General features: G+C 67.1%; 835 protein-coding genes, 11 tRNA genes and 3 pseudogenes (2 of these 849 running past the window's edge). 395 read left to right on the top strand and 454 right to left on the bottom strand.

Annotation, left to right across the window (positions count from 1 at the left end; translation table 11 throughout):
• Positions 1-451 carry the beginning of a transporter substrate-binding domain-containing protein gene (locus BLQ28_RS11460; RefSeq protein WP_093239148.1) on the bottom strand. Its footprint begins 464 nt before the window's first position, so only the first 451 of its 915 coding nucleotides appear in the window; its start codon is at positions 449-451; its stop codon lies off the left edge, out of view.
• Between the two features lie 72 nt (positions 452-523).
• Positions 524-1858, bottom strand: coding sequence for an aspartate aminotransferase family protein (locus BLQ28_RS11455; protein ID WP_093239146.1), 1335 nt, complete (start codon positions 1856-1858; stop codon positions 524-526).
• A 137-nt stretch (positions 1859-1995) separates the two neighbouring features.
• Between BLQ28_RS11455 and BLQ28_RS11450 the strand changes: the two genes are divergently transcribed.
• Complete coding sequence (locus BLQ28_RS11450) at positions 1996-2862, top strand: MurR/RpiR family transcriptional regulator (RefSeq protein WP_093239145.1); 867 nt, start codon at positions 1996-1998, stop codon at positions 2860-2862.
• A gap of 27 nt (positions 2863-2889) precedes the next feature.
• On the opposite strand, the gene BLQ28_RS11445 is transcribed toward BLQ28_RS11450, so the two are convergent.
• Entirely contained in the window at positions 2890-3618 is a 729-nt protein-coding gene (locus tag BLQ28_RS11445) for a GntR family transcriptional regulator (RefSeq protein WP_093239143.1), read from the bottom strand.
• A gap of 295 nt (positions 3619-3913) precedes the next feature.
• On the opposite strand from BLQ28_RS11445, the gene BLQ28_RS11440 reads away from it, so the two are divergent.
• A complete protein-coding gene (locus BLQ28_RS11440; RefSeq protein WP_093239467.1) occupies positions 3914-4279 on the top strand; it encodes an SPW repeat protein in 366 nt (121 codons plus the stop codon).
• A gap of 91 nt (positions 4280-4370) precedes the next feature.
• On the opposite strand, the gene BLQ28_RS11435 is transcribed toward BLQ28_RS11440, so the two are convergent.
• From BLQ28_RS11435 to BLQ28_RS11420, 4 genes are all read right to left on the bottom strand, one after another.
• Positions 4371-5861: an efflux transporter outer membrane subunit gene (locus tag BLQ28_RS11435; RefSeq protein ID WP_093239142.1), complete on the bottom strand. Its 1491-nt coding sequence runs from the start codon at positions 5859-5861 to the stop codon at positions 4371-4373.
• A gap of 23 nt (positions 5862-5884) precedes the next feature.
• Positions 5885-9175 carry an efflux RND transporter permease subunit gene (locus tag BLQ28_RS11430; RefSeq protein WP_093239140.1) on the bottom strand — a complete coding sequence of 1097 codons (3291 nt, stop codon included), beginning with the start codon at positions 9173-9175 and terminating at the stop codon, positions 5885-5887.
• Between the two features lie 833 nt (positions 9176-10008).
• Positions 10009-13128, bottom strand: a complete 3120-nt coding sequence (locus BLQ28_RS11425; RefSeq protein WP_093239138.1) for an efflux RND transporter permease subunit — start codon at positions 13126-13128, stop codon at positions 10009-10011.
• Positions 13129-13189: 61 nt separating this feature from the next.
• Entirely contained in the window at positions 13190-14818 is a 1629-nt protein-coding gene (locus BLQ28_RS11420) for an efflux RND transporter periplasmic adaptor subunit (RefSeq protein WP_093239137.1), read from the bottom strand.
• 278 nt (positions 14819-15096) lie between these two features.
• Here BLQ28_RS11420 and BLQ28_RS11415 point away from each other — a divergent pair, with 278 nt between their 5' ends.
• The 6 genes from BLQ28_RS11415 to BLQ28_RS11390 all read left to right on the top strand — a co-directional run bounded on the left by BLQ28_RS11415 (position 15097) and on the right by BLQ28_RS11390 (position 19922).
• The gene (locus tag BLQ28_RS11415; protein ID WP_093239466.1) at positions 15097-15618 is read left to right on the top strand and encodes a DUF6622 family protein; all 522 of its coding nucleotides are present in this window, start codon (positions 15097-15099) and stop codon (positions 15616-15618) included.
• A gap of 34 nt (positions 15619-15652) precedes the next feature.
• Positions 15653-16609 (top strand): sterol desaturase family protein, encoded by a 957-nt coding sequence (locus BLQ28_RS11410; protein ID WP_093239135.1) that lies wholly within the window; start codon positions 15653-15655, stop codon positions 16607-16609.
• Between the two features lie 14 nt (positions 16610-16623).
• Positions 16624-17640 carry an alpha/beta hydrolase gene (locus BLQ28_RS11405; RefSeq protein ID WP_093239134.1) on the top strand — a complete coding sequence of 339 codons (1017 nt, stop codon included), beginning with the start codon at positions 16624-16626 and terminating at the stop codon, positions 17638-17640.
• 22 nt (positions 17641-17662) lie between these two features.
• Positions 17663-17977, top strand: coding sequence for a 2TM domain-containing protein (locus BLQ28_RS11400; protein WP_093239132.1), 315 nt, complete (start codon positions 17663-17665; stop codon positions 17975-17977).
• A 62-nt stretch (positions 17978-18039) separates the two neighbouring features.
• The gene (locus BLQ28_RS11395; protein ID WP_176801066.1) at positions 18040-19053 is read left to right on the top strand and encodes a sensor histidine kinase; all 1014 of its coding nucleotides are present in this window, start codon (positions 18040-18042) and stop codon (positions 19051-19053) included.
• A gap of 41 nt (positions 19054-19094) precedes the next feature.
• Entirely contained in the window at positions 19095-19922 is an 828-nt protein-coding gene (locus tag BLQ28_RS11390; RefSeq protein WP_093239464.1) for a LytR/AlgR family response regulator transcription factor, read from the top strand.
• Between the two features lie 81 nt (positions 19923-20003).
• On the opposite strand, the gene BLQ28_RS11385 is transcribed toward BLQ28_RS11390, so the two are convergent.
• The gene (locus BLQ28_RS11385) at positions 20004-20345 is read right to left on the bottom strand and encodes a hypothetical protein (RefSeq protein ID WP_093239129.1); all 342 of its coding nucleotides are present in this window, start codon (positions 20343-20345) and stop codon (positions 20004-20006) included.
• 148 nt (positions 20346-20493) lie between these two features.
• Between BLQ28_RS11385 and BLQ28_RS11380 the strand changes: the two genes are divergently transcribed.
• Positions 20494-22308 carry a glutamine--tRNA ligase/YqeY domain fusion protein gene (locus BLQ28_RS11380; RefSeq protein ID WP_093239128.1) on the top strand — a complete coding sequence of 605 codons (1815 nt, stop codon included), beginning with the start codon at positions 20494-20496 and terminating at the stop codon, positions 22306-22308.
• A gap of 68 nt (positions 22309-22376) precedes the next feature.
• On the opposite strand, the gene BLQ28_RS11375 is transcribed toward BLQ28_RS11380, so the two are convergent.
• The gene (locus tag BLQ28_RS11375) at positions 22377-22679 is read right to left on the bottom strand and encodes a hypothetical protein (protein WP_093239126.1); all 303 of its coding nucleotides are present in this window, start codon (positions 22677-22679) and stop codon (positions 22377-22379) included.
• A 150-nt stretch (positions 22680-22829) separates the two neighbouring features.
• Between BLQ28_RS11375 and BLQ28_RS11370 the strand changes: the two genes are divergently transcribed.
• Both BLQ28_RS11370 and BLQ28_RS11365 read left to right on the top strand, forming a co-directional pair.
• Positions 22830-23378 (top strand): pseudouridine synthase, encoded by a 549-nt coding sequence (locus tag BLQ28_RS11370; protein WP_093239125.1) that lies wholly within the window; start codon positions 22830-22832, stop codon positions 23376-23378.
• A gap of 68 nt (positions 23379-23446) precedes the next feature.
• On the top strand, positions 23447-24379 hold the full coding sequence (locus BLQ28_RS11365; RefSeq protein WP_093239123.1) for a M23 family metallopeptidase: 933 nt from the start codon (positions 23447-23449) through the stop codon (positions 24377-24379).
• Between the two features lie 99 nt (positions 24380-24478).
• On the opposite strand, the gene BLQ28_RS11360 is transcribed toward BLQ28_RS11365, so the two are convergent.
• The 4 genes from BLQ28_RS11360 to BLQ28_RS11345 all read right to left on the bottom strand — a co-directional run bounded on the left by BLQ28_RS11360 (position 24479) and on the right by BLQ28_RS11345 (position 28300).
• Positions 24479-24877: a DoxX family protein gene (locus BLQ28_RS11360; protein WP_093239122.1), complete on the bottom strand. Its 399-nt coding sequence runs from the start codon at positions 24875-24877 to the stop codon at positions 24479-24481.
• A gap of 13 nt (positions 24878-24890) precedes the next feature.
• The gene (locus BLQ28_RS11355; RefSeq protein WP_093239120.1) at positions 24891-25826 is read right to left on the bottom strand and encodes a M14 family metallopeptidase; all 936 of its coding nucleotides are present in this window, start codon (positions 25824-25826) and stop codon (positions 24891-24893) included.
• 130 nt (positions 25827-25956) lie between these two features.
• Positions 25957-27159: an ammonium transporter gene (locus BLQ28_RS11350; RefSeq protein WP_093239119.1), complete on the bottom strand. Its 1203-nt coding sequence runs from the start codon at positions 27157-27159 to the stop codon at positions 25957-25959.
• A 187-nt stretch (positions 27160-27346) separates the two neighbouring features.
• Entirely contained in the window at positions 27347-28300 is a 954-nt protein-coding gene (locus BLQ28_RS11345; protein ID WP_093239118.1) for a LytTR family DNA-binding domain-containing protein, read from the bottom strand.
• A gap of 156 nt (positions 28301-28456) precedes the next feature.
• Between BLQ28_RS11345 and BLQ28_RS11340 the strand changes: the two genes are divergently transcribed.
• A complete protein-coding gene (locus tag BLQ28_RS11340) occupies positions 28457-29713 on the top strand; it encodes an acyltransferase family protein (RefSeq protein ID WP_093239117.1) in 1257 nt (418 codons plus the stop codon).
• Here BLQ28_RS11340 and BLQ28_RS11335 read toward each other — a convergent pair.
• On the bottom strand, positions 29640-30077 hold the full coding sequence (locus tag BLQ28_RS11335; protein ID WP_093239116.1) for a PaaI family thioesterase: 438 nt from the start codon (positions 30075-30077) through the stop codon (positions 29640-29642). The genes BLQ28_RS11340 and BLQ28_RS11335 overlap by 74 nt on opposite strands.
• A gap of 246 nt (positions 30078-30323) precedes the next feature.
• Between BLQ28_RS11335 and BLQ28_RS11330 the strand changes: the two genes are divergently transcribed.
• Positions 30324-31961 carry a DUF4139 domain-containing protein gene (locus BLQ28_RS11330; RefSeq protein ID WP_093239114.1) on the top strand — a complete coding sequence of 546 codons (1638 nt, stop codon included), beginning with the start codon at positions 30324-30326 and terminating at the stop codon, positions 31959-31961.
• Between the two features lie 31 nt (positions 31962-31992).
• Here BLQ28_RS11330 and BLQ28_RS11325 read toward each other — a convergent pair whose 3' ends face one another.
• The 7 genes from BLQ28_RS11325 to BLQ28_RS11295 all read right to left on the bottom strand — a co-directional run bounded on the left by BLQ28_RS11325 (position 31993) and on the right by BLQ28_RS11295 (position 39868).
• Positions 31993-34176, bottom strand: a complete 2184-nt coding sequence (locus tag BLQ28_RS11325; protein WP_093239113.1) for a TonB-dependent receptor — start codon at positions 34174-34176, stop codon at positions 31993-31995.
• 42 nt (positions 34177-34218) lie between these two features.
• Positions 34219-35715 carry an ABC transporter permease subunit gene (locus BLQ28_RS11320; RefSeq protein ID WP_093239463.1) on the bottom strand — a complete coding sequence of 499 codons (1497 nt, stop codon included), beginning with the start codon at positions 35713-35715 and terminating at the stop codon, positions 34219-34221.
• 16 nt (positions 35716-35731) lie between these two features.
• Complete coding sequence (locus BLQ28_RS11315; RefSeq protein ID WP_093239111.1) at positions 35732-37132, bottom strand: ABC transporter permease subunit; 1401 nt, start codon at positions 37130-37132, stop codon at positions 35732-35734.
• Positions 37133-37134: 2 nt separating this feature from the next.
• Positions 37135-37842 (bottom strand): ABC transporter ATP-binding protein, encoded by a 708-nt coding sequence (locus BLQ28_RS11310; RefSeq protein ID WP_093239110.1) that lies wholly within the window; start codon positions 37840-37842, stop codon positions 37135-37137.
• A gap of 174 nt (positions 37843-38016) precedes the next feature.
• Positions 38017-38166 (bottom strand): type B 50S ribosomal protein L36, encoded by a 150-nt coding sequence (gene ykgO, locus BLQ28_RS11305; RefSeq protein WP_093239108.1) that lies wholly within the window; start codon positions 38164-38166, stop codon positions 38017-38019.
• 132 nt (positions 38167-38298) lie between these two features.
• The gene (locus tag BLQ28_RS11300) at positions 38299-38751 is read right to left on the bottom strand and encodes a Fur family transcriptional regulator (protein ID WP_093239106.1); all 453 of its coding nucleotides are present in this window, start codon (positions 38749-38751) and stop codon (positions 38299-38301) included.
• Positions 38752-38782: 31 nt separating this feature from the next.
• The gene (locus BLQ28_RS11295) at positions 38783-39868 is read right to left on the bottom strand and encodes a suppressor of fused domain protein (protein WP_093239105.1); all 1086 of its coding nucleotides are present in this window, start codon (positions 39866-39868) and stop codon (positions 38783-38785) included.
• Positions 39869-39977: 109 nt separating this feature from the next.
• Between BLQ28_RS11295 and BLQ28_RS11290 the strand changes: the two genes are divergently transcribed.
• Entirely contained in the window at positions 39978-40799 is an 822-nt protein-coding gene (locus BLQ28_RS11290; protein ID WP_143012471.1) for a hypothetical protein, read from the top strand.
• A 48-nt stretch (positions 40800-40847) separates the two neighbouring features.
• On the opposite strand, the gene ylqF is transcribed toward BLQ28_RS11290, so the two are convergent.
• Positions 40848-41828, bottom strand: a complete 981-nt coding sequence (ylqF, locus tag BLQ28_RS11285) for a ribosome biogenesis GTPase YlqF (protein ID WP_093239102.1) — start codon at positions 41826-41828, stop codon at positions 40848-40850.
• A 208-nt stretch (positions 41829-42036) separates the two neighbouring features.
• On the opposite strand from ylqF, the gene bamE reads away from it, so the two are divergent.
• From bamE to BLQ28_RS11270, 3 genes are all read left to right on the top strand, one after another.
• Positions 42037-42651: an outer membrane protein assembly factor BamE domain-containing protein gene (gene bamE / locus BLQ28_RS11280; RefSeq protein WP_093239100.1), complete on the top strand. Its 615-nt coding sequence runs from the start codon at positions 42037-42039 to the stop codon at positions 42649-42651.
• A 134-nt stretch (positions 42652-42785) separates the two neighbouring features.
• Positions 42786-43214 carry a CBS domain-containing protein gene (locus tag BLQ28_RS11275; protein ID WP_093239099.1) on the top strand — a complete coding sequence of 143 codons (429 nt, stop codon included), beginning with the start codon at positions 42786-42788 and terminating at the stop codon, positions 43212-43214.
• 118 nt (positions 43215-43332) lie between these two features.
• The gene (locus BLQ28_RS11270) at positions 43333-43692 is read left to right on the top strand and encodes an HPF/RaiA family ribosome-associated protein (RefSeq protein ID WP_093239097.1); all 360 of its coding nucleotides are present in this window, start codon (positions 43333-43335) and stop codon (positions 43690-43692) included.
• Here BLQ28_RS11270 and BLQ28_RS11265 read toward each other — a convergent pair.
• From BLQ28_RS11265 to BLQ28_RS11210, 12 genes are all read right to left on the bottom strand, one after another.
• A complete protein-coding gene (locus BLQ28_RS11265) occupies positions 43679-44824 on the bottom strand; it encodes an alpha/beta hydrolase (RefSeq protein WP_093239096.1) in 1146 nt (381 codons plus the stop codon). The two genes, BLQ28_RS11270 and BLQ28_RS11265, sit on opposite strands and share 14 nt — an antisense overlap.
• A complete protein-coding gene (locus tag BLQ28_RS11260) occupies positions 44821-45321 on the bottom strand; it encodes a MerR family transcriptional regulator (protein WP_093239094.1) in 501 nt (166 codons plus the stop codon). Before BLQ28_RS11260 ends, BLQ28_RS11265 begins: the two co-directional genes overlap by 4 nt.
• Positions 45308-45736: a nuclear transport factor 2 family protein gene (locus tag BLQ28_RS11255; protein ID WP_093239093.1), complete on the bottom strand. Its 429-nt coding sequence runs from the start codon at positions 45734-45736 to the stop codon at positions 45308-45310. The genes BLQ28_RS11260 and BLQ28_RS11255 overlap by 14 nt, the downstream gene beginning before the upstream one ends.
• 114 nt (positions 45737-45850) lie before the next feature.
• Positions 45851-46783, bottom strand: coding sequence for an SDR family NAD(P)-dependent oxidoreductase (locus tag BLQ28_RS11250; protein WP_093239091.1), 933 nt, complete (start codon positions 46781-46783; stop codon positions 45851-45853).
• Positions 46784-46896: 113 nt separating this feature from the next.
• Entirely contained in the window at positions 46897-47277 is a 381-nt protein-coding gene (locus tag BLQ28_RS11245) for a response regulator (protein ID WP_093239461.1), read from the bottom strand.
• A gap of 135 nt (positions 47278-47412) precedes the next feature.
• The gene (gene gshA / locus BLQ28_RS11240) at positions 47413-48969 is read right to left on the bottom strand and encodes a glutamate--cysteine ligase (protein ID WP_093239090.1); all 1557 of its coding nucleotides are present in this window, start codon (positions 48967-48969) and stop codon (positions 47413-47415) included.
• Positions 48970-49134: 165 nt separating this feature from the next.
• Positions 49135-49452 (bottom strand): putative quinol monooxygenase, encoded by a 318-nt coding sequence (locus tag BLQ28_RS11235; RefSeq protein WP_093239088.1) that lies wholly within the window; start codon positions 49450-49452, stop codon positions 49135-49137.
• A gap of 45 nt (positions 49453-49497) precedes the next feature.
• Positions 49498-50160 carry an alpha/beta hydrolase gene (locus BLQ28_RS11230; protein WP_093239087.1) on the bottom strand — a complete coding sequence of 221 codons (663 nt, stop codon included), beginning with the start codon at positions 50158-50160 and terminating at the stop codon, positions 49498-49500.
• A 155-nt stretch (positions 50161-50315) separates the two neighbouring features.
• Positions 50316-51308, bottom strand: coding sequence for a Bug family tripartite tricarboxylate transporter substrate binding protein (locus tag BLQ28_RS11225; protein ID WP_093239085.1), 993 nt, complete (start codon positions 51306-51308; stop codon positions 50316-50318).
• Positions 51309-51423: 115 nt separating this feature from the next.
• Positions 51424-52596 carry an FAD-dependent oxidoreductase gene (locus BLQ28_RS11220; RefSeq protein WP_093239084.1) on the bottom strand — a complete coding sequence of 391 codons (1173 nt, stop codon included), beginning with the start codon at positions 52594-52596 and terminating at the stop codon, positions 51424-51426.
• 11 nt (positions 52597-52607) lie between these two features.
• Positions 52608-53543, bottom strand: a complete 936-nt coding sequence (locus BLQ28_RS11215) for a tryptophan 2,3-dioxygenase (RefSeq protein ID WP_093239082.1) — start codon at positions 53541-53543, stop codon at positions 52608-52610.
• A gap of 91 nt (positions 53544-53634) precedes the next feature.
• Positions 53635-54612, bottom strand: a complete 978-nt coding sequence (locus tag BLQ28_RS11210) for an AraC family transcriptional regulator (protein ID WP_093239081.1) — start codon at positions 54610-54612, stop codon at positions 53635-53637.
• Positions 54613-54725: 113 nt separating this feature from the next.
• Between BLQ28_RS11210 and BLQ28_RS11205 the strand changes: the two genes are divergently transcribed.
• Positions 54726-55202 carry a Fur family transcriptional regulator gene (locus BLQ28_RS11205; RefSeq protein ID WP_093239460.1) on the top strand — a complete coding sequence of 159 codons (477 nt, stop codon included), beginning with the start codon at positions 54726-54728 and terminating at the stop codon, positions 55200-55202.
• A 37-nt stretch (positions 55203-55239) separates the two neighbouring features.
• Here the strand turns inward: BLQ28_RS11205 and zigA are convergent, their stop codons facing one another.
• From zigA to phnG, 13 genes are all read right to left on the bottom strand, one after another.
• Positions 55240-56433, bottom strand: a complete 1194-nt coding sequence (gene zigA / locus BLQ28_RS11200; RefSeq protein ID WP_093239458.1) for a zinc metallochaperone GTPase ZigA — start codon at positions 56431-56433, stop codon at positions 55240-55242.
• A 102-nt stretch (positions 56434-56535) separates the two neighbouring features.
• On the bottom strand, positions 56536-57102 hold the full coding sequence (locus tag BLQ28_RS11195) for a fatty acid desaturase CarF family protein (protein WP_093239079.1): 567 nt from the start codon (positions 57100-57102) through the stop codon (positions 56536-56538).
• Positions 57103-57304: 202 nt separating this feature from the next.
• A complete protein-coding gene (locus BLQ28_RS11190) occupies positions 57305-57859 on the bottom strand; it encodes an HD domain-containing protein (RefSeq protein WP_093239078.1) in 555 nt (184 codons plus the stop codon).
• Between the two features lie 9 nt (positions 57860-57868).
• Positions 57869-58672 (bottom strand): phosphonate ABC transporter, permease protein PhnE, encoded by an 804-nt coding sequence (phnE, locus tag BLQ28_RS11185; RefSeq protein ID WP_093239076.1) that lies wholly within the window; start codon positions 58670-58672, stop codon positions 57869-57871.
• Between the two features lie 34 nt (positions 58673-58706).
• Positions 58707-59651, bottom strand: coding sequence for a phosphonate ABC transporter substrate-binding protein (gene phnD / locus BLQ28_RS11180; RefSeq protein ID WP_093239075.1), 945 nt, complete (start codon positions 59649-59651; stop codon positions 58707-58709).
• 62 nt (positions 59652-59713) lie between these two features.
• On the bottom strand, positions 59714-60595 hold the full coding sequence (phnC, locus tag BLQ28_RS11175) for a phosphonate ABC transporter ATP-binding protein (RefSeq protein WP_093239073.1): 882 nt from the start codon (positions 60593-60595) through the stop codon (positions 59714-59716).
• Positions 60596-60695: 100 nt separating this feature from the next.
• Positions 60696-61850: an alpha-D-ribose 1-methylphosphonate 5-triphosphate diphosphatase gene (locus BLQ28_RS11170; RefSeq protein WP_093239072.1), complete on the bottom strand. Its 1155-nt coding sequence runs from the start codon at positions 61848-61850 to the stop codon at positions 60696-60698.
• A complete protein-coding gene (phnL, locus tag BLQ28_RS11165) occupies positions 61847-62560 on the bottom strand; it encodes a phosphonate C-P lyase system protein PhnL (protein ID WP_093239070.1) in 714 nt (237 codons plus the stop codon). Before phnL ends, BLQ28_RS11170 begins: the two co-directional genes overlap by 4 nt.
• Entirely contained in the window at positions 62557-63345 is a 789-nt protein-coding gene (gene phnK / locus BLQ28_RS11160; protein WP_093239069.1) for a phosphonate C-P lyase system protein PhnK, read from the bottom strand. Before phnK ends, phnL begins: the two co-directional genes overlap by 4 nt.
• Positions 63342-64220 (bottom strand): alpha-D-ribose 1-methylphosphonate 5-phosphate C-P-lyase PhnJ, encoded by an 879-nt coding sequence (locus BLQ28_RS11155; protein WP_093239067.1) that lies wholly within the window; start codon positions 64218-64220, stop codon positions 63342-63344. The genes phnK and BLQ28_RS11155 overlap by 4 nt, the downstream gene beginning before the upstream one ends.
• Complete coding sequence (locus tag BLQ28_RS11150) at positions 64217-65320, bottom strand: carbon-phosphorus lyase complex subunit (protein ID WP_093239066.1); 1104 nt, start codon at positions 65318-65320, stop codon at positions 64217-64219. The genes BLQ28_RS11155 and BLQ28_RS11150 overlap by 4 nt, the downstream gene beginning before the upstream one ends.
• A 1-nt stretch (position 65321) precedes the next feature.
• Positions 65322-65963, bottom strand: coding sequence for a phosphonate C-P lyase system protein PhnH (gene phnH, locus BLQ28_RS11145; protein WP_093239064.1), 642 nt, complete (start codon positions 65961-65963; stop codon positions 65322-65324).
• Entirely contained in the window at positions 65960-66463 is a 504-nt protein-coding gene (phnG, locus tag BLQ28_RS11140) for a phosphonate C-P lyase system protein PhnG (protein WP_093239063.1), read from the bottom strand. The genes phnH and phnG overlap by 4 nt, the downstream gene beginning before the upstream one ends.
• Before the next feature lie 75 nt (positions 66464-66538).
• On the opposite strand from phnG, the gene phnF reads away from it, so the two are divergent.
• Genes phnF through phnN form a run of 3 tightly spaced genes read left to right on the top strand, consistent with a single transcriptional unit; the run spans position 66539 to position 68593 of the window.
• On the top strand, positions 66539-67303 hold the full coding sequence (gene phnF, locus BLQ28_RS11135; protein ID WP_093239061.1) for a phosphonate metabolism transcriptional regulator PhnF: 765 nt from the start codon (positions 66539-66541) through the stop codon (positions 67301-67303).
• Positions 67296-68039 carry a DUF1045 domain-containing protein gene (locus BLQ28_RS11130; protein ID WP_093239060.1) on the top strand — a complete coding sequence of 248 codons (744 nt, stop codon included), beginning with the start codon at positions 67296-67298 and terminating at the stop codon, positions 68037-68039. Before phnF ends, BLQ28_RS11130 begins: the two co-directional genes overlap by 8 nt.
• Positions 68036-68593, top strand: coding sequence for a phosphonate metabolism protein/1,5-bisphosphokinase (PRPP-forming) PhnN (gene phnN / locus BLQ28_RS11125; RefSeq protein WP_093239058.1), 558 nt, complete (start codon positions 68036-68038; stop codon positions 68591-68593). Before BLQ28_RS11130 ends, phnN begins: the two co-directional genes overlap by 4 nt.
• Before the next feature lie 16 nt (positions 68594-68609).
• On the opposite strand, the gene BLQ28_RS11120 is transcribed toward phnN, so the two are convergent.
• Both BLQ28_RS11120 and BLQ28_RS11115 read right to left on the bottom strand, forming a co-directional pair.
• Positions 68610-69506 carry an SDR family oxidoreductase gene (locus tag BLQ28_RS11120; RefSeq protein ID WP_093239057.1) on the bottom strand — a complete coding sequence of 299 codons (897 nt, stop codon included), beginning with the start codon at positions 69504-69506 and terminating at the stop codon, positions 68610-68612.
• A gap of 64 nt (positions 69507-69570) precedes the next feature.
• Positions 69571-70446 (bottom strand): helix-turn-helix transcriptional regulator, encoded by an 876-nt coding sequence (locus BLQ28_RS11115; RefSeq protein ID WP_093239055.1) that lies wholly within the window; start codon positions 70444-70446, stop codon positions 69571-69573.
• 83 nt (positions 70447-70529) lie between these two features.
• On the opposite strand from BLQ28_RS11115, the gene BLQ28_RS11110 reads away from it, so the two are divergent.
• Positions 70530-71192, top strand: a complete 663-nt coding sequence (locus tag BLQ28_RS11110; RefSeq protein WP_093239054.1) for a glutathione S-transferase — start codon at positions 70530-70532, stop codon at positions 71190-71192.
• A gap of 15 nt (positions 71193-71207) precedes the next feature.
• On the opposite strand, the gene BLQ28_RS11105 is transcribed toward BLQ28_RS11110, so the two are convergent.
• Positions 71208-72125, bottom strand: coding sequence for a LysR substrate-binding domain-containing protein (locus tag BLQ28_RS11105; RefSeq protein ID WP_093239457.1), 918 nt, complete (start codon positions 72123-72125; stop codon positions 71208-71210).
• 138 nt (positions 72126-72263) lie between these two features.
• Between BLQ28_RS11105 and BLQ28_RS11100 the strand changes: the two genes are divergently transcribed.
• Both BLQ28_RS11100 and BLQ28_RS11095 read left to right on the top strand, forming a co-directional pair.
• The gene (locus BLQ28_RS11100; protein ID WP_093239052.1) at positions 72264-73580 is read left to right on the top strand and encodes an MFS transporter; all 1317 of its coding nucleotides are present in this window, start codon (positions 72264-72266) and stop codon (positions 73578-73580) included.
• Positions 73581-73623: 43 nt separating this feature from the next.
• Positions 73624-74730, top strand: coding sequence for a M14 family metallopeptidase (locus tag BLQ28_RS11095; protein ID WP_093239051.1), 1107 nt, complete (start codon positions 73624-73626; stop codon positions 74728-74730).
• A 107-nt stretch (positions 74731-74837) separates the two neighbouring features.
• On the opposite strand, the gene BLQ28_RS11090 is transcribed toward BLQ28_RS11095, so the two are convergent.
• The 4 genes from BLQ28_RS11090 to BLQ28_RS11075 form a co-directional block, all read right to left on the bottom strand.
• Entirely contained in the window at positions 74838-75635 is a 798-nt protein-coding gene (locus BLQ28_RS11090; RefSeq protein WP_093239049.1) for an enoyl-CoA hydratase/isomerase family protein, read from the bottom strand.
• 34 nt (positions 75636-75669) lie between these two features.
• Entirely contained in the window at positions 75670-76092 is a 423-nt protein-coding gene (locus tag BLQ28_RS11085; protein WP_093239048.1) for a hypothetical protein, read from the bottom strand.
• 95 nt (positions 76093-76187) lie between these two features.
• Positions 76188-76460, bottom strand: a complete 273-nt coding sequence (locus BLQ28_RS11080) for a DUF2164 domain-containing protein (RefSeq protein WP_093239047.1) — start codon at positions 76458-76460, stop codon at positions 76188-76190.
• A gap of 20 nt (positions 76461-76480) precedes the next feature.
• Complete coding sequence (locus tag BLQ28_RS11075) at positions 76481-76984, bottom strand: GNAT family N-acetyltransferase (RefSeq protein ID WP_093239045.1); 504 nt, start codon at positions 76982-76984, stop codon at positions 76481-76483.
• A 100-nt stretch (positions 76985-77084) separates the two neighbouring features.
• Here BLQ28_RS11075 and BLQ28_RS11070 point away from each other — a divergent pair, with 100 nt between their 5' ends.
• Both BLQ28_RS11070 and BLQ28_RS11065 read left to right on the top strand, forming a co-directional pair.
• Positions 77085-78272 carry a lactonase family protein gene (locus tag BLQ28_RS11070; protein ID WP_093239044.1) on the top strand — a complete coding sequence of 396 codons (1188 nt, stop codon included), beginning with the start codon at positions 77085-77087 and terminating at the stop codon, positions 78270-78272.
• A gap of 26 nt (positions 78273-78298) precedes the next feature.
• Positions 78299-78511 (top strand): hypothetical protein, encoded by a 213-nt coding sequence (locus tag BLQ28_RS11065; protein WP_093239042.1) that lies wholly within the window; start codon positions 78299-78301, stop codon positions 78509-78511.
• Between the two features lie 31 nt (positions 78512-78542).
• Here the strand turns inward: BLQ28_RS11065 and BLQ28_RS11060 are convergent, their stop codons facing one another.
• The 3 genes from BLQ28_RS11060 to BLQ28_RS11050 form a co-directional block, all read right to left on the bottom strand.
• Positions 78543-79451 (bottom strand): DUF808 domain-containing protein, encoded by a 909-nt coding sequence (locus tag BLQ28_RS11060; protein WP_093239041.1) that lies wholly within the window; start codon positions 79449-79451, stop codon positions 78543-78545.
• Positions 79452-79567: 116 nt separating this feature from the next.
• Positions 79568-80248 carry a PepSY-associated TM helix domain-containing protein gene (locus BLQ28_RS11055; RefSeq protein ID WP_093239039.1) on the bottom strand — a complete coding sequence of 227 codons (681 nt, stop codon included), beginning with the start codon at positions 80246-80248 and terminating at the stop codon, positions 79568-79570.
• The gene (locus BLQ28_RS11050) at positions 80248-80766 is read right to left on the bottom strand and encodes a GNAT family N-acetyltransferase (RefSeq protein ID WP_093239038.1); all 519 of its coding nucleotides are present in this window, start codon (positions 80764-80766) and stop codon (positions 80248-80250) included. Before BLQ28_RS11050 ends, BLQ28_RS11055 begins: the two co-directional genes overlap by 1 nt.
• An 84-nt stretch (positions 80767-80850) precedes the next feature.
• On the opposite strand from BLQ28_RS11050, the gene BLQ28_RS32950 reads away from it, so the two are divergent.
• From BLQ28_RS32950 to BLQ28_RS11040, 3 genes are read left to right on the top strand one after another with little or no spacing between them, the layout of a single operon-like run.
• Positions 80851-81000, top strand: a complete 150-nt coding sequence (locus BLQ28_RS32950) for a hypothetical protein (RefSeq protein ID WP_007833921.1) — start codon at positions 80851-80853, stop codon at positions 80998-81000.
• On the top strand, positions 80997-81281 hold the full coding sequence (locus tag BLQ28_RS11045) for a VF530 family protein (protein WP_093239036.1): 285 nt from the start codon (positions 80997-80999) through the stop codon (positions 81279-81281). Before BLQ28_RS32950 ends, BLQ28_RS11045 begins: the two co-directional genes overlap by 4 nt.
• Positions 81282-81283: 2 nt before the next feature.
• Positions 81284-81574: a 2Fe-2S iron-sulfur cluster-binding protein gene (locus tag BLQ28_RS11040; protein ID WP_093239035.1), complete on the top strand. Its 291-nt coding sequence runs from the start codon at positions 81284-81286 to the stop codon at positions 81572-81574.
• A 4-nt stretch (positions 81575-81578) separates the two neighbouring features.
• On the opposite strand, the gene BLQ28_RS11035 is transcribed toward BLQ28_RS11040, so the two are convergent.
• Positions 81579-82907 carry an MFS transporter gene (locus tag BLQ28_RS11035; protein ID WP_256327247.1) on the bottom strand — a complete coding sequence of 443 codons (1329 nt, stop codon included), beginning with the start codon at positions 82905-82907 and terminating at the stop codon, positions 81579-81581.
• A gap of 94 nt (positions 82908-83001) precedes the next feature.
• Between BLQ28_RS11035 and BLQ28_RS11030 the strand changes: the two genes are divergently transcribed.
• Positions 83002-83673 carry an RluA family pseudouridine synthase gene (locus tag BLQ28_RS11030; RefSeq protein ID WP_093239034.1) on the top strand — a complete coding sequence of 224 codons (672 nt, stop codon included), beginning with the start codon at positions 83002-83004 and terminating at the stop codon, positions 83671-83673.
• On the opposite strand, the gene BLQ28_RS11025 is transcribed toward BLQ28_RS11030, so the two are convergent.
• The 5 genes from BLQ28_RS11025 to egtB all read right to left on the bottom strand — a co-directional run bounded on the left by BLQ28_RS11025 (position 83660) and on the right by egtB (position 88515).
• Positions 83660-84100, bottom strand: coding sequence for a universal stress protein (locus BLQ28_RS11025; protein ID WP_093239033.1), 441 nt, complete (start codon positions 84098-84100; stop codon positions 83660-83662). The two genes, BLQ28_RS11030 and BLQ28_RS11025, sit on opposite strands and share 14 nt — an antisense overlap.
• 139 nt (positions 84101-84239) lie before the next feature.
• Complete coding sequence (locus BLQ28_RS11020) at positions 84240-84995, bottom strand: 2OG-Fe dioxygenase family protein (protein WP_093239032.1); 756 nt, start codon at positions 84993-84995, stop codon at positions 84240-84242.
• Positions 84992-85273 (bottom strand): DUF427 domain-containing protein, encoded by a 282-nt coding sequence (locus tag BLQ28_RS11015; RefSeq protein WP_093239030.1) that lies wholly within the window; start codon positions 85271-85273, stop codon positions 84992-84994. Before BLQ28_RS11015 ends, BLQ28_RS11020 begins: the two co-directional genes overlap by 4 nt.
• 936 nt (positions 85274-86209) lie before the next feature.
• Positions 86210-87238: an L-histidine N(alpha)-methyltransferase gene (gene egtD / locus BLQ28_RS11000; RefSeq protein ID WP_093239027.1), complete on the bottom strand. Its 1029-nt coding sequence runs from the start codon at positions 87236-87238 to the stop codon at positions 86210-86212.
• A gap of 2 nt (positions 87239-87240) precedes the next feature.
• Positions 87241-88515 (bottom strand): ergothioneine biosynthesis protein EgtB, encoded by a 1275-nt coding sequence (gene egtB, locus BLQ28_RS10995; RefSeq protein ID WP_093239026.1) that lies wholly within the window; start codon positions 88513-88515, stop codon positions 87241-87243.
• A gap of 156 nt (positions 88516-88671) precedes the next feature.
• Between egtB and BLQ28_RS10990 the strand changes: the two genes are divergently transcribed.
• Together BLQ28_RS10990 and BLQ28_RS10985 are read left to right on the top strand one after the other, a co-directional pair.
• Positions 88672-90018: an NAD(P)/FAD-dependent oxidoreductase gene (locus BLQ28_RS10990; protein ID WP_093239024.1), complete on the top strand. Its 1347-nt coding sequence runs from the start codon at positions 88672-88674 to the stop codon at positions 90016-90018.
• Positions 90019-90024: 6 nt separating this feature from the next.
• A complete protein-coding gene (locus BLQ28_RS10985) occupies positions 90025-90276 on the top strand; it encodes a hypothetical protein (protein ID WP_093239023.1) in 252 nt (83 codons plus the stop codon).
• 48 nt (positions 90277-90324) lie between these two features.
• On the opposite strand, the gene BLQ28_RS10980 is transcribed toward BLQ28_RS10985, so the two are convergent.
• Positions 90325-90849 (bottom strand): thermonuclease family protein, encoded by a 525-nt coding sequence (locus BLQ28_RS10980; protein WP_093239021.1) that lies wholly within the window; start codon positions 90847-90849, stop codon positions 90325-90327.
• Positions 90850-90971: 122 nt separating this feature from the next.
• Between BLQ28_RS10980 and BLQ28_RS10975 the strand changes: the two genes are divergently transcribed.
• A complete protein-coding gene (locus tag BLQ28_RS10975) occupies positions 90972-91469 on the top strand; it encodes a tetratricopeptide repeat protein (protein ID WP_093239020.1) in 498 nt (165 codons plus the stop codon).
• Positions 91470-91502: 33 nt separating this feature from the next.
• Here BLQ28_RS10975 and BLQ28_RS10970 read toward each other — a convergent pair whose 3' ends face one another.
• Complete coding sequence (locus BLQ28_RS10970; RefSeq protein WP_093239018.1) at positions 91503-93203, bottom strand: long-chain fatty acid--CoA ligase; 1701 nt, start codon at positions 93201-93203, stop codon at positions 91503-91505.
• A gap of 260 nt (positions 93204-93463) precedes the next feature.
• Here BLQ28_RS10970 and BLQ28_RS10965 point away from each other — a divergent pair, with 260 nt between their 5' ends.
• The 21 genes from BLQ28_RS10965 (at position 93464) to BLQ28_RS10865 (ending at position 110364) form a co-directional block, all read left to right on the top strand.
• Complete coding sequence (locus tag BLQ28_RS10965) at positions 93464-93904, top strand: OsmC family protein (RefSeq protein WP_093239017.1); 441 nt, start codon at positions 93464-93466, stop codon at positions 93902-93904.
• Positions 93905-94056: 152 nt separating this feature from the next.
• Entirely contained in the window at positions 94057-94824 is a 768-nt protein-coding gene (locus BLQ28_RS10960) for a GntR family transcriptional regulator (RefSeq protein ID WP_093239015.1), read from the top strand.
• Positions 94821-95621, top strand: a complete 801-nt coding sequence (locus tag BLQ28_RS10955) for a transporter substrate-binding domain-containing protein (protein ID WP_093239014.1) — start codon at positions 94821-94823, stop codon at positions 95619-95621. Before BLQ28_RS10960 ends, BLQ28_RS10955 begins: the two co-directional genes overlap by 4 nt.
• 15 nt (positions 95622-95636) lie before the next feature.
• A complete protein-coding gene (locus BLQ28_RS10950) occupies positions 95637-96299 on the top strand; it encodes an amino acid ABC transporter permease (RefSeq protein WP_093239012.1) in 663 nt (220 codons plus the stop codon).
• Positions 96300-96318: 19 nt separating this feature from the next.
• A complete protein-coding gene (locus tag BLQ28_RS10945; RefSeq protein ID WP_093239011.1) occupies positions 96319-96972 on the top strand; it encodes an amino acid ABC transporter permease in 654 nt (217 codons plus the stop codon).
• Complete coding sequence (locus BLQ28_RS10940; protein ID WP_093239009.1) at positions 96956-97735, top strand: amino acid ABC transporter ATP-binding protein; 780 nt, start codon at positions 96956-96958, stop codon at positions 97733-97735. Before BLQ28_RS10945 ends, BLQ28_RS10940 begins: the two co-directional genes overlap by 17 nt.
• A gap of 213 nt (positions 97736-97948) precedes the next feature.
• Entirely contained in the window at positions 97949-98410 is a 462-nt protein-coding gene (locus BLQ28_RS10935) for a P-loop nucleotide/nucleoside kinase family protein (protein ID WP_093239008.1), read from the top strand.
• A gap of 39 nt (positions 98411-98449) precedes the next feature.
• Positions 98450-98941: a GNAT family N-acetyltransferase gene (locus BLQ28_RS10930; RefSeq protein ID WP_093239006.1), complete on the top strand. Its 492-nt coding sequence runs from the start codon at positions 98450-98452 to the stop codon at positions 98939-98941.
• 20 nt (positions 98942-98961) lie between these two features.
• On the top strand, positions 98962-100665 hold the full coding sequence (locus tag BLQ28_RS10925) for a M14 family zinc carboxypeptidase (RefSeq protein ID WP_093239004.1): 1704 nt from the start codon (positions 98962-98964) through the stop codon (positions 100663-100665).
• Positions 100666-100700: 35 nt separating this feature from the next.
• Positions 100701-101594 (top strand): LysR family transcriptional regulator, encoded by an 894-nt coding sequence (locus tag BLQ28_RS10920; protein WP_093239003.1) that lies wholly within the window; start codon positions 100701-100703, stop codon positions 101592-101594.
• 113 nt (positions 101595-101707) lie between these two features.
• Complete coding sequence (locus tag BLQ28_RS10915) at positions 101708-102688, top strand: Bug family tripartite tricarboxylate transporter substrate binding protein (protein ID WP_093239001.1); 981 nt, start codon at positions 101708-101710, stop codon at positions 102686-102688.
• The gene (locus BLQ28_RS10910) at positions 102685-103659 is read left to right on the top strand and encodes a M14 family metallopeptidase (RefSeq protein WP_093239000.1); all 975 of its coding nucleotides are present in this window, start codon (positions 102685-102687) and stop codon (positions 103657-103659) included. Before BLQ28_RS10915 ends, BLQ28_RS10910 begins: the two co-directional genes overlap by 4 nt.
• Positions 103660-103715: 56 nt before the next feature.
• Positions 103716-104300 carry a YceB family lipoprotein gene (locus BLQ28_RS10905; RefSeq protein WP_093238998.1) on the top strand — a complete coding sequence of 195 codons (585 nt, stop codon included), beginning with the start codon at positions 103716-103718 and terminating at the stop codon, positions 104298-104300.
• Complete coding sequence (locus BLQ28_RS10900; protein ID WP_093238997.1) at positions 104297-105289, top strand: glycerophosphodiester phosphodiesterase; 993 nt, start codon at positions 104297-104299, stop codon at positions 105287-105289. The genes BLQ28_RS10905 and BLQ28_RS10900 overlap by 4 nt, the downstream gene beginning before the upstream one ends.
• On the top strand, positions 105286-105570 hold the full coding sequence (locus BLQ28_RS10895; protein ID WP_093238995.1) for a hypothetical protein: 285 nt from the start codon (positions 105286-105288) through the stop codon (positions 105568-105570). Before BLQ28_RS10900 ends, BLQ28_RS10895 begins: the two co-directional genes overlap by 4 nt.
• Positions 105571-105594: 24 nt before the next feature.
• Positions 105595-106023 carry a hypothetical protein gene (locus BLQ28_RS10890; RefSeq protein WP_093238994.1) on the top strand — a complete coding sequence of 143 codons (429 nt, stop codon included), beginning with the start codon at positions 105595-105597 and terminating at the stop codon, positions 106021-106023.
• A 167-nt stretch (positions 106024-106190) separates the two neighbouring features.
• Positions 106191-107618 carry a TolC family protein gene (locus tag BLQ28_RS10885; protein WP_093239454.1) on the top strand — a complete coding sequence of 476 codons (1428 nt, stop codon included), beginning with the start codon at positions 106191-106193 and terminating at the stop codon, positions 107616-107618.
• Position 107619: 1 nt separating this feature from the next.
• Positions 107620-109011, top strand: coding sequence for a multicopper oxidase family protein (locus BLQ28_RS10880; protein ID WP_093238992.1), 1392 nt, complete (start codon positions 107620-107622; stop codon positions 109009-109011).
• A gap of 24 nt (positions 109012-109035) precedes the next feature.
• Positions 109036-109554 (top strand): cupredoxin domain-containing protein, encoded by a 519-nt coding sequence (locus BLQ28_RS10875; protein WP_093238991.1) that lies wholly within the window; start codon positions 109036-109038, stop codon positions 109552-109554.
• A gap of 19 nt (positions 109555-109573) precedes the next feature.
• Positions 109574-110041, top strand: coding sequence for a DUF411 domain-containing protein (locus tag BLQ28_RS10870; protein ID WP_093238989.1), 468 nt, complete (start codon positions 109574-109576; stop codon positions 110039-110041).
• Positions 110042-110073: 32 nt separating this feature from the next.
• Positions 110074-110364 carry a copper-binding protein gene (locus tag BLQ28_RS10865; protein ID WP_093238988.1) on the top strand — a complete coding sequence of 97 codons (291 nt, stop codon included), beginning with the start codon at positions 110074-110076 and terminating at the stop codon, positions 110362-110364.
• Between the two features lie 48 nt (positions 110365-110412).
• Here the strand turns inward: BLQ28_RS10865 and BLQ28_RS10860 are convergent, their stop codons facing one another.
• Positions 110413-111714 (bottom strand): NAD(P)/FAD-dependent oxidoreductase, encoded by a 1302-nt coding sequence (locus tag BLQ28_RS10860; RefSeq protein WP_093238987.1) that lies wholly within the window; start codon positions 111712-111714, stop codon positions 110413-110415.
• Positions 111715-111753: 39 nt separating this feature from the next.
• Between BLQ28_RS10860 and BLQ28_RS10855 the strand changes: the two genes are divergently transcribed.
• The 5 genes from BLQ28_RS10855 to BLQ28_RS10835 are packed head-to-tail and all read left to right on the top strand — an operon-like array spanning position 111754 to position 116918.
• Positions 111754-112785 (top strand): P1 family peptidase, encoded by a 1032-nt coding sequence (locus BLQ28_RS10855; protein ID WP_093238985.1) that lies wholly within the window; start codon positions 111754-111756, stop codon positions 112783-112785.
• An 18-nt stretch (positions 112786-112803) separates the two neighbouring features.
• Positions 112804-114201: a TAXI family TRAP transporter solute-binding subunit gene (locus BLQ28_RS10850; RefSeq protein ID WP_256327246.1), complete on the top strand. Its 1398-nt coding sequence runs from the start codon at positions 112804-112806 to the stop codon at positions 114199-114201.
• A complete protein-coding gene (gene pabB / locus BLQ28_RS10845; RefSeq protein WP_371126612.1) occupies positions 114176-115993 on the top strand; it encodes an aminodeoxychorismate synthase component I in 1818 nt (605 codons plus the stop codon). Before BLQ28_RS10850 ends, pabB begins: the two co-directional genes overlap by 26 nt.
• A gap of 51 nt (positions 115994-116044) precedes the next feature.
• Complete coding sequence (locus BLQ28_RS10840; protein ID WP_093238983.1) at positions 116045-116536, top strand: MerR family transcriptional regulator; 492 nt, start codon at positions 116045-116047, stop codon at positions 116534-116536.
• The gene (locus BLQ28_RS10835; RefSeq protein ID WP_093238982.1) at positions 116460-116918 is read left to right on the top strand and encodes a carboxymuconolactone decarboxylase family protein; all 459 of its coding nucleotides are present in this window, start codon (positions 116460-116462) and stop codon (positions 116916-116918) included. Before BLQ28_RS10840 ends, BLQ28_RS10835 begins: the two co-directional genes overlap by 77 nt.
• A 68-nt stretch (positions 116919-116986) precedes the next feature.
• On the opposite strand, the gene ettA is transcribed toward BLQ28_RS10835, so the two are convergent.
• Entirely contained in the window at positions 116987-118648 is a 1662-nt protein-coding gene (ettA, locus tag BLQ28_RS10830) for an energy-dependent translational throttle protein EttA (protein WP_093238981.1), read from the bottom strand.
• Between the two features lie 289 nt (positions 118649-118937).
• On the opposite strand from ettA, the gene BLQ28_RS10825 reads away from it, so the two are divergent.
• The 3 genes from BLQ28_RS10825 to BLQ28_RS10815 all read left to right on the top strand — a co-directional run bounded on the left by BLQ28_RS10825 (position 118938) and on the right by BLQ28_RS10815 (position 122747).
• Entirely contained in the window at positions 118938-120731 is a 1794-nt protein-coding gene (locus tag BLQ28_RS10825) for a DEAD/DEAH box helicase (RefSeq protein ID WP_093238979.1), read from the top strand.
• A gap of 157 nt (positions 120732-120888) precedes the next feature.
• Entirely contained in the window at positions 120889-121548 is a 660-nt protein-coding gene (locus BLQ28_RS10820; RefSeq protein WP_143012469.1) for a hypothetical protein, read from the top strand.
• Positions 121549-121706: 158 nt separating this feature from the next.
• A complete protein-coding gene (locus BLQ28_RS10815) occupies positions 121707-122747 on the top strand; it encodes an endonuclease/exonuclease/phosphatase family protein (RefSeq protein ID WP_093238976.1) in 1041 nt (346 codons plus the stop codon).
• Between the two features lie 19 nt (positions 122748-122766).
• On the opposite strand, the gene BLQ28_RS10810 is transcribed toward BLQ28_RS10815, so the two are convergent.
• The 5 genes from BLQ28_RS10810 to BLQ28_RS10790 form a co-directional block, all read right to left on the bottom strand.
• Positions 122767-123837, bottom strand: coding sequence for an ABC transporter ATP-binding protein (locus BLQ28_RS10810; protein ID WP_093238975.1), 1071 nt, complete (start codon positions 123835-123837; stop codon positions 122767-122769).
• A gap of 19 nt (positions 123838-123856) precedes the next feature.
• The gene (locus BLQ28_RS10805; RefSeq protein WP_093238973.1) at positions 123857-124708 is read right to left on the bottom strand and encodes a carbohydrate ABC transporter permease; all 852 of its coding nucleotides are present in this window, start codon (positions 124706-124708) and stop codon (positions 123857-123859) included.
• On the bottom strand, positions 124705-125586 hold the full coding sequence (locus tag BLQ28_RS10800; RefSeq protein WP_093238972.1) for a carbohydrate ABC transporter permease: 882 nt from the start codon (positions 125584-125586) through the stop codon (positions 124705-124707). Before BLQ28_RS10800 ends, BLQ28_RS10805 begins: the two co-directional genes overlap by 4 nt.
• Before the next feature lie 40 nt (positions 125587-125626).
• On the bottom strand, positions 125627-127009 hold the full coding sequence (locus tag BLQ28_RS10795; protein ID WP_093238970.1) for an ABC transporter substrate-binding protein: 1383 nt from the start codon (positions 127007-127009) through the stop codon (positions 125627-125629).
• 103 nt (positions 127010-127112) lie between these two features.
• Complete coding sequence (locus BLQ28_RS10790; protein WP_093238969.1) at positions 127113-127856, bottom strand: FadR/GntR family transcriptional regulator; 744 nt, start codon at positions 127854-127856, stop codon at positions 127113-127115.
• Positions 127857-128003: 147 nt separating this feature from the next.
• Between BLQ28_RS10790 and BLQ28_RS10785 the strand changes: the two genes are divergently transcribed.
• From BLQ28_RS10785 to BLQ28_RS10765, 5 genes are all read left to right on the top strand, one after another.
• Positions 128004-129740: an IlvD/Edd family dehydratase gene (locus BLQ28_RS10785; protein ID WP_093238967.1), complete on the top strand. Its 1737-nt coding sequence runs from the start codon at positions 128004-128006 to the stop codon at positions 129738-129740.
• Positions 129741-130649: a 2-dehydro-3-deoxygalactonokinase gene (locus BLQ28_RS10780; RefSeq protein ID WP_093238966.1), complete on the top strand. Its 909-nt coding sequence runs from the start codon at positions 129741-129743 to the stop codon at positions 130647-130649.
• A complete protein-coding gene (locus BLQ28_RS10775) occupies positions 130646-131287 on the top strand; it encodes a 2-dehydro-3-deoxy-6-phosphogalactonate aldolase (protein WP_093238964.1) in 642 nt (213 codons plus the stop codon). The genes BLQ28_RS10780 and BLQ28_RS10775 overlap by 4 nt, the downstream gene beginning before the upstream one ends.
• Before the next feature lie 45 nt (positions 131288-131332).
• Positions 131333-132070 carry an aldolase gene (locus tag BLQ28_RS10770; protein ID WP_093238963.1) on the top strand — a complete coding sequence of 246 codons (738 nt, stop codon included), beginning with the start codon at positions 131333-131335 and terminating at the stop codon, positions 132068-132070.
• 219 nt (positions 132071-132289) lie between these two features.
• Positions 132290-132613 carry a hypothetical protein gene (locus tag BLQ28_RS10765; protein WP_093238961.1) on the top strand — a complete coding sequence of 108 codons (324 nt, stop codon included), beginning with the start codon at positions 132290-132292 and terminating at the stop codon, positions 132611-132613.
• 69 nt (positions 132614-132682) lie between these two features.
• Here BLQ28_RS10765 and BLQ28_RS10760 read toward each other — a convergent pair whose 3' ends face one another.
• From BLQ28_RS10760 to BLQ28_RS10745, 4 genes are all read right to left on the bottom strand, one after another.
• Complete coding sequence (locus tag BLQ28_RS10760) at positions 132683-133399, bottom strand: SDR family oxidoreductase (protein ID WP_093238960.1); 717 nt, start codon at positions 133397-133399, stop codon at positions 132683-132685.
• 26 nt (positions 133400-133425) lie between these two features.
• Positions 133426-134859 carry an MATE family efflux transporter gene (locus BLQ28_RS10755; protein WP_093238958.1) on the bottom strand — a complete coding sequence of 478 codons (1434 nt, stop codon included), beginning with the start codon at positions 134857-134859 and terminating at the stop codon, positions 133426-133428.
• Positions 134860-134889: 30 nt separating this feature from the next.
• Positions 134890-136215 (bottom strand): MFS transporter, encoded by a 1326-nt coding sequence (locus BLQ28_RS10750; protein WP_093238957.1) that lies wholly within the window; start codon positions 136213-136215, stop codon positions 134890-134892.
• A 109-nt stretch (positions 136216-136324) separates the two neighbouring features.
• On the bottom strand, positions 136325-136780 hold the full coding sequence (locus BLQ28_RS10745) for a MarR family winged helix-turn-helix transcriptional regulator (RefSeq protein WP_093238955.1): 456 nt from the start codon (positions 136778-136780) through the stop codon (positions 136325-136327).
• Between the two features lie 75 nt (positions 136781-136855).
• Between BLQ28_RS10745 and BLQ28_RS10740 the strand changes: the two genes are divergently transcribed.
• The 7 genes from BLQ28_RS10740 to BLQ28_RS10710 all read left to right on the top strand — a co-directional run bounded on the left by BLQ28_RS10740 (position 136856) and on the right by BLQ28_RS10710 (position 142872).
• A complete protein-coding gene (locus tag BLQ28_RS10740; RefSeq protein WP_093238954.1) occupies positions 136856-137407 on the top strand; it encodes a PaaI family thioesterase in 552 nt (183 codons plus the stop codon).
• A 144-nt stretch (positions 137408-137551) separates the two neighbouring features.
• Positions 137552-138619, top strand: a complete 1068-nt coding sequence (locus BLQ28_RS10735) for a Fe(3+) ABC transporter substrate-binding protein (RefSeq protein ID WP_093238952.1) — start codon at positions 137552-137554, stop codon at positions 138617-138619.
• A gap of 43 nt (positions 138620-138662) precedes the next feature.
• Entirely contained in the window at positions 138663-140348 is a 1686-nt protein-coding gene (locus BLQ28_RS10730) for an ABC transporter permease (RefSeq protein WP_093238951.1), read from the top strand.
• Positions 140345-141031: an ABC transporter ATP-binding protein gene (locus tag BLQ28_RS10725; protein WP_093238949.1), complete on the top strand. Its 687-nt coding sequence runs from the start codon at positions 140345-140347 to the stop codon at positions 141029-141031. Before BLQ28_RS10730 ends, BLQ28_RS10725 begins: the two co-directional genes overlap by 4 nt.
• Before the next feature lie 103 nt (positions 141032-141134).
• The gene (locus BLQ28_RS10720; protein ID WP_093238948.1) at positions 141135-141815 is read left to right on the top strand and encodes a glutathione S-transferase family protein; all 681 of its coding nucleotides are present in this window, start codon (positions 141135-141137) and stop codon (positions 141813-141815) included.
• A gap of 63 nt (positions 141816-141878) precedes the next feature.
• Positions 141879-142292 carry a lactoylglutathione lyase gene (gene gloA / locus BLQ28_RS10715; protein ID WP_081268016.1) on the top strand — a complete coding sequence of 138 codons (414 nt, stop codon included), beginning with the start codon at positions 141879-141881 and terminating at the stop codon, positions 142290-142292.
• Positions 142293-142314: 22 nt separating this feature from the next.
• Positions 142315-142872, top strand: coding sequence for a DUF1697 domain-containing protein (locus tag BLQ28_RS10710; protein WP_093239452.1), 558 nt, complete (start codon positions 142315-142317; stop codon positions 142870-142872).
• On the opposite strand, the gene BLQ28_RS10705 is transcribed toward BLQ28_RS10710, so the two are convergent.
• The 4 genes from BLQ28_RS10705 to BLQ28_RS10690 form a co-directional block, all read right to left on the bottom strand.
• Positions 142873-143601, bottom strand: a complete 729-nt coding sequence (locus BLQ28_RS10705; RefSeq protein WP_093238946.1) for a haloacid dehalogenase type II — start codon at positions 143599-143601, stop codon at positions 142873-142875.
• A 5-nt stretch (positions 143602-143606) separates the two neighbouring features.
• Positions 143607-144242, bottom strand: coding sequence for a bifunctional 4-hydroxy-2-oxoglutarate aldolase/2-dehydro-3-deoxy-phosphogluconate aldolase (gene eda / locus BLQ28_RS10700; protein ID WP_093238945.1), 636 nt, complete (start codon positions 144240-144242; stop codon positions 143607-143609).
• A gap of 46 nt (positions 144243-144288) precedes the next feature.
• Positions 144289-146124 carry a phosphogluconate dehydratase gene (gene edd, locus BLQ28_RS10695; protein ID WP_093238943.1) on the bottom strand — a complete coding sequence of 612 codons (1836 nt, stop codon included), beginning with the start codon at positions 146122-146124 and terminating at the stop codon, positions 144289-144291.
• Positions 146125-146313: 189 nt separating this feature from the next.
• Positions 146314-146862: an OmpA family protein gene (locus BLQ28_RS10690; protein ID WP_093238942.1), complete on the bottom strand. Its 549-nt coding sequence runs from the start codon at positions 146860-146862 to the stop codon at positions 146314-146316.
• Positions 146863-146997: 135 nt separating this feature from the next.
• On the opposite strand from BLQ28_RS10690, the gene BLQ28_RS10685 reads away from it, so the two are divergent.
• Together BLQ28_RS10685 and BLQ28_RS10680 are read left to right on the top strand one after the other, a co-directional pair.
• Positions 146998-147714, top strand: coding sequence for a gamma-glutamylcyclotransferase (locus tag BLQ28_RS10685; protein WP_093238940.1), 717 nt, complete (start codon positions 146998-147000; stop codon positions 147712-147714).
• Positions 147711-148250, top strand: coding sequence for a superoxide dismutase family protein (locus tag BLQ28_RS10680; protein WP_093238939.1), 540 nt, complete (start codon positions 147711-147713; stop codon positions 148248-148250). The genes BLQ28_RS10685 and BLQ28_RS10680 overlap by 4 nt, the downstream gene beginning before the upstream one ends.
• 7 nt (positions 148251-148257) lie before the next feature.
• Here BLQ28_RS10680 and BLQ28_RS10675 read toward each other — a convergent pair whose 3' ends face one another.
• A complete protein-coding gene (locus BLQ28_RS10675; RefSeq protein ID WP_093238937.1) occupies positions 148258-148824 on the bottom strand; it encodes a nucleotidyltransferase family protein in 567 nt (188 codons plus the stop codon).
• 30 nt (positions 148825-148854) lie between these two features.
• Here BLQ28_RS10675 and pdxH point away from each other — a divergent pair, with 30 nt between their 5' ends.
• Complete coding sequence (gene pdxH, locus BLQ28_RS10670; protein WP_093238936.1) at positions 148855-149508, top strand: pyridoxamine 5'-phosphate oxidase; 654 nt, start codon at positions 148855-148857, stop codon at positions 149506-149508.
• 102 nt (positions 149509-149610) lie between these two features.
• Here pdxH and BLQ28_RS10665 read toward each other — a convergent pair whose 3' ends face one another.
• The 8 genes from BLQ28_RS10665 to msrA all read right to left on the bottom strand — a co-directional run bounded on the left by BLQ28_RS10665 (position 149611) and on the right by msrA (position 158437).
• On the bottom strand, positions 149611-150837 hold the full coding sequence (locus BLQ28_RS10665) for an OmpA family protein (RefSeq protein WP_093239451.1): 1227 nt from the start codon (positions 150835-150837) through the stop codon (positions 149611-149613).
• A 2-nt stretch (positions 150838-150839) separates the two neighbouring features.
• Positions 150840-151211, bottom strand: coding sequence for a hypothetical protein (locus tag BLQ28_RS32945; protein ID WP_176801065.1), 372 nt, complete (start codon positions 151209-151211; stop codon positions 150840-150842).
• A 171-nt stretch (positions 151212-151382) separates the two neighbouring features.
• Positions 151383-152333: an AEC family transporter gene (locus BLQ28_RS10655; protein WP_093238933.1), complete on the bottom strand. Its 951-nt coding sequence runs from the start codon at positions 152331-152333 to the stop codon at positions 151383-151385.
• A gap of 286 nt (positions 152334-152619) precedes the next feature.
• Positions 152620-154722 carry a TonB-dependent receptor gene (locus BLQ28_RS10650; protein WP_093238931.1) on the bottom strand — a complete coding sequence of 701 codons (2103 nt, stop codon included), beginning with the start codon at positions 154720-154722 and terminating at the stop codon, positions 152620-152622.
• A gap of 79 nt (positions 154723-154801) precedes the next feature.
• Positions 154802-155182: a hypothetical protein gene (locus BLQ28_RS10645; RefSeq protein WP_256327245.1), complete on the bottom strand. Its 381-nt coding sequence runs from the start codon at positions 155180-155182 to the stop codon at positions 154802-154804.
• 14 nt (positions 155183-155196) lie between these two features.
• Positions 155197-157398, bottom strand: a complete 2202-nt coding sequence (locus BLQ28_RS10640) for a TonB-dependent receptor (RefSeq protein WP_093238928.1) — start codon at positions 157396-157398, stop codon at positions 155197-155199.
• Between the two features lie 78 nt (positions 157399-157476).
• Complete coding sequence (locus tag BLQ28_RS10635) at positions 157477-157866, bottom strand: hypothetical protein (protein WP_093238926.1); 390 nt, start codon at positions 157864-157866, stop codon at positions 157477-157479.
• Positions 157867-157885: 19 nt separating this feature from the next.
• On the bottom strand, positions 157886-158437 hold the full coding sequence (gene msrA / locus BLQ28_RS10630; RefSeq protein ID WP_093238924.1) for a peptide-methionine (S)-S-oxide reductase MsrA: 552 nt from the start codon (positions 158435-158437) through the stop codon (positions 157886-157888).
• A 102-nt stretch (positions 158438-158539) separates the two neighbouring features.
• On the opposite strand from msrA, the gene BLQ28_RS10625 reads away from it, so the two are divergent.
• The 4 genes from BLQ28_RS10625 (at position 158540) to BLQ28_RS10610 (ending at position 161906) form a co-directional block, all read left to right on the top strand.
• The gene (locus tag BLQ28_RS10625; RefSeq protein WP_093238922.1) at positions 158540-159217 is read left to right on the top strand and encodes a TetR/AcrR family transcriptional regulator; all 678 of its coding nucleotides are present in this window, start codon (positions 158540-158542) and stop codon (positions 159215-159217) included.
• Between the two features lie 89 nt (positions 159218-159306).
• The gene (locus tag BLQ28_RS10620) at positions 159307-159984 is read left to right on the top strand and encodes a protein-L-isoaspartate O-methyltransferase family protein (protein WP_093238920.1); all 678 of its coding nucleotides are present in this window, start codon (positions 159307-159309) and stop codon (positions 159982-159984) included.
• Positions 159985-160000: 16 nt separating this feature from the next.
• On the top strand, positions 160001-160339 hold the full coding sequence (locus BLQ28_RS10615; protein WP_093238919.1) for a rhodanese-like domain-containing protein: 339 nt from the start codon (positions 160001-160003) through the stop codon (positions 160337-160339).
• Between the two features lie 22 nt (positions 160340-160361).
• The gene (locus BLQ28_RS10610; protein WP_093238917.1) at positions 160362-161906 is read left to right on the top strand and encodes a TolC family outer membrane protein; all 1545 of its coding nucleotides are present in this window, start codon (positions 160362-160364) and stop codon (positions 161904-161906) included.
• 138 nt (positions 161907-162044) lie between these two features.
• Here the strand turns inward: BLQ28_RS10610 and BLQ28_RS10605 are convergent, their stop codons facing one another.
• Together BLQ28_RS10605 and BLQ28_RS10600 are read right to left on the bottom strand one after the other, a co-directional pair.
• The gene (locus tag BLQ28_RS10605) at positions 162045-163427 is read right to left on the bottom strand and encodes a 3-deoxy-D-manno-octulosonic acid transferase (RefSeq protein WP_093238915.1); all 1383 of its coding nucleotides are present in this window, start codon (positions 163425-163427) and stop codon (positions 162045-162047) included.
• Positions 163428-163595: 168 nt separating this feature from the next.
• Entirely contained in the window at positions 163596-164978 is a 1383-nt protein-coding gene (locus tag BLQ28_RS10600) for a phosphomannomutase/phosphoglucomutase (protein ID WP_093238913.1), read from the bottom strand.
• Positions 164979-165088: 110 nt separating this feature from the next.
• On the opposite strand from BLQ28_RS10600, the gene BLQ28_RS10595 reads away from it, so the two are divergent.
• Genes BLQ28_RS10595 through BLQ28_RS10585 form a run of 3 tightly spaced genes read left to right on the top strand, consistent with a single transcriptional unit; the run spans position 165089 to position 168164 of the window.
• Positions 165089-166687: a DNA-3-methyladenine glycosylase 2 family protein gene (locus BLQ28_RS10595; RefSeq protein WP_093238911.1), complete on the top strand. Its 1599-nt coding sequence runs from the start codon at positions 165089-165091 to the stop codon at positions 166685-166687.
• A gap of 6 nt (positions 166688-166693) precedes the next feature.
• On the top strand, positions 166694-167191 hold the full coding sequence (locus BLQ28_RS10590; protein WP_093238909.1) for a methylated-DNA--[protein]-cysteine S-methyltransferase: 498 nt from the start codon (positions 166694-166696) through the stop codon (positions 167189-167191).
• Between the two features lie 34 nt (positions 167192-167225).
• Positions 167226-168164, top strand: coding sequence for a DMT family transporter (locus BLQ28_RS10585; RefSeq protein ID WP_093238907.1), 939 nt, complete (start codon positions 167226-167228; stop codon positions 168162-168164).
• A gap of 29 nt (positions 168165-168193) precedes the next feature.
• Here BLQ28_RS10585 and BLQ28_RS10580 read toward each other — a convergent pair whose 3' ends face one another.
• Entirely contained in the window at positions 168194-168847 is a 654-nt protein-coding gene (locus tag BLQ28_RS10580; RefSeq protein WP_093238906.1) for a DUF1345 domain-containing protein, read from the bottom strand.
• 122 nt (positions 168848-168969) lie between these two features.
• Here BLQ28_RS10580 and BLQ28_RS10575 point away from each other — a divergent pair.
• Positions 168970-170592: pseudogene (locus tag BLQ28_RS10575) on the top strand (class I adenylate-forming enzyme family protein).
• Here the strand turns inward: BLQ28_RS10575 and BLQ28_RS10570 are convergent.
• The 3 genes from BLQ28_RS10570 to BLQ28_RS10560 form a co-directional block, all read right to left on the bottom strand.
• Positions 170577-172121 carry an acyl-CoA synthetase gene (locus BLQ28_RS10570; RefSeq protein ID WP_093238904.1) on the bottom strand — a complete coding sequence of 515 codons (1545 nt, stop codon included), beginning with the start codon at positions 172119-172121 and terminating at the stop codon, positions 170577-170579. The pseudogene BLQ28_RS10575 and the gene BLQ28_RS10570 sit on opposite strands and share 16 nt — an antisense overlap.
• Before the next feature lie 5 nt (positions 172122-172126).
• Positions 172127-173266: a DUF5938 domain-containing protein gene (locus BLQ28_RS10565; RefSeq protein ID WP_093238902.1), complete on the bottom strand. Its 1140-nt coding sequence runs from the start codon at positions 173264-173266 to the stop codon at positions 172127-172129.
• A gap of 61 nt (positions 173267-173327) precedes the next feature.
• Positions 173328-174131, bottom strand: a complete 804-nt coding sequence (locus BLQ28_RS10560; RefSeq protein ID WP_093238900.1) for an SDR family NAD(P)-dependent oxidoreductase — start codon at positions 174129-174131, stop codon at positions 173328-173330.
• A 241-nt stretch (positions 174132-174372) separates the two neighbouring features.
• Between BLQ28_RS10560 and BLQ28_RS10555 the strand changes: the two genes are divergently transcribed.
• Entirely contained in the window at positions 174373-175017 is a 645-nt protein-coding gene (locus BLQ28_RS10555) for a TetR/AcrR family transcriptional regulator (RefSeq protein ID WP_218121919.1), read from the top strand.
• A 36-nt stretch (positions 175018-175053) separates the two neighbouring features.
• On the opposite strand, the gene BLQ28_RS10550 is transcribed toward BLQ28_RS10555, so the two are convergent.
• A complete protein-coding gene (locus tag BLQ28_RS10550) occupies positions 175054-175488 on the bottom strand; it encodes a nuclear transport factor 2 family protein (protein WP_093238897.1) in 435 nt (144 codons plus the stop codon).
• Between the two features lie 151 nt (positions 175489-175639).
• On the opposite strand from BLQ28_RS10550, the gene BLQ28_RS10545 reads away from it, so the two are divergent.
• Entirely contained in the window at positions 175640-176599 is a 960-nt protein-coding gene (locus BLQ28_RS10545) for a TIGR03571 family LLM class oxidoreductase (RefSeq protein WP_093238895.1), read from the top strand.
• 51 nt (positions 176600-176650) lie between these two features.
• Positions 176651-177355, top strand: coding sequence for a glutathione S-transferase N-terminal domain-containing protein (locus BLQ28_RS10540; protein WP_093238893.1), 705 nt, complete (start codon positions 176651-176653; stop codon positions 177353-177355).
• A 73-nt stretch (positions 177356-177428) separates the two neighbouring features.
• Here BLQ28_RS10540 and BLQ28_RS10535 read toward each other — a convergent pair whose 3' ends face one another.
• From BLQ28_RS10535 to BLQ28_RS10515, 5 genes are all read right to left on the bottom strand, one after another.
• Positions 177429-178592: a glutamate carboxypeptidase gene (locus BLQ28_RS10535; protein ID WP_371126634.1), complete on the bottom strand. Its 1164-nt coding sequence runs from the start codon at positions 178590-178592 to the stop codon at positions 177429-177431.
• Between the two features lie 225 nt (positions 178593-178817).
• Positions 178818-181256 (bottom strand): penicillin acylase family protein, encoded by a 2439-nt coding sequence (locus BLQ28_RS10530; RefSeq protein WP_256327244.1) that lies wholly within the window; start codon positions 181254-181256, stop codon positions 178818-178820.
• A 91-nt stretch (positions 181257-181347) separates the two neighbouring features.
• Complete coding sequence (locus tag BLQ28_RS10525) at positions 181348-181587, bottom strand: hypothetical protein (RefSeq protein WP_093239449.1); 240 nt, start codon at positions 181585-181587, stop codon at positions 181348-181350.
• Between the two features lie 149 nt (positions 181588-181736).
• Positions 181737-183038, bottom strand: coding sequence for a lysine N(6)-hydroxylase/L-ornithine N(5)-oxygenase family protein (locus tag BLQ28_RS10520; RefSeq protein ID WP_093238887.1), 1302 nt, complete (start codon positions 183036-183038; stop codon positions 181737-181739).
• A 62-nt stretch (positions 183039-183100) separates the two neighbouring features.
• Positions 183101-184780, bottom strand: coding sequence for a cyclic peptide export ABC transporter (locus BLQ28_RS10515; protein WP_093238886.1), 1680 nt, complete (start codon positions 184778-184780; stop codon positions 183101-183103).
• Between the two features lie 261 nt (positions 184781-185041).
• On the opposite strand from BLQ28_RS10515, the gene fhuF reads away from it, so the two are divergent.
• From fhuF to BLQ28_RS10495, 4 genes are all read left to right on the top strand, one after another.
• Positions 185042-185833 carry a siderophore-iron reductase FhuF gene (fhuF, locus tag BLQ28_RS10510; RefSeq protein WP_093238884.1) on the top strand — a complete coding sequence of 264 codons (792 nt, stop codon included), beginning with the start codon at positions 185042-185044 and terminating at the stop codon, positions 185831-185833.
• Between the two features lie 115 nt (positions 185834-185948).
• Entirely contained in the window at positions 185949-186812 is an 864-nt protein-coding gene (locus tag BLQ28_RS10505) for a formyltransferase family protein (protein ID WP_093238882.1), read from the top strand.
• A complete protein-coding gene (locus BLQ28_RS10500) occupies positions 186809-187921 on the top strand; it encodes a GNAT family N-acetyltransferase (protein WP_093238880.1) in 1113 nt (370 codons plus the stop codon). The genes BLQ28_RS10505 and BLQ28_RS10500 overlap by 4 nt, the downstream gene beginning before the upstream one ends.
• A gap of 150 nt (positions 187922-188071) precedes the next feature.
• A complete protein-coding gene (locus BLQ28_RS10495; RefSeq protein WP_093238878.1) occupies positions 188072-190297 on the top strand; it encodes a TonB-dependent siderophore receptor in 2226 nt (741 codons plus the stop codon).
• 118 nt (positions 190298-190415) lie between these two features.
• Here the strand turns inward: BLQ28_RS10495 and BLQ28_RS10490 are convergent, their stop codons facing one another.
• The 10 genes from BLQ28_RS10490 to BLQ28_RS10445 form a co-directional block, all read right to left on the bottom strand.
• Positions 190416-194498 carry a non-ribosomal peptide synthetase gene (locus BLQ28_RS10490; RefSeq protein ID WP_093238876.1) on the bottom strand — a complete coding sequence of 1361 codons (4083 nt, stop codon included), beginning with the start codon at positions 194496-194498 and terminating at the stop codon, positions 190416-190418.
• 5 nt (positions 194499-194503) lie between these two features.
• Positions 194504-202432 (bottom strand): non-ribosomal peptide synthetase, encoded by a 7929-nt coding sequence (locus tag BLQ28_RS10485; RefSeq protein WP_093238874.1) that lies wholly within the window; start codon positions 202430-202432, stop codon positions 194504-194506.
• Positions 202432-205785, bottom strand: coding sequence for a non-ribosomal peptide synthetase (locus tag BLQ28_RS10480; RefSeq protein ID WP_093238872.1), 3354 nt, complete (start codon positions 205783-205785; stop codon positions 202432-202434). The genes BLQ28_RS10485 and BLQ28_RS10480 overlap by 1 nt, the downstream gene beginning before the upstream one ends.
• Before the next feature lie 79 nt (positions 205786-205864).
• Positions 205865-210442 (bottom strand): type I polyketide synthase, encoded by a 4578-nt coding sequence (locus tag BLQ28_RS10475; protein WP_093238871.1) that lies wholly within the window; start codon positions 210440-210442, stop codon positions 205865-205867.
• A gap of 2 nt (positions 210443-210444) precedes the next feature.
• Positions 210445-215745, bottom strand: a complete 5301-nt coding sequence (locus tag BLQ28_RS10470; RefSeq protein WP_093238869.1) for a non-ribosomal peptide synthetase — start codon at positions 215743-215745, stop codon at positions 210445-210447.
• Between the two features lie 22 nt (positions 215746-215767).
• Positions 215768-216760, bottom strand: a complete 993-nt coding sequence (locus BLQ28_RS10465) for a TauD/TfdA family dioxygenase (protein WP_093238868.1) — start codon at positions 216758-216760, stop codon at positions 215768-215770.
• 75 nt (positions 216761-216835) lie between these two features.
• The gene (locus BLQ28_RS10460; RefSeq protein ID WP_093238867.1) at positions 216836-217597 is read right to left on the bottom strand and encodes a thioesterase II family protein; all 762 of its coding nucleotides are present in this window, start codon (positions 217595-217597) and stop codon (positions 216836-216838) included.
• Positions 217597-217842, bottom strand: coding sequence for an MbtH family protein (locus BLQ28_RS10455; protein ID WP_093238866.1), 246 nt, complete (start codon positions 217840-217842; stop codon positions 217597-217599). Before BLQ28_RS10455 ends, BLQ28_RS10460 begins: the two co-directional genes overlap by 1 nt.
• Before the next feature lie 253 nt (positions 217843-218095).
• On the bottom strand, positions 218096-218374 hold the full coding sequence (locus BLQ28_RS10450; protein ID WP_093238865.1) for a FecR/PupR family sigma factor regulator: 279 nt from the start codon (positions 218372-218374) through the stop codon (positions 218096-218098).
• A 117-nt stretch (positions 218375-218491) separates the two neighbouring features.
• On the bottom strand, positions 218492-219025 hold the full coding sequence (locus BLQ28_RS10445) for a sigma-70 family RNA polymerase sigma factor (RefSeq protein WP_093239448.1): 534 nt from the start codon (positions 219023-219025) through the stop codon (positions 218492-218494).
• A gap of 167 nt (positions 219026-219192) precedes the next feature.
• Here BLQ28_RS10445 and BLQ28_RS10440 point away from each other — a divergent pair, with 167 nt between their 5' ends.
• Together BLQ28_RS10440 and BLQ28_RS10435 are read left to right on the top strand one after the other, a co-directional pair.
• Positions 219193-220152: a 4'-phosphopantetheinyl transferase family protein gene (locus BLQ28_RS10440; RefSeq protein ID WP_093238863.1), complete on the top strand. Its 960-nt coding sequence runs from the start codon at positions 219193-219195 to the stop codon at positions 220150-220152.
• 30 nt (positions 220153-220182) lie between these two features.
• Positions 220183-221013 carry a ParB N-terminal domain-containing protein gene (locus tag BLQ28_RS10435; RefSeq protein WP_093238862.1) on the top strand — a complete coding sequence of 277 codons (831 nt, stop codon included), beginning with the start codon at positions 220183-220185 and terminating at the stop codon, positions 221011-221013.
• Positions 221014-221051: 38 nt separating this feature from the next.
• On the opposite strand, the gene BLQ28_RS10430 is transcribed toward BLQ28_RS10435, so the two are convergent.
• On the bottom strand, positions 221052-221636 hold the full coding sequence (locus BLQ28_RS10430) for a BPSL1445 family SYLF domain-containing lipoprotein (RefSeq protein WP_093239446.1): 585 nt from the start codon (positions 221634-221636) through the stop codon (positions 221052-221054).
• 427 nt (positions 221637-222063) lie between these two features.
• Between BLQ28_RS10430 and BLQ28_RS10425 the strand changes: the two genes are divergently transcribed.
• The 6 genes from BLQ28_RS10425 (at position 222064) to BLQ28_RS10400 (ending at position 225998) form a co-directional block, all read left to right on the top strand.
• Entirely contained in the window at positions 222064-222786 is a 723-nt protein-coding gene (locus BLQ28_RS10425; protein WP_093238860.1) for a hypothetical protein, read from the top strand.
• Positions 222783-223307, top strand: a complete 525-nt coding sequence (locus BLQ28_RS10420; protein WP_176801064.1) for a GTP-binding protein — start codon at positions 222783-222785, stop codon at positions 223305-223307. The genes BLQ28_RS10425 and BLQ28_RS10420 overlap by 4 nt, the downstream gene beginning before the upstream one ends.
• A gap of 29 nt (positions 223308-223336) precedes the next feature.
• Positions 223337-223720 (top strand): roadblock/LC7 domain-containing protein, encoded by a 384-nt coding sequence (locus BLQ28_RS10415; protein WP_093238859.1) that lies wholly within the window; start codon positions 223337-223339, stop codon positions 223718-223720.
• A 102-nt stretch (positions 223721-223822) separates the two neighbouring features.
• Positions 223823-224182: a hypothetical protein gene (locus BLQ28_RS10410; protein WP_093238857.1), complete on the top strand. Its 360-nt coding sequence runs from the start codon at positions 223823-223825 to the stop codon at positions 224180-224182.
• A gap of 184 nt (positions 224183-224366) precedes the next feature.
• Complete coding sequence (locus BLQ28_RS10405; RefSeq protein ID WP_093238856.1) at positions 224367-225659, top strand: DUF418 domain-containing protein; 1293 nt, start codon at positions 224367-224369, stop codon at positions 225657-225659.
• Between the two features lie 129 nt (positions 225660-225788).
• Positions 225789-225998: a hypothetical protein gene (locus tag BLQ28_RS10400; protein WP_093238854.1), complete on the top strand. Its 210-nt coding sequence runs from the start codon at positions 225789-225791 to the stop codon at positions 225996-225998.
• An 81-nt stretch (positions 225999-226079) separates the two neighbouring features.
• Here BLQ28_RS10400 and BLQ28_RS10395 read toward each other — a convergent pair whose 3' ends face one another.
• Together BLQ28_RS10395 and gstA are read right to left on the bottom strand one after the other, a co-directional pair.
• Complete coding sequence (locus BLQ28_RS10395; RefSeq protein ID WP_093238853.1) at positions 226080-226478, bottom strand: HU family DNA-binding protein; 399 nt, start codon at positions 226476-226478, stop codon at positions 226080-226082.
• Between the two features lie 152 nt (positions 226479-226630).
• Complete coding sequence (gstA, locus tag BLQ28_RS10390) at positions 226631-227242, bottom strand: glutathione transferase GstA (protein WP_093238851.1); 612 nt, start codon at positions 227240-227242, stop codon at positions 226631-226633.
• Between the two features lie 97 nt (positions 227243-227339).
• Here gstA and BLQ28_RS10385 point away from each other — a divergent pair, with 97 nt between their 5' ends.
• Positions 227340-228308 (top strand): LysR family transcriptional regulator, encoded by a 969-nt coding sequence (locus BLQ28_RS10385; RefSeq protein WP_176801063.1) that lies wholly within the window; start codon positions 227340-227342, stop codon positions 228306-228308.
• Between the two features lie 151 nt (positions 228309-228459).
• On the opposite strand, the gene BLQ28_RS10380 is transcribed toward BLQ28_RS10385, so the two are convergent.
• On the bottom strand, positions 228460-228735 hold the full coding sequence (locus tag BLQ28_RS10380) for a hypothetical protein (protein ID WP_093238848.1): 276 nt from the start codon (positions 228733-228735) through the stop codon (positions 228460-228462).
• 231 nt (positions 228736-228966) lie between these two features.
• Here BLQ28_RS10380 and BLQ28_RS10375 point away from each other — a divergent pair, with 231 nt between their 5' ends.
• Positions 228967-229767 carry an alpha/beta hydrolase gene (locus tag BLQ28_RS10375; RefSeq protein WP_093238846.1) on the top strand — a complete coding sequence of 267 codons (801 nt, stop codon included), beginning with the start codon at positions 228967-228969 and terminating at the stop codon, positions 229765-229767.
• A gap of 85 nt (positions 229768-229852) precedes the next feature.
• Here the strand turns inward: BLQ28_RS10375 and BLQ28_RS10370 are convergent, their stop codons facing one another.
• Together BLQ28_RS10370 and BLQ28_RS10365 are read right to left on the bottom strand one after the other, a co-directional pair.
• On the bottom strand, positions 229853-231112 hold the full coding sequence (locus BLQ28_RS10370) for an MFS transporter (RefSeq protein ID WP_093238845.1): 1260 nt from the start codon (positions 231110-231112) through the stop codon (positions 229853-229855).
• Between the two features lie 162 nt (positions 231113-231274).
• The gene (locus BLQ28_RS10365) at positions 231275-232927 is read right to left on the bottom strand and encodes a tannase/feruloyl esterase family alpha/beta hydrolase (protein ID WP_093238843.1); all 1653 of its coding nucleotides are present in this window, start codon (positions 232925-232927) and stop codon (positions 231275-231277) included.
• Positions 232928-233143: 216 nt separating this feature from the next.
• On the opposite strand from BLQ28_RS10365, the gene BLQ28_RS10360 reads away from it, so the two are divergent.
• The 3 genes from BLQ28_RS10360 (at position 233144) to BLQ28_RS10350 (ending at position 236146) form a co-directional block, all read left to right on the top strand.
• Positions 233144-233767: a TetR/AcrR family transcriptional regulator gene (locus tag BLQ28_RS10360; RefSeq protein ID WP_093238842.1), complete on the top strand. Its 624-nt coding sequence runs from the start codon at positions 233144-233146 to the stop codon at positions 233765-233767.
• A 204-nt stretch (positions 233768-233971) separates the two neighbouring features.
• Entirely contained in the window at positions 233972-234943 is a 972-nt protein-coding gene (locus BLQ28_RS10355; protein ID WP_176801062.1) for a Bug family tripartite tricarboxylate transporter substrate binding protein, read from the top strand.
• Positions 234944-235123: 180 nt separating this feature from the next.
• A complete protein-coding gene (locus tag BLQ28_RS10350) occupies positions 235124-236146 on the top strand; it encodes a porin (RefSeq protein WP_093238839.1) in 1023 nt (340 codons plus the stop codon).
• Positions 236147-236212: 66 nt separating this feature from the next.
• Here the strand turns inward: BLQ28_RS10350 and BLQ28_RS10345 are convergent, their stop codons facing one another.
• From BLQ28_RS10345 to BLQ28_RS10330, 4 genes are read right to left on the bottom strand one after another with little or no spacing between them, the layout of a single operon-like run.
• The gene (locus tag BLQ28_RS10345; RefSeq protein ID WP_093238837.1) at positions 236213-237400 is read right to left on the bottom strand and encodes a DUF5624 domain-containing protein; all 1188 of its coding nucleotides are present in this window, start codon (positions 237398-237400) and stop codon (positions 236213-236215) included.
• The gene (locus BLQ28_RS10340; protein WP_218121918.1) at positions 237397-238491 is read right to left on the bottom strand and encodes a hypothetical protein; all 1095 of its coding nucleotides are present in this window, start codon (positions 238489-238491) and stop codon (positions 237397-237399) included. The genes BLQ28_RS10345 and BLQ28_RS10340 overlap by 4 nt, the downstream gene beginning before the upstream one ends.
• A 31-nt stretch (positions 238492-238522) precedes the next feature.
• Positions 238523-239419: an amidohydrolase family protein gene (locus tag BLQ28_RS10335; RefSeq protein ID WP_218121917.1), complete on the bottom strand. Its 897-nt coding sequence runs from the start codon at positions 239417-239419 to the stop codon at positions 238523-238525.
• Positions 239416-240246 carry an HpcH/HpaI aldolase family protein gene (locus BLQ28_RS10330; protein ID WP_176801061.1) on the bottom strand — a complete coding sequence of 277 codons (831 nt, stop codon included), beginning with the start codon at positions 240244-240246 and terminating at the stop codon, positions 239416-239418. The genes BLQ28_RS10335 and BLQ28_RS10330 overlap by 4 nt, the downstream gene beginning before the upstream one ends.
• Positions 240247-240355: 109 nt before the next feature.
• On the opposite strand from BLQ28_RS10330, the gene BLQ28_RS33155 reads away from it, so the two are divergent.
• Complete coding sequence (locus BLQ28_RS33155) at positions 240356-241276, top strand: LysR substrate-binding domain-containing protein (RefSeq protein ID WP_093238831.1); 921 nt, start codon at positions 240356-240358, stop codon at positions 241274-241276.
• Positions 241277-241280: 4 nt separating this feature from the next.
• Here BLQ28_RS33155 and BLQ28_RS10320 read toward each other — a convergent pair whose 3' ends face one another.
• The 11 genes and pseudogenes from BLQ28_RS10320 to folC all read right to left on the bottom strand — a co-directional run bounded on the left by BLQ28_RS10320 (position 241281) and on the right by folC (position 251730).
• Positions 241281-242516 (bottom strand): MFS transporter, encoded by a 1236-nt coding sequence (locus tag BLQ28_RS10320; protein WP_093238830.1) that lies wholly within the window; start codon positions 242514-242516, stop codon positions 241281-241283.
• A 305-nt stretch (positions 242517-242821) separates the two neighbouring features.
• A complete protein-coding gene (locus BLQ28_RS10315) occupies positions 242822-243724 on the bottom strand; it encodes an alpha/beta hydrolase (protein ID WP_371126607.1) in 903 nt (300 codons plus the stop codon).
• A gap of 728 nt (positions 243725-244452) precedes the next feature.
• Positions 244453-244529, bottom strand: a tRNA-Asp gene (locus BLQ28_RS10310).
• Positions 244530-244598: 69 nt separating this feature from the next.
• Positions 244599-244674, bottom strand: a tRNA-Glu gene (locus tag BLQ28_RS10305).
• A gap of 54 nt (positions 244675-244728) precedes the next feature.
• Positions 244729-244804: transfer RNA gene (locus BLQ28_RS10300), tRNA-Ala, on the bottom strand.
• Between the two features lie 36 nt (positions 244805-244840).
• Entirely contained in the window at positions 244841-246229 is a 1389-nt protein-coding gene (gltX, locus tag BLQ28_RS10295) for a glutamate--tRNA ligase (RefSeq protein ID WP_093238827.1), read from the bottom strand.
• Positions 246230-246239: 10 nt separating this feature from the next.
• Positions 246240-247460: an O-succinylhomoserine sulfhydrylase gene (locus BLQ28_RS10290; RefSeq protein WP_093238825.1), complete on the bottom strand. Its 1221-nt coding sequence runs from the start codon at positions 247458-247460 to the stop codon at positions 246240-246242.
• Positions 247461-247468: 8 nt separating this feature from the next.
• Positions 247469-248971: pseudogene (purF, locus tag BLQ28_RS10285) on the bottom strand (amidophosphoribosyltransferase).
• 13 nt (positions 248972-248984) lie between these two features.
• Positions 248985-249470: a CvpA family protein gene (locus tag BLQ28_RS10280; protein ID WP_093238824.1), complete on the bottom strand. Its 486-nt coding sequence runs from the start codon at positions 249468-249470 to the stop codon at positions 248985-248987.
• An 18-nt stretch (positions 249471-249488) separates the two neighbouring features.
• A complete protein-coding gene (locus tag BLQ28_RS10275; RefSeq protein WP_093238822.1) occupies positions 249489-250361 on the bottom strand; it encodes an SPOR domain-containing protein in 873 nt (290 codons plus the stop codon).
• 61 nt (positions 250362-250422) lie between these two features.
• Entirely contained in the window at positions 250423-251730 is a 1308-nt protein-coding gene (gene folC, locus BLQ28_RS10270) for a bifunctional tetrahydrofolate synthase/dihydrofolate synthase (RefSeq protein WP_093238821.1), read from the bottom strand.
• A gap of 36 nt (positions 251731-251766) precedes the next feature.
• Between folC and BLQ28_RS10265 the strand changes: the two genes are divergently transcribed.
• From BLQ28_RS10265 to argG, 4 genes are all read left to right on the top strand, one after another.
• The gene (locus BLQ28_RS10265) at positions 251767-252120 is read left to right on the top strand and encodes an ArsC family reductase (protein ID WP_093239444.1); all 354 of its coding nucleotides are present in this window, start codon (positions 251767-251769) and stop codon (positions 252118-252120) included.
• Between the two features lie 58 nt (positions 252121-252178).
• Entirely contained in the window at positions 252179-252793 is a 615-nt protein-coding gene (locus BLQ28_RS10260) for a hypothetical protein (RefSeq protein WP_093238819.1), read from the top strand.
• A gap of 114 nt (positions 252794-252907) precedes the next feature.
• On the top strand, positions 252908-253234 hold the full coding sequence (locus BLQ28_RS10255; RefSeq protein ID WP_093238818.1) for a pyrimidine/purine nucleoside phosphorylase: 327 nt from the start codon (positions 252908-252910) through the stop codon (positions 253232-253234).
• A gap of 13 nt (positions 253235-253247) precedes the next feature.
• The gene (gene argG, locus BLQ28_RS10250) at positions 253248-254588 is read left to right on the top strand and encodes an argininosuccinate synthase (protein WP_093238817.1); all 1341 of its coding nucleotides are present in this window, start codon (positions 253248-253250) and stop codon (positions 254586-254588) included.
• A gap of 118 nt (positions 254589-254706) precedes the next feature.
• Here the strand turns inward: argG and BLQ28_RS10245 are convergent, their stop codons facing one another.
• Together BLQ28_RS10245 and murB are read right to left on the bottom strand one after the other, a co-directional pair.
• Positions 254707-255564, bottom strand: coding sequence for a glycine-rich domain-containing protein (locus BLQ28_RS10245; protein WP_093238816.1), 858 nt, complete (start codon positions 255562-255564; stop codon positions 254707-254709).
• Positions 255565-255583: 19 nt separating this feature from the next.
• Positions 255584-256636 carry a UDP-N-acetylmuramate dehydrogenase gene (gene murB / locus BLQ28_RS10240; protein ID WP_093238815.1) on the bottom strand — a complete coding sequence of 351 codons (1053 nt, stop codon included), beginning with the start codon at positions 256634-256636 and terminating at the stop codon, positions 255584-255586.
• A gap of 42 nt (positions 256637-256678) precedes the next feature.
• Between murB and BLQ28_RS10235 the strand changes: the two genes are divergently transcribed.
• A complete protein-coding gene (locus tag BLQ28_RS10235) occupies positions 256679-257164 on the top strand; it encodes a YajQ family cyclic di-GMP-binding protein (RefSeq protein WP_093238814.1) in 486 nt (161 codons plus the stop codon).
• A 4-nt stretch (positions 257165-257168) separates the two neighbouring features.
• Entirely contained in the window at positions 257169-257816 is a 648-nt protein-coding gene (locus BLQ28_RS10230) for a retropepsin-like aspartic protease family protein (protein ID WP_093238813.1), read from the top strand.
• A 10-nt stretch (positions 257817-257826) separates the two neighbouring features.
• On the opposite strand, the gene BLQ28_RS10225 is transcribed toward BLQ28_RS10230, so the two are convergent.
• Genes BLQ28_RS10225 through BLQ28_RS10210 form a run of 4 tightly spaced genes read right to left on the bottom strand, consistent with a single transcriptional unit; the run spans position 257827 to position 260184 of the window.
• The gene (locus tag BLQ28_RS10225; RefSeq protein ID WP_093239442.1) at positions 257827-258180 is read right to left on the bottom strand and encodes a RidA family protein; all 354 of its coding nucleotides are present in this window, start codon (positions 258178-258180) and stop codon (positions 257827-257829) included.
• A gap of 12 nt (positions 258181-258192) precedes the next feature.
• Positions 258193-258828 (bottom strand): glycerol-3-phosphate 1-O-acyltransferase PlsY, encoded by a 636-nt coding sequence (gene plsY, locus BLQ28_RS10220; protein WP_093238812.1) that lies wholly within the window; start codon positions 258826-258828, stop codon positions 258193-258195.
• Positions 258829-258886: 58 nt separating this feature from the next.
• On the bottom strand, positions 258887-259681 hold the full coding sequence (locus BLQ28_RS10215) for a DUF6348 family protein (RefSeq protein WP_143012468.1): 795 nt from the start codon (positions 259679-259681) through the stop codon (positions 258887-258889).
• An 8-nt stretch (positions 259682-259689) separates the two neighbouring features.
• Positions 259690-260184: an aminoacyl-tRNA deacylase gene (locus BLQ28_RS10210; RefSeq protein ID WP_093238809.1), complete on the bottom strand. Its 495-nt coding sequence runs from the start codon at positions 260182-260184 to the stop codon at positions 259690-259692.
• 81 nt (positions 260185-260265) lie between these two features.
• On the opposite strand from BLQ28_RS10210, the gene BLQ28_RS10205 reads away from it, so the two are divergent.
• Genes BLQ28_RS10205 through BLQ28_RS10195 form a run of 3 tightly spaced genes read left to right on the top strand, consistent with a single transcriptional unit; the run spans position 260266 to position 261651 of the window.
• Positions 260266-260826, top strand: coding sequence for a DUF2975 domain-containing protein (locus BLQ28_RS10205; RefSeq protein ID WP_093238807.1), 561 nt, complete (start codon positions 260266-260268; stop codon positions 260824-260826).
• 7 nt (positions 260827-260833) lie between these two features.
• On the top strand, positions 260834-261058 hold the full coding sequence (locus BLQ28_RS10200; protein ID WP_093238806.1) for a helix-turn-helix domain-containing protein: 225 nt from the start codon (positions 260834-260836) through the stop codon (positions 261056-261058).
• 38 nt (positions 261059-261096) lie between these two features.
• Positions 261097-261651, top strand: a complete 555-nt coding sequence (locus tag BLQ28_RS10195) for a hypothetical protein (protein WP_143012467.1) — start codon at positions 261097-261099, stop codon at positions 261649-261651.
• 130 nt (positions 261652-261781) lie between these two features.
• On the opposite strand, the gene BLQ28_RS10190 is transcribed toward BLQ28_RS10195, so the two are convergent.
• Positions 261782-262843 carry an aldo/keto reductase gene (locus BLQ28_RS10190; protein ID WP_093239441.1) on the bottom strand — a complete coding sequence of 354 codons (1062 nt, stop codon included), beginning with the start codon at positions 262841-262843 and terminating at the stop codon, positions 261782-261784.
• Between the two features lie 118 nt (positions 262844-262961).
• Here BLQ28_RS10190 and BLQ28_RS10185 point away from each other — a divergent pair, with 118 nt between their 5' ends.
• Positions 262962-263897: an alpha/beta fold hydrolase gene (locus BLQ28_RS10185; RefSeq protein ID WP_093238803.1), complete on the top strand. Its 936-nt coding sequence runs from the start codon at positions 262962-262964 to the stop codon at positions 263895-263897.
• Here the strand turns inward: BLQ28_RS10185 and BLQ28_RS10180 are convergent.
• Positions 263894-264592, bottom strand: a complete 699-nt coding sequence (locus BLQ28_RS10180; RefSeq protein ID WP_093238801.1) for an aspartate/glutamate racemase family protein — start codon at positions 264590-264592, stop codon at positions 263894-263896. The two genes, BLQ28_RS10185 and BLQ28_RS10180, sit on opposite strands and share 4 nt — an antisense overlap.
• A 143-nt stretch (positions 264593-264735) precedes the next feature.
• On the opposite strand from BLQ28_RS10180, the gene BLQ28_RS10175 reads away from it, so the two are divergent.
• The 7 genes from BLQ28_RS10175 to BLQ28_RS10145 all read left to right on the top strand — a co-directional run bounded on the left by BLQ28_RS10175 (position 264736) and on the right by BLQ28_RS10145 (position 275242).
• Positions 264736-265500, top strand: a complete 765-nt coding sequence (locus BLQ28_RS10175) for a class I SAM-dependent methyltransferase (protein ID WP_093238800.1) — start codon at positions 264736-264738, stop codon at positions 265498-265500.
• Positions 265501-265570: 70 nt separating this feature from the next.
• Positions 265571-270325 (top strand): class I SAM-dependent methyltransferase, encoded by a 4755-nt coding sequence (locus tag BLQ28_RS10170; RefSeq protein ID WP_093238798.1) that lies wholly within the window; start codon positions 265571-265573, stop codon positions 270323-270325.
• 1 nt (position 270326) lies between these two features.
• On the top strand, positions 270327-271187 hold the full coding sequence (locus BLQ28_RS10165; RefSeq protein WP_093238797.1) for a class I SAM-dependent methyltransferase: 861 nt from the start codon (positions 270327-270329) through the stop codon (positions 271185-271187).
• A gap of 34 nt (positions 271188-271221) precedes the next feature.
• On the top strand, positions 271222-272103 hold the full coding sequence (locus BLQ28_RS10160; RefSeq protein ID WP_093238795.1) for a WcbI family polysaccharide biosynthesis putative acetyltransferase: 882 nt from the start codon (positions 271222-271224) through the stop codon (positions 272101-272103).
• A 9-nt stretch (positions 272104-272112) separates the two neighbouring features.
• Complete coding sequence (locus tag BLQ28_RS10155; protein ID WP_093238794.1) at positions 272113-272931, top strand: methyltransferase domain-containing protein; 819 nt, start codon at positions 272113-272115, stop codon at positions 272929-272931.
• A 120-nt stretch (positions 272932-273051) separates the two neighbouring features.
• Positions 273052-273885, top strand: a complete 834-nt coding sequence (locus tag BLQ28_RS10150) for a MetQ/NlpA family ABC transporter substrate-binding protein (RefSeq protein ID WP_093238792.1) — start codon at positions 273052-273054, stop codon at positions 273883-273885.
• A 4-nt stretch (positions 273886-273889) separates the two neighbouring features.
• The gene (locus BLQ28_RS10145; protein WP_093238791.1) at positions 273890-275242 is read left to right on the top strand and encodes an LLM class flavin-dependent oxidoreductase; all 1353 of its coding nucleotides are present in this window, start codon (positions 273890-273892) and stop codon (positions 275240-275242) included.
• 366 nt (positions 275243-275608) lie between these two features.
• Here BLQ28_RS10145 and BLQ28_RS10140 read toward each other — a convergent pair whose 3' ends face one another.
• The 4 genes from BLQ28_RS10140 to BLQ28_RS10125 are packed head-to-tail and all read right to left on the bottom strand — an operon-like array spanning position 275609 to position 278391.
• Positions 275609-275959 (bottom strand): hypothetical protein, encoded by a 351-nt coding sequence (locus BLQ28_RS10140; protein WP_093238790.1) that lies wholly within the window; start codon positions 275957-275959, stop codon positions 275609-275611.
• 27 nt (positions 275960-275986) lie between these two features.
• Positions 275987-276814 carry a MetQ/NlpA family ABC transporter substrate-binding protein gene (locus BLQ28_RS10135; RefSeq protein ID WP_093238789.1) on the bottom strand — a complete coding sequence of 276 codons (828 nt, stop codon included), beginning with the start codon at positions 276812-276814 and terminating at the stop codon, positions 275987-275989.
• 46 nt (positions 276815-276860) lie between these two features.
• Positions 276861-277523, bottom strand: a complete 663-nt coding sequence (locus BLQ28_RS10130) for a methionine ABC transporter permease (RefSeq protein WP_093238787.1) — start codon at positions 277521-277523, stop codon at positions 276861-276863.
• The gene (locus tag BLQ28_RS10125) at positions 277516-278391 is read right to left on the bottom strand and encodes a methionine ABC transporter ATP-binding protein (RefSeq protein ID WP_093238786.1); all 876 of its coding nucleotides are present in this window, start codon (positions 278389-278391) and stop codon (positions 277516-277518) included. Before BLQ28_RS10125 ends, BLQ28_RS10130 begins: the two co-directional genes overlap by 8 nt.
• Positions 278392-278627: 236 nt before the next feature.
• Here BLQ28_RS10125 and BLQ28_RS10120 point away from each other — a divergent pair, with 236 nt between their 5' ends.
• The 7 genes from BLQ28_RS10120 (at position 278628) to BLQ28_RS10090 (ending at position 286064) form a co-directional block, all read left to right on the top strand.
• Entirely contained in the window at positions 278628-279440 is an 813-nt protein-coding gene (locus tag BLQ28_RS10120) for a MetQ/NlpA family ABC transporter substrate-binding protein (RefSeq protein WP_093238784.1), read from the top strand.
• A 131-nt stretch (positions 279441-279571) separates the two neighbouring features.
• Positions 279572-280351, top strand: a complete 780-nt coding sequence (locus tag BLQ28_RS10115) for an SIMPL domain-containing protein (protein ID WP_093238783.1) — start codon at positions 279572-279574, stop codon at positions 280349-280351.
• A gap of 80 nt (positions 280352-280431) precedes the next feature.
• Positions 280432-281536 (top strand): peptide chain release factor 2 gene (gene prfB / locus BLQ28_RS10110; protein ID WP_143012466.1). Its coding sequence is split into 2 segments (ribosomal slippage): positions 280432-280512 and positions 280514-281536, totalling 1104 coding nucleotides; the frame shifts between segments, so codons are not numbered across the junction.
• A gap of 5 nt (positions 281537-281541) precedes the next feature.
• The gene (locus BLQ28_RS10105) at positions 281542-282228 is read left to right on the top strand and encodes an HAD family hydrolase (protein ID WP_093238781.1); all 687 of its coding nucleotides are present in this window, start codon (positions 281542-281544) and stop codon (positions 282226-282228) included.
• Positions 282215-284908: an aminopeptidase N gene (pepN, locus tag BLQ28_RS10100; RefSeq protein ID WP_093238780.1), complete on the top strand. Its 2694-nt coding sequence runs from the start codon at positions 282215-282217 to the stop codon at positions 284906-284908. The genes BLQ28_RS10105 and pepN overlap by 14 nt, the downstream gene beginning before the upstream one ends.
• 41 nt (positions 284909-284949) lie before the next feature.
• Positions 284950-285963 carry a class 1 fructose-bisphosphatase gene (locus tag BLQ28_RS10095; RefSeq protein WP_093238778.1) on the top strand — a complete coding sequence of 338 codons (1014 nt, stop codon included), beginning with the start codon at positions 284950-284952 and terminating at the stop codon, positions 285961-285963.
• 25 nt (positions 285964-285988) lie between these two features.
• Positions 285989-286064, top strand: a tRNA-Thr gene (locus BLQ28_RS10090).
• A gap of 59 nt (positions 286065-286123) precedes the next feature.
• Here BLQ28_RS10090 and BLQ28_RS10085 read toward each other — a convergent pair.
• The 3 genes from BLQ28_RS10085 to dcm are packed head-to-tail and all read right to left on the bottom strand — an operon-like array spanning position 286124 to position 289267.
• Positions 286124-287512, bottom strand: coding sequence for a type II restriction endonuclease (locus BLQ28_RS10085; protein WP_093238777.1), 1389 nt, complete (start codon positions 287510-287512; stop codon positions 286124-286126).
• The gene (locus BLQ28_RS10080) at positions 287509-288015 is read right to left on the bottom strand and encodes a very short patch repair endonuclease (protein ID WP_256327243.1); all 507 of its coding nucleotides are present in this window, start codon (positions 288013-288015) and stop codon (positions 287509-287511) included. The genes BLQ28_RS10085 and BLQ28_RS10080 overlap by 4 nt, the downstream gene beginning before the upstream one ends.
• 1 nt (position 288016) lies before the next feature.
• On the bottom strand, positions 288017-289267 hold the full coding sequence (gene dcm, locus BLQ28_RS10075) for a DNA (cytosine-5-)-methyltransferase (protein WP_093238775.1): 1251 nt from the start codon (positions 289265-289267) through the stop codon (positions 288017-288019).
• 126 nt (positions 289268-289393) lie between these two features.
• On the opposite strand from dcm, the gene BLQ28_RS10070 reads away from it, so the two are divergent.
• A complete protein-coding gene (locus BLQ28_RS10070; RefSeq protein WP_256327242.1) occupies positions 289394-289897 on the top strand; it encodes a hypothetical protein in 504 nt (167 codons plus the stop codon).
• Positions 289898-289940: 43 nt separating this feature from the next.
• On the opposite strand, the gene BLQ28_RS10065 is transcribed toward BLQ28_RS10070, so the two are convergent.
• The gene (locus tag BLQ28_RS10065; protein WP_093238772.1) at positions 289941-290207 is read right to left on the bottom strand and encodes a hypothetical protein; all 267 of its coding nucleotides are present in this window, start codon (positions 290205-290207) and stop codon (positions 289941-289943) included.
• Between the two features lie 267 nt (positions 290208-290474).
• Between BLQ28_RS10065 and BLQ28_RS10060 the strand changes: the two genes are divergently transcribed.
• The gene (locus tag BLQ28_RS10060; protein ID WP_093238771.1) at positions 290475-291032 is read left to right on the top strand and encodes a helix-turn-helix domain-containing protein; all 558 of its coding nucleotides are present in this window, start codon (positions 290475-290477) and stop codon (positions 291030-291032) included.
• A 21-nt stretch (positions 291033-291053) separates the two neighbouring features.
• On the opposite strand, the gene BLQ28_RS10055 is transcribed toward BLQ28_RS10060, so the two are convergent.
• The 4 genes from BLQ28_RS10055 to BLQ28_RS32935 all read right to left on the bottom strand — a co-directional run bounded on the left by BLQ28_RS10055 (position 291054) and on the right by BLQ28_RS32935 (position 295927).
• On the bottom strand, positions 291054-292436 hold the full coding sequence (locus BLQ28_RS10055) for a sigma-54-dependent transcriptional regulator (RefSeq protein ID WP_093238769.1): 1383 nt from the start codon (positions 292434-292436) through the stop codon (positions 291054-291056).
• Positions 292437-292443: 7 nt separating this feature from the next.
• Positions 292444-294288: a sensor histidine kinase gene (locus tag BLQ28_RS10050; protein WP_093238767.1), complete on the bottom strand. Its 1845-nt coding sequence runs from the start codon at positions 294286-294288 to the stop codon at positions 292444-292446.
• An 87-nt stretch (positions 294289-294375) separates the two neighbouring features.
• The gene (locus BLQ28_RS10045; protein ID WP_093238766.1) at positions 294376-295776 is read right to left on the bottom strand and encodes a dicarboxylate/amino acid:cation symporter; all 1401 of its coding nucleotides are present in this window, start codon (positions 295774-295776) and stop codon (positions 294376-294378) included.
• Complete coding sequence (locus BLQ28_RS32935; protein WP_176801060.1) at positions 295760-295927, bottom strand: hypothetical protein; 168 nt, start codon at positions 295925-295927, stop codon at positions 295760-295762. The genes BLQ28_RS10045 and BLQ28_RS32935 overlap by 17 nt, the downstream gene beginning before the upstream one ends.
• A gap of 311 nt (positions 295928-296238) precedes the next feature.
• Here BLQ28_RS32935 and BLQ28_RS33255 point away from each other — a divergent pair.
• Positions 296239-296796, top strand: a pseudogene (locus BLQ28_RS33255) (HD domain-containing protein); the annotation flags it as partial.
• Between the two features lie 6 nt (positions 296797-296802).
• Positions 296803-297312 (top strand): GNAT family N-acetyltransferase, encoded by a 510-nt coding sequence (locus tag BLQ28_RS10040; RefSeq protein WP_256327264.1) that lies wholly within the window; start codon positions 296803-296805, stop codon positions 297310-297312.
• A gap of 88 nt (positions 297313-297400) precedes the next feature.
• On the opposite strand, the gene BLQ28_RS32580 is transcribed toward BLQ28_RS10040, so the two are convergent.
• The 4 genes from BLQ28_RS32580 to BLQ28_RS10025 all read right to left on the bottom strand — a co-directional run bounded on the left by BLQ28_RS32580 (position 297401) and on the right by BLQ28_RS10025 (position 306030).
• A complete protein-coding gene (locus tag BLQ28_RS32580) occupies positions 297401-298219 on the bottom strand; it encodes a hypothetical protein (RefSeq protein WP_218121916.1) in 819 nt (272 codons plus the stop codon).
• Positions 298213-302919: an RHS repeat-associated core domain-containing protein gene (locus BLQ28_RS10035; RefSeq protein WP_093238762.1), complete on the bottom strand. Its 4707-nt coding sequence runs from the start codon at positions 302917-302919 to the stop codon at positions 298213-298215. Before BLQ28_RS10035 ends, BLQ28_RS32580 begins: the two co-directional genes overlap by 7 nt.
• A 57-nt stretch (positions 302920-302976) precedes the next feature.
• Positions 302977-303414 (bottom strand): DcrB-related protein, encoded by a 438-nt coding sequence (locus BLQ28_RS10030; RefSeq protein ID WP_093238761.1) that lies wholly within the window; start codon positions 303412-303414, stop codon positions 302977-302979.
• 72 nt (positions 303415-303486) lie between these two features.
• Complete coding sequence (locus tag BLQ28_RS10025; RefSeq protein ID WP_093238759.1) at positions 303487-306030, bottom strand: type VI secretion system Vgr family protein; 2544 nt, start codon at positions 306028-306030, stop codon at positions 303487-303489.
• A gap of 649 nt (positions 306031-306679) precedes the next feature.
• Between BLQ28_RS10025 and BLQ28_RS10020 the strand changes: the two genes are divergently transcribed.
• Positions 306680-308506 carry an Ig-like domain-containing protein gene (locus BLQ28_RS10020; protein WP_256327239.1) on the top strand — a complete coding sequence of 609 codons (1827 nt, stop codon included), beginning with the start codon at positions 306680-306682 and terminating at the stop codon, positions 308504-308506.
• Between the two features lie 11 nt (positions 308507-308517).
• Here BLQ28_RS10020 and BLQ28_RS10015 read toward each other — a convergent pair.
• The 8 genes from BLQ28_RS10015 to BLQ28_RS09975 form a co-directional block, all read right to left on the bottom strand.
• Positions 308518-308591, bottom strand: a tRNA-Cys gene (locus BLQ28_RS10015).
• Between the two features lie 7 nt (positions 308592-308598).
• A tRNA-Asp gene (locus BLQ28_RS10010) sits at positions 308599-308674 on the bottom strand.
• Between the two features lie 123 nt (positions 308675-308797).
• Positions 308798-308873: transfer RNA gene (locus tag BLQ28_RS10000), tRNA-Trp, on the bottom strand.
• A gap of 14 nt (positions 308874-308887) precedes the next feature.
• A tRNA-Pro gene (locus tag BLQ28_RS09995) sits at positions 308888-308965 on the bottom strand.
• A 12-nt stretch (positions 308966-308977) separates the two neighbouring features.
• A tRNA-Leu gene (locus tag BLQ28_RS09990) sits at positions 308978-309054 on the bottom strand.
• 166 nt (positions 309055-309220) lie between these two features.
• Complete coding sequence (locus BLQ28_RS09985) at positions 309221-309421, bottom strand: hypothetical protein (protein WP_093238758.1); 201 nt, start codon at positions 309419-309421, stop codon at positions 309221-309223.
• A 95-nt stretch (positions 309422-309516) separates the two neighbouring features.
• Complete coding sequence (locus BLQ28_RS09980; protein ID WP_093238756.1) at positions 309517-310923, bottom strand: sensor histidine kinase; 1407 nt, start codon at positions 310921-310923, stop codon at positions 309517-309519.
• Positions 310920-311576 (bottom strand): response regulator, encoded by a 657-nt coding sequence (locus BLQ28_RS09975; RefSeq protein WP_093238755.1) that lies wholly within the window; start codon positions 311574-311576, stop codon positions 310920-310922. The genes BLQ28_RS09980 and BLQ28_RS09975 overlap by 4 nt, the downstream gene beginning before the upstream one ends.
• 130 nt (positions 311577-311706) lie before the next feature.
• On the opposite strand from BLQ28_RS09975, the gene BLQ28_RS09970 reads away from it, so the two are divergent.
• The 3 genes from BLQ28_RS09970 (at position 311707) to BLQ28_RS09960 (ending at position 313929) form a co-directional block, all read left to right on the top strand.
• On the top strand, positions 311707-312006 hold the full coding sequence (locus BLQ28_RS09970) for a hypothetical protein (RefSeq protein ID WP_143012464.1): 300 nt from the start codon (positions 311707-311709) through the stop codon (positions 312004-312006).
• Positions 312007-312079: 73 nt separating this feature from the next.
• Positions 312080-312928 carry a hypothetical protein gene (locus BLQ28_RS09965; RefSeq protein WP_176801058.1) on the top strand — a complete coding sequence of 283 codons (849 nt, stop codon included), beginning with the start codon at positions 312080-312082 and terminating at the stop codon, positions 312926-312928.
• A 71-nt stretch (positions 312929-312999) separates the two neighbouring features.
• Complete coding sequence (locus tag BLQ28_RS09960) at positions 313000-313929, top strand: SMP-30/gluconolactonase/LRE family protein (protein ID WP_093238750.1); 930 nt, start codon at positions 313000-313002, stop codon at positions 313927-313929.
• Positions 313930-313932: 3 nt separating this feature from the next.
• On the opposite strand, the gene BLQ28_RS09955 is transcribed toward BLQ28_RS09960, so the two are convergent.
• Genes BLQ28_RS09955 through BLQ28_RS09945 form a run of 3 tightly spaced genes read right to left on the bottom strand, consistent with a single transcriptional unit; the run spans position 313933 to position 318648 of the window.
• Complete coding sequence (locus tag BLQ28_RS09955) at positions 313933-314865, bottom strand: dimethyl sulfoxide reductase anchor subunit family protein (protein ID WP_093238749.1); 933 nt, start codon at positions 314863-314865, stop codon at positions 313933-313935.
• Between the two features lie 4 nt (positions 314866-314869).
• Positions 314870-315712, bottom strand: a complete 843-nt coding sequence (locus BLQ28_RS09950; RefSeq protein ID WP_218121915.1) for a 4Fe-4S dicluster domain-containing protein — start codon at positions 315710-315712, stop codon at positions 314870-314872.
• On the bottom strand, positions 315709-318648 hold the full coding sequence (locus BLQ28_RS09945; protein ID WP_093238747.1) for a molybdopterin oxidoreductase family protein: 2940 nt from the start codon (positions 318646-318648) through the stop codon (positions 315709-315711). Before BLQ28_RS09945 ends, BLQ28_RS09950 begins: the two co-directional genes overlap by 4 nt.
• A gap of 83 nt (positions 318649-318731) precedes the next feature.
• Between BLQ28_RS09945 and BLQ28_RS09940 the strand changes: the two genes are divergently transcribed.
• On the top strand, positions 318732-319664 hold the full coding sequence (locus tag BLQ28_RS09940) for a LysR family transcriptional regulator (protein WP_093238746.1): 933 nt from the start codon (positions 318732-318734) through the stop codon (positions 319662-319664).
• 15 nt (positions 319665-319679) lie between these two features.
• Here the strand turns inward: BLQ28_RS09940 and BLQ28_RS09935 are convergent, their stop codons facing one another.
• Positions 319680-320450: a GntR family transcriptional regulator gene (locus BLQ28_RS09935; RefSeq protein ID WP_093239436.1), complete on the bottom strand. Its 771-nt coding sequence runs from the start codon at positions 320448-320450 to the stop codon at positions 319680-319682.
• 126 nt (positions 320451-320576) lie between these two features.
• Here BLQ28_RS09935 and BLQ28_RS09930 point away from each other — a divergent pair, with 126 nt between their 5' ends.
• Genes BLQ28_RS09930 through BLQ28_RS09910 form a run of 5 tightly spaced genes read left to right on the top strand, consistent with a single transcriptional unit; the run spans position 320577 to position 325072 of the window.
• Entirely contained in the window at positions 320577-320858 is a 282-nt protein-coding gene (locus BLQ28_RS09930; protein WP_093238744.1) for a UxaA family hydrolase, read from the top strand.
• A gap of 51 nt (positions 320859-320909) precedes the next feature.
• On the top strand, positions 320910-322085 hold the full coding sequence (locus tag BLQ28_RS09925; RefSeq protein WP_093238743.1) for a UxaA family hydrolase: 1176 nt from the start codon (positions 320910-320912) through the stop codon (positions 322083-322085).
• A gap of 7 nt (positions 322086-322092) precedes the next feature.
• Positions 322093-323022, top strand: coding sequence for a hydroxyacid dehydrogenase (locus BLQ28_RS09920; protein ID WP_093238741.1), 930 nt, complete (start codon positions 322093-322095; stop codon positions 323020-323022).
• Positions 323019-324020, top strand: a complete 1002-nt coding sequence (locus BLQ28_RS09915) for an Ldh family oxidoreductase (protein ID WP_093238740.1) — start codon at positions 323019-323021, stop codon at positions 324018-324020. The genes BLQ28_RS09920 and BLQ28_RS09915 overlap by 4 nt, the downstream gene beginning before the upstream one ends.
• A gap of 59 nt (positions 324021-324079) precedes the next feature.
• Positions 324080-325072, top strand: a complete 993-nt coding sequence (locus tag BLQ28_RS09910) for a Bug family tripartite tricarboxylate transporter substrate binding protein (protein ID WP_093238738.1) — start codon at positions 324080-324082, stop codon at positions 325070-325072.
• A gap of 9 nt (positions 325073-325081) precedes the next feature.
• Here BLQ28_RS09910 and BLQ28_RS09905 read toward each other — a convergent pair whose 3' ends face one another.
• A complete protein-coding gene (locus BLQ28_RS09905) occupies positions 325082-326287 on the bottom strand; it encodes an acetate/propionate family kinase (protein WP_093238737.1) in 1206 nt (401 codons plus the stop codon).
• Positions 326288-326294: 7 nt separating this feature from the next.
• Entirely contained in the window at positions 326295-328118 is a 1824-nt protein-coding gene (gene xsc / locus BLQ28_RS09900; RefSeq protein ID WP_093238735.1) for a sulfoacetaldehyde acetyltransferase, read from the bottom strand.
• Between the two features lie 172 nt (positions 328119-328290).
• On the opposite strand from xsc, the gene BLQ28_RS09895 reads away from it, so the two are divergent.
• From BLQ28_RS09895 to BLQ28_RS09860, 8 genes are all read left to right on the top strand, one after another.
• Positions 328291-329121, top strand: a complete 831-nt coding sequence (locus BLQ28_RS09895) for an IclR family transcriptional regulator (protein WP_176801057.1) — start codon at positions 328291-328293, stop codon at positions 329119-329121.
• A gap of 25 nt (positions 329122-329146) precedes the next feature.
• Positions 329147-330130 carry an AAA family ATPase gene (locus BLQ28_RS09890; protein WP_093239434.1) on the top strand — a complete coding sequence of 328 codons (984 nt, stop codon included), beginning with the start codon at positions 329147-329149 and terminating at the stop codon, positions 330128-330130.
• A complete protein-coding gene (locus BLQ28_RS09885; RefSeq protein WP_093238733.1) occupies positions 330127-331863 on the top strand; it encodes a cobaltochelatase CobT-related protein in 1737 nt (578 codons plus the stop codon). The genes BLQ28_RS09890 and BLQ28_RS09885 overlap by 4 nt, the downstream gene beginning before the upstream one ends.
• 405 nt (positions 331864-332268) lie before the next feature.
• Positions 332269-333081, top strand: a complete 813-nt coding sequence (locus BLQ28_RS09880) for an IclR family transcriptional regulator (protein ID WP_093238731.1) — start codon at positions 332269-332271, stop codon at positions 333079-333081.
• Positions 333078-334070, top strand: coding sequence for a tripartite tricarboxylate transporter substrate binding protein (locus BLQ28_RS09875; RefSeq protein ID WP_093238730.1), 993 nt, complete (start codon positions 333078-333080; stop codon positions 334068-334070). The genes BLQ28_RS09880 and BLQ28_RS09875 overlap by 4 nt, the downstream gene beginning before the upstream one ends.
• An 18-nt stretch (positions 334071-334088) precedes the next feature.
• Positions 334089-335531 carry an acylating sulfoacetaldehyde dehydrogenase gene (locus tag BLQ28_RS09870; RefSeq protein ID WP_093238728.1) on the top strand — a complete coding sequence of 481 codons (1443 nt, stop codon included), beginning with the start codon at positions 334089-334091 and terminating at the stop codon, positions 335529-335531.
• A 2-nt stretch (positions 335532-335533) separates the two neighbouring features.
• On the top strand, positions 335534-337066 hold the full coding sequence (locus BLQ28_RS09865) for an AMP-binding protein (RefSeq protein WP_093238726.1): 1533 nt from the start codon (positions 335534-335536) through the stop codon (positions 337064-337066).
• Positions 337063-337860, top strand: a complete 798-nt coding sequence (locus BLQ28_RS09860) for a sulfite exporter TauE/SafE family protein (protein WP_093238725.1) — start codon at positions 337063-337065, stop codon at positions 337858-337860. The genes BLQ28_RS09865 and BLQ28_RS09860 overlap by 4 nt, the downstream gene beginning before the upstream one ends.
• Before the next feature lie 30 nt (positions 337861-337890).
• Here BLQ28_RS09860 and BLQ28_RS09855 read toward each other — a convergent pair whose 3' ends face one another.
• Positions 337891-338475, bottom strand: coding sequence for a zinc ribbon domain-containing protein (locus tag BLQ28_RS09855; protein ID WP_093238723.1), 585 nt, complete (start codon positions 338473-338475; stop codon positions 337891-337893).
• Between the two features lie 173 nt (positions 338476-338648).
• On the bottom strand, positions 338649-339119 hold the full coding sequence (locus tag BLQ28_RS09850) for a DUF1801 domain-containing protein (RefSeq protein ID WP_176801056.1): 471 nt from the start codon (positions 339117-339119) through the stop codon (positions 338649-338651).
• 168 nt (positions 339120-339287) lie between these two features.
• Here BLQ28_RS09850 and BLQ28_RS09845 point away from each other — a divergent pair, with 168 nt between their 5' ends.
• From BLQ28_RS09845 to BLQ28_RS09835, 3 genes are all read left to right on the top strand, one after another.
• The gene (locus BLQ28_RS09845; protein WP_093238720.1) at positions 339288-341300 is read left to right on the top strand and encodes a sensor histidine kinase; all 2013 of its coding nucleotides are present in this window, start codon (positions 339288-339290) and stop codon (positions 341298-341300) included.
• A 9-nt stretch (positions 341301-341309) separates the two neighbouring features.
• Complete coding sequence (locus BLQ28_RS09840) at positions 341310-342050, top strand: response regulator transcription factor (RefSeq protein ID WP_256327238.1); 741 nt, start codon at positions 341310-341312, stop codon at positions 342048-342050.
• A 291-nt stretch (positions 342051-342341) separates the two neighbouring features.
• The gene (locus BLQ28_RS09835) at positions 342342-342656 is read left to right on the top strand and encodes a hypothetical protein (protein WP_093238718.1); all 315 of its coding nucleotides are present in this window, start codon (positions 342342-342344) and stop codon (positions 342654-342656) included.
• A 21-nt stretch (positions 342657-342677) separates the two neighbouring features.
• Here the strand turns inward: BLQ28_RS09835 and BLQ28_RS09830 are convergent, their stop codons facing one another.
• Entirely contained in the window at positions 342678-343889 is a 1212-nt protein-coding gene (locus tag BLQ28_RS09830; RefSeq protein ID WP_093238717.1) for a DUF2252 domain-containing protein, read from the bottom strand.
• Between the two features lie 146 nt (positions 343890-344035).
• Complete coding sequence (locus BLQ28_RS09825) at positions 344036-344854, bottom strand: IclR family transcriptional regulator (protein WP_093238715.1); 819 nt, start codon at positions 344852-344854, stop codon at positions 344036-344038.
• Between the two features lie 95 nt (positions 344855-344949).
• On the opposite strand from BLQ28_RS09825, the gene BLQ28_RS09820 reads away from it, so the two are divergent.
• Complete coding sequence (locus tag BLQ28_RS09820) at positions 344950-346587, top strand: GMC family oxidoreductase (RefSeq protein WP_093238714.1); 1638 nt, start codon at positions 344950-344952, stop codon at positions 346585-346587.
• Between the two features lie 63 nt (positions 346588-346650).
• Positions 346651-347964 (top strand): MFS transporter, encoded by a 1314-nt coding sequence (locus BLQ28_RS09815; protein ID WP_093238713.1) that lies wholly within the window; start codon positions 346651-346653, stop codon positions 347962-347964.
• Positions 347965-347977: 13 nt separating this feature from the next.
• On the opposite strand, the gene BLQ28_RS09810 is transcribed toward BLQ28_RS09815, so the two are convergent.
• The 3 genes from BLQ28_RS09810 to BLQ28_RS09800 all read right to left on the bottom strand — a co-directional run bounded on the left by BLQ28_RS09810 (position 347978) and on the right by BLQ28_RS09800 (position 349627).
• Entirely contained in the window at positions 347978-348490 is a 513-nt protein-coding gene (locus tag BLQ28_RS09810; protein WP_093238711.1) for a P-loop nucleotide/nucleoside kinase family protein, read from the bottom strand.
• Positions 348491-348562: 72 nt separating this feature from the next.
• Positions 348563-349078 (bottom strand): GNAT family N-acetyltransferase, encoded by a 516-nt coding sequence (locus BLQ28_RS09805; RefSeq protein ID WP_093238710.1) that lies wholly within the window; start codon positions 349076-349078, stop codon positions 348563-348565.
• A gap of 84 nt (positions 349079-349162) precedes the next feature.
• A complete protein-coding gene (locus BLQ28_RS09800; RefSeq protein WP_093239431.1) occupies positions 349163-349627 on the bottom strand; it encodes an Lrp/AsnC family transcriptional regulator in 465 nt (154 codons plus the stop codon).
• 152 nt (positions 349628-349779) lie between these two features.
• Between BLQ28_RS09800 and BLQ28_RS09795 the strand changes: the two genes are divergently transcribed.
• The 4 genes from BLQ28_RS09795 to BLQ28_RS09780 all read left to right on the top strand — a co-directional run bounded on the left by BLQ28_RS09795 (position 349780) and on the right by BLQ28_RS09780 (position 355852).
• Positions 349780-352050, top strand: a complete 2271-nt coding sequence (locus BLQ28_RS09795) for an aminotransferase class V-fold PLP-dependent enzyme (protein WP_093238709.1) — start codon at positions 349780-349782, stop codon at positions 352048-352050.
• A gap of 11 nt (positions 352051-352061) precedes the next feature.
• The gene (locus BLQ28_RS09790; protein ID WP_093239430.1) at positions 352062-352625 is read left to right on the top strand and encodes a DsbC family protein; all 564 of its coding nucleotides are present in this window, start codon (positions 352062-352064) and stop codon (positions 352623-352625) included.
• Between the two features lie 61 nt (positions 352626-352686).
• Complete coding sequence (locus BLQ28_RS09785; protein WP_093238707.1) at positions 352687-353571, top strand: MBL fold metallo-hydrolase; 885 nt, start codon at positions 352687-352689, stop codon at positions 353569-353571.
• Between the two features lie 202 nt (positions 353572-353773).
• Positions 353774-355852 carry an OPT family oligopeptide transporter gene (locus BLQ28_RS09780; RefSeq protein ID WP_093238706.1) on the top strand — a complete coding sequence of 693 codons (2079 nt, stop codon included), beginning with the start codon at positions 353774-353776 and terminating at the stop codon, positions 355850-355852.
• Positions 355853-355894: 42 nt separating this feature from the next.
• Here BLQ28_RS09780 and BLQ28_RS09775 read toward each other — a convergent pair whose 3' ends face one another.
• The 8 genes from BLQ28_RS09775 to BLQ28_RS09740 form a co-directional block, all read right to left on the bottom strand.
• Positions 355895-356692: a DUF1295 domain-containing protein gene (locus tag BLQ28_RS09775; RefSeq protein WP_093238704.1), complete on the bottom strand. Its 798-nt coding sequence runs from the start codon at positions 356690-356692 to the stop codon at positions 355895-355897.
• A complete protein-coding gene (locus BLQ28_RS09770) occupies positions 356689-357732 on the bottom strand; it encodes an SAM-dependent methyltransferase (protein WP_093238703.1) in 1044 nt (347 codons plus the stop codon). The genes BLQ28_RS09775 and BLQ28_RS09770 overlap by 4 nt, the downstream gene beginning before the upstream one ends.
• A gap of 168 nt (positions 357733-357900) precedes the next feature.
• The gene (locus BLQ28_RS09765; protein ID WP_093238701.1) at positions 357901-358386 is read right to left on the bottom strand and encodes an SgcJ/EcaC family oxidoreductase; all 486 of its coding nucleotides are present in this window, start codon (positions 358384-358386) and stop codon (positions 357901-357903) included.
• 163 nt (positions 358387-358549) lie between these two features.
• Positions 358550-359233 (bottom strand): response regulator transcription factor, encoded by a 684-nt coding sequence (locus tag BLQ28_RS09760; protein WP_093238700.1) that lies wholly within the window; start codon positions 359231-359233, stop codon positions 358550-358552.
• A 9-nt stretch (positions 359234-359242) separates the two neighbouring features.
• Entirely contained in the window at positions 359243-360865 is a 1623-nt protein-coding gene (locus BLQ28_RS09755) for a sensor histidine kinase (RefSeq protein WP_093238698.1), read from the bottom strand.
• 89 nt (positions 360866-360954) lie between these two features.
• Positions 360955-361746: a type I methionyl aminopeptidase gene (gene map / locus BLQ28_RS09750; RefSeq protein ID WP_093238697.1), complete on the bottom strand. Its 792-nt coding sequence runs from the start codon at positions 361744-361746 to the stop codon at positions 360955-360957.
• Positions 361746-362003 (bottom strand): ParD-like family protein, encoded by a 258-nt coding sequence (locus BLQ28_RS09745; RefSeq protein WP_093238695.1) that lies wholly within the window; start codon positions 362001-362003, stop codon positions 361746-361748. The genes map and BLQ28_RS09745 overlap by 1 nt, the downstream gene beginning before the upstream one ends.
• A gap of 118 nt (positions 362004-362121) precedes the next feature.
• Positions 362122-363018, bottom strand: coding sequence for a LysR family transcriptional regulator (locus tag BLQ28_RS09740; protein WP_093238694.1), 897 nt, complete (start codon positions 363016-363018; stop codon positions 362122-362124).
• 82 nt (positions 363019-363100) lie between these two features.
• Here BLQ28_RS09740 and argC point away from each other — a divergent pair, with 82 nt between their 5' ends.
• The 4 genes from argC (at position 363101) to BLQ28_RS09720 (ending at position 366637) form a co-directional block, all read left to right on the top strand.
• The gene (argC, locus tag BLQ28_RS09735; RefSeq protein WP_093238692.1) at positions 363101-364027 is read left to right on the top strand and encodes an N-acetyl-gamma-glutamyl-phosphate reductase; all 927 of its coding nucleotides are present in this window, start codon (positions 363101-363103) and stop codon (positions 364025-364027) included.
• A gap of 92 nt (positions 364028-364119) precedes the next feature.
• Positions 364120-364419, top strand: coding sequence for a DUF1330 domain-containing protein (locus BLQ28_RS09730; protein ID WP_093238691.1), 300 nt, complete (start codon positions 364120-364122; stop codon positions 364417-364419).
• A gap of 433 nt (positions 364420-364852) precedes the next feature.
• Positions 364853-366043: an MFS transporter gene (locus BLQ28_RS09725; RefSeq protein WP_256327237.1), complete on the top strand. Its 1191-nt coding sequence runs from the start codon at positions 364853-364855 to the stop codon at positions 366041-366043.
• A 129-nt stretch (positions 366044-366172) separates the two neighbouring features.
• Complete coding sequence (locus BLQ28_RS09720) at positions 366173-366637, top strand: VOC family protein (RefSeq protein WP_093239428.1); 465 nt, start codon at positions 366173-366175, stop codon at positions 366635-366637.
• Between the two features lie 66 nt (positions 366638-366703).
• On the opposite strand, the gene tuf is transcribed toward BLQ28_RS09720, so the two are convergent.
• The gene (gene tuf / locus BLQ28_RS09715; protein ID WP_093238688.1) at positions 366704-367900 is read right to left on the bottom strand and encodes an elongation factor Tu; all 1197 of its coding nucleotides are present in this window, start codon (positions 367898-367900) and stop codon (positions 366704-366706) included.
• A gap of 649 nt (positions 367901-368549) precedes the next feature.
• Positions 368550-369206, bottom strand: coding sequence for a dihydrofolate reductase family protein (locus tag BLQ28_RS09710; RefSeq protein WP_093238686.1), 657 nt, complete (start codon positions 369204-369206; stop codon positions 368550-368552).
• A 290-nt stretch (positions 369207-369496) separates the two neighbouring features.
• Between BLQ28_RS09710 and BLQ28_RS09705 the strand changes: the two genes are divergently transcribed.
• The 3 genes from BLQ28_RS09705 (at position 369497) to BLQ28_RS09695 (ending at position 371791) form a co-directional block, all read left to right on the top strand.
• Complete coding sequence (locus tag BLQ28_RS09705; protein WP_093238684.1) at positions 369497-370759, top strand: D-alanyl-D-alanine carboxypeptidase family protein; 1263 nt, start codon at positions 369497-369499, stop codon at positions 370757-370759.
• Between the two features lie 125 nt (positions 370760-370884).
• Positions 370885-371259 (top strand): Imm1 family immunity protein, encoded by a 375-nt coding sequence (locus BLQ28_RS09700; RefSeq protein WP_093238683.1) that lies wholly within the window; start codon positions 370885-370887, stop codon positions 371257-371259.
• A gap of 97 nt (positions 371260-371356) precedes the next feature.
• Positions 371357-371791, top strand: a complete 435-nt coding sequence (locus tag BLQ28_RS09695; RefSeq protein ID WP_093238681.1) for a hypothetical protein — start codon at positions 371357-371359, stop codon at positions 371789-371791.
• A gap of 68 nt (positions 371792-371859) precedes the next feature.
• Here BLQ28_RS09695 and BLQ28_RS09690 read toward each other — a convergent pair whose 3' ends face one another.
• Positions 371860-372438: a dihydrofolate reductase family protein gene (locus BLQ28_RS09690; protein WP_093239427.1), complete on the bottom strand. Its 579-nt coding sequence runs from the start codon at positions 372436-372438 to the stop codon at positions 371860-371862.
• A 206-nt stretch (positions 372439-372644) separates the two neighbouring features.
• Here BLQ28_RS09690 and BLQ28_RS09685 point away from each other — a divergent pair, with 206 nt between their 5' ends.
• Positions 372645-373667 (top strand): LysR family transcriptional regulator, encoded by a 1023-nt coding sequence (locus BLQ28_RS09685; protein ID WP_093238680.1) that lies wholly within the window; start codon positions 372645-372647, stop codon positions 373665-373667.
• On the opposite strand, the gene BLQ28_RS09680 is transcribed toward BLQ28_RS09685, so the two are convergent.
• The 4 genes from BLQ28_RS09680 to BLQ28_RS09665 form a co-directional block, all read right to left on the bottom strand.
• Positions 373585-374475, bottom strand: coding sequence for an ABC transporter permease subunit (locus tag BLQ28_RS09680; RefSeq protein WP_093238678.1), 891 nt, complete (start codon positions 374473-374475; stop codon positions 373585-373587). The genes BLQ28_RS09685 and BLQ28_RS09680 overlap by 83 nt on opposite strands.
• Positions 374468-375256, bottom strand: coding sequence for a taurine ABC transporter ATP-binding protein (locus BLQ28_RS09675; RefSeq protein ID WP_093238677.1), 789 nt, complete (start codon positions 375254-375256; stop codon positions 374468-374470). Before BLQ28_RS09675 ends, BLQ28_RS09680 begins: the two co-directional genes overlap by 8 nt.
• Positions 375257-375274: 18 nt before the next feature.
• Entirely contained in the window at positions 375275-376288 is a 1014-nt protein-coding gene (gene tauA / locus BLQ28_RS09670) for a taurine ABC transporter substrate-binding protein (RefSeq protein ID WP_093238675.1), read from the bottom strand.
• Between the two features lie 186 nt (positions 376289-376474).
• Complete coding sequence (locus BLQ28_RS09665) at positions 376475-378013, bottom strand: MocR-like pyridoxine biosynthesis transcription factor PdxR (RefSeq protein ID WP_093238674.1); 1539 nt, start codon at positions 378011-378013, stop codon at positions 376475-376477.
• A 131-nt stretch (positions 378014-378144) separates the two neighbouring features.
• Between BLQ28_RS09665 and BLQ28_RS09660 the strand changes: the two genes are divergently transcribed.
• The 12 genes from BLQ28_RS09660 (at position 378145) to BLQ28_RS09605 (ending at position 390097) form a co-directional block, all read left to right on the top strand.
• The gene (locus BLQ28_RS09660) at positions 378145-378555 is read left to right on the top strand and encodes a nuclear transport factor 2 family protein (protein WP_093238672.1); all 411 of its coding nucleotides are present in this window, start codon (positions 378145-378147) and stop codon (positions 378553-378555) included.
• Positions 378556-378670: 115 nt separating this feature from the next.
• A complete protein-coding gene (locus BLQ28_RS09655) occupies positions 378671-380083 on the top strand; it encodes an NAD(P)/FAD-dependent oxidoreductase (RefSeq protein WP_093239425.1) in 1413 nt (470 codons plus the stop codon).
• 210 nt (positions 380084-380293) lie between these two features.
• A complete protein-coding gene (locus tag BLQ28_RS09650; protein ID WP_093238671.1) occupies positions 380294-381892 on the top strand; it encodes an ABC transporter substrate-binding protein in 1599 nt (532 codons plus the stop codon).
• Between the two features lie 18 nt (positions 381893-381910).
• Positions 381911-382888, top strand: a complete 978-nt coding sequence (locus BLQ28_RS09645) for an ABC transporter permease (RefSeq protein ID WP_093238669.1) — start codon at positions 381911-381913, stop codon at positions 382886-382888.
• Between the two features lie 14 nt (positions 382889-382902).
• Positions 382903-383817, top strand: coding sequence for an ABC transporter permease (locus BLQ28_RS09640; RefSeq protein ID WP_371126632.1), 915 nt, complete (start codon positions 382903-382905; stop codon positions 383815-383817).
• A complete protein-coding gene (locus tag BLQ28_RS09635; RefSeq protein ID WP_093238666.1) occupies positions 383817-384875 on the top strand; it encodes an ABC transporter ATP-binding protein in 1059 nt (352 codons plus the stop codon). Before BLQ28_RS09640 ends, BLQ28_RS09635 begins: the two co-directional genes overlap by 1 nt.
• On the top strand, positions 384872-385909 hold the full coding sequence (locus tag BLQ28_RS09630; protein ID WP_093238665.1) for an ABC transporter ATP-binding protein: 1038 nt from the start codon (positions 384872-384874) through the stop codon (positions 385907-385909). The genes BLQ28_RS09635 and BLQ28_RS09630 overlap by 4 nt, the downstream gene beginning before the upstream one ends.
• Complete coding sequence (locus tag BLQ28_RS09625) at positions 385906-387582, top strand: amidohydrolase (protein ID WP_093238663.1); 1677 nt, start codon at positions 385906-385908, stop codon at positions 387580-387582. Before BLQ28_RS09630 ends, BLQ28_RS09625 begins: the two co-directional genes overlap by 4 nt.
• A gap of 7 nt (positions 387583-387589) precedes the next feature.
• Positions 387590-388603 carry a CobW family GTP-binding protein gene (locus BLQ28_RS09620; RefSeq protein WP_093238662.1) on the top strand — a complete coding sequence of 338 codons (1014 nt, stop codon included), beginning with the start codon at positions 387590-387592 and terminating at the stop codon, positions 388601-388603.
• Between the two features lie 52 nt (positions 388604-388655).
• Positions 388656-389117, top strand: coding sequence for a GNAT family N-acetyltransferase (locus tag BLQ28_RS09615; protein ID WP_093238660.1), 462 nt, complete (start codon positions 388656-388658; stop codon positions 389115-389117).
• Positions 389118-389141: 24 nt separating this feature from the next.
• Positions 389142-389618, top strand: coding sequence for a nickel-responsive transcriptional regulator NikR (gene nikR / locus BLQ28_RS09610; RefSeq protein ID WP_093238659.1), 477 nt, complete (start codon positions 389142-389144; stop codon positions 389616-389618).
• A 119-nt stretch (positions 389619-389737) separates the two neighbouring features.
• A complete protein-coding gene (locus BLQ28_RS09605) occupies positions 389738-390097 on the top strand; it encodes a tetratricopeptide repeat protein (protein ID WP_143012461.1) in 360 nt (119 codons plus the stop codon).
• Between the two features lie 18 nt (positions 390098-390115).
• Here BLQ28_RS09605 and BLQ28_RS09600 read toward each other — a convergent pair whose 3' ends face one another.
• A complete protein-coding gene (locus BLQ28_RS09600; protein WP_093238655.1) occupies positions 390116-392401 on the bottom strand; it encodes a sensor histidine kinase in 2286 nt (761 codons plus the stop codon).
• A complete protein-coding gene (locus tag BLQ28_RS09595; protein ID WP_093238654.1) occupies positions 392398-393225 on the bottom strand; it encodes a response regulator transcription factor in 828 nt (275 codons plus the stop codon). Before BLQ28_RS09595 ends, BLQ28_RS09600 begins: the two co-directional genes overlap by 4 nt.
• Before the next feature lie 236 nt (positions 393226-393461).
• Between BLQ28_RS09595 and BLQ28_RS09590 the strand changes: the two genes are divergently transcribed.
• Positions 393462-393833, top strand: a complete 372-nt coding sequence (locus BLQ28_RS09590) for a hypothetical protein (protein WP_143012460.1) — start codon at positions 393462-393464, stop codon at positions 393831-393833.
• A gap of 60 nt (positions 393834-393893) precedes the next feature.
• Here the strand turns inward: BLQ28_RS09590 and BLQ28_RS09585 are convergent, their stop codons facing one another.
• The 5 genes from BLQ28_RS09585 to BLQ28_RS09565 are packed head-to-tail and all read right to left on the bottom strand — an operon-like array spanning position 393894 to position 399011.
• On the bottom strand, positions 393894-394337 hold the full coding sequence (locus tag BLQ28_RS09585; protein ID WP_256327236.1) for a hypothetical protein: 444 nt from the start codon (positions 394335-394337) through the stop codon (positions 393894-393896).
• The gene (locus tag BLQ28_RS09580) at positions 394334-395692 is read right to left on the bottom strand and encodes an adenylosuccinate synthetase (RefSeq protein ID WP_093238649.1); all 1359 of its coding nucleotides are present in this window, start codon (positions 395690-395692) and stop codon (positions 394334-394336) included. The genes BLQ28_RS09585 and BLQ28_RS09580 overlap by 4 nt, the downstream gene beginning before the upstream one ends.
• Before the next feature lie 10 nt (positions 395693-395702).
• Positions 395703-396686, bottom strand: coding sequence for a hypothetical protein (locus tag BLQ28_RS09575; RefSeq protein WP_093238648.1), 984 nt, complete (start codon positions 396684-396686; stop codon positions 395703-395705).
• Between the two features lie 25 nt (positions 396687-396711).
• Entirely contained in the window at positions 396712-397689 is a 978-nt protein-coding gene (locus BLQ28_RS09570; protein ID WP_093238647.1) for a lipopolysaccharide kinase InaA family protein, read from the bottom strand.
• 8 nt (positions 397690-397697) lie between these two features.
• Positions 397698-399011 carry a hemolysin family protein gene (locus BLQ28_RS09565; protein ID WP_093238645.1) on the bottom strand — a complete coding sequence of 438 codons (1314 nt, stop codon included), beginning with the start codon at positions 399009-399011 and terminating at the stop codon, positions 397698-397700.
• Between the two features lie 23 nt (positions 399012-399034).
• On the opposite strand from BLQ28_RS09565, the gene BLQ28_RS09560 reads away from it, so the two are divergent.
• Positions 399035-399892, top strand: a complete 858-nt coding sequence (locus BLQ28_RS09560; RefSeq protein WP_093238644.1) for a symmetrical bis(5'-nucleosyl)-tetraphosphatase — start codon at positions 399035-399037, stop codon at positions 399890-399892.
• A 25-nt stretch (positions 399893-399917) separates the two neighbouring features.
• Here BLQ28_RS09560 and BLQ28_RS09555 read toward each other — a convergent pair whose 3' ends face one another.
• Positions 399918-400646, bottom strand: a complete 729-nt coding sequence (locus BLQ28_RS09555) for a GNAT family N-acetyltransferase (protein WP_093238643.1) — start codon at positions 400644-400646, stop codon at positions 399918-399920.
• Between the two features lie 135 nt (positions 400647-400781).
• Here BLQ28_RS09555 and BLQ28_RS09550 point away from each other — a divergent pair, with 135 nt between their 5' ends.
• Positions 400782-402293 (top strand): MocR-like pyridoxine biosynthesis transcription factor PdxR, encoded by a 1512-nt coding sequence (locus BLQ28_RS09550; RefSeq protein WP_093239424.1) that lies wholly within the window; start codon positions 400782-400784, stop codon positions 402291-402293.
• Between the two features lie 432 nt (positions 402294-402725).
• Positions 402726-404843 carry a phosphocholine-specific phospholipase C gene (locus BLQ28_RS09545; RefSeq protein ID WP_371126601.1) on the top strand — a complete coding sequence of 706 codons (2118 nt, stop codon included), beginning with the start codon at positions 402726-402728 and terminating at the stop codon, positions 404841-404843.
• Positions 404844-404885: 42 nt separating this feature from the next.
• Here BLQ28_RS09545 and BLQ28_RS09540 read toward each other — a convergent pair whose 3' ends face one another.
• The 8 genes from BLQ28_RS09540 to BLQ28_RS09505 form a co-directional block, all read right to left on the bottom strand.
• Positions 404886-405857 (bottom strand): ABC transporter substrate-binding protein, encoded by a 972-nt coding sequence (locus BLQ28_RS09540; protein ID WP_093238640.1) that lies wholly within the window; start codon positions 405855-405857, stop codon positions 404886-404888.
• 34 nt (positions 405858-405891) lie between these two features.
• Positions 405892-407049: a c-type cytochrome gene (locus BLQ28_RS09535; RefSeq protein ID WP_093238639.1), complete on the bottom strand. Its 1158-nt coding sequence runs from the start codon at positions 407047-407049 to the stop codon at positions 405892-405894.
• 1 nt (position 407050) lies between these two features.
• Entirely contained in the window at positions 407051-407860 is an 810-nt protein-coding gene (locus BLQ28_RS09530; protein WP_093238637.1) for an ABC transporter ATP-binding protein, read from the bottom strand.
• On the bottom strand, positions 407854-408936 hold the full coding sequence (locus BLQ28_RS09525; protein WP_093238636.1) for an ABC transporter permease: 1083 nt from the start codon (positions 408934-408936) through the stop codon (positions 407854-407856). The genes BLQ28_RS09530 and BLQ28_RS09525 overlap by 7 nt, the downstream gene beginning before the upstream one ends.
• Positions 408933-409934: an ABC transporter substrate-binding protein gene (locus BLQ28_RS09520; RefSeq protein WP_093238634.1), complete on the bottom strand. Its 1002-nt coding sequence runs from the start codon at positions 409932-409934 to the stop codon at positions 408933-408935. The genes BLQ28_RS09525 and BLQ28_RS09520 overlap by 4 nt, the downstream gene beginning before the upstream one ends.
• A gap of 29 nt (positions 409935-409963) precedes the next feature.
• Positions 409964-410788 carry a class II aldolase/adducin family protein gene (locus tag BLQ28_RS09515; RefSeq protein ID WP_093238633.1) on the bottom strand — a complete coding sequence of 275 codons (825 nt, stop codon included), beginning with the start codon at positions 410786-410788 and terminating at the stop codon, positions 409964-409966.
• A 155-nt stretch (positions 410789-410943) separates the two neighbouring features.
• Positions 410944-412053 (bottom strand): LLM class flavin-dependent oxidoreductase, encoded by a 1110-nt coding sequence (locus tag BLQ28_RS09510; RefSeq protein ID WP_093238631.1) that lies wholly within the window; start codon positions 412051-412053, stop codon positions 410944-410946.
• Positions 412054-412091: 38 nt separating this feature from the next.
• Positions 412092-413093, bottom strand: a complete 1002-nt coding sequence (locus BLQ28_RS09505) for an ABC transporter substrate-binding protein (RefSeq protein WP_093238630.1) — start codon at positions 413091-413093, stop codon at positions 412092-412094.
• Between the two features lie 143 nt (positions 413094-413236).
• Between BLQ28_RS09505 and BLQ28_RS09500 the strand changes: the two genes are divergently transcribed.
• The 5 genes from BLQ28_RS09500 to BLQ28_RS09480 all read left to right on the top strand — a co-directional run bounded on the left by BLQ28_RS09500 (position 413237) and on the right by BLQ28_RS09480 (position 418074).
• Positions 413237-414481, top strand: coding sequence for an acyl-CoA dehydrogenase family protein (locus BLQ28_RS09500; RefSeq protein ID WP_093238628.1), 1245 nt, complete (start codon positions 413237-413239; stop codon positions 414479-414481).
• Complete coding sequence (locus BLQ28_RS09495) at positions 414478-415458, top strand: ABC transporter substrate-binding protein (RefSeq protein ID WP_093238627.1); 981 nt, start codon at positions 414478-414480, stop codon at positions 415456-415458. Before BLQ28_RS09500 ends, BLQ28_RS09495 begins: the two co-directional genes overlap by 4 nt.
• Positions 415455-416084, top strand: coding sequence for a cysteine dioxygenase family protein (locus BLQ28_RS09490; protein ID WP_305367550.1), 630 nt, complete (start codon positions 415455-415457; stop codon positions 416082-416084). The genes BLQ28_RS09495 and BLQ28_RS09490 overlap by 4 nt, the downstream gene beginning before the upstream one ends.
• On the top strand, positions 416081-417703 hold the full coding sequence (locus BLQ28_RS09485; RefSeq protein ID WP_093238624.1) for a rhodanese-related sulfurtransferase: 1623 nt from the start codon (positions 416081-416083) through the stop codon (positions 417701-417703). Before BLQ28_RS09490 ends, BLQ28_RS09485 begins: the two co-directional genes overlap by 4 nt.
• Positions 417704-417852: 149 nt before the next feature.
• Entirely contained in the window at positions 417853-418074 is a 222-nt protein-coding gene (locus tag BLQ28_RS09480) for a hypothetical protein (RefSeq protein ID WP_093239422.1), read from the top strand.
• A 154-nt stretch (positions 418075-418228) separates the two neighbouring features.
• Here the strand turns inward: BLQ28_RS09480 and BLQ28_RS09475 are convergent, their stop codons facing one another.
• The 3 genes from BLQ28_RS09475 to dcd form a co-directional block, all read right to left on the bottom strand.
• Positions 418229-419704 (bottom strand): DEAD/DEAH box helicase, encoded by a 1476-nt coding sequence (locus BLQ28_RS09475; protein ID WP_093238622.1) that lies wholly within the window; start codon positions 419702-419704, stop codon positions 418229-418231.
• Positions 419705-419835: 131 nt separating this feature from the next.
• Complete coding sequence (locus tag BLQ28_RS09470) at positions 419836-420735, bottom strand: KPN_02809 family neutral zinc metallopeptidase (RefSeq protein WP_093238621.1); 900 nt, start codon at positions 420733-420735, stop codon at positions 419836-419838.
• A gap of 109 nt (positions 420736-420844) precedes the next feature.
• On the bottom strand, positions 420845-421411 hold the full coding sequence (gene dcd, locus BLQ28_RS09465) for a dCTP deaminase (protein WP_093058509.1): 567 nt from the start codon (positions 421409-421411) through the stop codon (positions 420845-420847).
• A gap of 195 nt (positions 421412-421606) precedes the next feature.
• On the opposite strand from dcd, the gene BLQ28_RS09460 reads away from it, so the two are divergent.
• Entirely contained in the window at positions 421607-422830 is a 1224-nt protein-coding gene (locus BLQ28_RS09460) for a hypothetical protein (RefSeq protein WP_143012458.1), read from the top strand.
• Between the two features lie 19 nt (positions 422831-422849).
• Here the strand turns inward: BLQ28_RS09460 and guaD are convergent, their stop codons facing one another.
• The 3 genes from guaD to BLQ28_RS09445 all read right to left on the bottom strand — a co-directional run bounded on the left by guaD (position 422850) and on the right by BLQ28_RS09445 (position 425798).
• Entirely contained in the window at positions 422850-424136 is a 1287-nt protein-coding gene (gene guaD / locus BLQ28_RS09455) for a guanine deaminase (protein ID WP_093238618.1), read from the bottom strand.
• Positions 424137-424212: 76 nt separating this feature from the next.
• Positions 424213-425196, bottom strand: coding sequence for an SMP-30/gluconolactonase/LRE family protein (locus BLQ28_RS09450; protein WP_093238616.1), 984 nt, complete (start codon positions 425194-425196; stop codon positions 424213-424215).
• Positions 425193-425798: a short chain dehydrogenase gene (locus BLQ28_RS09445; RefSeq protein WP_093238615.1), complete on the bottom strand. Its 606-nt coding sequence runs from the start codon at positions 425796-425798 to the stop codon at positions 425193-425195. Before BLQ28_RS09445 ends, BLQ28_RS09450 begins: the two co-directional genes overlap by 4 nt.
• Positions 425799-425903: 105 nt before the next feature.
• On the opposite strand from BLQ28_RS09445, the gene BLQ28_RS09440 reads away from it, so the two are divergent.
• Positions 425904-426785, top strand: a complete 882-nt coding sequence (locus BLQ28_RS09440; RefSeq protein ID WP_093238613.1) for a LysR family transcriptional regulator — start codon at positions 425904-425906, stop codon at positions 426783-426785.
• Here BLQ28_RS09440 and BLQ28_RS09435 read toward each other — a convergent pair.
• The 3 genes from BLQ28_RS09435 to BLQ28_RS09425 all read right to left on the bottom strand — a co-directional run bounded on the left by BLQ28_RS09435 (position 426782) and on the right by BLQ28_RS09425 (position 429840).
• Positions 426782-427882: a BMP family ABC transporter substrate-binding protein gene (locus tag BLQ28_RS09435; RefSeq protein WP_093238612.1), complete on the bottom strand. Its 1101-nt coding sequence runs from the start codon at positions 427880-427882 to the stop codon at positions 426782-426784. The two genes, BLQ28_RS09440 and BLQ28_RS09435, sit on opposite strands and share 4 nt — an antisense overlap.
• A 90-nt stretch (positions 427883-427972) precedes the next feature.
• Positions 427973-428800 carry an SDR family NAD(P)-dependent oxidoreductase gene (locus BLQ28_RS09430; protein ID WP_093238610.1) on the bottom strand — a complete coding sequence of 276 codons (828 nt, stop codon included), beginning with the start codon at positions 428798-428800 and terminating at the stop codon, positions 427973-427975.
• Between the two features lie 92 nt (positions 428801-428892).
• The gene (locus BLQ28_RS09425) at positions 428893-429840 is read right to left on the bottom strand and encodes a GlxA family transcriptional regulator (RefSeq protein WP_093238609.1); all 948 of its coding nucleotides are present in this window, start codon (positions 429838-429840) and stop codon (positions 428893-428895) included.
• Positions 429841-430000: 160 nt separating this feature from the next.
• Here BLQ28_RS09425 and BLQ28_RS09420 point away from each other — a divergent pair, with 160 nt between their 5' ends.
• Positions 430001-431254 (top strand): MFS transporter, encoded by a 1254-nt coding sequence (locus BLQ28_RS09420; RefSeq protein ID WP_143012457.1) that lies wholly within the window; start codon positions 430001-430003, stop codon positions 431252-431254.
• A gap of 36 nt (positions 431255-431290) precedes the next feature.
• Here BLQ28_RS09420 and BLQ28_RS09415 read toward each other — a convergent pair whose 3' ends face one another.
• The 3 genes from BLQ28_RS09415 to BLQ28_RS09405 form a co-directional block, all read right to left on the bottom strand.
• Positions 431291-433834, bottom strand: a complete 2544-nt coding sequence (locus BLQ28_RS09415) for a penicillin acylase family protein (protein ID WP_093238607.1) — start codon at positions 433832-433834, stop codon at positions 431291-431293.
• A 134-nt stretch (positions 433835-433968) separates the two neighbouring features.
• The gene (locus BLQ28_RS09410) at positions 433969-434778 is read right to left on the bottom strand and encodes a helix-turn-helix domain-containing protein (RefSeq protein WP_093238606.1); all 810 of its coding nucleotides are present in this window, start codon (positions 434776-434778) and stop codon (positions 433969-433971) included.
• A 95-nt stretch (positions 434779-434873) separates the two neighbouring features.
• Complete coding sequence (locus BLQ28_RS09405; RefSeq protein WP_093239419.1) at positions 434874-435827, bottom strand: LysR substrate-binding domain-containing protein; 954 nt, start codon at positions 435825-435827, stop codon at positions 434874-434876.
• A gap of 97 nt (positions 435828-435924) precedes the next feature.
• On the opposite strand from BLQ28_RS09405, the gene BLQ28_RS09400 reads away from it, so the two are divergent.
• Positions 435925-437241, top strand: a complete 1317-nt coding sequence (locus BLQ28_RS09400; RefSeq protein ID WP_093238604.1) for an MFS transporter — start codon at positions 435925-435927, stop codon at positions 437239-437241.
• Here BLQ28_RS09400 and BLQ28_RS09395 read toward each other — a convergent pair.
• Complete coding sequence (locus tag BLQ28_RS09395) at positions 437202-438263, bottom strand: adenosine deaminase (RefSeq protein ID WP_093238603.1); 1062 nt, start codon at positions 438261-438263, stop codon at positions 437202-437204. The two genes, BLQ28_RS09400 and BLQ28_RS09395, sit on opposite strands and share 40 nt — an antisense overlap.
• Before the next feature lie 125 nt (positions 438264-438388).
• On the opposite strand from BLQ28_RS09395, the gene BLQ28_RS09390 reads away from it, so the two are divergent.
• Positions 438389-438784 (top strand): nuclear transport factor 2 family protein, encoded by a 396-nt coding sequence (locus BLQ28_RS09390; protein ID WP_093238601.1) that lies wholly within the window; start codon positions 438389-438391, stop codon positions 438782-438784.
• Positions 438785-438827: 43 nt separating this feature from the next.
• Here the strand turns inward: BLQ28_RS09390 and BLQ28_RS09385 are convergent, their stop codons facing one another.
• Positions 438828-439391, bottom strand: coding sequence for a hypothetical protein (locus BLQ28_RS09385; RefSeq protein WP_093238600.1), 564 nt, complete (start codon positions 439389-439391; stop codon positions 438828-438830).
• Positions 439381-439674: a hypothetical protein gene (locus tag BLQ28_RS33150; protein ID WP_218121914.1), complete on the bottom strand. Its 294-nt coding sequence runs from the start codon at positions 439672-439674 to the stop codon at positions 439381-439383. The genes BLQ28_RS09385 and BLQ28_RS33150 overlap by 11 nt, the downstream gene beginning before the upstream one ends.
• Positions 439675-439758: 84 nt before the next feature.
• Here BLQ28_RS33150 and BLQ28_RS33145 point away from each other — a divergent pair, with 84 nt between their 5' ends.
• Positions 439759-439947 carry a hypothetical protein gene (locus BLQ28_RS33145; RefSeq protein WP_218121913.1) on the top strand — a complete coding sequence of 63 codons (189 nt, stop codon included), beginning with the start codon at positions 439759-439761 and terminating at the stop codon, positions 439945-439947.
• 173 nt (positions 439948-440120) lie between these two features.
• Here BLQ28_RS33145 and BLQ28_RS09375 read toward each other — a convergent pair whose 3' ends face one another.
• The 11 genes from BLQ28_RS09375 to BLQ28_RS09325 all read right to left on the bottom strand — a co-directional run bounded on the left by BLQ28_RS09375 (position 440121) and on the right by BLQ28_RS09325 (position 455685).
• A complete protein-coding gene (locus BLQ28_RS09375; RefSeq protein ID WP_093238598.1) occupies positions 440121-441296 on the bottom strand; it encodes a BMP family ABC transporter substrate-binding protein in 1176 nt (391 codons plus the stop codon).
• A gap of 49 nt (positions 441297-441345) precedes the next feature.
• Positions 441346-442266, bottom strand: coding sequence for an ABC transporter permease (locus tag BLQ28_RS09370; RefSeq protein ID WP_093238597.1), 921 nt, complete (start codon positions 442264-442266; stop codon positions 441346-441348).
• A gap of 1 nt (position 442267) precedes the next feature.
• Positions 442268-443419, bottom strand: coding sequence for an ABC transporter permease (locus BLQ28_RS09365; protein WP_093238595.1), 1152 nt, complete (start codon positions 443417-443419; stop codon positions 442268-442270).
• Positions 443412-444935, bottom strand: a complete 1524-nt coding sequence (locus tag BLQ28_RS09360) for an ABC transporter ATP-binding protein (protein WP_093238594.1) — start codon at positions 444933-444935, stop codon at positions 443412-443414. The genes BLQ28_RS09365 and BLQ28_RS09360 overlap by 8 nt, the downstream gene beginning before the upstream one ends.
• A gap of 115 nt (positions 444936-445050) precedes the next feature.
• Positions 445051-446451 carry an NCS2 family permease gene (locus BLQ28_RS09355; RefSeq protein ID WP_093238592.1) on the bottom strand — a complete coding sequence of 467 codons (1401 nt, stop codon included), beginning with the start codon at positions 446449-446451 and terminating at the stop codon, positions 445051-445053.
• Positions 446452-446527: 76 nt separating this feature from the next.
• Positions 446528-447508, bottom strand: coding sequence for a LysR family transcriptional regulator (locus BLQ28_RS09350; protein ID WP_093238591.1), 981 nt, complete (start codon positions 447506-447508; stop codon positions 446528-446530).
• A 94-nt stretch (positions 447509-447602) separates the two neighbouring features.
• The gene (gene xdhB / locus BLQ28_RS09345) at positions 447603-450071 is read right to left on the bottom strand and encodes a xanthine dehydrogenase molybdopterin binding subunit (protein ID WP_093238589.1); all 2469 of its coding nucleotides are present in this window, start codon (positions 450069-450071) and stop codon (positions 447603-447605) included.
• A 2-nt stretch (positions 450072-450073) separates the two neighbouring features.
• Positions 450074-451699 carry a xanthine dehydrogenase small subunit gene (gene xdhA, locus BLQ28_RS09340; protein ID WP_093238588.1) on the bottom strand — a complete coding sequence of 542 codons (1626 nt, stop codon included), beginning with the start codon at positions 451697-451699 and terminating at the stop codon, positions 450074-450076.
• A 176-nt stretch (positions 451700-451875) separates the two neighbouring features.
• On the bottom strand, positions 451876-453384 hold the full coding sequence (locus BLQ28_RS09335; protein WP_093238586.1) for an O-linked N-acetylglucosamine transferase, SPINDLY family protein: 1509 nt from the start codon (positions 453382-453384) through the stop codon (positions 451876-451878).
• Positions 453385-453452: 68 nt separating this feature from the next.
• Complete coding sequence (locus BLQ28_RS09330; protein ID WP_256327235.1) at positions 453453-454706, bottom strand: Nramp family divalent metal transporter; 1254 nt, start codon at positions 454704-454706, stop codon at positions 453453-453455.
• 64 nt (positions 454707-454770) lie between these two features.
• Positions 454771-455685, bottom strand: a complete 915-nt coding sequence (locus BLQ28_RS09325) for a LysR family transcriptional regulator (RefSeq protein ID WP_093238583.1) — start codon at positions 455683-455685, stop codon at positions 454771-454773.
• A gap of 77 nt (positions 455686-455762) precedes the next feature.
• Here BLQ28_RS09325 and BLQ28_RS09320 point away from each other — a divergent pair, with 77 nt between their 5' ends.
• Genes BLQ28_RS09320 through BLQ28_RS09290 form a run of 7 tightly spaced genes read left to right on the top strand, consistent with a single transcriptional unit; the run spans position 455763 to position 464228 of the window.
• On the top strand, positions 455763-457922 hold the full coding sequence (locus BLQ28_RS09320) for a thiamine pyrophosphate-dependent enzyme (protein ID WP_093238582.1): 2160 nt from the start codon (positions 455763-455765) through the stop codon (positions 457920-457922).
• Between the two features lie 12 nt (positions 457923-457934).
• Positions 457935-459551: an indolepyruvate oxidoreductase subunit beta family protein gene (locus tag BLQ28_RS09315; RefSeq protein ID WP_093238580.1), complete on the top strand. Its 1617-nt coding sequence runs from the start codon at positions 457935-457937 to the stop codon at positions 459549-459551.
• A 16-nt stretch (positions 459552-459567) separates the two neighbouring features.
• Entirely contained in the window at positions 459568-460806 is a 1239-nt protein-coding gene (locus tag BLQ28_RS09310; RefSeq protein WP_093238579.1) for an alpha-hydroxy acid oxidase, read from the top strand.
• 46 nt (positions 460807-460852) lie between these two features.
• On the top strand, positions 460853-461929 hold the full coding sequence (locus BLQ28_RS09305; protein WP_371126598.1) for a TRAP transporter substrate-binding protein: 1077 nt from the start codon (positions 460853-460855) through the stop codon (positions 461927-461929).
• A gap of 42 nt (positions 461930-461971) precedes the next feature.
• Complete coding sequence (locus tag BLQ28_RS09300; RefSeq protein WP_256327234.1) at positions 461972-462496, top strand: TRAP transporter small permease; 525 nt, start codon at positions 461972-461974, stop codon at positions 462494-462496.
• Positions 462493-463794: a TRAP transporter large permease gene (locus BLQ28_RS09295; protein WP_093238575.1), complete on the top strand. Its 1302-nt coding sequence runs from the start codon at positions 462493-462495 to the stop codon at positions 463792-463794. The genes BLQ28_RS09300 and BLQ28_RS09295 overlap by 4 nt, the downstream gene beginning before the upstream one ends.
• Positions 463794-464228, top strand: a complete 435-nt coding sequence (locus BLQ28_RS09290) for an acyl-CoA thioesterase (RefSeq protein WP_093238573.1) — start codon at positions 463794-463796, stop codon at positions 464226-464228. Before BLQ28_RS09295 ends, BLQ28_RS09290 begins: the two co-directional genes overlap by 1 nt.
• A 9-nt stretch (positions 464229-464237) precedes the next feature.
• On the opposite strand, the gene BLQ28_RS09285 is transcribed toward BLQ28_RS09290, so the two are convergent.
• Complete coding sequence (locus tag BLQ28_RS09285; RefSeq protein WP_093239418.1) at positions 464238-464708, bottom strand: low molecular weight protein-tyrosine-phosphatase; 471 nt, start codon at positions 464706-464708, stop codon at positions 464238-464240.
• 80 nt (positions 464709-464788) lie between these two features.
• On the opposite strand from BLQ28_RS09285, the gene BLQ28_RS09280 reads away from it, so the two are divergent.
• The 4 genes from BLQ28_RS09280 (at position 464789) to BLQ28_RS09265 (ending at position 469688) form a co-directional block, all read left to right on the top strand.
• Positions 464789-465352, top strand: coding sequence for a hypothetical protein (locus BLQ28_RS09280; RefSeq protein ID WP_093238572.1), 564 nt, complete (start codon positions 464789-464791; stop codon positions 465350-465352).
• Between the two features lie 364 nt (positions 465353-465716).
• Positions 465717-465911 carry a hypothetical protein gene (locus BLQ28_RS09275; protein ID WP_093238571.1) on the top strand — a complete coding sequence of 65 codons (195 nt, stop codon included), beginning with the start codon at positions 465717-465719 and terminating at the stop codon, positions 465909-465911.
• 207 nt (positions 465912-466118) lie between these two features.
• Positions 466119-468884 carry a magnesium-translocating P-type ATPase gene (mgtA, locus tag BLQ28_RS09270; RefSeq protein ID WP_093238569.1) on the top strand — a complete coding sequence of 922 codons (2766 nt, stop codon included), beginning with the start codon at positions 466119-466121 and terminating at the stop codon, positions 468882-468884.
• An 87-nt stretch (positions 468885-468971) separates the two neighbouring features.
• Positions 468972-469688 carry an MgtC/SapB family protein gene (locus BLQ28_RS09265; protein ID WP_093238568.1) on the top strand — a complete coding sequence of 239 codons (717 nt, stop codon included), beginning with the start codon at positions 468972-468974 and terminating at the stop codon, positions 469686-469688.
• Positions 469689-469700: 12 nt separating this feature from the next.
• Here the strand turns inward: BLQ28_RS09265 and BLQ28_RS09260 are convergent, their stop codons facing one another.
• The 4 genes from BLQ28_RS09260 to xdhC form a co-directional block, all read right to left on the bottom strand.
• Positions 469701-471143 (bottom strand): NAD-dependent succinate-semialdehyde dehydrogenase, encoded by a 1443-nt coding sequence (locus tag BLQ28_RS09260; protein WP_093238567.1) that lies wholly within the window; start codon positions 471141-471143, stop codon positions 469701-469703.
• Positions 471144-471315: 172 nt separating this feature from the next.
• The gene (locus BLQ28_RS09255) at positions 471316-472656 is read right to left on the bottom strand and encodes a glycerate kinase type-2 family protein (RefSeq protein ID WP_093238565.1); all 1341 of its coding nucleotides are present in this window, start codon (positions 472654-472656) and stop codon (positions 471316-471318) included.
• Between the two features lie 76 nt (positions 472657-472732).
• On the bottom strand, positions 472733-473938 hold the full coding sequence (locus tag BLQ28_RS09250) for a urate hydroxylase PuuD (RefSeq protein WP_093238564.1): 1206 nt from the start codon (positions 473936-473938) through the stop codon (positions 472733-472735).
• Positions 473939-474153: 215 nt separating this feature from the next.
• On the bottom strand, positions 474154-474963 hold the full coding sequence (gene xdhC, locus BLQ28_RS09245) for a xanthine dehydrogenase accessory protein XdhC (RefSeq protein ID WP_093238562.1): 810 nt from the start codon (positions 474961-474963) through the stop codon (positions 474154-474156).
• 53 nt (positions 474964-475016) lie between these two features.
• Between xdhC and BLQ28_RS09240 the strand changes: the two genes are divergently transcribed.
• The gene (locus tag BLQ28_RS09240) at positions 475017-475514 is read left to right on the top strand and encodes a hypothetical protein (protein ID WP_093238561.1); all 498 of its coding nucleotides are present in this window, start codon (positions 475017-475019) and stop codon (positions 475512-475514) included.
• 5 nt (positions 475515-475519) lie between these two features.
• Here the strand turns inward: BLQ28_RS09240 and uraH are convergent, their stop codons facing one another.
• A complete protein-coding gene (gene uraH, locus BLQ28_RS09235; protein WP_093238559.1) occupies positions 475520-475870 on the bottom strand; it encodes a hydroxyisourate hydrolase in 351 nt (116 codons plus the stop codon).
• Between the two features lie 92 nt (positions 475871-475962).
• Between uraH and BLQ28_RS09230 the strand changes: the two genes are divergently transcribed.
• From BLQ28_RS09230 to BLQ28_RS09215, 4 genes are read left to right on the top strand one after another with little or no spacing between them, the layout of a single operon-like run.
• Positions 475963-476637 (top strand): GntR family transcriptional regulator, encoded by a 675-nt coding sequence (locus BLQ28_RS09230; protein WP_093238558.1) that lies wholly within the window; start codon positions 475963-475965, stop codon positions 476635-476637.
• A gap of 6 nt (positions 476638-476643) precedes the next feature.
• Positions 476644-477609 (top strand): allantoinase PuuE, encoded by a 966-nt coding sequence (gene puuE, locus BLQ28_RS09225; protein WP_093238556.1) that lies wholly within the window; start codon positions 476644-476646, stop codon positions 477607-477609.
• A gap of 2 nt (positions 477610-477611) precedes the next feature.
• Positions 477612-479390, top strand: a complete 1779-nt coding sequence (gene uraD, locus BLQ28_RS09220; protein WP_093238555.1) for a 2-oxo-4-hydroxy-4-carboxy-5-ureidoimidazoline decarboxylase — start codon at positions 477612-477614, stop codon at positions 479388-479390.
• A gap of 17 nt (positions 479391-479407) precedes the next feature.
• Positions 479408-480643 carry a M20 family metallopeptidase gene (locus BLQ28_RS09215; protein ID WP_093238553.1) on the top strand — a complete coding sequence of 412 codons (1236 nt, stop codon included), beginning with the start codon at positions 479408-479410 and terminating at the stop codon, positions 480641-480643.
• 55 nt (positions 480644-480698) lie between these two features.
• On the opposite strand, the gene BLQ28_RS09210 is transcribed toward BLQ28_RS09215, so the two are convergent.
• Together BLQ28_RS09210 and BLQ28_RS09205 are read right to left on the bottom strand one after the other, a co-directional pair.
• Positions 480699-481118, bottom strand: a complete 420-nt coding sequence (locus BLQ28_RS09210) for a hypothetical protein (RefSeq protein WP_093238552.1) — start codon at positions 481116-481118, stop codon at positions 480699-480701.
• Between the two features lie 135 nt (positions 481119-481253).
• Entirely contained in the window at positions 481254-481508 is a 255-nt protein-coding gene (locus BLQ28_RS09205; protein ID WP_093238550.1) for a hypothetical protein, read from the bottom strand.
• A 213-nt stretch (positions 481509-481721) separates the two neighbouring features.
• On the opposite strand from BLQ28_RS09205, the gene BLQ28_RS09200 reads away from it, so the two are divergent.
• Positions 481722-483479 (top strand): CehA/McbA family metallohydrolase domain-containing protein, encoded by a 1758-nt coding sequence (locus BLQ28_RS09200; RefSeq protein ID WP_093238549.1) that lies wholly within the window; start codon positions 481722-481724, stop codon positions 483477-483479.
• A gap of 43 nt (positions 483480-483522) precedes the next feature.
• Here the strand turns inward: BLQ28_RS09200 and BLQ28_RS09195 are convergent, their stop codons facing one another.
• Positions 483523-484308, bottom strand: a complete 786-nt coding sequence (locus BLQ28_RS09195; protein WP_093238547.1) for an SDR family NAD(P)-dependent oxidoreductase — start codon at positions 484306-484308, stop codon at positions 483523-483525.
• A gap of 92 nt (positions 484309-484400) precedes the next feature.
• Here BLQ28_RS09195 and BLQ28_RS09190 point away from each other — a divergent pair, with 92 nt between their 5' ends.
• The 6 genes from BLQ28_RS09190 (at position 484401) to BLQ28_RS09165 (ending at position 492372) form a co-directional block, all read left to right on the top strand.
• Positions 484401-485288: a LysR family transcriptional regulator gene (locus tag BLQ28_RS09190; RefSeq protein WP_093238546.1), complete on the top strand. Its 888-nt coding sequence runs from the start codon at positions 484401-484403 to the stop codon at positions 485286-485288.
• 463 nt (positions 485289-485751) lie between these two features.
• Entirely contained in the window at positions 485752-487245 is a 1494-nt protein-coding gene (locus BLQ28_RS09185) for an NCS1 family nucleobase:cation symporter-1 (RefSeq protein WP_093238544.1), read from the top strand.
• 31 nt (positions 487246-487276) lie between these two features.
• A complete protein-coding gene (locus BLQ28_RS09180; protein ID WP_093238543.1) occupies positions 487277-488014 on the top strand; it encodes an aspartate/glutamate racemase family protein in 738 nt (245 codons plus the stop codon).
• Between the two features lie 48 nt (positions 488015-488062).
• Positions 488063-488830: a GntR family transcriptional regulator gene (locus tag BLQ28_RS09175; protein ID WP_093238541.1), complete on the top strand. Its 768-nt coding sequence runs from the start codon at positions 488063-488065 to the stop codon at positions 488828-488830.
• Between the two features lie 129 nt (positions 488831-488959).
• Positions 488960-490744 carry an EAL domain-containing protein gene (locus BLQ28_RS09170; protein WP_093238540.1) on the top strand — a complete coding sequence of 595 codons (1785 nt, stop codon included), beginning with the start codon at positions 488960-488962 and terminating at the stop codon, positions 490742-490744.
• Between the two features lie 137 nt (positions 490745-490881).
• Complete coding sequence (locus BLQ28_RS09165) at positions 490882-492372, top strand: nucleobase:cation symporter-2 family protein (RefSeq protein WP_093238538.1); 1491 nt, start codon at positions 490882-490884, stop codon at positions 492370-492372.
• Between the two features lie 37 nt (positions 492373-492409).
• Here the strand turns inward: BLQ28_RS09165 and BLQ28_RS09160 are convergent, their stop codons facing one another.
• The 5 genes from BLQ28_RS09160 to BLQ28_RS09140 are packed head-to-tail and all read right to left on the bottom strand — an operon-like array spanning position 492410 to position 496131.
• Positions 492410-492829, bottom strand: a complete 420-nt coding sequence (locus tag BLQ28_RS09160; RefSeq protein WP_093238537.1) for a DUF1801 domain-containing protein — start codon at positions 492827-492829, stop codon at positions 492410-492412.
• A gap of 10 nt (positions 492830-492839) precedes the next feature.
• The gene (locus BLQ28_RS09155; protein ID WP_093238535.1) at positions 492840-493247 is read right to left on the bottom strand and encodes a VOC family protein; all 408 of its coding nucleotides are present in this window, start codon (positions 493245-493247) and stop codon (positions 492840-492842) included.
• A complete protein-coding gene (locus BLQ28_RS09150; RefSeq protein WP_093238534.1) occupies positions 493244-493735 on the bottom strand; it encodes a helix-turn-helix transcriptional regulator in 492 nt (163 codons plus the stop codon). Before BLQ28_RS09150 ends, BLQ28_RS09155 begins: the two co-directional genes overlap by 4 nt.
• 42 nt (positions 493736-493777) lie before the next feature.
• Complete coding sequence (locus BLQ28_RS09145) at positions 493778-494635, bottom strand: aldo/keto reductase (protein WP_093238532.1); 858 nt, start codon at positions 494633-494635, stop codon at positions 493778-493780.
• A 32-nt stretch (positions 494636-494667) separates the two neighbouring features.
• Positions 494668-496131 (bottom strand): sensor histidine kinase, encoded by a 1464-nt coding sequence (locus BLQ28_RS09140; protein ID WP_256327233.1) that lies wholly within the window; start codon positions 496129-496131, stop codon positions 494668-494670.
• 360 nt (positions 496132-496491) lie between these two features.
• On the opposite strand from BLQ28_RS09140, the gene BLQ28_RS09135 reads away from it, so the two are divergent.
• The 9 genes from BLQ28_RS09135 (at position 496492) to BLQ28_RS09095 (ending at position 506940) form a co-directional block, all read left to right on the top strand.
• A complete protein-coding gene (locus BLQ28_RS09135; protein ID WP_093238531.1) occupies positions 496492-497574 on the top strand; it encodes a tartrate dehydrogenase in 1083 nt (360 codons plus the stop codon).
• Positions 497575-497934: 360 nt separating this feature from the next.
• Positions 497935-498885, top strand: coding sequence for an ABC transporter permease (locus BLQ28_RS09130; protein ID WP_093238529.1), 951 nt, complete (start codon positions 497935-497937; stop codon positions 498883-498885).
• A complete protein-coding gene (locus tag BLQ28_RS09125; protein WP_093238528.1) occupies positions 498882-499757 on the top strand; it encodes an ABC transporter permease in 876 nt (291 codons plus the stop codon). The genes BLQ28_RS09130 and BLQ28_RS09125 overlap by 4 nt, the downstream gene beginning before the upstream one ends.
• 5 nt (positions 499758-499762) lie before the next feature.
• Positions 499763-500758: an ABC transporter ATP-binding protein gene (locus BLQ28_RS09120; protein WP_093238526.1), complete on the top strand. Its 996-nt coding sequence runs from the start codon at positions 499763-499765 to the stop codon at positions 500756-500758.
• Positions 500755-501579 carry an ATP-binding cassette domain-containing protein gene (locus tag BLQ28_RS09115; RefSeq protein WP_093238525.1) on the top strand — a complete coding sequence of 275 codons (825 nt, stop codon included), beginning with the start codon at positions 500755-500757 and terminating at the stop codon, positions 501577-501579. Before BLQ28_RS09120 ends, BLQ28_RS09115 begins: the two co-directional genes overlap by 4 nt.
• 39 nt (positions 501580-501618) lie before the next feature.
• A complete protein-coding gene (locus tag BLQ28_RS09110) occupies positions 501619-503112 on the top strand; it encodes an ABC transporter substrate-binding protein (RefSeq protein WP_093238523.1) in 1494 nt (497 codons plus the stop codon).
• A gap of 4 nt (positions 503113-503116) precedes the next feature.
• Positions 503117-504520: an amidase gene (locus tag BLQ28_RS09105; protein WP_093238522.1), complete on the top strand. Its 1404-nt coding sequence runs from the start codon at positions 503117-503119 to the stop codon at positions 504518-504520.
• 53 nt (positions 504521-504573) lie between these two features.
• Positions 504574-506034 carry an aldehyde dehydrogenase family protein gene (locus BLQ28_RS09100; RefSeq protein ID WP_093238520.1) on the top strand — a complete coding sequence of 487 codons (1461 nt, stop codon included), beginning with the start codon at positions 504574-504576 and terminating at the stop codon, positions 506032-506034.
• Between the two features lie 12 nt (positions 506035-506046).
• The gene (locus BLQ28_RS09095; RefSeq protein ID WP_093238519.1) at positions 506047-506940 is read left to right on the top strand and encodes an NAD(P)-dependent oxidoreductase; all 894 of its coding nucleotides are present in this window, start codon (positions 506047-506049) and stop codon (positions 506938-506940) included.
• A gap of 442 nt (positions 506941-507382) precedes the next feature.
• Here BLQ28_RS09095 and BLQ28_RS09090 read toward each other — a convergent pair whose 3' ends face one another.
• The 5 genes from BLQ28_RS09090 to BLQ28_RS09075 form a co-directional block, all read right to left on the bottom strand.
• Positions 507383-508879 carry an ImmA/IrrE family metallo-endopeptidase gene (locus tag BLQ28_RS09090; RefSeq protein ID WP_093238517.1) on the bottom strand — a complete coding sequence of 499 codons (1497 nt, stop codon included), beginning with the start codon at positions 508877-508879 and terminating at the stop codon, positions 507383-507385.
• Entirely contained in the window at positions 508876-509289 is a 414-nt protein-coding gene (locus tag BLQ28_RS32575; protein ID WP_143012456.1) for a hypothetical protein, read from the bottom strand. Before BLQ28_RS32575 ends, BLQ28_RS09090 begins: the two co-directional genes overlap by 4 nt.
• 381 nt (positions 509290-509670) lie before the next feature.
• Entirely contained in the window at positions 509671-509940 is a 270-nt protein-coding gene (locus tag BLQ28_RS09085) for a hypothetical protein (RefSeq protein WP_093238516.1), read from the bottom strand.
• A 764-nt stretch (positions 509941-510704) separates the two neighbouring features.
• Complete coding sequence (locus BLQ28_RS09080) at positions 510705-513584, bottom strand: ExeM/NucH family extracellular endonuclease (protein WP_143012455.1); 2880 nt, start codon at positions 513582-513584, stop codon at positions 510705-510707.
• Positions 513585-513754: 170 nt separating this feature from the next.
• On the bottom strand, positions 513755-514642 hold the full coding sequence (locus BLQ28_RS09075; RefSeq protein WP_093238513.1) for a LysR family transcriptional regulator: 888 nt from the start codon (positions 514640-514642) through the stop codon (positions 513755-513757).
• A 291-nt stretch (positions 514643-514933) separates the two neighbouring features.
• Between BLQ28_RS09075 and BLQ28_RS09070 the strand changes: the two genes are divergently transcribed.
• On the top strand, positions 514934-518479 hold the full coding sequence (locus BLQ28_RS09070; protein ID WP_093238511.1) for an indolepyruvate ferredoxin oxidoreductase family protein: 3546 nt from the start codon (positions 514934-514936) through the stop codon (positions 518477-518479).
• 1 nt (position 518480) lies between these two features.
• Here the strand turns inward: BLQ28_RS09070 and BLQ28_RS09065 are convergent, their stop codons facing one another.
• Entirely contained in the window at positions 518481-519125 is a 645-nt protein-coding gene (locus BLQ28_RS09065) for an HAD family hydrolase (RefSeq protein ID WP_093238510.1), read from the bottom strand.
• 296 nt (positions 519126-519421) lie between these two features.
• On the opposite strand from BLQ28_RS09065, the gene BLQ28_RS09060 reads away from it, so the two are divergent.
• On the top strand, positions 519422-521533 hold the full coding sequence (locus tag BLQ28_RS09060) for a hypothetical protein (RefSeq protein WP_093238508.1): 2112 nt from the start codon (positions 519422-519424) through the stop codon (positions 521531-521533).
• A 798-nt stretch (positions 521534-522331) separates the two neighbouring features.
• Here BLQ28_RS09060 and BLQ28_RS09055 read toward each other — a convergent pair.
• On the bottom strand, positions 522332-523096 hold the full coding sequence (locus BLQ28_RS09055) for an SDR family oxidoreductase (RefSeq protein ID WP_093238507.1): 765 nt from the start codon (positions 523094-523096) through the stop codon (positions 522332-522334).
• 283 nt (positions 523097-523379) lie between these two features.
• Here BLQ28_RS09055 and BLQ28_RS09050 point away from each other — a divergent pair, with 283 nt between their 5' ends.
• Complete coding sequence (locus BLQ28_RS09050) at positions 523380-525545, top strand: sensor histidine kinase (RefSeq protein ID WP_093238505.1); 2166 nt, start codon at positions 523380-523382, stop codon at positions 525543-525545.
• On the top strand, positions 525542-526156 hold the full coding sequence (locus tag BLQ28_RS09045; protein WP_093238504.1) for a response regulator transcription factor: 615 nt from the start codon (positions 525542-525544) through the stop codon (positions 526154-526156). Before BLQ28_RS09050 ends, BLQ28_RS09045 begins: the two co-directional genes overlap by 4 nt.
• Before the next feature lie 25 nt (positions 526157-526181).
• Here BLQ28_RS09045 and BLQ28_RS09040 read toward each other — a convergent pair whose 3' ends face one another.
• The gene (locus BLQ28_RS09040) at positions 526182-526421 is read right to left on the bottom strand and encodes a hypothetical protein (protein WP_093238502.1); all 240 of its coding nucleotides are present in this window, start codon (positions 526419-526421) and stop codon (positions 526182-526184) included.
• Between the two features lie 258 nt (positions 526422-526679).
• Between BLQ28_RS09040 and BLQ28_RS09035 the strand changes: the two genes are divergently transcribed.
• Entirely contained in the window at positions 526680-528023 is a 1344-nt protein-coding gene (locus BLQ28_RS09035; RefSeq protein ID WP_093238501.1) for an MFS family transporter, read from the top strand.
• A gap of 69 nt (positions 528024-528092) precedes the next feature.
• Here BLQ28_RS09035 and BLQ28_RS09030 read toward each other — a convergent pair whose 3' ends face one another.
• The 3 genes from BLQ28_RS09030 to BLQ28_RS09020 all read right to left on the bottom strand — a co-directional run bounded on the left by BLQ28_RS09030 (position 528093) and on the right by BLQ28_RS09020 (position 532934).
• Complete coding sequence (locus tag BLQ28_RS09030; protein WP_093238499.1) at positions 528093-530234, bottom strand: DNA/RNA non-specific endonuclease; 2142 nt, start codon at positions 530232-530234, stop codon at positions 528093-528095.
• A gap of 88 nt (positions 530235-530322) precedes the next feature.
• Positions 530323-532170: an ATP-binding response regulator gene (locus BLQ28_RS09025; RefSeq protein WP_093238498.1), complete on the bottom strand. Its 1848-nt coding sequence runs from the start codon at positions 532168-532170 to the stop codon at positions 530323-530325.
• A 56-nt stretch (positions 532171-532226) separates the two neighbouring features.
• The gene (locus BLQ28_RS09020; RefSeq protein ID WP_093238496.1) at positions 532227-532934 is read right to left on the bottom strand and encodes a response regulator transcription factor; all 708 of its coding nucleotides are present in this window, start codon (positions 532932-532934) and stop codon (positions 532227-532229) included.
• 470 nt (positions 532935-533404) lie between these two features.
• Here BLQ28_RS09020 and BLQ28_RS09015 point away from each other — a divergent pair, with 470 nt between their 5' ends.
• The 6 genes from BLQ28_RS09015 to BLQ28_RS08990 all read left to right on the top strand — a co-directional run bounded on the left by BLQ28_RS09015 (position 533405) and on the right by BLQ28_RS08990 (position 540075).
• A complete protein-coding gene (locus BLQ28_RS09015; protein WP_093238495.1) occupies positions 533405-534238 on the top strand; it encodes a hypothetical protein in 834 nt (277 codons plus the stop codon).
• A gap of 305 nt (positions 534239-534543) precedes the next feature.
• Positions 534544-535890, top strand: coding sequence for a C4-dicarboxylate transporter DctA (locus BLQ28_RS09010; RefSeq protein ID WP_093238493.1), 1347 nt, complete (start codon positions 534544-534546; stop codon positions 535888-535890).
• A gap of 33 nt (positions 535891-535923) precedes the next feature.
• On the top strand, positions 535924-536628 hold the full coding sequence (locus tag BLQ28_RS09005; protein WP_093238492.1) for a GntR family transcriptional regulator: 705 nt from the start codon (positions 535924-535926) through the stop codon (positions 536626-536628).
• A gap of 165 nt (positions 536629-536793) precedes the next feature.
• Positions 536794-537933 carry an AI-2E family transporter gene (locus BLQ28_RS09000; protein WP_256327232.1) on the top strand — a complete coding sequence of 380 codons (1140 nt, stop codon included), beginning with the start codon at positions 536794-536796 and terminating at the stop codon, positions 537931-537933.
• Between the two features lie 179 nt (positions 537934-538112).
• Positions 538113-538550 carry a DUF2141 domain-containing protein gene (locus BLQ28_RS08995; RefSeq protein WP_093238490.1) on the top strand — a complete coding sequence of 146 codons (438 nt, stop codon included), beginning with the start codon at positions 538113-538115 and terminating at the stop codon, positions 538548-538550.
• A gap of 10 nt (positions 538551-538560) precedes the next feature.
• A complete protein-coding gene (locus BLQ28_RS08990; RefSeq protein WP_093238489.1) occupies positions 538561-540075 on the top strand; it encodes a carotenoid oxygenase family protein in 1515 nt (504 codons plus the stop codon).
• Positions 540076-540209: 134 nt separating this feature from the next.
• Here BLQ28_RS08990 and BLQ28_RS08985 read toward each other — a convergent pair whose 3' ends face one another.
• Positions 540210-541109, bottom strand: coding sequence for a DUF3108 domain-containing protein (locus BLQ28_RS08985; RefSeq protein WP_143012453.1), 900 nt, complete (start codon positions 541107-541109; stop codon positions 540210-540212).
• A gap of 253 nt (positions 541110-541362) precedes the next feature.
• Positions 541363-542265 (bottom strand): LysR family transcriptional regulator, encoded by a 903-nt coding sequence (locus BLQ28_RS08980; RefSeq protein ID WP_093238486.1) that lies wholly within the window; start codon positions 542263-542265, stop codon positions 541363-541365.
• A 110-nt stretch (positions 542266-542375) separates the two neighbouring features.
• On the opposite strand from BLQ28_RS08980, the gene gcl reads away from it, so the two are divergent.
• From gcl to BLQ28_RS08965, 3 genes are read left to right on the top strand one after another with little or no spacing between them, the layout of a single operon-like run.
• Positions 542376-544169 (top strand): glyoxylate carboligase, encoded by a 1794-nt coding sequence (gene gcl / locus BLQ28_RS08975; RefSeq protein WP_093238484.1) that lies wholly within the window; start codon positions 542376-542378, stop codon positions 544167-544169.
• Positions 544170-544204: 35 nt separating this feature from the next.
• Entirely contained in the window at positions 544205-544990 is a 786-nt protein-coding gene (hyi, locus tag BLQ28_RS08970; RefSeq protein WP_093238482.1) for a hydroxypyruvate isomerase, read from the top strand.
• 20 nt (positions 544991-545010) lie between these two features.
• The gene (locus BLQ28_RS08965) at positions 545011-545919 is read left to right on the top strand and encodes a 2-hydroxy-3-oxopropionate reductase (protein WP_093238481.1); all 909 of its coding nucleotides are present in this window, start codon (positions 545011-545013) and stop codon (positions 545917-545919) included.
• Positions 545920-546111: 192 nt separating this feature from the next.
• Here the strand turns inward: BLQ28_RS08965 and BLQ28_RS08960 are convergent, their stop codons facing one another.
• Positions 546112-547449, bottom strand: coding sequence for an NAD(P)/FAD-dependent oxidoreductase (locus tag BLQ28_RS08960; protein ID WP_093238479.1), 1338 nt, complete (start codon positions 547447-547449; stop codon positions 546112-546114).
• Between the two features lie 217 nt (positions 547450-547666).
• Between BLQ28_RS08960 and BLQ28_RS08955 the strand changes: the two genes are divergently transcribed.
• Positions 547667-549970: an NADP-dependent malic enzyme gene (locus BLQ28_RS08955; RefSeq protein ID WP_093238478.1), complete on the top strand. Its 2304-nt coding sequence runs from the start codon at positions 547667-547669 to the stop codon at positions 549968-549970.
• A 68-nt stretch (positions 549971-550038) separates the two neighbouring features.
• On the opposite strand, the gene BLQ28_RS08950 is transcribed toward BLQ28_RS08955, so the two are convergent.
• From BLQ28_RS08950 to BLQ28_RS08940, 3 genes are read right to left on the bottom strand one after another with little or no spacing between them, the layout of a single operon-like run.
• A complete protein-coding gene (locus tag BLQ28_RS08950; RefSeq protein WP_093238476.1) occupies positions 550039-550830 on the bottom strand; it encodes an aspartate/glutamate racemase family protein in 792 nt (263 codons plus the stop codon).
• Between the two features lie 31 nt (positions 550831-550861).
• A complete protein-coding gene (locus BLQ28_RS08945) occupies positions 550862-551923 on the bottom strand; it encodes an S-methyl thiohydantoin desulfurase domain-containing protein (RefSeq protein ID WP_093238475.1) in 1062 nt (353 codons plus the stop codon).
• 52 nt (positions 551924-551975) lie between these two features.
• Positions 551976-553646 carry an OPT/YSL family transporter gene (locus BLQ28_RS08940; RefSeq protein WP_093239415.1) on the bottom strand — a complete coding sequence of 557 codons (1671 nt, stop codon included), beginning with the start codon at positions 553644-553646 and terminating at the stop codon, positions 551976-551978.
• A 159-nt stretch (positions 553647-553805) separates the two neighbouring features.
• Here BLQ28_RS08940 and BLQ28_RS08935 point away from each other — a divergent pair, with 159 nt between their 5' ends.
• The 4 genes from BLQ28_RS08935 to BLQ28_RS08920 all read left to right on the top strand — a co-directional run bounded on the left by BLQ28_RS08935 (position 553806) and on the right by BLQ28_RS08920 (position 557383).
• Positions 553806-554579 (top strand): IclR family transcriptional regulator, encoded by a 774-nt coding sequence (locus BLQ28_RS08935; protein WP_093238473.1) that lies wholly within the window; start codon positions 553806-553808, stop codon positions 554577-554579.
• 128 nt (positions 554580-554707) lie between these two features.
• Positions 554708-555742: an ABC transporter substrate-binding protein gene (locus tag BLQ28_RS08930; protein ID WP_093238472.1), complete on the top strand. Its 1035-nt coding sequence runs from the start codon at positions 554708-554710 to the stop codon at positions 555740-555742.
• Positions 555742-556599 carry an ABC transporter ATP-binding protein gene (locus tag BLQ28_RS08925; RefSeq protein WP_093238470.1) on the top strand — a complete coding sequence of 286 codons (858 nt, stop codon included), beginning with the start codon at positions 555742-555744 and terminating at the stop codon, positions 556597-556599. Before BLQ28_RS08930 ends, BLQ28_RS08925 begins: the two co-directional genes overlap by 1 nt.
• Before the next feature lie 13 nt (positions 556600-556612).
• A complete protein-coding gene (locus BLQ28_RS08920) occupies positions 556613-557383 on the top strand; it encodes an ABC transporter permease (protein ID WP_093238469.1) in 771 nt (256 codons plus the stop codon).
• A gap of 74 nt (positions 557384-557457) precedes the next feature.
• On the opposite strand, the gene BLQ28_RS08915 is transcribed toward BLQ28_RS08920, so the two are convergent.
• The 4 genes from BLQ28_RS08915 to BLQ28_RS08900 all read right to left on the bottom strand — a co-directional run bounded on the left by BLQ28_RS08915 (position 557458) and on the right by BLQ28_RS08900 (position 560651).
• Positions 557458-558204, bottom strand: coding sequence for an SDR family oxidoreductase (locus BLQ28_RS08915; RefSeq protein ID WP_093238467.1), 747 nt, complete (start codon positions 558202-558204; stop codon positions 557458-557460).
• A 138-nt stretch (positions 558205-558342) separates the two neighbouring features.
• Positions 558343-559251, bottom strand: coding sequence for a helix-turn-helix domain-containing protein (locus BLQ28_RS08910; RefSeq protein WP_093238466.1), 909 nt, complete (start codon positions 559249-559251; stop codon positions 558343-558345).
• A 110-nt stretch (positions 559252-559361) separates the two neighbouring features.
• Complete coding sequence (locus BLQ28_RS08905) at positions 559362-560321, bottom strand: DUF3829 domain-containing protein (protein WP_093238465.1); 960 nt, start codon at positions 560319-560321, stop codon at positions 559362-559364.
• A 60-nt stretch (positions 560322-560381) separates the two neighbouring features.
• Entirely contained in the window at positions 560382-560651 is a 270-nt protein-coding gene (locus BLQ28_RS08900) for an oxidoreductase-like domain-containing protein (protein ID WP_093238464.1), read from the bottom strand.
• Between the two features lie 73 nt (positions 560652-560724).
• On the opposite strand from BLQ28_RS08900, the gene BLQ28_RS08895 reads away from it, so the two are divergent.
• The gene (locus BLQ28_RS08895) at positions 560725-561918 is read left to right on the top strand and encodes an acyltransferase family protein (protein WP_256327231.1); all 1194 of its coding nucleotides are present in this window, start codon (positions 560725-560727) and stop codon (positions 561916-561918) included.
• Here the strand turns inward: BLQ28_RS08895 and BLQ28_RS08890 are convergent.
• Both BLQ28_RS08890 and BLQ28_RS08885 read right to left on the bottom strand, forming a co-directional pair.
• The gene (locus BLQ28_RS08890) at positions 561902-563248 is read right to left on the bottom strand and encodes a sensor histidine kinase (protein ID WP_256327230.1); all 1347 of its coding nucleotides are present in this window, start codon (positions 563246-563248) and stop codon (positions 561902-561904) included. The two genes, BLQ28_RS08895 and BLQ28_RS08890, sit on opposite strands and share 17 nt — an antisense overlap.
• Entirely contained in the window at positions 563245-563928 is a 684-nt protein-coding gene (locus BLQ28_RS08885) for a response regulator transcription factor (RefSeq protein WP_093238462.1), read from the bottom strand. Before BLQ28_RS08885 ends, BLQ28_RS08890 begins: the two co-directional genes overlap by 4 nt.
• A 131-nt stretch (positions 563929-564059) precedes the next feature.
• Here BLQ28_RS08885 and BLQ28_RS08880 point away from each other — a divergent pair, with 131 nt between their 5' ends.
• Positions 564060-564749, top strand: a complete 690-nt coding sequence (locus BLQ28_RS08880; protein WP_256327229.1) for a phosphatase PAP2 family protein — start codon at positions 564060-564062, stop codon at positions 564747-564749.
• A 37-nt stretch (positions 564750-564786) separates the two neighbouring features.
• On the opposite strand, the gene lpxO is transcribed toward BLQ28_RS08880, so the two are convergent.
• From lpxO to BLQ28_RS08865, 3 genes are all read right to left on the bottom strand, one after another.
• Positions 564787-565683 (bottom strand): lipid A hydroxylase LpxO, encoded by an 897-nt coding sequence (gene lpxO, locus BLQ28_RS08875; RefSeq protein WP_093238461.1) that lies wholly within the window; start codon positions 565681-565683, stop codon positions 564787-564789.
• Between the two features lie 102 nt (positions 565684-565785).
• On the bottom strand, positions 565786-567213 hold the full coding sequence (locus BLQ28_RS08870) for a sensor histidine kinase (RefSeq protein WP_093238460.1): 1428 nt from the start codon (positions 567211-567213) through the stop codon (positions 565786-565788).
• The gene (locus tag BLQ28_RS08865) at positions 567210-567893 is read right to left on the bottom strand and encodes a response regulator (protein WP_093238458.1); all 684 of its coding nucleotides are present in this window, start codon (positions 567891-567893) and stop codon (positions 567210-567212) included. Before BLQ28_RS08865 ends, BLQ28_RS08870 begins: the two co-directional genes overlap by 4 nt.
• A 220-nt stretch (positions 567894-568113) precedes the next feature.
• On the opposite strand from BLQ28_RS08865, the gene BLQ28_RS08860 reads away from it, so the two are divergent.
• Positions 568114-569193, top strand: coding sequence for an alpha/beta fold hydrolase (locus tag BLQ28_RS08860; protein WP_176801055.1), 1080 nt, complete (start codon positions 568114-568116; stop codon positions 569191-569193).
• A 163-nt stretch (positions 569194-569356) separates the two neighbouring features.
• On the top strand, positions 569357-569710 hold the full coding sequence (locus BLQ28_RS08855) for a winged helix-turn-helix transcriptional regulator (RefSeq protein ID WP_093238455.1): 354 nt from the start codon (positions 569357-569359) through the stop codon (positions 569708-569710).
• Positions 569711-569752: 42 nt separating this feature from the next.
• Here the strand turns inward: BLQ28_RS08855 and BLQ28_RS08850 are convergent, their stop codons facing one another.
• Genes BLQ28_RS08850 through BLQ28_RS08840 form a run of 3 tightly spaced genes read right to left on the bottom strand, consistent with a single transcriptional unit; the run spans position 569753 to position 571165 of the window.
• Positions 569753-570154: an OsmC family protein gene (locus tag BLQ28_RS08850; protein ID WP_093238454.1), complete on the bottom strand. Its 402-nt coding sequence runs from the start codon at positions 570152-570154 to the stop codon at positions 569753-569755.
• Positions 570155-570186: 32 nt separating this feature from the next.
• On the bottom strand, positions 570187-570672 hold the full coding sequence (locus BLQ28_RS08845; RefSeq protein ID WP_093238452.1) for a GNAT family N-acetyltransferase: 486 nt from the start codon (positions 570670-570672) through the stop codon (positions 570187-570189).
• A gap of 25 nt (positions 570673-570697) precedes the next feature.
• Positions 570698-571165 (bottom strand): winged helix-turn-helix transcriptional regulator, encoded by a 468-nt coding sequence (locus BLQ28_RS08840; protein ID WP_093238451.1) that lies wholly within the window; start codon positions 571163-571165, stop codon positions 570698-570700.
• 128 nt (positions 571166-571293) lie between these two features.
• Between BLQ28_RS08840 and BLQ28_RS08835 the strand changes: the two genes are divergently transcribed.
• Positions 571294-572595 (top strand): D-amino acid dehydrogenase, encoded by a 1302-nt coding sequence (locus BLQ28_RS08835; protein WP_093238449.1) that lies wholly within the window; start codon positions 571294-571296, stop codon positions 572593-572595.
• Positions 572596-572917: 322 nt separating this feature from the next.
• Here the strand turns inward: BLQ28_RS08835 and BLQ28_RS08830 are convergent, their stop codons facing one another.
• Positions 572918-574000, bottom strand: a complete 1083-nt coding sequence (locus BLQ28_RS08830; RefSeq protein WP_093238448.1) for an aromatic ring-hydroxylating dioxygenase subunit alpha — start codon at positions 573998-574000, stop codon at positions 572918-572920.
• Positions 574001-574343: 343 nt separating this feature from the next.
• On the opposite strand from BLQ28_RS08830, the gene BLQ28_RS08825 reads away from it, so the two are divergent.
• From BLQ28_RS08825 to BLQ28_RS08815, 3 genes are read left to right on the top strand one after another with little or no spacing between them, the layout of a single operon-like run.
• On the top strand, positions 574344-575381 hold the full coding sequence (locus BLQ28_RS08825; protein ID WP_093238446.1) for an ABC transporter substrate-binding protein: 1038 nt from the start codon (positions 574344-574346) through the stop codon (positions 575379-575381).
• The gene (locus BLQ28_RS08820; protein ID WP_093238445.1) at positions 575378-575908 is read left to right on the top strand and encodes a nucleoside deaminase; all 531 of its coding nucleotides are present in this window, start codon (positions 575378-575380) and stop codon (positions 575906-575908) included. Before BLQ28_RS08825 ends, BLQ28_RS08820 begins: the two co-directional genes overlap by 4 nt.
• A 30-nt stretch (positions 575909-575938) precedes the next feature.
• On the top strand, positions 575939-576769 hold the full coding sequence (locus tag BLQ28_RS08815) for an urease accessory protein UreD (RefSeq protein ID WP_093238443.1): 831 nt from the start codon (positions 575939-575941) through the stop codon (positions 576767-576769).
• Between the two features lie 30 nt (positions 576770-576799).
• Here the strand turns inward: BLQ28_RS08815 and BLQ28_RS08810 are convergent, their stop codons facing one another.
• Entirely contained in the window at positions 576800-577672 is an 873-nt protein-coding gene (locus BLQ28_RS08810) for a LysR substrate-binding domain-containing protein (protein ID WP_093238442.1), read from the bottom strand.
• A gap of 105 nt (positions 577673-577777) precedes the next feature.
• On the opposite strand from BLQ28_RS08810, the gene BLQ28_RS08805 reads away from it, so the two are divergent.
• The 4 genes from BLQ28_RS08805 to metC all read left to right on the top strand — a co-directional run bounded on the left by BLQ28_RS08805 (position 577778) and on the right by metC (position 582443).
• Complete coding sequence (locus BLQ28_RS08805) at positions 577778-578368, top strand: cysteine dioxygenase family protein (protein ID WP_093238440.1); 591 nt, start codon at positions 577778-577780, stop codon at positions 578366-578368.
• 108 nt (positions 578369-578476) lie between these two features.
• On the top strand, positions 578477-580072 hold the full coding sequence (locus BLQ28_RS08800) for a rhodanese-like domain-containing protein (protein WP_093238439.1): 1596 nt from the start codon (positions 578477-578479) through the stop codon (positions 580070-580072).
• 96 nt (positions 580073-580168) lie between these two features.
• Positions 580169-581197: a Bug family tripartite tricarboxylate transporter substrate binding protein gene (locus tag BLQ28_RS08795; protein ID WP_093238437.1), complete on the top strand. Its 1029-nt coding sequence runs from the start codon at positions 580169-580171 to the stop codon at positions 581195-581197.
• 40 nt (positions 581198-581237) lie between these two features.
• The gene (gene metC / locus BLQ28_RS08790) at positions 581238-582443 is read left to right on the top strand and encodes a cystathionine beta-lyase (RefSeq protein WP_093238436.1); all 1206 of its coding nucleotides are present in this window, start codon (positions 581238-581240) and stop codon (positions 582441-582443) included.
• A gap of 85 nt (positions 582444-582528) precedes the next feature.
• Here metC and BLQ28_RS08785 read toward each other — a convergent pair whose 3' ends face one another.
• A complete protein-coding gene (locus BLQ28_RS08785) occupies positions 582529-583431 on the bottom strand; it encodes a LysR family transcriptional regulator (protein ID WP_093238434.1) in 903 nt (300 codons plus the stop codon).
• Between the two features lie 89 nt (positions 583432-583520).
• On the opposite strand from BLQ28_RS08785, the gene BLQ28_RS08780 reads away from it, so the two are divergent.
• Positions 583521-583733 carry a YjiS-like domain-containing protein gene (locus tag BLQ28_RS08780; protein ID WP_093238433.1) on the top strand — a complete coding sequence of 71 codons (213 nt, stop codon included), beginning with the start codon at positions 583521-583523 and terminating at the stop codon, positions 583731-583733.
• A gap of 129 nt (positions 583734-583862) precedes the next feature.
• On the opposite strand, the gene BLQ28_RS08775 is transcribed toward BLQ28_RS08780, so the two are convergent.
• The 6 genes from BLQ28_RS08775 to BLQ28_RS08750 form a co-directional block, all read right to left on the bottom strand.
• Positions 583863-584963 carry an alpha/beta hydrolase gene (locus BLQ28_RS08775; RefSeq protein WP_093238431.1) on the bottom strand — a complete coding sequence of 367 codons (1101 nt, stop codon included), beginning with the start codon at positions 584961-584963 and terminating at the stop codon, positions 583863-583865.
• Positions 584964-585089: 126 nt separating this feature from the next.
• Positions 585090-586046, bottom strand: coding sequence for an alpha/beta hydrolase (locus BLQ28_RS08770; protein WP_093238430.1), 957 nt, complete (start codon positions 586044-586046; stop codon positions 585090-585092).
• 116 nt (positions 586047-586162) lie between these two features.
• Complete coding sequence (locus BLQ28_RS08765) at positions 586163-586951, bottom strand: AraC family transcriptional regulator (RefSeq protein WP_093238428.1); 789 nt, start codon at positions 586949-586951, stop codon at positions 586163-586165.
• A 7-nt stretch (positions 586952-586958) separates the two neighbouring features.
• Positions 586959-587327 (bottom strand): hypothetical protein, encoded by a 369-nt coding sequence (locus tag BLQ28_RS08760; protein ID WP_093238427.1) that lies wholly within the window; start codon positions 587325-587327, stop codon positions 586959-586961.
• Positions 587328-587370: 43 nt separating this feature from the next.
• Positions 587371-587790, bottom strand: coding sequence for an SEL1-like repeat protein (locus BLQ28_RS08755; protein ID WP_093238425.1), 420 nt, complete (start codon positions 587788-587790; stop codon positions 587371-587373).
• 116 nt (positions 587791-587906) lie between these two features.
• Positions 587907-588959, bottom strand: coding sequence for a YeiH family protein (locus BLQ28_RS08750; RefSeq protein ID WP_093238424.1), 1053 nt, complete (start codon positions 588957-588959; stop codon positions 587907-587909).
• A 76-nt stretch (positions 588960-589035) separates the two neighbouring features.
• Between BLQ28_RS08750 and BLQ28_RS08745 the strand changes: the two genes are divergently transcribed.
• A complete protein-coding gene (locus BLQ28_RS08745; protein ID WP_093238422.1) occupies positions 589036-589944 on the top strand; it encodes a LysR substrate-binding domain-containing protein in 909 nt (302 codons plus the stop codon).
• 16 nt (positions 589945-589960) lie between these two features.
• Here BLQ28_RS08745 and BLQ28_RS08740 read toward each other — a convergent pair whose 3' ends face one another.
• The 3 genes from BLQ28_RS08740 to BLQ28_RS08730 form a co-directional block, all read right to left on the bottom strand.
• Positions 589961-592126: a TonB-dependent receptor gene (locus tag BLQ28_RS08740; RefSeq protein WP_093238421.1), complete on the bottom strand. Its 2166-nt coding sequence runs from the start codon at positions 592124-592126 to the stop codon at positions 589961-589963.
• A gap of 235 nt (positions 592127-592361) precedes the next feature.
• Entirely contained in the window at positions 592362-592568 is a 207-nt protein-coding gene (locus tag BLQ28_RS08735) for a YbdD/YjiX family protein (RefSeq protein WP_093238419.1), read from the bottom strand.
• 5 nt (positions 592569-592573) lie between these two features.
• The gene (locus tag BLQ28_RS08730) at positions 592574-594646 is read right to left on the bottom strand and encodes a carbon starvation CstA family protein (protein WP_093238418.1); all 2073 of its coding nucleotides are present in this window, start codon (positions 594644-594646) and stop codon (positions 592574-592576) included.
• 217 nt (positions 594647-594863) lie between these two features.
• On the opposite strand from BLQ28_RS08730, the gene BLQ28_RS08725 reads away from it, so the two are divergent.
• Positions 594864-596138, top strand: a complete 1275-nt coding sequence (locus BLQ28_RS08725; protein WP_093238416.1) for an FAD-dependent oxidoreductase — start codon at positions 594864-594866, stop codon at positions 596136-596138.
• Between the two features lie 222 nt (positions 596139-596360).
• Positions 596361-596690, top strand: coding sequence for a hypothetical protein (locus BLQ28_RS08720; protein WP_143012452.1), 330 nt, complete (start codon positions 596361-596363; stop codon positions 596688-596690).
• 8 nt (positions 596691-596698) lie between these two features.
• Here BLQ28_RS08720 and BLQ28_RS08715 read toward each other — a convergent pair whose 3' ends face one another.
• Genes BLQ28_RS08715 through BLQ28_RS08700 form a run of 4 tightly spaced genes read right to left on the bottom strand, consistent with a single transcriptional unit; the run spans position 596699 to position 599390 of the window.
• Positions 596699-597193, bottom strand: a complete 495-nt coding sequence (locus BLQ28_RS08715; RefSeq protein ID WP_093238413.1) for a C40 family peptidase — start codon at positions 597191-597193, stop codon at positions 596699-596701.
• A 55-nt stretch (positions 597194-597248) separates the two neighbouring features.
• Positions 597249-597635 (bottom strand): DUF4345 family protein, encoded by a 387-nt coding sequence (locus BLQ28_RS08710; protein ID WP_093238412.1) that lies wholly within the window; start codon positions 597633-597635, stop codon positions 597249-597251.
• Position 597636: 1 nt separating this feature from the next.
• Positions 597637-598482, bottom strand: a complete 846-nt coding sequence (locus BLQ28_RS08705; RefSeq protein WP_093238410.1) for an SIR2 family NAD-dependent protein deacylase — start codon at positions 598480-598482, stop codon at positions 597637-597639.
• A complete protein-coding gene (locus BLQ28_RS08700; protein WP_093238409.1) occupies positions 598479-599390 on the bottom strand; it encodes a LysR substrate-binding domain-containing protein in 912 nt (303 codons plus the stop codon). The genes BLQ28_RS08705 and BLQ28_RS08700 overlap by 4 nt, the downstream gene beginning before the upstream one ends.
• Before the next feature lie 104 nt (positions 599391-599494).
• On the opposite strand from BLQ28_RS08700, the gene BLQ28_RS08695 reads away from it, so the two are divergent.
• Complete coding sequence (locus BLQ28_RS08695; protein WP_093238407.1) at positions 599495-600922, top strand: MFS transporter; 1428 nt, start codon at positions 599495-599497, stop codon at positions 600920-600922.
• A gap of 34 nt (positions 600923-600956) precedes the next feature.
• Here the strand turns inward: BLQ28_RS08695 and BLQ28_RS08690 are convergent, their stop codons facing one another.
• Positions 600957-601235, bottom strand: a complete 279-nt coding sequence (locus BLQ28_RS08690; RefSeq protein ID WP_093238406.1) for an HU family DNA-binding protein — start codon at positions 601233-601235, stop codon at positions 600957-600959.
• Positions 601236-601446: 211 nt separating this feature from the next.
• On the opposite strand from BLQ28_RS08690, the gene BLQ28_RS08685 reads away from it, so the two are divergent.
• Both BLQ28_RS08685 and BLQ28_RS08680 read left to right on the top strand, forming a co-directional pair.
• Positions 601447-602007 (top strand): hypothetical protein, encoded by a 561-nt coding sequence (locus tag BLQ28_RS08685; protein WP_093238404.1) that lies wholly within the window; start codon positions 601447-601449, stop codon positions 602005-602007.
• A complete protein-coding gene (locus BLQ28_RS08680) occupies positions 602004-603200 on the top strand; it encodes a PrsW family intramembrane metalloprotease (protein WP_093238403.1) in 1197 nt (398 codons plus the stop codon). The genes BLQ28_RS08685 and BLQ28_RS08680 overlap by 4 nt, the downstream gene beginning before the upstream one ends.
• 36 nt (positions 603201-603236) lie before the next feature.
• Here the strand turns inward: BLQ28_RS08680 and BLQ28_RS08675 are convergent, their stop codons facing one another.
• On the bottom strand, positions 603237-603863 hold the full coding sequence (locus tag BLQ28_RS08675; protein ID WP_093238401.1) for a DUF938 domain-containing protein: 627 nt from the start codon (positions 603861-603863) through the stop codon (positions 603237-603239).
• 148 nt (positions 603864-604011) lie between these two features.
• On the opposite strand from BLQ28_RS08675, the gene BLQ28_RS08670 reads away from it, so the two are divergent.
• Complete coding sequence (locus BLQ28_RS08670; protein WP_093238400.1) at positions 604012-604368, top strand: hypothetical protein; 357 nt, start codon at positions 604012-604014, stop codon at positions 604366-604368.
• Between the two features lie 144 nt (positions 604369-604512).
• Here the strand turns inward: BLQ28_RS08670 and BLQ28_RS08665 are convergent, their stop codons facing one another.
• The 3 genes from BLQ28_RS08665 to BLQ28_RS08655 form a co-directional block, all read right to left on the bottom strand.
• On the bottom strand, positions 604513-605772 hold the full coding sequence (locus BLQ28_RS08665) for a porin (protein WP_093238398.1): 1260 nt from the start codon (positions 605770-605772) through the stop codon (positions 604513-604515).
• Between the two features lie 475 nt (positions 605773-606247).
• On the bottom strand, positions 606248-606913 hold the full coding sequence (locus BLQ28_RS08660) for a response regulator (protein WP_093238397.1): 666 nt from the start codon (positions 606911-606913) through the stop codon (positions 606248-606250).
• Positions 606910-608283 carry a cache domain-containing protein gene (locus BLQ28_RS08655; RefSeq protein WP_093238395.1) on the bottom strand — a complete coding sequence of 458 codons (1374 nt, stop codon included), beginning with the start codon at positions 608281-608283 and terminating at the stop codon, positions 606910-606912. Before BLQ28_RS08655 ends, BLQ28_RS08660 begins: the two co-directional genes overlap by 4 nt.
• A 146-nt stretch (positions 608284-608429) precedes the next feature.
• Between BLQ28_RS08655 and BLQ28_RS08650 the strand changes: the two genes are divergently transcribed.
• The gene (locus tag BLQ28_RS08650) at positions 608430-609173 is read left to right on the top strand and encodes a LysM peptidoglycan-binding domain-containing protein (RefSeq protein ID WP_093238393.1); all 744 of its coding nucleotides are present in this window, start codon (positions 608430-608432) and stop codon (positions 609171-609173) included.
• Positions 609164-609580, top strand: coding sequence for a hypothetical protein (locus BLQ28_RS08645; protein WP_093238392.1), 417 nt, complete (start codon positions 609164-609166; stop codon positions 609578-609580). Before BLQ28_RS08650 ends, BLQ28_RS08645 begins: the two co-directional genes overlap by 10 nt.
• A gap of 22 nt (positions 609581-609602) precedes the next feature.
• Here the strand turns inward: BLQ28_RS08645 and BLQ28_RS08640 are convergent, their stop codons facing one another.
• Together BLQ28_RS08640 and BLQ28_RS08635 are read right to left on the bottom strand one after the other, a co-directional pair.
• Positions 609603-610490 carry a transporter substrate-binding domain-containing protein gene (locus BLQ28_RS08640; RefSeq protein WP_093238390.1) on the bottom strand — a complete coding sequence of 296 codons (888 nt, stop codon included), beginning with the start codon at positions 610488-610490 and terminating at the stop codon, positions 609603-609605.
• Positions 610491-610495: 5 nt separating this feature from the next.
• Positions 610496-611863 carry an aspartate aminotransferase family protein gene (locus BLQ28_RS08635; protein ID WP_093238389.1) on the bottom strand — a complete coding sequence of 456 codons (1368 nt, stop codon included), beginning with the start codon at positions 611861-611863 and terminating at the stop codon, positions 610496-610498.
• Between the two features lie 171 nt (positions 611864-612034).
• Between BLQ28_RS08635 and BLQ28_RS08630 the strand changes: the two genes are divergently transcribed.
• Positions 612035-612934 (top strand): LysR family transcriptional regulator, encoded by a 900-nt coding sequence (locus BLQ28_RS08630; RefSeq protein WP_093238387.1) that lies wholly within the window; start codon positions 612035-612037, stop codon positions 612932-612934.
• A gap of 27 nt (positions 612935-612961) precedes the next feature.
• On the opposite strand, the gene BLQ28_RS08625 is transcribed toward BLQ28_RS08630, so the two are convergent.
• From BLQ28_RS08625 to BLQ28_RS08580, 10 genes are all read right to left on the bottom strand, one after another.
• Complete coding sequence (locus tag BLQ28_RS08625; protein ID WP_218121910.1) at positions 612962-613840, bottom strand: DUF4272 domain-containing protein; 879 nt, start codon at positions 613838-613840, stop codon at positions 612962-612964.
• A gap of 40 nt (positions 613841-613880) precedes the next feature.
• Positions 613881-615167 carry an MFS transporter gene (locus tag BLQ28_RS08620; RefSeq protein ID WP_256327228.1) on the bottom strand — a complete coding sequence of 429 codons (1287 nt, stop codon included), beginning with the start codon at positions 615165-615167 and terminating at the stop codon, positions 613881-613883.
• Between the two features lie 109 nt (positions 615168-615276).
• A complete protein-coding gene (locus BLQ28_RS08615) occupies positions 615277-616215 on the bottom strand; it encodes a DedA family protein/thiosulfate sulfurtransferase GlpE (protein ID WP_093238386.1) in 939 nt (312 codons plus the stop codon).
• A 208-nt stretch (positions 616216-616423) separates the two neighbouring features.
• A complete protein-coding gene (locus BLQ28_RS08610; protein WP_093238385.1) occupies positions 616424-617800 on the bottom strand; it encodes a heavy metal sensor histidine kinase in 1377 nt (458 codons plus the stop codon).
• Positions 617797-618516 carry a heavy metal response regulator transcription factor gene (locus BLQ28_RS08605; RefSeq protein WP_093238383.1) on the bottom strand — a complete coding sequence of 240 codons (720 nt, stop codon included), beginning with the start codon at positions 618514-618516 and terminating at the stop codon, positions 617797-617799. Before BLQ28_RS08605 ends, BLQ28_RS08610 begins: the two co-directional genes overlap by 4 nt.
• A 42-nt stretch (positions 618517-618558) precedes the next feature.
• On the bottom strand, positions 618559-621729 hold the full coding sequence (locus BLQ28_RS08600) for an efflux RND transporter permease subunit (protein WP_093238382.1): 3171 nt from the start codon (positions 621727-621729) through the stop codon (positions 618559-618561).
• Complete coding sequence (locus tag BLQ28_RS08595) at positions 621726-622958, bottom strand: efflux RND transporter periplasmic adaptor subunit (RefSeq protein ID WP_093238381.1); 1233 nt, start codon at positions 622956-622958, stop codon at positions 621726-621728. The genes BLQ28_RS08600 and BLQ28_RS08595 overlap by 4 nt, the downstream gene beginning before the upstream one ends.
• 4 nt (positions 622959-622962) lie before the next feature.
• Entirely contained in the window at positions 622963-624459 is a 1497-nt protein-coding gene (locus tag BLQ28_RS08590; RefSeq protein ID WP_093238380.1) for an efflux transporter outer membrane subunit, read from the bottom strand.
• A gap of 212 nt (positions 624460-624671) precedes the next feature.
• Positions 624672-625682, bottom strand: a complete 1011-nt coding sequence (locus tag BLQ28_RS08585; RefSeq protein ID WP_093238378.1) for an aldo/keto reductase — start codon at positions 625680-625682, stop codon at positions 624672-624674.
• 84 nt (positions 625683-625766) lie between these two features.
• Complete coding sequence (locus BLQ28_RS08580; protein ID WP_093239405.1) at positions 625767-627116, bottom strand: YVTN family beta-propeller repeat protein; 1350 nt, start codon at positions 627114-627116, stop codon at positions 625767-625769.
• A gap of 15 nt (positions 627117-627131) precedes the next feature.
• Between BLQ28_RS08580 and BLQ28_RS33245 the strand changes: the two genes are divergently transcribed.
• The 3 genes from BLQ28_RS33245 to BLQ28_RS08570 are packed head-to-tail and all read left to right on the top strand — an operon-like array spanning position 627132 to position 628496.
• On the top strand, positions 627132-627257 hold the full coding sequence (locus BLQ28_RS33245; RefSeq protein ID WP_256327227.1) for a hypothetical protein: 126 nt from the start codon (positions 627132-627134) through the stop codon (positions 627255-627257).
• Positions 627254-627820 (top strand): sigma-70 family RNA polymerase sigma factor, encoded by a 567-nt coding sequence (locus tag BLQ28_RS08575; RefSeq protein WP_093238377.1) that lies wholly within the window; start codon positions 627254-627256, stop codon positions 627818-627820. Before BLQ28_RS33245 ends, BLQ28_RS08575 begins: the two co-directional genes overlap by 4 nt.
• The gene (locus BLQ28_RS08570) at positions 627807-628496 is read left to right on the top strand and encodes an anti-sigma factor family protein (RefSeq protein WP_093238375.1); all 690 of its coding nucleotides are present in this window, start codon (positions 627807-627809) and stop codon (positions 628494-628496) included. The genes BLQ28_RS08575 and BLQ28_RS08570 overlap by 14 nt, the downstream gene beginning before the upstream one ends.
• 30 nt (positions 628497-628526) lie before the next feature.
• On the opposite strand, the gene BLQ28_RS08565 is transcribed toward BLQ28_RS08570, so the two are convergent.
• The 5 genes from BLQ28_RS08565 to BLQ28_RS08545 form a co-directional block, all read right to left on the bottom strand.
• Positions 628527-629768 (bottom strand): MFS transporter, encoded by a 1242-nt coding sequence (locus tag BLQ28_RS08565; protein ID WP_093238374.1) that lies wholly within the window; start codon positions 629766-629768, stop codon positions 628527-628529.
• Between the two features lie 141 nt (positions 629769-629909).
• Positions 629910-630683 (bottom strand): enoyl-CoA hydratase/isomerase family protein, encoded by a 774-nt coding sequence (locus tag BLQ28_RS08560; protein WP_093238372.1) that lies wholly within the window; start codon positions 630681-630683, stop codon positions 629910-629912.
• A complete protein-coding gene (locus BLQ28_RS08555) occupies positions 630680-631642 on the bottom strand; it encodes a Bug family tripartite tricarboxylate transporter substrate binding protein (protein WP_093238371.1) in 963 nt (320 codons plus the stop codon). Before BLQ28_RS08555 ends, BLQ28_RS08560 begins: the two co-directional genes overlap by 4 nt.
• Positions 631643-631710: 68 nt before the next feature.
• Positions 631711-632904 carry a CaiB/BaiF CoA transferase family protein gene (locus BLQ28_RS08550; protein WP_093238369.1) on the bottom strand — a complete coding sequence of 398 codons (1194 nt, stop codon included), beginning with the start codon at positions 632902-632904 and terminating at the stop codon, positions 631711-631713.
• 3 nt (positions 632905-632907) lie between these two features.
• Positions 632908-633690, bottom strand: coding sequence for an enoyl-CoA hydratase-related protein (locus BLQ28_RS08545; RefSeq protein WP_093238367.1), 783 nt, complete (start codon positions 633688-633690; stop codon positions 632908-632910).
• Between the two features lie 96 nt (positions 633691-633786).
• Here BLQ28_RS08545 and BLQ28_RS08540 point away from each other — a divergent pair, with 96 nt between their 5' ends.
• Complete coding sequence (locus BLQ28_RS08540; protein WP_093238366.1) at positions 633787-634608, top strand: IclR family transcriptional regulator; 822 nt, start codon at positions 633787-633789, stop codon at positions 634606-634608.
• A gap of 18 nt (positions 634609-634626) precedes the next feature.
• Here BLQ28_RS08540 and urtE read toward each other — a convergent pair whose 3' ends face one another.
• The 9 genes from urtE to ppk2 all read right to left on the bottom strand — a co-directional run bounded on the left by urtE (position 634627) and on the right by ppk2 (position 644566).
• Positions 634627-635319 (bottom strand): urea ABC transporter ATP-binding subunit UrtE, encoded by a 693-nt coding sequence (gene urtE / locus BLQ28_RS08535; protein ID WP_093238364.1) that lies wholly within the window; start codon positions 635317-635319, stop codon positions 634627-634629.
• Between the two features lie 12 nt (positions 635320-635331).
• Entirely contained in the window at positions 635332-636210 is an 879-nt protein-coding gene (gene urtD, locus BLQ28_RS08530; protein WP_093238362.1) for an urea ABC transporter ATP-binding protein UrtD, read from the bottom strand.
• Positions 636207-637442 carry an urea ABC transporter permease subunit UrtC gene (gene urtC, locus BLQ28_RS08525; protein ID WP_093238361.1) on the bottom strand — a complete coding sequence of 412 codons (1236 nt, stop codon included), beginning with the start codon at positions 637440-637442 and terminating at the stop codon, positions 636207-636209. Before urtC ends, urtD begins: the two co-directional genes overlap by 4 nt.
• A complete protein-coding gene (gene urtB, locus BLQ28_RS08520; RefSeq protein ID WP_093238359.1) occupies positions 637439-638986 on the bottom strand; it encodes an urea ABC transporter permease subunit UrtB in 1548 nt (515 codons plus the stop codon). The genes urtC and urtB overlap by 4 nt, the downstream gene beginning before the upstream one ends.
• 192 nt (positions 638987-639178) lie before the next feature.
• Positions 639179-640447, bottom strand: coding sequence for an urea ABC transporter substrate-binding protein (gene urtA, locus BLQ28_RS08515; RefSeq protein WP_093238358.1), 1269 nt, complete (start codon positions 640445-640447; stop codon positions 639179-639181).
• Between the two features lie 117 nt (positions 640448-640564).
• Positions 640565-640897: a nucleotide pyrophosphohydrolase gene (locus BLQ28_RS08510; RefSeq protein WP_093238356.1), complete on the bottom strand. Its 333-nt coding sequence runs from the start codon at positions 640895-640897 to the stop codon at positions 640565-640567.
• Between the two features lie 56 nt (positions 640898-640953).
• On the bottom strand, positions 640954-642429 hold the full coding sequence (locus BLQ28_RS08505) for an MFS transporter (RefSeq protein WP_093238355.1): 1476 nt from the start codon (positions 642427-642429) through the stop codon (positions 640954-640956).
• Positions 642430-642550: 121 nt separating this feature from the next.
• The gene (locus BLQ28_RS08500) at positions 642551-643594 is read right to left on the bottom strand and encodes an extracellular catalytic domain type 1 short-chain-length polyhydroxyalkanoate depolymerase (RefSeq protein WP_093238353.1); all 1044 of its coding nucleotides are present in this window, start codon (positions 643592-643594) and stop codon (positions 642551-642553) included.
• A 51-nt stretch (positions 643595-643645) separates the two neighbouring features.
• Entirely contained in the window at positions 643646-644566 is a 921-nt protein-coding gene (gene ppk2, locus BLQ28_RS08495) for a polyphosphate kinase 2 (RefSeq protein WP_176801053.1), read from the bottom strand.
• 157 nt (positions 644567-644723) lie between these two features.
• Between ppk2 and BLQ28_RS08490 the strand changes: the two genes are divergently transcribed.
• From BLQ28_RS08490 to BLQ28_RS08455, 8 genes are all read left to right on the top strand, one after another.
• A complete protein-coding gene (locus BLQ28_RS08490) occupies positions 644724-646358 on the top strand; it encodes an inorganic phosphate transporter (protein ID WP_093239402.1) in 1635 nt (544 codons plus the stop codon).
• Between the two features lie 52 nt (positions 646359-646410).
• Complete coding sequence (locus BLQ28_RS08485; protein WP_093238352.1) at positions 646411-647460, top strand: transporter; 1050 nt, start codon at positions 646411-646413, stop codon at positions 647458-647460.
• A gap of 221 nt (positions 647461-647681) precedes the next feature.
• Complete coding sequence (locus tag BLQ28_RS08480; protein WP_093238350.1) at positions 647682-648539, top strand: 3',5'-nucleoside bisphosphate phosphatase; 858 nt, start codon at positions 647682-647684, stop codon at positions 648537-648539.
• The gene (locus tag BLQ28_RS08475; protein ID WP_093238349.1) at positions 648536-649513 is read left to right on the top strand and encodes a DMT family transporter; all 978 of its coding nucleotides are present in this window, start codon (positions 648536-648538) and stop codon (positions 649511-649513) included. The genes BLQ28_RS08480 and BLQ28_RS08475 overlap by 4 nt, the downstream gene beginning before the upstream one ends.
• A 14-nt stretch (positions 649514-649527) precedes the next feature.
• Positions 649528-650163, top strand: a complete 636-nt coding sequence (locus BLQ28_RS08470; protein WP_093238347.1) for an L-threonylcarbamoyladenylate synthase — start codon at positions 649528-649530, stop codon at positions 650161-650163.
• 44 nt (positions 650164-650207) lie between these two features.
• The gene (locus BLQ28_RS08465) at positions 650208-650879 is read left to right on the top strand and encodes a site-2 protease family protein (RefSeq protein ID WP_093238346.1); all 672 of its coding nucleotides are present in this window, start codon (positions 650208-650210) and stop codon (positions 650877-650879) included.
• Positions 650880-650900: 21 nt separating this feature from the next.
• Complete coding sequence (locus BLQ28_RS08460; RefSeq protein WP_093238344.1) at positions 650901-652232, top strand: tryptophan--tRNA ligase; 1332 nt, start codon at positions 650901-650903, stop codon at positions 652230-652232.
• A gap of 76 nt (positions 652233-652308) precedes the next feature.
• Positions 652309-652908 carry a LuxR C-terminal-related transcriptional regulator gene (locus BLQ28_RS08455; RefSeq protein WP_093238343.1) on the top strand — a complete coding sequence of 200 codons (600 nt, stop codon included), beginning with the start codon at positions 652309-652311 and terminating at the stop codon, positions 652906-652908.
• 129 nt (positions 652909-653037) lie between these two features.
• Here the strand turns inward: BLQ28_RS08455 and BLQ28_RS32560 are convergent, their stop codons facing one another.
• Both BLQ28_RS32560 and BLQ28_RS08445 read right to left on the bottom strand, forming a co-directional pair.
• Complete coding sequence (locus tag BLQ28_RS32560) at positions 653038-654210, bottom strand: hypothetical protein (protein ID WP_143012451.1); 1173 nt, start codon at positions 654208-654210, stop codon at positions 653038-653040.
• A 192-nt stretch (positions 654211-654402) separates the two neighbouring features.
• Positions 654403-655827, bottom strand: a complete 1425-nt coding sequence (locus tag BLQ28_RS08445; RefSeq protein ID WP_256327226.1) for a surface-behavior sensor histidine kinase ShkS — start codon at positions 655825-655827, stop codon at positions 654403-654405.
• Positions 655828-655980: 153 nt separating this feature from the next.
• Here BLQ28_RS08445 and BLQ28_RS08440 point away from each other — a divergent pair, with 153 nt between their 5' ends.
• Both BLQ28_RS08440 and BLQ28_RS08435 read left to right on the top strand, forming a co-directional pair.
• Positions 655981-656379 (top strand): VOC family protein, encoded by a 399-nt coding sequence (locus BLQ28_RS08440; RefSeq protein ID WP_093238338.1) that lies wholly within the window; start codon positions 655981-655983, stop codon positions 656377-656379.
• Positions 656376-656777 carry a phage holin family protein gene (locus BLQ28_RS08435; RefSeq protein ID WP_093238337.1) on the top strand — a complete coding sequence of 134 codons (402 nt, stop codon included), beginning with the start codon at positions 656376-656378 and terminating at the stop codon, positions 656775-656777. Before BLQ28_RS08440 ends, BLQ28_RS08435 begins: the two co-directional genes overlap by 4 nt.
• A gap of 13 nt (positions 656778-656790) precedes the next feature.
• On the opposite strand, the gene BLQ28_RS08430 is transcribed toward BLQ28_RS08435, so the two are convergent.
• On the bottom strand, positions 656791-658107 hold the full coding sequence (locus BLQ28_RS08430) for an FAD-dependent oxidoreductase (RefSeq protein ID WP_093238335.1): 1317 nt from the start codon (positions 658105-658107) through the stop codon (positions 656791-656793).
• A gap of 1 nt (position 658108) precedes the next feature.
• Positions 658109-659146, bottom strand: coding sequence for a Bug family tripartite tricarboxylate transporter substrate binding protein (locus tag BLQ28_RS08425; protein WP_256327225.1), 1038 nt, complete (start codon positions 659144-659146; stop codon positions 658109-658111).
• A gap of 140 nt (positions 659147-659286) precedes the next feature.
• Between BLQ28_RS08425 and BLQ28_RS08420 the strand changes: the two genes are divergently transcribed.
• Both BLQ28_RS08420 and BLQ28_RS08415 read left to right on the top strand, forming a co-directional pair.
• A complete protein-coding gene (locus BLQ28_RS08420; protein ID WP_093238332.1) occupies positions 659287-660183 on the top strand; it encodes a LysR family transcriptional regulator in 897 nt (298 codons plus the stop codon).
• 107 nt (positions 660184-660290) lie between these two features.
• Positions 660291-661208, top strand: a complete 918-nt coding sequence (locus BLQ28_RS08415) for an alkaline phosphatase D family protein (RefSeq protein ID WP_093238331.1) — start codon at positions 660291-660293, stop codon at positions 661206-661208.
• A gap of 21 nt (positions 661209-661229) precedes the next feature.
• Here BLQ28_RS08415 and BLQ28_RS08410 read toward each other — a convergent pair whose 3' ends face one another.
• Complete coding sequence (locus tag BLQ28_RS08410) at positions 661230-661736, bottom strand: winged helix-turn-helix domain-containing protein (RefSeq protein ID WP_218121909.1); 507 nt, start codon at positions 661734-661736, stop codon at positions 661230-661232.
• Between the two features lie 265 nt (positions 661737-662001).
• Between BLQ28_RS08410 and BLQ28_RS08405 the strand changes: the two genes are divergently transcribed.
• Both BLQ28_RS08405 and BLQ28_RS08400 read left to right on the top strand, forming a co-directional pair.
• Positions 662002-663138, top strand: a complete 1137-nt coding sequence (locus BLQ28_RS08405) for an ABC transporter substrate-binding protein (protein ID WP_176801052.1) — start codon at positions 662002-662004, stop codon at positions 663136-663138.
• A 140-nt stretch (positions 663139-663278) separates the two neighbouring features.
• The gene (locus BLQ28_RS08400; RefSeq protein ID WP_093238328.1) at positions 663279-664289 is read left to right on the top strand and encodes a LacI family DNA-binding transcriptional regulator; all 1011 of its coding nucleotides are present in this window, start codon (positions 663279-663281) and stop codon (positions 664287-664289) included.
• 67 nt (positions 664290-664356) lie between these two features.
• Here the strand turns inward: BLQ28_RS08400 and BLQ28_RS08395 are convergent, their stop codons facing one another.
• Genes BLQ28_RS08395 through BLQ28_RS08385 form a run of 3 tightly spaced genes read right to left on the bottom strand, consistent with a single transcriptional unit; the run spans position 664357 to position 666590 of the window.
• The gene (locus tag BLQ28_RS08395) at positions 664357-665256 is read right to left on the bottom strand and encodes an alpha/beta hydrolase (RefSeq protein ID WP_093238326.1); all 900 of its coding nucleotides are present in this window, start codon (positions 665254-665256) and stop codon (positions 664357-664359) included.
• A gap of 24 nt (positions 665257-665280) precedes the next feature.
• Positions 665281-665682: a RidA family protein gene (locus BLQ28_RS08390; protein ID WP_093238325.1), complete on the bottom strand. Its 402-nt coding sequence runs from the start codon at positions 665680-665682 to the stop codon at positions 665281-665283.
• On the bottom strand, positions 665682-666590 hold the full coding sequence (locus BLQ28_RS08385; RefSeq protein WP_093238323.1) for a ferritin family protein: 909 nt from the start codon (positions 666588-666590) through the stop codon (positions 665682-665684). The genes BLQ28_RS08390 and BLQ28_RS08385 overlap by 1 nt, the downstream gene beginning before the upstream one ends.
• A 143-nt stretch (positions 666591-666733) precedes the next feature.
• Between BLQ28_RS08385 and BLQ28_RS08380 the strand changes: the two genes are divergently transcribed.
• From BLQ28_RS08380 to BLQ28_RS08365, 4 genes are all read left to right on the top strand, one after another.
• Positions 666734-667639 carry a LysR family transcriptional regulator gene (locus BLQ28_RS08380; RefSeq protein WP_093238322.1) on the top strand — a complete coding sequence of 302 codons (906 nt, stop codon included), beginning with the start codon at positions 666734-666736 and terminating at the stop codon, positions 667637-667639.
• Between the two features lie 123 nt (positions 667640-667762).
• The gene (locus BLQ28_RS08375) at positions 667763-668728 is read left to right on the top strand and encodes a tripartite tricarboxylate transporter substrate binding protein (RefSeq protein ID WP_093238320.1); all 966 of its coding nucleotides are present in this window, start codon (positions 667763-667765) and stop codon (positions 668726-668728) included.
• Between the two features lie 637 nt (positions 668729-669365).
• Entirely contained in the window at positions 669366-673637 is a 4272-nt protein-coding gene (locus tag BLQ28_RS08370; protein ID WP_093238319.1) for an ESPR-type extended signal peptide-containing protein, read from the top strand.
• Between the two features lie 32 nt (positions 673638-673669).
• Entirely contained in the window at positions 673670-674581 is a 912-nt protein-coding gene (locus BLQ28_RS08365; protein ID WP_256327224.1) for an OmpA family protein, read from the top strand.
• A gap of 53 nt (positions 674582-674634) precedes the next feature.
• Here BLQ28_RS08365 and BLQ28_RS08360 read toward each other — a convergent pair whose 3' ends face one another.
• Both BLQ28_RS08360 and BLQ28_RS08355 read right to left on the bottom strand, forming a co-directional pair.
• Positions 674635-675702, bottom strand: a complete 1068-nt coding sequence (locus BLQ28_RS08360; protein ID WP_093238316.1) for an L-idonate 5-dehydrogenase — start codon at positions 675700-675702, stop codon at positions 674635-674637.
• Between the two features lie 27 nt (positions 675703-675729).
• Positions 675730-676683 carry a 2-hydroxyacid dehydrogenase gene (locus BLQ28_RS08355; protein ID WP_093238314.1) on the bottom strand — a complete coding sequence of 318 codons (954 nt, stop codon included), beginning with the start codon at positions 676681-676683 and terminating at the stop codon, positions 675730-675732.
• 174 nt (positions 676684-676857) lie between these two features.
• Here BLQ28_RS08355 and BLQ28_RS08350 point away from each other — a divergent pair, with 174 nt between their 5' ends.
• A complete protein-coding gene (locus BLQ28_RS08350; protein ID WP_093238313.1) occupies positions 676858-677619 on the top strand; it encodes a glucose 1-dehydrogenase in 762 nt (253 codons plus the stop codon).
• A 3-nt stretch (positions 677620-677622) separates the two neighbouring features.
• On the opposite strand, the gene BLQ28_RS08345 is transcribed toward BLQ28_RS08350, so the two are convergent.
• From BLQ28_RS08345 to fliE, 24 genes are all read right to left on the bottom strand, one after another.
• Positions 677623-678357, bottom strand: coding sequence for an RNA polymerase sigma factor FliA (locus tag BLQ28_RS08345; RefSeq protein ID WP_093238311.1), 735 nt, complete (start codon positions 678355-678357; stop codon positions 677623-677625).
• A gap of 37 nt (positions 678358-678394) precedes the next feature.
• Positions 678395-679252, bottom strand: coding sequence for a P-loop NTPase family protein (locus BLQ28_RS08340; protein ID WP_176801051.1), 858 nt, complete (start codon positions 679250-679252; stop codon positions 678395-678397).
• Between the two features lie 10 nt (positions 679253-679262).
• Positions 679263-681701, bottom strand: coding sequence for a flagellar biosynthesis GTPase FlhF (gene flhF / locus BLQ28_RS08335; RefSeq protein ID WP_093238310.1), 2439 nt, complete (start codon positions 681699-681701; stop codon positions 679263-679265).
• Positions 681698-683797: a flagellar biosynthesis protein FlhA gene (gene flhA, locus BLQ28_RS08330; RefSeq protein WP_093238309.1), complete on the bottom strand. Its 2100-nt coding sequence runs from the start codon at positions 683795-683797 to the stop codon at positions 681698-681700. The genes flhF and flhA overlap by 4 nt, the downstream gene beginning before the upstream one ends.
• Before the next feature lie 61 nt (positions 683798-683858).
• On the bottom strand, positions 683859-685001 hold the full coding sequence (flhB, locus tag BLQ28_RS08325; protein WP_093238308.1) for a flagellar biosynthesis protein FlhB: 1143 nt from the start codon (positions 684999-685001) through the stop codon (positions 683859-683861).
• 133 nt (positions 685002-685134) lie between these two features.
• Entirely contained in the window at positions 685135-685776 is a 642-nt protein-coding gene (gene cheZ, locus BLQ28_RS08320; RefSeq protein ID WP_093238307.1) for a protein phosphatase CheZ, read from the bottom strand.
• Between the two features lies 1 nt (position 685777).
• The gene (cheY, locus tag BLQ28_RS08315) at positions 685778-686173 is read right to left on the bottom strand and encodes a chemotaxis response regulator CheY (RefSeq protein ID WP_176801079.1); all 396 of its coding nucleotides are present in this window, start codon (positions 686171-686173) and stop codon (positions 685778-685780) included.
• A 31-nt stretch (positions 686174-686204) separates the two neighbouring features.
• Complete coding sequence (locus BLQ28_RS08310) at positions 686205-687290, bottom strand: protein-glutamate methylesterase/protein-glutamine glutaminase (RefSeq protein ID WP_093238304.1); 1086 nt, start codon at positions 687288-687290, stop codon at positions 686205-686207.
• The gene (cheD, locus tag BLQ28_RS08305) at positions 687287-687958 is read right to left on the bottom strand and encodes a chemoreceptor glutamine deamidase CheD (RefSeq protein ID WP_256327223.1); all 672 of its coding nucleotides are present in this window, start codon (positions 687956-687958) and stop codon (positions 687287-687289) included. Before cheD ends, BLQ28_RS08310 begins: the two co-directional genes overlap by 4 nt.
• A complete protein-coding gene (locus tag BLQ28_RS08300; protein WP_093238303.1) occupies positions 687955-688821 on the bottom strand; it encodes a CheR family methyltransferase in 867 nt (288 codons plus the stop codon). The genes cheD and BLQ28_RS08300 overlap by 4 nt, the downstream gene beginning before the upstream one ends.
• Positions 688822-688902: 81 nt before the next feature.
• Complete coding sequence (locus BLQ28_RS08295; RefSeq protein WP_093238302.1) at positions 688903-690240, bottom strand: EAL and HDOD domain-containing protein; 1338 nt, start codon at positions 690238-690240, stop codon at positions 688903-688905.
• Between the two features lie 22 nt (positions 690241-690262).
• A complete protein-coding gene (gene cheA, locus BLQ28_RS08290; RefSeq protein ID WP_093238301.1) occupies positions 690263-692338 on the bottom strand; it encodes a chemotaxis protein CheA in 2076 nt (691 codons plus the stop codon).
• A 51-nt stretch (positions 692339-692389) separates the two neighbouring features.
• Positions 692390-693346, bottom strand: coding sequence for a flagellar motor protein MotB (gene motB, locus BLQ28_RS08285; RefSeq protein ID WP_093238299.1), 957 nt, complete (start codon positions 693344-693346; stop codon positions 692390-692392).
• Positions 693347-693371: 25 nt separating this feature from the next.
• Positions 693372-694232, bottom strand: coding sequence for a flagellar motor stator protein MotA (gene motA, locus BLQ28_RS08280; RefSeq protein ID WP_093238298.1), 861 nt, complete (start codon positions 694230-694232; stop codon positions 693372-693374).
• 63 nt (positions 694233-694295) lie between these two features.
• Positions 694296-694886, bottom strand: coding sequence for a flagellar transcriptional regulator FlhC (flhC, locus tag BLQ28_RS08275; RefSeq protein ID WP_093238296.1), 591 nt, complete (start codon positions 694884-694886; stop codon positions 694296-694298).
• Positions 694883-695269, bottom strand: coding sequence for a flagellar transcriptional regulator FlhD (flhD, locus tag BLQ28_RS08270; RefSeq protein WP_256327221.1), 387 nt, complete (start codon positions 695267-695269; stop codon positions 694883-694885). The genes flhC and flhD overlap by 4 nt, the downstream gene beginning before the upstream one ends.
• A 324-nt stretch (positions 695270-695593) precedes the next feature.
• Complete coding sequence (locus BLQ28_RS08265) at positions 695594-695920, bottom strand: EscU/YscU/HrcU family type III secretion system export apparatus switch protein (RefSeq protein WP_093238295.1); 327 nt, start codon at positions 695918-695920, stop codon at positions 695594-695596.
• Positions 695917-697215, bottom strand: a complete 1299-nt coding sequence (locus BLQ28_RS08260; protein ID WP_093238293.1) for a flagellar hook-length control protein FliK — start codon at positions 697213-697215, stop codon at positions 695917-695919. The genes BLQ28_RS08265 and BLQ28_RS08260 overlap by 4 nt, the downstream gene beginning before the upstream one ends.
• Positions 697216-697238: 23 nt before the next feature.
• Positions 697239-697571, bottom strand: coding sequence for a flagellar protein FliT (locus tag BLQ28_RS08255; RefSeq protein ID WP_093238292.1), 333 nt, complete (start codon positions 697569-697571; stop codon positions 697239-697241).
• A 29-nt stretch (positions 697572-697600) separates the two neighbouring features.
• A complete protein-coding gene (gene fliS / locus BLQ28_RS08250; RefSeq protein WP_093238290.1) occupies positions 697601-698020 on the bottom strand; it encodes a flagellar export chaperone FliS in 420 nt (139 codons plus the stop codon).
• A gap of 21 nt (positions 698021-698041) precedes the next feature.
• A complete protein-coding gene (fliD, locus tag BLQ28_RS08245; RefSeq protein WP_093238288.1) occupies positions 698042-699493 on the bottom strand; it encodes a flagellar filament capping protein FliD in 1452 nt (483 codons plus the stop codon).
• A 51-nt stretch (positions 699494-699544) separates the two neighbouring features.
• Complete coding sequence (locus BLQ28_RS08240) at positions 699545-699895, bottom strand: flagellar protein FlaG (RefSeq protein ID WP_176801050.1); 351 nt, start codon at positions 699893-699895, stop codon at positions 699545-699547.
• Positions 699896-700059: 164 nt separating this feature from the next.
• Positions 700060-701298, bottom strand: coding sequence for a FliC/FljB family flagellin (locus BLQ28_RS08235; RefSeq protein WP_093238286.1), 1239 nt, complete (start codon positions 701296-701298; stop codon positions 700060-700062).
• A 176-nt stretch (positions 701299-701474) separates the two neighbouring features.
• A complete protein-coding gene (gene fliE, locus BLQ28_RS08230) occupies positions 701475-701792 on the bottom strand; it encodes a flagellar hook-basal body complex protein FliE (RefSeq protein WP_093238285.1) in 318 nt (105 codons plus the stop codon).
• A 298-nt stretch (positions 701793-702090) separates the two neighbouring features.
• Between fliE and fliF the strand changes: the two genes are divergently transcribed.
• From fliF to BLQ28_RS32930, 18 genes are all read left to right on the top strand, one after another.
• Positions 702091-703824 carry a flagellar basal-body MS-ring/collar protein FliF gene (fliF, locus tag BLQ28_RS08225; RefSeq protein WP_093238283.1) on the top strand — a complete coding sequence of 578 codons (1734 nt, stop codon included), beginning with the start codon at positions 702091-702093 and terminating at the stop codon, positions 703822-703824.
• Positions 703817-704815 (top strand): flagellar motor switch protein FliG, encoded by a 999-nt coding sequence (fliG, locus tag BLQ28_RS08220; RefSeq protein WP_093238282.1) that lies wholly within the window; start codon positions 703817-703819, stop codon positions 704813-704815. Before fliF ends, fliG begins: the two co-directional genes overlap by 8 nt.
• On the top strand, positions 704802-705605 hold the full coding sequence (gene fliH / locus BLQ28_RS08215; RefSeq protein WP_093238281.1) for a flagellar assembly protein FliH: 804 nt from the start codon (positions 704802-704804) through the stop codon (positions 705603-705605). Before fliG ends, fliH begins: the two co-directional genes overlap by 14 nt.
• A 5-nt stretch (positions 705606-705610) precedes the next feature.
• Entirely contained in the window at positions 705611-707053 is a 1443-nt protein-coding gene (fliI, locus tag BLQ28_RS08210; protein WP_093238280.1) for a flagellar protein export ATPase FliI, read from the top strand.
• Entirely contained in the window at positions 707050-707505 is a 456-nt protein-coding gene (fliJ, locus tag BLQ28_RS08205) for a flagellar export protein FliJ (protein ID WP_093238278.1), read from the top strand. Before fliI ends, fliJ begins: the two co-directional genes overlap by 4 nt.
• 16 nt (positions 707506-707521) lie before the next feature.
• The gene (locus BLQ28_RS08200) at positions 707522-708934 is read left to right on the top strand and encodes a flagellar hook-length control protein FliK (RefSeq protein WP_093238277.1); all 1413 of its coding nucleotides are present in this window, start codon (positions 707522-707524) and stop codon (positions 708932-708934) included.
• A 150-nt stretch (positions 708935-709084) separates the two neighbouring features.
• Positions 709085-709603, top strand: coding sequence for a flagellar basal body-associated protein FliL (gene fliL / locus BLQ28_RS08195; protein ID WP_093238275.1), 519 nt, complete (start codon positions 709085-709087; stop codon positions 709601-709603).
• A 24-nt stretch (positions 709604-709627) separates the two neighbouring features.
• Entirely contained in the window at positions 709628-710632 is a 1005-nt protein-coding gene (gene fliM / locus BLQ28_RS08190; RefSeq protein ID WP_093238274.1) for a flagellar motor switch protein FliM, read from the top strand.
• The gene (fliN, locus tag BLQ28_RS08185; protein WP_093238272.1) at positions 710625-711071 is read left to right on the top strand and encodes a flagellar motor switch protein FliN; all 447 of its coding nucleotides are present in this window, start codon (positions 710625-710627) and stop codon (positions 711069-711071) included. The genes fliM and fliN overlap by 8 nt, the downstream gene beginning before the upstream one ends.
• Complete coding sequence (fliO, locus tag BLQ28_RS08180) at positions 711068-711571, top strand: flagellar biosynthetic protein FliO (RefSeq protein WP_093238271.1); 504 nt, start codon at positions 711068-711070, stop codon at positions 711569-711571. Before fliN ends, fliO begins: the two co-directional genes overlap by 4 nt.
• Positions 711568-712326, top strand: coding sequence for a flagellar type III secretion system pore protein FliP (gene fliP / locus BLQ28_RS08175; RefSeq protein WP_093238269.1), 759 nt, complete (start codon positions 711568-711570; stop codon positions 712324-712326). Before fliO ends, fliP begins: the two co-directional genes overlap by 4 nt.
• Before the next feature lie 10 nt (positions 712327-712336).
• The gene (gene fliQ, locus BLQ28_RS08170; protein WP_093238268.1) at positions 712337-712606 is read left to right on the top strand and encodes a flagellar biosynthesis protein FliQ; all 270 of its coding nucleotides are present in this window, start codon (positions 712337-712339) and stop codon (positions 712604-712606) included.
• 8 nt (positions 712607-712614) lie between these two features.
• Positions 712615-713400, top strand: a complete 786-nt coding sequence (gene fliR / locus BLQ28_RS08165; protein ID WP_371126631.1) for a flagellar biosynthetic protein FliR — start codon at positions 712615-712617, stop codon at positions 713398-713400.
• 192 nt (positions 713401-713592) lie between these two features.
• Complete coding sequence (locus tag BLQ28_RS08160) at positions 713593-716274, top strand: type VI secretion system Vgr family protein (protein WP_093238266.1); 2682 nt, start codon at positions 713593-713595, stop codon at positions 716272-716274.
• Positions 716275-716329: 55 nt separating this feature from the next.
• A complete protein-coding gene (locus BLQ28_RS32555) occupies positions 716330-716968 on the top strand; it encodes a T6SS immunity protein Tli3 family protein (RefSeq protein WP_143012450.1) in 639 nt (212 codons plus the stop codon).
• Positions 716965-719058 (top strand): T6SS effector phospholipase Tle3 domain-containing protein, encoded by a 2094-nt coding sequence (locus BLQ28_RS08155; RefSeq protein ID WP_143012449.1) that lies wholly within the window; start codon positions 716965-716967, stop codon positions 719056-719058. Before BLQ28_RS32555 ends, BLQ28_RS08155 begins: the two co-directional genes overlap by 4 nt.
• The gene (locus BLQ28_RS08150; RefSeq protein ID WP_143012448.1) at positions 719058-720242 is read left to right on the top strand and encodes a DUF2875 family protein; all 1185 of its coding nucleotides are present in this window, start codon (positions 719058-719060) and stop codon (positions 720240-720242) included. Before BLQ28_RS08155 ends, BLQ28_RS08150 begins: the two co-directional genes overlap by 1 nt.
• A gap of 9 nt (positions 720243-720251) precedes the next feature.
• On the top strand, positions 720252-720413 hold the full coding sequence (locus tag BLQ28_RS32930) for a hypothetical protein (RefSeq protein ID WP_176801049.1): 162 nt from the start codon (positions 720252-720254) through the stop codon (positions 720411-720413).
• Between the two features lie 57 nt (positions 720414-720470).
• Here BLQ28_RS32930 and flgL read toward each other — a convergent pair whose 3' ends face one another.
• The 22 genes from flgL to flgB form a co-directional block, all read right to left on the bottom strand.
• Positions 720471-721685, bottom strand: coding sequence for a flagellar hook-associated protein FlgL (flgL, locus tag BLQ28_RS08145; RefSeq protein WP_093238262.1), 1215 nt, complete (start codon positions 721683-721685; stop codon positions 720471-720473).
• A 31-nt stretch (positions 721686-721716) separates the two neighbouring features.
• On the bottom strand, positions 721717-723678 hold the full coding sequence (gene flgK, locus BLQ28_RS08140; RefSeq protein WP_093238260.1) for a flagellar hook-associated protein FlgK: 1962 nt from the start codon (positions 723676-723678) through the stop codon (positions 721717-721719).
• 117 nt (positions 723679-723795) lie between these two features.
• On the bottom strand, positions 723796-725550 hold the full coding sequence (locus BLQ28_RS08135; protein WP_093238259.1) for a methyl-accepting chemotaxis protein: 1755 nt from the start codon (positions 725548-725550) through the stop codon (positions 723796-723798).
• Positions 725551-725563: 13 nt separating this feature from the next.
• On the bottom strand, positions 725564-727177 hold the full coding sequence (locus BLQ28_RS08130; protein WP_093238257.1) for a methyl-accepting chemotaxis protein: 1614 nt from the start codon (positions 727175-727177) through the stop codon (positions 725564-725566).
• A gap of 98 nt (positions 727178-727275) precedes the next feature.
• Positions 727276-728997 (bottom strand): methyl-accepting chemotaxis protein, encoded by a 1722-nt coding sequence (locus tag BLQ28_RS08125; protein ID WP_093239394.1) that lies wholly within the window; start codon positions 728995-728997, stop codon positions 727276-727278.
• A 99-nt stretch (positions 728998-729096) separates the two neighbouring features.
• Positions 729097-730770, bottom strand: a complete 1674-nt coding sequence (locus BLQ28_RS08120) for a methyl-accepting chemotaxis protein (RefSeq protein WP_093238256.1) — start codon at positions 730768-730770, stop codon at positions 729097-729099.
• Between the two features lie 63 nt (positions 730771-730833).
• On the bottom strand, positions 730834-731358 hold the full coding sequence (locus tag BLQ28_RS08115; RefSeq protein ID WP_176801048.1) for a chemotaxis protein CheW: 525 nt from the start codon (positions 731356-731358) through the stop codon (positions 730834-730836).
• Positions 731359-731373: 15 nt separating this feature from the next.
• Positions 731374-732996, bottom strand: a complete 1623-nt coding sequence (locus tag BLQ28_RS08110) for a methyl-accepting chemotaxis protein (protein ID WP_093238254.1) — start codon at positions 732994-732996, stop codon at positions 731374-731376.
• A 16-nt stretch (positions 732997-733012) separates the two neighbouring features.
• Positions 733013-734581 carry a methyl-accepting chemotaxis protein gene (locus tag BLQ28_RS08105; protein ID WP_093238253.1) on the bottom strand — a complete coding sequence of 523 codons (1569 nt, stop codon included), beginning with the start codon at positions 734579-734581 and terminating at the stop codon, positions 733013-733015.
• Positions 734582-734721: 140 nt separating this feature from the next.
• On the bottom strand, positions 734722-736449 hold the full coding sequence (locus BLQ28_RS08100; RefSeq protein WP_093238251.1) for a methyl-accepting chemotaxis protein: 1728 nt from the start codon (positions 736447-736449) through the stop codon (positions 734722-734724).
• A gap of 7 nt (positions 736450-736456) precedes the next feature.
• Positions 736457-736774, bottom strand: a complete 318-nt coding sequence (locus BLQ28_RS08095) for a hypothetical protein (RefSeq protein WP_256327220.1) — start codon at positions 736772-736774, stop codon at positions 736457-736459.
• Positions 736749-738308 carry a methyl-accepting chemotaxis protein gene (locus tag BLQ28_RS08090; protein WP_093238249.1) on the bottom strand — a complete coding sequence of 520 codons (1560 nt, stop codon included), beginning with the start codon at positions 738306-738308 and terminating at the stop codon, positions 736749-736751. The genes BLQ28_RS08095 and BLQ28_RS08090 overlap by 26 nt, the downstream gene beginning before the upstream one ends.
• Before the next feature lie 49 nt (positions 738309-738357).
• Entirely contained in the window at positions 738358-738882 is a 525-nt protein-coding gene (locus tag BLQ28_RS08085) for a chemotaxis protein CheW (protein ID WP_256327219.1), read from the bottom strand.
• An 87-nt stretch (positions 738883-738969) separates the two neighbouring features.
• Complete coding sequence (gene flgJ, locus BLQ28_RS08080) at positions 738970-739971, bottom strand: flagellar assembly peptidoglycan hydrolase FlgJ (RefSeq protein ID WP_093238248.1); 1002 nt, start codon at positions 739969-739971, stop codon at positions 738970-738972.
• 10 nt (positions 739972-739981) lie between these two features.
• A complete protein-coding gene (locus BLQ28_RS08075) occupies positions 739982-741061 on the bottom strand; it encodes a flagellar basal body P-ring protein FlgI (protein WP_305367549.1) in 1080 nt (359 codons plus the stop codon).
• A 131-nt stretch (positions 741062-741192) separates the two neighbouring features.
• Positions 741193-741903, bottom strand: coding sequence for a flagellar basal body L-ring protein FlgH (locus BLQ28_RS08070; protein ID WP_371126590.1), 711 nt, complete (start codon positions 741901-741903; stop codon positions 741193-741195).
• The gene (flgG, locus tag BLQ28_RS08065; protein ID WP_093238243.1) at positions 741903-742685 is read right to left on the bottom strand and encodes a flagellar basal-body rod protein FlgG; all 783 of its coding nucleotides are present in this window, start codon (positions 742683-742685) and stop codon (positions 741903-741905) included. Before flgG ends, BLQ28_RS08070 begins: the two co-directional genes overlap by 1 nt.
• Positions 742686-742752: 67 nt before the next feature.
• The gene (locus tag BLQ28_RS08060; protein WP_093238242.1) at positions 742753-743499 is read right to left on the bottom strand and encodes a flagellar basal body rod protein FlgF; all 747 of its coding nucleotides are present in this window, start codon (positions 743497-743499) and stop codon (positions 742753-742755) included.
• Between the two features lie 46 nt (positions 743500-743545).
• Positions 743546-744763 (bottom strand): flagellar hook protein FlgE, encoded by a 1218-nt coding sequence (flgE, locus tag BLQ28_RS08055; protein ID WP_093238240.1) that lies wholly within the window; start codon positions 744761-744763, stop codon positions 743546-743548.
• 95 nt (positions 744764-744858) lie between these two features.
• Positions 744859-745545 carry a flagellar hook assembly protein FlgD gene (locus BLQ28_RS08050; RefSeq protein ID WP_093238239.1) on the bottom strand — a complete coding sequence of 229 codons (687 nt, stop codon included), beginning with the start codon at positions 745543-745545 and terminating at the stop codon, positions 744859-744861.
• Between the two features lie 29 nt (positions 745546-745574).
• A complete protein-coding gene (gene flgC / locus BLQ28_RS08045) occupies positions 745575-745970 on the bottom strand; it encodes a flagellar basal body rod protein FlgC (RefSeq protein WP_371126630.1) in 396 nt (131 codons plus the stop codon).
• Positions 745971-746028: 58 nt separating this feature from the next.
• On the bottom strand, positions 746029-746436 hold the full coding sequence (flgB, locus tag BLQ28_RS08040) for a flagellar basal body rod protein FlgB (RefSeq protein ID WP_093238236.1): 408 nt from the start codon (positions 746434-746436) through the stop codon (positions 746029-746031).
• 220 nt (positions 746437-746656) lie between these two features.
• On the opposite strand from flgB, the gene flgA reads away from it, so the two are divergent.
• The 5 genes from flgA (at position 746657) to BLQ28_RS08015 (ending at position 749835) form a co-directional block, all read left to right on the top strand.
• A complete protein-coding gene (gene flgA, locus BLQ28_RS08035) occupies positions 746657-747385 on the top strand; it encodes a flagellar basal body P-ring formation chaperone FlgA (protein WP_256327218.1) in 729 nt (242 codons plus the stop codon).
• A gap of 93 nt (positions 747386-747478) precedes the next feature.
• Positions 747479-747775 (top strand): flagellar biosynthesis anti-sigma factor FlgM, encoded by a 297-nt coding sequence (flgM, locus tag BLQ28_RS08030; RefSeq protein ID WP_093238234.1) that lies wholly within the window; start codon positions 747479-747481, stop codon positions 747773-747775.
• Between the two features lie 62 nt (positions 747776-747837).
• Positions 747838-748293, top strand: coding sequence for a flagella synthesis protein FlgN (locus BLQ28_RS08025; protein ID WP_176801047.1), 456 nt, complete (start codon positions 747838-747840; stop codon positions 748291-748293).
• A gap of 51 nt (positions 748294-748344) precedes the next feature.
• A complete protein-coding gene (locus BLQ28_RS08020) occupies positions 748345-748836 on the top strand; it encodes a YadA-like family protein (RefSeq protein WP_093238233.1) in 492 nt (163 codons plus the stop codon).
• A gap of 120 nt (positions 748837-748956) precedes the next feature.
• The gene (locus tag BLQ28_RS08015) at positions 748957-749835 is read left to right on the top strand and encodes a winged helix-turn-helix domain-containing protein (protein WP_093238231.1); all 879 of its coding nucleotides are present in this window, start codon (positions 748957-748959) and stop codon (positions 749833-749835) included.
• Positions 749836-750012: 177 nt separating this feature from the next.
• On the opposite strand, the gene BLQ28_RS08010 is transcribed toward BLQ28_RS08015, so the two are convergent.
• Positions 750013-750969: a DMT family transporter gene (locus BLQ28_RS08010; RefSeq protein WP_093238230.1), complete on the bottom strand. Its 957-nt coding sequence runs from the start codon at positions 750967-750969 to the stop codon at positions 750013-750015.
• A 94-nt stretch (positions 750970-751063) separates the two neighbouring features.
• Here BLQ28_RS08010 and BLQ28_RS08005 point away from each other — a divergent pair, with 94 nt between their 5' ends.
• Positions 751064-752557: a MocR-like pyridoxine biosynthesis transcription factor PdxR gene (locus tag BLQ28_RS08005; RefSeq protein WP_093238228.1), complete on the top strand. Its 1494-nt coding sequence runs from the start codon at positions 751064-751066 to the stop codon at positions 752555-752557.
• A 77-nt stretch (positions 752558-752634) separates the two neighbouring features.
• Here BLQ28_RS08005 and BLQ28_RS08000 read toward each other — a convergent pair.
• From BLQ28_RS08000 to BLQ28_RS07980, 5 genes are all read right to left on the bottom strand, one after another.
• Positions 752635-752724 (bottom strand) — tRNA-Ser (locus BLQ28_RS08000).
• Between the two features lie 59 nt (positions 752725-752783).
• On the bottom strand, positions 752784-754115 hold the full coding sequence (gene serS / locus BLQ28_RS07995; protein WP_093238227.1) for a serine--tRNA ligase: 1332 nt from the start codon (positions 754113-754115) through the stop codon (positions 752784-752786).
• A gap of 53 nt (positions 754116-754168) precedes the next feature.
• Entirely contained in the window at positions 754169-755134 is a 966-nt protein-coding gene (locus BLQ28_RS07990; RefSeq protein ID WP_093238225.1) for a threonine/serine dehydratase, read from the bottom strand.
• Positions 755131-756099: a 4-hydroxy-3-methylbut-2-enyl diphosphate reductase gene (ispH, locus tag BLQ28_RS07985; RefSeq protein ID WP_093238224.1), complete on the bottom strand. Its 969-nt coding sequence runs from the start codon at positions 756097-756099 to the stop codon at positions 755131-755133. Before ispH ends, BLQ28_RS07990 begins: the two co-directional genes overlap by 4 nt.
• On the bottom strand, positions 756096-756539 hold the full coding sequence (locus BLQ28_RS07980) for an FKBP-type peptidyl-prolyl cis-trans isomerase (RefSeq protein ID WP_093239384.1): 444 nt from the start codon (positions 756537-756539) through the stop codon (positions 756096-756098). The genes ispH and BLQ28_RS07980 overlap by 4 nt, the downstream gene beginning before the upstream one ends.
• A 107-nt stretch (positions 756540-756646) precedes the next feature.
• Between BLQ28_RS07980 and radC the strand changes: the two genes are divergently transcribed.
• Positions 756647-757324, top strand: a complete 678-nt coding sequence (gene radC / locus BLQ28_RS07975) for a RadC family protein (protein WP_093238222.1) — start codon at positions 756647-756649, stop codon at positions 757322-757324.
• Positions 757324-757980, top strand: a complete 657-nt coding sequence (locus tag BLQ28_RS07970; RefSeq protein WP_093238221.1) for a Smr/MutS family protein — start codon at positions 757324-757326, stop codon at positions 757978-757980. Before radC ends, BLQ28_RS07970 begins: the two co-directional genes overlap by 1 nt.
• 127 nt (positions 757981-758107) lie before the next feature.
• Here BLQ28_RS07970 and BLQ28_RS07965 read toward each other — a convergent pair whose 3' ends face one another.
• From BLQ28_RS07965 to fabV, 4 genes are all read right to left on the bottom strand, one after another.
• Complete coding sequence (locus tag BLQ28_RS07965; RefSeq protein WP_256327259.1) at positions 758108-760171, bottom strand: bifunctional 2',3'-cyclic-nucleotide 2'-phosphodiesterase/3'-nucleotidase; 2064 nt, start codon at positions 760169-760171, stop codon at positions 758108-758110.
• A gap of 129 nt (positions 760172-760300) precedes the next feature.
• Positions 760301-761524, bottom strand: a complete 1224-nt coding sequence (locus BLQ28_RS07960) for an NAD(P)/FAD-dependent oxidoreductase (protein WP_093238218.1) — start codon at positions 761522-761524, stop codon at positions 760301-760303.
• 40 nt (positions 761525-761564) lie between these two features.
• Complete coding sequence (locus BLQ28_RS07955) at positions 761565-761984, bottom strand: group II truncated hemoglobin (RefSeq protein WP_093238216.1); 420 nt, start codon at positions 761982-761984, stop codon at positions 761565-761567.
• Between the two features lie 27 nt (positions 761985-762011).
• Positions 762012-763208, bottom strand: a complete 1197-nt coding sequence (fabV, locus tag BLQ28_RS07950) for an enoyl-ACP reductase FabV (protein ID WP_093238215.1) — start codon at positions 763206-763208, stop codon at positions 762012-762014.
• 185 nt (positions 763209-763393) lie between these two features.
• Between fabV and BLQ28_RS07945 the strand changes: the two genes are divergently transcribed.
• The 5 genes from BLQ28_RS07945 to BLQ28_RS07925 all read left to right on the top strand — a co-directional run bounded on the left by BLQ28_RS07945 (position 763394) and on the right by BLQ28_RS07925 (position 767595).
• Positions 763394-764221: an ABC transporter substrate-binding protein gene (locus BLQ28_RS07945; protein ID WP_093238213.1), complete on the top strand. Its 828-nt coding sequence runs from the start codon at positions 763394-763396 to the stop codon at positions 764219-764221.
• 172 nt (positions 764222-764393) lie between these two features.
• The gene (locus BLQ28_RS07940) at positions 764394-765089 is read left to right on the top strand and encodes an amino acid ABC transporter permease (protein WP_093238212.1); all 696 of its coding nucleotides are present in this window, start codon (positions 764394-764396) and stop codon (positions 765087-765089) included.
• A 13-nt stretch (positions 765090-765102) separates the two neighbouring features.
• Entirely contained in the window at positions 765103-765819 is a 717-nt protein-coding gene (locus tag BLQ28_RS07935) for an amino acid ABC transporter permease (protein WP_093238210.1), read from the top strand.
• Complete coding sequence (locus BLQ28_RS07930) at positions 765816-766559, top strand: amino acid ABC transporter ATP-binding protein (RefSeq protein WP_093238209.1); 744 nt, start codon at positions 765816-765818, stop codon at positions 766557-766559. Before BLQ28_RS07935 ends, BLQ28_RS07930 begins: the two co-directional genes overlap by 4 nt.
• A gap of 1 nt (position 766560) precedes the next feature.
• Entirely contained in the window at positions 766561-767595 is a 1035-nt protein-coding gene (locus BLQ28_RS07925) for an isopenicillin N synthase family dioxygenase (protein WP_176801046.1), read from the top strand.
• A 10-nt stretch (positions 767596-767605) separates the two neighbouring features.
• Here the strand turns inward: BLQ28_RS07925 and BLQ28_RS07920 are convergent, their stop codons facing one another.
• On the bottom strand, positions 767606-768526 hold the full coding sequence (locus BLQ28_RS07920) for a LysR substrate-binding domain-containing protein (protein ID WP_093238207.1): 921 nt from the start codon (positions 768524-768526) through the stop codon (positions 767606-767608).
• 115 nt (positions 768527-768641) lie between these two features.
• Here BLQ28_RS07920 and BLQ28_RS07915 point away from each other — a divergent pair, with 115 nt between their 5' ends.
• The 7 genes from BLQ28_RS07915 (at position 768642) to BLQ28_RS07885 (ending at position 776200) form a co-directional block, all read left to right on the top strand.
• The gene (locus BLQ28_RS07915; protein ID WP_256327217.1) at positions 768642-769196 is read left to right on the top strand and encodes a PCC domain-containing protein; all 555 of its coding nucleotides are present in this window, start codon (positions 768642-768644) and stop codon (positions 769194-769196) included.
• Positions 769189-769587 carry a PPC domain-containing DNA-binding protein gene (locus BLQ28_RS07910; RefSeq protein ID WP_093238206.1) on the top strand — a complete coding sequence of 133 codons (399 nt, stop codon included), beginning with the start codon at positions 769189-769191 and terminating at the stop codon, positions 769585-769587. The genes BLQ28_RS07915 and BLQ28_RS07910 overlap by 8 nt, the downstream gene beginning before the upstream one ends.
• Positions 769588-769609: 22 nt before the next feature.
• Positions 769610-770416, top strand: a complete 807-nt coding sequence (locus BLQ28_RS07905) for an SDR family NAD(P)-dependent oxidoreductase (RefSeq protein ID WP_093238204.1) — start codon at positions 769610-769612, stop codon at positions 770414-770416.
• A 13-nt stretch (positions 770417-770429) separates the two neighbouring features.
• Positions 770430-771599, top strand: coding sequence for an acetyl-CoA acetyltransferase (locus BLQ28_RS07900; protein WP_093238202.1), 1170 nt, complete (start codon positions 770430-770432; stop codon positions 771597-771599).
• Positions 771596-773188 carry an acyl-CoA synthetase gene (locus BLQ28_RS07895; protein WP_093238201.1) on the top strand — a complete coding sequence of 531 codons (1593 nt, stop codon included), beginning with the start codon at positions 771596-771598 and terminating at the stop codon, positions 773186-773188. Before BLQ28_RS07900 ends, BLQ28_RS07895 begins: the two co-directional genes overlap by 4 nt.
• Positions 773189-773249: 61 nt before the next feature.
• The gene (locus BLQ28_RS07890) at positions 773250-774263 is read left to right on the top strand and encodes a TRAP transporter substrate-binding protein (RefSeq protein WP_093238199.1); all 1014 of its coding nucleotides are present in this window, start codon (positions 773250-773252) and stop codon (positions 774261-774263) included.
• Positions 774260-776200 (top strand): TRAP transporter large permease, encoded by a 1941-nt coding sequence (locus BLQ28_RS07885; RefSeq protein WP_093238198.1) that lies wholly within the window; start codon positions 774260-774262, stop codon positions 776198-776200. Before BLQ28_RS07890 ends, BLQ28_RS07885 begins: the two co-directional genes overlap by 4 nt.
• Positions 776201-776222: 22 nt before the next feature.
• Here BLQ28_RS07885 and BLQ28_RS07880 read toward each other — a convergent pair whose 3' ends face one another.
• A complete protein-coding gene (locus BLQ28_RS07880) occupies positions 776223-776909 on the bottom strand; it encodes an HAD family hydrolase (RefSeq protein ID WP_093238196.1) in 687 nt (228 codons plus the stop codon).
• 101 nt (positions 776910-777010) lie between these two features.
• Entirely contained in the window at positions 777011-778348 is a 1338-nt protein-coding gene (locus BLQ28_RS07875; RefSeq protein ID WP_093238195.1) for an MFS transporter, read from the bottom strand.
• A 177-nt stretch (positions 778349-778525) separates the two neighbouring features.
• Between BLQ28_RS07875 and cyoA the strand changes: the two genes are divergently transcribed.
• From cyoA to BLQ28_RS07835, 8 genes are all read left to right on the top strand, one after another.
• Complete coding sequence (gene cyoA, locus BLQ28_RS07870; RefSeq protein ID WP_093238193.1) at positions 778526-779551, top strand: ubiquinol oxidase subunit II; 1026 nt, start codon at positions 778526-778528, stop codon at positions 779549-779551.
• Position 779552: 1 nt separating this feature from the next.
• Positions 779553-781556 carry a cytochrome o ubiquinol oxidase subunit I gene (gene cyoB / locus BLQ28_RS07865; RefSeq protein WP_093238192.1) on the top strand — a complete coding sequence of 668 codons (2004 nt, stop codon included), beginning with the start codon at positions 779553-779555 and terminating at the stop codon, positions 781554-781556.
• Complete coding sequence (gene cyoC, locus BLQ28_RS07860; RefSeq protein ID WP_093238190.1) at positions 781549-782202, top strand: cytochrome o ubiquinol oxidase subunit III; 654 nt, start codon at positions 781549-781551, stop codon at positions 782200-782202. Before cyoB ends, cyoC begins: the two co-directional genes overlap by 8 nt.
• Positions 782199-782597 (top strand): cytochrome o ubiquinol oxidase subunit IV, encoded by a 399-nt coding sequence (cyoD, locus tag BLQ28_RS07855; RefSeq protein WP_093238189.1) that lies wholly within the window; start codon positions 782199-782201, stop codon positions 782595-782597. Before cyoC ends, cyoD begins: the two co-directional genes overlap by 4 nt.
• On the top strand, positions 782594-783484 hold the full coding sequence (locus BLQ28_RS07850) for an SURF1 family protein (RefSeq protein ID WP_371126587.1): 891 nt from the start codon (positions 782594-782596) through the stop codon (positions 783482-783484). Before cyoD ends, BLQ28_RS07850 begins: the two co-directional genes overlap by 4 nt.
• A complete protein-coding gene (locus BLQ28_RS07845; protein ID WP_093238186.1) occupies positions 783468-784880 on the top strand; it encodes an ATP-binding protein in 1413 nt (470 codons plus the stop codon). Before BLQ28_RS07850 ends, BLQ28_RS07845 begins: the two co-directional genes overlap by 17 nt.
• A complete protein-coding gene (locus tag BLQ28_RS07840) occupies positions 784861-785406 on the top strand; it encodes a response regulator transcription factor (protein WP_093238184.1) in 546 nt (181 codons plus the stop codon). The genes BLQ28_RS07845 and BLQ28_RS07840 overlap by 20 nt, the downstream gene beginning before the upstream one ends.
• A 128-nt stretch (positions 785407-785534) precedes the next feature.
• Positions 785535-786221 carry a PAQR family membrane homeostasis protein TrhA gene (locus tag BLQ28_RS07835; protein ID WP_093238183.1) on the top strand — a complete coding sequence of 229 codons (687 nt, stop codon included), beginning with the start codon at positions 785535-785537 and terminating at the stop codon, positions 786219-786221.
• 14 nt (positions 786222-786235) lie between these two features.
• On the opposite strand, the gene BLQ28_RS07830 is transcribed toward BLQ28_RS07835, so the two are convergent.
• Both BLQ28_RS07830 and BLQ28_RS07825 read right to left on the bottom strand, forming a co-directional pair.
• Entirely contained in the window at positions 786236-786460 is a 225-nt protein-coding gene (locus tag BLQ28_RS07830; protein WP_093238181.1) for a SlyX family protein, read from the bottom strand.
• A gap of 180 nt (positions 786461-786640) precedes the next feature.
• Entirely contained in the window at positions 786641-788152 is a 1512-nt protein-coding gene (locus BLQ28_RS07825) for an MFS transporter (protein ID WP_093238180.1), read from the bottom strand.
• 143 nt (positions 788153-788295) lie between these two features.
• On the opposite strand from BLQ28_RS07825, the gene BLQ28_RS07820 reads away from it, so the two are divergent.
• The 3 genes from BLQ28_RS07820 (at position 788296) to BLQ28_RS33240 (ending at position 789862) form a co-directional block, all read left to right on the top strand.
• On the top strand, positions 788296-789237 hold the full coding sequence (locus BLQ28_RS07820; protein ID WP_256327216.1) for a LysR family transcriptional regulator: 942 nt from the start codon (positions 788296-788298) through the stop codon (positions 789235-789237).
• A gap of 5 nt (positions 789238-789242) precedes the next feature.
• Complete coding sequence (locus BLQ28_RS07815; RefSeq protein ID WP_093238178.1) at positions 789243-789515, top strand: type II toxin-antitoxin system Phd/YefM family antitoxin; 273 nt, start codon at positions 789243-789245, stop codon at positions 789513-789515.
• A 119-nt stretch (positions 789516-789634) separates the two neighbouring features.
• Entirely contained in the window at positions 789635-789862 is a 228-nt protein-coding gene (locus tag BLQ28_RS33240; protein WP_256327215.1) for a hypothetical protein, read from the top strand.
• An 8-nt stretch (positions 789863-789870) separates the two neighbouring features.
• Here BLQ28_RS33240 and BLQ28_RS07805 read toward each other — a convergent pair whose 3' ends face one another.
• Positions 789871-791739: an AAA family ATPase gene (locus BLQ28_RS07805; RefSeq protein WP_305367548.1), complete on the bottom strand. Its 1869-nt coding sequence runs from the start codon at positions 791737-791739 to the stop codon at positions 789871-789873.
• 89 nt (positions 791740-791828) lie between these two features.
• Positions 791829-794345, bottom strand: coding sequence for an ABC transporter permease (locus BLQ28_RS07800; protein ID WP_093238177.1), 2517 nt, complete (start codon positions 794343-794345; stop codon positions 791829-791831).
• Between the two features lie 429 nt (positions 794346-794774).
• Here BLQ28_RS07800 and fdnG point away from each other — a divergent pair, with 429 nt between their 5' ends.
• The 7 genes from fdnG (at position 794775) to BLQ28_RS07760 (ending at position 804291) form a co-directional block, all read left to right on the top strand.
• Entirely contained in the window at positions 794775-797852 is a 3078-nt protein-coding gene (gene fdnG, locus BLQ28_RS07790; protein WP_143012446.1) for a formate dehydrogenase-N subunit alpha, read from the top strand.
• Between the two features lie 177 nt (positions 797853-798029).
• On the top strand, positions 798030-799010 hold the full coding sequence (fdxH, locus tag BLQ28_RS07785) for a formate dehydrogenase subunit beta (RefSeq protein ID WP_093238172.1): 981 nt from the start codon (positions 798030-798032) through the stop codon (positions 799008-799010).
• Between the two features lie 10 nt (positions 799011-799020).
• Positions 799021-799644 (top strand): formate dehydrogenase subunit gamma, encoded by a 624-nt coding sequence (locus BLQ28_RS07780; protein WP_093238171.1) that lies wholly within the window; start codon positions 799021-799023, stop codon positions 799642-799644.
• Positions 799645-799654: 10 nt separating this feature from the next.
• On the top strand, positions 799655-800686 hold the full coding sequence (gene fdhE, locus BLQ28_RS07775; RefSeq protein ID WP_093238170.1) for a formate dehydrogenase accessory protein FdhE: 1032 nt from the start codon (positions 799655-799657) through the stop codon (positions 800684-800686).
• Positions 800686-802134, top strand: a complete 1449-nt coding sequence (selA, locus tag BLQ28_RS07770; protein ID WP_093238169.1) for an L-seryl-tRNA(Sec) selenium transferase — start codon at positions 800686-800688, stop codon at positions 802132-802134. Before fdhE ends, selA begins: the two co-directional genes overlap by 1 nt.
• A 145-nt stretch (positions 802135-802279) precedes the next feature.
• Positions 802280-804187 carry a selenocysteine-specific translation elongation factor gene (gene selB, locus BLQ28_RS07765; protein WP_093238167.1) on the top strand — a complete coding sequence of 636 codons (1908 nt, stop codon included), beginning with the start codon at positions 802280-802282 and terminating at the stop codon, positions 804185-804187.
• Positions 804188-804198: 11 nt separating this feature from the next.
• Positions 804199-804291 (top strand) — tRNA-Sec (locus BLQ28_RS07760).
• A 150-nt stretch (positions 804292-804441) separates the two neighbouring features.
• Here BLQ28_RS07760 and selD read toward each other — a convergent pair.
• Positions 804442-805521: a selenide, water dikinase SelD gene (gene selD / locus BLQ28_RS07755; protein ID WP_093238166.1), complete on the bottom strand. Its 1080-nt coding sequence runs from the start codon at positions 805519-805521 to the stop codon at positions 804442-804444.
• Positions 805522-805627: 106 nt separating this feature from the next.
• On the opposite strand from selD, the gene BLQ28_RS07750 reads away from it, so the two are divergent.
• The 5 genes from BLQ28_RS07750 to mnmH all read left to right on the top strand — a co-directional run bounded on the left by BLQ28_RS07750 (position 805628) and on the right by mnmH (position 810205).
• Positions 805628-806485: a putative selenate ABC transporter substrate-binding protein gene (locus BLQ28_RS07750; protein WP_093238164.1), complete on the top strand. Its 858-nt coding sequence runs from the start codon at positions 805628-805630 to the stop codon at positions 806483-806485.
• 142 nt (positions 806486-806627) lie between these two features.
• The gene (locus tag BLQ28_RS07745; protein ID WP_093238163.1) at positions 806628-807446 is read left to right on the top strand and encodes a phosphonate ABC transporter ATP-binding protein; all 819 of its coding nucleotides are present in this window, start codon (positions 806628-806630) and stop codon (positions 807444-807446) included.
• Positions 807443-808300, top strand: coding sequence for a PhnE/PtxC family ABC transporter permease (locus tag BLQ28_RS07740; protein ID WP_256327214.1), 858 nt, complete (start codon positions 807443-807445; stop codon positions 808298-808300). Before BLQ28_RS07745 ends, BLQ28_RS07740 begins: the two co-directional genes overlap by 4 nt.
• Positions 808297-809097: a phosphonate ABC transporter, permease protein PhnE gene (gene phnE / locus BLQ28_RS07735; protein WP_176801045.1), complete on the top strand. Its 801-nt coding sequence runs from the start codon at positions 808297-808299 to the stop codon at positions 809095-809097. The genes BLQ28_RS07740 and phnE (BLQ28_RS07735) overlap by 4 nt, the downstream gene beginning before the upstream one ends.
• Before the next feature lie 37 nt (positions 809098-809134).
• Positions 809135-810205, top strand: coding sequence for a tRNA 2-selenouridine(34) synthase MnmH (gene mnmH, locus BLQ28_RS07730; RefSeq protein ID WP_093238160.1), 1071 nt, complete (start codon positions 809135-809137; stop codon positions 810203-810205).
• Here the strand turns inward: mnmH and fdhD are convergent.
• The 8 genes from fdhD to modB all read right to left on the bottom strand — a co-directional run bounded on the left by fdhD (position 810139) and on the right by modB (position 816703).
• Entirely contained in the window at positions 810139-811050 is a 912-nt protein-coding gene (gene fdhD / locus BLQ28_RS07725; RefSeq protein ID WP_256327213.1) for a formate dehydrogenase accessory sulfurtransferase FdhD, read from the bottom strand. The genes mnmH and fdhD overlap by 67 nt on opposite strands.
• Positions 811051-811069: 19 nt before the next feature.
• The gene (locus BLQ28_RS07720) at positions 811070-811360 is read right to left on the bottom strand and encodes a hypothetical protein (protein ID WP_093238157.1); all 291 of its coding nucleotides are present in this window, start codon (positions 811358-811360) and stop codon (positions 811070-811072) included.
• Complete coding sequence (locus BLQ28_RS07715; RefSeq protein WP_093238155.1) at positions 811357-813705, bottom strand: FdhF/YdeP family oxidoreductase; 2349 nt, start codon at positions 813703-813705, stop codon at positions 811357-811359. Before BLQ28_RS07715 ends, BLQ28_RS07720 begins: the two co-directional genes overlap by 4 nt.
• Positions 813706-813810: 105 nt before the next feature.
• Complete coding sequence (locus BLQ28_RS07710; RefSeq protein WP_093238154.1) at positions 813811-814125, bottom strand: type II toxin-antitoxin system RelE/ParE family toxin; 315 nt, start codon at positions 814123-814125, stop codon at positions 813811-813813.
• Complete coding sequence (locus BLQ28_RS07705) at positions 814122-814409, bottom strand: YlcI/YnfO family protein (protein WP_093238152.1); 288 nt, start codon at positions 814407-814409, stop codon at positions 814122-814124. The genes BLQ28_RS07710 and BLQ28_RS07705 overlap by 4 nt, the downstream gene beginning before the upstream one ends.
• A 38-nt stretch (positions 814410-814447) precedes the next feature.
• Complete coding sequence (locus BLQ28_RS07700; RefSeq protein ID WP_093238151.1) at positions 814448-815236, bottom strand: ABC transporter ATP-binding protein; 789 nt, start codon at positions 815234-815236, stop codon at positions 814448-814450.
• Positions 815233-815982, bottom strand: a complete 750-nt coding sequence (modA, locus tag BLQ28_RS07695; protein WP_093238149.1) for a molybdate ABC transporter substrate-binding protein — start codon at positions 815980-815982, stop codon at positions 815233-815235. The genes BLQ28_RS07700 and modA overlap by 4 nt, the downstream gene beginning before the upstream one ends.
• A gap of 37 nt (positions 815983-816019) precedes the next feature.
• Entirely contained in the window at positions 816020-816703 is a 684-nt protein-coding gene (modB, locus tag BLQ28_RS07690; RefSeq protein WP_093238148.1) for a molybdate ABC transporter permease subunit, read from the bottom strand.
• A gap of 103 nt (positions 816704-816806) precedes the next feature.
• On the opposite strand from modB, the gene BLQ28_RS07685 reads away from it, so the two are divergent.
• Complete coding sequence (locus BLQ28_RS07685; protein WP_093239378.1) at positions 816807-817046, top strand: hypothetical protein; 240 nt, start codon at positions 816807-816809, stop codon at positions 817044-817046.
• A gap of 17 nt (positions 817047-817063) precedes the next feature.
• Positions 817064-817723, top strand: a complete 660-nt coding sequence (locus tag BLQ28_RS07680; RefSeq protein ID WP_256327212.1) for a nitroreductase family protein — start codon at positions 817064-817066, stop codon at positions 817721-817723.
• Here the strand turns inward: BLQ28_RS07680 and tsaA are convergent.
• Both tsaA and BLQ28_RS07670 read right to left on the bottom strand, forming a co-directional pair.
• Positions 817684-818181, bottom strand: a complete 498-nt coding sequence (tsaA, locus tag BLQ28_RS07675) for a tRNA (N6-threonylcarbamoyladenosine(37)-N6)-methyltransferase TrmO (protein WP_093238145.1) — start codon at positions 818179-818181, stop codon at positions 817684-817686. The genes BLQ28_RS07680 and tsaA overlap by 40 nt on opposite strands.
• Positions 818178-818525, bottom strand: coding sequence for a winged helix-turn-helix domain-containing protein (locus BLQ28_RS07670; RefSeq protein WP_093238143.1), 348 nt, complete (start codon positions 818523-818525; stop codon positions 818178-818180). The genes tsaA and BLQ28_RS07670 overlap by 4 nt, the downstream gene beginning before the upstream one ends.
• A 112-nt stretch (positions 818526-818637) precedes the next feature.
• Between BLQ28_RS07670 and BLQ28_RS07665 the strand changes: the two genes are divergently transcribed.
• Positions 818638-819219: a molybdopterin-binding protein gene (locus tag BLQ28_RS07665; RefSeq protein ID WP_143012445.1), complete on the top strand. Its 582-nt coding sequence runs from the start codon at positions 818638-818640 to the stop codon at positions 819217-819219.
• Here BLQ28_RS07665 and BLQ28_RS07660 read toward each other — a convergent pair.
• Both BLQ28_RS07660 and apbC read right to left on the bottom strand, forming a co-directional pair.
• Positions 819216-820175, bottom strand: coding sequence for a LysR family transcriptional regulator (locus BLQ28_RS07660; RefSeq protein WP_093238140.1), 960 nt, complete (start codon positions 820173-820175; stop codon positions 819216-819218). The two genes, BLQ28_RS07665 and BLQ28_RS07660, sit on opposite strands and share 4 nt — an antisense overlap.
• A gap of 10 nt (positions 820176-820185) precedes the next feature.
• Positions 820186-821277 carry an iron-sulfur cluster carrier protein ApbC gene (gene apbC, locus BLQ28_RS07655; RefSeq protein WP_093238139.1) on the bottom strand — a complete coding sequence of 364 codons (1092 nt, stop codon included), beginning with the start codon at positions 821275-821277 and terminating at the stop codon, positions 820186-820188.
• Between the two features lie 86 nt (positions 821278-821363).
• Between apbC and BLQ28_RS07650 the strand changes: the two genes are divergently transcribed.
• Positions 821364-822557 (top strand): patatin-like phospholipase family protein, encoded by a 1194-nt coding sequence (locus BLQ28_RS07650; RefSeq protein WP_093238137.1) that lies wholly within the window; start codon positions 821364-821366, stop codon positions 822555-822557.
• An 8-nt stretch (positions 822558-822565) separates the two neighbouring features.
• On the opposite strand, the gene BLQ28_RS07645 is transcribed toward BLQ28_RS07650, so the two are convergent.
• Positions 822566-823768: a M20 aminoacylase family protein gene (locus tag BLQ28_RS07645; RefSeq protein WP_093238136.1), complete on the bottom strand. Its 1203-nt coding sequence runs from the start codon at positions 823766-823768 to the stop codon at positions 822566-822568.
• A 135-nt stretch (positions 823769-823903) separates the two neighbouring features.
• Between BLQ28_RS07645 and BLQ28_RS07640 the strand changes: the two genes are divergently transcribed.
• A complete protein-coding gene (locus BLQ28_RS07640; protein WP_176801044.1) occupies positions 823904-824494 on the top strand; it encodes a TMEM175 family protein in 591 nt (196 codons plus the stop codon).
• A gap of 13 nt (positions 824495-824507) precedes the next feature.
• On the opposite strand, the gene BLQ28_RS07635 is transcribed toward BLQ28_RS07640, so the two are convergent.
• The 7 genes from BLQ28_RS07635 to BLQ28_RS07605 all read right to left on the bottom strand — a co-directional run bounded on the left by BLQ28_RS07635 (position 824508) and on the right by BLQ28_RS07605 (position 829583).
• The gene (locus BLQ28_RS07635; RefSeq protein WP_093238134.1) at positions 824508-824993 is read right to left on the bottom strand and encodes a hypothetical protein; all 486 of its coding nucleotides are present in this window, start codon (positions 824991-824993) and stop codon (positions 824508-824510) included.
• Positions 824994-825091: 98 nt separating this feature from the next.
• Positions 825092-825886, bottom strand: coding sequence for a phytanoyl-CoA dioxygenase family protein (locus BLQ28_RS07630; RefSeq protein WP_093238133.1), 795 nt, complete (start codon positions 825884-825886; stop codon positions 825092-825094).
• 31 nt (positions 825887-825917) lie between these two features.
• The gene (locus BLQ28_RS07625; protein WP_093238131.1) at positions 825918-826613 is read right to left on the bottom strand and encodes a YceH family protein; all 696 of its coding nucleotides are present in this window, start codon (positions 826611-826613) and stop codon (positions 825918-825920) included.
• Between the two features lie 57 nt (positions 826614-826670).
• Positions 826671-827372 (bottom strand): phosphodiester glycosidase family protein, encoded by a 702-nt coding sequence (locus BLQ28_RS07620; protein WP_093238130.1) that lies wholly within the window; start codon positions 827370-827372, stop codon positions 826671-826673.
• 41 nt (positions 827373-827413) lie between these two features.
• Entirely contained in the window at positions 827414-828445 is a 1032-nt protein-coding gene (locus BLQ28_RS07615) for an isocitrate/isopropylmalate dehydrogenase family protein (protein WP_093238128.1), read from the bottom strand.
• A 113-nt stretch (positions 828446-828558) separates the two neighbouring features.
• Positions 828559-828912, bottom strand: a complete 354-nt coding sequence (locus tag BLQ28_RS07610) for a DUF4180 domain-containing protein (RefSeq protein ID WP_093238127.1) — start codon at positions 828910-828912, stop codon at positions 828559-828561.
• The gene (locus BLQ28_RS07605; RefSeq protein WP_256327211.1) at positions 828909-829583 is read right to left on the bottom strand and encodes an LbetaH domain-containing protein; all 675 of its coding nucleotides are present in this window, start codon (positions 829581-829583) and stop codon (positions 828909-828911) included. Before BLQ28_RS07605 ends, BLQ28_RS07610 begins: the two co-directional genes overlap by 4 nt.
• 92 nt (positions 829584-829675) lie before the next feature.
• Between BLQ28_RS07605 and metG the strand changes: the two genes are divergently transcribed.
• Together metG and BLQ28_RS07595 are read left to right on the top strand one after the other, a co-directional pair.
• Positions 829676-831775 (top strand): methionine--tRNA ligase, encoded by a 2100-nt coding sequence (gene metG / locus BLQ28_RS07600; protein WP_093238125.1) that lies wholly within the window; start codon positions 829676-829678, stop codon positions 831773-831775.
• 10 nt (positions 831776-831785) lie between these two features.
• The gene (locus BLQ28_RS07595) at positions 831786-831998 is read left to right on the top strand and encodes a hypothetical protein (protein WP_256327210.1); all 213 of its coding nucleotides are present in this window, start codon (positions 831786-831788) and stop codon (positions 831996-831998) included.
• 38 nt (positions 831999-832036) lie between these two features.
• Here BLQ28_RS07595 and BLQ28_RS07590 read toward each other — a convergent pair whose 3' ends face one another.
• Positions 832037-833755, bottom strand: a complete 1719-nt coding sequence (locus tag BLQ28_RS07590) for an enoyl-CoA hydratase-related protein (protein ID WP_093238124.1) — start codon at positions 833753-833755, stop codon at positions 832037-832039.
• 146 nt (positions 833756-833901) lie between these two features.
• On the opposite strand from BLQ28_RS07590, the gene BLQ28_RS07585 reads away from it, so the two are divergent.
• A complete protein-coding gene (locus tag BLQ28_RS07585; RefSeq protein ID WP_093239373.1) occupies positions 833902-835542 on the top strand; it encodes a SulP family inorganic anion transporter in 1641 nt (546 codons plus the stop codon).
• A 10-nt stretch (positions 835543-835552) separates the two neighbouring features.
• On the opposite strand, the gene BLQ28_RS07580 is transcribed toward BLQ28_RS07585, so the two are convergent.
• Entirely contained in the window at positions 835553-836311 is a 759-nt protein-coding gene (locus tag BLQ28_RS07580; RefSeq protein ID WP_176801043.1) for a helix-turn-helix transcriptional regulator, read from the bottom strand.
• Positions 836312-836451: 140 nt separating this feature from the next.
• Between BLQ28_RS07580 and BLQ28_RS07575 the strand changes: the two genes are divergently transcribed.
• On the top strand, positions 836452-837888 hold the full coding sequence (locus tag BLQ28_RS07575; RefSeq protein ID WP_093238121.1) for an amidase: 1437 nt from the start codon (positions 836452-836454) through the stop codon (positions 837886-837888).
• 9 nt (positions 837889-837897) lie between these two features.
• Here BLQ28_RS07575 and BLQ28_RS07570 read toward each other — a convergent pair whose 3' ends face one another.
• Positions 837898-838374, bottom strand: a complete 477-nt coding sequence (locus tag BLQ28_RS07570; protein ID WP_093238119.1) for an outer membrane protein assembly factor BamE — start codon at positions 838372-838374, stop codon at positions 837898-837900.
• A gap of 69 nt (positions 838375-838443) precedes the next feature.
• Here BLQ28_RS07570 and BLQ28_RS07565 point away from each other — a divergent pair, with 69 nt between their 5' ends.
• The 7 genes from BLQ28_RS07565 (at position 838444) to BLQ28_RS07535 (ending at position 844010) form a co-directional block, all read left to right on the top strand.
• Positions 838444-838650: a DUF3460 family protein gene (locus BLQ28_RS07565; RefSeq protein WP_093238117.1), complete on the top strand. Its 207-nt coding sequence runs from the start codon at positions 838444-838446 to the stop codon at positions 838648-838650.
• A 75-nt stretch (positions 838651-838725) separates the two neighbouring features.
• Positions 838726-839562 (top strand): segregation and condensation protein A, encoded by an 837-nt coding sequence (locus BLQ28_RS07560; protein WP_093238116.1) that lies wholly within the window; start codon positions 838726-838728, stop codon positions 839560-839562.
• A 26-nt stretch (positions 839563-839588) separates the two neighbouring features.
• A complete protein-coding gene (nadB, locus tag BLQ28_RS07555; RefSeq protein ID WP_093238114.1) occupies positions 839589-841160 on the top strand; it encodes an L-aspartate oxidase in 1572 nt (523 codons plus the stop codon).
• A 71-nt stretch (positions 841161-841231) separates the two neighbouring features.
• A complete protein-coding gene (gene panB, locus BLQ28_RS07550; protein ID WP_093238113.1) occupies positions 841232-842125 on the top strand; it encodes a 3-methyl-2-oxobutanoate hydroxymethyltransferase in 894 nt (297 codons plus the stop codon).
• Positions 842126-842134: 9 nt separating this feature from the next.
• A complete protein-coding gene (gene panC, locus BLQ28_RS07545; protein WP_093238111.1) occupies positions 842135-842977 on the top strand; it encodes a pantoate--beta-alanine ligase in 843 nt (280 codons plus the stop codon).
• Entirely contained in the window at positions 842974-843612 is a 639-nt protein-coding gene (gene queE / locus BLQ28_RS07540) for a 7-carboxy-7-deazaguanine synthase (protein WP_093238110.1), read from the top strand. Before panC ends, queE begins: the two co-directional genes overlap by 4 nt.
• 35 nt (positions 843613-843647) lie before the next feature.
• Positions 843648-844010 (top strand): 6-pyruvoyl trahydropterin synthase family protein, encoded by a 363-nt coding sequence (locus tag BLQ28_RS07535; RefSeq protein WP_093238108.1) that lies wholly within the window; start codon positions 843648-843650, stop codon positions 844008-844010.
• Between the two features lie 129 nt (positions 844011-844139).
• Here BLQ28_RS07535 and nadA read toward each other — a convergent pair whose 3' ends face one another.
• From nadA to BLQ28_RS07505, 6 genes are all read right to left on the bottom strand, one after another.
• Positions 844140-845261 (bottom strand): quinolinate synthase NadA, encoded by a 1122-nt coding sequence (nadA, locus tag BLQ28_RS07530; protein ID WP_093238107.1) that lies wholly within the window; start codon positions 845259-845261, stop codon positions 844140-844142.
• A gap of 7 nt (positions 845262-845268) precedes the next feature.
• Entirely contained in the window at positions 845269-846147 is an 879-nt protein-coding gene (gene nadC, locus BLQ28_RS07525) for a carboxylating nicotinate-nucleotide diphosphorylase (RefSeq protein WP_093238105.1), read from the bottom strand.
• A gap of 27 nt (positions 846148-846174) precedes the next feature.
• On the bottom strand, positions 846175-847218 hold the full coding sequence (locus tag BLQ28_RS07520) for an NAD(P)H-dependent glycerol-3-phosphate dehydrogenase (RefSeq protein ID WP_093238104.1): 1044 nt from the start codon (positions 847216-847218) through the stop codon (positions 846175-846177).
• Positions 847219-847243: 25 nt separating this feature from the next.
• Positions 847244-847708 (bottom strand): protein-export chaperone SecB, encoded by a 465-nt coding sequence (gene secB, locus BLQ28_RS07515; protein WP_093238102.1) that lies wholly within the window; start codon positions 847706-847708, stop codon positions 847244-847246.
• A gap of 127 nt (positions 847709-847835) precedes the next feature.
• Positions 847836-848096 (bottom strand): glutaredoxin 3, encoded by a 261-nt coding sequence (gene grxC, locus BLQ28_RS07510; protein ID WP_093238101.1) that lies wholly within the window; start codon positions 848094-848096, stop codon positions 847836-847838.
• A 21-nt stretch (positions 848097-848117) separates the two neighbouring features.
• Positions 848118-848501, bottom strand: coding sequence for a rhodanese-like domain-containing protein (locus tag BLQ28_RS07505; RefSeq protein ID WP_371126629.1), 384 nt, complete (start codon positions 848499-848501; stop codon positions 848118-848120).
• Between the two features lie 105 nt (positions 848502-848606).
• On the opposite strand from BLQ28_RS07505, the gene gpmA reads away from it, so the two are divergent.
• The 3 genes from gpmA to BLQ28_RS07490 all read left to right on the top strand — a co-directional run bounded on the left by gpmA (position 848607) and on the right by BLQ28_RS07490 (position 851739).
• Positions 848607-849350 (top strand): 2,3-diphosphoglycerate-dependent phosphoglycerate mutase, encoded by a 744-nt coding sequence (gpmA, locus tag BLQ28_RS07500; RefSeq protein ID WP_093238098.1) that lies wholly within the window; start codon positions 848607-848609, stop codon positions 849348-849350.
• A 103-nt stretch (positions 849351-849453) separates the two neighbouring features.
• The gene (locus BLQ28_RS07495) at positions 849454-850896 is read left to right on the top strand and encodes a S41 family peptidase (protein ID WP_093239371.1); all 1443 of its coding nucleotides are present in this window, start codon (positions 849454-849456) and stop codon (positions 850894-850896) included.
• An 81-nt stretch (positions 850897-850977) separates the two neighbouring features.
• Entirely contained in the window at positions 850978-851739 is a 762-nt protein-coding gene (locus BLQ28_RS07490) for a HesA/MoeB/ThiF family protein (RefSeq protein WP_093238096.1), read from the top strand.
• Positions 851740-851769: 30 nt separating this feature from the next.
• On the opposite strand, the gene BLQ28_RS07485 is transcribed toward BLQ28_RS07490, so the two are convergent.
• Positions 851770-853788, bottom strand: a complete 2019-nt coding sequence (locus BLQ28_RS07485) for an AsmA family protein (RefSeq protein ID WP_093239370.1) — start codon at positions 853786-853788, stop codon at positions 851770-851772.
• Between the two features lie 234 nt (positions 853789-854022).
• On the opposite strand from BLQ28_RS07485, the gene BLQ28_RS07480 reads away from it, so the two are divergent.
• Positions 854023-854427, top strand: coding sequence for a response regulator (locus BLQ28_RS07480; RefSeq protein ID WP_093238095.1), 405 nt, complete (start codon positions 854023-854025; stop codon positions 854425-854427).
• A gap of 40 nt (positions 854428-854467) precedes the next feature.
• Here BLQ28_RS07480 and BLQ28_RS07475 read toward each other — a convergent pair whose 3' ends face one another.
• Positions 854468-855100 carry a response regulator gene (locus BLQ28_RS07475; RefSeq protein ID WP_007837167.1) on the bottom strand — a complete coding sequence of 211 codons (633 nt, stop codon included), beginning with the start codon at positions 855098-855100 and terminating at the stop codon, positions 854468-854470.
• A gap of 130 nt (positions 855101-855230) precedes the next feature.
• On the opposite strand from BLQ28_RS07475, the gene BLQ28_RS07470 reads away from it, so the two are divergent.
• The 5 genes from BLQ28_RS07470 (at position 855231) to BLQ28_RS07450 (ending at position 858237) form a co-directional block, all read left to right on the top strand.
• Complete coding sequence (locus BLQ28_RS07470) at positions 855231-856553, top strand: CHASE3 domain-containing protein (protein ID WP_093238093.1); 1323 nt, start codon at positions 855231-855233, stop codon at positions 856551-856553.
• Positions 856554-856743: 190 nt separating this feature from the next.
• Complete coding sequence (locus tag BLQ28_RS07465; protein ID WP_013543146.1) at positions 856744-856908, top strand: DUF1328 domain-containing protein; 165 nt, start codon at positions 856744-856746, stop codon at positions 856906-856908.
• Between the two features lie 54 nt (positions 856909-856962).
• Entirely contained in the window at positions 856963-857337 is a 375-nt protein-coding gene (locus BLQ28_RS07460; protein WP_093238092.1) for a hypothetical protein, read from the top strand.
• Between the two features lie 35 nt (positions 857338-857372).
• Positions 857373-857756, top strand: coding sequence for a phage holin family protein (locus BLQ28_RS07455; protein ID WP_093238090.1), 384 nt, complete (start codon positions 857373-857375; stop codon positions 857754-857756).
• Complete coding sequence (locus BLQ28_RS07450) at positions 857743-858237, top strand: hypothetical protein (RefSeq protein ID WP_093238089.1); 495 nt, start codon at positions 857743-857745, stop codon at positions 858235-858237. The genes BLQ28_RS07455 and BLQ28_RS07450 overlap by 14 nt, the downstream gene beginning before the upstream one ends.
• 87 nt (positions 858238-858324) lie before the next feature.
• Here BLQ28_RS07450 and BLQ28_RS07445 read toward each other — a convergent pair whose 3' ends face one another.
• From BLQ28_RS07445 to serA, 23 genes are all read right to left on the bottom strand, one after another.
• Positions 858325-858816, bottom strand: a complete 492-nt coding sequence (locus BLQ28_RS07445; RefSeq protein ID WP_093239368.1) for a BON domain-containing protein — start codon at positions 858814-858816, stop codon at positions 858325-858327.
• A gap of 108 nt (positions 858817-858924) precedes the next feature.
• Positions 858925-859122 carry a CsbD family protein gene (locus BLQ28_RS07440; protein ID WP_093238087.1) on the bottom strand — a complete coding sequence of 66 codons (198 nt, stop codon included), beginning with the start codon at positions 859120-859122 and terminating at the stop codon, positions 858925-858927.
• A 124-nt stretch (positions 859123-859246) separates the two neighbouring features.
• Positions 859247-860080: a DUF429 domain-containing protein gene (locus BLQ28_RS07435; protein WP_093238086.1), complete on the bottom strand. Its 834-nt coding sequence runs from the start codon at positions 860078-860080 to the stop codon at positions 859247-859249.
• A gap of 4 nt (positions 860081-860084) precedes the next feature.
• The gene (locus tag BLQ28_RS07430) at positions 860085-860966 is read right to left on the bottom strand and encodes a DMT family transporter (protein ID WP_093238084.1); all 882 of its coding nucleotides are present in this window, start codon (positions 860964-860966) and stop codon (positions 860085-860087) included.
• A gap of 16 nt (positions 860967-860982) precedes the next feature.
• Positions 860983-861405: a BLUF domain-containing protein gene (locus BLQ28_RS07425; protein WP_042579580.1), complete on the bottom strand. Its 423-nt coding sequence runs from the start codon at positions 861403-861405 to the stop codon at positions 860983-860985.
• A gap of 4 nt (positions 861406-861409) precedes the next feature.
• Entirely contained in the window at positions 861410-862141 is a 732-nt protein-coding gene (folE, locus tag BLQ28_RS07420; RefSeq protein WP_093238083.1) for a GTP cyclohydrolase I, read from the bottom strand.
• Between the two features lie 137 nt (positions 862142-862278).
• On the bottom strand, positions 862279-863034 hold the full coding sequence (locus BLQ28_RS07415; protein WP_093238081.1) for an endonuclease/exonuclease/phosphatase family protein: 756 nt from the start codon (positions 863032-863034) through the stop codon (positions 862279-862281).
• Positions 863031-863504, bottom strand: a complete 474-nt coding sequence (nudB, locus tag BLQ28_RS07410; protein WP_093238080.1) for a dihydroneopterin triphosphate diphosphatase — start codon at positions 863502-863504, stop codon at positions 863031-863033. The genes BLQ28_RS07415 and nudB overlap by 4 nt, the downstream gene beginning before the upstream one ends.
• Positions 863505-863511: 7 nt before the next feature.
• A complete protein-coding gene (gene aspS, locus BLQ28_RS07405) occupies positions 863512-865320 on the bottom strand; it encodes an aspartate--tRNA ligase (protein ID WP_093238078.1) in 1809 nt (602 codons plus the stop codon).
• Between the two features lie 37 nt (positions 865321-865357).
• On the bottom strand, positions 865358-865990 hold the full coding sequence (locus BLQ28_RS07400; protein ID WP_093238077.1) for a DUF502 domain-containing protein: 633 nt from the start codon (positions 865988-865990) through the stop codon (positions 865358-865360).
• A gap of 9 nt (positions 865991-865999) precedes the next feature.
• Entirely contained in the window at positions 866000-866338 is a 339-nt protein-coding gene (locus BLQ28_RS07395; protein WP_093238075.1) for an FmdB family zinc ribbon protein, read from the bottom strand.
• A gap of 68 nt (positions 866339-866406) precedes the next feature.
• Complete coding sequence (locus BLQ28_RS07390) at positions 866407-867249, bottom strand: ABC transporter permease (RefSeq protein ID WP_093238074.1); 843 nt, start codon at positions 867247-867249, stop codon at positions 866407-866409.
• Positions 867246-868199 carry an ABC transporter permease gene (locus BLQ28_RS07385; RefSeq protein WP_093238072.1) on the bottom strand — a complete coding sequence of 318 codons (954 nt, stop codon included), beginning with the start codon at positions 868197-868199 and terminating at the stop codon, positions 867246-867248. Before BLQ28_RS07385 ends, BLQ28_RS07390 begins: the two co-directional genes overlap by 4 nt.
• A gap of 14 nt (positions 868200-868213) precedes the next feature.
• Positions 868214-869314: an ABC transporter ATP-binding protein gene (locus tag BLQ28_RS07380; RefSeq protein ID WP_093238071.1), complete on the bottom strand. Its 1101-nt coding sequence runs from the start codon at positions 869312-869314 to the stop codon at positions 868214-868216.
• Positions 869315-869333: 19 nt separating this feature from the next.
• On the bottom strand, positions 869334-870461 hold the full coding sequence (locus BLQ28_RS07375) for a polyamine ABC transporter substrate-binding protein (RefSeq protein ID WP_093238070.1): 1128 nt from the start codon (positions 870459-870461) through the stop codon (positions 869334-869336).
• A gap of 47 nt (positions 870462-870508) precedes the next feature.
• Positions 870509-872074 (bottom strand): ubiquinone biosynthesis regulatory protein kinase UbiB, encoded by a 1566-nt coding sequence (gene ubiB, locus BLQ28_RS07370; protein WP_093238069.1) that lies wholly within the window; start codon positions 872072-872074, stop codon positions 870509-870511.
• Positions 872071-872628 (bottom strand): ubiquinone biosynthesis accessory factor UbiJ, encoded by a 558-nt coding sequence (locus BLQ28_RS07365; protein WP_093239367.1) that lies wholly within the window; start codon positions 872626-872628, stop codon positions 872071-872073. The genes ubiB and BLQ28_RS07365 overlap by 4 nt, the downstream gene beginning before the upstream one ends.
• 58 nt (positions 872629-872686) lie before the next feature.
• The gene (locus BLQ28_RS07360; RefSeq protein WP_093238067.1) at positions 872687-873724 is read right to left on the bottom strand and encodes a Tim44 domain-containing protein; all 1038 of its coding nucleotides are present in this window, start codon (positions 873722-873724) and stop codon (positions 872687-872689) included.
• Positions 873725-873756: 32 nt separating this feature from the next.
• Positions 873757-874488, bottom strand: a complete 732-nt coding sequence (gene ubiE, locus BLQ28_RS07355; protein WP_093238066.1) for a bifunctional demethylmenaquinone methyltransferase/2-methoxy-6-polyprenyl-1,4-benzoquinol methylase UbiE — start codon at positions 874486-874488, stop codon at positions 873757-873759.
• A 160-nt stretch (positions 874489-874648) separates the two neighbouring features.
• On the bottom strand, positions 874649-875062 hold the full coding sequence (locus BLQ28_RS07350) for a gamma-butyrobetaine hydroxylase family protein (protein WP_093238064.1): 414 nt from the start codon (positions 875060-875062) through the stop codon (positions 874649-874651).
• The gene (locus BLQ28_RS07345) at positions 875062-875499 is read right to left on the bottom strand and encodes an HIT family protein (RefSeq protein ID WP_093238063.1); all 438 of its coding nucleotides are present in this window, start codon (positions 875497-875499) and stop codon (positions 875062-875064) included. The genes BLQ28_RS07350 and BLQ28_RS07345 overlap by 1 nt, the downstream gene beginning before the upstream one ends.
• Complete coding sequence (locus BLQ28_RS07340; RefSeq protein WP_093238061.1) at positions 875496-879374, bottom strand: DUF3683 domain-containing protein; 3879 nt, start codon at positions 879372-879374, stop codon at positions 875496-875498. Before BLQ28_RS07340 ends, BLQ28_RS07345 begins: the two co-directional genes overlap by 4 nt.
• A 246-nt stretch (positions 879375-879620) precedes the next feature.
• The gene (serA, locus tag BLQ28_RS07335; protein ID WP_093238059.1) at positions 879621-880853 is read right to left on the bottom strand and encodes a phosphoglycerate dehydrogenase; all 1233 of its coding nucleotides are present in this window, start codon (positions 880851-880853) and stop codon (positions 879621-879623) included.
• 225 nt (positions 880854-881078) lie between these two features.
• On the opposite strand from serA, the gene ugpB reads away from it, so the two are divergent.
• The 6 genes from ugpB to BLQ28_RS07305 all read left to right on the top strand — a co-directional run bounded on the left by ugpB (position 881079) and on the right by BLQ28_RS07305 (position 888565).
• The gene (gene ugpB / locus BLQ28_RS07330) at positions 881079-882392 is read left to right on the top strand and encodes a sn-glycerol-3-phosphate ABC transporter substrate-binding protein UgpB (protein WP_093238058.1); all 1314 of its coding nucleotides are present in this window, start codon (positions 881079-881081) and stop codon (positions 882390-882392) included.
• 131 nt (positions 882393-882523) lie between these two features.
• Positions 882524-883405, top strand: coding sequence for a sn-glycerol-3-phosphate ABC transporter permease UgpA (gene ugpA / locus BLQ28_RS07325; RefSeq protein ID WP_093238056.1), 882 nt, complete (start codon positions 882524-882526; stop codon positions 883403-883405).
• A 60-nt stretch (positions 883406-883465) separates the two neighbouring features.
• Positions 883466-884314, top strand: coding sequence for a sn-glycerol-3-phosphate ABC transporter permease UgpE (ugpE, locus tag BLQ28_RS07320; protein WP_093238055.1), 849 nt, complete (start codon positions 883466-883468; stop codon positions 884312-884314).
• A 15-nt stretch (positions 884315-884329) separates the two neighbouring features.
• On the top strand, positions 884330-885337 hold the full coding sequence (gene ugpC / locus BLQ28_RS07315) for a sn-glycerol-3-phosphate ABC transporter ATP-binding protein UgpC (RefSeq protein ID WP_093238053.1): 1008 nt from the start codon (positions 884330-884332) through the stop codon (positions 885335-885337).
• 3 nt (positions 885338-885340) lie between these two features.
• Positions 885341-886087 (top strand): glycerophosphodiester phosphodiesterase, encoded by a 747-nt coding sequence (ugpQ, locus tag BLQ28_RS07310; protein ID WP_093238052.1) that lies wholly within the window; start codon positions 885341-885343, stop codon positions 886085-886087.
• A 51-nt stretch (positions 886088-886138) separates the two neighbouring features.
• On the top strand, positions 886139-888565 hold the full coding sequence (locus tag BLQ28_RS07305) for a DUF3772 domain-containing protein (RefSeq protein WP_093238050.1): 2427 nt from the start codon (positions 886139-886141) through the stop codon (positions 888563-888565).
• A gap of 3 nt (positions 888566-888568) precedes the next feature.
• Here BLQ28_RS07305 and BLQ28_RS07300 read toward each other — a convergent pair whose 3' ends face one another.
• Complete coding sequence (locus tag BLQ28_RS07300; protein ID WP_176801075.1) at positions 888569-889039, bottom strand: Lrp/AsnC family transcriptional regulator; 471 nt, start codon at positions 889037-889039, stop codon at positions 888569-888571.
• A 210-nt stretch (positions 889040-889249) separates the two neighbouring features.
• Between BLQ28_RS07300 and BLQ28_RS07295 the strand changes: the two genes are divergently transcribed.
• The 4 genes from BLQ28_RS07295 (at position 889250) to BLQ28_RS07280 (ending at position 892506) form a co-directional block, all read left to right on the top strand.
• The gene (locus BLQ28_RS07295; protein WP_093238047.1) at positions 889250-890230 is read left to right on the top strand and encodes an ABC transporter substrate-binding protein; all 981 of its coding nucleotides are present in this window, start codon (positions 889250-889252) and stop codon (positions 890228-890230) included.
• A 73-nt stretch (positions 890231-890303) separates the two neighbouring features.
• Positions 890304-891200 carry an ABC transporter permease gene (locus tag BLQ28_RS07290; RefSeq protein ID WP_093238046.1) on the top strand — a complete coding sequence of 299 codons (897 nt, stop codon included), beginning with the start codon at positions 890304-890306 and terminating at the stop codon, positions 891198-891200.
• Entirely contained in the window at positions 891200-891994 is a 795-nt protein-coding gene (locus tag BLQ28_RS07285; protein ID WP_093238044.1) for an ABC transporter ATP-binding protein, read from the top strand. The genes BLQ28_RS07290 and BLQ28_RS07285 overlap by 1 nt, the downstream gene beginning before the upstream one ends.
• The gene (locus tag BLQ28_RS07280; protein ID WP_093238043.1) at positions 891994-892506 is read left to right on the top strand and encodes a GNAT family N-acetyltransferase; all 513 of its coding nucleotides are present in this window, start codon (positions 891994-891996) and stop codon (positions 892504-892506) included. The genes BLQ28_RS07285 and BLQ28_RS07280 overlap by 1 nt, the downstream gene beginning before the upstream one ends.
• Before the next feature lie 7 nt (positions 892507-892513).
• On the opposite strand, the gene BLQ28_RS07275 is transcribed toward BLQ28_RS07280, so the two are convergent.
• Positions 892514-892792 (bottom strand): hypothetical protein, encoded by a 279-nt coding sequence (locus BLQ28_RS07275; protein WP_093238041.1) that lies wholly within the window; start codon positions 892790-892792, stop codon positions 892514-892516.
• 113 nt (positions 892793-892905) lie between these two features.
• Between BLQ28_RS07275 and hemA the strand changes: the two genes are divergently transcribed.
• The 6 genes from hemA to BLQ28_RS07245 all read left to right on the top strand — a co-directional run.
• Complete coding sequence (hemA, locus tag BLQ28_RS07270; protein WP_093238040.1) at positions 892906-894177, top strand: glutamyl-tRNA reductase; 1272 nt, start codon at positions 892906-892908, stop codon at positions 894175-894177.
• 122 nt (positions 894178-894299) lie between these two features.
• The gene (gene prfA / locus BLQ28_RS07265; RefSeq protein ID WP_093238038.1) at positions 894300-895388 is read left to right on the top strand and encodes a peptide chain release factor 1; all 1089 of its coding nucleotides are present in this window, start codon (positions 894300-894302) and stop codon (positions 895386-895388) included.
• A complete protein-coding gene (gene prmC, locus BLQ28_RS07260; protein WP_093238037.1) occupies positions 895388-896236 on the top strand; it encodes a peptide chain release factor N(5)-glutamine methyltransferase in 849 nt (282 codons plus the stop codon). Before prfA ends, prmC begins: the two co-directional genes overlap by 1 nt.
• 29 nt (positions 896237-896265) lie before the next feature.
• Complete coding sequence (grxD, locus tag BLQ28_RS07255) at positions 896266-896592, top strand: Grx4 family monothiol glutaredoxin (protein ID WP_093238035.1); 327 nt, start codon at positions 896266-896268, stop codon at positions 896590-896592.
• A 16-nt stretch (positions 896593-896608) separates the two neighbouring features.
• Complete coding sequence (locus BLQ28_RS07250) at positions 896609-897118, top strand: cupin domain-containing protein (protein ID WP_093238034.1); 510 nt, start codon at positions 896609-896611, stop codon at positions 897116-897118.
• Positions 897119-897170: 52 nt separating this feature from the next.
• A protein-coding gene (locus tag BLQ28_RS07245; RefSeq protein WP_093238032.1) for a polyamine export protein PaeA crosses the window boundary here: on the top strand, positions 897171-898066 show its 5' portion. It continues 388 nt past the right edge of the window; only the first 896 of its 1284 coding nucleotides appear in the window; it begins with the start codon at positions 897171-897173; the stop codon falls past the right edge of the window.

Here is an 898066-nt window from a genome sequence, read left to right as displayed (position 1 = left end):
TGCTCTTGATGCCCGAATCGGCCTTGACCAGCATGCGCACGTTGTAGCGGAAGATGTCCGGCGAAAAGGCCACCTGCTTCTGGCGCTCGACCAGGTTGGTGGTGGAGCCGCATTCGATGTCGACCGTGCCGTTCTGCACCAGCGGGATGCGGTTGGCCGAGGTCACGGCCTGGTACTTGATCTCGATGGCGGGCATCTTCAGCTCGGCCTTGGCTGCCTCGACGATGCGCTTGCAGATCTCGATGCTGTAGCCCACGGGCTTGAGGTTGCTGTCGAGGTACGAGAAGCCGAACGACGACTCGCGGTAGCCGAAGGTGATGGCGCCGCTGGCCTTGATCTTGGCGAGCGTGTCGCTCTCCTGGGCCTGGGCCGCCATGTGCGGCAACAGGAAGGCGAAGGCGACCGCGAGAGCGGCAGCACCGACGGGAATCGGCAGACGAAGCTTGGGCATGAAAGCGCTCCTGGGAACGGCGGTTGAAGAAACGGGGACGAAAGAAGAGATGCGGCGCCGGGCGTTGAACGCTCAGCGCGCGGCGGCCCGCGTGACCGCATCGATGGAGGCCGCCAGGCGCGCGGCGATCTCCTGCAGGTCTTGCCGCGTGGCGATGAAGGGCGGCGCCAGCAGCACGTGGTCGCCCTGGCGGCCGTCGACCGTGCCGCCGAAGGGGTAGCACAGCAGGCCGCGCGACATGGCGTCTTTCTTGACCGCGGCGTGCAGCTTCAGCGCGGGATCGAAAGGCGCCTTGGTTGTGCGGTCGGCCACCAGTTCGATGCCCCAGAAGAAGCCACGGCCGCGAATGTCGCCCACGTGCGGGTGCGCACCCAGCGCCTCGGCCAGCATCGCGCCGAAGGCGATGCCGTCGTCGTGCACCTTGGCCACCAGCCCGTCGCGCCGGATCACCTGTTGCACCGCCAGCGCGGCCGCGCAGGCCATCGGATGGCCGAGGTAGGTGTGGCCATGCTGGAAGAAGCCGCTGCCCTTCGACATCGCCTCGACGACCTTGCCCTGCGCCAGCACCGCGCCGATCGGCTGGTAGCCGCCACCCAGGCCCTTGGCGATGGTGATGAGGTCGGGCACTACGCCCTCTTGTTCGCAAGCGTGCAGCGTGCCGGTGCGGCCCATGCCGCACATCACCTCGTCGAGGATCAGCAGCACGCCGTACTTGTCGCACACCGCGCGCACCGCCTTGAAGTAGCCGGGCACCGGCGTCAGCACGCCGGCGGTGGCGCCGCCGACGGTCTCGGCCACGAAGGCGATCACGCGGTCGGCGCCTTGCGCCACGATGGCGGCCTCCAGCTCGGCCGCCAGGCGCAGGCCGTATTGCTCGGCGCTTTCGTCGGCGTACTGCTCGCGGTACGGATAGCACGGCGACACATGCGTGGCCGGCACGAGGATCGGCGCGAAAGGCTCGCGCCGCCAGGCGTTGCCGCCCACCGCCAGCGCACCCAGCGTGTTGCCGTGGTAGCTCTGGCGGCGCGCGATGAAATGCGTGCGCTGCGGCTGGCCGATCTCGACGAAGTACTGGCGCGCCATCTTGAGCGCGGCCTCGACCGCCTCGGAACCGCCGCTCACCAGGTACACGTGGCTCATGCCTTCGGGCGCCGAGCCGATCAGCTCGTCGGCCAGTTGCTCCGCCACCTTGCTGGTGAAGAAGCTGGTGTGCGCGTAGGCCAGCCGGTCGAGCTGGGCGTGCATGGCGGCCAGCACCTCGGGGTGCGCGTGGCCGAGCGACGACACGGCGGCGCCGCCCGAGGCGTCGAGGTATTCGCGGCCTTCGGCGTCGCGGATGAACATGCCGTGGGAGCCGGCGGCAATGGGCGGGGTCTGGCGAAGGTGGCGGTGAAAGACGTGCGTCATGGCGGAGAAATCCTGGAACGGATCGTGGAACTAACGTTTCCATCGAATTATTTCTTGGAACATTTGTTCCGTCAACTGTTCCGTTGCAATCGCTCCGGTACATTCGTTCCAACGACAGCCAGAAAAGAGACACCGCCATGGGCGCCAGAGAACAGATCCGCCAGCGTTTCAACGAACTGAGCCCCGCGCTGCAGCAGGTGGCGCGCTACGTGCTCGACCATCCGAACGAGGTGGTCACCGGCTCGATGCGCAATGTCGGCACGCGCGCGCAGAGCACGCCCGCCACGCTGGTGCGGTTTGCGCAGCACCTGGGCTACGAAGGCTGGCCGCAGCTGAAGGAGTCTTTCGCCGCCGACATGGGCCTGGGCACCGAGACCTACGGCGGGCGCGCCAAGCAGCTCGTCGGCCGCGCGAAAGACCAGACCTTGGCCGGCGAAATGTTCGAGGTGCAGCGCCGCAACCTCGAAGCCACGCACCAGCAGAGCGAGCAGGCGCTGCAGAAGGCCTGCGCGCTGATCGAGAAGGCGCCGGCCGTGCATGCCGCGGGCTTCAGGGCCTGCTTTCCGATCGCCTTTTCATTCGTCTATGTGTATCGGCTGTTCCGCACCAGCGTGCACTTGGTCGACGGCCAGGGCGGCTCGCTCGAAATGCAGCAGCGCGCCTTTGCCAAAGGCGACGCGCTGGTGGTGGCGAGCTTTGCGCCTTACTCGCGCGAGGCGCTGCAGGTGGCGCAGGCCGCGAAGGCGGCGGGTTGCCGCATCGTGGCCATCACCGACAGCGTGACGTCGCCGCTGTCGCTGCTGGCGGACGAGACGCTGCTCTTCACCATCCACAGCCCGTCGTTCTTTCCATCGATCGCCGCCGGCGTGGCAGTGACGGAAGCGCTGGTCGAGTTGCTCGCAAGCCGCGCGGGCAAACCGGTGATCCGGCGCATCGACCAGGCCGAGGCGCAGTTGTTCGAGTCGGGCGCCTACCTGATGGCGCCGGTGGCGCGCGGTGGCTGAGCTGCTCGCGACCTGCCACGCAAGCTGTCAAACAAGCGCGCGCGTGCGGCCGGCCTTCTGGCGCAGGTTGTCCACGAGCAGGTCGCGGTTGGCCGTGATGTGCTCGCGCATGACGCTTTCGGCAACGCCCGACTCGCACCGGCCCAGCGCGTCGACGATGCGCCGGTGCTCGGCCAGCGCGTTCTGGGCCTGTTCGCGCCGGTAGAGCAGCACCGAGGCGTCGCGGTTGTGCGGCCGCAGCTTGCTGTCGAAGATGATCGGCAGCTGGCAGGAGCGGACCACCGCCTCGGTCAGCCAGCGGTTGTCGGCCAGCGCCAGCAGCTTGCGGTGAAAGTCGAGGTTCAGGTCGTGCCAGAGCATGGCGTGGGCGTCGGTCCATTCCTCGCCGTACAGCAGCGCGTGCTGCTCTTCGAGCATCTGCGCCAGTTGCTCCTGGCCACGGGCATCGAGCCCGCGCTCGCCGAGCAGGCGGCAACCCATGCCCTCCAGCGTGGCGCGCAGGCTGAAGGCGTCGAACACGTCCTTGGCGTCGAAGCGGCGCACCTGAAAACCGCGCTGCGGGTGATAGACCAGCAACCCCTCGTCGGCCAGCCGTGCCATCGCGCCGCGCACAGGGGTGCGCGACACGCCGAACTCGTTGGCCAGCGTGATCTCCATCAGGTGGGCGCCGGGCGCGATGTCGCCGTCGAAGATGCGGGCGCGCAGCATGTCGGCCACGGACAGCGCGCGTGTCCGGGAGGGATCTGGGGGGTTCATCGGAGGTCGGAAACGGGGGCGGGCCGGAATCAGGCCGCGCGGATGTTACGGCTCAAGATCGGTGCGTGATATCCCCGATTTCCGTAAAAGTGCGTTTTCGGACTTTTTCGAGGATTACGGAAAATTTCTTAACATTTGCTAACACGTGTAAGCTAAAACACTGTAGTTCGCTTACAGAAAACGCCCCAAGGCGGTGCGCGCGCTGACGCGCCGGGGCCGGCCCTTCGGAACCCCGAGGGCTCCGCAAGGGTCCAATCGGTGTCGCGGCGCCTTGTCGCGACAGGAGGTAATGACCATGAAGCAAGTGAAGCATTGGCAAGACCCCGTCAACGCCGTGGCAGGCGCCTGGCTGATCGTCTCGCCCTGGGTTCTGGGCTTCCAGGACCTGACGCCCGCGATGTGGACCATGGTGGCGACCGGCATCCTGCTCGGCGCCGTGGCCCTGGGCGCGACCTTCGTGCCGCGCCAATGGGAAGAGTGGACCGAAGTCGCTCTGGCCGCCTGGCTCGCGGTTTCGCCCTGGGTGCTTGGCTTCCGCACGGCGGAAACGGCACTGGTCAATGCGGTGCTCGTCGCCGCGGTGATCCTGGTGCTCGCGCTCTGGGTGCTGGTGACCGACAAGGACTACCTCGGTCACACCATCGACCGTCCGGCCCACTGAGCGAACGCGCGATGTTGAAGAAGGGCCCCGCGCGCAGCCGGCGGCCGGGCTCCGGGGAACGGGCGCACGCATCGTCCGTTCCCTCGATTCCTCAGGGCTTGGGCTCGGAGGCGGACGGTTGCTGCTGCGTCGTCGCTGTCGTCGCAGCCTGCGCATCGCCGCCCATCCACCCGGCCTGCCAGCCGCCGCCCAACGCTTGAATGAGCGCCACGGCGGCGGTCTGGCGATTGAGTTGCACCTGCACCAGCGTGCGCCGTGCGCTCAAGGCGGCGACCTGCGCCGTCACCACGTCGGTGTAGGCCACCTGGGCTTCGCGATAGCGGTTCAGCAGTTGCTGTTCGGTCTTGTCGGCCGCATTGGAGGCTTCACGGTACATGCCCTCCTGCTGGGCCAGCGTAGCACCTGTGGTGAGCTGGTCTTCGACACCCTGGAAGGCGGCCAGCACCGTCTGGCGGTAGTGCGCCACGCTGGCGTCGTAGCTGGCCTTGGCCGCATCGACGCTGGCACCGATGGCGCCTGCATCGAACACCACCTGTGCCGCCGTCAGGCCGAGTGACCAGAGCGTATTGGGGGCGCTGAACAGGCTGCCGACCCGGCTGGCGCTGCTGCCAATCGAGGCGCTGAGATTGAAGCTCGGGAAGTAAGCCGAACGCGCAATGCCGATCTGCGAATTGGCAGCGGCCACCGCGCGCTCGGCGGCCGCGATGTCGGGCCGGCGCTGCAGCAGCGTCGTGGGCACGCCGGTCGGAATGCCGGGCACGGTCTGCGTCCAGGGTGCAGGTGCCAGGCTGAAGTCCGCCGGTGCGGCGCCTACCAGCACTGCGATGGCGTGTTCCAGCGTGGCGCGGGTGCGCACCAGCGTCAGGCGGGTGGCGCGCGCGTTGGCCAACTGGGTCTGGGCCTGCAGCACGTCGGTCTGCGCGGCGATGGCGGCGTTGTAGCGGTTGCGCGTGATCTCGAAGGCACGCTCGTAGCCCTTGATCGTCTCGTCGAGCAGGCCGATCTCGACATCGGCCTCGCGCAGCGACAGGTAGTTGGTCGCCAGGTCGCCAATGGCCGACAGCCGTGCCGATGCGAGGTCGGCCTCGCTAGCCTGCGCATTGGCCGACGCGCTGTTCACCGATTCCCGCAGCCGCCCCCAGACATCGGGCGCCCAGGCGGCGCCCAGCGAGGCGGCGAAAGCGTTGCTCGGGGGGGTGTCGCCACCGCCCGTGCGCTTGCCGGACCCATTGAGCGTCAGCGACGGGAACAGCGCCGCGCGTTGCCCCCGCACCAGCGCCTGGGCATTGGCGTAGTTGGCGACTGCCGCGGCAATGTTCTGGTTCGACACCTGCACGCGCGAGGCCAGTTTGTCGAGCGTCGGGTCGCCGAACAGCTTCCACCATTCACCACGGTCCAGCGCATCGGCCGGCGCGGCGGGCAGCCAGCCTTCGGCGGCCTTCTGCTCCTTCCAGTAAGTAGGCGACGCGCTGGCCGGCAACTGGTAGCGCGGACCGACGGAACAACCCGCGAGCAAGGCCGCCAGGGCGAGCGCCGAGAGCGCGAAGCGGCTCGAACGATGAGGGAAAAGCGATGCGTTCATGGCGGTGTTCTCAGGCGGTCATCTCAGGCGTTCGCGGCGCGGCCCAGTTCGTTCTCATGGGCGCCGCGGCGGCGCAATTTGTCGAGCAGCAGGTAGACCACCGGCGTGGTCAGCAGGGTCAGCAACTGGCTGGCGATCAGTCCGCCGATGATGGCCACGCCCAATGGCCGGCGCAATTCGGCGCCCTCCCCGAAGCCGATGGCCAGCGGCAGCGCGCCGAGTGCGGCCGCCAGTGTGGTCATCAGGATCGGGCGGAAGCGCAGCAGGCAGGCCTCGCGCACCGCCTCCATCGGCGAAAGCCCGCGCGAGCGCTCGGCCTCCAGCGCGAAGTCGATGATGAGAATGGCGTTCTTCTTCACGATGCCGATCAGCAGGAACACGCCGATGAGCGCAATGATCGAGAACTCCATGCGGAACATCAGCAGCGCCAGCACCGCGCCCACGCCGGCCGACGGCAGCGTCGACAGCACGGTGATCGGATGCACCAGGCTTTCGTAGAGGATGCCCAGCACGATGTAGATCACGATCAGCGCGGCCAGGATCAGCATGGCCTGCTGGCTCTGCGATTGCTGCGCGCTCGCGGCCGTACCCGAGAACGAACCGCGCACGTTGGTGGGCATGGCGATATTGGCCTCGGCCTTGGCGATGGCCTCGCGCGCATCGCCCAGGTTCGCGCCCTCGACGAGGTTGAACGAGATCGTGGTTGCCAGTTCGCCGTCTTCGTGGCTCACGGACGTGGCGACCGAGTTCTCGAAGAACTTCGCCACGGCCGACAGCGGCACCAGGCTGGTGGCCGTGTTGCTCAGCACGTTGCCCGACGAGGCATTGCGCAGCGCGGGGTTCGCCGATACGGGCACCGAAGCGCTTGCACCGGTGCTCGTGCCTGCGCTTGCGGACGTCTTGCTGGCGGACGCCGCTGAATTGGCGGTCGTGGTGGGGGCCGCGATCTGGGTGGTCACGGCCTGCCCGGCCACGACCACGGTCTTGGTCGCGGGCACGTACACGTCGCTCAATGCATTGGGGCTGAGCGTGTAGCGCGGCGCCCACTCCATCACCACGTGGTACTGGTTGAGCTCGGTGTAGATGGTCGCCACCTGGCGCTGGCCGAAGGCGTTGTAGAGCGCGTTGTCGACCGCCGTCGAGGTCAGGCCGAGCCGGCGCGCGCTGTCGGGATCGACCTGCGCCATCATCTCGACGCCGTTCTCGCTCTGGTCGGTGTCGATGTCGGCCAGCACCGGCTGCAGCTTCATCTCGTCGGCCAGCTTGTTGGCCCACACGCGCAGGTCGGCCAGGCTGTCGCTCTTGAGCGTGTACTGGTAGGTGGAGTTGCTGGAGCGGCCGCCCGACCGCACGTCCTGCACCGTTCCCAGGAACACGCGCAGGCCGGCCACCTCGTTGAGCTTGGGCCGCAGACGGGCGATCACGGCCAGGCCGCTGTCCTTGCGCTGGCTGGCAGGCTTCAGGTTGACGAACATGAAGCCGCCGCCCGCGCGGCTGCCGCCGGTGAAGCCCACCACGGTATCGACCGCCTCGTCGGCGCGGATGATGTCGACCACCTCGCGCAGCTTCGCGGCCATGGCCTTCGACGAAATGCTCTGGTCGGCGCGCAGGCCGCCGTTGAGCTGGCCGCTGTCCTGCTGCGGAAAGAAGCCCTTCGGCGCGGCGCTGAACAGATACACGTTCAGCCCCACCACCGCCACCAGGACCAGCATGACCAGCCCCTTGTTGTCGAGCGCCCAGTCGAGGCTGTGCTCGTAGCGCTTGAGCACCCATTCGTAGCCACGCGCCGCGATGCGGCCGAAGCGGCCCTGCGGCTTGTCCTTGTCGTGCTCGCCGCCAGGCTTGAGCAGCCACGCGCACATCATGGGCGTGGTGGTCAGCGAGATCACGAGCGAGATCATCACCGCCGCCGACAGCGTGACCGCGAACTCGCGGAACAGCCGGCCCACCTGCCCGCCCATGAACAGCAGCGGAATGAACACCGCCACCAGCGACACGCTGATCGACAGCACGGTGAAGCCCACCTCCTTCGCGCCGAGCAGCGCCGCCTTCATGCGCGACATGCCCGACTCGATGTGGCGGCTGGTGTTTTCGAGCACCACGATGGCGTCGTCGACCACGAAGCCAGTGGCTACCGTGAGCGCCATCAGGCTCAGGTTGTTGAGGCTGAAGCCCAGCAGGTACATCACGCCGAAAGTGCCCAGAAGCGCCGCCACCGTGGCCACCGCCGGCACGATGGTCGCGCGCACGCTGCGCAGGAACAGGCTCACCACCAGCACCACCAGCAGCACCGAGATGACCAGCGTCAGCTCGACCTCGCGCAGCGAACCGCGAATGGAATTGGTGCTGTCCGACGCCACCTGCAGCGTCACGTCGGGCGGCAACTGGGCCTGCAGCTCGGGCAGCAGCGCGCGCACGCTGTCCACCGTTTCGATGATGTTGGCCGAGGGCTGCCGCGTGATCAGCACGATGATCGCGGGCTCGCCATTGAACAGGCCCAACGTGCGCGTGTCTTCCACGCCGTCGACCACCTCGGCCACGTCCTGCAGCCGCACAGCCGCGCCGTTGCGCCAGGCCACCACCATCGAGGCGTAGTCGCTGGCGCGCAGGGCCGGCGTCTGTGTGTAGATCTGCAGCTTGCGGCCCTCGCCCTGCACCATGCCCTTGGGCCGGTTGGCATTCGAGGCCTGGATTGCGGCGCGCACGTCGTCGGTGCTGATGCCGTAGCGGCTGAGCGCGAACGGCAGCAGCTCCACGCGCACGGCGGGCAGCGAGCCGCCGCCGATTTCGACGTCGCCCACGCCATCCACCTGCGACAGGCGCTGGCTCACGATGTTCGACACCGCGTCGTAGATCTGGCCGGGCGTCTTGGTCTTGGACGTGAGTGCCAGGATGATCACCGGCGAGGCCGCCGGGTTCGCCTTGCGGTAGGTCGGGTTGCTGCGCAGCGTGGCGGGCAGGTCGACCCGGCTGGCGTTGATGGCTGCCTGTACCTCGCGCGCGGCGCCGTCGATGTTGCGGCTCAGGTCGAACTGGAGCGTGACGCGCGCGGTGCCGACTGCGCTCGTCGAGGTCATTTCGTTGACGCCGGCGATGGTGCCCAGGTGGCGCTCCAGCGGAGTTGCCACGCTGGTCGCCATGGTCTCGGGGCTGGCGCCGGGGATGGCGGCGCTGACGGAGATGACGGGGTAGTCGACCTGGGGGAGCGGGGAGACAGGGAGGACGAAGAAGGCGGCTATGCCGGCCAGGGCTACGCCTATGGTCAGGAGGACTGTGCCTATGGGGCGTTTGACGAAGGGAAGCGAGAGGTTCATTGCTTTGCCTCCTGCTCAGGGCCGGGTCTTTGCGATCCTGGCGCTTCTTGCTGAAAGCAGAGGCTCCGCTCTTGCGATCGTTGCGCTCCTTGCGGAGGGCTGAGGCCGGGTCTCGCCCCGGCGGGCGACCTACTTTTCTTTGCTTCGCCAAAGAAACGTAGGCAAAAGAAAGGCGACCCTGCTGTCTGCGTCCCTGCGCTTCGCTCCGGGCAACCTGCGGTGCTCACGTTTCGCGGGGTCTCGCCCAAACTCGCTTCGCTCAAACAAGGGCGAGCCCTGATCCGCGAAACGCTCCGCTCCTCGGCGCAGCCAGAGGGGCTTGGATACCGAACGCGCCATCGCTTCGCTCGGCTTGGGGCCGGGCCTTTGCTTCGCTCGACTTGGGCTCTGGCTCTGACTCCCTCTCCCCTTGAGGAGAGGGTTGGGGTGAGGGTCGACGGCGCAGGAACACCGCCTCGCCTGGATGAAAGCCGATACCCTCCCCCCCGCCCTCTCCCCAAGGAGAGAGGGCGCAACACCCAAGGCCGAGCGAAGCGAAGGCCCGAACGAAACCAAAGGCCGAGCGTAGCGATGGCCCGAAGGCGTCCCCTCCCCTCTGGCTGCGCCGAGGAGCGCAGCGTTTCGCGGATCAGGGCCGCAGCTGTTTGAGCGAAGCGAGTTCTGCGGACCCCGCGAAACGCGAGCACCGCAGGCTGCCCCGTAGCGCAGCGAAGGGGTCGCAGACAGCGGGGTCGCCTTTTCTTTGCTTACTTTCTTTTGGCGAAGCAAAAGAAAGTGAGTCGCCCGCCGGGGCGAGACCCGGCCCCGGAACTCAAAAAGGCAGCAGGCCGGAATCAAACCGCCTCCTCCTCAACCACAGACCGCCGAGTACTCCCCCCACCCAGCCGATCAAACGCCAGATAGATCACAGGCGTAGTGAACAAAGTCAGCAATTGGCTAACGATCAACCCGCCAAAAATCGCAAGCCCCAGCGGCCGCCGCAACTCGGCCCCATCGCCAAAGCTCAACATCAGCGGAATCGCAGCGAACAACGCAGCCAACGTCGTCATCAAGATCGGCCGAAACCGCAGCAACGCCGCCTGATGGATCGCCTCGCGCGCCGACTTGCCTTCATTGCGCTCCGCATCGATCGCAAAGTCGATCATCATGATCGCGTTCTTCTTCACGATGCCGATCAGCAAGATGATGCCGATGATGCCGATCACCCCCAGGTCGTTGCCGGTAATCATCAACGCCAGCAGCGCCCCGACGCCCGCCGAAGGCAGCGTCGACAAAATCGTGAGCGGATGCACGTAGCTCTCATAGAGCACGCCCAGCACGATGTACACGCAAACAACGGCCGCCAGAATCAGCCACAACTGGTTCGACAGCGATTTCTCATAAGCCCCCGAGGCCCCGAGGAAGGTCATGGTCACGCTGCTGGGCAAGCCGATTTCCTTCGCGGCCGCGCGGATCGCATCGACCGACGTGCCAAGCGACACGCCCGGTGCCGTGTCGAAGTTCAACGTGCTCGCCGGGTACTGCGCCACGTGCGTGATCTGCAGTGGCGCCTGCTGCTCGCTGATGTCGGCAATGGCCGAGAGCGGCGTGGCCGTGCCGGAGCCCGCGATCAGGCTCAGTTGCCCCAGCGTCTGCGGCGTGTTCACCATGCCGGGCATCGCTTCAAGAATCACGCGGTACTGGTTGGTCTCGGTGAAGATGGTCGAGACGATGCGCTGGCCGAAGGCGCTGTAGAGCGCATCGTCGACCGTGCTCGCGGTGATCGACAGGCGCGCCGCGGTGTCGCGGTTCACGTTCACGAAAGCGGCCAGGCCCTGCGCGCCGGCGTCGCTGCTCACGTTGCGCACCTTGTTCGACTCCTGCAGCTTCGCCACGAGCTTCTTCATCCACGACGTGATCGCGGCGCTGTCCACGCCTTCGAGCGACATGCGGTATTCGGTCGGGCCGGTCTCGGCATCGATGGTCAGGTCTTGCGTGGGCTGCAGGTAGAGCGTGATGCCCGCCACCTCGTGCGCGCGCTCGCGCAGCCGGTCCATGATCTGTTGCTGGTTGCCATGGCCCGGCTTGAGGTTGATGAGCATGCTGCCGGTGTGCAGCATGGTGTTGTTGGCGGCGTCCACGCCGACGAAGGAGCTGAGGTTCTCGACCTCGGGGTCTTCCAGGATGGCCTTGGCCGCCTCCTGCTGCAGCTGCGACATGCGGTCGAAAGACACGTCCTGCGATGCCTGGATGCGTGCCTGCAGCTGGCCGGTGTCCTGCGTGGGGAACAGGCCCTTGGGAATCGTGAGGTACAGCACCACGGTCAGCACCATGGTGAGCAGCGCCACCAGCAAGGTGAGCGGCTGGTGCTCGATCACCCAGTGCAGCGAGCGGTCGTAGCGCACCATGACGCCGTCGAAGAAGCGCTGGGCGCGCGCGCCGAAGCCGGTGCCGCCAGGTTCCTTCTTGGGTTCGTGCTTGAGCCAGCGCGCCGACATCATCGGCACCAGCGTGAGCGACACCACCGCCGAGATCAGGATGGTGATGGCCAGCGTCACCGCGAACTCGCGGAACAGGCGGCCCACCACGTCGCCCATGAACAGCAGCGGAATCAGCACCGCGATCAGCGACACGGTGAGCGAGATGATGGTGAAGCCGATCTGCGTGGCGCCCTTGAAAGCGGCCTGCAGAGGCTTTTCGCCCTCCTCGATGTAGCGGGCGATGTTCTCGATCATCACGATCGCGTCGTCGACCACGAAGCCGGTGGCGATGGTCAGCGCCATCAGGCTCAGGTTGTTGAGGCTGTAGCCCAGCAGGTACATCAGCCCGAAGGTGCCGATGAGCGAGATGGGCACCGCGACGCTGGCGATGACGGTGGCGCGCAGGCTGCCCAGGAAGGCGAAGATCACCAGCACCACCAGCACCACGGCCAGCACCAGCTCCATCTCGACGTGCTGCACCGAAGCGCGGATGCCGGCCGTGCGGTCGCTCAGCACCTCGATCTTCAGGCCGGCCGGGAGGCCCGCCTGCAGTTCGGGCAACTGGGCCTTGATGGCGTTGACAGTGGCGATCACATTGGCGCCGGGCTGGCGCTGCACGTTCAGCACGATGGCCGGCGTGAGCTGGCCGCTGCCGCTGGCCTTGCTGCCGGACCAGGCGCTGAGCTGCGTGTTCTCGGCGCTGTTGACCACCTGCGCCACGTCGATCATGCGGATCGGCGCGCCGTTCTTGTACGAGACGATCAGGTTCTTGTAGTCGTCGACCGTGACCAGCTGGTCGTTCGAGTTGATGCTGTAGGCGCGCTTGGGGCCGTCGAAGCTGCCCTTGGCGCCGTTCGAGTTGGCCGCCGAAATGGCGGTGCGCAGCGTGTCCAGCCCGATGCCGTTGGCAGCCAGCGCCTGCGTGTTGGCCTGGATGCGAACGGCCGGACGCTGCCCGCCGCTGAGCGACACCAGCCCCACGCCCGAGACCTGGCTGATCTTCTGCGCGAGCCGCGTGTTGACGAGGTTCTGCACCTCGGTCAGCGGCAGCGTGTCCGACGTGATGGCCAGCGTGAGCACCGGCGCGTCGGCCGGGTTGACCTTGGCGTACACCGGTGGCGCCGGCAGGTCGGCCGGCAGCAGCGAGCCGCCGGCGTTGATGGCGGCCTGCACTTCCTGCTCGGCGACGTCGAGCGTCTGGCCGAGCGAGAACTGCAGCGTGATGATCGACACGCCGGCCGCGCTGGTCGAGCTCATGCGGTCGAGCCCCGACATCTGGCCGAACTGGCGCTCCAGCGGCGCGGTGACGGTGTTGCTCATGACCTCGGGGCTGCCCCCGGGGTAGAGGGTCTGCACCTGGATGGTCGGGTAGTCGACCTGCGGCAGCGCCGACAGCGGCAGGAAGCGGAACGCCACCAGGCCGGCCAGCACGATGGCGACCATCAGCAGCGAGGTCGCCACCGGCCGAAGGATGAACGGGCGTGAGGGACTCATTCGAAAGCCTCCGCGCTACGCGCTGCGGCAATCACCCGGGTGGTGGGAGCGGCCCGGCGGCTCATTGGCCTTGCCGGCCGTCACCCCGACCCTCTGACATGCGCTGCCAGCGCTCCAGCGCCGCCGGATCGCCACGGTCCAGGGCTTCGAGAAAGCGCTTGCGGCGCTCGAGCTGATCGGGTTGGTCCTTGACCGAATCGAGCATGCGCTGGCGTTGCTCGGCGGTGGGCAGCTTGGCTGGCGTCGCCGGGGCAGCCGCTGGGGCCGTGGCTTGCGGCGTGGTGCCGGCGGGTGCGACCGGTGCGTTTGCGCCGGACGTGGCAGGTGCCGAAGGCGTGGAAGCATCGCCCCTCGCGCCATTGCCGCCCTGCCGCTTGCCGCCGCGATGCGAGCCCGATGCGGCACCCGACGCCGGCACGGCCGGCCGGTCCACCGTGGTCTGCACGCGCGCGCCGTCCTTCAGCCGGTCACCGCCTTCGGTCACGACGCGCTCGCCGGACTCCAGCCCGGACATGATCGCCACGTTGTCCACGCTCGCCTCGCCGCGCTTGACGGGGCGCTGCGACACGGTGCTGTCGCTGTTGATCACATAGACATAGTCGCCGTTGGGCCCGTGCCGCAGCGCCGTGACCGGCACCACCACCGAGCTGTCGACGGTACGCAGCAGCAGCCGCAGGTTGACGAACTGGTTCGGGAACAGCGCGCCGTCGGCGTTCGAGAAACGGGCCTTGGCCTTGACGGTGCCGGTCTGCGTGTCGACCAGGTTGTCGAGCGTGGCGAACATGCCCTTGGCAAGCCGGCGCGTGCGCGTGCGGTCGAAGGCCGTGGCTTCGAGCTGCGCGCCCTGCGCCAAGCGCTCCTGCACCTCGGGCACGCGGTCTTGCGGAACGGCGAACTCGACGTCGATGGGCGCGATCTGGGTGATGGTGGCCACGCCGCCGGTGGTGCCCGTGGTGATGTAGTTGCCTGCATCCACCGGCCGCAGGCCGATGCGCCCGCTCACCGGCGCGGTGATGCGGCTCCACGTCAGGTTGAGCTTGGCCGTGCCTTCGTTCGCACGGTCGATCGCGACGGTGCCTTCAAGTTGCTTGACCAGCGCGGCCTGCGTGTCGACGTCCTGCCGCGCGATGGAGTCCTGGCCGAGCAGGGTCTGGTAGCGCTTGAGCGTGACGCGCGCCGCATCGAGCGATGCCTCGTCGCGCAGCCGCGCGCCCGTGGCCTGCGCCAGCGCATTCTGGAAAGGTTGCGGGTCGATGGTGGCCAGCACGTCGCCCTTCTTGACCATCTGCCCTTCCTGGAAGAGCACCGCCGTGAGCACGCCCGACACCTGCGGCTGCACCGTGACATTGGCCAGCGGCGTGACCGTGCCCAACGCTTCGAGCTGGACCGGGATGTCGGCCCGCGTGGCCGTGGCCACGCCGACGGTGCTCGAAGCCGGACCGCCACCACCCGCGCCGCCGCGCCCACCAGGTCCGCCCGCGCCACCCGGACGGCCGCCACCGGGGCCGCCGGGTCCACCCACGCCGGCCACCGGCGTCTTCGAGCGCTGGATCAGGTACCAGGCGCCCGCCCCAAGCGCCGCGAGCAGCAGCAAGGTCAACAGGCCTCCCACCCACCGGCGCCTGCGCACCGGAGGATGTGTGGGAGACACGGTGGCAGGCAGGGGGTCGGGACGGTGGTTGGAATCCATGGGCGGTGCGTGATGCGTGGTGCGTGCGAAGGGGGCAGAGCTGCGACCTAGAGTACAGCGCCGAATGGTAGTCGCGCTGTTGGCTGCGCCGTAAAGCGGCGGTAAAGCTCCCGGCCGTGCCGCCGATCACGCCATTCGCGCCACCCGGCTGCAACTCGCGCCGCCACAGGGCATTCCGTCGCACGCCGATGGCAGGCGCGGGTGCCGCCCGGCACAGTCCGCTCCATCGCTTCCTGATCCTTTTTCAGCTTTCCTTCATCTTCCAACGGAGTGCCACCATGCTGATGCAAGTCATCCTCCATACCCCAAAGTGGGTGTTCGCCGTGCTCGTGCTGCTGGTCTGGCTCGGCGCCAGGCAGCTGCTCGCCAACAGCGTGAGCCTGAACCGTGTCACCTTGATGCCCGTCGCCATGGGCGGCCTGTCGGTGTTCGGCGTGATCTCGGCCTTCGGCGACTCCATCGGCGCCCTGCTCGGCTGGGCCGCTGCCGCCGCCGTGATGGTGGCGCTGCTGCTGCAGCGCCCCCTGCCCGCCACCACCCGCTACGACGCGGCCGAGCGCCGCTTCCACCTGGCGGGCAGCCCGGTTCCGCTGATGCTCATGATGGGCATCTTCCTGACCAAGTACGTGGTGGGCGCGGCCATGGCCATGCACCCCGAGCTGAACCACCAGGCCACCTTCGCGGTGGTGGTGCCCACGCTCTACGGCGCCTTCACCGGTGTCTTCGCGGCCCGCGCCCTGCGCCTGTGGAAGCTGGCCATCGCGACCGACTCGATGGCGAACAGCGTCCGCGCGGCCTAAGATCGTCGCCCGGCCCCAGCTTCCAGGAACCGCCATGAACGTGCTCTTGCTGATCCTCAAGATTTCGGTCACGGTGGTGCTTGTCGCCTCGATTCTCGAAGCGCTCGTGCTCTCATGGCGCAACGGCTGGCGCAGCTACGACTGGAAGGCGTCCGGCGTTTCGGTGTTCGACTTCCTGGTGCGCGAATATCCGCTGCGCTGGCTGCTGCCCCTGGCCTTCTGGACCAGCGCCATGGACTGGTTCTACGCCCACCGGTTCTTCACGCTGCCGATGGACCACTGGAGCGGCTGGGCCGCCTGCTTCATCGGCCAGGAGTTCTGCTACTACTGGTACCACCGGGCGGCGCACCGGGTGCGCTGGTTCTGGTGCACCCACGCCATCCACCATTCGCCCAACCAGCTCAACCTGTCGGCCGCCTACCGCTTCGGCTGGACCGGCCGGCTCACCGGCACGCTGGCCTTCTTCATGCTGGCGCCGCTGCTGGGCATGCCGCCCCGGGTCGTGCTGCTGATGCTGACGCTGAACCTGCTGTATCAGTTCTGGATTCATGCCACCTGGATTCCGCGCCTCGGCCCGCTGGAATGGTTCCTGAACACGCCCTCGGCACACCGCGTGCACCACGCCTCGAACCTCGAATACCTCGACGGCAACTACGGCGGCGTGCTGACCGTGTTCGACCGCCTGTTCGGCACCTACATCCCCGAGCGCGCCGACCTGCCCTGCCGCTACGGGCTGGTGAACCCGATCACCTCGAACAACATCCTGGAGATCGAGTTCTCGCAGTGGCGCGCGCTGTTCCGCGACCTGGCTTCGGCACGCTCGGTGCGCGCCTTCGTGGGCTACCTCGTCAAGCCGCCGGGCTGGCGGCCGGACGGCCCCGGCGAAACGACTGAAGAGCTGAGGCAGCGCGCCGCATTGGCCACACCCGCGCCCCACGAGGCACCGCCGCACCTGGCCGGCGAACGCATCGCGGGCAGCCAACTATCTTGAGACGGCCCCTCGCCATGAAGCCCCGTTCCCTTGTCCTGACCGCCTCCGCCGTCGTGGCCCTGCTGCTGGCCGGCACCGCCGCGGCGCTCGCCTTCGGTGGCCCGACGACGCCCAAGCCGATGCAGAGCATCAGCGACCCGTTCAGCAACGTCGACTTTTCCGCCTTGCCGCCGCTGCAGCGCTACCCGGCGCGCGATGGCGCCCGGCTCGCCTATCGCAGCTATGCGGCAACCACACCCGCTGGGTCCGCCGGACAGAAGAGCCGCGGCAGCGTGGTGCTGGTGCACGGCTCGTCGGCCAACAGCCAGAGCCTGCATCCGCTCGCGCAGAGCCTGGCGCAGGCGGGCTTCACGGTCTATGCGCTGGACGTGCGCGGCCACGGCGAATCGGGCCCGCGCGGCGACATCGGCTACGTCGGCCAGCTCGACGACGACCTGCAGGACTTCGTGCGCGCCATCCAGCCCGCCGCGCCCCGCACGCTAGCGGGTTTCTCGGCCGGCGGCGGCTTCGCGCTGCGCGTGGCCGGCGGCGAGCGGCAGGCGCTGTTCGACAACTACCTGCTGATGTCGCCCTACACCAACCGCCGTGCTCCCACCTACCGGCCCGACGCCGGCGGCTGGGTGTCGGTCGGCATCCCGCGCGTGGTGGCGCTGTCGCTGCTGAACCGCGTCGGCATCAGCGCGTTCAACCACCTGCCGGTGATCGACTTCGCGGTCAGCAACGCGCCGCGTGCCGAGCTCACGCCTTCCTATTCGTATGCGCTGGTGACGAACTTCCAGCCGCACATGGACTACCAGGCCGACATCCAGGGCATCCGCAAGCCCACCGCCGTGCTCGTTGGCAGCAACGACGAAGTCTTCGTCGCCGACAAGTTCGCCCAGACCTTCGCCGACGCGGGCCGGCCCGACATTCCGGTCACGCTGGTGCCCGGCGCCGGCCACATCACGCTGACCCTCGATCCGGCGGCGCGCGCCGCGGCGGTGGCAGCCATCGAGCGGCTCGACGCGGGCGGGCCGGCCGACCGGCCCTGAAGCGGCCGGCCCCGATCCATTTATGCTGAGGAGCACCGCCATAAACCACACCGACACGAACTCCGCGCGCCCCGATCTGGAGCGCATCGCCCGCCGCCGCGCCGGCGCCAAGATGGGCTGGTACATCCACGCCTTCGTCTATGTGCTGGTCAACGTCGGCCTCGTCACGATCTCGGCCGCCAATGGCCACAGCTGGGCGATGTACCCGCTCATGGGCTGGGGCCTGGGGCTGCTGATCCACGGCGCGGTGATCTGGCTCCTTGCACCCGGCGGCGGCTTCTACGACCGGCTGCTCGAACGCGAGCGCCGCGCGCTGGGCGCCGGGGACCGCGGATGAGCCTGAGCCAGCCGTCGTTGTTTACCGCCCCGCCCCGGTTCCACTCCCAAAACCTTCGGGACATGCTGCGGCATGGCCTGATCACCGCCGTTTTCTGCTGCATCATCGCCGCCGCGCTGACCATCACGCAGGGTGGCAGCTGGAGCAACCACCTGGTCTATTCGCTGGCCATCGGCACCATCAGCTGGCTGTGCATCGACGGCGGCCGGCTGTTGCTCGCCGGGCGCCACGAGATCCTCTGGCCGAAAGGGCCGTGGGGCTTCGTGCTGGTCGCCATCGGCGTGACCGTCGGCTTTCTCGTCGGCAACCTCATCGGCGACGCCTGGAGCGGCGCCCCGATGCTCGACTTTCTCGATTTCGGCGGACACAAGCTGGCCACGGCGGTCGTCATCACGATCACCGCCACCATCGGCATGTGCTTCTTCTTCTACAGCCTCGGCAGGAGCAAGCACCTGCTGGGGCAGATCGAGCTGGAGCGGCGCAACGCCGCCGAGGCGCGGCTCAAGCTGCTCGAAACCCAGCTCGAGCCGCACATGCTGTTCAACACGCTGGCCAACCTGCGCGTGCTGATCACGATCGACCCGCCGCGCGCCGTGGCCATGCTCGACCGCCTCAACAGCTACCTGCGCATGACGCTCAGCGGCTCGCGCGCGCTGGCGCATCCGCTGTCGGCCGAGTTCGACCGGCTCGCCGACTACCTCGAACTGATGTCGGTGCGCATGGGCCCGCGCCTGCACTACACGCTCGACCTGCCCGAAGCCCTGCGCGACACGCCGGTGCCGCCGCTGCTGCTGCAGCCGCTGGTAGAAAACAGCATCCGCCACGGGCTCGAACCCAAGGTGGAAGGCGGCCAGATCACTGTGCGCGCGCACCGGGACGCCGACCAGCTTGTGATCGAGGTGAGCGACACCGGTGTCGGCCTCGATGCCGCGCCGCCCTCGGAAGGCAGCGGCTTCGGGCTCGGGCAGGTGCGCGAGCGGCTGGCCACGGTGTATGGCGCGCAGGGCCAGATGCGCCTTGCAGCCGCGCCGGACGGCGGCACCTGCGCCACGCTGCGTTTTCCTTTGCCCGCATGAACACCGTCGACGCCAAGAATCCCGTGAACCCCATGAACGCGATGCAACCCACCGCCCTCATCGCCGAAGACGAGCCGCTGCTCGCACAGGCACTCCAGGCCGAGCTGGCCGCCGCCTGGCCTGAATTGAAGATCGTCGCCACCGCCGGTGACGGCCGCAGCGCCGTGCGCGAGGCGCTGCGCCTGCTGCCGCAGGTGCTGTTCTTCGACATCCGCATGCCCGGCCTCGACGGCCTCGGTGCCGCCGCCGAACTGGCCGACTGCTGGCCCACCGACGAAGCGCCGATGCCTCAGCTGGTGTTCGTGACCGCCTACGACGAATACGCCACACGCGCCTTCGAAGCCCAGGCCATCGACTACGTGCTCAAGCCGGTGCAGCCGGACCGGCTGCGCAAGACCGTGGCGCGGCTGCAGCAGGCGCTGCAAGCGATGCGGCAAACCGCGCCCGGTACGCCCGCCATTGCCGACGAAGCCCTCGAAAAGACGCTGGCCCAGTGGCGCCAGGTGCTCACGGCTGCCGGCGCCGGCGCGCCCCCCGCCCCGCTGCGCATGATTGCCGCCAGCGACGCCGGCGGCGCCACCGTGCGCATGGTGCCCATCGACGAGGTGCTGTACTTCGAGGCCGCCGACAAATACCTGCGCGTGCTGACCGCCACGCACGAATACCTGATCCGCACGCCGCTCAAGCAGTTGCTGCCCCAGCTCCACCCCGACACCTTCTGGCAGGTGCACCGGGCGGTGGTGGTTCGCAGCGCGGCCATCGAGTCGGTGCACCGCGACGAGGCCGGCAAGCTGCACCTGATGCTGCGCGGCCGGGCCGAAAAGATTCCGGTGAGCCGCCTCTACGCCCACCTGTTTCGCGCCATGTGAAAAACGGGCGGCTCACGCGCCCAAGAAAAAACCGGCCCTTGCGGGGCCGGTTTTTCATTCAGTCACAAACGCCGTGGCGAATTAACGCCAGTGGCCATGGCCGCGGTAGTAGCCGCGACCGTAGTAGCGCGGGCCGTAATAGGCCGGCGGGCCGTAGTAGACCGGGGCCGGACGGTAATACACCGGCGGCGGGCTGTAGTAGACCGGGGCAGGCGGTGCGTAGTAGACGGGTGCCGGCGGCACGTAGACCGGGGCCGGGTAGTAGCCCGGGTTGCCCACGCCGACAGCCACGCCCGGAACGCCGACGCCAATCGACCAGCTCACGTCGCTGCGGGCGCTGGCCGACGTGGCGGCAAACAATGCACCGGCTGCCACGACACCTGCGGCGGCCCATTTGAAGAAAGTGGAACGTGTAAGGCTCATGATGTTGGACTCCTTGTTTCGGGGGCTGCGTTCGGGTGTGAACCGCCCATGTGTGTATTGAACGCGGCAAATGCAAAGAGGGTGCACCCAGCAATGTGAAGAACGTTGCCAAAAGTAACCCTTCAGAGGCGCCCTCTAGAATGCCTGAATGACCTCCCCGACCGACAAAAACGGCGCCAAAACGACCGCTGCACTGAGCAATTTCCTGCGCCACGTGATCGAGAACGACCTCGCACAGGGTGCCTACGCAGGCCGCAAATGGGGCGGCTCGCCCGGCGACGCCGCCCACCACGCCCAAGGCATGCCCGACCCGGCCAAGGTGCGCATGCGCTTTCCGCCCGAGCCCAACGGCTACCTGCACATCGGCCACGCCAAGAGCATATGGCTGAACTTCGAACTCGCCAAGGAATACGGCGGCGTGAGCCACCTGCGCTTCGACGACACCAACCCTGAAAAAGAAGACCAGGAATACGTCGACTCCATCCGCGACGCCGTGAAGTGGCTCGGCTACGAAACCTACCTGGCCGACCGCCCCAGCGCCCCCGGCACCCTGCAGCCGCACGAGTACTTCGCCAGCAACTACTTCGACTTCATGTACGAAGCCGCCGAGTACCTGATCGGCGCCGGCCTTGCCTATGTCGACGAGCAGACGGCGGACGAGGTGCGCGCCAACCGTGGCGACTTCAACACCCCCGGCACCAACAGCCCCTTCCGCACCCGTACGCCCGCCGAAAACCTCGAGCGCTTTCGCGCCATGCGCGACGGCCAGGTCGCCGATGGCGCCGCCATCCTGCGCGCCAAGATCGACATGGCCAGCACCAACATCAACATGCGCGACCCCGCGCTGTACCGCGTGCGCCGGGCCCACCATCACAACACGGGCGACAAGTGGTGCATCTACCCGATGTACACCTACGCGCACCCGATCGAAGACGCGCTGGAGCAGATCACCCACTCCATCTGCACGCTCGAGTTCGAAGACCAGCGCCCCTTCTACGACTGGCTGCTCGACCGCCTCGCCGAAGGCGGCCTTGTCGCCAGCCCGCATCCGCGCCAGTACGAATTCGCGCGCCTCAACGTGACCCACGTGCTCACCAGCAAGCGCAAGCTGCGCCAGTTGGTCGAAGAAAAGTACGTCGACGGCTGGGACGACCCCCGCATGCCCACCATTGCCGGCCTGCGCCGCCGCGGCTACACGCCCGAGGCGCTGCGCCTGTTCTGCGAACGCAGCGGCACCACCAAGTCGGGTGGCTGGATCGACTACGCCAGCCTCGAAGCCGCGCTGCGCGACAGCCTCGACCCCATCGCCCCGCGTGCCATGGCCGTGCTCGACCCCGTCAAGCTTGTCATTACCAATTGGGGCGAACTGATGGGCGGCGACGACGTGCTCGACGACTGCTCCGCCCCCGTGCACCCGCACCACCCCGAGATGGGCAAGCGCGATTTCAAGCTCGGCCGCGAGGTCTGGATCGAACGCACCGACTACGAAGAAGTGCAGCCCAAGGGGTTCTTTCGCTTGTTCCCCGGCAACAAGGTGCGGCTGAAGTACGGCCACGTCATCGAGTGCACCGGCGCCACCAAGGACGCCGACGGCAAGCTCGTCGAAGTGCAGGCCACGCTGGTGCCCGACACCAAGAGCGGCACGCCCGGCGCGGATGCGATCAAGGTGAAGGGCAACATCACCTGGGTGGCGGCGGCCGATGCGGTGCAGGCCGAAGTGCGGTTGTACGAGCGCCTGTTTGCCGAAGCCAACCCCGGCAGCGGCGAACTGCTGGACGAGCTGAACAAGTCGAGCCTGGAAGTGTGCTCGGCGTTCGTGGAACCGTCGCTGGCCAAGGCGCAGCCCGGCGTCGGCATCCAGTTCGAGCGGCACGGGTACTTCGTGCCCGATTCGAAGTCTGCTGCGGAAGGCAAGCCGGTCTTCAATCGCGCGGCGGGAATGCGGGACAGCTGGGGCAAGTAAGCCCACTTGTCGCCATCCGCAAAAGCCGGGGCCGCAATGGCTCCGGCTTTTTCTTTTTCGACGTGCCGTTATTCCGGCCGCTTGTAGACCACGCCCAGCACTGCGCTGTTTTCATCGGTGGTGCACACCGCCGAGCGGCCCTTGGGCCCGACCTTCAGGTTGATCGTGTAAACGCCGTCGCGTGGCGTCGAGCCGCTGTCGACGGCGATGCTGCCTGCGGGCACCCTCAGTTCGCGCGCAGCAGCGGCCACGCAGTTCTTGACGCTCGCCTCGGGCGCCCCACCGACACGAATGGAAGGGCTGTTGCACGCAGCCATCAGAAGACCCGCGCTCGCTGCGCACACGACTTGAATGAGGTTTCGCATCGTCATTTCGGGTTCCCTGTTGTGGGTCGTACAGGCCTGGATTAGCGCGCATCCGCGCACGACGCGATGCAGGACAGGTCCGCCATTTCACGTGGCCCCGCGCCCTCTTCTTTTCTGACGGCAAAGGCGTGCAGACCCGGGCTATCCTGTCGGCTCATGAATGCTTCGAGCCCTTCCCGCCTGATCCGCTTCAACAAGCCTTATGGCGTCCTCAGCCAGTTCACGCCCGAGGGCCGCTGGCGCGGCCTGAAGGACTTCATCGACATCCCCGGCGTGTACGTCGCCGGCCGACTCGATGCCGACAGCGAAGGCCTGCTGCTGCTCACCGGCGACGGCAAGCTTCAGGCGCGCATCGCCGATCCGCGCTTCAAGATGGAGAAGATCTACTGGGTGCAGGTCGAAGGCGTGCCCACCGAAGAGTCGCTCGCCGCACTGCGCGGCGGGGTCCAGCTCAACGACGGCCCCACCCGGCCGGCCAGGGCGCGGCTGCTCGAACCACCGCCCGAGGTGTGGGTGCGCGAGCCCCCCATTCGCGAACGCAAAAGCATCCCCACCGCATGGATCGAACTGGCGATCAGCGAGGGCCGCAACCGCCAGGTGCGGCGCATGACGGCCGCCGTCGGGCTGCCGACGCTGCGCCTGATCCGCGCCGCCATCGGGCCGCACACGCTCGACGGGCTGGCACCGGGAACCTGGCGGGAATGACGCGGCCACGTGCTCGCCCGCCTGCACATCAACAACCACACATCCATTTCATTCGACGTCTGTTGTCCATGACCACTTCTTCTTTTTCTCCCTTCCCCGATTCTTCTTCCGCAGCCTTGAACCGACGCGCCGCCATGCTCGGTGCGCTCGGGCTGCTGGCACTGCCCGCAACGCGCGCCGACGCAGCCGGCACTGCGAAGAAAGCGCAGCAGCCGCAACAACAACAGCAACCGCACGCCGCCGTCTGGCCCCACGCATCCCTGGTGCCTGGCGGTGTCGCGCGCCTCTCGCTCGGGCCGGCGGCTGTGCGCCCCACGGCTTTCGCGGGCGACGTGCCGTTGCTCGTGCTCGGCGACACGATCGAGTGGACCGCGCTGGTCGGCATCCCGCTTGCGGCCACGCCCGGCGACGCGAGCATCACGGTCCGCGCCGAAGGCCGCCCCGAACGGCAGATCGTCTACACGATCGCCCCGAAGCAATACCGCGAGCAGCGCCTGACCGTGGCGCCGCGCACCGTCGATCTGTCGCCCGAAGATCAATCGCGCTACGAACGCGAACGCGATCACCAGGCCACCGTGATCGCCACGCTCACCGACATGCGCCCCGACACCGCGCTGCAGATGCGCGTGCCCGTGCCGGGCCGCCGCTCCAGCTCGTTCGGCCTGCGCCGCGTGTTCAATGGGCAATCACGCAATCCGCATAGCGGCATGGACATCGCAGCGGGCACCGGCACGCCGGTGCTGGCACCGCTGCCGGGGAAGGTGATCGACACGGGCGAGTACTTCTTCAACGGCGGCACCGTGTGGGTCGACCACGGCGGCGGCCTGCTGACGATGTATTGCCATCTGAGCCGCATCGATGTGAAGGTGGGGGATGTGCTGAAGACCGGCGAACGGCTGGCTGCAGTCGGTGCGACCGGGCGGGTGACGGGGCCGCATCTGCATTGGTCTGTGATGCTGAATCGGGCGATGGTGGACCCGGCGTTGTTCATTGCGGCTTGAGTGCTTATCTAACAAGCAAGCGACGAAACCACCATCGTCGGTGAACCGCGCCACCTGCTGATCTGCAAGCGCCGGTCGTCGTCCCGCTTCAGGCCGCGATCAATCGCGGCGTGGCGCCGGCATCGTGCTCCACGCAATCAACGCCAGCAGCGCCACCTGAACCGGCAGCCGCAGCACCAACGCCCAATACGGCACGTTCGCGAACAGGTCGGCGCGCTGCAGCATGTAGACGTTCGCTGGCGTCACGGCCAACGTCAGCAGGAACAGGCCGATGCCCGCGGCCCGTCGCGTCGGCCGCCACAGCAACCCTGCCGCTCCCAACAGCTCGAACGCACCGCTCACCCACACGGTCTCGCGCGGCCAGGGAATCCAGGGCGGCAAGATGCGCATCTCGGCCTCGGTCGCCGCGAAGTGCGCGACGCCGCCGATGGCGAACCACAGGAAGACAAAGACCAGGCCCGCCACGCGCCAGCGATTGATGGCGGGCGTGGCGGTCATCTGCCGATTTGCCTCAGAGCGGCTTGGTGAGGTACACCGCCTCGCGGCCCACGATCGTACGTTGCGCGGGCATGAAGATCGTGCAGTCGTCGCACGGCGCGCGGATTTCGTCCGGACCGTTGGTGGCGATCAACTCGCCCTTGGCAAAGGTCTCGAAGCCGATGAGCGGGCGCACGAACGCGAAGTCTTCCGACTTGATGACGTGCGTCTGCAGCAGCTGAAAGCGGCGCTGCTCGCCGGGCACGGGCACGGTCGGGTCTTTGTCGATGAGGCCGAAGTGCGCCAGGAAGTCGAGCGAGATGGCGGTCGCCAGTTCCGATGCCGAGCGCAGAAAGTGCTGGCCGCATTCGGCCACCAGCGCCACGCCCTTGCCTTCGGGCAGGCCATGGCTGCCGTGCTGGATCAGCGGGGTGCCGGAGCCCAGGCCGTCGGGCATCACGAGATGCACCGAGGGGCGGCCGATGGCCAGCGCCGCTTCGGCGTTGCGCTCGAAGGCGGGGTACACCCAGAACGGAATGACCGGCTGGCTGGTGGAGTGGATGTCGAGGATGTGATCGGCCGCGCTCACCACGGGGCGCAGTTCGCGGGCGCGGCGCAGTTCGGGGCTGTCCTCGGTGCCGTCGAGCCACTCGGGCGACCAGATGCGGTTGAGGTTGTGCACCAGCTGGCGGCTGTCGAAGGGCAGCGCCTCGTTGAAGGACTCGTACGCCGCCACGTTGGCAAAGCTGACGGTGAGCGTGCCGATCTTCGGGCGCACGTTGGTGTCGAGCAGGTGGGTGGCGGCGGTCATGCCGCAGATTTCGTTGCCGTGCGTGAGCGCATTGATCAGCACGTGCGGGCCGGGCTTGCCGGACTCGAAGCGGTGCACGTAGTCGATGCCGGTGTTGCCCTTGCGATAGGCGGAGAGGTCGCGGGGCAAGACTTCGAGAGCGGGGGGAGATTGGGTCATGGGGCTGTGTGGGGGATTGAAGCGAAGCGGTCGGGCGAGTTTGCTACAGATGTCAATTTTTCGCCTCGCGCACCCGCCTCGCCTGCCTCACCCCGCGTTGCCCTGCTGACCTGCGCGCCGGGCCGTCCGCTTACCAGTTCACCTCGCGCTCCGGCGTGGCCGAGATGTGGTGGATCGACAGGTCCGCGCCGTCGTATTCCTCTTCCTGCGACAGCCGCAGGCCCATCGTCGCCTTGAGCGCGCCGTACACCGCCGCGCCCGCCAGCGCGGCCCATGCCACGCCGATGAGGGTGCCGATGAGCTGCGCCCACAGGTTCACGCCGCCGATGCCGCCCAGCATCTGCGTGCCGAAGATGCCGGCCGCGATGCCGCCCCAGGTGCCGCACAGGCCGTGCAGCGGCCACACGCCGAGCACGTCGTCGATCTTCCATTTGTTCTGCGTGAGCGTGAACATCTTGACGAAGATCGCGCCCGCCACGCCGCCCACCACCAGCGCGCCCAGCGGGTGCATCAGGTCGGAGCCGGCGCACACGGCCACGAGCCCCGCGAGCGGGCCGTTGTAGACGAAGCCCGGGTCGTTCTTGCCCATGGCCAGCGCGACCAGCGTGCCGCCGACCATCGCCATCACCGAGTTGACCGCCACGAGGCCGGAGATCTTGTCGATGCTCTGCGCGCTCATCACGTTGAAGCCGAACCAGCCCACGCACAGGACCCAGGCGCCGAGGGCAAGAAACGGAATGTTCGACGGCGGATGCGCGCTGAGCGAGCCGTCGCCCCGGTAGCGGTTGCGGCGTGCGCCCAGCAGCAGCACGGCCGGCAGCGCGAGCCAGCCGCCCACGGCGTGCACGACCACCGAACCCGCGAAGTCATGGAACTCGTGGCCCGTGAGCGATGCGATCCAGCCCTGGATGCCGAAGTGCTTGTTCCAGGCGATGCCTTCGTACAGCGGGTAGACGAAGCCGACGATCACGGCGGTGGCGATCAGCTGCGGCCAGAACTTGGCCCGCTCGGCGATGCCGCCCGAGATGATGGCCGGGATGGCGGCCGCAAAGGTCAGCAGAAAGAAGAACTTGACCAGCTCGTAGCCGCTTCTTGCCGACAGTTCGGTGGCGCTCACGAAGAAATGCGTGCCGTAGGCCACACCGTAGCCCACGAGGAAGTAGACGATGGTCGACACCGAGAAGTCGACCAGGATCTTCACCAGCGCATTGACCTGGTTCTTCTTGCGCACGGTGCCCAGTTCGAGAAAGGCAAAACCGGCATGCATGGCCAACACCATGATGGCGCCGAGAAGGATGAACAGCGCATCTGCGCCCTGTTTGAGTGCGTCCATTGGAGCTTCTTGCAGTTTTTGATTTGAATTGGTGCGTCGCACCCGAATTGCTCGGGGCGCCGGCGCAAGAAAGCAAAAATGGTGCCTGAAAGCTCTTTGATGGTGCAGAACGAACCATTAGCGGGACGATTCGCCCGCTCGCGCACCGGAACAGGCCATCGCCTGCCGTGTCGCCCGCCGCCGCGATTCAGCCGGCGCGCAGTGCGTCGCGGTAGCGCCGGCTGCAGGGCACGGTAGTGCCATCGTGCATGTGCAGTCGGGCGTCGCCGCCGTCCATCGGCTCGATCTCCTTGATGCGCCCCAGGTTCACCGCGTGGCTGCGATGCACGCGCACGAAGCGCGCGGGGTCGAGCTGGGTCAGGAAGTCGGTGAGCGTGGCGCGCAGCAGGTAGTCGTGGCCGTTGACGTGCAGGCCGACGTAGTTGCCCTCGGCCTGGAGCCAGTCGATATCGGTGGCGGCAATGAGGAATTCGCGGCGCAGCTTGCGCACCAGAAAGCGCTCGGGGCGGGCGACGGGTTGCGGTGGGGGCACGTTGGGCATCGAGGGTTCGAATCCCTCCGTTTCCGCCAAAACCGGGTTCGAGGGAGGAAGGACTGGCGATGGCTCGGCCACGCCCTCCTCCGGCGCATCGAGCACCCGTGCCTCGCCCTGCAGCCGCAGCACGAACAGCCGGTAGGCCCAGATGCCGAAGATCATCGAGGCGTAGACGCGCACGTCCTTCAGGTACTCATAACCCCACTGGCTGACCCAGCCGCCGAAGTCGTAGTGCGAACCGGCCATGGCGTAGACCAGCGCCCGCAACCCAAACATCGCCACCACATGGACCACGCTGAAAACAACGCTGGCCGCCGCGTGCCAGGCCAGGAAGCGCACCAGGTGGTTGCGCGCCAGCGGCGCCAGCCAGCGCTCGGTGGCCACCAGCGCCGGCACCAGCAGCAACAGCACGAAGTGGCTCGACACCTCCCAGGTCGCGACCTGCCATCGGGGGTGCGGCACGGCGGCGCGCGTGCTGGCGTCGACGATCGCGACGACGGTGCTGAAGGCGGCCTGCAGCGTCATCAGCACGATCCAGAAACCCACCTCCACATAGCGGCGGATCGGCTCGTAGCGTTCGTACAGGTTCTTGCGTGGTTCTCCCATGGCCGGAATTCTCGCGAAAACACCCCCCTGGGACCGGCGAATTTCGTCCCTCGGGGCCACCGCTCGTCACAAAGCGGGGGCGATCCGTCCCGCCGACACGCAGTGCAGGGCCGGCGCGGCCGAGCATCGCGGCTTCTTTGCTTCAAGGAGCCCGCCATGCGCGCCACCGCCGCCCCGCCCGACCACGCCGCCGCCTCTCATCGCCGCCACGACATCGACGCCCTGCGCGCCCTGGCCTTCCTGTTCGTGATCCTCTATCACGTGGGCATGTACTACGTGGCCGACTGGCCCTGGCACCTGAAAAGCCCGCACGCGGCCGAGTGGCTGCAATGGCCGATGCGCATCCTCAACCTCTGGCGCATGGACCTGGTGTTCCTGATCTCGGGCGTGTCGCTCGGCTTCCTGAGCCGCGGCCAGGGCACCTGGAGCCTGTTGCGCGGCCGTGGCGTTCGGCTGATGCTGCCGCTGGCCTTCGGCATGGCGTTGATCGTGCCGTACCAGGCCTATGCGCAGGGCGTGGCCAACGGGTTGGTCGCGCCGGGCTTCGGCACTTTTTTGCTGCGCTACTTGTCGATGGCCGAGCCGTGGCCGCGCAAGGCCTTCGACGGCGCGGAGTTCGGCATCACCTGGAACCATCTCTGGTACCTGCCCTACCTGTTCGCCTACACGGCCGTGATCGCGCTGACGCTGCCGCTGTGGAACTCGGCCGCCGGCCAGTGGATGCGCCGCCGCTTCAACGGGCTGCGCAGCTGGAAGCTGTTGCTGCTGCCGGTGGTGCCGCTGCTCGCCTGGACGATGCTGCTGGCCTCGCACTTTCCGCCGACCCACAACCTGGTGCGCGACTTTTACCTGCACAGCGTCTACTTCACGATGTTCCTCTACGGCTACTGGATGGGCGTGGACACCGGCGTGTGGCAAGAGCTGGAGCGGCTGCGCCGGGTGTCGCTGGCGCTGGCGGTCGCGGTGATCTCCACCCTCATCGTGCTGCGCATCGGCGCCAGCGGGCCGGCCTCGGGCCTGCTGATGGACGTGCTGCGCACGCTCTACCTGTGGCTGACGGTCGCGACCATCCTGGGCCACGGCCATCGCTACTTGAACCGCCCGTGGCCGTGGCTGCGCTGGGCCAACGAGTCGGTGTACCCGTGGTATGTGCTGCACCAGACGCTGATCATCATCGGCGTGACGCTGCTGGCACCGCTCGCGCTGGGCCCGGTGCTGGAACCGGCGCTGCTGCTGGCACTGACGCTGCTCGGCTGCTGGGCGCTGACCGACGGGCTGATCCGCCGCAGCAACTGGCTGCGCCCTCTGTTCGGCCTGAAGCTGCGGCGCCGGACCAAGCCTACGCAGCAGCCGGCTTCGTCTGAAGCTCTTCCACCGGAACCAGGATGGCGTTCCCCGTCGCCACGAGCTTGAGCGCGTCGTCGCCCTTGCCTTCGGGCTGCGCGAACAACTCGGCCCCGACGAACACCTGCTTGCGGCCGGCCTTGATGACCCGACCGCGCGCCACGAAGGCCTGGCCGATGGCGGGCGAGATGCAGTTCACCGAGAAGTGCGAGGCCAGCACGCGGCCCGCCTGCGTGGCGGCCGCGTAGCCGCTCACGGTGTCGAGCAGCGCGGCGATCATGCCGGCGTGCAGGAAGCCGGCGTACTGGCCCATGTCTTCGGCGCGCCAGTTCATGCGCAGCTCGGCCTGGCCGTCGCCGGCGTGCGTCACTTCGAAGCCGGCCCAGCGGTTGAAGGCGGCGGATTGGTTGATGGTCTTGATGGTGTCGAGCATGGAAGGTCTCCTTGGCGTGGCGACGCCGGTGGGTGGTGATGGGTGGACAGGTATGGGCCACTCTAAGAAGCGCCGGCCGCGCGCGTCGTCGCGCGGGTGACGGCCATCGCCGTTGCGGTTGCATTGGCGACAGCGCCACCAGTCACCGCACCCCGGTGAAATTTTTTTGACACCGCTTTAACCCCGTTCCGCGAGCCCGGCCGTATGAGTGGAGACAAACCCATTCATTTCCTGCGAAGGCTCCTCATGAAAGCACCGTACCCCGCCCTTCTTCTGCGTGCCACCGTCGTTGCCGCCGGCTGGCTGGTCCTGAACGCCAGCGCCCAGGTACCGCCACCCATGGCCGACAGCTCGCGCATCACCCAGGTCAAGGTCTACCCCGGCAGCGCCACGGTGGAGCGTGTGGCGCGCGTCGCGGCGGGCAGCCGCTCGGTCACCTTCGCCTGCCTGCCCGCGGGGCTGGACGTGCAAAGCCTGCAGGTGTCGGCCGACGCCTCGGTGCGCGTGGGCGAGACCTCGGTGCTCAACGAGACACGCGAGCTGTCGGCACGCTGCTCGACCAGCGCGCTCGACGGCCGCATCCGCGAGCTCGAAGACCAGAAGGCCGCGCTGCAGGCCGAGACCGACGCGCTGGGCATGGTCACCGGCTACCTCAAGGGCCTGTCGGGCGGCAGCGGCGACGGGGCCCAGGGCGCGCGCGCCCCGCTGGACGCGCGCAACCTCGCCGCGATGACCGAGGCGATGCGCCGCACCGGGCAGGAGTCGCTGCTCAAGCAACACCAGATCCAGCGCAAGCAGACCGACATCGACCGCCAGCTCAACCCGCTGCTGGCCGAGCGCACGCGCTCGCAGGGCAATGGCGGCCAGGTGGTGGCCGTCACCGTGACGCTGGCCGCCAGCGCCGATGCCGACATCAAGCTCAGCTACCAGGTCAACGGCCCCGGCTGGACGCCCACCTACCGCGCGCTGCTCGACACCAACACGCGCAAGGTGCGCATCGAGCGGCAGGCGCTGGTGGCGCAGTCCACCGGCGAAGACTGGCGCGGCGTGAAACTGGTGCTGTCCACCGGCCAGCCACGCCGCGAAACCACGGGCCGCACGCCGGGCGCGTGGCGCATCGGCATCGAGCCGCCGCCGCGCAAGCTGGCCGCGCAGGCCGACGAGGTCTACATGGCCGCCCCTGCTGCGCCGGCCATGGCGCCGATCGCCGCCAAGCAGGCCGCCGTCGACCGCCGCGAGCCGGTGTTCGACGTGAGCGTGTTCGACAACAGCTTCGCCACCGAATTCGCAGTGCCCCAAAGCATCGACGTGCCCTCCAACGGCCAGCGCGTGACGATGGCGCTGGGCCAGCACGAAGACACGGCCAAGCTGGCGGTGCGCACCAGCCCGCGCGTGGACGCCAGCGCCTTCCTGGTCGCCGAACTCCCGCAACCCACGGGCGTGTGGCCGGCCGGCCCGATGCAGCTCTACCGCGACGGCAACTTCGTGGGCAGCGGCCGCTGGAACGCGCCGAGCGACGCCAGCCTCACGCTGTCTTTCGGCCGCGACGAGCTGGTGCGCGTGCAGGCCGAACCCGAGCGCGACAACCAGGGCACCGGCGGCTTTGCCGGCTCGCGCGCCGAGCGCAAGGTGCAGCGCGCCTACGTGGTCGAGAACCGCCATCGCACGCCCATCGCGGTGCAGGTGCTCGAAGCCGCGCCGGTCTCGGTCGACGAGCAGGTGCGCGTGGCCTCGCAGTTCTCGCCGCAGCCCGCCGAGCTGGCCTGGAACAAGCAGCCCGGCCTGACGATGTGGCGCTTCGACCTCGACGCCGGCAAGACCGCCCGCGTGACGGCCGACTACACCATCGGCTACCCGAAGGACGCGCGGCTGCAGATGCGCTGAGGGCGCACCACCGGGCGCATCACCGGGCGCATCAGAAGTCGAACTTGGCCGACAGCTCGAAGGTGCGCCGTGGCGCCAGCAGCACCTGGCTGGTCGCGCGGCCGGCCCAGGTGGCGTAGAGCTTGTCGGTCAGGTTGCGCACGCGGAAGGTCAGCAGCGCCTTCTCGAGCCGGTAGCTCACCGCCGCATCCATGGTGGTGTAGCCGTTGATGCGGATCAGGTTGGCGTTGTCGGTGAACATGTGGCCAGTGCGGTTCAGCGACACGAAGTACTCGAACTTCGAGCCGTCGGGCCGGTAGGTCGCAAAGAGATTGGCCACGCGCTCGGGCACGTTCGGCGGCGTCTTGCCCACGCGCGAGACGCCACCCGCCTCGACCAGCGTGTCGAAGCGCGCATCGAGCGCCGCGAGGTTCCCCGCCAGCGTCCATTCACGCGTGGGCCGCCACACGGTCGACAGCTCGATGCCGCGCGAAGACTGGCGCCCGTTGTTTACCGTGTTGGCGACGTTGTTCGGGTCGCGCGAGAGCACGTTGCTCAGCTCGATCTTGTAGACCGCCGCCGTCCACTCCAGGTTGGCTTCGGGAATGCTCTGCTTGAAGCCCACCTCGGCCTGCTTGCCGCGCGACATCGGAAACGCCGCGTTCGACGCCGACAGCAGGAACAGCGAGTTCACCGGCAGCGTGGCGTTGGTGTACTGCGCGTAGATGCTCGACTGCGGCGTGATGTCGTACACCGCGCCGAGCCGGCCCGAGGTCGAGCGGTAGCTGGTGCCGAAGCGGTTGAGCGTGCCCAGGTTCAGGTCGAGGATGCCGCGTTCGACTTCGGTGCGGTCGTGGCGCAGGCCGCCGACCAGCGTGAGGTTGCGGATCGGCTTGAGCGCGTCTTCCATGAAGACCGAGGTGACCTTCACCTTGGCCGTGGTGTTGGTGCGGTTGCCGCCGCCCACGCTGAGGGCCGGGTCGTCGTTGAACAGGCCGACGTACGGGTTGAACACCGACACGCGCAATGCGTTCGCGGTGCTGGCGCTGCCGTTCGAAAAGCGGCGCTGGCTGCCGAAGCGCGTTTCGCTGTATTCGCCGCCGACGACGAAGCGGTTGTCCATGCCGCCGAGCGTGCCCTTGTGGGTGGCGTCGAAGCGGTTGAGCCAGAAGTCCTGGTCGTGCGAGATCATCGTCTGGTCGCGCCCGATGTTGCCCGGCTGCTCGAAGGCCGCGAACTCCGAGTTGCGGAACATGCGCTTCGCCTTGTTGGCCGAGAACTCGTTGCGCCACGACCAGCCGCCATCGAGCTGCCCCGTCAGGCGTGCGCGCAGCCAGTAGGTTTCGGACGAGTTGTCGTCGTCGAGCACGTTGTAGTTGATGCCCGTCATGCGCCGGTCGATCACTCGGCCGTCGGGCGTGCTGGCCACGCCGGTCGGCTGCGTGGCAAAGCTGCGCGGCACCAGCGGCGTGCCCCAGTAGGCCTGGTTGTTGTCCCGCAGGTAGTCGAAGGCCAGGTCGAGCTTGACCGAGCCGCCGAAGTCGACCATCAACCCGCTGGTGAAGTGGTCGATGCGCTCGCCGTTGCGCGCGATGGTGCCGACCCTGGTGTCGTTGCGGCTGTAGTCCAGCCGGTAGGCGCTGGCGTCGCCGAGCGCACCGCCGAAGCCGAAGGCCGCGCGCGTCGATCCGTAGCTGCCGTAGGACAGCAAGGCCTCCTTGTGCGGGTTGTCGCGGTCGGGCCGCTTGGTCACGAAGTTGACGACGCCGCCGATGGCGCCTTCGCCATCAAGCACCGAGGCCGGGCCCTTCAGCACTTCGATGCGGTCGTAGTTCCAGGTGTCCTGCACCCGGTTGACCACGCCCGCGCCGGAGCTGCGAACGCCGTCGTACAGATACATGATGCTCGTGAAGCCGCGCGTGGACAGCGTGGTCGGCGACGACGGCGGGCCACCGCCCGACAGGCCGGCCATGCCGCGCAACGCCTCGCTGAAAGTGCGCGCGCCGCGCTGCTGCATGGCGTCTTGCGACAGGATCTCGACCGAGGCCGGCGTCTCGCGCACCGATAGGCCAAGCCGCGACGCAGTGCCGCTCGATTCTTCGAGGTGCAGGCTGTTGGCATCGCGGCTGCCTTCGATGGTGACGGTGCCAAGCTCGGCATTGGCTTGTTGCGCGTAGGAAGGCTGGAAGACAGTGGCGGCAGCCACTGCCATGGCCGTGCGGATGAACGGGGTCATTGGATTGCTTCTGAAGACTGGAAAGAAAAACGGAACGGACGCTCAGGCGACCGAGAAGCGGCGCAACCGCCACGCGGCCACGCCGAACAGCAGCAGGCTCGGCAGCAGCAACTGCAGCACGGCGAGCGCGGCCTGGTTGCGCACGAGCGCGGCGGGCTCCTCCTGCCAGGTGAAGGCCGGAATGCGGTCGAAATCGACCGGCGAGAGCGCATCGCGCGCATCGATGCGCGGGAAGAAGAAGGCCTTCCACGCCTCGTGATAGGCGACCGTTTGCGCGTCGAAGCGCGCATGGCGCCGCGCGCCGGTGCCGGCCAGCGCGGTCATGCCTTCGTACGCCACAGCCGCCGGCGACACCGCGCCGAAGCGCCCCACCAGCACCTGCTGGCGCGCCTGCTGCGCATCGAAGCGATCGAGCTCGGGCCGGATGGCGTCATCGACCTCACGCTCGATGGCGTACATGGCCAGCGCGCGGCCGGCAATTTCGATCTTGCCGTCGCGCGGCAGGAGGATCGCACCACGGCCGACGTGCTGGTAGTCGGCACTCAGCAGATCCGCATGCCGCTTCATCGCCTCGGCGGTGACCACGCGCTGGCGCGTGGCGAGTTCGGTGCGCGAAGGCGCGGGGCTGGCCTGCGTGACGGCGAGGTTGAGCAGCACCGGCGCCACCAGCACCAGCAGCACCCAGGCAATGACCAGCACCATCGCATTCGTCGCCGACGAGGCACCGAAGGCATTGACCGCGACCACCAGCGCAAACCAGAAGAGCGCATAGGCGCCCACCAGCAAGGCCCACCAGAGCGTGGCGCTGCCGGCATCGCCCGCACTGCCCGCGGTGCCGATCCACCCGGCCTGCCGCGCGATCAACAACACCGCCACCGGCAGCAGCACTGCCGGCCCCAGCAGCACCGCGGCGCGCACCGAGAGCTTGCCCGCGAGCAGCGTGCGCAGGCGCAGCGGCTGCGACAGCAGCAGGCGCAAGGTGCCGTTCTCGCGCTCGGCCGACAGCAGGTTGTAGCTGAGCGCGAAGATCAGCAAGGGCAGCAGGTAGACGATGACGAAGGCCAGGTCGAAATGCCCGCTCATCAGGTGCCACGGGCTTTCGATGTCGCTCGGGTTCATGAACACGACACGGCTCTGGTTCGTGACCTCGTACTGGCTCGGGAACAGGTCGCTCTGCCCCAGCGCCACAGGTCCGAGCGGCGCGGTCGGCAGCAACACGTGATGGCCGCCGTAGCTGCTCGCCATGCGCGACGGGTCGGCCGGGTTCTGGAACGGCGTGGGCTGCGCGGTGCCCGCAAGGATCGCTTCGAGCTGCACGCGCTGCGCGGCGCGGGTGTCGCGGTCGGCCTTTGCGACAGCCGCCTGCGCGCGGTCGCGGTGCGCGCTTTGCAGCAGGCCGTTGCCGAGGGCGTAGGCCACCAGCAGCAGGAAGAGCGTGCCGACGATCCAGAGGCCGCGCTCGGCGAGCATCAAGCGGCATTCCTGGCGCATCACGGCCAGCAGGCGACGGCCCTGGGAGGGTTGGAGAGGTGTGTTCATGGTCATGCCCGTTCCCTCACAGCGCACGCTGGCGCACGGCGGTGAAGGCCGCGAAGGCGGCGGCCAGCAACAGCGCCACGCACAGCACCGCGAGGCTGCGCGCCTGGTGCCGCAGCGCCCACGTCGCGCCGGGTGGGTGGTAGTCGAACGGCGGCACGGTGGCCCACAGTTCGCGTGGCGCCTGGTAGGCGAAGTGACGGTCGCCCAGCGGATCGGCATGCGCCACGAGGTCCTGGCTCATCAGGTCCTGGATGTCGCGGCGATGCAGCTCGGCCTCGGTCGTGAAGCTGCGGTGGTGCGCGAAGTCGGTGCCGGCCATGCCCATCGAGAAGCTGCGGATCGCAAGGACGGGCAGCAAGAGGCCGCTCCACTCCTGCACCGTCTGCTGCTGCTCCCAGGTGTCCCAGAGGCGGCCGTAGTGGCGGTCGTAGACGGCGTACGACGACTGGTCGTCGAGCCGCAGTGCCAGACCCCACTTCGACAACGGCACGTCGCGCCCCCATCGCTCGGTGGTGCCGAAGTTCTTCTGCCAGACCGCGTCGGACACGGCCTTGCGCTCGGCGTCCAGAGCCTGGTCGAAGGCCAGCCGCGTGGGGCTGGGGAACCATGCGCGCGAAAGCTCCGACATCACGCGCGGCGCCATCACTGCCTGCCCGATCCACAGCGCCAGCAGCACGGTGATCGCCATGCGCGAGGTGGACGACGCCGCCGACACGCCCAGCACCAGGAACACGAAGATGCCGAGGTAAACGGCATAGCCGAGCGCCCATGCGGCCAGCCGCAGCAGCGCGTCGAGCCGGTCGCCCGGCCCCGCGCCGACGGCCACCGCGATGGCCGCGACGATGGCGGCCGGCACCAGCAGCACCGCCAGCGACGCCACCAGCGCCAATGCCTTGCCGCCGAGCAGGCGAAGGGGCGACACGCCGAGGCTCAGGGTCTGGCGCAGGATGCCTTGTTCGCGCTCGCCCGCGAAGGCGTTGAAGCCGAGCACGATCACCAGCAGCGGCCCGAGCACCTGCAGGATCCAGCCAACCGACAGATTGCCGAAGCGCTGCAGGCCGGTCGCATCTTGCGCGGCGTTGAACTTCACCTCGCTCTGGCGATGCGCCTGCAGCCACACGGTGCTGCCGATGTAGGGGTTGATGCCCGGGTCCATCATGGCGAGCGCGGCTTCGGGCTTGAAGGCATGCATGCCCTGGTGCGCGGCGTCGTGCGGATGGCGCCGGTCCTGCTGCAGCCAGTCGCGGTAGTCCATGGCTTGTGCGGCGTGTTGTTCGGCGCGGGCGTCGCGCTGGTGCGTCCAGCCGACCGCGAGCGCGGTGAGCAGCAGCACCAGCACCAGTCCGCCGGCCCAGTACAGGCGCCCGTCGCGCAGGCGTTCGAGAAATTCGCGTCTTGCGATCCAGGTGAGCGACATGCCTATGCCCTCATGTGCTGGAGGTAGAGCGACTGCAGGTCGGTGCGCGCGATCTGCGCGTCGCCGTCCAGGCTTTCGACGAGCAGGCCGCGCTTCATGATCCCGACGCGCGTGGCGGTCTGCTGCGCATGGAACAGGTCGTGCGTGGTGGTGAGCACGGCCACGCCGTTGTCGGCGGCGCGCCGCAGCAGGCCCGAGAACTCGCTGGCCGCCTGCGGGTCGAGCCCCGAGGTGGGTTCGTCGAGCAACAGCGCCTTGGCCTGCTTGGCCAGCGCCACTGCGATCCACACCTTCTGGCGCATGCCTTTCGAGTACGCGGACACGCGCTTGTCGGCCGCTGCATGGTCGAGCCCGACCTCGGTCATCAGCTCGAGCAGCCGGTTGCGCGGCAGCTCGCGGCCCAGCGCCAGCCCGGCGAAGAAGCGCAGGTTTTCCAGCCCCGACAAGGTGCCGTACAGCGTGACCTGCTCGGGGATGTAGGCCACGTGCTGCTTGGTGGCGACCGGATGGCGCGTGACGTCGATGCCGTTGACCTCGACCGTGCCGGCACTCGGCGCGATGAAGTTCAGGAACAGGTTGATGGTCGTCGTCTTGCCGGCCCCGTTCGCGCCGAGCAGGCAGTAGATGTCGCCGGCGCGGATGTCGAGGTCGAGACGGTCGAGCGCGGTGTGCGTTCCGTACTGTTTGGTAAGGCCGATGGCTCGGAGCATGAAGAGGTTCCGGTTTGAAAAAAGGACGCGCGCAGGCCAGCCCCGGCGGGCATGCGCCGATGCTTGTGTTCAGTGGTGGTCCTGGCGCCGGCGAAGGCCGCCAGCGCGCGAAAGAAAAAGAGGCGGAAGGGTCAGCGGTGGCGCATGGGCGCGCCGCAACCCTTCAGGTTGCGATCAACACTTGTGCTTGTTTTTCGCGCCGCCCTGCCTGGCCTTGAAGCGTGGGTTGGACTTGCAGATGACGTAGGTGCGGCCGCGCCGCGTCACCACCTGGCAATCGCGGTGGCGCTTCTTTGCTTCTTTGAGGGAGGACAGGACTTGCATAGGTAGGCCGTAAGGAGGAAGACCCGAGACTATACGTTATTGAGAATTCATTCTCAATAACATCGAGACCCTGACCGCCCCCCTCCCCCGCCATGCCGCCGGCCCCTGCAACGGCGGCCGGCCCGAAGCGGCTCAGTGCGCTTTCGGCGTGCGCGCCTTCTTGCCGCCCGTGTCCGCGCACGATGCGCACAGCCCGTGCAAGGTCACTTCGTGGCTTTGCACCTGAAAGCCCTTCGGCACAAGGTCGTCCATCGGCCCCGGACAGGCGTGCAGCAGAAAGACCTGCCCGCAGCCCGCGCAATGAAAGTAGTGATGGTGGTGATCGGCCTCTTTGCCATCATGCTGCGAATGGCGATGCGCATCGGGCTTGCACGCCACTTCGTAGCGCGCCGGCTCGCCCGGCAATTCGACCTTCGCGATCTCGCCGTCCGCCAGCAGCAGCGACACCTGGCGGTACACGGTCGACAGGCTGATTTCGGGAACGATCTCGCGCGCGCGCTCCAGGATCTGAGGGGCGGTGAGTACGCGACCGGCGTCGCTGAAGGCGGAGAAAACTGCGTTGCGCTGGCGCGTGAGACGTTGCATGTTTCGATGATAGTGGGCGGGCCCCAGCGCTTCAGCCGACGGTGCGAACGACCTTGCCGCTGGCGTCCTTGATCGTGGTCTTCTCGATCTGCCAGCGCACGCTGTCCAGGCTTTCGAGGGTGTAGGTTCCGGCGCGCGGCTGCAGTGTGCGGGCCAGTTCGCGCACCGCGTCGTCGGTCAGTTGCAGCGTCAGTTGGCCGTCGCTCTCGCTCACGCTGTTGGCGTTGCCGCGCTCGAACACCAGCGCGCCTTCTCGGCCGGCCACGCGAAAGACCCGGCCGAAGGGCAGCCGCAGCGGCAGCAGCGTGACGAGCTCATCGACCTGGCGCGCGCCCAGCTCGATCTCGGTGAGGGGCGTGCGCAGCAGGCGCTTCTTCACTTTCCAGCCCAGCACGTCGGTAAAGAGAAAACCGCTCGACGAACCATCGCGCTGCGTGCCTTCGGCCACCCGCGCACGCACCTCGGCGTTGTCGAGCAGCGAAGGCCGCGCCAGATCGGTCACCCACAGCGGCATGTCGGGCAGCAGCACGTCGAGCAGCTTGCGGGTCTGCCATTGCTTGGCGGCGCGCTCTTCGTCGACCGTGAGGCCGACCACCTGGAGGAAGTCCACGCGCCCATGCGGCGTGTCGATGGCCGGCAGTTCGGGGTCGAACACGAAACCCATCGAGCAGATCAGTGTTTCGCGCTCCAGGGCAATGGGGCCGTTGGCCGTCATCCAGTGGCCGTCGTCGAACACGTTGCCGCTGTTGAACACGTAGCGCGCCAGGTTCTGCAGAAAGTTGATGGCCCAGGCGGGCGGCTCCTCTTCGACGGGGTGGCAGGCCAGCCGAAAGGTCAGCTCGAAGCCGTAGCCGCTGGTGTCGGCGTCGTCCGATTCCTTGCGGTACAGCTCGGTCAGCCCGTAGCTCACGAAATGCCAGTGCGGCACCGGGTCCATGCGCTTCCAGGCGCTGATGCCGTCGAGCGGATCGGGCCCGCCGAGCATCCACTTGATGACCGTGCCGTAATGCTTCGGTTCCTGTCCGGGGTAGAGGCGGTCGAGCGCGCCACTGATGGCGTCCCAGCCCGGCGAGCTGTCGTCGGCCTCGTCGGCCCGGCCTTGCGTTGCATCCGTCATGTCGCTCCTCGCGATGTCGATGCGGGCAAGCCTACACCGGGGTTTCAGTCAGGGGTCAGGCCGTCGTGGCATCCTCGGGGGCCGAAACGTTTTCCCTTGGAGAAAAATCGTGAGTTGGATCCATCGACGGGGCGTGCTTGCCCTGTCGGCCGCAAGCGCCGCCTCTGCCCTGCTCGCCGCCGCCGGCTGCGGGCAGAAAGACGCGCCCGCAGCGGCCGCTCCACCGCAGACGCCTGCCCCGGGCAGCATCGCGATCACGCAGGACGACATCGACACCTTCCGCCGCAGCCATGCCGAGTGGATCGACTGCGAATCGGGCGCGCCCGCCATCGTGCCCGCCGACATGTCGCTCGAACAGTTCGGCGAGCTGCTCGACGGCGGCCAGTCGCCGGCCTTCGACCGCTTCGTGAACGTGGCGTCCGCCTTCTTTTTGCACGCGAGCTTCGCGGCCGGGCACTACGCCTTTCTGCCGCCCTTCGGCAAGCGCGCGAGCTTCGACGTCACGGACGAGCACATCCGCCTGCTGCAGCGGGCGAACTGGCAGACCTTCCTGATCGACTGCAAGCGCCCGTATGGCGACTTCACGCATTTCGAGATCGACATGGCCGACATCCTCGGCCTGCCGGTGACGAAGGACGCCAAGGGCCACGCGCAGATCGGCAAGGACGCCGAAAAGCGCATGGACGCATTGCACGCCGACATGCTCTTTGCACTGCAGGCCTACATCCGCTTTGCGCGGCTGAACCCGGGGCGCTATGTGGTGCCCGACCGGCGCTTTTCGCTGCACCTGAGCCGGCCGCTGTGCCGGCCGGTGTCGGCCACCCGCATCGCGATGTACCAGCGCGCGCTGAAGGCCGCGGGGCCCACGCCCGATTCGCACCGGCTGGCGGCGCTCAGCGAAGCGGCGGCGGGGTTGTTTGCGCTGGATTGAGCCGGGCTGCTGCAGGGCACCCCTTGCAACAGCGGAAGGCGCAAGGCGTCAGGCGTCGCCTTCCGGCGTGGCCTCGGGCGCAGGCGCACTTTCGGGCTTCTGCTTGCCCTTCTTCCCACGCGCCGCTTTCTTCGCGGCACGCTCCGCATCGATGCGCTGGCCTTCGGCCAGCCATTGCAAAAACTCTTCAGGCGTTTCGAGCGTGATGCGCCCGAGGTTGCCCGCGCGAAACTCGTGCATCACGATCTCGGCGGCCTTCTGCAGGTTGACCTTGCCCTTGCCCAGCAGCGCGCCGCGCTTGCGGCCGATGGTGTCGAGCAGTGCCTCGTCTTTCATCCCGGCCATGGTGGCGGGGTCGAGTTCCACGAGCTTGAAGCGCGCGGCCACGCCGTCGGCGTAGTTGACCTTGAGGTAGTTGAGCAACTCGAGCGCCACTTCTTCCTCGTCGAAGGCATTGCGCCCGATGGCGCCGCTGGCCGCGAGGTTGTAGCCGCTCTTGGGCACCACGATGCGCGGCCACAGCATGCCGGGCGTGTCCCACAGGTAGAAGTCGTCGGCCAGCGTGATGCGCTGCTCGAGCTTGGTGATGCCGGCCTCGTCGCCGGTCTTGGCCTTGCGCCCGCCGGTCAGGGTGTTGATGAGGGTCGACTTGCCCACGTTGGGAATGCCGCAGATCAGCACGCGCATGGGCTTGGCCATGCCGCCGCGCCGGGGCGAAAGTTCGTGGCAGGCGCGCACGATCTGCTGCGCGGGCGTGGTCTGGCTGGCATCGAGGCCGATGGCGCGCGTGTCGGGCAGCGCGTTGTAGTGCGCCAGCCAGAGCAGCGTGCGCGCCGGGTCGGCCAGGTCCTGCTTGTTGAGCACCTTGAGCGTGGGCCGCCCGGCCGTGAGCTCGGCCAGCATCGGGTTGGCGCTGGAGCCGGGCAGGCGCGCGTCGAGCAGCTCGATGACCACGTCGATGTCCTTCACCCGCTCGGTGATGGCCTTCTGGGTCGTGTACATGTGCCCGGGGAACCACTGGATCGCCATCGATGGATGCTCTTTCTTTCGCGCTGTCTGGAAGGGGTCGGCCAAGGGCCGGGGGAGGATTGTGGCCCGCGAACCTGAACAGTAGCTGGCTGCTATATCTTTGATAGCTGAAGGCCGCCATTCTGCCTTCGTTGCGGGCGAGATCGATCCTAGAATCCCCGCGCTGCGCCCGCGCAGCCATTTCAACAAAGACACCCGAGGGACATCCATGCTCAAGCGCCTTGCCGCTGCCGCCCTGCTGGCAGCCACCGCCCTGCCCGCCACCATCGTCCATGCCCAGCGGCCTTCGCCGCCGCCCGGCCCGATGCTCGACGGCTTCCTGTGCTGCAACATGCGGACCTACGGCGAGTCGATCAGCGACATCAACTACGACGAGCAGGGCACGCGCATCGTCGCGGTCGGCACGACGGCGCGCATCACGGGCTACGACTTCCGCTGGTTCAGCCTCGACCTCGGCGGCAAGCCGCAGCGCATCAAGAACGACTACAGCCGCAACATCACGCTGCCCGAATTCGCGCAGCGCTACGTGGTGACCACCGACCCGAAGCAGAAGATGGCGGCGTTTGCGCCCGCGGTCCGCGACGCGATCCTGGCCGCGAAGGTGATGCCCGGCATGACTCGCGAGCAGGTGCTGATGGCCATCGGCTATCCGGTGGCCAGCGAGAACCCCAGCCTCGATGCGCCCACGTGGCGCTACTGGCGCGACAGCTGGTCGGAGTTCCAGGTCAACTTCGACGACAAGGGCCTCGTGAAGACGGTGGTCGGCGACGCGGTGGCGCTCAGCCGCGTGCTGGCCGCATCGGCAGCACCGGCGCAGCCTTAAGTTCTCGCACGGCGCACGCGCGCAATCCCCTAGAGGGTTTTGCATCGCGAGGGGCCATCGCGCCCCTATCATTTGACCGAGTGCGGCGCACGCGCGTCGGTGTGAATCGAAACTTTATTCATGGAGTTACCGCGATGAAACCCGTCTCCGAACTGCTCAAGCGTCACGATTCCGCGGCCTGGCGCACCTCGCCCGATTCCAGCGTGTTCGACGCGCTGGCCACGCTGGCCCACTTCGAGGTGGGCGCGCTGATGGTGATGGACGGCGAAAAGCTGGTGGGCTTTCTTTCCGAGCGCGACTACACCCGCAAGGTGGCGCTGCAGGGCAAGAATTCGAAGGAGATGAAGGTCTCGGAGATCATGACGCCCGACGTGATGACCGTCACCCCGCAGACCCGCACGCGCGCCTGCATGACGCTGATGAGCCAGCGCAAGTTCCGCCACCTGCCGGTGGTGGACGGCGACAAGGTGGTGGGCATGATCTCCATCCAGGACTTGATGGACGACATCATCTCGGACCACGAGGCGACCATCGAACAGTTGACCACGTACATCCAGAGCTGATCAAGCCCGGCGAATTGCGGATCCTGCCCGGCTCGTGGGTAGGTAAAAGGCCTACGGACACCGGGGCGCTTCAGGGCGCACAGTGGGCACTCGTTCATCCATCCAGCAGGGACATTGCATGCAGATTCAGGTCAACACGAGCAACGGCATCGAGAACAAGGACACGCTGGAACGCTGGGCCGACACGGAGATCAAGCAGCATCTGAGCCGTTTCATCGAAGACGTGACGCGCGTCGAAGTGCATCTGAGCGACGAGAACCACGACAAGGCCGGCGGCGGCGACAAGCGCTGCGTGATGGAAGCCCGCCTTGCACACCACCAGCCCCTGGCCGTGACGCAGCACGCCAACACGCTCGACGAGGCCTTCCGCGGCGCGGCCGACAAGCTCAAGCGCCTGCTCGACAGCACGCTGGGCCGCCTGAACAACCACCGCGACCGCGGCTCGATCCGCAAGGACGCGGGCTTTACCGCCGAATAGCCTCTTCGCGCAGAAAGCCGAGCAGCAGGCGGCGCACCTCGCCGGGCTGCTCCTGCTGCACCCAGTGGCCCGCGCCTTCGACGAGGTGCACGCCGCGCATCCGCGTGCAGGCCGTGGCCTGCATCGCCTCGAAATCTCCGGGCTTCTGGTAGATGCCCCAGTCGCTGCGGCCCGCAATGAAGCACGAGGGCACGTCGATCGTGCGGCCCGACCAGGCCTGCATCTCGGCGGCGTAGCGGCCGCCGGTGCCGCAGCGATACCACTGCAGCCCGCCCTGGAAGCCGGTGCGCGCGTACTCGGTGGCGTAGGTGGCCAGTTCGTCGTCGGGCAGCCAGCGGCAGGCGGCGATCTGTTCGAGCGATGGCATTTCCTCGGCCACGGTCTCGGCCATGGTCCGGTCGGCGCGCATCACGTAGTAGCTCGGCAGGCGGGCCAGTTCGGCGGCGCTCATCGCGGCCAGCCTGAATGGCTGGTTGCCGGGCCAGTCGGCGCTCTTGTGGTGGTAGTAGGCACGCAGGAAGGCGTGCAGGCCTTGCGGCGGGTGCTGCATGTGGCCATTGGCCTCGCGCGTCGAGTAGTACCACTGGTAGTGCTGGCGCGGCGGCTGCAGCGCCGCGAGGCCTTCGAGCAGTTGCCGCGTGGACTCGGCGAGCCCGGCCGTTGCACCAGGCGGCGGACCGCCGAACGGCGCGCTCATCAGCACGACCGAGCGAAACACGTCGGGTCGCGTCAGCGCGCACCACGCTGCCACCGGCGAACCGAAGTCATGACCCACCACGGCGGCCACCGAGTCATGCCCCAGCGCCGCCAGCAGCCCGAGCGCATCGCGCACGAGATTCAGCAGGCGGAACTCGTCGAGCCCCGCGTCGTAGCCCTGCTGCCAGCCGGTGGTGCGGCCATAGCCACGCTGGTCGGGCGCGACCACGTGATAGCCCGCGGCTGCCAGCGGCAGCATCACCTTGCGCCAGCTGTAGGCCAGCTCCGGAAAGCCGTGCAGCAACAGCACGCAGGGCCGGCCCGGTGCTTCGAAGCCGGCTTCGAGCACGTGCATCGACAGACCGTTGCCGTTGTCGACCTGGCGCGAACGGATGCCCACGGGCAGCGGCAAGGGAGCGAGGGTGGTGTCGGTCATCGGGCTTTCCCCTTGCGTTTGTTCGGCGGCTTGAGGCTGGGCATCTCGGCGGGAATGAGCGGCGGCCGGTGGCCGCTTGCCATCCACGCGTCGTAGAAATCGATCTTGCGGTCGACCAGCGACAGCGCCCTCTTCCATTCGGCGATGGTCTCGGTCACGCGCGCGCGATGCGCCGCGAGCAGATCGCGCCGCTCGCGCAGCGTGACCTTGCCCTGCACCGCCAGCGCGGTGTATTCGCGCATCTCGGCGATCGACATGCCGGTGCGGCGCAGCCGCTCCATCAGGTCGAGCCAGCCCACGTGCAGCTCGCCATAAAGGCGCCGGCCGCCGTCGTCGCGCGCCACGCCGGGCACCAGGCCCTGCGTCTCGTACCAGCGGATGGCGTGTACCGTGCGGCCGGTGCGCGTGGCCAGTTCGCCGATGTGGAAAGGCGTGCCCTTCGCCGATGCCGGTGCCGGTGCCGCCACCGGTGCGGCAAGCGGCTCAGTGGCCGGCATGGGCAACGGCCGAAGGCGCATCGAGCGCCTCCTGCACCAGTGCGGTATCGAAGTACTCCGTCAGCTCTTTCACCTGGCCTCCTTCGAGTCGGTAGATGTAGCAGTAGCGGTTGTTGTAGCGCTTGCCGGCCTTGGTGGGCACGTCGCCGCTGAAGAGCACGACCACGCGGTCGCCTTCGGCAATGATGCGCTCGGTCTTGCTCACGTAGAGCCCTGCGAACTGCGCGAAGAGCGGCTTCAGCAGCTCTTCGCGGATCGCCTTCTTGCCCGCATAGGTGCGCGACCACGGCGTGGTGCCTTCCAGTGTCCAGCGGGCGTCGTCGGCCAGGCTGTCGACGAAGACCTGGCCGTTGCCCTTGTCCAGCTCGGCATGGATGCGCTGGACCAGGGCCTTGTTGTCGATGGTGGTGTTCATGGCGTGATTTCCTCGATGAATGATGGAACCGGGAAGCCCGGAAAATTCATTGGAAATGCTCGAGTGCACTCGAGGTCAAGCGCCACGAACGGCGCCATGAACGGCGCCGCGCGCTCAGCCCTTGCGGGCGCCCGCGCCGGCCTTCGCCTTGGCGACCTCGTTGCCGCCCTGCGCGGCACCGCTCTGCGGCACGGCTTCGCCATCGCGCGAAGTCACTTCGGCCAGCCGTTCGGCCAGCTGCTCGGGCACGTCGGGGCCGATGCCCAGCCACGCGCCCTGCGTCAGCGTGATGTGGGCGGCCTCGAACACGCCGGCACCGGCGCACAGCACGGTGCGGTTGGGCGCGTCCTGCGAAGCCAGCACCAGCATGGCGGGCACCACGGCCTCGGGCTGGAAGGCTTCGAGCATGTCCTTGGGGAACAGGTCCTCGGTCATGCGGGTGGCGGCGGTGGGCGCCAGGCAGTTCACGCGGATGTCGTTCTTGGCGCCTTCGATGCTCAGCGTCTGCATCAGGCCCACCAGCGCCAGCTTGGCGGCGCCGTAGTTGCTCTGGCCGAAGTTGCCGTACAGGCCGGTGGACGAGGTGGTCATCACGATGCGGCCGTACTTCTGCTCGTTCATGAGCGCCCAGACGGCCTTGGTGCAGTTCACGGCGCCCATCAGGTGCACGTCGACCACCAGCTGGAAGTCGGCCAGCTCCATCTTGGCGAAGCTCTTGTCGCGCAGGATGCCGGCGTTGTTCACGAGGATGTCGACGCGGCCCCAGGCATCCACCGCCTGCTTGACCATGGCCTGCACGGCCGCGAAATCGGTGACCGAGGCGCCGTTGGCAATGGCCTCGCCGCCGGCGGCCTTGATCTCGTCGACCACCGCCTGCGCGGCGCTGACCGAGCCGCCGGAGCCGTCGCGCGCGCCACCCAGATCGTTGACCACCACCTTGGCGCCGCGCGCCGCCAGGGCCAGCGCATGCTGGCGGCCCAGGCCGCCGCCCGCGCCGGTCACGATGGCCACGCGGCCCTTGAAGTCAATGCTGTTGCTGCTGCTCATGGTGTCTCTGTCGCTTTCCTTGGGAGTTGCCGGTATTCGGTTGCCGCTGTGCGGCAGCGTGGCGTTTTACCCCAGAAAGACACCCCGGCGCAGTCACCCGCGCGCGGCCCCAGTCACTCGTGCGACGAGCGGACCAGGTCGCAATAGGCCACGAGCTGGTCGAGCTCGGCCGATTTGTCGAAGAAGGCATCGGCGCCCAGCTGTTCGGAGCGCTGGCGCATGTCGGCGGTGGCGTAGTTGCTGAGCACCACCACCTTCTGGTGCGGTGCGCGGTTGCGGCACGCGTGGATCACGCCGAGCCCGTTGCCGCGCTTGAGGAACAGGTCGACGATGGTCATGTCCCAGTCGTCGCGGTGCAGGCCCAGCCAGGTGATGGCTTCGTCCTCGGTGCTGGCCGAGGCGACGACCTCCGCGTCGGCCACGTCCTCCAGAAAACCGACGAGGTTCTCGCGGATCACGGGGCTGTCCTCCACCAGGTAGGCCTTGAAAGTCATGGCGACCTCGCCGGGTCGGAGCTTGCGCAATGCATGGATGCCATCCTCGCAGCCCCGGCGGCGCGTGCGGTGGGCCATACAGGTCAAACCCTGTAGGCCATCGGCCCCCGCCGCTGTCCGCCGTTGGATGTCGAGCTAGGCAGCGACGGCCATGCGGCCGCGGGCCATGCCCAGGCGCGCGGGCGAGACGTACTGCTCGCGATAGATCTCGAAGGGCAGCGTGTCGGCGGCCTCGATGCGCTTTTGCTCCTGGATCGACTCGGCCGTCATCTGCTCGAACTCGGCCTGCTGCGCGGCCGAGAACGGCAGACCCAGCAAGGTCGCGCGGGTCTGCTCGGACTGGGCCCGCACGAAACCGACGAAGGAGTTGCCGTGCTGCTGCTCGATGGCCGCGAGCACGCGTGCCGAAGGCAGGCTGTCGGGGTTCTGCAGCGCGGCCCTGGCGGCGTGCACCGCCTCGGTGTGCTGCGTGCCGCCGTGGGCGGCATCGAGCGCGGCGGCGATGGGCAGGCATTGCTCGACCAGCTCAAGCCCCCAGTCGGCCAGCACCACTTCGCTGCCGCCACGCGCAAGGCGCAGGCCCGGCTCGCGGCCGCGCGCGGCCGTCAGGTGCTGGTTGCGGGCGAGGTCGGCGATTTCTTGCGGCGTGTCGTCGGGGCTGTCGCTCAGCAGGCAGTGCAGCAGGAACACGTCGATGAAGCGCATGGTCTGCGCGTTGATGCCGACGGTCTCGAAGGGGTCGAGGTCCATCAGCCGCACTTCGACGTATTCGACACCGCGCTCGCGCAGCGCATGCAGCGGGCGCTCGCCGGGATTGATCACGCGCTTGGGGCGGATGGTGCCGTAGAACTCGTTCTCGATCTGCAACAGGCTGGTGCCGAGCTGGTTGTAGTCGCCGCCCAGGTTGCGGATGCCGATGGCTTCGTAGGCCGGCCATGGGCGCGTGAGCGCGTCCTGCAGCGAGGCGCCGTAACCGTCGAGGCTGTTGTAGCTCACGGCCAGCGAGGCCTGCGCGTCGCTCTGGTAGCCCAGGCGGCCCATGCGCAGCGAGGTGCCGTGCGGCATGAACATGCTGCCGTCGCCCAGCGGCTGCAGCTCGTGCGGGCGGCCCGCGACAAAGCTCGAACACAGCGCCGGCGAAGCGCCGAACAGGTACAGCAAGAGGAAAGCGTGGCGGCGGAAGTTGCGGATCAACGCAAAGTACTGCTCGCTCGACACGTCGGGCAGCGACCAGTTGTAGTGAATGCCCGAGATGGTCTGCATGCGGCGGCCATAGCGGTGGCTCAGGCCCATGCGGTACACGCTCTTGGCGCGGCCCACGTTCGACGAGCCATAGCGGCCGATCGGAATGGTTTCGTCGGTCGGCAGGCCGCAGGGCATGCTCGACACCCAGAGGCGCTCGTCGCCCAACTGGTCGAGCACGCGGTAGGTGAACTGGTGCACCCGGGTCAGCTCTTCGAGCGCCGATTCGACGCCCGCGTGCACGCCCGTGATGAGTTCGAGCTGCGATTCGCTGAAGTCGGTCGTGATGTGCGGATGCGTGAGCGCGGCGCCCAGCGCCAGCGGATGCGGCGTCAGCGCGAGCTTGCCGTCCGGCAGCGCGCGCAGGCTTTCCTTCTCGATCCCTCGGCGCATGCCCTGGAGGCGTGCGGCTGAGAGTGCACCCAACCTCTCCTGCAATCTGTTGCTCATATTGTTATCACCCATCAATCTTCTGAGGGGCTGGAAGGTAGCACGGGTGCGCGGGCACTGCTCGTGCAGGGAATCCCGGGGTTGGCTACCCTGTGATGCGCTACTTTTTTAATAGCAAACAACGGCAGCGGCATGGTCGTTGACCGGTTGTTCGGCGAGCGCGATTCAGCCCTTGGCGCGGCCCGCCGACAGGTCGATCTCGTCCGACTGGTAGACGTGGATCTCCGGCGTGCCGTCGGCCATGGCCGCGAGCGCCTTGCCGAAGGCGCGCGAGGCATCGACGCGAAAGTGGGCCTGCAGCGTGGCCATGTCGCTCCAGCGCTCCACGAAGGTCAGGCGCAGCGGGTCTTGCACGTCGGTCGTGACTTCGTGCGAGATACAGCCGGGCTCGGCGCGCGAGCGCAGCACATGCTCCACGCTGATGGCCAGCATCGCCTGCAGGGTGTCGGGCTTGGCGAGGGCGTGTCCGATGACCAGGATCATGTCGTTGTCTCCTTTTCTCTCGTGGGCCTGCGCGAAGGGGCCTGTTCAGCCCAGCACGCGCAGCAGGAAGCGGTTCAGGTCGGCAATTTCTTCCATGCAGACCGAATGCGCCATCGTGTACTCGTGCCACTCGACGGTGTAACCCAATGCTGCGAGCGCATCGCGCGACTGGAGCGCCCTGGCAATGGGCACCATCGGGTCTTGCCGGCCGTGGCCGAGGAACACCGGCGTGTCGTGGTTGGCCGCATGGCGCTCGGCCGCGGTGCTGGCCGCCAGCGGCAACCAGCCCGACATGCCGACGATGCCCGCTAGGCGCTCGGTGTGGCGCAGGCCGGTCAGCAGCGCCATCGCGCAGCCCTGGGAAAAGCCTGCCACCACGATCCGGCCGGCGGCGATGCCACGGGCCTTTTCGTTGGCGATCACCGCCTCGATGGTGGCCTGGGAGCGGCGCAGGCCGGCCGCGTCTTCCTGCACGTTGAAATCGGCCGCCGCGATGTCGAACCACGCCGGCATCTGGTAGCCGCCATTCAGCGTGACGGGGATCACCGGCGCATTGGGAAACACGAAACGCACCGGGCCCACGCCCGACAGGTCGAGCTCGTTGGCGATCGGCACGAAGTCGTTGCCGTCGGCGCCAAGGCCGTGCATCACGATCACCGTGGCGGTGGGGTTGGGGGCGGTTTCGATTTCGATGGGGGGACGGGACATGGTCGGGCAAAGGTATTCAAAGACGCGAATGGCCAGACCTTAGCGCATTCGGGCCGCCCCACCCAGGAAGGCCCCGAAACCACAAGCCCGCCGCGACAGCCGTACCAAGGCCTTCGCCAGGGCACCGGCCAGGCCGGTTCGGCCGTTGCCGAAAGTTACTCGGCCTTGATGCCGACCGCCTTCACGATCTGCGCGTAGCGCGCGTACTCGGCGTTCACTTGCGTCTGGAACTGGCGCTGCGGATGGCCGGTGGCCTCGATGCCCTGCAGCGCGAGTTCGGCGCGGGCGGCCGGCGCCTGAACGATGCGCCCGGCTTCGGCCGCGATGGCATCGAGCACCGGCTGCGGCGTGCGCGCCGGCGCGAACAGGCCGAACCACGTGCCCGAGCGGTAGCCCGCGTAGCTCTCGCCCACGGTCGGCACTTCGGGCAACAGCGCGTGGCGCTTTTCGCCACTGGTGCCCAATGCCACCAGCCGGCCGCTGCGGATGTGCGGCAACGCCGGGCCCACGGCAATGAACATCACGTCGACCTGCCCCGCGATCACGTCCTGCATGCCCAGCGGCCCGCCCCGGTACGGGATGTGGGTGACGTAGATGCCCGTCTTCTGCTTGAGCAGCTCCATGCTGAGCTGCTGCGGGCTGCCGTTGCCGGCCGAGGCGTAGTTCAGGTGGCCGGGATGCGCCTTGGCCGCGCGAACGAAGTCGGCCACGGTGCGAAAGCCCGTCTTCGGGTTGGCCACCAGCACGAAGTCGATCTGCCCGAGCGACACCACCGGCACGAGATCGCGCCGCGCGTCGTAGGGCAAGCCGGCCTGGATGTTGGGAAGAATGGTGATCGGGCCGTCGGCGCCCACCAGCAGCGAGTAGCCGTCGGGCTGCGCCTTGGCCAGCCCATCGGCCGCCAGGATGCCCGCCGCCCCGGCGCGGTTGTCGACCACCACCGGCTGCTTCCACTGCTCCGACAGGCGTTGCGCAAGGTAGCGCGCCAGCACGTCGGGCGAGCTGCCGGGCGTGTTCGCGACCGTGATGTGCACGGGCTTCGAGGGGTAGCTTCCCGCCTGTTGTGGTTGCTGCGCCTGCGCCCCCATGGCCAGCAAGGCACCGGCCCACAGTGCAAGGAAGGGTTTCAGCAGGGAATGGGCACGCATGGAAGGAAGGCTCTCGGTTGCGGAAGGCAAAGCGCGCAATTCTGTCGCGCACCCGCCCCTGCGCAAACGACGTATTCGTCAGATGCTTAGCTGCATCCGGGCATATGCAGGCCCGTCAAACCGGCACCCCGCGCAGCGCATCGAGTTCGCGATAGAAGGCATCGACCTGCTGCTGGGCCGTGGCCTGCATCGCGGTGTTGCGGCGCGCGCAGCTTGCGGCGTCTTCCACCGCGCCCGCCTCGCCGACCTTGCGTGAGGCATCCTGCACGAACCTGCACATCGGGTAGCGTCGTCGACCGAAAGCCTGCAGGGTCTGCTCGCCGATGCCATCCGCCGCAAGCATCTCGGCCAGAACCACGGCATCTTCCACGGCCATGGCGCCGCCCTGCCCCATGAACGGCGTCGAGGCGTGCGCCGCGTCGCCGATCAGCAGCACGCGGCCCGCGTGCCAGGGCAAGGGCGCCTGCACTTCCTCGACCGCCGTGTAGAGCACTTCCGAATCCGCCGAGAGCCGATCGAGAAACTGCCGCGCCGGGCCACCGAATTCCGCGAACCGCTCGCGCATCAGCGCGGGCCACTGCGCCCTTGGATACCAGCGGTCGACCGGCTCGCTCACCGTGCCGAAGATGTAGAGCCTGTCGTCGCTGATCGGCATGATGCCCAGCCGCTTGCCGACGCCCATCATCATGATCTTTGCGTCGAGCGTGCGCGGTCGCTCGTGCACGCTGCGCCATACGCCGAAGCCGGTGTAGCGCGGCGCCACGGGTCCGGTCACGGCCTCGCGGACCTGCGATCGGATGCCGTCCGCGCCGATGGCCAGGTCGAAGTGCTGCGTCGATCCGTCGGACAGCGTGACTTCCGCGTGATCGCTGTCGGCGGGCGAATGGATCTTCTCCGTCGTCGTCGCCAGCCGGATCTCGACGCCGAGCGCACCGAGCCGACCCGCGAGGATGCGATGCATCTCCGCACGCTTGATACCGAGGATCGGCACCGCGCCGCCGTGCGAGCGCGGATAGAACACATCGACGATCGGCGCGCCATGGTGGTCGAGGTACACGTTGCGCCCGTCCGCGATGCCGAAACCCGCATCGAGGATCTGCGGCAGCACCCCGACGCTGCGCAACGCCTCCAGCCCGTTGCTGTAGATGAAGATGCCCGAGCTCTGGAAGCGCCACTCGGCCTGCTTCTCGATCAACGTGACGTGCATGCCCTTGTCGGCCAGCGCGATGGCCGCGGCACAACCCGCGATGCCGGCGCCGACGATCAGCACCCTGTTTGTAGTGGTCATGAACGGGCGCCTCAGAGTTGCGTGCGAACAGACCACAGCTCGGGAAAGAACCGGTGATCGACCACGCTGCGCAGCCACCCCACGCCGGCCGAGCCGCCCGTGCCCGGCTTGAAGCCGAGGATGCGCTCGACCGACACGAAGTGCCGCCAGCGGTATTGCGAGAACACATCGGCAATGTCCATCAACGCCTCGCCGAGCCGGTACAGGTCGTTCTCCGGCGTCGGGTCGCCGTACACCCACAGCCAGGCGGCCTCGACGCCCGGGTTCACCACATAGGGCGCAGACCAGTCGCGCGACAGCGCCTCGGGCGGCACCGCGATGTCGCGGCGGTGCAGCAGCGCGAGCACGTCGTCGTAGAGGCTCGGCGAGTTCAGCGCCCTTTCCATGTAGGGCCACACGTCGGGGTTGTTCGCATGCGCGCGCGCCAGCGGCACCGACTTGTTGCCCAGCACGAACTCCACATGCCGGTACATGTACGACTGCTGGCCCGAGGCAATGCCCAGCGTGTTGCGGAACTGGTTGAACTCGTGCGGCGTGATGGTCGAGAGCACGTCCCAGGTCTTGCCCAAAAACTCCAGCAGCGCACGCACCCGCGGCACCAGTTGCAGCGCACCGGCCACGTCGTCGCCGCGAACGCGCACCTGCATGTTCACCAGCTCGTAGTGCAGTGCCTTGAAGGTCAGTTCCTTGCAATGCGTGATGCACATGAAGACCATCTCGTCGTGGCCTTCGCTGCGCATGTGCTGGATGCTCAGCAGCAGGTCGTTGCGCTGGTGCTCCAGGTAAGGGTTGCTGCGGCCCTCGAACTGCAGCAGCGGCTCGCCGTCGGTGTTCTTCACCGTGGCTTCGCGCTGCTGGTTGTCGCCGGTTGCGATCGGCTTCACGAGGGAATTTTCGAGCGCCGGGTTGCGGACTTCGGGAATGACTCTTTGGCGTTGGATGGGCATGCGCCGATTGTTCGGCGCACCTGCAGGCGGCTCAACCTCCGGCACGCCGGATTTGGGCACCATTCGTCCGGCTCGACAGGCCGGGCCCGAATCAGCCGGATGCGGGCCCGCCGTGCTGGCGGGCGTAGGCGCTGGGCGTCATGCCGGTCCAGCGCTGGAAGGCGCGCGAGAACGCCTTTTCTGATGCATAGCCCACGGCCTCGGCCACCTGGTGCAGGCTCAGTTGCCGGTTCTTGAGCTTCTCGGCCGCCAGCGTCATGCGCCAGGAGCCCAGGTAATGCATGGGCGTCACGCCCACCAGCGCGCGGAAGCGTTCGCTGAAGATCGTGCGCGAAAGGTAGCTGGCCTGCGCCAGCGTCGCCACCGACCACGGATGCCCCGGCCGCTCGTGCATCAGCGACATCGCGCGGGCGATGCTCTCGTCGTCCAGCCCGCGCAGCCGGCCGGTCTGCTGCGCCTGCCGGTCCTGGGGCTGGGCATAGAGGTGCTCGCAGAGGATGTGCACCAGCAGCAGATCGGCCATGCGCGCCGCCGACAGTTGCCAGCCCGGCCGTTGCGCGATGGTCGCGTTCACCAGCGACTCCATGGTCTGCGCGAGCGATGCGGTGGTGGCAATCTGCGCCTTCCGCAGCACGATCAGCGGCGGCAGGCTAGCCATGATGGAACCCAGGCCTTCCGCCGGCATCCAGAGGTGCAGCGAGAACAGCTCGGTCGCCGGGCCACCGCCGCCATGCGAAAACACGATCGGGTGGTCGCCGTGCCGGCCGACCGAGTGGGCCGCGATCAGGTCGCGAAAGGGTTGGGCTTCGAGCCCCGGCGCGGAAGACACCGTGTGGGCGCTGCCCTGCGGCAGCATCGCGATGTCGTGCGGCGCAATGGCCACCGGCTCGGCACCGTCCACCGCGATCCAGTACGGCGCGCCGGTGCACATGCGGATCAGCGGGCCATCGACCCCGGTCGAGTGCAGCGCCCAGGGAGCGGTCAGCGAAAAGCGGGCCGTGACCGCCCGCTCGGACTTGTACGTCGCAAGCACGTGGCTGAGTACGTCGCCGCCCCCCTCTGTGTCCATGCTGTCCGTGCCGCCCGGTGATCTCGATGCGGGCGATTATCTGGCATGGCAGGCGGGCGATTTTTCGCGGATTTGCACAACAGGCCCGGGGATGCAACACAATGTCGTTTCGCATGAAGACCACGAACCCGCACCCGAAGCCCCCGCTCGCCGCCGCTGCATTCGACAGCGAATCCCTGTTGCGCGACAGCGGCCTGCGCGTGACACGCGCCGCCCAGACGGTGCTCGAACTGCTCGAACACAACTCCCAGCCCCTGACGCACGAGGAAGTGGCCGCCGCCTACACCGCCGCAGCCGGCGAGGCACCCGACCGCGTGACCATCTACCGCGTGCTCGACCGGCTGGTTGAAGCCGGCCTGTGCGACCGCCGCGTGGGCCCCGATCGGGTCAATCGCTTCTCGCGCCACGTGGAAGCCGCCTCGGGCAACACCTTCGAATGCGACCAGTGCCACAAGGTGCTGGCGCTGCCTTCGGACCCCGAACTGCCCAAGGTGATGGGCCGGCTGGGGAAGGCGCTGCGCAAGCAGGGCATCGACACGCGCCACACGGCGCTGACGCTGCACGGCACCTGCGGCGACTGCGCCCGATAGGCACTCGGCCCCTCGGGCTTCGCGCACAGGCAGCGGCCTATGCGTTCCAGGACGGGAAGGGGTCCGAAAAGTTCTGCCACCACGAAGCACCGAAGCGCATCTCGTTTTCGGTGAGCAGGCAGGCATCGAATTTCGCGCGAAGGTCGGCTTCGTCCATGCCGATGCCGATCAGCACCAGCTCCTGCCGGGCGTCGCCGGTGGCCGGGTCCCAGTTCTTGCGGATCATCTCGAGCGCCTCGGGGTCGGTCGGCCAGTGCTCGCGCGGCACCGCCGCCCACCAGAAGCCCGCCGCGCCATAACGGCAGGCGCCACCGGCCTGCGACCATGAGCCCGCCCGCGTGGCGCGGCTGGCAAGCCAGAATAAGCCCTTGTAGCGCACCACGCCCTCCCATTCGGTTTGCACCAGCTTCCAGAAGCGCATCGGGTGGAACGGCAGCCGCGAGCGGTAGACAAAGCTGCCGATGCCGTAGGTTTCGCTCTCGGGCGCGTGCTCGCCGCGCAGTTCGGCCAGCCAGCCGGGCGCCTGCTCGGCCTGCTCGAAATCGAACAGGCCGGTGTCGAGCACGCGGTCGAGCGCCACGCGGCCGAACTCCGACACCTCGATGCGGGCGCGCGGGTTCAGGCTGTGCAGGATCGCCATCAGACGCTCGCGCTCTTCGAGCGTCACCAGATCCGTCTTGTTGACCACCAGAACGTCGCAGAACTCGATCTGCTCGATCAAGAGGTCGACCACCGTGCGCGTGTCCTCGTCGCCGAGCGACTGGCCGCGCGCGCCCAGGCTGTCGGCCGAGCCGTAGTCGCGCAGAAAATTGAAGGCATCGACCACCGTCACCATGGTGTCGAGCCGGGCCACGTCGGCCAGGCTCTTGCCGTCTTCACCGGCAAAGGTGAAGGTCTCGGCCACCGGCAAGGGTTCTGAAATGCCGGTGGACTCGATCACCAACTGGTCGAAGCGCCCTTCCTTGGCGAGCCGCCCGACCTCGATCAGCAGGTCTTCGCGCAGGGTGCAGCAGATGCAGCCGTTGCTCATCTCGACCAGCTTCTCGTCGGTGCGCGACAGCTCGGCGCCACCGTCGCGCACCAGCGCGGCGTCGATGTTGACCTCGCTCATGTCGTTGACGATCACCGCCACGCGGCGCCCCTCCCGGTTGTGGAGGATGTGGTTCAGCAGCGTGGTCTTGCCGGCGCCGAGAAAACCGGACAGCACGGTAACGGGGAGACGGGCGGTCATCGTGGCGAACTCCATATATGCAACAGCATTGCATTATATGAACCATCGCAACCATGTTGCATTTCATGCTGACCAGCCGGCCCGGATCTCCCCTTTTCAGCCTCAGGCGGCCCGCGCAATCGCCTTCACGGAAATGTCGGGCTTGCGCTTGCAGCCCAGCGTCTTCTCGATCACGTACTCCACTCCCTTCCAGAAATTGATTTCTTCCAGCAACGGGTTGAGAAAGTTGGTGATCGAGCAGTAGTGCGAGTTCTTCTGCCCCGCATGGTGCTGCGCATGGTGGCGCTGCGTCTGCAGCAGCCTGAGCTTCTGCAGCATCGTGATCAACCGGCCGTTCTCGTGCGGCGCGCGGTGCGCCCACTTGTGGACCTGATTGGCATTGATGCTCACCGCCGTGAAAAGCCACACCTTCCAGGTCAGCGCCTTGAGCCACCAGGCGCCCATCAGCACCAGCGCACCGGTGAGCACCAGGTCCCACGAACTGGCCCACCAGCCGCGCAGCACGAAGGCGCGGGGCCGCACGTGGTGCTCGATGTTGGCCTCGCCGATCCATTTGCCCACCACGGGCGTTTCCTTGCGGACGTAGGCGTCTTCCGCCCAATGCACGAGACCACTGATGAAGTCGGCCAGAAGAACCACACCGACGAACTGGAACACAAGATCTCTCATACAAGCGACGCGGGAGCGTCATGGACTTTCCGGAGTTGAACACGCATGCCCTGGAGCGGGTTCGCACAAGGGCGAGGGCATTGTTTCCGGGCCGCTGGTTTTCGCGGTGTCGTGCTTGCGCAGTATCTTTCCGTGATGCCTGATGTGCCTTGCGGCGCTACTTCGGCGCGCGCGACGGCGCACTGCGGCTCATCTGCCGTGCCTACAGCGCGACCTGCGCCATCTTCTGCAGATAGTGCGCCAGCGGCGGCGTCACCCTGCCCTTCACCTTGGCCAGGTCGTCGTAGCGGCGCACGCGCAGCGACTCCTCGGCGAACGGCAGGCGCATGAAGGCCTCCGCTTCTTCCTGCGTGTGGCGGCCACCCTGCAGCTCGAGGCTGTGCTTCGAAGCCGGCGACAGCGTGGCCCAGTAGCCCGCGTCGAGCGTGCACAGGCAGCGCTTCGCATCCACATGCAGGCGGATCGGCGCCAGCACGCCGAGTGGAAACACCCCATGCAGGAAAGGCAGCGCGATGTACTGGTGCAGGTCGTCGCGCGCCCGTGGTGTCGCGGCCTCCTCCTGCGCGTTCTCGGGCGCGAGCAGATGGCCGAGGTCGTGCAGCAGCGCTGCCACCACGGTCTCGGTGCTCTCGCCTGCCTCTTCCGCCAGCGCCGCGCACTGCAACGCGTGGTCGAGCTGGCTCACGGCTTCGCGGCCGTATTGCCGCTGGCCAGGTCCGGCCAGCAGCAGTGCGATGTCATCGAGCGTCAGGGCCATGCCGCGCGCCTAGACCAACACCTTGCGGATGCGCGCCGACACCAGGTCGATGGCGCTCACGCTCACCACGATGATGATCATCACCGCGCAGGTCTCGGCGTACTGGAAGCCGCGAATGATCTCCCACAGCACCACGCCGATGCCGCCCGCGCCCACCATGCCCACCACCGACGCCGAGCGCACGTTCGACTCGAAGCGGTACAGCGCATACGAGATCCACAACGGCATTACCTGCGGCAGCACGCCGTACACGATCTCGTGCAGCGCGCTCGCGCCGGTGGAGCGGATGCCCTCGACCGGCTGCGGGTCGATCGCCTCCACCGCTTCGGCAAAGAGCTTGGCCAGCACGCCCGTCGTATGCACCCAGAGCGCCAGCACGCCGGCGAACGGCCCCAGGCCCACGGCCACCACGAACAGCATCGCGAACACCATCTCGTTGATGGCCCGGCAGCTGTCCATCAGCCGGCGCATCGGCTGGTAGACCCACCACGGCACGATGTTGGCCGAGGCCAGCAGCGCCAGCGGCACCGCCGTCAGCACCGCCAGCGCCGTGCCCCACAGCGCGATCTGCAGCGTGACCACCATCTCCTGCAGGTACATGCGCCACTGCGTGAAGTTGGGCGGAAAGAACTCGGCGGCGTAGGTCGCCATGTTGCCGCTGTCCCGGATCAGGTCGAGCGGCCGCATGTCCGCCCCCTTCCACGAGGCGAGCAGCAGCACCAGCAGCACCGCCCACGAAAGCTGCCACGCCAGGTTGCGCTTGGGAACCGCGGTGGCAAGCGGCGGGCGGGTCATGGGGATCGTCGAGGGCATGGCGTTCGGTCGGTGGTGCTGCTGCTGCGTGCGCTCAGTTCAGCGCGGCCAGCTTCTTGTCGATGTCGGCCAGGCGCGTCTTCTTGTCGGCGTCGCTCAGCACGGTGTCGGCTTCGATCTTGGTGCGCTGGCCGAACAGGTCAAGCTGGCGAATCGGCACCAGTTGCTTGTCGCTCGATTCCTTGAAGCCCGAGAGCTTGGAGATCTTCATGACGATCTCTTTCTCGCGCGCATCGGTCTTGGCGTAGTTGAAGAAGAAGTTCTTCAGCTTCGTCTTGGTGGCTTCGGGCAGGTCCTTGCGCATGACCAGCGGGTCGAGCGGGATCAGCGGCGAGGTCCAGACGATCTTGATGTCCTTGAACTTCTCCGGAAAGCGCTCCTTGACCTTCTCCAGGTTCTCGCTGTTGTTGGTCGCCACGTCGACCTGCTTGTTGGCCACCGCCAGCGCGTTGGTTTCGTGGTTGGCGCTGCGCGTGACCTTGAACGCGGTCTTGGCATCGACCTTGTTCTGCGCAAAGACGTAGAAGCCGGGCACGAGGTAGCCCGAGGTGGAGTTCGGGTCGCCGTTGCCGAAGCTCAGGCTCTTGGCGTTCTTCAGCACGTCGTCGAGCGTGTTGAGCGGGCTCTCGCGGTTGACGATCAGGTGCGAGTAGTAGCCCTGCGTGCCGTCGGCATTGACCATCTGCGCAAACACTTCGCCGCTGGCGCGGTCCACCGCTTCCATGGCCGACTTGTTGCCGAACCAGCCGAGCTGCACCTTGTTGAAGCGCATGGCTTCGATGATGCCGGCGTAGTCGGGCGCGAAGAAGGCCGTGACCTTCAGGCCGGTCTGCCGGCTCATGTCGTCGATCAGCGGCTGCCAGTCGCCCTTGAGGTTCTGCGTCGCCTCTGTCGAGATGATGCCGAAGTTGATGTCCTGCGCGAACGCGCCGACCATGCCCAGGCCGAGGGCCAGGGCTGCGCAGAGTTTCTTGATCATGGATGACTCCAAAAAGGGGAACGAAAAAAAGAGAAAGGAAACGTCGGGAAGACGCGTACGGTTCAGGCGGCCTTTGCCGGGCGCGTCGCCCAGGACACCACGGCGGGCTGCGGCAGCACGTGCACGCTCGCGCCCTCAGCTGCAACAGGCCCCGTCGGCCCCGCCGGCCGCAGAAGCTCTTCGGCCTGCACGCCGTACAGCGCATGCAGCAGCTCGGGCGTGAGCGCGGATGAAGGCCCGTCGAACACCACCTGGCCCTGGTTCAGCGCCACCACGCGCGGGCAGTACTTCATGGCGATGTCGACCTGGTGCAGCGACACGACCACGGTGCAGCCGTCTTCGCGATTGATGCGCGCCAGGATCTCCATGACCTTGCGCGACGATTCCGGGTCCAGCGACGCAATCGGCTCGTCGGCCAGCACCACCTTGGCGCCCTGCACCAGCGTGCGTGCGATGGCGGCGCGCTGCTGCTGGCCGCCCGACAGCGTGGACGCGCGCTGCGCGTGGCAGTCGGCAATGCCCACGCGCGCCAGCGCATCGAGGGCCAGTGCGCGCTCCTGCGCATTGAAGATCCGCATCCAGCTGCGCCACCACGGCATGCGGTGCAGCGAGCCGACCAGCACATTGACCAGCACCGGCAGCCGTGCCACGAGGTTGAACTGCTGGAACACGAAGCCCACCTGCGAGCGCACCTGGCGGATGTCGCGGTGGATGCGGCCGCCCTGCTGCACGCAGCGCCCGTCGATTTCCACCAGCGACTGCGTCGCGCCATCGGCCGCCACCAGCCCTGCGATGTGCCGCAGCAGCGTCGACTTGCCCGAGCCCGAGGCGCCGATCAGCGCCACCATCTCGCCGCGCGCCACGTCGAGGTTGATGTCGCGCAATGCATGCCGCCCGTTGGCGAAGTGCTTGTTGAGCTGGCGGATGTGAAGGAGAGTGTTCATGTGGCTGGGCCTCAAGTCGTCTAGACAAATGCAGTCTCGCCAACCGGTATGACGCGGCGGCGACACTTCCGCGACGCCCGCATGTCACGCGGATTTCAGATCAGATGACGCGACGCCCCTCGCGCCACACGCCGCGCACCAGCGGATGCCGCGCGCCGTCGGACAAGGTGCACATGCGCACCTGCACCAGGTCCGCGCGCAGGCCGGGCGCGAGCGCGCCACGGTCGTGCAGCCGCGCGGCATGTGCTGGCGTGCGTGTCACCATGGCCACGGCCTGCGGCAGCGTGGCGAGCCCGTCGTCCACCAGCCGCATCGCCGCACCCAGCAGGCTGCTCGGCACGTAGTCGGACGAGAGGATGTCGAGCAGCCCGTCGCGCGCCAGGTCGGCCGCCGCCACGTTGCCCGAATGCGAGCCGCCGCGCATCACGTTCGGTCCGCCCATCACATTGGCGAGGCCGTGGGCACGCGCCGCGCGCGCGGCCGCCATCGTGGTCGGAAACTCCGACATGCTCGCGCCCTCGGCGTGGGCCTGCTCCACATGCGCCACCGTGGTGTCGTCGTGGCTTGCGAGCGCAATGCCATGCGTGCGGCAGTAGTCGACGAAGTGCCGGCGATGCGGCTGCGCGTACTCGGTCTGCAGCCTGCCCGACTCGGCCACGCGCAGCTCGAACTTGCTGTCGCTCCAGCCCTTCTTGCCGGTGTAGTAGACGCGCGCCAGCTCGATGTTCTCCCACTGCCGCTGGCCCGGCGTGTGGTCCATCAGCGAGATCAGCGACACGCGTGCGTGCCCGCGAAAGGGCTCGAACAGCTCGATGGTGTTGGGCGCGGGCAGCTCGCAGCGCACGTGCAGGTGATGGTCGGCGCGCAGCACGTCCTGCGCGGCGCAGGCGTCGAGCATCGACAGCGTCGAGCCCCAGGTGCTGCCGCGCAGGCTTTCGGGGTCGGCCTCGCCCACGCCGAGCGCATCGAACACCGTGGTGATGCCGGCGGCAGCCACCTCGGCGTCGTGCGCCAGCAGCGCGGGCAGCGGGTTCCAGTGCACCTTGGGCCGTGGCATCAGGTGGCGCTCGAAGTTGTCGGTGTGAATCTCCACCAGGCCGGGCAGCAGGTAGTCGCCGTCCAGGTCGATCGTGCCTTCGGCGCTTGGGCCATCGTGAATGGCGTCGATGCGGCCACCGGCCACCGACAGCGAACCCGACACCACCTCGCTCGGCAGCACCATGCGTGCGTTCGAGAACACCATGCCCACGCTCATGACTGGCTCCTGAATTCGCCGACGTTGACGCGGCGCGTGGCCACCGCCGCGCCCACCTCGGCATCGTGAAAGATCCCGACCGTGGCGGCGCCGCGCGCCGTGGCCTCGCGGATCAGCGCGATAACCGTGTCGGTGTTGGCCGCGTCCAGCGACGCGGTGGGTTCGTCCAGCAACAGCAGCGGCTTGGGCTTGATCATGTTCCGGGCGATGTTGATGCGCTGCTGCTCGCCGCCCGAGAAGGTGGCGGGCGGCAGGTGCCACAAACGCTCGGGAATGCGCAGGCGCGTGAGCCAGCGGCGTGCGTCTTCGCGCGCGGCCTCGATGCCGGCGGGGTCATCACCCGCGTCTTCGGCCAGCGGCTCGGCCACCACGTCGAGCGCCGGCACGCGGGGAATCACGCGCAGGAACTGGCTCACGTAGCCGATGGTGTCGCGGCGCAGGCGCACCAGCTCGCGCGGCGTGACCTGCGTCACGTCGACCGGGCCGTCGCCCGACTGCACGGTGATGCGGCCTTCGCTCGCGCGGTAGTTGGCATAGATGAGCTTGAGCAGCGTGCTCTTGCCCAGGCCCGAGGCGCCGTCGAGCACCACGCATTCGCCGGCCGACACGCTCAGCTCGACCTGGTCGAACACCGACAGCTCGAGCTGGTTCTGGTGGTGCAGCGTGAAGCGCTTGGCCACGCCCTGGATGCAAAGCAAAGGGGTCGTCATGGGGTCAGTACCGAAGAAACGAGCAGTTGGGTGTAGGCGTGCTGCGGGTCGTCCAGCACCTGGTCGGTAAGACCCGACTCGACCACGCGGCCGTGCTGCATCACGACCATGCGGTGCGCGAGCAGCCGCGCCACGGCCAGGTCGTGCGTGACCACGATGGCGGCCAGCTGCATCTGCCGCGTGAGCTGGCGCAGCAGGTCGAGCAGGCGCGCCTGCACCGACACGTCGAGGCCCGAGGTCGGCTCGTCCATGAACATCAGGCGCGGCTGCGTCACGAGGTTGCGCGCGATCTGCAGGCGCTGGCGCATGCCGCCCGAGAAGGTGCGGGGCGCGTCGTCGATGCGCTGCGGATCGATCTCCACGCGCTGCAGCCATTCGGCGGCGGCGGCGCGCAGGCGGCCGTAGTGGCGCTCGCCCAGGCCCATGAGCCGTTCGCCGACGTTGGCACCGGCCGATACGTCCATGCGCAGGCCGTCGGCCGGGTTCTGGTGCACGAAGCCCCAGTCGGTGCGGGCCAACAGGCGTTGCTGGGCCTCGGTCATCGCGAAGACGTCCTGCAGCCCGCCGCCGCGCACCTGGAACTCGACGCTGCCCGCATCGGGCTTGTCGCGTGCGGCAATCGCGTTGAGCAAGGTCGACTTGCCGGAGCCCGACTCGCCGACCACCGCCAGCACTTCGCCGGGCCAGAGATCGAAAGACGCGTCGTGCAGCGCCACGCGGTCGCCGTAGCGCTTGCCGATGCCGCGCACGCGCAGCAAGGGAGGATGGGAAAGGGCTGCGTTCATGCGAGGGCCTGCTGTTCTTCGGGTGCGACCTGCCCGGCCTGCGCCTGCTGGCGCGACTGGCAGTAGTCGGAGTCCGAGCACACATGCATGCGCGAGCCCCGGTCGTCGGTGATGATTTCGTCGAGAAAGCTGTCGGTCGCGCCGCACAGCGCGCAGGGTTCGTCCCAGCGCTGCACCTCGAACGGATGGTCTTCGAAGCCCAGGCTTTCGACCGGCGTGTAGGGCGGCAGTGCGTAGATGCGCTTTTCGCGGCCGGCGCCGAAGAGCTGCAGCGCTGGGTTCATGTGCAGCTTCGGGTTGTCGAACTTCGGGATCGGCGACGGCGACATCACATAGCGGCCGTTGACCAGCACCGGGTAGTCGTAGGTGGTGGCGATGTGGCCGTAGCGCGCGATGTCCTCGTACAGCTTCACGTGCATCAGGCCGTACTCGGCCAGCGCGTGCAGCGTGCGCGTGGTGGTCTCGCGCGGCTCCAGCCGCTGCATCGGCTCGGGCACCGGCACCTGGTAGACCAGCACCTGCCCTTCGGCCAGCGGCGCTTCGGGGATGCGGTGGCGCGTCTGGATCAGCGTGGCATCGGTGGTGCGCGTGGTGGTTTCCACGCCCGTGGTGCGCTGGAAGAAGCGGCGGATGTTGACCGCGTTGACGGTGTCGTCCGAGCCCTGGTCGATGACCTTGAGCACGTCCTTCGGCCCGATCACGGCGGCCGTGACCTGGATGCCCCCGGTGCCCCAGCCATAGGGCAACGGCATCTCGCGCGAACCGAAGGGCACCTGGTAGCCGGGAATGGCCACCGCCTTCAGGATGGCGCGGCGGATCATGCGCTTGGTGCGCTCGTCGAGGTAGGCAAAGTTGTAGCTGATGGCGGTGGTCATGGCTGTTCTCCCGTGGCTTCCTCGTTCGTGCCGGCAGACGCGCGCATCTTTCGCACCAGTTCGAGTTCGGACTGGAAGTCGACGTAGTGCGGCAGCTTCAGGTGCTGCACGAAACCCGAGGCTTCGAGGCTGTCGCTGTGCGAGAGCACGAACTCCTGCATCTGCGCGGGGGCTTCGACCGGCTCGCCCAGTTCCTCCGCACGCAGCGCGCGGTCGACCAGGCTCATCGCCATGGCCTTGCGTTCGCTGTGACCGAAGGCCAGGCCGTAGCCGCGCGTGAACTGCGGCGGCTCGGTCTTGCTGCCGGCGAACTGGTTCACCATTTCGCATTCGGTGAACTCCATGTCGCCGATGGAGATGGTGAAGGGCAGCTCTTCGGGCGCCAGTTCCAGCTCGACGGTGCCCACGCGGATCTCGCCGACGAAGGGGTGGCTGTGCGAGTAGCCGCGCTGCGTCGAATAGGCCATGGCCAGCAGAAAGCCTTCGTCGCCACGCGCAAGGTTCTGCAGGCGCGTGGCGCGGTCGGCCGGAAAGCGCGGCGGCGTGCGCGTGAGGTCCACGGGTGCCGGGTCGCCGGGCGGCACCTCGTGGGTTTCGATCAGGCCTTCGTGGTTCAGCAGGTCGACCACGCGCGGTGTGACGGTGGGTGCGGCCACGCCTTCGCACGCCTCGGCCTGTGGCGACGGCTGCGCATTGGCCAGCAGCGTGAAATCGAGCAGGCGCTGCGTGTAGTCGTAGGTCGCGCCCAGCACCTGCCCGCCCGGCAGGTCCTTGAAGGTGGCGGAGATGCGGCGGTCGAGCTGCATGCGCGCGGTGTCGAGCGCAACGCTGGTGCCCAGGCGCGGCAGCGTGGCGCGGTAGGCGCGCAGCAGGAAGATGGCTTCGACCATGTCACCCGACGCCTGCTTGATGGCAAGCGCGGCCAGCTCGGGGTCGTACACCGAGCCTTCGGTCATCACGCGATCGACCGCGAGCTTGAGCTGCCCACGGATCTGCGACACCGACAGCTCGGGCGTGCCCGCATCGCCGCGGCGTTGTTCGGCCAGCAGTTCGTAGCTGCTGAGGATGGCGGCTTCACCGCCCTTGACGGCAACGTACATCTCAAGCCCCCTGTTCTTCGACGTGCGCTTCGATGCGCGTGGTGCGCGGCAGGCCGACGATCTGCTGCGGCGCGGCCAGAAACATGTCGATGCCGCGTGGGAACCCGGCGTGGTTGGCCGCCCATTGCGACGTGAAGGCAGAAGCGCCGGGATGCGGCAAGCCATCGACCTCGATCCGCGTGCTGTGCTGGATGCCGGGGCCCCGCAACGTCCAGCCGGCCGTGCCGCCTTCGGTCAACGCAGCCACGTCGAGCACGCACGTTGCCGACTGGTCCGGGTAGGCGTCGCTGCCATGGGCAAAGCTGCCGAGCGGCGGGCACGCATCGCCCTGTGCGACCCATGCGAACTGCGCGTTCTCCGGCGCGTCGACCAGCACGCAGCCGGTGTGAAAGCGCAGCCATGCGGCCGCATCGCTGCCCGCCAGCGAGGGCGAGAGCCAGAGCGTGCAATCGGGATCGAGCAGCGCCAGCAGCAGCGCAGCCGATGCGGCATGGCCACGCGACGGCGTCTGCGCGTCGTGCGGTAGCGCGATCACGCGGCCGGGATGCGACAGCGCCTGCAGCGCTGCGCGAAACACCGACTGGCTGCCCAGTGCCGCGTCGGAAAAGCCGGCGCCGAGTTTCGACAGATCGTGCGCGTTCATTCGTCGCCCTCCTCTTCGTCGGCGCCACCGGCTTCGCGTGCGACGGTGAAGAACTCGACCTTGCTGCTCTGCGCGCGGGCGTGGCGCTTGGCACGCTGCAGCGCGAGGTGGCGGCGCACTGGCACCAGCAGTTGCGTGTTCAGCGTGGCCTGCTGCGCCGGGTCTTGCAGCAGTGCATCGGCCACGGCCGCCAGTTGCGCGTGGCGGTGCGAGCGGCCCAGCACGTAGGCAACGCCGACGGCATCGCTCACATCGCCCAGACGCAATGCGCAACGCGTGACCGTGACCTCGCCCACGTTGAATCGCTCGCCCGTGCCGCCGGCGCGGCCCTGCACCATCACCAGCCCCGTTTCGGGCGGACGCAGCCAATGCGGCGCACGCTGCGCATGCGCGCCCAGCGCAGGTTCGAGCATGTCGAGCGGTGCCCGCGCCAGCGTCGCCATCCACTGCGCACGGTCGAGCGGGCGCTCTGCGGGTTCCGTGTCAAAAGCATGAAACATGAAAGTGATATTCTGAAAGTTGTATAGACAAATTGAACAACCGGCGCGAGCTTAGAGAGCGCACAAGACGACTTCATGACAAGCACAACAAGTTCTCCCGCATCGCTTCCCGCACGCTCCGAACGCCCGGCGCGCGACAGTTTCTGGACCCGCATCGCCGCCGATCTCGCCGACGCCATCGCGCGCGGCGTCTATCCGCCGGGGCAGCGCCTGCCCTCCGAACACGCGCTGGCCGAGCAGTTCGGCGTCAATCGCCATACCATCCGGCGCTCGCTGGCCGACCTCATCAGCCAGGGCCTGTTGCGCGCGACGCAAGGCAGCGGCACCTACGTCGAGGAGTTCGCGGTCGACATCGCACTGGGCAAGCGACCGCGCCACCATCAGCGGCTGGCGCAGGCGGGGTTGCGCGGTGCGCTGCATGTGGTGGCATCGAGCACCGTGCGCGCCACTGCCGCGCAGGCCCGTGCGCTGGGCGTGCCGGCGCGCAGCACACTGCTGTGCCTGAACGTGATCGGTGACGCCGAAGGCCAGCCGCTGCACTTCAGCGAACGCTTCTTTCCGCTGCCGCGCTTCGCCGGGCTGGAGGCCGTGGTGCACGAGACCGGCTCCATCACCGCCGGCTTCGCGGCCCACGGCGTGGACGACTACACGCGGCGCGAAAGCCGCATCACCGCGCAGATGCCCGAGTCGCCGGTGGCCGCGCAATTGCGCCAGCCGGTCGGCCGGCCGGTGCTCTTCGTCGAGAGCGTGAACGTGGACACGGCCGATGTGCCGATCGAATACGCGCGCACCTGGTTCGCGGGCGACCGCACCACGCTGACGGTGAAACACGATGACTGAGCGCCACGCCCACTCGCCGCAACTGCATCGCAAGGCACACCGCTACGCCGCGTACTACGCGCCCGCCATCGACAGCGCGTGGTGGAAGGCCGGCAGCGACTGGCTCGGCCGCTGCGCCGCCAGCGGCGAAGCAAGGCCGCAGCCGGTCTTCGACGGACTGCCGGTCGACCTGCAGCGCAAGGCGACGGCCGCGCCACGCCGCTACGGATGGCACGCCACGCTCACGGCGCCCTTCACGCCATGGCCGCACATCGAGGAAGCGACCTTGCGCGACGGACTGCAAACGCTCTGCCAGGCCTGGGAGCCGTTCACCATGCCCGCGCTCGAAGTCGCACTGCTAGACGACTTCCTGGCACTGGTGCCCGCGCGGCCGAGCCCCGCGCTGCAGGCGGTGGCCGGTGCTTGCGTGACGGGGCTGCATGCCTTTGCCGAACCGTTGTCGCCCAGCGAACTGCAACGCCGCCGCGCGGCCGGCCTCACGCCCGAAGAAGACGCGCTGCTGGTGCGATGGGGCTACCCCTTCGTGCTGGAGCGCTTCCGCTTTCACATGTCGCTGACGGGCTCGCTGCGCGACACCGAGCCCGCCGTGGTCGACACCCTGCGCGCGGCGGCGCGGCGGCATTTCGCGCCGCTGCTGGCGTCGCCGCCCTTGCGCTTCGAGGCCATCAGCCTCTTCGCCGAACCCACGCCGGGCGCCGACTTCATGTGCCTGGCGCAGATGGAGCTGGGCCGGTGACCGGGCGGCTCGTGTACGTCGCCGGCCCCTCGGGCGCGGGCAAGGACAGCCTGCTCGCGTGGCTGAAGGCGCAGCTGGCACCCGACGCACCGGTCGCCTTTGCACGCCGCACGATCACGCGCGCCGCCACGGCCGATGGCGAGCAGCACGACAGCGTCGACATGCGCGGCTTTCTGCACCTGCGCGAAGCCGGCGCCTTCGGGCTCGACTGGGCGGCCAATGGCCTGTGCTACGGCGTGCGCCATGCCGAGCTGCCACCGCGACGCGGCAGCGAGGTCGTGATCGTCAACGGGTCGCGCGCCTACCTGCCCGAAGCGGCGCAGCGCTATCCCGACATGACGGTGGTCCACGTCACGGCCAGTGTCCAGACCCTGCGGCAGCGCCTCATGGCCAGAGGGCGCGAGTCGGCGGAGATGGTCGAGGCGCGGGTGCAGCGGGCGCTTGATTTCCGGATGCCGCCGGGCCTGGCCGGTATCGAGATCCACAACGACCGTGCGCTGGCCGAGGCCGGCGCACAGCTCGCGCACGCGCTCCAGCTGACCGCCTTTGCATGAGGCACGGCCGCCGCGTCTACATCTCGAACGCTTCGACCTGCCGCCCATCGATGTCGGTGAAGCCGTACTCCCGTGCGAGGTCGGCCACGCGCAGCACATCGCCGCTCTTGGCCATCACCCCTGGATCGCCCGCCAGCGCGGCGATCGCACGCCCCAGGTAGCGCGGCGATTCCGTGCGCGCCAGCGGCGGGTGCTCATGCCAGTGCGCCTCGTCGGTTTTGTAGGCGGCCAGCACGAATTCGGTACGCATCCAGCCTGGCGATACGGCGATGGACGCGACGTTGTGCGGTCGCAGGTCTTGCGCCATGCCAAAGGCCAGCCGTGTCATCGAGGCCTTGGCGAGGTCATAGAAGAGGCTGCCGCGCAGGTAGTGGCCACGGTCCCAGAAGGTGGTGGTGAGCACCAGCCCCTTCTTCCGCCGCACCATCAGCGGCGCGGCGCAACGGCTGGCCACGAGGTGGTTGCGCACGCCACGGTCGAACATCGAATCCCAGTTCGACAGCGGGTGCTCCCAGAACGGCGCCTCGAACACACCGTTGAAGGTCTCGTGGCCGCCCCATGCGTTGTTGACGAGCAGGTCGAGCCGGCCCGCGTCTTTCTCCACGCGCGCGAAGAGTGCCGCCACTTCTTCTTCGCGCGTGTGGTCGCATCGCACGGCGATGCCGCGCCCGCCCATGCGGGTGACTTCGTCGGCCGTGTCGTCGATGCTGCCGGGCACGGCCTGCATGTCTGACAGGGCCAGCAGCTGCCCGTAGGTGGCCGCGGGTTGTTCGCGCGTGCTGCGCCCGGTGACGTACACGGTGGCACCGGCGGCGCCCAGTTCCTGCGCGATGCCGCGCCCGGCCCCACGGCTTGCGCCGGTCACCACGGCCACGCAGTCTTTCAATGGGCGGTTGGCGCTTTCTGTCTTCATGTCGGGTTGCTCCTTCGATCTGCTTCGATCTGCCTGCTTGAGAGCCGGCGAAGATAGTTCGCCCTCAGGCCGCCGTCTTGGAAGAACCCGAAACCGCATGCCCCATGAACTCGGTCGGTGTGACACCACAGAGCGCCCGGAATTCGTTCACCAGATGCGACTGGTCGTAGAAGCCACCATCGACCGCCACGTCCGCCCAGGCGGGCGAAGGCTGCAGGCGCAATGCGCGCAGGCAGGCATGCAGCCTTGCGAGCCGGCTCCATGCGCGCGGCGACAGGCCCACGTGCGCGTGAAAGAGCTGCTGCAGGCGCCGCTCGCCCACGCCGACAGCGGCAGCCACGTCGCGCACGGACTTGCGCCCGCCCGATGCGGTGATGAGCCGTGCCGCATGCATCGCAGTGGCAGCGGAGCCGCGCGCGACATCGCCATCGAGCAGCCGGCGTTGCAAGGCAGCGTGCAGCAACACACCGCGCGCCATGTCGTCCGACGCCTCGGCCATGCGCTCCAGCAACTCGGCGCCTTCGCCATGCCACAGCGCATCGAGGTGCACGGCCGTGCCACCGATCTCACCGGCCGGCACGCCCAGCAAGACTGCTGCGGCACCGGGGCGCAGCGTGACGGAGAGCCCTTCCACCCGCCGGCGCATGCGCACCACCACCGGTGCGGTCGATGCGCCGATAGCCTCCACCGCATGCCCCTCGCCGTCGTCCGCGGACGGTGCATCGCCGAAGTTGAAGATCAGCCGCACCGCGCCATCGGGCAGCACGCGCTCGCGCATCTCGTGGCCTTCGGCGAAGGTCTCGCGGTACAGCAGGATGTGCGAGACATGCGCCCGCAACGCGGCCCCTACCGGCAGTGCGCGCAGCGTGCCGGCGGGCACGCCCGATTCCGGCCCGTGCAATGGGTCGTCGTCGAGGCGAAGGAAGAGGCGTTCGGCCATGGCCGCCGATTGTGATGAAAACCCCGTGCCGGCGCGAGCCGCCGGCCGTCGCTGAAAATCGGAGGCTTCGCCCGCAAGTACGCATGTCCGCCACCGACCTCCCCGTTCTTTATTCGTTCCGCCGCTGCCCCTATGCGATGCGGGCCCGGCTCGCGCTGGTCGCGAGCGGCCAGCACTGCGAGCTGCGCGAGGTTGTGCTGAAGAACAAGCCTGCCGAAATGCTCGCCGCCTCGCCCAAGGGCACGGTGCCCGTGCTGGTGATGGCCGACGGCACGGTGCTCGAACAAAGCCTGGACGTGATGCGCTGGGCGCTGCAGCGCAGCGACCCGCACCATTGGCTGCAGCCCGGCGTGGGCACGCTCGACGACATGCTGGCGCTGGTGGCCGCATGCGACGACGGGTTCAAGCCCCAGCTCGATCGCTACAAGTACCCCGGCCGGTTCACTGACACGAACGTGGGCAACGCCGCCCGCGAGCAGGGTGCGCAGTTCCTTCGCGATCTCGAAGCCCGGCTCTCGGCCTCGGCCCACCTGGCAGGCGCGCACGCCACGCTGGCCGACGCCGCCGTCATGCCCTTCGTGCGCCAGTTCGCGATGGTCGAGCCGGCATGGTTCGATGCGCAGCCCTGGCCGCGCCTGCACGCGTGGTTGTCGGGCTGGACGGACTCAGCGCTGTTCGCACGCGCCATGCACAAGTACGCGCCCTGGCAAGGCGGCGAACGCGGCGTCGACTTTCCTCCAGCCTGATCCGCGCCCTTCGGCTTAGCCCGCCTTCGCGGCCATCGCAGCCGCCGACGCACGCTGCACGCATTCCACGAAGTGCTGCGCCGCCGGCGTCAGCAACTGGCCCTTGCGCTTGATGACGCACACGTTCAGCGTCGGCAGCGCCTCTTCGATCTCCACGCGGCGGATGCCGTGACGCTTGAAGGCGAGCTTGACCAGCGGCTCGACGAACAACCCGATCAGGTCCATGTGCCCGACCAGCCCCAGCGCCACCGTGACCGACTGCCCCTGGATGACGCGCGCCGGTGGCGGCAGGCCCAATGGCATGAACAGCGGCGCCACCGCATCGCCACCGCGCTGGCCGTGGTCGTCGCCCGGCAGGATCCATTCGCCTTCGTACAGGTCCATCAGCGAGCGGCTCGCGCGCAGCGGATGGCGCTCGCGCAGGCCCACCACCAGTTGCACGGGGAACAGCTCGATGGTCTCGAACTGCGGGTCGAGCCGGCCCGGCACCACGTGCGCGACCGCGAAGTCCAGGTAGCCGTCGCGCAGCCGCGCCAGCATCCACGGCAGCACCGCCTCGCTGAACTGCACGTCGACCGCGGGCAGGCGTGTGTGGAAGTCCTTGAACGCGGCGGGCAGCACGGTCAGCGCGAACGATGCGCTCACCGCCAGCGAGATGGAACCGGTGGCGCCGTTGCGGATCTGCGCGATCTCGTCGCGTGCGCGCTGCATGTCGGCCAGCAGCAGCCTCGCCCGGGGCGCGAAGGCCCTGCCGAACTCGGTGAGCCGCACGCCCTTGACGCTGCGCTCGACCAGCGGCGCCCCCACTTCGCGCTCCAGCTCGCGCACGATCTTGGTCACGGCCGGCTGCGAGATGCCCAGGACGCGCGCCGCGGCACGGATGCTCATCTGCTCGATCACCGCCACGAAGGCGTGCAGCTGGTTGGGCTTCATGAAAACCAAAAGTTATCTTTGACGCCCAATTATTGTCTTTTCATGACAGCGGCGAGTCTCTAGCATCCGGCGCGGTCGCGGTGTATGCAGATACCTTCGACCGACATCCTCGAAAAGCAAGACACACACTGGAGAGACATGAGCACCCCAAGCAAGCAGCCCTCGGCGTCCGCGCAAAGGCGCCAGACCATCGTGGCCACCACCATCGGCAACGGGCTGGAATTCTTCGACTTCACGGTCTATGGCTTCCTGGCCCTGGTGATCGGCAAGCTGTTCTTTCCGACCTTCAATTCATACGGCCAGCTGCTGCTGACGGTGGCCAGCTTCGGCGTGGGGTTCATCATGCGGCCGCTGGGCGGCATCGTCATCGGCGCGTATGCCGACCGCGCGGGCCGCAAGAAGGCCATGACGCTGACGATCTTCCTGATGGCGCTGGGCTGCGCGCTGATCGCCTTCACGCCCACCTACGCGAGCATCGGCGTCGCGGCGCCGATCATCATCGTGCTGGCGCGGCTGATCCAGGGCTTTTCGGCCGGCGGCGAAGTGGGCGCATCGACCACGCTGCTGGTCGAGCACGCCACACCGGCCAACCGCGGCTACATGGCAAGCTGGCAGTTCGCAAGCCAGGGCCTGGGCGTGCTGCTCGGCGCCGTGGTGGTGGGCGCGCTGACCGCCGCGCTGTCCACCGAAGCCATGCAGAGCTGGGGCTGGCGCGTGCCTTTCGTCCTCGGCATGCTGATCGCGCCGGTGGGCATGTACATCCGCCGCCACCTCGAAGAATCGCTCCATATCTCGCCGGCCGAAGCCGCCGCCCCGCGCGAAAGCAGCCTGAAGATCGTCTGCACGCAGCACGGCAAGACGGTGCTGGCCGCCATCCTCGCGCTGATCGGCGGCACCACGGCCGCCTACGTGGTGACCTTCTACATGCCGACCTACGCCGTGCGCGAGCTGGGCTTCACGCCATCGGTGGCGCTGATCGGCGCGGCCCTGACCGGCCTGATCTCGTTCGCGCTCGCGCCCTTCGTCGGCAAGCTGTCGGACGTGGTGGGCCGCAAGCCGCTGATCTTGTGGAGCCGCGTCGCGCTCGCGATCGTGATCTACCCGGCCTTCCTCTGGCTCAATGCCTCGCCGACGCCGACAGTGCTGTTCGTCGTGCTCGGCGCGCTGAGCGTCGGCCTCGTGGCGCAGACGGTGCCCGGCATCACGATGCTGCCCGAGATGTTCCCGAAGGCGGTGCGCGCCAGCGGCATGTCGCTGGTGTACAGCGTGGGCGTCGCGCTGTTCGGCGGCTTCGCGCCCTTCATCAGCACCTGGCTGGTGAACGCCACCGGCAGCAAGCTTGCACCGGCCTGGTACCTGGTGGGCATGACGGTGGTTTCGCTGCTGGGCCTGCTCTGGCTGCGCGACCACACCGGCCGCGACATCGATGCCGCCAACGCGTACGCGCGGACCTGACTGACCCCACATTCACCCCCACTTACCGCACAGGAACCACTCCATGCCAACCACACAACGCAGCGCCGCCACCCGCCACTTCTCGGGCACGTATGTCGAAGCCCGCGCCAAGTTCCTCGATGCCGCCGCACAGCGCGGCGCGGCCGTCGAATCCTTTGTGCTCGACGCGCACCGCGGCGCGCTCGGTGAAGAACTCGCCACCGACGTGGCGCTGATCGGCGCCATCGACGCCAAGAAGCTGCTGCTCGTGACCTCAGGCACGCACGGCCCCGAGGGCTTCTGCGGCTCGGGCGCGCAGATCGCCACGCTGAACGACGCGGACCTGCTCTCGCGACTGGCGCAGGCCGGTGTGGCGCTGCTGCTGGTGCACGCGGTCAACCCGCACGGCTTCTCGCACCTGCACCGCACGAACGAAGACAACATCGACCTGAACCGCAACCACATCGACTTCAATGCGCCGCTGCCGGTGAACGCCGGGTACGCCGAGGTCGAGCCGCTGGTGCTGCCCGCCACCTGGCCGCCGACACCCGCGGACGAAGCGGCCGTGGCCGCCTACATCGGCAAGCACGGCATGACCGCCTTCCGCGCGGCCGTCACCAAGGGCCAGTACACCTCGCCCGATGGCCTCTTCTACGGCGGCACCGCGCCGTCGTGGAGCAACAAGACCATCCGCGCGATCCTGCGCAAGTACGCGGCATCGGCCACGCACATCGGCTGGATCGACGTGCACACGGGCCTGGGGCCCTACGGCCATGGCGAGAAGATCTACCCGGGCCGCAACACGCCCGAAGACCTCGCGATGGCGCATGCATGGTGGGGCGCCGACGTGTTCGCACCCTTTGCCGGCGACTCGGCCTCGGCCGACGTGTCGGGGCCGGTCATCTCGACCGCCTACGACGAATGCCCGAACGCGCGCGTCGCGCCGATGGGCCTGGAGTTCGGCACGCTGCCCGACCTCGAAGTGCTGACCTGCCTTCGCGCCGACACCTGGCTGCGCCGCCACCCCGAGGCACCGGAAGCGCAGAAGCGCGAGATCCGCGCGCAACTGCGCGATGCCTTCTATTGCGACAACGAAGAGTGGAAGGGCATGGTGCTGGGCCAGACGCGTGTCGTGCTGCTGCAGACGCTGCAGGGCCTCAAGTCGAGCTAACCCCCAGTCTTCGCGCACTTCGTGTCGCTTCGCCAACCCCCTTGCAGGGGGCGACACCAGCGGCCCGGCAAAGCCGGTTCCGCGGTGTCCCGCGAGAAATCAGGAAATCAGCCGAAGTTCGGCGCGCGCCGTTCGCGCAGCGAGGCCACGCCTTCGCGCACGTCGGCGCCCGCGAAGCCCATGAATTCGAGCGCCAGCGAGGCGTCGAAAGTCGGCCCGGCCTGGCGCAGCCAGTTGTTGAGCGCGTACTTGGTCAGACGAATGGCGCTCTGGCTACCGGCCGCCAGCCGGTCGGCCACTTCGTAGGCACGCGGCAGCAGGTCGGCTTCGTCCACCGCGAGCGACACCAGGCCGATGCGCTCGGCCTCTTCGCCGCTCACCGGTTCGCACAGCAGCAGGTGGTACTTGGCCTTGGCCATGCCGCACAGCAGTGGCCACACGATGGCCGCGTGGTCGCCCGCCGCCACGCCCAGGCGCGTGTGGCCGTCGACGATCTTCGCGTTCTTCGCGGCGATGGAAATGTCGGACAGCAGACCGGCCACCAGCCCCGCGCCCACCGCCGGGCCGTGCATGGCGCTCACGATGGGCTTGTCGCAGTTGATGAGGTTGTAGACGAGGTCGCGCGCCTCTTTCCACACGCGCTGGCGCACCGCGTCGTCGGTGGTCATGTCCTGCACCATGCCCAGGTCACCGCCGCCCGAGAAGCCCTGCCCTTCGCCCCGCAGCACCGCGCAGCGCACCGTGTCGTCGGCCGACACGTCGCGCCAGATTTCGGCCAGCTCGCGATGCCCGTCGTGACCGGCCGTCGGCAGCTTGCCGTTGGTGGCGCGCATCTGGATGTCGAGCACCGCCCCATTGACGCCACGGCGCGTGATGGCAAGGGTCTGGTAGCGGGCGTAGTCCATGGCGGGGTGTCTCTTTCTTTCGTCTCTCTTTTGCCTATTTCCTGGCGGCCACTTCGCGGCAGCGCTGCACGTTGGCATCGAAGCGCGACGCCAGCCCGGGCTCGCATTCCTCGGAAGGCGTGAGCCTGCACATGCCGACGACCACGTAGTCCATGACCGCCGAAGTGCACATCGGGTAGGCCGCCAGGTCGGGGTTGGCCTTGACCTTGAAGCCCCAGCGCTCCGAAAACTGCACCGTTCGGGCCATCGCGCCGCTGAAGAAGCTGCGGTCTTTCGCGGCGATGGCGGCCTCCATGCGGGGCAATTCCTCGTTCAGGTAGCCGACCGAATCCAGCGGAAAGGCGGACGGGTCTTGCTGCGCGCCGGCCAGCGAGGCCGCCAACACGAGCGGCAGGACGGCAAGGGTGCGCGGCAGCGAACAGAACATGGAGCGGATGGGCGTGCGGTGGTGTTGCATGGCTTCGGATTCTGCAACGTTTGGAAGCACTTTTGAATTCGTCGCGATGCGCCGACGCGACGCTCCAGGGTCGGGGCACCGGTACGGGCCTGTGCCTAGCGCCCCTTTTTCTGCTTGTCGAACTTGCGCCAGTACTGGAATTCGTCCTCGTGCACTTCGAGATCGACCTCCGAAAGGCGGGACTGCAGCCGCTCCTGCACGTCGGTGACGGCCTTGTTGTAGACCACGGGCCCGACCTCTTCGAGAAAGAAACCGAGCAGCGCACCCGCCCCGATGTTGCCGATGGGCTCTTCCATGTTCTCGCGGAAATAGCGCTCGATGGAGGTGATGGCCTGCTGTCGCGCTTCCTTCGATATCTCGATGCTCACGGGTGTCTCCAGGGGTTCGGTCAATCGATTGTGCCGGGGGCGGGTTTGGCGACGAAGCCGCGCTCCACGTCGCCACGGAATCCGACGGACTCGTAGAGGCCGTGCGCCTCCTGGCGCGCCACGCCCGACAGCAGCAGGACTTTGCAGCAATCCTGCCGCCAGGCCAGCGCCAGTGCATGTTGAAGCACCACGCGGGCCAGCCCGCGCCTGCGGAAAGCAGCCGCCGTGATCACGTGCTCGATGACGCCGATACGGCGGCCGCCGCTGGCGAGGTTCGGAAGCGTCGCCAGCATGCAGGTGGCGCCCAGCCGGCCATCGATCTCCGCGACGACGACGCAGGCATGCGGGTCGTCGACGATGCCAGCCCACAGCCGCATCGCGTCGGCCGGCAACAGCACCAGGTCGTGCGGCCGGAGTTCGGCGTACAGCGCCTGCACCGCGGCGAGGTCGTCCATCCGGGCTTCACGCACATGGGCTCCTGCATTGGCGGAAATGGCAGGAGAGGTGTTTGTCGAGGTGTTCATGGCAGGACCGGATGGCGGCGATTTTTCGCATTCTCGCTACCATCCGCTGCCGGGCCGCGCGGCACGGACCACGACGACACAACAACACGGAGACAGCGCCATGAAGTTTCGCCCTGCCGCACTGGCGGCCCTTGCCCTCGCCGTCCTCTCGGGCTGCAGCACCCTCACACCCACCGTGCCGCAGCGCCAGCTGATGCTGGTCGCCAACGACGAGAAGCAGTCGTGGAACGATGCCGGCGCCGTGATCCTCGGGCCGATGGGGCGCGACACGGTACAGGTGCTGGACATCGGCACCGATCCGCTTGCACCAAAGATCCTCGGCACCCTGCAGCTGGACAACACCATCGCCGGCCCGCCGACCAACCTGGCGATCACGCCCGGCGAAACGCTGGCGCTGGTCGCCAATTCGCTCAACGTGGTCGAAGACAACGGCACGCGCAAGCAGGTGCCCGACAACCGCCTGTTCGTGATCGACCTGACCACCACGCCGCCCAGGCTGATCGATACGCTGCAGATCGGCAAGCAGCCCTCGGGCCTGTCGATCAACCGCGCGGGCAACCTTGCGCTGGTGGCCAACCGCGCCGACAACTCGGTGAGCGTGCTGCGCATCGCGGGCAAGAAGGTCACGCTGATCGACACCGTGGCCATGGGCGACTCGGTGGCGCACGTGCGCTTCACGCCTGACGGCAAGCGCGCGCTGGCCGCCAAGTTCCCGAGCCACAAGATCGCGCTGCTCGACGTGAACGGCGAGAAGGTCAGCTACAACAAGGTCGACCTCGCGGCGGGCCTGTGGCCCTACAACGTGGACGTGACGCCCGACGGCAAGCTCGCGCTGACGGCCGACAACGGCAACGCCGGCGCATCGGACGGCCAGATCGACACCGTGAGCGTGATCGACATGGAAGCCGCGCCGCCGCGCGTGGTCGACAAGGTGGTGGTCGGCGACGGCCCCGAAGGCCTGGCCGTGAGCCCGACCGGCAGGCACGCGGTGGCGGTGATCCTGCGCGGCAGCAATGCCGCGAAGAACGCCTACTTCTACAACCGCAACGGCTCTGTTGTGCTGCTGAAGATCGACGGCAAGAAGGTCACGCGCGCCAACGAGGTCGAGGTGCGCGGCCTGCCCGAAGGCGTGGTGTGGAGTGCCGACGGCAAGTACCTCTACGTGGGCAACTTCATCGACCAGGACATCACGATCCTGCGGCTCGATGGCGACACGCTGGTGCCGACGGGGAAGTCGTTTCCGCTGCAGGGGCATCCGGCCTCGATGCGCGGGACAATGACGCACTGACTCACTCATTTTTTGACCCAGAAGCCATGGCGCAACCCAAACGACAACTCCGCACGCTCGAACGCGGCATCCTCTGCCTCGTGATCGGCGCCGCCGTTCTGCTGGGGCCCCGTTTCCTGCAGGGCACGCGCTGGTTCGAGATGGTGGCGGGTGCCTACCTGGTCGGCTGGTTCGCGCTGGTGCTGGGGGCCGCGTTGATCGTGGTCGAGCTGGTCAAGCGCGGCAAGTCGCGCCAGTAGCAGCAGCAGTAGGAAACGCGCGGCGGCAGGCTCAGGCCTTCTTGCCGCGCAGCTTGCCGACCAGCTCCACACCCGCCAGCACGATGGCGCCGGCCACGACGCCCACGCCGGCGTTTACGCCCATCGAGCCGAGCGTGCCGAACACGCCGCCCGTGGCTTTGGCCCAGTCTTCGACCGCATGGCCAAGCGCGGGCACGCCGTGCACCAGGATGCCGCCGCCCACGAGGAACATGGCCGCCGTGCCGGCGACCGACAGGGCCTTCATGAGCCAGGGCGCGGTGGCGAGGATGCCCCGGCCCAGGGCGCGTGCGGCGGCGCTGGCGCGCTGGCTCAGGTAGAGGCCCGCGTCGTCGAGCTTCACGATGCCGGCCACCAGGCCGTAGACGCCGATGGTAATGATGAGTGCGATGCCGACCAGCACGCTGAGCTGCGTCGTGAACGGCTGGCCCTGCACGGTGCCGAGCGTGATCGCGATGATTTCGGCCGAGAGGATGAAGTCGGTGCGCACGGCGCCCTTGATCTTGTCCTTTTCCATCGCCACCACGTCGATCGCGGCATCGGCCACGGCCTTCTCATGGCGCTCGGTGTCAGCCTCGTGCGTCTTCTTGTGCAAGAACTTGTGCGCGAGCTTTTCGGTGCCTTCAAAGCAGAGGAAGGCGCCGCCCACCATGAGCAGCGGCGTCACCAGCCAGGGCAGCCAGGTGCCGATGGCCAGCGCCGCGGGCACCAGGATGGCCTTGTTGATGAACGAGCCCTTGCACACGGCCCACACCACGGGAATCTCGCGCTCGGCCCTGACGCCGGACACCTGCTGCGCATTGAGCGCCAGGTCGTCGCCCAGCACGCCGGCCGTTTTCTTGGCGGCCACTTTGGTGAGGATCGACACATCGTCAAGAACGGTCGCGATGTCGTCGAGCAGCAGGAGCAGGCTGGTGGCCATGGGCAAGGAAGGGGCTGAAAAGAAGCGGCGAGCTTATCCGCAGCCGCCAGGTACCCCGGCAATACCCGTACGCCCGAGCCCCGAACGCAGGGCTGGACGCGAAATTTGTCTGCGGACTAGAGCGCGCTGAGCGCGATCGCCAGCATGGCGGCCAGCGAGGCACCGAACAGCGCGAGCCCCACGCGGCGGCGGCGGTGCGTGAGCATCCACAGCGCCACGCCCGAGATCGACAGAAAGATCAGGCTGCCGGCCAGCGTATCGACCAGCAGGATCCACGGCAGCGACATGCCGCCGCCCTTGTGCATGTTGGTGAGCGTAGCGACAAAGCCGTTGTGCGTGGTGTTCACGCCGACCGAGCGGTTGCCCTGCCAGTACTCGGCCTGCACCATTTCGTTGGGGCCGCCGAAATTGAACACCCAGTGCGCCGGCTGCGTGAGCGCGGGGGCGCTCTTGTCGCTCTTGTCGGCCCAGGCCACCGGCTTGGCCGGCTCGATGCGGGTGGTGTTGGGCGGCCCGCTCATGCGCAGCGCGCCCTGCAGCCACTGGCTCATGGCCTCTGGCGTTTCGGGCACCGGATCGGGCAGCGCCAGCTGGGCGCGGGTGCGCTCCTGGGCCTGCGGCAGCTTCAGCACGTTGCGGTGGTTGAGCCAGATGCCGCTGAAGCCGAACAGCAATCCCAACACCGCGCCCCACAGCCCGAACCAGCCGTGGGTACGGCGAATCCATTGCACGGCAGTCGTGCGGCGCTGGTGGGCCCGCACGCGTGCTGCGTGGCCGGGAGAGCTGTCGTGCGTCATCAGGCTACGCTGCGCTTGAGGCGGATTTCTTCCACGCGCACGGTGCCCAGGGCGGTGGTCTTGGCGGTCTTCATCTCGCGCTTGAAGCCGGCGAGTTCGTGGAAGCGCATGGCGCGGTCGTTGCGGATGGGCACCCAGATGGTGACCGTGGTGCAGCCCTCTTCTTCGAGGCCTTCACGGGCCGCGTCCCAGAGGGCCACGCCCACGCCCTTGTCCCAGTGTTCGGGCTTGACGTAGATGGCCCAGATTTCGCCGGTGGTGGGCGGCGTCTTGGGGTCGCGCGAGCGGTCGAAGCCGACGAAGCCGACGATTTCGCTGCCGAGCACGGCCACGCGCACCTGCGGTTCGCTGTACTCGATGGCTTCGCGCCACTTGGCTTCGCGGGAGGCCGGGGCCAGAACGCGCAGGTCTTCTTCCGGCAGGATGCCTTCGTAGGCGGCCTTGGCGGCCAGGGCATGGACTTCGGCGACGGCCTTGGCGTCGCGCAGAGTGGCGGGGCGAACTTCGTAATCTGACATGAATGCGGGGAAATCAATGGAACCGCGTATTGTCGCCGCACCGCTAAACTGCCCGTTGCATCCGTAGCATCAACAGGAGAAATCATGGCCAAGGGTCAGCAACGCAGCACCAAGGAAGCAAAGAAACCGAAGAAGGACACCTCGCCACCCAAGCCCGTGGGCACGGGCGGCATCGAGCCGGTCCGCACGATCACCACCGCGGTGATCCCTCGCGGCAAGCTCAAGAACAAGTGACCGACGAGACGCCGGCGCCGGCCAGGCCCACCCAGCCGCGCAACCCGTTGCACGGGCTCACGCTGGAGGCCATCGTGACGGCGCTGGCCGACTACTACGGCTGGGAGCACCTGGGCGAGCTGGTGCCCATCCGCTGCTTCATGATCGACCCCAGCGTGGGCTCCAGCCTCAAGTTTTTGCGCAAGACGCCGTGGGCGCGCGAGAAGGTCGAGAGCCTCTATCTCTTCATGCTGCGCGAGCAACGCCGCGAACAGCAGCAACAGAATCCGACGTCGCCGTGACGATGAGGGTCCGCCTCGAACCGTCAGGCCTGGAATTCGAGACCGAAGCCGGCACCACGCTCCTGAAGGCGGCCGAGGCGGCCGGCATCGAGCTGCCGAGCTCGTGCCGCAACGGCACCTGCCGCACCTGCATCTGCCAGAAACTGTCTGGCGAAACGCGCCACACCATCGAATGGCCCGGCCTGAGCGTCGACGAAAAAGACGAAGGCTGGATTCTTCCCTGCGTGGCCGAGGCGCTGGGCGACCTCGTGCTCGACGCGCCGAAGGCGTTCTCGCTCTTCCCCGACGGATGAAGCGCTACATCGTTCCGGGCGAGTTGGCAGCAACAGGCACAGCGGGCCTTGCCACCGTCATCCGGTCGCGCTGCGCCAGCGACGGGAACAACCGAAACCAGGTCAACGCCACCAGCATCGTTCCCACGCCGCCCACGACCACCGAGCCGACCGGCCCGAGCAGTGCCGCCGTGGCGCCCGACTCGAACTCGCCGAGCTGGTTGCTCGCTCCGATGAAGATCGAATTGACCGCGCTCACCCGCCCGCGCATGGCGTCGGGCGTTTCGAGCTGCACCAGCGTCTGGCGGATCACCACGTTGACCATGTCGGCCCCGCCGGACACCGCCAGCGCGATCAGCGACACGATGAAGCTCTTCGACAGGCCGAACACCACCATGCACAGGCCGAAGAGCGCAATCGCCATCAACAGCGTGCGCCCGATGTGGCGCTCGACCGGCCGCCGCGTGAGCGCGATCGACATCACCAGCGCCCCCACTGCGGGCGCGCCGCGCAGCAGGCCCAGCCCCCACGGCCCGGTGTGCAGGATGTCCTTGGCGTAGATCGGCAGCAGCGCCACCGCCCCGCCCAGCAGCACCGCGAACAGGTCGAGCGAGACGGCGCCCAGCACGGGCTTGCGTTTCCAGATGAAGTCGACGCCCGCGAACACCGTGGCCAGCGTGACCGGCTCGCGCGCGGCCGGCGTGTAGGCATAGCGCAGCCGCAGCACCAGCGCGCAGGCCGTGGCGAAGAAGGCCACGCTCGCGCCATAGACCACCGCCATGCCCGCCACGAACAGCAGCCCACCGAGCGCGGGCCCGCCGATGATCGCGCCCTGCATGCCGGCCGAGCTGAAGGCCATCGCGCGCGACAGCATGGTGGGCGGCACCAACAGCGGCGTCAGCGCCTGTTGCGCGGGCATCTGGAAGGCCCGCACCGCGCCGAGCACCAGCGACAGGCCCAGCAGCAGAGCGCGCGAGTCGTGCTTTTCGAGCACTGCCAGCAGCAGCGTGAGCGCCACCAGCCCCTGCACCGCGAAACAGGCGGCCACGATGCGGCCGCGATGGTGGCGGTCGACGATGTGGCCGGCCAGCAGGGCCAGCAGCAGCGCGGGCACGAACTGGTAGAGCCCCACGAGGCCGAGGTCCCAGGCGCTGCCGGTCAGGTCGTACATGTGCCAGCCGATGGCCACCAGCAGCATCTGCGAGGCGGCGGTGCCGAAGAGCCGCGCCGTCCACATCTGCATGAACGGGCGCTCGCGCGTCAGGTCGGAAAAGCTCGGTGGAGGGGCCACGGTGCCGGGCAAGACGGCGGCAGGGTCTGGGGGAGGGTTGGAGGCAGGAGCGGGGCCGGACATTCGCTCAAGGATAGCCGAGGCTCCGTGAGCGGCGCATGAGCGGGCCGCCGCCCCGACAGGCAGGTGTCTCCCCTCTCTACACTCGACGGCATCCATGACCGCGCCGCCACCGCTTCTGCAACCGATCCACGAAGACCCGTACCTGCTGGTGCTCGACAAGCCCGCCGGCCTGCTCTGCGTGCCCGGCCGCGGCGAAGAAAAACAGGACTGCCTGAGCGCGCGCGCCATGCGCCAGTGGCCCGACGCGCTGATCGTGCATCGCCTCGACATGGGCACCAGCGGCCTCGTGGTGATGGCGCGCGGCATCGAGATGCAGCGCGCACTGAGCGCGGCCTTTGCCGAGCGCCGGGTGCACAAGCGCTATGAAGCGATCGTCGATGGCCGCATGCCGCTGCATGAAGACTGGTCGCTCATCGACACGCCGCTGATGGCCGACTGGCCGCGTCGTCCGCTGCAGAAGACCGACCCGGCCGGCAAGCCCAGCCTCACGCGCTGGCGTGCATTGGCCTTTGCCTCATCACCCGGCGAGCCCGAGGCCACCCATGTGCTGCTGGAGCCGCTGACCGGCCGCTCGCACCAGTTGCGCGTGCACCTGCTCTCGATCGGGCATCCGATCCTGGGCGATGCGCTGTATGGCAATGCGGCGGTGCAGGCACGTGCGCCGCGCCTGCTGTTGCATGCGAGCGAGCTGGGTCTGGTGCACCCGGTGACGCAGCAAGACCTTCGCTGGAAAAGTCCCTCAGGGTTTTCGCTCAGCCGGCCTTGACGACCAACACCGGCATGCGGGCGTCTTGCAGCACGCGCTGCGTCACGCTGCCGAGCAGCAGTTTCTCGATGCCGCTGCGGCCATGCGAGCCCATCACGATCAGGTCGGCCGCGATGGCGATGGCGGTGTCGACGATGCCTTCGTGCACCACATGGCCGTCGATCACGCGCTGGTCGCTGTGCAGGCCCTCGGCCGCGAGCGCCGCCACGCCGCGCGCCAGGGCCGCATTGGCACTTGCCGTGGCGGCGGCCAGGTATTCGTTCTGGCCGAGCGCGTAGTCCGCGCCCACGCCGATGAAGGGATAGTTGTCGATCACGTGAATCAACGTGATGCGGCTTCCAAAGGCCAACGCGAGGCCACTGGCCTTGCTGACCGCGAGCATGGAAGTTTCGGAGCCGTCGATGGGTACCAGGATGTGATTGAACATGGCGGACCTCGCTTTCGTTCGCAGACAGACACGGCTCGATGTCGAGCCGGGCCCCGAATTTAACCTCTGTTCCCAAGGGTGGCTGTAGGACTCCAGCCAGCGACGGCACACGGCCTGCGTGCACGCGTCGCGCAGGGCTTCAGTCCCCCTGGAAACCCTTGGCTCTGCAGGTGATCACGAGCGTGTCGCGCCATCCTTCGCCGCCCTCTTCCAGCGGCTGGATCGGCGTCGACTCGTGGATCACACGCGCATCGTCGAGCACCAGCAGGGTCCATGGCTCGGTCATCGTGAAGCGTTCGCCGCGACGGCCGTTGGCCTCGAACACGCGCGTTTCTCCGCCCTTGATGCCATGGCGTGCGACCAGCGCCACCGCCACCAGGTCGACACCGTCGCGGTGCGCGCCTTCGGGTGTCGGCCGGCCGATGCCGCCCGCGGTGTCGATGCGGAACTGGTGCGCCTCGACGTACCAGCGCTGCGGTGCGCCGCGCATGTCGCTGCTGGCCTTGCCGAGCTGCTGCAGCAGCCGCTGCCACACCGGCTGCGCCACCGTGGCGTCGAGCATCGGCGCGAACCAGCGCTGCATGCCGCCGTGCAGCGCGTTGTATTCCACCGGCTGCCAGTGCGCGCGATGCGGCACCTGCTGCAGCGTGGCGTGGTCGTCGGCCTCGACGGTGAAGCAGGCGTGGCGCCGCGTGCGATAGCGGCCGCCGTCCTTCAGGTAGTCGTCGGGCGGAAGATCGTTCCAGTCCGCGTGCAGTGCGTTGAGTTGTTCGAGCGGCACGCCGAGCCAGTCGGACACGCCTTGCGGGCTCAGCACCGCGTAGCCCTGCTCGCGCAATGCGGCGGGCAGTTCGGACGGGGCGATGAATGGTGGGGTGAATGCGGCCGTTGTCACGCGGCGACCTTCACGTCCTTCCAGAACGCGACGCGGTCGCGAATTTCCTCGGCTTCGGGCTTCGGGTCGGCGTAGTACCAGGCGGCGTCGGTGTTGAGCTCGCCATTGACCAGCAGCGAGTAGTAGTTCGCGGTGCCCTTCCAGGGGCAGGTGGTCTTGTGGTTGCTGAAGGTGACGTGATCGCGGTTGAGCGAGCTCATCGGGAAGTAGTGGTTGCCTTCGACGAGCACGGTGTCGTCGCTTTCGGCGATGGTGACGCCGTTCCAGGTTGCTTTCATGGTCTTGGTCTCCAGGGGGAGGGGTGGCGGGGGCGCTGGCCGTTGCGCTGCCGCACGGGGCTTGGGTATTGTGCCGTTGCTTGGTTTGGCTGCTGTTTTGGTGGTTTGTATGAACCTTATTGGCTTGTTTGTTTTCTCGGGGCGTTCGCTTTCGTGGGCTGGGTTTTCCTTTGGCTGAGGAATTGCTTCGGCTGAGGGTTTGCTTTTCGCTGCTTGGTTTGTTTCCCGGGGCCGGGTCTCGCCCCGGCGGGCGACCTACTTTTCTTTGCTTCGCCAAAGAAACGTAGGCAAAAGAAAGGCGACCCCACTGTGCGCGCCCCTCCGCTTCGCTGCGGGCAACCTGCGGTGCTCACGTTTCGCGGGGTCTCGCAGAACTCGCTTCGCTCAAACAGCTGCGAGCCCTGATCCGCGAAACGCTCCGCTCCTCGGCACGCCCAGAGGGGCTTCGAAACCACTCGGGCCTTTGCTTCGCTCGGCCTCCAAGGCACTGCTGGCGCTTCGCGCCTGCAGTGCCTTGGTATGGGGGTTGAAGCTTGGCGTTGATGGTGTGCTGCGCGTCAGCGCAATGCGGGGCGAATGGAATTGGTCGCGCTGCCCGTTGGTCGTTGGTCGTTGGTCGTTGGTCGTTGGTCGTTGGTCGTTGGCTGTTGGCTGTTGGCTGTTGGCTGTTGCAGGGCCGAGCGAAGCGACGGCCCGTCGGTTTCCAAGCCCTTCTGGCTGCGCCGAGGAGCGCAGCGTTTCGCGGATCAGGGCTCGCCCTTGTTTGAGCGAAGCGAGTTTGGGCGAGACCCCGCGAAACGTGAGCACCGCAGGTTGCCCGTAGCGAAGCGAAGGGACGCAGACAGCAGGGTCGCCTTTTCTTTGCTTACTTTCTTTTGGCGAAGCAAAAGAAAGTGAGTCGCCCGCCGGGGCGAGACCCGGCCCCGGGAAACAAAACTAAGCAGCCAGCCAGTGCACGCTGAAGAGCCTCTCAGGGTCCGTCCAGACAGCCCCCGGCCGAAACCCGGCCCGCACAGCCAAGGCACGCAACCCCTCAACGGTGAACTTGTGCGAGTACTCCGTATGAATCGTCTCCCCCTCCTCGAAGCCAAACCGTTCCCCATTCAAGAGAACGCTCTGAGCCCGACGACTCACAAGATGCATCTCGATCCGCTGCCGCGGCGCGTTATAGAACGCCGCATGCGCGAACCCATCCAGATCGAAGTCCGCATCCAGCTCCGCATTGGCCCGACGCAGCAGGTTGAGATTGAACTCCCCCGTCACCCCTTGCGCATCGTTGTAGGCCGCGTGCAGCCGCCCCGGGTCCTTCACCAGATCGACACCAATCAGCAGCCCGCCGCCACGCAACATCCGCGCAGCCAACTGCAAAAACGCCAACGCCTCTTCAGGCTCGAAATTGCCGATCGTCGACCCGGGAAAGAACCCCACGCGCCGCCCTGCCCCCACCATCGGCGCAGGCAGCACAAGCGGCATCGTGTAGTCCGCCGCAATGGGCTGCACCACCAGCTTCGGATAATCCGCCTTCAACCGTTCAGCAGCGGCCTCGAGGTGCTCGCCGGAAATGTCGATCGGCAGATAGCGCTTGGGCGTCTCCAGCGCATCGAGCAGCAGCCGCACCTTGGTCAGCGACCCCGCGCCGAACTCGACGATCTCGGCATTCGGCCCGATCTGCCCTGCGATCTCTCCCGCGCACTCGCCAAGAATCCGCAGTTCGGTGCGCGTGGGGTAGTACTCGGGCAATTCGCAGATGCGGTCGAACAGCTGCGACCCGGCAGCGTCGTAGAAGAACTTGGGCGAGATGCTGCGCGGCGTGCGCGCCAGGCCCGCCTGCATCTCGCGCCCGAACTCGGACAGCGGCTCGCTCGCCGATGGCGCGCGCTGCGACTGCGACGGCTTTTGCTGTTGCTGCTGCGGCTTCGCGGACACGAACGACAGCGACGAAGGCGAGGTGTTTGGATTGCGCATGATCAAAGGTCTTTCGCGAGCCGCAGCCCCGAGAACTGCCAGCGCGCCGCCGGCGGAAAGAAGTTGCGATAGCTGGGCCGCGCGTGCCCGGCCGGCGTGGCCACGCTGCCACCGCGCAGCACCAGTTGCCCCACCATGAACTTGCCGTTGTATTCGGCCGCGATGCCGGGCATCGGTCGAAAGCCGGGGTACGGGTCATAGGACGAACGCGTCCACTGCCAGACATGGCCGGTCATCTGCGAAATGCCGGGCGCATCGCATGCGGCTTCCCATTCGAACTCGGTCGGCAGGCGCGCACCGGCCCACTCGGCGTACGCGGCCGCCTCGTAGAAGCTGAGTTGCGCCACCGGTGCGTCGGCTTCCATCGGGCGCACGCCGTGCAGACCGAACACATGCCAGCCGGCCACAGCAGCCCCTTGCTGCGACGGTTGCTGCTGCAGCCCAAGGCCCAGGCGCGGATCGTCGGGCGCCAGCCAGTACGCCGGATGGCGCCACCCATGCGCCTGCACCGCAGCCCAGCCATCGGACAGCCACAGTTCGGCCCGCTGGTACCCGCCATCGGCGATGAACTGCGCGTAGTCGCCACAGTTCACGAGGCGGTCGGCGATGGCATAGGGCTGCACCAGCGCCTGGTGGCGCGGTGTTTCGTTGTCGAAAGAAAAATCGGAACCCGCATGCCCCACTTCGACCACGCCACCCGGCCGCGAGAGCCAGCGCACCGCGGGCGGCACGGCGGCCAACCGCAATGCGGGCCCGCTCGCGGGCTTGTAGGCCGGCAGCAGGGGGTTGCACGACAGCGCATGCAGGATGTCGGTGAGCAGCAGCTCCTGGTGCTGCTGCTCATGGTTGAGCCCGAGCGTGACGATGGGCTCGATCGCACTCCAGTCCAGCCCGCTCTCTTCTTCGAGCAGCGCGACCACCGCTTCATCCACATGCCGGCGGTACGCATGCACCTCGTCCACCGAAGGCCGCGTCAGCAGCCCGCGATGCGGCCGCGGATGGCGCGGCCCCAGCGCCTCGTAGTACGAGTTGAAGAGGTAATGGAATCGCGGATCGAAAGCCTGGTAACCCGCCGCATGCGGCTGCAGCAGCACGGTCTCGAAGAACCACGTGGTGTGCGCCAGGTGCCACTTGGTCGGGCTCGCGTCGGGCATCGACTGGATGCACTGGTCTTCAGCGGAGAGCGGCGCGGCAAGCGCCAGGCTCATGGCGCGCACCTCACGAAACTTGTCGCGCAGTGCGCCCGCCGCTTGTGTGATCGGCCGGGAAAGCGTCATGGGGTCTCCAGTGAGGTCAGCCGCAAGTTTTAGCCCATTCGGGTTGCGGCGGTGCGTAGGACAAAACGCCGCGGGCCCGCAGCCGCGAATTCGACGGGGCAGCCACTGTGGCACAAGATTCCGGGGCGTGCAAAACGCCTGCGTATCATCCGTCGAATGCAAACGACCAACCCTTCGGACAGGCCCCGCGTCGTCATCGTCGGCTGCGGATTCGGTGGACTCGAAGCGGCGCGCAAGCTGCAGGGCGCCGACGTCGATGTCACGGTGATCGACAAGACCAATCACCATCTGTTCCAGCCCCTGCTCTATCAGGTGGCGACCGCCGGGCTCGCCGCGCCGTCAATCGCGGCGCCGGTGCGTTCGCTGTTCCGCAAGCAGCCGCGCATCACCACGCTGTTGGGCGAAGTGAGCGCCATCGACCCGGCCGCGCGCTCGGTGCAACTGGGCAACGGCGACCAGGTGCCGTACGACCACCTCATCGTGGCCGCCGGCGCCACGCACAGCTACTTCGGGCACGACGAATGGGCGCCCGTTGCGCCCGGCCTGAAGACGCTGGCCGATGCCTTCGAGATCCGCCGCCGCGTGCTGCTGTCGTTCGAGACCGCCGAGATCACCGCCGACCTCGAACACCGCCGCGCCCTGCTCACTTTCGTGGTGATCGGCGCGGGCCCCACGGGCGTCGAGATGGCCGGCACGCTGGCCGAGATCGCCAAGCACACGCTCTCGGGCGAGTTCCGCCACATCGATCCGTCGAGCGCGCAGGTGCTGCTGATCGAAGGCGGCCCGCGCGTGCTGCAGGCCATGCCCGAATCGCTGAGCCAGAAGGCGCTGGAGCAGCTCGAGAAGCTGGGCGTCGAAGTGCGGCTGAACGCGCGCGTCACCGCCATCGATGCCACCGGGCTCGAAGTGCAGACCGGTGGCGGCGCAGACGGCACGGCCGTCACGAGCTACCGAATCGATAGCAGCTGCGTGGTCTGGGCGGCCGGCGTCGCGGCCTCGCCGCTGGGACGCATGCTCGGCAGTGCCACCGGTGTCGAATGCGACCGCGCGGGCCGCATCAAGGTCGAGCCCGACCTGAGCCTGGCGGGCCATCCCGACATCAGCGTGGTGGGCGACCTGGCCGCCGCCATGAGCCACGCGCCCGGCAAGCCGCCGAAGCCGGTGCCCGGCGTGTCACCCGGTGCCAAGCAGATGGGCCGCGCCGCGGCCGCGAACATCCTGCGCCGCATCGCGGGCCAGCCGACCGTGCCGTTCCGCTATGCGGACTACGGCAACCTTGCCACCATCGGCCGCAATTCGGCGGTGGTGGACCTGGGCACGCCCTTCGGCCCGCTGCGTTTCAGCGGCCGGCTCGCGTGGCTGTTCTGGCTGTTCGCGCACGCGTACTTCCTGATCGGCTTTCGCAACCGCATCGTCGTGATGATGGACTGGGCCGGCGCCTACTGGAGCTTCCAGCGCAATGCGCGCGTGGTGGCGGATGTTCAAGGCAAGGGCGAATCCTGACCGGCCATGTCGCTGTTCTGGTGGACCGTCTTCCACGCACTCGACGCCACGCTCTGGCTCTGGATACTGCGCTGGGGCGGCGCGGCCTGGCTTGAAGGTACCTTTCTCTCGGGCTTCATCGTCAGCACCTTCGCGCCGCGATGGAACGCCGAAGGTTTGCGCATGGCGGCGCTGATCATGCTGGTCTTCTGCGCGATCAGCTTCGCCCTGGGCCTGTTCATGCCCGAGGTGCGCTGCTGGTACTCGCGCAGTTGCTGAGGGCACCGCGCGAAGCGGTGCACGCGCGCCCTACCTCGCCAAGGTCGCTCAGAAAAAACCGCCCCAGTGCGGTTGCTGCGCCCGCTGGCGCTTTCGCCAATCCCACGGCGGGGTCGGCCTGGCGTCGGCCCACAGGCCCAGGCGCTTGGCCCGTGCGCCGTCCTGCAGCTTGAACAGACCGCCACCGCGCTTGGTGGCCAGCCGGTTGTAGTCGTAGACCCAGGCCCAGCCTTGCGACACCATGCGGCTGCCGACGTCTTCGCCGTTGCAGCTCACGTCGGCCACGGTACGGCCATAGCGGTCGGTGTCGATCTCGGTGATCAGCGCCTGCTCGCGAAAGCAGAGGTCGCTCAGCGCCTGCTTGCTGCGCTGGCCGTAGGGCTGCGCCTTCTCGGGCGCGTCGATGGCCGCGATGCGCACCCTCACGCGCTCGTAGGCGCCGATGCGGCCGCAGCGCGCGGTGAGCGTGTCGCCGTCGCTGATGCCGACGACAAGGCAGGTTCGGGGGGCCGCGTGGGTCAGGAGAGGAGAAAAGGCAAGAAGGCCGGAAAGCAGCAGCGCGCGCAGGAACATGAAGAAGAAACGGGAGGTAGGCAGAATGGCGAAACCGATCGAGGCTAAGTGATCCGTTCGCCGGAACGAATCGGTACACAGACTTTTTCTTTTGAGCAGCGCTTCGAAGGAGAGCACGCACCATGCAAGAACCCACCCAGGACGACTGGTTCCTCGCGGCGAACGACGCATGGGATGCCGGCGCGCACAAGAAGGCGCTCTCGCTGTTCCTCAAGGCCGCGGCGGCGGGCGAGATCCACGCGCTGAACAGCGTCGGCTACTTCCTCGACCACGGCATCGGCGTGAAGAAAAACGCCGCGGCCGCACGCGACTGGTACCGCAAGGCCGCCAAGGCGGGCGACGCGGCAGGGTGCGCCAACCTCGCCATCTGCTACCGCGACGAAGGCAACTTCCGCTGGGCCCGGTTCTGGTTCGAGCGCGCCTATGCGCAAGGCGACGGCGACGCGGCGCTGGAGCTGGGGCGGCTCTTTCTGTGGGAGGGAGCGAACCGGAACGACCACAAGGTCGTTCACTACCTGGGCAAGGCGGCGGCATCGCCCTCGATCACGCCGAATGGCAGGAAAGAAGCGCAGGCGCTGCTGAAGTCGCTGGGGCGCAAGCAGAGCCCCAGCGCCCGGTAGCTTCCGCAGGCAGGCTTGGCGGGCCTGCTCTGCTTACTTCTTCGCCCCGTTCTCGTCTTCCTGCAGCAGCCGCCACATCACCTTGCCGCTGCCGCTCTTGGGCAACGCATCCACAAACTGCACCTTGCGCGGGATCTTGTAGACCGCCATGTTCTCGCGGCACCAGTCGATGATCTGCTGCTCGGTGGTGTCCTTGTGCGTGGGGCGCAGCACTACCACGGCCTTGACCGATTCGCCGCGGTAGTCGTCCTTGGTCGAGATGACGCAGGCCTCCTGGATCGCGGGGTGGCGGAACATCAGCAGCTCGACCTCGGCCGGCCAGACCTTGAAGCCGCTGGCGTTGATCATCCGCTTGAGGCGGTCGGTCATGAAGAAGTAGCCGTCCTCGTCCATGCGGCCCATGTCGCCCGAACGGAAGAAGCGCTTGCCCTCGAACTCGACGAAGGCGGCGGCCGTGGCGTCGGGGCGCTTCCAGTAGCCCTGGAACACCTCGGGGCCGTGGATGATGATTTCGCCCGATTCGCCGATGGGCATTTCCTTCAGCGTGTCGGGGTCGACCACGCGCGCGTCGGTGCTCATGAACGGAATGCCCAGGCACTGCTGCTTGGGGTTGTCCGACGGATTGGTGTGCGAGGGCGCGGCGGTCTCGGTCAGGCCGTAGCCCTCCTGGTACTTCAGGCCGTACTGCTCCAGCAGGCGCTGCGCCACGGCCTGCGGCATCGCGGCGCCGCCGCCGCCGATGTAGTTCATGCTCGACAGGTCGTAGCTTGCGAAGTTCGGGCTGGCCATCAGGTCGATGACCATGGTCGGGATGTTGGTCCACGCCGTGACCTTCCAGCGCGAGATGAGCCGGCCGGCCACGTCGCGGTCCCAGCGCGGCATGATGATCAGCGTCGCCGCCGCCAGGATGGCCGTGTGCATCATGCTCACCACGCCGGTGATGTGGAACATGGGCACCACGGCCAGCACCACCGCCTCCGAGGTCGAGCCGCCCCACATCTGGCCGGCAACGGCGTTGTGCATCAGGCTCGAATGGTGATGGACGCAGCCCTTGGGCAAGCCGGTGGTGCCGCTGGTGTAGGGCAGCAGCGCCATGTCGTTGGCGCCCACCACGTGCTCGGGCGGCGGGTGGCCGGCTTCCAGCGCATCGGTCCAGGCGATGACCTTGCCGCCGTCCAGCGCGGGCAGCGGATGGCGGGTGGCGAGCCAGTCCTTCCAGGCGGGCGCCGGGGCATCGTCGCCCGAGGCGTCGGCGTCGAAGGCGTCGGTGAACTGGGTCACGATCATGTGGGCCAGCCGCTGCTCGGGCGGCAGGGCATTGCTGGCCTTGGCCAGTTCGCCGGCCAGGTCGCCCGTGATGAAGGCCACCTTGGCGTCGGGGTCGGTGATGTAGTGCTTGAGCTCTTCGGCCCGGTTCATGGGGTTGACCGGCACCACCACCGCATTGGCCCGCAGGATCGCGAAATGCGCGATCACCAGTTGCGGGCAGTTCTGCATGTCCAGGATCACGCGGTCGCCGCGCTTCACGCCCAGCGCATGCAGCGCGCCGGCCAGCCGCTCGGCCTGGGCGGCGAAATCGCGGTAGCTCACCACACGGCCGAAGAACACCAGCGCGGGCTTGTCCGGGTAGCGCGCGGCCGAGGTGGCCAGGTTGTGCCACATCGAGGTGGCGGGCACGGTGATCGAATGCGGCAGGCGTTTGGGCCAGAACTTGTAGTGCGGGCGTTGTTGCATGGTGAAAACGGCGGGGAAGGGAGAAGAAAAAAGAACGGGAGGAAGGCGAAGAAAGACGCACCAGCCTAAGCCGCCCCGGCCACGCCTCCCATCGGGGAAGCCCCCGGTGCGTCACATTGGCGACGCCCTTTCTTCTCACACTCGCCGCAGATGGCGGATGCGCCGTGCGACTACAGACACGGCCGGTTTTCCGCGCGATACCTGACGCTCTCTTTCACGACCCCATCCACCCATCCACCCAACCACCGAAGGAACCCACCATGGCAGCAGACAAGCACGCAAGCGTTCACTGGGAAGGCGCCGGCAAGACCGGCAAGGGCCAGATCAGCACCGAGACTGGCGCCTTGAAGGACTACCCCTATGGCTTCGCGAGCCGCTTCGAGGACGACAAGCGCGGCACCAACCCCGAGGAGATCGTCGGCGCGGCCCATGCGGCCTGCCTGACGATGGCCTTTGCCTTCGCGCTGGAAGCGGCGGGCCTGACCGCGACACGCATCGACACCAAGGCCGCCGTGCGGTTGGCCAAGGACGGCGCCGGTTTCAAGATCGACCGCATCCAGCTCGAACTGGACGCGGCCGTGCCCAACCTCGACGAAGCGAAGTTCCAGGAAATCGCGGCCGCCGCCAAGGCCGGCTGTCCGCTGTCGAAGGCGCTCGCGAGCGTGCCCGAGATCACGCTGAAGGCCACGCTGGCCAGTTGATCGCGCCTCCGAAGAGAAAAAAGGGCGGGCGGATGGCGCACTGACGGGGCGCATCGCGTCCCGCCCCAAGGCACGCGCCGCACGGCACCGATCCATTTCGGTGCACAGATCTTGCATACCAGTTGGCACAGAAGCTGCTGGTATGCAGGCGAATGTCTACATCCGCATCCGAAATCAGTGCGCGCATCGTCGAAGCGGTGATGGCGCAGAAGCTCGCACCGGGTTCGCGCCTGGGCGAGCAGCAACTGGCCATGCTGTTCGACTGCAGCCGCACCATCGTGCGCGAGGCCCTCACCCGGCTGGCGGCGCGCGGCATCGTCACGGTGAGCGCGCGGCGCGGCTGGTTCGTGATCGAGCCCTCGCAGGACGAGGCGCGCGAAGCCTTCGAGGCGCGCCGCGTGATCGAGCTGGGCCTCATCCGCAGCACCGGCCGCATCGACAAGGCCGCCCTGCGCCAATTGAAGGCGCACCTGCAGCGTGAAAAGGCCGCACTGAAAGAAAGCGACGTCGGCAACCGCAGCTTTCTGCTGGGCGACTTCCACGTGTGCCTGGCCGAGTGCCTGGGCAACACGCTGCTGGCCGACACGCTGCGCGACTTCACCGCGCGCACCACGCTGATCGCCATGCTTTACCAATCCACGCACGACGCGGTGCAGTCGTGCGAAGACCACGTGCAGATCGTCGCGGCGCTGGAGCGCGGCGACCACGCCGCCGCCGAGGCGCTGATGGCCGAGCACATCGGCACGGTGCAGTCGGCGCTGCGGGTGCAGGCGCCCAGCGATCCGCTCGCGCAGCTGCGCGATGCGCTGGCGCCGCTGCAGAACACGGCAACCGCAAAACCCAGGCGCCGCAACAAGGCGGCCGCGCCCTCCCCCGACGACACCCCAGATTCTTCGACTTACCTAGGAGCCCTGCTATGAACTTCTCTTCGTCCAAACGCCATCTCTCGCTCGCGCTGGTGTCCGTCGCCATGCTGGCCGCCGCCGGTGCCGCCCAGGCCCAGAACGCCCTGGACAACGTGCTCAAGGCCAAGACCATCAAGATCGCCGTGCCGACCGACTACCCGCCCTACGGCTCGGTCGACAAGAACATGAAGCCGCAGGGCCTCGACGTCGAAATGGCCGAGCTGATCGCCGCCAAGCTCGGCGTGAAGGTCGAGCTGGTGCCCGTGACCAGCGCCAACCGCATCCCGTACCTGCAGACGCGCAAGGCCGACCTCGTGATCTCCACGCTCGGCAAGAACCCCGAGCGCGAGAAGGTGATCGACTTTTCTTCGGCTTACGCGCCCTTCTTCCAGGCTGTGTACGCCGCCAAGAGCATGAAGCTCACCAACTTCTCCGAGATGGCCGGCAAGACCGTCGCCGTGACGCGCGGCGCGATGGAAGACCAGGAGCTGAACAAGGTGGCGCCGCCGAATGTCGACTACCGCCGCTTCGAGGACAACAACGCGACCATCGCGGCCTTCGTGGCCGGCCAGACGCAAACCCTTGCGACCAGCGCGGCCGTCGCCGGCGACATGCTCGCCAAGAACCCGAAGGTGAGCGCCGAGTTCAAGCTGCTGCTGAAAGACAGCCCCTGCTTCGTCGGCATCGCCAAGGGCGAAACCGCGTTGAAGACCAAGGTCAACGAGATCATCGCCGCCGCCAAGAAGGACGGCACGCTGGACGCCATGTCGAAGAAGTGGCTCGGCAAGGCCGCCGGCGACCTGCCGGTCTGATCGAAGCACGCGGCCATGAACATCGAGTTTGACTTTGGCGCGGTGCTCGCCGAATGGCCGCTGCTGCTGCGCGGCGTGGCGTGGACCATCGGCCTCACGGCCGTGGGCACGGTGCTGGGCATGGCCGTGGGCACCTTCTGCGCCTGGGCGCGCTCGGGCGGCCCGCGCTGGCTGCGGCTCATCGTGGGCACGTATGTGGAGCTGATCCGCAACACGCCCTTCATCGTGCAGCTGTTCTTCATCTTCTTCGGGCTGCCGGCCGCGGGCGTCAAGCTCTCGCCTGAAGTGGCATCGGTGATCGCGATGGTGATGAACCTGGGCGCCTACTCCACCGAGATCATCCGCGCCGGCATCGAGGCCACGCCCAAGGGGCAGATCGAGGCGGCCGTGAGCCTGGCGCTCAGCAAGGCGCAGGTGTTCCTGCGCGTGGTGCTGCCACCGGCACTGAAGAAGGTGTGGCCCGCGATGGTGAGCCAGATCGTCATCGTGATGCTGGGTTCGGCGGTGTGCGGCCAGATCTCGACCGAAGAGCTGAGCTACGCGGCCAACCTCATCCAGAGCCGCAACTTCCGCGCCTTCGAGGCTTTCATCGTCGCCACGCTGATCTACCTGGCGCTGTCGGTGGCGCTGCGGCGGCTGCTCGACTGGGCAGGGCCGAAGTTCTTCTTCGGCCGCTGAACGCGAGGAACCCGTCGTCATGACCGATTTTTCTCTCTGGGACATCCTGCGCAACCTGCTGATGGCGTTGCGCTGGACTGTCGTGCTCTCGCTGATCGCCTTCGTCGGCGGTGGCATCGTCGGGGCGCTGTTGCTGACCTTGCGCATGCGCGGCGGCAAGGTCGCGGACAAGGCCGTGGGCCTGTACGTGCAGCTCTTTCAGGGCACGCCGCTGCTGATGCAACTCTTTCTTGCCTACTTCGGCATTGCGCTGTTCGGCATCGACGTGTCGGCGTGGACGGCGGCCAGCGTCGCGCTCACGCTCTACACCAGCGCCTTTCTCACCGAGATCTGGCGCGGCTGCGTCGCCTCGATTCCGAAGGGCCAGTGGGAAGCCTCGGGCAGCCTGGCCCTGAGCTTCGGCGAGCAGATGCGCCATGTGATCCTGCCGCAGGCCGTGAAGATCGCGATCGCGCCCACGGTCGGCTTTCTGGTGCAGGTCATCAAGGGCACCGCGCTGGCTTCGGTGATCGGTTTCGTCGAACTCACCAAGGCCGGCAGCATGATTTCAAACGCCACCTTCAAGCCCTTCGTGGTGTTCAGTTGCGTGGCCCTGCTTTACTTCGTGCTGTGCTTCCCCGTGAGCCTGTACGCCAAGAACCTCGAGAGGAAGACCCATGGCCGCCGTGCTTGAAAAACAACCGGAACCCGCCACCTTCGCCGCGCCCATCGTGCGCATCACCGCGCTGCGCAAGTCCTACGGCACCAACGAAGTGCTCAAGGGCATCGACCTGGACGTGAAGCGCGGCGAGGTCATCGCCATCATCGGCAAGAGCGGCTCGGGCAAGAGCACGCTGCTGCGTTGCATCAACGGGCTGGAGGTGTTCCAGCAAGGCTCGCTCACCGTCGACGGCAAGCCGTTGCTGCACGAAAGCGCCATGGCCATGCGCGCGTTGCGCCAGCGCGTGGGCATGATCTTTCAGAGCTTCAACCTGTTCCCGCACCTCACGGTCGGCAAGAACGTGATGCTGGCGCCCACGCTGGTGAAGAAGCGCTCGTCGATGGAAGCCGCCTCGCAGGCGCGCAAGCTGCTCCAGCGCGTGGGGCTGGCGGAAAAGTTCGACGCCATGCCCGAGCAACTGTCGGGCGGCCAGCAGCAGCGCGTGGCCATTGCGCGCGCGCTGGCGATGGAGCCCGCGGTGCTGCTGTGCGACGAGATCACCTCGGCGCTCGACCCCGAGTTGGTGGGCGAAGTGCTGCGCGTGGTGGAGTCGCTGGCCGACGAAGGCATGACGCTGCTGATGGTCACGCACGAGATGAGCTTTGCGCGCAAGGTCAGCGACCGCGTGATCTTCATGCACCAGGGCCGCGTGCATGAAATGGGGCCGCCGGCAGAGCTGTTCGGCAACCCGCAGACGGCGGAGCTGAAGCAGTTTTTGTCGTCGCTGCATGACTGAAGGCTTCGGCCTCGGCTATCCTCGGCCCATGGCCTGCCTCCGGATCGCGTCGATTATTCGCACCATCGCAAAGATGGTGGGTTAGCGCGCGATCCGAAGAAGAAGTTCACGCCATACGACCCGCCCCACGAGGCGGGTTTTTTGTCTCCTGGGGTCTTGTTCCAAAGTCACAGGAGAAACGAATTGAACCCATCGACGCCCGCCACGCTTCACATGGTCTGCGGCAAGATCGGCGCCGGCAAATCGACGCTCACCCGGCGCCTTGCACTGGAGCCCGCCACGGTGCTCATCAGCGAAGACGCCTGGCTCGATGCGCTGTACCCGGGCGAGATCCGCGAGCTGCCCGACTACGTGCGTGCCTCGGGACGACTGAAGCAGGCGATGGCGAGCCATGTCTCGGCACTGCTGGCCGCCGGCGTTTCGGTGGTGCTCGACTTTCCGGCCAACACGGTGAGCAACCGGGCGTGGGCACGCGGCATCTTCGAGGCGGCTGGCGCGGCGCACCAGCTTCACTTTCTGGACGTGCCCGACGCGGTCTGCAAGCAGCGGCTGCGGGCACGCAATGCGAGCGGAGAGCACCCGTTCGAGACGAGCGATGCGCAGTTCGACCTGATCACGAGCCACTTTGCCGCGCCATCGGAAGACGAAGGGTTCCATGTGGTCCGCCACGCCTAGAGCCAACCGATGCACGGCGCATGCTTATGCTTGCGCCCCATGCAGATCGAACAAGCCCACCCCACTGAAGCAGCTACCGTTGCGGCGGTTCTGAACGAAGCCGCCCAATGGCTGGCCAACGAAGGCCGGCCGCTGTGGGCGGCTGCCGACATCAGCCTGGAACGCGTGCAGCGCGACACCGATGCCGGGCGCTACTTCATCGCCCGGGAAAACGGCGAGGTGGCGGGCGTGATGCGCTTCGACCTGGAAGACCCGCACTTCTGGCCCGAGATCGAGAGCGGCAGTTCGGCCTTCGTCCACAAGCTGGCGGTGGGCCGGCGCTGGGCGGGGCACGGCGTGTCGACGGCGCTGCTGAATTTCGCGCGTGAACGTGCCTCGAGCCTAGGCCTCAAGCATCTGCGGCTCGACTGCGTGGCGGACCGCGCGCCCCTGCGCTCGCTCTACGAGCGCTTCGGCTTCTCGCTGCACAGCGAGATCCGCAAAGGGGCCACCTCCTTTGCACGCTACGAACTTCCGCTGGAACGCCAGTAACCGAAACGGAGAACTCGTCCATGACCGCCACGCAAGACAACGCCTACCCCACGCCGTACGAAAGCGGCAACCACGACCAGACCGCCACCTGGGCCGAGTGCATCGCCTTCTACGAACGGCTGGCCGGGCACTTTCCGACGGTGCTGCGCTGGGCGCAGATCGGCGTGTCGGACAACGGCATTCCGATCCATGCCGGTGTGGTGACGGCCGACGGGGAATTCGACCGCGAGGCGCTGCAGCGCCAGCGCCGGCCCGTGTTCTTCAACAACAACGGCATCCACCCCGGCGAGCCCGAAGGGATCGACGCCTGCATGGCGCTGGTGCGCGATTTCTGCACGCAGCCAGATCGGCTGGCCGCGCTGGGCAACACGGTCTTCCTGTTCATTCCGGTCTACAACGTGGACGGCTGCCTCAATCGCCAGACGACCTCCCGCCCGAACCAGCAGGGGCCGGAGTCTTTCGGCTTTCGCGGCAACGGACGGCACCTGGACCTGAATCGCGACTTCATCAAGTGCGACAGCCTCGCCGCGCAGGTGTTCAACCGCTTCTTCACCGCGTGGGACCCGGACGTGATGGTCGACACGCACACCTCCAACGGCGCCGACTACGCCTGCACGATGACGCTGATTCCGACCCAGCCCGACAAGCTGGGCGCGGGGCTCGGCCAGTTCCTGCGCGAGCGCATGCTGCCGGCGATCTACGGCGGCATGGACCAGCGCGGATGGCCCACCAGCCCCTACGTGAACTGCGTGGCCGAAACGCCGGACGACGGCATCGCCGACTTTCTCGACCTGCCGCGCTTTTCCACCGGCTACGCGGCGCTGCACCACACCATCGGCTTCATGCCCGAGACCCACATGCTCAAACCCTACGCCGATCGCGTGGCGTCCATGCGCACGCTGGTCGAGGTGGTGCTCGATTTCACCGTGGCGCGTGCGGCGCAGATTCAAGAGTTGCGGCGCGAGGCCAAGGCCGGCGCCGCACGGCAAGTGCACTGGCCCCTGCTGTGGAAGTCGGACCTCGGCCGGCCGGCCAGCCTGCGCTTCAAGGGGTACCGGGCGGTGCGCACGCCCAGCAGCCTCGGCACCTACCAGCGCCTGTCTTATGACCGCAACCAGCCGTGGGAAAAAGACATTCCCTACTTCGACCGCTACCTCGAAGACGCCTCGGCCACGGCCCCCAAGGCCTACCTCATTCCGCAGGCCTGGCGCGAAGTGATCGAGCGCCTGCAATGGAACGGCGTGACGCTGGAGCGGCTGACGCAAGACCAGGTTTTCCATTCCGCGAGGGTCTACCGCATCCAGAGCGTGGTCTCGCGGGCGGGCCCGTATGAAGGACACATGTTCCATGACGAAGTCGTGCTCGTGACCCGAGCCGAGACCGTGCACGCCCGTGCCGGCGACGTGCGTGTGTCCCTGGACCAACCCAAGGCCCGCTATGTCGTCGAGACGCTGGAGCCCGAAGCCCACGACAGCTTCTTTCGCTGGGGTTTCTTCAACAGCGTGCTGGAGAAGAAGGCGGGCTTCTCGGATTACGTCTTCGAGGACACCGCCCACCAGATGCTGGAAGACGAGCCCCTGCTGAAGGCCGGCTTCGAGCAATGGAAGCAGGACAACCCCGACAAGCTCTCCGACCCGCAAGCGGTGCTGGGCTACATCTTTGCGCACGGCCAGCGCCACGCGGAACCCGAATGGCGGCGCTACCCGGTGGCGGGCCTGAACTAGCGCACCCACGCAACCCGCGAGCCGCGCCACACACCATGCAATTCAAGTGGATGGAAGACTTCATCGCGCTGGCGCAGACGCGCAGCTTCACGCGCGCGGCCGAGCTTCGGCACGTCACGCATCCGGCCTTCGGGCGGCGCATCCGCGCGCTCGAATCGTGGGCCGGCACGACGCTGATCGAGCGCGGTAGTTCGCCCGTCGTGCTGACGGCCGCGGGCGAGAGCTTCCTGGACAACGCCAGCCAGATGGTGCGCAGCCTCGAAGGCTCTCGCGAGGAAGTGCACAACGTGGCCGGCCGACAGGCCCGCACGGTCACGGTGGTCACGGGCCGCACGCTGGCGCGCACGGTGATGGCCGACTGGCTGGTGCGGCTGCAGCCCGTGCTGGGCCAGGGCGAGGTGCGCGTGCTGACGGGCGCGCTGGCCGAAACCGTGCGGATGCTCGAACACAACGAGGTCGACTTCTCGCTCATCTTTCACCACGCCGCGCTCACCTTCCGGCTCGACGGGCGTCAGTTCGCCCATGTGACGGTGGCCTCCGACAAGCTGGTGCCGGTGTCGCTCGCCGACGCGCAGGGCCGCGCGGTGCACAGCTTCGACGGTGCCGGCGAAGTGCCGTTCCTGTCGTACGTTCGCACGCTCGCCATGGGGCGCATGGTCGAAGACCTGCTCGCCAACAACCCGCAGGCGCCGCGCCTGAAGCGCCGCATCGAATGCGATTCGGCCGATGCGCTCTATGAATACGTGCTCAGGGGGCTGGGCGTGGCGTGGCTGCCGTGGTCGATGGTGCAAGGCGATTGCAAGTCGGGCCGGCTGGTGCAGGCCGGCGGGCGGCGGATGGAAGCGCGTTTCGAAGTCCGGCTGTACCGGCCGAAGCGCCGCCTGGGCCCGTTGGCCGAAGACGTGTGGCGGGCCATGACCCCACGCTGACCCCGCATCGACCCCCTTTCAACCCAATCGGCACGGCTTCGTGCCAGCATGGCACCGCGCAGGCAGGGCCGGCTCCGCAAAATCCCCGGGATTACTACAACTCCGAGGCAACGATGCGTCTTCCCCGCCCTTTTTCCTCCTGTCTTGCCGTCGCCCTGTGCGGCCTTGCCTGGGCAGCGTCCGGCCCGGCCGGCGCCGAGACCTACCCGAACAAGCCCATCACGCTGGTGGTGGCCTACCCGCCGGGCGGCTCGACCGACCTGACCGGCCGCGCGCTCGGCGTCGAGCTGTCGCACCGCCTGGGCGTGCCGGTGATCATCGACAACGTGGGCGGCGCCGGCGGTGCCATCGGCGCACAGAAGGTCGCCAATGCCGCACCCGACGGCTACACGCTGCTCGCCGGTGCCAGCAACGAGATCGCCATCAACAAGCTGGTCAACAGCAACGTGAAGTACGAGCCGAAGGACTTCACGCCCATCGGCCTGATCGCCTCGCAGCCGCTCGTCCTGGTGGCAGCGCCCAGCGTGGGCGTGAAGAACAGCGGCGAATTCCTCGCGCTGCTGAAGAAGAACCCCGGCAAGTACAGCTACGGCAGCTCCGGCGTCGGCACCTCGCTGCACCTGGCCGGCGAAATGCTCAAGCAGCAGGGCGGCGTCTTCATGACGCACGTGCCTTACCGCGGCGTGGCACCGCTCACCAACGACCTGCTGGGCGGCAACATCGACTTCGGCGTGTTCGTTCTTTCCAGCGCGCTGCCCTACATCCGCAGCGGCAAGATGGTGGCGCTGGGCACTACCGAGGCCAGGCGCTCGGCCATCACGCCCGATCTGCCGGCGTTGAGCGAGAACCCGAACCTCAAGGGGCTGGACATCGGCGTCTGGTTCGCGCTGATGGGGCCGGCCAAGCTGCCGGAGCCTGTGCTGGCCCGGCTGAAGACGGCCTTGAACGAAACGCTGCAGTCGCCCGACTTCCGCAAGAAGATGGAGGCCACCAGCTCGGTCGTCCCGACGTCGAACGTGGACATCGACAAGTTCCTGGTCACCGAGACCGCCAAGTACAAGACCATCGTCAAATTCGCCAACATCAAGGAATGAGCTTGTCCACGCTGTTCGAACTCCCCGCCCCCGACCTTTCCGCCTGGCGCGCCGGCAACACCGGCGTCGAAGGCGTCTGGCACTTCGAGGCCGACGCGCCCGGCCGCCACGTGATGATCAGCGCACTCGTGCACGGCAACGAGGTGTGCGGCGCCTGGGCGCTCAAGGGCCTGCTCGAAGCGGGCGTGCGTCCGCAGCGCGGCAAGCTCACGCTCGCGTTCTGCAACCTGGAGGCCTTCGACACCTTCGATGCGGCCGATCACGACGCCTCGCGCTTCGTCGACGAAGACCTCAACCGCCAGTGGCTGCCCGATCGCATCGAGGCCGGCGGCACACGGGAGCGACGCCGTGCCGCCGCGCTGCAGCCGTATGTGACGCAGGCCGACTGGCTGCTCGACCTGCACTCGATGCACGAGCCTTCGGCACCGCTGACGCTCACCGGCATCCAGCCTCGCAACCTGGTGCTGGCGCAGGCGATGCGCAGCCCGGAGCACGTGGTCATCGACGCGGGCCACAAGGACGGCGTGCGCATGCGCGACTTCGGCCGCTTCGGTGCACCCGATGCCGACGCGCAGAGCGATGCGCTGGCGTTGCTGGTCGAATGCGGCTTCCACGGCGACCCGGCCAGTCGCACCGTGGCGCAGGACCAGTGCGCGCGCTTCCTGCGCTCCGCCGGCACGCTCGGCGACGACGCCATCGCGCAGCAACTGCCCGGCTGGCTGCAACCCGACGCGCCCCGCCAATGGGCGCTGGACGTGACCGGCCCGGTCGTGGCGCGCGGCGAAGACTTCCGCTTTGCCCAGCCCTTCACCGGCCTCGAAGTGATCGAGCGCGCGGGCACCGTGATCGGCTGGAACGAGGGCGAGCCCGTCGTTACGCCTTATGACGACTGCGTGCTGGTGATGCCGTCCACGCGCCAGGCCAAGCCCGGCGTGACGGTCGTTCGCTACGCCCGTCGCCGGCCACTCTGAAACAACGCCGGGGCGGCTGGCGGGAACCTTTGCGGCTGTGGCAAGCTCGGGACGGTATGAACCTCCGCACCCCGTCCCCCACCACCTCCCGCCGTCGGTTGCTGCGTGCGCTGCTGGGCGCCGTGGCCCTGCCGGCGCCGTTCGCGGCGCTGGCCGGCTTCAACTTTTTCACCAGCGAATACACCGCGACGCGCGACGAGCTGCAGGCGCAGATCGCCAAGCGCTTTCCGGTGGCCGAGCGCTATGCCGAGATCTTCATGGTCGGGCTGCGCGATCCGCAGCTGGCCCTCGATGCGCAGGCCAACCGCGCGGCCATCACGGCCACGCTGACCATTGCGAGCCCCCTGCTGGCGGCATCGCCGGTGCAGGGGATCGTGTCGGTCAGCAGCGCGCTCAGGTACGACGCCGCCACCCGCGCGCTGCGGCTCGACCAGCCCAAGGCGGAAAAGCTCGAGCTGCAGGGCGTGGAAGGCCGCGATGCGCAGCGGCTGCAGAAGGTCGGCGGCGTGGTCGCGCAAGAGCTGCTGCAAGGCCAGGTGCTGCGCAGCTTCACGGCCGATGAACTCACGGTCGGCCGCAAGACCTACGAGATCGGCGACATCACCGTGACAGACAACGGGATCAAGGTCCAACTCAAATGAAACACGTCCTTCTTGCCGTCGCCCTGGCAGCCACCGGCTGCGCGGCCATCATGCCCACGGCCCGGCAGCACTTCGACCTGGAAGCCCACCGCGGCGGGCGCGGCCTGGCGCCCGAGAACACGCTGGCCGCGTTCTCGAACGCCATCGACATGGGCGTGACCACGCTCGAACTCGATATCGGGCTCACGGCCGACGACGTGGTGGTGATCTCGCACGACACCTCGCTCAACCCCGACCACACGCGCGACGCGGGCGGCGCCTGGCTCGCGCCGAAGAGCGGCGCGGCCATCCGCTCGCTGACGCTGGCGCAATTGCAGACCTACGACGTGGGCCGCCTCAACCCCGCGAGCGACTACGGCAAGCAGTTCGCGCTGCAGCAGCCGCGCGATGGCGAGCGCATCCCGACGCTGGCCGCGCTCTTCGCGCAGGTGCAGGCACGCGGCGCCGATGCGGCCACGGTGCGCTTCAACATCGAGACCAAGATCGACCCGAACAAGCCGGGTGAAACCGCCGCGCCGGAACCCATGGTGCGCGCGCTGCTGGCCGAGATCGACAAGGCGAAGATGGCCGACCGCGTGACCATCCAGAGCTTCGATTGGCGCACGCTGGCGCTGGTCGGCCAGCTCGCGCCGCAGTTGCCGCGCGCCTACCTCACGACGCCCCGCACGCTGAAAGACAGCCGCTGGACGGCCGGCTTCGACGCGGCCGGCTTTGCCTCGGTGCCGCAGATGGTCAGGGCCGCATCGGCCAATGCGCCGGGCCCGGTGATCTGGTCGCCGGCCTACGCCGACCTCACGCCCACTGTCATCAAGGAAGCGCAGAAGCTCGGCCTGAAGGTGCTGCCCTGGACCGTGAACCAGCGCGCCGACATGCTGCGGCTGATGGACTGGGGCGCGGACGGCCTCATCACCGACTACCCCGACGTGCTGCGCGACCTGATGCGCGAGCGCGGCCTGTCGCTGCCGCCACCCGGAAAGGCTTCTTCATGAGCGCAAATGCCAGCCAGCAGCTCGACGCCATCGCCACGCACCTGGGCGCCTTGCGCAACGGCGGCAGCGGGTCGGTCACCGCGCTGTCGAACGAGGCCCGCGCCAGCACCGAGCTGCTCGCCGCCCTGCCCCCGCGTTACGGCGAGGTGCTGCTGAACCTGCTCGACCGGCTCGAATCGAGCGCGCTCTTCAGCGAAGAGAGCTGCTCCTTCAGCCAGAAAGACCTGCTCGACAACCTGCAGGTGTGGGCCGACAAGGCCCGCGGCCAGCTGGTGTCTTAGGCCACCGGTTTATCATCGCGCCCCATGCGCACCCTGCTGCTCGCCCTGATGATCGCCCTGCTGCCCATTCGCGGCTGGCTCGGCGACGCTATGGCGTTCGAGATGGTGCGGCATTCGCTGCCAGCGGCAGCGGCGGTGTCGATGGCTTCTTCGGCCACCACGGCCAGCGAAGCGCATTGCCATGAAGGCATGGCGGCCGACAGCGGCGCCATGTCGATGGACATGAGCATGAACATGGCCGACCACACCGGCGGCCACGACAACAGCGACAACGGCGCGGGCCACCAGGGCTGCGGCACCTGCACTGCCTGCCAGGTCTGCCACACCGTCGCGCTCGGCGGCATGCCCCTCATCGACATCGTGCACAGCGCGCCCCAGGCGCCACCGGCTGCACACGCGGCCCGCTTCGCCAGCGCAGAGCCCGCCCCGGGCCTGAAGCCGCCCATTTCCTGATCTCCCTGCCCGTAGTCCGTCCGCAGTGAGCCTTTGCAGGCTCGCGGCGTCCGTCGAATTGCTCATGGAGATCGAGCGTGAACCCTTTTGTTCGCCGGCAACCCGCCGGCATTCCCGGCCATGCGGCACCACCGCCGCATGCCGATCCGCGTCCGCCCGGCGGCCGCATGGCCCCTCATTCATTCATCCGAAGCGCCATCGCGCTGGCCGGCGTATTGACGCTGGCCGGCTGCGCCAGCCTCTCGTCCGACGGCGGCACGGCCGACGTGCAGGCGCTGGTCAACGGCAACCCGCTGATGGCGGGCACCACGGCCCAGCGCGCGCCTGACGAGGCCTCGCAAAAGAGCGTCGATGCGCTGCTCGCCAAGCCGCTGGACGCCGAAGCCGCCGTGCGCATCGCGCTGGTCAACGGCCCGCGCGTGCAGGACGCCTTTGCCACCCTGCAACTGAGCGACGCCGACCGCGTGCAGGCCGCGAGCCTGCCGAACCCGGTGCTTTCGTTCAGCCGGCTGGCGCAGGGCAGCGAGCGCGAGTTCGAGCGGATGCTTCGCTTCAACGTGCTGGGCCTCGTCACGCTGCCGTGGCAGGCCCGCTGGGCCGGCCAGCGCCACGAGGCCGCCAAGCTGCAGGCCGCGCAGAGCGTGCTGATGCTGGCCGCCGACACGCGCCGCGCCTGGGTGCGTGCGGTGGCGGCGCAGCAAAGCGTGGCCTACCTGCGCGATGCGAAGGAGGCCACCGAAGCCGGCGCCGAACTCGCGCACCGCATGGCCAAGGCCGGCAACTGGAGCGCCCTGCAGCGCACGCGCGAACAGCTGCTGCTGGCCGACGCATCCGCGCAGCTCGCGCGGGCCGAACAGGCCGCGGTCGCGAGCCGCGAGCAGCTCACGCGCCTGATGGGCCTGAGCGGCACGCGCACCAGCTACACGTTGCCCGACCGCCTGCCACCGCTGCCGCAAGCCGCGCCCGAGCTGGGCGACGTGCAGGCGCTGGCCTTGCGCGACCGGCTCGACGTGCGCGCGGCACAGGCGCAGAACTCGGCCGTGGCCGGCTCGCTGGGCCTGACGCACGCGACCAGCGTCATCAACGCGATGGAGCTGGGCGTGGTGCGCAACACCACCTTCGACAACGACGCCGATCGCACGAAGAAAACCAAGCGCGGCTTCGAGCTCGACCTGCCCATTCCGATCTTCGACTGGGGCCAGTCGCGCAACGGCCGTGCCGAGGCGCAGTACCTGCAATCGGCCGCGCGCGTGCGCGACATGGGCGTGCTGGCCACGAGCGAGGCGCGCGAAGCCTGGCAAGGCTGGAACACCGCCTACGCCATCGCCCGCCGCTACCGCGACGAGGTGCTGCCGCTGCGCAAGCAGGTAAACGAAGAGATGGTGCTGCGCTACAACGGCATGCTTGCGAGCGTGTGGGAGCTGCTCGGCGAAACGCGCGCAAGCATGCTGCTGGTGAACGCCGGCATCGAGGCGCAGCGCGACTTCTGGCTGGCGGACACCGATCTGCAGCTGGTGCTCACGGGCAGCTCGCCCGGTGGAATGACGGCCCTGCAGACCGCGGCGGCCAGCGAACCCGCGGCGGGAGGCCACTGACATGAACCGTCGCAATTTCTTTGCAGGCGCAGCCACGGCCGTTGCCGCCACCACGGTCAGCCGCGTGTCGATGGCCGCGCTGCCCGAGCCGGTGACGCAGGGCTCCACGGCCACCGCGCCGCCGCTCGTGCCGCCGAACGGCCGGCCTTACAACCCGGTCGTCACCCTCAACGGCTGGACCTTGCCGTGGCGCATGAATGCCGGCGTGAAGGAGTTTCATCTGGTCGCCGAGCCCGTGGTGCGCGAGATGGCGCCCGGCTTCAAGGTCAACATGTGGGGCTACAACGGCCAGTCGCCGGGGCCGACCATCGAGGTGGTCGAGGGCGACCGCGTGCGCATCTACGTCACCAACAGGCTGCCCGAGCACACCACCGTGCACTGGCACGGCCAGCGCCTGCCCAACGGCATGGATGGCGTGGGCGGCATCACGCAGCCGCACATTCCGCCGGGCAAAACCTTCGTCTACGAGTTCACCGCACGGCGCCCCGGCACCTTCATGTACCACCCGCACGCCGACGAGATGGTGCAGATGGCGATGGGAATGATGGGCTTCTGGGTCACGCACCCGAAGGCCGAGCATCCGCTGATCGAGAAGGTCGACCGCGACTTCTGCTTTTTGCTCGGCAGCTTCGACGTGGAGCCCGGCAGCGCCACGCCCAAGGTCAACACCATGACCGACTTCAACATCTGGAGCTTCAACAGCCGCGTGTTCCCGGCCATCGACACGCTCAACGTGCGCAAGGGCGACCGCGTGCGCATCCGCGTGGGCAACCTCACGATGACCAACCACCCCATTCACATCCACGGCCACGAGTTCGAGGTGACCGGCACCGACGGCGGCCCCGTGCCGCGCACCGCGCGCTGGCCCGAGGTGTCGGTCGACGTGGCGGTGGGCCAGATGCGGCAGATGGAGTTCATCGCCGACGAGGAAGGCGACTGGTCGCTGCACTGCCACAAGGCGCACCACACGATGGGGCCGATGGGCCACGACGTGCCCACCATGATCGGCGTCGACCAGAAAGGCGTGGTCGACAAGATCCGCAAGCTCGTGCCCGACTACATGGTGATGGGCGACAAGGGCATGGCCGACATGGGCGAGATGGAAATGCCCATCCCCGACAACACCGTGCCCATGATGACCGGCACCGGCCCCTTCGGATCGGCCGAGATGGGCGGCATGTTCACGCTGCTCAAGGTGCGGCGCGACCAGAAGCCGGGCGACTACCGCGACCCGGGCTGGTTCAAGCACCCGGCCGGGACCGTCGCGCGCGAAGTGCCCGGCGCGGCCGTTCCACCGGCCACGCGCAGCGCCCCTGCCACCAAGGGCGGCGACAGCAGCAAGACCGACGCCACCGTGCGCAAGCCTTCGGGCCAGGGCGCGCACAACCACTGACTACTTTTTTCTGGAACCCATCTCATGAACAAGACACTCGCATCCATCGCCGCCTGCCTTGCCCTTGCGGGCGCCGCCACAACGACGGCACAGGCCCACGAGAACCACGGCGCCAAGCCCCACGGCACCACCACCGCCGCGCCCGAGCAGAAGCCCTGGGGCATCGCCGGACAGGCACGCGCGGTGAAACGCACGATCGACATCGCGATGGCCGACGACATGACCTTCACCCCCTCGGTGATCGAAGTGCGCGAGGGCGACACCGTCCGCCTGCGGCTGAAGAACCGCGGCAAGGAGCTGCACGAACTGGTGCTCGGCACCACGGCCGAGATCGAGGCGCACGCGGCCATGATGAAGAAGTTTCCGGACATGGAACACGACGACCCATGGATGGTTCACGTGCCTGCCGGCAAGACCGGCGACATGGTCTGGACCTTCAACCGCGCCGGCGATTTCGACTTCGCCTGCCTCGTGAAAGACCACTACGAACTCGGCATGGCCGGCCGCATCCGCGTGCTGGCCGCCGCCGCATCCAAGCCATGACGACAAGGAGAGAAAAAGCATGCAACGACGAACCCTGCTGAAGCGCGCCGCCCCGCTGCTGGCGCTGGCCTCCACCGCCACGCTGCCCCTTGCCGCACTGGCGGCGGCGCCGATGGTCGAAATCTGGAAAGACCCGAACTGCGGCTGCTGCCAGGACTGGGTCAAGCACCTCAACAAGAACGGCCTGGCCACCCGCGTGCACGACGAAGGCAACAGCGCCGCGCGCGAACGGCTGGGCGTGCCCGCCAAGCTGGGCTCGTGCCACACCGGGCGCGTCGGCGGCTACGCCATCGAAGGCCATGTGCCGGCACGCGAAGTGCATCGCCTGCTGAAGGAAAAGCCCAAGGCCATCGGCCTTGCCGTGCCCGGCATGCCGGTCGGATCGCCCGGCATGGACGGCCCGGCGTATAGCGACCAACGCGATCCGTATGACGTGCTGCTGGTGCTGGCCGATGGCAGCACGCGCGTCTACCAAAGCTATCGCTGAACCCTCTGAAAAACCTCGAAAGGAAATTCATCATGAAGAAACTAGTTACCGCCCTCTCCGCCGCCCTGCTCGCCGCAACCGCATTTGCCCAGGCCACGCTGCCGTCCGTCGAAGGTGAAGTGCGCAAGATCGACACCGACGCGAAGAAGATCACCCTCAAGCACGGCGACATCCAGAACCTCGACATGACCGGCATGACGATGGTCTTCCGCGTGAAAGACCCAGCCATGCTCACCAAGGTGAAGGCCGGCGACAAGGTACGCTTTACCGCCGACAAGGTCGATGGCGCGCTCACGGTCATGTCGATCGAAGCGGCCAACTGACGCACGGAGGCCAGCGCAAGCGGCCGCTGACCGCCGGTAGTCGAAGACTCAACCGAAGCGCTTCGGAGCGAAGGGCACCAGCGAGATTTCGGGCGCGATGCCTGCGAGCAACTGGGCCGCGAGCCGGCCTGTGCGCGCCGAACCGCACAGGCCCACGTGGCCGTGGCCAAAGGCCAGCACGATGTCGGCGCTCGCGGCCGACGGGCCGATGCAGGGCAAGCCATCGGGCATGCTGGGGCGATGGCCGAGCCAGTGCTTCACGGCGGTGGCACCGGCCGTCTCCGCCAACGCCGGAAACATCGATTGCAGATGGCGATGCAAGATCTCTGCGCGGCGCCAGTCTGGCGCGGCGTCGAGGCCGCCGATCTCGACCTGGCCCGCGGCGCGCAGGCCGCCGTCCATCCAGTGGGCGATGAGCTTGCCGTCCGCCACCATCACCGGCGTGCGCGGCCCCACCGGGGCCCCTTCGACGACGACGTGGTAGCCGCGCTCGGATTCGAGCGGCACGGCAGAGCCTGCCGCTGCCGCCAGCGCGCCGGAACGCGCACCGGCGCAGATGGCCGCCGAATCGCAAACAATCTCGCCGGCCTCGGTCAGCACCGCGCGCAAGCGACCGCCTTCGATGCGAAAACCCGTCGCGCGCGTGGCACGGCGCTCGGCACCGCCTGCCTGCGCGTGCCGCGCCAGTGCCGCCACATAGGTACCCGGATCGCGGCAATGCCCGGCTTCGGGCACGAAGATGCCGAGCGTGTAGCGCGCATCGAGGTCCGGCTCGCGGCGGTGCAGTTCGTCGGCCGACCACTCTTCCCAACGGACACCCGTACGCTGGCGCACGCGCCACGCCAGCGCATCGCCCTCGAATTCGGCACGCGAGCGATAGGCATGCAGCAGGCCGCGCTGCTCGATGAGCTGCGGCACGCCCGCCTCGGCTGCGAGCCGGGTGTGCAGTGCCGGCGCATCCGCGAGCAGGGTGCGCAGGGCGTCGGCAGTGCGCTGCACGCGCGCCTCGGTCCAGCCCGACGCCAGGTAGCGCAGCAGCCAGGGCGTGGCGCGCGGCAGGTAGCGCCAGCGCAACGCGAGCGGCCCCAGCGGGTCGGCCAGCCAGCCCGGCACCTTGCGCCAGGCGCCGGGCAGCGCGGGCGGCACCACCGAATGCGACGAAAGCCAGCCCGCGTTGCCGTAGCTCGTGGCGTGCGGACCACCGGGCTCGCCGGGCTCGACCACCGTCACGCGCAAGCCGGCACGCAGCGCCTCGATGGCGGTGGCGCTGCCCACGGCGCCCGCGCCGATCACCACCACGTGACGCCTCGTATCGCCGGCACCCGAGAAACTACTTCTTGCAACTGTCATGGCGCCTATCGTAGAGGCGCGGTCTCATAATCGGCCGCCATGTCAGCCCCCTCTTCCATCTCTTCTCGTTCCGCCGGTTCCATCACCGACGTCGCCGGCATCAAAGTCGGCCATTTCTCCGACACCCGCCGCCCCACCGGCTGCACCGTGGTCATGGCGCGCGACGGCGCGGTGGGCGGCGTGGACGTGCGCGGCGCGGCCCCCGGCACGCGCGAGACCGACCTGCTCGCACCCGGCAACCTGGTGCAGCAGGTGCATGCCGTGATGCTCGCGGGCGGCAGCGCCTGGGGCCTGGCCGCCGCCGAGGGCGCCATGCGCTGGATGGAAGAACGCGACATCGGCATGGACGTGCGCTTCGGCACCCTGCCCATCGTGCCCGCCGCCGTGCTGTTCGACCTGCCGATGGGCGATGCGCGCATCCGCCCCGATGCAGCGGCCGGCTACGCGGCCTGCGAAGCGGCCAGCACCGCCGCCCCCGCCGAAGGCAACGTGGGCGCGGGCACCGGCGCGCTGGTGGGCAAGCTCTTCGGCGTGAACCGCGCGATGAAGGGCGGCGTCGGCACTGCGTCGGTCACGGTCGGCGGCGTCACGGTGGGCGCGCTGATCGCGGTCAATTCGCTGGGCGACGTGATCGACCACAACACCGGCCAGCCCGTGGCCGGCGCGCGCACCGAAGACGGCAAGGCCCTGCTCGACACGCGCCGGGCCCTGCTGCGCGGCGATCTGCCCAAGCCGCTGCTGGCGGGCACCAACACCACCATCGGCGTGATCGCCACCGACGCCGTGCTGACCAAGGTGCAGGCCAACCGCCTCGCCAACGTGTCGCACGACGGGCTCGCGCGCGCCATCAACCCGGTGCACACCATGAGCGACGGCGACACGCTGTTCGCGCTGGCCACCGGCCGCGTGCCGCTCGAAGGCAATGCACCGGGCATGACGGTGCTGAGCACCATGGCGGCCGAGGTGGTTGCCATTGCCACACTGCGCGCGGTGCATGCGGCGCGCGCAGTGACGGTCGGCGAGCTGCACATCCCGTGCGCCGCAGACCTGGCCGCAACGCGCGGCAGCTGACATACCGAAAGGACCACCATGGCGTTCCCCAGAACCCTGAAGCTGATCCTGCTGTCGATCCGCGACCTGATCGCGTCGGCGGGGCCCATCGTGTTCCTCGTCATCGGCCTGCTGATCGCCGCCTACTGGTGGCTGCAGCCGCAGCCGCCCAAGCACGTGACGCTGGCCACCGGCCCGACCGGCAGCGCCTATGCACAGTTCGGCAAGCACTATGCCGAGGCCCTGAAGCGCAGCGGCATCGAGGTCGAGCTGAAGGCCACCTCGGGCTCGACCGAAAACCTGCAGCTGCTGCGCACCGGCGGCGCCGACGTGGGCTTCGTGCGCGGCGGCAGCGCCGACCCGGTGGCCGACGAAGAGGCGGGCCTCAGCTCGCTGGGCAGCCTGTTCTTCGAGCCGATCTGGCTGTTCTATCGCACCGACTCGGCGCAGAAGATCGACCGCAAGACCAGCACGCTGACCTCGCTCACGCAATTGCGCGGCCTGCGCGTGAACGTCGACATGCCGGGCAGCGGCCTGCCCGACATCATGGAACGGATGCTCAAGGCCAACAAGCTCGGGCCCGACGACGTGCTGCTGTCGAACCTCGAACAGGCCGCCGCGGCCGGGGCCCTGGAGGCCGGGCTGCTCGATGCCATCGTGCTGTCTTCGGCGCCGCAGTCGCCACAGGTGCAGCACCTGCTGCGCGCGGACGGCATCAAGCTGATGGACTTCGGCCAGGCCGATGCCTACTCGCGGCGCTTTCCCTTCCTGTCGGCGGTGACGCTGCCGCGCGGCGTGGTCGACCTGTCGAAAGACCTGCCGCCGCACGACGTGTCGCTGCTCGCGGCCACCACCTCGCTGTTGTCGCGCGAAGAAACCCACCCGGCCCTGCGCCAGCTGTTCGCGCAGGCGGCGCAGAGCGTGCACAGCGGCGCCGGCTGGTTCAACCGCGCGCGCGACTTCCCGAACACGCGCACCAGCGAACTGCCGGTGAGCCCCGAGGGCGACCGCGCCATCAACGGCACGCCGCCGGTCTGGCAACGCTACCTGCCCTTCTGGGCCAGCAACCTCGTCGAGCGCATGTGGCTGGTGCTGGGCGGCCTGCTGGTGCTGATGCTGCCGCTGAGCCGCGTGATTCCGCCGCTGTACCAGTTCCGCGTGCGCCGCCGCGTGTTCCGCTGGTATGCGCGGTTGCGCGACATCGAGGCGAAGGTGGACGCGCGGCGCGGCGAGCCCGACACGCTGCTCAAGGAGCTGGACGAGCTCGACCGCGTGGTCAACAAGGTGGCCGTGCCGCTGTCGTATGCCGACGAGCTCTATGCGCTGCGCAACAACATCTACGCGGTGCGCAAGCGGGTGCTGGCGGGCTCGCCATCGAAAGACGGCATGCCACCGCCGCCGGCCAGAACGGGTGAACCTGAAGCTGAAACTGCCTGACGACGCCACGCCCTTCGTGCAGACGCTGATCGATTTCGCCGAGCCGCGAAGCGACGGAAGGACGCGGCTGCGCGCGGCCTTCGGAGCGCCGTCGCGCGTGCTCGTGGCGCACACACCCGACGAAGTGCGGCCCGTGCTGGAAGCGGTCGAAGCCTTCTCCCGCGAAGGCCGCTGGTGCGTGGGCTACCTGCGCTACGAGGCGGCCACCGCCTTCGACCCCGCCTTCGCCGTGCATGCGAGCGACGGGCCGCTCGCATGGTTCGGCGTGCACGATGCCGCACTGCCCTGGCCTTCGGAAGCACTGGATACGCAGGCGCCTGCGGTCGAATGGCAATCGGCACTGTCGCGTGCGGCATTCGACAAAAACATGGCGGCCATTCATCACGCCATCCGCAACGGCGAGCTGTACCAGCTCAACTACACGGCACCGTTGCGGGCCGGGTTCCATGGCGATCCGCAGGCCTGGTTCATGGCCCTGCGGCGGGCGCAGCCGAATGGCTACGCCGCCTTCATCGACACCGGCGAAGAGCAGGTGCTGTCGGTATCGCCCGAGCTGTTCTTCGACTGGCAGGGCGAGCGCATCCTGTCCCGCCCCATGAAAGGCACCGCCCCGCGCGGCGCGACGCCCGCCGAAGACGAGGCATTGGCGCTGCAGTTGCGCACCGTGCCCAAGGAGCGGGCCGAGAACGTGATGATCGTGGACCTGATCCGCAACGACCTGTCGCGCATCGCGCAGCCTTTTTCGGTGCGCGTGCCCCGGCTCTTCCACACCGAGGCACTGCCGACCGTGTGGCAGATGACCTCCGACGTCGAGGCGACGGTGCGCGACGGCGTCTCGCTGGTGGATGTGTTCGCAGCGCTGTTCCCCTGCGGCTCGATCACCGGCGCGCCGAAGGTCAGCGCGATGCGGATGATCCGCGCGCTGGAGCCCGAGGCGCGCGGCGTGTACTGCGGTGCGGTGGGCGTGGTGCGGCCGGGTGGCCATGCGACCTTCAACGTGCCGATCCGCACCGTGACCCTGCACGGCACCGACGCGCGATGCGGCATCGGCAGTGGCATCACGGCCGATGCGCGCGCGGATGCGGAGTGGGACGAATGGCGGCACAAGCGGGCCTTTCTCGGCAAGGGCTCCGCACCTGCGCCCGCGCCAGTGGCTGCCGAACCGCCCTTCGACCTGCTCGAAACCCTGGCGCTGGTGCAAGGCGATATGCGCGATGCACACGCGCACCTGGCGCGCATGCAGAACGCGGCCGCGCACTTCGGCTTTGCGTGGAACGAAGCGGCTGTGGCGAACTGCCTGCATCGCCTGGCCGCCGCGCATCCGGTGGGCGCATGGCGTGTGCGCCTGCTGCTCGATGCGCAAGGGCAGCCGCGCGCCGAAGCCTTTGCGATGGACGCGGCCCCGGCGCGTGTTCAATTGCGGCTCGCCGCACGCGCCTTCGACGAAGCCCACAGTGCGTTCTCGCGCTTCAAGACCACGCGCCGCGCCCACTACGAGGCCTTCGCGCCCACCGAGCCGGGCGTGTTCGACACCCTGCTCTGGAACCGCCACGGCGAGATCACCGAATGCACGCGCGGCAACATCGCGCTGCAACTCGATGGCCGCTGGGTCACGCCGCCGCTGCGCTGCGGGCTGCTCGATGGCATCGGCCGCGCACGCCGCCTTCGCGAAGGGCAGCTTGCCGAAGCCGTCGTGCGGGTGGACGATCTGCCCCGGGTGCAGGCCTTTGCCTTCGTGAACAGCCTTCGCGGCTGGCTCGATGCGGACCTGCAGCTTTCTTCACACACATAGTTCGACAAAGCGCTTGACTTAGAGCGCGCTCTAATTTCGAGAATCAACGCCATGGAAACCAGCCTGACCATTGCGGAAGTCGCAGAGCGAACCGGCCTCACGGCCTACACGCTGCGCTACTACGAACGCATCGGGCTGATTGCCGCGGTGCCCCGTGCGCCCGGCGGTCAGCGGCGCTATGCGAGCGCCGACATGGACTTGCTGGATTTCCTGTTGCGCCTGCGCGAGACCGGCATGTCCATCCAGGGCATGCAGGCCTTCGTCAGGCTTCGAAGCCAGGGGGACGCCAGCGTCGGCGAACGGCGCGAGATGCTCGAGGAGCACCTTGCCGAAGTTCAGGCCAGGGTGGCGGCGCTGCAGCAATCCATGCAGGCGCTGTCGTTCAAGATCGACCACTACCGCGAGGTCGAGAAGACGAACAGGCGTCCTCCTCTGTCGGGCAAGGCCCGGGAAGGAAAGACGAGCAATGACGAACAACACACAACAGGATCTGAGCCAAAGCGACAGCCTGCGCTACGTGCGTGGCCTGGCCAAGCTTCATGAGATCGATGGCGAAGGCGGCGTCAAGGTGGTCGAGAGCCTGGCCGGCATCGCGCCGGACTTCGGCCGCCTGGTGATCGAGTTTCCGTTCGGCGACATCTACTCGCGCCCCGGCCTTGACCTGCGCGCCCGCGAGATCGCGACGGTGGCCGCGCTCACCGCCATGGGCAATGCCGCGCCGCAGCTGAAGGTGCACATCCACGCGGCGCTGAACGTCGGCGTGACGCGCGACGAAGTGGTCGAGGTCATCATGCAGATGGCGGTGTACGCGGGCTTTCCGGCGGCGCTGAACGGCCTCTTCGCGGCGCGCGAGGTGTTTGCGGCCGAGGATGAAAAAAGCGCGCGGCCCCTTGCGGAACCGCGCGCTCTTGTAGAAGCAGACTGAGCTTATTCGAAGGCCGTCGTGCCCCCACCCCGACCCTCCCCCGGAAGGGGAGGGAGAAAGACCAAGTCTTACTTGAGGGCCTTGTAGCGCATGCGCTTCGGCTTGGCGCCTTCTTCGCCGAGGCGCTTCTTCTTGTCGGCTTCGTACTCCTGGTAGTTGCCGTCGAAGAAGGTCCATTGGCTGTCGCCTTCGGCCGCGAGGATGTGCGTGGCGATACGGTCGAGGAACCAGCGGTCGTGGCTGATGACCATGACCGTGCCGGCGAATTCGAGCAGCGCGTCTTCGAGCGCACGCAGCGTTTCCACGTCGAGGTCGTTCGAGGGTTCGTCAAGCAGCAGCACGTTGCCGCCGGCGATCAGCGTCTTGGCCAGGTGCAGGCGGCCGCGTTCGCCGCCTGACAGGGTGCCGACCTTCTTCTGCTGGTCGGCGCCGTTGAAGTTGAAGCGGCCCGCATACGCGCGGCTGGCCATCTGGAACTTGCCGACGTTGATGATGTCCAGGCCGTTCGAGATGTCTTCCCACACGGTCTTCTGGTTGGCGAGTTCGTCGCGGTGCTGGTCGACGAAGGCCATCTTCACGGTCTGGCCGATGACGACCTCGCCGGTGTCAGGCTGTTCCTTGCCCGCGAACAGCTTGAAGAGCGTCGACTTGCCGGCGCCGTTCGGGCCGATGATGCCGACGATCGCGCCCGGCGGCACGGTGAAGCTCAGGTTGTCGATCAGCATGCGGTCGCCGAAGGACTTGCTCACGCCGTGGAACTCGAACACCTGCTGGCCCAGCCGCTCCGCCACAGGAATGAAGATTTCCTGCGTTTCGTTGCGCTTCTGGTATTCCATGTCGCTCAGCTCTTCGAAGCGGGCGAGACGTGACTTGCTCTTGGCCTGGCGTGCCTTCGGGTTCTGGCGCGACCACTCCAGTTCCTTCTTCAGGGCCTTGGCGTGGGCTTCTTCGCTCTTTTGCTCCTGCGCCAGGCGTTCGCCCTTCTGCTCGAGCCAGGTGCTGTAGTTGCCCTTCCAGGGAATGCCGCGACCACGGTCCATTTCCAGGATCCACTCGGCCGCGTTGTCCAGGAAGTAGCGATCGTGGGTGATGGCCACCACGGTGCCCGTGAAGCGCTGCAGGAACACTTCGAGCCACTCGACCGATTCGGCGTCCAAGTGGTTGGTCGGCTCGTCGAGCAGCAGCATGTCGGGCTTGCTCAGCAGCAGGCGGCACAGCGCCACGCGGCGCTTCTCGCCGCCCGACAGCACGCCGATCCTGGCGTCCCAGGCCGGCAGGCGCAGCGCGTCGGCGGCGATCTCGAGCTGGTGCTCGGAATCGGTGCCGGCGGTGGCGATGATGGCTTCGAGCTGGGCCTGCTCGGCCGCCAGCGCGTCGAAATCGGCGTCTTCGGCGCCGTAGGCGATGTACACCTCTTCCAGGCGCGCCTTGGCCGCGAACACCGCGCCCATGGACTCCTCGACCGATTCACGCACCGTGTGGTCGGGGTTGAGCTTGGGTTCCTGCTCCAGGTAGCCGATCGTCATCCCCGGCATGGGCAGCGCCTCGCCCTCGAACTCCTTGTCCACACCCGCCATGATCTTGAGCAGCGTGGACTTGCCCGAGCCGTTCAGGCCAAGCACCCCGATCTTGGCGCCGGGGAAGAAAGAGAGCGAAATGTCCTTCAAGAGCTGCCGCTTGGGCGGCACGGTCTTGCTGACGCGGTTCATCGAATAGACGTATTGAGCCATCTGTGGATAGTTACCTTGGGTACAAAGATCGGGGAAAAGCGCGGGCGCCGGAAAGGAGCATTCGGGCGCGGCAAACCACCGATTATCGACTCATGCGACAATAGCCACCGTTGCCGGGTCCAGTTGCCCGCAACACCGGCTCTCTGCCGGGGACGAAGAAAGCCCTTTTCACAGTGGGTTTTCAGGCTCCCACCCCTGACCTTCATCTGCCTTGACTGGCTCGGTGTCAACAAATAAGACGCCAAGCGGGCCGATGCCACTGCGCCGTGTATGGCGCTTATTGTTTCCAATGAATTTTGATGAACTGAAGCTGGCTCCCGCCATCTTGAAGGCTGTGCACGAGCACGGTTACGACTCCCCGACCCCCATTCAGGCGCAAGCCATCCCCGCCGTCCTCGAAGGCCACGACCTGCTCGGCGGCGCCCAGACCGGCACCGGCAAGACGGCCGCCTTCACGCTGCCGATGCTGCACAAGCTCAGCATGAGCCGCAGCGCCACCAACAAGTTCGGCGGCACCGGCATCCGCGCCCTCGTGCTGACCCCCACGCGCGAACTCGCGGCCCAGGTCGAAGAGTCCGTGCGCACCTACGGCAAGTACCTGCAGCTCGACTCGACCGTGATCTTCGGCGGCGTCGGCATGAACCCGCAGATCAGCAAGCTCAAGAAGGGTGTCGACATCCTCGTGGCCACCCCCGGCCGCCTGCTCGACCTGCAACAGCAAGGCATGCTCGACCTTAGCCAGGTCCAGATGCTGATCCTGGACGAAGCCGACCGCATGCTGGACATGGGCTTCATCCACGACGTGAAGAAGATCCTGGCGCTGGTGCCCAAGGAAAAGCAGAGCCTGCTGTTCTCGGCCACCTTCAGCGACGACATCCGCGACCTGGCCGCCACGCTGCTCAAGAACCCGCAGAGCATCCAGGTCACGCCGCGCAACACCACCGTGCAGCGCATCACCCAGGTGATCCACCCCGTGGGCCGCGGCAAGAAGAAGGCGCTGCTCGCGCACATCATCAACGAGAACAAGTGGAGCCAGGTGCTCGTGTTCACGCGCACCAAGTTCGGCGCCAACAGCGTGGCCGAGTTCCTGACCAAGAACGGCATCGAGGCGATGGCGCTGCACGGCAACAAGAGCCAGAGCGCCCGCACGCAGGCGCTGGCCGGCTTCAAGAGCGGCGACATCCGCGCGCTGGTGGCCACCGACATCGCGGCCCGCGGCATCGACATCGACGAGCTGCCGCACGTCGTGAACTACGAAATCCCGAACGTCAGCGAAGACTACGTTCACCGCATCGGCCGCACCGGCCGTGCCGGTTCGAGCGGCGAGGCCGTGAGCTTCGTGTGCCTGGACGAAGAAGGCTTCATGCAGGAAATCGAACGCTTCACCAAGCAGACGATTCCCGTGCAGATCGTCGAGGGCTTCGGCCCCGAAGAAGGCGAACGCGCCGAGCCGATCGCCATGGGTCGCCAGACGATCTGGGGCGGCGCCGGCCGTCCGCCGAGCCGCGACGTGATGCAGGCAGCCGCCAAGGCCGCCCGCACCGAGATGCTGCAACGCATCCGCGAGAACAAGGCCGGCCAGGGCGGTGGTGATCGCGCTGGCGGTGGCGGCAACGGCGGCGGTCAACGCCGCGGTGGCGGCCAGGGTGGTGGCCAGGGCCGCAACGCCAACGGTGGCGGCCAGGGTCAAGGCCAGGGCCCGCGCGGCCAGGGCGCACGCCCGCCGCAAGGCCGCGGCCCGCAAGGTCCTGCACGCGCGCCGCACCATGCACCACAGAACCACATGCCGCATGACGAGCGCCAACCGCGCCATCACGGCAACAGCCACAGCCCGACGCAGGCCAACCAGGTCGCGCACCTGCGCGCCGAAGCCGTCGCAGGCGGTGCCGGCCAGCCGGACCCGTTGCGCACGAGCGTCGACCACATGGGTGGCGGCCGCGGACGCGGTCGTCCGGGTGGCGGCGGCGGTGGCGGCTACGGCGGCAACCGTTCGGGCGGCGGTGGCCGTTCGGGTGGCGGCGGTGGCTATGGCGGCGGTGGTGGCCGCTCCGGTGGTGGCGGCGGTCGTTCGTTCGGACGTTGAGCACTGCGAATAGAACACCTACCTGATGGTTGAACAAGGGCACTTCGGTGCCCTTTGTTGTTGGTGCATCAACGTAACGACATCTCCTTGCTCGCTCGTTGCCCAGGATGCGCCAGAATTTCCCCACAGCCACCAAAACAGATCCAGGGAGAGCTACTTGTCGACCACCTTTGAGGTTTACCCCCAATCCCGCGGAGTTCCTTCTTTCAACGAGTTGATTGAACTTGCAACCATTCGCCTCTCCGAGCAACTTCGCCGTCGCGGCATCAATGCCGAACCAAAGCTACAGGCACTCGTTCTGCGAGCAAGCAGCAATGAGAAAGTCGCTATTGCGCTCGACGGTCCGATGACGTGGGAGGAGGACAAATACGCATGGCTCTGTGTTTCCGGCGTACCGGGCGGGACAGATGTCACCTATCAACCCGTTCGCGAGATCGACAGAAGAAATTGGCGGCATATATTCAAATCGAACACCCTGGCGAAGGCTGAAGAATCTCGCATCGAGTCCTGCTTGGACGTCGGGTACTTCTGTACTTTTCGGCGGAGTGCGGGGCAGCCCGCGATTATCAATTTCGCATATGGAATCATCGCAGCGTCGCTTGCCGAACTGACGGACGGCATCATCTACTCCGATGACTCGGCTTGGGACGACGAACGATTCCCCGCAGCAGCGGCCGGCTTCTATGAATGGTTCTTCGACCCCGAAAGCACGTCGGACAATAACCGCGCGAATTGGGCAAGAACTTGTCTGGCGATGATTGCAAATGATCCCGGCCTCCAGGAAGCTTCCGCGCCCCCTCCAGCCCGTCAAATCTGAAACCCTGGGACCGTTGCATCGCCGTCCAAACGGCAATCGCTCGCTCGGTCGTTGATATCCATGGCAGCACGCCTGCCCGAAACCTGAGCAAGGGCACTTCGGTGCCCTTTTTCTTTGCTGATGCGGCGGCGCCATACCCGGGCCACAATCGTTGCGCCATGCAATACATCCCACCCAACTACGCCACCCTCTTCGTAGCCACCTGCAACCTCCTGAACCTCGCGAACCCCAATCGCGTGTACTACGAGAACCAGGACGCCTACACCGAGCGCGAGTACGAGCGAAAGATCGACTGGACCGGCGAGCGCTTCCACGCGCTCAATGCCGATGTGCTCGCGGTGCAGGAGGTCTGGGACGAAGCGGCGCTCAAGGCCGCCATCGCGCGCAGCGGGTTGCGCTACGACTTCGTCTCGGTACCGGGCGCCGAGAACACGCCGCCGCCCGGCAGCCCCGCGGGCACGCCTGCAAGGCCGGGTGCGCAGGGCACGCCGCGCGTGGGCATCGCGACGCGGCTGCAGGTCGATCACATCGAGTCTTTCGTCGATTTCCCTCCGGGCTTCGGCGTCGAAGTGCCGGGCCTGGGCGCGCACACCCGCTTCGAGCGCCCGCCCCTCCTGGCCACGCTGCGCATGAAGCACGGCCAGCAGGTGCATGTGCTGACGGTGCACCTGAAGTCCAAGCGGCCGAAGTTCCTGCAGGACGCGCAGGGCAACCACCTCGAAGACCGCGACGACCGCAAGGTGGGCGCGATGGCCTCGTTGCGCTCGCTGCTGATGCGCGGTGCCGAAGCCGCGGCCCTGCGCTGCCTCGTCATCGACCTGCTGCAAGGCACGAACACGCCGCTGGTGGTGATGGGCGACTTCAACGACAACCCGCACAGCGTAACCACGCAACTGGTGGCGGCAACCTCCGATGTCGCGTACGACAAGTCCGCGCGCGACGTGGCGCTGTTCAACGCCTACGAGATGCAGGGCGAGTCGGCACTGAAGAAGGACGTGGCCTATTCGCACATCCACCAGGGCTTTCCGGAGGTGCTCGACCAGATCCTGGTGAGCGAGGAGTTCATCGCGAACAGCCGCCACAGCCTGGGCGACGTGCGGCGGGTCGATTACTTCAACGACCACCTGCACGAAGGGCGCGACCGCTCGCGCTCAGACCACGGGTTCGTACGCGCGCTGCTGCGGCTGCGCACGGCCTGAGCACCGCGACCGGGGCCGGTCAGCCCAGGCGCCGGCCGGTCTGCCGGTCGAACAGGTGCACGCTCTCGGCGTCGATCGCGAGCCGCACGGTCTCGTCGGGTCGGGCATCGACGCGGCCATGGACGGCCAGCACCAGCTTGGCCTCGCCGACCTGCACCAGCAGTTCGGTCTCGGCGCCGGTGGGCTCGACCACGATCACCTTCGCTTCCACGCCGTGCGAGCCGCCGCCCAGCGTGATGTCGCCGGGCCGGATGCCGTAGTGCACCGGCTGGCCATCGGGCGCCGAGGCCCCCATGGCCACGGGCCAGCGTGCGCCCTGCGCCTCGACCCAGCAATCGCCGCCTGAGCGCCGCACCGTGCCTTCGATGACGTTCATCGACGGCGAGCCGATGAACTGCGCGACGAACAGGTTGTCCGGCCGGTCGTACAGATCGAGCGGCGTACCGATCTGCTCGACGATGCCGTCGTGCATCACGACGATGCGGTCGGCCATGGTCATGGCCTCGATCTGGTCGTGCGTCACGTACACGGTGGTGGTCTTCAGGCGCTGGTGCAGCGCCTTGATCTCGGCGCGCATCGCCACGCGCAGCTTGGCGTCGAGGTTCGACAACGGCTCGTCGAACAAGAACACCTTCGGGTCGCGCACGATGGCGCGACCCATGGCCACGCGCTGGCGCTGCCCGCCCGACAGCTCGCGCGGATAGCGCCCGAGCAGCGCATCGAGGTTGAGAATTTTCGCGGCCCGCGCCACGCGCTCGTCGGTCACCGACTTCTCGGCGTTGCGCAGCCGCAGGCTGAAGCCCATGTTCTCGCCCACCGTCATGTGCGGATAAAGCGCGTAGCTCTGGAAGACCATCGCAATGTCCCGGTCCTTCGATTCGAGGTCATTGACCACACGGCCGTCGATCATGATCTCGCCGCCGCTGATGTCTTCCAGGCCGGCGAGCATGCGCAGCAATGTCGACTTGCCGCAGCCCGAGGGGCCGACCAGCACCACGAACTCGCCATCGGTGATGTCGAAGCCCAGGCCCTTGATGATCTGGACCTTGCCGAAGGATTTCTGGATATTGCGAAAGGATACGGATGCCATGTGTTGTCCCTGAAATCGTTCAGCTCTTGACGGCGCCGGCAGTCAGGCCGCCGACCATGTAGCGCTTGAATGCGTAGTAGATGGCCGCGGGCGGCAGTGCGTAGATCAGCCCGGTGGCCATCAGCAGTTCCCATGGCGAATCGTCGGCCGACAGGAAGTTGCCCAGCGCCACGGCCAGCGTCACGCTCTTGTCGTTCGACAGCAGCAGGAAGGCATAGAGGTACTCGTTCCACGCCAGCAGCAGCGAATACGTCCCCACGGCCACCAGCGACGGCACCATCAGCGGCAGGTACACGAGGCGGAACAGCTGCAACGGCGAGGCGCCGTCCATGCGCGCGGCTTCGTCCAGCTCGTAGGGCAGCTTGTCGGAGGCCTGCTTGAGCACCCAGATGCAGTACGGCGAAGCGATCGTCACCATCGCCAGGATCAGCGCCCACTGGCTGTTGAGCAGCCCGTAGTTGCCCATCGTCTTGTACATGGGCACGGCCAGGAAGGCGGCGGGAATGAAGTAGGTGAAGAGCGCCAGGTTCATCACCGTGCGGCCACCCCTCACGCGCAGCCGGCTGATCGCGAAGGCGGCCGTGGTCGCCACCAGCAGCGTGAGCGCCCCCACCGACAGCGCGATCACCAGCGAGTTCCACAGCTGCAGCCAGAAGTGGTCGAGGTAGAAGTGCTTCTGCTGGAACACGATGCGGAAGTTGTCCAGCGTCGGGTTCTTGGGCCACAGATGGCCCGAGGTCGCCGAGTCTTTCGACGAGATCGCGAACAGCACCATGTGATAGACCGGGATCAGCGTCCACAGCAGCACCGGAATGCCGATCAGCAGCAGCTTGGCCTCGGTCGCCACGGCCTTGAAGGTCCAGCGCTTCATTTCGAAAGCCTCTTCATCATGAAGTACACAAGGGGCAGCACGAGCGGCAATGCCACCACGATGGATGCCATCGACAAGTCGACCTGGTCGAGCCGCAGGTAGCGGATGCCCAGCGTGGCCAGCACGTGCGTCAGGTCGGCGGGGCCGCCACCGGTCAGCAGGTACACGCTGTTGAAATCGCCCAGCGTCCAGATCATCGAAAGAATGAGCGAGGTGATGTAGAGCGTCTTGAGCGCCGGCCAGCTCACGAAGCGGAACTTCTGCCACGACGAGGCACCGTCCACCGACGCGGCCTCGTACTGCTCCGTTGGTATGGCCAGTCGCCCCGCCACCAGGATCAGCGTCCAGAACGGCAGCGACTTCCACACGTGCACCACCATCGCGAAGGCCAGTGCCAGCGCAGGGTCGTTCAGCCAGTTGGGCCCATCGGCGCCGGTCAGGCGAAAGATGGTGCTGTTGATCACGCCCCACTCGGGGTTGAGCATGAAGCGGATCGACAGGATGGTCGGGATCGACGGCATCGCCCATGGCAGGATGAAGATCGCCGAGACGATCTTGATCCACCAGCGCGAGGTCACGAAGAAGCCCGACAGCACGAGTGCCACGAGCATCTTGAGATTGATCGCCACGACCAGGAACACGGCCGTGTTGATCACCGAGCGGAAGAAGATCGGGTCTTCGACCAGCTTCACGTAGCTTTGCGGATGGCGCGCGAGCCACAGCCCGTACCCCACCGGATAGAGCACGAACACCACGAACACCAGCAGGTAGGGCACGACCATCACCGCGCCCCAGAACTGCCAGCGCGCATGCCGTGCTCCGGGATTGACAACAGGCGCCGGGGACGGCGCGGCGGTGGCAGTGGCGGTAGAGCTCATGCGAAGAAGCCGCTGGTGTGGGTGATGCCGTGCCGTGGGCTTACTGCGCCGCCACCGTCTTGATGCGCGCGATCATCTCGTCGACCGCCTTGTCCACCGGCACCTTGTCGGTGACGATGCGGCTCATGGTCTTGGCCCACACGTTCTCGTTGTTCAGCACGGTGAACTTGTAGTTCTTGGTGAACTCGAAGGTCACGGTGCCGGCGGCGTACTGGTTGTAGACCGACAGGCGATGCGGGTCGGCCTTCCAGAAGTCGCGCTGCTGCGCGGCCTTGGTGACGGGGAACCAGCGACCCAGCGAGCCCTCGACGTACGGCGTGAGGTTTTCTTCCTGCAGCAGGAAGGCCACGAACTCCTTGGCGCGCGCCTTGTTCTTGGCGTCCTTGAACACCACGCCCGTCTTCACCGCCGTGCGGTAGACCATCTTGCTGCCATCGGGCTTGTTCGGAAAACCGGCCGTGCGGATGCGCTCGGTGTAGTTCTTGCGCGCTTCCTCGCGCTGCTCGGGCGTGAGCGAGGCGTTGGTCGAATCGTCGAGCCACTTGGCGGCGATGGAGATGGTCGCGTTGTGCGTCATCACGGTCGTCTTGTTGTGGAACGCGACGTTGTTGTCCGGGTCTTTCCAGCTCGTCGACGACGGCGGCGTGCAGCCCTTGGTGTACGGCGCGGTGTAGTCGGTCATGGCGCCGATCAGGCCGGTGCGCACCTTCGGGTCATCGACCAGCAACTTGCCGTTGTCGTCCACCAGCTTGACGTTGTAGGCGTCCATGAAGGTCAGGAACGAATAGAAGGCGTCGCTCGAATCCACGCCCATCGGCTGGCCGATGCCGAAGGTGCGCTTGCCCGTTGCCTTGCGGCTGCCGGGCTGCACCTTGTCGCACCAGAAGGACCAGTAGTCCTTCCAGTTGGTGGGCACGTCGGACTCCTTGAAGCCGGCCTCGGCGAGCATGTCGATCCAGTACTCGATATGCATCGTCTGCTGCTTGATCGGGAAGGCGTAGTAGGCCTTGGCCTTCGTCTGGTTGTTGTAGAGGTACGTGGTCTCCAGCGTGTTTGGCGCGAAGCGGTCCTTCATGGGCGTGAGCACGCTGCCGATGTCTTCGAGCTTGCCGTCGTAGGCCCACTTGCCCGTGACCTGGAAGTCGTACACGTCGGCGTATGCCACGTCGGGCGGGCTGCCGGAGTCGAGCGCGGACACGGTCTTCGGGATCATGTCCTGCACCGGGTACTGCGACAGCTCGATCTTCACGTTCTTGTTCTTCTCCTCGAACTTCTTGATGGCGGCGAACAAGGCGTCGTCTTCCGCCTTGTAGAAGCCCTTGACCCACCAGACGGTGAGCTTCTCCTGCGCCGCGGCGTTGCCCGCGGCTATCAGACCCAGCGCGACCAGCGTCGGCGCGATCAGCGACTTGACGAGTTTCATGGTTTGTCTCCTTCTTCTTGGGTGGAAATTGCTCGGGGCGCGAGCGTAGGGTGAAAGAACCGGATGCGAACTGCGGACAAACGCCTAGGCGGCGCCAGGGTGCCTAGCCGCCCTTGAGCCTGGGCGGTGGCCTGCTCAGACGCGGCAAGCGCCGGCGCGAGCCGAGCACGTCTTCGATGTCCTGGCGCGCGCCGTCGATGAGCCGGATGACCGCGCGCTCGGCCTTGGCTGGCTCGTGCGCGATCACCGCATCGAGCACCGCGCGATGCATCGGCAGCGAGAGCGCCGGCCCATCGGGCTTGGCCGTTGAGATCTCGAAGCTGGTGCGCAGCAGCGCGTTGAGCGCCTTGCTCATCTGCGCGAGCATGCGGTTGTGCGCGGCGTTCAGCAGGCCGTTGTGAAAGCGCAGGTCGAAGGTGACGTAGTCGCCACCGTTCTCTATGGCGTCTTTCATGCCCGCGTAGGCGCCTTCGATTTCCTCGATGTCTTCGGCGCGCGCGCGCTGTGCCGCAAGGCGCACCGCCGCGGGCTCCACCACGCGGCGCAAGTCCTGCAGGTCGCGCAGAAACTCGGGCGTGAGTCCGGCGCGCGCCTGCCAGGTGATGACGTCGGGGTCGAACCAGTTCCACTTGTCCTTGGGCAGCACGCGCGTGCCGACCTTCGGCCCGGTGACGATCAGGCCCTTGGCCGCGAGCGACTTGATGGCCTCGCGCACCACGGTACGGCTCACGCCGAGTTCTTCGCCCAGGATGGGCTCCGCAGGGATCGACGCACCGATCGCATAGCGCCCCGCCACCACGGCTTCACCGAGCAGCTCGAGCGTTCGACCGTGGATGTTCTTGACCATGCGATGTGAATTTCGGTATCTCGTCGTTCCAAAAAACCAAGGCTCTGGCAGGCCCTCCGCGCTTATCATATGATGATTGAAATTGCCCTCCGGCAGGACAAACCCTGAGGTTTGACGCCGCAAAATCAGCAATCGGAGACAAACCCCATGAGCACAATCCCCAAGAAAAAAACCAGCGAACTGCGCAGCCAGCAATGGTTCGGCCGCAACGACCGCGACGGCTTCATCTACCGAAGCTGGATGAAGGGCAAGGGCGTGCCGCACGACCAGTTCGACGGTCGCCCGGTCATCGGCATCTGCAACACCTTCAGCGAACTCACGCCCTGCAACTCGCACTTCCGCACGCTCGCGGAGCAAGTGAAGATCGGCGTGTACGAGGCAGGCGGCTTCCCGCTCGAGTTCCCCGTGATGTCGCTCGGCGAGACGCTGCTGCGCCCCACGGCCATGCTGTATCGCAACCTCGCGAGCATGGACGTCGAAGAGAGCATTCGCGGCAACCCACTCGATGGCGTGGTGCTTCTCATGGGCTGCGACAAGACCACGCCCGCGCTGATGATGGGCGCGGCCAGCGTCGACCTGCCGACCATCGGCGTGTCGGGCGGCCCGATGCTCTCGGGCAAATGGCGCGGCCAGGAGCTGGGCTCGGGCACCGGCGTGTGGCAGATGAGCGAGCAGGTGCGCGCCGGCACGCTCAAGCTGCAGGACTTCTTCGAGGCCGAGAGCTGCATGCACCGCAGCCACGGCCACTGCATGACGATGGGCACGGCGAGCACCATGGCCAGCATGGTCGAGGCGCTGGGCATCGGCCTGCCGGGCAACGCGGCCTACCCTGCCGTCGATGGCCGCCGCAACGTGCTGGCGCGCCAGGCGGGCCGGCGCATCGTCGGCATGGTGCATGAAGACATGAACATGTCGAAGATCCTCACGCGCCAGGCGATCGAGAACGCGATCAAGGTCAACGCGGCCATCGGCGGCTCGACCAATCTCGTGATCCACCTGCTGGCCATCGCGGGCCGCATCGGTGTCGACCTGACGCTCGACGACTTCGACCGCCTCGCTTCCGAGCTGCCCTGCCTCGTGAACCTGCAGCCCTCGGGCCAGTTCCTGATGGAAGACTTCTGCTACGCGGGCGGCCTGCCGGTGGTCATCAAGGAAATCGCGGATCACCTGCACAAGGACATCCTCACGGTCACCGGCCAGAGCGTGTGGGAGAACGTGAAGGACGCCGAGAACTACAACCCGCAGGTCATCCGCACGCAGGCCGAGCCCTTCAAGGACAAGGCCGGCATCTGCGTGCTGCGTGGCAACCTCGCGCCCAACGGCGCGATCATCAAGCCCAGCGCGGCCACGCCCGAGTTGCTGGTGCACAAGGGCCGCGCGGTGGTGTTCGAGAGCGCGGACGACCTGCACAAGCGCATCGACGACGAGAACCTCGACATCGACGAGCACTGCATCATGGTGCTCAAGAACTGCGGCCCCAAGGGCTACCCCGGCATGGCCGAAGCGGGCAACATGCCGCTGCCGCCGAAGGTGCTGCGCAAGGGCATCACCGACATGGTCCGCATCAGCGATGCGCGCATGAGCGGCACGGCCTATGGCACCGTGGTGCTGCACACGGCGCCCGAGGCGGCCGCCGGCGGCCCGCTGGCATTGGTGCAAGACGGCGACATCGTCGAGCTCGACGTGCCCAACCGCAAGCTGCACCTGCATGTGAGCGACGAAGAACTGGCGCGCCGGCGCGAGAAGTGGGTGGCGCCCAAGGCGCCGCTCGACTCGGGCTACTGGAAGCTCTACGTCGACACGGTGCTGCAAGCCGACCAGGGCGCGGACCTGAACTTCCTTCGTGGTCGCCGCGGGGCCTTCGTGCCGCGCGACAATCATTGAATGACAAGACTGGTAGCAATCGACTGGGGCACAAGTTCACTGCGCGGCGCGCTGCTCGACGCTGACGGCAAAGTGCTCGAAGAGCGCGGCGATGCGCGGGGCATCCTCACCGTGCCCGAAGGCGGGTTCCCCGCCGTTTTTCAAACGCTTTTTGGCGACTGGATGCAGGCCGAAGGCACGCGCTGCCTGATCTCCGGCATGGCCGGCAGCAAGCAGGGCTGGGTCGAGGCGCCGTATTGCGCCTGCCCCGCGGGGCGCGTCGAAGTGGGCCGCAAGATCATCGGCATCGATGCCATTCCCGGTGCGCGCATCGCGATCGTGCCGGGCCTGAGCGACGCGCATGACGGCGTGCCCGACGTGATGCGCGGCGAAGAAGTGCAGATCTTCGGCGCGATGACGCTCACCGGCCTTGCCGATGGCGTCTTCGTGCTGCCCGGCACCCACAACAAGTGGGCCACCGTCAGCAAGGGCCGCGTGACCGGCTTTCGCACCTACATGACGGGCGAGTTCTACGCGCTGCTGAGCCAGCATTCGATTCTTGCGCGCACGCTCGACGCGGCCGCGCCGCTCGACGAAGCCGCTTTTCTCGAAGGCGTGACGCGCTCCGGGAACGGCCATGGCCTGCTGCACAACGCCTTCGGCGCGCGCACGCTCGCCTTGTTCGAGCGCATGCCCAAGCAGGAGCTGTCGAGCTACCTCTCGGGCCTGCTGATCGGCGAAGAACTGCGCACGCAGTCGCTGCACGCGGCCGGCGAGGTCGTGCTGATCGGCTCATCCACCCTCACCCAGCGCTACACGCTGGCCCTGCGTGCCACCGGCGTCGCCACGCGCACGCTCGGTGCCGAGGCCCCCTGGGCCGGACTGCATGCGCTGTCCGGCTTTCTGGCCGCAGACAACATCGAACCATGACCACTCCTCTCGAAAAATTCAGCGCAGCCATGCGCGAGCTGCCACTCGTGGCCATCCTGCGCGGGCTCTCGCCCGCCGAGGCTGCCGACGTGGGCGATGCCATCGTCGAGCCCGGCTTCAGGCTGCTCGAAGTGCCGCTCAATTCACCGCAGCCCCTGGACAGCATCGCGCTGATGCGCAAGCGCTTTCCGCAGGCGCTGGTCGGCGCGGGCACCGTGCTTTCCGCGCAGCAGGTGCGCGAGGTGCATGCCGCTGGCGGCGAGCTGATCGTGTCGCCCAACTTCAACGCCGAAGTCATTGCCGAAGCCGCGCGGCTCGGCATGGTCTGCCTGCCCGGCGTGATGACGCCGACCGAGGCCTTCGGCGCGCTCGCGGCCGGTGCCACCGGGCTCAAGCTGTTCCCCGCCGAACTGGCCTCGCCCGCCGTGGTGAAGGCGCTGCTGGCCGTGTTGCCCTCCGGCACGCCGGTGATGCCCGTGGGTGGCATCACGCCCGCGAACATGGCCGTATGGCGCGCGGCGGGTGCGGCAGGCTTCGGCATCGGCTCCGCGCTCTACAAGCTCGGCAAGCAAGCCACCGCGGTGCGTGACGACGCGAAGCAGTTCGTCGCGGCCTGGACGGGCGTGGCGCACGCCTGATCCCCCAGCCCCCGACCTCAAAGAAAAATAGAAGGAGACTCCACGATGTCCGCCGATGCCACCTATGCCAGCCCCGCCGTGCGCCAGCTGCGCGAAGACCTCGCCCTTGCCTTGCGTGCCGCTGCCCATCACGGGCTGTCCGAAGGGGTCTGCAACCATTTCAGCGTGATGCTGCCAGGCACGCAAGACCGCTACCTCATCAACCCGCGCGGGCTGCACTGGAGCGAGATCGGCGCCGACGACATCGTGCTGATCGACGTGCACGGCGAGGTGCTCGCAGGCCGGCATCGCGTGGAGCCGACCGCGCTCTTCATCCACGGCGCGGTGCACCGGCTCACGGGCCACGCGGTGGTGCTGCATTGCCACATGCCCTACGCCACGGCGCTCACGCTCACGGTCGACCGCGCGCTCGACCCGACCGCGAGCCAGAACGCGATGCGCTACATGAACCGCATCGCCATCGACGCCGAGTACAACGGCCTGGCGCTCGACGATGCGGAAGGCGAACGCATCGCGCGCGCGATGTCGGGCAAAGACGTGGCCTTTCTCGCGAACCACGGCGTGATCGTGGCGGGCGCCACCATCGCGCATGCCTACGACGACCTGTACTACCTCGAGCGCGCATGCCTGCACCAGGTGATCGCGCAATCGACCGGGCGCCCGCTGGTGCCGGTGAACGCGAAGCTGGCCGCGCACGTGGCGGCACAGATCCAGGGCGAGCGCGAGCAGTCGGACCTGTTCTTCGAGGCCCTGCGCCGGATGCTGCCGCCACCGCGCCGCTGAACGACTGAACGACCGCGCTATCGATCCATCGACCTATGGCCGATGGAAGACGCCCGGTGGTGCTTTTCCGGCAGTAAAGCCCCCAGGATCGGCTGCGCAGCCCATCTGCGTCCTACGCGCATGGGCTTACAGCTCTTCATCCGATTTCGCTCCAGCCTTACAACAACTTCACAAAAGGCCGCGAGGATGAAGCTTCCAAATCAAACCACTGGGGGATCAGTGAAAAAGCTTACTTTCGCAATCGGCGCCGCGGCCCTTCTGTCGCTGGCCACGCTCAGCATTCCGGCCCAGGCCCAGACGGGCGGCCGCTTCATCCAGGCGCAGGTCTACGTGGTGCCCGCACCGCCGCCGCCGCGCCGCCACTACTACGCGCCGCCACCGCCGCGCTACTACCACGGCCCGCGCTACTACCGTGGCCATGACCGCTACTACGACCACGGCCGCCGCTGGGACGATCGCCGCCACAGCGGTCGCCGCGACAACGACCATGACGGCGTGCCCAACCGCTACGACCGCCGGCCGAACAACCCTTACCGCTACTGATCTTCCGGCCTAGGCGGATCAACGACGACCCGGGTCGCGCGCCCGGGTTCTTCTTTGTGCGGCAGCGTTCTATGCCGCAGCGCGCGCGGGCGAAGCCGCATAGGCTGGCGCTTCGCTCGACAGGCCCTGCTTCAGTTGGCGCGTGACGGTGTCGGCCAGCACCTCGGGCTTGCCGGCTTCCATGCCTTCCAGCGCCTGGCGCGCCACGTCGTCGGGCGATGCCTTGGCGCCGGGCACGTGCGCGGCCATGTCGGTGTCCATGAAGGCCACGTGCAGGCTCGTGACCTGCGTGCCCTGCCCCGCCAGTTCGTTGCGCAGGCCATTGCTCAGCGACCACGCTGCCGACTTCGTCGTGCTGTAGGTGGCCACGCTGGGAAAGGTGGTCCAGCTCAAGGCCGACAGCACGTTGACCACGGCACCGCCGCCATTGGCCGCGAGCACGGGCGCGAAGGCCTTCGTCAGCGCCCAGGGGCCGAAGAAGTTGGTCTCGAACTCGGCGCGCGCGGCATCGACAGCACCTGCGCCAAGCAGGTTCGATCCGCGCGAGATGCCGGCGTTGTTGACCAGCAGCGTGACGTCGCCACAAGCGCGCACGGCCGCTTCGATCTGCGCGGGCTGCGTCACGTCGAGCACCACCGGTGTCACGCCGGCCAGCGTGATGCGCTTCGGATCGCGCGCGGCACCGTAGACCTTGCGCGCGCCTGCCGCCAATGCGGCCTTGGCGAAAGCCAGTCCCAGCCCACGGTTCGCGCCGGTGATGAAGACAACGGAATCCTTGATTTTCATGGGAGGCCTTTCGGTGAGAAATTGATTCAGGCCTGCGCCACGCGGCGCAGCAATCCGGTGGTGCTGCGAGGCCAGCCCACGCGGCCGAACCACGCGCCGCCCGCGATGGCCGATGCGATCACGATGCCGTACACCACGAGCGCCACGCCTTGCGCCGCGAACACGCCGGTCAGGCCACCGCCCCAGCGCAACGCCAGCCACCCGCCGGTGCCCGCCACGGCCAGCCGCGCGATATTGCCGAGCACTGGCCACAACAGCCGCCCCGCGCCCTGCGACGCGAAGTACAGCACCAGCCCGACACCGAAGAAGCCGTACAGCGGCCCCACCACGCGCAGGTAGTGCGTGCCGGTCTCGAGCATCGCCGGGTCGCTGCCGAACAGCAGCAGCCAGGGGCGCGGAAAGAATGCGGCCGCGAGCCCGATGGTTTCGGTCAGCGCAAAGGCGAGCCCGGCGCCGGCCCACGTGGCACGCAGCGCGCGCTCGCGCTGCCCGGCGCCCATGCAGGTGCCGACCATCGCGACCAGTGGCGCGCCAAGGCCGAACACCAGCGGCACCAGCAGGTATTCGAGCCGCGATGCCGTGCCGTAGCCGGCCAGCGCGCCCGAACCGAAGTGCCCGGTCAGCGCGGTGGCAATGCCGATCGACAGGTTGGTCGCCACGGTCGACACCGCGCCCACCAGCCCGATGCGCAGGATGTCGCGGAACAGCGGCCAGCGCAGCTTGAGCGCGGCCATCGTGGGCCGCAGCAGGCTGCGCGGCGAACGCAGATAGGTGATGAGCGCGATCGAGCCCAACAGGTAGTACAGCAGCAGCGCCATCGCACCGCCCGCGATGCCCATGCCCGGCAGCGGCCCGACGCCGAAGATCAGCAGCGGCGATGCGGGAATGAGGAACACCACGCCCACCACCGTCACGTTGGCCGGCACCGACATGTTGCCGGTGCCGCGGATGATGGCCGAGAGCGAATTGAAGAGCCACACCAGCACCGCGCCCGCGAAGACCCAGTTGGAGTACGTGAGCGCTGCATCGAGCGCAGGGCCCGTGCCGCCCATCACGCCGTACAGCCAGCGCCCGCCGAACAGCAGCGCCAGCGTGAAGCACAGGCCGAAGCCCAGCGCGATGACGATGGCATGCCACACCAGCGCATCGGCATCGGCGCGCCGGCGCGCACCGAGCGCGCGCGCAATCGACGAAGCGATGCCGCCGCCCATCGCGCCGCTGGAGGTCATCTGCATCAGCATGACGATGGGAAACACCAGCGCCATGCCCGCGAGCGCGTCGGTGCCGAGCTTGCCGACGAAGTAGGTTTCGATGAGGCCGACGGAGGCCTGCGCCACCATCACCAGCACGTTGGGCGCGGCAAGGCGCAGCAGCGTGGGCACGATGGGCGCTTCGAGCAGGCGACGCGTGCGTGGGTCGAGGTCGGCCGACGAAGCGGCGGAAGAAGTCGCGATGGACATGGCGGGTGCGGGCGTTCGGTTGCGTGCGTATCAGGCGCGTGCCGCCGATGTCGATGCCGACGCCGAGGCCGGCGCACCGGTCTTGGCGGCGGGGCGACGGATCAGCATCACGATCAGCGCTGCCACCAGGCAGGCGGCGCCGGCCGCGTAGAGCGCGGGGGTGTAGGTCAGTAGCAGCGTGCGCGCAAAGCCGGCGCCGTAGGCGGCCGTGGCGGCGCCCAGTTGGTGCGCGGCGAAGACCCAACCGAACACGAGGCCGACCTTGGCCGGGCCGAAGGCGGCACCGGCGAGCTTGACGGTGGGCGGCACGGTGGCGATCCAGTCGAGGCCGTAGAACATCGCGAAGATGCCCAGGCCGTAGATGGTGAACTCCGAATGCGGCAACCAGAACAGCGACAGCCCGCGCAGGCCGTAGTACCAGAAGAGCAGCTTGCGGTTGTCGTAGCGGTCCGAGAGCCAGCCCGAAAGAATGGTGCCCACGAAGTCGAAGGCGCCCATCATGGCCAGCACCGAAGCGGCGGGCACGGCGCCCATGCCGTTGTCGCCGCACAGCGAGATGAAGTGCGTCTGCACCAGGCCGTTGGTGCTGAGGCCGCAGATGAAGAAGGTGCCAGCCAGAATCCAGAAGGTGCGGTTGGTCGAGACTTCCTTCAGCACGCGAAATGGCGTGGCGAAGTTCATGGGCGGCACTGCCGCGGCCGGCGCCGCGGGTTGGGTGCCGGGCACTTCACCGTAGGGCAGCAGGCCGATGTCGGACGGCCGGTTGCGCATGAGGCACAGCGCGAGCACGCCGATCAGGATGGTGCCGATCACGATCGGCACGATGGCCGAGCGCCAGCCCCAGTGTTCGATCATCCACGCCGCGAACGGCAGGAAGGCGAGTTGCCCCGTGGCCGAACTGGCCGTGAGCATGCCGATGACCAGGCCGCGGCGTGCCACGAACCAGCGGTTGGCCACCACTGCGCCGAGCACCAGCGCGGTCATGCCGGTGCCCAGCCCCAGCATCAGGCTCCACAAGAAGAAGAGCTGCCAGAGCTGCGAAGCCATGGTGACCAGCGCCATGCCCAAGCCGACGAGGGCAAGGCCGGTGCAGATCACGGCACGCAGGCCATAGCGCTCCATCAGCACCGCGGCGAACGGGCCCATGAGCCCGAACAGCGCGAAGCGCAACGCGAGCGCCGACGAGATCTGTTCGGTGCTCCAGCCGAACTCCTTGCCCAGCGGCTGCAGCATGGCGCCCGGCAGGCCCAGCGCGGCCGACATGGTCAGCATGGTCAGGAAGGTGATGGCGGCGACGATCCATCCGTAGTGGATGCCGCGGCGCTGGAGCCATGCGGAAACAGGGGTGGCGAACATGGGACCTCGGCTGTTGGAATGAGATATGGAGGAGGAAGGAGAAACGGGAAAAGCGGTGCCCGACGCGCCCATGCGCGGGGAGGGAATGGGGTGTTGCGGGGTGCCCGGTTCAGTCGCTGCTGTCGGGCGCGTCTTCGGTGCCGAGCAGTTCGAGCGACTCGTCGATCAGCAGGTGCAGCGCCAGCACGCGCTCCACGCCCAGCAGCGCGTTGAGCTTCTGCTGCGCGGTCTTCCAGTGCTGCTGCGCCTCGCGCCATTTGTCTTCGCCTTCGGGCGTGAGCGCCACCAGCCGGCTGCGCGCATCGGCGCCGGCTGTCTGCTCTACCCAGCCGGCAGCGATCAGCGGCTGCAGGTTGCGGCTCAGCGTGGAAGCGGTCATCTTGAGTTCGGCCGCGAAGTCGACCGGGCGCGTAGCGCCCAGCCGCTTGAGGTGCGACAGCAGCGAGTACTGCGTGGTCTTCAGTCCGCTTTGCGACACCTCGGCGTCGTAGTGCTGCGAGAGGCGTCGCATCAGTTGCCGCACCTTGAAACTGGTGCAGCCGCGGGGTTTGGTCTGGATGTCCATGGGGTATTATTGTATGTGCAACCATTGCATATACAACTCACCCACCACGCCAAAGCCCCCAGAAGGAACACAGGCATGACGACGAACCCCATCAACCTGCTCGACGCATGGATCGCCGAAGAGCGACAGATCACCGACCGCCTCGACGGCGGCCCGGGCCCCGGCCTGGCGCGCCCCGACCAGCTCGCGGGCAAGACCGGCCTCGAAATCATGCAGGCCATACTGAACGGCGACATCCCCTACGCCGCGATCGCCAAGACGCTGGACTTCACGATCCTCTCGGTGAGCAAGGGCGTGGCCGTGTTCCAGGGCACGCCGCTGCCGCAGCACCTGAACCCGCTGGGCACCATCCACGGCGGCTGGGTCGCCACCCTGCTCGACTCGGCCCTGGGCTGCTCGGTCCACACCATGATGCCGCCCGGCCGCGCCTACACGACGGCCGAACTCGGCGTGAACTACGTGAAAGGCCTCACGCCCAAGGTGCAGCGCGTGCGCGCCGAAGGCAAGGTGATCCACTGCGGCAAGCAGCTCGCCACGGCCGAGGCGCGCCTGTTCGGCCCCGATGGCACGCTGTACGCACACGCAACGACGACCTGCCTGGTGTTCGAGATTCCGCCGGCGCGCTGAGCCCGGTGGCCCAGTAGGCCTTCGACCCGTAAGTCCAAAGGCCGCGCACTTCTGCCTCCCAGTGATAATTATTCTCATCGGCGCCGCAGCCCGCTCTGCCGCCGATGCATTCCAGAACACGTCACTGCTCCCGGAGGATCCTTCATGACCGAACGCTCCCGCGTCCAAGGCCGCCGCGCTGCGCGCGCACTTCTCGGCGTCAGCGCCACCTGGCTGGCCATCGCGGCCCTGCCCGCACAGGCGGCAGCCGCCGACGAACTCACGCTCTACACGACGCGCGAGCCCGCACTGATCCAGCCGCTGATCTCAGCCTTCAGCGCGCAGAGCAACATCAAGGTCAACACCGTGTTCGTGAAAGACGGCCTTCTGGAGCGCGTCAAGGCCGAAGGCGCACGCTCGCCGGCCGACGTGCTGATGACGGTGGACATCGGCAATCTGATGGACCTGGTCGATGGCGGCGTGACGCAGCCGGTGAAGTCGGCCGCGCTCGAATCGGCCATTCCGGCCAACCTGCGCGGCACCGACGGCCAGTGGTTTGCGCTGTCTCTGCGCGCCCGCGTGCTGTATGCCGACAAAAGCCAGCCGCTCACCAGCTTCCGCTACGAAGACCTGGCCAGCCCGAAGTACAAGGGCAAGGTCTGCATCCGCGCCGGCCAGCACCCCTACAACACCGCACTCGTGGCCGCGCTGATCGCGCATGACGGCGAGGCCAAGGCCGAGCAGTGGCTGCGCGGCGTCAAGGCCAACCTGGCACGCAAGGCGACCGGCGGCGACCGCGACGTGGCGCGCGACATCCTCGGCGGCATCTGCGATGTCGGCCTGGCCAACTCGTACTACGTCGGCCAGATGAAGAGCGCCAAGGAAGGCACCGACGCGCGCAAGTGGGGCGATGCGATCAAGGTGGTCCGCCCGACCTTCGCCAACGCCAAGAGCGGCGGCACGCACGTCAACATCAGCGGCGCGTCGATCGCCAAGAATGCGCCGCAGCGCGCCAACGCGGTCAAGCTGCTCGAGTTCCTGGTGTCGGAGCCGGCCCAGTCGCTCTACGCGCAGGCCAACTACGAATACCCGGTGCGCAAGGGCGTGGCGCTCGACCCGATCATCGGCCAGGCCATCGGTGAGCTGAAGGTCGATCCGCTGCCGCTGACCGAGATCGCCAAGTACCGCAAGCAGGCCAGCGCGCTGGTCGACAAGGTCGGCTTCGACCAGTGACGGAGACGGCCGGGCACGCCTTGCCAGTGCCTGAAGAAAAAGAATGTCGTTGATTGCTCGGCGCCAGCCGCCGGGCCTGCAAGCCGCAGGCCCGGCCTGGCGCTGGACGTCGTTTGCGATTGCCCTCGGCGTGCTCGCGCCGGTGCTCACGCTGGCGTGGCTCGCCTTCGGGTCGGGCGTCGGGCACTGGGGGCCGCTGTTCGCGCACGTGCTGCCGCAGGCGGCGCTCAACACCGCGCTGCTGCTCGCGGGTGTCGGCACGCTGGTGCTGGTGATCGGCACCGGCTGCGCATGGCTGGTCACGGCGCATGACTTCCCGGGGCGCGGCACGCTGCACTGGGCGCTGCTGCTGCCGCTCGCGATGCCGACCTACATCGTCGCCTTCGCGTACCTCGACCTGCTGCACCCGATCGGCCCCGTGCAGGGCGCGATCCGCTGGATGCTGGGCTTCGACAGCCCGCGGCAGTTCCGCCTGCCCGACCTGCGCTCGATGCCGGGCGCGATCTTCGTGCTGGGCTTCGTGCTGTACCCCTACGTCTACATGACGGCGCGCGCGATGTTCATGACGCAGCCGGCGCACCTGATGGAAGCGGCGCGCACGCTGGGCGAAAACCGGCGGGGCGCCTTCTTTCGCGTGGCGCTGCCGCTCGCGCGGCCCGCGTTGGCCGTGGGCCTGAGCCTCGCATTGCTCGAAACGCTCAACGACATCGGCGCCTCCGAATTCCTCGGCGTGAACACGCTGACGGTGGCGGTCTACACCACCTGGATCACGCGCTCCGACCTGGCCGGCGCGGCCCAGATCGCGTGCGCGATGCTGTTCGTGGTGGTGGCCCTGGTCTGGCTCGAACGCAACGGCCGCCGGCACCAGCGCTTCGGCTCGGCGCAGCGCATGCGCGCCGTGCAGCCCAGGCGCCTGCATGGCGCGGCAGGATGGGCCGCCACGGCCGTCGCCGCGCTGCCGGTGCTAATCGGCTTCGTGGCACCCGCGCTGTATCTCGTCTGGGAAAGTGCCAAGCGGCTGCATCAGGGCGGCGGCATTTCGCGGGGGCTGGTTGCCAGCCTCGGCAACACGCTGGCGCTGGCAGCGGGCGTCACGGCGGTGGCCGTGGCTGCGGGGCTTGTGGTTGCCTGGGCCTCGCGCAGCCAGGGCACGGGCTTCAACCGCGCGCGTTGGCAGGCCCGTGTCGCCACGCTGGGTTATGCGGTGCCGGGCACGGTGCTGGCCATCGGCCTGCTCACGCCGGCGCTGGCCTTCGACGCCGCGCTGGCCACCGCACTCGGCCTGCAGGGCCTGCCGCTCATGGGGGCCGGCGTGGTGCTGGTCGTGGCCTGTGCGATCCGCTTCCTGGCAATGCCGGTCGGCGGCATCGAGGCCGGGCTCGCGCGCATTCCGCCCGCCATCGAGCAAGCCTCGCGGCTGCTCGGCGAAACCACCGGCGGCACGCTGCGCCGCGTGCACCTGCCACTGCTGCGGCCCGCGATGGCGGCCGGTGCGCTGCTGGTGTTCGTCGACGCCATGAAGGAACTGCCGGCCACGCTGCTGCTGCGGCCCGCCAATTTCGACACCCTCGCCACCTGGCTCTACGCCGAGGCCGCGCGTGGCACTTACGAAGAAGGCGCGATTGCCGCGCTGGCCATCGTGCTGGCCGGCCTGCTGCCGGTGGTGCTGCTGGCACGTAACCAGTTGGGTGCATCCACGGTGACGACCACCGATCCGGAAAAGACATGAGCTCCCCTCTTCACCTGGACGCGCTCCAACTCGCCTACGACACGCCGCGCGGCCTGCACACCGTCGTCGACGGCTTCTCGCTCTCGATGGCCGCCGGCGACATCGCCTGCCTGTTCGGCCCCTCGGGCTGCGGCAAGACGACGGTGCTGCGCGCCATTGCGGGCTTCGAGCCGGTGCGCGCCGGCACGGTCCGACTGGGCGACGTGCTGCTGTCTTCCGCGCAACAGCACCTGCCGCCCGAGCAGCGTCGCGTGGGGATGATGTTCCAGGAGTACGCGCTGTTCCCGCATCTGTCGGCCGCGAAGAACGTGGCCTTCGGCCTGCGCCGCTTGGGCCGCGCGGCGCAGCAGGCCCGCGTGGCCGAGATGCTGGCGCTGGTCGGCCTGGCCGAAGCCGGCGAGCGCTATCCGCATGAGCTGTCGGGTGGCCAGCAGCAGCGCATCGCACTGGCCCGCGCGCTGGCGCCCTCGCCCGCGCTCCTGCTGCTCGACGAGCCCTTCTCGAACCTCGACGGTGGCACCCGCGAGCGCCTGACCGCCGAGGTGCGCAACATCCTCAAGCAGGCGGGGCAGACGGCCATTCTGGTCACGCACAACGAGGCCGAAGCCCACGCCATGGCCGACCGCACCGGCGTGATGCACGGCGGCCGCATCACGCATTGGCTGAACACGGCGGCGCGCTAGCACAAGTCCGATTTTTTCAAATGAGCTTTCCGGGAAAAGGTTGTTCGAGGTCGCAAGAATCGCAGCGATCCGAAACACCCCTCCCCACCAGAACGGAAAGCCCATGCCGCAAGCCCTCACCCTCGTCAGCCACCTGCTGTGCCCCTATGTCCAGCGCGCCGCGATCGCGCTGCATGAAAAAGGCGTTCCCTTCGAGCGCATCGTGATCGATCTCGCCAACAAGCCCCAGTGGTTTCTCGACATCTCGCCACTCGGCAAGGTGCCGCTGCTGAAGGTGCGGCGCCCCGATGGCAGCGAGGCCGTGCTGTTCGAAAGCAACGTGATCTGCGAGTACCTCGAAGAGACGCAGGCGGGCGCGCGCCTGCACCCCGAAGACCCGCTCACCCGCGCCGAGCACCGTGCATGGATGGAGTTCGGCTCCGCCATCCTCGCTGACCTGTGGGGCTACGAAACCACGCAGGACGCGGCCGTGTTCGAGCAGAAGCGGCTCGCGCTCGTCGCCAAGTTCGCGCGCGTCGAAGCGGCGCTGGGCACGGGCCCCTACTTCGCGGGCGCGGGCTTCAGCCTGGTCGACGCGGTCTTTGCGCCCGTGTTCCGCTACTTCGAGGTGTTCGATGCCCTGCACGACTCGCACATCTTCGACGCCCTGCCCAAGGTGAACGCCTGGCGCCGGGCCCTGGCGAGCCGCCCGAGCGTGCGCGACGCGGTGGTGCCCGAGTACCCACAGCACCTGATGGCCTTCCTGCAACGCCACCAGGCCCACCTGCTGAAGCTGGCGGCTTGATCGCCGCGCCGGGAAGCCGACAATAGCGGCTCCCCATTCGATATCACTACACGGCACCACGAGATGCGACTTCTTCACACCATGCTGCGCGTTGGCAACCTCCAGCGCTCCATCGACTTCTACACCAAGGTGCTCGGCATGAACCTGCTGCGCACGTCCGAAAACCCCGAGTACAAGTACAGCCTGGCCTTCATCGGCTACGGCAAGGGCAACCCCGACCAGGCCGAGATCGAGCTGACCTACAACTGGGGCACCGAAAGCTACGAACTGGGCACGGCCTATGGCCACATCGCGCTCGGCGTGCCCGACGCCTACGCGGCCTGCGAGAAGATCAAGGCAGCGGGCGGCAACGTCACGCGCGAAGCCGGCCCGGTCAAGGGCGGCACCACCGTCATCGCGTTCGTGACAGACCCCGACGGCTACAAGATCGAGCTGATCCAGCGCGACGAAGGCGCCGCAGGCGGCGGTCTTCGCTGAAGCACGGCCGGGAGCAAGGTTGGTGGCGGGCTCGAAGAAACCGGCGACCACGACACGCCACGTCGCGCTGCTGCGCGGCGTGAACGTCAACGGCATCACGATCAAGAGCGCGGACCTGAAGGCGCTCTTCGTCGAGCTCGGCTTCGGCGCGGTGCGCACCGTGCTCGCCAGCGGCAACGTGCTCTTCGACACCGCCGAAAGCGATGCCGCCGCATTGCGCACGCGCATCGAACAGGCCCTGCGCAAGCGCTTCGGCTACGACGCGTGGATCGTCCTGCTCACGCAGAAGGCCGTGGCCGACATGGCCGCAGGCTACCCCTTCGAGCGCATCGACGAAGAGCGGCACCCCTATCTCGTGTTCGGCTCCGACGCCGCGATGCTCGACGAGATCATCGAGAAGGCCAGCGCGTTCGACCCGGCCACCGAACGCCTGCAACGCGGCAAGGGCGTTCTCTACTGGCAATGCCCGCGCGGCGAGAGCACCGACACGCCGGTCTCGAAGCTGCTGGCGAAGACGCGCTACAAGTCGAGCACGACCACGCGCAACCTGCGCACGGTCGAGAAGCTGATCTCGGACTGATCAGCAGCCGAGCAGGTCGGCCAGTTCGTTGATGTCGCGCGCGTGCAGGTTGTTGTCCGGCTGCGGCGACACGTCCTTCGGCTTGGCACGGCCGAACTCGTAGGGGCGCTCAATGTAGCCGGTCTTGAGGCCGCACGCGCGCGCGGCCGCCAGGTCGTCGTGGTGCGCGGCGGCCAGCATCACCTGGCCGGGCGTGGCGTCGAACACGCCCGCCACACCCAGGTAGGTGCGCGGGTCGGGCTTGTAGGCCTTGAACACCTCGGCCGACAGCACGCAGTCCCAGGGCAGCCCGGCGCGCTTCGCCATTTCGGTGAGCAGGCCGATGTTGCCGTTCGAGAGCGTGCAGATCGTGAACTTCTTCTTGAGTCGCGTGAGCCCCTCCACCGAATCGGGCCACGCGGGCAGGCGATGCCAGGCGCGACTCAGGTCGCGCCGTGCGGCGGCGTCGAGGCGATCGCTCAGGCTGAAATCGCTCAGCACCTGCTCGAGCATGCTCAGGTGCAGTTCGTCGAGCAGCGTGAAGCCACCCTCGCCTGCCGCGATGCGTTCCATCACGGCCTTCATGGCGGGCTGGTAGCCCGCGCGCCATGCCAGCGCGAAGGCGGCGCCATCGACACCGGGCAAGGCACGCTCGGCCTCCGCGGCAATGCCGCTGTGCCAGTCGACCACCGTACCGAAGACGTCGAAGGCGATGACCTTCAGGTCGCTCGCGTCGAAGTCGGTGCGCATGGCGATCAGCGCGGCAACTGGCTCGCGGCGCGCGCCAGTTGCTCGATCAGCGCCCAGTTGCCTTCGCGGATCGCATCGGCCGGCACGATCCACGAACCGCCCACGCAGGCCACGTTCGACAGCGCAAGAAACTCGGCCGCGTTGCCCGCATGGATGCCGCCGGTGGGGCAGAAGGTGACGTCGCCGAACGGGCCCTGCCATGCCTTGAGCATCGGCAGGCCGCCGGCCTGCAGCGCGGGGAAAAACTTGAGCTGGGTGTAGCCGTCTTCCTGCGCCGTCATGATCTCGCTGCCGGTGGCCACGCCGGGCAGCAGCGGCAGGCCGAGGTCGTGGCAGGCCTTGCCGACCGCGCGCGTGTAGCCCGGGCTCACGCCGAACTTTGCGCCGGCCAGTGCCGAGGCTTGCGCATCCGCAGCGCTGCGGATGGTGCCGGCGCCGGCCACGGCTTCGGGCACATCCCTGGCGATGGCTTCGATGCATTGCAGCGCCTGCGGCGTGCGCAGCGTGACTTCGAGCATGCGGATGCCACCGGCCACCAGCGCACGCGCCAGCGGAATGGCGTCTTTGACGTCGTTCAGCACGATGACCGGGATGACCGGGGCGTCGCGCATCACGTCGAGCGCAGTGAGTTTGTCTGTCATTTCATTTCTCCAATACGTTGCGCATGGCCTCGGGGGCGATGCATTTTCACAGCCAGGAGCAGGCGCCCTCTTCGGCGGCCAGTGCATTGCGGCGCATGCCGGCGAACAGCTCGCGGCCGAGGCCGTGTCCGTCGGCGATGCGCTGCGCTTCGGGCTGCGTCGCGGTTTCGCGCGCGGCCCATTCGTCTTCAGGCAGCAATACCGCAAGCGTACCCGCGACGGCATCGAGACGGATCAGGTCGCCGTCGCGCACCTTGGCGAGCGGGCCGCCCGCGGCCGCTTCGGGCGAAACGTGGATCGCGGCCGGTATCTTGCCCGACGCGCCGCTCATGCGCCCGTCAGTGACCAGGGCCACGCGAAAGCCCTTGCCCTGCAGCACCGACAGCGGCGGCGTGAGCTTGTGCAGCTCGGGCATGCCGTTGGCCTGTGGGCCCTGCCAGCGCACGACGCAGACCACGTCGCGCTCCAGTTCGCCGGCGGTAAAGGCCTTCTGCAATGCGGCCTGCGAGTCGAACACCCGCGCGGGCGCTTCGATCACATGGCGGTCGTCAGGCACGGAAGACACCTTGATGACGCTGCGCCCGAGGTTGCCGCTGAGCAGCTTGAGGCCGCCGGTGGCGCTGAACGGCTGCGCGACGGCGCGCGCGACCGCGTCGTTCTTCGAGGGTGCGGCGGAGTGCCATTGCAGGCGTTGCTGGCCACCTTCGACCAGCGCCGGGATGTTCGCGAATTCGCGGATGCCGCCGGCGCGCACGGTGAGCACGTCGCCGTGCATCAGGCCGGCATCGACCAGTTCGCCGATCACGAAGCCGGGGCCGCCCGCGGCCTGGAACTCGTTCACGTCGGCGCTGCCGTTGGGGTACACGCGGGTCAGCAGCGGGATCACGTCGGAGAGCTTCGAGAAGTCGTCCCAGTCGATCACGATGCCTGCGGCGCGCGCCACGGCCACCCAATGGATCAGGTGATTGGTGGAGCCGCCGGTGGCCAGCAGCGCCACCATGGCATTGACGATGCAACGCTCGTCGACCATCTCGCCGATGGGCGGGCAGCTGAACGCGGCCTCGCTCGCCTTGCCCAGCACCGTGCGCACCGCCTCGCGCGTGAGCGTCTCGCGCATCGCATCGCCGGGCTGGATGAACGCCGTGCCGGGCACGTGCAGGCCCATGGCTTCGAGCAGCATCTGGTTGCTGTTGGCGGTGCCATAGAAGGTGCAGGTGCCCACCGTGTGATAGGCCGCCATCTCTGCATCGAGCAGGCCCTGCCGGCCCACGAGGCCTTGCGCGGCCTGCTCGCGCACCTTCGACTTGGCGTTGTTCGACAGGCCCGAAGGCATCGGCCCGGCCGGCACGAACACGGTCGGCAGATGGCCGAAGTGCAGCGCGCCGATCAAGAGGCCCGGCACGATCTTGTCGCACACGCCGAGCATCAGCGCGCCGTCGAACATGTCGTGCGTGAGTGCGATGGCGGTGCTCATGGCGATGACGTCGCGGCTGAACAGGCTCAGCTCCATGCCGGGCGTGCCCTGCGTGACGCCGTCGCACATGGCCGGCACGCCGCCAGCCACCTGCGCGGTGGCGCCAAGGCGGCGGGCCTCGTGCTTGATGATGTCCGGGTAGCCCTGGTACGGCGCGTGGGCCGAGAGCATGTCGTTGTAGGCGGTGACGATGCCGATGTTGGGCGCGCGCTCGGTCACCACCCTGAACTTGTCGTTGGCCGGAATGCCGGCCACGGCATGCGCCACGTTGGCACAGCCCATGCGGTCGGAACCGCGATCGCGGCCGCGGATTTCGGCCAGCCTGGAGAGGTACGCACTGCGCTGCGCATGGCTGCGCTCGCGAATGCGATCGGTGACGTCGCGAACGATGGAATGTGTGCTGCTCATGGGGGTCTTTGGCTCTTGCTGCGTGTCGCGGATGCGACTGGAGGCCTGGAGACCCATCGTACCAAGTTGACGGAAAAGAGCTGATGAAATCCGGGCGCCGAACAATACGAATTTACTCAGGCATGCCCCCCATGCGGCAGGCACAAAAAAGCCCGGCATTGCCGGGCTTGTTCTGCGGGCGGGTGGCGCTCAGTCCACCAGCTTGACTTCGACGCGGCGCGCCTCGGCGTTATTGCCCGTGCCGGCGGTCACGGCCGGCTTCTGCAGGTCGATCTTGTCGGCCGGCACGCCCAGGCCCGTGAGCACGTCGCGCACCATCTGGGCGCGCTTCTTGGCGAGTTCTTCGTTGATGGCCGCGTCACCCGTGGCATCGTGGAAGCCCGAGACCACGGCCTTGTGGCCGCTCTCGACGCCCTTGATGACCGCGGCCAGCGCTTCGGCGGCGCCCGGTGCGAGGTCGGCGCTGCCGGTCGCGAAGTAGAAGTTCACCACGCCGTCGACCACGCGGATGCTGGCGCCGTCGGGGATGGTGACCGTCACCGTCTCGGTGACTTCGGCCAGCTTGGTCTCCTGGCCCGGCGCCGGCGCCGAGATCACCACGGCGGGCTTGGCCGGGGCGGCAGCCGCGTTGTGGCCCTTGTGCCAGAGCACGATGCCCACCACGAAGAAGATCACCAGGGCGATCAGGGCCATCACGAATCCGAGGATGAAATTTTGCTGGCTGTCGTCGTCGCTCATTGCGGGTCTTGCTCCGTAGGAAAGGGGTCGGTAAATAATGGTGCGGTGAACCATGATCACGAAATTGTAGGCGCCGCCCCTGACACCCCCGTGTCGGACCCCTCGCCGGATCCCGGACCACCGGGCCTCGACCCGATGCCCAAGCCCCTGCGCGACCCGCAGCCGATGCTCGAACGCGCCATCGCCGACTGGGGCGGACACGAAGATCTCTGGCTGTTCGGCTACGGCTCGCTGATCTGGCGGCCCGACTTCGGCTTCACCGAACGGCGCCCCGCCTGGGTGCACGGCTGGCACCGCGCGCTGAAGATGTGGAGCCGCGTCAACCGGGGCAGCGTCCAGACGCCGGGCCTCGTGTTCGGGCTGCTCTCGGGCGGCAGTTGCCGCGGCATGGTGTTCCGCGTGCCGAAGGCCGAAGGGCTCGAAACGCTGAAGCGGCTCTGGCTGCGCGAGATGCCGACCGGCGTGTACGACCCCAAGTGGCTGCGCTGCGGCACCGACGACGGCCCCGTGCGCGCACTGGCCTTCACGCTGTCGCGCCGCAGCCCCAACTTCACGGGCGAGCTGAGCGAAGAGCGCTATCGCCACATCTTCGCCCACGCGGTCGGCCGCTACGGCAGCTCGCTCGACTACGCACAGCAGACGCTGCTCGAGCTGCAGCGCCATTCGATCCACGACGCCGCGCTGGCCCGGCTGGTGGCGCTGGCGCCGCCCCCTGCATCCGCCCCCGCAAAGCAGGCACCGCAACCATCCAAGGCCGCCGCCGATTGCGATGCGCCAGCGGCTCCGGTATATGTTCCGGGGTCTCCCGACTCTTCTTCCCAACCTTCCGGACCGTCCAAGGAAAACACATGAACCATCGTCGTCTCATCGCCACCGGTGCCGCCCTCCTCGCCACCGCCGTCCTGGCCGCCTGCGGCAGCATGGGTGGCAAGCCGAGCACGGCCGTCGAGCTGGTGCCGACCGCCGCGATCACGCCCAACCCGACGCGCGGCACCGTAACCTTCACCGCGCTGGAGCACGGCGTGCGCGTGTCGGGCGAAGTGCGCGGCCTCGTGCCGGGCAGCGAGCACGGCTTCCACATCCACGAAAAGGGCGACTGCGGCGACAACGGCAATGCCTCGGGCGGCCACTTCAACCCGACCGGCGGCACGCACGGCAAGTTCGCCGCACCGGGCAGCCATGCCGGCGAACTGCCGAGCCTCGTGGCCGACGCCGGCGGCGTGGCCCGCTTCAGCGTGGAAGACCACTCGATCTCGCTGACCGACGGTGCCGCCAACAACGTGGTGGGCCGCGCGCTGGTGGTGCACCGCGACCGCGACGACTTCACGACGCAGCCGGCCGGCAACTCAGGCCCGCGCATCGCCTGCGCGGTGATCCCGAAGCCCTGATGAACCGCTAACGGCCCGCGCGCGCCAGCCAGAGCGCTTCGGCGCGCGCCAGGGCCTCGGGCGTGTCGATGTCGGTCACGACGCCGACATCGTCCACCACCAAGTCCGCTACCGAATCGATAGCGCGCATCGACCGCAGGATGGACGATGCGCCCAGCGGGCCTTCCAGCGCCGCAAGCTGCGCATGGCAGCCCGCCGCAAAGCCCACCGGATGCCCACGCTCGCCCTCGTACTGCGGCTGTACGGCATTCACCCGACCACCGAGCGCGGCAGCAACCGCCTGCAGTGTCTCGGGCCGCACCAGCGGCAGGTCGCCCGGCAGGATCAGCCAGCCCCTGGCGCCGGGCGTGGCGCGCACGGCCGCGGCGATGGAGTCGCCCATGCCGGGATGGCCGATGTCTTCCAGGTGCCACGGCAGCCCGCTGGCGCGCACCGCATCGAGCGTGCGCTCCAGCACCGGCTTGCCCGCGAGCATCGCCTTCAGTTTGGAACCCGTGCCACCGGCCGCAATGAAGCGTTCGCCCCGGCCCGAGGCCAGCACGATCACCACCGGGGAATTCGCCTTGGTCGTCATGGGCCGAAGTATGTGCGCAACAATTCGGCCATGACTTCCTCTCCAACCAACGAAACGCTGGCCGCGCTGCGCAAGAGCTACGAACGCGCCGAACTCGGCGAGGCCCACAGCGCCAGCGATCCGCTCAAGCAATTCGAGCGCTGGCTCACCGAGGCCATCGACGCGCAAGTGCCCGAGCCCAATGCCATGACGCTGTGCACCGTGGGCAGCGACCTGCGGCCGTCCAGCCGCATCGTGCTGATCAAGGGCTACGACGCGCGCGGCATCGTCTGGTACACCAACTACGAAAGCCGCAAGGGCCAGGAGCTGTCGGGCAACCCGTATGCGGCGCTGCAGTTCCACTGGGTCGAGCTCGAGCGCGTGGTGCGCATCGAAGGCCGCGTCGAGAAGGCCGGCACCGACGAAAGCGACGCCTACTTCGCCAGCCGCCCGCTCGATTCACGCATCGGCGCCTGGGCCAGCCCGCAGAGCGAGGTCATCAGCGGACGCGACGTGCTGGTGAAGAACGCCGCGGTGGCTGCCGCCAAGCACCTGCTGTCGCCACCGCGCCCGCCGCATTGGGGCGGCTTTCGGCTGGTGCCCGACCGCTGGGAGTTCTGGCAGGGCCGCAAGAGCCGGCTGCACGACCGGCTGCGCTACCGGCTCGAAGGCGCCGACTGGGTGCGCGAGCGGCTGGCGCCCTGATCTGTTCGCGAAACACCGCGGAACCGGCTCTGCCGGGCCGCAGGTGTTGCCCCCGGACGGGGTTGGCGCAGCGACACGAAGTGCGCGAAGCCTGGGGGCGAGTCAAGTCTCGCAACCCACCACCTTGAACTCGACGCGCCGGTCCAGCGCGTCGCTCGCATCGTCGGCCCCGGTACCGACGATGTTCTCGCGAAAGCCCATGCCGGCCTCGCGCAGCTTCTTCGACAGCGGCGGCGCCTCGGTCACCAACCGGCTCTTGACGCTCGCGGCGCGCTGCAGCGACAGCCGCTCGTTGACCGCCTCGGAGCCCGTGCGGCTGGTGTGCCCCGTCACGACCACGCACGAATCGATCTGCGCCGCCTGCCGCGCGATCTGGCGCAGCCACATCGGATAGGCCGCGCTGATCTTCGGGTCCGCCAGAAAGTCCGTCGAGCCCGGCTTGAACAGGAACTTGACGCTCAGGTTGTTGGTTTCGAGCCCCAGGCGCGCGATGGTGCCGAAGGTTTTCTCGGCATCGGCCGTGCGCCCAAGTTGCGATTGCGTGAGGTACAAGCCGCTGTAGATGCGCAACTGCTGCCCGTCGGGCCGCTTCGATGCCGCCTCGTAGCGGCTCAGCGCCTCGCTCATGCGGCCGGCCTCGTAGGCGGCGGTGGCCTCCTGCAGCACGGTCGAGGTCGGCAGGCGTTCGAGGTACAGCGCATCGGCCGCCTGGCCCGGCTGGGTTTCCGCGGTGCGGATGTAGCCCTCGACGCCGCGATCCTTGCCGTTCACCGGGCTGTCGCGAAAGAAGGCGGTAGGCCGCGTGTCGAGCGATGCGTCGCTGATGCGCGCCACCGACTGCGCGATCACCACGCCGCTCTTGATCTCGGTCAGCGCAAGGTTCAGGCGGTACGGGCCGCCCGACGCGTCCTTGTCGCGCACCAGCGTGCCGTTGAGCACGTACTGTGCGTTGCCGATCTCGGTGGCGTTGAACGGCGTCACGGTGAACTGCTTGAACTGGGCCTGCATGCGCTGGACGATGCGCTGCTCGGCCACGCGGGTCACCTCGGTCTGCTGGCCGCTCGCGCCTTCGAGCAGCGGGTCGATCACGATGCGGCTCTGCTTGAGCGACGACTCCACTTTCGCCAGGAAGGCCGGCAGCTTCTGCGTCTGCACCATCAGGTCGTCCACCGCCTGGTTGACGGCCTGGTCGAAGGGCATGGCGTTGCCGGGCACGGGGCGATGCGCGCAGGCGGCGGCGAGCACGACGGTGGCGCACAGCGCCAGCATGCGGAGCGACGCGCGGATGCGGCGCGGCGTGCGCGAGGTGGTCAGGGAGATGTTCGTCATCATCAGCATTGGCTCCTCAATGTCTTCATGTCCTGGTCCGACAGCGGCTCGCCGATGGCGGCGCGCATGTTGATGTCGCCGCAGCGCTTCGAGGGCGCGGGCCTTCTGGCGACGGGTTCCCTTTGCGCGTCCTGCGATGTCGTCGAGGCCTGCGCGGCGGCTTGGGGCCGTGGCTTCGCGGCCGGCCGCGCCACGGCCGCAGGCGCGGGCTTCGGCTCGGGATCCGGCGCTTTTTTGGGCGCCTTCTCCGCCGGCTTCTCCGCTATCTCACGGGGCACATTGACGGACAGGCACGGCGTCCTGCAGGGCTTCGCATCGGCCGCCGCCTGCGCGGGCATGCATTGCAGCGCGATCACCGTCGCGACCAACGCCATAGCAGGAAGGGGCGAAGAGCGCGCCGGGTAAATCATCAGCCGGCAAATGTAGGGCCGTGGGTGCCGTGCGCCATCTCACCAAACGGCCACCCTGCCGAACGGCATAGGGCGCGCGAAGGAACGCGCTAGGGCGAAAGTTCGCGACGCGCTACGAAGAGAGAACCGAAGGGCTCAGGGCAGCCACTGCACCCAGACCATCACCAGCGTGAGCGTGCCGAGCGCCAGCACGGTCGATACCGCCACGCTGGCCGTCACCAGGTCTTCAGCGGTGCGGTAGCGCTGCGAGAACAGGAACACATTGGCGCCGATGGGCAGCGCCGCCGCAACCACCATCACCGTGAGCGGTATGCCGCGCACGCCGAGCACCCAGCCGATGCCGGCCACCAGCAGCGGGTGCAGCAGGTTCTTGACCAGCGCCTGCACCAGCGCGCCACGCCAGTGCCGGCCGATGGGCGTGAGCGCGAGCGTGATGCCGACCATCACCAGCGCCACCGGTCCGAAGGCCTGGCCGAGCAGCTGGATCGGCTTGTCGATGACTTCGGGCATCGCAAGGCCGGTCTGCGCGAACAGCAGGCCCGCCATGATCGGCAGCGGCACCGGATGGATGATGGCGTTGCGCAAGGCGCGCAGCACGGTGCGCGCCATCGAGCGCTTTTCCGCACCGCCGACCACCGCGTGCTCGCGCGCAACGGCCAGTTCGAGCACGACGGTGGCACTGGTCAGCAAGACCAGCGAGTGCAGCGAGATCAACGTGAGCAGCACTACCATGCCCTCTTCGCCGTAGGCCAGGCCGATGAGCGCGATGCCGATCATCACGGTGTTGCTGTAGGTGTTGGCCAGCGCGATCACCGCCGCCGTGCGGTTGAAGCCACGCAACGCGAGCGTGCCCGCGAACAGCAGGCCCGAGGCGATGAAGTACGCCGCGACCGGCTTGAGGCTGAGTTGCTCGACGTGCACCGTGCTCATGGCGCGGAACAACAGCGCGGGCGCGAGCAACAGGAAGATGAGGTTCGACAGGTCCTTGACCGCATTGCCGCTGATCCAGCGACGCCTGCCTGCGAGGTAGCCCGCGGCGATGAGAAGGACGACGGGCAGGAGCGAGGAAATGACGAAGGAATTCACCCTCGAAGGATAGTCGAGCGCTTGCCGTGCCTTGCTCCTTCCCCCTCTGGGGGAAGGTTGGGATGGGGGCAGGCAGAGTGCTCGATAGGTCCGCCGCTTGCCCCCACCCCTGCCCTCCCCCGGAAGGGGAGGGAGAAAGACATCAGGGACAAATGCACGCACCGTTCCCGCATTGCTCCTTCCCCCTCCGGGGGAAGGTTGGGATGGGGGCAATCAGAGCGCTCGATGGGTCCGCCGCTTGCCCCCACCCCTGCCCTCCCCCAAAGGGGGAGGGAGCAATACAAGGTCAGAACGTCACGCGCAAACCGACCTTCAGCGACCGCCCCGGCAACGGCGCGTTCGGATACACCGTCGTCGTCAGGATCGACGTCGGGCTGTAGGCCAGCTTGTTCGTGATGTTGTCCATGCGCGCATACCAGGTGAGGTTGGCGCGCTGAACCTTCATGCGGTAGGTGATCGCCGCATTCCACAGCGTGTACGCATCCGTCTCGCGGGCGCCGACACTCGGCACGCGATGCTGCGCCGCGTTGTAGTCGAAGCCGAAGCGCGCGCCCCACGGGCCGTTGGCGTAAACCAGCGTCGCGCCCAAACGCAGCGGTGCGATGCGCGGCAGCGGTTCGTCGGTGTCGAGGTTCTTCGCACGCACGATGTCGCCGCGCCATTCGAGGTCGAGCGTGGACGCATCGGCCATCCGCGCGAAACCGTCGGTGCCCAGCAGGCGCAGGTTGCCGCTGGCCTCGATGCCGGTGAAGCGCGCGCGCACGCCGCGGTACAGGTACTCGGCCAGCGTGTCGGTCACCTCGGGGTCGGTCACCACCTGGCCTTCCTTGTCGAGCGTGCGGCCCGACGCGGTCAGGCCGATGTAGTTGCTGAAGCGCGTGACATACGCATTGACGCGGGCCGTGTTGGCGCCCGACTTCCACTGCGCCCCAAGGTCGAAGCCGGTGGACTTTTCCTTCTTCAGGTTCGGGTCGCCCACTTCCCACGCGGCCGTGGCCACGTGCGGACCGTTGGCGAGCAACTCGTAGTCTTTCGGCGCGCGCTCGGTGTAGGCAAGGTTCGAGGTCAGCTGCCACTGCGGCGCGAGGTTGACCAGCGCACCGAAGGCCGCGCTGTGCGGATTGAAGGTGCGCTCGCCAACGGCGAAGCGCGTGACGGTCGGATCGTCCGGGTAGCCCAGCGAGCGGATGCGGACCTTCTCGGTGCGCGCGCCGAAGCTCAGGCGGCCCCACGACGTGCCGTACTCCTCATACAGGAACAGCGCGTTCGAGCGCGTGCGGCTGTGCGGCGCAAAGGCCTCCTCGCCATCGGCGGCGAAGCGGTTGGTCTCGCTGCTGAAGCCGACCAGGCCTTCGAAGTTGCCGATCTTCTCGTGGCGCGCCTCGATGCGCAGGTCGTTGCTCATGTTCGAGAACTTCGTGCCGGGCTGGCTGCCCTCGAACTCGGTGTGGCGGTAGTTGGTGTGGCTGAGCTTGGCGTGGACGCTGCGGATGATGCCGCCCGGGCGCCACTCGCCTTCCAGCGCGTAGCGGTCGGACTTCATGCCGATGGTCACGTCGTCCTCGGCCACGGTGCCGTAGGTGCTGCGGTAGGTGGCGACCGACGCGCCGATGTAGCCCTGGTCGAAGAACAGCGTGCCGCCGATCGCGCCGCCATGCGCCTCGTTGGCCGAGTTGCAGATCTTGCGTGCACGCCACGGCGAGCCGGGCTTCTCGCAGTTCAGGTCGATGGGCACCGAGGCGTCTTTCGAGTCGCGCTTGAAGGCGTCGACGTGCACCGCGAAGCGGTCGTTGCCGCCTTCGAGCACCACGCCGCCGTTCTTCTCCTTGTTGCCGGTGGCGTAGCCCAGGTCGGCGCGGCCACCGAAGCCGTTGATCGGTTCGGACGGAATGCGGTTGTCGATCACGTTGACCACGCCGCCGACCGCACTGCCGCCGTACTGCAGCGCCGAGGGGCCGCGCAGCACTTCGATGCGCTCGGTGACCAGTGCGTCGACCGGCACCGCGTGGTCGTAGCTCAGTGCCGAGGCGTCGGGCGCGCCGCCGCCGTTCTGAAGGATGCGGATGCGGTCGCCGTCCTGTCCGCGAATGATCGGACGGCTGGCGTTCGGGCCGAAGTAGCTGCTGCTCACGCCGGGCACGTTGTTGAGCGTTTCGCCGAGCGTCGATTCGGAACGCAGCAGCAGCTTGTCGCCCGACAGCGTGGTGGTCGGCGCGATCAGCTCGCTGGCGCCGAGCGGATTGCCGGTGACGGTGACTTCGCGCAGGCTGGCGGGGTCGGCCGGTTGGGCCGGGGCCGCATCCTGGGCCTGCGCATGGGACGTGCCCGCGAACGCGGCGAGCGAGAGAACGGCAACGCCGATGGCGTTGCGACGGAAATTGGGAATCATGGATGGACACTCGTTGAATCGATGGGCGGCCCACCGCCCCCGCGCAAGGCGGGTTCGACAGCCGGAACACAAGGGAAATTCAGCGAGCGGAAGGCGGACCGCGTGCATCGAACAGCACGATCCATCGGGAGACGGCTTCGCCCTGCAGGTAGGCGAAGGTGGCCGACGGCAGCAGCATCGGCAACACCACCAGCGGCACGCCCGGCGCGCTGAAGCCGTGCGCCAACTGGTCGTACAGCCGGCATTCGGCGTCGGTCTTGTCGCCGAACAGCGCATACAGGCCGTCGTGCCGTGGCACGAAGCCCGAGGCCTTCGCGGCCACGGCCGTGCGCTCGGCCGCCACGGCCCAGCCGCGGTCGCCCGGCATGTGCAGCGTGGCATGCACGAGGCCGAGCGTCGACGCCATCCACACCGCAAAAAGCAGTGCGAGGGCGACGGTGCGCGACAGCCTCGGGTTCATCGTCATGCGGCGGTTCAGAAGTGCGTGGTCATGCTCACGTACAGGCTGCGGCGCGTGCCGTACTGCGGCGCACCCACGCCGACGCCCGTGCCGTCGCGCAGCAGGTAGCTCTTGTCGAACAGGTTCAGGACGGCGATGCGCCCGACGATGTCACCGCCCGACGCGTCCTTCCAGGTGTGCGAATAGGCGGCATTGACCACCGCGTAGTGCGGCAGCGCGGCGCTGTTGGGTGCGCCGCCGTCGGGCGTGCGGCGCAGGCCGCTGCCGAAGATCAGGTCGCCGCTGACCTGGTTGTCGCCGAAGCGGTAGCTGGCGCCGCCCGACAGCGTGTAGGTCTGGTCGTGGTCCAGGTACACGTAGTGGTTGGCGATGTAGGCCAGCTCATCGGTGCCGAACAGCGACTGGCTCGACACGATGTCCTTGCCCATCGCCTTCTGGTAGGCGAAGTTGGCATAGGCCGACCAGTGGTCGTCGTTGTAGCGCGCCGACAGCTCCAGCCCGCGCGCGAAGCCCTTGGCGTAGTTGAAGGGCGACAGGATCAGCGCCTGGCCGAACTGGCCTTCGTCGAGCAGGTTGGTGATGTTCTTGTAATAGACATCGGCCGACAGCGACAGGTTGGCGTTCACCTTGTGGTCCACGCCCAGGTCGAAGTAGTGGGTGCGCTCCGCCTTCACCGGGTCGGACGTGGGCACCGCGGGCTGGTTGGTGGTGCCCGCATACAGGTTGATGCTCTGCTGCGACGCCAGCTCCTGCGGCGGCGGCGTGAAGTAGCGCGCATAGCCCGCGTGCAGCGCGGTGTCGTCCGACAGCTTGTACGCAAGGTTCAGGCGCGGGCTCCACTGGTGCTCTTTGGTGAACGCATCGACGCTGTCGTAGCGCAGGCCGTAGTTGAGGGTGAGCTTCGGATCGATCCGCCATTCGTCCTGCACGTAGAGGCTCGCGAGCTGGCCGACCTTGCCGGAGTTGTCGTTGATGAGCACCGGCGTGTTGCCGACCTGCGCGCCGCCGTCGTCGACCGGGAACACGTTCACCGCATTGATGCTGCGCGTGGTCTGGCGCGTGTAGGCGCCGCCGAAGCGCAGCGTGTGCGCGTCGCTGGCCTTGTACGACGCATCGGCCTGCAGCCCGTTCGACGAGTTGGAGCGCAGCGTGTCGGAGGCCACGCCGTTGTAGATCAGGTCGCCCACCGGATCGGGCAGGTAGTGCAGGTTCGAGTACTGGTGGAAGGCCGAGACCTGGAAGTCGAGCGCGCCCACCGTCTTCTGGAACGACAGCGCCACGAAGCGCGTGGCCTCGGTCTGGCGCTCGCGCACGCTGGACGAAGGCAGCGCATTGAAGCCCGTGCCCAGGTCGCTGTAGCCGGCCAGCGAGAAGGCCGGCGACTGGTTCGGGTTGGTCGGGATCTGGAACTTGCCGTTGTAGGTGCCGAACATCAGGCCCACGCGCGTGTCCGCATCGAGGTAGTAGGACAGGTTGCCGAAGGTCTTGCCCTGCCGCGTGCGGTCGTTCTGCGCATTCAGCGTCGGCTGCGGGTTCTCGATGCCGTTGGTGTTGGAAACCAGGCTGCCCGACAGGTAGTAGCTGAGGTTGCCCTTGGTGCCGTAGATCGATCCGTTTTCTTCCAGCGTGTTGTGGCTGCCGAAGGTGAAGCCGAGCGAGCCGCCGGGCTTGCCGAAACCCTGCTTGGTCTGGATGTCGACCACGCCCGCGGTGCGCAGGCCGTACTGCGCGGGCAAGGCACCGGTGAGGAAGTCGACCGAGTCGATGTAGCGCGTGTCCAGCGACTGGCCAAAGCCCGAAATGCCTTCGGGCAGTTGCACGCCGTTGACGCGGTACTGCACGTTGCCGTGGTCGTCGCGCACGTGCAGCGAGCCGGAGGCCTTCGAGTCCTTGGCGACGCCGGGCAGCGTGAGCAGCACGTCGTCGAGCGGGGTGGCGTCGCCCTTGCCGAGCGCGTCGATGGCCGCGCGGTCGATGCGGTAGACCGTGGCGCCGACCTCGGGCGAAAGCTCCATGCGCGCCTTCTTCAGGCGCTCGGACTGGATCTCCACCGTCGACAGCGTGCCGGCGGCGGTGGGCGGCTCGACCGTCGTGGTGGTCGTGGTGTCGGCGGCGGATGGGGAAATCGGGGCGGCTGCGTCCTGGGCGAAGGCCGGCCAGGACAGCAGCGAAAGAACGGCAATGCCGATGGCATTGCGACGGAAATTGGGAATCATGATGGGCACTCGTTGAATCGATGAACGACCTGCCTCCACCCGCTCAGGGCGGATGTGGCAGCCGGAACACGGAGAGATTCAGCGAGTGGAAGGCGGACCGCGCGCGTCGAACAGCGCGACCCACCGGGCGATGGCCTCGCCCTGCAGATAGGCGAAGGTGGCCGTCGGCAGCAGGATCGGCAGCACCACCAGCGGCACGCTGGGTGCGGTGGAGCCGTGCTCCAGCTGGTCGTACAGCCGGCATTCGGCATCGGTGTGCTCGCCGAACAGGCTGCCCAGGCCGTGGTCCGCATGCTTGTGCACGCCGCCTGGCGATGTCGCCTGCGCGGCCGCCGCGGCCTTGGCGAGGCCGGGAACGTGCAGCGAGCGGTGCATCACCCCCAGCGTGCCCGCGATCCACAACGCGAACGCCAGCGCGACGATGAACGCGCGCGACGAACGGGTGGAAGCGGGGCGGGCAGCGTGCACGGGATGCAGGGCCGAAGGCTCAGGCCTTGACGCGCGAGGCGAAGGTCTTCTGGAACTTCTCGACCTTCGGGCCCACGACGAATGCGCAGTAGCCCTGGTTCGGGTTGTTCAAAAAGTAGTCCTGGTGGTAAGCCTCGGCCGTCGAGTAGTTGGCCAGCGGCGCCACTTCGGTCACCACGGGCGAGCGATAGGTCTTGCTGGCCTCGATCTCGCGGATGACGTCTTGTGCCACCTGCTTTTGCGCGTCGTTCGTGTAGTAGATGCCGCTGCGGTACTGCGTGCCGACGTCGTTGCCCTGGCGGTTGAGCGTGGTGGGGTCGTGCACGACGAAGAAGATCTCGAGAATCTCGCGCAGGCTGATCTGCGCCGGGTCGAATTCGAGCTTCACCACCTCGGCGTGGCCTGTGCGGCCGGTGCAGACCTGCTCGTAGGTCGGGTTGACGACCTGGCCGTTGCAATAGCCCGATTCGACGTCGACCACGCCCTGCACCCGGTCGAACACCGCCTCGGTGCACCAGAAGCAGCCACCACCGAGCACGATGGTTTCGTTGGGCGACGATGAGGGGGTCATGGCACGGCTCCGGCAGGTTGGAAAAAGGCGAACCCGATATTGTCGCGGCTTGACGCGCCGGATGCCGGTCACTACATTACTAACCCGTCAGTCATTAACAACATGTCCACGCCCCGCTCCTTCGTCGACAAGATCTGCCCGGTCCGCGCCAAGCGCGAGCGCCGCAAAGAGGCGCGCCCCGGTGAATTGCTCGCCGCCGCGCTCGATCTGTTCGTGGAAAAAGGCTTTGCCGCCACCCGCTCCGAGGAAGTCGCGGCACGCGCCGGCGTCTCCAAGGGCACGCTCTTTCTGTATTTTCCGAGCAAGGAAGAGCTGTTCAAGGCCGTGGTGATGGAAAACCTCGGCGGCCGTTTCACCGAGTGGAACGCCGAATTCGAGGCTTTCGAGGGCACCTCGGCCGAAATGCTGCGCTATTGCATGAAAGTCTGGTGGGAGCGTGTCGGCATGACCAAGGCCTCGGGCCTGACCAAGCTGATGGTGTGCGAAGGCGCCAACTTCCCCGAGCTGGCCGAGTTCTACCGGCAGCAGGTGGTGCGCCCCGGCCACGTGCTGCTGCGGCGCATCGTGCAGCGCGGCATCGACCGCGGCGAGTTCGCGCCGGTCGACGTCGACCACGCGATCTACTCGGTGGTGGCGCCCATGGTCTTTCTCATGCTCTGGAAGCACTCGGCCATGGTCTGCGTCGACGGCGCCAGCGCCCTCGACCCCGAAAAGTACCTCGCCACACAGGCGGAAACGGTGCTTTACGGGCTCAGCGTGCACGCCGGGGACAAGGCATGAAAGGCCATGGATGGCCGACCGGGCGGCGGGTGTCATCGGCGCAACCTAAAATTGAAGGTTTGTCCTGAGCCCACAAGGAAAGCCACGCCATGAACCCCACCCCTACCCTCGAGCGCTTGCGCTTCAACATGATCGAACAGCAGATCCGCCCCTGGGATGTGCTGGAGACGGACATCCTCGAGCTGCTGGCCGAAATCCACCGCGAGGACTACGTGCCGGACGAACACCGCACGCTGTCGTTCTTCGACATGGAACTGCCCCTGCTCGACGGCTCCGTGCCCGGCGAGTTCATGCTCTCGCCCAAGGTCGAGGCCCGCACCCTGCAAGACCTGCACATTCAAAAGCACGAATCGGTGCTTGAAATCGGCACCGGTTCCGGCTTCATGGCCGCCCTGCTCGGCGCCCGCGCCGCCCAGGTGCTGTCGCTTGAAATCAACCCCGTGCTGGCCGCCCGCGCCGCCGAGACGCTGCGCCAGAACGGCGTGACCAACGTCGAAGTGCGCCACGCCGACGGCGCCGTACCCCTGGCCAGCGGCCCCAGCTTCGACGTGATCGTGCTCAGCGGCTCGGTCGCCCGCATTCCGCAGAACCTGCTGGGTTCGCTCAAGGTCGGTGGCCGCCTGTCGGCCATCGTGGGCGAAGAGCCGATGATGCGTGCCCACTTCGTCACCCGCACGAGCGAAAGCAAGTGGGAAACCATCCAGCCCTGGGACACGGTGGCACCGCGCCTGCTGAACTTCCCCGAGCCCTCGCGCTTCTCGTTCTGAGCGGACGGTCCACCGAATGATCGACCAAGTCCGCCCCGCCGACCTTGCCGCCTGGTTCGCCCAGGACGCCGACGCCGCCCCCGTGCTGCTCGACGTGCGCGAGCCCTGGGAACTGCAGACGGCGAGCGTCGTGCCCCAGGGTTTCACGCTGGTCGCGATCCCGATGAACGAGATTCCCGGGCGGCTGGCCGAACTGGGCGAAGGCCATCGCATCGCCTGCCTGTGCCACCACGGCGCGCGCAGCCAGCGCGTGGCCGCCTTCCTGAGCCAGAACGGCTTTGACCAGCTCGCCAACGTGGCGGGCGGCATCGACGCCTGGTCTTCGCAGCACGACCCTTCCGTGCCGCGCTACTAGCTTCTCTCTTCAAGGACGTTCAATGCCTCCAAGGCCCCGGCTTCTGCCTCTTTCCGCAGCATTCGCAAGCGCCATTGCGTCACTGCTCGCACTGCCGGCCCAGGGCCAGACACTGAACGAACTCTATGAAGCCGCCCGCGGCTACGACGCCACCTACCAGGGCGCGCGGGCCCAATACGAGGCCAACGTGGCGCGCGCCGCGCAGGCCAAGGCCGGCATCCTGCCCGCCGTGGGGCTCACCGCCGGAGTGACGCGCACCGACCTCGAGATCGACACCCTCACCGGCACCAGCCGCGGCACCACGCCGCGCGACTTCAACACGCAGAACGTCGGCATCAACGCCACGCAGCCGCTGTACCGGCCCGCCAACTGGGCCACCTACGAGCAGGGCAAGCGGCAGGCCGACATCGCGCAGGCGGTGCTCACCATTGCCGAGCAGGACCTGATCGTGCGCGTGAGCCAGGCCTACTTCGACGTCCTCGCGAGCACCGACAGCCTGGCGCTGGTGCGCGCGCAAAAGGTCGCCGTGGCCGAGCAGCTCGCGTCGGCCAAGCGCAACTTCGAGGTCGGCACCTCGACCATCACCGACTCGCGCGAGGCCCAGGCCCGCTACGACCTCGTGATCGCCCAGGAGATCGCGGCCGAGAACGACCTGCAGGTCAAGAAGATCGTGCTCGACCAGCTGGTGGGCCGCCCCGGCAGCGTGCCGGTGCCGCTCGCGGTGCCGGTCGTGCTGCCGACGGCGATGCCGGCGGACATCAACGCCTGGGTCGCGCAGGCCAACGACGTGCACCCTGCGATCCGGCAGGCGCGCCTCGGCCTCGACGTGGCGGGGCTCGAGGTGCAGAAGGCCCAGGCCGGGCACAAGCCCACGCTCGATGCCAACCTGGGCTACAACGTCACGCGCAATCCCACGGGCACCAGCACCAGCGCGGTGGGTACGCGCGTCAACGCCACCACCGTCGGCGTGACCTTCAACCTGCCGCTGTTCGCGGGCTTCGCCACCGAGAACCGCATCAAGGAAACGCTGGCGCTCGAAGACCAGTCGCGCAGCGTGCTCGACGGCACCCAGCGCAGCGTGGCGCAGGCCACGCGCGCGGCCTACCTCGGGCTGGTGTCGGGCGCGGGCCAGGTCAAGGCGCTCGAAGCCGCCGAGGCATCGAGCCAGAGCGCGCTCGACGCCAACAAGCTGGGCTACCAGGTGGGCGTGCGCATCAACATCGACGTGCTGAATTCGCAAAGCCAGCTGTTCCAGACCAAGCGCGACCTTGCGCAGGCGCGCTACAACGTGCTGCTGGGCAACCTGAAGCTGCGCCAGGCCAACGGCACGCTGACGACGGACGACATGAACGCGATCAACGCGACGCTGGCAAGCAATGGCAGCGTGCCGGCCGTGCCTGCGGCGATCACGTCGACGCCGGACCGCGCGCCCGCGCCGTATGTGCCGGTCACGCCGCCGAGCATTCCGGTGATTCCGCCGGTGCCGGTGCAGCCGTTCAATCCGCCTGCGCCGGTGATGCCTTCGGCGCCTGTGCCGCCGGTGATTCTGAATCCGCCGGTGCGCTGAGGCGCGCGTTCGTCTTCTTTCTCCCTCCCCTTCCGGGGGAGGGCCGGGGTGGGGGCCAGCGGCGGTTCCATCGCGAGCGCCGTCGAGCCCCCATCCCAACCTTCCCCCAGAGGGGGAAGGAGCGAAGGCAAAGGCCGATCAGTCCAGCGTGGGTTCCGCTCTGGGTGGTTCGCTTTCCAGCGGTGCGCTGGCAGTGGCCACGGGCTCGGCAGCCTGCGCAATCGCCAGCACCGCAGCCGCCGTACGTTCTGCTGCGCCACGGTTCGATGATGAAAACGCCAGCGCGGCCTGTGCCATGACAGCGCGCCGCTCGGGGTTTTCGACCAGCTTCAACGCCGCCGTCACCGCCTGCTCCATGCCTTCGACACGCAGCGATGCGCCCGCCGCGAGCGACAGTTGCGCCGCCTCCGCGAAGTTGAAGGTCGACGGGCCCATGATCACCGGGCAACCGCAGGCCGCTGGCTCGATCAGGTTCTGCCCGCCCAGCGGCTCGAAGCTGCCGCCCAGCAGCGCCACGTCGGCCAGGCCGTAGTACAGCGCCATTTCGCCGAGCGAATCGCCCAGCCAGATCTCGGCATCGGTCGGCTGGCCCGCCGCACTGCGGCGCGCGACCGCGAAGCCTTCGGCCTCGATCAGCGCAGCCACTTCGTCAAAACGTTGCGGATGGCGCGGCACGATCATCCATTGCACGTCGTGCACGCGCTTGGCGATCGAACGGATCGCGCCCTGCTCGGGCGGCACGGGCGAGGTCGCGCCGAAGCGCTTGAGCACTTCGAGCAGCAGCCGCTCTTCGCCATCACGTGAGCTGGCAAGCACCACCATCGGCCGCGGCAGATGCTCGCGCAGCGACATCGCCGTGGCCAGTTGCCGCGTGTCGGGCGTGGCGTCGAACTTGAGGTTGCCGTAGACGCCGGCCACCTTGGCGCCGAGCGACACCAGCCGGTGCGCATCAGCTTCGGTCTGCGCCCACACGGCGGTGAGCGCCGAATACGCGGGCCGGGCCAACCATGCAAGCCGCTCGGCCGCCGCCAAGGATTTTTCGTTGAGCCGTGCGTTGGCCAGCACCAGCGGAATGCGGCGCTCGGCACAGGCAGCAGCCATTTCGGGCCAGACCTCGGTTTCCATCAGCACGCCAATCTGCGGCTGGAACTTGTCGAGAAAGCGCGCCACGGCACCGGGCGTGTCCCAAGGCTGCCAGACCTGCGTGTCGCCAGGTTCAAGCAGCTTGGCGCCCTCTTCGCGGCCCGTGGCCGTGCCGTGCGTGAGCAGGATAGGCACGCCCGGGTACTGCCGCCGCAGCTCGGCGATCAGGATGGCGGCGGCGCGCGTTTCGCCGAGCGAGACGGCGTGCACCCAGCATTGGGCATGGCCCGTGATGGTCTCGTCGTAATGGCCGAAGCGCTCTTCGACGGCCACGCCATAACCCGGCTCGGCCTGCGCCCGGCGCCGCAGCTTGCGGCGCACGAGGGGTTGCACAACAGTGGTGAAAGCGCCGTAGAGACGCAACAAGATAGAACGCACGGGCTTAACGCTCCATCACGCGATGGCGAAGCTCGCAACGCGTGAAACCGAAGCGGCCCTCTGCGCCAGGGATACCGTGGAACCGGCTTTGCCGGGCCACTGGTATCGCCCCCTGGAAGGGGGTTGGCGTAGCGACACGAAGTGCGCGAAGACTGGGGGTCATCCTGTTCAGTGTGAAGCTTCGGCCAGCTTGGCGTCGGGCTTGACCGTTCGCAGCAGCGCCAGCATCTCGGTTTCGATGCGCTTGAGCGCCGCGTCGGTCTGGCCTTCGAAGCGCAGCACCAGCACGGGGGTGGTGTTGGAAGCGCGGATCAGGCCGAAACCATCGGGCCAGTCCACGCGCAGGCCGTCGATGGTCGAAACCTTCGCCGGCGCCGCGAAGTTCGCGCCCTTCACGAGCCTGTCGACCACGGCATGCGGCTCGCCTTCGGCGCACGCCACGTTGAGCTCGGGTGTCGAGAAGCTGGTGGGCAGCGCGTTGAGCACGTCGCTCGCGTTCGGGCTCTTGCTCAGGATCTCGAGCAGGCGGCAACCGGCATAGGTGCCGTCGTCGAAGCCGAACCAGCGCTCCTTGAAGAAGATGTGGCCGCTCATCTCGCCGCCCAGCGGCGAATCGATTTCCTTCATCTTCGCCTTGATGAGCGAATGGCCGGTCTTGAAGATCATCGGCACGCCGCCCGCGGCTTCGATGGCCGGTGCCAGGCGCTGCGAGCACTTCACGTCGTAGACGATGGTGCCGCCCGGCACGCGCGACAGCACGTCCTGTGCAAAGAGTTGCATCTGGCGGTCGGGAAAGATGTTCTGGCCGTCCTTGGTGACGATGCCCAGGCGGTCGCCGTCGCCGTCGAAGGCCAGGCCCAGCTCGGCGTCGCCCTTGGCGAGCGCGGCCATCAGGTCCTTGAGGTTCTCGGGCTTGCTCGGATCGGGGTGGTGGTTGGGGAAGTCGCCGTCGACCTCGCTGAACAGCTCGGTCACCTCGCAGCCGATGGCGCGGAAGATGGCCGGGGCCGTGGCGCCCGCGATGCCGTTGCCGGAGTCGACCACGATCTTCATGGGGCGGGCCAGCTTGATGTCGCCTGCAATGCGCTTGATGTAAGCATCGGTCACGTCGACCTTGCGCACGCTGCCGCCGGGAGCGAGCTTGGCGCTGCCCTCTTCCATGGTCCTGCGCAGGCCCTGGATCTCGTCGCCGTAGATCGCGCGGCCGGCCAGCACCATCTTGAAGCCGTTGTAGTCCTTGGGGTTGTGGCTGCCCGTGACCTGGATGCCGCTGGAGGCCAGCGTGTGGGCCGCGAAGTACAGCAGCGGGGTGGTGACGGCACCCACGTCGATCACTTCGATGCCGGTGGCCACCAGGCCCTTGATGAGTGCTTCGACCAGCGCCGGGCCCGACAGGCGGCCATCGCGCCCCACGGCCACGGACTTTTCGCCGGCGGCGCGGGCGGCGCTGCCAAAGGCCCGGCCGAGCGCTTCGGCCACTTCGGCATCGAGAGTGACGGGCACGACGCCGCGAATGTCATAGGCCTTGAAGATCGAAGCGCTGAGCTGCATGAAAGGCGTTTCCCTGTTGGATTTGGAACGGGGCATTGTAGGCAACGCTCCACGGGCCCATATGTCCGAAAACGGCCAGTTGAAACGAGTCGAAACCGTATCATTTGCCCATGCCTACCACCCACGCCCCCACCGAAGCGCTCGAGAGCGACGCCTGCTACCTGGCGATGAAGACGCACGACGCGCGCTTCGACGGGTCGTTCTTCACCGCCGTGACGTCCACCGGCATCTATTGCCGGCCGGTCTGCCGCGTCAAGCTGCCGCGGCGCGAGAACTGCCGGTTCTTCCGCCACGCGGCCCAGGCCGAGGCCGCGGGCTTCCGCCCCTGCCTGCGCTGCCGGCCCGAACTGGCGCCGCGCGCAGCCAACTGGTCGACCGAAGACGCCTCGCGCATCCTGGCGCTGCAGGCCGCACGGCTGATCGACGAGCCCGATGCATGGTCCGAAGAAGGCCCCGGCGCGGCGCAGATCGCGGCGCGGCTGGGCGTGAGCGACCGCCACCTGCGGCGCATCTTCGAGGCGCAGTTCGGCGTGTCCCCATTGCAATACCTGCAGACGCGCCGCCTGCTCGCCGCCAAGCAGCTCATCGCCGACACGCGGCTGCCGATGACGCAAGTGGCGCTGGCCAGCGGCTTCGCCAGCGTGCGCCGCTTCAATGCGGCCTTTGTCGAGCACTACGGGCTCAACCCGAGCGCGCTGCGGCGTGCGGGCGGTGCCACCGCCGAGGGCGGCGGCGGCAAGGCCATCGAGGTGCGGCTCGGTTTCCGGCCGCCCTACGACGTGAGCGCGATGCTCGGCTTCTTCGCGCGCCGGGCGCTGCGCGGCGTCGAAGTCGCCTCGACCGCCGACGGCAAGGAGCCAGCCAAGGGCAGCACGCCCACCTACGTGACGCTCGCCCGCACCCTGCGCGTATCCCAGGGCGGACAGATGCACGCCGGCTGGCTGCAACTGCGCTTCGACATCGAGCGCGAGCAGATGCTGCTGTCGGTGAGCGATTCGCTCGCGGCGGTGCTGCCCATCGTCATCAGCCGCGCACGCGCCATGCTCGACCTCGATGCCGAGCCGATGGCCATCAACGCCGCGCTGCATGCCGCCTTTCCGCATGGCGATGGGCTGCGCGTGCCGGGCACGGTCGACGGCTTCGAGCTGGCGGTGCGCGCGGTGCTGGGCCAGCAGATCACGGTGGCTGCGGCGCGCACGCTGGGTTCGCGGCTGGTCGAGGCCTTCGGCGAGCCCATCGCCACGCCCATCGACGGCCTCAACCGTCTGTTTCCCACACCCGCCGCCATTGCAGCGGCAAGCGGCGATGCGCTGGGCCAGCTCGGCATCGTGCGCCAGCGGCAGACGGCGCTGCAGGCCATCGCCCGCGAAGTCGCCGCCGGCAAGCTCGCACTGCATGCGGGCGCCGACGTGCCATCGACCATCGCCGCGTTGCAGGAGCTGCCCGGCATCGGCGCCTGGACCGCGCAGTACATCGCGATGCGGGCCCTGCGCTGGCCCGACGCCTTCCCGGCCGGCGACGTTGCGCTGCAGAAGGCGCTGGGCGTCACCACCGCCCGCGCGGCCAGCGAAGCCTCGCAGGCCTGGCGGCCCTGGCGCAGCTATGCGGTGCTGCGTGCCTGGCACGCGCCCTCGCCTTCGACGGTTGCCACCGAACCGGTGGCGGCCCCGGAATCTCCCCTCATCACCACGGCAGGCCTCACCGCCTGAAATGTCATGAAGTTCAAGAGCAAAGTCATCTACACCTCGCACATCGACACGCCGCTGGGCGGCATCACGATGGCGGCCACCGACCAGGGCCTGGCCGGCGTCTGGTTCGACCAGCAACGCCACTGGCCCGACACCACGGGCTGGATTCCGAAGGACGACCACCCCGCGCTGGTCGAAGCCGCCGCGCAACTGCGCGACTACTTCGCCGGCAAGCGCGACCGCTTCGACATGAAGCTCGACCTGTCGCACGGCACCGCGTTCCAGCAGAGCGTGTGGCAGCAGCTGCTGGCCATTCCGGCCGGCGCCACCACGAGCTACGGCGCGCTCAGCGTCAACGTGGGCAACCCGGCCGCCGTGCGCGCAGTGGGCGCGGCCGTGGGGCGCAACCCGATCAGCGTGATCGTGCCCTGCCACCGCGTGCTCGGCGCCGACGGTTCGCTGACCGGGTACGCTGGCGGGCTGGATCGCAAGACGGCGCTGCTCGAACTCGAAGGGGCGCTGTAAGCACCTGCCGCCGCAGAACCTGGACGAAAGACGCATGACCACAACGAACAACAGCACCGTCGCCGCTCCCGCAAACGCCACCTCCTGGGTCGTCGACCTGGTGCTGCTGGGTGCACTCTGGGGTGCGTCTTTCCTCTTCATGCGCATCGGCGCGGCCGAGTTCGGCGCGCTGCCGACGGCTGCCGTGCGGGTGGCGATTGCCGCGCTGTTCCTGCTGCCGATCGCGCTGCTGCGCGGCCAGGGGCCGATGCTTGCGAAGCACTGGAAGGCCAGCTGCGTGGTCGGCGTCTTCAATTCGGGCATGCCGTTCGCGCTTTTCTGCTTCGCACTGCTGACCATCAACAGCGGCCTTGCCGCCGTGCTCAACGCCACGACGCCGATGTTCGGCGCGCTGGTGGCCTGGGCCTGGTTTCGCGAGCGGCCCAATGGCTCGCGCCTCGTCGGCTTGGTGATCGGCTTTGCCGGCGTCGCCATGCTCGCCAGCCGCAGCGCCGGCCTGCATGCGGGTGCCAGCGGCCATGCGGCGCTGTGGGCGGTGCTCGCCTGCCTGGGCGCGTGCCTGTGCTACGGCATCTCGGCCAGCGCCACGCGCCGCCACCTGAGCGGCGTGCCTGCCCTGACCACCGCCACCGGCAGCCAGATCGGTGCCACCGCGTTCCTTGCCCTGCCCGCCATCTGGCTCTGGCCCGCGCAGATGCCCAGCCTGCGCGCCTGGCTCGCGCTGCTGGCCCTGGGCATCGCCTGCACCGGCGTGGCGTACATCCTGTTCTTTCGCCTGATCGAGCGCGCGGGCCCGGCCCGCGCGCTGACCGTCACCTTCCTCGTGCCGGTGTTCGCGCTCTTCTACGGCGCGGTCTTCCTGAACGAGAGCATCACGCAGTGGATGCTGACCTGCGCGGTGGTGATCGTCTGCGGCGTGGCCCTGTCGACCGGCATCGTCAAGCTGGGGCCCACGCGCAAGGCCGCGACCTGAGTGCACGCAGCCCGAGGTGAGTCAGGCAGTCAGATCGCCCCGGCCACCACGTTGACCGAAAGTGCCAGCACCAGCATGTTGAAGGCGAACGACAGCACGCTGTGCATCAGCGTGATGCGGCGCATCTCGCGCGAGGTCGCCTGCACGTCCGACACCTGCGAGGTCATGCCGATCACGTACGAGTAGTAGAGAAAGTCGAAGTAGTCCGGCTCGTCCTTGCCCGGAAAGTCGAGGCCGCCGTCGGGCGAGCCGCCCTTGCGGTCGATGTAGTAGCGGTGCGCGTAATGGAACGCGTAGATCGAATGCATCATGAGCCACGACCCCACCAGCGCCACCAGCCCGAGCGCGATGTGGCCGGCCCGCGCGATGCCGTCCATCTGCTTGACCTCCTGCAGCATCATCGCGATGGCCACCACGCTCACGCCGACCGCCACCAGCATCGAGACCAGGATCACGATGTTGGGCTGGTCGAGCAACTGCGCCCGCTCGCGCGTGCGCTTCGCATCGAAGGTGTCGGCCAGCCACCACGTCAGCACCTGGTAGACCAGCACGCCCGCGCACCAGCCCGCCAGGCCGCGCGCCGTCATGCCAAGAGGCCAGGGCACCGACGCGACGGCAATGCCGACCACGCCGCCATAAAGAAGACGCTGGGGCCCGGTGGTGGTGGAGAGGTGTTGGCGCATGCGGCACTGTAGCGCCGGGCGACCCAGCTGCGCAGGGCCATCTGTAGCCACTCTTCGCAAGACGGGAGCTTGCGGCGAGCCTTACTCTGCGCGCCAACGAACGAAGCACGGAGACACAGAGCATGCCCACTGCCATTTCGAGCCCCCGCGACGCCGCATCACCCCTCGCGTTCGCGCAGCGTATTGCACGCGTTGCTCTCGGCGACGTGATCCATCGCGCCGCGCGCCGCTTCCGAGAGCGCATCGCGCTGATCGAAGGCGAGCACCGCATGTCGTACAGCGAACTCGACGCCGCGTCGAACCGCTTCGCGCACCACCTGCTGGGACTGGGCCTCGCCAGCGGCGAGCGCGTGGGCATGCTGTGCAACAACTCGATCCAGATGGTGGTCGCGATGCTCGGTATACAGAAGGCCGGCCTGGTGTGGGTGCCCATTAACACGGCGCTTTCAGTGGATGCGATCGGCTACATCCTGGCGCATGCCGAAGTGCGCCACCTCGTGATCGACACCGCGCTGCACGCCCGGCCCGAACTGCAACAACTGCTCGACGGCGCCGGCATCGCGCCGCTGCTGTGCGTGCTCGACGGCGACGCACCGCCGCCCCATCTGCCGACCGTGGCCCAAGCCATCGCGCAAGGCCCGGTGACGCTGCCCGACGTGCACATCGAGAGCGGCCAGCTCGCGCTCATCATGTACACGAGCGGCACCACCGGCCGCCAGAAGGGCGTGATGCATTCGCACGCCTCGGTGCATTCGGTGCTGATGAGCAACATGGTTGAATGGGGCAGCAGCCCCGACCGCAACGATGTGTGGAGCAGCGTGCTGCCGCTCTTTCATTGCGGCCAGCACACGGTGCTGATGTCGGCGCTGACGGTGGGCGGCACGCTCGTCATCTTGCGTGGCTTCGACCCCGGCGCGGTACTCGGCGCCATCGAGCGCCACAAGATCACCGTGATGGTCGGCCTGCCGATGATGTACGGCGCACTGCTGGCACACCCGCAGCGCCCCACGCGCGACCTGTCCAGCCTGCGCCTGTGCGTCTACGCGATGGCCCCCATGTCGCGCACGCTGCTGCTGCGGCTGCTCGACGAGTTCTGCCCCAACTTCGCACTGGTCTCCGGCCAGACCGAGATGTACCCCGGTGCCACCATCTTCGAGGCGCACGAGCAGCGCAAGCGCTTCGGCTCCTACTGGGGCGTCGCCACGCTGGTCAACGAGGTCGCGGTGATGGACGACGACGGCGGCCTGCTCGGCCCCGGGCAGGTCGGCGAGATCGTCTTTCGCGGGCCCAACGTGATGCTTGGCTACTACAAGGACCCGGAGGCCACGGCCCAGGTGCAGCGCTTCGGCTGACACCACTCGGGCGACCTGGGCAAGCTCGACGAAGACGGGCAGTTGATCTTTCTCGACCGCCTGAAGGACATGGTGAAGTCGGGCGGCGAGAACGTGCCGTCAATCAAGGTCGAAGAGGTTCTGCTGCGCCACCCTGGCGTACTCAACGCGGCCGTGGTGGGGCTGCCGCACGCGCACTGGGGCGAAGCGATCACAGCCTTCGTCACGCGCCGGCCCGACGCACCGGCAGACTTCACCGAGGCCGGGCTCATCGCACATTGCAAGGCCCACCTGGGCGGCTTCGAGGTGCCGAAAGAAATCGTTTTTCTGCCAGCGCTGCCCATGACGTCGACCGGCAAGATCCAGAAGTTCGAGCTGCGCCGCGCGCACCAATCGCTCTATGAGCGCGGCTGAGGCGGCAGCAGCGCGGCGCGCACTTCCTTCTTCAGCACCTTCCCCACCTTGGAGCGCGGCAGGTCGACCCACACCTCGATCTGCTTGGGCGCCTTGACGCTGCCGATGCGCGCCTTGACGAAGGCCTTGATGTCTTCCGCGTTCACCTGCCGGCCGGCATGCAGCTGCAGCACCGCCACCACGCGCTCGCCCCACTTCTCGTCGGGCAGGCCGACGACGGCGCTGTCCTGCACGTCGGGGTGCTGCATCAGCACCTGCTCGACCTCGGCGGAGTAGACGTTGAAGCCACCCGAAATGATCATGTCCTTCGCGCGGTCGACGATGTAGAGAAAACCGTCGGCATCGAGATAACCGATGTCGCCCGTGTGGTGCCAGCCGTGGCGCGAGGCCTCTTGCGTGGCCTTCGGGTCTTTGTAGTAGCCGAGCATCACGAGCGAGCCGCGGACCACGATCTCGCCGCTTTCGCCGGTGGGCAGCAGCGCACCGTCGCCGTTCATCACGCCGACCTGCACCAGCGGGCCGGGCCGGCCCGCCGAAGCCAGCCGATGCCGCGCCACGGTGCCGTCAGCATTGAAGTGCTCGCGCGGCGACATCATCGAGATCATCATCGGCGCCTCGGTCTGGCCGAAGAGCTGCGCCATGACCGGGCCGATCTTCTGCAGCGCCTCCTCCAGCCGCGCGGCCGACATGGGCGCGGCGCCGTACCAGAAGCACTGCAGCGAATCGAGCTTCGTCTCGGCGAGCTTCGGATGCTGCAGCAGCATGTAGATCAGCGTGGGCGGCAGGAAGGTGTGGGTGATGCGGTGCCGCTCGATCAGCTCGAGGAACTCGCCCAGGTCGGGCTTCGGCATGATCACTACCTGCCCGCCCAGTGCCATCACCGGCAGGCACAGCACGCCGGCCGCATGCGTGAGCGGTGCGAGCGCAAGGTAGGCCGGCCGCCCTTCGAAGGGGTAGCCCATCAGCGTCAGCGCCGACATGGCTTCGAGGTTGCGGCCCGAGAGCATCACGCCCTTGGGCTGGCCGGTGGTGCCGCCGGTGCCGGCGATCATCGCCACGTCGTCGATCACCGGCACGTCGATGGGCGCATCGCTTGCATCGGCGAGCCACTGGTCGAGCGAAGGGGCAAAGGGCATCGGCTTGTCGATGCACACCAGCGTCGTCACCTTGGGCAGGTCGGCGCGCATCTGCTCGACCAGCGGTGCGTAGTTGCTGTGAAAGATCAGGCAACTGCAGTCGAAGGCATCGAGCACGAAGCGGTTTTCGGCCGCCTCGTTGCGCGGGTTGATCGGGCACCACACGGCCGCCGCGCGCGAAAGCCCGAAGACGCAGGCGAACGCAATCGGGTCGTTGCTCGACAGCACCGCCACCTTGCTGCCCGGCGCGATGCCGCTGCGCTGCAACGCGCGGGCCACGCGGTGGCTGAGCCGCTGCACGTCGCCGTATGAAAGCCGCGTGTCGCCCATGCCCAGGCAGGGCGCGTCGGTGCCGAGCGAGGCACCCTTGTCCAGGTAGTCGACGAGGCGCATCGGGGTCAGCCCATCCGCGTGAGCACGGGCTCCTGCACGAGCCCGAAGCTGCGCAGCGCGCCCAGCAACTCATGGTGCCCGAAGGCCTGGCACCCGGACGCGAAGCCGACGCGCCGCGGCGCCTGCTGCAGCAGCGAGGCTGCCGCGAAGGCCTGCAGCAAGCCGGTCTGCTTGTAGTTGCAGTTGCCGAAGATCACGCAGTGCACGCGGCCCAGCGGACCGGAGGCATGCACCGAATCGACGGACTTGTTGATGCGCGGGTTCTCGCGCGGGGGCATGGTGTTCATCACGCCGGCGGCCGTCTGGGCCAGCGCGGCGTAGCGGTCTTCCTCGTTCATGCCTTCGGTGGCCTTGAGCGCGGCGGCTACGATCTGCGGCACGCCCAGCATCAGCGGCTTGTTGAAGACGCCGCCGAGCACCTTCACGTTGGCCACGCGCGGGTCGCGCTTGAACCACACCGGGTGCGAGGTGCCGCCCCAGGGCAGCGCCAGCGCGGCCTCGTGCTGGCCGGGAATCGACAGGTGGTACAGGCCCGCGTCGGGTTGCCATTCCACGTACGCGTTCTGCTCCAGGTAGTAGGCCTTCGACGTAGCCGCGTTGACCAGGATGGTCTGGGTCGATGCGATGGTCGGGCTGCCGCCCCAGAACACGGCGATGTCGAGCGTGTCGAGGCCGGGTGTTTCCAGGCACAGTTGCGCCGCGATCTCGCCGGTGGTGTACATCTGCGCCAGGCCGGGCGAAAGCAGCAGGCCCGCAGCAGCGAACTTGGCGCCGTACTTCTCATCGAGCGTGATGAGCCAGTCCTGCTCGCCCGTGGTGTCGGTGTAGTGGCAACCGGCGGCAAGGCAGGCTTCGACGACCTCGGGGCCGAACTTGGCGAAGGGCCCCACCGTGTTGAGCACCACCGAGGCGCCGGTGAAGAGCTCGGTGAGCGCCGCCAGCGAATGCGCCACCTCGACCACCTCGTAGTTCGCGGTCTCGATGCCGGGCACGTTCGACTTCATCGCCGCGTCCAGCTTCTCCTTGCTGCGGCCCGCGGCGATGAAGGGGATGTTGTACTCGCGCAGGTACTCGCAGATCAGCCGCCCGGTGTAGCCCGAGGCGCCGTACACGATCACCGGCTTCTTCTTGTTGTTGCTGCTCATGTTGTCTCTCCTGTTTGTCTGGTGTGTGAGTTGTCGTGTGTGCGCACGGTGCGTGCCGTGCTCACATGCCCATGCCGCCGTCCACCGCGAGCCCCGCACCGGTGATGAACCGGGCGGCGTCGGAGCAGAGGAAGACCACCACGTCGGCCATGTCGCCGACCTCGCCGAGGCGGCCCAGCGGCGTCTGGCCGATCACGTCGCCAACGGCCGCTTCGACGCTCGGCGCGAGCCCGGCGGCCACGATGTCGTTGGCGAGCTTCATGCCCATGTCGGTCGGCACCAGCCCGGGGTAGATGCAGTTCACGCGCACGCCGTAGCCCAGCTTGCCCGACTCCATGGCCGCGACGCGCGTGGCGCGGTCGACGGCGGACTTGGTGGCGGAGTAACCGGCGATGGCCGGGAACGCGATGGTGGCCGCGACCGATGCGATGTTGACCACCGCACCGCCGCCACCCGCGCTGCCACCGGGACGCATCGCGCGAAACGCGTGCTTCATGCCGAGCAGCGTGCCGGCCACGTTCACGTCGAGCATGCGGCGCAGGTCGTCGCCGTTGACATCGATCACCAGCGAGGTGATCTCGATGCCGGCGTTGTTCACGAGGATGTCGAAGCCGCCCAGCTCCTTGACGGTGGTCTCCGCGGCCGAGGCCCAGTCGCCGTCTTTCGTCACGTCGAGCGGAACGAAGCCCACCTTCGCGCCTGAAGAAGAAAGCCGGGTGGCGGTCTCTCGCCCCAGGTCGGCGAGCACGTCGCCGATCATCACGGACGCGCCGGCAACCACCAGCGCTTCGGCAATGCTCGCGCCAATGCCGCGCGCACCGCCCGTCACCAGGGCCTTGCGCCCTTTCAAGTCGAACTTGGCCATCACTTGTCTCCTGTGGATATGTTGTGAGATGGAGCGGTCATCCTAGAAATCGACTTGACGTGTGTCAAGTTTTTATTTGACGACTGTCAAATTTCCTAGAATGGCATGCGTGGCATACCGGATGCGGGTTCTCCCGCTTGCATGCTATGGTTTGAAATCACAAAGAAACATGGAGGCCGGCAGACATGCGGCCTCGCCAGAAATGACGACACATCAACGGGCAAAGAAACACGCCGAACGAGTGCCCAAGGCACGGGTCGACAAGTTCTCGGAACGGCGCGCCGAACTCGGCGAAGCCGCACTGACCACGCTGGCCGCACTGGGCTATGCACGCACCAGCCTGCGCGAGATCGCGCAGAACTCCGAGTTCTCGCATGGCGTGCTGCACTACTACTTCAGCGACAAGGTCGACCTGATCATCTGCAGCGTCAAGCAGTACAAGGCGCGCTGCGTCAAGCGCTACGACCACGCGGTGGAAAGCGCCAGCACCTTCGACGAACTGATGGAAGGCTTCCTGCAGAGCCTGGCCGACACGCTGCGCGACGAAGGCCACGTGCACCGCCTCTGGTATGACCTGCGCTCGCAGGCGCTGTTCGAAGAGGCCTTTCGCACCGACGTCGTCCAGATCGACAAGAGCCTGGAAGACATGATCTGGCGCATCATGAGCCGCTTCGCCGAACTCTCCGGCGAGCCGCCCGGCATGCCGCCTTCGGCCACCTACGCGCTGTTCGACGGGCTGTTCCAGCAGGCGCTGCTCAAGCACCTGTCGGGCGATGCCAAGGCGATTGCCGACATGCAGGCGGACGTGCGGCAGTCGATCACGCGGCTGTTCGCCGCGTCGGTACCGAAGGCAGCCCCCGCGGCTGCGCGCAAGCGCCGCGCCTGAGCCCTTCAAAGCCCGAGCCGCAGGCGCCGCAAACGCCTACGGCGTCGCGCGGTCCCTGATGGCCAGCAGCGACTGGAAGCCCGTCCACCCCCAGTACACCCGGTGATGCGTGATGAGCCCATGCGCAACATCCATCACCTCGACCAGATCGATCTGGTCGCCCTGCGGCGTTGCGCGCGGGTACTCCCAGGTCAGCTGCCGCCCGTTCGAGAAAAAGGTGCCGGTGCGATACCAGCGCCCCAGCTCGCCCGGCAGCTTGCGCAGGCCCGCATCGAAGAAGGCATGGATCGCGGCCTTGCCTTCGAGCATGCCCACCTTCTTGTCGCGCAGCGTGGCAAGGATGAGCGGTGTCTCGAGGATGGCGTCTTCGGCATAGAGCGCCATCAGGCCGTTGATGTCGCGCGACACCACCGTGTGGTGCCATTGCTCGTAGATGCGGCGGATGTCCGCTTCGGTGTTGTCGTCGTGCATGCGTGTGTGCGCCTCTGTACGAGGGCTCGTTGATGAGGGCCCAGTCTGCAAGACTCGGGCACAGAACGCTTCGCCCCACGACGAAACGTGGCATGCGATCGATGCGATCATCTTCGCAAGCAAGCAACGCCTCACGAATTCCACGCTCCCCATGACCGAGTTCAACCGCGCCTACCGGCAGACACTTCTTGCCGGTCGCCTCACCCTGGGCCTGATGACGCCCACCGCACGCGCCAACGGCGCCATGGCCGACATCGACCTCGAGCGCCGCATCGCACAGCGCGCTGACCAGCTCGGCTTTGCGGCCCTGTGGACGCGCGATGTGCCCGTCATGGTGCCGCAGGGCGAAGAAATCTCCGTGCTCGACGAACCCTTCCTCTGGCTCGCCACGCTGGCCGCTTCGACGCAGCAGATCGCGCTCGGCACGGCGGCGGCGGTGCTGCCGCTGCGCCACCCCTTGCACGTGGCCAAGGCCGCGTTGTCGTTGAACCGCCTGTCGCAAGACCGCTTCATCCTGGGCCTCGGCTCGGGCGACCGCGAAGCGGAGTTCGCGATCTTCAAGCAAGACATCGCGCTGCGCGCCGAGACCTTTCGCGAGCGGTGGAACATCGTGCGCTCCGCGCTGTCGCCCGACGCGGCCGGGCGTGCCGCGCTGCGCGAAGCCACGGGCGGCTACGACCTGATGGCTCCGCCCGCCACGCGCATCGGCATGCTGGTGGTGGGCTCGGCGCGCCAGTCGCTGCAATGGACGGCCACCCATTCGGACGGCTGGGCCACCTACCACCGCGACGAAGCGCGTCAGCAGGGCCGCATCGGCCTGTGGCAGTCGGCCCTGCGCGAGCGCGCGGGCAGCGAGCCCAAGCCCTTCGTGCAGTCGCTGCAACTCGATCTGCTGGAGCGGGCCGATGCACCGGCCGAACCCATCGAACTGGGCCTGCGCACGGGGCGCGATGCGCTGGTCGCCTATCTCGACCGCATGGAAGACGCGGGCGTGAGCCACGTGCTGCTGAACCTCGTGCGCGGGCCGCGCCCGGCGATGGAGGTGATCGACGAACTCGGGCGTGACGTACTGCCGCGCCTGCAAGGCCATGCGCGCGCGCCGGTGGCCTGACACGGGCAGAATCCGGCGCTCTTGCCGCCATCTTTCTCAAGGAACCTACCCATGACCGATCTCTCGAGTTTCCCCATCACGAAGAAGTGGCCCGCGCAGCACCCCGACCGGCTGCAGCTCTATTCGCTGCCCACGCCCAACGGCGTGAAGGTGTCGATCATGCTGGAGGAAACCGGCCTGCCCTACGAGCCGCACTTCGTGAGCTTCGAGACCAACGACCAGATGTCGCCGGAGTTCCTGTCGCTCAACCCGAACAACAAGATCCCCGCGATCGTCGATCCCAACGGCCCGGGCGGAAAGCCGCTGGCGCTGTTCGAGTCCGGCGCGATTCTTCTGTACCTTGCCGAGAAGACCGGCAAGCTCATTCCGCAAGACGCCGCCGGCCGCTACGAAACCATCCAGTGGGTGATGTTCCAGATGGGCGGCATCGGCCCGATGTTCGGCCAGCTCGGGTTCTTCAACAAGTTCGCGGGCAAGGAATACGAAGACAAGCGCCCGCGCGACCGCTACGTTGCCGAGTCGAAGCGCCTACTCGGCGTGCTCGACAAGCGCCTGGCCGACCGCGCATGGATCATGGGCGACAGCTACACGATCGCCGACATCGCATCGTTCCCGTGGATTCGCAACCTGATCGGCTTCTATGAAGCGGGTGACCTGGTCGGCTTCAAGGACTTCAAGAACGTCGCGCGCGCGCTCGAAGCCTTCGTCGCGCGGCCGGCTGTGATCAGCGGCCTGACCATCCCGAAGAAGGGCTGACCCGGCCCATTCCAAGGGCACCGCGGAACCGGCTTTGCCAGCCGCCCCGCAGGTGCCGTGCGATGCATGCCGCCTAGTTGGCCGACAGGTCCATCAGCATGCGCGAGAGCAGGTAAAGGCGCGGCACCACGCTCTCGACCTCCGCATATTCTTCCGGCGTGTGGATGCCGCCACCCACGATGCCGAATCCGTCGAGCACCGGCACGCCGACACCCGCCACCAGGCTGGCATCGGCCGCGCCGCCGCTGCTCTCGATGGTGAGCTTCTTGCCGATCTCCGCGTAGATGCCTTCGGCCATCGCCACCAGCTTGTCGGACGAAGGCAGGCGCGGCATGGGCGGCAGGCCACGGCTCAGGCGCACGCGCACCTCGGAGTCGGGAATGAGCTTGTTCTGCGCGATGCGCACCATGTCTTTCTCGACGCGATCGAACTCCTCGGGCGTGGCCACGCGCACGTCGGCCTTGGCGCTTGCTGTGGCGGGAATCACGTTGGTCGGCCCGTTGGCGGTGAGCACCGTGAAATTGACCGTGGTCTTCTTCACCGGGTCCGCCGTCTTCGACAGCTGCAGCACCTGGTGCGCCACTTCCATCGCCGCATTGCGGCCGGCCTCGGGCGCCACGCCCGCATGCGCCGCCACGCCCTTCACTTCCAGCAGCGCCGTCGCCGAGCCCTTGCGCTCGACCACGAGGCCGTCGGCCGGGCGGCCCGGTTCCAGGTTGAGCGCCACGTCGTGCTGCTTGGCCACGCGCTCGATGAGCGCGCTGGTGCCGACCGAGCCGACTTCCTCGTTGGTATCGAGCAGGAAGGTGATCTGCCCATAGTCCTTGAAGCCGATCTGCTGCAGGATCTTCAGCGCATAGAGGCCGGCCACCACGCCGCCCTTGTCGTCCATCACGCCGGGGCCGTAGGCGCGGCCGTCCTTGATGTAGAACGGCTTGGCCGCCGCCGTGCCTTCCTTGAACACGGTGTCCATGTGGGCCAGGATCAGGATCTTCTTCTTGCCTTGGCCGGTCAGCGTCGCGACCACGTTGGTGCCGGGGTGCGGCTCCGCCGGAAAGGTCTCGATGCGCGCGCCGAGCTTGCGCAGCTCCTCGACCGCCATCTCGCGCACCTTCGCAAGGCCTTCGGTGCTGGCCGAGCCGGAGTCGATGTTGACCATGCGCTCCAGCATCTTCAGCGCGCCGTCCTTGCTCTGCGTGGCCGCATCGAACACACCCTGGTGCGGCTTCTGCGCCATCGCCTGGCCCGCGAGCAGCGCACATGCCAGCACCGCGCCATGGCAGGCGGTGCGCGCCCACCGGGGCGCGAGGTTGCGGGCGAAAGACGTGGGGCGCGTTTGAATCTTCATGGGGTCCGTTCTGTGTTCGTTCTGTGAAGGAGGAAGAAGCCGATGCGAAGAAAGGCGCGGCAGGCTATCACCCGCGTTGCGGGCGGGTCAAGCCGCGGGCCGCGCCCCCATTCATCAAGGCCGAACGGTCACGCGCCGCAGCAGCGGATCGCGTGCGATGTCTTCCTCGCGGAACGGAAAGCGCAGCCAGTCCTTTCTTGCATAGCGCGCCACGGATGCAAGTCCCGGGCCATTCGCCACCGCGGTTTCGGGCTCGCCATGCGCAAGCAGCGTGCGCGCCTGCACGCCGTGCCGGTCGAAGTACACGACCTGCAGGTAGGTATTGCCGTGCGAGCGATTGCCCATGGTGTAGTCGCCGTCGTTGGCGCAGGACACGGTGAAATAGCCTTCGATGTCGCAGCCACCGAAGAGCGGAACCTGCCGGCCTTCGCTGCGCGCGAAGCGGTGTTCGCCCAATGGCGCGTCCAGCGCCCAGCCATGCCTGGCCATGTCTTCGACCGCACCGGCCAGGGCGCGCGCCACGCGCGGGTCGGCGGCGTTGACGCCCGACGGTGTCTGCAGCGGCGCGGCGGCCGAGAACGCCTGCGTGTAGAACTCCTGCGCGGGAATCTTCTGCAGCCTTTCCCAGAAGGCGTCCCACAGCAGCACGCCCCGGTCCTGTGCGCCGGCGCGGTTCGACCAGCGCCAGAGCACCTCACAGGCCGGCCGCACATCGACCGTGCGCGGCTTGGCATCGTCGGCCGCCAGCTCGACCTGCCCCGACGCGCAGGCACCGTCGAGCAGGGCCGTCTTGAACTGGTCCGCGCTGTAGGAGCGGGCCTCCTGCGTCGTGCGCATCAAGCGGTCGGCCAGGCCCTTGGCGGAGCTTTCTCCCGCACCGGCAAGCGCGCCCGCCATGCGGTGCCCCGCCTGCCCGCGCATCGACAGGGCCTTCCCTTCTCCGCCGAGGATCGACGGCAGCCCCGTCAACGGCTGCGCGGGGTTCGTGAGCCAGTAGCTGTCGTTCATGTTCGCAACGTAGTCCTCGCGCAGCAGGCTGGGCATGCGATCGACAGGCAAGGTGCCGGCCTGCACCGCGTTCCGTGCGGACTGCCACTCGCAGGCCGAACGGCTGCCGTCGAGCATCGGCGTTGCCGGATCGAGCGCGGCGAAGGCCTTCGACAGCGGGGTCGCGCAGCTTGCACGCAGCGCGTCGGGAACGCCGGGAATGGCGCCGATGTCGGCGTACCAGACCCGCCCGTCGCCGCGCCCGATGGCCGCCGTATTGACCCACGGCATCGCCAGCTCTTCGCGCTGGATGCCGATGAACTCATCGAGCGAACGCGCCTGGTCCCATCGGAAGAAGTTGCGGAAGATGCGCCGGTTGTCGGCGTTGACGTCGCGGATGGCAATGGCTTTGTGCGCGCTCCAACCGAGCGCGGCGTTGCGCGCGCCCAGGTCGACCACGGGGCCGAAGCGTGTGCGATAGAGCGTGCGGCGAACGAGGTCCACCGTGCCGTCGGGCCGGCGCACCGCCACGGCCAGCGGCCGGGCCTGCATGGGCTCGGCAACGCCATCGATGAGGTAGCGTGTGGGGTCGGCCGGGTCCAGCGTCAGTTCGAACAGGCCGAAGCGCCGCGCGGCAGACACCGTGTGGCTCCAGGCCACGTCGTTGTTGAAGCCGATCATGACGAGCGGAATGCCGAGGAAGGACACGCCCGCCACGTCCAGCTTGCCGGGCAGCGTGAGGTGCACCTGGTAGAAGCGGTCCGGTCCGCCCCAGTACCAGTGCGGGTTGCCGAACAGCACGCTGCCGCCGCGCTCGCCGGTGGCGGCCTGCCCGAAGGCCAGCACGTTGCTGCCGATGCCGCGCGCATCGCCCACCGGAATGTCGAGCCTCGAGGACAGCGAGAACTTGTCTGCCGGCACGGGCGGCGCGGTGGCTGCGGGTTGGGCTTTGACGATCTCGGGGATGAAGTGCGTGTAGCCCCCTGCCAACCCTGCGGCGATCATCCGGCGATAGACATCTTCGGGCCCGATGGTTCGCACCCACGAGGCATTGGCACAGGCATGCGATGCGCCCGTGCGCCCCCGCTGTGACTGCAACGAACGCACATGGCGGTTGTAGCCTTCCGCATAGCCGGCAATGAGTTCATTCAGCTCCGCCGGCTGCTCACGCTTGAGCGCCTCGACCGCATCGTTGCCCGCGAACGCCTGGAAGAAAAAATCCAGATCGAGGTTCGCAGCTTCGCCGAAGGTCGAGCGCGTCGCTGGCTTGCCTTCGGCGCCGAAGTACAGCGAACGCTGCCCGCTGTAGGTGACGAAGGCATCGGCCAGCGTGCACAGCGCGTCTTCGGCCTGCGCCTGGCCGTAGCCGATGCCCAGCCCTCGCCAGCTGTTGGCGCGAACATGCGGAAGGCCGTCGGCGGTGCGACGGATCTCGATCGAGCTAGCCGGCGTCGACGCCTCACGCCGGGCCCATGCCGGCGCAGCGCCGATGAAGGTGCCCGCAAGGGCGATGGCGAGCATGCGGCGGCCCAGCGCGCAGGCGCGCAGTCTTGGTGTTGTTTTCAAGGTTTTCCCCGTAAACATGACAGGCGGGCACCGGCGATGAAGCGTGTCCATCCGCGGTGCTGCCGAAAAGTTGTCGCGCGTCGGCGCCTGCTTACTGCAGGTCGGGGCCGTAGCGCTGCGCCTCCTCGAGCACGGGCTTGATCAGGGCGACGCCGGCGAGCGCCCACAGCGTGAGCGCTTCGTCGAACGCCCGCACGTGGCGCGGGTCTTCGCCGAGCCAGTGAACGAGCTGGTCGGCATGGTCGCGTGAAGGCGCGTCGTGCAACTGGCAAAAAAGCGCCCAGGCCATATCGAAGGCAGCCTCTGCGGAAACAGGAGTTCTGGTGACCATCGTCGACTGCATGGGTTCTGTGCCCGGGTTGGCTTCGTTCCCCTATTGACGCGGAAGCCCCGCATATGTTCATTTCGGGGACTTCCGAAGAAGCATGCGCTCACCCGATGCACGTGGCGCGGCCCGGTCCGGGCCGGCCGGCTTGCGGGCTAGACCCGGACGGCCTGCGCCTCGTCCCGCACGGCATTGCGTGCTCTGGACTGCGCGGCGAGCAGCGCATTGCCGATCTCGCCCGTGCGCACAGAGGTCACCGAGAGCAGCGTGTCGCTCAGGCCATGGCTGTCTTCGCAGGCGCCCTGCAGGTAGATGCCCGGGTGGAAGTCGGGCGTGGTCTTCAGGCGGTAATAGCGATCGACGTCGTAGTCGCCCAGGTGCGGTGCGAGCGGCAGCAACAGGTCTTTGTGCTGGTCGCGCGCATAGCCGGTGGCCAGCACCACGGCGTCGTAGCGCACCGTGCTCTCGCGCCCGGCGTCCTGGTCGAGCAGCGTGAGATGAACGCCGTCGGAAGCCGCGCGCACCGCGCGCACGTCGTGCTGGCGCAGCATGCGCAAGCGCGTGCCGCGCGCCACCTTCTGGTCGTAGAAGACCTTGAAGATCTGCTGGATCAGGTCGAGGTCGGCCACCGCGTAGTTGGTCTGCGAGAACTCGTCGAGCAACGCGGCCCGCTCGTCGCTGGCGCGGCTGAACATGTAGTCGGTGAAGTCGGCGTTGAAGACTTCGTTCACGAAGGGGCTGTCGTCCGACGGCCGGATGGAACGCGCACGCATGACCAGATCGACCTGGAGCCCGCCAGAGCGCCCCTGCAGGTCCATGAAGATCTCGGCCGCGCTCTGGCCCGCACCGATGACGGCGACCCTGCGCGCCTGCGGATGGCGTGCCATGTCCTTCAGGTAGCTGCTGGAGTGGAACACCCGCCCGTCGCCCCGCAGCGCGCGGAAGCTTTCAGGAATATTCGGCGTGCCGCCAATGCTGACGACGAGGTTGCGCGCCAGCCGCTCCTGCACCCGGCCGCCTTCGCTGCGCGAGCGCACGCGCAGCAGCGACACCTCGCCGCCCTGCGTTTCGGGCAGCACCTCGAACACCTCTTCGCCGTAGCGGCAGGCGTCTTCGAACTGGTTCGCGGCCCAGCCCAGGTAGTCGTTGAACTCGTGCCGGCTCGGAAAGAAGCTCTTGAGGTTGATGAAGTCCGTCAGGCGCCCCTGCTCGTGCAGGTAATTGACGAAGGTGAAGCGGCTGGTGGGGTTGCGCAGCGTCGCGAGGTCTTTCAGGAAAGAGATCTGCATGTGCGCCTGGTCCAGCAGCATGTGTGGATGCCAGGCGAAGCGGGGCTGCCGCTCGATGAACAAGGCGTCGAGCGGCTTTCCGCCGTGGCGCTTCTCATCGAGTGCGATGGCCAGCGCGACGTTCGACGGGCCGAATCCGATTCCGATCAGGTCATGGATGTGCTGCATGCGATGTCAACTCCTCTGTGCTCGGTGGCTCTGTGTAGGGATGCGGATGAACTGGCGGGGCGTCACGCGGCCAGTCCTTGCGGTGTGCGCGCCCGGTCTTCGGCGATGCGTCCGGCCTTCATGGTGATCACGCGGTCGGCCAGGTGGAAATAGCGGTCGTCGTGCGAGATCACCACCAGCAGGTGGCCCTTGGCACGCAGCTCCGGAAGGAGCTCGGTGTAGAAAAGATGGCGGAAGGTCGGGTCCTGGTCGGCGGCCCATTCGTCGAACACCAGCACCGGGCGGCCTTCGAGGTAGGCGTGCACCAGCGCCAGCCGCTTGCGCTGGCCGGTCGACAGGTCGACGGTGCTGAAGGAGCCGTCTTTCACGCTGACCTTGTGGGCGATCTCCAGCCGCTGCAGGTAGGGCAATGCCGCCTGCGGCAGCGTGCCTTCGCCCTTGTCGCTGGCCACGAGGTCTTCGAACAGATAGAAGTCGGAGAACACGGTGGTGAACAACTGGCGGTAGTCGTCCCGCGCCTCGGGCGTCACGATGGCGTCGTCGCGCAGCACTTCGCCCTCCTGCGGCGCATAGAGGCCGAGCAGCAGCTTGATGAGGGTGGTCTTGCCCGAGCCGTTGTCGCCCACGACGAACACCATCTCGCCGCGCTGCAGCTGCAGGTCGATCGGGCCGAGCACGAAGGGCTCGCTGCCCTCGGCCGTCTCGAAGGCATAGCGCACGCCGCGCATGCCGATGCCGCGCGAGAGCGTGGCGATGCTCGGCGGGCGCTCCAGATGCAGGTGCGGCTCCGGCGTGGCGAAGCGCGCCGAGAGATCGCCGATGCGCTGGAACGCGATCTTGGCGCGGCCGACGTTCGGCAGCGCGCCGGCAATGACGTCGATCGGCCCCTTCAGGAACAGCAGCACCAGCACGAAGCCGCTGAGCACCACAGGCTCGGTGCTGCGGAATGCGGCCCAGCCGAGGATCAGCGCGATCAACAGGAAGAACAGCGCCGAACCGAAGGCGGTCGCCATCACATAGGTGTTGATCGCGCGGCCGTTGACGCGGCGGATGTCGTCGACGATGCGTTCGACCTGGCCACCGAACATGCGCGTGCGGCGGTCGCGGTGCATGCGCAGTTCTTTCGCGCCTTCGCTGATCGCGCGGTAGGCCTTGTGCAGTTGGTCTTCATGCTCGCGCGCTTTCCAGAAGCCGGTCTCGGCGCGGGTCTGCGCCATGGTCTGGATCGTGGCGCCGATCACCAGCGCCACCACCAGCAGGCAGAACAGCGGCAGCGACAGGAACGCCAGGTAGGCCAGGCAACCGAAGGCGACGGCCACCGCGATCAGCGTGGAAGACAGCACGAAGGCGGCGTCGCTGATCATGTCCACGTCTTGCGACAGCACCGGCATCAGGCGGTGCGTGCGGTAGCGCTCCAGCGCATCGATGGGCGCCGAGAGAATCTTCTGCGCCAGGCTCTTGCGCACCTGGGCCACCAGCCGCTGGCCGACGAAGTTGGTCGACACGTCCGAAGCCATGCGGCCGAACAGCGCGACGCCGCACAGCGCGATGAAGGTCAGCAGCAGGCCACCGGCCATGCCGCCGTCCTGGTTCAGCACCTGGTTGATGGTGCGCAGCAGCGCAACCGTTGCGGCGCCCGCGCCGACGCCCGTGATCGCGGACAGCACGATCCACGGAAGGAATGGTTTCAGCAGGCGCCCGATTTCCCCGCGAGGGCCACTGGCGTCATTGGTGGATGTCATGCACGAACTCTTTCCGCCCCGGGAGGCGACTGCGGCCCGGTCGCGCGGAACATCCACGGCCGAGCCGAAAACGGCTGGAGAAAGGCCATGCCCCTATGCACGGCCTGGCGGCACCACGCCACCCTTTGCATAGACGGCCGGGCCGCGCCGATGTTCATGCGAAAGATGTCGGCCGGCCGCGAATGAACATGCGGGCACGCTGGTGCGTCTTGTCTGGATGCACCCTGCGCACCGCTCCATCGCCCTGTGGCGGGCCGGGCCATGATCCCGCTGCTGGAGCCCCTCTTCCAGGGCGAACTGGCCCCGCTCGGCGAAAGACTCCAGCACGCGGACACGCCTCCGGCGGACGCCGTGCGCGTTGCCGACCTGCTGCGCTCCAGCGACATGCTGGCCGAGGTGCTGCAGCGCCACGCGCGATTCAGGAAAAGCACCGGGCATGACCTGCGGGCCGTTGCCTCGGCATGGTGCCTCGAGTACGTGGCCGCGTTGCTGCCGCCGGTGGCCGCGGCGGCGAGCGTGCTGCAGCATGTCTTTCCGATGGCTGCCGAGCAGGTTTGGGTACGGCTGGACGACGATGGCGCTCCCACGAGCTTCCACATCCGCGAGACCGGCCAGGCCCTGTACGGCACCAGCACCGCGCAACGCTACGCCCCGCTGCTGCGGCAGCACCTGCGGCCGCTGTTCGCGACGCTCTGCAGCCTCACGCGGGTCGCACCCAAGATCCTCTGGGGCAATGCCGCGCGACAGCTCGACCCGATCCTTGCCCAGGCGCTGGCGCTGACCGGCGGCGCAGCGGTGATCGCGCAAGACCAGGCGCACCTGCTGCACAGCCCCGAGTGGCCACGCGATGCCGGCAACCCGCCAGAGCCCAACCCGCTCTTCGGTCGGCAACGCGAGGTGCACCGCATCGACGGCGACGAGTGCGTGGCCATCAAGCTGCACCGGCAGTGCTGCCTGTACTACCTGCTGCCCGAAGAAGGCTACTGCGGTGCCTGTCCTCTGGCGCCACAGCACCGCAAGGGCGGCGTCGAGGTCGGCGAGGCGGACACCTGAAGGCGCCGGTGAACAGATCGCGCCGCATTCCGTCTCCCTCTGGAGGCACATCGGGCGGCTGCGCGCCGCCCTGCGCCGAATCCAGCGAAGAAGCCCATCCATTCATCCCACACCCATGACCAAGGCAAAGCTCGTCTACATCCTGTCCTTGAGAAACGCCGCGGCCGACCGGGCCGGCCAGCACATCGACTACAAGGGCGAGCCGCGCTACATGAAGTCGCCGCTCGAATACCTGGCCGAGGCGCTCGACACCACGCCGCTCGGCGATGCCTATTCGCTCGAAGGCATCGTCTACGACGACGATGCGCAATCGCCGCGCGACCAGGCGGCGCTGGCGGACTACGGGTTCGCGTGGCATCCCGACAGGCAATGGATCTTTCCGAAGGACCTGCGGGCCCAGGGGCAACTGCTGCGCGACATGCTGCATGCGGTGCCCTCGACCTACCGGCGCCTGCCGCTGGACGCGGCCACGCGCCCCGCGGCCAAGAGCGACTACGAACGCAAGCTGCTCGACAAGCTGCTGACGCTGCAGGCCGACGTGGTGGTGCTCGACGGGCTGCTCATCATCCTGGACGAACTGGTGCGGCCCGGTGCGCGCTTTCACCGCCGGATCGTCAACATCCACCCGGGCATCACGCGCATCGAATCGCCCTACGAACGCCGCGGCGCCTGCGCGACGCTCGACGCGCTGCATGGCGCGCAGGGCCGCAAGGTGACCGACTGGACCACGATGGCCACGGTGCCGGTGCCGCCGGTGCGCAAGACCGGCGCCTCGCTGCACTACGTGGACAACGGCATCGATTCGGGCGAGGTCATCTTCGACGTGCTCGGCACCGACATCGCGCCCGAGGACTCGATCCTCGAGCTGCGCTGGAACAACTTCAACCGCAGCCTCTTCCCGGCGCTGCACCAGGGCCTGGCCCTGCTGGCCCCGCACATCCGACGCCCGAGCGGCGCACACACCCAAGGAGACCTATGACACTCGCTACATCCACGTCGGCCCCGGCCTTCGATACGCGACCGAAGACCCCGCTGATTTCCTATGCGGACGGCGTGCCGCACGAGGTCACGCTCGAAGGCACGAGCCTGATGGTTCGCACCCAAAACAATGGTGCGCTGTCGCAGTGGCGGATCGAGCCGCCGCCATCCGCCGGCACCGGCCTTGCGCTGGCGCAGGTCGAAGGCGAAACCTCGGGCCCCGGCGCGGCGGCCCATCTGCTCGCGGCACTCGAAGCCACGTTCGCGCACCATCCTGCGAACCGCACGGTCACGGTGGCCGACGCGGACCGCTTCGCCGACCTTGCACAGGCCGGCGTGCTGCTGCCCGGCACCGATGGCCGTGCGCGCGCCTGCAGGGACATGCTGTGGCAGCAGGCGCGCCTGTGGCTGCCCGCGGTGCACACGCCGATCGCGCTGCAATACGCGCTGACCGGCGGCAAGCGCCATCCGGTGCGCCCGCCCAAGCCGCGCGGCGTGCTCTACCAGCGCTTCATTCCCTGGCTGGGCCAGACCTTCTCGTTTCGCAGCATCGACATCGAGCGCGACCTGCCGATGTTCAACCGCTGGATGAACGACCCCGACGTGGCCCGCATCTGGGAAGAGGAAGGCGACTTCGACAAGCACCGCGCCTACCTCAGTGCCATCGACCGCGATCCGCACATGTACTCGATGATCGCGAGCTTCGACGGCGAGCCCTTCGCCTACTTCGAGATGTACTGGGCCAAGGAAAGCCGCATCGCGCCCTTCTACGACGTCGACGACCACGACCGTGGCTGGCATGTGCTGGTGGGCGAGCCCGCGTTCCGCGGCAAGGCGTATGCGACGGCCTGGCTCACGTCGATCTCGCACTACATCTTCCTGTGCGATCCGCGCACCGGGCGTGCCATGGGCGAGCCGCGCATCGACCACGTGCAGCAGATCCGCAACCTCGACAAATCGGGCTACGCCAAGGTGAAGGAATTCGACCTACCGCACAAGCGCGCGCTGCTCGTGATGATGCTGCGCGAGCGCTATTTCTGCGATGCGCTCTGGCTGCCGCGCGACGACAACGCGGTGATCTCGGGACGCCCGCTGTCTGCCACGCCCTGAGCGCCGTCTTCGGCCGCCAACCGGCGGCCAGCCAACTTTGAATCTGTCGCGGAAATACGCCAAATGCAACAACGTGTGGCGGTGAATTAATAAAATGAGAACCATTCTCATTAAAATCCGCGCGGTTCAATCATCCGTGAGTCCTATTTCATGCGCACTCTTCCCCCGCCTCGCCAACGCCTGCTGAACGCTTCGCTCGCAGCAGCGTTCGGAACCGCCGCCACGCTCTGGAGCCTGTCGGCCTCGGCACAGACGACGACCCAGACACCCGCCCAGCCGGCCGCCCCTCAACAAGGCGCCGCCGTCTCGTTGCCCCCGGTGACCGTGAGCGCCGACACGGAGGAAAGCGGCACCGGCCACGTCAACGGCTACGTGGCCAAGCGCAGCGCCACCGGCACCAAGACCGACACGCCGATCATCGAGACGCCGCAGTCGATCTCGGTGATCACGTCCGACCGCTACGACGCAATGGGCGCCAAGACCGTGAAGGACGCGCTGAGCTACACGCCCGGCGTCATCCCCACGCGCTATGGCGCGGACTCGCGCTACGACTGGATCACGCTGCGCGGCTTCGACGCCTACGCGCCGGGCTTCTACCTGGACGGCATGCCGCTGCGCAACAACGGCAACTGGGGCGTGTGGCAGACCGAGAACTACGGCGCCGAGCGCATCGAACTGCTGCGCGGCCCGTCCTCGGTGCTGTACGGCCAGAGCGGCCCCGGCGGCTTGGTCAACGTGGTCAGCAAGCGCCCCACGGCCGATCCGGTGCGCGAGATCCAGATGCAGTTCGGCGACTACGGCCGCCGCCAGATCGCAGCCGACTTCTCGGGCGCGATCGATACCGAAGGCAAGCTGCTCTACCGCGTCACCGGCCTCCTGCGCGACGCCAAGCTGCCGGTCGGCAACATGCCCGACGACCGCACCTACATCGCGCCTTCCTTCACCTGGAAGCCGTCGAGCGACACCAGCTTCACGCTGCTCTCGCAATTCAGCCGCACGCGCGCGGGCGTCTACTCGCGCATGAACCCCGCCGTGGGCTCGCTCGTGCCGACGCCGATCGGCACCTACATTCCCTCTTCGCTGTTCACGAGCGACCCGATCAACAACCGGTTCAACCTCGACCAGTCGATGATCGGCTACCTGTTCGAGCACCGCATCAACGACACCTTCACGGTGCGCCAGAACGCGCGCTACGGCCAGCTCAAGGTCGACTACGCCGCGGTGCAGGGCCGCGCCTTCCAGACCATCAACCCCGACAACGACAACGATCCGTCGAACTTCGCGTTCATCCGCCGCACGATCTCGGGCAGCCGCGAGAAGGTCAAGGCCTTCAACCTCGACAACCAGCTGCAGGCCAGCCTGAAGTCGGGCGACTGGCAGCACAAGATCCTGGTGGGCCTGGACTACCAGCGCAACCGCATCGAGCAGTACAGCTACACCGGCGGCAGCGCAGCCCCGCTGAGCATCTTCGCGCCCGTCTACGGCGGCCCGATCCAGTTCCCCGACCCCTGGTTCAACGCCACCAGCACGCTGTCGCAGACCGGCCTGTACATCCAGGACCAGATCAAGTGGCGCGACAAGTGGATCCTGACCCTGGGCGGCCGCTACGACCGCGCCACCAGCAACATCGACAGCCGCCTGGACAACACGAACACGCGCATCTCCGAGCACAAGGCCACCAAGCGCATGGGCCTGACCTACGTGGCGGACAACGGCCTGGCGCCCTACTTCTCCTACGCCGAATCGTTCGCGCCGACGGCCACCCTCAACGCCGACACCAAGCAGCCCTTCAAGCCTGAGACCGGCCGCCAGTACGAAGTCGGCGTGCGCTACCAGCCGCCCGGCCGAAAGGAAAGCTACAGCGCCGCCGTCTTCGACCTGCGCCGCAGCAACTACATCACCGCCGACGAAAACTACAAGCCGCGCCAGACCGGCGAAGTGGTGGTGCGCGGCCTCGAACTGGAAGCCACGGCCGAGGTCATGCCGCGCCTGAACATCACGGGCTCGTACGCCTACACGCCCACGGCGAAGATCACGGCCAGCAGCACGCCGAGCGAGATCGGCAAGCCCCTGACGGCCGTGCCGCGCAACACCCTCGCGGTGTGGGCCGACTACCGCTTCACCAATGGCCTGAAGGTGGGCCTGGGCGCGCGCTTCATCGGCGCCAACCACGGCGACCTGAACGCCGCGCCGGCCAAGGTGCCATCGTCGACCGTCTTCGACGCGATGATCGGCTACGACTACGAACGCTGGAGCCTCGCGCTCAACCTGCGCAACCTGACCAACAAGACCTACTTCGCCAACTGCGACCAGTACGGCAGCTGCTACTACGGCGACCCGCGCCGCGTGACGGCCACGGCAACCTACCGCTTCTGAACCAGTCCGGGCCAGCAGGCCCGTATCAGGAAAAAAGCCCCGGAGGATGCAGCGTTCGCGCTGCGCCTTCCGGGGCTTTTTTTAGTGACCTGCGCGTTCTCGCGCAGGCCGGTCGGCGTCATGCCGCGGTGTCGGTAGCGCGCAGCGCCTTCGCAAGCGCCGCGCACAACTGCGGATGGCGAATGATGTCCAGGTGGCTCGCCTGCGGCAGCACCTCGGTCGCGACGACCTGCGCGTGGTCCTGCCAGCGGCGCAGCACGCCCTCGGCCGTCAGCGAACTGTCGGCCTGGAACACGTGGACCGGCAGTGCCGACGGCTCGTACGCATAGCGCTGCGCCTGCACGCGCTTGTCGAGCGTGACCCACATCAGGTACTCGGCCGCCTCGTCGCCGGGCCCGTCCACCGGGAAGTCCTGCGCCGCGTCGAGCACCTGCAACGCGACCCAGCTGCGTTCGCCGTCGTCCATGCGGGCGATCAGCGCCTGCCACTGCTCGGCCATCTGCGAGCGCGCGAGCCACGCCGCGAGCGCCTCGTCGGCCTGCGCGCGCTGTGCCGGCGCCAGCTCGCGCGAAGGCAGCAGCGGCTCGGTCTCGAACACATCCACCAGCGCGGTGAAGACGATCTCGACGCGCCCCTGCAAGCGCCGCGCGACCTCGAAGGCCAGGTCGCCGCCCGAAGACCAGCCCAGCAACGCGCAGCGCCCGCCCGTGGCCGTCGCGGCGATGAAGTCCGCGTACTCGGCCGCCATCTCCTGCACCGCAAAGCCGCGCCAGCGCTTGCGCGTGTAGACGTGGCTCACGAAGCCGTACACCGGCCGGTCAGCCTGCAACGCCTCGGCCAGCGGCAGGAACTCGCGCGTGTTGACGATCAGCCCCGGCAGGCAGAACAGCGGCGTGCCCGCACCGGTGGCGGCAAGGCAGACGGCATCGTGCGAAGTCTCGAACTTCTGCCGCAGGCGTGCCGCCAGGCTTTGCAGGCTCTCGGCCTGCATCACGTCGGGCAGGCTCAACTGGCCGCCGCCGGGCAACTGCTTGCGGATGCGCGCCACCAGCTTGAGGCTCAGGATCGAATCGCCACCGAGCGCGAAGAAGTTGTCGCCACGCGCGATGCGCTCCACACCGAGCACCTGGCGCCAGATGCCGGCCAGTGCCTCTTCGACCGGGCCACGGGGCGCATCGAAGGCCTGCTGCAGCTGCTCCGCCGCATCGGGCTCCTGCGGACGCGGCAGTGCACGCCGGTCGATCTTGCCGTTGGCCGTCAGCGGCAGTGCATCGAGCACGACGATCTTCTCGGGCACCAGCCACGCCGGCAGGCTGCCCTGCAGCGCCTGCCGCAGCCTTTCGACGTCGAAGGCCGCACCCCGCGCCTTCGGCACCACGTAGGCCCACAGCACCGCGCTGTCGTGCGCGCCCGCATCCGCAACAACCACCGCATCGCCGACCTCGGCGAACTGCCGCAGGCGCGCCGCCAGCTCGCCCGGCTCGACGCGATAGCCGCGAATCTTGACCTGGTCGTCGTTGCGCCCGAGAAACTCCAGCGTGCCGTCGCTGCGCTGCCGCACCCGGTCGCCCGCGCGATACAGGCGCTGGCCATCGCCGAACGGCGACGCGACAAAGCGCTCCGCACACAGGTCGGCACGCCCGAGGTAGCCACGCGCCACACCCGGCCCGCCGATGTACAGCTCGCCCGGCATGCCTGGCTGCACGGCCTGCAATTGCGCGTCGAGCACGTAGGCATCCATGTTCGGTATCGGGCGTCCGAGCGGCAGGTTGTCCATCGCCGCACCGGTGGGTGCTTCTGCAAAATGCGTCAGCATGCCGACCGTCGTCTCGGTCGGCCCGTAGTGATTGAAGATGCGCAGATCGGGCCGAAGCGCGCGGATCGTCTGCAGCGTGGCCGCATCGGTGACCTCGCCGCCCAGCACCAGCGTGTGCAATGGCAGCACCGCTTCGGGCCGCTGCGCATTGAGCAGCCCCTTGAGGTGGCTCGGCACGATCTTCAGCACACCCGTCTTGTGCCTTGCCATGCTTGCGGCGAAGGCATCCGGGTCGAAGGCCTCGTCGGCCGTCAGCAGATGCAGGCTGCCGCCCGAACACAGCGCGCCGAACAGCGAGGTGTGGCCCAGGTCGGCCCCGACGGTGGAGACCATCGCGAAGCGCCCGCCCGCCTGCAGATCGAAGCGCGCGAGCACGCCTTGTGCGTAGTTCGCGAGCGCACCGTGCGACACCGCCACGCCCTTGGGGCGGCCCGTCGAGCCCGAGGTGTAGATCACATAGGCCGCCTGGTCCGGGTGCACCTGCGTCGCGATGCGCGGCGGCTCGGCGTTGGCCGGCAGATCGAAGTGCACGTCCAGTTGCGGCACCGCCGGTTGCCACGGCAGCGGCGCGGTGACCAGCACCATCGCCGCGCCGCTGTCTTCCAGCAGATCGGCGATGCGCTGCGGTGGCAGTGCGGGGTCGACAGGCACATAGGCACCGCCGGCCTTCAGGACCGACAGCAGCGCGAGCACGAATTCCGGCGAGCGCTCCATGCAGACGGCCACGCGGCTCTCGGGCCCAACGCCACGGCGCCGGAGTTCGGCCGCCCAGTGCGCGGAGGCGCGGTCGAGTTCGGCGTGGCTGCGCACGCGGTCGCCGCAGACCAGTGCGGAGGCGTCGCCCCGCTGCGCCACGGCCTTGGCGAGCATCTGCAACACGGTGTCGAACGGCCATGTCTTGCGCTCGCCGCGCAGGCTCGATTCGCCGGCCAGTTCAGTGCCGTTCAGCGCCAATGCCGGCCGGCCTGCCACCTGCGCGGCGAGGCTGCGGAACGCATCGGCCAGCCGGTCGATGGTCACGCGGTCGAAGATGTCGGTGGCGTAGGCCAGCTCGAAGGACAACGCACTGCCCGTGTCGATCAGGTCGAAGCTCAGGTCGAAGTGCACTTCGTCGACGCCGATGCCATCGGCCGTCATGCCGTCCGCATCGGGCGCCGCCGCAGCAGGCGCGCCGCCCGTGGCCTGCTGCGTCGACTTGATCTGGAACAGCGGCTGCAGGCCCGGCGTGCGCTCGACCGCCAGGGCTTCGATCAGCATGTCCAGCGGCAGGTCCTGATGGCTCTTGGCTTCGAGCACCCGCTCGCGCACCTGCCGCAGCAGGCTTGCGAAATCGGCCGACGGATCGATCTTCAGGCGCAGCACCAACACATTGGTGAAGTGCCCCACCAGCCCGGCCAGCTCGGGCCGGTCGCGCGTGGTCGAGGGCGATCCGATGCAGATGTCGCGCTCGCCGCAGTAGCGCCAGACCAGCAGGCCGAGCAGCGCGATGGTCACCATGTAGGGCGAGGCCGCATGCTGGCGCCCCAACTCCTTCAGGCGCTGCGAGACATCGGGCGCGAGTGCGAACGCGACCATGTCGCCCCGTGCGCTGCGCGTGGCCTGCCGCGGGCGGTCGAGCGACAGTGCGGTGCTCGATGGCGCATCGCGAAGCTGTTCACGCCAGTAGGCGATCTGCCGTTGCAGCTCACCGGCCTCGAGCCACTGCCTCTGCCACACGGCGTAGTCGGCGTAGTCGAGCGCGCCCACCGCCGGGGCGGCCGGGGCCACCGGAGCAACAGGCTGCGCAAGCAATGCCATCAACTCCGCCATCAGCAGTTCGACCGACTGCCCGTCGGCCGCGATGTGATGCACGCCCAGCAGCAGTTCAGACACGCCATCGGCAAACACATGCAGCTCGCCCCGGAACACCGGGCCATGCTCCAGGTCGAAAGGCGCGGCGGCGAAATCCCTCGCCGCGGCCTGCAGCATTGCGTCGCTGTCGCGATGCGCCGAGCTCCACTCGCGCACCGCCCAACCAAAGCTGCGCTGCGGATCGATGCGCTGCAGCGCCTGCCCTTCCGCATCGGCGGGATAGGTGGTGCAAAGCACCGCATGCCGTTTCACCAGCAAGGCGACGCAGGCGCGAATGCTGTCGGCGCCGCGCGCATCGGGAATGCGCAGCCGGCCCGCCAGGTTGTAGGCCGGCGAATGCGGCGCACGCTGCCACGCCAGCCACAGGGCCCGTTGCGCGTAGGCCATCGGCACCGGCACGCCGGCATCCCTCGGGATCATCGGCAGCGTGTCGAAGTCGATGCCATTGGCGCGCAGCTTCTCCAGAAAGATTCGCTGCTTGTCGGCCGGCAGCGCGACGAAGCGCCGCGACAGGGCATTCAGTTCCGGGCTCATGCTTTCTATATCTCCAGTTCGCCAAGCAGCGCGTCGATGCGATCGGCGCTGCGGTCTTCATGGGCCACGAGGCCCAGGCCCGCGGGAATTTCCGCCGCCACGCCGGCGGCGAAATCCGCGAAGGACGGTGTCTCGAACACCGCGCGCAGCGGCAGCTCGATGCCGAAGCGCCGCTTGGTGGCCGACACCAGCCGCACCGCCAGCAGCGAGTGGCCGCCCAGCTCGAAGAAGTTGTCGCGGCGGCCGATGCGCGCCACCTGCAACACCTCGGTCCAGATGGCCGCGAGCTTTTCTTCCACCTCGCCTTGCGGCGCCTCGTGGGCGTCGGCGCTTTCCAGGTCGGGCGCCGGCAGCGCCTTGCGGTCCACCTTGCCGTTCGGGTTCAGCGGCAACGCCGCGAGCACCACGATCGCGCCGGGCACCATGTAGTCGGGCAGCGCTTCGGCGAGCGCCGCGCGCAGCCCCTGTCCTTCGAGCGAGCCCGAAGCCGGGGCCTCGCCCGACACATAGCCCACCAGCCGCGCACCACCGGGCGCCTGATGCGCCACCACCACGGCTTCGCGCACGCCGGGCTGCGCGAGCAGCGCAGCCTCGATCTCGCCCAGCTCGATGCGAAAGCCCCGTACCTTCACCTGGTGGTCCGTGCGGCCCAGGTACTCCAGCGCGCCTTCCGCGCTCCAGCGCACGACGTCGCCGGTGCGGTACAGGCGCCCGCCTGCTTCGCTGCCGAAGGGATCGGCCACGAAGCGCTCGGCACTGAGCGCTGGCCGCCCGTGATAGCCGCGCGCCAGCAACTCGCCGCCGATGTAGAGCTCGCCGGCCACGCCAGGCGGCGCGAGCTGCAGCTCGGCATCGAGCACGTAGAGCCGGCGGCCACCGAGAGGTTTGCCGATCGGCATCTGCGCCGGCAAGGCTTGCGTGCCGTCGAGGTAGGCGCCGCAATCGTGCGAGGTGGCGCTGACCACGGTCTCGGTCGGGCCGTAGACGTTCAGCAGCCGGATGTGGCCCATGCCCGCTTCGCGCCAGGCCTTCACGCCTTCGGCCGGCATCGCCTCGCCGCCGGTGTTCATCTGGCGCAGCACGCCGTAGTCGCGCACGCCCTGCTGCGCGAAGTCTTGCGCCAGCAGGTGCCAGTAGGCCGTCGGCAGGTCGGCGACGGTAATGCCGCGCGCGATCAGCTCGCGGTAGAAGGTGTCGCTGTCCCACAGCACCGGCCCGCGCAGCACGACGGCGCTGCCGGCCGCCAACGGCGGGAACAGCTGCTCCACGAAACCATCGAAGTTGATGGTCGAGAACTGCAGCATGCGTTCGCGCGGGGCAAGGCCGAACAACTCGATCGACACGCGGCTGTGCGCGGCCAGCGCGCCGTGCGCAATGCCGATGCCCTTGGGCCGCCCGGTCGAGCCCGAGGTGTAGATCACGTACGCAAGGTGGTGCGCGTGCTGCGCGACTTCGGGGTCGTGCACCGCTTCGTCGTCGAGCGCGAGCCGGTCGAGTTCTAGCAGCGTGAGCGGCTGGCCGCCTTGGGCGATGCGCGCGGTCAGCGGGCTTTGCGTGAGCAGCAGCCCGATGGCGCTGTCCTCGACCATGTAGGCCAGCCGGTCCGCGGGGTACTCCGGGTCCAGCGGCACGTAGGCGCCGCCGGCCTTCAGGATGGCCAGCAAGCCGACGACCATGTCCATCGAGCGTTCGACCATGAGGCCGACACGCACGTCGGGGCCCACGCCGAGCGCGATCAACCGGTGCGCGAGGCGGTTGGCGCGCTGGTTCAGCTCGCCATACTGCCACTCGGCCTCGCCGTGGATCAATGCCACGGCGCCGGGCTGCTGGCGCGCATGCCGCTCGAATTCGCGGTGCACGAATGCATCGACCCCGGTGGACACGCCCGCCGCATCCCATTGGCCGAATTGCCCCAGTTGCGCGCGCTGCGCATCGCCCAGCATCGATACCTCATGCACCGTGCGCGCGGCGTCGATTGCCAATGCCTGCAGCAACTGGCCCAGGTGCGCGGCGATGGCGGCGGCTTCGCGCTCGCCGATCAATGCCCGGTCGTGGTCGAACTGCAGCGTCAGCGTGGGCGCCAGCACGACCGACACCGTCAGCGGATAGTGCGTCTCGTCGCGCTGGCCGGCCATGGCCACGCGCATGCCGCCGGGCATGTTGTCGCGCAGCGCCTGGTCGACCGGGTAGTTCTCGAACACCAGGATGGTGTCGAACAGGCCCGGGCCGTTCTGCCCGGCCCAGCGCTGGATCTCGTAGAGCGGCGTGTGCTCGTGCTCGCGCACCTCGACGTTCTGCGCCTGCAGCTCGCGCAGCCATGCGCCCACCGTCCGCTCGGGCCGGGGCGTGCAGACCACCGGCAGCGTGTTGATGAACAGGCCCACCATCTGCTCGACCCCGGCCAGGTCGCCGGGCCGACCCGCCACCGTGGAGCCGAAAGCCACCGCCTGCTGGCCGCAGTACCGCTGCAGCAACAGCGCCCAGGCCGCCTGCACCAGCGTGTTCAGCGTGACGTGCTCGCGCTTGGCAAAGGCCACGAGGCGCTGCGTGGCGTCGGCATCGAAGGCGTGCTCGAAGTTGCCGTGGCCGGGTTGTGCCCCGGCCACCTCGGCGGCCTTGGGCAATGCATCGACCAGCCGTGTCGGCCCTTCGAGCCGCTGCAGCTCGCGGCGCCAGTAGCTTTCGCTGGCGGCTGCGTCCTGCGCCTGCAGCCAGCCGATGTAGTCGCGGTAGCGGCCTTGCAGTGCGGGCAGTGGCTGCCCGCCGTAGTGGCGCAGCACTTCGCCCAGCAATTGCGAAGTGCTCCATCCGTCCAGCAGCAGATGGTGCACGGTCCAGACGAAATGATGGCTGCGCGCGCCGGTGCGCACCAGCACGAAACGCGCGAGCGGCGGCCGCTCCAGATCGAAGCCGCGCGACAGCTCGGTACGCGCCAGCGCGGCAAGGTCTTCGGCCGACGCCGCCTTGCCCTGCCAGTCCTCCTCGCGCCAGGGCAATTGCGCGCCACGGTCGATCCATTGCAGGGGCTGGCTTTCACGTTGCAGGAAGCCGGTGCGCAGCACGTCGTGCCGTTGGAACACGGCCTCCCATGCAGCGCGAAAGCGCGTCGCGTCGAGCCCTTCGAAGTCGAGCCGCAGCTGGTTCTGGTAGGTGTTGGCACCCGGCTCGAAGACGCTGTGGAACAGCATGCCCGACTGCATCGGCGACAGCGGGTACAGGTCCGCCAGTTGCGCGGCCGGCACCGGCAGCGCATCGAGCTGTTGCTGGTCGAGCTTCGCAAGCGGAAAGTCCGACGGCGTGACGCCGCGAGCGCCGCTCGTGCAGTGGCGCACCAGCGCTTCGAGTTCCTGCCGGAAGCGTTGCACCCAGCCTTCTACCGCCGCGCGCTCGTGGCGCGCTACGCTGTAGCTCACGCGCAGCGTCAGCACGCCGTCGAACACCTGCCCGTTGACCGAGAACTCGTGCGTCAGCGGGGCCCCGCCGTCCACCGGGGCGCCGCTGGACTCCTGCGCGGGCATCCACTGCGCGCGCTCGTCGAAGCCGCCGTCGAACTGGCCGAGGTAGTTGAAGACCACCTGCGCCTTCGGCACCGCCTGCAGCGCCTGCTGTTGCGCGGCATCGCCCGCGTGCTTGAACACGCCGTGGCCAAGCCCCTTGTTGGGAATGCGGCGCAGGCTTTCCTTCACGCGCTTGATCGCTTCGCCGATCTCGCCCTGCGGTGCCAATGCCACCGGGAACAAGGCGGTGAACCAGCCCACCGTGCGCGACAGGTCGATGTGCGCGAAGAGATCCTCGCGGCCGTGGCCTTCGAGGTCGATCAGGATGCGCGTGTGGCCACTCCAAGTGCACAAGGCCCGGCCGAGTGCGGTGAGCAGCAGGTCGTTGGCCTGCGTGCGGTAGGCCGCGGGCGCGTCCTTCAGCAATGCGTCGGTGGTCGCCTTGTCGAGTTGAAGTTCGACGGTCTGCTGGTCTTGGGCCGTGTTCGAGGCTTGCGGGTGCGCGCAAGGCAGGCTGGCCGGCACATCGGTCAATGCGCGCCAGTGGTCGATCTCATCGCCGTGGGCGGCGGCATAGCCTTGCAACGCAAGCGACCAGTCCTTGTAGCTGCTGGTCTTCGCGGGCAGCGCGACTGGCTGGCCTGCAAGGCTCTGGCGGTAGGCGTCCTGCAGGTCTTCGAGCAGGATGCGCCACGACACGCCATCGACCACCAGATGATGGATGGCCAGCAGCAGCCGCGACTCGCCCTCTGGCAGCTCGATGACCAGCGCACGGATCAGCGAGCCTTGCGCCAGGTCGAGGCTGCGCTGCGCTTCTTCGCACAGCGCCTCGATCTGCGCCGCATCGCCGGCGTTGCGCACCCAGAGAAGCTCCGCGAACTCGTTGTCGGAGACCGTTCCGTAGTGCTGTTGCCAGGCGCCCTCGCCATCCAGCGTGAAGCGCAAACGCAGGCTGTCGTGCTGCTGCACCACCGCGCGCAGGGCCTGCCGCAAGGCCGGCAGTTGCAGCGGCTCGCGGTTCTTCAGCAACACGGCCTGGTTCCAGTGATGGCGCGCTGTCATCTTCATCTCGAAGAACTCGCGCTGGAACGGCAGCAGCGGCACTTCGCCCTGCGCCGCTGCCTGCAACTCGGCGGCGGGCCGCTTCGCATCGCCATTCGGCACGATTGCGCCCGCAAGCTGAGCCACGGTCTGGCGCTCGAAAATCTGCTTGGGCGTGGCCTTCCAGCCTGCCAGCCGCAGCCGCGCCACGATCTGCAGGCTCAGGATCGAATCACCGCCCAGCTCGAAGAAGTTGTCGTTGCGGCCCACTTGCGCCAGGCCCAGCACATCGCGCCAGACCTTGGCGAGCGCCTCTTCAGCCTCGCCTTGCGGCGCCTCATAGGCGCGGCCCGTCTCGGCCGTGGGTTCGGGCAGCGCATGGCGATCGACCTTGCCGCTGGGGCTCAACGGCAACGCGTCGACCACCATCACGACGGCCGGCACCATGTAGTCGGGCAGCGCACGCGCAAGCCTTTCCTTGAGTTGTGCCGCATCGGCCTGCTGGCCGCTTCGCGACGACACATAGGCCACGAGCCGCGCGCCACTGAGGCCGGCCGCGGCAATCACCACCGCCTGCCGCACTTCGGGCTCGGCCAGCAGCCGCGCCTCGATCTCGCCCAACTCGATGCGAAAGCCGCGCACCTTCACCTGGTGGTCGATGCGCCCCAGGTATTCGAGCTGGCCGTCGTCGCGCCAGCGCACCCAGTCGCCGGTGCGGTAGAGCCGGCCGCCGGCCCCGTCGAAAGGATCGGCGACGAAGCGCTCGGCGCTCAGGCCCGCGCGATGCAGGTAGCCGCGTGCGAGGCCGGTGCCGCCAAGGTACAGCTCGCCGGCCACGTTGCGCGGCACGCGGTTGAGGTCGCCGTCGAGCACGTAGGCCTTGCGCCCGCCCACGGGCTGGCCAATGGGCGCATAGCCCTCGCTGAAGCTCGCGGCCGCATCGACCTTCCACAGCATCGGCGTGACCACCGCTTCGGTCGGGCCGTAGCCGTTGATGAGGATCTGCGGCTTCAGGTGCTTGCGCACCGCATCGAAGCTCTCGCGCGACATCGCCTCGCCGCCGAAGGAGTACAGGTGCACGGGCGGGCAGCGGCCGGTGTCGCGCGCCCAGTCGGCGAGCTGGCGCAGGTAGACCGGCGGAAAGCCGGCATTGGTCACGCCATGCCGCTGCATCGCGTCGAGCGTCTGCTCGGCGGTCCAGAGCGTGGCGTCGCGCAGCAGCAGCGAGGCGCCGCAACACAGCGCGGTAAAGAGCCGTTCGTGCGCGCCGTCGAAAGAGAAAGACAGGAAGTGCAGCTCGCAAGAGCGCGGCCCCATCTCGTAGAGCACGGCCGTGTCGACGCAATGCGCGGCGAAGGGGCCGTGCGCCACCATCACGCCCTTGGGCATGCCGGTCGATCCCGAGGTGTAGATGATGTAGGCCAGTTGGCCGGCGTGCACCGGCACCTCGGACGCCAGCTCGCTGTCGGCTGCCAGGTCGGTGGTGTCGAGTTCGAGCACCCGCACGCCCTCGCGCAGGGGAACGCGCGAGCGCAGATGGCTCTGGGTCACGAGCAGCGCGATGCCGCTGTCTTCGGCCATGTAGGCCAGACGGTCCACCGGGTATTCGGTGTCCATCGGCACATAGGCGGCGCCGGCCTTGAGGATGCCGAGCAGGCCGACGACCATGTCCATCGAGCGTTCGACCGCGATGCCGACACGCGCCTCGGGCTTCACGCCCCATGCGATCAATCGGTGCGCGAGGCGGTTGGCTCGGCGGTCGAGTTCGCCATAGCTCAAGGTCCGGTCGCCGAAGATCAACGCGGTGGCATCGGGTTGCGCCTTTGCCTGCCGCGCCATCAGGCGGTGCACGGGTTCGGCGTCGCCGCCCTCCGCGCGCAGGTTCACGCCCCATTGCGTGAGCTGCCGCGTTTCGTCGGCGGCCAGCAGGTCGATGTCGCCGATGCGCTGGTCCGGCGCGTGGGCCAGCGCTTCCAGCACCGCGAAGTAATGCGCCGCCATGCGCTCGACGGTCCGTGCGTCGAACAACTCGCGGGCGTAGTGAAAGTTCAGCTGAACCTGCCCAGGGCCGTCCTCGATGGCGCCCAGCGTCAGTTCGAACTGGGCCGCCTGTTCGCCCAGCGCGTAGTCCTGCAACGCCAGTCCCGGCAGGCTCTCGAGCGCGCGGTGGTCCTGCTGCAGGTGGTTGAACATCACCTGGAACAGCGGCGCCGTGCTCAGGCTGCGCTCGGGCTGCAGGGCTTCCACGAGCTGCTCGAAAGGCAAGTCCTGGTGCGCCTGCGCGCCCAGTGCCGCTTCGCGCGTGTTCGCGAGCGCCTGCTTCAGGCGCATGCGGCCGTCGAGCGCGTTGCGCAGCACCTGCGTGTTGACGAAGAAGCCGATGATGCGTTCGGACTCCACCCGATGGCGGTTGGCGATCGGTACGCCGACCCGGATGTCCTTTTGCGCGGTGTAGCGGTTCAGCAGCACCTGGAAGCCCGTGAGCAGCACCATGAACAGCGTGGCGCCCTCGGCCTGCGCGCGCCGTCGCAGCGCCTCGGCCAGCGACGGCGGCAAGGCCGTGGCATGGTGCGCGGCGCGGTACTTGCCGTCCGCGCTGCGCGGGTGGTCGGTGGGCAGTTGCAACACCGGATGCTCGGCACCGAGCTGGGCCTTCCAGTAGTCGAGCTGCCGGTCTTTCTCGCCGGCTTCGAGCCAGTGCTTCTGCCAGATCGCGTAGTCGGCGTACTGGATCGGCAGCGCCTCCGCTTCCGGCGCCAGCCCCTGCACGCGTGCGCGGTACTGCGCGACGAATTCGTCCACCACGATGCGCATCGACCAGCCATCGGACACGATGTGATGCATCACCACCGCCAGCACATGCGCGTCGCCGCCGAGGCGGATCAGCGCAACCCGCAGCAGCGGCCCGGTCGTCAGGTCGAAGGGCGTGTCGGCGATGCGGCGGGTTTCTTCTTGCGCGCGGGCCTCGCGCTGTGCGGCCTCCAACGACGAAAGATCGACGAAAGGAATGTCCAGCACGACATGCGGCAACACCCGTGGCTCGACCAGCCCCTCGGCCGTGGCACTGAACACGGTGCGTAGCGATTCGTGGCGCGCGACCAGCGCGTTGAAGCTTTCCTTCAGCGCCTCGATGTCCAGTTGCCCCTCGAGCCGAAGCCCGCCCGAGATGTGATACGCCGAGCTGCCCGCATCGAGCTGCCACAGGAACCACTGGCGCATCTGCGCATACGAGGGCACGCAGGCCGGCTGTGCCGACGCATCGCGCGCAACGATCGGGAACTGCCCGATGGTGAAGCCTTCGGCGCGGATCTTCTGGTACACCGCGCGGCGCTGCGCCGGGTTCAGGCGCGAGAAGCGGCGGCCGATGTGGTCGTGGGTGGCTGTCGTTGTTTCCATCAGGTTGTTTCTTCCATGGCGTCGATGAAGGCGTCGATGTCGAGCAGCGACTGCGCGTGCGGCTTGCGCGCGCCCGCTTCGGCGATCAGGGCGGCCATGTCCCTCAGAACCGGGTGTTGAAAGATGTCCTTGACCGCAAGGTCCGAATGCAGGCCGGCCTGCACGCGCGCCACCACCTGCATCGACATCAGCGAATGTCCGCCCAGCTCGAAGAAGTGGTCATTGCGGCCAATACGCCCGATGCCCAGCACTTCGGCCCAGATGGCCGCGAGCGCGACTTCGGTGTCGCCCTCGGGTGCTTCGTGAGCGGCTTCGCTGCTGCCGCCGCGCCCGGGGTCGGGCAGCGCCTTGCGGTCGACCTTGCCGTTCGCATTGAGCGGCAGCGACGCCAAGGTCACGATGACGCCGGGCACCATGTGGTCGGGCAGCACGCGGCCGAGGCGCGTGCGCAGCTGCGCCGTGTCGATGGCCTGCCCCGCCTGCGCGGACAGGTACGCCACGAGGATCGCGGCGCCGCCGCGCTCCCTTGCCACGACCACGGCTTCGCGGACCTCGGGCTGCGCCAGCAACTGGGCTTCGATCTCGCCCAGCTCGATGCGAAAGCCCCGGATCTTCACCTGGTGGTCGAGCCGGCCGAGGTAGTCGAGCTGACCCTGCGCATTCCAGCGCACGAGGTCGCCCGTGCGATAGAGGCGCCCGCCCTTCGCATCGAAAGGGTCGGCCACGAAGCGCTCGGCCGTCAGGCCCGCCCGCTTCACGTAGCCGCGCGCCAGGCCGACGCCGCCCAGATACAGCTCGCCCGCCACGCCCGGCGGCACGAGGTTCAGCGAGGCATCGAGCACGTACGTGCGGATGCCCGAGATCGGCCGCCCGATCGCAACCTGGCTGCGGCCGTCGTTGCGGCAGGTCCAGTGCGTGACGTCGATGGCGGCCTCGGTCGGGCCGTAGAGGTTGTAGAGCGTCGCGCCGGACAGCCGTGCATGCACGCCGTTCTGCGCTTCGGCGGGCAATGCCTCGCCGCTGCAGACGATGCGCCGCAGGCTCGTGCAGGCCTCGACGCCTTCATGCGCAAGGAACGCCTGCAGCATCGAAGGCACGAAGTGAAGTGTGCTCACTTCATGGCGGCGGATCAACTCGACCAGCCGTGCCGGCTCGCGATGATCGCCAGGCCGCGCCACGACCAGACGCGCGCCCTGCATCAACGGCCAGAAGAATTCCCACACCGAGACGTCGAAGCTGAATGGGGTCTTCTGCAGCACCGTGTCTTCGGGGCCGAGGCCGTAGGCCTGCTGCATCCAGGCCAGGCGGTTGTGCAGCGCGCCGTGACGGTTGGCCGCGCCCTTGGGCTTGCCGGTGGAGCCCGAGGTGTAGATCACGTAGGCAAGGTTTTCCGCATGGAGCGCCACCACGGGGTCGGTCTCGGCGCATCCGGCGAAGTCCATCGCGTCGATCGTCCACACCGCAACGCCGGCAGGCCACGACAGGCGCTCGTGCAGATGGCCTTGTGTCAGCACCAGCGACAGCTCGCTGTCTTCCGTCATGTGGGCGAGCCGGTCGGCGGGGTATTCCGGGTCCAGCGGCACATAGGCGCCGCCGGCCTTCATGACGCCGATCAGCGCCACCACGAGTTCGATGCTGCGCTCCAGCGCCACGCCGACCTTGGCCTCGGGGCGAACGCCCTCTGCGATCAGCCGATGCGCAAGCTGGTTGGCGCGCCGGTTGAGTTCGAGGTAGCTCAGTGTTTGCTCGCCGAAAACGAGCGCGACCGCATCGGGCTGCGCCGCGGCCTGTCGTTCGATCAGGCGATGCACCGGCACTGGCTCACCGTGGTGCGCCGCGTTGACTCCCCATTGCGCGAGCTGCGCATGCTCCACATCGCCCAACAGGTCGAGATCTCCCAACGCAAGCGTCGGTTGCGCCACCAGGGCTTCGAGCACGCGCCGGTAGTGCCCGGCAAGACGCTCGATGGTGCCGGGCTCGAACAGCTCGGCCGCGTAGCGGAAGGCCGCGCGAATGCCACCGTCCGCGCGCTCGATGGTTTCGAGCGTCAGCTCGAAAGGCGCGGCGCGCTCTTCGAGATCGATGCGGCGCACCTGCAGGCCGGGCCATCCGCGCAACGGCCGGTCGCCCTCGCCGAGGTGGTTGAACATGACCTGGAACAGCGAGGCCCCGGCATGCCCGCGGTCGGGGCGCAGCGCCTGCACCAGTTGCTCGAAGGGCAGCTCCTGGTGGGCCTGCGCCTCGATCGCGGTTTCGCGCACCTGGGCCAGCAGATCGCCCAGAGGCATGCGCGCGTCCATGCGCGCATCCATCACCACGGTGTTGATGAAGGCGCCCACCACGCCGGCCGTTTCGGGCCGGCTGCGACCCGCGACAGGTACGCCGACACGCACTTCGCACTGCCCGGTGTAGCGGAACAACAGGGCCTGGAAGGCGGCGAGCAGCACCATGAAAAGCGTGCCGCCCTGCGTACGGGCCTGCCGCTTGAGTTCGCCTGCCAACTGCGCGGGAATGTCGAGCGCGTGCTGCGCCGCGCTGTAGTTCGCGCCGGCCGAGCGCGGCCGGTCGGTGGCAAGGTCGAGCACGGGCTGGCCATGGCCGAGCCGCTGCTGCCAGTAGGCGAGCTGTCGCGCGCCCTCTTCGCCTTCGAGCCACTGGCGTTGCCAGCGCGCGAAGTCGATGTAGCGGATCTCGGGCTCGGGGCCCGCCGGCGCTTGCGAGCCCTCGCAGCGCAACGCATAGAGCCGTGCCAGTTCATCGAGGATCAGTTCGACCGACCATGCGTCGGAGCCGATGTGATGCATCATCAACAGCAGTTGATGGTCGTCGGGCCCCATCTTCAGCAAGGTGCCGCGCAACAGCGGCCCCGTCGTCAGGTCGAAGGGCGTGCGGCACACCTGCAGCACCGTCTCGCGGTAGCGCGCATCGCGGGCCGTGGCATCGAGCCCCGCGAGATCGACGAAGGGAATCTCGATGCGGCTCCCGGCCTCGACGAACTGCTCCGGCAGGCCCTGCGCGCCCGCGCGGAACACGGTGCGCAGCGTGTCGTGGCGCATCGTGAGCGCCTGCACCGCCTCTTGAAGCGCGGCCACGTTCAGCGGCCCCGAAAAACCCAACCCACCACCCACGTGATAGGCCGTGTTGCCCGCATCGAGCTGCCACAGGAACCACTGCCCCTGCTGCGCGAACGAAACGGGCGCGGCGCCATGGTCGGTGCCGCGCGCGATCGCGTCGCGCGATGGCGCCGGGGGCGCGCCGGCATTGCCGTCGCGCTTCAGGCGACGCTGCAGCATCTCCAGCTGCGCCGGCGACAACTGCGCGCGGCGCGCGGAAAGATCCTTGCTCTGATTCATTGGATAACCTTCGCAGCACGTGCTGCGGTGCGAGCCCCGTTCGGGGCGTTCGATGCGTTCGGAGAGGCCGGACGGGAGCTCATGGTGAAAGACTCGCGGTGGTCGCTTCGGGGGCTTCGGCGGCTTCGCGCTCGATCTCTTCGATCAGCCGCATCTCGACCAGCACCGCCAGTTCGGCGATGGTGGGTGCCTTGAAGAAGACGGCCGGATGCAGCTCCACGCCGAAGGCCTTGCGCACCCGCGCCAGCAGCCGGATCGCGAGCAGCGAATCGCCGCCGAGTTCGAACAGGTTGTCGTCCACGCCCACGGGCGCGATGCCGAGCGCTTCGCGCCACAACTCGGCCAGCCCTTCTTCGAGGTCGCTTTCTGGCGCGCGGTAGGCAGTCGGCAGCACCGGGCGCGAATGGCTGGCGCGGTTCTCGGCGGCGGGCGTGGCGGCATCGTCGTCCAGCGCGTCGAGCAGGCCTTCGAGCGGACGCAGGCGCGGTGCCAGCGGCGTGATCGACACCACGGTCTGCGGCAAGTCGGGGCCGTTGGCGATGCGCTCGAAAGCCAGCACGCCGGTGCGTTCGTCGAGGCCGACGCCCTCGGGCATGTCCATGTCGACGGCCACGCCCACGTCGCGCCAGGCGTCCCAGTTCACCGAGAACACCGGCAGCGCCGAGTGGCGCCGGTGCGCGTGCGCGAAAGCGTCGAGGTAGGCGTTGGCCGCGGCATAGTCGCTGCGGCCGAGGCCGCCGATGAGGCTGGCGACCGAGGAGCAGAACAGCACGAAGTCGAGCGGCTCGGCGCGCAGTGCATCGAGCAGTGCGATGGTGCCCGCGACCTTGGGCGCGAACGCGGCCTCGACCAGCGCCTGCGTGCGCCGCGCGATCATGCCGCGATCGGGTTGCACGACCGCGTGCACCACGCCGTTCACCGGGCCGAAGCGCGCATGCACCTCGGCCAGCGCGGTGCGCAGTTGCGCGGGGTCGGTGACGTCGCCCACCACCGCCAGCACCTGCGCGCCATCGGCTTCGAGGTCAATCAGTTGCTGCAGCCTGCGCCGCAGCGATGCGGGCTGGTCGGCAGCCGAGGCAAGGCGTTCCCAGTCGGCACGCGCGGGCAGCGGCGTACGGCCCATCAGCACGAGCTTCGCTTGCCAGTGCTTGCTGAGGTGGCGCGCCATCGCCAGGCCGACCCCACCCAGCCCACCGGTGATGAGGTACACACCGCCCTGGCGCAGGCGCTGCGTGCCGGCCGTCTGTGCGGGCACCGGCTCGTAGTGCTTGGTCCAGCGGTGCGGTCCCCGGTAGGCGACGACAAAATCGTCGGCCGATGAAGCGGCCTCTTCGGCGACGCGGCGGGCAAGCTCGGCTTCGGCAGCGCTTTCCGGCGCGGGCAGCACCACGTCGACGACGCGGCATGTCACGGAAGGCGACTCTTGCCCCAACACCTTGGCGATGCCGAGCACGGTGGCTTTTTCAGGCGCGAAGGGCTCGGTGCCCGCCACGTCTTCGACGCGGTCGGTGACCACGGTGAGCGCCAGCGGCTGGCGGCTTGCGGCGCCGACGGCATCGAGCGCCTGGGCCAGTGCGAGCAGGCTGAAGTAGCCTGCCTCGAAGACCGCCGCATGCGTGGCGGGTGCCGGCTTGTCGCCGTCGAGGCTCCAGAGGTGGAAAAGACGCGTGACGGGGCTGGCCTCGGCTTCGACTTCGCGCAACAGGGCTTCGTGGTCGGCGCGCTCGGCCGGGCGCATCGCGTACTGCCGCTCTGCCGTGCGCGCGAATTTCTTGCCGCGCAATGCCACTACGACCTGATCGCCCCGGGCGCGGAGCGTGCGCGCCAGTCGATCGGTGAAGCTGTCGGCATCGCCGAGGATCAGCGTGCAGCCCTGCGGCGCGGCCTTCGCTTCGGATGGTGTTGCGGCTGGAGCACGCAGCCACGTCGGCGCATAGAAGAGCCCCGATGCGGACGATGACGAAGAAGACGATTGCGCGGCCTCGCCGGCTTCGATCCAGAAGCGCCGGCGCTGGAAGGCGTAGGTGGGCAGCGGCACGCGGCGGCGCACGGCGCCTTCGCGGGCGGCGTCCCAGTCGATCGCCACGCCGGCGGTCCACAAACTGGCGACCGCATTCGCAAGCTGCTGCGCATTGCGTGCGTGCTGCTGCGGATGGGCCTGGCTGGCCCAGATGCCGGCGGCCGACTGGCTGCCGGGGTGCTGCCGTGCCAGGCCAGTGAGCGTTTCACCGGGCCCGACTTCGAGCAGCACACGGCCCGGTGTGGCAAAGAGACCGCGCAAGCCATCGACGAAGCGGACCGTGCCGCGCAGGTGCCGCCCCCAATAGGCGGGGCTGGCCGCTTCTTCCGCGGTGATCGGCTGGCCGGTGAGGTTCGACATGAAGGGAATGCGCGGCGCATGGCGCGGCACCGAAGCGATCAGGCGCTCGAGTTCCGCGACGATGGGGTCGGCCAGCCGCGAATGCGAGGCGGTCGACACATGCAGCCGGCGCGGCTGGTGCTGATGCGCGCGCAGTGCCTCTTCGGCGCGCTCGATGGCATCGATCGGCCCCGAGAGCACGCACAGTTGCTCGGCATTCACGGCGGCGAGATCGCAGCCGAACGCGAGGTACGGCGCAAGCTCGGCTTCGGTCAACGGCACGGCCGTCATGGCGCCGGGGGCCATGGTCTGCATCAGGTGGCCGCGCGCGGCAACGATGCGCAGCGCATCTTCGAGCGAGAACACGCCCGCCAGACAGGCAGCGACGTACTCGCCGAGGCTGTGGCCCAGCATCATCGATGGCGCAACGCCACGGTGCATCCACCAGTGCGCCATCGCGTACTCGACCGCGAACAGCGCGGGCTGTGCGAACTCGATGCGGGCCAGGCGCGCGTTGGCGGCCTGCTCATCGCCGGTGGCGGGGAACAGCAGGTCGAGCAGATCGATGCCGGCGTCCTGCTTCAGCAGTGCGGCGCAGCGGTCGAGCGTCTGGCGGAAGACCGCGCTGTCGCGATACAGGGCCTGCCCCATCAGCGCGTGCTGCGTGCCGCCCCCCGGAAAGAGAAACACCACGCCGGGCGCGGCAGCCGGCACGCGGGTCGCGGCGACCACGGGCGAGGCCAGCATTTCCCCAGCCAGCGCAGACTGGTTCGCCACCACGGCGCTGCGCCATGCGAACGCACGCCGACCGCTCTGCAGCGTGTGGGCCACGTCTTCCAGCGCCTGTTCGCCGTGCGATTGCAGATGCGCCGCGAGTTGCGCGCGGCCCTGCGCCAGCGCGGCCTCGTCCTTGGCCGCGAGCGGCAGTACCTGCCATTGCGACGTTGCCGCCGTCGCCTGCGCGGCGGGCGCCTCTTCGAGCACCACGTGCACGTTGGTGCCGCCGATGCCGAACGAGCTCACGCCCGCGCGGCGCGGCGTGCGGCCTTCCGCCCACGGCTGCGACTGCGCGCTGACGTAGAACGGGCTCCCCGCGAAATCGATCTGCGGGTTCGGCCGTTCGAAATGCAGGCTCGGCGGCAACACGCGATGCTTGAGTGCAAGCGTGGCCTTGATGAGCCCGGCCACGCCAGCCGCCGCATCGAGGTGGCCGATGTTGGTCTTCACCGAACCGACCGCGCAGAAGCCGCGCCGCTCGGTGTCGGCGCGGAAGGCTTGCGTGAGCGCCGCGATCTCGATCGGGTCGCCGAGCGTGGTGCCGGTGCCGTGGGCCTCGACATAGCCGATGGTGTCGGCCGACACGCCCGCGATCAGTTGCGCGGCACGGATGACCTCGGCCTGCCCGTCCACGCTGGGCGCGGTGAAGCCGACCTTGGCCGAGCCGTCGTTGTTGGCCGCGGTGCCCTTGATGACGGCGTGGATGGTGTCGCCATCGCGCAGCGCGTCGTCCAGGCGCTTGAGCGTGACCACGCCGGCGCCGCTGCCGATCACCGTGCCGGCCGCATCGGCGTCGAAGGCGCGGCAATGGCCGTCTGGCGAAAGAATCGCGCCGGCCTGGTAGCGGTAGCCGCCTTCCTGCAGCAGGTTGAGCCACACGCCGCCGGCCAGTGCCATGTCGCAGTCGTGGCTCAGCAGCGCCTGGCAGGCGGTGTGCACGGCCACCAGCGACGTCGAGCAGGCGGTCTGCACGCTCACGGCCGGGCCGCGCAGGTCGAGCTTGTAGGCCACCCGCGTGCACAGCGAGCCGCCCGAGTTGCCGCTCATCAGGCCCAGCAGGTCGGCGATACCGCTGTGCGCGCCGAGGCCGAAAGACGGCAGCAGGTTGCGGATCAGGTAGACGTTGGCGCCCTCGCCCGCATACACGCCGACCTTGCCGGGCCAGCGCTCGGGATCGCAGCCGGCATGTTCGAGCGCGGCCGATGCGCACTCCAGGAACACGCGTTGCTGCGGGTCGAGGGTTTCGGCCTCGCGCGGCGTGTAGCCGAAGAAGCTGGCGTCGAACTTGTCGAAGCCCTCGAAGAGCACGCCGGCCTTCACGTAGTCGGGGTCATCGAGCAGGCTTTGCGGCACGCCGCGCTCGCGCAGTTGCTCGTCGGTGAAGCGCGACATCGATTCGATGCCGTCGCGGATGTTGCGCCAGAAGGCGTCGACGTCGTCGGCGCCAGGAAAGCGCCCGGCCATGCCGACGATGGCGATCTCAAGCCCGGTCGGGCCGGTGGTGTCGTTGAAGTTCGACATGGTCAGTGCACTTTCTCTGCCGCCTGGCGGCGTTGAAGCATCGCGGCGCGCTGGCGCAGCGCGCGCTCGTCGCTGGCGGCGGCAGAGGAAGACGCCGCCTTGGCGCCGCCCTGCTCGATCCACTGGGCCAGCGATTCGACGGTGGGGTACTTGAAAAGATGAACCAGCGGAACCGTCGCCTGCAGCCGGTCTTCGAGCAGCCGGTGCGCGCGGATCAGCAGCAGCGAGTGGCCGCCGAGGTCGAAGAAGTTGTCGTGCAGGCCGACCTGGTCGACCTTCAGCACCTCGGACCAGATGGCCGCGAGCATGCGGGCCACCTCGCCCTGCGGCGCCTCGTAGGTGCTCGCGCGGCCCATGCCTTCGGGCTCGGGCAGCGCCTTGCGGTCGACCTTGCCGTTGGCATTGAGCGGCAGCGCCGCCAGCACGACGATGGCGCGCGGCACCATGTAGTCGGGCAACACCTGCGCAAGCCGCTCGCGCAGGGCCGCGGTGTCGATGGCCTCGTGCGCATGGGCAGCGATGTAGCCGATGAGCGAAGCGTCGGCCGGGCCTTCGCGGGTCACGACGACGGCTTCGCGCACGGCGGGCTGGGCGAGCAACTGCGCCTCGATCTCGCCAAGTTCGATGCGGAAGCCGCGAACCTTCACCTGGTGGTCGATGCGGCCCAGGTATTCGATCTGGCCCTCGGTGTTCCAGCGCACGAGGTCGCCGGTGCGGTAGAGCCTGTCGCCCCGCCCGAACGGGTTCGCGACGAAGCGCTCGGCGCTCAGTGCCGGCTTGTTCAGGTAGCCGCGCGCCAGGCTCACGCCACCGAGGTACAGCTCGCCGGCCACGCCGCGCGGCACCAGGTTGAGGCCTGCATCGAGGATGTAGGTCTGCGTGTCGCTGATCGGCAGGCCGATGGGCACGAGGCTCTGGCCGTCGTCCCTGCAGGTCCAGCGTGTGACGTGGATGGTGGTCTCGGTCGGGCCATACAGGTTCTGCAGCGTGGCACCGCTCAGGCGCCGCAAAGCTTCTTTCTGCGTCTCCGAGGGCATGGCCTCGCCGCCGCAGATGATGTGCTTCAGCCGCGTGCTGGCCTCGATGCCCGGATGCGCCAGGAAGGCCTGCAGCATCGCGGGCACGAAGTTCAACGTGGTGATCTGGTGCCGCTGGATGAGCGCCACCAGCCGCGCCGGATCGCGGTGATCGCCAGGGTTGGCAACCACCAGTCGCGCCCCTGCGGTCATGGGCCAGAACATCTCCCACACCGACACGTCGAAGCCGAACGGCGCCTTGTGCAGCACGGTGTCGTCATGGCCGAGGCCATAGACGCGCTGCATCCACGCCATGCAGCTGTGCAGCGCATCGTGGCGCACGGCCGCGCCCTTGGGGTTGCCGGTGGAACCCGAGGTGTAGATGACGTAGGCAAGGTTCTCGCCATGCAGACGCACCTGCGGATCGGATTCCGGCTCGGTGCTCAGATCGAGCCCGTCGATCTCGAGCACAGCGACATCGCGCGACACGGCGATGCAATCGCGCGTGGCGCGGTGGGTGAGCAGCAACGCGATGCGGCTGTCGGCCACCATGTACGCGAGCCGCTGCGCCGGGTACTCCGGGTCCAGTGGCAGGTAGGCGCCCCCGGCCTTGAGGATGGCCAGGATGCCGACGACCATCTCGACCGAGCGTTCCATCACGATGCCGACGGGCACATCGGGGCCGACGCCCAGCGAGCGCAGGCGCCAGGCCAGGCGATTGGCGCGGCGGTTGAGTTCGGCAAAGCTCAGGGCCTCGTCGCCCACCAGCAGTGCCGTGGCCTGGGGCCGGCTGTGCGCGTGCCGCTCGAAGATGCGGTGCACCGGCTGGAGATCGGGCTCGCGGTGCATGTTCACGCTCCATTGCGCGAGCTGCGCTTTCTCGAGCTCGGCCAGCAGGTCGATGTCGCCGACAGCCTGATCGGCACGGGCAGCCAGCGCGCCGAGGATGGCCACGTAGTGATCGGCCATGTGCCCGATGGTTGCGGGCTCGAACAATTCGGCCGCGTAGATCAGGTCGAGCTTCAGCCGCCCGTCGGGCCGTTCGCGCGCCTCGAGCACCAGCTCGAACTGCGCCTGCAGGTCGGGCAGTGCGTGATCGGCGACCGCGATGCCGTCGATCTGCGCCAGCGCCCGGTGGTCTTCGAACAGGTGGTTGAACATCACCTGGAACAGCGGGCTCTGGCTCATGCTGCGCTGGGGCTGCAGCTTCTGCACCAGTTGCTCGAACGGCAGGTCCTGGTGCGCCTGCGCGCCCAGCACGGCCTCGCGGGCCTGCGCAAGGGCACGCGACAGCGGCGTGCGACCGTCGATCGCATTGCGCAGCACCAGCGTGTTGACGAACAGCCCGATGACGCTCTCGAATTCGACGCGGTTGCGGTTCGCGATGGCGGCGCCGACGCGAATCTCCTGCTGGCCGCTGTAGCGATGCAGCAGCACCTGCAGCCCCGCCAGCAGCATCATGAACAGCGTCGCGCCTTCGGCCTGCGCAAGCTCGCGCAACTGCGCGAGCAGGGGCGCCGGCAGCTCGAAGGCGTGGCGGGCCGCGCGGTAGCTGCCCTGCGGCTGGCGCGGATGGTCGGTGCGCAGTTCGAGCACCGGGTGTTCGTCACCAAGCTGCGAATGCCACCAGGCCAGCTGGCGCTCGCCCTCGCCGGCCGCGAGCCATCCGCGCTGCCAGACGGCGTAGTCGGCGTACTGCACCTGTGGCACGGGCAGCTGTGCCGCACCGCCTTGCAAACGTGCGACGTAGCCCGCCGCCAGCTCGTCGAGCAGCAGTTGCATCGAGGCGCCATCGGACACGATGTGATGCATCACCACGACCAGCACCTGGTCGTCGTCTGCCGTGCGGATCAGCGCGGCGCGCAACAGGCCGCCTTGCGTGAGGTCGAAGGGCTCGGCCTTGAGGCGGCGCGCCTGTTGTGCCAGTTGCGCGTCTTTCTCGCCGGCGGGCGTGCCGCGCAGGTCGATCAGTTGCAGGGGCAACACGCCCGTGGGTTGAATCCACTGCGCGGCCGTGCCGTCGGGCTCGGCGCGGAACACGGTGCGCAGCGATTCATGGCGCGCAGCGAGATCGCCGAGCGCCGCGCGCAAGGCATCGGCATCGAGCGCCCCGTGAAGGCGCAGCGCGCCGCTCATGTGGTACGCGGCACTGCGCGGATCGAGCTGCCAGAGGAACCACTGGCGCTCCTGCGCATGCGACAGCGGCAGGCCTTGCTGCCTGCGCGCGGCCGGCAACACGGCAACGGGTGCGGGGCGTTCGCGCGAACCTTGTGCAAGCCGTTGCCGCACGGCATCGGCGCAGGCGTGCAGGCGCGGATGCTCAAACATCAGGCGCGCTGGAAAGTCGATGTCCCACTGCGCGGCGATGCGCGCCGCGGCCTGCGTGGCCGTGAGCGAACTGCCGCCGCGGGTGAAGAAGTGGGCGTCGCGCGCAAAGGGCTTCTCTGCCGTGGCCTTCAGCACCTCGCGCCAGATGGTGTCGACCGCGCGCTCGGTGTCGTCGAGTTCGGCGGCCAGTACTTCAGAAGACGAACCGCCCTTGACGAACCGGCCGTGCTCGAAGATCGCATACGCATCGGCCGTGCGGTCGAGCCAGCCCGCGCGGCAGGCGCTGCGCTGCAGCTTGCCGCTGGTGGTCTTGGGCATGCCGCCGGGGTTGAGCAGCAGCACCGCCGACAGCGGCTCGCCGAACACTTCGCTGACTGCCGCGCCGAGCGCCTCGACCAGCACGTGCGGCGGCACCAGCTTCTGCATGCTGCGCGACACCTCGGCCGCGGCGCCGATGCCTTCGCCATCGGGCCCCGTGGTCGCGAACACGGCGACGCGGCCCTTGCGCACCGCGTCGACCTCGGCTTCGATGACCCGCTCGATGTCCTGCGGATAGATGTTGTGGCCGCGCACGATGATCAGGTCCTTGATGCGGCCGGTGACGTACAGCTCGCCGTCGCAGACGAAGCCCAGGTCGCCGGTGCGCAGCCAGCGCTTGCCCGCCACCTCGACGAAGGTCTCGCGCGACTCGCGCTCCTTGCCCCAGTAGCCGGCGCCGATGCTCGCACCGCTCGCCCAGATTTCGCCGATGCGCCCGGGCGCTGCAACCGACAGCGTGGCCGGGTCGACGATCTCGACCTCGTGCTCGACGGCCACCGCGCCGCAGCCGACCAGCAGCGTGCCGCCTTCGCTCGGGGTGCCCGCGCCGCTGGCCAACCCGTCGGCGCTGAAGCCGCGCGCGACCATGCCGGCGCCACGCCGCCCGCCGGTGACGAACAGCGTGGCCTCGGCCAGCCCGTAGCAGGCGTAGACCGCGCCCGGATCGAAGCCCGCGGGCGCGAAGCGTTCGATGAATTCGAACTCGGTGTCGGCGCGCACGGGCTCGGCACCGGTGTAGGCCACGCGCCAGCTCGACAGGTCCAGTTGCGCGAGCTGCGCATCTTTCACGCGTTCGAGGCACAGGCGGAACGAGAAGTCGGGCCCACCGCTGAGCGTGGCGCGATGGCGCGAGATCAGTTCGAGCCAGCGCACCGGCCGCTCGAGAAAATAGCGCGGCGAGGTCAGCACCAGCGGAATGCCGCTGTAGAGCGGCTGCATCAGCCCGCCGATGAGGCCCATGTCGTGATAGAGCGGCGCCCACGAGACGAACTTGTCGTCGGGGCCGATGCCCATGCCGACCTGGATCGCATGTTCGTTGGCCATCAAGTTGCCGTGCGTCACGATCACGCCCTTGGGCGCCGAGGTCGAGCCCGAGGTGTACTGCAGAAAGGCGATGTCGTCGTCCACGGGCTCGAAGGGTTGCCATGCCTCGGCAAGCGCGACGTCGACCGCGTCGACGGCAACGATCTGCACCTTGCCGAACTGGTTGCCCGCAGCCACCATCGCGTCGCACAGCGCGGACGAAGTCAGCACGCAGCACGCCTGAGAATCGGTCGCCACGCCGGTGAGCCGCGCCAGATGCTGGGGCCGCGTGGATTCGGGCGGGAACACCGGCACCGCGATCACGCCGCTGTAGAAGCAGGCCAGCATGCTCACGGCATAGTGGTCGCCGTTGTCGAGCATCACCAGTGCGCGGTCGCCCTTGCTGAACTGCTGTTGCAGCCGGGCCGCGAGTGCGCGCACGCGTTGCTCGAACACGCGGTAGGTGAAAGGCTGCTCGCTGAACACGCCATCGATTTCGTCCGCGATGGTGAGCCAGACGTCGTCAGGCCGCTGTTGTGCCAACGCGCGCAGATGCGCCACGAAGTTGCGCGGTCGCGCGCTGCCGCCCTGCGCCGGCGTCGATTCGTTGTTTGTCATTCCGTGGACTCCGGTGCCTGGCTCAGAAACTGCGGTCGAGGTTGCCGTGCGGCTCGGCCATGGCGACGATCACCTTGCGCGGGCCCTTGAACGGCGATCGCGCGTGGGCCACGAGCATGTTGTCGAGCATGAGCACGTCGCCCTCTTCCCAGAGGAAGGACACAGTCTCGGCATCGAGTGCCTCGCGCACCTCGGCGAAGATCGCGTCGCTGATGGTCGAGCCGTCGGCAAAGAAGGTGTTGCGCGGCACGTTCTCGATGCCGTAGAGCTCTTCGAGCACTTCGCGCTCTTCGGCTTCGCGCGCCGAGATGTGAAACAGGTGGGCCTGGTTGAACCAGACCAGCTCGCCGGTGACCGGGTGCGTCTCGATGGCCTGGCACAGCTGGCGCGTGCGCAGGCCGTCGTCGTCCTTCCACTCCCAGGTGATGCCGGTGCGGGTGCAGAAGGCTTCGACCTCGGCGCGGCTCTCGGTGTTGAAGACCTTCTGCCAGGGCACGTCCATCTCGCCGAAATTGCGCACGTAGAGAATGCCCGGCTCGAAGAGCTCGCGGATGCGCGCCGGGATGCGCCGGTAGACCGCGCGGCTGTCGGCGATGGGTGTTTCGCCGCCCTCGGGCGAGGCGGTGATGCAGTGGAACCAGATCTTCATCGGCCACTCGCGCGTGTAGGCCTGCTCGTTGTGCAGCGGAATGCTCTGGTGCGCCGGATATTCGGTCGATGTGTAGACGCCCGCGCCGGTGGAAGCAGAGACCGCGGAACGCGGCGTGGAAGCAAACTCGTACTTCAGCAGCGGATGGCCGAACGACGAGGCGAACTGCTGGAAGGTTTCGACGCCGGGCACCGAGAAACCGCGCAGCAGCACGCCACCGGTCACGAGCAGCGACTGCTCGATCAGCGGACGCAGGCGCTCCACGGCCGAGAGCAGGTTTTCGCCGGACTCGCTGGGCGTCATCAACACGGGAAGATCGGACCCGGCCGGCGCCTTGCGCTCGAAGCGCGTGAGCATTTCATTCATGTCGTCGACTCCTTTGCGCACGGCGCCGAGTGCGCCGTCGCTTCAAAATTCGGGCACCTGGCGTGCGCGGCGCGCTCAGGCAAGGGCGTGGGGTGCATGGGCTTTTTCTTGCGCGATGAGCGGGCCGAGGCGCCGCACGAGCGCCTCGAGGAACGCGGCCTCGTGCTGGCGGATGAAAAAGTGGCCGCCATCGAAGGCATCGAGCGTGAAGGTGCCGGCGGTCTCGCTTGACCATGCCTCGATGCGCTGGATATCGATGTCGTCATGGCGCCCGGCGAAGGCATGGACCGGCATCGGCAACGGCACGCTGCCGGTGGCTGCGTCGTGCGCGAAGCTGCGGCAGATGCGGTAGTCGGCGCCCAGGACATCGAGGGTGATGCGCATGAGTTCGGCGCTGGCGAACACGTCTTCGGGCGTGCCACCCTGCTTGCGCAGGTCGGCGGTGAGCGAGGCGTCGTCGTCCTTGCCTTCGAAGCGCTCAGGGTCGCGCTGCGAAGGCGCGGCGCATGCCGAGACCAGCAGTGCGCGCGGCAACGTACGGCCCGCGTCGTGCAGCCGGCTGGCCATGCCGTGCGCCAGCAGCGCGCCCATGCTGTGGCCGAAGAGCGCGAAGTCGCCGCCCTGCATCGCCTCGGCCTGCTCGTCGCACAACTGCGCAACGAGTGCGTCGTAGTTGTCGGCGAAGGCCTCGCCCGTGCGCGCACCGCGCCCGGGCAGTTCGACGGGCACGATCCGCACCCACTGCGGCAGGAAGCGGCGCCAGCGCAGGTACATGGTGGCGCTTGCGCCCGCGCATGGCAGGCACAGCAGCGAGAGCGTCTGCGGCGTGAGCGACATCAGGCGGCTGCGCTCCCGGCCTGCTGTTCCTGCTCGCGCATCCAGTCGCGCAGCGAGCGGGGGCGCATGTCGGTCCAGGCGCCTTCGACGTGCGCGAGCACGGTCTTCTTGTCGCCCTTGATGCCATCGACCGCGGTCCATCCGGCCGGGACGGCCTTCCAGTGCGGCCAGATGGAGTACTGGTCTTCGTGATTGACCAGAACGATGAAGGTCTCGTCTTCGCGGTCAAAACAACTCGTCGACATCGGTGCATCCTTAAGTGATTGAACAAAAGGAAGCGCCCGATGACCGGACCGGTGTCAGGCGGAATCGCGGCGCTCCTGCAAACAGGACGCTTCGCGGGCGAATCTGTTCATTTCGGGAGGGGTCGTGGGGTGTGGAAAGGAGACGCGTGCAGATGGCGCGGCCGGGATCGGCCTGCGCTGACGCAGGAGGGGCGCGGGGTGGTCGTGCGCGACGGCTGGCGGCGCGTTCGCGAGGGGAGCGAGGGAGGCGGGCTTAGTTGCCGGTGCGAGGGGTTGTGTGGGGGGCGGTGTCGGGCGCGTCGTCACTATCGCCATCGCCATCGCCATCGCCAAAATGGTTGGTCGGCGGAACGAAGCCCGCGAGCAACCACAGTTGGGCGGCCCTGTCGTAGGCACGGCGGTGCGCGGGCTGCGCCAGGAGCCAGGCGGTCATCTCGGCGCGCGCGCTTTCATCGAAGCTGTCGGCGTCGTGTTCGCGCTGCACCCATTGCCATGCGGCGTCCCAGACGGGATCGTCCTTGTCCTGTTTCATTCGTGAAGCTGCTCGCGTTGTCGATGCGGGCCGGGTCTGTAGCGACGCCTGCCCTTGCAGCGCGCATTCTCGCGGCAAATCGGCGAGGCTTCTTTTTGCGCGATCTTCCCCGCGGGACTAGCGGGCGTCGCTTTCGAGCAGCAGGTGGCCGCACGACTTGATGGCCGTGGCGGCCTCTGCGATCAGGCCGTTCACGAGACCCAGTGCGCAGCCCAGCCGCGCGGCGATCTCGCGTTGCGTCAGGCCTTCGAGGCGATAGAGCTCGAAGACCAGCCGCGTTCTCGGGGCGAGCCCGGAGAGAACCTTGTCGATCGCGCTGATGACCTGGCGCTCGCACATCATGCGGTCGGGCGTGGCGGCGGCGGGCACGTCGAGCAGTTCGACGTCCACATCGAAGGTTCGATAGCTGGCTTCGACGCGATGACGACGGCAGTAGTCCAGCGCCATGTTGCGCACCACCTGGCAGCAATAGCCGATGGGTCGGTCGGCGTGCCGCACGCAGGGGCCGTCGACGATCTTCAGGTAGGCGTCCTGCACGACGTCGTCGGCCAGGTCCGCCGTATTGACGATCTTTCGGGCAACGCGCCAGAGTTGCGCGCGATTGGCGATGAATACCTCCCCGAGCGACGGCTCGGGCAAATGCGATGGCATGTTCAACACCTCTTCTCCTGTGAGCGAGCCGGCACGGGCCGCGAATCCGATTTACTACTTTTGATGGACAAATCTAAATAAGAATCATTTCTATTTATATGCGGATTTCGAGTCATCTTGATGACCCTTCCGAGTCAGTTTTCAAACGAATGATGTGAGGCCCCCGGATGAATTCGGCATGGCGAATCACGGGATCTGGCGTTCCGCTGGAAATGCGGAATCCGGCATCGCGTGTGTGGGGGACCGCGATGATAGACCACTTCGCGCCGTGTCATCATCCGCTCCACATTGCGATCGCGGCCATGCGCTGCGGCTCCTTCATGCCAAGCGCCGCCCCTCTCATTTCACTGCCTGCGGGCGACATCCACCTCTGGTTCTGCTTTCACGGCAAGTCCGGCGATGCCACGCAAGATGCGGCCTGCCGCGCGTTGCTGACGCCGGAAGAGTTGTCGAAGCAAAACCGTTTCCACTTCGCGAGCGACCGGTACCGCTACCTGCTGACGCGGGCTCTGGTGCGTTCGGTGTTGTCGCGTTATGCGCCGGTGCAGCCGCACGCCTGGCGCTTTGCCACAGGCCCTTTCGGGCGCCCTCGCATCGAGGCGCCCACCATCGAAGAAACCCATGGCCTCGACTTCAACCTGAGCCACACCGATGGGCTCATCGTGCTGGCCCTTGCGCGAAACATCGAGCTGGGCGTCGATGTCGAAAACATCGAGCGCAATGCGGCGCTCGACGTTGCCGACCACTTCTTTTCGCCCGTCGAAGCAGAAGCCTTGCGCGCCCTGTCCGCAGCTCTCCAGACAGCGCGCTTCTTTGACTTGTGGACGCTGAAAGAAAGCTACATCAAGGCACGCGGCATGGGCCTGCAGATACCGCTGGACAGCTTCAGCTTCACGCTGGACGACCACGGCGGCATCGAATTCGCACTCGCGGATTCGGGCACGCGCGATAACACCGCGCGGCCCTGGCACTTCTGGCAACTGCAGCCGACACAAGAGCATTTCGTGGCCCTCTGCGCCGCGCCGGAAAACCCGGCCGCCACGCGCATCGTGTGCCGCGAAGCCGCACCACTGCAGTGGGAGAAGCCACTCGAGCTCCACGCAAGGCGCACCAGCGCGCCCAACTAAAATTCCGCCCCTCTCTCCGATCCGCTCCCCATGAACATCGTCGTCAACGAAGAACTCAAAGCCTATATCGATCCACTGACTCCGGAGGAACACGAAGCACTCGAACGCAGCATCCTTGCCGAAGGTTGCCGCGACGCACTGGTGCTGTGGGGCGACGTGCTGGTAGACGGGCACAACCGCTACGGCATCTGCCAGAAGCACGGCCTGCCCTTCCAGACGGTGCAGAACACGCGCTTCAAGAGCATCGACGACGTGCACCTCTGGATGATCGACCAGCACCTGGGCCGGCGCAGCATTTCGGATTTCCTGCGCGGCGTTCTCGCACTGCGAAAGAAGGACATCGTCGACGAGCAGCGTGCCCGCGCCATGGCCGCACCGGCCTCGTCCTCCGATGCGCCGTTCGATGTCGACACACCCGCCGCCGAAGCACCTGCCGATGCTCCCGCGATGCCGCCCCAGGCACCGATGAACAGCCGCGAAGCCATTGCCAAGGCCGCGCGCCTGAGCAGCAACCAGGTCGGGATGATCGAGAAGATCCAGAAGCAGGCCGCGCCTGAACTGGTGGCGGCCGTGAAGTCGGGCGTCATCTCCATCAACACGGCCGCAGCGGTTGCAACCCTGCCGGCCGAAGAGCAGGTCTTCGCCGCGAACGCGGGCAAGGACGAACTCAAGCAGGCCGCCAAGCGCGTGCGCGAATCGAAGAAAAAGCCGCGCGAAGAATCGGCCGAATCCGATTCGGGCGAATCGCAAGACACGCCCGACGCCACCCAGTTGCTGGTGCAGCGCGTGGCCGCACTCACGGCCGAGAACGAAGCCCTTCGCAAGGAAGTGGCCGAGCTGCGCGCGCAACTCGGCCATTAAGAAAAAGAAGAAAGCCCCCGCCTGCGCGGGCAGGCGGCTTACAGCTGGATCTCGGTGATCTTCGCGCCCGACAGCGAGACGCCAGCCTCCAGGCCCACGTTGGTCATCACGAAGCCCACCACCGGCTGGCGGATCGTGTTGGTGTCGATGTTGCCGTTGGCACCGATGGTCGCAAGGGCCACGGTCGCATCGGCACCGGCCGTCCAGCCCTTGCTGTTGCGGAACTTGTCCAGCGCGGCCTGCGTGGTGAAGAGGTAGATCACCGCCTTCGATTGCGCACCGGCCTGGAAGCCGATCGAGCCCGCGGTCGTGCTGTAGTACGACTGCGTGCGGCCGTTCACGCGCAACGCGCCGCGGCCATATTCGGCACCCACGCCCATGCTGGCGCCCACCACGGCGGGAAACACCAGCACGCCGCTCGACTTGGCGACCAGCTCCCGCGATCCGGGCACCGAGTCGTACAGCCTGGACAACGACGCATTGACCTGCGCATCGATGGATGCGCGCGAGGACGTGCTGCTCGCCTGATCCTGTGGCCGCGTGGTGGTGCAGCCGACAAAAGCGATGCTGGCGATCGCGACGGCGGACGAAAGCGCCAGCGTGCGGAGGTTCATGGTGTTCATGGCGAAATCCTTTCCAAAGAACATGGATCGACGAAGAAATCACTGCCTTTCGAGGCAGCACCGACCCATGCTAATTCCGCAAAACGGCGGCAAATCCGACTGGGGGCGTCGGCCTACGCGAAGTCACGCCTTCTTTGAACGCCCGACCGGCGCGCGGCCAGCCCCGCCCGAAATGGGGCAAAACCTTCTGTCTGTAATCTAGTGTTTTTATTTGAAACAGGTGTTATATTTTTGGCGTCACACCTCTTGATCAATCTTTAGTTCTCGTTTCGACCCACGCCATGCGCGTTCCATCTTCGAAATCACACACAGAGAGCCTCAGGTTGAAAGCAAACCGGCATACACGCCCCAAGTTGGTGCTTCTGGTTCCAGAGGGACCAACCACCCGCCCGCACCCGTCTGCTCCCGTTCGCCGCACAGGCCGGTCATGACCACAGCAGCCAACCCCGCGACCAAAGGCCAACGCGCCTTGCTGAGCTTCAGCGTCGAGGGGTTGCCGCCCCGGGAGGAGCTTCTGTTCAGGTCCCTCGTGCGATTGCTCGACCACCGGACCCACCAGCACTGGGCATGGAAGGCCGGCGCGGCCGACCTGCGGGTGGTCGGTGAACCCGCCACGGCCACGGCGACGGACGAAGCCCCCGCCAAGGCGGTCCCGGTGCTGGCCGTCGGCCATGTCGATCCGCAGCGTGGCGGCCACTTCCTGGCCCTGCCGCTGCATGCCGACGTGCTCGAGCACACGCTCAACCAACTGGGCGCGATGGTCGTTCACGCGCGGGGGCTGGGGCTGGCATCGCCCGACCGGCACATCGGGCCCGACGAAGAGTTTCGCCTGCTGCGCTGGCCGCCGGCCGCCCTGCTCGAAGTGCCTGTCCGCATCCGGCTGGCCACGCTGATGACCGGCCGGCCCACCACCCTTGCGCTGCTCCAGCAACGCTCGGGCCTTGCGCAGCAGGACTGTCTGGATTTTCTGATCGACCTTCGGCGCGCCGACCTCCTTGAAAACACGCGGCCGGCCGAAGCCCCCTTGCCCACCCCCGACGCCGCTGCAACCGACAGCCGCCCCGCCGGCCCGGCGCGCGAACCCGTGCAACCCGGGCTGCTGGCCCGCATACGGAACCGGCTGGGCCTGCTGCCGACAGGCTCCAGATGACCATCGAACACAAGATCCTCTTCACCGGCACCATGGGCGCCGGCAAGACCACCGCGATCGCGGCCGTGAGCGAGATACCGCCGGTCAGCACCGACGTGCGCAACAGCGACACCTCGGTGGCCAAGGCCACCACCACCGTCGGGCTCGACTACGGCGAACTCACGCTCGACAACGGCGAGAAGCTGCGCCTGTACGGCACGCCCGGCCAGATGCGCTTCGATTTCATGTGGCGCATCCTGGGACGCGGCGCGCTCGGCGTGGTGATCCTCGTGGACAACAGCCGGCCCGATCCGCTGGCCGACCTCGACGTCTACCTCGACGGCTTCGCGGACCTGATCGCGCAGACCGCCTGCGTGGTGGCGGTGGGCCGCATGGAAGCGCATCCGCAACCGGGTGTCGATGCCTACGCCCGGCGCATGGAAGCCAGGGGCGTGCTCTGCCCGGTCCTGCCCGCGAACGTCACGGACCCGCCCCAGGTCGTGCAGTTGCTGGAGCTGCTGCTGCTGCAACTCGAAACCTGATCCCTCTTCTTCCTCATTTCCGAGCAGCCATGAACATAACTCCAAGAATCAAGCTCGCCGCCGAATCCGCCATCGACACGTTGATGCGCGAGATCAAGGGCGTGAAAGCCGTCGTCATTTCGACCGAGGACGGCCTCGAGCTGGCGGCCCGTGTCGAGAACACGGCGCAGGTCGCGCGCCTGTCCGCCATCGCCAGTTCGCTGGCCGCGCTGGGCGCCGTCGCGGGCGAGGAAAGCCAGCTCGGCGATTGCGACAACGTGACCATCGAGGCCACGCACGGCCACATCCTGATGCTGCAGGCCCGCCACCCCGACGTGACGCTGATCGTGAGCGTGGTCGCGGGCCGCGAGGCCATCATCGGCCAGGTCCTCTACTTCGCGAAGCAGGCGACGCTGTCGCTGCAGCACGCCTAGGGGCAGCGACAGCGCGACACACCGTTTCGACACCGGCCGCCGCCCATTTCTTCGCCCGGGTGGCTGCCGACTTTCAGGGGCGAGGGACTAGGAAAGATTCCGATGGCAAATATCAAGCAATCCATGGACGACCTGATGACCTGCGACGGCGCCCTGTGCGCGGCGCTGGTCGACTCCAGCAGCGGCATGATCCTGGGCCAGATCGGCTCGGGCGTCGATCTCGAAGTGGCCGCCGCCGGCAACACCGAAGTGGTCCGCGCCAAGCTCAGGACCATGCGCGACCTGGGCCTGAACGATGTCATCGAAGACATCCTCATCACGCTCGGCAAGCAGTACCACATCATCCGCCCGATGCTGAAGAAGGAGGGCCTGTTCGTGTACCTCGTGCTCGACAAGGCCAAGTCGAACCTCGCACTGGCCCGCCGCAAGACACTGGACGTGGAGCAGGGCCTGACGGTCTGAGAAGACCTCCTCTGCCGCAGCCACCCGGAGCCTTCTGGTGGTTGCGGCGGCGGCCGATACGGCTCACGCCGCCGATACGCGAAGCGCAATGTTCATGCAATGCTGATTCATAGCATCGCGGCTGGCGCGGGCGCTCCGATACGGGCACCCGCAACCCAGCAACCGCAGCCTTCACGTGTCCCCGATGACATCCGATCCCGCAAGCCTGCCGCGCTACCCGACCGCCGGCGGCCCATCGATGCGCTCCGGCGCGCTCCCCGTTTGCACCCACGCATCGCCGGCCTCAGGCGTTCGCCGCCTTGAACTGCTCGACGCACTGCGCGGCTTTGCGCTGTTCGGCGTGCTGATGGTCAACCTGCGCAGCTTCTCGCTCTTCGAGTTCCTCACGCCCGCCGCTCGCGCCGCCCTGCCCACTGCGGCCTGGGACCGTGTCGTCGACATGGCGATGGAGCTCCTGGTCGATGCCCGTTCGATCACGCTGTTCTCGCTGCTGTTCGGCGTCGGCTTCGCCATGCAGATGAATCGCCCGACGGACAAGGCGGACCACGTGCACCGTTATGTGCGCCGCATGCTGATCCTGCTGGCCATCGGCCTCGTGCACGCGTGGTTGTTCTGGTGGGGCGACATCCTTCGCTACTACGCGGTGTTCGGCCTGGCGCTGCTGGCGTTCACCCGCCTGTCGCCGCGCATGCTGGCCCTGCTCGGCGTGTTCGTGGCGGTGGCCATGCCCGTGCTGCTGCAGCCGGTGTTGCCGGCCTTGCTGCCACCACAGGCCAGCACGGCCCAGTCTGCGGCGGCGGCGCTGGCGGCTTTCGGCAGCGACCAATGGTCCACCGTGCTCGATGGCAACTTCGCGCGCGACGCACGCATGCGCATCGCCGTGTGGTGGCTGCCGCTCTTCGTCTTCGGCCGGCTGCTCATCGGCATGGCCATCGGCCGCGCCGGCGTGCTGCAAAGGTCGGTCGAGTACCGGCACTTCTGGCGCCACCTGCTGTATGCGAGCCTGGCCACGAGCCTCGTCGCGACGGTGCTGCTGCTCCTGCGGGACCACCACGCCGCGGGCATCGTGGCCGGATGGCTGCAGAGCGGCGATGCGGGCAAGACCGTCGTGCGCCTGCTGCGCCACATCGCGCCGCTTGCACAGGGCGTGTTCTACATGGCGGCCTTCGTGCTGCTGTTCCAGCGGGCCGCGTGGCGGCACTGGCTGCGCAAGCTCGCGCCGATGGGGCGGATGGCGCTGACCAACTACCTCGCGCAGACGCTGTTCGGGCTGGGCCTGTTCTATGGCATCGGCCTGGGCATCGGTCCGAAGCTCGGGCTGGTGGGCGTCGCGGCCTGCAGCATCGCGATCTTCGCGCTGCAGGCGGTGTTCAGCTGCTGGTGGCTCGCGCGCTTCAGGTTCGGGCCGGCCGAATGGCTGTGGCGCAGCCTGGTCTACGGAAGGCCGCAACCGATGCGATGGCTGGCCACGGCCTGAGCGAAAGCGGCGGCGGCGCCAAAACGGCCGGGCGGCCTACACGGATCGCCGCAGCGCGATGACTCGCCCGTCACAACGACGCGGTAGGCTCGGTGTCAGCCCATCCATCACCCGACGAGGAGCGAACCCATGCCAGCAAACGCGAAAGTCACCGGCGTAGTCGAATACCGGGCCGGCGACGGCCCTCTCATCCGCATTCCCGAAGGCCCGATCGAAGTCCAGCTGGCACCGGACAGCGCCGTGCTGAGCTGGGGCGACAGCGGCACCATGCAGACCACGGCCATTCCCGTGGCCGAGTACCAGCGCTTTCTGGACGAGGGCGTGATCCAGCCCGATTGAAAAAAAGCCCACGGCACACAACAAAAAAGGCCCCTCGCGAGGGGCCTTTTCTTTGCATCGGCGGCCAACGGCCGCCATGCATTACTTCTTCTTTGCGGCCACGGCCTTCTTGGCGGGCGCGGCAGCCTTCTTCGCTGCAGGCTTTGCTGCGGCCTTGGCAGCCGGCTTGGCGGCGACAACCTTGTCGGCCTTGCGCTTGGCAGCCTTCGGGTCCACGGCGGCCTTGAAGGCAGCGCCCGGCACGAACTTCGGCACCTTTTGTGCGGCGATCTTGATCTTCGTGCCGGCGCTGGGATTGAAGCCCGAGCGTGCGGCGCGTGCCACTTGCTTGAAGGTGCCGAAGCCGACGATCTGGACGGGGTCACCCTTCTTCACTGCGGCGACGATCGAGCTGGTCACAGTCTCGAGGATGCGCGCGGCTTCAGCCTTGCTGACGTTGTGGGCGGTGACGATTTTTTCGACGAGTTCGATGCGGTTCAACTGAGTTCCTAATAGGTTTAATTCGCCATGTTGCCTATGGCGGCGCAGCAACGAATGCAAGCTGCAAGCGGGGCGGAGTTTATTCGACTCTGGAGAGGCCCCACGCAACAAGCCATCAATCGACCGTCAAACACCTCTCTATCAGCCCCCGATCAGCCCTCTATCAGGCCTTCGGCGTGAACTGCCGCACGCACCGCGGGCCGCCGCGACACCCGCGTCATGTACGCCTCGATGGCCGGCCAGCGCGAGAAATCGAGGCCCGCATGGGACCCCAGGCGAAGGATCGGATAAAGGTACGCATCGGCCACCGTGAAGTGCGCGCCAAGAACGTACGGCCCTGGCCGCACCAGCGCATCCACACGCTCGAAAGCCCGTGCGTCCCGCAGCAGGCGCTGCTTGAAGCTGGCCGGCACCTCGGCATCGAACATCGGCGCAAAGCCCTTGTGCAGTTCGGTCGCCACGAAGCTCAATGCTTCCAGCAGGCGGTAGCGTTCGATGGTGCCGGCAGCCGGTGCCAGCTGCGAAGCCGGCGCCAGGTCGGCAAGGTACGCCAGCACGGCCAGGCCTTCGGTGAGCACCGCGCCATCGTCCAGCATCAGCGCGGGCACCTTGCCCATCGGATGGATCGCCAGATAGCTTTGCCCGCTGGCCGGCAACGTCTTGGTCTCCAGGTTGACCCGGACCAGTTCCGCCGCAAGGCCGGCCTCGCGCAGCGCGATGTGAGAAGACAATGAAGAAGCACCGGGGCTGTAGAAGAGTTTCATGATCGGCTCCTGCCAGAGGGGTTGGTTTCAATGGATGTGGTGATGTATCCGGCCACATGCGATGTGGTTGCCACGGATGGTGAGCGCGAGGAGCCGAATGAAAAAGCAGGTTGAAGGCACAAGATTGCTGAGCCGGACTCACGAGTTGCCGATCTCGGAAGCGGACGCGCGCGTCTTCGTGACCGTCGCCGATGCCGGCAGCTTCACGGCTGCTGCTGCATTGCACGCGATGACGCCATCGGCAGTGAGCAAGGCCATCGGCCGCCTTGAAGCGGACCTGGGCGTGCGGCTGCTGGTGCGCACGACGCGGGCTCTGCACCTGACGGAAGAAGGCATGGCCTTCCACGAGCGCTGCGCACGCGCCTTCAGCCTGCTGGCCGAAGCTGCCGAAGAAGCAGGTGCCGGCTCGCGCGCCGTGGCGGGCACGGTGCGTATCGGCGTGCCCTCTCTTTTCGGCACGTTCCTCATCGCACCCCTGCTGCCCGCGCTGCTTGCACGGCACCCGAAGCTGCGAGTGGAGATCGTATCGACGACGCGGCTGTCCGACGTGTTCGATCTCGGACTGGACCTGGCAATTGCCGTGGGCGCGTTGCCCGATTCAAGCCTCGTGGCCAAGCCGCTGGGGCAAGGCCAGTTCGTGACGGTGGCGGCACCGGGTTATCTCAAGGCCGCAGGAACGACGCCGCGACGGCCGTTGCGGCCCGAGGACCTCCTGGCCCATCGCTGCATCGCCTACACCCGGCCCGACGGCCGCGAGGAACCCTGGAACTTCCAGTTGCCCGAAGGCCCGCGACAGCTCGACGTCCGCGCCGATGTCCGGTCGGACGACATGCACCACCTCACGGCGATGGCCGTTGCAGGCCTCGGAGTCGCCCACCTGCCGCTGTTCGTGGTGGCGGAGCACCTGGCCGGCGGGCGCCTCGAAAGACTGCTGCAGGCCTGCGAGCCCGCCCCCAAGCTCGCCTCGCTGGTCTACCCCGCCGGGCGCTCGATGCCGCGCCGCGTGCGCGTCTTCATCGACTTCCTGCTTTCGCAGGAGCAGGCGCTTGCCGGTGTGACGCGGTAACGCCGGAGCAGCTCGCACCTTCATCTCGCTGGCGGAAGGAAGCCCCAAAAGAAAAAGCCCTCCAGCCTGGGCTGGAGGGCTTTCGCTTCATCTGTCATCGACCCGCACAACGCCCGGCATGCACCGTGCGGTGCGGGCCCCGACAAGACGCTCAGTCGTCCGTGTCGGTGTCCGACTCTTCGTCGTCCGCGTCTTCTTCGGCGCGGCGAACCGTCACGAAATTCGTCGCGTCTTCCACGAAGGCCATGAGCTTTTCGTCGGGTGCCATGCCGCGGACTTCCGTCTGCGGACCATCGCCGTTCTTGTAGTCGACCTGGACCAGCGCGAAGCAGGCCAGGGGTTCTTCCATCTCTCCGTCCTCGCCGCCGTCGTAGACAGCGACCCACCCTTCGGCGGGCATGATTTGCAGGATCTTCACTTCTTCCATCGATTCACTCCAAGCTCGAGAATTTGCATTGCGCCGCGCAGCATATCGCATGAAAACGAGGCCACCGCAGGCGCGCGACATGCGTTGAAATTCGCTCGCGGCCGCATCGCCATGAAGGCTGTCGTGGCCCGCGCTTGCGAATGCGCAGCGAGCTATGGCACGCTCGGCAACCCGGCGGAGCGAACCGCCGATGACCGTGGCCTGAAAGCACTTCCACGCAGGAGATCGTCGATGCGCAGCATTGCCAGACATTGGATCGCGGGCTTCCTGATCGCGCTGATCGCATGGGTCTCGCAGGCCCACGCGCAGACCACGCAGAAGGTGGTGGACATTCTCACGCGTCCCGGAGTCACGCAGCGAATGCTCGTGCTGTCCCCGTCGGCCCCCAAGGCCGCGGTGATCCTGCTCGCGGGCGGGCACGGAGGGCTGCAGATCTTTCCCAATGGCTCGTTCAACTGGGGCGCCGGCAACTTCCTCGTTCGCACGCGGCAGTTGTTTGCGGACCAGGGGCTCATGGTTGCCGTGGTCGATGCCCCCTCCGATCGGCAGAGCCCGCCCTACCTCAGCGGATTTCGCCAGACCCCGGCACATGCGGCCGACCTGAAGGCGGTCATTGCGTGGATGCGCGAGCAATCCAGGATTCCCGTGTGGCTCGTGGGCACCAGCCGCGGTACGCAATCGGTGGCGTACGTCGCCACCGAGTTGACCGGCCCCGAAGGCCCGGACGGCATCGTCCTGACCTCGACCATCCTCGTGGACACCGCCGGCCGGCCCGTCCCGGCGATGCCGCTTGCAAAGATCCGGGTGCCCGTTCTCGTCGTGCACCACGAGCAGGACGGGTGCCGGCTCTGCCCGTTTGCCAGCGTGCCCGTGCTCATGGAGAAGCTCGACAACGCGCCGAAGAAAGAACTGTTGAGCATCAAGGGCGGGGAAAGCAGGGGCGACGCTTGCGAGGCCATGGCGTATCACGGCTTCAACGGGCTCGACCGCGAGGTGGTCCCGCAGATCGCCGCCTGGATTCTTGCCAGGTAGGCGTCGATAGGCATCGGCGCCCAACCCGCCCTGGAGGATTGAGCGACAAGCGCCGTGGGTCGAAGCCCGCCTCGGGATGCGTGCGCTACCTTGCCGCTCTTGACGCCGCTCGACCGCCGGCACCGCCATGCCGTGGAATCCAGTACGCCAGGGTTCCCGCCGCCGCAAAGGCAATCAGCCCGGTCACCGCAATGCCGGAAGCCAGCGACAGGCTGGCCGCCAGGAAGGACAGCAGCGCCGGCCCGCACGAAGAGCCGATGTCGGACATCAGCCGCCACACGCCGAGGAAGTGCGCGCGCCCGTGGCGCGGCGAGTGATCAGCGCCGAGGGTCATGATCATTCCCGAGCCGATGCCGTTGCCGAAGCCGATGGCCAGTGCGGTGAACAGCAGCGTGAGCGTGCCGGTGGTCAGCGGCATCAGCAGCATCGCCAGCCCCATGATCAGCATCGATGGCACGGCCACCCAGCGCCGCCCCTTCTGGTCCATCACCTTGCCGGCCGGATAGAACACCAGCATGTCGATGCCGCCGGCCATGCCGTAGATCAACGAGGCCACCGAGGGCGCGAGCGCGAGGTGGTCGGCCCACAGCGGAATCACGGCCTGGCGCGACGCCCGCACCGCACTGACCAGCACCACGCCGATGCCGAGCGTGAGGAACACGCGGCGGTGATCCCGCAGCGTCGAGACGATGGTGGTCGAGGCGGGTGCCGCTTGCCCATGCGGAACGGGCGGTGCCACCAGGTCGGGAATGCGCGCCCCCATGACTGCCGCCCCCACCACCGCGACGATACCGATCACGTAGGCCGCCGACAGCCCGAACGCGTGCACCGCGCCGGCCGCGAGAAACGGCCCGATGAACATGCCGATGCGCATGACGCCGCCGAGCGTCGACAACGCGCGCGCTCGGTATTCGATGGGCACCGCCTCGGTCATGTAGCTCTGGCGTGCAAGGTTGTAGACGGCCTGCGACATGCCCACCATGAAGCACCCGACGGCGAACAGGCTGAAGTGCGATGTCCACACGCACAGGGCCATGCCAAGGCCGCTCCACAAGCCCGCAACCACGATGGCCCAGCGCTCGCCCCAGCGGATCGTGATCAGCGAGGCCGGGATGTTGTTGAGCAGCGAGCCGATGCCGATCAGCGCCACCACCAACGCCGCCATCGACACCGATGCCCCCAGGTCGCGCGCTGTCAGCGGCACGATGGGCAGGATGGCGCCCTCGCCCAGTCCGAACAGCAACGACGGGCCGAAGGCCGGCACCGCGATGCGCCACAAAGAGAACGGAGGCGAGGAAGCAGACGAGGAGGCCGAGGTGGCCGGAGTGGCGGGCGGGGATGACATGCGCGGAGGGTTCTGGTTTTGCTGCCCCGGCCCGCCGGTCGGGCGAAGGCGCGGCCATTGTCTCGCCGCCAGCGGATTTCTGCACGGCCGCCCCGCCTTCCGCCTGCAGAGCCCGATCCATCGATCGATCTATCTATCAATCCATCGGGCTCGCGCGCCAGGTCACGTGCAGGTGTAGCTCGACGCCGCGTTCACATCGCCCGCCCCGTTGTACTTGGGGTACTTGGGGTACTGGCAGACGGGCATGTTGCGGGCCGGGCTGCTCCCGAGGATCGTGTAGTTCATCTGTGTGGGCGCGTTGCCGTTCTCGACCCATCCCATGATGGCTGACGCCCAATCGACTTCCTGCAAGCTGCCGCCGGCGCCATGTCCGCCACCGGGCACGATGAAGAAGCGCGTGGCGCTGTTCGGGTCGGCCAGCCCCATCGATTTGGCGATGCCGGTCATGGTCGTCCAGTTGCGGTAGTGGTCGTTCGGCGACAGCAGCGCATCGCTGCCGTCGTGCCACGAGATGAGCTTCCGGCCCGATGCCACGAAGCTGGCAATGGCCGCCTTGTCATGGTCGGCACCGATGCGCGACAGGCCCGTGCCGAGCATGTAGTAGTCGGTGTCCAGCTGGAAGCCCGCCTGTTTGGCGGGCGTGAGCCATGCCGGGTCGCCGCTTGCGAGCAGCGCGAAGCCTCCACCGAGCCCGCCCCATCCGAGGCCGAGCCCGTTGCTCCACGAATAGCCCGAGAGCACGGTGCTGCCGTTCGAGAGCTTGAGCTCCGACAGGAACGACTTCAGCGTTCCAACCTGCGCCGCGCTCAGGCAGATCGATGGGTCGGTGCTGGCACCGGCCACGCCGCACTGCAACACCGCCGGATCGAAGGTGCAAGCCTGCGGATTGCCGATGAGGTTGTCGGTGGCCCCGTCGAGCGCATCGCATGCGGACAGCGCCGCCGCATAGGCCGCGCCGGTCTGCGCCGGGCTCAATGCGGCGGGCGTTCCCGTGAGCGAGGCCGCGCGGAGCCAGGCGCTGGTCTGGCCGGCCATGTCCATGGTCTCGCATCCCGCGACGATGCCGTCGAACTCCTGCGGCCAGCGCTGCGCGGCGATGTAGGCGTTGCGGCCACCGTTGGAACAGCCGTTGAAGTAGCTGTGATTCGGCGTCGTGCCGAAGAAGGCCTTGGCGACCGCCTTCCCGAAACGCAGCGTGGTGCCCACTGCCGCGTAGGCATAGTCGGTGGCCGACTGGCGGCCATCGTCGGTTCCGTTCGCCCACACGGCGGGTGCGGCCTGTGCGGGCACGTTCGCGCGGTTGCCGCCGTTCGATGCGGCATACACCGCGCCCTTGAGCGCCAGCACCGGGCTGACCGCCGTCACGGCGCCGCCCGCATCGGTCATCACCACCGAGGCGATGCGTCCGTCGAATCCACCGCCGCCCTGCTGCCAGTAGCGCCCTGTCCAGTTGTCCGGCACGTCGATCTCGATGTCGAGGAAAGGTGCGCGCGTGCCGAGCACCTGGCAGAAGCCCGAGGTGTAGATCGGCGCCTTGGCCTCGAAGCGCGTGGCCTGCGTGACCGTCACGCCCTCGATGACCTGGCCCTTGAGCGTGTTGCAGGTGTTCTTGAGCTGCTCGGCCGTGGGCCCTGCCGGTGGAGGCGCAGGGGGCGTTGGCGCAGGCGCGGGGGCCGGTGCGGGCGCAGGCGCAGGAATCGGAAGAAGGCCGCCCGCCCCATTGCCGCCACCTCCACAGCCGTGCAGGGCCAGGCCCAGGGCCAGCAGCAAGCCCTGTGGCAGCAAGGCTCGGGGAACACACTTGTCGTCGCGCATGGTTGTCTCCAATGTTTGAGTTGTGCGCCGGACATCCGGCGGATCGCGCTTGATTGCTTCATCGCCTGGATGATCCGGCAAACCGACCGACCGGTCGGTTCAAAAGCAGGGCGAGACTAACGCAGGTGAGCGAACGCGGGCAAGCGGCGGCGGATCGGGACTAACCCCTAAGATCGGTGACCGCGCCGCTTCGCGCAGGGCCCATCATCCCGACCTATGACTGTTGAATCCCCCTCTTCCCGCGCGGGCGACCAGCGCAGCCTGATCGCCAAGGCCGCCGCCGAGCTGTTTGCCCGCAGGGGCTATGCGGCAACGTCGATGAACGAGATCGCCGAAGCCAGCCATCTGTCCAAGCCCGGCCTGTACCACCACTTCAAGGACAAGGCCGAGGTGCTGCTTCACATCGCCGACGGCCATGTCTCGCGGCTGGTCGACATCGTGACGGGCGTGGAGGCCCTGGACCTGGCACCCGAACAGCGGCTGCCAGAGCTGATCGAAGCGTTCATGCTCGAGTACGCGGAGGCGCAGAGCGAGCACCGCGTGCTCACCGAAGACGTGCGCTTCCTCGCACCGGATGCGCAGGCGCGCGTGCTCGACAAGGAACGCACGGTGGTGCAGGTGTTCGCCGATGCCATCGCCGCCACGCGGCCCGACCTGCACGACTCGCAGCTTCACAAGCTGCTGACGATGTTCCTCTTCGGCATGCTCAACTGGATGTTCACCTGGTTCCGGCCCGAGGGGCGTTTCACCTACGAGCAGATGGTGCCCATCGTCACCCAGCTCTTCGTGAACGGCATCTCGGGACTCGACGTCAAGCCCGCGAAAGCACGCAAGGCGTAGGCGAAAAGAAGCCCCTGCACGGCCACGACGCCACGCCGGTACGCCCGCCGAACCTGCCGGTTCTGCCGTCACATGGGCATTCATCCAGATGCAGAAAGCCTTCGTTCAATACGAGGAAGGTATAAAAAAGCATCTCGAATGAGTATTTCCAGATATGGCTTTGTCTCCCTAGGATGCGCCCACAACTATCAGGAGACGAGACATATGAAGAGGATCACCACGCTGGTGCTGGTGTGGGCGGCGGGCCTGCACTGCACCATGGGCACCGCGTTCGCACAGAGCGCGCCCTGGCCCCAGCGAACCATCAAGATCGTGACGCCCACGCCCGCCGGCGTCGGCTCCGACATCTTCGCGCGCAGCTACGCGGAGCAGCTCTCTCGCCTGCTGAAGGTGCCCGTGATCGTGGAGAACAGGCCGGGCGCGCTGGCCACCATCGGCACCGATGCCGTGGCCAAGGCCACGCCCGACGGCTACACCGTGCTGTTCTCGACGAGCAATCCGTTCACGATGACGCCGTTTCTTCTCTCCCGGCTTCCCTACAACCCGAAGGAAGACCTGGTGCCGGTGACGCAGGCGCTCAAGGGCGGCTCGTTCATCGTGGCGAACAACGCGGTGCCGGCGCGCAACACCGACGAACTGATCGCGCTGGCCAAGCGCCGGCCGGGCCACGTGAGCTTCGCGTCCTATGGCTCCGGCAGCACCTCGCACCTGGGTTTCGAGCTGCTGCAGGAAGCCGCGTCGGTCGAGATGCTGCACGTGCCCTACAAGCAGGGCGCCATGCCCGACGTGATCGGCGGCCAGGTGATGCTGGGCTTCGAGCCCCCGATCTCGGCGCTGCCGAACATCAAGGCCGGCCGGGTGAAGGCCCTGGCGTACACGGGCAGCCAGCGCAGCACCGCGTTGCCCGACGTGCCGACCGTTGCCGAGCGCTATCCCGGCTTCGAGGTGTCGACCTGGCTCGGCTTCTGGGTGCCCGCGCGCACGCCCGATGCCATCGTCGAGCAGTTGAACCGCGCGATCACCACGGCCACGCGCTCGCCCGAGATGACGCGGCAGATCGCCGATGCCGGGCTGGAGCCGATGTCGACGAACACCGCCGACACCCGCGCCATCATCGAACGCGAGGCCCAGACCATGGGCCGGCTCATCAAGGCCAAGGGCTTGCGCCTTGACTGACGGCGGGCCGCGCGCCCGCCACCACTGCATGTCTGCTGCTGCCTGAGAGCGCCGCGCGCCTTCGCACGCTTGCGCGCCCTTCGCCACCCCTTGCCGTCACGCACACCCGCCCCTGCAGAGCGCATGGGGTGCGGGGCGGTGCACGTCATTTTTCATTTCTACAACCAGGAGACAAGAACCATGATCCGCCCCACCCTCTTGATCGCCGCGGGCTGCATCGGCCTGAACGGCCATGCGCTCGCGCAGTCCACCGTGTCGATCTTCGGCACGGTCGACCTCAACATCACATCCGCGAAGTCCGGCAACCGCTCGGTCACGTCCATGGACCAGGGCGGCAACATCTTCCCGAGCCGCCTGGGGTTTCGCGGCACCGAAGACCTCGGCGGCGGCCTGGCCGCGAGCTTCTGGCTCGAGTCGGCGACCTTGCCCGACACCGGCCAGTACCAAGGGGTCGGCTGGCAACGGCGCTCCACCCTGAGCCTCTCGCACAACAGCTTCGGCGAGCTTCGGCTGGGCCGCGACTACACGCCCAGCTTCTGGAACATCTCGCAGTTCTCTCCCTTCGGCACCGTGGGCGTCGGCGGCTCCAGCAACATCGTCGAGGGCTGGCCCTTCGGGCTCGGTGGCGCCAAGACGCTGGTGCGGGCCAACAACTCGGTCGGCTACTTCCTGCCGCGCAACCTGGGCGGCATCTACGGGCAGTTCATGGTCTCGATGCCAGAAGGCCAGAAAGGAACGAAGTACTACGGCGCGCGGCTGGGCTATGCATCGGGCCCGCTGGACATCGCGGCCAGCTACGGGCAGACGCCCCTCGAAGACCACCATCACTACCGCACCGCGAGCCTCGGGGGCAGCTACGACTTCGGCCTCGTCAAGCTGTATGCGAACTACCTGATGCAGAAGGCCCCGCAGGACAAGCAGACCAACGTGATGCTGGGCGCCAGCGTGCCAGTGGGCGCGGGGGTGATCAAGGCGTCGGTCGCGCGCTCGAATCGCTCGGGGCCGGGCGTGGACGCCGATGACGCGACCCAACTGGCCATCGGCTACGTCCACTGGCTCAGCAAGCGCACGGCGCTCTACACCACCTGGTCGAAGATCCGCAACCGGGGCAATGCCGCCTACATAGTGAGCGATGCGCTGAAGGAGCCGCAGCCGGGAGGGAATTCGCGCGGCTTCCAGCTTGGCATCTCGCACAACTTCTGAGGCCGGGGCCCTCGGCAGAGCCCGGCAAGGCCGGGTGCCTTGCGCACCCGGCCTTCGAAAGAAATATCAGGAAAAGTACGCGGGGTAGTCGGTGCCGTCGAGGCCGGGCACGACGGCCTTGCGCGGATCGTTGCCATTGGCCTGCAGCTGGTCGGCCGCATAGTCGGTCACGCAACCCGCCAGCAACTGGCGCGGGTCTTCCAGGATCACGCGCATGCGGGTGTTGAAGGCGCGCCAGTCTTCCGGGCCGCCGATCGCGGGCATCTCGCTGACCTCGGTGGTGTCGGGCTGCAGCACGGGCCGGCTGCCGCGCCCAGGGGCGAAGCGCGGATAGCCCTCGTACATCATCGGCCCCAGGTCGCTCATCGCACGCGTGGACCACCACAGCTTGCGCATCGGCATCTCGTGGGCCGCCACCGCCTCCGTCTCGACGGGATAGGTGAAGGTCGGCGCCTGCGCATGCGGCGCGATGTACACGCGCTCCAGCGGAAGCGCATGGCGCGACGCGGCCAGGATCATCGAGCAGACCGCGTTGGTGCTCCAGGTCACGCCCGCCGTCGGTCGGCCTTGCCTGCCGACGATCAGCACCATGGCATTGGCCCAGTCGATGTCGTGCCGGTCGAACCAGCCGATGACGCGGTGCCCGGTGTCCAGCCCCACGAGGAAGAAAGTCGCGATCATCACCTTGTTCATCGGCACGGTGGCGCCGGCTTCGCTGCCCGTGGCTTCGAGGCAGTGCGTGCGCAAGTCGTCGGCGGTGAAGGTGTGAGGCGCGGCGAGCGCGCGATGGATGCAGCGCTCGGTCAGTTCGCAGGCGTAGTGCACCATGTTCGCGATGGCCACTTCGCGGCCGCGATAGGCCGGCACTGCAATCTCGTCGCGCCACAGGGCCACGCTGTTGGCCTCGCGCGCGGCCACGGTGCTGGCCAGCAGGCGTTCGGCCTCGGTGCGCCACAACGAGCCTTGCGGATCGATCTCGCGCAGCCGCACCAGCGAGGCCAGCGCAGGCCCGAAGTGCGACACGGCCGCCAGCTCCTTGAAGCCACGCGTCGTGAGCCGGTAGCCCTCGACCTCGGGTGGACGGCCGCGGCCGGGAAAGAGGATGAAGTCCGCCGCGGTCGCAACGATCAATGGCCCATCGGGTGCGGCCTCGGCCGTGGCACGCGCCAGCTTCACGCCGATGCTGTCGGCGCTCGCGGTGTAGGTCTCGAACAGGCGGATGAACTCGGGGCTCTGGAAATTCGGATTCGTCATGGCCTGGCTCCTGTGGCCCCTTCGAGGCGATACACCTTGCTGGGTGTGCGAAAGCGGATGTCGGCGCCAAGGCTGTTGGCCACCACGAGGTAGCGCTGCCCACCTTCGTCGAAGACGCAGGCATCGGTGCCGCCGAAGGTCGGGAACTCACGCTGCGGCATCAGCCGGCCATTGATGAAGCGATAGCCGACCGAGGTCAGCGCGGTGATGGGTGCCTCGCGGCTGCCAAGCAGGAAGTTGACCTGGATCAGCTCGCCGCCGTTCGCGTCTTCATGCCACGCGAACTCGCGGCCGCCGGGGCCGCTGAGCGTCTGGTGCGCAACGAAGCGGCTGCCGTCCCATCGCAGCAGCACGGTGTTGTCGTGCAGGCAGGCGAAGGCGAGCCATGCGTGGCCTTCGGCCTCGAAGAACTGGAACGCGCGGCCGGTCTTGCCGTCGAGCAGCTGGAAGTCTTCGAAGCGCTGGCCGTTCCATCGCAGGATGCGCGAAGGCGCCACGTGGTCGGCGTACGCCAGGAAGCATTGCCCGCCGACCTCGAAGAACGCGAAGTTGTAGCCCCAGGCCGATTCGACTTGCTGGAATTCGGCGAAGCGCTCGCCGTTCCATTCGTAGATCGCCGACTTCGAGGGATGGCGAGGCGCGCTGCCCTCCATCGTCACGCCTTGTGCGAGCGCAAGAAAATGCCGTTCGCCGATGGCGAAGTGCTTCCACTGCTTGGCCGCGAACGTGGGCACGCGCTGGAACTCGGTGAACGCGCCGTCCTTCAGCTCGAAGATCGTCGAGTGCACATTCAGCTCGTAGGGGCCCGTGCCGGATTTCAGGCTCGCGGTGGCCAGGAAGGCACGGCCGTCGATCTCGAAGAACTCGGCGTCTTCGCCGCCCGGCACGGGCAGGCGCGCATGGGGCACGAAGCCCTGGCCCTGCCAGCGGTAGACGAGTGCGTCGACATCGCTGTCGCCGACCGTGATCATCGCGGGCTGGCCCGGCACGTCGACGGCCAGTTGGGGAATCACGAGGTAGCGCGTACCGCCGTGAACGAAGGTCTCCGTGGCGCGCGCCCCGGAAGTGTCGAGGTCCTGGATGCTCTGCATGGGGGTGTCCCGTGTGTCGTGCATGCGCACCTTACTGCGAAACCGGCCCGAAGCCGAACAGCCGCGCGGGGTTGTCCACGAGGATGCGCTGGCGCGCCTGCACGTCGGGCACCCAATGCGCGAGCAGGTTCAACAGCTCGCCGGTGTCGCGCCCGCCTTCGGGAATGTGCGGCCAGTCGCTGCCCCAGATCGTGCGCCGGGGCAGCGCTTCGACGATGGCATGCGCGAGCGGGCGCAGCTTTTCGTAGTTGCCGTCCTTGGCCACGCGGTAGGGGCCGGAAAGCTTCATCCAGCCGCGCCCGTCGGCCAGCACCTTCAGCAGCCGGTCGAAGTCCTGTCGCGTGAGGCCATCGCTTTCGAGCATGTAGCCCATGTGGTCGATGACGAAGTCGGCCTCGATGTCCCCCAAGTAGGGGATCAAGTCGCGAACCACCCAGCCCGGTGTGTAGAACTGCAGGTGCCAGCCGAGCGCCTTCGTCGCGCGCACGCAGCGCTGGATGTACTGCACCAGCTCGGCGGTCGGCAGGCCCGAGCGCAGGAACAGGTCAAGCCGCAGCGCGCGCACGCCGCGGCGGTGCATGGCCTGCAGTGCGGCCTCGGTGATGGTTTCTTCGACCATCGCCACGCCGCGCGCGCGCTCGCCGGCACGGTCGAGCGCATCGAGCATGCAGCGGTTGTCGGTGCCATAGAAGCTGGGCTGCACGATCACGTAGCGGGCCAGGCCCAGCGAGTCGCACATGGCGTCGAGCTTGGTGAGCGGGCCGTCGGGCAAGGTGTAGTGCGGATGGTCCACGTGCGGGTAGCGGTCTTCGCTTTCGAACACGTGCACATGGGCATCGCAGGCGCCCGCGGGCACGGCGAAGGTGGGGCGCGCCAGCGTATCGGCTGCGCGCATGGGTTTGGACGTGAGGATCTCTGGAGAGGTCATTTCGGTTCGGTGTTTTCGAGGGAAGCAAACGCCAGCCGCACGCGCTCTTGCGCGACGGCCAGCAGGAGGTCGGTGTCGATGCCGGTCATGAGGAACGGCGCGGCGCCGCGGTGCATCAGTTCGGCCGCGTAGCCCGCATCGGCGATGCCGCCGATGGCGAGCGGCTTGCCCACGCGCAGGCAGGCGGCCAGCGCGGCGTCATGTGCGGCGCGCACGCGCGGATGCCTGAAGTCGCCGGCCACGCCCAGCTCGGCGCTGAGGTCGTTCGTGCCGATGCCGACGATGTCGATGCCAGGCACGGCGGCGATGCCTTCGATGTTCTCGATGCCGAGCGGGCTTTCGATCAGCACCTTCAGCGCCGTGGCCTGGTTCATGGCTGTGTTGAAGTCCGGCGCGGCCATCTTGCGATAGCCCACGTGGGGCAGCGTGCCGATGGCCGAGCGGTGGCCCAGCGGCGGAAAGCGGCAGGCCGCGACGAGGTCTTCGGCCTGGGCCACGGTCTCGATGCGCGGCGCGATGATGCCGCCCGCGCCGCCATCGAGCAGCCGGCCGATCACGCCGTATTCGCGCTCGGGTACGCGCACGAAAGGCATGAGGCCGATGTCGAATGCGGCGGCGCAGATCTGCACTGCCGCATCGATGGAAATGCTGCTGTGCTCCAGGTCCACCCAGATCGCGTGGTGGCCACTGGCCCTGGCGATGCGCGCGATGTCCGGCGTGCGCGAGCAGCGGATACCCAACGCAGCCACCGGCAGGCGCTGCAGCAGGCGGCTCACGACGAGGTTGGTGGATGCGGCGGCAGCGGCCGGAGCCGTTTCTTGCGCCATTCGTGGTCTTCCTTTGTCTCGGGTTGTGCAGGTGTGAGGGGATGCTAGAGAATGGCCCTCATATCCGGAAATACCGGATTCGGATTGCATTCGATACTCAGGAGATATCGTGGAACTTCGACACCTGCGCTACTTCGTCGCCGTGGCTGAAGAGCTCAACTTCACGCGTGCGGCCGAGCGGCTCTACATGGCGCAGCCGCCGCTGAGCACGCAGATCCGCGGGCTCGAAGAAGAGCTGGGCGTGCAGCTCTTCGAGCGCGACAAGCGCCGCGTGTACCTCACGCAGGCGGGGCGGCATTTTCTGGACCGGGCGCGCACGATCCTCGCGTCGGTGCAAAGCGCAAAGGACGAGGTGCAGAGCGCTGCCGCCGGCGAAGTGGGCAAGCTCAACCTGGGCTTTACCGCGTCGTCGGTGCTCACGGCCGGCCTGCCAGCGGCCATCCGCAACTACCGCGCGAGCTACCCTGCTGTCGAGCTTCGGCTGCAGGAGATGGCGTCGATGCACCAGCTCGACGCCATCCACGCACGGGAACTCGACCTGGGCGTGCTGCGCAAGCCGAACGTGAGCATTCCCATGGGCGTGACCATCGAGGAGTGGTATTCAGCGCCGCTGGTCGCGGCCATGCCGCAGCAGCACGTGCTCACGCGCGGCAAGGGTATCTACATCCGCGAGCTGAAAGACGTGCCGCTGATCGTCTACCCGCGCGACGCGGGCATCGGGCTCTACTGGAAAGTGCAGGAGCTGTGCGCCAAGGCCGGCTTCCGGCCCTCGGTGATGCACGAGACGCGCGAAGCCTCGACCATGGTCGGGCTGGTGGCCGCCGGCTTCGGCGTGGCCATCGTGCCGAGCGACACGCAATGCATCCAGCTCGAAGGCGTGCTGTACAGCCGCATCCTCGACAACGACGCGGTGTCCAGCCTTTACCTCGGCTACCGCGATGCCGACGCCAACCCGCACCTCGACAGCCTGTTGCGTTTGCTGCGCACCACGCCGACGGCCCACGCGGCAGAAGGCCGCAAGAAGCGTTGACCGGTCAGGCGCGCCGGGTGCGGTGCGCGATCCAGCCCAACGCCGCAGCCGCGAGCAACGCGGGAACGGCTGCGAGCAGGAACAACTGGCTCCACGGCAGTTGCGCCCTCACGAGGAAGCCGCCTACCAGTGGCCCGACGATGGAACCGATGCGGCCGACCGACATCGACAACCCAACCCCAGTCGCGCGCACGTTCGCCGGGTAGTAGTGCACGCACAGCGCGGGGATGTTCATCTGCCCGCCGATGATCAGCAAGCCAATGGCGAACACCACGCAGAAGGCCGCCACTTCGCTGCCGACCCCGTGGAAGCCGAAGAAGGGAACCAGCAAGGCGCCCAGCCCCAGGCAGATCGCCACCGGACCGAAGGGACTGCGGCGCGCCACGACGAAGGACATGGCGAAGGCACCGGCCACGCCGCCCACATTGAGCATCACGCCGGCCAATGCCGAGCGTTGAGGGCTCATGCCGCTCATCGCGAGCACGCTGGGCGTCCAGCTCAAAAGGAAGTAGCTCACCAGCAGGATCATGAAAGCCGCGAGGCTGATCAGCACCGTGCCCAAGCCACGGCCATCGGCCACCAGTTCGGCAATCGGGTGCTTCGCGTGGACCGGCGCTGCATCCCCACGCGATGGATCGCGCCCGGCTTCCGACATCGCCAGAACCAGCGGCAACATCGCCAATGCGAGCGTGCCACCGCCGATGAAGATCCCGCGCCAACCCACCTGCTGCATCAGTGCTGCGGTGATGGCACCACCGGCCACGGCTCCGATGGGAAAGCCCAGGAACATGCGCGACACCGTGGCGCTGCGCTGTGCGGGCTGCGCGTGCTCGGCCGCCAGCGCGGAGATGGTGGGAATCGCACCGCCCAGCCCAATGCCCGAGAGAAAACGCCAGAGCATCAACTGCTCGGGCGTGTTCGACCACGCGCTCAACACGATGAAGCAGCCGGCCGAGAAGAGCGATGCCAGCAGCAACCTGCGGCGGCCGAAGCGGTCTGCAGCCGCACCCACTGCGATGGCGCCGACCACCGCGCCCGCGAAGCTCACTGCGAAAACCTTGCCGAAGGCGCCTGGTGGCATGCCCCATTCCCTGGAGATCAACGGCGCGACGAAGGACAGCATCAGCGTGTCGTAGCCATCGATCAGTGCCACCAGGAAGCAGACGAAGATCGAAAAGCGAGCAGTGCGCGAGGTGGCGCCGGAGGGGGTCTTCGCCCATTCCATGGGAAGCGATGGCATCGTTGTGTCTCCTGAATCGAGACGATGCTAGGGGTGGCCATCCATATCCACAAATACATTTTCAGGAATGCACTGCGGTAGCTTTTGCGTATGGATTGCGTGGCTTGCTTTGTTGAGTTGCCGGGCGTTGGCCTGTGCAGCTGAGGCAACTGCAAGAAGAGGCATGGCGTGTGCCGGGACGTTCTCTTTGAGCAAGCGCCGTGTCGGAACGCTCTTCGCCTGAGACGGCCCCGATCAGAGGCGAAGTTGCTTTGCTGGATCGAACGCGCCGCCCGGGGCGCTACGCCGGGCAGCGGTCGCAGCCATCACTTGGCGGCGACGGACACCTTGGCGGCGGCCTGTTCGATCAATGCGGCAACGGCCTTGGGATTCGATACATAGACGGCGTGGCTGCCAGGTGTTTCCGCGACGGTGGCACCCGCGCGCTTGGACATGCTTCGCTGGGCCGGCGGCGGGATCATCCTGTCGTTCTTGGCCACGAGGTACCAGCTCGGCTTCGACTTCCACGCCGGCTCGCCGACCGCTCCGCCCAGGGCAGCAACGCCCCATGGCACCTGCGAGTTGGCCATGAAGATGGCCGTTTCGCGCTTCACATCTGCTGCGAATGAGTCGGCGAACTTGGTCTTGTCGAGCAACAGGAAGCCATCTTGCGGCGGAAGAATCGGCGGCACCGGCGCGCCGGGCACCGGGTTCTTGATCAACGACTCGACCGACTCGCCCTTGTCGGGCGCGAACGCGGCGATGTAGACAAGACCCGCCACCTTCTCGTCGTTGCCTGCCTCGGTGATGACTGCGCCGCCATACGAGTGGCCGACGAGAACGACCGGGCCCTGCTGGGCAGCGATCGCGCGCTTGGTGACTGCGACATCGTCGGCCAAAGAGATCGTCGGGTTCTGGACGACGGTGACCGCGTAGCCGTCCTTCGTCAGGATCTTGTGGACACCTTCCCAGCCGGACCCGTCGACGAAACCACCGTGCACGAGAACGATGCCCGGCTTTGCCGGCGCCGCGGCTGCACCCACGGCGATGGCTGCTGCGCCGATAGCGACAGTGAAGAGCTTTGCGAACTTGAGCATTGACATTTGCAACTCCTGAATGCGCGCTCCGGCGCGCTGGTTGAACGAGTGCGTTGAAGGTGATGCCACTGAAAGCCGCACACGAAACTCTCGCGGCGATGTTACTTTATTTATAAAATGTTTAAGTGTCAACTATTTATTTGTGAATGCATTTTCTTCAACCGATGGCGGCTGGCTCGCCTTGTCGCGAAAAGAGTCTTCGGAGGAAGCTGATAGAGATGGCCCGCATGGATTTGTCGGGAGTGGAGTCAATGCGATGCTGTACACGTACAGGGCTCTCGACATCGCGGGCCATGTATTGGCCTTGGACGTTCGAGCCCGTTGCACCACCGCAGATCACAGCGCGGCCGTGAACACCGAATCAACGCATCCCGTGTTTCGCTCGGGACAAAAGATGGCCTGCTGGCGCTGTCATCACACATGACAACAGATGTCGTCGACGATGCGTTTGATGAAATCCACTTCGAACATCGGAAGCCCGAGCAGTCAACGGATGAAACTCGGCGTCAACAACACGGCCCGCCGATAGACAAGCGCGGATAGATGGCGATGCTCAACAGCTAGCGGAGCGGGGACGACGAACAAACGGGAATTGGCTTGCCAGAAGCCCAGCCGCCAGGATCACCAACTGAAGAGTCGTAGCCCAAAGATGGGTCGAGACGATGGTGATGTGATGAACGCGGTGATGCACGCCTTCGAGCACACGATTCGGTAGATCTACAACCGCCTACCTGCTGAGCTGCATTCCGAACCCTGGAATCTTGCTTGTGCGAGTACTCTTGCGTGCTGGGTGCCCGAAGTTCCGGTGAGCCAGAAAGTGAAAAACCCTTGCAACTCATTGAGCTGCAAGGGTTTCTGACTGGCGGAGTGGACGGGACTCGAACCCGCGACCCCCGGCGTGACAGGCCGGTATTCTAACCAACTGAACTACCACTCCTGGTAGACAACGTTCACTCCTTGCGGAGCCGAGTGTTGACAACTCGTGCCTGCTTCACTTGCGTGAAACTGGCGACCCTACGGGGATTCGAACCCCGGTAGCCACCGTGAAAGGGTGGTGTCCTAGGCCTCTAGACGATAGGGTCAAAACCTTAGGAACCGTGCTGCGATCAGCACTTCTTCTCTTCTCGACACTTTAATGGTGGAGGTAAACGGGATCGAACCGATGACCTCTTGCATGCCATGCAAGCGCTCTCCCAGCTGAGCTATACCCCCGTGTGGGTGTCGAGCCTCAAATTATAGCCCGAAATTTCAGGCCTTTTTCAATCTCTCGATAACTTTTTCGCGGGAAAAAATTTCGAGGACTGCATCGAGGGACGGTGTCTGCGATGTTCCCATCACAAGCACTCGTACTGGCATCGCTAACACTGGCATTTTCAGCGCGTGTGTCGCGAGTACTTCCTTGATGATAACTGCGATTGAGGGTCGATCCCAGGTCACCGTCATCAATTTTTCTGCGAGCGTCGCGATCGCGGGCTTCACTGCATCGGTGATGTGCTGCGCGCGATCGGCTTCGCTCACATCGATGTCCGCATAGAACGCCGCAGCCCAGTCGGCGAGTGCCACCGTGGTCTCGCAACGGTCCTTGAAGAGCGTGCAGATTGCCGGCAACCGATCGTCTGCAACGATGCCGCGCTTTTGCAACTGCGCTGCGACAAGGGGCGCGAGCTCATCACCGGTCTTCGCCTTGATGTACTGCGCGTTGACCCACGCCAGCTTTGCCGCATCCCACTGTGCAGGGCTCTTCGACAGGTGCGAGCCGTCGAACCAGCTCACCATCTGGTCGCGCGTGAACAGCTCGTCGTCGCCGTGGCTCCAGCCGAGGCGCGCGAGATAGTTGAGCATCGCTTCGGGCAGGTAGCCGTTCTCTTCATACGCAGTAACGCTCACTGCGCCACGGCGCTTGGAAAGCTTCTGTCCGTCGTCGCCAAGAATCACGGGCACATGGCCGAACTGCGGCAGCGGCGCACCAAGCGCGCGGAAGATGTTGATCTGCCACGGCGTGTTGTTGATGTGCTCGTCACCACGGAACACGTGCGTGATGTTCATGTCCCAGTCGTCGACCACCACCGCGAAGTTGTAGGTCGGCACACCATCGGGGCGCAGGATGATGAGGTCGTCGATCTCGCGGTTGTTGATGGTGATCTCGCCCTTGACGAGGTCGTTCCACGTCACATCGCCTTCGGGCGGATTGCAAAAGCGCACCACCGGCGGCACGCCTTCCGGCACGGGCGGCAGCACCTTGCCCGGCGCCGGACGCCAGCGACGGTCATAGAGCGTCTTCTCACCGCGTGCACGTTGCGCTTCGCGCATCTCGTCGAGCTCGGCGGGCGTGCAGTAGCAGTGGTAGGCCGTGCCGGCCGCAAGCATCTGCGCGATGACTTCGCGGTAGCGCTCCAGGCGCTGCATCTGGTAGATCGGGCCCTCGTCGTAGTCGAGGCCGAGCCAATGCATCGAGGCAAGGATCTGGTCGGTCGAGTCTTGCGTGGAGCGCGCCACGTCGGTGTCTTCGATGCGCAGGACGAACTCGCCACCATGGTGGCGTGCATAGGCCCACGAATAGAGCGCCGTGCGGGCCGTGCCCAGGTGAAGAAAGCCGGTGGGAGACGGTGCGATGCGGGTGCGAACTTTGCCGGTCATGAAAATCGATTCAGGAAATCAGTGTGCTCAGGCCGCGCTGCAGGTCGGCCGTGATGTCGTCTGCGTACTCGAGGCCGACCGCCAGGCGGATCAGGCCCTGCCCGATGCCGGCAGCCTGGCGCTGCACTTCGGTCAGCCGTCCGTGCGAGGTCGTGCCGGGGTGCGTGATGATGGTTTTGGTGTCGCCGAGGTTGGTGGCGATGCTCACCACGCGCGTGCTGTTGATCACGTGGAACGCATTGGCGCGCGCCGTCTCCGGATCGTTGCCGACCACATCGAAAGACACCACCGCCCCGCCCTGCCCCGACTGCTGGCGCATCGCAAGCTCGTGCTGCGGATGCGACGCAAGGCCGGGGTAGTACACGCGGGCAATGCCGGGCTGCGCTTCGAGCCACTTCGCCACGGCCAGTGCGTTCGCGCACTGGGCCTGCATGCGGATGCCCAGCGTCTCCATGCCCTTGAGCACGACCCACGCATTGAACGGCGACAGCGCCATGCCGGCGGTGCGAACCACCGGGCCGAACACGTCGACGATGAGCTTCGACGGCCCGCAGATCGCACCAGCCATCACACGGCCCTGGCCGTCGAGGTACTTGGTGCCTGAATGGATGACGAGGTCGGCGCCGAGCTCGACGGGACGCTGCAGCGCGGGCGTGCAGAAGCAGTTGTCGACCGCCAGCAGCGCGCCTGCACCATGCGCCAGATCGGCCAGCGCCCGGATGTCGCACACGTCGGTCAGCGGATTGGTCGGCGTTTCTGCAAACAGCAGCTTGGTGTTGGGCTTGAGGGCCGCGCGCCATTCCGCCACGTCGGTCTGCGAGACAAAAGTGGTCTCGACGCCGAACTTGGCGAACTCCTTGCCGAACAGGTTCAGCGTGGAGCCGAACACCGAGCGCGAGCAGATCACATGGTCGCCGGCCTTGAGGAGGCCCATGCACATCATGAGGATCGCGCCCATGCCGGTGGAGGCGCCAATGGCGGCCTCGGTGCCTTCGAGTGCCGCAAGGCGCTGCTCGAAGCTGGCTACCGTGGGGTTAGAGGTGCGCGAGTAGGTAAAGCCCGCCTCGGTGCCGGCAAAACGGCGCGCGGCGGTCTCGGCGTCGGGCTGCACGAAGCCGCTCGTGAGGAAGAGCGCCTCGGAGTGCTCGCCGTGCTGGCTTGGTGCCAGCCCCGAACGCACTGCGAGCGTGTCGCGGTGCAGTCCGGGCGGCAGGGTTCGTTCGTCAGTCAATTCAGCTCTCACTCACTCGGGTTGGGGAGCGCCAGGCGCGAGGAATCTTCTTCGGTCTCTTCGACGCGAGGACGGTTGCCGTTCATGCGCGAGATGGCATCGGTGTCGATGTCGCCGGTCACGTAGACGCCATCGAAGCAGGAGGCGTCGAAGCCAGTGAGCTTCGGGTTGAGCGAACCGATGGCGCGCTTCATTGCGTCGACATCCTGGTAGATCAGCGCGTCGCAGCCGATCAGCTCGCGGATTTCTTCGATGGTGCGGTCGTGCGCTACCAGTTCGTCCTTGGTCGGCATGTCGATGCCGTAGACGTTGGGGTAGCGCACCGGCGGCGCAGCGCTGGCCAGGTAGACCTTGCGGGCGCCGGCGTCGCGGGCCATCTGAACGATCTCGCGGCTGGTGGTGCCACGCACGATGGAGTCGTCGACCAGCAGCACATTGCGGCCCTTGAACTCGCTCGCGATCACGTTGAGCTTCTGGCGCACCGACTTCTTGCGAACGCCCTGCCCCGGCATGATGAAGGTGCGGCCCACGTAGCGGTTCTTCACGAAGCCTTCGCGGTACGGCACGCCCAGCAGGTGCGCCAGTTGCGTGGCGCTCGTCCGGCTCTATTCGTGAATCGGGATGATCACGTCGATCTGGTTCGGCGGCACGGTGGACACCACACGCTTGGCCAGCGTTTCGCCAAGGTTCAGGCGCGCCTGGTAGACCGAGATGCCGTCGAGCACCGAGTCAGGCCGTGCCAGATAGACGAATTCGAAGATGCAGGGGTTGAGCGTCGGCGACTCGGCGCACTGCATCGAGTGGACCTTGCCTTCCAGGTCGACGAACACCGCTTCACCCGGATCGATGTTGCGTTCGAACACGTGGCCCGAGCCTTCGAGCGCGACCGATTCGCTGGCCACCATCACGGTGCCATCGGCGCCGCGGCCCATGGACAGCGGGCGGATGCCGTAGGGGTCGCGGAAGGCGAGCAGGCCATGGCCGGCAATCAGCGCGACCACGGCATAGGAGCCGCGCAGGCGCTTGTGCATGTTCTTGACCGCGGCGAACACTTCGGCCGGATGCAGCGGCACGCCGCGCGACGAGCGCTCCAGTTCGTGCGCCAGCACGTTGAGCAGCACTTCGGAGTCGCTCTCGGTGTTGGTGTGGCGGTGATCGGTGGAGAACAGCTCCGCGCGCAGTGCATGCGCGTTGGTCAGGTTGCCGTTGTGCACGAGCACGATGCCGAACGGCGCGTTCACGTAGAAGGGCTGCGCCTCTTCTTCGCTGTACGCATTGCCCGCGGTCGGGTAGCGCACCTGGCCCAGGCCCACGTTGCCGGGCAGCGCGCGCATGTTGCGGGTGCGGAACACGTCGCGCACCATGCCCTTGGCCTTGTGCATGAAGAACTTGCGTTCGAGCAAGGTCACGATGCCGGCCGCATCTTGTCCGCGATGCTGCAGGAGCAGCAGCGCGTCATAGAGCAACTGGTTGACGGGTGCGTTGCTGACAACGCCGACGATTCCACACATGAAACGATTCCTCTCAGGGCAGGTAGCTTGCCAACTTTTCAGGCAATGAGGGTTTCAGGCCCTGCAATGCCGCATCGAGAACAATGGCGCTGCGCGATTCATGCCACCAGGCACTGTCGCTCAACACCAGCAAATGAACAACGACCGCCAGCACGAGCAGGGCCACCGCACCCCGTGCCGCTCCGAACGCTGCTCCCAAAATCCGGTCGACGGGCCGCAGCCCCACGACAGTGATCAGCTTGCGCGTGAGCGAGGCCACCAGGCCCACGCCGAACGCCACCCCCACGAACACCAGCACGAAGGCCAGCGGATAACGCCATGTGGCATCGTGTACGCCGAACGGCAGCCACGCGGCCACATCGGATGCCAGCCACTGGGCGGCGATGAATGCGGCCACCCAGCCGATCAGGGAAATCACTTCGAACACCAGTCCGCGCATCAGGCCGAGCAGCATCGACACCCCGATGAGCGCGACGGCGATCCAGTCGAGCAAGGCCACGGCGACAGGCGATAGCGCTTACAAGGTGAGGATCGCAGCCGACAAAGACAAGCCCTTGACGCGCTCGGCGGCCTTGTCGGCCTCGGCACGCGTGCCGAACGGACCGACACGCACACGCGTGCGCTCGCCATCGGCCGTTTTCGCCACGTTCACATAGGTCTTCAGGCCGGCCTTCTCGAGCTTCTGGCGCACTTCGCGCGCCTTGTCGGCATCGGCGAACGCACCGACCTGGACCACGAAGCGGCCTGCGCCGTCATCGGCGGCGGCTGGCTTGGGCGTTGCGGGCGCCGCGGCGATGGGCTTGCCTTCGAGCAGCGCGCGGGCACGGGCGCCATCGTCCACGGCGGCCGGCTTGGGCGTTGCGGGCTTGGGTTCCGGCTTCGGCTTGGGCTCTGGCTTGGGTTCCGGCTTGTGTTCGGGCTTCGGCTCCGGTTTGGGCTCGGGCTTCGGTTCAGGCTTGGGATCGGGCTTGCGTTCGACGGGCGCCGCAGGCGGGGCGCTGGTCACGGGCTTGCCGGGGTCGATCTCGGTGCCATCGGCCGTCTCGGTGATCATGCCGCCGGCCGACGATGCGGCCGCGACGCGCGAACCGCCGTCGGACACGGCAGGTGCGCTGCTGGTGGCGGGTGCCGGCGTGGCGGGCACGGGCAGCGGCTTGACCTTGTTGCGATCGGGAATCTCGATCGGGATGTCGACCGACACGGGGCGCGGCTGTGTATCGAACAGCAACGGAAAACCGATCACACCCAGCAGCACCAGCACCGCGGCACCAAGCAGCCGATGGCGCGCACGACGACGCATGGTTTCGACACTTTCCGCGGGTACTGCAGCCGGGGCGCTGCGTCCTTCGTTGCCTTGCTGGCCGCGCGTGCGGAACTTGAAAAACGCCATGAAGTTCGATCCCTGAAGGAGTGCAGCGAGGTGGTGCCAGATGGTGTGGACAGCCTGACGATCAGCCGCCTGGCAGCAGGTGTTTGGCTTGCAGCCGGGGGGTGCCGTTTTCGAGCACGCCACCCACGGTGAAGAACGATCCGAAGACGACGATTCTATCAGCGGGGTCTGCGTGCTCGATGGCTGCGCGCAACGCTTCCATCGGCCCCGAATGCACGGTGGCCGACGCATCGGTGCGCGTGTTCTGCGCCTGCCATGCGGCCAGCAGATCGGCGGCCTTCGCGGCGCGCGGCGTGGGCAGATCGGTGAAGTACCAGCGATCGATCAGCGGGCCGATGCGGGCCAGGATCGGGGCGAGGTCCTTGTCGGCCATCACGCCGAACACGCCATGCGTCGTCGGGTAGAAGCCCATCGCGTCGAGGTTCTCGGCCAGCGCCGCGACGGCATGCGCGTTGTGCGCCACGTCGAGCACCAGCGCGGGCTCGCCCGGCACGATCTGGAAGCGCCCCGGCAACTCGACCATCGCGAGCCCGTTGCGCACGGCCTGCGCGGTGATCGGCAGTTGCGGCCGCAGGGCTTCGAGCGCCGCGAGCACACCCGCCGCGTTGATGAGCTGGTTGGCACCGCGCAGCGCCGGGTAGGCCAGTCCGCTGTAGCGCCGGCCACGGCCCGACCAGCCCCACTGCTGCTTGTCGCCCGACACGTTGAAATCGGTGCCGAAGCGCCACAGGTCGGCGCCGATGGCGTTCGCATGATCGATCACGCTCTGCGGCGGCATCGGGTCGCTCACGATGGCCGGCTTGCCGGCGCGCATGATGCCGGCCTTCTCGAAGCCGATGCTCTCGCGGTCGGGCCCGAGGTATTCCATGTGGTCGAGGTCGATGCTGGTGATGACCGCGCAATCGGTGTCGATGATGTTGACCGCGTCGAGCCGGCCGCCGAGGCCGACTTCGAGGATCGCCACGTCGGGCTTTTCCTCGATCATGCAATGCAGGATGCCCAGCGTGGTGAACTCGAAGTAGGTCAGGCTCATGTCGCCACGCGCCTTTTCGACCGCTTCGAAGCTTGCTATCAGTTTGGAAGCATCGACGGCTTCGCCCTTGAGCCGCAGCCGCTCTTCGAAGCGCACGAGGTGCGGCGAGGTGAACACCGCGGTGCGGTAGCCCGCATGCGTCAGGATCGATTCGAGCATGGCACAGGTCGAGCCCTTGCCATTGGTGCCCGCCACGGTGATGACGGGGCAGCCGAAGCGCAGGCCGAGGCGCTCGGCCATCTCCTTGGCGCGTTCGAGCCCGAGTTCGATGTTCTTGGGGTGGAGTTGCTCGGCGCGCGCGAGCCAGTGGTCAAGGGTTTCCATGGAGGCCGGCATTGTCGCCGACCCGCCGGCCGGGGCATCATGGCGGCCATGACAACCCTATACGGCATTCCGAACTGCGACACCGTCAAGCGCGCCCGCGCCTGGCTCGATGAACATGGCGTGGCCTACACCTTCCACGATTTCAAGAAACAGGGCGTACCCGAAGCCGAGCTCGACCAATGGCTGAAGAAGCCCGGCTGGGAGGCCCTGGTCAACCGCAAGGGCACCACCTGGCGCAAGCTGGACGAGACCACCCGCGAGGCCGTGATCGATGCCGCCTCCGCCCGCCCGGTGCTGCTGGCCAACCCCAGCCTGATCAAGCGCCCCGTGGTCGATTGGGGCCCGAAAAAGCCTGTTACCACCGGATTCGACGCCGAGGCATGGGTTGTCAACGCCGTGTAAAACCTGGAACCCGTCCTGGGGCCCGGCGTCCAACCGTCCTCTGCAGGAGAGACACACCATGAAAAAAATCGCTTTTCGCACCCTCGCCGGCCTTTCCGTGGCCGGCGCGCTGGCGGCGGGCACCGGCCTCGTGCATGCCCAACAGCAGCAGGGCCAGGTGGTCCAGGCCCGGGTGATCTCGGCGACCCCGATCCGCGAATCGACCGGCAGCGACGTCAGCTACAACGTCACCTACGAATACAACGGCCGGCAATACACCACCCGCATGAACAGCCGGCCCGGCGCGACCATTCCGATCCAAGCCAGCAGCTACGGCGTGACGACATCGCCAGTGGCGCCCCAATCGCAGGTGCAGACCTACCCGGTCGAGGCCAACAACGGCGCCAACTACGCGCAGTCCGGCGGCTCGCCTTGGGACAACGTCGTGCCCGAGCCGGGCGTGGTGGTCGGCGCCGGCGGCCCGCCGCCGGTCTATGCCCAACCGGTGCCGGTTTACCCGGCGCCTGTCTACGTCGATCCCGGCTATGCCTATGGCTACCCCTACGTTTATCCGCCCGTCGGCATTTCGCTGAACCTGGGCTATTCGCGTGGCTGGGGCGGCGGCTACTACCGCGGTTACCGCGGCTATGGCTATCGCGGCTACGGCGGTTTCCACGGCGGCTGGCACCGCTGAGTGGCGGGGGCCTGTCGAGCCCCTAAAATCGAGGACTTTTCCAACCCTTGACGGGTGCGCCGCCGGTGCGGTGCGTCCTCGATCAGCCGACCGCCCAGGCGCCGGCGCCACCCAATGACGACGATTACCGACACACTCAACAGCGCCGCAGTGGCCACCAAGGCCAATGTGTATTTCGACGGCAAGTGCGTGAGCCACAACCTCACGTTCGCGGACGGCACGAAAAAATCGGTCGGCGTGATCCTCCCCTCCACCCTCACCTTCAACACCGGCGCGCCTGAAATCATGGAAGGCGCGGCCGGCAGCTGCGAATACCTGCTCGCGGGCGCCACCGAATGGGTCGCCTCCGGCCCCGGCCAGAAATTCAGCGTGCCGGGCAATTCGAGCTTCCAGATCCGGGTGACCGGCGAGCCCTACAGCTACATCTGCCACTTCGGCTGAACCGGAACCCGACATGTCGACCATTCTCCAAAACGTTCCCGCCGGCCAGAAGGTCGGCATTGCCTTTTCCGGCGGCCTGGACACCAGCGCGGCACTCCACTGGATGCGCAACAAGGGCGCCATTCCCTACGCCTACACCGCCAACCTCGGCCAACCCGACGAGCCCGACTACGACGAGATTCCCCGCAAGGCGATGCTCTACGGCGCTGAAAACGCCCGCCTGATCGACTGCCGCGCGCAACTGGCCAACGAAGGCATCGCCGCACTGCAGGCCGGCGCCTTCCACGTGACCACCGCGGGCGTGACCTACTTCAACACCACGCCGCTGGGCCGCGCGGTGACCGGCACCATGCTCGTGTCGGCCATGAAGGAAGACGACGTCCACATCTGGGGCGACGGCAGCACCTACAAGGGCAACGACATCGAGCGCTTCTACCGCTACGGCCTGCTGACCAACCCCAACCTGAAGATCTACAAGCCCTGGCTCGACCAGGTCTTCATCGACGAACTGGGCGGCCGCGCCGAAATGTCGGCGTTCATGCAGAAGGCCGGCTTCGCCTACAAGATGTCGGCCGAGAAGGCCTACTCGACCGACTCCAACATGCTCGGCGCCACGCACGAGGCCAAAGACCTCGAGCACCTGAACAGCGGCATGCAGATCGTGCAGCCCATCATGGGCGTGGCGTTCTGGAAGGACGAAGTCGAAGTCAAGCGCGAGACCGTCACCGTCCGCTTCGAAGAAGGCGTGCCGGTCGCACTGAACGGCGTGACCTTCCCGGGCATGGTCGAGCTGATCCTCGAAGCCAACCGCATCGGCGGCCGCCACGGCCTGGGCATGAGCGACCAGATCGAGAACCGCATCATCGAAGCCAAGAGCCGCGGCATCTACGAAGCCCCGGGCCTGGCGCTGCTGTTCATCGCCTACGAGCGCCTCGTGACCGGCATCCACAACGAAGACACGATCGAGCAGTACCGCGACAGCGGCCGCCGCCTCGGCCGCCTGCTGTACCAGGGCCGCTGGTTCGACCCGCAGGCCATCATGCTGCGCGAGACGGCACAACGCTGGGTGGCGCGTGCCATCACCGGCGAAGTGACGGTCGAGCTGCGCCGCGGCAACGACTACTCGATCATGAACACCGAGTCGCCCAACCTCACCTACAAGCCCGAGCGCCTGAGCATGGAAAAGGTCGAGGGCGCGTTCACGCCGCTGGACCGCATCGGCCAACTGACGATGCGCAACCTCGACATCGTCGACACGCGCGAGAAGCTGGCGATCTACACCCGCACCGGCCTGCTGTCGTCGAGCGAAGGCGCGTCGCTGCCGAAGCTGGCCAACGACGGGCAGGACAGCTGATCCGATCCGCCTGATCCGATCCGACTGCTGAAACAACAACGGGCCCCTCGGGGCCCGTTTTGCTTTGTCGCGGATGGACACGATGGGTCGGAAGCATCGGCCCCGGTCAGTCAATCAGTCAGTCGCCTCCGCCACCACCACAGCCGCCTCCGCAACCGCTGCCCCCGCCACAGCCGGAATCGCCACCACTCGCACCCCCACCGTCGCTGGAGCCGCCGTCACCGGAGCTGCTGCCCGACTCGCTGCCGCCGAAGCCGCCGGCATCGCCCGAGCTGCCGCCGTCGGACGACGAGTCGCCGAAGCTCGTGCCGCACTGGGCGTCCGAGCCGATGTAGCGCTCCACCGCCCGGCAGTCGGGCACATAGTGAAAGCCGCCGTCGATGGCGAACTTGACGTCCAGCGCGAACAGCAGCGGCAGCCGCGCCGGGTTGCGCGGATCGATGCTCTCTTCCTTGCAGGCCCAGTACCAGGTGCGGCGCAGGCCGTCGTTGCGCTTGGGGTCGCGCCCCAGCACCTCGGCGGGGCTGTGATGCAGCATGCCGCCAAAGGCCGCCTTGCACCAGTTCTGGTAGCCCTGCGTGTGCAGGATGAACTCGTGCCATGCGGTGTCGACCACCCTCGAGGGCATGGCGACGAACTTGCGGTCGCTGCGCAGATGGGACATGAAGAACTGGCGCAGCCCGCGCAGCACCAGTTCGGCGTCGCGACGGCTCAATTGCGGATGGGCCTCGCGCAGCTTGCCGATGAGGAACGGCGGCAATCGCGCCTCGCGGATGAACTGGCGTCGCAGGCTGGTCTCGAGGAACTTGAGCACCGCCGAGAACAGCAACGCCACCACGATCACGGCCACGATCGAGCCCACGCGGTGCGAGCCCCAAAACACAGCCAGCAGCGCAATGAGCGGCACCGCACGCCGGGCCCACATCAGGGCCGCGATGCGGCGCCGGAAATTCAGATGCAGGAAGTCGAGATCCATGTGCCGGCGGATCAGCGGGTCAGACGACCACCGGCTCCGGTTCCAGCCGGATGCCGAAGCGCTCGTACACGCTGGTCTGGATGGCCTTGGCCAGCGTCATCACCTCGCCGCCGGTCACCGGGTTCTCGGTGCCGCCGCGGTTGACCAGCACCAGCGCCTGCTTCTCGTAGACGCCGGCATTGCCGACCGACTTGCCCTTCCAGCCGCAAGCGTCGATGAGCCAGCCGGCCGCGAGCTTGATGCTGCCGTCGTCCATCGGGTAGTGAACGATCTTGGGGTCGCGCGCGATGATGTCGGCGCACTGCTCCGGCGTCACCGTCGGGTTCTTGAAGAAGCTGCCAGCGTTGCCCAGCACGCGCCAGTCGGGCAGCTTGGCGCGGCGGATGGCGCAGATCCAGTCGAAGATGTCCTGTGCATCCGGCGTGAAGTTGCCGGTTTCTTCCATCTTGCGTTCCAGGTCGAGGTAGCCGACCACGGCCTTCCAGGGCTTGGGCAGGCGAAAGCGCACCCGGGTGATCACCGCCCGGCCCGCCAGGCCGAAGTCGTTCGGCCCGCTGCGCACGTGCTTGAACACCGAGTCGCGGTAGCCAAAGGCGCATTGCGCGGCATCGAGCGTGAAGGCGCGACCTGTTTCGAGGTCGAAGGCATCGAGCGAATCGAAACGGTCTTGCAGTTCGACGCCGTAGGCACCGATGTTCTGCACCGGCGAGCCGCCCACCGTGCCGGGAATGAGGGCCAGGTTTTCCAGCCCCGGGTAGCCGCTGCGCACCATCCATTCGACCGCGTCGTGCCAGATTTCGCCCGCGCCGGCCTCGACGATCCAGGCACGCGGGGTTTCTTCCACCAGCCGCAGGCCCTTGATTTCAACCTTCAGCACCAGCGGCTTGACGTCGCCGGTCAGCACGATGTTGCTTCCGCCACCCAGCACGAAGCGGGGGGCGTCGCGCCATTGCGGATCGGCACGCAGCGCGACCAGATCGGCCTCGTCGGTGATCCGCGCCAGATGCTGCGCGCGCGCGACGATGCCGAAGCTGTTGTACGGCTGCAGAGGGACGTTGGACTCCACGATCATGGGAGAATTGTCGCATTCAGCCCAGTGCATCCAGGAGAGCCCATGCCGTCATTCGATACCGTCTGCGAGCCCAATCTGCCCGAAGTGAAGAATGCGGTCGAAAACACCGCCAAGGAAATCGCGACGCGCTTCGATTTCAAGGGCACCGCCGCTGCCGTCGATCTCAAGGACAAAGAGATCACCATGATCGGCGACGCCGAGTTCCAGCTCGTGCAGGTCGAAGACATTCTTCGCGCCAAACTCACCAAGCGCAGCGTCGATGTGCGCTTTCTCGACAAGGGCGACGTCCAGAAGATCGGCGGCGACAAGGTCAAGCAGGTCATCAAGGTCAAGAGCGGCATCGAGAGCGAGCAGGCCAAGAAGATCACCCGCATCATCAAGGACAGCAAGCTCAAGGTGCAGGCCGCGATCCAGGGCGACGCGGTGCGCATCACCGGGGCCAAGCGCGACGACCTGCAGGCCGCGATGGCGTTGATCAAGAAGGACGTGCCCGACATGCCCCTCTCGTTCAACAACTTCCGCGACTGACCCCATGAAGTCCCTCGTCATCGCAGCGCATCTTCTGACCGCCGTTGCGATGGCGAATGCCGCCGGCTCGTCGGTCATGCTGACCGGCACCATCGGCAACCGCGCGATCCTGATCGTGAACGGCGCACCGCCCAAGACCGTGGCGGTCGGCGAGAGTTTCCAGGGCGTGAAGCTGGTGTCGCTCCAGTCGGAGCAGGCAGTGGTCGAGTCCGAAGGCAAGCGGGTCACGCTGCGCATGGACACGCCCATCAGCATCGGCGGCAACGGCGGTGGCTCCAGTGGCGGCAGCCGCATCGTGCTGTCGGCCGACAGCCGCGGCCACTTCATGACGCCGGGCACCATCAATGGCCGCACGGTCACCTTCATGCTCGATACCGGCGCCACGTCGATCGCGCTGTCGGCGGCTGATGCGCAACGCATCGGGCTCGACTTCAGCAAGGGACGGCCGGTGCAGATAGGCACCGCCAACGGCATGACGCAAGGCTACAGGCTGCGGCTGCAGTCCGTGCGCGTGGGCGACGTCGAGGTCTACGACATCGACGCCGTCGTCTCGCAGGAGCCGATGCCCTATGTGCTGCTGGGCAACAGCTTCATCAACCGCTTCTCGATGCGCCGGGACGCGGACCAGATGGTCCTCGAAAAGCGGTATTGAAACCCTGGCGTCAGGCCTGCGCGGCCGTCACCACGATCTCGATCTTGTAGGCCGCATTGGCCATCTTGGCCTGCACCGTGGCGCGCGGCGGCGTATTGCCGGCCGGAATCCACGCGTCCCACACCTCGTTCATCGCCGTGATGTCGGTGATGTCGGCCAGGAAGATCTGCGTCATGAGGATGCGCGACTTGTCGCTGCCGGCCTCGGCCAGCAGGCGGTCGACCATGGCGAGCACCTGCGCGGTCTGGCCGCGGATGTCCTGCGTGGTGTCGTCGGGCACTTGCCCGGCAAGGTAGATGGTGCCGTTGTGAACTGCCGTCTCGGACAGACGCGGGCCGACGTGGAAGCGGGTGATGTTTGCCATGGTGTTCTTCAATCAAGCCTTTTTCTTCGAGCCGAGTTTCGACTCCGTGCCGGCCGCGAGCCGGCGGATGTTTTCGCGGTGCCGCCAGATCAGCAGCAAGCTCATGATGATGATCGCGATCAGCACCGTGCGATCGAGCGGCCACGCGATGTTGCCGCCGAGCAGATAGTAGGCCGGCGCAAAGAAGGCCGCCACCAGCGACGACAGCGACGAATAGCGAAAGAACACCGCGATGATCAGCCAAGTGGCGCCGGTCGCCAGCCCCAGCCAGGGCGCGATGCCGACCAGCACGCCGGCCGCCGTGGCCACGCCCTTGCCGCCCTGGAAGCCGAAGAACACCGGGTAGAGATGGCCCAGGAAGGCCGCGAGGCCCGCCAGCGCGGCCACACCTTCGCCCAGGCCCCACTGCGCGCCGAAATGACGGATCAGGAACACCGGCAGCCAGCCCTTGAGCGCATCGAGCACCAGGGTGGCCAGCGCCGCGCCCTTGTTGCCCGAACGCAGCACGTTGGTCGCGCCGGGGTTGCCGCTGCCGTAGCTGCGCGGGTCGGCCATGCCGAGCGACTTGCTCACGATGACCGCAAAAGACAGCGAGCCGATCAGGTACGACGCCACGATGGCGATGAGGGATGGCAGATGAAAGCTCAAGACGGCGCTCCGCGGGGATGGTTGTTTTTCTTCGGTGACAAACGAGGGCGTGCCGTCGTCAGGTCTCGGGCGGCGATTGGATCACAACGTATTGCTTGCGAAACTCGAAGCCGCGGTCGGGCCACTGCGCCACGTAGGCGCGCAAGGCGTCCGCACCGGCCGCCCAATCTTCGCCGTTGACGCGGCAATCGGCCTGTACCTCGCCATCGGCGTCACGCGCGGCATAGAGGCGCACGGCATGCAGCCCGTCCGATTCGATCTGCGGCTTGAAGGCTTCCCAGCTGTTGGTGAACAGGCAGCAGGGGCAGAACGGATGCTCGTCTTCCACCTCGGTATCTTCTTTCGTCGCATGGTGCGCGACGGGGCCGAACAGCACGCGCCGCTCGCGCCCTTCCTGCCAGTTCATGCGCATCGACGTGCAATGGGCCAGCTCGCTGCCCAGCGCATCCTGGAACACGACCAGATCGACCTGCGCCCAGAGGTCGAAGCCGCGGGTCAACGCGCCTTCGGTGCTTTCACCGTACGAATGCTGGTATTCGAAGATGCCCTGCGGCAACAAGTCGGCATGCGCCACTTCGATAGTGGTGGAGGTGCGCAAGCTGGCGTCCTCGGCCATCGAGAAGCTCAGGATCTGCGGCAGCAGCCAGAGCCCATCGGGCAGCACGACCCAGCCGTCACGCGCCAGTTCAGCGGCATGGCCACGCGCCAGCAGCGCGTCGCGCAGCAGCGCCGGCAGGTCGAGCGATTCGGTCCATTCGCGCTCATCGTTGCAAAAGGCAATTTCGAACGTGATGCCCTTGCCCGGGTTACCGGCGGCCCGCACAGGAAAGAAATCGGAAGACGGGGATGTCATGGCGCCGGCTATTCTGCCAGCGCACATTGCACCGGCTTGGCCCCCAGCAGCGTCACGCACACCTGCGGATCGATGCCGATGAGGTAGCCGCGCCGGCCGCCGTTGATCACGATGCCCGGCAACTCAAGGATCGTCGATTCGATGTAGACCGGCATCTCGCGCCGCGTGCCGAACGGCGAGGTGCCGCCCACCATGTAGCCGCTGTGGCGCTGCGCCACTTCGGGCTTGCAGGGCTCGACCGACTTGGCGCCGATCTGCCGCGCGAGGTTCTTGGTCGACACCGTGCGGTTGCCGTGCATCAGCACGATCAGCGGCTTGGCGTCCTGGTCCTGCATCACCAGTGTCTTGATGACGGTGAACGGATCGAGCCCGAGCATCTCGGCGCCGCGCTGGGCGCCGCCGTGCTCCATGTACTCGTAGGGGTGCTCGGTGAAAGCGATCTTGTGGGCGCGCAACAGCTGCGTCGCAGGGGTCTCGGAGGTGTGGGTGCTTTTCTTGGCCATCTTGCTGGCGGTCCGTCTTCAGAAAGTATTTATTGTTTTACGATAAACTTTGATCGTTTTATATTGAATAACGACCTGGATATGCAGCATACGCCAGCCCCGGCGGCCACGCCCTCGTTCTATCTGAAGCGACACGCCCAGGTCGTGCATGCGCTGATCCTTGTGGGCGTCGTCCTGCTGGTGGTGCAGCCCGTGCTGCTGCTGGCGTTCGAGCGCCCGTGGCTCGACCTGTTCGGCGCGGGCAGTTTTCTTGGCCTGCCCACGGCGCCTGCCGACGGCCCGGCACGCTGGCGCACGGCCCTGGTCAGCCTGCTGCCGGTGGGCGGCGGCCTGTATGCGCTGCGGCAGCTGTGGCGGTTGTTCGGCGAGTACGGACACGGCCGGGTCTTCGGCAAGACCGCGCAGGACGCGCTGGTGCACTTCGCCTGGGCGGTGCTGCTGCTGGCATTGCTGCTGCCGCTCGCGCGCGGCCTGATGACCGTGGCGCTCAGCATCGGCAACCCGCCGGGCCAGCGCTTCATGTCGATCTCCATCGCATGGTTCGACTGCCTGCACATCCTGTTCGGCGCGGTGCTCGTGGCCATCGCCCGCGTCATGGCCGAGGCCCGACGACTGGCCGACGACAACGCCGGCTTCGTCTGAACGCGCCATGCCGATCATCGTGAACCTCGACGTCATGCTCGCCCGGCGCAAGATGCGATCGCGCGAACTGGCGGAGCATGTGGGCATCACCGAGCAGAACCTGTCGCTGCTCAAGAGCGGCAAGGTGCGCGGCGTGCGCTTCGACACCCTGGAGCGCATCTGCGAAGCGTTGCAATGCCAGCCTGGCGACCTGCTCGAGTGGCAGCCCTCTTCCCCCGCCTCCGAGCCCTGACGCCGCGCCCTGCCCTGGCGGCCCTGGTGTTGGCCGTGGTGGCCATGCATGCAGGCGTGCTCTGGCTGATGCTGCTGGCGTCGCGGCCGCACGTGCGGCAGGCCGGCCCGACGAAGCGCATCGCGATGGAGGTCGTGCAGGTCTTGCCTTCGCCGAAGGCCGAGCTGCCGGCCCGACCGACAGGCACACCACGCATGGCTGCAGCGGCGGCGGCGCCACGCACGCCCGTCAGGCGCGTGGCACCGGTGACGCGCGGCGATGTCGTCACCGCATCACCCAGCGCCCCGGCCGCTCCAGCGGCCAGGGAAGAGCCGTCGCAGGCACCCGGCCCGTCGCCTGCTCCACTGATCCTCAACTCCGACGCCACGCGCCGCGCCTTGCGCGACGTGGCCCGTCAACGCTCTTTCGCCGACCGCGCGAATCAAGACCTCCAAGGCCCCGCCCCTTCCACCTTCGATTCGAAGCTGAGTGCCGGCGTCGCAGGCGCAGCACATGGCGACTGCATGAAGGGCCAGTTCAAGGGAAACAACATGGGCCTGCTGAGCCTGCCAGCCCTCGCGATAGCCGCCGCCAGCGGCGAATGCGCCCGTTAACCGCGGAACCAGCCAGCCTGGACTTCTTCGTGAAACACCGCGGAACCGGCTTTGCCGGGCCGCAGGTGTTGCCCCCGGCGAGGGGGAAGGAGAAGCGACACGAAGTGCGCGAAGCCTGGGGGTGTGCCAATCACGCGGCGGGGTCGCGAATCTCCCAGCGGATCTTGTCGATCTCGGCCAGGATCTCGGGCGACAGCGTGGTGCCGTACACGTCCAGGTCTTCTTCGAGCTGCGCCACCGACGTCACGCCGATGATCGTGCTCGCCACCTGCCACTTCGTGTAGCAGAACGCCAGCGCCAGTTGCGTCGGCGTCAGGCCGTTGTCGCGTGCTAGCTGGTTGTAGCGCCGGGCCGCGCGCAGCGAATCGGGGCGGCCCCAGCGCTGCTTGCGCACCGACTCGTAGCTCGAAATGCGGGCCCCCTTCGGCGCATCCGGTCCTTCGATGCCGCTCTGGTCGTACTTGCCCGTCAGCAGGCCGAAGGCCAGCGGCGAGTAGGCCAGCAGCGACACGCCCAGCCGGTGCATCGTCTCGTCCAGCGCGTTTTCATGGCCACGGCCGATCAGGTTGTAGACGTTCTGCACCGACGCCACGCGCGGCAGCCCGTGCTGCTCGGCCAGCCGCACGAACTCGTGCACACCGTAGGGCGTTTCGTTCGACAAGCCGATCGTGCGCACCTTGCCCGCCTTCACCAGCTTGCCCAGCGCTTCGAGCTGGTCGTGGATCGGCGTCTTCGACGTTTCCTTGGCCGGGTCGTAGTACATGTTGCCGAACAGCGGCACATGGCGTTCGGGCCAGTGGATCTGGTACAGGTCGATGACGTCGGTCTTCAGCCGCTTCAGGCTGGCATTGCAAGAGGCCTCGATGTCCTCGGGCGTCATGCCGCTGCCTTCGCGCACCCAGGGCATGCCGCGCGACGGACCGGCCACCTTGGTGGCGAGCACGAGCTTCTGGCGCGCGCCGGGGTTGGCGGCGAACCAGTTGCCGATGATGGTTTCGGTGACGCTGTAGGTTTCCTTGCGCGTGGGCACCGAGTACATCTCGGCGGTATCGATGAAGTCGATGCCGCGTTCGAGCGAACGGCTCAGGATGGCATGGGAAGTGGGCTCGTCGACCTGTTCGCCGAAGGTCATCGTGCCCAGGCAGATCGGGGTGACGTGCAGGTCGCTTTGACCGAGTTGGATCTTTTTCATGCGCGGGATGCTACCGCCCTGCCCCACCGCGCGCTGGCCGCATCCGAAAAGCCCGACGACGCCTGCCTGTCCTGTGCCGGACTGCGCCGACGAAGGCGCGTCCTTATCATCGGTCGCCATGTACCAAGCCCTCCGCCCCTCCCGCAGCGAATTCGTGCCCGTGCGCAATCTCAGCTACCACGTGCGCCTGTGGGGCCAGCCCTCGGACACGCGCCCGCCGTTGGTGCTCGTGCATGGCTGGATGGACGTGGCCGCCTCGTGGCAGTTCGTGGTCGATGCCATGGCGCAAGACCGCTTCATCATCGCGCCCGACTGGCGCGGCTTCGGTCTGACCGATGGCGGCGGTGTCGACAACTACTGGCTGGCCGACTACCTCGCCGACCTCGAATGGCTGCTCGACCACTACGTGGGCGAAGTCCGCGACGGCGAGAGCCCCCGGCAGATCGACCTTGTCGGCCACAGCATGGGCGGCAACGTCGCCATGCACTACGCGGGCGTGCGGCCCGAACGCATCCGCCGCCTCGTCAACCTCGAAGGCTTCGGCATGCCCATGCGCAGGCCCGACGAAGCGCCCGCGCGCTACGGCCAGTGGATCGACGAACTCAAGCGCCTGCACCGCGGCGAAATGGCGCTGGCCGGCTACTCGGCGGTGGACGGCGTGGCACGCCGGCTCATGAAGACCAACCCGCGCCTGTCGCAGGACAAGGCCGACTGGCTGGCCAGCCACTGGTCGGCCGGCCACGCACAGCCCGACGGCAGCCTGCGCTGGCAGATCCTTGGCGAAGCGGCGCACAAGATCGTCAACGCCCACATCTTCCGCGTCGACGAAACGCTGGCGCTCTATGCGCGCATCACGGCGCCGCTGCTGATGGTCGAAGCCTCGGACGACAGCCTGAAAGGCTGGTGGAAGAACCGCTTCACGCTCGATGAGTTCCACGAGCGCTTGAAGTCCGTGCCCTCGGTACGCATCGAGCGGCTCGGCGACGCCGGCCACATGCTGCACCACGACCAGCCGCAGCAGGTGGCGCGGATGATCGAGGACTTTTTGGCCTAGCCTTTTTGCGTGGCCCGGCGCAGCGCGGCCCGCGCCAGAAGGCGCGTCGAATCCAGCGTCGGCAGCGGCGAATTGGCGTCGCTCATGATCAGCGGGATCTCGGTGCAACCGAGCACGACGGCATCGCAACCGTCTTCGTCCTTCATGCGCTGGATGACGCGCTGGAAGGTCGCGATCGCCTCGGGCTTGAACACGCCATAGACCAACTCGTCCATGATGATCCGGGCGATCTCGTCGCGCTCCTCGACAGTGGGCCGAACGTATTCGAGCCCGCGCGCCGAGAGCTTCTCGGGATAGACCTCGCTGTCGACCAGCCAGCGCGTGCCGGTCAGGCCGATGCGGCGAAAGCCGCGCTGCGCCGCTTCGTCTGCCACGCAGCCCGCGATGTGCAGCCACGGCAACGGCGAGCGCGCCTCGATGAAGGGCAGGGCCTGGTGGATCGTGTTGTCGGGGCAGACCAGAAAGTCCGCGCCGATCTTCGCGAGCTTGTGCGCCGAGGCGAGCATCACCTCGCCCACGCCCCGCCAGTCGTTGCGGTAGATGTGCACCATGTAGTCCGACAGCGACGGCGTGTGCATCGAGACTTCAGGGTGGGCATGCGGGCCGAGCAGCTTCGCGCCCTCCACGCAGATGGTTTGATAACAAAGCGCTGCGCCTTCGGCGGAGCAACCGACGATTCCGATGTGCTGGGTCATCTACCCATTTTCGCGGATGACGCACCGTCATCTATTTGTTAGCATCGCACTCGCATTTAGTTACAAATCATTACGATGCCTGCATACCGCTTCATCGCGCACTTCTTCCATCTGCCTGCCACGCCTGCGCAATGCCTGCGGGGATGAGCACCGCCACCTCCTCGGCCTGGCGGCAAATCCAACGCGAGGCACCGGCCTTCGAGGCCTGCACTTTCTATCACTCGGTCGGGCTGCCTTCGCAGGGCCTCGTGCGCGGCTATTGGGACCTTCGCCCCACCGTCGATGCCTACCTGGGCGGTTTCGACTTCGCCGGCAAGTCGGTGCTCGAGGTCGGACCGGCCAGCGGATTTCTCTCGTTCCACATGGAGCGCGCGGGTGCAGTCGTCACGGCCATCGAGCCACCGATGGAGCGTCTCTGGGACGTCGTCCCCCTGCCCGGCTTCGACATGGCCGCCTGGCGCGAACAGTTCACCCGCGACATCCAGGGCGTGCGCAATTCGTTCTGGTATCTGCATCACCACTACCGCTCTTCGGTACGCCTGCTCGAGGCCAACCCGGAACATCTCTCGGCCGACGCGGGCGACTTCGACGTGGGCCTGTTCGCGGCCGTGCTGCTGCACTGCCGCTCGCCGATCTCGATCCTCGAAGGCTGCGCGCGACGCGTGCGCAGCACCGTCATCGTCACCGACCTCTATGACGCCACGCTCGGCGAGTTGCCCGTGTGCCACTTGCTGCCGCGCCCGAACATCCCGCAGGTCGACACCTGGTGGGCCCTCACGCCGGCCTTTGTGGTCAATGCGCTCGCGCTGATGGGTTTTCCGCACGCCCGCGTGACCACCCATCACCACAAGCGTGAGGTCGACGGCCTGCAGATTCCGATGTTCTCGGTGGTCGCGAACCGCCACTGAAGACAAGAGCGAAGCAAGCAGCAGCCCGGGGTGCGGCCCAGGCACCCGAAGAGACAGCCAAGGAAGCCGAATGCCCCATCGCCAACAACAACACGAGCAGCCCCAGGCCATCGCAGGGGAATGGCTCCCGGCCTCCGCTTCGCTGGGTGACCTCACGTCGCCCACGCTGTCGTCGATCTTCCGGCGCCCGCAGCGCATCGGCAAGCCCAGCGGCTGGTGGGGCCACGTGCCCTTCGCAGCCTGGGTGGTCGAGGCTTGCGAGCCGCGCATGCTGGTGGAGCTCGGCACGCACTACGGGGTGTCTTACGCGGCATTCTGCGAAGCCGTGCTCCACGCCGGCCTGCCCACGCGTTGTTACGCCGTGGACCACTGGCAGGGCGACGCGCACGCGGGCCGCTTCGGCGACAAGGTCTTCCAGGAGCTGCTCGAGTTCAACCAGCAGCACTACGCGGCCTTCTCCGAGCTGGTGCGCATGGATTTCGATGCCGCAGTCGATACCTTCGAGGACGGCACGATCGACCTGTTGCACATCGATGGCTTCCACACTTACGAAGCGGCGCGGCACGACTTCGACACCTGGAAGCGCAAGCTCTCGCCGCGCGCCGTGGTGCTGTTTCACGACACCAACGTGCGCCAAGGCGACTTCGGCGTCTACCGCCTCTTCGCGGAACTGGCCGCGGGGCTGCCGCACTTCGAATTCCTGCACGGCCACGGCCTCGGCGTGATCGCGCACGGCCCCCAAGCGCCCGCGGCCATCCGCCAGCTTTGCGCGGCTTCGCACGGCAGCGCGACACTGTCGATCCGCGACCGCTTCGCCATCGTCGGCGCGGTATGGGCGGGCCTTGCTCGCGAGCAAGAGGCGCAGCAAAGCTTCCGGCTGCAGGTCGAAGCACTGCAGGGGCACCACCGTGCGGCCGAGGCGGCTCGCGACGCGGCGCAGGGCCAACTGGACCAGGCGCTGCGCGAACGCGACGACGCCGTCGCACAGACACGCAATGCGGTGCGCGCCGAGCGCGAGCGCGACGTCGCACTAGGCCGCGCCTACCTGCTGCAGGCCCGACTCCAGGAAGCAGCGACCAGGCCCGCGAGTTCTCCGTCGTCCCGCAGCGAAGACATCGTGCAGCTCGAAGCCCGGTTCGCCGAGCTTCAGGCAAAGCTCGCGCACCAGGCCGAGCACCTGGCCGACGCCGAACAAACGCGCCGCGCGCTGACCGAGGAACTCGCACAGTCCACGCAACACCATGCGACGGCCGTTCGCTGGTTCGAGGAAGTCCAGAAGGAACGCACCGCATTGATCGCGGCAACTCTCGGCATGCGCGACCACCTTGCGACCTACACCGTCTCGGTCGGCCGCATGGTGTCCGACCTCGTGCGCCGGCACGGAGAGGTGATCGGCTTCGAACCCGCCACCGGAGCTGCGGCACAAGCCGTCACGCCGCCCGACCGCCCGGGGGTGCTGAGTCGCCTCCGCCCGAAGACGCTGCCGGCCGCGTTGCGCTGGCTCGCGCCGGCCGTGCGGCGCTACCGCATGGCCAGGCATCCAGTCGCGCAGGTCGTGCGGCACTCGATGCTCTTCGACGCGCAGTGGTATGCCGACACCTACCTCGACGTGAGGCGCTCAAGCGTCGATCCCGCCTACCACTACGCCATGTTCGGCAGCCGCGAGGCGCGCGACCCGAGCCCCTGGTTCTCCACCAGCGGCTACCTGCGCCACAACCCCGACGTGGCACAGGCCGGCACCAACGCGCTCTACCACTTCGAGGCCTTCGGCCGGCGCGAACAGCGGCCGTTCGTGCCGGGCTTCGCACAGGTCCAGCCTCCCGGCGTTCCGGCAACAGGCCTCCCTGCAACCACCATCACCACGCCTGCCGTCGCGGCCGACCTGAAGCAGACCTTCCGCGCCGATAGCGAAGCCGCGCTCGGCGCCTTTCTCGCGCGGCCCGATGCGCGCATCGGCCTGCCGGTCTCGGCGCAGCCGGCGGTGTCCATCGTGCTGGTGCTGCACAACCAGGCCGGCCTGACCTTCCGTTGCCTGGAAGCGCTCGCCCAGGCTATCGATGTGCCCGCCGAGGTGATCGTGGTCGACAACGCCTCGAGCGACCGCACCGCCGCGCTGCTCGCGCGCGTGGATGGCTGCCGCATGTTCGCGCAGTCCGAGAACCTGCATTTCCTGCGCGGCGCCAATGCCGGCGCGCGCGAGGCGCGGGGGCGCCACGTGCTTTTTCTCAACAACGACACCCAACTGGCGCCCGGTTCGCTCGCCGCTGCCTGCAGCCTGCTCGACGCCAAGGCAGATGTCGGCGCAGTAGGCGGACGCATCGTGCTGCTCGACGGCACGTTGCAGGAGGCCGGCTCGATCATCTGGCGCGACGGTGACTGTTCCGGTCACGGACGCGGGCAGGACCCGGCCGATGCGGCCTTCCAGTTCCGGCGAGACGTCGACTACTGCTCGGGTGCCTTCCTCATGGTGCGGCGCACCCTGTTCGAATCGCTCGCGGGCTTCGATCCGCTTTTCGCGCCTGCCTACTACGAAGACACCGACTTGTGCATGCGCGTGCGCGAGGCAGGCTTTCGCGTGGTGTACGAGCCCGCGGTACTGCTCACGCACTTCGAGTTCGGCAGCGCGGCTTCCGACGACGACGCCGCACGGCTCATGACGCGCCATCGCACGCTCTTCGCCCAACGGCACGCTCGCACGCTGGCTGAGACGCATCGCGCACGCAGCCACGGCGAGCTCGCCGCGCGCCAGCGCAGCAATGGCCGCGCAAGCGTGCTGGTCATCGACGATCAGGTGCCCATACCCAACCTCGGCGCCGGCAATCCGCGAGCCTGCAACCTCATCAACGCGCTGCATCGCGCAGGTGCGCTGCTGACCCACTACCCGGTCGCCTTCCCGGCCTGTGACGCCGCCGCGGCCGCGCGCTGCCTGCCCGCCGAATTGGAGCGCGTGACCGGCTCCGGCCGCCCGACGCTCGCCGACTTCCTGCGCAGTCGCATCGGCCTGTTCGACCTGGTGGTGGTGAGCCGCCCGCACAACATGGAGGTCTTCCGCCGCGCCTGCGAGGCCGTGCCCGGCTTCCTCGACCATAGCCGCGTGGTGTATGACGCCGAGGCCCTCTTTTCCGCTCGCGAGACACTGCGCCGCGAGGTGCTCGGCCTCGCCGCCAATCCACAGCCCGGCGCCATGACGCCGGAAACGGAACTTCGGCAGGCCCGCAGCGCTGCCGTGGTGCTCGCCGTGAGCGAGGCCGAGGCGCGCAGCTTCCGCCAAGCGGGCTGCCCCGACGTGCGAGTGCTCGGCCACTGCCTCGAACCCATGGCCGCCGATGCCGGAGCCGGCTTCGATGCGCGCCGTGACTTCCTCTTTGTCGGTCGCCTCGACGAGGAGGACTCGCCCAACGCCGACTCGGTGCGCTGGTTCGTCGACGAGGTCATGCCGCGACTCGACGCACGGATAGGCACCGCATACGGCGTGGACATCGTCGGCGGTTGCTCCCCCGCGCTGCGCGCGCGGCTCGGCAACTCGCGCGTGCGCTTCCACGGCCGCGTCGACAACGTCCAGGCGCACTACGACCATGCGCGCGTCTTCCTCGCGCCGACGCGCTTCGCCGCGGGGATTCCGCACAAGGTGCACGAAGCCTCTGCCCAGGGGCTGCCCAGCGTGGCCACGCCGCTGATCGCGGAGCAGCTCGGCTGGGCTTCGGGCGACGCGCTACTGAGCGCAGCGACCCCAGCCGACTTCGCCGCCGCCTGCGCGAGCCTTTACCAGGACCGCGTGCTGTGGGAGCGCCTGCGCGACAGCGGCCTCGCGCGCGTAGCGCAGGACTGCGCTCCTGCGCGCTTCGACGGCGTCGTGCAATCGCTGCTCCGCGATGTACCACACCAGTCACTGCCTGCACTGCAGGACGCCGCACGCGCGTTGCAGACCGCCCGCACCGCCAAGGAATGGAGCAGGCCGCTCGCCGAGCGCAACGAGACCCAGGGCTTGTTCTGGATGTCGCATCCACAGGTGATGCCGCGACTGAACCGCCTGGCGAGCGGCCAGCCGAACATCAACGCCTATGACCACCTGAAGAACCGGTTGAGCGCGGCCGGCTGGCAGTTTCCGGTGCGTCGCGTGGCCAGCCTCGGCTGCGGCTTCGGCGCGCTGGAGCGAGACCTCGCGGGACTCGGGATCGCCGAGCGCATCGACGGTTACGACCTCGCGGCACCAGCCATCGAAGAGGCGCGCCGCCTCGCCGCCGAGGCCGGCCTCCAGGGCCTGCACTATCACCTGATCGATCTGGAGCGCGAGCCGCTGCCCGAAAACGCGTTCGACATCGTTTTCGCAAGCCACTCGATTCACCACATCGAGAACCTCGACGGGCTCTTCGCCTCGGTACGGCGCGCGCTGCGCCCGGGCGGCGTGTTCCACCTGAGCGAGTTCATCGGTCCCGACCATTTCCAATGGACCGACGCGCAGTTACAGGGCATCAACGAGTTCATGGCGACACTGCCGCTGAAGTACCGGCGCTTTCCCTCCGGCATGGAACGCGGCGTGCTGAGCCGCCCCAGCGTTGCGGAGGTGATCGCGGTCGATCCGTCGGAGGCGGTGTGTTCCTCGCAGATCGTCGATGCGGTCGGTCGACACTTCCGGGTGGAGGAATTCCGCCCGCTCGGCGGCGCGCTGCTGCAGACCGGGCTCAGCGGCATCGCCCAGAACTTCGATCCTTCCGACCCCGAAGACGCGGCGCACCTGCAGCGCTTCTTCGACTTCGAGGACCGCTGGATGGCCGAAGGACTCATCGGCTCCGACTTCGCAGTAATCACTGCCGTACGGGACTGACATGGCCCGCGCCCTCGACACCTCCAACGCGCCCCTTTTCGTTCCGCCGGGCCACCACTACTCGCCTATCGTCAACACCGCACATGCACGCGCGCACTTCGCACGCCTGGCGGCCACCGCCGTGCCGTGCAAGCTGCCCGGCATCGCTACCGACGTCGCCGCCATGCGCAGGCTGTGGAGCGAGCTTCTGCCGTATTTCCAGGCCATGCCCTTCACGCACGAAAGGCGTCCGGGCATGCGCTTCGCGTTCGACAACCCGAGCTTCTCGTGGGCCGATGCGAGCGTGCTGCATGCAATGCTGCGGCTCCTGCGGCCACGCACCTACATCGAGATCGGCTGCGGCTGGTCATCTGCCTGCGCGCTCGACACCATCGAGCTGAACCTGGACGCGCAGTGCGAGGTGATCCTGATCGACCCCTTTCCCGAGCTCGCGCACGAGCTGCTCGGCGCGAGCCAGGCGCCCCTCACCGTGCTCGGCTGCCCTGTGCAAGAGGTGCCGCTGGAACTCTTCGCGCTGCTGGAGGCCGGCGACATCCTCTTCATCGACTCCACGCACGTGCTGCGCACCGGCAGTGACGTGTGCTTCGAACTCTTCGAGCTGCTGCCGCGGCTCGCGCCCGGCGTGGTTGTGCATGTGCACGATGTCTTCTGGCCGTTCGAGTACCCCGAGGCCTGGGCGGTCGACGAGAACCGCTCGTGGAACGAGCTGTACGCACTGCGCGCGCTGCTCACGAACAACCACGAATGGGAGATCCTGTTCTTCAACGACTACTTCGCGCGACACGAGCGCGCACTGGTCCAGGCCACCTACCCCGCCTTCCTGCGCAACACGGGCGGATCGCTCTGGCTGCGGCGCCGGTAAAGAAGAAAAAGAAGAAGGCGAAGAGGAGCAGCCCTTGATCCTGCACGGCAACACCGACCCCGATGCGGAGCTCGTCATCCTCTACGGCAACTGCCAGGTGCCGTGGATCGCGCAGCTGCTCTCGGCTGTGGACGGCCGCGACGGCCAGCGCGGCTACCTGAGCGTGCTCAACCACGGGCCGTCGGAGCAGGCGCTGCAGTTGCCCTCGCCGCGCGACCTCGCTCGCTGCAAGCTCTACCTGGAACAGTACGACAGCGAGATCTTCTTGCGTCAGCGCGAAGAGGTGCGCGACGGCATTCCCAAGGGCTGCCCGACAGTGCTGTTCCCGAGCTACCTGGCGCGCTTCCTGTGGCCCTTCAGGGTGGCCGAGCCCTCGCCGATGTGCGATTCCTCGCACGTGTTCGGCCGTTATTCCGAGGGCGACCGTGTGGGCCTGAAGGTTCGTGCCACCGGACTGCGCGGCGAAGCGGCGGTGGACGCCTACATCGCACGGTCCACTGAAAGCATGCCCAACCTCAATCGGCGCTTCGACGTGGACATGAACTTCATGGAAACCCGTGACCGTATCTGCGACGTGGCCGTGTGCGATTACGTGCGCGACAACTTCCGCACCGAGCACCTGTTCTGGAACTTCGGCCACGTCTCGGCGAAGGGAATCGCGGAGCTTGCAATTCGCGTGTGGCGCGCCGCGGCCTCCGACGTGGGTGGGGACGCCGCGACCGCACCCGCCAAGATCCGCGAGGCGGCCGAAGTGCTTGGCGGCATGGGGCCGATCCAGCAACCCATCCACCCGCGTGTGGCCGAACACTTCGGCCTTCAGTTCCATTCGCACGATATGCGCTACCGCTGGTTCGACCAACGTTGGACCTTCCGCGAGTACATGGCCCGCTACATCGGGCTGGACACGAACTGGTAGCGTGCCGCCATGCACGACACCGCTCACACCCACGGCCAGCACTTCTTCGCGCTGTACTGGCAGCCACACTTCAAGAATGTGGTCGAGCTCGGCAGCCAGAACATCAACGGCAGCCTGCGCGACCATGCGCCTGCCAGTGCCAGCTACCTCGGGCTCGATACCGCGCCCGGTGCAGGCGTCGACCGCGTGGTGGTACCAGGCGCGACGCTGCCGCTGCCCGACGGCTGCGCCGACGTGGTCGTCACCAGTTCGGCCCTCGAACACGACCCGTGCTTCTGGGAGACCTTCCTGGAAATGGTGCGCCTGCTGCGTCCGGGCGGGCTGCTCTACATCAACGCGCCGAGCAACCACGCCTTTCACCGCCATCCGGTCGATTGCTGGCGCTTCTATCCCGATGCGGGCACGGCGCTGGTTGCGTGGGCGCACCGCCGCGGCGCCGAGGTTGAACTGGTCGAATCCTTCGTCGCGAAGCCGGCGGCGCAAGGCTGGTCGGATTTCGTCGCGATCTTCCGCAGGCCCGGCCCGCCGCTGCTGCGCCGCGGGCGGCTGGCGGACCTCGGCGAGACGCAGAACAGCTTCGACATCGAAGCCGTGGGCCTACAGCACGAGCGGCCCGACACCTTCGACATGCGCGCGCTGGCCAACGCACGGCAGCAGTTGCAAGCTTGCGAGCGCGAACGCGACGAATTGCGCGTTCGGGCCGACCGCACGGGCAGCGAACTGCGAAAAGCCTACGAGGCCATCCTGGCCTTGAAGCAGGAGTCGGAAGCGCTACGGCAGCAATTGCTGTCGGTGCAGCCTGCAAGCGGACGCACGGGCACACGCTGATCGCGCCGCCGGCCGATATCCGTCCAGCGGATAACCAAGCGCACAAATCTTCGTTCGCCGGCCAAGCACCGCATCCTAGAGTGCGCAGCTCCTTTCGCCGTCCCTCCGGAGTTGCCCTTGATGCGTTTTTCTTCGCGCGCGCCGTCGCTGGCGCGCTGGTCCGTGCCGCTGCTCGGTGGCCTGGCACTGAGCCTGCTCCTTCACGTTTCCGCTCACGCCGCCGACCTGCGCGTCGGCTTCATGCCCGGCCCCTACCGCGATGCCTTCACGAACGGCATCGAGCCGCAGCTCAAGAAGCTCGGCTACACCGTCAAGTACGTCGAGTTCAGCCAGGGCGTGCAGCCCAACGACGCGGTCGAGCGCGGGCAGATCGACGCCAACATCTTCCAGCACTCGCTGTACCTCAACGCCACCAACAAGCAGCAGAACTTCGACCTCGTGCCGGTGGTGCATGTGCCCACGCCGCCGATGGGCCTGTACTCGCAGCGCCACAAATCGCTCGACGCGGTGCCCGACGGCGCCACGGTCACGCTGCCGGCCGATCCGGTGAACGCGGCACGCGCGCTCAACATCCTCGCGGCCATCGGCTGGGTGACGCTCAAGCCGGGCGTGAGCCCGCTGAGCGTTTCGGAACGCGACATCGCCAGCAACCCCAAGCGCCTGAAGCTGGTGCCGCTCGATGCCGCGCAGGCACCGCGCTCGCTGGCCGATGCCGACCTCGCGGCCGTGCAAGGCAACTTCGCGGTGGCCTCGGGCCTGAAGCTCACCGAGGCGCTGAAGCTCGAAGACATGACGCTGCCCTACGTGAACGTGGTGGCGGTCAAGCGCAGCAACGAGAACGCGAAGTTCGCGAAAGACATCGTGGCGGCCTACCAGTCGGCCGAGTTCCAGCAGTTCTTCAAGGCCAACCCCGTGTGGGCGGGCTACCGGCTGCCCGACTACTTCGCCAAGTAATTCAATGAGCAGCAGCACAACCGCACCCCGCAGGCAACTGCACCTGAACGTCAACATCCTGCACTCGGGCTTCGTGCCCTCGGCCTGGCGTCTGCCCGAGAGCGACCCGTGGGCCTTTGCCGACATCCAGCACTACATCCGCACGGCGCAGATTGCCGAGGCGGCCAAGCTGGACGCGATCTTCCTGGCCGACAACGCGGCCATCGTCGACCAGATCCACTTCCGGCCCATCACCGCGCTGGAGCCCACCATCCTGCTGGCCTGTGTCGCCGCGGCCACCACGCACATCGGCCTGATCGCTACCGCGTCGACCAGCTACAACGAGCCCTACAACATCGCGCGCCGTTTCGCCACGCTCGACCATGTGAGCGGCGGCCGCGCGGGCTGGAACGTGGTGACCACGGCCGACCTGCCCTCGGCACGCAACTTCGGCCTCGACGCCACGCCCGACCATTCGAAGCGCTACGCCCGCGCCTCGGAGTTCACCGATATCGTGAAGGCGCTGTGGGACAGCTGGGAAGACGACGCCTTCGTCGGCAACAAGGCCACGGGGAGCTTCATCGACCCGGCCAAGGTGCATGCGATTGCGCGCCGCGGCGAACACTTTACGGTGCAGGGGCCGCTGAACCTGCCGCGCCCACCGCAAGGCCATCCGGTGCTGGTGCAGGCCGGCGCATCGGCGGATGGCCGCGAGCTGGCGTCGCGCCATGCCGAGGCGGTGTTCTCGGCATCGCAGTCCTTCGAAGAATCGCTGGCCTATGCGCGCGCCCTCAAGACTCGCGCGGCCGAGTTGGGCCGCGGCCCCGATGCGGTGAAGGTGCTGGCCGGGCTCACCACCATCATCGGCAGCACGGAAGCAGAAGCGCGCCGCCGCCGCGACGAACTGGTCGACCTCATTCCGTGGGACTACAGCCTCACGCGCCTCGCCGGCACGCTGGGCATCACGCCCGACCGGCTGAAGCTCGACGAGCGCCTGCCCGACAACCTGCCGTTGCCCGGCAATGGCAACGGCAACCACACCTTCTTCAACGCAGTGGTGGCGGCTGGCCGCACACACGGCTACACGGTGCGCCAGTTGATCCGGGAACTGGCGGGCGGCGGCGGTCACCGTGTGATCGTCGGCACGCCCGAGCAGATCGCGGACGACATCGAGCATTGGTTCAAGGGCGGCGCGGCCGATGGCTTCAACCTGATGCCCGATGCGCTGCCGCACGGGCTGCAGGATTTCGTGGCCGGCGTGGTGCCGATCCTGCAGAAGCGCGGCATCTTTCGCACCGAGTACGAGGGGCGCACGCTGCGTGACCATCTGGGGTTGGCGCGGCCGGGCGGGCGGGCGGCTCAGCGGCTGGCGGCCTGACTGTGCGCGATGGGGGTGTTGCGTTCAGGGCGCGCTCACGCCGATGGCGTACTCCCCTCCGCGAATGTCCCCCGGGGCTGCGCCCCTCCTCCTTTATTTCGCTGCGGGGAGCACGCCATCGGCGTGAGCGTTATCAGAGTAGTCGTTGATCGGCAGCACACCCGCAGCGTGCCCCGTGCGAATGGCACCGGGTGCTCCCCGCAGCGAAATAAAGGAGGAGCGAAGCGGGGGACATTCGCGGAGGGGAGTACCCGGTGTCATTCGCACACACCCTGAATGACCCCGCATCGCGCCACACAGCCAACCCGACGAACATCGGAAAGGTCCTGAACAGATCAGACACGGACTTCAAGAGTCCGCGCTAAATCACCCTTCGTCGGCGTCGTTGCCCGTCATCGACAGCACTTCTTCGACGAACGCATCGAAGAGTGGCAACGCAACAGGCAAGCCTTCAAGAGACTCTGCCTCGCCCGCATCGAAGAAATGCGGCTTGCCAGAAGGCATCGCTGCCCACTCGCCGGCCTCCAGCAGCAGCCCCAGATACCCGTCGACCGTCGGCACGTAGAACAGTCCCGCGCTGTCGAGCACGCGCTGCCCCTTGGCCTTGCCGCGCCCCCAGCTCACCCCCTGCTCCGCTAGGCGCTCGGTGATCCAGCCGTCGCACACATGCGTGTCGCGCCAGCTTCCTTGGGCATCGAATATGGCGAGCACGGGCATGTGGGCGTCCTTGCTTGATGGGTGTGTTTACTGCAGGAAGCTGGGCTTGGCGTAGCCCTGGAACTTGCTGTCGACCACCGCCTTGAATTCCTTCGAGCGGTAGGCCTCGGCGATGTCCTTGGCCCACTGGGTGTTCTTGTCGGCCGTCTTCACGGCGACCACATTGAGGTAGTAGTCGGGCGTCTTCTCGAGCACCACGGCCTCGGTGAGCTTCAGGCCCGACGAGATCGCGAAGTTGCCATTGACGATCGCGTACTCGGTGTCGCCCAGCGAACGCGGCAGTTGTGCTGCTTCGAGCGGAATGAACTTCAGCTTCTTCGGGTTCTCGGCCACGTCTTTTTCAGACGCGCGCAGCGGGTCGATGCCGGCCTTGATGGTGAGGAGCTTGTTCTGCTCCAGCAGCACCAGCGCACGGGCCAGGTTGCTCGGGTCGTTCGGCAGCGTCACGCGGTCGCCTTCCTTCACGTCGGCCAGCGTCTTGCGCTTGGTCGAGTACACGCCCATCGGCGCGATCGGGCCTTGCACCAGTTCGGCAAGGTCGAGCTTCTGGTCGGCCGCGAACTTCTTCAGGTAGACCTGATGCTGGAAGAAGTTGGCGTCGAGCGAGCCCTGGGCCAGCGCGAGGTTGGGCTGCACGTAGTCGTTGAACTCGACCAGCTTGACCTTGTAGCCCTTCTTTTCAAGGATCGGAATGATGCCGACCTTGAGCTGGTCGGCGTTGGAGCCGGCGGTGCCACCGATCACGAGGTTCTTCTTGGCGGGGTCTTGCGCGTGGGCCTGCAGCGAGAGGCCGCCGAACGACAGCGCAACGAGGGACAGGGCGAGAACGGAACGGCGCAGCAGTGCGGTTTTCATGAAATGAACAGAGAGAAGAAGATGAAAAAAGGAAAGCAGGAAAAGATCAACGCTTGTCGAGCCGGCGCGCCGCGGTGTTGCCCACGAACTGCAGGATCTGCACCAGCACCACGAGCAGCGCCACGGTGAGCACCATCACGTCGGTCTGGAAGCGGTAGTAGCCGTAACGGATCGCCAGGTCGCCGATACCGCCGCCGCCCACCACGCCGGCCACGGCCGAGTACGAGAGAAAGCTCACGGCCAGCACGGTCAGCGCCAGCACCAGACCCGAGCGGGCCTCGACCAGCAGCACGCGCCAGACGATCTGCAGCTCCGAGGCGCCCATGGCGTGCGCCGCCTCGATCACGCCGCGCGGCACTTCGCGCAGGCACTGGTCCACCAGGCGCGCCAGGTACGGAATGGCCGCGAACGACAGTGGCACCGCGGCTGCCAGCGGCCCGATGGAGGTGCCCGCGATCACCCGCGTGAACGGCACCAACGCCACCAGCAAGATGATGAAGGGAAAGGAACGGACCGTGTTCACGATCCAGTTCAGCACCAGGAACGCCGGCTTGTTTTCCAGCGACTGGCCGGGGCCCAGCAAGAACAGCAGGATGCCCAGCGGCCCGCCGATCAGCACCGCGGCCGACAGGCCGATGGCCAGCATCATGAACGTCTGGCCCGTGGCAACCCACAGCTCGGGAAGGATGGGAGCGATGTTTTCAAACATAGGCCGGCTCCTGGGCGTTAAGGTTCAGCGAGGCGCCGGGTGCAGCGGATTCGCGGGCTTCGCGCACATCCCTTTCGCGGCGGCGCACCAGCTCGTCGATTTCGCGGCCCAGCGCGGTCTTGCGCTCGGGTCCCGGCGCATCGACGGCGAACTGTTCGATCAGCCGGCCTTTTTCAAGAATGGCTACGTTGCGGCACAGCACCTCGACCACCGACAGTTCGTGCGTGACGATCACGATGGTCACGCCGATCTTCTGGTTGATGTCGCGCAGCGTTTCGAGCAGCGCGCGAGTGGTTTCGGTGTCGAGCGCCGAGGTGGGCTCGTCGCACAGCAGCACCTGCGGACGCGGCGCCAGCGCGCGGGCGATGGCCACGCGCTGCTTCTGGCCGCCCGACAGCTGCGCCGGGTAGGTATCGATCTTTTCGGCCAGGCCCACGAGAGCCAGGCATTCGCGCACCCGCGCATCGATCTCGGCCTTGGAGTGGCGGCCGTGGATCTTCAACGGGAAGGCCACGTTGTCGAACACCGTGGCGTTCTGCAGCAGGTTGAACTGCTGGAAGATCATGCCGATGTTCTGGCGCGTGTCGCGCAGCTCGCTGCGCGAAAGCGTGGTGAGGTCGCGCCCGCCAACGAAGACCTTGCCCGCATCGGGCCGCTCCAACAGGTTGATGAGGCGCAGCAGCGTGGACTTGCCGGCGCCGCTCTTGCCGATCAGGCCGAACACGTCGCCCTGGTGGATGTCGAGCGAGAGCGACTGCACGGCGTCGAACACCTCGCCGCTGGGCAGGGCAAAAGACTTCTGCACCGATTGAAGACGGATGACCGGCGCCGCGTTGCCGCGGCTCGCATCGGACGAAGGATGGCTCATTGGGAAGAAGTGCGGCCAGCGAGAGCGCCGGACACGAAGGTTCGCGAAAAAGGTGCCGAGTATGAAAACAAAGGCGGCAAAAGGGAACGAAGAAAAAGGATGGTGTTTATATACGTAAACACATAAGAAAACCCGAACGCGAGCCATACACGCCATATCGATATGCCTATTCGTTCGTTCCCAATCGCGTGCTGCAGTGCCACATTCGCGCCTTCATTTTTTGATTTCGCGTCACCATGCACACCACTTTCCGCCGCCGCACCTTCGCCCTTGCCACGCTGGCCGCCGCCCTTTTGGCCGGCAGCCCCGCCTTCGCGCAGGACAAGAACACCCTGAAGGTCGGCGTCTCCGTCGGCAGTTCCGAGCAGGTGTTCGAAGTGGTCAAGAAGGTCGCCGCCAAGGACGGCCTGAACATTCAGCTCGTGGTGTTCAACGACTACCAGTTGCCCAATGCAGCGCTGGCCTCGGGCGACCTCGACGCCAACGCGTTCCAGCACCAGCCCTTCCTGGACAACCAGAACAAGGCACGCGGCTTCGACCTCGTGCCCGTGGGCCTGACGATCACGGCGCCGCTGGGCTTCTACTCGCGCAAGATCAAGTCGATCGACCAGTTGCCCGATGGCGCTTCGGTCGGCATCCAGAACGACCCGTCGAACGGCAACCGCGCCCTGCTGCTGCTGCAGGCGGCCGGCCTCATCACGCTGAAGCCCGAGGCGGTAAAGAACAACACTGCCACGCCGCTCGACGTGGTGACCAACCCCAAGAAGCTGAAGCTGGTCGCGCTCGACGCCGCCCAGCTGCCGCGCTCGCTCGACGACCTGGCCATTGCCGCCATCAACAACGACTACGCCGAGAAGGCCGGCCTGTCGCTCAACAAGGACGCCGTGATCAAGGAATCGGCCAAGAGCCCCTACGCCAACCTGATCGCCGTGCGCCGCGCCGACAAGGACAAGCCCTGGGCCAAGCGCCTCGTGGCCGCCTACCAGTCGCCGGAGGTGAAGAGCTTCATCGAAACGCAGTTCAAGGGTTCGCTCGTGCCGGCGTTCTGACCCGGACCGCGGACTTCCCCCTTGCCCCCTGCCCTCTGTGCGCACGACGCGCCCAGGGGGCTTTTTTCTTTTGGCGGGCGTTCGTCTGAAGGTATCTTCCGGGCTCCAACAGCTCACGGAGGGTCCACACCATGTTTTCCAGACGCAGCCTCACCGCCGTCTTTGCCGGTCTCGCGACACTGGCGCTGTTTGGCGTCGCCAACACCGCCTCGGCCCAGCGCGCCACGGACGCCGGCCCGACACCCGGCCAGATCAGCGTGACCGGCACGGCCGCCGTCCGCGTGGCGCCCGACGAAGTGTTCTTGACCATCGGCGTCGAAAGCCGCGACAAGAACCTGCAGGCGACCACCCGCGACAACAGCGACCGCATTGCCAAGGCGCTCGCGGTCATCAAGCGCCACGGCGTGCCCGAGAAGAACGTGCAGCTCAACTACATCCAGGTGGAGCCCGACTTCGACACCAACGTCAGCCGCATCACCCCCGTGGCCTACCGCGCGCACAAGAGCATCGGCATCCGGATCACCAGGCTCGACAGCTTCGAGCCCCTCCTGACCGACCTGTTCGCCGTGGGCGTCAACCAGGTCGAGAACATCGAGTTCCGCAATTCCGACATGCGCAAGCACCGCGACAAGGCCCGCGAACTGGCCGTCGTTGCCGCACGCGAGAAAGCCGACGCCCTGACCGCCCAGCTCGGCGTGAAGCGCGGGCGGGCCGTGCGGATCAGCGAAGACAGCGGCTGGCGCTGGGGCGGCTGGAGCGGCAGCTACCGGGGCGGCCAGAACCTGATGCAGCAAAACACGGTGCAGTCGGCCCCGGGTTCCGGGGCCCAGGGCGACAGCGCGGACGGCGACCTCTCGGTCGGCCAGATCAGCGTCACCGCCACGATCAGCGTGGACTTCCTGCTCGAATAGCCCCGGTTCGGGAGCCCTTTCCACCCGTGAGAAAATACCCGGTTCCCCCGAACACCAACCCTACACAGTCAGGACACCCCATGGACGCAGAACAGATCAACCAAATCGGCGCAATGCTCGCGGACCTGAGCGTCCGCACGGTCGATTTACGGAGGTATCTTTGACTACGATGCCAAAGCTGAACGACTGAGGACAGTCAACGCATCGCTCGAAGACCCGAACGTCTGGAACGACCCGAAGAAGGCCCAGGAACTGGGCAAAGAGAAGAAGTCGCTCGACGACGTGGTCGTCACGCTCGACCGGCTCACCAACGGGCTCTCGGACAACACCGAGCTCTTCGAAATGTCGAAGGCCGACGGCGACATGGACGGCCTGCAGGCCATCGCCGATGACGCGGGCCTGCTCGAAGCCGACATCAAGCAGCTTGAATTCCGCCGGATGTTCAACAACCCGGCCGATCCGCTCAACGCCTTCATCGACATCCAGGCCGGCGCCGGTGGCACCGAGGCTTGCGACTGGGCCAGCATGCTGCTGCGCCAGTACCTGAAGTACGCCGAGCGCAAGGGCTTCAAGACGCAGATCGAAGATGAGACGCCCGGCGACACCGCCGGCATCAAGGGCGCGACCATCAAGGTCGAGGGCGACTACGCCTTCGGCCTGCTGCGCACCGAGACCGGCGTGCACCGCCTGGTGCGCAAGTCGCCGTTCGACTCGTCGGGCGGGCGCCACACGAGCTTTGCCAGCATCTTCGTGTACCCCGAGATCGACGACTCGATCGAGATCGACATCAACCCGTCGGACGTGCGCACCGACACCTTCCGTGCCAGCGGCGCGGGCGGCCAGCACATCAACAAGACCGACTCGGCCGTGCGCCTGACGCACATCCCGACCGGCATCGTGGTGCAGTGCCAGGACGGCCGCAGCCAGCACAGCAACCGCGACGTGGCGTGGAAGCGCCTGCGCTCGCGCCTGTACGACCACGAGATGCGCAAGCGCCAGGAAGAGCAGCAAAAGCTCGAAGACAGCAAGACCGACGTGGGCTGGGGCCACCAGATCCGCAGCTACGTGCTGGACAACAGCCGCATCAAGGACCTGCGCACCAACGTCGAAGTCTCGGCCACGCAGAAGGTGCTCGATGGCGACCTCGACGTGTTCATCGAAGCCTCTTTGAAGCAAGGCGTGTAAATCCAATGAGCCTGACGCACGGCAAGGTCGAAGCCTTCATCTTCGACATGGACGGCACCATGATCGACTCCATGCCCTGGCATGCGCGTTCGTGGGTCGAATTCGTGGCGCGCCACGGGCTGAAGCTCGACGTGAGCGACATCCTGGCGCGCACCACGGGCCGCACCGGCACCGAGTGCATGCGCGAGCTGTTCGACCGCGAGCTCTCCGACGAGGAGTGCCAGGCCCTGGTGCACGAGAAGGAAGAGATCTACCGTGCCATGTTCAGCGACAACTTCACCGAAGTCGCGGGCTTCACCGCCTTCGCCAAGGCCGCCGTTGCGCGCGGCTTGAAGGTGGCGGTGGGCACAGCGGGCGACAAGGGCAACATCGAGTTCGCGATGTCGCGCCTGAAGATGGACCCGCTGCCGCTCGCCATCGTCGGTGGCGACGAAGGCTTCAGCGGCAAGCCCACGCCCGCGATCTTTCTTGAAGCCGCGCGCCGCATCGGCGTCGCGCCCGAGCGCTGCATCGTCTTCGAAGACGCGCCCTTCGGCATCGAAGCCGCCCGCCGTGGCGGCATGCGCGCCGTGGCCGTGTGCAGCACCCATACCGCCGCCGAGCTTGCCGGCCCCCATGTGATTGCCGCGGTTCGTGACTACAACGAACTCGCCCATTCGAATTTTCTGGAGACCCTCGATGCTGCTGCGTGACGCCCAAGGCCAACCGATTGCCATTCGCCGCGAAGACTATGCCGCTCCGGCGTACTGGATCGACACCGTCGACCTCACCTTCGACCTCGACCCCGCCAAGACCCGCGTGCTCAACCGCATGCAGATGCGCCGCAACCCCGAAGTGCCGGTGGAGCCGCTGCGCCTGCACGGCGACGAACTGAACCTGGCGCGCGTGCTGGTCAACGGCCAGGGCGCGTCGTTCCGCATGGAAGGCGATCAGCTCGTCATCGATGGGCTGCCCGACGCCTTCGAACTCGAAATCTTCACCACCTGCTGCCCCATCAAGAACACCAAGCTGATGGGCCTGTTCGTGAGTGAAGACACCTTCTTCACGCAGTGCGAGGCCGAGGGCTTCCGCCGCATCACCTACTTCCTCGACCGTCCGGACGTGATGGCGATGTACACCGTGACGCTGCGCGCCGCCAAGGCCGCCTATCCGGTGCTGCTGTCGAACGGCAACCTCGTCGAACAGGGCGACCTGCCCGAAGGCCGCCACTTCGCTAAGTGGGTCGACCCGTTCAGGAAACCCAGCTACCTGTTCGCCCTGGTGGCGGGCAAGCTGGTCGCACGCGAGCAGCGCATCAAGGCGCGCAACGGCAAGGAACATCTGCTGCAGGTGTACGTGCGCGCCGGCGACCTCGACAAGACCGAGCACGCGATGAACTCGCTCATCAACTCGGTGCTGTGGGATGAAGCCCGCTTCGGCCTGCCGCTCGACCTGGACCGCTTCATGATCGTCGCCACCAGCGACTTCAACATGGGCGCCATGGAAAACAAGGGCCTGAACATCTTCAACACGAAGTACGTTCTGGCCAACCAGGCCACCGCCACCGACGCCGACTACAGCAACATCGAAAGCGTGGTCGGCCACGAGTACTTCCACAACTGGAGCGGCGACCGCGTGACCTGCCGCGACTGGTTCCAGCTCTCGCTGAAAGAAGGCCTGACCGTCTTCCGCGACCAGGAATTCAGCCAGGACCTGTGCGCCGACGCCTCGGCCCGCGCCGTGAAGCGCATCGAAGACGTGCGCGTGCTGCGCACCGCCCAGTTCCCCGAAGACGCCGGCCCCATGGCCCACCCGGTGCGGCCCGACAGCTACATCGAGATCAGCAACTTCTACACCGTCACCATCTATGAAAAGGGCGCCGAAGTCGTCCGCATGATGCAGACGCTGGTCGGCCGCAAGGGCTTCGAGAAGGGCATCACCCTCTACTTCGAACGCTTCGATGGCCAGGCCGTGACCTGCGACGACTTCGCACAGGCCATTGCCGACGCCAACCCCGATTCGGAACTGGCCCGCCAACTGCCGCAGTTCAAGCGCTGGTACAGCCAGGCCGGCACGCCCCGCCTGGCCGCGCACGGCGTGTACGACGCGCAGAACCGCAGTTACACGCTGAGCGTGGTGCAAAGCTGCCCGCCCACGCCGGGCCAGCCGACCAAGGAACCCTTCGTCATTCCGCTGAACATCGGCCTGCTCGATGCCCACGGCCGCGAACTGCCGGTGCAGCTCGAAGGCGAAAGCGAAGTGACGCGCGGCACGCGCACGCTGGTGCTGTCGCGCGCCGGCGAACAGCTCACCTTCGTGGGCCTCGACGCCGAACCCGTGCCTTCGATCTTGCGCGGCTTCAGCGCGCCGGTGATTCTCGACTTCGAGTACTCCGACGCCCAACTGCTCACCCTGCTGGCCAACGACCCCGACCCGTTCAACCGCTGGGAAGCCGGCCAGCGCCTGGGCCTGCGCGCCGCGCTGCAAGGCATTGCCGCGCTGGCGACCGACACCACCCCGGTGCTGAACGACGCCTACATCGACGCCATGCGCAGCGTGCTGCGCAACCCGCAACTCGACGCCGCCTTCAAGGAACTGGTGCTCACGCTGCCTTCGGAAACCTACATTGCCGAGCAGCTCGAAGTGGTCGATCCGCAGCGCGTGCACCTCGTGCGCGAAGCCATGCGCGCGCAACTGGCCACCGCCCTCTTTGCCGACTGGCAGTGGGCGTATGAAGAGAACCACGACACCGGCGCCTACAGCCCCGACCCGACCTCGTCGGGCCGCCGCGCGCTGGCCGGCATGGCGCTCAACTTCTTGTGCCTGGCGGCGCGCGCCTCGGGCGATGCTGTGTGGCCCGGCAAGACGCTGCAGCGCTTCAAGGACGCGGGCAACATGACCGACCGCTTCAACGCGCTCAACGCGCTGGTGTTGTCGGGCCACGCGCTCGCGGCGCAGGCGCTGGCGCGCTTCCACGCGATCTTCAAGGACGAGGCGCTGGTCATCGACAAGTGGTTCTCGCTGCAGGCCGGCGCCGGCGACCGCGGCGGCGACATCCTGCCGCTGGTCAAGCAGCTGATGAAGCACCCGGACTTCTCGCTCAAGAACCCGAACCGCGCACGCAGCGTGATCTTTGCCTATTGCAGCGCCAACCCCGGCGCCTTTCACCGCCCCGACGCGGCCGGCTACGTGTTCTGGAGCGACCGCGTGATCGAGCTCGACGCCATCAACCCTCAGGTGGCCGCCCGCCTTGCGCGCGCGCTCGACCGCTGGAGCAAGCTGGCCGAGCCGTACCGCAGCGCCGCGCGCGAAGCGATTGCCCGCGTGGCCGCCAAGCCCGACCTGAGCAAGGACACGCACGAAGTCGTGACCCGCGCCCTGGCCGGAAACTAAGCAAGCCGGCAACCCAGCAGCAAGAGACACACAGAAAGCATATGGCTCAACAAAAGATTTCCCTCACCCGCTACCTCGTCGAACAACAGCGCGCCGACGGCCTTATTCCCGGCCAGTTGCGCCTGCTGCTCGAAGTGGTGGCCCGCGCCTGCAAGAGCATCAGCCAGGCCGTCAACAAGGGCGCGCTGGGCGGCGTGCTCGGCACCGCCGAGAGCGAGAACGTGCAGGGCGAGATCCAGAAGAAGCTGGACATCATCGCCAACGAAGTGCTCATCGAGGCCAACGAATGGGGCGGCCACCTCGCGGCCATGGCCAGCGAGGAAATGGACAGCATCTACGTGGTGCCCAACCGCTACCCGCAGGGCGAATATCTGCTGATGTTCGACCCGCTCGACGGCAGCAGCAACATCGACGTGAACGTGAGCATCGGCACCATCTTCAGCGTGCTCAAGAAGCCCGACGAACACCCCGGCGTGCAGGAAAGCGACTTTCTGCAGCCCGGCACGCAACAGGTGGCCGCCGGCTACTGCATCTACGGCCCGCAGACCACCCTGGTGCTGACCGTGGGCAACGGCGTGGCCATGTTCACGCTCGACCGCGAGCAAGGCAGCTTCGTGCTGACGCAGGAAGACATCCAGATTCCGGTCGATACGAAGGAATTTGCGATCAACATGAGCAACATGCGCCACTGGGACGAGCCCATGAAGCGCTACATCGACGAATGCCTGGCCGGCAAGGAAGGCCCGCGCGGCAAGGACTTCAACATGCGCTGGATTGCCAGCATGGTGGCCGACGTGCACCGCATCCTGATGCGCGGCGGCGTGTTCATGTACCCGTGGGACAAGCGCGAACCCGAAAAGGCCGGCAAGCTGCGCCTGATGTACGAGGCCAACCCGATGAGCTGGCTGGTCGAGCAGGCCGGCGGCGCGGCCACGAACGGCAAGCAACGCATCCTGGACCTGAAGCCCACCAAGCTGCACGAGCGCGTGAGCGTGATGTTGGGTTCACGTAACGAAGTTGAGCGTTTGACCCAGTACCACGCCGAAAAGGCCTGAAGACGTGGCTATAATCTGAGGCTTCGCCGGTGTAGCTCAGTCGGTAGAGCAGCTCATTCGTAATGAGAAGGTCGGGTGTTCGATTCATCTCTCCGGCACCAAAAAGTAAAAGCCCCGCTATCTCAGATAGCGGGGCTTTTTTACTCTGAAGGACATCATTTCAATGATTTGCACTTCTTGCGCGCCAGAGCGGGAAGCGCCGCTTCCGAATATGGGTCTCAAAAAACTCCCCGAAAGAGATGACGTTTGCCTGTCGCCGGTAGGCGGCCGCATCCGAGGCCTTTAGTGACTCCGGTACAACGAGGCAGATTCCGGCTTCGGCCATTTCCGAGATCACGCTGGCAGCGACGTTTTCGTCAACCGTCGCGAGATAGAGATCGCAATTCCGGATTTCGCCGTGAACCTGCTTCCAGCGCTCGCGCAGCGTCGTTTTGGCACTGAGCACAAGTGCCTCCTGCCGGATCCGCGTGGGATCCGAATAGAGAAGAAAGTCCGGAAGCACGAAATCTGGTCTCTTCTTAGACTCGATAACGACCTGTGCCTCATATGGAATTCCGCCGTCCTTCAAAAGTCGTTCGATATGAAGCTCGAAAGACTTCCCCGCACGAGACTTGCGCTGCTGTGCCGCAGATAAAAGCACTTTGTCGATGCGCGGAAATTCGGTGATGAGCGATCGGATAGCGCCCTCAACCGTAGTAGTGGCGCTGTCGAGCCCAAAGACGATACGGACCAGTTCTACGGATCTCGCTCGCAGTTCGAAGTCCTTGAACAGACGATATTCAATATCCCGACTGATGCGCATGACCGCATCTCCCGGCGCGGCGAGCGCGAATGGATCGAGCAAGTTGAGGGAATTGGCGTTCATGTACTCCGTTTGCGCCAGTTCGGCCATCCTGCTGGTGCTCGGAATCGCCGCATGGATCGCTGCAAATTCAACCAGCGACCCTTCACGCCAGGCAACCACGGCTTGCTCGACATAGCTGAGCGCTCGATCCGCAGAATCCCGGGCGGCGGCTTCCGGGACAAAACAGCCGGAGATGAAGTCCGAGGCAAAACGGAAAAGATCGTGTAGATAGCCGACGCCAAGCCCTCCGGAGTCGGCAATGAATGCCGTGAACTGCAACTCGCCTGTGCGCAGTCGTCGCCGCGCAATAAGCAGGAACGATGCCGGGCTCACGCCGCGGAATGGCTCCTTGACTACGTTGGTGAGATGCGTTTCCTGACCTTTGCTTGTGTAGTGAACGAGCCGGGCAGTTTTGGTGACTTCTGCCTGCGGCCAATGCAGGTCAAACCAGATTTCGCGAATGGGTGCTCCGCCTCCGGCACGTTCCTTCAGGCTTAAGGGCGGAAAAAACCCACCATCCCTATCCTCGTGCGGTATGTAAACGCCGCCTTGATGGGCACTCGGGTTCTCGCTCCATTGCCAATCGTTCAACGAAAGTTTTTTCAGATAGACCTGCTCCGCCCCCTCAAGAACAGCCGCGAGTTCGTCCAGTGAAGCTTCCGACTCGAACGTAAAAAGGTCGCTTTGCAGCAAATCGTTGGTCACTTTTTCTTCTCGTTTTGGGCGCGCTTTACTTCCGGCCGCGGGAGAGCGGCGCCCATCGGCGCTCGCAGCTCTAGATGCCCAGCCCCTACACGCACCCAGTTTTCAAGGCAGTCAAGCAGGCTCGCAAACTCCTCCATCGGCCTGCCACGAATCGCGCACTCCCAGATCGTCGCGGTGCGCCACCCGAGGGCATGCAGCGCGTCGAGCGTCCTGGCATCGCGTGCGCGATTGGCATCTATCTTCTCTCTCCAGAACTCGGTGTTCGAAGCGGGAAGTCGAAAAAACGAACAGTCATGACCGTGCCAGAAGCATCCGTGCATCAACACCGCGGCTTTCGCCGCCATGAACGCGATGTCCGGCCTCCCCGGCAAAGATCGGTTGTTCAACCGGTAGCGAAGTCCCCTCGCATGCAAGGCCTTGCGCACAACCATTTCGATCTTTGTGTCGCGGCCACGAATGCCGGACATCATCCGACTACGCGTGGCGCTATCGACTATGTCCACTTCAGGCGAGCGTCAGTTGGGCTGCGTTCTTTTGCTCTTCGATCAAGGTCACGATTGCGGGCTTCATTGCAGTAGCGGCGGCAGCCATAACCGGCATAACCACCGAATTGCCGAACTGCCGATAAGCCTGCGTGTCGCTGACCGGAATGATGAAGTCTTTCGGAAAACCCATAAGGCGAGCACATTCGCGAGGCGTAAGCCGCCGCGGATTCTTCCTGCTGCCCTGCGAGACAAGAATCTCCGAACCGTCTTTGTGGTAACGGGCCGAAAGCGTCCGGGTAACCGAACGACCGTCAACCAGACCGAAGCCGAATCCATTACCGGCCGCCTTGTGCTTGGCAGCATATGCCTGCAGATAGGCCCAGAGGTTATCTGTCAGTGTGTAGCGGTCGGCGATCTTCCCTTTGGAGCCGGTCGTGTACGGCTCTTCTGTTTTCTCACTGCCATCTTGCGGGTGAAGAATCGATTTCAGGCGGGGACCGTGCTCTGGCAGATGGACATCTGCCCACCGGAAACCCGCATCGCGCTGGAAGCCGGCGATCAGAATGCGCTCGCGATGCTGTGGCACGAAATGCTGCCCATCTACGACCTTGTATTCAATGTGATAGCCCAGCTCTTTTTCGAGCGTCTCCCGGATGATGCGAAAGGTGTTGCCCTTGTCGTGACTAACCAGGTTCTTGACGTTTTCGAGGAGAAACGCCTTGGGACGCTTGGCCGCGAGGATGCGAGCTACATCGAAGAACAGTGTTCCTTGGGTCTTGTCTTTGAAGCCGTGATCACGGCCCAACGAGTTCTTCTTGGAAACTCCCGCAATTGAGAATGCCTGACAAGGGAAGCCCGCTAACAACACATCGTGATCGGGGACGCTGTGCTCGTCGACCTTGGTGATATCTCCTTCGAAGCGGTGGTCATGCGAGAAGTTTGCCTTGTATGTCTTCACAGCAAACGGATTCCATTCGCTTGTGAAAATGCACTTGCCACCCGCCAGTTCGAAGGCCTTGCGGTTGCCACCAATGCCCGCGAAGAGGTCGATAAAGGTGAAATCAGAGGCAGTTGGGCTGGATACTTTGCGCTTTTCGGCGATCAGGATGTCGCGGATGGCTGGCATCTCCAAGGCGGAAGGATGTGTTTCCTGCCGCTCCCAGCGACCGATGGTCTTGGGGTCTAGATCAAGACGCTCAGCAAGCTCTTTTTTGTTGAAGCGAGTCAGCGCGTCGCGCAGGATGTCAAGGAAGTCGTTCGGGTCGCCCATCAGTATTCTCCGTAATCTGGGAAGAATAGCAGACAGCGTGTCCCAAAATCGTCCTTTCGAGAATATTTTCAGCAGGCGGGACGAAAACCAGGCAGACGCCGGGAATCTGTAACCCCATAACGCAACATGCCGGACAAACGCCCTGTTACCCTATTGGCGGTTCTCCCATCAATGGCGAAAACCAGTGCGCTGCCGAGAAGCGACTCCATCAAAGACAGACTGCACACACCAGAAATCATCATCAACGAGAAAGGGAATCGAGTCATGACTCACGGGCCAACTAAATTTCAAGCTTCTTGCACAAAGACTCTCTCGGCTGTCGAAGCCGATCCGAATAGATCAAATCAGCACGAATTTAATGGCATAGCAGAACTCAAGAGGATTTTTGGGCTTACCGATTTTTCAAAAATTGCTTTCTTCTCAGTCAGCGGCCACGCGACCACCGCTCAATCGGAGGTCACCTGGTATGAAGCTCGGGAAGCACATCCGACGCGAAGTGAATATCGCCTTTATTTCAAGACAAATTCGGTAATGGCGCAGGCAAAAGAAGGCGATAGCGTCACATTTGGCCTAGATGAAATTGGAAATCTGCATATAGTTTTGTTGAAAAAGGGAACGAGCCGAAACTGATTTCGAAAATCAGATCCAGCTCTTGGCGCTACAACGGACTCTGTTAAGTCTCGATCGAGTTTGAGTCGCATCCTGCAACCTTTTGAAGCAACGTTTCCGCCTCTTCAACCAAGTCAGCGGCAATCCACATGATGTTGTCACGATGTCGCGACCCAATCGCGTCGAACCAATCGCTGCAGTCTCCATAGCAGCAGCTCAGTAGAGACCGCAGTTGGGTCAACTTGTTCTCAAGAATGTCTTTCGCGTCCTGCGCTGAGGTTGCGTTGACGGAGGTGGGCGTGTTCTGCCCGGCGATAATTTGATCAGCCATTGATGTGCGGTCCTTCCAAGGTAATGCACGTTGATTGGTCAGACGGCCATGGTGTTAGCGCACCTTGGCCGTCGCCTTTTGTGCCTCACATCGACATCGCTGCGGTGTGCATCGATGTCACGCCGTGAGGCGCGGCGGTCCTTCAAATGTAAGAACATACGCGCCGCATCGAGACCTCGATGCAGTGAACAAATCGCGCACCAAGCCAACTTTGCCCACATCGGCAAACCAAAACAAAATGCCCACCTGTCACGGCAATAAACCGACATGCAAGCCCCGCTCCTAACCCCCGCCCTGGGCCCGGCCCTCAAGCGCTGGCGCCTGGTCCACCGCGTGAAGCAATCGCACGCCGCCGAGCTCTTCAACGTCAACCAATCGACCATCTCGCGCTGGGAGTCCGGCACGCAAGCGATGGAGCCCGCCGAGCGCGCACGCGCTGAAGCGCTGTTGTCGGCCCGGCTCGATGCCGCCGCCGACCATGCGCTCGCAAGGCTGGTCAACGAGAGCCCGCGGCCGCTGCATCTGGTGTGCGACATCACGCATCGCCTGCTGGCCTGCTCCTCGCGCAGGGCCACCGAGTTCGGCGCGCCGCTCTCCACGCTGCTGGGCCGCTCGCTCTGGCGCTATGCCACGCCGGAGATCGCGGGCAAGGAAGCGATGCTCGAAGACATCGGCTGGCGCGATGCGCTCGCGCCGCCCTCGTTGGAATTCGTCACGGGCACCAACGATTCGCAGTTGGTGCCCATCGCGCACAGCCTGTGCCGATGGACGCGGCTCACGCTGTCCGATGGCACGTCGGCGAGGCTGGTCGAAACGCTCTGCTGACGCAGGCCTGCGGAGGCCCCGTCAGGACTTGAACTCGTCCGCCGCAATCCCAAGCTTGCGCAGCTTGTCATGCAAGGTCTGCCGCGCAATCGCCAGCGCGGTGGCGGTCGCGGGTTGGTCGCCCCGATGCTTGCGCAGCGCCTCGACGATCACCGCCCGCTCGAAAGACGCGACCTGCTGCGGCAGCCCGCTCGGCAAGGCGGGCACGCCTTCGGCAGCAGCACTGCTACTGCCCACGCCCCGCGTCTGCGTCAGGCGTTCGCCGAGCAGGCCCAGCACGAAGCGGTCGGCCACGTTGCGCAGTTCGCGCACGTTGCCGGGCCAGGCGTAGGCCATCAGGTCGGCCAGTTGCGCGCTGGTCAGCAGCGGCGCGGCGCGCTCGTAGCGGGTGGCGGCCAGCAGGGTGAAGTGCTCGAACAGCAGCGGGATGTCTTCGCGCCGCTCGCGCAGCGGCGGCAGCTCGATGAAAGCGACGCCCAGGCGGTAGTACAGGTCGGCCCTGAACTTCTGCTGGTCGCTCATGGCCTTCAGGTCTTCCTTGCTCGCGGCGACGACGCGGCAGTCGAAGGGAATGGTCTTGTTGGCGCCGATGCGCTCGATGCTGCGTTCTTGCAGCGCGCGCAGCAGTTTGATCTGCACGGCCATGGGCATGCTCTCGACTTCGTCGAGGAACAGGGTGCCACCGCTGGCGTATTCGAACTTGCCGATGCGCACGCGATTGGCGCCGGTAAAAGCGCCGGCCTCGTGGCCGAACAGTTCGCTCTCGGCCAGGGCTTCGGGCAGGCCGCCGCAATTGAGGGGCACGAAGTGCTGGCGGCGGCGTGCGCTGTGGTCGTGCAGGCAGCGCGCGACCAGCTCCTTGCCGGTGCCGGTCTCGCCGTAGACGAGCACATCGGCCGAGGTCTCGGCCAGGGTCTTGACGGTCTGGCGCACCTGTTGCATTTGCGCCGAGCGGCCGATCAGCACCGACTGGATGCCCTGCCAGTTCTCCAGCGCGTCGCGCAGCGCGCGCACCTGCAGCGTGAGCTGGCGGCGCTCGATGGCATGGCGCACGATGGCCACCAGCCGTTCGGCGCTGAAGGGCTTTTCGATGAAGTCGTAGGCGCCCTCGCGCATGGCCTGTACGGCCATCGCGATGTGGCCGTGGCCGGTGACGAGGATCACGGGCAGCTCGGCATCGGTGTCGCGCAGCTCGGGCAGCCACTCGGTGCCGCTGATGCCGGGCAGGCGCACGTCGCAGATCACGATGGCGGGCACGCCGAAGCCGATGTGCGGGCGTGCGCGCTCGACGCTCGCGAAGGATTCGACCTCGAAACCGGCCAGGGTCAGCAGCTGGGTCGTGCTGATGCGGACGTCTTCGTCGTCTTCGACGAGCAACACCCGGATGGCTGGGGCTTCGCTCACTGGGGGGTCACTCCTGTTGGGCAATGGAAAGAAAGGGAACGGGTGCGTTGCGGGTTTCGGCAACGGCGGCGGGCAGGTCGATCACGAAACACGCGCCGCCGTCCTTGAGGTTGGCCGCGCGCAGTGTGCCATCCATGGCCCGCACCAATTGTGCCGAGATGACGAGCCCCAGGCCCAGACCTGCCCCGGCGGGCTTGCCGGTCACGAAGGGCTCGAACAGGCGCGGCAGCACGTCGGGGTGGATGCCGGGGCCGGTGTCGCTCACGCTCAGGATCACGCGGCCGTCTTTCTGCCGCGCCTCCAGGCGCAGGGTGCGCAATGGGGCGTCTTGCATGGCGTCGATGGCGTTGCGCATGAGGTTGACGAGCACGCTGCCCAGCGCGGCCTCTTCGGCCATGACGCCGAGCGCGGCGGGCTGCACGTCGATCTCGAAGCTGATGCGCTGCTTTTTCGAGGCTTCGGCCACGATCACCTGCGCGTCGGCGATGGCCTGGGACAGCAGCAGCGGCTCCAGCGGCAGTTCGCTCTTGTGCGCGAAGGTCTTGAGCTGCGTGGTCAGGCGCGCGAGGCGGTCGACCATGCGGCGGATGCGTTCGAGGTTGCCGCGCACGTCGTCCAGGCGGTTTCTGTCGAGCAGGATGCCGGCGCTCTCCGACAGGGTGCGCATGGCGGTGAGGGGCTGGTTGAGTTCGTGCACGACGCCGGCCGACATCTGGCCCAGCGCGGCCATCTTGCCCGCATGCACCAGCTCGCCCTGCGCGGCGCGCAGTTGGGCGGTGCGGGCCACCACGGTCGATTCGAGGGTGTCGTGCGCCGCCTGCAGCGCGGCCTGGTTGGCGAGCCGCTGGCGCACCGCCCGGCGACGCTGCCAGAGCGCGACGGCGAGCAGCAGCAGCACGGCCATCGCGAGGCTGGCGGTGATGGCCGCGTTGCGCGCGGCCACGCGCACCGGCGCCAGGTCGTCGAGCACCACGAGCTGCCACGGGGCGCCGCGCAGGGTGCGGGCGGTGGCGAGCTGGTCCCGGCCGTCGAGCGAGATCACCTGCACGTCGCGGTCGAGCACCTCTTTCTGCGTCCACTGCAGTGGCTGCAGCTTGGCGTCGCCATAAGGGCGCGAGCGCAGCACTTCGGCGCGCTGCAGTGCGTCGAGCGGCAGCAGCGGCCTGAACTTCAGGTCGTCGCGCGTGGACAGGATCACCACGCCGCGCTGGTCGATCAGCACCACGTCGCCCGGCAGCTTGCGCCAGGCGTGCTCGGCCTCCGAGAGGTTGATCTTCACGGCCACCACGCCGCGCGAGGGCTGGCCACGCCGCAGTGCATACGACAGGTAGTAGCCCGGCCGGTTGCTGGTGACGCCCACGCCGTAGAAGCGGCCCCGGCCCTGTGCCAGCGCGTCGATCACGTAGGGGCGGAACGACAGGTCCTGGCCCAGCGTGGTGCCGGGCTTGTCCCAGTCGGACGCGGCCAGCGAGGTGCCGGCGCCATTCATCACATAGAGCATCTCGGCGCCGGCCGTGGCGTTGACGCCGTCGAGGTAGCGATTGACGGCATCGCGCAGATGCAGGTCGGAGGGCGTGCCGAGCAGCGCCGGCACGATGGGCGTCATTTCGAGCAGCGCGGGGAGGTAGTCGAAGCGGGCCAGGTCGGCATCGAGCCCGGTCGCGAGCATGTCGAGGCGGTGGTCGGCCGCCTCGCGCAGGCGCGCCAGGCCCGCCTGCATGGCGAGCTGGTGGCCGGCAAAGGCGGCCACGGCCACCAGGGCCAGTGCGCCGCACCAGCGCGGCAGGCCGCGCCATCCCCTTGTGCTGTCGGAAGGCATGTCGAAACGCCGGACCGGCTCCCTTGAAATCATGGGAGCGTTATTGCACAAGGGCGAGCTGCCCGCATCGGTGGCAGCCCGATGGCCCCCTTTTGTGGGGCCGGACATGCAAGCCCCGGCTCAGGCCTGCCGGGAGGCAGCCACGGCTGCCGGGCCTGCGGGCATGTGCGCGTCGGTGGCGTCGAGCACACGCTCGGGCTCGTTGGCTTCGAGCGTGCTTTCCTGGTTCAGGTGCTGATGCATGCGCACCGTGTCGAGGTCACCGGTCCACTTGGCGACCACGATGGTGGCCACGCCGTTGCCGATCAGGTTGGTCAGCGCGCGGGCTTCGGACATGAAGCGGTCGATGCCCAGGATGAGCGCGAGCCCCGCCACCGGCACATGGCCCACCGCCGAGAGCGTGGCCGCCAGCACGATGAAGCCGCTGCCCGTGACGCCCGCCGCGCCCTTCGAGGTGAGCAGCAGCACCGCCAGCAGCGTGAGCTGTTGCGTGAGGGTCATGTCGGTATTGGTCGCCTGCGCGATGAACACCGCCGCCATCGTCAGGTAGATGGAGGTGCCGTCGAGGTTGAACGAGTAGCCCGTGGGCACCACCAGACCGACCACCGACTTCTTCGCCCCCAGGTTCTCCAGCTTGGCCATCATGCGCGGCAGCACGGATTCGCTGGACGACGTGCCCAGCACGATCAGCAGCTCTTCCTTGATGTACTTGATGAACTTCCAGATGCTGAAGCCATGGGCCCTGGCTATGCCCCCCAGCACCACGAAGATGAACAGCAGGCAGGTGGCGTAGAAGGTGGCCATCAGCTGGCCCAGTTGCAGCAGCGAGCTCACGCCGTACTTGCCGATAGTGAATGCCATCGCGCCGAAGGCACCGATGGGCGCGGCCTTCATGATGTAGCCCACGATCACGAAGAGCACGTGCGAGCCCTTCTCGATCACGTCGAACACCAGCGTGCCGCGCCCGCCGAAGCGGTGCAGCGCAAAACCGAACATCACGGCGATCAGCAGCACCTGCAGGATCTCGCCCTTGGCGAAGGCGTCGACCAGGGTGTTGGGGATGATGTTGAGCACGAAGTCGGTGGTGCTCTGCATTTTGCCCGGGCCCGTGTAGGCCGCGATGCCCTTGGTGTCGAGCTGGCTCACATCGACGTTCATGCCCGCGCCGGGGCGCACGATGTTGATGATGACGAGACCCACGATCAGCGCGACGCTGCTCACGATCTCGAAGTACAGCAGCGCCAGGCCGCCGGTCTTGCCGACCTTCTTCATGTCTTCCATGCCGGCGATGCCGACCACCACCGTGCAAAAGATGATCGGGGCAATGATCATCTTGATCAGCTTGATGAAGCCGTCGCCCAGCGGCTTCATCGAAGCGCCGGTGTCGGGATAGAAATGCCCCAGCAGCACCCCGAGCACGATGGCGGTGATGACCTGCAGGTACAGGGACTTGTAGAAGGGTTGGCGTACGGGTGGGTGGTCCACGAATGTCTCCTGGAAAATTTCAGACGCCGGCGGCATGCGCTTGCCGGCCGACGTGGGGAGTGCGACTGCCGGCATCGACTGCCGACGGGCATGTCGATGTCGCGGCGGCGCAGGGCATGGCGGGTGCGTTGGCTTGGGCGATGCGCTCGCCAGTGCCCGTGAGGGCAAGGTCGCCCATGGTGTTCATCGGTTTTTGTCTCCTGTTGTGTCGTGGCCGGCCCCGCTTCGAGCGGCAGGGCCGGCCCAGTGACTGAGCAATCGATATGCCACGCGCCGCGAGGCAGCGAATGCGCGCCAAGTCGTTGATTTCATGAGGGAAATGGCTCGACCAAGAGACACGCCCCGCCGACGATCCGGCCGCAATGCAGTCGCCCCGTCCGGACCACCGGACCTCGGATCTAGGGCAAACCCTTAGCCCCTTCGAGGATCGGTAGCGGCGCTCCCCGCGCATATCTCATGCGTGGACAGCCGCGAGCCCGCTCCCTACGATTCCCCTCGATGAACATCGAGAAACTCAAGGGCAAGCTCGCCTTCTTGCGCGAGGCGGAAAAACTCAAGGACGTGCTGCGCAGCGGCCACACCTCTTCCGGCCGCGCAGAGAGCACGGCTGAGCACAGCTGGCGGCTGTGCCTGATGGCGATGGCGTTCGAAGAAGAGCTGGCCGGGCTCGACGTGCTGAAGGTGCTCAAGCTGTGCGTGGTGCACGACCTGGGCGAAGCCATTCACGGCGACATTCCGGCGGTGAGCCAAGGCGCCCACCCCGACAAGAGCGAGCGCGAACGCGCGGACCTGCTCACGCTGATGGCGCCGCTCGACGACAAGCTGCGCGGCGAGCTGCTGGCGCTGTGGGACGAGTATGAAAACGCCGCCTCCCCCGAGGCCAAGGCCGTGAAGGCGCTCGACAAGCTCGAAACCATCCTGCAGCACAACCAGGGCGCCAACCCCGAAGACTTCGACTACGCCTTCAACCTCGGCTACGGCAGGAAGCACACCGGCACCACGCCCTTGTTCAGCGCCCTGCGCGCGCTGGTCGACGACGACACGCGGCAGCGCATCGCGCCGCTGCTGATCCGCGAGGAACGGGCGGGCGACGCGGCGGCGATCGAGTGTGTCACCGTGGCTGCGTTCGCGGATGCGGCGCACACGAGCCACACGGAGCAGTTCATCGTCAACGCGTTGCGGCGGGCGGGGCAGCTGACAGTGTCGCTGGTGGCGCAGGTGGGTGAAGACGAAGAGATCGTGGGGCACGTGGCGGTGTCGCCTGTGTCGATTTCTCCTTCAGGTGCGGTTGGCTGGTATGGGTTGGGGCCGATTTCGGTGGTGCCTGGGCGGCAAGGGCAAGGCGTGGGGGCTGCGCTGATGAAGGCGGCGCTGGAGCGCTTGCGGCAGGCGGGTGCTGCAGGATGCGTGGTGCTGGGGGAGCCGGCGTACTACGGGCGCTTCGGGTTTGTTGCGCGGCCGGGGCTTGTGCTGCCGGGGGTGCCTGCTGAGTACTTTCAGGCGGTCTGCTTTGGAGGTGCTTGGCCAGAGGGGGATGTGCAGTATCACGATGCGTTCAATGCTACGCAGTAGCTGGCAACTCCTGTCCCATGAGGCAATGCCCCCGAAGATTCATGTACCCGAATTGATTTGACGGACAGTGAATTTTATTTCCTGAAGACTAACTCGGCCGCCACTGAGTGATTTCTGGATATTCCTTGAACCAGTACATCAAGGCATCCAAATTAACACCATCGCTTCCCGTCCAAAAATCTACCGGATAGGCCCAATCGGAACTTCTGGATTTTGTGGGCGTCAGGTGCCCTACGTAGCTATAAATGAATCCTTTGTGCTCCGGCGTCTGCAATATTCCGGCGTAGCCCAAGGCATCCAATAGATATTTGGCCTCTTCTCCGGGCAATTTTAGCCCGGGGATCTTTTTTATCTTTTTCAACAAAGATTTCGGAGTTTCTTCCGAAGGGCAAGTAGAGATGAGATCCAAGATGGAGCAAAAAATCTTCACATCCGACTCTGCGGGTAAATCAGTTTTTTCCGCGTTTTGCTGCTGAAGGTACAGAGCAAGCACCACAGGCTCTCGCCCTACAAGTGAGCCATTCCATCGGCATTTATTGATAAACGTCAGATCGACTGTCGATTCCTTCTGCTGTGCGCAGATTGCACAATGAACGCCCTCCGTTGCCTTGAAATTGTGCTCTGGGAAATTGGCCATTACCGCATAGGCGGAAAGCGCAGCTCGGGCATAGGACAGGTTGCCTCCGATACCCAGCAAGAAGGACGCAGCAACCTTCTCTCTACTGGCTTGCACAAACTCGTTGCGTGCCCACTGAACGGATTTATCGTGCGTAATCTTTATCGGATCGAACATCATTCCGGCCGATTTAGCGTATTCAAAATCTTCCTTTGAAGTTCGCCCTGGCTCCAAAAGATCATACGCCTTCAAAATTTTTAAAGCTTTGGGATCCATTTTTTTCATCAGCAAGTCTTTGGCTTCATGGTTTTACTTTGCAGCGGCTTCAATTCTCCCGCAGAGGCCGCCCCTCTGCTGCTCATCTCCGCCTCCGCCAGCGCGACTCTTCGTTTGCCTGCATCCGTTTTCAGTTTGGCATCAGAAATGCCTTGGTCAATATTCCCTCGAACGCTGTCCCCACCTCGCCCAAGCACACCCTTCGTTCTGGTTCCTGAGTTTTCGATACCTCGAACAGTATCTTTTGGGGTACCAACGGGCGTTGTTCTATTGATGGTGTCGCCGGGCTGCATTCGTGCAATACCATCCTTCCCGACATTGGCTCCGTGGCGGCGCATGACGTCGCTCAGCGTTTGAGAATCAGAGGCGCGGCCATGGTAGTAAATTTCTCCGTTTGCATCGGTCAGATAATAATTCCAGTCCCATCCCAACGGATCAATCCATCCACTCGGATTTGGAACATAGCCATTTAAATTGATTCCTCCCGCCAGTCCAATAGGATCTGGACTGATGAATCGCCCAATATCAGGGTCATAAAAGCGAAAAGTGTTGTAGTGCAGGCCCGTATCCCTGTCCAGATACTGCCCTTGGAAACGCAGGTTTTGCTCAATGCCCAATTGGTGCCCCTGCTCGCTCGGTGGGGCCTGCCGCCCGTCAAGGGCGGTCAATTCCCATTGCTCTGAAACTGTAGCGCCCCAGGTTCGATAGCTGGCGCGCCAGCACAGCCGCCCCTCACTGTTGCTCAACTCCTCGGGTAACCCAACCTGGTTCGCGTGGAAGTAGTAGATCTCACATGAAGGCAAGTCGCCACCCGCTCGAGGCACGTGCAATGGCGATGCGGAAGGCCGGATCACCGGAGCCTCCAAGCCGCTGGCTGTGGCCCTCTCTCCCCCATCAATCTCGCCGCCACGCGCGTCCAAACGCGCCAATGGCACATAGCTGTTGGGCTCATACACATAGCTCACCACTTGGGCACCGCGCCGCTCCTCGATGAGCCGCATGCCCTCCCAGATGAACCTCGTGCTGCCAAAGGCGTCGTGCTTCGCCACCCTTCTTCCGAGCGCGTCGTAATCGAAGCGCGTCACCTGCGTGATTGCATGCTCGGTACCAGGTCTTCTGGTGGTGTGCACTGCTACCAGGCGGTCTTCTGCATCCCACTCGAGGAACTGCTCGGTGTGCTTGCCCGATTTTTTTCGAATCAGCCGACCGTGGCCATCGTAGGTGTATCGCTTGTCCTCGTACACACGGACGAGGTTGTCGCGCACGTAGCCACGCGCGCGCTCAGGCAACGTGTTGCCTCCCAATGCTGCGTCGAGCAGATTGCCTGCGGGGTCGTAGGCAAACTGTTCATGAGTGGCGACCGTTTCGGCGGGCACGATGCGCGCTCTGGGCAATGGCGTGCGCACAGTCTCCTCAATGCGACCGGTGGCGTCGTAGTGATGCCCGGTCGCACCCTGGATGCTGTGGCGAGCTTGTCTAAGCTCGCCCGTGGCGTCGTAGCTGTACTCCTTCATCAATCCATCGAGGACACGAGCCTGGGAAGTACCCGCACTCTCGATCGCTTGACGCCATGCGGGATCATGTGTCGCAAAAGGTTCTGCCAACGAACCCGGACGGCACCACATCGCCACGCGACGCCCCAGCGAATCCAACGCAAAACGGGTTGCCAGTTGCCCCTGCGTCCGTGCGACCTCGCGATGTAGCGCATCGCGCTCCAGGTCACAGATGAGCATGTGGCTGGCTGGCGCGTCCCCCTCTTGCTGCGACAGGTTGATCTGGTGAAGATGGCCCGAACCATAGTAGAGATAGTTCAAAGCTCTCAGACCGCCGGTCTGCCCAGCCAATGCAGGCAAGAGCGTCTGGGTGCAATTGCCCAACTCGTCATGCGCATGGCGCATGCTGTGCTGCTCGCCTGTCGTTTCGTCGATGCTGGTTTCGGCGATCAGGTTGCCAAGCAGGTCGTATTCAAAGCGCACGGTGTGCAGCGGCCGCAACTCCATTGCGGCAACCGTGGTCGTGGAGTTTTGAGCTCCAGCGCTGCGCAACACCTGAAGCTTGACAGCTTCGAGCAAGCGATCCTGCGCGTCGTAACGATAGCGGTAATGGTGATCCTCGCATCGCTTCTCGATCAGTCGACCTGCTCGATCGCGAACAAGGTCGGTTCGCGAGGGCTGTGCTGGCGGCCGGGCATCACTGGGTCTCAAGAGTTCGAGATCGTCATCGCCGATGCCGGGATGCTGGACAACAGTCACAGGCCAGCCATTGGCGTCATACGCGATCTGCACGCGCGAGCCACCCACGCGGCGCTCTTCGACGATGCGGTCGGCCGCGTCGTAAATGAACTCGAAGCTCGCGCCGTTCTCGTTAACGAGTCTGTGCAAGCGCTGCGCGTTGTCATAGCCAAGAAAGACGCGCCGGCCCTCCGCATCTTGTTGATCCAGGAGTTGGCCACGGGGGTTGTAGCGGTACTGCGTGCGATGCCTCAACGGATCTTCGACCAGGGCCATCTGCCCCGTCGTGTCGTAACCGTAGCGATATTCGGCGCCATCCGCGAGCTTGACGATCTGCAATTGCCCCGAGTGGCTGTACTGATATCGGGTGCTCTGGTTCAGCGCATCCGTTTCCTGAATCAGGTCGTGTTCGGCGTTGTAGTAGTAGTGGGTGGTCCGACGCGAGCAATCGGTAAAGCTCACCATTTGGGCTTGCGGGTTGTAGCCATACCGAGTCACGCCGCCTCGGGCGTCTGTCACCAACACCGGTAGCCCCGCTTCGTCGTAGACCGCCGATTGGCTCACGCCATTCGGCCCTGTGACTTCGGTCAAGTCGCCTTGGTCGTTGTAGGTGTAGAACCAGGCTTGGCCGTCATAGCCCACCAGCTTGGACAACTTTCCCAGTCGATCCTCCCAACGCAAGGTGACGATGCGATCGAGCGGATCCTGCAGGGTTGCCAACTGCCCGCGCGCGTCGTAGACGAAACGGTACTCACCACCGCCAGGCAGGGTGTGGCGGGTCATGCGCTGCAGTTCGTTCCATTCGATCTCGCTGCGCTCGCCCAAGGCGTTGGTGTAGGAAGTCACCAGCTTGTCGGCATTGCAGGTCCAGTGCTGCACCCGCAGAAGCTGATCCACACAACGCACTGCATAGTTGCCACCGGCGTCAGGTGCCCCATAGCTGAATTCGTAGGACTCCCCGTCGTCGAGCCAATGCCTCAGCACACGGCCACTCGGGCTCAATTCGTCCCACGTGTAATGGCAACTCAAGCCGCTCCTGAAGCGCTGGTACACCATCATGTGGTTGTCGTATGCGAAGCTGCGAACCGACTGCCCCTCGCGATCAATCACCTCGACCAGATCGCCCGCATCGCTGTACCGGTAGCTGACCAGAACGACCGGCACGGCGCCACTCAGACGCTCGACCCTCAACAAGCGCGCGTGCGCCGGGTTGTCGGAGCTGTAGTGCAAGGCCAGTCGATGCCCGTTGCTGCTGCCGATCCCGCGCAGCAGTCCTGCTTCGTCATACTCGTATTCGATGGTGTTGTGATGCAGATCTGCCGCAATCTTCAGCGCCAGACGCTCGCCCTCGAAATAGGTGCGACGCGGACCGAACTCGTAGACCATGCCATCACCGGGATAGGCCACGATGTAGTGGCCACCAGGCGTGCGAACGATCTGGAACTGCTCGGAGACAAAGTAATTCTTGCTTCCAGGCGCCACGTCAGGGAATGTCAGTTCGCGTCCCTGCGGGCCCATGTAGTGGATTTGCCCATTCTTGAACACAAGTTCCAGAGCGCCCGGCGTTACCCAACCTTGCCCCATGATTCCAACACGCGCATCTTTGGAGCTGTAGAAGCGGGACCACACCAGGGGCAGCGGCCCAGGCAAGACGACGTCATCTTCGAATGGAATGATCTTGGCCCCCGTGGGCACATGCACTGGCTTGCCTTGCAGAGAATTTCCAAGCCAGGTGCCAAAGCTGTTGCCGCCTCGGCTGCCGTAGTCGAAGCTGGGCAAGCTGAGTCCGGTCGCGCTCGCACCAGCGGCAATTCCAAGACCTACTGCCACATTCGCCAAGAAACACGGCAATTTCTTGCCAACCCCTGAGGCAGCACCACCGATCAACTCGGCTGCAAAACGCGCATAGCCGGCATATTTGCGCTCATCGTCAGAAATTTCCTGCGAGCGCTTGTTCGCGATCGCCACCGGCGGAGAGCCAAAGATCACATTGCCGGAACCGGAACTGATCTTGGCATCGCAATCCACGGCATCGCCCTTGCGGGCAGCACGCATGCCATTGATCCATACGCTTGTCGCACCCTCGATCACAGGACTGTGCTTCGGCGACGGATGGTCGCTGCAATCGGCAAAGTCGACTGCAGCCATGTGCGCACGATACGCAGCTCTCTTGTTGACCAGGACGTTGGCGGAACCGATGGCATTCAACGTCCCCGTGACGTACGTGAATGTTCGCCCTATCGCCTCACCGGTCGATTGCACGAAATCGGCTGCCGGCCCAATGGCTGCCACGCCCACCACCACCCCGATGGCAATGGCGGCAATGGTCCCGAATGGAAACACACAAGCCATGCCCGCCAGTGCAGCCCCAAGCCCCCAACTGGCCAGCCCACCGACAACGCAAGCGGCTGCCGTTCCTAGCCAAAAACCCAGCTCTGCATGGCTATGCGATATCTCATCCAAATGGCGCGCGGCTTCTGGCATGAAATGGCCCTGAAGGAAGTGGTAAGGCGATGGCGCAAGAAAGAAGGAGCCCGCCGGCTACTGAAGCCGCACGCTGTCAATCAATTGGCTCCAGGTGGCGTCGTCTTTGGCCTCCCAGAGGCCCACGGTCGTTCCCACGATGATCAGGATTTTTCGACCACCAGCACTCATGTACAGATGGCGCTGGAAAACCACATTGCCCTTGTTCTTGTAGCGCACTGCAATTTCAATAGCCTCGACTTGGCTTGCGTCGACCTTGCTCACCATGCGCCTGGTTGCAGGCTGCAGCTCTTTGAAATTCTCCTGCGCCGAAGCGATGGACTTCATCTGCTTCCTGACGATCTCATCGAGGACTGCACCTTGGGGAATCACATCCCGGCTGATCACCAGATTGAAGTCCGGCGGCTGCTTGCTGCCCAACAGCAAGGCGTTGACACTGCGATCCTGAAAGGGCTCGGGAAGATTGAGTTCGAGTTCTTGGGTGACGTATTTCATGGTTTTTCCTCCGGTAACACCGCAGGGCCTTGGCGCCCTGACGCCAGTACTCCCGCCGGCCACCAATCCAGCTCAGGACTTGTCTGGGTTCAGGTGTATCTCCGAACCGTACTGGGCCAATGTTCCCGTGAAGTCCAGCACCCCCGTATCACCTTCGGCCCCAATCTTGGTCTTGGCCTTGAACGACAGATTGGCCGCCGTGGACTCCATGGAGACCTGGTTGGGCGCTTCGAAGGTGATGGTTCCAGCGTCGCCATCCATCACGATCTTTGTCGGACCACACACGAGCTCGATCCGCTTGGGGGCTGTGATCTTGATACCTGTGGTTTCTGCCTTGACCAGCACGTTGTTCTTGCCCTCGACGTTGGCATCGCCGGCTGTCGATGTCAGGCTGTTGTTGAGCAGAGACACGAGATTCATCGCCCCAGTCTTCGCCGTGTGGGCGATGTCCCCTGCTGAAACCACGGTGACGGCACCACCGGTATTGACGTGGGTGAACATTCCACATTTGACCAAGTGGGTAACCTGCGCGCCGCTCGACAGAGTGATGCTGTTCTTCACGTGCATCGAGACACTTTGGCCGCTGCTGATCACGACGGGCTTCGGACTGATGATCGATTGGCCTTCGGGACTGACGATCGACACGATAGGCTTGTCGACCTGTTTGCTGTCCGACAGCAGTTGCTTCGACTCCGACATCGCGGGGTCGCCACTTTGAGGCATGCCGGTTTCAGCCGCACCAGCGCCGGTTGCTGCACCGACGATGGAGGAAAGCATGGGCCCCAGGCTGCTCGAGCGCGCGTCCTTCAAGGTGCCCAATAACGCCTTGGTCTCTGACACGGCCTGCTCGGCCTGCAGCATCAGACCCTCGGTGTGTTGCAGCATGTCGCCCAACTGTTGATGGCCGTCGGGGTTGTCGCGCGAGATTTTCTGAGTGAAGTCCTGCGTGTACGTCGTCAGCAGCAACCCTTTGTCCGCCCGGATCGAGCCCCACTCGTTCGTGCGCAATTCAAAGCCATAGCTGCGCTGCACCTCGGAGCCCTGGTTCATCAGGTACCCCATGTGCAGATGGGTGTTGCCGTAGTCTGTCGACAGTTCGATGTGCTCGGTGCCCTTGCTGTCTTCGAAGCGCAGCATGTGCTTGCCACCGCCGCCCTTGCTCCAGTGCGTCTGGATGCCCGACTGGGTCTTGTGCCGGGGCAGCTCCCACGGTGGCATCTGCGCAGCGTTGTAGACGCGACCGGTGACGATCGGGTAGTCGGGGTCGCCGTTCAGAAAATCGACGATCACTTCCTGGCCGATGCGCGGAATGTTCATCGCGCCGTAGTTGCTGCCAGCCCAGGTCTGCGACACGCGAATCCAGCAGGAGGAGTTCTCGTCCATCTTGCCGTAGCGGTCCCAGTGAAACTGCACCTTGATGCGGCCGTATTCGTCGGTATAGATCTCTTCGCCCGCGGGGCCGACCACCACCGCCGTCTGCGGGCCGGTGGTGCGCGGCTTGGGCGTGACGCGGGCGGTGCGGTACGGCGCGTTGTCGGGCAACACCTCGAAGGCCTGCCGGTAGCTCGTGCCGCTGGTGGATTCGCTGTAGGCCGCGCCGGCGGCGCCGTCCACGCGCAAGGCGTTTTCCTGAAAGTCGTAGGTCGCGGCCTCGATCAGGTAGCGCCTGTTTTCCTCGTCGTTCGGATGCCTGGCCAGGTCGAACAGGTAGCCGGGCGCGATGTGGCGCAGGTTGCCTTCGGCCTCGATGAGTTCGCGCCGCCCGACCTGTTGCTCGAGGCGCAGGCGCGCGTAGTTTTCGCCATCGCCCAGTTCGGTGTACCCGCCTGGCCAGTCGTACAGCTCGTAGCTGTCGCGGCTGTGGCCGGCGGGTTGGCGGCGCAGGGTGTCGATCTCTGCGTTGGGCTTCTTGAAGTCGTAGTCGTCGGCCGCAAAGTGGCCCGACGCGATGTCTTCGCTGTGGCTCCAGGTGTCGATGAAGTCCTGCTCGAGGATCTGGGCCGCGAGCACGCCCGCGTGGTAGGGCACCTTGACTGGCCCGCTCGGCAAGCTCGCGTGCGATTCGGGGCCGTCGCACAGCACCAGCTGATGGCTGCCCTTGCTGTGGGCGAAGTAGTAGTAGATGCCTTCGAGCTCCATCAGCCGGCTGACGAAGCTGAAGTCGGTCTCGGAATACTGCACGCAGTAATCCCAGGAGCGGTAGCTGCCGCTGAGCTTGGCGTCGATGGCAAAGCCGTAGGGCGCCAGCACCTCTTGCAGGATCTCGGGCACCGTCTTGAACTGGAAGATCTTGAAGTCGGATCGCCGGGTGGCGTACCAGAGCCAGGGCCGCAATACGGCCTCATAGACGCACATGTCGCCGTCGTCCTTGCCGACATAGGCAAAGCGCGTGACCTGCCCGCTGAAAAAGCGCGTGCCCGCGCCGCCCAGTTCGGTGGCGAGGTTCACCTCGACGGTCATGTCCTCGCCCAGCATGCGCTTGGCCGAGATGCTGGACATGTCGCTGACGAGCCGCACCCGCGACTCGAAGAGCGTCGAGATGCGCTCCTGTCCCGTCATCGACCGGAACTTGAGCCGCTCGCCCAGAGAACTGTGGGCTATGAAGCTGCGATTCATTCTTTGGAAGCTCCCTGCCCCTCAGGACACCATTGCACCCGCTGCCTCCCTTTGCGGGACGGCAACCCCGAAATAGACAGACCGCCATCAATGCCCAGCTTCTGGTGACACAGGAGTCAGGGCTGTTATTTTTCAATGCAAGGCTTTTGCCTTACAGCGGCCAAGCAATCAACACTTGCAAATCGAACGTACAGCCATATTGCAGCCTGTACGTGACAAAGCGCTTTCGTTTTTAACAAACTTTGCCCAGCGACTCGCTATTTCTCACGAAATTTTGTTGCCAGCCTTTTCAAGCATCGAGGGAATAAAGTAATAAGTTTTAAATCCCGATTTTCAATTTCTCAAACAAAATAATTACACGCAATTCAAATTGCGAAAAACGTTTCTGTAGAGGCATCACGGTCTTGTCGGCACGCGGAGCGAGCCGGCCGGCACCGAGACCCCAGGAAAGGCGGCGGATTTTTCTACCCGCTCGTGACGGGCTTGTGACCTTGTCCGCCTTCTTCCGGCTGAACCCCATCTGTTTCAGATGTGTAAAAAATGAGGCTCTTTTGTGTTTAAATCACAAAAATCTTACATTTTTGATACACAAACGCACGAACAGATGGGCGCAACCTCCTCGCTCCTTTCTCGTGTTCTTCCCTCTGTCGTGGCGCTGTTTTTCGGTGTGCTGATGGCACCCGGTACGGCCCAGGCCGAGCTGAACAGTGTCGGCAATGCACCACACAGCGTGCATCGCCTGAAGTTCTACGTCGACCCGGCGTTGGCCGATGAAATCGGCCCCGCGGAAGCAGGCCGGCGCCTTGCGCAGTACGTGGCCGACGTCAACACAGTGTTCACGCGCGAGACCGTGCGCAGCTTTGTGTTCAACCCGGCGAGCGACCTGCAGCTGATCGCGCCCGCCTCGGCCCCGCCTTGCAGCCACAGTGGGCTGGTCGATGGCGAAATCGCGGTGTGCGTCTCGAAGTCGACGAAGGGCTACAGCCACGGCGGACTGGCCGCGAGCTGGACCTTTCCGCAAAAAGGCGTGACCTGGAACCTGAACTGGATCGCGATCCACGACCCGCTGCACCTGTCGCGTGCCATCACCGCGGCCGCGCCCGAATCCACCGAGAAAGACTATCTGGGCCGCCAGCTCAAGACGCTGCTGCACGAGCTCGAACACGTGTTCGGCGCCGGCGCGGGCGAGTACTACAACGCCGCGATGGTGAAAGACACCACCGGCACCGCGCCGCAGGCCGACCTGGCCCTGATGAGCGACACCGACCGCTACTGGTGGACACGCCAGAGCTGGCGGCTCGACCCGCTGCTCGGCACGGTGTTCGAGCAGCGGCGCGATCCGGCCACCAACCGCGTGATCACGCTGAACATGATCCGCTTCACGGCGGGCACCAAGGCCAACATCAACACCGACTGGAGCGACTGGCCGAAGTTCGGCACGTCGAAGTACATGGCGGGCACCACGGCCACGCAGGTGCGCATCACCGACCGCGACACGGGCGCAGCGCTGCCCGGCGCGCAGGTGTCGGTGTGGCGGCACACGGGCGCGTCGCCGCAGCAGCCGATGAGCCTGCTGGTGCAAGGCACGGCGGATGCGGCGGGCCACTTCGCCTTCGATTGGGATTGCGGCTTCACCTGCTTCAACAGCGCCAAATCGACACTGCTGGTCAAGGCCTCGGCACCGGGCCGGGCGCCGATGGCAAGCTGGTTCACGATCTTCGATGCCTTCGAGCAGAAGGCCGTGAAGGGCCAGTCGACCTTCACGATCGACGTGGCGCTGGGCGCGGTCGACACGACGCCGCCGACGGTGTCGCTGTCGGCACCGGCCATGGCCACGGTGGGCCAGCCCGTGACCATCGCGCCCGCGGTGGTCGACAACGTCGGCGTGTGGGGCGTGAAGGTCGCGGGCACGGACGGCATTCCGATCTGCACCTTCGACACGCCGCCCTACACCTGCATATGGACACCGCTGGCGCCGGGCATGCAGACGATCCGCGTGATCGGTGTCGACGCCGCCGGCAATTCGGCGATGGCGACTGCGAACGTGATGGTCAATCCGCCGGCGCAGACCACGCCGCCCGTGGTGTCGGTGGCCGTGCCGGCCGCCACCGGGGTGAAGACGGCGACAACGCTGTCCGCCGCGGTGCAGGCCGACGCCGGTGTTGCCGAGTTGCAGTTCATCGTCGACGGCAAGACGCTGTGCACCGTGAAGGCCGCGCCCTACACCTGCAACTGGACGCCCAGTGCAGCGGGCTACGCCAGCATCGAAGCACGGGCCACTGATTCGGCCGGCAACATCGCGAGCGTCTCGGCCAACATGCAGGTGAACGCGACGATCACGCCCTACCGGGCGCTGGCGCTTCGAGGCGGCGAGAACAACGAGGCGGTAGAAAACCTGCTTCACCCGACGGCATCGCCGTCGGCAACGCCCAAGGTTCGCACTGCGGGTGCCCCGCGCGATCGCAGCGGCTCCTGACGCCGCGTGCGTGGAGGCGCGGACCGGAGTCGAACCGGTCTGGACGGATTTGCAATCCGCTGCACTGCCGCTTTGCTACCGCGCCGAAGAGATGGCGTTCCGCAGGGGAGTCGAACCCCTGGCTTCCTCCTGGACAGGGAGGCACTCTGGCCACTGAGTTAGCGGAACGAAAAGACAGAACAAAGAAAAGATGGCAGGCCCTCAAGGATTCGAACCTTGGATACCGGGATCAAAACCCGGTGCCTTGGACCACTAGGCGAAGGGCCATCAAAAAAAGAAAGAAAAAGAAGATGGCGCGCACGGAAGGAGTCGAACCTTCAACCGCTGGGTTTGGAGTCCAGTGCTCTGCCAATTGAGCTACACACGCGTGAATGAAAAGAATGGTCTGAGTGGCAGGATTTGAACCTGCAGCCTCCTGCTTCCAAGGCAGGCCGTCTACCAGATTGACACTACACCCAGAGAAAATTTGATTGGTGCCCCAGGGGAGATTCGAACTCCCAGAATTCCGCTTCTAAGGCGGACACGTATGCCGGTTCCGTCACCGGGGCTGATGGATGCGAGGCGCGATTTTTTTAAAGAACGTCTGCCGGGTGGGGCCTCGGCGTCATGCAGCGCGATCACTGCGTGTTGTGTTGAACGAAGGTCGAAAAACAAAGAGGCCCGGAACCTTTCGGTGTCCGGGCCTCTGCTTGAGAGCGCTTGGGAGGTGTGCGCCTATGCGCTTCCTCCACCCGGTGACACCTGATCCTGATCGACGCAATCCCACGGCTTGGCCTGCAGGGCTTGCATCGGGTTCGGGCACTGATCGAGCTGCTGCGACGCCAGCATGCCCAGGCCATTGCGCAGCACGACGCGCACGAGCGCCCGGCCCGATGCGGGCCGAATGCTGTCGATGCGAATGCCTGTTGCTGCCACGATGGTTCCTGTTGTCTGGGTCGAAATGTTCTGCGGCCGAAACCGCGATGAGGTCGGACTGTAAATAGTCTTTACGCCGCCGTCAACAGGGCGCTTCAAATTTTTTCGGCACTGCCCCGGCGCAACGAATCGAGCGTGAGCTGGCTCCGTATGCTGACCGTGAAGGCGCACCCGCGCCCGGTCGGGTTCTGCGTCAGCTCGATCGTGCCGCCCATGCGCTGGCAGGCCTGCCGCGCAATCGAAAGACCGAGGCCCGTGCCCTGCGCGGACGTGCCCGACACGCGGTGAAAGCGGTCGAACACCAGCGCATGCTCTTCCTGCGGAATGCCCGGTCCGCTGTCGACCACCGACAGCGTGAGCACGCCGCCCGCCAGCCCCAGCGTGACGACCACATGCCCGCCTTCGTCGACGTACTTCACCGCGTTGTCGAGCAGGTTGCGCAACACCGATTCGTACAGCGGCACCGGCAGGCTGAACCCAACGCTGTCGGGCGATTCGAGGATCAGCTCCAGCTGCCGGCTGGCCGCATCCTTCGCGGCCTGCGCCAGGTGCCGCCGCGTGAGTTCCGCGACATCGACGCGTTGCACTTCGGGGCGCGCCGACCCGTCCATGGTCGCCAGTTCGAGCAATTGCTGGATGAGGTGCGAGCCGCGCGCAATGGCGTGCTCCAGGTGCTGCGCCGCTTCCTGCCGCTCCGCCGGATCGGTGGAGCGCGACAGCACATGGGCCTGCGCGCCGATCACCGCCAGCGGCGTTCGCAGTTCGTGCGCTGCATCGTTCACGAACGATCTCTCGCGATCGACCTTGCCCCTCAGCTGCGCCAGCAAGTCTTCGAGCGCCTTCACGAGCGGCTTCAGCTCGGCGTACTTCGGATTGAAACCCAGTGGCGAGAGGTCTTCCGCACTGCGCGACTGAATGCGCTCGCCGAGCGCCCTCAATGGCTTGATGCCTTGCGCCGCGGCGATCCACACTGGCCCCAGCACGAACGGAAACGCAATCAGGAAGGGCACGACGAGCGAGCTGCCGATGAACCCGAGCAGCCACGGAATGCCCGAGTGCGGCTCGCCCACCCACACCTGCCAGCGCGCATTGCGGCCCTCGTACAGCCAGTACCGCTGGTTGCCGAGCTTCACGTCGACCATCTTCTCGGGATCGCCCCGCACGGCCAGCCCGGCGATCTCGGGCGACACGTAGATCAGCTTTCCCTCGGTGTCCTTCAGCAGGAAGACCACGCGCCCCGGCAGGTTGCCCTCCCCCCGGCGCAGCTCGTTGATCATGTTCGACATGGTGTCCATGACCGCCACGGCGACCTCGTCGCGCTTGACCTTGGTCAGCGCGCTGTTGAGTTCGCGGCCCGCGCGCACCACGCCCGAGTCCGTGTCCATGGTCCTGCGAAAATCCAGGTACATGTAGGCCACGAGCGCGGCCCATGCGAGCGTGAAGGCAAGCAGCAGCGACAGCGCCACGCGCCGCACCAGGCTGCGCTGAAACAGCCACTTCATGTTGCGAGCATGTAGCCAACGCCGCGCACGGTCTTGATGCGCTCGGCGCCGATCTTGCGGCGCAGGTTCGACACGTGCACTTCGATCGCGCCGAAGTCGACCGGCTCGCCCAGTGGGTCCAACCGCTGCGACAGCGTGCCCTTCGGAATCACCGCCCCCGGCTCGCGTGCCAGCTCCAGCACCAGCTGGAACTCGCGCGGCGACAGGTCCAGCGCCACGCCCGCCAACCGCGCCACATGGCTGCGCGGTTCGATCTCCAGCTCGCCGAAGGTCCACACGTCGCTGGCCTGGTGCGCGTAGCGCCGGCGCACGGCATGGATGCGCGCCACCAGTTCGGGCGTGGCAAAGGGCTTGACGACATAGTCGTCCGCGCCGCCATCCAGCCCCGCCAGCCGGTCTTCGAGCGCCGAGCGCGCGGTGATGACGACGATCGGCACCGTCACGCCCTGTCGCCGCCAGCGCGACAGCAGTTGCAGGCCCGACCCGTCGGGCAGGCTCACGTCGAGCAGCACGCAGCCGCAGGCGTCGCCCTCGAAGGACCGTGGGGCGTCCGCGATGCGGCGCAGCCATTCGATGCTGAAGCCCTCGGCCTTGAGCGCTTGCGAGAGGGCCCGACCCAGGTCCAGGTCGTCTTCGATGAGCAGGAGGTGCATGGGGCCGGATTGTCCATGCACAAACCTTAAGCATTCCCAAAGGTTCGATGCCGAACAATGCGGTTCCCCCCGACCTACCGGGCAGCCACGGGGGCATCGGTCGGCCGCCCGGATTCAACGGAGTTTTTGCGTGGTCCCCGTCTTCAGAATCTCGAAGCGTCGCTCGCTTCTTGCAGCGATTCTGGTCGTCATGGCGCTCTCGGCCTGCGGCGACGGCAAAGCGCCGTCCGCAGCCGCCGAGCCGCGCGGCAACGACGCGGTGTCGCAGATCATTCCCGTGGTGCAGGAACAGGATGCGGCCGCCAGACGCGGCCTCGACAGCGACTCGCACGCCAAGCCGTTCCTCCTTCAGATGCGCTGCCGGCTCAGCCGCTGCAACCTGATCCTGCGCCTGAAACGATCGGGCCTGCTGCGCGCCTTGCTGAAGTAGCCGGCCGCGTGTGTCCCCCGCCCCGTTGCGGGCAAATCCCGAACGGCTGCAACGAGGCCACAGAATGGCGTTCATGCAAGAACCCATGCCTCTCCAGAAGAACCCGGCGCTGCAGCGCGCCTACCTGTTGCTCATCGCGGCCCTTGTGCTGATCGGCTGCTGGATCGCACCGGTCGACGCACCCGCGCGCACGCAGGTCAACGACGGCCTGAAGCGCGCGCTGACCACCTTCGCCGCGGCCCGTGCGCTCGGCGCCGTGGTCTCGGTGGCGCAAGGCACGCAGGTCGATGCCACGCCGGGCGGCGTGGGCGTGAGCTTTGCACCGGGGCAGGCGCTCAAGCCGCTGAACGAGCTGATCGAGCAGTTCGCGGCCATCATGCTGGCGGCCAGCGTGTCGTTCGGCATCCAGCTGGTGCTGCTGAACATCGGCGCGCACCAGTGGATGTCGGTGCTGGTCAGTGCCGTCGCGCTCGCCTGGATCGTGGTGCGCTGGCGGCGCGGCCGCTCGCCGCGCTGGCTGCAGTCGGCACTCATTGGGCTGCTGCTGGTGCGCTTCGCGGTGCCGCTCAGCGCAGTGGCCAACGAAGGCATCTACCGCGTGTTCATGGCGAACGAATACCAGGCGGCCTTGTCGGGCATCGAGAAATCGCCGACCGCCGTGGTCGACGCCACGCAGGAAGCACCCACGGCCCAGGAAGGCTGGAAGGACCGCATCGAACGCTGGCTGCCCAAGCTCCCCAACCTGAAGGCGACCTACGACCAGATCCTGAAATCGGCCTCCGACTGGGCCGAGCGCATCGTGAAGCTGATCGCGCTGTTCGTACTGCAGACCATCGTGCTGCCGCTGGCTTTCCTGTTCCTGGCGTGGCGGCTTGCGCGGGCGGCCATCCGGGAGCCCGCTGCCCGGAGCGCTTCGGCTTAGCGTTTTCGTTCGGAGTTTCCGGCAAGACGTAGCAAACTGGCGTCCCGACGACGCACCACCGAGGTCTTCCCATGCGCATCCGCGAACTCGCCACCGGCCTGCAGTTTCCCGAAGGGCCGATTGCCATGGACGATGGCTCGGTGCTGCTGGTCGAGATCGCACGCGGCACGCTCACGCGCGTGCGCGCCGATGGGCTGGTGCAGGTCGTCGCCGACCTGGGCGGCGGCCCGAACGGCGCCGCCATCGGGCCCGACGGCGCGGTCTATGTCTGCAACAACGGCGGGTTCAGCTGGCACACCGAGGCCGATGGCTGCCTGCGGCCCACAGGCCAAGCCGCCGACTACTCTGGCGGGCGCATCGAGCGCGTCGACCTGAACACCGGCCGCGCCGAGCGCCTGTACGACGCAGTCGAAGGCGGCTCGCTCTGCGGCCCCAACGACATCGTGTTCGACGCGCAAGGCGGCTTCTACTTCACCGACCTGGGCAAGGTGCGCGAGCGCGACATGGACCGTGGCGGCCTGTTCTACGGCCACGCCGACGGCAGCGCCGCCCACGTGATCGCGCGGCCCGTGATGACGCCCAACGGCATCGCCCTCTCGCCCGATGGCAACACGCTCTACTACGCCGAGACCGAGGGCGCGCGCGTCTGGGCCTTCGACATCACCGCGCCGGGCCGCGTGCGCAAGGACGGCTGGCCTTCGCCCCACGGCGGGTGCATGCTGTGCGCCTCGCCGGGCGGGCACTACCAGCGCTTCGATTCGATGGCGGTCGATGCGCTGGGCAATCTCTGCGTGGCCACGCTGCTGCATGGCGGCATCAGCATCGTCGCGCCCGATGGCAGCACCGTCGAGCATGTGCCGCTGCCCGACCGCTACACCACCAACATCTGCTTCGGCGGACGCGACCGGCGCACGGCCTTCGTCACGCTGTCCGGCAGCGGAAGGCTGATCGCCATCGACGACTGGCCCACGCCCGGCCTCGCGCTGAACTTCGAGGCCTAGGGGCTACGACACCACCTGGTAGTACAGGTTCTGTGGGTGCTTCGCCTGCGCGAAGAAGAACCAGCGCTCGGCCAGCAGGCCCGGTGCCTGCACCAGCACCGCGAGCAGCCATGGCCACACCGCGCCACTTGCCAGCCCCCACGCCAACAACACCGCTGGCAGCGCGAAGGCCAGCAGCAGAAAGCCGAGCTTCATGTTCTTGAGCACGGCCATCGACGCGCCATGAAAGAACTCGCGCGTGTTGAACGACCCGGCCGACATGCCCATCGATTTCTGCACCAGCTTTTCGGTGCGGATGCCCGTGGCCGATTGCAGGTTCGACTTGTGGCGGATGCCCGCATTGCGCCGCAACGTCTGCCCGCGCGCTGCCCACGCCGCCAGCGTGGCGACCAGCGCGCACGGGCCGAAGACCTGCACGAAGCGCAGCTCTCCGGCCAGCGCCGCCATCGCGCAGGCCAGCACCAGCCCCGACGACAACCCGATCAGCGTGAAGTTGACGACGGTCAGCGGATGCGCCCATTCCTCGATGAAGCGCAGGCAGGCGTAGATCATTGCCGTGCAGTACCAGAGCGCGACGGCGCCGCACAGCACCAGCACGGGCAGCAGCCACGACCACAGAGCATCCGTACCGAACTGCAGCGATAGCCACCACAGCGCCACCAGCGCGATGAAGCCCGGCAACACGATCACCTCGCGCGACATCCACGAGGTACGCCACATCAGCACCGCGCGCCATGCGCGCGTCTTGCGGCCCAGGTGCATGAACGATGCGGCCAGGCCGGCCACGAGCAGCACCTCGGCCACGCCCAATGCCATCGTCAGGAACCCCGGCGCGAGCCCGAGGCCGAGCAGCACCGCCAGCGCGAGCGTGAACACCAGCCCCTGCGCCGCACCGGCGAGCGTGGTGAAGAAAAGGATCGAGAACGCGGGATGCATGCGGCTACTCCCGCGCGTCGGTGGACGGTGTGGCCGACGTGATGTGGCGCGGCAGGTACTGGTTGGCCGGGTTGGTTTCCCACTCCGGCATCAGTTGGTAGCCACCGCGCTCGCGGATCGCCTTCGACACCTCGGAGTCCGGGTCCTTCACGTCGCCGAAGATCCGCGCGCCGGTCGGGCAGGCCTTGACGCAGGCCGGCTTGCGGTCTTCCTTGGGCAACTGCTCGTCGTAGATGCGATCCACGCACAGCGTGCACTTGGTCATGACCTGGCGCTCTTCGTCCAGCTCACGCGCGCCGTAGGGGCAGGCCCATGCACAGTACTTGCAGCCGATGCACTTGTCGTAGTCGACCAGCACGATGCCGTCTTCCTTGCGCTTGTAGCTCGCGCCCGTGGGGCACACGGGCACGCACGGCGGGTCTTCGCAGTGCAGGCAGCTCTTGGGGAAGTGGATGGTCTCGGTGACCGGGAAGGCGCCGGCTTCGTAGGTCTGCACGCGGTTGAAGAAGGTGCCGGTCGGGTTCGCTGCATAGGGCCGCTCGTCGGCCAGGGGGCCTGCGCTGCCGGAGGTGTTCCATTGCTTGCAGGACGTGACGCAGGCGTGGCAGCCGACGCAGACGTTGAGGTCGATGACGAGGGCGAGTTGCTTGGCCAGCGTCTCGCCCTGCTCGGCGCGCTTCGTCGCATTGCTCCCTCCCCCTCTGGGGGAGGGTTGGGGTGGGGGCACGGCAGCCTTCAATGCGACGAGGCTTCCAGTTCCAACGCCGATGCCCCTGCCCTCCCCCAGAGGGGGAGGGAGCGAAACCGAGGACGGGGCCGCGATCAGGTCTTTCAGCCACTGCATCATTTCCTGCCCCGCCCCGCAAAGTACGTCAACACACTCGCCGCCTTCCCCAGCACCCCAGGCGCACTCGGCATGCTCGCAACCTGCGGAAAGCTCTCTTCAGGCTCGCCGGGTTCCGCGGGCCTTATCCGCACGCGCACGTCGTACCAGCCCGCCTGCCCCGTGATCGGGTCCGAGTTGCTGATGCGCCCGCTCGCCGTGCCTTCGAACGGCAGTTCTTCGCTGATCAGGTGGTTCAGCAGGAAACCCTTGCGCGCCTCGTCCGACCCCGGTGCCAGTTGCCACGCGCCATCGGCCTTGCCGATCGCGTTCCACGTCCACACTGTCCCCGGCTCCACCGCTTCGCTGTAGCGCAGCATGCAACGCACCTGCCCCCAGCGGCTCTCGACCCAGCACCAGCCGCCATCGGCAATGCCGGCCGCCTGCGCGGTGAGCGGGTTCACATGCAGGTAGTTGTGGCTGTGGATCTGCCGCAGCCACGCGTTCTGCGAATCCCACGAGTGGTACATCGCCATCGGCCGCTGCGTCAGCGCGTTGAGCGGATAGGCATCGAGGTCGGTCGCGGCCTCTTCGAGCGGCGCATACCAGAAGGGCAGCGGATCGAAGTAGGTGTCGATGCGCTCGCGCAATGCCTCGGGCGGCTGCCGGCCGGTGCTCTTGCCCTGCGCCGCGAGACGAAAGCTCTGCAGCGTGTCGGAGTACAGCGCCAGTTGCACCGGGTCGTTGCGCTGGCGCCAGCCCTTGTCTTTCGCAAAGTCCAGGTACTCCCGGTTCCAGTTGCGCATGTAGTGCATGGTCTCGGGCATGTGGTACTGGAACACGCAGTTGTTCTGCGCATACGCCTCCCACTGCTTCGGGTTGGGCGCGCCGCGCAGATGCTCGGTGCCGTCCTTGCCGCGCCAACCCATCAGGAAGCCGATGCCCGGTTGCGGCTCGAAGTTGACGACGAAGTCCGGATACCCCGTGAACTTGCGCCCGCCCTCCGGCGTGGTGAAGGCCGGAAACTTCAGCCGCGAGGCCAGCTCGATCAGCACCTCCTGGAACGGCCGGCACTCGCCCGTGGGCGGCACCACCGGCACACGCACCGAATCCACCGGCCCGTCGAACTCCGAGATCGGCCGGTCGAGCATGCCCATCACATCGTGCCGCTCCAGGTACGTGGTGTCGGGCAGCACCAGGTCGGCAAAGGCCACGGTCTCGCTCTGGAAGGCATCGCACACCACGAGGAAGGGAATCATGTGCTCGCCCTTCTCGTCCTTGCGGTTGAGCATCTCGCGCACGCCCATGGTGTTCATGCTCGAGTTCCACGCCATGTTGGCCATGAAGATCAGCAGCGTGTCGATGCGGTAGGGGTCGCCCTTCACTGCATTCGTGATCACGTTGTGCATGAGCCCGTGTGCCGACAGCGGGTGCTCCCAAGAGAAGGCGTGGTCGATGCGGATCGGCGAGCCGTCGGGGTTGATCGCCAGTTCTTCCGGGCTGGCCGGAAAGCCCAGCGGCGCCGCATTGAGCGGCGTGTTCGGCTGGATCATGCCGGGGTCGTTGAAGGCCCGGTAGTTCGGCACGATGTGGCGCGGGTACGGCGCCTTGTGCCGGAAGCCACCGGGCGCGTCGATGGTGCCGAGCACGCTCATCAGCACCGCCAGCGCCCGCACCGTCTGAAAGCCGTTGGAGTGCGCCGCCAGCCCGCGCATCGCGTGGAAGGCCACGGGCCGCGCCTGCGTGGTCGGGTGCTGCTTGCCCCAGGCATCGGTCCATGGAATCGGCAGCTCGAAGGCCTGCTTGAGCGCCGTCTCGCCCATCTCGCGCGCCAGCTTGCGGATGCGCGCGGCATCGATGCCGGTGATGGCCTGCGCCCACTCGGGCGTGCAGCTCGCCACGCGCTCGCGCAGCAACTGGAACGACGGCGCAACGCGCGTGCCGTCGGCCAGCGTGTAGTGGCCTTCGAGGGCCGGGTCGCAGCCCTCTTCGATGCCTTCGGGGTACGCGGGCTTCACGCTGCCGCTGGTCTTGTCCCACACCAGCTTGTTGTGCGGATTGCGCCCATCGCCCGGCGGCCCGCGCTCGGGGTCGAAGGCGAACAGCCCTTCGCGCTCGCAATCGTCCAGCACCACGAGCTGCGGCGCATTGGTGAAGCGCTTGAGAAACGCGTGGTCGACCAGCTCATTGCCGATCAGCTCATGCAACAGCGCCATGAACAGCGCGCCGTCGGTGCCAGGCTTGATCGGAATCCATTCGTCGGCAATCGCCGAGTAGCCTGTGCGCACCGGGTTGATCGAAATGAAGCGCCCGCCCGCCCGCTTGAACTTGCTGATCGCAATCTTCATCGGGTTGCTGTGGTGGTCTTCGGCGGTGCCGATCATCACGAACAGCTTGGCGCGCTCCAGGTCGGGCCCGCCGAATTCCCAGAAGCTGCCGCCGATGGTGTAGATCATTCCCGCGGCCATGTTGACCGAGCAGAAGCCGCCGTGCGCCGCGTAGTTGGGCGTTCCGAACTGCCGCGCGAACAGGCCCGTGAGCGCCTGCATCTGGTCGCGCCCGGTGAACAACGCGAACTTCTTCGGATCGGTCGCGCGGATCTTGCCGAGCCGCTCGGTCAGCATGTCGTAGGCACGCTCCCAGCTGATGGGCTCGAACTCCCCTGCCCCGCGCTCGCTGCCGGCCTTGCGCAAGAGCGGCTGCGTGATGCGCGCGGGCGACACCTGCTTCATGATCCCCGACGACCCCTTGGCGCAGATCACCCCCTGGTTCAGTGGATGGTTCGGGTTGCCGTCGATGTAGCGCACCTCCGGCCCCTTCTCGCCCTCGCGCAGGTGCACGCGGATGCCGCAGCGGCAGGCGCACATGTAGCAGGTGGTGGTCTTGACGTCGGTGTCGGCAGTGGGCGTGGGGGCCGACAGCGGATCGTGCACGGGCTCGCGGGACAGGAAACTGAACACTGGCGGTCCTTTGTTTTCAAGCGGGGGCTGTGCCGATGCTAGGGGCCTTCCATCAAACGAAAAAGCGCAGAATATTGCTCACGATGACCGGAAAAACAGATCAGCAATCCGCCCAGCGGCTGCGCTTGAACCTGCGCCAGCTCGAAGTGTTCGTGGCCACCGCGCGCGGTGGCAGCACGCGCGCCGCGGCCGATCGCATCGCGCGTTCGCAGTCGGCGGCAAGCAGCGCGCTCGCCGACCTGGAGACCTCCGTCGGCGCCCTGCTGTTCGACCGCATCGGCCGCCGGCTGGTGCTCAACGAGAACGGCCGCGCACTGCTGCCCAAGGCACAGGCGCTGCTCGACCAGGCCAGCGACCTGCAGGCGCTCTTCAGCGGCGAGCACGCGGCGCCGCTGCGGGTGGCCGCCAGCTTCACCATCGGCGAATACCTGCTGCCCGAGCGCGTGTCGCAATGGACCGCACTGCATCCGCAGAGCCAGGTGCACCTGCACATCGCGAACACGCGCGACGTGATCGAGGCAGTCGCCGGTTTCGATGTGGACGTGGGCTTCATCGAAGGGCCGCAGACGCACCCCGACCTCGTGGTGCGTGCATGGCGTGAAGACGAGCTGGTCATCGTCGCGGCGCCGGGCCATGCCCTCGCGAACCGCATCGCCACGCACCGCCAGCTCTCGCAGGCCACCTGGGTTCTCAGAGAACTTGGCTCGGGCACGCGGCAGGTCACCGATGCATGGCTGATCCAGAACCTGGAGCAGGTGCACGTGGGCTTCGAGCTCGGCAGCACCGAGGCCATTAAGCGCGTGGTGGCTTCGGGCACGGGGCTGGCCTGCCTCTCGCGCTACACGGTGGCGCAGGCGCTGGAAGACGGTCACCTCGTCGAGCTGCGCACGCGACTGCCAGCGGGCATGCGACGGCTCGCGACCGTGATGCACCGCGACAAATTGTTGGGCCGCGCGACTGCCGACTTCCTTCGGCACTGCGGCGCGACCGTGCCACGCGCCCCGGCGGTGCGCTGACTCGCACCAGCGCGGTCAGGCTGGCCGCGACAACAGGTGCACGTACTCGTACTGCGCCGTGTTGATGGTCGACACGCGGTATTCCACCGGCTTGTCGCCGAACGTGAGTGCGGTGCGCTTCACCTCCATCACCGGGGCGCCCTGCGCCACGCCGAGGATGCGCATCACGCTGCGGTCGGCCGTCATCGCACGTGCGCGCTCGCGCGCCAGCGTCACGGTGATGCCGAACTCGGTCTGGTAGAGGTGGTAGATGGTGCTCGGCCGTTCGCGAAAGCGCTTCTCGGTCAGGCCCTTGAACAGCAGCGCCGGCAGCGTGAGCCGGTCGTGGATCACCGCCCTGCCCTGCAGCAGCAGGCGGTTGTCGATCTGGATGGCCGGCTCGCCGGTGCGCAGGCCCAGCGCCTGCGCTGGTTCTTCTTCCATGCGCACGCGCTCGAAGGCGACGAACTCCACCTGCGGTGCCTGCCGCAGCCCATCGCTGCGCTCGACATGGAAGAACTGGAACATGAAGCGGTCCGCGTTGTGCACCGCAACGAAGGTGCCGCGCCCCTGGCGCCGCACGAGGATGTGTTCGGCCACGAGATCGTCGGTTGCATGGCGCAGCGTGCCGATCGACACGCCCAGCGCCGCCGCCAATTCGCTCTCGCTCGGCAGCGTGCTGCCGGCCGCGCAACGCCCCGACTCGATGGCCCGCAGCAATGAACGCTTGACGAGCCTGTAGAGCGGCGCGCCCGCCGAATCGGCGGGTATCGGTTCGAACACGGACGGGTCGCTCGAGCGTGGCATGGCGCGATTGTTCGGCCACATCGCAATTCATTCAAGTCATCCATATGACCTGTTTGACACCCGGAGACACGCACTCGGACACTGCCCCGGCTGCAAATTCTCAGCGAGTCACAACAGGAGACAACGATGATTCATTTTGTTCTGCACGACGCGAAGGACACGGTCGCGGTCGTGGTGGTGGAAGGCGTCAAGGCCGGCATGTCGCTCACCGGCTGGATCATGGACGAGGACCGGATGACCAGCGTCGATGCACGCCAGGACATTCCGATCGGCCACAAGGTCGCGCTCAAGGACATGGCCACGGGCGACACGGTGTGGAAGTACGGCATCGACATGGGCAAGGTGGTCGCGCCGATCAAGGCCGGCGAACACGCGCACGTCCAGAACATCAAGACCAAGCGCTGGTAAGACCCTGCGCGCTTCGCCCACTTTCATCACCCACGAATCCGAAAGCACAGCATGTCCATCATTTCCAAAGACACCACCTTCCTGGGCTACCGCCGCGAAAACGGCCGCGTCGGCGTGCGCAACCACGTCATCGTCCTGCCGCTGGACGACCTCTCCAATGCCGCGGCCGAAGCCGTGGCCCACAACATCAAGGGCGCACTCGCCATTCCGCATCCCTACGGCCGCCTGCAGTTCGGCGCCGACCTGGAGCTGCACTTCCGCACGCTGATCGGCGCGGGCTGCAACCCGAACGTGGCGGCCGTCGTCGTCATCGGCATCGAGGACAGCTGGACGCAGAAGGTGGTCGATGGCATCGCCGCCACGGGCAAGCCGGTGGCAGGCTTCGGCATCGAAGGCCACGGCGACCACGACACCATCCTGCGCGCGAGCAAGGTGGCGCGCGAGTTCGTGCAGAACGCGAGCGAGAAACGGCGCGAGCCCTGCGGCATCCACGAGTTGTGGGTGTCCACCAAATGCGGCGAGAGCGACACCACCTCGGGCTGCGGCTCCAACCCCACCGTCGGCAACGCCTTCGACAAGCTCTACGAGACGGGCAACACGCTGGTGTTCGGCGAAACCTCCGAGATCACCGGCGGCGAGCGCATCGTGGCCGACCGCTGCCGCACGCCCGACGTGAAGGAGCGCTTCATGTTCATGTTCAACCGCTACCAGGACATGATCAACCGCCACAAGACCAGCGACCTGTCGGACTCGCAACCGACCAAGGGCAACATCGCGGGCGGCCTCACGACCATCGAGGAAAAGGCGCTCGGCAACATCCAGAAGATCGGCAAGAAGTGCCTGGTCGACGGCGTGCTCGACAAGGCCGAGGTGCCCACCGGCCCGGGCCTGTGGTTCATGGATTCGTCCAGCGCCGCGGCCGAGATGGTGACGCTGTGCGCCGCCTCGGGCTATGCGGTGCACTTCTTTCCCACGGGCCAGGGCAACGTGATCGGCAACCCGATCCTGCCGGTCATCAAGATCTGCGCCAACCCGCGCACCGTGCGGCTCATGAGCGAGCACGTCGACGTCGACACCTCGGGCCTGCTGCAGCGCGAGATGACGCTCGACCAGGCCGGCGACCAGTTGCTCGAATGCATGCTGCGCACCGCCAACGGCCGGCTCACCGCGGCCGAGGCGCTGGGGCACCGCGAGTTCGTGATGACGCGCCTGTACGAGTCGGCCTGACCGCGCCATGAAGCGCATCGTCATTGCGGAGTTCATGGACGCCGCCGCGGTCGCGCAGCTGCGCGCGCGGCACGACGTTCTCTACGACGTGGCCCTGGTGGACGACGGCGCCCGCCTGTACCGCGAAGCGAAGTGGGCCCATGCGCTCATCGTGCGCAACCGCACGCAGGTACGCGGGGAGCTGCTCGACACGCTGGCCCAGTGCGCGGTGGTGGGCCGCCTGGGCGTGGGGCTGGACAACATCGACGTGGCGGGCTGCGAGGCTCGCGGCATCCGCGTGATTCCGGCCACGGGCGCCAATGCGCTGAGCGTGGCGGAGTACGTGGTCGCGAGCGCGATGCTGCTGCTGCGCGGCGCCTACGCCTCGACGGCCGAGGTGGCCTCGGGCCGATGGCCGCGCAATGCGCTCTCCAGCGGGCGGGAGCTCTCGGGCAAGACGCTCGGGCTGGTCGGCTTCGGTGCCATCGGGCAACTGACGGCGCGGCTCGCGAAGGCGCTCGGCATGCGCACCGTCGCCTTCGACGCGATGATGGATGCGAACCATCCGGCCTTCGCGGAGAGCGGCACGCGGCCGCTCGACCTCGACGAACTCGTGGCGCAGGCCAACGTGGTGAGCCTGCACGTGCCGCTGGTCGATGGCACGCGCAACCTGTTCGATGCTGCGCGCATCGCGGCGATGAAAGGCGGCGCTGTGCTGGTCAACACCTCGCGCGGCGGCATCGTCGACGAAGCCGCCGTGGCGCTCGCGCTGCGTGAAGGCCGGCTCGGCGGTGCGGCGCTCGATGTGTTCGATGCCGAGCCCCTTGCGGCCAGCCCGCATTTCGAAGGCTGCCCCAACCTGCTGTTGACGCCGCACATCGCCGGCGTAACGGCCGAGTCGAACGAGCGCGTGAGCAGCCTGATCGCGCAGAGGGTGCTGGAGGCGCTGGAATCATGACGATGCTGAGTCTTCAGGAAGCGCGGCAAGTCGTGGCCTCGACGCTGCGCGCAGCTGGCGCCAACGAAACCATGGCCACGGCCACCGCACGCGCGCTGGTGCTTGCCGAGGCGCAAGGGCTGGGCTCACACGGCCTGGGCCGCGTCGCCCAGTACGCGACACACCTTCGCAACGGCCGCGTCAACGGCGATGCGATGCCCACGCTGCGCCGCGAGAAAGGCGCCGCGGCGTTGATCGACGCGCACGAAGGCCTCGCCTTCGCCGCGTGCGAAATGGCGGTGGCCGAAGCCATCGCCCGCGCGCGCGACTTCGGCATCGCCATCGCGGGCGTGACCGACAGCCATCACTGCGGCGTGGTCGTCGATCACCTGCGCGCGGTGGCCGATGCGGGCATGGTCGGCCTCGGCTTCGCGAACTCGCCGGCCGCCATGCCGGCAGCGGGCGGGCGTCATCCGATCTTCGGCACCAATCCGGTGGCGGCGGTGTTCCCGCGCCGCGGAGCGCTGCCCTTGATGATCGACCTGAGCCTTTCCGAAGTAGCACGCGGCAAGGTCATGGTCGCGGCCAAGCAGGGCAAGCCGATTCCGACCGGTTGGGCCGTGGACCGCAACGGCCAGCCGACCACCGACGCCCAGGCCGCGCTCGAAGGCTCGATGCTCCCCATCGGCGCCGCGAGCAGCCCCAAGGGCGCGATGCTGGCACTGGTGGTCGAGCTGCTGGTCACGGCGCTCATCGGTGCGCAGTTCGGCTTCGAGGCATCGAGCTTCTTCGAAGACGCGGGCAACCGGCCGCGCATCGGCCAGGCCTTCATCGCCATCGACCCCGGCGCCCTCGCGGGGTCGGCCAGCTACCTCGACCGCGTCGAGGTGCTGGTGGCCGAGATGCTGCGCGACGACGGCGTGCGCCTGCCCGGCGCGCGGCGCGAAGAGCTGCGAAGGCGGGCGGAGGCCGAAGGCATCGAGGTGCCCGACGCGCTGCTCGCGCAGTGGCGACGGTAAACACCGGCAAACGCCGCAGAGCGTCATTTCCCCCGAACACAACAACAGGAGACAACACGATGAAACGACGTGAATGGATGCAAGGGGCCGCCGCCCTGGCGGCGACGGGATCGCTCGGCGCGCTCGCGCCGGGGTTGGCGCGAGCGCAGGGCGCGGACTATCCGAAACCCGACGCCACGCTGCGCTACGTGGTGCCCTTCCCGGCGGGCGGCCTCACCGACGTGATGGCACGCCAGATCGGCCAGCAGCTCGGCGAGCGCTGGAAGGTCAGCGTGCTGGTGGACAACCGCCCGGGCGGCAACGGCCAGATCGGCGCCGACCTCGTGGCGAAGGCACCGCCCGACGGCAACACACTGCTCGCGATCACGCTGACGCATGCGGCCAACGTGACGCTGTTTCCGAAGTCGCCCTTCAACTTCCAGAAAGACCTGCGCCCGGTTGCACTGATCGCGGGCAGCCCGATGCTGATCGTGGTGCCGGCGGCCAGTCCGATCCAGGACTTGAAAGGGCTGATCGCGGCGGCGAAGGAGCGCAAGCTCAACGCCGGCTCCAGCGGCAGCGGCACGCCGCCGCATCTGACGCTCGCGCTCTTCAACGACCTGAACAAGTCCGCGATCCAGCACGTGCCCTACAAGGGCGGCGCACCCTGCATGACCGACCTGATCGGCGGGCAGCTCGACGTGGTGTTCTCGAACATCCCCGAGTCGATTCCGCATGTGAAGGGCGGCAAGCTGCGCGCACTGGCGATCGCGAGCAAGACGCGCTACCCCTTGCTGCCCGACGTGCCGACGACCGCCGAAGCCGGCATACCGGCGCTGCAGGTCGAGAACTGGACCGGCATCATGGCGCCGGCCGGCATGCCCGATGCCGCGGTGCAGAAGCTGGGTGCGGAGGTTGTGAAGATCCTGGCGCTGCCGGGCCTGGAAGAGCGCATGCGGCAGCAGGGTTTCGTGATCGATGCGCGCGGGCCGGATCGCTTTGCGCCATTCCTGGCCGACGAGATCGCGCGCTGGGCGCACGTCATCAAGGCGGCGGATATCCAGCCGAGCTAATTGGCCGATCTAGGCGCGCAGCACCTGCGCGGTGTGGTGCGCAATGACGGCCTCTTCGTCGGTGCGCAACACCCAGGCGCTGACGGGGCTCTCGGGCGTGGTGAGCCGTTGCGCGCCGCTGCGGTTGGCAGCGGCATCGACGTTCACGCCCAGCCACTCGCAGTCTTCAAGGATGCGTTCGCGCAGTCCGGCCGCGTTCTCGCCGATGCCACCGGTGAACACGATGGCGTCGACACCGCGCAGCGCCGACGCGAGGCTGCCCATGTGCTGCACCACCTGTTCGACGAAGTGCCCGATGGCTTCGGCCGCGGCGGGTTCGGCGGACGCTTCGAGCGCACGCATGTCGCTCGACACGCCCGACATGCCGAGCAGGCCCGATTCACGAAACAGCAGCGTCTCGACCTGGTCGGCCGACATGCCGCGCGAGCGCATCAGGTACAGCACCACGGCCGCATCGATGTGGCCGCAGCGCGTGCCCATGGTGAGGCCGTCGAGCGGAGAAAAAGTCATCGTGGTGGCCACCGAGCGGCCTAGTGCAATGCCGCACATCGAGGCGCCGTTGCCCAGGTGCGCGACGATCACGCGCCGCTGCGCCAGCCCGGGTGCCACGTGCGCGAGCTGCGCCACGATGGATTCGTACGAAAGCCCATGGAAACCGTAGCGCCGAACGCCTGCGTCGTGCAGCGCGCGCGGCAAGGCGAATCGGCGGTTGACCTCGGGCTGCACCGCGTGGAAAGCGGTGTCGAAGCACGCCACCTGCGGCACGCCCTCGAAGGCCGCCATTGCCGCGCGCACGCCGGCCAGGTTGTGCGGCTGGTGCAACGGTGCCAGCGGCTCGAGCCTGGCCAGTGCTTCGAGCACCTGCGCGTCGATGCGCACCGGCGCCACGAAATCCGTGCCGCCATGCACGATGCGGTGCCCGACGCCGGCGATGCGCCGGCCGTCGCCCTGCTGTGCATGCCAGTCGAGCAGCGCCGCGAGCGCGCCCTGATGCGAGGCCTGCGCGCCGTCGAGCGCGGCGTCGTGCAGGGTGTTGCCCTGCGCATCGCGCACGCGCAGCCGCGCCTTCAGTCCGGCGCCCAGGCCGTCGGCCTGGCCTGACCACAGTGCCGCTGGCAGCACATGGCCGTCGCTGCGTGCCTCATCCGCCGCATCGAACAGCGCGACCTTGATCGACGACGACCCGGCATTGAGAGTCAGCAGCGCATCGGCCATGGCTTGTTCAGACGTAGTCCTTGTACTTGTCCAGAAAGCGCACCGGCTTCGACAGCGCATCGCGGCGGAACGGGTCGCCCAGCTCGCGGGTGCACATGATCTCGATCACGCAGGTCTTGCCTTCGTTCATCTGCATGTCGATGGCCTTCTTCAGCGCCGGGCCCACGTCTTCGAGCTTGTCGACCACGATGCCTTCGGCGCCCATGGCCTTGGCGATGCCCGCGAAGCTTTCGCTTTCGAGTTCGCCCGCAACGAAGCGGCGGTTGTAGAAGTCGACCTGGTTCTTCTTCTCGGCGCCCCACTGGCGGTTGTGGAAGACCACCGCCGTCACCGGGATGTCGTGGCGCACGGCCGTCATGATCTCGACCATGCTCATGCCCCAGGCGCCGTCGCCGGCGTAGGCCACGGCCGGGCGGTCGGGCGCGGCGCACTTGGCGCCGATCATGGTGGGCAGCGAGTAGCCGCAGTTGCCGAAGCTCATCGGTGCGAAGAAGCTGCGCGGCTCCTCGAAGCGCAGGTAGCTGTTGGCAATGGCGTTGATGTTGCCAATGTCGGTGGAGACCATCACGCGCGGCGGCATGGCTTTTTCAAGCTCGCGCAGCACTTGGCGCGGGTGCAGGTAGCTGCCGCCCGTGGGTGTCTTTTCGCTCTTGGCTTCCTCGATGGCGTCGAGGCTGAACTGGTCGCGCTCGTGGGTCCACTCGTCGAGTTCTTTCTCCCACGCGGCCTTCTCGGCCTTGATCTTGTCGGCGCGCTCGGCCTTGGTGGCATCGCAGGCCAGCGTCTTGCCCTGCAGGCGCTTGAGCAGTTCCTTGGCGGTGGCCTTGGCGTCGCCGTGAATGCCGACGGTGATCTTCTTCACCAGCCCGAGGTTGGTGTGGTCGGCCTCGACCTGGATGATCTTCGCGTCCTTCGGCCAGTAGTCCATGCCGTGCTGCGGCAGCGTGCCGAACGGGCCCATGCGCGAGCCGAGCGCGAGCACCACGTCGGCCTGCGCGATCAGCTTCATCGCGGCCTTGGAGCCTTGGTAGCCGAGCGGGCCGGCCCACAGCGGATGGCTCGCGGGGAAGGAGTCGTTGCGCAGGTAGCCGTTGGCCACCGGTGCGCCCAGGCGTTCGGCCAGCGCCTGGCACTCGGCCACCGCGTCGCCCATGACCACGCCGCCGCCGGAGAGGATCACCGGGAACTTGGCCGAGGCCAGCAGTTCGACGGCGGCGTTCAGGCTGTTCTCGCCACCCGCGCCGCGCTCCACGCGCATCGGCTTCGGGATCTCGGTGGTGATCTCGCCGTAGAAGTAGTCGCGCGGAATGTTCAGCTGCGTCGGGCCCATCTCGGAGATGGCGCGGTCGAAGCAGCGCGCCGTGTACTCGGCCATGCGCTTGGGGTTGTTCACATGGCCCTGGTACTTGGTGAACTCCTGGAACATCGGCAGCTGGTTGGCTTCCTGGAAGCCGCCGAGGCCCATGCCCATGGTGCCGGTCTCGGGCGTGATCATCACGACCGGGCTGTGCGCCCAGTAGGCCGCGGCAATGGCGGTCACGCAGTTGCTGATGCCGGGGCCGTTCTGGCCGATCACGAGGCCGTGGCGGCCCGACACGCGCGCATAGCCGTCGGCCATGTGGGCACCGCCCTGCTCGTGCACCACCGGAATCAGGCGGATGCCGGCGGGCGCAAAGATGTCCATCGCGTCCATGAAGGCCGAGCCCATGATGCCGAAGATGTCGGTCACGCCATTGGCGACCATGGTCTCGACGAAGGCCTCGGAAGGCGTCATCTTCTGCACCCCGGTGACGGCTTCACGGGTGGGGGCGGCGGGTTGCTTCTGGCTCATGGAAGGCGTCTCCTGAAGAGGTGGGGGCTGCGATGTGCAATCGAAAAGTCGGAACCTCTTGTTCCGAAATTCGTTCCGGCGGAATATAGGACGGCATCGCGCTGGCGTCAAACAATTTACAAAAATCGGTACGCCTTGTCTTGTTTTTTGTAAAACAACTATGATCCGCCGCATGAAGATCGTCAAAGGCCCCTCCCTCGGCGCCGCTGCAGAAGCCGCAGAACCGGCGGGCGACACGCCCACCATGCGCCTGTTCGGCCTGCTCGAAGTCATGGCCGCGAAAGACCAGCGCTATTCGCTGCAAGGGCTGGTCGAAGAAACGGGCATGCCCAAGCCGACGCTGCACCGCATGCTGCAGCAGCTCGAAGGCGCGGGCCTGCTGCAGCGCGAAGGCGACGGGCGCCACTACGGCATCGGCACGCGGCTGCGGCGGCTGGCCGAGAACCTGCTGCTCAACGACAGCCTGCACGGTGCGCGCCACACGGTGCTGCGCCAGCTGGTGGAAGAGATCGGCGAGAGCTGCAACCTCACGGCCCTGTCGGGCAGCGAGGTCGTGTACCTCGACCGCGTCGAGACCGCTGCGCCGCTGCGCTTTTACCTGCACTCGGGTTCGCGCGTGCCGGTGCACTGCTCGGCCAGCGGCAAGATCTTTCTCTCGCAGATGAGCACCGCACAGCGCCGCCGACTGCTGTCGAACGCCCCGCTGGAGCCGTACACGCCCAAGACGCTGACCGACCCCGAAGCGCTGGAGAAGGAAGTGCAGCGCGTGCGCAAGAGCGGCTTTGCCATCGACAACGAAGAGTTCCTGCCCGGCCTGCTGTGCATCGCCGCGCTGGTGCCCTCGGGCGACGAAGGCCCATCGAACCTTTGCATCGCGGTGCAGGCGCCGATCATGCGGCTCGATGCGGCGAAGGCGAAGACGCTGCTGCCCGCACTGCAGCGCGCCGCCCTGGCACTGAGCCGCATCGACACCGACGCCGGCGCCGACCGCGCGCAGGCCTGACCGAATTTTTTTGCGAAAGCCCACCGTGACCGACACCGCAGACCTTCGGCCCGACCGCATGCTGAGCGTGCGCGAGGTGTTCGGCATCGACACCGACCTGCAGGTGCCCGCCTTCAGCGAGCGCGATGACCACGTGCCCGAGGTCGATGCGGTCTACCGCTTCAACCCCGACGTGACGCTTGCCATCCTCGCGGGCTTCATGCGCGACCGCCGCGTGATGGTGCAGGGGCTGCACGGCACGGGCAAGTCGACCCACATCGAGCAGGTGGCCGCGCGGCTGAACTGGCCCTGCGTGCGCCTGAACCTCGACGGCCACATCAGCCGGCTCGACCTTGTCGGCAAAGACGCGGTGGTGCTGCGCGAAGGCAAGCAGGTCACCGAGTTCCAGGAAGGCATCGTGCCGTGGTCGCTGCAGCGGCCCGTGGCGCTGATCTTCGACGAGTACGACGCGGGCCGGCCCGACGTGATGTTCGTCATCCAGCGCATCCTGGAGCGCGACGGCAAGTTCACGCTCATGGACCAGAACAAGGTGCTGCGCCCGCATCCGTTCTTTCGCCTGTTCGCCACGGCCAACACCGTGGGCCTGGGCAACCTCAACGGCCTGTACCACGGCGCGCAGCGGCTGAACCATGCGCAGATCGACCGCTGGAACATCGTCGCTTCGCTCAACTACCTGCCGGCCGATGAAGAGATCGCGATCGTGCAGGCGCGCGTGCCGTCGCTGGCCGACGAGGCCGGGCGCAAGCTCGTCGCGAAGATGGTGGCCGTGGCCGACCTCACGCGCAAAGGCTTCGCGGCGGGCGACCTGTCGACGCTGATGTCGCCGCGCACCGTCATCACCTGGGCCGAGAACGTCGAGATCTTCAAAGACCCGGCACTGGCGTTCAGGCTCTCGTTCGTCAACAAGTGCGACGACGCCGAGCGGCCACTGGTCGCCGAATACTTCCAGCGCTGCTTCGACCAAGAACTGAAGGAGTCGCAGCAACTCGCGCCGGGCTCGCAGCCATGACCGACACGCCCGCGAGCGCGATGCAGCGCCGCGTGCGGCAGGAAGAGCTGGTGGCCGAGCTGTGCGCGGGCGTGGTGCGGGCCTTCAGCGGCGAGCGCGACCTGCACTTTCGCGGGCGCCGCCTGCATCGTGGCCGCATGCCGCTGCCGTGGTTCGCACCGCACCTGCATCCGTCACCCGACACCGACGACTTCGCATCCTTTCGCGGCGTGGCCGATGGGCTGGCATTGCGGCTCACGGCTTCCGATGCGGCACTGCATGAACGCCTGCGGCCCGAAGAGCCGGTCGAGCGCATGGTGTTCGAGATGCTCGAACAGTTTCGCGTCGAGGCACTCGCGCCCGAGGTCATGGCCGGCATGCACCACAACCTGCGGCACCGCCACGAGCAGTGGTCGCTGGCCTTCCACCATTCGGGCCTGACCGATACCGCGCGCGGCCTGCTGCTGTATGCCGTCGCACAGATCTGCCGCGCCCGCGTGAGTGGCCAGCAGGTGGTCGAAGAAACCGAAGACATGCTCGAAGCCACGCGCTTCGCGCTCGCCCCGCGGATCGGCCATGCGCTCGCGGGCTTGCGCCGCGACCGCACCGACCAGGCCGCTTACGCCGTGCACGCGCGGACCGTCGCACGCACCATCGCCACCATGCTGCACGAGGCCGGCGACGAAGGCAGCGACGCCGCACGCGATCCGCATGTGGACGACAAGCGCAGCGTGTTCAGCCTTGTCGCCGACATGGACCAGGAGATCATCGAGCGCTTCACCACCGCCGAGTCGGGCCGCAGCGCGGTGCTCGACGATGCGGGTGGCACATACCGCATCTTCACCACCGCCTACGACCGCGAGCACGATGCCGCCACGCTCGCACGCAAAGACGTGCTGGCGGGGCATCGCGAAAAGCTCGACCGCCGCATTGCCGCGCAGGGCGTGAACATCGCCCGTCTGGCGCGCGAACTGCGCGCGCTGCTGGCCGACCCCACGCGCGACGGTTGGGACAGCGGGCAGGAAGAAGGCCTGATCGATGGCCGCCGGCTCGCGCAGCTTGTGGCCTCGCCCACTGAGCGCCGGCTGTTTCGCACCGAGCGCATGGAGCCTGTGGCCGACAGCCTGGTCACTTTTCTGATCGACTGCTCGGGCTCGATGAAGGAGCACGCCGAATCGGTCGCAATGATGGTCGACGTGTTCGCGCGCGCGCTCGAACAGGCCGGCGTGGCCAGCGAGGTGCTGGGCTTTACCACCGGCGCATGGAACGGCGGCCGCGCGCAACGCGAATGGGTGCGCGCCGGCCGGCCAGCGCACCCCGGTCGATTGAACGAGCGCTGCCACCTCGTCTTCAAGGCAGCGGCGACACCGTGGCGACGCGCACGGCCCGCGATGGCTGCGCTGCTCAAGGCCGACCTGTTTCGCGAAGGCATCGACGGTGAGGCGGTCGACTGGGCCTGCGCGCGCCTTCGCCAGCGCACCGAAGAACGCAAGCTGCTGCTGGTAATTTCCGATGGCTCGCCGATGGACAGCGCCACCCACCTGGCCAACGATGCGCACTACCTCGACCATCATTTGCGCGATGTGGTCGCGCGGCAGGAGCAGCGCGGCGACATCGCGATCGCCGGCATCGGCGTGGGCCTTGACCTGAGTCCTTACTACAGCCGCAGCCATGTGCTGGACCTTGCGACCTCTACGGGCAACACGATCTTTCGCGAGGTGATCGAACTCATGGCGGGGCGGCATCGGCGCTGAAATTCTTCGGGGCTTCAGGGCGTGTACACAGGACACCGGGTACTCCCCTCCGCGAATGTCCCCCGGGGCTTCGCCCCTCCTCCTTTATTTCGCTGCGGGGAGTACCCGGTGCCCTGCGCACAGTAGGCGCCGTCGTTGCGCCGGCCGATCAACGACCACTCTGAATAACGCTCACGCCGGCGGGGTGCCTTGCGCAGCGAAATAAAGGAGGAGGCCGCAGGCCGGGGGCATTCGCGGAGCAAGGTACCCCGTCGGCGCGAGCGACGCCCTGAACGGTCCCCATTGCACAGTGGGTACAAATGCAAAGTTTCATTCCCTCAGTTGACAAAAAGCCCCCAGGGTTCTTACATTGCGTTTCACATCCGAGAACACTGTTCCAATATTTGGAACATTCAAGAAGGTCTCATGGACTCCACGCTTGCCAAGGGCCTCGCCGCCATCGAGTGGATGGCGCGCCAGCAGCGCGACTGCCGCGTCACCGAACTGGCGCAGGCCTTCGGCATGGCGCGCAGCAACGCGCACCGCACGCTGCAGACGCTCGTGGAATGCGGCTGGGCCGTGCAAGACCCCGACACCAGCGCCTACCGCCCAAGCCTGCGGCTCTTCGAGCTGGGTGCGCTGGTCGGCGAGGCGGCCGACGTCGGTGCACTGCTGCGCCCGCACCTGGCAAAGCTGGCGCAGGCCACCGGCGAGACCATCCACCTGGCGGTGCTTGACCGCGCCGAGATCGTCTACCTCGACAAGTTCGACAGCCCTCTTCCCGTGGCCGCCTACTCGCGCGTCGGCGGCCGCGCGGCGGCCTACTGCGTGGCCTCGGGCAAGGCCTTGCTGGCGGCTGCATCGCTCGACGTGCCCGCGCTGCAGCAGCGGCTGGGCACGCTGGTGGCACACACGAAGAACAGCATCACCGACTTCGATGCCCTCTTCGCTGAACTGGAACGCACGCGCACGCGCGGCTACGCCGAGAACCGCGAGGAATGGCGCCTGGGCGTCTGCGGCCTCGGCGTGCCGGTGTTCAACGCGCGCGGCGAGGCCGTCGCGGCCGTGGGCATGAGCGTGCCGTCGATCCGCTTCGCGCGGACGCAGGCACGCGAACTGGCCGACCACATCAGGGCCTGCGCACGCGACGCCAGCGTCACGCTGGGCTACCGCGCCAGCCCCGAGCCCGCGACAGGGCAGCTCCCGACATCCGTCACGAAGAGAAGGAGACTCGAATGAACCTGTTCCTCGCCCCCTGGCTGCGCGCGGGCCTGCTGGCCGTCGCCGCCCTGGCCGCACCTCTTGCCACGCAGGCGCAACCGCCTGCCGGCGACTACCCGAACAAGCCGATCCGCCTGGTCGTGCCCTACCCGCCCGGCGGCGGCACCGACGTGATCGCGCGCATCGTGCAGGAGCGCTTCTCCAGCCTGCTGGGCCAGCAGGTGCTGATCGACAACCGCGGCGGCGCGGCCGGCTCCATCGGCACCGAAGTCGTGGCCAAGTCGCCGCCCGATGGCTACACGGTGCTGTTCACGCTGTCGTCGCACACCATCAACCCGGCGATCTACAACAAACTGAACTTCGACACCGCGAAAGACTTCGCGCCCGTGGGCATGGTCGCCTCGTTGCCGCAGATCCTGGTAGCCAACACGCAGTTCGCGCCGAACACGGTGGCCGAACTGATCGCGCTGGCCAAGGCCAAGCCCGACAGCATCTCCTTCGCGTCGGTGGGCAACGGCTCGCCGGGGCACCTGGCGGGCGAACTGCTCAAGCTGCGCACCGGCACGCAGATGACGCACATCCCCTACCGTGGCGGCGGCCCTGCCGTGACCGACGTGATGGGCGGGCAAGTGCCGCTGCTGTGGGTGTCGATTCCGGCGGCTGCGCAGTTCGTGAAGGCCGGCAAGCTCAAGGCGCTTGCCGTGTCGACCACCAAGCGCAGCGCGGCCTTTCCCGACGTGCCGACGATGCAGGAGGCCGGCATCGCCGACTTCGACGTGGACTCCTGGTACGCGGTGTTCGTGCCGGCGAAAACGCCGCAGCCCGTCATCGACAAGCTCAACCGCGTCATCAACGTCGTGGTGAAGGAACCCGAGATCCGCGACAAGCTGCTGGCGCAAGGCAGCGAAGGCGTGGGTGGTACGCCCGAGCAGCTCGGCAAGGTCGTCGGCACGGAACTCGTGCGCTGGCAGAAGCTCGCCAAAGAGGCCAACATCAAGGTCGATTGATCGACACAGACAGATCCCATGGAACATCCCGCATCCCCCTCTTCTTCCCCCATCGCCGAACTCGTGGGGCGCGCCCGCGCCGCGCAGCGCGTTTACGAAACTTGGTCACAGGCGCAGGTCGACACCGCCGTGGTGGCTACCGGCTGGGCCATCATCGAACCGGCGCGCAACCGCGAGTTGGCCGAACTGGCCGTTGCAGACACCGGCGTCGGCAATGTCGAAGACAAGGTGCGCAAAAACCACCGCAAGACCTTCGGCCTGTTGCGCGACCTGCACGGCGCGCGTTCGGTCGGCGTGATCGGCGAAGACCCGGCGCGCGGCATCGTCGAGATCGCGCGGCCCGTGGGCGTGGTGTGCGCCGTCACGCCATCGACCAACCCCGGCGCCACGCCGGCCAACAAGATCATCAATGCGCTCAAGGGGCGCAACGCGGTCATCGTCGCGCCGTCGCCCAAGGGCTGGTCGACGGCGGCGCGCTTGATCGAGTTCATCCACGCGCAGCTCGACCGCATCGGCGCACCGCGCGACCTGGTGCAGTTGCTGCCCCAGCCCATCAACAAGCAATCGACGGCCGAGCTGATGCGCCTGTGCGATCTGGTGGTGGCCACCGGCTCGCAGGCCAACGTGCGCGCGGCCTATGCGAGCGGCACGCCGGCCTTCGGCGTGGGCGCGGGCAACGTGGCGGGCATCGTCGATGAAACGGCCGACGTCCGCGCGGCGGCCGAGCGCATCGTGCGCTCCAAGACTTTCGACAACGCGACCAGTTGCTCGTCGGAGAACAGCCTCGTCATCGTCGATGCGGTACGCGCCCCGATGCTCGCGGCGCTGAAAGACCGTGGCGCAGTCATGCTCGCGGCCCCGCAGAAGGCCACGCTCCAGGCGCTGATGTGGCCCGAGGGCAAGCTCTCGGCCGCTGTCATCGGGCAGTCGGCGCGCACCATCGCCGAACGCGCGGCAAACGTCGATGGCGCGAACCGCGAGGCATGGCTGGCCATTGCGGCGACCGATCCGCGCATCCTCATGGTGGCCGAAGACGGCGTGGGCCACGACCATCCGTTCTCTGGTGAGAAGCTCAGCCCCGTACTCGCCATCTATGCCGCGCGCGATTTCGACGAAGCGGCCGCCACAGTCGAACGCATCTACGGCTACGAAGGCGCGGGCCACTCGGTGGGCCTGCACAGCGCGGTGCCCGAACGCGCGCTCGCGCTGGGCCTTGCGCTGCCGGTGTCGCGCGTGATCGTCGACCAGGCGCACTGCATCGCGACCGGCGGCAGCTTCGACAACGGCCTGCCTTTCTCGCTGTCGATGGGCTGCGGCACCTGGGGCAAGAACAACTTCTCCGACAACATGAACTACCGCCACTACCTGAACATCACGCGCGTGTCGCGTCCGATTCCAGAAAAGGTGCCGAGCGAGGAAGAGATCTTCGGAGCCTTCTTCGCCGCGCACGGCGCGAAGTGAGCATGGCGGCGGCAACCACGGCGCTGGAGACCGTCCACGCGCTGATCGAGCATCAGGCGCGGCTGCAGCCTCATGCGGTGTATGCCCGCGCGACCGAGAGCGAGCGGCACATCGGCTATGGCGAACTGGCGCGAAGCTGCCTGCGCGTGGCCGCCGTGCTGCGCGGCCATGGCGCACGGCCGGGCGACACGGTCTCGGTCGTCATGCCCAACGGGTTGCTGACGCTGCGGCTGCTGCTGGGCGCGATGCACGGCGGCTTCTGCGTGAACCCGGTCAACCTGTTGTCGCAACCGGAGCAGATGCGCCACGTGCTGTCGCATTCCGATTGCCGCGTGGTCTGCGTCGCACCCGAGTGGGAAGCCCGCGTGCGCGAGATCGTGCAAGCCCTCGACCGGCCGGTGACGGTAGTCGTGGCCGACCCCGAGGCCGATGCGTTGCCAGGAGAGAAAGACGAAGACACCGCACTCGCCACGGCACCGCCTGCACCCGGCAGCGTGGCGCTGCTGATGTACACCTCGGGCACCACCGGCCTGCCCAAGGGCGTGATGCTCACGCAGCGCAACCTCGCGGCCAACGCGCATGCGATCAGCGCCGAACATGCGTTGCAGCCCTCCGACCGCGTGCTCGCAGTGCTGCCGCTGTATCACATCAACGCTTTTGCGGTGACCATGCTCGCGCCGCTGGCACACGGCGGCAGCCTGGCGATGCCACCGAAGTTCTCGGCGGGCCGCTTCTGGGCGCAGGCCACGCACACGCAGTGCAGCTGGATCAACGTGGTGCCCACCATGATCTCGTACCTGCTCGAAGGCCCGAAGCCGCCGCTTGCGCAGACAGTGGCGATCCGTTTCTGCCGCTCGGCCTCGGCCGCGTTACCGCCCGAGCACCACCGCGCCTTCGAGCAGATGTTCGGCATCGGCATCGTCGAGACCATGGGGCTCACCGAGACGGCCGCGCCTTCGTTCTCCAACCCGATGGACCCGGCCGCGCGCAAGCTCGGCTCGGTGGGGCGCGCATCGGGCTGCATGGCGGGCGTGGTCGATGCGCGGCTGGCGGCCGTGCCCAACGGCGTGACCGGCGAGCTGGTGATCCGCGGACCGAACGTGATGCTCGGCTACTACAAGAACGACGAAGCCACGCGCGCGAGCTTCACGCCCGACGGCTGGCTGCGCACCGGCGACCTGGGGCACCGCGACGAAGACGGCTTCTTCTTCGTCACCGGGCGCATCAAGGAACTGATCATCAAGGGCGGCGAGAACATCGCGCCACGCGAGATCGACGAAGCGCTGCTGCAGCACCCCGCCGTGCTGGAGGCCGCTGCCTTGGGCGTGCCCGACCGCCACTACGGCCAGGAGGTCGGCGTGTGCATCGTGCTGCGCGAAGGCGTTGCCTGCACCGAAGAAGAACTGCGCGCCTTCAGCGCCGACGTGCTCGGCCGCTACAAGGCGCCCGGCCACTACCGTTTCGTGACCGAACTGCCGCGCGGCCCTTCGGGAAAGGTGCAGCGCCTGAAGCTGCTGCCGTTGTTCGGCGCATGACGGCGGCCGAGCTTCTGGTGCCGCCGCTGGCGCCGGCCTTGCTCGTCTACAGCCTGTGCGTGGTGTTCGCGGCGGGCATCGTGCGCGGCTTTGCGGGCTTCGGCTTCTCGGCCATCACGGTGGCGGGCATGTCGCTGGTGATATCGCCCGCGCTGGTGGTGCCCGCGATCTTCGCGCTGGAAATCCTCGCAAGCCTGAGCCAGTTGCGCGGCATCGCGCGCGATGTCGACATGCCCTGGCTCAGCTGGCTGATGCTGGGCAACCTGATCTGCATTCCCATCGGCGTGGCGCTGCTGGCGTGGCTGCCTGAAACGCCCCTGCGCCTGCTGATCGGCGCGCTGCTGATGGCGGCGGCCCTGCTGCTGCGCGGCGGCGCGCATGTCACGCTGGTGCCCACGCGCGGCGTGCGGCTCGCGGCGGGGCTGGCATCGGGCTTCATCAACGGCGTGGCAGCGATTGGCGGCATCGCGATCGCGGTGATGCTGAGCACCACGAAGATGGCACCGGCTGCGCTGCGCGCCACGCTGATCGCGCTGCTGCTGTTCAGCGATATCGTGTCGTTGGTCTGCGCCGCGCTCATGCCCTCCGCGGCGCATGCCTCGGGCACGCTGCTGGGGCCCGACACGCTCAAGTGGGCGCTGTGGCTCGCGCCCGCGATGCTGGCGGGCATCTGGTATGGGCAGCGCTCGTTCAAGGGTGTGTCGCCGGTGCAGTTCCGGAAGCACGTGCTGAATCTGCTGATTGCGCTGGCGACGGTGAGCGTGGTGCGGTCGCTGGTCGGTCTGCTTGGCTGAGTTGTCGCACCCTCGTGGGCGCGGAAATGCTCAGGTGGCCAGCGGCTTGATGCGCCAGCCGTCCGGCGCATCGAAGGACGCGCCGCACTTCGGCTGGGGACAGATGGGTGAGTCAAGCGGAATCACCGTTCCGCAATTCGGGCACGTGCCCTTTGGCAGCGCGTCGTACGCTTGCTGAGCCAGCAGAGCGCGGCCTTCTTCAGTCTGCCGAAGTTCGTCGGCCGCACGGCGGTTGCGCTCATCGGCCAGGTCCTGTGCACGACGTGCGGTGTACAGGGCCACGGTACGGTCCTTGTCACCGACCGCATCCGTGAATGCCTTGGCCCAGATGCCCGCCTTGCGCTGCCCGCTGGTCGCCTCTTCGAGCGCGACCGCATAGTCGTCATCGACCGGACCAGGAGGCGGAGCTGGAGCGCGGTTCGTCTGTCCTCCCGACACGGATTCAGCTGCGTCTTTCGAAAGATCCTTCATGACCGCCAGCAGAATGAAGGCGATCACGGGGCTCACGATGATGCTGATGAAGAACCAGCCCACACCGAAGCGCCCCCGGTTGGAAGCCCAGATACCCGCGCCCACGCACAGCAGCAGGAAGAAGAAAAAGCCGCTGAATATCATCTCTGATCCTTCTCTATATCTCTCGTTTTTTAAGCGAACCTCGATACGGGTCGCTGTTCGAATTAGAACTCAGGTTGTCAGTCGGATCGGTCCCGAATCAAGGAGCGATTCCATTCGAAAACTTGCGTGCGGTGCCCGGTTTGTCGCACGGGATTTCGCGGCCGTCGCGGCCGTCAACGCCCCGCTTGCGCAAGCCGCCGCGGTCTCTGCCTGGCCACCACCGTCTTGACCATGGTGGAAAGCGCCGGTGCCGCCAACAAGCCCTGCCGGTGCGCAAGCACCGCCTGCGCAATCAGCGCTTCAACTTCGGGCGTGTTCATCTGCGACGGCGCCTGCAGGCGAATGCTTCGCACCTGTTTTCCCGTGCCTTCGAGCAGCCCGGCCGGATCGTCCAGCGCCGCGCCGTCGAGAAAGAACAGCGTGACCCATCGGGGATAGCCGGCGATGGAGATGAACGCGTCCGACGCCTGATCGGTCGGGCTGATGCCGAACACCAGCGCGTTGTAGTTGTCGAAGACCAGCTCGAAGCCGCGCGGAAAGAAGGCGCGCAACCGTTGGCGCGCGTCGCGCAATTGCGCCTCGACCACGGGCGAATACTTGGCCAGGAAGGTCGCAATCTGCGGCTCGTGATCGGGTGCGTTCATGGTCGGCATTCCGGTGGTTCGCCTGGGCCTTCGACGCACATCGCCGTGGCAAAGCATCAGTTGTCGAAGGGTGTGAGAATTGTCACCTCTTTGTGAACTGCAGCTGGAGAAGGCCCCATCCCGTCCGTCGCGTCCGTCTGTGCTGGCTTCTGGCTCCGCTGCATCCTGTTGACACTGCTCCCGTGGCTCGGCCTCGGCGCTTCGGTGCAGGCTGCCACGGTGGGTGCCGCCGACGGCGTCGCAAGCGGCTTCGGCTTTGCACAGCGCGTCGAGGTGCTGCGTGCTCCGGCCGGCACCTTGCCTGCAAGCGAGGTGCTTGCGGGGCGGCACGATGCATCTTTTACGGCGCTTGCGGCGAACGATGCGGCTTCGCTGAACTGCACGGCGGGCGTCGAGTGCTGGGCCCGCTTCACCCTGTCGCGCACCGCCGATGCGCCCGCCGACTGGTGGCTGCGCGTGCGCGCCGTGCGGCCTGGCGGCGTGACGCTTCATCCATCCGATGCTGCAGGCGCGAACACGGCAGGCCGAGCCGGCCGCCAGTTTCCGCTGAGCTGGCGTTTCGTCAGCCAGGACCTGTTCTTTCCGGTGCAACTGTCTGCGTCGCCAGCCACGTATTACCTGCACCTGCAGGACACCTTGGGCGTCGACGGCTTCCAGCTCTTGCAGAACAGCGGCTTCGAGCGCCAGCAACGCCAGCTCGGCACCTGCCTGAGCGTCAGCGCCGGCGCAACCTTCGCGCTGCTGATGCTCAACCTGGTCTTCTGGAAGTGGCTGCGCGATTCGCTCTTCCTGCACTTCGCACTTGTGATGCTGGCCGCGCTGCTGCTGCATGCCTGGCAGATCGTGCCGTCGATGTGGGAGCCCGAGCAGTTGGGCGACATGGGCCTGCGTGCCGTGCTGCAGGCGCTGTTCCAGGCATCGACTGCACTCTTCGTTTCGCGGCTGTTCGAGTTCAGGCACCACCTGCCGCGCGCGGCGCGAACGGCCAACGCCTTCGTCGCGCTGAACCTGCTGAACGCAGTGCTCGCGCTGGCCGGTTATCACGCCGCGATCGAACCCTGGATGGCAGTGCTCGAACTCGCGGCGCTCATCGGCACCATCGGCATCGCCGGCTGGCTGTTGTTCGTCAGGCGCCAATGGCAGTTTGCATGGCCCGCCGCGCTGATGCTGCTGCTCGCGCTGTCGAGCCTGATCGGTCGCCTGCGATGGATGGGCCTGCTGGACGCCGGACCCGACGAAGGGCTGGGGCCAACATGGACGGCGGTGCGGCTGACCTACATGCTGCTGCTCGCGATCATCGTCGCCGACCGCACCCGCCGCGCCGAGACCCAGTTGCGGCAGACCCGCCATCGCGCGCTCGACGACGCGCAGCGCGCCGAACGCCTGCTCGAAGACAAGGTGCAGCAGCGCACCCTGGAGCTGTTCCGCAGCAACGCCTTGCTGGCCGAGGAGATCGGGCGCCGCCGGCAGGCCGAGGCCAGCCTGGAAGCCGCGCTGGCGTCCGAGCGCAAGGCGCTGCAGCAGCAGCGGCAGTTCGTGTCGCTGGTGTCGCATGAATTCCGCACGCCGCTGGCGGTGATCGACGCGGCCGCGCAATCGATCGAACTGCCGAAGGTGGAGATACCGCCGCGCGTCGCCAAGATCCGGCGCGCGGTGCAGCGGCTGACGCAACTGGTCGTCAACTGCCTGGCCGAAGACCGCCTGCACGGCGAGCGCCCGCAACTGAAGGCCGAGACCATCGATCTGCGCAGATTGGTCGAAGGGCTGATCGCGCCGCTCGGCCCGCTCGAGCAGGCACGCATCCGTCTGCACCTGCCGCACGGCGGTGCGTGGGTTCATGGCGACCCCGCGCTGCTCGAGATCGCGCTTCACAACCTTGTTCAGAATGCCATCAAGTACTCGGCGCCCGACCGCCATGTCGACATCCACGTCACTGTGCAGGAGCATCTGGCCTGCGTGGACGTGGAAGACCGTGGCGACGGCATTCCCGCGCACGAGCAGCCGCACATCTTCGAGCGCTTCTTTCGCGGCACCGGTGCCCGCATCGCCGGGGGCACTGGCCTGGGTCTCTTCCTGGGTGCGGAGATCGCGCGGGCGCACAGCGGCTCGCTGGTGCTGGTGCGCTCGAATCCGGCGGGCTCGGTCTTCCGCTTTCTGCTGCCGGTCGTGCCGGGTCATTGAACACGCTGCATGAGCACCATCGACCCCATCGAACCCGCTGCCATGGCCCCGCTGCGCGTGTACCTGGTCGAGGACGACGACGACCTGCGCGAAGACATCGTGCTGCTGCTCGGCAACGCGGGCTTCGACGTGCGCGGCCTGCCCGATGCGCCGGCCTTCTACAAGGCGCATGCGCTGGCGCCCTGCGAGGTCGCGGTGCTCGACATCGGCCTGAGCGGCGAAGACGGCCTTTCGCTCGCCGCGCAGTTGCGTGCGACGGGCCCCATCGGCATCGTCATGGCGTCCGCGCGCGGCGCGGTGGAAGAACGCATCGAGGCGCTGCGCCGGGGCGCCGATGTGTACATGGTCAAGCCCGTGCACATCGAAGAGTTGAGCGCCACCATCCGCATGCTGGGCAGCCGCGTGCGCGCCGTGATGCGCCCGCCACTCGCAGCGATACGGCACGTCGCCGGCTCGGCACCTGCATCTGTCTGGCGGCTCGCCGAAGGCGACTGGGTGCTGTGCGATCCCGCGGGGCTGCGCCTGAAGCTCACCACCAACGAGCGCGCCCTGCTGTCGTCGCTGATCGGTGCAGGCGGCCAGGTGCTGAGCCGCGACGACCTGCTGCTCGGCATGGGCGGCAACCCGCGCGATGCCGACCCGAAGCGGCTCGATGTGATCGTGAGCCGGTTGCGCCGCAAGGCACGGCAGGCCGGCATGCGCCTGCCGCTGCATGCGGTGCGCGGCACGGGGTATCAGTTCGCCCCCTGAGCCCGCGCCCGCGACAAGAGCCTCGGCGGTGCAACTTATTGCAACCCACTGAAAGAAAGTGGCGTTGACCCCGGCACGCTGATCTTTGACAGTCTCACCCGCGCGTCGAACTGCCACTTTTGTTTCTCGGCGCAGCATCTTTTGAATGTTCCGAGGAGACGGATCAGTGAGCAGGTTCTATCGAACAACGTGGCGCGTCGCGCCCGATGTGCCCCGTGCGCCCGGTACGCGGGTGGCCCAGTGAAGCCCCCGCCCCATGACGACGATCTGCAGGTCGCGGATCGCCCCGCCATGGCCGACACCGATTTCCAGTCGAGGCAGCCGTACGTCGTGCGCCTCGAAGGCGAGGCGCTGACGCTGAGAGACCGCATGGTGGTGAGCCAGGCCCTCCTCGTTCTTCTGGAGGAAAGCCTCGGCGGCCCAGCGCGGGTGATCGCATGCTTTCGCGCATGGTCGAGGCAGCTCGAACCGGACTTCCAGTGGATGAACGAGACCGAACAGACGGACGCGCGCGCCTGGCAAAGGGCATTCGAGCGCGCGAGCGATGCGGCACAACGCATGCTGTCGCGGCCGGGGAGCGGGACTTTCTCTTTCGAGCTGGCCTGAGGGCGGCCGCCCGAGCTCCGATCAGGACTTCAGCGCACCGCCGTCGAAAGCATCGCTGTAGGCCTTCCAGTCTTTCCCGACCAGCGCGGCGCATTGGTGCGCGGCGTCCAGCAGGTCGGCGCGCCACGACTTGGCCGAGCCTCCGAAGTCAATCAGCGCATCGGCGATGGCCGAGCCCTGGCGCCCTGCGCTGCGCAGTTGCGCCCAAGCCATCAGCTGCCCCATCTCGTCGATCACGCCGCGGATCTGGTCGAGCCCCGTGCGCTGCACGTCGAGCGTCACGCGGTCTTCGCTGGGTTGCAGGCCGCGCAGCACGTACGAAATCTTGGCCTCTGCAATGGGATGCAGGAACGCCATCGACACGGCCTGCATGCGGCGCTGCAGCCCCACCACGCGGTGCGCTTGCGAGGGCCAGTCGGGCTGCTTGAGCTTCAGGTGCGGCGCCAGGGACGACGGCAGCGCCTGCTTCAGGTCGAGCAGGTAGTTGCCGTCGGGCGAGCCCTTGCCTTCGACCAGCACGATGTAGCGCTCGACGCCGAGGCTGCCGGTGCCGGCGATGCGCCGCGCCACGTCGCGCACCTTGAAGAAGCCCGGCTTGTCCTGCGAGGCCGCGAAGGTGTCGACCAGCTTCGTCACCCGGTCGCGCGCGGCGTCGTCGACCTTCAGCGCGTGCTTGCCGTCGCAGCGAATGACGCGGCCGTGGCCCTTGCTGTCGGTGCGACGGTCGAGAAAGGCGGGCCGGGTGCGCGCCTTGAGCGTGTCCAGCAACTCGCCGATGAGCCCGTCGGCGGTGTCGCGCTCGACCCAGCGGGCCTTGCCCAGCGACAGCGCGCCAGCATAGGCGTCGAGGAAGACCTTGCACAGCGCGGTCGCGTCGTCGGCGCTCGCGCACAGGCTGTCGCCGGCCACCAGGATGCTGGTGAGAAAGCGCACCAGCTCCCACGTCACCGGCGCCAGCGCGGCTTCATCGAAATCGTTGAGGTCGAAGTACACGAGCCGGTTGTCGCCCTTGTAGCTGCCGAAGTTCTCGAGGTGCGCGTCGCCGCACAGCCAGCCCGCGGGCGCCTTCGTGAACAGCGGGTCGGCCGGCAGGCGGTCGTAGAACAGGTGGCAGGTGCCGCGCAGGAAGACGAAGGGGTTGGTGCGCAGGTTGGCGAATTTCATCGCCAGGCGCTCCGGATCGCGGCCTGCGTTGTAGTTGCGGATGGTTTCGACGACGTTGACGTTCACCATGGGTTTCCCTGTTCTTCATGCACGCCGCATGAGCACGGGATTCTCGGCCAACGCCCGATGGTGCGCACGCTTGCGGGGAGAAATCGGCGTGGCTGTTCGCGCCCCGCCTCCTCTATCCGGGAGGCTGCGGGCTCGAATGCTCAGGCTCAGAGAAGCCCGGTCATCTTCCCCGCCGCGGCCTTCAACGCATCGATGCGCTTCAACGCGTCTTCCATCGACATCCGCGCCGTCGGCGCATGCACCGCCAGCGCCGCGCGCACGGCGCCTGCGGCATCGCGCACCGGCACGGCCACCGCCACCAGCCCGGCGATGAACTCCTCGCGGTCGCACGAGTAGCCGCCCTTGGCGATGTCCTCGCACTCGGCGTGCAGCGCGGCGGCCGTAGTCAACGTGTTGGCGGTCATGCGCGCGAGCGGCAGCCGGTCGATCAGTGCGTCGCGCTCCTTCTTCGGCATCGACGCCAGGAACAGCTTGCCGCTGGCGGTGCAATGCAGCGGCACGTGCGAGCCCACGTCGAGCGTCAGCCGCAGCGGCCATTGCGCTTCGACGCGATCCAGATAAAGCACCTGCGCGCCGTCGAGCGTGGTGAGGTTGCAGGTCTCGCCGACCTGGCGCACGAGTTCGGACAGCACCTCGTGCCGCAGCCCGCGCACCACGCCGTGGTTGAGCGTGTCGAAAGCCAGCTTGCGCAGCGCGGGGCCGACGCTGAATGAGCGCTCGTCCACGTCGCGCGCCAGGAAACCCGTCGCCAGCAGTTGCGTGCAGATGCGGTGCGCGGTGCCCTTGGGCAGGCCCAGTTGCGCGGCCAGCTCAGCGAGCGTGAGCGCGCGGCCCTCGTTGGCCAGCAGCGCCAGCAGGCGCAGGCTGCGTTCGGCCGAGGAACCGGAGCCGGGTTCGTCGGCCACGGCCGGTGCTGGCGAAGGGACGGCAATGGCGGCGGCAGGCGTGCGCGCGGAACGGGGCATGCGGGTAAACCTTAAAAATGGAACATTGCGTTCCGAAAATCAATGGCCTACGATGCGGCCGAGCCCAGCGATTGTTCCACTCCCGGACCCCTTGCATGCCTGACCCAGAGTTCGACTACATCGTCGTCGGTGCCGGTTCCGCCGGCTGCGTGCTGGCTGGCCGCTTGAGCGAAGACCCGGCCACGCGGGTACTGCTGCTCGAGGCCGGGCCGCCCGACAGGTCGCTCTGGATTCACCTGCCCATCGGCTACGGCAAGACGATGTGGAGCCCCACCTACAACTGGCGCTTCGAGACCGCACCCGACCCGAACATGAACGGCCGGCGCATCTACTGGCCGCGCGGCAAGACGCTGGGCGGCTCGAGCGCGATCAACGGCCTGATCTACATCCGCGGCCAGCGCGAGGACTACGACCACTGGGCCGCGCTCGGCAACACGGGCTGGGGCTACGACGACGTGCTGCCCTACTTCATCAAGTCCGAGGGCAACCAGCGCGGCGCCGATACCTTCCACGGCGGCAACGGCCCGCTGAAGGTCTCGAACATCGCGGCCAGGCACGAGCTGATCGAAGCCTTCATCGACGGCGCGCAGCAGACCGGCGTGCCGCGCACCGAAGACTTCAACGGCGCCCTGCAGGAAGGCGCCGGCTACTACCAGCTGACCACGCACAAGGGCTGGCGCTGCAGCACGGCCAAGGCCTACCTGGCGCCGGCGAAGCACCGGCCCAACCTGCGCATCGAAACCGATGCCATGGCCAGCCAGTTGCTGTTCGAGGGGCGCCGTGCGGTCGGCGTCACCTACCGGCAAGGCGGCGAGCTGAAGACCGCGCGCTGCCGCGCCGAGGTGCTGCTGTCGGCGGGCTCGATCCAGTCGCCGCAGCTGCTGCAGCTCTCGGGCATCGGGCCGCGCGCGCTGTTGGAGCGCTTCGGCATTCCGCTGGTGCACGAGCTGCCCGGCGTGGGAGAGAACCTGCAAGACCACTTGCAGATCCGCCTGGGCTACGAGTGCACGAAGCCCATCACCACCAACGACCAGCTCAATTCATGGACCGGCCAGATCGGCATGGGCCTCGAATGGCTGCTGCACCGCACCGGCCCGCTGGCGGTGGGCATCAACCAGGGCGGCTGCTTCATGCGCGCGCTGAAGGATGCGAGCGGCCGGCCGGTGGCGGCCACGCCCGACATCCAGTTCCACGTTGCCACGCTCTCGGCCGACATGGCGGGCGGCAAGGTGCATCCGTATTCGGGCTTCACGATGTCGGTGTGCCAGCTGCGGCCCGAGTCGCGCGGGCACGTTCGCATCCGCTCGCGCGACGTGGCCGAGCCGCCCGAGATGCAGCCCAACTACCTGGCCACCGAACTCGACCGCGCCACCACCGTGGCCGGCGTGAAGGCGGCGCGCGCCATCGCCGATGCGCCCGCGATGCGGCCTTATGTGAAGCGCGAAGTGAAGCCCGGCCCCGACGCCGCGAGCGACGCCGAGCTGCTCGAGTTCTGCCGCAACAACGGCGCCACCATCTTCCACCCCACCGGCACCTGCCGCATGGGCACCGACACGTTGGCCGTGGTCGATGCGCGCCTGCGCGTGCACGGCATCGCGGGGCTGCGCGTCGTCGACTGCTCGGCCATGCCCACGCTGGTGTCGGGCAACACCAACGCACCCGCCGTGATGATGGCCGAGAAGGCCGTCGACCTGATCAGAGAGGACGCCGAAGCGGCCCGGGCCGCACGCTGAGTTTTTTCCGCAACGCCCAAAGGCCCGCAGAGGCCGCCACGACAAACCTCATTGGAGACAAACATGAGTGCAAGCGACGAGAAAGCGATTCGCAGGGTGGTGGCTTCGGCCCTGGTGGGCGCCACCATCGAGTGGTACGACTTCTTCCTGTACGGCGTGGTGGCCGGCATCGTGTTCAACAAGCTCTACTTCCCCGGCAGCGACCCGGTGGTGTCGACCTTGCTGGCCTACACGACCTTTGCCGTGGGCTTCGTCACGCGGCCGCTGGGCGGCGTGATCTTCGGCCACTTCGGCGACAAGATCGGCCGCAAGAGCATGCTCATCATCACGCTGATGATCATGGGCGTGGCCACCTTCCTGATTGGCCTCGTGCCCACCTACGCGCAGATCGGCATCGCGGCGCCGCTGCTGTTGCTGCTGCTTCGCATCGCGCAGGGCATCGGCCTGGGCGGCGAATGGGGCGGCGCGGTGCTGATGGCGTATGAGTACGCACCGAAGGAAAAGCGCGGCTTCTACGCCTCGCTGCCGCAGATCGGGCTGGCCATCGGCCTGTGCCTGGCCTCGGGCGTGGTGGCGCTGCTGTCGTCGCTGCTCACCGACGAGCAGTTCCTGGCCTGGGGCTGGCGCATCGCGTTCCTGATCTCGGGCGCGATGGTGGCGGTGGGCATGTACATCCGCCTGCACGTGCAGGAAACACCCGAATTCGCGGCCGTGAAGGCACGCAACGCCGAGCTGCGCATTCCCTTCATGGACATGCTGCGCCGCTACCCCGGCAACGTGCTCAAGGGCATGGGCGCGCGCTACATCGACGGCGTGTTCTTCAACATCTTCGGCGTGTTCTCGATCAACTACCTCACGGGCACGCTCAAGATCAGCCGCACCGAGGCGCTGCTCGGCGTGATGGCGGCGGCGGTGGTGATGATCTTCTTCATTCCCTTCTTCGGCCGCATGTCCGACCGGCTGGGGCGGCCGCGCGTCTACATGTGGGGCTCGCTCATCACGGCGGTGTCAGCCTTTCCCGGCTTCTGGCTGATGACGCACAGCGGCGGCAACGTGCTGCTGGTGTGGCTCGCGATCATCGTGCCCTTCGGCATTCTTTACGCGTCGGTGTACGGGCCCGAGGCCGCGCTGTTCTGCGACCTGTTCGACGCCAAGGTGCGCTACACGGGCATCAGCTTCGTCTACCAGTTCTCGGGCATCTTCGCCTCGGGCATCACGCCGATCATTGCGACCGCGCTGCTCAAGTCGGGCGGCGGCGAGCCGTGGCAGATCTGCCTGTACGTGCTGTTCGCGGGCGTGGTGTCGGCGGTGTGCGCGTGGATGATCGGGCGCAGCGCGTCGCCGGCCGATGCGCCGGTGGCCGTGCCCTCGCGCTGAGCCGGGCGGCCGCTTACCGGTTCGCGGTGTCGGGAACGAAAGTCACGTCGTACTCGCCGCATTCGAATTCGTCCGGCGCCTCCCACAGGGCGCTGGCCATATCGAAGACGTGGTCAGGCACGACCATCGAGAACGTCGGGCCCTTCTCGGCATTGCGTCGCCGCACGCGTTCGCGACGGACTTCGAGCGGCGCGTCCAGCACATGGACCGTGAACGCATGCCCCTCGGCCTGCATCCGCTCGCAGAACTCGGCCCGGCCCTGCCGCTGGATCAGGCCCAGCTCGAGGATCGCGTCCGTGCCCGACGCCAGCACACGGCCGGCATGGCGCCAGATGAGGTCGAGCAGCCGCGCCTTCCTGTCGATGTACCAGGGCACGAAGTCGCCGGCGGGCCGGTCGGGGCTGAACAGCGTGGCGAACCATTCATCGAGCGCGATGTGCACGCCCCCCGTCTGGCGCGCCAGGGCGGCCGCGTAGGTTGATTTGCCCGCACCGACGGGGCCTTCGATCAGATGGATTCTTGGCATGGAAGCTGAAGCGATTGATGCTGTCGCGATGTGACGATGGATGGATGGATGGATGTTCGATGGCGGCGACGGTCAGGGCTGCGGCACACCGTCGCGCACGCCGGCCAGCGCGCTCACCCCGGGTCCGGAGAGCCGGTAGCTGAGCCTGTCGACAACGCGTGCCGCGCCAAGGCTTTCGTAGAAGGCGATGCCCCTCGTGTTCGACGCCTTGACCGGCCAGTCGATGCGGCGGCAGCCATTCTCGAAGGCGTAACGGGCCATCCAGGCCATGAGCGCACGGCCGGCCCCATGGCTTCTGTCGGACGACCGCACGTACAGCTCCTTCAGCTGGCAGTGCCTGCGGTTGTCGGGGTCGAACTCGACCAGCGAATAGACCAGCGAGAAGGCGGCCAGCCCGCGCACCGCGCCGTCATCGCCCACCGCCACGGCCAGGCGCTGCGCCGAAGCGGGCGCCAGAAGATTCCGAAGAAGATGCTCCCGCACCGCCTCCCGCGATGCCACGGCGCCTTCGTTGTAGAAGGCATGCAACTCGCACAGCAGGTCGATCAGCGATTCGTGGCGGGCTTCGGAAACCAGTTCGACGTGCATGCGGTGTCCTTGGAAATGAAGGTGTGGCACAGGAGCGGGGACGGGCCGCAGCCGCGCGGCCATGAGCAGTCTCGACGCCGCCCCTCAATGCGGGATGTAGCCAAGCGGCAGTGCCGTCGTCTGCTTCAGCTCCTGCATGGCGAAGCTGGAGCTGACGTCATGCAGGTTCGTGCCTTCGGTCAGGCGCTTGTACACGGCGTCGTAGGCGGCAATGTCGGGCACCACCACGCGCAGGAGGTAATCGACGTCGCCGCTCATCCGGTAGAACTCGACCACTTCCGGAATGGCGTGGACCGTGGCCGTGAAGCGCTCGAACCATTCGCGCGTGTGCGTGCTGGTGCGCACCGACACGAACACCGTCACCGCGACGTTGACCTTCTGCGGATCGAGCAGGACCACCGAGCCCTTGATGACGCCCGCCTCTTTCAGGCGCTGGATGCGCCGCCAGCACGGCGTGGCCGACAGCCCGACCTGCTCGGCGATATGGGCCACCTGCTGCTCGGCGTTCCGCTGCAGGATATCGAGAATCTTGATATCTACGGAATCCAGTTTCATGAATCATCCAAAAATTAGCATGCCATTCTAATTTCAGAGAATCGAGGCATTCAAAAAGCACACAGCTGCCCGGCCTCGATCGGCAGACTCGTTCAGATGCGCGGCGCCCACACGGGCCCGCCCCTTCTTTCGCGGAAAACACCTGAATGGACATCTACCTCGACACCAACGCCACGACACCCGTGCTGCCTTGCGCCCGATCCGCCGCGCTTGCGGCCATGGCCGACGATTTCGGCAACCCCAGCAGCATCCACAGCACCGGCCTGCGGGCGCGCGCGCTGATGGACGCGGTGCGGGCCCGTGCCCGCCGCCTGCTCGGCGCCCCCACGGGGCAGCTGCTTTTTCTCAGCGGCGCCACCGAAGGCATCCAGACGGCGGTGCTCTCGGCACTGCGTTCGCTGCGCGGCCGGCAGGATGTGGACTGCCTGCTGTACGGCGCAACCGAGCACAAGGCGGTGCCCGAGGCGATCCGGCACTGGAACGAATTGCTGGGCCTGAACCTGCGCGTGCTGGCGATCCCGGTCAGCCCCGATGGCCGCCACGACCTGCAATGGCTGCGCGCGCACGCGGGCCGCGCCGGGCTGGTCTGCACCATGGCCGCGAACAACGAAACCGGCGTCGTCAGCGATCTCGACGGCATTGCGCAAGCATTGGACGCCAGCCCCGCGCTGTGGATGGTCGACAGCGTGCAGGCGCTGGGCAAGCTCGCGCTGCAACTGGAGACGCAACGCATCGACTACGCGCCCTTCTCCGGGCACAAGCTCTATGCGCCCAAGGGCATCGGCCTGCTGTACGTTCGCGAAGGCGCCCCGTTCACGCCGCTGATGGCGGGCGGCGGCCAGGAGGGCGCGCTGCGCTCGGGCACCGAGAACATGTCGGGCATCGCCGCCCTCGGCGCGGTGCTGGAGGCGCTCGAAGACGGCCACACCTTCAGGGACGCGCAGACGCTGGCGGGCTACCGCGACCGCATCGCCGCCGCGCTGAAGAGCGCGTTCCCCGGCATCGTGTTCAACGCGCCGTTCGCGTCGTGCCTGCCGACCACCCTCAACTTCTCCGTGCCCGGCCTGAGTTCGAGGCTGCTGCAAGACCTGTTCGACGCAGCCGACGTGCGGGTGAGCGGCGGCTCGGCCTGCAGCGCATCGAAGGCGATGCCGAGCCACGTGCTGGAAGCCATGAAGCTGCCCGCATGGCAGGCGGCCTCGGCCGTGCGGCTGTCGTTCGGTCCGGCCAGCGACGCGGGCTTCATCGACGAGGCCTGCGCGCGGATCGAAGCCTGCGGTGCCTCGCTGCGCGCCAGTTGCCTCAACACGCCCGCCGACGCAGTGCCTTCGGGCGACGTGCTCGACGGCCTGAAGCGTTTCGTGGTGAACGGCGCGTGCTGCTACCTGCTGGCCGACGCGGGCAGCCGGCGGTGCGTGGTCATCGATCCGCTGCCCGGGTTGACCGGGCGCATCGCGGAACTGCTGCGCTGCCAGGACTACGCGCTGGCCGCGGTGCTCCAGACGCACGGCCACGGCGATCACGTGGCCTCGGGCGCCGAACTGCGCGCTGCCCTGCCCGCACGGCTGCAGCCATCGGAAGAGGTCGATGCGCTCGGCTGGCCTGCAGATGCCGATGCGATCCGCCTCGGCACGCAGACGATCACCCGGCGGCCGATTCCGGGCCACGCCATGGACGCGACCGCCTACCTGCTGCACGACGCGCAGATGAACGTCCGACTGGCGTTCGTCGGCGATACCTTGATGCCCGACGCATGCGAGCAAAGCGATCTTGCGCAAGCTGCATCGCAGGCGCCCAGCTCATCGATGAATGAGCCCCGCACGCTGCTGCTTCCCGCGCACGATCACGACAACCGTTTCGCAAGCACCCTGGCCGCACAGCCACTGCTGGCGCAGGTTCTGCTCGGCCGCATGGACGCCGAGCGGCTCGCCGCAACGAAGGCCGAGCTTGAAAAGGATCTCACGCTCACCGAGTACCAGTCGCTGGCATCCAAGACGCCTCTCGACAGCGGCGACGACGGCCCCGGCCACGAGATGAGCGCCATCGAAGCGCGACGGCTGCTGCGCGAACATCCCGGCCTGGTGCTGGTGGACGTGCGCGAGCCGTACGAGCAGCGACTGAGCGAAGCGCCGCCGCTGGGCGCCGCCGCGCACCGCAAGGCGGTGCCGCTGTCGGAGCTGCTCGATGCGCTGCCCGCCTGGCTCGCCTTGCCGGCCACGACCCCGATACTGTTCTATTGCCGAAGCGGCAACCGCAGCGCCCAGGCGGCCAAGGTCTTGCGTCGCCTCGGGCACGTGCAGGCGTGGAGCCTGACGGGCGGCCTCGCACTCTGGCCCGCCGCGAGCGCAGCCGCAAAATCGAACGCCCCCGCGACCGCGATGGCAACTGCAACCGAACACCTCTCCCATTCATCTTGATCGACACAGCCATGACATTCGCACGCCGCCCTCTTCTTCTCGCCGGTTGCGCGCTCGCCATGTTCGCGTCCGCAGGCGCTTCGCACGCCCAGGCCGGCAACAAGAATCCGCTCGAGGGGCGCTTCCAGAAAATCGAGGGCTTCGCCTTCGACAAGCTGCCCCTGAACGACGCGATCAAGACCGTCCATGGCAACGGCAAGTACAGGCTGGCGGTTTTCTCCGACCCGAACTGCGGCCACTGCAAGCGCATCGACAAGGACCTGAAAGCGATCGGCAACGTCACGGTCTATGTGTTTCTCTACCCGGTGCTGGGTGCGGACTCGCTCGCCAAGGCGCGCGCCATCTGGTGCAGCGGCAACCGGCAGAAGGCCTGGTCGGACTGGATCGACAGCGGCACGGCACCCGCCGACGCGGCAACGGCCTGCAGCACGGACGGATTGCAGCGCGGCATCGACCTGGGCCGCCAGTACAAGGTCGAAGGCACGCCGACGCTGGTCTTCAGCGACGGCACGCGCGTGCCCGGCGCGATCCCGCCGCCGTGGATATCGACGCTGCTCGAGGCCTCCGTGAAATGACGGCCCGCTGGCGCTGCCCTCACACCGCAAGCGACGCGGCCGCACGGCCACGGGGGAGACGATGACCACTACCCAACGCATGAGCATCGAGGGCTTCCTCGACGCGTCCACGAGCACGATGAGCTATCTGCTCATCGACAGCCCGACGGGCCACTGCGCCATCATCGACAGCGTGCTCGAGTTCGACATGCGGTCGGGGCGCACCCACACCGCAGGCGCAGACCGCCTGATTGCGCGCGTGCGCGAACTGCGCCTGACGGTGGACTGGCTCCTCGAGAGCCACGTGCACGCCGACCACCTCTCCGCGGCGCCCTACCTCCAGCAGCACCTCGGAGGCAAGGTGGCCATCGGCGCCGGCATCCGCAAGGTACAGGGCGTGTTCGGTGCGCTCTTCAACGCAGGCGCCGAATTCGCGCCCGACGGCAGCCAGTTCGACAAGCTGCTCGCCGATGGCGAAGCATTCAGCATCGGCGGCCTGTCGGCACAGGCCATTCACACGCCGGGCCACACGCCGGCCTGCATGACCTACCTCGTCACCGATGGCACCGAAGCGGCCGCCTTCGTGGGCGACACGCTGTTCATGCCCGATTACGGAACCGCGCGATGCGACTTTCCGGGTGGCGATGCGCGCACGCTGTTCCGCTCGATCGCGAAGCTCCTGGCCCTGCCGCCGAACACCCGCCTCTACATGTGCCACGACTACCAGCCGGGTGGCCGCGAGTTCCAGTACATCAGCACCGTTGCCGAGCAGCGCGCAAAGAACATCCACGTGCGGGACGGCATCGGCGAAGACGAGTTCGTCGCGATGCGCACGGCGCGCGATGCCACCCTGCCGATGCCCGCGCTGATGCTGCCCTCGGTGCAAGTCAACATGCGCGCCGGCCACCTGCCCGAGCCGGAAGACAACGGCATCCGCTATCTGAAGATTCCGCTGAACGCGATCTGAGCGCCTGCGCCAGGGACGCAGGCGAGACAGAGGGAGAATCGACGCCCTGAAGCGGCAAACCGGATCGGTGCCGCTTCAGGGCGCGCAAGCGCGCAGAAACCAATCAGAAAACCAACAGGGCATCTCGCCCTGAGAGCCGGACAGCGCCCGGCGGGCCGAAAACCCGCAGCGCCTCATCCGGCCAGTGCATAGGGAACATCCAATGGCTCGAACCATCCGCATCCCGGCAGAAGTCACGCTACCGGAACTCACGTTCCGTGGCGTGCTGCTGGGCGCCTTGATCACCGTCATCTTCACGGCCTCCAACGTCTTCCTGGGGCTGAAAGTAGGACTGACGTTCTCATCGGCCATTCCGGCGGCGGTGATCTCCATGTCCGTGCTGCGCCTCTTCAAGAGCGCCAACATCCTCGAAAACAACATGGTGCAGACGCAGGCCTCTGCGGCGGGCACGCTGTCGTCGATCATCTTCGTGCTGCCCGCCCTGGTCGTGATGGGCCATTGGCAGGGCTTTCCGTTCTGGCAGACCTTCGGCATATGCGCCGCCGGCGGCATGCTCGGCGTGCTGTTCACGATTCCGTTGCGCAACGTGATGGTGGTGCAGAGCGACCTGCCCTACCCCGAAGGCGTGGCCGCGGCCGAGATCCTTCGGGTCGGCAGCGCCGAGCGCAACCAGGACGCGGGCGACAAGGCCACGTCGACACCGGCCGCGGCCAGCGGCATGGGCGACATCGTGAGCGGCGGCCTCATCGCGGCCGTGGTGAGCTTCTCTGCCAGCGGCCTGCGCGTGCTGGGCGAAGGCGTCAGCGGCTGGTTCAGCGTGGGCAGCGCGGTGTTCCGCCTGCCGATGGGCTTCTCGCTGGCGCTCCTGGGCGCGGGCTACCTGATCGGCATCGTGGCCGGGCTGGCCATGCTGACGGGGCTGGTCATTTCATGGGGCATCGCCGTGCCCATCCTCACATCGATGGGCCAGATGCCCGCCGGCCAATCGCTGGCGCAGTACGCCTCGGGCCTGTGGTCTTCGCAGGTGCGCTTCATCGGCGCGGGCGTGATCGCGGTGGGCGCGATCTGGACCCTGGCCACGCTGCTCGGGCCCCTGGCCAGTGGCCTCAAGGCTTCTTTTTCCGCGCTGACCCAATCGGGCGCAGCCCGCAACGGCGCCATTCCACGAACGGAACGCGACCTGTCGGCGGCATGGATCTCGATCGTGACGCTGGTGCTCGTGGCGATCCTGGTGTTCACCTTCCAGACCTTCCTGTCCGGCGCCGCGCTGTCCGCAGCCGCCATCTGGAAGCTGGTGGCCTATGCGGTGTTGTTCGCCTTCATCTTCGGCTTTCTGGTGGCTGCGGCTTGCGGCTACATGGCGGGCCTGGTGGGCTCTTCGACCAGCCCGATCTCGGGCGTGGGCATCGTGGCCATCGTGCTGGTCTCGCTGCTGATGCTGGTGCTGGGCGAAGAACTGCTGGAAGCGCAGAACGGCGTGCAGATGACGATCGCGCTGGCGATCTTCACGACCTCGGCGGTGGTGGCCGTGGCCTCGATCTCGAACGACAACCTGCAGGACCTGAAGACCGGCTGGCTGGTCGGTGCAACACCCTGGCGCCAGCAGGTGGCGCTGCTCATCGGCTGCGTGGTAGGTGCCGCCGTGATCTCGCCGGTGCTGGAGCTGCTGTACAACGCCTACGGCTTCGGCGACGCGATGCCCCGCGCGGGCATGGACCCGGCCCAGACCCTGTCGGCGCCGCAGGCCACGCTGATGCTGGCCATCTCTCGCGGCATCTTCACCCACCAGTTGAACTGGACCATGATCCTGATCGGCATGGCGACGGGCATCGGCCTGATCGTGGTAGATGCCATCATGAAGCGCACCTGCCGCGTGGCCCGCATCCCGGTGCTGGCCGTGGGCATCGGCATCTACCTGCCGCCGACCGTGGCCGCACCCATCGTGGTGGGCGCGCTCTTGGCCTGGGTGCTCGAGCGCGCGCTGCGCCGTCGCGCCGCGGCCGCCGGCCAGCCTTACGAAGCGTTCTCGGACGCGCCCAACCGCCGCGGTGTGCTGATCGCATCGGGCTTGATCGTGGGCGAAAGCCTCGTGGGCGTCCTGATGGCTGCGATCATCGGCGCCGCCGGTTCCGATGCCCCGCTGGCGCTCGTGAGCGAGGGCTTCACGCGCACGGCGTCGTTCCTGGGCCTTGCGGTCTTCGTGATGGTGGCGGTGTTCTTCTGGCGCCGCGTGATGCGCCTGGCCGATCCTCTTTCGGCGTCCAGCCAGGCGCGTCAGTAAAAAGCGTTGTGGCTGCGGGCAGCGCGGCCAGCGCCCTGCCCGTCACGGCGCCTTGCGCTTGCGCACCGGCCCCGGCAAGAAGGCGTTGGTGCGTGCGATGTATTCACGGTAGGCGGGCCGGCGCTCGCCGATGTCGCCTTCGAGCATCGCGACGCCCGAGACCTTCAGCAGCAGCCACGTCATGAGCAGCGGCGACACCACGCTCCACGCGCCTCCCCAGCCCGCACCGCTCATGGCGACAAGCCACAGCCCCCACCAGGCACAGGCTTCGCCGAAGTAGTTGGGGTGCCGCGTGTAGCGCCAGAGGCCACGCTCCATCACCTGCCCTTTGCTCGCGGGGGCGGCCCTGAAGCGGGCCATCTGCGCATCGCCGACCGCCTCGAAGAAGATGCCGAACAGCGCCAGCACCGCACCGAGCGCATCGAGCGCACCCATCGGCCGCGCCGCCATCATCCCCGCAAGGAACGGCGCGGAGACGACCCACGCCAGCACCGCCTGCAATGCGAACACGAGGTACAGGCTCCTGAAGCCGAAGTTCGGCTGGTTGCGCGCACGGATCGCCTGGTAGCGGCGGTCTTCGCCGTGCCCCCAGTTGCGCCAGGTGATGTACAGGCACAGCCGTACCGCCCACGCGGTGCCGAGCACGGCCATCCACAGGCCGCGCACCGTCTGCACCGGCAGCAGCACGAAATAGACGAGGCCGGCGCCCACGATGCAGACGGGCCACATGCGGTCGATCAGGCTGGCGTCTTGGCGCACGAGGCTGGCGATCCAGGTCAGGAACGCCAGCGATGCGGTCCATGCCAGGCCCGCCAGTGCCACGTCCATCAAGCCACTCATGCGCGGCGCTCGAAAAGGTAATGGCTGACCCACCAGCGCTGTCCGCCGTCGAAACCGAACAGCTCCGCCACCGACATGAAGAACAGGCGCCAGCGCGTCCACCACACCTGGGCCTCGGCACCGTAGGTGGCCTGGAACAGCGGGCGCAACGCGGCTCGGCGTTCGTCCATGTTGCGCAGCCAGGCCTCGGCCGTGCGCTGGTAATGGCGGCCTTCCCAGCGCCAGCGACGCAGCAGGCGCAGGTCGTCCTGGCAGTACAGGGCGAGGTCGTCGCTAGGCATCATCCCGCCCGAGAAGAAATACTTGCTCATCCAGTCGCTCGCATCGCGCACCTCGAAAGGGTACGGCGCCTCGCGATGCGCGAACACGTGCATGAAGAAGCGCCCGCCGGGCTTGAGCCAGCGCGCCACGTTCGCAAAGGCCTGTGGCCAGTTGCGCAGGTGCTCGAACATTTCGACGGACACGACGCGGTCGAAGCGCCCGTCGGTGTCGAACACGTTGATGTCGCGGGTCAGCACCCGCACATTGCCCAGCCCGCGCTGCGCCGCCTGTGCCTCGATGTACGCGCGCTGCGAATTCGAGTTGGACAGCGCCGTGATGCGGCTGCCCGGGTACTTCTCGGCCATCCAGAGCGTCAGCGAGCCCCAGCCGCAACCCAGCTCCAGCACGTCCTGCCCGTTGGACAGGCCGGCGCGCTCGCAGGTGGCGGCCAGCGCGGCGGCCTCGGCCTCTTCCAGCGTCCGCGTGCCTTCGGGCCAGTAGCAGCTGCTGTACTTGCGGTGGTTGCCCAGCACCTCGCCAAAGAAGTCGGCAGGAACCTCGTAGTGCTGCTCGTTGGCCTTCTCCGGCAGCGGCGCCACATGGGCCGCGCCCATGCTGGCGACGAAGTCCTGCGTCAGCTCGGCCACTGCCAGGGCGTTGCCGGCGTGCAATTCGGCGAGCCGCTCCTTGAGCAACCGGCGGATGCCCTGGCGGACCACGGCGTCCGGCACCAGCCCTTTCTCGACCCAACGAATGGCGAATGCGATGTCCTGCGGCATGACTGTTCCTCGGGCAAGGGCACGCCGGAGTGCGTGCCGTAGGCACTTGTACGCAGCGGGACGGGCTTTGGATGCGCCCGCCTGTCGATTTCCATGCCGGCCAGCCCGCTCGGACGGTGCGCCCGGCAGCCTGTGGGCAGCAGCGCCCCGCCGGCGCACGGCCGCAGCTTACTTGCGCGCAACCACTTCAGGCATGGCCGACGAGTGATGGTGCGCGATCAGCCATTGGCCGTTCACCCACTCGTAGATGTACGTGTAGCGGGCATGCACGCTCTTGCCATCCTTGAATTTGAAGGTGTACGTACCGACGTCCTGTGCCACGTTGCAACCGATCTTGATGATGCGCTGGTCGATCGTGCCCTGCGGCGCGCTCTTCAGGAACTTGACGAAGTAGTCGTGGATTTCCGTCGGGTTCGTGCGCGGCTTGTTCGACACGGTCGGCAGCAGCACGCCGTCCACCGCGTAGTTGGCAACGACCTTGTCGGGGTCCAGCGTGCGCAGCGAATCGTTCCAGCGGTCGAACAGCGCCGCGATCTGCGGTTCGGTGGCGGGTGCGCAGATCCCTGCGGCCGGTGCCTGGGCGAAGGCGGACGTGGAGATGGCGAGGGCCGCCGCCGTCGTGGCGGACATAGAAAGCGTACGGAGCACATTCATGGAGTTTTCCTTTTGCAATGAGAGGTCGATCACCGGCTTTTTTCCGGTGCTGCGCCCGTTGAAGAGGCAGGACTTCATTGTTCGATTGCGCCATGAACACCACCGGTTGCCCGCCATGAAGCGGGCATGACGCAGGCATGAACAACAGATGAACCGCAGCGCCTCAGGCGGGCGCCGCGTCCAGCCGATAGCCCAGGCCGCGCACCGTCTTGAGCAGCGGCACCGGATGGCCGTCGTCGATCTTGGCGCGCAGCCGGCGCACGTAGACATCGACGATGTTCGTCAGCGGGTCTTCGTTGGTGCCCCAGACGTTCGACAGGATGCGCTCGCGGCTGTAGACACGGCCCGGTGCGGCCATCAACAGTTCGAGGAACGCCAGCTCCTTGGCCGTGAGCGGCACGGGCTTGCCGGCGCGCGTGACCTCCATCCGCTCCCGGTCGAGAACGAGGTCCGCCACCTGCAGCGAGGCGGCCCTGGGCCGCTGCTCCCGGCCACGGCGAAGCAGGGCCTCGATGCGCGCCAGCAACTCCTCGAACGCGAAAGGCTTGGTGAGGTAGTCGTCGGCGCCCAGGCGCAGGCCGCTGACCTTGTCCTCCGTGTTGCTCAGCGCGGTGAGCATCAGCACAGGCACCTGCCGGCCCTCGGCGCGCAGTGTCTGGCAAAGCTCCAGGCCGCTGAGGCCGGGGAGCATCAGGTCGAGCAGCAGCAATGACAGATCACTGTCGCGGGCAAGGGCCAGGCCCTCGGGCCCGGTGCGCGCAAGTTGGACACGGTAGCCCTCGGCGCTCAGGCCGCGCAGCAGAAAGTCGGCGACACGGGCATCGTCTTCCACCACCAGGATGTTCATGTTTTCGATTCAGGATGCGAGGGTTGGACCATGGCTGCAAGGCAGTTCGATGCGAACCGTGGTGCCTTGCAACGGGATGCTGTCAATGTCGATGCGGCCGTTGTGGGCGCGCACGATGGCCTGCGCGATCGACAGCCCGATGCCTGTGCCGTCGGCCCGATGCACACGTGCACGGCGGCCGCGAACGAAGCGCTCGAACACCTTCGGCAGCTCGTCCGCATCGATGCCGATGCCCTCGTCGGCCACGATCACCTGCACGCGTTGGTCTTGCAGATGCCAACTCATCCGCACCGTCGTGTCGTTGCGCGAATAGCGCACCGCGTTGTCGAGCACGATCACCAAGGCCTGCCGCAAACGATCGGCATCGGCTTCGAGCATGACCGTGGGCAAGCCGACGCCAGGGCCTTCGAGCCGGACACGAACGTTCTGCCGCGCGCCCAGCGTATCGGCCATTTCAGCGGCTTCGCCCAGCAGTTCCGACAGATCGACCGCGCCGAACCGCATCGCAAGTTGATCGGCCTCGGCCTTGGCGACCAGAAGAAGGTCGTCGATCACGCCGGCGAGTTGCTTCACGCCACCCACGATGCGTGTCAGCGTCTCCCGGTATTCGGCCGGCGGCCTGTCGGCGCCGCGCAGGGCGATCTCTGCCTCTCCGCGAATCGCTGTGGCGGGCGTGCGGAGTTCGTGGCTGAGATCGGCGAGAAGCTGTCGGCGGCGCAGGTCGACCTGCTGCAGCGTCTCGTGCGCGGCACTCAGTTCGCTGGTGCGCTCCAGGACGGCATCTTCGAGCCGCCGGCGCGCGGCATCGGCGTCGAGCCGGTGCCGCTGCAGTTCGGCGGCCATGGCATTGAAGTGCTCGGCGACGCGGTCGAACTCGTCGCGCGAACCCAGCGCGATCCGGTGGCCAAGTGCGCCGGCACGCAGCGCCTGCGTGCCTTCGAGCAGGCGGTCCAATGGCCGCTGCAGCCGCCGGTTCAGGTACAGCGCCAGCACGACGGCAGCGGCCAGCGTCAGCACGGCCAGGCCGATGGTCTGCAGGCGCAACTGGTCCAGGCCGCGCTCGGTCGCGGCACGGGCCACCGGCATCGCATTGCGCTGCCGTTCGATGGCGCCGTTGATCAGCTCACGCAGATCGCGGCCGCGCGCCTTGTCGAACACCTCGTTCAGCTCCTGCCAGACGCTGGCGAATTCGGCGCCGCGCTCCAGCGGGACCAGCTTCAGCAAGCGCGCGCGGACCGCAGCGATGTTGTCGTTGAGCAGGTCGCTGACGGCCACGAGCTGATCGACCTCTGGCGGTATCGGAACGCCTTCGCGGTGGGCAATGCTTTCCCACAAGGAACGATCGCGGCGCGCGAGCTGCCTGAGCGTCTCCGTGCTCGCCTGCATGCGCGCCAACTGGCTGTCGCGCACATCGGGCGAGGCGTTGGCGTCCATCAGCTGCTGCGACGCCCAGACACGCAGCCTTTGCTTGCTGGCGGAAAGCTCCAGCAGCTCCGCCAGGATGTCGCTGGCCAGCCGGCTGTGCTGGGCGTAGTCGTTGACCCGGTTCGACCCCCAATAGACAAAGCCCGCCTGCATGCAAACCAGTGCGACAAGGACGGCAAATGCGAGTGACAGGCGCAGGCGGAACATGAGAAGGCACTGTAGCGGGGCAACGCGGGCCGACGCATGAACAACAGATTAAAAGCGGACCAAGGATCAGGCCCCGCCCCAGCCCGGTATCAAACCGGCGCGTAAGTGCCCGTGCCTCCCGGCCAGCGCGTCAGCACCTCGTACCCCTCGGGCGTGACCGCCACCATGTGCTCCCACTGGGCAGACAGCGACCTGTCCTTCGTCACGACCGTCCACCCGTCGGCCAACTGCCTCGTTTCGCGTGAGCCCGCATTGAGCATCGGCTCGATGGTGAAGACCATTCCCGCCTCCAGCGTGAGCCCTTCCCCGCGCCGCCCGTAGTGCAGGACATTCGGCTCATCGTGGTAGATCTGGCCGATGCCATGGCCGCAGTATTCGCGCACCACGCTGAAACGCTCGCGCTGCGCCACCGACTGGATCGCATGGCCGATATCGCCCAGGGTCGCCCCAGGCTTGACCTGGTGGATGCCGGCCAGCAGCGCCTCGTACGTCGTCTCCACCAGCCGCCGGGCCAGCACACTGGGGACGCCGACGAAGTACATGCGGCTGGTGTCGCCGAACCAGCCGTCCTTGATGACGGCAACGTCGATGTTGACGATGTCGCCCTTCTTCAGGATCTTGTCGGGCGAAGGGATGCCGTGGCACACCACCTGGTTGACCGACGTGAGGATGGTCTTCGGATACCCCTGGTACCCCACGTTCGCTGGAATGGCGCCCTGCACATTCACGATGTGGTCGTGGCAGATGCGGTCGAGCATCTCCGTGCTCGCCCCCGGCACGACATACGGCGCGACCATGTCGAGAACCTCCGCGGCAAGCCCGCCGGCACGCCGCGCCATCTCGATGTCTTCCGCGGACTTGATGGAGACGCTGCGAGCCATCAGCTTTTTCCGGCTGAAGATGCGCGGGCCCTGCCGGAAGGTTGGGCCGTGGCAGCCGCTGCGATGTCCAGCCCTCCCGACAGTTCAGCCTGTATCAGCAGCTGGCAGATTTCCCGGTGATCCAGCTCCGGATGCATTTCGGTCAGCATGCCGACCCGCATCCAGTGCTCTGCCTGTGCATTGATGGACCTGCTGAGCGCATTCCCCGCCACGCGCAGGTTCTCGTGCATCAGGTCTGAAATTTTGACGATACCCATCGCGGCTACTCCATATGAAACGTATACGAATTATATGTGTATCGTATGGCGCTGCAATGCGCCGGTGGATGGGGTCACAACGCACTGAAGATTGCCTTGCAAACAGTGCGCCTCTCGCTCAACCGGCTGCAGCAGGCCCCTTCTCGGGCATCAACGCCTCCAACACGAAACGCGTCGGACCACTCGCGCCCCGGTCGCTGACCGCAAGACCCAGCTGCCGCCACAGCGCCGGACTGAGCGGGCGGACGGCGATGCGCGGATCGCGCGCGGGCTCGTGCGACTCCTCCGGCAGCAAGGCCGCTCCATAGCCGGCGGCAACCAGCGTCCGGATCGCGTCGTTGTAGTTCAGCTCCATGCGCGGCCGGCAATGGACGCCCGCCGCCGAGAACCATTCCGCGGTCAACCGGTAAAGGCGAGTCGAAGCGTCGTTCATGATCAGCGGCTGCTGGGCCAGCCATTGCGGCGTCAATCGCTTGGGCGCCTTCCAGGCGGCCGGCAGGAAGGCGACGACAGCCTCGCGCCGCAAGGGCGTGACATGCACGCCGCGCACAGGCGCCTGCGGCAGCGCCACGATTGCCAGGTCCAGGCTGCCTGCGGCGAGCCGGGCCATGCTGTCGTTGGAGGTCAGCACCTGCGCGTTCACGTCGATGCCGGGATGGTTCCGCGCCAGGCGTTCGAGCGCGGGCGGCAGCAGGTGCGCAATGACGCCCGTCGAGGCCCCCACGCGCACGCGGCCTGTTTGGCCGGCGAGCTGGCGTCGAACGTCTTCCACCGCGTCGTCCGCGTCCGCCAGCAACCTGCGGGCGCGCGCGATGAAGCGCTCTCCCAAGGCGGTCGCTTGCACAGGCCCTCGCCCACGCACCAGCAACTGACCGCCCAGGCGCGACTCCAGTTCCGCGATCTGGACGGTGACGGTGGGTGCTGCCAGGTGAAGGGCGCGCGCGGCATTGGCCAGGGAGCCGAGGTCGGCAATGGCGACGAGGGTGCGCAGATGGTCAAGGCTCAGTTCTCGCATGCGGCTAATTTAACTTTTCTTAATCCGAGGTTCCATATATTTAGCTGGAGCTATCGAGTCCGCATCCCTACGATCGCGCTCCATGGACCTCAACATCTTCATCGACGGCGACCAGGGCACCACGGGCCTTGATCTGCAGAACCGGCTCCGGGGCAGCGAATTTCGCATCCACACATTGCCGGCCAACCTGCGCAAGGACGCGGCAGCGCGCCGGGCCGCGCTCAACGAAAGCGACATCGCCATCCTCTGCCTGCCCGATGCCGCGGCGCGCGATGCGGTGGCGATGATCGAGAACCCGTCGGTGCGCGTCATCGATGCCAGCTCGGCGCACCGCACCAGCCCGGGTTGGGTCTACGGCCTGCCGGAGCTCGATGCACGGCAAGGCGAACGCATCGCCTCGGCATCGCGCGTCACGAATCCAGGCTGCTATCCCACGGCCGCGGTCGCCCTGCTGCGGCCGCTGACGGATGCGGGCCTGTTGCCCGCCGACTATCCGCTGGCCATCCACGCCGTCTCGGGCTATTCGGGTCAAGGTAGAGCGGGAGCGGAAGCGCACGAGGCCGGGGCAGGCGCGCATTCGTTGACGGTCTATGGCCTTGCGCTCGAGCACAAGCACGTGCCGGAGATCGAGGCCTACGCCGGCTTGACGCAACGGCCCATCTTCGTGCCGGCCTACGGCAGCTACCGGCAAGGCATCGTGCTCACCATCGGGCTGCACACGCGGCTGCTTCCCGCCGATGTTTCCGGTGCGCGCATCCACGAATGCCTCGCGGCGCGATACCACGGCGCGGCGCATGTGCGTGTGATGCCGATGTCTTCTTCCACCACACCGATGACCGAGCTGGACCCGCAAGCCCACAACGGCTCCAACGACATGAGCCTGGCCGTTGCATCCAATGACCGCACGGGCCAGATCGTCTTGAGCGCGGTTCTCGACAATCTGGGCAAGGGCGCCGCAGGTGCGGCTGTACAGAACCTGCGTTTGATGGTGGCCGCCTCGGTCCGGTAGGCGACTCCCGCCGCGCAGCCGATCCGGGAAAATCTGAAAGGTTTCGATCGGCGCCGCCCGGTGCGGCTCACCCCATTCGACGAGGAGCCCCCGTGCCTGCCTACATCATTGCCCAGCTCGCATTCACGGATGTCGATGCCTACAGGCGATACCAGCGTGCATTCCCCGCAGTGTTCAGCCGCTTCGGCGCCAAGTTGCTCGTGGCAGACGAGTCGCCCGAAGTTCTCGAAGGAGAGTGGTCTCGCAACAAGGTCGTGGTCATGGAATTCGAGAACAAGGAAGCGGCCCAGGCATTCCAGACGAGCCCCGATTACAACGCCATCGCCGAAGACAGAAAGGCCGGGGCCGACGCCGTGGTGCTGCTGGTCGATGGCCTCCGTCCACGGCATTGACGGTTCGCGGGCTTTGCCTGCATCGCGACGGCGTTGCGATGCCCTGCTGACTGGCGTCGTCAAGGCCTGAATTCGCAACGACCTCACGCCATGGGTCGATTGCATCGGCGGGGCTCGGCGCGCCGGCTTTACAGCACACAAGACAGCAACTAAGCTCCCGCGCACAACCAGAACGATGCTGCGGCTCGCAGCGATTTTTTCGCGGACACCTCGGTGAGACCTGCGAAAAACCGCTGAGAGACGCGGCTTCCGGGATTGCGCAGCGAACCTGCGGAGCCTGGGCCTGTGGGGACCGAATTCGCCGTCATCAACGGCCTCATCCACCCAAGACTGACACCAGATGGCCGCGCCTTGGCCTTTGCACAAGGTCGCGGGTGGACAAGGGGCAAGTGGCGTGGCGCCGCTTGGCCACATGACGCACGAGGTTCCCTCCATGATGAAAGCGCCCAGCGCCGCGCCGCAGCTGACGACTCTTGTCTTTCTTTCGGCACTGGCCGTGTTGCCGGTCAACATGTTCGCTCCGTCGCTGCCTCATATCGCCGCGACCTTCAGTGCCGACTTTGCGCTCGTCAATCTCTCCATCGCAGGCTTTGCGATCGTGGCGGCCCTTACCCAGCTCGTGGCGGGGCCGCTGTCGGACCGGTTCGGCCGCCGCCCTGTCGTGCTGTGCGCCGTCGCGGTCTTTACCGTTGCGTCCATCGGCTGCGCGCTCGCACCCAGCATCGGCGTGTTTCTCGTCTGCCGTTTCATGCAGGCGGTGATTGCCACGGGCTATTCGGTTTCGCTCGCGATCATCAGGGAGACATCCACCGAGCGCGAGGCCGCGAGCAAGATCGGGCTCGTCGCTTCCGCGTGGGCCCTTGCGCCGATGGTGGGCCCGGCGTTCGGCGGCATGCTCGATCAGCTTTTCGGATGGCGTGCGAATTTCGTCGCCTTCGCTGTCATGGGCGCTGCCGTGCTGGCGCTGGTCGCCGTCGATTTGAAGCCACGCGCGAGGACCACCGCGCGGCCATTGGCGAGCTACCTGCGCGGCTATGCCGACCTGCTGCGCTCGACGAGGTTCGTGGGCTACGTGCTCTGCATGGCGTTTTCGAGTGGCACGCTGTACGTCTTTCTGGGCGGCGCGGCATCGGCGAGCGCGCACCTTCTCGACGGATCGAGCGCCAGGCTCGGGCTTCTCATGGGCATCGTGCCGGCGGGCTTCATGATCGGCAGCCGCCTCGCGGGCCGATATGCCTCGCGGTACCCGTTGAGCACGACGGTGCTCGTTGGCAGGCTGCTGGCATGCGCCGGCCTGCTGGTCGGCCTGTTGCTGTCGGCGTTCGATGTCGGTGGCGTGCTGGCATTCTTCGGCCCGTGCATGTTCATCGGCCTGGGCAACGGCCTGACCATGCCGGGCGCGAACGCAGGCGCGATGTCGGTGCGGCCGGACCTGGCCGGCACGGCTGCGGGGTTGGCTGCATCGCTCACTGTGGGCGGTGGTGCGCTGATCGCTTCGATCTCCGGGCTCTTCCTGACTGAAGCCAGCGGCTCGCATGCGCTCTTTGTCGCCATGTTCGCATCGGCATCGACGGCATTGCTTTGGGCGCTTCTCGTGGCGTGGCGCGATCGGTCTTCTGCCTGAGGCCGTGCGTTCCGGCGCAGCCCCAACTACAGTGCGGTTGCTCTGGCTGCGACGAAGCCCTTGCGCATGATGTCTGGCGATGCCGAGGGCAAGATCTCCTGCGACCGCACTTGGAAAGGACCACGCGACATGACAGTCAAGCGAATGGACAACGTCCTGATCGTTGTCGACGATCTCGACGCGGTGAAGGCGTTCTTTGTCGAGCTGGGCCTCACGCTCGAAGGCCAGACCACGGTTGAAGGGCCCGCAATCGGGAGCCTCATCGGGCTTGGAGACGTCCGCGCCACGCTCGCGATGCTGCGTACTCCCGATGGGCAAGGCATTGAACTGGACAAGTTCCACACGCCGGACGCCGTCAGGTTCGGGCCCGTGAACACGCCGGTGAATGCGCTGGGCCTTCGTCGCGTCATGTTTGCCGTCGATGGCATCGATGCCGTCGTTGCGCGGATGCAGGCCCATGGCGCGGAACTCATCGGGCAGATGCAGTACGGGGAGTCTTACCGGCTTGCCTATATCCGCGGGCCCGAAGGCCTCATCGTCGGGCTTGCGGAGCAGCTTGACCAGGAGCAGCAGTCCAAGCGCCCGCAGCATTGAGCCGGCGTAAAAAAGCCCCCCATCGCCTGACAAGCAGACGACAGGGGCCAATGGTGCATCAGCCTTTCAGCCGAGCACCTCGGTCACGATGCCGGCGCCGACGGTCTTGCCGCCTTCGCGCATGGCGAACCGCATGCCGTTCTCGATGGCCACGGGCTTGTGCAGCTCGAAGCTGATCTGCGCCTGTGCGCCCGGCTCGATCACGCCGGTCTCGGTGTCGACGCGGATGACACCCGTCACGTCGGTCGTGCCGAAGAAGAACTGCGGCTGGTAGCCGGAGCCGAACGGGGTGTGGCGACCGCCTTCGTCCTTGCTGAGAACGAAGATCTGCGCACGCCCCGTCCGGTACGGCTTCAGCGCGCCGGGCTTCACCACCACCTGGCCTCGCACGACATCGTCGCGCTTGACCCCGCGCAGCAGCAGGCCGACGTTCATGCCGGCACGCGCCTCGGCGACGTCCTTGTGGAAGGACTGCACGCCGGTGACGACCACCTTCTCGTCGCCGGCCGCACTGAGCCCGACGATCTCCAGGTTGTCGCCAACGCGGATCACGCCGCGCTCGACACGGCCGCTGATCACGGTGCCTCGGCCCGTGATGGTGTGCACGCCTTCGACGGGCATCATGAACGGCGCCTCGTAGTCGCGCACCGGATCAGGAATGCGCGAGTCCAACGCGTTCACGAGCTCGACGATGCATTGCACGTCGGCACCTTCGAGGTCGCCGTGCTCGGCGGCGGCCAGTGCCTTCAGCGCGCTGCCGAAGACGAAGCGCGCATCGTCGTAGCCGTGCGCAGCCAGCAGCGCGCCGATCTCCATCTCGATCAGCTGCTCGATCTCCGCGCGATCGCTGTCGGCCACCAGGTCCATCTTGTTCACAAACACCACCATGTGGCCGACGTTCACCTGGCGCGCCAGCAGCACATGCTCGATGGTCTGCCGCGCGGCGCCTTCGGTGCCGTCCACCAGCAGGATCGCGCCGTCCATCTGCGAGGCGCCGGTGATCATGTTCTTGATGTAGTCGGCATGCCCCGGGCAGTCGATGTGTGCGTAGTGACGGCAGTCCGACTCGTACTCGACGTGCGAGGTATTGATCGTGATGCCGCGCTCGCGCTCTTCCTTCGCGTTGTCGATCTGTCCATAGGACAGCGCGTTGCCGCCAAAGCGCGCAGCCTGCACGAAGGTCAGGGCAGCCGTCAGCGTCGTCTTGCCATGGTCGACGTGACCGATGGTTCCGACATTCACATGAACCTTGTTGTTCATCATTTCTTTCTCCAGTTTGAGAGTAAAAAACCGATCCGATTCGCTGGCCAGGCGAAACGGTCGGCGGGTTGTCGGTGCGCGCGCACCAAACTCGCGATGCCCGCCATGCGGGCGAAAAAAAAGCCTGCCGGGGTGGACCACCCGACAGGCTTTTTTTCTTGCCTGAAGGATGGACCTCCAGGCGCACGAGGGCCTGGAGGCTCTACACGAACCACTCCACGGAGTCGACGCGCAGCACTGCGCCGGCAGCGCGTGCTGCGAAAGGAAGAAGAAGGTCTCGTTCGGGGCTCATGTCCAAATCTCCAACGGGGCAGGCGGAAAACAGAAAACCCGGTGGCTTGAGGCCTACCGGGTTTTTGTGAAACGAGGAGGCCAAGCCTCCGGATGCAAAGGCTCTATGAAAGCAATTCGGCAAAAAACGCGCGCAGCGAAATCGCCGCGGCTGTGCGGGTCATCGATGCGTCTTGCGTGGTCAGGAACTGCTTCATGGGTCTCTCGCGCGGTCAGGTGTTGAACCGCAGTGCGATGGTTGATCTTTGAGGGGGTCGGAGGCTAACACCGCAATGGCGATCCGGCAACAGGCGCGTTGCACGCACGCAGCAAAAGCAACTGAGTTGCCTGGCGCCAGGAGGCGCCATGCCCATGGCCGGCATCAAGCCGCGTTGCGGCGCAGGAACATGTGCGTGGCGCGCTCACCAGCCACTTGCCGTTCGCAGCTGTAGCCCAGCGCCGGCAAGTCCAGGCCCGCGAACAGCGCCTCGCCCTTCCCCAACAGCACCGGCCGCACGGCCAGGTGCAGTTCATCGATCAGCCCGGCCTTCAGGTATTCGCGCACGGTGGCCACGCCACCGCCTATGCGAATGTCGCGCGCACCCGCGGCGGCCCGCGCCTGCGTCAGCGCATCGTGGATGCCGCCGGTGACGAAGTGGAAGGTGGTGCCGCCCTGCATCGTCAGTGGCGCTCGGGCATGGTGAGTCAGCACGAAGGCCGGCACGTGGTACGGCGGCTCGTCGCCCCACCAGCCTTTCCAGCTTTCGTCGGGCCAGGGACCGCGCACCGGGCCGAACATGTTGCGCCCGAGAATCCAGGCACCGACATCGACAAAGCCTTGTTCGGCGATCCCGTTGTCGATACCGGTCTCGCCATTGGCCTCGCCCGTCGCGTGCATCTGCTGCCAGACGCGCGTGGGAAAGAACCAGTCCATGAGCTCAGGGCCGCGAACGCCCAGCGGATGCTCAAGGCTCTGGTCGGGGCCGGCAGAAAAGCCGTCGAGCGAAACACCGAAGCTGCGCACCAGTACTCGGGTCATGAGGCCATCTCCTGCAATAAGGAAGCCGCAGTTTAGCGAGGGTGCCGCCCGCGTCCACGTGGCCGCCACGCCTGTCACGTCGACATCGTGGTGATTGCATTCGCTGGCGTTCATACCGGCTCGCGCCTGGATGAAAGGCGGGGTCGTAACATTTTTGATACTTCTCGACGGTGACTGGCACCCCAAAGCGTCGAGGAAAATGGCGAGAAGGCCCGTTCTGTCATCTGAACCTTCTCACCTCATTTCGATCGCATTGCGCGACCTGCACACGATTCACCACAATGTTCCCTATGCCCCTGACCAACGTACAAGCCAAGCGTCTTTCCACGCTCTCCATCGCTTTCGCCATCGCCGCAGGGGGCCTCGTGCCGTACTCGGCCTCGTATGCGGCCTCCCACCATGCCGCCAAGCCCGCTGCCCAGAACAAGAAGCCTGCTGCCAGCGCGCCTGCTTCGGCGCCGGCAGCAACACCGGCCGCTACTGCTGGCGGCCAGCCCGCGCTGGCCGCCAAGGCATGGCTGCTGATGGACTTCGACTCCGGCGAAGTGCTCGGCTCGGACAACGCCGATGAGCCGTTGCCGCCGGCGTCGCTGACCAAGATGATGACCAGCTTCCTGGTCGAACAGGCGCTTCGCTCGGGCAAGCTCAAGAAGGAAGACCTTGTTTCGGTCAGCCAGAACGCCTGGTGCCGTGGCTCGAGCACCGAGTCGTGCATGTACCTGCCGCTGAACAGCCAGGCCACGGTGATCGACATCCTGCGCGGCATCATCATCCAGTCCGGCAACGACGCGTCCAAGGCGATCGCCGAGCACATGGCCGGCTCCGAAGAGAACTTCGCCAAGCTCATGAACGCCGAAGCCCAGCGCCTCGGGATGACGCACACGCATTTCGTCAACGCGACGGGGCTGCCCGACCCGCAGCACAGGTCATCCGCGCGCGACCTCGCGATCCTGGCGCGCGCCATCATCCACGACAGCGCCGACTTCTATCCGATCTACGCCGAGCGCGAATTCAAATACAACAACATCAAGCAGGGCAACCGCAACGCCCTGCTCTACACCGACCCGACGGTCGACGGCCTGAAGACCGGCCATACGCAGGAAGCGGGCTTCTGCCTCGTCACTTCGTCCAAGCGCAACGGCATGCGCCTCATCACGGTGATTCTCAACACCAACAGCGCGCAGGCGCGGGCCGACCAGACGCGCACGCTGCTCGGCTGGGGCTTCAGCAATTTCGAGAAAGCCACGCCGATTCAACCGAACACAGTGGTGACGGCGGCCAAGGTCAGCTTCGGCAAGGCCGACACGGTCCCCGCGGTTCTGGAGTCGTCATGGGCCGTGACCGTGCCGCGCGGCCAGCAAGTGCAGACCGCGGTGCAGATCAAGCCGGACCTGGAAGCGCCAGTGGCCAAGGGCGCGGTGATCGGCAAGGTCGTCGCGACTTCGAATGGCAAGCAAGTGGGAGAAACGCCGCTGGTCGCGCAAGCCGATGTGGAGCGCGCGGGCTTCTTGCTGCGCATGTGGCAGCACGTGATGAAGTGGTTTGGCAAGTGACGGCTGCCCAGCTGTCGAACGCAACCGCCTGTTGATCCCAGGGCCTCTTGCCACGGTACCTGGCATTGCCTGCGCGGCCAGTCTTGGCTCTGGAGCGCGGCGATGCCGGGTTGTGTAGTGCGCCGATGATCAACATCACATTGAACGAGCAGTCGCTGCCTGCTTCCACACGAGCGCAGCTTGACGCAAGCCTTGCTGTTGTCAGAGCCTGGGAGAAGTTCGAGCTTTGGATCTCGACCGAAACGGGGCCCATGATGTGCATGCTGCGCAATGGCGAGAGCGCCTGGCTCATGTACCTGAACGAGCCCGGGGACAGCGGCTTCAGTTCTCGCGGCGAAGTGGCCCGAGCGGGTGCCACGACGTACACGTTGGCGAACGGGCAAGTCGATGAGTACCCGCTGTCGTGGTGCGTGAGTTTGTCGAGTTGCTTGCAGGCGATCGAAGAGTTCTGGGTCAATGCGGGTGGTCTGCCTTCGAGAATTTCGTGGAACAGGGACTGAGCCTGCAGGCCGACTAGTCTTGTGTCACTCAGGAATCCCCTGCGGCCGATCGCTGTCGTGACGTCCTGCAAAACTCTTAGCGCAAACGGGGCTGCCAATGAGCTTTGGAATCGGCCTGTACATCGGGTTGCTGGCGATCATGGGCTTGGTCGTCTACCTCTTTTTTCTTGCTGGGCGAGCACTTCCCTCCGCCGGCTACTGGCTGGCTTTCACCGCCTTTGTACTCGTGCTCGGTCTCTGGACTTTGCTTGCACTCGACGATGCGGATGGGCCCGGTGGAGCGCTTGGCATGGCCATCGTCGCTGCAGGCTCGCTTGCCTGCCTGAGCGCAGGTACAGGTCTTTTTGCTGGCGCAGGAAATAGCGCCGCGCCCATACTCGGCCTCGGGCTTGGTGTTGCAAGCGCAAGTGCTGTACATCTTTGGCTCGTACCGCATGCGAGTCCATATGTCGGCGCGGCGCTGCTGCTGTTTTCCTGCGTTGGCGGCATCGCCCATCAGGCATTGCGGAAGAGGAAAATGCAGCGGACCTGAGACCCCATGCTGAAATCACTCACACTGGCGTTTGTTCGTTCACGCCGTCGTGCTGTCGCACCGCTCGCTTAACCCGCCTTCAACGCCCCGACAACCCTGTACGCATTGACAACGATCCCCGACGGCATTGCCTTCGTCGTGACGAGCTCGAACGCACGCGGCGGGGTTCCCTCTGCGAAGAAGCGCTTTCCGGCCCCCAGCAGAACCGGATAGACGATCAGCAGGACGTCATCCACAAGCCCATGCGCAAGCAGCGTTGACGTCAGCGTCGAGCTGCCCCAGAGGATCAGGTTCGGCCCCGCCTGCGACTTGATGCGGCGAACGCTCTCGACGACGTCCGGCCCCAGGCCCTCGTACGGGCCCCATTCAAGACTCTCCGGACGGTGGGTCACGACAAACTTGGTCGCCGCATTCAAGCCATCCGCCATCGGGCCGCTCGGCGCCTTGGGCCAGTACCCCGACCACAGGTCGTAGGTGCGGCGACCAAGCAGCAGGTCGAACTTCCCGCCCTGCGCAGCGAGCACTTCGTCCCGGCCGGCGGGGGTCCGGTAGGGCATGGTCCAGTCGGCGTGGGGAAAGTCGTCTTCGCCGGTGGTTTGGATCACGCCGTCCAGCGAGATGTGCGCCATGACTTTGAGCGTTCTCATGCGGGTCTCCATGCTTGGGTTTGGAGGTTGCAATGCCGCGGCCTTGGGTGAGGCTGCTGCGGCTCGAGCGACACGGCGCGCGTCGGGGGAACCACGCGACCGGCGCAGTATAGCCACGCGGCTATCGCCGCAGCCCGTGAAATGGAAGCGGGGATTCCCCTACACCGCATACCCCCAACCCCGATGCTGGAACAATGCGCCCATCCATGGACGGCCTCGATCTCATCAAAACATTTCGCGAAGTCGCGTTCCGGCGCAGCTTCTCCCGCGCAGCGATTTCGCTGGGCATGTCGAAAGCCACGGTCAGCCGCTATGTGGCCGAGCTGGAAACCCGCAGCGGCGTGCGCCTGCTGAACCGCTCCACCCGCTCCCTGAGCCTGACCGACGCCGGCCAGATCCTGCTCGACCGCAGCACCGAGCTGGTGACGATGGCCGAGAACACGCTGAACGACCTGCAGGGCCACGGCGCCCACCCGCGCGGGCGCCTGCGCATGAGCGCGCCCAACGGCCTGATCGCGGGCTGGATGTCGGACGTGATCGCGGAGTTCATCAAGCTCTACCCCGACGTGTACGTGAGCCTGGTCTTCACCAACGGCGAGGTCGACCTGATCGGCGAAGGCATCGACATCCACCTGACCGGCGGCCGCATCGACGACATGAACCTGATCGTGCGGCGGCTGGTGCAGTTCGACATGGTGGTCTGCGCCTCGCCAGCCTACTGGGCGCAGCGCGGCATTCCCCAGGTGCCGGAAGACATGAGCCGGCACGACGTGCTGAGCTATTCGGCCAAGCCCACCACGCACCTGCCCTTCGAGACCAAGGGCAAGCCGCACGATGTGTCGGTGCACAGCCGCATGGAGGCCAACGACGCGGTGGCGCTGATCGAGCTGGCGCTGCGCGGCGTGGGCGTGGCCTATGTGCCGGAGCCGTTGGCGCAGTCGCACCTGGAGCGCGGCGCGCTGGTGCCGGTGTTGCGCGACCACATGCCGCGCGACCACTGGCTGTATGCCGCCTATTCGCAGCGCCGCCACAACAGCGCCGCGATGCGCGCGATGCTCGACTTCCTGGAGCAGTCCATGGGCGCCAACGGCGAAAACCCGCTGCTGCCGCCCATGCCCGCACCGTTGCCGATGTCGCCGCCTGCCCCTACATGCGCCCTTTCCAGGGTACAAGACGTCGCTCGAGCCACCGCATCAGCAGGTCGAACAGGTACGCCACCACGCCGATGACGATGATGCCCATGATGACGATGTCGGTACGCAGGAAGTTCGACGCGTTCAGCACCATCTGACCCAGCCCCATGTTGGCCGCCACCATCTCGGCGGCCACCAGCGTGGTCCAGCCGAAGCCGATGGCGATGCGCATGCCCACGAGGATGTCGGGCAACGCCGACGGCAATATGACGTGGCGGATCACCTGCATGTAGCTCGCGCCCATCGAGTACGCGGCGTTGATCTGCTCCTGCGAAGCGCTGCGCATGCCCGAGCGCGCGGCCAGTGCCAGCGGCGCGAAGCAGCTCAGGAAGATCAGCAGCACCTTGGGCAGTTCGTCGATGCCGAACCAGATGATGATGAGCGGCAGGTACGCGAGCGGCGGCAGCGGCCGATAAAACTCCAGCGGCGGATCGAAGATGCCGCGCCAGAAGCGGCTCATGCCCATCGCGATGCCCACCGGAATCGCCGTGGCGCAGGCCAGGAAGAAGGCCGAGAACACGCGGAACATGCTCGCCAGGAAGTGCTGCCACAGCGGCTTGTCGTTGGCCTGGCCGGTCAGGTATTCGTAGAACTGCTGAAACACCGCCTGCGGTGTCGGCAGGAAGAGCGGCTTGACCCAGCCCATGTTGGTGACGATGAACCACAACGCGATCAGCGTGACCACGGTCACCACGCTGATGGTCACGCTCGAGCCCTCGCCCGGCACCTTGAAGGCGCTGGTCTTGAGCTTGGCGCCGGCCGGGGGAGCGGGCGACGCGGCTGGCTTGGACGGCGGCGGTTGCGTCATGACGGCAGCAGGCGATGCAATGGTGACCTCAGGCATGGGCAGCCTCGCGATGATGAATGATCGACAACACCTCTTCGCGCATGCGGATGAATTCGGGCTCCGACTTCACCTTGCGCGAATCGCCGTGCGCCAGGAACTGGCGCGAGAACGGCACGGTGTCGTACACATGCGAGATGCGCCCCGGGCTCGGGCTCATCACGATCAGCCGCGTGGCAAGAAACAGCGCCTCTTCGACCGAATGGGTGATGAAGAACACCATCTTGTTCGACTTGGACCAGGCCTTGAGCAAAATCTCCTGCACCTGCTCGCGCGTGAACGCGTCGAGCGCGCCCATGGGCTCGTCCATCAGCAGCACGGCCGGGTCGCTGGCGAGTGCGCGCGCAATGCCCACGCGCTGCTGCATGCCACCCGACAGTTCGTACACGGCGCGATCGGCGTATTGCTGCAGGCCGACGAGCGCGAGCTTTTCTTCGGCGATGCGGTCGCGCTCGGCCTTGCCGGTGCCGGCCAGTCGCAGGCCCAGTGCCACGTTGTCGCGCACGTTGAGCCAGGGCATCAGCGCGTGCTTCTGGAACACCACGCCGCGGTCGGCACCGGGGCCGACCACAGGTTTGCCGTCGAGCAGGATCTCGCCGGTCGAGGGCGGCAGAAAGCCCGCGATGCTGTTGAGCAGCGTCGTCTTGCCGCAGCCCGAGGCGCCGAGCGCAACGACGAAGTCGCCGTCGTGCATCGTGAGGTTGACGGGCGCCAGCGCCTGCAGCGTGCCGCCCTTGACGGCGTAGTTGACCGTGAGGTCGCGGATGTCCAGCGTGGGCATCTCGGTTCTCCGCCGCGCCTACTTGCCCATCGCCTTGTCGACGTACACGGTGGTCACGAAGGCGCCGTAGTCGGGCTTCACTTCCTGCACCCGGCCCTGCTCCTTCAGAAAGGCGGCCGTGCCCGCCATCGCCTTGGCCGCGCCACCGCCCAGCCATGTCGGCGAGACCTGCTCGGCCATGGTCGGGAAGGTGTAGAGCGCCATCGCGGCCGACACGTCCTTCGGGTCGGCCTTGGTCCACTTGGCCATGGCCTTGATCTGCGGCGAATCGGGCGTCCAGCTCTTGCCGCTGGCCTTGTATTCCTCGTTGGCGCGGTTCAGCGCCTTCACGAAGGCGACCATGAAGGGTTCGTTGGCCGCCGCCCACTTGGCGTTGACCACGATGCCCTCGAAGGTCGGCGCGCCGCGCTGGCCGATGCTGCCCGAGGTCGCAATGGTCTTGCCGGTGGCCTTGATCTTCGACAGCACCGGGTCCCAGATGAAGGTGGCGTCGATGTCGCCGCGCTCCCATGCGGCCGCGATCTCGGGCGGGCGCATGTTCATCACGTTCACGCTCTTCGGATCGATGCCGTCCATCTTCATGCCGGCCATGAGCTGGTAGTGCGCGGTCGACACGAAGGGCGTGGCCACCTTCTTGCCGACCAGGTCCTTCATGCTGTTGATGCCCGACGCATTGCGTGCAATGAGTGCCTCGGCGTTCGCGATGTCGGCCGAGATCCAGAACAGCTTGATGTCCTGCCCCTGGCTGGCCGCGGCCGTCAGCGGGCTGGAGCCGGTTTCACCCATCTGCACGTCGCCTGAAGCCATCGCGCGGATCACGTCGCCGCCGCCCGAGAACATGCGCCAGTTGATCTTGTAGCCCGTGGCCTTCTCGACCTCGCCCGACTCCATGACCAGGCGCAGCGGCACCAGCATGTCCTGATGAGCGAAAGTGAGTTCCTTGGCTTGCTGGGCGAAGGCGCTGCCGCAGAGCGTGGCGAGCGTGGCGGCCAGCACGGCGAACTGGAGGGGGAGACGGCGGGACATGGTCATCGGGTTTCTCCTGTGGGTGAATCGGGGCGACTTTGCGCCTATCGGGTCCAGCCAGGAAGTGCCAGTGCTCTTGATGGTGTAGAGCCAGCTTGTTGGGAGATACCCTTGTTCTGGTGCATATGGCACTTGGACGGGGCGTTTTCTTCCCGGCACGGGGGCGCTCCCCCAAGAAACAAGGAACCGGACTCAGTGCGTGCGCAAACCGGCAGCCCGCTTCTCTCCGCGTGCCAGAGCCAGTTCTTCCACCGCCATCCCCAGGGCCCGGATGCCCGCCGGAATCTGCGAAGCGGCAATGGACGACAGCCGCAACCGGAAGAAGGGGCACGGGTAAGGCGGCTTCGCAAAGAAGACATCGCCCGCCTCGATCAGCACGCCGTGGTTGCGCGCCATCAGGGCCAGCTCGGTCGCATCCACCCACGTGGGCGCCTGCACCCAGATCGACGCGCCGCCCGATGGCAGCCGGAATTCGAAATCGGGCAGATGGTCGCGCAACGCCTGCGCCGCCAGGGCCAGCCGCTCCTGCATGGCGTGGTTCACCCGCCGCGCGTGCGACTCGTGATGCCCCAGCGACAGGAACAACGCATACGCATGCTGAAGAAACGCGCTCGGGTGCCGCACCATCGCATGCCGGATCACCCGCAGTTCCTTGATGAGCGCGCGCGGCGCCACGATGAAGCCGAGCCGCAATGCCGGTGACAGGCTCTTCGACACCGAACCCACGTAGATCACCCGCCCCGTCTTGTCCAGGCTCTTGAGCGCGGGCATCGGCGTGCCTTCATACAGGTTCTCGGCCTCGTAGTCGTCTTCGATGATGACGAAGTCCTGCAGCTCGGCCTTGCGCAGCAGCCACTGCCGCCGCTCCAGGCTCAAGGTTGCGGTGGTCGGGCTCTGGTGCGAAGGCGTGACGAACAGGTAGTCGGCGGCCGGCAGTGCATCGACCACCAGTCCGTCTTCGTCAACGTCGACCTCGACCCACTTCGGCTGCCGCAACGAAAAGCTGTTGCGCGCATGCGGATGCCCCGGCTCTTCGAGCCCCACGCGCGTCTGCTCGTCGAACAGCGCCTCGGCCAGCAGGTAGTAGGCATGCTGCGCGCCCATGGTGACGAGGATCTCTTCCTTCAGCGCGAACACGCCGCGCTTGGGCAGCAGCCGCGTGCGGATCTGCTCGATCAGGTCGGGCACGTCGTCGGTCTCGAAGTCGGGCGTCCAGTGCGGCAGTTGCGAACGCGCAAGGCTGCGGGCGCAGCACTCGCGGAAATCTTCGGTTGGAAAAAGCTGCGGGTCGTAGTTGCCGTAGACAAAGGGGTACGGGTAGTCGCGCCACCGGTCGGGCTTCGACAGCGTGGGCTTGTCGACCAGCGAGCGCAGCACGCGCCCCGACCAGTCCGGCGGCTGGCTGGCCTGCCCGCTGCGCCCGACCAGCGGCTCGGCATGCGCAGCCGACTGCGGCCGCGCATTGCGCGCCACGAACACGCCACTGCGCGGACGGGCTTCCAGGAAGCCTTCGTCGATGAGCTGCAGGTAAGCCGAGGTGACGGTGTTGCGGCTCAGGCCGAGCAGCGCCGCCAGCTCACGCGACGACGGCAGCGGCGCGCCGGGGCTCAGGTGTTCTTCGAGGATCGCCTGGACCACGGCGGTGCGCAGGCGGGCCTGCAACGGCAGTGCCGGTTGATCGGGCAGCGCGAAGAGCTGCGCCCATTGAGTGGCTCGCGGGTTCGGGGGCATGGTGCGCCGCAGTTTAGGACAGCCACGCCAATTTGTGCGTGCGCTCTGGCTCGGTCGAATCTCCGCAACTGGCCCTATCGCGGCGGCAACCGGCTGCCTACGCTTGCCCCATTCATTTCCGGAGTCTTCGCGTGACCGCACAGCAGCCCTCTTCTTCCCCCGTGACCATCGCCACCCTGGCCGCCTTCAGCGACGCCTGGAACCGCCACGACATCGACGCGCTGATGAGCTTCATGACGCCCGACTGCATCTTCCAGACCGCCGCCGGCCCCGACGCCTGCGGCACGCGCCACGTGGGCACCGAGGCCGTGCGCAAGGCCTTCGCCGCCGCATGGCAGGCCGTGCCCGATGCGCAGTGGATCAACGGCCAGCATTTCGTGCAGGGCGACTTCGGCACCTCGCAGTGGACCTTCACCGGCACCGCTGCCGACGGCAGCCGCATCGAGACCGACGGCATCGACGTCTTCACCTTCAAGGGCGGAAAGATCCACCTGAAGAACGTGTTCCGCAAGGCGCGCCCGAACCTGCCCGCGGCCAAGTAGCAGGCGGCGCGGATTGTCCTTTTCACCTGGAGCCCTCATGACCATCGCAGCAGGGACCGCCAACCGATTCAACCTCACCACCGCCAGCGCCGCCGTCATCGACGGCGCAGCCCCCATGCAGCCGCCGCAAGCACCCTTTCGCCCCTACGACCCGCAATACGACCCGCTGCACGCGCCCGATCCCGGCGCCGGCCGCGCCTACGCGCCCACGTGGTGGGTGGCCAGCGCCGGCGCGCCGCCCGAAGACGACGGCCCGCTGGTGCGCGACATCGATGTCGACGTGGCCATCATCGGCTCGGGTGCGACGGGCATGTCGACCGCGCTGTACCTTGCGCAGGAACACGGCATTCGCGCGACGGTGCTCGAAGCCAACCAGGCCGCCTGGGGCTGCTCCAGCCGCAGCGGCGGCCAGGGCCAGAACGCCAGCGGCCGACTGAAGCGTTCGCAGTGGATCGAACGCTGGGGCCTGGACACCGCGAAGAAGCTCGACGCCGAGATCCGCAGCGGCTTCGAGAACTTCCGCCACCTCACCACGCAGATCGATTGCGACGCCTACGACGGCGGCCACCTCTATCTGGCGCACCGCGCCGAGAAGCTCGCAGGCCTGGACACCGAGGCGCGGCTGATGCGCGAGAAGTTCGGCTACGCCACCCGCATGATGAGCGCCGAGGAAGTGCGCCGCGACTACTGCGACGAGCGCGAAACCGTGGGCGCGATGTTCGAGCCCGAAGGCGTGGGCATCCACCCGCTCAAGTTCACCTTCGGTCTGATGCGCCGGGCGCGCGCGCTGGGCGTGACGGTGCACACATCGAGTCCGGTGCAGGGCTGGCACACCATCGACGGCGTGCACCACCTGCAGACGCCCGCCGGCGTGGTGCGCGCGCGCCGCGTGGCGGTGTGCACCGGCGGCTACACGGGGCAGGCGCTCAACCCGCTGCTGAAGAACCGGATCATGCCGATCCTGTCGAACTCGGTGGTCACGCGTCCGCTCACCGATGCCGAGCTGAAGGCCACCAACTTCAAGTCGCTCACCTTCCTGACCGACACGCGCACGCTGCGCTTCTATTACCGGCTGCTCAAGGGCAACCGGCTGCAGATCGGAAGCCGCAGCGCGGTGACCGGCGCCGACGCCGAAGACCCGGTGCACCTGAAGCTGCTCACCGACGCCATCGCGCGCAAGTTCCCACCGCTGGCGGGCATCCGCATCGACTACTCCTGGTGGGGCTGGGTCGACATGAGCCACGACATGATGCCGCGCATCACCCAGCCCGACGCGGGCAAGAAGATCTGGTACGCGGTGGGCTACGGCGGCAACGGCGTGTCGTTCTCGACCTGGGCCGGCAAGCGGCTGGCCGAGCGCGTGGCGGGCAAGGACACGGGCAAGGACGTGTTCGAGCTGCCCATCTACCACTCGCCGCTGCCCTTCCCCAACGTGATGGGCATGGTCGAGTCGCAGGCCTTCGCGCCCTTTCGCCGCATGGGCCAGCGCATGCTCTACAAGTGGTATTGGCTACGCGACGAAAAGTAACCCGGGCACAGGCAGGGCCGCGCACCGGCGGTGCGCGTTCACCGAAGTGGCGCATCGCCCCGTTGCACAACGGGGCAAACCCGTGCCCTCTGGCCCTGCGGATCGCCCGTGGTTGGCTCTTCGCTGGCGCGCGGCCAGCGCCTATCTTCGACACCAAGGCTCTTGCGAGCCGATCCGGATTGCCTGTGTCGAACTCCCCGAGGTCTTGTCATGCCCCTTCCCCGTTTCACGCGCCGCACCACCCTGCTCTCTGCTGCCTTTCTCGGTGCGAACACCCTGCTGCCGCTGCCCGTCTTCGCAGCCGATGAACCCAAGCGCGGCGGCACGCTGGTGATCGGCAGCACGCAGACGCCGCGGCACCTGAACGGCGCGGTGCAATCGGGCATTGCCACCGCGATGCCTTCGACGCAGATCTTCGCGAGCCCGCTGCGCTTCGACGACAAGTGGAACCCGCAGCCCTACCTGGCCGAATCGTGGAAGCTGGCCGACGACGGCAAGTCGCTCACGCTCAAGCTGCGCAAGGACGCGTTGTTCCATGACGGCAAGCCCGTCACCTCGGCCGACGTGGCGTTCTCGGTCATGGCGATCAAGGCCAACCACCCGTTCACCACCATGCTCGGCCCCGTCGAGAAGGTCGAGACGCCCGACGCGACCACGGCCATCATCCGCATGAGCGTGCCGCACCCGGCCATCGTGCTGGCGATGTCGCCCGCGCTGTGCCCCATTCTTCCCAAGCACATCTACGGCGACGGGCAAGACCTGAAGAACCACCCGCGCAACACCACCGACGTGATCGGCTCGGGCCCGTTCCGCGTGACCGACTTCAAGCCGGCGCAGCGCGTGGTGCTGGAGCGCTTCGACAAGTTCTTCCTGCCGAACAGGCCCTACCTCGACAAGATCATCATCAACATCACGCCCGACTCGGCGAGCCTCACGCTCGGGCTGGAGCGCGGCGACATCCAGATGGTGCCCTTCGCCACGCTGCCCACCGACCTGAAGCGGCTGGCCAACGATCCGAAGGTGTCGCTCACGCCCAAGGGCTACGACGGCATCGGCGCGCTCAACTGGCTGGCCTTCAACACCGCGAAGAAGCCGCTGTCGGACGTGCAGGTGCGCAAGGCCATCGCCACGGCCATCGACAAGAACTTCATCACCAAGGCGCTGATGGGCGGCTTTGCCACCGTGTCCGACGGCCCGCTGGTGGCCAGCAGCCCCTTCGCGGTGACCGACCTCGTGCGCTACCCGCTCGACCTGAAGAAGGCCGGCGAAATGCTCGACGCCGCGGGCTACAAGGCCGGTGCCGGCGGCGAGCGCTTCAAGCTCACCATCGACTACCTGCCCGGCGCCGACGACCAGCAGAAGAACGTGGCCGAGTACATCCGCGGCCAGCTCAAGAAGGTGGGCATCACGGTCGAGGTGCGTGCCTCGGCCGATTTCCCGGCATGGGCCAAGCGCCTGGCCTCGCACGACTTCGACATGTCGATGGACACCGTCTTCAACTGGGGCGACCCGATCATCGGCGTGCACCGCACCTACCTGTCGACCAACATCAAGCCGATCGTCTGGACCAACACGCAGTCGTATGCCAACCCGAAGGTGGACGAGCTGCTCAACACCGCCGGCGGCCTGATCGATGCGACGCAGCGCAAGGCCTACTACGCGACCTTCCAGAAGATCGTGACCGACGAGTTGCCCATCGAGTTCATCAACCAGGTGCCCTACCACACCATCACGAGCAAGAAGCTGGCGAACGTGCCGACGACCATCTGGGGGCCGCTGTCGCCGATGGACGAGGTGTACTTCAGGTAAGGGCGCGGCGAGCACATCATGGGCATGCTGCGCTACGCCGCCTCGCGACTGCTCCAGGCCATCGGCCTCGTGCTCGCGGTGGTGGTCCTGAACTTCGTGCTGGTGCACGCCGCGCCGGGCGATCCGGTGGAAACCATTGCCGGCGCCAGCGGCGGCATGTCGCCCGAGCTGATGGCGCAACTGCGCACGCAGTACGGGCTCGACAAGCCGCTGCCCGTGCAGCTGTTCGTGTACCTGGGCAAGGTGGCGAGCGGCGACCTGGGCTACTCGTACTTCTTCAACCTGCCGGTGACCCAGATGATTGCCGAGCGCGTGCCGGCCACGCTGCTGCTGGTGCTCAGCGCGGTGCTGCTGGCCTTCCTGGTGGGCACGGCGCTGGGCGTGCTGTCGTCGCGCAAGCCGAACGGCTGGCTGTCGCAGTTCATTAACGTGCTGTCGCTGGTGGGCTTCGCGGCGCCGGTGTTCTGGCTGGGCATCATGCTGGTGATCTTGCTGGCGTCGGTGTTCCCCATCCTGCCAGTGGCGGGCATGCGCGCCATCGACTCGACCGGCACCGGCGGGTTCGCCGACATGCTCGACGTGGCCTACCACCTCGTGCTGCCCACGCTCACGCTGAGCCTGGTGTACTTGGCGCAGTACAGCCGGCTCGCGCGCTCGTCGATGCTCGACGTGCTGGGCTCGGACTTCATCCGCACCGCGCGCGCCAAGGGCCTGGCCGACCGCGTGGTGCTCTACAAGCACGCGCTGCGCAATGCGCTGCTGCCGGTGGTCACGGTGCTGGGGCTGCAGTTCGGCAACGTGCTGGCGGGCGCCATTTTGGTCGAGACGGTCTTCAACTGGCCGGGCCTGGGCCGGCTGGCCTTCGAGTCGGTGCTGCGGCGCGACTACCCGACCATCCTGGGCGTGCTGCTGTTCTCTTCCATCGTGGTGGTGGTGATGAACCAGCTCACCGATCTTTGCTACCGCTTCATCGATCCACGGATCAAGGCTTCATGAACAAGGTCGTCGCGATGCCCTCCGTTTCCGCTGCTTCCTCCAAAACCGACGCCGGAGCCAGAGCCGCGCCCCGGCCCGCCGTGCGCGTGGAACACCCCGGCGTGGAGGCGATGCGCATGTTCCTGCGCAACCCGTCGGCCATCGTCGGCATGGCGATGCTGTTCCTGGTGCTACTGGTGGCCATCGCCGGGCCTTGGGTGCTGCCGGCCGACCCGTTCGAGATCAAGGCCGCGCCACTCACGCCGCCCTTCAGCGAAGAAGCCTGGCTCGGCACCGACTACCTAGGCCGCGATGTGCTCACCGCGCTCGTCTACGGCGGGCGCGCCACGCTGCTGGTGGGCGCGGTGGCTGCGCTGCTGTCGGTGGCGATCGGTATCACGCTCGGCGCCTTCGCGGGCTACTACGGCGGCAAGATCGACGCCGCGCTGATGAAGCTCACCGAGTTCTTCCAGGTGCTGCCCGCGCTGCTGTTCGCGATGGTGGTGGTCACGCTCTTCTCGCCCACGCTGGTGACTGTGACACTGGCCATCGGCATCGTGAGCTGGACCGGCACCGCGCGCCTCACGCGGGCCGAGTTCATGAAGTTCCGGGGGCTGGAGTTCGTGCGCGCCGAGCGGGCCATCGGCGCGCGCGACGCCCGCATCATCTGGAAGGTGATCCTGCCCAATGCGCTGCCGCCGCTGGTGGTGTCGGCCACGCTGGCGGTGGGCGCGGCCATTCTTTTCGAGGCCGGCCTGTCGTTCCTCGGCCTGGGCGATCCGAACCAGATGAGCTGGGGGCTGATGATCGGCTCCAGCCGGCAGTACGTGCTGTCGTGCTGGTGGGCTGTGGCCTTTCCGGGTGCGGCGATCTTCGTCACGGTGCTGGCCGTGAGCCTGATCGGCGACGGGCTGAACGATGCCCTCAACCCGAAACTGAGGGAACGCTGATGGCGACCCCCAACGACCCGCTCCTGCGCGTGCAGGACCTGCATGTCGAGTTCAAGACCCGGCGCGGGCAGGCGCTGGTGCTCAACGGTGTCGACTTCGAGATTCGCGCCGGCGAAACGCTGTGCGTGGTCGGCGAGTCGGGCTGCGGCAAGAGCATGACGGCGCTGGCACTGCTGCGGCTCATTCCCTCGCCGCCGGGGCGCATCCGCAACGGCCGCGTGCTGTTCCAGGGCGAAGACCTGGTGCAGGCCAGCGATGCCCGCATGCGCGAGGTGCGCGGCAACCGCATCTCGATGATCTTCCAGGAGCCGATGACGTCGCTGAACCCGGTGTTCACCGTCGGCGACCAGATCGGCGAATCGCTGCAACTGCATGCGGGCATGAACGCGCACGCGGCACGCCAGCGCGCCATCGAGATGCTGCAGCAGGTCGGCATTCCGGCGCCCGAGCGGCGCGTGGACGAGTACCCGCACCAGCTCTCGGGCGGCATGCGCCAGCGCGTGATGATCGCGATGGCGCTGGCCTGCCGGCCCGACATCCTGATTGCCGACGAACCCACCACCGCGCTCGACGTGACGGTGCAGGCGCAGATCTTCGACCTGCTGCGCGACCTGCAGCGCGAGAAGGGCACGGCCATCCTGCTCATCACCCACGACATGGGCGCCGTCGCCGAAATGGCCGACCGCGTGATGGTGATGTATGCCGGCCGCGTGATCGAACAGGGCACCACCGAGCAGGTGCTGTCCGAGCCCGGTCACCCCTACACGCGCGGACTGATCGACTGCCTGCCCGAGCTGGGCAGCAGCGCGGCCTTCGAGGACGGCACGCGCGATGAACTGGCCGAGATCGCGGGCGTGGTGCCGTCCATCTGGGAGCTGGGCACGGGCTGCGCCTTTCGCGAACGCTGCCCGCGCGCGCTGGCGCGTTGCGCCGTCGAGGTGCCGCCGATGTTCGCGGTGCACGGGCATGTGGCGCCGGGTGTGCCGCATGGCGCCGCCTGCTGGCTGCACGCCGAAGCGCTGGCGCCGCGCGACCTGCACGAAAAGGAAGCCGCATGACATTCATCGGCAAGACCGACACGCTGCTCGCGGTCGATGACCTGAAGGTGCACTTCCCGCGCAGCAAGGCCGGCTGGGGCCGTACGCCCGAGGTGGTGAAGGCGGTGGACGGCGTCTCTTTCGAGATCCGACGCGGCAGCACGCTCGCGGTGGTGGGCGAATCGGGCTCGGGCAAGACCACGACCGCGCTCGCGGTGATGCGGCTGTCGCCCATCACGTCGGGCAGCCTGCGGCTGGGCGACACCGACCTCGCCGCGCTGCAGGGCGAAAAACTGCGGCAGGCGCGCACGCGCATGCAGATCATTTTTCAGGACCCGTTCTCTTCGCTGAACCCGCGTGAGCGCGCGGGCGCGGCCGTTCGCGCGCCGCTGGACCTGATGAACGTGGGCACGCCCGACGAACGCACGCGCCGCGTGGCCGAGTTGTTCGAGGCGGTGGGCCTGCGGCCCGAGCAGCAGCACCTGTTTCCGCACCAGTTCTCGGGCGGGCAGCGCCAGCGCATCAACATCGCGCGGGCGCTGGCCACCAACCCCGAGCTGGTGGTGTGCGACGAGCCGGTGTCGGCACTCGACATCGCCATTCGCGCGCAGATCCTCAACCTGCTGGCCCGACTGCAGCGCGAGCTGGGTTTGACCTACCTCTTCATCTCGCACGACATGGCGGTGGTGGAGCACATCTGCGACGACATCGCCGTGATGTACCTCGGCCAGATCGTCGAGCGCGCGCCGCGGCGCAGCTTTTTCGCACGGCCGCTGCATCCGTACAGCGTGGCGCTGATGTCGGCGGTGCCGACCGTGAGCGGCGGGCGCAGGCGCGCCGCCAACCGCATCAAGCTGAGCGGCGATCCGCCGAGCCCCATCAACCCGCCGAAGGGCTGCCGCTTTGCCGGGCGCTGCCCGGTTGCCGAGCCAGCCTGCGCGGCCGAACTTCCACCGCTGCGCGAAGTCGCACCCGATCATTGGGTACGCTGCAGGCGCGTCGACGTTGTCGACAGCCTGCCGCGCCCTCCTCTTTCGATTCCCACATCGCCATGAGCACGCACCACACCACCGTCTACCTCGCCCGCAAGATCATCACCATGAACCCGATGCAGCCGCACGCCACCCACGTGGCGGTGCGCGACGGCCGCGTGCTGTCCGTGGGCTCGCTCGCCGACATGCAGGCCTGGGGCGACTTCGCGCTCGACGAGCGCTTTGCCGGCAAGGTGCTGATGCCCGGCCTCGTCGAAGGCCACTGCCACCTGAAGGAAGGCAGCATGTGGGACTGGACGTACCTGGGCTGGTTCGACCGCCGCGACCCCGCAGGCAAGGTGTGGAGCGGCCTGCGCTCGATGGACGAAGTCGTGGCGCGGCTGTCGGAAGTCGCCGCGAAGATGACGGCCGACGGCGTGCCCGACACCGAGCCGCTGGTGGCCTGGGGGTTCGACCCGATCTACTTCGGCGGCGAGCGCATGACGGTGCAACACGTCGACCGCGCGAGCGCCACGCGCCCCATCGTCATCGGCCATGCCAACGGCCACCTGATGAACGTCAACAGCGCCATGCTGCGCATTGCCGAGATCACGCGCGACAACGAGGTCGAGGGCGTGGTCAAGTTCGCGAGCGGCGCAACAGAAGGCGAACCCACCGGCGAGCTGCAGGAGCCGGCCGCGATGTTCCTGGTGCTGCGCAAGGTCGGCAATGCCGGCCTGCTGGCGCCCATGACCGAGGCGGGCATCCGCTCCTTCGGCCGCCTGGCCTGCCTGCAGGGCGTGACCACCGCGACCGACCTCGTGAACAAGCTGACGCCGGAAGACTGCGGCGTGCTGGAGAAGGTGACGCAGGACGACGGCTTTTCCGTGCGCATCCTGCCCGCGTTCCAGGCCTTCCACGGCACGCATGGCGCCGCACAGGGCGCGGAGCATGTGAAAGGCCTGCTGCCGCGCAACACCGACCGCCTGCGCTACGGCCTGGTGAAGATGATGCTCGACGGCTCGATCCAGGGCTTCTCGGCGCGGCTGCGCTGGCCCGGCCACTTCAACGGTGCGCCCAACGGCATCTGGGTGACGGCGCCCGCGCAGTACGAAGCCGACTTCGAGACCTACCACCGCGCGGGCCTCACGATCCACACGCACACCAATGGCGACGAGGCCAGCGAAGTGGCCATCGACGCCATCGACCGTGTGCTGACGCGCGCACCGCGCCCCGACCACCGCCACACGCTGCAGCACGGCCAGATGATCGACGCGCCGCTGTTTCGCCGCATGGCGTCGCTCGGCCTGTGCGCCAACCTGTTCGCCAACCACATCTGGTACTGGGGCGACCAGCACTACGAGATGACGATGGGCCCCGACCGCGCCAACCGGCTCGACGCCTGCGGCAGCGCGCTCGCGGCCGGCGTGCCGCTGGCCATTCACTCCGATGCGCCGGTCACGCCGCTCGGGCCGCTGTTCACCGCATGGTGCGCGGTGAACCGCGTCACGCCCAAGGGCCGGCTGCTGGGCGAGGCGGAGCGCATCACCGTGGCGCAGGCGCTGCGCGCGATCACGCTCGGCGCGGCCTGGACGTTGAAGCTCGACGGCGAGATCGGCAGCATCGAATGCGGCAAGCGCGCCGACTTCTGCGTGCTCGAAGACGACCCGCTCGAGATGGACCCGATGCTGCTGAAAGACGCGCGCGTGTGGGGCACGGTGCTGTCGGGCCGCGTGTTCGAGGCGCAACGAGGCTGAGGCCCGCGTGACGACAACCACAACAACGACCGCGAAGAAAAAGCGCCTGCCGCTCACCGTCATCGGCGGCTTTCTCGGCGCGGGCAAGACCACGCTGCTCAACCGCTGGCTGCGCGAGGCGAAGGGCCTGCGCATGGCAGTGCTGGTCAACGACTTCGGCGCGCTCAACATCGACGCCGGCCTGATCGCCGCCACGCACGGCGACACAGTCGCGCTGACCAACGGCTGCGTGTGCTGCCAGATCGGCGACGACCTGGGGCGCGCGCTGGTGCAGGTGATCGAGGCGGCCACGCCTTTCGACGCGGTGGTGATCGAGGCCAGCGGTGTGTCCGACCCCTGGCGCATCGCGCAGATCGGCATGGCGGCGCCGGAACTGAGCCTGGAAGGCGTGATCGTGCTGGTCGATGCGAGCGCCGTGGCGCGCCAGTCGCGCGACCCGCTGCTTTCGGACACGCTGGCGCGGCAGGTGAAATCGGCCGACCTCGTGGTGGTCAACAAGATCGACCTGGCCTCGGGCGAGGCGCTGGCCGAGGCCCGCGCCTGGGTCGAGTCCACCGCGCCGGGCACGCCGTGCATCCAGACCGCGCAGTCGACGGTGTCGCTGGCGCTGCTGTCCGGCCTGCCGCAGCCGGAGGCGGTGCGAAACGCCACGTGCCCTGCCTGCGCGCACGGCGACGATCACGGCCACAGCCACCCTCACGACCACGACCATTCACCGGACCACGGCGCCCTGTTCCAGACCTGGAGCGCGCAGCCCGAAGCGGTGATTCCCCCGGCCACCCTGCGCGCCTGGCTGCGCGACGTGCCGCCGGGCATCCTGCGGCTCAAGGGGCTGCTGCGCACCGGTCGGGGCGCGCAGGGCGACGAGTGGTCCGAGATCCAGTTCGCCGGCCGCCACGGTTCGCTGCGCAAGGCCGCCGCACCGGCAGGCGATGCAGGTGCCGCCCGCGCCGCCGTGGTCGCCATCGGGCTGCGGCACCAATTGCCTGAAGAAACCCTTAATTTTTTCTTCAACGGCTGAACCGAGTCATGTTGCAATCGCGCGTTTTTCAACACGCGCAGATCGCAAACACATGACTTCTACCCTCCTGATTCGCCCCCCGACGCCTGAAGACTACGCGGCATGGAAGCCGCTCTGGGACGGCTACAACGCCTTCTACGAGCGCGAGGGCCCCACCGCCCTTCCCGACGCGATCACCCAGGCCACCTGGCAGCGCTTCTTCGACGCCTACGAGCCGGTGCATGCGCTGGTCGCCGAGCGGGACGGCAAGCTGGTGGGCCTGACCCACTACCTCTTTCACCGCAGCACCACGCGCATCGAGCCGACCTGCTACCTGCAGGATCTGTTCACATTGCAGTCAGAACGTGGTCAGGGCGTGGGCCGCAAACTCATCGAGGGTGTGTACCAGCATGTGCAGCGCGTCGGCGGGCACCGCGTGTACTGGCAGACCCATGTGACCAACACAGCAGGCCGGACGCTCTACGACAAGGTTGCCGAGCATTCGGGATTCATCATCTACGCCACCACTGTCTGACGCCACGCCAGGGCGTGCCCGACCATGCAACGCTTCACCATCTCGCTGGACGACGAACTCGCGCTCGAGTTCGATCAGTTGATTGCCGACAAAGGCTATGTCAACCGCTCGGAAGCCGTGCGCGACCTGCTGCGCTCGGCCCTGGGCAGCGAGACGCTCGCGACGACCTCGCGCAAGGGCAAGGCGGTGTGGTGCGTGGCGAACGCCAGCTATGTGTACGACCACCACGACCGGACGGTGACCTCCCGCGTGCTGGACTTGCAGCACAACCACCACGACATCGTGATCACCTGCGTGCACACGCACCTGGACCACGACCATTGCCTGGAAACCGTGGTGTTGCGCGGCCCCACCGCGGCCGTGCAGGCCTGCGCCGCGCAACTGGTGGCGCTGCGCGGCGTGCGCCACGGCAACGTGCACGTGGTGCCGTTGGACGCCGATGGCGAGCGCCACACGCACGGCACGGCCGGCACGCACACGCACCACCGGCCGCGCAACTGAGCTTCATCGCTGCGCTTTCCGCTTCGGATGTCAAAGAGTATTCTTTGATAAAACGTGAAACTCGCGGGACCCAAGAGGTCCGCGAGATCCGCGAACCCGAAGCCCAGAGAGCGCATGCCATGACCACACCTACGCCCCCTTCCGTGCCCGGCCCTTCGCCCGAGGCGCTCGAACGCATGCTGGCCTCGGGCCGCGATGGCGCCCTGCTGCGCATGAGCCTCGCACTGGCCTACCACCGGCGCGAAGAAGAGCAGACGGCGCTGATGCACGTCGAAAAGGCGCTGGCGCTCGATCCGGAGTTCACCGCCGCCGGCCGCCTGCACGGCCTGATCGCGCTGGCCCTGGGCGACAACGCAATGGCCGAAGCGGCATTTGCAAAGGCGCTCGAGGTGGCGCAGCGCCATGGTGAGCTTCAACTGGTCAAGGAACTGACCGTGCGGCTGAAGCGGCTGCGCCCCGCGCCCGGCCCGGCCAAATAAAGCTCCCCTGGCAACGCTCTAGCGCGCCGATTGCGCAAGGCGCCCCACGTGATCGAAGTCGAGGCGTTCGAGCGCATCGCGCAGCAGCGCGGCCAGCGTCGCGTGCTTCTGGTCGCCGGCAAGGCGTTCGATCCGGTCGTGCAGGTCCGACCACCGACCGTCGCGCGCCAGTTCCGCCAGTTCCTCACGGATCGCCGCGGGCAGCGGCTCCAGGCGCTGGCCTTCCGATGCTGGGGCTGCCGCCTGCGCGGACGCACGCGCCGACGATGAAACCGGGCGCGCCCGTGGCACGACCTCGTCGATCGATGCCGCCTCGACCTGCAGCGCGAACTTCAATTGCGTGCCGCGATGGGCGCGGCTGTGCAGCTCGAGCTTTCCGCCCATGCTCTCGACGATGCGCCGCGCAATGAACAGGCCCAGCCCGTGCCCGTCGAACTGCACGTCGGCGCGCTGGAACATCTCGAAGATGCGCGCCTGATCGGCTTCGTCGATGCCGATGCCCGTGTCGGCCACCTCGATCTCCAGGGACCAGCCCTTCTCGCATCCCTTGGCCGCCACGATCAGCTCGATGCTTCCGTCGCGCGTGAACTTGGCCGCGTTCGACAGCAGGTTCAGCACCAACTGCTGGAAGCGCTTGCTGTCCAGCCGCACGGCCGGCGGCAGCGTGTCGTGGCAGCGCAGCGTGAAGCGGTTGTTCTGGCGCAGCGCCAGCGTGGCGGCGTACTGGGCGATGTCGTCGATCAGCGCGGGCAGGTCGACGGGCTGCGGCGCCGGCACGATCGGCTGGAGTTCGCCCTTGGCGTATTCGAGCAGGTCGTCGATGAGCGAGAGCTGGTAGCCGGCATTGCGCTCGATGGCCTGCAGCAAGGTCGGCGAGCCGGCGTTCAGCTCTTCGCGCAGCAGCCGCACGTGGCCCAGGATGGTGGCGAGCGGCGCGCGCAGGTCGTGGCTCACGATGGCCATCAGCCGGGTCTGGTCGTGCATCTGCGCTTCGGACTGCAGCAGCGCCGAATTGAGCGCGCGGGTCTTTCGCTGGACTTCGTCCTGCAGTTTTCGCTGCGACTCGGCCTGCCAGCGCAGCAGCGTGTCGCGCGCTTCCTCGTGCTGGCGCGCGAGCCTGTGCCCCCACCACGAGAGCGTGACGAGGCCCAGCAGCATGCCCGGGAAACCGAGCGCATAGGGGTCGAAGCTGGTGGCAAAGCGTTCCTGGAATGCGATCTCCGACAGCCGCAGGCCGATGCCGGCGGCAATGAGCAGCGTGATGCCGAACACGAGCTTGCCGCGCACGCCGCCCCGGCGCATGTAGACGAAGCCGCTGATGTTGAGCGCGACCACCAGCGCCAGCACGGTCACCAATGCGGCCTGCGCAAAGAAGCCGTAGGGCCCGAGCAGGCCGCCGGCCACGATGACGGCCTGCAGCGCCGTGAGGGCGCCGATCACCTTCAGCCCCGGCGGACGGATGCCCGAGTGCCGCGTGATCTCGTGCAACTGGAGCACCAGCAATATGGCGCACAGCGGGCCGAGCGAGCCGGCCGCGCGATAGCTCCAGAGTGGCGAGTCGGGCCAGAGAAAGATGCGCGCATAGCCGCGGTACGAGGCTTCGTACAACGCCACGAGGATGAACCCCGCCCCCTGCCAGCCCATGGCCGGCGCGCGCGACAGCGCCCACGTGGTCAGCGAATAGACGCCCAGCACGAGCAGCCCGCCGATGAGCAGGCCGTCGAACAGCGCATGCCACTGCTCCGACGCGAGCAGCATCTCGGTGGTGTAGAGCACCGGCGCAAAGCGCAGGTTGGACGCGGTCTGCACACGCACCAGCACCAGCGCGCGTTCGCCCGGTTGCAGGTCGATCGCCACGAAGGGCTGGCGCCCCGGCGCGTAAGGCTGCGCCACGCCCCGCTTGCGCACGGCCCAGCGCGCGTCTGGCGCATCGCCCTTTCTCAGATGGAAGTCGGCGTGCTGCAGCCACGTGCTGTTGAGCATGAGCTGCAGCGACTGGGGCGCGCTGCCGTCGTTGACCAGTTCCAGGCGCAACCAGAAAGCAGCATCGGTGAAGCCGGGCCGCATGCCCGTGGGCGTGCCGGGGCGGAAGCCCTCGGGCGCGTCGTCGGAAATGGCGAGCACGTCGTCTCGCGTGAGCGCGCCGGTGGCGTCTTTCAGCACCTCGACCTGGCGGTCCAGCGAGAGCGGCCAGCGCTCCTCGCCTGTCAGGTGCAATGTCGATGCCCGGGCCGGGAGCCACAAGCTCAGGGACAAGCACAGTGCCAGGAGCGGCACGAGCAGCGCACGCATCCAGTGCTTCACGGCCGTTGTGCTTCGCTCGAAGGGTTCACGGCCGCGCCCGAGCGCCGGAACGCGCTCGGCGTTGCGCCAAAGCGCTGGCGGAAGGCCGTGGCAAGGTTGGCGCCGTTGGAAAAACCGGTCTCCGCCGCGATGTCCTCCATGCCCAGCAACGACTGCGCGAGCAGGCGACGGGCTTTCGCGAGCCGCGCTTCGCGCAGGAAGCCGAACACCGTCTCGCCCCGCTGCTCGCGGAAAACCCGCGACAGGCGCTTTTCGTGCGTGCCCAGGCGGGCGGCGATGGCCGCGAGGCTTGCCGGGTTGGCCAGGTCCGACATCAGCAGATCGACGGCCGCCTGCGCCAGCACCTGGTCGGCCCGTTGCGCGGGGTCGGTCGCACCTTGGGCGGGCGCGTCCGCATCCGGCGGCGATGTTTTCCTGGCGGCCCGATCCGGCCGGAGCGCCAGATGGATCGCCACGCGGGCCAGCACTTCGGGCGGATCGAAAGGCTTGGTGACGTAGTCCACCGCACCGCCGTGCAGGCCGGTCAGGCGCTCTTCGAGCGAGGCGGCCGCGGTCACGAAGATCACCGGAATGCCGGCGGTGGCGGCATCGGCCTTGAGCAGCCGGCACAGCGCGTAGCCGTCCATGCTGTTCATCTGCACGTCCAGCAGGATCAGGTCGGGCTGCAGCGCCGCGGCGCGCCGCAGGCCTTGCATCGGATCGAAGGCGATGCTCAGGCGATGGCCCGCATCCCGCAACGCACTCACCAGCAGCCGGAGTTCGTCGATGTTGTCGTCGATGAGGAGAAGGTGCGCGCTCGAACCGGAAATCTGCGGGAACGACATGCCAACGACGGGAGAAAAACAGGCGCCGCCTGTGCGTGGCGAGCGCCGAAATTATTGTTTCTGATTGTGTGAATACTTTAACACTCCGTCACCCTTGGCAAAGGTCCCATCCCCGCTGGCAAAGGTGCCGCCGCGCCCGTTTTCAAACAATCCCGTCTTCATCCGGTGCACGCCGCCTTTCATCCGCCATCGCGGACGAGCGCGTGCCCGTCCAGTGGAAGCACGGTGAAGGTCGAATGAAGAATTCATCAAGTTTGTTGCTTGCGCGCGCTGCGATCGAACGGGTCTCGGCCATGGAGCCGTGCGCGTTCCAGCACCGGGGAATTTCCGTCGAAGAAGCCATGAAGGCGCGCGACGTGCAGCTTCAGGAGGCGCTCGCCGCGCTTCGCTCCGCGGCCGACGACGCCTCGGCCGCGGTGGTCGCGCTGCTGCATGTCGTCAAGCCGAAGATCCGGCTCCAGCCTGCACCACCCGCAGGGGGAGACGCATGCAGGAAGACCGGTTTCATCACGCTCGCGCAGGAGCTGCGCGACGTCACGTTCCAGCTGCGCGTGCTCGAAACGTCGGTGGGCGCCGTCGCGCACCTGTCCCGGGAAGGCATTGTCTGAGGCGTTCCGCGAGGCAAGTGCCAGGCACGGCCGGGGCGACGCCCTGGAAGGCGCCTGCGTTCAGAGCCTGTCCCAGACCTGGACCACCCCCAGCAGGTGAACGATGCCGAAGCCCAGGCAGATCACCGAACTCCAGAGCAGGAAGGCCGAGCGGCGGCGACGGTCGAAGGCGGACAGGACCAGCGGCACAAGCCCGCGCACGAGGTAGACGGCCGTGATCGCCGGCAGCACGAACACAAGCAACGGCAATGGCTGCAGCACGCCGGCACCCGAGAGCGCATAGGCGGCCCACACGCCCAGCACGCAGGCGATCAGCAAGGTGACGACGGGCGGATACCAGTGGCCGGCCGCGGCGCCCGAGGCCATCCGCTCGCCGGCGCCGAAGAAGCGATACCACGCAGGGCCGCCGAAGATGATGCACAGATGCAGCAGCGCGGCCACGGCACTGAGGAAGGCCGCAAGGATCAGGGGAAGGTTGTAGGTCTCGGGCACAAGGTCTTTCAAGAAATGGAGGCGGCGCGCGTGGCGCGCACCGTGTCGCGTGTCGGGCCGAAGGCGCCGTAGCGCACGGGCAGCCCGCTCAGGGCTTCGACGCGCTCGACCCACACCTGCGGGCTGGCGATGGCGCCGGGTTCGTAGATGGGCTGCGCGCTGTGCAGCAGCTGCGTCAGCGCGTGTTGATGGTCGAGGTCGTGCACGGCATCGCTGCGCGGCAGCGAGCTGAGGATCGAACCGTCCGGCAGGCGATGTCTGCCGCACCAGCGCAGGCCCGCGCCATCGATCGCATCGAGATGGCTCGCCACCAATCCGTCGAGCGGCCCGACGGCATCGAGCGCATGGCGCAGCAGCACCGCATCGGGATGGCCGCGCCGGAAGATGCCCTGCCAACCTTCATCGGCGTTGTGCGGCTCGGCCAGCCGCGCGTCGAGTGCGCGGTCGTGCGTGGGCAGCGGGCCCGCGCCGTGGCGCGTGAGGTAGCTGCGCAGCACGCCGAGGTGCTGCACGGGCGATGCGATGCCAACGTCGTGCAGCACGGCCTCGACGGCTGCGGTGGAAATGGTGCTCCACGTGGTGTGCGGATGAAAGCCGCGCCACTCGTCGAGCAGCACGCCCTGCGCACCCTCGAACAACACGGTGCCGGGGCGCGCAAGCCGCTGGCCGATTTCGTCCGCGCTCGCGGGTGGCGATTGCCGCAGGCATGGCGCCACGGCATCGAGCCAGCGCGCGGCGAGCGAATCGTCGTCGAGCATCGCCAGTTCCTGCGCCGCATCAACATGCGATGGCAACGCATCGATGGCGGCGAACTCGCAGCGCAGCGAGGTGCGCGAAGCCTCCAGCTTGTCGAGCGCGCGTGCGGGGTTCAGCAGGTCGCCGTAGTGCAATGCGGCTTCGGGCGCGGCAAGTGCCTGCCGCACCGTTTCGCCGACCCCCACGCCGCAGCTGCCGTGCGCCTTCGCGCCCCGCGCCCATTCACGCAGACGGCCCGCCGCCTGATGAAACGGCGTCGTCACGCGGCAGCGCGCATCGACCAGCAACCGAGAGAAGGCGTCGTGCACGCCCACGCGCCGCAATGCTTCTTCTTCGACGCGCAGCGCGGTCGGATGCACCACCACCGGGCTCGCAAGCACCGTCGCCACGCCCGCATGAAAACTGCCGGCGCCGAATTGGGAAAAGGTGTGGTGGCGCCCATCGGCCAGCACCACGTTGTGTCCGGCCTGCGCGCCACCGTTGAAGCGCACCACGGTGTGGGCCCGCCACGCGCCGCACAGGTGGTCGGTGTACAGGCCCTTGCCGCAGTCCCCGAAGCCGAGGCCGAGCAGCGAGACGTAGCGCGTGGCCGCGGCAGTCGTCGTCGTCACACGGCGTCGATCAGCCGAACAGCCGCTTCCACCACGAAGAGCGCGTGCCCGATGCCGCGGCGGTGGCGACGGCCGGCGGCGCGCGGCGCGGTGCCGTGGGGTCGAGCAGCGCGGCGTAGCTGTCGAGCGCATGCAGCACGCCGCCCACGCGCTCCTTCGCCATGCCGGTGGCGCTCATCACCTTGGCAAGGCCATCGAGGTTGGGCACGGCCTTCTCGGTCAGCGCGACGATGCCGGCAGCCACCGCGCAGGCGTCGTCGGGCGAATCCATGCAGATGACGTGATCGCCCAGCAGCTCGCGCCAGCGCGGCTCGCAGCGGCGACGGCGTTGCGCGTCGGGGATCAGGAAGAACAGGTTCGTGGTCTCGGCCGCTGCAGCAATGACTTCCTCGATGGGAATGTCCTCGTCGAGCTTCTCGCCGATCAGGCCTTCGATCTGGTGGCGCGAAACGGCCGGGTACGGCAGCTCGTCGCCGGTCACGAACAGGTAGCCGCGCTTCTTTCGCTTGACCCAGCAGTCCATGTCGGTGTGCTGCGCCATCACGTAGAAGGCCAGCTCGTAGCTTTCTTCGCCGGTGCCGCCACCGCCGCCTTCGAGGTAGCTCCAGGTGAGCCACTGGTCCATGAGGTTCGCGGTCGATTCGAACTGCCCGACCTGCAGCGGCGCGTGGTCGGAGGTGGCGTCGCCGATGGCCATGAACATCAGCTGCGGGTCTGCCACGCCGCAGTCGGTCAGCAGCTTCATGAAGGTGGGCAGCTCGCGGCGCGCCAGGGTCTGCGGGATGTCGCCCATCGAGCCGGTGACGTCGAGCGCGAACACGATGCCCAGCGAGTTCGGGTGGTCGGCGTTGTCGCGCGACTCGCGCACCTTGAGCCCCTTGGGGTTCATCAGCGCATGCGTGGAACGTTGGGTGAAGACTTCGGCGCCCGGCTTGGCGGCGCGATCGGCAATCAGCGCCGTGTGGGCGGCATGCGAGTAGTTTCCGTAGCCCATGGGGTTGCTCCTTGAGGGTGGTTCTTCAGGCGCCGGCGCGCGGCGCAGGATCGAAATGAACGAACTGCGGCGCGCCGAAGGCTTCGCGCGACGCGTTGGAAAGCGATTGCTCGATGCCCTGCGCGCCCAGGCGCGTGCAGATGGCGGCGTCTTCGCTGCACTGGCGCAGCAAGGTAGCCAGCGGCGCGGGCGTGTGCGCGCCCAGCCCCGGCTCGCCGGCCGCGCCGCCGTGCAGCAGCGCACGCACGGTCCAGGCGGCTTGCATCAGGTCGCGTGCCACGGCAGCGGCATGCGCCGATGCGGAGGCGTGCTGCGCGCGCGACCAGCCGATGAGCAGCACGCCATGGTCACGCGGATGCACGAGCGCATGCGCGGGCGACAGGTCGCGGTGGGTCCAGCCGGCGCCGTGCACGAAAGCCAGCACCTCGAGCATGCGGCGCCAGATCCAGACGGCATGGCGCGGGTCGATGCCTTCGGGGTTGGCCTGCAGCACGTCTTGCAGGCTGCCCCAGAAGCCAGTGGGGTGGCGCAGCACCAGCGCCTGCCGTGCACCGTCGCCCAGGCCTTCGGCCACACCCACGCCCAATGGCTGCGGCATCCGGCGCGTGAAGTAGGCGGCACCCGGCACCGACAGCGCCTGCAAGGCCTGCAGCACCGCGCCTTCGCGTGCGAGCACGTCGTTGGCGGCCGAGTCGCGCGCCAGCTTGAACGTGACGCGCTCGGGCAGTGCGCCGAGCCGTTCTGCGAGCAGCACTTCGCTGTGCTCGCCGGTGGCCAGCGGTGCCAGCACGCAGTAGCGAGCCTGGCGCCATGTGAGGATGCGGCCGCCCGCGACGTCGGCATTGGCCCGGCGCCACGCGGCGCGAAAGCTCTCGCGCTCGACCGTTTCCTCGCCGCGCGTGATGGTCGCGCCGCAATAGCTGCAGTTGACGGTGCGCCAGCGCGCGGCGCGCGGCAACGGCGCGGAACATTGGGGGCAACTGAGCGTGAGCAGCGACAGCATGCCCGGCCCTAGTCTTCCCGTGGTGCGGCTGTGGGGTCGGGCGATGCCAGCACGCGGTCGATGCGGCGGCCTTCGAGCGCGACGATCTCGAAGCACCAGCCCGCGCAGTCGATGTGCTCGCCCACCTCGGGCAAATGGCCGGACACCGCCATCAGCAGGCCCGCCACCGTGTTGTAGCGGCCGCGCTCTTCGTCGGGCAGCTCGCGGATGCCGAGCCGCGCGCGCAGCTCCGACACCGGCATCAGGCCATCGAGCTCCCACACGCCGTCGGGCCGCTGGCGCGCCCAGGCGTCGGTCTGCGCGCCGGGTTGCAGCTCGCCGGTGATGGCTTCGAGCAGGTCGCGCGGGGTCATGAGGCCCTGCACCACGCCGTATTCGTCGACCACGAAGACCAGCCGGCCCGCACGGGCGCGGAACTGCTCCAGCAGCTCCATGCCGGTGAGCGTTTCGGGCACGAACACGGCCGGCGTGGCCTCCTGGCCCAGCACGCCGGTGTGCGTGGCGCCCAGGCGCAGCAGGTGCGCCACGCTGATCACGCCGACCACGTCGTCCAGCGAGTTGCGGCACACCGGGTACCAGGAATGCACCAGGTTGAGCGCGGCCGCGTCGGCCACTTTCTGCAGCGCCTGCCGCACGGTGAACGAGGCGTCGAGCCATTCGATGTCGGCGCGCGGAATCATCAGCGACGACAGGCGCCTGTCATCAAGGTGAAACACATTGCGCACCATCTGGTGCTCGTGCTGTTCGATGACGCCGGCGTCCACGCCTTCTTCGAGGCTGGCCGAGATTTCTTCCTCGGTGACGGAACGGGCCGCGTTGGCGTCGATGCGCAGCAGCTTCAGCATGGTGGCCGTGGCGCCCGCCAGCAGCCACACGAAGGGCTTGGCGGCCTTGGCCAGCCCGCGCATGGGGCGCGACACCCAGCGCGCCACCGGCTCGGGGTAGAGCTGGCCGATGCGCTTGGGCACCAGCTCGCCAAAGATGATGGTGAAGAAAGTGATGAAGGCCACCACCACCGCCGTGGAAACGAAGTCGGCGGTGCCGTGGCCCATGCCGAGGCTTTCCATCCAGGCCGCGACCGGATGCGCGAAGGCGGCTTCGCCGACGATGCCGGTGAGCATGCCGATGGAGGTGATGCCGATCTGCACCGTCGAGAGGAATTGCGTGGGCGATTCCATCAGCTTCAGCGCGGCCACCGCCCCGCTGTCCCCTGTTTCGGCCAGGGCCGCGAGACGTGCGCGCCGGCTGGTGGAAAGGGCCATTTCGGACATTGCGAACGCCGCGTTGAGCGTGGTCAGCAAGGCCAGCAGGAAAACATCCATGAACGGGGGGAGAGAATGAGGACATGGCACTTTACTTGATCGGTGACGTCCAGGGCTGCGACCCTGCCCTCCAGCGACTGCTCGACGAGATCGCTTTCTCGCCCAGCCGCGACACCATCGTGCTGCTCGGCGATCTCGTGAACCGGGGGCCCGATTCGGCCGCCGTGCTGCGGCGCGTGCAGGGCTACGGCGCCTCGGCGCGCAGCCTGCTGGGCAACCACGACCTGCACCTGCTCGGCGTGGCGCACGGTGCACGCAAGGCCGGCCGCAAGGACACGCTGGCCGACCTGCTGGCCGCGCCCGACAGCGAGGCCATGCTCGAATGGCTGCGCCAACAGCACATGGCACTGCACATGCAGATCGGCCACGGCGAGAAGGCGGGCGACCTGCTGATGGTGCATGCCGGCGTGCTGCCGCAGTGGACGGTGGGCGACACGCTGGCGCTGGCGGCCGAGGTCGAATCGGTGCTGCGCGGCCCGGGGCTGGGCAGCTTCCTGCTCTCCATGTACGGCAACGAGCCCGACGCATGGCACGACACGCTCACCGGCAACGCGCGGCTGCGCGCCATCGTCAATGCGCTCACGCGCCTGCGCTTTTGCACGGTCGATGGCGTGATGGAGTTCGAGGCCAAGGACAGCGCAGCCACCGCGCCCGAAGGCTTCATGCCCTGGTTCGACGTGCCCGGCCGCAAGACCGCCAGGGCCACCGTCGCCTTCGGCCACTGGTCGACGCTGGGCTGGCTCTCGCGGCCCGATCTGCTGTCGACCGACACCGGCTGCGTCTGGGGCGGCTGCCTCAGCGCGGTGCGCATCGGCGCGACGCTGGACCAGCGCGAGCTGGTCCAGGTGAAGTGCGAGCAAGCGCAGAAGCCGGGCAAGTAAGACAGCCCGCCCTCGCCTGCGCCCCTCAGTCCGCGCTGGAAGCGGAAGGCAGCCGGAACTTTTCCAGCGCCATGCGCTGCCGCCCTTGCGCATCGAAGTTGGCCGGCGCCAGCCAGCGCTCGAACGCCGTGCGCAGCGCCGGCCATTCGCCATCGACGATCGAGAACCAGGCCGCGTCGCGGCTGCGGCCCTTGTAGATGCTGTACTGGCGGAACAGGCCCTCGGCCTGGAAACCCAGGCGCGCGGCCGCACGCTTCGATGGCTCGTTGAAGTTGTCGCACTTCCACTCGTAGCGCCGGTAGCCCAGCACGTCGAAGGCCAGCTTCATCAGCAGGTACTGCGCTTCGGTGGACATCGGCGTGTGCTTGAGCAGCGGCGAGAAGTTGACGTGGCCGACCTCGATCACGCCATTGGCGGCGTCGATGCGCATTAGCGACAGCGTGCCGATGGCCCGGCCGCTCTGCCTGTCGAGAACGGCGAAGTGCAGCGGGTCGGTGGTCTGCGCAAGGCGCTCGGTGTGGGCGCGCGCAGTGTTCAGGTCGGCGGGCCGCTCGACGCCCAGGTAGGTCCAGTCGCGCCCGTCGGGGGCCTGCGCGTAGGCGGCGTACAGGTCGTCGGCGTGCTTGGCGGCGTTCACCGGTTCGAGCGCGCAGTAGCGGCCTTCGATGCGCTCGCGCGGAGGCAGCGGGCGCGCGCTCCATTCGGGCATGAGGGGGCCGAGCGATTGGCCGTGTTCGTTGTGGCGGACTGACATGAGGAAGGCTTTCGGAAAAAAGGCGACGGCATCGCCGGAGACCGATAAAGTACGCGCAACGTGGCGCCACAGGAAGTGCCACGACCATTGCTTTTCATGGTGCCACGCCTCTCGCACATTTCGCCCCATTCCGTCATGACCGATGCGCCAGGCCTCGTTGCCGCCACCACCCTGCTCGAAGCCCCGCTTGTGAAAGACCGCGATGCGGGTTCGATGCAGCGCCAGCTGCACGACCGCCTCAAGCGCGCCATCCTCGACGGCAGCCTCGCGCCCGGCAGCCGGCTGCCCGGCTCGCGTGCGCTGGCCGAGGCGCTTTCGATCTCGCGCAACACAGTCACCGCCACCTACGAGCATCTGGCCGCCGAAGGCTATGTGCAGCCCGACCGGCAGGGCACGCGCGTGACCGAGCTGTCGTCGCCCGCGCTGCCTGCACGGTCCGACCGACCCTCACGTCCGGCACGCCCGGCGCGCGCCGGCAAGCCGGCCGCCACGCCGCCCACCGCGCAGCGCCTGGCCCACATCGTGCCGGGCGCGTCGCGCGCCGGGCAGGAAGCCGCCCTGCGCCCCGGCGTGCCCGCGCTGTCGCACTTCCCCATGGCCGCGTGGCGGCGCTCGCTCGACCGCGCGATGCGCAGCGCCAGCCCCGCCACGCTCGGCTATGGCGATCCGCTGGGCGAGCCGCCGTTGCGTGCCGCCATCGCGCGGCACCTGGCCATTGCACGCGGCGTGCGCTGCGAGCCGCACCAGGTCGTCATTGCCGAAGGCGCGCAAGAGGCCATCACGCTATGCGTGCGGCTGCTGTCGAACCCCGGTGAAATCGGCTGGGTCGAAGACCCGGGCTACCGCGGCGCGAAGGCGGCCATGCATGCGGGCGACCTGCGCATCGTGCCGCTGCGGCTCGATGCCGAGGGCCTGTGCGTGAGCGAGCGCGACTGGCAGAAGCACCCGCCCCGGCTGATCTACACCACGCCCTCGCACCAGTACCCGGCCGGCACGGTGCTGAGCATCGCGCGCCGGCTGGCGCTGATCGCGCAGGCGCGCCACCACGGCGCCTGGATCATCGAGGACGACTACGACAGCGAGTTCCGCCACAACGGCGAGCCCATCGGCGCGATGCAGGGGCTGGTGCCGCAGGCGCCGGTGCTCTACGTCGGCACCTTCAGCAAGACCATGTTTCCGTCGCTGCGCCTGGGCTTCCTGGTGCTGCCCGAACAGCTCGCGGCCGCCGTGCGCGCGCCGCTGGAAGAAATGCTGCGCGGCGGCCATCGCCACGAGCAGCTGGCCATGGCCGACTTCATCGAGAGCGGCCAGTTCAGCCGGCACCTGGGCCGCATGCGGCGGCTGTATCGCGACCGGCAGCAGGCCTTGCGGCTGGCGCTGGGCAAGCACTTCAAGGTGCCGCACGAAATCGACGGCGGCCATTGCGGCCTGCACCTGACCGTGCGCCTGCCAGAGCACTTCGACGACCGGCGGATCGCCGCCGATGCGTTGCGCCATCGCATCGCGCCATCGCCGCTGTCGGGTTTCGCGATGCAGCCCACGCCATCGGACAACGGGCTGGTGCTGGGCTACGGCAACACGCCGGCCGAGCTGTTCGAGCCGCTGGTCAAGCGGCTGTCGCAGCTGGCGCGCGCGGCGGCCTCTTGAGGCAGGAATTTCTTCTTTCAGGGAAAGAAGAAGCCAGCCCATCACTGACTGCAGCCGTCGCGGCAGTACCCCTCGATCCGACAGTAAAAAACTGCCGCGACGCAAAACCGTAACCCTTCCGACACGCGTCAGTCACGCCCGAACACTAACGTCCTCCCCGTGCAAAGACCTCGACGGGCAAAAGGATATTCATGAAGATGAAGGTTTGGTCTGCTTGCTTTGCGCTGTCGATCAGCGCATTGCTCGCTTCATGCGGAGGCTCCGCAAGCAACGACTTCCGCCCGGGCCCCATTCCGGTCGTTCCCGACCCCACCCCGGCCCCGCCCCCGGCGGACTCGCATCCCACCAACCCCGTCAACGCATGTGGCGCCACCACGGCCGTCAAGATGAGTTGCCCGCCGACGGCCTCGTCGTCCTGAGTACCGCCCCATCATGATGAACAACCGTCGCAAATTCCTGAAGGTGTCCGCCAGCATGGCCGGCGCCGCCGCGGCCATGACCGTGTTTCCGGACGCCATTCGCAAGGCGCTCGCCGTCGAGCCCAACTCGGTGACCGGCACGATCCAGGACGTCGAGCACATCGTGGTCTTCATGCAGGAGAACCGCTCCTTCGACCATTACCTGGGGCACCTGAAGGGCGTGCGCGGCTACAACGACCGCTTTCCGCTGGCCCTGCCCAATGGCCTGCCGGTGTGGTTCCAGCCGCGCAAGGAAGACCCGACCAAGACCGTGCTGCCGTTTCGCTACGACACCACCCAGCCCGGCGTCAACGCGCAATGCATCGGCGGCCTGCCGCACACCTGGGGCACGACGCAGGCGGCCCTGCACGGCGGGCGGGCGGACCAGTGGGCGGTGCAGAAGACCAACATGACGATGGGCTACCACGTCCGCGAAGACATCCCCTTTCACTACGCGCTCGCCGACGCCTTCACCGTTTGCGACAACTACTTCTGCTCGATCCCGGGCAACACCCATCCGAATCGCATGTACCTGATGACGGGCATGGTCGATCCCAAGGGCACCGGCGGCGGGCCGCTGATGGACAACATCGACTACATCGACAACCAGTTCGATACCCAGAAGATGGCGCCCTTCACCTGGACGACCTACCCGGAGCGGCTCGAAGCCGCCGGGATCTCCTGGCAGATCTACCAGCAAGGCACGGACTTCGACGCCTTCACGGGCAACTACGGCACCAACATGCTGGCCTGCTTTGCCAACTTCGTGAATGCACCAGCAGGCTCTTCCCTGCAGCAGCGGGGCATGTCGACGCGGACCGTCCAGCAACTCAAGCTCGACGTGCAGGCCAATCAGCTGCCGCAGGTTTCGTGGCTGCTGCCGCCGGCGGCTTATTCGGAGCATCCCAAGTACACGCCGCTGTACGGTGCCGAGTACATCGCGAGCATCCTGGATGCGCTGACGTCGAATCCGGCGGTGTGGAGCAAGACGGTGCTGTTCATCACGTACGACGAGAACGACGGCTTCTTCGATCACATCATGCCGCCGCAGGCGCCGACCGTGGCCGGCACCGGCATGAGCACGGTGAACATCGACCTGGAGCGTCACGACCTCGTGAATCAGTTCCAGACCTCGACCTACACCGCGGACAACCTGCCCTACGGCTTCGGCCCGCGGGTGCCGATGACGGTGGTGTCGCCGTGGAGCAAGGGCGGCTTCGTGTGTTCGCAGGTCTTCGATCACACGTCGGTGATCCGCTTCATCGAACAGCGATTCGGCGTGAAGGAACCTAACCTCTCGCCATGGCGCCGCGCCATCTCCGGCGACCTGACGTCGGCGTTCAATTTCGCGGCGTCCGACGCCGCGGTCCCCAAGCTGCCGGACACCTCGGGCTACATCGCGTCGGCCGATGCGCAGTGCGCGCGAACCACCGCGCAAGCGGCACCCGCGGCGGGCACGGCGCAAACACTGCTGGCGCAGGAGGCAGGCACGCGCCCGGCGCGGGCGCTGCCTTATGAATTGCACGTCAATGGCCAGCAGGACCCGAAGGGTGCGAGCTACGCGATCACCTTTGCCAACACCGGCACGCAGGGCGCGCACTTCTGGGTGTATTCGAGCGATGCCTCGGTCGCGCCGCGCAGCTACAGCGTCGAGGCCGGCAAGCAGTTGACGGACGCATGGCCCCTCAATGCGCAAACGCCCTACCAGCTGAGCGTTCATGGGCCGAACGGTTTCTTCCGACGCTTTGCAGGTGCCGCGACCACCGACGGCACGGCCGGGCCGGAGGTTGTCACCTGCTATGACGTGTCCAACGGCAACGTCTACCTGACGCTGAAGAACAACCGGTCTACCGCCGTCACGCTCACGGTGACCGACCAGGCCTACGGGCTCGGTACCCGCACCTACACCCTGCAGGCCGGGGCGAGCCAGGACGACCGGTGGGATCTTTCATGCTGCGGCGGCTGGTACGACCTGGTGGTCGGCGTGAGCGATACCGCCAGCTACCAGCGCCGCATTGCGGGGCACGTCGAGACCGGGCAGCCCAGCATCAGCGACCCCGCGGCGACCGCCCCTGTGCTCACGGTGACCTGAATCGACCCGCGGCCTCACCCAGCCCACTCCATCAATGGCAAATCAACCGGCCACGCCGAAGCCGGTGTCGAACGTGCCCTTCACATCGAGCGGCTGCTTGATGAGCCCGACCTGCCGGTAGAAGTCCGCCGTGCCCTGCTGGTCGGCGATGACCTGCGCGTCGATGGCCACCCACTTCTGCTGGCGGCGCTCGAACTGCAGCTTGGCGGCTTCTGGCGGGATGCCGATGATGCGGGCGAGCGCGGCCGAGTAGGCATCGACGTTGCGGTACGACCAGAGCTGCGCCTTCACCACGCGCTGCAGAAAGTCCTGCAGCACCGGCCGCTTGGCGGCAATGGCCGCATCGGTCGCCGCAAGGTAGCTCAGCCCCGGCAGCAGGCCGCGCCCGCTGACCAGCACGCGCGCATGGTGGCTGACCTCGGCCAGCGCGGTGTAGGGCTCCCAGGTGGCCCACGCATCGACCGAACCCTGCGTCAGCGCGAGCTTGGCATCGGCCGGCGCAAGAAAGCGGATGTTCACGTCCTCGGGCTTGAGCCCCGCTGCGGTGATGGCCTTGAGCGTGACGTAGTGGCCGATGGAGCCGCGGTTGGTGGCCACGCTCTTGCCCTTGAGGTCGGCCGCGCTCTTCAGCGGTGAATCGGGGCGCACCAGCACGGCTGTGCCGTAGGAGTCGGACCGGTTCGCGCCGATGGCCTTGACGCGCGTGCCGGCCGCGAGCGCGAAGATCAGCGGCGCATCGCCGATGGGGCCGGAATCGACCGCCGCCGCATTCAGCGCCTCGGCCAATGGCGCGGCGGCAGGGAACTCGGACCACTGGATGTCGTAGCCCAGGCCTTCGAGTCCGTTGGCCGCTTCGAGCAGCGCGCGCAGGCCGCCTTTCTGGTCGCCGGCCTTGAGCACGGGCCGCGCCTGTGCGCGGGCCTGGAGCGAGAAGGCGGGCAACGCCACGGCCGTTGCTGCGGCAAGGCCGTGGGTGATGAGCTGCCTGCGCGATCTGTCGAGGTGTTTGTTCATGGGTTCTCCGGTGTCGTTCGATGGAAAGAAAAAATCAGTGGATGAAGCCGCCCTTGACGAAGCGCACGGGCTCGGCGTCCATGCGGGCGATCAGCGCACCCAGTCCGTCACTGGCGCTGTCCGCGGTCTTCGTGGGCACGGGCAGGCGTTCGCTGCGGCACAGCAGGTCGTCGTCGGACCAGCCCGCCTTGCCGGGTTCGCCGCGTGCACGCAGCCAGCCGTCACGGTCGGCGATGAGTTGGGTGCCGTCGAGCTGGTCGGTGCCGGCGATCAGCGCCAGCGCCTCCCATGCGGCAGGCGAATCGGCCACGCAATCGGCAGAAGCGGATGCATGCGATGAAGGCGGACTCAACACCACGGTGACCAGCCTCGGGTCTTCGGACGGTGCAACGTTGCCGGCCACGATGCGCAGCCGCTGCCCGCGCCAGCTCGCGAGCTGACGCGACGGCTTGGTGCCGCATTGCACCGCCATGTCGGGCAGCCCGATGGGCTGCGGCCAGTTGCCCAGCGCGCGCAGGCTCTGGCCCGCGCCCTGTGCCTTCATGAAATCGATCAGGGCCCATGCGTCGGATTCGTCCAGCTTGCCGCCGAAGCCGGGCATCGTGGATTGGCCTTGCCGCGCATCGCGCGTGCCATGAAGAATGCGCCAAAGCAAGTCGCCATCTGCACGTCGCCACAGCAGCGGGCCACTGAGATTGGGCGGCCACACGGCCAGCGAAGCTGCGAGCGGGCCTTCGCCCTTGCCGTCTGCACCATGGCAGGCCACGCAATGCTGGTCGTAGAGCGCCCGCCCCTGCGCGATGGACGCGGCCGTGAAGCCCGTGGGCGATTGCTGAAAGCTCGTCGGCGTCGCGGGCACCAGCACCACGTTCGCGTCGGGCCATGGTGCCGCGATCAGCAGCATCGGCACCAGCGCAAGAAGGTAGTAGCGCGGGCGCCGCCAAAGCAGAGCGAGCAGCAATGCAACCACCGCCACGGTGACGAACACCAGCGTCCACGCGAGGCTGCGTGCCTGCCCCAGATCGATCAGCAGGTTCTCGCCCGACAGCCGATGCGCCCATGGCCACGCGGGCTGGCCATGCACCTGCGTCGCAAGCCCCAGCGCATCGAGCACGCGCAGCAACTGCAGTTGAGCGCCCTGCAGCAGGCCGATCAGCAGGTTGAGCCAATCGGCCTCGGGCTTGCTGTTCATGTCACCAGGTCGCGTCGAGCCCCAGGTGGCGCAGCGCTTCGTGGCGCAACTCGGCCAGCCGCGCATGGCCGCGATGGCGCGGGTACGGCAGGTCGACCACGATCTCGGCCGCAATGCGCGCCGGCCGGTCGCTCAGCACGATCACGCGGTTGGCGAGGAACAGCGCCTCTTCCACGTCGTGCGTGACCAGCAGCGCCGAGAAGCCCGCGCGCTGCCACAGGTTGACCAGCTCGCTCTGCATCGCGATGCGCGTGAGCGAGTCGAGCTTGCCGAGCGGCTCGTCGAGCACCAGCAGTTGCGGATCGTTGACCAGCGCACGCGCCAGCGCCACGCGCTGCGCCATGCCGCCCGAGAGCTGGTGCGGAAAGGCCTTTGCGAAGTCGGTGAGGCCCACGAGCCTCAGCGCTTCGTCCACACGCCCGCGCTGCGCCTTGAGCACGCCGCGCGCCTGCAGGCCCAGCGCCACGTTGTCCCACACGCTGCGCCAGGGGTAGAGCGTCGGGTCCTGGAAGACGACGATGCGCGACGGGTCGGGCCGCGTGATCGGTGCGTCGTCTTGCGTGATGCGGCCGGCCGTGGCGGGTTCGAGACCGGCCACGAGCCGCAACAGTGTCGACTTGCCACAGCCGCTCGGGCCCAGCAGCGCGACGAACTCGCCGGGCTTCACTGTCAGGTCGATGTCGTCGAGCACCTGAAGCGGCCCCGCTGGCACATCGAACCAGTGGCTCACACCGCGAATGTCGATGTGCGCGCCGGCCTTGCGAACGCCCGGCTCGGCGGTGGTGGTGCTGGTGGTGACGGCCTCTACCATTTCACGGTCCCCTTCTGCCACGACAGCACGCGGTCGCGCACCTTGAAGAGCAGCGTGATGAGGCCCGAGCACAGCACGGCCATGACGATCAGCGCGGCGTACATGTTCGAGTACGAGGCCCAGCCCTGCGCCCACGACAGATAGAAGCCCAACCCGGCCTTCACGCCCATCATCTCGGCCGTGACCAGCACCGAGAAAGCCGCGCCCAAGCCCATGAAGAGACCGACGAACACCTGCGGCAGCGCGGCGGGAATCGCCACGCGCAGCACCAGGAAACGCTCGCTCGCGCCCATCGTGCGCGCCACGTCGTAGTAGTTGCGGTTGACGCCCGCCACGCCCGACCACGTGAGCACCGCCACCGGAAAGCCCGTGGCCAGCGCGATGAGGAACACAGCCGCTGCGTAGCTCGACGGAAAAAAGAAGAACGCGAGCGGCAGCAATGCCGAAGCCGGCACCGGGCCCAAGAAGCGCAGCACCGGATGCACCCAGTAGCCCGCGATGCGTGACCAGCCGATGGTCACGCCCGTGAGGAAGCCCGCGAGCGCGCCCAGCACGAAGCCGTGCGCGAGCAGCCGGGTCGAATGCAGCAGGCTTTCGCCGAGGCGACGCCAGTCGTCGATGTAGGTCTCGACCAGGCTTTGCGGCGGCGCGAAGAAAGGCGTGGGCAGCAGAGCGAGCTTGGCGGTCGCGATCTCCCAGAGGGCGAACAGCAGCGGCAGCGCGACGAGCCACGGCCCGGCGGGCCGCAGCACGCGCCCGACGCGGCCGGCCCGAGAGCCGAGCAACGCCGCGGCCAGCAGCAATGCACCGGCGACGATGGCAGCGATGCCGAACTCGTCGGTGTAGGCCCAGTCGCTGAAGCCGACGGCCTTGTTGGGCCAGTAGACCGTGAGCAGGCCCAGTGCGAACCATGCGACAGCGGCGGCAAAGCCGCTGCGCCACGCGGGCACGGCCGCGGAGGTGCGGTGCGGCGTCGAAGCGGAGGCCTGTGCGCGTGCGGGCGCCGCGGCCCCCACCTCGGCTCTCCCCCGGAAGGGGAGGGAATCGAAGCCCAGGGCCGGATCGGGGGTGCTCATGCCAGCGGGTCGTAGGAGACGTGCTCGGCGAAGCGCACCGGGTCGGTGGTCTTCTTCAACACGCCGACGCCACGGAAATCGCGCGCATAGAACTCCACCTCGTCGCGCAGGTTCCTGCCCAGCGGATGGTGGCTGTGCGTGAGCGTGCCCAGCAGCGCGCGCAGGTCTTCCACCGGCACGTTGGGCGAATACTTGGCGAAGAGCTTGGCCGACTCGTTCGGGTTCTCGGCCACGTAGTCCGAGGCCTGCGCGATGGCGCGCACGAGCGCGGCCACGGTCGCCTTGTCCTTGCGCACGAGTTCGCCGCGCGCGCCGACGATGCAGCAGACCTTGTCCTTGTATTCGCCCGAGAGGTTGCTCGCGACTTCGACGAACACGCCCTTGTTGCGCTTCTCGATCAGGTAGACATTGGGGTCGCCGTCGGCAATGGCGTGAATCTCGCCCTTCTTCACCGCGATGTCGAGCAGGTCGGCCGGGTACTGGCGCCACGTCACGTCGCGGTCGGCATCGACGCCGTTCTTCGTCAGCAGGATCGAGAAGAAATTCTTGCCCGGGCTCGCGATGTCCGACACGCCGATGATCTTGCCCTTGAGGCTGGCGATGTCGGTCACGCCCGCGCTCTTTGCGCCCACCAGCCGCACGCAGCCACCGTGCGAGCTGCCGACGATCTTCACGTCGAAGCCCGACTCCAGCGGCTTGAGCCAGCGGTGGATCATGCCCACCGCGGCGTCGGCCTTGGCCGTGGCCAGCGACTCCAGCAACTGGTCGGTCGAGCCGGTGTAGTTGATCAGGTCCACCTGCAGGCCGTTGCGCTCGAAGTAGCCGCGCTCCTGCGCCACCACCACGGGCGAGAGGCAGAAGGCCGCCGCGTTCCAGGCAAAGGTGAGCTTGCGCGACTGCTGCGAGAAGGCCTGCGAGGCGATCAGCCCGCCCGAGGCGACCACGGCGGCAGCGCCGCCTGCGCGCAGCACGCTGCGGCGGGAAAGGGATGCGTTCATCGACAACTCCGGAAGTTTTTCTTGGGGGTTCAGCGCAGCAGCTCGGGCTCGGCTTCGACCAGGCCTTCGTACAGGCTGTCGAAGGAATGAATGGCCCCCTCCGGGCCGCCGATCTGGCTGTGCGTGTGGCGTGCGGTGGCTTCGTCGATGGGCTGCGGCTTGCCGGCGGCCTCGGCCAGCAGTTGCGTGTGGCAAGCGTTGTCGAGCGCGATGTACCACCACGCCGCGGCCTCCACCGTCGGGCCCGCCGTCAGGATGCCGTGGTTCTTGAGGATCGCGCCTTTCCTGTCGCCCAGCGCCTGCGCGATGCGGTCGCCCTCGCTGCTGTCGACCACCATGCCGGTGAAGTCGTCGAACAGCGCCACGTCGTCATGGAACACGCAGCTGTCCTGCGTGATGGTGTCGAGCTTGCGGCCCAGCGTGGACCAGGCCTTGCCGTAGGTCGAGTGCGTGTGGGCTGCGGCAACGATCTTCGGGTTGTGCTCGTGGATCGCGGCGTGGATGGCGAAGGCGGCCTTGTTGAGCGGCCGGTCGCCAATGACGGTCTCGCCCTTCGCGTTGACCAGCAGCAGGTCGGAGACCTTGATGCGCGAGAAGTGGATGCCCAGCGGGTTGACCCAGAAGTGATCGGTCAGCTCGGGGTCGCGCGCGGTGATGTGGCCGGCCAGGCCTTGTGCAAAGCCGAAGCGCGCGAACAGGCGGAAGGCGCCGGCCAGGCGCTCTTGCCGGTGGCGGCGCTCGGCCTGCACGCTGGTGCGTGGGGGGATGGGGTCGAACCAGTACTTCTGTTGGGGGTTCGGGTTGAGCTTCAGCGATGGGGCGGCATTGCGGTCGATGGAAAGAACGGCACTCATGGGGATTCCTCGTGTTCGGTTTTTTTGGTCTTGCGCCTTCCCCCTCTGGGGGAAGGTTGGGATGGGGGCACGCGCGGCCTTCAAGGCTGCGCGGCGTTGAAGGCCGCTTGCCCCCACCCCTGCCCTCCCCCAGAGGGGGAGGGAGAAAGACGGGGTCAGGCCGCCTTGCGAACAGAGGCAGCGCGCTGCGCGACCAACTCGCGCGTGCGCGGAATCAGCTCGCGGCCGTAGTCCGTCGCGTCCTCCAGCGGATCGAAGCCACGAATCAGGAAGGTCGTCACCCCCAGGTCGTAGTAATCGAGCAGCGCATCGGCCACCTGCTCCGGCGTGCCGACCAGCGCGGTGCTGTTCGAGCGCCCGCCGATCTCCTGCGCCACGGCGGTCCAGAGCCGCTTGTCGAGGCGCGGCCCCTTGTCTGCAGCAGCCAGCAGGCGCTTGGCACCTTCGCTCTGCTGCGGCCCGCCGCGGTTGTAGCCCTGCACCACGCGCAGGCGCTTCGTCTCGGCCAGGATGCTGTCGGCGCGCCCCCATGCGGCCTCTTCGGTCTCGGCCAGGATCGGGCGGAACGACACCGAGAAGCGCACGCTGCGCCCGTGCTTGGCCGCTTCGGCGCGCACGCGCGTGGTCAGCTCGCGCGCCTGATCGAGCGACTCGCCCCACAGCGCGTACACGTCGGCGTACTTGCCGGCGACCGGAATCGCGGCCTCGGAGGCGCCGCCGAAGTACACCGGCACATGCGGCTTGCCGTTGCGGGTCTGCACCGGCTTCACTTCGGAAAAGGCATTCTGGAAACGGTAGTGCGCGCCTGCGTGGTCGAAGGGCTTCTCGCTGGTCCACACCTTGTGCAGCACGTCGAGGTATTCGTCGGTACGGGCGTAGCGCTGGTCATGGTCGAGCCAGTCGCCATCGCGCCGCTGCTCTTCATCGGAGCCGCCCGAGATGTAGTGCACCCCGAGCCGGCCACCACTGAACTGGTCGAGCGAAGCGAACTGCCGCGCCGCCAGCGTGGGCGCCACGAAGCCGGGGCGGTGCGCCAGCATGAAGTGGATGCGCTCGGTAACCGATGCCGCATAGGCCACGGTGAGCGTGGCATCGGGACTGGTCGAATGGTGCGGCACCAGCACGCGGTCGAAGCCGGCGTTCTCGTGCGCCTGCGCAAAGGCGCGCACATAGTCGCGGTCGATGGCCGGGCCCTTGGCGGCGTGGATCTCCGAGACCTTCTGGCCCTGGATCATGCCGATGAATTCAACGTCGTTCTGGCTCATGGTGTCCTCGTTTTTCGGGGTGGTGTGTATGGAGGGAATCAGGCGGCAGGCAGGCGCAGCACGCTTTCGAAGCTGCGGTCCCACAGGGGCTTCACATCGGCCGGGCCATCGAGCACGCCGATCTTCAGGAAGGTGTCGGCCACGTCCTGGTGGCTGCGTACCACGGCGTCGCTCACGGGGCCCAGGCTGTAGTCGCCGCTGCGGCCGTTGAACAGCTCGACGATGTCGCCGACGGGCACGCGCGTTTCGGCCGACTGCGCACGCGCGTAGGCCAGGAAGTTGCCGTTGATCCACGCGAACGAACGCTGCAGGCGCTGCAGCAGGTCGGCGAGTGCCGCGCGGCGCAGTGCGTCGTCGAGCGCACGCGGGTTGGCATAGATCGGGAAGTTGCCCGACAGGTACCCCACGCCGGTCTTGATGATCCGCGCGCCGTACTGGGTGCGCGCCAACTGACCGTTGTAGCCATAGATGGCCCAGGCATCGAGATCGCCCCGCGCAAAGGCCGAGAGGCCGTCCGAAGGCGTCAGGCTCACGGCCTGGATGTCGCTGAACGAAAGCCCCGCCTCGGCCAGCTGCTTGGCCAGGTAGTAGTGCGAGGTGGTGGCGCGCACGTAGCCCACGCGCTTGCCCTTGAAGTCGGCGATGCTGCGGATCGGCGAATCCTTGCGCGCCAGCGTGGCCTGGTTGTTCAGATCTTCATGCGTGACGGCCACGAGCCGCACGCTGGACTTCTGGCGCGCCGCGAACACGGGCGGAATCTCGCTGCCAGAGCCCAGGTCGAGCGCGTCGCCATTGATGGCCTCGATGTGCAGCACGCCGTTGTTGAGCTCGCGCCAGTCGATCTTGTAGGGCGTGTTCGCCTGACCCGATGCCTGCAGCAGTGGCCGCCAGAGCCCCTTGTAGGTACCCACGCGCAGCGTCACGCCCGACAGATCGCGCGATGGCGTGGCCGCACCGGCCCACCCTGCGCTCGCTGCGGCGCCCCATGCGGCGGCGGCTTGCAGCAGGCGGCGTCGGTCCAGAGGGAAATCCTGTTTCATGCGCTGAGTTCTTTCTTCTTCCTGCTTCGGCAGTCACGAGACCGTAACGAGAGGGCTGCCGAAAGCGAACGCAGAAAACCGAATTTGGATATGCGGGATACATCGTTCTCCGGGCTCTGGCAGCCCGTTACCGTGCAGGAACCATGAGTGCACTCCCCTTGCGCCGCCCGTCGGCCACGCCTGAAGAACAACACCCGCCGCACCCGCCCGCCACCGTCGACGATGCGGTGCTGGCGCAGCTGTCGGCCCAGTTCGCCGCCACCGCGGCCGACCACGACCGCAGCGGCGCCTTTCCCCACGACAACTTCGCGGCGCTGCAGGCCCACGGGCTGATCGGCCTGGTGGCGCCGGCCGCGCATGGCGGCGGCGGTGCCACGCTCGCCACGGCCCGGCGCGTGATTGCCGCCGTGGCGCGCGGAGAGCCGGCCACGGCGCTGATCCTCACCATGACCTACCTGCAGCACCACGGACTGACGCGCAACGACAGCCGCTGGCCGTCGCACCTGCGCGAGCGGGTCACGCACGACGCGGTGGAACGCGGCGCGCTCATCAACTCGCTGCGCGTGGAGCCCGCGCTCGGCTCGCCCGCGCGAGGTGGCTTGCCCGGCACCGTCGCCCGGCGCGATGGCAACGGCTGGAAGATCGACGGCCACAAGCTCTACACCACCGGCATCGAAGGCCTGACCTGGCTCGTCGTGTGGGCCCGCACCGACGAGGCCTCGCCGCGCACCGGCGTGTTCCTGGTGCCGCGCCATGCACCCGGCGTGCGCGTGATCGCGAGCTGGGACCATCTGGGCCTGCGCGCCTCGGGCAGCCACGAAGTGGTGTTCGAGAACGTGGCCATCGACCCCGACCATGCCGTCGACCTGCGCGCGCCGGCCGACTGGGCACCCGATGCCGGCAGCCAGACCGACATCGACGCGCACGCCACGCAACAGGCGTGGATGGTCGTGCTGCTCGGCAGCCTCTACGACGCGGTGGCCCGTGCTGCTCGCGACTGGCTGATCGGCTTCCTGAACGGCCGTGCACCCGGCAGCCTGGGCGCACCGCTCGCAAGCCTGCCGCGCGTGCAGGAGCATGTGGGCGAAATCGAAGCGCTGCTGCGCACCAACCGCGTGCTGCTCGACGATGCGGCCAGTGCCGTCGACCACGGCCATGCCCAGCCTGCCGCCGACAGCGGCCTGCTGAAGTACAGCGTGACGGGCAACGCCATCCGCGTGGTCGAACTCGCGCTGCAACTGAGCGGAAACCACGGCCTGACACGGCAGAACCCGCTGGAGCGCCACTACCGCGACGTGCTGTGCAGCCGCATCCATACGCCGCAGAACGATGCGATCCTGGTTGCTGCGGGCAAGCGCGCGCTGCTGGCTGCGGGAGTGGCCGCATGACCGACCTGCTGTTTTCCAATGCTTCCCGCCGCAGTTGGCTGAAGCAAGGCGCCGCGCTGTCGCTGGCCGCCACCGCCTCGTTGCGCGCCTTCGCACAACCTCAGACCACGCTGATCCTCGGCGACCAGGCCGGTGGCCTGCGCTCGCTGTTCGAGGCATCGAAGACGCTCGAAGGCGCACCCTTCGCCTACCGCTGGGCCAACTTCCAGGGTGCCGCACCTCTGTTCGAGGCGCAGCGCAGCGCGGCCGTCGACACCGCGATGGCCGGCGACCTCCCGGTGCTGGCCGCGGCCGTCGGCAAGACGCCGCTGAAGATCGTGGCCACGCGCGTCGGCAAGGCCGATTCGCTGGGCATCGTGGTGCAGCCAAATTCGCCGCTGCGCAGCGTGAGCGACCTGCGCGGCAAGACAGTGATCGTCTCGTCGGCGCGCGGCAGCATCTCGCAATACCAGCTCTACGGCGCACTCGAAGAAGCCGGCGTACGGCGCGACGAAGTGACGGTGAAGTTCGTGCTGCCGACCGATGCGGCCGCGGCCTTTGCGTCGAAGCAGATCGACGCTTGGGCCATCTTCGATCCGTACTACACGATCGCGCTGCAGCAGGGCGGCCGCATCCTGCGCGACGGGCGCGGCATCAACACCGCGCTGGGCTTCATCACGGCCAGCGAGCATTCGCTGGCCGAGCCGGCCAAGCGCGCGGCCATCGTGCAGTTTCTCGACCGGCTGGGCCGCGCGGGCGATTGGGCGCTGGCCAACCCCGAAGCCTATGCGCAGGCCTACACCCAGCTCACGCGGCTGCCGATCGAGTCGTCGCGCATCATCACCGCGCGCGCCTCGGTGGCAGGCCGGCCGGTGAGCGAGGCAGACATCGTCGCACTGCAGGCCGTGGCCGACCGCTCGGCGCGCGACGGCATCCTGCCGGTGCGGGTGGACGTGCGCGCAATCACCGACACGCAGCTCTGGAAACGCACGGCGTGACCGCGTCGTCTTTGAGCGCGCCGCCTTCGATCGCGCCGCTGCGCGAATTCGTCGGCGCCTTCGGCCGGTTGCTCGACAGCGCGCCCGATGAACCGCGCATCCTCGCCGAGGGCGGCGCGCTGCTGCGCACGCTGGTCGCGCGCGACGACTGGCTGCCCGATGCCTTTGCCCAACCCGATCCGGCGCGCTACCAGCAGTTTTTGCTGCATGCGGACAGCACCGAGCGCTTTTCGGTCGTCAGCTTCGTCTGGGGTCCAGGGCAGGCCACGCCGGTGCACGACCACACGGTGTGGGGGCTGATCGGCATGCTGCGCGGCGCGGAATACAGCCAGGGCTTTGCCTTCGGCGCCGATGGGCTGGCACAGCCGCATGGCGAAGCGGTTCGGCTGGACGCTGGCCATGTGGAAGCCGTGTCGCCCACCGTCGGCGATCTGCACCGCGTGCACAACGCGTACACCGACCGGGTGTCGATCAGCATCCACGTCTACGGCGCCAACATCGGGGCCGTGCGACGTCATACTTACCCGGCCGAGGGCGGTCGCAAGCCCTTTGTCTCCGGATACTCCAACACGCTGCTCCCCAACCTTTGGGACCGCTCCGCCGAACTCAGACAGACACCCGCATGACGACTGCCGCATCTCCCCAGCTCTCTTTCGCCGCCGTGCGCGAGCGCCTCGTTGCTCGCGAAGAAATCGCCCTGCTCGACGTGCGCGAGGAAGATCCGTTCGCGCAGGAGCATCCGCTGTGGGCCGCGAACCTGGCGCTGTCGCGCATCGAGATCGAAGCCTGGCGGCGCATTCCGCGGCGGGACACGCTGATCGTTCTGTATGGCGCGCATGACGGCATCGACCTTGCGCCGCTGGCCGCGAAAACGCTGGCCTCGCTCGGCTACAGCAACGTGCACCTGCTCGAAGGCGGCCTCGAAGGTTGGCGCGCTGCGGGTGGCGAGCTGTTCCGCGACGTGAACGTGCCGAGCAAATCTTTCGGCGAACTGGTCGAGCACGAGCGGCACACGCCTTCGCTTTCCGCGCCCGAAGTGAAGGCGCTGGTCGATGGCAAGGCCAATGTGGTGGTGCTCGACGCGCGCCGCTTCGATGAGTATCAGACGATGAGCATTCCTTCAGCCACCAGCGTGCCCGGCGCGGAACTGGTGCTGCGCGTGCGCGAGCTGGCACCCGACCCGGCCACGCAGGTCATCGTCAATTGCGCAGGCCGCACACGCAGCATCATCGGCACGCAGTCGCTGGTGAATGCGGGCATTCCAAACCCGGTCGCGGCACTGCGCAACGGCACCATCGGCTGGAAGCTCGCGGGGCAGGTGCTCGACCACGGGGCCGACCGGCAGGCGCCGGCGGCGGTGTCCGATGCGCACCGCGCGCAGGCACAGGCCGATGCGCGGCGCGTGGCCGATCGCGCAGGCGTGCGGCGCATTGCGCTCGATGCGTTGCAGACGCTCGAAGCACCGGGCCGCACGGTGTACCGCTTCGACGTGCGCACGCCCGAGGAATACGCGGTGGGCCATCTACCGGGCTTTGCCAGCGCACCCGGCGGACAACTGGTGCAGGAGACCGATCACCAGGTGCCGGTGCGCGGCGCGCGCATCGTGCTGGCCGATGACGATGGCGTGCGTGCGTCGATGAGCGCGTCGTGGCTCGTGCAGATGGGGTGGGAGGTCTATGTGCCGGATGTGGTTCCCGCGGCTTCGGCGTTGATTGAAACGGCCGCTCCGGCATCGGCCTATCCACCTGTTGCCGCCATCGTGGGAGAGATCACGCCGATCGATCTGGCGGCCTTGCTGAAGCAACCCGGCACAGCCGTGATCGACGTGACCACCAGCGCCAACTACGTGAAGCGCCACATCCCGGGCGCGTGGTACCTGATCCGCGCGCAGCTCGGGCACGCACTGGAGGCTGTCATCCCTTCGGCACAACGCTACGTGCTGACCTGCGGCAGCAGCCTGCTCGCACGCTATGCCGCGGCGGACCTTCGCGCGCTGCTCGATGCACGCGGCAAGGGCGATGTCGAAGTGCTGGTGCTGGCAGGCGGCAACACGGCATGGTTTGCCGCCGGCCTGGAAATCGAATCGGGCGAAACACGGCTCGCCACGCCACGCACCGATCGCTACCGCCGTCCCTACGAAGGCACCGACGCGCCGGCCGAGGCAATGCAGGCCTACCTGGATTGGGAGTACGGCCTCGTCGCACAGTTGGGGCGCGACGGAACGCATCATTTCAACGTGATCTAGCGGCCGCGCGAAAGCTGCTTGAAAGGCTTGGAAGACCTGCCCTTGCAACGGGCGGGTGACAGTGTTTCGCGCGGGTAAAGGCGGTCATCCACGGGGGAAACGGGGCGTTGCTTGAGGACATCGATAACAACTTGTCCAGGAGCATTGCCATGAGATTTCCTGTCATCGCCGTTTCTGCCGCCGCGCTGGCGGCCGCACTTACCGGCTGCGTGGTAGCGCCCGCGCAACCTGTGTACGCAGCGCCTCCGGGCGTGGCGTATGTCGCGCCGACTTATGTGTCGCCTGGTGTGGGCTTCGTGTGGGCCTATCACCCGCGCTATGGCTGGGGCTGGCACCACCCGCAATACGGTTGGCACCGCGGCTGGAGGTAAGGCTCGCCTCTCGCCAGGCTGCGCGTACTTCGTGTCGCTACGCCACGCCTCTACCGGAGGCAGCACCTGAGGCCCGGCGAAGCCGGTTCCTCGGTGTTTCTGGAGGGGATGAAGGAATGGATGCCGCGGCTTCGCGCGGCATCGGTGGAGCCGATCAGCTCGGCTCTGCGCTCTTGAAGAGCGCCGCGACCTTGCGCTTGCTCTTGATGTTGCTCGAAATGCCACGTGCGGGCGCTGCCTTGGCGGCGGCTTCCCAGGCTGGCGTGGTGTCGGGCTGGCCCGGTTCGTAGGGCTTGTCGAAGAACGGATCGCGCGGTGCCGATGGCGCACGGTGCGGGCGTCCGCCGCCACCACGGCGCGCGTCGCTGCCGCTCAGGCTGCTGCTGCGTTCGCGTGGCTGGTCGAGTACGTCGCGCGAGTCGCCGGCTTCGCCTTCTTCGCGCCAATGACGGCGTCCGTCGTTGATGCGGCCGCGCGGGCGGTCTTCTTCGAACTCGACGGGTTCGAGCTCGATCTTCTTCTTGATGAGCTTCTCGATGTCGGCCACCAAGCGCGCATCGTTGCCACCGCTCGCAAAGCTCACGGCCAGGCCGGAAGCGCCTGCACGGCCCGTGCGGCCGATGCGGTGCACGTAGTCTTCGGCGTTGAACGGGATGTCGAAGTTGAACACCGCCGGCACGTCCTTGATGTCGAGGCCACGGGCCGCGACGTCGGTGCACACCAGCAGGTCGACTTCGCCGGCCTTGAACGAGGCGAGCGCCTTCAGGCGTTCGTCCTGGCTCTTGTCGCCATGCAGTGCGGTGGTACGCAGACCGTCGCGCTCCAGCGAGCGTGCGAGGCGCGCGCAGCCGAGCTTGCTGTTGACGAACACGAAGGCCTGCGTGATGCCGCGCTGCTTGACGATCTGCTTGAGGGCGCGGCGCTTGTCGTCATCGCTCACGCTGTAGAAGTGCTGCTCGACGGTGGACGCCGTTTCGTTCGGCCGCGCCACCTCGATGGTGATCGGGTTCTGCAGGTAGCTGCTGGCGAGCCGCTTGATTTCGGGTGAGAACGTGGCCGAGAACAGGAGCGTAGTGCGCTGCTTGGGCAGGTAGCTCAGGATGCGCTGCAGGTCGGGCAGGAAGCCGATGTCGAGCATGCGGTCGGCTTCGTCGAGCACCACGTACTCGACCTGGTTGAGCACCGCGTTCTTGGCTTCGATGTGATCGAGCAGACGGCCCGGCGTGGCGACCAGCACCTCGACGCCCTTCTTCAATTCCAGCGTCTGCGGCTTCATGTCGATGCCGCCGAACACGACCGTGCTGCGCAGGTTGGTGTACTTGGCGTACAGCTTGATCTGCTGCGCGACCTGGTCGGCCAACTCGCGCGTGGGCAGCAGCACCAAGGCCCGGACCGGGTGCCGCGCGGGCGAGGTCGAGGCGTTTTCGTGCTTGAGCATGCGCTGCAGCAACGGGAGCGAGAACGCCGCCGTCTTGCCGGTGCCGGTCTGGGCGGCGCCCATCACATCCTGCCCCGAAAGCACGACCGGAATGGCCTGCTCCTGGATCGGTGTCATGGTCTCGTAGCCCATTTCGGCCACGGCGCGCGCCAGCGGTTCAGCCAGCGAAAGATTGGAGAAGGAACTTGTCATTGAGCCGGCTATTGTCGCATTGCCGCAAAAAACGGCAGTGACGGCCGCATGACAACGCCCGCGCCAACGGAATTGCTATTTATTCAATAGCGATCAGCTCAATGAAAATGGGCCTTTCAGGCCCTCAACGCTCAGAGGCTGCGTGCGTTGAAGGTGTCGCAGGACTTCATGTCGCCGCTTTGATAACCCGCGCCGAACCACTTCTGGCGCTGCGCGCTGGAGCCGTGGGTGAAGCTGTCGGGCACCACTGCACGGCCTGCGGAACGCTGCAGGGCGTCGTCGCCGATCTTCTGCGCGGCGTTCATGGCGGACTCGATGTCGCCCGGGTCGAGCCACTTCTTCGACTCTTGCGAGTGATGGGCCCACACGCCCGCGAAGCAGTCGGCCTGCAGCTCGACGCGCACGCTCATCGCGTTGTTCTGCGTCTGGCTCAGACGGTTGCGCATGCCGTCGACCTTGGCGGTGATGCCGAGTTCGTCCTGCACGTGATGGCCGACCTCGTGCGCAATGACGTAGGCCTGCGCGAACTCGCCCGGTGCGCCGAGCTGGTTCTTCAGCGTGTCGTAGAAGCCGAGGTCGATGTAGACCTTCTGGTCGCCGGGGCAGTAGAACGGGCCCATGGCCGATTGCCCGGTGCCGCAAGCCGTGGGCGTGACGCCGCGGAACAGCACCAGCTTGGGCGCGTGGTACGTGCCGCCGTTCTGCTTGAAGATGTCCGTCCAGACCACTTCGGTGTTGCGCAGCACGGTCGAGACGAAGGCCGCCTCGCGGTCGCCCGAAGGCGGCTTGGGCGCCGGCCCTTGATGGGGTTGCTGCTGCACCTGGGCAGGCCCGCCGCCACCGCTGAGCAGGCCCAGCACGGTGAGCGGGTTGATGCCGAAGACCCAGCCCGCGATCAGCGCGACCGCGATGGTGCCGATGCCGATGCCGCGGCCGCCGATGAAGCCGCCACCACCACCACCACCACCGCCACCACCTTCGTCACGGCGGTCTTCGACGTTGTCCGATTGTTCGTTGCCTTCCCATCTCATCGCGATCTCCTTACCGGCTTTTGCAGGAGTAGTTGCCGGTGACGCAGGATGGTACTTGGGCCAGCGCCCGGCGGGGTAACCGGCCGTCAGCGCGCGGCCTGCGGGCTCGTCAGGTTTTTGGCAATGTCACGCCGCGCTGGCCCTGGTACTTGCCGCCACGGTCCTTGTAGCTGGTCTCGCAGACCTCGTCGCTCTCGAAGAACAGCACCTGCGCGCAGCCTTCGCCCGCGTAGATCTTGGCGGGCAGCGGCGTGGTGTTGCTGAATTCGAGCGTCACGTAGCCTTCCCATTCGGGCTCGAAGGGGGTCACGTTGACGATGATCCCGCAGCGCGCATACGTGCTCTTGCCCAGGCAGATGGTCAGCACGTTGCGCGGGATGCGGAAGTACTCGACGGTGCGCGCCAGCGCGAAGCTGTTGGGCGGGATGATGCAGTAGTCGCCGTGCATGTCGACGAAGCTCTTCTCGTCGAAATTCTTCGGGTCGACCACGGTGCTGTGGATGTTGGTGAAGACCTTGAATTCAGGCGCGCACCGGATGTCGTAGCCATAGCTCGAGGTGCCGTAGCTGATGATCTTGTGGCCGTCGCTCTCGCGCACCTGGCCGGGCTCGAAGGGCTCGATCATGCCGTTCTGCTCGGCCATGCGCCGGATCCATTTGTCGCTCTTGATGCTCATATGCGGTCGCTGCTGCTGCGGGGGGAAATGGCGCGAATTGTGGCATGCCGGTTCGCGTGTGCGGCTTGAGGCTATCCTGCCCCGCACAACGACAAGACGGGCCCGCCGCAGCGCCGGCCACAGACCATGAACCCAGAAAACCAGCCTCGCCCCGCCGGGCCTAGCCCAGACGCGCCGGGCGACCGCATGTCGCGCATGTCGCGCAAAACCCAGGCGCTGCTCGGCCTGGCGCTGCTCCTGATCGGCCTTGTCACGATGGGCGTCGCGCTGGCCAGTGCGATCGGCGGCGCGATCGCGGGAGGATGCTGCGGCGGCCACGGTGGCGGCTCGTCCGGCTCGTCGTTCTGGACCGGCGCTGGTTTCGTTGGGAGTGGCTTCGGCCTTGCCTTGCTGCTGGCGGCGGCGCTGGCCTGGCGGACCCGAACGATTTCCATCGTGTATTTCGGCGCGGTGGGCCTGTTCATGGGCTTCGGCGCGGTGTCGGATTGGTCGCGTGAGCGCGAGGCGGCGCGCGAGGCAGCCAAGGGCGCCGTAGCCTTCGCGCCTTGGCGAAATTCTCACGACAAGAACCTGGCGGCAATTCGTGAAGCCATGGAAGCGGACGATCCCGTCGCGCTCGAAACCGCGGGCACGGCGTGCCTGGAATTCATCAAAACGGTGCCCCCCGAATTCCAGAGGCAGATCGACGCGTACACATGCGGCATGGCTGCGCTGGACTACTCCGGGCGACTCGACGATGCGCTCAAGGCCAACGCGTGGCACATTCTTGACCGCTCGCTGGAACAAGCGCAGCAGCAGGCCAAGAAATCCGGGTCGTGGCGCGGCGCCAGCATCGACCCCGCCCATACCGCCTGCTTTGTCGGCCTGGCGGAGCGCGACGACGACGCCCCTTGGCTCATGAAGGCGGAAGACGTGTCGGCCACCCTTGCGCTTCGCGAAGCCGGGGCCATCGCCAAGCCACAAGGCCCCGTTCCCACCGACATGCTGAGGGTGCTGGCCAGCCATCGCGCGCCGCCGCTGCGCGCAGGCGAAGGGGCGCTGCAGCGCCTTTTTGGCTACGCGCTCTCCCAGCGCCGCATGGACATCGTCGAGGCCATCTCCAGGCAGGTGAATGGCCGCTTCGCATGGTGCGCCGAAGGCGGTGCCTACGCTCGCAACCTCGTCAGCGCGATCAGCCCGTCCAGCCAGGGGCGCGTCTGGAAGGACGGCGAGGCAGCGCTCTTCCAGGCCATCGCAGCCTGGCCACAAGAGCCTTGGCGCGAAGTAGCGAACATCTACCTCGGAGAATTCACCCGCAGCGACAGCACGCGACCGCAAAGCGAGGCGCTGGCTTCATGCCAGAGCGCGGCGGCACGCATCGCCGCCTTGCGGCCCGGCGCGGACCGTGGGTCGTTGATCGAAAACTGCCGGGCCTCGTAGGCCCTGCAAACGCGGCCTGTCAGCCCGCCTGTGAAATCACCGTGCGCTCTACCAGCCGATCGTCACCCAGCACGATCATCGCGAACAGCATCTCTTCGAGGTTGTTCGCCAGCGAGGTCTTACGCGCCAGCAGCGGCGTGGCCGAAGGGTTGAGCACAAGGAAGTCGGCCTCGCAGCCGGGCTGCAGGTTGCCCACCACGCCATCGAGCCCCAGCGAACGCGCCGCGCCGCCGGTGTGGTGCCACCACAGCCGCGAGGGCGCGATGCTCAGGCCGGTCTTGGTCTGGCCTTCGCGGCCCACGTAGTAGGCGGCCATCATCGTGTGGAAGGGGCTGAAGCTGGTGCCGCCGCCCACGTCGCTTGCCAGGCCATAGGGCGACTCGATGCGATCGGCCGCGCCGAAGTCGAAGAAGCCGCTGCCCAGGAACAGGTTGCTCGTGGGGCTCACTGCGGCTGCCGTTTTCGTTTCGCGCATCAGGCGGCGGTCTTCGTCGTCGATGTAGATGCAGTGCGCGTACACGGCACGCTCGCGCATCAGGCCGAAGCCCGCGTACACGTCCAGGTACGAGCGCGACTTGGGGTACAGCTCGCGCGCCCATTGCACTTCGTCGCGGTTCTCGGCCACGTGCGACTGGATCCAGGTGTCGCCGTACCTGGCCGCCAGTTCGCCCGCGCCGCGCATCTGCGCGTCGGTGCTGGTAGGCGCGAAGCGCGGCGTGATGGCGTAGCCCAGGCGATCGACGTTGTGCCACTTGCGGATCAGCGCTTCGGAATCGATCAGGCTCTGCTCGGTCTGGTCGCGCACGCCGTCGGGCGAGTTGCGGTCCTGCAGCACCTTGCCGGTGATCATGCGCAGTTGGCGGCGCTGCGCGCTCTCGAAGAAGGCATCGACCGAGGCCACGTGCGAGGTCGCGAAGGTCAGCGACGTGGTCACGCCGTTGCGCAGCAACTCGTCGAAGAACACGTCGGCCACCTCGCGCGAATGCGCGGGGTCGACGAACTTGCTTTCGGCCGGAAAGGTGTAGTTCTCGAGCCAGGGCAGCAGCCCCGGCGAGGGCGCGCCGATGATGTCGGTCTGCGGATAGTGGATGTGCATGTCCACGAAGCCCGGCGCAAGAATGCGCCCCGGCAGGTGGGTCACTTCGGCATCGGGATGGCGCGGCGCCACGGCGGCATGGCTGCCGGCATCGAGCACGCGCTGGCGGCCGGTGGCATCGGGGGCGACGACCAGCAGGCCGTCTTCATCGAAAACGGGCTGGCCTGCGGCGTCGAATCGCAGGAGGGAGGCGCGGTAGGCTTTTTTCATCGTGGCTGCGGAGGGTAATCCAGCCCCGCGCCGCCGCAATTTCCATGCGCATATGAGTGCTATATGCCGAACGCACTCACCGTGGCAGCGCACGCGACTGGATGTCGAAGGGCACGCCGGACGGAATGGGCGGGTCGCTGTCCTTGTGCTTCGTCAGCAGCCCGTACTTCGATTCGATGAAATAAACCGTGTCCCCCAGCACCGCGCCCGAAGACGGATCGTTGAGCCCCGCCACCACGGTCTGCAGGCCGAGCTTCGTGCCGTCGATGCGTGCCGCGGTGATCTGTCCGCCATAGGGCCCGTCGCCGAAGGCATTGCTCTCGAACAGCACGAGGCGGCCGGGTTTCCAGGCACGGATCGCGTCGACGTTCTTCATCGTGCGCGGCGCCTCGATGCGCGTGACTTCGCCAGCCTTGCCATCGGCGCCGAGATCGATGCGCAGCAGGTAGGAAGCCGCCGCCACGAGGCTCACATACACATCGCGCCCACTATCGATGGCGATGCCGTTCAGCCCCTTGTAGGGCCCCTCCCCGGCCAGCGCCGGGTCTTCCTTCCAGATCGTCAGCGCCGTGGCGCCGGGTGCGAGCTTCAGCACGCGCGGGTGATAGGAATCCGTCACGTAGAGATTGCCGCGTGCGTCCTGCGCGAGGTCGTTGCAATAGCCGTTGTCGGGCATCGCGTAGCTTGCGCGCGGCGCACCGGTGGCCAGGTCGTAGCGCTTGAGCGCGCTCGGCGTCTGCGGCACGGTGGTGAAGCCGCTGTTGCCCGAGCAGACCCACAGCGACCGATGTTTCGCATCGACCAGCACGCCCTGCCCGTTCGCCAGGCCATTGGCGCCGGGCTTGACCAGCACCTCGGCCTTCGGCGCGGCGCCCGGCTTCAACCGCGCGATCGCGCCCTGCCGCCAGCTGCCGACATAGAACGTGCCGTCCGGCCCGATGGCCATGCTTTCCGGATACCAGTCTTGGGGCAGCGCCTGCACAGCAGGCGGCGCCGCGATGGCAGCCGTCGTCGTCGCAAGGGCGAGCAGCGCGCCCACCAGCCGCGTACGCCTGCTCATTGCCACACGCGAAACACGCGCCCCGTCAGCGGACCTTCGACGCTGCGCACATAGGCCAGCGCCACGCGCGCGGCCGGTACGGTTTCAACGCCCGGAAAGAGCGCGCCATACGCGGCCGCCGATTCGGTCAGCAGCGTCGGGCTCACCGCGTTGATGCGCAGGCCGCGCGGCAGCTCGATCGCCGCGCCGCGCACGAAGCCCTCGACCGCCGCATTCACGGCCGCTGCATTGCTTCCTCCACGAACCGGGTCGTCGGCCGCGACGCCCGTGGTCAGCGTGATCGAGCCGCCATCGCGCAGCACATGCTGGCCGAGTAGCGCGAGCCGCACCTGGCCCAGCAGCTTGTCCTGCAGGCCGACGTTGAAGTTCGCTGGCGTCATCTCCGCCACCGGCCCGAAGAACAGCCCGCCCGCCGCCGACACGATCGCATCGACACGGCCCACCGCCGCATACAGCGCCTCGACGCTCGCATCGCTGGTGATGTCGACCTGCCGGTCGCCGCGCGTGCGGCCCGCACGCACCACCTCGTGCCCACGCGCGGCCAGCACCTGTGCCACCGCGCTGCCAATGGCGCCCGTCGCGCCCACCACAAGAACCTTCATGAAGAACTCCGCCTAAGTGAATCAATGAAGCGGCCATTGTTTTGAGAACCGTTGATTTGATAAATTGGCAATCAGTTCGGTTATTCGGAACCCAGAGTTATCAATATGGACAAGCTCCGCGCCATGGAAGTCTTCGTCGCCACGGTCGACGCGGGCAGCTTCGCGGCCGCCGCCGAGGCGCTCGACCTGTCGGCCGTGATGGTCGGCAAGCACATCCGCGCGCTCGAAGAGCAACTGGGCGCGCGGCTGCTCGAGCGCACCACCCGCCGCCACGCGCTGACCGAGATCGGCGCCGCCTACCTGGAGCGCTGTCGCGACGTGCTGGCGAGCGTGCACACCGCCGACGGCGTGGCTGAATCGCTGCGCGCCATGCCGCAGGGCGTGCTGCGCGTTACCGCACCGGTGGCCTATGGCGCGCACCGGCTCACGCCGGTGATCGGCGACTACATCGCTGCCTACCCGCAGGTGAAGGTGGACCTGGTGCTCAACGACCGCGTGGTCGATCTTGCGGAAGAAGGCTTCGACTGCGGCATCCGCTCGGGTGCGGCGGTGGACGAACGCCTCATCGCACGGCCGCTCGCGCTGGCGCGCATGTTCGCGGTCGCGAGCCCGGCCTGGGTCAAGCGCCACGGCCAGCCGAAACATCCATCGGACCTCGAAGCCTTTCCGCTGCTGGGCTTTGCCACCTGGGGCCCGAACCATTCATGGCGCTTCACGCGCGACGGCCAGACGGTACACGTGCCCGTGCGCGGCCCGCTCACCACCAACAACGGACAGGCGCTGCTGGCAGCGGCGATGGCCGGCGTGGGCGTGATCGTGCAGGCCGATGCGCTGCTCGGCCCCGCGCTCGCCTCGGGCCAGGTGGTTCAGTTGCTGCCCGACTGGGAGCTGCCGACGCGCAAGGTGCACATCCTTCGGCTGCCCGAGGCGCGGCCCAGCGCCAAGCTGCGCACCTTCATCGATTTCGTGGTCGAGCGGCTCGGTTAGCGCGTCACGCGCCCTTGCACGCCTTCGACCAGCCAGTTCATCTTCAGGATCTGGTCGTCGCTCAGTTGTGCGCCCTTCGCGATGACGACATGGCCTTCGTTGTCGCGCACGTCGGCAGCCACCGCACGGAACGGCTGTAGCTTGCCCGCCGCGATGTCCTTCTGCCGCGCCAGCACCTCGTCCTGCACGGCCTTGGGCACCTTGGTGCCGAAGTCGCCGACGCGGATCATTCCTTCCTTCACGCCGCCCCAGAGGTTGCCGCTCCTCCAGCTGCCGTCGAGCACCGCGCGTGCGCGCTGCGTGTAGTAGCCGCCCCACTGGTGCGTGACCGCGACGATCTGCGCGTCGGGCGCGATCTTGCGCATGTCGGAGTGGTACGCAATGGCCAGCTTGCCGCGCTCCTGCGCCGCCGACATCACGGCGGTCGAGCCCGTGTGGAAGGCCACCACGTCGGCGTTCTGGTTGAACAGCGTCATGGCCGCATCGCGCTCCTTCGGCGGATCGAACCACTCGTTGAGCCACACCACGATCACCTTGGCGTTCGGGTTCACCGAGCGCATGCCCAGCGCAAAGGCGTTGATGCCCTGCAGCACTTCCGGAATCGGAAAGCCGGCGACGTAGCCCGCCACGTTCGTCTTCGTCATGCGGCCCGCGGCGATGCCGGCGAGATAGCGGCCCTCGTAGTAGCGCGCATTGGCGGTCGCAACGTTGGGCGTGGTCTTGTAGCCGGTGATCGACTCGAACTTCACGTCGGGGAAGTCCCTCGCCACCTTCAGCGTCGGCTCCATGTAGCCGAAGCTCGGCGTGAAGATCAGCTTGTTGCCCTGCTGCGCGAGGTCGCGGATCACGCGTTCGGCATCGGCGCCTTCGGCCACGTTCTCGACGAAGGTGGTCTTTACCTTCGCGCCCAGCGCCGCATCGACGGCCTTGCGGCCCTCTTCATGCTGGCGCACCCAGCCGGCATCGGTGACCGGCGTGACGTAGACGAAGCCGATCTTCAAAGGCTCTTTGGGAGCCTGTGTTTGAGAAAAAACGGGAGATAAAAAGCAAGCGGCTGCCAGCGCCAGAACGGCGCGGCCCGCGAGGTTTTTGTACATGGTGGTCCTCTACATGGCCCCGGAAAAGCAAAAACCCGCAGCCGGCCGGGACGCCCGGCTGCGGGGTGCGGATTTTAGTGCGGGGCTTTCTCAAGCCTGCAGGGCCACCTGCGCACGCGCACCCGTCACGCCATAGCGAGGCGCAGGCGCCGAGCTGGAAAGCCGGGCCGACATGGCACGGCGCGCCGCCTCGAAGGCATCCCACTCGGCCTGGCTCGGCAACGCGGGAATGGTGACCTGCTCACCCAGGTCGAGCCCGGCCAGGGCCGCGTCGACCATGTCTTCGGCGCTCATGACGATCTCTGTCGGCAGGTGCTGCACCGGCAGGCCGGCGATGTCCCAGAACTCGGTGGCCGTGGCGCCCGGCAACACCGCCTGCACGCGCACGCCCTTGTCGCCCAGTTCATGCTGCAGCGACTGGCTCAAGGCCAGCACGAAGGCCTTGCTGCCGCCGTACACGCCGTTGAGCGTTTCGGGCGAGACCGCCACGATGGACGAGATGTTCACGATGGTTCCCGCGCCACGGGCCACGAAACCGGGCGCGGCCGCGTAGGTCAGCCGCGTGAGCGCGTTCACGTTGATCGCGAGCATCTCTTCCATCTTCTCGATGTCCGAAGCCAACAGCGGCGCGGTGGCGCCCACGCCGGCGTTGTTCACCAGCAGCGTCAGGTCGCGGTTCGCGCGGATGGCGGCCTCGACGCGCGCGATGTCCTGCTTGTTCGTCAGGTCGGCGGCGATCGTCTCGATCTTGCGTCCCGTCTGTGCCGCCAGCCGGTCGGCCAGCGCCTGCAGGCGGGCCTGGTTGCGCGCAACCAGAACGAGGTCGAAGCCACGGCGGACCAGCCGGTCGGCATACACGGCGCCGATGCCCGAAGAAGCGCCGGTGATGAGGGCGGTGCCCTGTTGTGTCGAAGTCATGATGAAGCTTTCCTTTTGTCGCCACGTTGTTGTGGGCGTGAGGGAAGTTTCTTCTTTCAAGGCAATGGCGTAAATGCCATATAAGCCTCCTTTTAGGCCACTTCGGCCGCCTGCTTCGCCACGCGACGCACGGCCTGCGGCGGCTGGCCCAGCGTGCGCAGGAAGGCGCGCCGCATGCGCTCGGGATCGCCGAAGCCCGTCTCGCTGGCGACCACGTTGAGCGCGAGCCCGCCGGCATCGATCAGCAGGCGCGCCGCTTCCACGCGCAAGGTCTCGACGGCATGCGCTGGCGACTGGCCGGTCTCGGACTTGAAGGCGCGGCTGAACTGGCGCGGGCTCAGGTGCGCCACTTCGGCCAGGTCTTCCACCGACAGCGGATCGCGCAGGTTCGCCCGCGCATGCGCCAGCGCCTGCTGGATGCGGTCCGACTTGGGCGCCAGTTCCAGCAGTGCCGAATACTGCGATTGCCCGCCCGCCCTGCGGTGGTACACGACGAGCTTCTTTGCCGCCATGCGCGCGACTTCGACGCCCAGGTCCTGCTCCACCAGCGCCAGCATGAGGTCGATGCCCGCCGTCATGCCGGCCGAGGTCCAGAGCGTGCCGTCGTTGATGAAGATGCGGTCCGGCTGCACCTTGGCGAGCGGATGGCGCTTTTGCAGCTCCTGCGCAAAGGCCCAGTGCGTGGTGACGCGCCGCCCGTCGAGCAGGCCCGCGTCAGCCAGCCCGAAGGCGCCGGTGCAGATGCTCGCCAGCCGGCGCGAACTGCGCCCGCCCGCCCGCAGCATCTTGCACAGGGTGGCCGATGTGGGCTCGATGGTCAGCGCGCCGGTCATCACCAGCGTGTCGAACTTCGAGGCCGTGAACCGCCTGGTTTCGACGCTGATGCCCGACGAGCTGGGCGTGAGCCCGCCGGTCTCGGAAAGCAGCTCCACGCCATAGATCGGCTGGCCCATGTGCTGGTTCGCCAGCTCGAAGACGGCAAGGGCGGCCAGGTCGAGGATCTGGAAGCCCGGAAAGACGACGACGGCGATGCGCTTCATCACGATGTCCTGAAAAGAGGGGATTTTGATATTCAGGACAAAAGCTTACGGAGCATCCAGGGTTCGGTCAAACAGCCCCCATGCGCCGCTCGCGATGGGTGGCGCCGCCAATCGGCAGGCGCCCGATCGGCCGCATCGCCACACAATGAGTTCTCGCCCCATGACGAACTCGACAACCCACGCCTCGCGCGGCGCATCCGCGCCCGACCCCACCAGCAGTGCCAACGAACACTGGCAGCGCAATCTCTTCGTCTGCATGTTCGGCTCTTTCACCACCATCGTGGCGATGACGCTGCTGCTGCCCTTCCTGCCGCTCTACGTCGAGCAACTGGGCGTGAAGGACCATGCGGCCATCGTGCAGTGGTCCGGCGTGGCCTACGGCGCGACCTTCTTCACCGCCGCGCTGGTCGCGCCGCTGTGGGGCCGGCTGGCCGACCGCTACGGGCGCAAGCCGATGCTGATCCGCGCCAGCCTGGGCATGGCGGTGGCGATGGCGCTGATCGGCATGGCGGGCAATGTCTGGCAGCTCGTCGGGCTGCGGCTGCTCGCGGGACTGCTGGGCGGCTATGCCTCGGGCTCGATGGTGCTGGTCGCCACGCAGACGCCCAAGACGCGCACCGGCTGGGCGCTGGGCACGATGTCGTCGGCCATCATGGCGGGCAATCTCGTGGGCCCGCTGGTCGGCGGCGCGCTGCCACCGCTCATCGGCATCCGCGCGACCTTCTTCGCGGCGGGCGCGATGATCTTCGTGGCCTTTCTCGCCACCGCCTTCCTCATTCGCGAAGAGAAGAAGGCGCCTTCGACCGCGAAGCAGCGCGACGAAGCCGGCAGCGGCTGGGCCGCCGTTCCCGACAAGCGCCCGCTGGTCGCCATGCTCTTCACCGGCATGCTGCTGATGCTCGCCAACATGTCGATCGAGCCGATCATCACGGTCTACGTGGCCACGCTGGTCGAAGACCCGAATCGCGTGACGATGATGGCGGGGCTCGTGATGTCGGCCGCGGCGCTGGGCAGCATCCTGTCGGCCTCGCGGCTGGGGAAGCTGGCCGACCGCGTGGGGCACTGGAACGTGATCGTCGGCTGCCTTGCGGTGTCGGCGGTGCTGCTGATTCCGCAGGCCTTCGTCACCTCGGGCTGGCAGCTGGTGGTGCTGCGCTTTTTGATGGGGCTGTCGCTCGGCGGGTTGCTGCCGTGCATTGCGAGCGTGATTCGCCACAACGTGCCTGAGCGCGTGGCGGGCAACATGCTGGGCTACTCGACCTCGGCGCAGTACACGGGCCAGGTCATGGGGCCGCTGCTTGGCGGCTTCGTGGGCGGGCACATCGGCATGCGTGCCGTGTTCCTCGGCACCTGCGTGCTGATGGCCGCGGGTGCCGGGTGGAACTGGCTGGCGAAGCGGCGGCAGCCTTCTTGAATCACCGCCGCTTCGCGTTGCACCGATGCGGCGCTCTTACTCGCTGATGACCGCGCTGCTGTAGGCCGCGTCGCCCTTGATCTCCGATTCCGAGAACGGCACCTTCAGCCACTGCCCGGCGCTGTAGGCGCGGGTGTAGTCGGCGTTGTGCGCCGATGTGGGGTCGTCCGAGAGCGAGAAGGTCAGGAAGGTGTGGGCCTCCACGCCGCCTTCGGGGAAGCGCACGATCTGCATGTAGCTGTTGCCGTTGGGGTTGGCGTCCATCGTGTAGCCGCCCTTGTCGAGGCGGTTCTCGGAACACGAGATGGTGAAGTAGCCCGGACCGCCGCAGCCGCCGTACAGCGGGATCTTCTTGTCGCCGCGCGTGGCGAACAGGTAGTCGCCGCGCTGTGCGTCGGGTGCGTAGCCACTGGCCTCGACGCGCACGATGGCCGCACCGAAGGCCTGCGTCAGCGCGGTGGCCTCGCTGGTGTTCAGGTCGCGCGGCGTGTGGACCGGGTCCTTCGCATCGAAGGGCTTGTCGTAGGCCGTCGCCGGCAGCTTCACGCGGCTCCAGAACTCGTCCCACAGGTGCGCGCCCCGCGCGGTGGCAACGCCGGTGTTGTCCCACGCGCGCAGCGCGGCGCAGGCCGCGCCGGTGTTGACGGTGTGCCCGACGACCGTCGGATCGATCGGGTCCTTGACGACGGTGATCGTCGGCGACGCGCACACCATGTCCAGCGCCTTGTCCTTGAACAGCTCGGCCGTCAGCACGCGGCTGTTGAGCACCATGCGCTTGACGGTGTCGACGGTCGCGCCCTTGGCACCGTAGCTGTCGGTGCCGCCAAGGCGGCTCTGCGCCAGCACGTTGCCCATGCGGGTGCGGAAGCTCACGGCCTCGGTGCCGGCCGGTCCCATGATGTCGGGGTAGCCCGTCAGCGGCGCGTTCGGATTGGCGAGCCAGTAGCTGTCGTTCATGTTGGCGACGTAGTCGTCGCGCATCAGGCTGGGCATGCGCGAGGGGCCGATGGCGCCCTTCTGCGCCGAGTCGGCATCGGTCTGCCAGTCGCAGGCGCTGCGCGAACCATCGAAGACCGGCACGCGCGCAAGCGCCGCCCTGAGCGTCTGGCCAGCCGTGCTCGTGCTGGAGCACTTCGCCATCTGGTCGGCCGACACGTTGGGCACGGCGCCGATGTCGGCATACCAGGCCTTGGCGCTGCCGCGGCCCACGGCCACGGTGTTGACCCACGGAATGGCCGCTTCCTCGCGCTGGATGGCGGTGAACTCGTCGAGCGACTTCGCCCGGTTCCAGCGCAGCCAGTTGCGGAAGGTGCGGTAGTTCTCGCCGTTGATGTCGCGGATGGCGTAGGCGGTGCTCTGGCTCCACAGCGGCAGCTTGTCGCTGAGGTACGTGAGGTTGAGCATCGGCCCGTACTCCGACTTGTAGAGCGTGCGCGTCACCGTCGTCGTGCTGCCGTCGGCCTGCTTCACCTTGACGGTGATTTCATGCGCCTGCATCTTCACGGCATTGCCGTCGCGCATGTAGCTGGTCGGGTCGCCCGCGGCGAGCGTCAGCTCGTAGACCCCGAAGCGCTTGGCGGTCGACACGGTATGGCTCCACGCGATGTTGTCGTTGAAGCCGATGAGCATCACCGGAATGCCCAGGAACGACGTTCCGCTGATGTTGAGCTGGCCCGGAATCGTGAGTTGCGCCTGGTAGAAGCGATCGGGCCCGCGCCAGTACCAGTGCGGGTTGCCGAACAACAGCGGGCTGGCGTCGCCGGTGGCGGCCGTGCCGAAGCCGATCATGTTGCTGCCCACGCCCTCCTTGCCGCCGACCTGCATCTCGGGCTCGGGAATGTCGCGCAGGGCAAGCTGCAACGCGTGCTTCTTGTTGTTGTGCCCACGGCTGTGGCTGTGTGCCGCGACCTTCGCCGGTGCCGCCGGCGAAGGCGGCGTCGCGTTGGCGATGTGCGCCAGGAAGTTGCTGTAGCCGCCCGCAAGATTGGCCGCGTACATGCGGCGATAGATGTCGTCGGTCGTGATCGGCTGGACCCACGCCTCGGTGCGGCAGGCCGCGTGCGCGGTGCCGCTGGCCTTGGCATCGCGCACGTAGCGGTTGTAGCCCGCCGCAAAACCCTCGACCAGCTTCTTCAGGTCGTCGGGCTGCGCGTCGATCATCTTCTTCAGCACATCGGGCGAGATCACGTGCCGGTGGAAGAAGTCGGAGTCGATGTTCTTCGGCCGGCCGATGGTGCTGCCGGCCACCAGCAGCGCGTCGCCTCCCAGGTACTGCGAGCGCTCGCCGCGGTAGGTCAGGAACGAGTCGGCCATCGTGCAGAGGTTGTCTTGCGCCTGCGCATAGCCGTAGCCGTAACCCGCGCCGGCCCAGTTGTCGGCCTTGATGTGCGGCACGCCCATCGCGGTGCGGCGGATCTCGGCCTTGTAGGTGCTTGCTGCGGGCGGCGGGCTGCCCGGGTCCGGTGGCGGCAGGAACGAAAAGCCCTTGCCTCCGCCACCACCGCATGCGGTCAGGGTGGCGGCTGCGGCGAGCGCGAGCAAAGACAGCGGCATGGCGCCGCGACGTGTGATTGTTCTCATGGAGTCTCCAGTTGATGCTCTCTTGATGGAGCACCGAGGAGCTTAGGCAGCGGCTGCCGCGGCCTCTTGAACGCAGCCGCTGCGATGCCTAGGGTTGGCCCTAGGCCGACCCCGGGGCCGACCCCGGGCCGGGCCTACGCCAGTGCCCCGCCACGCCCCCACGCGTGCGAAGCCTGCTCGTCCGCGGTCACGCGCACCTGGTTCGCCAGAAAGGACGGTGCCAGGCCGAAGTAGCGCTGGAAGGTACGGCTCATGTGCGCCGCGTCGGTGAAGCCGCTGACCAGCGCAACGTCGGTCAGCGGGCGGTGCCCGGTGAACTGCTGCACCGTGCGGCGCACCTTGGTCCACAACGCATAGCGCTTGACCGACACGCCCACCTGCTCCGCGAACAGGTGCGTCAGCCGGTCGGGCGACAGACAGGCCACAGTCGACAGCTCGCGCAACGGGATCTGCCCCGCATGCACGCGGATGGCCTCCAGCACGCGTTCGATGCGCTTGTCGATGGGCGCTTGCAGCTCCGGGTGCTCGGTGATGGCCTCGACCAACCGGGCACTCAGCATCTGCAGCCTGCGGTCGGACAGCAGGCCGCGCTGCGCCGGGTCGAAGTCGTCGCGCAGCCGGCCGAAGCGGCGTGCGTCGATCGGCTGGATGCCATGGCCGCCCATGTGCCTGGCGAGCATGCGGTAGGCGCTCGATGCCGGGTCGAGATTGAGAGACAGCAGCCCGCAGCCATCGACATCGAGCCGGCGCGACACATGCGGCGCCACCAGCGCGGCGGTGCAACGCACGCGCGTGCCGTCGACGGCTTCGAGCACGAAGGGATGGCCGCTGACCGACGCCAGCAACGTGGCCGACGAGCGCGCCGTCAGCCCCGACTGGATCGCCGGCGTGATGTAGAGAAACCTGTCATCCCACAGGTGCAGAAAATTCTGTTGCGTGGCCATGCCGTGTCACTTTTGTTTTGTCTCCAGCGGCGGATTCTCACGCATTGCCGCTGCCGTCCGACAACGGTTTGTGCACACCCGTCTTCAGCATTCCTTCAGAGTGCAGCCACCAATGCATCGGTCTGCACATGCTGGCGCACCGCCTCCAGCAGCAGCGTCGCCAGCCGGCTTGCCGGGGCCTCGGCGCGGGCCTGCGCGCGATAGAGCACCAGCGATATCTGCGGCAATGCCGGCAGCGACAGCATCGCGCGGTCGATGGTGCGCACGTGCGCGGGCAGTCCGAAAGGCGTGCGCACCGTGAGGCCCAGACCGGCCGATGTGGCGGCCCACAGTGCCGACAGGCTGGCGCTGGCGAACGAGCGGCGCCACGGCACGCCCGCGCGGTCGAGCGCGGTGATGACGATCTCGCGCAACGGGCATGGCGCGTCGAGCATGACCAGCGGCAACGGCTCGCGGCTCTTGCGCGCGCCGGGGCCACGGCGCTCGCGCTCGGTCCACCAGGGGGCATCGACCCTGTCGGGCGCCTTGGGGCCGATCCACAACAGCGGCAGCCGCGCCACGCGCTCGGCATGAGGCGACAGGGGCCGGTCGCCCGCGTCCCATGCGAGCGCCAGGTCGAGCTGGCCGAGTTCGAGCCGTTCGCGCAGATCGGCGCTGCGGGCCACGCAGGCTTCGATGCGCACCTTGGGATGCGCCCGCGCAAAACGGCCCAGCACGGTGGGCAGCAGCGTCTCGCCGAAGTCTTCCTGCAGGCCCAGCCGCACCGCGCCTTGCAGGTCGACGCCGCGCATGGCGGCGCTGGCCTCGTCGTTGAGTTCGAGCATGCGATGGGCGTAGGTCAGCAGCGTTTCGCCGGCGTCGGTCAGTTCCAGCCCACGGCCCGCCTTGCGGAACAGCACCGTGCCGGCCTGCGCCTCCAGCTTCTTGAGCTGCGCGCTTACGGCCGAGGTCGAGCGGCCCAGCCGGTCGGCCGCGCGGGCATAGCTGCCGAGCGCGATGCCGGTGGAAAAACTGCGCAGCACATCGAGATCGAACATCACCTGGGACATGGTTTCTTCCTTTTTCAACCGTTCAGTTTTTCAGGATGGTTCGCTCATTATTTTCTGATTTTCAAAACCTTTGCAACGGCGGACACTGCACCGCAACATGACCCATTCATCGCACTCCCCTTCGTTTGCGCCCCGCCACCGCTGGAAGGTTCTGGCCGCGGGCGTGGCCGCCAACGCGGCGTTTTCCGTGGCCTTCAGCGGCATTCCGATGACCGCCGTGCTGATGCGCACCGGCTACCAGCTCGACAACGCCACGCTCGGGCTGGTGCTCGGCCTCATGGGCCTGGGCATCGCGGTGAGCGAGCTGCCCTGGGGCCTGCTGACCGACCGCTGGGGCGACCGGCCCGTGCTGCTGACCGGACTGGGCAGCACCGCCGTCGCGCTCGTGGCAATGGCGCTGTGGGCGGCACCGAACGCGCAGCACATCCCCAGCCTCGGCTGGCTGGCCGCGGGCCTGCTGCTGGTCGGCCTGCTGGGCGGCAGCGTCAACGGCGCCAGCGGCCGGGCGGTGATGACGTGGTTCGACGCCGGCGAGCGCGGCCTTGCCATGAGCATCCGGCAAACGGCCGTGCCGCTGGGCGGTGGCATCGGCGCGCTGGTGCTGCCCTTCGTCACCTTGCACTTCGGCTTTGCTGCGCTCTACGGCCTGCTGGCCTTGCTGTGTGCGTTGAGCGCGGCCATGAGCTGGGCCTGGGTGCACGAGCCGCCCATTGCGCCCCGCAGTACCAAGGCCACGACCACGACCGAAGTGCGCGCCGCGCCGAAGAGCGGCCCGCTGCGCGACGCCCGCGTGTGGCGCATCGTGCTGGGCATCGGCATTCTTTGCGCGCCGCAGTTCGCGGTGCTGTCCTTCGGCACCGTGTTCCTGCACGACTTCGGCCATGCGGGCTTCGCGACGATCACCGCCACCATGGTCTTCACGCAGGTCGGTGCCATGGTGACGCGCGTGTGGAGCGGCCGCTGGACCGACCGCCTCCGCAACCGGCCGGCCTACCTGCGCGCCTGCAGCGCACTCAGCGTGCTGCTGTTCGCTGCACTGGCGGTGCTGGTGATGGCCGCCGGCACGCACGTCGCCGATTCATCGGCGCTGCGCATCGCGCTGGTCGTGCTGCTGGGCGTGAGCGGTGTCTGCGTGTCGGCATGGCACGGCGTGGCCTACACCGAACTCGCCACGCTGGCCGGTGCGGCCCGTGCCGGCACGGCACTGGGCATGGCGAACACCAGCGTGTTTTTGGTGTGCTTCGTTACGCCCTTCTCCATTCCGCACCTGCTGGCGCTGCAGGGCTGGTCGCTGGTGTGGCTCGCGGCCAGCGCCTGTGCGTTGGTGGCGATGCCGCTGCTGGTGCCTCGGCCCGATACCGCCGCCGCTGTCGATCAGAACGTCGCAAAGACGGCGTTGAGCCGGTCGACGTAAGCGCGCTTGGCGGCCGCGTCGATGAAGCTGCCCTCGAAGCTGTTCGCCGCAAGCTGCCAGGCCTGCTGCACCTTGAGCCCGGTGGCCGCGAAGGTCTGCGTGAAGTTCTGGTTCATGTAGCCGCCGAAGTAGGCCGGGTCGTCCGAGTTGACGGTGGCGACCAGACCCGCATCGAGCAGCGTGCCCAGGTTGTGCTGCGCCAGGTCGGGGAACACGCAGAGCTTGAGGTTCGACAGCGGGCACACGGTAAGCGGAATGCGGTCTTGCGCGAGCCGCTTCATCAGCGCCGGGTCTTTGGCGCTTTGCACGCCGTGGTCGACACGCTCGACCTTCAGCACGTCGAGCGCGCTCCACACATAGGCCGGCGGGCCTTCTTCGCCCGCATGCGCGACGAGGTGAAAGCCCAGTTCCCGGCAGCGCGCGAACACGCGGGCGAATTTTTCGGGCGGGTGGCCGAGTTCGCTCGAATCGAGGCCGATGCCGATGAACTTGTCGCGGAACGGCAGCGCCTGCTCCAGCGTCTCGAAAGCCTCTTCCTCGCTCAGGTGGCGCAAGAAGCACAGGATGAGCGTGGCGCTCACGCCCAGCTTCGCCTTCGCGTCGGTGCACGCCCGGTGCAGGCCGTTGACCACCGTCTCCATCGACACGCCGCGCGCCGTGTGCGTCTGCGGGTCGAAGAACATCTCGGTGTGCACCACGTTGTCGGCCGCGGCGCGCTCCAGATAGGCCCAGGCCATGTCGTAGAAATCCTGCTCCTTCAGCAGCACGCTCGCGCCGGCGTAGTAGATGTCCAGAAAGCTCTGCAGATTGGTGAAGGCGTAGGCGCGGCGCAGGTCTTCGACGCTGGCGTAAGGAATGGCCACGCCGTTGCGCTGCGCGAGCGCGAAGATCAGCTCGGGTTCGAGCGAGCCTTCGATGTGCATGTGCAGCTCGGCCTTGGGCATGGCGCGCAGCAGCTCGGGCAGGCGGTCGGCGGGAATCCGGTCGAAGCTCTTGTCGAAGGCGGGGCGAAAGTCGGTCATGGTGGGGAACTCGGCGTTGTGATCCCGCAAAGCATAAGCGCAGCCGTCGCGCAGGCGATCACGGCAAACGTATACCTTCGATAGACTGGGTTTTCCTTCCATTCCACAGCAACAGGAGACAACGCATGCCGATCGACACCCTTGCCACCTGGCACCGGCTCGTCAAGGAACGCGACCTGGCGGGGCTGGACGCCCTGCTCGACGAAGAAGCCGTCTTTCATTCGCCGGTGGTGCACAAGCCGCAGGTCGGCAAGAGCATCACCAAGAAGTACCTGTCGGCGGCCTTCCAGGTGTTCTTCAACGAGAGCTTTCGCTATGTGCGCGAACTCAAGGGCGCGAACGATGCGGTGCTGGAGTTCGAGCTTGAACTGGACGGCATCGTCATCAATGGCGTCGACATGATCAAGTGGAACGAAGCCGGAAGGATCACAGAGTTCAAGGTGATGCTGCGCCCCCTGAAGGCAGTGAACCTGATCCATCAGAAGATGGGGGCGCAGCTTCTTCAGGCGGCGCAGCCGTAGAGGCGGCGGCGGTCAGCGACGGCGCGCCTGGAGACTCACGCGGTCACTTCGGGGCGCCGGCCTCGCTGAGCCTTGTGAGCAAGGCCTCGTCGCAGGTCGGCTCGACGTCGTAGCCGAAGTGCATGTAGAGATGCGCCTGCGGTTCGCCACCGCTGCCCAGTTGCAGAAGATGCGCGCCTTCGCTGCTGGTGCAGACCTGCGGGATCGTCTTGTCCGCCGCGCCACCCAGCAATGCGCGTTCGGCCGCGACCGAATCGCGCTCACCGGCCTTGAACACCAGCGCCCCGCCCACGAAGGGCACCGCATCCGCTGCCTTCAACGGCGGCAGGGCATACGCCCTCACCTGCCGGCCCTTCAGTTCGTCCGAGACGTCTGTCCGCCGCTTTTGCGTTCCGGTGATTCGCAGGGAGACGCAACACTTCGCGTCGCCCTGTGCCCCGGCGTGTTGCGCCACGACGTGATCGCTGCGGCTCAACCGCTCGGTCGTGAACACGGTCCGCCGGCCGTCAGGACGGACTTCGATCAATCCGGCGGACGGCTGCGCGGCCGACGCGACGAGCGACGAGACGAACAACGCCGTCGCCAAGAGGTATTTTTCAAAAGCCATTGTCTGACCAGTGCGGTGGATCGCTGACAAGCTTCTTGACGCCATATGTCGCGCCAACGGCATGAAGATCGCTGTCCTTCTGGATCAGCACCTCGACGCCCGAGGCGTTCTTGATCTTCTTGTTCTTCACGCCTGAAATCGTCATGTCGATGGCGCTTCGCTCCGTATGGCGGGATGCCAATGCGGGTGGATACACGATGTCGTAGGCCGAAGCCATTTCGCGCGCTGCAGCTCGGGATTTCTCGGCCGAGCCGTGGTCCCACTCGATGTCGACGCCGGGCATTGCGGGAACGCGCTCCGCGGCAGTGGAGCCGTTTGCGATGCGGCGGCGTAGTGCATCAGGTAGGCCCTCTCCTTGGGGCGAAAGGTGGCGGAAATTCTCACCGAACCACCGGCGCTTTCAATCGCGGCAATGAAGTCGTTGGTGTTCCGCCTGAACACCGGCGTCAGGTCGTTGGTGGATGTTCCGGTCGGAAATCTTGAAACCCATTTCCGTCCGCTCAATTCGAGCCGCGAATTTGCGCTTGCCGTGGATGCGGGCGCAGGCCCGGCTTGAGGCGTTGTAGCCATGTTGATCTCTCCCTGAAAGTCTTATTGATGAATTCGCATGGCCGGCGAAGGTGCGCGCCGGCAATGCGAATTCATCGTAGACCCACAAGGCCCTGCACAATTTAAAACGGGCCACCCCTTTGCAGGGGTGGCCCGTGAATTAATCAGCCTGTGGCTGCTTTACTTCTTGTCGCCGCCCGGCACCTTGCCTTCCACGCCCTTGACGTAGAAGTTCACGCCCGACAGAAACTTGTCGTCGGCCACGGCATCCTTGGCGACCACTTCCTTGCCGTCCTGGCCCAGGATCGGGCCCTTCCAGATCACGAAGCTGCCGTCCTTCAGGCCCTTCTTCACTTCATCGACCTTGGCCTTGGCTTCGGCCGGCACGTCGTCGGCGATCGACACGAGGTCGATGGCGCCTTCCTTCACGCCCCACCAGCTCTGGCCGGTGGTCCACTTGCCGTCCAGGGCTTCCTGGGTGGCCTTGATGTAGTACGGGGTCCAGTTGATGACGGCCGATGCCAGGTGGGCCTTGGGGCCGTAGGCGGTCATGTCCGAATCCCAGCCGAAGGCGCGCTTGCCCTTTTCTTGCGCCGTCTTCAGCACGGCGGGCGAGTCGGTGTTCTGGAACAGCACGTCGGCGCCGCCGTTGATGAGGGCGGTGGCGGCTTCGGTTTCCTTGGGCGGGCTGAACCATTCGTTCACCCACACGACCTTGGTCGTGATCTTCGGGTTGACCGACTGCGCACCCAGCGTGAAGCTGTTGATGTTGCGCAGCACTTCAGGAATCGGCACCGAGCCGACCACGCCGAGCGTGTTGCTCTTGGTCATCGAGCCGGCGATCACGCCGGCCATGTATGCGCCTTCGTACGTGCGGCTGTCGTAGGTGCGCATGTTCTCGGAGGTCTTGTAGCCGGTGGCGTGCTCGAACTTCACGTCCTTGGCGTCGGCGGCGACCTTGAGCATGGGCTCCATGTAGCCGAAGGTGGTGCCGAAGACCAGCTTGTTGCCCTGGCTCACGAAGTCGCGGAACACGCGCTCGGCGTCGGCGCCTTCGGGCACGCTTTCGACGAAGGTGGTCTTGATCTTGTCGCCGAATTCCTTCTCGAGCGCCTTGCGGGCGTTGTCGTGCGCGAACGACCAGCCGCCGTCGCCCACCGGGCCGACATAGGCGAATGCGATGTTCAGCGGCGCGGTGGTGGCCGGAGCCGGTGCGGCTGCCACGGGCGCGGGGGCCGCGGGTGCCGCGGCCGGTGCTGCCGCTTCTTCTTTCTTGCCGCAGCCCATGAGGGCCGCCGAAGCCACCGCGGTGAAGGCGGCGAGCTTGAGCAGGGAGCGCTTGTTCAGATCATTCATTGTCGGAAATCCTCAAAAAGGACAGGTTGGCAAAAAAACGAGAACGGTATTATGAGCCGGTGTAGAACGGTTTTCCTATGGAAGCCGGCATGTTGATGCGAATGAACGCCGGGTTGCGCGAGATCAGCGCCAGCACCACGATGGGCGCGATGTACTGCAGCATGCTGAGGAACTGGGGTGGCACGTCGACACCGCTGCTCTGCAGGTGAAAGCCCAGCATCGAGACGCCGCCGAACAGGTAGGCGCCCAGCAGCACGCGAATGGGCCGCCAGGTGGCGAAGGTGGTGAGCGCCAGCGCGATCCAGCCGCGACCCGCGACCATGCCCTCGACCCACAGCGGCGTGTACACCGTCGAGAGGTACGCGCCCGCCAGGCCGCACAGCGCGCCGCCGGCAATCACCGCCATGAAGCGGATGCGCCGCACCGGGTAGCCCAGCGCATGCGCCGACTCGGGCGATTCGCCCACCGAGCGCAGCACCAGCCCGGCGCGCGTGCGGTACAGGAACCAGATCAGCGCGAAGGTCAGCAGCACCGCGAAATACACCATCGGGTGATGGCGGAACAGCGCCGGGCCCACGAGCGGAATGTCGCCCAGCACCGGGATCGCGTACGAGGCACTTTCGGGCAGCTTGGCCTGCACGAAGTTGATGCCCGCGAAGGCCGAGAAGCCGACGCCGAACAGGCTCAGCGCCAGCCCGGTCGCGTACTGGTTGGTGTTGAGCCAGATCACCAGCACACCGAAGAAGGCCGCGAGCAAGGCACCCGCCGCCATGCCGGCGAGAAAGCCGAGCCAGGGGTTGTGCGTGGTCACCACCGTCGCGAAGCCCGCGATGGCGGCGCACAGCATCATGCCCTCGGCACCGAGGTTGACGATGCCGGCCTTCTCGTTGATGAGCAGGCCCAGTGCCGCGATGGCGAGCACGGTGCCCGCGCTCAGGGTGGAGCCGAGCAGGAGTGCGTAGCTGTCCATGTCAGAGGGCTCCCTCGGTCGGGCGCGCAACGGGCGCGGTGATGGGCGTGCTGGCTTGCAGCGAAGCGGTGGTCATGCCGGCGGCCGCGGCCTTCAGGGCCGCCTTGCGCCGGATGCGGTAGGCGATGAGCGTGTCGCACGCCAGCAGCGTGAACAGCAGCAGGCCCTGGAACACACCCGTCAGTGACTTCGGCAGCCCGAGCCGCGACTGCGCCAGCTCGCCGCCGATATAGAACATGCTCATGAGGATGGCCGAGAACACCATGCCCACCGGATGCAGCCGCCCGACGAAGGCCACGATGATGGCCGCGAAGCCGTAGCCCGCCGGCACGTACGGCGTGAGCTGCCCGAGCGGCCCGGCCACTTCGAGCGCACCGGCCAGGCCAGCCGCGCCGCCCGAGGTCAGCAGTGCGATCCACACCGCGCGCCGCGCCGAAAAGCCCGCATAGCGCGCGGCCGCGGGCGCAAGCCCGCCGACCTGCTGCGCAAAGCCGGCCCGCGTGCGGAACAAGAACACCCAGAGCGCGCCCGCGCCCACCAGCGCGATGACCAGCCCGATGCTCACCCGCGAGCCCTTGAAGAGCCTCGGAATCTGAGTGACCGCCTCGAAGGTCTTGGTCTGCGGAAAGTTGTAGCCGTGCGGGTCTTTCCACGGGCCGAAGACCATGTAGCCCAGCAGCAGCGTGGCGACATAGACCAGCATCAGGCTCACGAGAATCTCGTTGGCGTTGAACTTGTCGCGCAGGAACGCGACGATGCCCGCCCACACCATGCCGCCGACGATGCCCGCGACCAGGATGGCCGCGACGATCCATTGCCCGGTGTTCTTGTCGGCCAGCAGCGCGACGCCGCCCGCCGCGATGGCACCGAACACGAACTGCCCTTCGGCGCCGATGTTCCAGACGTTGGAGCGAAAGCACACGGCCAGCCCCAGCGCAATGATGAGCAGCGGCGTGGCCTTGACCATCAGTTCGCCAATCGCATAGCCGCTCTTGATGGGCTCGTAGAAAAACACCAGCAGGCCCTTGACCGGGTCCTTGCCGAGCGCGGCGAACAGCGCCACGCCGATCAGCACGGTGATGAGCAACGCCAGGATCGGCGAGGCATAGGTCCAGAAGCGCGACAGCTCCGGGCGGGGTTCGAGCTTAAGCATGAGCCGCCTCCTTCGCCTGCGCCTGCCACAGGCCGCTCATCCATTCGCCGATCTGCGGCAGCGTGGCCGCCGCGCGGTCGATCGAGGGCGAGAGCCGGCCCTTGGCGATCACATGCAGCCGGTCGCTGATGTCGAACAGCTCGTCCAGCTCTTCGCTGACCACCAGCACGGCGCAGCCGGCATCGCGCAACGCAAGAATTTCGCCGCGGATCAGCGCGGCCGCGCCCACGTCCACGCCCCAGGTCGGCTGCGAGACGATGAAGAGCTTGGGGTTGGCATCGATCTCGCGGCCGACGATGAATTTCTGCAGGTTGCCGCCCGACAGCGAGCGCGCCGCCGCATGCGGCCCACCGGCCTTGACGTTGAAGCGCTCGATGATGGAACGCGCATGGCGGTCGAGCGCGGCGGTGTTGATCCAGCCGCCCTTGCCCACCGCGTTGCCACGCGTGAGCAGCAGGTTGTGCGCCAGCCCCAGCGTGGGCACGGCGCCGCGGCCCAGCCGTTCTTCGGGCACGAAGTGCAGGCCCAGCGCGCGCCGTGCGCGCGGGCGCAGCCGCCCGGCTGGCTTGTCGAACACCTGCACCATCGCGGGCTCGGCGCGCACGTCTTCACCCGACAGCGCGTAGAGCAATTCCTTCTGGCCGTTGCCCGAGACGCCGGCAACGCCGACCACCTCGCCGGCCCGCACCTCGAAGGACACACCCTCGAGGTCGACACCGAACTGGTCTTCCCGCGCCAGCGACAGGCCCTTGACGCGCAGCGCCACCGCGCCCGCATGCACCGGCCGGTGCTTCAGCGGCGGCGGCTCGCTGCCGATCATCAGCCGCGAGAGCGATTCGTTGCTCTCGTTCTGCGGATTGCACACGCCCGTCACCTTGCCGCCGCGCAGCACGGTGCAGGCGGTGCACAGCTCGCGGATCTCGTGCAGCTTGTGGCTGATGTACAGGATGCTGCAGCCTTCGGAAGCCAGCTTGTTCAGCACCGTGAAAAGCTTGATGACCGCCTGCGGCGTGAGCACCGAGGTCGGCTCGTCGAGGATCAGCAGCTTGGGGTTGGTCAGCAGCGCGCGGATGATTTCGACGCGCTGCATCTCGCCCACCGACAGCGTGTGCACCGGCCGCGAGGGGTCGATGTCCAGCCCGTACTCGCTCGCCTTGGCCGTGATGCTGCGCGCCACCTCGGCCAGCTGCAGCGACTTGTCGAGCCCCAGCCACACGTTCTCGGCCACCGTGAGCGTGTCGAACAGGCTGAAGTGCTGGAACACCATGCTGATGCCCAGCGCCCGGGCCTGCTGCGGGTTGCGCAGGTTGACGGGCTGGCCGTCGAAGGTGACGGTGCCTTCGTCGGGCTTGACCGACCCGTAGATGATCTTCATCAGGGTCGACTTGCCGGCGCCGTTCTCGCCGAGCACGGCGTGGATTTCGCCGGGCTGCACGGCCAGGGAGATGTCGCTGTTGGCCACCACCGCGGGGTACCGCTTGGTGATGTGCGCGAGCTGGAGTCTGGGGGTTGTCATGCCGGGTTTCGTGGGTTTGTCTCGTTCAACAGCAACAAAGCGGGAACAGCTATCAGTTTAATAGCGTGTCCCCGCGACCATCGGCGCCCGACGGCGCTTTGCTCAGTTCACTGCATCAATGCCCGCCGACGTAGGCGAACTTGAACAGGAACACGGCGGCGATGACCCAGACCATCGCATGCACTTCCCGTGCCCGGCCGGTGCACAGCTTCAGCACGGCGTAGGTGATGAAGCCGAACGCCAGGCCGTTGGCGATCGAGTAGGTGAAAGGCATCGCCAGCGCGGTCACTGCGGCCGGGATCACCTCGGTGGTGTCTTCCCAGTCGAGCTCGACCAGGTCGCGCAGCATCAGGCAGCCCACGAAGAGCAGCGCCGGCGCGGTGGCATAGGCCGGCACCGAGCCTGCCAGCGGCGAGATCATCAGGCAGGCCAGGAACAGTACCGCCACCACCACGGCCGTAAGGCCGGTACGGCCGCCCGCTTGCACGCCCGCCGCGCTTTCCACGTAGGCCGTGGTGCTCGAGGTACCGAGCAGCGAGCCCGCGAAGATCGCGCCGCTGTCGGCCAGCAGCGCCTTGTTCATGCGCTCCATCTTGCCCGGCACCAGCAGGCCCGCGCGCTTGGCCACGCCCATCAGCGTGCCGGTAGCGTCGAACATCTCGACCAGGAAGAACACCAGCACCACGTTCAGGATGCCGCCCTTGAGCGCGCCCAGGATGTCGAGCTGCATGAAGGTCGGTGCGATGGACGGCGGTGCGTCGAACACGCCGTGGAACTTGTTGCCGCCGAAGAAGAACGACAGCACGGTCACCGTGATGATGCCGATCAGGATGGCGCCGCGCACCTTGAGCCTGTCCAGCGTCACGATGATGAGAAAGCCCAGCGTGGCCAGCACCACCGGTGGCGAGTGCAGGTCGCCCAGCGTGACGAAGGTGGCCGGCGATGCCGCGACCACGCCCGCGCCCTTGAGCGCGACCAGCGCCAGGAACATGCCGATGCCCACCGTGATCGCCGTTCGAAGCGACTGCGGTATGCCTGCGATGAAAAGCTCCCGCAACCCGGTGACCGTCACGATCAGGAACAGGCACCCCGAGATGAACACCGCGCCCAGCGCGACCTGCCACGTGTAGCCCATGCCCAGCACCACGACGTAGGCGAAGTAGGCGTTCAGGCCCATGCCCGGCGCCATCGCGATCGGGTAGTTGGCATACAGGCCCATGATGAGCGTGCCCAGCGCCGCGATCAGGCAGGTGGCCACGAAGACCGCGCCCTTCGGCATGCCCGCGTCGCCGAGGATCGACGGGTTCACGAAGATGATGTAGGCCATCGTCAGGAAGGTGGTGAGCCCCGCGATGACTTCCGTGCGCACGGTGGTGTTGTGCGCGCTGAGCTTGAACACGCGTTCAAGCAGACCTGAGCCGCTTGCGCTGCCCACAGCCGCACGCGGACGCGCGGACTCGACATGCCCCGACGCGCGGGGCTCGGCGTCTTTCGGCGCCTGTTCAAACGTACTCATTTAGCTTGTCTCCAGCTGTTGTTGTGGCGGTTTTCATCGTTGCCCCGCTCACGACGCCGGCGCGAACGGGAAGCTCTCAGGGATCGGATGTCTCAGGGGTGGCGGGCGGCCGCGCGACGGCGGAATGCGGTGGCCGCAGCGACGCCGCCACGTCCTTGATGCATTCGCGCAGCCAGCGCGCCGAACTCGACGAATGGGTGCGTTCGTGCCAGAGCTGGTAGTACATGAGGCGCGGCAGCGCCACCGGGCAATCGAGGATCTTCACCGGCAGCCGCGCCGCGAAGCGCTCGCAGTACTGGCGGCCGGTGGTCAGCACCAGCAGGCTGGACGCCACCATGTCGGGAATGAGGCTGAAGTGCGCGCAGCGCGCGGTGATGTTGCGCTGCCGCCCCAGCTCGTCGAGCATCTGGTCGATGATGCCGCGCCCACCCGGGTGCATGGGCGTGGGTGCGATGTGCTCGGCCGTGAGCCAGGTCTCCAGGTCCCAGCCGCGGCGCACCGCCGGATGGTCCTGGTTGACCAGCGACACCACCTCGTCGCCGAACAGGCGCGCCATGTGCAGGTCTTCCGGCGGCTTGAGCCAGTTGCCGATCACCAGGTCGACCTGCCCCAGCGCCAGATGGCCGTGGTAGTCGGAGTCGGGCGACAGCGCATGGATCTCGATCTGGCACAGCGGCGCCTCGCGCTTGACCTGCGCCACCAGCATCGGCAGGAACAGCGGGTCCATGTAGTCGCTGGCCGCAATGCGAAAGGTGGTGGCGGCCGACTGCGGCTCGAAGCCGCGCGCATCCGAGAACAACATCTCGGCCGCCCGCAAAATGCTCGCGGCCGGCTCGATCATGCGCAGCCCCGCATCGGTCGGCACCATGCCCGAGCCCGAGCGCACCAGCAGCGGATCGCCCGACAGCTCGCGCAGGCGCTTCAGCGCGGCCGAGACGGCCGGCTGGTACATGCCCAGGCGAATGGCGGCGCGCGAGACGCTGCGGTCGGTCAGCACGGTGTGAAGCACCCGGATGAGGTGTAAGTCGATCTTGTCGAAAAGCGCCTGGTCTCTCATGGCTGTTCACACCTTTCTTGTCTGTGCGAACAGTTATACAGCGCGGCATTTGGATGAAGTAAGAACGCTCGGACCGTGCGAGCACGGCCCGTTTTCATTCGACCGATGCGGATGGCGCTGCCTGGACAGCGGTCACGGCACGAAGAATCGACTCGCTCGTGGCCGGCGCTTTCAGCGGCGGATCGACCCTGTGGTCGCCGGCCGCCGACACCGCATCGCGGATCGCGAAGAACACCGAGAACGGCAGCAAGAGCGGCGGCTCGCCCACCGCCTTGCTGCGGTGGATCGAGTCCTCGAAGTTCTGGCCTTCGAACAGGCGCACGTTGAAGACGGGCGGGCAGTCGTTGGCGGTCGGGATCTTGTAGGTGCTGGGGGCGTGCGTGGTGAGCTTGCCGCTTTGCGGATGCCACACCAGCTCTTCGGTGGTGAGCCAGCCCATGCCCTGGATGAAGGCGCCTTCGACCTGGCCGATGTCCACGGCCGGGTTCAGCGACTTGCCCGCGTCGTGCAGGATGTCGGCGCGCAGCAGCTTCCATTCGCCGGTGAGCGTGTCGACGATCACCTCGCTCACTGCCGCGCCGTAGGCGAAGTAGTAGAACGGGCGGCCCTGCATCTTGTCCTTGTCCCAGCTCAGGCCCGGCGTGGCATAGAAGCCGTCGGACCACAGCTGCTTGCGGTCGAGATAGGCCTCGCCCACCACGGTGCTGAAAGCCAGCGACTTGCCGTTGACCTCGACCTTGTCGTTCGCAAAGCGCACCTCGCCGGCCTTGCCGCCGTGACGCTCGGCCGCGCAATCGGCCAGCCGCTCGCGGATCTGGCGGGCCGCGTCCTGCGCGGCCTTGCCGTTCAGGTCGGCACCGGTCGATGCGGCGGTGGCCGAGGTGTTGGCCACCTTGGTCGTGTCGGTCGCGGTCACGCGCACGCGCTCGAAGCTCACGCCCAGTTCATGCGCCACCACCTGCGCCACCTTGGTGTTCAGGCCCTGACCCATCTCGGTTCCGCCGTGGTTCACGAGGATCGAGCCGTCGGTGTACACATGCACCAGCGCGCCGGCCTGGTTGAAGTGCTTCACGTTGAACGAGATGCCGAACTTCAGCGGCGCCAGCGCCAGGCCGCGCTTGAGCACGACGCTCTTCTTGTTGAAGGCCGCGACCTCTTCGCGCCGCGCGCGGTAGTCGCTGCTGGCCTCCAGCTCGGCCACCAGCTCGTGGACGATGTTGTCGGTCACGGTCTGGCGGTAAGGGGTGACGTTGTTCTCGGCCTTGCCGTAGAAGTTGACGCGCCGCACGTCGAGCGGATCGCGCTTCAACTCGCGCGCCACCGAATCCATGATGTTCTCGATGGCGATGGCGCCCTGCGGGCCGCCGAAGCCGCGGAAGGCCGTGTTGCTCTGCGTGTTGGTCTTGCCCGAGTAGCCGTGCATGCTCACGTTCGGCAGCCAATAAGCGTTGTCGAAGTGGCACAGCGCGCGCGTCATCACCGGGCCCGAGAGGTCGGCCGAGTGGCCGGCGCGCGAGACCATGGTGATCTCGGCGCCGAGGATGCGGCCTTCGTCGTCGTAGCCGACGTCGTATTCGTACCAGAAGCAGTGGCGACGGCCGGTGACCATGAAGTCGTCGTCGCGGTCCAGCCGCAGCTTCACCGGGCGCTGCAGCTGGCGTGCCGCCACGGCCGCCACGCAGGCGAACAGCGCCGATTGCGATTCCTTGCCGCCGAAGCCGCCGCCCATGCGCCGGCATTCGACGTGCACTTCGTTCGACTGCAGGTGCAGCGCGTGCGCCACCAGGTGCTGCATTTCGCTCGGGTGTTGCGTCGAGCAATGGATGTGCAGCGCGCCGCCTTCCTTGGGAATGGCGTAGCTGATCTGGCCTTCGAGGTAGAACTGCTCCTGCCCGCCCACGTCCAGCGTGGCCTTGTGGCGGCGCGGTGCCTTGGCGATGGCGGCGCGCACGGCGGCCTCGTCGCCTTCGTTGGCACCGCCGCCGCTGCGCACGATGTGCATCGGCGGCACCACGTACTGGCCGCGTTCGTGCGCGGCCTGCGGCGTCAGCACGGGCGGCTGTGCCTCGATGGTCATGGCGTCCTTGGCCTTGGCGGCCGCGCGGCGCGCGGCCTCGCGCGTTTCGGCGATCACCGCGAACACCGGCTGGCCGAGGTAACGGATCTCGCCACCGTCGTTCACGGGCAGCAGGATCGGGTCGTCGTGAATGATCGAGCCGCAGTCATTGACGCCGGGAATGTCGTCGGCCGTCAGCACCGTGACCACGCCGGGCATCGCCCGGATGGCGTCGAGCGACAGCGCCGTGACGCGGCCGTTGGCGGCCGGCGACAGCCCCAGCGCGCAGTGCAGCGTGCCGGTGAGCTCGGGAATGTCGTCGATGTAGGTGGCCTCGCCGGCCACGTGCAGGTGCGCCGACTCGTGCGGCCGGCTGATGCCGACGCGCATGCCGCGCTCGTGCGCAAGTGCTTCGGCGCCCACGTCGATGCGGGCTTTGGCGTTGGTGAGGTAGTCGGCAAAGGCCTCGGCGGGCTGCAGCAGGCGGGCGTCGATGGGTTTGTTCATGGTCAGACTCCTTCGGCCGCTGTCTTGGGCGCATGGGGCATCACGCTCCAGACGCTGGTTTCCTCGATGGACAAGGCATCTTCGTTGCGGGTTTCGAGCCAGAGACGCTGGATCAGGTTCTGCGCCACCTGCAGCCGGTAGTCGGCCGAGGCACGCATGTCCGACAGCGGCTTGAAGTCTTGCGCGAGCGCCAGCTTGGCGGTGCTCACGCTGGCCTGCGTCCACGGCTTGCCGACCAGTGCCGCTTCGGCATTCGCGGCACGCTTGACGGTGGCGGCCATGCCGCCGAAGGCCAGGCGCACGGCCTTGACGGTGTCGCTGCCTTCTTCGAGTTCGATGGCAAAGCCCGCGCACAGCGCCGAGATGTCGCAGTCGAAGCGCTTGCTGATCTTGTAGGCGCGCACCTGGCGGCGCATGGCGGCCAGCGGAATCGCCAGCCCTTGCACGAACTCGCCGGGCTGCAGCTGGTTCTTCATGTAGTCGATGTAGAAGTCGGGCAGCGGCATGCGGCGCACCACGTCGCCACGGCGCAGTTCGATTTGCGTGTCGAGCGACATCAGCACCGGCGGCGAATCGCCGATGGGCGAGCCGTTGGCCACGTTGCCGCCCATGGTGCCGGCATGGCGGATCGGCGGCGAGGCAAAGCGCAGCCACACGTCCGACAGGCTGGGCACGCGCGCCACGAGCGCGGCAAAGGCGGATTCGAGCGAAGCGCCGGCGCCGATGTAGAGCTCGCCGCCGTCGGCGTTCTGGCGGGTTTCGATGGTCTTCATTTCGGCCACGTCGCCCACGTAGATGATGTCGCCCAGGTCGCGGAACTGCTTGTTGACCCAGAGGCCGACGTCGGTCGATCCGGCCAGCAGCTGGGCACGCGGCTTCTGCTCGCGCAGTGCCGCGAGCTGGGCCAGCGTTCTGGGGGCGTGGAAGTGGTCCATGCGGGCGCCCAGCGGCGCGGCGTAGTTCAGGTCATGGCCGCCGTTCTGCAGCGCGGTAAGGGCGGCCACCACGGGCTGCGTGTCGAGGCGCACCGAAGGCAGGTCGAACATGCGCTGGCCCGCATCGAGGATCGGGCGGTAGCCGGTGCAGCGGCACAGGTTGCCCGACAGTTCGTCGGCCAGTTGCTGGCGCGTGGGCTGGGTGCCCTCGGCCTGGTGGTGTTCGTAGCTGGACCACAGCGACATCACGAAACCCGGCGTGCAGAAGCCGCACTGGGAGCCATGGCAGTCGACCATCGCCTGCTGGACCGGGTGCAGCGTGTGCACGGCGTGCTTCTTGTCGCCGGCCTTGCCGTGGCTGGCGCACTGGCCCTTGAGGTCTTCGACCGTGAACAGCGCCTTGCCGTGCAGCGTCGGCAGGAACTGGATGCATGCATTGACCGTCTGCAGGTTCAGGCCACCAACGGCGCCCGGCGCATCGGCGTCGGAGGCCAGCTCGCCGATGACGACGGTGCAGGCGCCGCAGTCGCCTTCGTTGCAGCCTTCCTTGGTGCCGGTGCAGCGCGCGTCTTCGCGCAGCCAGTCGAGGACCGAGCGCGTCGGATGGACGCCGCTGACGTCGACGATCTTTCCGCGATGGAAAAAGCGGACGGGTTGGATCTTGCTGTTGCTGCTGCTGCTCTCGGTACTCATGCTTTTCAGGCTCGTGGGGTGGCCCTTTGTGGGCCAGTCATGGACGTTAGCGGCTTGTGGCGGGCCGTGCATACCGGCGGGGCCATATTGCGTATGTGGGGTCCGGTATGGCACATACGGGGAAACCCTTGCGTCGTCGGAGCAATTCCCGGGCCACGGCACGGGACGGTGCCCGCTCAGGTGGGTGCGATGCGAAGGTAGGCGGCTTCCAGGTCGCGCACATAGCGCGTCGTGTCGAACAGGGGGCTGGCGCCGCGCGCCCTGGCCAGATGTTCGCGCAGGGCCTGCCGCCGCGGGGCGTCGGCGCACAGGGCCCGCGCGCGGTCGAGGTAGTCGGCGGCGCTGTGCGTCACCAGCTCGGGCAGGCCCACCGCATGCAGCAGGCTGCCCGCCACGCGCGAGGCGAAGGTGTCGCCCATGCGCGTGAGCACCGGCGTGCCGGCCCAGAGCGCATCGCTGGTCAGCGTGTGGCCGCCATAGGGAAAGGTGTCGAGCACGAGGTCGACGCAGTGGCGCAGGCGCCCGAGATGGGCACGCATGGGAATGCTTTTTCCGAAGCCGATGCGATGCGCGGCCACGCCCTGCAGTACCGCCTGGGCGCGCAGGTTTTGCTGCGCCTCGGGCGATTCCCCGAGCAGCCACAGCACGGCGTCGGGGCGCTCGCGCAGCAGGCTGCACCACAGCGCAAAGACCTCGGGCGTGATCTTGTAGGACTGGTTGAAATTGGCCAGCACCAGCGCATCGGCCGGCACGTTGAAATCGGCCCGCGTCAGGGCGGACGGCTCGACGCGGCGATGGTCGTGCGGCTGGTAGGCGTTCGGCATGCGCAGGATGCGCTCGCTATAGAAGCGCTCCGACTCGGGCGGAACGACCACGGGGTCGGCCACCAGGTAGTCGATGAACGGTGCGCCGGTGGTTGCGGGGTAGTAGAGGTAGGCCACCTGGACCGGCGCGGGCCGCAGGGCCAACATGGCGAAGGCGTCGTCGACGGGCCGGCTGGTGTAGGCGGCGATGTCGATCTCCGCCTCGCGGATGCGCCGCGCCGATTCGGCCGCATCCAGCCCGTGCAGGCTCACGATGCGATCGAAGCAGCGCTCCAGCCGCGCACGGAATGACCGGCGCTCCACGCGGACGTCCTCGGCCATGCCGGGTACGTCGGTGTCGTCGGGCGAAAAATCGAAGCAGACCAGCTCGAAGCGCTCGCGGTCATGCTGCTCCAGCACGCCTGCCATCAGGTAGCTCGTGGCCTGGAAGCAGAAATCGCGGCCGATGTACCCGATGCGCAGGCGCCGGTGGTCCGGGTAGTGGTGCCCCGGCGGCACCAGCGGCGCCGCCGCCGGGTGTGCGCTCATGAGCCAGCGGGCGTGGCGCCGCGCGCTTTCGAGCTGCAGGGCCGGGGTCATTCGCGGGGTGGCCAGGACCAGTTCGCCGACCAGCCGGGTGTCGGCCTGGTGCGCCAGGCTCTCGGCCACCACCGTCTGCAGGAACTCGTGGCGCGTCCAGTCGCACAGGTGGGTGCTGTCGAGCAGCGCGTTCCAGGCGGCCTCGAAGTCATAGGGCTGCGCGTCGTGCCAGGCCCGGCTGAGCCGCCACGCGGCCGCCATGTCGTTCCGCTCGCGCAGCACCGCCAACTCGGCGCTGGCGGCGCTCGCGTCGAAGGGGGCGGCAAGGGTGTCGTTCGGCATCGGGGCGATTCTATGAACGGCCCGGTGCGGCGCGGGCAACGGTGTGCGCGTGCCTCCATCCGGCGCCTTCAGCGCACGAGGTCCCAGCCCATCATCACGGCGGCAAAGCCCATGAGCGCCGTGCCGCCCCAGCCGAGCCAGCGGGTGCGCCGGCCCGAGGTGAACACGCCCATGACCTTCTCGCGCGTGACCAGGATCATCATCGCCGCCATGATCGGCACCGCGACCACCCCGTTGATGACGGCGCTCCAGTACAGCGCCTTCATGGGGTCGATGGGCGTGAAGTCGAGCGCGGTGCCGACCAGCGTGGCCACGGCGATGATTCCGTAGAACTCCTTGGCCTCGCGCCAGTGCCGCTCCAGGCCTTCTTCCCACCCGAAGGCCTCGGCCACCGCATAGGCCGCAGAAGACGCCAGCACGGGCACGGCCAGCAGTCCGGTGGCAATGATGCCGCCGGCGAACAGCCAGAAGGCGAAATCGCCCGCCAGCGGACGCAGGGCTTCGGCCGCCTGCGCCGCCGAGGTCACGTCGTGCACGCCCGCCGTGAACAGCACCGACGCCCCCACCACCATCACGAAAAACGCGATCAGGTTCGAGAAGGTCATGCCCACCCAGGTGTCCAGCCGCACGCGCCGCAGGTCGTGCCGCACCTGCTTGTCGGTGCCGCGCCGGCCGCCCTTGAGCCGCAGTTCCTCGACCTCCTGAGAGGCCTGCCAGAAGAACAGGTACGGCGAGATGGTGGTGCCCAGCAGCGCCACCAGCATCATCCAGTAGTCGCTGCTCCACTGCAGCTTCGGCACGACCAGGTCGTGCAGCACCCGGCTCCATTCGACCTGCACCACGAACACCGCCGCCACGTAGGCGAACAGCGTGAGCGTGAGCCACTTGAGGATGTGGGCCAGCTTGCGATACGGCACGAACACCTGCAGCAGCACGGTGACCACCCCGAAGATCAGCGAATGGAAGTGCGCCCCGCCGCCCACCACGAGCTGCAGCGCCTCACCCATGGCCGCGATATCGGCCGCGATGTTGATGGTGTTGGCCACCACCAGCAGCGCCACCAGCGCGACAAGAAAGCCGCGCGGCATGTGCTCGCGCAGGTTGGCGGCCACGCCCTTGCCCGTGACGCGCCCGATGCGCGCCGACACCAGCTGGATCGCCACCATGAAGGGCAGCGACAGGAACACGGTCCAGAGCAGGCCGGTGCCGAACTGGGCGCCGGCCTGGGTGTAGGTGGCAATACCCGACGGGTCGTCGTCGGCCGCGCCGGTCACCACGCCGGGCCCGACGTGGCGCAAAAAGGAGGGGATGCGTTTCTTCATGTCGGCCGATGGTGGCATGCCGAGACTGACCTCCACATGAATCCTGCGTGTCAAAAGACGCGGATCAGGCCTTTTCGGAGAACAGCGTCACGATCACCTGCCGCAGCCAGCGGTTGCCCGGGTCGGCCTCGAAGCGCTTGCTCCAGTGCAGCGACACGCTGAAGTCGCGCAGAGGAAACGGCGGCTCGACGATGGCGTAGTGCCCCTCCTCGGCAAAGCCGCGCGCGATGTTGCGCGGCATCACCACCGCCAGGTCGGTGGCGCGCACGATGGCCGGCAGCACCATGAAGTGCTCGGTCGTCAGGCGCAGGCGGTCTTCGAGGTTGAGCAACTGAAGGATGCGCAGGGTGTCGGCATGGGTGCGCACGGCCACGTAGTCGAGCTCCTGCAGGGCTTCGAGCAGTGCCTGCCCGCTGCGGCGGCGCCGGACGAAGGGGTGGTCCTTGCGCAGCAGCACGATGTAGCGGTCTTTCAGCAACTGGGCGCGCTGGGTGTCCTTCACCTTGGGCAGGAAGCCGAAGGCGAAGTCGACCCGGCCGCTGTCGAGCGCATCGGCAATGTCGCCGGCGGCCAGCGGCATGGTCTCGACCCGCACGCCCGGCGACAGCTCGCGCAGCCGCGCCATCAGCGCCGGCAGGAAGCGGCCCTCGCCGATGTCGCTCATGTGGATGCGAAACAGCTTGCGCGAAGCCGCCGGATCGAAGCGCTCGGGCTCGGCCAGCGCCTGCTGCAGCAAGGTCAGCGCCGACTGCACCGACACGGCCAGCCGCTCCGCCCGCGGCGTGGGCGCCACGCCGCCAGGCGAGCGCGTGAAGAGCGCATCGCCCAGCAGCAGGCGCAGCCGCGTCAGGCCATGGCTGGCCGCCGGCTGCGTCAGTCCCAGGGCCTCGGCCGCGCGGCTCACGTTGCGGGTCCGGTAGACCGCATCGAAGAGCCGCAGCAGGTTCAGGTCCACCGCGTCGATATGCACTGAATTCATGTTGGATAGCCGTCTTATTTTATTGAAGTATGGCTGCACGCCCACCACACTGCGGCACCCCAGAAAAAAGAGACACGATGGAAGTTTCATTCAGCAAGGAAGTCGAGATGCTGCGTCTCGGCGCAGGCGACACTTTTCACGGCGAGGGCATCCTCGCGATCACCAAGGGGCTGCTGCAATCCGGCGTGGCCTATGTCGGCGGCTACCAGGGGGCGCCGGTGTCGCACCTGCTGGACGTGATGGTCCAGGGCAAGACCTACATGGACGAGCTGGGCGTGCACGTGGAGGCCTGCTCCAACGAGGCCTCGGCCGCCGCGATGCTCGGCGCCTCCATCCACTACCCGCTGCGCGGCGCGGTCACCTGGAAGTCGATCGTCGGCACCAACGTGGCGGCCGATGCGCTGTCCAACCTGTCGTCGCCCGGCGTGACCGGCGGCGTGCTGGTGGTGGTGGGCGAAGACTACGGCGAAGGCGCCAGCGTGATCCAGGAGCGCACGCACGCCTACGCGCTCAAGTCGAGCATGTGCCTGCTCGATCCGCGGCCCGACCTCGGCGTGATGGTGCGCATGGTCGAAGAAGGCTTTCGCCTCTCCGAAACCTCGAACATGCCCTGCCTGATGGAGCTGCGCATCCGCACCTGCCATGTGCGCGGCAGTTTCGAGTGCAAGGACAACGTGGCGCCCGCCGTCTCGACCCGCGCGCTGATGAGCGAGCCGGCCGGCTTCGACTACATGCGCCTGGCGCACCCGCCCGTCACCTTCCGCCACGAGAAGCTCAAGGGCGACGCGCGCATTCCGGCGGCGCGGCGCTACATCGTCGAGCATCAGCTCAACGAGCTGATTCCGGGCCGGCGCCATGCGGACCTCGGCATCGTGGTGCAGGGCGGCCTGTACAACGCGCTCATCCGCAGCCTGCAGCAGCAGGGCCTGGCCGATGCCTTCGGCGACACCGACATCCCGATCCTCGTGCTCAACGTCACCTACCCGCTGGTGCCCGAGCAGGTGGCCGACTTCTGCGTGGGCAAGCGCGCGGTGCTGGTGGTGGAAGAAGGCCAGCCCGAGTACATCGAGCAGGACATCGCCACGCTGCTGCGCCGGCGCGACATCCAGACGCCGCTGCACGGAAAAGACATGCTGCCCTCGGCCGGCGAGTACGGCGTCGAGGTGCTGTCGGGCGGCGTCGGCGCCTTTGCCGCGAAGTACATCGAGAACAGCGAGGCCTCGTCGTCGGCGCAAGCGTGGCTGGCCGGCAACCGCGAGCGCCGCGAAGCCGTGGCGCGCCGCCTGAGCGCGCCGCTGCCCAACCGGCCGCCGAGCTTCTGCATCGGCTGCCCCGAGCGGCCGGTGTTCTCGGCCCTCAAGCTGGCGCAGCAGGAAACGGGGCCGGTGCATATCGCAGCCGACATCGGCTGCCACGCCTTCGGCACCTTCGAGCCCTTCTCGATGGGGCATTCGATTCTGGGCTACGGCATGAGCCTGGCCAGCCGCGCGGGCGTGGCGCCGATGATGAACCGCCGCACGCTGTCGATCATGGGCGACGGCGGCTTCTGGCACAACGGCCTGCTGACCGGCGTGCAGAGCGCGCTCTTCAACGAAGACGACGCGGTGCTGCTGATCTTCAAGAACGGCTACACCTCGGCCACCGGCACGCAGGACATCATCTCCACGCCCGACGACGAGATCAAGGAGCGCGCGGAAGACAAGCAGCAAAGCCTGGTCGACAAGAACCAGACCATCGAGGCCACGCTGACGGGCCTGGGCGTGAAGTGGATGCGCACCGTGACCACCTACGACGTGGAGCGCATGCGCAAGACGCTGACCGACGCCCTCACCAGCGACTTCAACGGCCTGAAGGTGGTGATCGCCGAGGGCGAATGCCAGCTGGAGCGCCAGCGCCGCATCAAGCCGTGGATTGCCGGGCTGCTGAAGAAAGGCGAGCGCGTGGTGCGCGTGAAGTACGGCGTCGATGAAGACGTGTGCAACGGCGATCACGCCTGCATCCGCTTGTCGGGCTGCCCCACCCTCACGCTCAAGGACAACCCCGATCCGCTGAAGGTCGACCCGGTGGCCACCGTGATCGACGGCTGCGTGGGCTGCGGCCTGTGCGGCGCCAACGCCCATGCGGCCACGCTGTGCCCGAGCTTCTACCGGGCCGAGGTGGTGCAGAACCCCAAGTGGCATGAACGGCTGCTGCATGGCCTGCGCGGTGCGGTCGTGCGCGCACTGCAACCCGCGTAAAGGGGCAAGGACATGGAAAACAACCGCCCCATCACCCTGCTCGTCTGCGCCCTCGGCGGTGAAGGCGGCGGCGTGCTCACCGAATGGCTGGTGGACATCGCCCGCCATGCCGGCTACGCCGCGCAGAGCACGTCGATCCCCGGCGTGGCGCAGCGCACCGGCGCCACCACTTACTACATCGAGGTGTTCCCGGTGCCGCTCGCGCAGCTCGGCGGCCGCCGCCCGGTGTTCAGCCTGAGCCCGGTGCCGGGCGCGCTCGACGCCATCGTGTCGTCGGAGCTGCTCGAAACCGCGCGCCAGATCGGCAACGGCATGAGCGCGCCGCTGCGCACGCTGGTCATCAGCTCGTCGGCGCGCATCTTCACCACCGCCGAGCGCATGGAGCCGGGCGATGGCCGCGCCGACGCGCAACGGCTGCTCGACGTGGTCAAGGCCTTCAGCCGCGAGCACCATGTGTTCGACATGAACGCCATCGCGCGCGACGCCGGCACGGTGGTCAGCGCGGTGATGCTCGGCGCCATCGCCGGCAGCGGCCTCTTTCCGTTCAAGCGCGAGGCGTACGAACACGTGGTGCGCGGCGGCGACGCGAGCGCACCCGAGAAGCTGGGCAAGATGGCCGCGGCCAGCCTGCGCGGCTTTGCCGCCGCACTCGACGCGGTAAGTGCGCCGCGCGCGCAGGCCGCCTTCGTCAACAGCGTGATGGCGAACGACACCGCCGATGCGCCGCCACCGCCGCGCGCCCTGCCCGATGAACTGGCGCGGCGCTTTCCGCCCGCCGTGCACGACATGCTCACGCTCGGCCATGCGCGCGTGCTCGACTACCAGGACGCCGGCTACGCCGCGCTGTATGCCGAACGCCTGGGCCGCGTGCTCGATGCGGAGCGCGGCGCCGATCCGGCCGGCGCGCAGGGCTTTGCCATCACGCGCGAAGCCGCGCGCTGGCTCGCGCTGTGGATGGCCTTCGACGACATCGTGCGCGTCGCCGCGCTCAAGGGCCGCGCCAGCCGGGCGCAGCGCGTGCGGCAGGAAGTGCGCGCCACCGACGAAGACATCGTGAAGGTCTACGACCACTTCAAGCCCGGCGCGGCCGAGTTCGCTGCGCTGCTGCCGCCCGGCCTGTCGCGCCGCGTGACCGCATGGGACCGCCGCCGGCAGGCGCGTGGCCTTGCGCCCTGGGCGCTGCCGCTGAAGGTCGGCAGCCATTCGGTGTTCGGCATGGCGTCGCTGCGGCTGCTGGCCTCGCTGCGCTGGCTGCGCAAGCGCGGCAGCCGCTTTGCCGAAGAGCAGGCCCTCATCGAACGCTGGCTCGCGGCGGTGGAAGCCGGCACGCGCGAAGCCTGGGCACTGGGCCACGAGCTGGCGCTGTGCGGCCGGCTCATCAAGGGCTATGGCAGCACCAACGAGCGCGGCAAGCACAACCTGCTGCACGTGATCGACGAACTCGCCGGCCGTGCGGCCTTGTCCGCGCCGGCGCGGGCCGAGGCCATCGCCGCCGCCCGCGAAGCGGCACTGGCCGACGAAGGCGGCAAGGCGCTCGACGCTGCGCTGGTGCAGCACGGCGCCGCCCCGCGCCCCGTGCAGGCGCAGCCGATCCGCTGGATGAAGCGCAAGCCCACCGGCGGCGCCTGAGACGGAAGGCCCGCCGATGCCCCTTCTGAACGTAGAAGACTACCGGCGCCGCGCGCGCCGGGTGCTGCCGCGCCTCGTGTTCGACTATGTCGATGGCGGCGCGGAAGACGAACGCTGCCTGCAGCGCAACCGCGATGCACTGGAAAGCCTGCCGCTGATTCCCGAATGCCTGCGCGACACCAGCGCCATGGACATCGGCATCGAGCTCTTCGGCCGCCGCTGGCGCGCGCCCTTCGCCATCGCGCCCATCGGGCTGGCCGGCCTCGTGCGGCCCGGTGCCGATGCGTTGCTTGCCGGCGCCGCGCAGGCCGCGCGCGTTCCCTTCATTCTCTCGACCGCATCGAACACGCGCATCGAGGACGTGCGCGCCGCCGCACCCGATGCCACGCTGTGGATGCAGCTCTACGTGATGGGCGAGCGCGCGATTGCCGAGCGCATCGTGCGCCGCGCGCGCACTGCCGGTTTCGAGGCGCTGGTGCTCACGGTCGATGTGCCGGTCAGCGGGCTGCGCGAGCGCGACCTGCGCCACGGCTTTCGCGTGCCGATGCAGCTCACGCCCGGCACGCTGTTCGACATGGCGCGGCATCCCGCATGGCTGCTGCGGCTGGCACGCAGTGGCGCGCCACAGTTTGCGAACCTGCTGCCCGACGACGACGGCGCACCGGTGTCGGCGCAGACCCAGGCCGCGTTGCTCTCGCGCGCGATGGACCGCACGCTCACCTGGGACAGCCTGGCCTGGCTGCGCAAGCTCTGGGATGGACCATTGCTCATCAAGGGTCTGCTGGGGGCCGAAGATGCACGCCGCGCGCTGCGCCATGGTGCCGACGGCATCGTGGTCTCGAACCACGGCGGACGCCAGCTCGATGCGGCGCCGGCCAGCATCGCGGCACTGCCGGCCATTCTGGATGCGGTCGGCGGCCGCATCCCCGTCCTCATGGATGGGGGCATCCGGCGCGGCAGCGACATCGTGAAGGCACTGGCGCTCGGCGCGCGCGCAGCCCTCGTCGGCCGCGCACCGGTCTATGGCCTGGCCTGCGGCGGCGAACAGGGTGCGCTGTCGGTGCTGCAGCTGCTGGCGCAGGAAACCGAGCGAACGATGACGCTGCTGGGTGCCACCGGCGTGCATGAACTGGGGCCGCGCCATGTCGATCGGCCCGCGCCGCGTTCGCTCACCGAACAGGACGGCGCCGCGCAACGAATCAAGGAAACCCCGCACGGGAAAGCCTCCATTTACCCGGCGCGCGCGACTGCCTAGGCTGACCGACCTCGACGCTTTCAAGACACCACAAAGAAGGAGACACATGCCAAGCACCCACCAAACCCGGCCCCGGGGCACACGACCGCAACGCACCTTGCGTGCCTCGCCTCTTGCGCTGCTCGCGGCCTGCGCCGCGCTCGTCGCGGGCACGCCCGCCGTGCAGGCACAGGACAAGCCCGTGCAGCTCAAGCTGTCGAGCTGGGTGCCGGCGCAGCATCCGCTCAACCCTGCGCTGCAGGCCTGGGCGGACGACATCAAGAAGGCGTCGAACGGCACCATCACCGCGATCCTGTTTCCGTCGGAACAGCTCGGCAAGGCCTTCGACCACTACGACATGGCGCGCGACGGCATCGCCGACTTCTCGTACGTGAACCCGGGCTACCAGCCCGGCCGCTTCCCGGTCATGGCCGGTGCGTCGCTGCCCTTCCTGTTCGCCAACGGCAAGGAAGGCTCGGCCGCCATCGACGCCTGGTACCGCAACTACGCGGCCAAGGAAATGAAGGACGTGAAGTACTGCTTTGCGTTCGTGCACGACCCCGGCACCTTCCACTCGCGCAAGAAGATCGTGGTGCCCACCGACGTCAAGGGCCTGAAGGTGCGGCCGGCGACCAGCACCGTGGGCCAGCTCATCACCTCGCTGGGCGGCACCAACGTGCAGGCCTCGGCGCCCGAGTCGCGCGACATGCTGGAGCGCGGCGTGGCCGACGCCATCACCTTCCCCTGGGGTTCGATCGGCCTCTTCGGCATCGACAAGGTGGTGAAGTACCACATGGACGTGCCGCTGTACGTCACGCCCTTCGTCTGGGTGATGAACAAGGGCAAGTACGACGCGATGTCCACCGCGCAGAAGAAGGTGATCGACGACCACTGCACCAGCGAATGGGCGCAGAAGGTGGCCGCGCCATGGGCCGACTTCGAATTCGCCGGCCACGCCAAGATGGCCGCGCTGCCGGGCCACGAGATCTACAAGCTCACGCCGGAGCAGCTCGACGCATGGCGCAAGGCCGCCGCACCGTCCGAGGCGCAATGGGCCGAGAGCGTGAAGAAGGTCGGCGAAGACCCGAAGGCCGTGATGGACGCGCTCAAGGGCAGCCTCGCCAAGTACAAGTCGGCACTTTGATCGATCGCCCCCTCGGGGGCATCGGCCTGAAAAGGGAGACACATGGCTACACGGTCCGCCAGCTACATGGACCGCGCGATCAACACGATCGAATGGCTTGCCGCCATCTTCGTGGGCATCGTCGCGCTCAACATCTTCGTGGCCGTGGTGCTGCGCAAGTTCTTCGACACCTCGATACCCGACGCCTACGACTTCGGTCGCATGTTGCTGGGCATCCTGATCTTCTGGGGCATCGCGGCCACCAGCTACCGGGGCGGCCACATCACGGTCGACCTGGTGTGGACGGCCGCGAGCCCGCGCATGAAGCGCGTCATCGACGTGTTCGCCACGCTGGTGCTGCTGTTCGTGGTGGCGGTGCAGACCGCGATGCTGTTCGACAAGGTGCGCGGCACCTACGTCGACAACGTGCAGACCTACGACCTGAACATTCCGACCTGGCCGTTCTACGCGGTGGCCTGGACCGGCGACGTGTGCGCGGTGCTGCTGATCGCCATTCGCACCTACAGGCTGATCTTTCATCCCGAGCAGCTCGAAGAAACCCACCCTGAACAGAAGGCGGACGAATGAGCCCCGATGCAGTTGCCATCCTGGGCTTTGTCGCCCTGTTCGTATTGATGCTCTTGCGCGTGCCGGTCGGCATGGCGATGGGCCTCGTGGGCGTGACCGGCTACAGCTACCTCGTGGGCCCCGGGCCCGCGCTGAAGCTGGTGGGCCAGACGTCGATGCGCACCGTGACCGACTACACCTTCGGCGTGATCCCGATGTTCATGCTGATGGGCGCGCTGGTGTCGGTGTCGGGCGTGAGCCGCGAGCTTTTCAAGGCGGCCAACTCGATGATCGGCCACCTGCGCGGCGGCCTCGGCGTGGCCACCGTGGTGGCGTGCGGCGGCTTCGCGGCGATCTGCGGCTCGTCGGTGGCCACGGCCGCCACCTTCTCGGCGGTGGCATACCCGGAGATGCGGCGCTTCAATTACCCGCAGTCGTTTTCGACCGGCGTGATCGCCGCCGGCGGCACGCTGGGCGCGATCCTGCCGCCATCAACCGTGCTCGCGGTCTACGCCATCCTCACGCAGCAGGACATCGGCAAGCTCTTCATGGCGGGCATCGTCCCCGGCATCCTCGCGATGGCGATGTACGTGATGACCATCGCGATCATCGTCAAGCTGCGGCCCGACTGGCTGCCCGGCGGCGAGGTCAAGCCATGGTCCGAGCGCATCAAGGACCTGAAGAACGTGTGGGCGCCGCTGGTGCTTTTCATCTTCGTGATCGGCGGCCTCTACGGCGGCTTCTTCACGCCGACCGAGGCGGGCGGCGTGGGCGCGAGCGGCGCCTTCATCCTCGGACTGGTGCGGCGCAAGCTCGACGGCCCGAAGATCCGCGAGGCCCTGCTGTCGGCCACGCGCACCGCAGCGGCGGTGTTCACCGTGCTGATCGGCGCACTGCTCTTCGGCTACTTCCTCACCATCACGCAAAGCCCGCAGAAACTGACCGAGTTCCTCACCAGCCTGGGCATCGGCCGCTACGGCGTTCTCGCGCTCATCATGCTGATGTACTTGGTGCTCGGCTGCCTGATGGACGCGATGGCCATGATCATCCTGACCGTGCCCATCATCTATCCGGTGATCGTGCACCTGGGCTTCGATCCCATCTGGTTCGGCGTGATCATCGTGATGACGGTCGAGCTGGGGCTGATTCATCCACCGGTGGGCATGAACGTCTTCGTCATCAAGAGCGTGGTGAAGGACGTGAGCTTCACCACCATCTTCAAGGGCGTGTTGCCGTTCATCGTGACGGACATCGTGCGCCTGGTCATCCTGATCGCCTTCCCGATCATTGCCTTGTGGCTGCCAACGAGAATGGGCTGATGAGCAACAACAGCAATAGCAACGGCAAGGAAGTCGTCTACACCGCGCGCGTCGAGTTCGGCGATTGCGACCCCGCCGGCATCGTCTGGTTTCCCAATTTCTTCCGCTGGATCGATGCGGCCTCGCGGCACTTCTTTGCCGAGTGCGGCGTGCCGCGCTGGGAAGAAACGACCGAGACGCTCGGCGTGATCGGCACGCCACTGGTCGACACGCACACACGCTTCGTGAAGGCCGCAAGCTACGGCGACACACTGCAGATTGCAGTGCGCATCACCGAATGGCGCGAGAAGAGCTTCGTGCAGACCTACCGCGTGACGCGCGGTGAAGACCTGATCCTTGAATGCGAAGAGGTGCGGATCTTTGGTGCGAAGCGCGAAGGTGGGGGGATTCGGGCGGTGGCGATTCCGGCGTCGATCCGGGCGCTTTGCGAGTAGGCCCGGCCGTCAGTGTGCGTCGGCCTGCAGCTTCGCAAGCAGGCCATCGACGCCGCGGTCGATCAGGTCGAAGACTTCGATGAAGTCCTTCTGGCCGCCGTACCAGGGGTCGGGCACATCGCCCTCGATGCCATCGGCGAATTCCGTGAACATGTGCACCTTGCCAGCCGTTCCCGTGGGAGCGAGCCTGCGCAGCGCGGCGCAGTGGTGCGTCGTCATGCCGACGATGAGGTCGAAGCGCGCGAAGTCGTCGGTGCGAACCTGCCGCGCACGGTGCGCGTGCATCTCGATGCCGCGCCGCCGCGCCTCGGCCACCGAACGCGGGTCGGGCGGGTTGCCGCGCTCCTCGTCGGAGATGGCGGCGCTGTCGACTTCGACCTCGAAACCCGCCGCCCGGGCCTTGTGCATGAGCAGCGTATGGGCCGTGGGGGACCGGCAAATGTTGCCGGTGCAAATGAACAAGACCGCATGTTTCTTCATGGCCGGCATTCTCACGCCAGCTGCCCACCGGACCACATAATCGCCCGCGTATTCACAGCAAGCAAAGAGTGATTTCAACGATGAAGGTAGCAGGACACATCGCGCTTCTGGCGCTCACAAGCCTCGCCAATACGGCGACGGCACAGGAGCAGTTCCAGATCTTCGGCCTTCCGCTTGGGGCAAAGATGCCATATGCAGTCAAGGCATGTGCACCGAACCTCAAGGCGTCCAACACGGTGTGCTGGCTCGATCGTCCCTCTATCGGCAAGGACAAGAAACAAACCGGACGTGCCTTGCTGCCGGAGGACAAGTCGCCCGACTGGGTCGGGCGCGGCGAAGCCAAGCTCACGATCACCTCGGCAGGGATCCTGGAGAACGTGAAGGTCCGCGGGATGCCGATCGGCGACGAGTCGGTGGTCAGGTCATCAGTCGAACGTCGATTCGGCGGACCGAGCGATTCGGGCCGCTACCCGTTCGGCAGCTACGCCCGGTGGGCAAAAGCAGAGGCAGACATCAAATTGATCTGCTCAACGAAAGTGGCGGTTTGCGGGCTCGAGTTTCTTTCGGGCGCGGAGTTCAGGCGCCAGGAAGCAGCCAAGGAAGCAGAAGCAGTCCAGCGCTTGCGCAAGCCTCAATCGCCCTGATGCGCCACGGCCACCATCGAATCGCAACACAGAGGCGACAAGACCTTTTTTGCATCGCAGAACTTCATCCCAAGGGTTGACGCCTCGCATGCCGCGGTGCAACAATTCGGAATCTTTATTTCGGAGCCCCGTGCGTGGACAGTGCCAGTTGGATCAGTGACAAGACGCGTGCCTCGGCAGGCGTGACACTCCAGGCCCTTTAGCGCAGGCTCCCCGCGCTGTGGCCGCCGTGCACGCAGCGTGACCCCCTTGCATTCCGGCAAGCGGTTCTCCCCTCCCGATTCCCGTCGTTCTCGTCACTGACTTTTTCAGTCAGCTTGCGTGCGCCCATGCACGAGGCCCTTCATTGCGAAGGAGCCTTGCCATGCGTCAATTTCAACTTCGTCAGCCGCAGCCGTTACAGCAGCCGGTCGCTCGCCCGTCGGCACCTGCACCGGCACGCGCGGCCGCGCCCGAAATCGACGGCGCGCTGGACAAGGCCGCCGCGCTCTGGACCACGCGCCGCATCCGCAGCTTTCTGATGCTGCTCGAACAGCCCGCGCGCACCGCCCAGCGCTGAAGCGCGGCGCACGGACACCCCCCATCACCACGCGAGAAGACAAGGAGGCACCCATGGACCCCGCTCCTCATTGGCGCCCTTGCGCGCCCCAGCCGTTCCGATCGATTGCAAGAGTGCAGCGCGCCGTGCTGCGGAGAGACTTCCACGCCTGACTGACGCGTGGGCTTTCTTTCCTTCGCGGCCTGCGCCGCCGTGAAGGAGAGAAAAATGAAAAACGTCCTGAAGTCCTTTTTCGAGAGCTTCCTGCGCAGCCGCCACATGCTGCATCACTTCGAGCGCTGGCAGACGCTGCTGGGCCCGAAGCCCGCCGGCACCGGCTCCATCAGCATGCCGCCCGACATCGCGAAGGCCCTGGCCACGGCCTCGCGCACCGATGCCGGCGAGATGCTTATCAAGCTCTCCAGCTCGCCGCGCGGCCTGAGCGAAGGCCACGCCCAGGTGCTGCGCAAGCGCCTGGGCAGCAACGAGGTTCGACACGAGCAGCCACTGCCATGGTGGCGGCACCTGTGGCAGTGCTACCGCAATCCGTTCAACCTGCTGTTGACGGTGCTGGCGCTGATCTCGTACGCCACCGAGGACATGAAAGCCACGCTGGTGATCGGCAGCATGGTGGTGCTGTCGACGGTGCTGCGCTTTCTGCAGGAATCGCGCTCCAACAAGGCGGCCGACCGGCTCAAGGCGATGGTGAGCAACACCGCCACGGTGCTGCGGCCCGCGCCGGGATTCAAGGCTGGCCCGGCCGGCGACGAAGGCTTCGACACCACGCACGCCGGCACGGTGCGGGTCGAGGTGCCGATGCGCGACCTGGTGCCGGGCGAAGTGATCGCACTGTCGGCCGGCGACATGATCCCCGCCGACTGCCGCCTGATCACCGCCAAGGACTTGTTCATCAGCCAATCCGCGCTGACGGGCGAAGCCATGCCGGTCGAGAAGTTCGTCGTCGACCGCAATGGGCACGCGGCCGGTGTGCTCGAACGCGAGAACCTGCTCTTCATGGGCACCAACGTGATCAGCGGCACGGCCACCGCGCTCATCGTGCACACGGGCGACCGCACCTTCTTCGGCGCGCTGGCGCAGCGCGTGACGGCCACCGACCGTGGCACCAGCGCGTTCCAGGCGGGCATCAACCGCGTGAGCTGGGTGCTGATCCGCTTCATGCTGGTGATGGCGCCACTGGTGCTGGTGATCAACGGCGTGGCCAAGGGCGACTGGTGGGAGGCCGCGCTGTTCGCGCTGTCGATCGCGGTCGGCCTCACGCCCGAGATGCTACCGATGATCGTGACCGCCACGCTGGCCAAGGGCGCGGTCGTGATGTCGCGCCAGAAGGTGATCGTGAAGCGGCTCGAAGCCATCCACAACTTCGGCGCCATGGACGTGCTGTGCACCGACAAGACCGGCACGCTCACGCAGGACCGCATCGTGCTCGAACGCCACACCAACGCCTGGGGCGAGGCCTCGGACCACGTGCTGCAGCTGGCCTACCTCAACAGCTTTCACCAGACGGGCCTGAAGAACCTGCTCGACAAGGCGGTGCTGAGCCATGCCGAGATGCAGCTCGAGACGCGGCTGCAGACCGCCTACCGCAAGATCGACGAAGTGCCCTTCGACTTCTCACGCCGCCGCATGTCGGTGGTGGTGGCCAACGGCGGCAGCCAGCACCTGCTGATCTGCAAGGGTGCGCTGGAAGAGATCCTGTCGGTGTGCACCTCGGTCGAGCGTGGCGCCGAGGTGCTGGCGCTCGATGCCGATGTGCTCGCGCGCATCCATCGCGTGGCGTCGGAGCTCAATGCCCAGGGCCTTCGCGTGGTGGCCGTGGCCAGCCGCGCACTGGCGCTCAACGCACAGAAGCCGGCCTATGGCGTGGCCGATGAATCGGGGCTCACGCTGCTGGGCTACGTGGCTTTTCTCGATCCGCCGAAGGAATCGACCGCGCCCGCGCTGCGCGCCCTGGCCGAACATGGCGTGGCCGTGAAGGTGCTGACCGGCGACAACGAACTGGTCACGCGCAAGGTCTGCGCCGATGTGGGCCTGGAGGCCGGCCGCATGGTGCTCGGCCACGAGATCGAGGAGATGAGTGACGCCGAGCTGCGGGTGCGGGTCGAACAGCACCAGGTGTTCGCCAAGCTCACGCCCGCGCACAAGGAGCGCATCGTGCATGCGCTGCATGCCAACGGCCACGTGGTCGGCTTCATGGGCGACGGCATCAACGACGCGCCGGCGCTGCGCGCGGCCGACATCGGCATCTCGGTGGACAGCGCGGTGGACGTGGCCAAGGAATCGGCCGACATCATCCTGCTCGAAAAGAGCCTGATGGTGCTGGAGCAAGGCGTGATCGAGGGCCGCCGCACCTTCGCCAACATGCTCAAGTACATCAAGATCACCGCCAGCTCGAACTTCGGCAACGTGTTCTCGGTGCTGGTGGCGAGCGCCTTCCTGCCCTTCCTGCCGATGCTGCCGCTGCATCTGCTGGTGCAGAACCTGCTGTACGACGTGTCGCAGATCGCGATTCCGTTCGACAACGTGGACGAGGAATTTTTGAAGACCCCGCAGCGCTGGAACCCGGCGGACCTGGGCCGCTTCATGGTGTTCTTCGGGCCGCTGAGCTCGGTGTTCGACATCCTGACCTTCACGGTACTGTGGTTCGTGTTCGCCGCGAATTCGGTGGACCATCAGACGCTGTTCCAGTCGGGCTGGTTCATCGAAGGCCTGCTGTCGCAGACGCTGATCGTGCACCTGATCCGCACGCGCAGGATTCCCTTCCTGCAAAGCCGCGCCTCGTGGCCGTTGCTGGCCATGGGCGCCGCCATTGCGGCAGTGGGCATCTGGCTGCCGATGGGACCGCTGGCACACTATTTCAAGCTGCAGGCGCTGCCGCTGGCGTACTTCCCGTGGCTGGTGGCGATGCTGGTGGGCTATGCGGTGCTGACGCAGACGGTCAAGGGCTGGTATGCGCGGCGGTATGGGTGGCAGTGAGCGCCTGCAGCCTTGCGGGCTTCATGACACGCATATGACATTCGGCGGTTGCAAACTGCGGCATCAACAAGAAGAGGGAACCCATCGATGCAAGCCATCCATAACATCAACCTGCTCTCGCTCCTCGACACCTTCGTCAGCGTGACGGCAGCCTTCATCCTCGGCTCGCTGATCGGGCTGGAACGGCAGGTCCGGCAGCGCACGGCGGGCTTGCGCACCAACACGCTGGTGGCCGTGGGTGCCGCGGTGTTCGTCGACCTGGCCCAGCGGCTGGACGGCAGCGGCGGTGCGGTGCGCGTGGTGGCCTACGTGGTGTCGGGCATCGGCTTCCTGGGCGCGGGCGCGATCATGAAGGAAGGCGCCAACGTCACGGGCCTGAACACGGCGGCGACGCTGTGGGGGTCGGCGGCGGTGGGTGCCTGCGCGGGCGCGGACCTGCTCGGCGAAGCGCTGATCGCGGCGCTGTTCGTGCTGGCCAGCAACACGCTGCTGCGGCCGGTGGTGAACCGCATCAACCGCCAGCCGATCAGCGAGGGCGCGAGCGAAGCGACGTACGTGGTGCGCGTGATCTGCTCGCGCGCGGCGCGGCCCGAAGTGATGGACCAGCTGCTGCTGTTGCTCGAGGCCGCGAACTATCCGGTGCGCGACGTCGACCAGCACCCGTTCGGCCCGGCCGACACCGAGATCGGTGCAACGCTCTATGCGACAGCGGTCGAGCCTTCGGAGCTCGACCGTGTCATCGAAGACCTGGAAGCCCTCGACGGTGTGCAGCAAGCCTTCTGGAATGCCACCGCCGAGGAGTGATCCGAGGCCGACTTACACGCCCAGGATCGACACCGCCTTGGTGTTCAGGTAAGCCTCGAGCGCCTCGGGGCCGCCTTCCGAGCCGTAGCCCGAATCCTTCACGCCACCGAACGGCATTTCGGGCGACGGCGTGGCGGGCTGGTTGATCCAGAGCATGCCGAGCTCGAGCTTCTGGCTCAGCAGGTGCGCGCTCTTGATCGACTTGGTGAAGGCGTAGCCGGCCAGGCCGAACGGCAGGCGGTTGGCTTCGGCGATGGCTTCTTCGAGCGTGTCGAAACCGCGGATGGCGGCAATAGGGCCGAAGGGTTCGTTGTTGAACACGTCGGCGTCCAGCGGCACGTCGGTCAGCACGGTGGGCGCGAAGAAGTTGCCGGTGTCGCCGACGCGCTCGCCGCCAGCGGCCACGGTGGCGCCCTTCTTGCGGGCATCTTCCAGCACATGGGCCATGGCCGTGAGGCGGCGGGCATTGGCCAGCGGGCCGATGGTCGTGCCTTCGGCGAGGCCGTCACCGAGCTTCAGGCCTTCGGTGTACTTAACCAGCGTGCGGGCGAATTCTTCGCGCAGGCTGTTGTGCACCAGGAAGCGGGTCGGCGAGATGCAGACCTGGCCGGCGTTGCGGAACTTGGCGGCACCGGCGGCCTTGACGGCCAGCGCCACGTCGGCGTCTTCGGCCACGATCACCGGTGCGTGGCCGCCCAGTTCCATCGTGACGCGCTTCATGTGCGAGCCGGCCAGCGCGGCCAGCTGCTTGCCGACAGGGGTCGAGCCGGTGAAGGTGACCTTGCGGATGATCGGGTGGGCGATCAGGTAGTTCGAGATTTCAGCGGGGTTGCCGAACACGAGGCCCACGGTGCCGGGCGGAATGCCGGCGTCGACAAAAGCCTGCAGCAGCGCAGCGGGCGATGCCGGGGTTTCTTCGGGCGCCTTCACCAGGAACGAGCAACCGGTGGCCAGTGCGGCACCGAGCTTGCGCACGATCTGGTTGATGGGGAAGTTCCACGGCGTGAACGCGGCGACGGGGCCCAGCGGCTCCTTCAGCACGAGCTGCTGCGCGGCCAGGTTGCGCGAGGGCACGATACGGCCATACACGCGGCGGCCTTCGTCGGCGAACCATTCGATGATGTCGGCGGCGGCCAGGGTCTCGACCCGGGCTTCGGCGAGCGGCTTGCCCTGCTCTTGCGTCAGCAGCTTGGCGATTTCAGGGGCGCGTTCGCGGATCAGGCCGGCGGCGCGGCGCATGACGGCGGCGCGCTCGTTGGCGGGGGTGTTGCGCCACTTTTCAAAGCCGCGCTGGGCAGCGGCCAGGGCACGGTCGAGGTCGGCGATGCTGGCATGCGCCACCTTGCCGATGGCCTTGCCGGTGGCGGGGTTCACGACGTCCAGCGTCTTGCCGCCGGTGGCGTCGACCCATTCGTTGTCGATCAGCAGGCGTGTGTCGGTGTAGGTGGCGGTCATGGCGAACTTTTCCTTCGGGACTGGATGATGAAAAGGGGGAAATCTGGATGCGCGACGCGGCACCACGGGGTAGTGCGCTTGCAACAACGGCGGCAGCAGGCTGCCGGACGCGTAGATTAACCCGAGTTCACAATCCGCGCCGAAGCTGGGAAACCCGCCCCCCGCGCGTCTTTCACAGCACCAGCAGCGCCCGGAAGTCGTTGACGTTGGTGTGGGAAGGCCCGGTGATCAGCAGGTCGCCGATGGCACCGAAGTAGGTGTAGGCGTCGTTGCGGTCCATGTAGTCCGACAGCTTCATGCCCTTGGCCGTTGCGCGCGCCAGCGAGTCGGGCGTGACGAAGGTTCCGGCGTTGTCTTCCATGCCATCGATGCCGTCGGTGTCGCCCGCCAGCGCCCAGACGCCCGGCTGCCCCATGAGCGCGCCGGCCAGGCCCATGCAGAACTCGCCGCCGCGGCCGCCACGGCCCTTGGGCTGGCCGGGCTTGCGGGGCCGGATCGTCACCGTGGTCTCGCCGCCCGACAGGATGACGCAGGGCCTGGCGAAAGGTTGGCCGTGGAGCGCCACCGCGCGCGCAAGCGCGGCATGCACCTTGCCGACCTCGCGCGATTCGCCTTCCATCTCGTCGCTGAGGATGTGCGCATCGAGGCCGGCCGCGCGCACCACCTGGGCTGCCGCCTCCAGCGACTGCTGGGGCGTGGCGATCACGTGCGTCTGGTGGCCCGCGAACACCGGGTCATTCGGTTTGGGCGTTTCGAGCGCCCCGCTTTCAAGCTGCGCGCGCACCGGTGCGGGCACGTCGATGGCATAGCGCTCGAGGATGGCGAGCGCATCGGCGCAGGTGGTGGCGTCGGGCACCGTCGGGCCGCTGGCGATGACCGCCGGATCGTCGCCGGGCACGTCGCTGATCGTGAGGGTCACGACGCGCGCCGGCGCGCAGGCCGCGGCCAGCCGGCCGCCCTTGATGCGCGACAGGTGCTTGCGCACGCAATTCATCTCGCCGATGCTCGCGCCGCTCTCGAGCAGCTGCGTGTTGATGCGCTGCTTGTCGGCCAGCGTGAGGCCTTCGGCTGGCAGCACCAGCAGCGACGAGCCGCCGCCCGAAATCAGGCACAGCACCAGGTCGTCGGCCGTGAGGCCCTTCGTCAGCGCAAGGATGCGCTCGGCGGCGCGCAGGCCGGCTTCGTCGGGCACCGGGTGCGCCGCCTCGACCAGCTCGATGCGTCGCGGCAGGCCTTCGGGCCGCGGTGGAATGTGGTCGTAGCGCGTGACGACCAGACCCGACAGCGGCGCGTCGGCCGGCCACAGGGCTTCGAGCGCCTGCACCATCGAGCCGCCCGCCTTGCCGCAGCCCAGCACCAGGGTGCGGCCCTTGGGCGGCGGCGGAAGATGGGGGCCGAGCGTGGACAGCGGCAGCGCGCGGTCCACCGCCACGCGGTAGAGATGTTCGAGAAAGGCGCGCGGATCTTCGCGTGGATCGGGGGCAGCGGCCAGGGACGGATTCGATGCGGTCATTGCTGTATGTCTCCAGTCCGGCAATTGTGCTGCGGACCAGGCCCCGCCCCTTCGCCGGTCAACTTTTTCGGGATGCCTAGTTCGTCTTTGCGCCGGCCTGGAACCAGCGGCCGATCAGGGCGCGCTCTTCGTCGGTGATGCCGGTCGCGTTGTTCATCGGCATGATCTTGGTGACCACGACCTGCTGGTAGATCGCCTGTGCATGCGCGGCCACCTGCTCGGGCGAATCGACCCGCACGTTCTTCATCTGCACGGACGCGCCGTGGCACATGAAGCAGCGCTGCGCGAGCACTTTCTGCACGTCGGCGAAGGGCACCGCGGGTGCGGCCGCGGAAACGACCGGTGCCGCCACGGGCGCGGGCTTCATCCAGACGATGGTCAGGCCCAGCACCACGATGCCGACCAGCGCATAGGGCAGCGGGTTGCCCGCATTGCCGAGCTTGAAGCGATGGCGCACCACGAAGAACTGCCGGATGGCCGCGCCGCCGAGCATGATGAGCAGCAGCACGATCCAGTTGTACTGGTGCGTGTAGGTGAAGCTGTAGTGGTTGCTCAGCATCGCGAACAGCACGGGCAGCGTGAAGTAGGTGTTGTGCACGCTGCGCTGCTTGCCGCGCTGGCCGTGCACCGGGTCGACCGGCTTGCCTTCGCGCAGTGCCGCCACGTTCTTGCGCTGGCCGGGAATGATCCAGAAGAACACGTTGCCGCTCATGGTGGTGGCCATCATGGCGCCCACCAGCAGGAAGGCCGCGCGACCCGCGAACCACTGGCAGGCCAGCCACGTCGCGAAGGCGATGAAGATCGCGATCAGCACGCCGACGATGGTGTCGCCGTTCTTGCGGCGCCCGAAGATCTGGCAGATGCCGTCGTAGACCATCCAGAACACCACGAAGAAAGCCAGCGCCACGGCAATGGCGGCACCGGGCTGCCAGTCCATCTTCGACTTGTCGATGAGGTACGTGCTCGCGTTCCATAGGTACGACATGGTGAAGAGCGAGAAGCCCGTGATCCAGGTCGAGTAGCTCTCCCAGTACGACCAGTGCAGGTGGTCGGGCAGCTTCTTGGGCGCCAGCGCGTACTTCTGCATGTTGTAGAAGCCGCCGCCGTGCACGGCCCACTGCTCGCCGCCCACGCCCTTGTCGAGCGACTCGGGGTCTTGCGGCTTCTCGAGGCTGTTGTCCAGCATCACGAAGTAGAAGGAGGCGCCGATCCATGCGATGGCGGTGATGACGTGGACCCAGCGCAGCAGCAGGTTGGCCCAGTCGAGGTAGTAGCTTTCCATGTGCTTCTCTCTCAGCCCTGTGCACGCGTGGGGGCGTGGCAAAGGGGTTTCAGCCTGCTCACCACCGCGGGCGCTGTAAGCAGAGAAAGTGCCGCGAACGCAGGCTCCATGGAATGGGCCTCGCTCCGCTGCGGCTTGTTGTCGACCGAAAGTGTATACAGTTTTGGCAAGGGGCGGGATGCTTTTTTAGGGCGTCGTCGCCGGGAAAACCCTGTTCAGCCCAGCGATTGCAACAACTGTGCCGCCACCGCGACAGCGATCACCTCGGGCTCCTTGCCGGTGATGCCGGGCACGCCGATCGGGCAGGTGATGCGGGCCAGTTCGTCGGCCGTGAAGCCACGCGCTTCGAGCCGGTGGCTGAAGGTGGCCCACTTGGTCTTGCTGCCGATCAGGCCGATGTAGGGCAGGTCATCGCGCTCGCGCAGGCGCTTGAGGCAGGCGATGACGATGTCGAGGTCTTCGGCATGGCTGAAGCTCATGATGAGCACGCGACTGCCCGGCGCGAGGGCGGCCACGGCGTCTTGCACGGGCTCGGAATGTTCGGTGTCGATCTGCGCGGGCAGCTCGTCGGGAAAGACGCCGTCGCGGCTGTCGATCCAGCGCACGGCGAAAGGCAGCGCCGCCAGCAGGCGCGCGAGCGCGGCACCCACGTGGCCGCCGCCGAACAGCGCCACCGGCTTGAGCTGCGCCACCAGTTCGCGCTGCAACGCCGGTGCATCGGCCGCCGTGATGCGCTGGTACGACAGGAACATCACGCCGCCGCAGCATTGCCCCAGGCTGGGGCCGAGCGGATAGCGCTGGATGCCGTCGAAAGGCGCGCGTGTGCCGGCCAGCAGTTCGCGCGCTTCCTTCGTGGCCTGGAATTCGAGCTGGCCGCCGCCGATGGTGGCGGTCAGCGCGTCGGCCCACACCGCCATCCAGGTGCCGGCCTCGCGCGGCGCCGAGCCCTGCGTGGATTCGACGCGCACCAGCACCCCGTCTTCGTGGCGAAGACGCGCCAGCAGTTGATCGACCGCACCGCTCATTGCCGATACCTTCGGTTGCCCGGCCCGCGACGACTCACGGTATAAACCCGGCGATGAATCGCCAGCTTACGCCCCGCCGCCTTGCCCTTGCAGCCTCTGTTCTTTCCGCCTTGTGGCTCGCCGGCTGCGGCTCCACCGGGTCCGTGCCCGGCCAGTTGAGCGGTGCCAGCGGCGATGTGGGCGCAGGCCCCGCGCCGCGCGCATCGAATGCGGCCACCGCGCGCGACTACCGCCGCGACGCGGCGCGCCACATCTACGACACCAACCGCTCGCGCATCTACAAGGGCCAGCTGCCGCCGGTGCTCTATGCGGTCGGCACGCTGGAAGTGAACCTCGACACGGGCGGCAAGGTGCGCTCGATGCGCTGGCTGCGCGCGCCCAAGCACGCGCCCGAGGTGATCGCCGAGATCGAGCGCACCGTGCTGAAGGCCTCGCCCTTCCCGCCGGCCACCCGCCTGGGCACCGTCACCTGGACGGACACCTGGCTGTGGGACGAAAGCGGGCGCTTCCAGCTCGACACCCTGACCGAAGGCCAGCAGCAAGGGGACTGACGACATCAAGACCCGCGGTAGGTGGAGTAGCTCCACGGGCTCACGAGCAGGGGCACGTGGTAGTGCTGGTCGGTGTGCGCCACGCCGAAATCCAGCGAGACCTTGTTCAGGAAATTCGGCTCGGGCAGCTTCACGCCGCGCGCCTTGAAGTAGCCCGCCACGTCGAACACGAGGCGGTAGGTGCCGACCTTCAGCGAGTTGTTGTCGTAGAGCGGCCCGTCGCTGCGGCCGTCCGAATTCAGCGTGAAGCGCTTGACCAGCGTTGCGGCGTCGCCGTCGGTGGTGAACAGCGCCACCTCCATGCCGGCGGCGGGGCCGCCATGCATCGTGTCCAGTACGTGAGTGCTCAGGCCCATGGGGCGCTCCTTGAAAGTTCGAAAGTCGGATCGACGGGTGCGGGATATTCCGGTGGACAAAAGTGTATACAGTTCACGGCTTTGGGTCTATCATGAAAAACATGGAGTCCTCCACCACCCGTTCGATCGTCGACGCGCTCACCAAAGCGATCGTCGAGCACCGGCTTCAACCCGGCACCAAACTCGCCGAGCAGAAGCTGGCCGACCACTTCGGCGTGTCGCGCACCCTCGTGCGGCAGGCGCTGTTCCAGCTCTCGCAGAACAAGCTGATCCGGCTCGAACCCGCGCGCGGCGCCTTCGTGGCCGCACCGGCCGTCGACGAGGCCAAGCAGGTTTTCGCGGTGCGCCGCATGCTCGAAGCCGAGATGACGCGCGAGTTCGTGCGCACCGTCACGCCGGCCAAGATCAAGGCGCTGAAGGAACACGTCGCGCTTGAAAAGTCGGCGGTGTCGGGCGAAGACATCTCGGGCCGCACCGAGCTGCTCGGCGACTTTCATGTGCGCATGGCCGAGCTCATGGGCAACCAGGTGCTGGCGCAGATTCTTGGCGAGCTGATCTCGCGCTGCGCCCTCATCACGCTCATGTACCAGAGCACCAGCGCGGCCGAGCACTCCAACGACGAGCACGCCGACATCGTGAAGGCGCTGGCCGCCCGCGACGAAGAGCGCGCCGTGCGCCTCATGACCGAACACCTGGAGCACGTCGAAGCCAACCTCACCTTCGACCGCAAGGTACCCACCAACGACATCTCGCTCGCCCTGGCCTGAACACCCATGACCGTCTACGACACCACCCTGCCCTACCCGCGCGACCTCGTCGGCTACGGCCGCAACCCACCGCACGCCCAATGGCCCGGCGGCGCACGCATCGCCGTGCAGTTCGTCCTGAACTATGAAGAAGGCGGCGAAAACGCCACGCTGCATGGCGACGCGGGTTCCGAGCAGTTCCTGTCCGAGATGTTCAACCCGGCGAGCTACCCCGACCGGCACATCAGCATGGAAGGCATCTACGAGTACGGCTCGCGTGCCGGCGTATGGCGCATCCTGCGCGAGTTCGAAAAGCGCGGCCTGCCGCTCACCGTGTTCGGCGTGGGCATGGCGCTGCAGCGCTACCCCGAGCTGACCGCCGCCTTCAAGGAACTGGGCCACGAGATCGCCTGCCACGGCTGGCGCTGGATCCACTACCAGAACCTCGATGAAGCCACCGAGCGCGAGCACATGCGCCTGGGCATGGAAGCCATCGAGAAGCTCACCGGCGAACGCGCCCTGGGCTGGTACACCGGCCGCGACAGCCCGCGCACGCGCCGCCTCGTGGCCGACTACGGCGGCTTCGAATACGACAGCGACTACTACGGCGACGACCTGCCCTTCTGGATGAAGGTGCAAAAGACCGACGGCAGCGTGGTGCCGCAGCTCATCGTGCCCTATACGCTCGACTGCAACGACATGCGCTTCGCGCTGCCGCAAGGCTATTCGCACGCCGATCCGTTCTTCCAGTACATGAAGGACACCTTCGATGCGCTTTATGCCGAAGGCGATGCCGACGGCGACAACAGCCCCAAGATGATGAGCATCGGCATGCACTGCCGGCTGCTCGGGCGACCCGGCCGCATCACGGCGCTGCAGCGCTTCCTGGACCACATCGCGCAGCACGACCGCGTGTGGGTCTGCCGGCGCGTCGATATCGCGCGGCACTGGAAGCAGGCGCATCCCTTTGAATCGGCCGTCACCGGAAACTGACCATGAGCCTCACCCTCGCCCAACTCAACGCCGCCGCGCCGGCCGCGGCCGTCGCCCTGCTCGACGGCATCTACGAACATTCGCCCTGGATCGCGCAGCGTGCGCTGGTGCAGCGCCCCTTCCGCTCGCTCGCGCACCTCAAGCACGCGCTGGTGCAGGCGCTGGCCGCATCGACCGCCGACGAGCAGATCGGCCTGATCCGCGCCCACCCCGAGTTGGCGGGCAAGGCCATGGTCAGCAAGACGCTCACGGCCGAATCGACCCACGAGCAAAGCAAGGCCGGCCTGACCGACTGCACGCCCGAAGAGTTCGCGAAGATCCAGAAGCTCAACGCCGACTACAACGCCAAGTTCGGCTTTCCGTTCATCCTCGCGGTGCGCGGGCCGCGCGGCACGGGCCTGGCCAAGCGCGAGATCATCGACACCTTCGAGCGCCGGCTCTTCAATCATCCGGACTTCGAACTCGGCGAGGCGCTGCGCAACATTCATCGCATCGCCGAGATCCGCCTCGACGACAAGTTCGCGGCCGACGTCACGCTCGGCAACGACGTGTGGGACTGGCAGGAACAGCTCTCGGTGCACACCGACCCCGGCTATGCCGAGAAGGGCCAGCTCACCGTCACCTATCTCACCGACGCGCACCGTGCCTGCGCCGCACAGATCAGCGCGCTGATGCGCGACGTGGGTTTCGACTCGGTGCACATCGACGCGGTCGGCAACGTGGTTGGCCGCTACGAAGGCGCCAAGCCCGACGCGAAGACCCTGCTCACCGGCTCGCACTACGACACCGTGCGCAACGGCGGCAAGTACGACGGGCGCCTGGGCATCTTCGTGCCGATCGCCTGCGTGCGCGAACTCAAGCGGCAAGGCAAGCGCCTGCCCTTCGCCTTCGAGGTGGTCGGCTTCGCGGAAGAAGAAGGCCAGCGCTACAAGGCCACCTTCCTGGGCTCGGGCGCGCTCATCGGCCACTTCGACCAGCGCTGGCTCGACCAGAAGGACGCCGACGGCATCACCATGCGCGAGGCCATGCAGCACGCAGGCCTGAAGCAGGAAGACATTCCGAAGATCCAGCGCGACCCGGCCCGCTACCTCGGCTTTGTCGAAGTGCACATCGAGCAGGGCCCGGTGCTCACCGAACTCGACCTGCCGCTGGGCATCGTCACCTCCATCAACGGCAGCGTGCGCTACGTGGGCGAAGTGATCGGCATGGCCAGCCACGCCGGCACCACGCCGATGGACCGCCGGCGCGATGCGGCCGCCGCCGTGGCCGAGTTGATCCTCTACACCGAGCAGCGCGCCGCAAAAGACGGCGATTCGGTCGGCACCGTCGGCATGCTCGAAGTGCCCAGCGGCTCGATCAACGTGGTGCCGGGGCGCTGCAAGTTCAGCCTCGACCTGCGGGCGCCGAACAACGCGCAGCGCGACGCGCTCGCGACCGACGTGGTCAACGCACTGAAGGACATCTGCGAGCGCCGTGGCGTGCGCTACGAGCTCGAAGAAACGATGCGCGCCGCCGCCGCGCCCAGCGCGCCCGCATGGCAGCAACGCTGGGAACAGGCCGTCGATGCGCTGGGCATTCCGCTGTTCCGCATGCCCAGCGGCGCCGGCCACGATGCGATGAAGCTGCACGAGGTGATGCCGCAGGCCATGCTCTTCGTGCGCGGCATCAATTCGGGCATCAGCCACAACCCGCTCGAATCGAGCACCAACGACGACATCCAGCTCGCCGTGCAGGCTTTCCAGCTCCTGCTGGACAACCTCGCCACCGAACAAGCCCACTGATTCACAGAAGAACAACCATGACCGACTACACGAAGCTCGACGCCTGGATCGACGCCCACTTCGACGAGGAAGTGCAATTCCTGCAGCAACTGGTGCAGGTGCCCACCGACACGCCGCCCGGCAACAACGCGCCGCACGCCGAGCGCACCGCCGAGCTGCTGAAAGACTTCGGCCTCGACGCCGAGAAGCACGCCGTGCCCGCGCAGGACGTGAAGGACTACGGCCTCGAATCGATCACCAACCTGATCGTGCGCCGCAAGTACGGCAAAGAAGGCGACGGCGGCCGCACCGTCGCGCTCAATGCCCACGGCGACGTGGTGCCTCCGGGCGAAGGCTGGACGCACGACCCGTACGGCGGCGAGATCGCCGACGGCAGCCTCTACGGCCGCGCCGCAGCCGTCAGCAAGAGCGACTTCGCCAGCTTCACCTTCGCGTTGCGCGCGCTCGAAGCGGTGGCCAAGCCAACCAAGGGCAGCGTCGAGCTGCACTTCACCTACGACGAAGAATTCGGCGGCATCCTCGGCCCGGGCTGGCTGCTCAAGAACGGCCTGACCAAGCCCGACCTGATGATCGCGGCCGGCTTCAGCTACGAAGTGGTCACCGCGCACAACGGCTGCCTGCAGATGGAAGTGACGGTGCACGGCAAGATGGCGCACGCGGCCATCCCGACCACCGGCATCGATGCGCTGCAAGGCGCGGTGAAGATCCTGAACGCGCTGTACGCGCAGAACACGCTTTACCAGCAGGTCACGTCGAAGGTCGAGGGCATCACGCACCCGTACCTCAACGTCGGCCGCATCGAAGGCGGCACCAACACGAACGTGGTGCCCGGCAAGGTGGTGTTCAAGCTCGACCGCCGCATGATCCCCGAAGAGAACCCGGTCGAGGTCGAAGCGACGATCCGCAAGGTGATCGCCGATGCCGCCGCTGAAAGCGCCGGCATCACGGTGGACATCAAGCGCCTGCTGCTGGCCAATTCGATGAAGCCGCTGGCGGGCAACAAGCCGCTGGTCGACGCGATCCAGAAGCACGGCGGCGAACTGTTCGGCGAGCCGATCAAGGCCATGGGCACGCCGCTGTACACCGACGTTCGCCTGTATGGCGAAGCCGGCATTCCGGGCGTGATCTACGGTGCCGGCCCGCGCACCGTGCTCGAGTCGCACGCCAAGCGCAGCGACGAGCGCGTGGTGCTGGAAGACCTGCGCCGCGCAACGAAGGTCATTGCGCGCACGCTGAGCGATCTGCTGGCCTGATCGGCGGTGACCCCGGCCACTGCGGCCGGGTCACTTCACACGTTGCTGCGGAGCTTCAGCGGCCCACGGTCGACCAGACCGCGGCCCGGCAACCGGGCTGGTCGCGCGGATGCAGCACATTGCAGTTCTGCAGCGCGAGCCTTTGCATGTCGCTCAGCCGTGGCGCATTGCGCTGCGGCGGCGCTTCCCAGCGTGGCCCGTAAGGATCGGGCTGCCATTGGGGTGCCGGCACCGGGACCGGCACGGGCACATAGCGCTCCGGTGCCTCGCCCCAGCCATAGCGGCGGTCGTACTCGCGCCGCTCGTAGCGGCCGCTGCGATTGTTCTGCAGCTGCCACATGCAGCTGTTGAAGTCGACGCCCGAACGGCCGCTCGCGCAATACCTGCGGTCGCTTTCGTACACGTCGATGTCGCGCTGGGCGAAAGCGCTGATGGCGTTCAGACCCAGGAAGGCCAGGAGAACCAGTTTTTTCATAGATCGGACCACAGGTTCGTTGATGAAGGGCAGCCAGGCCGAGGCCGCTGCGATGCCTGTATTTTGCCCTTGTGAATTCGTGAGCAGGCACATGGATTCATCGCACCGCTGCCCGGATGATTTCAGGCGCGGGATTCACTCCTTGCCCCACCGCCACTTCGGCGGTTCGCCCTTGAGCCAGCAGATGGCCACGAGAAGCGCGCTCAGGCCCACGACGGCCAGAAAGAAGGTGAAGGGCGCGCGGTCGGGCCGAATGCGCCACACCGCCACGCCCAGCAACGCGAAGTAGCCGAGCATCACGGCCCAACCCTCCCAACGCGTCGGTACGCCCCAACCCCAGCCATAGCGCTTGGCGGGAAACCAATAATCTTTCGGCGTGCGAGATGTCATGGGAAATTCCGGCCGGTTCAACATGCGCACAGGGTAGCGCCAGCGACGCGCGCGTGGGTTCATAAAGCCTTCAGATGCCGGGGAACCACGCGGTCTCTTACCTGCGGTTTCATCGCCGCGTCACAGCCTGAATTCAGACTCGGCGGCTCCTCCTGCCTCGAAAACCCGAACACGGCGGCCAGCCATCTGCTGGCCGTTGTCGTGTCTGCTCTCATGAAATCCGCTTCCCTGCCTTCTTCTCTTTTCACGCCCCTCGTGTCTTCCCTCGCGCTCGCAACGGCCCTGCTCGCCAGTTGCGGCGGTGGCTCTGGCAGCGGCGTGTCGTTCATCGGTTTTCCTACAGCCCCTGCAACGCCTGTGGCCTCCGTGCCGCCTGCCGAGCCTGCACCTGAACCCGCGGCCCCAGAACCAGCAGCGAAGCCCGGCCGCTGGACCGTCGGCGATCTGCACATCCACACGATCCAGTCGGACGACACGCAGCAGGTCTCGACGCTGGACCAGGTGCTGGCGCTGGCCTTCGATCGCTTCGGGCTCGACTGGGCAACCCTCTCGAACCATCTGCGCGAGTCCTCCTACGACAACGACGGCAACGCGCTCCCTCCCGCGATCTCGTTCCCGCGGTTCGACCGCAATGGCAATCCGGTTTTGCCGGTGATCCCGTTTTCAACCGGCATGGCGCTGTACGAAGTGCCGCGCATCAAGGCACTGCAGGCCAGCGGCAAGTACGCGGACAAGACGATCTTCTCGTCCTTCGAGTGGGACATGCCCACGCACGACCACGGCAACGTCGGCATCCTGACCGACAACCCGATGTCCGACGCCGCGCTCAAGGCCGTGAGCCAGTTCGAGTACCTCTTCACCAACCGCGACCCGGCGATGTTCCCGGCCGGCGACGTGGCGGCGTGGAACGCGAAAGATGCGCGAGCCAACGCCACCCATGAAGACGTGCTCAAGGCCATCGCCTGGCTCAAGAAGAACTATCCCGACACGAGCTACCTGCAGATCAACCATCCGTCACGCAATCCGGGCAAGTACACGGTCGCCCAGTTGCGCGAGATGAACGACGCCGCACCCAACATCGTCTTCTCGCTCGAAGGCATGGTCGGCAACCAGATGGAAGGCAACCGGGGCGGCTACGTCAGCGACTACATTCCGGCCAACCTGCCCTCGCGCACCTATGGCGGCGTCGACTACCTCGTCGCCAAGCTCGGCGGCACCTGGGACGCGCTGCTGTCCGAAGGCCGGCGCATCTGGAACGTGGCGGATTCGGACTACCACTTCACGACCGCCAAGGGCCTCTTCGCCAGCGGCTATGCGCCCGGCGAGTACGCCAAGAACCACCTGTGGGGCGACATCAAGGACCCGAAGTCGCTGCTCGCGGCCTTCCGCGCGGGCAAGCTCTTCGCGGTCAACGGCGACCTGATCGACGCGCTCGACTTCAAGGTGCAGAGCGCGAAAGCCACCGGCGAGATGGGCTCGGAAGTGGCAGCCAACGCGGGCGACGACCTGAAGATCACCATTCGCTTCAAGAGCCCCGAGCGCAACAACTTCGAGTACCAGCTCGGTAGCGGCATCTATGCCAACGTGAAGCCGGCGGTCGACCACGTCGACCTGATCGCCGGTGACGTGACCGGCCCCGAAACCCCGGGCACACCGGGCTACTCGCGCGCCACCAACCCGTCGACCCGCGTGCTCAAGCGCTTCACGCGCGCCGACTGGAAGCTCGACGCCGACGGCTACTTCGCGGTCAGCTACACCGTGAAGGCCGGCCGCAACCAGTACTTCCGCCTGCGAGGCACCAACCTGGGGACGGACGTGCCGAACGAGACATCGAACGGCGAGCCGCTGCCCGATACCGAGCTGACGGTGGGTGCCGAACCGGTCAAGGGTTTCAACGCCATCAATGCCCGCAACTACGCCGACCTGTGGTTCTACTCGAACCCGGTTTTCGTGAAGGTCGCCGCGCTGTAGCTTGTCGATCCGTCGGGGATTCCCTCTCCCCTTGCGCCGCACCTCACGACATGACGCGCCCGCCGGCGACATCGAGCGTCACGCCAGTGATCCACGCCGAGGCAGACGACAGCAGGAACAGCGTGGCGGCGGCCACGTCATCGGGATGCCCGAGGCGGCCCAGCGGAAAGGCGGCGCGCATCCGCTGCTGCTGCTCCTCGGGCATCGATGTGCGGGTGCGCTCGGTCAACACGGCGGAGGGCGAAACGCAATTGACGCGGATGCCGCTCGGTCCCAATTCCTGCGCCAGATGGCGAGTCAGCATGATCACGCCCGCCTTGGCGGCGCCATAGGCTGCGGGCGCACCAGAGGCGATTCGTCCGCCGGCGGAAGCCATCGTGACGATGCTTCCCGCTCCACGATCGAGCATTGCCGGAAGGAATGCCTTGAGGGTCAGGAAGGTCGACGTCAGGTTGTTGTCGATGCTTGATCGCCAATCGGACTCGCTGATCTGAACAAAGGGGACCGGTCTTCCCGTTCCACCTCCGGCGAAGGACACGACGAAGTCCGGAACACCCAGTCGTGCAAGGACATGATCGCGCATGGCTTCGACCGCTGAAGCTTGCGCGCAATCGGCGGGGGCAGCCATCGCGTCGCCTCCCATGGCGTGCACCGCTGCAACGGTGGTATCCATCGCCGCTTCGTCACGGCCATTGACGGCCACCTTCACGCCGTTCCTTGCAAGCGCCAGGCAGGTTGCGGCCCCGATTCCACGAGAGCCACCCGTCACGAGCGCGATCTTCCCCTCCAGGTCTGGATAGATGGGAAGGCTGGACGATTGCGTAGGCATGGTGGGCTTTCTTAAGCTGCGTTGCCGCCACTTTGCGTCCGACCTAGACTAAAGACAAATCATGAATATTCGGCACGGGTATCAATATTCTTATGTCTCACCTGCTCTACCTTCGGACCTTCCTGAGCGTCTACCGGCACAGCTCGATCTCGCGCGCCGCTGAAAAACTTCACCTGACGCAACCTGCGGTGTCCCGGCACATCAAGGTTCTCGAAGGTCGTCTCGGTTATCGCCTGTTCGAGCGTTTGCCGCGCGGTCTCTTGTCTACGCCGGCCGGCAATGAACTGGAGCGAAGGATTGCCTCTCACCTGGATGCGCTCGAGCAGATCGTCGGCTTGTCTGACGGCAAAGGCGAAGCGCTGGCAGGGGTGGTGCGCGCCGGTACAAGCAGCGGTTTTTCCCGGCTCGTGCTCTCGGCGCTTTCGTCGTTGCCGAACTACGGCGTCCGGCTCGATCTGCGCACTGCGCCACCTCCAGCGCTCCTCGCCGCGCTGGTGGACAACGACATCGATCTCGCAGTGACCCTCGCGCGAATTCCACACCGGGCGATCGAATACGACCAGCTCCACGAGAGTCCGTTGTTGCTTGTCTGTGCACCGCGCTGGCGCGATCGGCTCACCAGGACCGCAGCGCCTCGCGGCATACCGTTGATCGATTTGCAAGGCCCTGCGCCGGCGCTGGCGGGCTACTGGCGCGCGGCGTTCGGCGAAGCCCCGGCCGCACCTTCGGCGATCGTTCCCGACTACCAGGCGGCGCTCGATGCCACTGTGGAGGGCGTCGGTATTTCCGTCATTCCCGAGTGCCTGTGTTTCGATCACCTGCAGACCGGCCGCGTGATCAGCCAGCCCACACGGGCAAGGATCCCGGTACCGCTCTATACGGCGTACAGCAAGGCGGCCCGCGAAAATGCGCGCTTGCGCACTTGCCATTCCCTGCTCACGGAAGCTGCGGGGGGCTGGCTCACCCGAAGCACCCGCTGAAGGACCGCACAAAGGGCGGTCCAGACGGCCGCGTCAAAGCGCCCGTGCTTGATGAAATCAGCGCGCGCCGTGAGTACTTCACCCCATAGAAATTGAACCGCCCAGCGCGGACCACAGGACGGCATGCGGCCACGCCGGTGATCGTCGTCCGAACAGTGAAGTCGACAGCTGATGCGGCTCCCGCACGAAGCAACGGTCGCGCACAGTTGCGGTGCATCTGTGCAGATTGCCATCCCGCAGTTGTGTTTCAGCGCGCTCGCCCGCGTCCCCTGCAGTGGCGCCGGCACGGCGGCGCACTTCATTGGGCATCAGCCGTGCATCAGGGAATCTACGGATATATGATTCCCCGGATGGTCTTGATTGCGTGCAGTTTTTGTATACAAATAACGCACTCGAAAAGCCGGCGCGAAATTTGCGTCAAAACGGGTCCCCAAACCCAACTTAACTCGCACGAGGAAAGACCATGAGCACAGTCGTCAGCCAGGCCCCCACGGGGGCAAGCGAAGCCGGCATTGCGCCGCACGCCGAATCGAACGCCCTCATCAAGCCCGGCTACGACCCGCGCCTAACCAACGAAGACCTCGCCCCGCTCAAGAAGCAGACCTGGGGCCAATACAACATCTTTGCGTTCTGGATGTCCGACGTGCACAGCGTGGGCGGCTACATCACGGCCGGCAGCCTGTTCGCACTGGGCCTGTCGAGCTGGCAGGTGCTGGTGTCGCTGCTGGTGGGCATCGTCATCGTGCAGTTCTTCTGCAACCTCGTGGCCAAGCCCAGCCAGGTGACGGGCGTGCCCTACCCCGTGGTGTGCCGCGCGCCCTTCGGCGTGCTGGGCGCCAACATCCCGGCCATCATCCGCGGGCTGATCGCGGTGGCCTGGTACGGCGTGCAGACCTACCTTGCGTCGGCGGCCTTCATGGTGCTGGCGCTGCACATGTTCCCCAACCTCGCGCCATACGCCGAGGTGTCGCAACACGGCTTCGTGGGCCTGTCGACACTCGGCTGGGTGGCGTTCATGGTCATGTGGGTGCTGCAGGCCTTCGTGTTCTGGCACGGCATGGAAGCCATCCGCAAGTTCATCGACTGGGCCGGCCCGGCCGTGTACGTGGTGATGGCCGTGCTGTGCGGCTGGCTGGTGTGGAAGGCCGGCTGGAGCAAGATCGACCTGAACCTGGGCGGCATCAAGTTCCAGGGCTGGGACGCGCTGCCCGTGATGCTCTCGGCCATCGCGCTGGTGGTGAGCTACTTCAGCGGCCCGATGCTCAACTTCGGCGACTTCTCGCGCTACGGCAAGAGCTTCGACGCGGTGAAGAAGGGCAACTTCTGGGGCCTGCCGGTCAACTTCGTCTTCTTCTCGCTGCTGACCGTCATCACCACGGCTGCCACGCTGCCGGTGTTCGGCGAGCTCATCACCGACCCGGTGCATACCGTGGGCAAGATCGACAGCACCACCGCCGTGGTGCTGGGCGCACTGACCTTCATGATCGCCACCATCGGCATCAACATCGTGGCCAACTTCGTGTCGCCGGCCTTCGACTTCTCGAACGTGGCGCCGCAGCACATCAGCTGGCGCACGGGCGGCATGATCGCCGCCGTGGGCTCGGTGTTTCTCACGCCCTGGAACCTTTACAACAGCCCCGAAGTCATCCACTACACGCTCGACGTGCTGGGTTCGTTCATCGGCCCGCTGTTCGGCATCCTGATTGCCGACTACTACTTCGTGCGCAAGCAGCGCATCGACGTGGACGCGCTCTACACCATGAGCCCCAAGGGCGAGTACTGGTACAGCGGCGGCTACAACCCGAAGGCGATCCAGGCACTGGTGCCGTCGGCCGTGGTGCCGATCCTGTGCGTGATGGTGCCGACGCTGCGCGGTGCCGCCAACTACGCGTGGTTCATCGGCATGGGCCTGGGCCTTGTCCTGTACGTGCTGCTGAACCGAAACAACAAGACCTGAAACACTGATAGAGAAAGAAAGGGACCGCGCCGTGCGCATCAAGATCATCAACCCCAACACCACCTGGAGCATGACCGAGAAGATCGGTGCCTGCGCCCGCGCGGTGGCGCACGCCGGCACCGAGATCATTGCCGTGAGCCCGGCCATGGGGCCGGTCTCCATCGAGAGCCATTACGACGAGGCACTGGCCGTGCCGGGGTTGCTGCAGGAGATCGCGGCGGGCGAGCACGACGGCGTCGACGGCTACGTGATCGCCTGCTTCGGCGATCCGGGCCTGAAGGCCGCCCGCGAACTCGCGCGCGGCCCGGTGGTGGGCATCGCCGAGGCCGCGATGCACCTGGCCAGCATGATCGGCAGCCGCTTCAGCGTGGTGACCACGCTGGGCCGCACCATCGGCCAGGCCTGGCACCTGGCCGAGATCTACGGCATGGAACGCTTCTGTGCCAACGTGCGAGCCTGCGAACTGCCCGTGCTCGAACTCGAAGAGCCGGGCTCGCGCGCACGCGAACGCATCGTCGAAGAATGCCGGCGCGCACTCGACGAAGACGGCTCCGACTGCATCGTGCTCGGCTGCGCCGGCATGACCGACCTGTGCGAGCACATCAGCGAACTGCTCGGCGTGCCGGTGATCGACGGCGTGGCCGCGGGCACCAAGCTCATCGAATCGCTGGTTGCGCTGAAGCTGCAGACCAGCAAGCGCGGCGAACTCGCGCGGCCGCTGCCCAAGACGATGAAGGGCGCGCTCGAAGGCTTCACCCTCGCCGGGTGATACGGGCGGCGCCACAGCCACAACCGCTCGCTGGGCCACAATCTGCGCATGCCCCGCGCCAGCTCCAAACCTTCCGCCGCCCCTCCAACCGCCGTTCCGGCAGAGAACGGCGCGACAGCCGCTTCGGCTGCGGCCGACAAGAACAGCTCCATCGAGAGCATCGCGAACGACATCGCCACCGCGATCGTCGAGAAACGCTTGCCACCCGGCACCTGGCTGCGTGAAGAGGCACTGGGCCGCGTCTACTCGGTGAGCCGCACCAAGGTGCGCGCGGCCCTGCTGATGCTGTCGAAAGACAAGCTCATCGAGATGATTCCCGACAAGGGTGCTTTCGTCTGCCAGCCCTCGGTGGAGGAGGCGCGCGAAGTGTTCACGGTGCGCCGCATCCTCGAAAGCGAAGTGGTGCGCCTGTTCATCGCCAATGCACGGCCGCGCGACTACCAGGTGCTCGAGCAGCACATCAAGTTCGAGCGCACCGCGCTGCGCCAGACCACCACCACAGGCACTGTGCGCGAAAAGCTGCTGGGCGACTTCCACGTGGCGCTGGCCGAGGCAACGGGCAACAAGACGCTGGCCGAACTGGTGCGCGAGCTGGTGGCGCGCAGCTCGCTGATCGCGATGCTCTACCACTCGTCGAACGATCCGCACTGCTCGTCCGACGAGCACGCCGAGTTCCTGCGCATCTGCCGCAAGGGCGACGTCGAAGGCGCGGTGACCAGCATGATCGATCACCTCGAACGCATCGAGGCCAGCCTCGAGCTGGGCACCGACAAGCCCGACCGGCAGCTCGACCTGGTCAAGGCACTGCTGGCCTGACGCCACGCCTTCACGACGCCACGGCCGCCGGGCCGGTGCGACTGTCACAGAACCACGTCATGCTGCTGCCCGGACAGGCTCCGCGTTCTTTCTTCTTGCGGATGCGCCACCGACGAACATCCCAACAGCATGCCCCGGCACATTCGGCCCAGCGACACCCCTGCCTCTCATCCCGCGGTCCACCCTGTTTTCCAGCCCATCGTGGACCTGCGCCAGGGAACGATCTTCGGCCATGAAGCCCTGATTCGCGGCCCCGCCGGCACCCCGCTCCATTGTCCCCAGGCACTCCTCGCGCAGGCTGCCGGCGAATCGCGGCTGACCGAGTTCGAGCTGCATTGCGTGGAAGTCATCTTCACGCACTGGGGCCAGTTGCCCAAGCCGGGGCGGCTCTTCGTGAACATGAGCGCCGATGCGCTGGTCGCGGCCATGGGCGGCGTGGGCGCGGCCTGCTGGCTCGAACGCATGCTCGCGCGCTGCGACATCTCGGCCCGCGACGTGACGGTGGAACTCACCGAGCAACGCGCGGCCGTCAACCCCGAGGCACTGCGACAGGCCGTCAAGTCGCTGCACGCGCTGGGCGCACTCGTCGCGCTCGACGATTTCGGCGAAGGCCACTCGAACCTGCGGCGCTGGAAAGACCTGCAACCCGATTTCGTGAAGATCGACAAGCTGCTGACCCAAGGCATCGCGAGCAGCCCGCAAAGCGTGGCGCTGGTGCGCGCCATCGTCGGCCTGGGCAATGCACTGGGCACCGAGCTGGTGGCCGAGGGCGTGGAAGACGCCAAGGACCTGCGCGTGCTGCGCGACCTCGGCATCGCCCATGGCCAGGGCTACCTGTTCGGCCGGCCGGCGCCCGCGCTGCAGCCCTCGCTGCCCGAACCCGTGACGGCCGCCATCCACGACGCCCGCATCGCGGTGATGCCGCATGCCTCGCAGCCGTCGCAGCCCAACGTGCTGCGGGGCCTGTCGGTCATCCAGGCGCCGGCGCTGAGCCCGCAGACGCCGATCGACGAGGTCTCGGCCATCTTCCAGAAGCACCCCGACCTGCATGCGCTGGCGGTGGTCGAGCAGGGGCGTCCGGTGGCGCTGATCAACCGGCAGTCGTTCATGAACGACTACGCGAGGATGTACTTTCGCGAGGTGCACGGGCGCCGCCCCTGCCTCTTGTACGGCAGCCTCTCGCCGCGCATCGTGGAGCGCGAGGAGAACGTCGAGAGCCTGCTCGGCATCCTGATGTCGGAAGACCAGCGCTACCTGAGCGAAGGTTTCATCGTCACGGAGAAGAAGCGCTACGCGGGCCTGGGCACTGGCGACCAGCTGGTGCGCGCCGTGACCGAGGCGCGCATCGAGGCCGCCCGGCACGCCAACCCGCTGACCTTTCTGCCGGGCAACATCCCCATCAACATCCATATTGCGCGCCTGCTCGAGGGCCGCGCCGACTTTGTCGCCTGCTATGCGGACCTCAACAACTTCAAGGTGTTCAACGATCACTACGGCTACTGGCGCGGCGACGAGATGATTTTGCTGCTCGCGCGCCTGGCGACGCAGCACGCCAACCCGCACCGCGATTTCGTTGGCCACATCGGCGGCGACGACTTCCTGGTGCTGTACCAAAGCCCCGACTGGCAGCAGCGCTGCACGCGGTTGATCGAGGACTTCAACCGGCAGGCACCCGGCCTCTACGACGAGGCCGACAGGCTGGCGGGCGGCGTCGAAGGGGAAGACCGGCAGGGCGCGATGCGCTTCACGCCCTGCGCCACGCTTTCCATCGGCGCGGTGCGCATTCCGCCGGACATGTTCAGGCACGCCGAAGATGTGGCCAGCGAGGCCGCCATCGCCAAGCACGAGGCCAAGCACACCGCGTCGGGCCTCACGGTGCGCGAGCCCCGGCCGCACACACCGCCGCGCACGTAAAGCACCCGGCCGGATTCGGGTTTTTCCGAGTCCAGATTGTTGCATAAGTTGTATACAGTTTGGCGTACACAATGAGGTGTGCGCCATGGCAATGCCGTGCCGCGCAGCCTCTCCCCTCGCAGCAGCAGGAGACAACGATGACGGGCGATACCCTTTCCTCAGCAGTTCACCCCGTGGACGAGCGCCTGCCTTCGGGCAAGCTCGCGGCCCTCGGCCTGCAGCACGTGCTGGTGATGTACGCGGGCGCCGTCGCGGTGCCGCTCATCGTCGGCCGCGCGCTCAAGCTCTCGCCCGACGAAGTCGCGCTGCTGATCTCGGCCGACCTGTTCTGCTGCGGCATCGCCACGCTGATCCAGGCACTGGGCGCCACGCAGTGGTTCGGCATCAAGCTGCCGGTGATGATGGGCGTGACCTTCGCATCGGTCGCGCCCATGGTGGCCATGGCCAACGCCAACCCCGGACAGAACGGCGCGCAACTGCTGTTCGGCTCCATCATCGGCGCGGGCGTCGTGTCGATCATGATCGCGCCGCTCGTGAGCCGCATGCTGCGCTTCTTTCCGCCGGTGGTCACCGGCACCATCATCGCGGTCATCGGCATCAGCCTGATGCGCGTGGGCATCAACTGGATCTTCGGCAACCCCGTGGGCCCGACGGCGCCCGCGCTGGTCGACCCGGTCTATGCGAAGTGGCTGGCCGAGGTCACCTCGCCGGGCAGCTCGATTCCCGCGGTGCCCAAGGGCTTCGCGATCATGCCCACGGTGCCCAACCCCAAGTACGCCGACCTCTCGGGCTTCGGCGTGGCCGCGCTGGTGCTGGTGTCGATCCTGCTCATCGTGAAGTACGCCAAGGGCTTCATCGCCAACATCTCGGTGCTGCTGGGCATCGTGATCGGCGCGGTGGTGGCCTCGCTCACCGGGCTCATGACCTACGAGAAGGTCGGCAAGGCGGCCTGGGTCGACATCGTGCTGCCCTTCCACTTCGGCATGCCGCAGTTCGACCCGATCCTGATCTTGACGATGACGCTCATCATGATCGTGGTGATGATCGAATCCACCGGCATGTTCCTCGCCCTCGGCGAAATGACGGGCCGCAAGATCGACCAGAAAGACCTGGCCCGCGGCCTGCGCACCGACGGCCTGGGCACGCTGATCGGCGGCATCTTCAACACCTTCCCGTACACCAGCTTCTCGCAGAACGTGGGCCTGGTGGCCGTCACCGGCATCAAGAGCCGCTATGTGTGCGTGGCCGGCGGCGTGATCCTGATGGTGCTGGGCCTGCTGCCGAAGATGGCCGCGCTGGTCGAGTCGCTGCCCACCGTGGTGCTCGGCGGCGCGGGCCTCGTGATGTTCGGCATGGTGGCCGCCACCGGCATCCGCATCCTCTCGGGTGTGGACTTCAAGACCAACCGCCACAACGCGATGATCGTCGCCGTGTCCATCGGCATCGGCATGATTCCGCTGATCGCACCCAACTTCAAGCAGTGGATGCCGCATGCCATTCACTCGCTGATCGAGTCGGGCATTCTGCTGGCGTCGATTGCTGCGGTGCTGCTGAACCTGTTCCTCAATGGCGCGAAGCACGACGAGCAAGCGGTGATTGCTGCGGCCAAGCAAGCCGAGGCGCACTGAACAAGCAGGCGCTCTGGTCCCAGAGCGCCACGCCGGCTCACTGCTTGCGGCGAGTCCGGCTGCTGGCCGAAGAAGTGTTCAAGGCCACAGCCGCCCGAATCAGCGCCTTGATCCCCTTCTCGTCCAGCTTGTCACCCTCATGAAAATCGATGGCGCGCCGGACATTCCCGTCGAGGCTGGAATTGAAGAGGCTCGTCACGCCGTCCAGCGCCGCGCCCTTGGCAAAGGTCATCTTCACGGCGCTCTTGTAGGTCTCGCCCGTGCAGACGATCCCGTCGTGCGACCACACCGGCGTGCCTCGCCACTTCCATTCCTCGATCACGTCCGGGTCAGCCTGCCTGATCAACGCGCGCAGCCGCGCGAGCATCTCGCCCCGCCAGTCGCCCAGTTCCGCGATGCGCGCATCGATCAGGTCCGAGGCAGACGCGGCGCCTTGTGTGCGGCTCTTGTCGTCCATGCCGCCCACCTCAGCCCCGCGCCTCGATCATCTTCCAGCCGTTGCCCGACGGGTCGCGAAAGCCCGCGTCGACCGTGCCGAAACGCGCGACCGGCTCCTGCGTGAACTCCACGCCACGGGCACTCATTGCCTCGTGGGCGGCGCGGCAGTCGCTCACGCTCAGCACGAGCGGCGGCATCGCACCCTTGGCCACGATGGCGTTCAGCGTCTGCGCCGTCGCTGCATCGTGGACCGGTGGGCCGGGCACGAACAGCCCCAGCTGGAATGACGGCTGCTCCGGGTGCTGCACCGTGAGCCAGCGGTAGCTGCCGTTGCGCACGTCCGTGTGGACGCGAAACCCGAGCTTGTCGACATAGAACGCGAGCGCTTCGTCCTGATCGCGAACGTACAGGCTCACCACTTGAACACCTTGACTCATGGAATCTCCTTGTTGGATGGCCCGTTTATAGCGACGGCTTCGCGGCGCCGCTTCTCCGAAACTGCTGTCGTCAGATCGGGCCGCTGCGCCGCGCCAAGGATGCAGACCGGCACGCGGCCGGGCTCCTGCGCCTCGGCCCTGGCGCGCGCACGCACCGCGCTCGGGCTCTCGCCGGTGATGTCGCGGAAGGTGCGTCCGAAGGTGCCCAGGCTTTCCCATCCCGTCTGGAATGCGATCTCGGTGATGGGCAGGTCGGTATCGCGCAGCAATGCCGTCGCCCGCTCGATGCGCCGCGTCAGCAGGTAGCGGTGCGGCGGGATGCCGAAGGCGTCCTTGAACGACCGCGCGAAGTGGGCTTCGGAAACGCCGCTCACATCCGCCAGCCGCTGCACGGGCCAGTCTTCGCTCGACGCGGCATCCATCCGGTCCTTGGCGCGCAGCAGGCGCCGCAACAAGGCCGGGTCCTGGCTCGGGAGGTCGTCGTTCATGTCTTGTCGGGCAGGCTGCCGCGCGGCAATCGAAGGCCCGCGTCAGATCATCGCCAGCGGGGCCTTGCGGCGCGGCGGCGGATGCAGGCGGTCCAGTTCGGCGAGCGTGGCCGCATCGAGCTTCAGGTCGGCGGCGGCCAGGTTTTCTTTCAGGTGCGCGCTGCGCACCGCCTTCGGAATCGCGACGACACCGGGCCGCGCGAGCACCGCGGCCAGCGCGAGTTGCGCCGCCGTCACGCCGAGCCGCTGTGCCAGTTCGCCCAGCGCATCGTCTTCGGCCAGCGCGCCCTGGTCGATGGGGCTGTAGGCCATCAGCGGCATGCCGCGCTCGCGCTGCCACGGCAGCAGGCTGAACTCGGGGCCACGCTCGCCCAGCGACAGGTACACCTGGTTGGCCGCGCAGCCGGGGCCATCGCCGATGGTCTGCACCAGCTCTTCCATGTCGTCGGTGTCGAAGTTGCTCACGCCCCAGTGGCCGATGTGCCCATCGGCCACCAGCGCCTGCATCGCCTCGACCGTGCCGGCCAGCGGATGGTTGCCACGCCAGTGCAGCAGGTAGAGGTCGATGGCGTCGAGCCCCAACCGCTGCAGGCTGCGCTCGCAGGCCTCGCGCGTACCGCGACGGCTCGCGTTGTGCGGATAGACCTTGCTGACGACGAAGAGGTCTTCGCGCCGCACGTCGCCCGTGCGCAGCGCCTCGGCGATGGCCTGTCCGACCACGGTCTCGGCGCCGCCTTCACCGTACATCTCGGCCGTGTCGATGAGCCGGTAGCCCAGCACGATGGCCTCGCGCACGGCGGCCACCTCGGCCGCGCGACGGGCAGCGTCTTCGCCCATGCGCCAGGTGCCCAGGCCAAGAACCGGCATCCCGCCGCCGGTGGGGAGTGGAAGTGTTCGCATGGCCCCGATGGTACGAGGGGGCGAAGCCGCTGTCAGGCCGTCGACAGCGGCAGCCAGACGGTCACTTGCAGGCCGTTCCCCTTCGGATTGACGTCGAGTTCGATGCGGCCCTTGTGCTGTTCCAGCACCGACTTGACGATCGCCAGGCCCAGCCCGCTGCCCGACTGGGTCTGGTCCGGGTTGCGGAAGAAGCGGTCGAACACGCGCTCGCGCAAGGCGGGCGGAATGCCGGGGCCCTGGTCCGTCACGCGCAGTACCGCGCAGCGCCCTTCGCGGGCGATGCGTACCGTCACGGTGCCACCGTCGGGGCTGTACTTGATGGCGTTCTCCACGAGATTGCTGATCATCGAGATCAGGCTCTCGCGCTCGCCGAAGACGGGCGTCGCCCCTTCGGATGCGAAGTCCAGCACCACGCCGCGCGCACCGGCCAGCCCCTCGACCAGCGAGATCCTGTCCTGCACCAGCGCGTCGAGGGCAAGCACGGTGGGCAAGGCGTCTTGCGGAATCTCGTCGCTGCGCATCAATTGCTGCAGCTGGCCCACGAGCCGCGAGGCGCGGTCGTTGCTTCGCAGCAGGTTGGCCATCAGCTCGCGCTGGCCCGCGTCGTCGGTCTGCTCTTTCAGTGCTTCCACGTTCACGCGCATTGCATCGAGCGGCGTGCGCAGTTCGTTGGCGGCATCGGCGATCAGCCCGCGCTCGCGCGCGGCACGGTCACGCACGCTGCGCAGCAGGTCGTTGATGCTGCGCACCAGTGGCCGCAGCTCCTTGTGCTTGGGCTCGAACGACAGCGGCGTCAGGTCCGCCGGCCCGCGCGCGGCGGTTTCCTGCGTCACCTGCCGCCAGGGTCGCAGCGCCAGCAGCACCGACAGCCACGCCGGAAAGACCAGAAACGGCAAGCTGATGACCAGCGGCAGCAGGTAGTAGCTGCGGTTCTCGATGGTGAAGTTGAAGCGCCATATCTTCGGCTCGGCCAGCATCACTCGGGTGTCCAGCAGCGGCGAAGTCATGGTGCGCGCGCGCCACTCGCGGTCGCCCACCCGGATCGTCTCGACCTGCCCCGGCGCCGAATTCAGCATCACCGGCATGCCGGCGTTGGAGTTGTAGATGAGCACGCCCTCCTGCCACACCTGCATGATCGGCGCCTTGTCCGAGGTGGAGCCGAAGTCGCCCGAGGTCTCCAGCAATGTCAGGTCCAAGGTCCGCAAGGTCTCCTGCTGACGGTCGGGCGCATCCGCGAGGTTCTGGGCTGTCGAGAGGATGAGGTCGTAGACCTTGCCGTAGCGCACCAGCTCCGGCACCGAATTGGAGTCGTACAAGAAGAGCGCAACGGTCAGCCCCCACAGCAGCGCGACCACGCAGATCTGCGCCAGCAGCAGCCGCCGCACCAGCGACGGCTGTACCCATCGTTTCCATCGCCGGACGAGCGCCTGCGTCACCGCGCGCCGCTCTTCGCGCGTGCGTCGCGGCCGCAACGCGGCACCGTTCTCGACAAGCAAAACATGGGTGGGTCTCCTGGCGAGCGGCCCCGGGCGCGGGGTGTCGCGAGCGCGCCAGTATCTGGCAGCCCCTCCCTGAAGAATTCAGAAAACCTTCATGAACGGCCCAGATGGTGGGCATCCGCCGGCAAGCGAAGGAAGGCAACAGCCTTCTCATTTTCAGAAGTCGAAGGCAGTTTTATGACAGGGAAATTCCGTAGCCCCCTGGGAAACGACCCCTTCTTGTCTTCTGATTTTGTCAACACTGGGTGGGTGCCAACCCCGCCCCTCTGGCACGGCGCGTGCTCCTAGAATTTTTCGATGGTCCTGCGTCACGAGCGCCGGCACCCCATCAAAACGAACTTGGAACAGGTTGAGTCAATGCAGAAAAAGCACAGGATTGCCGTCATTCCCGGAGACGGCATCGGCGTCGAGGTCATGCCCGAAGGGCTTCGCGTGCTCGACGCGGTCGGTCGCCGCTTCGGCATCGACTTTTCGTACGACCACTTCGACTGGGGCTCCGACCACTATGTGCGCACCGGCCTGATGATGCCGGCCGACTGGGCCGACAAGATCCAGGGCCACGACGCCATCTACTTCGGTGCGGTGGGTGCGCCCGACAAGGTGCCCGACCACATCGCCGTGTGGGGCCTGCTCATCAAGATCCGCCGCGACTTCGACCAGTACGTCAACCTGCGCCCCGTGCGCCTGATGCCCGGCGTGCCCGGCCCGCTGGCGCACCGCAAGCCCGGCGACATCGACTTCCTGGTGGTGCGCGAGAACACCGAAGGCGAATACACCTCGGTGGGCGGGCGCCTGTTCGAAGGCACGCCGCGCGAAATGGCGATCCAGGAAGCCGTGTTCACCCGCACCGGCGTGGACCGCATCATCGACTACGCGTTCCAGCTTGCCAGCCGCCGCAAGCGCAAGAACCTGGTGGCCGCCACCAAGTCGAACGGTATCTCGATCACCATGCCCTACTGGGACGAGCGCCTGGCCGAGATCGCCACGCGCTACCCCGACGTGGCGACGAGCAAGTACCACATCGACATCCTGTGCGCGCACTTCGTGCAGCACCCTGACTGGTTCGACGTGGTCGTGGCCTCCAACCTGTTCGGCGACATCCTGTCCGACCTGGGCCCGGCCTGCACAGGCACCATCGGCATCGCGCCGTCGGCCAACCTGAACCCGGAGCGCAAGTTCCCGTCGCTGTTCGAGCCGGTGCACGGCTCGGCGCCCGACATCGCGGGCAAGGGCATCGCGAACCCCATCGGCCAGATCTGGTCGGCCGCTTTGATGCTGGACCATCTGGGCAACAACGACCCTGTGTATGCGCAAGCCTCGGCTGCGGTGATCTCGGCGATCGAGACGGTGCTCAGCGAAGGTCCGCGCACGCGCGACATGGGCGGTACTGCTTCTACCGTGGACGTGGGGCGTGCCATTGCTGAATGCATCTCTGCATGACGCCTTGCTTTTCTGTTCTTCGCCTTGTGCCGTTGGGGCGTGAAGTTCGTCGTTCAGGGCGCGCTCACGCCGACGGCGTGCTCTGCTCCGCGAATGTCCCCCGGGGCGCTGCGCGCCCCTCCTCCTTTATTTCGCTGCGCAGAGCACACCGCCAGCGTGAGCGTTATGCGGAGCGGTCGTTGATCGCAGGATCGCCAGCGGCGTGCCCAGGTGCGAATGGCACCGGGTGCTCCCCGCAGCGAAATAAAGGAGGAGCGAAGCGGGGGACATTCGCGGAGGGGAGCACCCGGTGTCATTCGCACGCGCCCCGAATGAACCCGCGTCCCAGCACCCCGAAACACAAGAGGCGGAGCCACTGACATGGGCCTGTTCCTGCTCAAGCGCACATTGACACTCATCGGCACATTGATCGGTGCGTCGATCATCGTGTTCCTGGTGCTGGAAATTCTCCCGGGCAATGCGGCGCAGATGCTCATGGGTCCAGATGCGTCGCCTGAAGCCGTGGCCGCGTTGGCAACGAAGCTCGGTCTCGACCTGCCCGCGTGGACCCGCTACTGGCACTGGATCGGCGGCCTGCTCACCGGCAACCTGGGCGACAGCTATGCCTACAGCTCGCCCGTGCTCGACCTGATCCTCGAACGCCTGGCACTGACCGTGCCGCTCGCGCTGCTGGCTATGACGCTCACCATCGTGATCGCCCTGCTCGTAGGTGTGACCGCTGCTGCCCGCCATAACAAGCTCGGCGACGTCGGCCTGATGGGGCTGGCGCAGGTCGGGGTTGCCATTCCGAATTTCTGGTTCGCGATTCTTCTGATCCTCGTGTTCTCGGTGCAGCTGCAGTGGTTCTCCGCCGGCGGCTTCGAGGGCTGGGGCGAAGGCTTCTTCGCGGGCATCAAGTCGCTGCTGCTGCCGGCCCTGTCGCTGGCCGTGGTGCAGGCGGCGATTCTTGCGCGCATCACGCGTTCGGCGGTGCTCGAAGTGATGCGCGAAGACTTCGTTCGCACTGCCCGCGCCAAGGGCGTGTCGCAGCGTGCCGTGCTGTGGACGCACGTGCTGCGCAACGCGATGATCCCGGTCATCACGGTGATGGGCATGCAGTTCTCCGAGCTGCTGGCCGGCACCATCGTGGTGGAGAACGTGTTCTACCTGCCGGGCCTGGGCCGGCTGATCTTCCAGGCCATCAGCAACCGCGACCTGATCGTGGTGCGCAACTGCGTGATGCTGCTCGCGGCGCTGGTGGTCATCGTGAACTTCGTGGTCGACGTGCTGTATGCCGTGATCGATCCGCGCATCAAGGCCAGCGACATATGAGCGCCATCACAGCCCCGAGCGCTGCCGCGCATAAGCCCCACGGATTCTGGCGCCGTGCGCTGCAGCACCGCAGCTTCGTCATCGGTGGCGTGCTCGCATTGCTGCTGGTCGTCGCAGCCCTTGTGTCTTTCGTCTGGACGCCGTGGTCGCCCTATGCGATGGACATGGCGAACAAGATGCAGGCGCCTTCGGCCTCGCACTGGCTCGGCACCGATGCATTCGGCCGCGACGTGGCTTCTCTGCTGCTGGTCGGCGCACGCGCCTCCATCCTCGTGGGCGTGATCGCCGTGGGCATCGGCCTTGTCGTCGGCACCGCATTGGGCCTGCTGGCGGCCGCGAAGCGCGGCTGGGTCGAAGAAGCGGTCATGCGGCTTTCGGACTTCACGCTCGCCTTTCCCGCGATCCTGTCGGCCATCATGATGACGGCGGTGTTCGGTGCCGGCATCGTGAATGCCATCGTCGCCATCGGCATCTACAACATCCCGACCTTTGCGCGCATCACGCGCGCATCGGCCAATGCCATCTGGTCGCGCGAGTACGTGGCCGCCTCGCGCGCCTGCGGCAAGGGACCGTTCGCCATCACGATGCAGCACGTGCTGCCGAACATCTCGGCCGTGCTGATCGTGCAGATCACGATCCGCTTCGCCATTGCGATCCTCGCCGAGGCCGCCCTCTCCTATCTGGGCCTGGGCACGCAGCCTCCACAGCCTTCATGGGGCCGCATGCTGAGCGAAGCACAGACCCTCATGTTCCAGCAACCGCTGCTGGCGGTCTTCCCCGGCATGGCCATCGCGTTGGCGGTGCTGGGCCTGAACCTGCTGGGCGATGGCTTGCGCGATTTGCTCGACCCCCGCCTCGCCCGCGCCCGCTAAGCCCTATGCCTCTCCTCGAAGTCAACAACCTCCAGATCGGCCTGCAGACACAGCGCGGCCCGGCGCTGGCCGTGCGCGGCATTTCGTTTTCGCTGGAGCGCGGCGAAACGCTGGGCATCGTCGGTGAGTCGGGCTGCGGCAAGTCGATCACCGTGATGTCGCTGATGGGCTTGCTGCCCTCGACCGCCGACGTCACCGGCAGTATCAAGCTCGACGGCCAGGAACTGGTCGGCCTGCCCGAAAAGCAGATGTGCCAGATTCGCGGCAACCGCATCGGCATGATCTTCCAGGAGCCGATGACGGCGCTGAACCCGGTGCACACCATCGCGCGCCAGGTCGGCGAACCGCTGCAGTTGCATCGCGGCCTGACGAAAGCGCAGGCCCGCAAGGAAGCATTGGGCCTGCTCGACCGCGTGGGCATTCCCGATGCGGCTTCGCGCCTGGACGCCTACCCGCACCAGTTCTCGGGCGGCCAGCGCCAGCGCATCGGCATCGCGATGGCGCTCGCCTGCGGCCCCGACCTGCTGATCGCCGACGAGCCGACCACCGCGCTCGACGTCACGATCCAGAAGCAGATCCTCGAACTCATCCAGAGCCTGGTCGCGGAGCGCGGCATGGCGCTGATCCTGATCTCGCACGACCTCGGCGTGATCGCCAACAGCGTCAAGCGCATGCTGGTGATGTACGGCGGCAGCGCGGTCGAGAGCGGCCCGACCGACGTGGTCTTCGCCGGCCGCGCCCACCCTTACACGCGCGGCCTGTTCGCGGCGCGACCGGCCATCGGCGTGCAACGTGCCGGTCGGCTGCCGACGATTCGCGGCAGCGTGCCCGAGCTGGTCGACCTGCCCCGGGGCTGCGGCTTCGCGGGCCGCTGCGAGCACACCATCGACCTGTGCCAGAGCACGCGCCCGCCCGCTACCCTGCTGCCGAACGGCCATGCGGTGCGTTGCCTGCGGCTTGCGGAGATCGCCGCACTGAATGCAAAGGCGGCCACCGCATGAGCAGCCAGCCCGCACGCGCATCCGCCAGCCAGCCGCTGCTGTCGGTCAACAACCTCTACCGCCACTACGCGCTGCCGCGCGAAAAGCTCTTCGGCCCACCACCGACCGTGAAGGCGCTCAACGGCGTGAGCTTCGATGTGCAGGCCGGCAAGAGCGTCGGCATCGTCGGCGAATCGGGCTCCGGCAAGTCGACCATCGCGCGCCTCGTGATGGCGCTCGACACGCCGACCTCGGGCACCGTCTCGCTCGAAGGCCGCAACCTGCATGCGCTGTCGAAGGCCGAGCTGCGCACCGCGCGGCGCGACTTCCAGATGGTGTTCCAAGACCCGTACGGTTCGCTCGACCCACGCCAGACCGTGGCACGCATCGTCGCCGAGCCGCTCGAAGCACTGGCCGAAACCAGCCGCGCCGTACAACGCGAACGCGCATCCGAAGCACTCGCCGCCGTGGGCTTGCGCACCACCGACATGGACAAGTACCCGCACGAGTTCTCGGGCGGTCAACGACAGCGCATCGCGATTGCGCGCGCGCTCATCACGCGGCCCAAACTGATCGTGGCCGACGAGCCCGTGAGCGCGCTCGACGTCTCCGTGCAGGCCCAGGTGCTCAACCTCATGCAGGACCTGCAACAGCAGTTCGGCATCAGCTACCTGCTCATCAGCCACGACCTCGCGGTGGTCAACCACCTGTGCGACGAAGTCTGCGTGGTCTTCAAGGGCCGCATCGTGGAGCGCGGCAAGCCCGCCGACCTGTTCGCACATGCCCAGCACCCCTACACGCGCACCCTGCTGTCGGCCGTGCTGCACACGCCGTCGCGCTAGGCGCGGCGGTCTTTCCCTCTCACTTCCAGGAGCTATCGAATGTTGAAGCGACGCACCGTCATGACCTCCGCCATGGCCGCGGCCATCCCGGGTGTCTTCCTGCCGCAGGCCCGCGCACAGGCCGGCAAGAACACGCTGACGATCGGCATGCCGCTCGAACCGCCGGGCATGGACCCGACCACGGGCGCCGCGTCGGCCATTGCCGAGATCACGCAATACAACATCTTCGAGACGCTCACCAAGGTCAACGCCGACGGCTCGGTCACGCCGATGCTGGCCGAGAGCTGGTCGTCGTCGCCCGACATGAAGACCTTCGTCTTCAAGCTGCGCCGTGGCGTGCGCTTCGAGAACGGGCAGCCCTTCAACGCCGCCGTCGTGAAGTTCTCGTTCGACCGCGCGGGCGGCGCCAAGAGCACCAACAAGGACAAGCGCTTCTTCAGCGAGATCGGCACCGTGGTGCTCGACGAGTACACGGTGGGCGTCAACAGCACGCTGCCCAACCCCGACCTGCCGTTCATGCTCGGCCAGTCGACCGCCTGCATCGTCGAGCCCAAGAGCGCCGAGACCAACGTCACCACGCCCGTGGGCACCGGCCCCTACAAGCTGGGCGCATGGCAGCGCGGCGCCTCGTGCACGCTGGTGAAGTCGCCGACGTACCGCGACCCGAACTTCGCGAAGACCGAGCGCTTCGTCTTCCGCTTCATGTCGGACACCGCCGCGCAGACCGCTGCGCTGATGGCGGGCGACATCGACATCTTCCCGCGCGCCGGCACGCGCTCGGTGGCGCAGTTCAAGGGCAACCCGCGCTTCCAGGTGATCGAGGTGGGCACGCGCGGCAAGGTGATCCTGACCATCAACAACCGCAAGAAGCCGCTGGACGACGTGCGCGTGCGCCGCGCGATCCTGGCGGCCATCGACCGCAACGCGATCATCCAGGGTGCGGCGGATGGTTTCGGAAAGCCCATCGGCAGCCACTACGCGATGGGCGCGCCGGGCTTCGTCGACACCACGGCAATGAACCCCTTCGACGTCGAGAAAGCGAAGAAGCTGCTGGCCGAAGCCGGCGTGAAGACGCCGCTCGAATTGCGTCTGCAACTGCCCCCGCCTTCGTATGCACGCCAGGGCGGCGAGATGATCGCGGCGCAACTGGCGCAGATCGGCATTCACGTGAAGATCCAGAACGTCGAGTGGGCCCAGTGGCTGATCAGCACCTTCGGCGGCGCGCACGACTTCGACCTGACGATGGTGGCGCACGTGGAGCCCTTCGACCTGGTGAAGTACACCGAGCCCGACTACTACTGGGGCTACGACTCGAAGAAGTTCCGCGACCTGTTCGTCACCATCCAGAACGAAGAGAACAAGAAGCGCCGCGCCGACCTGCTGGCCGAAGCCCAGCGCCAACTGGCCACCGATGCGGTCAACGGCTTCCTGTACCAGGCGGTGTTCCCGACCATCGCGCGCAAGGAAGTGAAGGGCCTATGGCCGAGCATGCCGATCGTGGTGAACGATCTGGCCGCGATCTCGTGGGGTTGATGCGATGACGATGAAGCCCCTTTACTCGCTGAGCGTGCAGGAGCTGCACGCGGCCTACCGCAGCAAAGAACTCTCGCCGGTCGAAGTGGCGCGCTCGGTCAACGAGCGCATCGCGGCGTACGAGCCCGCGTTGCATGCGACGTGGCTGTTCCGCCCCGAACTCGCGCTCGAACAGGCCCGCGCCTCCGAGGCGCGCTGGCTGGCCGGCACGCCTCGCGGCACGCTCGACGGCGTGCCCGTGACCATCAAGGACAACCTCGCGACCGAAGGCGACCCGATGCCGCTGGGCACCGCCGCCTACGACCTCGTGCCGATGGCGCAAGACTCGCCACCCGCCGCGCGCCTGAAGGAAGACGGCACGGTGCTGGTGGCCAAGACCACGATGCCCGACCTGGGCATGCTGTCGTCGGGCCTGTCGAGTTTTCATGAACTCTCGCGCAATCCGTGGGACCTGTCGCGCACGCCCGGCGGCTCCAGCGCGGGTGCCGGTGCGGCGGCTGCCGCAGGCTACGGCCCGCTGCACGTGGGCACCGACATCGGCGGCTCGCTGCGCCTGCCGGCCAGCTGGTGCGGCATCTACACGCTCAAGCCCAGCTTCGGCCGCATTCCGCTGAGCACGCCCTACATGGGCCGCTGCGCCGGCCCGATGACGCGCACCGTGGCCGACTCGGCGCTGATGATGGCGTCGGTCGCGCAGCCCGACGACCGCGACTATTCGGAGCTGCCCGCGCCCACCATCGACTGGAGCGCCTTCGAGGTCGATCCGTCGTTCCTCAAGGGCAAGCGCGTGGCGCTGCACATGGATGCAGGCTGCGGCCTGCCGCTCGATCCGCAGATTGCCGAAGCCATCCGCCGCGCCGCCAGGCGCATCGAGGCCGCCGGCGCGCACATCGAAGAAATCGCGGCCTTCATGACGCCGAAGATGCTGCAGGGTATGGACCACTTCTGGCGCATGCGCTCGTGCATCGACATCCAGGCCATGCCGGCCGAGAAGCGCGCGAAGATCCTGCCGTACATCCGCGAGTGGGCCGAGAGTGCGGCCGGCTTTTCGGGCGCGCACATCTTCGACGCCTACAGCCAGTTCATCGCGACGCGCGCGGCCACGGTCGCCGCCACCAAGGCCTACGACTTCGTGATTTCGCCGGTGTCGCCGAACATGCCCGCGCCCGCGGACCATGCCTCGCCCACCAACGACCCGATGCTGCCGCTGGAACACATCGGCTTTACCGTGCCCTACAACATGTCGGAACAGCCGGCCGCGTCGATCAACTGCGGCTACTCGGCCGAGGGCCTGCCCATCGGCCTGCAGATCGCGGGCCGCCGCTTCGACGACCTGGGCGTGCTGCAGTTCAGCCGCGCCTTCGAGCAGATCCGCGAAGCACAGCGCGCCTGGCCCGAACCCCAATGACGAATGACATCGCGGCGCATCCACACGGCGCCGCGCGCAAGGAGACAGATTCAATGAGCAACAACGACGCAGCAACCCACTACATCGACGGCCGCCGCGTGGCGTCCGAAGGCAACGCCACCATCGACGTGATCGACCCGAGCGACGGCCAGAAATTCGGTGAGATCGCGCGCGGCACCGCTGGCGACGTCGACACGGCCGTGCGCGCCGCGCGCAAAGCCATGGGCGAGAACTTCGACGGCCCCTGGGGCGCGACGACCGCACTGGAGCGCGGACGCCTGCTCGCCAAGCTCGGTGCCGCCGTCATGCAGCACCACGAAGAACTCGCGCAGCTCGAAGCCCGCGACACCGGCAAGGCGCTGCGCGTGGCGCGCAACGACGCGACCGCGCTAGCGCGCTACATGGAGTACTACGCCGGCGCCTGCGACAAGCTGCACGGCGACACCCTGCCCTACGAGCGCGGCTACACCGTGCTCACCGTGCGCATTCCGCACGGCGTGACGGGCCACATCATTCCCTGGAACTACCCGATGCAGATCGCGGGCCGCAGCGTGGGCGCATCGCTCGCGGCGGGCAACGCCTGCGTGGTCAAGCCGGCGGAAGACGCGAGCCTGTCGCTGCTGCGGCTGGCAGAGATCGCGACCGAGGTGGGCTTTCCGGCTGGCGCGCTCAACGTGGTGACGGGCTACGGCAAGGAAGCCGGCGCCGCGCTGTGCGCGCACAAGGGCATCGACCACATCTCGTTCACCGGCTCGACCATGACCGGCCGCAGCGTCGGCCTGGCCGCGGCCGAGCGCCACTGCCCGGTGACGCTGGAGCTGGGCGGCAAGTCGCCGCAGATCGTTTTTGCCGATGCCGACCTGGACGCGGCCGAGCCGGTGCTGGTGAACGCCATCATCCAGAACGCCGGCCAGACCTGCTCGGCCGGCAGCCGCGTGCTGGTGGAGCAATCGATCTATGAAGAGGTCGTGCAGCGCCTCGCCAAACGCTTCACTGCAGTGCGCGCGGGCACGCCGGCGGAAGACCTGGACATGGGCCCGCTCATCAACGAAAAGCAGTTCCGCCAGGTGCGCGACATGGTCGCGACCTCCGAGGCGAGCGGCATGAAGGTGGCGGCGCGCGGCACGGTGTCGCCCAACGCATCGGCCACCGGTTTTTATCAAGAGGCCGTGCTGTTCCGCGACGTACCGCACGACAGCGACCTCGCACAGCGCGAGGTCTTCGGCCCCGTGCTGGCGGTGATGCCTTTCGCCGACGAGGCCGAGGCGGTGCGCCTGGCCAATGGCACCGACTTCGGCCTGGTGGCCGGCGTGTGGACCCGCGACGGCGGCCGGCAACTGCGAATGGCCCACAAGCTGCACTGCGGGCAGGTCTTCATCAACAATTACGGTGCAGCGGGTGGTGTAGAACTGCCCTTCGGCGGCGTGAAATCCAGCGGCTTCGGCCGCGAGAAGGGCTTCGAGGCCCTGCTCGGATTCACGACCCTCAAGACCATCGCAATCAAGCACGGATGAAGAAGACAACACATGACAACCACTGAACAGCAGCAAGCGCCGCGCAAAGTCGGCCTCGTCGGCGTCGGCCTCATGGGCCACGGCATCGCCAGCAACATCGTCAAGCACGGCCACCAACTAACCGTGCTGGAACACGCCGGCAACCAGCCGCTCGACGCGCTGCTGAAGGCGGGCGCCACGTCGGTGGCCGATGTCGCCACGCTGGCCGCGCAGGTTGACGTGCTGATCCTTTGCGTCACCGGCACGCCGCAGGTCGAAGCCGTGATGCTGGGCGACAAGGGCGCGCTGAGCACCCTGCGCCCCGGCACGGTGGTGATCGACTGCTCGACGGCCGTGCCGGCATCGACCGCCAAGGTGGCCGAGGCTGTGAGCGCAAAGGGCGGCAAGTTTCTCGATGCGCCGATGACGCGCACCGCGAAGGAAGCCGCCGAAGGCCGGTTGAACCTGCTCGTGGGTGGCGATGCCGAAGTGCTGGCCTCGTGCCTGCCGCTGCTGCGCTGCTTTGCCGAGAACATCACGCACGTGGGCGGCATTGGTGCGGGCCATGCGATGAAGCTGCTGCACAACTTCGTGTCGCTGGGCACTGTCGCGTTGCTGTGCGAGGCTGCGGCCTGCGCAGAGCGCGCCGGCGTGAAGCCCGATGTGTTCGTCGATGTGCTCGCCAAGGGCGGCGGCAATGGCGTCGCGCTGGAACGCGTCAAGCCCAAGCTGCTGACGGGCAGCACCGATTCGCTGAAGTTCTCGATGGCGAATGCGAAGAAGGACCTGGGGTACTACAACGACATGGCGGAGCAGTCTTCTTCCAGTCATGGCATTGCGCAGGCCGTCGATGCGCTGTTGACGCATGGGGTCGAGAAGTTCGGTGGCGACCGGATGGTTCTCGATCTGGTCGAAGCGCTGCGCTAAGTACGCTTCGAGTTTTTTCGGGGGGCAGGTTCATTCGGGGGGCAGGTTCATTCGGGGTGCATGCGAATGACACCGGGTGCTCCCCTCCGCGAATGTCCCCCGCTTCGCTCCTCCTTTATTTCGCTGCGGGGAGCACCCGGCGTCATTCGCACGATGAGCGCGGCTGTGGCTTGGCAGTTCGCGGTTCGTGCGCTGCTGCGGATTGCAGATGGACATGCGCCGGCGCACCACTGAGCTTTCGCTAGAAACGGGCACTGGATAAGCAGAACTCCGAAAGGCGGGATTCGGCCACAGTCGAGATTGGCATGACTGCGTTCGATGCTCGCTTCAGGCTGTCAGCAACCGATCGATTTTGACGGCGAGACAGCCGCTTCGGTCAGCAGCAGCCATAGCCGCCGGATCACTGCTTCCGATTCTTTGAGAGGCGGCATGCCAAAGCGGCCTAGTGACGCCAACCTCCGCCTTGCTGAAACTCTTCGTCAGAAATCAAATCCAGGTTGTGCATATGCTCGCGCAACGCGATTATCCCGATCCCAAATCGTTCGGAGAGGTTCTTCATCTGCCCGCTGAGCTCGGCACCTGTCAGCGCCTTACTCAAGGCATGAGGCGTAGCGAGAAACATCGCAGCAAACGCATTTGCTCGCTTCTCAACACGTATTGACGCCCATGGACCACTAACGTGAGAGAGACGCTTTGCACTAGACCGATCAAAGAGAATATGACAAAGCTCGTGAGCCAGCGTGAAACGCCTGCCTCCCTTGCTGGCATTAAATTTATTTTTTTCATTGATCAAGATCGCAGGCGAGAGCCCAGCGCCCGCAATAGCAACGCCGCGGACACTCGCCGTATCTAGCGCCTCACTGTGAATTTTAATGCCGAGATCGTAGACAATTTGATGGATATCTACGAATGCCGTTTGATGATCAATGCCAAGGGATTCGCGGACTGCGTAGGCGAGTTCGTAGCCGTGCGCGTATGGCTGAATGAATTCATAAATAGACGGAGACGAAACGAGTGACTTCAGCCCATCACTTTCACCGCCGACTCTGTGCTGAACTAATAAGTCAAACAACCGAAGAATGTCCTGCTCCCCAAAGTTCACATTTAGCCCGCCAAACATAAGCGCTGGCGTGTCGAATTCAGCAATTACTGGCGCGTCTGGTAGAACCCTTCGATTCGGAACCCAGTGCGATGCTTTGCGTGCATTCTCAATGACAGAGCGAATGGCTTCATTTGCAAAATGCGCTGCCTCTAACTCGGCGGCGGCTAGCCCCTTCACATCAGTCAACTTCGACTTCAAGATAGCTACCTGATGCTTGTCTTCCTTTTCCAATGCGGGAGCAGTTTTGACGGCCCATTTTAGAAAATTCCACAGGGGCTCAGCGACGTCTTCCACTGGTAGAAGCGCCGTGCCTGGCTTGAGCTTCAATTCAAAACCATCGGGGGGGAAATCGGGCTGCTGGTCCAGCCATGAGATTTCAACATTATCCTCCACCCGTCGAATAAAAACATCGGGATATAGGGCGCTTGGATCGGCGGAATGCAATGCATGACGCGCCCACCACTCACGAATTGTTTTATAAATTTCTCGGTCAGGCCTATATTCAGAAGCAATAAATCTTTGCAGGTCGGCGGAAACCGTGATCGCAGATGAATCGGCAGGGCGCGTTGGCCAAGCGTAGGCCTCTTCGTGCATCAACCATTTCCACTCGCGGATAAGCCAAGCAATCACAGGGCCCAAATACCATCTGATGGCATCTTTCTGTTCCCCATGAATTTGATGATCCGTCAGTGAAACACCACCAACGACAATTTTGAGTTCACCCATCGACCATCCAAAATCCTTGGGAAGCAACTCACGTGGCTCAGCATCCCTTAGCCACTGCGCAGAGATTTCAAACCGTTCAGGATTTCCAAATTTCATCATGTTGGTTATCACGAATCAGAATCCAAGGCCCAATGGATATCTTTCTTAGGGTAGTCCTTGTGCAGCTTGACCTGCTTATTTGTCACAATTTCCCGATCAAGCCAGACATTCATAATTTCAATAGGTACGCTCTTCCACGGAATCGGATAGCCATGCCACGTACCATCGTTTGTTGGTTTCGCCTCAAACGCTATTCCGTTTTTTGTCGCGTATCGTCGCTCCTCGCCGCCAGGGTGCGGCACCGCGATACTGAAAAGCTGGTGCGCCTCTGTCTTTAACCAGTCGTGCTTAAAGGGGTCGCTTTCCAGCCTCGCTCCCAAGGCTAAATGTGTCCATTCAGGGCACAACGTCCCTTTTGCGCCCTCTGAAGGCCGGCTCTTGTGTTTCATTGAGCCTCTGTACAGACTCGTCGTCTTGTTCATGAGATTTTTGCTGCGCTAGCCTATTGGCGAAGCGAGCTGTCGCACGCCCCTCGATGGATCTTCTAGTCTACCAATCGCTCCGCCGCCCCTCACCGCTTTGGCTGATGCGGTCCCAGTGGGCCCCTCTTCTTGGCGGACGACAGAAGTCCGCTCAATACCGTGCCTTGGCATGCCTCCGGCGAAGGGGAGTAACCGCTGCAAAGCGGATGCTCACATTGTCTGTAGACGATCGGCACGGAGCGCATGGCTGCCACTGAGGCCTACCCCACAGGCAACCTCAACCGAACCGGATTCCCTCCATCACAAAGGCTTCAGCCGCCGTACCTCAAAGGACCTGTTCGTCAGAGCGGGCCGCGAAGCACGCGACCCGCAGACCAGCCACTAACCGCCGGTCTCAAGCGCTCCGCATCGCGCCTTCTCGCTCACCTGAAACAACTCCCTGGCCTTGCGCGCCAGTTCAGCCGCAAGCCAGAGCAGGTTGTCCAGTTGACGAGGCCCTTCACCGCTGCACCAGTCGATGTCTTCCCCGTGGCAGACCCACAGCAGGGCTTCGAGTTGAGCGAGGGTGTTTTCGAGAAGATCCGCCGGGTCTTGGGCATTTTCTTCGGAAGCTGCCGGCGTGCGGGGCCGGGCTATAGTCTTGGTAGCCATTTTTGTGCGTTTCCTTCCAAGGTGTGTGCACGAACTTGGTTAGACGGCCGGGGTGTTGATACCACCCTGGCCGTCGCCTTTTGATACCTCGCTTTTGCATCGCTGCTTTCGCACCGACAACCTGCCGCGAGGCAAGCAGCCTTCAAACATTCAATGGCTTTGCGTGTGTAGCGCCTTCCGTGTCCCCTTGTTGGGGCTTTGAGTGACAGGGGCAATCACTTTAGAGAAGAGCGCGGCGCGGTGGCGATTTCGTGCGGCAGGAAGTCTCGACGAGCGCCAACAAATGCAGCTTCCGCAATGCGCTGCGCGCGAACCTCGCAGGCCCCGTGCCGAGCCAGTCCGCAGCGGCACTGAGCGCTCACGCTGGCGGGGTGCCTTGCGCAGCGAAACAAAGGAGGAGGTGCGGTAGCCCGAAAGGCCGGGGGACATTCGCGGAGCAAGGTACCCCGTCGGCGTGTGCGTCGCCCTGAATGATCCCGAACCCGAGCCTCAAGACACCCCGCGCGTCAACAGATGCCGACTGCGCCGAGCACGCGGGCGTCAAGCCCTGCGTGTTCGTAGACGTGCTCGCCAAGAGCGGCGGCGTGCCATGGATGCCCTGCTCACGCAGGGCGTCGAGAAGTTCGGGCTCGACCGGATGGTGCTCGATCTGCTTGAAGCGCTGCGCTGAAGCGAGGCGCTTCTTTTCCGGATCTTCTTCCGGCCTTTTCTTGAAGCTTCATCCGGCGCGCGCCCCGTGCGGGCACGCGCCGGCGAGCCTCAGTTCAGGGTGTATGCGAACCCAAGCCTGAAGCGGTATCGATGGGATAGCTGTCCCACTGCACCGACGGATCGAAAACGGCAGTTGCGTTCGGGTCGCCCGAAGTGATGCCGGCCTTGCGGCGCAGCGTCTGGTCTTGCGAGCTGACGCCGTTGCTTATCCAGGCACTTGCCGGACGAAAGCCGAGCTGGCCGAACCGATCGATGACCACGCCCGACTTCTCCAGCGTCAGGGCATCGTCGCCGTTGAAGTTGACGGCACCGCTGGTGATGGAGCCCGCCACCTTGAACTGCGCCGCGGCGCTTGCATGGACCAGCACCACCGTGCCACCTGGCAAGAGCGATCCGCTCAGCGCCTGTGTGCCGGTCGCCGTGGTTCCGCCGTTGGCGTACAGCTTGACGGTGTACAGGCTCAGGTCCACCGCGGAGGCGGTCGGGTTGTAGATCTCGAGCGCCTTGTTGTTGGATGAACCTTCCACGTATTCGCTGAAGAAAAGGTCGGGCGGACCCGGCGGCACCACCACCACGGGTGCGCTGACAGTCACGCGGCCCGATTGCATGGCGGTCTGGCCGGCGGAGTTGGCCAGGGTGACCACCACCGTGTAGGTGCCCACGGCCGGATAGACATGCGTCACGGCGCCGGTGCCAGGCGGCAAGGAGGTGTTGCCGTCGCCCCAGTCGACCGTCAGGGAAGTCATCGTGGCCGAACCACCGGGCGTGGCTTCCGAGATGTCGACGCTGACGGTCTCGCCGGTCTTCGCGGATGTCGGAATCGTCGCGCTGACGATGGGCTGGCTCACCGCGGCGTCGGCCGCCAGGTTCAGGCCCACGAGCACCGGGTCATGGTCCGATGCACGGAACGGCGTGGGCGCATAACGGTCGTCGGTCGTGAAGTCGGTGTTGTAGTCGAGCGCAGTGGGTTCGTCGGAGTTGATGTGCCACACGTTCACGCCGCTGACCTGCGTGGCCAGCGAAGCCGAGACGTAGGCATGGTCGAGCGCGCCGGTCTCGCCGCCGAACACGTAGGTGTAGCGGTCGCCCACGGGCATGCGCTTGAGCAGGCTCTCGTGGCCCGCGGCCTCGAGTTCCTTGGTCGGGTCTTCGAGCAGGTAGCTGTTGAAGTCGCCCATCATCAGCACGTCGGTCTCGCCCATGGCCTTGAGCTTGCCGACGAAGCTGTTCAAGGCCTTCGCCTGCTGCACGCGCGCCAGGTTCCAGCAGCCCTGCCCCTGGTCGGTGTCGCCGGTCGTGGGGCAGCTGCCCTTGCTCTTCAGGTGGTTGACCACGAACCAGAAGCCGCCGTTGTTACCCACCGCGCTGAAGCGCTGGGCCAGGGGCGGCCGTCCGCTGGCGGCGGTGTAGTCCGTCAGGTCGGTGCCCGTCGGCAGAACGACGTTGCCGACGCGCTGGACCTTCGCGGGCTTGTAGAGGATGTCCACCTTGATCGCGTCGGTGCCGAACACGCCGCTGCTGACCGATGCATAGGTATTCGCACCGACCTTGGCGTTGAGCGCCGCGACGAGGTTGCTGGTGGCCACGTCGGTGTTCTGGATTTCCATCAACCCCACCACGTCGGCGTCGAGGCCCGCGATGGCGGCCACGATCTTGGCCTGCTGCCGCTGGAACTCGTTGAGGTTGTTCGCGCCGCGGCAGGTCGCCGCCGATGCGGGCCCGGTGCCGAACGAACAGCCCTGGCCGGTCTGGCCCGCGGCGTTCGTACCGTCCTGGAAGGTGGTGAAGTAGTTGAGCACGTTGAGGCTGGCCACCTTGAGCGAGCCGCCGACCACAGGGGCCGTGAGCTGGCGCGGATTGGCCTGCGCGAACACGGGCGTCACGGTCGGCTGGATGCGGTAGGCGCCGAAGTTGTGGCTCAGGATGCCCGTGACCTTCTGCGTCGTGTCGCCCATCCGGCGGGTGCCGTCGGTGCCGGCCGCGCTCAGGTACGGAATGGGGTTGGGGTTCGAGCGCGAAGAGCCGTCGTCCAGCACGATGCGCGAAAGCATGTTCTGCGCATGGGTGGCCGTCGAGTTGCCGTTGGTGGGGTTGAACTGGCGCCCGTTCAGCGACAGCACCATCTGGCCATAACGACCCAGCTCGAAGAGTTCAGTCACCGCCAGGGGCTGCGAGATCTCGACCAGCATGCCTTCGTAGCGCTCCAGCGTGGATTCGTCGGCCACCGGCAGCGTGATCTTCGTCGGGGCAATGGTCATGCCGCTGGCGCAGACGCTGATGGCAAGCGGCTCCTGGCTCGTGCCGGCGATCTGCGTGATGCTGTCGGGCTTGGCCCCAGCGGTCGTGGTCTGGCCGAACTCGGCGACTACGCCGGAGACCTGGACGAAGTCGCCCACGGCCACGCGGGTGGCACCGCTGGGGGCGTAGACGAAGACGCCTTCCGAGGTCATCGGATCGGCATCGGGGTCGAGCTGCTGAACGAAGAAGCCGTTCAGCTTGACGGTCGTGGTGCCGGTGTTCTGGAAGTCGCCAACGACCACGCCGCGCACGGTCACGGCCTGGTTCGCCAAGGGGCTGATGTCGCCCGTGCCTTGCACCGACGAGATGGCCTTCAGCGGCGCGCTGGCCGGAATGGCGGCGGTGCACGTGGCCGATGAAGGCGGAGGAACGACCGGCGGGTCCACGGCCGGCGGCGTCACCTCGGGCGGCGGCGTTGTCACGACCGGCGGTGTCGCTTCGGCCTGCGTTGCTGGCGGCGGCGTGCCCGCAGGCGTGTCACCGGCCGGCGGTGTGCTGCTGCTGGCCGGCGGCGCAGCAATCAGCGGAAAGGGTGCGTTGCCGCCACCGCCGCCGCCGCAGGCGGTCAGCGCGATGGCCGATGCCAACGCCAATGTCTTGAACAGCCACGTGGGCCCTGATCCTCGATGTGTCATGTGGGTTTCTTTTGTATTTGGGGGAAAGGTCCGGCAAGCGAACCGCAGCCGTTTATATGGACCTTGTGTGTAACCCCCGAGAAACCCAACGCCAGAGTGGTCGTTTTGCAGCAACCCCTTGCCGATCCGCTCCAGCAGCCCCTTCTTTGACGACACCAGGGCTGAAGCCGCTATGGCATGCCGCGCGCCAGCAAGTGATCGACAAGCCGCCGCTGCGGAAAACTCAGCGCCTCCTGCCGTGTGCAGAGATACATGCGGCGCGAGGCCCATGCATCGGTGAGATTGATGAAGCGCAGCTTCATCTCCTTGCGATACGTCGCCGCCGCGCCCTCGGGCAAGATGCCCACGCCCATGCCCGCTTCGATCATCCGGCACACGGCCTCGAAGCTCTTCACCCGCACGCGAAGCCGCAACACCTTGCGCGCGCTCATCGCCGCGTCTTCCATCGTGCGCGAGATGGCCGAGTCGTCTTCGAGCCCCACGAAATCGAAATCGAGCAGCTCCTCGAACGACACCTCGCGGCCGCGCAGCGGATGCTTTTGCGGCGCGATGGCCACGAGCCGGTCGGTGCGGTAGGGAATGAAGTGCAGCGCGGGGTCGGCCGCCTCGCTGGTGATCACGCCGACATCGGCCTGCCGGTCGCGAATGGCCTGCACGATGTAGACGCTGCGGTGCTCTTCCACGCTCACGCGGATCTCGGGGTAGCGCTGCCGAAAGCTCGCCACATCGTCGGGCAAGAACTGGCCCATGGCCGACGCGTTAGCGTGAAGGCGCACACGGCCGGTCGCGCCCTGCGCGTAGTCCGACAGGTCGGCGCGCATGCGGTCGACGTCGCGCAATATCTGGCGCGCATGCATGGCGAGCGATTCGCCGGCGCCGGTGGGCGTCACGCCCCGCGAGCTGCGGTTGAGCAGGCCAACGCCGAGCTGGCTTTCGAGGATCGCCAGGCGCCGGCTCGCGGCCGACAGCACCATGTGGCTTTCGGCGGCGGCCTTCGACAGGCTGCCGTGCTCAATCGCGCGCAGAAAAAGCGCCAGCGAATCCAGGTCGGGTCTCATCGCGTTCTCGTTGTGGGGACGGGCACCGGGCCCGGGGGCGGACATTGTCGGGCCTGCCGGGGTCTTGCGGGATTCGCAAGGCCGCCGAATGCCTTTCGGCGAAACGCCATCGCCAAAGACAAATCTTCCGTAAAGCACCCGAACCCGCCTCAACGAAGAAGCACTTTCCGCGCGCAACGAGGAAGAATCGTTGCTGCCCCGCCGTCTACCCCGGCGGGGCGTTTCGCGGGCCGGCCCTCTACCGGGGCCACGTCCGCATTCCACGAGTCCTACCCGGAGTCTTTTTCAGTCATGGCATCCCACGAACTGGCCAGCGTTGCGCTGGACGACAAATACACGGCCACCGAAGGCCGGATCTACCTCAGCGGCATCCAGGCGCTGGTGCGCCTCATGCTCGTGCAGAAATGGCGCGACCAGTCGGCCGGCCTGAACACGGCGGGCTTCGTCTCGGGCTACCGCGGCTCGCCGCTCGGTGGCCTGGACGAAGCGCTGTGGAAAGCCCAGCCGCAGCTCGAAGCCAACGCCGTCAAGTTCCTGCCCGGCGTGAACGAAGAGCTGGCCGCCACCGCCGTCTGGGGCACGCAGCAGGTGCACCTGACCGGCGAGGCCGCGGTCGATGGCGTCTTTGCCATGTGGTACGGCAAGGCGCCCGGCGTGGACCGCTGCGGCGACGTGTTCAAGCACATGAGCCATGCGGGCACGTCGCCCCATGGCGGCATCCTGCTGGTGGCGGGCGACGACCACGGCGCGTCGTCTTCCACCCTGCCCAACCAGAGCGACCACCTGTTCGCGGCCTCGATGATCCCCATGCTCTATCCGCAGAGCGTGGAGGAATACATCGAACTGGGCCTGCACGGTTTTGCGATGTCGCGCTTTGCGGGCCTGCCGGTGGGCTTCAAGGCGCTGGCGGACACGGTCGAGTCTTCGGGCTCCATCGCGGCCGGCGCGCTCGACGTGCACACGCGGCTGCCCGAAGGCTTCGTGTTTCCGCCGGGCGGCGTGCATGCGCGGCTGTCGACCGACACGCTCGGCGTGCAGGCGCGCAAGCAAGAGGCGCTGATGCAGGACTACAAGATCTACGCCGCCATCGCCTATGCGCGCGAGAACCGCCTGAACCGCGTGACCATCGACTCGCCCAAGGCGCGGCTGGGCATCGTGGCCTCGGGCAAGTCGTACCGCGACGTGCTCGAAGCGCTCGAAGAACTGGGCATCGACGCTGACGAGGCCGCGCGCATCGGCATCCGCCTGTTCAAGGTGTCGATGCCGTGGCCGCTGGAGCCCGACTCGATCCGCGAGTTTGCGGATGGGCTCGAAGAGATCCTGGTGGTCGAGGAGAAGCGCCAGATCGTCGAATACCAGCTCAAGGAGCACCTGTACAACTGGCGCGAGAACGTGCGCCCGCGCGTCATCGGCAAGTTCGACGAACAGGGCGAATGGGGCGCGCATCCGCGCGGCCACTGGCTGCTGCCGGCCACCGCCGACTTCTCGGTGGCGCAGATCGCGCGCGTCATTGCCGGGCGTGTGGCACGCTTTCATACCAGCGACCGCATCCGCATGCGGCTCGCGATTCTCGACGCGAAGGACGTGGTGCTCGGCAAGGCCGTGGCCATGCCACCGCGCCCGGCCTGGTACTGCGCGGGTTGCCCGCACAACACGTCGACCAAGGTGCCCGAAGGCAGCCTCGCGCTCGCAGGCATCGGCTGCCACGTGATGGCGACCGCCATCTACCCCGAGCACAACAAGACCACCACGCACATGGGCGGCGAAGGCGCGCCGTGGCTGGGGCAGGCGTGGTTCTCCAAGCGCAAGCACGTGTTTGCCAACCTAGGCGACGGCACCTACTACCACTCGGGCTCGATGGCGATCCGCGCGGCGGTGGCGGCCGGTGTGAGCATCACCTACAAGATCCTCTACAACGACGCGGTGGCCATGACCGGTGGCCAGCCGGTGGACGGGCCGATCAACGTGCCGCGCATCGCGCACCAGATGGCGGCCGAAGGCGTGAAGCGCCTTGCGCTGGTGGCCGAAGACCCGACGCGCTGGGCCGACCGCAGCATGCTGCCGGCCGACCGCGAAGGCTTCGTGCTCACCGTGCACCACCGCGACGACATGGACGCGGTGCAACGCGAGCTGCGCGAGTTCGAGGGCGTCTCGGTGCTGATCTACGACCAGGTGTGCGCGGCCGAAAAGCGCCGCCGCCGCAAGAAGGGCGAGTTTCCACAAGCCGCGCGGCGCGTGTTCATCAACGAAGCCGTGTGCGAAGGTTGTGGCGACTGTGGCGAGCAGTCGAACTGCACCGCCCTGCTGCCGCAGCCGACCGACCTGGGCCTGAAGCGCCGCGTCGACCAGAGCGCGTGCAATGCCGACGAGTCGTGCATCAAGGGCTTCTGCCCGAGCTTCGTGACCGTGGAAGGCGTGAAGCCGCGCAAGCAGGCGCCAGTGGTGGCGAAGGCAACATCCGAAGAACCACCGCTGCCCGAGCCCGCGCCACTCGCGCTCGACGGCATGCACAACATCCTCATCACCGGCATCGGTGGCACGGGCGTCATCACCATCGGTGCGCTGATCGGCATGGCGGCGCACCTCGAAGGCAAGGGCATCAGCGTGCTCGACATGACGGGCATGTCACAGAAGAACGGCTCCGTCACTTCGCATGTGCGCATCGCGCGCGATGCGGCGCAACTGAAGGCGCAGCGCATTCCCACCGGCGAGGCCGATTTGATCCTGGGCTGCGACATGCTCACGGCCGGCGCGCCCGACGCCATCGCACGCATGCGGCCGGGGCGCACCTATGCGCTGGTCAACACCTTCGAGCAGCCGACCGGGCACTTCGCGCAACAGCCCGATTGGGAGTTTCCGGCCGCGCAGGTGCGCGCGCTGATCGAGGAATCGGTCGAGGGCCGCGCCGACTTCATCGACGCCACGCAACTGGCCACGCGCCTCATGGGCGATGCGATTGCGGCCAACCTCTTCCTGCTGGGCTTTGCGTTCCAGAAGGGCTTTGTGCCGCTGTCGGCCGACGCCTTGAACAAGGCCATCGAGATCAACGGCGTGGCGGTGAAGGCGAACCAGGCGGCGTTCCGCTGGGGGCGCAAGGCCGCGCTCGACCTCGCGGGCGTGACGCGCGAAGCCACGCCGTCGAAAGTCGTCGCGCTGCAGCGGCCGCAGAGCTTCGAGGCGCTGGTGGCGCATCGCATCGAGTTGCTGACCGCGTACCAGAACGCGGCCTATGCGCAGCGTTATTCGGAACTGGTCGAGCGCGTGCGCGTGGTCGAGCAGCGCGAGCGCGGCAGCAACGTGCTGGCCAAGGCCGTGGCCTCGGGCCTGTACAAGCTCATGGCCTACAAGGACGAGTACGAGGTCGCGCGCCTGTACGCCGACAAGCGCTTCATGGAAAAGTTGAGCGAGCAGTTCGAGGGCAAGCCCACGCTGCGCTTTCACCTCGCGCCGCCGATGCTCGGCCGTCGCGATGCCGAAGGCCATGCGGTCAAGACCAGCTTCGGGCCGTGGATGCTGGGCGCATTCGGCCTGCTCGCGAAATTCCGTGGCCTGCGCGGCACGGCGCTCGACCCCTTCGGCCGCACCGCCGAACGACGCATGGAACGCCAGTTGATCGACGACTACCGCGCGATGGTCGAAGACCTGCTGGCGCGCTTCGATGCCATCGACTTCGACACCGCACTGTCGCTCGCGCGGCTGCCAGAGCAGATCCGCGGCTTCGGGCATGTGAAGGAAGAGAGCGTGGTGTCGGCGCGGGTGCGGTGGCAGGCGCTGGTGAAGAAGCTGGATGCTGCGGCAGCAGTGCCGCAGCGCGGCAAGGTCAGCGCCGTCTTGTGAGTCAGTGGTCCGCGCCGTGGGGTGGAAGCGGCGGCAATGCGTTGCCGTCGCCCCGCAGCCACGGCCGGTCGGCCCACGCGAGCATCTCGCGGTCGCCCCGGCTGTCGCCGTAGGCGTAGACCGTGGCGGGGCGCTCTCCATCGCCCAGCCATTGCTTCAAGCGCACCACCTTCTGCGGGCCCCAGCAGTTTGGGGAAGCCAAGTGGCCGGTGAACCTGTCGTCGGTGAATGCAAGTTCGGTCGCCAGCACCGCGTCGAAGCCCGCTTGCGCGGCCCACACGTTCAGGTAGAGCGACGGGGACGCGCTGACCAGCACCAGCCGGTGCCCACGGCGCTTGTGCTCGCGGACTCTGTCGAGCATCTCGGGGCGGATCATCTTCGGCAGTTCGTGTGTCGCGAAATGCCGCGCGGCGTCTTCCAGTTCGCGCCGCGCCATGCCGCCGATGGTGGCGGACAGGAACTGCGCCTTGGCGGTGCCCCGGTTGCAGACGCCGGCCCATGCGCCTGCCAGCCAGGGTGATGAACGCAACGCGCCAGTGGCGAAGCGCCCCTGGCCGACCAGCCCGTGCACGAATGCGCGCAGGCTGTCGGAAGTGGAAATGGTGCCGTCGAAGTCGAAGGCGGCGAGGGTGGGGGTGTTGGGCATCCGGGGGGGCTTGCGCTGGAGCTGCGGTGCGCGGAGGACTGGAGTTTATCGAGGCTCTTGTGCCACGCCGCCAACAAAGCCGAAGACCCCAGCGGCAGGATCAGTCAACGCTAATTTGAAGAAGCCACCTGAACTTCGCCTCTCGGTCCAGAGTGGATCTTCAGTATTCCGCCAGCCGGCCGTTTGCGCGCTATTCACCTCGGAGCTTCTCTAACGGCATACTGAAGCACGCCGGTTCTGTACGATCGTTTGCGTTCAGTTTTCGCAAAGAAGTACTTCGAAGCCTAGGCATCACAGTGAAGGAGTCCAACATCGCGACCGATCTTATCCAGCAGATTTCAGACTCGGCAGGCTCAAGGTATCTCAACCGTGCCTATCAACGCAGCTTCTCGCTCAACGTGTTCCAGATGAATGCGGTGGAGCTTATGGAGGCGGTTCAGAGGATCAGAGACCCCGATCAGGCCATAGCTCTGATGATGGAAGGAAATCAAGAAGCCGGACGTCAAGCCCATCGCGAACTGAACCGTTACGTCCACAACTTCGTTTCATCCGCCTTGACTCTCGTTGAGCACACGCGGGTCTTCATGAGAAAACACTACGCCGGCCTTGAGCTTCTGACAACCTATGAGGAGCAGGCGAAAGCGAGTTTCGCTGGATCGGCTGTGGCGCAGTTCGTCCAAGGACTTCGCAACTATATGCTGCACAGAGGCCTTCCCAATTCCAGCATGTTTATGCACTTCACGGCCAATCCGGACGCAAAGGATAGTTCTGGAACGGCGCAAACCGGTGTTCGCTATGACACCGCGTCGCTTTTGAACTGGAAGGACTGGAAGCCCGTCGCCCGCATCTACTTAGAAAAAGCCGGGGAGTATTTGGACCTTCACGAGTTTGCACAAGAGTACCTAACGCTCGTCAACCAGTTCCACGGATGGCTGGATGCGACTCTTGCGGCACACCATCAGGCTGACCTTCAGGAACTCGAACAGATTCGGGCACAGCTTCAATCGATTGACTCGACGAGACGGACATCTTTCACTGCGCCTGCCGAACAGCCCGATTCCGACGCTGTTGACCCCTTTGAATTCACTCCGATGCAGGAAACTGAAATCGATCGGATTTCCTCCGCTCTGCTGGGCAACATTCGTGAGCTTCACTTCCAGAAAATTCCCAAAGGGTTTGAGACCGAAAGGCCAATCACTACGGTCACGGACCGCGAAATAGTTGGGCCGATCACATTCTGGGGAAAGGAGGTTGGTGGAGAAGACGCCTTCATGTTTATCCGCCAAGAGGAAAAATCCTACGGCCTGCGCGAGAGTGACTATGAGGCCCTTGACGGTTTGATTGACGCGGTCATGAAATCAAATTGGGCTCGCGCTGGCTTAAGCCGTGAGTTTGTTGAGCAAGCCTTCTGCGAGTGGGCTAGAGAACGATTCTTTACGGCCGGGGAGTTCTTCCCAAAGGCCTTGAGTGTCGCGGCACGAGGAAGTCTCAAGAAGATCGAAGTTTGGGCGCCTATCGCAAACATGGAGGTGGAACAGGGATTCGATTTCGGCCCCGTCCGCGTCGAATCCATTACAGCTACTGCGATGGAAGACCTGCTTCGCAGGGTACCCTCAACTCGACCGGAGCAAGAGAAGCAAGTTAACCAACTATTCGAAAGATTGAGACGGGAGTTTCAAGGATACGCAGTCGTGGTGGTATCGATTGAGGCAGAGCCCATAGCCGCGCAAAAACGTGCACTGCAGATCGCTCAAGATGCCGTGAGCTTACTAAGATTCTTCTCACCAGCGGCGTCACGATCATTCATGTTTAGTCCAGTTGCTCTTATGGGCGCGGACTACATTCCGACATCAAAACTGATCGTTCTTCCGGAAAAAGGTTTTATCCTTAGCGAAGGTACTTTGCCAAGATCTGTGGGCTACTGGCGTCTATCAACGCAGCAAGTATCCGTACTCAAGTCCGACCTCCTAGACGTCGCGGCATCGCTCGTAGTACCAGAGAGCCTGAGCGATTTTGCGTTGTCGGTACGAGCGAGCCTCATGACCTATAGCAAGGGCACCACTGCGGCAGACCCACTAGATCGTCTGCGAAGCTGTGTATTTTCCCTTGAGAGTATTTTGCTCAGACACGAGATGGAACCACGAGCGCATAGCGTCTCTAATCGTATGAGCTTCCTTCTCGCTCATGGCGAAACTGATCGCGACGCTATTAAGCAGACCGTTCGACAAATCTATTGGCTGCAGGAGCAGCCCCAACTGACAGCACAAAGCCGCCGAGAGGACGCGTTGCTTACGGTCTTCGAGTCCTATACCTACGATGTTCTGCGCCTAGCGCTTAAGAATTCTCCGAATTTCCATTCGAAGAACCAATTCGTTATGGAAGTCGACAGGGTAGGTTTGTCTACTTAACCTGCACCTCGAAGGGCCGTCAGCGGGAGTCCCCTAGAGTCCGTGTTCGGACCAGAGCAGCCGCTTGATTCGACTTCGCATTGAACCGTCCACGACAGAAGTCTCTCCTCTTCTATCGGCACCATCTCGATCTCCATTGGCCTACTGCGCCCCCTGTTGGCACCGCACAGCAAGCGCGGTCCGCCCTCTTCACCCCGCCGCATCCATCACCCGCGAGGGCACCACCGCGATCAAGGAAAAATTCCAGTCGCCGCGCCGGTCGGCCCTGTCCCCATGCCGCCCCTCACGCCCGAACCCACGACCTCCAGACCTCGCCCCGGCCAGCGCACGCTGTACGCCTGGGCGGCGGCCGTGTTGGCGGCGCTCCTGCTGATCGGCATCGCGGGCCAATGGGCCGCGAGCCGCGAGCCGCGAGCCGCGAGCCGCGAGCCGCGAGCCGCGAAGCGAGCTTCCAGGCGGACTCGATCCGCCGCGCGATGGAAGTGCATGTGCTGGGCCTGCGCGATGCCGCCGGCAAGTACAGCTACCTGCCGCTCACGTGGGCATACACCCCGACGTGCTGGCCTCACTGGCCCATCGGCAAGACCCGGCCAGCGACGAGCTCCGATCCTCGCTATCAGCATCGGCCACGACCCGCATACGTATCTCAAAGACACACTACAGCGACTGTTCACGCGTAGGGTCGGTCACATCGACGAGTAGCTCCCTAGCTCACAGCCCTTACGCCGATCCGCGTAACGGACGGCCGACGTCATGCTCGGCCGTCAAGGCGGGGGCAACGGATCAACGACCTCATCATCAACTGCGATTGATCGACACCCCCCCATCCACAAGCAGCGCCGCCCCAGTCATAAACGACGCAGCATCAGACGCCATATAAAGAACCGACTGCGCCAACTCTTCCGGCGTAGCAATACGCTTGAGCGCATGCAGCCCTGCCACATGCGCCATCGCCTCAGGCGAGTCGCTCATCTCCCGGCCCATCGGCGTATCGACACCACCAGGCAGGATCGCGTTGACGCGAACCGCCCTCGGGCCCAGTTCGGCGGCAAGCGATTGGGTCAATCCGATCAGCCCCGCCTTGCTGGCGGCGTAGGCCGCGACGCCCGGAAACCCGACGGTGTAGCCGACGAAGGTCGAGGTGAAGATGATGCTTCCGGCACCACGAGCCAGCATCGCCGGTATCTGATGCTTCGCCCCAAAAAATGCGCTGGTGAGATTGGTGGCGATGGTGTCGCTCCAGCCCGCCGCCGATATGCCTGATGTGGGGCCCATTTCGCCGAGTGTCCCCGCGTTGTTGAACGCGATGTCCAGGCCGCCGAAACGGTCGATGGCGGTCTGCACGAGAGCCTGCGCATGCTCTTCCTCTCGCACATCGCCGGCGACGCAAACGGCCCTTCCGCCCTTGCCGGTGATCTCTTCGACGAGGCTTTCCAGTTCAGCCCTTCGGCGACCGGCGACGACCACTGCCCCGCCCTCGCGCGCGAACAGCTGCGCCGTGGCGCGCCCGATGCCTGAGCTGGCGCCCGTCACGATCGCGACCTTGTTTGCAAGCACATCCATGTTTCTCTGATCCACATATTGAGTTGATGAGCGCGCAGCATGTGCGCTGCGGTGTTTCGTGTCTGGTCGTTTGTGGACATCCGATTTCGATGGAATTCGCACGACGAGTGGCTGGCTCCGCGTCGGGTCGTCAGTCAAGATGAAGCGGCTGTGCGGCTGCCTTGTTGGCACCGCACAGCAAGCGCGGCCCCTGCCCTCTTCGCTCCGCTGTATCTCCCGCCCACAAGGGCGCCGCCGCGATCAAGGCAAAATTCCGGTCGCCGCGCCGGTCGGCCCTGTCCCCATGCCGCCCCTCACGCCCGAACCCACGACCTCCAGGCCCCGCCCCGGCCAGCGCACGCTGTACGCCTGGGCGGCGGCCGTGCTGGCGGCGCTCCTGCTGATCGGCATCGCGGGCCAATGGGCCGCGAGCCGCGAAGCGAGCTTCCAGGCGGACTCGATCCGCCGCGCGATGGAAGTGCACGTGCTGGGCCTGCGCGATGCCGCCGGCAAGTACAGCTACCTGCCATTCACCGCAGGCATGCACCCCGACGTGCTGGCTGCGCTGGCCCATCCGCAAGATCCGGCCACGCGGCAGCGCGCCAACCGCTACATCGAGGAAGTGAACCGCCTGGCCGGCTCCGACGACCTGTACCTGATCGACCTGCAGGGCCTGACGCTGGCGGCGAGCAACTGGGCGACGTCGCACAGCTTCGTCGGGCAGTCTTACGCCAACCGGCCCTATTTCATCGACGCCCGCGCGGGCCGCAGCGGGCTGTTCTACGGCGTGGGCCAGACCACGGGCGAGCCGGGGCTGTTCATCTCGGCGCCGGTGCAGCCCGAGGGCGGGCCGGTGCTGGGCGTGGTGACGGTCAAGGTGAGCCTGCGCGAGTTGCAAGAGGCCTGGGGTTTCGCGCGCGAGCCGATCCTGCTGACCGACGCGCGCGGCATCGTGTTTTTGAGTTCGGTGCCGGCGTGGCTGTACCGGGCCAACCGCTCGCTGGACGAGACGGACCTGAACTGGGTGCAACGCCACCAGCAGTACGGCCCGCGCACCAGCTTCCCGCTGCTGCCATGGAAGGTGGCACGCGACGAAGGGCAACCGGGCTACCTGGTGCGCACCGACATCGACGGCAAGCCGCGCCGCTTTCTCGCGGTGGACGAGCCGCTGCCCGACCTGGGCTGGACGCTGACGGTGATGGCCGACCATTCGGAAGTGACGAACGCGCGCGAGCGCACCTGGATGCTGGGCCTGCTGTGCGCCGGCGTGCTGCTGCTGGGCGGCCTGTACTGGCAACTGCGCGAGCGCCGCTTCGCCGAGCAGCGCGATGCGCGTCGCGACCTCGAACTGCGGGTGCGCGAGCGCACGCACGCGCTCGACGAAGCGCATGCCTTCCGCAAGGCGATGGAAGACTCGCTGCTGGTCGGCATGCGCGCACGCGACCTCGAGGGCCGCATCATCTACGTCAACCCGGCCTTCTGCGAGATGACCGGCTACAGCGCTGACGAACTGCTCGGCAAGCTGCCGCCCTACCCCTACTGGCGCCCCGAAGACACCGCGCAGCACTGGCGCGAGTACGAAACCATGATGAGCGGGCAATCGGCGCTCTCGGGCTTCGAGTCGAGCGTGCGGCACCGCGACGGGCACGAGGTCATCACGATGGTCTACACGGCGCGGCTGATCGATGTCGAGGGCCGCCACAGCGGCTGGATGAGCTCGGTGGTCGACATCACCGAGCAAAAGCGCGCCGAGTTGCGCCAGCGCCAGAACGACGAGCAGTTGCAGCACGCGCAGCGGCTGGCCAGCCTGGGCGAGATGGCCTCCACGCTGGCGCACGAGCTGAACCAGCCGCTGATGGCGCTGAGCAACTTCGCCAGCGCGGCCAAGGCCTTTGCGGAACAGGGCAACCAGTCGCTGCTGGTCAGCAGCCTGGACGAAACCGTGGCGCAGGCCCAGCGCAGCGCCGAGATCGTGCGGCGCATTCGCGGCTTCGTGCGCCAGCAGACGGTGGGCGCCGAAGACTGCGCGGTGGCCGCGCTGGTGACGAACGCGCTGGCGCTGTTGCAGGGCGAGATGCGGCTGCGGCAGGCCCGCGCCGAGGTGCGCATTCCGCCCACGCTGCCCGCCGTGCGCGGCGACCGCGTGCTGCTGGAGCAGGTGCTGCTGAACCTGCTGTCGAACAGCCTGCAGGCCATGCAGGCCACGCCGCCCGAGCAGCGCGTGGTCGAGGTCGAGGCCGAGGTGCTTGGCGGCCGCATGCACATCCGCGTGGCCGACCACGGGCCGGGCATCGATGCCGCGCTGGCCGAACAGGTGTTCGCGCCCTTCTTCACCACCAAGGCTGGCGGGCTGGGGCTGGGCCTGAACATCTGCCGCACCATCGTGGAGGCCCATCGCGGCCGCCTGTCTTTTGCCAACCGGGCCGAAGGCGGTACGGTCTTCACCCTGGAACTGGAGATTTCATCGTGAATGCGCTTGCCAACAACCTGTGCGTGGTGGACGACGACGAAGCCGTGCGCCGCTCGCTCGGCCTGCTGCTGCTGTCGCGCGGCTACGCGGTGCAGACCTTTGCCTCGGGCGAAGACTTCCTGGCCGGCGCCGACCTGCAGCGCGCGGGCTGCGCCGTGCTCGACCTGCGCCTGAGCGGCATGAGCGGGCTGCAGGTGTTCGATGCGCTGCGCGCGCAAGACAGCCCGCTGGTGGTGCTGTTTCTCTCGGGCCATGGCGACATTCCGATGGCGGTCGAGGCGGTGCAGAACGGCGCCTTCGGCTGGCTCGAGAAGCCCTGCAACGACGAGCGCCTGCTCGACAGCATCGCCCGCGCGCTGCAGCAGGCCGGCGATATTGCCGTGCGCCGGCAGGCCCGCCAGGCCGCGCAGGCGCTGTGGGCCAAGCTCACGCCGCGCGAGATGCAGGTGGCGCGGCTGGTGGCCGAGGGGCTGCCGAACAAGCGCATCGCCCTCGAACTGGCCCCGCTGGAGCTGCGCACGGTGGAAACCCACCGCGCCCATGTGTTCGCCAAGCTGGGGCTGTCGAACAGCCACGAGCTCGACCGCTTCCTGCGGGAGTACGGGCTCTGAGCGTCGGCGGCCCGGCCGCCCACGCTCAGGTGACGAAGAAGCGGTCCTGCCCGTCCTCGGTATCGAAGTAGGCCTTGTGCGTGCGGCGCACCGGCCGCCCGTCGGCCAGCCGGTAGCTGACGCGGGTGCAGACCGGCTGGTAACGCTTGGTGATGCTCACGCGCTCGGCATAGGCGCGGCACTCGATCACGGTGTTGCGGTGGTCGAAGGCATCGACCACCTCGATCCGGTCCGTTTCGCGGATGACTTGCTCGTAGGTCGCCATGGTTTCTCCTTGCGCCAGTGGGAGAGAGAGCCGGGAAATGACCCGATTGGAGATTCCCATGCCTACTACGTGCTGACTTGGCGGGTGGATGCGCGGGTTTGTGATGAAAAAGGTCTAGGTATTTACCCTTGCGTACACCTACGCAGCCGCGCGGCCGGAGGCTACGGACGACGGCGCGGGCACGGCGCGCCAGACTCGCCGGCACGGCTTGCCGCGTCCTCGCGGCGGGCCGCAGCCAGAAGAGACAAGGATTCCTCCATGACCGCCATCGCCAGTCCGGGCGCCAGCGCCGGTGCCTCCGGCACCGAAGCCGCCGACACCACCCCCTACACCTTCGAAGAAAAGCGCAAGCGCATCTTCGCGATCTTTGCCGCTTCGTCCGGCAACCTGGTGGAGTGGTTCGATTTTTATGTCTACGCGTTCTGCGCCATCTACTTTGCGCCCGCGTTCTTTCCCAAGTCGGACCCGACCGTCCAGCTGCTGAACACCGCCGGCGTCTTCGCGGCCGGCTTCCTGATGCGCCCCATCGGTGGCTGGCTGTTCGGCCGGCTGGCCGACCGCAAGGGCCGCAAGACCTCGATGGTGACCTCGGTCGTCATGATGTGCGTGGGCTCCCTCGTCATCGCCTGCCTGCCGACCTACGCGCAGATCGGCGCCGCCGCGCCCGCGCTGCTGCTGGTCGCGCGGCTGCTGCAGGGCCTGTCGGTCGGTGGCGAGTACGGCACCACCGCCACCTACATGAGCGAGGTGGCGATGCGCGGCCAGCGCGGCTTCTTCTCGTCGTTCCAGTACGTGACCCTGATCGGCGGCCAGCTGCTGGCCGTGGTCGTGGTGGTGGTGCTGCAGCAGTTCCTGGACGAAGCCGAGCTGCGCAGCTGGGGCTGGCGCATTCCCTTCGTGCTGGGCGCCGTGGCGGCCATCGTGGCCCTGATGCTGCGCCGCACGCTGACCGAGACCGCCAGCACCAAGACCCGCACCGCCAAGGGCGCGGGCAGCGTGGCCGAGCTGTTCAAGCACCACAAGCGCGCCTTCTTCGTGGTGCTGGGCTACACGGCCGGCGGCTCGCTGATCTTCTACACCTTCACCACGTACATGCAGAAGTACCTGGTGAATTCGGCCGGCATGTCGATCAAGACGGCCAGCAACGTCATGACGGCCTGCCTGTTCATCTACATGTGCATGCAGCCGCTGTTCGGCGCGCTGTCGGACCGCATCGGCCGGCGCAGCAACATGCTGCTGTTCGGCGCGCTGGGCGTGCTGATGACGGTGCCGGTGCTGACCAGCCTGCAAAGCGTGAGCAGCCCGCTGATGGCTGGCGTGCTCATCACCGTGGCACTGGCCGTGGTGAGCTTCTACACCTCGATCAGCGGCATCGTGAAGGCCGAGATGTTCCCGCCGGAAGTGCGCGCGCTGGGCGTGGGGCTTTCGTATGCGGTGGGCAATGCGATCTTCGGCGGCAGCGCCGAGTACGTGGCGCTGGGGCTGAAGTCCATCGGCCACGAGTCGTACTTCTACTGGTACGTGACAGCGATGATGGCCGTGGCCTTCCTGGTGAGCCTGCTGCTGCCGAAGCAGGCGACCTACCTGCACAACGACAAGTAAACAAAGCCGCTGCGGGGGCCAAGCGCCCGGCATCCCGCGGCAAGGTGCGATGCGATGCAGTGCGTCCGGCTAGAGCTGGATGCCCTCGAAGCTGGTGATCAGCACCAGCCCCTCGCCCACCCTGGGTTGCGCGGCATTGGCAATGGTGTCGGCCGCACGGACCAGGTCGCCGAAATCGAGCCCCGCTTGGGCTTCGATCTTCGCGATCGGCACGCGCCAGTGGTTCACGTCCACCGACGGCAGCGGCTGCGGCGCACCCAGGCTGTGCCGGGCCTCGGACAGCAGCTTCGACTGATCGACCACCAGCCCCACCGCCTTGGGCCCGGCCTGCCCCTTCCAGACCACGACCTTGAAGAACGACGAAGGGATCTGCACGTCGTCGGCCCAGAGGTCGATCTTGTCGTCGAAGATCGGCCCCTGGAAAACGACCAGCCTGCGTTTGGTGTCACCGGCCAGCGTGCCGTTTTCGAGCACATAGCGCTCCAGCCCCTGCCAGTACTTGGCGCTCTGGTTGAACCTGAAATGCTGGGGCGAGCAATTGGTGAAGTGGAAGGTGTCGGCATTGGCCCGCGCGGCCTCTTCGGGCGTGCCCCAGGTCGGATCGGTGCGGCGCGTCAGGTGGCCGCAATCGAAGTAGGTCGACCACGCCGAATAGAAGGTCTGGTCCAGCACAAGGCTCGCGCTGATGCGCGGGTCCTTGAACCAGACCTCGCCTTCCGAGGCGTTGGCCTGGCCTGTCTTGCGGTCGACGTCCAGGTAGGTCTCGCCGTCGATGTTCGTCGCCGTGAACGCGGCGATCCGCTTCGACTTGTTCACCTTCAGGCTGAAGTGCTCGTACTTCAACTCCCCTTCCGCCGCGCCCGGCTCGCCGGCGCGCAGCGAAGCGATCTGCCTGGCCAGCGTGGGCGAGGGTTGCGGCAACGGCAGCTCCAGGCCGGGAATGAACCCTGAGTCGTAGCCGTTGCGATTGCCGTAGTCCTGGTCGACCTGCACCGCCTCTGCGCCACGGGTCAGCACCTTCGGCTGCAGAGTGGCTAACGATGGCGCCAGAGCGGAAGACGGCGATGCCACGGCAACACCCGGCTGCAACTGCGATTGCACCGCCTGCCCGATGCTGATCGTCAATTCGACGGGCACGGTGAGTCGGATCGATTGTGGGGAAGGCGACGCGCTCGAAGTGGCCATGGTGTGCTCCGTGGTGGGGTTCGTGATGTCGACGGCCTTGCCCTCCTGCGCCGAGGGCCGGGGCGGCGAAAGCCTGCGGTCGCCCGCTGCGGGCAGCGTGCTTGCGCCAACGGCGAGCGCCTCGCGCAGCAGGGCTTGCCACTCTGCGGGCAACCCGCTCATGCGGCTCGCAAGGTCGCGGTAGATGGCGCTGATGCGCACGCCTTCGTTCACGTTTCTCGGAACCTCGCTGCCGAAGGTGTCGCGGTCGATGAAGGGCTCGCCCCAGTGATGAAGGGCCACCAGTTGCCAGTCGTCGTTGAACACCGGTGAGCCCGACGAACCCTGCTCGGTGTCGGTCTCGTAGAGCAGCGTGCGGTCGGTGCGCGCCGTGAGGATGTTGTTGCGCACCGTGATCATCTTCGGCCAGCCCGAAGGGTGCTGGACGATGTTCGTGTTCATCCCGAGCACGTGCTTGTCGGGCTGGTCCGACAGCGCGCAAAAACCCAGGTCGCCCGCCTCGGCCAGGCCCGACTGCCTGCGGCCCAGCGCGATGAGGGCGTAGTCGAGCTGGTCGTCGGGCGAGAACAGCGCAAAGCGGTCGGGGTCGAGCAGGAAGGTCGTGGTCGGCTTCGGAACGCCGCGCTCGTCGCGTTCGCGAAAGAAGGTCACCTGGGCGCCGCGCGCCGCAGTCGCGTCTTCGATCACGTGGCGGTTGGTAATCAACAGATTCGGGCTGACCATGAAGCCGGTGCCGATCTCCGCCTTGGTGCCGTAGTTGACCTCGACATAGCCGACGGCCCTGGCACTGAGCGCGCCCTGCGACAGGAACCCGACCCGCTGGAAATCTTCGGTGCTGCCGGTGATGGATTCCGCGCCGCTGGCCGACATCAGCATGCGATGCCGCACGGCATAGGCGCGCGACCGGTCGACGTCGGGTTCGGCCTCGCGCCAGCGGCCCGAGGCCACCAGCTTGCGCACCTGCTCGCGCGCCTGGGCGGTGCGCTCCACGCAGTCCTGAAAAGCGCTGATCGCGTCCTCGTTCATGGCGGTCCCCTTGCGAAGGCGCGGGGTTCAGATGAACCGCGCGACGCGGTTCATTGGATCGGCGAAAGGCGTCAGTGGCATGACACCTTCAGCTTCCGTGCCGGCCCTCCTCTGCCTCCTGGGGCGCGGCATCCGGGAGAACGTCGACGGCCATGAGTTCGCTGATGGCCTGCATGAGCGCTGCAGCGCCGACCGGCTTGAACAGCACAGGCACGTTCGACGCGCGCACGCGCAGCAACCGGTCGGGTGCGGTCTCGCCGGTGATCAGCAGCATCGGCGCATCGAGCCTGAAGCGCTCGCGCAGGCGCAAGCCGACCTCGAGCCCATCGGCGCCTTCCGCCAGGCGGTAGTCGCACATCAGCAATGCCACCGGATGCGCATCGGACTGCATCAGCAGTTCCGCGGCTTCGGCCTCTCCGGCCACCGCGATCGCGTCGATTCCATAGGCGCGCATGAGCTCCGTCATCGCCTCGCGGATGTCTTCCTCGTCGTCGATCAGCAGGACGCGTCCTTCCAGCGCCGGCACATGGAAAGCGTGGAGCACGGGCGATTCGAGTTCCGGCAACTGCAGGCTCTCCTGCGATGCGTCCGACGGCTCGGCCAGCGGCACCGTGAGGCGAAAGCGCGTGCCTCGCCCAGGGCGCGACCGCAGCTCGATCGGATGCTGGAGCAGCCGGCCGAGACGCCGCACGATCGACAGGCCGATGCCCAGGCCGCGTGAGCGATCGCGCCCGGGGTTGTTCACCTGGTAGAACTCTTCGAAGATCCGGCTCGATTGCTCCGATGCGATGCCGATGCCGGTGTCGCGCACCTCGATCCATGCATTCGCGCCGCGCGTGCGCGCAATCACCGTCACGCCGCCCTGCCGCGTGTACTTCAGGGCGTTGTCGACAAGGTTCGAGAGCATCCGGTAGAGCAGTTGCGGGTCGCTGCGCACCCATAGGCCGCTGGCGCGCACGCGCAACTGCAGCCGCTTGCGCTCGGCCTGTATCGCAAAGGTGTTGTTCAGGGGCAGGAACAGCTCGTCGAGTTCCAGCGCATGCGGCACCGGCTGCACCACGCCCGCGTCGAGCCGGGAGATGTCGAGCATGGTGTCGAGCGAGGCGCCGAGCGCATTGACCGCGCGCATCAGGCGCTCGACGTTCTTGATCTCAGGACGCTGACGCAGCGTGTTGCCCAGCGCGGCACCGAACAGGGCAATGGCGTGCATCGGCTGGCGCAGGTCGTGGCTGGCCGCGGCCAGGAAGTGGGTCTTCTCGGCGCTGGCGCGCTCGGTGGCGGCGATCTGCTCGCGCAACTGGGCCGCGAGCGCTTCGTTCTCGAACTGCAGGATCAACGACGCCGTGAGCCGCTTGTTCTGCTTGACGCCTTCGCTCAGCGTCAGCACCAGGTTGACGAAGGCGAAGCTCGCCAGGAACCAGTTGAGCGCGCCGCCGTACCACGCCAGCGAAATGATGAGCCCGCTCATCATGGGAATGCCATAGCCGAACATCGCGGCCCGCAGCGGCCAGCGGGCCTGCACGGCGCGGGTCCAGCTGCCCATGATCACCACCGTCACGAAGGTGGTCAGCATCGAATCCTGGATGCTGACGAGAAAGAGGCTGCTGGGCGCGGTGATCGTGCTGATCGTGGTGACGATGCGGGTGTACTTCCTTGCCCAGTAGGGCGTCTCGGGCAACGGCACCGCCGGGGTCCATCGCGGCGTGAGCACCGCGTACAGGTCCGCCAGGACGATGATCGCGATCAACGTGACGATGAGCAGCCTGAAGGACGGGTCCACATGGAAGTAGCCGAAGCACCCGATGCCGACGGCAAAGCCCATGTGCGCGAGGATGGCCGTGGTGTTGCCCGCGTACAGCGAGGCCACGTTTTCGCGAAGCACCCGCATTTCAAGCGTGGCGTCGACGGGCAGGCGCCCTGGGGTCTGGTCGTTCATTTGGTTGTCTCCCTCCGGGGTCTTTCGCGAGCCCCGTTTGTTTGCGTCGGCAGAACTCAGCGCAGGCTGCTGATCAACTGCGAACGCGAGCGCACGCCGAACTGCAGAAGAATGCCCGCGACATAGTTCTTGACCGTGCCTTCACTGAGCCCGGCCAACACGGCAATTTCGTGATTGCTCTTTCCCTCCAGCAGCCAGTTGAGCAATTGCAGCTGCCGCTTGGTCAACTTGTGCCTGGCATGGCTGGACGACGGCGGCCTGGCATCGCCGCGCGATGGCACGGCAAGAGGCCGGCGGCTCACCGCATCGCCGCCCAGCAACCCGCACGCGCGAATGAAGCTCACGACCTCGCGGAGTGTCGCGGACTTCGGCAGGAACGCAAAGGCGCCCAGGGTCATTGCCCCCTGGGCCAGCGTGTCTTGCGCAAGCGCCGTGGTGCCGGCGCCCGAGAGCACCACGCAACGTGCCGCAGGGTAGCGCGAGCGGAATTCCATGAGGCCGCTCAGGCCCTGCGTGTCCGGCAGAGCCAGATCCAGCAGGATCAGCTCGATCGTGTCCTCGTTGCGCTCGTAGATTGCAAGGGCTTCGGCCAGGTCCCCGGCCTCGAGCACGTCGATGGGCACTTCCGACATGTTGGCCTGCAGCAGCGCGCAGACGCCCATCCTCACGAGGTCATGATCGTCCACGACCAGGATGGCACGTGGCCTGGCCAAGTCTCTCGGTGCCTCGGCAAGCGGGTATGAAGTCCTTTCGGTTTCGCTCATTGTCGGATGCTATGCAACGCAGGAGCCGCACGGACAGTGCATAAGGTCATGTCCGTTGTCGCGCCTGCGAACGCGAAAGAAGCGCGCGACTTCGGGCCTGTATTACTTTGGAATCACAGATCCGGACAAACCCGGTCCTGAAGACCGGGCAGCGACAGCCTGCAAGAAAACGCAGACTGCGTTGTCGTCGTTTGCCACTGCCGCCGCGCGGCGGCGATTTCTGGCAGCCCCAACACAAGGGCTCTGGCCTTCGCTTCAAGGCACATCGCGCCTGTCCGCGCCTGCCGAAGAAATGTCAACGAACTGGCAACGGAGTGCGCATTCCGCGCGGCATCCGGCGCTATGGCGCGCCATGACTTTATGCACTGTTTTCGCCTGTGTGCGCTCGGTACCTTCGCGCACTCCGGCACAGGCCGTGGTTTCCGGCGAGAGCCGTCATTTATTCATTCAGAGAGAGAGGGATTGATTTCATGAAAACTAAATTCTTGCTGGCCTCGGTTGCCCTGGCCACATTGGCGGCCTGCGGTGGAGGCGGTGGTGGTGGAATTCCGTTCGTGCCCCCCGACTTGACCCCACCTCCCCCACCGCCGCCGCCTCCCCCGCCTCCGCCGTCCCCGGCACCGCCGGCACCGGCGCCGGACAACACCTCCGCGGTCTGCTTCAACGAAGCCGATCTGCGCGAAGGCACCACGCTGGTGGCGGAACAGGACATCAGCTCCAGCGCAGTCCCTGGAGAGGTCTTGAAGATGCGCCTGACCACAATCACCGGTGCCCGCGAGGCGTTCGCCGGCCTGAACCCGGTGCATCAGGTGCGTACCCAATACTTCTACTCCACCAACACCGAAGGGACGGACAGGCACTACCTCGATTTCGTCGATGGCAAGGTGATCAGGTACGGCACGCGCAACGGAGGCGATGGCACCGACCCAGCGCTCGGCTACACCCTCAACCAGCCAGCCATCGAAAGGCCCACCATGGCGCCGGGCCAGACGATCGACGAAAGCTACGTGATCGTCAGCATCTCGGGGCCGGACGGCGAGATCCGGCATGAGCAGCCCGTCTCGGGCACGGTGACCTATGTCGGACGCGAGGCGCTCGAATCGCCCGTCGGGACCACCCCTGCGTGCAAGTTCTCGAGCGTCTCGCGCATCCGGCAGATCGACGGATCGGACCTCACGCAATTGCAGGACAGCTGGATCGCCGCCGAGGGCCCCTACCGCGGCCAGATGCTGAAGCTGGTGACGAAAGAAGGAGAGACAGTCGGAACGATCGTCGCCACGCAGATCACCTACACACCGAAGTAGCGCGGCAACGCGAGTTGTTGCGATGCGCGACGACCGGCAACGGTGGTCGCGCGCGGGCTTCGGCGGTCTGCGCCGATAGCCCACCTACGGCCTGAAGTGGCCTGAACGTAGATGCCTCGCGCCCGCGGGGCATTTTTCTTTGGGCCATTGAAAGGCCCTCGGCCGCCTGCTTCGCCGGCCCCCTGGCCCGGGAATACCCTCTGACCGCTCCGAATTCTTCTTGCCTACATTTCTTGCATGCAAGACAAGGCATTGCTTGCATGCAAAAACTCGACAAAACAGTCTGGCAACAGACAGGAGATTCCATGCCTCGCTTCGCCAAATCGCTTTTCGGTCAGGTGGTCATCGCGCTGGTGCTCGGCGTGCTCGTGGGGCTGTTTGCGCCCGAGTACGCCGTCAAGCTCAAGCCGCTGGGTGACGGGTTCATCAAGCTGATCAAGATGATCATCCCGGTGCTGGTGTTCTGCGTGGTGGTGCACGGCATCGCCGGCGCGGGCGACCTGAAGCGCGTGGGCCGGGTGGGCGTGAAGTCGCTCATCTACTTCGAGGTGCTGACCACCGTCGCGCTGGCGATGGGCCTGGTGCTGGCCTTCGTGTTCCAGCCGGGCGCGGGCATGAACGTCGACCCGGCCAAGCTCGACCCGGCCGCGATGAGCGCCTATGCCTCGACCGCCGACAAGCTCACGAGCGGCGGCACGGTCGAGTTTCTGATGAAGCTCATTCCGACCACGGTGGTCAACGCCTTCGCCACCGGCGACGTGCTGCAGGTGCTGCTGTTCGCGGTGCTGTTCGGCTGCGCGCTCACGCTGCTGGGCGAGCGCGGCAAGCCGGTGGCGGTGGTGGTCGACGCGCTCTCGCTGGTGCTGTTCAAGATCATGGGGATCCTCATCAAGCTGGCGCCGCTGGGCGTGCTGGGCGCCATCGCCTTCACGGTCGGGCAGTACGGCATCGGCTCGCTCAAGCAGCTGGGCATGCTGGTCGCCCTGTTCTACGGCGCGGTGCTGATCTTCGTGTTCGTGGTGCTGGGGCTGGTGATGCGCATGTCGGGCTTCAGCCTGGTCAAGCTGCTGCGCTACCTGCGCGAAGAGCTCACCATCGTCTTTGCCACCACGTCGTCGGACAGCGTGCTGCCGCAGGTCATGGCCAAGCTGCGTCGCATGGGCATCCGCGATTCGACGGTGGGCCTGGTGATTCCCACGGGCTACTCGTTCAACCTCGACGCCTTCTCGATCTACATCACGCTGGCCGCGGTGTTCATCGCGCAGGCGACCAACACGCCGATCTCGATGGCCGACCTGCTGACGATCCTGGCGATCGCGCTGGTCACGTCCAAGGGCGCGCACGGCGTGCCGGGCTCGGCCATCGTGGTGCTGGCCGCCACGCTGCATGCGATTCCGGCGATTCCCGCCATCGGGCTGGTGCTGGTGCTGTCGGTCGACTGGTTCATGGGCATCGCCCGCGCGCTGGGCAACCTGATCGGCAACTGCGTGGCAACCGTCGCCATTGCCGCATGGGAAGGCGACATCGACCGCGAGCGCGCGCACGCGGTGCTCGACGGCACCTACTCCCCCGACGACGAGCCGCTGGCCGAGCCCGATGCCGCGCCCGTGGTAAACAGCGGCACCGCCGCCGCCGCATCGCGCGGCCACTGAAGCGAACGAAGAGAAAGAAGAGAAGCAAGACCCATGGCCACCGACGTCAGCCCCACCGCCATCGCCGAGCGCGTGGTCGAGGCCATCCTCGCGCAGAAGCTCGCACCCGGCGAGCGGCTCGGCGAGCAGGCGCTGGCCGAGAACTTCTCGGTGAGCCGCACGATGGTGCGCGAGGCGCTCATGCAACTGCAGGCGCGCGGCTTCGTCGAGGTGCAGTCGCGCCGCGGCTGGTACGTGGTGGAGCCTTCGGCCGAAGAGGCACGCGACGCCTTCTCGGCACGCCGCATCGTCGAGGCCGGCATCCTGGCCGCCAGCGAAGGCCGGCCGCTGGGCAAGGTGATCCGCAAGCTGCGCGACCACATCGCTGACGAGCGGCGCGCCATCGAGGGCGCCGACGCCGCCACGCGCGCCTTTCTGCTGGCCGACTTCCATGTGTGCCTGGCCGAGCAGATGGGGCACCAGCTGCTGGTCGACGTGCTGCGCGACCTTACGGCGCGCACCACGCTGGCCGCCACGCTCTACCAGTCGAAGCACGAGGCCGGGCAGTCGTGCGCCGAGCATGGCGCCATCGTCGCCGCGCTCGAAGCGGGCGACACCGACAAGGCGCGGCAGCTGATGCTCGACCACATCGGCAATGTCGAACGCGCACTCGAAGTGGATGCCACCGCCGAGCCCGACGCGCCGAGCCGGCTGCGCGCCACGCTGGCGCCCGTGGCCCTGCCGCGCGCCAAGCGCTGAAGCCAGCTGTGCATTAGTGCCGGTGTCCGCTACCAATTCGATAGCGCACATCGACCGTCACGCGTCCGTTTCAGGCGGATTCGCCATGCAACCCCACGGCACCGCACGAGGGCGCTCCGGCTGACACGGACCCGGCTTCCGGCTCGGCTACAGTCCGAGACACTTATGAACTCACCCCAACTCCAGCGCGGCGTGTTTCTCGCCCTTCTCGCCGCCGTGACCGCCGCCTTCATCTGGGTGCTGATGCCGTTCTTCGGCGCGGTGCTCTGGGGCGTGGCGCTGGCGATCCTGTTCACGCCGCTGTTCAAGTGGCTGCTCAAGAAGATGCCCGGCAAGCCCAACGTTGCGGCCCTGTCCACGCTGACCATCTGCCTGTTCATCGTGATCCTGCCGCTGGCGATGGTGGGCGTGTCGCTGGTGCAAGAGGTGGCGCTGGTCACGCAGAGCATCCGTTCGGGGCAGCTCAACTTCGCGGCCTACTTCCAGCAGATCCTCGATGCGGCGCCGCAGTGGCTGCTGAACCTGGTCGAGCGCTTCAACCTGGGCGACATGGCGGCCTGGCAGGCACGCATCTCGGCCATCGCGGGGCAGGCCAGCCAACTCATCGCGAGCCAGGCGCTGGCCATCGGGCAGAACACCTTCGACTTCGTGGTCAGCTTCTTCGTGATGCTGTACCTGCTGTACTTCCTGGTGCGCGACGGCGCGACGCTGTCCAAGACCATGCGCGACGCCGTGCCGCTGGCCAAGCCGCACACGCACTACCTGCTGAACAAGTTCACCACCGTGATCCGCGCCACCGTCAAGGGCAACGTGGCCGTGGCCATCGCGCAGGGCACGCTCGGCGGGCTGGCCTTCTGGTTCCTGGGCGTGCAGGGCGCGCTGCTGTGGGCGGTGCTGATGGCCTTCCTGTCGCTGCTGCCGGCCGTGGGCGCGGCGCTGATCTGGGGGCCGGTGGCCATCTACTTCCTGGCCACGGGGCACTTCTGGCAAGGCGGCGTGCTGATCTTCGTGGGCGTGTTCGTGATCGGCCTGGTCGACAACATCCTGCGCCCGCTGCTGGTCGGCAAGGACACGCAGATGCCCGACTACATCGTGCTGATGTCGACCATCGGCGGCATGGCGATCTTCGGCATCAACGGCTTCGTGATCGGGCCGGTGATCGCGGCGCTGTTCATGGCGGCGTGGGGCCTGTTCGCGGACTCGGGCCACGTGGGCACGGGGCATGACCCGGTGGTGGAAGACGCGACGGGCGCACAAGGCACCGAAAGCGCCGAAGACAAGAAGAAGGGCCAGGGGAAGGCCTGAAACGCAACGGGCTGGTGATGGGGCAGTGACGAGGCGCCCCGCTCCGGCCTGATCGCCTCGCTCCGTTTGCTCCCTCTTCGCGCATTTCGCGCGCACATTCCCGCATTCCGTCGCATGGCGCTGGGCACCGCAAGGTGCCTGCGAGATCGTCGGGCCTCCAAACCCAGAAGAGGCCTGCCATGCACCTTTCCAAGTTCCTGTCCCGTCCGGCCGTGCGCGCCCTGTGCGCCGCCGCGATCCTTGCGCCCGTGGGCGCCCTTGCCGCCGACCTGAGCCTGAGCGTCGCCGACGGCCCCGCCGCCGACGCCACGCTCTACGCCGCGCTGTACAGCGACGCCGCCGGTTATGCCGACAGCAAGCCCGTCGCATCGCAGACCACGCCGATGCGCGGCGGCAAGGCCCAGCTCGTGTTCCCGAACCTGGCACCGGGGCGCTACGCGCTGCGGGTGTTCGCCGACGAGAACGGCAACGGCAAGCTCGACACCAACCTGATGGGCATGCCGATCGAGCGCTACGGCTTCTCGAACGACGCCAAGGGCAACCGCGCCGCACCCGACTTCGAGGCGGCGGCGATCCGCGTCGACGCCGACATGCAGACCGTCATTCACCTGCGCTGAGGTGCCCGCCATGGAACGACGCGAACTCCTGCGCCTGCTGGCATCGGCCGGCGCCCTGCCCCTTTTTGCACCGCTGGCGCGCGCCGCCGGCACGGCCGATGCCACCGGCGGTGACAACTGGCAAGCCCAGTTCGAGGCCGCCAGCGCCCCCTGGAAGACGGGCTTTGCCACGCCCGCCAACGACCTGCCGCTGACCCGCGCCACCGTGCGCGGGCGCTTTCCCGACGCCGTGGCCGGCACGCTCTTCCGCGTCGGCCCGGCCGGGCACGACATGGGCGGCGAGCGCTACCACCACTGGTTCGATGGCGACGGCATGGTGCATCGCTTCGTGATCGACGGGGCCGACGTGCGCCACCAGGGCCGCTACGTGGCCACGCCCAAGCGCGTGGCCGAGGTGCGGGCCGGCCGTCGCCTGTACGAAACCTTCGGCACCATGCCGCCGGGCGGCGAGTCGCCGACATCGGCCGACAGCATCAACGTCGCCAACACCAGCGTGCTGCCGCTGCAGGGCGAGGTGCTGGCACTGTGGGAGGGCGGCTCGGCCACGCGCATCGACGCGCGCACGCTCGACACGCTGGGCGTGAAGACCTGGCGCGCCGACCTGGCGGGCATGCCGTTTTCGGCGCACCCCAAGGTGGACCCGGACGGCACGGTGTGGAACTTCGGCGTCAGCTCCGGCCAGGGCCTGCTGGCGCTCTACGAGATCGCGCCCGAAGGCACGCTGCGCCGCGCGGCCGTGGTGCCGGTGGCCGACATGCCGATGGTTCACGACTTCGCTGTGACCGAGCGGCACCTCGTCTTTCTCATGCCGCCGCTGGTGTACGACAACAAGCGCAAGGAAGCCGGCTCGACCTTTCTAGATGCCCACGTCTGGCGGCCCGAACTCGGCATGCGCGCACTGGTCGTCGACAAGCACGACTGGGAGCGGCGGCAGATGCTCGAACTGCCGGCGGGCTTTCTCTTCCACGTAGGCAATGCGTGGGAAGAAGACACGCCGCGCGGCACGCTGATCCACGTCGACTACGTGCGCTCGGACAACACCGATTCGGTGTTCATCTCCAACCGCGAGGTGATGCGCGCGCGCCGCGTGCGGGGTGCCGACCCGCACCTGACCGTGGCCACGCTGAACCTCGGCACCGGCAAGGCCACGCAGGTGGCGCTGGCGCAAGAGGCCGAGTTTCCGCGCATCGATCCGCGCCGCGTCGGCCTGCGCCATCGCCAGGTGGTGCACGCCACGCAGATCCGGCCCGACCTGCCGGGCTTCGGCGCGGTCGCGCGAACGGATGTCGAGACCGGCCGCAGCCAGCGCTTCAGCTACGGCACGCAGGCCATCGTGGAAGAACACGTCTTCGTGCCGGACGGCAAGAAGCCCGGCTGGGTGCTGGGCACGGCGTTCGACTTCGGTCGGCAGAAGACGGTGCTGTCGTGCTTCGCGGCCGACCACCTTGCTGCGGGGCCTGTGGCGCAGGCGACGCTGCCGTATGCGCTTCCGCTGGGGCTGCATGGGGCTTTTGTGCCGGCCTGAATTCGGAGGCTGCCTGCGGCCTCTGTTCGAGAGGCTGCAGATTGCCGCGGCGCTTCCAGGGAAGTGCGTTGTGCGAGCGCCAGAACGGCAAACGGACCCCGAGGGGTCCGTTTGCTGGAAACCGTTCGCCCAGATCAGCCAGGCGTGTAGGTCATCTTCGTCACGAGCGCTGGCGACTTCGGATCAACGCCCTTGAGCAGTTGACCCCGGTAGGGGCCCTCGGCAGCCAGCCACATCTCTTTCGTGGCGCCCATCGAGATCGCCGACACACCCACCGCGACCCTCAACGAGAACTTGCACGTATCGAAGGTTCCCAGCGGCGTTTCCAGCTTTTCGCGGCCGTGATAGGTGAGTTCACCCATCGCCGGCAGGGAAGTCGCCGGATCGCTGCGACCATTGAAGGTCCTGGTCTCGATCACGGAAGATTGTTGGCTTGCAACCTGCCCGGCCTTCATATCGACGGGAAACGAGAACGGCGGTGTAAAGACCTGGGAGACGGAAGAAACCCGATCCAGAACGAAACCTGGGCCCAGTGGAGCCCCGGCTTTCGGATCGATCTTGATCTCTTCGGTGAATGCTTTCCCGTAGAGCAGGATGCTGCCATTCACAAGATCCTTGTATTCCTTCTTGACCATCTTTCGCTGATACACAGAGGGAAAACTGGATGTTTCCGTGCCGACGTTGAAGGCCACCGGATTGGCGCCGGCAAACACCTCTCGTCCTTCGGTCACGCTTGTTCTCTGGAAGGCGGTGGTGGCGGGGTCCGCGCCCGGCTTCACGGCTTCGAACTCCAGGCGCGTTCCTTCGCGGAAGTCGGCTTCGTTGAAGCATGGCGCCGAGCTGTCCGCCACGGGTGCAGGCGCTGGTGCCGGTGGCTGCACTTGCTCGGCCGCTGGTGCCGGTGCGGCTGCGATTGGCAATGCGGAGAATCCACCGCCCCCACCGCCTCCGCATGCGGAAATTGCTACCGCTGCGGCCGCAACGGCAAGCAATCGCGCGCGCGGCATTGTTGAGTTGACATCTACTCTCTTCATGGTTCCTCCCTGTTGATGATCACTTCTGCTTATTGCAGGGAGCATATGTTTGACTTCGGCAGATCCACGCTCCCTCGCGCGAATTAAGTCACGAAGAATCCGACCAAAACCCTGAATGGCTTTGGTGAGAGGAACTCGGTCAATCACATACAGGCGCGGCAACGAAGCCGACCATTCATCGGAGGCAATGATCGTGGCGCGCGTCTGTTTGACCCGGCAGCGCCACGGTGGTTGAGCGATGCGGCCCAGGCCCTCAGACCGCCCACCACCCCTCGTCGAATCGCCCCTGAAGAAAGGCCACGAAGCCCGACACCTTCCCCGGCACCAGCTTGGGCGATGGAAAGACGGCGTGGATCTCCTGCTCGGGCAGCGCATGGTCTGCCAGCACCGCGACCACCTTGCCCGCGGCCAGCGACTCGCTCGCCACATAGCGCGGCATCAGCGCGATGCCCAATCCATCGCGCGCGGCCGCGAGCACGGCCGACAGGTTGTTCGAGCGGAAGCGCCCCGACACCGGCACCGTCACCGGCTCGCCCTTGGGCGTGTGCATGCGCCAGAACTCGTCGCCCACCACGCTGCTGTAGATCAGCGCCACGTGCGCGCTCAGGTCCTGCGCGCGCTTGGGCGTGCCGTGCTTCTTCAGGTAGCCCGGCGACGCGACCATGACCCACGGATTCGCGCCAAGGTAGCGCGCCCCCAGTGACGAATCGGCCAGCTTGCCCATGCGGATCGCCACGTCGATGCCTTGCGCGATGAGGTCGACATAACGGTCCTCGAAGCTCAGGTCGAGCTGCACCTGCGGATGCCGGCGCATGTACTCCAGCGCCAGCGGCACCACCACGCGCCGCCCGAAAGCCACCGACGTGCCCACGCGCAAGAGGCCCTGTGCCTGGTTCTGCCGCAGCTGCACGATGCTGTCGGCCTCCTCGGCCTCGCGCACGATGGTCTTGCACTTCTCGTAGTACAGCGCGCCCGGTTCGGTCAGGCTCACGCCGCGCGTGTTGCGGTTGAGCAGCCGCACCTTCAGCCGCGCCTCGGTGGCCGCGACCTGCTTGGTCACGGTGGGCTGCGTGGTGTTGAACTCGCGCGCCGCCTTCGAGAAGCTGCCGGTCTCGACCACGCGCACGAACATTTCCATTGCCAAGAGACGGTCCATGGCCGGATGTTAGTCACTTATTCCGCCATGGAATAGGTTTTATGGCCCGCAGCCGTCTTCTTCGAATGCGCCCCGCTTCCTACAGTGAGGCCACCTCAAGGAGACATTCAATGGCAAAGATGACAGCGGTCCAGGCTGCGGTTCTGGTGATGGAAAAGGAAGGCGTGACGCAGGCCTTCGGCGTGCCCGGCGCGGCGATCAACCCGCTGTATTCGGCGCTGCGCCAGCGCGGCACCGTCTCGCACATCCTGGCGCGCCACGTCGAGGGCGCCTCGCACATGGCCGAGGGCTACACCCGCGCCGTGGCCGGCAACATCGGCGTGTGCATCGGCACCTCGGGTCCGGCGGGCACCGACATGATCACCGGCCTGTACTCGGCCTGGGCCGACTCCATTCCCATTCTTTGCATCACCGGCCAGGCGCCGCGCGCACGCCTGTACAAGGAAGACTTCCAGGCGGTCGACATCGAGTCGATCTCCAAGCCCGTCACCAAGTGGTCGGTCACGGTGCGCGAGCCCGGCCAGGTGCCGCAGGTCTTTCAGCAGGCCTTCCACCTGATGCGCTCGGGCCGCCCCGGCCCGGTGCTGATCGACCTGCCCTTCGACGTGCAGATGGCGCAGATCGAATTCGACATCGACGCCTACCAGCCGCTCACCCCTTACAAACCGGCCGCCACGCGCGCGCAGGTCGAAAAGGCCATCGGCATGCTGAACGCCGCCGAGCGTCCGCTGATCGTGGCCGGCGGCGGTGTCATCAACGCCGATGCGGCCGACCTGCTGGTGCGTTTTGCCGAAGCCACCGGCGTGCCGGTGATTCCCACGCTGATGGCCTGGGGCGCGATTCCGGACGACCATCCGCTGATGGCCGGCATGTGCGGCCTGCAGACCAGCCACCGCTATGGCAACGCGACCATGCTGGCGAGCGACTTCGTGCTGGGCATCGGCAACCGCTGGGCCAACCGCCACACCGGTTCGGTCGAGGTCTACACCAAGGGCCGCACCTTCGTGCACGTCGACATCGAGCCCACGCAGATCGGCCGCGTGTTCACGCCCGACTTCGGCATCGTGTCCGACGCCAAGGCCGCGCTCGAGCTCTTCGTGCAGGTGGCCGAGGAGATGAAGGCCGCCGGCAAGCTGCCGAGCCGCAGCGCCTGGGCCGGCGAATGCCGCGACCGCAAGAAGACGATGCTGCGCAAGACCAACTTCGCCGACGTGCCGATGAAGCCGCAGCGCGTGTACCAGTGCATGAACAACAACCTGGACCGCGACACCTGCTACGTGAGCACCATCGGCCTGTCGCAGATCGCGGCGGCGCAGTTCCTGCACGTGTACAACCCGCGCCACTGGATCAACTGCGGCCAGGCCGGCCCGCTGGGCTGGACCATTCCCGCCGCGCTGGGCGTGCGCGCCGCCGACCCGACGCGCAAGATCGTCGCGCTCTCGGGCGACTACGACTTCCAGTTCATGATCGAAGAGCTGGCCGTGGGCGCGCAGTTCAAGCTGCCGTACATCCACATCGTGGTCAACAACTCCTACCTCGGGCTGATCCGCCAGGCGCAGCGCGGCTTCGAGATGGACTACTGCGTGCAGCTCGCGTTCGACAACATCAACGCGGCACCCGACAGCGGCATCGAGCGCAGCTACGGCGTGGACCACATGAAGGTGGTCGAAGGCCTGGGCTGCAAGGCGATCCGCGTGAGCAAGCAGGAAGAGATGGCGCCCGCCATCGCCCGCGCCGAAGCGCTGATGGCCGAGTTCAGCGTGCCGGTGGTCATCGAGGTGATGCTGGAGCGCGTGACCAACATCGCGATGGGCACCGAGATCGACGCCATCAACGAGTTCGAACCGCTGGCCGAGAGCACGGCCGATGCACCCACGGCCCTTGCCGTGGCGATGCTGGACTGAGAGAGAAAGAAAGCAAGAACGCAAGAGAGACAGACATGCCCAAGTTCGCAGCCAACCTCACGATGCTCTTCACCGAGCTGCCTTTCATGCAACGCTTCGAGGCCGCCGCCAAGGCCGGCTTCAAGGGGGTCGAGTACCTCTTCCCCTATGCCTTCGAGAAGAAGGAGCTGGCCGCCGCGCTGCGCGACAACGGCCTGCAGCAGGTGCTGCACAACCTGCCGGCCGGCGACTGGGACAAGGGCGAGCGCGGCATCGCCTGCCACCCCGACCGCACCGGCGAGTTCCGCGAAGGCATCGCCATGGCCATCGACTACGCGACCGCGCTCGGCTGCCCACAGGTCAACTGCCTGATCGGCAAAATTCCGCCCGGTGCCGACATCAACGTGGTCAACCGCACGGTGCTCGACAACCTGCGGCTGGCCGCGCGCGAGCTGGAGGCCGCGGGCCTGCGCCTTCTGATCGAGCCGATCAACAGCTTCGACATTCCGGGCTTCTACCTCACGCGCACCGACAAGGCACTGGCGCTGATCGAGGCGGTGGGCTCGTCGAACCTGCGCGTGCAGTACGACATCTATCACGCGCAGCGCATGGAAGGCGAGCTGGGCAACACGCTCACGAAGCACCTCGCGCAGATCGGCCACATCCAGTTGGCCGACAACCCCGGGCGCGGCGAGCCGGGCACGGGCGAGATCAACTACCCGTGGCTCTTCAGGCACATCGACGCGCTGGGCTACGACGGCTGGATCGGCTGCGAATACAAGCCGCGCACCGACACCGTCGCCGGCCTCGACTGGCGCGAAGCCCTCACGCAGCCGCAATGAACAACACAGGAAACACAGACATGGCAACCCAGCAAAAAATCGGATTCATCGGCCTCGGCATCATGGGCGCGCCCATGGCGGGGCACCTGCTCGACGCGGGCTTCGAGCTCTTCGTGAACACGCACGGCAACACGCCGGAGCCCTTCGTTTCGAAGGCGACCATCTGCGCCTCGGGCGCCGAGGTGGCGCGCAAGGCCGACATCATCTTCATCATGGTGCCCGACACGCCCGACGTCGAGAAGGTGCTGTTCGGCGAACCCGGCAAGGAAGGCGTGGCCGCGGGCCTGAAGGATTCGCACGGCAAGATCGTAGTCGACTGCAGCTCCATCGACCCGATCGCGACGAAAGACTTTGCACGCCGCATCACGGCGCTGGGCGCGGGCTACATCGATGCCCCGGTCTCGGGCGGCGAAGTGGGCGCCAAGGCTGCGAGCCTGACGATCATGTGCGGTGGCGAAGAAGGCACCTTCGGCCGCGTGAAGCCGCTGCTCGAGAAGATGGGCAAGAACGTCACGCTGGTGGGCGGTGCGGGCGATGGCCAGGTCTGCAAGGTGGCCAACCAGATCATCGTGGCGCTGAACATCGCGGCCGTGGGCGAGGCACTGGTGTTCGCCTCGAAGGCCGGTGCCGACCCGGCCAAGGTGCGGCAGGCGCTGATGGGTGGCTTTGCCAGCTCGCGCATTCTCGAAGTACATGGCGAACGGATGATCAAGCGCACCTTCGCGCCGGGGTTCCGCATTTCGCTGCACCAGAAGGACCTGAACCTGGCGATGCAGAGTGCGCGTTCGCTTGGTGTGTCGTTGCCGCAGACGGCCAATGCGGCGCAGCTCATGAATGCCTGCTCGGCGCTGGGCTATGGCCAGCTCGATCATTCGGCGCTGGTGAAGGCGCTCGAAGCGCTGGCCCAGCACACTGTTTCGCCGGACTGAGCCTCTTTGAAGGGCTGCGCAGGGGGCGGAGTCATTCGGGGTACGTGCGGATGGCACCGGGTACTCCCCTCCGCGAATGTCCCCCGGGGCGGTAGCCCGAAGGCCGGGGGACATTCGCGGAGGGGAGTACGCCGTCGGCGTGAGCGACGCCCCGAATGCGCCGGGAACAACGCCCCGGCCCCACGCATGAGATCAGCTCTTCGCAGCTTCCAGCGATTCCTTGAGATTGCGCCGGCGCCACGCCCAAGTCTTGATGGCCTGCGGAAGGATGCCGACGCACGACGCGTAGTACGTCACCTTGAAGCCCCAGAAGCGCGGCCCGATGGGCGTGTTGCGGAACAGGTCGCCGGCCAGGATGGACAGCAGCGCCTCCTGCATGCGCCAGATGTTGCGCGGCGCCATGAACAGGCGGCGGATGGCCGGCGAGGTGATGCGGTAGATGAACCACGAGAACATCTTCGGCCCGCGCTTCATGACCTTCTCGTAGTGCCGGAAGGCCTTCTCGGCCTCCTTCGCCTCGCCCTTGAGCCAGAAGTCGGCCGCGGTGGCGGCCTCGAAGCCGCTGTTCATTGCCAGGTACACGCCCGACGAGAACATCGGATCGACGAAAGCATAGGCGTCGCCGACCATCATGAAGCGGTCGCCGCGGCAGAACTTCGAGTCGTAGGCGTAGTTGCCGGTCGAGGTGGCACCTTCCATCAGCGTGGCGTTCTTCAGGCGCGCGGCCAGCTTGGGTGCCAGCGCGATGGTTTCCATCAGGAACTCTTCGAGCGAACCCTTGCGGCGCTTGAAGTAGGCCGGCGATGCCACCGCGCCCACGCTCACCGTGCCGTCTTTCAGCGGGATGTACCAGAACCAGCCATGGTCGAACCAGAACAGCGAAATGTTGCCCTCGAAGCGGCCCGGCCGGCGCTCGGCATTGGCGAAGTGACCATAGAGCGCCGCGCTGGCGTGCTTGCGGTTGCGCTGCTTGGCGTCGAACTGGTTCGACAGCAGCGTGTCGCGCCCGCTCGCGTCGATCACGAAGCGCGGGCGCCAGCTGGTTTCGGTGCCGTCGTCAGCCTTGACCTTCACCAGCGGGCGGTTGTCGGGCGTGCCCTTGCCGGCATCCATGTCCACGCCGGTGACGCGCTGGCCCTCGAAGGTGCGGGCACCGCGCTTGCCGGCATGGCGGAACAGCAGCTCGTCGAATTCCGAACGGCGGACGTGCACGGCATAGGGAAAACTCTTGTCCATCGCCTGGCCGAAGTCGAAGTGGCTGCTGTGGTCGTGCCAGGGCGAGACGAACTCGGCACCGTGCTTGCGCAGGCCGATGGCCTCGACCTCGGTGCGAACGCCCAGCCGGTCGAACAGCGGCATGTTCATTGGCAACAGCGATTCGCCGATGTGAAAGCGCGGATGCTGCGCCTTCTCGATCAGCACCACGTCGTGCCCCTTGTCGGCAAGCAGCGCCGCCACGGTGGAGCCCGAAGGGCCGCCGCCGATGACGACGACGTCCGGGTCGGTGCCGATGAAAGGTCCGGGTGTCATGCGCTGCCCCTCTGTTGTCGTTTTGTATCGTGGTTGACGATGCCCCAATTAACTTTGGGTAACAGTGCCGCAGTTTAGCGAACCGGCCAGCCGGGCCGATCAGGCGGAAGATATGCATCCAGGTGTTATCGATCCAGGCCTTTTCGGCATTCACCCTGAAAGAACAAGCCGCACTTTTGCGGTAGCCTCATTGCCCGTCAGAAACAAGGAGACATTCATGGCTGCACCCCTTTCCCCCGCAGAAGAAGCACTTCGCGAAGCAGCGCGCGAATACCACCGCTCGCCCGTCAAGGGCAAGATCTCGGTCACCCCGACCAAGCCCCTGCTGAACCAGCGCGACCTGTCGCTGGCCTATTCGCCAGGCGTGGCCTATCCCTGTCTCGACATCGCGGCCGACCCGGCCCTGGCCACCGAATACACCGCCCGCGGCAACCTCGTGGGCGTGGTCACCAACGGCACGGCCGTGCTGGGCCTGGGCAACATCGGCCCGCTGGCCGCCAAGCCGGTGATGGAAGGCAAGGGCTGCCTGTTCAAGAAATTCGCCGGCATCGACGTGTTCGACATCGAGCTGGCCGAGAACGACCCCGACAAGCTGGTCGAGATCATCGCGGCGCTGGAACCCACGCTGGGCGGCATCAACCTCGAAGACATCAAGGCACCCGAGTGCTTCTACATCGAGAAGAAGCTGCGCGAGCGCATGAACATCCCGGTGTTCCATGACGACCAGCACGGCACGGCCATCATCTCGGCCGCCGCCCTCCTGAACGGCCTGGAACTGGTCGGCAAGAAGATCGAGGAAGTGAAGATCGCGGTGTCGGGCGCCGGCGCCGCCGCCATTGCCTGCCTGGACGTGATGGTGGGCCTGGGCGCCAAGCCCGCCAACATCTACGCCTGCGACTCCAAGGGCCTGATCTACGCCGGCCGTGCCGGTGGCTTCGACGAGTCCAAGACGCGCTACGCCCAGAAAGACACCGGCGCCCGCACCCTGGCCGACGTGGTCAAGGACGCCGATGTGTTCCTCGGCTGCTCGGCCCCCGGCGTGATGTCGGCCGAGATGGTCAAGACCATGGGCACGCAGCCGATCATCCTGGCGCTGGCCAACCCCGAGCCCGAGATCCGGCCCGAGCTGGCCAAGGCCGTGCGGCCCGACTGCATCATCGCCACCGGCCGTTCGGACTACCCGAACCAGGTCAACAACGTGCTGTGCTTCCCGTACATCTTCCGCGGCGCGCTCGATTGCGGCGCCACCAAGATCACGGAAGAAATGAAGCTGGCCTGCGTGCGCGAGATCGCCGAGCTGACCAAGGCCGACATCAGCGAAGAAGTGGCCACCGCCTATGCCGGCCAGGAGCTGGCCTTCGGCCCCGACTACATCATTCCGAAGCCCTTCGACTCGCGCCTGATCCTGCGCATCGCGCCAGCCGTGGCCAAGGCCGCCGCAGCCTCCGGCGTGGCCACGCGTCCGATCGAGGACATGGAGAGCTACCGCCAGCACCTGACGCGCTTCGTCTACCAGACCGGCATGTTCATGCGCCCGGTGTTCACCGCCGCCAAGCTGGCCACGGCCAAGCGCGTGGCGTACGCCGAAGGCGAAGACGAGCGCGTGCTGCGCGCCGCCCAACTGGCCGTCGACGAAGGCCTGGCAAGGCCGATCCTGGTGGGCCGCCCCGCCGTGATCGAGGCGCGCATCAAGAAGGCCGGCCTGCACATCCGCGTGGGCACCGACTTCGAGATCGTCAACCCCGAAGACGACCCGCGCTTTCGCATCTACTGGGAGAGCTTCCACAAGCTCATGGGCCGCCGCGGCGTCACGCCCGAGGCTGCCAAGACGATGGTGCGCCGCTCCAACACCACCATCGCCGCGCTGATGCTGCACCTGGGCGATGCCGACGCGATGATCTGCGGCCTGGTCGGGCGCTTCGACGTGCACCTGGAGCACATCCGCAACCTGATCGGCCTGAAGCGCGGCGCACCGGGCTTCGCGACGCTGAACGCGCTCACGCTCGAAAAGCGTACGGTCTTCATCACCGACACCAACGTGAACGAAGACCCGAGCGCCGAGTTGCTGGCCAGCATCGCGATGATGGCCGCCGAGGAAGTGCGCCGCTTCGGCATGCCGCCGAAGGTGGCGTTCCTCTCGCACTCGAACTACGGCACCTCGAGCCGCGCCTCGGCGCGCAAGATGCGGCTGGCGCGCGACCTGTTCTCGCAGATGGCACCCGACATCGAGTGCGACGGCGAAATGCATGGCGACTCGGCCCTGTCCGAAGAAGTGCGCCGCACCGCCCTGCCCGAGACCACGCTCACCGGCGAAGCCAACCTGCTGGTGTGCCCGAACCTCGATTCGGCACACATCCTCTACAACGTGCTGAAGATGACCGGCGCCAACGGCATCACGGTCGGCCCGATCCTGTTGGGTGCGGCAGGCTCGGCGCATGTGCTGACCCCCACGTCGACTGTTCGGCGCATCGTCAACATGACGGCGCTGGCTGTGGCGAATGCAACGACGGCGCTGAAGTAAGCCTGCGCCGGCTCCATTGAAAACGCCCCGCTGCGGCCATCGCAGCGGGGCGTTTTTCTTGATGCCGTTCAGGCGTGGAAAGGCGATGCGATGGGTAGCTGCGCCGGGTCGAAGACATTCCAGGCCAGCAGCTCTTCAGCCTCAGGCGGTGGTTCGCAGCCACCCACGCGGCTGGGCTTCCAGCCGAAGCGCTGCTTCGTGTCGGCCAGCGCCTCGGCGCGCTTGAAAGCCGCCAGCGCCGAGTCGATGACGGGCACGCCCAGCACGTCCTGCAGCTGCTTGTAGAAGCCGAACTCCAGCGTGCAACCGAGGATGAGCGCCTCGGCGCCGTCTTCGTCGATGGCGCGCCGGCCCTGCTCGACCATGCGGCGCACGGTCTCGTTGCGGTCGCGCTGGAAGTCTTCCACGCCCAGCTGCAGCGCGCGGCACGAGGCCAGCAGATGGCCGTGGCCGTACTCGCGCACCCGCGACTCGATGCGCGGCACCCACTTGCGGCGCCCGACGATGATCGACACCTTCTGCGCCAGGTTCGATGCGATCTCGAACGACGCCTGGCATGGCGCGACCACCACCGTCTCGCCCGAGATCTCGCGCGCCTCGACCAGCACCGGGTCGTAGAAGCAGCCGACCACCACGGCGTCGAACTGCTTCACGGCGGCATCGCGCACCACGCGCACGATGTCGGCGCCCAGCAAGGCCTCGTAGCTCTGGTACTCGACGTGGTGCTGCACCGAAGGGTTGCGCAGCGACACCACCTCGACCTCGGTGCCGGGGTTCTTCACTTCGGCGAACTCCCGGGCAAAGCGCTCGTTGTAGGTGTCGTTGCCGACGGCTCGGATCCATCGCACGCGCAATGTCATGGTGATTGCTCCCTGTGTGGGTTGGAACGGATCAGGCCAGCGCTTCTTCGGGTGCGAAGGCCTCACCCAGCGACTTCTCGAGCGGCCGATACAGCTCGGGCATGAACATCGTGCGCGAGAGCAACAGGCGCGCGCGCGGTGCCACCAGCACGCGCAGCTTCGCGCCCTGGCGCACATGCGCCGACACCACCGGTTTGCCGTCGTCCGAGAAGGTCATCACCAGATCAGGGAAGCGGGCGATGCGCTTGCCGCCTTGCTCCAGCAGCATGTATTCGTTGATGAAGCGCAGCGTGGTGCCGGCCGCATCGTCGAGTTCGACCACGCCCACGTCCAGCCCTTCCTGCTGCTCGCAGCGGTAGGTACGCACGGTGCCCTCGGCCACGATGCGCCCGTCGAGCGAACGTGCCACGGCATCGACACCGCCATCGAGGTAGGTCTGGCCCAGCGCAATCGCATGGCTGATGGCGCCCGGCGCACCGTGCTGGCGGGCATAGCCCACGCTCACCGGATTGCGCGCCACGGCCACGAGGCCACCCGCCTCGACCGAGGCGCGGCGCACCACGGCGGAGGTCTGTTCCAGCCGGCCCGACACCACGCCTTCGACATAGCGGTGCGGCTCGCCGCCCGAATAGGCCTGCACCGACAGGTAGTCGGGCTCGGTGTGCAGGCCCAGCGCGCCCATCACGCTTGATGGATGCGCGCGGCCGTTGCAGGCCAGGTCGATCACGGGCAGGCCGGTCATGGCGGCGTGGAACCAGCCGTTGACCGTGGTTTCGGCGCCGTTCTCGTTGGCATGCAGGCCGACCAGCTTCTGCCCCGCGGGCAGCTCGCGGCGCAGCAGTTCGAGCGTGCGCAGCAGATGCGCGGGCTGCACATGCGGATCGGGCGCGGCCGGTGCACCGACCAGCGCCATCGTGGCCGTGAGCGCGGCCGGCTCGAACTCGTCGACGCTCCACAGCTGCGGCGTGCCGACCTGCAGCGCGAGCTTCGCGGCGCGCTCGCCGGCCTCGATCAGCCCGCCGCCGCCGCCACCGAGGATGGCGCCGCCCCAGATGGCCGCGCGAACGTCGTCGCTTGTCAGATTGCGTTTCATGGATTCGTTGTTCCTGTGTGATGAAGGGAAGAAAAAAGAAAGGTGCGCAGCGCTACTTGCGCAGGCTCTTCACGGCGCCGGAGAAGAAGCTGTAGAGCGCATCGCCCGCGATCACGCCGCCTGCAAACACCTCAAGCTTTTCGCGCGCGGACACGCCCACCACGCGATGCACGACAAGGCGGCAGGCGATGCCGGCCGCGACCATCCAGCCGGCCATCGGGCTCGCGATGAGCAGACCGGTGGCGAACAGCACGCCCAGTTGCTGGCGCGAGCCGCCCAGCACTTGCAGGATGGCGCCGGGAATGGCCCACAGCGCGAGGTTGCGCGCCGTGTCGCCCGAGATGCCGGCCTTGATGGCGGCCACGTAGGCGGCGTTGATGGGCGCCGTCTGGTGGTTGGCGAAGAACATCCTGTAGGTGCAGGCGACCACGACGATGGCCACCGCAAATCCCACCATGCCGGCGATCATCTGTTCGCGCCGGCCATCCAGCTCGAAGGCCGTGCCCGAGGTCTCGCCACGCAGGATGTGGCCGGCCTTGAGGTCGTAACCCATGTCCGCGAAGGCCGGCCCGGTGGCAGCCGAGAAGCCGGCCAGCACCACCAGCGCCTCGGGCGGAAAGCCGATCAGGATGCCGATGAGCAGCGAGATCAGCGCCACCGCGAACGCGGGGAACCAGCCCGAGTGCATCGCCGCGATGCCGACGATCAGCTCATGCACGAAGGCCGCGAAGGTGCCGTAGATGACGAAGCACACGAGCATCGCGGGCGACATGCCGGTGTACACACCGGTACCCGCGGCCAGCAGCACCATGATCGCCAGGTAGCCGGCACTGCCCAGCCGCAGCGAGCGGCCGAGCGCGGTGGCGCCGCGCGCCTCTTGCGTATCGGCCGGTGCATTGCGCGAGCCGCTGTCGCGCTTCTTCAGCACCACGCGCGCCACCTGCACCAGCGCGACGATGCCGGCGCCGATCATCATGCCGTGCGGCACGTAGAGCGTGCCGATGTCCATGCCGAAGAGCGGCGTCGAATAGCCGCGCACCAGCAGCCCGATGCCGAAGGCGATCATCGCGCCGAGGCCGCCGATCAGCGCCACGCCGAAGGCCGACATCGGCAGCTTGAACACCGCACCCGCCACGCCCGTCGCCAGCCCGCCGAGCAGCAGCCAGGCCTGCTTGCCACCGCCGTCGCCGGCCTTGATGGCCTCGGCCGCGGCAATGCCCAGCGGCCATGGGTTCTTCGCCGGAAAGGCCGGCGTGTCGAACATGCGATAGAGCAGCCAGGCGTCGAGCAGCATCGCCAGGCTCACGCCCACCAGCATCGGCACCACCATGTCGGGCAGGCCGAAGAGAAAGGGAATGCCGATCGGCAGGAACAGGCTGTTGGCCGCACCGAAGGTGGCCGACGAAATGCTGGTCTGCGCCAGGTTCTGCGCATGCACCGAGCGGAAGCCCCGGAACATGGCCAGCGGCACGCGCGCCAGCGTCATGGCCGCGAGCGCGCCGATCAGCGAAGTGCTCGGCGTGATGCCCAGGCTCGCCAGCATCTGGATGCCGACGATGGCGCCAAACACGCTCAGCACCACCGTGAGGATCAGGTTGGCGGGGGCCAGTGCCTTTGGATGTGGGTGATGGTGGGGGCCGCTCGATGCCTGCGCGGCCAGCCGCGCCTTCGATGCAGCGCCTTCGTCGTGCAGCGGCACGGCCGCCGTCACTTCATGGGTCATGGTCATTCCTTGAAAGTTCCATTTTTTGGAACTCAATCCAATAAAATAGAACCAAATGATAGGACGGCGCAATCCGCTGTCAAGGCGCGTTCGCCCCCATCCGGGAAGACCCCGATGCCGTCGAACCTATGATCCCCAACCCGCCACAAGCCAAGAAATATGAGCACCCTCGCCAACGCCATGGACGTCCTGAAACTGATCGCGCGGCTGCGCCGCGACATCACGGTGACGGACGTGGTGACCGAGCTGGGCCTGCCGAAAAGCTCGGCCTCGCGCACGCTGAGCATGATGGCCAGCTACGGCTTTCTCGACCGCGACGCGGCCACGCGCGCCTACCGGCCGGGCGGCGTGATCATGGAAGCCTCGTACCACTTCCGCGCCTCGCGCAACGCCGCGTCGCTGGTGGAAGAGGCGCTCGATGCGCTGGTGCGCGAGACCCGCTTCACCGGCTACATCAACGTGCTCGACGGTGTCGACACGCTGGTGATCCAGATGCGCACCGGCGCCGGCGCGCTGCAGATCTACACGCCGCCGGGCAGCCGCGCACCGGCCTATTCGAGCGCCATGGGCCGCGCGCTGCTGGCTCGCCAAAGCGACGAAGAAGTGGTGGCGCTGCTGGGCACCCGGCTCGACCAGGGCCGCGGCCATGCGCCGAAAACCCGCAAGGATCTGCTGGGCCGGCTGGCCGTCATCCGCGAGACCGGCTGGGCCCTGTCGCGCGGCGAATACGTGACCAACGTGGCCGGCATTTCGTCCGCGGTGTTCGACGCCGCCACGCGCCAGACCTACGCCTTCGGCATCGCGCTGCCGGCGGAGCTGCTGTCGGAGCCACTCATCGAACGCTTCGGCGCGATCGTGCGCGATGCCGCCAGCAGCGTCGGCAAGCGGGTCGGCGACCCGTATTGGCTCGGCTTCGGTGCAGCAGATGCCTGAATCACGGGCCTGAACCCCTGGAAGGTGCAGGCCATGCACCACCGCGTTTCACCGGAAGGGTTCGCACCAATCGCGTGCGGGCACCGTTTTTGCTTGAATGCCGAAGCATTCACATTCACGGAAACCGCATGAACAAGCGCCAACTGATCCAGTCCTTCCTCGCCGCCTCGGCTCTGAGCTTCGGCCTTGCTCCGGCCTTTGCGCAGACCCCGACGCCGATCAAGTTCCAGCTCGACTGGCGCTTCGAAGGACCGGCCGCGCTGTTCCTGCACCCCGCCGCCAAGGGCTACTTCAAGGCCGCCGGCCTCGACGTGACCATCGACGCCGGCAACGGCTCGGGCGGCACCGTCACGCGCGTGGCCTCGGGCGCCTATGAAATGGGTTTTGCCGACCTCGCGGCGCTCATGGAATTCCACGCCAACAACCCCGACAGCCCGAACAAGCCGGTCGCGGTGATGATGGTCTACAACAACACGCCGGCCTCGGTCATGGCGCTCAAGAAGAGCGGCATCACCAAGCCGGCCGACCTCACAGGCAAGAAGCTCGGCGCGCCGGTGTTCGACGCGGGCCGCCGCGCCTTCCCGATCTTCGCGAAGGCCAACAACATCGGCGCCGTCAACTGGACCGCGATGGACCCGACGCTGCGCGAAACCATGCTGATGCGCGGCGACATCGACGCCATCACCGGCTTCACCTTCACCTCGCTGCTCAACCTCGAGGCGCGCGGCGCCAAGACGGCCGACGTGGTGATCCTTCCCTACCCCGACTACGGCGTGAAGCTCTACGGCAACGTCATCATCGCGTCGCCCAAGCTCATCAAGGAGAACCCGGCGGCGGTGAAGGCCTTCCTCTCGGCCTTCACCAAGGGCGCGAAGGAAGTCATTGCCAACCCCGCCGCGGCCATCGCCTCGGTGAAGGCACGCGACGGCATCGTCGACAGCAAGCTCGAAACGCGCCGCCTGCAACTGGCGATCGACACCGTCATCAACAGCCCCGATGCGCGCACCGAAGGCTTCGGCGTGGTCAATGCAGGCCGCATGGCGCTGATGGCATCGCAGGTGTCGGACGCGTTCAACACCAAGACCCGCGTGAGCCCCGATGCCGTGTGGACAGCCTCGCTGCTGCCGCCCGCCGCTGAACTCAACACCGTCCTGCGCAAGTGATGCAGGCAGCCCCGTCGGACACCACGGCTCCCTTCGTCGACTTCCAGGACGTCTGGCTCGCCTACAACGAAGAGCTGCTGCGCGCGAACCACTTCGCAGTCGAGGCCATCGACCTGAAGGTCAGGCGCGGCGAATTCATCGCCATCGTCGGGCCTTCGGGCTGCGGCAAGTCGACCTTCATGAAGCTCACCACCGGGCTGAAGATGCCGTCGATGGGCAAGATCCGCATCGACGGTGCACCGGTCACCGGGCCGCTGAAGATCTCGGGCATGGCCTTCCAGGCGCCGTCGCTGCTGCCGTGGCGCACCACGGTCGACAACGTGCTGCTGCCGCTCGAAATCGTCGAGCCCTACCGCTCGAACTTCAAGGCCAAGCGCAAGGAATACGTCGAGCGCGCGCGCAAGCTGCTGCAGAAGGTGGGCCTTGCAGGCTACGAAGACAAGTTTCCGTGGCAGCTCTCGGGCGGCATGCAGCAGCGCGCGAGCATCTGCCGCGCGCTCATCCACGAGCCCAAGATGCTGCTGCTCGACGAGCCCTTCGGCGCGCTCGATGCGTTCACGCGCGAAGAGCTGTGGTGCATCCTGCGCGACCTCTGGACCGAGCAGCAGTTCAACGTGATCCTGGTCACGCACGACCTGCGCGAGTCGGTGTTCCTGGCCGACACGGTGTATGTGATGAGCAAGAGCCCGGGCCGCTTCGTGGTCAAGCGCGAGATCGAGCTGCCGCGTCCGCGCGAGCTGGAGCTGACCTACACGAAGGAGTTCACCGACATCGTGCTGGAGCTTCGCGGGCACATCGGCGCCATCCGCAACACGGGCATCAGCGCGGCGCAGACGGCCGCCGCTGCGGCCCATTGAGCGGAGCGCACCCATGAAGAACACCAAGCAAATCGAACGCTGGTCGCCGTGGCTGCTGCTGGTCGCGGTGATCCTGCTGTGGCAGATCATCTGCGCGGGCTTCGAGGTCTCCGACTTCATCTTCCCGAGCCCCTGGCGCATCTGGACGCAGTTCTGGGAATACAAGGAAATCATCGCGGGCCATGCGTGGCGCACCTTCTGGGTCACGATGGCGGGCTTCGGCCTGGCGATCGTGGTGGGCGTGCTGATGGGCTTCGTCATCGGCAGCTCGCGCATTGCCTATGCGGCGATCTACCCGCTGATGACGGCCTTCAACGCCCTGCCCAAGGCGGCCTTCGTGCCGATCCTGGTGGTGTGGTTCGGCATCGGTGTCGGCCCGGCGATCCTCACGGCCTTCCTGATCAGCTTCTTCCCGATCATGGTCAACATCGCGACCGGCCTGGCCACGCTGGAGCCCGAACTCGAAGACGTGCTGCGCGTGCTCGGCGCCAAGCGCTGGGACGTGCTCATGAAGATCGGCCTGCCGCGCTCCATGCCCTACTTCTTCGGCTCGCTGAAGGTCGCCATCACCCTGGCCTTCGTCGGCACCACGGTGAGCGAGATGACGGCCGCCAACGAAGGTATCGGCTATCTGCTGATCTCCGCCGGCTCGGCCATGCAGATGGGCCTGGCCTTCGCGGGCCTGATGGTGGTGGGCGCGATGGCCATGCTGATGTACGAGCTTTTCAGCGTGATCGAAAAGCACACGACCGGCTGGGCGCACCGCGGTTCGCAGAACCAGTAGGCGCACGAGGATATCGCGGCCCGGCGCAAGCCGGGAACAATCATCCTCGTGTCCTGGCCCGCGCCGGCGCGGCCTTACCAGGGCTGCGTGGTCGGCAGCACGAAGACCTCGGCCACATTGACGTGCGCCGGCGCCTTCAGCGCGAAGAGGATGGTGTCGGCGATGTCCTCGGCCTTGAGAAAGGTCATCTGGTCCTTCAGCGCTTCCATCTGCTCGCGGTACTTCTCGTCGGAGATGTGCTCGAACAGCTCCGACTCGACCGCGCCGGGCTGAATGCAGGTCACGCGGATGTTGTGCTTCGGTGCAACCTCCAGCCGCAGCCCCTCCGAAAACGCCGTGACCGCATGCTTGCTGGCGCAATAGACCGACAGCCCCGGAAACACCTTGCGGCCCGCAATCGACGAAGTGTTCACGATGTGGCCACCGCCTTGCCGCTTCATGTACGGCAGCACTTCCGCCGTCGTGTTGAGCAGGCCCTTCACGTTGACATCCATCATGCGATGCCATTCATCGGTCTTGAGGCTTTCGATATCCGAGATGGGCATCAGGCCGGCGTTGTTGAAGGCGATGTCGATCGCGCCCCAGGCGTCCGCCAGCTTGCGCACGCCCGAGGCGACGGACGCCTGGTCGGTGACGTCCATCTCGATTGCCAGCGCCTCGCCCCCCGCGGCACGGATATCGGCCACGAGTCGATCGAGCCGGTCGCGGCGGCGGGCGGCGACGCCGACCTTCACGCCATTTGCAGCCAACTTGCGCGCGGTGGCGGCACCGATCCCGCTTGAAGCACCGGAGACCAACGCAACTTTTCCATTGAGTTCCATGACAGTTTTCTTCCATTCATCCAGTTGAGGTTTCGTACCTTGTCGTGCCTTTTCGGCACGGGATGAATGGTCGGCTTGCAGCGCGTTTGGAGCGCTCGCGCCGTTGCGGACACTGTCGGGATCTTGCTGTCCGTCGGCTCAGCTCCTGCCGCGGTATTCACTCGGCGCCACGCCCACCTCGCGCCTGAAGACCTGGGCGAAGTGGCTGGGGCTGGTGTAGCCGACGTCGAGACCGATCTCGATCACAGGCTTCGTGGTGTCGCGCAGCAAACGGCGCGCACGTTCGATGCGCATGCGGATGAAGTAGCGCGAAGGCGCGAAGCCCGTCGTCTTCTTGAATGCGCGGCAGAAATGAAATTCGCTGAGCCCCGCCGCGCGTGCCAGCGGTTCGAGCTGGAAACTCCGGGCCAATCCGGCCTCGAGCATGTCGATGATGCGGTGGAGCTTGAACGCGGGCAGGCCGCCGCGCGGTGCGGGAGAGCGCTTGCCGGGGTCGGGATACGCGCGCGCAAGATGGACCGCCAAGCCCTGGGCGAGCCCCTGCACCATCAACGCGCTGGGCTTGTGCCGCGACATGAGTTCGCTGCGCAACTGTTCGAGGAAGAGCGACAGCGTCGGATCGCTCGCGCCGGACACCTCCCTGAGCACCAGCACCGGCTCGTCGTCGGGCTGGATCTCCTTGAAGGCCCGGCGCATGACGTCGAGCCCCAGGTAGACATGCATCACGCGAAAAGGCTCGCTGCCTCGCGTCGTCCAGCGAAGCTCGCACGGCCTCGGAGATGTGGTCAAGAAGAAGTCGCCGACGTTGACCGCATTGGCAATCCAGGTGCCGCCCAGTTCGCGCTCTTCCACGACGGCGCTTCCCGAGAGCACCCATACGATGAGCGGTTCGGGCACGGCCGGGATGATCAGGCTCTCCTGCACCGGCCGGCGCTGGAAGACCTGCACGAGCAGGTCTTTCCACGGCTTGCCCTTGCTGCTGGCAATCAGTTCGCCCGGTACGCGCTCGTCAAGCGCTTCGGCGGTTGCGCGGTCTGTTGAAGGCATGGCGTTCGTCGGTCGGTGCTGTGTTGCAAGGATCGCATCGTCGGTGCCTCGGACCCAGTGACGAGGCATCGCCGCCGCGGATGAGCAATGAGCGAGGCCCCTCGGCCATCTCAACCGCCGCAGTTGTTCGACGCGTCGACCGCGCTGTTGCGCATGTCGAACCACTGGCTGGCGGCCTCGCCCACCGATTTGCCCGAACCGTCTTTCATGGCGGCCACCAGCGTGCGCGTGCCGCCGATGAGGCTGTCGATCTTGTCCTTGTACATCGCGCACACCGGGTCCCACGCGGGCGGTGCCTTCGGATCCTTGCGCAGCGTGCCGAGCTCGGTGTTCGCGGCGCTCACGGCCTGCAGCGCGGTGTCGATGGCGGGCACGTTCTGCTTGTCGTCGAGCGCGGCCTTGACGGCGGTCGCGAGCTTGCGGGTTTCGAGCGAGACCTTCAGCTTGTGGAAGCCGACGGTGCCGGGCTTGAGCGTGGCCAGTTCCGCCTCGTCGCGCTTGAGCGTCTGCGCCGACAGCGCGGTCCCGAAGGCCACGGTGGCCTTGTTGGCCGCGCTCAGTGCCGCAACCAGCGGGCCGTCCATCTGGCGCGCCTTGGCGCCCTTGTCGCTCAGGTATTCCTTGGTGCTTTCGTAGGTGCGGGCTTCCTTGATCAGCGGGTTGACCGTTTCGAGCGCAGCCTTGAGCGCCTTGCCGGGTTCGTCCAGCTCCGGCAGAGACTGCGTCATGGCCATCGCCTTCTCGAACGCACGCAGGGCGGCGTCGACGTCGCCACCGCCGAAGCTGTAGCTGTCCAGCGGCGCGCCGGCCTTGGCGATCTTCGGATTGGCGCGCTGGTAGTCGCGCAGGATCTTGCCGAAGCTGTGCCATTGCAGCAGCTTGTTGTAGGCCATCACGTAGGCATTCAGTTTTTCGACCTGCTGCTTTTCAGGCACCACCAAGCCCGGCGCGGCGGTCGGTGCCGCCGACGACGCCGGTGCATCCGGCTTGCATCCGGCCAGGACGACGGTCAGCGGCAGGGCCAGAACGGCAACGAGACGGGCGGCGTTGTGCGTGCGAAATGCTGTCATGCGGGTTCCTCCTGAAGTGATGAATCCGCAGACTCTAAACGGCGGCGACCGCCGTCTTCTTCAGGTTCCTGTGCTATGGCTGGCGGGTGCGGCAAGGCCCTCGGGCGAAGCGAGCAGCAGCGACGCTTCGTCGCGCCAATAGGCCACTGCCGCCAGCCAGCCTTCCCACACGCAGCCGTTGCAGCCGCGCCCGCAGCAGGTGGTGGGCTCGGGTGGCGGCACGCGCAGGGCGACCTGTTGCGCGGCGGCTTCGGACCGGACGGCCGCGATCAGCGCCTGGGCGCTCGCGAGGTCGGTCGGCGGGGGAAAGTCTGTGTCGGCGAAAGGCATGGGCAGCGGTCGATTGTCGGTGCTTCAGCAGCTCTTCAGGGACGGCGCCGTGTGCTCGCACAGAATCGCGGCGATGGCCCGCTCCGCTGCCAACCCGTCTGTCTTTCCGGCCACGCTGCCGCGCATGGCGCACGTCGATCTGCTGCGTGGCCTGCTGGTGGTGTTCGTCATCCTGCTGCACGCGAACCTGCGCATTCCGTTCGGTCCGCCGGCACTGGCGCAATCGCTCGGGCCGCGGCTCACGGGCATTCTTTTTCGCAGCGGCTACTACGCGGTGATCGTGTTCTTCGTGGTCTCGGGGTATCTCATCACGAGCGCATCGATCTGCCGCTGGGGCCGGTTGTCGCAGGTACGGCCCGCGGCGTTCTATCGCTTGCGCGCCGCGCGCATCCTGCCGAGCCTGCTGCTGCTCCTGGCGGTGTTGAGCGTGCTGCATCTGGCGGGCAGCGCATGGTTCGCGCTCGACACCGACAAGGTCTCGCTCTGGCGTGCGTTGCTGGCGGCGCTGGGGCTGCATCTCAACTGGCTGGAGGCGCAGGTCGGCTACCTGCCCGGGCCCTGGGGCGTGCTGTGGTCGCTGTCGGTGGAAGAGGCCTTCTACCTGTGCTTTCCCCTGCTCTGCGTGCTGATGCGCAACGAGCGGCGGCTGGGCCTGCTGCTGCTCGTGCCGATCGCGCTCGGGCCGTTCGCGCGCAGCGTGTTCAGCGACAACGAACTGTGGCAAGACCACTCGTACCTCTCCGGCATGGACGGCATCGCCTTCGGCTGCCTTGCGGCCCTGCTCGCGCACCGCATGCCCCGGCTGCCATCGGTGGCCGTGCAGCGGCTCGTGCTGATCGCGGGCGTGGTGCTGAGCATGGGTGTCTTCTGCTTTCGCAAGGAGGTGTTCCACCTGGGCCTGACGCGCTTCGGCCTGCAGGTGACGCTGCTCGAGATGGGCGTGGCCCTGCTGCTGGTGGCCACGCAATGGCGGCCGTGGACATGGTGCGAAGGCGCGGCGGCCGCACCGTTGCGCTGGTTCGGGCGGCACAGCTACGAGGTCTACCTGAGCCACATGTTCGTGGTGATTCCCGCCGCCTGGCTGTACCTGCAGGCCGATGCATCGCCTGCGTGGATTCCGCTCTGGTTCGTGGCCGTGGTCGCGGCTTCGGGCCTGCTGGGGCAAGCGGTGGCGCGGTGGTTTTCCGATCCGTGCAACCGCGCGCTCAGGGCGCCGGGAGGGTTCGGCGCACTCAGGTCGTTCAGGCCGCTCAGGCGTCGAGGTTGAGTTCGAGCCGCATCTTCGCGCCGCCCGACTCGCTCGATCCGATGGTCAGCTGGCCGCCATGCAAGCGCGCGACCTCGGCCACCAGGTGCAGCCCGAGACCGGCCCCGCGGCCGCGCGGCACGAGCCGGTGGAACGGCGCCACCACGCGCTCGCGGTCGGCTTCGGGAATGCCGGGGCCCGAGTCGAGCACCTCGATGCACGACGGCTCGCACAGCCGCACCTGGATGTCGCAGCCCTGCCCGCCATGCTCGATGGCGTTCTGGATCAGGTTGGCGAGCGCGCGTTCGAGCGAGGGCGCATCGCCGTGCACCGCCAGTGCATGCGGTGCATCGACCGACAGCGTGCAGCGGTTCATGATCGCCAGCGGCGCGATGTCGGCCGCCGCCCGCTCGCACAGCGCCTTCAGATCCACCTGCTGGTCGTGCGATGCGATGTGGTCGAGGCGCTGCAGGTCGAGCAACTGCTCGGCCAGCGTGGCCAGTCGCGCCGAGGCCTGCATCAGCTTCACCTTGAGCGGGCCGTTCGGCAGCCCTTCGAGGTGGATCTGCAGCGTGGTGATGGGCGTGCGCAACTCGTGCGCCGCATCGGCCAGAAAGCGCTCCTGCCGGTCGTAGCCTTCGTTGAGGCGGTCGAAGGCGCGGTTGACGGCATTGACCAGCGGCCGGATCTCGCTGGCCACGTTGTCCAGCGGCAGGCGCGTGGTGCGCTCGTGCACGTCGATGCTCTCCGCATGTTCGGCGGTGGCCACCACGCCCTTCAGGCCGCGCTTGACCACGAAGGGCGTGGCCAGGATCACGCCGAGGCTGGTCAGCAGCGCCATCGGCGCCACCAGAAACAGGAACACCATGCCCGTGCCCTTGAGCGTGTTCTTGACCGTCAGCGGCCCACCGGTCTGCACCATCACGTTGACCGGGCCCGCACTGCTCTGCACACGCTCGAAGCGGGCCTTGGGCTGCGTGTTGTCCGACGAGGGTTCGATGCCCATGCGCTCCATGCCGTTGAGTGCGGACAGGAGCGCGACATACCTCGGCGGCACCTCGCCTTCGCGGATTTCACCGCCCTTGTCATCGCGGGCGATGAACCAGAAGGGCGGATCGGCCTTCTGCAGGCGCTGGAACTCGGACGTCGGCGCCATGACGAGCTTGCCCTGGGCATCGCGGGCCAGCGCCCGTTGGATCACCCCGATGGTCTCCTGCCCGGTTTCGTCGACCATGCGGCCCAACACCCAGACCAGGCCGATGAAGCCGCCCAGCACCAGCGAGCCGACCACCACCTGCAACAGGATCAGGCTCCAGATCAGCCGCCACCGCAGCGAGAGCAGGCTCATCATGGGGAAGACGACGTGGCGCAGATCAGGTAGCCCACGCCGCGTATGGCATGGATCTCGACCTGCGCGCCGGCCTTGTCGAGCTTGGAGCGCAGGCGCGACACGTGCGTGTCGAGCGCGTTGGACTGGATCTCGTCCTTGTGGCCGTACACGCGGTCTTGCAGTGCCTCGCGCAGCACCGTGCGGCCCCGGTGCTCCAGCAGGGCCTCGAGCACGAGCAGTTCGCGGCGCGGCAAGGTGAGGCTCTGCTCGCCCACGTGGGCCTGGCGCGCGTGATGGTCGAAGTGCAGCTGCCCGAGCGTCATGACGAGGTGGGTGCGCACCGCCGGGCGCCGCGCCAGCGCGCGCACGCGCGCCATCAGCTCGTCCATTGAAAAAGGCTTGGCCAGGTAGTCGTCGGCGCCGCCGTCCAGGCTGAGCACGCGCTCGGCCACGTCGGTCATGGCGGTGAGCACCAGCACCGCCGTGGCGATGTCGTTCTGGCGCAGGAAGGACACGAGCGACAGGCCATCGCCATCGGGCAGGCCGCGGTCGAGCACGATCACGTCATGCTGGGCGCCGAGCACGGCCTCTTCGGCTTCGCGCAGCGAGCCCGCCACGTCGACCACCGCCTGGTTCTGACGCAGCGCCGACGCCAGGGCTTGCGCCAGATCGACTTCGTCTTCGACAAGCAGGATTCTCATGAGGGAGGCAGTACACCGGGGGCTGGAAAAAGAAGCGGGCCATTCTAGGAGAGGGCTTCGCAAGGAAGGCGCAATGTTCGCGCAATGCAGGTGCATAAGCTGTGCCGTTTCGTCCTACACACGCTGCATCGGTGACATCCCGCCCCGCGAGCCCCTCTTCCCTGCGTTCAGTGCCCTGGTACATGGCGTTGGGACAGCGGATCGCCACGCTCTGGGTGGTCAAGATGATCGGCACCGCGCTCGGCATCACGGGCTTTTTCTTCCTGTACTTCTGGGTGATGCACAACCCGCCGTCGGAGCCGACGGTGATGCCGCTCACCCCGCTCGACCACTGGGTCGGCGTGAGCGACGATGCGATGCTGCTGTACGGCTCGCTGTGGTTCTACATCTCGCTGCCCTCGGCCCTTGCAAGGGACAAGGCCGAACTGTGGGCCTGTGCGCGCGACGCCGCGATCATGGCGGCCGTTGGCCTGGTGGTCTTCTGGTTCTTTCCGACCACGGTGCCAGTGTTTCCAGTCGACTGGGCAAACTACCCGGCGCTGCAGTTCCTCAAGGCCACCGACGTAGGCGGCAATGCATTTCCGTCGCTGCACGTCGCGTTCGCGGTGCTCACCACGGTGATGCTGGGGCGCCAACTGCGCAGCGTGAAGGCGCCCGACTGGACGCATGCGGTGAGTGTGCTGTGGTCGCTGGGCATCGTCTATTCGACGCTGGCAACGCGCCAGCACGTGCTGATCGACGTGCTCGGCGGCATGCTGCTCGCGGGCGTGGTCAGTTGGGCCGGGACCGCGCGCAGCGGACTGGTGTGGCGCGAAGCCTAGGCGCCCAGGGCATCTTGAGTACCCTGGGCACGGGGTCTCACCAGAAGATCCAGAGCGCGAGGCCGCCGAAGATGGCCCACTTCACAAGGTAGTACACGCGCTTGTCCCAGGCCTTCAGGCGCTTGCCGACCACGCGGATCTGGTAGATGTACTTGAACGCGCGGTTGATGCCGCCCGTCTTGTCGCCGGCATCGTTGGGCGAGCTGGCGGCGGCCAGCAGGTTCTTGGCGAACCAGCGGTTCACTGCGCTGGCCCAGCGGTACTTCAGCGGGCGCTCGATGTCGCAGAACAGGATCACGCGATCGTGGTCGGTCGTGTTCTCGGCGTAGTGGATGAAGGTTTCGTCGAACACCACGGCCTCGCCGTCGCGCCAGTGGTAGCGCTGGCCGTCCACGTCGATGTAGCAGCCCTCGACGCCGGGCGTCCACAGGCCCAGGTGGTAGCGCAGCGAACCGGCGAAGGGGTCGCGGTGGCGCACCAGGCGGCTGCCGGGCGGCAGCTCGGCGAACATGGCGGCCTTGATGGTGCCGATGCCCTTGAGCAGTTCGGTCGTGCGCGGGCACAGCACCGCGGCCGACGGATGCGCCTCGTCGTACCACTTGAGGTAGAAGCGCTTCCAGCCGCTCTTGAAGAAGGAGTTGAAGCCCACGTCGTTGAACTGGCTCGACGCCTTGATGCTGCCGCCGTTGCGCATGGCCAGCGCTTCTTCGCGGATGACTTCCCAGTTCTCTTCGAGGATGCGCATTTCGGGAAACTGCGCGGGCGACAGGTACGGCGTACCCGGCACCTTCGAGAAAAGGTACATGAAGACGTTCAGCGGGGCGAGGAAGGTCGAGTGGTCAGAGAGCTGTCTGAAGAACTTGTGCCGGACCTGGCCGCGGAAATGAACGTAGAGCGCGCTGAGCGCGAAGATAGCAAGAATGACCCACTTCATTTTGGAAAGTGTCCTGTAGAGCGCACCGGCTAGTGTAAATCGGGGCCCCGAAACGGACCTGACCAGGCCCTTTGACCGTGTCCCGCCCCCGGGGAAGAAGGTTCAGCTGCAGAGCATGGGCTGCGGCGCCTCGGCCATCGCCAGCGGCAGCCGCACCGAGGCCAGCAGGCCGCCCCCCGGGGCTTCGCCCAGCACCACTTCGCCGCCGTGCTTGTCGACCACCGACTTGACGATGGCCAGCCCCAGGCCGCTGCCGCTCTGGCTCTGGTCGGGGTTGCGGAAGAAGCGGTCGAACACCCGCTCGCGCAGCACGGCCGGAATGCCCGGCCCCTGGTCGGCCACGGTCAGCAGGGCCTGCGCGCCATCGCACGCCACATGCACCGTGACGGTTGCGCCCGGCGGGCTGTACTTGATCGCGTTGTTGATGAGGTTGTCGATCATCGAGACCAGGCTCTCGCGCTCGCCGAGCACCGGCACGCGCTCGTCGCTCACCAGCTCCAGCTCGACGTCGCGGGCACTGGCCAGGCCTTCGATCATGGCCAGCCGGTCTTGCACCAGCGCATCGAGAGACAGCATGACCGGCAGCGTGTTGTCGGACACCGCATCGCTGCGCATGAGCTGCAGCAGCTGGCCCACCAGCCGCGCCGCGCGGTCGTTGCTTCGCAGCAGGTTGCCCATGAGTTCGCGCTGGCCCTCGTCGGTACTCTGCTCTTTCAGCGCCTCCACGTTCACGCGCATCGCGGCCAGCGGCGTGCGCAGCTCGTGGGCCGCATCGGCGATCAGGCTGCGCTCGCGCGAGGTGCTGTCGCGCACGCGCTGCAACAGGCTGTTGATGCTCTGCACCAGCGGCTGCAGTTCCTTGTGGGGCGGCGTATACGACAGCGGCGTCAGGTCGTTCGGGCCGCGCTCGGCGGTCTCCTTGCTCACCTGCCGCCATGGACGCAGCGCCAGCCGCACCGACAGCCACGCCGGAAAGATCAGAAACGGCAGGCTGATCACCAGCGGCAGCAGGTAGAAGCCCCGGTACATGACCGTGACCGTCAGCCGCCAGACGCTGGGCTCGGCCAGCATCACGCTGGTGTCGGAGTTGGGCGACGCCAGCGTGCGCGCGCGCCACTCGCGCCCGCCCGCCTTGACGGTCTCGATGAGGTTCGGCGCCGAATTCAGGATGACGGGCACGGCCGCCGTCGAGCGATAGATCAGCTTGCCGCGTTGCCACACCTGCATGACCGGCGAGGTGTCCGATGCGGCATCGCCGTCGCCCACGGTTTCGAGCAGCGCAGCATCGAAGGCGGCGAGCGTTTCCTGCTGCTTGTCGGGCCGATCGGCCAGGTTCTGCGCGATCGAGGTGACGGTCTGGAAGATCTTGTCGTACTTCAGCAGCTCCGGATCTTCGTACGAGTCGTACAGCAGCAGCGCGATGGCCATGGTCCACAGCAGCGCGACCACGCCCATCTGCGCCAGCAGCAGGCGCCGCATCAGGGAAGGTTGTTTCCAGTTCTTCCAGCGCTGCGCCAGCGCCTGCATCATTTCGGGCTGCTCCGCACCAGCGATTGCACGTCGATCACATAACCGATGCCGCGCACCGTGCGGATGTAGCCCTGGCCGATCTTGCGGCGCAAGTTGGAGATATGCACTTCCAGCGAGTTGCTGCCGTTGGCCTGCCCGCCGGGCAGCACCTGCTCTTCCATCACGCGGCGCGTGACCACGCGGCCGGTGCGCTTGAGCAGCAGCGCCAGCAGGTCGAACTCGCAGCGCGACAGCTCCACCGGCTCGCCGTCGACGATCACGCCGCGCGTGGGCTCGTGCAGCGCCAGGCCGCGCATGCGGATGGTCTCGTCGTTGAAGCCGTAGCTGCGGCGCGCCAATGCCCGCACGCGCGACAGCAGCTCGGCCAGCGCGAAGGGCTTGACGAGGTAGTCGTCGGCGCCGTCGTCCAGGCTGCGCAGGCGGTCGTTGAGCGCATCGCGTGCGCTCAGCACCAGCACCGGCAGGATCTGCCGGTCGCGGCGCAGGCGGAACAGCAGGTCGAGCCCATCGCCATCGGGCAGCCCGAGGTCGAGCAGCACCATGTCGAAGGTTCCGCCGTCGAGGGTACGCAGCGCATCGTCCAGGCGGCGGACCCACACCACGTCCATGCCCTGATTGGCCAGGGCGATGCGCACGCCATTGCCGAGATCAAGGTCGTCCTCAACAAGCAAAAGATTCATGGGTCTCCACGCGAAATCGCCCGATTCCGGGATAAGGGCCGAAGTATCTGCCAAGCCCCGGCAGCGCACTTCAGGAAATCTTCATTAATCCCGCAGCGGTTCTTCAGGTACGAAAACGACACTGGAGCGACCCCTTACCCCTTGCACACGGAGCATCGATTTGAATCGACCACCAGTCCCGCCTGCCCGGCCCACCCGGTTTCAACCCCGGCGCAGAGACGTGCTGCGCGCCCTGGCGGCCTGCCCGCCGGCCTTTGCACTTGCCGGTGTCGCCGGGCTCGCGGCCTGCGGCGGCAGCAGCGGTGCGCGCGTCGGCGTCGGAGCCGGCACGGGCAACGGACCCGTGGCCGTCACCGACCGGCGCGTGAAGGTGTCTGGCACGCCCGATGTGTCTTTGCAGGTGCGCGACTGGCAGCGCCCCGGCACCACCGGGCCGACCATTGTGCTGCTGCCGGGCCTGGGCGGCAACGCCCGCTGCTTCGACAGCCTCGCGCCCGCGCTGGCGTCCCGCTCGCGCGTGCTGGCGATCAGCCGGCGAGGCTACGGCCTGTCGGACAAGCCGGTGCCGGTGAAGACGGCGACGCAGCACTACGAGGTGGACACGCTCACCTCCGACCTGAAGGCGGTGCTCGACGAACTGGGCCTCTTGCGCGTGGTGCTCGGCGGCCATTCGATTGCGGGCAACGAGCTGACGCGTTTTGCAGGCCGCTACCCCGAGCGGGTGCGCGGGCTGGTCTACCTCGACACCACCTTCGACTACACGCTGAACGGCGACACCGGCGGCGAGGAACTGCCGCTCAACCGCCGGCTCGACGAACCCAGGCCGACCGCCAGGGACAGCCGCTCGCTGCAGGCCGCCATCGCATTCAACCGGCGCAAGACCAAGAACTGGTGGCCCCCGCTCGAGGCGAACCTGCTCGATGCCGTCGACCTGCGCATCGACGGCAGCGTGCGAATGAAAACGTCGGAAGCCATCGACACCGCCGTGGACACGGCCGCCCACAGCTTCTCGCCGGACTATAAGGCCGTGCGCGCCCCGGCGCTGGTCGTGACCGCCCTGCCCGCCGACAACCGCGACCTGTTTCCCTGGCTCGAACTGCCGCTGGACGCGAAGACCGAGAAGGACGCGGCCGACTACCTGCGCATCTTCCGGCGCGCACGCATCTCGGACTCGAATCTCCTGGTGGCCGCGCTGAACACCCCGCACCGGCTGACCCTCGACAACTGCGGCCACACCGACTTCTACATGGAGCGCGAGGCCGAGGTGTTGCGGGCGATCCAGTTCATGACGTGGGCCTGAGCGCCGACACCACCTCCCCCGCCATCGCGTGCGCCTTGCTGCTGCCTGGGCATGCGATGCCGCCGGCCAGCGCCTTCAGCCATGAAGAGCATCGCGCCGGTGGTTCGGCCGTCGCGGACGCACAAACAACCCTCTCGTCTCTCCTGTCAGTAACGGAACCCTCATGAAGTCCAAGAAAACCGGCCACCGCGGCATCGGCCCCGCATTCGACGTCATCGGCGGCAAATGGAAAGCGGTGATCCTCTGGGAGCTGCACGCACAACCCTGCCGCTTCGGCGAACTGAAGCGGCTGCTGCCGGGCATCAGCGAGAAGATGCTGATCCAGCAACTGCGCGAGCTGGAAGCCGATGGCATCGTCCATCGCGAGGTGTTCCACGAGGTGCCGCCTCGTGTCGAATATTCCGAGACCAAGCTGGGCACCACGCTCAACGAGGCGCTCGCCCCGCTGGCGGCCTGGGGCGACCGCCATGCAAAGCGTGTCGACGCCGCGCGCAAGAAGGCCGAAGCGGCGAAGTGACCGTGCGCGCCGCACGTGCTTACTGCGTGCTGCGCCGATCGATCAATCGGCCCAGCCGGTCTCGATCTCGGTTTTCACCTCGGTCATGAGCTTGTGGACCGGGCACTTGCCCGCCACGCGCAGCAGCTCGTCGCGCTGCGTTTCGGTGAGGTTGCCGCTCAGGCGCAGACCCGACTTCAGGCGATAGACGCCCTTGCGTTCTTCGCTGTCGTCGCGGTCGACCACGACCTCGATGTCTTCCACCGGAATGCCCTTGCGGCGCGCATAGATCAGCACCGTCAACGCCTTGCAGGCAGCCAGCGATGCGTCGTACAGGTCGTGCGGCGTCGGGCCGCCATCGCTGCCGCCGCCCTCCGGCGAGGCATCGACCGGAATCTCGTGGTTGCGGATCTTGAGGGTGTGGCGCGTGCCGGTGGTGTCGTCGCGGCGGATCGAAATGCTCATGCCGGTGTCCTTGGTGAAGGGAAGAAATTCATTCAGGGCGCGAGCGGCTTCACGTACAGGATGGTCGTGAAACCGCTGTGCCATTCGAGATCGGGGTAGCGGCCCGCCTCGCGGTAGCCGTGCGCCGTGTAGAAGCCCTGGCTGCTTTCGTTGAAGGTGTCGGTTTCGAGCCGCGCCACCTCGACGCCCGCCGCGCGCATGCCGTCTTCGGCGAAGGCCATCAGCGCGCGGGCGATGCCCTTGCGCTGGTGCGCGGTGGGCACGTGCAGCGCATGCACGAAGTCGTGTTCCCAGTGCACCATGCCGACCACTTCGCCGCCGATCTCGGCAACGAAGAAGGCGGTGCCCATCTGGTCGATATAGCCGACCGGCTCGCCGCTCTCGCGGTAGGCCTGCAGGGCCTCGGGCGTGAGCTGCGGCTGCCAGGTGCTCGCGAAGGTGTCGTCGAGGATGGCCTTGACGGCGTCGAAGTCGGCGAGTTGCCAGGGGCGGATGGTGATGGCGGTGGTGTCTTGCATGCGCTCGCGATGGTAGCCGCGGGGCTCAGCGGTCGACGGCGAGCATCAAGGTCTCCTTGATCTCTTCCATGACCACGTAGCTGTGCGACTCGGCCGCCACCGGCAGCTTCTTCAAGATGTCGCCCAGCAGGTGCCGGTACTCGCTCATGCCGCTCAGGCGCGCCTTCACGAGGTAGTCGAAGCTGCCCGACACCAGGTGGCATTCGAGCACCTCGGGCATGTGCAGCAGCTCCTGCTTCACCTTGTCGAACACGTCGCCCGACTTGGCCGACAGCTTGATCTCGACGAACACCAGCAGCGTCTTGCCCAGCGCCTCGGGCGACACGCGCGCGTGGTAGCCGGTGATGACGCCGTCGCGCTCCATGCGCTTGACGCGCTCGGCACACGGCGAGGCCGACAGGCCGATGTGCTCGGCCAGCTCGGTCATGGAAACACGGCCCTGGCGCTGCAGCAGGTCGAGGATCTTGCGGTCGATTCGGTCGAGTTCGGGCATTTCACTCCGCGCGTGGCATTGGAGGTTTTTCGGCAGTGGATTTCACCGTCAAACCCTCAAAAACAATGGAATCCACTGCATTGTGCACTTTAGATTCACATCATTCCATTTGAATCAGCGGATACACCATGAAAGTCATCGTTCTCGGCGGCGGCGTGATCGGCACCACCACGGCTTACTACCTCGCACGCTCCGGCGCCGAGGTCACCCTGCTCGACCGGCAGGCCGGCCCGGCGGAAGAAACCAGCTTCGGCAATGCCGGCCAGGTGTCGCCCGGCTACTCCACGCCGTGGGCCGCGCCGGGCATTCCGCTGAAGGCGATCAAGTGGATGTTCCAGAAGCACGCGCCGCTGTCGATCCGCCCCGACGGCACGCTCTACCAGCTGCGCTGGATGGCCGCGATGCTGCGCAACTGCTCGCCCGAGCGCTATGCGATCAACAAGGAACGCATGATGCGCGTGGCCGAATACAGCCGCGGCTGCCTGCAGCAACTGCGCGCCGACACCGGCCTGCAGTACGAGCAGCGCACCGGCGGCACGCTGCAACTGTTCCGCACGCAGGCGCAGCTCGATGCGGTGCAACGCGACATCGCGGTGCTCGAAGAATGCGGCGTGCCTTACGAACTGCTCGACCGCGATGCGCTCGCCCGCGTCGAGCCCGCGCTGGCCGGCGCGCGCGACCGCCTCACGGGCGGCCTGCGCCTGCCCAACGACGAAACCGGCGACTGCCACCTGTTCACGCGCGGCCTGGCCGACATCGCACGCGGCCTGGGCGTGGACTTCCGCTTCGGCCAGACCATCGACGGCCTCGAAACCGACGGCGACCGCATCACCGGCGTGCGCACCACCACCGGCAAGATCCTCACGGCCGACCGCTATGTGATGGCCTTCGGCAGCTACTCGCGCGCCGCCATCGCATCGCTGGGCCTCGACATTCCGGTCTACCCGGTCAAGGGCTATTCGCTCACCGTGCCGCTGGTCGACGAATCGCTCGCGCCGCAATCGACCGTGCTCGACGAAACGTACAAGGTGGCCGTCACGCGCTTCGACAACCGCATCCGCGTGGGCGGCATGGCCGAACTCGGCGGCTACGACCTGCGCCTGAACCCGAACCGCCGCGCCACGCTCGAGAAGGTGGTGAGCGACCTGTTCCCCGGCGGCGACCTGCCCGCCGCCAGCTTCTGGACCGGCCTGCGCCCGATGACGCCCGACAGCACGCCCATCGTCGGCGCCACGCGCTACGGCAACCTGTTCCTCAACACCGGCCACGGCACGCTGGGCTGGACCATGGCCTGCGGCTCGGGCAAGCTGATCTCCGACATGGTGACCGGCCAGCGGCCGGAGATCCGTACCGACGGGCTGGGCATGGACCGCTACGAAGAGACGTCGTCGCGCGGTACGCGGCCGAGCCCTGCGGCTGCACCGGCCTGACGCTGGGGCGCACGTCGCGGTTTGCGCGCTGCCGTTCAGGGCGGCGCCCACGCCGACGGCGTACTCCCCTCCGCGAATGTCCCCCGGGGCTGCGCCCCTCCTCCTTTATTTCGCTGCGGGGAGCACGCCGCCGGCGTGAGCGTTATCAGAGCGGTCGTTGATCGGCGATGTACCTGCAGCGTGCCCTGTGCGAATGGCATCGGGTGCTCCCCGCAGCGAAATAAAGGAGGAGCGAAGCGGGGGACATTCGCGGAGGGGAGTACCCGATGTCATTCGCACGCGCCCCGAACGACAGCACCCAAGACAACAGCGCAAGAGCCCCTCAAGCCGCCTTGGCGATAGGAACAACCGCGCTGTTCATGCCGCGATAAACCTCGGCCTCGCCATGCTTCGCCAGCAACTGCATCAGGTGCTTGCGGATCAACATCCCAGGCCGGTCCGACTCCATCGAATACTCGACCCCACGCCGCCGCGTATCGACCAACGCATCAGGGTCCGTCGACTCCAGGATGTCCTTGTCCTCCCGCGTGATCTCCTCGTCGAAATCGATCAGCATCTGCGCCGCGCAATCCGCCTCGGTGTCGTTGCGGAACAGCCATTGGCACAGCTGCATGCGGCCGTCGTCGATGGGCGTGAAGCAGTTGATGATGATGTGGCGGATGCCCGAGGGGTACTCGATGTCGAGCCGGCGCGAGAACGGCAGAAAGTAGGCGTTGCGCATGTGGCGCGTGGTGATCGCATCGGTCACGCCGCTGATCGCGTGGAACTTCACCGGGTTGTTCGCTTCGATCACCGTCTCCGCGTAGAAGCCCGCGTCGTTCTCGACCAGTTCGTACTTGCTCGGCTTCGGGCTCGCGGCCACGCCGAAAGTGGCGCGATGCACAAAGCTGAAGTGCGAGTTGTCGAAGGAGTTTTCGAGCGCGCGCATCGGGCTGGTCTGCCACTCCTCGTAGAACTGGAAGATGGTGCGGTAGCCCACGTCCTCGAACTCCGGAATCGCCGGAATGTCGGCAATGGGTTCTTCCAGCGCCACCCATGCGTAGCCGTAACGCGAAGTGCAGCGGTAGGCCGTGGTGCGGTAGTCGGGCGAAATCTTGCGGTCGGCCTCGTACTGCGGAATCCGGATCACCTGCCCGCTGCGGTCGTAAGTCCAGCCGTGGTAGCCGCATTGAATGGCGCCTTGCCCGCAGGCCTTGCCTTCGCCATCCACGCACCAGCCCTTGGAAAGCTTTGCTGTGCGATGGCAGCAGCGGTCGCGCAGCGCGGCGGGCTGGCCGTCGGCGTCGATGAAGAGAACGATGTCTTCGCCCAGCAGCCTGAAAGGCTTGGGGCCGTGGGCCAGTTCGGTGAGCGGCATGACGGCATGCCAGAACTTGCGGAAGACGGGTTGTTGGGTGACGAGCATGCGCGGACTCCTTCTGTGTGCGTGTGGGGACGAACGTGAAAGAGCAATTTCCGACCGCGGTGCCTTCCAGGTGTGTGAAGGCAAGGGGCTGAACGCTTCTACTCTGCGCCAGATGCCATGCAAATTGCGCGCCCGGATTGTGACGCGCCCGCGCGGCCGATGCACGCACTTTCTCGCAAAGCCCGAGCGGATCGCCTTGGCATGCCTCCTGCATGACCACCCGCAAGAGTAGAAGCGTTCAGCAGCGCACGCACCACCCGAGTGCGCCGCCCGGAAATTGCTCTTGAAGCACCTTCTGCCTTCCATGCAGGGGGTTTCAAGACCCACGATTCCGAGGCTTACCATGCACCGCCGATCCTTTCTCGCGGCCACCTCCGCCGTCGCCGCATCGCTTGCCGCCCCTTCCGTACGCGCCCAGGGCGGCAACAAGCTCACCCCGCTCAAGTTCACGCTCGACTTCCGCATCAACGGGCAGACTGCGCCCTTCTTTCTTGCGCAGGCCAAGGGCTACTACAAGGACGAAGGCCTCGATGTGAGCATCGACACCGGTGCCGGCTCGGTCGCGTCGATCACGCGCATCGCCAGCGGCGTCTACCAACTGGGGCTGGGCGACATCAGCTCGCTGATCGAGTTCAATGCGCAGAACCCCGGCACGCCGATGGTGCAGGCCGTGTACCAGTACTACAACCGTGCACCGTTCGTGATCATCGGCCGCAAGGACCGTGGCGTGACCGGCGACTTCAAGAGCCTTGCCGGCAAGAAGGTGGCGGCCGCCGCCGTCGAATCGACCCGGCGCGCCTGGCCGATGGTGGCGCGCAAGCAAGGCATGCGCGCCGATGCCTTCCAGTGGCAGACCACCGACTTCAGCGCGCGCGACAACGTCATGGTGCGCGGCGACGTCGATGCCGCCACCTACTTCCACGACTCGGCCATCTCGCTCTTCGCGCGCATGAAGCCGGAAGAACTCTCGGTGCTGAAGTACGCGGACGCAGGCGTCAACCTTTATGGCAACGCGATCCTTGCAAGCAGCAACCTCGTCGCGCAGAACCCGAAGGTGGTCGCGGCCTTCCTGCGCGCGACCAACCGCGCCATCGTCGAGACCTTTGCCAACGCGGCGCCCAGCATCGCCGCCATGCGCCAGCGCGAGCCCATCCTCGACGAGAAGATCGAGCTTGAACGCTGGGGTGTCACGGCGCAGTATGTGGGGGCGGCGGACACGCGCGGCCATGGCCTCGGCGACATCAAGAAGCTCACGCTCGAACAGCAGGTCGATGAAGTGGCCGATGTGTTCGGCCTGAAGGTCAAGCCCGCGTCCGACGCCATCTTCAACGGCGCCATGCTCCCCTCGCGCAGCGAACGAACGATTCCTACCAAGGCATGAACTCCAGCAACTCCACCCACCCCACCGCCTACCCCGAAGAAGCCACGCTCGACGAACGCGACGGCCGCTACCTGCGCAAGGCCATCGTCTGGTCGCACGCGGCGCGCCGGCGCGGCAACCGGCCTTTCGGCTCGGTCATCGTCTCGGCGGCCGGCGAAGTGCTGGCCGAGGCCGGCAACAGCAACAACGAAACCGGCGACTGCACCGCCCATGCCGAGGTCAACGCGCTGCGCGCCCTGGCCGGCCGCAACATCTCGCGCGAAGAACTCGCGGGCGCCACGCTCTATGCCTCGGGCGAGCCCTGCGTGATGTGCGCGGGCGCGATCTTCTGGTCGAACATCGGCCGCGTGGTGTTCGGCATCGACGCCGAGCGCCTGCGCGTGTTCCGTGGCGAGCGGCAGGACCAGCGCGATGCCGAACTGTCATGCCGCGACGTGTTCCGCGCTTCGCCGCATCCGATCGAGTGCATCGGCCCGGCGTTGATCGACGAAGCGAGTGCCGCGCACGATGGCGCCTGGAAGACCTGACCGCGCAAAACAGCGCACTAGACTCGCCGCATGCCCTGGCACGCCCGTCTCCATCTCGACTACCAACAAGAAGCCACCCGCACCGTCGCCCGTTTCCGGCATGACGGGCCGCTGCGCATCCTGCAAAGCCTCTACCCCGAAGGCGACACCGTCTGCCACAACGTGCTCGTGCATCCGCCGGGCGGGCTCGTGGGTGGCGACACGCTCGACATCGACATCGAAGCCGCCGATGGCAGCCACGGCCTGATCACCACGCCGGGCGCCTCGCGCTTCTACCGCTCCGAAGGCGAACTGGCGCTGCAGCGCACGCGCATCCGGCTGGCGGCCGAGGCGCGGCTCGAATGGCTCCCGCTCGAAGCCATCTGCTACAGCGGCTGCCAGGCCGAGAACCGGTTGCGCATCGAAGTCGAACCCGGCGCCGAACTGCTGGGCTGGGACGTGACCGCGCTCGGCCTGCCGAACGCCAACCAGCCCTTCGAGCGCGGCAGCTACCTGCAACACATCGAAGTGCCCGGCGTGTGGCTGGAGCGCGGGCGCATCGACGCGGCCGACCACCGGTTGCTGCAAAGCCCGATCGGACTGGGCGGCCACCGCTGCTTGGCCTCGCTGTTCTTCGTGGCGGGCTCGCCGATCGCACGCGCGCGGCGCGATGCGCTGCTGGCACAGGCACGCACGCTGCTCGAAGCGCACAACCTGTTCGACAGCGCGGGCGTCACCAGCCCGCATGCGGAGGTCATGGTGCTGCGCGTGCTCGCGCCGGTGGTCGAGCCCGCGATGCAGTTGCTGCGGCAGGTCTGGCAGGCATGGCGCGGAGAGCTGTGGCAACTGCCCGCGGCCATGCCGCGCATCTGGGCGACGTAGGGCAGGCCCCGCACCGGGCCACGGGCAGGGTCAGGCCGGCGTGTCGGTGCCGGGCAGGCGCAGGTGCTTCTTGAGCGTCTCGAACACCTGCCGCGTGACCGGGTTCACCACGTGGTTGCGCACGTAGAGGTAGTACGCCAGGTCGGGCAGACGCGGCATGCCGTCGCCCGCGCCGAGCACGCGCAGGCCCGCATCGAGTTGCTCCACGCCGCGCGCCGTCACGCCCAGGCCCGCGCGCAGCGCCGCCTTGATGCCGATCAGGCTCGACGATGTGTAGCGCGGCGTCCAGGCCACGCCGGCCGCATCGAGCGCCTCGTGGCCGATGCGCCGAAAGATGCTCGGCCCGTCGGCCATGATGAGCGGCACCGGCTTGGTCGGGTCGTGCACGTAGCTCGCGGCGCACAGCCACACGGTGGGCGAGTTGCGCAGCACCACGCCCTCGAACTGCGGGTCGGCGCGGTTGGAGATGATCATGTCGACCTCGCCGCTCTTGAGCGAGGTCATCAGGTAGGGGCTGCGGCCGATGTGGATGTCGAGCTGCAGCAGCGGCGAAGTGCGTGCCACCTCGGTCAACAGCAGCGGCAGCATGGTCTCGGCCACGTCATGCGGCGCGCCGATGCGCAGGTTGCCTTCGAGCTGCCCCTGCCGCATGCTGCGCAGCGCCTCGTCGTTGAGCGCCAGCATGTGGTGCGCGTACGTGAGCAGGCGTTCGCCGTGCTCGGTCAGCCGCTTCTGGCGGCCCTGCTTCACGAACAGCGGATGGCCGATCTGCTCTTCCAGCCGCTGCATCTGCTGCGTGATGGCCGACTGCGTGCGGTCCAGGTGGACGGCCGCCGCCGCAAAGCTGTGGTGGCTGACAACGGCCGCGAAGGAGCGCAGCAGTTCAAGGTCGAGCGTGGGCATCCATTAATTCTATTGATGTGTTTCTTGCGCCACTTGGATTGTTGCGTCACGTCCCTGTCACTACAGTGAACACACACCGAACAGCCCCCACAGGAGATTCCCCGCATGAGCACCCCGTCCGAGCAGCGCCGCCAGGCCGTCGAAGCGTCCATCGCCACCATGAAGCAAACCATCGGCGGCGCTGAACCCACCCGCGAAAAGCTCGCGGTGGTGCTGGACGCACTGCAAGGGCTGGCCGCCCACACCGCGTACTGGAGCGCCGCCGACTTCCCGCCGCCCGAGGCGGGCGAGCACCAGGCCCGCTACCTCATTGCCGAAGACGCCGACCAGAGCTATGCGCTCTACCTGAACGTGATGCGGCCGGGCAAGAAGATCGTGCCGCACAACCACACGACCTGGGCCTGCATCGCGGCCGTGGAAGGCACCGAGCACAACCGCGTGTACGAACGCACCGACGACGGCGCCGTGCCGGGCGTGGGCAAGCTCGAAGAAACGGCGCTGGTCGTCGTGGCACCGGGCACGGGCATCGCGCTGATGCCCGAAGACATCCACTCGGTCGAGATCCAGGGCGAGCAGGTCATTCGCCACCTGCACATGTACGGCCGCGCGCTTGAAACGCTGAACCAACGCACCGCCTACGACCTCGCCGCCGGCACGTACCAGACCATGGGCATCGGCGTGCAGACGCGCCGCTAGACGCCTCCCGCTTTCTCTTCTTCGCAATTCACGGATGCGGGCCGCCATGCGGCCTCGCAGGGACGCGCTCGTCCCGCCGCATCCGCCGACACCGACACACCCTTGCCCATGACGACCTCCCGCATCGACCCGAAGACCCTCAAATCCTGGCTGCACGACGGCAACGAGATCGCACTGCTCGACGTGCGCGAGCATGGCCAGTACGGCGAGGCGCACCTCTTCTACGGCATCCCCCTGCCCTTCAGCCGGCTGGAGATCGATGCGCCGCGCCTCGTGCCGCGCCGCGGCGTGCGGGTGGTGGCCTACGACGCGGGCGACGACAGCACTGCCGACGTCGCTGAACGCGCCGCCGCGCGGCTCGCCGCACTGGGCTACACCGACGTGCACGTGCTGCAAGGCGGCACGCGCGCCTGGAAGGCCGCTGGCTACGTGCTCTTCGCGGGCGTCAACCTGCCTTCGAAGACCTTCGGCGAACTGGCCGAAGAGGTCTATCACACGCCCCGCGTCAGCGCCGACCAGCTGGCCGAGATGCTCGCGCGCCAGGACAAGGTGGTGGTGCTCGACGGGCGCCCCGTCAGCGAGTTCCACAAGATGAACATCCCGGGCGCCACCTGCTGCCCCAACGGCGAGCTGGCCTACCGCGTGCGCCAGCTGGTGCCCGACACCACCACGCCCATCGTCATCAATTGCGCGGGCCGCACGCGCAGCATCATCGGCGCGCAGACGCTCATCAACCTGGGCCTGCCCAACCCGGTCTACGCGCTGGAGAACGGCACGCAGGGCTGGTACCTGGGCGACCATGTGCTGGGACACGGCGGCACGCAGCGTTATGCGGACGACAGCGGCAACACCGACCTGCGCCCCGCCGCCAAGGCACTGGCCGTCCGCTTCGATGTGCCCACGGTCACGGCGCAGGCCGTGCAGCAATGGGCCGGCGATGCACGCCGCAGCCTGTTCCTGTGCGACGTGCGCACGCCCGAGGAGTTCGCGGCCGGCAGCCTGCCCGGCGCGCAGCACACGCCCGGCGGCCAGCTGATGCAGGCCGGCGACCAGTACGTCGGCGTGCGCGGCGCACGGCTGGTGCTGTTCGACAACGACGGCGTGCGCGCGCCCACCGTCGCGAGCTGGCTGCGGCAGATGGGGCATGACGCGAGCGTGCTCGAAGGCGGGCTTGCGAGCGGCCTGTCGTTGGCGCCCGCCCCTGCATCCATCGCACCGGCGCTGTCGACCATCGATACGCCCACGCTGTCGGCACGGCTCGCGCGAGGCGATGTCGCGCTGGTCGACCTGCGCGCCGGCATGCAGTTTCGCGCCGGCCACATTCCGCAGGCCCGCTGGTCGATCCGCCCGCGTCTTGCCAACGACGTGAAGGGCGAAGCGCGCCAGCTTGTGCTGGTTGCCGACGACGCCGCGCTCGCAGCCTGGGCCGCGGCCTCCGAACTCGCCGGCCACACGGCGGCCCCGCTGCTGCTCGAAGGCGGCATGGCCGCATGGCGCGCCGCCGGCCTGCCCGTCGAGGCCACGCCCGACTTGCCCAGCGACGCCGACTGCATCGACTACCTGTTCTTCGTGCACGACCGGCACGACGGCAACAAGGAGGCCGCGCGCCGCTACCTCGCCTGGGAGACGGGCCTCGTCGCGCAGCTCGACGCGCAGGAGCGGGCCGCCTTCCGGTTGCCCGCCGGTCCCGCCGCGTCGCACTAGGTGCGCCGCATGGCTCGCCTTGCGCGGGCCGTCCCGCACCCGCCCCGGTTTCGCTTTCCGTTCGTCGTTGTCTGTTCCCAGCCCAGGAGTTCCGTCATGTCGTCTGCCAGCCGCATCCCGCACCTTGCCCGCCTTGCCCACCTCACCCACTTTGCGGTCGCCGCCGCGTGGCTCGCAACGCTGGCCCTGCAGCCCGCCTCGGCCGAGCCGCTGCCCGCGCGCAACGGCTTCCCGTCGCAGACGGTGAAGTTCGTCTCGCCCTTCCCGCCGGGCGGCGGCAACGACGCGACGGCCCGCCTCGTCACCGCGCGGCTGCCGGAAATCATGGGACAGGCCGCGGTGGTCGACAACCGCGGCGGCGCGGGCGGCAACATCGGCGCCAAGGCCGTGGCCGACGCCAGGCCCGACGGCTACACCGTGCTCACCTCGCAGGTGTCGATCATGGCGGTCAACCCCACGCTCTATGCGTCAGCCGGTTTCGATCCGGTCAAGAACTTCATTCCGATCACGCAGATCAACGCCGCGCCGCTCGCGCTCGTGGTGGATGCGAACTCACCGCTCAAGAGCTTTGCCGACCTCGCCGCGAAGGCCAAGGCCAGCCCCGGCAAGGTGACCTACGCAACGCCGGGCAACGGCACGCTGTCGCACCTCGTCGGCGTGGTGCTGTCAAAAGACGACGGCATCGCCATGACGCACGTGCCCTACAAGGGCGCCGGCCCCGCGCTCACCGACCTGCTCGGCGGGCAGGTCGACGTGCTCGTGACCTCGACGTCTTCGGTCGCGGGCCTCGTGCAGAACGGCAAGCTGCGCGTGCTGGCCGTGACCAGCCCGCGCCGCATCGGCGTCTTTGCCAAGTCGCCGACGCTCGAGGAACTGGGCTACGCCGGCGCACGCTTCGAAGACTGGTACGGCTTCTTCGCACCGGCCGGCACGCCGCCCGAACGCGTGGCCTACCTGAACGAGGCCATCGTGCGCGCGCTGCGCCTGCCCGAAGTGGTCAAGCTCGTGAACGACGGCGGCAGCGAAGTGGTGGCCAACTCGTCCGAAGCCTTTGCTGCGCAATTGCGGCAGGACATTGACCGCTGGTCGCGAATCGTCAAACTCTCGGGGGCCAAGGCAGACTGACGCACCCGACCAGACCCGACCCGGTCCACGCTTTCACACCATGTCCGATTCGCACCAAGACTCCACCGGCCTCTCCGTCGACACCCGGCTCACGCGCACCGGCAAGGCGCCGTCGTATGCGGGCGGCACGCCCGTCAACACACCGCTGGTGCGCGCCAGCACCGTGCTGTTCGACAGCGTGGGCGCCATGCGCGACGCACGTGCGCGGCGCGACGACGAGCGCATCTTCAGCTACGGCGCGCGCGGCACGCCCACCACCTTCGCGCTCGAAGACGCGGTGAGCGAGCTCGAAGGTGCCTACCGAACGCGGCTCTTTCCGACCGGGCTGGCGGCCATCGGCATGGTGCTGCTGTCGTACCTCAAACCCGGCGACCATGTGCTGATGTCGGACAGCGTGTACGAGCCGACGCGCAACCTCGTGCACTCGTTCCTCGCGCCCTATGGCATCCGCAGTTCGTTCTTCGCGGCGGATGGCAGCGGCATCGAAGCGCTGTTCGAGCCCACCACGAAGCTGGTGTATGCCGAATGCCCCGGCTCGCTGGTCTACGAGATGTGCGACCTGCCCAAGCTCGCCGCGCTGGCGCATGCACGCGGCGCCTTGCTCGCGGCCTACAACACCTGGTGCTCGGGCGTGCAGTACCGCCCGCTCGCGCTGGGCGCCGACATCTCGACGATGGCCGCCACCAAGTACCTCTCGGGCCATTCGGACGTGATGATGGGCACCGTCGCCACCACGCGCGAAGCGTGGCAGCCGCTCAATGAACGCTGCGACGCCTTCGGCATGACCGTGAGCCCCGACGATGCATGGCTGGTGCTGCGCGGCATGCGCACGCTGTCGGCGCGGCTGCAGATGCACGAGCGGCACGCGCTCGAAGTGGCGCATTGGCTCGAAGCGCGACCTGAAGTGGCAACGGTGTTCTGCCCCGCGCTGCCGCAGCATCCGGGGCACGACATCTGGCGTCGCGACTGCCAGGGCACCAACGGCCTGCTGTCCATCGAGCTGCAACCCGGCATCGAGAACGCAGCGGTCGAGCGCTTCGTCGATGCGCTCACCCTGTTCGGGCGCGGCTCGTCATGGGGCGGCTACGAAAGCCTGGTGGCCTGGACGAACATGCGCGCGGCGCGCAGCGTGACGGATTGGAGCCAGCGCGGTGCGGTGGTGCGGCTGCACATCGGGCTGGAGGCGCCGGCGGACCTGACTGCGGATCTGGCGCGCGGGTTCGATGCGATGAAGGCAAAGGCCTGAGGCCTTCAGTCGCTGCCTGTTCCCACATCGGCGCCATTCTCATTCGCCCATCGACCCAGCCACATCAGCGGACAGGGCTGCTGCTTCATGCAGAAGCAGAGGCTGATCCCAAGCCGGCAAGCACATTCAACACATTCAAGGTCGCGCCGTCGAGCATCGCCCGCGGCCTGTGCGCCACCCCGAGCCGCCACGTCAGCGCCGGCATCAGCGGCACGATCTGAACGCGTTCGGTCGGCACCGTGTCGGCGTCCGGTTGCGACGGCAGCAGCGCGGCACCGTAGCCAGCCTCCACCAGCCTGCGAACCGCTGTATCGACGTTGAGCTCGATGCGCGGGCGTGGCGCCAGGCCCGCCGCGGCAAACCACGCCACCGTGAGCTGGTGCATGGAGGTGTTCGCTTCGTTGAAGATCAGCGGCTTGCGGGCCAGCCAGGCCGGCGTGGCGCGCTTGGGTGCTTTCCAGCGCTGCGGCACGAAGGCCATCATCGGTTGCTCGCGCCATGGCGAAACCACCAGGCCGGAGACCACCGGTGCGGGCATCGCCACCAACCCGATGTCGAGCGTGCCGGCGGCCAGCCGCGCGATCGCTTCGCTGGTGACGAGAATGCTCACTTCGACATCGATCTCCGAGTGCTCGGCTTCGAGTGCCTCGAGCACCTGCGTGAGCATGTCCAGCACCACGCCTGTCGAAGCACTGAGGCGCACCCGGCCGGTACGGCCTTCATGGCGCCGCCGGGTCGCATCGACCAGGTCTTCGGTGTCCCGCAGCAGTTTTCGACCGCCCTCGACCAGCACGGCGCCCGACGCGGTGGGAAGAATGCGGCCCTTGCCGCGGATCACGAGCGGCGCGCCCAGGCGCGACTCCAGCTCGCTGATGTGCAGGCTCACGGTGGGCTGCGCCAGATGCAGCGCTTTCGCCGCGGCAGCGAAGGTGCCGAGGTCGACGATGGCAATCAGCGTGCGCAATTGGTCGAGGTTGAGGTGGCGCATCGGAAACACTGAAGGTGAGCTCAGAAATCTCAACTTCCACAGTAGCACGTCTCGCCGGAAGATGATCGTTCTCCAACCGGGAGTACCTCATGGCAACACTCACGCTCGTTGTATTTCGTCAATGGCTCCTCGATGCCCTTTTCGACGGCGCCCGATGTATCGAGAAGCGCCGGCGCCTGCGTGTCGACGCATCGCAACTGAAGGCCATGAGCGAGCACGAACTGTGTGACCTGGGTGTCGGGCGCAGCGAGGTGCCGGGCCTGCTGCGGATGGCCGGCGCGGCGCCATCGGTTCGCCCGTGAATCTTGGAAACCGGCGCTGAAGCGGCTCTGGCAAAGGGTGCCTGTCGTGGCTGTTGGCCATCGCCGGCAGCGCATTGAGCGCACGACCTTCCTTGCTTTTCACGCCGATGATCGTGGCGCAGCGGAGCCCTAGCGCCCCAGGTGCCTGTCGAAGAAGCGCGCGATATCGCCGAATGCTTCCCGGGTCTCGGGCGCATCCGGGTTCATCCCGTACTGCGCGTGCGACTGCCCTTCGTACACGTTGAGTTCCGCCTCGACGCCGGCGCGCCGCAGCTTGCGATGCGTGCGCACCGTGTTCGACAGGAACAGGTCGCGCGTGCCCGTGGTCAGGATCGCGGGAGGAAAGCCCTTGAAGTCGCCGTAGATCGGCGACAGCTGCGGGTCTTTCAGGTCGCGGCCCGCGGCGTACAGCAGCGCGGCGCGCCCCAGCCAGCCGTCCCAGGTCACCAGGACGTTGTCGATCCATTCATTGGTCTGGTAGCTGTCGCCGATCTTCGCGATGTCGGACCACGGCGTTCCCGGTGCGATGGCGCCGGGCAGCGGCACGTTCTCGGCCTTCGCGCGAAGCACCAGCGCGAGCGTCATCGCGCCGCCCGTCGAAGTGCCGAAGACCGCCATGTTCTGCGGCTTGTTGGTCTTGACCAGTTCCTTCCAGACGGCCATCGCATCGTCCATGGCCGCGGGATAAGGAAAGTCGGGCGGCATGCGGTAGTCAACCGACACGACCTTGAAGCCGCCGAAGCCGGCCAGCAGCATCGCTTCGGGCAAGGCGGATTCGCCGGGGCCGAACACGTAGCCGCCGCCATGCACGTGCATCAGCAGCCGCTTCTCGTTGCCGCGCGCGATCTTGTGGGGCGTGACGATGAAGGCGTTCACACCGGCGATCTTCGTGGCCTGCACGGAGACGCCGAGCTTTTCCTTCAGCGCAGGAATCATCGCCACGACGGGCGCGGCACGGCTGTTGACCAGCGCCTTCCACTCGGCTGCGTCCTTGGGCGCCGCGTTGAAGTGGCCGGGGTAGCCGCCGCCGATCAATGCCTGCATCTGCGGGCTGACCTCGTTCGTCGGCACCGGACTCACCTGCGCCGGAGAGCGCCGTGCACCGGCCTGCGCGTTGGCTGTGGCTTGCGCAGCCGCCTTCTCGGCATAGCTCGGAGGCAGTTGCGAACAGGCGGTGAGCGCGACAGCCGCGAGCAACAACGCGAGCTGTGAGGTGAGCCTGAAGTTCATTGTCTTCCTCTGTAGTTCTTTCGATGGATGAGCCTGTCCCGGGCCTCGCAGGGGCGCCGTCATGCTCTCACCGTGCTTGCGTCGTGGGCCTCCGTTCAAACCCCAACTGTGCGAACGCACGATCTTTCAGCGGTGACCGAGGTGTTTCCGATACCAATCCAGCGCCTGCGTGGAAGCGATCTCGAAGTCCTTGATGTACGGGTCGAAGTGCCCCGAGCCCGGCAACAGCGTCAAGGCCTTGGGCTCCAGCGCCTGGTTGTACGCCAGCAGCGCAAGGTCGGTGGGCGTGACGGTGTCGCGCTCGGCCACCACCATCAGCAAGGGCGTGGGGCTCACGCGCTGGATGTAGTCGCCGGGGTTGTAGGCACGAGACCATTCCACGGAACGCAGGCTGACCTCGGGCACCTGTTGCGGCGCGCGGCGATAGGCGGCGGTGTACCAATCGACCGCCTCCTGTGTCTTGTAGACGGCTTCGGAACCTGCATCGCCCATGATCGGCAGCATGCGGGGCGCACTTCCCCGCGCCCGCTGCTGGCGGTCGTCGGCAAGACGGGCGAGCAGCTGGGCTTCGGCCTCGCCGTTGACGCGCCGCAGCGCGGACTGCGTTCCGCTGACCGTCGGCACCTGCGCCACGGCACATCTCACACGGCGGTCCGTGGCCGCCAGAACGATGGCATGGCCGCCGCTATAGCTGCTGCCCCAGACGCCGATGCGCCGCGCATCGGCTTCGGACAAGCCACTCGCGAAGGTGACGGCGTGGCGCATGTCTTCGATCTGCTGCCAGGGGTTGATCTCGCGGCGCGGCGCGCCGTCGCTGCTGCCAAAGCCCCGATGGTCGTACAGCAGCACCATGAAGCCGGCGCCGGCGAAGCGCTCGGCGAAGAGGTCGGTGAACATCTCCTTGGTGGTGCCGTAGCCGCCGCTCATGACGATCAGCGGGTGCCGTTGTTCGTGCGGCGCCGGCTCGACGGGTTGGTACAGCCAGCCTCGCAGCGTGATGCGGTCGGCATCGAAATCGACGTCCTTGCGAACAAAGGGTGGGGCTGGATGGGCCGCCGCGAAGGGCGTGCAGGAATGGGACATGGGGTCTCGGTTCGACATGCCCCCGAGTGTGGGCAGCCCTCTTCCCGCACGCTTGCCCGAAGCTGCCGACTTCTGCGCCGAATCGGACACGGCCAGCCGCGCCGGCGTGCCGGGCTTCAGCGCTGCCGCAAGTATTTGCTGGGCGGCACGCCCATGAAGCGGCGGAATACGTGAGTGAACGCGCCCGGTGTTTCGTAGCCGAGTTCGAGCGCGATCGCCGTGATGCCCTCGCCCGATGCGAGGCGCGGCAGCGCCGCCAGCACCCGGACCTGCTGGCGCCATCCGATGAAGGTCACACCGAACTCCTGCCTGAAAAGGCGCGCCAGCGTGCGCTCCGACACATGGACCTCGCGAGCCCATTCCACCAGCGAGCGCGCGTCGCCGGGCCGCTCCAGCAGGGCCTTGCACACGCGCGACAGGCGTGCGTCCCGGGCGCTCATCAGGCCCAGCTCGACGGCGTCCCTGGCCCAGTCGATCTCGCCGAGGATGAGCGAGAGCACGCGTCCTTCGTGCCCGTCTTCGTCGTGCGCGATGGCGATGGTCGATGCGCGGCCGATCAGCTCGCGCAGGAAGGGCGACACGCGCAGGGTCTGCGGCTTGCGGGGAAAGCCGGCGGGAATCGCGTCGGCACGCACATAAAGGCTCTGCATCGACACCGTGCCCCGGGCCCGCATGGCGTGCTGGGTATGGGGCGGTATCCATAGCGCGTGCTGCGGCGGAATCAGCCACAGCCCGTCGGCGGTGGCCAGCTCCATCAGGCCCACGGGGGCATACACCAGTTGGCCCCTGTCATGGCTATGCCGCCCGGTGTCCCAGCCATCCGGATAGGTCTTGGGCATCACGCCCAGCGCGGCCGGGGCGTTTTCGTAGTCGGCCCGATGGATGCTCTTGGCGGGCGAGGTCATGCGATCCCTACGCATCTACCTCTTCCGCCGCCAAGGCCGCGAGATAGATGCAAACGCCCGCCACCGCCGTCGACAACACCGCCAGCGTGTAGGCGAGCCGCTTGCCATGAAAGAGCGACCCGAGCCAGGCCTCGGACTCGACCATCCAGACGGTCGCCTTGCCGCCCATCCGTTCGACCTCTTGCAGTTCGCGCTTCGATGCGTCCAGCGGCACCGTGTAGACCTGCCCGTTCACCACGCGCTGGTCGGCCGCCTTCACGTCTTCATTGCGCTCGGCGACGAGAAAGAGAATGCCCGCGACGATCCAGCCGGCGATGAGGATGACGATGCCTGTCTGGCGCAGGCGGCGATGGGGTGGCGTGGCGGGCGAGGTCATGGGGCGGCTAGCCCCGGATTCTGACCGAGCCCCGCCCACCCGTTCAGCCGCAGGCGCTCTTGCCCGTCGGCGACCCGCGCAGCCTGTTCAGAAAAGCCAGCTGGACCTTCGCCGTTTCACTCCCCTGTTCTGCGGCCCGGAGCATCCATGTCCGCGCTTCGCAGCGGTCAGCCTTCACCGCCGGGCCGTACAGCGTCTGGCCGGTCAGCAGCACCATGCCCAGCATCTCCTGCGCCTCGGCATGGCCTTCGGAGGCGGCTTGCCGCAACTGGTCGAGCATGGTGCCGTAGTCGCGGTCGGCCTGCGCTTCCAGGGCGAGCTGAAAGCGCTGTTCGGCCTGCAGATCGGTGTTCTCGTCAAAGGGCTTGGCCGATGCGAGTGCCGCAGCGAGCAACAGCACGCCCGAAAGAAAAATGCGCCAGCGCAGCGACCAGCTGGCGATCTGGTTGAGTTCGGATGACATCGATGTTCTCCACGAGTGACGTGGATGCCATCGTGGCGCGAAGCCCCGCGAAAGAGAACTTGGAATTCACGCAGCCTGCCTCAGCCGCTGCCTGAGCCCCACAGGCGCATCGGAGCTCAGAACATCGACAGCACCAGTGCATTGACGCCGTAGCCGCCGACCGTGAGAAACACGAAGAGCAGCGCCCCCAGCTTCAGCGGTTGCACACCGGCACGGCGCAGGCTCACGGCACTGGTGCGCAGGCCCATTGCGGCCATGGCGGTGGCCAGCAGCAGCGTGTCGAGCTGCACCAGCCCTTCGACCAGCGCGTGCGGCAGCACATCGAGCGAATGCACCGCGCTCACGGCGATGAACAACACCGCGAACCACGGAATGCGCACCTGCTTCCAGCAGGCCTTGAAGCTGGTCGCGCCCTTCATCGATGCGGCCGAATGGAACGACAGCCACATGAGGAACGGCGCGAGCATCATCACGCGCAGCATCTTCTCGACCACGGCCGCGTTGGCTGCGGCGGGGCCGACGGTTTCGCCCACGGCCACCACCTGTGCCACCTCGTGGATGGTCGATCCGGCGAACAGGCCGAAGGCATGCTCCGACAGACCGAGGTACGGAAACACCAAGGGGTACAGCACCATCGACAGCGTGCCGAACACCACCACCGTGGCGACGGCGATCGAGACCTTGTGCTCTTCGCCGCGTACCACGGGCTGCGTGGCCATGACCGCTGCGGCGCCGCAGATGGCGCTGCCCGCGCCGATCAGCGCGGCGGTCTGCCGGTCGAGCCCCAGCCAACGCGTGCCGACATAGACCGCGATGCCGAAGGTCAGCGCCACCATCGCCATGCCGATCAGCAGGCCGGGCCAGCCGACCGCGCCGATGTCGTGCAGCGAGATGCGAAAGCCGTAGAGCACGATGCCCGCGCGCAGCAGCACGCTGCGCGCAAAGTCCACGCCTGCGCCGGCGCGGTCCGCCACCGAAGGGAAGGCCGTGTTGCCGACCAGCATGCCCAGCGCGATGGCCAGCGTCATCGCGCTCAGGCCCATCTGCAGCATCGGCCCCCACTGCGCCAGCAGCGCGGCCATGGCGGCCAGCAGGGCCGCGAGCAGCAGGCCGGGCCCACGGCTGCGAACGAAAGAGAAACCGGGCAAGGAGGCAACAAGGGAATCCATGGCCCCGAGGTTAGGAATGGACGCCCCATGAGTCAAAGACATAAACTTCACCAATGCATGAAATGAAGTTATGGCAATGAACCTGCACCTGCTGCGCCTCTTCGTCGCGGTGGCCGAGGCGGGCAGCTTTTCTCGCGCGGCCGAAGGGCTGTGGATCAGCCAGCCGGCGGTGTCCAAGGGCATCCGCGAACTGGAGCACCAGCTCGACCTGACGCTGATCGAGCGCGGCGCCGGCAAGGGCTTCCGGCTCACCGAGGCGGGCACCTCGCTGCTCACGCATGCGCGCGGCATCTTCGCGATGGAGCGCGCAGCGCTCGACGATGTGCGTGCGCGCGTCGGCGTGCAGCGCGGCAGCCTGACCATCGGTGCCAGCACCACGGTCGCGAGCTACTGGCTGCCGCCCTATGTCGCGGCCTTCTGCGCCGCCTACCCCGCCGTGGTGCCGCGCGTGACGGTGGGCAACACGCAGTGGGTGTGCGAGCAGTTGCTCGAATGCCGCATCGACCTGGCGCTGGTGGAAGGCCGCGTCGATGAAGAGCGCATCGAGGTCAGCGAATGGAAGGCCGACCCGCTCACGCTGGTGGTGGCGCCGGGCTCGGCGTTGCCGCGCCGTGCGGTGACGGCCGAAGCGCTGGGCCGCCAGAACTGGATCTTGCGCGAGCCGGGCTCGGGCACGCGGCAGGCCACCGAAGCGCTGTGCGAGGCCCACGGCATCGCCGCCCTGCCCTGGATGGAAATGGCCAGCAACGAGGCCATTGCGCGCACGGTGGCCAGCGGTGTCGGCATCTCGATGCTGCCGCGCGTGGTGGTGGCCGACATGCTCGCGCTCGGCGCGCTGCGCGAGCTGAAGCTGGCGGGCGGCGCCGCCCTTTCGCGCCCGCTCTACCGGCTCGCTCTGAAGAACAGGCCGCTTGCGCCCGCCGCACTCAAGATGGTCGAGCTGCTGGAGCGCAAGGGCGCACTGGCCCGCACGCAGCGGGCCTGACGCGCAACGGCCGCCGTCAGAACTTTGCGGTCAGCATCACCTGCAACTCGCGCCCTGCGCCGGGCATGATGAGGTTGTCGACGCTGCCGTGTCCGGAGACGTAGTACTTCTTGTTGGTGAGGTTCTTCAGGTTCACCGACAGCTCGTAGCGCTCGGTCTTGTAGCTGGCCGCCAGGTCGGCCGTGACGTAGCCCGGCAGCGTGACCAGGTTGCTGAGCGACGCATAGCGCGAGGCCACGTAGTTCACGCCACCGCCGGCGCTCAGGCCATTGCCCAGGTCTTTCATGAGCCACACGAAGGCCGAGTGGCGCGGCGTGAGCGCCGCCACCTTGCCCTGCACCGGCAGCGCCGCGCCCACCGGCAACTGCAGCGAGCTGACCGTGGCCAGCGACTTCACCATGCGCCCGTCGAGGTACGCATAGCCCGCGCTGATGTCCCAGCGCCCCGGCAGCTTGCCGGCCAGCGCGAGCTCGACCCCATTGGTGCGCTGCGTGCCCACGTTGATCTGCCGCGCGGGATTGGCCGGGTCGGTGTTCTTCATGCCCGAGCGTTCGAGATTGAAGACAGCCGTGGTGAAGTTGAGCGCGCCATCGAGAAAGTCGAACTTGGCGCCGATTTCCTTGTTGACGGTGATCTCTGGGTCGTTCGCCGCAATGGCGGTCGACAGCGCAAAGGTCTCGGCCGAAGGCTGGAACGAGCGGCTGTACGACACGTAGTAGGACTGCGTTTCGCTCGGCTGCCAGACCACGCCCGCGCGCGGGCTGAACTTGCGGTCGGTGCGCTCGATGGGCGCCTGCGTGCGCTCGAACGAGGTCTCTTGCCCGAACACGTCGTAGCGGCCGCCGACCAGCGCCTTCCATTGCGGCGCCAGCGTGATCTGGTTCTGCGCGTAGATCGCGGCCGTCTTGAAGGTCGAGTTGCTCGGGATCGCGCTGGCCGCCTGGTAGCTCGCCAGCGGAATGGGCGCCGGCACGGCGACCGGGTTCAGGATGCTCACGCGCTCGTAGCCCGTGGCCGACGACACCGAGTACAGGCGCTTGTCTTGTTTGCCGAACTCCGCGCCCAGCAGCCACTCCTGCTTGAAGCCGCCGAGGTTGTTGCGCCAGGTCAGTTCGGTCTGGTTGAACCAGCCGCTTTCGTCGCGGTCCACAAAACCGCGCGTGCGGCCCACCGTCATGCGCACCGGGTCGGTGGTGCCGCTGGGCAGCGTGTTGAAGCGGTCGAGCTTGTAGGTGTAGTAGCGCGTGACGTTGCGCAGGTCCAGCGAGGCGCTGAAGCGGTGGTTCAGCGTCGAGGTGAACGACTGCACGCGGGTCGTGGTGGTGTCGTCGCGCTTGCCGAATGCGGAGCCGTAGTAGGTGCCGATGGGCACGTTCACCGGCCGGCCATTGAGCTCGGGAATGCCGAAGTCGGTCAGGCGCTGGTCGTAGGCGTTGGTGTACTGCAGCAGCAGGTCGGTCTGCGGGCTGAACTTGATCGCCAGCGACGGTGCGATGTTGTAGCGGTCGATGAACTGCTGGTTGCGGTAGCTGCCCGACTTCTCGCGCGCGACGTTCAGGCGAAACGCCATGTTCTCGCCGATGGGCGTGTTCAGGTCGGTGGTCAGCCGCTTGAAGTCGTGGGAGCCCAGGCCGAGCGAGACCTCGCCGAAGGGACGCTCGAACACCGGCTTCTTGGTCACGCGGTTGATGAGGCCGCCCGACGATCCGCGCCCGTACAGCACGGCGGCCGGGCCCTTCAGCACCTCGATGCGCTCGGTGTCCGAGAGGTCGCGAAAGTACAGCGCGTCGTCGCGCACGCCGTCCACGAACCAGTCGGCGATGGCCGAGAAGCCGCGAATGACCACCTGGTCGCGCTGGCCGTCACCCGCGTTGAACGACACGCCGGGCGCATTGCGCAGCGCGTCCTGCATCGAGGTCGCGCCCTGGTCGCGCAGCAGTTGTGCCGGCAGCACGTTCACCGCCTGCGGAATGTCGCGCAGCGGCGCACTGCCCTTGGTGGCCGTGCTGCTGGTGGACGGGGCGTAGCCCGCGTCCTGCTCGGAACTGACGGTGACTTCCTTGAGCGTGGTGCCGCCGGCACTCTGCTGGGCATGCGCGGCGCCGTTCAGGGCGGCCAGCACGGCAAGGAACAAGGATGGATGGCGCAGCCGGAAGCGCGGCGCAGGCGAACGAACGGACATGGTTGATTTCCCTCAGGGCGATTTGTTTTGTGTAAATCGCGAAGCGACATGCCGTTTCGCCACCTCTCAAGTGGAGAAACCGGATGTGCCCTGCCTGGAAAAATCTGGGTTGGGTGCCTCTGCCGCGCGGCACCGGCACGGGGCCGGGCTTGCAGCAAAGGGATCGCATCGCGCGAACCAAATGATTATAAATGTGTCGTCTTTGTGGCCGGCGGCCGCACGGACCGCCGCGCCACTAGCAACAGCGGCCCTTGCCCGCGCCGTAGCGCGCCTCCAGCCGTTCCCTGAAGAAAACCTCGTAGCTCATCGGCGGCCGGTCCGGGTGGGTGGCCGCCATGTGGGTCAGGTAGGCGTCGTAGTCGGGCAGCCCGACCATGAGCCGCAGCGACTGCTTGAGCGAGCGCGCAAAGTAGCGCCCGGCTTCCGGCAATGCGAGGCCCATGGCGTTCAGTGGGCGGCGGACGAGGCCGCACCCATCGGCTCGAACGGCGTCTCTTGCGTGGTCGGCCGGTTGGCCGCGCGCGCCGCCAGGCAGGCCTTGATGCTGTAGACCAGCACGCTCAGCACCACGAAGATGAAGAGCGCGCACAGGGCCGCATCGAGCCGGTCGTTGAAGACGATGCGCGACATGGCCTCGGGCGTCTTGGCCGGCGCCACCAGCACGCCATTGGCCAGGCCTTCGGTGTACTTCGCGGCGTGCGAGAGAAAACCGATCTTCGGGTCGGCCGAGAAGATCTTCTGCCAGCCCGCCGTGAGCGTGCAGGCCAGCAGCCATGCGGCCGGCGCAATGGCCACCCACGCGTAGCGCTCGCGCTTCATGCGGAACAGCACCACCACGCCCAGCATCAGCGCCACCGCGGCCAGCATCTGGTTGGAGATACCGAACAGCGGCCACAACGTGTTGATGCCGCCCAGCGGATCGACCACGCCCTGGTACAGGAAGTAGCCCCAGGCCGCCACGCACAGCGCGGTGGCGATCAGGTTGGCCGGCAGCGAATCGGTGCGCTTGAGCGCGGGCACGAAGCTGCCCAGCAGGTCTTGCAGCATGAAGCGGCCCGCGCGGGTGCCGGCATCGACCGCCGTGAGGATGAACAGCGCCTCGAACAGGATCGCGAAGTGGTACCAGAAGGCCATCATGGCCTGCCCGCCGATCACCTGGTGAAGGATGTGGGCCATGCCCACCGCCAGCGTCGGCGCGCCGCCTGCGCGGCCGAGGATGGTGGTTTCGCCCACGTCCTTGGCGGTCTGCATCAGCATCTCGGGCGTGATGACGAAGCCCCAGCTCGAGATGGTCTGCGCCGCCTGTTGCGCGGTGCTGCCCACCAGCGCGGCCGGGCTGTTCATCGCGAAGTAGATGCCCGGCTCGATGCACGAAGCCGCCACCAGCGCCATCACGGCCACGAAGGATTCGGCCAGCATGCCGCCGTAGCCGATGAAGCGCGCGTGGCGCTCGTTGTCGAGCATCTTGGGCGTGGTGCCCGAAGAGATCAGCGCATGGAAGCCCGAGACGGCGCCGCAGGCGATGGTGATGAACAGGAACGGGAACAGGCTGCCCGACCACACCGGGCCGTTGCCCTGCGCAAACTGCGTGATGGCCGGCATCTGCAGCGTGGGCATCACGAACACGATGCCGATGGCCAGCGCGATGATCGTGCCGATCTTCAGGAAGGTCGAGAGGTAGTCGCGCGGCGCCAGCAGCAGCCACACCGGCAGGCTTGCGGCCACGAAGCCGTAGCCCACCAGCATCCACGTGAGCGCCTTGCCGTCGAAGGTGAAGAGCGGCGCCCACTCGGCGCTCTGGCTCACGGCCTGGCCACCGAAGATGGCCAGCATCAGCAGCACGAAGCCGATCAGCGACACCTCGCCGATGCGCCCCGGCCGGATGAAGCGCAGGTACACGCCCATGAACAGCGCCACCGGCACCGTGGCCGCCACCGTGAAGGTGCCCCACGGCGATTCGGCCAGCGCCTTCACCACGATCAGCGCCAGCACCGCCAGGATGATGATCATGATCATGAAGGTGCCGAACAGCGCGATCATGCCGGGCACCACGCCCATCTCCTGCTTGACGAGGTCGCCCAGCGAGCGGCCGTCGCGCCGCGTCGAGATGAAGAGCACGATGAAGTCTTGCACCGCGCCCGCGAACACCACGCCCGCAAGAATCCACAGCAGGCCGGGCAGGTAGCCCATCTGCGCGGCCAGCACCGGTCCCACCAGCGGGCCCGCGCCCGCGATGGCCGCGAAGTGATGGCCGAACAGCACGTTCTTGTCGGTCGGCACGTAGTCCAGCCCGTCGTTGTGGCGGTGCGCCGGGGTCTTGCGCTTGCCGTCCAGGCCCAGCACCTTGTCGGCGATGAAGAGGCTGTAGTAGCGGTAGGCGATCAGGTAGGTGCAGATCGCGGCGGTCACGACCCAAAGGGCGTTGACGCTTTCACCTCGGGTCAGGGCCACGGTGCCGAGCGCGAATGCGCCGACCACGGCCACGACCAGCCACGCCAGGTGGCGGCGGATGCTGTGCATGGGGATGTCTCCTCGATATGGAACCGGGGAGTCTTGCCGGACGGGGGTACGGGCGCATCCGTCGGACCGCGTGGGCGGCTTGCGTGGCATTGCGTAATGGAAAACCCGAATAATCAGCCGACCACGCCGCAGTGCAATGCCTGCGGGCCTACACGCACGAACCGGACCAGACCGCAACATACGCCCCTGCCACCGACGGCGCAGAAAGATCGAAGCCATGGACACGCCCCTTGCCACCCCTTTGGCCGCCACGCTCCCGCGTTGTTGCATCGCGGGCGGCGGCCCGGCCGGCATGGTGCTGGGCCTGTTGCTGGCACGGGCCGGCGTGCCCGTGGTGGTGCTGGAAAAGCACACCGACTTCCTGCGCGACTTTCGCGGCGACACCGTGCACCCGTCGACGCTGGAGATCCTGCACGAGCTGGGCCTGCTCGACGCCTTCCTGCAGCGCCCGCACGACCGCATCGAAGAACTGCGCGCCACCTTCGAGGGCCAGAGCTTCCCCGTGGCCGACTTCTCGCACCTGCCCTCGCATTGCCGGTTCCTCGTGCTGATGCCGCAGTGGGAGTTTCTGGATTTCATGTGCGACGAGGCGCGGCGCTACCCCGGCTTCGAACTGTGGACCGATGCCGAGGCCATCGGCCTGCTGCAGGACAAGGGCCGCGTCACCGGCGTGAAGGTGCGGCGCGGCCGCCACAGCGGCCAGCTGCAGGACATCGAGCTGCACGCCGCACTGGTGGTGGCAGCCGATGGCCGCCATTCCACGCTGCGCGATGCCGCCGCGCTCCCGCACATCAGCTACGGCGCCCCCATCGACGTCTTGTGGATGCGCCTTCCCAAAGTCCCCGGCGACCCGGAAGCCACTGGCGGCCACATCGCCGGCGGGCATCTGCTGGTGACGCTGAACCGCGGCGACTACTGGCAATGCGCCTTCGTGATTCCCAAGGGCGGCCATGCCACCCTGCAGGGCCGGGGCATGGCCGCCTTCCACAACGAGATCGCCAGGATCGCGCCCTTTCTGACGGGCAGGCTGCTGACCGCCCTGCCCGACTGGGACGCGGTGAAGCTGCTCGAAGTGACGGTCGACCGGCTCGAATCGTGGTCATGCCCCGGCCTGCTGTGCATCGGCGATGCGGCGCACGCGATGTCGCCGGTGGGCGGCGTCGGCATCAACCTCGCCGTGCAGGACGCGGTGGCCGCCGCCAACCTGCTGTCGTCGCCATTGGCCGGAAACGCCACCGGCAAGCAGATCGACAACCTGCTGCCTCAGCTGCAACGTCGAAGGGAATGGCCGGTGCGCGTGACGCAGGCGGTGCAGCGCATGGTGCAAGACCGCGTGCTGATGCCCGTGCTCGACGGCAAGCTTTCGGGCGCGGCGGGCCATGTGCCCTGGCCGCTGCGGCTGTTGTCGCGCTGGCCCTTGCTGCGCAGGCTGCCCGCGCGCGCGGTGGGCCTGGGCGTGCGGCCCGAACACGTGCAGTCGCCGCGCGCCTGAGCACTTTTTTCTTTATGTCTTGTTTACGCGCCCGCGTGAACATTCGACGCCGTTTTTATGCGCGCTTTCGGACACTCGCTGCATTGCAAGGCAACGAGTGAGCAATGGACTTCGTGTGGTTGGCCATCATCGCGGCCGTGTGGATCGTCTCGGCTGAAACATGGGTGCGCGCCTGCGGGCTCGACGCACCGCGCCGCAATGCGGGCAAGGCCTGACATGGTGTTGAACGCAACGCTTTGGTACCGCGCCGCCGCGTGGGTCAGGCAGACCCGGGCGCGGCCCGACATGACCCTCTTCTGGTCGTGCTGCGGCACGCCCGCGCTCGGGGAACAGACGCGCGTCGGACGCCGCGGCGGGCGCGACGTGCTCGTGGCCTCATGCGCTCATTGCGGGGCCGAGTGGCTCAGCCTGTCGCAGGCAGAGAGCCCCGCCGACTGGCAGCCCTTGAAGCGCAGCGAAGCCATTGCCACACGGCCAGCATGCAAGACGGCACGCGCCATCGACGAACGCAATGCCTGGCGCAAGAGAAAGCAGCACGACCTCGAGGACTGAACCGCCGCTCAGGGCCGCCGCGCCTGCATCGCCTGCCGCGACCAGTACACGCCGTCCAGCCGATCGAGCCGCACCTCGCCGCCGGTCGATGGTGCATGCACGAATCGCCCGCTGCCCACATAGATGCCCGCATGCGACGGTGTGGACGGACCGAAGAGCACCAGGTCGCCAGTGCGGATCTCGGACATCGCCACCGGCCGGCCGAAGCCCGCCATGCGCGCCACCGTGCGCGGCGGCACCTGCCCCACGCTGCTGCGGTACACATAGCCGATGAGCCCGCTGCAGTCGAAGCCGCCTTCGGGCGTGTTGCCGCCATAGCGATACGGCGTGCCGACCAGCCCCAGCGCATGGATCGCGATGCCGTTCGCCTGGTCGGGCGTCAGCGACGAGATGACGGGTGTAGAAGATGAAGGTGGCGGCGCCGGCGGGTTCGCACAGCCCAACACCAGAAGGCAGGCCCCGATCGGGAGCCATCGAAGCAGTTGTTGTTGAAGCACAGGCATGTGGCGTGGCGGGTCTTGTGGACGTGGGCGGACTCTAGCGCGAGTCTGGGGCCTGCTAGTAGCGTGCGTAGTGAGCACCGGCCATCACGAAAGGAATAAGAAGCTCGGGAATCAGGTACCCCAACCAGACAGCCGCAGGCTTGGGAAGGCCCACCTTTCTGATGGACAACAAGCGCCCGCAGCCAGCAAGCAACACACCGAGTGCAAGGAGATAGACAAGATCGCCTTGCTGGCGGATCGTGAACGCAGCCCAGAGGCAGATGAGGCCTGTCGACAGATAGACCTCGGCCATGAACCTGTGCACGTTGTCGTTGCGCGGCGAGGTTTCAGGCTGCCCCAGGTACATCTGGAGACTGCCGCCAAAAATGGCGATGGCGGCCACCAAGAACAAGCATATCTGGACGACAACCTGGCTGGCGCTGAGCGGGACTTCAGATGACATGTCAGTGCTCCAATGCATTCGCAAGAAGACTCAAGGCTCTCATCGCCCCCATCGGGAGCGCGACATCGCGTGAGGTCGGGACATCAAACTCGCGGGGGTTGATGCGAATCAGCCGACCATCGAATCGCCCCACGACGTTGTGACTGAAGGATCTGACCGATGGGATTGCCGTACCCGCACCGATTTCAATCACCACAGGACGGCGCACCGAGGCCAACCACGCATGCATCCGTGTCGCCTGCGCCTGTTCGCGGCCTTCTCGCCATTCGAAGTCGCTGAACATCATGACGTTCGGTCGGGCCAAGCCTGCGCAACGAGGACATGCGGGAGAAAGACTGAGCAGCCGACACTCCGCTTCGTCTACTTCGGGAATGAAGTCGTCCGCGCTCCATATCTGCTGGCCGCAAGGTTTCGCGCATTGCAGATGATGAATCGACCCATGGCACTCGTAGATGGCATCTTCGGAAAATCCTGCTTTCTGAAAGTGCCCATCGACGTTGCTCGTGAAAACGCTATAACCCTTTTCCATCTTTTCTCCCCACGACTTGAGCAGTGCAAAGCCATCGTGCGGTCGCGTCTTGCGGTAGAGGTTGAGCCGGTGCCCGTAGAAGCCCCAGGCCGTCACCGGGTCGTTCCGGAATGCTTCGGGTGAAGCGATGTCATGGAAAGAAATCTTCGACCGGGCCAAGGCCGGGTAGGCGCTCCAGAATCCCGCCCCTCCCCGAAAATCCGGGAGACCAGAATCCACCCCCATACCGGCACCGGCGCCAATGATCAAGGCGTCAGCCTCGGCAAGTAGAACCGCAGCCGCGTCAATCGATTTGAGCGTGTCTGAGTCAATCGTCATTGCCCTGCCTCCTTGAGCATCCACTCGCGAAACGCGAGCACGCGCACATCGTCGCTGCTGTCCTCCGGACAGACAAGGTGGTAGGCGTAAGGCTGCGCCACCGGCACGCCGATGTCGAACAGCCTCACCAGCCGGCCCTGCGCCAGATCGATCGCGATCATGTCCAGGTCGGCCAGGCCCACGGCGCCGCTTTCAATGACCGCCTGCACCACGAAGCCTGAATCGGAGAACGCCACACACCGGCTGTCGTCGAAATCGGCGATACCGGCAGCGGCCATCCACATGCGCCAGTTGGGCCAGACCATGCCGTCGGTCTTCCAGTCCACGTAGCACAGCGTGTGCTGCAACAGGTCGCGCGGCGCCTGCAGGCCGGGGCCGGTTTCGAGCAGCTTCGGGCTGCAGACCGGCACGATCACCGTGTCGAACAACCGGTCGGATCGCGCGTGCTCGTGCGTGCCGGTGCCGAAGCGGATCGCGACATCGATGTCGTCCATGTCGAAACTCCGAAGCTCGTCGCTGATGTCGAAGCTCAGTTCCAGGCCCGGGTTCTCGGCGCGGAACCGGGGAAGCCTGGGCAGCAGCCAGTTGGTCGCGAACCTCGCACTCAGCGAAATGCGCAGGTGCGCGGCGCTGCGCGTCATGCGCCGGGCGCGGCCGGCTGCGCGCTGCAAGGTATCCAGCGCATCGGCCGTTGCCTCGAACATCAGCGCGCCCGCCGGCGTGAGCTGGATGGTGCGGCTGGTGCGCGTGAACAGCACCACGCCCAGCTGGTCTTCGATCTCCTTGATCTGGTAGCTGACCGCCGCTGGCGTCAGCCCGACCTCATCGGCCGCACGCGTGAAGTTCAGGTGCCGCGCGGCCGCCTCGAAGGTCCGGAGTGCGCGCGTTCCCGGCAGCATGCGGTTCATCGATCTTCAAGCTCCATTTGATGGTTCGTCGAGAACTACTCGTTTCCCAACGCCTTCGCCCCCGGGAATGATCGTGCGGATTGACAACGATGGAGTGAATATAAATGTCAGCCAGCTCGACCCCGTGCGAAGAGCGCACGGCCGGCGGGGCCTTGGGCCGCCCCGTGGACCCCCATGAAAACGCCCTGCACTGGCCCGCGCGCCTGTGGGTCGCGCTGCTCATCTTCAGCGGCGTGATTCTGCTGGACGGGCTCGACATCTCGATGATTGCCGTCGCGATCCCCGAGATACAGCACGAGTTCGGCATCAGCGCGGGCACCGCGCAATGGTTTGTCGGCGCCTACATCCTGGCGTTCGGCAGCTTTCTGTTGCTCGGCGGGCGATGTGCCGACCTGTTCGGACGGCGGCGCGTGCTGGTGACCGGGCTGGCCGTGTTCGCGCTGGTGTCGGTGTTCGGCGTGTTCGCCGACAACGCGTTCCTGCTCATCGTCTCGCGCTTCATCAAGGGCATGGCCGCAGGGTTCACCGGGCCGGCCGCCATGTCGCTGCTGGCCACCACCTTTGCCGAAGGACCGCACCGCAACAAGGCCTTCGGCATCTTCAATCTCTTCGAGGCGTCGGGCTACTCCTCGGGTTTGCTGATCGGAGGCCTGCTCGCGGCGATGAACTGGCGCTACATCTTCATCCTGCCGATCCCGGTGGCCGTGCTGCTGCTGTTGGCCGCCTTGCGCTTTCTGCCACCGGACCCGCCGCGCACCGAACGGCTGCGGCTGGACATCGGCGGCGCGTTGACGCTGGTTGCGGGAACGCTGTTGCTGGTCTTCACCGTGGTCTCTGCGGAAGAGGCCGGCTGGGTGTCGCTGCGAACCCTCGGCGGGTTCGCCCTGTCCATGCTGTTGCTCGTTGGCTTCGTCGTCATCGAGCGCAATGCGAAGCAGCCGCTGATCCGGCTGGACATCTTTCGCAACCGGGGCCTGGTGGCCGCCAACGTCAGTGCCGCGCTCTTGTACGGCGGCGCGATGGGCTTTCAGTTTCTGATTGCGTTGTACCTGCAGAACCTGCAAGGCTGGACGCCATGGCAGATGGCGCTGGTGCTGCTGCCGGCGGGGCTGATGGTGGTCGTCATCGGGCCGAAGATCGGCGCGCTCATCGGCAGGTTCGGCGTCAACCGGGTGCTGCTGGTCGGGCTCTCGGCCTTCGTGCCCTGCTACCTGCTGATGCTGCGCATCGGGCCCGAGCCGGACCTGTGGGGCGTGCTGCTGCCCGCGTCGGTGTTGTGGGGCGTGGGCTTTGCGCTGAGCATCTCGGCGTTGATGGTGGCCGGTACCAACGGCGTGGCCGACGAAGAGCAAGGGCTCGCCGCCGGCCTGCTCAACAGCTCGCTGCAGGTGGGCGGGGCCTGCGGCCTCGCGGTGGTCACCGCAGCGATCCTGCCCGGCACACAACTGTCGATGCTGTATGCGGGCGTGGCGGTCATCCTGGCGTTTGCCGTGCTGACCCTGCTTGCGCAGCTGATCCGCGCAAAAGCATGAGGGGCCGCGGCAACGCGGATGCCGCCAGGAACGATCAGGCCGCGTTGACCGCGTCCTTCAGCGCCTTGCCGGCGGTGAACTTGGGGGCCTTGCTGGCCTTGATGGTCATCGGCTCGCCGGTCGACGGGTTGCGGCCGGAGCGCTCGGGGCGGCTTGCCACGGCGAAGGTGCCGAAGCCGATCAGTTGCACCGTTTCGCCACGCGCCAGGGCGCCCGACAGGTTTTCGATGGCGGCGTCGAGCGCGCGGGCGGCATCGGCCTTGCTGAGGTTGGTGTCCGTGGCGATGGCGGCGATGAGTTCGGTCTTGTTCAAAACGAGGAGTTCTTTCTTCAATGGAAGGGTTGTCGAGAGGATTCGGTGCGCATGGCGCGCGCCGGCACCGAATTTAAACGCCCGCGGCACCGTATCGGCGGGCGCAGGCGTTTCAAAACTGAAACATCGTGATTGATGACCGGGCCTTGCCGTGCTCGGACCGGGCCTCGGCCAAGGCAGCGCGCTCGCGCCCGTGTGGCACGATCGACGGATGCTCGAGCCGTCACGCCGTATCCCGTACCGCACCTGGCCGGGTGCGCTCGCGGTCCTGCTCGCCATTGCGGGCTATGTGGGCGGCCTGACATTCTGGGACCGCCACACGCCCGGCAGTCGCCCATTGGACGCAGGGCAGACGGTGGCCGTCGGCCAGGCCCGGTTCGTGCCCGCCGAAGGATGGCAGATGGACGTGTCGCGCTCGAAGGCCGGCAAGTCTTTGCTGCTGCTCAAGGGAGGGCACAAATTCCTCGTGAACACATGGCCGTGGGCCGGCGGACCCGACGGGCCCCTCGTGCGGCAGCAACGGCTCATGGAGCGCGGCCAGGGCTTGCAGATCGACGGCGATGTGTCCGACTTCGTCACCGGCTGGGGACTGCAGGGCAAGACTTTCGCCTACTACGGATCGAAGCTGGGCGGCCGGTTCTGGCAAGTGGTGGACCAGCGGCGCCGGTCGCTGGTGCAGATCGACTTCTACGGCCCCAACGACGGCTTGAGCGATGCGCTGGACGACGCACGGCGCATGCTCGACTCGATGGACTTGGAGGCACCGCAATGAGTGGTTCGGACGTTTTCGAGCAAGAACGGAGCGCGTGGCCCGTCGGCACCGATTCATTTTTCCAGCCGCGCCGCGCGGCCTTCTGGCTGCTGGCGGCGCTGATCGTCAATGGCCTGTTCTACATCGTCAGCATGCTCGCGACGGGGTTCCGCGTGGTGCCCATCACCGTGCTGCTGGGGCTGCTGGTGTGGGGCGGCTACACGCTCGCGTTTCTTCTTGTCTTTCGCACGCTGGATCTGCTCGAACAGCATTCCCCGGAGGCGTTCGTGCTGGCCTTTGCGTGGGGCGGCCTCGGCGCGGTCTACTTCGCCGCGCCTGCCAACATCGCCATCCAGAGCCTGTGCGCCAAGCTGGTGTCGCCCGACTTCGTTGCGGTCTGGGGGCCGGCGGTGGCGGGACCGATCACCGAAGAGTTCCTGAAGCTCGCGGGCGTCATCCTGGTGGTGATGATTGCCCGCAACCAGTTCCAGACCTACCTCTCGGTGCTCATCGTCGGCGCCATGACGGGCCTGGGTTTTCAGGTGATCGAAAACCTGAGCTACACCGTCAACGCCTCCATCCACTTTCCGCTCGAGAACCAGGTCTACCCCGTGTTTCTCAACCTGCTCACGCGCGGGCTGCTGAGCGGACTGTGGAGCCACGCGGCCTACACGGCCGTCGCATCATTCGGCGTCGCCTGGTTCCTGCTGCACCCCGAGCGCCGCATGGTGACAAGGCTCGCTTGCGCCTTCCTGTGCTTCGCGCTGGCGTGGGCCATGCACTTCATATGGAACTCGCCCTTTCTCGAAGACCTCTTCGACGACGGCTACGGCGAGATGGCGCTGCTGCTCGTCGTCAAGGGCGTCCCCGTGCTGATCGCGGCCGGGCTCTTCTGGCGGGCCGCCGCGCGCGAGAACGGCGCCTACCTGCATGCGCTTGCGGCCTACTTCGTGCCCGAGCGCGACCTGATCCGCGACGACGAATGGGTCCGCCTGGGCGCGCCTTTGCAACGCTACAAGGTCCGCATGGAAATAGGCTGGACCTTCGGCCTGCGCGCAAGGCGCCTGAAGCGGCGGATGCAGCACGAGCAACTGCGGCTGATCCGCAAGGCCATGACCTATGGCCGCGGCCCGCAAACGCTGCCGCATGAAATCGCGGTGAGGCGCCTGCGTGCCGAACTGGAGCCGCTGATCCAGCCTCAGCCCCAGGCCTGAGGCAGTCGACGGGACCGACATCCGGTCCATGGTGAATCAGTGACGCGCGAAGACCAGCAGCAGGTTGTTCGCGGGCATCGCGTGGCGCTCTTGCAGCGTCACGCCTGCCCGGGCCGCTTCCGCGGCCACGTCTTCCAGACGGCGAATTCCCCAAGCCGGGTTCCGGGCGCGCAAGTCTTCGTCGAACGCCAGGTTGCTTGGGGCCGGCGGGACTTCTTCTTCGAAGTACGGCCCGTACGTGATCAGCAATCCGCCGACACGCAGATGCCGCGCGGCTCCTTGCATCAGGGCCGCGCATGTCGCCCACGGCGCGATGTGCAGCATGTTGGCGCAGTAGATTGCGTCGAACTTTTCTTCGCTCTCTGTGAACGCGAAACCTTGTGATGGCCACCGAGGCGCCATCACGTCGAGCAGCAGCGGCGGCCGGAGATTGGGCAGCGCGGCTTCCGCGACACGGCTTGCAATGGCGGGGAGCATGCGGGCGTCTGCGTCGGTAGGTTGCCAAGTCCAATCAGGCATCGCCGATGCGAACCAGGCTGCGTGCTGGCCTGTGCCCGATGCGATCTCCAACGCGGCGCCCTGCTTGCCGAGGATGCGGGTCAGCGCTTCAAGGATGGGCTGCTTGTTGCGATCGGCGGCGGCGCTGTGGGGAAGGTCGTGCATCGTGGCTGTGTATGGATGAGGCTGTTCGAAGGGTAGCAGGGCGAAGCTGCTTGAGCAGGTGCCGGCCTGCACATGGCCGAACGCCCTCACCCCATTGCCGGATACCATCCGTCGCGACGCAAACTCCCGCCACAACCCAACCGACGAAATGCGACACGTCATCTACTACGCGCTGATGCTCCTCCTGGCCTTCGTCTGCTACCGGTACGGGCAGAATCTTCTTCGCAAGGGACCTCGCGACGAGAACGGCGAGCTGGTCAAGGGGCCGCTGGGTCCGGTGGGTTTCCTGATGTGCGCGGGCATCGCTTGCGCCCTGCTTTTCTTCATGCTGCGCGCACTGGTTCGCCGCGAGATCCAGTGCCTCGGCAAGGGCTGCCAGGGCCAGCTCTACACCATGGCCGCGAATGCGGCGGAGTACTGGTCCAACATGTTCTTCCTGCTGTGGATGGTGGTGGGCCTCGGCTATGCGCTCTACCTGACGCTCAAGATCTGGTTCCGGCACTAGCGGCGCCACGAGGCAACGGCCCAAAGGAATGAGCGCCAAGAAAAAAGGCCCGCGCAATGCGCGGGCCGAAAAGGGAACTTACCTCTAGCACCCTTGGAGAAACCCTGGATTCCGCAGCGCATCGCGCTGCGGAATCGGCCATGGCTAGAACGCGTGGCGCAAGCCCAGGTCGTAGCCCGTCGAGGTCTTCGGCGTGAACGCGCTGCCGCCGACGAAAGACGGGCCCCCAACCGTGAGCGCGGCACCGTTCTTGTTGCTGATGCGCGCGACAGTGGCATAGAGCGCCGTGCGCTTCGACAGGTTGTGAACGTAGCCGATGGCCAGCTTGTTGGCCTTCGGATCGCCTGCTGTCGCACCGAAGGGAAGACCCACCGGAGTGTTGAGGTCGTACTTGACCTGCGAATAGGAAGCCCGGATCAGGCCCGCACCCACCGGCACCTTGACGCCGACCAGATAGCCCGTGAGATCGGTGTCCGGAACGCCGCCGCCGAAAGGCGTGGTGGCGTACTTGCGCGAACTCGTGGCGCGCGACAGTTCGCCGAACAGCTGGGCCGGCCCGAAGTCGTACGAGGCACCGAGGTTCAGGGTCTTCACCGAATCGGTGGTGCCGACATAGAAGCTGTCCGCGGTCGTGCTGTTTCCATAAGACAGGGCCACGTCGAAGGGACCGTTGGCATAACCGACGCGGCCGCCGATGTACCGGCCGGCCCGCACCGTCGCGACCGTGCCCGGATTGAGCCCACCCGCGGCGTTGAGGCCCGGCGGCGTCGTGGAGCCCGGGTCGTACTTGGTGTTCTCGTTGATCGCATACATCAGCTGGCCGTAGAAGCCGCCGAGATTCGGTGGAAAGAAATAGCCGATGGAATTGCTGGCACGGTTGTAGTTGAGGTCGCCGCCGAATCCGCCGGGGCCGCCTCGCGTATTGGTATTGAGCGCCGTGAAGATCAGGCTGCGGCCGACGCCGACGATGCCGAAGGGATCGAACACGATGTCGTTCCAGGCCGTGGGAACGTAATCGCGCCCGAGGCGCAACTCGCCGAATCCCCCCGACAGGCTGACCGTGGAACGGCGCTGGAAGGTGGCGATGCCCGTGCTGCCGTCGTCAGGCGAAATCGGGGCCTCGAGCCAGAAGCTGGCCGCCATTCCGCCGCCCAGATCTTCCGTGCCGCGAAAGCCGAGCCGGCTCGATGCGTAGTTGCCATTGCTCAGGGCAGTGCGGCTGGCCGTGCGAGAACCCTGGTTCAGGTAGAACGGATTCAGCAACGTCCCCCGGTTCATGTCCTGCGACTTGGACGAATAGCTGCTGACGCCGACATCCACGACACCAAACATGGTCACGGATGTTTGTGCATTGGCCAGTCCGATGCCGGACAGCGTTGCTACGGCGATGAACGTTCTTTTCATTGCGGATCCCGAATTGAAGGTTTGATTCATGTGTCCTCGGCGGGGGCTTCGGACACTTGTTTCGGATCTCATGGCGCTCCTCTCCGGGCGTCCATGAAATCCGGATGCGCGCTGGAATTTCAGGTTTTCTGCCTGCATTGATTTCCGGGCATCTGCGGTGAATCATCTCCTTCGGTTTTATTTTTCGGATTACATCTTTCGCACCTTCAAATTACATATTTGCCATCTCGGATATTTGTCTTTCGAATCGAATCGGGCGCATTTCGGGCGCACGAAATTTGAAAGACTGATGACGGCCTTATTCGAAGAAGGGGAAAGAGATGCGAAAGCGCCGCCGCAAGAGAAAGCATCTCTTCGGAAGCGGCAATGAACCGGGAAGATGGAGACAGGAAAAGACGTCCCGCCCATCTCTCGCGACGGAGACGGGTATCGCCCCAAGATGGGCGCGCGAACAAGCGCGAATGGTCAGCGCAACTCAGCGCCGTTCGAATTCCCGCGCATGCTCCACCGCGTACTTGATCAACTCGGCCTGCCCTTCGATGCCCAGCCGCCGCTTGATGCTTTGCCGATGCGCTTCCACCGTGCGCACGCTCAGGCCCAGGTCGCGCGCAATCTGCTTGCTCGATTCGCCGCGGCCCAGCGCGGTGAGGATCTCGCTCTCGCGCGGCGTGAGCAGCGGCCTCGGTTCCTGGTTGCGAAACAGCTTCTTCGACACGGCCGGGCTCAGGAAGGTGCCGCCGGCCGACACGGCCTCGATGGCAGCAACGATCTCGGCGGCCGGCGCGTCTTTCAGCACATAGCCGCGCGCGCCCACCTGCAGAGCCTTCTGCACGTACTCGGGGTTGTCGTACATGCTGAGCATCACGATGTGCGGCGCGGGCTGGCGTTGCAGCAGCAGCGCCGCAAGGTCGATGCCGTTCATGTCCTTCATGCCCACGTCCATCAGCAGCAGGTCGGGCCGCACGGTGCCGACCAGCGCAAGCGCTTCGGCGGCGCTGCCGGCCTCGCCGACGATCTCCAGGTTGGGCATGGTGCTGAGCCGGGCGCGCAGGCCGTCGCGCACCAGCGGATGGTCGTCCACCAGGAACAGGCGGATCACTGCCGGCCCTGCCAATGCATCTTTGGCTGTCGTCGCTGTCATGTGGTTTCGGGCTTCGCGCTGCGGGCCGGCACCTCGGCCAGGATGGACGTGCGGCCTTCGTTGGAACACATCGTGAGCCGGCCGCCGATGGACTCCATGCGCTCGCGCATGTTGCGCAGGCCGATGCCGCGCCGGGGGTCGAGCTGCACGGCCTCGATGTCGAAGCCGATGCCGTCGTCGCTCACTTCGAGCCGCACGCCCTCTTCTTCGTCGAAGCCCAGCGCCACGTGCACGTGGCGGGCCTGCGCGTGCTTGCGCACGTTGGTCAGCGCCTCTTGCGTCAGGCGAAAGAGCGCGGTCTTGACTTCGGGCGACAGCTCGAAGGCTTCGCCCTGCCGCATGATGGACGCGTCGGCACCGCCCTCTTCCCTGAACTCGTCGACCAGCCGCTCCAGTGCTGCGGGCAGACCCAGTGTGTCGAGCAGCGCGGGGCGCAGCCGATGCGAGATGCGGCGCACCTCGAGCAACGAATCGTTGAGCCGCTGCAGCGCCTTGCCGAGCGCGGGCGGCGTGGGCTGCTGCTGGCGATCGAGCGATTCGACGGCCGATTCGATCAGCAGCTTGGCCGACACCAGCGTCTGGCTGGTGCCGTCGTGCAGCTCGCGCGCAAGGTGGCCGCGTTCTTCTTCCTGCGACTGCACCACGCGCCGCGCGAGCAGACGCAGCTTGGCCTCTGCCGTGCGGTGCTCGCTCAGGTTGAGCAGCAGGCCGGCGGCACTGACCACGCCCAGGCACAGCGCGGCAATGCCGGCGATCCACAGCAGCGTGGCGGTGACGTTGGCGTTCATCTGCCGGTCGAGGGTGTCCATGGTCGACTGGATGTCGTCCAGGTACAGGCCGGTGCCGACCATCCAGTTCCAGCGCGGCATGGCGGTCACGTAACCGAGCTTGGGCGCCATCTGCGCGCTCGACGGCTTGCGCCATTCGTACTCGACGTAGCCACCGCCGTTTTCTTTCGCGCTCTTGATCAGCTCCTGGATGGTGTAGCGGCCGCGCGAGTCACGCAGCCCCCAGAGGTTCTGTCCGACCAGCTCGGGCTGGCGCGAATGCATGAGCGAATTGCCCTCCAGGTCGTAGACGAAGAAGTAGCCGTCGTCGCCGTAGTTGAGCGCGGCCAACCGGCGCAGAGCTTCGTTGCGGGTGGCCTCGTCGTCCTGGCCAGATTCATAGAGCGGGAGCAGGTTGCTCACCGCCAGGTCGACATAGCTGCGCAGCTCGCTGCGGCGCTGGGCCATGTAGCTGCGCTCGATGAGCGCGCGCTCGCGCTGCGCAAGGTCGTGCTCCTGGTGGCGCACCGCCAGGGCCACCAGCACCAATGCGACGAGCAGAGGTGCCACGGCAAGCGCAACGATCTTGGTGCGGAGGTTCATCGGGGGCAAGGCTACCACCGGGGTTGAAAGGGGGAATCCGGGCCATCGATTCGCGGAAAAATTCCATGCGGATGACGTTGGGTGACAGTGTGCGGCGGCGGATCGACCTAAAACACGGACACATCAATAAAGCAGGGAGGAAATGCATGAGCAAGACACGCGAGCAAGCGACATCCGAGCCGGACACTTCGGGCTGGGAGCGCAGCATCGACAAGGCAGACAACGAATGGGACAGCCACGACTGCGATGTCCGTGAAGCCGTTCATGAATACGACATGCATCTCTCCCAGACACCAGGTTATGTCCCTCTGGATTGGAAAATGGTGAAGGCCATTCTCTGGGTGGAAACAGGCGCAAAGCGGGCGCAGTGGAAGACCCGCCCGATGCAGATCGGCAACACCGGTGATCCCGGCCTCCAGGCGCTGCTGGGTAACAGCGACGGTGGCGAGCTGATCCTGCCGCCGTCGTACCGCAGGAGTCTGTCGATCGATGGTGTCAGGCGCACGCCGATACACAACATCCGTGCCGGCATTGGCTATCTGCTGTTGCGCATGACCAATTTTTCCTTTCAAAGCGTATTGGATGCAGACACCCGGACCTATGACGTCGCTGTCAGGAGTGGTGACAACCTGAGCAGCATCGCTCGGGCACAGGGCAGCACGCCGGAAGTCATGAAGAAGCTCAATCCGTCAGCGCACGTGCTCCGGCCCGGTGATGTCTTGCGCTATCAGAAGGCCTCCATCCAAAGGGTCATCACCGGCTGGAAGCCCATCACCGCATCGGGTGTGGCGGCCTACTACAACGCGGGCGGTGACGCGGTCTATGCGAAAAAACTGAGCTATGCGTTGGCCGCCGTGCGCAGACAAGCGGAGGCCGCCGCATGCAAGTAGGCAAATGTGCTGCGCTGTGCCTTCTGGCATTCGCCTGCTCGGCCGGAGCTGCTGGCGCCTTCAAGGGCACATTCAGCGGCACTGGCAGAGCGTGCAATGGCACGCTTCATGTGCGCAGCCAGACCATCGAATGGAAGTCGAGCTTCAGCACCTGCAGGCGCAGCGCCTATGAGGTGCTGGAAACCAGCCAGGCCGATGGCAGGCAGAGGATGGCCTTTCGCCTCAAGGCCGGTGGCAGCAAGTGCCTGTACGAGGTGCTCGCCCTTGAACAGGTGGATGGCACGGATTGGACTGCTGACGGCTATCCGTCGCTCGAGGCGTTCCGCAAGAAAGACCTGCCCGACTGGCGCGACTCGCCCTTGCCAGAGCGGCTCGTGCTCGAATGCCCGATGACCAGGCTCGACTGATCCCGCACCGACGCATGTCCGCCTACCGGTCTTCGTAGGCCTCCGCCGGCCGGTCGTTCGGCGATAGAAACGCTGCCTTCAGCGAATCGCTCAGCGGAATGTTGATGACCGCGTTCTTCGGCGGAATCGGCGCCATGAACCACTTGGCGTACAGCTTCTCCAGCGCACCCGAGGCCGCGGCGCCGGCGAGGTAGCCGTCGACGGCGCTCTTGAAGGCGCGGTCGTCCTTGCGCAGCATGATGGCGATGGGCTCGATGCCCAGCGGCTTGCCCACGATCCTGAAGTCGGCCGGATTGCGGGCGTTGGCGATGTTGCCGGCCAGGGTGTTGTCGTCCATCGCGAAGGCATCGGCCCGGCCGCTTTCCAGCAGCAGGAAGCTTTCCGCGTGGTCCTTGGCCAGCACCACGGTGATGCCGAAGCTCCTGTCCTGTTCGAGCTTGCGCAGCCGCTGGACCAGCGTGGTGCCGGTGGTCGTCACCACGGTCTTGCCCTTGAGCTGCTCGACGGACGTGATGCCGCTGGCAGCCCGCACGGCAAAGCGCGCTTCGGTGATGTAGGTCGTGTTGGCAAACGCGGCCTGCTGCTGGCGCGCGGCATTGTTGGTGGTGGAGCCGCACTCGATGTCGATGGTGCCGTTCTGCAGCAGCGGCAGGCGGTTCTGCGAGGTCACGGCCATCTGCCGGATGGCAACGCCGGGCAGCAGCTTCGACAGCGTCTGCTCGCACAGCTCGACGTGGTAGCCCACGTAGGTGGTGCCCAGCGAGTACGACAGTGGCGGCGATGCCTCCCGCACACCCATGGTGATCGTGCCTGCCGCCCTTGCCTTGGCCAGCGTGCCGTTGTCCTGCGCGCCGGCGCTTGCGAAAGCAAGGGCCAGCACGGCGCCGAGAAGAAGGGGCCTGGTCGTCATGGCGTTCAGTTGCTCGTTGCGACGGGCTCGGACACCTTCGCGGCCACAGGGATCGCGGGCGCGGGCCGGGCGATCTCGTCGAGGCTTTCGCGCAGCGCGCGGTCGAGGATGGCGGTGGCGCGATCGATCTCTTCATTGCTCACCGTGAGCGGCGGCGCAATGCGCCAGACCGAGCCGCGCTCGGGCCGGCGTCGGATGTTCATGCTCAGGCCCAGCTCGAAGCACTTCTTCGTCGTGCGGGCGCCGAGCTCGTGGTACGGCAGGCGCGATTCGCGGTCCTGCACCAGTTCCACGCCCAGCAGCAGGCCTTCGCCGCGCACATCGCCGATGGCCTCGTAACGCTTCTGCATGTCGAGCAGCTGGCCGCGCAGGTAGGCACCCGTGGTGCGGGCGCGCTCGATCAGGCCTTCCTGGCGGATGGTTTCGAGAACGGCCAGGCCCACGGTGGCGGGCAACGGGTCGGAGACGTGGCTCGTGTAGAAGGTGAAGCCCTTCTCGAACACGTCCTGCTCGATCTTCGGGCTGGTGACGGTCGCGGCCAGCGGCAGGCCGCCGCCCATGGTCTTCGAGACCGACATGATGTCCGGCACCACGCCGTAGAAGTCCGACGCGGTGCGATGGCCGATGCGGCCGAAGGCGGTTTGCGCCTCGTCGAAGATCAGCAGCATGCCGCGCTCGTCCGCCGCCTTGCGCAGTGCCTGCATGTACGACCGGGGCGGCACCAGCACGCCGCCGGCGCTGATGATGGGCTCGATGATGATGGCCGCACGGCGGCCGGTCGATGCCATGTCGTACATCTTCAGGCCCAGTTCGAGGCAGGTCAGCGCCGACTCTTCGGCCGACATGCCCTTGATGTAGGGCCGGTAGGCATTCGGCTCGGGCATGACGAACACACCGGGTACATGCACGCCATAGCCCTTGCGGTCGCTGGCGAACGACACGGCACTGGTGCCGCCCGTCACGCCGTGCCACGAGCCGCCCACGGCCAAAATCTCAAAGCCGCCCGTGTACATCTTCGCCATGCGAAGCGCCACCTCGTTGCTCTCGGAGCCGGTGTTCACGAAGATCGACTTGGTGAGCGGCGCGGGCATCCAGTCGGTCGCCATCTTCTGCGCGAGTTCGGCGACGACCTCGGGGATCATGCCGCTGAACATGTGGAAGGCCTTTTCGCCCGCTTCGTGCACCGCGCGCACGATGGCCGGGTGGTTGTGGCCGATGGTGGCGCACATCTGGCCCGAGGTGAAGTCGAGGATCTCGCGGCCGGTGTCGTCGATCACGATGGCGCCCCGGGCACTGCGGAACAGGTTGGGGAACGTGTCGCCGCCGTAGCGAACCATGTATTGCCTTGCCGCCGCACGAAGTTGCTCGCTCATGATCGAATCCTTGAGGTTGTGAAGAGAGGATTCGTGAATGGTCGCGAGCAGCGGGCCTGCGGTCCAATGTCGAGTTTGCATCCGGCCGCAATGCGCGGCACGCATGGGCGATGCGAAAAACGAATGGGCACACGGCTTGCAATCCGCGTGTGCCAAGGAGCAGATCTCGCGATGGACACTCGTTGGTTTCAGGACTTCGTGACGCTGGCCGAAGTGCAGAACTTCACCCGCGCGGCGGAGATGCGCAACGTGTCGCAGGCCGCGTTCAGCCGCCGCATCCAGGCGCTGGAGCAATGGTTGGGCGCCAAGCTGATCGACCGGGCTGCGTTCCCGACACGGCTCACACCCGCGGGCGAACGCTTTCGCAAGGTGGCGACCGGCTTGCTGAACCAGATCGCCGACGCCAGGGCCGAGATCGGCGACGCGCCATCGCGCAACCACGTGCGGATCGCCTCAACCTATGCGCTGGTCAGCACGCGGCTGCCGGTCTGGTGGCCGCGGTGGTCGGAAGAAGGCGACATCACCTGCAGCCTGGAGGTGGGCAACGTGCACGACACGGTGTCCGCATTCAACGCGGGCTCGGCCGACATCCTCATCGGCTTTCACCAGGCGGCGCATCCGGTGCAGCTCGACATGGCGCGCTTCGACCGGCATGAACTCGGCGTTGAAAAGGTGCGGCCGTATGCGTCGCGTGCGCTGGCCGATTCGGACCGGCTCGCGCTGCCGGGCACGCATGCCAAGCCGGTACCGCTGCTCATGTATTCGCCCAGCGGCTACTTCGCACGCGTGGTCGATTCGGCCATCGAGCAGTCGTCCCAGCCGCTGGTGGGTTATCGCGCCTTCGAGGCCGAGATGACGGACGTTCTGGGCGACCTGGCTTCGCAGGGCATGGGCATCGCATGGCTGCCCGACAGCTCTTTCGTTTCAGGCCGGCTCGCGGACCTCGTGCCCGTAGGCGACGGCACCTGGGACGTGGAAGTGAGCATCGTGGCCTACCGGTCGCGGGTCAACGCACGGGGCGTGGTCGGGCGGCTGTGGGAGCGCATCTGCACCGCCCCTGGTGCGCTTTGAGGGCGAACCCCTTTCCTTCGGATCGCGTCAGGTGTCGGTGGGCACATCGTCCCAGTTGTCGCCATACCCGACCATCCAGCTCAGCGCATAGCGCCGCTCGATGACGATGCCGGCGTCAAGGCCCGGGGGCACGGGCTGGCGGCGCAGCTGGGCGTCGCGCACATGCCAGTGCTCGTCGAGCAGGCGGCCTTCTTCGTCTTCCACCGCGACCGCCGGGCGCAGTGCCGCGCTCGCGATGAAGTCGGCTGGCGATTGCATGGCCCGCCGGAGCATCGGGTTCGACCAGCTTGTGCTGCGCTCGTTGGACGGCGGCATCGCGGGCAAGCCGCCAAGGGCCCAGATCATCGGCACCATGGCCTCCGCACGCCAGCCGAGGTTCGTGAAGTCCTGCTGCGGCGGGCGCTGCGCATGAAAGATGAAGTCGTGCTCCTTGGGAGAAAGAAACGCGGTGATGCCGTGCGCCTTGGCCCAGGCGATGCCTTCCTGCGCGATCTCTTCGCGGGTGTTGGCGCGCCACACCACGGCGACCAGTGCCAGCAGCCGCTGCGCGACCTGCTCCGCGGTGCGGGGCACGCGCTGTTCGTCGTCCTCATCCCCGGTGTCGTCGGGCGGGTTCAGCAACGCGTGTAGCGAACGCGCAATGATGGCCTCGCGCTGTTCGGGTGCCTTCCGGTACGCGTGAAAAGCAAGGTAAAGGGGCCATTGCCAGGTGCGGCCGCTGCCGTCGGCCCACACCACGCGCGCGCGGGTCTGGTCGCCGTACCAGATCGCGCGGGCGCGTACCCTGGTGGCCTGCGGCACGTGGTGCTTCACGGCCGCGACGCAATGCTTGCTGAACGCGATCATTCCTTTCTTGAAGGCATCGCGTTCGTTCTGCCGGTCCCACCAGCGGCGAAAGAAATTCATGGCGCGCAGTCTAAGCGCGGGGCCATCACGGCCCTGTCGTTCAGCGCCCCGACGTGGCGGTGGCTGGTGCTGTGCGGCCGATGAATTCGGTCCCGTAGTACAGCAGCGCCACGGTCACGAAGCCGCCGCCGAGCAGGCACAAGCCCGTCCAGCCGTGGAAGGCGTACACCGCCGCCGCGATGCCCGAAGCGATTGCCGCGCAGATGAAGATGAAGGTCATGAACAGGCCGTTGAGGCGGCCGCGCAACTCGGGCGCCAGCATGAACAGGCTGCGGAAGTTGAGCACCTGGCACAGCTGGACCGCGCCGTCGAGCAGGATGCCCGCCGCGACCAGCCCGGCCAGCGAATGGAAGTGCATCGACACGCCCCCCAGCACGAAGGACAGCAGCGCGACCACGATGGCCGCGCCGGTGGCGGGCCGCGTCAGTCCCCGGTCGGCCAGCCGGCCCGCGACCGGCGCCAGCAGCGCGCCCGCCGCACCGGCCAATGCGAACAGGCCGATGCCGCCCTGCCCCATGCCGAACTCATGCACCAGCGCCAATGGCACGGCCGTCCAGAAAGCCTGGAAGGCCGCGAACATCATTCCCTGGTACAGGCCGCGGCGACGCAGCAGCGGCGTGTTCCACACGATGCCGGGCAGCGAGGCCATGGTGCGCGCGTAGCCCACCGACGCATGCGCGTGCCGTTGCGGCAGCACGCGCCACAGCACGACGATGAGCGAGGCCATGAGCACGGCCGATATCCAGAACACGGCGCGCCAGCCCAGGCTGGCCGCCACCACGCTCGCGAAGGGCCGTGCCAGCATGATCCCGCCGAGCAGGCCGGCCATGATGTTGCCGACGACCTTGCCGCGCGTGGCCTCGGGGGCGAGGTGCGAGGCGAAGGGCAGCAGCACCTGCGCCGCCACGGCGCACGCGCCCACCACGAAAGACGCCGCCAGGAAGGTGACGGCCGAGCCCGACAGCGCGATGCCCACCAGCCCGATCACCGCGCCGAACAGCGCGCCGACGATCAGGCGCCGGTTCTCGACCACGTCGGCCAGCGGCACCAGCAGCAGCAGGCCGGCGCCGTAGCCGAGCTGGGTCAGCGTCATGATCAAACCGGCCAGGCCCGCGTGCAGCTGCAGCGTGTCGGAGATGGGGCCGATGAGCGGTTGGGCGTAGTAGATGTTGGCCACGCACAGGCCGCAGGCGACAGCGAAGACCAGTGTGAGTGCGGGCGACAGGCCGGTGATGTGGCCGGCGTCGTTGGCCGCCTTCGAGGCATGGGCCTCGTCGGCTCGGGCCACTTGCGCGGCATCGGGAAAGGGAGCGTCGGGAAGTGGCACGGAGAGCCTCTGTAGCGGGCGATGGCTCTCTCTGAAAAAGAGAAAGAGGACCAAGGGTTAACCCGGGGCGGGCACCTTAGCACGGCAGGCCGATTCCTGCAGGCGCCGGTCAATGCAGGCTGGTGGGGCGGCCCGAAGCCACCCAGGCGTCGAGCCCGCCGGTCAACGGCAGGGCGCGCCGGGCGCCGCGTGCCAGCAGTACGCGCGCGGCCTGTGCGGCCGACACCTCGTTGGGACAGTTGCAGTACAGCACCACGTCGCGGTCGGGGTCGAGCGTCAGGTCGAGCGTGCGCTGTTGCAGCGCCTTGAGCGTGTACGGCAACGCGCCCGGAATACGGCGCGGATCGACCTGTATGCCGGCCTTGCCGCGCACGTCGATGATGATCGGCGGCTGCTCGCCGCTCAGCAGCTCGTGCAGCTCGTCGACGCTGATGCGCGGCATGCCGGTCAGCCGCCTGAAGGCCACGCGACGCCAGTAGCGCACCGCCAGGAACACCACCAGCAGCACCGCCAGCGCGGCCGTGGCGATGCCGCCGGCCTGCGCCATGACGGCCAGCACTTCCTGGATCTGGTTGCGAAAGAGCCAGCCCAGGCCGAGGAACAACCCCGTCCAGACCAGCGCGGCACCCACGTCGAAGCCGATGAAGCGCCGCACCGACATGCCCAGCGCACCGGCCATCGGCGGTGCCACCACCGACACGCCCGGCACGAACTTGGCCGCCACCAGCGACAGGCCACCCCAGTCGGTGATGAGCGATTCGCCGCGCCGCACGCACGAGTCGGGCGACAGCGAGATGCGGCACAGCAGCCGCATGAAGCGATAGCCGAAGCGGCGGCCGGCATAGAACCAGGCACCGTCGCCCAGCAGGTTGGCGACCACCGCGGCGAGCACCACGCCGGCCACCGACACGTCGCCCGCCGCCAGCAAGGCCCCTGTGACGACCAGCACGGCGGCGGCCGGCACTGGCAGCCCGAGGCGGGCGGCAAAGCTCGCGGCAAACACCACCAGGATGGCGTTCTGCACCAGCAGCGACATCAGCTGTGCCATGACAGCCTTTCGGTCGGGCCGATGAAGAGAGCTTGCAAACGAGGTAGGGGGTTCATGCCACCCGCGATTCTCCAGCATGGCCCAAGAACGTACCGCCCCACGGGCATTCGCGAGATGCAAAAAGACCAGCCTTGCCGGGGCCTGCGGCATCGCTTCCCGGCAAGAGGTGTTCGGCCGTCACATGCAATGCGAAAGCCCGGGCAGCGCGTTAATGCGCAACGCTGAAGCCGAAGGTATTCATCCCGTCCGCACTCGACGCGCACACCTGCCCGCCATGCATGCTCGCCACCGCCTTTACGATGGCCAGCCCCAGGCCGTGGCCGTGGTGCTCGCCGCCGTCGTTGCGCGCGGCATCGACGCGATAGAAGCGGTCGAACAGATGCTGCAGATGCTGCTCGTCGATGGGCGCGCCGGGGTTCGACACGGTGATCCAGGTCGCGGCCATCTCTTCGCGCAGGGTGACGGTGATCTGCGCGCCCGGCTTCGAGTGCTCGATGGCGTTCTGCAGCAGGTTCGACATGGCACGGCGGAACAGCGCGCTTTCGAGTCGCGCCTCGGCCAGCACACCGCCTTCGATGCTGACCTGCGTGCGGGTCTCGTCGAGCACGAACTCGAAGAACTCGATGGTCTTGCGCACCTCCTGCGCCACCGGCGTGAGCATCAGTCCGGTGGCCACCTCGCCGCGGTCGGCGCGCGCAAGGAAGAGCATGTCGTTGACGATGGAGCGCACCCGTTCCAGGTCTTCCAGGTTGGCCTGCAGCACCTCCTGGAACTCGCCCGCGCTGCGCTGGCGCGACAGCGCCACCTGCGTGCTGCCGATCAGGTTGGCCAGCGGCGTGCGCAGCTCGTGGGCCACGTCGGCATTGAACGATTCGAGCTGGCCGTAGGCTTCCTCGAGGCGGCTCAGCGCGCCGTTGAAGGCTTCGGCCAAAGCGGAAAGCTCCACGGGAAGCGGCTCCGCGCGCAGCCGCTGCGACAGCGTCTTGGGCCGCAGCGCCTGCGCTTCCTTCGACAGCCGCTCCAGCGGCCGCAGGCCCACGCGCGCGATCCAGTAGCCGGCAAAGGCCACCACCAGCACCGCACCCAGGCCGAGCGCGACCAGTGCGGTCAGGAAGGCCTGGCGCGTTCGCGCATAAGGCTCGGTGTTGTGCCCGACGATCAGCCGCACGGCCGGCCGCTGCTCGTTGGCATCGATGTGCACCGACAGCGTACGGAACGGCCGCTCCTGCCCCGGCAGCTCGATGATGCTGGTGTGGCCGTTGGCCTCCCGCGTGAGGCCATCGATCTCGGCCAATCCCTTGCCGTACTGGAAGCGTGGGTCGTCGCTGAGCACCCAGAAGCGCACGCTGCCGTCGGCGGGCGTGAGCGCGTCCATGCGCGCCTGCACGCGCGACCAGCGCTCGGGCGTGCCGATGGCCTTGATCCAGAACTGCAGGTTCTTGAGCGTGGTGTCCAGTTCCTCGTACTGGTGCCGCTCCAGCTCGCGCGCCAGCACGTTGTGCAGCGCGACGCCCGCCAGCGCGAAGGTCGCGAGCGCCACGGCCGCGAACATGATCACCAGCCGGGCGGTGATGGAACGTTTCACGGGGCCTGGCCCTCTCCCTGGGTTTCCGCCTGCGCTTCGCGCACTTCCATCACATAGCCCATGCCCCGGATGGTGTGCAGCAGCTTCGGGCTGAAGGGCACGTCGATCTTGTCGCGCAGCCGCTTGATGGCGACCTCGACCACGTTGGTGTTGCTGTCGAAGTTCATGTCCCACACCAGCTCGGCGATGGCGGTCTTGGACAAAATTTCGCCCTGGCGCCGGGCCAGCACCGCGAGCAGCGCGAATTCCTTGGCCGTGAGGTCGATGCGCGTGTTGCCGCCACCGCCGCCACGAAAGGCCTTGCGCGCGAGCAGGTCGATCTGCAGGTCGGCAATGCGCAGCTGCATCGGCTCCTGCTTGCGGCCGCGCCGGTTCAGTGCCTGCAGGCGCGCCAGCAGTTCGAGAAAGGAAAAAGGCTTGATGAGGTAGTCGTCCGCACCTTCGTGCAGGCCCTTGATGCGGTCTTCGACCCGGTCGCGGGCGGTGAGCATGATGACCGGCGTCTGCTTGACGGCGCGCAGCGCACGCAACACAGAAAAGCCGTCCTGCCCCGGCAGCATTACGTCGAGCACGATCACGTCGTAATCGTGCGTGAGCGCCAGGTGCTGGCCGTCGATGCCGTTGTGCGCCATGTCGACCGCGCAGCCCTGCTCCGTCAGACCCTTCGAGAGGTAGTCCGCGGTTCTCAGTTCGTCTTCGACAATCAGGATCTTCATGGCGTTGCGATGTCTCTTGTCGCTCCGTTCAAACGGTACTCATCAGTGCGCCTCGACCACCGGCGGAGCTTCTCCAGCGCGCGCTGCCTTGCGGGCCTTGCGCGCTTCCTTGCGGCTCATATACCAGTAGTGCGCGCGGTCGAGGTACAGGTAGACCACCGGGGTCGTGAACAGCGTGAGCGCCTGCGAGAGTATCAGCCCGCCGACCATCGCATAGCCCAGCGGCCGGCGCAGTTCGGAGCCCGAGCCGTGGCCCAGCATCAGCGGCAGGCCCGACAGCAGCGCGCACATGGTCGTCATCATGATCGGGCGAAAGCGCAGCAGGCAGGCCTGGTAGATGGCGTCGTGCGGCGACAGCCCCTGCTCGCGCTCGGCCTTGAGCGCGAAGTCGATCATCATGATCCCGTTCTTCTTCACGATGCCGATCAGCAGGATGATGCCGATCAGCGCGATCACGCTCAGGTCGTAGCCCCCCGCCATCAGGATCAGCAATGCGCCCACGCCGGCCGAAGGCAGCGTCGAGAGAATCGTCAGCGGGTGGATGTAGCTCTCATACAGCAGGCCCAGCACGATGTACACCGCCACCAGCGCCGCCGCGATCAGGTAGGGCTGCGTGGCCAGCGAATCCTGGAAGGCCTGCGCCGTGCCCTGGAACGAACCGGTCAGCGACTGCGGCAGGCCCATCTCGGCCTGTGCCTTGTTGATGGCGTTCACCGCGTCGCCCAGCGCCGTGCCCGGTGCGAGGTTGAACGAGATCGTCACGGCCGGGAACTGCCCTTGGTGGCTGATCGAGAGGTACGCCGTCTTGCTGGTGTCCACCTTCACGAAGGTCGACAGCGGCACCTGCTGGCCCGTCAGCGGCGAACTCAGGTAGAGCTTGCTGAAGAGCGCCGGGTCTTGCTGCATCGCGGGCGTCACCTCCAGCACCACGTGGTAGCTGTTGAGCTGCGTGAAGTACTGCGCCACCTGGCGCTGGCCGATCGCGTCGTACAGCGTGGCGTCGATGGTGGCCGGCGAAATGCCGAAGCTCGACGCCCGGTCGCGGTCGATGGTCAGCACGGCCGACGCGGCCGCGTTCTGCTGGTCGGTCGCCAGGTCGGTCAGCTCGGGCAGCTGCTTGAAGCGCGCGAGCAGCTTCGGCGCCCAGGTGTTCAGCTCGTCCAGGTCGGCATCGGTCACCGTGTACTGGTACTGCGTGCGCGAGGCACGGCCGCCCACGCGGATGTCCTGCCCGGCCTGCAGGAACAGGTTCACGCCCTGCACCTTGGCCAGTTGCGGGCGCAGCCGCGTGATGATCTCGTCGGCGGTGGCCGTGCGGCCTTCGTCCTTGGGCTTCAGGCTGATGTAGAAGTTGCCGGTGTTGTAGGTCGACGAACTGCCGTTCATGCCGAAGCCCGTCACGTCGGGGTCTTTGCGCACCACGTCGGCCAGCTGGATCATGCGGGCGTTCATCGACGCGAAGGACGCGTCTTGCGCCGACTCGGCAAAGCCCGAGATGAAGCCCGTGTCCTGCTGCGGGAAGAAGCCCTTCGGAATGAACACAAAGAGCGCGGCCGTGGCCGCCACCGTGGCAATGAAGGTCATGAGCGTGATGAACTGGTGGTCGAGCACCACGTGCAGCCCGCGCTTGTAGCCGTTGAGCATGGCGTCGAAGCCGCGCTCGAACAACTGGTACAGGCGCCCGTGCCGGCTGCCGTGCTCGTTCTTGAGGAAGCGCGAGCACAGCATCGGCGTGAGCGTGAGCGAGATCACCACCGACACCACGATGGTCAGCGTCACCGTCACCGCGAACTCGCGGAACAGCCGGCCCACGATGCCGCCCATCAGCAGCAGCGGAATGAACACCGCCACCAGCGACACCGAGATCGAGATGATGGTGAAGCCGATCTCGCTCGCGCCCTTGTACGCGGCCTCCATGGCCGTCATGCCCTCTTCGACGTAGCGGTAGATGTTCTCCAGCATCACGATGGCGTCGTCCACCACGAAGCCGACCGCGATGGTCAGCGCCATCAGCGAGAGGTTGTCCAGGCTGTAGCCCAGCACGTACATCACGGCCACCGTGCCCAGCAGCGCGAGCGGCACCGTCACGCTGGGAATGAGCGTGGCCGGCACGTTGCGCAGGAACACGAAGATCACGGCCACCACCAACGCGATGGTCAGCAGCAGCGTGAACTCCACGTCCTTCACCGAGGCGCGAATGGTCTGCGTGCGGTCGATGATGGCGTTGACGTCCACCGTCGGCGGGATCGACGCCTTCAGCCGCGGCAGCGCAGCGTTGATGCGGTCGACCGTCTCGATCACGTTGGCGCCCGGCTGCTTGGTGATGGCCAGCACGATGGAGCGGCCGTTCTGCACGTTGCTGCCGGCCGGCGCTGCGGCACCGGCGTAGGCCCAGCCCGCGATCTTCGAGTTTTCGGGGCCGTCGACCGCCACGCCCAGGTCGCGCACGCGGATCGGCGCGCCGTTGCGGTAGGCCAGCACCACGTCGTTCCAGGGCTGCGCCTTGAGCAACTGGTCGTTGGTGTAGACGGTGAAGCTCTGGTTCGGCCCGTCGATGGTGCCCTTGGGCGCGTTGACGGTGGCCGACGACAGCACGGTGCGCACGTCTTCCAGGCTCAGGCCCAGCGCGGCGAGCTTGGCGGGATCGACCTGGATGCGCACGGCCGGCTTCTGCACGCCGCCGATGTTGACCAGGCCCACGCCCGATATCTGCGAGATCTGCTGCGCCAGGATGTTGTCGGCGTAGTCGTTCACCTCGGTCAGCGGCAGCGTCTTCGACTGCACCGAGAGGATCAGGATGGGCGCGTCGGCCGGGTTCACCTTGCGGAAGGTCGGCGGGCTCGGCAGGTTGGCCGGCAACTGGCCGGTGGAGGCGTTGATGGCGGCCTGCACGTCGAGCGCGGCGGCGTCGATGCTGCGGTCGAGGTCGAACTGCAGCGTGATCTGCGTGTTGCCCAGGCCGCTGGTCGAGGTCATCTGCGACAGGCCCGCGATCAGCGAGAACTGCCGCTCCAGCGGCTGCGCCACGTTGGAGGCCATGGTCTCCGGACTGGCGCCCGGCAGGCTGGCCGAAACCTGGATGGTCGGAAAGTCGACCTGCGGCAGCGGCGCCACCGGCAGCAGCGGAAACACGGCCGCGCCGACCAGCAGGATCGCCAGCGCCAGCAGCGTGGTGCCGATGGGGCGCTTGATGAAGGTGGCGGAAATGCTCAATTGCTGCTCCCGCTGGCGGGCTTCTTCGCATCGGCCCCTGCGCCTGCATTGCCCTTCTGCGCGGGCGGCGGTTCGATGACGGTGGCGCCGGGCTTGAGCTTGTACTGGCCGTCGACCACTACGCGCTGACCGGCAGAAAGGCCCTTGTCGATCACGGCCGTGCCGTCGGCGATCTGCACAACGTGCACCGGCACGTTGTTGACCTTGTTCTCCGCATCGACCACCCAGACGTAGGTGTTGTCCTGTCCGCGCTGCACGGCGGCGGCGGGCACGGTGAGCGAATCGGGCCGGCGGTCGAGCTGCAGCCGCACGTTGACGTACTGGCCGGGCCACAGCGTGTGCTGTGGGTTGGCAAAGCTGCCCTTGAGCTGCACGGTGCCGCTGGTGGTGTCGATCTGGTTGTTCAGCAGAATGAGCTTGCCGGTGCCCAGCATCTGGCTGCCGCTGCGGTCATAGGCCACCACCGACAGCGGCTGCGCGCTTTGCTGCTGCACGCGGTTGATGTCCTGCACCGCGTCTTCGGGCAGCGTGAACTGCACGGCGATGGGGTCGATCTGGTTGATGACGACCAGCCCGTTGGTGTCGGCCGCATGCACGATGTTGCCGGGGTCCACCAACCGCGCGCCGACACGCCCGTTCATGGGCGACGCGATGCGCGTGAAGCTCAGTTGCACCTCGGCGTACTGCACCTGCGCGGCGTCGTTCTGCACGGTGGCTTCGAGCTGGTTGACGAGCGCCTTCTGCGTGTCGACCTGCTGCTGTGTGGCTGCGTCCTGCGCGATCAGCGTGGTGTAGCGCTTGAGGTCGGCGCGCGCGTTGACCAGCGTGGCCTGGTCCTTGGCCCTGGTGGCCTGCGCCTGTGCAAGCTGCGCCTGCAGCGTGCGCGGGTCGAGCTGGGCCAGCAACTGGCCGGCCTTCACGTCCTGCCCTTCGACAAAACCGACCTTGTCGAGCTGGCCGTCGATGCGCGCCTTGACCGTGACCGTGGCCATCGAGGCGACGGTGCCGATGCCCGAGCGGTAGACCTGCACCTCCTGCTGCTTGACGTGCGTGGTGGTCACCTGCACCGGCGGGGTCTTGGGTGCTTCGGCCGTGGCGGCATGGACCGTGTGGTGGTTGACCGCCCAGATGCCGCCACCCAGCACGAGCACGAGCGTGGCGGCTGCGAGCCAGGTGGATCGGCGCTGGAAGAAAGCGGGGGCGGTGGTGGCTGCTGTGGTCGTCGTCATGGCATCAATTCCCGGAATTCGTTTGTGCGGCGGTCCAGCCGCCGCCCGTGGCCGCGATGAGCGCGACGCTGGCGGCCAGCTGGCGGCCGAGCACCTGCGCGGCGGTGCGTTGGTTGGTGAGCGACAGCTGCTGCGCCGTCACCACGCTCAGGTAGGTGGCGGTGCCGGCGCGGTACTGGCTCAGGGCCAGGCGCTCGGCGAGCTGGGCCGCGCGCACGGCGTCGGCCTGCAAGCCCGATTCGCCGTCGAGCACACGCAGCGTGGCGAGGTTGTCTTCGACCTGCTGGAAGCCGGCGAGCACGGTCTGCTTGTACTGCGCCACCGACACGTCGTAGGCGGCCACGGCCTGGTCGCTGTGCTCCTTGCGCAGGCCGCCATCGAACACGGTCTGCGCGAGCGCCGCGCCGAGCGACCACACGCGGCTGGGCGTGTTGAAGAGCGACGCCAGGTTGCCGGCGCTGAAGCCGCCGGTCGCGCTGAGCACGATCTGCGGAAAGTAGGCGGCCTTGGCCACGCCGATGTTGGCGTTGGCGGCCTGCACGCGGCGCTCGGCGCCCGCGATGTCGGGACGGCGTTCGAGCAGCTCGGAAGGCAGCCCCGTGGGCGTGACCGGCAACTGCACATGCAGCGCCGCAGCCGAAGACAGCGACTCCGCCGTGGGCGGCGGCGCGGCCGAGGCCGAGTCCAGCGGCGGCAGCGAGAACGACGCGGGCGCCTGCCCGGTCAGCACCGCGATCGCGTGTTCGAGCTGGCTGCGCTGCGCCTCGAGGTCCACCGCCTGCGCCTGCGCGGTCTTGAGCTGGCTCTCGGCCAACGCCACGTCGGAACGCAGCACGGTGCCGGCCGCGTACTGGTGCTGCGTGAGTTCGAGCGCCTTGGCGTAGGCCGCGGTGGTGCTGGCGTACAGGTCGCGCTGCAGGTCGATCACGCGGACCTGCAGATAGTCTTGTGCAAGCGTGGTCTGGATGCTGAGCCGCGCACCGGCCAGGTCGTCGGCACTGGCCTGTGCGCTGGCGGTGCCGGCCTCGACCGAACGGCGCACGGCGCCCCACAGGTCGGGCTCCCAGCTCGCGCTCAGGCCGAGGGTGTCGGTGGTGCCGAGCTTGACGGTGCCGGTGCTGTTGCTCTGCCCCCGGGTGGCGCCGGCGTTGAGGCCCACGGTCGGGAAGAAGTTGGCGCGCGCCGCGGCCGCAATGGCCTGCGCCTGGCGGTACTGGGCCTCGGCCTGGCGGATGTTCTGGTTGGCCGCGTTGGCCTGCACGATCAGGGCGCTGAGCGTGCTGTCGCCATAGGCCTCCCACCACGGGTGATCGGCGTCGATGACCTGCGGCGTGGCGGTCTTCCAGGGGCCGCCCGTTTCCTTGTAGGCGGTCGGAACGTCCATCTGCGGCCGCACGTAGTCGGGGCCGACGGCGCAGCCCGCGAGGAGCAACGCGGCGAGCGCAATGGCTGTCGGCGCGAATGCCCTGCGCGAAGGGAGGTTGGCGGAAGAGAGAACCATGATGGGCCCACTCTAGGAACCCTGGTCAAACCCCTCGCTGTCGACTAACTGACAGTTCTGACAGTTTCGGTTTTGCGCCCTGCCCGTTTCGGTCTCTCTCCCTCCCCCTTTGGGGGAGGGTCGGGGTGGGGGCACGGCAGCGCTCATTGCGAGCGCCCTGCCTGCCCCCATCCCAGCCTTCCCCCAAAGGGGGAAGGAGCAAGAAGCCAAACTCAGCGTGGCGCGTCGCCCTTGCGGTACTCGGCGGTCAGGTCGTCCAGCTTCTGCTTCAACGCCGGATCGAGCTCGTACTCGGCCGCTGCAACCGTCGCATCGAGCTGCTCCGGCCGGCTCGCCCCCAGCAGCGGCGCGGTGATGAGCGGGTTGGCCATCACCCATGCCACCGCCAGCGTCGCCAGCGGCACGCCGGCTTCGTCGGCCAGCGCGTGCAGCTGCGCCACGGTGTTGAAGCTGCGCTCGTTCCAGTAGCGGTCCTGGTACATGTTGCCGGCGGTACCGAGCGTGAAGCGCGTGTTGTCCTCGGGCTTGGCGCCGGCCTTGTACTTGCCGGTCAGCAGGCCGCCGGCCAGCGGGTTGTAGGGAATCACGCCCAGGCCTTCTTCGCTCGCCAGCGGCAGCAGCTCGCGTTCGATTTCGCGGAACAGCAGGCTGTAGCGCGGCTGCACCGACACGTAACGCGTGAGCTTGTGCAGCTCGGCCTTGCCGAGCGCGCGGGCCAGCCGGTAGGCCAGGAAGTTCGACACACCGATGTAGCGCGCACGCCCCGACCTCACGATGATGTCGAGCGCCTCGAGGCTTTCTTCGAGCGGCGTCTCGCGGTCGTCCATGTGCAGCTGGTACAGGTCGACGTGGTCGGTCTTCAGCCGCTTGAGCGAAAGATCGATGGCATCGAGCAGATGCTTGCGCGATGCGCCCTGGTCCCACGGATTCGGGCCGACCTTGTTGACCGCCTTGGTGGCGACCACGAAGCGCCTGCGGCCCGCGGTGCCCTGCTTTTCGAGCCAGTTGCCGATGATCTCTTCAGTGCGGCCGGTGGTCTCGACGGTGCCGCCCAGCGGGTACACGTCGGCGGTGTCGAGAAAGTTGATGCCGGCGTCGGCCGCCTTGTCGAGGATCTGGTGCGACACCGTCTCGTCGGTCTGCAGGCCGAAGGTCATGGTGCCGAGCGCGAGGCGGGACACGGTCAGGCCGGTGCGGCCGAGCCGCGTGGTGGGAATGCTCATGGGGTTGGCTCCTGAAAAGCGGATGGGCCGCGCACGCGCGCAGCCCGCCGAACCATCATAGACATCGCACCGCAAACGCGCCGGTCAGGGTGCAATGACCGTCACGCGCGCTGTCATGTAGGGGTGCACCGTGCAGGCGTAGTCGTACGTGCCGGGCTTGTCGAAGCTGCGCGAAAAGGACTTGCCCGGCAGCATCAGGTCGATGCCCGTGGAGCCGTCCTTGAAGACCAGGCCGTGCGGCGCGCCGTCATCGTTCTGCCATGTGACGCTCTGGCCGGCCTTGACGGTGATCTGCGCGGGCTCGAAGGCGAAGTTGCGGATCGCCACGTGCGTGGAGCCAGTGGCGTGCGTGGAGTCGACCACTTGCGTGGCCCCGACAACCTGCGTGGCCCCGGCAGCATGCGTGGAGCCCGCCGCATGCATGGCGTGCGCGGACCCGGCGGCGCCCATCGCTGCCGCAGCCGTCGTCGAGACACGCTGCACGGCGATCTTGCGCGGCGCATTGCCCACCGCCACGGTATGCATCGGGCCACCGGCCAGATCGACCACGCTCACATCGTTGGAGCCTTCATTGCTCACCCACAGCTTCTTGCCATCGGCCGACAGGTCGAGCCAGTGCGGCTGCTTGCCCACGCCGATGCTGCGCACCGCCGTGCGCGCGGCAGGGTCGAACAGCATGACCTCGCCAGGGCCCTGCACCACCACCACGCCGCTCGCCATGCCGGCGAAGTGCTGGGCGATGTGCGGCGACACGCCCGTGGGAATCGGCGCGCCCCACTGGTTGGTCGCCGGATCGAGCACCTGCACGGCGGGCACGCCCGCCAGCGTGAGGTACAGCGCCTTGCCGTCGTGGCCGAACTCCAGGTCGCGCGGCGCCTTGTCGAGCGGCAGCTCGGTGACCACCTTGCGCGCCGCCAGGTCGACGACCACGAGCGCGAAATGCCCCGGCTCCTGCGACGCGACGTACGCCAGCCGGCCGTCGGGCCGCACGGCGATGGTGTGCGGCTTGGGCACGGGCACGGTGGCGCTCACGGCATGCGTCGCCGTGTCGACCAGGGCCATGCGGTCGTCGCCGTTGACTGCGACCAGCAGCCACTTGCCATCGGGCGTCAGCGCCAGGCCTTGGGGACCCTTGCCCACGTCGATGCTGCGCGCCACGCGGTCGGTGGCGGCATCGATCTCGCTCACCGCCGAGGCACTGGAGCCGCTGACGTACACGGCACGGCCGTTGGCGGAAACGACGATGCCGTCCGGCCCGGCAGCGACCGGCACGGTGGCGACGACGGCCTCGCTGCCGGTGTCGATCACGCTGACCGTGCTGTCCTTGAAGTTGCCTACATAGGCCTTGGGACCGGCCGCCAGGGCCGTGGCGGACGCGGCGGCCAAAGCCGCCACAACGATGAAGACGCGGGTGAATCGGGGAATGGCAATCATGGTGAAGAACTCCTGATGAAGCGCAAAATCGGCACAGGGCATGACGCATGGCGTGCCCTTCTTATTCCCGGCAGGTCGCCAAAAAAAGTCGGGAATAAATTTCGGGGCCGCCACGTCATGCAGGAAGAAGAAGCCCATTGACCGACCGCACACGACAGTTCGAAGCCGCCGCGCTGCCGCATCTCGATGCGGCGTGGAACCTTGCGCGCTGGTTGTTGCGCGACGACCAGTTGGCCGACGACGCCGTGCAGGAGGCGTACCTGCGCGCGTTCCGGTTTTTTGAAGGGTTGCGCGGCGAAAGCGCGCGGCCGTGGCTGCTCGGCATCGTGCGCAACGCCTGCTACGACTGGATGCGGCAGAACCGGCAGCTGGCCGACCAGGTGGAGTTCGATGAGCTGCGCGACAGCGAATCCGCCGACGCACCGGCTTCGGCGGACGGGGGCGATCCGGCGCGGCTGTGGGAGCAGCGCGCGCAGGGCGAGCGCGTCAATGCGGCCATCGATGCACTGCCGCCGGTGTACCGCGAGGTCATCGTGCTGCGCGAACTGGAAGAGATGCGCTACGAAGACATCGCGCGCATCGCGGGCGTGCCGCTGGGCACGGTGATGTCGCGCCTGTCGCGCGCACGCGCATTGCTGCGCGACAGCCTGCGCGCGGAACGCCCCGGCGACGCGGGAGAAAGGACACACCATGCAGGTTTCTGACGACGAACTGGGGCCGCTGATCCGTCGCCATGCGGTACGGCATATGCCACCCGAAGGGCTGGCAGAGCGCATCCGGCAGTCGGTGCGGGCCGAGGCTGCTGGTGCTGCAACACCTGCGTCGGCGCCAACGCCGAAGCGAAGCCTGCGCGACGCGTGGAAGGGGCTGGCGTGGTTCGGCACCGGCGCCGCCACCGCATGGGGTCTTGCGCTGGTTCTGCTGGCCACTCCGCTGGCGCCGCAAGACATGCTGGCCGAGGCGGTCACGGGCAACCACGTGCGCTCGCTGATGGCATCGCACCTGGCCGACGTGGCCTCGACCGACCAGCACACGGTAAAGCCGTGGTTTGCAGGCAAGCTCGATTTCTCGCCGCCCGTGGTCGACCTGGCCGCCGAAGGTTTTCCGCTGACGGGCGGCCGGCTCGACTACCTCGACGGGCGCACGGTGGCCGCGCTGGTGTACCGGTCGGGGCCGCACGTCATCAATCTTTTCTACTGGCCCGCGGCGGATGCCAGGACGGCGGCGCCGGCCTTTTCCACAAGGCAGGGCTATCAGCTCGTCCGTTGGGCCCAGGGCGGCATGCAGGCCTGGGCGGTGTCGGACCTGAATGCTGCGGAGCTGCAGAACTTCGCGTCGCTGATGCGTGAGCGCACCGCGCCGCCTGTCGCCCGCCCCTAGCTAGCTAGCGCGGGGCGACGCGCGCGGAACTCAGCAGGCCACCGTGCCCGGCTGGCGCGCCGCGGCGCGCGCGCTGGTGACCGCCCAGCCGAACACGCCCATGCCCGCCAGCGCCAGCAAGGCGCCGACCCAGCCGGTCGACGTCCAGCCCAGGCCCGCGGCAATCGCCACGCCACCGAGCCACGCGCCGAGCGCATTGGCCATGTTGAAGGCCGAGTGGTTGAGCGCGGCCGCCAGCGTCTGCGCGTCGCCGGCCACGTCCATCAGGCGGATCTGCAACGCCGGGCCGATGGCGACGGTGGTGCCGATCAGGAAGACGTTGATGGCCGCCGTCACCACGTTGTGGGCCGCGAAGGTGAACATGGCGAGCACCAGCGCCGCATAGACCAGCAGGCCGCCGATGGTGCGCATCAGCGACTTGTCGGCCAGCCGCGCACCGACCAGGTTGCCCATGACCATGCCCAGGCCGAACAGCGCGAGCACCAGCGGCACGCCGCCGATCGGCAGGCCGGCCACCTCGATGAGCGTGGGCTTGATGTAGCTGAACACGGCGAACATGCCACCGAAGCCGATGGCGCCGATGCCGAGCGTGAACCACACCTGCTTGCGCTTGAGCGCGCCCAGTTCGCGCCATGGGCTGGCGCCGGGCGCGGCGGCGATGTCGGGCACGTCGCGCCGCACCAGCACCACGGCGATCAGCGCGATGACGCCGACGAACACGAAGGCCGCGCGCCAGCCGAAGAACTGGCCGAGCCACGCGGCAATGGGCACGCCGACGAGCGTGGCGCCGGTGAGCCCCAGCATCACGAGGCCCACGGCACGCGCGCGGCGTCCGGGTGGCGCGAGCGTGGCGGCCACGAGCGCGGCAACGCCGAAATAGGTGCCGTGCGGCAGCCCCGTCGCAAAGCGCAGCAGGTTGAGCGACAGGTAGCCCGGCGCCATCGCGCTGGCGAAGTTGCCGGCCGCGAACACGGCCATGAGCGCGATCAGCAGCGCGCGCCGGCCCCAGCCGGCCGCAAGCACTGCGAGCACCGGTGCGCCGATGACCACGCCGAGCGCATAGGCGCTGATGACGTGGCCCGCCTGCGGAATGCTGACGTCGATGTCCTTCGCGACCTCGGGCAGCAAGCCCATGATGACGAACTCGCCGGTGCCGATGGCAAAGCCGCCGACGCCGAGCGCGAGCACTGCGCGCAAGAACTGGGCGGACGAGACGGAAGGTGAAATGTCGATGGTTTCCGCGCCTTCGCGGGCGGACGGTGAGGCGTTCAAGGCCGGGCTCCTGGGGGCCCGGCGAGCGCGGGCGAAGCCCGATTCTAGGGTAAACCCTAAATCCGGGAGATACGGGGATGCGCCAGCCCGATACCGCCTTGCCGCTGAAGGCCCTGCCGGCCCTGTCAGCTCATAGCAGCTCTACCGGCGCTGGAACTGCGGCGCCCGGCGCTCGGCCATCGCGCGCACGCCTTCCTTGAAGTCTTCGCTCGCGAACTGCACGCACTGCACCTCCCGCTCGTGCCGGTTCGCTTCGATCACCGCATCGGCCAGGCCGCGACGCAAGGTCGCGCGGGTGGCCTCCACCGCCAGCGGGGCCGACAACGCGATCTCCGCCGCCAGCGCCAGCGCGCTCGCGCGCACCTCCTCGGCCGGCACCAGCAGGTCGACCAGGCCGATGCGCAGCGCCTCGTCGCCGCCGATGCGGCGCCCGGTAAAGAACAGCAGGCCCGCCTGCTGTGGCCCGACGAGGCGAGGCAGGGTCACGCTCAGGCCGAAGCCCGGATGGAAGCCCAGGCGGTTGAAGTTGGCACTGAAGCGCGCCTCGGCGCAGCTCACGCGGAAATCGGCCGCCACCGCCAGGCCGAGGCCTGCGCCCACCGCCGCGCCGTGCACCGCGGCCACGATCGGCTTCGCGACACGAAAGAGGCGCATCGCCTGTTCGTACAGCGGGCCGGGGTCGCGCGAGCTGCCGTCGCCGTTGTCGTCGCTGCCATTGAAATCGGCGCCGGCGCTGAATGCGCGCCCTTCGGCTGCGAGCACGACCGCGCGGCAGTCGGGCTCGGCATCGAGCTGCGCGAGGTGATCGGCCAGCTCGCCCAGCAGCGCCACGTTCACGTAGTTGAACGGGCCACGGCGAAGTTCGAGCAATGCCACGTGCGCGTGGCCGGATTCGAGTCGGGCGATGTGGCTCATTGGACCTCCAGCCTGGCGATTTCGACGTAGCTCTTCCACTTCGCGCGCTCCTGCCGCTCGAAGGTGGCGAGTTCGGCAAGGCTGACCTTGGCCGGCGCAAAGGCAAAGCCTTCGAGCCGCGACCGGATGGGGTCGGTGGTCACGGCCTCGTTGATCCACTGGTTCAGCTTCTGCTGCACCTCCAGCGGCGTGGCGGCCGGTACCGCGATGCCGAGGAAGCCGCCGCGAATGGTGAAGCGGGGATAGCTCTCGGTGATGAGCGGCAGATCCGGATAGCGCTTGAGCCGCGCGTCGCTGTGCGCCGCCAGCGCGCGCAGCTGCCCCGAGGACACGAAGGCGTCGCCGGCCACGGTGTCGGTGAACACCACCTGGATCTGCCCCGCGATCAGCTCCGACATCGCCTGGCTCACCTGCTTGTACGGAATGGCTTCCAGCTCGATGCCGGCCTCGTGCGCGAACAGCGCCGCCGTGACCTTCGAGGTCGCATTGAAGTGCCCGTAGTTGATGCTGCCCGGCGCTTTCTTCGCGGCGGCCACGAAGTCCTGCAGCGTCTTGTAGGGCGCATCGGGCCGCACCAGCATGTAGGTGGAGCCGGGTCCGAAGGAGCCGACCAGCCGGAAGTCCTTGCCCGGGTCATAGGGCAGCTTGCGGAACAGGCTGGGGTTGGCCAGGTGCGTGGAGGTGGTCGCCAGCAGCAGCACCGAGCCGTCGGCCGGCGCGCTGCGCACCGCCTCCACGCCGATGATGCCGTTGGCGCCAGGGCGGTTGTCCACCACCACCGCGCGGCCGGTCTTGTGCGCGAGGAACTCGGCCAGCAGGCGCGCCGAGATGTCGCCCGAGCCGCCGGGGCCGAAGGGCACGATGATCTGGATGGGCTTGTCCTGCGCGGCCGCCGCGTCGACCAGGGGCGCCGCGAACGGCAGCCCCGCCAGCCAGGCAAGGCAATGTCTTCTGTGCATGGGATGTGTCTCCTGTCTCTTTTTTGCTGTCTGTCGGTGATGGAAAACGGGAAAGGGCGGCGTCGCGCTCAACCAGGCGCGCCGGCACCGAGCATGTGGTTGTGCTCGCCCACGCCTGGCGCGCGGTGCCGCACCTGTGGCCGCTCGCCGTCGAAGGACAGCGGCAGCCCGACGATGCGCAGCGCTTCATCGGGGATGGTCTGGAAGATGCCGATGGCCTCGGTCTGCGGCTGTGCGAGCACCTGCGCGAAGTCCTGGATCGGCGCGCAGGGAACGCCCAGCGGCTCCAGCGCGTCGAGCCACTGCTGCGTCGACCGGGTGCGAAACACCGCCTCGAGCGTGGGGATGAGCAGCGCCTTGTGCTGCACGCGCAGCGCGTTGGTGGCAAAGCGCGCGTCGCGCGTCCACTCGTCATGGCCCGCCGCGCGCGCCAGCTTGGCGAACAGGCGGTCGTTGGCGGCGGCCACGACGATCTCGCCGTCCTGGGTGGGCAGCGCCTGGAACACCACCACGTTCGGGTTGCCGCTGCGGTGCCGCTCGGGCTGGCGGCCTGTGGCCTGGAAGCCGGCCATCATCACCTGCAGCCAACCCAGCGCGGTCTCGAAGAGAGAGCTGTCCACCACACAGCCCTGCCCCGTCGAGGCGCGGCGCAGCAGCGCGGCGATGCAGCCCAGCGCGGCCCACATGCCGGTGCCCAGGTCGAGCACCTGCATGCCGACGCGCGCCGACGGGCCATGCTCGGCCCCGTTGATGCTGAAGATGCCCGAGAAGGCCTGCACCATCGGCTCATACCCCGGCGCAAGGCGCATGGGGCCCTTGTGCCCGAAGGCCCACAGCGAGCAATACACCAGCCGGGGATTGAGCGCGCGCAGCACCTCGGGCCCGAGCTGCAGTTCTTCCAGCAGGCCGGGGCGCATGTTCTGGATGAACACGTCGGCGCCGGCGACCTGGTCGCGCAGCCACTGCACGTGCACCGGGTCTTTCAGGTCGAGCGCAACGCTCTTCTTGCCATGGTTCATGGCCTGGAAGGTGGTGGCGGTGCCGCGCCAGAAAGGCGGGCCCCAGCCGCGCGCGTCGTCGCCGGTGCCGGGCCGCTCGATCTTCACCACGTCGGCACCGAGCGAGGACAGGATCTCTCCCGCATAAGGGCCGGCGATGTTCTGCGCGACTTCGATGACCTTGATGCCGGCCAGGGGCCGCGTGGCGTTGTCGTTGTCGTTGCCGTGGCTGTCGTTGCTACTGTTGTTGTCTTGGTCGGTCATCGTTCAGCGTCCTGTGAAGCGCGGCGCGCGTTTTTCCAGGAAGTGCTGCACGCCTTCCCTGAAGTCCTCGGTGTCGCGGCAGGCGGCGATCTCGCGGTCGGCGATGCGCGTGGCCTGCCCCAGGGTCTGGTAGCGGGCCGCCAGCAGTTGCTGCTTTATGACGCGGGTGGCGCGCGGCGATGTCGCGTTGGCAAGGTCGGTGGCGCGCGTCCGCACGGCATCGAGGAAGCCCTCGGCCGGCAGCAGGCAGGCCAGCCCCATGCGGTCGGCTTCTTCCGCTTGCACCGTGCGACCGGTCAGGAGCAGGTCGGCCGCATGCATCGGGCCGATCAGGCGCGGCAGCAGCCACGCCGTGCCGTGCTCGGCCACAAGGCCGCGGCGCGCATAAGGAAAGCTGAGCTTGGCACCGGCCGCCACGTAGCGCAGGTCGGCATGCAACGCGATGCACAGCCCGACACCCGACGCTGCGCCGTTGATCGCGGCGATCAGCGGCTTGCCGAAGCTACCCAGGTAACCGTAGCGCTGCGCGAGGTCGTCGTCCGAAACCGACTGCGGCGCGGCAGGCCGTGCCGAGCCCAGCACCGCCATGTCCATGCCGACGCAGAAGGCACGCCCGGCACCGGTGAGGATGGCGCAGCGCACGTCGTCGTCGGCCTGCGCGCGGTGGATGGCCTCGCGCAGCTCGGCCTCCAGCGTGGGCGTCCATGCATTGAGCCGGTCTGGCCGGTCGAAGGTGATCGAGGCGACGCGGTCTGCCACCGCGTACCTGAGTTCCGTGAATTCCAAGCGTGTCTCCAGTCCGTTGCGCCCTGTGTCGGGCATGGAGTCAGTATTCCGGCGCACCCTGGCCATGACAACCTTAGAATTTCGGTCACCGAAATCATGGCCACGCCCCGCCCTTCCGCTGCCCGCTCGACCCGGACCCTGACGCAAACGAGCGGCACCTTCGTGCGCAGCACGCCCGGCAGCCATTCGCTCGAACGGGGGCTGGCGCTGCTGCGCGCCTTCCGGCATGGCGTGGACGTGCTGACCAACGCCGAGCTGGCCGACCGCACGCAGCTGCCGCGGCCGACGGTCAGCCGCCTGACGCGCTCACTGGTGGATGCGGGTTTCCTGGCCTACGACATCGAGCAGCGGGGCTATCGGCTGACGGCCACGTGCCTCAGCCTCGCGCTGTCGTATCGCAGTTCCGAGCAGACGCTGGCGCAGGCCCTGCCCCTGATGCGCGCACTGGCCGAGGGCCGGCGCGTGAACGTCGGCCTGGCGGTGGCCGATCAATTGGAGATGGTGTACCTGGACTCGGTGCGCTTCAGCCGGCTGGGCATCTTCCGGCGCATCCTGCCGGGCTCGCGGCTCCCGATCGCGAGCACCTCGCTGGGCTGTGCCTTCCTGGCCGGCATGCAGGCGACCGAACGCAAGGTATTGCTAGGCCGGCTGCGCAAGGCGCATGGCAGCGACTGGCCCGCATTGCAGCGACAGGTCGACGCGGCACTCGACGCGGTGCGCGACCAGGGCTTCTGCCACGCGAACTGGGCCGCAGGCATGACAGCGGTGGCACTGCCGCTGCGCGCACCCTCAGGCGGCCTCTATGCGATGAACGTGAGCTTTCCGACCTCGGGCGAGGTGTCGGTGGACGCCATCCAGGCGCACGCGGACTTGCTGCTGCGCCTCGCGGCCGACCTGCGCAAGACGTGGGCGCGCTGAAGGCGCCGCCCGCCCCGCTCAGATCGCGACCAGTTGGCGCACGCCCTGCGCTTCCATGTCCTTGCCGAGGCCGCGCGCGATGACTTCGCCGCGCTCCATCACGAGGTAGTCGTCGGCCAGTTCCTGCGCGAAGTCGTAGTACTGCTCGCACAGCACGATGGCCATGTCGCCACGATCAGCGAGCATGCGGATCACGCGGCCGATGTCCTTGATGATGCTGGGCTGGATGCCTTCGGTGGGCTCGTCGAGGATCAGCAGGCGCGGCTTGGGCGCAAGGGCACGCGCAATGGCAAGCTGCTGTTGCTGCCCGCCGGAGAGGTCGCCGCCCCGCCTGTTGATCATCTGCTTGAGCACGGGGAACAGCTCGAACAGCTCCGACGGAATGGGCGTGCTGCCGCTCTTGTAGGCCAGGCCCATGCGCAGGTTTTCTTCGACCGTCAGCCTTGCGAAGATTTCGCGGCCTTGGGGGACGAAGCCGATGCCCGCTCTTGCCCTGTCGTAGGGCGTGGCCTTCTGGATGGGCTTGCCTTCGAGTTCGATGCTGCCGCTCTTGATGGGAACGAGGCCCATCAATGACTTCAGCAACGTGGTCTTGCCCACGCCGTTGCGGCCGAGCAGCACGGTGACCTTGCCCAGCGTGGCCTCGAAGCTCACGTCCCGCAGGATGTGGGAGCCGCCGTAGTACTGGTGGATGTTCTTGACTTTCAGCATGGCTTCGGTTCCTCAGCGGCCCAGATAGACCTCGATCACGCGCTCGTCGGCCTGCACTTCATCGAGCGTGCCTTGTGCCAGCACGGAGCCATCGCACAGCACGGTGACGATCTCGGAGATGGTGCGGATGAAGCTCATGTCGTGCTCCACCACCATCAGCGAATGCTTGCCCTTGAGCGTGAGGAACAGCTCTGCCGTGCGAGCGGTTTCCTCATCGGTCATGCCGGCCACGGGCTCGTCGAGCAGCAGCAGCTTCGGGTCTTGCATCAGCAGCATGCCGATTTCGAGCCACTGCTTCTGGCCGTGGCTCAGGTTGCCGGCCAGGCGCGACACGCTGTCGGCCAGGTGAATCGTCTCCAGCACCTCGGCCAGCCGATCGCTCTGCGCCGAGTCGAGCCTGAACAGCATCGACGCGCGCACGCCCTTGTTGGTCTTGAGCGCCAGCTCGAGGTTCTCGAACACGGTCAGGTGCTCGAACACCGTCGGCTTCTGGAACTTGCGGCCGATGCCCAGTTGCGCAATGTCGGCCTCGCGATGGCGCAGCAGGTCGATGGTGCTGCCGAAGAACACGGTGCCCGAATCGGGCCGCGTCTTGCCGGTGATGATGTCCATCATCGTCGTCTTGCCAGCACCGTTCGGGCCGATGATGCAGCGCAGCTCGCCCGGGGCGATATCGAGCGACAGCTTGTTGATGGCCTTGAAGCCGTCGAAGCTCACGCTCACGTCTTCGAGGTAGAGGATGCGGCCGTGCGTGACGTCGACTTCGCCCGGCGTGACGTGGCGGCCGAAGTCGGCGGCACGGCCGCCCGATTCGGTGCTGCCGCTGGCGTGCGACATGCCGCTGGCGCGTGCCGCGCGCTCGGCGCCGGCGTCCATCAGGTCGGGCGTCATGCGCGTGCTCCCTTCGCGTCAACCGGCAGCGATGCGGCAAGGGCGGCGGGCTCGACGCCCTGCTCCGCCGCGACGGCGCGCCGCGCCTCCTGCACAGGCTCGGCCACCGTGGCGGCGTTCGTGCCCGGTGCCTTCTCCCTCGACAACCATTTGCGCACCAGGCCCACGATGCCGTTCGGCAGGAACAGCGTGACAGCAATGAACAACGCACCGAGAAAGTACAGCCAGTACTCGGGGTACGCCACGGTCAGCCAGCTCTTGGCGCCGTTGACGATGAAGGCGCCGATGATGGGGCCGATCAGCGTGGCACGCCCGCCCACCGCGGCCCAGATGGCGATCTCGATGGAGTTGGCCGCACTCATCTCGCCCGGGTTGATGATGCCGACCTGCGGCACGTACAGCGCGCCGGCCACGCCGCACATGACGGCGGAGATGACCCAGATCGTGAGCTTGTAGGGCAGCGGGTTGTAGCCCGAGAACATCACGCGCGTTTCGGCATCGCGAATGGCCTGCAGCACGCGGCCGAACTTGCTGCCGATGAGCCACTTGGCGAAGAGGAAGAAACCCAACAGCGTGAGGCCGGTGAGCGCGAAGAGCGTCATGCGCATCTCTTGCGTGGCGATCGGAATGTTCAGGATGCGCTTGAAGTCGGTAAAGCCGTTGTTGCCGCCGAAGCCCGTCTCGTTGCGAAAGAACAGCAGCATCGCGGCGAAGGTCATGGCCTGCGTGATGATCGAGAAGTACACGCCCTTGATGCGCGAGCGGAACGCGAAGAAGCCGAACACGAAAGCGATGAAGCCCGGCACCGCGACGATCAGCACCAGCGTCATCACGAAGCTGTCGCTGAAGGTCCAGTGCCAGGGCAGCGTCTTCCAGTCGAGGAACACCATGAAGTCGGGCAGGTCGCTCTTGTAGTTGCCGTCGCGGCCGATCTGGCGCATGAGGTACATGCCCATCATGTAGCCGCCGAGCGCGAAGAACAGGCCATGGCCCAGCGAGAGGATGCCGGTGTAGCCCCAGATCAGGTCCATGGCCAGCGCGCAGATGGCGTAGCACATGATCTTGCCGACCAGCGCCACGGCGTAGTCGCTCATGTGCAGCGGACTGTCGACGGGCACCACGATGTTGAGCACCGGCGCGACCGCGCACACCACGATCAGCGCGACGAAGAAGGCCGTCCAGCCCTTGCCGCTCAATAGCGGGCCTTTGGTGGGGAGTACGACTTTGCTCATGCCTCTGCGCTCCGGCCCTTCATGGCGAAGATGCCCTGAGGTCTCTTTTGAATGAAGATGATGATGAAGACAAGCACCGCGATCTTGGCGAGCACCGCGCCCGCCCAGCCTTCGATGAACTTGTTGAGAATGCCCAGCCCCAGCGCCGCATACACGGTGCCCGCGAGCTGGCCGACGCCGCCCATCACGACCACCATGAAGCTGTCGACGATGTAGCTCTGGCCCAGGTCGGGGCCGACGTTGCCGATCTGGCTCAGCGCGCAGCCCGCCAGGCCCGCGATGCCGGAGCCGAGCGCGAAGGCATAGGTGTCGATGCGCGCGGTGTTCACGCCCATGCACGAGGCGATCGGGCGGTTCTGCGTGACGCCGCGCACGAACAGGCCCAGCCGCGTGCGGCCGATGAGCCAGCCCATGGCCAGCAGCACCAGCGCCGCGAAGACGATGATGCAGATGCGGTTCCACGGCAGCGTGACGTTGCTCAGCATGGTGAAGCCGCCGCTCATCCAGCCGGGGTTTTCGACGCCGACGTTCTGTGCGCCGAAGATCGAGCGCACGAGTTGCTGCAGCATGAGGCTGATGCCCCAGGTGGCGAGCAGCGTTTCGAGCGGGCGGCCGTACAGGAAGCGGATCACGCCGCGCTCGAGCACCGCGCCCACCAGCGCCGATGCGAGGAACGACACAGGAATCGCCGCGACCAGGTACCAGCCGAAGGCCGCCTCGGGCATGTACTTCTGGAAGATGCCCTGCATCACGTAGGTGGCGTAGGCGCCGATCATCATCAGCTCGCCGTGCGCCATGTTGATGACGCCCATCAGGCCGTAGGTGATGGCCAGGCCCAGCGCGGCCAGCAGCAGCACCGAGCCCAGGCTGATGCCGCTGAACACGGCGTTGATGCGGTCGCCCCAGACCAGCGCGCCGTCGATGTTGGCGATCGATGCGGAGATGGCCGCCTTCACGTCGGCTTCGGTCTCGTCGGCCAGTCGCTGGTTGAGCAGCAGCTTGGTGTCGGGGTTGCGGTTGTTGCCCAGCTCCCTGGCCGCGGCGAGGCGCCTGGCCTTGTCGGCGCTGGTGAGCATGCTGGCGGCGCGCACCAGTTCGAGCTGCGCCTTGATCTTCGGGTTGGTCTCGGCGGCCAGCGCCTTCTCGACCATGGGCACGCGCGATTCGTCGGGCTCCTTGAAGAGCGCCTGCGCGGCTTCGGCACGCACGGCATCGTCTTTGCTCGTGAGCTTGAGTGCAGCCTGCGCGGCATCGAGCGCGCCGCGCATGAGGTTGTTGTTGACGACGTCTTCGGCGGTGTCGGGCACTTTCAGCTCTGCGCCAGTCACGGGGTCGTAGCCCTTGTCATCCTTCATCACGAAGACCTTGTCTTCGGTGTACTTGACCGCGTCGTCGGACATGGCCTGGATGAAGGCAGCGGTCTTGTCATCGGCCGTGAGCACGGCCTTGTTGAGCGCGGCGATGCGGGCTTCGGATTCGCCGGAGGCGATGGCCTTCGCTTCTTCGGCGGTCAGCGCGTGGGCGGCCGATGCCATGAGGAGCATGGCGGCGAGTGCGCAGTGAAGGGTTCGTCGAAGCATCATGAATTCGTGTTGCCCCCTCTCCCCTTGGGGAGAGGGTTGGGGTGAGGGCTTGCGGCCTTCCAAAAAGCGCGGCGGCCAGATCGACCGCCGTTGCCCTCACCCCCGCCCTCTCCCCAAGGGGAGAGGGAGCAAGGCAAGGGAGTTGTCGAAGAGTTACATCGACTTGCCAGCCGGGTAATCCGGCTTCTTGTCATTGCCTTCGATGTACGGGCTCCAAGGCTTCGCCTTCACCGGGCCCGGCGTCTTCCACACCACGTTGAACTGCCCATCGGCCTTGATCTCGCCGATGAACACGCTCTTGTGCAGGTGGTGGTTCTTCTCGTCCATCTTCGAGACGATGCCCGAGGGGGCCGTGAAGGTCTGGCCGGCCATCGCCGCGATCACTTTGTCGGTGTCGGTGCTCTTGGCCTTCTCGACCGCCTGCTTCCACATGTGGATGCCGATCCAGGTGGCTTCCATCGGGTCGTTGGTGAGCGGCTTGTCCATGTGGCCGGGGATCTTCTTGGCCTTCGCGTACTCGCTCCACTCCTTGATGAACGCCGTGTTGGTCGGGTTCTTCAGGCTCATGAAGTAGTTCCAGGCGGCCAGGTGGCCCACGAGCGGCTTGGTGTCGACACCGCGCAGTTCTTCTTCGCCCACCGAGAAGGCGACGACCGGCACGTCCTTGGCCTTCAGGCCCGCGTTGCCCAGTTCCTTGTAGAAGGGCACGTTGGAGTCGCCGTTGATGGTCGACACCACCGCCGTCTTGCCGCCGGCCGAGAACTTCTTGATGTCGGCCACGATGGTCTGGTAGTCGCTGTGGCCGAAGGGGGTGTACTTCTCGTCGATGTCCTTGTCGGCCACGCCCTTGCTCTTGAGGTAGGCGCGCAGGATCTTGTTGGTGGTGCGGGGGTACACGTAGTCGGTGCCCAGCAGCACCCAGCGCTTGGCGCCGCCGCCTTCCTTGCTCATCAGGTAATCGACCGCCGGAATGGCTTGCTGGTTGGGCGCGGCGCCCGTGTAGAACACGTTCTTCGAGAGCTCTTCACCCTCGTACTGCACGGGGTAGAACAGCAGGCCGTTCATTTCTTCAACGACGGGCAGCACCGACTTGCGCGACACCGAGGTCCAGCAGCCGAAGATGACCGAGACCTTGTCCTGGCCGAGCAGCTGCTTGGTTTTTTCAGCGAACAGCGGCCAGTTGGAAGCCGGGTCGACCACCACGGGCTCGAGCTGCTTGCCCAGCACGCCGCCCTTCTTGTTGATGTCGTCGATGGCCATCAGCACCGTGTCTTTCAACACGGTTTCCGAGATGGCCATCGTGCCCGACAGCGAGTGCAGCACGCCGACCTTGATGGTGTCGGCAGCGAATGCAGGCGCAGCAGAAATGCTGGCCAGCGCGACGGCGGCGGTGAGCGCCTTGAGTGTGAAACGACGTTGCATATGGACTCCTGCTCCGGGTGGGTTGAACCTTGTCGACAGCGCACGGCTGGCGATGGATAGGAGTCTGCGGAATGCACCAGGAAGGGGAAATACGCCGGGTGGCGTACACGGAGGTACTCAGGCCAGCGGCGACTGCGGCGGCACCGGGTACTTGATCGCGTTCTGGACCATCTTGCTTTTTGCCGCTTCGACGAGGTCGATGCCCAGCTTGTCGGCCAGTTGCAGCAGGTAGAGAAAGACATCGGCGATCTCGGTGCCGACCTCGGCGCGCTTCTCGGGCGAGAGCGACCGGCTCTGTGCCTCGGTCAGCCACTGAAAATGCTCCAGCAGCTCGGCCGCTTCCACCGAGAGCGCCGACGCGAGGTTCTTGGGCGAATGGAAGGGCTCCCAGTCGCGGGCTTTGGCGAACTCGCGCAGTGCCTGATTCAGTTGTTCGAGTCCGGTGTCCATGTCGCTCCTGCCTGTCCTGTGATGCGGGCAGGAGTTTGGCATGGCGACCGGGGCACTCACCCTGGCGCAGCGGGTGGCTGGTTGCCTCGCCGATGCAGCAGCGCCACCAACAGCGCCGACACCATCAGGTAGACCAGCGCCACGCCGAACGCGGCCGAATAGCCGGCCGCATCTGTCGCATTGCCCAGTCGGCCATAAAACAGGATGCCGATCAACGCCACGCCCAACGCGTTGCTCGCCTGCTGCACCATCGACAGCACGCCCGAGGCCACGCCCGCATGCTGCGCCGGCAGGCCGGCCAGCACGGTCGACACCAGCGGCGCCATCACCATGCCGAGCCCCGCACCCTGCAACAGCAGCAGCGGCACCATCCACGCGACCACATGCGCGTGCCCGGCCCAGCCGGCGACGTTGACGAACTGCAGCGCATGGCCTGCGGCCAGCACGAGGGCGCCGAGCGCGATGGGCGGCTTGCCGCCGAAGCGGCGTGCCAGGCGCGCACCGGCCATCGAGGTGGCGAAGAAGCCGACCGCCAATGACGTGAAGACGATGCCCGAGGTCAGCGGGTCCAGCGCCAGCCCTTGCTGCAGATAGAGGGCCAGCACGAAGTACAGCGAGGCATTGCCCACGTAGAAGGCCAGTGTGGTCAGCAGCCCCATGACGAAGCGGCCGTTCGCCAGCAGAGCGGGCGCCACCAGTGGCGCGCCACCGCGCGCGGCAAGCCGGCGCTGCTGGAAGGCGAACGCGGCCAGCAGGGGCAGCGCGGCGGCAAGGCACAGCCAGCTCCACAGCGGCCAGCCTTGCTGGCGGCCTTCCACCAGCGGCAGCACCACGGCGACCGAACCGGCCGCCACCAGCAGCATGCCGACCAGGTCGAGCCTGCTGTTGCCGCCGCTCGCCAGCGGTGGAATCACGCGCGGCGCGAGCACCAGCGCGAGCAGGCCGATGGGCACGTTGATAAGGAAGCAGCTGCGCCAGCCGAGCCCCGCCAGGTCCGCATGGATCAGCAGGCCACCCACAAGCTGCCCCAACGTGGCGCCGAGCCCCAGCGTGAGGCCGTAGGCCGCGAAGGCACGCGCACGGTCTTCGCCTGTGAAGGCCAGGCCGATCATCGCCAGCACCTGCGGCTGCAGCAGCGCGCCGGCCAGGCCTTGAAGCACGCGGGCCGCCACCAGCAGCTCGGCATTCGGCGCAAGGCCGCAGGCGGCCGAGGCCAGCGTGAACAGCAGCAGGCCCAACATGAACATGCGGCGCCGGCCGAACATGTCGCCGAGCCGGCCGCCGGTGATCAGGCCGGCGGCGGTGGCCAGGCCGTAGCCGGCCACCACCAGCTGCAAGGTGGCGGTGCCGGCCTGCAGCTCGCGCTGCATCGAAGGCAGCGCGACGTTGACGATGAAGAAGTCCAGCACCACCAGGAAGGTGCCGCTGAGCATGACCCACAGGCCGAGCCGTCCGGGCGCCGTCGCGCCCGCGCCCTTGCAGCCTGGGGAAGAAAGCGATGCGGCCGAGGCCGCCATGGGGGACTGCGTCATGAGGGCTCGAGTGTTCGACGCAGGGCGCGTCGCGGCAATGACCTCGCAGGTCATGGCCACGCGCCCGGCCTTCTCACCGGCCCGATGGATCGGTCAGCCTGTCAGCCAGCCAGACCGTCAATCAGCTCTTGTCCGCGTGCTTGAACTGCGCAGTCGCAAACGCCCAGGCCATGCGCGTGGCATCGGGCCCGGACGGGTCGCTGAACATCAACTGCGCCGCGCCGCCGCTCCATGAATGCCCCAGGCCCGCGATCTCGCACAGCACGACGACCGTGCGCCCCTTGCGCCTGAAGTCGGTCACGCGCATGGCGTAGCGCTTGCCGCGCTGCACCTCGCGCGACGGCCCCGGCCGCGCGCCCATGGCCGTGGCCCACACGGCCGCGCTGCTGGCGGCATTGCTGGGCGCCACCACCGCATCGGCATCGCCATGCAGCACCAGCATCGGCGGCAGGGTCGTGAAGACGGCCGCGGCCCCCATGGCCTTGCCGACGGCGGTGACGGGCATCGGCGGCACGTTCTGGCCACGCATGGCGCCGAGCGCGGTGGCCGACGACTTCGCGGCGCCCGGTGCCACGCCCGAATGCATGACGACCGCGCGAAAGCGGTTCGGGTAGCGCGTGGCCAGCAGGGCCGCCATGCTGGCGCCGGCAGAGAGGCCCGCCAGCGCCATGCGATCGCGGTCGACCGGGTAGAGCATGCAGGCCTGGTCGATGGCGGCCATCAGCGTGGCGGCCTCGGCATCGGCCTTGCCGGAGCGGCGCTCGTACCAGTTCCAGCAGCCCTGCGGATGGGCCAGCCGGTCTTGCTCGGGGTAGAGCACCAGGAAGCGGTGGCGCACCGCGAGCGCGTTCATGCGGGTGCTGGCCGCGAAGTCGCGCCCGGTCTGGCCGCAGCCGTGCAGCATGACCATCAATGGCAGCTTCTCGCCGGGCTGCAGGTCGAGGTCTGCTGGCCGGAACAGGTGATAGCCCCGCGCACCGCCCGCTCCCATCGCCATGCCGCTGAGCCAGTCGCCCTTGCCGGGCGGCGGCTTGAGTCGCTTGGCGGTCGCGCGCTGGACCTGGCCCGCCACGCGCTTGCTGTTGCTCAGCGTGAGCTTGGTGAGCGCCTTCAGGTTGCGCTCGTAAGCGCGGGCAAAGACGGAAGCGGTGGAACGACGGGCCATGGCGCAGTGTGCAGGCAAAGCGCCGGGCGGCCAAACGGCCGCAAGCCGTCGTCAGTAGATCTCGGGAACGATCATGCTGGCCGGCACCGGCTGGCGCAGGTAGTCGTCGTGGCGCACGCGCGCCGGCAGTTCGACCGGCGGATGCGGCACTTCCTGGTAGGGCAGTTGGCCCAGCAGGTGGCTGATGCAATTCAGGCGCGCCTTCTTCTTGTCGACCGCCTGCACCACCCACCACGGCGCCTCGGGGATGTGGGTGCGCTCCAGCATGATCTCTTTGGCCTTGGTGTATTCCTCCCAGCGGCGACGGCTTTCCAGGTCCATCGGGCTCAGCTTCCACTGCTTGAGCGGGTCGTGGATGCGGCCGAGAAAGCGCATGTGCTGCTCGTCGTCGGTGATGGAGAACCAGTACTTGATGAGCTTGATGCCCGAGCGCACGAGCATCTTCTCGAACTCGGGCACGGTGCGGAAGAACTCCTCGTACTCGTCGTCGCTGCAAAAGCCCATGACGCGCTCGACGCCGGCGCGGTTGTACCAGCTGCGGTCGAACAGCACCATCTCGCCGGCCGCCGGCAGGTGCGCGGCATAGCGCTGGAAGTACCACTGAGTGCGCTCGCGGTCGTTGGGTGCGGGCAGCGCGGCCACGCGGGCCACGCGCGGGTTCAGCCGCTGCGTGATGCGCTTGATGACACCGCCCTTGCCCGCCGCGTCGCGGCCTTCGAAAAGAATGACCACCTTCTGCTTGCTGTGCTGCACCCAGTCCTGCAGCTTGACCAGTTCGCCCTGCAGGCGGAACAGCTCCTTGAAGTAGGCCTGGCGGGCCGCCTTGTCGGTGGAGGTCGGGGCGGAGGGGTCGAGCCCGTCGATGTTGCGGTCTTCGATCTCCAGTTCGAGCTCTTCGTCGTAGCTGTCGATCAGGTCGCGGGCGATGCGTTGCATCAGGTCTTCGTGGTCGGGAAGTGCGCTCGTCAGCATGATGGAAAGAAAGGAGATGGATGGGGCAGGAAAGGGCATGCTGCCCGCCGCATATGTCTGCCGCGTGACGCTTTACACACGGTTTCGGGCCGCCGACACAGCTTTGTCATATGCCGCGAACACCATCTGCAGCCACTCCAACACGAACAAAGCGCCCATGAACACGCTCGCCGCTCCCCACGCCGAGATACCGCCGGCGCCCGCCGCCGCGCACCGGCCCAAGCTCGACGCCAAGCCCGGCCCGATCACGCTGATCACCTTCGTGGGCCTGCTGGCCGCGGGCCTTCTGTTCACGGCCTGGAGCCTCGTGGGCGACGTCACCGCCTCGGGTGCGCCGGTCACGACCTGGGTTCCCTACATTCTTCTGGGCGTGGCGCTGCTAATTGCGCTGGGCTTCGAGTTCGTCAACGGCTTCCATGACACGGCCAACGCCGTGGCGACCGTCATCTATACCCACTCGCTGCCGCCCAACTTCGCGGTGGTGTGGTCGGGCTTCTTCAACTTCCTGGGCGTGCTGGTGTCCAGCGGCGCGGTGGCCTTCGGCATCATCGCGCTGCTGCCGGTCGAACTGATCTTGCAGGTGGGCTCGGGCGCGGGCTTCGCGATGGTGTTCGCGCTGCTGATCGCCGCCATCATCTGGAACCTGGGCACGTGGTGGCTCGGGCTGCCGGCTTCTTCGTCGCACACGCTGATCGGCTCGATCATCGGCGTGGGCGTGGCCAACGCGCTCATGCACGGGCGCGACGGCACCAGCGGCGTCGACTGGGCACAGGCCACCAAGGTGGGTTACTCGCTGCTGCTGTCGCCGCTGGTCGGCTTCGGTTGCGCCGCCCTGCTGCTGCTGGCGCTGCGCGCCTTCGTGAAGAACCGTGCACTGTATGAAGAGCCCAAGGGCACCGAGCCGCCGCCGTGGTGGATTCGCGGCCTGCTGATCCTGACCTGCACCGGCGTGTCGTTCGCGCACGGCTCCAACGACGGACAGAAGGGCATGGGCCTGATCATGCTGATCCTGGTGGGCACGGTGCCGATGGCCTATGCGCTGAACCGCACGATGCCCGCCAACGAAAGCGTGAAGTTCGTGGCCGTGGCCGAGATGGCGCAGAACGCGCTGAGCCGCAACGTGCCGACCTCGCTGCCCGCGCTGCAGCCCGCGGCCGCGCGCGAAACGCTCTCCAACTATGTGCGCACCCGCGAATTCAATCCATCGGTGGTGCCGGCCCTGGCGATCACTGCCGGCAGCATCGGCCAGCAGGTGAAGGAACACGGCTCGCTGGCCGCCGTGCCGGCCGAATCCGTGGCCAACGTGCGCAACGACATGTACCTGGCCTCCGAAGCCATTCGCCACCTCGACAAGAGCGGCGCCGCGAAGTTCGACGACGAAACCAGATTGCGCGTCGGCGCCTTCCGCGAAGAGCTGGACACGGCAACGCGCTTCATCCCGTTGTGGGTCAAGATCGCGGTCGCCATCGCGCTCGGCCTGGGCACGATGATCGGCTGGAAGCGCATCGTGGTCACGGTGGGCGAGAAGATCGGCAAGACGCACCTGAGCTATGCGCAGGGCGCATCGGCCGAAGTGGTGGCCATGCTCACGATCGGCGCGGCCGACATGTACGGCCTGCCGGTGTCGACCACGCACGTGCTGTCGTCCGGTGTGGCCGGCACGATGACGGCCAGCGGCTCGGGCCTGCAGATGTCCACGCTGCGCAACCTCGCGCTGGCCTGGGTGCTCACGCTGCCGGTGGCGATGCTGCTGTCGGGTTCGCTCTACTGGCTGTTCACCCGCCTGTTCTGACCTGCCACTGCTTTTGCCCCGTTTTCCCTGACCTGTTTTCTGATCACGCACCTTGTCGGCATTTCATGACCTCGCGGCCCAGTCTTATGGCGGCGACGAAGCCGGACTGATTTCCGGTTACCTGTTCGACGCCTCGGCGCCGGAACCCGCGCGGGCCATCGACTCGGCGCAGGCCGCGGCATGGCTGGCCGAGCGGCGCAGCAGCAGTGGCGACGACGAGGGCGAGAACCCGGCCTACGTCTGGCTGCACTTCAACCTGAGCCATGCGCACGCGGAGCGCTGGCTGGTGCGGCACGCGAACCTGTCGGACACCTTCTACGAGACGCTGCACGAGGGCCTGCCCTCCACGCGCATCGAGCGGGCCGACGATTCGTTGATCGCCGTCATCAACGACGTGCACTTCGAGTTCAGCTTCGAGCCTTCGGACATCTCCACCCTGTGGATCAGCGTGGGCCCGCGCCTGGTGGTCACGGCGCGCACCAAGCCGCTGCGCTCGGTCGATGCGCTGCGCACGGCGGTGAAGGCGGGCGACGCGCCGCGCTCCAGCACCGAACTGCTCGAACACCTGCTGCGCGCGCAGGCCGATGTGCTGGTGAAGATCGTGCGCGGCGTGACCTCGCGCATCGACCGCATCGAAGACGAACTGCTGGCGGGCCGCCTCGACCACAAGCGCGCGCGGCTCGGCGTGCTGCGCCGGCTGCTGGTGCGGCTGCAACGGCTGCTGGCGCCCGAGCCGGCCGCCCTCTTCCGCCTGCTGCAGGGCCCGCCCGCGTGGATGGCCGAGCCCGACGTGCAGGAGCTGCGCGGCTCGACGGAAGAGTTCTCGGTGGTGCTTCGCGACATGCAGGCGCTGCAGGAGCGCATCAAGCTGCTGCAGGAAGAAATAGCGGCCAACGTCAACGAAGACAACAACCGCAGCCTGTTCGTGCTGACGGTGGTCACGGTGCTGGCGCTGCCCATCAACATCCTGGCCGGCCTGTTCGGCATGAACGTGGGCGGCATTCCGCTGGCGGACCACAAACACGGCTTCTGGATCGTGGTGGCGATCGTCGCAACCTTCACCGCGGTAGCGGCGTGGGCTGCTTTTCGCAAGAAGCGCTGACAAGGCGCGAATAAACCTGCTGCGCACCCCGATCTCGCACCTGCGGTCCTCACCGTACAGAGTACGGCTCCGGTCCTCGATGCAAGCTCGGGGCGCTCGCGACGGTTTCTTCGCACCTTGTGACGCCGCATGAAGCGGGCCATTAATGCTATTTATTTAGTAGCGTCTCGCGCAGCATCCATGCGCCCGCATCGATATTCGAGACCCCATAGAATGGCGGGGTGTCCACCATTCTCAATGCCGATCTTCACTGCCACTCCGTGGTCTCCGACGGCACACTGACGCCCGAAGAACTGGCCGCACGCGCGGCCGCCAACGGGGTCGAACTGTGGGCCCTCACCGACCATGACGAGGTCGGCGGCCAACACCGCGCAGCCGCCGCGGCGCGCGCCAACGGCATGCGCTACCTCACCGGCACCGAGATCTCGGTGACCTTCGCGGGCGAGACCGTGCACATCGTCGGCCTGGGCTTCGACCCCGACGACGCGGCCATGACGCAGGGCTTGTACGACACGCGCGGCGGCCGCGGCAAGCGCGCGCAAGAGATGTCCGAGGGGCTGGCCAAGGTCGGCATCCACGGCGCTTACGAAGGCGCATTGCGCTTCGTCGGCAACCCCGAACTGATTTCGCGCACGCACTTCGCGCGCTTTCTGGTCGAACAGGGCCACTGCCGGGACACCCCCGAGGTGTTTCGCAAGTTCCTCACCGAAGGCAAGCCCGGCTACGTGCCGCATCGCTGGGCCTCGCTGAAAGACGCGGTGCACTGGATCACCGCCGCCCAGGGCATGGCCGTGATCGCACACCCCGGCCGCTACAAGTTCACGGCCAACGAGGAGTACGCGCTGTTTCTCGAATTCAAGGCGCATGGCGGCCAGGCGATCGAGGTCGTCACAGGCAGCCACACGCCGGCCGAATACGTCGAATACGCCGACAAGGCGCTCGAGTTCGATTTCGCCGCCTCGCGCGGCAGCGATTTCCACAGCCCCGACGAGAGCCACTGCGATCTCGGCAAGCTGCCACCGTTGCCCGGCGCACTCACGCCGGTGTGGGAACTGCTCGGCCACCGCATCCAGCAGTGAGCCAGAGCCCCGGGCCCGGCATCGACAACGCGGCGACCGTTGCGCTGGCGAATGCACGCGCGGCGCAGCAGCAAAGCCGCAGCAAGGAATCGGAACGCATCCTCGCGGGCATCGGCCTGGTGATCGTGGCGGTGGCCTGCTTTGCCACGCTCGACACCGCCACCAAGTACTCCACGCTCGGCGTGCCCATCCTCATGGGCGTGTGGTTCCGCTATGCCTTCCAGGCGGTCGCCACCACGATGGTGCTGCTGCCGCTGCACGGCCCCTCGCTGCTGCGCACCCGGCATCCGCGCTACCAAGTGCTGCGCGGCGCGCTGCTGCTGTCGTCGAGCATCTTTTCGTTCTTGAGCCTGCGCTACATGCCGCTGGCCGAGTTCACCTCGATCGTGCTGATCGCGCCGCTGGTCATCACGCTGCTGGCCGCGACCACGCTCAAGGAGCATGTGTCGCCGCTGCGCTGGTCGCTGGTGGCGGGCGGCTTCATCGGCACGCTGGTGATTCTTCGGCCCGGCGGCAGCGCGTTCAGCTGGGCCGTGCTGCTGCCGCTCGGGCTGGTGATGACCAACGCCTGGTTCCAGGTGCTCACCAGCAAGCTGGCGCAGACCGAGAACCCGCTCACGATGCATTTCTATACGGGCTGGGTCGGCACGCTGATTGCCTCATGCGCGCTGCCCTTCGTGTGGACCGCCCTGCCCTCGTGGGAATGGTGGGCGCTGCTGTGCCTCATGGGCTTCATGGGCACGGTGGGACACTTCATGCTGATCCTTGCGTACCAGCGCGCGCCTGCGTCCACGCTCACGCCTTACCTGTATGCGCAGATCGCCTTTGCGATGCTGGGCGGCTGGCTCATTTTTTCTCACGTGCCCGATCGCTTCTCGCTGCTCGGCATGGCGATGATCGCGGTCTGCGGCGCGGCCGGTGCATGGCTCACGGTGCGCGAGCGGCGCGTGCCCATCGAACCCGCGGAATCCTGATCAGGAGATAGCTTATGGCCCAGTACTTCGAAGTCCACCCCGAGAACCCGCAGCAGCGGCTGCTGAAGCAGGCCGTTGCGCTGCTGGAGCGCGGCGAGATCGTCGCCGTGCCCACCGACTCCAGCTATGCGCTGGCCTGTCACCTCGACGACAAGGACGCAGTCGACCAATTGCGCCGCATCCGCCAGGTCGACGAGAAGCACCACCTCACGCTGCTGTGCCGCGACCTGAGCGAGCTGGCCAACTACGCGCGCGTCGACAACAAGCAGTACCGCCTGCTGAAGGCCGCCACGCCCGGCCCGTACACCTTCCTGCTCGAAGCCACCAAGGAAGTGCCGCGCCGCGTGAGCCATCCGCAACGCAAGACCATCGGCCTGCGCGTGCCCGACCACAAGGTGCTGCTGGAGCTGCTCGCGTTGCACGGCGCGCCGCTGCTCGCCACCACCCTGATCGCGCCCGGCGAAACCGAAGCGCTGAACGATGCGCAGACCATCCGCGAACGCTTCGAGAAGCAGATCGGCGCCGTCATCGACGCCGGTGCCTGCCCGTCGCAGCCGACCACCGTGGTCGACCTGACGCCCATGGGCACGGGCGACGACCCCGTGGTGGTGCGGCAGGGACGCGGCGCGCTGGCCGTGCTCGGCCTCTGAAAAGTTGCGCCTGATAACTATTGCCTGTCTGACACAATCGCCCGGTGGATATTTCCAATCTGATACAGACCGTTCTCATCTACGCACTGCCCGTGATCTTCGCGATCACCGTGCACGAAGCGGCCCACGGCTATGTGGCGCGCCATTTCGGCGACAACACGGCCGAGGTGATGGGACGCGTCACCCTCAACCCGATGAAGCACATCGACCCCATCGGGACCATCCTGATGCCGCTGATGCTGTACTTCGCGACATCGGGTGCCTTCCTGTTCGGCTATGCCAAGCCGGTGCCGGTCAACTTCGGGCGGCTGCGCCATCCGAAGCGCGACATGGTCTGGGTGGCGCTGGCGGGGCCGGTCTCCAACTTCATCCAGGCCATCTTGTGGGCGCTGGTGCTGGTGACCTTGGTCGCGGTCGGCATCAATGAAACCTTTTTCATCAAGATGGCGCAGGGCGGCGTGCTGGTCAACCTCGTGATGTGGGCCTTCAACCTGTTCCCGCTGCCGCCGCTCGACGGTGGGCGCGTGCTCGCGGGCCTGCTGCCCAACGGGCCGGCGCAGAATTTCCTTGCGCGCATCGAGCCCTATGGCTTCTTCATCGTGATGGCGCTGGTGCTCGCGGGCATCGTCAGCAACTACTGGCTGCGGCCGCTGATGGACGTCGGCTACACCGTCATCAACCTGATCATTACGCCGCTCAAGGCATTGCTGCTCTAAGTTTCTCCGTACGTACGTCACATGGCTTCGTCTTCTTCAGCTCCCCTGCGCGTCCTGACCGGCATCACGCCCTCGGGCACGCCGCACCTCGGCAACTACGTCGGCTCGATCCGCCACTCGGTGCGGCAAAGCGTCGCGCCCGGTGTCGAGAGCTTCTTCTTCCTGGCCGACTACCACGCGCTCATCAAGGTGCAGGAGCCTGAAAAGATCCAGCGCTCCACGCTGGAGATTGCCGCGAGCTGGCTGGCCTGCGGGCTCGACCCCGAGCGCGTCACCTTCTATCGCCAGTCGGACATTCCCGAGATTCCCGAGCTGACGTGGTTCCTGACCTGTGTCACCGGCAAGGGCGTGCTCAACCGCGCCCATGCCTACAAGGCGCAGCTCGACAAGAACGTGGCCAAGGGCGAAGACCCCGACGCCGACGTCACGGCGGGCCTGTTCATGTACCCGGTGCTGATGGGCGCCGACATCCTGATGTTCAACGCCCACAAGGTACCGGTGGGCCGCGACCAGGTGCAGCACATCGAGATGGCGCGCGACATGGCGCAGCGCTTCAACCACCAGTACGGCGAGCACTTCACGCTGCCCGACGCCGAGATCGACGACGCCGTTGCCACCCTGCCCGGCCTCGATGGCCGCAAGATGAGCAAGAGCTACAACAACACGATCCCGCTGTTCGCAGCGCGCGCGTATCTGCAAAAGCAGATCGCCAGCATCGTGACCGACTCGCGCGCGCCCGGCGAGCCCAAGGACACCGAGGGCTCCGCGCTCTTCCAGATCTACCAGGCCTTTGCCGATGCCGACGAGACCGAGATGCTGCGCAAGGCCTATGCCGACGGCATTGGCTGGGGCGACGCCAAGCAACTGCTGTTCGAGCGCATCGACCTCGAAGTGGCACCGCTGCGCGCGCGCTACGACGCGCTCATGAACAACCCGGCCGAGATCGAGCGCATCCTGCTCATCGGCGCAGAGAAGGCACGCGACCTCTCCAAACCCTTCATGACCCGCCTTCGCCACGCGGTCGGCCTGCGCAACCTCGCGGCGGGCAAGAACCAGGGCGGCGCCAAGGCGGCCAAGGTCGCCCGGCCCAGCTTCAAGCAATACCGCGAGCGCGCCGACGGGCTCTTCTACTTCAAGCTGCTCGACGCGCGCGGCGAGACCCTCTTGCAAAGCCGTGGTTTCACCTCGCCGCAAGAAGCTGGCCGTACCATCGCGACTTTGCAGGAACAGCGCGGCGCTGCATTGGCCACCCTGGCCGCGCAGCTCGAGCCGCTCGACACGGAAGGATCACGCGCCGTCACCGAGGCGCTGGAGGCACTGGCGGAGGCAACGTCCACAACCCAAGGAAGTTGATCCGGCATGAGACCCACCGGCCTATCCGCCGGTGAGCAGGAAGAGAGAAGACGGTGCGATCACAAAGGAAGAAAACATGAGCATTTATGTCATCGACGACCACCCCCTGATGCGCGACGCGATCGTGATGGTCTTGCGGCGCCTGCGCCCAGCCGAGAACATCGTCGAACTCGAGCGCCTCGACAAGCTCGCGGGCTCTGTCCAGCAGCGTGGCGCTCCCACCCTTTTCTGCCTGGACCTGAAGCTCCCGGACACCAATGGCGTCTCGGGCGTGATCGCGGTCAAGCAGGTCTACCCCAACGTGCCGATCGCCGTGTATTCGGCGGCACCGGCCGCGGACATGGAAGACGCCTGCATCGAAGCGGGCGCCGACACCTACATCGAGAAGTCGGCCAGCTCGAACGAACTGGCGGCTGCACTGCGCGGCCTGCTGATGGCCGGCTCCGAAGAAACCGACGAGCCGCCGGCGGCCAACAGCGGCAAGCTGTCCAAGCGCCAAACGCAGCTGATCGCCATGCTCGACAAGGGCATGAGCAACCGCGACATCGCCACTGACCTGGAGATCAGCGAACACACGGTGAAGGTGCACCTGTGGCGCCTGTTCCGCCGGCTGGGCGTGAAGAGCCGCACGCAGGCGCTGCACTTCGCGCGCACCAACGGGCTGCTGTCGGGCTGAGCCCATCACAGCGCCCGAGGTTTGACGACGCCGTTTCCTCGGCATTCCCGGAAGAAAAAAACCGCGCCTTGTGCGCGGTTTTTTTATCCGGAAAGGACCAGCCGCGCCGATGGCACGGCAGCCCGAACCTCAGTTGGCCTTGCGTCGGTATGCCACTTGGTGGGACACCGCTATTTCATACGTCGCCTGATTGCCGGCGAACTGGCTGTAGGCCACCGCATTGAGATCAAATTCGACGTTCTCGGAAAAATCCGCGCTGAACTTCTTTGAATAAACAGTGAACCGAGAATTGAAGTTCAGGCCGGTATAGGCAGTGACATCGATCTGCACAAGCGTTTCAACATAGGCCTCCCATCCCGGCGGCGCATTCTGCGGCGTCACCGACCCGACGATTCGGTAGCTGGCCTTGGGGCGCAGGGGAGGTGGACCCGCCACGTCGGGCACGTAGACCATGCTGTAGCCAGGAACGCTGTAGGCCATCGAGAATCCGGCGGTCTTCCCTATAGGTGTAGGCGCCAGCCCCGCGATGTTCGTGGTTGCCTCATAGCTCATGCTGACCGGCGTCGCAGGCGTGTCCGAAGGCAACACACCGGGAGCCATGTTGGTGTATGCACCAACAGCCCTGGGGGTTACCCATGTCCCAGCAATCTGCGCGCTACCCGAGCCACGGCCCTGGGTGTTGAAGTCCGAGGGAAGCCCCGTTACTGCATTGCAGGTTCGCGCGTTCACTCCGGGAGACCAGAAATCCGAAAGGTATTGTTCCGGCCTGTATCCATCGCATGCCGCATACGTTCCGGACCTTTGCACACCCAGTGCTGCGGTAGTTTCAATGATCGCGAACTTCAGAATTGGACCAGGGATGACCGGCACCACCGACGTGATCGTCGTGTCCACCGGCGCGCTGTCTCTTTCTCCATCATTCACGGTCAGGCGAACGATGTAGTCCCCTGCGACATCCATCAGGAAGAACGGTTTCGCACTGCCCGAATCGACAAGCGCCGCACCGCTCGTGGCGGGCCTGGACCGCAGCTCCCAACGGTACGTTCTGGTCTTGCCACTCGCCGTGGTGCTCGCGCTGCCATCCACGGTGAAAACCTGGCCGAGCGTTCCGCTGGAAGACGCCTTCACCACCGCGACCGGGGACGAAGCCACGGTCGGATCGGACGATGGCCCACCCGTCGATGGTGCGGGCACCGGAAATGGAAAGCCGCCTCCCGACGAACCACCACCGCCGCCCCCGCATGCGCTCAGCAACACGAGCACGGCACTCCCTGCCAAGACGTGCTTGACTTGTCTCTTCATCTATTTGATCCCCCCACCCGAATAGAAATAGTCTCCAGCTCACAGAATCGTGGTTCTGGAGGCATCGAACGATGCGACGGGGATCGTAGATGGTGTTACTGAAGGTTTCCCAAGCTCCCCTACGCCTTTGCGGGGCGTCGAGATTCGGGAATGCAGGGAGTTCGAAAGTGTGCAGATAGGCTGGCGCGCAAATCAACCGCCCGACGCACTCACACGCGCCTGCGCCACGGCCTCGTCCGCATCGTGCAGGGCCACGCGGAACACACTGCCGCCGCCCAGCCGCGAACGCACGCTCACCGGGTGCCCCAGCACGTGCGACAGCCGCGCGACGATGGCCAGGCCCAGGCCGAAGCCGTCCGAGGTGCCGGCATGGTCGGCGACCTTGTAGAACTCCAGGAACACATCGCGCAGGTGCTCGGGCGCGATGCCGATGCCGGTGTCCCACACCTCGACGCGCATGCCTTCGCGCGTCTGCCGCGCGGCGAGCAGCACGCCGCCTTCGGTCGTGTACTTGATTGCGTTCGCCAGCAGGTTGCCGATCATGCGGCGCACGCGGATCGGGTCGGTCAGGAACGAGCCCTCGGTCAGGTGCACGCGAAAGTCGAGCCCGCGGCTTTCAGCCACCGGGCGGTATTGCAGTTCGAGGTCGTGCAGCAGCTCGGACACGTCCACGCGCTCGATGTGCAGCCGCACCTGGCCCGAGTCGATGCGCGCCAGGTCGAACATGGAGTCGAACAGCGCGTTCACCGCGTGCGTGGCGCGCACGATCTTCGGCGCGAGTTCCAGCACCAGTTCGGGCTCGTTGCGCAGCCAGTCGGCGTACAACGAAAGTGCCAGCACCGGCTGGCGCATGTCGTGCGCAGCGCTGGCCAGGAAGCGGTTCTTCATGGCCACGGCCGACACCGCGGCCTGCCGCTGCTGGGTGAGCGACTTGATCAGGATGTGGTTGTGGAACAGCAGCTCCAGGCTGTTGCGCGCCGTCTCGTGGATGTGCCGCCCGGCCCGCAGCAGCAGGAACCAGTGAAGGATCGGCAGGACCGGCATCAGGTAGCTGTACTGGAACTGCGGATGCTGCACGATGATGAACGACAGCCGCACCACCACCGCGCCCAGCATCGTGATGAACAGCGTGTTGACGTAGCGCTTGAGCAGCGGCGGATGCAGCGCCAGCCCGTTGAGCGGAAAGGTGCCTACACCCGCCACGATGAGCCAGCTCATGAACTGGTTGACCTGCGGCGTGCGCTCGAAGAACAGCAGGATCGAGAAGCCCCACACCACCGCGCTGGTGCTCCAGATGAAGCCATAGCGCTCGGTGAACTGCTGCTGCGCCGTGGCGCTGCGGCCGGCGTAGCGCACGGCATAGACCCGTGCGCCCCACGCGCGGCAGGCGGTGGCGATGATGCCCGCCACCAGCCAGGTGATCAGCTCCCAGCGGGGCACGTAGCCCCAGTTGAGGCCGACCATCGCCGGCATCAGCGCGAACGAGACGAAGTAGGAGCCGCGCGCGGAGCGCATCAGGCTGCGGATGAGTTCGCCGCGCACCCATGATTCGGCCTCGTCGGCCGAAGCCGGGGCGGGTGTCAGACTGGCGATCGACGCATTGGCCATATGGCGCATGACCCTTGTTTATCCGGCCACAAAGAGAAAGCCCCATGGGACCCAGGGGCGCGAAGAGTCGGCGATCTTAACGGGCCGTGGGTTATTGTTTCACTGGGTAACGATTCAAGAGCCCCCCCGCCTCTCGGAAAAACATTCAGGAAGAATCACCGCATGCTGTCCCATGTTTTCGTCGGCGTGACCGACTTCGAGCGCGCCTTTTCCTTCTATGCGTCGATCATGAACGAGCTCGGCCTCAAGCTGAGGTTTCGCGACGACACTCGGCCCTGGGCCGGCTGGCAGAGCCCCGATGCGCCGCGTCCGCTGTTCCTGGTGGGTACCCCGTACGACGGCCAGGCGGCCACGACGGGTAACGGCCAGATGGTGGCGCTGATGGCCGCCGACCGCGCAACCGTCGACCGCACCCATGCCGCCGCGCTGGCCGGGGGCGGTGTGTGCGAAGGCCCGCCGGGGCTGCGGCCGCACTATCACCCCGACTACTATGGCGCCTATTTCCGCGATCCGGACGGAAACAAACTCTGCATCTGCTGCCACACACCATCGACATCATGATGAACAACCTGACCCCTTTCCTCATTCACTGGGCCATCACCGCCATCTCGCTCTGGGTGGCCAGCCACCTGTTTCGCGGGCTCAAGTTCGACAGCACCGGCGCGCTGGTGGTGTCCGCCCTGCTGCTGGGCCTGGTCAACGCCGTCGTCAAGCCGTTGCTGATCTTCCTGACACTGCCGCTGACGCTGGTGACCTTCGGGCTCTTCCTGCTGGTCATCAACGCGCTGATGATCCTGCTGGTGGCGGCGCTGGTGAAGGGGTTCCGGGTGTCCGGCTTCTGGACGGCCCTGTTCGCGAGCATCTTCATCTCGCTGCTGAGCATCGCCATCGGCTCGTTCGTCACGAGCAACGACCCGGCCGAGAAGGTACAGATGCCGCAAAGCGGCAACTGGCTCTGAGTTTTTTGCCGGCCTAGCCGAGCACCGCGCCGCCGCGCACCAGCGCCTCGCGCAGCGCCGGCACGGGCACCGCGCGGACCTGCGCGGCCATGCCGGCGTCCGCGGCCCTGGCGGCCATGGCCGCCGCGATGCCGGCCGCATGCCCGACCGCCATCGAGATCGTCATCACGCGGATCGCCGCCAGCGCCTCGTGGCTGGCCGAGATACCCCGGCCGACCACCAGCGCGTTGTCGAGCGTGCTCGGGATCAGGCTGCGGTACGGGATCTGGTAGGCATGGTCAGGGCCCATCGGCACGTAGTGCAGCGAACCGCCCGAGGCCGGGTGGATGTCGATGGGGTAGGCGCCCGCCGCGATCGCATCAGGAAACTGCACCGGCTTCAACAGCTCCTCGGCCGTCAGCACGTGGTCGCCCTCGACCCTGCGGGTCTCGCGCACGCCCACCTGGGTCGCAAAGGCGCGCAGCCGGCCGTCTTCGCAGCCGGGCACGGAGTGGGTCAGGAACCACGCCGCCTTCCAGGCCTGCCGGCGCCCTTCGATCTCGGCGGCGCCCAGCGCCATCGGGTCGGTGGCGTCGATGCCCAGGCGGCTGATGTTGAACCAGCCGTCGGTCGAGTACGGGTCGCGGCTCGAATGCAACGCGGCGCGCGCCAGTTGACCCTGCGCGTAGCCTCGCGCGGCCAACTCGGCCAGCTCGGCTTTCGTGAGCGCGCCGAAGCGGTCGAAATCGATGGGCCCGAAGCGGAACATCATCGTGGCCGGCTGCAGCGATTCGTTGTCGCCGAGTTCCAGGAAGCGGGCGCCGGCCTGCTTCAGCGCGTCCATGTCGCCCGAGGCATCGACCAGCACGCTGGCGCGCAGGCGCAGCACGCCGCCCTTGGTGAGCACGCGCATGCCGACGATGTGGCGGCCTTCGCATTCCACGTCCAGCAGGTTCGCATGCAGCAATGGCCGCACGCCGGCCTCGGCCACCATGTCGTCGAGCGCCAGCTTGAGCACCTCGGGTGCGTATTCCACGCGGTCCATGTGGTGCCCGGTGGACATCACGAAGCGCTCGTGCGAACGCGCCGCGCCATACAGCCGCAACCTGGCGACGACCTCGTCGGCCAGGCCCGCCACCACGCGGCGGCCGTTGCCGGTCTGCCAGCTGTTGAACTGCGCCACCGCACCCGCGGTGGCATTGCCGCCGAGGAACCCGTAGCGTTCCACCAGAACGACCGAAGCGCCCTGCCGGGCCGCAGCGACCGCGGCCATGGTGCCCGCGACACCGCCGCCGCACACCACCACGTCGGCTTCGATGACGTGGCTGCCCATGCCTGTGTTGGTGCTCATGTCAGCTCTCCAGCCGGATGCCGCGGGTCTTGACGACCTGGCTCCACCGGTTGCCTTCGGCCTTCAGGTACTCGGCCGTGGCCTCGCGCCCGCTCGTGAAGGTTTCCAGGCTCAGCGCGTCGAAGCGCTTCTTCACCACGTCGGATTGCAGCGCGCTGGCCAGCAGCTTCTCGAGCCTTGCCAGCCCTTCGTTCGGGATCGTGCCTTTCGGAGCGACCAGCGTGGCCCAGCCCTCGACCTCCAGGCTCTGCAGCTTGAGGCTGCGGAAGGTCGGCACGTTGGTCAGCTCGGGCACCGGCTGCGGCGAAGACACGGCCAGCGCCCGCAGGCGCCCCGAGCGGATATGAATGATCACGCTCGGCAGGTTCAGGAAGCCCATCGACACCAGCCCCGAGATCAGGTCGGGCATCAGCGCGCTCTCGCCCTTGTACGGCACGCTGACCAGCGAAGTGCCGGTCTCCAGCGAGAACAGCTCGGCCGTCAGGTGCGCCAGCGTGCCCGTGCCGCTGTTGCCCGCGCTGAGCCTGCCGGGCTGCGCCTTGGCCTGCGCGATCAGGTCGCCGACGCTCATGGCCTTCGAGTCCGCGGGCACCACCAGCACCAGCGGCTGGCGCGACACCATGCCGATCGCGTCGAAATCGCGCGCCACGTCATAGCTCAGCTTGGGGTTCAGCACCGGGTTGATCACCATGCTGTTGCTGCCCATCAGCAGCGTGTGGCCGTCGCGGCTTTGCGCCGCCGCCGCCACGCCGATCGCGCTGCCCGCGCCCGGCTTGTTTTCCACCACCACCGCCTGCCCCAACTGCGGCGCCAGCACCTCGGCCAGCACGCGCGCCGAGCCGTCGGCGCCGCCACCCGGCGCAAAGGGCACGATGATGCGCAGCGGCTTCGTAGGCCACGCCTCGGCGGCCCATGCCTGGCGCGGCAATCCGCCTGCCAGCGTGCCGCCGGCGGCAAGGGCCAGTGCCGACAACACGTTTCTGCGGGTGATGCCGGGTGCGTCATTCATGCCGCCTGCCGCGGGGGGACGTTGGACCATGTGCTTGTCTGCCTTTGTGCTTGCTTTGTGTTCAGCGAATGCGCCGATCCTAGGAAGGCACCCGACGGCCGACAAATACCAACTTGTCGTGTGCCCATAACATCGCGTTATCCCCTTGGCTCCAGACGACGGAGAAAGTCATGAACCTCAGACAGATCGAAGTCTTCCGCGCCGTCATGGTGGCCGGCTCGGTCACCGACGCCGCGCGCCTGCTGCACGTGTCGCAACCGGGCATCAGCCGCATGCTCTCGCACATCGAGCTGCAGCTCGGGCTGCCGCTCTTCGAGCGCCGCAAGGGCAAGCTGCTGGCCACGCCCGAGGCCCAGGCGCTGTTCGCCGAGGTCGAGCAGGTCTACCGCGGCGTGGCGCGCATCGACGAATGCACGCAGGCGCTGAAGAACGGCAAGATGCTGACGCTGCGCGTGCTGTGCAGCCCCGGCACCGGGCTGGAGATGGTGCCCAACGCGCTCATGGCGCTCGGCCGCGAGTTTCCGTCCTCCAGCATCTACATGGAGGTCGCGCTGGCGAAGGACATGGTCAAACGGCTCGCGGCGCACGAGGTCGACGTCGCCATCTCGACCCTGGCCATCGACGACCCGCTGCTCGATTCGCGCCCCATCGGCAAATGGACGCTGGCCGGTGTCTTCCCCAAGGGCCACGCGCTCGAGGCGAAGCGCACGCTCAGGCCGATCGACATCCTCAAGGAGCGGATGATTTCCTTCAGCCCCGACACGCCGCAGGGCCGCATCATTGCCGACTGGTGCGCCAGCAACGGCCGCAAGCCCGATGCGCAGATCGACGTGCGTGCCGGCCAGGCCGCCTGCGCGCTGGCAGCGGCTGGCGCCGGCGTTGCCATCGTCGACGACCTCACGGCGCGCGGCTGCATGACCGACCGGCTGAGCCACCGGCCGATCGCCAAGGCCCCGCTGTACGACGTGTTCGCCGTGACCAACCAGAACTTCGCGGCCTCGCTGCTGTCGAGCCGCTTCATCGTGCATGCGCAGGCGGCGCTTCGCCAGCTCAAGCGGCACGCCTGAACACGGCGCGTGCCCGGTGCGCCATCCCATATTCCGCTGAGGGACAGAAGGCAACGGCTCCCTATGATCCGGCTCACCCGGGCACGACACCGGTGAGAGGGAACCCCATGAAAATCGCCTTCGCCTCCTGCATGAACTTCGAGGCCGGCCCCGGCGGCTACCAGCGCGTCTGGAACCGCATTGCGGCCGAGCAGCCCGACTACCTGTTCCTGCTGGGCGACCAGATCTACATGGACTTCTTTCCCCACCTGGAAGAGCCCGCCGGCTGGAAGGCGCCGCAGTTCCGGGAAGTGATGACCGCCAGGTACACCGCGCAGTGGAACGTGCCCAACTTCAGGCTGCTGTTCGACGGAATGCGCCAGCGCCAGGACAACGGCGGCGGCGTCTACGGCACCTGGGACGACCACGACTTCGCATGGAACAACGCCTGCGGCACGCAGGTCGACCCCGCGGTCAAGGCCGTGTCGCGCGAGCTCTTTTCGCAGTTCATGCGGATCGACCCGCCGACCGAGGGCATCTACTACGCGATCCCCTTGATTCACCAGCAGCAGCGCATCGGCAAGGCGATCTTTCTGGACACGCGCTGGTACCGCGACCTGCCCGGCGACGACCACACGCTGCTCGGCGAAGACCAGTTCAAATTTCTTGAAGCGCAGCTGAAGGACGAGCAGGGCTTCGTCGTGATCTGCGCCGGCACGCCGATCCGCGCGACCGGCAATGGCTGGATGCGCTACCGCGACGACTACGCGCGCTTTCGCCAGCTCATCTACAAGCGCAACGTCATCTTCCTGTCGGGCGACATCCACGAGAACGCCTTCCTGCCGCCGCCCGGCGAGACCAACATCTTCGAGATCATTTCCTCGGGCGCCTTCGTCACCAAGTACAAGTACGTGGGCGACCGCGAGAACTTCGGCATCCTCGACTACACGCCCGCCAGCACCGACATCAAGCTCTTCGACAAGCACGGCCTGGAGACGCACAACGTGATCGACAACGCCACCTTCTCGTACCAGGAAGTGAAGTAGCCAGGAAGCGAAGCAGCGCGACTACGAAAGGCTGGCGTTCATCGCGGGCTGCACGGCCTCGGCCCGGACATCGTCCATGCGCAGTGCCGGCGACAGCGAACACCACGACGCCGGCGTCGATACCGGGTACGCCCTCGGAGACCGCGCCGAGGACGACGACCAGCACCGCACGGCCCCGTTCGGCTCGAACACGTAGCCCAGGCCCCGCACCGTCTGGATGAACCTCGGTGCGAGCGGGTCGGGCTCGATGACCTTGCGCAGCCGGGAAATCTGCAGGTCGATGCTGCGGGTGAGCGGCTCGTGTGCGCATGCGCGCGTCAGTTCCGCCAGGGTCTCGCGCGACTGCGGCTGTCGCGGGCGGCTCACCAGCGCGTGGAGCATGGCGCAGGCACCGTCGGTCAGCGCAACCACCGCGCCGTCTTTCGTCAGCACGCCGGTGCCGGCGTGCCACGCGAAGCCGCCAAAACAGATGGCGCCGGGTTTTTCCGGTCTTGCCTCGCACGACGAACGGCCGGGATTCATCGACATCTTCTTGTCTCCTTGATTGGTGCAGCCAGGGGGTCTGATGTGTGACGCGAGGACGATACCCACGCGAGACTTTCGAACAGCTGTCGGTCCACGCAGAAAGTCCCGAGGGTTTTCCCGGGCCATCTGCCGGTGCGCAAGACCCCCGCAAGCTCCCTGCGGATACATAGATGGATCGCACCGCACCCCGGCGATACGATCCGCCGCCGGAAGGCCGCCGGGGCGTCCTTCCGCGCATCGATACACGCACCGCATCAGCGAGGACTACATGCACCTTCGGCTCTTACACCGTTGCGCGCTGGCTGCCGCAACCTTTCTTCTTTCCCTGTTCGCGCACGCGGAAAACGGGATCGGCAAGACCAGCGTCCTGCTCGGGGTTTCCAGCGAATTCAGCGGCCAGGCCATCGCCAGGGAGAACACCGACAGCGCCCTTGCGTATTTCGCCTACGTCAACAAGCGCGGCGGCGTGTTCGGCCGGCAGATCGAACTCAAGACCTACGACGACGCCCGCGACGTGAAGAAGACGATCGAGAACACCGAGCGGCTGATCACGCAGGACAAGGTGTTCGCCCTGTTCGGCTACCGGTCGACGCCCACCAGCGAGGTGGCCATTCCCGTGGCCACGCGCCATGGCGTGCCGATGGTGGGCTCCTACAGCGGCGCCCAGTCGGTGCGCGAGCCCTTCAACCCGCTGGTGTTCCACCTGCGCGCGAGCTACCAGCAGGAGGCCGCCGCCATCATCGACCAGCTCGTCGTGCAGCAGATCCACAGCATCGCCGTGCTCTACCAGGACGACAGCTTCGGCAAGGACGGCCTGGCCGGCTTCACCAACGCACTGGCCCGGAACAAGCTCAAGGCCGTCGCGACGGCCAGCTACAGCCGCAAGGATCTCAAGGTCGACGACGCCAGCAAGACGCTCGCGGCCGCATCGCCCGCCGCCATCGTGATGGCATGCACGCCCAGCGCCTGCGTCGACTTCATCAAGCAGACAAGGGCACGCGCGCGGGGCACGCAGTTCTATCTGCTGTCGAACGTCAACTCGAACGAGTTCGCGCACGACCTGGCGGCGGACGGCAATGGCGTGGTGGTTTCGCAGATCGTTCCCTCGCCATGGAACAACGCACTGCCGTTGACGCGCGAGTACCGCGAGGCGCTGCAGGAGGCGGGCAATTCCGGCGCCATCGCCTATGGCGGCTTCGAGGGCTTCATCACGGCCAAGCTCTTCGTCATGGCACTGCAGCGCGCGGGGGCCGACCCCACGCGCGCCAAATTCATGGCCGCGCTGGAGTCGATGCGCGAGGTCGACCTGGGTGGCATGTTCGTCCGCTTCTCACCCTCCAACCATCAGGGCTCGGCGATGGTCGAGCTGACCATGATCAACCGCAACGGCAAGTACATCCGCTAGGGAAGGCGGACGGGCCCCTGCTCCCGTTTCGGGCGTTCCCGGCATCTCGCCGGCGCTGTCGCATATCCTCGACACCGATTCCCAGAGAGCGCCCCTTGCCCCCGACCAAAGCCCCCGCCCCCCTCTCCCGCCCGGCGACCATGGCCGACGTGGCCGCGCGCGTCGGCGTCTCGAAGATGACGGTCTCGCGCGCGCTCAACCGCAGCGTGGGCAGCGACCGCGTGACTTCGGAGGCGCTGCGCCAGCGCATCCTGCAGGCCTGCGAAGAGATGGGCTACGTGATCGACCAGACGGCGCGCACCTTCTCCAGCAAGCGCTCGGGCTTCATCGCGGTGCTGATCCCGTCGCTCAACAACTCCAACTTTTCAGAGACCGCGCAAGGCATCACGGCGGCGCTGGAGGCACGCGGCCTGCAGGTGCTGCTGGGCTACACCGACTACCACGTCGAGACCGAAGAGCGCTTGCTGCGCGCCATGCTCGCGCGCCGGCCCGAAGGCGTGATCCTCACGGGCGGCGTGCACACGCCCGCCGCGCGCGCCATGCTGCAGGCGGCCGGCGTGCCGGTCGTGGAGACCTGGGACCTGCCCGCCACGCCCATCGAGCACACGGTCGGCTTCTCGAATGCCGAAGCCGCTGCCGCGATGGTGCGGCACCTGCACGGCAAGGGCTACCGGCGCATCGCCTTCATCGGCGGCACCTCGAACCGCGACACGCGCGGTGCCGACCGGCAGCACGGCTATGCGCAGGCGATCCGCGAGCTGGGCCTGCCCGGCGGGCGCGTCATCAGCTTCGGCCAGCCGCCGATCTCGATGGCGCAAGGCGGCGAGGCGATGGCGCAGCTGATCCGTCAATGGCCCGACGTGGACGCCGTGCTCTGCGTGTCCGACCTCTCGGCCTTCGGCGCGCTGATGGAATGCCAGCGCCAGGGCTGGGACGTGCCGGGCCGCATCGCGATCGCGGGCTTCGGCGACTTCGAAGTCGCGCGCGCCTGTCATCCGCGCATCACGACCGTCGCGGTGGATTGCGTGGGCATCGGCAAGGCGGCGGGCGAACTGCTGCTGCGGGTGATCGACGGCATGCGGGACGGGCACCGGCCGCCTGCCGAGACGGTGATGATTCCGTTCCATGTCGAGCAGCGGGAGAGCTCCTAAAGCGGGCTCGGGATTTTTTAAGAGCGCGAAAGAGCCCTTGCCCGCTGCGTCGTATTGCCAGCCGGCATCAACGATTCGCCGCCTCGAAGAACGCGAGGATCTGCTCGCCAAGCCACTGCTCGCCGCTGTTGAAGTGGGCCATGATCGACACGTGGTTGTGCCCGGCCACGCTCAGGTGCCGCGGCGCAACGCGCCTCGCCTCGGCCATGCGCCACGCGAACTCGGTGGCATAGACGTCCAGCAGCGGGTTTTCGTACTCGGCATGGACCACGAAGGTGGGCAGCACCAGCCGGTGGGCATGCGCCATCGGTGACAGGTGCGCGTAGGCGGCCGCGTCGTCGCCGAAGTACGCGCGAACGCCGGCCGCATTCGGGTTCTCGGGCAGCGCATCCGCCTGCAGGCGGGCCGACACCAGCACCAGGCAGCGCAGGTGCCGCCCCATGAAGCCGAGCCCCGGGTCGCAGGCATAGCTGGCCGCATGCGTGCCGCCCGCCGAATGCCCGACGAGGCAGACGGCATCGGCGTCGCCACCATGTTCAGCAACATGGCGCGCGACCCACTCGCAGGCCATGGCCAGGTCGCGTGCGCCTTCGGGATGCATGGCCTCGGGCGCGAGGCGGTACTCGACATTGATGCCCACGCAGCCCTGGCGCGCGAACCAGGCGAGCACGTTGCCGTACATCGCGGCGTTGATGTCCTTGCTGCCGCGCACGAAGGCGCCGCCGTGCACGAACATCACCACCGGCGCATGGCGCGCGCCGCGTGGCCGGTAGACGTCGAGCACCTGGCGCGGATGCGTGCCGTAAGGCAGGTCGCGGATCACTTCGCAACCGTCGGTGGGCGCCGCCATGAGCAAGGGAAGGTACGCAGCCTTGACGCGATCGCCGGCCGCACGAATGTCCTGCTGCCACGCCGGACCGGTCTCGCGCAGCAACCGGTCGATCGCGTCGGGTCTGTTGGTCGGCATGCCTGGCCTTGCTTCGTCCTGCGCTCAGCCGGGCCGGAAGGCCGATGCCTCGACCTCCACGCGCCACGCCGGATCGGCCAGCGCCCGCACCACCAGCAAGGTCGATGCCGGGCGTGCTTCGCCGAGGAAGGCGGCGCGCACCGGCCCGAGCCGGCGGACATCACTGCCGTCGATGAGAAAGGTCGTCACCTTGACGAGGTGCGACACGTCCATGTCCGCGGCGCGCAGCACCGCCACGAGGTGGGTCCAGGCCTGCCGCGCCTGGGCCTCGAAGTCGTTGGGCACACTGCCGTCGGCGGCCACGCCGATCTGTCCGGCGATGTGCAGCCAGGTGCCGGCGCCGCTCACTGCGATGCCGTGGCTGTAGGGGCCGCCGGGCGGCGGAACATCGGGGGGCGCGATGCGGGTGGCGAGCGTGTTCGTCATCAGTGCACCGCCGCGTCGAGTTCGGGAATGAAAGGGATCTCGACACCGTAGGCGCCGATGTCCTCGCGGATCTTGTCGACCCCGCGCTTGATGATGCCCATCTCTTCATCGGGATGAGTGGCACCGAGCCCGTGGTCGGCCGCCAGCGCGCGGTTGCGGCCAGAGCGCCGGCGCTCGTCGTCGGGCAGGTTCACGACCGCATAGACGCCGTTGAGCAGGCTGCCGCGCAGCTTCTTCGCGACCTTGATGCCGATGGTCTTCTTCTCGTCGGGCGGCAGCTCGCCGAAGAAGCGCCGCATGATGATGCGGCCGAACTGGATGTGCCGCGCCTCGTCGCGCAGGATCAACCGGCAGGCCTCGCGGATCGAGTCGAAGCGTGCGTTTTCGTAGCGCGCCTGCAGCAACTCGCCCGACAGCTGCTCGAACAGCGTGTTGACCGACAGGCCGGCGAAGAAGCTCATGGCCCGCTCGTCCTTCTCGTCATGGAAGCGCGGAATGATGTCGCGGAAGTAGTCGGCGCGCGGCGTGGGTTCGTAGGCACCCAGGTGCTCGGCGATGCGAAAGCTCGCTTCGTGGTGGCGGAACTCCTCGGCGATGAAGTTCGTGATGTGCTGCTTGATCTCGAAGGGCTGGTGCCCAAAGATCGCATCGCGCAGCCGCTCCGCGCCATAGGGCGTCGCGCCATGCTCCATCCAGGCGCGCAGGCTCCACCATTCGGCGCCCGCCTGCCGGACCTCGGGCGGCAAGTCGGCCTTCTGCAGGTCGGTGTAGTCGATGTCGGCCACCGGGTCCCAGGCCAGTTCGCGCGCCTGGGTGCACAGGCGCCAGACCTCGGGATATTCCATCTTCGAGACCACGGGGTAGGGGTTGGGCACGGAAGGGATCTCTTCGAGCAATGAGGGCTGCATGGGCGATGTCCGTCGTGGGTTGATGGATGAATGGATGAATGAGGAAGGGGCTGCAAGACGAACGGCCATGCTAGGAAGGCCGTGCTCATACATCCAATACTGTTTAAAGTGGCTCGTCATTCGCCGCAGGTATCTCCACGCCCATGATCGAATTCAGGCAACTGCGCCAGTTCGTGGTGCTCGCCGAAGAGCTGAACTTCGGCCGTGCCGCCATCCGGCTCCACATGTCGCAGCCACCGCTGAGCGTGGCCATGCGCAACCTCGAGACGCAGGTCGGCGCGATACTGTTCGACCGCAGCCGGCACCACGTGCGCCTGACGCCCGCCGGCCAGGTCTTCCACAAGGATGCGCAGCGCCTGCTGCAGCAGGCCCAGGCCGCCACCGAACGCGCACGCCGCGCGGCACAGGGGCTCGAAGGCTCGCTGCGCCTGTCCTTCGTGCCGAGCGCCGCGCTCGATGTGCTGCCCGCGATCTTCAAGCGCTTCCAGCACGACTACCCGACCGTGCAACTGCGGCTGACCGCCGAGACCACCGCGCGCCAGCTCGAAGACCTGCGCAAGGGCGAGGTCGAACTCGCGCTGGTGGTGGGCCCGGTGTACGAGGCGCGCGACCTGACTCTGGTCGACCTGCAGGCGCAGAAGTTCGTGATCGCGGTGCCGCGCAGCCATCCGCTGGCGAGCCGACGCTCGGTGAAGATCAAGGCGCTGGCGGCGGAATCGTTCATCTCGTTCCCGGCCTCGGAGGGCGCGGGCTTCGTTGCCGCATTGCTGGGTGCTTGCCAGTCGGCCGGCTTCCTGCCCAAGGTCGTGCAGGAGGCGGCGCAGATGCAGTCGATCCTGACACTCGTGGCCGGCGGGCTCGGCATCGCGCTGGTGCCGGCGTCGATGCGCATGCTGACGATGGCCGACGTCGTCTTCCTAGAGATCGTGGACACGCGCCCTCCCCCCACCTACCAGTTGGTGTTCGCCCACGGCAGCCACAACGACAACCCGGTGGTGCAGTCCTTTCTTTCGGTGGCGCGCAAGACGGTGGAAGTCGCGAAGCGGTAGTCTGCGCAAGCCATGCCCGAAAGGTGCGGTGATTCATGTCGTGTATGAGCCGCCGCCGGTGAACGTATTGGACAGACTGGCGCCGGCGTTCGCACCATGCGGCTTCCCACATGGAGCTCCCCGATGAAATCCTTTCGCCAGTTGCTTGCCGTTCTGCTGCTCGCTTCCAGCACCGCCGTGCCGGCGCTGGCGGGGGACTATCCCGAGCGCCCCATCACGATCGTCGTGCCCTACCCCGCCGGCGGGTCGGCCGACATCCTGGCGCGCACGGTCGGCCAGAAATTGGCGGTGCAGATCGGACAGCCGGTGATCGTCGAGAACAGGGCCGGCGCGGGCACCGCCATCGGCGCGCGCTTCGTCGCGGAAGCCAGGCCCGATGGCTACACGCTGCTGCTCGGAACGGTGAGCTCCCAGGCCATCAACCCCGCCATGTCGAAGACGGGCTACGACCCGCTGAAAGATTTCGTGCCGGTGAGCGCGCTGGCCTCCATCCCCTTCGTGCTGGTGGCGAACCCGGGCGTGGGCTACGCCAACGTGGGCGACCTGATCGCGGCTGCGAAGCAGAACCCCGGGTCGATCAGCTACGCGTCCGCGGGCCCCGGCACGTCGAACCATCTGGCCGGCGAGATGCTCGCGTCGGCCGCGAAGATCAAGCTGCTGCACGTGCCCTACAAGGGGAGCGCGCCCGCGCTGGCCGACGTGCTCGCGGGCCATGTCCCGCTGATGTTCGACCTGCAGACCACTTCGCTGCCGAACATCGCCTCGCACAAGCTCAAGGCGCTGGCGGTGACGGGCAGCCAGCGCAGTTCCCTGCTCCCGGGCGTGCCGACCGTCGCCGAAAGCGGCCTGCCCGGTTTCGAGGTGAGCGCGTGGTTCGGTGTGTTCGCGCCTGCCAAGGTGCCGGCCCCGGTCTTGAACAAGCTCTCGGCGGCCATGGCGCGTGTCCTCGAAGACCCGGTGCTGGCGCAACGGCTGCGCGACATCGGCGCCGAACCCGATGCGCGCAGTGCCGCGCAGTTCTCGGCCTACGTGGCCGAAGAGGCGGGCAAGTACGCCTCGGTGGTGAAGACGGCGGGATTGGCGCCCTGACCTTGGAAGCGAGGCGGCGGCACGCGCGCGTCGGGGCCGCGATGGCCGAGGTGCGCGCTTCGCTGAACTGCTGATTCTTCGGGGATGGCCGCGAGATGCGGCACCCGATGGATGCGTTTGTCAGTCCCCTGTTGGGCGGCTGGCTGGACTCGATAGAACGCGCATCACCACACCCACACCCAGACCGGCAAAGAACCCCTTGACGGTTCACAACCGAGCCGCGCTTTGCGATCCGGCGTTCTTCCCGGATTTAATTAAATCGTATGACTATTCATTAATAACCATCGATCAAGAGGGTAAATCTTCAAGCCAAACGCCGCACCAAATTGATGCGGCGTTTTTTCTTCGTCATTTTTCTGTCACTTAGTACAGATCGAGAACTAAAACAAAAAGTCATATTGATCAATGATTTAGTATATGGTAATAAAACAATTCTTTGGTATCTTTGTATTAATTTAAAACATAAATAAACAATAAAAAACATAAGTAATTTTGGAAAACGATTCCAAAAAACGACATGCCCCGTTGCATCCATCCATTCGAATTAACATTTGTTTGCAATCATTAATTAAAAAATGAATGCACCAGAATGGTTCAAAAGCCATTCGATGAACTTCTTAATTGGATGGATGGACTCATGAACACAAGCTATCGCTCGCTTTGGAATGAATCCCTTGGCGCCTGGGTTGCGGCGTCGGAAAACACGCGCGCCCGCGGCAAACGCGGCGGAAGCTGCGTGACGGCATCACGCCCCACCCGCCGCATGCGCACGGGCCTCGTGAGTGCGCTGTTGGCCGTTGGAGGGATCGGGTGGTCCGCGCTGGCGCAGGCGCAGTCGGTGGATTGCAGCGTCGCGCCCTACAACGCGTACAACGACACCGCTTCATGCATGGGCCTCAGTTCCAAGGCTTCGGGGATCGGGGCCACGGCGCTTGGTTCTCTCGCGCAGGCCCAAGTGCTCGGTGGACTCGCCGTGGGATACAACGCCCTCAGCTCCGCGCAGAATTCCATCTCCCTGGGTTTTCAGGCGTACACCAAGGGCAGCAACTCCATCTACCTGGGCGCCCGCACCGGGCCCACCACGGGCGCGCTGGCAGACGGCGCCATCGGCATTGGCACGGACGTGACCGCGAGCGGCACCAACACCGTGGCCGTGGGCACACAGGCCATCGCCAGCGGAGAAAGCGCCACGTCCTTGGGTTTCGGCGCGAACGCGGCTGCATTGCGCACCGTTGCCCTTGGCTTTCAGGCCACCGCCACCGTGCTGGACGCCGTCGCGCAAGGCACCCGCGCCCAGGCCACCGCGCAGAACGCCATCGCCGTCGGCTTCCAGTCGGTCGCGTCCCAACTCAACTCCATCTATCTCGGCTCGCGCACCGTCCCGGGAACCGGCGCCACGGCCATTGGTGCCATCGGCATCGGCACCGACGTGACGGCCTCGCAGAACAACGCCACCGCCATCGGCTTCCAGAGCCAGGCGACCGGGGGAAGCGCCGTGGCGCTCGGCCCGACCGCCGTGGCCTCGGGCGCCGCGGCGATGGCCCTGGGGTCCGGCACGATTGCGCGCGACATCAACGCGGTCGCGCTCGGCGCCGCCGCCCAGGCCAATGCAGCCGGCGCCAGCGCCCTGGGCACCTTCGCCAATGCCTCCGGAGAGAACTCCACGGCCGTCGGTGTCAGTTCGACAGCCAGCAGCAAACGCGCCTTTGCAGGCGGCTGGGGCAGCACGGCTGCAGGCATTGATTCCGCAGCCATCGGCACACGGGCCAACGCGGCGGGCACCAGTTCGGCGGCGCTCGGCAACCTTGCCAATGCCTCGGCCGATTTCTCGCTGGCCATGGGCAACCAGGCCGTCTCGAGCGGCATCGGCTCGGTCGCGACGGGGTCGGGCGCCAACGCCGCGGCCGACGGCACCGTGGCGATGGGCAACAACGCCACGGCGACCCTCGCCCGCGCAACAGCACTGGGATTCGGCACCCTGGCAGCCGGCCAGAACGCCACGGCGGTGGGCGCGCTCGCCAATGCGTCGGGCACGCAGGCTGTCGCCATCGGCAACAGCGCCAAGGCTTCCGCACTCAACGCCATCGCGATGGGCAACAACACCGTCGCCGACGCCACGGATGCCGTGGCGATCGGCAACGGCTCCACAGCCACCGGCGGCAAGGCCGTGGCCATCGGCTCGGGCAACGTTGCCAACGGCAATGGCGCCGTGGCCATCGGCGATCCGAACACGGCCACCGGCAACGGCGCCGTCGCGAACGGCCTGGACAACACCGCCACCGGCAACGGCTCGGTGGCAGTGGGCAACACCAACATGGTGGGCGGCGGCGGCCAGGCGGTCGGCACGGCCGGCACACCGGCGCAGGGCGCGGTGGGCATCGGCTACCAGAACACCGTGGTCGGACAAGGCAGCGTCGCCATCGGCAGCACCAGCAAGGCACTGGCCGCGGGCGCGGTCGCGTTCGGCGACACGGCGGTGGCGAACAACGCGCGCGACGTGGCACTGGGCTCGGGCTCGGTGACGGCGACAGCCGTGCCGACCCCCAACGCGACGATCAACGGCACGACCTACAACTTCCAGGGCATCGCGCCGACGAGCACCGTGAGCGTGGGCTCGGTGGGTGCCGAGCGCACGATCACCAACGTGGCGGCGGGCCGGATCTCCGGCACCTCGACCGACGCCATCAACGGCTCGCAGCTGTTCGGCACCAACCAGGCCATCGAGAACCTCAGCACCACCGTCACGGCCAACAAGACCAAGTACTACAGCGTCAACTCGAAGGGCGGCGGCAACGAAGACAACCTGGGCGCGACGGGCACCGACGCCATCGCATCGGGCAAGAACGCAACGGCGGCCGGCAATTCGGCGGTGGCCATCGGCCTGGGCGCCACGGCTGCCGACGCCAACAGCGTGGCCCTGGGCGCGAACTCCGCAACGGCAGCGGCCGTGGGAACCCCCAGCACGACGATCAACGGCACGACCTACAACTTCCAGGGCATCACGCCAACAGGCACGGTGAGCGTCGGCACAGTCGGTGCCGAACGCACGATCACCAACGTCGCGGCGGGCCGGATCTCCGGGTCGTCGACCGATGCCATCAACGGCTCGCAGTTGTTCGGCACCAACCAGGCCATCGAGAACCTCAGCACCACCGTCACGGCCAACAAGACCCGGTACTACAGCGTCAACTCCACCGGCGGCGGCAACGAGAACAACCAGGGCGCGACAGGCACCGATGCCATCGCATCGGGCAAGAACGCGACGGCGGCCGGCAATTCGGCGGTGGCCATCGGCCTGGGTGCCACGGCGGCCGACGCCAACAGCGTGGCCCTGGGCGCGAACTCCGCAACCGCAGCGGCCGTGGGAACCCCCAGCACGACGATCAACGGCACGACCTACAACTTCCAGGGCACCTCGCCGATCGGCACCATCAGCGTCGGCACGGTCGGTGGCGAACGCACGATCACCAACGTGGCTGCAGGCAGGATCTCCGGCTCGTCGACCGATGCGATCAACGGCTCGCAGCTGTTCGCCACCAACCAGTCGATCGAGAACCTGAGCACCACGGTCACCGCCAACAAGATCAGGTACTACAGCGTCAACTCCACCGGCGGCGGCAACGAAAACAACCTGGGCGCGACAGGCACAGATGCCATCGCGTCGGGCAAGGACGCCAGCGCGACCGTCAACGGTGGGGTCGCCCTCGGCTCAGGCGCCGTCTCCGACCGCGCGATTGCCACCGGCATCGGCAACATTCCCGCGGGCAGTTCGCTGATCCCCTTCAACACGACCGACCGTGGGCTGTTGGGTGCCCTCTCTGTCGGCAGTGCCACCACGTACCGCCAGATCACCAACGTAGCCGACGGCACGCAACAGCAGGACGCGGTCACGGTGCGCCAGCTCAGCGGCGCACTGCAGTCGTTCGCCGTCACGCCGATCAAGTACTTCCACGCCAACTCCACGGCGGCCGACTCGCTGGCCATCGGCGCGGAGTCGGTGGCGGTTGGTCCGCAGACCGTGGTCAACGGCAACAACGGCGTGGGCATCGGCAACGGCGCCGTGGTGCAGCAGAGCGCGCCTGGCGGCATCGCGATCGGGCAGGCCGCGAACTCGCAGTTGGCCGACTCCATCGCGCTGGGCACCAAGTCGTCGGCCGCGGCCGTGCAAGGCGTGGCACTGGGCGCAGGCAGCAGCGTGACGCAGGCCGGCGGCGTGGCGCTGGGCGCGGGCTCCGTGGCCTCGACGGGCGCGGGTGTCGCAGGCTACGTGCCGCCCACCGCCACCGACGCGCAACGCATTGCCATCGGCGCGACGACCAGCACGCTGGCGGCCGTGTCGGTGGGCAATGCCGCCAACGGCCAGTTCCGGCAGATCACCGGCGTGGCGGCGGGCACGGCCGACAGCGACGCGGTCAACGTCTCGCAGTTGAGGGGGGTGCAGGGCACGGTGGCCGTGATCGATCAATCGACCGTCAAGTACGACACCAACGTGGACGGCTCGGTCAACTACAACAGCGTGACCATGGGCGGCAGCAATGCCACCGGGCCGGTGACGGTGCACAACGTGGCGCCGGGCGTGGCGGGCACCGACGCCGTCAACGTCAACCAGCTGACAGCCGTCAACAGCAACCTGAACAACCGCATCGACGCAGTCAACAGCCGCATCGACGGTGTCGAGAAGAACGCCTACGCCGGCGTTGCCGCGGCCATGGCGCTGCAGATGCCCGCGAGCTACGTGCCGGGCAAGACGGCCATGCGCATCGGCGTGGGTTCGTTCAAGGGACAGGGCGCGGTGGGCATCAGCTTCCGTCGCACCTCCGAAAACAACGCCTGGAGCATCACCGGCGGCGTGGCCACCAGCCGTGCGGGGGTGGGCGCCACCGTCGGCGCGGAATGGGTCTTCAACTGATCGCGATACAGATGAACCGGACGAACTCCATCATGAACAAGCCTCTTCTTCTCCAAGCCCAGCGCCCTTTCACTGCCTTCGCGGTTCGTGCCGCGCCGCTCGCCACGCTCTGCCTTGTGGCGCTGCTGGCCGGTGGCTGCGCCAGCCCGAGCTACACCATCACGCCCGAGATGCAGGCCCGCGCCGCGTCGGAAAACCCGGCACCGCCGAAGGACGACGACTTCCCCACGCCGGGTTCCGCCACATGGCAGCAGGGCGCGTTCCCGAGCCTCGAGGCCTTGCGCGCCATGCGCACCGGCATGGGCAAGGACCAGGTGCGCGGGCTGCTGGGCTTTCCGCATTTCAGCGAAGGGCTCGCTGGCGTGCGCGAGTGGAACTACATCTTTCACTTTCGCACGGGTGCCGGCCCCGACTACATCACCTGCCAGTACATGGTTCGCTTCAACGCAGACGTGCTGACCCACGGCATGTACTGGAAGGGCGCGGGCTGCGCGGACCTGCTCAAGCCGCCACCCGTGGCGATGCAGCCCGTCGCGACCGTGCGGCCGACGGTCGTTGCGCCTGCGAAGACGACGCTCGGCGCCGATGGCCTGTTCCGCTTCGACGGCCGCTCGCTCGACGACCTGCTGCCGGAAGGACGACGCAAGCTCGACGCGTTGGCACGCGACATCCGAAGCGACAGCGGATCGGTGGGTGCGATCAGGGTGACGGGCCATACGGACCGGCTCGGCAGCAAGCCCTACAACCAGGCGCTCTCGCTGGCGCGCGCCAACACCGTCCGCGACTACCTGGTGCAGGCCGGCGTGCCGGCGCAGCGCATGCAGGTGCAAGGCAGGGGCGAGGCGGAGCCGAAGGTGCATTGCGCGCAGGCCCGGCGCGCAGAACTCATCGACTGCCTGGCGCCGAATCGCCGCGTGGACATCGAGGTGCTCTCCGGGCAATAAGGCGCTGCCGCAGCGCTGGCAGTGCCGGCGCTGCGGACGCGACAGACGCGAGGTCAGGCAATGGCGGCCGCCGCATCCGCAAAGTCGATCAGCACCTTCATCGCCTGCTTCCGGTCGCTCGCCAGTTCAAAGGCTTCGCGCGCCTTCAGCATCGGGAAGGTGTGCGTCACCACCGGCGACAGATCGACCCGCCCTTCGTTGATGAGCCGCACGGCGAGCGCGAACTCGGCATGGAAGCGGAACGAGCCGCAGATGCTCAGCTCCTTCGAGACCACCATGTTCTGCGGAATGCTCACGTCGCCGCCCAGGCCGAGCTGCACGACCACGCCGCGCGGGCGCATCACCTCCAGCCCGTCGCGCAATGCGCGCTCGTTGCCGGAGCATTCGAGCATCACGTCGAAGGTGCCCTTGTCGGCCGAATGGCGCGCGACCCAGCCCTTGTCCTGCGCGGCGTTGATGGTCTGGTCGGCGCCCATGGCGCGTGCAATGGCGAGCGGTTCATCGACCACGTCGGTGGCGGTGATCTCGGCCGCGCCGTGCGCGCGCGCCGCCGCGATCGCCAGCACGCCGATGGGCCCGCAGCCCGACACCAGCACGCGCTTGCCCAGCAGCGGCCCGGCGCGCGACACGCCATGCAGCCCGACCGAGAACGGCTCGGCCAGCGCCGCCAGCCGCAACGGCACGTGGTCGGCCACCTTCACGCATTGCGTGGCCTCGCACAGGAGCATGTTGCGAAAGGCGCCCTGCACGTGCGGCATGCGCATGGCGCTGCCGTAGAAGCGCATGTCCAGGCACTGGTTGGGCAGGCCTTCGAGGCAGAACTTGCAAGCGCCGCAAGGCCGGCTGGGGTTGACCGCCACCTTGTCGCCGATGCGCACGCTCTCGACGCCCGGCGCCACCGCGACCACGGTGCCGGCCACTTCATGTCCCAGCACCATCGGCTCCTTGATGCGCACGGTGCCGAAGCCGCCGTTGTGAAAGTAATGCAGGTCGGAGCCGCAGATGCCGCCCATGCCGACCTTCACCAGCACCTGGCCGGGGCCGATCTCGCCGGCGTCCTGTTCGTCCAGGCGCAGGTCGTCGGGCGCGTGGATCACGAGGCACATGCAACGCAAACGCATGGTGTGTCTTTCTCTTTTTTCCGGCGATCAGGCCACGGGAGTGATGAGGGGCTGGCCCGCGAAGTGGGCCTCCAGGTTGCGGCGCACCAGCTCGCCCATGGCGCGGCGCGTCTGCTCGGTGCCGCTGCCATGGTGCGGGGTCAGCACCACGTTGTCGAGCGCCGCAAAGCGCGCGTCGATGTGCGGCTCGTTGAGGAACACGTCGAGCGCCGCGCCGGCGATGCTGTGCGATTCCAGCGCCTGCAGCAGCGCGCTTTCGTCGATCGTGCTGCCGCGCGAGACGTTCACGAGCCAGCCCTTGGGGCCGAGCGCCTGCAGCACTTGCGCATCGACGATGCCGCGCGTGGCATCGCCGCCGGGCAGCACGACGATGAGCACGTCGCACCAGTCGGCCAGCGCGGCCAGGCTGCCGAAGTGGCGATGCGGGCTGTCGGGCTTCGGCGTACGGCTGAAGTAACCCAGCTCCGCATCGAACCCCGAGAACCGCCGCGCGATGGTGCCGCCGATGCGGCCGAAGCCGGCGATGCCGATGCGCTGGCCGAAGACGCGCGTCGTGAGCGGCATGCCGCCGTGGGCCCATGCGCCGCTGCGCACGAACGCATCGCCCACCGGAATGCGCCGCTGCAGCGCGAGCGTGAGCCCGACGGCGAGGTCGGCGACGTCGCCATTGAGCACGTCGGGCGTGTTGCTCACGCGAATGCCGCGCGTGCGGCAGGCGGCCAGGTCAATGCCGTCCGTGCCCACGCCGTAGCAGGCGATCAGCTCCAGCTTGGGCAAGGCCGCGATGAGCTCGGCATCGGCACCCAGATCGCCGCGCGTGGCGATGGCGCGGATGCCCGGACCGTGTTCGGCAATGAGGGCCTGCCGGTCCGGCACCTCCCAGAGGCGATGCAGCGTGTAGGCCGCCTGCATCGGTGCCATATCCCATTCCGGATAAGCGCCGGGCATCAGCACGTGCGGGAATGTGGCGGTAGCGGTCAAGCGTTTCTCCTGCGAACGGGTTACGGATTGGGGGTGGATACCGGTAACTTTAAGTGGGCCGGCCCAAGGCTGGCAACGCAGGTTTCACTGGTTGACGCTCCCGGAAGATACCGGTAACGTATTCTCGCTGTCATGCACCGGGCACGCCGCGCGCGCCTTCCCCAGGAGCTTCTTTTGAAACTGTTCGATCTTTCCGGGCGCACCGCCCTCGTCACCGGCTCCAGCAAGGGCATCGGCTTCGCGCTGGCGCAGGCGCTCGGCGCGGCCGGCGCGCGCGTGGTGCTCAATGCGCGCGATGCCGCCTCGCTCGCTGCGGCCCGCGACGCATTGCGCGCCCAGGGCGTCGCGGCCGAGGCCATGGCCTTCGACGTCACCGACGCCGCCGCGGTCGAGGCCGGCGTGGCCGCCATCGAAGCCGACATCGGCGCCATCGACATCCTCGTCAACAACGCCGGCATGCAGCACCGCGGCCCGTTCGCGGAGTTCCCCATCGATGCCTGGCACAAGATCACCACGACCAACATCGACAGCGTGTTCCTCGTGGGCCGCTTCGTGGCGCAACGCATGATCGAGCGCAAGCGCGGCAAGATCATCAACGTGTGCTCCGTGCAAAGCGAACTGGGCCGCCCCGGCATCGCGCCCTACGCCGCCACCAAGGGCGCGGTGAAGATGCTCACCAAGGGCATGGCGATCGACCTGGGCAAATACGGCATCCAGGTCAACGGCCTCGGGCCGGGCTACTTCAAGACCGAACTGACGCAGGCGCTGGTGGCCGACGAGGCCTTCACCTCGTGGCTCTCGGGCCGCACGCCGGCCGGCCGCTGGGGCGACGTGGAAGAGCTGGGTGGCGCGGCCATCTTCCTGGCCTCGGACGCATCGAGCTTCGTCAACGGCCACATCCTGTACGTGGACGGCGGCATCACCGCAAGCCTGTAGCGCCTACAGCACGTCCTTCAGCTTGGCCCGCAGCCGGCTGATCGCCTGGCTGTGCAACTGGCACACGCGCGACTGGCTCACTTCGAGCACCGCGCCGATCTCGCGCAGGTTCAGCTCTTCCTCGTAGTAGAGCTTCAGCAGCAGCTGGTCGCGGTCGGGCAGCGCCCCGATGGCGTCCACCAGCTGATGGCGAAAACCGCTCTCCAGCAGTTGTTCCAGCGGGTCGTCGCTGCTGCGGCGGTCCTTGCGCGTGTCTTGTGCGTGCGTGTCGAGGAAGGGGTTGTCGGGCTCGCCCTTGGCGAAGTCTTCGACATACAGGAGCTGGCAGCCCTGGATCTCCTGCAGCATCGACTGGTAGGCCTCCAGGTCGATCTTCAGTTCCTTGGCGATCTCGCCTTCGGTGGGCGAGCGACCGAGCCGGTGGCCCAGCGCCTGGATGGCTTTCTCGATGCCGCGCGCCGACTGGCGCAGGCCGCGCGAGCCCCAGTCGTTGGCGCGCAACTCGTCGAGCATGGCGCCGCGGATGCGCTGGCTGACGAAGGTCTCGAACTGCGCGCCGCGGTTGTCCTGGTAGCGGCTCGATGCGTCCAGCAGGCCCAGCATGCCGGCCTGGATCAGGTCGTCCAGCTCCACGCTGGCAGGCAGCTTGGCCATCATCTGCAGCGCGATGCGGCGCACCAGCGGTTGGTGCTGCGCCAGCAGGTGGGATTTCTCGATGGTTCCCTGTGCGGTGTACACGGCCGTCCTTTTCCGGTTTCGTCCAGATGCGGCGGGGTCAGGCAGCGACCGCGTGCGACGGCTGCAGCGGTTGCTGCAGTTGCTGTAGTTGCGGTGACGACGAAGACGGCGTGCGCGCGCCCGCCTCGCGCCACGGCCAGCGCCCCATGTCGTCGGCGACGCGGCGGAAATCGACGGCGGCCGCGCTGGCGGGAAAGGCCTCGACGGCGGTCTGCCTCAGCCGCCACGCATCGGCCAGCCGCGGATCGGACCTCACCCACCCTGCCGGCTGCAGCGACAGCGCGAGATAGCGGCTGCCCGCATTGGCCAGGTTGCTCATGACCTTCTGCGCCGCATCGACATCGGTCACGCCATTGACCAGAAAGCGCATCTGCTGGAGCGCATGCGCGTAGTGCAGGCGCTTGATGCCGGCATAGGCCGAGGTGATGCACGCGGGATGCGGCTGCAACACCAGAAGCAGTTCGTCCGCGCCTTGCGCGAGCGCCGACAACCGGCCTTCGCCATCGAAGGCCGCATCGACGATGACCACACCGCTGGGCCACATCGAACGCGGATCGGTCGCGTCGTGCGCCACGCCGGGTGGCGCGGGCAGCACGTGCACGCCCGAACCGGCGCGCGCGGCCGCCCTTTCAATGCCAAGGCGTGCGCCGGCCACGTCGGCCAGGTTGCCCAGCGGATCGATGGCCCAGCCGTCGCAGGCCGATCGCTCCTTCGGGCAATGCTCGTCCAGCAGCAGCACGTTCTTGCCCTGCTGCACCAGCGCCGCGCCCAGGTTCATGGCGGTCGTGGTCGCGCCCGCACCGAGGCCCATGCCCGCCACGGCGACGACACGCGTCGGCGTCTGCGCGAGCAGGCGCCGCAGCCCGTCTGCCTGATCCGTGACCCGCTTGCTCATGCGATGTCCCTCAACCCATCTGCACCAGTGCGCGCGGCGCCTGCGTGGGCGCGGTCGACTCGGTGCCCAATGCTTCGAGCAGCAGGAAGAACTTGCCGACGCCCGCGTACAGCGCGCTGCCGGTCATCGGCCGGCCGGCACGCACGGCGCGCCCCGTCAACTGGCCCAGCAGCATGCGGGTGCGCTCGGCCCAGTCGCCTTCGGCCTGCAGCAAGCGCCACACGGTGGTGCTCATCTGGCCGGCAATCAGCAGCCGCTTCATCATGTTCGGGTCGCCCAGCTCGCCCATGCCGCCGACCAGTTGCACGCCGTCGCGCATCAGGCGCAGGCAGGGCTCGGCGTCATTGGCCCAGCCTTGCCATTGCGCGAGCTGCTGCGGGCCGACCTCGGCGCCGACGTTGGACAGCGCATAGCCCTGCGACAGCACCTTGCGGCTGCGTGCATCGATCACCTTTGTCGCCACGCAGCGCAGCGTGGGCAGCGCCTCGCGGTCGAGGCCCGCGGCCATGGCGGCGGCACCGGGGCGCGGCACCACGTCGGCATGCGCCTCGCACTGCAGCGCGGGCTTGCCACGGAAGCGCACGGGGCGTGCCTCGCCGAATTCAAAGCCGATGCGTGCCAGCGTGCAGGCCGCGCCGGTGCGCGCGTCGATCACCGCCGTCGAGCCCGGCGCGCGCGCCAGCCAGTGCTGGCCCGAGGCCTGCCACTGCAGCACCACGTCGAGGCCGGGCAGCTTGCCCAGCACATGCACCAACGCCTTGCCGAAGTCCTGCTGACGCAGCCACTGCACCTGCCGCATGCCGGGCCTGCGCGAAGCATCGGCCGCACCGCGCGCGGCGGTAGACAGCCACTGGTTCGGCGCCGCCAGCGGCAGGCCGCTGCGGTCCGACAGCAGCAGGCTGCCGTGGCATTCATAGGCGTCGCCGCTCTCGCTGGAACGCAGGCCGACCTGCCCGCACAGCGCGAGCACATGGGTCTCGCAGCCGGCAGCGACTTCACTGCGCGCGTGTTCCGACAGATCCTGCAGCACCGCCTTGTGGCCCACCGCGTCGTCGCCCGCCTGGCGCCAGAGCCCGCGTGCGCGCTCGAAGCCGATCTGCGCACCGGCCAGCGCGCTCGCGGCGGTGGCCAGCTCCTGCGCGTCGTGCGCCATCGCGCGGATCAGGTTCTGGTACTTCAGGCGCAGCCGGTCGGCCTCGCCCTGTGCCTGCACCACCTGCGCCGACGGGCCCGCGCCCGCGGGTTCGTCGTTCAGGTCGGTTTCGGCCGGCACGAACAACGGGCTGTGCTGGCGCGGCTGGAACACGCTGTCCACCAGCTGCGCGCGGTCGGCCTTCATCAGGTTCTCGGGCACCTTCTGGCCGCTGGAGATGTAGTGCACCGGCAGGCGATGGCGGATCACCGTGTCGATCAACGCACCGGGGTGCGTGGCCTCGTCGACCTTGGTGAAGATGCAGCCCGTCAGGTCGTTGCCGTTGCGGTAGGCGTGCACCACTTCGTTGAGCGTGTCGCCGTGGCTGGTCGCGTTGAGCAGCAGCAGCCGCTTGACCGGCCGGTGGCTGTTGCCGAGCATGGCGATCTGCTCCGACACGGCGCGGTCGCGCTGGCTCATGCCGACGGTGTCGATCAGCACCATGTGCTTGTCGCGCAGGTCCTGCAAGACCAGGTGCAGGTCGGCCGCATCCTTCACGGCATACACCGGCACATTGAGAATTTCGCCGTAGATGCGCAGCTGCTCGTAGGCGCCGATCCGGTAGCTGTCGGTGGTCACCAGCGCGAGCTTGTCGGCGCCGAAGCGCATCACGCAACGTGCGGCCAGCTTGGCTGTGGTGGTGGTCTTGCCCACGCCCGTGGGGCCCATCAGCGCGTACACGCCGCCTTGCGCGAACAGTGCGTCTTCGTCTTCATGCACCGGCACCGCGCGGATGAGTTCGGAGCGCACGAAGGCCATGCCTTCGGCGTAGCTCTGGCCGGTGGGCAGCTTCTCGAGCATGGCCTTCGACAGGCGCGCGCTGAAGCCGGCGCCGAGCAAGGTGCGCAGCAGGCGGCCGCGCACCGGGTCGCGGCGCTGCTTGTCGCTCCAGACCACGCTGGCAAGCTGTTCCTCGATCATTCCGCGCATCGAATGGAGTTCGCTGAGCACCGCTGCTTCCGCCGGCGCGGCCGCAGACGCGATCGCGGCGAGCGGCATCGGTGCCGGCGCGGCAACCGGTGCCACCGGCACGACGGGCTCCACCTGGATCGCGGGCGCGGCGTTCTCCAGCGCCTCCTGCACATCGCCTTCGGCCATGGCGACGATCTCGACGCCCTCGGCCGTGGCGCGGTGGGTGAGCACGATGGCTTCGGCGCCGAGCGTCTCGCGCACCAGTCGCAGGGCTTCTCGGCCGGTGGCCGCGACGAATTTGCGTGCAGTGGTGCGCACGTCGCGTGTTTCAGCTTGGGAATTCAAACGCGTCCTCCAATGGCGGCGGTGATCTTGATGGTCCGGGAGTCAGGGATCTCGGCATGCGAGAGCACCTTGAGCTGCGGCAGGCTGCGCCGCAGGAAACGGGACAGCAGCACGCGCAGCGAGTGCTGCACGACCAGCACGGGCGCCAGGCCCATCTGCTCCTGCCGCACGATGGCGGCCTGCGCCTGCTGCAACAGGTTGTCGGCAATGCCGGGCTCGATGCCGCTGCTGTTGGTCAGCGCCTGCTGCAGCACGCCGTCGAGCGAGCCGTCCAGGCCGATCACCTGCATCTCGATGTCGCCCGGGAACAGCTGCTGCGTGATGGCGCGGCCCAAGGCCAGGCGCGTGAGCGTGGTCAGCTCGGTCGGGTCCTTGATGGTCGGCGCGTGCTCGGCCATCACATCGAGGATGGTGCGCATGTCGCGGATCGGCACCTCTTCGTCGAGCAGGTTCTGCAGCACCTTGTGCAGCGTGCTGAGCGACAGCACCTTGGGCACCAGGTCTTCGGTGAGCTTGGGTGCGGTCTTGCCGATCTGGTCGAGCAGCTGCTGCACTTCCTGGCGGCCCAGCAGCTCGGCGGCGTGGGTCTGGATCAGGTGGTTCAGGTGCGTGGCCATCACGGTGCAGGCATCGACCACCGTGTAGCCGTACACCTGCGCCTGTTGGCGCTGGCTGGCGTCGATCCATGTCGCGGCAAGGCCGAAGGCCGGGTCGCGCGTGGGCGTGCCGGGCAAGGTGCCGGTGACCTGCCCCGGGTTGATCGCCATCCACTGGTTGGGGAAGGCCTCGCCCCGGCCGATCTCCACGTCCTTCAGGCTGATGATGTACGTGTTGGGCTTGATCTCCAGGTTGTCGCGGATGTGCACCACGGGCACCAGGAAGCCGATCTCCTGCGCGATCTTCTTGCGGATGCTCTTGATGCGGCCCAGCAGTTCGCCCTGCTGCGACTGGTCCACCAGCGGGATCAGGCGGTAGCCGACCTGCATGCCGAGCGGGTCGACCATGGCCACGTCGTCCCACGTGGCCTCGGCCATCTCCGCCGTGGGCGCAAGGTTCGCGGCCTCGGCGGCCGCAGCCTGTTGCGCGGCAGCTTCGCGCGGCTTGCGCAGCAGGAGGCGCCGGCCCATCCACGCCAGCCCGCCCGCGATCAGCAGGAAGGCCAGGTTCGGCATGCCCGGGATCATGCCCAGCAGGCCGACGATGCCGGCCGTGAGAAACAGCACCTGCGGGTTCGAGAAAAGCTGGCCCGTGAGCTGGCTGCCCACGTCTTCGTCGGTGGTCACGCGCGAGACGATCACGCCGGCGGCGGTCGAGATCACCAGCGCCGGAATCTGCGCCACCAGGCCGTCGCCGATGGCCAGCAGCGTGTACGTGCGGCCGGCGGTCGAGAAGTCGAGGCCGTGCTGGACCATGCCCACCACCAGCCCGCCAATGATGTTGATCACCATGATGAGCAGGCCCGCGATGGCGTCGCCGCGCACGAACTTGCTGGCACCGTCCATGGAGCCGTAGAAGTCGGCCTCTTGCGCGACTTCGGTGCGGCGCTTGCGGGCCACGTCCTCGCCGATCAGGCCGGCGTTCAGGTCGGCGTCGATGGCCATCTGCTTGCCGGGCATCGCGTCGAGCATGAAGCGCGCCCCCACCTCGGCAATGCGCCCCGCGCCCTTGGTGATCACCATGAAGTTGATGAGCACGAGGATGATGAACACCATCACGCCCACCGCGAAGTTGCCGCCCACCAGGAAGTGGCCGAAGGCCTCGATCACCTTGCCCGCCGCATCGGGCCCGGTGTGGCCGTGCATCAGCACCACGCGCGTGGACGCCACGTTCAGCGACAGGCGCAGCAGCGTCGAGAACAGCAGCACCGCCGGGAAGGCCGCGAAGTCCAGCGCCTTCATCGTGTACATGCTCACCAGCAGCACCATCACCGACATGGCGATGTTGAAGGTGAACAGCAGGTCCAGCAGGAAGGGCGGCAGCGGCAGCACCATCATGCTCAGGATCATGATGATGAGGATCGGCCCCGCGAGCCCCTTGAACTGCGATCCGGAGAACATCCGCGTCGGCAGGCGCAGCAGTTGAGTCATCGCGTTCATTCAATAGCCTTCATGCGCCGCGCTGCGGAGCAAACTGTCTTGGGGCGGCCCGGCACTGCGTTCATGCGGCATCCACGGCGTACTGGAGTTCTGCGGGCACCGGCAGATCGGTCGGCGTGCGCGGCGCGTCGCCGCCCTCGCTCTTCCAGCGCTTGAGCTGGTAGACCCAGGCCAGCACCTCGGCCACGGCCGTGTAGAGGCCCGCCGGAATTTCATCGCCCAGCTTCGTGTGCTTGTAGAGCGCGCGCGTGAGCGACGGCGCTTCGAGAATGGCGACCTTGTTTTCTTTGGCCAGCTCGCGAATGCGCGCGGCGACCAGCTCTGTGCCCTTGGCCACCACGCGCGGCGCGCGCATGTCGCTGTCCAGGTAGCTGAGTGCCACTGCGAAGTGCGTCGGGTTGGTGAGCACGATGTCGGCCTTGGGCACCTGGGACATCATCCGGCGCCGTGCCATCTGTTGCTGCTGCCGGCGGATCTGCGCCTTGATGTGCGGATCGCCTTCGCTTTCCTTGTGCTCCTGGCGCACGTCTTCGCGCGACATGCGCAGCTTGCGGTAGTAGCTCCACAGCTGAAACGGCACGTCGATGAGCGCCACCAGCAGCAGCGTGGCCGCGATCAGCGCGCAATGCTTGGCCACCAGCACGATCGCGTGCGGCAGCGCGTAGTGCGCGGGCTGCGCCATCAACGCCATCACGGCCTCGATGTCGTCCACGATGACCCACCACGCCACGCCGCCGATGAGCGCCGACTTGGCCAGCGCCTTGAACAGCTCGGCCAGCGACTGCGCAGAAAACATGCGGCCGATGCCGGCCAGCGGATTGAGCTTGCCGAAGTTCGGCGCGACCGCCTTGGTCGAGAACATCCAGCCGCCCAGCATCAGGGGCGCGGCCACCGCCGCCACCACCATCATCGCGAACAGCGGGCCGATGGCCATGAGCGCCTGGAACGCCATGAGCCCGCTCTGGGCCAGCATGTGCGAAGGGTCGAAGGCGCTGGCGCGGTCGAAGTGCAGGCCGCGGCGCAGCGCGCCGTTCATGCTCGCGCTGAGCGACTCCGCCGCGAACCACAGCCCGGCGCTGGCGGTGGCCAGCATGACGAAGGTGGTGAGCTCGCGCGAACGGGCCACGTTGCCTTCCTCGCGCGCCTTCTCCAGGCGCCGCTCGGAGGCGGGTTCCGTTTTCTCGAGATCGCTTTCCTCAGCCATTCATGCTCCGAACCAGCACTGGCGAAGTACGCCTTGCTCAAGACCAAATTATTGAATCCGGTCGTTCGGAACAATCCGTCGATCAGGGCCGGTATCGCCCTGCAATTCGGACAATCAACAGGGGCGCGCGGGCCTAGAAGCCCAGGCTCTCCAGCAGGTCGTCGACCTGCGCCTGGTCGGTCACGGCGTCGGGGTTGCCGGGCTTGATCTGCGGGCCGTTCTGCAGGCTGTGCACGGCCTCCTGGCGCTTCTCGGGCGGCGAGTTGTCGATCAGCACCTGCAGCAGTTGCGTCTCGACGTCGTTGACCACTTCCATCATCTTCTTGATGACCTGGCCGGTCAGGTCCTGGAAGTCTTGCGCCATCAAAATTTCCATCAGCTGCGAGTTGATGGCGCTCGCGCGCTGCGGCACCTCGTTGAGGTAGCCGCGCGTGTCCAGCACCAGTTCGCGCGCGTGGTCGAGCTCGATGGGGTTCTCGAACCATTCGTCCCAGCGCTGGCTCAGCCCCTTGGCATCGGTCGCCAGGGCTTCCTGCAGCGGCTGCGCCACGTCGATGGCATTGAGTGCGCGGTGCGCCGCGCGCTCGGTGGTGGCGGCCACGTAGCTCAGGCGGTCGCGCGCGTCCGGAATGGCTTGCGCGGCCTTGGCCACCTGCTTGTCGAGGCCCAGCTCGCGCAGGCCTTCGCGCAACTGGCGCGTGAGCTGGCCGATGCGGCCCAGCAGTTGTTCGGCGGTGTCTGTCGGGTCCGCGCCTCCCGCTGCGTCGTGGCTCATGTCAGCTGGCTTCCTTGGCGAGCTTCTCGAAGATCTTGGTGATCTTCTCTTCGAGCGTGGCCGCGGTGAAGGGCTTCACCACGTAGCCGTTGGCGCCGGCCTGTGCGGCCGCGACGATGTTCTCTTTCTTGGCCTCGGCCGTGACCATCAGCACCGGCAGCTTCTTCAGTTCCGGGTCGGCGCGGATGGTCTGCAGCATGGTCAGGCCGTCCATGTTCGGCATGTTCCAGTCGGACACCACGAAGCCGAAGTTGCCGCCGCGCAGCTTCTCGATGCCCGCGGCGCCGTCCTCGGCCTCGTCGACGTTGAGGAACTCCAGCTCCTTCAACAGGTTGCGCACGATGCGGCGCATGGTCGGGAAGTCGTCCACAACCAGGATTTTGATGCTCTTGTCGATCACGATATTTCCAACTCCAACAGGTCGTTTTTCAAACTCGGTTCGTGCGTTCGCCGAACGTACGAAGGTGCGCCAGAACCCGGCGACTGACTTCACTCAACGGGGACACGTCGTCCACCGCGCCCAGCGCGATGGCCTCGCGCGGCATGCCGAACACCACGCAGCTGGCCTCGTCCTGCGCCAGCGTGTGGGCACCCGCGCGCTTCATGCGCAGCAGGCCCTCGGCACCGTCCTTGCCCATGCCGGTCAGGATGATCCCGATGGCGTTCTTGCCGGCATGCTTGGCGGCCGAATCGAACAGCACGTCGATCGAGGGCCGGTGCCGGTTGACGGGCGGCTCCTGGTCCAGGTGCGCCACGTAGTTGGCGCCGCTGCGGCCCAGCGACAGATGAAAGCCGCCGGGCGCGATGTAGGCATGGCCGGGCAGCACGCGCTCGCCGTGCACGGCCTCTTTCACGTTGATGCGGCACAGGCCGTCCAGCCGCTGCGCGAAGGAGCGCGTGAAGCCGGCGGGCATGTGCTGCGCGATCAGCACCGCGGGCGAGTCGGGCGGCAGTGGCTGCAGCACTTCGCGGATGGCCTCGGTGCCGCCGGTCGACGCGCCGATGATGATGAGCTTCTCGGTACTCAGCAGCGGGCTGCGCAGCAACGACTCCTGCGGCACGTCGGTGCTGGCGCGGGCCGCTGCGGCATGGCGGCTGGGCAGCAGGCGCGCGCTGGCGGCCGTGCGGATCTTGCCGGCGATCAGCTCGGTGTAGTTGAGCAGGCCGTCGCGCACGCCCAGGCGCGGCTTGGTCACGAAGTCGATGGCGCCCAGCTCGAGCGCGCGCAGCGCGATCTCCGAGCCGCGCTCGGTCAGCGAAGACACCATGACCACGGGCATCGGCCGCAGGCGCATGAGTTTTTCGAGAAACTCGAGCCCGTCCATGCGCGGCATTTCGACGTCCAGCGTCAGCACGTCGGGGTTCGTGACCTTGATGAGGTCGCGCGCCACCAACGGGTCGGCGGCGGTGCCGACCACGGTCATGTCGGCCTGGCTGTTGATGATCTCGGTCATCACGCTGCGGATCAGTGCCGAATCGTCGACACACAGCACCTTGATTTTTTTGACGCTCACCGGCTTCCTTTGTTTCCTGCCGCCGGCACCGTGCGGGCCGCGGCGGCATTGCCTGTTGTTGTTCTTTCCATGTCGCCCGGCACGCGCTGGCCCGATAGCCTGCGCAGCAGCTCGCCTTCTTCGCGCTGGATCAGCTGCACCTCGGTCTGCGCGCGCAGCTTGCGCACGATGGCCTTGCCGGTGGCCGGCAGGAAGCACACGCGGCGCGCATGCGGGCCGCGCAGGTCTTGCGCGGCCACCTCGATGCGCTCGGCGTTCAGGTAGCGCAGCACGAAGTCGGCATTGCGGTCGCCGATGTTCAGCGTGGTCATGTTGGCCAGCACCGCGCCGCCGCCGAACACCTTGGCGCGCAGCCGGTCGCGCCGCGCGCCCGCACGCACCAGCTCGCGGATCAGCACGTCCATGGCGTAGGTGCCGTAGCGCATCGACTCGGCCGGGTCGCGCGTGCCGGGCTCGCTGTCGTCGGGCAGCATGAAGTGGTTCATGCCGGCCACGCCGGCGTCGGCATCGTGCAGGCAGGCGGCCACGCACGAGCCGAGCACGGTGCTCAGCACGGTGTCGTTCGCGGTCACGTAGTACTCCGACGGCAGCAGCTTGACGGCCATGAGGCCGACGTCGCGGTCGAAGTAGTGGTGGCTGGCCACCGAGCCGGGTGCCGCCGCGCTCATGGCACACCCGGGGCGCGCGTGCGCGAGAGCTCATACACCGTCTGGCCGAGCGACCTGAAGGCCTGGTTGACCAGCGAGGCGTTCTCGGAATGCCCCGCGAACAGCAGGCCGTTCGGCTTGAGCAGCGGCGCAAAGCGGTCGAGCACCTTCTTTTGCGTCGGCTTGTCGAAATAGATCATCACGTTGCGGCAGAAGATCGCGTCGACGGGCTCCTTCACCGGCCACGAGGTGTCGAGCAGGTTGAGCCGCGAGAACTTGACGAGCGCGGCCACCTCGGGCCGCACGCGCACCTTGCCGGCGTTGGCGCCCGTGCCCTTGTTGAAGAAGCGCCGCAGCCGCTCGGGCGACAGGCGCGCCACCTGCTCGGTGGTGAACACGCCGGTCGAGGCCTTGGCCAGCACGGCGGTGTCGATGTCGGTGGCGATCACGCGGGCCGAACCCGCGCGCTCGCCGAGCGCTTCCATCAACGTGATGGCAATCGAATAGGGCTCCTCCCCCGTCGAGGCGGCCGCGCACCACACGGTGACCGGCTGCGGCATCTTGCGCACGTGCGCGGCCAGCGCCGGAAAGTGATGCGCCTCGCGAAAGAACGAGGTCAGGTTGGTGGTGAGCGAGTTGATGAACAACTGCCACTCCTCGCCGTCGTGGCTGGCTTCGAGCAGGTCCAGATAGGTGGAGAACTCCGGGAGCTGAAGCTCGCGCAGGCGACGCGAGAGCCGGCTGTACACCATCTGCCGCTTCTGCTCGCCCAGGGCGATGCCGGCACGGCGATGGATGAGGGTCCGGATTCTGGAGAAGTCGTTGTCGGTAAAAAGGAACTCGGTAGTCACAGCCAGCCTGGAAGCATGACTTTCAATGTACATAGCGGGCGCCGTTTCCAATGGGCCGATCAGACGCGCGAAAGCCCTGCACTTCCGGTGCCACCGGGCGGCCCAGCGCGTTGCTCATGCAGGCGGGCCCGCCGCGGCCGGCCCCGCGTCCAGCGACCACACGAGGGCCGCGAGCTGCGCCGCATTGACCTGCGACGCACTGAGGAACAGCGCCTCCGACAGGCGCGCCGCGCGGCCGTCGTCCAGCTCGCAGCTTTCGGCCAGCGCCACGAAAGGGCCATAAAGGCCGCTGCGCGACAGGATCGCCTGCTGCACCGCCTCGGTGAGCTGCACCCTGCGCAGCACGCCTTCCATCGACACACCCAGCAACTGGTCGAGCAGCGAGAACATGCCCGCCACGAACAGGTTGTCGGCCTCGCTGGCCGGCAGCATGCCCTGCCCGATCAGCTCGACGAAGCGGCCACGCAGGATGGCCTTCTTCATCATGAAAGGCGAGCTGGCCTTGTTGCTGGTGGCCAGCAGCAGCGACAGCCAGCGGTACAGCGGCGAGTAGCCGAGCATGGCCACCGCATGCCGCAGCGAATGGATCTCCACCGCCATGCCGACCGAAGGCGAATTGATGTAGCGCAGCAGGCGGTAGGTGAGCGCGGCGTCGTGCTTGAGGGCGCTTTCGATGGCGCGCACGTCTTCGTTGCGCTGGATCATCTGCATCAGCTTGACGATCAGCAGCGACTCGGGCTGCAGCGCTTCCTCGGCCTCCTTCACCGGCGGATTGCGGAAAGCGCCGTCGACGAAGACATGCACGCGGCGCGCGGCGCAGGCGTCGAACTCCTGCCAGGTGTCCACGCGCGGCGCGATCAGCTCGATGGCCGGCTGGCCTGGCTGGCCCGGTTGTGCCTCTTTCTGCAGCCGCTCCACCAGCGCCACGTCGCCCACGTTCACCTCGACGTGCGTGACGATGGCGCGCAGCTCGGCGTCGTCCGGCAGCGCGGGCGCGCCGCACAGCATGAAGCCGAAGCCCTGCTCGCGCAGGAACAGCAGGATGGAGCGCATGTCCGCGTCCATCAGGTCGTCGGCGCCCATGCACAGCACCACGTTCTGCGGCGGCAGCGATTGCAGCTCGCTCTGGAACAGCGCGTCGACCGTCACGTCGACGAACAGCATCTGCGGCCCGAGCAGCCATCCGGCGCCTTCGGGGTTCAGGTGCAGGGCCAGCGTGTCCATGAGCGCCTTGACGCCCGCGCCCGCATGCGCGCCCGGCGCCTCGCCCGCCGCGCGCCATGCCATCCGGTAGCCGGTGACGCGGCGCTGCCCGTCGAGCAGCATCGCGTAGGCCACGTGGCCGTTGGCACCCGCATCGGCCGGAGGACGCGAGGCGGCCTCGCCGGTGCCCGCCCCATCGGCGGGCGATGCGTCCCCGGACCCGGAGCGTCGGAAGAAATCGAACCTCATGCGGCGGTCTCCGTCGACGTGCTCACAGGGCGACGGTGTCCGTTCTCCGGGCGGCACCCGCCAGGGCGGCCGCGCTGGCGGCCTGCGCGCGCTGGATGCGCGGCATCGCGCCCACGTCGATGATGAAGGCCACGCTGCCGTCGCCCAGGATGGTCGCGGCCGAGATGCCCGGCACCTTGCGGTAGTTGGTCTCCAGGTTCTTCACCACCACCTGGTGCTGTCCGAGCAGTTCGTCGACCAGCAGCGCGAAGCGGCTGTCGTCGGCCTGCACGATCACCAGGATGCCCTGCGTGGGGTGCGTCTGCGCGCCGGCCACGTCGAACACGCGGTGCAGCTCGATCAGCGGCAGGTACTCGCCGCGCACGCGGATCACATGGCCGTCGGCGGTGATCGAATGCAGGTGCTCGGGCAACGGCTGCAGCGACTCGATGACATAGCTCAGCGGCAGGATGTAGGCCTCGTCGCCCACCTTGACCGACATGCCGTTCAGGATGGCCAGCGTGAGCGGCAGCACGATGCGCGTGGTGGTGCCCTGCCCGCCACGCGAGTGGATCTCGACGTGGCCGCCCATCTCCTGGATGTTGCGCTTGACCACGTCCATGCCGACGCCGCGGCCCGAGATGTCGGTGATCTGCTCGGCGGTGGAAAAGCCGGGCGCGAAAATCAGTTGCCACACCTCTTCGTCGGGCATGGTCTCGCTGACCGGCAGGCCTTGCTGCATGGCCTTGGCGAGGATGCGCTCGCGGTTCAGGCCCGCGCCGTCGTCGCTGACCTCGATCACGATGTTGCCGCCGTGGTGCTGCGCCGACAGCAGCAACTGGCCGGTGGCGTCCTTGCCCTTGGCCAGGCGCACTTCGGGCGTCTCGATGCCGTGGTCGAGGCTGTTGCGCACCAGGTGCGTGAGCGGATCGACGATGCGCTCGATCAGGCCCTTGTCGAGTTCGGTCTCCTTGCCGTAGGTGTCCAGGCGCACCTGCTTGCCCAGCTTGGCGCTGACGTCGCGGATCACGCGCGGGAAGCGGCTGAACACGTAGTCCATCGGCATCATGCGGATGGACATCACCGATTCCTGCAGGTCGCGCGCATTGCGCTCCAGGTGGCCCAGGCCGCTCAGGAAGCGCTCGTAGGCCACCGGGTCGAGCATGGTCGCGGCCTGCGTGAGCATCGACTGGGTGATGACGAGTTCGCCCACGAGGTTGATGAGCTGGTCGACCTTCTCGACGTCGACGCGGATGGAGCTGGATTCCTTGGCGCCGGGCGCTGCTGCGGCGGCCGCCGGTGCGGCCACGGCGGCTGCCTGCACGGGGGCGGCTGCGAGCGTCGGCTTGGCGGGTTCCTCGACAACCACTTCGGGTGCGGGCGCCGCTGCAGGCACTTCGGCCGCCTCTGCGCCGGCAGCTTCGCGCGTGATGTCGATCTGCGATTCGTCGATGACGAAGCAGCACACGGCGACGATGTCGTCGGGGTCGCAGGTGGTTTCGAGCATCACCGTGAACTGGTCGTTGCTGCGCGTGCGCGACAGCACCTTGCCCAGGTTGGCCAGCTCGCCGGCGAGCAGCTCGCATTCGCTGTCGGACAGCCGCGCGAAGCGGATGCGCAGCACGCCGTCGCCACCGGCTGCCGCTGGCGCTTCGGCCACGACCGGTGCCGCCACGGGTGCGGGCGCCGGGGCAGGCACTGGCGCAGCTGCTGCGGCGGCCGCGCCGTCCGCACCGCTTTCCAGCGCGAGTTGCTGAAGCACGCCACAGATGTGCGCGACCATTTCAGGGTCCGGCTCCTTGCCGGCCTGGTAGGCGGTGAGTTGTTCTTGCAAGGCGTCCTTCGTTTCCAGAAAGGCATCGATCATCGAACCGTTCAGGCGCAGCTGCCCGTGGCGGGCCCTGTCCAGAAGCGTTTCGAGCACGTGCGTGGTGTTGGTCAAGGCGGTGAAACCGAACGTCGCCGCGCCACCCTTGATGGAGTGCGCCGCGCGGAAGATGGCGTTGAGCTGCTCGCTGTCCGGCGCCTCGACGTCGAGGTCCAGCAGCAGCTGCTCCATCTCCGCGAGAAGCTCGATGGCTTCGACGAAGAAGGCCTGGGTGAATTGACTGAGGTCCATCTGGTTGCTCCGGGGCCTGCGCGCTGTGGCCGGCCGCTTGGTTTGTCGTTGTTATTCCGTCGCGGTGGTCGCCTTGGGCGGCACCGGCTTCGCGGCTTCGGCGGTGGTGGCGGTGACAGCGGCGCGAGCACCGGCGTTGGCGGCCGGCTGCAGCCCGCCGACGCGCGTGACGTCGCCGTCGTTGCTGTTCTCGCGCTCGATGCGCTCCTGCGTGCGATGGTTCAGCAGGATGATGCTGATGCGGCGGTTGATGGGGTTGCGCGGATCGGCGCGGTCCAGGTGCATGCTGTCGGCCAGGCCGATCACGCGCAGCACCTTGTCTTCGGTCATGCCGCCGATCACCAGCTCGCGCCGCGAGGCATTGGCCCGGTCGGCCGACAGCTCCCAGTTGCCGTAGGAACGGTCGTTGGTATAGACGATGGCGTCGGTATGGCCCGACAGCGTGATCTTGTTCGGCAGCCCGTTGAGTGCGGGCGCCAGCTCGCGCAGGATGGCGCGCATGTGCGGCACCACGCGCGCACTGGCCAGCTCGAACATCGGGCGGTTCTCGCTGTCCACGATCTGCAGGCGCAGGCCCTCGGTGGTGATGTCGATCAAGATCTGCGAGCGGAACTGCTGGAACACCGGGCTCTTCTCGATCAGCTCGTCCAGCTTCTTCTTCATCTCGGCCAGGCGGCTGGCGTCGGCCTCGTCTTCGCTCGCGGTTTCGGTGTGCTTGACCTCGCCTTCGACGTGCATCACGTCGGCGCCGCCGCCGGGGATCATGCTGGTGCTGAGGCTGCTTCTTTCGCCGCCGGCCATCGCCACGCGCAGCGGCATGCGGAAGTGCTCGGCGATGCCCTCGCGCTGCTTGGGGCTCGAAATCGAGAGCAGCCACATGACGAGAAAGAACGCCATCATGGCCGTCATGAAGTCGGCATAGGCGATCTTCCAGCCGCCGCCGTGATGCGCGCCGCCGCCCGCTTTGTGGACGTGCTTGATGATGATCCGGGGCTTCGCTTCGCTCATGGCCGCTGGTCTTCGCGTCTGCGCATCAGCGCGCCTTGACTTCCCGGACGTGGTCGTCCAGCTCGGTGAACGACGGGCGCTCGGTCGAGAACAGCACCTTGCGGCCGAACTCCACGGCCAGTTGCGGCGCATAGCCGTTCAGGCTAGCGAGCAGCGTGACCTTGGCGCACTGGTAGATCTTCATGCCCTCCTCGACCTTCTGCTCGATCAGCGAGGCCAGCGGCGAGACGAAGCCATAGGCCAGCAGCACGCCCAGGAAGGTGCCGACCATGGCGTGCGCGATCAGCGCACCCATCTCGGAAGGCGGCAGGTTGGCCGAGGCCAGTGCATGCACCACGCCCATCACGGCCGCGACGATGCCCAGCGCGGGCAAGGCATCGCCCACGCGCGAGAGGCTGTGGCCGGGCACGGCGGCTTCGTGGCGGATGGTCTCGATCTCGTGGTCCATCAGGGCCTCGATCTCGTGCGCGTCGGTGTTGCCGCTGATGACCAGGCGCAGGTAGTCGCACAGGAAGACGGTGATGCCCTCGTGCGCCATGATGTTCGGGTAGCGCTGGAAGATCTCGCTCTGGGCCGGGTCCTCGACGTCGGACTCCAGCTTCATCATGCCCTCCTTGCGGGCCTTCGCGAGCAGCTCGTAGAGCAGCGCCAGCAGGTCCATGTAGAGCTGGCGGTTGTGCTTGGAAGAGCGCAGCAGCAGCGGCAGTTCCTTGATGGTCGCCTTGATGGTCTTGCCGTTGTTGCCCGCGATGAACGCACCGAGCGCGGAGCCGCCGATCATGAGCAACTCCACCGGCTGGAACAGGACGCCGAAGTGCCCGCCCATGAGGCCGTAGCCACCAAAGACCGCACCGATCACCACGAGATATCCAACCAGAACCAGCACGCGCTTCCCCTATGCCCTGAGGCTTCAAATCAAAAACCCCGCACCGGGTGGCGGGGCGCTTACCTAGACAGCAGCGCCGCCGATGTCCAGCACCGGAGCCACGGCAATCAAGCCGCCCCGGCGCACTTCCACGACCTTGGGCTTGCGCGCCTTGCCCGCGCGCGAGGGCGGACGGCAGAGCACGCACACATAACCGTTCTTGTTGTCGTGCGCGTGGGCCACGAAGTGGCCGCCGCACCGGCTGCAGGTGCTCAGTTGCAGCATGTCGCTGTCGAAGAACCGCACCATGGTCTCGGCGCGCGTGAAGTCGAGCACGACCTCGCCGCCCTGCGATTCGACCTGCTCCGAATAGAGGCGATAGGCCTTGATGAGCGCGGGCAACTCGCTCTCGTCGGCCTCATCGAGCATGAAGCGGTAGATGTTGTAGAACATCGACGAGTGGATGTTGGCCAGCCACGTCATGTACCAGTCGGTGGAAAACGGCAACAGGCCCTTGGGCGGCGAGACGCCCTTGAGTTCCTTGTACAGGCGGATCAGGCGTTCGCGGCTCAGCTTGACCGCGGCCTCCAGAAACTGCAGGCGGGCACCCAGCCCGATCAGTTCGACGGCAAGCTGGACCTGCCGGACTTCGCCCAAAACGCTTTTGCGTGTCATGCGGCCGCCGCACCTGCTTCGCGTATCTGCGACTGGCCCTGCGCCTGGCGCGCCGTCATCAGGATCGACATGTGCGCCTGCTGCAGCGCGGGCTCCTTGCCCTCGCCGACCACCGCGAACATCGGGCGATCGTCCAGCCGGAAGCTGCACAACAGGAAGTTGGAAGCGGCCAGCTTCACGATCTGGCTGAGCGACATGTTCGCCAGCAGATCGGCGAGCTCGCGCCCCACGCCGAGCCGGAACATGGCCTCGGCCCGGTCCTGTTTCACCAGCTTCTGGGCAAGCAGCATATAGGCCAGATTAATCTCGCCGATTTCCCTCGAAATCACGCCGCTTGCGTTGACATTGCAATTTTCCATGCTCATTTCCATTTCCGATTCCATGTCCACTCCGCGTTTCAATCAATCGTGTATACATTATATACACAAAGTTTTACACTTTGAAGACTTTGTCATGCTATCGGCAAAAAAAACGTAGGATGAATCCGACACTGAGAATGCTTCTCTCCTATGAGAGCGCCATCCGAAGCCCGATACGAACGGGTCCTGTCCGCGAAATTAGTTGTTACAGATAACCTTCTCGGACGAGGAATTTATTCATCGCCAAATTTGAATTGATAAAGACTATTAACCCTTTTTACAACTCGATCAATGCGAATTGATTCAGCCTTCCGATGATTCATTACTTCGAATAGAACCACAGGTTATTTAATACGCCGTCTGGCCCGTACCGAACGCCGGCGAGATCCCGGCCTTTTCTTCCAGCCCATAGATCCACGCCATCACTTCGGCAACCGCCCGGTAGAGCTGCGGCGGGATCTGCCGGTCCAGGTCCACCTGCATCAACAGCTTCACGAGGTCGGCGGACGCGTGCACATAAAGCCCGTTCTCGCGCGCCTCGCGCATGATCGATTCGGCGACCACGCCGTAGCCCTTGGCCACGACCACCGGTGCCTTGGTCTTGTCCGCATACGAAAGCGCGACGGCGCTGTGCCGGTTGTCGAGGGCATCGCGTGTGTCAGGTGCGTGGTTCATGCGTGCGCCTTCGCGGTGACCTGCACCTGCTGCAACTGAAGGCCGGCCGCCTCGAAGCGCTGCGCCAGTTGCCGGGCATCGCCGCGCATGCGGGCCATGGTGCTGGCCTCGCTCGCCGACAGATGCGCCTGCACGGTCGGGCCGCTGAGGTTCAAGCGCAGGTCGACTTCACCCAGCCGCGGCAGCACGAGCGACACCGTGGTCGACCAGCGGCGCTGGCCTTCTTCGTCGATGCCCGCATCGGACTTCGCCTGTTGTTGCTGCTGTTCTTCTTCGACCGACCACGTCATCGGCACATCGGGCCAGGCATGGCCGCTCCAGCGGAAAGCCGCGCTGGCCAGCAGGTCGAGTTGCTGGTGCACGAGCGTGACGGCCTGCGGGTGAATCACCTCGCCTCGCGTCGCCTGTACGGTGGCGGCGCTGTCGGCGACACGGGCTGCCTCGCCCGCCTTGTGGGCCGGCATCGCATCGACCGTGTTGGCCATCGACATGGTTTCGGGTTGGCGATAGGCCGCTTGCACACGCGCCGCCTCGGGCGAAGAAACCCGCTCGGTTTTCGGCGCGGCACTTGCGGATGCCGATCCGGCATTGCCCTGCACGGAGACATCGCCCGACACACCGCGCGGCGCGTTCGCATTCGCCGCACGCGTCGCCGGACTTGCATCGCCATCGTCCGACGCCGATGCAAGCGATTGCTGCTGCACAGCGCCAGCCTGCAACGCATCCATCAACACACCCGACCCGAGCGCCTGCGCCATCGCTTGCGGCACCGCGCCCGCAACCTGCGGCAGCGCAACAGGTACCGCCCAGCGCGCCTGCGGCTCGCGTGTCATCTGCGCCATGCTGCGCGTGCCCGCCGCGAACTCCGCGAGGTGCGACTCATAGAAGAGTCCGCTGTCCGACACCGTCTGCGCGAGCGCGCCCGCCAACACCGACGCACTCGCAGGTTGCCGCGAAGGCCACAGCGGCGCCGCGCCACGCACCGGCCCCGGCTCCGCCTGCAGATCGGCCAGCACCGCGCCGATCACCCGGGCCGCCACCGACAACTGCGTCGCCACCGAAGGCGGTGCACCCGCACCGCCTTGCGCCGCGCCGGCACCGCCGGACACCGCACCCGGTATCTGCCGGTCAAGCGCCGCGTTGGACGGCAGCCGCACATCGTTGGCGATCCTGCCGATGCCGGCCGCCGCGCCGGGCGCGCCGATGGTGGCCTCGGGCTTGATGCCCAGCACGTCGAGCCGCGGCGTGAGCCTTGCGGCCAGCAGCGCATCGATCAGTCCGGCAAGTCCACTCATGGTCGCGGCATCCGGTGGGTCGGTCAGTGCGTCGGCCCGTAGGCCTTGCCCAGGTTCTTCTGCTGGCTCAGGTGTCCCATCCGGCTCAGGAGGTCGTCAAGCTGCGGCTTGATGAGCCCCGACACCTCGGCCTGCTCCGTGCGAATGCGGTCGAGCAGGTGCAGCACCGTCTCGACCTGCGCGGCATCGAGCGTCTCCGTCGGCTCGATGACCCGCAACCTGTCGACGATGGCCGAGCACCGGGACTCGAGCCCCGGGAGCTGACCCCATTCTTTCGCGTGCGCCAGCACCAGCATCAGCGAGACGCTGGAGGCAAGCTCCTCGTAGCAATGAACGACCTCACTCCGGACTGTCATTTTTTCCTGTCTTCAATAGCGGCCGCGCGTCAGCCGCGAACCCGGCCGTCGATCTCCCGCCATGCGGAAGCAATGTTCTCGAGCAACGCGTCGGCTTCGTCCAGCGCCTGCACGTCGTTGTGCAGGTTGGCGCGAAACAGCCGCTGGACGATGTAGTCGTACAGCGCCGACAGGTTGCCCACGAGTTCGGCGCCGGCATCGCCGGCCGCCGTGGCGTCGAGCGCGGCCTTCAGGCCGCTGTCCACGATGCCGATCGCCTTCGAGATCGCGTTGCCCTTGGCCTCGATCTCGCCGGCCGCCATGTGATGCCGCGCCATGCCGATGGCGGTCTTTGCGCCATCGAACAGCATGACGATGAGCTGGTGCGGCGATGCGCTCATCACGCTGGTCTCGACGCCGACGCGTGCATACGCGCCGGCACCGGTGCGAAGGTTGTGAGGTGTGTACATCGACGGCTCCGGTCCCCTGGCTTACTTGCCCTTGTTCGACGTCAGCGCGTTGAACTGCGTCGTGAGGTAGCTCAGCGTGTTGTTCATGCCGCTGATCACCACGTCCAGCTGGTTGAACTGCTTGCGGTAGCGCTCGACGGTGGAATCCACGTGCTCCTTCATCGCGGTGTACTGGCTGTCGAGCTGCTTGAGCGTGGTGGTCACGCCGTCCGACGCCGTCTTGAGCGCGCCGCCGATCGATGTGAGGTCGGTGATCACCGCCGTCAGCTGCTTGCCATAGCCGGCCTTGCTGTCGATCCCCGTCGCGAAGAGCCGCGTGACGCCGTCCAGGTTGGTGTTGATCGCCGCGTCGAGCTTCTTCTGGTCGATCGACAGCGTGCCGTCTTTCTGCAGCGACACGCCGATCTCCGTCAGCACCTTCAGCTGCTTCGGGCCGGTGTCCTGCGGCGACACGATGGTCTGGCGCACGCGGCTGAGCAGGTTGCGCAGGGTCGAGTCGCCGGTCAGCGGCGAGGCGGTGTTGGTGTCCTTGTTGTAGGCCGTCAGCGCGCCCGCGGTGCTCTGCAGGGTGTTGTAGGCCTTCACGAAATCGCTGATGGCCGTGCTCACGTTCGCGGTGTCCGGCAGCGCCGTCACGACGCTGTCGCCGCGCTTGAGCAAGTTGAGGGTCGTGCCCTGGATGGCTTCCTTGACGGTGTTGCTCGCGCTGGTCACGGCAATGCCGTTGACGGTGAGCTTGGCGTCTTGCCCCGCCACGGTCTGGCGCAGGTTCTGCGTGCCGGCCGGGTCGTTGCCCAGCAGGTTCTGCAGCGCCGCGTCGCCGGTCACCGAGACGCGCATGGTCGACTGCTCGCCGGACTGCGCCGAGACCAGCACCAGCCGGTTGGGCGTGCCGCTGCCGTCGTTCACGATGCTGGCCTTCACGCCGGCCTTCGAGTTGTTGATCGCGTCGCGGATGCCTTCGAGCGTGTTGTTGCCCGCGCCGATGGAAATGGGCACCGCCGTGCGCGTGGTGTCCTGCGTGAAGGTCGCGCCGGTGTAGGTGCCGGTCGCGGGGTCCAGCGTGCCGCCGGTGATGGCGCCGAAGTCGATGCTGATGGTGCCCACGCCGATGGGGGTGTCCGCCTTGGCCAGGCCGCCCGAGACCAGCGACTGCGCTTGCGCGAGCTTGTCGACGTTGATGTTGTAGGTGCCGGCCGAGGCCTTGTCGGTGCTGCTCGCGGTCAGCACGTCGGTGGGCGTGGCCGTGGTCTTCACGCCGGCGAAGAAGGCCGGGTCGCTCAGCTTCTTGGCGGCGGCCTGCAGGCCGTTGAGCGCGCTCTGGATCTGGCCGTAGCCCGACAGCTTGCTCGTGAAGCTGGTCTGGCGTTGCTGCAGCAGTGCCAGCGGCTGGCTTTCCACCGACTGGAGCTTGGTGAGCAAGGTGTTCAGGTCGAGATTAGCGCCGACACCCAGGCTGCTGATCGTTGGCATGTTGGTTTCCTGTTCAATTCAAAAAATTTGGTTCTTCAACAAAGAAGCGCTTCAGGCCCCGTGGCTCACCAGGAGCCCCGATGTCTGGCCGAAGACCTTCGCGATGCGGACCACTTCCTCGGACGGGATCTGCCGGATCACTTCGCCGCTGGCCCGGTCGACCACCTTCACCACGAGCTTGTCGGTGTCCTTGTCGATCTCGAAGCGCAGGCCGACCGCGCGGCTTTGCAGCGATGCGTTGACTTCCTTCACCGCGTTCTCGACCTGCGTCGGCGTGGCTTCCTCCACCGCATCGGCCGGCGCATTCGCGCTGATCGACGCACGCATCGCGGCTGTCGCCTGGCCGGAGAACATCTCCGTCCACCAGGGGCCGTCCGCCGCCGGTGCCACCGGAATCGCCATGGTCCAACTCCTCTGTTGTTGTTCGCTGTCCGCTGTGGCCTGGCGCATCGGCGACAAGCCACAAGGGACAGCGCAGGCACTCCCGGGCTTTGCCCGGGCGCCTGCGCACCAACCAGCCCTTCCCCGAGGGAAGGGCCTGGCGCTTCAGCGACTGCTGCCGCGAATTACTTCAGCAGCGACAGCACGCCTTGCGTGGTCTGGTTGGCCTGGGCCAGCACCGAGGTACCGGCTTGTTGCAGGATCTGCGCGCGGGTCATGTTCGACACTTCCGTTGCGTAGTCAGCGTCTTCGATGCGCGAGCGCGAAGCCGACAGGTTGGTCACCGCGGTGCCCAGGTTGGCGATCACCGAGTCGAAACGGTTCTGCACCGCACCCAGCGAGCTGCGCAGGTTGTCGACCACCTTGAGGGCGGCGTCGATGGTGGCCAGGGGGCTGGCGGTGGAACCGACTTGCAGGCTGTTGACCGACAGCTTCGAGGTGTCGACCGTGAAGGCGGCGGTGGTGGCCAGCGTCGTGGTGTCGGCCGATGCCGGGTCCAGCGCCACGTAGCGGTACATCGTGGTGCCGTCGACGGCGCCGGTGAAGCCCTGGTTGATCAGCGACGAGGTTTCGCCGGCGCCCACGGGCTTGATCGCGACTTCGGCGAACAGGTTGCCGTTCTTGTCGGCAACGGCGTTGCCCGTCAGCTTGGCGCCACCGGCGGCCAGGCCGAGCTTGCTCGACAGGTCGTCGGTCGTCTTTTCCTTGACGGTCGTCAGCGTGACGGCGGTCGTGGCACCGTAGGCGGCCTTCAGCTGGGCAGCCGTGGGCGCATCGCCGGCACCCGAAGCCACCGTGCCGTTGAAGGCCAGGGAAGCCGTAGCGGTCGGGCCAGCGAGGTTGAAGCCTTGCATGCCGAGCGTCTTGGAGCTGATTTCCTTCAGGTTGATCTGGATGGTTTCGCCGTCGTTCGCGCCGACTTGCACCGTCAGGGGCTTGGCCGTGGAGGACAGGACCTTCACGCCGTTGAAATCGGTCTGTGCCGAGGTACGGTCGATTTCAGCGAGGCGCAGGCCGATTTCGTCCTGGATCGACTTCAGGTCCGAAGGCGAGTTCGACGTGTTGCCAGCTTGCACGGCCAGTTCGCGGATGCGCTGCAGGTTGTTGTTGACTTCGGTCAACGCGCCTTCAGTGGTTTGCGCGAGCGAGATGCCGTCGTTGGCGTTGCGCGAAGCTTGCGTCAGGCCCTTGATGTTGGCGGTGAAGCGGTTGGCGATGGCCTGGCCGGCGGCATCGTCCTTGGCGCTGTTGATGCGCAGGCCCGACGACAGGCGCTGGATCGCCGTGTTCAGCGACGACTGCGACTTCGAGAGGTTGTTCTGCGTGAGCAGCGAAAGAGAATTGGTGTTAATGACTGATGCCATTTTCGACTCCTGGTTTACGAAGGTTGTGGTAACCGGCACAAGGCCGTAACGCTGGACCCGCTCCTTGTCAGACTCAAGCCATCGTTGGTTTGGTTATCGGCCGGCGTCTTCAAACATTTAGGGCGGCGTACAAAAAAGTTCCACGTACCGCCGCCCGCACCACAACCCGCACCCCATCAAGCCTGCAGGTTCATCACTTCCTGATAGGCGCCCACCAGCCGGTTGCGCACCTGCAACCCGGTCTGGAAAGCCACGTTGGCCTTCTGCAGATCCACCATCACGTCGTTCAGCGCGACGCCGGGCTTGCCCAGCTCGAACGACTCGGCCTGCGCATAGGCCTGCTGCTGCGCGCCGCTGATGTTGGCAAGCGAGCGCTTGAGCTCGGCCGCAAAGCCGCCCGCCTCGACGGGCGAGCCGGACGCGGGCGCGATGCCGGTGGTGAGCGCGGTGGCGCGCATCTGCTGCAGGACGGATTCGATGGCGTTGATCGACATGAAGATTTCTTTTTCCGTGTGAACACTTCGCATGACTTGACATGGAGGACCCGGACCCAGGCCCTCCGGCTTGCGTGCAGCGTAACAAGGGAAGACCCCGATTCAAGCGCTCAACTGAGGGCAAAAACCCCGGCTGTTCGACCGATCGAATTCCAGGGCGACTGTTGACAATCGTTCGCGAAACGAACAGGCCGCGGACGACATCACCGGCCCCCGGAATGAACTCTCAACACCGAATCTCCTCCCCCACCATGGCGCTGGACGACTGCGGCCCGAAGGCCGCGACGAAGGTGCGCCCATGAGCACTGCAGCGCCCGCGGGCAGCCTGCCGGCGGCCAACGGCCTCCCCCCGATCCTGGACCGCATGCGCGCCCAGCCGAAGCTGCCGATGATCGTCGGCGCCGCGGCCGTGGTGGCCGCGGCGGCCGCGTTCCTGCTGTGGAGCCGCGCGCCCGACTACAAGGTGCTCTACACCAACGTGTCGGACCGCGACGGCGGCGCGATCATCGCGTCGCTGCAGCAGATGAACGTGCCCTACAAGTTCGCCGAAGGCGGCGGCGCGATCCTGATCGCGGGCGACAAGGTGGCCGAAACGCGCCTGAAGCTCGCGGCCCAGGGCCTGCCCAAGGCCGGCGGCGTCGGCTTCGAGCTGATGGACAACCAGAAGTTCGGCACCAGCCAGTTCGCCGAGCAGATCAACTACCAGCGCGGGCTCGAAGGCGAGCTGGCGCGCTCCATCGAATCCATCGGCACCATCGAGTCGGCCCGCGTGCACCTGGCGCTGCCCAAGCCCTCGCTGTTCGTGCGCGACCAGAAGAAGCCGTCGGCTTCGGTGGTGCTGAGCCTGATGCGCGGGCGCAGCATCGACGAGGGCCAGGTCAGCGCCATCGTGCACATGGTCTCCAGCAGCGTGCCCGACCTGGACGCCAAGAACGTCACCGTGGTCGACCAGCGCGGCAACCTGCTGTCGTCGGCGCGCGGCACCAACCAGGGGCTGGACGTGAGCCAGCTCAAGTACGCGCAGGAGATCGAGCAGGGCTACATCCGCCGCATCGAGGCCATCCTGCAGCCCATCGTCGGCACGGCCAATGTGCGCGCACAGGTCGCGGCCGACATCGACTTCACGGTGGTCGAGCACACCGACGAGAAGTACAAGCCCAACCAGGACCCGACGCAGTCGGCCATCCGAAGCCAGCAGACCAGCGAGTCGGCGCAGCACAACGGCGGGCCGCCCGGCGGCGTGCCGGGCGCGCTGTCGAACCAGCCGCCGGTGAACCCGAGCGCACCCATCGTCGGCCCGCGCGCGCCCAACGCGCCGGGCACGCCGCCCGCGGGAACGCCGGGCGCACCGGGAGCGCCAGGCGCGCCCGGTGCCACGACCACCGCCACGTCGGGCGCGGCATCGGGCCCGAGCAACACGCGCAAGGACGTCACCACCAACTACGAGCTGGACCGCACCATCCGCCACGTGCAGCAAGCCGCTGGCGGCGTGAAGCGCCTGTCGGTGGCCGTGGTCGTGAACAACCGCGACGTGGCCGATGCCGCGGGCAAGGTCACCAGCCGCGCGCTGACGCCGGCCGAGCTGGAGCAGATCCGCAACCTCGCGAAGGAGGCGATGGGCTTCAGCCAGGAGCGCGGCGACTCGCTCAACGTGGTCAACAGCGCCTTCGCCCGCGACGCCGAGAGCGGCCCCGCGCCCGAAGTCCCGTTCTGGCGCGACCGCGAGAACATCGAGATGGGCAAGACCCTCGGGCAGTACCTGCTGCTTGGCCTGCTGGCGCTCTTCGCCTGGCTCGCCGTGGTGCGGCCGCTGATGCGCCGCCACCTGGCCAGCGCACCGCCGCCGGCTGCCGCTCCCGCGTTCGACCCGGTCGCCGAGCCGGGCCCGGCGGGCCCGTCGCCCGCCGAGAGCCTGCGCGAGCGCGAAGCCAACCGCCAGAAGGCCGACATGGACTACGCCCACCAGGTGGCGGACAAAGACCCGAAGCTGGTCGCCACCCTGATCCAGCACTGGATGAACACCGATGAGTAGCGAACTGGGAACCCGCAAGGGCGCGATCTTGCTGATGGCGCTGGGCGAAGACCGCGCCGCCGCCGCGCTGCATCAGCTGCCCACCTCCGAGGTTCAGGCGCTGGGCCTGGCCATGTCCAAGCTCAGCTCGGTCTCCAAGGACGAGCTGGCCGCCGTGCTGGCCGAGTTCCGGCAAGAGACCGAGCAGCTCTCGGCCCTGCACCTGGGCTCGACCAGCTACATCCGCGCCGTGCTGAAGAAGGCACTGGGCGACGACCGCGCCAGCAACCTGCTCGAAGACATCCTGCAGCCCGACGAGCCACATGGCGGCATCGAGCGGCTCAATGAACTCGAGGCCGGCGAAGTGGCCGAGCTGATCCGCGACGAGCATCCGCAGATCCTTGCGACGCTGCTGGTGCACCTGGACCGCATGAAGGCATCGGAAGTGCTCGAGAAGCTGCCCGCGCGCCTGCGCCACGACGTCATCATGCGCGTGGCCACCTTCGGCGGCGTGCAGCCCTCGGCGCTGAACGAGTTGACCGACGTGCTCACCGAAATGCTCGCGGGCCAGGGCCTGCGCCGCAGCCGACTGGGCGGCGTGCGCACCGCGGCCGAGATCGTCAACCTGATGAGCACGGCGGTGGAAGAAGAAGCCATTGCCCACGTGCGCGAACAGGACGAGGCGCTGGCCCAGCGCATCGTCGACGAGATGTTCGTGTTCGAGAACCTGCTCGGCCTGGAAGACCGCAGCATCCAGCGCCTGCTCAAGGACATCGAGAGCGACTCGCTCATCATCGCGCTCAAGGGCGCGCCGATGGAGCTACGCGACAAGTTCCTCAACAACATGTCGCAGCGCGCGGCCGAGACCCTGCGCGAAGACATGGAGCTGCGCGGACCGGTGCGCGTGTCGCAGGTCGAGACCGAACAGAAGGCCATCCTGCAGGTGGCACGCCGCCTTGCCGAGGCCGGCGAAATCGTGATTGCGGCGCCTGGCACCGATGACTTCGTCTGACCCCAACGCCTTCGGCGGATCGCGCGAACGCCTCGCGGCCATCCATGCGGCGGCCAGCCAGGCCGCACCCGGAAAGTCCGGCAAGGCCGGCAAGCCCGCGCTCTCGGCCTGGGAGCGCTGGGAGATGGGCACGCTCGACGACAAGGCCGCGGCCTCCACGCTTCATGCGTCGCGCAAGGCCACCGAGCGCAACAGCACACCGGCGGCACCGCCTGCGCCGAAGGTCGACCTGGCCGACCTCGCTCGCATCCGCAAGGAAGCCCGCACCAATGGCGAAGCCGAGGGCCGCATCGCGGGCCTGGCCGAAGGCCGCAAGGTCGGCCACACCGAAGGCCTGGCCACCGGCCTCGCGGCCGCCAGCGTGCATGCCGAACGCCTGCGCGCGCTGGCCCAGTCGCTGCCCGATGCCTTGCGCCGCGCCGAAGGCGAGCTGGCCGAGGCCGTGCTCGCGCTCGCGCTCGACGTGGCGCGCCAGGTGGTGCATCGCACCCTGCAGGCCGAACCCGAATGGGTGCTGCCGCTGGTGCGCGACATGCTCAACACCGAACCCGCGCTGCGCGGCGAACCGCGCCTGCTGCTGCACCCCGACGACGTGGCGCTGGTGAAGAACAGCCTGGGCAACGAGATCGAGGCGGCCGGCTGGCAGGTGCGATCCGACGACAGCATCGAGCGCGGCGGCTGCCGCGTGCAGTCCGCCACCGGTGAACTCGACGGCAGCCTGCAGACCCGCTGGAAGCGCGTGAGCGCGGCTCTGCGCGGCGACGCCGACGGCGAGGCCGAAGCGCCCTGACCCCGATGCAGACCGCCGCCGCCAACCCCCATCTGCAATCCGTGCTGGCCACGCTGGACAAGGCGCGTGGCAACGTCGGCCGCTGCGCGACCACCACCGCCTCGGGCCGTCTCACGCGCGCCGTCGGTCTGGTGCTCGAAGCCGTGGGCCTGCAACTGCCCGTGGGCAGCGACTGCCTGATCGAGTTGCCGCCCGGCCATCCGCAACGCCATGCCGAGGCCGAGGTCGTGGGCTTCGCCGGCGACCGCCTCTTCCTCATGTCGCAGACCGAAGTGGCAGGCCTGCTGCCCGGCGCGCGCGTGTTCGCACGGCCCGGCCTGCTGGAGCCTGGCGCCACCGGCGACGCGCACACCAAGCGCCTGCCGGTGGGCGAAGGCATGCTCGGCCGCGTGGTCGATGCGGCCGGCCGCCCGCTCGACGGGCTCGGCCCGCTCGACGTCTCGCGCAAGGTGCCGCTGGCTTCGCCGCCGATCAACCCGCTGTCGCGCGCGGCCATCGACTCGGTGCTTGACGTCGGCGTGCGCGCCATCAACGCGATGCTGACTGTTGGCCGTGGCCAGCGCATGGGCCTGTTCGCCGGCTCCGGCGTGGGCAAGAGCGTGTTGCTGGGCATGATGGCGCGCTACACCAGCGCCGAAGTGATCGTGGTCGGCCTGATCGGCGAACGCGGCCGCGAGGTGAAGGACTTCATCGAGAACACGCTGGGCGAAGAAGGCCTGGCCCGCGCCGTGGTGGTGGCCGCACCCGCTGACAACTCGCCGCTGCTGCGCCTGCAGGGCGCGGCCTATGCGACCTGCCTGGCCGAGTACTTCCGCGACCAGGGCCGCGACGTGCTGCTCATCATGGATTCGCTCACCCGCTACGCGATGGCGCAGCGCGAGATCGCATTGGCCGTGGGCGAACCGCCCGCCACCAAGGGCTATCCACCCTCGGTGTTCGCGCGCCTGCCGGCGCTGGTCGAACGCGCCGGCAACGGCGCGCGCGATGCGCAGGGCCGGGGCGGCTCGATCACCGCCTTCTACACGGTGCTGTCGGAAGGCGACGACCAGCAGGACCCGATCGCCGACGCGGCGCGCGCCATCCTGGACGGCCACGTGGTGCTGTCGCGCACGCTGGCCGAGGCGGGGCACTACCCCGCCATCGACATCGAGGCCTCGATCAGCCGCGCCATGACCGCGCTGATTTCGCCCGGGCAGTTCGACACCGTGCGCCGCTTCAAGCAGATGCTGTCGCGCTACCAGCGCAACCGCGACCTGATCAGCGTGGGCGCCTATGCGCCCGGCCACGACCTGCAGCTGGACCAGGCCATTGCGATGTACCCGCGCATCGAGGCCTTCCTGCAGCAGTCGATGCACGAGCGCACCGACTACACGGAGTCCATCGCCCACCTGGACAGCCTGTTCGAGCCCGAGCCACCACGGATGCAGATGAAGCAAGGACGCACATGAGCAGCAAGCTACCCCTGGACATGCTGATCGACCTGGCGCAGAACCAGACCGACGATGCCGCGCGCCGCCTGGGCGCGCTGCAAAGCGCGCACCTGAGCGCGCAACAGAAGCTCGACCTGCTGCTGCAGTACCGCCAGGACTATCACGACCAGCTCGATGCGCTGATGCGCGGCGGCCTGCCTTCTTCGCAGTGGCGCAACTACCGCAACTTCCTCGGCACGCTGGACGGCGCCATTGAGCAGCAGCGCGCCATCGCCACCCAGACCGAGAACCGGCTCGACCGTGGCCGCACCGACTGGCAGCAGGAAAAGCGCCGCCTCAATTCATTCGACACCCTTGCCGAGCGCGTGCGGCTGCAGGCGCTGATGGTCGAGGCCAAGCGCGAGCAGCGCGACAGCGACGAGCGCGCCGCCCGCAAGTTCTTCGACCGGGCCTCCCACCCGACCCTCTGAATTCCCAGGAATCGACATGCCTCCCATGATCACGCCTTCCGTCATTCCCAACGCCGTGGGCCAGCCGGTCTCGCAAGGCGGCACGCGCGGCCGCAGCACCGATGAGGCACAGGGCCGCAGCTTCGGCGCCGCGCTCGACCGCTCGCGCAACGGCAACGCCGCGAAGACGCAGGACGAGAGCGCCGATGTCTCCGTTGTCGACCGCAAGCCGCTGCGCAAGGCGGAGCCCGCCGAAGACACGAAAGACGCGCTGCCCACCGACCCGAACCTCGCCTTTCTCGCGCCCGCGAACACGCCGCTGCATGCGCTGACGCTCGCGGGCCGCACGGCCGCGCAGGACGGCCGCGCCTCGGACGCGTCCGACGTGCCGCTCGCCGCCGGTGTGGCGACGACCGACATCCCCGTGGACGCCACCGCGCCCGACGCCGCATCGAAGACCCCGCCCGGCACAGTGTTGACGGGCGCCGACACCGAGGCCACGCCCAAAGCCGCGTTCGCGGGCAAGGACGCCGTGGAGAAGACGGCCGCCCCAGTCGCACAGAACACCCCGGCCGATGCCAGTGCCGCGGCACCCGCGCCGCCCGCCTCGCTGCAGGACATCGTTCGCGCCGCCGTGGCCGCGCAGACGATGACCGTCGGCGGCGGCAAGCCATCGGCCGCGCCTGCCGGGCCTGGCGTCGGCACAGCCGCGGCAGGCCGCGCCGGCGCATCGCGCGCCGCCGTGAGCACAACCACCGCCGAACAACTGGCAGCCGCCGCCCAACCCAAGACGGCCGAAGAAGCGAAGGCCGTGGCCGCATCCACCGCCGCCGTGCCGACCGCCGCCACCGGCGAGCAGCGCGCGGACACCGCCGTTGCCACCGCGCCCATTGCGGTCCCGCAGCCCGCCACCGTCGCCGCGTCGAGCGAGCGCGCGGCCGATGCATCCGCCACGCGCGGCCCGCTGCACACCATCGCGCCCGAAGTCGGCAGCGAGAAGTGGGCGCCGGCCCTGGGCCAGCAGCTCGCGCGCATGAGCATCAGCGGCCAGCACACGGCCGAGCTGAACCTCAACCCGGCCGGCCTCGGCCCGCTGAAGGTCACGCTGTCGATGGGCGAGAACCAGGCGCAGGCCGTGTTCGTGTCGGCCCACGAAAGCGTGCGCAAGGCCATCGAGGCCGCGCTGCCGCAGCTGCGCACCAACCTGTCGGAGCAAGGCATCACACTGGGCCAGGCCTCGGTCGGTGCGGAAACCCGCCAGCCCTTCGGGCAGGACGCCGCGTTCGCGCAGCAGCAGCATCAACAGCAGCAGAACGCCGCGCGGCAGCAGCAAGGCCCCGCCTACCCCGGCAGCGGCCGTGCCGCCGCCAGCACGCAGGCCGTGCCGGTTGTTGCCACGCGCGCCAGTGTTGCCGGCAACGCGAGCCCCGGCGTCGACACCTTCGCCTGAGGCCTTCGCCCCCATCGCCTCCCGCCCTCGACGGCGCCGTTCGCGGCGCCCGGCAATGAACGGATATGACACGCCTTTGTGCGCTTGTTCGGCCGTTCGTTCGGGGGGGACTTCGCAAAGAATAGATCGGACACGTCAACCCGCTTCACCATGGCTTCTTCTTCTCCAGTCGCAACCGCCGCCGCCCCTCTTTCGGCCGCGTCGCCGGCCCCACGCCGCTCCTCGAAGCTGCTGATCGCCCTCGTGATCGCCGTCGGCATCGCCGCTGCGGGCGCGGCCGCCTACGTCTTCATTCCGCGTCTGACGGGCGGCGCCCCGGCCACCACCGAAGCGGCCAAGGCCCCTACGCCCGAGAAGCCGATCTTCGTGATGCTGGACCCGCTGACGGTCAACCTCCAGTCCGAAGGCCGCTCGCGCTTTCTGCAGATCGGCATGGCGCTGAAGGTGCGCGACGAGCAGACCAAGGCGCACATCGTCGAGTTCATGCCCGAGCTGCGCAGCCGCCTGCTGGTGCTGCTGTCGAACCGCCCGCCCGAGTCGCTGGTCACGCCGGAAGACAAGGCCAGGCTGGCCGAGGAAATCCGCAAGGCCCTGAATGCGCCGCTGGCCGCCGAGATGCCCGAGCTGGGCATTGCGAGCGTCTCCTTCAACACCTTCGTCGTGCAGTGACATCCCTCTCCAGACAAGCGACCCATGGCGTATGAACAGGTGCTTTCCCAGGACGAGGTCGATGCGCTGCTGCAAGGCGTCACCGGCGGCGATCTCGACCAGGCGGCCTCGCCGCCGCCACCGCCACCCGATGGCCTGCCGGCCTACGACCTCGGCGCGCCCGACCGGGTGGTGCGCAACCGCATGCACACGCTGGAGGTCATCAACGACCGCTTTGCGCGTGGCCTGCGCAGCTCGCTGCTGAACTTCATGCGCCGCAGCCCCGACATCTCGGTGGGGCCGGTGCAGATCCAGCAGTTCGGCGAGTTCGTGCGGCACCTTCCGGTGCCCGCGAACATCAACATGATCCACATGAAGCCGCTGCGCGGCACCGCCCTCTTCGTGTTCGACCCGAAGCTGGTGTTTCTGGTGGTGGACAACCTCTTCGGCAGCGACGGCCGCTACCACGTGCGCGTGGAAGGCCGCGACTTCACGCGCACCGAGCAGCGCATCATCAAGCGCCTGCTCGACCTGTCGCTGCAGTGCTATGGCGATGCCTGGCAGCCGGTGTTTCCGCTCGACTTCGACTACGTGCGCGCCGAGATGCACGGCAAGCTCGCGAACATCGTGGCGCCCAACGAGGTGGTGATCAACACCACGCTGCAGATCGAGTTCGGCCCCATCGGCGGCTTTCTGCACGTGTGCCTGCCCTACTCGATGATCGAGCCGATCCGCGACCTGTTGTCGAACCCGATCCAGGACGAGGTCGAGGTCGACAAGCGCTGGGTCACGCAGATGTCGCGCCAGATGCAGGCCGCCGACGTCGAGCTCACCGCCGACTTCGTGACCATGCCCTCGACGCTGGGCGAAGTGATGAAGCTGCAGGTCGGCGACGTGATCCCCATCGAGCTGCCGACGACGGTCGTTGCCAAGGTCGGCGGCGTGCCGGTGATGGAGTGCGGCTACGGCACCTCCAACGAGCGCTACGCCCTGCGCGTGCAACACATGATCTCCCACCAAGACAGCGATTTGAAGAACGACCATGACTGACAACACCCCTGCCGCCAGCGACGCGGACGACTGGGCCAGCGCGCTGGCCGAGCAGACGGCGGCCAGCGCACCGGCGCCAACGCCCGCGCCCGAACCCGCCGTGGCCCCGGCCACCGCGCAGGTCTTCCAGCAGATCCAGGACACGCCGGTCGCGCCCGCCGGCAGCCCCGCGCCCGTGGACATCGCGCGCGTGCTCGACGTGCCCGTGCAGCTCACGGCCGAGATCGGCCGTACGCGCATCACCATCAAGAACCTGCTGCAGCTGTCGCAGGGCTCGGTGGTGGAACTCGACGGCCTGGCCGGCCAGCCGCTGGACGTGCTCATCAACGGCTACCTGATCGCGCAGGGCGAGGTGGTGGTGGTGAACGAGAAGTACGGCATCCGCCTGACCGACATCGTCACGCCCTCCGAGCGCATGCAGAAGCTCGCGCGCTCATGAGCCTGGCGCGCCGCCACCTGTCTCGGGCCGCATCCCTTGTTGCGCGGGGGGCGGCGCTGCTGGCCCTTGGCACGCAAGCGGTCCACGCGGCGCTGCCCACGGTGCCGACGCCGGTGCACGAGGCCGCACCGGTCGCGACCGGCGGCTCGGGCCTGCTGCAAGCCGGCTTCGGCATGGCGGCGGTGCTGGGCCTGATCTTTCTGTGCGCCTGGCTGGCGCGGCGCTTCGGCCTTCAGCGGCTGGGCAATGGCCAGGTGGTGAAGGTGGTGTCGAGCGCGATGGTCGGCCAGCGCGAGCGCGTGGTCGTGGTGGAAGTGGGCGACCAGTGGCTGGTGCTCGGCGTCACGAGCAGCCAGGTCAACACGCTGCATACCCTGCCAGCCCAGGCCCATCCGACAGCCACCTCGCACGCCACGCAGGCTGCCCCGCGCAGCCCCGTCGAACTCTTTGCCCAGAAGCTGCGCGAATCCCTCTCGGGCAAGGCGCGCACCGCCCCATGACGCATCCCGCCTTGCGCCGCGGCCTGCGCGCCGCGCTGTTGCTGCTCGCCGCCACGCTGCCCGCCGCCGCCTGGACCCAGGGCCTGCCCGGCATCACCAGCACGCCCGGCCCCGGCAGCAGCCAGACATGGTCGCTGAGCGTGCAGACCATGGTGCTGCTGACCTCGCTCACCTTCCTGCCCGCGCTGCTGCTGTCGATGACCAGCTTCACGCGCATCCTGATCGTGCTCGGCCTGCTGCGCACCGCCATCGGCACGCAGACATCGCCGCCCAACCAGATCCTGGTCGGGCTGTCGCTGTTCCTCACCTTCTTCGTGATGTCGCCGGTGTTCGACAAGGCCTACACCGACGCTTACGTTCCCTTCTCCGAGAACAAGCTCAGTGCCGACAAGGCGCTGGAGCGCGGCATCGCGCCCTTCAAGACCTTCATGCTCAAGCAGACCCGCGAGACCGACCTGGCCCTGTTCGCCCGGCTCGCCAAGGTGCCCGACATGCAGGGCCCGGAAGACGTGCCGCTGCGCATCTTGCTGCCGTCCTTCGTCATCAGCGAGCTGAAGACCGCCTTTCAGATCGGCTTCACCATCTTCATTCCCTTCCTCATCATCGACCTCGTGGTGGCGAGCGTGCTGATGTCGATGGGCATGATGATGGTGCCGCCCGCATCCATCGCCCTGCCCTTCAAGCTGATGCTCTTCGTGCTGGCCGACGGCTGGCAATTGCTCATCGGCGCGCTGACGCAGAGCTTCTACCTCTAGGTACGCAGACATGACACCCGAATCCGTCATGACCATGGGCCACCGGGCCATGGAAATCTCGCTGCTGCTGGGCGCGCCGCTGCTGCTGGTGGCGCTGGTCATCGGCCTGATCGTCAGCATCTTTCAGGCCGCCACGCAGATCAACGAGGCCACGCTGTCCTTCATTCCCAAGCTGCTCGCGGTGTTCGCGACGCTGGTGATCGCCGGGCCGTGGATGCTCGACCGCATGCTCGACTACATGCGCGCACTGTTCTCGAGCATCCCGCAGATGCTGGCGTGACGCCTTCGATTTTCTCCGTCACCTCGGGCCAGCTCGAAGGCTGGATGGTGGCCTTCCTCTGGCCTTTTGTTCGCATGCTGGCGCTGGTGAGCACCGCGCCGATCTTTGCCGAGTCGTGGGTGCCGCGGCCGGTGAAGGTGGCGATCGCGGCCATGCTCACGCTCGTGATCTCGCCCACGCTGGGCGCGTTCCCGGCGGTGCCCGTGGTGTCGGCCGGCGGCTTGTGGATCATCGTGCAGCAGGTGCTGATCGGCGTGGCCATGGGCTTCACCATGCGGCTGGTGTTCACCGCCGTGCTGGCCGCGGGCGAATACATCGGCCTGCAGATGGGCTTGTCGTTTGCGTCCTTCTTCGATCCGATGAGCCACGGCAGCACCATGGTGGTGTCGCGGTTGCTGAACATGCTGGCCATGCTGATCTTTCTGGCGCTCGACGGGCACCTGCTGATGGTGAACGCACTGGCAGAGAGCTTTCGCACCTTGCCCATCGCCGATGCGCCGTGGGTGGCTGGTGGCTGGATGTTCCTGGTGCTGGCGGCCGGCGACATCTTCGCCAGCGGGCTGCTGCTGTCGCTGCCGCTCGTGACCGCGCTGCTGACCCTCAACCTCGCCATGGGCATCCTGAACCGCGCCTCGCCGCAGTTCAGCATCTTCGCGGTGGGCTTTCCGCTGACGCTGCTGGCGGGGATCGTGATGCTGCAGTTGCTGATGCCGAACCTCGGTGCGTTTCTCGAGCCGAGGTTTGCGGAGTCGTTGGGGAACATGCTGCGGGTTACGCAGGGGTTGCGGCCGTAGAGGCTGGTTGCATCAGCGCTCCTACCGCTATCGCGGCTTGAGACAAGCGCTTTCGTTTTTGTCACCGTGCAGTCCATCACGTCACTCGCGTCGCAATGGTTGCCCGATTCTTTCCCCCGGTTTTTGCCCCCGTGAGCTTCCCATAATCCGCCGCTCAGCCCTTGGCCCCAAGGGCGGATTCAGGGAGAACACATGTCCGCACGCAGTGCTGCGCCCTCGCGCACGCTCGAGATCAGCAGCACCGCCATTCCACTGATCCTGGGGCGCCCCGCGCTGGAGCCCGTGCGTCTGTCGGGACATGAAGGTGTCAACAGCTTGTTTGAATACGAGCTGCTGCTCAAGACCCCCGATGCCCTGAACCTCGGCGCCAGCGGGGCCGCCGACTTTGATCTCGACAGCTTCATTGGCCGCGAGATCACCTGCAGCATCCAGCTCGACGGTGCAGGCGAATTCACTTCGGGCGTCACAGGCGCCTCGGCCGATCACGTCGGCGCGGGCGTGCGTCAGATCAGTGCGTTGATCACTGATGCCGCCATGTGGGGCGAGGAAGGCCGCCACATCCAGTACAGGCTCACGCTTCGCCCCTGGCTGCACCTGGCCATGCTCACCACCGACTGCAAGATCTTTCAGAACAGGACCGTCGTCGAGGTTCTGGATGAATTGCTGGGCGGCTACGACTTCGGTGTCGACAAGCGCCTGATCGAGACCTACCCGAAGCGCGATTACTCCGTCCAGTACAACGAGAGCGATTTTGAGTTCTTCAGCCGCCTGTGCCAGGAATGGGGCATCAGCTACTTCTTCGAGCACAGCCAAGGCAAGCACCGCCTCGTGCTCATTGACAACATGGGCGCCTACAAGAAGAACGACAGTGCGGCGTATCAGGAGGTCGAGTACCACGCACCAGGCTGGAAGGTGGATGCCGAGTACGTGCACAGCTTCGTGCCACACAGCCATCTGACCAGTGGCAAGTACGCGACCCGCGACTATGACTACACGCGCCCACGGGCCGATCTGAGCATTGGCCGCAGTGATCCACGTCCCACGGGGCAGGCCAACGGTGAGGTCTACCAGTGGCATGCAGGTCAAGCTGGCAGCCACTATGTCCAGCCACGCGCGGGCAACGCCGAGGCCAACGAACCACTCGGTGAAGGCCGTCAACTGGCGCTTCTGCGCATGCAGGCTCTGCGCACCCATGGCGCACGTGCAAAGGCCAGCGGCAACCTGCGCGGCATGGTCCCCGGTTGCAGCTTCCAGTTGCGCAAGCATCCACGGGAGAAGGCCAATGCTGAGTACCTGATTCTGGACACGCAGTTGTTGATCGAAGATGTGGCGCTGGACAGTCAGATCAAGGGCGCGGCGCTCGGCAGGGCCCAGGGCTGGAAGGTCGAGGTGGATTTCGTCGCGCATCCGATGATTGAACCGCTGCGACCAACGCTCCTGCAACCGAAACCTTTCACGCACGGACCGCAATCCGCGTTGGTGGTCGGCCCTGAAGGGCAGAACCTTTGGACCGACGAGTTGGGCCGTATCAAGGTGCAGTTTCCTTGGGACCGTATCGGCCGGAAGAACCAGCACAGCAGCTGCTGGATTCGGGTATCGAGCCCGTGGGCCGGCAACCAACTGGGTGGCGTGCATATCCCGCGCATCGGCCAGGAGGTCATCGTCGATTTCATCGGCGGCGATCCCGACCTTCCCGTGTGCACTGGGCGGCTGCACAACCAGGTGAACCAGCCGCCTTGGGCTTTGCCCGGTCAACAGGCGCTCTCGGGCTTTCGCACCCGCGAACTGAGCGAAGAAGGCGGCAACAGTGCATCCGGCCGCAGCAACCATCTTGCGATGGACGATACGAAGGGGAAGATTCAGGTCCAGCTCAAGAGCGACCACCAGCACAGCCAGTTGAGTCTGGGACACATCACCCGCATCGAGGACAACGCCGGGCGCAAGGACTCACGGGGCGAGGGCTTCGAGCTTCGCTCCGACGGTTGGGGCGCGCTGCGCACGGACAAGGGTCTCCTGCTGTCCACCGACGGACGCTCGCAAGCCATCGGCGGCATCCTGAGTCGCGACGAACTTGTCGCCTGCCTGGAACAAGCGCTGGCCATCGCCAAAGACCTTGCCAAGGCCACCACGAAATGCGAAGCGGGTGAGCGCGATACCGCGCCCCAGCAGGCCTTGAGCGAAGCCGCCGAAGCCCTCGGCCACGGTGCCGACAACGAAGCCAATGCCCGTGGCAAGGCGCAGGGCGGTCAGCCCGTGCTTGCCCTCAGCGGTGCAGCCGGCATTGCCAGCGTCACGCCCAAGGATCACATCCAGTACGCCGGCCTGAACATCGACACCGTCGCCGGACACAACCAGCAGCATTACGCCGACCAATCGATCCTGCACACCGCAGGCAAGGACATCGAACAGTTCGCACGCACCGGCGACATCCGCGTCATCGCCAACGAGGGAAAGCTCATTCACCAGGCGCAGCACAACAGCGTGGAGATCACAGGCGAGAAGGCCGTCACGATCCAGTCCACCGAAGACGGCATCACCATCAGGGCCAAGAAGAGCATCACCCTGGCCCTGGACGATGGCACCTACCTGCGCATGGCGGGCGGCCGCGTGGTCTGGGGCATGACCGGCCAATACCTTGTGCAGACCGCCAATTACTGCATCAACGGCCCCAGCACCATCGGCGTGGATTTCCCCAGCTTCATGCGCACCGACCAGGCACAGCAGCTCAAGTTGCATCGGCTGGGCGACAAGGGCGACAGCTTGTCGAACCGGGCCTTCAACGTCGTCAAAGCCAGCGGTGGTGGCAGCAACGCGCAATCTGGCGGTGACGCAATTTCCAAGCTCGACAAGGACAAGCCATTTGATGTCACTTGAAACGCATCGGGTCCGTTTTGACCCGCTTCAAACACAAGACAGGGAGAGCCTTTTCATGAGCAATCTTGACTTCACACCAGCATGGCGACTGGCATTTGCTGCGTTGGCCTTGGCGCTGGGAGCGTGCACATCCGGTGGGGCTTCGACACCACCGCCCACACCGGGGGCATTCATCCCCCCGCAAGTGGCCTACCGCATCGACGACCACCGGTACTTCGAGATCACTCCGTGGCCGGACGGCGAATGTACGGACAAGATCTTGTACTTCGTCGATACAGCCAAAGGCATCCGCTCAAAGGCGGTGAAGTGGGACAACGTGATGACACAAGGAAAACTCATCATCGATGCCGACAATGACCAGTATCTGGTGGCGCCCGTGACACGAGGAAGCATCAACTGTTCATCGGGAGGGGGGATTTGCGGCGAACGACTTCCTTACTCCGTCGATGGAGGAAAAACCTGGGGACGAGCTTGGTATCCGGGGTATGGCGATGACTTGATGATCAGCGGATCAACGGTATATCGGTCATACCGCATCCAAACCATACACACGGACAGTCTTGATCTGACAGAGATTCCCACGCCCAAGAGCACAAACTGGAAGTCGATTCGCGATTTCGTCTCCAAACCCCAAGTCCCCCCTGTCGACACCAAGGTGCTATGCAAAGCCAACGACAGCGGGAGCCGCAAATGAGCCAAGACAAAGACCTGAGCTCGCTAACCCCCGTGAAGCCCGATCCCGGGACGTATCAATGGGTCAAGGGAAAAGTCACCGGCATTGACGAGAAGCAAGAGGATCGTACCCACACTGTCGGCGTCCCACCTCTCATGCCCGGCATCGTCATCTTCGTGCATGGCGTCAATTCCGATGGCGAGTGGTACTTCGATGCCTCGGAGCAGTTTGCCAAAGGATTAAATCAGAGACTGGGTCGAGAAGATTTGAGAAGGCTAGAAAAAGACACTCGAGGCGATAAAGATAAAGCCACGGCAAATCGTTATCTCAACCACATAGAGGGAGAACGCATCCCGTCCCCGGTCATCCCCTTCTGGTGGGGCTACAAAGCCCCGGCCACCGAACGCAAGCTGGTCAAGGGCACGCTTGTAGACACCCCAGCCTGGACCGACGAATACGGCAACCCCCTTCGCACCGATGGCGCCTGGGGCGGTGGTCCCTTCCAGAACGGCGGTGCCGCGCTCACTTCGTTCTGGCTGCCCACGGGATTTCGCAAGGACGTCCTGTACGGAATGATCGACGTCAACGCGATCAACCCACTAGTCGGTCGCACCCTGTGCGATTGCCCGCCGCGCCTGTACTACGCGCACGCCGCTCGGCGCCTGGCAAACCTCATCAAGGACGTTCGCAAGAACCTGCCCAACGAGCCGATCAACATTGTCTCGCACAGCCAGGGCACCATCGTTGCAATGTGCGCGCTGTTCTTTCTCGGCGATGAGGTGCGCGGGCCGGACACGGTGATCCTCAACAGCTCCCCCTACCGCTTCGACACGGCAATCACCGATTTCATCAGCGCGGCCGACGGCCGGCGCAGCGTGCAGCGGGAACCGGCGCGCATCGAGACCTTTGCCAACGCGGCCAAGATCGTGGACGGGGCTAAGAAAAAATACCCCGCACCGCCGGAACCGAAAGCCGAATGCACCGTGAAGCACCGCCCACGTCATCCCTATGACGATGCGGTGTACGTGCACAAGCCCGCTGACGCGCCGCTGTGGCAAGCCGAGATCGGCGGCAAAGTCGACGACCCGAACGGCCCGCGCGGGCAGGACGGCAAGCTCTGGTGGAGCGACGCAACGTTCGAGCGCAAGGACACACGCGGCAAGTTGATGATCAACTTCAACCCCGGCGACCGGGTGATTGGCGTTTCGGCCGTATCAGGCATGGGCTGGCGCGGCATTCCGCCGGACTACATGAAGAAGGTTGGCGACAACGTACTGCAGCGCCTGTTCGCGCGAGGCACGAATGCCGAGCACAACCCGCCAATCGGCTCGGAGCCGGACGGCAAGCCGCTGCCGTACTTTCACAGGCAGATCGTGCATGTGCCAGCGGGCCCCAATGGGGAACCCGCGCGAGACCTCGAGGGTGGGTGGCTCTATCTGGATGGCAGCAGGCCCGACAAGGCGTGGAAGATTGCAACAGAAAGAATTCTTGGCCTTGTGCCGGTGCTGGGAGACCTCACGCCCAACTGGCGCGGCGAAGTGGAAAGCGTGATCGTCAACGCGCCGGCAGTTCCCAGGCCACTGACGCTTCCAGATAGATTTGATGGCAACTACGTGATGTACGACGGCCAGGAGGGAAAGGCCCCGGACGGTGCGCCTGTGCAAGCAGACCCCGAACAGCAGGAAGACTTCAATGACGACGTGACCTACCAGGAGCGGCAAACCGTCATGCAATACGATGAAAAGGGGTTGCCCACTCGTGTGCGCTACGAAACATGGTGGGAGGTCGAAAAGCGACGCAAAAACAAGGTCGGAAAAATACCGATCTCGCCCACCAACCATGCGGCCATCCTGCGCTACAGCAACAAGGATGGGAGCTCCCCCGTCTCCGACGTACTGAGCTACGACATCACCGTCGGCCTGGGCTACGCCTGGCATGACGAGGCGTACTGGAACTACCTTCTCGACCTGGCCGACTGGAAGAAGAGCGACCCGTACTACGAAACGGGCAGGCTGCCCGACTCCGACAAGACGATGCCGCCGGGCATCGTGACCGGCGACGTATCGGCATCCGCACCCCAGCCAACTTCAACCCCGATGGGAGCCCTGTGATGGCAAGGCGCGTTCGCTATCAGCCCGCCGCCGCCTCGACCGCCAGATTCCTGCATGTCTCAGGAGTCGGACTGCGTGTGGAACAGGTGCCCGCCGGCCCCTTGTGGAACCGTGTGCAACGCCGGGCATCACCTGACGAAGAAGCGCCCGCCCCACCCGGTTCGCTGGACAGTTGCCGCGAAAACGCAGGCTTGTTCCGCAGCGCGGCATTGCGCGCCGCACTGACCCACCGCCCCAAGAACGGCGAGCGCGGCCGCTTCGTGGAGAACTACCCGCTTCCCACATTGATGGCGCTGCCACCGTCCACGCAGCTCGACGCGGCGGCACTGGTGCCATGGAGTCGCACGTATCAGAGCAGCGAAAGCAAGCGCGGGGTTCCATGGCAGTTGCAAAACGGCCCGGCGGGCATGGCTTTTCATCAGTTGGGCTTCAAAGTGCCGCCGCACTTCGAGACTGCGGGTGTCGACCTCTGGCGATCGGCCTTCGATGCCTTCGACACCCAAGGTGACCTCAACAGCCTGCTCGTATGGGCCGAGGACGGCTACGCGGCGCGCGCAGAACTGGGCGGATGGGAAAACCCGCAAGGCCAACGCAGCGAATCGCTCGAAGACATTCTTGAGCGGCCCAAGCGCCCCGGCCAGTTGCGCGACATCTTCTCGGGCCTGCTGCTGATGCGGCCCGCCGCCGCTGAATGGTTGCGCGAGTGGTCGCTGCATGTGCGCGATGTCAGCCAGGACAGTCATTTCCCCAACGGAGTGGTGGCGCGCGGCCCGCACGGCTTTGGTGGCCTGCACGCCGAGGCTTACGACGGCGGTGCGAACTACCGCGCATCGCTCGGCGACTTCAAGCCGACGCCCAACGTACCGTCACTGTGGAGCCCCTCCCAGTACGAGCAGTATTCGCAAATGCCAACACTGGCGCTGCTGCTGAGGCCCCAGTTCGCACGCTTCGATGCGGGCATGTCGATGGATCAACGGACCAAAGCGCTGGAAGCGGCGCTGAAGGCCGTGCTGGAAGACTCCCTGCTTGAACGGCCGCCCAAGCGCGTCTTCTACAGCGCCGCCTCGGATGGCGATGACACCGCGCTTCTCGCGCGCTGCATGGCCAAGGTGGCACCACAAGACAGACTGCTCGATACAGGCGCAGGGTTTCGGCTGGAGCAATGCCTGGGCGGAGAACTGTGAGCGGGCGGCATGAATGCAGCCATTGGCCTGGCGACCATTGCCGTTTGGGAAACCGGCGAGCCGGCGCTTGCCGTGAATCTGCGTGACCCGCGCGGGGCGCTGGTCTCCGCGCTCTTTCCGCCTCCTCTCGAATACCGCCAGAAGTTGAATTCCCGGCCCTATGTGATCTGAGCAACCGGGGCTTGCCATCGCCCGCTGGCATCGCACCGCGATGCCCCACACCCGCACTCAGTTCAAGTAATTGAACAACGAAATATTGTTCAACTTGGCAAACGTCATCTGCGTCGCCTGCAGCGACGACTGGCGCTGGTAGAACTCCGAGATAGCGCTGTACGGGTCCAGGTCTTCGATGCTCGACAGGTAGCTTTCTTCCTGCAGCTTGCGCGCGGCGCCGCCGGTGTCGAGCGCGTCGAGTTCGGTCTGGCGCGAGCCCGCCGACGACAGCACGGTCAGCACGTTGTCGTGCGCATTCGTGATCTTCACGTTGGCGGTGCTCAATGCGTTCTGCAATTGCGCCTGCGCGGCCGCACCGCCGCCGGCCAGCGGCGTGCGCAGCGCGCTCACCAGTTGGCCGATGGCCGCGAAGATGTCGGTGCCGGCGTTCTGCGCGGTCGACACGTCGAAGCTGTCGCCGTTGGCGGGCGCGCCGCTGATCTTCACCTGCACGCCGCCGAAAGAAATGGGCGTGTCCGGCGAGAAGGTGCCGCTGGCGGCCACCACCGGGGGCGTGTCCTTGGTGGTCACCGTGTAGTTGCCGCCCGCAAAGCTGATGGTGAAGTCCTTGCCGTAGTTCGGTGCCGTGGCGTTGGTGATGCCGACCGGGCCGAAGACGCCGCTGCCGGTGTTGCCCGCCGCGCTCGTGGTCACGTAGCCCGCGCCGCCCTGCACCGACTGAAAAACGGAGCGGCCGTCGTCCGAGGTCGACATCTGCCGCGCCACGTCGATCTGCATGAGCCGCTGGCCCTGGTCGCCCACGTACTGCACGCCGCCGCCGGGGGCCGCCACGAAGGGCGCGCTGCCGCTCTTGAAACCGGCGAACAGGTACTGCCCGTTGCCGTCGTCGGAGTTGGCCACGCCCACGAGCTGGTCGAGGCCGCTCTGGATGGTGGTGGCGAGCGAGTCGCGGTCGGCGTCCGACAGCGTGCCGCCGCCGGCCTGCACCGTCAGCGTCTTGATGTTCTGCAGGATCGCGGTCACCGAGTTGAGCGCGTTCTCTTCGGTCGACAGCGCGAGTCCTGCGCGCTGGCGGCCGGTGGCGTACTGCGCGATCTCGGAGAGCGTCTGGCTCACGCCGAGCGCGCGGGCCGCGCCGACCGGGTCGTCGCCGGCCGTGAGGAACTTGGAGTTGGTCGCCAGCTGCTGCTGGACCTTGAACAGCTTCTGCTGCTGCAGGCCCATGGCGTTGACGTTCTGCTCGTAGAAGGATTGGGTGCTGATGCGCATCGCGGTTCCTGAAGTCTGTGCGTGAATGGGGTCAGCCGCGGATGCCCAGGATCGTGTCGAACATGGTCGACGCGGTCTGGATCACGCGTGCATTGGCCTGGTACATCTGCTGGAACATCAGCAGGTTGGCGGTTTCCTCGTCCTGGACGACGCCCGAGATGCCTTGCTGGCTGGCCTTGATCTGGCCGGTCACGCTGTCTTGCGTGGTGCTGGCGACCTTGACCGCCATGGCCCGGTTGCCGACCTCGCTCACCAGTTGCGAGTAGGCACCGTTGAAGGTCGCGGTGCCGTTGCCCATCGTGGTCTTGCGCTGCAGCGCGCCCAGCAGCAAGGCATTGCTGCCGTCGGACACGCCCGAGGTGTTCTTGTTGATGGTGAAGGTGTCGCCCTGCGCGGGCGTGCCGGTCATGCTGACGGTGATGCCGCCGAAGCTCATCTTGGCGCCGGCGGTGTACGGCACGGGCGTGCCGGCCGGGTAGCTGGTGCTGGTGCCGTTGGCCAGCGTGACCGTGACCGCCGAGGTGGCCGGAAAGCCCGACAGCGTGCCGGTGCCGGCATCGAAGCTCAGCGTGACCGGTCCCGCCAGCGGCGAAGCCGGGTAGGACGCATCGACGATGGCCGCGCCCAGTGCGCCATTGCCCTTGTTGCCGGCGACGTTGCCAGTGGTGATCGGCGATGCGGCGGCCACCTTGGCCGGATCGCGCACCAGCACGTCGAGGTCGCGTGCGCCGGTGCGCGTGGGCTGTACCAGGAAAGAGTCGCCGGCCTGTGCCGTGCCGCTGGCGGCCGAGAGGCTCACGCCGTCGAAGGTGATCGGGAAAGAAGTGAAGGAGCCCATCGACGTCTTGTCGGAAAGCCGCGTGACCGAGTAGGTGAGCGTGCCCGCCACATCGGTCACGCTGACGTTGTAGTCGCTGGTCGTGAGCTTCGACGCGTCGGACAGCGTGGCGCCCAGCGTGAGGTTGCCCGCGTTGCCGGCGTTGGACATCACGCCCGGCACGGCCTGCGTGAAGAAGTTCGTGCCGAGTGCGCCGTTCAGGTCCACGCCCAGCTTGTGCTGCGCATTGACCGCATCGGCCACCGACATCGCAAGACGGCCGATCGCGTTCTGCGTGGGAATCAGCGTCTCTTTGCGGAAGGCCATCAGGCCGCCGAGCACGCCGCCGGTGATGCTGCTGTCGTCGAGTTCGCTGGTGTTGCCGGCAAAGCCCGACAGCGCGACCACCTTGCGGGTCGGGTCGGCCGCCGACGGCACCGCGGCCATCTTGGCGGCGTAATCGCCCACCACCAGCGACTGGCCGGTGGCGATGAATACGTTGTACTTTCCGTTGTCCTGCTGCAGCACCTTCACGTCCACCACCTGGCTGAGCTGGCTCACGAGCAGGTCGCGCTGGTCGAGCAGGTCGTTGGGCGGCTGGCCGCCGGCCATGGCGCTGATCTGGCTGATCTGCTGGTTGAGGCTCGCGATCTTGGTCGCGTAGGTGTTGATCTGGTCGACGCTGCCGGTGATCTGCTCGTTGACCGAGGTGTTCAGGTCCGACAGGTACTGGTCGGTCGCGCGGAACTTGCTGGCCAGCGCCTGCGCGGAGCTGATCATCTGCTGGCGCGCCGCCGGGTCGGCCGGCGTGTTGGCCACGCCCTGCATGCTGGTGAAGAAGCTCTGCATCAGCGGCGCAATGCCGGAGGTCTTGTCGGCCAGCAGCGTGTCGATGCGGTTGATCTGCGTGCCGTTGGTGGCGAGCGCCGCCGAAGCCGACTGCGCCGACGAGAGCTGCGCGGTCAGGTAGCGGTCGTAGCTGCGCGACACGGTCAGCACGTTGGCCCCCGAGCCGATGAAGCCCGAGCCGCTCGAAATACCGCCGGCCGAGGCGATCTCGGCCACCTGGCGGCTGTAGCCCACCGTGTACGCATTGGCCGTGTTGTGGGCGGTGGTCATCAGCGCGGTGCGGGCGACGCCGAGGCCGCTCAGACCTGTGTAGAACATGCTGGACATAAGGCTTTACCTGTCAATGGGGTGTTGGGTCTGGCATCGCGAACGATGCCTCTGGGTGTTTATCGGCAGCGCGCGCCAAAACTTGAGGGTCGGGGCTGGGCATGCCGTCTTTCTGGTTCAGAACTCCGTCCAGTCGCCTTTGGCGTCGCTGGCCATTGCGAGTTGGGGGGCGGCCGTGCCGGTGCCGGGCTCGCGCCGGGCGGGCAACGCCTTGGCGCGGGGCTTCGGTGCTGGCTTGGCGGGCTTGGGGATCGGTGTGATGCGGGTGAAGCCAGGGCGCGTGGTGGCGACTGCGTTGGCGTCGAGCTTGAAGACGCTGACGGCTTGTACGAGGCTGCCGGCTTGCTCCTGCAACGACTGGGTCGCTGCTGAAGCCTCTTCGACCAACGCGGCGTTCTGTTGGGTTACCTGGTCCATCTGCGTGATGGCCTGATTGATCTGCTCGATGCCCGAGGTTTGTTCTTGGCTCGCGGCGGTGATCTCGCCCATGATGTCCGTCACGCGCTTGACGCTGCCCACGATCTCTTCCATCGTGCGGCCGGCTTCTGCAACTTGCTTGCTGCCCTCTTCGACCTTTTCGACCGAATCACCGATCAGCGTCTTGATTTCTTTCGCTGCAGCTGCCGAGCGTTGCGCCAAGCTGCGAACCTCTGAGGCGACCACCGCAAAGCCACGGCCCTGCTCGCCAGCGCGTGCAGCCTCGACAGCGGCATTCAGCGCCAGGATGTTGGTCTGGAAGGCGATGCCGTCGATCACACCGATGATGTCCACGATCTTCTTGGACGACGCATTGATCGATCCCATCGTGTCCACCACTTGCGAGACGACACTGCCACCCTTCACAGCCACTTCAGAAGCCGACACCGCCAGTTGATTCGCCTGTCGCGCGTTGTCCGCGTTCTGCTTGACCGTCGAGGTCAGTTCCTCCATCGAAGCCGCCGTCTGCTCCAGCGAACTCGCCTGCTCCTCCGTGCGCGAAGACAAGTCCTGATTCCCCGCCGCGATCTGCCCCGAAGCCGTCGCAATGGTGTCACTCGAATCCTTGATTCCGCCCACGACCGAGGTCAGCGTCGCCTGCATCTGCTTGATGGAGTACAGCAGGCTGCCGTCATGCGCGGCATCGGCCTCGACCGCGATCGACAGGTCACCGTTGGCGATGCGCCCGACCACGTCGGCGGCGTACTGCGGCTCGCCGCCCAACTGACGGCCCAGCTGGCGCGCGACCAGCACGCCCAGCCCCACGCTGACCGCAATGCCGGCCAGCGCCATCACCAGCATCATCAGCCGCGAGGTCTTGTAGGTGGCGTCCGCCTGTTCGGCGCGCACGCGCGCAAGCTCCTTGCTGTGCGCGACCATGCCCTTGAGCACGTCTTCCAGGGCGCGCGACTCCTGCAGCATCCGTGTGCTGTCCTCGCCCACCTGGTTTGCGAACTGCGAGCTGTCCAGCGGCTGCTTGTTGACCAGCGCCAGAAAGTCGTTCATGTGCGCCTTCAGCGGCCCCACCAGGCTTTCGAACCGGCCGTAGAGCTTGGTGCCCTCCGGGCTCTCGTCAAAGAAAGACTTGGCCTCGGCGGCACGCGACGACAGGCTTTCGAGCGACGCCTTGAGTTCGTCCGCCCCGGCCTTGCGATCGCCGAGCGTGCCGGCCGACAGCAGCGTCACCTGGGCGCGGCTCGCGTACAGCAGGTGGATGTTGGCTTCCTGCACGGCCTGCAGGGCACGCAGCTCGTTCGCGTAGAGCTGCTCGGTCGAGGCGCTGATGCGCCCCATGTGAAAGATGCCGAGCGCGCTGACCGCCGCGCCGATCGCCGCGACCACGAGAAAGCTCAGGAGCAACCGGGCGGTCACGCGAAGATTCTGGAACCACTGCATTGTCTTTTCCCCTTTATGGCGCCAATGCCGTGAATGGCGATGGTGCGTAGCGCGGGTGCGCCACGTCGATGGCATGGCTGCTGCTGTCCAGGCGGAACACGCTGACCACCTGCGACAGGCTTCCTGCCCGCTCTTGCAGCGATTGCGCTGCTGCCGAGGCTTCTTCTACAAGCGCGGCGTTCCGCTGCGTGACCTGGTCCATCTGCGTGATGGCCTGATTGATCTGCTCGATGCCCGAGGTCTGCTCCTGGCTCGCTGCGGTGATCTCGCCCATGATGTCGGTCACTCGCTTGACGCTGCCTACGATCTCTTCCATCGTGCGACCAGCTTCCGCGACCTGCTTGCTGCCTTCTTCGACCTTTTCGACCGAATCGCCGATCAGCGTCTTGATTTCTTTCGCTGCGGCTGCCGAGCGTTGCGCGAGGCTGCGAACCTCAGAGGCAACGACAGCAAAGCCACGGCCTTGCTCGCCTGCACGGGCTGCTTCCACAGCGGCATTCAGCGCGAGGATGTTCGTCTGGAAAGCGATGCCATCGATCACACCGATGATGTCCACGATCTTCTTGGACGACGCATTGATCGACCCCATCGTGTCCACCACCTGCGACACGACGCTGCCGCCCTTCACCGCCACTTCCGAAGCCGACACAGCCAGTTGATTCGCCTGCCGAGCGTTATCCGCGTTCTGCTTGACCGTCGAAGTCAGCTCTTCCATCGAAGCCGCCGTCTGCTCCAGCGAACTGGCCTGCTGCTCGGTACGCGAAGACAGATCCTGATTCCCCGAAGCAATCTGGCTCGACGCCGTCGCAATCGTGTCCGTGCCCATGCGCACCTCGCCCACCACCTTGGCCAGGCTCGCGTTCATGTCCTTCAGCGCCTGCATCAGCTGCCCCGCCTCGTCGCGGCTGTCCACTCGGATGCTCGCGCTCAGGTCACCGGCGGCCACCGTCTCGGCCGCGGCCACGGCACGCCCCAGCGGGCGCACGATGCCCACGCTCAAGCGCCACGCAAACAACGCCCCCACCAGCAGCGCGATGCCGGACAGCACCATCAGCATGGTTCGGCCGCTCGACTGGTCGGCCGCGATGCCTTGCGCCACGGCGTCGATCCGGTCGCGCTGGTGCGCCGCGAGGCTGGCCACGGCGTTCTCGTAGACGGTCAGGCCCGCCGCGAACTTGGTGTCGGCCAGCTCGCTGGCCTCCGCGCCCTTGTCTTCGGACTTGAGCTTGTTGATCTTCTCGATGATCTCCAGCACGATCGCGCGCGCATCGGCCACGTCGGCGTACAGCTTCTTTTCTTCCGGCGAAGTCAGCATCTCTTCGAGCTTCTTTTGCACCGGATTGATCTTGGCCGAGCTCTCGGCGCGAGCGTTCGCGAAGTAGGTCACGACGGCCGGGTCGGTCGCCTTGACCATGGCGAAGGAGCGCACGATCGTCGGGCCCAGCAGGTTCGACCACTGGTTGGCCAGCCGCTCCTTGACCAGCGCGTGCTTCATCATTTCGTCGGTGGCGTGGCCCACGTTCGCCAGGCGCAGCATGCCGATGCCGGCAATGACCGCCATCAACAGCAGCATGGCCGCAAAGCCGAACCCCAGGCGCGTGCCGATTTTCAGATTCTTCAAACTCATTTGTCTTTTTCTTTCAGAACTGGAACGAATCTCGCCGCGCAACACGGCGTTGTCGGTTCGTTATCGGCATCGGCGCGCCGGTGTTGAGCCCTCGCCTCTCAAAATTCGGTCCAGTCTCCCTTCGCGTCGCCGGCCATGGCGAGTTGGGGTGCCGTCGCCGACGCAGCGGCCCGGCGTGCGGGCAGCGCCTTGGCCGGTGGCTTCGGTGTTGGCTTGGCGACCTTCGGAATCGGCGTCAGGTGGGTGAATCCGGGGCGCGCGGCCTTGGACTGGGTGCTGAGCTTGAAGATGCTGACGGCTTGCACGAGGCTGCCGGCTTGCTCTTGCAGCGACTGGGCTGCGGCTGAAGCCTCTTCGACCAACGCTGCGTTCTGTTGCGTGACCTGATCCATCTGCGTGATGGCCTGGTTGATCTGCTCGATGCCCGAGGTTTGTTCCTGGCTCGCAGCTGTGATCTCGCCCATGATGTCCGTCACGCGCTTGACGCTGCCCACGATCTCTTCCATCGTGCGGCCCGCTTCTGCGACCTGCTTGCTGCCCTCTTCGACCTTTTCGACCGAATCGCCGATCAGCGTCTTGATTTCCTTGGCTGCAGCAGCCGAGCGTTGCGCGAGGCTACGAACCTCGGAGGCAACGACTGCAAAGCCACGGCCTTGCTCTCCTGCGCGTGCGGCTTCCACTGCCGCGTTCAGCGCGAGGATGTTCGTCTGGAAGGCGATGCCGTCAATGACACCAATGATGTCCACGATCTTCTTGGAAGATGCATTGATGGAACCCATCGTGTCCACCACCTGCGACACGACGTTGCCGCCCTTCACCGCCACTTCAGAAGCCGACACGGCCAGCTGATTCGCCTGCCGCGCGTTGTCCGCGTTCTGCTTGACCGTCGAGGTCAGCTCTTCCATCGAAGCCGCCGTCTGCTCCAGCGAACTCGCCTGCTCTTCCGTCCGCGAAGACAGATCCTGATTCCCCGAAGCAATCTGGCTCGACGCCGTTGCGATCGTGTCCGTGCCCGTGCGTACTTCACCGACGATCTTCACGAGGCTGTCGTTCATGCCCTTCAAAGCGTCCAGCAGCAAGCCAGTCTCGTCCGTCGTTCGCGCCTCGATGTGGCTGGTCAGGTCGCCTGCCGCCACCGACTGCGCCACCTTCACCGCTTCCGCCAGTGGCCGCGCCACGATGCGGGCGATCCACAGCGCCAGCACCAGGCCCAGCGCCACGCTGCCCAGCAGCAGGCCCAGCACCCACAGCCTGGCTTCTTCGTACACCGTGTCGGCCGTCTGGCCCGCGCTGAGCGCGCCCGCCAGGTTCACCTGCGTCAGCTTGTCCAGCGCTTCGCCCATCTCACGGCTCAGCTGCTGCGACTTGCCACGGATCAGGCCGCTCACCTGGTCGGTGTCCTGCGTGTGGGAGATGGCGATGATCTTGTTGTGTTCGAGCGCGTATTGCGCCAGCAGCTTCTCGAACACCGGGTAGGTCGCACGCTCCTCGGGCTCCGAGATGAGTGCCTCGTATTCGGTGCGCTTCTTCTGCAGTGCCTTCCACGACTCGTCCATCGACTTCTCGTACGTCGCCATCTCGGTGAACGAACCCGACAGGGCGTGCGCCATCTCCTGCGAGCGATAGCTCGCCACCATGCCCTTCAATTCGAGCAACGAGCGCGTGGCCGGCAACCAGTTGGTCGAAAGGTCCGTGGACATCTGGTGAACCTTGCCGAGCTGCATGACCGAGATCACGCCGACACAGGCCGTCAACACAAGGACGGCAATGAACGACACAAGCAGCTTGGTCGCGATTTTGAGGTTGTAGAAAGTTTTAATGATTTTTCCTTTGGACCGTGGGGCCCGATTCAATTCATTGCCGCGGGACACGGTCGCCCGGCCGGGGCCGGTCGGCGGTGTTCGCGGCGGTGCTTGTTCCTAGAACGCACGCCAGTCGCCGCTGTCGGCGCCGGCCGCAGCCAGTTGGGGCAGCGATGGTGCTGCCGGTTTTTCACGCACGGCGGGCAACGCCCTGGCGTGAGTGCGGGATGCGGCATGGCCGTCGGTGTCCAGCTTGAAGATGCTGACGGCTTGCACGAGACTGCCGGCTTGCTCTTGCAGTGATTGGGCTGCTGCTGACGCTTCTTCTACAAGCGCTGCGTTCTGTTGCGTGACTTGGTCCATCTGCGTGATGGCCTGATTGATCTGCTCGATGCCCGAGGTCTGCTCCTGGCTCGCTGCGGTGATCTCGCCCATGATGTCGGTCACTCGCTTGACGCTGCCTACGATCTCTTCCATCGTTCGGCCCGCTTCTGCTACTTGCTTGCTTTCCTCTTCGACCTTTTCGACCGAATCGCCGATGAGCGTCTTGATTTCCTTCGCTGCGGCTGCGGAACGTTGCGCAAGGCTGCGCACTTCGGATGCAACGACCGCAAAGCCACGGCCTTGCTCTCCTGCGCGTGCGGCTTCCACGGCCGCGTTCAGCGCGAGGATGTTGGTCTGGAAAGCAATGCCATCAATCACACCAATGATGTCCACGATCTTTTTGGACGAAGCATTGATCGACCCCATCGTGTCCACCACTTGCGACACAACACTGCCGCCCTTCACAGCAACCTCGGAAGCCGACACAGCCAACTGGTTCGCCTGCCGCGCGTTGTCCGCGTTCTGCTTGACCGTCGAGGTCAGCTCTTCCATCGAAGCAGCCGTCTGCTCCAACGAACTCGCCTGCTCTTCCGTGCGCGAAGACAGATCCTGATTCCCCGAAGCAATCTGCCCCGAAGCCGTCGCAATCGTCTCCGTGCCCGAACGCACCTCGCCCACCACGCGGGCCAGGTTCGTGTTCATGTCCTTCAGCGCCTGCATCAGCTGCCCCGCCTCGTCGCGGCTGCCGACTTCGATGTTCGCGCTCAGGTCGCCACCCGCCACCGTCTGCGCAACCTCGACGGCCTTCGTCAACGGCCGCACGATGCTGCGCGAAATGAAGAACGCGAAGACCGCACCGCTGACCACCGTCAGCAACGCCAGCAGCATCTGCAGGTTGAAGCTGCGCGCGTTCGCCGCGTCGATGGCAACGCCCATGTCGTCGATGGCCTTGCGCTCCATCTGCAGCAGGTCGAGCACCCGGCCTTCATAGGCCTTCGCGGCCGGCTGGAACGACTCCTTGAACGCGCGCGTGGTGTCCACCGCACTGCCGCTCGCCCTGGCCTTGCCCACCTCGTCCTTGGCGGCCTGATACTTGGCGCGCAGCGCGACGATGGACTTGAACAGCGCCTTCTCCTCCTCGGTCACCAGCAGCTTCTCGACCTTCGCCATGGTCTCGCTGCCCTTCTTCACGCTGTCGGAGATGACGTCCGCGAACACCACCGGCAGCGTCTCGTCGGTGGTGCGGGCGATCATCGAGGTGCGCGCGATCGCCGAGTAGGTCAGCACGTACCAGTCGGAGATCAGCCGCTCCTTGGCCAGCGGGCTTTGCATCATCACCCGGGTGGCTTCCGCGTTGCTGCGCGCCGAAACCAGCGCGATCGCGGTCGACACCACGGTCAGGCCCAGGACGATGGCGAAGGCCACGGCCAGACGTGTCCCGATGCGGAGATTGGAAAAGAAGGTCATGGTGCAGGCGTTGAAGGTTGAAGGCGGTGATGCAGCCCCGGCCTTGCGGCCATGGCGCGGCGATCAGGCGGTGGCTGCGGCCTCGACAAGGCCCATTTCTTCGCTGGACATCAGCCGGTCGATGTCCACCAGGATCAGCATCCGCTCGTCCAGCGTGCCCAGTCCGATCAGGTAGTCGGTGTCCAGCACCGAACCCATCTCCGGCGCCGGCTTGATCTGCTCGGCCGTCAGCGTGATCACGTCCGACACGCTGTCCACCACCATCCCCACCACGCGACCTCCGATGTTCAGCACGATCACCACCGTGAACTGGTCATACGTCGGGTCGCCCAGCTCGAACTTGATGCGCATGTCGATGATCGGAACGATGATCCCGCGCAGGTTCACCACACCCTTGATGTACTCCGGTGCGTTCGCGATACGCGTCACCGCGTCGTAGCCGCGCAGCTCCTGCACCTTCTGGATGTCGATCCCGTATTCCTCTTCCCCCAGCTTGAAGGTCACCACCTCCAGCCGTGGGCCGTTGGCGGCCGGGGACGGCGCCGAGGCGGCTTGTTTCAATGGGTCTTTTGCCTTCGTCGTCAGCATCTCGTGTCCTCCGGTTTAAAACTCGTTGCGACCACCGGCGCCATCGCCGGCCTCGGTCCTGAAAACCCGCACGGCCCTGACCAGGCCGTCGGCTTGTTCCTGCAGCGTCTGCGCCGTGGCGAAAGCCTCTTCCACCAGCGCGGCGTTCTGCTGCGTCACCTGGTCCATCTGCGCGATGGCCTGGTTGATCTGCTCGATGCCCGAGGTCTGCTCCTGGCTCGCGGTCGTGATCTCGCCCATGATGTCCGTCACGCGCTTGACGCTGCCCACGATTTCTTCCATCGTGCGGCCGGCCTGCGCGACCTGCTTGCTGCCCGCCGCGACCTTCTCGACCGAGTCGCCGATCAGCGTCTTGATTTCCTTGGCGGCCGATGCGGAGCGCTGCGCGAGGCTGCGCACCTCCGACGCGACCACGGCGAAGCCCTTGCCCTGCTCGCCCGCACGGGCTGCTTCCACAGCGGCATTCAGCGCGAGGATGTTGGTCTGGAACGCAATGCCGTCGATCACGCCGATGATGTCGACGATCTTTTTCGAGGACGCGTCGATCGAGCCCATCGTGTCCACCACCTGCGACACGACGTTGCCGCCCTTCACCGCAACTTCAGAAGCCGACACGGCCAGCTGGTTGGCCTGCCGCGCGTTGTCGGCGTTCTGCTTGACCGTCGAGGTCAGCTCTTCCATCGACGCGGCCGTCTGCTCCAGCGAGCTGGCCTGCTGCTCGGTGCGCGACGAAAGATCCTGGTTGCCCGAGGCGATCTGGCTCGACGCCGACATCACGCCGGCCACGTTGGTGCCCACGTCCGCCACGATCGCGAAGAGGTTCGCGCTCATCTGGTTCAGCGCGCGCAGCAGCCCCGTGATCTCGTCGCCGGGCCGGATCTCGAAGCGCGCGAGGTCGCCGCCCGCGATGGCCCGCGCCACGTCCAGCGCCTCGTCCAGCGGACGGAAGACCGTGCGGCCGAGGAACTGCCCCAGCCCCACCCACGCCAGCGCGGCAGCCACACCGCCCACGGCGACGACACCGGGCAGCCAGCTGTGCGCACCTGAGGCAGCGGCCAACTTCGACGCTTCCATCCAGCCCACGGCACCGAAGCCCAGCGACAGCAACGCAGCCAATGCGGTCGCGCCGAAGACCCGGCGCCGCACCGGAACGCGCCGCAGCTGCGCCAGCGGATTCATCCACCCGCGCTGCACCACTTCGCCCTGCACGATCTCGATGCCCTTCGCATCGCCTTCGCGGATGCGGCGATACAGCGCGTCCGCCGCCGCCACGTCGGCGCGCGCAGGCCGGCTGCGCACCGACATGTAGCCCTGCACGCGGCCGTTGCGGTTGATGGGCGTCACGTTCGCGAGCACCCAGTAGAAGTCGCCGTTCTTGCGCCGGTTCTTGATCAACCCGGTCCAGGGCAGGCCTTGCCCCAGCGTTTGCCAGAGGTCGGCAAAGGCCTCGGGCGGCACGTCCGGGTGGCGCACGATGTTGTGCGCCTTGCCCATGAGTTCGCCGACGGTGTAGCCGCTGGCCTCGATGAAGGCCGGGTTGACGTAGGTGATGCGGCCCTTGAGGTCGGTACGCGACACCAGGGCCGCGTCCTGCGAAAGCTCGTATTCGATGTCGGTGATGGGCAGATTGACGCGCATGGTCGGGTCGCCGTCTTCAGGCCAATGCCAGCTGGTTCGCGCCGCCGAGGCGGAACACGCCGACGACTTGCGAGAGGCTGCCGGCTTGCTCTTGCAGCGATTGGGCTGCTGCTGAAGCCTCTTCGACCAACGCGGCGTTCTGCTGCGTGACTTGGTCCATCTGCGTGATGGCCTGGTTGATCTGCTCGATGCCCGAGGTCTGTTCCTGGCTCGCTGCGGTGATCTCGCCCATGATGTCGGTCACGCGCTTGACGCTGCCCACGATCTCTTCCATCGTGCGGCCAGCTTCTGCCACCTGCTTGCTGCCCTCTTCGACCTTTTCGACCGAATCGCCGATCAGCGTCTTGATCTCTTTCGCTGCGGCTGCCGAGCGTTGCGCAAGGCTTCGCACTTCAGATGCAACCACCGCAAAGCCTCGGCCCTGCTCACCCGCGCGAGCAGCTTCAACAGCGGCGTTCAGCGCCAGGATGTTCGTCTGAAACGCAATGCCGTCAATGACACCGATGATGTCCACGATCTTCTTGGACGACGCATTGATCGACCCCATCGTGTCCACAACTTGAGACACAACACTGCCGCCCTTCACAGCCACTTCGGAAGCCGACACAGCCAGTTGATTCGCCTGTCGCGCGTTGTCCGCGTTCTGCTTGACCGTCGAGGTCAGCTCTTCCATCGAAGCAGCGGTCTGCTCCAGCGAACTCGCCTGCTGCTCGGTACGCGAAGACAGATCCTGATTCCCCGAAGCAATCTGGCTCGACGCCGTCGCAATCGTGTCCGTGCCCATGCGTACCTCGCCCACCACCTTGGCCAGGCTCGCGTTCATGTCCTTCAGTGCCTGCATCAGCTGCCCCGCCTCGTCGCGGCTGTCCACGCGGATGCTCGCGCTCAGGTCGCCAGAGGCCACCGTCTCGGCCACTTCCAGCGCATGGCCCAGCGGGCGCACGATGCCCAACGTCAGGCGCCATGCGAACAGCGCACCTACCACCAACGCGATGGCGGACAGCACGATCAGCGTGGTCCGGCCTTCCGTGTGGTCCACCGCGATGCCCTTGGCCGCGGCGTCGATCTTCTCGCGCTGATGGTTCGCCAGCGCTTCGACCGCGCCGGCGTACACGCCCAGCGCGGCCGTGAACTTGGTATCGACCAGCACGTTGGCTTCGTCGAGCTTCTTTTCGTCCTTCAGCTTGTTGAGCATGCCCACGGTTTCGAGCACGGTCGCGCGCGCGGCGGCCACGGCGGCGTAGAGCGCCTTTTCTTCCGGCGTGCTCAGCATCGCCTCGAGCTTCTTCTGCGCGGGCGTGATGCGCGCCGAGCCCGCCGCCTGGAGCTTGGCGAAATAGGCCGCGACCTCCGGATCGGTGGTCTTGACCATCGCGAAATTGGCCACCGTGTTCGACCGCAGCAGGCTGAGCCATTCGGTCGCCAGGCGTTCCTTGACCAGCGCGCCTTCGACCATCTCGTCGGTGGCATTGCCCACGTTGGTCAGGCGCAGCACGCCGGTGCCCGCGATGAAAGCCATCAGCAACAGCATCACCGCGAAGCCGAGTCCCAGGCGCGTGCCGATTTTCAGATCCTTCAAACTCATTGCTCTCTTCCTTCAATAACGGGGACGGTGTCCGCGGCGCGCGGCGGGCCACCGGCATGAAATGGATTCATGACGGGCCGCTCTGGCAACGCCGTCTCCCTGTTATCGGCAGCAGGTCGCCAGACTTGAGTCCTTTCTTCTCAAAATTCGGTCCAGTCGCCCTTGGCGTCGCTGGCCATCGCGAGTTGAGGGGCCGCCGTGCCGGTGCCGGGCTCGCGCCGGGCGGGCAGTGCCTTGGCGCGGGGCTTCGGTGCTGGCTTGGTGGGCTTGGGGATCGGTGTGATCCGGGTGAAGCCGGGGCGCGTGGTGGCAACTGCGTTGGCATCGAGCTTGAAGACGCTAACGGCTTGCACAAGGCTTCCGGCTTGTTCTTGCAGCGATTGAGCTGCGGCTGAAGCTTCTTCGACCAAGGCTGCGTTCTGCTGCGTCACTTGGTCCATCTGTGTGATGGCTTGATTGATCTGCTCGATGCCCGAGGTCTGCTCTTGGCTCGCTGCGGTGATCTCGCCCATGATGTCGGTCACGCGCTTGACGCTGCCAACGATCTCTTCCATCGTGCGGCCAGCTTCTGCGACCTGCTTGCTGCCCTCTTCGACCTTCTCGACCGAATCGCCGATCAGCGTCTTGATCTCTTTCGCTGCTGCGGCTGAGCGCTGTGCAAGGCTGCGAACCTCCGATGCAACGACCGCAAAGCCACGGCCTTGCTCGCCTGCACGTGCAGCTTCGACAGCAGCATTCAGCGCCAGGATGTTGGTCTGGAAAGCGATGCCATCGATCACACCGATGATGTCCACGATCTTCTTGGACGACGCATTGATCGACCCCATCGTGTCCACCACCTGAGACACGACGCTGCCGCCCTTCACAGCCACCTCAGACGCCGACACAGCCAACTGGTTCGCCTGCCGCGCGTTGTCCGCGTTCTGCTTGACCGTCGAAGTCAGCTCTTCCATCGAAGCGGCGGTCTGCTCCAGCGAACTCGCCTGCTGCTCGGTACGCGAAGACAGATCCTGATTCCCCGAAGCAATCTGCCCCGAAGCCGTCGCAATGGTGTCCGTCCCCGAACGCACCTCCCGCACGATCTTCACCAGGCTTTCGTTCATCGCCTTCAGCGCCGACATCAGCCGGCCCGTCTCATCCTTCGACTGCACGTCGATGCGCGAGCTGATGTCGCCGGCCGCCACCTTCTCGGCCACCTGCACCGCCTCGCCGATCGGCCGCGTGATCGAACGCGTGATGAACCACGCGATCGCCGCGCCCACCAGCATCGCGATGCCGCCCAGCACGAGCATCAGGTTGCGCGCCCATGCGTAGCCCGCAATGGCCTGCGCATTGGCCTGGTTCGACAACTCGGTCTCGTGGGCGATCATGTCGTTGAGCACATCCACCAGCACCTGAACGGCCGGCTGGAACTTCGTGACGAAGACCTGCGTCGCCTCTTCGTTCATGTTCTTCAGCCCGAGTTCGGTCAGCTGGGTGTTCAGCGGCAGGAGCACCGCCACCCGCTCGTCGACCTTGGCGAGCAGCGCCTTGCCTGCCGGCGTGACCAGCAGCTTGGCCAGCGTCGCGCGGCCTACCGAGAAGCGGTCGCGCGCGGCGGCGATCTTCTTGACCTCCTCGTTCATGGCGGCGTCTTCGGTCAGCAGGATCAGGTTGCTGTCGAAGATCGCGATGTCGCGGATCGCATCCACCATCGTGTTGACCGCGCCCACCTTGACGTTGTTGCCGGTCACGATGCCGTTCAGCCGCGCCTGGATGTCGGCCATCGAGTTGAGGCCGAGGCCGACCACGGAGGCCAGCAGCAGGAGCACGGCCGCAAAGCCCATGCCGAGACGGGTGCCGATCTTGAGATTGAGAAGGGAGTTCATGGCGCTTTCAGGAATCTTTGGCGTTGACATGTTGAAAGACCCGGTCCAACCGCTCGGCGACTTTCGCCGCGTCGTGGGTGGACCGGCTGATCGACCGCGTGACGAACCACGCGATGGCGATGCCGGCAAGCAATGCGGCGCCCGCCAGGGCCATCACCGCCTGGCGCGCCCAGGCGCAGCCGGCACCGGCATGAAAGCCGAGGCCGAGCACGGCCGCCAGCAACAGCAGCGAAGCAATGAAACCCGTGGCCAGGCGACGAGCGATCTTGGGGTTGAGACGAGCACGCAGCACGGGTTCGTCAGGCCGCCTGGGCTTCGTCGGCATCGAGCTTGAAGGTGCTGACCGCCTGCACGAGGCTGTCGGCCTGCTCCTGCAACGATTGCGCCGCGGCCGAAGCCTCTTCGACCAGTGCCGCGTTCTGCTGCGTGACCTGGTCCATCTGCGTGATGGCCTGGTTGATCTGCTCGATGCCCGAGGTCTGCTCCTGGCTCGCTGCAGTGATCTCGCCCATGATGTCGGTCACGCGCCGGACGCTGCCGACGATCTCTTCCATCGTGCGGCCCGCTTCGGCCACCTGCCTGCTTCCTTCCTCGACCTTCTCCACCGAATCGCCGATGAGGGTCTTGATCTCCTTGGCTGCGGCGGCCGAGCGCTGCGCGAGGCTGCGCACCTCCGAAGCCACCACCGCGAAGCCCTTGCCCTGCTCCCCCGCGCGCGCCGCCTCGACGGCCGCGTTCAACGCCAGGATGTTGGTCTGGAATGCGATGCCGTCGATCACGCCGATGATGTCCACGATCTTTCGCGACGAATCGTTGATCGACCCCATGGTGCCCACCACCTGCGACACCACGCTGCCGCCCCTGACGGCCACGGCCGACGCCGACACGGCCAACTGGTTGGCCTGCCGCGCGTTGTCGGCGTTCTGCTTGACCGTCGAAGTCAGTTCCTCCATCGACGCCGCCGTCTCCTCCAGCGAACTTGCCTGCTGCTCGGTGCGCGACGACAGGTCCTGGTTGCCCGCCGCGATCTGCCTGGACGCCACCGCGATCGAGTCGGTAGATGTCTTGATGCGGGTCACGAGATCGGTGAGCGTGTCTTCCATCTCGCCCATGCCGCGCAGCAGCCGGCCGAAGTCGCCACCGCGCCCGGTCTCGAACTCCTGGCTCAGGTCGCCGGCCGCCACGGTCTCGGCGATCAGCAGCGCCTCGGCGATCGGCTGGGCGATGCTGCGCGTCAGCAGCCAGGCCATCACCGTGCCCAGCGCGACCGCGAACACCGCCAACGCGATCAGGTAGATGCGGCCCGAGCGGTACTGGGTGTCGATGGCGGCCGCGGTCCTGTCGATGTCCTGCTGCTGGTACGCCGCCATGGCGCGGATGCTCGCGTCGTAGCGGTCGAGCGCCGGCAGAAGCTGGGAGTCGGTGAGCTTCGCGGCTTCGTCCCGATGGCCTTCCGCCTTGAGCTTGAGGACCTGGCTGCGCAACTCGACGTAGTCGCCGCGCTTTCTCTTGATGTCGGCGCTCAGCGCCAGTTCGTCCGGCGAGCTCAGCATCTCTTCGAGTTTTTTCTGCGTCTCGGAGATCACGGCGCTGGTGCTGGCGATGTTCTTCTGCAGGTAGGCCTGCACCTCGGCGTCGTCGCTCTTGAGCAATGAGAAGGTGCGCACGCTGTTGGTGCTGGTGCCCAGTTGCCAGGCCGATGCCAGGCGCTCCTTCGCCAACGCGTGGCCGGCCATCTCCTGCGTGGCGTCGCCCACGGCGCGCAAGCGCAGCACGCCGATGCCCGCCGTGACCACCAGCAGCGCCAGCACCAGCGCAAAGCCGGCGCCCAGGCGCATTCCGATCGTCCAATTCTTCATCTGGGTGTCTCCTCTCGAACCGCTGTCGTTGTTATGTGGTTTCGAGGGTTCAGGCCGCGATCTTCTCGATGAGCCCCATCTCGTCGCTGGACATCAGCCGGTCGATGTCCACCAGGATCAGCATCCGCTCGTCCAGCGTGCCCAGTCCGATCAGGTAGTCGGTGTCCAGCACCGACCCCATCTCCGGTGCCGGCTTGATCTGCTCGGCCGTCAGCGTGATGACGTCCGACACGCTGTCCACCACCATCCCCACCACCCGACCCCCGATGTTCAGCACGATCACCACCGTGAACTGGTCGTACGTCGGGTCGCCCAGCTCGAACTTGATGCGCATGTCGATGATCGGAACGATGATCCCGCGCAGGTTCACCACCCCCTTGATGTACTCCGGTGCGTTCGCGATCCGCGTCACCGCGTCGTAGCCGCGCAGCTCCTGCACCTTCTGGATGTCGATCCCGTATTCCTCTTCCCCCAGCTTGAAGGTCACCACCTCCAGCCGCGGGCCGTTGGCGGCGCTGCCTTGCAATGCAGGCTGCTGCGTTTGCTGTCTCTGGATGCCAGTGATCTCTGCCATGGTTTTCCTTTGCGTGGTGTGTCCCGCCGCGCGCATTCATGCGCGCGTGCGAACGAACGAACAAGCGAACCGTGAGCCGCGCGCGGCTCAGCCGAACTTCTGCATGATGCGAACCAGCTTCTCGCCGTACCGCGGATCGGTGGCGTAGCCCGCGCGCTGCAGGCCATGCGCGGCCTCGTTCGCATCGTCGGTCGCCAGCACATTCGCGTAGCGCGGGTTGCGGGTGATGAAGCGCGCGTAGTCGGTGAAGGCCTCGTCGTACGAGGCATAGGCCCTGAACCTGGCGCGCACCTTCTGCGGCTCGCCGTCGACGTACTCGGTGGTGGTGGTCTCGACCGTGGGGCCCTTCCAGCTGCGGTCGGCCTTGATCCCGAAGAGGTTGAAGCTCTGCGTGCCGTCGTCGGCGCGAATCTCGCGCTTGCCCCAGCCCGACTCGAGCGCGGCCTGCGCCAGGATCAGCGGCGCGGGCACGCCGCTCGCGGCGCTGGCCACCTGCGCCGATGCGCCCATGCGGCCCACGAACTCGTCGACCTGGCCCTGCAGCGATGCATTCGCGGCCGGCGCGCGCCGGTCGTTGTTGATCTGGTAGACGCCCAGGTCGGCAGCGGTCGACACGCGGCCGCTCGGCGCCGAGCCGAGGGGAATGCCCGCGCGCGGCCCGTACGGCAGGCCGCCGCGCGGTTCGAGCGACATCGGCTTGGTGCCGATCTCGGCGTCCGCCTCGGCATCGGGCGGGCCCGACGGCATGGTGCGGCGCAGCTGCGCGAGCATCGCCTCGGCCAGCCCCACGCCGCGCCCCGACAGGTTCTGCGTGAGCTGCTGGTCGAACATCGACAGATAGACCTTCCGGTCCTGGCTGTCGAGCAGGCCGCTCGAAGGCGTGGCCTCGCGCATGCTCTTGAGCACCATGTTCATGAACAGGGCCTCGAATTGGCGCGAGACCTGCTGCAGCCCTTCTTCGGGCGAGGTGCGCACGGTGCGCCGCAGCGCATCGACGCCCTGCACGTCCAGTGCGAAGCGCTGGTCAAGCGCGCCGCTGCGGCTGGCCGCATCGGCGCCGGCCCACGCGCTGTTGGAAGAGATCGTCATGGCGGCGGCCTCAGATGATCTCGAGCTCGGCGCTCAGCGCGCCGGCCGACTTCATGGCCTGCAGGATCGACACGAGGTCTTGCGGGTTCGCGCCCAGGCTGTTCAGGCCCTTGACCACATCGGAGAGCGACGCACCGCCGCGCACCATCTGGATGGCGCCGCCGCCCTGGTTGACCGAGATCTGCGAGGTCTGCGCCACCACCGTGCTGCCGCCCGAGAGCGCACCCGGCTGGCTGATCACCGGCTCGGTGTTGATGACCACCGACAGGTTGCCGTGCGCCACGGCGCAGTCCTTCACGCGCACCGCCTGGTTCATGACGACCGAGCCCGTGCGCGCATTGACCACCACGCGCGCGCCGGCCTGCGTCGGCGTGATCTCCAGGTCTTGCAGCCGTGCGAGAAAGCCCACGCGCTGTTGCGGCTCGGGTGCCTGCACGCGGATCACGCGGGCGTCCATCGCCTCGGCCGTGCCGGGGCCGAACTGCCGGTTGATGGCGTCCATGGCGCGCTGCGCGGTACCGAAGTCGGAGCGGTTGAGTTCGATGGTGAACGAGCCTTCGGCCCCCACCGGGGCCTCGACCGTGCGCTCCACCAGCGCCCCGGCGGGAATGCGCCCCGAGCTGAGCTGGTTGACCTGCACCTTGCTGCCATTGGCCGCGGCACCCGCACCGCCCACCACCATGTTGCCCTGCGCCACCGCGTAGGTCGCGCCATCGACGCCCTTCAGCGGCGTCATCAGCAGCGTGCCGCCGCGCAGGCTCTTGGCATTGCCCATCGACGATACCGTGACGTCGATGTTCTGCCCCGGCCGCGCGAATGAAGGCAGCGTGGCCGTCACCATGACGGCCGCCACGTTCTTCAGCTGCATGTTCACGCCCTGCGGAATCGTGATGCCCAGCTGCTGCAGCATGTTGTTCAGGCTCTGCGTGGTGAAGGGCGTCTGCATGGTCTGGTCGCCCGTGCCGTCCAAGCCGACCATCAGGCCGTAGCCGATCAGCGGGTTGTCGCGCACGCCCTGGATGTTCGCCAGCTCCTTGAGCCGCTCCGCATGCACAGGCGTGAAGAACGCAGCGGCGCAAACAAGGGCCACGGCGATGCGCAAGCGAGCCGAAGAATTCGTGGAATGCCGCGGAACCGGCTGGGCCGGGCCGCAGGCATCGCCCCCTGCAAGGGGGTGGGAGTAGCGACACGAAGTGCGCGAAGCCTGGGGGTAAGTCATATTCAGAATGGCATCACGTTCAGGAAGAAGCGCTGCATCCAGCCCATGTTCTGCGCCTCGTCGATGTAGCCCTTGGCCGAGTACTCGATGCGCGCATCGGCCACCAGCGTCGAAGGCACGGTGTTGTTGCCCGACACGGTGCGCGGGTTCACCACGCCCGAGAAGCGGATGAACTCGGTGCCCTGGTTGATGCCCATCTGCTTCTCGCCGCTCACCAGCAGGTTGCCGTTGCCCATCACGTCGGTCACCGTGACAGTGATCACGCCGTTGAAGGTGTTGTTGGCATTGGCGCCGCCCTTGGCGTTGAGCGTGTTGGTGCCCGACAGCTTGGTGTCCTGCCCGTCGAGCAGGCCGCCCAGCAGCTTCGGAATGCCCGCGAACACGCCGGTGGTGCCACCGCTGCGGCTGGCATTGGCGCCGGAATTCTTGGTCGCGTTGACCTTCTCGCTGATGACGATGGTGAGGATGTCGCCCACGTTGCGCGGACGGCGGTCCTCGAACAGCGCATTGGCGCCGGGCCCGTCCTGGAAGATCGCGCCGGGTGCGCGCCGCACCTGGTTGGCGGCATAGGAATCGGCGCGCGCCGTCATCGGCTGGTGCACCAGCGGCTCGCGCGGCACCTGCGCGCAGCCGGCGGCCAGCACGGTGGCAAGCCCCATCAGCAGCGCCCTCAAGAAGGCACCGCGGCGATGAAGAAGACGCGCACCCTGCATCACAGCTGGGCCAGGCGCTGCAGCATCTGGTCGGAGGTCTGCACGGCCTTGCTGTTGATTTCGTACGAGCGCTGGGTCGCGATCATGTTGACCAGCTCTTCCACCACGTTGACGTTCGATGCTTCGACGTAGCCCTGGCTCAGCACGCCGGCGCCGTCGACGCCGGGGTTCACCTGGTTGGGCGCACCGGAGGCATCGGTCTCGGCATAGAGGTTCTCGCCCTTGCTCTGCAGGCCCGTCGGGTTGACGAAGGTCGCGAGCTGAAGCTGGCCGATCTGCACGGTGTTGGTACCGCCGGCCTGCACGACCGACACGATGCCGTCGCGGCCCACGGTGATGCTGGTGGCGTTCGGCGGAATGGTGATGGCCGGCTGCACCGGGAAGCCGCTGGCCGTGACCAGCTGGCCGTCGCGGTCGGTCTGGAACGAACCATCGCGCGTGTACGAGGTGGTGCCATCGGGCATCAGCACCTGGAAGAAGCCGCTGCCGTTGATGGCCACGTCGGTGGGCTTGTCGGTCTTGGTGAGGTTGCCTTGCGAGTGGATGCGCTCGGTGGCGACCACGTGCACGCCGGTGCCCACTTGCAGGCCCGAAGGCAGGCGGGTCTGGTCGGAGCTCTGGCCGCCGACCTGCCGCAGGTTCTGGTAGACCAGGTCTTCGAACACGGCACGGCTGCGCTTGAAGCCGGTGGTGCCGACGTTGGCCAGGTTGTTGGAGACCACGTCGAGCTGCGTCTGCTGCGCGTCGAGGCCGGTCTTGGCGATGTAGAGGGAGCGAATCATTTCTTTGAGAGTCCTGCGGGTGTGTTGCGGCGTATGCCGGGACGTGTCGTGCCGGGTGGGCCGCGGCTCAGCCGTACGCCAGCAGCTTGTTGGCCGCCTGCGCGTTGATGTCGGCGGTCTGCAGCGACTTCATCTGCATCTCGAAGCTGCGCGCGTTGGCGATCATGGCCACCATGGCCTCGACCGGATTGACGTTGCTGCCCTCGACCACGCCGGTGACCAGCGTGACGGCCTCGTCGGCCTCGGCGGGCGGCAGGCCTTCGCGCATGCGGAACAGGCCGTCGTCGCCGCGCACCAGGTCGGTGGTCGGCGGGTTGACCAGCTTGAGGCGGCCGACTTCGGCAATGCCGGTGAGCGTGGTCGATGCTGCATCGCGCGAACCCACCAGCCCGTTGGTGGCAATGGTCACGGCGGAGCCGGGCGGCACGGTCAGCGCGCCGTTGTCGCCCACCACCTGGCGTCCGCCCATGGTGGTGAGCTGGCCGTCGGCGCCGATCTGCAGGTTGCCGACGCGGGTGTAGGCCTCGCCGCCATCGGCGGTCTGCACCACCAGCCAGCCCTCGCCGCTCACGGCGACGTCGAGCGCGCGGCCGGTCTCGGTGAGCGGGCCGTGCGTGAAGTCGGCGCCGGGCGTGGTGGCGGCCACGAAGGCGCGCGTGGGCGCTTCCTGGCCCGCCACGGGCACCGCGCGGAAGTTGGCGATCTGCGCGCGGAAGCCCGGCGTCGAGACGTTCGCCATGTTGTTGGCAACCGAGGCCTGCTGTTCCATGGCCTGCTTGGCGCCGCTCATGGCGACATACAACATTCGATCCACTGGGTGCTCCTGATCTGTTCAGTCGTGCAGAGAGAGAAAGGCCGCGTCAGCGGATGTTCATCAGCGTCTGCATGACCTGGTCCTGCGTCTTCACGGTCTGCGCATTGGCCTGGTAGTTGCGCTGCGCGACGATCAGGTTGACCAGCTCGGAGGTCAGGTCGACGTTGGACGACTCCAGCGCGCCGGAAGCCAGCGAGCCCATCTTGGTGCCCTCGCCCGGCGTGCCGGTGAGCGCGTTGCCCGAGGCCAGCGTCTCGGCCCACACGTTGTTGCCCTTGGGCTCCAGGCCGTTGGGGTTGGCGAAGGAGGACAGCACGATCTGCCCCATCAGCTTGGTCTGTTCGTTGGAGAACTTGCCGGTGATGGTGCCGTCGGGGTTGATCGAGAACGAGGTCAGCTCGCCGGACTTGTAGCCGTCCTGGCTCAGCTTGGTCATGCCGTTGGTGGCGCCGAACTGGGTGGTGCCCGTCAGGTCGACCTTGGCGCTCAGCGCTGCCGAGCCGTTGCCGAAGTTGATCGGGCCGATGTTCAGCGAGCCGCCCGCCGGCGCGGTCATCACGCCCTTGGTGTCGAAGGTCATGCCGGTGAGCAAGGGCGCGCCGGCGTTGAGCGGTGCGCCGTCGGAGGTGCCGTACACGTTCCAGGTATTGGCGGCGGTCTTCACGAAGTAGACGGCCACGTCGTGCGGATTGCCCAGCGAGTCGTAGACCGGGCCGATGGCGTTCGAGTAGTTGAAGGTGGCGGAGTCGCCGGCCGCGAAAGGCGTCTTGGTGGGCACCGTGCTGCGCGCGTCAAGGTTGAACACGGCGTTGACGTTGCCGGTCGGGTTGGGCGTCATCGACGCGGTCTGGATCTGGATCGGCGACGGCGTGCCGCCGTTGATGCCACCGCTGGCGTTGACGCCATAGCCCGTCAGGCGCAGGCCCGAGGCGTTGACGATGTAGCCGTCCTTGTCGCGCGTGAACTGGCCGTTGCGCGAGTACATGACTTCGCCGCTGGGGCTGCTCAGGCGATAGAAGCCGTCGCCGTTCAGGATGGCCACGTCCAGGGGGCGGCTGCTCGACTGCGTCACGCCCTGCGTGAAGTTCTGCGTCACGCCCGACACCGAGGCGCCCAGGCCGACGCGCGAGCCGGCGTACACGTCCTGGAAGGTCGCGGCGGCGGACTTGAAGCCCACCGTGCCCGAGTTGGCGATGTTGTTGCCGATGACGTCGAGGTTTGCCGCGGCCACGCCGAGACCGCTGATGCCCTGGGAAAAACTCATGATGGATCCTTACTTCAATGCGTTCGATGCGATGGATAAAAGACCTGCCGCGCGACGGCTGCAAAAACCACTTGCGCGCAGGACATCTCGGAGACTCAGAGGAACAGGCGCACGTCGGCCAGGCCGATGCTGGCGCCCGAGGCCAGCTCGAGCGTGACGCCCGTGGCGCCCTGCTTGACGGCCGCCACTTGCGAGAAAGTCAGTGCGGTGGACTTGACGGCCACGCCGCCGTTGCTGGCTTCGACGGTGAAGCGGTAGGCACCCACGGGCACCACGGCGCCGGTGTCGTCCTTGCCGTCCCAGGTGACGGCGTTGACGCCTTCCTTCATGGAGCCGGCGTCGATGGTGCACACCACCTTGCCGGTGGCATCGACGATCTTGATCTGGACGTCCGCGGCCGTGCCGGGCAGCTGCACGGCAAAGGCCTGCGTGGCCGTGTCCTTGCCGTCTTCGGGCTTCTTGGTGGTGAGCACGTCGCCAGGCGACAGCACGTTGTAGCCAATCAGCGATGCGGCCTGCAGCACCTGGTTGGAACCGGTCTGGTTCACCAGGCCCGCCAGCGTGGTGTTGAGCTTCTCGATGCCGCTCACGGTGCTCATCTGCGCCAGCTGCGAGGTCAGCTCGGCGTTCTGCATCGGGTTGAGCGGGTCCTGGTTGTTCAGCTGCGTGACCAGCAGCTTGAGAAAGCGCTGCTCGCTGTCCGCGTTCGAGACGTTGTTGCTGTTGTTCGTCGCGGTCGTGGCGTTCTGCCCGCTGATGGAAGAGGTGTCGGAGATGGCCATGGCGTGTTGCTGTGTGTCTGGAGATGGGTTTACTGGCCGATGGTCAGCGTCTTGACCATCAGCGTCTTGGCCGTGTTGAGCACCTCGACGTTGGCCTGGTAGCTGCGCGAGGCCGAGATCATGTTGGTCATCTCCTCGACCACGTTGACGTTGGGCATGGCCACATAGCCCTCGGCATTCGCGTGCGGGCTCTTGGGGTCGAACACCAGCTTGGCGGGCGACGGGTCTTCGATGACGCCGGCCACCCTCACGCCGCCGATGTCGCGGTTGCCCGACGACGCCACCTCGAACACCACCTGCTTGGCGCGATAGGGCATGCCGTCGGGGCCGGCCACGCTCTCTGCGTTGGCCAGGTTGCTGGCGGTCACGTTCATGCGCTGCGATTGCGCGGTCATGGCGGAGCCCGCCACATTGAAGATGTTCATGGAATTGCTGGTGATGGGCATGCGTGCTCCGTGCTGTCGCGTGTGGCGCGGCGGGCCGCTATTGCTGCACCGCCGACAGCAACGACTTGATCTTGGCGTTGATGATGGTGAGGTTGGACTCGTAGCGCAGCGCGTTGTCGGCGAAGGCGATGCGCTCGACATCCATCTCGACGGTGTTGCCGTCGATGCTCGATTGATGGGGCGTGCGGTACAGCAGGTCCTTGTCGGACGAGGCCTGCGCCTGACCGGCCAGGTGGCGCGACGAGGTGGTGGCCAGCGACACCGACTGCGACGCGCGCCCGCGCTCGACGGCCTCGTTCAGCCGGCTGCTGAAGTCGAAGTCGCGCGCCTTGTAGTTGGGCGTGTCGGCATGGGCGATATTGGCCGCGAGCACCTCCTGGCGTTCTGCCCGGAGGTTGAGGGCTTCGCGGTTGAAGCGAAGCGCCGCATCCAGCTTGTCGATCATCTGTTTTCCATCTCTTGAGGCGTCGCCAATGCGCGGGGCGCGGCGACCGATGGAAAGCAAGTCTATGCATGCGGCGCGTTTGCAATCGCCCGAACAAAGGGGGTTTTCGCCTGCTGCTCGCACCTTCGATTGCAGGCCGAATTTCTAGAATTCCGTAGCGCCGGACTGTGTCTTTTCCTTCTGGCGCAACGCAATTTTTGCCCCTCTTTTCTCGCATCCGATGAACCACTTCCTGCCCTGGACCCGACTGCCGCGCACCGTGTGGATCGCGCTCGTCGCGGCCATGGGACCGGCATGCGCGTTCGCGGCGGCGCCGGCTGCCGACGCAGCTGGAGCGGCCGGAACGGCCGGAACGGCCATCGAGAAGTACCTGCAAGTGCAGAGCGCGGGTTTGCCGGGCAAGGTCACGATCAGCCTCGAAGGACGCGGAACGGCGGTGCTGCCCGAGTGCGAGGCGCCCGAGGTTTTCCTGCCGCCGGGCGTCACGCCGTGGGGCCGTATCTCGGTGGGCGTGCGTTGCCAGACGGAGCGGCCGTGGACGCGCTTCGTGCAGGCGCGCGTGTCGGTCGAAGGCAGCTACTTCGTGGCCACGCACGCGATCGACACCGGCCGCCCGCTGGGCGCCGGCGACGTCACCGAACGCACTGGCGACCTGACGCGCCTGCCGCGCTCGGTGATCACCAGCGCCGCCGAGCTGGTGGGCATGGTGAGCGCCAACCGCATCGCGCCGGGCGCACCGATCCGCAAGGAGCTGGTGCGCGGCGTCACCGTCATCCAGCAGGGCCAGGCCGTGAAGGTGGTGGCCCAGGGGCAGGGTTTCGTCATCAGCACCGAGGGCAAGGCCCTGAGCGGCGCGAAGGTCGGCGCCGTGGTGCAGGCCAAGACGCTGGACGGGCGGCTGATCAGCGGCGTGGCCGACGAAGAGGGACAGATCCAGCTGACGCAATAGGCCATCGCCCGCCCCTCCGGAAGCTTCGTGCACGCAATTCCTAAAGTTCTTGCCCGCGCTGCCGATATACGGGTCAGCCCCTGAGGAATCACCTTGAAAATCGATCCACCCGCCCCCTCGGCCCCGCCCCTTCACCGAACGCCGGCGACCGGCCCGGCCCCGTCGCCGGCCGCCGCCGAGGCCGTCGAGCGCCCGAAGGAGGCGGCATCGGCCTCCGCGCACGTGCATTCGCTGCCCACCGCCGTGGGCCGCAGCGACTTCGATGCGGCGCGCGTGGCGGCGATCCGCGAGGACATCCGCGCCGGGCGCTACGAGATCCGCCCCGAACGCATCGCCGACGGCCTGCTGGCCAGCGTGCGCGATCTGCTCGATCCGAAGGGTGGCGCATGAGCGCAGCGCCGGGCCGCCCCCCAGCCAGCCCGCACCGCGGTGCGGGGCACGAAGGGACTCCCATGAATTCACTGCTGGCCCACCTGCGCACGGAAGCGTCCTGCATCGCGGAATTTCTCGCCGTACTGGACCGGGAAGCCAAGGCGATGTCGGGTGGCGCCTTCAACGACCTGGCCGCCATTGCCGGCCAGAAGACCCACCTGCTGGACCGCATGGCCGAGCTCGACCAGCAGCGCGAAGCCCTGCAGGTGGCCCTGGGCTTCGAGCCCGGCCGTGCCGGCGCGGATGCCGCGGCGGCTGCCGGGGGCCCGGCCGTGCAGAAGGCCTGGGCCGACCTGCTGGTGGTGGCCGTGGAGGCACGCAGCCACAACATGCGCAACGGCTCGATGGTCTATGCGCACCTCGATTTCACGCAGCAGGCGCTGCACTTCCTGCAGGCCAGCGCACAACTCTTCTACGGGCCCGACGGCGTTCGCAAGACGCAGGTGGGCTCGGGCACCCGCCTCGCCGCGGGCTGATTGCCCGGCTTCACGTTGCCAGCGGGTTCACCGCATTTTTTTCCTCAGCCCATGGACATGGTCACTCCACACAGCGACAGCGCGACAGGCGACGGCAAGCGCGGACGGCCCGCGTTGCCGGCACGCCTGGCGCGTCTGGCGCGGTGCGGTGCGCTGACCGTTCTTTCGCTCGCCGCGGCGGGCCTGCAGGCCAGCGCTTTCGCGAACGAACTGGCGCCGGGCCTGCTGCCGAACGATGCGATCAACGTCGGCCAGCTGAACCAGGTGCGCGCCAACGTCAACGACGTGACGCGGATCGCCTACTCCGGCACGGCGATGGCCGTGGCCTTGTCGGCCGCCTACGTGCCGACGCTCCACCCCGGCGAGAAAACCATCGGCCTGGGTGTCGGCACCTACAAGAGCCACACCGCGACCAGCCTCGGCTTCAAGGCACTGTCGGAAGACGGCCGGATGGCCTGGGGCATGGCCGTGGCCACCACCGGCAGCGACTGGGGCCTCAATGCCGGCATCGGCTGGAAGCTGCCGCGCGCCGGCGACCGCTGACCCGTTCGTTCCTGTGCCTTCGTTCCACAACCACCAACGCATGGATGCCATCGACATGAAGAACCCTCTTGCGAAGCCAGTGCCCCTGAACGACGTGGCCATGCCGGGCGGGTTCCAGCCATGAGCGGCGCCCAGGGCTCGCGCCAGATCGCGCTGGTCGGTTGCGACGAAGCCCAGCAGGTCACGTGGGGCAACAGGCTGCGCCTGATGGGCTGCGAGCCGGCCTCGTTCGACACCAGCGCGGACTTTCTGCTGGCCGTGACCGGCGGCAGCCAGTTCGGCCTGCTGCTCATCATGCTCAAGGACGAAGGCGAGTGGCCGATCCTCACGGCCATGTGCAAGGCGCTGCGCATTCCGATCTGCCTCGTGGCCAATGCATCGCAACGGGACCTGCTGATCGCGGTGCTCTCGGCGGCGGGCAATGAATCGCCGGGGGCGCACATCGACTTCGCGGTGCTGCCCATCGACGATTTCGAACTGGAGCTGCGCGTGCGCGAATCGCTGCGGCGCAACGAGACGCTGCTGCACCCGCAGGCCGTGAGCGCGGTCTTCGGCGATTACCAGTTCCTGGGAAGCCGGCGCGTGGTGATCCACAAGGGCGCCGAGATCCGGCTCAAGCCCCGCGAATTCGAACTTGCGCTGCTGCTGTTCCGCAATGCCGGACGGCTGCTCGAGCGCGACTGGCTGCTGGCCTCGCTGTGGGTGGACGCCCGGATCGAAAGAAAGAGCCGCGTGCTCGACTGCTGCGTGGCCAACATCCGCCGCAAGCTGTCGCTGCACAAGGAGAGCGAGTTCGTGCTGCACTCGGTGTACGGGCGGGGCTACGAGCTGCGCCATCTGGCGACGACGTTACTGGGCGATGACGATGCGCACACGCATCACGCACACCACGGCCACGACCTCATGAATGGCCACCCTCGCACGGCGAATGCGTCCGGCTTTCCGGACACGTCGAACGAACCCGTGTGGCTTGGGGAGATGGCGCAGGCCCGCGCCTGAAGTGCCTGCGCGGCCGGGTCACAGACTCGGCCGCAAAGTATTCGTGACGACCTCCGGCTTCGAGGAACCACTCTTGTGAGCGGGTGCCGAAGCGACCTCTACCAGCGCCAGAAGACCGTCCACCCGAGTATCGCCAGGCAACCTTAAGCCGGGCTGAAGGACATGCACGGGCGGCGATCAGGCCTTGCCGCCGCGCCCCATTCCCATTGCGATACCGCCGAGGATGAGCGCCAGCGCCGCCAGCAAGGCCACGCTGAGCGGCTCGTGCAGCGCCACGGATGAACAGACGATGCCGATCACCGGCACGCCCAGAAGACCGAGCGATGTCGTGGTTGCCGGCAGCATGCGGTTGACCGTGGTCATCGCCCACGAGGCCAGTGCAATGCCGAACAGGCCACCGTAAAGCAGTTGCGACACCAATGCCGGATTCCATTCGATGTGCGGAACGCCTTCGGTCGCCAAGGCCATCGGCAGCAGCAAGCAACTGGCCAGCAGCGCATGCCAGAACACCAGCTCGAAAGGCGGCGTCACCCACTTGTGCGCGCGCACGTAGAGGATGCTCCCAGCCCAGCAGAACGCCGCCAGCAGCACCGCCGCATTTCCCATCACCGCACGCCGGTCATGCCAGTCGAAGGTCTGCGGATTGAAGATCAGCAACAACCCCGCGAGACCCAGGCCCGCACCGAGCAGACGCCGGCGCGTGGGCGCCTCGCCCAGCAGCAGCCACGCACCCGGCACGACCCACAGCGGCGTCGTGTAAGCCAGCACCACCGAGCGGCCGGCCGACACGTGCGCCAGGCCCACGCTGCACAGCACCGAGAACGCCGTCATGTGCAGCCCGCCGACGCTCAGGATGACCGGGATGTCTCCGCGGCGCGGCAGCACCAGCCGCCGCGTCAGCAGGCACAGCACGAGAACGGCCAGGGCGCCCACGCCCGTTCGCAGCGCGACGGTCCAGATCGGCGGCAGGTACGCGAGCGTGGCCTTGCCGACCGGCCAGTTGATGCCCCAGACGATCGCCACGGTGCCCAGCAGCCAGATCGCGAGGCGCGAAGGCTTCGTCGATGCATCGACGGCGGACTCGGGCGCGCGGACTGCGGTGTCGTGTACGGAGGGGGTGGCGGATGTGGTCATGCGATGGCGGAATCGAAGGGGCCGGACACCGCGACCTTAGACACCCCGTGGCATCATGCATAGACCCACCCAAGCCCTGATTGATGGAGCCACCATGGACTACGGCGCCCTGCTCGCCGCGTTCGCACGCGAAGGCCCGCAAGGCCCTGCCACCCGGCAACACCGGCTGTACGCCTGCCTCCGGTGGGCGATCCTTGGCGGCAGGATCGCCGAAGGCGCGCGGCTTCCGTCCACGCGGACTTTGGCCGATGAACTCGACATGGCCCGCAACTCCGTGCTCTACGCCTACGAGCATCTGACCGCGGAAGGCTTCCTGGTGGGCTCCCGCCACGGCACCCTCGTCGCGCACCTTGGGCTGACACACGGCAAGACCAGCAACGCGCACGAGGCAGTGCCTCCACCCACACCCAGGCTCGCGCGCCGCGCGATCGCGCTGCAAGGCGAACAGGACGACGCGAACCGTCCGTTGCCCTTGTGGCCGGGCACGCCCGCGCTGGACGAGTTTCCGCTGACCGCCTGGCGGCGCTGCATGGAACGGGCCTGGCGCCAGACCGATGCGCGGCAGCTGAACTACGCGCCCGTGCAAGGCCATCTGCCGCTGCGGGAGGCGATCGCGCAGTACCTGCGCGTGTCACGCGGCGTGCGCTGCGCGGCCGAGCAGGTCTTCATTACCGATGGCTCCCAGGGCGGTTTGGAACTGTGCGCCCGCGCGCTGGCCGATGCGGGCGACACGGCCTGGATCGAGAACCCCGGCTACCCCGGTGCGCGCGCCGCATTCCAGGCCGCCGACCTCCGGCTGGTTCCCATCGCCGTCGACAGCGAAGGCCTGGCACCGCGTGCGGAGGACTGGCGCGCCACGCCTCCGCGGCTGATCTACATCACCCCGTCGCACCAGTACCCGCTGGGCGCCATGATGAGCCTCGAACGACGGCTGGCGCTGATCCGGCAGGCGCGCGAAACCGGCGCATGGCTGATCGAAGACGATTACGACAGCGAATTCCGCAGCGATGGCGTTCCGCTGTCTGCCGTGCAGTGGCTGGACGCGCACGCGCCGGTGGTCTACGTCGGCACCTTCAGCAAGACGCTGTTTCCCGCGCTTCGCCTGGGCTTCACGGTCGTGCCCACCGCGGTGGCGCCGGCGTTGCTGGGCGCGATCGCCGCCGCCGGGATGCGCGGCCGGCTCGCCGAACAGGCCGCGCTGGCGGACTTCATCGAAAGCGGCCAGTTCACGCTGCACCTGCGCCGCATGCGGCAACTCTATGCCCGGCGCCGCGAGGCCTTACAGGCGGCGCTGGCGCGGCACCTCCAGGGTGTCGTCACCGTGTCCGGCGGCGCGGGCGGCATGCACCTGTCAGTGCGGCTCGAAGCGCCGGTGACGGACGTGGCCGTCAGCCGTGCGGCGCGGGCGCAAGGGTTGGGTCTGCGGCCGCTGAGCCCGTTCTGCCTTCCAGGCACGGGTAGCGCGCACTACAACGGCTTTGTGCTTGGCTATGCGGGGATGCCGGTCGAACAGGCAGATGAACTTGTGCGGCGCATGAGCAGGGTTATCGCGCAGGTGTCGGGAGACGTCACGGCCGGACGGCCTTGAAATGCCCGCACCGACCCGGAGCCGTCGGGGGATTCGGTGCAAACAGGCAAAAAAATAGCCCCTTGCGGGGCCATTCTTGGAGGAGAGGGAGGGATTCGAACCCTCGGTACTATCGCTAGTACGCCTGATTTCGAGTCAGGTACATTCGACCACTCTGCCACCTCTCCGGTGCTGTCGAGCCTCTGATTATAGCGGATGAAATTCCGCTTTTTGAAGCCCCGGGGCCTCAACCGCGCAAAACTTCGACGCCGCCGATGTACGGCCGCAACGCTGCGGGCACGTTGATCGAGCCGTCTTCGTTCTGGTGGTTTTCCAGCACGGCGACCAGCGTACGCCCCACCGCCAGGCCAGAACCATTGAGGGTGTGCACGAGTTCGTTCTTGCCCTGGGCGTTCTTGAAACGGGCCTGCAGGCGGCGCGCCTGGAAGGCCTCGCAGTTCGATACCGAGCTGATCTCGCGGTAGGTGTTCTGCGCCGGCAGCCAGACTTCGAGGTCGTAGGTCTTGGTCGAACCGAAGCCCATGTCGCCGGTGCACAGCAGCACCACACGGTACGGCAGCTCCAGCGCCTGCAGCACAGCCTCGGCGTGGCCGGTCATCTGCTCGAGCGCGTCGTAGCTCTTCTCGGGGTGGACGATCTGCACCATCTCGACCTTGTCGAACTGGTGCTGGCGAATCATGCCGCGCGTGTCGCGGCCCGCGCTGCCGGCTTCGGAGCGGAAGCACGGCGTGTGGGCCGTGAGCTTGATCGGCAGTTGCGACTCGGCCACCACCTCGTCGCGCACGAAGTTGGTCAGCGGCACTTCGCTGGTGGGAATGAGGTACAGCGCCGAATGATCGGGCGCGGATTCGCCGTCCTGGCCCCCCTTTTTCGCGGCGAACAAGTCGCCTTCGAACTTGGGCAACTGGCCGGTGCCGCTGAGCGTGGCGGCGTTGACGATGTAAGGCACGTAGCACTCGGCATAACCGTGCTTCTCGGTCTGGATGTCGAGCATGAACTGCGCGAGCGCGCGGTGCAGGCGGGCGATCGGCCCCTTCATCACGGTGAAGCGCGAGCCGGCGAGCTTGGCGCCCATCTCGAAGTCGAGGCCCAGCGGCGCGCCGAGATCGACATGGTCTTTCGCGGCGAAGGCCAATGGCTTGGCGTCGGCACCAGCGCCGCCTTGCGGCGCCCAGCGGCGCATTTCGACATTGCCGGTTTCGTCTTCACCGAGCGGCACGCTGGCATGCGGCAGATTGGGCACCGCGAGCAGCAACGCGTGCAGTTCGGGCTGGATTTCCTCAAGGCGCTTGGACTGCGATTCCTGCTCGGCCTTGAGCGCGTTGACCTCGGCCATCAGCGCATCGACCGATTCGCCCTTGGCCTTGAGCGGGCCGATCTGCTTGTTCAGCGTGTTGCGGCGCGCCTGGATTTCTTCGGTGCGGGTTTGCAGCGTCTTGCGCTCGGCTTCGAGCGCGCTGAACGCCGACACGTCGAGATACGGCTGGTTCTTCTTGCGTTTTTCGAGGCCGGCCACAGCGGAGGCCAGGTCTTTGCGGAGCAGGGTGATGTCGAGCATCGGCCGATTTTAGGTGGGCGCGGCACCCACCGCGCCCCACCCTGCCCACGCGATCAGGCGACGGTGGCCGGATCGACGTTCGCGCCGCAGACGATCAGGCACACCTTCTCGCCTTCGCGCGGCACATAAGCGCCGGTCTGCAGCGCCGCCAGCGGCAGCGCGGCGGCGGGCTCGACGGCGAGCTTCATCTCTTTCCACATCCACTGTTGCGCGGCGCGGATCGATTCGTCGGACAGCAGCAACGCGTCTTGCACCTGCTGCTGGGTGATCTCCCAGGCGATGGCGCCGATGCGGCGCGCGCCGAGCGAATCGGCCGCAATGCCGCCCACGTCGACGTCAACCGGCTCGCCGGCCTCGCGGGCGCGGAACAAGGTGGGCGCCTTCTCGGGTTCGAGTGCGACCACGCGGGCGCGCTTCTCGAACCAGCCGGCCAGGCCGCCGATCAGGCCGCCGCCGCCGACGCTCACCAGCACCGAATCGGGCAGGTCGCCCTGCGTTTCGATCTCGTGGCCCAGCGTGCCCGCGCCAGCTACCACTTCGGGCTGGTCGTAGGCATGGGTCAACAAGGCGCCGCTTTCCTTCTGGCGCGTCAGGCAGGCGGCCAGTGCATCGGGGTACAGCTCGCCGACCACGACCACTTCGGCGCCCAGTGCGCGCAGGCGGGCACGCTTGGCTTCGGGTGACACGCCGGGCAAAAACACCTGGCAGCGCACGCCCAGCGCCTTGGCGGCGGCGGCGGTGGCAATGCCGGCATTGCCGCCCGAGGCCACGACCACGCCGCTTTCGGGGACGTCGTTGGCCAGCAGCCGGTTCATCATGCCGCGCGCCTTGAAGCTGCCGCTGACCTGCATGTGCTCGAGCTTGAGCCAGACCTCAACGCCCGGCACCGCGATGCCGAACGCGGCGGCCGGCAGCTTCCAGAGCGGCGTTTCACGCAGAAAATTGCCGGCACGCTCGCGCAGCCTACGGGTGGCGCTATCTATTTCAGAGCGCCAATTGGTTGTGTTCATGGTGTTCAAGAGATGTGCCCAGGGGGCGGAATGTCGTCGAGCTTGAGGCCCTTGGGAAGCGGAAACTTGATGGTTTCCTCGATGCCGTCCATCTTGCGGACCGACACCGCGCCGAGCGCACGCACGCGGTCGATCACCTCGCGCACGAGCACCTCGGGCGCCGAGGCGCCGGCCGTGAGGCCGATGCGCGCCTTGCCCTCGAACCACTCGGGCTTGAGTTCGTCGGCCGAATCGACCATGTAGCTTTCGGTGCCCAGGCGCTGGGCCAACTCGCGCAGCCGGTTGCTGTTGGAGCTGGTGGGGCTGCCCACCACGATCACGAGATCGACCTGCGGGCTCATGATCTTCACCGCGTCCTGGCGGTTCTGCGTGGCGTAGCAGATGTCCTGCTGCTTGGGCTCCCGCACGTTCGGAAAGCGCGCGCGCACGGCGGCGGCGATCTCGGCCGCATCGTCCACGCTGAGCGTGGTCTGCGTGACCACCGCGAGCTTGTCGGTCTGCAACGGCGACACCGTCGCCACGTCGGCCACGTCTTCCACCAGGTGGATGCCGCTGGACAACTGGCCCATCGTGCCCTCGACCTCGGGGTGCCCCTTGTGGCCGATCATGATGAACTCGTAGCCCTCTTTCGCGAGCTTGGCCACCTCGACGTGCACCTTGGTCACCAGCGGGCAGGTGGCGTCGAAGATCTCGAAGCCGCGGTCGCGCGCCTCCTGCTCCACCGCCTTGCTCACGCCATGTGCGCTGAACACCAGCGTGGCGCCGGGCGGCACATCGGACAGTTCCTCGATGAAGATCGCGCCCTTGGCCTTGAGCTCGTTCACCACATAGGTGTTGTGCACGATCTCGTGGCGCACGTAGATCGGCGCGCCGAACTTCGCGATGGCGCGCTCGACGATCTCGATGGCGCGGTCGACCCCGGCGCAGAAGCCGCGCGGCTCGGCCAGGAGGACTTCCGAGATGTCCGAATTCATAGGACTCCGATCAGCTTCACTTCGAAGGTGACGGGCTGGCCGGCCAGCGGATGGTTGAAGTCGAAGCGCACGGCCGTGTCGTTCGATTCGATCACCGCGCCCGCATAGCTGCCCGTGCCGTCGGGCGTGGGGAACTGCACGACGTCGCCGGTGGCGTACTGCTCGTCGGGGTCGCCCATCTGCGCGAGCAGCTTCTTGGCCACCCATTGCTGCATGTCGGGATTGCGCTCGCCGAAAGCCTCGCCGGCGGGCAGCTCGAAGGTGGCGTGCGTGCCCTCTTCCAGGCCAAGCAGGCGCTGCTCCATGGCAGGCGAAAGCTCGCCGGTGCCGAGCGACAGGGTCGCAGGCTTGTCGGCGAAAGTGTTGATGATGTCGCCCGCCGGACCGGCGAGCCGGTAGTGCAGGGTCAGGAAGGAGCCGGAAGTCACAACATGGGACATGGAGGCATCAGAGGTGGGCAAAGACAAGGTGGGTGTCCCGATAAACTGGGCCTCATTTTAAGGATCGGGGCTTCGACCCGCGTCCACCAAGGTTTCAGCAGGGTTTCATGGCATTCAAGGATCTCCCAATCGACGCCCGCCCGCGCGAAAAGCTCATCGCGCGGGGCGCCACCGCGCTGGCCGACGCCGAGCTGCTGGCACTGCTGCTGCGCACCGGCGTGGCAGGCAAGAACGTGCTGCAGCTCGCACAGCACCTGCTCGAACGCTTCGGCGGTCTTTCGGGGCTGCTGCACACGCGTGCCGACGACCTCAAGACCATCAAGGGCATGGGCGGCGACGCCAAGCGCTCCCAACTGATCGCGGTGCTCGAACTGGCGCGCCGCGCCATGGGCGAAAAGCTCCGGCAGCGCACGGTGTTCGACTCGCCCGAGGCGGTCAAGCAGTACCTGCAGCTGCACATCGGCTCGCGTCCGCACGAGGTGTTCGCGGTGGTGTTCCTCGACGTGCAGCACCGCCTGATCGCGCTCGAAGAAATGTTCCGCGGCACGCTCACGCAGACCAGCGTCTACCCGCGCGAGGTGGTCACGCGCGCCCTGCACCACCAGGCCGCGGCCGTGGTGCTCTCGCACAACCATCCGAGTGGCAGCATCGCGCCTTCGCGCGCCGACGAATCGCTCACGCAGACGCTGCGGGCTGCCCTGGGGCTGGTCGATGTCCGCGTGCTCGACCACATCATCGTGGGCCCGGGCCAGAGCTTCTCGATGGCAGAAAGGGGGCTGCTCTGATGGCTTCGCGTGCGCCCTCATTGAAGAACCTGGCCGACCTCAAGCAGGTGCAGCGCGTGCTGGCCGAAACCCGCGAGCGTGAAGCGGCGGAGGCGGCGGCAAAGGCGGCCGCCGAACGCAAGCGCGCCGCCGAGAAAGACCTGTTCACCCGTGCCATCGGCGCCACCGAGCCGCTGCGCCGCAAGGCCGCCGTGCCGCTGTCGCCCGAACCGCCCGCGCCGATCCCGGTGCAGCACCAGCTCGACGAACAGCGCGTGCTGCGCGAGTCGCTGTCCGACGAATTCGACGTGACCACGCTGCTCGACGTCGACGACGCCATGAGCTTTCGCCGCCCCGGCATCGGCACCGACATCACCGCGCGTTTGCGCAAGGGCGACTGGTCGATCCAGGCCCAGGTCGACCTGCACGGCATGCGCAGCGACGAGGCGCGCGAAGCCCTCGGCGGCTTCATCCGCACGTCTCACAAGCAGGGGTTGCGCTGCGTGCGCGTGGTGCACGGCAAGGGCCTGGGCTCGCCCGGCAAGCAGCCGGTGCTCAAGACCAAGACGCAACGCTGGCTGATCCAGAAGAACGAGGTGATTGCGTTCGTGCAGGCCAAGCCGGCGGAAGGCGGCGCGGGAGCCCTCGTGGTGCTTCTGGCGCCCGTGCGTCGCTGAGTCTTGCTCCTTCCCCCTTTGGGGGAAGGTTGGGATGGGGGCAGGCCTTCGAACAGGTGCCATGCCTACGGCAAGGCCGTCGCGCCCCCACCCCTGCCCTCCCCCGAAGGGGAGGGAGTCAAGCGGGTTACTTGCTCAGGTCGAGCTTGTAGACCGACCGGCCCTTGCCATCATCCGCCACCAGCACAGAGATGTTCGTGAGGCCCGCGTCCGTCGCCGCGTTCAGTTGCCCCAGGCCCGAACTGAACACCACGTTGCCCGCCGTCGTCACTTGCGTGAAGCGCCAGCTGCGTGCCGCGCCGTTGGTCGCGCGCGTGATGGTCTTCTTGGCCTTGATGTACGCGATCAGCACATCGCGATTGGCATCGGGCGAGGCATAGATCGTCGCGCGTCCGTCCAGCGCGGGAATGAAGCTCGCACCGCTCGTCGCACGGTAGTTGTTCGTCGCGATGACGAACTCCTTCGCCGGGTCGATGGCCGCGCCCTTGTACATCAGGTTCTTGATGCGGCTGCCCACGTCCTGCGTCACGTCGATTTCGTACTGCATGTCCGGCGTCGTGAACATGTCGAAGTTGTAGCCCGGGAAGGTGCTGATGAGCTCCTGGTTCGCCGTCGCGGACGTGCTGATCTTGTTGAAGCGCTTGGCTGCAGCTTCGAGCCAGCCCTTGATCTCGGCGCCCGTGACCTTCACCGCATACACCGTGTTCGGGTACAGGTACAGGTCGGCCGCGTTGAAGATCGCCAGGTTGCCCACGGCCACGTCGGTGTAGTCGCGCCCACCTTCATAGCCCGACTTGAAGGGCGCGCTCACCGACAGCACCGGCAGACTCGCGTACTGCGGCAGGTTGGCCTGGATGTAGGCCGCCACGTAGTCGGCCTGCGCCTGGTTCACGATCTGGATCGCGCCCGGGTCGCCCACGTCCGCGAAGTAGGTGTTCATGCGGAAGTCGGTGCTGCCGATCGGCGTCTTCACGTAGGCGATCGCAGCCTGGTGCTGGGTTTCGACCAGCGGTGCGACGCTCGGGTCGGCATCGACGTAGGTCAACTTGCCAGTGCTGTCCTTGCCGGTCTGCGTGGAACGCAGCTCGACGTTGGTCTTGGTCTTGTCCACGCTCCAGGTCTTGCCGTCGTACACGAGGTCGAGCCGGATCAGGCCCAGCGCCTTGCCCCACGAGCTGGCCATCACGGCCGGCACACCGTTGACGGTGCCGGCCTTGTTGTCCACGCCGGCCTGCTTGTAGCCCGGGTTGGTGCCGCGATCGGGGAAGGTGCCGTGCTGGTGGCCCATCATCAGCGCGTCGATGCCCGGCACCTTCGACAGGTAGAGGCCGGGGCTTTCCATCGTCGGCGAATAGGGCGAGGCATCGAGGCCGCCGTGCTGCAGCGCCACCACGATGTCCGCGCCCTTGGCGCGCAGTTCGGGGATGTACTTGTTGGCCGCTTCCACCGCGCCCTGGGTGCTCACCTTGCCCTCGAGGAAGCGCTTGTCCCAGTTCAGGATGCCGGGCGTGGTGAAGCCGATCACGCCGACCTTGATCGGCACCGTCACGGCCTTGCCGTCGGGGTCGGTCGCGGTGAACTGCTTGGTGACGATGGTGTAGGGCGCAATCAGCGGCTTGCCGCTCTTGATGCTCTGCACGTTGGCCAGCACCATCGGGAAGGTCGGGCCGGCGCACTTCTTGGAGCCGTCGACACCGTCAACGTCGAGGCCGCCGCCCAGCACCTGGTTGAGGAAGTCCAGCCCGTAGTTGAACTCGTGGTTGCCCAGCGTGCCGGCGTCGAAGCCCGAGGCGTTCATGACCTTGTAGATCGACAGCGGCTGGGTGCAGGGAATGCGGCTCACCAGCGCTTCGTAGTCGGCCAGCGCCGTGCCCTGGATGGTGTCGCCGTTGTCCAGCAGCACCGTGTTCGGAAACTCCTTGCGCGCCGCGTTGATCAGCGTGGCGGTGCGCTCGTAGCCGTACGACTTGTCTTCAGCGAGCTTGAAGTAGTCGTAGCTGCGCACGTTGAAGTGCAGGTCGGTGGTCTCCAGCAATGCGACCGTCGTGCGCGTGCCCACGGCCACCGGTGCCGGCGCGGGCGGTGCCGGGGGATTCGGCGCCGGTGCGACCGGCGGAAAAATCGGGCCGCTGCTGCCCCCGCCACCACAGGCGGTGAGCGCGGCGGCCAGGATTGCGACACAGGCGGACATGGGGGCTAGGCGCCAAGGCGACGCGGCCACTGCTTTCTTCATCGAGGGATCTCCCTGCAAATTTGAGGAAGACGAAGTCTCTGAAAGCCGAGTGACAGGATAGTGAACTGGCCCTGACCTGAGGCGTGCCTACGACAGATGGTTCTTCAGGGGTATTGACGCATCGGCAATGGCCACCGGGTCGGGGCTGCGGCCGGCTTCGAGCAGCTTGCGGCTCATCATGTGGTCGACCGGCGCATTCACGGATTCGACACACACGAGCTGCCCATCGACGTAATGGAACAGCGAGAACGCATCGGGCTTGGGCCCCGGGCGTCGCACGCTGGTCAGGCCCGGCGTGCCTTCGGCAGGCATCAGCCCGACCATCTGCAGGCGCATGCTGCCTTGGTCGGACCAGAACCACGCGACCGCATCGTGCGTGCGTGCCGCGCCGGTGAGCGTGGCCACGGCCGTGCGTGCCTGGTCGTTGGCGTTCTGCACCGATTCGAGCCGCAGCGCGCGGCCCGCGCGGCGATCGGGGAAGCGCGTGCAATCGCCCACCGCGAGCACGTCGGCCGCGCTGGTCTGCATGTGGCCGTCGACCACGATGCCGTCGGCGCATTCGAGGCCGGCCGCTTGCGCCAGCGCCGTCTCGGGCACCGCGCCGATGCCCAGCAGCAGCAGGTCCACCGGTTGCTTCGCGCCGTTGACCTGGATCGATGCGAGGCGATCGCCTTCCACCTCGAACGCACCGGCCTGCGCGCCCAGCACGATGTCGATGCCGGCCGCGCGGTGCGTGGCGAGCACATGCGCCGAGAGTTCGGGCGACACGGCACGGCCCAGCAGGCGCGGCGCGCTTTCGATCACCTGCACCGACTTGCCGAGCGCCTTGGCGGTGGCCGCCACTTCGAGCCCGATGAAGCCGCCGCCGAGCACCGTGACCCGTTCGGCCGAAGCGAGCCGCGTGCGCAGGCGATGCGCCTCGTCGGCGGCGCGCAGGCTGGCGACGTTCTCCAGCCCCGGCTTCAGCTCGGGCATCTGCCGCGCGCGCGTGCCGGTGGCCAGCACCAGCCGCTCCCAGGGCAGCACAGCGCCGGAACGCAGCGTGACGGTGTGGGCCTCGCGGTCGATGGCCACGGCGGCATCGCCCAGGTGCAGCGTGATGCCGGCTTCGCGGTACCAGTCGGCGGCCTTGTGCGGTTGCGTTGCTTCCTCGGCGCTCTTCAGGAACGCCTTGGACAGCGGCGGCCGGTGGTAGGGCTCGCAAGCCTCCTCGCAGACCAGGTGCACGCGCGCGCCCTGCCCGGCTTCGGCAAGCCCCGCGCAAAGCTGGGCAGCGGCGTGGCCGCCGCCGATGATGACGATGGAACTCATGGAGAACAGTCTTTCGAAGTCGTTGTCTGGTTGTGCCTGCTTATTCGCCGCGGTTGCGCATCCAGTCGGCCGTCTGGAAGAACGAACCGCGCAGGCGTTCGCGCAATGCATCGGGCACTTCGGTCTCGCCCATGGCCTGGTCCATGCAGGCGAGCCACTGGTCGCGCTCCTTGATGCCGATGGTGTGGCCTCCGATGGCCTGGGGCATGTGGCGCGCACGCAGCATCGGATGGCCGAAGCGGTCGGTGTAATGCTGCGGGCCGCCGAGCCAGCCGCACAGGAACCAGAACAGCCGCTGGCGTGCGTTGTCGAGGCTGGTGCCATGCACCGCGCGCAATTGCGCGTAGGCCGGCTCGAGGTCCATCAGGTCGTAGAAGCGCTCGACCAGTGCCTCTACCTTGGGTTCGCCGCCGATCCACTCGAAAGGGGTTCCGGCGGGCGGTTTTTCTTGAATCTGCATGGCAGGGAGTATCCCAGCGCAGGCTTGCTAGACCTGGATGAGGCCTGGAATGCCCACGTCGGGGTTCACGTCGGCCTCGTAGTCCACGCCCTCGACGGCGAAGCCGAAGAGCCGCAAAAACTCGGTCTTGTAGCCGGCAAAGTCCGTCAGCTCGTACAGGTTCTCGTTGGTCACCTGGCCCCAGAGTTCCTGCACGCGGGCCTGCACCTGCGGCGCCAGCTCCTTGTAGTCCGCGCGCAGGCGGCCTTCGTCGTCGATGTGCGGTGCATTGCCGTACAGGCTTTCGGCATAGAGCCCATGCACCTGCTCGATGCAGCCCTCGTGCGTGCCCTCTGCCTTCATCACCTTGAACAGCAGCGACAGGTACAGCGGCATCATCGGGATGGCCGAGCTGGCCTGCGTGACCACCGCCTTCAGCACCGACACGCGCGCGTCGCCGCCCTTCGCGGCCAGCGTCTGGCGAAGGCCGAGCACCTTCTGGTCGAGGTCTTTCTTGGCAGCGCCGATGGAGCCGTTCCAGTAGATGTCGTGCGTGATCTGCTCGCCCAGGTAGGTGAAGGCCGTGGTCTTGGCGCCATCGGCCAGCACGCCGGCCTGCTGCAGCGCGTCGATCCACATCTGCCAGTCTTCACCGCCCATCACGGCCACGGTGTTGTCGATCTCTTCCTGCGTGGCGGGCTGCAGCACCGAGTCTTTGACGACCTCGTTGTCGGTGTCCAGGCCGCGCAGGTTGACGGCCTTGCCGATGGGCTTGAGCGTCGAATTGAAGACCTGCCCGGTCTTCGGGTGCGTGCGCCGTGGCGCGGCCAGGCTGTACACGACAAGATCGACCTGCCCGAGGTCGGCGCGGATCGTGTCGATGGTCTGCTGCTTCACCGCATCGGAAAAACCATCGCCGTTGATGCTCTTCGCATAGCGCCCTTCGGCCGTGGCCGCCTTATGGAAGGCGGCCGTGTTGTACCAGCCGGGCGATGCGGGCTTGGTCTCGCTGCCGGCACGCTCGAAAAACACGCCCAGCGTGTCGGCACCGCAGCCGAAGGCCGAGGTGATGCGCGCGGCCAGGCCGTAGCCGGTCGATGCGCCGATCACCAGCACGCGCTTCGGCCCGCCCGCGATGGGGCCCTGGGCCTTGACGTAGTCGATCTGTTGCTTGACGTTGGCTTCGCAACCCGTGGGGTGGGTCGTAATGCAGATGAAGCCGCGCACGCGCGGTTTGATGATCATGAGGAGCTCGCTGAAAGAGGAACCGCGAAAAACGACGGGAGCGCATTTTTCGCGCCGCGAATTTACCCCAGCCTGCCGCGGCCGCGTTCAGCTTACCCATATACATATGTCGATTGACGATTTAATGATCCTGGGTTTTATTGCTATGGTTCGGCCCGGAATTTCCTTCCGCAGAGAGAACAACCATGCGCCACACACTGCTCGCCGCGGCCGTCGCCGCTTCCACCTTCCTGCTCGGCACCGTCGCCCATGCCGACCAGCTGGCCGACATCAAGAAGAAGGGCGAACTCGTGGTCGGCGTGCTCGGCACCGACGAGCCCGCCACCTTCATCGACCCGAAGACGCGCCAGATCGTCGGCTACGAAGTCGACCTGGCCAATGCCATCGCCAAGAAGATCGGCGTGAAGCCGGTGCTCAAGCAGATCGCCGTGGCCGCGCGCATTCCCGAGCTGCAGCAGGGCCACGTCGACCTGGTGGCCGCCGGCCTCACGCACAACAAGGAGCGCGAGGCGCAGATCGACTTTTCCCTCACCACCTTCGTGACCGGCCAGAAGGCCATCGTGAAGAAAGACAGCGGCATCACCGAAGTACCTCAGCTCGGCGGCAAGAAGGTGCTGACCATCCGCGGCGGCACGCAGGAGCCGAACATCCGCAAGGCCGTGCCCACCGCCGAGGTCGTGACCTTCGACACGAGCCAGCAGGCCTTCCAGGCGCTGCAGCAGGGCAAGGGCGTGGGCTACGTGGACGACGAGGCCGCGCTGCTGCGCAGCTACGCCAAGCTCGGCCCACAGAAGGCGCAGTACGTGGTGCTCAAGCAGAACCTGAGCACCGAGTCGCTGGCCATCGGCATCAAGAAGGGCGAAGCCGGCCTGAAGGCCGTGGTGGACGACACGCTGCGCGAACTCGAGAAGTCGGGCGAAGCGCAGAAGATCTTCATCAAGTGGTACGGCCCGGACACGGCCTCCGGCTTCCAGACGCGCGACTTCAAGCTCGACACCGACAAGATCGACTGACGACCTCCCGGTATTTCTCCTTCCCCTTCCGGGGGAAGGCCGGGATGGGGGCAAGCGGCCCGTGCGCATGTCGCAGGCCGTGACGCATTGATCGCCGTCGTGCCCCTACCCTCACCCTCCCCCAACGGGGGAGGGAGAAGATTCCCTCGCGACGGTGATACTGTCGCCCCCCATGCCCTTGTTCGACTATTCCTTGCTGCTGACCGGCAAGTACCACGACATGCTGGTCGCGGGCTTGCTGCTTTCGCTGCAACTGCTCGCCGCCGCCCTGGTGCTCGCGCTGCCCATCGCGCTGGTGGTGGCGCTGCTGCGGCTTTCGCCCTTCGCGCCGTTGCGCTGGCTCGGCTTTGCGTATGTCGAATCGATCCGCAACATCCCGCTGCTCGCGCACATGCTGTTCTGGTATTTCGGTGCGCCCGAGCTGCTGCCGGAGGGCATCAAGCAATGGCTCTATGCCGGCCACATCGAGGCCTTCAGCGCGGTGATCGCGCTTGCGCTCTACACCGCCGCCTTCATGGCGGAAGACATCCGCAGCGGCATCCGCGCGATTCCCACGGTGCAGTTCGAGGCCGGGCGCGCGATGGGCTTCAGCTACCTGGCCACCATGCGCCGCGTGGTGCTGCCGCAGGCGCTGCGCGTGACCATTCCGCCGCTGATCTCGCAGACGCTGAGCCTGTGGAAGAACACCTCCATCGCCACCGTGATCGGCGTGGCCGAGCTGATGTACCAGGCCGGCCAGGTGGAGAGCGCGACCTTCCGCAGCTTCGAGTCCTTCGCGTTCGCGAGCGCGGCGTACCTCACGGTGTCGCTGGTCATCACCGGGCTGGCGACCTGGTATCAGCACCGCTTCCCGGTGCGGACCATCTGACGGAACAGCCGGCATGCTGCAGATCATCAATGACTACTGGGTCTACTTCCTCATCGGGCAGTACCCGAACGGGCCGCTCGGCGGCCTCGTGCTCACGCTGCTGCTGGCCTCGTGCGGGCTGATCCTGGCGCTGCCGCTGGGCATCGCGCTCGGCCTGGCGCGCGTGAGCCCATGGCGCTGGCTGCGCTGGCCGGTCACGGGTTTCGTGTTCGTGGTGCGCGGCCTGCCGCTGCTGATGGTGATCTTCTGGGCCTACTTCTTCCTGCCCAGCGTGACCGGCATCAAGACCGACCAGTTCACCACCATGCTGATCGCGCTGGTGGTGTTCGACGCCGCCTACCTGGCCGAGATCGTGCGTGCCGGCATCCAGGGCCTGCCGCGCGGCCAGATGGAAACCGCCCGCGCGCTGGGCCTGAGCTATGGCCGCGCGATGCGTCTCGTGGTGCTGCCGCAGGCGCTGCGCAGCATGCTGCCTTCGCTGGTGAACCAGTTCGTCTCGACCATCAAGGAGACCTCGCTGGGCTACATCATCGGGTTGGCCGAGGTGTCGTTCATCGCGACGCAGATCAACACGCAGGTGTTCACCAAGCCGGCGCAGATCTACCTGATCCTGGGCCTGACCTACTTCATCCTGTGCTTCGGCCTGTCGCGCTTCGCCTACTGGCTGGAGCGCCGGCTCGCGCGCCGCGGCCTCTCGACCGCCGCTTCTACCGCCAAGGTGCCCGCATGATCGAACTCGAAAAAGTCAACAAGTGGTACGGCAGCTACCACGCGCTGGTCGACGTGACCGAGACCATCCACAAGGGCGAAGTGGTGGTCGTGTGCGGGCCGTCGGGCTCGGGCAAGTCGACCTTGATCCGCACCTTCAACCGGCTGGAGCCGATCCAGTCGGGCCGCATCCTGCTCGAGGGCAAGGACATCCACGCGCCGGGTACTGATGTGAATGCCTTCCGCTCGCGCATCGGCTTCGTGTTCCAGCAGTTCAACCTGTTCCCGCACCTCACAGTGCTGCAGAACTGCACGATGGCGCCGATGCAATTGCGGGGCCTCTCGCGCAAGGAAGCCGAAGACCGCGCGATGGCCCTGCTGCAGCGCGTGGGCCTGTCGAACAAGGCCGACGCCTGGCCGAGCGAGCTGTCGGGCGGCCAGCAGCAGCGCGTGGCCATCGCGCGTGCGCTCGCGATGCAACCGCCGCTGATGCTGTTCGACGAACCCACCAGCGCGCTCGACCCCGAGATGGTCGGCGAGGTGCTGCTGGTGATGCGTGACCTCACGCGCGACGGCATGACCATGGTGTGCGTCACGCACGAGATGGGCTTTGCGCGCGAAGTGGCCGACCGCGTGCTCTTCATGGACGAGGGCAAGGTGCTGGAGCGCGCCACGCCCGACGACTTCTTCAATCGCCCGCAGCATCCCCGCGCGCAGCAGTTCCTTTCGGACATCCGCTCGCCGTTCGCGCACGGCGCATGACATGCTTTCCACGACGACCATGACCACCACTTCTTCCGACCTCCTCTCGCTGCCCGTGATCGATGTTGCCCCGCTCGTGGCCGGCACGGCGGCACGCGATGGCGTGGCCGCGCAGATCGGCGCCGCCTGCCGCGCGCATGGCTTCTTCTATGTCACGGGTCATGGCGTCGATGCGGCGCTGGTGCAGCGGCTCGAAGACCTGAGCCACCGGTTCTTCAGCCTGCCCGAAGAAACCAAGATGCAGTGGCGCATGGCGCTGGGTGGCCGTGCATGGCGCGGCTTCTTCCCGCTCGGTGGCGAGCTGACCTCGGGCCGGCCCGACTGGAAGGAAGGCCTGTACCTCGGCACCGAGTTGCCCGCCTCGCACCCGCTGGTGCAGGCAAAGACGCCGGTGCACGGGCCCAACCTGTTCCCCGACGTGCCGGGTTTTCGCGAGACCATCCTCGGCTACATGACGGCCGTCACGCAGCTTGGCCACCGCTTGATGGAAGGCATCGCGCTCAGCCTCGGCCTGCCGGCAACGTACTTCGCCGAGCGCTACACGGCCGATCCGCTCATCCTGTTCCGCCTCTTCAACTACCCCTCGCAGCCCGTGCCCGAAGGGCTCGACGTGCAATGGGGCGTGGGCGAGCACACCGACTACGGCCTGCTCACCATCCTTCACCAGGACAACGTGGGCGGCCTTGCCGTGCACACGCCGGGCGGCTGGATCGACGCGCCGCCGATTGCTGGCTCGTTCATCTGCAACATCGGCGACATGCTCGACCGCATGACCGGCGGGCTCTACAAGTCGACGCCGCACCGCGTCAAGCGCAACACCTCGGGCCGCGACCGGCTGTCGTTTCCGCTGTTCTTCGATCCGAATTTCGAGGCGCGCGTGCAGCGCATCGAAGGCCTTGCAGGCGCCGAGGCGCTGGACGACAGCGCCGAGCGCTGGGACCGCGCCAACGTGCACGCCTTCAGCGGCCGCTACGGCGACTACCTGCTCGCGAAGGTGTCGAAGGTGTTCCCGCAGTTGCGCGACGAAGTGCTCTGAGCGGCCCCGCTCAGATCGGGGCGAAGGTCGACGCGGCACGCATTTCCGGCGCCTCGTCGAGCGTGGGCAGCAGGGCCAGCAGCGCCTTCACGAGCGGCGACTCGTCCGTCTTGCGCCAGACCACCAGCGTGTCGACGGAAGTCTTTTCGCCCTTGAGCGGGCGGAACACCACGCCCTCGCGGTGCAATGCCTTCACGCAGGCCGGCACCAGGGCCACGCCCACGCCGCCCGACACCAGGCTGACGATGGTGTTCATCTGCCGCGCCGGAAACATGAGCGGGCTGAAGCCGCGCCGCATGCAGGTGGTGACGATGGCATCGAACATCTGCGGCCCGATGTGGCGCTCGAAGCCCAGGAAGCGCTCGCCGGAGAAGTTCTCCAGCGCCACGTTGCCGGGGCGCGCCAGCGGATGCGCCTCGGGCAGCGCGAGGATCAGCACGTCTTTCTGCACCAGCCGCGAGCCCAGCGTGGCGGGCATTTCCGCGGGTTGGAGCACCAGCCCCACGTCGAGGCGGCCGGATTCGACGTCGGCCACGATCTGCTCGGTGATGCCCTCGCGCAGCGCGACGGTGGCCTTGGGGTGATGCTCGGTGAACTGCCGCAAGGTGGGCGGCAGGAAGGTGTAGGCCGGCAGGCTGATGAAGCCGACGGCAATCGACCCCATGACGCCGGCGGCCGCATCCTGGGCGCGCCGGCGCAGGGTTTCCAGCCCGCCCAGCACCGCGCGCGCGTCGCGCAGCGCCTCTTCGCCGGCCTGGGTGATCGCGATGCGGCGCGAGGTGCGCTCGAACAGCACCACGCCCAGTTCGTCTTCCATCTCCTTGATCGCCAGGCTCACCGGCGGCTGCGACAGGTTCAGCCGCTCGGCGGCGCGGCCGAAGTGCAGTTCCTCGGCCACGGCCACCAGGCAGCGCAGATGACGCAGCTCCATCGATCTGAATCCTGTATTGATCTATATGAATTGTAGATTTGTTGCTATGGATTTCCACTCCTAGACTTTGTCCCGCTGCGCCGGCGTTACCCCTGTCGGCGCGCAAGGAGACAACGTGACGATTCAGAAAACGACGGGCCTGCCACGAGCACGCACCGTGGTTCACCCTGGCCCGTACGGGCCCGTGCGGATCAACCACATGCACGCCGACAAGGGCCGGCACTTTCGCCTCTCGCTGCCCGCGGGAGGCACGCTGCACGACAGCCTCGTGCGGGCACTGGCCGCCGAGAACGTAGCCAGCGCGTCGATGACGCTGCTGGGCGGCGAACTCGACCGGCTGAGCTTCTGCATGGCGCTGCCCGACCCCACCGGCCGCGTGCTCGCCACCTACGGCGCCCCCGAGCAGTTGCGCCATGCGCGGCTGATCTTCGGCAACGCCACCTTGGGCCGCTCCGCCGGCGGCGCCGCCATCGTCCATTGCCACGGCGCGTTCAGCGAAGCGCAGGGGCGGGTGCGCGGTGGCCACATCCTGACGGAGCGCACCGTCGTCGGGCCCGCGCCCGTGACCGTAGTGGTCACCGCGCTGGACAGCTTCGACCTGCGCGTGGCCTACGACGAAGAAACACGCATGCCCCTGATGCGGCCCGAAGCAAGGGCCGCCCATGTCTGATGTGCGCCTGATCGAACGCGGCCGCATGGGCCGCGTGGCCTACGCACGCATCGGCCCCAATGAAGACCTGATGCAGAGCGTCGAGAAGCTCTGCGTGGCCGAGGGCTTCGGCAACGCCTTTGTACGCGGCGCGCTGGGCAGCCTGATCGACGCCTGCCTGGAGCGGCCCGACGGCTCCTGCCAGGTGATCCGCGGCCCCGCCGTGGAGGTCGTCAGCCTGGCCGGCGAGGTGCGGCGCCAGCCCGACGGCACGCTGCGCGCGGCGCTGACCGGCGTGGTGGCCGACACCCAGGGCCGTGTCTACGGCGGGCCCTTCGTGGCCGGCGCCAACACCGTGTGCGTCACCTTCGAGATCACGCTCGAGGAGTGGCTTCCTTCCGACGATTCCTGAACCCGCAACACCGAAGACATCCATGACAGATCTTTCCTCCTCTCGCGTCGCAGTCGTCACTGGCGGCGCACGCGGCATCGGCCTGGCCATCGGGCAATGGTTCCTCGCGCACGGCCATCGGGTCGCGCTGCTGGACAACGACCACGCCACGCTCGACATCACCGTGAGCAAGCTCGCGCAGCCCGAACGCGTGCTCGGCGTGCACTGCGACGTGTCGGACCCATTGCAGGTCGAGGCCGCGGCCAAGGCCGTGATCGACCGCTTCGCCCGCGTGGACGCGCTGGTCAACAACGCCGGCGTGGCGGTGTTCAAGCGCGTTGCCGAAACCACCTTCGCCGATTGGCGCACGGTGCTGGGCACCAACCTGGACGGCGCTTTCCTGTGCACCCAGGCCTTCGGCGCGCTGATGGTCAAGGCCGGCAGCGGCGCGGTGGTGAACGTGGCGTCGATCTCCGGGCTGCGGGCCAGCACGCTGCGCGTGGCCTACGGCACCAGCAAGGCGGCGCTGATCCACCTGACGAAGCAGTACGCGGTCGAACTCGGCAATGCGGGCGTGCGCGTGAACGTGATCGCGCCCGGTCCGGTCGACACCGAGATGGCCAAGCTGGTCCACAGCGTGGCCATCCGCTCCGACTACTACGACGCCATTCCGCTGGGCCGCTACGGCAGCGTGGAGGAAATGGCCAACACGGTGGGCTTCCTGTGCAGCGACGAAGCCAGCTTCATCAACGGCCAGGTGCTGGCGGTGGACGGGGGCTTCGATGCCGCAGGCGTGGGCCTGCCGACGCTGCGCCGCGGCGGGTCCGCGGCACCTGCCGACCACGCATGAGGAACGGCCAATCATGCGCAACGACACCTTCATCACAGGCTGGGGCCACACGCCCTTCGGCAAGCTCGACGCGGCCGACAGCGAGCAACTGATCCGCGACGCGGTCGAGCCCGCGCTGGCGACGGCGGGGCTGGAAGCCGGCGACATCGACGGCATCTTCGTGGGCCACTTCAACAGCGGCTTCGTACCGCAGGACTTCAGCGCCTCGCTGGTGGCGCTGGCGGTGCCGGGGCTGCGCCATGTGCCCGCGGTGCGGCTGGAAAACGCCTGCGCCACGGGCTCGGCCGCGATCTGGGCCGCGCTGGACGCGGTGGCCAGCGGCCGCGTGCGGCATGCGCTGGTGGTGGGCTTCGAGATCATGAACGCGGTGCCCGGCCCGGTCATCGCGCAGACGCTGCTGCGCTGCTCCTACGTGAAGGAAGAAGGCGCCACGCCCTCGGGCTTCGCGGGTGTGTTCGGCAACATCGCCGGCGGTTATTTCGAACGCTTCGGCGACCAGAGCGACGCGCTGGCCGCCATCGCGGCCAAGAACCACGCCAACGGCACGCACAACCCCTATGCGCACATGCGCCGCGACCTGGGCTTCGACTTCTGCCGCAACCCCTCCGACAAGAACCCGTTCGTCGCCGGGCCGCTGAAGCGCTCGGACTGCTCGCTGGTCTCCGACGGCGCGGCGGCGCTGGTCATTTCGGCCGCGCCGCTGGCTTCGGCGAAGGTGCCCGCGGTGCGCTGGCGCTCGCGCACGCAGGTCAACGACTACCTGCCGCTGTCGCGGCGCGACCCCACGCGCTTCGAGGGCGCGGCGCTCGCGTGGCACCGGGGCCTCGAAGCCGCCCGCCTCAAGCTCGACGACCTGGGCTTCGTGGAAACGCACGACTGCTTCACCATCGCCGAGCTGCTGGAGTACGAGGCGATGGGGCTGGCGCCGCACGGCCAGGGCGCGCGCGCGATCCTCGACGGCGTCACGCGCAAGGACGGCAGGCTGCCGGTGAACCCCTCGGGCGGCCTCAAGTCGCGCGGCCATCCGATCGGCGCGACGGGCGTCTCGCAGCACGTGATGGCCGCCATGCAACTCACCGGGCTGGCCGGCGACATGCAGGTGGGCACGGGCAAGCCGGGCGCGGTCTTCAACATGGGCGGGGCGGCCGTCGCCAACTACCTCAGCGTGCTGGAGGCGGCGTGAGCCAGGCCCATGCGGCGAACCTGTCGGTGCTGCTGTCGCAGACGGCGGCATTGTTTGCGCAGCGCCCCGGCCTGATCCTCGAAGAGCGCAGCTGGACCTGGCGCGAGATCGACGAGCGCGTCGACGCACTGGCGCAGGCGCTGCACGCACTGGGCATGCGGCCGGGCCACAAGCTGCTGGTGCAGTCGCGCAACAACCTCGCGCTGTTCGAAAGCTGCTGGGCCGCGTTCCGGCTGGGTGTGGTCTGGGTGCCGGTCAATTTCCGGCTCACGCCGCCCGAGGTGGCCTACCTGGGCAGCGCCAGCGAAGCGACGGTGATGCTGGCCGAAGACTGCTTCGCGGCCCATGTGGATGCGGTGCGTGGCGCCAGCGCGCACCTTGCGCAGGTCGTCACCATCGGCACGCCGCGACAGGGTGAGCACGGCTACGAGCCGCTGCTGGCCGCGCATGCCGGCGCGCCCAAGGCCGTGGCCGATGTCCAGGCCGATACGCCGGCCTGGTACTTCTACACCTCGGGCACCACCGGCAAGCCCAAGGCGGCCGTGCTCACGCACGGGCAGCTCGCCTTCGTGGTCACCAACCACCTGGCCGACCTGATTCCCGGCACCACGGAGAAAGACTGCTCCATCGCCGTGGCGCCGCTGTCGCACGGCGCGGGCATCCATGCGCTGCTGAACGTGGCACGCGGCGCGGCCACGGTGCTGCCACCTTCGGACCGGCTGGAGCCGCGCACCTTCTGGGCGCTGGTCGAGCGGCACCGCGTGAGCAACGTGTTCACCGTGCCGACCATCGTCAAGATGCTGGTGGAAGACGCCTCGGTCGACGAGTTCGACCACCGCTCGCTGCGCTACCTGATCTATGCCGGCGCGCCGATGTACCGCGCCGACCAGAAGCGCGCGCTGCAGAAGCTCGGGCCGGTGCTGGTGCAGTACTTCGGCCTGGGCGAGGTGACCGGCTGCATCACCGTGCTGCCGCCGTCGATGCACTCGCCGGACGATGCAGACGCCAACGCGCACGTCGGTTCGTGCGGCCGGCCGCGCACCGGCATGGAAGTGGCCATCCTCGATGCGCACATGCAGCGCCTGCCCGCCGGCGAGGTGGGCGAGATCTGCTGCCGGGGCCCGGCCGTGTTCGCGGGCTACTTCAACAACCCCGAGGCCACCGCCAAGGCGCTGCGCGGCGGCTGGTTCCACACCGGCGACCTGGGCCGCATGGACGCGCAGGGGCTGCTCTACATCACCGGCCGCGAGTCGGACATGTACATCTCGGGCGGCTCCAACGTCTATCCGCGCGAGGTGGAAGAGATCCTGCTGACCCACCCCGCGGTGCGCGAGGCGGCCGTGCTGGGCGTGCCCGACGCCAAGTGGGGCGAGGTGGGCGTGGCCGTGCTGGTGTGCGGGCACGACGAGGTGCCGACGCCCGAGGACATCCTGGCCCACCTCGACGGGCGCTGCGCCAGATACCGCTGGCCGCGGCACGTCTTTTTCTGGGATTCGCTGCCGAAGTCAGGCTACGGCAAGGTCACGAAGAACGAAATACGACGGCTCCTCGCGGAGCGCGGAGAGATCGGGGAGGTCGCCACGCACTGAACCAAGCCCTCCTTTCCCCCGGACGATCGAATTCAACACAACTACGACATCGAGACAAAGAATGAACATCAACCGCCGTACCGTCCTGCGCACCGCAGCCGCCGCTTCCACCCTCGCGCTCCCGTTGCGCCAGGCCTTGGCCCAGAAGAACGCGTTCAACTACAAGTACGCCAACAACCTGCCCGTCTCGCACCCGATGAACCTGCGGGCCAAAGAGATGGCCGACGCGATCCGCGCCGAGACCCACGGCCAGGTCGATATCCAGATTTTTCCGAACAACCAGCTGGGCTCCGACACCGACGTGCTGAGCCAGCTGCGCTCGGGCGGGGTGGAGTTCTTCACGCTGTCGGGGCTGATTCTGTCGACGCTGGTGCCTTCGGCTTCCATCAGCGGCGTGGGCTTCGCGTTTCCCGACTACGCGAGTGTGTGGAAGGCGATGGACGGCGACCTGGGCGCCCACATCCGCACGCAGATCGCCAAGGCCAACATCGTGGCCATGGACAAGATCTGGGACAACGGCTTTCGGCAGATCACCTCGTCGAGCAAGCCGATCGCGTCGCCGGCCGACCTGAAGGGCTTCAAGATCCGCGTGCCTGTGTCGCCGCTGTGGACGTCGATGTTCAAGGCGCTGGAGGCAGCCCCCACGTCGATCAACTTCGCCGAGGTGTATTCGGCGCTGCAGACCAAGATCGTCGACGGACAGGAGAACCCGTTGGCCATCATCTCCACCGCCAAGCTGTACGAGGTGCAGAAATATTGCTCCATGAGCAACCACATGTGGGACGGCTTCTGGTTCCTGGCCAACCGCCGCGCCTGGGACAAGATGCCGGCCGACCTGCAGACCATCGTGGCCAAGCACATCAACGCCGCCGGCATGCGGGAGCGCACCGACGTGGCCGAGCTCAATGCCAACCTGCAGAAGGAATTGAGCGCCAAGGGCATGCAGATCAACCAGCCCGACCCCACCGCCTTCCGCGACCAGCTTCGCAAGGCCGGCTTCTACGCCGAGTGGAAGTCGAAATACGGCGATGAAGCCTGGGCACTCCTGGAGCGCAGCACGGGCAAGCTGGCATGAGCGCGCCGCGCCCGGCGGCGCGGCCGCCTGAGCCCCCGACGGGCGGCGCGAGCGGCAACACCCCACCCGTGGGCCCGCACGGCCACGGCGATGCGGCCAACGAGGCGAACCCGGCGTCCTTCACCTCGCGCACGGAGCACGTGCTCGGGGCGCTGGTGGACGGCCTGGCCGCCGCGCTGGTGCTGGCCGACGTGGTCGTGCTGCTGGCCGGCGTGGTCGCCCGCTTCGTGCTGCACCAGCCGCTGATCTGGTCGGACGAGCTGGCCTCCATGCTCTTCATCTGGCTGGCGATGCTGGGCGCTGTGGTCGCCCTGCGGCGCGGCGAGCACATGCGCATGACCGCGATGGTGTCCAAGCTGCCGCCGCAGCGCCGGCGGCTGGCGGAGGCCATCGCGCTGTATGCCGCGCTGGCCTTCCTGGCGATGGTGGCGTGGCCAGCCTGGGAATACGCGTCGGACGAACGCTTCATCACCACCCCGGCGCTCGACATCTCCAACGCCTGGCGCGCCGCGGCGCTGCCCGTGGGCGTGGTGCTGATGGGCATGTTCGCGGTGCTGCGGCTGTTTCGCGACTTCGACTGGAAGACCTCGACCAAGGCCTTTGCCGTGGTCGCCACGCTGATCGTCGCCTTCACGCTGGGCCGCGCGGTGTTCGAAGACCTGGGCCGGCTGAACCTGCTGGTCTTCTTCGTCGGCGTGGTGCTGGCCTGCGTGCTCTGCGGCATTCCGATCGCATTCGCGTTCGGCCTGGGCACCTTCGGCTACCTGGCGCTGACCACCGACACCGCGCTGCCCGTGATCATCGGGCGCATGGACGAGGGCATGTCGCACCTCATCCTGCTAGCAGTGCCGCTGTTCGTGTTTCTCGGGCTGCTGATCGAGATGACAGGCATGGCGAAGGCGATGGTCGCGTTCCTGGCCAGCCTGCTGGGGCATGTGAAGGGCGGCCTGTCTTATGTGCTGGTCGGCGCGATGTACCTGGTGTCGGGCATCTCGGGCTCGAAGGCGGCGGACATGGCCGCCATCGCGCCTGCGCTGTTTCCGGAGATGAAGAAGCGCGGCGCCGACGAAGGCGAACTGGTGGCGCTGCTCGCGGCCACCGGTGCGCAGACGGAAACCGTGCCGCCGAGCCTGGTGCTCATCACCATCGGCTCGGTCACGGGCGTGTCGATCGCGGCGCTGTTCACCGGCGGGCTGCTGCCGGCGGTGATCCTGGGGCTGATGCTGTGCGTGGTGGTGTTCATGCGCAACCGCCATGAGGACCTCAGCCAGGTCGCGCGGCCGCCGTGGAAACAGGTGATGCGGCTGGCCCTGGTGGCGCTGCCCGCGCTGGCGCTGCCCTTCGTCATCCGCGCCGCCGTGGTCGAGGGCGTGGCCACGGCGACGGAGGTGTCGACCATCGGCATCGTCTACGCGGTGGTGGCGGGGCTGGTGGTGTACCGGCAGTTCGACTGGCGGCGGCTGGGGCCGATGCTGGTGGCCACGGCGTCGCTCTCGGGTGCCATTCTGCTGATCATCGGCACCGCCACGGCCATGGCCTGGGGGCTGACGCAGTCGGGCTTCTCGCGCTGGCTGGCCGAAGCCATGGCCAGCCTGCCGGGCGGCGCGCCGATGTTCCTGGCGGTGTCGCTGGTCACCTTCGTGGTGCTGGGTTCGGTGCTCGAGGGCATACCGGCCATCGTGCTGTTCGGGCCGCTGCTGTTTCCCATCGCGCGCCAGCTGGGCATCCACGAGGTGCACTACGCGATGGTGGTCGTGCTGTCGATGGGACTGGGCCTGTTTGCGCCGCCGCTGGGCGTGGGCTATTACGCGGCCTGCGCCATCGGGCGGGTACGGCCGGACGCGGGCATCCGGCCCATCGTCGGCTACATGCTGGCGCTGCTGGTCGGCACCATCGCGGTGGCGGCCATTCCGTGGCTGTCGATCGGGTTCCTCTGATTCGAGGCCCGGCCGGGATTGCTCAGGCGAGCTTCTCGGCCGGTGCCGGCGGGAACCAATGCGGCAGGTGCGGCACCGCGTCGTGCAATGACTCGAGCACATGGAACGCCTGGCCGGTGATCGCTTCGGTCGGATGCTTGAGGTCGGGCACCACCACGACCCGCAGGCCCGCCGCGAGCGCCGACCTGGCGCCGTTCTCGCTGTCCTCGAAGGCGATGCAGTCGGCCGGGGCCACGCCCAACCGTTCGGCTGCGAGCAGATAGAGCGCGGGGTCGGGCTTGGCGCGCGCCACTTCGTCGCCGCCCGCGAAGGCCGAGAAATGGTGCAGCAGGCCCAGGCTGCCGAGGCAGGCTTCGATCTGCCTGCGCGTGGACGACGAGGCCACGGCGCAGCGGATGCCGCGCTCGCGCAGGGCGCTCAGGAATTCGGCCGCGCCGGGCTTGATGGGAAAAAGCGGCGAGCCGTCCGCGCGCTCGAGCTGCAGATACCGGCGCACATGCTCGATGGCGTGGCGGTAGGCCTCGGGGCCGCCCAGCAGCGACGCGAGGATCTGCTCGGACTCCACGGTGGAGAGCCCCACGACCTGCAGGTACTGGCTGTGCGAAAGCTCGATGTCGAGCGTGTGGGCTGCCTCGATCCAGGCAGCCATGATGGGGCGCTCCGAATCGATGAGCAGCCCGTCCATGTCGAAGATGGCGGCGGCAAACATCGGCGAATCCTAAGCCAGTGGGCCAACCGTTGCGTCAGAAATGGGAAAGGGGCCCGCGGGCCCCTTTTCGGAAAGAACGGTGAAGAGCGCCGGTCCGCCGATCAGTCGCGCGCCAGCGCCCGGTTCAGGCCCAGCGCGGCCAGGGTGGCAACAGCGCCCGACAGCAGATAGACGCTCACGTAGGCCAGGCCGAAGTGAGCCGACAGGCCCAGGGCGACCAGCGGCGCGAACGCCGCGCCGATCAGCCAGGCCACGTCGGCCGTCAGGGCTGCACCGACGTAGCGGTACTTGGGCGCGAAGTTCGAGGTCACGGCGCCGGCCGCCTGGCCGTACGACAGGCCCAGGATCACGAAGCCCACCAAGATGAAGATGTCCTGGCCCACGCGGCCACCGTCGAGCAGCGTGGGGGCAAAGCCGCTGAACGCCGCGATCACGGCGGCCAGGCCGCCCAGCGTGAAGCGGCGGCCGATGCGGTCGGCCAGCAGGCCCGAGGCCACGATGCCGGCGGCACCAAGCACCGCGCCGACCATCTGCACCACCAGGAATTCGGTGACCGACTGGTCCGAGTACAGCGTGATCCACGACAGCGGGAACACGGTGATCAGGTGGAACAGCGCGTAGCTGGCCAGCGCGGCGAACGCGCCGATCAGGATGTTGGTGCCCTGCGAGCCGACCAGTTCGGTCACGCTGGTGGGTTCCAGTTCACGCTCTTCGAGCAGGCGCGAGTATTCGTCGGTGGCCACGAGGCGCAGGCGGGCGAACAACGCCACCACGTTGATCGCGAAGGCCACGTAGAAGCTGTAGCGCCAGCCCCAGTCGAGGAAGTCTTCGCTCGGCAGGCTCGAGTACAGGTACGCGAACAGTGCGCTGGCAATGAAGAAGCCAATGGGTGCACCCAGCTGGCCCAACATGGCGTACCAGCCGCGGCGGTTGGCCGGTGCGTTCAGCGCCAGCAGCGACGGCAGGCCGTCCCACGAACCGCCCAGCGCCAAGCCCTGGCCGAAACGGAACACCGACAGCAGCACGATGGCCGTGAAGCCGAGGCTGGCGTAGCCCGGCAGGAAGGCAATGCCGGCGGTGGACGTACCGAGCACGAAAAGCGCCAGGGTCAGCTTGGCTTCTCGCCCGAAACGTCGCTGGATGGCCATCGAGATGACAGTTCCGAACGGACGCGCGATGAAGGCGAACGAAAAAATCAGGAAAGAGTAGAGAACACCTTCAAGATGTTGCTCGAACGGGAAAAAAACCGCAGGAAACACCAGCACCGAGGCGATGCCGTAGACGAAAAAGTCAAAATATTCGGATGCGCGGCCGATGACCACGCCGACCGCGATTTCGCCGGGGGCGATGTGCGAGTGGTCGTCACCCTGCCGGGCGCCGATTTCGGGCGAGTTCGGCAGCGGCTGGGCGCCTTGCGGACTGATGCTGGACGTCGTCATTGCTTCTGTAATTCGGGTGTCACCTCGGGAAGTGACACATAGGATCATGGACAGCCTATAGGGTCTCACCGAAACACATTTACCGCCATAGGACAAAACGTCCAATAGGCGAAACCCGTCTTCGAGCGTAGATTGTGGGGTCTTTTTGCGTCGCCCCCGCACCTCTTTTCCCCCGGCATGCACATCCTCAAGAACCTTCGCCGATCGCTCCTGCTGCTCCCCGCCATCCTCCTGGCGGGCTGTAACACGGTGCTGATGAACCCTTCCGGCGACATCGCCAATCAGCAAGGACGCCTGATCGTCGTCTCGACCGTGCTGATGCTGATCATCATCATCCCGGTGATCGCGCTGACCATCTTCTTCGCCTGGCGCTACCGCCAGTCGAACAAGGAAGCGACCTACAGCCCCGACTGGGACCACTCGACCCAGCTCGAACTGGCGATCTGGGCGGCACCGCTGCTGATCATCATCGCGCTGGGCGCAATCACCTGGATCAGCACCCACGTGCTCGACCCCTACCAGCCGCTGCGTCGCCTCGACGCGCAGCGCCCGATTCCCGCGGACACCAAGCCGCTGGTGGTCGAAGTGGTGGCACTCGACTGGAAGTGGCTCTTCATCTACCCCGAGCAGGGCATCGCCACGGTGAACGAGCTGGCGGCCCCGGTGGACCGCCCGATCAGCTTCAAGATCACGGCTTCCTCGGTCATGAACTCCTTCTTCATCCCCGCGCTGGCCGGCCAGATCTACGCCATGCCGGGCATGGAAACCAAGCTGCACGCGGTCATCAACAAGCCGGGCGAGTTCGAAGGCTTCTCCGCCAACTACAGCGGCGCCGGCTTCTCGGGCATGCGCTTCAAGTTCCACGGCCTGAGCGACGGCGACTTCGACCAGTGGGTCCAGAAGGTCAAGGCCGGCAAGGACGGCGAACTCACCCGCGACCTCTACAAGAAGCTCGAAGCGCCGAGCGAACGCGAGCCCGTGCGCCACTACGCCGCCGTGGACCCCGCCCTGTACGACGCCATCCTGAACCTGTGCGTGGACCGCAACAAGATGTGCATGAAGGAAATGATGGCCATCGACGCCGACGGCGGCATGGGCAAGCCCGGCGCCTTCAACGTTGCCACCAAGCAGGCCTGGCTGACCGATTCCCTCGACACGCCCAAGCGCAAGTACGTCACCGCGATGTGCACCACCGAAGAATAAGATGTTGCAGAACCTAGACCTGACGAAGCTCGTCTTCGGCCGCCTCACCTGGGAGGCGATTCCCTACCACGAGCCGATCCTGCTCGCGACCTTTGCGGGCGTGATCCTGGGCGGCATCGCCGTCCTCGGCGCCATCACCTACTTCAAGCTGTGGGGCATGCTGTGGCGCGACTGGATCACCAGCATCGACCACAAGAAGATCGGCATCATGTACATCATCCTGGGCCTGGTGATGCTGCTGCGCGGCTTCGCCGACGCCCTGATGATGCGGGCCCAACAGGCCTTCGCCTTCGGCGACAACGCGGGCTTTCTGCCGCCGCACCACTACGACCAGATCTTCACCGCCCACGGCGTGATCATGATCTTCTTCGTGGCGATGCCGCTGGTCACGGGCCTCATGAACTTCGTGGTGCCGCTGCAGATCGGCGCGCGCGACGTGGCCTTCCCGTTCCTGAACAACTTCAGCTTCTGGATGACCACCTTCGGCGCCGGCCTCGTGATGGCGTCGCTGTTCGTCGGTGAATTCGCCAAGACCGGCTGGCTGGCCTACCCGCCGCTGTCGGGCATTCTCTACAGCCCCGACGTGGGGGTCGACTACTACATATGGTCATTGCAGATAGCGGGGGTAGGTACCTTGCTCTCTGGCGTGAACCTGCTGGCAACCATCGTGAAGATGCGCGCCCCCGGCATGACCATGATGAAGATGCCCGTCTTCACCTGGACCGCCCTGTGCACCAACGTGCTGATCGTCGCTGCCTTCCCGGTGCTGACCGCCGTGCTGGCCCTGCTGTCGCTCGACCGCTACGCAGGCACCAACTTCTTCACGAACGACATGGGCGGCAACGCCATGATGTACGTGAACCTGATCTGGATCTGGGGCCACCCCGAGGTGTACATCCTGATCCTGCCGGCCTTCGGCATCTTCTCGGAAGTGGTCTCGACCTTCTCCGGCAAGCGCCTCTTCGGCTACGCCTCGATGGTGTACGCCACGGTCGTGATCACCATCCTGTCGTACCTCGTCTGGCTGCACCACTTCTTCACCATGGGCTCCGGCGCCAGCGTGAACTCGTTCTTCGGCATCACGACGATGATCATCTCGATCCCGACAGGGGCGAAGATCTTCAACTGGCTCTTCACCATGTACCGCGGCCGCATCCGTTTCGAGCTGCCCATGATGTGGACCATCGGCTTCATGATCACCTTCGTGATCGGCGGCATGACCGGCGTGCTGCTGGCCGTTCCCCCGGCCGACTTCGTGCTGCACAACAGCCTGTTCCTGATCGCCCACTTCCACAACGTGATCATCGGCGGCGTGCTGTTCGGCATGCTGGCCGGCATCACCTACTGGTTCCCGAAGGCCTTCGGCTACAAGCTCGATCCGTTCTGGGGCAAGTGCTCGTTCTGGTTCTGGATCGTCGGCTTCTGGTTCGCCTTCATGCCGCTGTACATCCTGGGCTTGATGGGCGTCACCCGCCGCATGAGCCACTTCCAGGACATGTCGCTGCAGATCTGGTTCCAGGTCGCCGCCTTCGGCGCCGTGCTGATCGCGCTGGGCATCGCCTCGTTCATCATCCAGCTGGTGGTGAGCTTCATTCGCCGCGAATCGCTGCGCGACACCACGGGCGACCCGTGGAACGGCCGCACGCTCGAGTGGTCGACCTCGTCCCCGCCGCCGGCCTACAACTTCGCGTTCACGCCGCGCGTGCATGACAACGACGCATGGTCCGACATGAAGGCCCGCGGCTACCAGCGTCCGCTGGACGGCTTCAGCCCCATCCACATGCCCAAGAACACGGCGGCCGGCTTCATCATCGCGGCGCTGGCTGCGGGCTGCGGCTTCGCCCTGATCTGGCAGATGTGGCTCGTGGCAGGCCTCGGCTTCGCGGCCATGCTCGCCGCCGTGATCATCCATACCTTCAATTACAAGCGCGACTATCACATCCCCACGGAAGAAGTCGTTAGCACCGAAGACGCGCGCACGCGCCTCCTGGCTGCCCATGTCTAATACCACCGCTCTTTCCGCCGGCACCGCCGGCCACACCGGGAACGCTCCGGCGTTCGAGGTCTTCAACGTCCGCAACGAAGACCATCACCCCGAAAACGGCACGCTGCTCGGGTTCTGGCTCTACCTGATGAGCGACTGCCTCATCTTCGCCTGCCTGTTCGCGGTGTACGGCGTGCTGGGCCGCAGCTACGCGGCCGGCCCCTCGGGCGCCGACCTGTTCGACCTGCCGCTGGTGGCGATCAACACCTCGCTGCTGCTGCTGTCGTCCATCACCTACGGCTTTGCCGTGCTCGAGATGCAGAAGCGCCGCATGCGCACGATGCTGGTGTGGCTGGCCATCACCGGCCTGCTGGGCGCGGGCTTCATCGGCCTGGAGCTGTACGAGTTCGCGCACCTGATCCATGAAGGCGCGGGCCCGCAACGCAGCGCCTTCCTGTCGTCGTTCTTCGCGCTGGTGGGCACCCACGGCCTGCACGTGACGTTCGGCATCGTCTGGCTCATCGTGCTGATGATCCAGCTGCCCAAGCACGGCTTCACCGCTGCCAACCGTCGCCGCCTGATGTGCCTGTCGATGTTCTGGCACTTTCTGGACGTGGTCTGGATCGGCGTCTTCACCTTCGTGTACCTGATGGGATCGCTGCAATGAGCGCGCACACCGAAACCGCCGGCCACGGCGCCCACGGCCATGACGACCACGACGATGGTCCCGTGAGCCACAGCACCTTCAAGGGCTACATGACCGGCTTCGTGCTGGCCGTGATCCTCACCGCCCTTCCGTTCTGGCTCGTGATGGGCAAGGTCTTCGACAAGCCCAACACCACCGCCCTCGTCATCCTGGCCTTCGCCGTGGTGCAGATCGTGGTGCACATGGTGTACTTCCTGCACATGGACGCCAAGTCCGAAGGCGGCTGGAACATGCTGGCGCTGATCTTCACGCTCGTGCTCGTGGTCATCACGCTGGCCGGTTCGCTGTGGGTCATGTACCACATGAACACCAACATGATGCCGGTGATGATGCACGACATGAAGAACATGCCTTGACGCCCTCGCCGCCAGACCGCACTCACAGTCCACCCACCCCTACAGCCATAGGCCGCCGGCGCTCCGCGGCCGGGCTGGTGGCACTGGCGGTCTTCGCGGCGGCGGCCTTTGCCGGGCTCTTCGCACTCGGCACCTGGCAGGTCGAGCGCAGGGCCTGGAAGCTCGATCTCATTGCCCGCGTCGATCAGCGGGTGCATGCCCCGGCCGCCACGGCCCCCGGGCGGGACAGCTGGCCGCAGATCAATGCGGCCGACGACGAATACCGGCAACTGCGCATCGCCGGCACCTTCCTCAACGACAAAGAGACCCTGGTCCAGGCCAGCACCCGGCTCGGTGCCGGCTTCTGGGTACTGACGCCGCTGCAGGCCGACGACGGCACCGTCGTGCTGGTCAACCGCGGCTTCGTGCCGCCCGAGGCACGCGACCGCTCGGCCCGCACCGCGCCCGAACCGAAAGGCGAGACCACCGTCACCGGCCTGCTGCGCATCACCGAACCCAAGGGCGGCTTCCTGCGCAAGAACGACCCGGCGGCCGACCGCTGGTTCTCGCGCGACGTGCAGGCGATTGCCTCGGCGCGCGGCCTGCACGACGTGGCGCCCTACTTCATCGACGCCGCGGCCGGCCCTTCACCGTCACCTTCATCGAACAACGGCGATGCCGCCCCCGCCTGGCCCGCCGGCGGCCTGACGGTCATCGCCTTCCCCAACAGCCACCTCGTCTACGCCCTGACCTGGTACGGGCTGGCGCTGATGGTGCTGGGCGCGAGCTGGTTCGTGTGGCGCGACGAGCGGCGCCGGCGGGGCCTGAACGGCGGCAATGACGGCAGCGACGAAAATGCAGCCCATGCCGACGCCAGCCGCCCCACCCAAGATGCCCGCCGCGACTGAGGCCGTCGCGATCGCGGGGGAACTGCACGCGCCCCGCGCCGGGGTCGCGAGCCTGGACAACGCCACTGGCCACAAGAACATGCAGCAGCTGATCCAGCTGCGCTGGTTCGCGGTGGTCGGGCAGGTCGTCACCATCCTGGTCGTGCACTACGGCTTCGGCATCCGCCTGCCGCTGGACCACATGCTGCAGGTGCTGACCTGCCTGGCGCTCTTCAACGTGGTGAGCCTGCTGCGCTCGCGCACCCACCGCCGCGTGACCAATGGCGAGCTGTTCCTTGCGCTGCTGGTCGACGTGGCCATGCTCACGGCCCAGCTCTACCTGAGCGGCGGCGCCACCAACCCCTTCGTGTTCCTGTACCTGCTGCAGGTGATCCTGGGCGCGGTGCTGCTGAAGGCCTGGTCGACCTGGACCATCGTGGTGGTCACCAGCTTCTGCTTTGCCCTGCTGGCGCTGTTCTCGCGCCCGCTCGCACTGCCGCTGGACCACGACCGCGGCCTCTGGAGCCCCTACATCCAGGGCATGCTGATCTGCTTTGCGCTCAATGCAGCGCTGCTGGTCATCTTCATCACGCGCATCAGCGGCAACCTGCGCGCGCGCGACGCACGGCTGGCCGACCTGCGCCAGCGCGCCTCGGAAGAAGAACACATCGTGCGCATGGGCCTGCTGGCCTCGGGCGCCGCGCACGAGCTGGGCACGCCGCTCGCCACGCTGGCCGTGATCCTGGGCGACTGGCGCCGGCTGCCGCACTTCAGCTCCGACCCCGAGCTGCTGACCGAAGTGGCCGAGATGGAACTGCAGATCCAGCGCTGCAAGAGCATCGTGAGCGGCATCCTGCTGTCGGCCGGCGAAGCGCGCGGCGAGTCGTCCGAAGAAACCACGGTCAGCACCTTCCTCGATGACCTGGTCGAAGAATGGCGCACCACGCGCCCGGTCGAAGACTTCGACTACGAGAACCGCTTCGGCCACGACCTGCCCATGGTGTCCGACTCGGCGCTCAAGCAGATGATCTGCAACGTGCTGGACAATGCCCTGGAGGCTTCGCCGCACTGGCTGCGCCTCGAAGCGGCACATGACGGCGACGCGCTGACCATCACCGTGAGCGACGCCGGCCCCGGCTTCCTGCCGGGCATCCTCAAGGAATTCGGCAAGCCCTACCAGTCGAGCAAGGGCCGCCCCGGTGGCGGGCTCGGCCTGTTCCTGGTCGTCAACGTGGCGCGCACCGTGGGTGGCCGCGTGGCCGCGGGCAACCGGCCCGAAGGCGGCGCCATCGTGAAGATCACGCTGCCGCTGGCGGCCATCGTGCTCGAAGAGGAAGAGGACGAAGAAGAGGAAGAAGACGGGGACGTGGAAAGCGAGACCATCGAAGTGGAAGGCCATGACCGAAACCGAAGCTGAGCGCCAGTTGCTGATCGTCGAGGACGACGATGCCTTCGCGCGCACGCTCGGCCGCTCCTTCGAGCGCCGGGGCTACACGGTCACGCATGCGAGCAACCTCGAAGAGGTCGAGACGCTGCTCGAAACCCGTTCCCCCGGCTACGCCGTGGTCGACCTCAAGCTCAATGGCGAGGCCTCGGGCCTGGCCTGCGTGCAGATGCTGCACCGTCACAACCCCAAGACGCTGATCGTGGTGCTGACCGGCTTTGCCAGCATCGCCACCGCCGTCGAGGCCATCAAGCTCGGCGCCTGCCATTACCTGGCCAAGCCCTCGAACACCGACGACATCGAAGCCGCGTTCGGCCGCGCCATCGGCACCACCGAGGTCGAACTGACCAACCGCTCGACCTCGATCAAGACGCTCGAATGGGAGCGCATCCACGAGACGCTGGCCGAGACCGGCTTCAACATTTCCGAAACCGCGCGCAGGCTCGGCATGCACCGGCGCACGCTGGCGCGCAAGCTAGGCAAGCAGCAGGTCAAGTAAGCAGGCCTGTCGATCGGCAGCAATGACCCGCAAGTCCTTCATCGCAGGCTGGTCAAGCACGCAGAACGCGTGGCACGGTTCTGGCAAGCTTGTCGCCGCAATCCATTTTTCATGAGGCTCCTCTCCTGATGACTGCACCTTCACAGACGCACCCTTCGCCCCGCGCGCCCGTCCTGGCGGCCCGAGACCAGACGGCGATGGAAGAACTCTTCAATGCACTGAGCCATGGCCTGGGCCTGCTGCTCGCCATTGCCTCGCTGCCTATCCTCGTCTACAGCGCTTCGCAAAAAGGCCAGGCCGCGGGCATCGTCGGCGCCTGCCTGTTCGCGGGCACGGCCATCGTGCTGTACCTGATCTCCACGCTGTACCACGCGCTGCCCATGGGCCGTGCCAAGGCCTGGTTCAACCGGCTCGATCACGCGGCCATCTACCTGTTCATCGCGGGCAGCTACATGCCCTTCCTGTTCGGTGTGCTGCGCGGGCCGCTGGGCTGGACCCTGTTCGGCGCGATCTGCGCCGCGGCCGTGCTGGGCGTGAGCGCCAAGCTGTTCAACCGTCTGCAGCATCCGCTGTGGTCGACCGGGCTCTATGTGGCGATGGGCTGGATGGCACTGATGGCGGCGGTGCCGCTGTACGAGCGCATGTCGGCGTCGGGCCTGGGCTGGCTCGTGGCCGGCGGCCTGTTCTACACGGCCGGCGCAGTCGTCTTCCTGTTCGACAACAAGGTGCGCTATGCGCACTCGGTGTGGCACCTTTTCGTGCTGGCCGGCAGCACCTGCCACTTCTTCGCCGTGCTCTGGCACGCGCACGGCTGATCGTCTTCTCTTTCTCAGTAGTGCGGCGGCAGCTCGTCGCGCGGGTTGCTGGCCGGGCCGTCCTGTGACGCGTTCTGGCTCTGCTCCCTGAGCTGCGTGACCTGCAGGATCAGCCGGTCGATCTGCTGCTGTTGGCGGTAGATCGTCATGTTCAGCTGGTCCAGCAGGTCTTCGGCGTAGCTCGACTTGATTTCGAGCTCGGTCACGCGCTGTGCGAGTTCGTTCGGTTGGTTTTCCATGCCGCTATTGGACAGGAAGACCGTTCGCAGTTTTGTGACGCCTCGGTAATGACGCCCCGCTCAGCGCCTGACCTTGGCCTCGAGCAGGTCGCCCATGCCGATGGGCTTTGACAGCATCGAGGCGCTGGCCACGCACCGCACCGGCAACTGCATTTCGAGCGGCACGGGCAGAGGCCGCCCTCAGCCGGTCGAAGACTCCATCGCCACGAGCCCGATCTCGGGTTCGGTCGCCCCGCGCAGAAACGCGAACACCACCAGCGCCGTCAACACCGTCACCCCCGCCAGCACGCACAGCAGCGTGCCGAACGCCGCGCCGTACGCGTGCAGCAACGCCGCGCGGTCCAGGCCCGGCAGCAAGGCCAATGCCTGCAACAGGTCGCCCGTCGTCACGCGTTGCGCCGCCTGCGCCGCCGCTGCCGACGACCCCAGGTGCAGCGTCACCAATGCCGTCAGCCCGGCCCCCACCAGCGCCAGCGCGATCCCCTCGCCCGCCACCCGCACGGTGTTGAAGATGCCCGACGCCATGCCCGCGCGCTCGCGCGGCACCACGCTCACCGCGAGGCCATCCATCAGCCCCCACGGCAGGCCGATGCCCGCGCCGATCAGCAACAGCGCCCACACGATGTCGTGCAGCGGCGTGCCCGGCGCACAGCGGCTGAGCCAGAACAGCCCCACCGCGCACACCAGCAGGCCCACCGCCGAGATCGCACCCGCCGAATAGCGATGCGCGAGCCATGCCGCCAGCGTCGGCACCACGAGGATCGGCCCCGACAGCGCGAACATGAAGCTGCCCGCCTCCAGCGCGCTGCGCCCTTCGAGCCCGATGAAGCGGATCGGCAGCAGCACGAGCAACACGACAAAGCCATAGGCCGGCGCGGCCGCCAGCAGCTGCACGCCGACGAAGCGCGGAAAGCGGAACAGCGACAGGTCGAGCATCGGGTGCGCCACGCGCCGCTCGATGGCGATGAAGGCCGCGCCCATCAGCAACGCACCCGCCAGCGCGCCGATCACCCACGGGCTGCCCCAGCCGCTGTCGGGCGCCTGCAGCACGCCCAGCGTGAGCAGGCTCAATGCGGCGGTGAAGCTGAGCGTGCCCGGCATGTCGAGCCCCATCGCATCCGGGTTGCGCGACTCGCGCATGCTCATCGAGGCGATGCACAGCGCGACAAGGCTGACCCCACCGGGGCTGAGCATCACCGCCTGCCATCCGAAGGATTCGGCGAGCCAGCCCGAAAGGATCGAGCCGCACGACAGGCCCACGCCGAACGAGGTGCCGATCAGGCTGAAGGCCCGCGTGCGGGCCGCACCGTCGAACACTTGCGCGAGCGCCGCGGTACCGGCCGCGAAGGCCGCCGCCGAGCCCAGTCCCTGCAGCGCGCGTGCAAGGTCGAAGGCGACGATGCCCGGTGCGAGCGTCAGCAGCGAACTGCTCAACGCGACCACCGCCAGCCCCAGCAGGAAGATGCGCTTGCGCCCGTAGGCATCGGCCAGTGCGCCGGCCGCCATCAGCGTGGCGCCGAAGCTCAGCATGAAGGCGTTGGTCACCCAGTTGAGCTGCACCGGGCTGCCGCCCAGCGCATCGCGGATCGCGGGCAACACCACCGCAGGCCCCGTGAAGCTCAGCGGCATGCCGAGCGCCGCGAGGCAGACGGCGGCCAGCAGCCAGTTCTTGTGGGTGGAAGACGAAGACATCGCAGGAAGGCTTTCACGCAGAGGGGAGAAACAGGTCGGCCACAGCGGCCGGGCGTGAAGAGAAGATAGAAAGGATTCAATGGAATGAAAATGGCGCCATTGATCCTCACACCCCCAACCCAAGGTTGCTAATCAGGCCTTCCATGGACAGCTTCAGCGGACTCGAATCCTTCGTGCGGGCGGCCGACCTGCTCAGCTTTGCCAAGGCCGGCCGGCTGCTGGGCATTTCGGCATCGGCGGTCGGCAAGAACGTGGCGCGGCTCGAACAGCAGCTCGGCCTGCGGCTCTTCAACCGCACCACGCGGCATGTGCGCCTGACGCAAGAGGGCGCAATGTTCCACGAGCGCTGCCGCCGCATCCTCGACGAGCTGGACGATGCGCGCGCGATGATGCAGGACGCCATCGCGGCGCCGCGCGGCCGCTTGCGCGTGAGCCTGCCGACCATCGGCTACCGCTTCCTGCTGCCGATGCTGCCGGCCTTCAAGGCGCGCTACCCCGAGATCGAACTCGATCTCGACTTCAACGACCGGCTGGTCGACGTGATCGCCGAGGGCGTGGACGTGGCGATCCGCAGCGGTGAACTGGTCGACTCGCAGCTCGTGGCGCGCCGGCTCGGCCCGTTCAGCTTCGTGCTCGTGGCCTCGCCCGGCTACCTCGCGCACCACGGCGTGCCGCAGGTGCCGGCCGATCTCGCGCAGCACAGCTGCCTGCGCTACAAGTTCGTGACCGGCGGAAAGATCGAAGACTGGGACCTGCCGGGCCTGCCCGCGCAGCTGCCGCCCGGCCTGATCTGCAACAACATGGAAGCCATGCTCGGCGCGGCCGTGGCCGGCCTCGGCGTGGCCTACATGCCGGACTTTCTGGCGCGCGATTCGCTGTGCCGCGGCGAGTTGCAGCGCGTGCTGGCCACGCACCTCGTGCGCAACGGGCAGTTCTCGGCGCTGTGGCCTTCGAGCCGCCAGTTGTCGCCGAAGGTCAGGGCCTTCGTGGACTTTGCGAGCGAGCACATGTTCAACGACACAGCCGAGGCAAGAAGGACTGATTTCGGACCAGAATCAACTCGACCCAATTCGACACCAGGGTGAGCGCCATGAATTTCTCCACGCATGTCAAACCCATCAGCTATCTCAAGAGCCACGCGGCGGACATCGTGAAGACCCTCGCCGAATCCCGCGAGCCCCTGGTCATTACCCAGAACGGGGAAGCCAAGCTCGTGGTGATGGATATCCATTCCTACGAGGAGCACGAAGCTACGCTCGCCCTTCTCAAGATCCTGGCCCTGGGCAACCGCGAGATCGAGCAAGGCCAGGTTCGGAGCGCTGCCGACGCATTCGCCGAGCTGGACCGAGAAGACACGCAATGAAGGTTGTGTTCCTGCGGTCTGCCGAGGTTGACCTGAAGGACTTGCGGCACTACATCCTCAAGAACTTCGGTGCGACCGTTTGAACAAGCAGCTACGGAAAGATCAAAGATCCCGTTGCGATGATCGAAGTGCATCCTCATGCGGGCCGGATTCCTGAAGAGCTCGAAAACCTGAGCACGGCCCAATACCGGCAGGTCGTTTCGGGCATGAACCGGATCATCTATGAGGTGCGGCTCGACACGGCCTACATCCACCTCATCTGCGACACCCGAAGAGATCTGAAGAGATCTGAAGAGCCTGCTTATGCGGCGCCTGATGAGCGCCGTATAAGTCCGGTGGATCGCTGACGTTGGCCTTATGCGGGCTGCGTGAGTTCGCTGTCCGCCTGCTCGCTCATGGCGCTGGCTGGTGCCTCGGTGGGCGTGGTGCTCTCCGCGACCACCACTGGCTTCACGGGTTCCGGCTGTGCAGCGACCACGGCTTCGGCGGCTGCAGCGACTGGCATGGCCGTGGCAACAGGTGCCACCTCGGCAACAGGCTTCGCGCTCTCCACAACCACCGGCTTCGCAGGCTCCTGCTTCGCGGGCAGCGGCGCAGCAGCAACAGGCGTTGCGACAGGCGCTGAAACAGGAGCGACGACCGGTGCAGCCTCGGCGACGGCCACCACCTCAACGGGCTTCACCGCCTCAACGGGCTTCACCACCTCAACAGGCTTCGCCGCCTTGGCAGGCTTCACCCCCTCCCCAGCAACAGCCTTTGCAGGCGCAGCCTTCGCCACCTCCGCCTTCACAGCCACAGCTTTCACAGGCTCCGGCTTCACCGGTTCGCCCGCGATCCGGCTCAAAGCCAGCGCGGCCTTCAGCGGGAACAGCGTGCGCTCGTCGCCTTCCGCGGTATTGCTCACCGTGGTGCCGCGCGCCTCGTCAAGGCTCGCCGTGCGCACCGCGTCGAGCCGGTGCGTCGGCACCATGAAGGGCGAGTGCGTGGTGTAGATGATCTGGTTGCCGAAGTCCTTCTCGAAGTGCGCCAGCAGGTCGGCCTGCGAATGCGGGTGCAGGTGCAGGCCCGGTTCGTCCAGCAGCAGGATGGCGTCTTCGGCCTCGCCGCCCTTCGTGTCCGCAAAGAAGGCGATGTAGAACGAGAAGAACCACTGGAAGCCACGGCTGCGTTCGTCCAGGTTCACTTCCACCTCGTAGCTGCCGTTCGGGTCCGAGACCATCGTGTCCAGGTGCTGCCCGTCGAGGTTGAAGCGGACCTTGAGCGGGCGGTCCTTCCAGAGCCGGCGGATCTCGGCCGTGACCACCGAGCCGGCGCGGTTGGCCAGCTGGTTGCGCGTGGCCTGGTCGTTCTTTTCCTGCAGGTCCTGCAGTTGCTGCGGGTCGAGCCCCGCCACCTTGCACAGCTTCTCGAAGCTCTGCTGGCCGGGCGTCGTCTGCCCCCAGCCCTTGCGCGCGAGGTAGTCGGCCAGGTTCTGGCGGCCGGGCAGCGCCGGGTATTCGTCGACGTAGATGAAGCGCGGCAGCTTCTCGATGACCCAGGCCCGCGCCTGGTCGAGGGCCGGCTTGTCGTTGGCGATGGACAGCGACAGCTCTTCGAGCTCGACCAGCATCTGTTCCTGCTTGTCGCTGAGCTCGGCGTCCACGGAGGCCAGGGCCTTGCGCAGGGCCTGCGTGGCCTTCACCGCGCCCGCCGACCATTTGATGAAGTCGGGGCTGGCGATCATGGCGGCGTCGAAGGCGTCAGCCTCCTGTTCGAGCATCGCCTTGGCCTCTTCGCCGACCTTCTCGGCGGCGGCCTTGATGGCCGGCACGATCTTGCGGACCTTGCCCTTGATGTCGCTCACGTCGATGGACAACTCGGCCAGCCCTTCGAAGCCGGCCCAGCGCGCCGTGCCGTAGCCCCGGCTCGCGGTGACGTGGCTCACGCCCGTGGCGCGCGGAAAGATGGCGGCCAGTGCGGCCCGCTCGCCGTCGTCCAGTGCCCAGCGCGTGTGCACGACGGGCGTGTCGCCGGTGCACTCTTCCAGGCGCCGGTGCCTCGGAAAGTCCTTGATCGGGCTGAGGGGTGCCAGGCCCTCTGTCGGGTTCAGGCTGTGAAGCGCGCGCAGCAGGTTCGATTTGCCGCTGTCATTTCTACCGAGGATCGCTGTGATCTGTGATGAATCGATGGAGCCGCTGTCGTTGATCGAGCGAAAGTTGGTGATCTGGAATGACGCCAAGCGCATGTAAAGGGGTTCTCTTCGAATGAATGCAGGGTCGGGGAATGTATTGCATTCCCCACCCCTTCCCCGCCCGCGCCGGAAGAAAAATTTATTTATTCGGCCGCGCGGCGCAGCGTGTCGACCACCGGCCGGCGCAGCACGTCGCGCAGGCCCCACCAGCCCGCGCCCAGCGCCAGCACCGCGCCGGCGATCGCACCCGCCACCGGCACGATCGGCGATGCGGTCCAGGTGAACTCGAACACGTAGCGCGCCAGCGCCCAGCCGATCACCGAGGCCACAATGCTCGCGAGAAAGCCCGCGAGCAGGCCGACGCCCGCCAGCTCGGCGCGCTGCACCTGACGCAGCAGGCTGGCGCGCGCACCCACGGCGCGCATCACGGCGAACTCGCGCGCCCGCTCCTCGCGGGTCGCCGTCACCGCGGCGAACAGCACCACCAGCCCCGCCGCCAGCGTGAAGCCGAACAGGAACTCGACCGCGCGGATCACCTGGTCGAGCACGCGCTGCACCTGGTTGATGGTCGCGCTCATGTCCACGTTGGTCACGTTCGGGTAGCTGCGCACCAATGCGTTGTCGAAGCCGCGCGTCTCTGGCGCGCGGAAGGCGCCCATGTAGGTCACGGGCACGTCGGGCAGCGTGGCCACGGTGTACATGACGAAGAAGTTGGCGTGCAGCGAGCCCCAGTCGACCTTGCGCAGCGAGGTGATGCGCGCGTCGTTCTGCATGCCGCCGATGTCGAAGCGCAGGCTGTCGCCGAGCTTCAGGCCCAGTGTTTCGGCCAGGCCCTCTTCCACGCTCACCTCGCCTGCTGCGCCGGGCGTCCACTTGCCGGCGGTGATGCTGTTGTGCTCGGGCGCCTGCACGGCATTGCTGAGGTTGAACTCGCGGTCGACCAGTCGTTTGGCGCGGTCTTCCGCGTAGTCGTCGGGCGTGACGGTCTTGTCGTTGATGGCGACCAGCCGGCCGCGGATCATCGGGTACCAGTCGAACTTGCCCACGCCCGCATCGCGCAGCGACTTCTGGAACGCATCGCTCTGGTCGGGCATCACGTTGATGACGAAGCGGTTCGGCGCATCGGGCGGCGTGGCCTTGCGCCAGCTCGCGACGAGGTCGGTGCGCAGCAGCACCAGCAGCACCAGCGCGAGCAGGCCGACCGCCAGCGCGCTGACCTGCACCACCGCGTAGGCCGGCCGCGCCGAAATCTGCCGCGTGGCCAGCACCAGCCAGCGCGGCGCGGTGGTTTCGTTGACGCTGCGGCGCAGCACCTTCACCGCAAGCCAGCTCAGCAATGCAAACACCGCCACCGCACCCGCGAAGCCGCCGACCGCGATCAGGCCCAGCTTGATGTCGCTGCTGGCCGCCATGAGCAGGGCCGCGAAGCCCGCCACGCCGATGCCGAGCACCGCGAGCGACGCCGGCTTGAGCCCGCCCACGTCGCGCCGGATCACGCGCAGCGGTGGCACGCGGGCCAGTTGCAGCACCGGCGGCAGGCCGAAGGCGAACAGCAGCGTCAGGCCCATGCCAAGGCCGAAGGCCACGGGCCACAGCGTGGCGGCCGGCAGCGCGGTTTCGACCAGCCCGGCCAGCAGCAGCACGAAGATGTAATGCACCGCGAAGCCGATGGCCACGCCCAGCGCGCTGGCCACGAGGCCGATCACCGCGAACTCGAAGGCATAGGCCATCGCGATGGTGCGCTGGCTCTGGCCGAGCACGCGCAGCATCGCGCAGTCGTCGAGATGGCTGGCCGCGAAGCCGCGCGCGGCCAGGGCCACGGCCACGGCCGACAGCAGCGCCGCGAGCAGCGCGACGAGGCTCAGGAATTTCTCGGCGCGGTCCAGCGTCTGGCGCATCTCGGGCCGGCCGCCTTCGAAGGAATCGAGCCGCACGCCGCGCAGGTCGCCCTTCTTGATGGCGGCATCGGACCAGTCGGTGAAGCGCTTCACCGCCGCATCGTCGCCCGCCACCGCGAAGCGATAGCCCACGCGACTGGCCGGTTGCACGAGCGCGGTGCGCGCCACGTCAGCCTGGTTGAGCATCACGCGCGGCGAGAAGCTCATGAAGCCGGCCCCACGGTCCGGTTCGAGCGTGATCACGCGGCCGACGCGCAGGCTGGTGTCGCCCAGCAGCAGCGGGTCGCCGACCTTGAGCCCGAGCGAATCGAGCAGCGAGGCATCGACCCACACCTCGCCCGCCGGCGGGATCTCGCGCGTGACGGTGCCCGGCCCGTCGATGGTGGTCGAGGTCTGCAGGCTGCCGCGCAAGGGGTAGCCCGTGGTCACGGCCTTCAGCGCCACCAGCTTGCTGGCGCCGCCCTGTGCGTCTTCGGCGCGCGCCATGGTCGGAAAGCCGTAGGTGCCGGTCCCTTCGAGGCCCAGCGACTTCGCCTGCGCCACAAAAGATTCGGGCGTCGGGTTGTCGCTGACGATCACCGCGTCGCCGCCCAGCAGTTGCCGCGCGTCGCGCTGCAGGCCACCCTGCAACCGGTCGGCGAAGAAGCCGACCGCCGTGAGCGCGGCCACGGCCAGCAACACGGCGACGATCAACAGGCGCAGCTCGCCGGCGCGCAGATCGCGCCAGAGCGTGCGCCAACCCAGGCGGAGGGAGGCATTCATGGCGCGAACGATAGCCGACGGGCCCGGCCACCGACCGGTTCGAGGGTTATTGCGCCCCCATGGCCCTTGATCGCGGCCGGATGCTGTCGCATGATGCGACAAACGCCTCCTCTTTGTCGCAAACCGGGCACGTCCGGCCAGCGCCAAGCGGTGCAAGAAAAACAGCCCGTAGTCAGACCGTCCTTCCCCAAGGAGTCTCGATGCCACGATGTCAGCGCTTGCAAGCCATGGGCCTTTTGCCGGGCCCCGGGCACGCTGTCGAGCGCCTGCTGCGATGCCAGGCCGCCGCCCACGCCGGCGACGAATGCATCAGCCACCGGCACGGTGCCCCACCCGGGGCCGCCGGCCCGCTTCGCTGATCCACGATTTCCACGCCAAGAAGAAGACCCCGATGAAACAACCCACTTCAGCCGTGCAGGAGGTGATGTCATGGACATAAGCCGCCGCCAATTCTTCCGCGTCAGCAGCGCCGGGCTGGTCGGCTCCAGCATCGTCGCGCTCGGCTTCTCGCCGACCGCCGCGCTGGCCGAGGCCCGCAACTTCAAGCTCGCGCGCACCACCGAGACCCGCAACACCTGCCCGTACTGCTCGGTGGGCTGCGGGCTCATCATGTACAGCCTGGGCGACAAGGCCAAGAACGTGGTGTCCGACATCCTCCACATCGAGGGCGATGCCGACCACCCCGTGAACCGCGGCACGCTGTGCCCCAAGGGCGCGGGCCTGCTCGACTTCGTGCACAGCCCCAACCGCCTGAAGTACCCCGAGGTGCGCGAGGCCGGCAGCACCGAGTGGAAGCGCATCGGCTGGGACGACGCGCTCGACCGCATCGCCAAGCTGCTCAAGGCCGATCGCGACGCCAACTTCCAGACCACCAACGCCGACGGCAAGACCGTCAACCGCTGGACCAGCTCGGGCATGCTCTGCGCCTCGGCCTCGTCCAACGAAACCGGATACATCACGCACAAGGCATTCCGCTCGACCGGGATGCTGGTGTTCGACAACCAGGCACGCGTTTGACACGGACCTACGGTGGCCAGTCTGGCCCCGACGTTCGGACGCGGTGCGATGACCAACCACTGGCAGGACATCCAGAACGCGGATGTCGTGCTGATCATGGGCGGCAATGCCGCGGAGGCGCATCCGTGCGGCTTCAAGTGGGTCATCGAGGCCAAGAAGCAGAACAAGGCGCGCCTTGTCGTGGTCGATCCGCGCTTCACGCGCTCGGCCGCCATGGCCGACTACTACGCACCGATACGCGCGGGCTCGGACATCGCGTTCCTTGCCGGGGTGCTCAACTACCTGCTGAGCAACGACAAGATCCAGACCGAGTACGTGCGCAACTACACCAACGCGCCGTTCATCGTCGGGCCTGACTACAAGTTCGAGGACGGCCTGTTCAGCGGCTACAACGCCGAGAAGTGCAGCTACGACCCCAAGTCGTGGAACTACGCACTCGACGAGCAGGGCATGGCCAAGGTCGACATGACCATGCAGGACCCGCAGTGCGTGCTGCAGGTCATGAAGCGCCACTACGCGCGCTACACGCCCGAGATGGTGAGTCGCATCACCGGCACGCCGCAGGACAAGTTCCTGAAGGTGTGCGAGTACATCGCGAGCACCAGCACCAGCGGCCGCACGATGACGGTGATGTACGCGCTGGGCTGGACGCAGCACAGCCAGGGCTCGCAGATGATCCGCACCGGCGCCATCATGCAGCTGCTGCTGGGCAACATCGGCGTGGCGGGCGGTGGCATGAACGCGCTGCGCGGCCACAGCAACATCCAGGGCCTGACCGACCTGGGGCTGCTGTCGAACTCGCTGCCCGGCTACATGTCGCTCGCGCGGGACAGCGAGCAGAACCTGCCCGACTACTACAAGACCCGTGCGCTGAAGGCGTTGCGTCCCAACCAGATGAGCTACTGGCAGAACTACCCGAAGTTCTTCGTCAGCATGCAGAAGTCGTGGTGGGGCGATGCGGCCACGGCCGACAACGAATGGGCCTTTCACTACCTGCCCAAGATCGACAAGCTCTACGACGTGCTGCAGGCCTTCGAGCTGATGAACCAGGGCAAGCTCAACGGCTACATCTGCCAGGGCTTCAACCCGGTGGGCTCGTTCCCCGACAAGAAGAAGATCGTCGACGGGCTGTCCAAGCTCAAGTTCCTCGTCACCATCGACCCGCTGATCACCGAGACCAGCGAGTTCTGGCGCAACTTCGGCGAGTTCAACGACGTCAAGACCACCGACATCCAGACCACGGTGTTCCGCCTGCCATCGACCTGCTTCGCGGAGGAAGACGGCTCGCTCACCAACTCCAGCCGCTGGCTGCAGTGGCACTGGAAGGGCGCGGAGCCGCCGGGCGAAGCCAAGGGCGACATCGAGATCGTGGCGGGCATCTTCAACCGCATCCGCCAGGCCTACATCAAGGACGGCGGCGCCTTCCCCGACCCGATCGTCAAGCTGACCTGGCCCTACAAGATTCCGCACTCGCCTTCGGCGCAAGAGCTGGCGATGGAATACAACGGCCGCGCGATCACCGACCTGCTCGATCCGAAGGACCCGAGCAAGCCGCCGCTGGCCAAGGCCGGCGAACAGCTCTCGGGCTTCGGCCTGCTGCGCGACGACGGCTCGACCGCGAGCGGCTGCTGGATCTACAGCGGCGCATGGACGCAGGCCGGCAACCAGATGGCGCGGCGCGACAACGCCGACCCGTACGGCATCGGCATGGTGCAGAACTGGGCGTGGGCCTGGCCGGCCAACCGGCGCATTCTCTACAACGGCGCCTCGACCGATCCGGCCACCGGCAAGCCGTGGATCGCCAAGCGCCGGCTGGTCGCGTGGGACGGCACCAAGTGGGCCGGCTCCGACGTTCCCGACATCCGGCCCGACGCCAATCCGATGGAAGCCGAGGCGGTGCGCCCGTTCATCATGACCGCCGAAGGCGTGGCCCGGCTCTTCGCGCCCACCGGCATGGCCGAAGGCCCGCTGCCCGAGCACTACGAGCCCTTCGAGTCGCCGCTGGTCAACAACCTGATGCACCCGAACAACCAGAAGGCGCGCGCCAACCCCGCGGCACGCATCTTCAAGGGCGACCTCGAGCGCCTCGGTGTGCCGAAGGACTTTCCGTACGTGGCGACCAGCTACCGCCTGACCGAGCACTTCCACTACTGGACCAAGAACGTGCGCACCTCGGCCATCATTCAGCCGCAGCAGTTCGTCGAGATCGGCGAAGAGCTGGCGAAGGAGAAAGGCATCGCCAATGGCGACACGGTGAAGGTGTCGAGCAAGCGCGGCTACATCAAGGCCGTGGCACTGGTCACCAAGCGCATTGTCGGGCTGCAGGTCGATGGCCGCACGGTGCACACGGTGGGGCTGCCGAACCACTGGGGCTTTGTCGGTATTGCGAAGCCGGGGTATCTGGTGAACACGCTGACGCCTTTTGTAGGCGACGCGAACACGCAGACGCCGGAGTACAAGTCGTTCACGGTGAATATCGAGAAGGCATGAGATGAATCAAGCTTTCAACGCCCTCGATGCCTTTGACTTTCTCCCTCCCCTTCCGGGGGAGGGCCGGGGTGGGGGCACAGCGGCCTCCACAACAACACGGCGCCTCATCGAAGGCCTGCCCCCATCCCAACCTTCCCCCGGAAGGGGAAGGGGCAAGACAGACAACCGGAGCCGCTGATGTCCTCCCTCCAAACCCTCGACATCGCCGCCCGCTCGGCCACCACCACGCCATCGCCCGAGATCCGTAGCCGCCCGCAAGTGCAGCAGGTGGCCAAGCTGATCGACGTGTCGACCTGCATCGGCTGCAAGGCCTGCCAGGTCGCGTGCATGCAGTGGAACGACCTGCGCGACGAGGTCGGCACCACGCACGGCACCTACGACAACCCGAACGACCTCACGCCTTCGTCATGGACGGTGATGAAGTTCTCCGAAGTCGAGCCCGAGGCCGGCAAGCTCGAATGGCTGATCCGCAAGGACGGCTGCATGCACTGCGACGACCCCGGCTGCCTGAAGTCGTGCCCCTCGCCGGGCGCGATCGTCAAGTACGCCAACGGCATCGTCGACTTCATCAGCGAGCATTGCGTGGGCTGCGGCAACTGCGTCACCGGCTGCCCCTTCGACGTGCCACGCATCAGCAAGGTCGACAACAAGGCCTACAAGTGCTCGCTGTGCTCCGACCGCGTGGGCGTGGGCCTGGAGCCGGCCTGCGTCAAGGCCTGCCCCACCGGCGCATTGCACTTCGGCACCAAGGAAGACATGCACGAGTACGCCTCGGAACGCATCGTCGACCTGAAGGACCGGGGCTTTGCCAACGCCGGCGTGTACGACCCGGCCGGCGTCGGCGGCACGCACGTCATGTACGTGCTGCAGCATGCCGACCGCCCCGGCCTGTACGCCAACCTGCCCAAAGACCCGCACATCAGCCCGCTGGTGTCGCTGTGGAAGGGCGTCGCCAAGCCGCTCGCCATGGTCGCGATGATCGGCGCGGTGGTCGGCAGCTTCTTCCACTACATGAAGGTCGGGCCGATCGAGCCGAAGGACGACCACCCCGATGCCGACCTCGACGGCAAGCCAGACGACGTGGTGGTGATCGAAGCGCCGCCCACCACGGCATCCACCACGCCCGCCGAACCCGTGCGCGAACACCCCCGCGCCTGAGGAGACCGCGATGACACGCTACTACCTTCGCCGCTACCGCGATGCCACGCGCATGAACCACTGGTTCGTTGCGATCATGTTCTTCGCGGCCGCGCTCTCGGGCCTGGCCTTCTTCCACCCCAGCCTGTTCTTCCTGAGCACGCTGTTCGGCGGCGGGCCGTGGACGCGCATCCTGCATCCCTTCATGGGCCTCCTGATGGTGCTGGGCTTCGTGTTCCTGTTCTTCACCATGTGGCGCGAGAACATCCTGGACAAGGTCGACCGCGAGTGGATCGCCAACGCACCGAAGATGCTCAAGGGCGACAAGTCGAGCATGCCGCCGGTGGGCAAGTACAACGCCGGCCAGAAGCTGGTGTTCTGGGCCTTCGGCGTCAGCCTGCTGCTGTTGCTGGTGACAGGCTTCATGTTCTGGAGCCCGTGGTTCGTCGGCTTCTTCCCAATCCTCGTGCGGCGCATCGCGGTGGTCGTGCATTCGGTCTCGGCCGTGGTGCTGATCCTGTCGGTCATCACGCACATCTATGCCGCGATCTGGGTCAAGGGCACGCTGCGCGCCATGACGCGCGGCACCGTCACCGAGGGCTGGGCCAAGCTGAACCATCCCCTTTGGCATCGCAAAATGACGCGCGGTGAGTGATACTGCGCCGATGACGAGTTCCACCGGCACCCCACCGCCGATCCGGACCACGCGCGTTCTCGATCCCGAGCAGATCGCGATGCAGGCCGGGCGGCAGATGCCGTTCCTGCGCTTGCCGGTTCGGTCTCTCGTGTTCTCCGACCGGCAGTTGCGCCTGCGCCAGCTCGCGGCCTCGCACCCGATGCGCGAGTACCTGATCTTCATTGCGGACCTTGCGCAAGCGCAGCACCAGGTGCTGCAGGACTACCCGAAGGTCGCGCTGCCCGCATCCGATGCGCTCGAAGCCGCAGCCAAGGCGCTCAAGCCGCCGATGCCCGCCTTCGGCTGGTCGCGCGATGCCATGTGGCGCCAGGAGCTTCGGCGCCTGCTGGGCCTCTTTCGCGCGCGCCTGCCCGAAGGCCCGGCGCGCGACACGCTCGACCGCGTGGTCGCCGCCGACGATGCCTGGCTCGACCAGCAGGCCGACCTGCTCTCGCGCCGCATCATGTTCGGGCTCGACCTCGCAGCGGCCCCGCTGATCGCCGCCGGCCTGCAGGCCTACTGGACGCAGCTCGTGCTGCGGGTGGCCGAACGCGATGGCGAGAACATCTTCGGCCGCACCGACCCCGGCAATGAATGCCCCTGCTGCGGCAGCGTGCCGACCGTGAGCATCACGCGCATCGGCGCCGACGAGGCGGGTTTTCGCTACCTGCATTGCTCGCTGTGCAGCACCGAGTGGCACTACGTGCGCATCAAGTGCACGCACTGCGAAAGCACCAAGGGCATTCACTTCGAATCGCTGTCGCCGCAACCGGGCATCGAACTGCCCGCGACCGGCGCGCGCGAAGGCGCGGTCAAGGCCGAGTGCTGCGACAGTTGCGGCCATTACCTGAAGCAGATCGCGATGGAGAAAGACCCCGAGGTCGAGCCCGTGGCCGACGACCTCGCCAGCGTCACGCTCGACCTGCTGGTGTCCGAAGCCGGCCACCAGCGCAGCGGCCACAACCTGATGCTGCTGTTCGGCGACCCTGAAGAAATTCAAGACGACGGCGGAGGCGGCTGATGGCGGCGCCCGAAGAGTCCGTGGTCCACGGCTCGACGGCAAGGCCCCAGGATCTGCCTTCTGTCGATCAACTGCTGCGCGCCGATGCGCCGCGCGCCCTGCTGGCCGCGCATGGCCACACCCTTGTTGTCGGCGAGGCGCGTGCGCTGCTCGAAGGGCTTCGCGCCCGCGCCGTCGCGGGCAAGCTATCCGCCACCGAGGTAAATGCCGAAGCGCTGGCCAACGCACTCGCCGCCCGCGTGCAAGGCCGCCTCGCACCGCGCATGCGCGCCGTGCTCAACCTCACCGGCACCGTCATCCACACCAACCTCGGCCGCGCGCTGCTGGCCGATGCGGCGCTGCAGCGGCTGCTGGCAGTGATGACCTCGCCCAACAACCTCGAGTACGACCTGGCCACCGGCAGCCGCGGCGACCGCGACTCATTGGTCGAAGAGCTGCTGTGCAGCATCACCGGCGCCGAAGCCGCCACGGTGGTCAACAACAACGCGGCGGCCGTTCTGCTGACCATCGCGGCACTGGCACGCGAGCGCGAAGTCATCGTCTCGCGCGGCGAGCTGGTCGAGATCGGTGGCGCCTTCCGCATGCCCGACGTGATGGCCAGCGCGGGTGCGCGCATGGTCGAGGTCGGCACCACCAACCGCACGCACCCGCAGGACTACGAACGCGCCATCAATGAACGCACCGCGCTCGTGATGAAGGTGCACACCAGCAACTACGCCGTGCAAGGCTTCACCGCCGCCGTCGACGAAGCCACGCTCGCCGGCATCGCGCATGCGCGCGGCGTGCCGCTGGCGACCGACCTGGGCAGCGGCTCGCTGGTCGACCTGGCGCACTACGGCCTGCCGCGCGAACCGCTGCCGCAGGAGATGCTCGCGGCCGGCTGCGATGTCGTCACCTTCTCGGGCGACAAGCTGCTGGGCGGCCCGCAGGCCGGGCTCATCGTCGGCAGCAAGGAGGCCGTGGGCCGCATCCGCAAGTTTCCGATGAAGCGCGCGCTGCGCATGAGCAAGCTGCCGCTGGCTGCGCTTGAAGCCACGCTGTCGCTTTATCTGCGGCCTGAACGGCTCGCGAAAGACCTGCCGACACTGCGTCTATTGACGCGACCTGCCGACGCGATCCGCGAGATGGCCGAAGCACTTCAACCCGCTGTGCAGGCGGCCGTAGCACCGCGCTTCACTGTCGAGGTGGTGCCGCTGCTCGGCCAGATCGGCTCGGGCTCGCTCCCGGTGGAACGCCTGCCCTCGGCCGGCCTTGCGCTCTCGCCGGCCGGCACCTCGAAGAAAGGCACCGGCACCGCTCTCGATGCGCTCGCCACCGCCTTGCGCGGGCTGCCGCTGCCGGTGATCGGCCGCATCGCGGAAGACCGCTTGCTGCTCGACCTGCGCTGCCTGGAGGACAGCACCGCCTTCGTCACGCAGTTGCCCCTGCTGAAGGAGCATCTGTCGTGAGGGTGCCCCGCATTCCTCCCTCCCCTCCCGGGGGAGGGTCGGGGTGGGGGCACGACGGCCCTCAGACAATCGCGGCGCCTCATCGAAGACCTGCCCCCATCCCAACCTTCCCCCAAAGGGGGAAGGAGCGAGACCGCACGCCGCCATGATCATCGGCACCGCAGGCCACATCGACCACGGCAAGACCTCGCTGGTGCGCGCGCTCACGGGCGTCGACACCGACCGGTTGCCCGAGGAAAAGCGGCGCGGCATTTCCATCGAACTCGGCTATGCGTACCTGCACGCGCCCGATGGCGTGTCGCTCGGTTTTGTCGATGTGCCGGGGCACGAGCGCCTGCTGCACACCATGCTGGCCGGCGCCACCGGCATCGACCACGCCTTGCTGGTGGTGGCGGCCGACGATGGCGTGATGCCGCAGACGCGCGAGCACCTGGCCGTGGTCGCGCTGCTGGGTGTGCGTGCGGCCACGGTGGCCGTCACCAAGATCGACCGCATCGACGCGGCCATGCGCGCGGCGCGGCTCGATGAAGTGCGCGCGGAAATCAACGCCCTGCTCGCACCCACGCCGCTGGCCAGCGCGCCGGTGCTCGCGGTGTCCGCCACCACGGGCGAAGGCATCGACGCGCTGCGCACGCGGCTGCTCGACGTTGCACGCGAAGAAAGCGCGCGCGAAGACGACCTCGCCTTTCGCCTCGCGGTGGACCGCACCTTCACGCTGGCGGGTGTCGGCACCGTCGTGACCGGCACTGTCTTCAGCGGCACGGTGCGCATCGGCGACGAACTGCAACTCGTGCCCGGGGAGCGCCCGGTGCGGGTGCGCGGCATCCATGCGCAGAACAGGCAGGCTGATGCGGCGCATGCGGGGCAGCGCAGTGCGCTCGCGCTGGCCGGCGTGACGAAGGACGAAGTGCACCGTGGCGACTGGGTCTGCACCCCTGCCATCGCGCTGGCGACGGCACGCATCGACGTGCTGCTCACGCTCTGGCCCGACGAAGCCAGGCCCCTTCGCTCGGGCGCCACGGTGCATGCACACCTCGGTGCCAGCGACGTGATGGCCTCGGTGGCCCTGCTCGACCGCGATGCACTGGCGCCCGGCGAAACCGCGTTGGCCCAACTGGTCTTGCGCGACGAGGTCGGCGCATGGCACGGCGACCGCGGCGTGCTGCGCGATGCCTCGGCCACCCGCACCGTGGCCGGCGTGCGCGTGCTCGATCCCTTTGCGCCCGTGCGCTACCGGCGCACGCCCGAGCGGTTGCGCACGCTGGCGGCCTGGGCCATCGACGATCGGCCCACGCGCGTGGCGGCGCTGCTGCACAACGCGCCGCTCGGCATCGACACGGCGCGGCTGGCCCGCGCGCTGTCGCTGGCGAACGAAGATGCACTGGCGCTGCCCGGCGATGCGGTGCGCATCGCGCAGACGGCCATCGCACGGCAACACCTCGATGCCTTGCAGGCGCAGATCGTCGAGCGGTTGGCCGACTTCCACCGCGCGGCGACCGACGAAGTCGGCCCCGATGCGCGCCGGCTCAAGCGGCTGGCCGCTCCGCGCACCGACGATGCGTTGTGGCGCCATGCACTCGATGCGCTGGCCGCCGGTGGCGCGCTGGTGCGCAGCGGCACGTGGCTGCACCTGCCGGACCATGCGGCACGTTTGAACGAAGCCGAGCAGAAGCTCGCGCAGAAGCTGCTGCCCAGGCTGGCCGATGGCGGCTTCGATCCGCCGTGGGTGCGCGACCTTGCCAAGGACTGCGAGGCGAGCGAGCCGATGGTGCGGCAGACCCTGGCGAGCCTCGCGCGGCAAGGCGAGGCCTTCCAGGTGGTGAAGGACTTGTACTATCCGCTGGCGACCATCGAGCAGCTGGCGGGCCTTGTGCGCGATTGCATCGCGGGGCCGGAAGGCCTGCAGGCCGCGAGCTTTCGGGATGCGACCGGGTTGGGACGCAAGCGCGCGATCCAGTTGCTGGAATTCTTTGACCGTGTGGGCTACACGCGGCGCGTGAAAGACACGCACCTGCTGCGGCCCGATACGTTGTTGTTCGGAGCGGGCCCGTGACCGGGCCGCATGGGAGGGGATCGTCCCTGGTGGGACGGCTGGGCTTCAAACCCAGTGGGTGGCGCCAGTCGTCGCCGGGAAGGTTCGACTCCTTCCCCCTTCCGCCGTTGGGCGGGCATTCGCCTGCTGCGCGATTCGATCTCGCGCCTGCGATGCTCGACGTACCCATGTACGTCTGCGCTTCTCGGCGCAAGCTCGAACCGCTCGCGACGGCGACTGCCCACCCAACGCGCTGGCGTAGGGCGGTCCGTGACTCAGGACACGACGCGCAACGCGGGCTTGCCGGCCTCGACGCGGCCGATGACGGCCGCTTGCGCAAAGCCTTCCTTGCGGAAGATTTCCAGCACCGCATCGACCGCCTCAGGCGCGCAACTCACGAGCAAGCCGCCAGAAGTCTGCGGATCGCTCAACAGGTTCTGCGCAGTAGCAGGCAGGCCAGCCGCCAGTTCGACATCAGCCCCATAGCCCGCCCAGTTGCGCCCCGATGCACCGGTGACGAAGCCTTCCGCAGCCATCGCTTCCACGTTGTCGAGCAACGGCACCTTCGACCACTCGACCACCGCCGTCAGCTTGGCCCCACGCGCCAGCTCCAGCGTGTGGCCGGCCAGGCCGAAGCCGGTCACATCGGTCAGCGCATGCACGCCATCAAGCGCCGACAGCGCAATGCCCGGCGTATTGAGCTTGGTCGTGTTCTCGATCAGCTGCCGGTAGCCGGCTTCGGACAGCTGCTCCTTCTTGAGCGCCGCCGACAACACGCCCACGCCCAGCGGCTTGCCCAGCACCAGCACGTCGCCAGCCTTCGCATCGGCATTGCGGCGCACGCGGTCAGGGTGCACAAGGCCCATTGCAACGAGGCCGTAGATGGGCTCGACCGAATCGATGGTGTGGCCGCCCGCAATCGGGATGCCGGCCGCGCGGCACACGTCCTGCCCGCCGCGCACGATCTCGGCGATCACTTCGACCGGCAGCTGGTTGATCGGCATGGCGACCAGCGCCAGCGCCATGATCGGACGGCCACCCATGGCGTACACGTCGCTGATGGCGTTGGTGGCCGCGATGCGCCCGAACTCGTAGGGGTCGTCCACGATGGGCATGAAGAAGTCAGTGGTGGCGATCAGCGCCTGCGCATCGTTGAGCCTGTAGACTGCCGCGTCGTCGGCGGTCTCGATGCCCACCATGAGTTCGGACGGGATCATTCCCCCCGCATGGTTCTTCAGGATCTGTGACAGCACGCCGGGTGCGATCTTGCAGCCACAGCCACCACCGTGCGAGAAGCTGGTAAGCCGCAGCGGCGCCAGCGGATTCAGGAGCTTGGAAGATGCGGCATCGGTCATGGCGGCGGCTCGGTCGAATGAAACAAGCCGCGATTATCGAAGCCCCGCCCATCCCTTGCCGACGAACCGGCCACAACCCTTTTTCATCACAGCCAGAGGCACCCTCATGAAGACGCTTTCCCGCTTGGCGCTTGCGCTGACCTTTTCCTCCCTCACGGCCTTCGGCGCCTTTGCCCAGGGCGTGCTGCGCGTCTCGGCCATTCCCGACGAGGCACCCACCGAACTGCAGCGCAAGTTCACGCCGCTGGGCGACTACCTGAAGAAGGAAACCGGCATGGACGTGCAGTTCACGCCCGTGACCGACTACGCCGCCGTGGTCGAGGGCCTGGCCACCAACAAGATCGACCTGGCGTGGCTCGGCGGCTTCACCTTCGTGCAGGCGCGCATCCGCACCCACGGCGGTGCGGTGCCGATCGTGCAGCGCGCCGAAGACGAGGTGTTCACCAGCAAGTTCATCGTGCCGATCGACAGCACCGCCAAGACGCTGGCCGACCTGAAGGGCAAGACCTTCGCCTTCGGCGCGCCCTCTTCCACGTCGGGCAGCCTGATGCCGCGCTACTTTTTGCTGCAGGCGGGCATCAACCCCGAGAAGGATTTCAAGACGGTCGCGTTCTCGGGCGCGCACGACGCCACGGTGGCCTTCGTGGCCGCATCGCGCGCCGAAGCGGGTGTGCTCAACGCGTCGGTGTGGGACAAGCTGGTCGAGTCGAAGAACCCCAACGCCGCCAAGGTGCGTGTGCTCGCGACCACGCCGACCTACTACGACTACAACTGGACGGTGCGCCCCGGCATGGACCCGGCGCTGCAGAAGAAGCTGACGGATGCGTTCCTGAAGCTCGACCCGGCCAACCCGGCGCACAAGGAAATCATGGCGCTGCAGCGTGCGAGCAAGTTCATTCCGACGAAGTCGTCGAACTATGACGGGATCGAGACGGCGGGGAAGTCGGCGGGTTTGATCAAGTGATTTGCAGGGAAGCGGGGGCATCCTCACCCCAACCCTCTCCCGCACGCGGGAGAGGGGGCCAACAGCCGGGGCCCGCATTACTCCCTCTCCCGCTTGCGGGAGAGGGCCGGGGTGAGGGTGCAGCCTCCGAAAGGCCCACCGCGTGAGCTTCTCCCTCGCCGCCATCGGCGTCGTCCACCCCAACGGCCATCGTGCGCTGGCCGGCGTGACGCTGTCCGCGCGCGACGGCGAGCGCATTGCCGTCATCGGTCCCTCGGGCGCCGGCAAGACCACGCTGCTGCGTGTGCTCGGCGCCGCGCTGCGCCCCGGTGAAGGCGAAGTCCAGGCACTGGGCGAAAGCCCCTGGCAGTTGAAGGCCGGCGCGCTGAAGAAACTGCGCGCGCGCATCGGCACCGTGCACCAGGCGCCACCGATCGCACCGCGCCTGCGGGTGGTCACGGCCGTGCTGGCGGGCCGCCTGGGCGAGTGGTCGGCGGCACGCGCGCTGGGCTCGCTCTTCTATCCCTCCGACATTGCTGGCGCGCACGAGGTGCTGTCGCGGCTGGCTTTGGAAGACCGCCTGTTCGACCGCTGCGACCGCCTCTCCGGCGGCCAGCTGCAGCGCGTGGGCATCGCGCGTGCGCTGTACCAGCGCCCCGCCCTGCTGCTGGCCGACGAACCCGTGTCCGCGCTCGACCCGACGTTGGCCGATGCAACCATCGGCCAGCTGGTCGCGCAGAGCGAGTCGACCGGCGCCACGCTGGTGGCGTCGCTGCATGCAGTGGACCTCGCGCTGCGCTGGTTTCCGCGCATCGTCGGCATGCGCAACGGGCAGGTGATGTTCGACCTGCCCGCCACGCAGGTCACGGCCGCGATGCTCGACACGCTCTATGCCAGCGAAGGCGGCGTGGCCACGCAAGGGCCTGTGCCACTCGGCGCCACCGCAACGGAGCCGGCATTCCAGCGACCGGACTGCCCGTGAGCAACGCCGCATCGCCACAAGTGCCCACGCGCTCCGACCTTGCGCTGCGCGACCCGCGGGCATGGCCCCGGCTGGCCGGCTGGACAGCTGCACTCGTCATCGCATGGCCGATGCTGGCGCTGTCGGAGTTCAAGCCATGGGCGCTGTTCGGCAGCGGCAACCTCGCCGTCATCGGCGGTTTTCTCGCGGGGTTCTTTTCGCCCGAAGGCTCGCCCGACTTCCTCGCATTGCTCGCCAAGGCCACGCTCGAAACGCTGGCCATGGCCACGGCGGGCACCGCGCTCGCGTTGCTGATCGGCGCGCCGCTGGGCTTCGTGACGACGCGCGCCCTTTCCATTTCGCGCATCGGCCCGGGGCCGGGCCGCGTGCAGGCCGCCATGGTGCGGCAGGCCGCGCGCTGGCTGCTGATAGTGCTGCGCGCCATTCCCGAGATCGTGTGGGCGCTGCTCTTCGTGCGCGCGCTCGGCCTTGGCCCGGCGGCCGGCGTGCTGGCGCTGGCCATCACCTACGGCGGCATGCTGGGCAAGGTCTACGCCGAGATCCTCGAATCGACCGACACACGCCCCGCACGCGCGCTGCTCGAAGGCGGCAGCGGCCGGCTGGCGGCGCTGTGCTACGGCCTGCTGCCGCACACAGCGCAGGAGCTGGCCTCGTACACCGTGTACCGCTGGGAATGCGCGGTGCGCGCCTCGGTGGTGATGGGTTTCGTCGGTGCGGGCGGGCTGGGGCAACTGATGGACCAGTCGATGAAGATGCTCAATGGTGGCGAGGCCAGCAGCATCCTGCTGGTGTTCCTCGCCCTCGTGCTGCTGGCCGACGTGTTGAGCAACGCATTGCGGAGGCTGCTCGCATGAGCATGAACCTGCCACCGCGTCCGCGCCCCTGCCTGCGCTGCTGGTTCGCTGTGTTGCTGATCGCGGCAGCGGTGGTCGCGAGCTTCGTCTACCTCGGCATCGACTACAGCGCGCTCGGGTCGGCCGAGTCGCTGCGGCTGATGGGCAAGTTCATCGCCGAGTTCTTCCCGCCCGATATGTCACCCGACTTCCTCGTGAAGGTAGGCAACGGTGCGTTGCAGACACTGGCGGTGTCGGCGCTCGGCACGGTGCTCGCGGCGCTGGCGGGCGCGGCGCTCGCGCTGCCCGCCTCGGGCCGCGCGGGTGGGCTGCCGCGCCATGTGGCGCGCTTCATCCTCAACTTTTTGCGCAGCGTGCCCGAGCTGGTCTGGGCCGCGCTGATGGTGCTCGCCGCCGGCATCGGCCCGTTCGCCGGTGCGCTGGCGCTGTCGCTGCACACCACGGGCGTGCTGGGGCGGCTGTTCGCCGAAGCCCTGGAGAACGCGCCACGCGAGCCCGAACATGCGCTGACGCTGGCGGGCGCCGGCCCGGTCACGGCCTTCAGCTACGCCAGCCTGCCCATCGTGCTGCCGCAATGGGTCGCCTACACGCTCTACCGCTGGGAAATGAACATCCGCATGGCCGCGGTGCTGGGCTTCGTGGGCGGCGGCGGGCTGGGCCAGTTGTTGTACTTCCACCTGTCGATCTTCCAGCAGCAGCAGGCGATGACGGTGCTGATCGCGATGTTCGTGCTGGTGACGCTGGTGGACTTTGCGAGCGCTCGCTTGCGCCGAGGACTGGGGCCTGCCTACGCCTGAAGCCCAAAGGCGACAATCGGGGCATGAGGTTCCTGCCATGAGTCATCGCCAGCCCGTGCGGGTCGGCGACCGCCACGCCTTCGACACGCTGATCGACGCCCGCTCGCCGGCCGAGTTCGCGCTCGACCACATTCCCGGCGCCATCAACTGCCCGGTACTCGACGACGAAGAACGCCGCATCGTCGGCACCGTCTACGTGCAGACCGGCGCCTTCGAGGCACGGCGCATCGGCGGTGCGATGGTCGCGGCCAACATCGCCAGGCATCTGCGCGACACGCTGGCCGACCGGCCCGAGAACTGGAAGCCGCTGGTCTACTGCTGGCGTGGCGGCATGCGCAGCGGCTCGATGGTGACGTGGCTGCGTCTCGTCGGCTGGGACGCGCAACAACTCGCCGGCGGCTACAAGAGCTTTCGACGCCACGTCATTTCGCAGATCGACACGCTGACCCCGCAGCTCGACCTGCGCGTGGTCTGCGGCGCCACGGGCAGTGCCAAGACGCGCGTGCTGCATGCGCTGGCCGAACGCGGCGCGCAGGTGCTCGACCTGGAAGACTTCGCCAGCCACAAGGGCTCGCTGCTCGGTTCGCTGCCGGGCGTGCCGCAGCCGTCGCAGAAGCACTTCGAGACGCGCATTGCCGCCGTGCTCGAAGCCATCGACCTGAAGCGCCCGCTGTATGTCGAGGGCGAGAGCGTGCGCATCGGGCGGCTGTCGCTGCCCTTGTCGCTGGTGGCGCGCATGCGCGCGGCGCCGTGCATCGAGGTGCGCGCCACGCCCGAGGCGCGGCTGGCCTACCTGCTGCGCGACTACGCCTACCTGGGCGACGACCGCGAGGCGCTCGCCGACAAGATGGGCGTGCTCAAGGAAATGCAGGGCAAGGAAACGGTCACGCGCTGGCAGCAATGGGCCCGCGAAGCCGACCTGCCCCATCTGTTCGGCGAGCTGATGGCGCTGCACTACGACCCGCACTACGAGAAGTCGCAGGAACTGCACTTCAAGGCCTGGGCCCAACGCCGGAGCGTGTCGGCGACCGACCTGTCGGATCAGGGCATCGAGGCGGTGGCCGATGCGGTGCTGGCGCTCGACGGGCGCGAGAGCCCGTCGGCATAGAGCACGCCGCGCGGCGCGCGGCACAGCCCCCAGAAGCGCAGGCCGCTCAGCTCGGCCATGCGCACGCCCATCGAGGTCGGCGCGGAGATGGTCGCCATCGCCGCAATACCCAGGCGCGCGCACTTGCGCACGAGTTCATGGCTGCCGCGGCTGGACATCAGCACGAAGCCCGGCTCCGCGAGGCGCCCCGCCTGCGCGAGCTTGCCGAGCAGCTTGTCGAGCGCGTTGTGGCGGCCCACGTCTTCCATCAGGTCGGTGAGTTCGCCGTCCACCGTGGCCCATGCGGCGGCGTGGATCGCACCGGCTTCGGCGTTGAGGGTCTGGCGCGGCGGCATGGCGGCGAAGGCGCGCAGCACGGTGGGCAGGTCGATGCGTTCGATCCACTCGCGCGGCGGCACGCGCTGCGGCGCAAGGTCCAGCCCCGCGAAGCTTTCGACGCCGCACACGCCGCACCCGGTGCGGCCCGCAAGGCTGCGCCGGCGGTCTTTCAGGCGCTCGAAGCTGCGCGTGGAAACTTCGAGCTGCACCTCGATACCCGGCATGCCTTCGGGCAGGCCCGCGTCGAGGGCATCGACCGTTCGCACGTCGATGCCGCGGCAATCGGCGGCGGTGTCGAGGATGCCTTCGCTCAATGCAAAGCCGAGCGCGAAGGCATCGAGGTCTTGCGGCGTGGCCATCATCACCGCGTGCGAGACACCGTTGAAGACCAGCGCCACGGGCACCTCAGCCGCCAGCGTGTCGTCGCGAACCACGCCTTCGGGCGCGATGCCGCGCTCGCCGAACACATGCACGGCGTGCCGCGAAAGCGGCGGCAGGGTGTCGTCGGATTCAGGGGTGTCTTGCATGGCCTCGGCCATTCTCTACTCAGCCGGGGTTTTCGTCAGCCGGCAAAGCCTCGATCCACGCGCGCCCGGCGTCGGTGAGGTGCGCGACCCAGCGGTCGTCGAGCTGCACCACGCGCACCCAGCCGGGGCCACGCACGCCGCCGATGGCGGCATCGCCCATCAGCGTGAGCTGACGCATCACCACGCTGGCGCCCTGCCCGAGCCGCTTGCCCAGGCGCGGCAGCGACATGCCGCCGTCGCCCGGCGCCTCGGCGAGCGCGCGCAGGATGGCGATGGAAAAGGAGTCGGCGTCGAAGGCGCCTGCGGTCATGCCGCAACGGCGTCGATGTCCACCAGCGCAGGCGCCGGTGCCACATGCAGCGACAGCACCACCGGAATGGACTTGGACGTCGGCGTGCCCGCGTTCTCGGCCACCGACGACAGCGGAACCAGCGGATTGGTCTCGGGGTAATAGGCCGCGAGGTTGCCGCGCGGGATGTCGTACGACACCAGCTTGAACCGATCGGCGCGCCGCTCCTGCCCGTCGCTCCACACGGTCTGGATATCGACCCAGTCGCCGTCCTTCATGCCCAGCGCGCGGATGTCTTCCTTGTGAATGAAGACCACGCGACGCTGGCCGAACACGCCGCGGTAGCGGTCGTCCATGCCGTAGATGGTGGTGTTGTACTGGTCGTGCGAGCGCGTGGTGAGCAGCGTAAAGACCAGCGTGTCGCCCTTCTTCGCAAAGCGCGCGCGGGCCCGGTGCGAGGGCGTGTCCAGCGGCACGGCGTGTGTGAAGAACACGGCCTTCTTCGACGCGGTGGCCCACACCCGTTCGCTCGCGGTGTTGCGCAGGCGAAAGCCGCCAGGGTGCGCCACGCGGGTATTGAAGTCCTTGAAGTCGTCGAACACCGCTTCGATCTTGTCGCGGATACGTGCGTAGTCTTCGATGAGCCACAGCCACGGCGTCTTGCTGCGCGCGCCTATGGTGGCGGCCGCCAGCCGCGCAACGATGGCGGGCTCGGACAGCAGCTGCTCCGACGCGGGCGGGTTGATGCCCATCGAAATGTGGACCATGCTCATCGAGTCTTCCACCGTCACGCCTTGCGGGCCGTTGGCCTGCATGTCGATCTCGGTGCGGCCCAGGCAGGGCAGGATCAGCGCCTCGCGCCCGTGCACGATGTGACTGCGGTTGAGCTTGGTGGTCACGTGCACCGTCAGGTCGCACTGCTGCAGGCCCTTCCAGGTCTGGTAGGTGTCGGGCGTGGCAGCCGCGAAGTTGCCGCCGAGCGCGAAGAACACCTTGCCCTTGCCGTCGAGCATCAGCTGGATGGCCTCGACCGTGTCCACGCCGTTCTTGCGCGGCGGCTCGAAGCCGAACACCTGCTGCAGCCGGTCGAGCAGCGCCACCGGCGGCTTTTCCCAGATACCCATGGTGCGGTCGCCCTGCACGTTGCTGTGGCCGCGCACCGGGCAAGCACCCGCGCCTTCGCGGCCCATGTGGCCGCACAGCATGAGCCAGTTGAGGATCATCTGGATGGTCGCCACCGAATGCTGGTGCTGCGTGATGCCCATGCCCCAGCAGGCGATGACGTTCTTGGCGCCAAGGTACACGTCGGCGGCGGCGCGGATCTGCGCCTGCGCAAGGCCCGACTCCCGCACCAGCACGTCCCACGATTCGGCACGCAGGTCGTCGGCCAGGGTCTCGAAGCCGGTGGTGTGCGTGGCGATGAAGGCATGGTCGAGCACCGAAGCCTCGCCGCGTGCCACCGCCGCGTCTTCGCGCTCGATGACGTGCTTCATCATCCCCTTGACCGCCGCAAAGTCGCCGCCCACGCGCAGCTGGAAGTAGTGCGTGCTGATCGGCGTGGAGCCCATCGTCGCCATCTCCAGCTTGTCCTGCGGATCGGCAAAGCGCTCCAGGCCGCGCTCGCGCAGCGGGTTGAAGCTCACGATGCGCGCACCGCGCTTCGATGCCGCGCGCAGCTCGCCCAGCATGCGCGGGTGGTTGGTGCCCGGGTTCTGGCCGAAGATGAAGATGGCGTCGGCCTTCTCGAAGTCGTCGAGCGTGACCGTGCCCTTGCCCACGCCGATCTGCGGACGCATGCCACTGCCGCTGGGCTCGTGGCACATGTTCGAGCAGTCGGGAAAATTGTTGGTGCCGTACTCGCGCACGAAGAGCTGGTACAGAAAGGCCGCCTCGTTGCTTGCCCGGCCCGAGGTGTAGAACATGGCCTGGTTCGCATCGGGCAACGCGTTCAGGTGGCGCGCGACGAGCGCGAAGGCATCGTCCCATTCGATGGGCACGTACTTGTCGCTGGCCGCGTCGTAGACCATCGGGTGCGTGAGCCGGCCCTGGTCTTCAAGCCAGAAGTCGCTTTGCACGGCCAGCTCGGCCACGGTGTGCTTCGCGAACAACTCCGGGCCAGCACGGCGCGCGGTGGCTTCGGCCGCCACGGCCTTCACGCCGTTCTCGCAGAACTCGAAGGTCGAGGCATGGTTGCGGTCGGGCCACGCGCAGCCGGGGCAGTCGAAGCCATCGGGCTGGTTGGCCGAGAGCAGCGTTTTCGCGCCCTTGATGGGAATGTCCTGCCGCAGCAGCGCATTCGTCACGCTGCGCAATGCACCCCAGCCGCCGGCCGGGCCCTTGTAAAACTCGATCTTCTGCTCGCTCATGGCGGCAGTGTTGGCCCGCAGGGGGCCGGGCGTCAAATTGAATCGGGATATGCAGCGATTCAAAACGGAAATGACCGCGCCCACCACCCGATGGACCTTCATCGCTCAGTGGTAGTCGTCTTCCCGTTGATGCCTGACAGCGGCCACGACGATCGAATCGTTCGCCTCGATTTCGAACAACGCGACGTAGCCGCTGCCGCCGAACGGAATCACGAGCTCACGGATGAACGGGCTGTCGCCTGCCTTGCGACAGGTGAACGGAGAAAAGCCGAGTGTGGCGATGCCGTGTTCGATCGCATCGAGGGCTCGCGAGGCCAGTTCCAGATCTCCGCCTCTTGCGAGTTCCCTCTCGAGGACGAAGTCGTACAGCCGCTCCAAGTCTTCCGCCGCCTGTTGGGTGAACCGGACGGTGTAGCTCACCGGCGCGCTGCGTTTGCGTTCTGCCGCTTCTTCGCCGATTCGAGTTTGCTCTTGAGACGATGCATCACTTCGCCTGCATCGACATACTCACCACTGCGGCGCGCATCGGCCAGCGACGCCATGCCGCGTGCCACAAATTCGGCTTGGCTTTTTCGCTGCAGAACGCAGGCGCGTACCGCGGCCTCGACGAATTGAGACAAGGATTCGCCCTCACCGAGCACCTGTTCGACTTCATCCCGAAACTCGGGCTCGACGCGCACGGAGGGGATGGTGGCGGTTTTCATTGCCAAATTGTATCGCTTATGCGATACAAAATCGTCTGTCAGCTGCGCGCGTCCTGCATCAACAGCCCACGCAGCTTGCTGCGCAGCGGCGTGTCTTCGACCTCCGGCACACCGGCGATATCACGCAGGGCGAAGTCGCGGCTTTGCGCGTTGTGCAGGTCGATCTCGCGCACCACCTGGCCGTCCTTGTAGACGAAGGCCACGTCGGCCAGGGCGAGCACGTCCTCGATGTCGTGCGTGATCATCAAGACCGGAATGCCCCACTGCTTGCGCACCTGCGCCAGTTCGTTGCGCAGTTCGCTGCGCAGCATGGGGTTCAGGGCAGCGAAAGGCTCGTCGAGCAGCAGCACCTGCGGCTCGCAGGCCAGTGCGCGCGCCAGGGCCACGCGCTGCTGCTGCCCGCCCGACAGTTTTTGCGGCCGGCTGTCGGCCAGCGCGGCAAGGCCGAAGCTTTCGAGCAGGGCCTGCACGCGCTCGGCGTCCTTGGCCGGCAAGCTGAGGCGGTGCCATGCGGTCAGTCCGAAGGCCACGTTCTCGCGCACCGTGAGATGCGGAAACAGCGCGTAGTTCTGGAACAGGTAGCCGATGCGGCGCGCCGGCGCGGGCACGTCGATACGCTGGGCCGAGTCGTACAGCGTGCGGCCGTCCAGCCGCACGTGGCCGGCCGAAGGATGCAGCAGGCCGGCAATGGCCTGCAGGGTCAGCGACTTGCCCGCGCCCGAGGGGCCGTAGAGCGCGGCAAACGGAACGTCGGTCTGAAAGCGCACGGCCAGGTCGAAGCGCCGGGCTCCGTCCTTCACCGTCAGTTTCAGATTGACGTCGATCATGGCTTGCCGAAGCCGTAGCGCGTGAGCACTTCCTGCGCGGCGGGCGTCGAGAGGAAGGCGATGAAGTCGCCGGCCAGCGCCTTCTGCTTGCTCTCGGCCACGACGGCGATCGGGTACGTCACGGGCGTGTGGCCGGTGGGGGTGAAGGCGATCTTGACCTTGTCGCCGGCCACGGCCGCGTCGGTGCGGTAGACGAAGCCGGCCTCGACCTCGCCACGGCTCACGTAGTCGAGCACCTGGCGCACGCTGTCGGCCTGCACGAACTTGGGCTCGAGCACGGTCCAGAGGTTGGCGCCGTCGAGCACCTGCTTGGTGTAGCGGCCGACCGGCACGGTGGCGGTCTTGCCGACGGCGATCTTCTTCACGCCGGCGCCGGTCAGGTCTTGCAGGGTCTTCACGCCGACAGCGTCTTTGGTGGGCTCGATGAGCACGAGGCTGTTGGTCACGAAGTCCTTGCGCGTGGCGGCGTCGATCGCCTTCTGCTCGACGCCGCGGTTCATGGTCTCCTGGTCGGCGCTGGCGAACACGTCGACGGGCGCGCCCTGCCCGATCTGCTGCAGCAGCACGCCCGAGGCGGCGAAGTTGAAGCGCACCGTGGCGCCCGACTTGGCGGCCTCGAACTTCGGCCCGATCTCCTTGAACGCGTCGGTCAGGCTGGCGGCGGCCGACACGGTGATCTGCTGCGCGGCGGCGGCCAGCGGCAGTGCAAGGGCAACGACGAGGGACAAGAGACGGAACGGACGCATGGCAACTCCTTATAAGAATGAATGATGAAGCACGAAATCAGCGAAGCGAGAAGAAGCGGTTCGACAGCACCAGCACGGTGATCGACAGCACCGAGGTCACGATCACCAGCAGCAGCGCGAGGTCGTCATGCCCGGCCTGCACCGCGTCGTAGATGGCCATCGAGAGCGTCTGGGTCTGCTTGGGGATCGAGCCGGCCACCATCAGCGAGGCACCGAACTCGCCCATGGCCCGCGCAAAGGCCAGCAGCGTGCCGGCCAGGATGCCCGGCCACGCCAGCGGCAGCGTGACGCGCAGGAACACCGAGAACGGCGATTGGCGCAGCGTGCTGGCCGCCGCTTCGAGCGAACGGTCGACGCCCGCGAAAGCCGCGCTGGCCGACTTGAGCACCAGCGGCAACGCCACCACGGCCGAGGCCACCACCGCGCCATGCCAGCTGAAGATGATGGTGTAGTCGAGGTGCTCGCGCAGCCACGCGCCCAGCGGGCTGCGCCGGCCGGCCGCCACCAGGATGGCGTAGCCGATCACCGTGGGCGGCAGCACCAGCGGCAGCATGAAGATGGCCTCCAGCACGCTGTGCCCGAAGAAGCGCTTGCGCGCGAACACCCAGCCGAGCGCCACGCCCACGACCAGCGCCAGCAGGGTCGCGACGGCGGCGACCTTGAGCGACAGGGCCAGCGGAAACCAGTCCGTCGAGGCGATGAGCGATTGCGTCGTGTTCATGAAAATACGGCGGGATTGTTACACGGTGAGCCCTAAGGTTCTCACGGGGATGCGCAAACCGATGAGTCTTCATATACTGAGGGATACAGCGTTCGCCAACCCCATGCGCCCCTTAGCCCACGACACCGTTGTTCGCTCGATCTCCGGCAGGCCGGAGCTTCGCCACGCGACGCAGGTGCAGGAGTGGCGCATCGAGCAGGCCATGGATGCCAACGGCTTCGTTCTTTCCATCACCGGCCCCGGCGGCGAAAGCCAGTCTTTCTTCGTCGCACAGGCCGACGCCAACGACATCGGGGAAGTCCTGCGCCGCCGGGCGGTGTGGGTCGACCACAGGGAGCAGTGACGCGCATGTGGCGGCACATGACGGGTGCGGAACGCATCCTTGAAGTCCTGCTGACGCGGCGCTCGGTGTCGCCGCGGCGGCTGCAGCAGCCCGGCCCGCATCCTGACGAACTCGACGCCATCCTCCAGGCCGGCCTGCGCGCACCCGACCACGGCGGCCTACACCCTTGGCGCGTGATCGAGTTCCGTCCGCAGAACCGCGAGGCGCTGGCATGGTGCTTCGAGCAGGAAAAGCTGCGGCGCGACCCGCTCGCCAGCCCCACCGATCTGAAGCGGGCGCGCGAGCATGCCACGCGACCACCCCTGCTGCTGGGCTTCGTGGTGTCGCCGCGCGAGCGCAGCAAGGTGCCGGCACGCGAGCAGTGGCTGAGTGCCGGCGCGGCGTTGGGCAATATCCTGAGCGCGGCGCACCAGTTGGGCTACGGCGCCATCGTGCTGAGCGGCGAACGCTGCTACGACGAGACGCTGGCGCGGCAGGTGGGCGTGCTGCCCGGCGAATACCTGGCGGGGTTCATGAGCGTCGGCACCATCCGGGAGGCGCCGCCGCAGGCGCGCGAAACGCTGTCGCAAAGCGTGTGGTCGTGCTGGCAGGGCGAGGCGCTGCCCACCTCATCGGCCGACCCGGTCGATTCGGCCGATCAACCCATCCTGTCGTCGGAGCGGATGCCCGGCAGCTGATCGAGCCTGGCGCCGAACCAGCCCACGCGTTCGGTCTCGCGCACGTCGAAGCGCGGCACGTAGGGCTTGATGTCGAGCACGGGCGTGCCGTCCATCATGTCGTTGCCGCTGAAATGCAGCGTCGTGCCGTCCACGGCCGTGAGCTTCACGATCGACAGGCCCAGCCGATTCGGCCGCGCGGGCGCCCGCGTGGCAAAGACGCCGCGCGATGCGTTGTCCAGGAAGGGCACCACCTCCAGCCGCTCGTGCGCACACCGGTGCAGATGGGTGACGAGGATCAGGTAGTCGAAGCCCTCGATGTCGCGCAGGCCCGGCGCGAACTCGGCGAACACTTCGAGCCGGCCCGTTTCTTCAGGCGCGCCGGCGGTCTGGATCGGCATGCCGGTGGCTTCGGTGAAGCGGCTGCGCACGATGCCGACCGGGCGGCACACGACGCTGGCGGTTGCCTCGCCGCTCATGGCGCCAGCAGCCGCGTGAGCGCGCGGATGTCGGCCGCCGTGGCCAGCCGCGCCGCGTTCTCGATCGCGCGGTAGTGCTTGACGATGTCTTCACCCACCGGCGTGAGCGCCGTGCCGCCGCCGCGCGAGCCGCCGGCCGCCGTGTTCACCGCGGGCGAGGCCAGCGACTGGTTCATTTCGTCGATCAGCATCCAGGCCCGCCGGTACGACATGCCCAGCAGCCGGGCCGCCGCGGAAATCGAACCGGTCTCGGCCACGGCTTCGAGCACGGCGATCTTGCCGGGGCCGATGGCAATGGTGTCGTCCCGATAGACGCGCAGGCGGAACTGGACTTTGGATTTCATGGTGGCGCGAAGCGTAAACCAATGCGGGACGCCATTGTCCGCCCGCAACCGGCCGCGAGCGTCATGCAAGAATGAATACGACGCACCCGCTCCGGGGAAACGAGGAGTCCATGTGAAAGACCGAAGCCATTTCCTGCCCTCGCGCTGGCTGTGCCGCGCTGCTGCAACCTCCGCGATGCTGGCTGTGCTTGCTGGCTGTGCGGGCACCGCCCCGATGGCCACCGCGACGGCCCCAACGGCAACCACCGCTACCGCCAACGAAGGCGGCTCGCCGCGCTTCACGGTGTCGGGCGCCGTCGCCAAGCGCGCCACCTTCGACCTCGCGGCACTCCAGGCCCTGCCCGCCACCACGCAGATGGTCGGCGCCAACAGCTACACCGGCGTGAGCCTCTGGACCTTGCTGAACGACGGCACGGTCGGCCTCAAGCCGGACACCGGCGTGCGCAATCCCTTGCTCTCGATGTACGTGGTGCTGATCGGCAGCGACGGCTACCGCGCGGTGGTCTCGCTTGCAGAGATCGCACCCGAATCCGGCAACCGCACGGCGCTGGTCGCCTACAGCTTGAACGGCGCGCCGCTGGGCCGCAACGGCATGGCCCGGCTGGTGATGGCCGGCGACGTGAAGCCAGGCCGTTCGGTGGCAAGGCTGGCCGCGATCGAAGTGTTCGCGGCGCAGCCTTCGTCCGGCCGCTAGCCGGGTGCCCGGGCCTCGTCCAGCGTGCCGCTGTGTTGCCGCACCTGGGCCTGCCATTCGGGCGTCTGCAGGAAGGCCAGCGCGGCGTCGAGTGCGCGTGAAGGCCGCACGCCGGCCTGCGTCATGAAGCCGATCGGTGTGCGCACTTCGGGCGCCACCAGTGGCAGCGCTTCGAGTTCGCGGTGGCTGCGCACGGCCGCGACCATGCCACCCGGCAGCACGCTGCTGACGGTGCCCGCGCTCACCGCCAGCGCCAGCGTGAGCACGGAGTTGGTTTCGATGGCTGGCGCCACCGGCACGCCAGCCTCGCGCAAGGCCTGGTCGACGATGGCGCGGTTGTGCATGTCGGGCGTGAGCAGGCACAGCGGCAGCTTGCCCGCATCGGCCCAGGCGATGGGCTTGCCGATGCGCAGTTGGTCGGCCGAGGCCTTCTTCGCGCGGCGCAGCAGGAAGTAATGCTCGATGCTCTGCGGCCATGCCGTGAGCTTGATGCCGGGCAGGTGCATGCGCTCAGTGTAGCCAAGCGCGAGGTCGACGGAGAGGCTTTCGAGTCCCGTCTCCAGCTCCTGCGAACTCATCGACAGCACGGCCGGCACGATGCCCGGGTGCCGCTGCTGCAGCATGGCGGCGAAGCGCGACAGCATGGGAATGGCCGTGGGCACGGCCGCCATGCGCAAGCGCCCGTGCGGGTCGTTTGCTTCGCTGTGCAGCTCCTGCAGCAGGACCTCGTTGTCGCGCAGCATGCGCTGCGCCGTGGCCAGCACGCGCTCGCCTTCGTGCGTGAGGCCGACGTAGACCCGTGCCCGCTTGACGATCACCACGCCGAACTCGGCCTCGAGCGCGCGCAGCGCATTCGACAAGGCCGGCTGCGTGATGTGGCAGGCCTGCGCCGCGCGGCCGAAGTGCTTGTGCTCGTTCAGCGCCACCAGGTAGCGCATCGAGGCGAGCAGGTTCATGGGCCGGGGCTCAGGTGTTCTTGCTGATCGAGATGGTCGGGAACTTGGACGAGAAGTCCTTGGCCTTCTCGGCAATGCCCACGGCCACGCGGCGGGCCACGTCCTTGTAGAGAGCGGCCACCTCACCGTCGGGGTCGGACACCACCGTGGGCGCGCCGCTGTCGGCCTGCAGGCGGATCTTGATGTCCAGCGGCAGCGCGCCGAGGTATTCCATCTGGTATTCGGCCGCCATCTTCTTGCCGCCGTCGGCGCCGAAGATGTGCTCGGCATGGCCGCAGTTCGAGCAGATGTGCACCGCCATGTTCTCGACGATGCCCAGGATCGGCACGCCGACCTTCTCGAACATCTTGATGCCCTTCTTGGCGTCGAGCAGCGCGATGTCCTGCGGCGTGGTGACGATCACCGCGCCCGTCATCGGCACGCGCTGGCTCAGCGTGAGCTGGATGTCGCCGGTGCCCGGCGGCATGTCGACGATGAGGTAGTCGAGGTCTTTCCAGTTGGTCTGGCGCAGCAGCTGCTCCAGCGCCTGCGTGGCCATGGGGCCGCGCCAGATCATGGCCTGGTCCTGATCGACCAGGAAACCGATCGACATGACCTGCACGCCGTGGCGCTCCATCGGCTCCATGGTCTTGCCGTCGGCGCTGTCGGGGCGGCCTTCGATGCCCATCATCATGGGCTGGCTCGGGCCGTAGATGTCGGCATCGAGCAGGCCCACGGTGGCGCCTTCGGCCGCCAGCGCGAGCGCCAGGTTGGCGGCCGTGGTGCTCTTGCCCACGCCGCCCTTGCCCGAGGCCACCGCGATGATGTTCTTGACGTTGGGCATCAGCTGCACGCCGCGCTGCACCGCATGGCTGATGACCTTGGTGACGATGTTGACCGACACGTTCTCCACGCCCGGCACCGCCTTGGCAGCCGCCACCAGCGACTTGCGAATGGCCGCGTGCTGGCTCTTGGCCGGGTAGCCGAGCTCGAGGTCGAGCGAGACATCGCCCTGTGCGATCTGCAGGTTTTTGAGCGACCGGCTCGCCACGAATTCTTTGCCGGTGTTAGGGTCTGCGACGGCCTTGAGCGCGTCCATGAGCCCTTCTGGGGTGAGTGCCATTGATCTAACTCCTGAATGGGCGGTAGTCTAGTGCGCTCTCCAGGCGCGCACCGGATGGCCTTTCAATAACCAAGAACAACCGACACATGCCAGAGACAAGCCCCGTCACCGGCCTCCTGCTCACCGGAGGCGGCGCGCGGGCCGCCTACCAGGTCGGCGTGCTCGAAGCCATTGCCGAGATTCGGCGCGCCGCCGGTCCCGCAGCCGGCACCGGCAACCCCTTTCCCGTCATCACCGGCACCTCGGCCGGCGCCATCAACGCAGCGGCGCTGGCCTGCGGGGCGGACAACTTCGACCACGTGGTGGCGCACATCGCCGAGGTGTGGAGCCAGTTCCGGGCCGAGCAGGTCTACCGGGCCGATTCGCTGTCGGTGCTCGGCAGCGGCGCGCGCTGGCGCATGCTGCTGGGGCTCGGGCGCTTTGCGGCCAACTGGATGCGCATCAAGCCGAAGTCGCTGCTCGACAACACGCCGCTGGCCGAACTGCTGCAGCGCATGGTGCTGCTGGACCGCCTGCCGCAGCTCATGCAGCAAGGCCACGTGAAGGCGCTGGCCGTGACGGCATCGAGCTACAGCTCGGGCGAGCACGTCACCTTCTTCGAGGCGGCCGTGCCGATGGAACCCTGGGTGCGCTCGCAGCGGCTGTCGGTGCGCGACCGCATCACGCATGACCACCTGCTGGCGTCTTCCGCCATTCCCTTCGTGTTTCCGGCGACGGCGCTGCCGATGCAAAGCCACACCGAGTACTTCGGCGACGGCTCGATGCGGCAATCGGCGCCCATCGCGGCGGCCATTCACCTGGGCGCAGAGCGCATCCTGGTGATCGGCGCAGGCCGCATGCACGAACCGCGCGAGACGCCCGCGCCCAACACGCACAGCGGCTATCCGACGATGGCGCAGATCGCGGGCCATGCACTGTCGAGCATCTTTCTCGATGCGCTGGCGGTCGACATCGAGCGCCTGCACCGCGTCAACCACACGCTGGGCCTCATTCCGGAAGAAGCGCGCGAGGCCAGCGGGCTGCGCCCGCTCGACCTGCTGGTGATCTCGCCCTCGGAGCGCCTGGACGTGATCGCGGCGCGCCATGTCGATGCCCTGCCCGGCGCGGTGCGCCACCTGCTGGGCGGCTCGAAGGTCGCGGCCGACGTGAAGGGCGGCGCGCTCGCCAGCTACCTGCTTTTCGAGTCGAGCTACACCTGCGAGCTGATGGCGCTCGGGCGTTCGGACGCCATGGCGCAGCGCGACGAGGTGTTGCGCTTCTTCGGATGGAACCCGGTGTAAGGCGGCCTTCAGCCCGCTGAACCCGCCTGCCCGTTCGCGCGCGCCGTGCCAAGACGCAGGCGCACGATTTCCGCGAAGTAGCGCGCGCCCGTCGCGAGCACCGCGTCGTTGAAGTCGTAGCTGCCGTTGTGCAGCGGCGTGCCGCCGGGCTCGCCTTCGGCCCCGTTGCCCAGGAACACGAAGGCGCCCGGCACGACCTTCAGGAACGCGCCGAAGTCTTCCGACGCCATCATCGGCATCACGTTCGCATCGACGTTCTGCGCGCCCACGATGGCCGTCGCGGCGGCCACCGCGGTCGGCACGCATTCGGCCCAGTTCACGGTGGGCTCGAACTCGTGGGTGTAACTGAACTCGCATTCGGCACCGTGCATGCGGCAGATGCCTTCGCTGATCTCGCGCATGCGCGTGGCCAGCATCTTCTGCACCTCGGGGTCGTAGCTGCGCGTGTCGCCCTTGATGACGACGTTCGACGGAATCGCGTTGCGAATGCCGTCGGTGATGAACTCCGTGCACGAAACCACCGCCTGCGCGCCGGGGTCGAGCGTGCGCGACACGATGGTCTGCAGCGCCAGCACGACCTGCGCGCCGATGACGATGGGGTCGATACCCATGTGCGGCCGCGCGGCATGCGTGCCCCGGCCCTTGATGTGGATGACGAAGTTGTCCTCGCTCGCCATCAGGCCGCCCACGCGCGTGGCGATCGTGCCCGCACGCAGGCCGGGCATGTTGTGCAGGCCATAGATCTCGTCAACAGGGAAGCGCTCGAACAGGCCATCGTCCATCATCGCCCTGGCGCCGCGGCCGTGCTCTTCGGCGGGCTGGAAGATGAAGCGGACGGTGCCGTCGAAATCACGGCGCTCGCGCAGCAGTTGCGCCGCGCCGAGGATGATCGTCATGTGGCCATCGTGGCCGCAGGCGTGCATCTTGCCGGGCGTGCCCGAGGCGTAGGCGCGGCCCGCGGCCACCTCGGTGATGTTGAGCGCGTCCATCTCGGCGCGCAGGCCGATCACGCCCTTGCCCTGGCCGACCTTGAGGTTGGCCACCAGCCCGGTACCGCCGATGCCCGTGTGCACTTCGAGCCCCAGCGCCTTCAGCACACCGATCACGAAGGCCGAGGTCTTCACCTCCTCGAAGCCGATCTCGGGCATGGCATGCAGTTGTCGCCGCCAGCCGGTGAGCTGGCCTCGCAAGGGTTCGTCAAGGAGTGTCATGGCGCCATGCTATTGACAATGCGGCGGTACGGGCGCGCAAAATCGCCCCCCGCAACGCAACGTTTTTGCGTGTGCCTACCCTCTTCCGACCGCCGGCCCGCATGTCGCGCCGGCAACGCCGAAAGCGCCACCGCGATGTACCCCAAGAACCGCCTCGACGCGCTCACCGACGGCATCTTCGCCGTGGGCATGACGATCCTCGTGCTGGACCTGCGCATTCCCGACGACGCGGCGGTGGGCGCTGACGAGATGTCGCTGCTGCGCGCCCTCTGGGCGCTGAGCCCGAAGTTCCTGCCGTACCTGCTGAGCTTCTATGTGCTGGGTGCGAGCTGGCTGTCGCTCATCAAGGCCCGCTCGCGTGGCGAAACGGTGGGCCACGGCTATGCCAAGTGGAGCCTCGTCTACCTGTTGCTGGTGACGCTGATTCCGTTCTCGACGGTGCTGATGGGGCGCTTTACCTCGCACATCGCGGCGACGGTGATCTATGCCGCCAACATCGGCGCGGTCGCGTTGACCGCGTTCCTGCTCATGTCGCTGCTGCCCGACCCGGTGCGCGATGCGCACTGGCTGGAACGGCGCGTGTCGCTGCTGGTGCTGCTTGCGTCCTGCCTGCTCACGATGGCGTTGAGCTTCGTGATTCCGGGGCGGGCGCTGTGGGCCTTCGCGCTCAATTTCGCGTCGGGACTGGTGGTACGGGTCTACCGGCGCTTCGCACCTGCGGGCTGAGCGCCCGCCAGGTTCAACGGCCTTGCGACGAAGAAGGGCCGGCGCCCGCCGGTATCAGCATCGAACGCAGCAGCAACGCCACCCCGCAGACGATGGGCGCCAGCGCCAGCAACCGGCCGGGCTCGAACGCCAGCCCCGCAGCCGTGCCGACCGCGCAGCCGATCTTGATCCAGGCCGGCACCGCGTCCCACCCGCGGCGATGCATGAAGGCGAACCCGGTCAGCGCGGCCCAGCCGAACAGTCCGCCGAACACCGAGAAGACCCAGCTCAGCAGGTAATAGACCGTGTCCATGTCACGGAACGCGAGCGCCGTGCCCAGGCCGAGCCACGTGTTGCGGTAGCCGTCGAACAGGAAGAACCCGGTGGCCGACGCGGCCCACCAGAACAGCGCGTAGAGGCTCGCAATGCCGGCCAATGCGGCCAGCCCCGCGAGCAGGCGCCGGGAGATGTCGTCGAAGGGCATGTGGTCGCGCCACGCCGCGATGTGTCCGTTGTCCATGGCCAGTGCTCCATTGATGGTGTCTGCAATGGGGTCCGACCTTAGGGACGGCGTGTGTGGTCAGCGTGAAGCCTGTGTGAAGTGCCACGCGCCGATGTTCATGTCTGTTGCTCGAGCGCCTGCCGGATCGCTGCTTCGACCGGGCTGCGCGCGGACGCCGCACGGCCCGGGTCGAACGACCCCGTGGGGAGCAGCGGCGGCTGCGCCATGAAGCGGGGCCGCGTGCCGCGATGCGGCTGGGCCGAATGCACGAGAAACGGGTGGCAGAGATAGACCGTGCCAGCGAGCCCCGTCGCCAACACCTCGGGCCGCCCGGCCGATTCGGCAAAACCGTTGCGCGCCAGCGTTCCCAGCGACAGGCCCTCCTCGCCGGCGGGCGCGAGCATTCGCGCAATGTCGAAGTGAGAGCCGGCGCGGATGCGCGTCGGCGCGTCGTCGTCACCCACATCCGAGAACAGGAACAGCATCAGCAGCGCCCGGCCTTTTGAATGGATGTTGGCCCTCCATGCCATGAAGTCGGGGTTCTCCAGCCCGAAGCTCACGTCGATGTGCCAGCCGGCATCGCCCGGGTCTTCGGCCGAGGGAAAGCGCACGGGAAAAGTCCCCATGCCGCGGCACGGCTGCCACCGCCCTGCCCCCACGAGCAGGTCGAAGGCCCGGTGCAGCAACGGCGTGTTGGCGGCGGCGACAAAGGGCGGCTGCGGATACATGCCCAGGCGCACGACCGGCTTTGTCCATGTCGACGGTTCGTGCGGGTCGCAGCCGGTGTCGCGCCAGAGGATCGCCCGGGCCTGATCGGCCAGTTCCCGAGGGAAAGCGTTGTCGATGCGCAGGAAGCCGTCGCGGATGAAGGCATCCGCATGCGCTTCATTCAGAACCACGTTGCCAGACATCGCTTATGCAAGGAACCTGAAGCGCAGCATTTCAGCCCGCTTCGGAAATCCCCAGCTCCGAACACACGCGCCCCAGCAACGCCTTCAGCGATGCCACTTCGGCTTCGAGCCGCGCCACGTTGGCTTTGAGCGCCGCCATCTCGCCGAGCGACACGTCATGCGCCGCATATCCCGCATAGGGTGCATCGGACGACGCACCCGTGGGCCCTGCAACCTCTTCCGCCGGCGCACCGCTGAGCAGGTGCGCCCAGCGGCTCTCGCGCGCGCCGGGCAATCGGGCCAGCTTCACCGCCAGCGCACCAGCCGGGCGCTCCGCCAGTTCGTTCAGGAAGCCTTCGACCGACGAGATGTCGGCGAAGTTGTGCATGCGGTCGCAGGCGATGCGCAGCTCGCCGGCCGTCTGCGGGCCGCGCAGCATCAGCACGGTGAGCAGGATGACCGACTGCGACGGGATGCGCAGCACGCGGTCGATGTTGTGCTCGTAGCGGAACGCGCGGCCGCCGCTGGTCTCGGCGACGAGGCTGTAGCCCTTCAGGCTGTCGATGGCGGCCTGCACCTGCGACTCGGTGAGTTCGAGCACGGGGTTGCGGCTGGTCTTCTGGTTGCAGCCCGACACCAGCGAATTGAGCGTGAGCGGATAGCTGTCGGGCACGGTGCGCTGCTTTTCCGCCAGCACGCCGAGGACGCGGGTTTCGAGAAGGGACAGGATGGGCAGCGGTGTGGACATGGCTCGACGACGATCGAAAGTGAAAACGCTAAAAGTGCAAAAGAAGGCTTGACGGGTTCAGGGCGACACCACGGCCAGTATCGGCCCCAGCTCGCGCACAAAATCGCTGCGGTGCAACGCGGGCGAATGCAGGGCCGAGACGGTGCCGTCCAGGTACAGGGCATCGCGGCAATGGAGCACGTCGCGAAAGTAGAGCGCGAACTCGTAAAAATTCACCGGCGTCTCGCTGATGACGAAGACCGCGGTATGGCCCAGGATGCCCACGCCATTGCGGATCTTGCGCGAATCCGACTTCGGGATGAGCGCCGGATGCAGCACGCCGTGGCGCAGCAGCAGCGGGCCCGATTGCGTGGCCAGCCGCACGCCTCTGGCCAGCGCCGGGTACTCCGACGACTCGACCACGCGCGGCCCCGCCTCCGAGACGAAGAACACACCGTTGGGCGTGAGGAAGAAATTGCCGGTGCCGCTGTCCAGGTTGAGCGGCGCCTCTTCGCGGCCATCGCGCACCAGCAGGCCGACGGGCGAAAAGTCGGCGTGGTACATGCCGGCGTTCATGGCAAAGCCGAGCTGCCGGTGCTGCGCCTTCAGCCAGGCATCGAGCCGGTCGAAGCGCTTGAACGCGACGCCGGCCTCGTCGTTCAGGAACAGCTCGAGCTTCTCGGTGCGAAGGTCGACCTTCACCACCGTGTAGCGCGGGTCCGCCGCGGCGGACGAGAGGCTCGCAAAGAGAACGGCCAGCGCGAGCAGCAGCTTTCTCATGAAGCGTGTGCGAGCCCCGCGCCTCTTCGTCTCTTCGCGTATCAGCCGCCGTTGATGCGGCTGACCAGCGCCTTGGTGAATGCCGCCGTGCCCGCCGTGCCGCCCAGGTCGCCGGTACGGACCTTGTCGATGTTCAGCGTTTCGTCGATGGCCGTGCGCAGGCGCGTGGCCAGCTCGGGCAGCTTGACATGATCGAGCATGAGCGCGGCGGCCAGCAGCAGCGCGGTGGGGTTGGCGATGCCCTTGCCGGCGATGTCGGGCGCCGAGCCGTGCACGGCCTCGAAGATCGCCGCGTCGGTGCCGATGTTGGCGCCGGGCGCCATGCCCAGGCCGCCGACCAGGCCTGCCACGAGGTCGGACAGGATGTCGCCGAACAGGTTGGTGGTGACCAGCATGTCGAACTGCCAGGGGTTGAGCACCAGCTTCATCGCGCAGGCGTCGATGATGACCGTGTCGAGCTCGAACTTGCCCTTGTACTTCTTCTCGTAGAGGTCCAGGCCGGTCTCCAGGAAGATGCCCGTGAGCGCCTTCATGATGTTGGCCTTGTGCACGATCGTGACCTTCTTGCGGCCCGTGGCCACGGCCGTCTCGAAGGCGTATTCGAGCAGGCGACGGCTGCCCTGGCGGGTGTTGATGCCGGTGGCCATGGCCACGGCGTGCGGGTCGCCATCGATGGGCACGTAGTGCTCGTGGCCGATGTAGAGGCCTTCGAGGTTTTCGCGCACGACCACGAGGTCGATCTTGTCGAAGCGGCCGCCCGGAATGATGGTGCGCGCGGGGCGCAGGTTGGCGTACAGCTGGAACTCTTCGCGCAGGCGCACGTTCGACGAGCGGTAGCCGCCACCCGATGGCGTTTCCAGCGGGCCCTTCAGGGCCAGGCGGGTGCGGCGGATGCTGTCGAGCGTGGCGGCGGGCAGCGGGTCACCCGCAGCGACCACGCCGCCAAGGCCGGCGATCTGCCGGTCCCACTCGAAGGGCGCCTTCAGCGCGTCGAGCGCGGCCAGGGTGGCGTCGACGATTTCAGGGCCGATGCCATCGCCTGGAATCAGGGTTGCGGGAATGGGGGTGGTCATGGAAGGGCGCCCTTGTCGTCAGATGGAGGAGGTGTCGCGGCCGGTCCGGCGCGAAGGCTGGAGAATAACGCCGGCCTCTGACGCTCAGCAGATGCCGCGACCACGCCAAAGGGTCATTCCTGCGCCAGCCAGGCCAGGGCTTCTTCGCGCGAAGAGAAGAAGCGGCAAAAGCGCCCACGCCGGGCTTCCCGCAGGTATTCGTCGAAGCGCTCGCCGTGGTCGGCGTCGGGTGGCAGCACAACGGCGGTCTGCAGCCGGTAGGTCTGCAGCTTTTCGAGAAATTCGCCCGCGAAGCGCGTGCGCAGCACGAAGAAGGCCGGCGGCAGCACGGCGGCATCGAGCAGCAGCCGGTCGGTGTCGTGTTCTATCGCCGCGCTCACGAGGTCCGTGGCCTCGCGCACATCCTGCAGCGGCGAAGTCCATTCGACGACGGTGACGGGTCCGAGTTGAAGAAGTGAGTGGTTCATGGTGCGATGTTGCCGGCCCGCGTCCCTTGCGCGTCTTGTTGTTCCTGATCGAGCAGCGTCGCGCGGCCCACGACATGCCCCGGCACCAGCAGCGCGCCGGGCGCAATGACCGCATTGGCGCCGACGCGCGCGCCGTCGCCCATCAGCGCGCCGAACTTCTCGCAGCCCGTGGGCTGCAGCGTGCCGCCCTTGCCGCTTCGCACCTGAATGATCTTGTCGGCCCGTTCGTTGCGGTGGTTGCAGACGATACTGCCGGCTTCGAGATTGACGCCGGCGCCCAGCACCGAATCGCCCACGAAGTTGAAATGCGCGAGCGCCGTGCCCTCGAACACGAAGGACGATTTCAGCTCGACGCCCGGCCCGATGCTGCAGCGCGTATCGACCCAGTTGCCGCCGCGCAGGTAGGCGCCCGAGGCCACGAAACAGCCGGCACCGAGGATCAACGGCCCCTTCAGCACGGCGCCGGGCTCGATGCGGGCGCTGCGGTGGATGGCGATGTCACCTTCGATGGCGTACTCATCGGCGGGCAGCGCAGCCAGCAATTCGCGCACGATCGCACCCGCCTGCGCGGGCAGTTCCCAGGGGAGGCAATGCCCCCAGCGCGCCAGCGGCGACGCGGCGAATCCGGCGATGTAGGCAGAAAGCTCGATGGCATGGGGCATGGAGGACATGGGGGCTGATGCTGCCACCAAACCCACGGACGAACGCGGCCACCTAAAATGCCCGGTTCTCCCGTCCGTCACTCCCGAAAGCGCCCTCCCCGATGTCCGCCCCGCGCAAGCTCTTCGTTACCACCGCCCTGCCGTATGCCAACGGCAAGTTCCATATCGGCCACATGATGGAATACATCCAGGCCGACATCTGGGTGCGGAACCAGCGAATGAATGGCGCCGACGTCAACTTCGTGTGCGCCGACGACGCGCACGGCGCGGCCATCACCATCGCGGCCGACAAGGCCGGCGTAACGCCGCAAGCCTTCGTGGCCGAGATCGCCGCGGGACGCAAGCCGTATCTGGACGGCTACTACATCTCGTTCGACAACTGGCACTCGACCGACGCGCCGGAAAACCACCAGCTCGCGCAGGACATCTACCGCGACCTGCGTGCCAACGGGCTCATCAGCACAAAGAGCGTCGAGCAGTTCTATGACCCTGAAAAGGGCATGTTCCTGGCCGACCGCTTCATCAAGGGCGAGTGCCCCAACTGCCACTCGAAGGACCAGTACGGCGACAACTGCGAGGTGTGCGGCGCCGTGTACGCGCCCACCGAGCTGATCAACCCCTACTCGGCCCTCTCGGGCGCCAAGCCCGAGCTGCGCAGCTCGGAGCACTTCTTCTTCAAGCTCTCGGACCCGCGCTGCGAGGCCTACCTGAAGGAATGGACCGCCGCACCCGGCCACGTGCAGTCCGAAGTGCAGAACAAGATCCGCGAATGGCTCTACAAAGACGACGAAGGCAAGGGCGGCCTGGGCGACTGGGACATCAGCCGCGACGCGCCCTACTTCGGCATCGAGATCCCCGATGCACCGGGCAAGTACTTCTACGTGTGGCTCGACGCGCCCGTGGGCTACCTCGCCTCGCTGAAGAACCTGCTGGACAAGCGCTGCATCGAGCTGGGCGGCGACGGCATCTCGTACACCGAGTACATGGCCGACCCCGACCTGGAGCAGGTGCACTTCATCGGCAAGGACATCATCACCTTCCACACGCTGTTCTGGCCCGCGATGCTGCATTTCAGCGGCCGCAAGGCGCCCGATGCCGTGTACGTGCACGGCCACCTGACGGTGAGCGGCGAGAAGATGAGCAAGAGCCGCGGCACCGGCATCGACCCGCTCAAGTACCTGTCGATCGGCCTCGACCCCGAATGGCTGCGCTACTACATCGCGGCCAAGCTCAATGGCCGCAACGAAGACATCGACTTCAACCCCGAGGACTTCGTCGCGCGCGTCAACAGCGACCTCGTGGGCAAGTACATCAACATCGCCAGCCGCGCGGCGGGCTTCATCGGCAAGCGCTTCGGCGGCCAATTGGGCGAGGTGTCGGCCGATGGCGACGCACTGCTGTTCGCGCTGCGCGACGCCTCGGCGCAACTGCATTCGCTGTACGACGGCCGCGACTACGCCCGCGCATTGCGCGAGGTGATGGCGCTGGCCGACAAGGTGAACGAATACGTCGACCAGAACAAGCCCTGGGAGCTGGCCAAGAAGGAAGGCGCCGAGGCACGCCTGCACGACGTGTGCACCGTATGCATCGAAGCCTTCCGCCTGCTCACGCTGTACCTGAAGCCGGTGCTGCCGGCGCTGGCGGTGAACGTCGAGGCCTTCCTGAAGATTTCGCCGCTGGCCTGGGCCGACGCCGCACAGTCGCTGCCGGCCGGCCATGCCATCGGCGAGTACAAGCACCTGATGCAGCGCGCCGATCCCAAGCAGGTCGACAAGCTGTTCGACGCGCCCGAACCGGTGGCGGCCACTGCTGCCGTGGAGGCTGCGGCAGATGCGTTGCCGGGCGGCGAAGCCATCGCGCCCACCATCACCATCGACGACTTCACGAAGATCGACCTGCGCATCGCGAAGATCGTGGCCTGCGAGAAGGTCGAAGGCTCGACCAAGCTGCTGCGCCTGACGCTCGATGCCGGTGAAGGAAAGACCCGCAACGTCTTCAGCGGCATCGCCTCGGCCTACCAGCCCGAGCAGCTCGTGGGCAAGCTCACGGTGCTGGTCGCGAACCTCGCGCCACGCAAGATGAAGTTCGGCGTCAGCGAAGGCATGGTGCTGGCCGCGAGCCATGGCGACGAAAAAGCCAACCCGGGCATCCACGTGCTCGAACCGTGGCCGGGCGCAACGCCGGGCATGCGGGTTCGCTGAGCATCACGCCATGCAACGCCGCTCGCTCCTGTCGATGGCCGCGATCCTGTCGCTCGCGGCGACCATGCTCGGCGGCTGCGCGGTGGTGACCGTCGCGACCACCGCCGTGGACGTGGGCGCCGGCGCGGTCGGGCTGGCGGCCGATGCGGCCATCGGCACCGCACGCATCACCGGCAAGGCCGTGGGCGCAGCCGCCGATGCGGTGATTCCCGACAGCCACTGAGCACAGGCCTGCCGGCCGGCAGGCCGTCGGTCAGTCGCTCATTCGCCGAAGTCCAATCCCAACCGGGCGACGTGCGGCGGCGTGTGCAGCGCCTTCTCCTTGCGCACGAACGCGGACCGCAGCGCGCGGTGCGGCTCGCTCGCATCGAAGAAATTGCGGCGCATGTGCGCCAGTTCTTCATCGCGGTACTGCTGCAGCGGCTTCACCGATTCGTCCTGCGCGCGTGCCGCCTTCTTGTTCTCGATGCGCGCGGCCAGGTCGGGCGAAGCGGCCAGTTGCGCGGCCAGCCGGGCGACTTCATCGCCCAGTTCTTCCGGTGCAGCCTGCAGCACGCGTTCGGCCATGCCGAGTTCGACGGCGCGCTTCGCGCTCACGGGCAGGGCCGACTGGGTGAGGCGCTGCGCCTCGCTTTCGCCCACGCGGCGCGGCAGCGTGTAGGTCCAGTATTCGGAGCCGTGCAGGCCCATCAGCGTGTAGTGCGGATTGAGCACGGCACCGTCGCGGCACCAGACCTCGTCGGCCGCCAGCGCGAGCATCACGCCGCCCGCCGCGGCATTGCCACCGAGCGCCGCCACGGTGAGCCGGTCGGTGGTGGTGAGCACCGCCTCGACCAGGTCGTTCATGGCGTGGATGTTGGCCCACGATTCCTCGGCCGGATCGTCGGCTGCCTCGATCACGTTGAGGTGGATGCCGTTGGAGAAGAAATCGCGCACGCCGCCCAGCACCAGCACCGAGGTCGGCCTTGTCTTCGCGAAGCGATAGGCCTCCAGCAGGCGCCGGCATTGCACGGTGCTCATCGCGCCGCCGGGGAAGGAGAAGTTCAGCACGCCGACCGCGCCGTTCTCGCTGTAGCGGATGTCGGTCCAGGTGCGCCGGCCGGCGGGCAACTGCAGGGGCACCGGCACTTCGGGCACCTCGAAGGGCAGCAGGTCGCCCAGCGCTTCGACGGCCGACAGCTTGTAGCTGGGCAGCGCCGAACCGGGCTCGCGCCACGGGCGCAGTTGAGGAATCCACACCGCGCCGTCGACAGTGGCACGGCAGATGGCGCCGGCGCGGCAGGCGATCAGTTCACCGGGCGCGCCGCGCAATTCGTCTTCGTGGTGGCCGCCGTGCAGGTACCACTTCTCGCCCAGCAACTCGTCGAGCACGCCGGGTTGCGAATCGGCCGCGCGCAACTGGCGCAGCACCGACTCGGTCGATTGGGTGGCCCAGTCGATGCGGCGCTCGGCCTGTTTCAGGAAGGGGCGCCAGCCGGCGGCGAGGTCGGCCGCCTTCTGCCGCTTGGGCTTGTACTTGCCGGAGGCGAAGCGCTCCACGGCAAGCAGCACGGCGTCGATGGCGGCATCGGCCACTTCGCCACGGTAGAGATCGCTCTTGCCCGCCATCGGCGGCACCTTCAGCGGCGACCAGGCCCACACGTCGCCCGCGTCCATCTCGGCGACGGCTTCGAGCACGGTCACGCCCCAGCTCTCGACGCCACCCTGCAGCGTCCAGTCGAGCGAGGAAGGGCCCCGGTCGCCCGGCGGGCCGGGATGCACGATCAGGCAGGTGTGGGCGGTCCAGATGTCCTCGGGGATGGCGGTGGTCAGCATCGGCGCCACGATGAGCCGGGGCGAGTGCCGGCGCACCGCCTCGCGCAGCGCATCGTCGTTGCCCAGGGCCAGTTCCACGCCGACCGTGTGACCGCGGTCCTGGAGTTCGGCCAGCACCCGTTGCGTCAGGCTGTTGAACGCGCTTGCGACAAGCAGGATGTGCATCGGGACGCCCTCGGTAATGTTGGTGTCTAAATGTCAATTAATGTGAAAAATGTATCTGTATCCACCCTTTCGGATAAGTCGGGCGAAAGTTCACATGAAGGGTTCCTGAGAGAGGCGCCGAGGTGCTCGGGCCACAATGGCCGCCCATGCAATCGCCGCTGAACATCACCCGCTTTCGCCCACGGCTGATGGACGCGCTCGCGGGTTACAACCGCGAACGCTTTTTCAAGGACCTGGGGGCGGGCGCCACGGTCGGCATCGTGGCGCTGCCGCTGGCGATGGCCTTTGCCATCGCGTCGGGGCTCAAGCCCGAGGCGGGCATCTGGACGGCGATCATCGCGGGCTTCCTGATCTCGCTGCTGGGCGGCTCGGCGGTGCAGATCGGCGGGCCGGCCGGCGCCTTCATCGTGATCATCTACGGCATCGTCGAGCGCTATGGCGTGGCGAACCTGCTGATCTCGACCGCCTGCGCGGGCGTGCTGCTGTTCGCATCGGGGCTGTTCGGGCTGGGGCGGCTGGTGCGCTTCGTGCCGCTGTCGATCGTGGTGGGTTTCACCAACGGCATCGCGGTGCTGATCCTGCTGTCGCAGCTCAAGGACCTGCTGGGGCTGTCGGTGGCGAAGATGCCGGCCGACGTGTTCTCGCAGCTGCACGCCATGGCGCTGCAGATCGGCACCTTCAACCCGTATGCCTTCGCACTCGGCGTGGCCTGCGTAGCCGGGTTGATGCTATGGCGGCGGCTGCCTCGCATGAAAGCCCCGTTTTTGCGGGCGCGCGTGGTGCAGATGGGCATGCGCGTGCCGGGCCCGATCGTCGCGCTGGTCACGCTCACGCTGGTGTCGTACGGCTTCGCGCTGCCGGTGGAAACCATCGGCACGCGCTTCGGCGGCATTCCCGAAGGCGCGCCGGCCTTTGCGCTGCCCGATTTTTCCTGGGAGACGGTCAAGCAGCTCGTGACGCCGACGCTGACCCTCGCGCTGCTCGGCGCCATCGAGTCGCTGCTGTGCGCGCGCGTGTCGGACCAGATCAGCGGCCAGCCGCGCCACGACCCGAACCAGGAGCTGATGGCACAGGGCATCGCGAACATCGTCACACCCTTCTTCGGCGGCATGCCGGCCACCAGCACCATCGCGCGCACCGTGACCAACATCCGCTCGGGCGGCAACTCGCCGATCGCGGGCATCGTGCATGCGCTCACGCTGCTGGTCGTGGTGTTGCTGGCGGCGCCGCTCGCGCGCCACGTGCCGCTGGCGGTGCTGGCCGGCATCCTGGTGTTCGTGGGGCTGAACATGGGCGAGTGGCGCGAGCTCACGCCGGGGCATCTGCGCCACTTCAGCCGGCACTACCGGCTGCTGATGCTGGGCACTTTCTTCCTGACCGTGGTGTTCGACCTGACGGTGGCGGTGCAGGCGGGCATCGTGCTGGCATGCGTGCTGTTCATCCGGCGCATGAGCGGCCTCTTCAGCGTCGAGCTGGTGACGCTGCAGCCGCCGGTGCTGACCTACCGCATCTACGGCGCGCTGTTCTTCGGTGCGGCCGCCAAGCTCGACGAGGCGGTGAATGCAGCCGAGCGCGCACCACGCGGCATGACGGTGGTGCTGGACGCCACGCACCTCATCTACCTCGACGCCACCGGCATCGACGCGCTGCGGCAGTTGCACCGGGCGGTGCTGGCACGCGACGGGCTGCTGCGCATCGAGTCGCTGCAGCCACAGCCGCGCGAGGTGATCGAGCGCTCGGGCTTTGCCGAGGAGCTGACCTCGGGCCGGCCGGCAACGACCTCCTAGACGGGGCTCGTCAGGCCTGCGCGGCATCGCCGCACACCAGCCGCGCCATCTGCACCTTGCTCGTGACGCCGAGCTTGGCGTACACCTGCCGCAGGTGGTGACGCACCGTCGCCGGGGAACTGTCGAGCCTGCGGGCCACCATCTTGTAGCTGTGGCCCTCGCCGAACAGGCGGGCCACCTCGGCCTCGCGACGGCTCAGCACCGCCAGGGCCGATACGCCGGGCGCCGGCGTCTCCCGCAGCCGCAGCGCCTGCGCCGAAACCAGGTGAGGCATCAGCAACTCCAGCAGCGCATGTTCGCGCGCGCCGAAGCTCGCGGCTTCGCGGCCGTACAGCGACAGGTGCGTCCACCACGGCGAATCGGGCGCATGCAGCATCACGCTGAGCACCCGGTCGAGGCGATGGTCCGAAGCGAAGGCGCGCAGCGCCCCCATCGGCGGCAACTCGTGCGACGCCATCGCCATGCCATGGCCCGGTCGTGCCATCACCGCGGCCACCATCGGATCGAGGTGGCGCACACGGCACCAGTCGGCCACGAAATCCGGCGCCAGCCCGCGGGTGTGGCTGTCTCGCGGCTCGAGCCGTCCGGCGGCGAACACCGAGCGGCCGAACCAGGCGGCGTCAAACGCAATGTGGCCGGCCAGCCAGTCCAGCAACCCGCCGGCGGCCGATGCCTCGGGCGCGGCGGCCCGTGGATACAGATCGAGCAGCAACGCGCCGAGCTGTGCGGCCGGAATGCACGACTCCGAAGAAGAACTGCTGTGCGCCATGCGGCGCGATCTTAGGGGCCGCCCGCTCGCGGGGATTGCGGAGATTCCCGCATCGTTCATCTGAACGACTGCCGTTGCCGGACACCCCACCCTACGCTGCACGGCGTTCCCACATCACACACGAACAGGACACCGTTGCCATGAACCTCGCCGACTACAGCCGCCTCGACGCCACCGGGCTGGCCGAATGCATCCGCCGCAAGGACATCAGCGCCGCCGAAGCGCAGCGGTGCGCGCGCCAGGCGGCGACCGCGCTCAACCCGCGCATCAACGCCATGGCCGAGCTTTTCGACGCCCCTCTGTCGCACGACGCACAGGGTCCGCTGGGCGGCGTGCCCTTCCTCATCAAGGACCTGGTGCTGCAGGCCGAGGGCGTGCGCTGCCAGGCCGGCAGCCGGCTGTTCGGCGACGGGCTGCCGGCTGCCGCAGACAGCGCGTTGATGGCGCGCTTTCGCCGCGCCGGCCTGGCCACGCTGGGGCGCACCTGGACCCCGGAGCTCGGCTTCAACGCCACCACCGAGAGCGCCCTCGGCGGCGCGACGCGCAACCCGTGGAACCTGGCGTACAGCGCGGGCGGCTCCAGTGGGGGCTCGGCCGCGGCGGTTGCCGCCGGCATCGTGCCCATGGCGCACGCCAACGACGGCGGCGGTTCGATCCGCGTGCCCGCCGCTGCCTGCGGCCTGATCGGGCTGAAGTCCAGCCGCGGCCGCATCAGCGCCGGCCCGGGCTACGGCCAGCCGCTGATGGGCCTGGGCATGGAGGGCGTGGTCTGCCGCACCGTGCGCGACGCCGCCGCCGCGCTCGACCTCATGCACGGCCCCGAGCTGGGCGATCCGTTCCTGACGGCCGCGCCCGCGCAGCCCTACGCACAGGCCATCCGGTCGGCGCCGCGCCGGCTGCGCATCGCGGTGAGCACGCAGTTCCCGGGCACGCAGCCGGCGGCGCAACCCTGCGTCGACGCGGTGGAGGCGACGGCACGCACGCTCGCCGGTCTCGGGCATGTCGTGGAATGGGCGACGCCGTCGTATGCGCACGAGGCCTTCTTCTCGGCCACGCGCACCTTCTGGTCTTCGTTGCTGGCGGCCGGCGTGGCGGGCGTGGCGCAGGCGCTGCAGATGCCGCTGGAGAAGGCGCTGGGCCAGGTGCAGGCCTGCACCCGCGCCACCGCCGAGCACGGGCTGCGCCTGAGCGCGCTCGACCTGGAACTGGCGCTCGCGCAGATGAATGCGGTCTCGCGCGAAGTGGCGCCCTTCTTCGCGCAGTACGACGTCCTGCTCACGCCGACGATGCGGACCCCGCCCGTGGCGCTGGGCTACCTCGACCAGGACGACCCTGCGCGCGATGCACAGGGTTACTTCGACCAACTGTTCGACTACGCGACCTTCACGCCGCTGGCCAACCTCACCGGCCAGCCGGCGATCTCGCTGCCCCTGGGGATGGCCGGGGACCTGCCGATCGGCGTGCAATGCATGGCGCCCATGGGCGACGAGGCCACACTGCTGCAGCTCGCCGCGCAGCTCGAGCAGGCCATGCCCTGGGCCACGCGGCGCCCGGCACTGCACGCGGCGGCGCTGTAGGCCCCGCGCTCAGGGCGCCTCGGTGCCGCGGTCGGGCGACGACCCGCTGCGCAGCACGCGCTGGTCGTCGTTCAGCGTGGCGGTGAACACCATCGGCGAATTCGGCGGCTGCACCCAGCGCCATTCCCATTCGGTCTCGCGCTTGAGCGCGTAAGGCGTGACCTTCGCGGGCTTGCCCAGCAGCTTGCGCAGGCTTTCCATCGGCATGCCGGGCTGCACCTTGGCGAAGTTCTCGGGCGTGAGCACCTGGCGCAGCGCGGCCATCTTGCCGTCGGCGCCGATGGTGATCATGTAGTTCTTCTGGCCCTGGGGCTGGCGGTTGTACTCGAAGATGCGACCGCTGTTCGGGGCGTCCCAGACGTTCTCGGGCTCGCCGAACCGGGCACGCACATCGGCCTCGGTCGACACGCCTTCCTCGAGCTCGCTGATGTTCTGGCGGTCGCAGCCCGCAAGGCCGATCACCCCCGCCAAAAGCCCCATTGCCATGCCGATCTGCCACAGTCGCCGTTGCCTCATGCCGTCCCCGGTAAAATTCGCGCCATAAAGGTCCAGTCTATGTCCATCTTCCGCCGCCCCCACTACTCTTCCGAGATCACCAATTTCATCGAGGAGATGAAAGAAAAGAAGCCGACGCTGGAAGCCGAACAGCGCGCCGGCCGCGCCCTGCTGTGGGACAAGCACCTCGACCGCAGCCTGCTCGAGGAATACAGCGAAGCCCGCGTGCCGCAGCAGCCGTACGTCTACCAGACCCAAGCCAAGTAATCCGGCAATGCCGAACCGGCATCTGACGCCCGCCCGCATTGCGCAAGTCGCTATTTAAATGATAGCGACCGCCCGATGATCGGAGACGAGGACAACGGCGCATTGGTGGTCGACATGCCCGATGTGGTCGACCAGGTCGCGCTCGCGAGGCTCTATGGCGAGCCGCTGTTCGCGATGCCGAAGGACCTGTACATCCCGCCCGAGGCGTTGCAGGTGTTCCTGGAGGCCTTCGAAGGCCCGCTCGACTTGCTGCTCTACCTGATCCGCAAGCAGAACTTCAACATCCTCGACATCCCGATGGCGGGGCTCACGCGCCAGTACCTGAGCTACGTCGACGAGATCCGCCAGACGAACCTCGAACTGGCGGCCGAGTACCTGCTGATGGCCGCGATGCTGATCGAGATCAAGTCGCGCATGCTGCTGCCGCCCAAGAAGGTGGCCGACGGCGAAGAAGCCGAAGACCCGCGCGCCGAACTCGTTCGCCGCCTGCTCGAATACGAGCAGACCAAGCTGCAGGCCGCCGCCATCAGCGCGATGCCGACCTATGGCCGCGACTTCTGGAAGGGGCAGGTCTACATCGAGCAGTCGCTCAAGCCGCGCTTTCCCGACGTGAACGTGATCGAGCTGCGCGACGCCTGGGCCGACATCATGAAGCGCGCCAAGCTCGTGCAGCACCACAAGATCTCGCGCGAAGAGCTCAACGTGCGCGAGCACATGAGCATCGTGCTGCGCCACCTGCAGGGGCAGCGCTTCGTGGAGTTCGAGAAGCTGTTCGATGTGTCGCGCGGCGCGCCGGTGCTGATCGTCACCTTCATCGCGATGCTCGAATTGGCCAAGGAAACGCTGATCGACATCACGCAGGCGGAAGCCTTCGCGCCGATCTACGTGCGGCTGGCGTACTCGCCGGCCTGACCACCCCAAATTCAGAGAATTCCGCCGTGCACGACTTCGACGTCCTCATCGTCGGCAGCGGCCTCGCCGGCCTCTCCGCCGCGCTGCACCTGGCCCCCACGCACCGCGTGGCGGTGTTGACCAAGCGCGCGCTGAACGACGGCTCCAGCGCCTGGGCGCAAGGCGGCATTGCCGCGGTGCTGGCGGCGGGCGACAGCTTCGACGCCCACGTCGAAGACACGCTGGTGGCCGGTGCGGGCCTGTGCGACCCCGAGGCCACGCGCTTCGTGGTCGAGCATGCGCCCGAAGCCATCGGCTGGCTGCGCGAGCTGGGGGTGCCGTTCTCGGAAGAAGGCGGCGGCCTGCACCTGACGCGCGAAGGCGGCCACAGCCAGCGCCGCATCGTGCACGTGACCGACGCCACCGGCGCCGCCGTGCAGCAGGTGCTGATCGAGCGCGTGCGCCGCACGCCGAACATCACGCTCTTCGAGCACCACACGCTGGTCGACCTCGTCACCGGCACCAAGCTCGGCCTTCATGACCCGGCCTGCCTGGGCCTCTACGCGCTGGACGACGCCACCGACGAGGTGCAGGCCTTCCGCGCGCCGCACACCATCCTGGCAACGGGCGGCGCGGGCAAGGTGTACCTGTACACCACCAACCCCGACACGGCCACCGGCGACGGCATTGCCGCGGCATGGCGCGCGGGCTGCCGGGTATCGAACATGGAGTTCATCCAGTTCCACCCGACCTGCCTGTACCACCCGCATGCCAAGTCCTTCCTGATCAGCGAGGCGGTGCGCGGCGAAGGCGGCCTGTTGAAGCTCCCCGATGGGACCCGCTTCATGCCGAAACACGACGAGCGCGCCGAACTCGCGCCGCGCGACGTGGTGGCGCGCGCCATCGACTTCGAGATGAAGAAGCACGGCCTCGATTGCGTGTACCTCGACATCTCGCACCAGCCCGCCGCGTTCCTGAAAGAGCACTTTCCCAACATCCTGGCGCGCTGCGCCGAGCTGGGCATCGACATCACGCGCGAGCCGATTCCCGTGGTGCCAGCCGCGCACTACACCTGCGGCGGCGTGCTCAGCGACCTTGCCGGCCGCACCGACGTGCCGGGCCTCTACGCCATCGGAGAAACCGCCTGCACCGGCCTGCATGGCGCCAACCGGCTGGCCAGCAATTCGCTGGTCGAGTGCATGGTGTTCGCACGCGCCGCCGCCGACGCCATCGCCGAAGCACCCGCACGTCGCACCGCCACGCTGCCCGCGTGGGACGACAGCCGCGTCACCGACGCCGACGAGTCCGTCGTCATCTCGCACAACTGGGACGAGCTGCGCCGCTTCATGTGGGACTACGTCGGCATCGTGCGCACCAACAAGCGGCTGGAGCGCGCGAGCCATCGCATCGCGCTGCTGCAGGCCGAGATCCAGGAGTTCTATGCGAACTTCCACGTCACGCGCGACCTGCTGGAGTTGCGCAACCTCGTGCAGGTGGCCGAACTGATCGTGCGCTCGGCCCAGGCACGCCACGAAAGCCGCGGGCTGCATTTCAGCCGCGACTACCCTTCGCTCGCCGAGCCCACCGCACCGACCGTCCTGGTGCCGCCGGCCGGCTGACGACCCACCCGCTTTCATCTTCTGTCACCAAGGATGCCCGGCCACCGACGCCCGCAGGGAGAAACCCAACCATGTCGACCACCACCCCAACCCCATCGGCCCAGACCGCCTCGCCCTACGGCACCCTGCCGCCGGCCTCGGCGCCCGCCTCGCGCAAGCCCGTGAGCCTGCCGCGCCTGGCCGACATGCATGCGCGCGGCGAGAAGATCGCGATGCTGACCGCCTACGACGCCACCTTCGCGGCCATGGCCGACGCGGCGGGCATCGACTGCCTGCTGGTCGGCGATTCGCTCGGCATGGTCTGCCAGGGCCTACACAGCACCGTGGGCGTGAGCCTGGACACCATGCGCTATCACACCGACAGCGTCTCGCGCGGCCTGCGCCGCGTGCAGGGCACAGCCTGGCTGATTGCCGACCTGCCCTTCGGCAGTTACCAGGAATCGCGCGAGCAGGCACTGCGCAGTGCCACGGTGCTGATGCAGGCCGGCGCGCACATGGTCAAGCTCGAAGGCGGCGGCTGGACCACCGAGACGGTTCGCTTCCTGGTCGAGCGCGGCATCCCGGTGTGCGCCCACCTGGGCCTGACGCCGCAGACGGTGCATGCGCTGGGCGGCTACCGCGTGCAGGGCAAGGGCGATGAAGCCGCGGCCCTGCTCAAGCAGCAGGCCCATGCGCTGCAGGACGCGGGCGCGACGATGCTGGTGCTCGAGATGGTGCCGGCCGCACTGGCCGCCGAACTCACGACCGAACTGGCGCACTGCGCCACCATCGGCATCGGTGCCGGCAAGGCCACCGCCGGCCAGGTGCTGGTGTTGCACGACATGCTGGGCATCAACCTCGGCCGCATGCCGAAGTTCGTGCGCAACTTCATGGCCGATTCCTCGAGCATCGCGCAGGCCCTGGCGGCCTACGTGCATGCGGTGAAGGACGGCAGCTTTCCCGACGATCAACTCCACGCCTGGTAAGGACTGTTCATGTACATCGCACACACCATCGCCGACCTGCGCAACCACCTGGCGGCCTTCAAGCGACCGGCCTTCGTGCCGACCATGGGCAACCTGCACGACGGCCACCTGGCGCTCGTGAAGCAGGCGAAACCGCTGGGCGACGTGACGGTGGCGAGCATCTTCGTCAACCGCCTGCAGTTTTTGCCGCACGAAGACTTCGACACCTATCCGCGCACCTGGGACAGCGACTGCGAGAAGCTGCGCGCCGCCGGCTGCGACGTGCTGTTCGCGCCCGACGAGAAAGCGCTCTACCCCGAGCCGCAGACCTGCAAGGTGCACCCCGATCCGGCGCTGGCCGACATCCTCGAAGGCCACTTCCGGCCCGGCTTCTTCATCGGCGTGTGCACGGTGGTGATGAAGCTCTTTCAGTGCGTGCAGCCGCGCGTGGCCGTGTTCGGCAAGAAGGACTACCAGCAGCTGATGATGATCCGCCACATGGTGCGGCAGTTCGCGCTGCCCATCGAGATTGTCGGCGGCGAGACCTTCCGCGCCGCCGACGGGCTGGCGCTGTCGTCGCGCAACGGCTACCTGAGCGAAGCCGAGCGCGCCGAGGCCGTGCAGCTGTCGAAGGCGCTGAAGGCGATGGCTGCGGCCGTGCAGGCCGGCGAGCGCGATTTGGCCGCGATCGAAGCGCGGGCAATGCAGGCGCTCGCGCAGCGCGGCTGGCAACCGGACTATCTTGTGCTGCGGCGCCGCTCGGACCTGCAGGCCCCGTCTGCCGGCGAACCGCTGGTGGCACTGGCCGCGGCACGGCTGGGCACCACGCGGCTGATCGACAACCTGGAGATCGAGGCCTTCGCAACGCCATGAGCTACAGCGTCAAGGAAATCTTCTACACCCTGCAAGGCGAAGGCGGCCAGGCCGGCATGCCGGCCGTGTTCTGCCGCTTTGCGGGCTGCAACCTCTGGAGCGGCCGCGAGGAAGACCGCGCCAGTGCCGTCTGCCGTTTCTGCGACACCGACTTCGTGGGCACCGACGGCACGCTGGGCGGCAAGTTCAAGACCGCCGACCTGCTCGCCGACACCATTGCCGCGCAATGGCCGGCTGGCGACGCCGATCATCGGCTGGTGGTGCTGACAGGCGGCGAGCCGCTGCTGCAGGTCGATGCGGCACTGGTCGATGCGCTGCATGCACGGCGCTTTCGCATCGCGGTCGAGAGCAACGGCACGGTGGTCGCGCCCGAGGGCATCGATTGGCTGTGCATCAGCCCCAAGGCCGGTGCGCCATGGGTGCAGCAGCGCGGGCAGGAGCTGAAGCTGGTGTGGCCGCAGACCGCGTTCGACCTCGACACGATGGCGCGCACCGGCGAGTTCACGCACCGCTTTTTGCAGCCGATGGACGGGCCCGACCGGGTCGCGAACACCGAGCTGTGCATTGCCGAATGCATGCGCCAGCCGGCATGGCGGCTCAGCGTGCAGACGCACAAGATCACCGGCATCCGCTGAGTGACAGCTTTTATTTTTGGGTTTCTTTTTTGACGATGCGCTTCACCATCAGCCAACGCTTTTTCTTCGACGCCGCTCACACGCTGAAGCGCGAGATCGAAGTCGAAGGCAGCCGCCGTATCCACGGCCATACGTACCACGCCGAAGTCTGGCTCGCGGGCGAGCGCGATCCGGTGACGGGGATGGTGATCGACCTGGGGTTGCTGCGTCGGCGGCTGGAGGAGGTGCGCGAGCAGCTCGACCATCACCTGCTGGACGATGTGGCGGGGCTGCATCCGCCGACGCTGGAGAACCTTTGCGTGTTCATTGCGGATGCGCTGCCAGATTTGCGGGCTTCGCTGGCGCGGGTGAAGGTCTGGCGCGAGGCGCTGGGCGATTCCTGCACCGTGGACTTCTAGGTTTTTCTTTCTCCCTCCCCCTTTGGGGGAGGGCCGGGGTGGGGGCACAGCGGCGTACCCATCGAGCGCTCTGCCTGCCCCCATCCCAACCTTCCCCCAGAGGGGGAAGGAGCAAGACAGAAGACAGGGTCAGGCCGCGCCGATACCGGCGACCAGGCTCCCGGGCGCCTGCCCGTTCTTCAGGCCTGCCGTGAACGCCAGCATCCGGTCGATCGGCACCCGTGCCCGCAGCCCCAGCGCCGGGTCGACATGAATCTCGCCCGCGCCCGTCTCCAGCGCATTCGCCAGTTCCACCAGTCCGTTCATCGCCATCCACGGGCAATGCGCGCAGCTCTTGCAGGTGCCGCCATTGCCGGCGGTGGGCGCTTCGATGAAAGTCTTGCCCGGGTTCAGCGTGCGCAGCTTGTGCAGCATCCCGGTGTCGGTAGCCACAATGAATTCGGTCGCGTCCATGCGCTGCGCCGCGTTCAGGATGGCCGAGGTCGAGCCGACGGCGTCCGCCAGCGCGATCACGTCGGATGGCGATTCGGGATGCACCAGCACCTTCGCCTTCGGGTGCTCCTTCATGAGCAACTCGAGTTCGAGCGCCTTGAACTCGTCATGCACGATGCAGGCGCCGTTCCAGCTGACCATGTCCGCGCCGGTCTGGCGCTGGATGTAGTCGCCCAGGTGGCGGTCGGGGCCCCAGAGGATCTTCTGGCCCGCCGCATGCAGCGCGTTCACCACGTCGAGTGCGCAGCTTGAAGTGACCAGCCAGTCGGCACGCGCCTTCACAGCCGCGCTGGTGTTGGCGTAGACCACCACGGTGCGGTCGGGATGCTGGTCGCAGAACGCGCTGAACTGCTCGACCGGGCAACCCAGGTCGAGCGAGCAATTGGCGTCCAGGTCGGGCATCAGCACGCGCTTTTCGGGCGAAAGGATCTTCGAGGTCTCGCCCATGAAGCGCACGCCCGACACCACCAGCGTCTGCGCGGCATGGTCGCGGCCGAAGCGCGCCATTTCAAGCGAGTCGCTCACGATGCCGCCGGTTTCCTCGGCCAGGTCCTGCAGGTCGGGGTGCACGTAGAAGTGCGACACCATCACCGCATTGCGCTCGCGCAGCAGGCGGCGAATGCGTTCCTTGAGCGCGATGCGTTCATCCGGCGACGGCTCGGGCGGCACGCGGGCCCAGGCATGGCGCGTGTCGCACACCGCGCCCTGCAGCGCCGTGGGCTGCTCGTAGTCGACATCGATGACGAGAGAGGACGCCATGCGGGGGTCAGCCTTCCTGGAAGCGCATCGAGAAATCGATGGCTTTCACATCCTTGGTCAACGCGCCGACCGAGATGCGATCAACGCCGGTCTCGGCCAGGGCGCGCAGGCCGTCGAGTGTCACGCCGCCCGAAATCTCCAGCACGGCCTTGCGGTCATTGCCCGCTTCGTCGTTGATGCGAACCGCCTCGCGCAGCGTGGGCAGGTCCATGTTGTCGAGCAGCACCATGCGTGCGCCGGCTTGCAGCGCTTCGCGCAGTTGGTCCAGCGTTTCGACCTCGACCTCGACGAAGGCCGCGCGTTCGGCCACTGGCGCCACCGCGCGCAGGGCTGCGGCCACGCCGCCGGCTGCGGCGATGTGGTTCTCTTTGATGAGCACCGCGTCGTAAAGGCCGATGCGGTGGTTCAGGCCGCCACCGGTACGCACCGCGTATTTCTGCGCCAGGCGCAGGCCCGGCAGGGTCTTGCGGGTGTCGACGATGCGGGCCCGGGTGCCCTTGACGGCATCGGCATACACGGCGGTCTTGGTGGCGACAGCGCTCAGCAACTGCAGGAAGTTGAGCGAGGTGCGCTCGGCCGTCAGCAGCGCGCGAGCAGCGCCTTCGATCTCCAGCACGGTCTGGTCGGCGGCGCAGCGCTCGCCTTCGCCGCACAACCAGGTGATGCGCGCCTGCGGATCGAGCTGCCGCAACGTGGCCTCGACCCAGGGTGCGCCGCACAGCACGGCGGATTCGCGCGCGAGCACGCGGGCGCGGGCGCGGCGGTCGGGGGCTACCAGCGAGGCGGTGAGGTCGCCGTCGGCGACGTCTTCCTGCAATGCACGCGTGGCATCGGCCAGGGCCAGCGCGGCCACGGCCGACGCAGAAAAATCAAAGCGAGGGCTCATGGCTCTTTTTTGTCTTCAGCAGTCTTGTCAGGGGGAATGGCGGGGGTTCGCCGCGGCTGCGCCGGGCTGGACCGATTCGGGCACCGGGTCGCGCCCGGTCAGCGCGGCCACGGCGTCCTTCGGGCTCACGCGGCCGTCCAGCAGCGCCACCACGCCTTCGGCAATGGGCATTTCGATGCCCAGGCCGCGAGCGCGTTGCACCACGGTGCGCGCGCAGTAAACGCCTTCGGCCACGTGGCCGAGCGAATCGACGGCCTGCGCCAGCGTGCGGCCCTGGGCCAGCAGCAGCCCGACCTTGCGGTTGCGCGACAGGTCGCCGGTGGAGGTGAGCACGAGGTCGCCGAGGCCCGAGAGGCCCATGAAGGTCTCGGCCCGCGCACCGAGCGCAAGGCCGAAGCGCGTCATTTCGGCCAAGCCGCGCGTGATGAGCGCCGCGCGGGCGTTGAGCCCCAGCGCCAGGCCGTCGCACAGGCCGGTGGCAATGGCGAGCACGTTCTTGACCGCGCCGCCGACCTCGACGCCCACGATGTCGTCGTTGGCGTAGACGCGCAGCGCCGGGCCGTGGAAGGCGTCGACCAGCGCGTCGCGCACCGCCGCATGCGGGCTGGCGGCCACCAGCGCGGTCGGCCGCCCTTCGGCGACCTCTTGCGCAAAGCTGGGGCCGCTGAGAACGCCCGCTCTTAAATCGGGAGCAACCTGCGCCCATATTTCGTGGGCGAGCAGGCCAAAGGATGTAGGGGATGTGTCGAGCGCGGGCTCGACGCCCTTGCACAGCCACGCCACCGGCGCGGTCGTGCCGCGCAGTGCGATAAGCTGTTCGCGCAGGGCGGCCATGGGCGTGGCCACGATGACGAGGTCGGCGCCGGCCTGCGCCTGACGGATGTCGCCCGCACGAACGGCGAGCGAGGCCGGCAGAGCCAGCCCCGGCAGGTAGCGGGTGTTTTCGCGCGCCTTCGAAATGACGTCGGCCTGGGCCGCATCGCGCGCCCAGAGCGTGACCTCGTGGCGAGCCGCCGCATTGACGGCGACTGCCGTGCCCCAGGCACCGGCGCCATGAACGCAGATCTTCATCGGCGTTGGCGGCGTTGTGCCCGGTTTACTGAGCCAGGGTCGGCGAGGCTTGGCCGGCGGCCTGTGCCTGCTGCTGCTCGTACATCGCCTGGAAGTTGATTTCGGCGAGGTGCACGGGCGGGAAGCCGCCGCGCTGGATCACGTCGGCGACGTTGCCGCGCAGGTACGGGTAGACGATCTGCGGGCAGGCGATGCCCAGGATCGCGCCCATCTGTTCTTCGGGCAGGTTGCGGATTTCAAAGATGCCGGCTTGCTTGGCTTCGACCAGGAACACGGTCTTCTCGCCGATCTTGGTCTGCACGGTGGCCGACACGGTGATCTCGAAGATGCCGTCGGTCACGGGCTGGGCGTCCACGCCGAGCTGGATGTCGACGGTGGGTTGTTCCTGCTCCAGCAGGATCGCGGGCGAATTGGGTTGTTCGAGCGACAGGTCCTTGAGGTAGACGCGCTGGATCTGGAAAACGGGATCTTGGGCTTGCTGGTCGGCCATGGCTGAACTTTCGAGGATCAAAACAATGCCCGCCGGGGAGAGGTTCCCGCAGCGGGCTGCAGATGAATGAGCAAGGGATTATCGCCCTACCGCCGGACCACTTTCGTGACGGCGGCCGCCCGGCATGTCAGGCGCCTTGAAGAAGGGGCACCAGACCGCCCCGGCCGTCGAGCGCCATCAGGTCGTCGCAGCCACCCACGTGGGTGTCGCCGATGAAGATCTGCGGCACCGTGCGGCGCTGGGTGATCTCCATCATGGTGTTGCGGGCCTGGGGGTCGGTGTCGATGCGGATCTCTTCGATCTGCTCGACGCCCTTGGACTTGAGGATTTGCTTCGCACGCGTGCAGTAGGGGCAAACGGCGGTGGTGTACATCTTGACTGCTTGCATACGCTGTATCTCGGGGAGGTTTCAGGCCTTTTCAACGGGCAGGTTAGCCTCTTTCCAGGCCTTGAGCCCGCCGGCCACGGCTTGAGCCTGCTCGTAACCCAGCTTCTTGGCCATGGCCACGCCGCGCTGGGCGCGGGCGCCGGTGGCGCAGACCAGCAGCAGCGGCACGGTCTTGTTCTTGACCGTGGCGACCAGCTTTTCTTCGAGCTGGTTCAGGGGGACGTTCTTCGCGCCGATCATGTGGCCGGTGGCGAATTCTTCCGGTTCGCGCACGTCGACCAGCACAGCGCGCTCGCGGTTGATGAGCTGCACGGCGCCCTGGGCCGTGAGCGTTCCGCCGCCCGCTCCCCGCACCAGCGGCCACGCCAGCATGGCACCCGAGCTGAGCGCGATCAGGATCAGCATCCAGTTCGCGGTGACGAATTCGATCAATTTCACGGGGGTTCCTTGAATGGCAAACCGGGGATTTTAGAATGCGAGGTTTCGCAAGCGCAGCCAAAGGCCTCCCACATGCACAAACTGGTATTGATCCGTCACGGCGAATCGACCTGGAATCTCGAAAACCGCTTCACCGGATGGACGGACGTCGACCTGACCGAGACCGGCGTGGCGCAGGCCAAGCAGGCCGGCCGGCTGCTCAAGGCCGAGGGGTACGACTTCGACGTCGCCTACACCAGCGTGCTCAAGCGCGCCACCCGCACCCTGTGGCACACGCTCGACGAGCTCGACCGCACCTGGCTGCCGGTGGTGCACTCCTGGCGCCTGAACGAGCGCCACTACGGCGGCCTGCAGGGCCTGAACAAGGCCGAAACCGCCAAGAAGTACGGCGACGAGCAGGTGCTGGTCTGGCGCCGCAGCTACGGCACCCCGCCGCCGCCGCTGGAAGCCGACGACCCGCGCAGCGAGCGCGGCGACGTGCGCTACGCCAAGCTGTCGCCCGAGCAGATCCCGCTCACCGAATGCCTGAAGGACACGGTGGCGCGCGTGCTGCCGTTCTGGAACGAATCGATGGCGCCGGCCATCCGCACCGGGCGCCGTCTGGTGGTGGCGGCCCACGGCAACTCGATCCGGGCGCTGGTGAAATACCTGGACGGCATCTCGGACGACGCCATCGTCGGCCTGAACATCCCGAACGGCATCCCGCTGGTCTACGAGCTCGACGACGACCTCAAGCCCCTGCGGCACTACTACCTCGGCGACGCCGCCGCAGCCGAACAGGCCGCCGCCGCAGTGGCCTCGCAAGGCAAAGGCTGAAGAAAACCCCGCGTGCCGCTTCCCCCGTGGAACCCCGGCAAACAATTTGCTTCCAAGCTGTGTATATTGGTTCGACAGCCGCCGACAAGGACAATCACTCATGATGGGCCAGAAACTGAAGATCACCGGCTGGGTCGCCGCCGGCGCCGTAGCAGGCGTCTTGACCACCGTCTCGTTGCAGACGGTCGCACGCGGTTCGCTTGCGCCGCTTCCCCTCGAAGAATTGCAGCAGCTCGCTGCCGTCTTCGGCATGGTCAAGAGCGACTACGTCGAACCGGTCGACGAGAAGAAGCTCATTTCCGATGCAATTTCCGGCATGGTCGCCGGGCTCGACCCGCATTCCCAGTACTTCGACAAGAAGTCCTTCAAGGAATTCCGGGAAGGCACCACCGGCCGATTCGTCGGCGTGGGCATCGAGATTTCGCAGGAAGACGGCCTCATCAAGGTTGTCTCGCCCATCGAAGGCTCCCCGGCCTTCCGCGCCGGCCTCAAGCCCAATGACCTGATCACCAAGATCGACGACACCGCCGTGCGCGGCCTGTCGCTGAACGAGGCGGTCAAGCGCATGCGCGGCGAAGCCAACACCAAGGTGCTGCTGACCATCTTCCGCAAGGACGAGAGCCGCACCTTCCCGGTCACGATCACGCGCGAGGAAATCCGCACGCAATCGGTCCGCGGCAAGATCATGGAACCCGGCTACGGCTGGATCCGCCTGTCGCAATTCCAGGAACGCACCGTCGACGACTTCGTCAAGAAGATCGACGAGATGTACAAGGAAGACCCGAACCTCAAGGGCCTGGTGCTCGACCTGCGCAACGACCCGGGCGGCCTGCTCGACGCGGCCGTGGCCGTGTCCTCGGCCTTCCTGCCCGAGAACGTCACGGTGGTGACCACCGACGGCCAGCTTGCCGAAAGCAAGTCGGTCTACAAGGCGGCTCCCGAGTACTACCAGCGCCGCTCCGGCAGCGACCCGCTGCGCAGCCTGCCTGCGGCCCTGAAGACCGTGCCGCTGGTGGTGCTGGTGAACGAAGGCTCGGCCTCCGCCAGCGAAATCGTGGCCGGCGCGCTGCAGGACCACAAGCGCGCGACCATCATGGGCAGCCAGACTTTCGGCAAGGGCTCGGTGCAGACCGTGCGCCCGCTCGGCCCGGACACCGGCCTGAAGATCACCACGGCGCGCTACTACACGCCGAGCGGCACCTCGATCCAGGCCAAGGGCATCGTGCCCAACGTGCTGGTCGACGAGAGCGCCGAAGGCAGCCCGTTCGCCGCCCTGCGCATGCGCGAGGCCGACCTCGAAAAGCACCTGGCCAGCGGCCAGGGCCCCGAGACCAAGGACCCGGAACGCGAGAAGGCCCGCGACGAGGCACGCAAGCGCCTCGAAGAAGAAGCCAAGAAGCCGCCGCAAGACCGCAAGGTGCCCGAATTCGGCACCGACAAGGACTTCCCGCTGGTGCAGGCGCTCAACCGCCTGAAGGGCCAGCCGGTGCTGGTCAGCAAGACGCAGGTGATCGTCGACAACAAGGAAGAGAAGAAGGAAAACTGAAGCCGGTGACCGGGCCGCACGCACAGTGCGGTTCGCGCCGTCGACGGTTTCGCTTCCTCATTCGCGAGAACCGAAGCGCGCATGGACGATCGTGACCTGCTGCGCTACTCGCGCCACATCCTGCTTGAAGAGTTCGGCATCGACGGGCAAGCGCGCGTCAGTGCCGGGCGCGCCCTGGTGATCGGCGCAGGCGGGCTGGGCTCTCCGGTCGCGCTTTACCTTGCCGCCGCCGGTGTCGGCCACATCACCCTGGTGGACGACGACGAAGTCGACCTCACCAACCTGCAGCGGCAGGTGGCCCACACCAACGCCCGCGTCGGCAGCCCCAAGGTCGAATCGGCCGCGCAGGCCATGCGCGACATCAACCCCGACATCGCCATCGAAACCCACGCCCTGCGTGCCGATGAGGCGCTGCTGTCGCGCCTCGTGGCGGCGGCCGACGTGGTGGTCGATTGCTGCGACAACTTCGCCACCCGCCATGCCGTCAACCGCGCCTGCGTGGCGCATGCCAAGCCGCTGGTGGCGGGCGCGGCGATCCGCTTCGACGGCCAGTTGAGCGTGTACGACACACGCGATGCGGCCTCCCCCTGCTACGCCTGCCTGTTCCCGCCCGACGCGGCCTTTGAAGAAACCCGTTGTGCGGTGCTCGGCGTGTTCGGCCCCGTGGTCGGCACCATCGGCACGCTGCAGGCCAGCGAAGCGCTCAAGCTGCTCGCCGGCATCGGCCCGTCGCTGGCGGGCAAGCTGCTGATGTTCGATGGCCGCAGCACGGCGTTCGACACGCTGCGCGTGGCGCGTGACCCGCACTGCAGCGTCTGCGCGCAGCGTCCCGGCGCCGCCTGATCTTCCCGATCCCGCCGGCGCGGGCCGGCATCAGGGCTGCCGGGCGCCCTTCGCCCTCGCAGCGCCATTGGCCGCGGCCCCGGCTGTCGGCCGGTTCGCACCCGCCAGCACGCCCTTGCAATCCGAGTCTTCGCCGGGCCCGGTCTCGATGGTCGCGGCCAGCGCCAGCAACGGATTGATAGCGCCAAGCGCCAGCGCGGCAAGGCCCCGCCCCGCCAGCGGCGCGATCTCGAGGCCGCCCTTCGGGTCACCGAAGGTGCCACTGACGACCAGCGGCGTGCGGATCGAAAGAATGCTCTTGCTCTTGGGCTCCGGATGGACCACGAAATCGAGCGTCTCCTTGGCCAGGTTGGCCTGCCCGCTGGCGGTGAACACGGCATTGGTCGTGTCCACCACGAGCGTGCGCCCGGTCATCAGCCCCTTGTTGACGTCGAAGGCGATGGCCGCGCAGCGCAGCTCGACATTGCGGTCGCCACGCAGCAGGAACTTGATGATGTCGCCCCCTACGAGCGTCGCGAACACGGGCAGCAGGTTGCCGAACTGGCCGCGCCCCGACAGCACCGCCACGTCGCCCGACACACCGCCGAGCCAGTTGGCCACCGAGCTGCCCGGCCCCGAGAGGTTGAGTCGGCCGTCGAGCCGGCCCACGCTGTTGCCCGTGGTTTCCAGCTTGGGGAACAGGCGGGCCAGCTGCATGCCGCGCAGATCGAGCGAGGCGCGGATATCGGCCGGATTCTTCGCCGCATCGATGCGGATGGCCCCCACCAGCTTGCCGCCGCCCACGCCCAAGTCGAGCGGGTCGAGCGCGAGCACGCCGTCGTTCAGCTTCACCTGCACGCTGCCGCTGTCCAGCGGCATCTCGCGCACGTTGCGGATGCGCTCGGCCGTGTACTTCACGTCGGCGTTCATGGCGCGCAGGCGCTCGAAATCGAGTGGCGCGGTGGGCAGCACCTTGCCGCCCGCCGGGCGCTTGACCTGCGTGATCGTCGGCGGGGGCGCCACGCCCTCCACCGCGTTGGCCGTGCGTGCCGTGGGCGGAAGGCCGATCAGAGGCCCGAGGTCGTCCATGTCCATCACCTTCGAGCGCAGGTCGCCCGCCAGGTGCGGCAGGCTGCCGGCCTGGTCGAAGCGCATGTCGCCGGCGATGTCGGACAGGCCCAGCTTGCCCTTGAGGCCGGCCACCGACCAGAGCTTGCCGCGCTTGCTCAGGTCACCGCTCAGCGCATAGGGCGAGGTCTGCGGCAGCGCGATGCCGAGCAGCGGAAACAGCGCACCCAGCGTCTGCCCCTTGAGCTCGAACTTGGCATCGATGCCATCGAGCCCCGCCAGCTTGGCGACGGTGCCACTGGCCTTGAGCTGCGTCTGCCCGGCCGCGGCGTTGATCTCCACCGGAAAGGGCGGCGCGCCGGCGGCGTTGATCTGCAGCACGTTGCCCGTGCGGCCGTTGGCCGTCAGCGGCTGGCCCTTGTAGCGGCCCTTGATGCGGTAGCTGAGCGGCAGCGCGCCACGGCTGGAGTCGTAGCTCAGGTCGGCGTGCAGGTCCACGCCCAAATGCTTCGCCAGAAAGTCGATCGCCCCGGTGTCGACCTGGATGAGCCCGATGCTGGGCACGGTGCCCGAGTCGGAGGTGTCCTTGCCGAGCGCCCAGGTGCGGCGCCCGTCCTGCTCCATCTGCAGCCCGACCGTGGGCGAGAAAAGCGCCAGCCGCGGAATATCGATCTTGCGGGCGACCAGCGGCCAGATGCGGATGTCGAACTCCGCGCGATCGGCCTTCACGAGGTAGGGGTCGCGCGCCCACCCGGGGTTGGCGAACGCCAGGCCGTCGAGCTTGACGGTGGCCGTGCGCCAGCCCAGGTCGACATCGAGCCGTCGCGTGATCTCGAACTTGCGCCCCGTCTTCTCGCTCACGTAGCGGTTGACCGGTTCACGCAGCGCATCCCACGGAAAGAAGACCAGCGCGACCAGCAAGGCGGCGAGCAGCAGCACGAGGGACACCAGCAGCTTCAGCCAGATCGGCCACGGCCGGGTGCGAAGAATGTGCGTAGCCATGTTCAAGTGAATACCTCAATGGTTGCGGGTGCCGGGTCGGCGATGGGCCTCACGAACCGTGCGGCATCGCCTACGGATGCGCCCCCGCTGGCGCGCGTCGGAACACGCCTACAACACTCGGCCCACGAACCCTTCATGATGCGCGACGGGAAAGCCTCAATGTCCACGTGCAGGCATTCCCTCAGCGGGGCGCTTCGGATGCACCTGCCAACGTCAGAGGAAGCGTGGTTCGGCATGGATTCCAGATTGCAGACATACGTCGTCGAAGACAACCTCACGATCCGCGAAAACCTCATTGGCACGCTGGAAGAGCTCACCTGTACCACGGTCGTCGGCTTCGCCGAAACCGAAGACCACGCGCGCGAATGGCTGCTCGGCCACGGCGCCGAATGGGACCTGGCGATCGTCGATCTCTTCCTCAAGCAGGGCAGCGGCTTGGGTGTCCTGCAGGCCTGCCAGGCGCGCGGGCCGGACCAGAAGGTGGTGGTGCTCAGCAACTATGCGACGCCCGACATCCGGCGGCGTTGCGCCGAGTTCGGTGTCGATGCAGTGTTCGACAAGTCGAACGAGATCGATGCGCTGGTCGAGTTCTGCCTGGCACAGGCCAAGGCATTGCGCGCTTCGCCCGAGGCGGGATGAAGAAGCCGCACCGGGCCTCTTCTCCACCCCTATGCAACGGTCAGTCGATCAGCTTGTTCTTCAGCGCGTAGTACGTCAGGTCGCTGTTGGACGAGAGGTTCATCTTTTCCATCAGCCGCGTGCGGTACGTGCTCACCGTCTTCACCGACAGCGACAGCGTCTTGGCGATGTCACCCGCCGTCTCGCCCTTGGCCAGCTTCAGGAACACCTGGAACTCGCGCTCCGACAGCTGCTCGTGCGGTGCCGCATCGTCCTTGCGGTCGAGCTGGCGCGCCAGCAGTTCGGCCACGGCGGGCGTGATGTAGCGGCGGCCCAGCGAGATGGTGCGGATGGCATTGACGATCTCGATCGGATCGCACTCCTTGTTCAGGTAGCCGCTTGCACCCTGACGGATCAGGTTCATCGCGTAGTGCTCTTCCGGGTAGCCGCTCAGGATCAGGATGCCGACATCCGGCGCCTTGGCGCGGATCATGGCCAGCGCGTCGATTCCGCTCTGCCCCGGCATCGAAAGGTCCATGACCAGCACATCCAGCTCCGTGGTGCGCACCAGTTCGATGGCCTCGCGGCCACTGGCTGCCTCACCCGCCACGCGCAGGTCCACGTGCTCGGAGAAGAACTGCCGGAGGCCCGATCGCACGATGGCGTGGTCGTCCACAATTCCAATTTTGATCATCTGTTACTTTCGTCGTTGTGTTGCGCGCATGCTCGCCGCAACATGCCGGTCCCTGATTGTTATCAATTATTCACGAACTTGCGTCGCAAGCGGATTTGAAAGTTTCATGCACTGGTTAGCCCCTCCAAGAATGGCCGTGAGCCTCCTGCTCGCGGCGCTGGCTGCGCTGGCCCTCGTCGGCATCAACGAGGCCGGCTATCGGCAGTCGAGCCGTGCCCTGGCCGACATCAACGAGGCCCAGCTGGTGCGCGGCACGCTCAACCAGATCCTGCAGAACATGCTCGACGCCGAAACCGGCCAGCGCGGCTACCTGCTGACCGGGGAAGCCAGCTACCGGCAACCCTACGACACGGCGGTCAAGCAGGTTGACGGCCAGCTCACGAACCTGCGCCAGCTGTATGCCGACCGGCCGGCCGAACTCGCCCAACTGGCCGAGCTGTCGAAGCACGTGCTGCGCAAGATCGCCGAGATGGACATGAGCGTGCGGCTGCGCCAGGACGGCAAGGAAGACGCCTGGAAGTTCGTCATCACCACCGACGTCGGCCGCGAAGAGATGGACGCCATCCGCGCCACGGCGGGCGAACTGGTCAAGATCAGCAACGAGACCCTGCACCAGAGCCAGGTGCAGGTGCTCAAGTCACTGCAGCTTGCCCGCATCGGCACGGCCATCGTGGCGCTGGCCGCGCTGCTCGCCTTCTTTCTCTATCTGCGCCAGACCCATGCGCTGCGCTCCATCGGCGAGCGGCAGCAGGAGGCCCTGCAACGCGAGCGCAACGCCCTCGAAGACGAAGTGCGCGAGCGCACCGCCTCGCTGGCCGAGCTGGCCACCCACCTGCAGGACGTGCGCGAAACCGAGCGCGGCTACCTGGCGCGCGAACTGCACGACGAACTGGGCTCGCTGCTGACCGCCGCCAAGCTCGACGTGGCGCGGCTCAAGTCGCGGCTGGCGGATTCGCCCGACGCCATCCAGCGCCTGCAGCATCTGACCGAGCTGCTCAACAGCGGCATCGCGCTCAAGCGCCGCATCATCGAAGACCTGCGGCCCTCCTCGCTGTCGAACCTCGGGCTGGTCGCGTCGCTGGAAATCCTGGGCCGCGAGTTCGCCGAGCGCTCGGGCCTGGAGATCGAGATGGCGCTGGAACCGGTGACCATGGACGAGTCGCGCCAGCTCACGATCTACCGCATGGTGCAGGAAAGCCTGACCAACATCGGCAAATACGCCGAGGCCAGCGAAGCCACCATCGTGATGAAGAACTACGAGAACCACGTGATCGTGGAAGTGGCGGACAACGGCAAGGGCTTCGACGCCCAGCGCATGCGGCCCTCGACGCACGGCCTGGCGGGCATGCGCCACCGGGTGGAAGCGGCCAGGGGCAAGCTCACCGTCACATCGACGCCGGGCCGTGGCACGCGACTGAGCGCGATGCTGCCCGTCGTCAAGCCGAGCGCCTGAAGGCCCGTGCGCGCGTCGCGCGGGGCCACGCGAAGTGACTCGGCCATCTCCTACGCACCGCGTCCCCGGCCGCTGACAGGTCCCGGACGGGGCGCCAATTAAGGTTGCACCAAGCCATCCGCTTCCTCGTTCCGAGGGGCCGGATCGCCGTTCATCAAAACAACGAGGGCATCCTCGAAGGAGTTCCGCAATGTTGCATTACGCAGTGGTGTTTCTTGTCATCGCGCTGATCGCCGCGCTGTTCGGCTTCGGCGGCATTGCCGCCAGCGCGGTCGGTATCGCCAAGATCCTTTTCGTGATCTTCGCCGTCCTTGCCATCGCCAGCTTCCTGGCCGGCTTGCTACGACGCAAGTAGCGTAGTTACGATCCACAGGCTCCCGCATTTCATCTTCCCGAAAAGGACTTTCACATGAACACGACCAAGACCCCCTCGCAGCTTGCCGATGACGCGCGCCAGACCGCCAACGACGCCGTCGAATCGACCCGCGCCTATGCACAGAACGCGGTGAATGCGGCGGGCGAAAAGGTCCGCGACCTGCGCCGCGACACCGAGCCGGCGGTCGAGCAGCTGGCAGCCCGCGTGCAGCAGGCCGTGCAGCGCGGCCTGGACGCCGCATCGACCACCAGCGCCCGTGCGCAGCGCCGCATCGAGAAAGCCGCCGACGTGACCGGCCGCTACATCTCCGACCAGCCGGTGCGCTCGGTGCTGATCGCCGCCGCTGCCGGCGCCGCCATCACCGCACTCATCGTGCTGGCCAGCCGCCGCGGCCGGGACGACTACTGATCCGCTGACAGCCCGTTCCACCGTTCCCCCGCACCATGCTTCATCCGATCTTCTCCACGGTGCTCGGGCATCCGGAACTCGTCGCTGAACACGTCGCCAACTACGCCGCCCTCGTCAAGCAGGAAACCGCCCAGGCGGGGCGCGGCCTTGCCGCTCGCCTTGTCGCGGGCGTGCTGGCAGCGGCGAGCGCCATGCTGGCGCTCGGGCTGATCGGCGTGGCGGTGCTGCTGGGCGTGCTGCATGGCAGCTTTCACTGGGTGCTGGTCATCGTGCCGGGCGTCGCCGTGTTGATCGCGGCCGTCTGCACCTGGTATGCAACGCGCCCCAACCCGGGCCACGATTTCGAAGACCTGCGCGCGCAGCTCGACGCCGACCTGCAGGCCCTTCGCAACGCCGGAGCCCACCATGGCCGGTACTGAGCGTTCTCCCCTGACCCCGCAGCAGCGCCTCGCCATTTCGCGCCGTGCGCTGGTGCGACAGTTGAATGGCGGTGAAGACGAGGCGTACCGCCCGATGCGCGAGGCCGACGACGACCTGGAATACGCGCACCACGCCAGCCCCGCAGCAGCGGCCTACGACGAAGCGCCTGCGCAGCGCCGTGGCGACAACGTCTGGAGCTCGGTCGCGCGCGGCGTGGTCCAGCGCTGGTGGCGCCGCCACCCCGCACACGCGGCCGGCCAATTGGCCCGCCCCCTGCTCGAGCACTACGCGCGCACGGAGCCGGTCAAGCTGATGGCGGTCGCGGCGGCCACCGGGGCGGTGCTGGTGCTCACCAAGCCATGGCGGCTGCTGTCCGTCACGGCGGTGCTGGCTGCGGTGCTGAAAACATCCGACGTGGCCGATGTCGTCAACACGTTGATGCAGAAGACCGCCAACCCGCCTCGCAAAGACCCGTCCTGACGGCGCCTTCGATCCATAGAAGTGCCCAACAAAAAAAGCCCGGTCGATGACCGGGCTTTTTGCTGCCTGCCGCAAGGGCGGGGGCGATCAGCTCTTCACATCGAGCTGGTTGTCCACCGAGGTCACGCCCTGCACGCCCTTGGCGATCTCTTCGGCGCGCGCCTTGGCGGCAGCCGACGGTGCGGGGCCCTTCAGGCTCACGGCGCCGCCCTTGGTGTCGACGTCGATCTTGATCGCGCTCAGGTCCGGGTCCTTTGCCAGGCCCGCGGTCACGGAAGCGGTGATGGCGGCATCGTCGACCGTGGCGCTCACGGCCGCGCCCGCGTTCCTGGCGGCTTCCTTCGCGTTGGCCATGCCTTCCTTCACATCGGCGGTGACGCCGGAGGTATCGGCCTTGGCCTTGGCGTCCTTGAGCGCCTGCTCCGTCTTGGCGGCGGCGGTGTCGGCGGCCTGCTCGGTCTTGGCGACCGCGCTGTCGAGCTTCTCACCGGCGGTGCGGTTGTCCGACTTGTCGCAGGCAGCCAGCGTCAGCGCGGCGCCGGCCACGAGCACGGCGAGCCATGCGCGCGAATGCGGCATGGCGATGTTGGGGTTTGATTTGTTCACAGGGTCCTCCGTCGCTCACGAAATACGGGAAATGGAAAAGAGGCCGCGCGCACCGGGCGCGCGACCCCGTTCGGTCAGAGGTCAGAGCTTGTCGGCGCCCGACTTGATCGCGTCCTTGGCCTTTTCCTTGACGTCGCCGTAGGTCTTCTGCACCTTGCCGGCCGCCTGGTCCGCCAGGCCCTCGCCTTCGAGCTTTTCATTGCCGACGATCTTGCCGGCGACTTCCTTCAGCTTGCCCTTGGCCTCTTCGACGCGGCCTGCCACTTGGTCCTTGTTCATCTCGATTCCTTCCTGCTTGGGGGGTGAAACGCGTGGGCCGGTATGACCCACTGCTTTCAATCTAGGTGCAGGCCGGTTGCCGCGAATGCCGCCGGAAGCCCGAAGCGGTGTAGGACAAGAAGGCTCAAGCCGTGACGATCCATCCTTCAAGCGGATCGAAACCGGCCGGCAGACCATGACCGGGCCCAGGGCTTTCGGCGCGCTGGAAGCCCCAGGCGGCCTGCACGAGGCACAGCACGGCATCGATGTCGTCGCCTCGCGCGTCGGCCAGCAGCTCGGCGCGCTGGCTTGCGGTAACGCCGAGCCGCAGGCCGAGACGGGTGGTGCCGGCCTCGAGGGCCGCCAGCAGATCGCTGCGCGCCACGAGCCGCTCCGGCGTCTGCCTGGCAAGGTCGTCGCTCTTGTAGCTGCGCCGCCCGATCAGCTCGCGCGCCAAAAGGCCAGGATAGGCCTCCAGAGCCACGCGATGAGCATGATGGCCGCGACGACCGTCATCGTGCAGGCCCGGAATGCGCGCACCCGCCGCCAGCAGGCGCGGCACGCCGGCATGGAGCATGTAGGCCACCGGCGGGTTGACCCACTTCATCGACGGACTGGAGCCGGCGGGCAGGTCGGTCGCACGGTGCGCAAACTTGCCGCCGACCGGGCGCGCAGCGCAGAACGCGGCGAAGGTGTCGCGAATCTCGGCGCGGCTCAGGCTGGCGTAGTGGGTGATCAGCGCATGCCACGTCGTAGGCCAGCGCAGGTGCTCGACCAGCTCGCGCGGCAGGCCGAACGGAAAGTCGAAGCCACCGACCCAATCGGGCGTGGCCCGCAGCCATTCGCCCCATGCGTCGAGCGTTGCAAAGCGCTGCAGGCCCGTCAGCACGACACGGTGCGGGTCGGCCAGATCGCCGGTCGCCACCACGATGGGCTTGCGCGCCGTGGGCGCGCTCGAAAAGTCGCACCCGAAAAGCATGGCTTCAGCCCAATGCGAGCGCCACCACGCCCGCGGCGATGAACAGCGCACCCAGCAGGCGCAGCAGCCGGTCGCCCTCGCGCAGCAGATGGCCGCCGATCAGCGCGGCGAACAGCATCGACACCTCGCGCGCCGGCGCCACGTGCGAGATCGGCGCCTGTTGCACCGCATAGAGCACGAGCACATAGGACACGGGGCTGATCGCCGCCACCAGCAGCGCGTACTTCCATTGCTCGCGCCACATGCGCGCGGTGGTTGCGCGGTCTTGCAACGCCGCGGGCAGCAGCAGCACGAGCCGCACGAAGTTGCCCATGTAGTCGAGCAGGATCGGCGACATCGCCAGGAACTTCACCGCGTAGCTGTCGGCCACCGTGTACGCCGCGATGAAGGCGCCGGTCAGCACGCCATAGCGAATGCCCTTCTGCACCCGCTCGCGCTGGGCCGGGTCATGGTTCTTGTGAAACAGGCGCGGGCCGCCGGCCACGAGGAACACGCCGAGCACCACGCCGAAGATGCCTGCCACGCCGACGAGGCTGATCTTCTCGCCCAGGAACAGGATCGCGACCAGCGACGACAGCAGCGGCCCCGAACCCCGTGCCAGCGGGTAGACCACGGTGAGGTCGGACTTGCGGTAGCCGCGCAGCAGGACCACGTAGTAGAAGACGTGCAGCACGCCGCTCAGCGTGATGAAGCCCCACTCTTTCAGGCCCCAGGTCGGCACGACGCTCCAGCCCAGCACGATGCCCACCGGCGCCCACACGATGGCCATGAACACGCCGCTCTGGAACGCGAAGCGCGCATCGCCATTCGCCTTCTTGGCGGCGATGTTCCAGCTGGCATGAATGACCCCGGCAAGCAGGATCAGCGCAAAGGCGGAAAGCGGCACCCCGACGAAAACAGGACTAGTGGCGGCCGACGATCGCGGCAGTGGCCATCAGCTCTTCGAGCAGCGCCAGCGAAACCTTGCCGGAGACCTTGTAGGGGTCCAGCTCAGGCTTCTCGGAATACTTCAGCAACGTCGAGGCATTGAGCTTCGAGAGGTTGACCTGTCCCATCGTCCAGCCGCCAAAACGGCGCTCGGAGATTTCTTCGTAGTGCAGCAGCACGACGTCTTTATGGCGCGCATCGCGCTGGATGTGGCCGTAGAGATCGCTGATGGCGTCGCGCCCGCCTTCGATGGCCTGCAGGAAGGTGCCGGCACCGTAGCAGAGGATGCCGGTGATGCCGCAGGCCGGGTTGTGCGTGCGCGATTTCGTGAGGATCGCCTCGATGGCCGCGGGGCTGGTGTCGACGGCGCGGCTGGCGTAGAGAAGTCGGACCAGCATGGCTTTAGCTCTTTCTTGGCAGGAGAGACAGGAATTCGCGGCGCAGGCTTGGGTCTTTGAGGAACACGCCGCGCATGACGGAGTTGATCATCTTGCTGTCCATTTCCTTCACGCCGCGCCAGGCCATGCAGAAATGCTCGGCCTCCATGACGAGCGCAAGGCCGTCGGGCTGGGTCTTTTCCTGGATCAGGTCGGCCAGTTGCACCACGGCCTCTTCCTGGATCTGCGGACGGCCCATCACCCATTCGGCCAGCCGCGCGTACTTCGACAGGCCGATCACGTTGGTGTGCTCGTTGGGCATCACGCCGATCCAGAGCTTGCCGATGATCGGGCAGAAGTGGTGCGAGCAGGCGCTGCGCACGGTGATCGGGCCGACGATCATCAGCTCGTTCAGGTGCTCGGCATTGGGGAATTCGGTGAGCGAGGGCGGCGCCACGTAGCGGCCGCGAAACACCTCGTTCAGGTACATCTTGGCAACGCGGCGGGCGGTGTTGCCGGTGTTGTGGTCGTTCTCGACGTCGATGACGAGGCTGTCGAGCACGCCCTTCATCTTGACCTCGACCTCGTCGAGCAGCGCCTCCAGCTCGCCGGGCTCGATGAACTCGGCGATGTTGTCGTTGGCATTGAAGCGCTTGTGCGCCGCATTCAGGCGCTCGCGGATCTTCACGGAGACGGGCGTGCCCTCGTCATCGTTTTTTCGATCGGGGAGCGGTTCGACGTCGGTTTTCCTCAGCATCCGTGCATCGTATCAGTGATCTTTTTTGCCCGTCCGCCCAAGGGAACACCGCGGAACCGGCTTCGCCGGGCCGCAGGTGTTGCCCCCGGTAGGGGGTTGGAGAAGCGACACGCAGTGCGCGAAGCCTGGGGGCGAGCTTAGACCAGCGAGAAATCCGCCACCAGCGGCAGGTGGTCAGACATGCGGGCCCAGATCGGACCGCGCGGCACCGCGCAGGCGAGCGGCTCCAGCTTGCGCCCGTAGACGAAGTCGAGCTGCGCCACCGGCAGGCGCGAGGGGTAGGTGAGCGTGCGCGGGCCGCGCAGGTCGCTGGTGTCGCGCAGGCCCATGGCGTTCATGGCGTAGCGCATGCGTGCGCCCCAGTCGTTGAAATCGCCCGCCACCACCACGGCCTCGTCGGGCGGCACCTCGCGGTCGATGAACTCGCGCAGGCGGGCGATCTGCCGCACGCGGCTGCCCTTGATGAGGCCCAGGTGCACCACGATGGCATGCACCGGCAGCCCCTCGACCTCGATCACCGCATGCAGCAGTCCGCGCTGCTCGAAACGGTGGTCTGAGATGTCCTGGTGGCTCGTGCGGATCACCGGCCAGCGCGTGAGCAGCGCATTGCCATGCTCCCCGTGGCGGGTGACGGCATTGGTCTCGTAGACGGCGGTATAGCCCTCGGGCGCCAGGAAATCGGCCTGCGGCAACTCGGGCCAGCGCGCGAAGCGGGCGGCGGCCTGGCGGTTCATCTTGCGCACTTCCTGCAGGCAGACGATGTCGGCGTCGAGCTGCTCGATGGCGTGGCCGAGGTTGTGGATTTCGAGCCGCCGCGCGGGCCCGATGCCCTGCACACCCTTGTGGATGTTGTAGGTTGCGACCCGGAGGTTGTGTGCTGCCGGCTGGTTCATCGCGCAAATTCTGGCAGCAACAGAATGGCTTCGGCGTTCGACGGGGAAAAGCAGGCGTCGGCCGCTTCGTGGTACGGCAGCCACTGCCAGTCGGTGTGCTCGCGCGGATCGAGCGTGGGCTCGAGCCGCTCGGGCACGCACAGGCCGAACAGGTGCTCGGTGTTGTGCGTGACGCCCGGTGCATAGCGGACACGCCAGCGCGGGTAGATCTCGTAGATGTTGCTCAGCTGCCAGTCGACCAGTTGCGACGCGAGCGCACTGCCCTGGCCGCACTGGATGCCGGTTTCTTCTGCCACCTCGCGCGCCGCCGTGAGCGCGAAGGGTTCGTCGGCGGTGTCCCTGCTGCCGGTGACCGACTGCCAGAACCCGGCAGCGTCGGCGCGCCGGATCAGCAGCACGTCGAGCGCCGGCGTGTGGATCACGACAAGCACCGACTCCGGGATCTTCCAGGGCCGGGCGCCTGTCGTCATGACGGCATCAGGCGGCAGCTTGAGGCGTGTTGCGCAGCTTGATGTGCAGTTCGCGCAGCTGCTTCTCGTCGACCGGGCTCGGCGCCTGCGTCAGCAGGTCCTGCGCGCGCTGGGTCTTGGGGAAGGCGATCACGTCGCGGATCGACTCGGCGCCGGTCATGAGCATCACGAGGCGGTCCAGGCCGATGGCGATGCCGCCGTGCGGCGGTGCGCCGTACTGCAGCGCGTCCAGCAAAAAGCCGAACTTGAGCTGTGCGTCTTCGGCGCTGATCTTCAGCGCGCGGAACACCTTGCTCTGCACTTCCTCGCGGTGGATACGCACCGAACCGCCGCCCATCTCGATGCCGTTGAGCACCATGTCGTAGGCCTTGGCGATGCACTTCTCGGGGGCGGTGTCCATGAGGTCTTCATGGCCGTCCTTCGGTGCAGTGAACGGGTGGTGCACGGCGCTCCAGCGCTGGCCTTCCTCGTCGAACTCGAACATCGGGAAGTCGACCACCCAGAGCGGCGCCCAGCGGTCGTCGAACAGGCCGCTCTTCTTGCCGAAGGGGCTGTGGCCGATCTTGATGCGCAGCGCGCCGATGGCGTCGTTGACGATCTTTTCCTTGTCGGCGCCGAAGAACAGGATGTCGCCGTTGCGGGCACCCGTGCGGGCGATGATCTCGGCCAGCGTGTTGTCGTCCAGGTTCTTGACGATCGGGCTTTGCAGGCCTTCGCGGCCGGCAGCGGCGTCGTTGACCTTGATGTAGGCCAGGCCCTTGGCGCCGTAGATCTTGACGAACTCTTGATAAGCGTCGATTTCGCCGCGCGACAGGCCGCCTTCGGCACCGCCGCCAGGCACACGCAGCGCCACGACGCGGCCGCCCACCATGGTGGCGGCGTTCGAGAACACCTTGAACTCGACGCGCTTCATCAGCTCGGTCAGTTCGGTGAATTCGAGCTTCACGCGCAGGTCGGGCTTGTCGGAGCCGTACTTGAACATGGCGTCGCCGTACGTCATCGTTGGGAACACCGGAAGGTCGATGCCCGCGGCGTTGCGGAAGACGTTGCGGATCATGCCTTCGAACATCTCGCGGATCTCTTCTTCGGCGAGGAACGAGGTCTCGATGTCGATCTGCGTGAATTCAGGCTGGCGGTCGGCGCGCAGGTCTTCGTCGCGGAAGCACTTCACGATCTGGTAGTAGCGGTCATAGCCGGCCACCATCAGCAGCTGCTTGAAGAGCTGGGGCGACTGCGGCAGCGCGAAGAAGCTGCCGTCGTGCACGCGGCTGGGCACGAGGTAGTCGCGCGCGCCTTCAGGCGTGGACTTGCCGAGCATCGGGGTTTCGATGTCGATGAAGCCATTGGCGTCGAGGAACTTGCGCGTTTCCATCGTCACCTTGTAGCGCAGCATCATGTTGCGCTGCATGGCCGGGCGGCGCAGGTCGAGCACGCGGTGCGTGAGGCGGGTGGTTTCCGACAGGTTGTCGTCGTCCAGCAGGAACGGAGGCGTGACCGAAGGGTTCAGCACCTTCAGCTCGTGGCACAGCACTTCGATCTTGCCGCTCTTGAGGCTGTCGTTGGTCGTGCCTTCGGGGCGCGCGCGCACCAGGCCCGTGATCTGCACGCAGAACTCGTTGCGCAGGTTTTCGGCCACGCCGAAGGTGGAGGCGCGATCGGGGTCGCACACCACCTGCACATAACCTTCGCGGTCACGCACGTCGATGAAGATCACGCCGCCGTGGTCGCGGCGACGGTTGACCCAGCCGCAGAGGGTAACGGTCTGGCCCAACAGGGCTTCGGTCACAAGACCGCAATAGTGAGTACGCATGGCCATAGGGATCAATTCCGGCGCCGTTCGGGCGCGTTCGTTTTTATGAGTTGGATGGCTTGGTTGCCACCGTGGTGGGGCCGCCCGGAACGACCACCCCCATCGAGACGATGTACTTGAGCGCTTCGTCCACGCTCATCTTCAGTTCGATGCAGTCGCTGCGCTTGAGCATCACGAAGTAGCCGCCCGTGGGATTGGGCGTGGTCGGCACGTAGACGCTGAGGAATTCTTCGCCGCCGAGGTGTTCCGCGACTTCATTGCCGGGCGCGCCGGTCACGAAGGCGATGGTCCAGACGTTTTCGCGCGGCCACTGGATCAGCACCGCGGTGCGGAAGGCATTGCCGTTCTCGGAGAACAGCGTGTCCGACACCTGCTTGACGCTGGAGTAGATCGAGCGCACGACCGGAATGCGCCGCACCACGGCGTCGCCCCAGCCGAGCAGGCGTTTGCCGACGAAATTGCTGGCGGTGGCGCCCACCACCAGCAGGATGGCCAGCGTGAGCAGCACGCCCAGGCCGCGCACCCGGTGGTCGCTGAGCCAGACCTGCCACTGCTCGGGCAGCAGCCACAGCGTCTGGTCGAGCGTACCGATGATCCAGTTCAGCACGCCGAGCGTGATGACCAGCGGCACGATGACCAGCAAGCCGGACAGCAACCATTTGCGCAGGGCGAGCATGGCGGTCGATCAGTCGCCGCTCTTGGCGGCAGCGGCCGGCGCGGGAGCCGGTGCCGCGGGCGCCGGAGCGGGGCTCGGCGCAGCGGCGGAGGAAGAGGAAGACTCGGCGGACTTGGCGCCGTCGCTGGCAACGGGTGCCGTGGCGGTCTCGGCCTTCTTGCCGCCGCCTTCACGGAAGTCGGTCACGTACCAGCCCGAGCCCTTGAGCTGGAAGCCGGCGGCCGTGACCTGTTTTTCGAACGCGCTCGCGCCACACGCCGGACACACCGTCAGGGGCGCATCGGACATCTTTTGCAAGGCGTCTTTGGCAAAGCCGCAGGCGCTGCACTTGTAGGCGTAGATGGGCATGGAGATTGGGATCAAAAAAGCGGCGCAGCTGCCGCTCGCAAAGCCCTCGATTATAGGCGCGAGAGGCCCTAGCCTGCGCCCAGAGCCGCCTGCCCCTCCCTGTACCGGCGCCGCTCCCGCGCGGCGATCAGGTAGCTGGAGGCCACCACGAAGATCGCCGCCAGCACGATCACCACCGTGGCCAGGGCATTGACCGTCGGGTCGAGCCCCAGCCGGGCGCGCGAGAAGATGACGAGCGGCAGGGTGGTCGAGCCGGGCCCCGACAGGAAGGCCGACATCACCACGTCGTCGAGCGAAAGCGTGAAGCTCAGCAGCCAGGCCGCCAGCAGAGACTCCGCAATCATCGGCAGCGTCACCAAAAAGAACACCTGCAGCGGACGGGCGCCCAGGTCTTGCGCCGCCTCTTCGTACTGCGGGTTGAGATCGCGCAGGCGGGCGCCGATCACCACCGTGGCATAGGCCATGCCGACCAGCATGTGCCCGAGCCAGATGGTTGTGAGCCCTCGCTCCGGGAAGCCGAACACGCGCTGGGCCGACACCAGCATCAGCAGCAGCGACAGCCCGACGATGACTTCGGGCATCACCAAAGGCGCGTTGACCATGCCTGCAAAGGCCGTGCGCCCCCGGAACCGGGGAAAGCGCTCCAGCGCGAAGGCGGCCAGGGTTCCCAGCAGGACGGCGCCTGTGGCGGTGCCCGCCGCGATGCGCAGCGACACGAACAGGCCCTCGCGGATCTCGTCGTCGCCGACCAGCTTGTGGTACCAGCGCAGGCTGAAGCCGGCCCAGACATTGGGCACCGGCGAATCGGTGAAGCTGAAGACGATCAGCGCAACGATCGGGAGATAGAGGAACGCAAAGCCCAGCAACAGCCAGATGCGGCTGGTCCAGCGGGCGGCTGGCGTGGCGATCATGCGGCCTCCCCCTTCGACCTGGCCTTGGCTTTCGCCTGGCTGCTGTTGAGCAGCGCCAGCGGCACGATGATGAGCAGCACCATCACCACGGCCACGCTGGAGGCCATCGGCCAGTCGTTGTTGGAGAAGAACTCGTCCCACAACACGCGGCCGATCATCAGCGTCTGCGGGCCGCCCAGCAGTTCGGGAATGACGTACTCGCCCACGCAGGGAATGAAGACCAGCATGGCGCCCGCGACGATGCCGCTGCGCGACAGCGGCACGGTGACGCGCCAGAAGGCCTGCCAGGCCGTCGCGCCGAGATCCTGCGCCGCCTCGAGCAGCCGCAGGTCCATCTTGGAAAGCGTGGCGTACAGCGGCAGCACCATGAACGGCAGGTAGGTGTAGACCATGCCCAGCACCAGCGAGAACGGGCTGTACATGAACTGCCCGGCCGAGGGAATGAGGCCCAGTGGCAACAGCACTCGGTCGACATGCAGGTACGCCAGCGCCTGCCCGACCCAGCCGGTCTGCGCATCGAGCAAGCCCTTCCAGGCGTAGACGCGCAGCAGGAAGCTGGTCCAGAACGGCAGCATCACGCCCATCAGCAGCAGCGGCTGCAGGCTCGCCCTGGCGCGGGCCATGAAGTAGGCAAACGGGTAGCCGATGCACAGGCAGATCAGGGTCGTGACCGCCGCGTAGATCAGCGAGTAGCCGTAGGTCGCAAAGTACAGGTCGTCCTGGAACAGCGTGATGTAGTTCTGCAGCTTCAGCGTGAGCGTCAGCTGCTGGTCGGCCCAGCCGATCAGGTCGCTGATCTTTGCGCCATCCATCTCCGAGAAGCTGATGCGCAGGACGATCAGGAAAGGCAGCAGGAAGAAGACCAGCAGCCACAGGTAGGGCACGCCGATCACGAGCTGCCGCCCCTGCAGGCGGCGGGGCCGGTCCTGGCCGGCGGTGGCGGAAGCCACGGACGCCCCCTTGCTCACTGCGTCAGCACGACCTGCGAGGTCGGCAGCCAATGGGCCCAGACGGCATCGCCCTGCTCGGGCAGGCCGTCGCGGTGGCGGGTCTCGTTCTCGACGTTGACCTTCAGCACGCCGCCGCTTGCCAGCCGCAGGTGGTAGACGGTGTAGAGGCCGAAATAGGACGAGGCCTCGACGGTGCCCCGCACCTTGTTGTGCGTGCCCTCGGGTTCGCTGGGGCTCAGGTGGATCTTCTCGGGCCGCACCGCCACCGTGACGGTCTGCCCTTCGTAGCCGGTGATCCCGTGGCCGACGCGGTGCAGCACGTCAGCGCACTGGATGTCGACGTGGTCTGCCTCGTCCGCCACCACGCTGCCCTCCATGAGGTTGACGTTGCCGATGAAGTCGGCAACGAAGCGCGTGGCCGGGGTTTCGTACACGTCGGCCGGCGCACCGACCTGCAGGAAGCGGCCTTCGCTCATGACGGCGATGCGCGAGGCCATGGTCATGGCCTCTTCCTGGTCGTGCGTGACCATCACGCAGGTCACGCCGACCTGCCGGATGATGTTGACCAACTCGATCTGCGTGGCTTCGCGCAGCTTCTTGTCGAGCGCGCCCAGCGGCTCGTCGAGCAGCAGCAGCTTGGGTCGCTTGGCCAGGCTGCGCGCCAGCGCCACGCGCTGCTGCTGCCCGCCCGAGAGCTGGTGCGGCTTGCGCTTGGCGAAAGTGGTGAGCTGCACCAGGCGCAGCATCTCGTCGACGCGGGCGGCGATCTCGGCCTTGGGCAGCTTGTCGCGGCGCAGGCCGAAGGCGATGTTGTCCCAGACCGTGAGATGCGGAAACAGCGCGTACGACTGGAACATCATGTTCACCGGCCGCTTGTACGGCGGCAGGCCCGCGAGGTCGTTGCCGTCGAGCACCACGCGCCCCGACGAAGGCAGCTCGAAGCCCGCCAGCATGCGCAGCAAGGTGCTCTTGCCGCAGCCCGACGAACCGAGCAAGGCGAAGATCTCGCCGCGCGCCACGTCCAGGCTGACTTCGTTGACGGCGCGAAAGTCACCGAAATCCTTGGTGACGGCCTCGATGCGCAGGAAGGCGCCTGCCTCGTTGGGAACACTCATAACGACTCTATCGGCGCGGTCAGCGGTTGGCCTTGAAGTTGGTGAAGGTGCGCGTGATCAGCCGCAGCGTGGCCTGGTCGGGCGTGTCCGGCGAAATCATTCCGGCGAGCGCGGCCTCGGGCGGAAACACCGCCTTGTCCTTGGCCAGCGCCGGGTTGACGAACTTCATCGCCGCCTTGTTGGGGTTGGCATAGAACACCTTGTTGGTGAGCGACGCATGCACCTCGGGCCGCAGGATGTAGTTGATCCACTTGTAGGCGTTCTCCGGATGCTTGGCATCCTTGGGAATGGCCATGGTGTCGAAGAACAGAAGGCCGCCGCTCTTGGGCACCAGCGCCTCGAGGTTCTGCGGATTCTTCGCCTTGGCCGACTTGTCCTTGGCGATCATGATGTCGCCCGACCAGCCGATCACCGCGCAGAGCTGGCCCTTGGCCATCTGGTCGATGTAGTCGGAGCCCGAGCCGGAAAAGCGCGTCACGCTGGGCCGCACGGCCTTGAGCATGTCGCCCGCGGCCTTGTAGTCGGCCGGGTCCTTGCTGCGCGGGTCCTTGCCGATGTACTTCAGCGCGATCGGCAGGATCTCGGAAGCCGTATCGAGGAAAGAGATGCCGCAGCCCTTGAGCTTGGAGGCGTACTCGGGCTTGAAGACCAGGTCCCAGGCGTTGTCGGGCATGGGCATGCTGCCCAGCGCGGCCTTGACCTTGTCGGCGTTGATGCCCACCGTGGTGTAGCCCCAGAGCCAGTCGACGATGTAGTCGTTGCCCGGGTCCATCTTGGCCAGTTGGGCCTGGATCGCCGGATCAAGGTTGGCGAGGTTCGGGATCTTCGACTTGTCCAGCTTCTGCAGCAGGCCGGCCTGGATCTGCATCTTGGCGAAGTGCGAGCCGGGCACGACGATGTCGTAGCCGCTCATGCCCGCGACCAGCTTGGCATGCAGCGCCTCGTTGCTGTCGAACAGGTCGTAGCGGACCTTGATGCCCGTTTCTTTCTCGAAGTTCGCGACGGTGTCGGCGGCGATGTAGTCGCCCCAGTTGTAGATGTTGAGGACCTTCTCTTCCTCGGCACGGACAGCGGCCGTGCCCAGCACGGCGGCGGCAACGGCAAGCGCACCGAGAACCCGGCCGGGACGCAGCGACATCGATTTCATGGGACTTATCCTCCGGAAAAAATGGGGCGCAAGGGGTTGGCTGGCAGTCAGAAGAGGCGCACGCGCACCAGCAACTGCATGGCGAGCAAACCCAATACAAAACCTATGCCACCGTAGACGATGGCCTGCAGCAGCCGGTTGGTGCGTTTTTGCTCGGCCAGCAGTTCGAGCAATTCGCGGCGGTTGTCCGCGGGGCGATTTTCAAGGAAATCGTGCAACAGGCGCGGCAATTGCGGCAGCAGCTTGGCGTAGCGCGGTGCCTCGGCCTTGAGCTGCTGGAACAGCTTCTTGGGGCCGATCTGGTCGACCATCCACTTCTCGAGGAAGGGCTTGGCCGTGGCCCAGAGATCGAGCTCGGGGTCGATGTTGCGGCCCAGGCCCTCGATGTTGAGCAGGGTCTTCTGCAGCAGCACCAGCTGCGGCTGGATCTCGACGTGAAAGCGGCGCGAGGTCTGGAAGAGACGCATCAGCACCATGCCGAGCGAAATTTCCTTCAGGGGCCGGTCGAAGTACGGCTCGCAGACGGTGCGGATCGCGGCCTCCAGCTCGTCGATGCGCGTGCCCACGGGCACCCAGCCGCTTTCGAGGTGCAGCTCGGCCACGCGCTTGTAGTCGCGCCGGAAGAAGGCCACGAAGTTCTGCGCGAGGTACTCCTTGTCCGACTCGGTCAGCGTGCCGATGATGCCGAAGTCCAGCGAGATGTAGCGCCCGAAGGTCTCGGGCTCCAGGCTCACCTGGATGTTGCCGGGGTGCATGTCGGCGTGGAAGAAGCCGTCGCGGAACACCTGCGTGAAGAAGATCGTGACGCCGTCGCGCGCCAGCTTGGGAATGTCGACGCCGGCAGCGCGCAGGCGGTCCATCTGCGCGATAGGCACGCCGTTCATGCGCTCCATCACGATGACTTCGGGGTGGCAGAAGTCCCAGAACATCTCGGGGATGAGCACCAGATCGAGCGACGCCATGTTGCGGCGCAGTTGCGCCGCGTTGGCCGCCTCGCGCACGAGGTCGAGCTCGTCGTGCAGGTACTTGTCGAACTCGCCGACCACCTCGCGCGGCTTCAGGCGCTTGCCGTCGGCCGACAGGTTCTCGAGCCAGCCGGCCATCATGGCCATCAGCGCCAGGTCTTTCTCGATCACGCCGCGCATGTTGTGCCGCAGCACCTTGACCGCGACGTCGCGCAACTCGCCCTGGTTGGTGCGGATGGTCGCGAAGTGCACCTGCGCAATCGATGCGCTGGCAATCGGGGTTTCGTCGAACTGCACGAAGACGTCGCCCACCGGACGGCGGAATGCGCGCTCGATGGTCGCGATGGCCACCGACGACGGGAACGGCGGCACGCGGTCCTGCAGAAAGGCGAGCTCGTCGGCGATATCGGGGGGCAGCAGGTCGCGCCGAGTCGACAGCACCTGGCCGAACTTCACGAAGATGGGGCCGAGCCGTTCGAGGGCTTCGCGCAGCCGCTGGCCGCGTGGTGCATCGAGGTTGCGCCCGAACGAGACGACGCGCGTGACCACGCGCAGCCAGGGCTTCTGGAAGCTCGAGAGCACCAGCTCGTCGAGGCCGTAGCGCAGCGCGACCCAGACGATGAACAGGCCGCGGTAGAAGCGCCTCATTCGGCGTTGCCCGCCGAGCCGCCGGCGCGCGCCGTACGGTCGCCGACAAACTGCCGCAGCGCGCCCACGACGCGCCGCACGCCGCTGCCGATGGTGTGCGCGGGCACATCGCCGATCAGGCGCGCAAGGTCGTCCTCGACATCCCAGCGCACGTGGTCGACCAGCCAGTTGACCTCGGCGGCCAATTGCACGTCGCCGACGATCTGCACGGAAGGCTTGTCGCCGCGCAGCGTGGCGCGGGCCAGGTCGAAGGGGGATTCGTCGGTCACGGTCAGGGTGAGTTCGGGGACCGAACCTTCAGGGGCCAGGTCGAGCAGGCCGGCTGGCGTGGCCACCAGTTCCATCGTCACGAAGCGCCACTGAAAGCGAACCACCCGCCCCTGCTGGCGCAGCAGCCGCTGCTGGGCCTCGGGCTCCTGCTGCAGCACGTGGTTCAGGAACAGGACCGCGCGGTGCTGGATCTCGTGGACCGCCCAGCCCGGAGGCTGGAGACGTTCGCCGATGCGATTGAAAAGGTCGCCGAGAAAAGAAAAAGGGGACGATGGTGTAGCCATGGTCCCCATTATCCCGTCACTGTCGCGGCCCTGTGACGGCCGCGCTTCAGCTTTTTGTTTACTGCAGAGCCTGCACGCCGGCCACCAGCCAGCCGCTGTTGCCGCTGGTCGGCTTGGTCATGTTCCAGACTTCGCGGAACGGACCCGGGCCTGCCGAGGCGTCTTCGCGGATCATGCCGGAGAACTCCACGCTGGCCATGTAGGCATCGGGCAGCTCTTCGATGCCGAGCAGCTTGGCGTCGAGCATCACGACTTCGGTCTTGTTCGAGGCACCACCCGTGTGGCTGGCGCGATCGGCCAGTTGCGTGCGGATCTCGTCGACCATGCTGTCGGTCATCATCGAACGCAGCGTCGACACATCGGCGCGGTCCCATGCATCCTGCAGCGTCACGAAGTTGCGCTTGGCTGCGCCGAGGAAGCCTTCCACGTCGAAGCCGGCGGGCGTGCCCCAGGCTTGCGAGCCTGCCAGAGCCGAACCGATCATGCTGCCACCGGCCGCAGCGCCTGCTGCGGAGAGGCTGCTGCCATGACGGTCCGCATCCGTTGCGGGCGTGCTGTCGAAGGCCGTGGCATTGCGTTCCCACGGACGGGCCGATGCGTCGTTGCCCACGTTGGCCGGGCTGTACTGCACGGGTGCGGTGGCGTTGCTCGGGCTGCCGCCTGCGCCCTGGAATGCGAAGCCGCCCTGGCGATTGGCGCCCGAAGCTTGCTGCGAGCGCGCCTTGATCATGCGCCACACCACCACGCCGGCCAGCACGAGCAGGCCGATCAGCAGGATGTTGCCGAAGCCGGCGCCGAGGCCGAGCGAATGCGCAAGCCATGCGAGGCCCAGGCCCGCGGCGAGGCCGCCGAGCATGGCACCCCACGGGCGCTTCGGTGCGGCAGCCGCGGCCGGCGTTGCGGGCTTGGCTGCTGCGGCGTTGGTGGCGTTCTGTTGCGCGGGTGCGCCGGGCGCTGCCGGCGGCGTGGCCTGGCGTTGCGTCACGTTGGACGACTGGCGCCCCATGGACTTGCCACCGCCCATGCGAGCGGCTTCAGCCTGGACACTGCCCAGCACCATTGCAGCCGCCAAAAACAAAGTACCCAAACTCTTCATGTCGTCTCCTCTTGAGCGAAAGATTCGCCTCATCAACACTTGATTCCAACATGGAGGGCAGCCACGCCACCCGTCATGTTGTGATAGTCCACATGTCCGAAACCGCCCTCTTTCATGAGGGTCTTGAGCTCCTCTTGCGCGGGATGCATCCGGATCGATTCGGCGAGATAGCGATAGCTCGCATCGTCACCGGCCACGAGCTTGCCCAGCCGCGGCAGCACGTTGAAGGAGTACCAGTCGTAGGCCTTGGCCAGCGGCTTCGCGACCTTCGAGAACTCGAGCACCAGCAACTTGCCGCGCGGCTTGAGCACGCGGTTCATTTCCTTGAGCGCGATGTCCTTGTGCGTCATGTTGCGCAGGCCGAAGGCCACCGTGACCACGTCGAAGTGGTTGTCGGGAAAGGGCAGCTTCTCGGCGTCGCAAACCATGGTGGGCAGCGACACGCCGGCGTCGAGCAGACGGTCGCGGCCGGTGCGCAGCATGGCTTCGTTGATGTCGGTGTGAACCACCTGGCCGGTGGCGCCGACCTTCTTGGCGAAGGCCATGGCGAGGTCGCCGGTGCCGCCCGCGATGTCGAGCACGCGCGAGCCTTCGCCCACGTTCGCCACCATCACGGTGTAGGCCTTCCAGGCGCGATGCAGGCCGACCGACATCAGGTCGTTCATGACGTCGTAGCGCGAGGCTACCGAGTCGAAGACGCCGCGAACGCGTTTCGCCTTCTCGCTTTCGTCGACCTTCTCGAAGCCGAAGTGTGTGGTGCTCATGCAACCGATGTTAGGCCGGAAGCACGCACATCAAGCTGACGACCCCGCACGTACGGCGGACATTTGTTGCTTTTTTATTCAAACACGGGCGCGTCGAAACGCGCGCCCTTCCTGCCTGTAGGGCTATCTTTTCAATAGCACGGCGACCCGAAGCCGGACCTCAGTGGCTGCTGCAGGCGTGGCCGCTCTTGTCGATCATCGGCGTGTCGCGATCGACACCCGCCGCGGCAAGGCGCCGCTCGTACTCGGCCCACAACTCGGCCTGCTTCGCACCGAGTTCGTAGAGCAGGTCCCACGAGTAGATGCCGGTGTTGTGCCCGTCGCTGAAGGTCGGCTGCACCGCGTAGTTGCCGACCGGCTCCAGGTTGGCCAGCTCGACTTCGCGCTTGCCGGTCTGCAGGATCTCCTGCCCCGGGCCATGGCCCTGCACTTCAGCGGACGGCGAATAGATGCGCATCAGCTCGAAGGGAATGCGAAAGGTCGCGCCATCCGAAAACCCGACTTCGAGCACGCGCGACTGGCCGTGCACGGTGATCGATTGCGGCGTCGGTGCGCCCGGTTTCAAACCTGCCATCAGAAGCTCCTCGTGACCAGACGCTCGATCATCGCAGCCTCGATGGCCGGCAGGCGCGCGGCCACCTGCGCCTGCTGCGCTGCATTCACTTCGCGCTGCACCGGCGCCCAGATCGAGCCGGGGAAATGGCTGTCGTCCGCAAAGCGCGCGATCACGTGCCAATGCAGGTGCGGCACCATGTTGCCGAGCGCGGCCAGGTTGATCTTGGCGGGCTTCAGGTGCTCGCGCAGGCATTGCTCGACCACCGTCACGGCCTCCACGCACAGCACGCGGTCGGACGCTTCGAGATCGGAAAACTCCGCCGCATGCGCGCGCCAGACCACGCGATAGAACGCCGGGAACCCGGCCTCTTCCGCATGGATGACGCGCAGCTTCGCGCCCTCGAACACGACACGGCCACCGGGGCCTTCGCACAAGGGACAGCCTTGCACCTTCATACCAGCACCCGTTCGATGCCACCCTGGTTGGCGGCGGCCACGTATTGCGGCATCCAGTCGTTGCCGAGGATCTTGTTGGCCATCTCGACCACGATGTAGTCGGCTTCGAGCAGGCCGTTGTTCAGGTCGTTGCCGTAGCGCGAGAGGCCTTGCAGGCAGCTCGGGCAGCTGGTGAGGATCTTCACGTTGTCGGTCGCACCGACGTTGCCGCTCTCGCGCAGTGCGGCCTCGCCCTTCTTCAGTTCTTCTTCCTTGCGGAAGCGGATCTGCGTGGAGATGTCGGGCCGCGACACGCCCAGCGTGCCCGACTCGCCGCAGCAACGGTCGTTCTTGAGCACGTTGTCGCCAACCAGCGCCTTCACCGTCTTCATCGGGTCCTGCTGCTTCATCGGCGAATGGCAGGGGTCGTGGTACAGGTAGCCACCACCGCCCGCACCGGCCAGCGTGATGCCCTTTTCGAGCAGGTACTCGTGGATGTCGATGATCCGGCATCCCGGGAAGATCTTGTCGAACTGGTAGCCCTGCAGCTGGTCGTAGCAGGTGCCGCAGCTCACCACCACCGTCTTGATGTCGAGGTAGTTGAGCGTGTTGGCCACGCGGTGGAAGAGCACGCGGTTGTCCGTGATCATCTTCTCGGCCTTGTCGAACTGGCCGCTGCCGCGCTGCGGATAGCCGCAGCACAGATAGCCCGGCGGCAGCACCGTCTGCACGCCCGCATGCCAGAGCATGGCCTGCGTCGCCAGACCGACCTGCGAGAACAGCCGCTCCGATCCACACCCCGGGAAGTAGAAGACCGCCTCGGTTTCGGACGTGGTCGACTTCGGGTTGCGGATGATCGGCACGTAGTCGGCATCCTCGATGTCGAGCAGCGCGCGTGCCGTCTTCTTCGGCAGGTTGCCCGGCATCTTCTTGTTGATGAAGTGGATCACCTGTTCCTTGATCGGCGCAGGCCCCAGCGTGGCCGGCGGCGCGCCGGTCTGCTTCTTCGCAAGGCCGCGCAGCAGGTCGTTGGCCAGGCGCTGCGCCTTGAAGCCGACACCCACCATGCCCGCGCGCACCGTCTTGATGGTCTGCGGGTTGGTCGCGTTCAGGAAGAACATCGCGGCCGCGTTGCCGGGACGGAAGCTCTTCTGCCCCATCTTGCGCAGCAGGTTGCGCATGTTCATCGACACGTCGCCGAAGTCGATCTTCACCGGGCACGGCGTCAGGCACTTGTGGCACACGGTGCAGTGGTCGGCCACGTCCTCGAACTCTTCCCAGTGCTTGATGCTGATGCCGCGCCGCGTCTGCTCTTCGTAGAGGAAGGCTTCGACCAGCAGCGAGGTCGCAAGGATCTTGTTGCGCGGGCTGTAGAGCAGGTTGGCGCGCGGCACGTGCGTGGCGCACACCGGCTTGCACTTGCCACAGCGCAGGCAGTCCTTCACGCTGTCGGCAATGGCGCCGATGTCGCTCTGCTGCATGATCAGCGACTCGTGCCCCATGAGGCCGAAGCTCGGCGTGTAGGCGTTGGTCAGGTCGGCGTGCAGCGCGACGGCTTCGCCCGCGGGCGCCCGCAGCAGCTTGCCCTTGTTGAAGCGGCCTTCGGGGTCGACCCGCTTCTTGTAGTCGGTGAAGGGCTTCAGTTCTTCGTCGCTCAGGAACTCGAGCTTGGTGATGCCGATGCCATGCTCGCCCGAGATCACGCCGTCCAGGCTGCGCGCCAGCGCCATGATGCGCACCACCGCGGCATGCGCGGTCTGCAGCATGTCGTAGTTGTCGCTGTTCACAGGAATGTTGGTGTGCACGTTGCCGTCGCCCGCGTGCATGTGCAGCGCGACCCACACGCGGCCCTTGAGCACGCGTTTGTGGATGGCCGTGCACTCGGCCAGGATCGGCGCGAACTCGGCCCCCGGAAAGATGTCCTGCAGCGGCTGGCGCAACTGCGTCTTCCAGCTGGCGCGCAGGCTGTGGTCCTGCAGCTGCGGGAACAACGCGTCGACGTTCTGCAGCCAGCCGGCCCACAGCGTGCGCGTCTCCTGCACCAGCGCAACGGCCTGCGCCACGCGGTCTTCGAGCAGCTCGGCGGCCGGGATCTCGTGCGCGTCGTCGGTCTTGCCCAGCGGCAGGTTGCCGCGCGTGAGGAAGGTTTCGAGCTCGTCGGTCAGCGCGAGCTTGTTCTGCAGCGACAGCTCGATGTTGATGCGCTCGATGCCGTCGCTGTACTCCGCCATGCGCGGCAGCGGGATCACCACGTCTTCGTTGATCTTGAAGGCGTTGGTGTGCTTGCTGATGGCCGCCGTGCGCTTGCGGTCGAGCCAGAATTTCTTGCGCGCCTCGGGGCTGATGGCGATGAAGCCTTCGCCGCTGCGCGAGTTGGCAATGCGCACCACTTCCGAGGTGACGCGGGCCACCGCGTCGGCGTCGTCGCCCGCGATGTCGCCGAACAGCACCATCTTCGGCAGGCCGCCGTGCTTCTTCGACTTTGTGGCGTAGCCCACGGCCTTCAGGTACCGGTCGTCCAGGTGCTCGAGGCCCGCCAGCAGCACGCCCGAGCGCTTCTGCTCGGCGAACATGAAGTCCTTGATCTCGACGATGCTGGGCACCGCGTCTTTTGCATTGCCGAAGAATTCGAGGCACACCGTGCGCGTGTGGGCGGGCATGCGGTGCACGACCCAGCGGCAGCTGGTGATGAGGCCGTCGCAGCCTTCTTTCTGGATGCCCGGCAGGCCCGAGAGGAACTTGTCGGTCACGTCCTTGCCGAGGCCTTCCTTGCGGAAGGTCTTGCCGGGGATGTCGAGGTGCTCGGTGCGCAGCTTCGTCTTGCCATCAGCCGCGTAGTACTGCAGCTCGAACACGGCGCGCTCGGTGTCGTGGATCTTGCCGAGGTTGTGGCCGATGCGGGTCACTTCGAGCCACTCGGCCTGCGGCGTGACCATGCGCCACGAGGCGAGGTTGTCGAGCGCGGTGCCCCACAGCACGGCCTTCTTGCCGCCGGCATTCATCGCCACGTTGCCGCCGACGCACGAAGCCTCGGCCGAGGTCGGGTCGACCGCGAACACGAAGCCCGCGCGCTCGGCCGCATCGGCCACGCGCTGCGTGACCACGCCGGCTTCGGTCCAGATGGTCGGCACGGGCTGCTCGAGGCCGGGCAGCGAGACGTGCTCGACCTCGGTCATCGCCTCGAGCTTCTCGGTGTTGATGACGACGCTGTTCCAGGTCAGCGGAATCGCGCCGCCGGTGTAGCCGGTGCCGCCGCCGCGCGGAATGATGGTCAGGCCGAGTTCGATGCAGCCCTTCACCAGCAGCGCCATCTCGGTCTCGGTGTCGGGGCACAGCACGACGAAGGGGTACTCGACGCGCCAGTCGGTCGCGTCGGTCACGTGAGACACGCGCGAGAGGCCGTCGAACTTGATGTTGTCCTTGGCCGTGAGCCGACGCAGCACGCGCGTGGCCTTGCGGCGCAGGGCGGCGACGTCGCGGAACATGGTGTCGAAGGTGGACACCGCGTTGCCCACGAGGTGCGTCAGCTCGCCCACGAGCTGGTCGCGCGGCAGGTCGCTGTCGGGGGTGCGGCGCTTCTGGACTTCGGTCAGGCGATGCTTGAGGGCATCGACCAGCTGGCCCCGGCGGCGCGGGTTGTCGAGCAGGTCGTCGACAAGGTAGGGGTTGCGCTGCACGACCCAGATGTCGCCCAGCACCTCGTAGAGCATGCGCGCCGATCGGCCGGTGCGGCGCTCGGCGCGCAGGGTCTGGAGCAGGTCCCAGCCGCGTTCGCCCAGCAGGCGAATCACGATCTCTCGATCGGAGAAGCTGGTGTAGTTGTACGGGATCTCGCGCAGTCGGACAGGCTCTGCGGCCTGTGCCAACAGCGTGTTCAACGCGGTCGGAGCATTCATCGGGTGGGGCCCTTGGCCAGGCGCTGCGCGCCCATGTAGCCGGGGGGTGGATTTTAGGGCAGGGCTTGGGGGCTTTGCCTGTGGGCTTGTGGTTGCCCTTGTGCTATGGCGACCGCGCGGAGCGGATGCCGGGCGCGTGTCGTGGCGTTGATGCCGGCGCCCTTACCCCAACCCTCTCCCGGAGGGAGAGAGAGCAACACGGAGACCGGCCCCATCGCCGAGCCCCGTGAAAGAAACCTCGGAGCCTTAGAACAGCACGCGGCTGCGGATCGTCCCGTTCACCTTCGCCAGCTTCTCCAGCGCAAGGTCCGACGAGGCTGCGTCGATGTCCATCACCACATAGCCGACCTTCTCGTTGGTCTGCAGGAACTGCGAGGAGATGTTGATGTTGTTGTCCGAAAAGATCTTGTTGATCTCGGACAGCACGCCCGGCACGTTCCGGTGGATGTGCAGCAGCCGATGCTTGCCGGGGTGCGCGGGCAGCGCCACCTCGGGGAAGTTGACCGACGAGGTCGAGGTTCCGTTGTCGCTGTACTTGACCAGCTTCTCGGCCACTTCCAGCCCGATGTTGGCCTGCGCCTCCATCGTCGAGCCACCGATGTGCGGGGTCAGGATCACGTTGTCCAGCCCACGCAGCGGCGACTGGAACTCGTCCTTGTTGCTGCGCGGCTCCACCGGGAACACGTCGATGGCGGCGCCCAGCAGCTTCTTTTCCTTCAGTGCCGCGGCCAGCGCCTCGATCTCGACCACGGTGCCGCGCGAGGCGTTGATGAGGATCGCGCCCGGCTTCATGGCGGCGAACTCGGCCTCGCCGATCATCCATTGCGTGGCCTGCGTCTCGGGCACGTGCAGCGTCACGATGTCGCTCTGCGCCAGCAGCTGGTGCAGCTCACGCACCTGGCGCGCATTGCCCAGCGGCAGCTTGGTGACCACATCGAAAAAAGCGACGTGCATGCCCAATGCCTCGGCCAGCACCGACAGCTGCGCGCCGATCGAGCCGTAGCCCACGATGCCCAGCGTCTTGCCGCGGATTTCAAAGGCGTTCTCGGCCGACTTGAGCCAGCCGCCGCGATGCGCCACCGCGCTCTTCTCGGGCACGCCACGCAGCAGCAGGATGGCTTCGGCCAGCACCAGTTCGGCCACCGAACGGGTGTTGGAGAAAGGTGCGTTGAACACCGCCACGCCATGCTCGCGGGCAGCTTCAAGGTCGACCTGGTTCGTGCCGATGCAGAAGCACCCGGCCGCCACCAGCTTGTGCGCGGCCGCGAAGACTTCGGCCGTCAGCTGGGTCCGCGAGCGAATGCCCACGAAATGCACGTCGGCGATCTTGGCCTTGAGTTCGGCGTCGGGCAGGGCACCCGGCAGCGACTCGATGTTGGTGTAGCCGGCGGCGCGCAGCACCTCCACGGCCGAGGGGTGGATGCCCTCGAGCAAAAGGAACTTGATCCTGCTTTTGTCGAGGGAGGTTTTGCTGCTCATGAGGTACTCAAGGAAGCCCCGGCCATGGCGACAAGCTAGGCCAAAAAAGGGAGGGCGATGCTAGCATGGTGCAGCGCACCATGAGGGTGCCCCGACCGATGGCGCCACGCCGTCCAAGGGGGTTTACCCGGGTTTCATGCGCTGTGGACTCCGTGAGACAAAGCCGCAAAACCGTCACGTATGTAACCTAACATCATCGGTTTACTTTTTCTCTACAGGAGTCCTATGCGCTTCAAGACGCTTGCCATCGCTTCCGCGCTGGCCACCCTGCTGGCCGCGCCAGCCCTTGCCCAGGCCCAGACCGAAATTCAGTGGTGGCACTCGATGGACGGCGCACTGAACGACTGGGTCAACGACCTCGCCAAACAGTTCAACGAGAGCCAGAAGGAATACAAGGTCGTGCCGACCTTCAAGGGCGAATACGACCAGTCGATGGCCGCCGGCATCGCCGCCTTCCGCTCTGGCAATGCGCCCGACATCCTGCAGGTCTTCGAAGTGGGCACGGCCACCATGATGTATTCCAAGGGCGCCATCAAGCCCGTGGCCGAAGTCATGAAGGAAGGCGGCCAGAAGTTCGACCCCAAGGCGTACATCCCCGCCGTGGCCGGCTACTACACGGCCCCCAACGGCCAGATGCTGTCGTTCCCGTTCAACAGCTCGACGACGGTCTTCTACTACAACAAGGACGCCTTCAAGGCCGCCGGCCTGGACCCCGAAAAGGCTCCCGCCACCTGGCCTGAAGTCGTGGCCGCCGCCGCCAAGCTCAAGGCCGCCGGCAACCAGTGCCCGTTCACCACCTCGTGGATGAGCTGGGCCCAGCTCGAGAGCTTCTCGACCTGGCACAACACCTCGTACGCCACCAAGGGCAACGGCTTCGGCGGCCTCGACGCGCGCCTGGAGTTCAACTCGCCGCTGCACGTGCGCCACTTCGAGAACCTGGCCAACATGTCCAAGCAGGGCCTCTTCGTCTACAAGGGCCGCGCCAGCAAGCCGATCACCTCGTTCACCTCGGGTGAATGCGCGATGTTCATCGGCTCGTCGGGCAGCTATGCCAGCGTGAAGCGCGACGCCAAGTTCAAGTTCGCCGAATCGGCGCTGCCCTACTACCCGGACGTGCAGGGCGCACCGCAGAACACCATCGTCGGTGGTGCCAGCCTGTGGGTGATGTCGGGCAAGCCGGCCGCCAACTACAAGGGCGTGGCCGCGTTCTTCACCTTCCTGTCGAGCCCCAAGGTCCAGTCCGAGAGCCACATGCGCACCGGCTACCTGCCGATCACGACCGCAGCCTATGAGCTGACCCAGCAGTCGGGCTTCTACAAGGAGAACCCGGGCACCGACGTGGCCGTGAACCAGATGATCAAGAAGACGACCGACAAGTCGCGTGGCGTGCGCCTGGGCAACATGCCCCAGATCCGCGCCATCGAGGACGAAGAAACCGAACTGATCTGGACCGGCAAGAAGACCCCGAAAGAAGCCCTGGACAGCGCTGTCAAGCGCGGAAACGAACTTTTGGTGAAATTCCAGGCCGCAAACAAGTAAGCTCTGCACCCGGCGAATCGGCGCGAACGAATGTTCGTTTCGGTTCGTTTTATCCTCTACAAGCCAGCCTGCTCCCCCGTGCAGTGCTGGCTGTTTGCTTATTAGTGTGTCTGTGACCTGAGCTGCTCCTCATGGAAAAACGCGTTCTCTTTCGCTCGAATTGGTTGCCCTGGGCCTTGCTCGCCCCGCAGCTGATCGTCGTCGCCGTCTTCTTCTTCTGGCCCGCCGGCCAGGCGCTGGTGCAGTCGCTGCAGCAGCAGGATGCCTTCGGCAACTCGGTCACCTGGGTCGGCTTCGACAACTTCGTGGCGCTGTGGAACGACAGCACCTACATGGCCTCGGTCCAGACCACGCTGGTCTTCTCGACGCTGGTCACGGTGCTGGGCCTGGGCATCGCGCTGGTGCTGGCTGTCTTCGCCGACCGCGTGGTGCGCGGTTCGCGCTTCTATCGCAGCGTATTGATCCTGCCGTACGCGGTGGCGCCCGTCGTCACCGGCCTCCTGTGGTCGTTCATGTTCTCGTCGTCGGTCGGCATCGTCACCTACTGGCTCAGGAAAATGGGCTTCAGCTGGAACCACCTGCTCAACGGCAACGACGCCATGGCGCTGGTCGTGATGGCGGCGGTGTGGAAGCAGATCTCCTACAACTTCCTGTTCTTCCTCGCGGGCCTGCAGTCGATCCCGAAGTCGCTGATCGAGGCCGCGGCCATCGACGGCGCGCGCCCGATGCGCCGCTTCTGGACCATCCAGTTCCCGCTGCTCACGCCCACCACCTTCTTCCTGCTGGTGATCAACATGGTGTACGCCTTCTTCGACACCTTCGCGATCATCGACGCCACCACGCAGGGCGGCCCCGGCAAGGACACCGCCACGCTGGTCTACCGCGTGTACTTCGACGGCTTCCGCGGCATGGACTTCGGCGGCGCGGCCGCGCAGTCGGTGGTGCTGATGGTCATCGTCATCGGACTGACTGTGCTGCAGTTCCGCTACGTCGAGAAAAAGGTGCAGTACTGATGGCCACCCCGATGCAACAACGCCGCCTCTGCGTTTCTCTTCGCGCCACGGAGGCCCGCCATGGTTGAGCGCCGCCCTTCCCTCGGCATCCTCGCGCACGCGATCATGATCTTCGGCGTGCTGCTGGTGGTCTTCCCGATCTACCTGGCCTTCGTCGCCTCGACGCACACGCCGCAGGAAATCATGCAGGTGCCGATGCCCATCGTGCCCGGCAACTACTTCTGGGAAACCTACAAGACGGCCCTGGTCGGCGGCAGCGGCGCCAGCGCCAACGTGTCGGTGGCCCGCATGATCTGGGTCAGCTCGGTCATCACCTTCGTCATCACCTTCGGCAAGATCAGCATCTCGCTGCTGTCGGCCTTCGCGGTGGTGTACTTCCGCTTCCCGCTGCGCAGCCTGTGCTTCTGGCTGATCTTCATCACGCTGATGCTGCCGGTCGAAGTGCGCATCGGCCCGACCTACCAGGTGGTGGCCAGCCTGGGCATGATCAACACCTTCGCCGGGCTCTCGGTGCCGCTGATCGCCTCGGCCACGGCCACCTTCCTGTTCCGCCAGTTCTTCCTGACGGTGCCCGACGAGCTGGTCGAAGCCGCGCGCGTCGACGGCGCGGGCGCCATGCGCTTCTTCAAGGACATCCTGCTGCCGCTGTCGAAGACCAGCATCGCGGCGCTGTTCGTGATCCAGTTCATCTACGGATGGAACCAGTACCTCTGGCCGCTGATCGCCGCGACCAGCGAGAACATGTACCCGATCGTGGTCGGCATCAAGGCCATGATCGGCAACGGCGAATCGCCGACCGACTGGAACGTGGTGATGGCCACCGCCGTGCTGGCCATGCTGCCGCCCGCCGTGGTGGTGGTCCTCATGCAGAAATGGTTCGTCAAGGGCCTGGTCGATACCGACAAATAAAACGCTGAACCAAAAATGGCTGCTCTCTCTCTACGCAACGTCATCAAGCGCTACGGCCACGGGCCCAAAGCCAACCAGGTCATCCACGGCGTGAGCGCCGAGATCGCCGACCATGAATTCATCGTGATCGTCGGGCCCTCGGGCTGCGGCAAGTCGACGCTGCTGCGCATGGTCGCCGGCCTCGAGGAAATCTCGGCCGGCGAGATCGCCATCGGCAACCGCGTGGTGAACAACCTCGAGCCCTCCGAGCGCGACATCGCGATGGTGTTCCAGAACTACGCGCTCTACCCGCACATGACGGTGTTCGACAACATGGCCTATGGCCTGAAGATCCTCAAGGTGCCGGTGCCCGAGATCAAGGCGCGCGTCGACAAGGCCGCGAAGATCCTCGAACTCGGCCACCTGCTGGCGCGCAAGCCGCGCGAGCTGTCCGGCGGCCAGCGCCAGCGCGTGGCCATGGGCCGCGCGATCGTGCGCCAGCCGCAGGTCTTTCTGTTCGACGAACCGCTATCGAACCTCGACGCCAAGCTGCGTGCGCAGACCCGCCTCGAAATCCAGAAGCTGCACCGCGAGCTGGGCATCACCTCGCTGTTCGTCACGCACGACCAGGTCGAGGCCATGACGCTGGCGCAACGCATCATCGTGATGAACGGCGGCGTGATGGACCAGTTCGCAACGCCCGAAGAGGTCTACAACCGCCCCGCCACCACCTTCGTGGCCAGCTTCATCGGCTCGCCGCCGATGAACCTGCTCAAGCACGCCCCGGGCGTGCGCCCGGGCCAGATCCTGGGCATTCGCCCCGAGCACATGAGCCTCGACGAAAACGGCTGGACGGTGCAGGTCGAGCAGGTCGAGCTGCTGGGCGCCGAGCGCCTGGTCTACGGCCGCATCGGCGACGAGCAGATCATCATGCGCACCGACGAAGGCGACCATCCACCGGTGGCCGGCGACACGGTGAAGATCGCCGCGCGCGAAGACAAGCTGCACTGGTTCGACGCCGGCTCCGGCAAGCGCGCCGACTGAGCGATGACAGCGCTGAAACCCTGGCCCTACCCCCGCTGGGTCGCGCATCGCGGCGCCGGCAAGCTCGCGCCTGAAAACACGCTCGCTGCTTTCAAGCTCGGCGCCTCGCACGGCTACCGCATGTTCGAGTGCGATGCCAAGCTCAGCGCCGACGGCGTGCCCTTTTTGATGCACGACGCCACGCTCGACCGCACCACCAGCGGCCACGGCATCGGCGGCGCGCAGCCCTGGAGCGCGCTGTCGCAGCTCGACGCGGGCGGCTGGCATTCGCGCAGCTTCGCGGGTGAACCACTGCCCACGCTGGAGAACGTCGCGCGCTTCTGCCGGGCCAACGAATACCTGCTCAACATCGAGATCAAGCCGACACCCGGCACCGAGCGCGAGACCGGCGAAGTGGTGGCGCGGGAAGCCGCGCGCCTGTGGCAGGGCGCGGCCATTCCACCGCTGCTCACGTCCTTCCAGGTCGAGTCGCTGAAAGGCGCGCTCGCCGCGCAGCCCGAACTGCCGCGTGGCCTGCTGCTCGACACCTTGCGCGGCAACTGGCTCCAGACCGCGCAAGACCTCGGCTGCGTGGCCGTCGTCTGCAATCACGCGCTGTGGGATGCAGCCGTGGTCGCGCAGGTGCATGGCGCCGGCATGCGCGCGCTGAGCTACACCGTCAACGACGAATGGGCCGCGCACCGCCTGATCGACCTGGGCACCGACGGCATCATCACCGACAGGGTGGACCTGTTCAGTCCGGCCGGCTGACACCGTATTTCTTACCAACCCTTACGACATGGCGGCTTCTATGATGCGGCCATGAGTTGGACCCTACGCCTCGCGACTTTTTGCCTCGCCGCCCTTCTGACGTGCGGCGGCGCGATGGCGCAACCGGACAGCAGCAACAACAGCGGCACCACGACGGCCGCTCCGGCCCCCACCGTCGCCGAGTTGCGCGCGCAGTTCACCAAGCTCACGGCCTCTGCCGAAACCGATGAAGACGCGCGCAAGCTGCTCGCACAGATCAACGACATCGGGGTGCAGGCCGACAAGTTCGTCACCGCGCGCACCGGCGAGCTGGCCGACCTGAATGCGCGGCTCGGCGAGCTCGGCAACCCGCCCGCAGCGGGCGCCACCGAAGACCCCGACATCACACGCCAGCGCGCGCGCCTGACCAAGGAACGCAATGCGCTCGACGCCGACATCCGCCTGGCGCGCCTGTTGTCCGTCGACGTGCGGCAGCGCGGCACCGACCTGGTCAGCCAGCGCCGGGCGCTGTTCGAGGCGCAGCTCACCGAGCGGGCGGCCTCGCCGCTCACGGGCGAATTCTGGAGCGACCTGAAGGAGGCCTGGCCCGACGACCTCGAACGCCTGAAAGCCATGGCCGCCGCGGTCAACGATGGCCTGCTGACCGCCACCCAGCCCGAAACACGGCTGCAGGTGATTGCCGCTCTGATCGCCGCGCTGCTGCTCGCGGTGCTCGGCAACTGGGCCGCCGAACATGCGCTGACCCGCCTCGCCGCGCGCTTCCTGCCGGCGGGGCGCCTGCGCCGCTCGGTGCTGGTGATCGGCATCGTGGCGAGCCACGTGCTGCTGGTCGCCGTGGCCGCGCACGGCTTCGTCCAGGTGCTGAAGGAATACGCCACCTGGGAGCCGCAGGCGCGCAGGGTGCTGCAGTCGACGGCACAGGCGATGGTGTTCATGGCCTTCGTGATCGGGTTGGGGCGCGGGCTGCTGGCCACGCGCCGGCCTTCGTGGCGCTTGCCGCCGATTCCCGATGCGATGGCCACGCGCCTGGCCGCCCTGCCCTGGCTGGTCGCGCTGGTGGCGGCGCTGGCGTGGACACCGGCCGAGGTCAATGCGCTGATCGACGCCAGCTTTGCGGCGGTGGTCGCCACGCACGTGCTCACGGCGTTGATGCTCACGGCCCTTGTTGCCTCGGTGCTCTACCTGGTGAAGCCGCTGCGCGCCGATGCACAGGAAGCCGGACTGCCCGAGCGGCCGATGTGGGTCGGCCTGCTGGTGGCGCTGATCGGCGCACTGATGATCGCGATCTGGGTGCTGGTGGCGCTCGGCTACGTGGCGCTGGCGAGCTTCCTGGCCTCGCAGCTCACCTGGAGCGGCATCGTGGCCGCAGCCTTCTACGTGCTGTTCAAGTTCGCGGACGACGTGTTCATGGCCACCGTGTCGTCGCGCAGCGCCTTCGGCCAGCGGCTGCAGAAGAGCTTCAACCTCGCGCCGCAGACGCTGGACCAGGCCGCCACGGTGCTTTCCGCGCTGAGCCGGGTCGCGCTGTTCTTCTACATGCTGATCGCGCTGGCCGCGCCGCTGGGCACAGGCCCCGGCGAGGTGTTCCAGCGCAGCGGCAAGTTCGGCACCGGCGTGAAGGTGGGCGAGTTCCAGCTGGTGCCGGGCGCGATCCTCAGCGCGGTCGGGGTGGCGGTGGTCGGCTTCATCATGCTGCGCATTTTCAAGCGCTGGCTCGAGCGCAGCTACCTGCCCAACACGCAGCTCGAACCGGGCATGCAGAGCTCGATCACCACGCTGCTGGGCTATGTGGGCGGCATCCTGGTGATCGCGTTCACGCTGTCGGCGCTGGGCATCGGCATCGAGCGCATCGCGTGGGTGGCGAGTGCGCTGTCGGTGGGTATCGGCTTCGGCTTGCAGGCCATCGTGCAGAACTTCATCTCGGGGCTGATCCTGCTGGCCGAGCAGCCGGTGAAGGTGGGCGACTGGGTGGTGCTGGGCACGGCCGAAGGCGACGTGCGGCGCATCAACGTGCGCGCCACCGAGATCCAGCTGGGCGACCGCTCGACGCTGATCGTGCCGAACTCGGAGTTCATCACCAAGACCGTGCGCAACATGACGCTGGCCAATGCCGAGGGCCGCGTGCTGATCCGCCTGCCGATGCCGCTGACCACCGACGCGCAGCGCGTGCGCGAGCTGATCCTTTCGGCCTGCCGCTCGCACGAAGGCGTGCTCGAAACGCCCGCGCCGTCGCTCACGCTCGAGGGCATCGAGAACGGGCTGCTGATCTTCCAGGCAATCGCCTACGTGGCGAGCCCCCGCCTGGCGGGCGGCGTGCGCAGCGACCTGCTGTTCGTGATCCTCGATGAGCTCCAGAAGGCCTCGCTGCCGATGGCGACGCCGACCACCTTCATGATGGCGCCCTCGCCCGCCGGGCCGGCCGCAGCCGCGCCGGCGCCCGCCACTTCCAGCTCGCCGATCCCCGGCATGCCGACCTGAGCCCTACGCCAACGGCAGGGCCGTGGTGAACTTGATCTCGTTGAGGCACACGCTGGAGCGCACCGCCGACACGCCGGGCATGTGCATCAGCGTGTGCATCAGGAATTGCGAGAGCGACTCCAGGTCTTGCGCGACGACCTTGAGCACGTAGTCGAAGTCGCCCGTCACCGAGTAGCACTCCAGGATCTGCTTCAGGTCGGCGATCAGGTCCTGGAACTTGGGCAACTCGTCGACATGGCCGCGGGCCATGGTCACGTGAATGAAGGCGATCACGCCCAGCCCCACGTGGCGCGCGTTCAGCCGCGCCGCGTAGCCGCTGATGAGGCCCAGCTCTTCCAGCCGCCGGTGCCGCCGCAGGCACTGCGCGGGCGAGAGATTGGCCACTTCCGACAGCTCCAGGTTCGATGCGCGGCCATGCGCCTGCAGGTGCTCGAGAATCTTCCGGTCGATTCTGTCGAGTTCAATCTCATGCAATTTCATCTCTTACTATCTCCAATCAATGAAATTGTATTTCTCAAAGCGGGGTAAGCCCGAGGGGTTCATGCACCTTAATTGTGCAAAGTACGATCTAGACTCCGAAGCTGCCGGAATTGCATGCCGCGATTCCAGGCCGCTGAATTCCTGGCCCCGGCCTGCGCCGGCAGCCTCATCAGACGCATCCACCCCCATCCGGAGACCTCTCTCGTGAAAAACGCTTTGCTTCGCACACCCTTCAGCGCAGTGGCCCTGGCCCTCGGCATCCTGGCTGCCGCGCCGTCCTTCGCGGCCGACACCAAGTCGGTGGCCGTGACGGCCATCGTCGAACACCCGGCGCTCGACGCCGTGCGCGACGGCGTGAAGGCCGAACTCAAGGCCGCGGGCTATGAAGAGGGCAAGAACCTCAAGTTCAGCTACCAGAGCGCCCAAGGCAACGTGGGCACCGCCGCCCAGATCGCCCGCAAGTACATCGGCGACGCGCCCGACGTGATCGTGGCCATCGCCACGCCGTCGGCACAGGCCGTGGTGGCCGCCACCAAGACCATTCCGGTCGTGTACTCGGCCATCACCGACCCGGTCGCCGCCAAGCTGGTGAAGAACTGGGACGCCACCGGCACCAACGTGACGGGCGTGTCGGACCTGTCGCCGCTCGAAAAGCACATCGGCCTGATCAAGCAGGTGGTGCCGAACGCCAAGCGCATCGGCGTGATCTACAGCCCCGGCGAAGCCAACTCGGTGGCCATCGTCGCCGCGCTGAAGAAGGCCGCCGCCGACGCCGGCATGACCGTGGTCGAGGCCGCCGCCGCCCGCACCGTGGACGTGCCGACCGCCGCGCAGAGCCTGGTGGGCAAGGCTGACGTGATCTACACGCCGACCGACAACAACGTGGTCTCGGCCTTCGAGGGCATCGTGAAGGTGGCACAACAGGCCAAGCTGCCCGTGGTGGCCGCCGACACCGCCACCGTCGAGCGCGGCGCCGTGGCCGCCCTCGGCCTGAACTACAGCGACATTGGCCGCCAGACCGGCAAGATCGTGGTGCGCATCCTCAAGGGCGAGAAGCCCGGCACGATCGCCTCGCAGACCAGCACCAACTTCGAGCTGGTGGTGAACCCCGACGCAGCCAAGCTGCAGGGCGTGACGCTGTCCGACGCGCTGCTGAAGACGGCAAAGGTCGTGAGCACCAAGTAAGCCCTCTACAGGCCGGCCGCCCTCTTTTCAACGAGGGCGGCGCGCCTGTTCCTGCCTCGCCGGAAGCCCCCACATGTCCCTCATTGCATCGCTGGGCGCCATCGAGATCGGTCTGATATTCGGACTGGTCGCGTTGGGCGTCTTCATGTCGTTTCGCATCATCAATTTCCCCGACCTCACGGTGGACGGCAGCTTTCCGCTGGGCGCCGCCGTGGCCGCGACGCTGATCGTTGCCGGCTGGAATCCGGTCGCCGCGACCGCCGTGGCCTGCGTGGCCGGTGCCGTCTCGGGCTGGGTCACCGCTTGGCTCAACGTCAAGCTGAAGATCATGCAGTTGCTCGCGAGCATCCTGGTGATGATCGCGCTGTACTCCATCAACCTGCGCGTGATGGGCAAGCCCAACGTGGCGCTCATCACCGAACCCACCGTGTTCAGCATGGTCAGCTTCGGCGGCATGCCCGAGCAATGGGCCAAGCCGTTGTTGCTGCTGCTGATCGTGATCGCGGCCAAGATCCTCGTCGACATGTTCTTCGCCTCCGAGGCCGGCCTGGCGATGCGCGCCACCGGCGGCAACGCCCGCATGGCGCGGGCCCAGGGCATTTCGACCGACTTCCACACGATGGCGGGCCTGGCCCTGTCGAATGCGCTGGTGGCACTGGCCGGTGCGCTGTTCGCGCAGAGCCAGGGCACGGCCGACATCTCGATGGGCGTGGGCACGATCGTGATCGGCCTGGCCGCGGTGATCATCGGCGAGACGCTGCTGCCCGCGCGCAGCATGGTCATCACCACGCTGGCTTGCGTGCTGGGCGCGCTGCTGTACCGCTTCTTCATTGCGATGGCACTCAATACCGACTTCATGGGCCTGCAGGCGCAAGACCTGAACCTGGTCACCGCCGTGCTGGTGGCGTTCGCGCTGCTGGTGCCCGCCTACAAGCGCAAGCTGGGCGCCCTCTTCAAGGGGAAGAACTGATGTTGCGCGCCCAACAACTCGAGATGACTTTCAACCCGGGCACGCCGATCGAGAACCGCGTGCTGCGCGGCCTCAGTCTGGAGATTCCCACCGGCCAGTTCGTCACCGTGATCGGCTCGAACGGCGCGGGCAAGTCGACCTTTCTGAATGCGGTGAGCGGCGACCTGATCGTCGACAAGGGCAACATCGAGATCGACGGCAAGGACGTGACGCGCATGAACGCCTGGCAGCGCTCGGGCATGGTGGCCCGCGTGTTCCAGGACCCGATGGCCGGCACCTGCGAGGCGCTGACCATCGAGGAGAACATGGCGCTGGCGTGGAAGCGCGGCGAGCGGCGCGGCTTCGGCTTTTCGCTCAATCGCAACCTGCGCGAGCTGTTCCGCGAGAAGCTGTCGATCCTGAAGCTGGGGCTCGAAAACCGGCTGGCCGATCGCATCGGCCTGCTGTCGGGCGGGCAGCGACAGGCGGTGAGCCTCTTGATGGCGTCGCTCAAGCCCTCGCGCATCCTGCTGCTCGACGAACACACGGCCGCGCTCGACCCGAAGACGGCAGCCTTCGTGCTGGAGCTGACCGCGAAGATCGTCGAGGGCAGCCAGCTGACCGCAATGATGGTCACGCACAGCATGCGGCAGGCGCTGGACTACGGTTCGCGCACGGTGATGCTGCACGAGGGCCAGGTGATCCTCGACGTGGCCGGGCCGCAGCGCGCGGGCCTCGACGTGCCCGACCTGCTGCGCATGTTCGAGCAGACGCGCGGCGAAAAGCTCGACGACGACAAGCTGCTGCTGGCCTGATGGCACCAGACGCGGCACGGGTGCGCGCGATGCGCGCGGACGACCTCGACGCCGTGCTCGCGATCCAGCTTGCCTGCTATGGCGCAGGCTTCGTGGAAGACGGCGTGCTGATCGCACGGCGGCTCGCGACCGCGCCCCACACGGGCTGGGTCGCCGAGCACGGGGGCGGCGTGCGGGCCTATCTGGCGGGCTATCCCTCGGTGATCGGCAAGCTCACGCCGCTGCACGGCGAGTTCGAGGTCGCGCCGGATGCCGACTCGTTGTACCTGCACGATCTGGCGGTGCACCCCGAGGCTTCGGGGCTGGGCCTGGGGCCGAGGCTGGTGCGCCATGCCTGGGCGCACGCCATGCAGGCCGGCTGGCGGCATTCGACGCTGGTGTCCGTGCAGGCCTCGGTGGGTTTCTGGGAACGGCAGGGCTATGTGGCGGCGCAGCCTGCGGGCACCGACCAGCAGGCCCGCCTCGCCACCTACCCGGGCGCCTCGGTCTACATGGCCCGGCGGCTGGACTGACCGGGTTTCAGCGGCGCCAGCCGCGCATCGCCAGCCATTGGACGGTGCCGCAGACCACCACCAGCGCCGCATAGGTCGCCATCATCCCGTCGCGGCCGAACACGACCAGACCGATCAGCGACACCCCCACGCCGGCCGCGAAGGTCAGCGCCCACTGCACCCACCAGCGCGGAACGCCGGCGCGCCGCCCGCCCAGATACCGGCCGGCGAAGGCCAGCACAAGGGCGATGAAGGCCGCGGGCGCGACGAAATTGAGGAGGTGGTTGAGGAGGTCCAGCAGGTCCATCGGGTGGGCCGCACGCGGGCGTCAGGTCATGCTGCGAAAGTTATGGCTGTCATAGGGAATGCCATTTGTCCCCCGGCAACCCTGGAGCGGCTGCTGATTTTATAATCACGGCCATGTCAGTCTGGGCCCTTGGCTTGAACCACACGACCGCGCCGCTCGATCTGCGCGGTCGTTTTGCGTTCGCGCTTGATCAGATCGCCCCCACGCTGCAGAGCCTGCGCAGTTCCTTCGCCACCGGCCGCCACCCCCAGGTCGAGGCCGCGATCATCTCCACCTGCAACCGCACCGAGATCTACTGCGCCTCCGAGCACATCGCGCTCGACCACACCTTCGGCTGGCTGGCCCAGAGCGGCGGCGTGGCCCCTGCCCTGCTGCGCTCGCATGCCTACACGCTGCACGACGACGAAGCCGCCCGCCATGCCTTCCGCGTGGCCAGCGGGCTCGACTCGATGGTGCTCGGCGAAGCCCAGATCCTCGGCCAGATGAAAGACGCGGTGCGCGCGGCCGAAACCGCCGGCGCGCTGGGCACCACGCTCAACCAGTTGTTCCAGCGTTCGTTCGCGGTTGCCAAAGAAGTCCGTACCGCCACCGAGATCGGCGCGCACTCGATCAGCATGGCCGCCGCGGCGGTCCGTTTGGCCGGCCAACTCTTCGAAGACTTGCACAAGACGCGCGTGCTGTTCGTCGGCGCAGGCGAAATGATCGACCTGGCCGCGACGCACTTTGCCGCCAAAGACCCGAAGTCCATCGCCATTGCCAATCGCACGCTCGAACGCGGCGAGAAGCTGGCCTCGCGCTTCGGCGGCGAGGCGATGCGCCTGGCCGACCTGCCGGCGCGGCTCGCCGAATTCGACATCGTCGTGAGCTGCACCGCAAGCACGCTGCCGATCATCGGCCTGGGTGCCGTCGAGCGCGCGCTCAAGGCGCGCAAGCATCGCCCGATGTTCATGGTCGACCTGGCCGTGCCGCGCGACATCGAACCCGAAGTGAAGGCGCTGGAAGACGTCTACCTCTACACCGTCGACGACCTCGCGCAAGTGGTGCAGCAGGGCCAGGCCAACCGGCAGGCCGCCGTGGCGCAGGCCGAAGTCATCATCGATGCCGGCGTGCAGAGCTTCATGCATTGGCTGGGCCAACGCGGCACGGTGCCGCTGATCCAGCAGCTCAATGCGCAGGCCGATGAATGGCGCGCCGCCGAAATGGCGCGCGCGCGCAAGCTGCTCGCCAAGGGCGAATCGATCGAGGCGGTGCTCGAAGCCATGTCGCGCGGGCTCACGCAGAAGATGATGCACGGCGCCATGGCCGAGCTGCATTCGGGCGACGCCACCTCGCGCGAGCAGACGGCACAGACCATCTCGCGCCTGTTCCTGCGCAAAGAGCGTTAGCGACGCTCGTCAGCAGCCCGGCCTGGCCCTGTGCCGTGCGCCGTGCGCCGCGGCCTTCATGCGCCCTGCCTTCGTCGCACCCTCGCGGCACTCTTTCCCCATTTTTTCGAGCCCCTTTCGCTGTGAAATCCTTTCTGCGCCACCAACTCGAACGCTACGCCCAGCGTCTGGGTGAACTCGACTTCCTGCTTTCGCGCGAAGACATCATGAGCGACATGGCGCAGTACCGCACCATCTCGCGCGAGCACGCCGAGGTCACGCAGATCGCCGGCCGCTATGAGCGCTACAGGCAGCGCGAGGCCGACATCGCCGGTGCGAAGGAAATGCTCGACGACCCCGACATGGCCGAGATGGCGCGCGAAGAAATCGCCGGTGCCGAAGCCGAGCTGGTGCAGCTCGAAGAAGAGCTGCAGCGCCTGCTGCTGCCCAAGGACCCCGACGACACGCGCAACGCCTTTCTCGAAATCCGCGCCGGCACGGGCGGCGACGAATCCGCCCTGTTCGCGGGCGACCTGCTGCGCATGTACACGCGCTACTGCGAGCGCGCCGGCTGGCGCTGCGAGGTCGTGAGCGAAAGCGAAAGCGAGCTCGGCGGCTACAAGGAAGTGGTGATCCGCGTCGTTGGCGACGAGGTGTTCGGCCATCTGCGCTTCGAATCGGGCGGCCACCGCGTGCAGCGCGTGCCGGCCACCGAGACGCAGGGCCGCATCCACACCAGCGCCTGCACGGTCGCCGTGCTGGCCGAGCCCGACGAAGCCGTGGCGGTGCAGATCAACCCGGCCGACCTGCGCATCGACACCTACCGCGCGAGCGGCGCCGGCGGCCAGCACATCAACAAGACCGACTCGGCCGTGCGCATCACGCACATCCCGACCGGCATCGTGGCCGAGTGCCAGGACGACCGCAGCCAGCACCGCAACAAGGCCAAGGCGCTGCAGGTGCTGTCGGCGCGCATCCAGGAGAAAGACCGCAGCGAGCGCGCCGCCAAGGACGCGGCAATGCGCAAGGGCCTCATCGGCAGCGGCGACCGCTCGGACCGCATCCGCACCTACAACTTTCCGCAGGGCCGGCTCACCGACCACCGGATCAACCTCACGCTCTACAAGCTGCTTGCCATCATGGAAGGCGATCTCGGCGACGTGCTCGACGCCCTGCGCGCCGCGCGCGAGGCCGAGCAGCTGGCCGAGCTGGAATCGAGCTTGCCGGCGTGATGACGGCCACCACCACGCCGTCTACCGTGGCGCAGGCGCTGGGCGCGGCGGTCGCGCTGGGCATCGACCGGCTCGATGCGCAGTTGCTGCTGCTGCATGCGCTCGGCCGCGCGCCGCACGACCGGGCCTGGCTGCTGGCCCATGACACCGATGCGCTCCCCGAGGCGGCGTGGCCCGCCCTCTCGGCGCAGCTGTCGCGCCGGCTGGCTGGCGAACCGGTCGCCTACCTGCTGGGCGAGAAGGAGTTTCATGGCCTCAACCTGCAGGTGGACGCACGCGTGCTGGTGCCGCGGCCGGACACCGAGACGCTGGTCGAATGGGCCCTGCAGTGCCTGGAAGGCCATGCAGCCCCGCGCGCGCTCGACCTTGGCACGGGCAGCGGCGCGATCGCGCTGGCTCTACAACACGCTCGCCCCGATGCGCAGGTCGATGCGGTCGATGCCAGCGCCGATGCGCTCGCGGTTGCCGAGGCCAATGCACGGCGCCTGGGCCTGCCGGTACGCTTTGCCCAGGCCCACTGGCTCGATGGCGCCGCGAGCGGCTACACGGTCATCGCCAGCAATCCGCCGTACATCGCCGCAAATGACCCGCATCTGCCCGCGCTGCGCCACGAGCCCTCTTCGGCGCTGGTTGCCGGCGCCGACGGGCTCGACGACATCCGCCAGATCGTCCGCACGGCCCCCGATCACCTCGCGCCAGGCGGCTGGCTGCTGCTCGAGCACGGCCATGACCAGGCCGTGGCCGTGCACCAGTTGCTCGCCGAACGCGGTTTCACCGAAGTCCAAAGCCGGGAAGACCTGGCCGGCATCCAGCGCTGCTCCGGCGGAATCTGGCGCACGGTGAAATAATCCCCCCAGCCCACTTTTCAGGAGTCCCCATGTCCGACGCCCAACAACGCATCGACGATCTCGTCAAAACCAACGACCTCGTGCTCTTCATGAAGGGCAATGCCAGCTTTCCGATGTGCGGCTTCTCGGGCCGCGCCATCCAGATCCTCAAGGCGGTCGGCGTCGACACCAGGACGCTCAAGACCGTCAACGTGCTCGAAGACGACGGCATCCGCCAGGGCATCAAGGAATACAGCAACTGGCCCACGATCCCGCAGCTCTACGTGAAGGGCGAATTCGTCGGCGGCTCGGACATCATGATGGAGATGTACGAGTCGGGCGAGCTGCAGCAGGTGCTCAACGGCAACCCCGCCTGATTTCAAGGCAAGCGCAATGAGCCACGATCACGCAGATCACGGCCATTCGCATGACGGCGAAGCCGGCCCCGCCTGGAAGCACGATGGCGTGCGTGTGATCGCGGCCAACCAGCTCGACGCCAACACCGCACAGACGCCCGGCATGAACCGGGCCGCGGCCATCAACTTCGCCCGCGTAGGTGCGCAGAAGCTCTGGGCCGGCACGGTGACCATCCATGCCGACGCCAAGACCGGCGCCCATCACCACGGGCATCTCGAATCGGTGATCTACGTCGTGCGCGGCCGGGCCCGCATGCGATGGGGCGACAAGCTCGAGTTCACGGCCGAGGCCGGCCCAGGCGACTTCATCTACGTGCCGCCCTTCGTGCCGCACCAGGAAATCAACGCCAGCGCGACCGAAACGCTCGAATGCGTGCTGTGCCGCAGCGACGGCGAAGCGGTGGCGGTGAACCTCGACATCGAGCCCGTGGAGAAACCCGAATCGGTGCTCTGGGTCGACCCGACCCACCCCCACGGCGGCGTCTGACCGTTTTGCCGGGGCCGAGTCATGGCACCATGGCACTCTTCACAGTGCCACCATGACCCTTACCCAAAGCCTGCTCATCATCGTTCTGCTGATTGCGATGAGCGCGTTCTTTTCCCTCGCCGAAATCACGCTGGCCGCCTCGCGCCGCCTGCGCCTGCGCCAGATGGCCGACGAAGGCGACCCGCGCGCGGAGAAAGTGCTGCGCGTGCAGGAGCAGCCCGGCCACTACTTCACCGTGGTACAGATCGGGCTCAATGCGGTGGCGATTCTTGGCGGCGTCGTGGGCGAAGGCTCGCTGAGCCCGTACTTCGCGATGTTCTTCGAGCGGTGGTTGAGCGTCGAGGCTTCGGCCAACATCGCCTTTCTTTGCTCCTTCGTGATCGTCATCGCGGTGTTCCTGGTGTTCGCCGACCTGTTCCCCAAGCGGCTCGGCATGAGCAACCCCGAACAGTTGGCGGTGCGGCTGGTCGGGCCGATGCAGTTGCTTATCACCACCTTCAAGCCTCTGGTGTGGTTCTTCACGCGCTGCACCGATCTGCTCTTCAAGGCGCTCGGCATGCCGATGGCGCGCGACGACAAGATCACATCGGCCGACATCCTGGCCATGACCGAGGCCGGCGCCCGGGCCGGCGTGCTCGCGGTGCGCGAGCAGCAGGTGATCGCCAATGTGTTCGAGCTTGAGACACGGCTGGTCAGCAGCGTGATGACCGCGCGCGACAGCATCGCGTGGTTCCTGCACGACGACCCGGAATCGGTGCTGCGCGCGCGCATCGTGGCAGAGCCTTTTTCGGCCTATCCGGTGTGCGACGGCGACATCGATCATGTGCTGGGCTACGTGGACGCCAAGGACATGTTCCAGCGCGTGCTGAGCGGCCAGCCGCTGGCCTTCGACCAGGGCCTGACGCTGCACAAGGCGCTGGTGATTCCCGACCGGCTCTCGCTCACCGA

It is taken from the genome of Variovorax sp. EL159, assembly GCF_900100965.1.
Lineage (GTDB): Bacteria > Pseudomonadota > Gammaproteobacteria > Burkholderiales > Burkholderiaceae_C > Variovorax.
Note: the sequence above shows the minus strand (reverse complement) of the source record. Positions and strands in the feature narration are given on the sequence as shown.

What these genes read in the sequence shown, in the direction of transcription:
- BLQ28_RS11455 (WP_093239146.1), bottom strand. Translation starts at nt 1,858, where the DNA reads ATGACGCACGTCTTTCACCGCCACCTTCGCCAGACCCCGCCCATTGCC.
- BLQ28_RS11450 (WP_093239145.1), top strand. Translation starts at nt 1,996, where the DNA reads ATGGGCGCCAGAGAACAGATCCGCCAGCGTTTCAACGAACTGAGCCCC.
- BLQ28_RS11445 (WP_093239143.1), bottom strand. Translation starts at nt 3,618, where the DNA reads ATGAACCCCCCAGATCCCTCCCGGACACGCGCGCTGTCCGTGGCCGAC.
- BLQ28_RS11440 (WP_093239467.1), top strand. Translation starts at nt 3,914, where the DNA reads ATGAAGCAAGTGAAGCATTGGCAAGACCCCGTCAACGCCGTGGCAGGC.
- BLQ28_RS11435 (WP_093239142.1), bottom strand. Translation starts at nt 5,861, where the DNA reads ATGAACGCATCGCTTTTCCCTCATCGTTCGAGCCGCTTCGCGCTCTCG.
- BLQ28_RS11430 (WP_093239140.1), bottom strand. Translation starts at nt 9,175, where the DNA reads ATGAACCTCTCGCTTCCCTTCGTCAAACGCCCCATAGGCACAGTCCTC.
- BLQ28_RS11425 (WP_093239138.1), bottom strand. Translation starts at nt 13,128, where the DNA reads ATGAGTCCCTCACGCCCGTTCATCCTTCGGCCGGTGGCGACCTCGCTG.
- BLQ28_RS11420 (WP_093239137.1), bottom strand. Translation starts at nt 14,818, where the DNA reads ATGGATTCCAACCACCGTCCCGACCCCCTGCCTGCCACCGTGTCTCCC.
- BLQ28_RS11415 (WP_093239466.1), top strand. Translation starts at nt 15,097, where the DNA reads ATGCTGATGCAAGTCATCCTCCATACCCCAAAGTGGGTGTTCGCCGTG.
- BLQ28_RS11410 (WP_093239135.1), top strand. Translation starts at nt 15,653, where the DNA reads ATGAACGTGCTCTTGCTGATCCTCAAGATTTCGGTCACGGTGGTGCTT.
- BLQ28_RS11405 (WP_093239134.1), top strand. Translation starts at nt 16,624, where the DNA reads ATGAAGCCCCGTTCCCTTGTCCTGACCGCCTCCGCCGTCGTGGCCCTG.
- BLQ28_RS11400 (WP_093239132.1), top strand. Translation starts at nt 17,663, where the DNA reads ATGCTGAGGAGCACCGCCATAAACCACACCGACACGAACTCCGCGCGC.
- BLQ28_RS11395 (WP_176801066.1), top strand. Translation starts at nt 18,040, where the DNA reads ATGCTGCGGCATGGCCTGATCACCGCCGTTTTCTGCTGCATCATCGCC.
- BLQ28_RS11390 (WP_093239464.1), top strand. Translation starts at nt 19,095, where the DNA reads ATGCAACCCACCGCCCTCATCGCCGAAGACGAGCCGCTGCTCGCACAG.
- BLQ28_RS11385 (WP_093239129.1), bottom strand. Translation starts at nt 20,345, where the DNA reads ATGAGCCTTACACGTTCCACTTTCTTCAAATGGGCCGCCGCAGGTGTC.
- BLQ28_RS11380 (WP_093239128.1), top strand. Translation starts at nt 20,494, where the DNA reads ATGACCTCCCCGACCGACAAAAACGGCGCCAAAACGACCGCTGCACTG.
- BLQ28_RS11375 (WP_093239126.1), bottom strand. Translation starts at nt 22,679, where the DNA reads ATGACGATGCGAAACCTCATTCAAGTCGTGTGCGCAGCGAGCGCGGGT.
- BLQ28_RS11370 (WP_093239125.1), top strand. Translation starts at nt 22,830, where the DNA reads ATGAATGCTTCGAGCCCTTCCCGCCTGATCCGCTTCAACAAGCCTTAT.
- BLQ28_RS11365 (WP_093239123.1), top strand. Translation starts at nt 23,447, where the DNA reads ATGACCACTTCTTCTTTTTCTCCCTTCCCCGATTCTTCTTCCGCAGCC.
- BLQ28_RS11360 (WP_093239122.1), bottom strand. Translation starts at nt 24,877, where the DNA reads ATGACCGCCACGCCCGCCATCAATCGCTGGCGCGTGGCGGGCCTGGTC.
- BLQ28_RS11355 (WP_093239120.1), bottom strand. Translation starts at nt 25,826, where the DNA reads ATGACCCAATCTCCCCCCGCTCTCGAAGTCTTGCCCCGCGACCTCTCC.
- BLQ28_RS11350 (WP_093239119.1), bottom strand. Translation starts at nt 27,159, where the DNA reads ATGGACGCACTCAAACAGGGCGCAGATGCGCTGTTCATCCTTCTCGGC.
- BLQ28_RS11345 (WP_093239118.1), bottom strand. Translation starts at nt 28,300, where the DNA reads ATGGGAGAACCACGCAAGAACCTGTACGAACGCTACGAGCCGATCCGC.
- BLQ28_RS11340 (WP_093239117.1), top strand. Translation starts at nt 28,457, where the DNA reads ATGCGCGCCACCGCCGCCCCGCCCGACCACGCCGCCGCCTCTCATCGC.
- BLQ28_RS11335 (WP_093239116.1), bottom strand. Translation starts at nt 30,077, where the DNA reads ATGCTCGACACCATCAAGACCATCAACCAATCCGCCGCCTTCAACCGC.
- BLQ28_RS11330 (WP_093239114.1), top strand. Translation starts at nt 30,324, where the DNA reads ATGAAAGCACCGTACCCCGCCCTTCTTCTGCGTGCCACCGTCGTTGCC.
- BLQ28_RS11325 (WP_093239113.1), bottom strand. Translation starts at nt 34,176, where the DNA reads ATGACCCCGTTCATCCGCACGGCCATGGCAGTGGCTGCCGCCACTGTC.
- BLQ28_RS11320 (WP_093239463.1), bottom strand. Translation starts at nt 35,715, where the DNA reads ATGAACACACCTCTCCAACCCTCCCAGGGCCGTCGCCTGCTGGCCGTG.
- BLQ28_RS11315 (WP_093239111.1), bottom strand. Translation starts at nt 37,132, where the DNA reads ATGTCGCTCACCTGGATCGCAAGACGCGAATTTCTCGAACGCCTGCGC.
- BLQ28_RS11310 (WP_093239110.1), bottom strand. Translation starts at nt 37,842, where the DNA reads ATGCTCCGAGCCATCGGCCTTACCAAACAGTACGGAACGCACACCGCG.
- ykgO (WP_093239108.1), bottom strand. Translation starts at nt 38,166, where the DNA reads ATGCAAGTCCTGTCCTCCCTCAAAGAAGCAAAGAAGCGCCACCGCGAT.
- BLQ28_RS11300 (WP_093239106.1), bottom strand. Translation starts at nt 38,751, where the DNA reads ATGCAACGTCTCACGCGCCAGCGCAACGCAGTTTTCTCCGCCTTCAGC.
- BLQ28_RS11295 (WP_093239105.1), bottom strand. Translation starts at nt 39,868, where the DNA reads ATGACGGATGCAACGCAAGGCCGGGCCGACGAGGCCGACGACAGCTCG.
- ylqF (WP_093239102.1), bottom strand. Translation starts at nt 41,828, where the DNA reads ATGGCGATCCAGTGGTTCCCCGGGCACATGTACACGACCCAGAAGGCC.
- bamE (WP_093239100.1), top strand. Translation starts at nt 42,037, where the DNA reads ATGCTCAAGCGCCTTGCCGCTGCCGCCCTGCTGGCAGCCACCGCCCTG.
- BLQ28_RS11275 (WP_093239099.1), top strand. Translation starts at nt 42,786, where the DNA reads ATGAAACCCGTCTCCGAACTGCTCAAGCGTCACGATTCCGCGGCCTGG.
- BLQ28_RS11270 (WP_093239097.1), top strand. Translation starts at nt 43,333, where the DNA reads ATGCAGATTCAGGTCAACACGAGCAACGGCATCGAGAACAAGGACACG.
- BLQ28_RS11265 (WP_093239096.1), bottom strand. Translation starts at nt 44,824, where the DNA reads ATGACCGACACCACCCTCGCTCCCTTGCCGCTGCCCGTGGGCATCCGT.
- BLQ28_RS11260 (WP_093239094.1), bottom strand. Translation starts at nt 45,321, where the DNA reads ATGCCGGCCACTGAGCCGCTTGCCGCACCGGTGGCGGCACCGGCACCG.
- BLQ28_RS11255 (WP_093239093.1), bottom strand. Translation starts at nt 45,736, where the DNA reads ATGAACACCACCATCGACAACAAGGCCCTGGTCCAGCGCATCCATGCC.
- BLQ28_RS11250 (WP_093239091.1), bottom strand. Translation starts at nt 46,783, where the DNA reads ATGAGCAGCAGCAACAGCATTGACTTCAAGGGCCGCGTGGCCATCGTG.
- BLQ28_RS11245 (WP_093239461.1), bottom strand. Translation starts at nt 47,277, where the DNA reads ATGACTTTCAAGGCCTACCTGGTGGAGGACAGCCCCGTGATCCGCGAG.
- gshA (WP_093239090.1), bottom strand. Translation starts at nt 48,969, where the DNA reads ATGAGCAACAGATTGCAGGAGAGGTTGGGTGCACTCTCAGCCGCACGC.
- BLQ28_RS11235 (WP_093239088.1), bottom strand. Translation starts at nt 49,452, where the DNA reads ATGATCCTGGTCATCGGACACGCCCTCGCCAAGCCCGACACCCTGCAG.
- BLQ28_RS11230 (WP_093239087.1), bottom strand. Translation starts at nt 50,160, where the DNA reads ATGTCCCGTCCCCCCATCGAAATCGAAACCGCCCCCAACCCCACCGCC.
- BLQ28_RS11225 (WP_093239085.1), bottom strand. Translation starts at nt 51,308, where the DNA reads ATGCGTGCCCATTCCCTGCTGAAACCCTTCCTTGCACTGTGGGCCGGT.
- BLQ28_RS11220 (WP_093239084.1), bottom strand. Translation starts at nt 52,596, where the DNA reads ATGACCACTACAAACAGGGTGCTGATCGTCGGCGCCGGCATCGCGGGT.
- BLQ28_RS11215 (WP_093239082.1), bottom strand. Translation starts at nt 53,543, where the DNA reads ATGCCCATCCAACGCCAAAGAGTCATTCCCGAAGTCCGCAACCCGGCG.
- BLQ28_RS11210 (WP_093239081.1), bottom strand. Translation starts at nt 54,612, where the DNA reads ATGGACACAGAGGGGGGCGGCGACGTACTCAGCCACGTGCTTGCGACG.
- BLQ28_RS11205 (WP_093239460.1), top strand. Translation starts at nt 54,726, where the DNA reads ATGAAGACCACGAACCCGCACCCGAAGCCCCCGCTCGCCGCCGCTGCA.
- zigA (WP_093239458.1), bottom strand. Translation starts at nt 56,433, where the DNA reads ATGACCGCCCGTCTCCCCGTTACCGTGCTGTCCGGTTTTCTCGGCGCC.
- BLQ28_RS11195 (WP_093239079.1), bottom strand. Translation starts at nt 57,102, where the DNA reads ATGAGAGATCTTGTGTTCCAGTTCGTCGGTGTGGTTCTTCTGGCCGAC.
- BLQ28_RS11190 (WP_093239078.1), bottom strand. Translation starts at nt 57,859, where the DNA reads ATGGCCCTGACGCTCGATGACATCGCACTGCTGCTGGCCGGACCTGGC.
- phnE (WP_093239076.1), bottom strand. Translation starts at nt 58,672, where the DNA reads ATGCCCTCGACGATCCCCATGACCCGCCCGCCGCTTGCCACCGCGGTT.
- phnD (WP_093239075.1), bottom strand. Translation starts at nt 59,651, where the DNA reads ATGATCAAGAAACTCTGCGCAGCCCTGGCCCTCGGCCTGGGCATGGTC.
- phnC (WP_093239073.1), bottom strand. Translation starts at nt 60,595, where the DNA reads ATGAACACTCTCCTTCACATCCGCCAGCTCAACAAGCACTTCGCCAAC.
- BLQ28_RS11170 (WP_093239072.1), bottom strand. Translation starts at nt 61,850, where the DNA reads ATGAGCGTGGGCATGGTGTTCTCGAACGCACGCATGGTGCTGCCGAGC.
- phnL (WP_093239070.1), bottom strand. Translation starts at nt 62,560, where the DNA reads ATGACGACCCCTTTGCTTTGCATCCAGGGCGTGGCCAAGCGCTTCACG.
- phnK (WP_093239069.1), bottom strand. Translation starts at nt 63,345, where the DNA reads ATGAACGCAGCCCTTTCCCATCCTCCCTTGCTGCGCGTGCGCGGCATC.
- BLQ28_RS11155 (WP_093239067.1), bottom strand. Translation starts at nt 64,220, where the DNA reads ATGACCACCGCCATCAGCTACAACTTTGCCTACCTCGACGAGCGCACC.
- BLQ28_RS11150 (WP_093239066.1), bottom strand. Translation starts at nt 65,320, where the DNA reads ATGTACGTTGCCGTCAAGGGCGGTGAAGCCGCCATCCTCAGCAGCTAC.
- phnH (WP_093239064.1), bottom strand. Translation starts at nt 65,963, where the DNA reads ATGAACGCGCACGATCTGTCGAAACTCGGCGCCGGCTTTTCCGACGCG.
- phnG (WP_093239063.1), bottom strand. Translation starts at nt 66,463, where the DNA reads ATGTTTCATGCTTTTGACACGGAACCCGCAGAGCGCCCGCTCGACCGT.
- phnF (WP_093239061.1), top strand. Translation starts at nt 66,539, where the DNA reads ATGACAAGCACAACAAGTTCTCCCGCATCGCTTCCCGCACGCTCCGAA.
- BLQ28_RS11130 (WP_093239060.1), top strand. Translation starts at nt 67,296, where the DNA reads ATGACTGAGCGCCACGCCCACTCGCCGCAACTGCATCGCAAGGCACAC.
- BLQ28_RS11120 (WP_093239057.1), bottom strand. Translation starts at nt 69,506, where the DNA reads ATGAAGACAGAAAGCGCCAACCGCCCATTGAAAGACTGCGTGGCCGTG.
- BLQ28_RS11115 (WP_093239055.1), bottom strand. Translation starts at nt 70,446, where the DNA reads ATGGCCGAACGCCTCTTCCTTCGCCTCGACGACGACCCATTGCACGGG.
- BLQ28_RS11110 (WP_093239054.1), top strand. Translation starts at nt 70,530, where the DNA reads ATGTCCGCCACCGACCTCCCCGTTCTTTATTCGTTCCGCCGCTGCCCC.
- BLQ28_RS11105 (WP_093239457.1), bottom strand. Translation starts at nt 72,125, where the DNA reads ATGAAGCCCAACCAGCTGCACGCCTTCGTGGCGGTGATCGAGCAGATG.
- BLQ28_RS11100 (WP_093239052.1), top strand. Translation starts at nt 72,264, where the DNA reads ATGAGCACCCCAAGCAAGCAGCCCTCGGCGTCCGCGCAAAGGCGCCAG.
- BLQ28_RS11095 (WP_093239051.1), top strand. Translation starts at nt 73,624, where the DNA reads ATGCCAACCACACAACGCAGCGCCGCCACCCGCCACTTCTCGGGCACG.
- BLQ28_RS11090 (WP_093239049.1), bottom strand. Translation starts at nt 75,635, where the DNA reads ATGGACTACGCCCGCTACCAGACCCTTGCCATCACGCGCCGTGGCGTC.
- BLQ28_RS11085 (WP_093239048.1), bottom strand. Translation starts at nt 76,092, where the DNA reads ATGCAACACCACCGCACGCCCATCCGCTCCATGTTCTGTTCGCTGCCG.
- BLQ28_RS11075 (WP_093239045.1), bottom strand. Translation starts at nt 76,984, where the DNA reads ATGAACACCTCGACAAACACCTCTCCTGCCATTTCCGCCAATGCAGGA.
- BLQ28_RS11070 (WP_093239044.1), top strand. Translation starts at nt 77,085, where the DNA reads ATGAAGTTTCGCCCTGCCGCACTGGCGGCCCTTGCCCTCGCCGTCCTC.
- BLQ28_RS11065 (WP_093239042.1), top strand. Translation starts at nt 78,299, where the DNA reads ATGGCGCAACCCAAACGACAACTCCGCACGCTCGAACGCGGCATCCTC.
- BLQ28_RS11060 (WP_093239041.1), bottom strand. Translation starts at nt 79,451, where the DNA reads ATGGCCACCAGCCTGCTCCTGCTGCTCGACGACATCGCGACCGTTCTT.
- BLQ28_RS11055 (WP_093239039.1), bottom strand. Translation starts at nt 80,248, where the DNA reads ATGACGCACGACAGCTCTCCCGGCCACGCAGCACGCGTGCGGGCCCAC.
- BLQ28_RS11050 (WP_093239038.1), bottom strand. Translation starts at nt 80,766, where the DNA reads ATGTCAGATTACGAAGTTCGCCCCGCCACTCTGCGCGACGCCAAGGCC.
- BLQ28_RS32950 (WP_007833921.1), top strand. Translation starts at nt 80,851, where the DNA reads ATGGCCAAGGGTCAGCAACGCAGCACCAAGGAAGCAAAGAAACCGAAG.
- BLQ28_RS11040 (WP_093239035.1), top strand. Translation starts at nt 81,284, where the DNA reads ATGAGGGTCCGCCTCGAACCGTCAGGCCTGGAATTCGAGACCGAAGCC.
- BLQ28_RS11035 (WP_256327247.1), bottom strand. Translation starts at nt 82,907, where the DNA reads ATGTCCGGCCCCGCTCCTGCCTCCAACCCTCCCCCAGACCCTGCCGCC.
- BLQ28_RS11030 (WP_093239034.1), top strand. Translation starts at nt 83,002, where the DNA reads ATGACCGCGCCGCCACCGCTTCTGCAACCGATCCACGAAGACCCGTAC.
- BLQ28_RS11025 (WP_093239033.1), bottom strand. Translation starts at nt 84,100, where the DNA reads ATGTTCAATCACATCCTGGTACCCATCGACGGCTCCGAAACTTCCATG.
- BLQ28_RS11015 (WP_093239030.1), bottom strand. Translation starts at nt 85,273, where the DNA reads ATGAAAGCAACCTGGAACGGCGTCACCATCGCCGAAAGCGACGACACC.
- egtD (WP_093239027.1), bottom strand. Translation starts at nt 87,238, where the DNA reads ATGCGCAATCCAAACACCTCGCCTTCGTCGCTGTCGTTCGTGTCCGCG.
- egtB (WP_093239026.1), bottom strand. Translation starts at nt 88,515, where the DNA reads ATGACGCTTTCCCGGCCGATCACACAAGCGGCGGGCGCACTGCGCGAC.
- BLQ28_RS10990 (WP_093239024.1), top strand. Translation starts at nt 88,672, where the DNA reads ATGCAAACGACCAACCCTTCGGACAGGCCCCGCGTCGTCATCGTCGGC.
- BLQ28_RS10985 (WP_093239023.1), top strand. Translation starts at nt 90,025, where the DNA reads ATGTCGCTGTTCTGGTGGACCGTCTTCCACGCACTCGACGCCACGCTC.
- BLQ28_RS10980 (WP_093239021.1), bottom strand. Translation starts at nt 90,849, where the DNA reads ATGTTCCTGCGCGCGCTGCTGCTTTCCGGCCTTCTTGCCTTTTCTCCT.
- BLQ28_RS10975 (WP_093239020.1), top strand. Translation starts at nt 90,972, where the DNA reads ATGCAAGAACCCACCCAGGACGACTGGTTCCTCGCGGCGAACGACGCA.
- BLQ28_RS10970 (WP_093239018.1), bottom strand. Translation starts at nt 93,203, where the DNA reads ATGCAACAACGCCCGCACTACAAGTTCTGGCCCAAACGCCTGCCGCAT.
- BLQ28_RS10965 (WP_093239017.1), top strand. Translation starts at nt 93,464, where the DNA reads ATGGCAGCAGACAAGCACGCAAGCGTTCACTGGGAAGGCGCCGGCAAG.
- BLQ28_RS10960 (WP_093239015.1), top strand. Translation starts at nt 94,057, where the DNA reads ATGTCTACATCCGCATCCGAAATCAGTGCGCGCATCGTCGAAGCGGTG.
- BLQ28_RS10955 (WP_093239014.1), top strand. Translation starts at nt 94,821, where the DNA reads ATGAACTTCTCTTCGTCCAAACGCCATCTCTCGCTCGCGCTGGTGTCC.
- BLQ28_RS10950 (WP_093239012.1), top strand. Translation starts at nt 95,637, where the DNA reads ATGAACATCGAGTTTGACTTTGGCGCGGTGCTCGCCGAATGGCCGCTG.
- BLQ28_RS10945 (WP_093239011.1), top strand. Translation starts at nt 96,319, where the DNA reads ATGACCGATTTTTCTCTCTGGGACATCCTGCGCAACCTGCTGATGGCG.
- BLQ28_RS10940 (WP_093239009.1), top strand. Translation starts at nt 96,956, where the DNA reads ATGGCCGCCGTGCTTGAAAAACAACCGGAACCCGCCACCTTCGCCGCG.
- BLQ28_RS10935 (WP_093239008.1), top strand. Translation starts at nt 97,949, where the DNA reads ATGGTCTGCGGCAAGATCGGCGCCGGCAAATCGACGCTCACCCGGCGC.
- BLQ28_RS10930 (WP_093239006.1), top strand. Translation starts at nt 98,450, where the DNA reads ATGCAGATCGAACAAGCCCACCCCACTGAAGCAGCTACCGTTGCGGCG.
- BLQ28_RS10925 (WP_093239004.1), top strand. Translation starts at nt 98,962, where the DNA reads ATGACCGCCACGCAAGACAACGCCTACCCCACGCCGTACGAAAGCGGC.
- BLQ28_RS10920 (WP_093239003.1), top strand. Translation starts at nt 100,701, where the DNA reads ATGCAATTCAAGTGGATGGAAGACTTCATCGCGCTGGCGCAGACGCGC.
- BLQ28_RS10915 (WP_093239001.1), top strand. Translation starts at nt 101,708, where the DNA reads ATGCGTCTTCCCCGCCCTTTTTCCTCCTGTCTTGCCGTCGCCCTGTGC.
- BLQ28_RS10910 (WP_093239000.1), top strand. Translation starts at nt 102,685, where the DNA reads ATGAGCTTGTCCACGCTGTTCGAACTCCCCGCCCCCGACCTTTCCGCC.
- BLQ28_RS10905 (WP_093238998.1), top strand. Translation starts at nt 103,716, where the DNA reads ATGAACCTCCGCACCCCGTCCCCCACCACCTCCCGCCGTCGGTTGCTG.
- BLQ28_RS10900 (WP_093238997.1), top strand. Translation starts at nt 104,297, where the DNA reads ATGAAACACGTCCTTCTTGCCGTCGCCCTGGCAGCCACCGGCTGCGCG.
- BLQ28_RS10895 (WP_093238995.1), top strand. Translation starts at nt 105,286, where the DNA reads ATGAGCGCAAATGCCAGCCAGCAGCTCGACGCCATCGCCACGCACCTG.
- BLQ28_RS10890 (WP_093238994.1), top strand. Translation starts at nt 105,595, where the DNA reads ATGCGCACCCTGCTGCTCGCCCTGATGATCGCCCTGCTGCCCATTCGC.
- BLQ28_RS10885 (WP_093239454.1), top strand. Translation starts at nt 106,191, where the DNA reads ATGGCCCCTCATTCATTCATCCGAAGCGCCATCGCGCTGGCCGGCGTA.
- BLQ28_RS10880 (WP_093238992.1), top strand. Translation starts at nt 107,620, where the DNA reads ATGAACCGTCGCAATTTCTTTGCAGGCGCAGCCACGGCCGTTGCCGCC.
- BLQ28_RS10875 (WP_093238991.1), top strand. Translation starts at nt 109,036, where the DNA reads ATGAACAAGACACTCGCATCCATCGCCGCCTGCCTTGCCCTTGCGGGC.
- BLQ28_RS10870 (WP_093238989.1), top strand. Translation starts at nt 109,574, where the DNA reads ATGCAACGACGAACCCTGCTGAAGCGCGCCGCCCCGCTGCTGGCGCTG.
- BLQ28_RS10865 (WP_093238988.1), top strand. Translation starts at nt 110,074, where the DNA reads ATGAAGAAACTAGTTACCGCCCTCTCCGCCGCCCTGCTCGCCGCAACC.
- BLQ28_RS10860 (WP_093238987.1), bottom strand. Translation starts at nt 111,714, where the DNA reads ATGACAGTTGCAAGAAGTAGTTTCTCGGGTGCCGGCGATACGAGGCGT.
- BLQ28_RS10855 (WP_093238985.1), top strand. Translation starts at nt 111,754, where the DNA reads ATGTCAGCCCCCTCTTCCATCTCTTCTCGTTCCGCCGGTTCCATCACC.
- BLQ28_RS10850 (WP_256327246.1), top strand. Translation starts at nt 112,804, where the DNA reads ATGGCGTTCCCCAGAACCCTGAAGCTGATCCTGCTGTCGATCCGCGAC.
- BLQ28_RS10840 (WP_093238983.1), top strand. Translation starts at nt 116,045, where the DNA reads ATGGAAACCAGCCTGACCATTGCGGAAGTCGCAGAGCGAACCGGCCTC.
- BLQ28_RS10835 (WP_093238982.1), top strand. Translation starts at nt 116,460, where the DNA reads ATGACGAACAACACACAACAGGATCTGAGCCAAAGCGACAGCCTGCGC.
- ettA (WP_093238981.1), bottom strand. Translation starts at nt 118,648, where the DNA reads ATGGCTCAATACGTCTATTCGATGAACCGCGTCAGCAAGACCGTGCCG.
- BLQ28_RS10825 (WP_093238979.1), top strand. Translation starts at nt 118,938, where the DNA reads ATGAATTTTGATGAACTGAAGCTGGCTCCCGCCATCTTGAAGGCTGTG.
- BLQ28_RS10815 (WP_093238976.1), top strand. Translation starts at nt 121,707, where the DNA reads ATGCAATACATCCCACCCAACTACGCCACCCTCTTCGTAGCCACCTGC.
- BLQ28_RS10810 (WP_093238975.1), bottom strand. Translation starts at nt 123,837, where the DNA reads ATGGCATCCGTATCCTTTCGCAATATCCAGAAATCCTTCGGCAAGGTC.
- BLQ28_RS10805 (WP_093238973.1), bottom strand. Translation starts at nt 124,708, where the DNA reads ATGAAGCGCTGGACCTTCAAGGCCGTGGCGACCGAGGCCAAGCTGCTG.
- BLQ28_RS10800 (WP_093238972.1), bottom strand. Translation starts at nt 125,586, where the DNA reads ATGAGCTCTACCGCCACTGCCACCGCCGCGCCGTCCCCGGCGCCTGTT.
- BLQ28_RS10795 (WP_093238970.1), bottom strand. Translation starts at nt 127,009, where the DNA reads ATGAAACTCGTCAAGTCGCTGATCGCGCCGACGCTGGTCGCGCTGGGT.
- BLQ28_RS10790 (WP_093238969.1), bottom strand. Translation starts at nt 127,856, where the DNA reads ATGGTCAAGAACATCCACGGTCGAACGCTCGAGCTGCTCGGTGAAGCC.
- BLQ28_RS10785 (WP_093238967.1), top strand. Translation starts at nt 128,004, where the DNA reads ATGAGCACAATCCCCAAGAAAAAAACCAGCGAACTGCGCAGCCAGCAA.
- BLQ28_RS10780 (WP_093238966.1), top strand. Translation starts at nt 129,741, where the DNA reads ATGACAAGACTGGTAGCAATCGACTGGGGCACAAGTTCACTGCGCGGC.
- BLQ28_RS10775 (WP_093238964.1), top strand. Translation starts at nt 130,646, where the DNA reads ATGACCACTCCTCTCGAAAAATTCAGCGCAGCCATGCGCGAGCTGCCA.
- BLQ28_RS10770 (WP_093238963.1), top strand. Translation starts at nt 131,333, where the DNA reads ATGTCCGCCGATGCCACCTATGCCAGCCCCGCCGTGCGCCAGCTGCGC.
- BLQ28_RS10760 (WP_093238960.1), bottom strand. Translation starts at nt 133,399, where the DNA reads ATGAAAATCAAGGATTCCGTTGTCTTCATCACCGGCGCGAACCGTGGG.
- BLQ28_RS10755 (WP_093238958.1), bottom strand. Translation starts at nt 134,859, where the DNA reads ATGTCCATCGCGACTTCTTCCGCCGCTTCGTCGGCCGACCTCGACCCA.
- BLQ28_RS10750 (WP_093238957.1), bottom strand. Translation starts at nt 136,215, where the DNA reads ATGTTCGCCACCCCTGTTTCCGCATGGCTCCAGCGCCGCGGCATCCAC.
- BLQ28_RS10745 (WP_093238955.1), bottom strand. Translation starts at nt 136,780, where the DNA reads ATGGACATCCAGACCAAACCCCGCGGCTGCACCAGTTTCAAGGTGCGG.
- BLQ28_RS10740 (WP_093238954.1), top strand. Translation starts at nt 136,856, where the DNA reads ATGACGACGAACCCCATCAACCTGCTCGACGCATGGATCGCCGAAGAG.
- BLQ28_RS10735 (WP_093238952.1), top strand. Translation starts at nt 137,552, where the DNA reads ATGACCGAACGCTCCCGCGTCCAAGGCCGCCGCGCTGCGCGCGCACTT.
- BLQ28_RS10730 (WP_093238951.1), top strand. Translation starts at nt 138,663, where the DNA reads ATGTCGTTGATTGCTCGGCGCCAGCCGCCGGGCCTGCAAGCCGCAGGC.
- BLQ28_RS10725 (WP_093238949.1), top strand. Translation starts at nt 140,345, where the DNA reads ATGAGCTCCCCTCTTCACCTGGACGCGCTCCAACTCGCCTACGACACG.
- BLQ28_RS10720 (WP_093238948.1), top strand. Translation starts at nt 141,135, where the DNA reads ATGCCGCAAGCCCTCACCCTCGTCAGCCACCTGCTGTGCCCCTATGTC.
- gloA (WP_081268016.1), top strand. Translation starts at nt 141,879, where the DNA reads ATGCGACTTCTTCACACCATGCTGCGCGTTGGCAACCTCCAGCGCTCC.
- BLQ28_RS10705 (WP_093238946.1), bottom strand. Translation starts at nt 143,601, where the DNA reads ATGCGCACCGACTTCGACGCGAGCGACCTGAAGGTCATCGCCTTCGAC.
- eda (WP_093238945.1), bottom strand. Translation starts at nt 144,242, where the DNA reads ATGACAGACAAACTCACTGCGCTCGACGTGATGCGCGACGCCCCGGTC.
- edd (WP_093238943.1), bottom strand. Translation starts at nt 146,124, where the DNA reads ATGAGCAGCACACATTCCATCGTTCGCGACGTCACCGATCGCATTCGC.
- BLQ28_RS10690 (WP_093238942.1), bottom strand. Translation starts at nt 146,862, where the DNA reads ATGAGCGACGACGACAGCCAGCAAAATTTCATCCTCGGATTCGTGATG.
- BLQ28_RS10685 (WP_093238940.1), top strand. Translation starts at nt 146,998, where the DNA reads ATGCCCAAGCCCCTGCGCGACCCGCAGCCGATGCTCGAACGCGCCATC.
- BLQ28_RS10680 (WP_093238939.1), top strand. Translation starts at nt 147,711, where the DNA reads ATGAACCATCGTCGTCTCATCGCCACCGGTGCCGCCCTCCTCGCCACC.
- BLQ28_RS10675 (WP_093238937.1), bottom strand. Translation starts at nt 148,824, where the DNA reads ATGACGACCAAGGCGAATTCCCCGGTGGTGATCGTGCTGGCCTCGGGC.
- pdxH (WP_093238936.1), top strand. Translation starts at nt 148,855, where the DNA reads ATGACTTCCTCTCCAACCAACGAAACGCTGGCCGCGCTGCGCAAGAGC.
- BLQ28_RS10665 (WP_093239451.1), bottom strand. Translation starts at nt 150,837, where the DNA reads ATGACGAACATCTCCCTGACCACCTCGCGCACGCCGCGCCGCATCCGC.
- BLQ28_RS32945 (WP_176801065.1), bottom strand. Translation starts at nt 151,211, where the DNA reads ATGGCGTTGGTCGCGACGGTGATCGCGCTGCAATGCATGCCCGCGCAG.
- BLQ28_RS10650 (WP_093238931.1), bottom strand. Translation starts at nt 154,722, where the DNA reads ATGATTCCCAATTTCCGTCGCAACGCCATCGGCGTTGCCGTTCTCTCG.
- BLQ28_RS10645 (WP_256327245.1), bottom strand. Translation starts at nt 155,182, where the DNA reads ATGAACCCGAGGCTGTCGCGCACCGTCGCCCTCGCACTGCTTTTTGCG.
- BLQ28_RS10640 (WP_093238928.1), bottom strand. Translation starts at nt 157,398, where the DNA reads ATGATTCCCAATTTCCGTCGCAATGCCATCGGCATTGCCGTTCTTTCG.
- msrA (WP_093238924.1), bottom strand. Translation starts at nt 158,437, where the DNA reads ATGACCCCCTCATCGTCGCCCAACGAAACCATCGTGCTCGGTGGTGGC.
- BLQ28_RS10625 (WP_093238922.1), top strand. Translation starts at nt 158,540, where the DNA reads ATGTCCACGCCCCGCTCCTTCGTCGACAAGATCTGCCCGGTCCGCGCC.
- BLQ28_RS10620 (WP_093238920.1), top strand. Translation starts at nt 159,307, where the DNA reads ATGAACCCCACCCCTACCCTCGAGCGCTTGCGCTTCAACATGATCGAA.
- BLQ28_RS10615 (WP_093238919.1), top strand. Translation starts at nt 160,001, where the DNA reads ATGATCGACCAAGTCCGCCCCGCCGACCTTGCCGCCTGGTTCGCCCAG.
- BLQ28_RS10610 (WP_093238917.1), top strand. Translation starts at nt 160,362, where the DNA reads ATGCCTCCAAGGCCCCGGCTTCTGCCTCTTTCCGCAGCATTCGCAAGC.
- BLQ28_RS10600 (WP_093238913.1), bottom strand. Translation starts at nt 164,978, where the DNA reads ATGCAGCTCAGCGCTTCGATCTTCAAGGCCTATGACATTCGCGGCGTC.
- BLQ28_RS10595 (WP_093238911.1), top strand. Translation starts at nt 165,089, where the DNA reads ATGCCTACCACCCACGCCCCCACCGAAGCGCTCGAGAGCGACGCCTGC.
- BLQ28_RS10590 (WP_093238909.1), top strand. Translation starts at nt 166,694, where the DNA reads ATGAAGTTCAAGAGCAAAGTCATCTACACCTCGCACATCGACACGCCG.
- BLQ28_RS10585 (WP_093238907.1), top strand. Translation starts at nt 167,226, where the DNA reads ATGACCACAACGAACAACAGCACCGTCGCCGCTCCCGCAAACGCCACC.
- BLQ28_RS10580 (WP_093238906.1), bottom strand. Translation starts at nt 168,847, where the DNA reads ATGCGCCAACACCTCTCCACCACCACCGGGCCCCAGCGTCTTCTTTAT.
- BLQ28_RS10570 (WP_093238904.1), bottom strand. Translation starts at nt 172,121, where the DNA reads ATGCGCCTCGTCGACTACCTGGACAAGGGTGCCTCGCTCGGCACCGAC.
- BLQ28_RS10565 (WP_093238902.1), bottom strand. Translation starts at nt 173,266, where the DNA reads ATGAGCAGCAACAACAAGAAGAAGCCGGTGATCGTGTACGGCGCCTCG.
- BLQ28_RS10560 (WP_093238900.1), bottom strand. Translation starts at nt 174,131, where the DNA reads ATGGCCAAGTTCGACTTGAAAGGGCGCAAGGCCCTGGTGACGGGCGGT.
- BLQ28_RS10550 (WP_093238897.1), bottom strand. Translation starts at nt 175,488, where the DNA reads ATGCACGACGACAACACCGAAGCGGACATCCGCCGCATCTACGAGCAA.
- BLQ28_RS10545 (WP_093238895.1), top strand. Translation starts at nt 175,640, where the DNA reads ATGACCGAGTTCAACCGCGCCTACCGGCAGACACTTCTTGCCGGTCGC.
- BLQ28_RS10540 (WP_093238893.1), top strand. Translation starts at nt 176,651, where the DNA reads ATGACCGATCTCTCGAGTTTCCCCATCACGAAGAAGTGGCCCGCGCAG.
- BLQ28_RS10535 (WP_371126634.1), bottom strand. Translation starts at nt 178,592, where the DNA reads ATGGCGCAGAAGCCGCACCAGGGTGTGTTCGATGCGGCCACGCAGAGC.
- BLQ28_RS10525 (WP_093239449.1), bottom strand. Translation starts at nt 181,587, where the DNA reads ATGGTCACCAGAACTCCTGTTTCCGCAGAGGCTGCCTTCGATATGGCC.
- BLQ28_RS10520 (WP_093238887.1), bottom strand. Translation starts at nt 183,038, where the DNA reads ATGCAGCACATCCATGACCTGATCGGAATCGGATTCGGCCCGTCGAAC.
- BLQ28_RS10515 (WP_093238886.1), bottom strand. Translation starts at nt 184,780, where the DNA reads ATGACATCCACCAATGACGCCAGTGGCCCTCGCGGGGAAATCGGGCGC.
- fhuF (WP_093238884.1), top strand. Translation starts at nt 185,042, where the DNA reads ATGATCCCGCTGCTGGAGCCCCTCTTCCAGGGCGAACTGGCCCCGCTC.
- BLQ28_RS10505 (WP_093238882.1), top strand. Translation starts at nt 185,949, where the DNA reads ATGACCAAGGCAAAGCTCGTCTACATCCTGTCCTTGAGAAACGCCGCG.
- BLQ28_RS10500 (WP_093238880.1), top strand. Translation starts at nt 186,809, where the DNA reads ATGACACTCGCTACATCCACGTCGGCCCCGGCCTTCGATACGCGACCG.
- BLQ28_RS10495 (WP_093238878.1), top strand. Translation starts at nt 188,072, where the DNA reads ATGCGCACTCTTCCCCCGCCTCGCCAACGCCTGCTGAACGCTTCGCTC.
- BLQ28_RS10490 (WP_093238876.1), bottom strand. Translation starts at nt 194,498, where the DNA reads ATGAGCCCGGAACTGAATGCCCTGTCGCGGCGCTTCGTCGCGCTGCCG.
- BLQ28_RS10485 (WP_093238874.1), bottom strand. Translation starts at nt 202,432, where the DNA reads ATGGAAACAACGACAGCCACCCACGACCACATCGGCCGCCGCTTCTCG.
- BLQ28_RS10480 (WP_093238872.1), bottom strand. Translation starts at nt 205,785, where the DNA reads ATGAATCAGAGCAAGGATCTTTCCGCGCGCCGCGCGCAGTTGTCGCCG.
- BLQ28_RS10475 (WP_093238871.1), bottom strand. Translation starts at nt 210,442, where the DNA reads ATGTCGAACTTCAACGACACCACCGGCCCGACCGGGCTTGAGATCGCC.
- BLQ28_RS10470 (WP_093238869.1), bottom strand. Translation starts at nt 215,745, where the DNA reads ATGACAAACAACGAATCGACGCCGGCGCAGGGCGGCAGCGCGCGACCG.
- BLQ28_RS10465 (WP_093238868.1), bottom strand. Translation starts at nt 216,760, where the DNA reads ATGAATGAAATGCTCACGCGCTTCGAGCGCAAGGCGCCGGCCGGGTCC.
- BLQ28_RS10460 (WP_093238867.1), bottom strand. Translation starts at nt 217,597, where the DNA reads ATGTCGCTCACGCCGCAGACGCTCTCGCTGCTGTGCCTGCCATGCGCG.
- BLQ28_RS10455 (WP_093238866.1), bottom strand. Translation starts at nt 217,842, where the DNA reads ATGTCGACGAGTTGTTTTGACCGCGAAGACGAGACCTTCATCGTTCTG.
- BLQ28_RS10450 (WP_093238865.1), bottom strand. Translation starts at nt 218,374, where the DNA reads ATGAAACAGGACAAGGACGATCCCGTCTGGGACGCCGCATGGCAATGG.
- BLQ28_RS10445 (WP_093239448.1), bottom strand. Translation starts at nt 219,025, where the DNA reads ATGCCATCGCATTTGCCCGAGCCGTCGCTCGGGGAGGTATTCATCGCC.
- BLQ28_RS10440 (WP_093238863.1), top strand. Translation starts at nt 219,193, where the DNA reads ATGAATTCGGCATGGCGAATCACGGGATCTGGCGTTCCGCTGGAAATG.
- BLQ28_RS10435 (WP_093238862.1), top strand. Translation starts at nt 220,183, where the DNA reads ATGAACATCGTCGTCAACGAAGAACTCAAAGCCTATATCGATCCACTG.
- BLQ28_RS10430 (WP_093239446.1), bottom strand. Translation starts at nt 221,636, where the DNA reads ATGAACACCATGAACCTCCGCACGCTGGCGCTTTCGTCCGCCGTCGCG.
- BLQ28_RS10425 (WP_093238860.1), top strand. Translation starts at nt 222,064, where the DNA reads ATGACCACAGCAGCCAACCCCGCGACCAAAGGCCAACGCGCCTTGCTG.
- BLQ28_RS10420 (WP_176801064.1), top strand. Translation starts at nt 222,783, where the DNA reads ATGACCATCGAACACAAGATCCTCTTCACCGGCACCATGGGCGCCGGC.
- BLQ28_RS10415 (WP_093238859.1), top strand. Translation starts at nt 223,337, where the DNA reads ATGAACATAACTCCAAGAATCAAGCTCGCCGCCGAATCCGCCATCGAC.
- BLQ28_RS10410 (WP_093238857.1), top strand. Translation starts at nt 223,823, where the DNA reads ATGGCAAATATCAAGCAATCCATGGACGACCTGATGACCTGCGACGGC.
- BLQ28_RS10405 (WP_093238856.1), top strand. Translation starts at nt 224,367, where the DNA reads ATGACATCCGATCCCGCAAGCCTGCCGCGCTACCCGACCGCCGGCGGC.
- BLQ28_RS10400 (WP_093238854.1), top strand. Translation starts at nt 225,789, where the DNA reads ATGCCAGCAAACGCGAAAGTCACCGGCGTAGTCGAATACCGGGCCGGC.
- gstA (WP_093238851.1), bottom strand. Translation starts at nt 227,242, where the DNA reads ATGAAACTCTTCTACAGCCCCGGTGCTTCTTCATTGTCTTCTCACATC.
- BLQ28_RS10385 (WP_176801063.1), top strand. Translation starts at nt 227,340, where the DNA reads ATGAAAAAGCAGGTTGAAGGCACAAGATTGCTGAGCCGGACTCACGAG.
- BLQ28_RS10380 (WP_093238848.1), bottom strand. Translation starts at nt 228,735, where the DNA reads ATGGAAGAAGTGAAGATCCTGCAAATCATGCCCGCCGAAGGGTGGGTC.
- BLQ28_RS10375 (WP_093238846.1), top strand. Translation starts at nt 228,967, where the DNA reads ATGCGCAGCATTGCCAGACATTGGATCGCGGGCTTCCTGATCGCGCTG.
- BLQ28_RS10370 (WP_093238845.1), bottom strand. Translation starts at nt 231,112, where the DNA reads ATGTCATCCCCGCCCGCCACTCCGGCCACCTCGGCCTCCTCGTCTGCT.
- BLQ28_RS10365 (WP_093238843.1), bottom strand. Translation starts at nt 232,927, where the DNA reads ATGCGCGACGACAAGTGTGTTCCCCGAGCCTTGCTGCCACAGGGCTTG.
- BLQ28_RS10360 (WP_093238842.1), top strand. Translation starts at nt 233,144, where the DNA reads ATGACTGTTGAATCCCCCTCTTCCCGCGCGGGCGACCAGCGCAGCCTG.
- BLQ28_RS10355 (WP_176801062.1), top strand. Translation starts at nt 233,972, where the DNA reads ATGAAGAGGATCACCACGCTGGTGCTGGTGTGGGCGGCGGGCCTGCAC.
- BLQ28_RS10350 (WP_093238839.1), top strand. Translation starts at nt 235,124, where the DNA reads ATGATCCGCCCCACCCTCTTGATCGCCGCGGGCTGCATCGGCCTGAAC.
- BLQ28_RS10345 (WP_093238837.1), bottom strand. Translation starts at nt 237,400, where the DNA reads ATGACGAATCCGAATTTCCAGAGCCCCGAGTTCATCCGCCTGTTCGAG.
- BLQ28_RS10340 (WP_218121918.1), bottom strand. Translation starts at nt 238,491, where the DNA reads ATGCAGAGCATCCAGGACCTCGACACTTCCGGGGCGCGCGCCACGGAG.
- BLQ28_RS10335 (WP_218121917.1), bottom strand. Translation starts at nt 239,419, where the DNA reads ATGACCTCTCCAGAGATCCTCACGTCCAAACCCATGCGCGCAGCCGAT.
- BLQ28_RS10330 (WP_176801061.1), bottom strand. Translation starts at nt 240,246, where the DNA reads ATGGCGCAAGAAACGGCTCCGGCCGCTGCCGCCGCATCCACCAACCTC.
- BLQ28_RS10320 (WP_093238830.1), bottom strand. Translation starts at nt 242,516, where the DNA reads ATGCCATCGCTTCCCATGGAATGGGCGAAGACCCCCTCCGGCGCCACC.
- gltX (WP_093238827.1), bottom strand. Translation starts at nt 246,229, where the DNA reads ATGACCGGCAAAGTTCGCACCCGCATCGCACCGTCTCCCACCGGCTTT.
- BLQ28_RS10275 (WP_093238822.1), bottom strand. Translation starts at nt 250,361, where the DNA reads ATGGCGTTTTTCAAGTTCCGCACGCGCGGCCAGCAAGGCAACGAAGGA.
- folC (WP_093238821.1), bottom strand. Translation starts at nt 251,730, where the DNA reads ATGCCGGCCTCCATGGAAACCCTTGACCACTGGCTCGCGCGCGCCGAG.
- BLQ28_RS10265 (WP_093239444.1), top strand. Translation starts at nt 251,767, where the DNA reads ATGACAACCCTATACGGCATTCCGAACTGCGACACCGTCAAGCGCGCC.
- BLQ28_RS10260 (WP_093238819.1), top strand. Translation starts at nt 252,179, where the DNA reads ATGAAAAAAATCGCTTTTCGCACCCTCGCCGGCCTTTCCGTGGCCGGC.
- BLQ28_RS10255 (WP_093238818.1), top strand. Translation starts at nt 252,908, where the DNA reads ATGACGACGATTACCGACACACTCAACAGCGCCGCAGTGGCCACCAAG.
- argG (WP_093238817.1), top strand. Translation starts at nt 253,248, where the DNA reads ATGTCGACCATTCTCCAAAACGTTCCCGCCGGCCAGAAGGTCGGCATT.
- BLQ28_RS10245 (WP_093238816.1), bottom strand. Translation starts at nt 255,564, where the DNA reads ATGGATCTCGACTTCCTGCATCTGAATTTCCGGCGCCGCATCGCGGCC.
- murB (WP_093238815.1), bottom strand. Translation starts at nt 256,636, where the DNA reads ATGATCGTGGAGTCCAACGTCCCTCTGCAGCCGTACAACAGCTTCGGC.
- BLQ28_RS10235 (WP_093238814.1), top strand. Translation starts at nt 256,679, where the DNA reads ATGCCGTCATTCGATACCGTCTGCGAGCCCAATCTGCCCGAAGTGAAG.
- BLQ28_RS10230 (WP_093238813.1), top strand. Translation starts at nt 257,169, where the DNA reads ATGAAGTCCCTCGTCATCGCAGCGCATCTTCTGACCGCCGTTGCGATG.
- BLQ28_RS10225 (WP_093239442.1), bottom strand. Translation starts at nt 258,180, where the DNA reads ATGGCAAACATCACCCGCTTCCACGTCGGCCCGCGTCTGTCCGAGACG.
- BLQ28_RS10215 (WP_143012468.1), bottom strand. Translation starts at nt 259,681, where the DNA reads ATGACATCCCCGTCTTCCGATTTCTTTCCTGTGCGGGCCGCCGGTAAC.
- BLQ28_RS10210 (WP_093238809.1), bottom strand. Translation starts at nt 260,184, where the DNA reads ATGGCCAAGAAAAGCACCCACACCTCCGAGACCCCTGCGACGCAGCTG.
- BLQ28_RS10205 (WP_093238807.1), top strand. Translation starts at nt 260,266, where the DNA reads ATGCAGCATACGCCAGCCCCGGCGGCCACGCCCTCGTTCTATCTGAAG.
- BLQ28_RS10200 (WP_093238806.1), top strand. Translation starts at nt 260,834, where the DNA reads ATGCCGATCATCGTGAACCTCGACGTCATGCTCGCCCGGCGCAAGATG.
- BLQ28_RS10190 (WP_093239441.1), bottom strand. Translation starts at nt 262,843, where the DNA reads ATGAAAAAGATCCAACTCGGTCAAAGCGACCTGCACGTCACCCCGATC.
- BLQ28_RS10185 (WP_093238803.1), top strand. Translation starts at nt 262,962, where the DNA reads ATGTACCAAGCCCTCCGCCCCTCCCGCAGCGAATTCGTGCCCGTGCGC.
- BLQ28_RS10180 (WP_093238801.1), bottom strand. Translation starts at nt 264,592, where the DNA reads ATGACCCAGCACATCGGAATCGTCGGTTGCTCCGCCGAAGGCGCAGCG.
- BLQ28_RS10175 (WP_093238800.1), top strand. Translation starts at nt 264,736, where the DNA reads ATGAGCACCGCCACCTCCTCGGCCTGGCGGCAAATCCAACGCGAGGCA.
- BLQ28_RS10170 (WP_093238798.1), top strand. Translation starts at nt 265,571, where the DNA reads ATGCCCCATCGCCAACAACAACACGAGCAGCCCCAGGCCATCGCAGGG.
- BLQ28_RS10165 (WP_093238797.1), top strand. Translation starts at nt 270,327, where the DNA reads ATGGCCCGCGCCCTCGACACCTCCAACGCGCCCCTTTTCGTTCCGCCG.
- BLQ28_RS10155 (WP_093238794.1), top strand. Translation starts at nt 272,113, where the DNA reads ATGCACGACACCGCTCACACCCACGGCCAGCACTTCTTCGCGCTGTAC.
- BLQ28_RS10150 (WP_093238792.1), top strand. Translation starts at nt 273,052, where the DNA reads ATGCGTTTTTCTTCGCGCGCGCCGTCGCTGGCGCGCTGGTCCGTGCCG.
- BLQ28_RS10145 (WP_093238791.1), top strand. Translation starts at nt 273,890, where the DNA reads ATGAGCAGCAGCACAACCGCACCCCGCAGGCAACTGCACCTGAACGTC.
- BLQ28_RS10140 (WP_093238790.1), bottom strand. Translation starts at nt 275,959, where the DNA reads ATGCCCGTGCTCGCCATATTCGATGCCCAAGGAAGCTGGCGCGACACG.
- BLQ28_RS10135 (WP_093238789.1), bottom strand. Translation starts at nt 276,814, where the DNA reads ATGAAAACCGCACTGCTGCGCCGTTCCGTTCTCGCCCTGTCCCTCGTT.
- BLQ28_RS10130 (WP_093238787.1), bottom strand. Translation starts at nt 277,523, where the DNA reads ATGTTTGAAAACATCGCTCCCATCCTTCCCGAGCTGTGGGTTGCCACG.
- BLQ28_RS10125 (WP_093238786.1), bottom strand. Translation starts at nt 278,391, where the DNA reads ATGAGCCATCCTTCGTCCGATGCGAGCCGCGGCAACGCGGCGCCGGTC.
- BLQ28_RS10120 (WP_093238784.1), top strand. Translation starts at nt 278,628, where the DNA reads ATGCACACCACTTTCCGCCGCCGCACCTTCGCCCTTGCCACGCTGGCC.
- BLQ28_RS10115 (WP_093238783.1), top strand. Translation starts at nt 279,572, where the DNA reads ATGTTTTCCAGACGCAGCCTCACCGCCGTCTTTGCCGGTCTCGCGACA.
- BLQ28_RS10105 (WP_093238781.1), top strand. Translation starts at nt 281,542, where the DNA reads ATGAGCCTGACGCACGGCAAGGTCGAAGCCTTCATCTTCGACATGGAC.
- pepN (WP_093238780.1), top strand. Translation starts at nt 282,215, where the DNA reads ATGCTGCTGCGTGACGCCCAAGGCCAACCGATTGCCATTCGCCGCGAA.
- BLQ28_RS10095 (WP_093238778.1), top strand. Translation starts at nt 284,950, where the DNA reads ATGGCTCAACAAAAGATTTCCCTCACCCGCTACCTCGTCGAACAACAG.
- dcm (WP_093238775.1), bottom strand. Translation starts at nt 289,267, where the DNA reads ATGGGCGACCCGAACGACTTCCTTGACATCCTGCGCGACGCGCTGACT.
- BLQ28_RS10070 (WP_256327242.1), top strand. Translation starts at nt 289,394, where the DNA reads ATGCCGGACAAACGCCCTGTTACCCTATTGGCGGTTCTCCCATCAATG.
- BLQ28_RS10065 (WP_093238772.1), bottom strand. Translation starts at nt 290,207, where the DNA reads ATGGCTGATCAAATTATCGCCGGGCAGAACACGCCCACCTCCGTCAAC.
- BLQ28_RS10060 (WP_093238771.1), top strand. Translation starts at nt 290,475, where the DNA reads ATGCAAGCCCCGCTCCTAACCCCCGCCCTGGGCCCGGCCCTCAAGCGC.
- BLQ28_RS10050 (WP_093238767.1), bottom strand. Translation starts at nt 294,288, where the DNA reads ATGATTTCAAGGGAGCCGGTCCGGCGTTTCGACATGCCTTCCGACAGC.
- BLQ28_RS10045 (WP_093238766.1), bottom strand. Translation starts at nt 295,776, where the DNA reads ATGCCGCCGGCGTCTGAAATTTTCCAGGAGACATTCGTGGACCACCCA.
- BLQ28_RS32935 (WP_176801060.1), bottom strand. Translation starts at nt 295,927, where the DNA reads ATGAACACCATGGGCGACCTTGCCCTCACGGGCACTGGCGAGCGCATC.
- BLQ28_RS10035 (WP_093238762.1), bottom strand. Translation starts at nt 302,919, where the DNA reads ATGCCAGAAGCCGCGCGCCATTTGGATGAGATATCGCATAGCCATGCA.
- BLQ28_RS10030 (WP_093238761.1), bottom strand. Translation starts at nt 303,414, where the DNA reads ATGAAATACGTCACCCAAGAACTCGAACTCAATCTTCCCGAGCCCTTT.
- BLQ28_RS10025 (WP_093238759.1), bottom strand. Translation starts at nt 306,030, where the DNA reads ATGAATCGCAGCTTCATAGCCCACAGTTCTCTGGGCGAGCGGCTCAAG.
- BLQ28_RS09980 (WP_093238756.1), bottom strand. Translation starts at nt 310,923, where the DNA reads ATGAAGTGGCTGTTTCAGCGCAGCCTGGTGCGGCGCGTGGCGCTGTCG.
- BLQ28_RS09975 (WP_093238755.1), bottom strand. Translation starts at nt 311,576, where the DNA reads ATGCACCTCCTGCTCATCGAAGACGACCTGGACCTGGGTCGGGCCCTC.
- BLQ28_RS09965 (WP_176801058.1), top strand. Translation starts at nt 312,080, where the DNA reads ATGCAAGAACCCATGCCTCTCCAGAAGAACCCGGCGCTGCAGCGCGCC.
- BLQ28_RS09960 (WP_093238750.1), top strand. Translation starts at nt 313,000, where the DNA reads ATGCGCATCCGCGAACTCGCCACCGGCCTGCAGTTTCCCGAAGGGCCG.
- BLQ28_RS09955 (WP_093238749.1), bottom strand. Translation starts at nt 314,865, where the DNA reads ATGCATCCCGCGTTCTCGATCCTTTTCTTCACCACGCTCGCCGGTGCG.
- BLQ28_RS09950 (WP_218121915.1), bottom strand. Translation starts at nt 315,712, where the DNA reads ATGATGCAGTGGCTGAAAGACCTGATCGCGGCCCCGTCCTCGGTTTCG.
- BLQ28_RS09940 (WP_093238746.1), top strand. Translation starts at nt 318,732, where the DNA reads ATGACCGGAAAAACAGATCAGCAATCCGCCCAGCGGCTGCGCTTGAAC.
- BLQ28_RS09935 (WP_093239436.1), bottom strand. Translation starts at nt 320,450, where the DNA reads ATGCCACGCTCGAGCGACCCGTCCGTGTTCGAACCGATACCCGCCGAT.
- BLQ28_RS09930 (WP_093238744.1), top strand. Translation starts at nt 320,577, where the DNA reads ATGATTCATTTTGTTCTGCACGACGCGAAGGACACGGTCGCGGTCGTG.
- BLQ28_RS09925 (WP_093238743.1), top strand. Translation starts at nt 320,910, where the DNA reads ATGTCCATCATTTCCAAAGACACCACCTTCCTGGGCTACCGCCGCGAA.
- BLQ28_RS09920 (WP_093238741.1), top strand. Translation starts at nt 322,093, where the DNA reads ATGAAGCGCATCGTCATTGCGGAGTTCATGGACGCCGCCGCGGTCGCG.
- BLQ28_RS09915 (WP_093238740.1), top strand. Translation starts at nt 323,019, where the DNA reads ATGACGATGCTGAGTCTTCAGGAAGCGCGGCAAGTCGTGGCCTCGACG.
- BLQ28_RS09910 (WP_093238738.1), top strand. Translation starts at nt 324,080, where the DNA reads ATGAAACGACGTGAATGGATGCAAGGGGCCGCCGCCCTGGCGGCGACG.
- BLQ28_RS09905 (WP_093238737.1), bottom strand. Translation starts at nt 326,287, where the DNA reads ATGGCCGATGCGCTGCTGACTCTCAATGCCGGGTCGTCGTCGATCAAG.
- xsc (WP_093238735.1), bottom strand. Translation starts at nt 328,118, where the DNA reads ATGAGCCAGAAGCAACCCGCCGCCCCCACCCGTGAAGCCGTCACCGGG.
- BLQ28_RS09895 (WP_176801057.1), top strand. Translation starts at nt 328,291, where the DNA reads ATGAAGATCGTCAAAGGCCCCTCCCTCGGCGCCGCTGCAGAAGCCGCA.
- BLQ28_RS09885 (WP_093238733.1), top strand. Translation starts at nt 330,127, where the DNA reads ATGACCGACACGCCCGCGAGCGCGATGCAGCGCCGCGTGCGGCAGGAA.
- BLQ28_RS09880 (WP_093238731.1), top strand. Translation starts at nt 332,269, where the DNA reads ATGGACTCCACGCTTGCCAAGGGCCTCGCCGCCATCGAGTGGATGGCG.
- BLQ28_RS09875 (WP_093238730.1), top strand. Translation starts at nt 333,078, where the DNA reads ATGAACCTGTTCCTCGCCCCCTGGCTGCGCGCGGGCCTGCTGGCCGTC.
- BLQ28_RS09870 (WP_093238728.1), top strand. Translation starts at nt 334,089, where the DNA reads ATGGAACATCCCGCATCCCCCTCTTCTTCCCCCATCGCCGAACTCGTG.
- BLQ28_RS09865 (WP_093238726.1), top strand. Translation starts at nt 335,534, where the DNA reads ATGGCGGCGGCAACCACGGCGCTGGAGACCGTCCACGCGCTGATCGAG.
- BLQ28_RS09860 (WP_093238725.1), top strand. Translation starts at nt 337,063, where the DNA reads ATGACGGCGGCCGAGCTTCTGGTGCCGCCGCTGGCGCCGGCCTTGCTC.
- BLQ28_RS09855 (WP_093238723.1), bottom strand. Translation starts at nt 338,475, where the DNA reads ATGATATTCAGCGGCTTTTTCTTCTTCCTGCTGCTGTGCGTGGGCGCG.
- BLQ28_RS09850 (WP_176801056.1), bottom strand. Translation starts at nt 339,119, where the DNA reads ATGAACGCACCCGATCACGAGCCGCAGATTGCGACCTTCCTGGCCAAG.
- BLQ28_RS09840 (WP_256327238.1), top strand. Translation starts at nt 341,310, where the DNA reads ATGAGCACCATCGACCCCATCGAACCCGCTGCCATGGCCCCGCTGCGC.
- BLQ28_RS09835 (WP_093238718.1), top strand. Translation starts at nt 342,342, where the DNA reads ATGGCCGACACCGATTTCCAGTCGAGGCAGCCGTACGTCGTGCGCCTC.
- BLQ28_RS09830 (WP_093238717.1), bottom strand. Translation starts at nt 343,889, where the DNA reads ATGGTGAACGTCAACGTCGTCGAAACCATCCGCAACTACAACGCAGGC.
- BLQ28_RS09825 (WP_093238715.1), bottom strand. Translation starts at nt 344,854, where the DNA reads ATGCCCCGTTCCGCGCGCACGCCTGCCGCCGCCATTGCCGTCCCTTCG.
- BLQ28_RS09820 (WP_093238714.1), top strand. Translation starts at nt 344,950, where the DNA reads ATGCCTGACCCAGAGTTCGACTACATCGTCGTCGGTGCCGGTTCCGCC.
- BLQ28_RS09815 (WP_093238713.1), top strand. Translation starts at nt 346,651, where the DNA reads ATGAGTGCAAGCGACGAGAAAGCGATTCGCAGGGTGGTGGCTTCGGCC.
- BLQ28_RS09810 (WP_093238711.1), bottom strand. Translation starts at nt 348,490, where the DNA reads ATGCCAAGAATCCATCTGATCGAAGGCCCCGTCGGTGCGGGCAAATCA.
- BLQ28_RS09805 (WP_093238710.1), bottom strand. Translation starts at nt 349,078, where the DNA reads ATGCACGTCGAACTGGTTTCCGAAGCCCGCCACGAATCGCTGATCGAC.
- BLQ28_RS09795 (WP_093238709.1), top strand. Translation starts at nt 349,780, where the DNA reads ATGGACATCTACCTCGACACCAACGCCACGACACCCGTGCTGCCTTGC.
- BLQ28_RS09790 (WP_093239430.1), top strand. Translation starts at nt 352,062, where the DNA reads ATGACATTCGCACGCCGCCCTCTTCTTCTCGCCGGTTGCGCGCTCGCC.
- BLQ28_RS09785 (WP_093238707.1), top strand. Translation starts at nt 352,687, where the DNA reads ATGACCACTACCCAACGCATGAGCATCGAGGGCTTCCTCGACGCGTCC.
- BLQ28_RS09780 (WP_093238706.1), top strand. Translation starts at nt 353,774, where the DNA reads ATGGCTCGAACCATCCGCATCCCGGCAGAAGTCACGCTACCGGAACTC.
- BLQ28_RS09775 (WP_093238704.1), bottom strand. Translation starts at nt 356,692, where the DNA reads ATGAGTGGCTTGATGGACGTGGCACTGGCGGGCCTGGCATGGACCGCA.
- BLQ28_RS09770 (WP_093238703.1), bottom strand. Translation starts at nt 357,732, where the DNA reads ATGCCGCAGGACATCGCATTCGCCATTCGTTGGGTCGAGAAAGGGCTG.
- BLQ28_RS09765 (WP_093238701.1), bottom strand. Translation starts at nt 358,386, where the DNA reads ATGAATGTGCTCCGTACGCTTTCTATGTCCGCCACGACGGCGGCGGCC.
- BLQ28_RS09760 (WP_093238700.1), bottom strand. Translation starts at nt 359,233, where the DNA reads ATGAACATCCTGGTGGTGGAAGACGATGCCCGTGTCGCCGACTTTCTG.
- BLQ28_RS09755 (WP_093238698.1), bottom strand. Translation starts at nt 360,865, where the DNA reads ATGTTCCGCCTGCGCCTGTCACTCGCATTTGCCGTCCTTGTCGCACTG.
- map (WP_093238697.1), bottom strand. Translation starts at nt 361,746, where the DNA reads ATGGCTCGCAGCGTCTCCATCAAGTCCGCGGAAGACATCGAGATGGCG.
- BLQ28_RS09745 (WP_093238695.1), bottom strand. Translation starts at nt 362,003, where the DNA reads ATGGGTATCGTCAAAATTTCAGACCTGATGCACGAGAACCTGCGCGTG.
- BLQ28_RS09740 (WP_093238694.1), bottom strand. Translation starts at nt 363,018, where the DNA reads ATGCGAGAACTGAGCCTTGACCATCTGCGCACCCTCGTCGCCATTGCC.
- argC (WP_093238692.1), top strand. Translation starts at nt 363,101, where the DNA reads ATGGACCTCAACATCTTCATCGACGGCGACCAGGGCACCACGGGCCTT.
- BLQ28_RS09725 (WP_256327237.1), top strand. Translation starts at nt 364,853, where the DNA reads ATGATGAAAGCGCCCAGCGCCGCGCCGCAGCTGACGACTCTTGTCTTT.
- BLQ28_RS09720 (WP_093239428.1), top strand. Translation starts at nt 366,173, where the DNA reads ATGACAGTCAAGCGAATGGACAACGTCCTGATCGTTGTCGACGATCTC.
- tuf (WP_093238688.1), bottom strand. Translation starts at nt 367,900, where the DNA reads ATGATGAACAACAAGGTTCATGTGAATGTCGGAACCATCGGTCACGTC.
- BLQ28_RS09710 (WP_093238686.1), bottom strand. Translation starts at nt 369,206, where the DNA reads ATGACCCGAGTACTGGTGCGCAGCTTCGGTGTTTCGCTCGACGGCTTT.
- BLQ28_RS09705 (WP_093238684.1), top strand. Translation starts at nt 369,497, where the DNA reads ATGCCCCTGACCAACGTACAAGCCAAGCGTCTTTCCACGCTCTCCATC.
- BLQ28_RS09700 (WP_093238683.1), top strand. Translation starts at nt 370,885, where the DNA reads ATGATCAACATCACATTGAACGAGCAGTCGCTGCCTGCTTCCACACGA.
- BLQ28_RS09695 (WP_093238681.1), top strand. Translation starts at nt 371,357, where the DNA reads ATGAGCTTTGGAATCGGCCTGTACATCGGGTTGCTGGCGATCATGGGC.
- BLQ28_RS09690 (WP_093239427.1), bottom strand. Translation starts at nt 372,438, where the DNA reads ATGAGAACGCTCAAAGTCATGGCGCACATCTCGCTGGACGGCGTGATC.
- BLQ28_RS09685 (WP_093238680.1), top strand. Translation starts at nt 372,645, where the DNA reads ATGGACGGCCTCGATCTCATCAAAACATTTCGCGAAGTCGCGTTCCGG.
- BLQ28_RS09680 (WP_093238678.1), bottom strand. Translation starts at nt 374,475, where the DNA reads ATGCCTGAGGTCACCATTGCATCGCCTGCTGCCGTCATGACGCAACCG.
- BLQ28_RS09675 (WP_093238677.1), bottom strand. Translation starts at nt 375,256, where the DNA reads ATGCCCACGCTGGACATCCGCGACCTCACGGTCAACTACGCCGTCAAG.
- tauA (WP_093238675.1), bottom strand. Translation starts at nt 376,288, where the DNA reads ATGACCATGTCCCGCCGTCTCCCCCTCCAGTTCGCCGTGCTGGCCGCC.
- BLQ28_RS09665 (WP_093238674.1), bottom strand. Translation starts at nt 378,013, where the DNA reads ATGCCCCCGAACCCGCGAGCCACTCAATGGGCGCAGCTCTTCGCGCTG.
- BLQ28_RS09655 (WP_093239425.1), top strand. Translation starts at nt 378,671, where the DNA reads ATGCAGCCGCCGCAAGCACCCTTTCGCCCCTACGACCCGCAATACGAC.
- BLQ28_RS09650 (WP_093238671.1), top strand. Translation starts at nt 380,294, where the DNA reads ATGCCCCTTCCCCGTTTCACGCGCCGCACCACCCTGCTCTCTGCTGCC.
- BLQ28_RS09645 (WP_093238669.1), top strand. Translation starts at nt 381,911, where the DNA reads ATGGGCATGCTGCGCTACGCCGCCTCGCGACTGCTCCAGGCCATCGGC.
- BLQ28_RS09640 (WP_371126632.1), top strand. Translation starts at nt 382,903, where the DNA reads ATGCCCTCCGTTTCCGCTGCTTCCTCCAAAACCGACGCCGGAGCCAGA.
- BLQ28_RS09635 (WP_093238666.1), top strand. Translation starts at nt 383,817, where the DNA reads ATGGCGACCCCCAACGACCCGCTCCTGCGCGTGCAGGACCTGCATGTC.
- BLQ28_RS09630 (WP_093238665.1), top strand. Translation starts at nt 384,872, where the DNA reads ATGACATTCATCGGCAAGACCGACACGCTGCTCGCGGTCGATGACCTG.
- BLQ28_RS09625 (WP_093238663.1), top strand. Translation starts at nt 385,906, where the DNA reads ATGAGCACGCACCACACCACCGTCTACCTCGCCCGCAAGATCATCACC.
- BLQ28_RS09615 (WP_093238660.1), top strand. Translation starts at nt 388,656, where the DNA reads ATGACTTCTACCCTCCTGATTCGCCCCCCGACGCCTGAAGACTACGCG.
- nikR (WP_093238659.1), top strand. Translation starts at nt 389,142, where the DNA reads ATGCAACGCTTCACCATCTCGCTGGACGACGAACTCGCGCTCGAGTTC.
- BLQ28_RS09605 (WP_143012461.1), top strand. Translation starts at nt 389,738, where the DNA reads ATGACCACACCTACGCCCCCTTCCGTGCCCGGCCCTTCGCCCGAGGCG.
- BLQ28_RS09595 (WP_093238654.1), bottom strand. Translation starts at nt 393,225, where the DNA reads ATGTCGTTCCCGCAGATTTCCGGTTCGAGCGCGCACCTTCTCCTCATC.
- BLQ28_RS09590 (WP_143012460.1), top strand. Translation starts at nt 393,462, where the DNA reads ATGAAGAATTCATCAAGTTTGTTGCTTGCGCGCGCTGCGATCGAACGG.
- BLQ28_RS09575 (WP_093238648.1), bottom strand. Translation starts at nt 396,686, where the DNA reads ATGGGCTACGGAAACTACTCGCATGCCGCCCACACGGCGCTGATTGCC.
- BLQ28_RS09570 (WP_093238647.1), bottom strand. Translation starts at nt 397,689, where the DNA reads ATGCTGTCGCTGCTCACGCTCAGTTGCCCCCAATGTTCCGCGCCGTTG.
- BLQ28_RS09565 (WP_093238645.1), bottom strand. Translation starts at nt 399,011, where the DNA reads ATGGATGTTTTCCTGCTGGCCTTGCTGACCACGCTCAACGCGGCGTTC.
- BLQ28_RS09560 (WP_093238644.1), top strand. Translation starts at nt 399,035, where the DNA reads ATGGCACTTTACTTGATCGGTGACGTCCAGGGCTGCGACCCTGCCCTC.
- BLQ28_RS09555 (WP_093238643.1), bottom strand. Translation starts at nt 400,646, where the DNA reads ATGTCAGTCCGCCACAACGAACACGGCCAATCGCTCGGCCCCCTCATG.
- BLQ28_RS09550 (WP_093239424.1), top strand. Translation starts at nt 400,782, where the DNA reads ATGACCGATGCGCCAGGCCTCGTTGCCGCCACCACCCTGCTCGAAGCC.
- BLQ28_RS09545 (WP_371126601.1), top strand. Translation starts at nt 402,726, where the DNA reads ATGATGAACAACCGTCGCAAATTCCTGAAGGTGTCCGCCAGCATGGCC.
- BLQ28_RS09540 (WP_093238640.1), bottom strand. Translation starts at nt 405,857, where the DNA reads ATGAACAAACACCTCGACAGATCGCGCAGGCAGCTCATCACCCACGGC.
- BLQ28_RS09535 (WP_093238639.1), bottom strand. Translation starts at nt 407,049, where the DNA reads ATGAACAGCAAGCCCGAGGCCGATTGGCTCAACCTGCTGATCGGCCTG.
- BLQ28_RS09530 (WP_093238637.1), bottom strand. Translation starts at nt 407,860, where the DNA reads ATGGTAGAGGCCGTCACCACCAGCACCACCACCGCCGAGCCGGGCGTT.
- BLQ28_RS09525 (WP_093238636.1), bottom strand. Translation starts at nt 408,936, where the DNA reads ATGAGCACCCCCGATCCGGCCCTGGGCTTCGATTCCCTCCCCTTCCGG.
- BLQ28_RS09520 (WP_093238634.1), bottom strand. Translation starts at nt 409,934, where the DNA reads ATGAACGCATCCCTTTCCCGCCGCAGCGTGCTGCGCGCAGGCGGCGCT.
- BLQ28_RS09515 (WP_093238633.1), bottom strand. Translation starts at nt 410,788, where the DNA reads ATGAGTGCCGTTCTTTCCATCGACCGCAATGCCGCCCCATCGCTGAAG.
- BLQ28_RS09510 (WP_093238631.1), bottom strand. Translation starts at nt 412,053, where the DNA reads ATGAGCCAGAACGACGTTGAATTCATCGGCATGATCCAGGGCCAGAAG.
- BLQ28_RS09505 (WP_093238630.1), bottom strand. Translation starts at nt 413,093, where the DNA reads ATGAAACAGGATTTCCCTCTGGACCGACGCCGCCTGCTGCAAGCCGCC.
- BLQ28_RS09500 (WP_093238628.1), top strand. Translation starts at nt 413,237, where the DNA reads ATGAGTGCACTCCCCTTGCGCCGCCCGTCGGCCACGCCTGAAGAACAA.
- BLQ28_RS09495 (WP_093238627.1), top strand. Translation starts at nt 414,478, where the DNA reads ATGACCGACCTGCTGTTTTCCAATGCTTCCCGCCGCAGTTGGCTGAAG.
- BLQ28_RS09485 (WP_093238624.1), top strand. Translation starts at nt 416,081, where the DNA reads ATGACGACTGCCGCATCTCCCCAGCTCTCTTTCGCCGCCGTGCGCGAG.
- BLQ28_RS09480 (WP_093239422.1), top strand. Translation starts at nt 417,853, where the DNA reads ATGAGATTTCCTGTCATCGCCGTTTCTGCCGCCGCGCTGGCGGCCGCA.
- BLQ28_RS09475 (WP_093238622.1), bottom strand. Translation starts at nt 419,704, where the DNA reads ATGACAAGTTCCTTCTCCAATCTTTCGCTGGCTGAACCGCTGGCGCGC.
- BLQ28_RS09470 (WP_093238621.1), bottom strand. Translation starts at nt 420,735, where the DNA reads ATGAGATGGGAAGGCAACGAACAATCGGACAACGTCGAAGACCGCCGT.
- dcd (WP_093058509.1), bottom strand. Translation starts at nt 421,411, where the DNA reads ATGAGCATCAAGAGCGACAAATGGATCCGGCGCATGGCCGAGCAGAAC.
- BLQ28_RS09460 (WP_143012458.1), top strand. Translation starts at nt 421,607, where the DNA reads ATGTCGCGCAAAACCCAGGCGCTGCTCGGCCTGGCGCTGCTCCTGATC.
- guaD (WP_093238618.1), bottom strand. Translation starts at nt 424,136, where the DNA reads ATGAAAAAAGCCTACCGCGCCTCCCTCCTGCGATTCGACGCCGCAGGC.
- BLQ28_RS09450 (WP_093238616.1), bottom strand. Translation starts at nt 425,196, where the DNA reads ATGAGCAGGCGTACGCGGCTGGTGGGCGCGCTGCTCGCCCTTGCGACG.
- BLQ28_RS09445 (WP_093238615.1), bottom strand. Translation starts at nt 425,798, where the DNA reads ATGAAGGTTCTTGTGGTGGGCGCGACGGGCGCCATTGGCAGCGCGGTG.
- BLQ28_RS09440 (WP_093238613.1), top strand. Translation starts at nt 425,904, where the DNA reads ATGGACAAGCTCCGCGCCATGGAAGTCTTCGTCGCCACGGTCGACGCG.
- BLQ28_RS09435 (WP_093238612.1), bottom strand. Translation starts at nt 427,882, where the DNA reads ATGTACAAAAACCTCGCGGGCCGCGCCGTTCTGGCGCTGGCAGCCGCT.
- BLQ28_RS09430 (WP_093238610.1), bottom strand. Translation starts at nt 428,800, where the DNA reads ATGACTTCGACACAACAGGGCACCGCCCTCATCACCGGCGCTTCTTCG.
- BLQ28_RS09425 (WP_093238609.1), bottom strand. Translation starts at nt 429,840, where the DNA reads ATGAAGCGCATCGCCGTCGTCGTCTTTCCGGGCTTCCAGATCCTCGAC.
- BLQ28_RS09420 (WP_143012457.1), top strand. Translation starts at nt 430,001, where the DNA reads ATGACGAACTCGACAACCCACGCCTCGCGCGGCGCATCCGCGCCCGAC.
- BLQ28_RS09415 (WP_093238607.1), bottom strand. Translation starts at nt 433,834, where the DNA reads ATGAGAACAATCACACGTCGCGGCGCCATGCCGCTGTCTTTGCTCGCG.
- BLQ28_RS09410 (WP_093238606.1), bottom strand. Translation starts at nt 434,778, where the DNA reads ATGGCCACGCAACAGAATTTTCTGCACCTGTGGGATGACAGGTTTCTC.
- BLQ28_RS09405 (WP_093239419.1), bottom strand. Translation starts at nt 435,827, where the DNA reads ATGTCCCAGGTGATGTTCGATCTCGATGTGCTGCGCAGTTTTTCCACC.
- BLQ28_RS09400 (WP_093238604.1), top strand. Translation starts at nt 435,925, where the DNA reads ATGACCCATTCATCGCACTCCCCTTCGTTTGCGCCCCGCCACCGCTGG.
- BLQ28_RS09395 (WP_093238603.1), bottom strand. Translation starts at nt 438,263, where the DNA reads ATGACCGACTTTCGCCCCGCCTTCGACAAGAGCTTCGACCGGATTCCC.
- BLQ28_RS09390 (WP_093238601.1), top strand. Translation starts at nt 438,389, where the DNA reads ATGCCGATCGACACCCTTGCCACCTGGCACCGGCTCGTCAAGGAACGC.
- BLQ28_RS09385 (WP_093238600.1), bottom strand. Translation starts at nt 439,391, where the DNA reads ATGGCTTTTGAAAAATACCTCTTGGCGACGGCGTTGTTCGTCTCGTCG.
- BLQ28_RS33150 (WP_218121914.1), bottom strand. Translation starts at nt 439,674, where the DNA reads ATGCCCGGCGTCGACATCGAGTGGGACCACGGCTCGGCCGAGAAATCC.
- BLQ28_RS09375 (WP_093238598.1), bottom strand. Translation starts at nt 441,296, where the DNA reads ATGAATGATCTGAACAAGCGCTCCCTGCTCAAGCTCGCCGCCTTCACC.
- BLQ28_RS09370 (WP_093238597.1), bottom strand. Translation starts at nt 442,266, where the DNA reads ATGGACAGCTACGCACTCCTGCTCGGCTCCACCCTGAGCGCGGGCACC.
- BLQ28_RS09365 (WP_093238595.1), bottom strand. Translation starts at nt 443,419, where the DNA reads ATGCTTAAGCTCGAACCCCGCCCGGAGCTGTCGCGCTTCTGGACCTAT.
- BLQ28_RS09360 (WP_093238594.1), bottom strand. Translation starts at nt 444,935, where the DNA reads ATGACAACCCCCAGACTCCAGCTCGCGCACATCACCAAGCGGTACCCC.
- BLQ28_RS09355 (WP_093238592.1), bottom strand. Translation starts at nt 446,451, where the DNA reads ATGAGTACGTTTGAACAGGCGCCGAAAGACGCCGAGCCCCGCGCGTCG.
- BLQ28_RS09350 (WP_093238591.1), bottom strand. Translation starts at nt 447,508, where the DNA reads ATGAGAGACCAGGCGCTTTTCGACAAGATCGACTTACACCTCATCCGG.
- xdhB (WP_093238589.1), bottom strand. Translation starts at nt 450,071, where the DNA reads ATGAACAAACCCATCGACGCCCGCCTGCTGCAGCCCGCCGAGGCCTTT.
- xdhA (WP_093238588.1), bottom strand. Translation starts at nt 451,699, where the DNA reads ATGAGTACCGAGAGCAGCAGCAGCAACAGCAAGATCCAACCCGTCCGC.
- BLQ28_RS09335 (WP_093238586.1), bottom strand. Translation starts at nt 453,384, where the DNA reads ATGCCGAACGACACCCTTGCCGCCCCCTTCGACGCGAGCGCCGCCAGC.
- BLQ28_RS09330 (WP_256327235.1), bottom strand. Translation starts at nt 454,706, where the DNA reads ATGAAGAAACGCATCCCCTCCTTTTTGCGCCACGTCGGGCCCGGCGTG.
- BLQ28_RS09325 (WP_093238583.1), bottom strand. Translation starts at nt 455,685, where the DNA reads ATGAATTCAGTGCATATCGACGCGGTGGACCTGAACCTGCTGCGGCTC.
- BLQ28_RS09320 (WP_093238582.1), top strand. Translation starts at nt 455,763, where the DNA reads ATGGAAGTTTCATTCAGCAAGGAAGTCGAGATGCTGCGTCTCGGCGCA.
- BLQ28_RS09315 (WP_093238580.1), top strand. Translation starts at nt 457,935, where the DNA reads ATGGAAAACAACCGCCCCATCACCCTGCTCGTCTGCGCCCTCGGCGGT.
- BLQ28_RS09310 (WP_093238579.1), top strand. Translation starts at nt 459,568, where the DNA reads ATGCCCCTTCTGAACGTAGAAGACTACCGGCGCCGCGCGCGCCGGGTG.
- BLQ28_RS09305 (WP_371126598.1), top strand. Translation starts at nt 460,853, where the DNA reads ATGCCAAGCACCCACCAAACCCGGCCCCGGGGCACACGACCGCAACGC.
- BLQ28_RS09300 (WP_256327234.1), top strand. Translation starts at nt 461,972, where the DNA reads ATGGCTACACGGTCCGCCAGCTACATGGACCGCGCGATCAACACGATC.
- BLQ28_RS09295 (WP_093238575.1), top strand. Translation starts at nt 462,493, where the DNA reads ATGAGCCCCGATGCAGTTGCCATCCTGGGCTTTGTCGCCCTGTTCGTA.
- BLQ28_RS09290 (WP_093238573.1), top strand. Translation starts at nt 463,794, where the DNA reads ATGAGCAACAACAGCAATAGCAACGGCAAGGAAGTCGTCTACACCGCG.
- BLQ28_RS09285 (WP_093239418.1), bottom strand. Translation starts at nt 464,708, where the DNA reads ATGAAGAAACATGCGGTCTTGTTCATTTGCACCGGCAACATTTGCCGG.
- BLQ28_RS09280 (WP_093238572.1), top strand. Translation starts at nt 464,789, where the DNA reads ATGAAGGTAGCAGGACACATCGCGCTTCTGGCGCTCACAAGCCTCGCC.
- BLQ28_RS09275 (WP_093238571.1), top strand. Translation starts at nt 465,717, where the DNA reads ATGCGTCAATTTCAACTTCGTCAGCCGCAGCCGTTACAGCAGCCGGTC.
- mgtA (WP_093238569.1), top strand. Translation starts at nt 466,119, where the DNA reads ATGAAAAACGTCCTGAAGTCCTTTTTCGAGAGCTTCCTGCGCAGCCGC.
- BLQ28_RS09265 (WP_093238568.1), top strand. Translation starts at nt 468,972, where the DNA reads ATGCAAGCCATCCATAACATCAACCTGCTCTCGCTCCTCGACACCTTC.
- BLQ28_RS09260 (WP_093238567.1), bottom strand. Translation starts at nt 471,143, where the DNA reads ATGACCGCCACCTACACCGACACACGCCTGCTGATCGACAACGAATGG.
- BLQ28_RS09255 (WP_093238565.1), bottom strand. Translation starts at nt 472,656, where the DNA reads ATGACCGCATCGAATCCGTCCCTGGCCGCTGCCCCCGATCCACGCGAA.
- BLQ28_RS09250 (WP_093238564.1), bottom strand. Translation starts at nt 473,938, where the DNA reads ATGGAAAGCTACTACCTCGACTGGGCCAACCTGCTGCTGCGCTGGGTC.
- xdhC (WP_093238562.1), bottom strand. Translation starts at nt 474,963, where the DNA reads ATGAGCGGTGCGGTCGATCAACTGCTGGCGCGTCTTCGCCACGAAGAC.
- BLQ28_RS09240 (WP_093238561.1), top strand. Translation starts at nt 475,017, where the DNA reads ATGAATCGCCAGCTTACGCCCCGCCGCCTTGCCCTTGCAGCCTCTGTT.
- uraH (WP_093238559.1), bottom strand. Translation starts at nt 475,870, where the DNA reads ATGGGCCTGAGCACTCACGTACTGGACACGATGCATGGCGGCCCCGCC.
- BLQ28_RS09230 (WP_093238558.1), top strand. Translation starts at nt 475,963, where the DNA reads ATGAAAAACATGGAGTCCTCCACCACCCGTTCGATCGTCGACGCGCTC.
- puuE (WP_093238556.1), top strand. Translation starts at nt 476,644, where the DNA reads ATGACCGTCTACGACACCACCCTGCCCTACCCGCGCGACCTCGTCGGC.
- uraD (WP_093238555.1), top strand. Translation starts at nt 477,612, where the DNA reads ATGAGCCTCACCCTCGCCCAACTCAACGCCGCCGCGCCGGCCGCGGCC.
- BLQ28_RS09215 (WP_093238553.1), top strand. Translation starts at nt 479,408, where the DNA reads ATGACCGACTACACGAAGCTCGACGCCTGGATCGACGCCCACTTCGAC.
- BLQ28_RS09210 (WP_093238552.1), bottom strand. Translation starts at nt 481,118, where the DNA reads ATGAAAAAACTGGTTCTCCTGGCCTTCCTGGGTCTGAACGCCATCAGC.
- BLQ28_RS09205 (WP_093238550.1), bottom strand. Translation starts at nt 481,508, where the DNA reads ATGACATCTCGCACGCCGAAAGATTATTGGTTTCCCGCCAAGCGCTAT.
- BLQ28_RS09200 (WP_093238549.1), top strand. Translation starts at nt 481,722, where the DNA reads ATGAAATCCGCTTCCCTGCCTTCTTCTCTTTTCACGCCCCTCGTGTCT.
- BLQ28_RS09195 (WP_093238547.1), bottom strand. Translation starts at nt 484,308, where the DNA reads ATGCCTACGCAATCGTCCAGCCTTCCCATCTATCCAGACCTGGAGGGG.
- BLQ28_RS09190 (WP_093238546.1), top strand. Translation starts at nt 484,401, where the DNA reads ATGTCTCACCTGCTCTACCTTCGGACCTTCCTGAGCGTCTACCGGCAC.
- BLQ28_RS09185 (WP_093238544.1), top strand. Translation starts at nt 485,752, where the DNA reads ATGAGCACAGTCGTCAGCCAGGCCCCCACGGGGGCAAGCGAAGCCGGC.
- BLQ28_RS09175 (WP_093238541.1), top strand. Translation starts at nt 488,063, where the DNA reads ATGCCCCGCGCCAGCTCCAAACCTTCCGCCGCCCCTCCAACCGCCGTT.
- BLQ28_RS09170 (WP_093238540.1), top strand. Translation starts at nt 488,960, where the DNA reads ATGCCCCGGCACATTCGGCCCAGCGACACCCCTGCCTCTCATCCCGCG.
- BLQ28_RS09165 (WP_093238538.1), top strand. Translation starts at nt 490,882, where the DNA reads ATGACGGGCGATACCCTTTCCTCAGCAGTTCACCCCGTGGACGAGCGC.
- BLQ28_RS09160 (WP_093238537.1), bottom strand. Translation starts at nt 492,829, where the DNA reads ATGGACGACAAGAGCCGCACACAAGGCGCCGCGTCTGCCTCGGACCTG.
- BLQ28_RS09155 (WP_093238535.1), bottom strand. Translation starts at nt 493,247, where the DNA reads ATGAGTCAAGGTGTTCAAGTGGTGAGCCTGTACGTTCGCGATCAGGAC.
- BLQ28_RS09150 (WP_093238534.1), bottom strand. Translation starts at nt 493,735, where the DNA reads ATGAACGACGACCTCCCGAGCCAGGACCCGGCCTTGTTGCGGCGCCTG.
- BLQ28_RS09145 (WP_093238532.1), bottom strand. Translation starts at nt 494,635, where the DNA reads ATGCGAACACTTCCACTCCCCACCGGCGGCGGGATGCCGGTTCTTGGC.
- BLQ28_RS09135 (WP_093238531.1), top strand. Translation starts at nt 496,492, where the DNA reads ATGCAGAAAAAGCACAGGATTGCCGTCATTCCCGGAGACGGCATCGGC.
- BLQ28_RS09130 (WP_093238529.1), top strand. Translation starts at nt 497,935, where the DNA reads ATGGGCCTGTTCCTGCTCAAGCGCACATTGACACTCATCGGCACATTG.
- BLQ28_RS09125 (WP_093238528.1), top strand. Translation starts at nt 498,882, where the DNA reads ATGAGCGCCATCACAGCCCCGAGCGCTGCCGCGCATAAGCCCCACGGA.
- BLQ28_RS09120 (WP_093238526.1), top strand. Translation starts at nt 499,763, where the DNA reads ATGCCTCTCCTCGAAGTCAACAACCTCCAGATCGGCCTGCAGACACAG.
- BLQ28_RS09115 (WP_093238525.1), top strand. Translation starts at nt 500,755, where the DNA reads ATGAGCAGCCAGCCCGCACGCGCATCCGCCAGCCAGCCGCTGCTGTCG.
- BLQ28_RS09110 (WP_093238523.1), top strand. Translation starts at nt 501,619, where the DNA reads ATGTTGAAGCGACGCACCGTCATGACCTCCGCCATGGCCGCGGCCATC.
- BLQ28_RS09105 (WP_093238522.1), top strand. Translation starts at nt 503,117, where the DNA reads ATGACGATGAAGCCCCTTTACTCGCTGAGCGTGCAGGAGCTGCACGCG.
- BLQ28_RS09100 (WP_093238520.1), top strand. Translation starts at nt 504,574, where the DNA reads ATGAGCAACAACGACGCAGCAACCCACTACATCGACGGCCGCCGCGTG.
- BLQ28_RS09095 (WP_093238519.1), top strand. Translation starts at nt 506,047, where the DNA reads ATGACAACCACTGAACAGCAGCAAGCGCCGCGCAAAGTCGGCCTCGTC.
- BLQ28_RS32575 (WP_143012456.1), bottom strand. Translation starts at nt 509,289, where the DNA reads ATGAACAAGACGACGAGTCTGTACAGAGGCTCAATGAAACACAAGAGC.
- BLQ28_RS09085 (WP_093238516.1), bottom strand. Translation starts at nt 509,940, where the DNA reads ATGGCTACCAAGACTATAGCCCGGCCCCGCACGCCGGCAGCTTCCGAA.
- BLQ28_RS09080 (WP_143012455.1), bottom strand. Translation starts at nt 513,584, where the DNA reads ATGACACATCGAGGATCAGGGCCCACGTGGCTGTTCAAGACATTGGCG.
- BLQ28_RS09075 (WP_093238513.1), bottom strand. Translation starts at nt 514,642, where the DNA reads ATGAGACCCGACCTGGATTCGCTGGCGCTTTTTCTGCGCGCGATTGAG.
- BLQ28_RS09070 (WP_093238511.1), top strand. Translation starts at nt 514,934, where the DNA reads ATGGCATCCCACGAACTGGCCAGCGTTGCGCTGGACGACAAATACACG.
- BLQ28_RS09065 (WP_093238510.1), bottom strand. Translation starts at nt 519,125, where the DNA reads ATGCCCAACACCCCCACCCTCGCCGCCTTCGACTTCGACGGCACCATT.
- BLQ28_RS09055 (WP_093238507.1), bottom strand. Translation starts at nt 523,096, where the DNA reads ATGGATGTGCTTGCAAACAAGGTCGCGATCGTGACGGGCGCCAGCTCA.
- BLQ28_RS09050 (WP_093238505.1), top strand. Translation starts at nt 523,380, where the DNA reads ATGCCGCCCCTCACGCCCGAACCCACGACCTCCAGGCCCCGCCCCGGC.
- BLQ28_RS09040 (WP_093238502.1), bottom strand. Translation starts at nt 526,421, where the DNA reads ATGGCGACCTACGAGCAAGTCATCCGCGAAACGGACCGGATCGAGGTG.
- BLQ28_RS09035 (WP_093238501.1), top strand. Translation starts at nt 526,680, where the DNA reads ATGACCGCCATCGCCAGTCCGGGCGCCAGCGCCGGTGCCTCCGGCACC.
- BLQ28_RS09030 (WP_093238499.1), bottom strand. Translation starts at nt 530,234, where the DNA reads ATGAACGAGGACGCGATCAGCGCTTTTCAGGACTGCGTGGAGCGCACC.
- BLQ28_RS09025 (WP_093238498.1), bottom strand. Translation starts at nt 532,170, where the DNA reads ATGAACGACCAGACCCCAGGGCGCCTGCCCGTCGACGCCACGCTTGAA.
- BLQ28_RS09020 (WP_093238496.1), bottom strand. Translation starts at nt 532,934, where the DNA reads ATGAGCGAAACCGAAAGGACTTCATACCCGCTTGCCGAGGCACCGAGA.
- BLQ28_RS09015 (WP_093238495.1), top strand. Translation starts at nt 533,405, where the DNA reads ATGAAAACTAAATTCTTGCTGGCCTCGGTTGCCCTGGCCACATTGGCG.
- BLQ28_RS09010 (WP_093238493.1), top strand. Translation starts at nt 534,544, where the DNA reads ATGCCTCGCTTCGCCAAATCGCTTTTCGGTCAGGTGGTCATCGCGCTG.
- BLQ28_RS09005 (WP_093238492.1), top strand. Translation starts at nt 535,924, where the DNA reads ATGGCCACCGACGTCAGCCCCACCGCCATCGCCGAGCGCGTGGTCGAG.
- BLQ28_RS09000 (WP_256327232.1), top strand. Translation starts at nt 536,794, where the DNA reads ATGAACTCACCCCAACTCCAGCGCGGCGTGTTTCTCGCCCTTCTCGCC.
- BLQ28_RS08995 (WP_093238490.1), top strand. Translation starts at nt 538,113, where the DNA reads ATGCACCTTTCCAAGTTCCTGTCCCGTCCGGCCGTGCGCGCCCTGTGC.
- BLQ28_RS08990 (WP_093238489.1), top strand. Translation starts at nt 538,561, where the DNA reads ATGGAACGACGCGAACTCCTGCGCCTGCTGGCATCGGCCGGCGCCCTG.
- BLQ28_RS08985 (WP_143012453.1), bottom strand. Translation starts at nt 541,109, where the DNA reads ATGAAGAGAGTAGATGTCAACTCAACAATGCCGCGCGCGCGATTGCTT.
- BLQ28_RS08980 (WP_093238486.1), bottom strand. Translation starts at nt 542,265, where the DNA reads ATGGACCGTCTCTTGGCAATGGAAATGTTCGTGCGCGTGGTCGAGACC.
- gcl (WP_093238484.1), top strand. Translation starts at nt 542,376, where the DNA reads ATGGCAAAGATGACAGCGGTCCAGGCTGCGGTTCTGGTGATGGAAAAG.
- hyi (WP_093238482.1), top strand. Translation starts at nt 544,205, where the DNA reads ATGCCCAAGTTCGCAGCCAACCTCACGATGCTCTTCACCGAGCTGCCT.
- BLQ28_RS08965 (WP_093238481.1), top strand. Translation starts at nt 545,011, where the DNA reads ATGGCAACCCAGCAAAAAATCGGATTCATCGGCCTCGGCATCATGGGC.
- BLQ28_RS08960 (WP_093238479.1), bottom strand. Translation starts at nt 547,449, where the DNA reads ATGACACCCGGACCTTTCATCGGCACCGACCCGGACGTCGTCGTCATC.
- BLQ28_RS08955 (WP_093238478.1), top strand. Translation starts at nt 547,667, where the DNA reads ATGGCTGCACCCCTTTCCCCCGCAGAAGAAGCACTTCGCGAAGCAGCG.
- BLQ28_RS08950 (WP_093238476.1), bottom strand. Translation starts at nt 550,830, where the DNA reads ATGACATTGCGCGTGCGATGGATCCGAGCCGTCGGCAACGACACCTAC.
- BLQ28_RS08945 (WP_093238475.1), bottom strand. Translation starts at nt 551,923, where the DNA reads ATGAAACGCAATCTGACAAGCGACGACGTTCGCGCGGCCATCTGGGGC.
- BLQ28_RS08940 (WP_093239415.1), bottom strand. Translation starts at nt 553,646, where the DNA reads ATGACCCATGAAGTGACGGCGGCCGTGCCGCTGCACGACGAAGGCGCT.
- BLQ28_RS08935 (WP_093238473.1), top strand. Translation starts at nt 553,806, where the DNA reads ATGAGCACCCTCGCCAACGCCATGGACGTCCTGAAACTGATCGCGCGG.
- BLQ28_RS08930 (WP_093238472.1), top strand. Translation starts at nt 554,708, where the DNA reads ATGAACAAGCGCCAACTGATCCAGTCCTTCCTCGCCGCCTCGGCTCTG.
- BLQ28_RS08925 (WP_093238470.1), top strand. Translation starts at nt 555,742, where the DNA reads ATGCAGGCAGCCCCGTCGGACACCACGGCTCCCTTCGTCGACTTCCAG.
- BLQ28_RS08920 (WP_093238469.1), top strand. Translation starts at nt 556,613, where the DNA reads ATGAAGAACACCAAGCAAATCGAACGCTGGTCGCCGTGGCTGCTGCTG.
- BLQ28_RS08915 (WP_093238467.1), bottom strand. Translation starts at nt 558,204, where the DNA reads ATGGAACTCAATGGAAAAGTTGCGTTGGTCTCCGGTGCTTCAAGCGGG.
- BLQ28_RS08910 (WP_093238466.1), bottom strand. Translation starts at nt 559,251, where the DNA reads ATGCCTTCAACAGACCGCGCAACCGCCGAAGCGCTTGACGAGCGCGTA.
- BLQ28_RS08905 (WP_093238465.1), bottom strand. Translation starts at nt 560,321, where the DNA reads ATGACAGCATTTCGCACGCACAACGCCGCCCGTCTCGTTGCCGTTCTG.
- BLQ28_RS08900 (WP_093238464.1), bottom strand. Translation starts at nt 560,651, where the DNA reads ATGCCTTTCGCCGACACAGACTTTCCCCCGCCGACCGACCTCGCGAGC.
- BLQ28_RS08895 (WP_256327231.1), top strand. Translation starts at nt 560,725, where the DNA reads ATGGCCCGCTCCGCTGCCAACCCGTCTGTCTTTCCGGCCACGCTGCCG.
- BLQ28_RS08890 (WP_256327230.1), bottom strand. Translation starts at nt 563,248, where the DNA reads ATGATGAGCCTGCTCTCGCTGCGGTGGCGGCTGATCTGGAGCCTGATC.
- BLQ28_RS08885 (WP_093238462.1), bottom strand. Translation starts at nt 563,928, where the DNA reads ATGAGAATCCTGCTTGTCGAAGACGAAGTCGATCTGGCGCAAGCCCTG.
- lpxO (WP_093238461.1), bottom strand. Translation starts at nt 565,683, where the DNA reads ATGAAGTGGGTCATTCTTGCTATCTTCGCGCTCAGCGCGCTCTACGTT.
- BLQ28_RS08870 (WP_093238460.1), bottom strand. Translation starts at nt 567,213, where the DNA reads ATGATGCAGGCGCTGGCGCAGCGCTGGAAGAACTGGAAACAACCTTCC.
- BLQ28_RS08865 (WP_093238458.1), bottom strand. Translation starts at nt 567,893, where the DNA reads ATGAATCTTTTGCTTGTTGAGGACGACCTTGATCTCGGCAATGGCGTG.
- BLQ28_RS08855 (WP_093238455.1), top strand. Translation starts at nt 569,357, where the DNA reads ATGAAGTCCAAGAAAACCGGCCACCGCGGCATCGGCCCCGCATTCGAC.
- BLQ28_RS08850 (WP_093238454.1), bottom strand. Translation starts at nt 570,154, where the DNA reads ATGAGCATTTCGATCCGCCGCGACGACACCACCGGCACGCGCCACACC.
- BLQ28_RS08845 (WP_093238452.1), bottom strand. Translation starts at nt 570,672, where the DNA reads ATGCAAGACACCACCGCCATCACCATCCGCCCCTGGCAACTCGCCGAC.
- BLQ28_RS08840 (WP_093238451.1), bottom strand. Translation starts at nt 571,165, where the DNA reads ATGCCCGAACTCGACCGAATCGACCGCAAGATCCTCGACCTGCTGCAG.
- BLQ28_RS08835 (WP_093238449.1), top strand. Translation starts at nt 571,294, where the DNA reads ATGAAAGTCATCGTTCTCGGCGGCGGCGTGATCGGCACCACCACGGCT.
- BLQ28_RS08830 (WP_093238448.1), bottom strand. Translation starts at nt 574,000, where the DNA reads ATGCTCGTCACCCAACAACCCGTCTTCCGCAAGTTCTGGCATGCCGTC.
- BLQ28_RS08825 (WP_093238446.1), top strand. Translation starts at nt 574,344, where the DNA reads ATGCACCGCCGATCCTTTCTCGCGGCCACCTCCGCCGTCGCCGCATCG.
- BLQ28_RS08820 (WP_093238445.1), top strand. Translation starts at nt 575,378, where the DNA reads ATGAACTCCAGCAACTCCACCCACCCCACCGCCTACCCCGAAGAAGCC.
- BLQ28_RS08815 (WP_093238443.1), top strand. Translation starts at nt 575,939, where the DNA reads ATGCCCTGGCACGCCCGTCTCCATCTCGACTACCAACAAGAAGCCACC.
- BLQ28_RS08810 (WP_093238442.1), bottom strand. Translation starts at nt 577,672, where the DNA reads ATGCCCACGCTCGACCTTGAACTGCTGCGCTCCTTCGCGGCCGTTGTC.
- BLQ28_RS08805 (WP_093238440.1), top strand. Translation starts at nt 577,778, where the DNA reads ATGAGCACCCCGTCCGAGCAGCGCCGCCAGGCCGTCGAAGCGTCCATC.
- BLQ28_RS08800 (WP_093238439.1), top strand. Translation starts at nt 578,477, where the DNA reads ATGACGACCTCCCGCATCGACCCGAAGACCCTCAAATCCTGGCTGCAC.
- BLQ28_RS08795 (WP_093238437.1), top strand. Translation starts at nt 580,169, where the DNA reads ATGTCGTCTGCCAGCCGCATCCCGCACCTTGCCCGCCTTGCCCACCTC.
- metC (WP_093238436.1), top strand. Translation starts at nt 581,238, where the DNA reads ATGTCCGATTCGCACCAAGACTCCACCGGCCTCTCCGTCGACACCCGG.
- BLQ28_RS08785 (WP_093238434.1), bottom strand. Translation starts at nt 583,431, where the DNA reads ATGCGCCACCTCAACCTCGACCAATTGCGCACGCTGATTGCCATCGTC.
- BLQ28_RS08780 (WP_093238433.1), top strand. Translation starts at nt 583,521, where the DNA reads ATGGCAACACTCACGCTCGTTGTATTTCGTCAATGGCTCCTCGATGCC.
- BLQ28_RS08775 (WP_093238431.1), bottom strand. Translation starts at nt 584,963, where the DNA reads ATGAACTTCAGGCTCACCTCACAGCTCGCGTTGTTGCTCGCGGCTGTC.
- BLQ28_RS08770 (WP_093238430.1), bottom strand. Translation starts at nt 586,046, where the DNA reads ATGTCCCATTCCTGCACGCCCTTCGCGGCGGCCCATCCAGCCCCACCC.
- BLQ28_RS08765 (WP_093238428.1), bottom strand. Translation starts at nt 586,951, where the DNA reads ATGACCTCGCCCGCCAAGAGCATCCATCGGGCCGACTACGAAAACGCC.
- BLQ28_RS08760 (WP_093238427.1), bottom strand. Translation starts at nt 587,327, where the DNA reads ATGACCTCGCCCGCCACGCCACCCCATCGCCGCCTGCGCCAGACAGGC.
- BLQ28_RS08755 (WP_093238425.1), bottom strand. Translation starts at nt 587,790, where the DNA reads ATGTCATCCGAACTCAACCAGATCGCCAGCTGGTCGCTGCGCTGGCGC.
- BLQ28_RS08750 (WP_093238424.1), bottom strand. Translation starts at nt 588,959, where the DNA reads ATGGATTCCCTTGTTGCCTCCTTGCCCGGTTTCTCTTTCGTTCGCAGC.
- BLQ28_RS08745 (WP_093238422.1), top strand. Translation starts at nt 589,036, where the DNA reads ATGAACCTGCACCTGCTGCGCCTCTTCGTCGCGGTGGCCGAGGCGGGC.
- BLQ28_RS08740 (WP_093238421.1), bottom strand. Translation starts at nt 592,126, where the DNA reads ATGTCCGTTCGTTCGCCTGCGCCGCGCTTCCGGCTGCGCCATCCATCC.
- BLQ28_RS08735 (WP_093238419.1), bottom strand. Translation starts at nt 592,568, where the DNA reads ATGGGCCTCGCATTGCCGGAAGCCGGGCGCTACTTTGCGCGCTCGCTC.
- BLQ28_RS08730 (WP_093238418.1), bottom strand. Translation starts at nt 594,646, where the DNA reads ATGCACAGCATCCGCCGCCACCTGGCGTGGCTGGTCGTGGCCGTGGTC.
- BLQ28_RS08725 (WP_093238416.1), top strand. Translation starts at nt 594,864, where the DNA reads ATGGACACGCCCCTTGCCACCCCTTTGGCCGCCACGCTCCCGCGTTGT.
- BLQ28_RS08715 (WP_093238413.1), bottom strand. Translation starts at nt 597,193, where the DNA reads ATGCCTGTGCTTCAACAACAACTGCTTCGATGGCTCCCGATCGGGGCC.
- BLQ28_RS08710 (WP_093238412.1), bottom strand. Translation starts at nt 597,635, where the DNA reads ATGTCATCTGAAGTCCCGCTCAGCGCCAGCCAGGTTGTCGTCCAGATA.
- BLQ28_RS08705 (WP_093238410.1), bottom strand. Translation starts at nt 598,482, where the DNA reads ATGACGATTGACTCAGACACGCTCAAATCGATTGACGCGGCTGCGGTT.
- BLQ28_RS08700 (WP_093238409.1), bottom strand. Translation starts at nt 599,390, where the DNA reads ATGAACCGCATGCTGCCGGGAACGCGCGCACTCCGGACCTTCGAGGCG.
- BLQ28_RS08695 (WP_093238407.1), top strand. Translation starts at nt 599,495, where the DNA reads ATGTCAGCCAGCTCGACCCCGTGCGAAGAGCGCACGGCCGGCGGGGCC.
- BLQ28_RS08685 (WP_093238404.1), top strand. Translation starts at nt 601,447, where the DNA reads ATGCTCGAGCCGTCACGCCGTATCCCGTACCGCACCTGGCCGGGTGCG.
- BLQ28_RS08680 (WP_093238403.1), top strand. Translation starts at nt 602,004, where the DNA reads ATGAGTGGTTCGGACGTTTTCGAGCAAGAACGGAGCGCGTGGCCCGTC.
- BLQ28_RS08675 (WP_093238401.1), bottom strand. Translation starts at nt 603,863, where the DNA reads ATGCACGACCTTCCCCACAGCGCCGCCGCCGATCGCAACAAGCAGCCC.
- BLQ28_RS08670 (WP_093238400.1), top strand. Translation starts at nt 604,012, where the DNA reads ATGCGACACGTCATCTACTACGCGCTGATGCTCCTCCTGGCCTTCGTC.
- BLQ28_RS08665 (WP_093238398.1), bottom strand. Translation starts at nt 605,772, where the DNA reads ATGAAAAGAACGTTCATCGCCGTAGCAACGCTGTCCGGCATCGGACTG.
- BLQ28_RS08660 (WP_093238397.1), bottom strand. Translation starts at nt 606,913, where the DNA reads ATGACAGCGACGACAGCCAAAGATGCATTGGCAGGGCCGGCAGTGATC.
- BLQ28_RS08655 (WP_093238395.1), bottom strand. Translation starts at nt 608,283, where the DNA reads ATGAACCTCCGCACCAAGATCGTTGCGCTTGCCGTGGCACCTCTGCTC.
- BLQ28_RS08650 (WP_093238393.1), top strand. Translation starts at nt 608,430, where the DNA reads ATGAGCAAGACACGCGAGCAAGCGACATCCGAGCCGGACACTTCGGGC.
- BLQ28_RS08645 (WP_093238392.1), top strand. Translation starts at nt 609,164, where the DNA reads ATGCAAGTAGGCAAATGTGCTGCGCTGTGCCTTCTGGCATTCGCCTGC.
- BLQ28_RS08640 (WP_093238390.1), bottom strand. Translation starts at nt 610,490, where the DNA reads ATGACGACCAGGCCCCTTCTTCTCGGCGCCGTGCTGGCCCTTGCTTTC.
- BLQ28_RS08635 (WP_093238389.1), bottom strand. Translation starts at nt 611,863, where the DNA reads ATGAGCGAGCAACTTCGTGCGGCGGCAAGGCAATACATGGTTCGCTAC.
- BLQ28_RS08630 (WP_093238387.1), top strand. Translation starts at nt 612,035, where the DNA reads ATGGACACTCGTTGGTTTCAGGACTTCGTGACGCTGGCCGAAGTGCAG.
- BLQ28_RS08625 (WP_218121910.1), bottom strand. Translation starts at nt 613,840, where the DNA reads ATGAATTTCTTTCGCCGCTGGTGGGACCGGCAGAACGAACGCGATGCC.
- BLQ28_RS08615 (WP_093238386.1), bottom strand. Translation starts at nt 616,215, where the DNA reads ATGGCACAGCTGATGTCGCTGCTGGTGCAGAACGCCATCCTGGTGGTG.
- BLQ28_RS08605 (WP_093238383.1), bottom strand. Translation starts at nt 618,516, where the DNA reads ATGAAGATCCTGATTGTCGAAGACGAACTGAGAACCGCGGACTACCTC.
- BLQ28_RS08595 (WP_093238381.1), bottom strand. Translation starts at nt 622,958, where the DNA reads ATGACGACGACCACAGCAGCCACCACCGCCCCCGCTTTCTTCCAGCGC.
- BLQ28_RS08590 (WP_093238380.1), bottom strand. Translation starts at nt 624,459, where the DNA reads ATGGTTCTCTCTTCCGCCAACCTCCCTTCGCGCAGGGCATTCGCGCCG.
- BLQ28_RS08585 (WP_093238378.1), bottom strand. Translation starts at nt 625,682, where the DNA reads ATGAGCATTCCCACCACGCGGCTCGGCCGCACCGGCCTGACCGTGTCC.
- BLQ28_RS08580 (WP_093239405.1), bottom strand. Translation starts at nt 627,116, where the DNA reads ATGATTGCCATTCCCCGATTCACCCGCGTCTTCATCGTTGTGGCGGCT.
- BLQ28_RS33245 (WP_256327227.1), top strand. Translation starts at nt 627,132, where the DNA reads ATGAAGCGCAAAATCGGCACAGGGCATGACGCATGGCGTGCCCTTCTT.
- BLQ28_RS08570 (WP_093238375.1), top strand. Translation starts at nt 627,807, where the DNA reads ATGCAGGTTTCTGACGACGAACTGGGGCCGCTGATCCGTCGCCATGCG.
- BLQ28_RS08560 (WP_093238372.1), bottom strand. Translation starts at nt 630,683, where the DNA reads ATGAGCCACATCGCCCGACTCGAATCCGGCCACGCGCACGTGGCATTG.
- BLQ28_RS08555 (WP_093238371.1), bottom strand. Translation starts at nt 631,642, where the DNA reads ATGCACAGAAGACATTGCCTTGCCTGGCTGGCGGGGCTGCCGTTCGCG.
- BLQ28_RS08550 (WP_093238369.1), bottom strand. Translation starts at nt 632,904, where the DNA reads ATGACCGACCAAGACAACAACAGTAGCAACGACAGCCACGGCAACGAC.
- BLQ28_RS08540 (WP_093238366.1), top strand. Translation starts at nt 633,787, where the DNA reads ATGGCCACGCCCCGCCCTTCCGCTGCCCGCTCGACCCGGACCCTGACG.
- urtE (WP_093238364.1), bottom strand. Translation starts at nt 635,319, where the DNA reads ATGCTGAAAGTCAAGAACATCCACCAGTACTACGGCGGCTCCCACATC.
- urtD (WP_093238362.1), bottom strand. Translation starts at nt 636,210, where the DNA reads ATGACGCCCGACCTGATGGACGCCGGCGCCGAGCGCGCGGCACGCGCC.
- urtC (WP_093238361.1), bottom strand. Translation starts at nt 637,442, where the DNA reads ATGAGCAAAGTCGTACTCCCCACCAAAGGCCCGCTATTGAGCGGCAAG.
- urtB (WP_093238359.1), bottom strand. Translation starts at nt 638,986, where the DNA reads ATGCTCCTCATGGCATCGGCCGCCCACGCGCTGACCGCCGAAGAAGCG.
- urtA (WP_093238358.1), bottom strand. Translation starts at nt 640,447, where the DNA reads ATGCAACGTCGTTTCACACTCAAGGCGCTCACCGCCGCCGTCGCGCTG.
- BLQ28_RS08510 (WP_093238356.1), bottom strand. Translation starts at nt 640,897, where the DNA reads ATGGACACCGGACTCGAACAACTGAATCAGGCACTGCGCGAGTTCGCC.
- BLQ28_RS08505 (WP_093238355.1), bottom strand. Translation starts at nt 642,429, where the DNA reads ATGACGCAGTCCCCCATGGCGGCCTCGGCCGCATCGCTTTCTTCCCCA.
- BLQ28_RS08500 (WP_093238353.1), bottom strand. Translation starts at nt 643,594, where the DNA reads ATGGCCCGTCGTTCCACCGCTTCCGTCTTTGCCCGCGCTTACGAGCGC.
- ppk2 (WP_176801053.1), bottom strand. Translation starts at nt 644,566, where the DNA reads ATGCTGACGAGCGCACTTCCCGACCACGAAGACCTGATGCAACGCATC.
- BLQ28_RS08490 (WP_093239402.1), top strand. Translation starts at nt 644,724, where the DNA reads ATGAACACGCTCGCCGCTCCCCACGCCGAGATACCGCCGGCGCCCGCC.
- BLQ28_RS08470 (WP_093238347.1), top strand. Translation starts at nt 649,528, where the DNA reads ATGGCCCAGTACTTCGAAGTCCACCCCGAGAACCCGCAGCAGCGGCTG.
- BLQ28_RS08460 (WP_093238344.1), top strand. Translation starts at nt 650,901, where the DNA reads ATGGCTTCGTCTTCTTCAGCTCCCCTGCGCGTCCTGACCGGCATCACG.
- BLQ28_RS08455 (WP_093238343.1), top strand. Translation starts at nt 652,309, where the DNA reads ATGAGCATTTATGTCATCGACGACCACCCCCTGATGCGCGACGCGATC.
- BLQ28_RS32560 (WP_143012451.1), bottom strand. Translation starts at nt 654,210, where the DNA reads ATGAAGAGACAAGTCAAGCACGTCTTGGCAGGGAGTGCCGTGCTCGTG.
- BLQ28_RS08445 (WP_256327226.1), bottom strand. Translation starts at nt 655,827, where the DNA reads ATGCGCCATATGGCCAATGCGTCGATCGCCAGTCTGACACCCGCCCCG.
- BLQ28_RS08440 (WP_093238338.1), top strand. Translation starts at nt 655,981, where the DNA reads ATGCTGTCCCATGTTTTCGTCGGCGTGACCGACTTCGAGCGCGCCTTT.
- BLQ28_RS08435 (WP_093238337.1), top strand. Translation starts at nt 656,376, where the DNA reads ATGATGAACAACCTGACCCCTTTCCTCATTCACTGGGCCATCACCGCC.
- BLQ28_RS08430 (WP_093238335.1), bottom strand. Translation starts at nt 658,107, where the DNA reads ATGAGCACCAACACAGGCATGGGCAGCCACGTCATCGAAGCCGACGTG.
- BLQ28_RS08425 (WP_256327225.1), bottom strand. Translation starts at nt 659,146, where the DNA reads ATGGTCCAACGTCCCCCCGCGGCAGGCGGCATGAATGACGCACCCGGC.
- BLQ28_RS08420 (WP_093238332.1), top strand. Translation starts at nt 659,287, where the DNA reads ATGAACCTCAGACAGATCGAAGTCTTCCGCGCCGTCATGGTGGCCGGC.
- BLQ28_RS08415 (WP_093238331.1), top strand. Translation starts at nt 660,291, where the DNA reads ATGAAAATCGCCTTCGCCTCCTGCATGAACTTCGAGGCCGGCCCCGGC.
- BLQ28_RS08410 (WP_218121909.1), bottom strand. Translation starts at nt 661,736, where the DNA reads ATGTCGATGAATCCCGGCCGTTCGTCGTGCGAGGCAAGACCGGAAAAA.
- BLQ28_RS08405 (WP_176801052.1), top strand. Translation starts at nt 662,002, where the DNA reads ATGCACCTTCGGCTCTTACACCGTTGCGCGCTGGCTGCCGCAACCTTT.
- BLQ28_RS08400 (WP_093238328.1), top strand. Translation starts at nt 663,279, where the DNA reads ATGGCCGACGTGGCCGCGCGCGTCGGCGTCTCGAAGATGACGGTCTCG.
- BLQ28_RS08395 (WP_093238326.1), bottom strand. Translation starts at nt 665,256, where the DNA reads ATGCCGACCAACAGACCCGACGCGATCGACCGGTTGCTGCGCGAGACC.
- BLQ28_RS08390 (WP_093238325.1), bottom strand. Translation starts at nt 665,682, where the DNA reads ATGACGAACACGCTCGCCACCCGCATCGCGCCCCCCGATGTTCCGCCG.
- BLQ28_RS08385 (WP_093238323.1), bottom strand. Translation starts at nt 666,590, where the DNA reads ATGCAGCCCTCATTGCTCGAAGAGATCCCTTCCGTGCCCAACCCCTAC.
- BLQ28_RS08380 (WP_093238322.1), top strand. Translation starts at nt 666,734, where the DNA reads ATGATCGAATTCAGGCAACTGCGCCAGTTCGTGGTGCTCGCCGAAGAG.
- BLQ28_RS08375 (WP_093238320.1), top strand. Translation starts at nt 667,763, where the DNA reads ATGAAATCCTTTCGCCAGTTGCTTGCCGTTCTGCTGCTCGCTTCCAGC.
- BLQ28_RS08370 (WP_093238319.1), top strand. Translation starts at nt 669,366, where the DNA reads ATGAACACAAGCTATCGCTCGCTTTGGAATGAATCCCTTGGCGCCTGG.
- BLQ28_RS08365 (WP_256327224.1), top strand. Translation starts at nt 673,670, where the DNA reads ATGAACAAGCCTCTTCTTCTCCAAGCCCAGCGCCCTTTCACTGCCTTC.
- BLQ28_RS08360 (WP_093238316.1), bottom strand. Translation starts at nt 675,702, where the DNA reads ATGCGTTTGCGTTGCATGTGCCTCGTGATCCACGCGCCCGACGACCTG.
- BLQ28_RS08340 (WP_176801051.1), bottom strand. Translation starts at nt 679,252, where the DNA reads ATGAGCAAGCGGGTCACGGATCAGGCAGACGGGCTGCGGCGCCTGCTC.
- flhA (WP_093238309.1), bottom strand. Translation starts at nt 683,797, where the DNA reads ATGAACGCGATGACTCAACTGCTGCGCCTGCCGACGCGGATGTTCTCC.
- flhB (WP_093238308.1), bottom strand. Translation starts at nt 685,001, where the DNA reads ATGGCTGAGGAAAGCGATCTCGAGAAAACGGAACCCGCCTCCGAGCGG.
- cheZ (WP_093238307.1), bottom strand. Translation starts at nt 685,776, where the DNA reads ATGAGCCACGACGCAGCGGGAGGCGCGGACCCGACAGACACCGCCGAA.
- cheD (WP_256327223.1), bottom strand. Translation starts at nt 687,958, where the DNA reads ATGAGCGCGGCGGCACCCGGCTCGGTGGCCAGCCACCACTACTTCGAC.
- BLQ28_RS08300 (WP_093238303.1), bottom strand. Translation starts at nt 688,821, where the DNA reads ATGTACATTGAAAGTCATGCTTCCAGGCTGGCTGTGACTACCGAGTTC.
- BLQ28_RS08295 (WP_093238302.1), bottom strand. Translation starts at nt 690,240, where the DNA reads ATGAGGTTCGATTTCTTCCGACGCTCCGGGTCCGGGGACGCATCGCCC.
- cheA (WP_093238301.1), bottom strand. Translation starts at nt 692,338, where the DNA reads ATGGACCTCAGTCAATTCACCCAGGCCTTCTTCGTCGAAGCCATCGAG.
- motB (WP_093238299.1), bottom strand. Translation starts at nt 693,346, where the DNA reads ATGAGCGAAGCGAAGCCCCGGATCATCATCAAGCACGTCCACAAAGCG.
- flhC (WP_093238296.1), bottom strand. Translation starts at nt 694,886, where the DNA reads ATGACACGCAAAAGCGTTTTGGGCGAAGTCCGGCAGGTCCAGCTTGCC.
- flhD (WP_256327221.1), bottom strand. Translation starts at nt 695,269, where the DNA reads ATGGAATCGGAAATGGAAATGAGCATGGAAAATTGCAATGTCAACGCA.
- BLQ28_RS08265 (WP_093238295.1), bottom strand. Translation starts at nt 695,920, where the DNA reads ATGAACCACGCACCTGACACACGCGATGCCCTCGACAACCGGCACAGC.
- BLQ28_RS08260 (WP_093238293.1), bottom strand. Translation starts at nt 697,215, where the DNA reads ATGAGTGGACTTGCCGGACTGATCGATGCGCTGCTGGCCGCAAGGCTC.
- BLQ28_RS08255 (WP_093238292.1), bottom strand. Translation starts at nt 697,571, where the DNA reads ATGACAGTCCGGAGTGAGGTCGTTCATTGCTACGAGGAGCTTGCCTCC.
- fliS (WP_093238290.1), bottom strand. Translation starts at nt 698,020, where the DNA reads ATGTACACACCTCACAACCTTCGCACCGGTGCCGGCGCGTATGCACGC.
- fliD (WP_093238288.1), bottom strand. Translation starts at nt 699,493, where the DNA reads ATGCCAACGATCAGCAGCCTGGGTGTCGGCGCTAATCTCGACCTGAAC.
- BLQ28_RS08240 (WP_176801050.1), bottom strand. Translation starts at nt 699,895, where the DNA reads ATGGCGATTCCGGTGGCACCGGCGGCGGACGGCCCCTGGTGGACGGAG.
- BLQ28_RS08235 (WP_093238286.1), bottom strand. Translation starts at nt 701,298, where the DNA reads ATGGCATCAGTCATTAACACCAATTCTCTTTCGCTGCTCACGCAGAAC.
- fliE (WP_093238285.1), bottom strand. Translation starts at nt 701,792, where the DNA reads ATGTCGATCAACGCCATCGAATCCGTCCTGCAGCAGATGCGCGCCACC.
- fliF (WP_093238283.1), top strand. Translation starts at nt 702,091, where the DNA reads ATGAGCACTGCAGCGCCCGCGGGCAGCCTGCCGGCGGCCAACGGCCTC.
- fliG (WP_093238282.1), top strand. Translation starts at nt 703,817, where the DNA reads ATGAGTAGCGAACTGGGAACCCGCAAGGGCGCGATCTTGCTGATGGCG.
- fliH (WP_093238281.1), top strand. Translation starts at nt 704,802, where the DNA reads ATGACTTCGTCTGACCCCAACGCCTTCGGCGGATCGCGCGAACGCCTC.
- fliI (WP_093238280.1), top strand. Translation starts at nt 705,611, where the DNA reads ATGCAGACCGCCGCCGCCAACCCCCATCTGCAATCCGTGCTGGCCACG.
- fliJ (WP_093238278.1), top strand. Translation starts at nt 707,050, where the DNA reads ATGAGCAGCAAGCTACCCCTGGACATGCTGATCGACCTGGCGCAGAAC.
- BLQ28_RS08200 (WP_093238277.1), top strand. Translation starts at nt 707,522, where the DNA reads ATGCCTCCCATGATCACGCCTTCCGTCATTCCCAACGCCGTGGGCCAG.
- fliL (WP_093238275.1), top strand. Translation starts at nt 709,085, where the DNA reads ATGGCTTCTTCTTCTCCAGTCGCAACCGCCGCCGCCCCTCTTTCGGCC.
- fliM (WP_093238274.1), top strand. Translation starts at nt 709,628, where the DNA reads ATGGCGTATGAACAGGTGCTTTCCCAGGACGAGGTCGATGCGCTGCTG.
- fliN (WP_093238272.1), top strand. Translation starts at nt 710,625, where the DNA reads ATGACTGACAACACCCCTGCCGCCAGCGACGCGGACGACTGGGCCAGC.
- fliO (WP_093238271.1), top strand. Translation starts at nt 711,068, where the DNA reads ATGAGCCTGGCGCGCCGCCACCTGTCTCGGGCCGCATCCCTTGTTGCG.
- fliP (WP_093238269.1), top strand. Translation starts at nt 711,568, where the DNA reads ATGACGCATCCCGCCTTGCGCCGCGGCCTGCGCGCCGCGCTGTTGCTG.
- fliQ (WP_093238268.1), top strand. Translation starts at nt 712,337, where the DNA reads ATGACACCCGAATCCGTCATGACCATGGGCCACCGGGCCATGGAAATC.
- BLQ28_RS08160 (WP_093238266.1), top strand. Translation starts at nt 713,593, where the DNA reads ATGTCCGCACGCAGTGCTGCGCCCTCGCGCACGCTCGAGATCAGCAGC.
- BLQ28_RS32555 (WP_143012450.1), top strand. Translation starts at nt 716,330, where the DNA reads ATGAGCAATCTTGACTTCACACCAGCATGGCGACTGGCATTTGCTGCG.
- BLQ28_RS08155 (WP_143012449.1), top strand. Translation starts at nt 716,965, where the DNA reads ATGAGCCAAGACAAAGACCTGAGCTCGCTAACCCCCGTGAAGCCCGAT.
- BLQ28_RS08150 (WP_143012448.1), top strand. Translation starts at nt 719,058, where the DNA reads ATGGCAAGGCGCGTTCGCTATCAGCCCGCCGCCGCCTCGACCGCCAGA.
- BLQ28_RS32930 (WP_176801049.1), top strand. Translation starts at nt 720,252, where the DNA reads ATGAATGCAGCCATTGGCCTGGCGACCATTGCCGTTTGGGAAACCGGC.
- flgL (WP_093238262.1), bottom strand. Translation starts at nt 721,685, where the DNA reads ATGCGCATCAGCACCCAATCCTTCTACGAGCAGAACGTCAACGCCATG.
- flgK (WP_093238260.1), bottom strand. Translation starts at nt 723,678, where the DNA reads ATGTCCAGCATGTTCTACACAGGTCTGAGCGGCCTCGGCGTCGCCCGC.
- BLQ28_RS08135 (WP_093238259.1), bottom strand. Translation starts at nt 725,550, where the DNA reads ATGCAGTGGTTCCAGAATCTTCGCGTGACCGCCCGGTTGCTCCTGAGC.
- BLQ28_RS08130 (WP_093238257.1), bottom strand. Translation starts at nt 727,177, where the DNA reads ATGAGTTTGAAGAATCTGAAAATCGGCACGCGCCTGGGGTTCGGCTTT.
- BLQ28_RS08120 (WP_093238256.1), bottom strand. Translation starts at nt 730,770, where the DNA reads ATGACCTTCTTTTCCAATCTCCGCATCGGGACACGTCTGGCCGTGGCC.
- BLQ28_RS08115 (WP_176801048.1), bottom strand. Translation starts at nt 731,358, where the DNA reads ATGCTGACGACGAAGGCAAAAGACCCATTGAAACAAGCCGCCTCGGCG.
- BLQ28_RS08110 (WP_093238254.1), bottom strand. Translation starts at nt 732,996, where the DNA reads ATGCGCGTCAATCTGCCCATCACCGACATCGAATACGAGCTTTCGCAG.
- BLQ28_RS08105 (WP_093238253.1), bottom strand. Translation starts at nt 734,581, where the DNA reads ATGAGTTTGAAGGATCTGAAAATCGGCACGCGCCTGGGACTCGGCTTC.
- BLQ28_RS08100 (WP_093238251.1), bottom strand. Translation starts at nt 736,449, where the DNA reads ATGAACTCCCTTCTCAATCTCAAGATCGGCACCCGTCTCGGCATGGGC.
- BLQ28_RS08095 (WP_256327220.1), bottom strand. Translation starts at nt 736,774, where the DNA reads ATGCCGACGAAGCCCAGGCGGCCTGACGAACCCGTGCTGCGTGCTCGT.
- BLQ28_RS08090 (WP_093238249.1), bottom strand. Translation starts at nt 738,308, where the DNA reads ATGAAGAATTGGACGATCGGAATGCGCCTGGGCGCCGGCTTTGCGCTG.
- BLQ28_RS08085 (WP_256327219.1), bottom strand. Translation starts at nt 738,882, where the DNA reads ATGGCAGAGATCACTGGCATCCAGAGACAGCAAACGCAGCAGCCTGCA.
- flgJ (WP_093238248.1), bottom strand. Translation starts at nt 739,971, where the DNA reads ATGACGATCTCTTCCAACAGCGCGTGGGCCGGCGCCGATGCGGCCAGC.
- BLQ28_RS08070 (WP_371126590.1), bottom strand. Translation starts at nt 741,903, where the DNA reads ATGCAGGGTGCGCGTCTTCTTCATCGCCGCGGTGCCTTCTTGAGGGCG.
- flgG (WP_093238243.1), bottom strand. Translation starts at nt 742,685, where the DNA reads ATGATTCGCTCCCTCTACATCGCCAAGACCGGCCTCGACGCGCAGCAG.
- flgE (WP_093238240.1), bottom strand. Translation starts at nt 744,763, where the DNA reads ATGAGTTTTTCCCAGGGCATCAGCGGTCTCGGCGTGGCCGCGGCAAAC.
- BLQ28_RS08050 (WP_093238239.1), bottom strand. Translation starts at nt 745,545, where the DNA reads ATGGCCATCTCCGACACCTCTTCCATCAGCGGGCAGAACGCCACGACC.
- flgC (WP_371126630.1), bottom strand. Translation starts at nt 745,970, where the DNA reads ATGAACATCTTCAATGTGGCGGGCTCCGCCATGACCGCGCAATCGCAG.
- flgB (WP_093238236.1), bottom strand. Translation starts at nt 746,436, where the DNA reads ATGATCGACAAGCTGGATGCGGCGCTTCGCTTCAACCGCGAAGCCCTC.
- flgA (WP_256327218.1), top strand. Translation starts at nt 746,657, where the DNA reads ATGAACCACTTCCTGCCCTGGACCCGACTGCCGCGCACCGTGTGGATC.
- BLQ28_RS08025 (WP_176801047.1), top strand. Translation starts at nt 747,838, where the DNA reads ATGAATTCACTGCTGGCCCACCTGCGCACGGAAGCGTCCTGCATCGCG.
- BLQ28_RS08020 (WP_093238233.1), top strand. Translation starts at nt 748,345, where the DNA reads ATGGACATGGTCACTCCACACAGCGACAGCGCGACAGGCGACGGCAAG.
- BLQ28_RS08015 (WP_093238231.1), top strand. Translation starts at nt 748,957, where the DNA reads ATGAGCGGCGCCCAGGGCTCGCGCCAGATCGCGCTGGTCGGTTGCGAC.
- BLQ28_RS08010 (WP_093238230.1), bottom strand. Translation starts at nt 750,969, where the DNA reads ATGACCACATCCGCCACCCCCTCCGTACACGACACCGCAGTCCGCGCG.
- BLQ28_RS08005 (WP_093238228.1), top strand. Translation starts at nt 751,064, where the DNA reads ATGGACTACGGCGCCCTGCTCGCCGCGTTCGCACGCGAAGGCCCGCAA.
- serS (WP_093238227.1), bottom strand. Translation starts at nt 754,115, where the DNA reads ATGCTCGACATCACCCTGCTCCGCAAAGACCTGGCCTCCGCTGTGGCC.
- ispH (WP_093238224.1), bottom strand. Translation starts at nt 756,099, where the DNA reads ATGAATTCGGACATCTCGGAAGTCCTCCTGGCCGAGCCGCGCGGCTTC.
- BLQ28_RS07980 (WP_093239384.1), bottom strand. Translation starts at nt 756,539, where the DNA reads ATGTCCCATGTTGTGACTTCCGGCTCCTTCCTGACCCTGCACTACCGG.
- radC (WP_093238222.1), top strand. Translation starts at nt 756,647, where the DNA reads ATGGCATTCAAGGATCTCCCAATCGACGCCCGCCCGCGCGAAAAGCTC.
- BLQ28_RS07970 (WP_093238221.1), top strand. Translation starts at nt 757,324, where the DNA reads ATGGCTTCGCGTGCGCCCTCATTGAAGAACCTGGCCGACCTCAAGCAG.
- BLQ28_RS07965 (WP_256327259.1), bottom strand. Translation starts at nt 760,171, where the DNA reads ATGTCCGCCTGTGTCGCAATCCTGGCCGCCGCGCTCACCGCCTGTGGT.
- BLQ28_RS07960 (WP_093238218.1), bottom strand. Translation starts at nt 761,524, where the DNA reads ATGAGTTCCATCGTCATCATCGGCGGCGGCCACGCCGCTGCCCAGCTT.
- BLQ28_RS07955 (WP_093238216.1), bottom strand. Translation starts at nt 761,984, where the DNA reads ATGCAGATTCAAGAAAAACCGCCCGCCGGAACCCCTTTCGAGTGGATC.
- fabV (WP_093238215.1), bottom strand. Translation starts at nt 763,208, where the DNA reads ATGATCATCAAACCGCGCGTGCGCGGCTTCATCTGCATTACGACCCAC.
- BLQ28_RS07945 (WP_093238213.1), top strand. Translation starts at nt 763,394, where the DNA reads ATGCGCCACACACTGCTCGCCGCGGCCGTCGCCGCTTCCACCTTCCTG.
- BLQ28_RS07940 (WP_093238212.1), top strand. Translation starts at nt 764,394, where the DNA reads ATGCCCTTGTTCGACTATTCCTTGCTGCTGACCGGCAAGTACCACGAC.
- BLQ28_RS07935 (WP_093238210.1), top strand. Translation starts at nt 765,103, where the DNA reads ATGCTGCAGATCATCAATGACTACTGGGTCTACTTCCTCATCGGGCAG.
- BLQ28_RS07930 (WP_093238209.1), top strand. Translation starts at nt 765,816, where the DNA reads ATGATCGAACTCGAAAAAGTCAACAAGTGGTACGGCAGCTACCACGCG.
- BLQ28_RS07925 (WP_176801046.1), top strand. Translation starts at nt 766,561, where the DNA reads ATGCTTTCCACGACGACCATGACCACCACTTCTTCCGACCTCCTCTCG.
- BLQ28_RS07920 (WP_093238207.1), bottom strand. Translation starts at nt 768,526, where the DNA reads ATGGAGCTGCGTCATCTGCGCTGCCTGGTGGCCGTGGCCGAGGAACTG.
- BLQ28_RS07910 (WP_093238206.1), top strand. Translation starts at nt 769,189, where the DNA reads ATGTCTGATGTGCGCCTGATCGAACGCGGCCGCATGGGCCGCGTGGCC.
- BLQ28_RS07905 (WP_093238204.1), top strand. Translation starts at nt 769,610, where the DNA reads ATGACAGATCTTTCCTCCTCTCGCGTCGCAGTCGTCACTGGCGGCGCA.
- BLQ28_RS07900 (WP_093238202.1), top strand. Translation starts at nt 770,430, where the DNA reads ATGCGCAACGACACCTTCATCACAGGCTGGGGCCACACGCCCTTCGGC.
- BLQ28_RS07890 (WP_093238199.1), top strand. Translation starts at nt 773,250, where the DNA reads ATGAACATCAACCGCCGTACCGTCCTGCGCACCGCAGCCGCCGCTTCC.
- BLQ28_RS07885 (WP_093238198.1), top strand. Translation starts at nt 774,260, where the DNA reads ATGAGCGCGCCGCGCCCGGCGGCGCGGCCGCCTGAGCCCCCGACGGGC.
- BLQ28_RS07880 (WP_093238196.1), bottom strand. Translation starts at nt 776,909, where the DNA reads ATGTTTGCCGCCGCCATCTTCGACATGGACGGGCTGCTCATCGATTCG.
- BLQ28_RS07875 (WP_093238195.1), bottom strand. Translation starts at nt 778,348, where the DNA reads ATGACGACGTCCAGCATCAGTCCGCAAGGCGCCCAGCCGCTGCCGAAC.
- cyoA (WP_093238193.1), top strand. Translation starts at nt 778,526, where the DNA reads ATGCACATCCTCAAGAACCTTCGCCGATCGCTCCTGCTGCTCCCCGCC.
- cyoB (WP_093238192.1), top strand. Translation starts at nt 779,553, where the DNA reads ATGTTGCAGAACCTAGACCTGACGAAGCTCGTCTTCGGCCGCCTCACC.
- cyoC (WP_093238190.1), top strand. Translation starts at nt 781,549, where the DNA reads ATGTCTAATACCACCGCTCTTTCCGCCGGCACCGCCGGCCACACCGGG.
- cyoD (WP_093238189.1), top strand. Translation starts at nt 782,199, where the DNA reads ATGAGCGCGCACACCGAAACCGCCGGCCACGGCGCCCACGGCCATGAC.
- BLQ28_RS07845 (WP_093238186.1), top strand. Translation starts at nt 783,468, where the DNA reads ATGCCCGCCGCGACTGAGGCCGTCGCGATCGCGGGGGAACTGCACGCG.
- BLQ28_RS07840 (WP_093238184.1), top strand. Translation starts at nt 784,861, where the DNA reads ATGACCGAAACCGAAGCTGAGCGCCAGTTGCTGATCGTCGAGGACGAC.
- BLQ28_RS07835 (WP_093238183.1), top strand. Translation starts at nt 785,535, where the DNA reads ATGACTGCACCTTCACAGACGCACCCTTCGCCCCGCGCGCCCGTCCTG.
- BLQ28_RS07830 (WP_093238181.1), bottom strand. Translation starts at nt 786,460, where the DNA reads ATGGAAAACCAACCGAACGAACTCGCACAGCGCGTGACCGAGCTCGAA.
- BLQ28_RS07825 (WP_093238180.1), bottom strand. Translation starts at nt 788,152, where the DNA reads ATGTCTTCGTCTTCCACCCACAAGAACTGGCTGCTGGCCGCCGTCTGC.
- BLQ28_RS07820 (WP_256327216.1), top strand. Translation starts at nt 788,296, where the DNA reads ATGGACAGCTTCAGCGGACTCGAATCCTTCGTGCGGGCGGCCGACCTG.
- BLQ28_RS07815 (WP_093238178.1), top strand. Translation starts at nt 789,243, where the DNA reads ATGAATTTCTCCACGCATGTCAAACCCATCAGCTATCTCAAGAGCCAC.
- BLQ28_RS33240 (WP_256327215.1), top strand. Translation starts at nt 789,635, where the DNA reads ATGATCGAAGTGCATCCTCATGCGGGCCGGATTCCTGAAGAGCTCGAA.
- BLQ28_RS07805 (WP_305367548.1), bottom strand. Translation starts at nt 791,739, where the DNA reads ATGCGCTTGGCGTCATTCCAGATCACCAACTTTCGCTCGATCAACGAC.
- BLQ28_RS07800 (WP_093238177.1), bottom strand. Translation starts at nt 794,345, where the DNA reads ATGAATGCCTCCCTCCGCCTGGGTTGGCGCACGCTCTGGCGCGATCTG.
- fdxH (WP_093238172.1), top strand. Translation starts at nt 798,030, where the DNA reads ATGTCCTCCCTCCAAACCCTCGACATCGCCGCCCGCTCGGCCACCACC.
- BLQ28_RS07780 (WP_093238171.1), top strand. Translation starts at nt 799,021, where the DNA reads ATGACACGCTACTACCTTCGCCGCTACCGCGATGCCACGCGCATGAAC.
- fdhE (WP_093238170.1), top strand. Translation starts at nt 799,655, where the DNA reads ATGACGAGTTCCACCGGCACCCCACCGCCGATCCGGACCACGCGCGTT.
- selA (WP_093238169.1), top strand. Translation starts at nt 800,686, where the DNA reads ATGGCGGCGCCCGAAGAGTCCGTGGTCCACGGCTCGACGGCAAGGCCC.
- selB (WP_093238167.1), top strand. Translation starts at nt 802,280, where the DNA reads ATGATCATCGGCACCGCAGGCCACATCGACCACGGCAAGACCTCGCTG.
- selD (WP_093238166.1), bottom strand. Translation starts at nt 805,521, where the DNA reads ATGACCGATGCCGCATCTTCCAAGCTCCTGAATCCGCTGGCGCCGCTG.
- BLQ28_RS07750 (WP_093238164.1), top strand. Translation starts at nt 805,628, where the DNA reads ATGAAGACGCTTTCCCGCTTGGCGCTTGCGCTGACCTTTTCCTCCCTC.
- phnE (WP_176801045.1), top strand. Translation starts at nt 808,297, where the DNA reads ATGAGCATGAACCTGCCACCGCGTCCGCGCCCCTGCCTGCGCTGCTGG.
- mnmH (WP_093238160.1), top strand. Translation starts at nt 809,135, where the DNA reads ATGAGTCATCGCCAGCCCGTGCGGGTCGGCGACCGCCACGCCTTCGAC.
- fdhD (WP_256327213.1), bottom strand. Translation starts at nt 811,050, where the DNA reads ATGCAAGACACCCCTGAATCCGACGACACCCTGCCGCCGCTTTCGCGG.
- BLQ28_RS07720 (WP_093238157.1), bottom strand. Translation starts at nt 811,360, where the DNA reads ATGACCGCAGGCGCCTTCGACGCCGACTCCTTTTCCATCGCCATCCTG.
- BLQ28_RS07715 (WP_093238155.1), bottom strand. Translation starts at nt 813,705, where the DNA reads ATGAGCGAGCAGAAGATCGAGTTTTACAAGGGCCCGGCCGGCGGCTGG.
- BLQ28_RS07705 (WP_093238152.1), bottom strand. Translation starts at nt 814,409, where the DNA reads ATGAAAACCGCCACCATCCCCTCCGTGCGCGTCGAGCCCGAGTTTCGG.
- BLQ28_RS07700 (WP_093238151.1), bottom strand. Translation starts at nt 815,236, where the DNA reads ATGATCGACGTCAATCTGAAACTGACGGTGAAGGACGGAGCCCGGCGC.
- modA (WP_093238149.1), bottom strand. Translation starts at nt 815,982, where the DNA reads ATGCGTCCGTTCCGTCTCTTGTCCCTCGTCGTTGCCCTTGCACTGCCG.
- modB (WP_093238148.1), bottom strand. Translation starts at nt 816,703, where the DNA reads ATGAACACGACGCAATCGCTCATCGCCTCGACGGACTGGTTTCCGCTG.
- BLQ28_RS07685 (WP_093239378.1), top strand. Translation starts at nt 816,807, where the DNA reads ATGCGCCCCTTAGCCCACGACACCGTTGTTCGCTCGATCTCCGGCAGG.
- BLQ28_RS07680 (WP_256327212.1), top strand. Translation starts at nt 817,064, where the DNA reads ATGACGGGTGCGGAACGCATCCTTGAAGTCCTGCTGACGCGGCGCTCG.
- tsaA (WP_093238145.1), bottom strand. Translation starts at nt 818,181, where the DNA reads ATGAGCGGCGAGGCAACCGCCAGCGTCGTGTGCCGCCCGGTCGGCATC.
- BLQ28_RS07670 (WP_093238143.1), bottom strand. Translation starts at nt 818,525, where the DNA reads ATGAAATCCAAAGTCCAGTTCCGCCTGCGCGTCTATCGGGACGACACC.
- BLQ28_RS07660 (WP_093238140.1), bottom strand. Translation starts at nt 820,175, where the DNA reads ATGAACCTGCTCGCCTCGATGCGCTACCTGGTGGCGCTGAACGAGCAC.
- apbC (WP_093238139.1), bottom strand. Translation starts at nt 821,277, where the DNA reads ATGGCACTCACCCCAGAAGGGCTCATGGACGCGCTCAAGGCCGTCGCA.
- BLQ28_RS07650 (WP_093238137.1), top strand. Translation starts at nt 821,364, where the DNA reads ATGCCAGAGACAAGCCCCGTCACCGGCCTCCTGCTCACCGGAGGCGGC.
- BLQ28_RS07645 (WP_093238136.1), bottom strand. Translation starts at nt 823,768, where the DNA reads ATGACACTCCTTGACGAACCCTTGCGAGGCCAGCTCACCGGCTGGCGG.
- BLQ28_RS07640 (WP_176801044.1), top strand. Translation starts at nt 823,904, where the DNA reads ATGTACCCCAAGAACCGCCTCGACGCGCTCACCGACGGCATCTTCGCC.
- BLQ28_RS07635 (WP_093238134.1), bottom strand. Translation starts at nt 824,993, where the DNA reads ATGGACAACGGACACATCGCGGCGTGGCGCGACCACATGCCCTTCGAC.
- BLQ28_RS07630 (WP_093238133.1), bottom strand. Translation starts at nt 825,886, where the DNA reads ATGTCTGGCAACGTGGTTCTGAATGAAGCGCATGCGGATGCCTTCATC.
- BLQ28_RS07625 (WP_093238131.1), bottom strand. Translation starts at nt 826,613, where the DNA reads ATGTCCACACCGCTGCCCATCCTGTCCCTTCTCGAAACCCGCGTCCTC.
- BLQ28_RS07620 (WP_093238130.1), bottom strand. Translation starts at nt 827,372, where the DNA reads ATGAGAAAGCTGCTGCTCGCGCTGGCCGTTCTCTTTGCGAGCCTCTCG.
- BLQ28_RS07615 (WP_093238128.1), bottom strand. Translation starts at nt 828,445, where the DNA reads ATGACCACCCCCATTCCCGCAACCCTGATTCCAGGCGATGGCATCGGC.
- BLQ28_RS07610 (WP_093238127.1), bottom strand. Translation starts at nt 828,912, where the DNA reads ATGAACCACTCACTTCTTCAACTCGGACCCGTCACCGTCGTCGAATGG.
- BLQ28_RS07605 (WP_256327211.1), bottom strand. Translation starts at nt 829,583, where the DNA reads ATGTCCTCCATGCCCCATGCCATCGAGCTTTCTGCCTACATCGCCGGA.
- metG (WP_093238125.1), top strand. Translation starts at nt 829,676, where the DNA reads ATGTCCGCCCCGCGCAAGCTCTTCGTTACCACCGCCCTGCCGTATGCC.
- BLQ28_RS07595 (WP_256327210.1), top strand. Translation starts at nt 831,786, where the DNA reads ATGCAACGCCGCTCGCTCCTGTCGATGGCCGCGATCCTGTCGCTCGCG.
- BLQ28_RS07590 (WP_093238124.1), bottom strand. Translation starts at nt 833,755, where the DNA reads ATGCACATCCTGCTTGTCGCAAGCGCGTTCAACAGCCTGACGCAACGG.
- BLQ28_RS07585 (WP_093239373.1), top strand. Translation starts at nt 833,902, where the DNA reads ATGCAATCGCCGCTGAACATCACCCGCTTTCGCCCACGGCTGATGGAC.
- BLQ28_RS07580 (WP_176801043.1), bottom strand. Translation starts at nt 836,311, where the DNA reads ATGGCGCACAGCAGTTCTTCTTCGGAGTCGTGCATTCCGGCCGCACAG.
- BLQ28_RS07575 (WP_093238121.1), top strand. Translation starts at nt 836,452, where the DNA reads ATGAACCTCGCCGACTACAGCCGCCTCGACGCCACCGGGCTGGCCGAA.
- BLQ28_RS07570 (WP_093238119.1), bottom strand. Translation starts at nt 838,374, where the DNA reads ATGGCAATGGGGCTTTTGGCGGGGGTGATCGGCCTTGCGGGCTGCGAC.
- BLQ28_RS07565 (WP_093238117.1), top strand. Translation starts at nt 838,444, where the DNA reads ATGTCCATCTTCCGCCGCCCCCACTACTCTTCCGAGATCACCAATTTC.
- BLQ28_RS07560 (WP_093238116.1), top strand. Translation starts at nt 838,726, where the DNA reads ATGATCGGAGACGAGGACAACGGCGCATTGGTGGTCGACATGCCCGAT.
- panB (WP_093238113.1), top strand. Translation starts at nt 841,232, where the DNA reads ATGTCGACCACCACCCCAACCCCATCGGCCCAGACCGCCTCGCCCTAC.
- panC (WP_093238111.1), top strand. Translation starts at nt 842,135, where the DNA reads ATGTACATCGCACACACCATCGCCGACCTGCGCAACCACCTGGCGGCC.
- queE (WP_093238110.1), top strand. Translation starts at nt 842,974, where the DNA reads ATGAGCTACAGCGTCAAGGAAATCTTCTACACCCTGCAAGGCGAAGGC.
- BLQ28_RS07535 (WP_093238108.1), top strand. Translation starts at nt 843,648, where the DNA reads ATGCGCTTCACCATCAGCCAACGCTTTTTCTTCGACGCCGCTCACACG.
- nadA (WP_093238107.1), bottom strand. Translation starts at nt 845,261, where the DNA reads ATGGCGTCCTCTCTCGTCATCGATGTCGACTACGAGCAGCCCACGGCG.
- nadC (WP_093238105.1), bottom strand. Translation starts at nt 846,147, where the DNA reads ATGAGCCCTCGCTTTGATTTTTCTGCGTCGGCCGTGGCCGCGCTGGCC.
- BLQ28_RS07520 (WP_093238104.1), bottom strand. Translation starts at nt 847,218, where the DNA reads ATGAAGATCTGCGTTCATGGCGCCGGTGCCTGGGGCACGGCAGTCGCC.
- secB (WP_093238102.1), bottom strand. Translation starts at nt 847,708, where the DNA reads ATGGCCGACCAGCAAGCCCAAGATCCCGTTTTCCAGATCCAGCGCGTC.
- grxC (WP_093238101.1), bottom strand. Translation starts at nt 848,096, where the DNA reads ATGCAAGCAGTCAAGATGTACACCACCGCCGTTTGCCCCTACTGCACG.
- BLQ28_RS07505 (WP_371126629.1), bottom strand. Translation starts at nt 848,501, where the DNA reads ATGCTGATCCTGATCGCGCTCAGCTCGGGTGCCATGCTGGCGTGGCCG.
- gpmA (WP_093238098.1), top strand. Translation starts at nt 848,607, where the DNA reads ATGCACAAACTGGTATTGATCCGTCACGGCGAATCGACCTGGAATCTC.
- BLQ28_RS07495 (WP_093239371.1), top strand. Translation starts at nt 849,454, where the DNA reads ATGGGCCAGAAACTGAAGATCACCGGCTGGGTCGCCGCCGGCGCCGTA.
- BLQ28_RS07490 (WP_093238096.1), top strand. Translation starts at nt 850,978, where the DNA reads ATGGACGATCGTGACCTGCTGCGCTACTCGCGCCACATCCTGCTTGAA.
- BLQ28_RS07485 (WP_093239370.1), bottom strand. Translation starts at nt 853,788, where the DNA reads ATGGCTACGCACATTCTTCGCACCCGGCCGTGGCCGATCTGGCTGAAG.
- BLQ28_RS07480 (WP_093238095.1), top strand. Translation starts at nt 854,023, where the DNA reads ATGGATTCCAGATTGCAGACATACGTCGTCGAAGACAACCTCACGATC.
- BLQ28_RS07475 (WP_007837167.1), bottom strand. Translation starts at nt 855,100, where the DNA reads ATGATCAAAATTGGAATTGTGGACGACCACGCCATCGTGCGATCGGGC.
- BLQ28_RS07470 (WP_093238093.1), top strand. Translation starts at nt 855,231, where the DNA reads ATGGCCGTGAGCCTCCTGCTCGCGGCGCTGGCTGCGCTGGCCCTCGTC.
- BLQ28_RS07465 (WP_013543146.1), top strand. Translation starts at nt 856,744, where the DNA reads ATGTTGCATTACGCAGTGGTGTTTCTTGTCATCGCGCTGATCGCCGCG.
- BLQ28_RS07460 (WP_093238092.1), top strand. Translation starts at nt 856,963, where the DNA reads ATGAACACGACCAAGACCCCCTCGCAGCTTGCCGATGACGCGCGCCAG.
- BLQ28_RS07455 (WP_093238090.1), top strand. Translation starts at nt 857,373, where the DNA reads ATGCTTCATCCGATCTTCTCCACGGTGCTCGGGCATCCGGAACTCGTC.
- BLQ28_RS07450 (WP_093238089.1), top strand. Translation starts at nt 857,743, where the DNA reads ATGGCCGGTACTGAGCGTTCTCCCCTGACCCCGCAGCAGCGCCTCGCC.
- BLQ28_RS07445 (WP_093239368.1), bottom strand. Translation starts at nt 858,816, where the DNA reads ATGCCGCATTCGCGCGCATGGCTCGCCGTGCTCGTGGCCGGCGCCGCG.
- BLQ28_RS07440 (WP_093238087.1), bottom strand. Translation starts at nt 859,122, where the DNA reads ATGAACAAGGACCAAGTGGCAGGCCGCGTCGAAGAGGCCAAGGGCAAG.
- BLQ28_RS07435 (WP_093238086.1), bottom strand. Translation starts at nt 860,080, where the DNA reads ATGCTTTTCGGGTGCGACTTTTCGAGCGCGCCCACGGCGCGCAAGCCC.
- BLQ28_RS07425 (WP_042579580.1), bottom strand. Translation starts at nt 861,405, where the DNA reads ATGCTGGTCCGACTTCTCTACGCCAGCCGCGCCGTCGACACCAGCCCC.
- folE (WP_093238083.1), bottom strand. Translation starts at nt 862,141, where the DNA reads ATGCTGAGGAAAACCGACGTCGAACCGCTCCCCGATCGAAAAAACGAT.
- BLQ28_RS07415 (WP_093238081.1), bottom strand. Translation starts at nt 863,034, where the DNA reads ATGAACCAGCCGGCAGCACACAACCTCCGGGTCGCAACCTACAACATC.
- nudB (WP_093238080.1), bottom strand. Translation starts at nt 863,504, where the DNA reads ATGACGACAGGCGCCCGGCCCTGGAAGATCCCGGAGTCGGTGCTTGTC.
- aspS (WP_093238078.1), bottom strand. Translation starts at nt 865,320, where the DNA reads ATGGCCATGCGTACTCACTATTGCGGTCTTGTGACCGAAGCCCTGTTG.
- BLQ28_RS07400 (WP_093238077.1), bottom strand. Translation starts at nt 865,990, where the DNA reads ATGCTCGCCCTGCGCAAATGGTTGCTGTCCGGCTTGCTGGTCATCGTG.
- BLQ28_RS07395 (WP_093238075.1), bottom strand. Translation starts at nt 866,338, where the DNA reads ATGCCCATCTACGCCTACAAGTGCAGCGCCTGCGGCTTTGCCAAAGAC.
- BLQ28_RS07390 (WP_093238074.1), bottom strand. Translation starts at nt 867,249, where the DNA reads ATGATCGCCACGCCAGCCGCCCGCTGGACCAGCCGCATCTGGCTGTTG.
- BLQ28_RS07380 (WP_093238071.1), bottom strand. Translation starts at nt 869,314, where the DNA reads ATGAGTGTTCCCAACGAGGCAGGCGCCTTCCTGCGCATCGAGGCCGTC.
- BLQ28_RS07375 (WP_093238070.1), bottom strand. Translation starts at nt 870,461, where the DNA reads ATGAAATCGATGTCGCTGCGTCCCGGCCGGGTTCTCGGTGCGCTTGCC.
- ubiB (WP_093238069.1), bottom strand. Translation starts at nt 872,074, where the DNA reads ATGAGGCGCTTCTACCGCGGCCTGTTCATCGTCTGGGTCGCGCTGCGC.
- BLQ28_RS07365 (WP_093239367.1), bottom strand. Translation starts at nt 872,628, where the DNA reads ATGGCTACACCATCGTCCCCTTTTTCTTTTCTCGGCGACCTTTTCAAT.
- BLQ28_RS07360 (WP_093238067.1), bottom strand. Translation starts at nt 873,724, where the DNA reads ATGAAGAGTTTGGGTACTTTGTTTTTGGCGGCTGCAATGGTGCTGGGC.
- ubiE (WP_093238066.1), bottom strand. Translation starts at nt 874,488, where the DNA reads ATGAGCACCACACACTTCGGCTTCGAGAAGGTCGACGAAAGCGAGAAG.
- BLQ28_RS07350 (WP_093238064.1), bottom strand. Translation starts at nt 875,062, where the DNA reads ATGGCAGGTTTGAAACCGGGCGCACCGACGCCGCAATCGATCACCGTG.
- BLQ28_RS07345 (WP_093238063.1), bottom strand. Translation starts at nt 875,499, where the DNA reads ATGAAGGTGCAAGGCTGTCCCTTGTGCGAAGGCCCCGGTGGCCGTGTC.
- BLQ28_RS07340 (WP_093238061.1), bottom strand. Translation starts at nt 879,374, where the DNA reads ATGAATGCTCCGACCGCGTTGAACACGCTGTTGGCACAGGCCGCAGAG.
- serA (WP_093238059.1), bottom strand. Translation starts at nt 880,853, where the DNA reads ATGAGCAGCAAAACCTCCCTCGACAAAAGCAGGATCAAGTTCCTTTTG.
- ugpB (WP_093238058.1), top strand. Translation starts at nt 881,079, where the DNA reads ATGCGCTTCAAGACGCTTGCCATCGCTTCCGCGCTGGCCACCCTGCTG.
- ugpA (WP_093238056.1), top strand. Translation starts at nt 882,524, where the DNA reads ATGGAAAAACGCGTTCTCTTTCGCTCGAATTGGTTGCCCTGGGCCTTG.
- ugpE (WP_093238055.1), top strand. Translation starts at nt 883,466, where the DNA reads ATGGTTGAGCGCCGCCCTTCCCTCGGCATCCTCGCGCACGCGATCATG.
- ugpC (WP_093238053.1), top strand. Translation starts at nt 884,330, where the DNA reads ATGGCTGCTCTCTCTCTACGCAACGTCATCAAGCGCTACGGCCACGGG.
- ugpQ (WP_093238052.1), top strand. Translation starts at nt 885,341, where the DNA reads ATGACAGCGCTGAAACCCTGGCCCTACCCCCGCTGGGTCGCGCATCGC.
- BLQ28_RS07305 (WP_093238050.1), top strand. Translation starts at nt 886,139, where the DNA reads ATGAGTTGGACCCTACGCCTCGCGACTTTTTGCCTCGCCGCCCTTCTG.
- BLQ28_RS07290 (WP_093238046.1), top strand. Translation starts at nt 890,304, where the DNA reads ATGTCCCTCATTGCATCGCTGGGCGCCATCGAGATCGGTCTGATATTC.
- BLQ28_RS07285 (WP_093238044.1), top strand. Translation starts at nt 891,200, where the DNA reads ATGTTGCGCGCCCAACAACTCGAGATGACTTTCAACCCGGGCACGCCG.
- BLQ28_RS07280 (WP_093238043.1), top strand. Translation starts at nt 891,994, where the DNA reads ATGGCACCAGACGCGGCACGGGTGCGCGCGATGCGCGCGGACGACCTC.
- BLQ28_RS07275 (WP_093238041.1), bottom strand. Translation starts at nt 892,792, where the DNA reads ATGGACCTGCTGGACCTCCTCAACCACCTCCTCAATTTCGTCGCGCCC.
- hemA (WP_093238040.1), top strand. Translation starts at nt 892,906, where the DNA reads ATGTCAGTCTGGGCCCTTGGCTTGAACCACACGACCGCGCCGCTCGAT.
- prmC (WP_093238037.1), top strand. Translation starts at nt 895,388, where the DNA reads ATGACGGCCACCACCACGCCGTCTACCGTGGCGCAGGCGCTGGGCGCG.
- grxD (WP_093238035.1), top strand. Translation starts at nt 896,266, where the DNA reads ATGTCCGACGCCCAACAACGCATCGACGATCTCGTCAAAACCAACGAC.
- BLQ28_RS07250 (WP_093238034.1), top strand. Translation starts at nt 896,609, where the DNA reads ATGAGCCACGATCACGCAGATCACGGCCATTCGCATGACGGCGAAGCC.